This window comes from Microbacterium sp. Se63.02b (genome assembly GCF_014171575.1).
Classification (GTDB): Bacteria; Actinomycetota; Actinomycetes; order Actinomycetales; family Microbacteriaceae; genus Microbacterium.
Genome location: NZ_CP050453.1, coordinates 336,821 through 1,244,038 on the forward strand (window position 1 = coordinate 336,821; position 907,218 = coordinate 1,244,038).

The 907,218-nt window shown below is 68.7% G+C and carries 834 protein-coding genes, 9 tRNA genes, 109 pseudogenes and 1 riboswitch (2 of these 953 only partly in view); of the genes and pseudogenes, 572 read left to right on the forward strand and 380 right to left on the reverse strand.

From position 1 onward, the window contains the following. The 4 genes in view from trxA (G4G29_RS01700) to G4G29_RS01715 are tightly spaced (at most 25 nt apart) and all read left to right on the forward strand, a layout consistent with a single transcriptional unit that may run on beyond the window. On the forward strand, window positions 1–227 hold the 3' portion of the coding sequence (gene trxA / locus G4G29_RS01700) for a thioredoxin (RefSeq protein WP_183151627.1). It extends 100 nt beyond the left edge of the window; 227 of the gene's 327 nt are visible here — the last part of the coding sequence; its start codon lies beyond the left edge, outside the window; it ends in the stop codon at window positions 225–227. Further along, on the forward strand, window positions 224–1,318 hold the full coding sequence (arsB, locus tag G4G29_RS01705; protein ID WP_183151628.1) for an ACR3 family arsenite efflux transporter: 1,095 nt from the start codon (window positions 224–226) through the stop codon (window positions 1,316–1,318). Before trxA (G4G29_RS01700) ends, arsB (G4G29_RS01705) begins: the two co-directional genes overlap by 4 nt. A gap of 2 nt (window positions 1,319–1,320) precedes the next feature. Further along, window positions 1,321–2,313, forward strand: coding sequence for a metalloregulator ArsR/SmtB family transcription factor (locus G4G29_RS01710; protein ID WP_029264079.1), 993 nt, complete (start codon window positions 1,321–1,323; stop codon window positions 2,311–2,313). Window positions 2,314–2,338: 25 nt separating this feature from the next. After that, window positions 2,339–2,746, forward strand: a complete 408-nt coding sequence (locus tag G4G29_RS01715) for an arsenate reductase ArsC (protein ID WP_183151629.1) — start codon at window positions 2,339–2,341, stop codon at window positions 2,744–2,746. 185 nt (window positions 2,747–2,931) lie between these two features. Here the strand turns inward: G4G29_RS01715 and G4G29_RS01720 are convergent, their stop codons facing one another. The 13 genes from G4G29_RS01720 to G4G29_RS01780 all read right to left on the reverse strand — a co-directional run bounded on the left by G4G29_RS01720 (window position 2,932) and on the right by G4G29_RS01780 (window position 17,080). Then, window positions 2,932–5,259: a zinc-ribbon domain-containing protein gene (locus G4G29_RS01720; protein ID WP_183151630.1), complete on the reverse strand. Its 2,328-nt coding sequence runs from the start codon at window positions 5,257–5,259 to the stop codon at window positions 2,932–2,934. After that, on the reverse strand, window positions 5,256–6,299 hold the full coding sequence (locus tag G4G29_RS01725; RefSeq protein ID WP_183151631.1) for a TniB family NTP-binding protein: 1,044 nt from the start codon (window positions 6,297–6,299) through the stop codon (window positions 5,256–5,258). Before G4G29_RS01725 ends, G4G29_RS01720 begins: the two co-directional genes overlap by 4 nt. After that, complete coding sequence (locus G4G29_RS01730) at window positions 6,296–8,332, reverse strand: Mu transposase C-terminal domain-containing protein (RefSeq protein ID WP_183151632.1); 2,037 nt, start codon at window positions 8,330–8,332, stop codon at window positions 6,296–6,298. Before G4G29_RS01730 ends, G4G29_RS01725 begins: the two co-directional genes overlap by 4 nt. Beyond that, window positions 8,322–9,149 (reverse strand): TnsA-like heteromeric transposase endonuclease subunit, encoded by an 828-nt coding sequence (locus tag G4G29_RS01735; protein ID WP_210274224.1) that lies wholly within the window; start codon window positions 9,147–9,149, stop codon window positions 8,322–8,324. The genes G4G29_RS01730 and G4G29_RS01735 overlap by 11 nt, the downstream gene beginning before the upstream one ends. 575 nt (window positions 9,150–9,724) lie before the next feature. Next, window positions 9,725–9,931, reverse strand: a complete 207-nt coding sequence (locus G4G29_RS01740; RefSeq protein WP_017201940.1) for a hypothetical protein — start codon at window positions 9,929–9,931, stop codon at window positions 9,725–9,727. A 350-nt stretch (window positions 9,932–10,281) separates the two neighbouring features. Then, entirely contained in the window at window positions 10,282–11,091 is an 810-nt protein-coding gene (locus G4G29_RS01745) for a sigma-70 family RNA polymerase sigma factor (RefSeq protein ID WP_029264083.1), read from the reverse strand. A gap of 324 nt (window positions 11,092–11,415) precedes the next feature. Beyond that, a complete protein-coding gene (locus G4G29_RS01750; protein ID WP_081859903.1) occupies window positions 11,416–11,670 on the reverse strand; it encodes a hypothetical protein in 255 nt (84 codons plus the stop codon). 420 nt (window positions 11,671–12,090) lie between these two features. Continuing rightward, window positions 12,091–12,867 (reverse strand): F510_1955 family glycosylhydrolase, encoded by a 777-nt coding sequence (locus tag G4G29_RS01755; protein WP_244632319.1) that lies wholly within the window; start codon window positions 12,865–12,867, stop codon window positions 12,091–12,093. Window positions 12,868–13,079: 212 nt separating this feature from the next. After that, window positions 13,080–13,676 carry a DUF305 domain-containing protein gene (locus G4G29_RS01760; protein ID WP_026049681.1) on the reverse strand — a complete coding sequence of 199 codons (597 nt, stop codon included), beginning with the start codon at window positions 13,674–13,676 and terminating at the stop codon, window positions 13,080–13,082. Window positions 13,677–13,762: 86 nt separating this feature from the next. Next, window positions 13,763–14,203, reverse strand: a complete 441-nt coding sequence (locus G4G29_RS01765) for a DUF6153 family protein (protein ID WP_183151634.1) — start codon at window positions 14,201–14,203, stop codon at window positions 13,763–13,765. 47 nt (window positions 14,204–14,250) lie between these two features. After that, the gene (locus G4G29_RS01770; RefSeq protein ID WP_244632639.1) at window positions 14,251–16,305 is read right to left on the reverse strand and encodes a heavy metal translocating P-type ATPase; all 2,055 of its coding nucleotides are present in this window, start codon (window positions 16,303–16,305) and stop codon (window positions 14,251–14,253) included. Between the two features lie 139 nt (window positions 16,306–16,444). Beyond that, a complete protein-coding gene (locus G4G29_RS01775) occupies window positions 16,445–16,768 on the reverse strand; it encodes a heavy metal-associated domain-containing protein (RefSeq protein ID WP_060921756.1) in 324 nt (107 codons plus the stop codon). 30 nt (window positions 16,769–16,798) lie between these two features. After that, window positions 16,799–17,080: a metal-sensitive transcriptional regulator gene (locus G4G29_RS01780; RefSeq protein WP_053095982.1), complete on the reverse strand. Its 282-nt coding sequence runs from the start codon at window positions 17,078–17,080 to the stop codon at window positions 16,799–16,801. Between the two features lie 215 nt (window positions 17,081–17,295). Here G4G29_RS01780 and G4G29_RS01785 point away from each other — a divergent pair, with 215 nt between their 5' ends. The 6 genes from G4G29_RS01785 (at window position 17,296) to G4G29_RS01810 (ending at window position 21,953) form a co-directional block, all read left to right on the forward strand. After that, window positions 17,296–17,697, forward strand: coding sequence for a four-helix bundle copper-binding protein (locus G4G29_RS01785; RefSeq protein ID WP_082750002.1), 402 nt, complete (start codon window positions 17,296–17,298; stop codon window positions 17,695–17,697). After that, window positions 17,694–18,212 carry a DUF305 domain-containing protein gene (locus tag G4G29_RS01790; protein ID WP_200838872.1) on the forward strand — a complete coding sequence of 173 codons (519 nt, stop codon included), beginning with the start codon at window positions 17,694–17,696 and terminating at the stop codon, window positions 18,210–18,212. The genes G4G29_RS01785 and G4G29_RS01790 overlap by 4 nt, the downstream gene beginning before the upstream one ends. A gap of 321 nt (window positions 18,213–18,533) precedes the next feature. Further along, on the forward strand, window positions 18,534–18,893 hold the full coding sequence (locus G4G29_RS01795) for a metalloregulator ArsR/SmtB family transcription factor (RefSeq protein WP_036275916.1): 360 nt from the start codon (window positions 18,534–18,536) through the stop codon (window positions 18,891–18,893). Continuing rightward, a complete protein-coding gene (locus G4G29_RS01800; protein ID WP_197491836.1) occupies window positions 18,890–20,815 on the forward strand; it encodes a cation-translocating P-type ATPase in 1,926 nt (641 codons plus the stop codon). The genes G4G29_RS01795 and G4G29_RS01800 overlap by 4 nt, the downstream gene beginning before the upstream one ends. Beyond that, window positions 20,815–21,423, forward strand: coding sequence for a cadmium resistance transporter (locus tag G4G29_RS01805; RefSeq protein WP_036275918.1), 609 nt, complete (start codon window positions 20,815–20,817; stop codon window positions 21,421–21,423). The genes G4G29_RS01800 and G4G29_RS01805 overlap by 1 nt, the downstream gene beginning before the upstream one ends. Further along, window positions 21,420–21,953, forward strand: a complete 534-nt coding sequence (locus tag G4G29_RS01810) for a signal peptidase II (RefSeq protein ID WP_029264099.1) — start codon at window positions 21,420–21,422, stop codon at window positions 21,951–21,953. Before G4G29_RS01805 ends, G4G29_RS01810 begins: the two co-directional genes overlap by 4 nt. Window positions 21,954–22,181: 228 nt before the next feature. On the opposite strand, the gene G4G29_RS01815 is transcribed toward G4G29_RS01810, so the two are convergent. The 5 genes from G4G29_RS01815 to G4G29_RS01835 all read right to left on the reverse strand — a co-directional run bounded on the left by G4G29_RS01815 (window position 22,182) and on the right by G4G29_RS01835 (window position 26,052). Then, window positions 22,182–22,493 (reverse strand): hypothetical protein, encoded by a 312-nt coding sequence (locus G4G29_RS01815; protein ID WP_029153956.1) that lies wholly within the window; start codon window positions 22,491–22,493, stop codon window positions 22,182–22,184. A 167-nt stretch (window positions 22,494–22,660) separates the two neighbouring features. Then, window positions 22,661–23,470 carry an AAA family ATPase gene (locus G4G29_RS01820; protein ID WP_060921758.1) on the reverse strand — a complete coding sequence of 270 codons (810 nt, stop codon included), beginning with the start codon at window positions 23,468–23,470 and terminating at the stop codon, window positions 22,661–22,663. Next, window positions 23,470–24,858, reverse strand: coding sequence for a Mu transposase C-terminal domain-containing protein (locus tag G4G29_RS01825; protein ID WP_183152732.1), 1,389 nt, complete (start codon window positions 24,856–24,858; stop codon window positions 23,470–23,472). Before G4G29_RS01825 ends, G4G29_RS01820 begins: the two co-directional genes overlap by 1 nt. A 7-nt stretch (window positions 24,859–24,865) precedes the next feature. Next, a complete protein-coding gene (locus G4G29_RS01830) occupies window positions 24,866–25,462 on the reverse strand; it encodes a recombinase family protein (protein ID WP_060921759.1) in 597 nt (198 codons plus the stop codon). Window positions 25,463–25,647: 185 nt separating this feature from the next. Then, a complete protein-coding gene (locus G4G29_RS01835; RefSeq protein WP_183151636.1) occupies window positions 25,648–26,052 on the reverse strand; it encodes a heavy metal-responsive transcriptional regulator in 405 nt (134 codons plus the stop codon). Window positions 26,053–26,106: 54 nt separating this feature from the next. Here G4G29_RS01835 and G4G29_RS01840 point away from each other — a divergent pair, with 54 nt between their 5' ends. The 4 genes and pseudogenes from G4G29_RS01840 (at window position 26,107) to G4G29_RS01855 (ending at window position 29,591) form a co-directional block, all read left to right on the forward strand. Further along, window positions 26,107–26,421 carry a thioredoxin family protein gene (locus tag G4G29_RS01840; protein WP_167163704.1) on the forward strand — a complete coding sequence of 105 codons (315 nt, stop codon included), beginning with the start codon at window positions 26,107–26,109 and terminating at the stop codon, window positions 26,419–26,421. Then, complete coding sequence (locus tag G4G29_RS01845; protein WP_183151637.1) at window positions 26,418–27,767, forward strand: NAD(P)/FAD-dependent oxidoreductase; 1,350 nt, start codon at window positions 26,418–26,420, stop codon at window positions 27,765–27,767. Before G4G29_RS01840 ends, G4G29_RS01845 begins: the two co-directional genes overlap by 4 nt. A 456-nt stretch (window positions 27,768–28,223) precedes the next feature. Beyond that, on the forward strand, window positions 28,224–28,613 hold the full coding sequence (locus G4G29_RS01850; RefSeq protein WP_183151638.1) for a metalloregulator ArsR/SmtB family transcription factor: 390 nt from the start codon (window positions 28,224–28,226) through the stop codon (window positions 28,611–28,613). Between the two features lies 1 nt (window position 28,614). Continuing rightward, window positions 28,615–29,591 (forward strand): annotated as a pseudogene (locus tag G4G29_RS01855) (SRPBCC family protein). A 92-nt stretch (window positions 29,592–29,683) separates the two neighbouring features. Here the strand turns inward: G4G29_RS01855 and G4G29_RS21025 are convergent. The 8 genes from G4G29_RS21025 to G4G29_RS01885 form a co-directional block, all read right to left on the reverse strand. Further along, window positions 29,684–29,938, reverse strand: coding sequence for a hypothetical protein (locus G4G29_RS21025; protein WP_244632320.1), 255 nt, complete (start codon window positions 29,936–29,938; stop codon window positions 29,684–29,686). Window positions 29,939–30,108: 170 nt separating this feature from the next. Beyond that, window positions 30,109–30,333, reverse strand: a complete 225-nt coding sequence (locus G4G29_RS23260; RefSeq protein WP_274601207.1) for an LLM class flavin-dependent oxidoreductase — start codon at window positions 30,331–30,333, stop codon at window positions 30,109–30,111. Between the two features lie 733 nt (window positions 30,334–31,066). Further along, entirely contained in the window at window positions 31,067–32,377 is a 1,311-nt protein-coding gene (locus G4G29_RS01865; RefSeq protein ID WP_183151640.1) for an acyl-CoA dehydrogenase family protein, read from the reverse strand. Next, a complete protein-coding gene (locus tag G4G29_RS01870) occupies window positions 32,374–33,708 on the reverse strand; it encodes an ABC transporter ATP-binding protein (RefSeq protein ID WP_345941193.1) in 1,335 nt (444 codons plus the stop codon). The genes G4G29_RS01865 and G4G29_RS01870 overlap by 4 nt, the downstream gene beginning before the upstream one ends. Then, window positions 33,594–34,034 carry an ATP-binding cassette domain-containing protein gene (locus G4G29_RS23770; RefSeq protein ID WP_345941142.1) on the reverse strand — a complete coding sequence of 147 codons (441 nt, stop codon included), beginning with the start codon at window positions 34,032–34,034 and terminating at the stop codon, window positions 33,594–33,596. Before G4G29_RS23770 ends, G4G29_RS01870 begins: the two co-directional genes overlap by 115 nt. Then, on the reverse strand, window positions 34,031–34,930 hold the full coding sequence (locus tag G4G29_RS01875) for an ABC transporter permease (protein WP_183151641.1): 900 nt from the start codon (window positions 34,928–34,930) through the stop codon (window positions 34,031–34,033). Before G4G29_RS01875 ends, G4G29_RS23770 begins: the two co-directional genes overlap by 4 nt. Continuing rightward, window positions 34,927–35,895: an ABC transporter permease gene (locus G4G29_RS01880; protein WP_183151642.1), complete on the reverse strand. Its 969-nt coding sequence runs from the start codon at window positions 35,893–35,895 to the stop codon at window positions 34,927–34,929. Before G4G29_RS01880 ends, G4G29_RS01875 begins: the two co-directional genes overlap by 4 nt. A 31-nt stretch (window positions 35,896–35,926) precedes the next feature. After that, window positions 35,927–37,588, reverse strand: coding sequence for an ABC transporter substrate-binding protein (locus G4G29_RS01885; RefSeq protein ID WP_183151643.1), 1,662 nt, complete (start codon window positions 37,586–37,588; stop codon window positions 35,927–35,929). A 394-nt stretch (window positions 37,589–37,982) separates the two neighbouring features. Between G4G29_RS01885 and G4G29_RS01890 the strand changes: the two genes are divergently transcribed. Beyond that, the gene (locus tag G4G29_RS01890) at window positions 37,983–39,146 is read left to right on the forward strand and encodes an FAD-dependent oxidoreductase (RefSeq protein WP_244632640.1); all 1,164 of its coding nucleotides are present in this window, start codon (window positions 37,983–37,985) and stop codon (window positions 39,144–39,146) included. On the opposite strand, the gene G4G29_RS01895 is transcribed toward G4G29_RS01890, so the two are convergent. The 6 genes and pseudogenes from G4G29_RS01895 to G4G29_RS01920 form a co-directional block, all read right to left on the reverse strand. After that, window positions 39,137–39,844: a Pr6Pr family membrane protein gene (locus G4G29_RS01895; protein ID WP_183151644.1), complete on the reverse strand. Its 708-nt coding sequence runs from the start codon at window positions 39,842–39,844 to the stop codon at window positions 39,137–39,139. The two genes, G4G29_RS01890 and G4G29_RS01895, sit on opposite strands and share 10 nt — an antisense overlap. A gap of 108 nt (window positions 39,845–39,952) precedes the next feature. Next, on the reverse strand, window positions 39,953–40,342 hold the full coding sequence (locus tag G4G29_RS01900) for a DoxX family membrane protein (RefSeq protein ID WP_183151645.1): 390 nt from the start codon (window positions 40,340–40,342) through the stop codon (window positions 39,953–39,955). A 29-nt stretch (window positions 40,343–40,371) separates the two neighbouring features. Beyond that, a complete protein-coding gene (locus G4G29_RS01905) occupies window positions 40,372–41,142 on the reverse strand; it encodes a ribonuclease H (protein ID WP_183151646.1) in 771 nt (256 codons plus the stop codon). A 103-nt stretch (window positions 41,143–41,245) separates the two neighbouring features. Further along, a complete protein-coding gene (locus G4G29_RS01910; protein ID WP_183152733.1) occupies window positions 41,246–41,494 on the reverse strand; it encodes a hypothetical protein in 249 nt (82 codons plus the stop codon). Window positions 41,495–41,575: 81 nt separating this feature from the next. Next, window positions 41,576–41,881: a protealysin inhibitor emfourin gene (locus tag G4G29_RS01915; RefSeq protein ID WP_183151647.1), complete on the reverse strand. Its 306-nt coding sequence runs from the start codon at window positions 41,879–41,881 to the stop codon at window positions 41,576–41,578. Further along, a pseudogene (locus tag G4G29_RS01920) lies at window positions 41,856–42,924 on the reverse strand (M4 family metallopeptidase). The gene G4G29_RS01915 and the pseudogene G4G29_RS01920 overlap by 26 nt, the downstream one beginning before the upstream one ends. 562 nt (window positions 42,925–43,486) lie before the next feature. Between G4G29_RS01920 and G4G29_RS01925 the strand changes: the two are divergent. Both G4G29_RS01925 and G4G29_RS01930 read left to right on the forward strand, forming a co-directional pair. Beyond that, window positions 43,487–44,272, forward strand: a complete 786-nt coding sequence (locus G4G29_RS01925) for a hypothetical protein (RefSeq protein WP_183151648.1) — start codon at window positions 43,487–43,489, stop codon at window positions 44,270–44,272. 64 nt (window positions 44,273–44,336) lie between these two features. Further along, on the forward strand, window positions 44,337–45,545 hold the full coding sequence (locus G4G29_RS01930) for a hypothetical protein (RefSeq protein ID WP_183151649.1): 1,209 nt from the start codon (window positions 44,337–44,339) through the stop codon (window positions 45,543–45,545). 125 nt (window positions 45,546–45,670) lie between these two features. Here G4G29_RS01930 and G4G29_RS01935 read toward each other — a convergent pair whose 3' ends face one another. Next, a complete protein-coding gene (locus G4G29_RS01935) occupies window positions 45,671–46,114 on the reverse strand; it encodes a hypothetical protein (protein ID WP_183151650.1) in 444 nt (147 codons plus the stop codon). A 101-nt stretch (window positions 46,115–46,215) separates the two neighbouring features. On the opposite strand from G4G29_RS01935, the gene G4G29_RS01940 reads away from it, so the two are divergent. From G4G29_RS01940 to G4G29_RS23280, 10 genes and pseudogenes are all read left to right on the forward strand, one after another. Next, window positions 46,216–46,431, forward strand: a complete 216-nt coding sequence (locus tag G4G29_RS01940; protein ID WP_183151651.1) for a winged helix-turn-helix domain-containing protein — start codon at window positions 46,216–46,218, stop codon at window positions 46,429–46,431. Further along, complete coding sequence (locus G4G29_RS01950; RefSeq protein ID WP_244632321.1) at window positions 46,419–47,387, forward strand: hypothetical protein; 969 nt, start codon at window positions 46,419–46,421, stop codon at window positions 47,385–47,387. The genes G4G29_RS01940 and G4G29_RS01950 overlap by 13 nt, the downstream gene beginning before the upstream one ends. A gap of 132 nt (window positions 47,388–47,519) precedes the next feature. After that, a pseudogene (locus G4G29_RS23775) lies at window positions 47,520–47,563 on the forward strand (hypothetical protein); the annotation flags it as partial. A 128-nt stretch (window positions 47,564–47,691) separates the two neighbouring features. Further along, a complete protein-coding gene (locus G4G29_RS23265) occupies window positions 47,692–48,966 on the forward strand; it encodes a M81 family metallopeptidase (RefSeq protein WP_258567021.1) in 1,275 nt (424 codons plus the stop codon). A gap of 155 nt (window positions 48,967–49,121) precedes the next feature. After that, window positions 49,122–50,930: a peptide ABC transporter substrate-binding protein gene (locus G4G29_RS01960; RefSeq protein ID WP_183151654.1), complete on the forward strand. Its 1,809-nt coding sequence runs from the start codon at window positions 49,122–49,124 to the stop codon at window positions 50,928–50,930. Window positions 50,931–50,942: 12 nt separating this feature from the next. After that, window positions 50,943–51,965, forward strand: coding sequence for an ABC transporter permease (locus G4G29_RS01965; RefSeq protein ID WP_183151655.1), 1,023 nt, complete (start codon window positions 50,943–50,945; stop codon window positions 51,963–51,965). Then, window positions 51,962–52,840 carry an ABC transporter permease gene (locus G4G29_RS01970; protein ID WP_244632322.1) on the forward strand — a complete coding sequence of 293 codons (879 nt, stop codon included), beginning with the start codon at window positions 51,962–51,964 and terminating at the stop codon, window positions 52,838–52,840. Before G4G29_RS01965 ends, G4G29_RS01970 begins: the two co-directional genes overlap by 4 nt. Further along, window positions 52,837–54,183, forward strand: coding sequence for an ABC transporter ATP-binding protein (locus G4G29_RS23270; protein WP_309491613.1), 1,347 nt, complete (start codon window positions 52,837–52,839; stop codon window positions 54,181–54,183). The genes G4G29_RS01970 and G4G29_RS23270 overlap by 4 nt, the downstream gene beginning before the upstream one ends. Then, on the forward strand, window positions 54,066–55,319 hold the full coding sequence (locus tag G4G29_RS23780) for an ROK family protein (protein WP_345941194.1): 1,254 nt from the start codon (window positions 54,066–54,068) through the stop codon (window positions 55,317–55,319). The genes G4G29_RS23270 and G4G29_RS23780 overlap by 118 nt, the downstream gene beginning before the upstream one ends. Continuing rightward, complete coding sequence (locus tag G4G29_RS23280; protein WP_258567248.1) at window positions 55,202–55,456, forward strand: ROK family protein; 255 nt, start codon at window positions 55,202–55,204, stop codon at window positions 55,454–55,456. The genes G4G29_RS23780 and G4G29_RS23280 overlap by 118 nt, the downstream gene beginning before the upstream one ends. 24 nt (window positions 55,457–55,480) lie before the next feature. Here G4G29_RS23280 and G4G29_RS01985 read toward each other — a convergent pair whose 3' ends face one another. Together G4G29_RS01985 and G4G29_RS01990 are read right to left on the reverse strand one after the other, a co-directional pair. Then, a complete protein-coding gene (locus G4G29_RS01985) occupies window positions 55,481–55,873 on the reverse strand; it encodes a VOC family protein (protein WP_183151656.1) in 393 nt (130 codons plus the stop codon). Next, a complete protein-coding gene (locus G4G29_RS01990; RefSeq protein WP_183151657.1) occupies window positions 55,870–56,151 on the reverse strand; it encodes a metalloregulator ArsR/SmtB family transcription factor in 282 nt (93 codons plus the stop codon). Before G4G29_RS01990 ends, G4G29_RS01985 begins: the two co-directional genes overlap by 4 nt. Window positions 56,152–56,357: 206 nt before the next feature. On the opposite strand from G4G29_RS01990, the pseudogene G4G29_RS01995 reads away from it, so the two are divergent. Beyond that, a pseudogene (locus G4G29_RS01995) lies at window positions 56,358–57,877 on the forward strand (SDR family NAD(P)-dependent oxidoreductase). A 13-nt stretch (window positions 57,878–57,890) separates the two neighbouring features. Here the strand turns inward: G4G29_RS01995 and G4G29_RS02000 are convergent. Next, complete coding sequence (locus G4G29_RS02000) at window positions 57,891–58,229, reverse strand: helix-turn-helix domain-containing protein (RefSeq protein ID WP_183151658.1); 339 nt, start codon at window positions 58,227–58,229, stop codon at window positions 57,891–57,893. Window positions 58,230–58,306: 77 nt separating this feature from the next. Between G4G29_RS02000 and G4G29_RS02005 the strand changes: the two genes are divergently transcribed. Continuing rightward, the gene (locus tag G4G29_RS02005) at window positions 58,307–58,963 is read left to right on the forward strand and encodes an NAD(P)H-dependent oxidoreductase (RefSeq protein WP_183151659.1); all 657 of its coding nucleotides are present in this window, start codon (window positions 58,307–58,309) and stop codon (window positions 58,961–58,963) included. 176 nt (window positions 58,964–59,139) lie between these two features. On the opposite strand, the gene G4G29_RS02010 is transcribed toward G4G29_RS02005, so the two are convergent. Continuing rightward, window positions 59,140–60,174, reverse strand: coding sequence for a HAMP domain-containing sensor histidine kinase (locus G4G29_RS02010; RefSeq protein WP_274601208.1), 1,035 nt, complete (start codon window positions 60,172–60,174; stop codon window positions 59,140–59,142). A gap of 10 nt (window positions 60,175–60,184) precedes the next feature. Further along, window positions 60,185–60,856, reverse strand: a complete 672-nt coding sequence (locus G4G29_RS02015) for a response regulator transcription factor (RefSeq protein WP_183151661.1) — start codon at window positions 60,854–60,856, stop codon at window positions 60,185–60,187. Between the two features lie 87 nt (window positions 60,857–60,943). On the opposite strand from G4G29_RS02015, the gene G4G29_RS02020 reads away from it, so the two are divergent. Genes G4G29_RS02020 through G4G29_RS02040 form a run of 5 tightly spaced genes read left to right on the forward strand, consistent with a single transcriptional unit; the run spans window position 60,944 to window position 65,150 of the window. Further along, window positions 60,944–61,615: a M15 family metallopeptidase gene (locus G4G29_RS02020; RefSeq protein ID WP_183151662.1), complete on the forward strand. Its 672-nt coding sequence runs from the start codon at window positions 60,944–60,946 to the stop codon at window positions 61,613–61,615. Next, complete coding sequence (locus G4G29_RS02025) at window positions 61,612–62,733, forward strand: alanine racemase (RefSeq protein ID WP_244632323.1); 1,122 nt, start codon at window positions 61,612–61,614, stop codon at window positions 62,731–62,733. The genes G4G29_RS02020 and G4G29_RS02025 overlap by 4 nt, the downstream gene beginning before the upstream one ends. Beyond that, the gene (locus tag G4G29_RS02030; RefSeq protein ID WP_183151663.1) at window positions 62,730–63,680 is read left to right on the forward strand and encodes a D-alanine--D-alanine ligase; all 951 of its coding nucleotides are present in this window, start codon (window positions 62,730–62,732) and stop codon (window positions 63,678–63,680) included. The genes G4G29_RS02025 and G4G29_RS02030 overlap by 4 nt, the downstream gene beginning before the upstream one ends. Continuing rightward, window positions 63,677–64,720: an acyltransferase family protein gene (locus tag G4G29_RS02035; protein ID WP_183151664.1), complete on the forward strand. Its 1,044-nt coding sequence runs from the start codon at window positions 63,677–63,679 to the stop codon at window positions 64,718–64,720. The genes G4G29_RS02030 and G4G29_RS02035 overlap by 4 nt, the downstream gene beginning before the upstream one ends. 40 nt (window positions 64,721–64,760) lie before the next feature. Then, window positions 64,761–65,150, forward strand: coding sequence for a VOC family protein (locus G4G29_RS02040; protein ID WP_183151665.1), 390 nt, complete (start codon window positions 64,761–64,763; stop codon window positions 65,148–65,150). 12 nt (window positions 65,151–65,162) lie between these two features. Here the strand turns inward: G4G29_RS02040 and G4G29_RS02045 are convergent, their stop codons facing one another. The 6 genes from G4G29_RS02045 to G4G29_RS21060 form a co-directional block, all read right to left on the reverse strand. Next, entirely contained in the window at window positions 65,163–67,697 is a 2,535-nt protein-coding gene (locus G4G29_RS02045) for a DEAD/DEAH box helicase (protein ID WP_183151666.1), read from the reverse strand. Window positions 67,698–67,745: 48 nt separating this feature from the next. Beyond that, window positions 67,746–68,459 (reverse strand): purine-nucleoside phosphorylase, encoded by a 714-nt coding sequence (gene deoD / locus G4G29_RS02050; protein ID WP_183151667.1) that lies wholly within the window; start codon window positions 68,457–68,459, stop codon window positions 67,746–67,748. A 146-nt stretch (window positions 68,460–68,605) separates the two neighbouring features. Then, on the reverse strand, window positions 68,606–69,274 hold the full coding sequence (locus G4G29_RS02055; RefSeq protein WP_183151668.1) for a DNA alkylation repair protein: 669 nt from the start codon (window positions 69,272–69,274) through the stop codon (window positions 68,606–68,608). Window positions 69,275–69,421: 147 nt separating this feature from the next. Next, window positions 69,422–69,568 (reverse strand): hypothetical protein, encoded by a 147-nt coding sequence (locus tag G4G29_RS21050; protein ID WP_244632324.1) that lies wholly within the window; start codon window positions 69,566–69,568, stop codon window positions 69,422–69,424. Between the two features lie 89 nt (window positions 69,569–69,657). Continuing rightward, window positions 69,658–69,918 carry a hypothetical protein gene (locus tag G4G29_RS21055; RefSeq protein WP_244632325.1) on the reverse strand — a complete coding sequence of 87 codons (261 nt, stop codon included), beginning with the start codon at window positions 69,916–69,918 and terminating at the stop codon, window positions 69,658–69,660. Continuing rightward, the gene (locus G4G29_RS21060) at window positions 69,906–70,274 is read right to left on the reverse strand and encodes an FUSC family protein (protein ID WP_244632326.1); all 369 of its coding nucleotides are present in this window, start codon (window positions 70,272–70,274) and stop codon (window positions 69,906–69,908) included. Before G4G29_RS21060 ends, G4G29_RS21055 begins: the two co-directional genes overlap by 13 nt. Window positions 70,275–70,497: 223 nt before the next feature. On the opposite strand from G4G29_RS21060, the gene G4G29_RS02065 reads away from it, so the two are divergent. The 12 genes and pseudogenes from G4G29_RS02065 to G4G29_RS02115 all read left to right on the forward strand — a co-directional run bounded on the left by G4G29_RS02065 (window position 70,498) and on the right by G4G29_RS02115 (window position 80,738). Then, the gene (locus G4G29_RS02065) at window positions 70,498–70,953 is read left to right on the forward strand and encodes an SRPBCC family protein (RefSeq protein ID WP_183151669.1); all 456 of its coding nucleotides are present in this window, start codon (window positions 70,498–70,500) and stop codon (window positions 70,951–70,953) included. A 44-nt stretch (window positions 70,954–70,997) separates the two neighbouring features. Further along, window positions 70,998–72,458, forward strand: coding sequence for a hypothetical protein (locus G4G29_RS02070; RefSeq protein WP_244632327.1), 1,461 nt, complete (start codon window positions 70,998–71,000; stop codon window positions 72,456–72,458). A 4-nt stretch (window positions 72,459–72,462) separates the two neighbouring features. Further along, window positions 72,463–73,041: an AAA family ATPase gene (locus tag G4G29_RS02075; protein WP_183151670.1), complete on the forward strand. Its 579-nt coding sequence runs from the start codon at window positions 72,463–72,465 to the stop codon at window positions 73,039–73,041. Between the two features lie 589 nt (window positions 73,042–73,630). Continuing rightward, window positions 73,631–74,041 (forward strand): hypothetical protein, encoded by a 411-nt coding sequence (locus G4G29_RS02080; protein WP_183151671.1) that lies wholly within the window; start codon window positions 73,631–73,633, stop codon window positions 74,039–74,041. After that, window positions 74,038–74,880 (forward strand): tetratricopeptide repeat protein, encoded by an 843-nt coding sequence (locus G4G29_RS21065; RefSeq protein ID WP_244632328.1) that lies wholly within the window; start codon window positions 74,038–74,040, stop codon window positions 74,878–74,880. The genes G4G29_RS02080 and G4G29_RS21065 overlap by 4 nt, the downstream gene beginning before the upstream one ends. A gap of 16 nt (window positions 74,881–74,896) precedes the next feature. Then, the gene (locus G4G29_RS02085) at window positions 74,897–75,349 is read left to right on the forward strand and encodes a response regulator transcription factor (protein ID WP_244632329.1); all 453 of its coding nucleotides are present in this window, start codon (window positions 74,897–74,899) and stop codon (window positions 75,347–75,349) included. A 75-nt stretch (window positions 75,350–75,424) separates the two neighbouring features. Further along, window positions 75,425–75,628 (forward strand): cold-shock protein, encoded by a 204-nt coding sequence (locus tag G4G29_RS02090; protein ID WP_017831237.1) that lies wholly within the window; start codon window positions 75,425–75,427, stop codon window positions 75,626–75,628. Between the two features lie 180 nt (window positions 75,629–75,808). Beyond that, entirely contained in the window at window positions 75,809–76,834 is a 1,026-nt protein-coding gene (locus G4G29_RS02095; RefSeq protein WP_183151673.1) for an iron-siderophore ABC transporter substrate-binding protein, read from the forward strand. A gap of 33 nt (window positions 76,835–76,867) precedes the next feature. Further along, window positions 76,868–77,911 carry an iron ABC transporter permease gene (locus tag G4G29_RS02100; RefSeq protein WP_183151674.1) on the forward strand — a complete coding sequence of 348 codons (1,044 nt, stop codon included), beginning with the start codon at window positions 76,868–76,870 and terminating at the stop codon, window positions 77,909–77,911. Next, complete coding sequence (locus tag G4G29_RS02105; RefSeq protein ID WP_244632330.1) at window positions 77,908–78,990, forward strand: iron chelate uptake ABC transporter family permease subunit; 1,083 nt, start codon at window positions 77,908–77,910, stop codon at window positions 78,988–78,990. Before G4G29_RS02100 ends, G4G29_RS02105 begins: the two co-directional genes overlap by 4 nt. Next, window positions 78,987–79,787: an ABC transporter ATP-binding protein gene (locus G4G29_RS02110; RefSeq protein WP_183151675.1), complete on the forward strand. Its 801-nt coding sequence runs from the start codon at window positions 78,987–78,989 to the stop codon at window positions 79,785–79,787. Before G4G29_RS02105 ends, G4G29_RS02110 begins: the two co-directional genes overlap by 4 nt. Next, window positions 79,777–80,738: pseudogene (locus tag G4G29_RS02115) on the forward strand (siderophore-interacting protein). The gene G4G29_RS02110 and the pseudogene G4G29_RS02115 overlap by 11 nt, the downstream one beginning before the upstream one ends. Window positions 80,739–80,791: 53 nt before the next feature. Here G4G29_RS02115 and G4G29_RS02120 read toward each other — a convergent pair. The 3 genes from G4G29_RS02120 to G4G29_RS02130 are packed head-to-tail and all read right to left on the reverse strand — an operon-like array spanning window position 80,792 to window position 83,451. After that, the gene (locus G4G29_RS02120; protein ID WP_183151676.1) at window positions 80,792–81,880 is read right to left on the reverse strand and encodes a Zn-dependent alcohol dehydrogenase; all 1,089 of its coding nucleotides are present in this window, start codon (window positions 81,878–81,880) and stop codon (window positions 80,792–80,794) included. 17 nt (window positions 81,881–81,897) lie between these two features. Further along, window positions 81,898–82,548, reverse strand: a complete 651-nt coding sequence (locus tag G4G29_RS02125; protein WP_183151677.1) for a TetR/AcrR family transcriptional regulator — start codon at window positions 82,546–82,548, stop codon at window positions 81,898–81,900. 60 nt (window positions 82,549–82,608) lie between these two features. Further along, entirely contained in the window at window positions 82,609–83,451 is an 843-nt protein-coding gene (locus G4G29_RS02130; protein WP_183151678.1) for an alpha/beta hydrolase, read from the reverse strand. A gap of 96 nt (window positions 83,452–83,547) precedes the next feature. Here G4G29_RS02130 and G4G29_RS02135 point away from each other — a divergent pair, with 96 nt between their 5' ends. Together G4G29_RS02135 and G4G29_RS02140 are read left to right on the forward strand one after the other, a co-directional pair. After that, window positions 83,548–84,114, forward strand: a complete 567-nt coding sequence (locus tag G4G29_RS02135) for a TetR/AcrR family transcriptional regulator (RefSeq protein ID WP_183151679.1) — start codon at window positions 83,548–83,550, stop codon at window positions 84,112–84,114. Window positions 84,115–84,214: 100 nt separating this feature from the next. Further along, window positions 84,215–85,030, forward strand: a complete 816-nt coding sequence (locus G4G29_RS02140) for a tryptophan-rich sensory protein (protein ID WP_183151680.1) — start codon at window positions 84,215–84,217, stop codon at window positions 85,028–85,030. Here the strand turns inward: G4G29_RS02140 and G4G29_RS02145 are convergent. From G4G29_RS02145 to G4G29_RS02170, 6 genes and pseudogenes are all read right to left on the reverse strand, one after another. Then, window positions 85,027–85,698 (reverse strand): response regulator transcription factor, encoded by a 672-nt coding sequence (locus G4G29_RS02145; RefSeq protein WP_183151681.1) that lies wholly within the window; start codon window positions 85,696–85,698, stop codon window positions 85,027–85,029. The two genes, G4G29_RS02140 and G4G29_RS02145, sit on opposite strands and share 4 nt — an antisense overlap. Further along, window positions 85,695–88,243 (reverse strand): annotated as a pseudogene (locus tag G4G29_RS02150) (ATP-binding protein). The gene G4G29_RS02145 and the pseudogene G4G29_RS02150 overlap by 4 nt, the downstream one beginning before the upstream one ends. Beyond that, the gene (gene kdpC / locus G4G29_RS02155) at window positions 88,240–88,842 is read right to left on the reverse strand and encodes a potassium-transporting ATPase subunit KdpC (RefSeq protein WP_183151682.1); all 603 of its coding nucleotides are present in this window, start codon (window positions 88,840–88,842) and stop codon (window positions 88,240–88,242) included. Before kdpC ends, G4G29_RS02150 begins: the two are co-directional and overlap by 4 nt. A 36-nt stretch (window positions 88,843–88,878) precedes the next feature. Beyond that, window positions 88,879–91,017: pseudogene (kdpB, locus tag G4G29_RS02160) on the reverse strand (potassium-transporting ATPase subunit KdpB). 2 nt (window positions 91,018–91,019) lie between these two features. After that, window positions 91,020–92,699: a potassium-transporting ATPase subunit KdpA gene (gene kdpA, locus G4G29_RS02165; protein ID WP_183151683.1), complete on the reverse strand. Its 1,680-nt coding sequence runs from the start codon at window positions 92,697–92,699 to the stop codon at window positions 91,020–91,022. Next, entirely contained in the window at window positions 92,699–92,788 is a 90-nt protein-coding gene (locus tag G4G29_RS02170) for a potassium-transporting ATPase subunit F (RefSeq protein WP_183151684.1), read from the reverse strand. Before G4G29_RS02170 ends, kdpA begins: the two co-directional genes overlap by 1 nt. Before the next feature lie 661 nt (window positions 92,789–93,449). On the opposite strand from G4G29_RS02170, the gene G4G29_RS02175 reads away from it, so the two are divergent. From G4G29_RS02175 to G4G29_RS02190, 4 genes are all read left to right on the forward strand, one after another. Then, window positions 93,450–95,036: a hypothetical protein gene (locus G4G29_RS02175; RefSeq protein WP_210274225.1), complete on the forward strand. Its 1,587-nt coding sequence runs from the start codon at window positions 93,450–93,452 to the stop codon at window positions 95,034–95,036. Next, window positions 95,033–95,545 (forward strand): hypothetical protein, encoded by a 513-nt coding sequence (locus tag G4G29_RS02180; protein ID WP_183151686.1) that lies wholly within the window; start codon window positions 95,033–95,035, stop codon window positions 95,543–95,545. The genes G4G29_RS02175 and G4G29_RS02180 overlap by 4 nt, the downstream gene beginning before the upstream one ends. A 125-nt stretch (window positions 95,546–95,670) precedes the next feature. Next, a complete protein-coding gene (locus G4G29_RS02185) occupies window positions 95,671–96,072 on the forward strand; it encodes a hypothetical protein (RefSeq protein WP_210274226.1) in 402 nt (133 codons plus the stop codon). A 157-nt stretch (window positions 96,073–96,229) separates the two neighbouring features. After that, window positions 96,230–96,580, forward strand: coding sequence for a PASTA domain-containing protein (locus G4G29_RS02190; protein ID WP_183151688.1), 351 nt, complete (start codon window positions 96,230–96,232; stop codon window positions 96,578–96,580). A gap of 5 nt (window positions 96,581–96,585) precedes the next feature. Here G4G29_RS02190 and G4G29_RS02195 read toward each other — a convergent pair whose 3' ends face one another. Further along, window positions 96,586–97,194, reverse strand: a complete 609-nt coding sequence (locus tag G4G29_RS02195; RefSeq protein ID WP_183151689.1) for an FMN-binding negative transcriptional regulator — start codon at window positions 97,192–97,194, stop codon at window positions 96,586–96,588. After that, window positions 97,194–98,129: a DMT family transporter gene (locus G4G29_RS02200; protein WP_183151690.1), complete on the reverse strand. Its 936-nt coding sequence runs from the start codon at window positions 98,127–98,129 to the stop codon at window positions 97,194–97,196. The genes G4G29_RS02195 and G4G29_RS02200 overlap by 1 nt, the downstream gene beginning before the upstream one ends. Between G4G29_RS02200 and G4G29_RS02205 the strand changes: the two genes are divergently transcribed. After that, window positions 98,128–99,531 carry a PLP-dependent aminotransferase family protein gene (locus tag G4G29_RS02205; RefSeq protein ID WP_183151691.1) on the forward strand — a complete coding sequence of 468 codons (1,404 nt, stop codon included), beginning with the start codon at window positions 98,128–98,130 and terminating at the stop codon, window positions 99,529–99,531. The genes G4G29_RS02200 and G4G29_RS02205 overlap by 2 nt on opposite strands. A gap of 34 nt (window positions 99,532–99,565) precedes the next feature. On the opposite strand, the gene G4G29_RS02210 is transcribed toward G4G29_RS02205, so the two are convergent. Next, complete coding sequence (locus G4G29_RS02210) at window positions 99,566–101,671, reverse strand: APC family permease (RefSeq protein WP_244632331.1); 2,106 nt, start codon at window positions 101,669–101,671, stop codon at window positions 99,566–99,568. A gap of 115 nt (window positions 101,672–101,786) precedes the next feature. On the opposite strand from G4G29_RS02210, the gene G4G29_RS02215 reads away from it, so the two are divergent. Next, the gene (locus G4G29_RS02215) at window positions 101,787–102,728 is read left to right on the forward strand and encodes a VanZ family protein (protein ID WP_244632332.1); all 942 of its coding nucleotides are present in this window, start codon (window positions 101,787–101,789) and stop codon (window positions 102,726–102,728) included. Then, window positions 102,722–102,880, forward strand: a complete 159-nt coding sequence (locus G4G29_RS21070) for a hypothetical protein (RefSeq protein ID WP_244632333.1) — start codon at window positions 102,722–102,724, stop codon at window positions 102,878–102,880. Before G4G29_RS02215 ends, G4G29_RS21070 begins: the two co-directional genes overlap by 7 nt. 29 nt (window positions 102,881–102,909) lie before the next feature. Here G4G29_RS21070 and G4G29_RS02220 read toward each other — a convergent pair whose 3' ends face one another. Beyond that, window positions 102,910–103,272 (reverse strand): nuclear transport factor 2 family protein, encoded by a 363-nt coding sequence (locus tag G4G29_RS02220; RefSeq protein ID WP_183151692.1) that lies wholly within the window; start codon window positions 103,270–103,272, stop codon window positions 102,910–102,912. A gap of 107 nt (window positions 103,273–103,379) precedes the next feature. Between G4G29_RS02220 and G4G29_RS02225 the strand changes: the two are divergent. Next, a pseudogene (locus tag G4G29_RS02225) lies at window positions 103,380–104,015 on the forward strand (GTP pyrophosphokinase family protein); the annotation flags it as partial. A gap of 478 nt (window positions 104,016–104,493) precedes the next feature. On the opposite strand, the gene G4G29_RS02230 reads toward G4G29_RS02225, so the two are convergent. The 8 genes from G4G29_RS02230 to G4G29_RS21080 all read right to left on the reverse strand — a co-directional run bounded on the left by G4G29_RS02230 (window position 104,494) and on the right by G4G29_RS21080 (window position 111,959). Next, the gene (locus tag G4G29_RS02230) at window positions 104,494–106,074 is read right to left on the reverse strand and encodes a TIM-barrel domain-containing protein (protein WP_202045505.1); all 1,581 of its coding nucleotides are present in this window, start codon (window positions 106,072–106,074) and stop codon (window positions 104,494–104,496) included. A 2-nt stretch (window positions 106,075–106,076) separates the two neighbouring features. After that, a complete protein-coding gene (locus G4G29_RS20460; RefSeq protein ID WP_202045507.1) occupies window positions 106,077–106,364 on the reverse strand; it encodes a hypothetical protein in 288 nt (95 codons plus the stop codon). Next, window positions 106,361–107,461, reverse strand: a complete 1,101-nt coding sequence (locus tag G4G29_RS02235; RefSeq protein ID WP_183151693.1) for a glycoside hydrolase family 15 protein — start codon at window positions 107,459–107,461, stop codon at window positions 106,361–106,363. Before G4G29_RS02235 ends, G4G29_RS20460 begins: the two co-directional genes overlap by 4 nt. 72 nt (window positions 107,462–107,533) lie before the next feature. Next, window positions 107,534–108,793 carry a sugar ABC transporter substrate-binding protein gene (locus G4G29_RS02240; protein ID WP_183151694.1) on the reverse strand — a complete coding sequence of 420 codons (1,260 nt, stop codon included), beginning with the start codon at window positions 108,791–108,793 and terminating at the stop codon, window positions 107,534–107,536. Window positions 108,794–108,861: 68 nt separating this feature from the next. Further along, a complete protein-coding gene (locus G4G29_RS02245; RefSeq protein ID WP_183151695.1) occupies window positions 108,862–109,677 on the reverse strand; it encodes a carbohydrate ABC transporter permease in 816 nt (271 codons plus the stop codon). Continuing rightward, window positions 109,670–110,614, reverse strand: coding sequence for a sugar ABC transporter permease (locus tag G4G29_RS02250; protein ID WP_183151696.1), 945 nt, complete (start codon window positions 110,612–110,614; stop codon window positions 109,670–109,672). Before G4G29_RS02250 ends, G4G29_RS02245 begins: the two co-directional genes overlap by 8 nt. After that, window positions 110,614–111,078, reverse strand: a complete 465-nt coding sequence (locus G4G29_RS21075) for an ROK family protein (protein WP_244632643.1) — start codon at window positions 111,076–111,078, stop codon at window positions 110,614–110,616. The genes G4G29_RS02250 and G4G29_RS21075 overlap by 1 nt, the downstream gene beginning before the upstream one ends. Continuing rightward, window positions 111,066–111,959, reverse strand: coding sequence for an ROK family protein (locus G4G29_RS21080; protein ID WP_244632644.1), 894 nt, complete (start codon window positions 111,957–111,959; stop codon window positions 111,066–111,068). Before G4G29_RS21080 ends, G4G29_RS21075 begins: the two co-directional genes overlap by 13 nt. Window positions 111,960–112,062: 103 nt before the next feature. On the opposite strand from G4G29_RS21080, the gene G4G29_RS02260 reads away from it, so the two are divergent. The 5 genes from G4G29_RS02260 to G4G29_RS02280 are packed head-to-tail and all read left to right on the forward strand — an operon-like array spanning window position 112,063 to window position 115,747. Then, window positions 112,063–112,353: a hypothetical protein gene (locus tag G4G29_RS02260; protein ID WP_183151697.1), complete on the forward strand. Its 291-nt coding sequence runs from the start codon at window positions 112,063–112,065 to the stop codon at window positions 112,351–112,353. A gap of 55 nt (window positions 112,354–112,408) precedes the next feature. Then, window positions 112,409–113,029 carry a hypothetical protein gene (locus G4G29_RS02265; RefSeq protein ID WP_183151698.1) on the forward strand — a complete coding sequence of 207 codons (621 nt, stop codon included), beginning with the start codon at window positions 112,409–112,411 and terminating at the stop codon, window positions 113,027–113,029. Next, a complete protein-coding gene (locus G4G29_RS02270; protein WP_183151699.1) occupies window positions 113,030–114,067 on the forward strand; it encodes a hypothetical protein in 1,038 nt (345 codons plus the stop codon). It begins immediately after the preceding gene. 13 nt (window positions 114,068–114,080) lie between these two features. Then, the gene (locus tag G4G29_RS02275; RefSeq protein ID WP_183151700.1) at window positions 114,081–114,674 is read left to right on the forward strand and encodes an ATP-binding cassette domain-containing protein; all 594 of its coding nucleotides are present in this window, start codon (window positions 114,081–114,083) and stop codon (window positions 114,672–114,674) included. Further along, window positions 114,632–115,747, forward strand: coding sequence for a hypothetical protein (locus tag G4G29_RS02280; RefSeq protein ID WP_183151701.1), 1,116 nt, complete (start codon window positions 114,632–114,634; stop codon window positions 115,745–115,747). The genes G4G29_RS02275 and G4G29_RS02280 overlap by 43 nt, the downstream gene beginning before the upstream one ends. Before the next feature lie 103 nt (window positions 115,748–115,850). Here G4G29_RS02280 and G4G29_RS02285 read toward each other — a convergent pair whose 3' ends face one another. From G4G29_RS02285 to G4G29_RS02295, 3 genes are all read right to left on the reverse strand, one after another. Next, complete coding sequence (locus G4G29_RS02285; protein WP_183151702.1) at window positions 115,851–117,218, reverse strand: D-alanyl-D-alanine carboxypeptidase; 1,368 nt, start codon at window positions 117,216–117,218, stop codon at window positions 115,851–115,853. Between the two features lie 212 nt (window positions 117,219–117,430). Next, window positions 117,431–118,648 (reverse strand): amidohydrolase, encoded by a 1,218-nt coding sequence (locus G4G29_RS02290; protein WP_183151703.1) that lies wholly within the window; start codon window positions 118,646–118,648, stop codon window positions 117,431–117,433. Between the two features lie 48 nt (window positions 118,649–118,696). After that, complete coding sequence (locus tag G4G29_RS02295) at window positions 118,697–119,341, reverse strand: TetR/AcrR family transcriptional regulator (protein WP_183151704.1); 645 nt, start codon at window positions 119,339–119,341, stop codon at window positions 118,697–118,699. Between the two features lie 157 nt (window positions 119,342–119,498). On the opposite strand from G4G29_RS02295, the gene G4G29_RS02300 reads away from it, so the two are divergent. From G4G29_RS02300 to G4G29_RS02330, 8 genes and pseudogenes are all read left to right on the forward strand, one after another. Continuing rightward, window positions 119,499–121,166: an ABC transporter substrate-binding protein gene (locus tag G4G29_RS02300; protein ID WP_183151705.1), complete on the forward strand. Its 1,668-nt coding sequence runs from the start codon at window positions 119,499–119,501 to the stop codon at window positions 121,164–121,166. Window positions 121,167–121,239: 73 nt separating this feature from the next. Then, the gene (locus G4G29_RS02305) at window positions 121,240–122,064 is read left to right on the forward strand and encodes an ABC transporter ATP-binding protein (RefSeq protein WP_183151706.1); all 825 of its coding nucleotides are present in this window, start codon (window positions 121,240–121,242) and stop codon (window positions 122,062–122,064) included. Then, window positions 122,061–122,870 carry an ATP-binding cassette domain-containing protein gene (locus tag G4G29_RS02310; protein WP_183151707.1) on the forward strand — a complete coding sequence of 270 codons (810 nt, stop codon included), beginning with the start codon at window positions 122,061–122,063 and terminating at the stop codon, window positions 122,868–122,870. Before G4G29_RS02305 ends, G4G29_RS02310 begins: the two co-directional genes overlap by 4 nt. Beyond that, on the forward strand, window positions 122,867–123,955 hold the full coding sequence (locus tag G4G29_RS02315) for an ABC transporter permease (protein ID WP_183151708.1): 1,089 nt from the start codon (window positions 122,867–122,869) through the stop codon (window positions 123,953–123,955). Before G4G29_RS02310 ends, G4G29_RS02315 begins: the two co-directional genes overlap by 4 nt. Before the next feature lies 1 nt (window position 123,956). Beyond that, window positions 123,957–125,086, forward strand: a pseudogene (locus G4G29_RS02320) (ABC transporter permease). Then, on the forward strand, window positions 125,086–126,180 hold the full coding sequence (locus G4G29_RS21085) for a glycoside hydrolase family 3 N-terminal domain-containing protein (protein ID WP_244632334.1): 1,095 nt from the start codon (window positions 125,086–125,088) through the stop codon (window positions 126,178–126,180). Before G4G29_RS02320 ends, G4G29_RS21085 begins: the two are co-directional and overlap by 1 nt. Next, window positions 126,150–127,331: a glycoside hydrolase family 3 C-terminal domain-containing protein gene (locus G4G29_RS21090; protein WP_244632335.1), complete on the forward strand. Its 1,182-nt coding sequence runs from the start codon at window positions 126,150–126,152 to the stop codon at window positions 127,329–127,331. The genes G4G29_RS21085 and G4G29_RS21090 overlap by 31 nt, the downstream gene beginning before the upstream one ends. Before the next feature lie 92 nt (window positions 127,332–127,423). Then, window positions 127,424–128,002 carry a hypothetical protein gene (locus tag G4G29_RS02330; protein ID WP_183151709.1) on the forward strand — a complete coding sequence of 193 codons (579 nt, stop codon included), beginning with the start codon at window positions 127,424–127,426 and terminating at the stop codon, window positions 128,000–128,002. 133 nt (window positions 128,003–128,135) lie between these two features. Here G4G29_RS02330 and soxR read toward each other — a convergent pair whose 3' ends face one another. Beyond that, window positions 128,136–128,585 (reverse strand): redox-sensitive transcriptional activator SoxR, encoded by a 450-nt coding sequence (gene soxR / locus G4G29_RS02335; protein WP_183151710.1) that lies wholly within the window; start codon window positions 128,583–128,585, stop codon window positions 128,136–128,138. Between the two features lie 76 nt (window positions 128,586–128,661). Here soxR and fdxA point away from each other — a divergent pair, with 76 nt between their 5' ends. From fdxA to nhaA, 4 genes and pseudogenes are all read left to right on the forward strand, one after another. Further along, entirely contained in the window at window positions 128,662–128,988 is a 327-nt protein-coding gene (gene fdxA, locus G4G29_RS02340) for a ferredoxin (protein WP_183151711.1), read from the forward strand. 70 nt (window positions 128,989–129,058) lie between these two features. Beyond that, on the forward strand, window positions 129,059–129,598 hold the full coding sequence (locus tag G4G29_RS02345) for a flavin reductase family protein (protein WP_183151712.1): 540 nt from the start codon (window positions 129,059–129,061) through the stop codon (window positions 129,596–129,598). 23 nt (window positions 129,599–129,621) lie between these two features. Continuing rightward, a complete protein-coding gene (locus G4G29_RS02350) occupies window positions 129,622–130,251 on the forward strand; it encodes a superoxide dismutase (protein WP_183151713.1) in 630 nt (209 codons plus the stop codon). A 116-nt stretch (window positions 130,252–130,367) separates the two neighbouring features. Then, window positions 130,368–131,686: pseudogene (gene nhaA / locus G4G29_RS02355) on the forward strand (Na+/H+ antiporter NhaA). Window positions 131,687–131,698: 12 nt separating this feature from the next. On the opposite strand, the pseudogene G4G29_RS02360 reads toward nhaA, so the two are convergent. Both G4G29_RS02360 and G4G29_RS02365 read right to left on the reverse strand, forming a co-directional pair. Beyond that, window positions 131,699–132,705: pseudogene (locus G4G29_RS02360) on the reverse strand (LacI family DNA-binding transcriptional regulator). A gap of 78 nt (window positions 132,706–132,783) precedes the next feature. Continuing rightward, on the reverse strand, window positions 132,784–134,454 hold the full coding sequence (locus G4G29_RS02365) for a glycoside hydrolase family 13 protein (RefSeq protein ID WP_183151714.1): 1,671 nt from the start codon (window positions 134,452–134,454) through the stop codon (window positions 132,784–132,786). Between the two features lie 163 nt (window positions 134,455–134,617). Between G4G29_RS02365 and G4G29_RS02370 the strand changes: the two genes are divergently transcribed. Together G4G29_RS02370 and G4G29_RS02375 are read left to right on the forward strand one after the other, a co-directional pair. Further along, a complete protein-coding gene (locus G4G29_RS02370) occupies window positions 134,618–135,046 on the forward strand; it encodes a DUF1761 domain-containing protein (protein WP_183151715.1) in 429 nt (142 codons plus the stop codon). Between the two features lie 169 nt (window positions 135,047–135,215). Then, the gene (locus G4G29_RS02375) at window positions 135,216–136,481 is read left to right on the forward strand and encodes a hypothetical protein (RefSeq protein WP_183151716.1); all 1,266 of its coding nucleotides are present in this window, start codon (window positions 135,216–135,218) and stop codon (window positions 136,479–136,481) included. Window positions 136,482–136,487: 6 nt separating this feature from the next. On the opposite strand, the gene purQ is transcribed toward G4G29_RS02375, so the two are convergent. From purQ to G4G29_RS02390, 3 genes are all read right to left on the reverse strand, one after another. Continuing rightward, the gene (purQ, locus tag G4G29_RS02380) at window positions 136,488–137,195 is read right to left on the reverse strand and encodes a phosphoribosylformylglycinamidine synthase subunit PurQ (protein WP_183151717.1); all 708 of its coding nucleotides are present in this window, start codon (window positions 137,193–137,195) and stop codon (window positions 136,488–136,490) included. Further along, complete coding sequence (gene purS / locus G4G29_RS02385; RefSeq protein WP_183151718.1) at window positions 137,192–137,440, reverse strand: phosphoribosylformylglycinamidine synthase subunit PurS; 249 nt, start codon at window positions 137,438–137,440, stop codon at window positions 137,192–137,194. The genes purQ and purS overlap by 4 nt, the downstream gene beginning before the upstream one ends. A 198-nt stretch (window positions 137,441–137,638) precedes the next feature. Further along, window positions 137,639–138,172: an adenine phosphoribosyltransferase gene (locus G4G29_RS02390; protein WP_183151719.1), complete on the reverse strand. Its 534-nt coding sequence runs from the start codon at window positions 138,170–138,172 to the stop codon at window positions 137,639–137,641. A gap of 290 nt (window positions 138,173–138,462) precedes the next feature. Between G4G29_RS02390 and G4G29_RS02395 the strand changes: the two genes are divergently transcribed. The 5 genes from G4G29_RS02395 (at window position 138,463) to G4G29_RS02415 (ending at window position 144,399) form a co-directional block, all read left to right on the forward strand. After that, on the forward strand, window positions 138,463–139,773 hold the full coding sequence (locus G4G29_RS02395) for an ABC transporter substrate-binding protein (RefSeq protein WP_183151720.1): 1,311 nt from the start codon (window positions 138,463–138,465) through the stop codon (window positions 139,771–139,773). Window positions 139,774–139,868: 95 nt separating this feature from the next. Beyond that, on the forward strand, window positions 139,869–140,957 hold the full coding sequence (locus G4G29_RS02400) for a sugar ABC transporter permease (RefSeq protein ID WP_183151721.1): 1,089 nt from the start codon (window positions 139,869–139,871) through the stop codon (window positions 140,955–140,957). Further along, a complete protein-coding gene (locus G4G29_RS02405; RefSeq protein WP_183151722.1) occupies window positions 140,954–141,844 on the forward strand; it encodes a carbohydrate ABC transporter permease in 891 nt (296 codons plus the stop codon). The genes G4G29_RS02400 and G4G29_RS02405 overlap by 4 nt, the downstream gene beginning before the upstream one ends. 5 nt (window positions 141,845–141,849) lie before the next feature. Next, window positions 141,850–143,280, forward strand: coding sequence for a GH1 family beta-glucosidase (locus tag G4G29_RS02410; protein WP_183151723.1), 1,431 nt, complete (start codon window positions 141,850–141,852; stop codon window positions 143,278–143,280). A 123-nt stretch (window positions 143,281–143,403) separates the two neighbouring features. Next, window positions 143,404–144,399 carry a LacI family DNA-binding transcriptional regulator gene (locus tag G4G29_RS02415; RefSeq protein ID WP_183152738.1) on the forward strand — a complete coding sequence of 332 codons (996 nt, stop codon included), beginning with the start codon at window positions 143,404–143,406 and terminating at the stop codon, window positions 144,397–144,399. 92 nt (window positions 144,400–144,491) lie between these two features. Here the strand turns inward: G4G29_RS02415 and G4G29_RS02420 are convergent, their stop codons facing one another. Together G4G29_RS02420 and G4G29_RS02425 are read right to left on the reverse strand one after the other, a co-directional pair. Further along, window positions 144,492–145,433 (reverse strand): hypothetical protein, encoded by a 942-nt coding sequence (locus tag G4G29_RS02420; RefSeq protein WP_183151724.1) that lies wholly within the window; start codon window positions 145,431–145,433, stop codon window positions 144,492–144,494. 92 nt (window positions 145,434–145,525) lie between these two features. Then, the gene (locus tag G4G29_RS02425; protein WP_183151725.1) at window positions 145,526–146,398 is read right to left on the reverse strand and encodes a DUF1266 domain-containing protein; all 873 of its coding nucleotides are present in this window, start codon (window positions 146,396–146,398) and stop codon (window positions 145,526–145,528) included. Window positions 146,399–146,523: 125 nt separating this feature from the next. On the opposite strand from G4G29_RS02425, the gene G4G29_RS02430 reads away from it, so the two are divergent. Next, window positions 146,524–147,204, forward strand: a complete 681-nt coding sequence (locus G4G29_RS02430; protein WP_183151726.1) for a TetR/AcrR family transcriptional regulator — start codon at window positions 146,524–146,526, stop codon at window positions 147,202–147,204. A gap of 13 nt (window positions 147,205–147,217) precedes the next feature. Here G4G29_RS02430 and G4G29_RS02435 read toward each other — a convergent pair whose 3' ends face one another. After that, window positions 147,218–147,874 (reverse strand): GntR family transcriptional regulator, encoded by a 657-nt coding sequence (locus tag G4G29_RS02435; protein ID WP_183151727.1) that lies wholly within the window; start codon window positions 147,872–147,874, stop codon window positions 147,218–147,220. A gap of 152 nt (window positions 147,875–148,026) precedes the next feature. On the opposite strand from G4G29_RS02435, the gene G4G29_RS02440 reads away from it, so the two are divergent. The 7 genes and pseudogenes from G4G29_RS02440 to G4G29_RS02460 all read left to right on the forward strand — a co-directional run bounded on the left by G4G29_RS02440 (window position 148,027) and on the right by G4G29_RS02460 (window position 154,160). Continuing rightward, window positions 148,027–149,304, forward strand: coding sequence for an NRAMP family divalent metal transporter (locus G4G29_RS02440; RefSeq protein WP_183151728.1), 1,278 nt, complete (start codon window positions 148,027–148,029; stop codon window positions 149,302–149,304). A 4-nt stretch (window positions 149,305–149,308) separates the two neighbouring features. Further along, the gene (locus G4G29_RS02445) at window positions 149,309–150,076 is read left to right on the forward strand and encodes a 5-oxoprolinase subunit PxpA (protein WP_183151729.1); all 768 of its coding nucleotides are present in this window, start codon (window positions 149,309–149,311) and stop codon (window positions 150,074–150,076) included. Further along, a complete protein-coding gene (locus tag G4G29_RS02450; RefSeq protein WP_183151730.1) occupies window positions 150,073–150,873 on the forward strand; it encodes a putative hydro-lyase in 801 nt (266 codons plus the stop codon). The genes G4G29_RS02445 and G4G29_RS02450 overlap by 4 nt, the downstream gene beginning before the upstream one ends. Beyond that, the gene (locus G4G29_RS23285) at window positions 150,873–151,253 is read left to right on the forward strand and encodes a carboxyltransferase domain-containing protein (protein ID WP_258567029.1); all 381 of its coding nucleotides are present in this window, start codon (window positions 150,873–150,875) and stop codon (window positions 151,251–151,253) included. Before G4G29_RS02450 ends, G4G29_RS23285 begins: the two co-directional genes overlap by 1 nt. Further along, window positions 151,181–152,167, forward strand: a pseudogene (locus G4G29_RS23290) (carboxyltransferase domain-containing protein); the annotation flags it as partial. The gene G4G29_RS23285 and the pseudogene G4G29_RS23290, both read left to right, overlap by 73 nt. A gap of 62 nt (window positions 152,168–152,229) precedes the next feature. Next, window positions 152,230–152,451 (forward strand): hypothetical protein, encoded by a 222-nt coding sequence (locus G4G29_RS23295; RefSeq protein ID WP_274601209.1) that lies wholly within the window; start codon window positions 152,230–152,232, stop codon window positions 152,449–152,451. Beyond that, window positions 152,448–154,160 (forward strand): biotin carboxylase N-terminal domain-containing protein, encoded by a 1,713-nt coding sequence (locus G4G29_RS02460; protein ID WP_183151731.1) that lies wholly within the window; start codon window positions 152,448–152,450, stop codon window positions 154,158–154,160. The genes G4G29_RS23295 and G4G29_RS02460 overlap by 4 nt, the downstream gene beginning before the upstream one ends. A gap of 75 nt (window positions 154,161–154,235) precedes the next feature. On the opposite strand, the gene G4G29_RS02465 is transcribed toward G4G29_RS02460, so the two are convergent. Then, window positions 154,236–155,564 (reverse strand): solute carrier family 23 protein, encoded by a 1,329-nt coding sequence (locus G4G29_RS02465; RefSeq protein WP_183151732.1) that lies wholly within the window; start codon window positions 155,562–155,564, stop codon window positions 154,236–154,238. 112 nt (window positions 155,565–155,676) lie between these two features. Here G4G29_RS02465 and G4G29_RS02470 point away from each other — a divergent pair, with 112 nt between their 5' ends. Further along, the gene (locus G4G29_RS02470; RefSeq protein WP_183151733.1) at window positions 155,677–155,940 is read left to right on the forward strand and encodes a type II toxin-antitoxin system VapB family antitoxin; all 264 of its coding nucleotides are present in this window, start codon (window positions 155,677–155,679) and stop codon (window positions 155,938–155,940) included. After that, on the forward strand, window positions 155,937–156,332 hold the full coding sequence (locus G4G29_RS02475; protein WP_183151734.1) for a type II toxin-antitoxin system VapC family toxin: 396 nt from the start codon (window positions 155,937–155,939) through the stop codon (window positions 156,330–156,332). Before G4G29_RS02470 ends, G4G29_RS02475 begins: the two co-directional genes overlap by 4 nt. Before the next feature lie 4 nt (window positions 156,333–156,336). Here G4G29_RS02475 and G4G29_RS02480 read toward each other — a convergent pair whose 3' ends face one another. Continuing rightward, window positions 156,337–157,215 carry a phosphoribosylaminoimidazolesuccinocarboxamide synthase gene (locus tag G4G29_RS02480; protein ID WP_183151735.1) on the reverse strand — a complete coding sequence of 293 codons (879 nt, stop codon included), beginning with the start codon at window positions 157,213–157,215 and terminating at the stop codon, window positions 156,337–156,339. 77 nt (window positions 157,216–157,292) lie between these two features. Between G4G29_RS02480 and G4G29_RS21095 the strand changes: the two genes are divergently transcribed. Genes G4G29_RS21095 through G4G29_RS02495 form a run of 4 tightly spaced genes read left to right on the forward strand, consistent with a single transcriptional unit; the run spans window position 157,293 to window position 160,097 of the window. After that, a complete protein-coding gene (locus G4G29_RS21095; RefSeq protein WP_244632336.1) occupies window positions 157,293–157,658 on the forward strand; it encodes a PadR family transcriptional regulator in 366 nt (121 codons plus the stop codon). After that, window positions 157,655–157,918 carry a hypothetical protein gene (locus tag G4G29_RS21100; protein ID WP_244632337.1) on the forward strand — a complete coding sequence of 88 codons (264 nt, stop codon included), beginning with the start codon at window positions 157,655–157,657 and terminating at the stop codon, window positions 157,916–157,918. Before G4G29_RS21095 ends, G4G29_RS21100 begins: the two co-directional genes overlap by 4 nt. Then, on the forward strand, window positions 157,915–159,468 hold the full coding sequence (locus tag G4G29_RS02490; protein WP_183151736.1) for a DHA2 family efflux MFS transporter permease subunit: 1,554 nt from the start codon (window positions 157,915–157,917) through the stop codon (window positions 159,466–159,468). Before G4G29_RS21100 ends, G4G29_RS02490 begins: the two co-directional genes overlap by 4 nt. 53 nt (window positions 159,469–159,521) lie before the next feature. Then, window positions 159,522–160,097 (forward strand): GNAT family N-acetyltransferase, encoded by a 576-nt coding sequence (locus G4G29_RS02495; RefSeq protein ID WP_244632338.1) that lies wholly within the window; start codon window positions 159,522–159,524, stop codon window positions 160,095–160,097. On the opposite strand, the gene G4G29_RS02500 is transcribed toward G4G29_RS02495, so the two are convergent. After that, entirely contained in the window at window positions 160,081–160,959 is an 879-nt protein-coding gene (locus tag G4G29_RS02500) for an ROK family protein (RefSeq protein WP_202045520.1), read from the reverse strand. The two genes, G4G29_RS02495 and G4G29_RS02500, sit on opposite strands and share 17 nt — an antisense overlap. Continuing rightward, window positions 160,917–161,297, reverse strand: coding sequence for a hypothetical protein (locus G4G29_RS20475; RefSeq protein WP_202045523.1), 381 nt, complete (start codon window positions 161,295–161,297; stop codon window positions 160,917–160,919). Before G4G29_RS20475 ends, G4G29_RS02500 begins: the two co-directional genes overlap by 43 nt. A gap of 135 nt (window positions 161,298–161,432) precedes the next feature. Here G4G29_RS20475 and G4G29_RS02505 point away from each other — a divergent pair, with 135 nt between their 5' ends. The 4 genes from G4G29_RS02505 (at window position 161,433) to G4G29_RS02520 (ending at window position 165,758) form a co-directional block, all read left to right on the forward strand. Further along, window positions 161,433–162,461: a Gfo/Idh/MocA family oxidoreductase gene (locus G4G29_RS02505; protein ID WP_274601210.1), complete on the forward strand. Its 1,029-nt coding sequence runs from the start codon at window positions 161,433–161,435 to the stop codon at window positions 162,459–162,461. Window positions 162,462–162,615: 154 nt separating this feature from the next. Then, complete coding sequence (locus G4G29_RS02510; RefSeq protein ID WP_183151738.1) at window positions 162,616–163,935, forward strand: extracellular solute-binding protein; 1,320 nt, start codon at window positions 162,616–162,618, stop codon at window positions 163,933–163,935. A 10-nt stretch (window positions 163,936–163,945) separates the two neighbouring features. Continuing rightward, window positions 163,946–164,872: a sugar ABC transporter permease gene (locus G4G29_RS02515; protein ID WP_183151739.1), complete on the forward strand. Its 927-nt coding sequence runs from the start codon at window positions 163,946–163,948 to the stop codon at window positions 164,870–164,872. Then, window positions 164,865–165,758, forward strand: coding sequence for a carbohydrate ABC transporter permease (locus tag G4G29_RS02520; protein ID WP_183151740.1), 894 nt, complete (start codon window positions 164,865–164,867; stop codon window positions 165,756–165,758). Before G4G29_RS02515 ends, G4G29_RS02520 begins: the two co-directional genes overlap by 8 nt. Here the strand turns inward: G4G29_RS02520 and G4G29_RS23300 are convergent. After that, a complete protein-coding gene (locus tag G4G29_RS23300) occupies window positions 165,644–166,807 on the reverse strand; it encodes a hypothetical protein (RefSeq protein WP_274601211.1) in 1,164 nt (387 codons plus the stop codon). The genes G4G29_RS02520 and G4G29_RS23300 overlap by 115 nt on opposite strands. Window positions 166,808–166,952: 145 nt before the next feature. Here G4G29_RS23300 and G4G29_RS02530 point away from each other — a divergent pair, with 145 nt between their 5' ends. Together G4G29_RS02530 and G4G29_RS02535 are read left to right on the forward strand one after the other, a co-directional pair. After that, window positions 166,953–168,437: an amino acid ABC transporter substrate-binding protein/permease gene (locus G4G29_RS02530; RefSeq protein ID WP_183151741.1), complete on the forward strand. Its 1,485-nt coding sequence runs from the start codon at window positions 166,953–166,955 to the stop codon at window positions 168,435–168,437. Then, window positions 168,434–169,162 (forward strand): amino acid ABC transporter ATP-binding protein, encoded by a 729-nt coding sequence (locus tag G4G29_RS02535; protein WP_183152739.1) that lies wholly within the window; start codon window positions 168,434–168,436, stop codon window positions 169,160–169,162. Before G4G29_RS02530 ends, G4G29_RS02535 begins: the two co-directional genes overlap by 4 nt. A 123-nt stretch (window positions 169,163–169,285) precedes the next feature. Here G4G29_RS02535 and G4G29_RS02540 read toward each other — a convergent pair. The 4 genes and pseudogenes from G4G29_RS02540 to G4G29_RS02555 form a co-directional block, all read right to left on the reverse strand. Continuing rightward, window positions 169,286–170,609, reverse strand: a pseudogene (locus G4G29_RS02540) (MFS transporter). Window positions 170,610–170,799: 190 nt separating this feature from the next. Next, a pseudogene (locus tag G4G29_RS21110) lies at window positions 170,800–171,084 on the reverse strand (helix-turn-helix domain-containing protein); the annotation flags it as partial. Window positions 171,085–171,211: 127 nt separating this feature from the next. Further along, window positions 171,212–172,488, reverse strand: a pseudogene (purD, locus tag G4G29_RS02550) (phosphoribosylamine--glycine ligase). Between the two features lie 56 nt (window positions 172,489–172,544). Next, window positions 172,545–173,219, reverse strand: a complete 675-nt coding sequence (locus G4G29_RS02555; RefSeq protein WP_183151742.1) for a CoA pyrophosphatase — start codon at window positions 173,217–173,219, stop codon at window positions 172,545–172,547. A gap of 49 nt (window positions 173,220–173,268) precedes the next feature. Between G4G29_RS02555 and G4G29_RS02560 the strand changes: the two genes are divergently transcribed. From G4G29_RS02560 to G4G29_RS02600, 10 genes are all read left to right on the forward strand, one after another. Continuing rightward, window positions 173,269–173,637 (forward strand): sterol carrier family protein, encoded by a 369-nt coding sequence (locus tag G4G29_RS02560; protein ID WP_183151743.1) that lies wholly within the window; start codon window positions 173,269–173,271, stop codon window positions 173,635–173,637. A gap of 145 nt (window positions 173,638–173,782) precedes the next feature. Then, entirely contained in the window at window positions 173,783–174,622 is an 840-nt protein-coding gene (locus G4G29_RS02565; protein ID WP_183151744.1) for a metallophosphoesterase, read from the forward strand. 85 nt (window positions 174,623–174,707) lie between these two features. After that, window positions 174,708–175,598, forward strand: coding sequence for a MurR/RpiR family transcriptional regulator (locus G4G29_RS02570; protein WP_183151745.1), 891 nt, complete (start codon window positions 174,708–174,710; stop codon window positions 175,596–175,598). A 157-nt stretch (window positions 175,599–175,755) separates the two neighbouring features. After that, complete coding sequence (locus G4G29_RS02575) at window positions 175,756–176,901, forward strand: ABC transporter ATP-binding protein (RefSeq protein WP_183151746.1); 1,146 nt, start codon at window positions 175,756–175,758, stop codon at window positions 176,899–176,901. Window positions 176,902–176,928: 27 nt separating this feature from the next. Then, entirely contained in the window at window positions 176,929–178,278 is a 1,350-nt protein-coding gene (locus G4G29_RS02580) for an extracellular solute-binding protein (protein ID WP_183151747.1), read from the forward strand. Next, window positions 178,275–179,027, forward strand: coding sequence for a tyrosine-protein phosphatase (locus G4G29_RS02585; RefSeq protein ID WP_183151748.1), 753 nt, complete (start codon window positions 178,275–178,277; stop codon window positions 179,025–179,027). The genes G4G29_RS02580 and G4G29_RS02585 overlap by 4 nt, the downstream gene beginning before the upstream one ends. Before the next feature lie 25 nt (window positions 179,028–179,052). Further along, window positions 179,053–179,958, forward strand: a complete 906-nt coding sequence (locus G4G29_RS02590) for a phosphodiesterase (RefSeq protein WP_183151749.1) — start codon at window positions 179,053–179,055, stop codon at window positions 179,956–179,958. Window positions 179,959–179,960: 2 nt separating this feature from the next. After that, window positions 179,961–180,509, forward strand: coding sequence for a sugar ABC transporter permease (locus G4G29_RS20490; protein WP_202045527.1), 549 nt, complete (start codon window positions 179,961–179,963; stop codon window positions 180,507–180,509). Next, a complete protein-coding gene (locus G4G29_RS20495) occupies window positions 180,458–180,910 on the forward strand; it encodes a sugar ABC transporter permease (RefSeq protein ID WP_202045528.1) in 453 nt (150 codons plus the stop codon). The genes G4G29_RS20490 and G4G29_RS20495 overlap by 52 nt, the downstream gene beginning before the upstream one ends. A gap of 10 nt (window positions 180,911–180,920) precedes the next feature. Then, window positions 180,921–181,817 (forward strand): carbohydrate ABC transporter permease, encoded by an 897-nt coding sequence (locus tag G4G29_RS02600; protein ID WP_183151750.1) that lies wholly within the window; start codon window positions 180,921–180,923, stop codon window positions 181,815–181,817. Here the strand turns inward: G4G29_RS02600 and G4G29_RS02605 are convergent. The 3 genes and pseudogenes from G4G29_RS02605 to G4G29_RS02615 all read right to left on the reverse strand — a co-directional run. Further along, window positions 181,760–182,614 (reverse strand): heme ABC transporter ATP-binding protein, encoded by an 855-nt coding sequence (locus tag G4G29_RS02605; protein ID WP_244632646.1) that lies wholly within the window; start codon window positions 182,612–182,614, stop codon window positions 181,760–181,762. The two genes, G4G29_RS02600 and G4G29_RS02605, sit on opposite strands and share 58 nt — an antisense overlap. Then, complete coding sequence (locus G4G29_RS02610) at window positions 182,611–183,684, reverse strand: iron ABC transporter permease (RefSeq protein ID WP_183151751.1); 1,074 nt, start codon at window positions 183,682–183,684, stop codon at window positions 182,611–182,613. Before G4G29_RS02610 ends, G4G29_RS02605 begins: the two co-directional genes overlap by 4 nt. A gap of 145 nt (window positions 183,685–183,829) precedes the next feature. Further along, window positions 183,830–184,789, reverse strand: a pseudogene (locus G4G29_RS02615) (ABC transporter substrate-binding protein); the annotation flags it as partial. Between the two features lie 161 nt (window positions 184,790–184,950). Between G4G29_RS02615 and G4G29_RS02620 the strand changes: the two are divergent. Both G4G29_RS02620 and G4G29_RS02625 read left to right on the forward strand, forming a co-directional pair. Then, window positions 184,951–185,232 carry a hypothetical protein gene (locus tag G4G29_RS02620; RefSeq protein WP_183151752.1) on the forward strand — a complete coding sequence of 94 codons (282 nt, stop codon included), beginning with the start codon at window positions 184,951–184,953 and terminating at the stop codon, window positions 185,230–185,232. Continuing rightward, on the forward strand, window positions 185,232–188,804 hold the full coding sequence (locus G4G29_RS02625) for an HtaA domain-containing protein (protein WP_244632647.1): 3,573 nt from the start codon (window positions 185,232–185,234) through the stop codon (window positions 188,802–188,804). The genes G4G29_RS02620 and G4G29_RS02625 overlap by 1 nt, the downstream gene beginning before the upstream one ends. Window positions 188,805–188,880: 76 nt before the next feature. On the opposite strand, the gene G4G29_RS02630 is transcribed toward G4G29_RS02625, so the two are convergent. Next, complete coding sequence (locus G4G29_RS02630; protein ID WP_183151754.1) at window positions 188,881–190,758, reverse strand: right-handed parallel beta-helix repeat-containing protein; 1,878 nt, start codon at window positions 190,756–190,758, stop codon at window positions 188,881–188,883. 215 nt (window positions 190,759–190,973) lie between these two features. Between G4G29_RS02630 and G4G29_RS02635 the strand changes: the two genes are divergently transcribed. The 10 genes from G4G29_RS02635 to G4G29_RS02680 all read left to right on the forward strand — a co-directional run bounded on the left by G4G29_RS02635 (window position 190,974) and on the right by G4G29_RS02680 (window position 197,424). Continuing rightward, window positions 190,974–191,633, forward strand: coding sequence for an SGNH/GDSL hydrolase family protein (locus tag G4G29_RS02635; protein ID WP_183151755.1), 660 nt, complete (start codon window positions 190,974–190,976; stop codon window positions 191,631–191,633). Next, window positions 191,609–192,019, forward strand: a complete 411-nt coding sequence (locus G4G29_RS02640; RefSeq protein WP_345941143.1) for an SGNH/GDSL hydrolase family protein — start codon at window positions 191,609–191,611, stop codon at window positions 192,017–192,019. Before G4G29_RS02635 ends, G4G29_RS02640 begins: the two co-directional genes overlap by 25 nt. Window positions 192,020–192,272: 253 nt before the next feature. Further along, a complete protein-coding gene (locus tag G4G29_RS02645; protein WP_210274227.1) occupies window positions 192,273–192,824 on the forward strand; it encodes a hypothetical protein in 552 nt (183 codons plus the stop codon). Continuing rightward, entirely contained in the window at window positions 192,821–193,081 is a 261-nt protein-coding gene (locus G4G29_RS02650) for a hypothetical protein (RefSeq protein WP_183151758.1), read from the forward strand. The genes G4G29_RS02645 and G4G29_RS02650 overlap by 4 nt, the downstream gene beginning before the upstream one ends. 401 nt (window positions 193,082–193,482) lie before the next feature. Then, window positions 193,483–193,689: a hypothetical protein gene (locus tag G4G29_RS02655; RefSeq protein WP_183151759.1), complete on the forward strand. Its 207-nt coding sequence runs from the start codon at window positions 193,483–193,485 to the stop codon at window positions 193,687–193,689. Window positions 193,690–193,802: 113 nt separating this feature from the next. Further along, window positions 193,803–194,660 (forward strand): NAD(P)-dependent oxidoreductase, encoded by an 858-nt coding sequence (locus G4G29_RS02660; RefSeq protein ID WP_183151760.1) that lies wholly within the window; start codon window positions 193,803–193,805, stop codon window positions 194,658–194,660. A gap of 3 nt (window positions 194,661–194,663) precedes the next feature. Then, entirely contained in the window at window positions 194,664–195,092 is a 429-nt protein-coding gene (locus G4G29_RS02665; RefSeq protein ID WP_183151761.1) for a hypothetical protein, read from the forward strand. Then, window positions 195,086–195,811 carry an enolase C-terminal domain-like protein gene (locus G4G29_RS02670; RefSeq protein ID WP_183151762.1) on the forward strand — a complete coding sequence of 242 codons (726 nt, stop codon included), beginning with the start codon at window positions 195,086–195,088 and terminating at the stop codon, window positions 195,809–195,811. Before G4G29_RS02665 ends, G4G29_RS02670 begins: the two co-directional genes overlap by 7 nt. Then, window positions 195,805–196,029: a hypothetical protein gene (locus G4G29_RS02675; RefSeq protein WP_210274228.1), complete on the forward strand. Its 225-nt coding sequence runs from the start codon at window positions 195,805–195,807 to the stop codon at window positions 196,027–196,029. Before G4G29_RS02670 ends, G4G29_RS02675 begins: the two co-directional genes overlap by 7 nt. Window positions 196,030–196,494: 465 nt before the next feature. Then, window positions 196,495–197,424, forward strand: coding sequence for a hypothetical protein (locus G4G29_RS02680; protein WP_210274229.1), 930 nt, complete (start codon window positions 196,495–196,497; stop codon window positions 197,422–197,424). A gap of 4 nt (window positions 197,425–197,428) precedes the next feature. On the opposite strand, the gene G4G29_RS02685 is transcribed toward G4G29_RS02680, so the two are convergent. The 5 genes from G4G29_RS02685 to G4G29_RS02710 all read right to left on the reverse strand — a co-directional run bounded on the left by G4G29_RS02685 (window position 197,429) and on the right by G4G29_RS02710 (window position 201,819). After that, the gene (locus G4G29_RS02685; RefSeq protein ID WP_183151765.1) at window positions 197,429–197,677 is read right to left on the reverse strand and encodes a substrate-binding domain-containing protein; all 249 of its coding nucleotides are present in this window, start codon (window positions 197,675–197,677) and stop codon (window positions 197,429–197,431) included. Next, window positions 197,635–198,180, reverse strand: coding sequence for a substrate-binding domain-containing protein (locus G4G29_RS21115; RefSeq protein WP_274601257.1), 546 nt, complete (start codon window positions 198,178–198,180; stop codon window positions 197,635–197,637). Before G4G29_RS21115 ends, G4G29_RS02685 begins: the two co-directional genes overlap by 43 nt. A gap of 311 nt (window positions 198,181–198,491) precedes the next feature. After that, window positions 198,492–199,427 (reverse strand): carbohydrate ABC transporter permease, encoded by a 936-nt coding sequence (locus G4G29_RS02700; protein ID WP_183151768.1) that lies wholly within the window; start codon window positions 199,425–199,427, stop codon window positions 198,492–198,494. Then, window positions 199,424–200,401 (reverse strand): sugar ABC transporter permease, encoded by a 978-nt coding sequence (locus tag G4G29_RS02705; RefSeq protein WP_183151769.1) that lies wholly within the window; start codon window positions 200,399–200,401, stop codon window positions 199,424–199,426. Before G4G29_RS02705 ends, G4G29_RS02700 begins: the two co-directional genes overlap by 4 nt. A 59-nt stretch (window positions 200,402–200,460) precedes the next feature. After that, window positions 200,461–201,819, reverse strand: coding sequence for an extracellular solute-binding protein (locus tag G4G29_RS02710; RefSeq protein ID WP_183151770.1), 1,359 nt, complete (start codon window positions 201,817–201,819; stop codon window positions 200,461–200,463). A 198-nt stretch (window positions 201,820–202,017) separates the two neighbouring features. Between G4G29_RS02710 and G4G29_RS02715 the strand changes: the two genes are divergently transcribed. Continuing rightward, on the forward strand, window positions 202,018–203,838 hold the full coding sequence (locus G4G29_RS02715) for a glycosyl hydrolase family 28-related protein (RefSeq protein WP_183151771.1): 1,821 nt from the start codon (window positions 202,018–202,020) through the stop codon (window positions 203,836–203,838). Between the two features lie 51 nt (window positions 203,839–203,889). On the opposite strand, the gene G4G29_RS02720 is transcribed toward G4G29_RS02715, so the two are convergent. Together G4G29_RS02720 and G4G29_RS02725 are read right to left on the reverse strand one after the other, a co-directional pair. After that, window positions 203,890–204,744, reverse strand: a complete 855-nt coding sequence (locus G4G29_RS02720; protein ID WP_183151772.1) for a fumarylacetoacetate hydrolase family protein — start codon at window positions 204,742–204,744, stop codon at window positions 203,890–203,892. 34 nt (window positions 204,745–204,778) lie between these two features. Continuing rightward, the gene (locus tag G4G29_RS02725; RefSeq protein ID WP_183151773.1) at window positions 204,779–205,567 is read right to left on the reverse strand and encodes an IclR family transcriptional regulator; all 789 of its coding nucleotides are present in this window, start codon (window positions 205,565–205,567) and stop codon (window positions 204,779–204,781) included. A 119-nt stretch (window positions 205,568–205,686) separates the two neighbouring features. Here G4G29_RS02725 and G4G29_RS02730 point away from each other — a divergent pair, with 119 nt between their 5' ends. Genes G4G29_RS02730 through G4G29_RS02740 form a run of 3 tightly spaced genes read left to right on the forward strand, consistent with a single transcriptional unit; the run spans window position 205,687 to window position 207,549 of the window. Further along, on the forward strand, window positions 205,687–206,361 hold the full coding sequence (locus G4G29_RS02730) for an SDR family NAD(P)-dependent oxidoreductase (RefSeq protein WP_183151774.1): 675 nt from the start codon (window positions 205,687–205,689) through the stop codon (window positions 206,359–206,361). Further along, on the forward strand, window positions 206,304–207,200 hold the full coding sequence (locus G4G29_RS02735; RefSeq protein WP_183151775.1) for an SMP-30/gluconolactonase/LRE family protein: 897 nt from the start codon (window positions 206,304–206,306) through the stop codon (window positions 207,198–207,200). The genes G4G29_RS02730 and G4G29_RS02735 overlap by 58 nt, the downstream gene beginning before the upstream one ends. 40 nt (window positions 207,201–207,240) lie before the next feature. Further along, a complete protein-coding gene (locus G4G29_RS02740; RefSeq protein ID WP_183151776.1) occupies window positions 207,241–207,549 on the forward strand; it encodes a potassium transporter Trk in 309 nt (102 codons plus the stop codon). A gap of 116 nt (window positions 207,550–207,665) precedes the next feature. Here G4G29_RS02740 and G4G29_RS02745 read toward each other — a convergent pair whose 3' ends face one another. Beyond that, entirely contained in the window at window positions 207,666–208,145 is a 480-nt protein-coding gene (locus G4G29_RS02745; protein WP_244632340.1) for a zinc-binding alcohol dehydrogenase, read from the reverse strand. Window positions 208,146–208,356: 211 nt separating this feature from the next. Between G4G29_RS02745 and purM the strand changes: the two are divergent. From purM to G4G29_RS23785, 4 genes and pseudogenes are all read left to right on the forward strand, one after another. Continuing rightward, window positions 208,357–209,471, forward strand: a pseudogene (purM, locus tag G4G29_RS02750) (phosphoribosylformylglycinamidine cyclo-ligase). Window positions 209,472–209,477: 6 nt separating this feature from the next. Then, window positions 209,478–210,950 (forward strand): amidophosphoribosyltransferase, encoded by a 1,473-nt coding sequence (purF, locus tag G4G29_RS02755; protein ID WP_183151777.1) that lies wholly within the window; start codon window positions 209,478–209,480, stop codon window positions 210,948–210,950. Next, entirely contained in the window at window positions 210,947–212,005 is a 1,059-nt protein-coding gene (locus G4G29_RS02760; protein WP_309491617.1) for an MFS transporter, read from the forward strand. Before purF ends, G4G29_RS02760 begins: the two co-directional genes overlap by 4 nt. Next, window positions 211,972–212,262, forward strand: coding sequence for a hypothetical protein (locus tag G4G29_RS23785; protein ID WP_345941144.1), 291 nt, complete (start codon window positions 211,972–211,974; stop codon window positions 212,260–212,262). Before G4G29_RS02760 ends, G4G29_RS23785 begins: the two co-directional genes overlap by 34 nt. A gap of 194 nt (window positions 212,263–212,456) precedes the next feature. On the opposite strand, the gene G4G29_RS02765 is transcribed toward G4G29_RS23785, so the two are convergent. From G4G29_RS02765 to G4G29_RS02775, 3 genes are all read right to left on the reverse strand, one after another. Beyond that, window positions 212,457–212,903 (reverse strand): HTH domain-containing protein, encoded by a 447-nt coding sequence (locus G4G29_RS02765; RefSeq protein ID WP_183151778.1) that lies wholly within the window; start codon window positions 212,901–212,903, stop codon window positions 212,457–212,459. A 12-nt stretch (window positions 212,904–212,915) separates the two neighbouring features. After that, window positions 212,916–213,452, reverse strand: coding sequence for a hypothetical protein (locus G4G29_RS02770; protein ID WP_183151779.1), 537 nt, complete (start codon window positions 213,450–213,452; stop codon window positions 212,916–212,918). A 282-nt stretch (window positions 213,453–213,734) separates the two neighbouring features. After that, a complete protein-coding gene (locus G4G29_RS02775) occupies window positions 213,735–213,920 on the reverse strand; it encodes a DUF3073 domain-containing protein (RefSeq protein WP_029263716.1) in 186 nt (61 codons plus the stop codon). 148 nt (window positions 213,921–214,068) lie between these two features. Here G4G29_RS02775 and G4G29_RS02780 point away from each other — a divergent pair. Further along, window positions 214,069–214,610, forward strand: a pseudogene (locus G4G29_RS02780) (universal stress protein). Between the two features lie 209 nt (window positions 214,611–214,819). Here G4G29_RS02780 and G4G29_RS02785 read toward each other — a convergent pair. Together G4G29_RS02785 and G4G29_RS02790 are read right to left on the reverse strand one after the other, a co-directional pair. Next, window positions 214,820–215,446 (reverse strand): PadR family transcriptional regulator, encoded by a 627-nt coding sequence (locus G4G29_RS02785; protein WP_183151780.1) that lies wholly within the window; start codon window positions 215,444–215,446, stop codon window positions 214,820–214,822. Continuing rightward, window positions 215,443–216,282: a DUF4097 family beta strand repeat-containing protein gene (locus tag G4G29_RS02790; RefSeq protein WP_183151781.1), complete on the reverse strand. Its 840-nt coding sequence runs from the start codon at window positions 216,280–216,282 to the stop codon at window positions 215,443–215,445. The genes G4G29_RS02785 and G4G29_RS02790 overlap by 4 nt, the downstream gene beginning before the upstream one ends. Before the next feature lie 297 nt (window positions 216,283–216,579). Here G4G29_RS02790 and G4G29_RS02795 point away from each other — a divergent pair, with 297 nt between their 5' ends. The 3 genes from G4G29_RS02795 to G4G29_RS02805 all read left to right on the forward strand — a co-directional run bounded on the left by G4G29_RS02795 (window position 216,580) and on the right by G4G29_RS02805 (window position 218,719). Then, window positions 216,580–217,377, forward strand: a complete 798-nt coding sequence (locus tag G4G29_RS02795; RefSeq protein ID WP_183151782.1) for a MerR family transcriptional regulator — start codon at window positions 216,580–216,582, stop codon at window positions 217,375–217,377. A gap of 160 nt (window positions 217,378–217,537) precedes the next feature. Further along, window positions 217,538–217,882: a hypothetical protein gene (locus tag G4G29_RS02800; RefSeq protein WP_244632342.1), complete on the forward strand. Its 345-nt coding sequence runs from the start codon at window positions 217,538–217,540 to the stop codon at window positions 217,880–217,882. Window positions 217,883–217,918: 36 nt separating this feature from the next. After that, the gene (locus tag G4G29_RS02805) at window positions 217,919–218,719 is read left to right on the forward strand and encodes a nitroreductase family protein (protein WP_183151783.1); all 801 of its coding nucleotides are present in this window, start codon (window positions 217,919–217,921) and stop codon (window positions 218,717–218,719) included. An 18-nt stretch (window positions 218,720–218,737) separates the two neighbouring features. Here G4G29_RS02805 and G4G29_RS21120 read toward each other — a convergent pair whose 3' ends face one another. Both G4G29_RS21120 and G4G29_RS21125 read right to left on the reverse strand, forming a co-directional pair. Then, entirely contained in the window at window positions 218,738–219,115 is a 378-nt protein-coding gene (locus G4G29_RS21120) for a Rieske 2Fe-2S domain-containing protein (protein WP_244632343.1), read from the reverse strand. A 557-nt stretch (window positions 219,116–219,672) separates the two neighbouring features. Continuing rightward, window positions 219,673–220,263, reverse strand: a complete 591-nt coding sequence (locus G4G29_RS21125; RefSeq protein WP_244632344.1) for an FAD-dependent oxidoreductase — start codon at window positions 220,261–220,263, stop codon at window positions 219,673–219,675. Between the two features lie 86 nt (window positions 220,264–220,349). On the opposite strand from G4G29_RS21125, the gene G4G29_RS02815 reads away from it, so the two are divergent. The 4 genes from G4G29_RS02815 (at window position 220,350) to G4G29_RS02830 (ending at window position 224,970) form a co-directional block, all read left to right on the forward strand. Then, on the forward strand, window positions 220,350–220,721 hold the full coding sequence (locus tag G4G29_RS02815; protein WP_244632345.1) for a CrcB family protein: 372 nt from the start codon (window positions 220,350–220,352) through the stop codon (window positions 220,719–220,721). Beyond that, window positions 220,718–221,077, forward strand: coding sequence for a CrcB family protein (locus G4G29_RS02820; protein WP_183151785.1), 360 nt, complete (start codon window positions 220,718–220,720; stop codon window positions 221,075–221,077). The genes G4G29_RS02815 and G4G29_RS02820 overlap by 4 nt, the downstream gene beginning before the upstream one ends. 79 nt (window positions 221,078–221,156) lie before the next feature. Further along, on the forward strand, window positions 221,157–221,744 hold the full coding sequence (locus G4G29_RS02825; protein WP_183151786.1) for a TetR family transcriptional regulator: 588 nt from the start codon (window positions 221,157–221,159) through the stop codon (window positions 221,742–221,744). 16 nt (window positions 221,745–221,760) lie between these two features. Further along, window positions 221,761–224,970, forward strand: a complete 3,210-nt coding sequence (locus G4G29_RS02830; RefSeq protein ID WP_183151787.1) for an efflux RND transporter permease subunit — start codon at window positions 221,761–221,763, stop codon at window positions 224,968–224,970. A gap of 128 nt (window positions 224,971–225,098) precedes the next feature. Here G4G29_RS02830 and G4G29_RS02835 read toward each other — a convergent pair whose 3' ends face one another. From G4G29_RS02835 to G4G29_RS02845, 4 genes are all read right to left on the reverse strand, one after another. After that, window positions 225,099–226,679: a hypothetical protein gene (locus G4G29_RS02835; RefSeq protein WP_210274230.1), complete on the reverse strand. Its 1,581-nt coding sequence runs from the start codon at window positions 226,677–226,679 to the stop codon at window positions 225,099–225,101. Then, window positions 226,570–227,181: a hypothetical protein gene (locus G4G29_RS02840; protein WP_183151789.1), complete on the reverse strand. Its 612-nt coding sequence runs from the start codon at window positions 227,179–227,181 to the stop codon at window positions 226,570–226,572. Before G4G29_RS02840 ends, G4G29_RS02835 begins: the two co-directional genes overlap by 110 nt. 98 nt (window positions 227,182–227,279) lie before the next feature. Next, window positions 227,280–227,558 carry a hypothetical protein gene (locus tag G4G29_RS21130; protein WP_244632346.1) on the reverse strand — a complete coding sequence of 93 codons (279 nt, stop codon included), beginning with the start codon at window positions 227,556–227,558 and terminating at the stop codon, window positions 227,280–227,282. After that, window positions 227,555–228,175, reverse strand: coding sequence for a hypothetical protein (locus G4G29_RS02845; protein WP_244632347.1), 621 nt, complete (start codon window positions 228,173–228,175; stop codon window positions 227,555–227,557). Before G4G29_RS02845 ends, G4G29_RS21130 begins: the two co-directional genes overlap by 4 nt. 282 nt (window positions 228,176–228,457) lie before the next feature. On the opposite strand from G4G29_RS02845, the gene G4G29_RS21135 reads away from it, so the two are divergent. Together G4G29_RS21135 and G4G29_RS21140 are read left to right on the forward strand one after the other, a co-directional pair. After that, window positions 228,458–229,162, forward strand: coding sequence for a hypothetical protein (locus tag G4G29_RS21135; RefSeq protein WP_244632348.1), 705 nt, complete (start codon window positions 228,458–228,460; stop codon window positions 229,160–229,162). Window positions 229,163–229,537: 375 nt separating this feature from the next. Next, window positions 229,538–230,491, forward strand: a pseudogene (locus G4G29_RS21140) (DEAD/DEAH box helicase); the annotation flags it as partial. A gap of 366 nt (window positions 230,492–230,857) precedes the next feature. On the opposite strand, the gene G4G29_RS02855 reads toward G4G29_RS21140, so the two are convergent. Both G4G29_RS02855 and G4G29_RS02860 read right to left on the reverse strand, forming a co-directional pair. Then, on the reverse strand, window positions 230,858–231,400 hold the full coding sequence (locus G4G29_RS02855; RefSeq protein WP_183152740.1) for a YaeQ family protein: 543 nt from the start codon (window positions 231,398–231,400) through the stop codon (window positions 230,858–230,860). A 188-nt stretch (window positions 231,401–231,588) separates the two neighbouring features. After that, window positions 231,589–232,536: pseudogene (locus G4G29_RS02860) on the reverse strand (Rv2578c family radical SAM protein); the annotation flags it as partial. A 74-nt stretch (window positions 232,537–232,610) separates the two neighbouring features. On the opposite strand from G4G29_RS02860, the gene G4G29_RS02865 reads away from it, so the two are divergent. From G4G29_RS02865 to G4G29_RS02925, 11 genes are all read left to right on the forward strand, one after another. Further along, window positions 232,611–233,540, forward strand: a complete 930-nt coding sequence (locus G4G29_RS02865; protein ID WP_183151790.1) for a M15 family metallopeptidase — start codon at window positions 232,611–232,613, stop codon at window positions 233,538–233,540. 152 nt (window positions 233,541–233,692) lie between these two features. Next, entirely contained in the window at window positions 233,693–234,856 is a 1,164-nt protein-coding gene (locus G4G29_RS02870; protein ID WP_183151791.1) for an acyl-CoA dehydrogenase family protein, read from the forward strand. Between the two features lie 74 nt (window positions 234,857–234,930). Further along, window positions 234,931–235,260, forward strand: a complete 330-nt coding sequence (locus G4G29_RS02875) for a type II toxin-antitoxin system PemK/MazF family toxin (RefSeq protein ID WP_244632349.1) — start codon at window positions 234,931–234,933, stop codon at window positions 235,258–235,260. A 210-nt stretch (window positions 235,261–235,470) separates the two neighbouring features. Continuing rightward, window positions 235,471–236,340 (forward strand): UTRA domain-containing protein, encoded by an 870-nt coding sequence (locus tag G4G29_RS21145; RefSeq protein ID WP_244632350.1) that lies wholly within the window; start codon window positions 235,471–235,473, stop codon window positions 236,338–236,340. A gap of 38 nt (window positions 236,341–236,378) precedes the next feature. Further along, window positions 236,379–237,398 (forward strand): NAD(P)-dependent oxidoreductase, encoded by a 1,020-nt coding sequence (locus G4G29_RS02890; RefSeq protein ID WP_183151794.1) that lies wholly within the window; start codon window positions 236,379–236,381, stop codon window positions 237,396–237,398. 495 nt (window positions 237,399–237,893) lie between these two features. Then, complete coding sequence (lsrF, locus tag G4G29_RS02900; protein ID WP_183151795.1) at window positions 237,894–239,900, forward strand: 3-hydroxy-5-phosphonooxypentane-2,4-dione thiolase; 2,007 nt, start codon at window positions 237,894–237,896, stop codon at window positions 239,898–239,900. Further along, window positions 239,897–240,265 carry a cupin domain-containing protein gene (locus tag G4G29_RS02905; RefSeq protein ID WP_183151796.1) on the forward strand — a complete coding sequence of 123 codons (369 nt, stop codon included), beginning with the start codon at window positions 239,897–239,899 and terminating at the stop codon, window positions 240,263–240,265. The genes lsrF and G4G29_RS02905 overlap by 4 nt, the downstream gene beginning before the upstream one ends. 44 nt (window positions 240,266–240,309) lie before the next feature. Continuing rightward, entirely contained in the window at window positions 240,310–241,635 is a 1,326-nt protein-coding gene (locus tag G4G29_RS02910) for a sugar ABC transporter substrate-binding protein (protein WP_183151797.1), read from the forward strand. A 27-nt stretch (window positions 241,636–241,662) separates the two neighbouring features. Continuing rightward, window positions 241,663–242,568, forward strand: a complete 906-nt coding sequence (locus tag G4G29_RS02915; RefSeq protein ID WP_183151798.1) for a sugar ABC transporter permease — start codon at window positions 241,663–241,665, stop codon at window positions 242,566–242,568. Window positions 242,569–242,570: 2 nt separating this feature from the next. Then, on the forward strand, window positions 242,571–243,512 hold the full coding sequence (locus tag G4G29_RS02920; RefSeq protein ID WP_183151799.1) for a carbohydrate ABC transporter permease: 942 nt from the start codon (window positions 242,571–242,573) through the stop codon (window positions 243,510–243,512). A gap of 177 nt (window positions 243,513–243,689) precedes the next feature. Beyond that, window positions 243,690–245,018: an HNH endonuclease signature motif containing protein gene (locus G4G29_RS02925; RefSeq protein ID WP_244632351.1), complete on the forward strand. Its 1,329-nt coding sequence runs from the start codon at window positions 243,690–243,692 to the stop codon at window positions 245,016–245,018. 191 nt (window positions 245,019–245,209) lie between these two features. Here G4G29_RS02925 and G4G29_RS02930 read toward each other — a convergent pair whose 3' ends face one another. From G4G29_RS02930 to G4G29_RS02950, 5 genes are all read right to left on the reverse strand, one after another. Next, window positions 245,210–245,812 carry an ECF transporter S component gene (locus G4G29_RS02930; RefSeq protein ID WP_183151800.1) on the reverse strand — a complete coding sequence of 201 codons (603 nt, stop codon included), beginning with the start codon at window positions 245,810–245,812 and terminating at the stop codon, window positions 245,210–245,212. Then, window positions 245,809–246,684 carry a siderophore-interacting protein gene (locus G4G29_RS02935; protein ID WP_183151801.1) on the reverse strand — a complete coding sequence of 292 codons (876 nt, stop codon included), beginning with the start codon at window positions 246,682–246,684 and terminating at the stop codon, window positions 245,809–245,811. Before G4G29_RS02935 ends, G4G29_RS02930 begins: the two co-directional genes overlap by 4 nt. A gap of 10 nt (window positions 246,685–246,694) precedes the next feature. Then, window positions 246,695–247,480 (reverse strand): energy-coupling factor transporter transmembrane component T, encoded by a 786-nt coding sequence (locus G4G29_RS02940; RefSeq protein ID WP_183152742.1) that lies wholly within the window; start codon window positions 247,478–247,480, stop codon window positions 246,695–246,697. 68 nt (window positions 247,481–247,548) lie between these two features. Then, window positions 247,549–249,327, reverse strand: coding sequence for an ABC transporter ATP-binding protein (locus G4G29_RS02945; protein ID WP_183151802.1), 1,779 nt, complete (start codon window positions 249,325–249,327; stop codon window positions 247,549–247,551). Between the two features lie 97 nt (window positions 249,328–249,424). Beyond that, window positions 249,425–249,970 carry an ECF transporter S component gene (locus G4G29_RS02950; RefSeq protein ID WP_183151803.1) on the reverse strand — a complete coding sequence of 182 codons (546 nt, stop codon included), beginning with the start codon at window positions 249,968–249,970 and terminating at the stop codon, window positions 249,425–249,427. A gap of 168 nt (window positions 249,971–250,138) precedes the next feature. On the opposite strand from G4G29_RS02950, the gene G4G29_RS02955 reads away from it, so the two are divergent. The 7 genes from G4G29_RS02955 (at window position 250,139) to G4G29_RS02985 (ending at window position 259,951) form a co-directional block, all read left to right on the forward strand. Beyond that, on the forward strand, window positions 250,139–253,378 hold the full coding sequence (locus G4G29_RS02955) for a S8 family peptidase (RefSeq protein ID WP_210274231.1): 3,240 nt from the start codon (window positions 250,139–250,141) through the stop codon (window positions 253,376–253,378). A gap of 253 nt (window positions 253,379–253,631) precedes the next feature. Further along, complete coding sequence (locus G4G29_RS02960; RefSeq protein WP_183151805.1) at window positions 253,632–255,917, forward strand: carbon starvation CstA family protein; 2,286 nt, start codon at window positions 253,632–253,634, stop codon at window positions 255,915–255,917. 1 nt (window position 255,918) lies between these two features. Further along, window positions 255,919–256,164, forward strand: coding sequence for a YbdD/YjiX family protein (locus G4G29_RS02965; RefSeq protein ID WP_183151806.1), 246 nt, complete (start codon window positions 255,919–255,921; stop codon window positions 256,162–256,164). A gap of 32 nt (window positions 256,165–256,196) precedes the next feature. Continuing rightward, window positions 256,197–257,387 (forward strand): histidine kinase, encoded by a 1,191-nt coding sequence (locus G4G29_RS02970; protein ID WP_183151807.1) that lies wholly within the window; start codon window positions 256,197–256,199, stop codon window positions 257,385–257,387. Between the two features lie 19 nt (window positions 257,388–257,406). After that, window positions 257,407–258,126: a LytTR family DNA-binding domain-containing protein gene (locus G4G29_RS02975; RefSeq protein ID WP_183151808.1), complete on the forward strand. Its 720-nt coding sequence runs from the start codon at window positions 257,407–257,409 to the stop codon at window positions 258,124–258,126. After that, window positions 258,123–258,497 (forward strand): heavy metal transporter, encoded by a 375-nt coding sequence (locus G4G29_RS02980; protein ID WP_183151809.1) that lies wholly within the window; start codon window positions 258,123–258,125, stop codon window positions 258,495–258,497. Before G4G29_RS02975 ends, G4G29_RS02980 begins: the two co-directional genes overlap by 4 nt. Further along, on the forward strand, window positions 258,494–259,951 hold the full coding sequence (locus G4G29_RS02985; RefSeq protein ID WP_183151810.1) for a cation acetate symporter: 1,458 nt from the start codon (window positions 258,494–258,496) through the stop codon (window positions 259,949–259,951). Before G4G29_RS02980 ends, G4G29_RS02985 begins: the two co-directional genes overlap by 4 nt. A 59-nt stretch (window positions 259,952–260,010) precedes the next feature. Here the strand turns inward: G4G29_RS02985 and G4G29_RS23790 are convergent, their stop codons facing one another. Together G4G29_RS23790 and G4G29_RS03000 are read right to left on the reverse strand one after the other, a co-directional pair. After that, a complete protein-coding gene (locus G4G29_RS23790) occupies window positions 260,011–262,074 on the reverse strand; it encodes a DUF6226 family protein (RefSeq protein WP_345941145.1) in 2,064 nt (687 codons plus the stop codon). Continuing rightward, a complete protein-coding gene (locus G4G29_RS03000; protein WP_183151812.1) occupies window positions 262,071–262,415 on the reverse strand; it encodes a GNAT family N-acetyltransferase in 345 nt (114 codons plus the stop codon). Before G4G29_RS03000 ends, G4G29_RS23790 begins: the two co-directional genes overlap by 4 nt. A 123-nt stretch (window positions 262,416–262,538) precedes the next feature. Between G4G29_RS03000 and recQ the strand changes: the two genes are divergently transcribed. Beyond that, entirely contained in the window at window positions 262,539–264,575 is a 2,037-nt protein-coding gene (gene recQ, locus G4G29_RS03005; protein WP_183151813.1) for a DNA helicase RecQ, read from the forward strand. Here recQ and G4G29_RS03010 read toward each other — a convergent pair. Then, window positions 264,559–265,869 carry a TetR/AcrR family transcriptional regulator gene (locus G4G29_RS03010; protein WP_183151814.1) on the reverse strand — a complete coding sequence of 437 codons (1,311 nt, stop codon included), beginning with the start codon at window positions 265,867–265,869 and terminating at the stop codon, window positions 264,559–264,561. The two genes, recQ and G4G29_RS03010, sit on opposite strands and share 17 nt — an antisense overlap. Window positions 265,870–266,304: 435 nt before the next feature. Here G4G29_RS03010 and G4G29_RS03015 point away from each other — a divergent pair, with 435 nt between their 5' ends. The 42 genes and pseudogenes from G4G29_RS03015 to G4G29_RS03210 all read left to right on the forward strand — a co-directional run bounded on the left by G4G29_RS03015 (window position 266,305) and on the right by G4G29_RS03210 (window position 307,511). Beyond that, window positions 266,305–267,300 carry an MFS transporter gene (locus G4G29_RS03015; RefSeq protein WP_244632352.1) on the forward strand — a complete coding sequence of 332 codons (996 nt, stop codon included), beginning with the start codon at window positions 266,305–266,307 and terminating at the stop codon, window positions 267,298–267,300. Between the two features lie 2 nt (window positions 267,301–267,302). Next, window positions 267,303–269,058: pseudogene (locus G4G29_RS03020) on the forward strand (glycoside hydrolase family 3 N-terminal domain-containing protein). Between the two features lie 138 nt (window positions 269,059–269,196). Then, a pseudogene (locus tag G4G29_RS03025) lies at window positions 269,197–271,265 on the forward strand (acyl-CoA dehydrogenase). A gap of 71 nt (window positions 271,266–271,336) precedes the next feature. Continuing rightward, a complete protein-coding gene (locus G4G29_RS03030; RefSeq protein ID WP_183151815.1) occupies window positions 271,337–272,383 on the forward strand; it encodes an NAD(P)-dependent alcohol dehydrogenase in 1,047 nt (348 codons plus the stop codon). A gap of 28 nt (window positions 272,384–272,411) precedes the next feature. Next, window positions 272,412–272,979: pseudogene (locus G4G29_RS03035) on the forward strand (DNA-3-methyladenine glycosylase I). Window positions 272,980–273,123: 144 nt separating this feature from the next. After that, window positions 273,124–274,047, forward strand: coding sequence for a hypothetical protein (locus G4G29_RS03040; RefSeq protein WP_183151816.1), 924 nt, complete (start codon window positions 273,124–273,126; stop codon window positions 274,045–274,047). A gap of 10 nt (window positions 274,048–274,057) precedes the next feature. Further along, entirely contained in the window at window positions 274,058–276,373 is a 2,316-nt protein-coding gene (locus tag G4G29_RS03045; protein WP_183151817.1) for an Ig-like domain-containing protein, read from the forward strand. A 104-nt stretch (window positions 276,374–276,477) separates the two neighbouring features. Next, window positions 276,478–277,770: a fibronectin type III domain-containing protein gene (locus G4G29_RS03050; protein WP_183151818.1), complete on the forward strand. Its 1,293-nt coding sequence runs from the start codon at window positions 276,478–276,480 to the stop codon at window positions 277,768–277,770. A 19-nt stretch (window positions 277,771–277,789) separates the two neighbouring features. Further along, on the forward strand, window positions 277,790–279,178 hold the full coding sequence (locus G4G29_RS03055) for a fibronectin type III domain-containing protein (RefSeq protein WP_274601258.1): 1,389 nt from the start codon (window positions 277,790–277,792) through the stop codon (window positions 279,176–279,178). 47 nt (window positions 279,179–279,225) lie between these two features. Further along, the gene (locus G4G29_RS03060; protein WP_183151820.1) at window positions 279,226–280,197 is read left to right on the forward strand and encodes a MoxR family ATPase; all 972 of its coding nucleotides are present in this window, start codon (window positions 279,226–279,228) and stop codon (window positions 280,195–280,197) included. Continuing rightward, window positions 280,197–281,459 (forward strand): DUF58 domain-containing protein, encoded by a 1,263-nt coding sequence (locus tag G4G29_RS03065; protein ID WP_183151821.1) that lies wholly within the window; start codon window positions 280,197–280,199, stop codon window positions 281,457–281,459. The genes G4G29_RS03060 and G4G29_RS03065 overlap by 1 nt, the downstream gene beginning before the upstream one ends. Continuing rightward, window positions 281,456–282,025 carry a hypothetical protein gene (locus G4G29_RS21150; protein ID WP_244632353.1) on the forward strand — a complete coding sequence of 190 codons (570 nt, stop codon included), beginning with the start codon at window positions 281,456–281,458 and terminating at the stop codon, window positions 282,023–282,025. Before G4G29_RS03065 ends, G4G29_RS21150 begins: the two co-directional genes overlap by 4 nt. Then, window positions 282,010–283,284 (forward strand): transglutaminase-like domain-containing protein, encoded by a 1,275-nt coding sequence (locus G4G29_RS21155; RefSeq protein ID WP_244632354.1) that lies wholly within the window; start codon window positions 282,010–282,012, stop codon window positions 283,282–283,284. Before G4G29_RS21150 ends, G4G29_RS21155 begins: the two co-directional genes overlap by 16 nt. 53 nt (window positions 283,285–283,337) lie before the next feature. Next, window positions 283,338–283,850 carry a hypothetical protein gene (locus G4G29_RS21160; RefSeq protein ID WP_244632355.1) on the forward strand — a complete coding sequence of 171 codons (513 nt, stop codon included), beginning with the start codon at window positions 283,338–283,340 and terminating at the stop codon, window positions 283,848–283,850. Next, on the forward strand, window positions 283,847–285,169 hold the full coding sequence (locus tag G4G29_RS03075; protein ID WP_183151822.1) for an RDD family protein: 1,323 nt from the start codon (window positions 283,847–283,849) through the stop codon (window positions 285,167–285,169). Before G4G29_RS21160 ends, G4G29_RS03075 begins: the two co-directional genes overlap by 4 nt. A gap of 11 nt (window positions 285,170–285,180) precedes the next feature. Then, window positions 285,181–285,984: a protein phosphatase 2C domain-containing protein gene (locus tag G4G29_RS03080; RefSeq protein ID WP_244632356.1), complete on the forward strand. Its 804-nt coding sequence runs from the start codon at window positions 285,181–285,183 to the stop codon at window positions 285,982–285,984. Continuing rightward, the gene (locus G4G29_RS03085) at window positions 285,984–287,213 is read left to right on the forward strand and encodes a hypothetical protein (protein WP_183151824.1); all 1,230 of its coding nucleotides are present in this window, start codon (window positions 285,984–285,986) and stop codon (window positions 287,211–287,213) included. The genes G4G29_RS03080 and G4G29_RS03085 overlap by 1 nt, the downstream gene beginning before the upstream one ends. 22 nt (window positions 287,214–287,235) lie before the next feature. Then, window positions 287,236–288,531 (forward strand): serine/threonine-protein kinase, encoded by a 1,296-nt coding sequence (locus G4G29_RS03090; protein ID WP_345941146.1) that lies wholly within the window; start codon window positions 287,236–287,238, stop codon window positions 288,529–288,531. Between the two features lie 327 nt (window positions 288,532–288,858). After that, window positions 288,859–289,596: a hypothetical protein gene (locus G4G29_RS03095; protein ID WP_183151825.1), complete on the forward strand. Its 738-nt coding sequence runs from the start codon at window positions 288,859–288,861 to the stop codon at window positions 289,594–289,596. Further along, window positions 289,593–291,032, forward strand: coding sequence for an RDD family protein (locus tag G4G29_RS03100; protein WP_183151826.1), 1,440 nt, complete (start codon window positions 289,593–289,595; stop codon window positions 291,030–291,032). The genes G4G29_RS03095 and G4G29_RS03100 overlap by 4 nt, the downstream gene beginning before the upstream one ends. Before the next feature lie 96 nt (window positions 291,033–291,128). After that, complete coding sequence (locus G4G29_RS21165) at window positions 291,129–292,541, forward strand: FHA domain-containing protein (RefSeq protein WP_244632357.1); 1,413 nt, start codon at window positions 291,129–291,131, stop codon at window positions 292,539–292,541. Beyond that, window positions 292,457–295,594 (forward strand): FtsK/SpoIIIE domain-containing protein, encoded by a 3,138-nt coding sequence (locus G4G29_RS03105; protein WP_244632358.1) that lies wholly within the window; start codon window positions 292,457–292,459, stop codon window positions 295,592–295,594. Before G4G29_RS21165 ends, G4G29_RS03105 begins: the two co-directional genes overlap by 85 nt. Window positions 295,595–295,637: 43 nt before the next feature. Continuing rightward, window positions 295,638–296,207, forward strand: coding sequence for a hypothetical protein (locus G4G29_RS03110; protein ID WP_183151827.1), 570 nt, complete (start codon window positions 295,638–295,640; stop codon window positions 296,205–296,207). Continuing rightward, window positions 296,150–296,695: a hypothetical protein gene (locus tag G4G29_RS03115; protein WP_210274232.1), complete on the forward strand. Its 546-nt coding sequence runs from the start codon at window positions 296,150–296,152 to the stop codon at window positions 296,693–296,695. Before G4G29_RS03110 ends, G4G29_RS03115 begins: the two co-directional genes overlap by 58 nt. A 203-nt stretch (window positions 296,696–296,898) precedes the next feature. Then, window positions 296,899–297,204: a flagellar protein FlgN gene (locus tag G4G29_RS03120; protein ID WP_183151829.1), complete on the forward strand. Its 306-nt coding sequence runs from the start codon at window positions 296,899–296,901 to the stop codon at window positions 297,202–297,204. A 20-nt stretch (window positions 297,205–297,224) separates the two neighbouring features. Next, window positions 297,225–298,049 (forward strand): hypothetical protein, encoded by an 825-nt coding sequence (locus tag G4G29_RS03125; RefSeq protein ID WP_210274233.1) that lies wholly within the window; start codon window positions 297,225–297,227, stop codon window positions 298,047–298,049. 38 nt (window positions 298,050–298,087) lie between these two features. Further along, window positions 298,088–298,393 carry a hypothetical protein gene (locus G4G29_RS03130; protein ID WP_183151831.1) on the forward strand — a complete coding sequence of 102 codons (306 nt, stop codon included), beginning with the start codon at window positions 298,088–298,090 and terminating at the stop codon, window positions 298,391–298,393. A 40-nt stretch (window positions 298,394–298,433) separates the two neighbouring features. Next, window positions 298,434–299,051, forward strand: a complete 618-nt coding sequence (locus tag G4G29_RS03135; RefSeq protein WP_183151832.1) for a hypothetical protein — start codon at window positions 298,434–298,436, stop codon at window positions 299,049–299,051. Continuing rightward, a complete protein-coding gene (locus G4G29_RS03140; RefSeq protein WP_183151833.1) occupies window positions 299,051–299,308 on the forward strand; it encodes a hypothetical protein in 258 nt (85 codons plus the stop codon). Before G4G29_RS03135 ends, G4G29_RS03140 begins: the two co-directional genes overlap by 1 nt. Window positions 299,309–299,504: 196 nt before the next feature. Next, entirely contained in the window at window positions 299,505–299,675 is a 171-nt protein-coding gene (locus tag G4G29_RS03145) for a hypothetical protein (RefSeq protein WP_183151834.1), read from the forward strand. A gap of 117 nt (window positions 299,676–299,792) precedes the next feature. Further along, on the forward strand, window positions 299,793–300,080 hold the full coding sequence (locus G4G29_RS03150; RefSeq protein WP_028501988.1) for a WXG100 family type VII secretion target: 288 nt from the start codon (window positions 299,793–299,795) through the stop codon (window positions 300,078–300,080). Window positions 300,081–300,155: 75 nt separating this feature from the next. Continuing rightward, the gene (locus G4G29_RS03155) at window positions 300,156–300,458 is read left to right on the forward strand and encodes a hypothetical protein (protein WP_183151835.1); all 303 of its coding nucleotides are present in this window, start codon (window positions 300,156–300,158) and stop codon (window positions 300,456–300,458) included. Continuing rightward, window positions 300,455–301,579, forward strand: a complete 1,125-nt coding sequence (locus tag G4G29_RS03160) for a hypothetical protein (RefSeq protein ID WP_183151836.1) — start codon at window positions 300,455–300,457, stop codon at window positions 301,577–301,579. Before G4G29_RS03155 ends, G4G29_RS03160 begins: the two co-directional genes overlap by 4 nt. Further along, on the forward strand, window positions 301,576–302,235 hold the full coding sequence (locus G4G29_RS03165) for a hypothetical protein (protein ID WP_183151837.1): 660 nt from the start codon (window positions 301,576–301,578) through the stop codon (window positions 302,233–302,235). Before G4G29_RS03160 ends, G4G29_RS03165 begins: the two co-directional genes overlap by 4 nt. After that, window positions 302,220–302,885, forward strand: a complete 666-nt coding sequence (locus G4G29_RS03170) for a hypothetical protein (RefSeq protein ID WP_183151838.1) — start codon at window positions 302,220–302,222, stop codon at window positions 302,883–302,885. Before G4G29_RS03165 ends, G4G29_RS03170 begins: the two co-directional genes overlap by 16 nt. Before the next feature lie 120 nt (window positions 302,886–303,005). Next, complete coding sequence (locus tag G4G29_RS03175) at window positions 303,006–303,293, forward strand: WXG100 family type VII secretion target (RefSeq protein WP_028501988.1); 288 nt, start codon at window positions 303,006–303,008, stop codon at window positions 303,291–303,293. 76 nt (window positions 303,294–303,369) lie between these two features. Continuing rightward, window positions 303,370–304,266, forward strand: a complete 897-nt coding sequence (locus G4G29_RS03180; RefSeq protein ID WP_183151839.1) for a hypothetical protein — start codon at window positions 303,370–303,372, stop codon at window positions 304,264–304,266. A 117-nt stretch (window positions 304,267–304,383) separates the two neighbouring features. Further along, window positions 304,384–304,671, forward strand: a complete 288-nt coding sequence (locus G4G29_RS03185) for a WXG100 family type VII secretion target (RefSeq protein ID WP_028501988.1) — start codon at window positions 304,384–304,386, stop codon at window positions 304,669–304,671. A gap of 158 nt (window positions 304,672–304,829) precedes the next feature. Continuing rightward, window positions 304,830–305,123, forward strand: coding sequence for a hypothetical protein (locus tag G4G29_RS03190; RefSeq protein ID WP_183151840.1), 294 nt, complete (start codon window positions 304,830–304,832; stop codon window positions 305,121–305,123). Next, the gene (locus G4G29_RS03195) at window positions 305,120–305,947 is read left to right on the forward strand and encodes a hypothetical protein (RefSeq protein ID WP_183151841.1); all 828 of its coding nucleotides are present in this window, start codon (window positions 305,120–305,122) and stop codon (window positions 305,945–305,947) included. Before G4G29_RS03190 ends, G4G29_RS03195 begins: the two co-directional genes overlap by 4 nt. 345 nt (window positions 305,948–306,292) lie before the next feature. Then, entirely contained in the window at window positions 306,293–306,787 is a 495-nt protein-coding gene (locus tag G4G29_RS21170; RefSeq protein ID WP_244632359.1) for a hypothetical protein, read from the forward strand. A gap of 70 nt (window positions 306,788–306,857) precedes the next feature. Next, on the forward strand, window positions 306,858–307,511 hold the full coding sequence (locus G4G29_RS03210; RefSeq protein WP_210274234.1) for a hypothetical protein: 654 nt from the start codon (window positions 306,858–306,860) through the stop codon (window positions 307,509–307,511). Between the two features lie 21 nt (window positions 307,512–307,532). Here the strand turns inward: G4G29_RS03210 and G4G29_RS03215 are convergent, their stop codons facing one another. Both G4G29_RS03215 and G4G29_RS03220 read right to left on the reverse strand, forming a co-directional pair. Continuing rightward, on the reverse strand, window positions 307,533–308,009 hold the full coding sequence (locus tag G4G29_RS03215; protein WP_183151845.1) for a dehydrogenase: 477 nt from the start codon (window positions 308,007–308,009) through the stop codon (window positions 307,533–307,535). A gap of 54 nt (window positions 308,010–308,063) precedes the next feature. After that, window positions 308,064–309,055 (reverse strand): annotated as a pseudogene (locus tag G4G29_RS03220) (malate dehydrogenase). A gap of 52 nt (window positions 309,056–309,107) precedes the next feature. Between G4G29_RS03220 and G4G29_RS03225 the strand changes: the two are divergent. After that, window positions 309,108–309,991, forward strand: a pseudogene (locus tag G4G29_RS03225) (neutral zinc metallopeptidase). Window positions 309,992–310,059: 68 nt separating this feature from the next. After that, a complete protein-coding gene (pip, locus tag G4G29_RS03230; protein WP_183151846.1) occupies window positions 310,060–311,028 on the forward strand; it encodes a prolyl aminopeptidase in 969 nt (322 codons plus the stop codon). Window positions 311,029–311,045: 17 nt separating this feature from the next. On the opposite strand, the gene G4G29_RS03235 is transcribed toward pip, so the two are convergent. The 7 genes and pseudogenes from G4G29_RS03235 to G4G29_RS03255 form a co-directional block, all read right to left on the reverse strand. Next, a complete protein-coding gene (locus G4G29_RS03235) occupies window positions 311,046–312,368 on the reverse strand; it encodes an aldehyde dehydrogenase family protein (RefSeq protein WP_244632360.1) in 1,323 nt (440 codons plus the stop codon). 47 nt (window positions 312,369–312,415) lie between these two features. After that, window positions 312,416–312,838, reverse strand: coding sequence for a hypothetical protein (locus tag G4G29_RS21175; RefSeq protein ID WP_244632361.1), 423 nt, complete (start codon window positions 312,836–312,838; stop codon window positions 312,416–312,418). A gap of 28 nt (window positions 312,839–312,866) precedes the next feature. After that, on the reverse strand, window positions 312,867–314,258 hold the full coding sequence (locus G4G29_RS03240) for an MFS transporter (protein WP_244632362.1): 1,392 nt from the start codon (window positions 314,256–314,258) through the stop codon (window positions 312,867–312,869). Then, window positions 314,255–314,551: a glutaredoxin domain-containing protein gene (locus G4G29_RS03245; protein ID WP_183151847.1), complete on the reverse strand. Its 297-nt coding sequence runs from the start codon at window positions 314,549–314,551 to the stop codon at window positions 314,255–314,257. Before G4G29_RS03245 ends, G4G29_RS03240 begins: the two co-directional genes overlap by 4 nt. A gap of 9 nt (window positions 314,552–314,560) precedes the next feature. Continuing rightward, on the reverse strand, window positions 314,561–314,986 hold the full coding sequence (locus tag G4G29_RS23795) for a hypothetical protein (protein WP_345941202.1): 426 nt from the start codon (window positions 314,984–314,986) through the stop codon (window positions 314,561–314,563). 65 nt (window positions 314,987–315,051) lie between these two features. Further along, window positions 315,052–315,582: pseudogene (locus tag G4G29_RS23800) on the reverse strand (cation transporter); the annotation flags it as partial. Continuing rightward, window positions 315,579–316,079, reverse strand: coding sequence for a hypothetical protein (locus G4G29_RS03255; protein WP_244632363.1), 501 nt, complete (start codon window positions 316,077–316,079; stop codon window positions 315,579–315,581). The pseudogene G4G29_RS23800 and the gene G4G29_RS03255, both read right to left, overlap by 4 nt. A gap of 128 nt (window positions 316,080–316,207) precedes the next feature. Between G4G29_RS03255 and G4G29_RS03260 the strand changes: the two genes are divergently transcribed. Beyond that, complete coding sequence (locus tag G4G29_RS03260; protein WP_183151848.1) at window positions 316,208–316,600, forward strand: SIP domain-containing protein; 393 nt, start codon at window positions 316,208–316,210, stop codon at window positions 316,598–316,600. 2 nt (window positions 316,601–316,602) lie between these two features. On the opposite strand, the gene G4G29_RS03265 is transcribed toward G4G29_RS03260, so the two are convergent. Beyond that, window positions 316,603–317,055: an adenylyltransferase/cytidyltransferase family protein gene (locus G4G29_RS03265; RefSeq protein WP_183151849.1), complete on the reverse strand. Its 453-nt coding sequence runs from the start codon at window positions 317,053–317,055 to the stop codon at window positions 316,603–316,605. A 162-nt stretch (window positions 317,056–317,217) separates the two neighbouring features. Between G4G29_RS03265 and G4G29_RS23305 the strand changes: the two genes are divergently transcribed. Beyond that, the gene (locus G4G29_RS23305; RefSeq protein WP_274601212.1) at window positions 317,218–317,490 is read left to right on the forward strand and encodes a glycosyltransferase; all 273 of its coding nucleotides are present in this window, start codon (window positions 317,218–317,220) and stop codon (window positions 317,488–317,490) included. Then, the gene (locus G4G29_RS23310) at window positions 317,448–318,398 is read left to right on the forward strand and encodes a GtrA family protein (RefSeq protein WP_258567050.1); all 951 of its coding nucleotides are present in this window, start codon (window positions 317,448–317,450) and stop codon (window positions 318,396–318,398) included. Before G4G29_RS23305 ends, G4G29_RS23310 begins: the two co-directional genes overlap by 43 nt. Here the strand turns inward: G4G29_RS23310 and G4G29_RS03275 are convergent. The 3 genes and pseudogenes from G4G29_RS03275 to rfbA all read right to left on the reverse strand — a co-directional run bounded on the left by G4G29_RS03275 (window position 318,395) and on the right by rfbA (window position 321,676). Then, window positions 318,395–319,809 (reverse strand): annotated as a pseudogene (locus G4G29_RS03275) (bifunctional dTDP-4-dehydrorhamnose 3,5-epimerase family protein/NAD(P)-dependent oxidoreductase). The gene G4G29_RS23310 and the pseudogene G4G29_RS03275 overlap by 4 nt on opposite strands. Then, window positions 319,809–320,807, reverse strand: a complete 999-nt coding sequence (gene rfbB / locus G4G29_RS03280) for a dTDP-glucose 4,6-dehydratase (protein WP_183151850.1) — start codon at window positions 320,805–320,807, stop codon at window positions 319,809–319,811. The pseudogene G4G29_RS03275 and the gene rfbB overlap by 1 nt, the downstream one beginning before the upstream one ends. Further along, complete coding sequence (gene rfbA / locus G4G29_RS03285; RefSeq protein ID WP_183151851.1) at window positions 320,804–321,676, reverse strand: glucose-1-phosphate thymidylyltransferase RfbA; 873 nt, start codon at window positions 321,674–321,676, stop codon at window positions 320,804–320,806. Before rfbA ends, rfbB begins: the two co-directional genes overlap by 4 nt. 179 nt (window positions 321,677–321,855) lie before the next feature. On the opposite strand from rfbA, the gene G4G29_RS03290 reads away from it, so the two are divergent. Beyond that, window positions 321,856–322,896: a glycosyltransferase family 4 protein gene (locus tag G4G29_RS03290; RefSeq protein ID WP_183151852.1), complete on the forward strand. Its 1,041-nt coding sequence runs from the start codon at window positions 321,856–321,858 to the stop codon at window positions 322,894–322,896. Here G4G29_RS03290 and G4G29_RS21190 read toward each other — a convergent pair. After that, window positions 322,893–324,887: a glycosyltransferase gene (locus tag G4G29_RS21190; RefSeq protein ID WP_244632364.1), complete on the reverse strand. Its 1,995-nt coding sequence runs from the start codon at window positions 324,885–324,887 to the stop codon at window positions 322,893–322,895. The two genes, G4G29_RS03290 and G4G29_RS21190, sit on opposite strands and share 4 nt — an antisense overlap. Window positions 324,888–325,074: 187 nt before the next feature. On the opposite strand from G4G29_RS21190, the gene G4G29_RS03305 reads away from it, so the two are divergent. The 10 genes from G4G29_RS03305 to G4G29_RS03345 all read left to right on the forward strand — a co-directional run bounded on the left by G4G29_RS03305 (window position 325,075) and on the right by G4G29_RS03345 (window position 339,760). Next, the gene (locus G4G29_RS03305; protein ID WP_244632365.1) at window positions 325,075–326,028 is read left to right on the forward strand and encodes a glycosyltransferase family 2 protein; all 954 of its coding nucleotides are present in this window, start codon (window positions 325,075–325,077) and stop codon (window positions 326,026–326,028) included. Continuing rightward, window positions 326,019–326,738 carry a CDP-alcohol phosphatidyltransferase family protein gene (locus tag G4G29_RS03310; protein WP_183151853.1) on the forward strand — a complete coding sequence of 240 codons (720 nt, stop codon included), beginning with the start codon at window positions 326,019–326,021 and terminating at the stop codon, window positions 326,736–326,738. The genes G4G29_RS03305 and G4G29_RS03310 overlap by 10 nt, the downstream gene beginning before the upstream one ends. Next, entirely contained in the window at window positions 326,735–327,349 is a 615-nt protein-coding gene (locus G4G29_RS03315; protein ID WP_183151854.1) for a hypothetical protein, read from the forward strand. The genes G4G29_RS03310 and G4G29_RS03315 overlap by 4 nt, the downstream gene beginning before the upstream one ends. 178 nt (window positions 327,350–327,527) lie before the next feature. Next, window positions 327,528–328,079 carry a DUF4352 domain-containing protein gene (locus tag G4G29_RS03320; protein ID WP_183151855.1) on the forward strand — a complete coding sequence of 184 codons (552 nt, stop codon included), beginning with the start codon at window positions 327,528–327,530 and terminating at the stop codon, window positions 328,077–328,079. Between the two features lie 125 nt (window positions 328,080–328,204). Further along, on the forward strand, window positions 328,205–332,413 hold the full coding sequence (locus tag G4G29_RS03325) for a PKD domain-containing protein (protein ID WP_244632366.1): 4,209 nt from the start codon (window positions 328,205–328,207) through the stop codon (window positions 332,411–332,413). A gap of 74 nt (window positions 332,414–332,487) precedes the next feature. Further along, window positions 332,488–332,892: a hypothetical protein gene (locus tag G4G29_RS21195; protein WP_244632367.1), complete on the forward strand. Its 405-nt coding sequence runs from the start codon at window positions 332,488–332,490 to the stop codon at window positions 332,890–332,892. An 11-nt stretch (window positions 332,893–332,903) separates the two neighbouring features. Further along, window positions 332,904–334,202 carry a hypothetical protein gene (locus tag G4G29_RS03330; RefSeq protein WP_183151856.1) on the forward strand — a complete coding sequence of 433 codons (1,299 nt, stop codon included), beginning with the start codon at window positions 332,904–332,906 and terminating at the stop codon, window positions 334,200–334,202. Between the two features lie 56 nt (window positions 334,203–334,258). Further along, window positions 334,259–335,611: a polysaccharide biosynthesis tyrosine autokinase gene (locus tag G4G29_RS03335; RefSeq protein WP_183151857.1), complete on the forward strand. Its 1,353-nt coding sequence runs from the start codon at window positions 334,259–334,261 to the stop codon at window positions 335,609–335,611. Between the two features lie 191 nt (window positions 335,612–335,802). Next, entirely contained in the window at window positions 335,803–338,424 is a 2,622-nt protein-coding gene (locus G4G29_RS03340) for a right-handed parallel beta-helix repeat-containing protein (protein WP_244632368.1), read from the forward strand. Between the two features lie 10 nt (window positions 338,425–338,434). After that, window positions 338,435–339,760: a hypothetical protein gene (locus G4G29_RS03345; protein WP_183151858.1), complete on the forward strand. Its 1,326-nt coding sequence runs from the start codon at window positions 338,435–338,437 to the stop codon at window positions 339,758–339,760. A gap of 31 nt (window positions 339,761–339,791) precedes the next feature. Here the strand turns inward: G4G29_RS03345 and G4G29_RS03350 are convergent, their stop codons facing one another. The 3 genes from G4G29_RS03350 to G4G29_RS03360 are packed head-to-tail and all read right to left on the reverse strand — an operon-like array spanning window position 339,792 to window position 343,643. After that, window positions 339,792–340,919: a glycosyltransferase gene (locus G4G29_RS03350; RefSeq protein WP_244632369.1), complete on the reverse strand. Its 1,128-nt coding sequence runs from the start codon at window positions 340,917–340,919 to the stop codon at window positions 339,792–339,794. Then, window positions 340,916–342,112: a glycosyltransferase gene (locus G4G29_RS03355; protein ID WP_183151859.1), complete on the reverse strand. Its 1,197-nt coding sequence runs from the start codon at window positions 342,110–342,112 to the stop codon at window positions 340,916–340,918. Before G4G29_RS03355 ends, G4G29_RS03350 begins: the two co-directional genes overlap by 4 nt. A gap of 4 nt (window positions 342,113–342,116) precedes the next feature. Beyond that, complete coding sequence (locus tag G4G29_RS03360; RefSeq protein WP_183151860.1) at window positions 342,117–343,643, reverse strand: sugar transferase; 1,527 nt, start codon at window positions 343,641–343,643, stop codon at window positions 342,117–342,119. Between the two features lie 308 nt (window positions 343,644–343,951). Here G4G29_RS03360 and G4G29_RS03365 point away from each other — a divergent pair, with 308 nt between their 5' ends. From G4G29_RS03365 to G4G29_RS03375, 3 genes are all read left to right on the forward strand, one after another. Then, window positions 343,952–345,136, forward strand: coding sequence for a low temperature requirement protein A (locus tag G4G29_RS03365; protein ID WP_244632370.1), 1,185 nt, complete (start codon window positions 343,952–343,954; stop codon window positions 345,134–345,136). Window positions 345,137–345,212: 76 nt separating this feature from the next. Beyond that, window positions 345,213–346,754: an intradiol ring-cleavage dioxygenase gene (locus G4G29_RS23805; protein WP_345941147.1), complete on the forward strand. Its 1,542-nt coding sequence runs from the start codon at window positions 345,213–345,215 to the stop codon at window positions 346,752–346,754. An 87-nt stretch (window positions 346,755–346,841) separates the two neighbouring features. Next, complete coding sequence (locus G4G29_RS03375) at window positions 346,842–347,960, forward strand: acyl-CoA desaturase (protein WP_183152750.1); 1,119 nt, start codon at window positions 346,842–346,844, stop codon at window positions 347,958–347,960. Between the two features lie 88 nt (window positions 347,961–348,048). Here the strand turns inward: G4G29_RS03375 and G4G29_RS03380 are convergent, their stop codons facing one another. The 3 genes from G4G29_RS03380 to G4G29_RS03390 form a co-directional block, all read right to left on the reverse strand. Next, window positions 348,049–349,455 (reverse strand): cell division initiation protein, encoded by a 1,407-nt coding sequence (locus G4G29_RS03380; RefSeq protein WP_183151861.1) that lies wholly within the window; start codon window positions 349,453–349,455, stop codon window positions 348,049–348,051. A 214-nt stretch (window positions 349,456–349,669) separates the two neighbouring features. Next, the gene (locus G4G29_RS03385; protein ID WP_183151862.1) at window positions 349,670–350,191 is read right to left on the reverse strand and encodes a hypothetical protein; all 522 of its coding nucleotides are present in this window, start codon (window positions 350,189–350,191) and stop codon (window positions 349,670–349,672) included. A 50-nt stretch (window positions 350,192–350,241) separates the two neighbouring features. Next, complete coding sequence (locus G4G29_RS03390; RefSeq protein WP_183151863.1) at window positions 350,242–350,547, reverse strand: hypothetical protein; 306 nt, start codon at window positions 350,545–350,547, stop codon at window positions 350,242–350,244. 130 nt (window positions 350,548–350,677) lie between these two features. Between G4G29_RS03390 and G4G29_RS03395 the strand changes: the two genes are divergently transcribed. The 4 genes from G4G29_RS03395 (at window position 350,678) to G4G29_RS03410 (ending at window position 354,567) form a co-directional block, all read left to right on the forward strand. Then, a complete protein-coding gene (locus G4G29_RS03395; RefSeq protein ID WP_183151864.1) occupies window positions 350,678–350,950 on the forward strand; it encodes a hypothetical protein in 273 nt (90 codons plus the stop codon). Window positions 350,951–351,082: 132 nt separating this feature from the next. Further along, window positions 351,083–352,411, forward strand: coding sequence for a VCBS repeat domain-containing M23 family metallopeptidase (locus G4G29_RS03400; protein ID WP_183151865.1), 1,329 nt, complete (start codon window positions 351,083–351,085; stop codon window positions 352,409–352,411). A gap of 231 nt (window positions 352,412–352,642) precedes the next feature. Then, a complete protein-coding gene (locus G4G29_RS03405; RefSeq protein WP_183151866.1) occupies window positions 352,643–353,278 on the forward strand; it encodes a hypothetical protein in 636 nt (211 codons plus the stop codon). A gap of 488 nt (window positions 353,279–353,766) precedes the next feature. Next, window positions 353,767–354,567: an abortive infection family protein gene (locus G4G29_RS03410; protein ID WP_029266269.1), complete on the forward strand. Its 801-nt coding sequence runs from the start codon at window positions 353,767–353,769 to the stop codon at window positions 354,565–354,567. 33 nt (window positions 354,568–354,600) lie between these two features. Here the strand turns inward: G4G29_RS03410 and G4G29_RS03415 are convergent, their stop codons facing one another. Beyond that, window positions 354,601–354,825 (reverse strand): hypothetical protein, encoded by a 225-nt coding sequence (locus tag G4G29_RS03415; protein WP_029266267.1) that lies wholly within the window; start codon window positions 354,823–354,825, stop codon window positions 354,601–354,603. A gap of 200 nt (window positions 354,826–355,025) precedes the next feature. Here G4G29_RS03415 and G4G29_RS03420 point away from each other — a divergent pair, with 200 nt between their 5' ends. The 5 genes from G4G29_RS03420 to G4G29_RS03440 are packed head-to-tail and all read left to right on the forward strand — an operon-like array spanning window position 355,026 to window position 360,162. After that, a complete protein-coding gene (locus tag G4G29_RS03420) occupies window positions 355,026–356,108 on the forward strand; it encodes an adenine-specific methyltransferase EcoRI family protein (RefSeq protein WP_051667923.1) in 1,083 nt (360 codons plus the stop codon). Then, a complete protein-coding gene (locus G4G29_RS03425; protein ID WP_051667921.1) occupies window positions 356,086–357,108 on the forward strand; it encodes a DNA adenine methylase in 1,023 nt (340 codons plus the stop codon). Before G4G29_RS03420 ends, G4G29_RS03425 begins: the two co-directional genes overlap by 23 nt. 2 nt (window positions 357,109–357,110) lie before the next feature. Further along, window positions 357,111–357,668, forward strand: coding sequence for a hypothetical protein (locus tag G4G29_RS03430; protein WP_029266261.1), 558 nt, complete (start codon window positions 357,111–357,113; stop codon window positions 357,666–357,668). Further along, on the forward strand, window positions 357,614–358,858 hold the full coding sequence (locus tag G4G29_RS03435; protein ID WP_081859722.1) for an AAA family ATPase: 1,245 nt from the start codon (window positions 357,614–357,616) through the stop codon (window positions 358,856–358,858). Before G4G29_RS03430 ends, G4G29_RS03435 begins: the two co-directional genes overlap by 55 nt. Continuing rightward, window positions 358,843–360,162, forward strand: coding sequence for a hypothetical protein (locus tag G4G29_RS03440; protein WP_029266257.1), 1,320 nt, complete (start codon window positions 358,843–358,845; stop codon window positions 360,160–360,162). The genes G4G29_RS03435 and G4G29_RS03440 overlap by 16 nt, the downstream gene beginning before the upstream one ends. 173 nt (window positions 360,163–360,335) lie before the next feature. Here the strand turns inward: G4G29_RS03440 and G4G29_RS03445 are convergent, their stop codons facing one another. After that, window positions 360,336–361,013, reverse strand: coding sequence for a hypothetical protein (locus G4G29_RS03445; RefSeq protein WP_136025420.1), 678 nt, complete (start codon window positions 361,011–361,013; stop codon window positions 360,336–360,338). A 459-nt stretch (window positions 361,014–361,472) separates the two neighbouring features. Between G4G29_RS03445 and G4G29_RS03450 the strand changes: the two genes are divergently transcribed. The 7 genes from G4G29_RS03450 to G4G29_RS03480 all read left to right on the forward strand — a co-directional run bounded on the left by G4G29_RS03450 (window position 361,473) and on the right by G4G29_RS03480 (window position 368,138). Then, window positions 361,473–362,078 (forward strand): HAD domain-containing protein, encoded by a 606-nt coding sequence (locus G4G29_RS03450; RefSeq protein WP_029266251.1) that lies wholly within the window; start codon window positions 361,473–361,475, stop codon window positions 362,076–362,078. A 1,085-nt stretch (window positions 362,079–363,163) separates the two neighbouring features. Continuing rightward, window positions 363,164–363,730, forward strand: coding sequence for a TlpA disulfide reductase family protein (locus tag G4G29_RS03455; RefSeq protein ID WP_105950738.1), 567 nt, complete (start codon window positions 363,164–363,166; stop codon window positions 363,728–363,730). A 16-nt stretch (window positions 363,731–363,746) separates the two neighbouring features. Further along, the gene (locus tag G4G29_RS03460) at window positions 363,747–364,526 is read left to right on the forward strand and encodes a cytochrome c biogenesis CcdA family protein (RefSeq protein WP_029266247.1); all 780 of its coding nucleotides are present in this window, start codon (window positions 363,747–363,749) and stop codon (window positions 364,524–364,526) included. Between the two features lie 267 nt (window positions 364,527–364,793). After that, window positions 364,794–365,153, forward strand: a complete 360-nt coding sequence (locus G4G29_RS03465; protein WP_081859720.1) for a metalloregulator ArsR/SmtB family transcription factor — start codon at window positions 364,794–364,796, stop codon at window positions 365,151–365,153. Then, window positions 365,150–367,066, forward strand: a complete 1,917-nt coding sequence (locus G4G29_RS03470) for a cation-translocating P-type ATPase (protein WP_062635479.1) — start codon at window positions 365,150–365,152, stop codon at window positions 367,064–367,066. The genes G4G29_RS03465 and G4G29_RS03470 overlap by 4 nt, the downstream gene beginning before the upstream one ends. Then, window positions 367,066–367,674: a cadmium resistance transporter gene (locus tag G4G29_RS03475; protein ID WP_029266243.1), complete on the forward strand. Its 609-nt coding sequence runs from the start codon at window positions 367,066–367,068 to the stop codon at window positions 367,672–367,674. Before G4G29_RS03470 ends, G4G29_RS03475 begins: the two co-directional genes overlap by 1 nt. Further along, window positions 367,671–368,138, forward strand: coding sequence for a signal peptidase II (locus G4G29_RS03480; protein ID WP_231868230.1), 468 nt, complete (start codon window positions 367,671–367,673; stop codon window positions 368,136–368,138). Before G4G29_RS03475 ends, G4G29_RS03480 begins: the two co-directional genes overlap by 4 nt. On the opposite strand, the gene G4G29_RS03485 is transcribed toward G4G29_RS03480, so the two are convergent. From G4G29_RS03485 to G4G29_RS03540, 12 genes are all read right to left on the reverse strand, one after another. After that, complete coding sequence (locus G4G29_RS03485; RefSeq protein ID WP_183152932.1) at window positions 368,112–368,477, reverse strand: hypothetical protein; 366 nt, start codon at window positions 368,475–368,477, stop codon at window positions 368,112–368,114. The two genes, G4G29_RS03480 and G4G29_RS03485, sit on opposite strands and share 27 nt — an antisense overlap. A 162-nt stretch (window positions 368,478–368,639) precedes the next feature. Then, on the reverse strand, window positions 368,640–369,302 hold the full coding sequence (locus tag G4G29_RS03490) for a copper resistance CopC family protein (RefSeq protein WP_051667920.1): 663 nt from the start codon (window positions 369,300–369,302) through the stop codon (window positions 368,640–368,642). After that, window positions 369,299–371,125, reverse strand: coding sequence for a cytochrome c oxidase assembly protein (locus G4G29_RS03495; protein ID WP_136025419.1), 1,827 nt, complete (start codon window positions 371,123–371,125; stop codon window positions 369,299–369,301). Before G4G29_RS03495 ends, G4G29_RS03490 begins: the two co-directional genes overlap by 4 nt. Window positions 371,126–371,199: 74 nt before the next feature. Continuing rightward, on the reverse strand, window positions 371,200–371,703 hold the full coding sequence (locus tag G4G29_RS03500; RefSeq protein ID WP_036331304.1) for a DUF3515 family protein: 504 nt from the start codon (window positions 371,701–371,703) through the stop codon (window positions 371,200–371,202). Beyond that, window positions 371,700–373,223 carry an apolipoprotein N-acyltransferase gene (gene lnt / locus G4G29_RS03505; RefSeq protein WP_051667918.1) on the reverse strand — a complete coding sequence of 508 codons (1,524 nt, stop codon included), beginning with the start codon at window positions 373,221–373,223 and terminating at the stop codon, window positions 371,700–371,702. The genes G4G29_RS03500 and lnt overlap by 4 nt, the downstream gene beginning before the upstream one ends. Window positions 373,224–373,293: 70 nt before the next feature. After that, window positions 373,294–374,244, reverse strand: coding sequence for a cytochrome c oxidase assembly protein (locus G4G29_RS03510; protein ID WP_029266234.1), 951 nt, complete (start codon window positions 374,242–374,244; stop codon window positions 373,294–373,296). A gap of 25 nt (window positions 374,245–374,269) precedes the next feature. Continuing rightward, a complete protein-coding gene (locus G4G29_RS03515) occupies window positions 374,270–374,605 on the reverse strand; it encodes a DUF6804 family protein (protein WP_029266233.1) in 336 nt (111 codons plus the stop codon). Next, window positions 374,602–375,138: a signal peptidase II gene (locus G4G29_RS03520; protein ID WP_029266232.1), complete on the reverse strand. Its 537-nt coding sequence runs from the start codon at window positions 375,136–375,138 to the stop codon at window positions 374,602–374,604. Before G4G29_RS03520 ends, G4G29_RS03515 begins: the two co-directional genes overlap by 4 nt. Next, the gene (locus G4G29_RS03525) at window positions 375,131–375,823 is read right to left on the reverse strand and encodes a copper resistance CopC family protein (RefSeq protein ID WP_029266231.1); all 693 of its coding nucleotides are present in this window, start codon (window positions 375,821–375,823) and stop codon (window positions 375,131–375,133) included. Before G4G29_RS03525 ends, G4G29_RS03520 begins: the two co-directional genes overlap by 8 nt. Beyond that, window positions 375,816–376,730, reverse strand: coding sequence for a cation diffusion facilitator family transporter (locus G4G29_RS03530; protein WP_029266230.1), 915 nt, complete (start codon window positions 376,728–376,730; stop codon window positions 375,816–375,818). The genes G4G29_RS03525 and G4G29_RS03530 overlap by 8 nt, the downstream gene beginning before the upstream one ends. Window positions 376,731–376,740: 10 nt before the next feature. Continuing rightward, window positions 376,741–377,730, reverse strand: coding sequence for an NAD(P)/FAD-dependent oxidoreductase (locus G4G29_RS03535; protein WP_029266228.1), 990 nt, complete (start codon window positions 377,728–377,730; stop codon window positions 376,741–376,743). Next, window positions 377,730–378,395 carry a thioredoxin domain-containing protein gene (locus G4G29_RS03540; protein WP_029266226.1) on the reverse strand — a complete coding sequence of 222 codons (666 nt, stop codon included), beginning with the start codon at window positions 378,393–378,395 and terminating at the stop codon, window positions 377,730–377,732. Before G4G29_RS03540 ends, G4G29_RS03535 begins: the two co-directional genes overlap by 1 nt. Before the next feature lie 644 nt (window positions 378,396–379,039). Here G4G29_RS03540 and G4G29_RS03545 point away from each other — a divergent pair. The 6 genes and pseudogenes from G4G29_RS03545 to G4G29_RS03570 all read left to right on the forward strand — a co-directional run bounded on the left by G4G29_RS03545 (window position 379,040) and on the right by G4G29_RS03570 (window position 383,759). Next, window positions 379,040–379,448, forward strand: a pseudogene (locus G4G29_RS03545) (heat-shock protein HtpX). Between the two features lie 251 nt (window positions 379,449–379,699). After that, on the forward strand, window positions 379,700–380,137 hold the full coding sequence (locus tag G4G29_RS03550) for a hypothetical protein (RefSeq protein ID WP_136025417.1): 438 nt from the start codon (window positions 379,700–379,702) through the stop codon (window positions 380,135–380,137). Continuing rightward, a complete protein-coding gene (locus G4G29_RS03555; protein WP_029266222.1) occupies window positions 380,137–380,523 on the forward strand; it encodes a hypothetical protein in 387 nt (128 codons plus the stop codon). The genes G4G29_RS03550 and G4G29_RS03555 overlap by 1 nt, the downstream gene beginning before the upstream one ends. A gap of 120 nt (window positions 380,524–380,643) precedes the next feature. Continuing rightward, window positions 380,644–380,979: a metalloregulator ArsR/SmtB family transcription factor gene (locus G4G29_RS03560; protein WP_029266220.1), complete on the forward strand. Its 336-nt coding sequence runs from the start codon at window positions 380,644–380,646 to the stop codon at window positions 380,977–380,979. Window positions 380,980–381,178: 199 nt separating this feature from the next. Next, window positions 381,179–383,058 (forward strand): annotated as a pseudogene (locus tag G4G29_RS03565) (cation-translocating P-type ATPase). 122 nt (window positions 383,059–383,180) lie between these two features. Continuing rightward, a complete protein-coding gene (locus G4G29_RS03570; protein ID WP_102208770.1) occupies window positions 383,181–383,759 on the forward strand; it encodes a thioredoxin domain-containing protein in 579 nt (192 codons plus the stop codon). A 46-nt stretch (window positions 383,760–383,805) separates the two neighbouring features. Here the strand turns inward: G4G29_RS03570 and G4G29_RS03575 are convergent, their stop codons facing one another. The 12 genes and pseudogenes from G4G29_RS03575 to G4G29_RS03630 form a co-directional block, all read right to left on the reverse strand. Further along, a complete protein-coding gene (locus G4G29_RS03575) occupies window positions 383,806–384,210 on the reverse strand; it encodes an arsenate reductase ArsC (protein ID WP_183151867.1) in 405 nt (134 codons plus the stop codon). A 21-nt stretch (window positions 384,211–384,231) separates the two neighbouring features. After that, window positions 384,232–385,230 carry a metalloregulator ArsR/SmtB family transcription factor gene (locus G4G29_RS03580; RefSeq protein WP_029266212.1) on the reverse strand — a complete coding sequence of 333 codons (999 nt, stop codon included), beginning with the start codon at window positions 385,228–385,230 and terminating at the stop codon, window positions 384,232–384,234. Beyond that, window positions 385,227–386,324 carry an ACR3 family arsenite efflux transporter gene (gene arsB / locus G4G29_RS03585; RefSeq protein ID WP_029266210.1) on the reverse strand — a complete coding sequence of 366 codons (1,098 nt, stop codon included), beginning with the start codon at window positions 386,322–386,324 and terminating at the stop codon, window positions 385,227–385,229. Before arsB (G4G29_RS03585) ends, G4G29_RS03580 begins: the two co-directional genes overlap by 4 nt. Continuing rightward, on the reverse strand, window positions 386,321–386,647 hold the full coding sequence (gene trxA / locus G4G29_RS03590) for a thioredoxin (RefSeq protein WP_029266209.1): 327 nt from the start codon (window positions 386,645–386,647) through the stop codon (window positions 386,321–386,323). The genes arsB (G4G29_RS03585) and trxA (G4G29_RS03590) overlap by 4 nt, the downstream gene beginning before the upstream one ends. Then, window positions 386,644–387,621 carry a thioredoxin-disulfide reductase gene (gene trxB / locus G4G29_RS03595; protein WP_029266208.1) on the reverse strand — a complete coding sequence of 326 codons (978 nt, stop codon included), beginning with the start codon at window positions 387,619–387,621 and terminating at the stop codon, window positions 386,644–386,646. The genes trxA (G4G29_RS03590) and trxB overlap by 4 nt, the downstream gene beginning before the upstream one ends. Window positions 387,622–387,740: 119 nt before the next feature. Continuing rightward, window positions 387,741–388,436, reverse strand: a pseudogene (locus G4G29_RS03600) (hypothetical protein). Window positions 388,437–388,645: 209 nt separating this feature from the next. Beyond that, window positions 388,646–388,990 carry a metal-sensitive transcriptional regulator gene (locus tag G4G29_RS03605; protein WP_029266204.1) on the reverse strand — a complete coding sequence of 115 codons (345 nt, stop codon included), beginning with the start codon at window positions 388,988–388,990 and terminating at the stop codon, window positions 388,646–388,648. A 23-nt stretch (window positions 388,991–389,013) separates the two neighbouring features. Further along, complete coding sequence (locus tag G4G29_RS03610; RefSeq protein ID WP_231479864.1) at window positions 389,014–391,083, reverse strand: heavy metal translocating P-type ATPase; 2,070 nt, start codon at window positions 391,081–391,083, stop codon at window positions 389,014–389,016. A 247-nt stretch (window positions 391,084–391,330) separates the two neighbouring features. After that, a complete protein-coding gene (locus G4G29_RS03615; protein ID WP_029266198.1) occupies window positions 391,331–391,585 on the reverse strand; it encodes a YHS domain-containing protein in 255 nt (84 codons plus the stop codon). 21 nt (window positions 391,586–391,606) lie between these two features. Further along, the gene (locus tag G4G29_RS03620) at window positions 391,607–393,928 is read right to left on the reverse strand and encodes a heavy metal translocating P-type ATPase (RefSeq protein WP_029266196.1); all 2,322 of its coding nucleotides are present in this window, start codon (window positions 393,926–393,928) and stop codon (window positions 391,607–391,609) included. 45 nt (window positions 393,929–393,973) lie between these two features. Then, on the reverse strand, window positions 393,974–394,924 hold the full coding sequence (locus tag G4G29_RS03625; RefSeq protein ID WP_029266194.1) for a hypothetical protein: 951 nt from the start codon (window positions 394,922–394,924) through the stop codon (window positions 393,974–393,976). Next, window positions 394,921–395,133 (reverse strand): heavy metal-associated domain-containing protein, encoded by a 213-nt coding sequence (locus G4G29_RS03630; protein WP_029266192.1) that lies wholly within the window; start codon window positions 395,131–395,133, stop codon window positions 394,921–394,923. Before G4G29_RS03630 ends, G4G29_RS03625 begins: the two co-directional genes overlap by 4 nt. 104 nt (window positions 395,134–395,237) lie before the next feature. Between G4G29_RS03630 and G4G29_RS03635 the strand changes: the two genes are divergently transcribed. From G4G29_RS03635 to G4G29_RS03655, 5 genes are all read left to right on the forward strand, one after another. Further along, window positions 395,238–396,398 (forward strand): FAD-dependent oxidoreductase, encoded by a 1,161-nt coding sequence (locus G4G29_RS03635; protein ID WP_051667917.1) that lies wholly within the window; start codon window positions 395,238–395,240, stop codon window positions 396,396–396,398. A 70-nt stretch (window positions 396,399–396,468) separates the two neighbouring features. Beyond that, window positions 396,469–396,915, forward strand: coding sequence for a DUF6153 family protein (locus G4G29_RS03640; protein WP_029266188.1), 447 nt, complete (start codon window positions 396,469–396,471; stop codon window positions 396,913–396,915). A 94-nt stretch (window positions 396,916–397,009) separates the two neighbouring features. Next, window positions 397,010–397,618: a DUF305 domain-containing protein gene (locus G4G29_RS03645; RefSeq protein ID WP_029266186.1), complete on the forward strand. Its 609-nt coding sequence runs from the start codon at window positions 397,010–397,012 to the stop codon at window positions 397,616–397,618. A 145-nt stretch (window positions 397,619–397,763) separates the two neighbouring features. Continuing rightward, window positions 397,764–398,603, forward strand: coding sequence for a F510_1955 family glycosylhydrolase (locus G4G29_RS03650; RefSeq protein ID WP_029266184.1), 840 nt, complete (start codon window positions 397,764–397,766; stop codon window positions 398,601–398,603). Between the two features lie 1,004 nt (window positions 398,604–399,607). Continuing rightward, window positions 399,608–400,048, forward strand: coding sequence for a VOC family protein (locus G4G29_RS03655; protein ID WP_036331298.1), 441 nt, complete (start codon window positions 399,608–399,610; stop codon window positions 400,046–400,048). On the opposite strand, the gene lspA is transcribed toward G4G29_RS03655, so the two are convergent. From lspA to G4G29_RS03670, 3 genes are all read right to left on the reverse strand, one after another. Next, window positions 400,049–400,567 carry a signal peptidase II gene (gene lspA / locus G4G29_RS03660; RefSeq protein ID WP_081859717.1) on the reverse strand — a complete coding sequence of 173 codons (519 nt, stop codon included), beginning with the start codon at window positions 400,565–400,567 and terminating at the stop codon, window positions 400,049–400,051. It abuts the gene before it with no gap. Window positions 400,568–400,676: 109 nt separating this feature from the next. Next, window positions 400,677–401,300: a hypothetical protein gene (locus G4G29_RS03665; protein WP_051667916.1), complete on the reverse strand. Its 624-nt coding sequence runs from the start codon at window positions 401,298–401,300 to the stop codon at window positions 400,677–400,679. A gap of 12 nt (window positions 401,301–401,312) precedes the next feature. Next, a complete protein-coding gene (locus G4G29_RS03670) occupies window positions 401,313–403,181 on the reverse strand; it encodes an alkyl sulfatase dimerization domain-containing protein (RefSeq protein WP_036331343.1) in 1,869 nt (622 codons plus the stop codon). Between the two features lie 266 nt (window positions 403,182–403,447). Between G4G29_RS03670 and G4G29_RS03675 the strand changes: the two genes are divergently transcribed. The 3 genes from G4G29_RS03675 to G4G29_RS03685 all read left to right on the forward strand — a co-directional run bounded on the left by G4G29_RS03675 (window position 403,448) and on the right by G4G29_RS03685 (window position 405,316). Beyond that, window positions 403,448–404,089 carry a uracil-DNA glycosylase gene (locus tag G4G29_RS03675; protein ID WP_029266173.1) on the forward strand — a complete coding sequence of 214 codons (642 nt, stop codon included), beginning with the start codon at window positions 403,448–403,450 and terminating at the stop codon, window positions 404,087–404,089. Window positions 404,090–404,237: 148 nt separating this feature from the next. Continuing rightward, window positions 404,238–404,726: a hypothetical protein gene (locus tag G4G29_RS03680; RefSeq protein WP_029266170.1), complete on the forward strand. Its 489-nt coding sequence runs from the start codon at window positions 404,238–404,240 to the stop codon at window positions 404,724–404,726. 188 nt (window positions 404,727–404,914) lie between these two features. Continuing rightward, window positions 404,915–405,316 (forward strand): DUF3224 domain-containing protein, encoded by a 402-nt coding sequence (locus G4G29_RS03685; RefSeq protein WP_197971866.1) that lies wholly within the window; start codon window positions 404,915–404,917, stop codon window positions 405,314–405,316. Between the two features lie 59 nt (window positions 405,317–405,375). Here G4G29_RS03685 and G4G29_RS03690 read toward each other — a convergent pair whose 3' ends face one another. The 5 genes from G4G29_RS03690 to G4G29_RS03710 form a co-directional block, all read right to left on the reverse strand. Further along, on the reverse strand, window positions 405,376–406,488 hold the full coding sequence (locus G4G29_RS03690; RefSeq protein ID WP_183151868.1) for a hypothetical protein: 1,113 nt from the start codon (window positions 406,486–406,488) through the stop codon (window positions 405,376–405,378). Beyond that, complete coding sequence (locus G4G29_RS03695; protein WP_183151869.1) at window positions 406,397–407,101, reverse strand: GIY-YIG nuclease family protein; 705 nt, start codon at window positions 407,099–407,101, stop codon at window positions 406,397–406,399. The genes G4G29_RS03690 and G4G29_RS03695 overlap by 92 nt, the downstream gene beginning before the upstream one ends. Beyond that, window positions 407,098–407,295, reverse strand: a complete 198-nt coding sequence (locus G4G29_RS03700) for a hypothetical protein (RefSeq protein ID WP_071327683.1) — start codon at window positions 407,293–407,295, stop codon at window positions 407,098–407,100. The genes G4G29_RS03695 and G4G29_RS03700 overlap by 4 nt, the downstream gene beginning before the upstream one ends. Window positions 407,296–407,374: 79 nt before the next feature. After that, entirely contained in the window at window positions 407,375–408,025 is a 651-nt protein-coding gene (locus G4G29_RS03705; RefSeq protein WP_029266162.1) for a hypothetical protein, read from the reverse strand. Continuing rightward, window positions 408,022–408,267, reverse strand: a complete 246-nt coding sequence (locus G4G29_RS03710) for a hypothetical protein (RefSeq protein ID WP_029266161.1) — start codon at window positions 408,265–408,267, stop codon at window positions 408,022–408,024. Before G4G29_RS03710 ends, G4G29_RS03705 begins: the two co-directional genes overlap by 4 nt. A 150-nt stretch (window positions 408,268–408,417) precedes the next feature. On the opposite strand from G4G29_RS03710, the gene G4G29_RS03715 reads away from it, so the two are divergent. Further along, entirely contained in the window at window positions 408,418–408,765 is a 348-nt protein-coding gene (locus tag G4G29_RS03715) for an Lsr2 family protein (protein WP_029266159.1), read from the forward strand. 413 nt (window positions 408,766–409,178) lie between these two features. Here the strand turns inward: G4G29_RS03715 and G4G29_RS03725 are convergent, their stop codons facing one another. Beyond that, window positions 409,179–409,460, reverse strand: a complete 282-nt coding sequence (locus G4G29_RS03725; RefSeq protein WP_029266155.1) for a hypothetical protein — start codon at window positions 409,458–409,460, stop codon at window positions 409,179–409,181. 29 nt (window positions 409,461–409,489) lie between these two features. Here G4G29_RS03725 and G4G29_RS03730 point away from each other — a divergent pair, with 29 nt between their 5' ends. Further along, entirely contained in the window at window positions 409,490–409,633 is a 144-nt protein-coding gene (locus G4G29_RS03730) for a hypothetical protein (protein WP_156040315.1), read from the forward strand. A 62-nt stretch (window positions 409,634–409,695) separates the two neighbouring features. Beyond that, on the forward strand, window positions 409,696–410,382 hold the full coding sequence (locus G4G29_RS03735; protein ID WP_210274235.1) for a hypothetical protein: 687 nt from the start codon (window positions 409,696–409,698) through the stop codon (window positions 410,380–410,382). Window positions 410,383–410,663: 281 nt separating this feature from the next. Here the strand turns inward: G4G29_RS03735 and G4G29_RS03740 are convergent, their stop codons facing one another. The 7 genes from G4G29_RS03740 to G4G29_RS03770 form a co-directional block, all read right to left on the reverse strand. Beyond that, a complete protein-coding gene (locus tag G4G29_RS03740; RefSeq protein ID WP_102207978.1) occupies window positions 410,664–411,374 on the reverse strand; it encodes a hypothetical protein in 711 nt (236 codons plus the stop codon). 571 nt (window positions 411,375–411,945) lie between these two features. Beyond that, window positions 411,946–412,812 (reverse strand): metallophosphoesterase, encoded by an 867-nt coding sequence (locus G4G29_RS03745; RefSeq protein WP_051667912.1) that lies wholly within the window; start codon window positions 412,810–412,812, stop codon window positions 411,946–411,948. 286 nt (window positions 412,813–413,098) lie between these two features. After that, window positions 413,099–414,505, reverse strand: coding sequence for a relaxase/mobilization nuclease domain-containing protein (locus tag G4G29_RS03750; RefSeq protein ID WP_029266145.1), 1,407 nt, complete (start codon window positions 414,503–414,505; stop codon window positions 413,099–413,101). 2 nt (window positions 414,506–414,507) lie between these two features. Next, complete coding sequence (gene mobC / locus G4G29_RS03755; protein ID WP_029266142.1) at window positions 414,508–415,026, reverse strand: plasmid mobilization relaxosome protein MobC; 519 nt, start codon at window positions 415,024–415,026, stop codon at window positions 414,508–414,510. Between the two features lie 303 nt (window positions 415,027–415,329). Next, a complete protein-coding gene (locus tag G4G29_RS03760; protein WP_029266140.1) occupies window positions 415,330–415,746 on the reverse strand; it encodes a hypothetical protein in 417 nt (138 codons plus the stop codon). A 39-nt stretch (window positions 415,747–415,785) separates the two neighbouring features. Next, complete coding sequence (locus tag G4G29_RS03765) at window positions 415,786–417,606, reverse strand: hypothetical protein (protein WP_051667911.1); 1,821 nt, start codon at window positions 417,604–417,606, stop codon at window positions 415,786–415,788. A gap of 464 nt (window positions 417,607–418,070) precedes the next feature. Next, a complete protein-coding gene (locus tag G4G29_RS03770) occupies window positions 418,071–418,265 on the reverse strand; it encodes a helix-turn-helix domain-containing protein (RefSeq protein WP_062635491.1) in 195 nt (64 codons plus the stop codon). A 95-nt stretch (window positions 418,266–418,360) separates the two neighbouring features. Here G4G29_RS03770 and G4G29_RS03775 point away from each other — a divergent pair, with 95 nt between their 5' ends. From G4G29_RS03775 to G4G29_RS03785, 3 genes are all read left to right on the forward strand, one after another. Then, the gene (locus tag G4G29_RS03775; RefSeq protein ID WP_062635493.1) at window positions 418,361–419,098 is read left to right on the forward strand and encodes a helix-turn-helix domain-containing protein; all 738 of its coding nucleotides are present in this window, start codon (window positions 418,361–418,363) and stop codon (window positions 419,096–419,098) included. A gap of 14 nt (window positions 419,099–419,112) precedes the next feature. Beyond that, window positions 419,113–420,243: a tyrosine-type recombinase/integrase gene (locus G4G29_RS03780; RefSeq protein WP_062635495.1), complete on the forward strand. Its 1,131-nt coding sequence runs from the start codon at window positions 419,113–419,115 to the stop codon at window positions 420,241–420,243. 90 nt (window positions 420,244–420,333) lie between these two features. Then, window positions 420,334–421,281, forward strand: coding sequence for a hypothetical protein (locus G4G29_RS03785; protein WP_183151872.1), 948 nt, complete (start codon window positions 420,334–420,336; stop codon window positions 421,279–421,281). Window positions 421,282–421,449: 168 nt separating this feature from the next. Here the strand turns inward: G4G29_RS03785 and G4G29_RS03790 are convergent. The 3 genes from G4G29_RS03790 to G4G29_RS03800 all read right to left on the reverse strand — a co-directional run bounded on the left by G4G29_RS03790 (window position 421,450) and on the right by G4G29_RS03800 (window position 421,767). After that, a tRNA-Phe gene (locus tag G4G29_RS03790) sits at window positions 421,450–421,522 on the reverse strand. Window positions 421,523–421,591: 69 nt separating this feature from the next. Further along, window positions 421,592–421,665, reverse strand: a tRNA-Asp gene (locus G4G29_RS03795). 29 nt (window positions 421,666–421,694) lie between these two features. Beyond that, window positions 421,695–421,767, reverse strand: a tRNA-Glu gene (locus tag G4G29_RS03800). 878 nt (window positions 421,768–422,645) lie between these two features. On the opposite strand from G4G29_RS03800, the gene G4G29_RS23810 reads away from it, so the two are divergent. Next, window positions 422,646–423,353, forward strand: coding sequence for a M23 family metallopeptidase (locus G4G29_RS23810; RefSeq protein ID WP_345941148.1), 708 nt, complete (start codon window positions 422,646–422,648; stop codon window positions 423,351–423,353). 75 nt (window positions 423,354–423,428) lie between these two features. On the opposite strand, the gene G4G29_RS03810 is transcribed toward G4G29_RS23810, so the two are convergent. Both G4G29_RS03810 and G4G29_RS03815 read right to left on the reverse strand, forming a co-directional pair. Continuing rightward, window positions 423,429–423,920, reverse strand: coding sequence for an inorganic diphosphatase (locus tag G4G29_RS03810; protein ID WP_046014122.1), 492 nt, complete (start codon window positions 423,918–423,920; stop codon window positions 423,429–423,431). 82 nt (window positions 423,921–424,002) lie between these two features. Continuing rightward, window positions 424,003–424,668 (reverse strand): TMEM175 family protein, encoded by a 666-nt coding sequence (locus tag G4G29_RS03815; protein ID WP_183151873.1) that lies wholly within the window; start codon window positions 424,666–424,668, stop codon window positions 424,003–424,005. A gap of 70 nt (window positions 424,669–424,738) precedes the next feature. On the opposite strand from G4G29_RS03815, the gene tilS reads away from it, so the two are divergent. Beyond that, on the forward strand, window positions 424,739–425,740 hold the full coding sequence (gene tilS / locus G4G29_RS03820; RefSeq protein WP_183151874.1) for a tRNA lysidine(34) synthetase TilS: 1,002 nt from the start codon (window positions 424,739–424,741) through the stop codon (window positions 425,738–425,740). 50 nt (window positions 425,741–425,790) lie between these two features. On the opposite strand, the gene G4G29_RS03825 is transcribed toward tilS, so the two are convergent. Continuing rightward, window positions 425,791–426,381, reverse strand: coding sequence for a DUF937 domain-containing protein (locus G4G29_RS03825; protein ID WP_183151875.1), 591 nt, complete (start codon window positions 426,379–426,381; stop codon window positions 425,791–425,793). A 125-nt stretch (window positions 426,382–426,506) separates the two neighbouring features. On the opposite strand from G4G29_RS03825, the gene hpt reads away from it, so the two are divergent. From hpt to G4G29_RS03875, 10 genes and pseudogenes are all read left to right on the forward strand, one after another. Further along, entirely contained in the window at window positions 426,507–427,058 is a 552-nt protein-coding gene (gene hpt / locus G4G29_RS03830; RefSeq protein WP_183151876.1) for a hypoxanthine phosphoribosyltransferase, read from the forward strand. Between the two features lie 71 nt (window positions 427,059–427,129). Next, window positions 427,130–429,130, forward strand: a complete 2,001-nt coding sequence (gene ftsH, locus G4G29_RS03835) for an ATP-dependent zinc metalloprotease FtsH (protein ID WP_183151877.1) — start codon at window positions 427,130–427,132, stop codon at window positions 429,128–429,130. 1 nt (window position 429,131) lies between these two features. Next, a complete protein-coding gene (folE, locus tag G4G29_RS03840) occupies window positions 429,132–429,740 on the forward strand; it encodes a GTP cyclohydrolase I (protein WP_183151878.1) in 609 nt (202 codons plus the stop codon). Next, window positions 429,737–430,545 (forward strand): annotated as a pseudogene (folP, locus tag G4G29_RS03845) (dihydropteroate synthase). Before folE ends, folP begins: the two are co-directional and overlap by 4 nt. Before the next feature lie 44 nt (window positions 430,546–430,589). Then, window positions 430,590–430,985 (forward strand): dihydroneopterin aldolase, encoded by a 396-nt coding sequence (gene folB, locus G4G29_RS03850; RefSeq protein WP_183151879.1) that lies wholly within the window; start codon window positions 430,590–430,592, stop codon window positions 430,983–430,985. Beyond that, window positions 430,982–431,498, forward strand: a pseudogene (gene folK, locus G4G29_RS03855) (2-amino-4-hydroxy-6-hydroxymethyldihydropteridine diphosphokinase); the annotation flags it as partial. The gene folB and the pseudogene folK, both read left to right, overlap by 4 nt. Before the next feature lie 49 nt (window positions 431,499–431,547). Next, window positions 431,548–432,000, forward strand: coding sequence for a DUF3180 domain-containing protein (locus tag G4G29_RS03860; RefSeq protein WP_244632372.1), 453 nt, complete (start codon window positions 431,548–431,550; stop codon window positions 431,998–432,000). Then, window positions 431,951–432,532, forward strand: coding sequence for a PH domain-containing protein (locus G4G29_RS03865; protein ID WP_183151880.1), 582 nt, complete (start codon window positions 431,951–431,953; stop codon window positions 432,530–432,532). Before G4G29_RS03860 ends, G4G29_RS03865 begins: the two co-directional genes overlap by 50 nt. After that, entirely contained in the window at window positions 432,529–434,517 is a 1,989-nt protein-coding gene (locus G4G29_RS03870; protein ID WP_244632373.1) for a PH domain-containing protein, read from the forward strand. The genes G4G29_RS03865 and G4G29_RS03870 overlap by 4 nt, the downstream gene beginning before the upstream one ends. Beyond that, a pseudogene (locus G4G29_RS03875) lies at window positions 434,453–435,087 on the forward strand (DUF2520 domain-containing protein). The gene G4G29_RS03870 and the pseudogene G4G29_RS03875 overlap by 65 nt, the downstream one beginning before the upstream one ends. Before the next feature lie 28 nt (window positions 435,088–435,115). Here the strand turns inward: G4G29_RS03875 and G4G29_RS03880 are convergent. After that, window positions 435,116–436,993, reverse strand: a complete 1,878-nt coding sequence (locus tag G4G29_RS03880; protein WP_183151881.1) for a DUF2207 domain-containing protein — start codon at window positions 436,991–436,993, stop codon at window positions 435,116–435,118. 79 nt (window positions 436,994–437,072) lie between these two features. Here G4G29_RS03880 and lysS point away from each other — a divergent pair, with 79 nt between their 5' ends. Further along, on the forward strand, window positions 437,073–438,605 hold the full coding sequence (gene lysS / locus G4G29_RS03885) for a lysine--tRNA ligase (RefSeq protein WP_183151882.1): 1,533 nt from the start codon (window positions 437,073–437,075) through the stop codon (window positions 438,603–438,605). A gap of 67 nt (window positions 438,606–438,672) precedes the next feature. On the opposite strand, the gene G4G29_RS03890 is transcribed toward lysS, so the two are convergent. Then, entirely contained in the window at window positions 438,673–439,737 is a 1,065-nt protein-coding gene (locus G4G29_RS03890) for a DUF4192 family protein (protein ID WP_244632374.1), read from the reverse strand. A 112-nt stretch (window positions 439,738–439,849) separates the two neighbouring features. Between G4G29_RS03890 and G4G29_RS03895 the strand changes: the two genes are divergently transcribed. The 3 genes from G4G29_RS03895 to G4G29_RS03905 all read left to right on the forward strand — a co-directional run bounded on the left by G4G29_RS03895 (window position 439,850) and on the right by G4G29_RS03905 (window position 442,352). Further along, window positions 439,850–440,023: a hypothetical protein gene (locus tag G4G29_RS03895; protein ID WP_183151883.1), complete on the forward strand. Its 174-nt coding sequence runs from the start codon at window positions 439,850–439,852 to the stop codon at window positions 440,021–440,023. 86 nt (window positions 440,024–440,109) lie between these two features. Then, window positions 440,110–441,570, forward strand: a complete 1,461-nt coding sequence (gene cls / locus G4G29_RS03900) for a cardiolipin synthase (protein WP_183151884.1) — start codon at window positions 440,110–440,112, stop codon at window positions 441,568–441,570. Between the two features lie 47 nt (window positions 441,571–441,617). After that, the gene (locus G4G29_RS03905; RefSeq protein ID WP_183151885.1) at window positions 441,618–442,352 is read left to right on the forward strand and encodes a hypothetical protein; all 735 of its coding nucleotides are present in this window, start codon (window positions 441,618–441,620) and stop codon (window positions 442,350–442,352) included. Window positions 442,353–442,415: 63 nt separating this feature from the next. On the opposite strand, the gene G4G29_RS03910 is transcribed toward G4G29_RS03905, so the two are convergent. Beyond that, on the reverse strand, window positions 442,416–443,414 hold the full coding sequence (locus tag G4G29_RS03910; RefSeq protein ID WP_183151886.1) for a diacylglycerol kinase family protein: 999 nt from the start codon (window positions 443,412–443,414) through the stop codon (window positions 442,416–442,418). Window positions 443,415–443,496: 82 nt separating this feature from the next. Between G4G29_RS03910 and G4G29_RS03915 the strand changes: the two genes are divergently transcribed. Beyond that, entirely contained in the window at window positions 443,497–444,027 is a 531-nt protein-coding gene (locus G4G29_RS03915) for an RNA polymerase sigma factor (RefSeq protein ID WP_183151887.1), read from the forward strand. A gap of 33 nt (window positions 444,028–444,060) precedes the next feature. On the opposite strand, the gene G4G29_RS03920 is transcribed toward G4G29_RS03915, so the two are convergent. After that, complete coding sequence (locus G4G29_RS03920; protein WP_183151888.1) at window positions 444,061–444,441, reverse strand: nuclear transport factor 2 family protein; 381 nt, start codon at window positions 444,439–444,441, stop codon at window positions 444,061–444,063. A 190-nt stretch (window positions 444,442–444,631) separates the two neighbouring features. On the opposite strand from G4G29_RS03920, the pseudogene serS reads away from it, so the two are divergent. The 9 genes and pseudogenes from serS (at window position 444,632) to G4G29_RS03965 (ending at window position 454,393) form a co-directional block, all read left to right on the forward strand. Continuing rightward, window positions 444,632–445,944, forward strand: a pseudogene (gene serS, locus G4G29_RS03925) (serine--tRNA ligase). After that, on the forward strand, window positions 445,941–446,762 hold the full coding sequence (locus G4G29_RS03930) for an HAD hydrolase family protein (RefSeq protein ID WP_183151889.1): 822 nt from the start codon (window positions 445,941–445,943) through the stop codon (window positions 446,760–446,762). The pseudogene serS and the gene G4G29_RS03930 overlap by 4 nt, the downstream one beginning before the upstream one ends. A 43-nt stretch (window positions 446,763–446,805) precedes the next feature. Further along, window positions 446,806–446,890, forward strand: a tRNA-Ser gene (locus G4G29_RS03935). Window positions 446,891–446,940: 50 nt separating this feature from the next. Beyond that, the gene (locus tag G4G29_RS03940; RefSeq protein ID WP_183151890.1) at window positions 446,941–448,179 is read left to right on the forward strand and encodes an LCP family protein; all 1,239 of its coding nucleotides are present in this window, start codon (window positions 446,941–446,943) and stop codon (window positions 448,177–448,179) included. A gap of 63 nt (window positions 448,180–448,242) precedes the next feature. Beyond that, window positions 448,243–449,246 (forward strand): annotated as a pseudogene (locus tag G4G29_RS03945) (LacI family DNA-binding transcriptional regulator). A gap of 179 nt (window positions 449,247–449,425) precedes the next feature. Next, window positions 449,426–451,055, forward strand: a pseudogene (locus tag G4G29_RS03950) (glycoside hydrolase family 13 protein). Window positions 451,056–451,106: 51 nt separating this feature from the next. After that, window positions 451,107–452,477: an extracellular solute-binding protein gene (locus tag G4G29_RS03955; protein WP_183151891.1), complete on the forward strand. Its 1,371-nt coding sequence runs from the start codon at window positions 451,107–451,109 to the stop codon at window positions 452,475–452,477. A 6-nt stretch (window positions 452,478–452,483) separates the two neighbouring features. Continuing rightward, window positions 452,484–453,449, forward strand: coding sequence for a sugar ABC transporter permease (locus G4G29_RS03960; RefSeq protein WP_183151892.1), 966 nt, complete (start codon window positions 452,484–452,486; stop codon window positions 453,447–453,449). Then, window positions 453,446–454,393: a carbohydrate ABC transporter permease gene (locus G4G29_RS03965; RefSeq protein ID WP_183151893.1), complete on the forward strand. Its 948-nt coding sequence runs from the start codon at window positions 453,446–453,448 to the stop codon at window positions 454,391–454,393. Before G4G29_RS03960 ends, G4G29_RS03965 begins: the two co-directional genes overlap by 4 nt. Window positions 454,394–454,530: 137 nt before the next feature. Here the strand turns inward: G4G29_RS03965 and G4G29_RS03970 are convergent, their stop codons facing one another. After that, window positions 454,531–455,112 carry a TetR/AcrR family transcriptional regulator gene (locus G4G29_RS03970; protein WP_183151894.1) on the reverse strand — a complete coding sequence of 194 codons (582 nt, stop codon included), beginning with the start codon at window positions 455,110–455,112 and terminating at the stop codon, window positions 454,531–454,533. Between the two features lie 94 nt (window positions 455,113–455,206). Between G4G29_RS03970 and G4G29_RS03975 the strand changes: the two genes are divergently transcribed. Further along, a complete protein-coding gene (locus G4G29_RS03975; protein WP_183151895.1) occupies window positions 455,207–457,480 on the forward strand; it encodes a glycoside hydrolase family 3 C-terminal domain-containing protein in 2,274 nt (757 codons plus the stop codon). Window positions 457,481–457,576: 96 nt separating this feature from the next. On the opposite strand, the gene G4G29_RS03980 is transcribed toward G4G29_RS03975, so the two are convergent. Both G4G29_RS03980 and G4G29_RS03995 read right to left on the reverse strand, forming a co-directional pair. After that, a complete protein-coding gene (locus tag G4G29_RS03980) occupies window positions 457,577–459,451 on the reverse strand; it encodes a DUF5979 domain-containing protein (protein ID WP_183151896.1) in 1,875 nt (624 codons plus the stop codon). 1,533 nt (window positions 459,452–460,984) lie between these two features. After that, window positions 460,985–461,992 carry a LacI family DNA-binding transcriptional regulator gene (locus G4G29_RS03995; protein WP_183151899.1) on the reverse strand — a complete coding sequence of 336 codons (1,008 nt, stop codon included), beginning with the start codon at window positions 461,990–461,992 and terminating at the stop codon, window positions 460,985–460,987. Between the two features lie 148 nt (window positions 461,993–462,140). Between G4G29_RS03995 and G4G29_RS04000 the strand changes: the two are divergent. The 4 genes and pseudogenes from G4G29_RS04000 (at window position 462,141) to rhaS (ending at window position 466,839) form a co-directional block, all read left to right on the forward strand. Next, window positions 462,141–463,669, forward strand: a pseudogene (locus tag G4G29_RS04000) (sugar ABC transporter ATP-binding protein). Beyond that, entirely contained in the window at window positions 463,666–464,694 is a 1,029-nt protein-coding gene (locus G4G29_RS04005; RefSeq protein WP_183151900.1) for an ABC transporter permease, read from the forward strand. Before G4G29_RS04000 ends, G4G29_RS04005 begins: the two are co-directional and overlap by 4 nt. Continuing rightward, window positions 464,691–465,740 (forward strand): ABC transporter permease, encoded by a 1,050-nt coding sequence (locus G4G29_RS04010; protein ID WP_183151901.1) that lies wholly within the window; start codon window positions 464,691–464,693, stop codon window positions 465,738–465,740. Before G4G29_RS04005 ends, G4G29_RS04010 begins: the two co-directional genes overlap by 4 nt. A 55-nt stretch (window positions 465,741–465,795) precedes the next feature. Then, complete coding sequence (gene rhaS, locus G4G29_RS04015; protein WP_183151902.1) at window positions 465,796–466,839, forward strand: rhamnose ABC transporter substrate-binding protein; 1,044 nt, start codon at window positions 465,796–465,798, stop codon at window positions 466,837–466,839. A gap of 55 nt (window positions 466,840–466,894) precedes the next feature. On the opposite strand, the pseudogene G4G29_RS04020 reads toward rhaS, so the two are convergent. From G4G29_RS04020 to G4G29_RS04045, 6 genes and pseudogenes are all read right to left on the reverse strand, one after another. After that, window positions 466,895–468,294 (reverse strand): annotated as a pseudogene (locus G4G29_RS04020) (rhamnulokinase family protein). A gap of 105 nt (window positions 468,295–468,399) precedes the next feature. Further along, a complete protein-coding gene (locus G4G29_RS04025; protein ID WP_183151903.1) occupies window positions 468,400–470,436 on the reverse strand; it encodes a bifunctional aldolase/short-chain dehydrogenase in 2,037 nt (678 codons plus the stop codon). Window positions 470,437–470,528: 92 nt separating this feature from the next. Then, entirely contained in the window at window positions 470,529–471,290 is a 762-nt protein-coding gene (locus G4G29_RS04030; protein WP_183151904.1) for a DeoR/GlpR family DNA-binding transcription regulator, read from the reverse strand. Between the two features lie 35 nt (window positions 471,291–471,325). Beyond that, the gene (locus G4G29_RS04035) at window positions 471,326–472,327 is read right to left on the reverse strand and encodes a LacI family DNA-binding transcriptional regulator (RefSeq protein ID WP_183151905.1); all 1,002 of its coding nucleotides are present in this window, start codon (window positions 472,325–472,327) and stop codon (window positions 471,326–471,328) included. 46 nt (window positions 472,328–472,373) lie between these two features. Continuing rightward, the gene (locus G4G29_RS04040) at window positions 472,374–473,405 is read right to left on the reverse strand and encodes a Gfo/Idh/MocA family oxidoreductase (protein WP_244632375.1); all 1,032 of its coding nucleotides are present in this window, start codon (window positions 473,403–473,405) and stop codon (window positions 472,374–472,376) included. Window positions 473,406–473,523: 118 nt separating this feature from the next. Further along, entirely contained in the window at window positions 473,524–474,363 is an 840-nt protein-coding gene (locus tag G4G29_RS04045; protein ID WP_183151906.1) for an aldolase, read from the reverse strand. A 152-nt stretch (window positions 474,364–474,515) separates the two neighbouring features. Between G4G29_RS04045 and G4G29_RS04050 the strand changes: the two genes are divergently transcribed. The 7 genes from G4G29_RS04050 to G4G29_RS04080 all read left to right on the forward strand — a co-directional run bounded on the left by G4G29_RS04050 (window position 474,516) and on the right by G4G29_RS04080 (window position 482,972). Then, on the forward strand, window positions 474,516–475,520 hold the full coding sequence (locus tag G4G29_RS04050; RefSeq protein ID WP_183151907.1) for an aldose 1-epimerase family protein: 1,005 nt from the start codon (window positions 474,516–474,518) through the stop codon (window positions 475,518–475,520). 34 nt (window positions 475,521–475,554) lie between these two features. Next, window positions 475,555–476,721, forward strand: a complete 1,167-nt coding sequence (locus G4G29_RS04055) for a LacI family DNA-binding transcriptional regulator (RefSeq protein ID WP_183151908.1) — start codon at window positions 475,555–475,557, stop codon at window positions 476,719–476,721. Between the two features lie 1,038 nt (window positions 476,722–477,759). Next, a complete protein-coding gene (locus G4G29_RS04060; RefSeq protein WP_183151909.1) occupies window positions 477,760–479,169 on the forward strand; it encodes an FGGY family carbohydrate kinase in 1,410 nt (469 codons plus the stop codon). A gap of 3 nt (window positions 479,170–479,172) precedes the next feature. Beyond that, the gene (locus tag G4G29_RS04065; RefSeq protein WP_183151910.1) at window positions 479,173–480,015 is read left to right on the forward strand and encodes an ATP-binding cassette domain-containing protein; all 843 of its coding nucleotides are present in this window, start codon (window positions 479,173–479,175) and stop codon (window positions 480,013–480,015) included. Beyond that, window positions 480,012–481,094, forward strand: coding sequence for an ABC transporter permease (locus G4G29_RS04070; RefSeq protein ID WP_183151911.1), 1,083 nt, complete (start codon window positions 480,012–480,014; stop codon window positions 481,092–481,094). Before G4G29_RS04065 ends, G4G29_RS04070 begins: the two co-directional genes overlap by 4 nt. Before the next feature lie 52 nt (window positions 481,095–481,146). Then, a complete protein-coding gene (locus G4G29_RS04075; RefSeq protein WP_183151912.1) occupies window positions 481,147–482,142 on the forward strand; it encodes an ABC transporter substrate-binding protein in 996 nt (331 codons plus the stop codon). A gap of 62 nt (window positions 482,143–482,204) precedes the next feature. Then, entirely contained in the window at window positions 482,205–482,972 is a 768-nt protein-coding gene (locus G4G29_RS04080) for an SDR family oxidoreductase (protein WP_183151913.1), read from the forward strand. Between the two features lie 405 nt (window positions 482,973–483,377). On the opposite strand, the gene G4G29_RS21200 is transcribed toward G4G29_RS04080, so the two are convergent. Continuing rightward, window positions 483,378–483,689, reverse strand: a complete 312-nt coding sequence (locus G4G29_RS21200) for a hypothetical protein (RefSeq protein WP_244632376.1) — start codon at window positions 483,687–483,689, stop codon at window positions 483,378–483,380. Window positions 483,690–483,844: 155 nt separating this feature from the next. Here G4G29_RS21200 and G4G29_RS04090 point away from each other — a divergent pair, with 155 nt between their 5' ends. Genes G4G29_RS04090 through G4G29_RS20510 form a run of 5 tightly spaced genes read left to right on the forward strand, consistent with a single transcriptional unit; the run spans window position 483,845 to window position 486,393 of the window. Next, window positions 483,845–484,462 carry an FGGY-family carbohydrate kinase gene (locus G4G29_RS04090; RefSeq protein WP_274601260.1) on the forward strand — a complete coding sequence of 206 codons (618 nt, stop codon included), beginning with the start codon at window positions 483,845–483,847 and terminating at the stop codon, window positions 484,460–484,462. Beyond that, window positions 484,459–485,331: a class II aldolase/adducin family protein gene (locus G4G29_RS20500; protein ID WP_202045533.1), complete on the forward strand. Its 873-nt coding sequence runs from the start codon at window positions 484,459–484,461 to the stop codon at window positions 485,329–485,331. Before G4G29_RS04090 ends, G4G29_RS20500 begins: the two co-directional genes overlap by 4 nt. Further along, entirely contained in the window at window positions 485,219–485,944 is a 726-nt protein-coding gene (locus G4G29_RS21205; RefSeq protein WP_244632650.1) for an SDR family oxidoreductase, read from the forward strand. Before G4G29_RS20500 ends, G4G29_RS21205 begins: the two co-directional genes overlap by 113 nt. A 12-nt stretch (window positions 485,945–485,956) precedes the next feature. Continuing rightward, window positions 485,957–486,115: a hypothetical protein gene (locus G4G29_RS20505; protein ID WP_202045535.1), complete on the forward strand. Its 159-nt coding sequence runs from the start codon at window positions 485,957–485,959 to the stop codon at window positions 486,113–486,115. Beyond that, entirely contained in the window at window positions 486,112–486,393 is a 282-nt protein-coding gene (locus G4G29_RS20510; RefSeq protein ID WP_202045537.1) for a hypothetical protein, read from the forward strand. Before G4G29_RS20505 ends, G4G29_RS20510 begins: the two co-directional genes overlap by 4 nt. A 657-nt stretch (window positions 486,394–487,050) precedes the next feature. Here G4G29_RS20510 and G4G29_RS21210 read toward each other — a convergent pair. Continuing rightward, entirely contained in the window at window positions 487,051–487,674 is a 624-nt protein-coding gene (locus tag G4G29_RS21210) for an HAD family hydrolase (RefSeq protein WP_244632377.1), read from the reverse strand. A gap of 1,085 nt (window positions 487,675–488,759) precedes the next feature. Here G4G29_RS21210 and G4G29_RS21215 point away from each other — a divergent pair. The 3 genes from G4G29_RS21215 to G4G29_RS20535 all read left to right on the forward strand — a co-directional run bounded on the left by G4G29_RS21215 (window position 488,760) and on the right by G4G29_RS20535 (window position 490,223). Then, on the forward strand, window positions 488,760–489,179 hold the full coding sequence (locus G4G29_RS21215; protein WP_244632378.1) for a hypothetical protein: 420 nt from the start codon (window positions 488,760–488,762) through the stop codon (window positions 489,177–489,179). Window positions 489,180–489,245: 66 nt separating this feature from the next. Further along, on the forward strand, window positions 489,246–489,842 hold the full coding sequence (locus tag G4G29_RS20530; RefSeq protein ID WP_244632651.1) for a LacI family DNA-binding transcriptional regulator: 597 nt from the start codon (window positions 489,246–489,248) through the stop codon (window positions 489,840–489,842). A gap of 135 nt (window positions 489,843–489,977) precedes the next feature. Further along, on the forward strand, window positions 489,978–490,223 hold the full coding sequence (locus G4G29_RS20535; RefSeq protein WP_202045548.1) for a substrate-binding domain-containing protein: 246 nt from the start codon (window positions 489,978–489,980) through the stop codon (window positions 490,221–490,223). Here G4G29_RS20535 and G4G29_RS21220 read toward each other — a convergent pair. From G4G29_RS21220 to G4G29_RS04125, 4 genes and pseudogenes are all read right to left on the reverse strand, one after another. After that, window positions 490,139–491,008, reverse strand: a complete 870-nt coding sequence (locus G4G29_RS21220; RefSeq protein WP_244632379.1) for a hypothetical protein — start codon at window positions 491,006–491,008, stop codon at window positions 490,139–490,141. The two genes, G4G29_RS20535 and G4G29_RS21220, sit on opposite strands and share 85 nt — an antisense overlap. After that, complete coding sequence (locus tag G4G29_RS21225) at window positions 491,005–491,367, reverse strand: hypothetical protein (protein ID WP_244632380.1); 363 nt, start codon at window positions 491,365–491,367, stop codon at window positions 491,005–491,007. The genes G4G29_RS21220 and G4G29_RS21225 overlap by 4 nt, the downstream gene beginning before the upstream one ends. 8 nt (window positions 491,368–491,375) lie before the next feature. Further along, a pseudogene (locus G4G29_RS21230) lies at window positions 491,376–491,591 on the reverse strand (mannitol dehydrogenase family protein); the annotation flags it as partial. Window positions 491,592–491,832: 241 nt separating this feature from the next. Next, window positions 491,833–492,468, reverse strand: a pseudogene (locus tag G4G29_RS04125) (nucleoside/nucleotide kinase family protein); the annotation flags it as partial. 68 nt (window positions 492,469–492,536) lie between these two features. Between G4G29_RS04125 and G4G29_RS20540 the strand changes: the two are divergent. The 3 genes and pseudogenes from G4G29_RS20540 (at window position 492,537) to G4G29_RS04140 (ending at window position 495,663) form a co-directional block, all read left to right on the forward strand. Beyond that, a pseudogene (locus tag G4G29_RS20540) lies at window positions 492,537–493,264 on the forward strand (SDR family oxidoreductase). Between the two features lie 71 nt (window positions 493,265–493,335). Beyond that, the gene (locus tag G4G29_RS04135) at window positions 493,336–494,121 is read left to right on the forward strand and encodes an SDR family oxidoreductase (protein ID WP_183151917.1); all 786 of its coding nucleotides are present in this window, start codon (window positions 493,336–493,338) and stop codon (window positions 494,119–494,121) included. A 27-nt stretch (window positions 494,122–494,148) separates the two neighbouring features. After that, entirely contained in the window at window positions 494,149–495,663 is a 1,515-nt protein-coding gene (locus tag G4G29_RS04140) for an FGGY-family carbohydrate kinase (protein WP_183151918.1), read from the forward strand. Here G4G29_RS04140 and G4G29_RS21235 read toward each other — a convergent pair. Continuing rightward, window positions 495,617–496,546 (reverse strand): annotated as a pseudogene (locus tag G4G29_RS21235) (sugar-binding domain-containing protein). The gene G4G29_RS04140 and the pseudogene G4G29_RS21235 sit on opposite strands and share 47 nt — an antisense overlap. 143 nt (window positions 496,547–496,689) lie before the next feature. On the opposite strand from G4G29_RS21235, the gene G4G29_RS04150 reads away from it, so the two are divergent. From G4G29_RS04150 to G4G29_RS04170, 6 genes and pseudogenes are all read left to right on the forward strand, one after another. After that, complete coding sequence (locus G4G29_RS04150; protein WP_244632381.1) at window positions 496,690–497,733, forward strand: NAD(P)-dependent alcohol dehydrogenase; 1,044 nt, start codon at window positions 496,690–496,692, stop codon at window positions 497,731–497,733. A gap of 47 nt (window positions 497,734–497,780) precedes the next feature. After that, a pseudogene (locus tag G4G29_RS21240) lies at window positions 497,781–498,221 on the forward strand (ATP-binding cassette domain-containing protein); the annotation flags it as partial. A 103-nt stretch (window positions 498,222–498,324) separates the two neighbouring features. After that, window positions 498,325–499,317: a sugar ABC transporter ATP-binding protein gene (locus G4G29_RS21245; protein WP_244632382.1), complete on the forward strand. Its 993-nt coding sequence runs from the start codon at window positions 498,325–498,327 to the stop codon at window positions 499,315–499,317. After that, the gene (locus G4G29_RS04160) at window positions 499,314–500,321 is read left to right on the forward strand and encodes an ABC transporter permease (protein ID WP_202045555.1); all 1,008 of its coding nucleotides are present in this window, start codon (window positions 499,314–499,316) and stop codon (window positions 500,319–500,321) included. Before G4G29_RS21245 ends, G4G29_RS04160 begins: the two co-directional genes overlap by 4 nt. A 50-nt stretch (window positions 500,322–500,371) precedes the next feature. Beyond that, entirely contained in the window at window positions 500,372–501,445 is a 1,074-nt protein-coding gene (locus tag G4G29_RS04165) for a substrate-binding domain-containing protein (protein ID WP_202045558.1), read from the forward strand. Between the two features lie 73 nt (window positions 501,446–501,518). Further along, window positions 501,519–502,916, forward strand: a pseudogene (locus G4G29_RS04170) (FGGY family carbohydrate kinase). A gap of 35 nt (window positions 502,917–502,951) precedes the next feature. On the opposite strand, the pseudogene rhaI reads toward G4G29_RS04170, so the two are convergent. Together rhaI and G4G29_RS04180 are read right to left on the reverse strand one after the other, a co-directional pair. Then, window positions 502,952–504,117: pseudogene (gene rhaI / locus G4G29_RS04175) on the reverse strand (L-rhamnose isomerase). After that, on the reverse strand, window positions 504,114–504,494 hold the full coding sequence (locus tag G4G29_RS04180; RefSeq protein WP_183151919.1) for an L-rhamnose mutarotase: 381 nt from the start codon (window positions 504,492–504,494) through the stop codon (window positions 504,114–504,116). The pseudogene rhaI and the gene G4G29_RS04180 overlap by 4 nt, the downstream one beginning before the upstream one ends. A gap of 249 nt (window positions 504,495–504,743) precedes the next feature. Here G4G29_RS04180 and G4G29_RS04185 point away from each other — a divergent pair, with 249 nt between their 5' ends. Beyond that, window positions 504,744–505,712, forward strand: a complete 969-nt coding sequence (locus G4G29_RS04185) for a LacI family DNA-binding transcriptional regulator (protein ID WP_345941149.1) — start codon at window positions 504,744–504,746, stop codon at window positions 505,710–505,712. On the opposite strand, the gene G4G29_RS04190 is transcribed toward G4G29_RS04185, so the two are convergent. Next, on the reverse strand, window positions 505,652–508,324 hold the full coding sequence (locus G4G29_RS04190) for a family 78 glycoside hydrolase catalytic domain (protein WP_345941150.1): 2,673 nt from the start codon (window positions 508,322–508,324) through the stop codon (window positions 505,652–505,654). The two genes, G4G29_RS04185 and G4G29_RS04190, sit on opposite strands and share 61 nt — an antisense overlap. A gap of 44 nt (window positions 508,325–508,368) precedes the next feature. Then, window positions 508,369–509,079, reverse strand: coding sequence for a potassium channel family protein (locus G4G29_RS04195; RefSeq protein WP_183151920.1), 711 nt, complete (start codon window positions 509,077–509,079; stop codon window positions 508,369–508,371). A 158-nt stretch (window positions 509,080–509,237) separates the two neighbouring features. Here G4G29_RS04195 and G4G29_RS04200 point away from each other — a divergent pair. Further along, window positions 509,238–509,326, forward strand: a tRNA-Ser gene (locus G4G29_RS04200). A gap of 54 nt (window positions 509,327–509,380) precedes the next feature. Further along, window positions 509,381–510,055, forward strand: coding sequence for a haloacid dehalogenase type II (locus G4G29_RS04205; RefSeq protein ID WP_183151921.1), 675 nt, complete (start codon window positions 509,381–509,383; stop codon window positions 510,053–510,055). Here G4G29_RS04205 and G4G29_RS04210 read toward each other — a convergent pair. Continuing rightward, window positions 510,052–510,981 carry a LysR family transcriptional regulator gene (locus G4G29_RS04210; protein ID WP_183151922.1) on the reverse strand — a complete coding sequence of 310 codons (930 nt, stop codon included), beginning with the start codon at window positions 510,979–510,981 and terminating at the stop codon, window positions 510,052–510,054. The two genes, G4G29_RS04205 and G4G29_RS04210, sit on opposite strands and share 4 nt — an antisense overlap. Before the next feature lie 47 nt (window positions 510,982–511,028). Between G4G29_RS04210 and G4G29_RS04215 the strand changes: the two genes are divergently transcribed. The 6 genes from G4G29_RS04215 to G4G29_RS04245 all read left to right on the forward strand — a co-directional run bounded on the left by G4G29_RS04215 (window position 511,029) and on the right by G4G29_RS04245 (window position 516,793). Continuing rightward, window positions 511,029–512,405 carry an MFS transporter gene (locus tag G4G29_RS04215; protein WP_210274237.1) on the forward strand — a complete coding sequence of 459 codons (1,377 nt, stop codon included), beginning with the start codon at window positions 511,029–511,031 and terminating at the stop codon, window positions 512,403–512,405. A 43-nt stretch (window positions 512,406–512,448) separates the two neighbouring features. After that, window positions 512,449–513,378, forward strand: a complete 930-nt coding sequence (locus G4G29_RS04220; RefSeq protein WP_183151923.1) for a carbon-nitrogen hydrolase family protein — start codon at window positions 512,449–512,451, stop codon at window positions 513,376–513,378. A 376-nt stretch (window positions 513,379–513,754) separates the two neighbouring features. Then, window positions 513,755–514,309, forward strand: a complete 555-nt coding sequence (locus G4G29_RS04230; protein WP_274601213.1) for an NAD-binding protein — start codon at window positions 513,755–513,757, stop codon at window positions 514,307–514,309. After that, window positions 514,306–514,731, forward strand: coding sequence for a carboxymuconolactone decarboxylase family protein (locus tag G4G29_RS04235; RefSeq protein ID WP_244632383.1), 426 nt, complete (start codon window positions 514,306–514,308; stop codon window positions 514,729–514,731). The genes G4G29_RS04230 and G4G29_RS04235 overlap by 4 nt, the downstream gene beginning before the upstream one ends. Before the next feature lie 41 nt (window positions 514,732–514,772). Continuing rightward, the gene (locus tag G4G29_RS04240; protein ID WP_183151925.1) at window positions 514,773–515,573 is read left to right on the forward strand and encodes an N-acyl homoserine lactonase family protein; all 801 of its coding nucleotides are present in this window, start codon (window positions 514,773–514,775) and stop codon (window positions 515,571–515,573) included. Then, window positions 515,564–516,793 carry an alpha/beta hydrolase gene (locus G4G29_RS04245; protein ID WP_183151926.1) on the forward strand — a complete coding sequence of 410 codons (1,230 nt, stop codon included), beginning with the start codon at window positions 515,564–515,566 and terminating at the stop codon, window positions 516,791–516,793. The genes G4G29_RS04240 and G4G29_RS04245 overlap by 10 nt, the downstream gene beginning before the upstream one ends. On the opposite strand, the gene G4G29_RS04250 is transcribed toward G4G29_RS04245, so the two are convergent. Both G4G29_RS04250 and G4G29_RS04255 read right to left on the reverse strand, forming a co-directional pair. After that, window positions 516,779–517,309 (reverse strand): hypothetical protein, encoded by a 531-nt coding sequence (locus tag G4G29_RS04250; protein WP_183151927.1) that lies wholly within the window; start codon window positions 517,307–517,309, stop codon window positions 516,779–516,781. The genes G4G29_RS04245 and G4G29_RS04250 overlap by 15 nt on opposite strands. 99 nt (window positions 517,310–517,408) lie before the next feature. Beyond that, window positions 517,409–518,311, reverse strand: a complete 903-nt coding sequence (locus tag G4G29_RS04255) for a LysR family transcriptional regulator (RefSeq protein ID WP_183151928.1) — start codon at window positions 518,309–518,311, stop codon at window positions 517,409–517,411. Window positions 518,312–518,552: 241 nt separating this feature from the next. Between G4G29_RS04255 and G4G29_RS20555 the strand changes: the two genes are divergently transcribed. From G4G29_RS20555 to G4G29_RS20565, 3 genes are read left to right on the forward strand one after another with little or no spacing between them, the layout of a single operon-like run. After that, window positions 518,553–518,714: a hypothetical protein gene (locus tag G4G29_RS20555; protein WP_202045562.1), complete on the forward strand. Its 162-nt coding sequence runs from the start codon at window positions 518,553–518,555 to the stop codon at window positions 518,712–518,714. Beyond that, window positions 518,711–519,649 (forward strand): CoA transferase, encoded by a 939-nt coding sequence (locus tag G4G29_RS20560; RefSeq protein ID WP_202045564.1) that lies wholly within the window; start codon window positions 518,711–518,713, stop codon window positions 519,647–519,649. Before G4G29_RS20555 ends, G4G29_RS20560 begins: the two co-directional genes overlap by 4 nt. Then, window positions 519,646–520,947 carry a CaiB/BaiF CoA-transferase family protein gene (locus G4G29_RS20565; protein ID WP_202045566.1) on the forward strand — a complete coding sequence of 434 codons (1,302 nt, stop codon included), beginning with the start codon at window positions 519,646–519,648 and terminating at the stop codon, window positions 520,945–520,947. Before G4G29_RS20560 ends, G4G29_RS20565 begins: the two co-directional genes overlap by 4 nt. 353 nt (window positions 520,948–521,300) lie before the next feature. Here the strand turns inward: G4G29_RS20565 and G4G29_RS21255 are convergent, their stop codons facing one another. After that, the gene (locus tag G4G29_RS21255) at window positions 521,301–521,507 is read right to left on the reverse strand and encodes a hypothetical protein (protein ID WP_244632384.1); all 207 of its coding nucleotides are present in this window, start codon (window positions 521,505–521,507) and stop codon (window positions 521,301–521,303) included. Window positions 521,508–521,818: 311 nt separating this feature from the next. Here G4G29_RS21255 and G4G29_RS04270 point away from each other — a divergent pair, with 311 nt between their 5' ends. The 8 genes from G4G29_RS04270 to G4G29_RS04305 all read left to right on the forward strand — a co-directional run bounded on the left by G4G29_RS04270 (window position 521,819) and on the right by G4G29_RS04305 (window position 529,173). Next, a complete protein-coding gene (locus tag G4G29_RS04270; RefSeq protein ID WP_202045568.1) occupies window positions 521,819–522,910 on the forward strand; it encodes a thiolase family protein in 1,092 nt (363 codons plus the stop codon). Between the two features lie 84 nt (window positions 522,911–522,994). Then, entirely contained in the window at window positions 522,995–523,393 is a 399-nt protein-coding gene (locus G4G29_RS04275; RefSeq protein ID WP_183151929.1) for an OB-fold domain-containing protein, read from the forward strand. Window positions 523,394–523,418: 25 nt separating this feature from the next. Further along, a complete protein-coding gene (locus G4G29_RS04280) occupies window positions 523,419–524,843 on the forward strand; it encodes an MFS transporter (RefSeq protein WP_183151930.1) in 1,425 nt (474 codons plus the stop codon). Window positions 524,844–524,873: 30 nt separating this feature from the next. Next, the gene (locus G4G29_RS04285; RefSeq protein WP_183151931.1) at window positions 524,874–526,493 is read left to right on the forward strand and encodes a sodium-dependent transporter; all 1,620 of its coding nucleotides are present in this window, start codon (window positions 524,874–524,876) and stop codon (window positions 526,491–526,493) included. After that, the gene (locus tag G4G29_RS04290) at window positions 526,490–526,624 is read left to right on the forward strand and encodes a methionine/alanine import family NSS transporter small subunit (RefSeq protein WP_183151932.1); all 135 of its coding nucleotides are present in this window, start codon (window positions 526,490–526,492) and stop codon (window positions 526,622–526,624) included. The genes G4G29_RS04285 and G4G29_RS04290 overlap by 4 nt, the downstream gene beginning before the upstream one ends. Window positions 526,625–526,723: 99 nt before the next feature. After that, a complete protein-coding gene (locus G4G29_RS04295) occupies window positions 526,724–527,587 on the forward strand; it encodes a GyrI-like domain-containing protein (protein ID WP_183151933.1) in 864 nt (287 codons plus the stop codon). An 85-nt stretch (window positions 527,588–527,672) separates the two neighbouring features. Further along, window positions 527,673–528,317 (forward strand): GyrI-like domain-containing protein, encoded by a 645-nt coding sequence (locus G4G29_RS04300; RefSeq protein ID WP_183151934.1) that lies wholly within the window; start codon window positions 527,673–527,675, stop codon window positions 528,315–528,317. A 55-nt stretch (window positions 528,318–528,372) separates the two neighbouring features. Further along, the gene (locus tag G4G29_RS04305; protein WP_183151935.1) at window positions 528,373–529,173 is read left to right on the forward strand and encodes a DUF1206 domain-containing protein; all 801 of its coding nucleotides are present in this window, start codon (window positions 528,373–528,375) and stop codon (window positions 529,171–529,173) included. Between the two features lie 18 nt (window positions 529,174–529,191). On the opposite strand, the gene G4G29_RS04310 is transcribed toward G4G29_RS04305, so the two are convergent. Next, on the reverse strand, window positions 529,192–529,839 hold the full coding sequence (locus G4G29_RS04310) for a LysE family translocator (protein WP_183151936.1): 648 nt from the start codon (window positions 529,837–529,839) through the stop codon (window positions 529,192–529,194). A gap of 66 nt (window positions 529,840–529,905) precedes the next feature. On the opposite strand from G4G29_RS04310, the gene G4G29_RS04315 reads away from it, so the two are divergent. The 6 genes and pseudogenes from G4G29_RS04315 to G4G29_RS04340 all read left to right on the forward strand — a co-directional run bounded on the left by G4G29_RS04315 (window position 529,906) and on the right by G4G29_RS04340 (window position 534,434). Continuing rightward, window positions 529,906–531,213, forward strand: a complete 1,308-nt coding sequence (locus G4G29_RS04315; RefSeq protein ID WP_183151937.1) for a SufS family cysteine desulfurase — start codon at window positions 529,906–529,908, stop codon at window positions 531,211–531,213. After that, entirely contained in the window at window positions 531,210–531,644 is a 435-nt protein-coding gene (sufU, locus tag G4G29_RS04320; protein ID WP_183151938.1) for a Fe-S cluster assembly sulfur transfer protein SufU, read from the forward strand. The genes G4G29_RS04315 and sufU overlap by 4 nt, the downstream gene beginning before the upstream one ends. A 70-nt stretch (window positions 531,645–531,714) precedes the next feature. Beyond that, window positions 531,715–532,347 (forward strand): annotated as a pseudogene (locus G4G29_RS04325) (NAD(P)-binding domain-containing protein); the annotation flags it as partial. 137 nt (window positions 532,348–532,484) lie between these two features. Next, a pseudogene (locus G4G29_RS04330) lies at window positions 532,485–533,139 on the forward strand (GntR family transcriptional regulator). Between the two features lie 107 nt (window positions 533,140–533,246). Next, window positions 533,247–533,492, forward strand: coding sequence for a hypothetical protein (locus G4G29_RS04335; protein WP_183151939.1), 246 nt, complete (start codon window positions 533,247–533,249; stop codon window positions 533,490–533,492). Between the two features lie 39 nt (window positions 533,493–533,531). Then, entirely contained in the window at window positions 533,532–534,434 is a 903-nt protein-coding gene (locus G4G29_RS04340) for a hypothetical protein (protein ID WP_244632385.1), read from the forward strand. On the opposite strand, the gene G4G29_RS04345 is transcribed toward G4G29_RS04340, so the two are convergent. Continuing rightward, window positions 534,406–535,212 carry an SDR family oxidoreductase gene (locus G4G29_RS04345; RefSeq protein WP_244632386.1) on the reverse strand — a complete coding sequence of 269 codons (807 nt, stop codon included), beginning with the start codon at window positions 535,210–535,212 and terminating at the stop codon, window positions 534,406–534,408. The two genes, G4G29_RS04340 and G4G29_RS04345, sit on opposite strands and share 29 nt — an antisense overlap. A gap of 133 nt (window positions 535,213–535,345) precedes the next feature. Between G4G29_RS04345 and G4G29_RS04350 the strand changes: the two genes are divergently transcribed. Both G4G29_RS04350 and G4G29_RS04355 read left to right on the forward strand, forming a co-directional pair. Beyond that, complete coding sequence (locus G4G29_RS04350; protein WP_183151940.1) at window positions 535,346–535,930, forward strand: asparagine synthase; 585 nt, start codon at window positions 535,346–535,348, stop codon at window positions 535,928–535,930. Window positions 535,931–535,994: 64 nt separating this feature from the next. Then, window positions 535,995–536,067 (forward strand) — tRNA-Arg (locus G4G29_RS04355). 69 nt (window positions 536,068–536,136) lie between these two features. Here G4G29_RS04355 and G4G29_RS04360 read toward each other — a convergent pair. Next, window positions 536,137–537,067, reverse strand: a pseudogene (locus G4G29_RS04360) (LysR family transcriptional regulator). A gap of 77 nt (window positions 537,068–537,144) precedes the next feature. Between G4G29_RS04360 and G4G29_RS04365 the strand changes: the two are divergent. From G4G29_RS04365 to G4G29_RS04390, 6 genes and pseudogenes are all read left to right on the forward strand, one after another. Next, complete coding sequence (locus G4G29_RS04365) at window positions 537,145–538,875, forward strand: FAD-binding protein (RefSeq protein WP_183151941.1); 1,731 nt, start codon at window positions 537,145–537,147, stop codon at window positions 538,873–538,875. Window positions 538,876–539,429: 554 nt separating this feature from the next. After that, window positions 539,430–540,925 (forward strand): annotated as a pseudogene (locus tag G4G29_RS04370) (L-serine ammonia-lyase, iron-sulfur-dependent, subunit alpha). Between the two features lie 57 nt (window positions 540,926–540,982). Continuing rightward, on the forward strand, window positions 540,983–541,738 hold the full coding sequence (locus G4G29_RS04375) for an AAA family ATPase (RefSeq protein ID WP_183151942.1): 756 nt from the start codon (window positions 540,983–540,985) through the stop codon (window positions 541,736–541,738). A 51-nt stretch (window positions 541,739–541,789) separates the two neighbouring features. Next, window positions 541,790–542,386 carry a TetR family transcriptional regulator gene (locus tag G4G29_RS04380; RefSeq protein WP_183151943.1) on the forward strand — a complete coding sequence of 199 codons (597 nt, stop codon included), beginning with the start codon at window positions 541,790–541,792 and terminating at the stop codon, window positions 542,384–542,386. Window positions 542,387–542,443: 57 nt separating this feature from the next. Then, window positions 542,444–543,136, forward strand: coding sequence for an ABC transporter ATP-binding protein (locus tag G4G29_RS04385; protein ID WP_309491625.1), 693 nt, complete (start codon window positions 542,444–542,446; stop codon window positions 543,134–543,136). Between the two features lie 85 nt (window positions 543,137–543,221). Next, window positions 543,222–543,956, forward strand: coding sequence for an ABC transporter permease (locus G4G29_RS04390; RefSeq protein WP_183151944.1), 735 nt, complete (start codon window positions 543,222–543,224; stop codon window positions 543,954–543,956). A gap of 21 nt (window positions 543,957–543,977) precedes the next feature. On the opposite strand, the pseudogene hrpB reads toward G4G29_RS04390, so the two are convergent. The 3 genes and pseudogenes from hrpB to G4G29_RS04405 form a co-directional block, all read right to left on the reverse strand. Further along, a pseudogene (gene hrpB, locus G4G29_RS04395) lies at window positions 543,978–546,526 on the reverse strand (ATP-dependent helicase HrpB). Window positions 546,527–546,610: 84 nt separating this feature from the next. Next, entirely contained in the window at window positions 546,611–548,203 is a 1,593-nt protein-coding gene (locus G4G29_RS04400) for an SPFH domain-containing protein (RefSeq protein WP_183151945.1), read from the reverse strand. Between the two features lie 129 nt (window positions 548,204–548,332). Beyond that, window positions 548,333–548,759 (reverse strand): annotated as a pseudogene (locus G4G29_RS04405) (MarR family transcriptional regulator). A 395-nt stretch (window positions 548,760–549,154) separates the two neighbouring features. Between G4G29_RS04405 and G4G29_RS04410 the strand changes: the two are divergent. Next, window positions 549,155–549,649 (forward strand): hypothetical protein, encoded by a 495-nt coding sequence (locus G4G29_RS04410; protein ID WP_210274238.1) that lies wholly within the window; start codon window positions 549,155–549,157, stop codon window positions 549,647–549,649. 96 nt (window positions 549,650–549,745) lie between these two features. On the opposite strand, the gene G4G29_RS04415 is transcribed toward G4G29_RS04410, so the two are convergent. Further along, window positions 549,746–550,789, reverse strand: coding sequence for an alcohol dehydrogenase catalytic domain-containing protein (locus G4G29_RS04415; RefSeq protein WP_183151947.1), 1,044 nt, complete (start codon window positions 550,787–550,789; stop codon window positions 549,746–549,748). Window positions 550,790–550,827: 38 nt separating this feature from the next. After that, window positions 550,828–552,048 (reverse strand): MFS transporter, encoded by a 1,221-nt coding sequence (locus G4G29_RS04420; RefSeq protein ID WP_183151948.1) that lies wholly within the window; start codon window positions 552,046–552,048, stop codon window positions 550,828–550,830. 143 nt (window positions 552,049–552,191) lie between these two features. Between G4G29_RS04420 and G4G29_RS04425 the strand changes: the two genes are divergently transcribed. Further along, on the forward strand, window positions 552,192–553,088 hold the full coding sequence (locus tag G4G29_RS04425; RefSeq protein ID WP_183151949.1) for a helix-turn-helix transcriptional regulator: 897 nt from the start codon (window positions 552,192–552,194) through the stop codon (window positions 553,086–553,088). A gap of 33 nt (window positions 553,089–553,121) precedes the next feature. On the opposite strand, the gene G4G29_RS04430 is transcribed toward G4G29_RS04425, so the two are convergent. Further along, window positions 553,122–554,069 (reverse strand): arsenic resistance protein, encoded by a 948-nt coding sequence (locus G4G29_RS04430; protein ID WP_183151950.1) that lies wholly within the window; start codon window positions 554,067–554,069, stop codon window positions 553,122–553,124. A gap of 157 nt (window positions 554,070–554,226) precedes the next feature. Here G4G29_RS04430 and G4G29_RS04435 point away from each other — a divergent pair, with 157 nt between their 5' ends. The 3 genes from G4G29_RS04435 (at window position 554,227) to G4G29_RS04445 (ending at window position 557,490) form a co-directional block, all read left to right on the forward strand. Then, complete coding sequence (locus tag G4G29_RS04435) at window positions 554,227–554,877, forward strand: GntR family transcriptional regulator (RefSeq protein WP_183151951.1); 651 nt, start codon at window positions 554,227–554,229, stop codon at window positions 554,875–554,877. A gap of 209 nt (window positions 554,878–555,086) precedes the next feature. Continuing rightward, the gene (locus G4G29_RS04440) at window positions 555,087–556,103 is read left to right on the forward strand and encodes a TerC/Alx family metal homeostasis membrane protein (protein ID WP_183151952.1); all 1,017 of its coding nucleotides are present in this window, start codon (window positions 555,087–555,089) and stop codon (window positions 556,101–556,103) included. Between the two features lie 94 nt (window positions 556,104–556,197). Continuing rightward, window positions 556,198–557,490 (forward strand): hemolysin family protein, encoded by a 1,293-nt coding sequence (locus G4G29_RS04445; protein ID WP_183151953.1) that lies wholly within the window; start codon window positions 556,198–556,200, stop codon window positions 557,488–557,490. Between the two features lie 6 nt (window positions 557,491–557,496). Here the strand turns inward: G4G29_RS04445 and G4G29_RS04450 are convergent, their stop codons facing one another. The 3 genes from G4G29_RS04450 to G4G29_RS04460 form a co-directional block, all read right to left on the reverse strand. Beyond that, a complete protein-coding gene (locus G4G29_RS04450) occupies window positions 557,497–558,420 on the reverse strand; it encodes an arginase family protein (protein WP_183151954.1) in 924 nt (307 codons plus the stop codon). A gap of 38 nt (window positions 558,421–558,458) precedes the next feature. Beyond that, window positions 558,459–559,364 carry an SDR family NAD(P)-dependent oxidoreductase gene (locus tag G4G29_RS04455; protein WP_183151955.1) on the reverse strand — a complete coding sequence of 302 codons (906 nt, stop codon included), beginning with the start codon at window positions 559,362–559,364 and terminating at the stop codon, window positions 558,459–558,461. Window positions 559,365–559,441: 77 nt separating this feature from the next. After that, window positions 559,442–559,978 carry a small multidrug efflux protein gene (locus tag G4G29_RS04460; RefSeq protein WP_183151956.1) on the reverse strand — a complete coding sequence of 179 codons (537 nt, stop codon included), beginning with the start codon at window positions 559,976–559,978 and terminating at the stop codon, window positions 559,442–559,444. Window positions 559,979–560,133: 155 nt separating this feature from the next. Between G4G29_RS04460 and G4G29_RS04465 the strand changes: the two genes are divergently transcribed. The 3 genes and pseudogenes from G4G29_RS04465 to G4G29_RS04475 all read left to right on the forward strand — a co-directional run bounded on the left by G4G29_RS04465 (window position 560,134) and on the right by G4G29_RS04475 (window position 562,917). Next, on the forward strand, window positions 560,134–561,333 hold the full coding sequence (locus tag G4G29_RS04465; RefSeq protein ID WP_183151957.1) for a histidine kinase: 1,200 nt from the start codon (window positions 560,134–560,136) through the stop codon (window positions 561,331–561,333). Continuing rightward, window positions 561,330–561,930: pseudogene (locus G4G29_RS04470) on the forward strand (response regulator transcription factor). The gene G4G29_RS04465 and the pseudogene G4G29_RS04470 overlap by 4 nt, the downstream one beginning before the upstream one ends. 222 nt (window positions 561,931–562,152) lie before the next feature. Beyond that, window positions 562,153–562,917, forward strand: coding sequence for an rRNA adenine N(6)-methyltransferase family protein (locus G4G29_RS04475; RefSeq protein WP_183151958.1), 765 nt, complete (start codon window positions 562,153–562,155; stop codon window positions 562,915–562,917). Window positions 562,918–562,937: 20 nt separating this feature from the next. Here G4G29_RS04475 and G4G29_RS04480 read toward each other — a convergent pair whose 3' ends face one another. Further along, window positions 562,938–563,750: an alpha/beta hydrolase gene (locus G4G29_RS04480; protein WP_183151959.1), complete on the reverse strand. Its 813-nt coding sequence runs from the start codon at window positions 563,748–563,750 to the stop codon at window positions 562,938–562,940. 404 nt (window positions 563,751–564,154) lie between these two features. Between G4G29_RS04480 and G4G29_RS21260 the strand changes: the two genes are divergently transcribed. The 8 genes and pseudogenes from G4G29_RS21260 to G4G29_RS04520 all read left to right on the forward strand — a co-directional run bounded on the left by G4G29_RS21260 (window position 564,155) and on the right by G4G29_RS04520 (window position 573,790). Continuing rightward, entirely contained in the window at window positions 564,155–564,409 is a 255-nt protein-coding gene (locus tag G4G29_RS21260; RefSeq protein WP_244632387.1) for a methylated-DNA--[protein]-cysteine S-methyltransferase, read from the forward strand. Between the two features lie 86 nt (window positions 564,410–564,495). Continuing rightward, window positions 564,496–565,897 (forward strand): annotated as a pseudogene (gene thrC / locus G4G29_RS04490) (threonine synthase). A gap of 214 nt (window positions 565,898–566,111) precedes the next feature. Then, window positions 566,112–567,452, forward strand: a complete 1,341-nt coding sequence (locus G4G29_RS04495) for a cytosine permease (protein ID WP_183151960.1) — start codon at window positions 566,112–566,114, stop codon at window positions 567,450–567,452. Between the two features lie 43 nt (window positions 567,453–567,495). Beyond that, window positions 567,496–569,043, forward strand: a complete 1,548-nt coding sequence (locus G4G29_RS04500; protein WP_183151961.1) for a hydantoinase/oxoprolinase family protein — start codon at window positions 567,496–567,498, stop codon at window positions 569,041–569,043. A gap of 1 nt (window position 569,044) precedes the next feature. Further along, complete coding sequence (locus tag G4G29_RS04505; protein ID WP_183151962.1) at window positions 569,045–570,145, forward strand: DUF917 domain-containing protein; 1,101 nt, start codon at window positions 569,045–569,047, stop codon at window positions 570,143–570,145. Continuing rightward, entirely contained in the window at window positions 570,142–571,245 is a 1,104-nt protein-coding gene (locus tag G4G29_RS04510; protein WP_183151963.1) for a DUF917 domain-containing protein, read from the forward strand. The genes G4G29_RS04505 and G4G29_RS04510 overlap by 4 nt, the downstream gene beginning before the upstream one ends. An 89-nt stretch (window positions 571,246–571,334) precedes the next feature. Beyond that, window positions 571,335–572,282 carry a DUF917 family protein gene (locus G4G29_RS04515; RefSeq protein ID WP_244632388.1) on the forward strand — a complete coding sequence of 316 codons (948 nt, stop codon included), beginning with the start codon at window positions 571,335–571,337 and terminating at the stop codon, window positions 572,280–572,282. Further along, the gene (locus tag G4G29_RS04520; protein WP_183151964.1) at window positions 572,279–573,790 is read left to right on the forward strand and encodes a helix-turn-helix domain-containing protein; all 1,512 of its coding nucleotides are present in this window, start codon (window positions 572,279–572,281) and stop codon (window positions 573,788–573,790) included. Before G4G29_RS04515 ends, G4G29_RS04520 begins: the two co-directional genes overlap by 4 nt. A gap of 4 nt (window positions 573,791–573,794) precedes the next feature. Here the strand turns inward: G4G29_RS04520 and G4G29_RS04525 are convergent, their stop codons facing one another. The 3 genes and pseudogenes from G4G29_RS04525 to G4G29_RS04535 form a co-directional block, all read right to left on the reverse strand. Beyond that, window positions 573,795–574,205, reverse strand: a complete 411-nt coding sequence (locus tag G4G29_RS04525) for a VOC family protein (RefSeq protein WP_183151965.1) — start codon at window positions 574,203–574,205, stop codon at window positions 573,795–573,797. A gap of 94 nt (window positions 574,206–574,299) precedes the next feature. Continuing rightward, window positions 574,300–574,566 (reverse strand): thioredoxin family protein, encoded by a 267-nt coding sequence (locus G4G29_RS04530; RefSeq protein ID WP_183151966.1) that lies wholly within the window; start codon window positions 574,564–574,566, stop codon window positions 574,300–574,302. 157 nt (window positions 574,567–574,723) lie between these two features. Continuing rightward, a pseudogene (locus G4G29_RS04535) lies at window positions 574,724–575,463 on the reverse strand (NAD(P)H-binding protein). A gap of 113 nt (window positions 575,464–575,576) precedes the next feature. Between G4G29_RS04535 and G4G29_RS04540 the strand changes: the two are divergent. Both G4G29_RS04540 and G4G29_RS04545 read left to right on the forward strand, forming a co-directional pair. Then, a complete protein-coding gene (locus G4G29_RS04540) occupies window positions 575,577–576,911 on the forward strand; it encodes a M20/M25/M40 family metallo-hydrolase (protein ID WP_244632389.1) in 1,335 nt (444 codons plus the stop codon). Between the two features lie 60 nt (window positions 576,912–576,971). Continuing rightward, a pseudogene (locus G4G29_RS04545) lies at window positions 576,972–578,433 on the forward strand (MFS transporter). 49 nt (window positions 578,434–578,482) lie between these two features. Here G4G29_RS04545 and G4G29_RS04550 read toward each other — a convergent pair. From G4G29_RS04550 to G4G29_RS04565, 4 genes are all read right to left on the reverse strand, one after another. Continuing rightward, window positions 578,483–578,782, reverse strand: a complete 300-nt coding sequence (locus G4G29_RS04550; RefSeq protein ID WP_210274239.1) for a hypothetical protein — start codon at window positions 578,780–578,782, stop codon at window positions 578,483–578,485. 146 nt (window positions 578,783–578,928) lie between these two features. Further along, a complete protein-coding gene (locus G4G29_RS04555) occupies window positions 578,929–580,098 on the reverse strand; it encodes an RtcB family protein (RefSeq protein ID WP_183151969.1) in 1,170 nt (389 codons plus the stop codon). Between the two features lie 272 nt (window positions 580,099–580,370). Continuing rightward, window positions 580,371–580,775, reverse strand: coding sequence for a VOC family protein (locus tag G4G29_RS04560; RefSeq protein ID WP_183151970.1), 405 nt, complete (start codon window positions 580,773–580,775; stop codon window positions 580,371–580,373). Window positions 580,776–580,808: 33 nt separating this feature from the next. After that, window positions 580,809–581,576: a siderophore-interacting protein gene (locus G4G29_RS04565; RefSeq protein ID WP_183151971.1), complete on the reverse strand. Its 768-nt coding sequence runs from the start codon at window positions 581,574–581,576 to the stop codon at window positions 580,809–580,811. A gap of 102 nt (window positions 581,577–581,678) precedes the next feature. Here G4G29_RS04565 and G4G29_RS04570 point away from each other — a divergent pair, with 102 nt between their 5' ends. Genes G4G29_RS04570 through G4G29_RS04585 form a run of 4 tightly spaced genes read left to right on the forward strand, consistent with a single transcriptional unit; the run spans window position 581,679 to window position 585,494 of the window. After that, complete coding sequence (locus G4G29_RS04570) at window positions 581,679–582,671, forward strand: ABC transporter substrate-binding protein (protein WP_183151972.1); 993 nt, start codon at window positions 581,679–581,681, stop codon at window positions 582,669–582,671. Between the two features lie 48 nt (window positions 582,672–582,719). Further along, window positions 582,720–583,706, forward strand: a complete 987-nt coding sequence (locus tag G4G29_RS04575) for an iron chelate uptake ABC transporter family permease subunit (RefSeq protein WP_183151973.1) — start codon at window positions 582,720–582,722, stop codon at window positions 583,704–583,706. A gap of 34 nt (window positions 583,707–583,740) precedes the next feature. Next, a complete protein-coding gene (locus G4G29_RS04580; protein WP_183151974.1) occupies window positions 583,741–584,742 on the forward strand; it encodes an iron chelate uptake ABC transporter family permease subunit in 1,002 nt (333 codons plus the stop codon). Further along, entirely contained in the window at window positions 584,739–585,494 is a 756-nt protein-coding gene (locus tag G4G29_RS04585; RefSeq protein WP_183151975.1) for an ATP-binding cassette domain-containing protein, read from the forward strand. Before G4G29_RS04580 ends, G4G29_RS04585 begins: the two co-directional genes overlap by 4 nt. A 16-nt stretch (window positions 585,495–585,510) precedes the next feature. Here the strand turns inward: G4G29_RS04585 and G4G29_RS04590 are convergent, their stop codons facing one another. The 3 genes from G4G29_RS04590 to G4G29_RS04600 are packed head-to-tail and all read right to left on the reverse strand — an operon-like array spanning window position 585,511 to window position 587,441. Continuing rightward, window positions 585,511–585,708 carry a hypothetical protein gene (locus tag G4G29_RS04590; protein WP_167634225.1) on the reverse strand — a complete coding sequence of 66 codons (198 nt, stop codon included), beginning with the start codon at window positions 585,706–585,708 and terminating at the stop codon, window positions 585,511–585,513. Between the two features lie 22 nt (window positions 585,709–585,730). Next, on the reverse strand, window positions 585,731–586,690 hold the full coding sequence (locus G4G29_RS04595; RefSeq protein ID WP_183151976.1) for a DNA-3-methyladenine glycosylase 2 family protein: 960 nt from the start codon (window positions 586,688–586,690) through the stop codon (window positions 585,731–585,733). Window positions 586,691–586,736: 46 nt separating this feature from the next. Continuing rightward, complete coding sequence (locus G4G29_RS04600; RefSeq protein ID WP_183151977.1) at window positions 586,737–587,441, reverse strand: winged helix-turn-helix domain-containing protein; 705 nt, start codon at window positions 587,439–587,441, stop codon at window positions 586,737–586,739. Between the two features lie 332 nt (window positions 587,442–587,773). Here G4G29_RS04600 and G4G29_RS04605 point away from each other — a divergent pair, with 332 nt between their 5' ends. The 6 genes from G4G29_RS04605 (at window position 587,774) to G4G29_RS21275 (ending at window position 593,060) form a co-directional block, all read left to right on the forward strand. Further along, on the forward strand, window positions 587,774–588,082 hold the full coding sequence (locus G4G29_RS04605; protein WP_183151978.1) for a GNAT family N-acetyltransferase: 309 nt from the start codon (window positions 587,774–587,776) through the stop codon (window positions 588,080–588,082). Window positions 588,083–588,133: 51 nt separating this feature from the next. Next, the gene (locus G4G29_RS04610) at window positions 588,134–588,616 is read left to right on the forward strand and encodes a DIP1984 family protein (RefSeq protein ID WP_183151979.1); all 483 of its coding nucleotides are present in this window, start codon (window positions 588,134–588,136) and stop codon (window positions 588,614–588,616) included. 254 nt (window positions 588,617–588,870) lie between these two features. Next, window positions 588,871–590,040, forward strand: coding sequence for an exonuclease SbcCD subunit D (locus G4G29_RS04615; protein ID WP_183151980.1), 1,170 nt, complete (start codon window positions 588,871–588,873; stop codon window positions 590,038–590,040). Next, window positions 590,041–591,333 (forward strand): SMC family ATPase, encoded by a 1,293-nt coding sequence (locus tag G4G29_RS21265; RefSeq protein ID WP_183151981.1) that lies wholly within the window; start codon window positions 590,041–590,043, stop codon window positions 591,331–591,333. It begins immediately after the preceding gene. Beyond that, on the forward strand, window positions 591,236–592,420 hold the full coding sequence (locus G4G29_RS21270) for a hypothetical protein (protein WP_244632390.1): 1,185 nt from the start codon (window positions 591,236–591,238) through the stop codon (window positions 592,418–592,420). Before G4G29_RS21265 ends, G4G29_RS21270 begins: the two co-directional genes overlap by 98 nt. Before the next feature lie 100 nt (window positions 592,421–592,520). Further along, window positions 592,521–593,060 carry an SbcC/MukB-like Walker B domain-containing protein gene (locus tag G4G29_RS21275; RefSeq protein ID WP_244632391.1) on the forward strand — a complete coding sequence of 180 codons (540 nt, stop codon included), beginning with the start codon at window positions 592,521–592,523 and terminating at the stop codon, window positions 593,058–593,060. Between the two features lie 24 nt (window positions 593,061–593,084). On the opposite strand, the gene G4G29_RS04635 is transcribed toward G4G29_RS21275, so the two are convergent. Then, window positions 593,085–593,642 (reverse strand): nucleoside phosphorylase, encoded by a 558-nt coding sequence (locus G4G29_RS04635; RefSeq protein WP_183151984.1) that lies wholly within the window; start codon window positions 593,640–593,642, stop codon window positions 593,085–593,087. Between the two features lie 109 nt (window positions 593,643–593,751). Here G4G29_RS04635 and nadE point away from each other — a divergent pair, with 109 nt between their 5' ends. The 3 genes and pseudogenes from nadE (at window position 593,752) to G4G29_RS04650 (ending at window position 598,901) form a co-directional block, all read left to right on the forward strand. Further along, the gene (nadE, locus tag G4G29_RS04640) at window positions 593,752–594,570 is read left to right on the forward strand and encodes an ammonia-dependent NAD(+) synthetase (RefSeq protein ID WP_183151985.1); all 819 of its coding nucleotides are present in this window, start codon (window positions 593,752–593,754) and stop codon (window positions 594,568–594,570) included. A gap of 85 nt (window positions 594,571–594,655) precedes the next feature. Then, window positions 594,656–598,125, forward strand: a pseudogene (locus G4G29_RS04645) (TM0106 family RecB-like putative nuclease). Then, complete coding sequence (locus tag G4G29_RS04650; protein ID WP_183151986.1) at window positions 598,122–598,901, forward strand: hypothetical protein; 780 nt, start codon at window positions 598,122–598,124, stop codon at window positions 598,899–598,901. The pseudogene G4G29_RS04645 and the gene G4G29_RS04650 overlap by 4 nt, the downstream one beginning before the upstream one ends. Before the next feature lie 22 nt (window positions 598,902–598,923). Here the strand turns inward: G4G29_RS04650 and upp are convergent. Next, window positions 598,924–599,553: pseudogene (upp, locus tag G4G29_RS04655) on the reverse strand (uracil phosphoribosyltransferase). 80 nt (window positions 599,554–599,633) lie between these two features. Between upp and tadA the strand changes: the two are divergent. Further along, window positions 599,634–600,089 carry a tRNA adenosine(34) deaminase TadA gene (gene tadA, locus G4G29_RS04660; RefSeq protein WP_244632393.1) on the forward strand — a complete coding sequence of 152 codons (456 nt, stop codon included), beginning with the start codon at window positions 599,634–599,636 and terminating at the stop codon, window positions 600,087–600,089. A gap of 18 nt (window positions 600,090–600,107) precedes the next feature. On the opposite strand, the gene G4G29_RS04665 is transcribed toward tadA, so the two are convergent. Beyond that, window positions 600,108–601,079 carry a cation diffusion facilitator family transporter gene (locus G4G29_RS04665; protein ID WP_183151987.1) on the reverse strand — a complete coding sequence of 324 codons (972 nt, stop codon included), beginning with the start codon at window positions 601,077–601,079 and terminating at the stop codon, window positions 600,108–600,110. 59 nt (window positions 601,080–601,138) lie between these two features. Between G4G29_RS04665 and proC the strand changes: the two are divergent. Both proC and G4G29_RS04675 read left to right on the forward strand, forming a co-directional pair. After that, window positions 601,139–601,976, forward strand: a pseudogene (proC, locus tag G4G29_RS04670) (pyrroline-5-carboxylate reductase). A 4-nt stretch (window positions 601,977–601,980) separates the two neighbouring features. Beyond that, the gene (locus G4G29_RS04675) at window positions 601,981–602,268 is read left to right on the forward strand and encodes a DUF1905 domain-containing protein (protein ID WP_183151988.1); all 288 of its coding nucleotides are present in this window, start codon (window positions 601,981–601,983) and stop codon (window positions 602,266–602,268) included. A gap of 46 nt (window positions 602,269–602,314) precedes the next feature. Here the strand turns inward: G4G29_RS04675 and G4G29_RS21280 are convergent, their stop codons facing one another. The 5 genes from G4G29_RS21280 to G4G29_RS04695 all read right to left on the reverse strand — a co-directional run bounded on the left by G4G29_RS21280 (window position 602,315) and on the right by G4G29_RS04695 (window position 606,833). Beyond that, the gene (locus G4G29_RS21280; RefSeq protein ID WP_244632394.1) at window positions 602,315–602,527 is read right to left on the reverse strand and encodes a hypothetical protein; all 213 of its coding nucleotides are present in this window, start codon (window positions 602,525–602,527) and stop codon (window positions 602,315–602,317) included. Next, complete coding sequence (locus tag G4G29_RS04680; RefSeq protein ID WP_244632395.1) at window positions 602,524–603,906, reverse strand: hypothetical protein; 1,383 nt, start codon at window positions 603,904–603,906, stop codon at window positions 602,524–602,526. The genes G4G29_RS21280 and G4G29_RS04680 overlap by 4 nt, the downstream gene beginning before the upstream one ends. Then, window positions 603,888–604,664 (reverse strand): ABC transporter ATP-binding protein, encoded by a 777-nt coding sequence (locus G4G29_RS04685; protein ID WP_183151989.1) that lies wholly within the window; start codon window positions 604,662–604,664, stop codon window positions 603,888–603,890. The genes G4G29_RS04680 and G4G29_RS04685 overlap by 19 nt, the downstream gene beginning before the upstream one ends. 74 nt (window positions 604,665–604,738) lie before the next feature. Then, on the reverse strand, window positions 604,739–605,410 hold the full coding sequence (locus G4G29_RS04690) for a TrkA family potassium uptake protein (protein WP_021198064.1): 672 nt from the start codon (window positions 605,408–605,410) through the stop codon (window positions 604,739–604,741). After that, window positions 605,403–606,833 carry a potassium transporter TrkG gene (locus tag G4G29_RS04695; protein ID WP_183151990.1) on the reverse strand — a complete coding sequence of 477 codons (1,431 nt, stop codon included), beginning with the start codon at window positions 606,831–606,833 and terminating at the stop codon, window positions 605,403–605,405. The genes G4G29_RS04690 and G4G29_RS04695 overlap by 8 nt, the downstream gene beginning before the upstream one ends. A 107-nt stretch (window positions 606,834–606,940) precedes the next feature. Between G4G29_RS04695 and G4G29_RS04700 the strand changes: the two genes are divergently transcribed. Then, window positions 606,941–607,360, forward strand: coding sequence for a metalloregulator ArsR/SmtB family transcription factor (locus G4G29_RS04700; protein WP_183151991.1), 420 nt, complete (start codon window positions 606,941–606,943; stop codon window positions 607,358–607,360). A 183-nt stretch (window positions 607,361–607,543) separates the two neighbouring features. On the opposite strand, the gene G4G29_RS23315 is transcribed toward G4G29_RS04700, so the two are convergent. From G4G29_RS23315 to G4G29_RS04710, 3 genes are read right to left on the reverse strand one after another with little or no spacing between them, the layout of a single operon-like run. Then, entirely contained in the window at window positions 607,544–607,888 is a 345-nt protein-coding gene (locus G4G29_RS23315; RefSeq protein WP_258567255.1) for an ABC transporter permease, read from the reverse strand. Then, a complete protein-coding gene (locus G4G29_RS23320; RefSeq protein ID WP_258567083.1) occupies window positions 607,885–608,370 on the reverse strand; it encodes an ABC transporter permease in 486 nt (161 codons plus the stop codon). The genes G4G29_RS23315 and G4G29_RS23320 overlap by 4 nt, the downstream gene beginning before the upstream one ends. 10 nt (window positions 608,371–608,380) lie before the next feature. Then, entirely contained in the window at window positions 608,381–609,259 is an 879-nt protein-coding gene (locus tag G4G29_RS04710) for an ATP-binding cassette domain-containing protein (protein WP_183151992.1), read from the reverse strand. 102 nt (window positions 609,260–609,361) lie between these two features. Between G4G29_RS04710 and G4G29_RS04715 the strand changes: the two genes are divergently transcribed. The 10 genes from G4G29_RS04715 (at window position 609,362) to G4G29_RS04760 (ending at window position 614,867) form a co-directional block, all read left to right on the forward strand. Beyond that, window positions 609,362–610,294, forward strand: a complete 933-nt coding sequence (locus G4G29_RS04715) for a TetR/AcrR family transcriptional regulator (protein ID WP_183151993.1) — start codon at window positions 609,362–609,364, stop codon at window positions 610,292–610,294. 116 nt (window positions 610,295–610,410) lie between these two features. Continuing rightward, window positions 610,411–610,602, forward strand: coding sequence for a helix-turn-helix domain-containing protein (locus tag G4G29_RS04720; protein ID WP_017204627.1), 192 nt, complete (start codon window positions 610,411–610,413; stop codon window positions 610,600–610,602). A 16-nt stretch (window positions 610,603–610,618) separates the two neighbouring features. After that, a complete protein-coding gene (locus tag G4G29_RS04725) occupies window positions 610,619–611,104 on the forward strand; it encodes a hypothetical protein (protein WP_183151994.1) in 486 nt (161 codons plus the stop codon). Window positions 611,105–611,217: 113 nt separating this feature from the next. Next, a complete protein-coding gene (locus G4G29_RS04730; RefSeq protein ID WP_003792170.1) occupies window positions 611,218–611,316 on the forward strand; it encodes an AURKAIP1/COX24 domain-containing protein in 99 nt (32 codons plus the stop codon). Window positions 611,317–611,394: 78 nt separating this feature from the next. After that, window positions 611,395–611,697, forward strand: a complete 303-nt coding sequence (locus G4G29_RS04735) for a rhodanese-like domain-containing protein (RefSeq protein WP_183151995.1) — start codon at window positions 611,395–611,397, stop codon at window positions 611,695–611,697. Next, complete coding sequence (locus G4G29_RS04740) at window positions 611,694–611,990, forward strand: glutaredoxin family protein (protein ID WP_183151996.1); 297 nt, start codon at window positions 611,694–611,696, stop codon at window positions 611,988–611,990. Before G4G29_RS04735 ends, G4G29_RS04740 begins: the two co-directional genes overlap by 4 nt. Then, window positions 611,987–612,289, forward strand: a complete 303-nt coding sequence (locus tag G4G29_RS04745; RefSeq protein WP_183151997.1) for a Dabb family protein — start codon at window positions 611,987–611,989, stop codon at window positions 612,287–612,289. The genes G4G29_RS04740 and G4G29_RS04745 overlap by 4 nt, the downstream gene beginning before the upstream one ends. 175 nt (window positions 612,290–612,464) lie before the next feature. Then, entirely contained in the window at window positions 612,465–613,283 is an 819-nt protein-coding gene (locus G4G29_RS04750) for a basic amino acid ABC transporter substrate-binding protein (RefSeq protein ID WP_183151998.1), read from the forward strand. 34 nt (window positions 613,284–613,317) lie between these two features. Next, on the forward strand, window positions 613,318–614,115 hold the full coding sequence (locus tag G4G29_RS04755; RefSeq protein WP_183151999.1) for an amino acid ABC transporter permease: 798 nt from the start codon (window positions 613,318–613,320) through the stop codon (window positions 614,113–614,115). Beyond that, window positions 614,112–614,867: an amino acid ABC transporter ATP-binding protein gene (locus tag G4G29_RS04760; protein ID WP_183152000.1), complete on the forward strand. Its 756-nt coding sequence runs from the start codon at window positions 614,112–614,114 to the stop codon at window positions 614,865–614,867. Before G4G29_RS04755 ends, G4G29_RS04760 begins: the two co-directional genes overlap by 4 nt. Before the next feature lie 86 nt (window positions 614,868–614,953). On the opposite strand, the gene G4G29_RS04765 is transcribed toward G4G29_RS04760, so the two are convergent. From G4G29_RS04765 to G4G29_RS04785, 5 genes are all read right to left on the reverse strand, one after another. Beyond that, on the reverse strand, window positions 614,954–615,130 hold the full coding sequence (locus tag G4G29_RS04765; protein ID WP_183152001.1) for a YegP family protein: 177 nt from the start codon (window positions 615,128–615,130) through the stop codon (window positions 614,954–614,956). 89 nt (window positions 615,131–615,219) lie between these two features. Beyond that, window positions 615,220–616,311, reverse strand: coding sequence for an ABC transporter ATP-binding protein (locus G4G29_RS04770; RefSeq protein ID WP_183152002.1), 1,092 nt, complete (start codon window positions 616,309–616,311; stop codon window positions 615,220–615,222). Next, window positions 616,308–617,099: an ABC transporter permease subunit gene (locus G4G29_RS04775; RefSeq protein WP_183152003.1), complete on the reverse strand. Its 792-nt coding sequence runs from the start codon at window positions 617,097–617,099 to the stop codon at window positions 616,308–616,310. Before G4G29_RS04775 ends, G4G29_RS04770 begins: the two co-directional genes overlap by 4 nt. After that, the gene (locus G4G29_RS04780; RefSeq protein ID WP_244632396.1) at window positions 617,096–618,034 is read right to left on the reverse strand and encodes an ABC transporter permease; all 939 of its coding nucleotides are present in this window, start codon (window positions 618,032–618,034) and stop codon (window positions 617,096–617,098) included. Before G4G29_RS04780 ends, G4G29_RS04775 begins: the two co-directional genes overlap by 4 nt. After that, the gene (locus G4G29_RS04785; RefSeq protein ID WP_183152005.1) at window positions 618,031–619,170 is read right to left on the reverse strand and encodes an ABC transporter substrate-binding protein; all 1,140 of its coding nucleotides are present in this window, start codon (window positions 619,168–619,170) and stop codon (window positions 618,031–618,033) included. Before G4G29_RS04785 ends, G4G29_RS04780 begins: the two co-directional genes overlap by 4 nt. A gap of 293 nt (window positions 619,171–619,463) precedes the next feature. Here G4G29_RS04785 and G4G29_RS04790 point away from each other — a divergent pair, with 293 nt between their 5' ends. Beyond that, window positions 619,464–620,294 carry a TSUP family transporter gene (locus tag G4G29_RS04790; RefSeq protein ID WP_244632397.1) on the forward strand — a complete coding sequence of 277 codons (831 nt, stop codon included), beginning with the start codon at window positions 619,464–619,466 and terminating at the stop codon, window positions 620,292–620,294. Between the two features lie 95 nt (window positions 620,295–620,389). Here G4G29_RS04790 and aspS read toward each other — a convergent pair whose 3' ends face one another. After that, a complete protein-coding gene (gene aspS / locus G4G29_RS04795) occupies window positions 620,390–622,171 on the reverse strand; it encodes an aspartate--tRNA ligase (RefSeq protein ID WP_183152006.1) in 1,782 nt (593 codons plus the stop codon). A 115-nt stretch (window positions 622,172–622,286) separates the two neighbouring features. Here aspS and G4G29_RS04800 point away from each other — a divergent pair, with 115 nt between their 5' ends. Both G4G29_RS04800 and G4G29_RS04805 read left to right on the forward strand, forming a co-directional pair. After that, window positions 622,287–622,661, forward strand: coding sequence for a DUF5684 domain-containing protein (locus G4G29_RS04800; protein WP_183152007.1), 375 nt, complete (start codon window positions 622,287–622,289; stop codon window positions 622,659–622,661). Window position 622,662: 1 nt separating this feature from the next. Further along, window positions 622,663–623,292 (forward strand): histidine phosphatase family protein, encoded by a 630-nt coding sequence (locus G4G29_RS04805; protein ID WP_183152008.1) that lies wholly within the window; start codon window positions 622,663–622,665, stop codon window positions 623,290–623,292. A 73-nt stretch (window positions 623,293–623,365) separates the two neighbouring features. Here the strand turns inward: G4G29_RS04805 and G4G29_RS04810 are convergent, their stop codons facing one another. Then, window positions 623,366–624,271 carry an NAD(P)/FAD-dependent oxidoreductase gene (locus G4G29_RS04810; RefSeq protein ID WP_183152009.1) on the reverse strand — a complete coding sequence of 302 codons (906 nt, stop codon included), beginning with the start codon at window positions 624,269–624,271 and terminating at the stop codon, window positions 623,366–623,368. A gap of 55 nt (window positions 624,272–624,326) precedes the next feature. On the opposite strand from G4G29_RS04810, the gene G4G29_RS04815 reads away from it, so the two are divergent. The 5 genes and pseudogenes from G4G29_RS04815 to ccsB all read left to right on the forward strand — a co-directional run bounded on the left by G4G29_RS04815 (window position 624,327) and on the right by ccsB (window position 629,059). Beyond that, window positions 624,327–624,731, forward strand: coding sequence for a MerR family transcriptional regulator (locus G4G29_RS04815; protein ID WP_183152010.1), 405 nt, complete (start codon window positions 624,327–624,329; stop codon window positions 624,729–624,731). A gap of 63 nt (window positions 624,732–624,794) precedes the next feature. Beyond that, entirely contained in the window at window positions 624,795–625,445 is a 651-nt protein-coding gene (locus G4G29_RS04820) for a TlpA disulfide reductase family protein (protein ID WP_183152011.1), read from the forward strand. Window positions 625,446–625,461: 16 nt separating this feature from the next. Continuing rightward, window positions 625,462–626,246 (forward strand): annotated as a pseudogene (locus G4G29_RS04825) (cytochrome c biogenesis protein CcdA). A gap of 43 nt (window positions 626,247–626,289) precedes the next feature. Next, the gene (locus G4G29_RS04830) at window positions 626,290–628,074 is read left to right on the forward strand and encodes a cytochrome c biogenesis protein ResB (protein ID WP_244632398.1); all 1,785 of its coding nucleotides are present in this window, start codon (window positions 626,290–626,292) and stop codon (window positions 628,072–628,074) included. 4 nt (window positions 628,075–628,078) lie between these two features. Further along, window positions 628,079–629,059 carry a c-type cytochrome biogenesis protein CcsB gene (gene ccsB, locus G4G29_RS04835; RefSeq protein WP_183152013.1) on the forward strand — a complete coding sequence of 327 codons (981 nt, stop codon included), beginning with the start codon at window positions 628,079–628,081 and terminating at the stop codon, window positions 629,057–629,059. A gap of 8 nt (window positions 629,060–629,067) precedes the next feature. Here the strand turns inward: ccsB and G4G29_RS04840 are convergent, their stop codons facing one another. The 3 genes from G4G29_RS04840 to G4G29_RS21290 all read right to left on the reverse strand — a co-directional run bounded on the left by G4G29_RS04840 (window position 629,068) and on the right by G4G29_RS21290 (window position 634,520). Continuing rightward, the gene (locus G4G29_RS04840; protein ID WP_244632399.1) at window positions 629,068–629,658 is read right to left on the reverse strand and encodes a 2'-5' RNA ligase family protein; all 591 of its coding nucleotides are present in this window, start codon (window positions 629,656–629,658) and stop codon (window positions 629,068–629,070) included. 106 nt (window positions 629,659–629,764) lie between these two features. Continuing rightward, entirely contained in the window at window positions 629,765–631,738 is a 1,974-nt protein-coding gene (locus tag G4G29_RS21285; RefSeq protein ID WP_220173983.1) for a YhgE/Pip family protein, read from the reverse strand. A 4-nt stretch (window positions 631,739–631,742) separates the two neighbouring features. Continuing rightward, the gene (locus G4G29_RS21290; protein WP_244632400.1) at window positions 631,743–634,520 is read right to left on the reverse strand and encodes an MMPL family transporter; all 2,778 of its coding nucleotides are present in this window, start codon (window positions 634,518–634,520) and stop codon (window positions 631,743–631,745) included. Window positions 634,521–634,651: 131 nt separating this feature from the next. Between G4G29_RS21290 and G4G29_RS04850 the strand changes: the two genes are divergently transcribed. Next, entirely contained in the window at window positions 634,652–635,272 is a 621-nt protein-coding gene (locus tag G4G29_RS04850; RefSeq protein WP_183152014.1) for a TetR/AcrR family transcriptional regulator, read from the forward strand. Window positions 635,273–635,278: 6 nt separating this feature from the next. On the opposite strand, the pseudogene G4G29_RS04855 reads toward G4G29_RS04850, so the two are convergent. After that, a pseudogene (locus G4G29_RS04855) lies at window positions 635,279–636,260 on the reverse strand (o-succinylbenzoate synthase). A gap of 138 nt (window positions 636,261–636,398) precedes the next feature. On the opposite strand from G4G29_RS04855, the gene G4G29_RS04860 reads away from it, so the two are divergent. From G4G29_RS04860 to G4G29_RS21295, 12 genes and pseudogenes are all read left to right on the forward strand, one after another. Then, window positions 636,399–636,731 carry a helix-turn-helix transcriptional regulator gene (locus G4G29_RS04860; RefSeq protein WP_183152015.1) on the forward strand — a complete coding sequence of 111 codons (333 nt, stop codon included), beginning with the start codon at window positions 636,399–636,401 and terminating at the stop codon, window positions 636,729–636,731. A 1-nt stretch (window position 636,732) separates the two neighbouring features. Then, a complete protein-coding gene (locus G4G29_RS04865) occupies window positions 636,733–637,728 on the forward strand; it encodes a permease prefix domain 1-containing protein (RefSeq protein WP_183152016.1) in 996 nt (331 codons plus the stop codon). A gap of 85 nt (window positions 637,729–637,813) precedes the next feature. Continuing rightward, window positions 637,814–638,732 (forward strand): annotated as a pseudogene (locus G4G29_RS04870) (1,4-dihydroxy-2-naphthoyl-CoA synthase). Window positions 638,733–638,745: 13 nt separating this feature from the next. Continuing rightward, entirely contained in the window at window positions 638,746–639,900 is a 1,155-nt protein-coding gene (locus G4G29_RS04875; protein WP_183152017.1) for an AMP-binding protein, read from the forward strand. A gap of 40 nt (window positions 639,901–639,940) precedes the next feature. Further along, the gene (locus G4G29_RS04880) at window positions 639,941–640,732 is read left to right on the forward strand and encodes a class I SAM-dependent methyltransferase (RefSeq protein ID WP_183152018.1); all 792 of its coding nucleotides are present in this window, start codon (window positions 639,941–639,943) and stop codon (window positions 640,730–640,732) included. 60 nt (window positions 640,733–640,792) lie between these two features. Continuing rightward, window positions 640,793–641,863, forward strand: a complete 1,071-nt coding sequence (locus G4G29_RS04885) for a histidine kinase (protein ID WP_244632401.1) — start codon at window positions 640,793–640,795, stop codon at window positions 641,861–641,863. A gap of 103 nt (window positions 641,864–641,966) precedes the next feature. Next, window positions 641,967–642,601 (forward strand): annotated as a pseudogene (locus tag G4G29_RS04890) (response regulator transcription factor). Window positions 642,602–642,792: 191 nt separating this feature from the next. Beyond that, window positions 642,793–643,552, forward strand: a pseudogene (locus G4G29_RS04895) (ABC transporter ATP-binding protein). Further along, a pseudogene (locus tag G4G29_RS04900) lies at window positions 643,549–645,008 on the forward strand (ABC transporter permease). Before G4G29_RS04895 ends, G4G29_RS04900 begins: the two co-directional pseudogenes overlap by 4 nt. A gap of 18 nt (window positions 645,009–645,026) precedes the next feature. Continuing rightward, complete coding sequence (locus G4G29_RS04905) at window positions 645,027–645,743, forward strand: 2-phosphosulfolactate phosphatase (protein ID WP_244632402.1); 717 nt, start codon at window positions 645,027–645,029, stop codon at window positions 645,741–645,743. 9 nt (window positions 645,744–645,752) lie between these two features. After that, window positions 645,753–645,995, forward strand: a pseudogene (locus tag G4G29_RS04910) (DUF3054 domain-containing protein); the annotation flags it as partial. A 59-nt stretch (window positions 645,996–646,054) separates the two neighbouring features. Further along, window positions 646,055–646,228, forward strand: a complete 174-nt coding sequence (locus G4G29_RS21295; RefSeq protein WP_244632403.1) for a hypothetical protein — start codon at window positions 646,055–646,057, stop codon at window positions 646,226–646,228. 7 nt (window positions 646,229–646,235) lie between these two features. On the opposite strand, the gene G4G29_RS04915 is transcribed toward G4G29_RS21295, so the two are convergent. The 4 genes and pseudogenes from G4G29_RS04915 to G4G29_RS04930 all read right to left on the reverse strand — a co-directional run bounded on the left by G4G29_RS04915 (window position 646,236) and on the right by G4G29_RS04930 (window position 649,599). Next, entirely contained in the window at window positions 646,236–646,724 is a 489-nt protein-coding gene (locus G4G29_RS04915; protein ID WP_183152019.1) for a SprT-like domain-containing protein, read from the reverse strand. A gap of 44 nt (window positions 646,725–646,768) precedes the next feature. Next, a complete protein-coding gene (locus tag G4G29_RS04920) occupies window positions 646,769–647,296 on the reverse strand; it encodes a hypothetical protein (RefSeq protein ID WP_183152020.1) in 528 nt (175 codons plus the stop codon). Between the two features lie 151 nt (window positions 647,297–647,447). Continuing rightward, a pseudogene (locus G4G29_RS04925) lies at window positions 647,448–648,307 on the reverse strand (fused MFS/spermidine synthase). Between the two features lie 29 nt (window positions 648,308–648,336). Continuing rightward, on the reverse strand, window positions 648,337–649,599 hold the full coding sequence (locus tag G4G29_RS04930; protein ID WP_183152021.1) for an LCP family protein: 1,263 nt from the start codon (window positions 649,597–649,599) through the stop codon (window positions 648,337–648,339). 204 nt (window positions 649,600–649,803) lie between these two features. Here G4G29_RS04930 and G4G29_RS04935 point away from each other — a divergent pair, with 204 nt between their 5' ends. The 7 genes and pseudogenes from G4G29_RS04935 (at window position 649,804) to G4G29_RS21305 (ending at window position 655,297) form a co-directional block, all read left to right on the forward strand. Then, window positions 649,804–651,093, forward strand: coding sequence for a sugar ABC transporter substrate-binding protein (locus G4G29_RS04935; protein WP_183152022.1), 1,290 nt, complete (start codon window positions 649,804–649,806; stop codon window positions 651,091–651,093). Between the two features lie 15 nt (window positions 651,094–651,108). Then, a complete protein-coding gene (locus G4G29_RS04940; RefSeq protein WP_183152023.1) occupies window positions 651,109–652,083 on the forward strand; it encodes a sugar ABC transporter permease in 975 nt (324 codons plus the stop codon). Then, on the forward strand, window positions 652,080–652,913 hold the full coding sequence (locus G4G29_RS04945) for a carbohydrate ABC transporter permease (RefSeq protein ID WP_183152024.1): 834 nt from the start codon (window positions 652,080–652,082) through the stop codon (window positions 652,911–652,913). Before G4G29_RS04940 ends, G4G29_RS04945 begins: the two co-directional genes overlap by 4 nt. Then, window positions 652,910–653,980 carry a glycoside hydrolase family 3 N-terminal domain-containing protein gene (locus tag G4G29_RS04950; RefSeq protein ID WP_244632404.1) on the forward strand — a complete coding sequence of 357 codons (1,071 nt, stop codon included), beginning with the start codon at window positions 652,910–652,912 and terminating at the stop codon, window positions 653,978–653,980. Before G4G29_RS04945 ends, G4G29_RS04950 begins: the two co-directional genes overlap by 4 nt. Further along, window positions 653,977–654,405, forward strand: a complete 429-nt coding sequence (locus G4G29_RS21300) for a hypothetical protein (RefSeq protein WP_244632405.1) — start codon at window positions 653,977–653,979, stop codon at window positions 654,403–654,405. The genes G4G29_RS04950 and G4G29_RS21300 overlap by 4 nt, the downstream gene beginning before the upstream one ends. A gap of 26 nt (window positions 654,406–654,431) precedes the next feature. Then, window positions 654,432–655,037, forward strand: a pseudogene (locus G4G29_RS04955) (MurR/RpiR family transcriptional regulator); the annotation flags it as partial. A gap of 83 nt (window positions 655,038–655,120) precedes the next feature. Further along, window positions 655,121–655,297, forward strand: a complete 177-nt coding sequence (locus G4G29_RS21305) for a hypothetical protein (protein WP_244632406.1) — start codon at window positions 655,121–655,123, stop codon at window positions 655,295–655,297. 19 nt (window positions 655,298–655,316) lie between these two features. On the opposite strand, the gene G4G29_RS04960 is transcribed toward G4G29_RS21305, so the two are convergent. After that, complete coding sequence (locus G4G29_RS04960) at window positions 655,317–656,237, reverse strand: sugar kinase (protein WP_183152025.1); 921 nt, start codon at window positions 656,235–656,237, stop codon at window positions 655,317–655,319. Window positions 656,238–656,400: 163 nt separating this feature from the next. Here G4G29_RS04960 and G4G29_RS04965 point away from each other — a divergent pair, with 163 nt between their 5' ends. From G4G29_RS04965 to G4G29_RS05040, 16 genes and pseudogenes are all read left to right on the forward strand, one after another. Then, the gene (locus G4G29_RS04965; protein WP_183152026.1) at window positions 656,401–658,074 is read left to right on the forward strand and encodes an ABC transporter substrate-binding protein; all 1,674 of its coding nucleotides are present in this window, start codon (window positions 656,401–656,403) and stop codon (window positions 658,072–658,074) included. 85 nt (window positions 658,075–658,159) lie between these two features. After that, window positions 658,160–659,164, forward strand: coding sequence for an ABC transporter permease (locus tag G4G29_RS04970; protein WP_183152027.1), 1,005 nt, complete (start codon window positions 658,160–658,162; stop codon window positions 659,162–659,164). A gap of 34 nt (window positions 659,165–659,198) precedes the next feature. Beyond that, window positions 659,199–660,164, forward strand: a complete 966-nt coding sequence (locus G4G29_RS04975; protein ID WP_183152028.1) for an ABC transporter permease — start codon at window positions 659,199–659,201, stop codon at window positions 660,162–660,164. Then, window positions 660,161–661,861, forward strand: a pseudogene (locus G4G29_RS04980) (ABC transporter ATP-binding protein). The gene G4G29_RS04975 and the pseudogene G4G29_RS04980 overlap by 4 nt, the downstream one beginning before the upstream one ends. A 231-nt stretch (window positions 661,862–662,092) precedes the next feature. Next, window positions 662,093–665,596, forward strand: coding sequence for a DNA-directed RNA polymerase subunit beta (locus G4G29_RS04985; RefSeq protein WP_183152029.1), 3,504 nt, complete (start codon window positions 662,093–662,095; stop codon window positions 665,594–665,596). Window positions 665,597–665,676: 80 nt separating this feature from the next. Then, window positions 665,677–669,552, forward strand: coding sequence for a DNA-directed RNA polymerase subunit beta' (gene rpoC / locus G4G29_RS04990; protein WP_183152030.1), 3,876 nt, complete (start codon window positions 665,677–665,679; stop codon window positions 669,550–669,552). Between the two features lie 231 nt (window positions 669,553–669,783). Then, window positions 669,784–670,713, forward strand: coding sequence for a PfkB family carbohydrate kinase (locus G4G29_RS04995; protein ID WP_183152031.1), 930 nt, complete (start codon window positions 669,784–669,786; stop codon window positions 670,711–670,713). An 86-nt stretch (window positions 670,714–670,799) separates the two neighbouring features. Beyond that, window positions 670,800–670,884: transfer RNA gene (locus G4G29_RS05000), tRNA-Tyr, on the forward strand. Between the two features lie 78 nt (window positions 670,885–670,962). After that, window positions 670,963–671,838 (forward strand): bile acid:sodium symporter family protein, encoded by an 876-nt coding sequence (locus G4G29_RS05005; protein WP_244632407.1) that lies wholly within the window; start codon window positions 670,963–670,965, stop codon window positions 671,836–671,838. Between the two features lie 9 nt (window positions 671,839–671,847). After that, a complete protein-coding gene (locus G4G29_RS05010; protein WP_183152033.1) occupies window positions 671,848–672,339 on the forward strand; it encodes an FBP domain-containing protein in 492 nt (163 codons plus the stop codon). 46 nt (window positions 672,340–672,385) lie between these two features. Beyond that, window positions 672,386–673,188, forward strand: a pseudogene (locus G4G29_RS05015) (enoyl-CoA hydratase/isomerase family protein). Between the two features lie 116 nt (window positions 673,189–673,304). Then, window positions 673,305–674,369 (forward strand): hypothetical protein, encoded by a 1,065-nt coding sequence (locus tag G4G29_RS05020; RefSeq protein WP_183152034.1) that lies wholly within the window; start codon window positions 673,305–673,307, stop codon window positions 674,367–674,369. A 26-nt stretch (window positions 674,370–674,395) separates the two neighbouring features. Beyond that, window positions 674,396–675,110, forward strand: a pseudogene (locus G4G29_RS05025) (inositol monophosphatase family protein). Between the two features lie 121 nt (window positions 675,111–675,231). Next, window positions 675,232–676,503 carry a M23 family metallopeptidase gene (locus G4G29_RS05030; RefSeq protein ID WP_183152035.1) on the forward strand — a complete coding sequence of 424 codons (1,272 nt, stop codon included), beginning with the start codon at window positions 675,232–675,234 and terminating at the stop codon, window positions 676,501–676,503. 68 nt (window positions 676,504–676,571) lie between these two features. Beyond that, window positions 676,572–676,643 (forward strand) — tRNA-Thr (locus G4G29_RS05035). 34 nt (window positions 676,644–676,677) lie between these two features. Continuing rightward, a tRNA-Met gene (locus tag G4G29_RS05040) sits at window positions 676,678–676,751 on the forward strand. 388 nt (window positions 676,752–677,139) lie between these two features. On the opposite strand, the gene G4G29_RS05045 is transcribed toward G4G29_RS05040, so the two are convergent. Continuing rightward, a complete protein-coding gene (locus G4G29_RS05045) occupies window positions 677,140–678,552 on the reverse strand; it encodes an MFS transporter (protein WP_183152036.1) in 1,413 nt (470 codons plus the stop codon). Continuing rightward, window positions 678,549–679,823, reverse strand: coding sequence for a lyase family protein (locus G4G29_RS05050; RefSeq protein WP_183152037.1), 1,275 nt, complete (start codon window positions 679,821–679,823; stop codon window positions 678,549–678,551). The genes G4G29_RS05045 and G4G29_RS05050 overlap by 4 nt, the downstream gene beginning before the upstream one ends. 58 nt (window positions 679,824–679,881) lie before the next feature. Here G4G29_RS05050 and G4G29_RS05055 point away from each other — a divergent pair, with 58 nt between their 5' ends. Next, window positions 679,882–680,748, forward strand: a complete 867-nt coding sequence (locus tag G4G29_RS05055; protein ID WP_202045570.1) for an IclR family transcriptional regulator — start codon at window positions 679,882–679,884, stop codon at window positions 680,746–680,748. A gap of 223 nt (window positions 680,749–680,971) precedes the next feature. Here G4G29_RS05055 and G4G29_RS05060 read toward each other — a convergent pair whose 3' ends face one another. From G4G29_RS05060 to G4G29_RS05085, 6 genes are all read right to left on the reverse strand, one after another. After that, complete coding sequence (locus G4G29_RS05060) at window positions 680,972–681,328, reverse strand: hypothetical protein (protein ID WP_183152038.1); 357 nt, start codon at window positions 681,326–681,328, stop codon at window positions 680,972–680,974. Between the two features lie 36 nt (window positions 681,329–681,364). Continuing rightward, window positions 681,365–681,598, reverse strand: coding sequence for a hypothetical protein (locus G4G29_RS05065; protein WP_183152039.1), 234 nt, complete (start codon window positions 681,596–681,598; stop codon window positions 681,365–681,367). Next, window positions 681,595–682,416 carry a CPBP family intramembrane glutamic endopeptidase gene (locus G4G29_RS05070; protein WP_183152040.1) on the reverse strand — a complete coding sequence of 274 codons (822 nt, stop codon included), beginning with the start codon at window positions 682,414–682,416 and terminating at the stop codon, window positions 681,595–681,597. Before G4G29_RS05070 ends, G4G29_RS05065 begins: the two co-directional genes overlap by 4 nt. Before the next feature lie 87 nt (window positions 682,417–682,503). Then, window positions 682,504–682,815 (reverse strand): hypothetical protein, encoded by a 312-nt coding sequence (locus tag G4G29_RS05075; protein WP_244632408.1) that lies wholly within the window; start codon window positions 682,813–682,815, stop codon window positions 682,504–682,506. 109 nt (window positions 682,816–682,924) lie between these two features. Next, entirely contained in the window at window positions 682,925–684,589 is a 1,665-nt protein-coding gene (locus tag G4G29_RS05080) for an MDR family MFS transporter (RefSeq protein ID WP_244632409.1), read from the reverse strand. Further along, on the reverse strand, window positions 684,589–685,200 hold the full coding sequence (locus tag G4G29_RS05085) for a TetR/AcrR family transcriptional regulator (protein ID WP_183152042.1): 612 nt from the start codon (window positions 685,198–685,200) through the stop codon (window positions 684,589–684,591). The genes G4G29_RS05080 and G4G29_RS05085 overlap by 1 nt, the downstream gene beginning before the upstream one ends. Window positions 685,201–685,363: 163 nt before the next feature. Between G4G29_RS05085 and G4G29_RS05090 the strand changes: the two genes are divergently transcribed. From G4G29_RS05090 to G4G29_RS05130, 9 genes are all read left to right on the forward strand, one after another. After that, window positions 685,364–685,807, forward strand: a complete 444-nt coding sequence (locus G4G29_RS05090; RefSeq protein WP_244632410.1) for an Asp23/Gls24 family envelope stress response protein — start codon at window positions 685,364–685,366, stop codon at window positions 685,805–685,807. Then, window positions 685,804–686,253, forward strand: coding sequence for a DUF2273 domain-containing protein (locus G4G29_RS23815; RefSeq protein ID WP_345941151.1), 450 nt, complete (start codon window positions 685,804–685,806; stop codon window positions 686,251–686,253). The genes G4G29_RS05090 and G4G29_RS23815 overlap by 4 nt, the downstream gene beginning before the upstream one ends. 236 nt (window positions 686,254–686,489) lie before the next feature. Next, complete coding sequence (locus G4G29_RS05100; RefSeq protein WP_183152044.1) at window positions 686,490–686,894, forward strand: DUF6286 domain-containing protein; 405 nt, start codon at window positions 686,490–686,492, stop codon at window positions 686,892–686,894. Then, entirely contained in the window at window positions 686,891–687,259 is a 369-nt protein-coding gene (locus G4G29_RS05105) for a hypothetical protein (protein WP_183152045.1), read from the forward strand. The genes G4G29_RS05100 and G4G29_RS05105 overlap by 4 nt, the downstream gene beginning before the upstream one ends. Continuing rightward, on the forward strand, window positions 687,226–687,507 hold the full coding sequence (locus tag G4G29_RS05110) for a hypothetical protein (protein ID WP_183152046.1): 282 nt from the start codon (window positions 687,226–687,228) through the stop codon (window positions 687,505–687,507). The genes G4G29_RS05105 and G4G29_RS05110 overlap by 34 nt, the downstream gene beginning before the upstream one ends. An 86-nt stretch (window positions 687,508–687,593) precedes the next feature. Further along, window positions 687,594–687,767, forward strand: coding sequence for a CsbD family protein (locus G4G29_RS05115; RefSeq protein ID WP_183152047.1), 174 nt, complete (start codon window positions 687,594–687,596; stop codon window positions 687,765–687,767). A gap of 123 nt (window positions 687,768–687,890) precedes the next feature. Continuing rightward, window positions 687,891–688,457, forward strand: a complete 567-nt coding sequence (locus tag G4G29_RS05120; protein WP_183152048.1) for an RNA polymerase sigma factor — start codon at window positions 687,891–687,893, stop codon at window positions 688,455–688,457. Then, window positions 688,454–689,008: a hypothetical protein gene (locus G4G29_RS05125; RefSeq protein WP_244632411.1), complete on the forward strand. Its 555-nt coding sequence runs from the start codon at window positions 688,454–688,456 to the stop codon at window positions 689,006–689,008. Before G4G29_RS05120 ends, G4G29_RS05125 begins: the two co-directional genes overlap by 4 nt. A gap of 67 nt (window positions 689,009–689,075) precedes the next feature. Beyond that, complete coding sequence (locus G4G29_RS05130) at window positions 689,076–689,423, forward strand: hypothetical protein (protein WP_183152049.1); 348 nt, start codon at window positions 689,076–689,078, stop codon at window positions 689,421–689,423. Between the two features lie 98 nt (window positions 689,424–689,521). On the opposite strand, the gene G4G29_RS05135 is transcribed toward G4G29_RS05130, so the two are convergent. Further along, on the reverse strand, window positions 689,522–690,367 hold the full coding sequence (locus G4G29_RS05135) for an SDR family oxidoreductase (protein ID WP_183152050.1): 846 nt from the start codon (window positions 690,365–690,367) through the stop codon (window positions 689,522–689,524). A gap of 93 nt (window positions 690,368–690,460) precedes the next feature. Here G4G29_RS05135 and G4G29_RS05140 point away from each other — a divergent pair, with 93 nt between their 5' ends. From G4G29_RS05140 to glmM, 9 genes are all read left to right on the forward strand, one after another. Next, on the forward strand, window positions 690,461–690,826 hold the full coding sequence (locus G4G29_RS05140) for a helix-turn-helix domain-containing protein (protein ID WP_183152051.1): 366 nt from the start codon (window positions 690,461–690,463) through the stop codon (window positions 690,824–690,826). 100 nt (window positions 690,827–690,926) lie between these two features. Continuing rightward, window positions 690,927–692,465, forward strand: coding sequence for an APC family permease (locus G4G29_RS05145; RefSeq protein WP_183152052.1), 1,539 nt, complete (start codon window positions 690,927–690,929; stop codon window positions 692,463–692,465). 41 nt (window positions 692,466–692,506) lie between these two features. Continuing rightward, window positions 692,507–693,355, forward strand: coding sequence for a tRNA pseudouridine(38-40) synthase TruA (gene truA / locus G4G29_RS05150; RefSeq protein ID WP_183152053.1), 849 nt, complete (start codon window positions 692,507–692,509; stop codon window positions 693,353–693,355). 7 nt (window positions 693,356–693,362) lie between these two features. Beyond that, entirely contained in the window at window positions 693,363–693,923 is a 561-nt protein-coding gene (locus G4G29_RS05155) for a hypothetical protein (RefSeq protein WP_183152054.1), read from the forward strand. An 18-nt stretch (window positions 693,924–693,941) separates the two neighbouring features. Beyond that, on the forward strand, window positions 693,942–694,286 hold the full coding sequence (locus G4G29_RS05160; RefSeq protein WP_183152055.1) for a hypothetical protein: 345 nt from the start codon (window positions 693,942–693,944) through the stop codon (window positions 694,284–694,286). A gap of 13 nt (window positions 694,287–694,299) precedes the next feature. Next, window positions 694,300–694,968 (forward strand): endonuclease/exonuclease/phosphatase family protein, encoded by a 669-nt coding sequence (locus tag G4G29_RS05165; protein WP_183152056.1) that lies wholly within the window; start codon window positions 694,300–694,302, stop codon window positions 694,966–694,968. Window positions 694,969–695,165: 197 nt separating this feature from the next. Continuing rightward, window positions 695,166–695,612 carry a 50S ribosomal protein L13 gene (gene rplM, locus G4G29_RS05170; protein WP_105669983.1) on the forward strand — a complete coding sequence of 149 codons (447 nt, stop codon included), beginning with the start codon at window positions 695,166–695,168 and terminating at the stop codon, window positions 695,610–695,612. Between the two features lie 27 nt (window positions 695,613–695,639). Next, on the forward strand, window positions 695,640–696,125 hold the full coding sequence (gene rpsI, locus G4G29_RS05175) for a 30S ribosomal protein S9 (protein WP_045263679.1): 486 nt from the start codon (window positions 695,640–695,642) through the stop codon (window positions 696,123–696,125). Window positions 696,126–696,139: 14 nt separating this feature from the next. Further along, the gene (glmM, locus tag G4G29_RS05180) at window positions 696,140–697,498 is read left to right on the forward strand and encodes a phosphoglucosamine mutase (protein WP_183152057.1); all 1,359 of its coding nucleotides are present in this window, start codon (window positions 696,140–696,142) and stop codon (window positions 697,496–697,498) included. A gap of 66 nt (window positions 697,499–697,564) precedes the next feature. Here the strand turns inward: glmM and G4G29_RS05185 are convergent, their stop codons facing one another. From G4G29_RS05185 to G4G29_RS05200, 4 genes are all read right to left on the reverse strand, one after another. Then, window positions 697,565–697,771: a hypothetical protein gene (locus tag G4G29_RS05185; RefSeq protein ID WP_183152058.1), complete on the reverse strand. Its 207-nt coding sequence runs from the start codon at window positions 697,769–697,771 to the stop codon at window positions 697,565–697,567. A gap of 306 nt (window positions 697,772–698,077) precedes the next feature. Continuing rightward, window positions 698,078–699,016 (reverse strand): hypothetical protein, encoded by a 939-nt coding sequence (locus G4G29_RS05190; RefSeq protein WP_183152059.1) that lies wholly within the window; start codon window positions 699,014–699,016, stop codon window positions 698,078–698,080. Next, window positions 699,013–699,441 (reverse strand): hypothetical protein, encoded by a 429-nt coding sequence (locus G4G29_RS05195; protein WP_183152060.1) that lies wholly within the window; start codon window positions 699,439–699,441, stop codon window positions 699,013–699,015. Before G4G29_RS05195 ends, G4G29_RS05190 begins: the two co-directional genes overlap by 4 nt. Before the next feature lie 32 nt (window positions 699,442–699,473). Further along, window positions 699,474–699,794 carry a glycosyltransferase gene (locus G4G29_RS05200; protein WP_183152061.1) on the reverse strand — a complete coding sequence of 107 codons (321 nt, stop codon included), beginning with the start codon at window positions 699,792–699,794 and terminating at the stop codon, window positions 699,474–699,476. Window positions 699,795–699,848: 54 nt separating this feature from the next. Between G4G29_RS05200 and G4G29_RS05205 the strand changes: the two genes are divergently transcribed. Beyond that, window positions 699,849–700,292 carry a GtrA family protein gene (locus G4G29_RS05205; protein WP_183152062.1) on the forward strand — a complete coding sequence of 148 codons (444 nt, stop codon included), beginning with the start codon at window positions 699,849–699,851 and terminating at the stop codon, window positions 700,290–700,292. A gap of 18 nt (window positions 700,293–700,310) precedes the next feature. Here the strand turns inward: G4G29_RS05205 and G4G29_RS23820 are convergent, their stop codons facing one another. From G4G29_RS23820 to G4G29_RS05215, 3 genes are all read right to left on the reverse strand, one after another. After that, window positions 700,311–701,216, reverse strand: a complete 906-nt coding sequence (locus G4G29_RS23820) for a polysaccharide biosynthesis tyrosine autokinase (protein ID WP_309491626.1) — start codon at window positions 701,214–701,216, stop codon at window positions 700,311–700,313. Then, on the reverse strand, window positions 701,213–701,767 hold the full coding sequence (locus tag G4G29_RS23825) for a Wzz/FepE/Etk N-terminal domain-containing protein (RefSeq protein WP_309491627.1): 555 nt from the start codon (window positions 701,765–701,767) through the stop codon (window positions 701,213–701,215). The genes G4G29_RS23820 and G4G29_RS23825 overlap by 4 nt, the downstream gene beginning before the upstream one ends. Before the next feature lie 236 nt (window positions 701,768–702,003). Continuing rightward, the gene (locus tag G4G29_RS05215; RefSeq protein WP_183152063.1) at window positions 702,004–703,242 is read right to left on the reverse strand and encodes a polysaccharide biosynthesis tyrosine autokinase; all 1,239 of its coding nucleotides are present in this window, start codon (window positions 703,240–703,242) and stop codon (window positions 702,004–702,006) included. A 69-nt stretch (window positions 703,243–703,311) separates the two neighbouring features. On the opposite strand from G4G29_RS05215, the gene G4G29_RS05220 reads away from it, so the two are divergent. The 8 genes from G4G29_RS05220 to G4G29_RS05255 all read left to right on the forward strand — a co-directional run bounded on the left by G4G29_RS05220 (window position 703,312) and on the right by G4G29_RS05255 (window position 712,592). Beyond that, on the forward strand, window positions 703,312–704,499 hold the full coding sequence (locus tag G4G29_RS05220) for a hypothetical protein (RefSeq protein ID WP_183152064.1): 1,188 nt from the start codon (window positions 703,312–703,314) through the stop codon (window positions 704,497–704,499). 73 nt (window positions 704,500–704,572) lie between these two features. Next, a complete protein-coding gene (locus G4G29_RS05225; protein WP_244632412.1) occupies window positions 704,573–706,450 on the forward strand; it encodes a nucleoside-diphosphate sugar epimerase/dehydratase in 1,878 nt (625 codons plus the stop codon). Further along, on the forward strand, window positions 706,447–707,577 hold the full coding sequence (locus G4G29_RS05230; RefSeq protein WP_202045579.1) for an aminotransferase class I/II-fold pyridoxal phosphate-dependent enzyme: 1,131 nt from the start codon (window positions 706,447–706,449) through the stop codon (window positions 707,575–707,577). The genes G4G29_RS05225 and G4G29_RS05230 overlap by 4 nt, the downstream gene beginning before the upstream one ends. Beyond that, entirely contained in the window at window positions 707,574–708,194 is a 621-nt protein-coding gene (locus G4G29_RS05235) for a sugar transferase (protein ID WP_183152065.1), read from the forward strand. Before G4G29_RS05230 ends, G4G29_RS05235 begins: the two co-directional genes overlap by 4 nt. Then, complete coding sequence (locus G4G29_RS05240; protein ID WP_202045581.1) at window positions 708,187–708,735, forward strand: acetyltransferase; 549 nt, start codon at window positions 708,187–708,189, stop codon at window positions 708,733–708,735. Before G4G29_RS05235 ends, G4G29_RS05240 begins: the two co-directional genes overlap by 8 nt. A gap of 136 nt (window positions 708,736–708,871) precedes the next feature. Further along, complete coding sequence (locus G4G29_RS05245; protein ID WP_210274240.1) at window positions 708,872–710,029, forward strand: glycosyltransferase; 1,158 nt, start codon at window positions 708,872–708,874, stop codon at window positions 710,027–710,029. Between the two features lie 41 nt (window positions 710,030–710,070). Next, entirely contained in the window at window positions 710,071–711,315 is a 1,245-nt protein-coding gene (locus G4G29_RS05250; protein ID WP_183152067.1) for a glycosyltransferase, read from the forward strand. Next, complete coding sequence (locus G4G29_RS05255; RefSeq protein WP_220174004.1) at window positions 711,312–712,592, forward strand: oligosaccharide flippase family protein; 1,281 nt, start codon at window positions 711,312–711,314, stop codon at window positions 712,590–712,592. Before G4G29_RS05250 ends, G4G29_RS05255 begins: the two co-directional genes overlap by 4 nt. Window positions 712,593–712,624: 32 nt before the next feature. Here the strand turns inward: G4G29_RS05255 and G4G29_RS05260 are convergent, their stop codons facing one another. Beyond that, complete coding sequence (locus G4G29_RS05260; RefSeq protein WP_183152069.1) at window positions 712,625–714,628, reverse strand: acyltransferase family protein; 2,004 nt, start codon at window positions 714,626–714,628, stop codon at window positions 712,625–712,627. Between the two features lie 181 nt (window positions 714,629–714,809). Between G4G29_RS05260 and G4G29_RS05265 the strand changes: the two genes are divergently transcribed. Continuing rightward, window positions 714,810–716,108 (forward strand): hypothetical protein, encoded by a 1,299-nt coding sequence (locus tag G4G29_RS05265; protein WP_183152070.1) that lies wholly within the window; start codon window positions 714,810–714,812, stop codon window positions 716,106–716,108. Window positions 716,109–716,209: 101 nt separating this feature from the next. On the opposite strand, the gene G4G29_RS05270 is transcribed toward G4G29_RS05265, so the two are convergent. Together G4G29_RS05270 and G4G29_RS05275 are read right to left on the reverse strand one after the other, a co-directional pair. Further along, complete coding sequence (locus G4G29_RS05270) at window positions 716,210–717,430, reverse strand: glycosyltransferase family 4 protein (protein ID WP_183152071.1); 1,221 nt, start codon at window positions 717,428–717,430, stop codon at window positions 716,210–716,212. Between the two features lie 9 nt (window positions 717,431–717,439). Continuing rightward, the gene (locus G4G29_RS05275) at window positions 717,440–718,705 is read right to left on the reverse strand and encodes a nucleotide sugar dehydrogenase (protein ID WP_183152072.1); all 1,266 of its coding nucleotides are present in this window, start codon (window positions 718,703–718,705) and stop codon (window positions 717,440–717,442) included. A 574-nt stretch (window positions 718,706–719,279) separates the two neighbouring features. Between G4G29_RS05275 and G4G29_RS05280 the strand changes: the two genes are divergently transcribed. Both G4G29_RS05280 and G4G29_RS05285 read left to right on the forward strand, forming a co-directional pair. Further along, complete coding sequence (locus G4G29_RS05280) at window positions 719,280–720,890, forward strand: DUF4012 domain-containing protein (protein WP_183152073.1); 1,611 nt, start codon at window positions 719,280–719,282, stop codon at window positions 720,888–720,890. Window positions 720,891–720,954: 64 nt separating this feature from the next. Further along, window positions 720,955–722,082 carry a nucleotidyltransferase family protein gene (locus tag G4G29_RS05285; protein WP_183152074.1) on the forward strand — a complete coding sequence of 376 codons (1,128 nt, stop codon included), beginning with the start codon at window positions 720,955–720,957 and terminating at the stop codon, window positions 722,080–722,082. 54 nt (window positions 722,083–722,136) lie between these two features. Here the strand turns inward: G4G29_RS05285 and lepB are convergent, their stop codons facing one another. Further along, on the reverse strand, window positions 722,137–722,820 hold the full coding sequence (gene lepB, locus G4G29_RS05290; RefSeq protein ID WP_183152075.1) for a signal peptidase I: 684 nt from the start codon (window positions 722,818–722,820) through the stop codon (window positions 722,137–722,139). 51 nt (window positions 722,821–722,871) lie between these two features. Here lepB and G4G29_RS05295 point away from each other — a divergent pair, with 51 nt between their 5' ends. Further along, window positions 722,872–723,945 (forward strand): DUF418 domain-containing protein, encoded by a 1,074-nt coding sequence (locus tag G4G29_RS05295; protein ID WP_210274242.1) that lies wholly within the window; start codon window positions 722,872–722,874, stop codon window positions 723,943–723,945. Between the two features lie 7 nt (window positions 723,946–723,952). Here the strand turns inward: G4G29_RS05295 and G4G29_RS21310 are convergent, their stop codons facing one another. From G4G29_RS21310 to G4G29_RS05325, 5 genes are all read right to left on the reverse strand, one after another. After that, the gene (locus G4G29_RS21310; RefSeq protein WP_183152077.1) at window positions 723,953–724,597 is read right to left on the reverse strand and encodes a hypothetical protein; all 645 of its coding nucleotides are present in this window, start codon (window positions 724,595–724,597) and stop codon (window positions 723,953–723,955) included. A gap of 496 nt (window positions 724,598–725,093) precedes the next feature. Beyond that, on the reverse strand, window positions 725,094–725,597 hold the full coding sequence (locus G4G29_RS05310) for a hypothetical protein (RefSeq protein ID WP_183152933.1): 504 nt from the start codon (window positions 725,595–725,597) through the stop codon (window positions 725,094–725,096). Between the two features lie 86 nt (window positions 725,598–725,683). Next, window positions 725,684–726,187, reverse strand: a complete 504-nt coding sequence (locus G4G29_RS05315) for a hypothetical protein (protein WP_183152078.1) — start codon at window positions 726,185–726,187, stop codon at window positions 725,684–725,686. A 193-nt stretch (window positions 726,188–726,380) separates the two neighbouring features. Beyond that, window positions 726,381–727,277: a helix-turn-helix domain-containing protein gene (locus G4G29_RS05320; protein WP_183152079.1), complete on the reverse strand. Its 897-nt coding sequence runs from the start codon at window positions 727,275–727,277 to the stop codon at window positions 726,381–726,383. A gap of 165 nt (window positions 727,278–727,442) precedes the next feature. Continuing rightward, window positions 727,443–728,087, reverse strand: a complete 645-nt coding sequence (locus tag G4G29_RS05325) for a hypothetical protein (protein WP_183152080.1) — start codon at window positions 728,085–728,087, stop codon at window positions 727,443–727,445. Window positions 728,088–728,343: 256 nt separating this feature from the next. Here G4G29_RS05325 and G4G29_RS05330 point away from each other — a divergent pair, with 256 nt between their 5' ends. Further along, window positions 728,344–729,456: a hypothetical protein gene (locus G4G29_RS05330; protein WP_183152081.1), complete on the forward strand. Its 1,113-nt coding sequence runs from the start codon at window positions 728,344–728,346 to the stop codon at window positions 729,454–729,456. Here the strand turns inward: G4G29_RS05330 and G4G29_RS05335 are convergent. The 4 genes and pseudogenes from G4G29_RS05335 to G4G29_RS05355 all read right to left on the reverse strand — a co-directional run bounded on the left by G4G29_RS05335 (window position 729,447) and on the right by G4G29_RS05355 (window position 733,221). Continuing rightward, on the reverse strand, window positions 729,447–730,910 hold the full coding sequence (locus G4G29_RS05335; protein WP_183152082.1) for a polysaccharide biosynthesis tyrosine autokinase: 1,464 nt from the start codon (window positions 730,908–730,910) through the stop codon (window positions 729,447–729,449). The genes G4G29_RS05330 and G4G29_RS05335 overlap by 10 nt on opposite strands. Window positions 730,911–731,003: 93 nt before the next feature. Continuing rightward, window positions 731,004–731,573: a low molecular weight phosphatase family protein gene (locus tag G4G29_RS05340; RefSeq protein ID WP_244632413.1), complete on the reverse strand. Its 570-nt coding sequence runs from the start codon at window positions 731,571–731,573 to the stop codon at window positions 731,004–731,006. 198 nt (window positions 731,574–731,771) lie between these two features. Then, entirely contained in the window at window positions 731,772–732,242 is a 471-nt protein-coding gene (locus G4G29_RS05350) for a VanZ family protein (RefSeq protein WP_183152084.1), read from the reverse strand. 36 nt (window positions 732,243–732,278) lie between these two features. Continuing rightward, window positions 732,279–733,221 (reverse strand): annotated as a pseudogene (locus G4G29_RS05355) (Ppx/GppA family phosphatase). 29 nt (window positions 733,222–733,250) lie between these two features. Here G4G29_RS05355 and coaA point away from each other — a divergent pair. The 9 genes and pseudogenes from coaA to G4G29_RS05395 all read left to right on the forward strand — a co-directional run bounded on the left by coaA (window position 733,251) and on the right by G4G29_RS05395 (window position 741,895). After that, entirely contained in the window at window positions 733,251–734,204 is a 954-nt protein-coding gene (gene coaA / locus G4G29_RS05360; RefSeq protein WP_183152085.1) for a type I pantothenate kinase, read from the forward strand. 60 nt (window positions 734,205–734,264) lie between these two features. Next, window positions 734,265–736,112 (forward strand): glutamine--fructose-6-phosphate transaminase (isomerizing), encoded by a 1,848-nt coding sequence (gene glmS / locus G4G29_RS05365; protein WP_183152086.1) that lies wholly within the window; start codon window positions 734,265–734,267, stop codon window positions 736,110–736,112. A gap of 107 nt (window positions 736,113–736,219) precedes the next feature. Next, window positions 736,220–736,579, forward strand: coding sequence for a holo-ACP synthase (locus tag G4G29_RS05370; RefSeq protein ID WP_183152087.1), 360 nt, complete (start codon window positions 736,220–736,222; stop codon window positions 736,577–736,579). After that, window positions 736,576–737,681 (forward strand): annotated as a pseudogene (gene alr / locus G4G29_RS05375) (alanine racemase). Before G4G29_RS05370 ends, alr begins: the two are co-directional and overlap by 4 nt. Next, entirely contained in the window at window positions 737,678–738,160 is a 483-nt protein-coding gene (gene tsaE / locus G4G29_RS05380; RefSeq protein ID WP_183152088.1) for a tRNA (adenosine(37)-N6)-threonylcarbamoyltransferase complex ATPase subunit type 1 TsaE, read from the forward strand. Before alr ends, tsaE begins: the two are co-directional and overlap by 4 nt. Further along, entirely contained in the window at window positions 738,157–738,957 is an 801-nt protein-coding gene (locus G4G29_RS05385; RefSeq protein ID WP_183152089.1) for a response regulator transcription factor, read from the forward strand. The genes tsaE and G4G29_RS05385 overlap by 4 nt, the downstream gene beginning before the upstream one ends. 219 nt (window positions 738,958–739,176) lie before the next feature. Next, window positions 739,177–739,986, forward strand: coding sequence for a PAS domain-containing protein (locus G4G29_RS21315; RefSeq protein WP_244632414.1), 810 nt, complete (start codon window positions 739,177–739,179; stop codon window positions 739,984–739,986). Further along, on the forward strand, window positions 739,941–740,762 hold the full coding sequence (locus tag G4G29_RS21320; protein ID WP_244632415.1) for a HAMP domain-containing sensor histidine kinase: 822 nt from the start codon (window positions 739,941–739,943) through the stop codon (window positions 740,760–740,762). Before G4G29_RS21315 ends, G4G29_RS21320 begins: the two co-directional genes overlap by 46 nt. Beyond that, on the forward strand, window positions 740,759–741,895 hold the full coding sequence (locus G4G29_RS05395) for a hypothetical protein (protein ID WP_183152090.1): 1,137 nt from the start codon (window positions 740,759–740,761) through the stop codon (window positions 741,893–741,895). The genes G4G29_RS21320 and G4G29_RS05395 overlap by 4 nt, the downstream gene beginning before the upstream one ends. Before the next feature lie 427 nt (window positions 741,896–742,322). Here G4G29_RS05395 and csrA read toward each other — a convergent pair whose 3' ends face one another. The 23 genes and pseudogenes from csrA to fliG form a co-directional block, all read right to left on the reverse strand. After that, the gene (gene csrA / locus G4G29_RS05405) at window positions 742,323–742,574 is read right to left on the reverse strand and encodes a carbon storage regulator CsrA (RefSeq protein ID WP_183152092.1); all 252 of its coding nucleotides are present in this window, start codon (window positions 742,572–742,574) and stop codon (window positions 742,323–742,325) included. A 4-nt stretch (window positions 742,575–742,578) separates the two neighbouring features. Next, window positions 742,579–744,637: pseudogene (locus G4G29_RS05410) on the reverse strand (flagellar biosynthesis protein FlhA). Then, a complete protein-coding gene (locus G4G29_RS05415) occupies window positions 744,634–745,725 on the reverse strand; it encodes an EscU/YscU/HrcU family type III secretion system export apparatus switch protein (RefSeq protein ID WP_183152093.1) in 1,092 nt (363 codons plus the stop codon). The pseudogene G4G29_RS05410 and the gene G4G29_RS05415 overlap by 4 nt, the downstream one beginning before the upstream one ends. After that, entirely contained in the window at window positions 745,722–746,483 is a 762-nt protein-coding gene (locus G4G29_RS05420; RefSeq protein WP_183152094.1) for a flagellar biosynthetic protein FliR, read from the reverse strand. Before G4G29_RS05420 ends, G4G29_RS05415 begins: the two co-directional genes overlap by 4 nt. Window positions 746,484–746,487: 4 nt before the next feature. Then, on the reverse strand, window positions 746,488–746,760 hold the full coding sequence (gene fliQ / locus G4G29_RS05425) for a flagellar biosynthesis protein FliQ (protein ID WP_183152095.1): 273 nt from the start codon (window positions 746,758–746,760) through the stop codon (window positions 746,488–746,490). Then, window positions 746,757–747,572: a flagellar type III secretion system pore protein FliP gene (fliP, locus tag G4G29_RS05430; protein WP_183152096.1), complete on the reverse strand. Its 816-nt coding sequence runs from the start codon at window positions 747,570–747,572 to the stop codon at window positions 746,757–746,759. Before fliP ends, fliQ begins: the two co-directional genes overlap by 4 nt. A gap of 202 nt (window positions 747,573–747,774) precedes the next feature. Continuing rightward, window positions 747,775–747,912 (reverse strand): annotated as a pseudogene (locus G4G29_RS23830) (flagellar biosynthetic protein FliO); the annotation flags it as partial. Between the two features lie 148 nt (window positions 747,913–748,060). Further along, complete coding sequence (gene fliN, locus G4G29_RS05440) at window positions 748,061–748,603, reverse strand: flagellar motor switch protein FliN (protein ID WP_244632416.1); 543 nt, start codon at window positions 748,601–748,603, stop codon at window positions 748,061–748,063. A gap of 112 nt (window positions 748,604–748,715) precedes the next feature. After that, window positions 748,716–749,045 carry a FliM/FliN family flagellar motor C-terminal domain-containing protein gene (locus tag G4G29_RS21330; protein WP_244632417.1) on the reverse strand — a complete coding sequence of 110 codons (330 nt, stop codon included), beginning with the start codon at window positions 749,043–749,045 and terminating at the stop codon, window positions 748,716–748,718. Between the two features lie 88 nt (window positions 749,046–749,133). Beyond that, window positions 749,134–749,649, reverse strand: a pseudogene (locus G4G29_RS21335) (hypothetical protein); the annotation flags it as partial. Between the two features lie 48 nt (window positions 749,650–749,697). Further along, window positions 749,698–750,507, reverse strand: coding sequence for a flagellar motor protein MotB (locus tag G4G29_RS05450; protein ID WP_183152097.1), 810 nt, complete (start codon window positions 750,505–750,507; stop codon window positions 749,698–749,700). Next, on the reverse strand, window positions 750,504–751,319 hold the full coding sequence (locus G4G29_RS05455; RefSeq protein ID WP_183152098.1) for a MotA/TolQ/ExbB proton channel family protein: 816 nt from the start codon (window positions 751,317–751,319) through the stop codon (window positions 750,504–750,506). The genes G4G29_RS05450 and G4G29_RS05455 overlap by 4 nt, the downstream gene beginning before the upstream one ends. Beyond that, the gene (locus G4G29_RS05460) at window positions 751,319–751,567 is read right to left on the reverse strand and encodes a flagellar FlbD family protein (RefSeq protein WP_183152099.1); all 249 of its coding nucleotides are present in this window, start codon (window positions 751,565–751,567) and stop codon (window positions 751,319–751,321) included. Before G4G29_RS05460 ends, G4G29_RS05455 begins: the two co-directional genes overlap by 1 nt. A 229-nt stretch (window positions 751,568–751,796) precedes the next feature. Then, window positions 751,797–753,496 (reverse strand): annotated as a pseudogene (locus G4G29_RS05465) (long-chain-fatty-acid--CoA ligase). Between the two features lie 44 nt (window positions 753,497–753,540). Then, the gene (locus G4G29_RS05470; protein WP_183152100.1) at window positions 753,541–753,939 is read right to left on the reverse strand and encodes a hypothetical protein; all 399 of its coding nucleotides are present in this window, start codon (window positions 753,937–753,939) and stop codon (window positions 753,541–753,543) included. 67 nt (window positions 753,940–754,006) lie between these two features. Then, window positions 754,007–755,166, reverse strand: a pseudogene (locus G4G29_RS05475) (flagellar hook protein FlgE). A gap of 27 nt (window positions 755,167–755,193) precedes the next feature. Further along, on the reverse strand, window positions 755,194–755,631 hold the full coding sequence (locus tag G4G29_RS05480; protein WP_183152101.1) for a flagellar hook capping FlgD N-terminal domain-containing protein: 438 nt from the start codon (window positions 755,629–755,631) through the stop codon (window positions 755,194–755,196). 14 nt (window positions 755,632–755,645) lie between these two features. Then, window positions 755,646–756,293, reverse strand: coding sequence for a flagellar hook-length control protein FliK (locus G4G29_RS05485; protein WP_210274243.1), 648 nt, complete (start codon window positions 756,291–756,293; stop codon window positions 755,646–755,648). Between the two features lie 56 nt (window positions 756,294–756,349). Beyond that, window positions 756,350–756,988, reverse strand: coding sequence for a hypothetical protein (locus tag G4G29_RS05490; protein WP_183152103.1), 639 nt, complete (start codon window positions 756,986–756,988; stop codon window positions 756,350–756,352). Then, window positions 756,985–757,323, reverse strand: a complete 339-nt coding sequence (locus G4G29_RS05495) for a flagellar FliJ family protein (RefSeq protein ID WP_244632418.1) — start codon at window positions 757,321–757,323, stop codon at window positions 756,985–756,987. The genes G4G29_RS05490 and G4G29_RS05495 overlap by 4 nt, the downstream gene beginning before the upstream one ends. A 79-nt stretch (window positions 757,324–757,402) precedes the next feature. After that, window positions 757,403–758,696 (reverse strand): annotated as a pseudogene (locus G4G29_RS05500) (FliI/YscN family ATPase). Further along, window positions 758,693–759,274, reverse strand: a complete 582-nt coding sequence (locus G4G29_RS05505; RefSeq protein WP_183152104.1) for a FliH/SctL family protein — start codon at window positions 759,272–759,274, stop codon at window positions 758,693–758,695. The pseudogene G4G29_RS05500 and the gene G4G29_RS05505 overlap by 4 nt, the downstream one beginning before the upstream one ends. A 12-nt stretch (window positions 759,275–759,286) precedes the next feature. Further along, window positions 759,287–760,289: pseudogene (gene fliG, locus G4G29_RS05510) on the reverse strand (flagellar motor switch protein FliG). 2 nt (window positions 760,290–760,291) lie between these two features. On the opposite strand from fliG, the gene G4G29_RS21340 reads away from it, so the two are divergent. Continuing rightward, complete coding sequence (locus G4G29_RS21340; protein ID WP_244632419.1) at window positions 760,292–760,705, forward strand: hypothetical protein; 414 nt, start codon at window positions 760,292–760,294, stop codon at window positions 760,703–760,705. Between the two features lie 83 nt (window positions 760,706–760,788). Here G4G29_RS21340 and G4G29_RS23835 read toward each other — a convergent pair. The 11 genes and pseudogenes from G4G29_RS23835 to G4G29_RS05555 form a co-directional block, all read right to left on the reverse strand. Further along, window positions 760,789–761,232: pseudogene (locus G4G29_RS23835) on the reverse strand (flagellar M-ring protein FliF C-terminal domain-containing protein); the annotation flags it as partial. Next, window positions 761,121–761,906 (reverse strand): annotated as a pseudogene (fliF, locus tag G4G29_RS21350) (flagellar basal-body MS-ring/collar protein FliF); the annotation flags it as partial. The pseudogenes G4G29_RS23835 and fliF, both read right to left, overlap by 112 nt. Continuing rightward, a complete protein-coding gene (fliE, locus tag G4G29_RS05520) occupies window positions 761,906–762,208 on the reverse strand; it encodes a flagellar hook-basal body complex protein FliE (protein WP_183152105.1) in 303 nt (100 codons plus the stop codon). The gene fliE and the pseudogene fliF, both read right to left, overlap by 1 nt. Beyond that, window positions 762,208–762,600 carry a flagellar basal body rod C-terminal domain-containing protein gene (locus G4G29_RS05525; RefSeq protein WP_183152106.1) on the reverse strand — a complete coding sequence of 131 codons (393 nt, stop codon included), beginning with the start codon at window positions 762,598–762,600 and terminating at the stop codon, window positions 762,208–762,210. The genes fliE and G4G29_RS05525 overlap by 1 nt, the downstream gene beginning before the upstream one ends. After that, window positions 762,597–762,938 (reverse strand): flagellar basal body protein, encoded by a 342-nt coding sequence (locus G4G29_RS05530; RefSeq protein WP_183152107.1) that lies wholly within the window; start codon window positions 762,936–762,938, stop codon window positions 762,597–762,599. Before G4G29_RS05530 ends, G4G29_RS05525 begins: the two co-directional genes overlap by 4 nt. Window positions 762,939–763,611: 673 nt before the next feature. Beyond that, complete coding sequence (locus G4G29_RS05535) at window positions 763,612–763,920, reverse strand: hypothetical protein (protein WP_183152108.1); 309 nt, start codon at window positions 763,918–763,920, stop codon at window positions 763,612–763,614. Beyond that, the gene (locus tag G4G29_RS05540; RefSeq protein WP_183152109.1) at window positions 763,917–764,303 is read right to left on the reverse strand and encodes a flagellar export chaperone FliS; all 387 of its coding nucleotides are present in this window, start codon (window positions 764,301–764,303) and stop codon (window positions 763,917–763,919) included. The genes G4G29_RS05535 and G4G29_RS05540 overlap by 4 nt, the downstream gene beginning before the upstream one ends. Before the next feature lie 2 nt (window positions 764,304–764,305). Beyond that, window positions 764,306–765,043, reverse strand: coding sequence for a flagellar filament capping protein FliD (fliD, locus tag G4G29_RS21355; RefSeq protein WP_244632420.1), 738 nt, complete (start codon window positions 765,041–765,043; stop codon window positions 764,306–764,308). A 5-nt stretch (window positions 765,044–765,048) separates the two neighbouring features. Then, window positions 765,049–765,687 (reverse strand): flagellar cap protein FliD N-terminal domain-containing protein, encoded by a 639-nt coding sequence (locus tag G4G29_RS21360; RefSeq protein WP_244632421.1) that lies wholly within the window; start codon window positions 765,685–765,687, stop codon window positions 765,049–765,051. Window positions 765,688–765,762: 75 nt separating this feature from the next. Next, window positions 765,763–766,593 carry a flagellin gene (locus tag G4G29_RS05550; RefSeq protein ID WP_202045583.1) on the reverse strand — a complete coding sequence of 277 codons (831 nt, stop codon included), beginning with the start codon at window positions 766,591–766,593 and terminating at the stop codon, window positions 765,763–765,765. Between the two features lie 106 nt (window positions 766,594–766,699). Next, on the reverse strand, window positions 766,700–767,500 hold the full coding sequence (locus G4G29_RS05555) for a sigma-70 family RNA polymerase sigma factor (protein WP_183152110.1): 801 nt from the start codon (window positions 767,498–767,500) through the stop codon (window positions 766,700–766,702). 196 nt (window positions 767,501–767,696) lie between these two features. Between G4G29_RS05555 and G4G29_RS05560 the strand changes: the two genes are divergently transcribed. The 11 genes and pseudogenes from G4G29_RS05560 (at window position 767,697) to G4G29_RS05605 (ending at window position 775,985) form a co-directional block, all read left to right on the forward strand. After that, on the forward strand, window positions 767,697–768,179 hold the full coding sequence (locus G4G29_RS05560) for a flagellar protein FlgN (RefSeq protein WP_183152111.1): 483 nt from the start codon (window positions 767,697–767,699) through the stop codon (window positions 768,177–768,179). A 13-nt stretch (window positions 768,180–768,192) separates the two neighbouring features. Further along, window positions 768,193–769,602 (forward strand): flagellar hook-associated protein FlgK, encoded by a 1,410-nt coding sequence (flgK, locus tag G4G29_RS05565; protein ID WP_183152112.1) that lies wholly within the window; start codon window positions 768,193–768,195, stop codon window positions 769,600–769,602. A gap of 93 nt (window positions 769,603–769,695) precedes the next feature. After that, a pseudogene (locus G4G29_RS21365) lies at window positions 769,696–769,977 on the forward strand (flagellar hook-associated protein 3); the annotation flags it as partial. Between the two features lie 355 nt (window positions 769,978–770,332). Then, on the forward strand, window positions 770,333–770,494 hold the full coding sequence (locus G4G29_RS21370; protein WP_244632422.1) for a hypothetical protein: 162 nt from the start codon (window positions 770,333–770,335) through the stop codon (window positions 770,492–770,494). Further along, window positions 770,491–770,862 (forward strand): flagellar assembly protein FliW, encoded by a 372-nt coding sequence (locus G4G29_RS05575; protein ID WP_183152113.1) that lies wholly within the window; start codon window positions 770,491–770,493, stop codon window positions 770,860–770,862. The genes G4G29_RS21370 and G4G29_RS05575 overlap by 4 nt, the downstream gene beginning before the upstream one ends. A 185-nt stretch (window positions 770,863–771,047) precedes the next feature. Beyond that, window positions 771,048–771,539: a tRNA (adenosine(37)-N6)-threonylcarbamoyltransferase complex dimerization subunit type 1 TsaB gene (tsaB, locus tag G4G29_RS05580; RefSeq protein WP_244632423.1), complete on the forward strand. Its 492-nt coding sequence runs from the start codon at window positions 771,048–771,050 to the stop codon at window positions 771,537–771,539. Further along, complete coding sequence (rimI, locus tag G4G29_RS05585; protein ID WP_183152114.1) at window positions 771,536–772,024, forward strand: ribosomal protein S18-alanine N-acetyltransferase; 489 nt, start codon at window positions 771,536–771,538, stop codon at window positions 772,022–772,024. The genes tsaB and rimI overlap by 4 nt, the downstream gene beginning before the upstream one ends. After that, entirely contained in the window at window positions 772,021–773,088 is a 1,068-nt protein-coding gene (gene tsaD / locus G4G29_RS05590; protein WP_183152115.1) for a tRNA (adenosine(37)-N6)-threonylcarbamoyltransferase complex transferase subunit TsaD, read from the forward strand. Before rimI ends, tsaD begins: the two co-directional genes overlap by 4 nt. Beyond that, window positions 773,085–773,573 (forward strand): hypothetical protein, encoded by a 489-nt coding sequence (locus G4G29_RS05595; RefSeq protein ID WP_183152116.1) that lies wholly within the window; start codon window positions 773,085–773,087, stop codon window positions 773,571–773,573. The genes tsaD and G4G29_RS05595 overlap by 4 nt, the downstream gene beginning before the upstream one ends. A 3-nt stretch (window positions 773,574–773,576) precedes the next feature. Further along, complete coding sequence (locus G4G29_RS05600; RefSeq protein WP_183152117.1) at window positions 773,577–774,737, forward strand: hypothetical protein; 1,161 nt, start codon at window positions 773,577–773,579, stop codon at window positions 774,735–774,737. Between the two features lie 297 nt (window positions 774,738–775,034). Beyond that, complete coding sequence (locus tag G4G29_RS05605; protein WP_183152118.1) at window positions 775,035–775,985, forward strand: hypothetical protein; 951 nt, start codon at window positions 775,035–775,037, stop codon at window positions 775,983–775,985. A gap of 216 nt (window positions 775,986–776,201) precedes the next feature. Here the strand turns inward: G4G29_RS05605 and G4G29_RS05610 are convergent. Then, window positions 776,202–777,409, reverse strand: a pseudogene (locus tag G4G29_RS05610) (SAM-dependent methyltransferase). Window positions 777,410–777,569: 160 nt separating this feature from the next. Here G4G29_RS05610 and groES point away from each other — a divergent pair. The 3 genes from groES (at window position 777,570) to G4G29_RS05625 (ending at window position 780,380) form a co-directional block, all read left to right on the forward strand. After that, window positions 777,570–777,866, forward strand: coding sequence for a co-chaperone GroES (gene groES, locus G4G29_RS05615; protein ID WP_047524164.1), 297 nt, complete (start codon window positions 777,570–777,572; stop codon window positions 777,864–777,866). Between the two features lie 183 nt (window positions 777,867–778,049). Then, window positions 778,050–778,982: an EamA family transporter RarD gene (gene rarD, locus G4G29_RS05620; protein WP_183152119.1), complete on the forward strand. Its 933-nt coding sequence runs from the start codon at window positions 778,050–778,052 to the stop codon at window positions 778,980–778,982. Window positions 778,983–779,126: 144 nt separating this feature from the next. After that, complete coding sequence (locus tag G4G29_RS05625; protein ID WP_183152120.1) at window positions 779,127–780,380, forward strand: ABC transporter substrate-binding protein; 1,254 nt, start codon at window positions 779,127–779,129, stop codon at window positions 780,378–780,380. A gap of 285 nt (window positions 780,381–780,665) precedes the next feature. Here G4G29_RS05625 and G4G29_RS05630 read toward each other — a convergent pair whose 3' ends face one another. The 4 genes from G4G29_RS05630 to G4G29_RS05645 are packed head-to-tail and all read right to left on the reverse strand — an operon-like array spanning window position 780,666 to window position 784,748. Further along, the gene (locus tag G4G29_RS05630; protein WP_183152121.1) at window positions 780,666–781,433 is read right to left on the reverse strand and encodes an ABC transporter ATP-binding protein; all 768 of its coding nucleotides are present in this window, start codon (window positions 781,431–781,433) and stop codon (window positions 780,666–780,668) included. Beyond that, on the reverse strand, window positions 781,430–782,404 hold the full coding sequence (locus G4G29_RS05635) for an ABC transporter ATP-binding protein (protein ID WP_244632424.1): 975 nt from the start codon (window positions 782,402–782,404) through the stop codon (window positions 781,430–781,432). The genes G4G29_RS05630 and G4G29_RS05635 overlap by 4 nt, the downstream gene beginning before the upstream one ends. A 10-nt stretch (window positions 782,405–782,414) precedes the next feature. After that, complete coding sequence (locus G4G29_RS05640; RefSeq protein WP_183152123.1) at window positions 782,415–783,392, reverse strand: branched-chain amino acid ABC transporter permease; 978 nt, start codon at window positions 783,390–783,392, stop codon at window positions 782,415–782,417. A 3-nt stretch (window positions 783,393–783,395) separates the two neighbouring features. After that, window positions 783,396–784,748, reverse strand: a complete 1,353-nt coding sequence (locus tag G4G29_RS05645) for a branched-chain amino acid ABC transporter permease (RefSeq protein ID WP_244632425.1) — start codon at window positions 784,746–784,748, stop codon at window positions 783,396–783,398. 250 nt (window positions 784,749–784,998) lie between these two features. On the opposite strand from G4G29_RS05645, the gene guaB reads away from it, so the two are divergent. After that, the gene (gene guaB / locus G4G29_RS05650; protein ID WP_183152124.1) at window positions 784,999–786,501 is read left to right on the forward strand and encodes an IMP dehydrogenase; all 1,503 of its coding nucleotides are present in this window, start codon (window positions 784,999–785,001) and stop codon (window positions 786,499–786,501) included. A gap of 86 nt (window positions 786,502–786,587) precedes the next feature. Here the strand turns inward: guaB and G4G29_RS05655 are convergent, their stop codons facing one another. After that, a complete protein-coding gene (locus G4G29_RS05655) occupies window positions 786,588–787,055 on the reverse strand; it encodes a DUF4190 domain-containing protein (RefSeq protein WP_183152125.1) in 468 nt (155 codons plus the stop codon). 157 nt (window positions 787,056–787,212) lie between these two features. Between G4G29_RS05655 and G4G29_RS05660 the strand changes: the two genes are divergently transcribed. From G4G29_RS05660 to G4G29_RS05710, 13 genes are all read left to right on the forward strand, one after another. Beyond that, window positions 787,213–787,527, forward strand: a complete 315-nt coding sequence (locus tag G4G29_RS05660; RefSeq protein ID WP_183152126.1) for a DUF2277 domain-containing protein — start codon at window positions 787,213–787,215, stop codon at window positions 787,525–787,527. 137 nt (window positions 787,528–787,664) lie between these two features. Further along, a complete protein-coding gene (locus G4G29_RS05665; RefSeq protein ID WP_183152127.1) occupies window positions 787,665–788,708 on the forward strand; it encodes a response regulator in 1,044 nt (347 codons plus the stop codon). A 1-nt stretch (window position 788,709) separates the two neighbouring features. After that, entirely contained in the window at window positions 788,710–788,940 is a 231-nt protein-coding gene (locus G4G29_RS21375; RefSeq protein WP_244632426.1) for a hypothetical protein, read from the forward strand. Beyond that, window positions 788,892–789,695, forward strand: a complete 804-nt coding sequence (locus G4G29_RS05670) for an ATP-grasp domain-containing protein (RefSeq protein ID WP_244632427.1) — start codon at window positions 788,892–788,894, stop codon at window positions 789,693–789,695. The genes G4G29_RS21375 and G4G29_RS05670 overlap by 49 nt, the downstream gene beginning before the upstream one ends. Then, window positions 789,692–790,405 (forward strand): PHP domain-containing protein, encoded by a 714-nt coding sequence (locus G4G29_RS05675; protein ID WP_183152128.1) that lies wholly within the window; start codon window positions 789,692–789,694, stop codon window positions 790,403–790,405. The genes G4G29_RS05670 and G4G29_RS05675 overlap by 4 nt, the downstream gene beginning before the upstream one ends. Then, window positions 790,405–791,892, forward strand: a complete 1,488-nt coding sequence (locus tag G4G29_RS05680) for a glycosyltransferase (RefSeq protein WP_183152129.1) — start codon at window positions 790,405–790,407, stop codon at window positions 791,890–791,892. Before G4G29_RS05675 ends, G4G29_RS05680 begins: the two co-directional genes overlap by 1 nt. Next, on the forward strand, window positions 791,889–792,032 hold the full coding sequence (locus G4G29_RS05685; protein ID WP_183152130.1) for a hypothetical protein: 144 nt from the start codon (window positions 791,889–791,891) through the stop codon (window positions 792,030–792,032). Before G4G29_RS05680 ends, G4G29_RS05685 begins: the two co-directional genes overlap by 4 nt. After that, window positions 792,029–792,376 (forward strand): response regulator, encoded by a 348-nt coding sequence (locus G4G29_RS05690; protein WP_183152131.1) that lies wholly within the window; start codon window positions 792,029–792,031, stop codon window positions 792,374–792,376. Before G4G29_RS05685 ends, G4G29_RS05690 begins: the two co-directional genes overlap by 4 nt. After that, a complete protein-coding gene (locus tag G4G29_RS21380; protein WP_244632428.1) occupies window positions 792,373–793,332 on the forward strand; it encodes a hypothetical protein in 960 nt (319 codons plus the stop codon). Before G4G29_RS05690 ends, G4G29_RS21380 begins: the two co-directional genes overlap by 4 nt. Continuing rightward, on the forward strand, window positions 793,329–794,177 hold the full coding sequence (locus G4G29_RS21385; protein ID WP_244632429.1) for a HAMP domain-containing sensor histidine kinase: 849 nt from the start codon (window positions 793,329–793,331) through the stop codon (window positions 794,175–794,177). The genes G4G29_RS21380 and G4G29_RS21385 overlap by 4 nt, the downstream gene beginning before the upstream one ends. Before the next feature lie 37 nt (window positions 794,178–794,214). Beyond that, entirely contained in the window at window positions 794,215–794,463 is a 249-nt protein-coding gene (locus tag G4G29_RS05700; protein WP_183152132.1) for an AbrB/MazE/SpoVT family DNA-binding domain-containing protein, read from the forward strand. Further along, window positions 794,460–794,825, forward strand: coding sequence for a type II toxin-antitoxin system VapC family toxin (locus G4G29_RS05705; protein ID WP_183152133.1), 366 nt, complete (start codon window positions 794,460–794,462; stop codon window positions 794,823–794,825). Before G4G29_RS05700 ends, G4G29_RS05705 begins: the two co-directional genes overlap by 4 nt. Window positions 794,826–794,925: 100 nt before the next feature. Continuing rightward, window positions 794,926–796,614, forward strand: coding sequence for an ATP-binding cassette domain-containing protein (locus G4G29_RS05710; RefSeq protein ID WP_183152134.1), 1,689 nt, complete (start codon window positions 794,926–794,928; stop codon window positions 796,612–796,614). 37 nt (window positions 796,615–796,651) lie between these two features. Here the strand turns inward: G4G29_RS05710 and G4G29_RS23840 are convergent, their stop codons facing one another. Both G4G29_RS23840 and G4G29_RS23845 read right to left on the reverse strand, forming a co-directional pair. After that, on the reverse strand, window positions 796,652–797,020 hold the full coding sequence (locus tag G4G29_RS23840) for an FAD-dependent oxidoreductase (protein ID WP_345941153.1): 369 nt from the start codon (window positions 797,018–797,020) through the stop codon (window positions 796,652–796,654). Between the two features lie 124 nt (window positions 797,021–797,144). After that, window positions 797,145–797,840: pseudogene (locus G4G29_RS23845) on the reverse strand (FAD-dependent oxidoreductase); the annotation flags it as partial. Here G4G29_RS23845 and G4G29_RS05720 point away from each other — a divergent pair. From G4G29_RS05720 to G4G29_RS05730, 3 genes and pseudogenes are all read left to right on the forward strand, one after another. Beyond that, window positions 797,839–798,950: pseudogene (locus tag G4G29_RS05720) on the forward strand (GuaB3 family IMP dehydrogenase-related protein). The pseudogenes G4G29_RS23845 and G4G29_RS05720 overlap by 2 nt on opposite strands. 242 nt (window positions 798,951–799,192) lie before the next feature. Further along, window positions 799,193–799,765, forward strand: a complete 573-nt coding sequence (locus G4G29_RS05725; RefSeq protein ID WP_244632430.1) for an SURF1 family cytochrome oxidase biogenesis protein — start codon at window positions 799,193–799,195, stop codon at window positions 799,763–799,765. 236 nt (window positions 799,766–800,001) lie between these two features. After that, the gene (locus G4G29_RS05730) at window positions 800,002–804,636 is read left to right on the forward strand and encodes an ExeM/NucH family extracellular endonuclease (RefSeq protein ID WP_183152135.1); all 4,635 of its coding nucleotides are present in this window, start codon (window positions 800,002–800,004) and stop codon (window positions 804,634–804,636) included. 71 nt (window positions 804,637–804,707) lie between these two features. Here the strand turns inward: G4G29_RS05730 and G4G29_RS05735 are convergent, their stop codons facing one another. Continuing rightward, window positions 804,708–805,331: a glyoxalase gene (locus G4G29_RS05735; protein WP_183152136.1), complete on the reverse strand. Its 624-nt coding sequence runs from the start codon at window positions 805,329–805,331 to the stop codon at window positions 804,708–804,710. Window positions 805,332–805,433: 102 nt separating this feature from the next. Between G4G29_RS05735 and G4G29_RS05740 the strand changes: the two genes are divergently transcribed. From G4G29_RS05740 to G4G29_RS05760, 7 genes and pseudogenes are all read left to right on the forward strand, one after another. Next, window positions 805,434–805,946 carry a DUF3817 domain-containing protein gene (locus tag G4G29_RS05740; RefSeq protein WP_183152137.1) on the forward strand — a complete coding sequence of 171 codons (513 nt, stop codon included), beginning with the start codon at window positions 805,434–805,436 and terminating at the stop codon, window positions 805,944–805,946. Continuing rightward, window positions 805,943–807,529, forward strand: coding sequence for a glutamine-hydrolyzing GMP synthase (guaA, locus tag G4G29_RS05745; protein ID WP_183152138.1), 1,587 nt, complete (start codon window positions 805,943–805,945; stop codon window positions 807,527–807,529). Before G4G29_RS05740 ends, guaA begins: the two co-directional genes overlap by 4 nt. A gap of 8 nt (window positions 807,530–807,537) precedes the next feature. Further along, entirely contained in the window at window positions 807,538–807,771 is a 234-nt protein-coding gene (locus tag G4G29_RS21390; protein ID WP_244632431.1) for a hypothetical protein, read from the forward strand. Between the two features lie 11 nt (window positions 807,772–807,782). Then, complete coding sequence (locus tag G4G29_RS05750) at window positions 807,783–808,790, forward strand: glycosyltransferase (RefSeq protein WP_244632432.1); 1,008 nt, start codon at window positions 807,783–807,785, stop codon at window positions 808,788–808,790. After that, complete coding sequence (locus tag G4G29_RS21395) at window positions 808,763–808,921, forward strand: hypothetical protein (protein ID WP_244632433.1); 159 nt, start codon at window positions 808,763–808,765, stop codon at window positions 808,919–808,921. The genes G4G29_RS05750 and G4G29_RS21395 overlap by 28 nt, the downstream gene beginning before the upstream one ends. A gap of 181 nt (window positions 808,922–809,102) precedes the next feature. After that, a complete protein-coding gene (locus G4G29_RS05755) occupies window positions 809,103–809,528 on the forward strand; it encodes a YciI family protein (RefSeq protein ID WP_183152139.1) in 426 nt (141 codons plus the stop codon). After that, a pseudogene (locus G4G29_RS05760) lies at window positions 809,528–810,821 on the forward strand (RNA polymerase sigma factor). The gene G4G29_RS05755 and the pseudogene G4G29_RS05760 overlap by 1 nt, the downstream one beginning before the upstream one ends. 60 nt (window positions 810,822–810,881) lie before the next feature. Here the strand turns inward: G4G29_RS05760 and G4G29_RS05765 are convergent. Next, complete coding sequence (locus tag G4G29_RS05765; RefSeq protein WP_017203627.1) at window positions 810,882–811,154, reverse strand: GlsB/YeaQ/YmgE family stress response membrane protein; 273 nt, start codon at window positions 811,152–811,154, stop codon at window positions 810,882–810,884. Between the two features lie 163 nt (window positions 811,155–811,317). After that, window positions 811,318–812,238, reverse strand: coding sequence for a Bax inhibitor-1/YccA family protein (locus G4G29_RS05770; RefSeq protein WP_183152140.1), 921 nt, complete (start codon window positions 812,236–812,238; stop codon window positions 811,318–811,320). Window positions 812,239–812,328: 90 nt separating this feature from the next. Here G4G29_RS05770 and G4G29_RS05775 point away from each other — a divergent pair, with 90 nt between their 5' ends. Beyond that, complete coding sequence (locus G4G29_RS05775; RefSeq protein WP_244632434.1) at window positions 812,329–813,315, forward strand: glycerophosphodiester phosphodiesterase family protein; 987 nt, start codon at window positions 812,329–812,331, stop codon at window positions 813,313–813,315. A gap of 26 nt (window positions 813,316–813,341) precedes the next feature. Here the strand turns inward: G4G29_RS05775 and G4G29_RS05780 are convergent, their stop codons facing one another. Then, entirely contained in the window at window positions 813,342–813,740 is a 399-nt protein-coding gene (locus G4G29_RS05780; protein ID WP_183152142.1) for a YccF domain-containing protein, read from the reverse strand. 89 nt (window positions 813,741–813,829) lie between these two features. On the opposite strand from G4G29_RS05780, the gene G4G29_RS05785 reads away from it, so the two are divergent. The 12 genes and pseudogenes from G4G29_RS05785 (at window position 813,830) to G4G29_RS05820 (ending at window position 824,656) form a co-directional block, all read left to right on the forward strand. After that, the gene (locus tag G4G29_RS05785; RefSeq protein ID WP_183152143.1) at window positions 813,830–814,831 is read left to right on the forward strand and encodes an ABC transporter ATP-binding protein; all 1,002 of its coding nucleotides are present in this window, start codon (window positions 813,830–813,832) and stop codon (window positions 814,829–814,831) included. Next, window positions 814,828–815,103, forward strand: a complete 276-nt coding sequence (locus G4G29_RS21400) for a hypothetical protein (RefSeq protein ID WP_244632435.1) — start codon at window positions 814,828–814,830, stop codon at window positions 815,101–815,103. The genes G4G29_RS05785 and G4G29_RS21400 overlap by 4 nt, the downstream gene beginning before the upstream one ends. Window positions 815,104–815,234: 131 nt before the next feature. Beyond that, on the forward strand, window positions 815,235–815,846 hold the full coding sequence (locus G4G29_RS21405) for a hypothetical protein (RefSeq protein ID WP_244632436.1): 612 nt from the start codon (window positions 815,235–815,237) through the stop codon (window positions 815,844–815,846). Next, window positions 815,789–816,826: pseudogene (locus G4G29_RS21410) on the forward strand (lamin tail domain-containing protein); the annotation flags it as partial. The gene G4G29_RS21405 and the pseudogene G4G29_RS21410, both read left to right, overlap by 58 nt. 193 nt (window positions 816,827–817,019) lie before the next feature. Continuing rightward, a pseudogene (locus tag G4G29_RS21415) lies at window positions 817,020–817,619 on the forward strand (lamin tail domain-containing protein); the annotation flags it as partial. Window positions 817,620–817,834: 215 nt separating this feature from the next. After that, the gene (locus tag G4G29_RS21420) at window positions 817,835–818,818 is read left to right on the forward strand and encodes an esterase-like activity of phytase family protein (RefSeq protein ID WP_244632437.1); all 984 of its coding nucleotides are present in this window, start codon (window positions 817,835–817,837) and stop codon (window positions 818,816–818,818) included. Beyond that, window positions 818,815–819,273, forward strand: a complete 459-nt coding sequence (locus G4G29_RS21425) for an LPXTG cell wall anchor domain-containing protein (protein ID WP_244632438.1) — start codon at window positions 818,815–818,817, stop codon at window positions 819,271–819,273. The genes G4G29_RS21420 and G4G29_RS21425 overlap by 4 nt, the downstream gene beginning before the upstream one ends. A gap of 4 nt (window positions 819,274–819,277) precedes the next feature. Beyond that, window positions 819,278–821,747 (forward strand): annotated as a pseudogene (locus tag G4G29_RS05800) (UvrD-helicase domain-containing protein). A 74-nt stretch (window positions 821,748–821,821) separates the two neighbouring features. Continuing rightward, the gene (locus G4G29_RS05805) at window positions 821,822–822,976 is read left to right on the forward strand and encodes an SseB family protein (RefSeq protein ID WP_183152144.1); all 1,155 of its coding nucleotides are present in this window, start codon (window positions 821,822–821,824) and stop codon (window positions 822,974–822,976) included. Window positions 822,977–823,047: 71 nt separating this feature from the next. Beyond that, window positions 823,048–824,118: a non-homologous end-joining DNA ligase gene (gene ligD, locus G4G29_RS05810; RefSeq protein WP_183152145.1), complete on the forward strand. Its 1,071-nt coding sequence runs from the start codon at window positions 823,048–823,050 to the stop codon at window positions 824,116–824,118. Between the two features lie 38 nt (window positions 824,119–824,156). Next, window positions 824,157–824,420 carry a ribbon-helix-helix domain-containing protein gene (locus tag G4G29_RS05815; RefSeq protein ID WP_183152146.1) on the forward strand — a complete coding sequence of 88 codons (264 nt, stop codon included), beginning with the start codon at window positions 824,157–824,159 and terminating at the stop codon, window positions 824,418–824,420. After that, window positions 824,417–824,656 carry a toxin gene (locus G4G29_RS05820; protein ID WP_183152147.1) on the forward strand — a complete coding sequence of 80 codons (240 nt, stop codon included), beginning with the start codon at window positions 824,417–824,419 and terminating at the stop codon, window positions 824,654–824,656. The genes G4G29_RS05815 and G4G29_RS05820 overlap by 4 nt, the downstream gene beginning before the upstream one ends. A 5-nt stretch (window positions 824,657–824,661) precedes the next feature. Here the strand turns inward: G4G29_RS05820 and G4G29_RS05825 are convergent. After that, a pseudogene (locus G4G29_RS05825) lies at window positions 824,662–825,704 on the reverse strand (ATP-dependent DNA ligase). Between the two features lie 46 nt (window positions 825,705–825,750). Then, entirely contained in the window at window positions 825,751–827,316 is a 1,566-nt protein-coding gene (locus G4G29_RS05830; protein ID WP_345941154.1) for an NAD(P)/FAD-dependent oxidoreductase, read from the reverse strand. On the opposite strand from G4G29_RS05830, the gene G4G29_RS05835 reads away from it, so the two are divergent. Together G4G29_RS05835 and G4G29_RS05840 are read left to right on the forward strand one after the other, a co-directional pair. Further along, on the forward strand, window positions 827,271–827,759 hold the full coding sequence (locus tag G4G29_RS05835; protein WP_183152148.1) for a magnesium transporter: 489 nt from the start codon (window positions 827,271–827,273) through the stop codon (window positions 827,757–827,759). The genes G4G29_RS05830 and G4G29_RS05835 overlap by 46 nt on opposite strands. Beyond that, complete coding sequence (locus G4G29_RS05840; RefSeq protein WP_183152149.1) at window positions 827,759–828,256, forward strand: GNAT family N-acetyltransferase; 498 nt, start codon at window positions 827,759–827,761, stop codon at window positions 828,254–828,256. Before G4G29_RS05835 ends, G4G29_RS05840 begins: the two co-directional genes overlap by 1 nt. A gap of 27 nt (window positions 828,257–828,283) precedes the next feature. Here the strand turns inward: G4G29_RS05840 and G4G29_RS05845 are convergent. Next, window positions 828,284–829,524, reverse strand: a pseudogene (locus tag G4G29_RS05845) (acyl-CoA dehydrogenase family protein). Between the two features lie 56 nt (window positions 829,525–829,580). After that, on the reverse strand, window positions 829,581–830,240 hold the full coding sequence (locus G4G29_RS05850; RefSeq protein WP_183152150.1) for a TetR family transcriptional regulator: 660 nt from the start codon (window positions 830,238–830,240) through the stop codon (window positions 829,581–829,583). Between the two features lie 57 nt (window positions 830,241–830,297). On the opposite strand from G4G29_RS05850, the gene G4G29_RS05855 reads away from it, so the two are divergent. The 3 genes and pseudogenes from G4G29_RS05855 (at window position 830,298) to sucD (ending at window position 832,852) form a co-directional block, all read left to right on the forward strand. Continuing rightward, entirely contained in the window at window positions 830,298–830,651 is a 354-nt protein-coding gene (locus tag G4G29_RS05855; RefSeq protein WP_183152151.1) for a DUF2510 domain-containing protein, read from the forward strand. 114 nt (window positions 830,652–830,765) lie between these two features. Further along, window positions 830,766–831,931, forward strand: a pseudogene (gene sucC, locus G4G29_RS05860) (ADP-forming succinate--CoA ligase subunit beta). Between the two features lie 18 nt (window positions 831,932–831,949). Next, window positions 831,950–832,852 (forward strand): succinate--CoA ligase subunit alpha, encoded by a 903-nt coding sequence (sucD, locus tag G4G29_RS05865; RefSeq protein WP_183152152.1) that lies wholly within the window; start codon window positions 831,950–831,952, stop codon window positions 832,850–832,852. Between the two features lie 96 nt (window positions 832,853–832,948). Here the strand turns inward: sucD and G4G29_RS23850 are convergent, their stop codons facing one another. Beyond that, entirely contained in the window at window positions 832,949–833,059 is a 111-nt protein-coding gene (locus G4G29_RS23850) for a hypothetical protein (RefSeq protein ID WP_345941155.1), read from the reverse strand. A 20-nt stretch (window positions 833,060–833,079) separates the two neighbouring features. After that, window positions 833,080–833,526 (reverse strand): TetR/AcrR family transcriptional regulator, encoded by a 447-nt coding sequence (locus G4G29_RS05870; protein WP_244632439.1) that lies wholly within the window; start codon window positions 833,524–833,526, stop codon window positions 833,080–833,082. A gap of 74 nt (window positions 833,527–833,600) precedes the next feature. Here G4G29_RS05870 and G4G29_RS05875 point away from each other — a divergent pair, with 74 nt between their 5' ends. Then, window positions 833,601–834,011 (forward strand): VOC family protein, encoded by a 411-nt coding sequence (locus tag G4G29_RS05875; RefSeq protein ID WP_183152153.1) that lies wholly within the window; start codon window positions 833,601–833,603, stop codon window positions 834,009–834,011. Between the two features lie 190 nt (window positions 834,012–834,201). On the opposite strand, the gene G4G29_RS05880 is transcribed toward G4G29_RS05875, so the two are convergent. Beyond that, window positions 834,202–835,677 (reverse strand): NCS2 family permease, encoded by a 1,476-nt coding sequence (locus G4G29_RS05880; protein WP_183152154.1) that lies wholly within the window; start codon window positions 835,675–835,677, stop codon window positions 834,202–834,204. Between the two features lie 90 nt (window positions 835,678–835,767). Here G4G29_RS05880 and G4G29_RS21430 point away from each other — a divergent pair, with 90 nt between their 5' ends. The 11 genes and pseudogenes from G4G29_RS21430 (at window position 835,768) to G4G29_RS05930 (ending at window position 847,938) form a co-directional block, all read left to right on the forward strand. Then, window positions 835,768–836,121, forward strand: coding sequence for a hypothetical protein (locus G4G29_RS21430; protein WP_244632440.1), 354 nt, complete (start codon window positions 835,768–835,770; stop codon window positions 836,119–836,121). After that, window positions 836,019–837,160: pseudogene (locus tag G4G29_RS05885) on the forward strand (DUF6350 family protein). Before G4G29_RS21430 ends, G4G29_RS05885 begins: the two are co-directional and overlap by 103 nt. 9 nt (window positions 837,161–837,169) lie before the next feature. Then, window positions 837,170–837,757, forward strand: a complete 588-nt coding sequence (gene purN / locus G4G29_RS05890; RefSeq protein ID WP_183152155.1) for a phosphoribosylglycinamide formyltransferase — start codon at window positions 837,170–837,172, stop codon at window positions 837,755–837,757. Between the two features lie 33 nt (window positions 837,758–837,790). Then, window positions 837,791–839,397: pseudogene (purH, locus tag G4G29_RS05895) on the forward strand (bifunctional phosphoribosylaminoimidazolecarboxamide formyltransferase/IMP cyclohydrolase). 80 nt (window positions 839,398–839,477) lie between these two features. Then, window positions 839,478–840,999, forward strand: a pseudogene (locus G4G29_RS05900) (AlkA N-terminal domain-containing protein). Next, complete coding sequence (locus tag G4G29_RS05905; protein WP_183152156.1) at window positions 840,996–841,493, forward strand: methylated-DNA--[protein]-cysteine S-methyltransferase; 498 nt, start codon at window positions 840,996–840,998, stop codon at window positions 841,491–841,493. Before G4G29_RS05900 ends, G4G29_RS05905 begins: the two are co-directional and overlap by 4 nt. 328 nt (window positions 841,494–841,821) lie before the next feature. Then, window positions 841,822–843,749: pseudogene (locus tag G4G29_RS05910) on the forward strand (ABC transporter ATP-binding protein). Next, entirely contained in the window at window positions 843,746–845,560 is a 1,815-nt protein-coding gene (locus G4G29_RS05915) for an ABC transporter ATP-binding protein (RefSeq protein WP_183152157.1), read from the forward strand. The pseudogene G4G29_RS05910 and the gene G4G29_RS05915 overlap by 4 nt, the downstream one beginning before the upstream one ends. Before the next feature lie 130 nt (window positions 845,561–845,690). Beyond that, window positions 845,691–846,611: a hypothetical protein gene (locus G4G29_RS05920; RefSeq protein ID WP_183152158.1), complete on the forward strand. Its 921-nt coding sequence runs from the start codon at window positions 845,691–845,693 to the stop codon at window positions 846,609–846,611. Next, the gene (locus tag G4G29_RS05925) at window positions 846,596–846,835 is read left to right on the forward strand and encodes a hypothetical protein (protein ID WP_183152159.1); all 240 of its coding nucleotides are present in this window, start codon (window positions 846,596–846,598) and stop codon (window positions 846,833–846,835) included. The genes G4G29_RS05920 and G4G29_RS05925 overlap by 16 nt, the downstream gene beginning before the upstream one ends. Continuing rightward, on the forward strand, window positions 846,829–847,938 hold the full coding sequence (locus G4G29_RS05930; RefSeq protein ID WP_202045585.1) for a LacI family DNA-binding transcriptional regulator: 1,110 nt from the start codon (window positions 846,829–846,831) through the stop codon (window positions 847,936–847,938). Before G4G29_RS05925 ends, G4G29_RS05930 begins: the two co-directional genes overlap by 7 nt. A gap of 86 nt (window positions 847,939–848,024) precedes the next feature. Here the strand turns inward: G4G29_RS05930 and G4G29_RS05935 are convergent, their stop codons facing one another. After that, complete coding sequence (locus G4G29_RS05935; RefSeq protein WP_183152160.1) at window positions 848,025–848,483, reverse strand: GNAT family N-acetyltransferase; 459 nt, start codon at window positions 848,481–848,483, stop codon at window positions 848,025–848,027. Between the two features lie 176 nt (window positions 848,484–848,659). Between G4G29_RS05935 and G4G29_RS05940 the strand changes: the two genes are divergently transcribed. Continuing rightward, entirely contained in the window at window positions 848,660–850,879 is a 2,220-nt protein-coding gene (locus G4G29_RS05940) for an NADP-dependent isocitrate dehydrogenase (RefSeq protein WP_183152161.1), read from the forward strand. 121 nt (window positions 850,880–851,000) lie between these two features. Here G4G29_RS05940 and G4G29_RS21435 read toward each other — a convergent pair whose 3' ends face one another. From G4G29_RS21435 to G4G29_RS05950, 3 genes are all read right to left on the reverse strand, one after another. Further along, entirely contained in the window at window positions 851,001–851,765 is a 765-nt protein-coding gene (locus tag G4G29_RS21435) for a L,D-transpeptidase (RefSeq protein WP_244632441.1), read from the reverse strand. Next, complete coding sequence (locus G4G29_RS21440; protein WP_244632442.1) at window positions 851,758–852,498, reverse strand: hypothetical protein; 741 nt, start codon at window positions 852,496–852,498, stop codon at window positions 851,758–851,760. Before G4G29_RS21440 ends, G4G29_RS21435 begins: the two co-directional genes overlap by 8 nt. Window positions 852,499–852,598: 100 nt before the next feature. After that, window positions 852,599–853,003, reverse strand: a complete 405-nt coding sequence (locus G4G29_RS05950; RefSeq protein ID WP_183152162.1) for a RidA family protein — start codon at window positions 853,001–853,003, stop codon at window positions 852,599–852,601. A gap of 25 nt (window positions 853,004–853,028) precedes the next feature. Between G4G29_RS05950 and G4G29_RS21445 the strand changes: the two genes are divergently transcribed. The 7 genes and pseudogenes from G4G29_RS21445 (at window position 853,029) to nagB (ending at window position 860,539) form a co-directional block, all read left to right on the forward strand. Then, window positions 853,029–853,760 carry a hypothetical protein gene (locus G4G29_RS21445; protein ID WP_244632443.1) on the forward strand — a complete coding sequence of 244 codons (732 nt, stop codon included), beginning with the start codon at window positions 853,029–853,031 and terminating at the stop codon, window positions 853,758–853,760. Between the two features lie 187 nt (window positions 853,761–853,947). Beyond that, window positions 853,948–854,241 carry a hypothetical protein gene (locus G4G29_RS21450; RefSeq protein ID WP_244632444.1) on the forward strand — a complete coding sequence of 98 codons (294 nt, stop codon included), beginning with the start codon at window positions 853,948–853,950 and terminating at the stop codon, window positions 854,239–854,241. 79 nt (window positions 854,242–854,320) lie between these two features. Beyond that, window positions 854,321–854,731, forward strand: a complete 411-nt coding sequence (locus G4G29_RS23855) for a hypothetical protein (protein ID WP_345941156.1) — start codon at window positions 854,321–854,323, stop codon at window positions 854,729–854,731. Next, window positions 854,728–857,496 carry a family 20 glycosylhydrolase gene (locus G4G29_RS05960; protein WP_345941157.1) on the forward strand — a complete coding sequence of 923 codons (2,769 nt, stop codon included), beginning with the start codon at window positions 854,728–854,730 and terminating at the stop codon, window positions 857,494–857,496. The genes G4G29_RS23855 and G4G29_RS05960 overlap by 4 nt, the downstream gene beginning before the upstream one ends. Window positions 857,497–857,575: 79 nt before the next feature. Then, window positions 857,576–858,762, forward strand: a pseudogene (locus G4G29_RS05965) (ROK family transcriptional regulator). Between the two features lie 40 nt (window positions 858,763–858,802). Next, window positions 858,803–859,767: pseudogene (locus G4G29_RS05970) on the forward strand (ROK family protein). After that, entirely contained in the window at window positions 859,760–860,539 is a 780-nt protein-coding gene (nagB, locus tag G4G29_RS05975) for a glucosamine-6-phosphate deaminase (RefSeq protein ID WP_183152163.1), read from the forward strand. Before G4G29_RS05970 ends, nagB begins: the two are co-directional and overlap by 8 nt. Window positions 860,540–860,605: 66 nt before the next feature. Here nagB and G4G29_RS05980 read toward each other — a convergent pair whose 3' ends face one another. From G4G29_RS05980 to G4G29_RS06010, 7 genes are all read right to left on the reverse strand, one after another. Continuing rightward, complete coding sequence (locus tag G4G29_RS05980) at window positions 860,606–860,968, reverse strand: NUDIX domain-containing protein (protein WP_345941158.1); 363 nt, start codon at window positions 860,966–860,968, stop codon at window positions 860,606–860,608. After that, window positions 860,961–862,319: an FAD-linked oxidase C-terminal domain-containing protein gene (locus G4G29_RS05985; RefSeq protein ID WP_183152164.1), complete on the reverse strand. Its 1,359-nt coding sequence runs from the start codon at window positions 862,317–862,319 to the stop codon at window positions 860,961–860,963. Before G4G29_RS05985 ends, G4G29_RS05980 begins: the two co-directional genes overlap by 8 nt. A 23-nt stretch (window positions 862,320–862,342) precedes the next feature. Beyond that, window positions 862,343–862,714, reverse strand: coding sequence for a YrdB family protein (locus G4G29_RS05990; protein ID WP_183152165.1), 372 nt, complete (start codon window positions 862,712–862,714; stop codon window positions 862,343–862,345). Window positions 862,715–862,723: 9 nt separating this feature from the next. Next, window positions 862,724–863,938, reverse strand: a complete 1,215-nt coding sequence (locus tag G4G29_RS21455; RefSeq protein ID WP_220174033.1) for a hypothetical protein — start codon at window positions 863,936–863,938, stop codon at window positions 862,724–862,726. Next, window positions 863,935–864,816, reverse strand: a complete 882-nt coding sequence (locus tag G4G29_RS06000) for a sigma-70 family RNA polymerase sigma factor (RefSeq protein ID WP_210274244.1) — start codon at window positions 864,814–864,816, stop codon at window positions 863,935–863,937. The genes G4G29_RS21455 and G4G29_RS06000 overlap by 4 nt, the downstream gene beginning before the upstream one ends. Before the next feature lie 711 nt (window positions 864,817–865,527). Further along, window positions 865,528–866,613, reverse strand: coding sequence for an amidohydrolase family protein (locus tag G4G29_RS06005; RefSeq protein ID WP_345941160.1), 1,086 nt, complete (start codon window positions 866,611–866,613; stop codon window positions 865,528–865,530). Then, window positions 866,549–868,207 (reverse strand): family 20 glycosylhydrolase, encoded by a 1,659-nt coding sequence (locus G4G29_RS06010; RefSeq protein ID WP_244632445.1) that lies wholly within the window; start codon window positions 868,205–868,207, stop codon window positions 866,549–866,551. The genes G4G29_RS06005 and G4G29_RS06010 overlap by 65 nt, the downstream gene beginning before the upstream one ends. Window positions 868,208–868,314: 107 nt before the next feature. After that, window positions 868,315–868,399: riboswitch (ZMP/ZTP riboswitch) on the forward strand. Between the two features lie 39 nt (window positions 868,400–868,438). Here G4G29_RS06010 and glyA point away from each other — a divergent pair. Both glyA and G4G29_RS06020 read left to right on the forward strand, forming a co-directional pair. Continuing rightward, entirely contained in the window at window positions 868,439–869,713 is a 1,275-nt protein-coding gene (glyA, locus tag G4G29_RS06015) for a serine hydroxymethyltransferase (RefSeq protein WP_183152168.1), read from the forward strand. A gap of 153 nt (window positions 869,714–869,866) precedes the next feature. Further along, window positions 869,867–870,748: a bifunctional methylenetetrahydrofolate dehydrogenase/methenyltetrahydrofolate cyclohydrolase gene (locus G4G29_RS06020; RefSeq protein WP_183152169.1), complete on the forward strand. Its 882-nt coding sequence runs from the start codon at window positions 869,867–869,869 to the stop codon at window positions 870,746–870,748. A 24-nt stretch (window positions 870,749–870,772) separates the two neighbouring features. On the opposite strand, the gene G4G29_RS06025 is transcribed toward G4G29_RS06020, so the two are convergent. From G4G29_RS06025 to G4G29_RS06065, 10 genes and pseudogenes are all read right to left on the reverse strand, one after another. Beyond that, window positions 870,773–871,333, reverse strand: a complete 561-nt coding sequence (locus tag G4G29_RS06025) for a hypothetical protein (RefSeq protein ID WP_183152170.1) — start codon at window positions 871,331–871,333, stop codon at window positions 870,773–870,775. A gap of 45 nt (window positions 871,334–871,378) precedes the next feature. Then, window positions 871,379–871,849, reverse strand: coding sequence for a hypothetical protein (locus tag G4G29_RS21460; RefSeq protein ID WP_244632446.1), 471 nt, complete (start codon window positions 871,847–871,849; stop codon window positions 871,379–871,381). After that, the gene (locus tag G4G29_RS21465; protein WP_244632447.1) at window positions 871,846–872,466 is read right to left on the reverse strand and encodes an N-formylglutamate amidohydrolase; all 621 of its coding nucleotides are present in this window, start codon (window positions 872,464–872,466) and stop codon (window positions 871,846–871,848) included. The genes G4G29_RS21460 and G4G29_RS21465 overlap by 4 nt, the downstream gene beginning before the upstream one ends. 32 nt (window positions 872,467–872,498) lie before the next feature. Continuing rightward, complete coding sequence (locus tag G4G29_RS06035; protein WP_183152171.1) at window positions 872,499–873,221, reverse strand: DUF6882 domain-containing protein; 723 nt, start codon at window positions 873,219–873,221, stop codon at window positions 872,499–872,501. Between the two features lie 164 nt (window positions 873,222–873,385). Further along, a pseudogene (locus G4G29_RS06040) lies at window positions 873,386–874,185 on the reverse strand (aldolase/citrate lyase family protein). Continuing rightward, window positions 874,170–874,955 (reverse strand): fumarylacetoacetate hydrolase family protein, encoded by a 786-nt coding sequence (locus tag G4G29_RS06045; protein WP_183152172.1) that lies wholly within the window; start codon window positions 874,953–874,955, stop codon window positions 874,170–874,172. The pseudogene G4G29_RS06040 and the gene G4G29_RS06045 overlap by 16 nt, the downstream one beginning before the upstream one ends. 10 nt (window positions 874,956–874,965) lie before the next feature. After that, window positions 874,966–876,132, reverse strand: coding sequence for a 3,4-dihydroxyphenylacetate 2,3-dioxygenase (gene hpaD, locus G4G29_RS06050; protein ID WP_183152173.1), 1,167 nt, complete (start codon window positions 876,130–876,132; stop codon window positions 874,966–874,968). Between the two features lie 30 nt (window positions 876,133–876,162). After that, window positions 876,163–877,659 carry a 5-carboxymethyl-2-hydroxymuconate semialdehyde dehydrogenase gene (gene hpaE / locus G4G29_RS06055; RefSeq protein WP_183152174.1) on the reverse strand — a complete coding sequence of 499 codons (1,497 nt, stop codon included), beginning with the start codon at window positions 877,657–877,659 and terminating at the stop codon, window positions 876,163–876,165. Continuing rightward, window positions 877,656–878,354 carry a GntR family transcriptional regulator gene (locus G4G29_RS06060; RefSeq protein ID WP_183152175.1) on the reverse strand — a complete coding sequence of 233 codons (699 nt, stop codon included), beginning with the start codon at window positions 878,352–878,354 and terminating at the stop codon, window positions 877,656–877,658. Before G4G29_RS06060 ends, hpaE begins: the two co-directional genes overlap by 4 nt. Further along, a pseudogene (locus G4G29_RS06065) lies at window positions 878,351–879,867 on the reverse strand (fumarylacetoacetate hydrolase family protein). Before G4G29_RS06065 ends, G4G29_RS06060 begins: the two are co-directional and overlap by 4 nt. Window positions 879,868–880,020: 153 nt before the next feature. Between G4G29_RS06065 and G4G29_RS06070 the strand changes: the two are divergent. Further along, a complete protein-coding gene (locus G4G29_RS06070; protein WP_183152176.1) occupies window positions 880,021–881,400 on the forward strand; it encodes an MFS transporter in 1,380 nt (459 codons plus the stop codon). A gap of 90 nt (window positions 881,401–881,490) precedes the next feature. Here G4G29_RS06070 and G4G29_RS06075 read toward each other — a convergent pair whose 3' ends face one another. Then, window positions 881,491–882,201 (reverse strand): IclR family transcriptional regulator, encoded by a 711-nt coding sequence (locus G4G29_RS06075; RefSeq protein WP_183152177.1) that lies wholly within the window; start codon window positions 882,199–882,201, stop codon window positions 881,491–881,493. Between the two features lie 130 nt (window positions 882,202–882,331). On the opposite strand from G4G29_RS06075, the gene G4G29_RS06080 reads away from it, so the two are divergent. The 5 genes from G4G29_RS06080 (at window position 882,332) to G4G29_RS06105 (ending at window position 888,395) form a co-directional block, all read left to right on the forward strand. Further along, window positions 882,332–884,242, forward strand: coding sequence for an FAD-dependent monooxygenase (locus G4G29_RS06080; protein ID WP_183152178.1), 1,911 nt, complete (start codon window positions 882,332–882,334; stop codon window positions 884,240–884,242). A gap of 45 nt (window positions 884,243–884,287) precedes the next feature. Beyond that, window positions 884,288–886,018 (forward strand): ABC transporter ATP-binding protein/permease, encoded by a 1,731-nt coding sequence (locus G4G29_RS21470; RefSeq protein ID WP_244632448.1) that lies wholly within the window; start codon window positions 884,288–884,290, stop codon window positions 886,016–886,018. A gap of 167 nt (window positions 886,019–886,185) precedes the next feature. Further along, the gene (locus G4G29_RS06095; protein ID WP_244632449.1) at window positions 886,186–887,280 is read left to right on the forward strand and encodes a histidine kinase; all 1,095 of its coding nucleotides are present in this window, start codon (window positions 886,186–886,188) and stop codon (window positions 887,278–887,280) included. Beyond that, window positions 887,274–887,906 carry a response regulator transcription factor gene (locus tag G4G29_RS06100; RefSeq protein ID WP_244632450.1) on the forward strand — a complete coding sequence of 211 codons (633 nt, stop codon included), beginning with the start codon at window positions 887,274–887,276 and terminating at the stop codon, window positions 887,904–887,906. Before G4G29_RS06095 ends, G4G29_RS06100 begins: the two co-directional genes overlap by 7 nt. Before the next feature lie 114 nt (window positions 887,907–888,020). Then, the gene (locus G4G29_RS06105; RefSeq protein WP_183152180.1) at window positions 888,021–888,395 is read left to right on the forward strand and encodes a VOC family protein; all 375 of its coding nucleotides are present in this window, start codon (window positions 888,021–888,023) and stop codon (window positions 888,393–888,395) included. Here G4G29_RS06105 and G4G29_RS21475 read toward each other — a convergent pair. Continuing rightward, window positions 888,392–888,521: pseudogene (locus tag G4G29_RS21475) on the reverse strand (glyoxalase); the annotation flags it as partial. The gene G4G29_RS06105 and the pseudogene G4G29_RS21475 sit on opposite strands and share 4 nt — an antisense overlap. A 24-nt stretch (window positions 888,522–888,545) precedes the next feature. After that, on the reverse strand, window positions 888,546–890,195 hold the full coding sequence (locus G4G29_RS06110) for a thiamine pyrophosphate-binding protein (RefSeq protein ID WP_183152181.1): 1,650 nt from the start codon (window positions 890,193–890,195) through the stop codon (window positions 888,546–888,548). 163 nt (window positions 890,196–890,358) lie between these two features. On the opposite strand from G4G29_RS06110, the gene G4G29_RS06115 reads away from it, so the two are divergent. Next, complete coding sequence (locus G4G29_RS06115; protein WP_183152182.1) at window positions 890,359–890,868, forward strand: phosphoribosyltransferase; 510 nt, start codon at window positions 890,359–890,361, stop codon at window positions 890,866–890,868. Between the two features lie 12 nt (window positions 890,869–890,880). On the opposite strand, the pseudogene G4G29_RS06120 reads toward G4G29_RS06115, so the two are convergent. The 8 genes and pseudogenes from G4G29_RS06120 to G4G29_RS06155 all read right to left on the reverse strand — a co-directional run bounded on the left by G4G29_RS06120 (window position 890,881) and on the right by G4G29_RS06155 (window position 897,609). After that, a pseudogene (locus G4G29_RS06120) lies at window positions 890,881–892,401 on the reverse strand (ATP-dependent DNA ligase). A 154-nt stretch (window positions 892,402–892,555) separates the two neighbouring features. Beyond that, window positions 892,556–893,326, reverse strand: a complete 771-nt coding sequence (locus G4G29_RS06125) for an enoyl-CoA hydratase/isomerase family protein (RefSeq protein ID WP_183152183.1) — start codon at window positions 893,324–893,326, stop codon at window positions 892,556–892,558. 12 nt (window positions 893,327–893,338) lie between these two features. Then, window positions 893,339–894,398 (reverse strand): annotated as a pseudogene (paaE, locus tag G4G29_RS06130) (1,2-phenylacetyl-CoA epoxidase subunit PaaE). Window positions 894,399–894,503: 105 nt separating this feature from the next. Then, a pseudogene (gene paaD, locus G4G29_RS06135) lies at window positions 894,504–894,997 on the reverse strand (1,2-phenylacetyl-CoA epoxidase subunit PaaD). Next, window positions 894,991–895,827, reverse strand: a complete 837-nt coding sequence (gene paaC, locus G4G29_RS06140) for a 1,2-phenylacetyl-CoA epoxidase subunit PaaC (protein WP_183152184.1) — start codon at window positions 895,825–895,827, stop codon at window positions 894,991–894,993. The pseudogene paaD and the gene paaC overlap by 7 nt, the downstream one beginning before the upstream one ends. Further along, the gene (gene paaB / locus G4G29_RS06145; RefSeq protein ID WP_183152185.1) at window positions 895,824–896,129 is read right to left on the reverse strand and encodes a 1,2-phenylacetyl-CoA epoxidase subunit PaaB; all 306 of its coding nucleotides are present in this window, start codon (window positions 896,127–896,129) and stop codon (window positions 895,824–895,826) included. The genes paaC and paaB overlap by 4 nt, the downstream gene beginning before the upstream one ends. After that, complete coding sequence (paaA, locus tag G4G29_RS06150) at window positions 896,129–897,103, reverse strand: 1,2-phenylacetyl-CoA epoxidase subunit PaaA (RefSeq protein ID WP_183152186.1); 975 nt, start codon at window positions 897,101–897,103, stop codon at window positions 896,129–896,131. Before paaA ends, paaB begins: the two co-directional genes overlap by 1 nt. A gap of 86 nt (window positions 897,104–897,189) precedes the next feature. Further along, window positions 897,190–897,609, reverse strand: a complete 420-nt coding sequence (locus G4G29_RS06155; RefSeq protein WP_183152187.1) for a pilus assembly protein CpaE — start codon at window positions 897,607–897,609, stop codon at window positions 897,190–897,192. Between the two features lie 93 nt (window positions 897,610–897,702). Between G4G29_RS06155 and G4G29_RS06160 the strand changes: the two are divergent. Continuing rightward, a pseudogene (locus G4G29_RS06160) lies at window positions 897,703–899,824 on the forward strand (DEAD/DEAH box helicase). A 21-nt stretch (window positions 899,825–899,845) separates the two neighbouring features. On the opposite strand, the gene G4G29_RS06165 reads toward G4G29_RS06160, so the two are convergent. After that, complete coding sequence (locus G4G29_RS06165) at window positions 899,846–900,613, reverse strand: IclR family transcriptional regulator (protein ID WP_183152188.1); 768 nt, start codon at window positions 900,611–900,613, stop codon at window positions 899,846–899,848. Between the two features lie 155 nt (window positions 900,614–900,768). On the opposite strand from G4G29_RS06165, the pseudogene dhaK reads away from it, so the two are divergent. From dhaK to paaK, 9 genes and pseudogenes are all read left to right on the forward strand, one after another. Continuing rightward, window positions 900,769–901,683: pseudogene (gene dhaK, locus G4G29_RS06170) on the forward strand (dihydroxyacetone kinase subunit DhaK); the annotation flags it as partial. Window positions 901,684–901,759: 76 nt separating this feature from the next. Continuing rightward, complete coding sequence (gene dhaL, locus G4G29_RS06175) at window positions 901,760–902,404, forward strand: dihydroxyacetone kinase subunit DhaL (RefSeq protein WP_183152189.1); 645 nt, start codon at window positions 901,760–901,762, stop codon at window positions 902,402–902,404. 94 nt (window positions 902,405–902,498) lie between these two features. Beyond that, a pseudogene (locus G4G29_RS06180) lies at window positions 902,499–903,095 on the forward strand (HPr family phosphocarrier protein); the annotation flags it as partial. Window positions 903,096–903,385: 290 nt separating this feature from the next. Further along, a pseudogene (locus G4G29_RS21480) lies at window positions 903,386–903,496 on the forward strand (hypothetical protein); the annotation flags it as partial. A 271-nt stretch (window positions 903,497–903,767) separates the two neighbouring features. Next, window positions 903,768–903,863: pseudogene (locus tag G4G29_RS23860) on the forward strand (PEP-utilizing enzyme); the annotation flags it as partial. 55 nt (window positions 903,864–903,918) lie between these two features. Continuing rightward, window positions 903,919–904,917, forward strand: a complete 999-nt coding sequence (locus tag G4G29_RS06185) for a putative PEP-binding protein (RefSeq protein ID WP_244632451.1) — start codon at window positions 903,919–903,921, stop codon at window positions 904,915–904,917. Window positions 904,918–905,055: 138 nt separating this feature from the next. Further along, a complete protein-coding gene (locus G4G29_RS06190; RefSeq protein ID WP_183152190.1) occupies window positions 905,056–906,417 on the forward strand; it encodes a sensor domain-containing protein in 1,362 nt (453 codons plus the stop codon). Window positions 906,418–906,472: 55 nt separating this feature from the next. Then, on the forward strand, window positions 906,473–906,901 hold the full coding sequence (gene paaI, locus G4G29_RS06195) for a hydroxyphenylacetyl-CoA thioesterase PaaI (RefSeq protein ID WP_183152191.1): 429 nt from the start codon (window positions 906,473–906,475) through the stop codon (window positions 906,899–906,901). Between the two features lie 12 nt (window positions 906,902–906,913). After that, a protein-coding gene (gene paaK, locus G4G29_RS06200) for a phenylacetate--CoA ligase PaaK (RefSeq protein ID WP_183152767.1) crosses the window boundary here: on the forward strand, window positions 906,914–907,218 show its start. It continues 1,036 nt past the right edge of the window; only the first 305 of its 1,341 coding nucleotides appear in the window; the start codon lies at window positions 906,914–906,916; the stop codon falls past the right edge of the window.

The window sequence follows — 907,218 nt, forward strand, 5'->3', positions numbered from 1 at the left end:
CGTGCAAGCAGGTCGCACCCCTCTTGGATCAGCTCGCCGCCGAGTACGACGGCCGTGTGAAGATCGTCAAGCTCGACGCCGACCAGAACCCTGAGACGGTGACCGCAGTCGGTGTCACGTCCATTCCCACCCTCGGGTTCTACACGGGAGGCGCGCGCGTCGACACACTCATCGGCGCCCACCCGAAGCCCATCATCGCCACGAAGATGGAGGCTCTCCTCGCATGAGCACCGCCACCGCACCTACCACCGTCCCGACCACCACGCGCCGTCTGTCGACCCTCGACCGGTGGTTGCCGCTCTGGATCGGTCTCGCCATGGTCGGCGGCATCGTCATCGGCCGCTTCATCCCCGGCGTCTCCGGTCTCCTGGCCGATCTTGAGGTCGGTGGAATCTCGATTCCCATCGCCCTCGGCTTGCTGGTGATGATGTACCCGGTTCTCGCTAAGGTCCGTTACGACAAGGTCGCCGCGGTCACCGGAGACAAGAAGCTGCTCATCTCCTCCCTGGTGCTCAACTGGCTCGTCGGACCGGCGCTCATGTTCGTTCTTGCGTGGGCCCTCCTCCCGGACCTGCCTGAGTATCGAACCGGGCTCATCATCGTCGGTCTTGCCCGCTGCATCGCCATGGTCGTCATCTGGAATGACCTCGCCTGTGGCGACCGCGAGGCTGCGGCAGTGCTCGTCGCCATCAATTCGGTGTTCCAGGTCTTCGCCTTCTCGCTGCTCGGCTGGTTCTACCTGACGGTTCTGCCCGGCTGGCTCGGCCTCGACTCCCAAGGCCTGGAGATCTCGGTCTGGCAGATCGCGCTCAACGTGCTGATCTTCCTCGGCATACCCCTCGTCGCCGGATTCGCCTCCCGCTTCATCGGGGAGCGCACGAAGGGACGCGACTGGTACGAAGACCGCTACCTCCCGAAGATCGGCCCCTGGGCCCTCTACGGTCTCCTCTTCACCATCGTGCTGTTGTTCGCGCTCCAGGGCGAACAGGTCACGAGCCGCCCCTGGGACGTCGCTCGGATCGCCCTCCCACTGCTGGCGTACTTCGGGATCATGTGGTTTATCGGCCTCTTCACCGGCAAGGCACTGGGTCTCGGATACGCACGCTCGTCGACGCTGGCATTCACCGCAGCGGGCAACAACTTCGAGCTCGCCATCGCCGTCGCCATCGGCACATTCGGCGCGACATCCGGCCAGGCCCTCGCCGGAGTCGTCGGCCCGCTCATCGAAGTCCCTGTTCTCGTCGGACTGGTCTATGTCTCTCTCTGGGCAGCCCGACGCTGGTTCCACACCGATCCATTCACCGCTGAAAGGATGTAGACATGAACGCCGTGCTGACCACCCAGGGCGACACCTGCAGTCCTGTCGCCAGCCACGCCATAGGCGTCGATGCGGCCACCTCGGTCGCCTCTACTCTGAAGGCGCTGTCGGATCCGCTCCGTCTTCGAATGCTGTCTGCCATCGCATCCGACCCTCGAGGGGAGTCGTGCGTCTGCGATCTCGCCGAGCTCGCCGAGGTTTCCCAGCCGACGGTCTCTCATCATCTGAAGGTGCTCAAGGACGTCGATGTCCTCACCTCGGAGCGGCGTGGAACCTGGGTCTGGTATCGGATCAACCCGAACCTGCGCAGCGCCGTCACGGCCCTGCTGGAATCCTTCGCGCCCGCGACGCTCGCACCGTGGAGTGTCTCTGACGGCCGCGATGAGCCGCGGCCCGACTTCGACGCGCGGGTGACCCATCTCGCAGATGAACTCGCAGCAGAAGTCCCCGAGCTCGACCCCAATGTCGTGCTCACCATCGTCCGCGAGTCCTACACCGCCCTCGCCCGCACCGCGCGAGTCACCTCAGCACTCGTGCCACTGACCGAACGCTTCGCACGTCAGCGACTCGCCGACCTCACACGGGACCGCGACTCTGCTGTGCCCCAGGTGCTCTTCGTCTGTGTCGCCAACGCGGGGCGTTCGCAGCTCGCCGCCGCGCTCGTCAACAAGATGGCGGGCGGCAAGGTCGTGGCTCGCTCGGCAGGATCGGCTCCTGCCGACGTCATCCATCCTCACGTCCGGTCGATTCTCGCCGAGATCGAAGGTGACGCTGCCGTCGAGCGCTTTCCGAAGCCGCTCACCGATGATGCCGTCCGTGCGGCGGACGTCGTCATCACGATGGGCTGCGGAGATGTCTGCCCGATCATCCCCGGCGTCCGTTACGACGACTGGGCAGTCGGCGATCCTGCTCTCGCATCGCGTGACGGTGTCGAAGCCATCCGTGACGACATCGCCGGCCGCGTGCGCGCGCTCGTCGAAGACCTTCTCCCTTGACCAACCCCTCGCACCAGGAGCAACCATGACTGACACGACCACCAAGCCCTCCGTTCTCTTCGTCTGCGTCCACAACGCCGGACGCTCGCAGATGGCCGCCGGATTCCTCCGCGACATCGCCGGCGACCGCATTGAGGTCCGCTCCGCCGGCTCCATGCCCGCCGACCAGATCAACTCGACTGCCGTCGAAGCGATGAATGAACTCGGGATCGACATCACCGCCGAGCAGCCCAAGATCCTGACGACCGAGGCCGTGCAGGCATCCGATGTCGTCATCACGATGGGATGCGGTGACGCCTGCCCGTTCTTCCCCGGCAAGCGCTACGAGGACTGGAAGCTCGACGACCCGGCCGGCCAGGGCATCGACGCCGTGCGTCCCATCCGTGACGACATCAAGGCGCGAATCGAGCAGCTGGTGAGCGAACTCGTCTAACGAGGGGAATGTGCTCGCCGATCCGGGATGCTTTCGTCAGTGATCGAATCGGGAGCTCGAGTCTCTCGATCACTCCCGATTCGCTCGTGTCAGCGTCAGCGCCAAACAGAGAGCTAGCGCTGGATGCGAGGAGGACTCAGCGCCACGAGTAAAACCCCAGACGAGGTTCGCATCGGGTCCTGTTACTACTTGCGACATTCGGGGCAGTGGGCGTGAGGTCTGCGGGTTCTGGTCTGAATCTTGGACGGCCACGAATATCCGCACGCACAGATCCACATGACTTTTCGACCCGACCCGACGGTGACCTCGGTAGGAGAGAGGGCGTTCGCTGGGTCCCATTGCTTGGCGAGGTCGGGGCGCAGAGTCGCAAGGTCGTTCTCGCCAGGGATGGGCAGCTTTCCTGCGCAGTAGGGGCAGCCGTGGCCGCACGTCCGATTCTTGACTGTCGCCGGCCACGAGTGGTTGCGGTGGCAGATCCATGACACTTTCACGTGGGAGGAGACTGTGACCTGATTCGGTGAGCAGTCGTTGCTGGGGTCCCATTGTGCGGCGATATCCGGTCGGCGTGTCGCGAGGTCAGTGGCTCCCGGGATGGCGACCCGTCCGGAGCATGAGGGGCACCCGGAGCCTGCGTGTCGGTTGGCGACTGTCGCTGGCCACGTGTGATTCTCAGCGCAGCGCCACTGGGCTTCATAGGAGCTACTAACGGTCACTTCGGAGGGTGTTCGGTCGTTCGCCCCCGCTTCATGGTCCCACTCCGAAGCCAGACGAGGGTCGAGGGTTCCCAAGTCGTTGAATCCCGCGAGGACGACCCGATTCGCGCACACGGGGCATCCCGTCTTGTCCGTCGTGCGACCCCAGACGGGAAGCTCCCACGTGTGGCTCAGCGCGCAACGCCATACCGCAGGGTAATCCGAACCCGCGGTGACCTCTCGCGGAGTCTTGGAGTTCGAGGGGTCCCACTGGCCGGCGAGTCGAGGGTGGGTGGTGGCCAGGTCATTGAAACCGGCGAGGGTGCGTTGATTTGAACAGTACGGGCACCCGTATCCCGAGCAACGGTCGCCGACGGCCGCGTCCCAGCTGTGGTCGCAGGGGCCGCGCCACCAGACGACACGGTCCGATCCGGGGGTGACTGTCTCCGGAGTGATGGAGCTGTCGTTGCGTTCGCAATCCCACTCTGCTGCAAGGCCCGGGTGAAGTGTGGCTAAGTCTGTTTCACCCGGTATCGCCCGGCTACCGCTGCAGTAGGGGCAGCTGGTTTCTTGCGTGGTGCGGGAACGCACCTGGGCGGGCCAGGTGTGCTCTCGAGCAGTACACCTCCAGTTGATTCTCCGGGCAGAGGTGACGCTGACGTGATGGGGGTCCCCGCGGTTGGCTCCTGAGGTGGTGTCCCATTCCGCGGCGATGTCTGGCCGCAGGGTGCCAAGGTCGGTGTGTCCAGGCCAGAAGTCCATGCCGATGCAGTACGAGCAGTTTGTCTCGGCAAAGCCTCGCACGTGGGGGCTTGCTTCCCAGGAGTGCCCCTCCTCGCACAACCACCAGGCTTTGTGGGAGACATCTACTCCCGACCAGGGGTCGCGGGTGGGCGGGTTGCGATCCCAGTCCCATTCGGAGATGGCTTTCGGGTGGCGGAGGATCCACAGCGGGTAGTTGGCGGTGGTGTCGAGGATGCGGGGGACGTCGACAGTGTCGAGGGCAGCTTCCAGGGGGCGGAACTTCGTGGGGATGGTGTGGCGGCGGAGGGGGCGGAGCCAGAGAATCACCCGTTCGACGAGGACGTCGCTGTTGGTGAAGCCCAACGTTGCCTTGATGTCGAGCCGTAGATCTGCCGCCGACTGAGTGCGCCATCGTGCGCAGTGCGAATGATTGGACAAGATCTGCAGAACGCGCACCGTCGCGCGGTACAGATGTGCGCGGCGATCGATCTCGCGTACCGCGCTCATCAAAGACGGACTCTGCCCGGTCTCTGCGTTCTGGGCGGAGAGCGTGTCGTTGTCGCGCACCATGGCCCACACCTGACCGTGCATTTGCGTGGTGACCTGACCAGTAGCGACGAGTCGACGGAAGGAGAGTTCCGCGTTCCGAAGAGAGGGATCGAAGGGAACGATCACCTGGGTATCGGTTTCGGTTCCGGGACCGAACCACACCATCTGCCCCGGGTGTCGGAGACAGAAGTTCTCCCGATCGTGGGGAATCTGCTCGATCGTCTCCCCGGCACTGCATAGGCGGCACAGGAAGCGCTGCGGGTAGGCCCGTGTGGAGTCCGGTTGCGCTAGACGTTTCATGCGGAGGTAATGACCGGCTGGGCGCCCCGCCGTCGCCTCGACCGTCCGAGCGGCCGCTTCGTCGTCGATCCAGACGCGGTGGATGTTCGGTTGCGCTCGGTTGGTCAGTGCCCTCTCGGCGAAGTCGAACGGCACTCCTGCGGCGCGGCATTGCCGCTGCGCGTAGGAGCGTGGCGTCTCAAGATGATGCCACTTGGGTCGTTTCGCCCACGCCTGCGTGCTGATCATGCGGCGTCAACCAAGTCGTCCAGGGTGACGTTGTGTTTGTTGAGCGTGGTGCGCCGGAGAGTATCGAGAACCCCGAAGAGTCGCTGGCGGGTTACGGTCTCAGAGGTGCGCGATTCGTCTCGCAAGATGGACGCGACGAGGCGGTCCACAATCATCGCGAGTACGGCGAGCTGCCCGTCGGCGGCGTGGACTAGCGTGCCGGCGTTGCGGGTGAGAAGGCCGTGGGAGTGCCCGCATAGTGGTAGGAAGCTGTCGAAGGTGGCGACCCATTTGATCCATTGTTCGAAGTCCTCTTTGACGTCCGGGTCGATCTTGTCGAGTGTGACGAAGTCGCAGCGTGCGCTGACTTGCAGGCCGTCGCCCGTCTTGAATGCTTGGTCGAGACTGATTCCAACCAGGACGACGGTCGCACAGGACTCGTTCTGGAGGGCTTTGATGACACTGGAGGGTTCAGTCCCGCCGAGCTTGTGCGCTTCGTCGATCAAGAGCAGCTTCGTGCCGTGACGGTGGAGGGCTTCGACGGCAAGCTTCCGCAGCCTGTCGGTGGCGATTTGTTTGGGGAGAACGATGGTGGGGGCGAGAAACTCCACGATCTGGGCAAGGAGAGCTTTCCCGGTCGAGTGTTCGGTCATCTCCACCCAGACGACCGGTGCGTCTCCGTCTCTGAGGTAGTCGGGGTGTTGGGCTGCGTGTCTGCGTTCTACGGATCGAGCCAACAGGAGAGCGAGCTCTGTCTTGCCGGAGAACATCGGCGCGGATATCATCAGCCCGCGCCGCGAGTTCTTTAGCCGAGGGTTGATCCGGATGAGGTCCTCCAGAATGCGAGCGCAGACCGCTTGCTCGCGTGTCTTCACCCTCAGTGTCAGTCGGAGAAAGTCTTCGCGAGCTTGGTCGTATAGTTCTCGTGCTTCACTGTCCAGATTTGTGTACTGCCGGAAGGTGATCTTCGGCGGGGATGCGGGCTCGGCGTCGAATGCTTCTCGAAGCCCTGCAAGGCTGGTCTTGCGGTCATGGCGGAGGACGAGCGGGGTGATCTTCATGAATCAAGCTCCTCTGCTTGCGCGAGATGTATGTCGGGGGATGTCCAATCGATGCTGGTGATGTCGACGGGTTTGGCCCATTGCCGTAGTGGGATCGGTGTCGTTGTCGAGGGGCCTGGTTCACGTTGCGCTTCGACCTTGAGGCGCTGTTGCTCTCGTTTGTGCTGGGTACGTTTCCGTTTGTCTCCTCGTTCGCGACTTTCGACGTGGTCGATCCACTCGCGGCGGCGGTCGGGATCGTCGATTGCGGCGTCGGGGTATCGGGCAAGGAGTTTCATGTCGATCTCGGCGACCATCGGTGCTGTCTTCTCCCGCAGAGCGATGTCCCAGCACTCGATCCACACACCGGTTTCTGGGTGACGCACCCAGACGGCATTGGCGTTGTAGGGGTCGAAGCTCACTGGGAATTTCCTGGCTTTCGCGGATCCCGGTTCAGCGCCCGTGAGGGAGCGATTGCGGAGATCTTCCAGGTGGGGTGAGTCGTAGCGGCGATTGTGGAGTTCGATCCCTGCACGACCGATCATGCGCCGTTCCGTGGGCAAGAGCGCGAGGTACTCCTCAACTCCGAAAGGCACCGGGACGCCGGGTCCTACAGCGAACAGTTCGGTGTACATCTGATTCGGGGTGAAGATGCGCCCTGGGGAGCTCGTCGACTTCAAGCCACGGTGAGGCCTGTTCAGGTAGATGTTCGTTATCCAGCTGTCGAGGATGAGGCGAAGCGAATCCAGGGTGAGGGTGGGGTCGTCTTTGGCGGCCCGATGGGCGACGGAGTTCCCCACGAAACCGGCCAGCCATGCGGCGAAGTCTGTCGAGAGGGTGCCGAAGTTGCGCTCTACGTGTGGCTTTACCGTCGGCGTTCTGGAGGGGGCAAGTTCCCTGTGGATTCCGTACGCACTGCAGGCATCTCTGAACGTGCGGGACCGAAAATCTGCTCCGCCGTCGATAGTGATCGATCGCGGGAAGATCCACGGGAGGGCCAGAGAATCGTCGGTGAGGTAGGGGTTCACCTGCTTCATCAGGTCAGAAGGCAACGTGGCTGATCCCGCGAGGGTGGCTGCTCCCGAACCAGGTACGGCTTTGCGCCCGATGACAGCCCGGGCGAGCAGGAGTGCATGGTCGAATCCGCCAGGGCTGTCCGCGTGAATCGCCCAAGCGAGCGGTACCCGGCTTGCGACATCGAGAAGCACGGTGAGCGTCGGCCGGAACTCACTGTTCTCATCCCAGACGAGAACGTCGAGTTTCGTTGAATCGATCTCGCATCGCTCCCCAAGTTGATAGGCAGCCCCGGAGTAGTACTGACGCTTGGGGCTGTTATCGGTGTTTCGCCGGGTGGTCGCTTTGTCGAAGCTGTAACGGCCGGCCGCCCGCTCGTTGATGTAACCCTGGAGGGTGCGAGCCTTGATCTCGCATAGAGGATCGCCCGGGTAAGTGGTCTCGAGCTCTCGCCTCACCAAGACAGCGCACCGGCGTTTGCTGCTCGTCGACTTGTCCGTTTGGCGATCGAGGAATCGATCGATGATCGTCACCAGCCGTGCATCTGCCCGGCTGATGGAGAGTCGCTGCTCGCCCTTGCGATGCATGCGGGCATTCAGCCCGGCTGCACCGTCTTGCTGGTACGTCTTCCACAGGAGGTGAAAGGTGCTGCGCGCTCGCCCAAGTGACGTGCCTTTTAGCTCGAGCAGCTTCGCGTCAACGCGTGCGTTCTGAGTTGTCAGCGCAGGGTCGTATTGTGCCCGAGAAGCGGAGGCCAACGGATCCATCGGCCTGCCCGTGAACGCCTCAAGGAGATGGGCTTCCATATCGCATACGTCGGTCGGCCATGCATCCCCGTCCGGTCGAAGAGATACGCTGCGATCCCGTTGGGCTGTTCCGGCCTGGAGCAGGAACTCGTCTACGGACATGATCAGGTGTCGATCGGGCGCGTGTTCAGAGCGGAGCTTCACCTCCAGGCCAGGAATGATGTGGACCCAGACCCAGCTCTCGCCGTCAATCTCGAAAGAGTCTCCGAGCTTCAGTTTGCGTTCATCGGACACTGATCGCGTCCGTTCTCTCCCGATGTGCGGTAGTCAGTAGCGTGTTGCTATTGAATACGGACGACAAGTCGAGCGCGAGAAGTCTGCGCCAGGCGAGGTTGTCAACCCATGCGCACGCTAGAAGCGGGCAATCTGGAGACGCCAGCTCACACAACTCCCGGCGTGTTTTGCCCTGAGTAGCTGCGTCGAGGATCTTGTCCTCGATGTCCGCCGACGGCCTGCAACGGTCATGACGCGACGCCGACAACCATTCGACCACGCGAGTCGCATGGACGCTGTGACCGGCGAGCACCTCGTAGTGCCAGCCGAGCGTTGCCGACAGCCGTGCGGTTTCATCGAACTGCAGTTGCACGGACTCGTCGATGCGTTCCTTCGGCTTCACATCTCGGACGGCGTAGGAGCCGTCCGACATCTGCAACAAGAAATCCGGCACGTGCCAATGACCGGCCATCGGTGAGCGGACGCCGAACACCACGCCAAACGGCTGCGACCACACCCTTTCGACCTGTCCGGCAAAATCGAGCCACATCAACTCGTCGCGCTCGAACTGAGACTCACACCACACGTGGCTGCGGGTGCGACTCCAGAAGTACTCAGATCCTGTGAAGAAGTGGCTGGCGCCCTTCGATACTCGAACCTTCATGGGGTCGATGACAGACCAATCCAAACGGCCGAGACTTCGGTCGACCGGTGCGAACGAGGTGTTGTTCGCATAGCCAGTCTCCGAACGATGATCACGCGGCACCCAGTGCAGCTCCGACTCTTTCGAGAACCGTCGACGAGCGATCATCCGTGCGATCTCAGCTGGCTTCATCATCACTCCCGGAGGGAGGCGGAGTGCCGGTAGGCACATCTTCGTCGCCTGCGCCCAGGATCAGCCCGGTCGGCTTCGACGGGCTTCCGACACACCGGCGCGGACCGGATATCGTTCGATCTGATCTCGAGTGGCCCGACGTGAAGCGAGAACCGCATCGTTGGTCGCCCGATGTCACTCGGGACTCCACCGGCTTCCGTCGCAAGGTCTAGGCAACGCAAGGCCAGACTTGAACGAACGAGGGGAAAGCTCCCCCACTAGCCTTCGGGTGAACAGTACTCGCCGCCGGCTTCCGGTGAACATTGCCGGCTCCGGCGCTGCGGCAGACATTGAGATGCCGGTCGGCGTTGCCGTCCCGGGCGCTCACGCCTTGGCGTCCGCGGAGACCGTTGCGGACCCCGACCTCGTGAGACTGACCATCCCGCTCCCCCAGTGCAGGACCCGTCCCGCACGAGATGCTCGACGGGAACCTCGTCATCGACAAGGTGAACTACTGACCGCCACCGACGGGGTTCTGGAGGCCCTCGACTTACACAACGAGGGCCTGCACGTGTGCACGTGCAGGCCCTCAGGTTCGATTAGACGCGCTGGCTGATCGTGCCGCCCGGGTTGCGGTTGGCGGTCGATTCGGTGACGAACCGGCCCGACGACGCGGAGCGGTGCACCGTGGTCGAGTTGCTCGTGCCGGAACCGACACGTTCGGTGGTGGTCTTTCCGGGCCAGCGGGCCGCAGCGGCCTTGGAGACGAAACGACCGGTGGATGCAGAGCGACGAACGGTTCCCATGGGAACTCCTTCACTGATTGGTGCCGGGGTGCCATGAGATGGAGCGCCGCTAGTCTGCGGCTGCCAACTCCGGTACAGTCAGTGCTCTGGATGAGACCTGACCTTCTCAGGGCTTGTGAGCCGTCCCGTTACCGCGGGGCGGCTCTTTTCCGTTGTGATCCCGACATCTCGGTATATGTCCGCCGCTGGTCACTTCCCCTCGCGGCCTCTCAACTGCTTCGATTGAGTCTTGCCCGTCATCGATCGCGAGACGAGCGACTGCGCTTTGTTGGCGGAAACGGTTCGGCGTGCCGCCTTCGCGTTCTGGGTCCCGAAGGACGAGCGCTCGATCTTGCCTCGAAATTCACTGCTCATGCGGACTCCCGGTTCTGTCGTACTTGCTGACGTGCGCGCGCGATCGCCGACTCCACCGCTTTCGCGGTCATGCCAAGCTTCTCGCCGATCTCCGCGTGCGTGAAGCCATGCGTCACGTTCAGATAAAAGGCTGAGCGGACACGCTCGTCCTTGATGCTCCCGAATGCACGACGCAGCTCGTCCTTGATGTGCGCCGCCTCGCTCGCGTCGGGAGCAGCCGACGTCGACGGACCCTCCTCGAAGTCGTCGGCCCAGGCCGCTGCGGGCGGCGGAGCCTGCGGCTCCGCATATGAACGCAGCTCTTCTCGACGCCAACGCTTGTAGACGTTGCTGAACTGCAGAAGGCACTGGCCCACGAAGAACGTGCGCAGGGAAGCTCCCTTGGCGGGGTCCCACTTGCCCGGGACGAGCACCTTGTCTCGGAACGCGGTGAGGGCGAGCACGATCGTCTCATCCGCCAGGCTCTCGGCCTCTTCGATCATCGAGCCCGGGCGGGGCTCAGGCTCCAGTGCGCCGAAGCCTTTTCGCTTCACCTCGCCACGAATCTGCCCTTTGTAGATCCACCCGCGGATGACAGCCCACCCGTACTTCGCGATCTCATTCGCGAACAGATCGTAGTTCCGGCCACGGTATCCGCTGGCCTGGAGTGCGGTCGCGAGTTCGCGGTCTCCAGCGAGCCGGTCGAAACGTTCCTCGGCGCGATCGCGGTCTGCCTCGGCCAGCCAGGCCTGATCCGTTGCCCACGCGATGAGAGTAGGAACGCCATCGGGGGACGAATGCCCTTCGGGCTCGTCGTTACCGGTCATAGCGTTCCCTCACGATCCTGGTCAGCTCATAGTCACCACGATCCCTCATATGTCCGACATTGCAGACTTCCCCTCGCCTCTCGCAAGAAAATGTTGAGCAACCTCACGGTTCGGTGCCGCCCGCCGTACACGATCGTTTGCGGCGTGGTTTCGCATTCGGTTCTACTGGTGGTGCCGCAAGCGAGGCCTCGGACCCATCTCCGCTTTCCAAAATCTCCCGCTGAAGACGCGAGTGAGCACAGCAGGAGGGAGCGTGCAGCAGACGACCCGCCGAAAACGATCGTTTCCGGCGAGTTCGCGTCGCCCGTCATCGTGCGCCCGCCGTTAACGTTCGCCGGTATCTGCTTTCGGCAGACGTTTCCGGCGTTCAGGTAGCGGGTCTCGCTCGTCGTCCGCCGATGCGAGTTGGCGAGGATGGTTTCGTTCCGCGCGGAGTTGTTGCTCGATCTTGGCGTGTGCTTTTCGTTCGTTGCGGTCGGCTCTGATGATGGACCGCAGGACGAACCAGAATGCTGCGACGACGGCGATCGTGGGGATGACGGACCAAAAGGCGTTGGTCCAGTAGTCATTGAGATTCATCCGCGCCTCCCGGGGGTTCACGCAGCACGAGCGCCAGTCCGACGATCGCGAGGATGAACGCTGTTTCGTAGCTTCCGAGCGTGTATGCCCAGAGTGACCGTTGGTCTGGAACGGTTGTGTCGATGAGGAGATGAGTTGCGATCAGTGCGACGGCGGCCAGGAGAAGGAAGGCCCCGATACGTACGAGGCGATCGTGACGCCGCTGTGGGGACATGTGGCTGGTGCGCGTGGGAACGTGTGCTCGTGGACGGTGCCGAGCTGGGTGCAGGTGGCGGGTCATCTGAATATGGCTCCGATGAGGTAGAAGCTCGCAAGGGCGAGAAGCAGGGCGAGGACTGTGGCGCACGCGATGAAGACGGATATGCGTCGGAAGGGATTGCGGCGGGGGACCATGGGTGGCCGTTCTGGTGGTGGCGTTCTCTACCGGGCGGGGGCGAGGATGGTTGTGTCGTCGGCTGTGATCTGGACGATGCCGCGGTCGTCGACAACGATGAAGCGTTCGTCATCGATCGCGGTGAAGGCCTGAGCGGCCCCTTGAAGCGCGTCGAGGCGTTGCCATGTTCCTTCGGTGTTCTGTGACCAGAGGGCACCGTCGGTTCCGACTCCTGCGAGCGAGCCATTGGGTTTGGCGTCGAGTGTGTAGAGCAGCGGGGCGTCGGCGACGGGGGTGAAGGTGGCGCCGTTGTCGGTGCTGAGGAGCAGTCCTTCTTCCGCGGCGGCGTAGAGACCGTCGCCGGTGGCGGCGAGGTCTGCCGCGGCAAGTGTTGCGCCGCGGGTCCATTCGAGACCGTCGTCAGTGCTGATGAGCAGATCGACGCCATCGGAGGCGATCCCGTAGAGAGTGCCGTCTGGTCCGGCGGTGAGGACATGGAAGTCCGTACTGCCAGTGAGGGCGATCGGTGACCACGATTCGCCGAAGTCGTCACTACGAATGACACCTAGGTTCGGGGAGCCGAGCTCTGCGGGTGTCTGTGTGCCCGGGTGACCGGATGCGAAGAGGGCGTCGTCGAGGACGGTAAAGCCCATCGCATCGAAATCGTGGCCTCCGATGGGACCGGCGATCGCACCTTCAGGATTGAGGGTGAAGAGTCCTCCGTGGGTGGCTATGAAGAGGTCCTCACCGCGGGGGTCAGCGGCAACACCGTGAATGTGTTGGATAACGGGGGGGACCGCGTTGGTGCCGGAGGCCTGCGGCACGGCGCAGCCGGTGAGGGCGACGGCTGCGAGAGCGATCGCGAAAGCGGGTAGGGGCGAGTGGCGGTTCATGAGACTCCGACGTGAAGAAATGCATGCAGGTGCGCGAGCGGTACGCGAATGAGAGTCGCGACATGGCACCAGCGCGGTGGCGTGGGTTACTGCGAGAAGGCCAGTTCGGGGGTGCGGGCGAGCGCCGCACCCCCGAAGGTAGATCAGAGTGTGTCGAGGAGGTCTTTCATCGTGGCGATCTCCGTGGTCTGTGCCTCGATGATCGTCTCGGCCAGGGCGACCGCGTCACTGTTCTGGCCGTTGTCGACTTCGTCTTGGGCCATTTCGACGGCACCCTGGTGGTGCTCGATCATCTGCTCGAGGAACAGACGGCTGGCGTCCGCCCCGGTGGCATCTTCGAGGGCCTGCATGTCGTCGTCGGACATCATGCCGCCGCCGTGGTCCATGCCTTCCATGTTGGAGGTATCAGCGCCCCACTCTTCGAGCCACTGCTCCATCTTCTGGATTTCGGGGCCCTGCGCTGCCTTGATCTCTTCCGCGAGGGCGGCGACGCGCTCGTTGACGCCGTCCTTGCTGAGGAGCATGTCAGACATCTCGATGGCCTGAGCGTGGTGCTCCTTCATCATGCTGGCGAACATGATGTCGGCGTCATTGGCGTCCGCCGACGCCGGGGCGGAGCTGCTGCTCTCGTGATTCATGCCGGGCATATCGCCTCCGCCGGAGGTGTTTCCAGCGCAGCCGGCAAGGGCGAGCACAGCAGTGAGAGTGAGTGCGGCGGTCGCCGCAAAACGGGTCTTCATGATGGTTCTCTCCAAGAGTCGATGATGGTGCCCAGCGAGACAGGCTGGGCGAGGGGGCGTTGCCCATAGAACGGGCATGCCAGCCATCAGGTGCGACTGATGCAGAGAACGGTGAGAGACGGCGGCCGCAGCGGGTACAGCGCGCCGCGAAGCGCAAAACGTGAAAGGAGCGGACCAGGGGTTTCGGTGAGTGAGCGCCACCAGGCGGGCGGCCGGGTGACCAGCACTACGGCGATGAGGAGCGCGAGAACGCAGGCCATCCACGACATGCCGTGATCGTCAGAGCACGTCGCACAGCCCGTCTCATCCATCGCTGCAGCTTCGCCTGAGGCGTGTGCGGGGTGAGCGTCGGCATGCGCGGGTGCGACCGCGATGGTTTCGCTGTGCCCGGAGGGCATGGTGTGCGTGTTCATCGAGTGCATCGCCAGAAGCCCGAAGATCACGGAAAAGGCGACGGCGACGACGGTCAGGAGGGTGCGGGTGAGGGTGCGCTGGTCTCGCACGCGCCGTGCGATCGTCGTCAACACTGTCCCACCTCCCTTTCTTCCAGGGTACGTCGCCGCCGCCCGTGCGCCTACTTGTCGACGACGGCGTCCGGGCTGAGGTTCAGCCGTCGCAGCAACTGCGCATTCAGCGCGACAACGATCGTGGATAGTGACATCAACACTGCACCGACCGACATCGGCAACACGAACCCGACGGGGGCGAGCGCACCGGCAGCCAACGGCACCGAGAGAAGGTTGTACCCGGCGGCCCACCAGAGGTTCTGTTTCATCTTCCGGTAACTGGCCCGCGACAGCTCAATCACGGAGATCACCGATCGGGGGTCGTCGCTGGCGAGGATGACACCTGCGGAGGCGATCGCAACGTCCGTTCCTGCACCGATCGCAATCCCTACGTCTGCCTGGGCGAGGGCGGGGGCGTCGTTCACGCCGTCACCGACCATCCCGACCTTGCGGCCTTCGTTTTGCAGTTCTTTCACCTTGGAGGCTTTGTCCTCCGGACGGACCCCGGCGAAGTACCGGTCGATACCCAGCTCGCCGGCGACGGACGCGGCGACCGCGTCAGCGTCACCGGTGATCATGACCACCTGCACGCCGCGCTCGTGAAGCGCAACGACCGCGTGACGCGACTCGGAGCGGATTTCATCCGCGAGGCGCAGCGCGCCCGTCACCTGACCGTCGACGAGCACGTGGAGGATGATCGCACCCTCACCGCGCCACTCGTCGGCAACCGGCAGCTCGGCGGCGTGTTCTTGCTCGAGCATGTACGGGCCGCCGACCTGCACGACGTGTCCGTCGACACGGGCACGCACCCCCACGGCGGGGGAGGATTCAAAATCGGTCGATCGCGGAACGGTGAGGTTCTTCTCTTTCGCTGCGTTGACGATCGCACGGGCGAGGGGGTGCTCGGAGTCCGCTTCCGCGGCCGCCGCCCACGCGAGCAGCTGATCGGCGTCGGCCCCTGTGACGGGATCGATCGCGGTCACGGCGGGGGTGCCCGTGGTGAGCGTGCCGGTCTTGTCGAACAGGATCGTGTCGACGGTGCGCATGCTCTCCAGGGCGAGACGATCCTTGATCAGCACACCTCCACGGGCGGCGCGTTCGGTCGCTATCGACACGACCAGTGGGATCGCGAGACCCAGCGCGTGCGGGCAGGCGATGACCAGCACGGTGATGGTGCGGATCACGGCTGCCTCGGGCTGGCCGACGAGAGTCCACACAATCGCGGTGATCGCGGCAGCGCCGAGCGCGAACCAGAACAGCCACCCCGCTGCCTTATCCGCGAGTCGTTGCGCCCGCGACGATGAACTCTGCGCCTCCGTGACCAGTTTCTGGATGCCCGCGAGTGCGGTGTCTTCACCAATGGCGGTGATCTCTACCCGCACCCCGGAATCGGTGGCTACGGTTCCAGCGATTACCGGGTCACCATCGCTGCGGCGCACCGGCCGAGACTCTCCGGTGATCATCGACTCGTCCATGCTGGCCGAACCCTGCACGATCCGCCCATCCGCGGGGACCCGCCCGCCCGGACGCACCACCACCACGTCTCCGACCTGCAGATCAGCCGGTGCGACGGTGACAGTGGTGTCTCCATCGACCTTCTCCGCCTCGTCGGGCAGCAATGCGGCGAGGGAATCCAACGCCGACGTCGTCTGGGCGAGGGAACGCATCTCGATCCAGTGGCCGAGCAGCATGATCACGATCAGCAGCGCCAGCTCCCACCAGAAATCCAGCTCGTGGTGCAGCAGCCCGATGCTCGCCCCCCAGGAGGCGAGGAACGCCACGGTGATCGCGAGGGCGATCAGCAGCATCATCCCCGGTTTGCGGGCACGAAGTTCACCGACCGCACCGGTCAGGAACGGGGCACCGCCCCACACGTACATCACCGTTCCGAGAGCCGGTGACACCCACGCGACCCACGCCGCGTCCGGCAGCGGGTACCCCAGGATCATCGAGAACATCGTCGAGAATCCGACCACCGGCACGGCGAGGAGCAGCATGATCCAGAACAGGCGCCGGAACTGCCCCACATGATCCCCGTGGCCGCCATGCCCGCCGTGACCGGCGTGATCTTCGTGGCCGCCGTGCCCGGTGTCTTCGTGCGGTGCAGCGTGATCGTGGCTCATCGCCCCATGGTCGTGCTCCGTCGTTGCCGCCGCCGTGTGGTTGCGGTGCGCGGTGTGATCGGTGTGTTCGTCGTGCTGGCTCATCGGAGACTCCTTGCTCAGGTGCGCCCGGGGTAAGCCGGACGCCGACAGATGCAACTCAGGGCTGGCTGGTCGCGAGAGCGTAGCCGGCCTCCTCCACCGCAGCCTTCACAGCGGCGGGGTCAACCGGGGCGGTGCTGCGGATGGTCACCCGGGAGGTGCCACCCGCGTTGAGATCCACGGTGACGGACTCGACACCGTCGACAGCGCCCAGCTCCTCACTGACGCTCGATGCGCAATGCGAGCATGTCATCCCGTCGACGAGCACCTCCGATGTGACCGCAGAATCGTCGTGGACGGCTGTCTCTGTGTTCGATGGGGCAGCGCAGCATGCGCAACCAGCGTTCGCATCCGTCAGTCCCAGCTCGATGCGATCAGTCATGGTGTTCTCCTTTACTAAACAGACGTGTGGTCATGAACGAACCAGGCGGGCGATGGCTTCGTTGGCCTCACGAACCTTCTCCGCTGCGAAGTCGCCACCCTCAGCACTTGCCTGAGCGACGCAGTGACTCAGATGATCGCTCAGCAACGACAACGCCACCGTCTCCAGGGCCTTCGTCGCCGCAGAGACCTGCGTAAGGATGTCGATGCAGTACTTGTCCTCATCAACCATCCGGGAGATCCCCCGCACCTGGCCTTCGACGCGATTCAACCGCTTGCGCAGGTCGTCCTTGCTTCCGTCGTACCCGTTCATGCCTCGAGCATACCCCCTGGGGGTATCTAACTCAATGTTTTCGCTTCTATTCCCGCTAGGCGAACGTGGTCGCCGACTCTGTTCAGCTCACAGGCTGATCTGCGCAGCGCGGCGGCTTATCAATACCGGGTTACCAGACCCCAGCGGGGTATTCAAGGGCCTCAGTGCGCGGGCGATGCGAGCGTACTTTCGTGGCTCACGAAAGGAGTTCTCTCATGACCGTCACCGAAGAAATGCTCAGCACGTATCCGAAAGATCTGGGCGGAATTGATCAGAAGAAGCTCGTCGACTGCATCGACGCGTGTCTCGCGTGCGCGCAAGCCTGCACCGCATGTGCCGACGCTTGCCTCAGCGAGGACATGGTTGCTGACCTAATCAAGTGCATTCGCGCGAACCAGGACTGTGCAGACCTTTGCGTAACCACCACCCGGATCCTCTCCCGTCGCACCGGGCACGACGCCAGCGTCACCCGTGCCGCGCTCGAAGCTTGCCGAGCGGCGTGCCTGAGCTGTGCTAACGAGTGTGAACAGCACACCATGCACGAACACTGCACGATCTGCGCTGAGGCATGCCGACGCTGCGAACAGGCGTGCGTTGCACTGCTGGAGTCGCTATGACAAGCCAGCACGCCGACAACGGTTCACGCCCGCCGGCCGGCCACTCCCAGGGGAAGAATCAGGGCGGGATGTCGAGCTACCTTAAGCTCGCCGTCTCGCTATCGCTCAGCTTCGTTGTGATGTACTTCCTCACGTTTGCGATGATCAACGTCCTGGACGATCTCTTCCTCAACATCAGCAACCTCTACATGGCACTGATGATGGTCTTCCCCATGGGCATCATCATGGTCATCGTCATGTGGAAGATGTTCCCGAACAAGGCCGCGAACATCAGCTTGCTCGTAGGTTTCGCCGCGCTTTTCCTTGTCGCCTTCTTCATGGGACGCTCGGAAGCGTTCGTCGGTAACGACCAGTTCCTCCGTTCCATGATCCCGCATCACTCTCGAGCGATTCTGGTGTGTGAGCAATCAGACATCAGCGACCCGGAGATCCAAGATCTCTGTGAGCAGATCATCTCGTCACAGCAGGAAGAGATCGACCAGATGAATGAGATTCTCGACCGTCTCGACGATTAGTGGGGCGTCGGCACCACCCTTGCGACGAGTGGACCGGCTACCGCGCTCATGACGAGCGGACCGGATCACCGCCGTCGACAGGGTCCGGGTCGACCAGGCAACCTTACGCCTCAGCCTTACGCGAGAGCTGCCGAAAACGATCGTTTGCGGCGCGGTGAGTGAAGGCACACCAGATCGAATGCCAGAAACGTGCGCCGTAAGCGGGTTTCGGTAGGCGTATTCGGTGGGGTGTGAGCCGGATGTACTTACACCCAGGCCCCAGAGATGTCGCCTGGGGTGAAGCCGTTCCAATAGGTCATCAATCACTGTATAGTTCAGTGTGTGCTGACTATTTCCTCACGCCTCGATGTCATGAACCGGCTCGGCCGGGCCATGGCCGATCCCACGCGTTCCCGAATCCTAATGTCTCTGCTCGGTGGACCGAGCTACCCGGCTGTGCTCTCTCGTGAGCTGGAGCTGACGCGTTCGAACGTGTCGAACCATCTCACCTGCCTGCGTGACTGCGGGATTGTCGTTGCCGAGCCGGAGGGTCGCCAGACTCGTTACGAGATCGCCGACCCGCATCTTACGGCTGCGCTCGTCGCGCTCGTGGACGTGACGCTGGCGGTCGATGAGCACGCGCCGTGCGTGGACTCTGCGTGCACGGTGGCTGGCTGCTGTGGGACGGGGGCGGACGCGTGAGCGCGGCGTGTGGCTGCGAGCACGAGCCTGCCCAGCCTGCCACTGCGGCGGAGGATGAGACCGAAGAGGTTGTGCGGCCCTGGTGGAGGGACCGTGGGATCATGGTGCCGGTCTTCTCCGGTGTCGCATTCCTGGCCGGTCTGATCCTTGAATGGTCCGGCCTCGAGATCCCGGCGCTGGTGTTGTTCTGGGCCGGTCTGCTCCTCGGTGCGTCGACGTTCACGCCCGGCGCGATCCGGAAACTGTTCAAGGGCAAGCTCGGTATCGGGCTGCTGATGACGATCAGCGCGATCGGCGCGGTCATCCTCGGCTACGTGGAGGAGGCTGCGGCTCTGGCGTTCTTGTACTCGATTGCTGAGGCGCTCGAGGACAAGGCGATGGACCGTGCCCGGGGCGGGCTGAGGGCGCTGCTGAAGCTCGTGCCGGAGACAGCGACCGTGCTGCAGAACGGCGTCTCTGCGCAGGTGCCCGCGAGAGAGCTGACGGTCGGCCAGGTCATGGTGGTCCGTCCCGGCGAGCGGATCGCAACCGACGGGATCGTCCGTTCTGGCCGCTCCAGCCTGGACACCTCGGCGATCACCGGGGAGTCGATCCCCGTCGAGGTCGAGCCCGGCGATGCGGTGTCGGCCGGTGCGATCAACAGCGCCGGCGCGCTGGAGGTCGAAACGACCGCTGCGGGCACCGACAACTCGCTCACCACGATCGTGGAGCTGGTCGAGAAGGCGCAGACCGAGAAGGGCGAGCGTGCACGTCTCGCGGACAGGATCGCCCGCCCGCTCGTACCCGGCGTTCTGATCCTCGCAGCGCTCGTCGCGATCATCGGGTCGCTGCTGGGCGATCCAGAGGTGTGGATCACCCGCGCGCTTGTCGTGCTGGTCGCCGCTTCTCCGTGTGCGCTGGCGATCTCGGTGCCGCTGACGGTCGTCGCCGCGATCGGCGCAGCAAGCAAGTTCGGCGTGATCATCAAGTCCGGCGCCGTCTTCGAGCGCTTCGGCACGGTCCGCCACGTCGCGGTCGACAAGACCGGCACCCTCACCCGCAACGAACCTGCGGTCACCGCGGTGCTCACTGCGAACGGCGTGACCGAGACACAGGCGCTGGCCTGGGCGGCCGCACTGGAGCAGCACAGCACGCATCCCCTTGCCTCTGCGATCACCGCCGCGGCCCCGGGCACACCGGCAGCTGCAGATGTGACCGAGCAGGCCGGGCACGGCATCGACGGCACTGTCGGCGGATCGAGAATCACCGTCGGCAGTCCTCGCTGGCTGGACGCGGGCGACCTCGGGAAGCAGGTCGCGGAGTTGGAGGAGCAGGGCATGACCGTCGTGATCGTCCACCGCGACGGAACCCCCGTCGCCGCGATCGGCGTCCGCGACGAACTGCGCCCTGAAGTCCCCGAGGTAGTCCGGACGCTCACCAACCAAGGCGTCGGCGTGACGATGCTCACCGGAGACAACGCCCGCACCGCTCGTGCACTGGCCGCGCAGGCCGGGATCAGCAACGTGCGCGCGGAACTGCGTCCCGAGGATAAGGCAACCGCGATCGGCGAGCTGTCAAAGGCGGGGCCGGTCGCGATGATCGGCGACGGAATCAACGACGCACCGGCCCTCGCTGGCGCAGACATCGGTATCGCGATGGGCGCCACCGGCTCCGACGCGGCAATCGAATCCGCCGACGTGGCCTTCACCGGCCATGATCTGCGCCTCATCCCGCGAGCGTTCGATCACGCCCGCCGCGGTCGACGGATCATCAACCAGAACATCATCCTGTCGCTGCTGATCATCACTGCACTGCTCCCGCTCGCGCTCTTCGGCGTCCTGGGGCTCGCGGCCGTCGTCCTGGTCCACGAGGTCGCGGAGGTCATCGTGATCCTCAACGGTCTGCGCGCCGCACGCACCCGCACGCCACGACTGGAAAGCTGATGCTCGCAACTATCGGTTCAGCGATCGGCCTGTTCGCGGCAACCAACATCGACGACATTGTCGTGCTCACCGTGCTGTTCCTGGCTTCCAGTCGAGGGAAGCCCCGGCCGTGGCAGATCGTCGCGGGCCAGTATCTCGGGTTCATCACCCTCGTCGTGATCAGCGTGATCGCCGCTCTCGGTCTCACCATCGTTCCGGACGAATGGGTCGGTTTCCTGGGTCTGATCCCGCTCGGCATCGGCATCTGGACGCTCATTCGCGGCCTGCGCCGTAACAGCGATGACGATGATGACGACTCCAAGATCACCGCGGTCGGACTATGGGGCGTCGCAGGGATCACGATCGCCAACGGGGCCGACAACATCTCCCTCTACACGCCGATCTTCCGCACCAGCGCCCCCAGCGACGTCGCGATCATGATCGTCGTATTCCTGATCCTCGTCGCGGTCTGGTGCGCGGCCGGCCGGCTGATCGGCACCAACAAGGCTGTTACCGAGGGGCTGGAGCGCGTCGAGCACTGGCTCGTACCGGCCGTGTTCATCGGCCTGGGCCTGTTCATCCTGATCGAATCTGGGGTCATCGTCCGTCTGATCGAGGTGCTCGCATGACCTCCTCCCAGTCAGAGGCTCATCCGCCCGCTGCGCGCAAGCTGTCGTCGACCCGGCGGCGGCAGCTCACTGGTGGAGCGCTCTTGATCGCCGTGGTCGTCGTGCTGATCGATCAGGGAACCAAGGTGTGGGCCGAAGCGACCCTCACCGACCGTGAGCGCATCCCGCTGATCGGTGACCTGCTGGGTTTGCAGCTCGCCTATAACCCCGGAGCGGCATTCTCCTTCGGGGAAGGCTTCACCTGGGTGTTCGCGCTGCTCGCTGTCGCCGCCACGGTCACAGCGATCGTGTTCGCGTTCCGAGTGCAACGCGTGAGATGGGCGATCGTCATCGGCGCGCTCGGCGGCGCTTCCGCCTCACACGCAGGCGACCGCCTTTTCCGGGACCCCGGATTCGCCCGTGGTCACGTCGTGGACTTCCTCGCCTACGGAAACTGGTTCATCGGCAACATCGCCGACATCGTAATCTTCGCCGCAGCGATCACCGGAGCAGTTTTCATGATCCGCGCCGGGGATGAGAGCACCGAGTGAGATCCGTTGTGCGGTGGTGGGACACCCATCAACTCGCCCTCTACATCGGCGCGATCGCCGTGGGCAGCCGTTGAGTGAGTTCACGCTTAGGCAGGCGGGCGGTCGCGATGTAGGCGCAGAGCCACCCACCAGCCGCATCGTCGACAGATGAAAGCGCGATCGTCTCCGAGTGCGTGCAGCTTCTTGCGTGGCAGATGTCGCCCGCAGCACGTGCACGCAACGTCCTCGTCAGTCGCCATGAGCGGAGAGCGCCTCTCGAATCTGTTCAACCGTTGGCATCCCGGCCAGCCCAGCAGGGGTGCTGTAAATACGGCAGGCGAGGTCATTGCTTCGCCCCGACCCCGGAAAGAGATCGTTGCCATCCAGGGTGATCGTGGGGGAGCCCGCGAACGAGACTGCGCCCGCGTCCTCCTCCGTCCGGATGAGTCGGTAGTGAACCTCCGATTCGTCGTGGCCTGTTTCTCGTAGCGCCTCAGAAACACGACGGCCAGCCTCAACCCAGCTGGGGCAACCGGCGATATAAAGCAGCTCAATCTCCACGACTCAATCATCCTCGACTTCGCTGTTGATGTCGTGCCCGGGCTACCACCGAAAACGATCGTTTGCGGCCGGGCACCCGTGGTGGTGCTGGGGAAGTGCGACACGCCGAGCGTCGCCCCTGTGGAGTTGATCGCTCGGTGGCGGTGTTCTGTGATCGCTTGGCGGCGTTAGTTGCCGATGACGAGGATGCTAGCTGCGGCTTCGATGACGTCGTCGGTGATGGTCTCAAGCCCGTTGATCTTCAGCACTCGGGCGATCTGAGGGAAGAGCCGTTCAAGGAGACGAAAGTTGCCACGGGTGATGCGTTCGATCGCAGCTATCGCCTGCGCGTCGGTGAAGTCCTCTGGGTCGAGTTGCTGTCCTAGGTGTTTCCAGTGGCGGTCGAGGACGAAGAGGAGTTCTTCTCGGCCGAGGGTTCGGTAGTGGTGGGAGAAGCCGAGTCGGCTGTAGAGCTGTGGGTAGTGGCGGAACCGTTGGTCGATGCCGGGCATGCCAATGAGGATCATAGAGAGGTGTTCACGGTCGTGGCGGTCGCGGAGCAGCTCGAGCGCAGTCGGTGTGAGCCTTTCGGCTTCGTCGATGATGAGCAGATCCACGAGGTGAGACATGCCGATCGGCGTGGTGGTCGGTTCGGTCTCACGCGAGCGGAGGTGTTCGTCGGCGCAGATCTCGACCTTTGCCTGCCAGCGGTCGATGTCGTGCATGAGATCTTTGGGTCTGCAGAGGACCTCGGGTGTGTAGAAGACAGTCCGGGATCGGTTGGCGAGGGCGTAGTGCTTGGCGTCGTGCTCGCCGCGAGGTCCCCACTTGTTGATGTAGGGCTCCAGAGCGTCCCAGTTTGCGTAGCGGCGGGCGGAGTTGGTCTTGCCGACGCCGGCGTCGCCGTGGCAGATGCCGATGGTTTTCTCTTTGCGGACGGCGTTCGCGAATTCGGTGAAGCGTCGGTGCTCTTTGGTGACGATGAATGGCTGGTTCATCACTCGTCCTCTTCGTAGGTGCGTAGCCGGCGGCGATGCGGAGGTGCCGCGACGTCGCGTGGCTCGTCGCGGGTGACGGCGGTGAGGATGCGGTCGTTGATGGTGTGTCGGAGTGCGCGGCGGCGGGCTCGGCGGGCGGTTTCGATGTCGCGGAGGCTGAGGCGGAGATTGGGGTGGGCTTCGTCGACGGCGATGCAGACGAATGTGTCGCGGTCGTACACGCGGATCTCGGAGATGTCGCGCGGGTCGTAGCGGATTGTGATCGTGTGCCCGACGAAGGGGGCGAGTGTCGGAGCGAGGTAGCGCTGGCCCTGGAAGTGAATGCCGTCGCGCTGCACGACCCGGTTCTTGGGGACCGTGAGCAGGAGGCCGTCGAGTTGTTCCAGACTGTCGGGCATTCGCGGAAGCCAGCCGTCCGCGACCCACGCGTCCCGAGGCGATACTCCGAGCTCCCGGTGCGGGCGTGCGTTGTACATCCCGATGAACCCGCCGATCGCCTGGTCGAGGGCGGCCAGATCTAGAGCGGGGTGAGGATTCCTGTCGCCTGGTCTGAGGTGCCCGGGGAGAGTGGAGAGAAGCTCTGTGTTGATGGTGCGGAAGAAGCGTTCGATCTTGCCGCGGCCTTGGGGCCGAGCCACGGTGGAGTGGATGATCCGGATGCGCAGCTCGATGGCGGTGCGTTCGAGGTGATGGCTGGTAAAGTCGGAGCCGTGGTCGACGTGGAGCACGTCGGGTATTCCACACATGGCCCACGCGGGGTCGGTCTTGCGCCAGATCGCCTGCCTGAGCGCGAGGGCCGTGTTCATCGCTGATGGTGCACCGGTGAAGACGGTGTATCCGCAGATCGCGCGTGAGTGGTCGTCGATCACGATCGTGAGCCAGGGTCGATCAGATTTGCCGCCTACGGCACTGGTGATGAGGATGTCGAGTTCGGTGTGATCGGCCTGCCAGATCTGGTTGGGCCCGTCGGCTCGGCGCCGGTATACGAGCTCGTATCGATCGCGATACGCAATGGGTCCATCCAACGCGAGCGTTACCAGTGCCGGGTCGAGGGACTGCACGATATCTCTGACAGTGGCGTAGCTGGGCACCGCCAGGCCTTGCCGCTCCGCTTCGGTACTCGCAAGGCGGTGCAGCGTCGCGATCGCTGGCCTCGGCCTGGTCAACGCGAGGTGCTCGATGAATCTGACCAATTCGCCCCCCGTGCGACGAATGCCGGCGTCGGCTCTCGGTTGAGGGTCGAGTGCAGTGATGCCGTGGTCTCGGTAGAGCTGGTGCCAGCGTTGGAGCGTGCGCAGGCCAATCCCGGTTTCTCGGGAGAGAGCGGTGAGAGGTATCTGGTCCTCGACGTGTAGTCGAAGAATTCGCCACCGCTCCCCGCCGCTCATCACATCGCTAGATGGTGATGCTCTCGCGGCTGGCGAGGGCTTGCTGGTGGCGGTAGAGCGTGGCGCGACTCCACCCGACGAGCCGTGCTGCATCTTCGGCGGTGCGACCTTTCGCTCGGGCGTCGGCGGCGATCGCGAGCTTGTCGGCGATTACCGCTGGGTCCGAGAGTGGACGACCGAAGCGAGTGCCGCTCTGCCTGGCGGCGGCGATCCCAGCATTTACCCGCTCGACAATCAGTTCACGCTCGTACTCCGCGAGCGTGGCGAGCATGTTCAGCATCAACCGGCCCGTCGATGTCGCTGGATCTATCCCATCCGAGACAGAACGCACATGGATGCCCCGCTCGCGCAGCAGGTTTACGGTGTTCAGCACGTCGATGAGGGAGCGGCCGAGGCGGTCCACGCGCCAGACGACGACGGTGTCACCGGCTTCTGCGTGCTCGAGGAGTTTTTTCATCCCACGACGCTCGATCGCGGTCTTGCTCCCGGAGGTGACATCGGCGAACACGTCGCGCTTCTGAACACCAGCGGCGACGAGTGCGTCGAGCTGCAGCTGCGCATCCTGGCTCGATGTGCTCACGCGGGTGTATCCAAGAAGTCTCACTCGGCCATTGTGCCTCACAAACCCCGCCGCGTCATCGCGCTGAGACACTTTCCGGTGAGACGCATTGTTGAGACAGACGCTGACCGAGGATCACACGGATCAGCGATCACACAGCCGGGATCCGGCCGATGTCTCGAAAAGCTGTAGCTTTTCGAGATGCCCTGCTGGTGCGTACAACGACGGGTTTACGGTAGCGGCCGCGGGATGACGTTGCAGATGCTGCGCTCCGAGCACGTCGCTGGGTCGACGGCCGAACTGGTGGTGAGCATGTCGACGAGTTCTGTTTCGAGACGGGCGAGTTCTTGTTGACGGACCCTGACTTCATTGAGTTTGCCATCGAGCAGCGAGTGCACGTGCGAGCAGGGCGCCTGCCCGTCTTCCCGGAGAGTGAGGACTCCGGCGATGTCGGCCAGCGTCAATCCGGCAGATTGAGCGGCGCGAATGAATCCGACGCGGGAAGCGACCTCATCGTCATAGACCCGGTATCCATTGCTTTGTCGACTCGGTGCAGAAAGTAGCCCTTCGCGTTCGTAGAAACGAAGGGTCTGGGTGCTGACTCCCGTGGTGGCGGCGAGGTCTCCAATGCGCATACCCCCATTTCACCACTTGACCTTGTACCGGGCTGCAACGTTTACGGTCGATGCATGCAGATCACGTTGCAGTACTTCGATGGGTGCCCGAACTGGGAGACGGCCGCGGATCGCCTCGCGGTGATCGCCGCGGAACGATCCGACGTCACGGTGAGCCGGCAGCTCATCGAGACGCAGGAGGAAGCGGAAGCTCTCGACTTCCGCGGGTCCCCGACTCTCCTGGCCGACGGTGTGCCGCTGTTTCCCGCGCCAGAAGCTCCGCCCGGCCTGTCGTGCCGGGTGTATTTGACACCGGCAGGTCTTGCCGGGTCGCCCACGACAGAGCAGATCCGGGACGCCATCAGGACCGTCGAAGCGGGTATCCGGTGAGTGACGCGTTCGATCTGCTGGTCATCGGTGCAGGCATGGCGGGCACGTCCGCTGCGAACAAGTGTGCGGCGCAGGGCTGGCGGGTCGGGATTGTCGACGCGTTACCCTACGGCGGTACCTGCGCGCTCCGGGGATGCGACCCGAAAAAGATCCTCCGCCGCGGCGCCGAAATCGTCGATGCCGCCCGGCTGATGAACGACACCGGCATCACAGAAGGCGGCCTCCGTGTCGACTGGCCGGCCCTGATGCGGCGCAAGCGCGGCTTCACCGACGGTGTCCCGAAAGGCATGGAAGACGAACTCACCGGCAACGGTGCCACCACTTTTCACGGCCACGCCGAGTTCACTGGCCCGAACACCCTCACCATCGATGGCACTACCCACCACGCCGACCGCTTCCTCATCGCCACCGGGGCCACCCCGAGGCCGTTGACGTTCCCCGGTGCGGCACACCTCATCGACAGCACCCAATTCCTCGACCTCGATGCTCTACCGCAGCGGATCGTGTTCATCGGCGGCGGCTTCATCTCGTTCGAGTTCGCGCACATCGCCGCCCGCGCCGGCGCGCAGTGCACGATCATCGACCACGGCCCGCGACCCCTGCGCGAGTTCGACCCCGACCTGGTGGAGTTGCTGACCTCCCGCACCGAGCAAGCCGGCATCCACGTCTACCGAAACACCAACGTCACCGCCATCGAGGCCACCCCCGCCGGGTTCCAGATCAGCATCAACACCCACGGCACGACCACCCGTCTTGACGCGGACCTCGTCGTTCATGGAGCAGGTCGCGTCCCCGCCCTCGATGGCCTCCATTTGGACGCTGCCGGTATTGCCGGCAGCCTACGTGGAGTCACCGTCGCCGGGCACCTGCAAAGCACCACCAACCCCGCCGTCTATGCCGCAGGAGACGCCGCCGACACCGCGGGACGTCCCCTGACTCCGGTGGCCGTGTTTGAGGGGAAAGTCGCCGCGTCGAACATGCTCAAAGGAACCACCACAGCACCCGACTACACCGGGGTCCCCACGACCGTGTTCACCATCCCGGAGCTGAACCGGGTCGGCCTCCTCGAAGAAGAAGCCGCCACAAGCCACAACACCGCCGTTCGCTTCACTGACACCAGCAACTGGTACTCCACCTACCGGGTCGCCGAAACCACCGCCGCCGCGAAGATCATCATCGATACCGACACCGATCAGATCCTTGGCGCGCACCTGCTCGGCCCCGGCTACTCCGAACTGATCAACACCTTCGGCATCGCCATCAAACTGGGTCTCACCACCCGGCAACTCAAATCCACCACCGCCACCTACCCCTCCCTCGGCTCCGACCTCGGCTCCCTACTCTGACCAACTAACACACAGAGCCGACTACCTCTGCTTTCCGTCAGTTGCCGGCCAGCCACACCCGTCACTAAGCGATCACAAAACACCGCCAAAAAGCGACAATGTCCACACGTCGCCCCGCCGTAACCCCCTGCCGAAACGTTAGGGCGCCGAAACGGGTGGTGTATGGGTTTCGGCGCAGGTTCTGCCGACCGCCAACCATCCGTATTCGGGGTCTGGATGTGCGCGCGTTTTGACCGTCGTCCTGCATGAGTCGGCCTGACGATCTGACTTTCCTCGCGACCGCAGCTGGCTTCATTGCCACTCCGAAGGGAGGCGGCCCCCAGCACTCTGCTTTAGATCGGACTCAGTCCGGCTCAGCCTCGGGTAGTCCGATGTAAAGCATCTAGTCCGATCTAAAGCCGCAAGTCACAAGTCGGCCCTTGACATCCGCCGCGCTCAGGCATAACGTACAACCAAATGGTTGCACAAAGAGAACTGAGCGAAGCGGAGGTCGACCGTGTCTTCCACGCACTGGCGACGTCGACCCGGCGCGACATCCTGCGCCGGACGATCGAGCGGGAGCAGTCCGTCTCGACCCTCGCCGCCGACTACGAGATGTCATTCGCCGCGGTGCAGAAGCACGTCGCCGTGCTCGAGGCCGCGAACCTCATCGTCAAGCGCGCCGAGGGACGCGAGCGGCTCGTCCGCGCGAACCCCGAGATGATCGCCCGCGCCAGGGCGCTCCTCGCCCGATACGAAGAGCTGTGGCGGTCGCGCATCGCCCGACTCGACGACCTGCTGGCCGAGACACCTCGATCCGGCGCATCCGACAACAGCGACACCAACGAGAACGAACAAGGAGACTGAAATGCCTGTCACCGACGTCACCACCGATGCCGACAACCTCACCATGACCGTGGTCGCGGACTTCGCCGCCCCGGTCGAGCGGGTCTGGAGCGCCTACAGCGACCCGCGCCAGCTCGAACGCTTCTGGGGTCCTCCCGGATGGCCGGCGACCTTCACCTCGTGGGACCACACGGTCGGCGGTCGCGCGGTCTACTCCATGAACGGTCCACGGGGCGAGAAGTCGTCCGGGGCATGGGAGTTCGTGTCGATCGATGCGCCCCGCAGCTTCGAGGTCATCGACTCGTTCGTCGACGAGGACGGCAACCCGCTCGACGGCTTCCCTGCACAGCGGATGTCGTTCGCGTTCGAGCCGACCGCCGCCGGCACCCGCATGGTCACGACGAGCCACTTCGACTCGGTCGACGCTCTCGAACAGGTCGTCGAGATGGGCCAGGTCGAGGGCATCAAGATGGCCATGAGTCAGCTCGACGCCGTGCTGCAGGACCTCCGCGAGTACGCGCAGGGCAAGGGCACGAGGGTCGAGCTGCTCGACGACACGCACGTGCGCATCACGCGTCTGGTCGAGGGCCCGCGCGAGCTCGTGTGGCGCGCGCACTTCGAGCCCGAGCTGATCCGCAAGTGGATGCTCGGCCCCGACGGCTGGGAGATGACGGAGTGCGTCGCCGCCACCGAGGTCGGTCAGTCGTACCGCAACTCCTGGGCGCCGGTCGGCGACACCGAGGGCGAGCCGTTCGGGTTCGAGGGCGAGGCGCTCCTGATCGACGCCCCCGTCGCGCGGTCACCACCGAGCGGATGCAGGGCCTGCCGACCGAGACTCTGAACGATCTCAACCTCTATGAGGAGGACGGCGCGACCCTCGTCACGCTGCTCGTCGAATACCCCGACAAGGAGACGCGCGACATGATCCTCGCCACTGGCATGGCCGACGGGATGGAGGCGTCGTTCGCCCGCCTGGAGCGGGAGCTGCTCACCGTCTGAGCGCGGCGCCGCGTCCACAACTCAGGAAGACCGGCCGGTCCGCCCAGGACCGGCCGGTCTTCGGGTTCCGGCTGAGAGTGTTCCTGGAGTGCTCACCGCACGGGTGACGACACCTGCCACGCGGGGTGGGTCGGGTGCGGGCGGGCTCCGGACCGGTCGCGCGACAGACGCTCCCGCAGCGTCTCCCCGTCGCGATAGCTCGATCGGGCGAGACCGCGTCGCCGCAGCTCCGGCACGGCGAGTTCGATGAAGTCGCGCGCCGACTCGAAGCTCACATCCTGGCTCAGGTTGAAACCGTCGAGGTGGGCGTAGTCGGCGATCTCCTCGAGCCGAGTGGCGACCTGCACCGGGTCGCCGACGATCGACCAGTCGCCTCCGATCCCCTTCCGCGAGCTCGGCGCCTTCGCGACGAGGTCGCCGACCGTCTGCCCAGGACGCCACTCCCGGATCAGCAGCCGGTACCCGTGATCTTCGCGCCGGATGATGTCTTCGACGAGCTCTGTCGGGTCGTAGCGGGTCAGGTCGGGAGTGCGGGCAGGCTGTGTGAGAGCCTCCCGGGCGTGCGATATCGGGCGTAGTCCGCCGCCTTCTCGCGCGCCGCCTGCTCGGTCTCCGCGACGACGACGTGCGCGCCGGCGAGGAAGGAGATGGTGTCGGGATCACGGCCGAACTCCGCCGCCTGCACACGGATCGCGTCGACGTTCGCACGGATGTCGTCGAGGGTCGATCCGCCGACGAACACGACCTCCGCGTGCTTCGCCGCGAACGAAAGCCCCGAAGCGAACTGCCTGCCTGGAAGAGCACGGGCACGCGCTGGGCGCTGGGTGCGGTCAGGCTGGGACCGGCCACTCGGAACCGAGAGCCGACATGGTCGATGTAGCGCACGGCGTCCGGCTCGGCGTAGACGCGCCTGTCACGGTCGGCGGTGATCGCGTCGTCGTCCCACGACTCCAGCAGCAGGCGGTACACGACGTCGAGGAACTCGTCGGCGATCTCATACCGGGCGTCGTGCTCGATCTGATCTGCGAGGCCGAAGTTCCTCGCCGCGTTCGTGAGGTACGAGGTGACGATGTTCCAGCCGATGCGCCCCTTCGACAGGTGATCGAGCGTGGCGAGCCGTCGCGCGAACGTGAAGGGAGGCTCGTAGGTCGTCGAGAACGTCGCGACCAGCCCGAGGTGGTCGGTGGCGTCCGCGAGCGCCCCCAGCACGATGAGGGGATCGAGCGCCGGGATCTGGAAACCTTCGCGCACGGCGGTGCCGAGTCCGTCGTCGAACACGTCGTATGCGCCGAGCACATCGGCGAGGAACAGCTCGTCGAACGTCCCGTACTCGAGCAGCGAGCCGAGCTCTCGCCAGAACCCGATGTCGGCGACACGGTGACGCTGATCCAGCGGGTGCGTCCACAGCCCGTGCGACAGGTGCACGGGGGATGCCATCTCGAAGAGGCTCAGCACGAGAGGCCGATCGCGCTCGCTCACGCGGTGCCCTCGCTCTCCGAGACGGTCGCGCTTTCGTCGGCGGCACCGGCGGCGGCTTCATCGGACGCAGAATCCTGCACGGCATCCGTTCCGCTCTCCCGTGCCTCACGCTCCGCGAACGGATCGGGCAGTGCACCGAAGAGCACCCGGTGCCCGACCGCGCGCTGTCGCGCGGCGATCGGGTTGTGCACGCCGATCGTCCTGGCGTTGCGCCAGTGCCTGTCGAGTGCTCGGCTCTGCGCGACGGATGACGATCCGCCGACGTCGAAGACATCCGTGGTCACCGACAGCACCAGGGGTATCACGGCGATCTGCGCCGAGTACGCGGCAACGTCGGCCGCCTCGTACGGTTCTCTCTCCGAGACGCCGTCCAGCGCAGCGCGGTGCGCATCGTCGATCCGCTGCGCAGCGTGCAGCACGGCCGCCTCGGCCGCGAAGGCGGACCCCGCAGCTCTGCCGAGCACGGCCTGCGACAACGGGTCGTCCTGCGCCGCCGCCCCGCTGAGCAGCGGTCTCGTGCGCGAGCGTACGTAGTCCGCGGCGTCGTCGACGGCCGCGTGCCCGATACCGGCCACCACGGCGAGGAGGAAGAGCTGGTAGAAGCCGGAGATGTAGCTGCGGTCGCGCGCTCCGGGCGAGTACACCGTGAGATGTGCGGAATCGACCACGACCTCCGAGAAGGCGGTCGTCCCGGTTCCGGTCAGGCGCTGGCCGAACCCGACCCAGTCGTCGTGGACCGTGACTCCTGGGGCATCGAGCGGAACCGCGATGGTGGCGTGACGGTCCCGGTATCGCGCGGTGACGTTCGCCCAGTCCGAGAAGATCGTGCCCGTGCTGTAGTACTTCTCACCGTCGAGCACGAGGGTGCCGTCATCCTTCTCGGTGATGACGGTGTTGCTCTCCGTCGGCGCCCCGCTTCCCGGCTCGCTCTGTGCATTGCCGACCACCACGCCGGCGACGGCCTGCTCCCCCCAATGCCGGCGATACTCCGGATCCTCATGCGTGAGCCGCACCTCGAGGAAGGCGAAGTGCCCGCGCCAGATGTGGGCGACGTTGGAGTCGGCTCTGGCGAGTTCGATGAGGAGGCGGAAGAGGTCCACCGCGGATGCCCCATCGCCGCCGTACTCCTCGGGCACGCGTACGGCCCCGAATCCGGCATCCCGCAGCAGCCGGATCTGTTCGAACGGGAGCGTGCGGTTGCTCTCCCGGTCCGTCGCACCGGAGGCGATCTCGGCGAACACCGGACGGAATCGCTCGGCGAGGCGCTGGTAGGTGCTGACCGGTGGGGTCGATGTGGGGGCGGTCATATGATGCTTCCAATCGTGGGGGAGATGGGCTGGGGGGCGCCGTGGATGCGCGGGATCGCGGCGAGGAGCTCCTTCGTGTAGTCGGCCTGCGGGCGGTCGAACACGTTCGACACCGAGTCGTGCTCGACGACCTTGCCGTTCTTCAACACGAGCACTTCATGGCTGATCGCGTTCACGACGCCGAGATCATGCGAGATCAGCAGAAGGGCGACCTGCGTCTCCTGCTGGATGCGGACGAGGAGATCGAGGATCTGCGCCTGGATCGACACGTCTAGTGCCGACACCGGCTCGTCGCCGACGATGATCGTCGGTTCCAGAGCGAGAGCCCGGGCGATCGCGACGCGCTGGCGCTGTCCGCCGGACAGCTGCAGCGGTCGCCGGTCGAGCAGCAGCGCGCTCAGCTCGACGTGGTCGAGGAGCTCACGGACGCGCAGTCGACGGCCGGTGCGATCGTGGCGGCCGAGCACCCCGACCGCCTCGGTCAGGATCCGATCGATCGAGTGCCGCGGATCGAATGAGCTCAGCGGGTCCTGGTACACGGCCTGGATGCGCTGACGGAGAGCGGATCGCTCGCGTCGTTCGACATCCGTCCAGCGGGTGCCGACGACTCGGACCTCTCCGGTATCCGCTCTCTCCTGGCCCAACAGGATGCGGCCCGCCGTGGTCTTGCCCGATCCGGACTCTCCGACGAGCCCCAGCGTGCGACCCGGGTGCAGGGTGAACGAGACATCGTCGAGCGCCCGCAGCGCGGACCCGCCCGGAAGGCGGAACGTCCGGCTGATGTGGTCCACCTCCGCCACGGTGACACCGGCCGAGGGAACAGGCCCGTCTTCGAGCGCGGCACGATCCACGACGGTCGCGGCCCGCCGTGGGCGGTGCGAGGGGATCGAGGCGATGAGCCGGCGGGTGTAGGAGTGTTCGGGCGCGGCGAACACGTCGGCGGTCGTGCCGGTCTCGACGATCCTTCCGTCCTTCATCACGATCACTCGGTCGGCGATCTGCGAGACGACGGCGAGATCGTGGGTGATCAGCAGGAGCGTGCGCCCCTGTTCCTTGAACAGCTCGAGCAGGCGGAGGATCTGCGCCTGCACGGTCACATCCAGCGCCGTCGTCGCTTCGTCGAGGATGAGGAACGGCGGCCGTGCCGCGATGGCACTGGCGATCAGGGCACGCTGGCGCAGGCCGCCGGAGAGCTCGTGGGGGCGCTGGTGGCGTCTCAGCTCCGGCTCGGGCACTCCGACGTCTCGGAGCAGCGCGTGCACCTCGTCCCGCCGACGCGAGGCGTCCCAGGCGAAGTGCTCGCGCAGCGGTTCTTCGATCTCGCGGCCGATCGTCCGGAGGGGTCGAGCGAGACGAGCGCGTCTTGGAGGACGAATCCGATCTCGCCTCCGCGGATGCCGCGCCAGGCGCGCTTCGAGGCCGTCCGGAGATCGTGGTCGCCGAAGCGCAGCGCGTTCGCGCTCACGCCGCTGTCCGGACCGGTGAGCCCGACGAGCGTGCGTGCCGTGACGCTCTTGCCCGACCCGGATTCGCCGACGATCGCGACGGTCTCGCCGGCCTCGACCGAGAACGAGATCCCGTGGACGACGTCGAGACGATCCGCGTGGCGACCGAACGAGATGCGCAGGCCCGCGACGTCGAGAAGGGGTCGGCTCATCGCTTTCCCTCCAGACGGCGCTGCAGTGTTCGGCCGATCGTGGTCGTGGAGACCACCAGAGCGGTGATCGTCAGCCCGGGGAAGATGCCGTACCACCAGGCGCGCTCGAGGAAGTTGCGTGAGATCGACAGCATCGATCCCCACTCCGGGGTGGGCGGCGCGACGCCGAGACCGAGGAACGTGAGCGCAGCTCCGGCGAGGGTCGCCGTGCCGACGCCGATCGTCGCGAGCACGAGCACCGGACGGATCGCATTGGGCAGGACATGGTGCAGGGCGATCCGCGTGGGGCTGAGACCGATGCCGCGCGCCGCCTCGACATAGCCCGCGTTGCGGATGGCGAGGGTCTGGCCGCGGACGAGTCGCGCGTAGCTGGGGATTCCCGCGATGCCGATCGCGAGCAGAGTGTTGAGCAGCCCTCCACCGAAGATCGAGATGATGAGCAGAGCGAGCAGCAGCTCGGGGAACGCGAGCGACACATCGGTCACGCGCATCAGCAGGGCATCCAGGAACCGATTGCCGAGTCCGGCGGCGAGCCCGATCAGACTTCCGATCCCCAGCGCGATGATCGTCGCGCCGATGCCGAGGAACAGCGCCGGCTGGGCGCCGTAGATGATGCGGCTGAGCACGTCGCGTCCGGCTTCGTCGGTACCGAGCAGATGAGCGATGCTCGGCGGAGCGAGGACGTTCGACGTGTCGGTCGACAGGGGATCGAACGGGGCGAGGGCGGCAGGGGCGATGGCCGCGAGCACGACGACGGCGAAGAAGGCGACCGCGATCCAGAAACCGACCGGGTATCCGCGAAGGGTGCGCCGCCGCCGTGTGCGGTGTTCGTCAACGGGATCGGTCGGCGTCTGCGCGAGGACGAGACCAGGTGGGGCGAATTCTGTCACGCTCATGCGTGTGCCTCCGTTCGGATGCGCGGATCGATGAGCGGGTAGAGCAGGTCGACGATGAAGTTGACGCCGACGTAGGCGGTCGCAGCGAGGAGCACGAGCCCGAGAACGAGCGGGACATCGCTCGCGTTCGCGGCCGTCACCAGGACGCGGCCGATACCCTGCCTGCTGAAGAGCGTCTCCGCGATCACCGCACCCCCGAGCAGGCCGCCGATCAGGAAGCCGGAGAGCGTGCTGAGGGGGATCAGCGCATGTCGCAGCGCGTGACGGAGCCGCACGGTCACCTCGCTCACGCCGCGTGTACGCGCGGTGATGATGAACGGCTCGTCGAGGGCGTCCTCCAGTGCCCCGCGGAAGACCTGGATGAGAGCGGGAGCAGTGCTCAGACCGATCATCAGCGCCGGGAGGACGAGGGTCGCTGGGCCGTCGCTGCCGACGGACGGCAGCAGGTGCAGGGAGTAGGAGAAGATCGTCAGCAGCACGATGCCGATCCAGAATCCCGGTGCCGACAGGAAGAAGATCTCGACGACCGACGACACACGGTGCGGGATCGGACGCTTCGCGGTGAGCAGCGCGACGGCGACGGTGAGGACGATCGTGACGAGCGCTGCTGCGCCGGCGAGCTGCAGCGTCGGGCCGAGCTGCTCCCCGATGATGTCGACTACCGGAAGGTCGCGCTGATACGAGGTGCCGAGGTCTCCGGTGAGAAGTCGTCCGAGGTAGGTGCCGTACTGCGCCCAGAGCGGCTGATCGAAACCGTATTGCTCGCGGATCGCCGCTTCTTGATCGGCGGTGAGGCTGACCTCGGCGCCGCCGACGACGGCGTACACCCGGTCTCCGGGGAGGACGTAGAGGGCCACGAAGGCGAGGCTGATGGCGCCGAAGAGCACTCCGATGCCGCTGAGGGCGCGCAGCGCCGCATGGCGCAGATACCCCGTCACCTGGTGGGCGGTTCGTGTCGAGGTCATGGGGCTCCGGGGGATGGTCGCCGGCGGAAGGTCACGAACCCGCGCCCTCCTTCCAGGTGTTGTAGAACCAGAGGTTGCCGTAGGCGCGGTCGAATGCCAGACCGTGCACGCTGTCCTGCGACGAGACCAGCGAGGGCCGGTAGTACAGCGGGATCGAGGGGACGATCTCGGTCAGGCGCTCCTGCGCCTGCGCATACAGATCCGCGATCTCGTCGGCGTCGGTCGATGCCCGCGCGGTCGCGACGAGTTCATCGAGTTCCGCATCCGCGGTGTTGGTCTGATTGGTCCCGCGGCGCTCAGGTGTCGTGACCTCTGTCGAGCTGTACTTGATGAACAGGACGTCGGCGGTGTTCGTGGTCCAGATGCCGGCGCTGATGTCCTGCTCGCCTGCGGCGACGCGGGCCTGCTGATCTTCTGACGAGAGCAGATCGATCTGCACCTCGACCCCGATGTCCTTGAGCTGGTCCTGCACGATCTCGAGGATCTGGTTGGCCTGCGTCACGTCACCCGTCGTGGGGAAGTAGAGCGACAGGCGCTGGCCGTCCTTCGTGCGGAACCCCTCGGAGTCCACCTCGGACCAGCCGGCGTCGTCGAGGATCTCATTGGCCTGATCGACGTCATGGGTGAATGTGGCGGTGCTGTTCTCGGCGTAGTTCGGCGTCGAAGGCACGAGGAAGCCGTCCGCCACCGTCCACTGCCCGAACGAGACCGCGTCGATGATCGCCTTGCGGTCGAGGCCGGCGAAGATCGCCTGCCGCACCGCCTGGTCATCGAGAGGAGCATTGTTCTCGTTGAGCCACAGCGAATACGGATGGCCGGGACGGTCGAACCTGGTGAACTCGAGGCTGTCGTTGCTCTGCACCGATTCCACGCTCTGCGGCGGAGTCCAGTCGATGACATCGAAGTCGCCGGCCACCAGGCCGTTGTAGCGCACGCTGTCTTCGGCGACGAAGCTGATCTCGATGCCGTCGAGGTAGGCGGCGCCCGTCCTTCCGGCATCCGACTCCGGCGCCCAGCCGTAGTCGTCGTTGCGCTCGAGAGTGAGGGACTCGTCCGCCCGCCAGTCGACGACCTCGAACGGTCCGGTGCCGATCGGGTGATCGACGATCGTCTCGGGCGCCTCGGTGAGCTGCTTTCCCGAGATGATGCTCAGGTAAGCCTGCGACAGCACGTTGATGAGCGCGGAGTACGGTTCGGAGAGGGTGATCTCCAGGGTCAGGTCGTCGATGGCCTTCGAGCTCTCGTACGGCCCGAGGTACGACGCCTGCAGCGGCGCCGCCGTCGCGGGGTCGAAGATGTGCTCGATGTTCTGCTGCACGACCGCGGCGGTGAGCGGCGAGTCGTCCTGGAACGTGATGTCGGGGCGCAGGTGGATCGTGTACACGCGGCCGTCGTCGGAGAGATCGTACGACTCGGCCAGCAGGCCCTCGAAGGTGCCGTCCTCCTTCTGCCAGAACAGCGTGTCGAAGATCGCACGGAAGATGAGCGGGTCATTCGAGTTCCCCTGCTGGTGGGGGTCGAGGTTGGTCGGTGCCCACGCGTTGAGAGCGAGCTTGAGTGTTCCTCCCGCTTCGGGCTCGCCACTGTCGGTGGGTCCGGCGGAGCCGCCGGTGCTCGTCGAGCAGGCGGCGAGCGTGATGGTGAGCACAGTCGCCGCGATCGCTCCGAGCAACCGATTCCGGGAAGTCGTCATGGCCGCTCCTTGCGGTGGGGGGTCTTGGTGGTGAAACGCTATGTGAGGTGCGAGTACCGGCCGACGGGGGAGTCGGGGCGTTACCGGCGGTTACCCCGGGTTACCCGCGCCGTCGTTCTGTGTCGCATCCGGGGAGGTCCGGACTGCTCGGCGGGACCGAGCGCGCCGCACCGCCACGGCGGTGTTCGGGATAGGGTGGCGACACGATGAGGATCACGCGCCGTACACTGCTCCTCGGCGCCGGAGCCGGTGTCGCTTCGGTGCTTCTCGCCTCGTGCACCCCGGAGCCCGCGCCCACCCCGACGCCCACCCGCACCCGTGAGCCGGAGCCGCCCCCGGGGTCCCCGCCCCCGCCGGCAGCATCCGCAGCGGCTGGACGACAGACCCGTTCGCCCTGGGTGCGGCCAGCTTCACACCCGTCGGCGTGCTGTCGGACACCCGCTCCGCGCTGGCGACGCCGGTCGACAAGCGCCTCTTCTTCGCGGGAGAGGCGACCGACACCGAAGCCCCCGGCACCGTGCGCGGTGCGATCGCGTCGGGGACGCGCGCCGCCGAAGAGGTCTTGGTCCCGGCGACGTCGGGCGAGCGCATCGCGGTGGTCGGCGCCGGACTCGCCGGTGCAACGGCCGCGGCGCTGCTCGCCGAGAACGGGCTGCAGGTGACGGTCGTCGAGGCGAGGGACCGTGTCGGCGGACGGGTGTACTCCCGTACCGACGACTCGTGGCCGATGCCGGTGCAGCTCGGCGCCTGGCTCTTCGGCGAAGATGACGGCGACGTGCTCGACCGCCTGAGCAGCGGTGACATCGGCATCGTCGACCTCACCGGCGCACGATGGCGGACCCCGGACGGCGACACGGAGCCGGTCGACCCGCAGCCGTTCGACGCCGCGATCGCGACGGCGCAGGCTGCTCCCGAGGACACGTCCGTCGCCGATGCGCTGACCGCCGCGGGCATCGACCCCGCAGACCCCGCGACCGCCGCACTGCTCGGGATCCTCGCGACCCGCACGGGAGCCGGCGCCGACGAACTCTCGAGCTGGTTCGCCCCGCCGCTCCCCGCGGGTGAGCCGAAGGCCGCGACGGGCGACCTCACGCCGTTCATCGAACAGGCGCTCGACGGCGTCACCGTCGGCCTCAACTCGCCCGTCGCAAGAGTCGCGTACGACGATTCGGGCGTGAGCATCCGCCTCGGCACCGGGGAGGCGCTGTCGTTCGACCGCGTCGTCGTCACCGTGCCGCTCGGGGTGCTGCAGGATCGGAGCATCGAGTTCGAACCGCCGCTGCCCTTCTCCAACCGCGGCGCGATCGCGGCACTCGGCATGGGCGCGATCGAGACGGTCTGGCTGCGCTGGGAAGAGGCGTTCTGGGACAGCGAGGAGACGATCTGGCACGCGGTCGGCGCCGACGTGGCGATTGCGACCTGGATCAATCTGCGACCCGCGACGGGTGAGAACGTGCTCGTGGGGATCGTCGGAGGGGCGGCTGCGGCGGAGCTCGCGCAGCTCGATGAGGACGAGGCCATCGAAGCCGCCCTCGCCTCGCTCTCGCTCTACGTCTGACCGACGCGCTCGTCGATCGGCACCTGCTCCTTCGTCGATCTCCGCGCGCTGTGCTCCGCCTCGCTGCGCAGCCGTCGCGGCAGCGGCATCCTGCTGATCAGCACGAGCACCGTCGCGACGGCGGCGAAGGTGCCGAGGGCGATCGCGGCGGAGACCAGGAACTCCACGGGCCCGCTCACCTGGCGCGGGTCGAGGAAGTAGTACGGGTACCAGCCGATCAACGGTCCGCGGATCATCGTCGCGATGCCCCACAGCACCGGGTACGCGAGAGCCACCGGCACCACCCGCCAGGGCACGGAGCGATGCCCCGGCGCGAGCGCCCAGGCGGCCACCGTGACGGCGGGGAGCCAGAAGTGCAGCACCTGATCCGACCACGGCACGTCGATGCGGATGCCGCGGAGACCGGCCTGCCACACCAGGATCGCGAACACGAGACCCGCGGTGATCGTCCAGGTCAGCACGAGCGCGAGCGCGACGGTGAGCCACCGCGGATCCCTCGCGCGGCGGAGGGCGATGACGCCGGCGATGCTCAGCAGCACGACGAAGGCGATGTTCGACTGGTTGGTCAGGTAGGCGAAGAAGTTCTGGCTCGCGATCGTGTTCGACGCCAGGCCCCACGCGAGCCGGTGGATGAGCGCCACGAGGCAGACGGCGGCGGCGCCGAGGCGGAGCAGGCCGAAGACGGTGCGGGCCTTCACCGCTGCGTCACCCGCCGTCTCCTCATCCGCCGAGTCTACGGAGGGGTGCTGCGCGAAGCCTCATCGAGGCCGGCCGATGTCCCCGGCCTCGCCAGGGGAGGAGAAGGGTCAGCGGCGGCGTGCGCGGGTCGACCACAGGGCGAGCGCGACGAGCACCGGCTGGAAGAACAGGCGAACGAAGCGCTTCATGTCGGTGTCGAGGCCGAAGCCGTCGCGATGGTGCATCCACTGCGCCACGTTGCCGGGGAACACCGCGACGAAGAACAGTGCGGCGATCACGCCGACCGTGCGCCGGCGCTTGCGCGCCAGGAGGAGGGTGGAGCCGAGCGCGACCTCGGCCACGCCGGAGGCGAGCACCGTCGTATCCGGATCGAGGGGCAGCGATTCGGGTACCTGCGCCTGGAACTCCTCACGGGCCACCGTGAGGTGGGAGACGCCGGCGAAGACGAGGGAGGCGCCGAGGAACACGCGGCCGATGGTGCGGGCAGGAGTCGACATGGTGCGAGTGTACGCCTCGGCTTCTGCGCTCAGATCAGGCGTCGGAGCGCCTCTTCGAGCGAGATGCCCTGGGCCTCGGCACGGTCACGCAGCCGCGCGTGCTCGTCGGAGGAGAGCGGGATGCGCAGCTCGATCGGGTCGTCCTCGGGGGCGTCGAGGCCGTCGAGCAGGTCGGAGGGTTCGGCCCACAACGGCTCCGCGACCGAGGTCGACGCGGCAGCGGAAGACGGCCGTGTCGGCGAAGCGGATGTGGCCCCGGACGCCGGCGCCGGCGCGGTGGATGGCGCGTTCGCGGCGACCGGTGCCGACGCGGCGACCGCGGCTCCGGCATCCGTTCCGCGGGTGAAGCCCGGTCCTCGACGCGGTTCCTGCTTCTGCTGATACGCCTTCGCCGCGGCGTTCGCACGTTCGTCGGCGGCTTCGTTCAGTGGGTGGCCGGCGTGGCCTTTGACCCAGGAGAATTCGACGTCACGGCCGCGGATCGCCTCGTCGATACCCTCCAGGAGGTCGCGGTTGAGCACGGGCCCGCCGTCGGACTTGCGCCAGCCCTTGCGCTTCCACCCCGGCATCCACTTGGTCACGGAGTCGATCACGTATCGGCTGTCGCACTCGATCAGCAGCTTCTCGTCGGTGCCGGCGGTCGCGCGCAGCAGCTCGAGCACGGCGCGCAGCTCGCCCTGGTTGTTCGTGCCGTGCGGGGACCCGCCTGCCGCCCAGTTCGCGTCGTCGATGTACCAGGCCCACCCGTTGGGGCCGGGGTTGCCCAGGGCGGAGCCGTCTGCGGCGGCGGTGATCGTCATCCCTCAACCGTAACGGTGGGCGCCGACGCGGAATCACGTCGAGGTCGCACGGATACGCGGGAATCCTGCGCCGCGAGGCTGCATCTGCGACGGCAACCGAGGATCAGTCCTTCCCGGGCCCGGGCTCGGGCTCGGGCTCGCGGCTCTCGATCGAGACGGCGTCAGGGGCCGGGGGTGCGACCGGGAACAGCACGGAGCTCAGGTCGCCGCTGGCCTCCGCGCCGAGGCCGATCGAGAGCGGATCGACGACGGGTGCCGTGTCGAGGATCTCCGATTCGGAGCGCTCGAGCGGCTCAGACGGCAGAATCCACTGGTTCTCTTCTTCTTCAGGCTTGTGCTGGAACAGTCCCATGGGTTCCATTGTGACCCCGTGCTCGGCCGGGAGCACCGGATTCACACGGGATTGATCGGATGACGCGCCGACGACGAACCGTCAGGCGGAGGCTGCGCGTACGGCTTCGACCAGTGCGCGCCAGGGGCCGTCGAGCGCCGAGTCGGGCAGCTCGCGCTCGCGCCGTTCCGAGGGTGTGCGAGCGCGGATGCTCCAGACGAACCGGTCGGCGCCGCTGTCGGCCTCGGTCTCCTGATCCCACGGGCAGCTGTCGATGAGGTCGATCCACTCCACGGCGTCGTCGGACTCCGCCTCCACGCGCCACTGACGGCGGATGCCGGCGATGCCGCCCGAGCGCACGACCGCGATGACGACCTGGGCGTCAGTCGGTGGAGGGGACTCGCTCATCCTCATAGACTCCCACGCGCGCCCAGGCGCGTCGAGCGGCGGCAGCCGTGGCATCGTCGATCGCCGTGGCAGCGGCGACTGTCGCATCGGCGAACTCGGTGAACGTCGCGGTGCTCGACAACCCGCCGGTGAGCGCCCGATACCAGGTGGTGCCTGCGCGCTCCCAGGCCTTGCCGCCGAGGTCGATCGCGAAGAGGGCGAACGCGCGGTTGGGGATGCCGGAGTTGATGTGCACCCCGCCGTTGTCTTCGGTCGTGCGGACGAACCCGCTCATATGGTCGGGCTGGGGTCTCGGCCGAGCTCGTCGTCGTCGTACGCCGTGCCGGGAGCGATCATCGACCGCAGCGCTGCACCCTCGACCGCTTCGGTGAAGATCTCGGCGCCGATGAGCCAGGTCGCCTCGTCGGCGGACTGCCCGAGTGCGTACTGCTCGGTCAGCGCCCCGAACACGTCGGCGATCGACTCGTTCAGAGCCCCCGGCTGACCTTGGTACTCGAGGTTGGCGGTGTGCTGCACGACACCGTGGGCGAGCTCGTGACCGATGACCGTGAGCGAGCCGGTGAAGCCCTGGAACACCTCGCCGTCGCCGTCGCCGAACACCATGCGCTCTCCGTCCCAGAACGCGTTGTCGTAGTCGACGCCGTAGTGCACGGTGGCATCGAGGGGCGCGCCCGCGTCGTCGAGGGAGTTGCGCGCGAACGCGGCCAGCAGCATCTCGAACGTCGCGCCGAGCCCGTCGAAGGCCTGGTTCGCCGCGTCGTCCGCCACAGGGGCGTCGTCTTCGGTGCGCACCACGACTCCCGGCAGCTGCTGCGTGTTGGCCGCGTCGCTGATCGTGCGGTTCGGCGCGTCGGACAGCTGCGCCACGAGGTCGCCGTTCTCGTCGATCGACAGGTCGATGCGCGCGCGGAACGGCGGTCGGCCGGCGGTCAGCGTCTGACGCGCCGCTGCGGCCGCTCGGGGAAGCGGCCCGACTCGGCCAGACGCGCGAGCAGGTAGGACGGGACCACTCCATGACGTCGTGCGGGTGCTGTGCTGCTCATGCTGAGACCCTACGCCGGGGCGCCGACGTCGGGACCCTCCCGGCGCGCAGTACTCGCTGTCGCCGGCATGATCCTCGACTTGAGATTGAGAATCGTTCTCAATAAGGTGGCAGAGTCATGAAGCTCTCCACTCTGCGCCGCGCGGCGCTCCTCCCGTCCGCCCTGGCCCTGCTCCTCGCGGCCACCGCCTGCACCCCTCCTCGGCGCCGACGGAGAAGTCGACCGCACCCTCGGCGCCGTCGACACCCGATGCGCACGGCATCGACGCCGGCGCCGCGGCCGAGGTCTCGACCCCTGCGCTGGCCCTCGTTATCGCCGACCGGGACGGCGAGGTCACGCTCCTCGACCTCTCCTCCGAGGAACGCTCGACGCTCGCCCCCGCGGCGCACAGCGTGACAGGCGTCTTCGGCGACGGTCGACTCGTCTTCCGCGAGCACGACGAAGGCGAAGCATCCTCCGTCGAGGTCATCGACTCCGCGCGCTGGACGATGCCGCACGGCGACCACACCCATTCCTTCCGCGGAGAGCCGCGGAGTCTCGGTCGCATCGAGGGGCAGGGGAGGTGCGCGCGACGACGAGCGGTCAGCAGACCACCGTCGCCTTCGAGAGCGGGGAAATCGTCCTCCTCGCGCACGACGACCTCGGCGAGACCGTCGATGCGACACCCCGCCTCGTCGTCGACGCGTCAGGGCCGGTCATGCCCTTCGCGGACCGGCTGCTCGTCCCCACCGCCGGCAGCTCGATCGAGATCATCGACCTCTCGGGCGACCCCGCACCCGGAGAGAGTGCCGCGTGCACCGGCGCATCCGATGCGGATACCACGCGGGTCGGCGCCGTGTTCACCTGCGACGCCGGGGCTGTGCTCTTCACACGAGAGGTCGGCGGCGCGCTCGCCGCTGAGCCGATCCCCTTCCCTGTCGAGGCCCCGCCGCCGACGACTCTGTCCGGACGCGCGGATCGGCCCGACCTCGCCGGCGTCGCGGGTGAGATCGGAGCGTGGCTGCTCGATGTGCGCGAGCGGCGGTGGACGCTGCTCCGCTCGGAGGTCCCGTTGATCCGGGCGGTCGCGCTCGGCGACGATGGCAGCCGCACGGTCGTCCTCGACATCGACGGTCGGGTGCGGGTGCTCGCCCCGGACGGGGAGGTGCTCGTCCGGACCGAACCGCTGTTGGCGGCATCCGTCGCCGCTCCCGCTTTGCGCGATCGCGTGCAGCTTGTCGTCGACGCGCGCCATGCGTACCTCACCGACCCGGCCGACGGGGCGGTGCACGAGATCGATCACCGCGACGGCCGCGTCGCCCGCACCTTCACCGACCTGGACCCCTGGTTCGTCCAGCAGGTCGGCTGATCCTCGACGACTCCGTCGTCGTCGCGCATCCCGCGCACCCACCCAGAAGAAAGAGAGACGATCCATGTCCCGACCCCGCAGCCGCCTCGCGAACGGCGCCCTCGGCCTGATCGCCGCCGTGGCGCTCGCCGGATGCGCGACGACCGCGCCCGGTGCCGAGAACTCCGATGCCCCTGCCGCCGAGGAGCACCACGAGGGCGACACCCGCATCGCCGTTACCTACGACGGCGGTGTGCTCGTGCTCGACGGCGAGACACTCGACGTCGTCGGGCAGGCCGAACTCGGCGGCTTCCTCCGTGTCAACGACGCCGGCGACCATGACGGACACGTCTTCGTCTCCGCGGATGACGGCTTCCACGTGCTCGACTCCGGTCTCGCATCGGGCACGGTGACGTTCACCGGGAGGTGTTCCGATGCCGTCGCGCCCGGCCATGCCACCCCGCACGCAGGACGGACGGCGCTGTTCGACGACGGCACCGGCGAGGTGCAGATCTTCGACACGGATGCCGTGGGCTCTGGCACGCTCCCGCCGACCGACACCCTCACCTCGGACACCGCCCACCACGGCGTCGCGATCGAACTCGCCGACGGCACGACCCTGTCGACCATCGGCACCTCCGAGACGCGCAGCGGCGTGCGGCACCTCGCGGCGGACGGCACCGAGCTCGCGCGCGACGAGCAGTGCCCCGGCGTGCACGGCGAGGGGGCGCTGAAGGACGAGGTCGTGATCTTCGGCTGCGAGGACGGCGTGCTGGTGTTCGACGCGGGCGCGTTCACCAAGCTCGATGCGCCGGACGACTTCGGCCGCACGGGCAACGCCTACGTGACGGAGACCAGCTCGATCGCGTTCGGCGACTACAAGACCGATCCGGATGCCGAGGGCTACCTGCTGTCACAGCTCGTGCGCGTCGACACCGATGCCGGGGAGATCTCGGTGGTCGATCTTCCCGGTGACCTCCGGTACACGTGGCGTGGTGTCGGCCGCAGCGGGCATGACGATGTCATCGTGCTCGGAGCCGACGGCACCCTCTCCGTGCTCGACGAAGACGGAGCGCTGCAGGAGTCGTGGCCGGTCATCGACGCGTGGGAGAGCCCGACCGAGTGGCAGCAGCCGCACCCGGGGTTGCGCGTGGTGGGCGACATCGCCTACGTGACCGAGCCGTCGAAGAGCCGCATCCTCGCGGTCGACCTGCACACGGGAGAGGTGTCGGCCGAAGCCACCCTCGACGTGGTGCCGAACGAGTTCGTGGTGGTCGGCGCCGCCGGGCACTGACCCGGATCCGTTCGGCGTGACGATCCGCCGACGAGATGACGATGAGCCGACGGTTCGGTGCCGGAACCTCGGTGATTCGTCGTCCCGTCGGCGAATCGTATGCCCTCAGGCCGAGCGTGTCGGCGTCAGTCCGGTTCGATGCTCAGGACGGTCGTGCGCATCCCGTCCGACTCGTACTGCACCGGCATCCCGGGGTGCGACACCGAGAACCAGAAGACGCCGTCCTCGGTGTCGTACCGCCGGCAGGTCAATTCGCCCAGGGGGGAGGGGAGGGTCACGGTCGACACGCTCGTGGTGCCGGCGTCGAACGCCGCGTGCCCCTGCAGCTCGGCCCACGTCACACGGCTCGACACGACCGCCTTCGGGTCTGCGACCGCCCAGCGGTCGAGCGTCGCCCCCTCGTCGTCGACGTCGTGGAAGCGGTTGACGTGCTCGCCGAGGGGTCCGTCCGGCCCCTCCAGCAGCAGGTGGATGGTCTTGCCCTGCCCCGTGGCGTCGCGGATCTCGGCGGCCGTGAACGGCGTGGGCAGGAGTCCGGGGCCGAGCAGGTGCGGATCGGATTCTGTCATGATGCCAGTCTGCGCCCTCCGGCCGACCCGCAGGGATGGCGCTTCTCCAGTCCGGGGGCTATCTTTGTTTGACTACCGAAGCAAGATGATTCGAGGACACCGTGGCGCCGGCGACCCAGACCGTACATTCCGAGGGTGAGATCTTCCGGCTGGTGCGCACCGGAGCGGCCCAGTCACGCGCCGACCTGGCCCGCCTGACCGGCCTCTCCCCCTCGACCGTGGCACTTCGGGTGGAAGAGCTGATCGCCCACGGCTACATCGAGGAGAACGGCGAGGGGAGTCGCGTGGTGGTCGTCGGCCCCGTGTGCTCACGGTGAGGGCCGGTGGCAGCGTCGTCGCCGGTGTGGAGCTCGGAGAGCAGCATGCGACCGTGGCGCTGTTCGATCGCCGCGCCGAGGTCGTCGTGTCGACCGTCGCTCAGGTCTCGCTCCTGGACGGCGTCGAGAGCGTCGTCGGCCAGGTGTGGGAGTCGGCACGGGAGCTCGCGAAGGCCAACGGCGGGCTGACCCTCGAGGGCATCGCGATGAGCCTGCCGGGACCGGTGGACTCGCGCACCTCCCGGCTCCTGGCCGATGCGGATGCCGGGATGGAACGGCGTCGACGTCGGCGAGGTGCTCGGCTCCGTCACGGGGCTGCCGTTCCTGATCGACAACGACGCGAACGCGATGGCCGTCGGGGAGTTCATCGAGCGCGGCGGCGAGCAGGAGCAGCTGGTCTTCGTGAAGGCGGGCAGCGGCATCGGCTGCGGCATCATCCTGGAGGGCGCGGTCTACCGCGGGTTCCGGGGCGTCGCCGGCGACATCAGCCACGTCGCCCTGCACAACGCGCCGCCGATCATCTGCTCGTGCGGTCGGGTCGGCTGCCTCGACGTGGTCGCCAGTGGCGCAGCGATCGTCGACGCGCTCAAGGAGGCGGGAGTCGCGGTCGAGACCCTCGACGACGTGCTCGCCCTCGCGCAGGATGCTCACCCCAAGGCCACCTCCGCGCTGCGCGAGGCCGGCGCGCGTACGGGGAGGTGCTCGCCACGATCATCAACTTCTTCAACCCGCAGGCGCTCGCGCTCGGGGGACGCCTGGCCACGGCGGATGCGTTCGTCGCCGGCGTGCGGCAGGCGCTGTTCACGCTCTGCCTGCCCATGTCGACCGATGCCCTGGAGATCGGCGTCAGCCGAGCGGGCGCGCTCGCCGGCGCACGCGGAGTGGCATGGGAGTTGCTGGAGCGGATGCTCGACCCCGCCCGGATCGATGAGGAGCTGCGCACCGCGGCGGCCTGACCTCATCGTAGCTTCGAAAATCGACTCAAGTTCCTACTCATTCGGAATAAGACGTCGGGTTTTCTTCGAGCTGCGATCTAGACTCGAAGCATGACCGCGACCTCCCTGCTTCCGCGCATCGCCATCGCCGGCATGGCCATCGAGTCCAGCACCTTCTCGCCCCACCGTGCGGGCGAGCGGGACTTCCTGCGCGTGGAGGGCGACGAGCTCGTGACGCGCTACGACGCTGCTGCGCGACGGCGAGCTCACGGATCGAGCCGAGTGGCTCCCGGTCTACTACGCCCGCTCGATCCCCGGCGGTGCGGTGCTGCGCGAGGTCTACGAGAGCATCAAGGCGCGCATCTGCGACGGGCTGCGCGCCCTGGTCGCCGACGGGCAGAAGCTGGACGGGCTCTTCTTCGACATCCACGGCGCGATGAGTGTCGACGGCCTGGACGACGCCGAGGGCGACCTGATCACCGCCATCCGCGAGGTGATCGGCGCCGACGTCGTGGTGTCCGCGTCGATGGACCTGCACGGCAACGTCTCGCGCACCCTGATCGAGAACGTCGACATCATCACGTGCTACCGGCTGGCCCCGCACGAAGACACGTGGGAGACGCGCGACCGCGCGATCCGCAACCTCGTCGAGGCGCTCGAGAGCGGCGTCACCCCGCGCCGCGCATGGGTGCGCGTGCCGATCCTGCTCCCCGGCGAGAAGACCAGCACCAGGGTGGAGCCGGCCAAGAGCCTGTATGCGCGGATCCCCGAGATCGAGGCGCGACCGGGCATCACCGACGCCGCGATCTGGATCGGCTACGCGTGGGCGGATGAGCCGCGCTGCCACGCGACGGTCGTCGTGACCGGTACCGATGACGCGGCGACGGCCGCAGCCGCGGAGGAACTGGGCCGCGCATTCTGGGACGTGCGCGACGACTTCGAGTTCGTCGGCCCTCCCGGCACCCTCGACGAGGGGATCGCCGCAGGACTCGCTGCGACCGACACCCCGTACTTCATCAGCGACTCGGGTGACAACCCCGGTGCCGGCGGCACGGGTGACGTCACCTGGACGCTCGCGCAGCTGCTGCGCAAGCCCGAGCTCACCTCCGACGGCGCGCCCGTCACGCTGTGCGCGTCGGTGTTCGACAAGGGCGCCCTCGAGGTCCTGCGCGCGCACACCGTCGGCGACAGGGTGTCGGTCGAGGTCGGAGCCCGGATCGACAGCGGACCGCACGGACCGGTCCTCGTCGAAGGCGTGCTGCACAGCCTGCACGAGGGCGATGTGGATGCGGGCGGCATCGCGGTCATCCGCGTCGGCGGCCTGCACGTGATCGTCACGGAGTTCCGCAAGGCCTACCACGACGTCTCCGACTTCACCTCGATCGGACTCGACCCCGTCGCGGCGCAGATCGTCGTCACCAAGATCGGTTACCTCGAGCCGGAGCTGTACGCGATCATGCGCGGGTGGACGCTCGCCCTCACCCCCGGAGGCGTGGATCAGGACCTCGAGCGCCTCGGGCACCACCGCATCCAGCGGCCCATGCATCCGTTCGACGCCTTCGCGGGGACCCCCGACCTCTCGGCAGAGATGGTCGGCTGAGAGCTGCCCCAGCTTTCCCCCGCTATCGAATGAAGTTAGTTACTTAAACGTAACAAGCCTGACTTTTGCGGCTGACTTTATTCGGGCATGATGCAAAGTACGTCACAAATTGGACGAACGCTTCGGGTGACGGGGCGTTGAACAAGGAGGTTTACATGCGATCTCAGTCGCTGCGCCGCCGGTTGCTCGCCCCCCTGGGTGCGCTCGCCGTCGCGACGCTCGCCCTCACCGCGTGCCAGGCCGGCACCTCGGGAGACAGCGAGGCAGGCGAGAAGGACACGGTCAGCTTCGCCCTTCAGGTGGGCACCGGACCCAACTGGATCCTGCCGATCTCGTCGCCCGACAAGATGGCGACGCACAACAGCGCCATCAAGGCGACGATGTGGCCGCGCCTGTTCGAGTACAACGGCGTCGACGGCGAGATGGGCTGGGACGAGCTGGCCTCCGCCGCGAAGTCCTACGAGTTCTCCGACGACCGCAAGACCATCACGATCACGCTGAACGACCTCGACTGGTCGGACGGCGAGCCCGTCACCTCGCGCGACGTGGAGTTCTGGTACAACCTGGTGCGCTTCAACGGCGAGAAGACCGGTGGCTACTCCGCCGGCCTCATGCCGGACAACATCACCGAGTTCACGACCATCGACGACAAGACGTTCTCGCTGACGATGGACAAGGTCTACAACGAGGAGTTCCTCCTCGGCAACCAGCTCAGCCTGATCTACCCGATGCCGCAGCACGTGTGGGACAAGACCAGCGCCGACGGCGAGATCGGCGACCACGACCGTGACCAGGCCGGGGCGACCGCGGTCCTCGACTACCTCTTCTCCGAGGCCGAGGACATGAAGACCTACGCCACCAACGACCTGTGGAAGACCGTCGCCGGTCCCTACACGGTCAAGAGCTGGTCGGACTCGGGCCTGGTGGAGCTCACCGCCAACAAGGAGTACACCGGCGAGGACAAGCCCAGCATCGAGAACGTCGAGTTCCTGCCCTTCACCTCGGCCGACGCCGAGATGAACGTCGTGCGCTCGGGTGACGTCGACTACGGCTACGTCACCAGCTCGCAGCTCACGAACGAGAAGCAGTTCACCGACCTCGGCTACAGCATCGAGCCGTGGGCCGGCTGGTCGATCACGTACATGCCGTACAACTTCGCCAACCCCGAGAAGGGCTCCTTCTACAAGCAGCTCTACGTGCGTCAGGCCCTGCAGCACGCGGTCGACCAGGAGACCATCTCCGAGGTCGTCTGGCACGGTGCGGCGACGCCCGACTACGGCCCGATCCCGCAGACCGCGGATTCCAACGGCCTGTCCGACGTGCAGAAGGACAACCCCTACCCGTTCGACCTGAAGAAGGCCGAGAAGCTGTTCACCGACAACGGCTGGGTCAAGGGATCCGACGGCACGCTCGAGTGCGCCGAAGCCGGCGCGGGCGCAGGTCAGTGCGGCGAGGGCATCGCCGCGGGTGACAAGGCGGAGATCGTCGTCACCACGCAGAACGGCTCGCAGGAGACCGACAACATGATGGCCGAGATCCAGTCGTCGCTGGGCAAGATCGGCGTCAAGATGACGATCGACTCCAAGCCGCTGGACACCGTCCTCACGCAGGCGCAGGAGTGCAAGACCGGCAGCGCGTGCACGTGGGAGCTCGTCTTCTTCGGCACCGCGGGCAGCTGGTACTTCCCGCCCTACGCCACCGGTGAGCGCGTCTTCGCGAAGGACACCAAGTGGAACGCCGGACAGTACGACAACCCCGAGGCCGAGGAGCTCGTCCAGGCGATGGCCTTCTCGACCGACCCCGAGATCGCGAAGAAGTACTCCGAGTACCTCGCCACCGACCTCCCGGTCATGTGGATGCCGAACCCGGTGTACCAGGTCTCGGTCGTCCGTGACGGACTCGACATCGCCACCCAGGACCCGGGCGCGTCGTTCCTTCCGCAGCGTTGGTCCTGGACCAAGTAACGAGCAGGTGACATGAGCGTGGTGGAAGCAGCGCAGAACGCGCAGCAGCAGAAGAAGGAGAGGGCCGGCGGCCCCCGGTTCTGGTGGTACCTGTTGCGACGGGTCGGCCAGGGCGGGATCGTCATCCTCATCGTGACGCTGATCGTGTTCGCGCTGCTCCACCTCGCGATGCCGCAGGGGCCGGCCGCCGGCATCCTCGGCATGCAGGCCTCGCAGGCGCAGATCGACGCCTTCAACAAGGAGAACGGCTTCGATCTGCCCCTGTGGCAGCAGTACTTCCACTTCCTCGCCCAACTCGTCCAGGGCGACCTCGGGGACTCCTTCAAGCTGAACAGGCCGGTGGCCGACGCGATCGGGCAGCGGCTTCCGAAGACGCTGATCCTCGCCCTGATCTCGATGCTGTTCGCGCTGATCATCGCGATCCCGATGGGCATCTTCCAGGCCGTGCGCCGCGGCAAGGCCGCCGACTACGCACTGACGACGGTGAACTTCATCGTCTACTCCACGCCGTCGTTCTTCCTCGGGCTCATCCTCGTGATCGTGTTCGCGCAGTGGCTGCGGCTCGTGCCCGCCCAGGCGCCGCAGGGCGAGACCGTCGGCGACGTGCTCGCGAACCCCGCCGGCCTCGTGCTCCCCGTGCTCACCGCCGCGCTCGGCATCATCGCGACCTTCTCGCGGTACATGCGGTCGGCGACGATCGACAACCTGTCCGAGGACTACGTCCGCACCGCCAGGGCCAAGGGCACCTCGGTGCCCGTCGTGATCACCCGTCACGTGGTGCGCAACTCGCTCACGCCCGTGATCGCCATGCTCGGCTACTACCTGCCGGTCATGTTCGGCGGCATGATCGTCGTCGAGTCGCTCTTCAACTACCCCGGCATGGGGCTGCTGTTCTGGACCTCCGCCCAGACCTCCGACTACCCCGTGCTGATCGGCTGCATCCTCGTGATCGCGCTCGCGACGGTCATCGGATCGCTCCTCGCCGACATCATCCAGGCGCTGCTCGATCCGCGCACCCGAGAGGAGCTCTCGTGAGCACGACCACCATCGTGATGCGCACGTTGACCCCGCGTCAGCGCGGCATGCGCCGCTTCCTGCAGAACAAGCTCGCGGTCTTCGGCATCGTGACCATCGTCCTGTTCCTGCTCTTCTGCTTCCTGGGCCCGCTGATCCATCCGACGGATCAGATCCACACCGACCTCCGCAGCACCATGCTGCCGCCGGGGAGCCCCGGCCACCCGCTGGGCACCGACGACGTCGGGTACGACGTGCTCGGACGGCTCATGGTCGGCGGCCAGATCTCGATCCTGATCGGGCTCGCCGCCGGCATCCTCGCCACCGTCATCGGCACCCTCTGGGGCGCGATCGCCGGTTACGTCGGCGGCGCCGTCGACACCGTGATGATGCGCGTCGTCGACGCCGGCATCGCGATCCCGGCGACCTTCCTGCTGCTGATCCTCTCCGCGATCCTGCGCCCGAGCGTCCCGCTCATGATCTGCGTGATCGGCCTCGTCTCCTGGCTCGTCCCGGCCCGTCTCGTGCGGGCCGAGTCGATCTCGCTCAAGTCGCGCGAGTACGTGCTGGCGCTGCGAGCGATGGGCGGCACCCACTCGCGGGCCGTGCTCAAGCACATCGTCCCGAACACCGTGGGCACGATCGTCGTGAACGCCACCTTCCAGGTCGCCGACGCGATCCTGCTCGTCGCCTACATCTCGTTCCTCGGCATGGGGCTGCAGAAGCCGGCCACCGACTGGGGCGCCATGCTCACCAGCGGCATCACCTACACGTACGCGGGCGCCTGGTGGCTCATCTTCCCCGCCGGATTCTGCATCGTGCTGACGGTCTGCGCCTTCAACAGCATCGGCGACGGACTCCGCGACTTCTTCGACGTGAAGGGGCGTGCCGCATGAGCGACGCACTGCTGTCGGTCTCCGACCTGAAGGTCACGTTCCGCACCGAGGACGGATCCGTCGAGGCCGTGAAGGGCATCGACCTCGAGGTGCGTCCGGGAGAGGTGCTGGCGCTCGTCGGCGAGTCAGGCTCCGGCAAGTCGGTCACGGCCATGGCCATCCTCAAGCTGCTGCCGCGGACGGCGACGGTCACCGGGTCGATCTCCCTCGCCGGACGCGAACTCCTCCCGCTCGCGGAAGCCGAGATGAACGCCGTGCGCGGCGCCGAGATCTCCATGGTGTTCCAGGAGCCGATGACCGCGCTCAACCCGAGCATGCGGATCGGCGACCAGATCACCGAGGCCATCCTCAACCACCGCGACATCTCGAAGGCGGAGGCCTGGAAGCGCGCGGTCGAGATGCTCCAGCGCGTGGGTATCCCCGACCCTGCGCGTCGGGCGAAGAGCTACCCGCACGAGCTGTCCGGCGGGCAGCGCCAGCGCGTGGTCATCGCGATCGCCCTCGCGTGCGAGCCGCAGCTGATCATCGCCGACGAGCCGACCACCGCGCTCGACGTCACGGTGCAGGCCGAGATCCTCGACCTCATCCGGCGGCTCGCCGCGGAGTCGGGCACCGCGTTCCTGCTGGTGACGCACAACATGGGCGTGGTCGCCGACATCGCCGACCGGGTCGCCGTGATGTTCCGCGGCACGATGGTCGAGGTGGGCGACACGCGCACCGTGCTCACCGCACCCCGCGAGGCCTACACCAAGAAGCTGCTCAGCGCCGTGCCCTCGCTGCCCGACATCGCGACCGTGATCGAACGGGAGCCCGAGACCGAGGTGCCGGCCGCCGTGCTCGAGCTCGATGCCGCGAGTGTGACGTACCGCCGCGGTGGGCGTCCGTTCCTCGCGCTCGACGGGGTGAGCCTCGCGATCGCACCGGGCGAGATCGTCGGGCTGGTCGGGGAATCCGGCTCCGGCAAGTCGACTCTCGGGCGTGCGGCGCTCGGTCTGCTGCCGCTGTCGAGCGGTTCGATCACCCTGTTCGGCGAGAAAGTCGGACGCGGAGGAGTCTCCGGGCGTCGCGAGCGCGCGCTGCGCGGACGTGTCGGAGCGATCTTCCAGGACCCCGGCTCCAGCCTCGACCCCCGCATGACCGTGGGGAGGCGATCGCCGAGCCGCTGCTCGTGCAGCGTCGACGCGTCTCGACCACCGCGGCCGGGCGTCGGACCAGGGTGGCCGAGCTGCTGGACGCCGTGGAACTGCCGACGAACTACGCCTCCCGCTACCCGCACGAGCTCTCGGGAGGCCAGCGCCAGCGCATTGGCCTCGCCAGGGCGATCGCGCTGGAGCCCGAGCTGATCATCGCCGACGAGCCGACCTCGGCTCTCGACGTGTCGGTGCAGGCGGCCGTGCTCGACGTGCTGCGCACCCTGCAGGAGAAGATGCATTTCGCCTGCCTGTTCATCAGCCACGACCTGGCGGTCGTGCACGAGATCTCCGACCGGGTCGCCGTGATGCTGAAGGGCGAGATCGTCGAGACCGGTTCCGCGGATGACGTGCTCCTCGCCCCGCAGCACCCCTACAGTCGACGCCTGCTGGCGTCGGTCCCCGTGCCCGACCCCGACAAGCAGGCGCTGCGGCGGGGAGGCCCGAGCGGCCGCCCTGGTGATGACGCAGTGACCGCGGGAGGACCGAGCCGAACGAGCAGGGGTGTGAGCCACGTGGGACCTGTCGTCCTGGGGCTCGACGTCGGCGGATCGAGCGTGAAGCACCTGCTCGCCCCCGCCCTGGCATCGATGGACGCTCCTCCGACACCGCTCGCCCGCGGCCGACACTCGACGCCCAAGGCCGCGCCCGTCGAGGGGCTGTCCGCCATCGTGGACTCCCTCCGCGGCGACGCCGACCTGGAGCGCGTGGTGCTGTCGATCCCGGGGCTCGTGGACGAGGCGGAGGGCGTCGTCGTGCGCTCGACCAACATCCCCTCGCTCGACGGCCGTCCGCTCGGTGCCCAGCTCAGCGGCGCACTCGGCGTCCCCGTCGATGTGATCAACGACGGCCACGCTGCGGCTGTCGCGGAGGCCTCGTGGGGTGCGGGCGCCGGCATCGACGATGTGTTCGTGCTCGCACTCGGCACCGGGATCGCGGGGGCGCACGTCGCGCACGGACGCGTCGTGCCCGGGGCGCACGGCTCCGCTGGGGAGCTCGGCCACATCACGATCGAGCCCGACGGCCACCTCTGCTCCTGCGGACGGCGCGGCTGCCTCGAGACCATCATCGGCGCCCCCGCTCTGCGCAGAGCCTGGGCGAAGGCCGGGGTGCGGGAGGTCCGGAGAAGCTGCTCGCGGCCAGCAACGCCGGGGATGCCGCGGCCACGGCGATCGTCGAGCGCGCATCGTCGGCGCTCGCCGAGGCGATCCTCACCCTCTGCGCCCTCGTGGACCCGGGGTGCATCGTCATCGGCGGCGGACTCGCCCAGGCGCCGCACGAGCTCGTGACGCTCGCGGCGCGGTATGTGAGCGCGCGCGCCTCGTTCCACCGGGTTCCGCCCATCGTGCCCGCGACGCTCGGGGAGTGGGCGGGCGTGAACGGCACGGTGCTCACGGCGCTCCGTCGCCAGCACGCCCTGGTCTGACTCCGCGGCAGGGGCGGGGGCGGGTCAGGCGGCCTTCATCTGGATCAGCTGGATGAGGTTGCCGCAGGTGTCGTCGAGCACCGCGACCCATGCCGTGCCGATATCGGTCGGCGGCTGGGTGAAGACGACGCCGAGTCCGGTCAGGCGCGCATGCTCGGCGGCGAGGTCGTCGACGGCGAACTGAGCGAGCGGGATGCCGTCTTCGACGAGAGCATCGCGATACGGCTTGACCGCCGGGTGCCCGGAGGGCTCCAGCAGGAGCTCCGGTCCGTCGGGCGCTTCGGGCGACCGCACCGTGAGCCATGCGGCATCGCCGAGGGGGATGTCGTGGTGCTTCGTGAAGCCGAGCACGTCGGTGTAGAACGCCAGAGCCGTGCGCTGGTCGTCGACGAAGATGCTTGTCAGTTCGATTCTCATGGGGTGCTCCGTGTGTACGGCCACCGCTCGGCGATGCGGGCGAGAGGCTCCGGGTGGAAATAGTGGAACTTGGATCGTCCGCGTCGTTCCGTGGAGATCAGTTCCGCGGACTCGAGCACGGCGAGGTGCTGCGAGACGGCCTGTCGAGTCAGCGTCACACCGTGGCGCATGGTCAGGGTGGTGCAGATCTCGAACAGGGTCTGTCCGTCGTGCACCGACAGCTCGTCGAGGATGAGGCGCCTCGTCTCGTCATCGAGTGCGTGGAACAGATCGGTCATCCGTTCATGATAGGCAAGTGGAGACTTGCATATCAAGGGATACGCGGTGTCGCTGAGTGCACGGCCTCTTGCCGAGTGCACGGCTTCCGTGCGTCGGTACGCCGTGCACTCGACGACAAGCCGTGCACTCGGCGGCAGGACGGATGCTCGGGAGGGGAGAGGAGAGGAGGGGCATATGCCCAGGACACTCGCGTAAAATCGGCACAATGACCGACGCCCCCTCCGACGCTGCACCCGACCTCGGACCGGGCGTCGACCCCGACGATCTCGCCACGACTCTTCGCGTCCTCTCCGAGCTGCACCAGATCGACAACGAGCATCCGGACTTCGTCGCCGTGCGCCACGCGACCGCCGCGATGTTCAAGGCCGTCAAGCGCGTGCGCCGCAAGGAGATCCGCGACGCGATCGCCGAAGCCGACAAGGCCGTGGTCGCCCGCACCGCCACGGGAGCACCCGACCGCATCGACGACGAGACCCGCGGCAACGACCTCGCGACCAGTGTCGTGGACGCCCCGATCGCCGGCGAGCTGCTCAAGCGCGCAACTGCTACATCTGCAAGCAGCCGTACACGCAGGTCGACGCCTTCTACCACCAGCTCTGCCCCGACTGCGCGCGCTTCAGCCACGGCAAGCGCAACGCCCGCACCGACCTCACCGGCAAGCGCGCCCTGCTCACGGGCGGCCGCGCCAAGATCGGCATGCACATCGCGCTGCGGCTGCTCCGCGACGGCGCGCACACCACGATCACCACTCGCTTCCCTCGCGATGCCGTGCGCCGCTTCTCGGCCCTGCCCGACTCGGCCGACTGGCTGCACCGACTGCGCGTCGTCGGCATCGACCTGCGCGACCCCGCCCAGGTGATCGGCCTCGCCGACTCGGTCGCGGCTCAAGGTCCGCTCGACATCCTCATCAACAACGCGGCCCAGACCGTTCGCCGCTCGCCCGGTGCGTACTCGCTGCTCGCGGATGCCGAGCTGCAGCCCCTGCCCGACGGACCGCTGCCCGAGATGGAGACGTTCGGGCACACCGCCGACCCGCATCCGCAGGCGCTGCAGGCCTCCGTCGATGCGCATCCGCTGCTCTCGGTCGCAGCCCTCGGCGGCACGGTCGCCGAGCAGGGCGGGCAGGCCCTCACGGCCGAAGACCTCGCCAGGCTCGCCATGGCTCCCGGCTCCTCGTCGCTCGAGAAGCACGCCGACGGCACGGCCATCGACGCGGGAGGACTCGTGCCCGATGTGAACCGCGTCAACAGCTGGGTGCAGTCGATCGAGCAGGTCGATCCGCTCGAGATGCTCGAGGTGCAGCTCGCGAACACCACCGCGCCCTTCCTGCTGATCAGTCGTCTTCGGGCGTCGATGGCCGCGTCGTCGTCGCACCGGAAGTACGTCGTGAACGTCTCGGCGATGGAGGGGCAGTTCTCCCGCCGCTACAAGGGTCCTGGGCACCCGCACACGAACATGGCCAAGGCGGCTCTGAACATGCTGACCCGCACCAGTGCGGGCGAGATGCTCGAGAAGGACGGCATCCTGATGACCGCGGTCGACACCGGCTGGATCACCGACGAGCGTCCGCACTACACGAAGGTGCGCCTGGCCGAAGAAGGCTTCCACGCCCCGCTCGACCTCGTCGACGGCGCCGCCCGCGTGTACGACCCGATCGTGCGCGGCGAGGCCGGCGAAGACATCCACGGCGTGTTCCTGAAGGACTACGAGCCCAGCCCCTGGTGACGGCGAGTGCGCGTCAGTGGGCGCGTTCGGCGAGGTTCGCCGAGGCCCACTGCCCCAGCTGATCGAGGATCGGCAACAGGCCGGTCCCGCTCGGGGTGAGCGCATACGACACGGTGACCGGCGGGCCGGGGTCGACCGTGCGGGCCACGAGCCCGGCATCGGCGAGTTCCGCCAGTCGGTCGGACAGCACGGTGTCGCTGATGCCGGCGACGGCGCGGCGAAGGACGACGAAGGTCGAGGGCCCGCCTCCGAGCGACGACACGATCATGCCGTTCCACCGTTTTCCGAGCACGCTGAAGGCCAGTGTGACGGCGGCGTCGCACACCTGACGCTCTTCCTCGACCTCGGCCATGCCCACATCCTACCCGTGCTACGTTAACCAATGTCGCTCATAAAAAGCTAGTGACTACGAAAACGAGAGGTAGGCCCATGTCCCTGTTCCGCCTGGATGCCAGCATCCTTCCCGCGTCGTCCGCCAGCCGCGCGCTCGCCGACATCGTCGAGGCCGAGTGGACCGCGTCCCACCCCGACTCGACCGTGCTCCGCCGCGACCTGGCCAGCGACCCGGTGCCGGCGACCGCGTGGGCGGATGCCGTCACAGGCGGCTTCGTCGACGAGGCGCAGCGCACCCCCGCACAGAACGAGGCCCGCGCGCTCGCGACGTCGTTCGCCGACGAGCTGATCAGCGCCGACGCGCTGCTCATCGCCGTGCCGCTGTACAACTACGGGGTCTCGCAGCACTTCAAGACCTGGTTCGACCTGGCCTACACCGACTCGCGCATCGACCCGACAGGCACGGCGCTCAACGGCAAGCCCGCGACGCTCGTCACAGTGCTCGGCGGCAACTACGCGGAGGGCTCGCCCAAGGAGGGCTGGGACCACTCGACCGGCTGGCTGCGCCGCGTGCTCGAAGACGTGTGGGGCCTCGACCTCCGCGTGGTGCAGCGTCCGTTCACGCTGGTCGGGGTGAACCCGGCGCTCGATGCGTTCGCCGACACCGCCCGCGAGCTCAAGGAGAACGCCGAGGCCGACGCCCGCACCTTCGGCCGCGAGCTGGCCGCGACGCGCGATCCTCGCGTGGCCTGAACCCCGACTCCGTCCACCTGTCGGGCGAGCGGACGGATGTCGGACCGGAGACCGCGTTCCGGTCCGACATCCGTGAATCCCTCCGACATCCGTGCACTCGCGGGAGGATACCGGGGCGGAGCGGACGGGTCAGCCGAGGGGTGCGGGGTAGGGGTGCGGCAGCCAGACCGTCACGATCAGGCCCCCTCCCTGCGCGGGGTGAGCACCAGCGTGCCGCCGTGCGCCTGCGTGATGCGGTCGACGATCGCGAGGCCGAGACCCGCGCCGGCATGATCGTCGCTGCGGGTGCGCTCGGCACCGCGCTGGAACGGTTCCACCAGCGTCGCCACGCGGTGGGCCGGCAGCACCTCGCCCGTGTTCTCGACCACGAGCGCGACCGCGTGCGGCATCGTATGCGTGCGCACCGCGACCGAGCCGCCGAACGACAGGTTGTGCACGATCGCATTGAGCACGAGGTTCGTGACAAGCTGCGGCAGCAGGGCCGCCGATCCGAGCACCGGGGCGGGAGCGCCACCCACCTCCACCGCGACGCCTCGGCGATCCGCGAGCGGGACCAGTGCCTCCACCGCCTCCTCCGCGAGAAGCGAGAGGTCGACGATCTCGCGGGTGAACGTCCGACGATCCGCGCGACTGAGCAGCAGCAGGGCCTCGGTCAGATCGATCGCGCGTGTGTTGACCTCTCGGAGGCGGGAGATCAGCGCATCCACATCGCGATCCGGATCGTCGCGCGCGACCTCGAGCAGGGTCTGCGAGATCGCGAGGGGCGTCCTCAGCTCGTGCGAGGCGTTGGCGGCGAAGCGCTGCTGCTCAGCCACATGCGCCTCGAGCTGCTCGAGCATCGCATCGAACACGTCGGCGAGGTCGCGGAACTCGTCACGGCGTCCCGGAAGGCTCACCCGGTGCGACAGCGATCCCTGCGCCGCGAGCCGAGCCGCGTCGCCGATGCGCTCGAGCGGCGCCAGCATCCGTCCGGCGAGCAGCCATCCCCCGCCGAGGCCGAGCGCGAGCAGCACGACCATGACCGTCGCGGCGACCGGCACGAAGGCGCGGATCAGGTCGGACCGGTTCGGTACGCGGAGGTCGGTGAGCACCGGGATCTGCACGTCAGGGACGTAGCGCAGCAGGTACAGGGCCACCGCGGCGAGCAGCAGCAGCCCCGACACCACGACGATCCCCGCATAGCTGAGCGTGAGCTTGAGGCGGGCGCTCATCCCGCGGCGCCTAGGCATCCGCATCCGTCCCGATCCGATACCCGACACCCGGCACGGTGAGGATCAGCCACGGCTCCCCCAGGCGCTTGCGCAGCGACGAGACCGTGATGCGCACGGCATTCGTGAACGGGTCGGCGTTCTCGTCCCAGGCGCGTTCGAGCAGCTCTTCGGCGCTGACGACCCCGCCGCCCGCGTCGACGAGCACCTCGAGCACGGCGAACTGCTTGCGGGTGAGGGCGACGTAACGGTCGTCGCGGTACACCTCGCGGCGGAACGGATCCAGACGCAGCCCGGCGACCTCCAGCACAGGCGGACGGCTGCGCTGGCGTCGTCGATCGAGGGCACGCAGGCGCAGCACGAGCTCCCGCAGCTCGAACGGTTTGGTGAGGTAGTCGTCGGCTCCGATCTCGAAACCCGTCGCCTTGTCGTCGAGGCGGTCGGCGGCGGTCAGCATCAGGATCGGGATGCCGCTGCCCGAGGCCACGATCCATCGGGCGATGTCGTCGCCGGAGGGACCGGGCACGTCGCGGTCGAGCACGGCGATGTCGTAGGCGTTGATGCTCAGCAGCTCCAGCGCGGTGTCGCCGTCGCCGGCGATGTCGGCCGCGATCGCCTCCAGGCGCAGGCCGTCGCGCACCGCCTCGGCGAGGTAGGGCTCGTCCTCGACGATCAGCACACGCATGGCTGCGATCCTACGCAGTGCGGCATATCGGGAGCATATGGAAAAGCGCATACGCCCCGGCAACCGCGCCCCTTCTTCACTGGGAGCATGAACACCCGCACCACCTCCCATCCCCCACGAGCGCGCCGTCGCCGTCGGGTCGTCGTCACCCTGGCCACTGCGGTCGCCGTGGTCGTCCTCGCGTTCGGCCTTCAGCAGTCGCTGTCGGTCGCCTTCGCCGACGCGACCCGCACCGGACCGGCGCCCTCACCCACTCCGGAGTACGACAGCGGAGACGTCACCGGCTCGGTCATCGCACCGAGCGAGGCCGACGGCGTGATCCGCGACGACGACAAGCCGACCGTGTTCGATGTGGACCGGGTCGCGATCGGCAACCTCGATCCCGCGCTGCGGGAGGCGTTGCAGCGCGCCGCATCCGACGCCGACGCGGACGGCATCACGTTCCGGGTCAACAGCGGATGGCGCTCTCCCGCGCTGCAGGAGCGGATGCTGCAGGACGCGATCGTGCAGTACGGGTCGGAGGACGAGGCCCGCCGCTGGGTGGCGACGCCGGAGACCTCGGAGCACGTGACGGGCGATGCGGTCGACCTGGGGCCGTGGCCCGCGCTGGACTGGCTCGCGCAACGCGGATCGCGCTACGGGCTGTGCCAGATCTACGCCAACGAACCGTGGCATTACGAACTGCGTTCAGACGCCGTCGACGACGGGTGCCCGGAGATGCTCGCCGATCCGACCGCCGACCCGAGGATGACCCGATGACCACTGTTCTCGCACCGCAGCGTGCCACCTTCTCGCGGCTGCATGCCCCCACGCTGTGTACGCTGCCGACGGCCGTCGCCGAGAACGTGCATCGCGTGCGGGCGGCCACGACCGCCCGCATCATGGCCGTCGTGAAGGCCGACGGCTACGGGCACGGGGCGGTCGCGGTCGCGACGGCCGCGGTCGCCGCGGGGGCGGGATGGCTCGGGGTGACAGATGTCGGCGAGGCGCGCGCGCTCCGGGAGTCGGGACTCTCGGTGCCGATCCTGTCGTGGCTGAATCCGTCGGGCGTGGATGCCGAGGAAGCCGCGACGCAGCGGGTCGACATCGCGGTCGGCTCCGCGGAGGAGCTGCGCCAGCTGATCGCCGATGCCGGGCGTCCGGTGCGTGTGCACCTGCACCTCGACACCGGCATGGCCAGAGGCGGGAGTCCGCTCGACGAGTGGCCGGAACTGCTCCGCCTCGCCCGCTCCGGTCGGGGCAGGGTCGAGGTGGTGGGGGTGATGGGCCATCTGCCCCGCGCGGACGAGGGGGACCCGGCGGCGAACGCGGCTGCGGTGCTGCGCATGCGGCAGGGGCGCGACGCCGTGCTGCGGGCCGGCTTCGGACCGGTGCTCGTGCACCTCGCCGCGACCTCCGGTGCGCTGACCGATCCGGCGACGCACTTCGGCATGGTGCGGATCGGCGCCGGCCTCGTGGGCATCGACCCGTCGGAGAGGACCGTGCTCGCCGGGGCGTCCCGCTGGACGGCGCCGGTCGTGCACAGCGTCCTCGCCTCCCCGGGCACCGCCGTCGGCTACGGCGGCGCGCACGTCACCGACCGGGAGACGCACCTCAGCGTCGTGGGGTGGGGTACGCCGACGGCATCCCTCGGGAGCTGGCGCCGGATGCGGGCGTCGAGATCGGGGGATGCGGCACCCGATCGTGGGGAGGGTGTCGATGGACCAGATCGTCGTCGACACCGGCGCGGTGCTGTTCCCCGCGGCACCGTCGCGACCGTGTTCGGACCCGACGGGGGAGCGGTGCCCGCCGTGCAGGATTGGGCGCGATGGGCAGGGAGCATCCCGCACACGGTCGTCACCGGCATCGGCACACGGGTGCAGAGGAGCGTGGCATGACGACGAACGTGCTGGTCATCGGCGGAGGGCAGAACTCCGAGCACGAGGTCTCGCTGGCCTCGGCAGCCGCTGTCGCGGCCGCGCTGCGGATGGGCGATCATGAGGTCACCAGCGTGACGATCGATCGCGGCGGGATCTGGCGAGTGGACGGGCGTCCGAACGGCGCGACTCCGGCAGAGTCGCTCGCCCTCGCTCTGCCGCTCCTCACCCGCACCGACGTGGTGTTCCCTGCGGTGCACGGCGCGCTCGGGGAGGACGGTGCCCTCGCGGCGCTGTGCGCGCTCGCCGGAGTGCCCGTGGTGGGGTCGGGGCTGCGGGCCGGGGCCATCGGCATGGACAAGTGGACGACCAAGCTGGTGGCGGACGCCGTGGGCCTCGGTACCGCGCGCGGACGGCTGGTCGCGGCGGAGGACATCGGCGACGTCGAGTTCGAGGGAGAGGTCGTGGTCAAGCCCGTGTCGGCAGGATCGAGCCACGGCGTGAGCCTGGTGACAGAGGAGGGGCAGCTGCTCGCGGCTCTGCGGGAGGCGGCGCGATTCGATCGGCGGATCCTCGTCGAGGAGGTGGTGCGGGGGCGGGAGATCGACGTCGCGGTGCTGCGCGAGAAGGGCGGTGTGCGGTGGGCGGCGCCCCCGCTGGAGATCCACGCGACCGGGTTGTTCGACACGGCTGCGAAGTACGACGGCAGTGCGCGGTTCACGGTCCCGGCCGTGCTCGACGCGGCGGAGACGGCCGCCCTCAAGCGGGCCGCGATCGCCGTGTTCGATGCTCTCGGGTGCGACGGGGTCGCGCGCATGGACTTCTTCCTCACCGAGCGGGGGCCGGTGCTGAACGAGGTCAACACGATGCCGGGGCTGACCGCCGCATCACAGGTGCCGCGGATGTTCGCCGCCGTCGGGGTGCCGTACGTCGACCTGGTGGCGCGGCTCGTGCGTGCGGCGTCGTGACAGAGGTCCGTGCGCCGCGTCTGGGCTGGCCGGATGTCGCGAAGGGCATCTGCATCCTGCTCGTCGTGCTCTGGCACGTGGTCACGAAGGTCGCGGTCGGCATCCCCGGCGCGGGTCCGGTGACGGATGCCTGGGTGATGCTCAACGCCCAGCTGCTGCCGCTGCGCATCCCGCTGTTCTTCCTCGTGTCCGGAATGTTCGCCGCACGGGCGGTCTCCGCGGCGAGCGGCGGCTCCTGGCGACGACGGGCCGCGCGGCTCGCGCTGCTCTACCTCGTGTGGGTGCTCATCCAGACGGTCGTGCTCGCGCTGGCGCCGGAGTTCGACACGGCTCGGGCGACCGACGGGTGGGAGCTGCTCGCGCAGCTCACCATCAGCCCCACGAACCTCTGGTATCTGCTCGCTCTCGCCATGTACCTGGTGGTCGGGCGGGCGACGCGCGGCCTCCCGACCGCCGGGGTGCTGCCTGTCGCGTTCGTCGTCGCGGCGGTCGCCGGTGCGGGTCTCCTTCCGGATCTCGGCAACCTGTGGCAGCTGGTGCAGAACCTGTTCTTCTTCCTCGTCGGGCTGCGGCTGCGCGGACTGATCGAGCGCTTCGCCAGGGTCAGCGGCCCGGGCGTCGCGCTCGCGCTCGCCGCGGTGTATGCGGGAGCACTCGCGGTCGTCTCCGTGCTCGGCATCCGCCTCGTGCCCGGAACGTGGCCGCTGCTGTGCCTGGTCGCGGTGGCCTTCGGGGTGTCGCTCAGCGTGCTCCTCGACCGGCATGTCGACGTCGTCGCGCGACCGCTGCGCTGGTTCGGCCGGCGGACCCTGCCGATCTACGTGCTGCACATGATCCCTCTCGCGCTGATCGACGCGGGGGTGCGCGCTGCCGGGTGGCGGACGACACCGGTGCTCGAGGCGGTCGGTCCGATCGCGCTGACGGCGGTGGTGATCGCGATCTGTGTGGCGGCTCACGCGCTCCTGGTGCGCTGCGGGCTCGCGGCCCTGTTCGACCCGCTGCGGGTGACGGACGGTCTCACGGCCCGCGTCCGTCGATGACCCCCTCGACAACCGCCGGGCGACGGCGGACCATGGAAGCATGGCGGCCTTCACAACGGACAACGCGTTCAGCGGATTCAGCGTCGACGACATCGACGCGGCGAAAGAGTTCTACGGCACGACCCTCGGCCTCGACGTCGAGGTCAACGCGATGGGGTTCCTCGACCTGCGGCTGCCCAGCGGCGGGTCGATCCTCGTGTACGCGAAGCCGAACCACACCCCGGCGAGCTTCACGATCCTGAACTTCCCGGTGGCGGACGTCGACGCCGCGGTGGACGAGCTCATCGAACGGGGCGTGCAGACGAAGATCTACAGCGACGACGAGTTCCCCTCGGATTCGCGCGGCATCGTGCGCGGCAACGGTCAGGGCCCGGACATCGCGTGGTTCCGCGACCCGGCGGGCAACGTGCTCGCGGTCATGCAGGCCTGACGTCGAGGGGCGCTACAGCCGGTCCACCGCGGTCACGGTCACGACGGCCTGTCCTGCCTCGTCGGAGGCGGCGAGGTCGATCGTCGCGGTGATGGCCCAGTCGTGGTCGCCGGCGGGGTCGTCGAGGATCTGCCGTGCCGTCCACGCCGTCGCGCCCTCATCGAGGATCAGCAGCTTCGAGCTGCGGGCATCCGCGCCCGTGAGGAGTTCGTCGTGCTCGGCGAAGTATCCGTCCAGGGCGTCCGACCATGCATCGGCGCCGAAACCGGGGTCGAGCTCAGCGAGGCCGTCGAGATCTTCCCGCGCCGCCAGCTGCACCCGTCGGAACAGCTCGTTGCGCACGAGGATGCGGAAGGCGCGGATGTTGCTCGTGAGCCGCTTCGGAGCGGGCGGCACGATCGGCTCGTCGGGCGCGTGCGGGTCGAAGCGTCCGTTGTCGACGCCGGCGATCAACTCCTCCCACTCGTCGAGCAGGCTGGAGTCGACCTGCCGGACGAGCTCGCCGAGCCACTCGATCAGGTCACGCAGATCCTCGTCCTTGAACTCCTCCGGAACGGTCTGCGAGGCCGCGCGGTAGGCGTCGGAGAGGTAGCGCAGCACCACGCCCTCGGAGCGCGCGATCTTGTAGTAGGCGACATATTCCCCGAACGACATGGCCCGCTCGTACATGTCGCGGACGACGGACTTCGGGTGCAGTTCGAAGTCGCGGATCCACGGCTGGGCGGCGCTGAAGGTCTCGAATGCGGCTGTCAGAAGCTCGTCGAGCGGCTTCGGATACGTGATCTGCTCGAGCAGCTCCATCCGCTCGTCGTACTCGATGCCCTCCGACTTCATCGCGGCGACCGCTTCGCCCCGGGCGAGGAACTCCTGCTGGCTCAGCACGGCGCGTGGGTCGTCGAGCGTCGATTCCACGATCGAGATCATGTCCAGCGCGTAGGAGCCCGTCCCCGTGCCGGCGGTGGGATCGGGGTCGAGCAGCTCGAACGCGGCGAGAGCGAACGGCGACAGCGGCTGGTTGAGTGCGAAGTTCGGCTGCAGATCGACTGTCAGTCGGATATCGCCCTCCGGCGTCTTCTCGACGATGCCGGATTCGCGGAGCGTGCGGTAGATCCCGATGGCGCGGAGTGCGAGTTCGCGCTGCCGTTTCCGAGGCTCGTGGTTGTCGTATACGAGCGCGCGCATATTCGCGAAGACGTCGCCGCCGCGGGCGATCACGTTCAACATCATGGCGCTCGTGATCTGCATGTGGGAGGTCAGGGTCTCGGGGACCGCGTCGATGAGCTTGCGGAACGACGGCTCGCCCCACGACACGAAGCCGTCCGGCGCCTTCTTGCGGACGATCTTGCGCTTCTTCTTCGGGTCGTCGCCGGCCTTCTTGACCGCAGCGACATTCTCGCTCTCGTGCTCGGGAGCCTGCGCGACGACCGTGCCGGCGGTGTCATACCCGGCGCGACCGGCACGCCCCGCGATCTGGTGGAACTCGCGGGCGTTCAGCTGCCGCATCCGGGTGCCGTCGAACTTCGTGAGCGCGGTGAGCAGCACCGTGCGGATCGGGACGTTGATGCCGACGCCGAGCGTGTCGGTGCCGCAGATCACGCGCAGCAACCCGCGCTGCGCGAGCTGCTCGACCAGGCGCCGATACTTCGGCAGCATTCCGGCGTGATGCACGCCGATCCCCGCACGCAGGAAGCGCGAGAGCGTCTTGCCGAACGCGGTCGTGAAGCGGAACTCGGCGATCAGCGCGGCGATCTCGTCGCGCTGCTCGCGGGTGGCGACCTTCGTGCTCGACAGCGCCTGCGCACGCTCCATCGCTGCGGCCTGCGAGAAGTGCACGACGTAGATCGGCGCCTGCCCGGTGTTCAGCAGGTCGTCGATCGTCTCGTGGATGGGCGTCGTCTCGTAGAAGAAGTGCAGGGGGACGGGGCGCTCGACCCCGGTGACCGTCGCCGTCTCGCGGCCCGTGCGACGGGTGAGGTCGGCCGCGAGTTCGGTCACGTCGCCGAGGGTCGCCGACATCAGGATGAACTGCGCCTGCGGGAGCTCGAGCAGCGGCACCTGCCAGGCCCATCCGCGGTCGGGGTCGGCGTAGAAGTGGAACTCGTCCATCACGACCTGCCCGACGTCGGCATCCGTGCCCTGACGCAGGGAGAGGTTCGCGAGGATCTCCGCCGTGCAGCAGATGATCGGGGCGTCGGCGTTGACCGAGGAGTCGCCTGTGACCATGCCGACGTTCTCGGCGCCGAAGACGTCGACCAGCGCGAAGAACTTCTCGCTCACGAGGGCCTTGATCGGTGCCGTGTAGTAGCTGCGGCGCCCCGCCGCGAGAGCGCTGAAGTGCGCGCCGACCGCGACGAGCGACTTGCCGGTGCCGGTCGGGGTCGACAGGATCAGGTTGTTGCCCGAGACGATCTCGATGGTCGCCTCGTCCTGCGCGGGGTAGAGGCTGATGCCCGTGCTCTCCGCCCATTCGACGAAGGCGAGGTAGACGGCGTCCGGGTCCGCGGCGTCCTGGACGATGGCGGGATCGAGCCGCGGGGAGGAAGTCATGGTCTTCCGATCATCCCATCCGGCGGGGATGCCGACCTGCGAGGCTGATCAGGCGGCGGTCGCGGCGCGCAGCGCGATCCGGATCATGTCGCCGAAGGTCTGCTCGCGTTCCTGCGCCGTGGTCTCCTCGCCGGTGACGATGTGGTCGCTCACCGTGCAGATCGCGAGGGCGCGCCGACCATGGAACGCCGCGAGCGTGTACAGGCCGGCCGCTTCCATCTCGACCCCCAGGATGCCGTGTTGCACGAAGGGCTCCATGAGCTCGGGGCGGGTGCTGTAGAACTGATCGCTCGAGAACAGCTGCCCCACGTGCACGATCGACTCGAGCTCGGCGTCCTCGCTCGCCTCGACCGCCGCGCGCAGCAGTCCGAAGTCGGCCACGGGCGCATAGTCGAGTCCGTGGAAGCGCACGCGGTTGATGCCGGAATCGGTCGACGCGCCGCTGGCGATGATGATGTCGCGCACCTTCACGCGCTCGGTCAGCGCACCGCACGACCCCACCCGGACGATCGTCTGCACGCCGTAGGAGTCGAAGAGCTCGTTGGCATAGATCGCCATCGACGGCTGCCCCATGCCCGAGCCCTGCACCGAGATGCGGTGCCCTTCCCACGTGCCGGTGAATCCGAGCATCCCGCGCGTCTGCGAGTACAGCTCGGCGTCGTCGAGGAACGTCTCGGCGATCCACTTCGCGCGCAGCGGATCCCCGGGGAACAGGACGATGGGGGCGATCTGGCCCGGCTCTGCGGCGATGTGCGTGCTCATGTCCTCAGCGTAGGTGCTCTATCGGGGAGTTCGTCGATGCGCGTGGTGCGGAGGAGATCCGCAGTTCGGAGGTGGGAATTGCGGATATGGCCCTCCGAACCGAGGATCTCCTCCGTAGCGCGACCCGGACCCGCGGGAGGCGCGGTTCAGCCCTCGCGGCGTCGGACGATCTCGCCGATCCACAGCGGCGCGAAGGGCGAGGTGCAGCCGGGGGCGGTCGGGTAGTCGGCGAGGACCTGCAGCCGGTCGCCGATCTCCAACGCCCTCGCACGGTGCTCCGGGTGGAAGATGCCGATGTTCGCGAGGGTCTCGTTCATCGCCCACTGCAGACGACTCGGAGCGTCCTTCATATCGCGCTCGATCAGGTCGAGGAGGTGCGGCAGGTCGAGGCCATCCGCGTCTTTCATCACCCGCACCGTGGTCAGCGACCAGGCGGCGGCGGCCACCGTTGGGTCGGAGTCGTCGAACCACCGCAGCCGGAGTTCCTCGGCGAGCGGCGACTTCTTGACGACGTAGTTCACGAACCAGTCGTTCACCTTCGGCGGGCGGGTCTCTCGCAGCATGGCGTCGAGCTCGTCGGCGGTGAAGTCGCGCGGGCGGCAGATCAACAGGGCCAGCAGTCGCGCCGGTGTCTCCCCGGTCGCCCAGAGCTCGCGTGCCAGCGGCTGGTCGGTCTTGATGCGTTTCGCGAGCGCGCGCATCCGGCTGAGGTTGATGCCGTGGTCATCGCCGCGCTTCTCGTTTGCGGCGCGCACCTTCGGATCTTCCAGGGCCGCGAGCTCGCCCAGAGCCTCGGGCACGGTCATCTCGGACATGCTCTCAGGGTACGCGGGCTCAGTCCTCGTCCAGCAGCTCGCCGCGGATGCGACGGAGGTCTTCCAGGAGCGAGCCGATCAGGATCCAGTGCTGCGACGAGGGCGGCCGCACCACGAGCGGCGCCGTGAGCGCGGGGATGGTCGATGTCAGCGTGTCGGGCTCGGGGAGGCCTCCGCGACCTGCACGGCCAGCCGCACGTCGTGGCCGGCCCTGCGCAGCTGCTCGGCGATGGCCGATACGACGGGCTCGTCGCCGAGGGTGTCGTCGTAGTGGTCGAAGTACGCCCTCGTCATGCCGATCGTCTGCGTGACGATGGGCGAGAGACGCTCGAGCAGGGCCCGCAGCTCACGCAGTTCCGCGCGGTGTGTCGAGCGCCGCGGGTTCAGGGTGAGCGATTCCTCCCCGCCGCGATGGACGCGTCAGCGGCGTCCTTCATCGGGCGCAGCAGGCGCACCTCCAGCATCAGCTCCTGCAGCTTCGCCGGCGTCTGCGGCTCGGGCAGTGCGACCGCCAACCGGTCGAGGCTCGCCGCGAGTTCCCGACCGAGCAGGCCGACGTCGCGGCGCGCGGGCGCGACCAGCACCGGTGGGACGATGAGCGCGTTCACCACGATGCCGATCACCACGCCGATCAACGTCTCCACGATGCGCGCGAACGCGTACTCCGGGCTGGAGGAGCCCAGCGCCAGCACGAGCATCGCCGAGATCGCGACCTGGTTGCCGGTGCCGGGGAGGCGCGGAAGATCCAGGCCACGAGCATGGCCACCACGATCGCGAGCAGCACGATCCAGCTGGGCGAGCCGAGCAGCAGCCCCAGCGCGACGGCGATCATGACGCCCGCGATCACCCCGATGCTGCGCTCGAGCGCCTTCGACAGCGACTGGTTGACGCTGGGCTGCACCACGAGCAGGGCGGCGATCGCGGCGAAGACGGGCAGCTGCGCAGGAAACACCCATCCGGCGATCAGCCACGCCGCGATCGTCGCTGCGGCCGACTTCACGACCTGCAGCAGCGGGGAGCGCTTGAGGCGCGGATCGCGGCGGGGATGCGCATGACCTCAACGCTAGTCGTGCGACGGCCGCCGACATCGACGTGATGTTCGCTCGGATGTCGGGCAGCCGACGAGGGTCGCGGGATCGGCGGCGGATGTCAACCCCGTCGCCGATCCTCGCGATCACCGGCTGAATGGGAACACACGAACGACGAACAGTGAGGAGCATCCCATGGTGCAGATCATCGAGACCATCGACGTCCACGTTCCCGTCCGCACGGCGTACAACCAGTGGACGCAGTTCGAGAGCTTCCCGAAGTTCCTCGACGAGGTCGAGTCGATCACGCAGATCGACGACACGCACACGCACTGGAAGGTGAAGGTCGGCGGGGCGACGCGCGAGTTCGACGCCGAGATCACCGAGCAGCACCCCGACGAGCGGGTCGCGTGGAACAGTGTTGGCGGCGAGACGGAGCATGCCGGAGTGGTGACCTTCCACACCCTCGACGACACGAACACCCGGGTCACGGTGCAGCTCGACTGGGAGCCCGAGGGTCTGCTCGAGAAGCTCGGCTCACTGGTGGGCGCGGGTTCGCATGCCGTGAAGAAGGACCTGCAGAACTTCAAGGAGTTCATCGAGGGACGCGGGGTCGAGACCGGCGCGTGGCGCGGTGACGTCGACGCCTGACGCCCGGGCTTTCGGGTGTCCGCTGCCCGTGCTTGCATGAGCACATGGAGCGGGACGAGCGGTTGCGCGGCGAGACCAGGGCCGTGTGGGCGACGGCGTTCTGCTTCGTCGTCGGTGTGACCGCGGGCGTCCTGCTCCTGCGGGGCGACCCGCGGCCGCTCACCGGAGAGGGGTCGCTGGCGATGCCGGCCGCGGCGATCGCCGCGGCCGTCGCTGCTGCCGCATTCCTCACGAGCACCCTGATGCACCGTCGTGGCGAGACGGCGTCGATGCCGCGCTGGCAGGCGGTGGTGTCGGACCTGTCGTCACTCGCGCTCACGATCGCCTTCGGGGCCGTCACGATGATGGGGGTGCTGCTCACCGCCGAGGTGCTCGCGGCAGGGCTCCAGGGGCTGCGGCTCGGAGCGATCGGCGGGGGACTGCTCACGGGCGTCGCCGCGGCGGTCGGCGGGCGGTCGGCATTCGGGGCGGGCATCGATCTGCGCACGACCGATCTCGCCGCGCTCCTGTTCGGCTTCCTCGCGATCGGCACGCTCTTCGCCATGGTCACGGCGGCCGATCCGCTCTGGTGGGAGCAGAACTTCTCGCAGCTGGGCGGGTCGTGGGCCTTCAACGGCACGCTCGTCGTGGCCGGTCTGCTGGTCGCGACCGTCGGGTCGTACATCGGACGCGACCTGCATCGGATGCTGGGTGATCCCGCGGTCGGGCGCATCGCCGGTATCGTCGCCCTCTGGGCCGCCTGCGGGGTCGCCCTGGCCGCCGTCGGGTTGCTGCCGCTGCACAGGGTGCCCGTGCCGCACGACATCGCCGCTTTCGCGACACTGGTGCTCTTCGCCGCTGCGGCCGCTGCCACCGTGGTCGCGATCCCCGGCAGACCCCGCGCTCTGCTGATCACCTCGATCGGCGTCGCGGTGCTCGTCGTGGTCGCCCTCGCTCTGTGGATCCCGTTCGGGCTGTACTCGGTCACGGCCGTCGAAGCCGTGATCGTCGGACTCGGACTGCTGTGGATGCTGACCATGGTGCGGGTCCTGGCGATCCTGACGCCGGCGCAGTCCCGGCCATCGGCGCGTCCGACTCTCCTGCGCCAGGCACCGCCGGCGCGCGCGCGCGGCATCCCTAGCCGACCGCACCAAGAAGATAGGGAAACCGTCCGATGCCGACGGGGTACCTCAGAGCGGAGTGTAGGGATACAGCGAACCGTCGAGGAGAACCCATGTACGAGCACCCCTACCTCACCCATCAGATCACCCAGTTCGAGCAAGAGCAGATGGAGCGCGCGGCCGCGCAGCGGCGTTTCCTCATCGAGCATGCCGACCAGATCGTGCCGCGTCCGGCGGGAGCGGTGCGTCGGATGCTCGACCGCGTGCTCGGCGTCGACCGCTCCCGCACGGCGACCGCACGTTCGACGAAGGTCTGCGAAACGGCGGCGCCAGCGCGGTGAGCGGTGTCGTCGCGGAACCCGGCCGGCGGCCCGGCCCGAATGTCGGTCGGGAGTGGGACGATGAATCCATGCCCCCTTCCGCTCCGAGCGCCGAGATGGTCGGCCGCGCGGCCGAGCTCGCCGAGGTGCGCCGGTTGTTCGCCGGCGTGCGCGACGGCATGCCGGCGGCGCTCCTGGTCGAAGGCGAGGCCGGGATCGGCAAGTCGCGGCTGCTGCGCGAGTTCGCGGCGGGCATAGAGCAGACCGCCGACGTGCACGCCGGGTGGTGCCTCGACCTCGGAGCCGCCCGCACACCGTACGGTCCGCTCACGGGCATCCTCCGTTCGATCGTGGCCCGCATGGGGGTGGATCGGGTGCACGAGTCGGTCGGCGTCGGCGCCGAGGCTCTCGGGATGCTGCTGCCCGAACTGGTCGACGCCCCCGCCGACCGTGACCGCACGAGCCCGGAGCGACTCCGCGACGCGATCGCCTCGCTCATCGAGGCAGCGGCCGAGCGCGCCCCCAGGTGCTCGTCGTCGAAGACCTGCACTGGGCGGATGAGTCGACTCTCGCCATCCTCTCCTTCCTGCTGCGGGCGCTCGGGCGCGGGCGCATCCTGCTGCTCATCACCTGCCGCACCGACGACGTGCGCCGAGGAGACGCGGTGAGCCGCTTCATCGGCGAGTCCACCAGGGCGCGGCTGCTCGAACGGCTGACCCTGCGCCGATTGGACGAGGTCGCCGTGCGGGAGCTGGCCGAGCAGATCACGGGCCGCCCGCTCAGCGAGGCGGCGTTGGGGCGCATGCAGGAGCGCGCCGAGGGGGTGCCCTTCTTCATCGAGGAGATCGCCGGGTGCTCGAACGGCCCGTTGCCCGATGGCCTTCGCGATCTGCTGCTCGCCCGGTTCGACCGGCTCGGCGATGACGCCCGCCACGTCGTGCAGGTCGTGTCGGGAGCGGAGCGCCCGCTGTCTCATCCTCTGATCACGCGCCTGGTCGACCTCCCGGAGCAGCGGCTCGACGAGGCGATCAGGGAGGCGACGCGCAGCGGCATCCTGGTCGTGGTCGACGACGACTACCGCTTCCGGCACGCCCTCCTGCGCGAGGCCGTGCACGACGACCTGCTTCCGGGGAGCGGGCGCGACTGCATCGTTCATATGCCGAGACCCTCGAGGCGCACGGCGCGGGCTCCGAGAACGGTGATGCCGCGGCGCTCGCGTATCACTGGCAGCTCGCGCAAGACGACCGGAAGGCGCTCGTGGCCGCGGCAGACGCCATGCGCCACGCCAAGGCGCAGTACGCGTTCGCCAGTGCCGCCCGCTTCGGTGAGCTCGTGCTGGAGCTGTGGCCACTGGTGCCCGATGCGGCGGTGGCCGCCCGAGTCGAGCGCCTCGACCTGCTCCTCGTGCTGGGGTCGGTCCTGCGCAACGCCGGCGACGGCGAACGTGCACTGGCCGTGGCGAACGTGGCCCTCGCCGAGGTCGATCCCGCGACGGTCGATCCTCGTCTGCATGCGCGACTGTTGCGCAACAAGGCGCTCTACCTGGTCAACCTCGGTCGGCTCGGTGCCATCCGCTACTGCAACAGGCGCTGGCGATCGCCGAGGAGCACATCGATGACGAGGCCTTTCACGCCGAGCTGCTCAATCAGCTCGCCAGCCGCCGCATGATCGCGGGCGACCGCGAGGAGGCGATCCGGCTCGCCGATGAGGCCGAGCGTGGGGCCGCGGGCGCGGGGTCCGCCGATCAGCTCTCGATCGCGGCGAACGTGCGCGGCGGCTCGCTGGCGCACCTGGGCGAGGTCGAAGCGGGCGTGCGTGAATACGAACGTGCCAGAGAGCTCGCGACGGGGTCGAATGCCGAGATGCGTTACCGCGTGAACTATTCCGACCTGCTCACGCTCCTCGGCCGCTACCGCGAGGCGGTTGAGGTCGCAGAAGAGGGGCTTCGGCGTGCACGCGAGCTCCGGGTCGAGCGCACCTCGGGTTCGATCATGGCGCAGAACATGGTCGTGCCGCTGCTCGAGCTCGGCGAGATCGAGCGCGTGGAGGAGATGCTGTCCCGCGACTTCGTGCAGGGGACTCTGCGCGTGTTCCGCATGTACATGAGCATGACGCGAGTGCGGGTGCTGGCCTGGCGCGGCCGGTCGGCAGAAGCGGCCGAGATGCTGCGGGACTGGCTTCCGGCGTTCGAGGAGACGGGTGTCTCGGAGCGGCAGATCTGGTACGACCGGGTCATGATGACGGTCGCGGTCGCCGAGAGCGAGGGGAGACCTCCGCGGCGCACTCGCCACGATCCTCGAGATGTTGCACGACGACCGACCCGCGCTGCTGCATCAGCGTCGACTTCTGCTGGAGGGTGCCGCGATCGTCGCCGAGCTGCGCGCAGAGGGCGTCGACGTCGAGGAGGCGTCGGCCGCCATCCGCGGGGCCTGGCTCTCGCAGCCTCCGCAACTGCAGGACGATGCCTGGTCGACGATCCTCGATGCGCTGCTCTACCCGCGTCATGATGCGGTCGATGCCGCGATGAGCCGGGCCGACGGAGACGATGTGCCGGTCACACTCCGGGTCGTCCTGCGGCTCGAACGTGCACGGCTGCTGGTGCGGGACGGCGACCGGTCGACGGCGTCGATGGAGCTCGCCATCGCCGCCGACATCGCCGAGGCGCTGGGGCACGCGCAGTTGCAGACCGCCGTCACCCGATTCGCCGCCGTCGCGGGACTGGCCCCGCGGGCGACTGCGGAATCCGCGCAGGGCGGCGAGGCCCTCACGGCCCGCGAGCAGCAGGTGCTCGAGCTCATCGCCGAAGGTCTGAGCAATCGGCAGATCGGCGAGCGACTGTTCATCAGCGTCAAGACCGTGAGCGTGCACGTCTCGGCGGTGCTGAGAAAACTCGGGGTGAGCACGCGCACCGAAGCCGCGCTCCTGCAGAGGAATCCGACGTTCGGTGCTCCTGGTCAGCCTGCCGTGGTAGCGTGACAGAGCGCGCGTGTCGGATGTTCCGACTCGGCGTAGGCCGTGCAAACGGCTAAGTCAACAGAAAGTAGAAAACACATGGCCACTGGCACTGTGAAATGGTTCAACGCGGAAAAGGGCTTCGGCTTCATCGCTCCCGATGACGGCTCGGACGACCTCTTCGCCCACTACTCGGCTATCGCCGGCTCCGGTTTCAAGGAGCTCCGCGAGAACCAGAAGGTCGAATTCGACGCTGAGCGTGGCCCCAAGGGCATGCAGGCGGCGAACATCCGCGCTCTCTGAGCGCGCGCTGACTTCCTGAAGCCGGCCGGATCCTCACGGATCCGGCCGGCTTTTTCGTACCCTGCGAGAACGACTCGAAGTGAGGCGGACCTAACCTCCGTGTTAGATTAGGCCAGGCTTACCAAAGGCTGGGCGCGGCTCTCGCGCCGAACCCCACCCCGAAACCCGAAGGGAACGCCTGTGCGCATCTCTCGAATCCTCGCCATCGGCGCGGCCGCCGCGCTCGCCGTCGGCCTCTCCGCCTGTGCCTCCTCCGCACCGCAGTCGACGGCGGAGACCGGTGGCAACCCGGCCTCGGACGACGCGTTCCCCGTCACGGTCGAGCACGTCTACGGCGAGACGACCATCTCGGCGAAGCCCGAGCGCGTCGCGACGATCGCGTGGGCGAACCACGAGGTGCCGCTGGCCCTCGGCATCGTTCCCGTCGGCATGAGCAAGGCGACGTGGGGCGACGACGACGACAACGGCGTGCTGCCCTGGGTCGAGGAGAAGCTCGACGAGCTCGGCGCCGAGACGCCGGTGCTCTTCGACGAGACCGACGGCATCGACTACGAGGCGGTCGCCGACACGGAGCCCGATGTGATCCTCGCCGCGTACTCCGGTCTGACGCAGGAGGAGTACGACACCCTCTCCAAGATCGCCCCCGTCGTGGCCTACCCCGAGGTCGCCTGGGGCACGTCGGTCGACGACATGATCGCGCTCGACGCGAAGGCGCTCGGGCTCGAGAAGGAAGGCGAGGCGCTGATCGAGCAGCTGCACGCCGACGCCGACACGGCACTCGAGGCCAACAGCGTGTTGAAGGACAAGAAGGTCCTCTTCTCGTACATCGACCCCACCGACCTCAGCCAGGTCGGCTACTACACCGCGATCGACACGCGCCCCGGATACCTGCACGACCTGGGACTGCCGTTCCCGTCGATCGTCGAGGAGAACAAGGACAGCGACCAGTTCTACCTGACGGTCAGCGCCGAGGAGGCGCAGAAGTTCGACGACGTCGACCTGTTCATCACCTATGGCGACGACTCGATCATCCCGCTCCTGCAGGCCGACCCGCTCCTGTCGAAGATCCCCGCCATCGCCGATGGGCGCATCGCCGTGCTCCCCGACGCCAGCCCGATCGCGGCCTCGGCCAACCCGTCGCCGCTGTCCATCCCGTGGGGTCTCACCGACTACCTCGCGATCCTGGCCGCACCGCTCGCGTCGTAGTCGTTCGGTCCGCATCCGCGGAGTGACTTTCCTGTGACCTCAGCAACCGTCCTCGCACCGGGCGCCGCAGACCTGCGGCGCCCGGTGTTGCGGCGCACCCTCTGGCTCGTCGCCGGGGTCGTGATCCTCGTGGTCCTGAGCGTCCTGTCGATCTCCTTCGGCGTGCGGGCGGTCTCCTTCGACGACATCGTCGCGGCCCTCGGCGGCCACACCGACACGATCGCCCAGGCCGCGATCGTCAAGCGCATCCCTCGTACCGTGCTCGCGCTCCTCGTCGGGGCGGCGCTCGCGCTGGCCGGTGCGACCATGCAGGCCGTGACCCGCAATCCGATCGCCGACCCCGGCATCCTCGGTGTCTCGAACGGCGCCTCGCTCGCCGTCGTCCTCGGCATCGCGTTCTTCGGCCTCGCCGACCCCTACGGGCAGATGGCCTTCGCGATCGCCGGCGCCGGCATCGCCGCCGTCTTCGTGTACGCGGTCGGCTCGCTCGGTCGCGGTGGCGCGACCCCGCTCAAGCTCGCTCTGGCTGGAGCAGCCACGTCGGCCGCCTTCGCCTCGCTGATCAGCGCGGTCATGCTGCCGCGGGTCGATCTGCTGCAGACGTTCCAGTCGTGGCAGATCGGCGGCGTGGGCGGGGCGGAGTGGCCGCGCATCGCCCTCACCGCACCGGTCCTCGCTCTCGGCGCCCTCATCTGCTTCCTGTGCGCCCGGGGCATGAACTCGCTCGCCTTGGGAGACGAGATGGCGAAGGGGCTCGGCGAGAACGTGTTCCGCACACGACTGATCTCGGCGCTCGGCGCGGTGATCCTCGCGGGCGCTGCGACCGCGATCGCCGGACCCATCGGGTTCGTCGGACTGATCATCCCGCACGTGTGCCGGATGCTCGTCGGCACCGACCACCGCTGGCTGCTGCCGTTCTCGGCCATCGCCGGCGCGGCCCTGCTGGTTGCGAGCGACATCGTCGGCCGGGTGATCGCTCCTTCCTCGGAGGAGATCCAGGTCGGCATCATCACCGCCGTCATCGGCGCCCCGTTCTTCATCTGGATCGTCCGTCGGCAGAAGGTGCGTGAGCTGTGACCACGACAGAGCACACCGAGCACACGCTGGCGCGCGCGGAGGAGTCCGCCTCGGCACGGGTCGCCCGCATCGTGACGGGCAGGCGTGCGCGACACCGTCGGCACGCGGTCGCCACGATCATCCTCGGCGCCGTGCTGTTCGTGCTCTTCGCCGTGGCACTCATGGTGGGCAACACGTTCTACACGCCCGACGAGGTGATCCGGGTGATCCTGGGCGAGACCGTGCCCGGCGCCTCGTTCACGGTGGGCGAGCTGCGGCTGCCGAGGGCTGTCCTCGCCGTCCTGACCGGGATCGGGTTCGGCATGGCCGGCGTGTGCTTCCAGACGATGCTGCGCAACCCGCTCGCATCCCCCGACATCATCGGCATCTCCAACGGCGCCGGCGCCGCAGCGGTGTTCGGCATCGTGGTGCTCTCGCTCAACGGTCCGCTCGTCTCGCTGTTCGCCCTCGCCGGCGCCATCGTCACGGCCCTCGCGATCTATCTGCTCTCGATCAAGGGCGGATTCGCGGGCACCCGTCTCATCCTGATCGGCATCGGCGTCGCGGCCATGCTGCAGAGCGTGATCTCGTATCTGCTGTCGCGGGCCGCGAACTGGGACATCCAGACCGCGATGCAATGGCTGACCGGAAGCCTCAACAACGCGTCGTGGGAGCGAGTGCTGCCGATGGCGATCGCCGCGGCCGTCATCGTACCCGTGATGCTGTCGCAGGGGCGCGCCCTCGGTGCTCTCCAGCTCGGCGACGACTCCGCCGCAGGGCTCGGGATCCGCGTCAATGCCACGCGGCTGCTGCTCATCCTCGGCGCGGTGGCCCTGCTCGCCTTCGCGACCGCGGCGACCGGTCCCATCGCGTTCGTCGCATTCATGGCCGGGCCCATCGCCGCGCGCATCACCGGGCCGGGGGCGAACCTCCTGCTGCCGTCGGCGTTCGTCGGAGCCGTCCTCGTGCTCGGCGGCGATCTGATCGGCCAGTTCGTCTTCGGCACCCGCTATCCCGTCGGCGTCATCACGGGCGTGGTCGGCGCGCCGTACCTGATCTACCTGCTCATCCGCACCAACCGTTCCGGGGGTTCGCTATGACCGTGTCGCACAGCCTCTCTGCCGACGGGGTGACTCTCGCCTACGGCGACCGCACCGTGATCGACGGCCTCGACCTGCAGATCGCACCCGGCAGGATCACGACCATCGTCGGAGCGAACGGATGCGGCAAGTCGACCCTGCTCCGCTCGCTCGCCCGCCTGCTGTCTCCGTCCGCGGGGCAGATCGTGCTCGACGGCAAGTCCGTGCACGCGCGGCCCACCAAGGAGGTCGCGCGGGTGCTCGGACTGCTTCCGCAGTCGCCCGTCGCCCCGGAGGGCATCGCCGTGGCCGACCTGGTCGGCCGGGGCAGGCACCCGCACCAGAAGATGCTCGCGCGGTGGAGCACCCACGACTACGAAGTGGTCGCCGACGCCCTCGACGCGACCGGCATCACCGACCTCGCCGATCGGAGCGTCGACGAGCTCTCCGGCGGACAGCGCCAGCGCGTCTGGATCGCGATGGCCCTCGCGCAGGAGACCGACATCCTGCTGCTCGACGAGCCGACGACTTTCCTCGACGTCGCGCACCAGGTCGAGGTGCTCGACCTGCTCACCGACCTGAGCGTCTCGCGCGGCACGACCATCGTCATGGTGCTGCACGACCTCAACCTCGCGGCGCGCTACGCCGACGAACTCGTGGCTATGAAGGACGGTCGGGTGCACGCGACGGGCGCTCCGCAAGACGTCGTCACCGCCGAACTCGTCGAAGAGGTCTTCGGCCTCGCCAATCAGATCACCATCGATCCGGTCTCCGGCAAGCCGATGGTCACACCCATCGGGAGGCACCATGTCCGCTGAGACCACCACGACCGAGCGCCCGACCTACATCCTCACCCGCGCCGAGGTGCGGGCCGTCGAACGTGTCTCGCCGTCGTTCGTGCGGGTGACGTTCGGCGGCGATGAGCTGTTCGAGTTCGGCACGCCCGGCGAGGTGTTCGACAGCCGCATCAAGCTGGTCTTCCCCCCAGCATCCGGAATCCTTCCCGATCTCGATCGGAGCTCGGACAACTGGTGGCAGGCGTTCCTCGCCGTGCCGGAGGCCGAGCGCGGGTCGATGCGCACGTACTCGGTGCGCGAGCTGCGGGTCGACACGGACGGCGGGACCGAGGTCGACGTCGACTTCGTCCTGCACCTCGAACCGGGCCTGACCGGACCCGCGTCGCTCTGGGCGAGCCAGGCCGCCGTCGGGCAGGAGCTGTATGTCGTGGGGCCGCGTCGTGGCGTCGACGTCGATGCGCACGGCGGAGCGGAGTACGCCCCGGGTGCCGCCGATTCGGTCGTGCTGGCCGGGGACGAGACGGCCGCTCCGGCGATCGCGCGGATTCTGGAGGACGCGCCGCGGACGTCCGCGGTGTCGCGTTCATCGAGGTGCCGTCTCCGGCCGACGTCCTGCGCATCGACGCGCCCGTCGGGGTGGAGGTGCACTGGCTGCCACGCGATGCGGGAGAGCCGCACGGTCTGCGGTTGATCCCCGCGGTGCTCGGATACCTCGGCGACGCCGATGCGACCGATGCCATCAGCGTGAAGGACATCGACGGCGAAGACCTGCTGTGGGAGACACCGGACTACTCCGGCCTCGGGGAGGACATCGCCACGCGGGAGGCCCCGGCCGAGCGGTACTTCTGGATCGCGGGAGAGAGCGGTGTGGTCACCACCCTGCGCCGGCACCTCGTCAAGGACCTCGGCATCGACCGCGGGCAGGTGGCCTTCATGGGCTACTGGCGCCGCGGCGTCGCCATGCGCGGCTGACCCGCCCTCCCCGAGCGGATGCCGTGGAGGCACCTGCTCGGGGAACGCCGAGCTCAGAGCGAGGTGATGACCACGCGGGTGATGTTCGGGTCCTTGAGCGACTCGTACCCCTCGTTCACCTCGTCGAGCGCGATCTCCTTCGACAGCAGCGAGTCGAGCTCGAAGCGGCCCTCGAGGTAGAGCTTCGCGTACATGGGGATGTCGTGCTTGGCGGTGGTCGAGCCCATGTACACGCCCTGGATGCGCTTCTGCGATCCGATCAGTCCCACCTGGTGCACGTCGATGTGGGACGTCGGGTCGATCACCCCGATCAGGTAGAGCCCGCCGCCGGGCGCTGCCATCTCGAGGCCCTGCTCCGCGACCGTCTTGGTGCCGACGAAGTCGAACACGGCGTCCGCGCCGTTGCCCGTGATCTCGTGGACGGCCGCGACGGGGTCGCTGCTCTTCGAGTTCACGACGTGCGTTGCCCCGAACTCGCGCGCCTTGGCGAGCTTGTCGTCGGCGATGTCGATCGCGATGATCGTGGTCGCCCCCGCGATCAGGGCGCCGTTGATCGCATTCAGCCCCACGCCGCCGGCGCCGATCACGACGATGGAGTCCCCAGCCTGCACGTTCGCGGTGTTCAGGACGGAGCCGGCACCGGTGACGACGCCGCAGCCGAGGAGCGCCGCCTGCGCGAAAGGCACCTCGTCCGGCACCTTCACGAGCTGGTTCTCGTGGACCAGAGCCTGCTGGGCGAAGCCCCCGAGGCCGAACGCCTGGCCCACCGGTGCGCCGTTCTCGCTGAGACGGGGAGCGCTGCCTTCTGCGCGGAGCGTCTTCTCCGGGTGCAGGCACTGGAACACCTTGCCCGAGAGACACTTCTCGCACGCCCCGCAATACTGCACGAGGCATCCCACGACATGGTCGCCCACGGCGATGTCGGTGACGTCAGGGCCCACCTGCGTGACGATCCCGGCCAGTTCGTGCCCGAAGACGCCGGGCAGCGGGTTGCCCATTTCGAACCGCGACATCGTGAGGTCGGTGTGACAGAGGCCGGAAGCCTTGACATCGACCAGGACCTCGCGGCCGATCGGCTCGGCGATGTCGATGTCTGCGCTGACGAATCCCGCGCCGATCTCGCGGACGAGTGTTGCCTTCATTCCTGATTCTTCTTTCTTCAGAGCCCGTCGGGATCTCCGGCGGACGACGGGATGCCGGTGTGCATCCAGCGGGGCATGAGCTGCGTCAGATGCTGCGCGAGCTCGTCCTCCGTCGCTTCGGTCTCGCCCAGCACCCACGAGGCGATGAGGCCGGTCGCGGCGTGTGCGATGTACGTCGCCGCGATCTCCGGGTCCACGCCGGGAGGCGGAGGGGCGATGTCACGGATATGCGCCAGGATCTCGGTCCGCATCAAGGCGGCGACGCGGGATTCGGCTCCCGGGGCGTCGCGACGGCGAAGGCGCCGGCATATCAGCGAACGGTAGGCGGCGTAGTGCGCGATGAGCGCGCGCTGCGACCGTGCCATCGCGGTCTCGTCGAACGAGGTCACGGAGTCGGTGCTGCGGGCCGAGCCCGCGATGTCATGGAACGCCTGCTCCTGCAGGTGGAGGGCGAGATCCTCCACGCCCGAGAAGTGCGTGTAGAACGTGGCCCGGCTGACTCCTGCGGAGACGGTGACGCTGCGGACGGTGATCTCCGCGCCGGAGTCCGCCAGCGCGCGGACGGCCTCGTACAGGCGGGAACGGGTCGCGAGCACGCGGGGGTCGGAGGAGGACCGGATCGTGTCACGGATGGCGGAGATGTCCGCCGTCGCTGCATCGCGAGGCATGGAACGAGCATACGCCCGTTTCTGGACATGTGTCTAGAAACGGGCGTATGCCCGGAGGGGTCACTTCGCGAGGAAGGACTTCAGTGCCGCGTTGACCTCGTCGGCGTGGGTCCACAGCAGCCCGTGCGGGGCGCCCTCGACCTCGACGTACTCGGCGTCGGGGACGGCCTGGTGGAAGCGGCGCGCGGTGGCGTCGATCGGCAGGATGTTGTCCTTCGTGCCGTGCAGGATCAGGGTGGGCTTGCCGGCGGTGCGGACGGCCTCGACATCGCCGCGGAAGTCCTCGATCCAGGAAGGGACCACGGCGTAGGCGGCGACCGGAGCGCTGCCGACCGCGACGTTCCAACTGCCCCTCACGGCCTCTTCGCTGATGCGCGAGCCCAGGGTCTCGTCGAGGTTGTAGAAGTTCTTGTAGAAGTCGGTGAACCACGCGAAGCGGTCGCCCTTCGCGGCGGCCTCGATCCCGTCGAAGACCTCCTGCGGCACGCCCTCGGGGTTGTCGTCGCGCTGCACGAGGAAGGGCTCGAGCGAGGCGAGGAAGGCGAGCTTGGCCACGCGGTCGTGTCCGTAGCGGGCGACGTAGCGGGCCAGTTCCCCGGTGCCCATCGAGAAGCCGACCAGCACGACGTCGCGCAGGTCGAGGGTCTCGAGCACGGTGTTCAGGTCGGCCGCGAACGTGTCGTAGTCGTAGCCGGAGGCGACCTTGGACGACTGCCCGAAACCGCGGCGGTCGTACGTGATGACGCGGTAGCCCTGGGCGAGGAGCTCGCGGGTCTGACGCTCCCAGCTGTGACCGTCGAGCGGATAGCCGTGGATCAGGACGACGGGCTGGCCGGCTCCCTGGTCTTCGTAGTAGAGCTCGATCGGGGTGCTGTTCTCGTTTCCGACGGTGATGTAACCCATGATCATGGTCCTTTCGGTTCCGGTGAGAACGATCGTTCTCGCTCGATATGACCAACATAGAGAACGTGCGTTCTCATGTCAAGTAAACTTCTGGGTATGACCGAAGACGAGGCACGCGAGCGCATCCTCTCCGCCGCGGAGGAGCTCTACTACCGCAAGGGGTACGCGGCCGTGGGCATGGACGAGCTGCGCTCGGCGGCCGGCGTGTCGTTGCGCCGTCTGTACGCACTGTTCCCGGCCAAGTCCGACATCGTCGCCGCCGTCCTCGCGCGCAAGCACGTCGAATGGGAGTCCGGGCTCGCAGGAGCGGTGACCGATGCGGGCGACGACCCGCGGACGCGTCTGCTCGCCGTCTACGGCTACCTCGAGGACTGGTTCTGCGCCGACGACTTCCGGGGCTGCGCCTTCATCAACGCGTTCGGTGAACTCGGCGGCACGAACCCCGAGGTCGCCGGGATCGTCCGCGCGCACAAGGCGTCGTTCCAGGAGTACATGGCAGGACTCGTCGCCGCGACCGGGGCCCCGGCGGCGCTCGCGGCCCAGCTCTCCATCCTTGCGGAGGGCGCCCAGAGCACCGCGGCGATCTCGGCCGATCCTGCGGTCGCCGTGCAGGCGCGCCAAGCCGCCGAGGTCCTGATCGACGCGGCGTTCGCCCGCACCTGATGCCGGGTCAGCCCGTGAAGAGTGGCTAACCTGGTTAGCGAAATCGTGGAGCGCTGTCAAGGCGGGTGCGTCCGAGGGTGAGGATGCCTACGGTCGGGGCATGGAATCACGCACCAGAGGCATCGTCCGCCAGTCGCTGACCATCGCCGCGGCGTCGTTCATGCTGATCGCGGCAGCGGTGGGCGCGGGCGCCTTCGGCGGAGCATCCGTCGACGACCTGCAGGATGGCGCGCTCTCGGCTCAGGGCTCGTACCTGGCACCGGCAGGGCCGGCGTTCTCGATCTGGTCGCTGATCTACCTCGGGCTGATCGCGTACACCGTGTGGCAGGCGCTTCCCGCACAGCGGCAGGACGATCGCCAGCAGGCGGTGGGCGGATGGATCGCCGCCTCCATGGTGCTCAACGGACTGTGGCTGGTCACGGCGCGGTATCTGACCCTGTGGCTGACGGTGCTCGTGATCGCGGCGCTCCTGGCGGTGCTCGCGCGGATCATCGTGATCCTCGGCCGATTCCCCGCCCGCAACCTCGCCGACCGTGTGCTCACCGACGGTGCCAACGGCCTGCATTTCGGCTGGGTGACGATCGCGACCGTGGCCAACACCGCCGCGTGGCTCACGCAGATCGCGCCAGAGGACTGGGCCGAGGCGGCCGACGCGTGGGCCGTGGCCGTCCTGGTCGTGGTGCTCGTGATCGGCGCGGCAGCGGCCTGGTTCACAAGACGCATCGCCCCGGCCCTCGCGACCGCGTGGGGTCTGAGCTGGCTCGCGGTCGGGCGGCTCACGGGGGAGCCCGAGAGCACGCCGACCGCGGTGACGGCGATCATCGTCGCCGTCCTGCTCGTCGTCGTGGGAATCGTCGCCGTGCTCCGTCGTCGGCGCGAAGCCCCCGCAGCACGCACGGCGCCGCTCGGACGCTAGAGCACCAGGCGGTAGCCCATCCCCGCCTCGGTGAGCAGATGCACCGGGGCACCGGGCTCGTGTTCGAGCTTCTTCCGCAGCTGCGACATGTACAGCCGCAGGTAGCCGGAATCGGAGACCTGCTCGCTGCCCCAGATCTCCTTGAGCAGATCCTGTCGGGTGACGAGGGCTCCGGGGTGCCGGGACAGGTGCTCCAGCATCCGCCACTCCGTCGGGGTCAGGTGCACGCGTGCGCCCGCCCTGGTCACGGTCTTGGTGACGAGGTCAACCACGACATCGCCGAACGACACGGTCGACTCGCCACCCACCGGGGCCGAACGCCGCGACAGAGCCCGCAGGCGGGCGAGGAGTTCATCGACCTGGAACGGCTTGGTCACGAAGTCGTCCGCGCCCGCATCGAGCGCCTCCACCTTGTCGGCCGACCCGGTGCGACCCGACACCACGATGATCGGCACGTTCGTCCAGCCGCGCAGAGCCTGGATGACCTCGATGCCGTCGAGCCGGGGCATCCCCAGATCGAGCATGATGAGGTCGGGGTGGGTCTGCGCGGCAGCCGCGATCGCGGCCGCGCCATCCGGTGCGACGACCACGTCGTAGCCATGCGCGGAGAGCGTGATCCTCAACGCTCGCACCATCTGCGGGTCGTCGTCGGCGATGAGGAGCTTCACTCCGAGCCTTCCGTGTCGCGGGGTCCTGCGGCCAGAGGCAGGGAGATGACCATGGTGAGGCCCCCGCCGGGGTGTCCTCGGGTGTCAGGGTACCGCCCATGCCCTCGGTGAACCCGCGCGACAGGGCGAGCCCGAGACCGAGGCCGGTCGTGTTGTCGGTGTCGCCGAAGCGCTGGAACGGCTGGAAGATGCGGTCGCGTCGCTCCGGGGAGACGCCGTCCCCCGGTCGATGATGCGGATCTCGGCGCGATCGAGGAGCGCACTCGTCGAGACGATGACTCTGGTGCCGTCCGGGGCATGGCGGTGGGCGTTCGCGAGCACATTGACGATCACGCGCTGGAGCAGCACGGGGTCGGCGAACACGGGAGGCAGGTCGGGGTCGAGCGCGAGCTCGACATCGGCCGGTCCGAGGCCCAGTTCGTCGACGGCAGCGAGCACCGTGCCTGCGGCATCCATCCGGGAGGCCGAGACGGCGAGCACGCCCGCCTGCACGCGGCTCACATCGAGCAGATCGGTCACGAGCGTCGACAGCGTCGCGAGGCTTTCGTCGGCGGTGGCCAGCAGCTCGTCGCGGTCGGCGGCCGACAGCCGGTGCGCGCCGCGGAGACCGCCGATCGCCGCGACAGCCGATGCGAGCGGGCGACGGAGGTCGTGGCTGACGGCGGAGAGCAGTGCGCTTCGCACCTGGTCGGTCTCGGCGAGGGACTCGGCCTCACGCGCGGTCGCCCGGAGGTCGGTGTGCTCGATCGCGGCCGACAACTGCGCCACGATCGCGTCGAGCAGACGCCGCTCGGGTCCGGCCAGCGGGTCGCCATTGAGTTCGAGCACCGCGCGGGGGCCGCCGCCGGGCCGGATGCCGACCGGGATCGTCGTCGCGCGCCCGTCGGCCACGGGCTCCCATCGCTCGCGAGCACGTCACCGTCGGGCGAGAGCAGACGCACTCCGCTCAGTCCGAACGCCTCGCGGGTGCGACTGACGAGGGCCAGCACGGCGTTGTCGCCGCGCAGCACGTTGCCGGCGACGGCGGCGAGCAGCTCGGCTTCCGCGGCGGCACGTTGCGCCGTGCGGGCGCGTCGAGCCGCCTGGTCGACGATCAGGCTCACGAGGATCGCGATCACGACGTAGAGCGCGAGGGCGAGCACGTGCAGCGGATGCGCGATCGTGATGGTGAACAGCGGTGCGACGAACAGGAAGTCGAGCGTGACGCCCGAGAGCACAGCGGCGAACACCGCCGGACGGATGCCGCCGATGAGGGCGACGACGACCACGAGCAGCTGATACGCGAGCACCTCGGCCGTGATCGACTCGGGGCTGCGGAACGTGAACATGATCCACGAGAGCAGGGGACCGATCGCCAGGGCCACTCCGAAGCCGAGAGCCTGTCGCCGCCAGCCGAGAGCCCCACCCGTGATGCGCGGCAGGGCGATGCGTCCGCCCGCCGCCGCATGCGTGACGATGTGCACGTCGATGTCGCCGGAGCGCCGGATGACCTCCGACCCGATGCCCGGACCGGTGAGCGCGGCCGTGAGACGACCGCGCCTGCTGACGCCGATCACGAGCTGCGTGGCATCGGCGCCCTGGGCGAACTCGACGAGCGTGCCGGGGATGTCGTCCCCGACGACCTGATGGTACGAGCCGCCGAGCGACTCCACGAGCGTGCGCTGCGCTGCGAGGGCTCCGGGTGTCTCGTCGCGCAGGCCGTCCTGCGCCGTGATGTGCACCGCGAGCAGCTCGCCGCCGGCCGAACGGGCGGCGATCCGAGCGCCGCGACGGATCAGCGTCTCCCCTCAGGGCCGCCGGTCAGGGCGACGACCACGCGCTCCCTGGCCTGCCACGCACCCTCGATGCCCTGCTCGGCGCGGTAGCTGCGCAGCGCGCTGTCGACCTCGTCGGCGAGCCACAGGAGGGCGAGCTCGCGCAGGGCGGTGAGGTTGCCGAGGCGGAAGTAGTTCGACAGCGCGGCGTCGATGCGCTCCGCCGGGTACACGAGTCCCGCGGACAGCCGGTCCCGCAGCGTCTGCGGGGCCAGGTCGACGACTTCGATCTCGTCGGCAGCCCGGACGACGGCATCCGGGATCGTCTCCTGCTGCGCGACGCCCGTGATCTTCTCCACCACCGCGTTCAGCGACTCGATGTGCTGCACATTGACCGTCGTGACCACGTCGATGCCGGCGTCGAGCAGCTCGTCGACGTCCTGCCAGCGCTTCGCGTTGCGCGAGCCGGGGGCGTTCGTGTGCGCGAGCTCGTCGACGAGGGCGATCTCGGGCGCACGGTCGAGCACGGCGTCGATGTCGAGCTCGGTCAGGGTGATCCCGCGGTGGAGATCGACGCGGCGCGGCACCTCGGGGATGCCGATGGTCTGGGCCCTGGTCGCCGCGCGCTCATGGGTCTCGACGATCGCGATCACCACGTCGTGGCCCTCGTCGAGCATGCGCCGCCCCTCCGCGAGCATCTCGTACGTCTTGCCGACGCCAGGCGCGGCCCCGAGCAGCACCCGGAGCCGACCGCGGCGCGCAGGGGTTCGACGGAGCGGTTCTCCGGTCATTCGCCCTCCCGGTCGTCGAGCGCGAGATTGAGTTCGGCCACGTTGAGGCGCTCCGCACCGAGGAATCCCAGATCCCGCCCTTGAATCCTAGACTCCACGAGCTCCCGCACCTCCTGCGTCGGGAGCCCGCGGGACTCGGCGACGCGCGGGACCTGCAGCAGCGCGTACTCGACGCCGATGTGCGGGTCGAGCCCCGAGCCGGAAGCCGTCACCGCATCGGCCGGCACCTGCGACGGGTCGACGCCTTCGCGCTCCGCGATCGCCGCCTTGCGCTCCTCGATGGCGGCAACCAGGTCGGGGTTCTCCGGCCCGAGGTTGCTGCCGCCGGACGAGGTTCCGTCGTAGCCGTCGCCGGCCGCCGATGGGCGCGACTGGAAGTACTGCGGCAGGGCCTCGCCATCGGCATCCGTGAAGGACTGGCCGATGAGCGCGCTGCCCTTGTCGTCGGGGAGCAGCGAGCCGTTCGCCTGCCCCGGGAGCAGCACCTGGCCGATCCCGGTGACCAGGAGCGTGTAACCGACCCCGAGCACGAGGGTGAGGACGATCATCGCGCGGACGGCGACCCCGGTGGTGCGGAGGGCGGTGCGGGTGGAGGACATGAGGTGCCTTTCCTGAGGTGCGTGGTCGGAGCCGGGTCAGAAGCCGGGGATGAGGCTGACCACGAGGTCGATGAGCTTGATGCCGAGGAACGGCGCGATGATGCCGCCGAGGCCGTAGACCAGCAGGTTGCGCTGCAGGATCTGGGAGGCGCTCGCCGGACGGTACTTCACCCCGCGCAGGGCCAGGGGGATCAGGAACACGATCACGATCGCGTTGAAGATGATCGCGCTGGTGACGGCGGAGGCCGGAGAGTGCAGCTGCATGATGTTGAGGGCCGCGAGGCCGGGGAAGACCCCCATGAACATCGCCGGGATGATGGCGAAGTACTTCGCGATGTCGTTCGCGAGCGAGAACGTGGTGAGCGCTCCGCGCGTGATGAGCAGCTGCTTGCCGATGCGCACGATGTCGATCAGCTTGGTCGGGTCCGAGTCGAGGTCGACCATGTTGCCGGCCTCCTTCGCCGCCGAGGTGCCGGTGTTCATCGCGACACCGACGTCCGCCTGAGCGAGCGCGGGGCGTCGTTCGTGCCGTCGCCGGTCATCGCGACCAGGCGGCCGCCCTGCTGTTCGCGGCGGATGAGCTCGAGCTTGTCCTCCGGTGTGGCTTCGGCGAGGAAGTCGTCGACGCCGGCCTCCGCGGCGATGGCCTTTGCGGTCAGGGGTTGTCGCCCGTGATCATGACCGTGCGGATGCCCATGCTGCGCAGCTCGTCGAACCGCTCGCGCAGTCCGTCCTTCACGATGTCCTTGAGGTGCACGACGCCGAGGATCCGCGTGGCATCGACAGCGGATGCGCGCACTGCGACGACGAGGGTGTCCCGCCGCTCGCTGCGACACCGTCGGTCGAGGCGGTGAGCTCGTCGTCGCTGTCGAGTCCGAGCCACGCCCGCACCGCCGAGCCTGCACCCTTGCGGATCTGCGTGCCGTCGGCCAGGTCGAGCCCCGACATGCGGGTCTGCGCCGTGAAGGGGACGACCACGGCGTCGGCGGGTGCCGTCACCCGGATGCCGCGCGCCTCGGCGAGTTCGACGATCGAGGCGCCCTCTGGCGTGGGATCGGCGAGCGACGACAGGGCAGCGACCCGGAGCAGCTCTTCCTCGTCGACGCCCGAGAGGGGCAGCACCTCGTGCGCGCGGCGGTTGCCGTGCGTGATGGTGCCCGTCTTGTCGAGGAGCAGCGTGGTGACGTCTCCCGCCGCCTCGACCGCGCGCCCCGACATCGCCAGCACGTTGCGCTGCACGAGCCGGTCCATCCCCGCGATGCCGATCGCCGAGAGGAGGGCGCCGATGGTGGTCGGGATCAGGCACACGAGCAGGGCGATGAGCACCGGGATGCTGACCGGCGACGCGGCGTACGACGCGATCGGGTTGAGGGCGAGCACCACCACCAGGAAGATGATCGACAGGCTGGCGAGCAGGATGTTCAGGGCGATCTCGTTGGGGGTGCGCTGGCGGCTCGCACCTTCGACCAGGGCGATCATCCGGTCGACGAAGGTCTCGCCCGGCTTCGAGGTGATGCGCACCACGATGCGGTCAGACAGCACGCGGGTGCCGCCGGTCACGGCGCTGCGGTCGCCGCCCGACTCGCGGATCACCGGAGCGCTCTCGCCCGTGATCGCCGACTCGTCGACGGTCGCGATCCCGGCGATGATGTCGCCGTCGCCGGGGATCAGCTCGCCCGCGGTGACGAGCACGACATCGTCGCGCTGCAGCTCGGCCGACGACACCTGCGCGGTCGCGGCGTGCTCTGCGGCGGCATCCGACGAGGGGTCGTAGCCGACGACGCGGCGGGCCATGGTGCTCGTGCGGGTCTTGCGCAGGCTCGCCGCCTGGGCCTTGCCGCGTCCCTCGGCGACCGACTCGGCCACGTTCGCGAACAGCACCGTGAGCCAGAGCCACACGGCGATGCCCACCGTGAACGGTGCCGGCACCGGGGTGCCGCCGGAGTCGGCGGGGCCGCCGAGGAAGGGCTCGGCGATCGCGAGCACGGTGGTGAACGCGGCGCCGACCCACACCAGGAGCATGACCGGGTTGCGGACGAGCGCTGCGGGGTTGAGCTTGCGGAGCGCGCCGGGGAGAGCCTGCAGGAGCTGCGTCCAGCCGAAGGAGCGCGACGGCTGCACGGCGGCCGGTGCCGGAGCATCCTGCCGTTCGGAGGGGGTGGTGGTGAGAGTCATGGTCAGACGAGTCCTTCGGCGAGGGGTCCCAGTGCGAGCACGGGGAAGTAGGTGAGAGCGGTCACGACGACCGTCACGGTGAGGAGCAGCCCGACGAACTGCGGGCGATGCGTCGGCAGGGTTCCCGAGGTGGCGGGCACCCGCTCCTGCGCGGCGAACGAACCCGCGAGGGCGAGCACGAGCACGATCGGCAGGAAGCGCCCCAGCAGCATCGCGATGCCGAGCGCGGTGTTGAACCACGGGGTGTTCGCGGTGAGTCCGGCGAAGGCGGAACCGTTGTTGTTCGCGGCCGAGGTGAAGGCGTAGAGCACCTCGCTCATGCCGTGCACGCCGGGGTTGAGGATGCTGGTCGACTCCACGTCTTCCCGGATGCCGGGAATCGCGAAGCTCAGGGCGGTGCCGCCGAGGACGAGCGCGGGCACCACGAGGATGTAGAGGCTCGCGAGGGTGATCTCCCGCGGTCCGATCCGCTTGCCGAGGTACTCCGGCGTGCGCCCGACGAGCAGTCCGCCCACGAACACCGCGATGATCGCGAGCACGAGCATGCCGTAGAGGCCGGAGCCGACGCCACCGGGGGCGACCTCGCCGAGCATCATGTTCAGCATCGGCATCATGCCGCCGAGTGCTGTGTACGAGTCGTGCATCGAGTTGACCGCGCCGGTGGAGGTGAGCGTGCTCGCGCTGCCGAACAGGGTGGACCCGAGGATGCCGAAGCGCACCTCCTTGCCTTCCATCGCGCCCCCGGCGAGCTCGGGTGCGCTGCCGCGCCCGGCGAGTTCGAGCGCCGAGAGGGCGAAGGTCGACACGAGGAAGATCGCGCCCATGACGGCCGCGATCGCGTAGCCCTGACGGTGGTCGCCGACCATGCGGCCGAACGTGCGCGGGAGGGAGAACGGGATCACGAGGATCAGCAGCACCTCGAGCAGGTTCGTGAATCCGGTCGGGTTCTCGAACGGGTGCGCGGAGTTGGCGTTGAAGAACCCGCCGCCGTTCGTGCCGAGCAGCTTGATCGCCTCCTGCGAGGCGACAGGCCCACCCGGGATGCTCTGGGGCGCGCCGGACACCGTGGTGACATCGGTGAACCCGGCGAAGTTCTGGATGACGCCGCCCGCGAGCAGCGCGACCGCGCCGATCAGGGCGATCGGAAGCAGGATGCGCCCGAGGCCGCGGATCAGGTCGACCCAGAAGTTGCCGATGGTCGTCGAGCCTCGGCGGGCGAGGCCGCGGATCAGTGCGATCGCGATCGCGAGGCCGACGGCTGCCGACACGAAGTTCTGCACCGTGAGGCCCGCGAGCTGCACGGTGTAGCCCATCGTCTGCTCCGGCGAATACGACTGCCAATTCGTGTTCGCCACGAACGAGGCTGCCGTGTTGAAGGCGAGCCCCTCCGGCACCGCGGGGAGTCCGAGCGACTGCGGCAGGAACGCCTGGAGGCGCTGCAGCCCGTAGACGAGGAGCACTCCGACCACCGAGAACACCAGCACGCTGCGGGCATACGCGCGCCAGGTCTGCTCGGACGACGAGTCGACCCCGATCATCCGGTAGATGCCGCGCTCCGCTCGCAGGTCGCGCGCCGAGGTGTAGACGTGCGCGATGTAGTCGCCGAGCGGGCGGTAGAGGAGCACGAGCACGACCACGACGGCCGTGACCTGCAGGATGCCGAACCAGATCGTCGCGTCCATCAGAACCGCTCCGGGGCGACGAGTGCCACCACGAGGTAGACGATGGCGGCGACGCCGAGCACGGCCGCGAGGATCTCGAAGACGATCATGCGCGGTCCACCGCCTTGGCGACCAGGGATACGAGGGCGAACAGCGCGAGAGTCAGCGCGATGTAGATGATGTCGAGCACGGATCCGATACAACTCCCGCGGCAGCGTGCGAACGGCGATCCTCACGCTTCCCCTACGCCCCCGGCGCCGATGCATGCGCGTTGCTCACAGCAGCCGCGGTTTTCCGGACGTCGGTCGCGGCACGGATCGGAGATCGCGCTCAGAGCGGACCGACGCTGGTGGTTCTTCATGTCTACGGATGTGATTATTATGTCGTCATATGACGACCATGCGAAGGAGGTTGCCTGCGTGACGACGGTGGAGTTGTTCTACGGCGATCTGGACGAGGCCGCTCGCGAGTGCGAAGACGCGTCGAGGGGACTCCTGTTCGATATGTCTCGCATCGGCGGGGGTGACTTCGGGGTGGAGGCACCGGTCGGCCGCCATGGGCTGCAGGTCGAGGTGCACTCCCGGATGGTCGAGCTGCACGACGCCGCCGCCACGCATGGCGATGCCGGATCGACGCTCGCCGCCTCGCTCTTCGCGATCGCGGCGACCTACTCCGACCTCGATGAGGAGCTGACGGGGAGGGCGCGCCGTGAACCTGTCGTCGCCACGGCGGGGATACCCCCTGGAGCGGATCGCCGGGGACGTCGGTACGATGTCCCGATCGGTCGATCAGGTCGAGATCGTGGCAGCGCACCTTCGCACGCTGCGCGGCGCGTCAGGACGCGCCGCAGCTCTGCCGGGGCGGGGCAGGGCGGTCACCGCCGCGCGCACCGACGCGCGGGAGATCCTGTCGACGATCGGCCCGCACGTAGCGGTCGCTCAGAGGCTCTCGGCGGCCCTGTCGAGGTATGCGAGGGCCTATGACGAGCACGCGCACAGGGCGAACGACCTGATCGAGCAGATCGAGTCGGCGCACGCGGCGTGGCTGACACTGAACGCGGCGTCGGATGAGGCGGGTCGGGGTGCTCTGGCTGCCGCAGAGGGCGACGATCCGGTCGTCGCGCAGGCGGCGGAGGAGCTGGCGACCGACCTGATCAGGGATCGCCGAAGGGCGGAGGAGGAGCTCGACGACCTCTGGACCCGCTACGAGTTCCATTTCGGAGCCTGGGACGAGGCCTACGACACAGCGGTGCGCGCGCTCGGGGAGAGCGCGGGCGTGAACCTCTCGCACGAGTCGCGGGACCTCCTGCAGGATCTGCTCGCGGCGGATTCGCCGCAGGAGGTTCTCGCCCTGTGGCTCCTGCACCCCGAGTTGCAGGAGGAACTCATCGATGCGGACCCTGCGGCCTTGGGTGCTCTGGATGGCCTCCCCGCGGCTGTGCGGGTGCATGCGAATCAGCGGAGCGCTGCCGCGTGGATCGAGGAGGCCCTGACGGAGCGCGAGCGTGAACCGGACGGATCGGAGCGAGCGGCGTTTCTCGCGAAGGAGATCGCCTACCTCCGGAAGGTGGAGCACGGCGGGGTGCAGCTGTATCTGTACGACCGCGACTTCTCGCGCATCGTCGAGGTCGTCGGGGATCTCCGCGTCGCGCCGACGCACGTGCTCACGTATGTGCCCGGTACGTTCACGAGCCTCGCGAGCTTCTACAGCGGCGACGTGCAGCAGGTCGCGACATCACTGGTCGACAAAGTGCCTGGAACCCTCGCGTTCGTGTACAAGGACGGTGAGTTCCCTGGCGAGGACTCCGAGGCGGGTGGAGTGAACCCGATGCGGATCGGGGAGGCGAACGACCATGATCGTGCCGTCGAGGCGGGGCGGCAGTTGGCGCGGTTCGAGGCGGGGATGCGGGCAGATCCGGCGACCGGTGCAGCGGAGCAGGATGCGTTGGGGCACAGCTGGGGGCTTGCGAACGTGACGAGCGCGGAGGTCGCCGGTGCCGAGTTCGACAAGGTGATCTCGCTCTCCGGAGCCGGGATGCCGCCGGAGTGGTCCCCGGATCCCGACACAGCGTACGCCGACCTCTCCTATCGAGATCTTCTTCAGGAGGGACAGCACATGGGACTCGTCTGGGACGGCAACAACCCGCGCTCTCACCCGGCTTTCGAGCACGGCGGCTACTACCTCGGCCCGGACGACGCGGTGCTCGATCAGGAGGAGGCGAGCAGCCTTGTTGGCCCGACGGTCAATGTCTCGCCCGAGTACATACGGGTGTTGACGGAGAACCACAGCCTGATCGCGACCGATGATCCCGACAACAGACGCGCCCTACGCGATATGCAAAGGCTGGTGAAGAAATGAAGAAGTTCCGGGTCCCGATCGTGGGCCTGGCTGGAGTTCTGGTGGCGTTAACCGCGTGCGCGCAACCGGAAGCGCGAACGCATGACAAGGAGTCGAGTGTGACCTGGCAGGATGCGAAGGCAGCAGCGCAAGCGAAGACGTTGGAGATCGTCGCACTCATACCGGCTGGGGACGTCGTCGCTGTAGACCAGCACGAGACCGGGACGTTGTTCAGTTGCGACGACAGACGGCACCGGTGGACCGGGATCACGTACGTGACGCTGGTCCCGGGGGCTGACGCCGAGGCGACCACGAGAAAAGTAGAAGCGCGCGTAGCGGATCTGTTCTCCGACGAATTCGAGGTGGCGAATTATCGCGGAATCACAGACGAGTACGTAGCGACAGTGGACTCACCGATGACAGGCGAAGGGTACCTTTTCGGCGAGGATGAACCGGGAACGATCTCGATCGACTCCTGGTCGGTGTGCTTCACGCTCCCGGAGGGTATGTATCCCGGCGGGAGCTTCTGAGCATGGGGCGAACGAGAGGTAGTGGCCAGGCGTCGGTAGCGGCGGTGGCAATCATGATGGGGCTATGCGGGTGCTCTGGAGCGAAAGTGCCACCAGAACGGAACCCGGACCGGAGCTGGGAGGAGGTGAAGGCTTCAACGCAGGCGATGGAACGGGAGGTCGCTGCCCTCGTGCCGGACAAGGATGTCGTTCGCGTCGATCAGAACGAGAAGGGAGGCCTGTTCAGTTGTGATGAAACACGGCATCGATGGACGGGGATCACCACACTCACTCTTGTCCCCGGCGTCGACATCGAGTCGCTCTTGAAAACGTTGGAGGGCCAGATCGCAGATGCGCTGCATCACAGAGGCGAGTTCACCGTTTCGCATCGAAGCGACATCTTCGGCGATTACGCGCTGACGGCGCAGTCGAAGACGACGGGAGAGGCTGTTCTTCTCGGGCAAGGCGACGAAGGAACTATCGTGATCGACTCCTGGTCGGTGTGCTTCACGCTCCCGGAGGGTACCTATCCCGGCGGTGACTTCTGAGCGTGGGGTGGACAGGAGGTGGTGCGGTGGCATTCACTGCTGAATGAGGGCACTGGGGGTTGACCTCTCGGGTCAGCCCCCGCCTGCTCGCAGTTCAACGCGCCATGAGTTGAGCCCGCGCACGCTCTGCTCACCCAGCTGATCGGAGGAACCAGAGATGGCTGAACGCCCGATGGTGATTGTTCCTGATGTGGTCGGCCAACCGGTGGACATCGCCGGCGAAACCGCAGCCGCAATCGGGTTGATTCTGTCGAGCGGAGATCTCGACGGCCCGGGTATCCGCGCACGTACCTGGCCTGGGCTCTTCTGGGTGACGAGCCAAGATCCTCAGGCGGGAGCGATCGTCGAGCGCGGAAGTCCGTTGCGCGTCACTTTTGTGGAGGATGGTCAAGCCAGGAGTGACGTGCCGGCGCAGTCATCCGGGCCGTTGCCGTCGCTCGAAAGCCATGCGGATGACGATCCCGACGAGCGCCCGCGGGGGCGCACCTATCCCGGCGGTGACTTCTAAGACGGTCATGTCCGCCCTTCGCTCACCCGCCGCATCTCCGCCGCGAGTGCCTGGTTCGTCTCCGCCAGCCGTGCCGTGATGGTGTCTCGCACCTCGGGCGGCTTGTTCTGACTGAGCTTGGCGCGCGCGTCGAAGCGGTCGACGCGCATCCGCAGACCCACCGTGCCCTTCGCCGCCCGGCGCGTTCCCTGCTCGTCCTCCGACAGATGCCGACCGTGCTCCTGGCGACTCTCGAAGTGGTCGGTCAGACGCGTGAGCATCGCGTAGTTCTCCTCCTCGCCGAGGATCTCGGGGGTGCCGTACAGGTGCGCGGTGACGTGGTTCCACGTCGGGACCAGGTCGCCCGGCGCATAGAGGCTCGACGACACGTAGTCGTGGGGACCCTGGATGATCACCAGCACCTCGTGTCGGCCGAGCTCATGCAGCTGCTCGTCCGGACGTCCGAAGTGGCTCGCGATCACGATCTCGTCTTCATCCTCGAGCAGCAGGGCCGGGTAATGCGAGGCGATCAGGCCCGTGCTCGTCGGAGAGACGAACGTCGCCCACGGGTTGCCGCGGATCAGGCGCTTGACCTCGTCGGGGTCGGTCATCAGGTAGCGGGGTGTGTGTCGCATCAGGACTCCTCGGTGCGGGGGCGGGTGATCAGACGGGTGCGCACGGCCAGGGCGGCACAGGCGATGACGGCGAGTCCACCAACGGCGGTGGCCCAGGCGATCGGCTCGTGGAGCAGGATCGCGGCCCAGGCGATGCCCATCACCGGCTGCACGAGCTGGATCTGACTCACCTGCGCCATCGGCCCGATCGCGAGGCCGCGGTACCAGGCGAAGAAGCCGAGGAACATGCTCACGGCGGCGAGGTAGGCGAAGGCGAGCCACTGCACCGGCGTTGCGGATGGCGGCTGCGTGATCGCCGACGTCACGGTCAGCGCGGCCATGAGAGGAGCGGCGACGATCAGCGCCCACGACACCGTCTGCCATGGCCCGAGCTCCCGGGCGAGAAGGCCGCCCTCCGCGTAGCCGACCGCGGCGGCGAGCACGGCCCCGAACAGCAGCAGGTCGGCTCCGGTGAGCGCACCGATCCCGCCGTTCTGCAGTGCGGCGAAGACGACAGTGGCGGCGGCGCCCAGGATCGCGAAGACCCAGAACGACCGAGCGGGGCGTTCGCCCGTGCGGAGGACTACGGCGACCGCGGTGGCGGCGGGCAGCAGACCGATCACGACCGCACCGTGACTGGCCGGAGTCGTGGTCATCGCGAACGACGTGAGCAGCGGGAACCCGGCCACGACGCCGCCGGCGACGATCGCGAGTCGCGCCACCTGCCTCATCGTGGGGCGCGGCTGACGGGTGGCGGCAAGGGCGATGCCCGCGAGGAGCGCGGCGACGACGGCGCGACCCGATCCGGTGAACAGGGGCGATAGTCCGCCGGTCGCGACACGCGTGAACGGGAGGGTGAAGGAGAAGGCGGTGACGCCGAGGAGTCCCCACCACAGTCCGGCGCGAGTCGATAGCACTGGCTCGCGCGGAGCGATAACGCTACTCTCTATTTTCATGAGTCAGGATAGCAGTGACCGGATCGTCGCGGGAGTCCGTACCTGGATCGCGTCCGCGTCTGCGGGTGCCAGGGTGCCCTCGAACCGGGCGTTGATGGCCGAATACGGGGCGAGCCCGGTGACGGTGCAGAAGGCGATGCGGCAGCTCGTCCGGCTCGGGCTGGTCGAGTCGCGCCCCGGCGCTGGCACCTTCGTGCGGGCGACGCCCACCGTGCGCGCAGCCGACTACGGCTGGCAGACCGCCGCTCTCGGCGCAGCGCCGGCCGGACTCGCCGGGCTCTCGTCGACCCAGCGCACCGTCGCCCCAGACGCCATCGGACTGCACTCCGGATACCCGGCGGCAGACCTGCTGCCGGAGCGGCTCGTCCGGCAGGCGATCGTGCGGGCCGCGCGATCCGAGGCGGCGCTGACGCGCTCTCCGGCGGCCGGGAATCCCGACTTGCAGGCCTGGTTCGCCGGCGAGCTCGCCGCCTCGGCCCCGGCGGGGGCGACGCCGGCGTCGGGGCGCGACGCGTTGATCATCTCGGGCAGTCAGAGCGGGCTGAGCTCGATCTTCCGTGCGGTCGTCGGCGTCGGACAGCCGCTGTTGATCGAGTCGCCGACCTACTGGGGTGCGCTGCTCGCGGCGGCACAGGCGGGGGTGGTGCTGGTGCCGGTCCCTTCCGGACCCCAGGGTCCCGACCCGGACGAGGTCGAGCGCGCGTTCGCGCTGACCGGCGCTCGGGCGTTCTACGCACAGCCGACCTTCGCCAATCCGACCGGCGCACAGTGGCCGACAGCCACCGGAGCCGCCGTCCTGGAGGCGGTCCGACGCCACGGCGCCTTCCTGATCGAAGACGACTGGGCGCACGACCTCGGAATCGACGCCGAGCCACGACCGATCGCCGCATCCGACGACGACGGCCATGTCGTGTACCTGCGCTCGCTTACCAAGAGCGTCTCACCCGCACTGCGCGTGGCAGCGGTGATCGCCAGGGGACCCGCGCGGGATCGGATCCTCGCCGACCGTGCCGCCGAGTCGATGTACGTGAGCGGCCTGCTGCAGGCCGCCGCGCTCGACGTGGTCACGCAGCCCGCCTGGCGGACCCACCAGCGCGGGTTCCGTGAGCACCTGCGCGCGCGTCGCGATCTGCTGGTGTCGAGTCTGGCTGCCTCGGTGCCGCGCGCGAAGGTGGAGCACGTGCCCGTCGGTGGCCTCAACCTGTGGGTACGGCTGCCTGAGGGGACGGATGTCGCTCAGGTCGTACGCGACTGCGAGGTGCGGGGCCTGATCATCGCGCCAGGGTCGGAGTGGTTCCCCGCCGAGCCCTCCGGTGCCTTCGTGCGCCTCAACTACGCCAACGCCGATCCGGCCCGATTCCCCGAGGCTGCGGGCATCCTGGGCGAGGTGCTGGCCACCTGATTCCCGTTCGCTCGCGAAGGGAGCGGGTGACGGACTACTCCTGCGGCGGGCCGGCCGGCCGATGAGCACGGCGACCGTTCACGACCACCGGGCGCCCTGCACGTTCCTGGCCGGGCAGGGGGCGGGAGCGGCGGCCGTAGATGAGCTCCGACGAGTCGAGCAGCCACGGCACGAGGGTGATCGACACCCCGTGCACGAGCATGAGCTGGTTGGCGAGGCGGCGGGCGCGGCGGTTGTGCAGGAACGACTCCCACCAGTGCCCCACGATGTATTGCGGCAGGTACACGGTCACGACCGAGGAGCCGTGCTTCTCGCGATACTGCTTGATGAACTGCGTGATCGGCTGGGCGAAGGATCGATACGGCGATTCCACGATCACGAGAGGGATCGGCACGAGATGGTCGGCCCATTCCTGCTGCAGCGCCGTCGCATCGTCGGAGGCCACGGCGACGTGCACGGCCAGGGTCTTGCCGTGCTTCGCCGCGATCGCATAGTCGATCGCCTTGACCACCGGCTTCTGCAGGCGGTTGACGAGGACGATGGCGAGGTCGCCGGTCGCGCCGAACTTCGTGGTGTCGTCGATCGCGATCTCGTGCTCGACATCGCGGTAGTACCGCTTCACGCCCATCATCAGGAAGGCGAGAACCGGGATGGCGAAGAAGACGAGGTAGGCGCCGTGAGTGAACTTGGTGATCGTCACGATCACCAGGACGAGCACGGTCAGGGTCGCTCCCGCGGAGTTGATGAGGAGTCCCACCTTGGCCGAGCGTCGGTCCGATGCCGAAGCCCCGTCGATACCGGACCCCGCCGCGCCCTCCACGGGTCCGCGCAGCACGCGCCGCCAGTGCCGGACCATGCCGATCTGCCCGAGGGAGAACGAGACGAAGACGCCGATGATGTAGAGCTGGATCAGCGTCGTCAGCCTCGCCTGGAACACGACGAGCACCGCGATCGCGGCGATGCCGAGAAGGATCATGCCGTTCGAGAACACGAGGCGGTCGCCGCGGGTGTTCAGCGACTTGGGGGCGTAGCCGTCACGGGCGAGCACGGCGCCCAGCAGGGGGAAGCCGTTGAACGCGGTGTTCGCGGCGAGCAGCAGCACGCACGCGGTCGCCGCCTGCACGATGAAGAAGGCGATGCTCCCCCCGCCGAACGTCGCCGAGGCGATCTGCGCCATCAGGCTCGGTTGCGGATTGGTGCAGTCGAAGCCGATCAGGTCGCAGGGGTTCTCGGCATAGTGCACACCGGTGATCAACGCCAGTGCGGTCAGACCAGAGAACAGGCAGATCGCGATCGTCCCCATCAGCACCAGGGTCGACTGCGCGTTGCGCACCTTCGGGGCGCGGAAGGCGGGCACGCCGTTCGACACGGCTTCGACACCGGTGAGAGCGGAGCAGCCGCTCGAGAACGCCCGCAGGATCAGCAGGATCACGGCGGCCTGACTCAGGCTCTCGGCCTGCACCGAGAACTCGGCGCTCGAGGCCACGGGGGCGTCACCGAGGAAGGTCCGGATCAGGCCGGTCACGATCATGACCCCCACCGAGCCGATGAACACGTACGTCGGGATCGCGAACACGAGCGAGGCTTCGCGCACGCCACGGAGGTTCACGATGATGATCAGGATCACGAAGCCGACCGCCAGCTCGACGCGGAACGGATCGAGCCCCGGCACCGCGGAGATGATGTTGTCGACGCCCGAGGCCACCGACACGGCCACGGTCAGCACGTAGTCGACGAGCAGCGCCGCGGCGACGACCACACCGGGGATCTCGCCGAGGTTCTTCGAGGCGACCTCGTAGTCTCCGCCGCCCGAGGGGTAGGCCTTGATGAGCTGCCGGTAGCTGAGGACGACCACGAGCAGCAGCACCACCACCGCGACGGCGACGAGGGGCGTGAACGACAGGAACGTCAATCCGCCGATCAGGAGGATCATCACGAGCTCCTGCGGGGCGTATGCCACCGAGCTCAATGCGTCCGAGGCGAAGATCGGCAGAGCCATCCGCTTCGGCAGCAGTTGATCGTCGACCTGCTGACTCGTCAGCGGTTCCCCGATGAGGATGCGCTTCGCGCGTGGCGGCGCGTCCGCGCTCTCCCTGTTTTCGTCTGACACGTCCCGCGACACTACGCCCACATGCGCCATCCTCACGTGATCCTCACGGAATCCCTACGGGCGGCTCCCCTCTCCTCACGGAATCCTTACGGCCGTCATCCGGGGGTCAGGGCGACGCCTACACTGACACGTTGTGGGAGATCAGATGCTGCTCGGGTTCATCGCGATCGGGATCGGCATGGCCTTCGGCGTCGTGCTCTTCGTCCCCTTCGTGGCGATCAGCTATCGCCGACGGGGTGGCCTGGGGCTCGGCCGCACTCTGCTCTGGCTCTCCGCACTGATCTACTTCTGGGCCATCTGGACCTACACGCTCCTCCCCCTGCCCGACCCCGACGCGATCCGCTGCGTCGGGGCGATCACCGATCCGATGTCCGTCGTCCGCGACGTGCAGACCGCGCTCGCCGCACCGGGGAACCCGCTGCGACACCCGGCGCTTCTGCAGCTCGCATTCAATGTGCTGCTGTTCGTTCCGCTCGGGGTGTTCGTGCGTGTGCTCGCCGGGCGCGGCATCGCGGTCGCGCTCGCCGCGGGCTTCGGTCTGTCGCTCCTGGTCGAGACGACGCAGCTGACGGGTGTCTGGGGCCTCTACCCCTGCGCGTACCGCTTCTTCGACGTCGGCGACCTCATGACCAACACGCTCGGCGCGGTCGTCGGATGCACGCTGGCGCTCGTCGTCCCTCGGTCGCTGCGCGGCAGTGAGGCGCGCGCAGACGCCGACCGGGCACGCCCCGTGACCCGCGGTCGCCGCGCACTCGCGATGCTGTGCGACGGTCTCGCCTACTTCTTCGTGGGGGCGGGGGTCAGCGTCGCGGTGCAGTTCTGGTTGCAGTTCGTCGTGGGCGACCGGGCGGCGGTCCTCGACGGCGGTGTCGCGAACGCCGCGGGCACGATCACCGCGTCGGCGTTGTGGTTGGTGCTGATCCTCGCCGGCGGCCGCTCCGTCGGCGATCTCGCCGTGCAGCTGCGTTACACGGGTTCCAGGATGCCCGCCCCGTCGCGCGATTCCTGCGCTGGGTGGGTGGCATCGGCGGACTCGGCGCGCTTCCGCTGCTCGGCGGATTGTTCGATCCCGCGTCCTCTGTGCTGATCTTCGTCGCCGTCGTGCTGCTCTTCACCACGCGGCTCGGACGAGGGCTGCCCGGACTCCTGTCCGGCCAGCAGCTCTCCGATGCCAGGGCGGGCGGGGTGGTCCGAGTATCCGGCGCGGAAGGTCCCGCGGCCGCTTCGCATGATGCGTGACGGGTGGGGAGGCCGACGGCGCCCTGCGGTCAACCCTCCGCGTGGGCTCGCGGCATGTACCACTCCGTGAACTCCGTGGCGCGCCCGTCGGGTGCGAGCCGGATGATCCAGAGGTTGAGGTAGTCGCGCTCCGCCGGGTATTCGGTCCGGCCCCGGACGACCACGAATCCACCGACCTCGTGGAGGACCTCCCATTCGAAAGTCCACGTGCCCGGTTCGTCGCTATCCTCCAGCCAGCCGGCCACGATCGCGTCGCGTCCGACCCGCGGTTCCGAGTCGGGGCTCGTGAGGTATCGGGCGTCGTGCGTGAAGAGCGTCCCGATCCGCTCGGGATCGTTCGATCGCCACGCGTCGATGTAAGCCCTCGTCCAGTCCTCGCCTGCTGTCGTCATGTGCTCCGTTCTAAGCCGCTGCGGACGCCGCGTCAACCCGTTCGGGAATCGTAGGGACATCGGGGATCCACAGCGGTTTCCGATCACGAACGCGTAACGTCGAGGGCATGACGACCGTTCACGTCACCGAGGACACGATCAACCAGGCCCGCGAGCTGCGCGACGAGCTGCAGCGGTTCCTGCGCGAGTACGAGTTCGGGATGCGCGAGGTCGAGACGAAGATCTCGATCCTCCGTGACGAGTTCACGCACGATCACGCGTACAACCCGATCGAGCACGTGAAGAGCCGGCTGAAGTCGCCGGACAGCATCGTCGAGAAGCTCGCCCGCAAAGGCATCGACGAACCCGACTTCGACCGCATCCGTGCCGACATCACCGACATCGCCGGCGTCCGTGTGACGTGCAGCTTCGTTGCCGACGTCTACCGGCTGTTCGACCTGCTCACGGCGCAGGACGACATCACGGTGCGCACGGTCAAGGACTACATCGCGCACCCGAAGCCGAATGGCTACAAGAGTCTTCACGCGATCATCGAGGTGCCCGTTTTCCTCTCCACCGGCGCGCTGTCGGTGCCGGTCGAGGTGCAGTTCCGCACGATCGCGATGGACTTCTGGGCCAGCCTCGAGCACAAGATCTACTACAAGTTCTCGAACCAGGTCCCCTCGCACCTCGTCGACAGTCTGTCGGATGCCGCAGACGCCGCCGCCGAGCTCGACAGCCGCATGGAGCGGCTGCACCGCGAAGCCCACGGCGTGCCGCAGCGCCAGCTCGCCCCGCCGCCCCCGCCCGCCCCCCGCACGTCGCCCGCGGCCCCGAAAACCCTCGAGTCGTCGGCGTCTGATCGGAGCCCTCAGTCCCCGAACACCGAGGCGAGTGCGGGCCAGGACTCGGCACGGGCGAACACCGGGACGCGGTCGCGCGTCGTCGCAGCGGTCACCACCGCTCCACCGCGCGCAGCGCTCCCGGTCCACACATCGACCCAGTCTCCGGGCGGCAGGTACACGGTCGACGCGGAGACCCCTGGCTCGAGCACCGGGGCCACGAGCAGGTCATCGCCCAGCATCCACTGGATCGGATGCGCCCACACCTCCTCGTCGCCCGGGTGGTCGAAGTACAGAGGTCGCATCAGCGGACGGCTCGTGCGGATCGACTCCCGGGCCTGCGCGGCGAGATACGGCACCAGACGCTCGCGCAGGTGCACGAGCTCCCGCACCTCGGCGATCACGGCGTCGTCCCCGTGCGCTCGGCGATGTTCCACGGCGTGCGGTCGCGCGAGGGCAGCCGGTGGTGGTTGAACTCCGAGTGATACTGCATGATCGGCACGAACACGCTCGCGGCCATCGCCCGTACGTAGAGCTCGGGGTCCGGATGTCGCCCGAGAACCCGGCGATGTCCCATCCCCAGTAGAGGACGCCGCTGGCTGCGGCCGAGAGCCCGGCGAGCATCGACCACCGGAAGGCCTCCCACGTGGAGTTCTCGTCGCCCGCCCAGAACGCACCGTGCGCCTGCGAGCCCGTGAAGCCCGCACGGCTGAACGTCACCGGCGCCTTGCCCGCCGACGCGAGCAGTCGTCCGTATGCCGCGGCGTAGGCCACGGGGAACAGGTTGTTCGACACGTCGCCGTGGCTGCCGTCGAGATAGCGCAGGTCCGCGCCCCACGCGTGCTCGCCCCCGTCGGTCTTGAACCCGTCGATGCCGACCTCCTCCACGAGGTAGCGGCGCTTCTCGGTCCACCACCGTGCAGCGCGCTCGTCGGTCAGATCGGGCATGAGTCCCAGCGGGAACCACCAGCCGCGGTTGCGGTAGGGCCGAAGCGACCCGTCGGGGCGACCTCCTGATCAGCACGCCCTCACGGATCGCGGCATCCGCGTCGGCGCGCGCCTGCCCCTGCGGATGCGGGCGCATCTTCATGAGCGGGATCTGCCACAGGTGCACCCGTACATCGCTCTCGTGCAGCGCGTCGACCATGCCCTTGGGGTCGGGCCATGCGCCTTCGGAGGGGAAGTCGAAGTCGTCCAACCGCAACGGACCGCCGTCGGCGCGCACCTCGTACCGGGCGTCACGGAACGCCGTGAAGGTGCTCTCGTCGCTCCAGGCTTCGATCACCACGGAGCCGACGGGGATGTCGTGCTCGCGGTGCAGCGCCATCTGCCGCTCGACCTCGGCCTGCGTGTTCCACTCGTTGCCGCTGGCCCACAGTCGGAACACCCAGTCGGGCAGCTCGGTCGGACGCCCGACCTCGGCGAGGAAGGCGTCGAGCACCTCCGTTGGTGCGCCGGTGTAGAGGGCGAGCTCGATCGCGGCGGCCTCGGCGACAGCATCCGTCTCGGCCTCGACGACCAGACGTGACGCATCGGAGGCGCCGATGTCGAACCACACGCGCCGGGAGGTGCGCACATGGAAGCCCCACCCCGCGCCTCCGACGACGTGCGCGAAGGGCATGGGCAGGTACGTGCGCCGGTGAGCGCCCTGGCTCTTGTACTGCTCGAACACCATGGAATCGAGCCGCTGCCCGCGGTGATCGAGGGCGTCGAAGCGCTCCCCGAATCCGGTCACATGCTCCCCGGTGGTCAGCGGCAGCGCGAAGCGCACCCGAAGGACGCGCTCGCCGTCGTCGAGCACCTCGACCTCGCTCGGGCGCGCAGGCACGGATGATGCGGCGTCCACACGCACGGTGTCGGCGGCTCCCGGACGCCAGGCAGCGACCCGGCACGAGAACCAGCGGGTGCTCTCGGCGGCACCGTCCCGGCGCTGCGCGGTGAAACGGTAGCGCAGCTCCGCGCCGGAGGGGACGCTCGGCAAGGTCAGCTCCACCCGCCGGCGGCCCTGTTCTGGCGGGCCTGCGCCGAGGCGAGGTGTCCACCGTCGACTGCCTGTCCGCGGGACGAACGGGCGACGGGGAGAGGGCATGCCCTTCCAGGCGAGATGCCGGCCGCGTCCCGCCATTCCAGTTCGACGTCGACGGCATCCGCATCGGCAGAGGTGCGCACGCCGAGCCGCAGCGGTTCGCCGGCGACGGGATGCACGGGCGAGCGCTGCTCGGTGTCGTCGGAGTACGGGTGGCCCGAACCGGCCGGACGATGGCGGATCATTCGACGACCTCCCCGAGCTCGACCGCGAGTCGCAGCAGCATCGCATGGCTCCACAGCAGCGGGGTAGCCACGGTGCCCCACCGGTCGATCCACTCCTGACGGAACGACGGGTCGAGCAGGTGATCGTCGACCTGCTCCGGCAGCATCAGGTCGACGGTGGCGGTGTTCGCTGCCCATTCGAGTGCCCGGCGGGCGCTGTCGCGGTCGCCGACGGCCGCCTGCGCGAGTCCGAGGAAGCAGGTCAGCAGCGGCCATTGACCACCCCCGAAGAAGGTGTCGGCGCGGAAGCGGTGCACGCCGCCGTCGACCGAGAGGTCGCGGCGAACGGCCGTGATCGTGCCCGCGGCCAACGGGTCGGCCGCGGGGATGACTCCGAGCGGCGAGATCAGAGCACTGAGGCTGCCGTCGACCGCGTCGTCGCCGATCCACTTCACCAGGTGTCCGTCTGCCGTGCCGTCGCCGTGCAGCAGATCGTCGATCGCGGACCGGGCGTCGAGCGCGGCTTCGAGGCGAGGTCCCTCGATCAGGCCCGACGATGCGGCGGCCGAGAGCCCGGCCGCGATGCAGCCCAGCGTCGAGATGTGCACCTGTTCGGAGTGCTCCTCCCACCAGTCGAAGCAGGGTCGCTGCCACGAGCTGACGAGGTAGTCGACCGTGAGCTCCGCCGCCCTGCGCCAGCGCTGCACGTCGAGTCCGTGCCGTTCGGCGTGCGCGACCGCGGCCCACAGCCACGTGCCGTAGCCGTCGAGCTGGAAGTCCCACCAGTCGTCGTGGCCGAGGTCGCCCGCGAAGGTGAAGCGTGCGGGGAGCATCCGATCGTCCGGCACCGGCTGCCCCGCCCGCGCGGCGGCGACGATCTCCTCGATCGAGCCGGCATGCCGCAGCAGCACGTCGGAGCACCAGTCGAAGAATCGGGTCGCGGAGTCCACGGCGCCGGCGGCCGAGACGCCGTCGGCGATGAACGACCCGTCACGGAACCAGCAGTATCCGCGGTAGGCGGAGAAGTCGGGGCTGGCGGGGTAGGCGCCGTTCGGCTCCTGCAGGGAGGTGATCACGGATCGCGAGTGCGCGAGGAGCGCACCGAGGTCGGTGTGCACGGGGACGTCATCGTGGGGACTCCTGGGGTCGGAGGGGGCGGGCCGGTCGGCCCGCCCCGGGGTGGGGTGGCGTCAGCCGAGCAGCGCGTTGACGCGCTCTTCAGCCGAGTCGAGGGCTTCCTGCACGCTCTTGCGCCCGGCCGCGGCCTCGGTGAGCTCTTCGCTCACGATGTCCTGCATCTCGGTCTGGCCCTCGCCGATCGACGGGGCGAGAGCGACCTGCTCGAGCGAGTCGAACACGGCCTGACGGTTGGCGGGGTCGCCCTTGTCGAGGTACACGTCGAGCTGGCTCTCGTCGGCGATCGGCGGCAGCTCCCATCCGCTGTCCAGGCGCACGTCGACCATGGTCTTCGAGCTGGTGAGGAATTCGGCGAACCGCTGGGCGGCGTCCGCGTTCTTCGTGCCGGCCGAGACGGCGACGCCGTTCGAGAACAGCGCGCTCGCGGGGGTCGTGTCGCCCGGTTCGACGGCGATGTCCCAGGCGAAGCCGGCATCGGCGAGGCCGCCGAACATCCAGATGCCGGTGTGCCACATGGCGAGCTTGCCCTCGGCGAAGAGGCCGCTGTCGAAGTCGGGCGTTCCCGCTCCCTGCTCGGCCGTCGGCATCGTGGTGCCGCTCTTGCCGACCAGCCACTCCGCTGCGGCGAGACCCTCGGGGGAGTTGAACGCGACCGCCGAGCCGTCGTCGTTCAGGAAGTCGCCGCCCGCCTGTGCGACCGCCTTGTAGTACTCGTGGTAGCTGATCGGCTGGTAGTCGCCCCAGACGCCTGCGGCGGCATCGGTGAGCTTCTCGGCCGCGGCCTGCTCGTCTGCCCAGGTCCAGTCGGCGGTCGGGTACTCGAGTCCGGCGGCGTCGAACAGGTCGGCGTTGTAGAAGAGCACGACGTTCGAGAACGAGCTCGGCAGGGCGTACTGGGTGCCGTCGGTGGCGTAGGCCTCGGCGAGGGAGGTCTGGTACACGTCGGTGTCGACGCCTTCGAGCGGTGCGAGCACGCCGTTGGCCTGGTAGGCGGCGTAGTTGGCGAACTCGATGTCGAACACATCCGACACCGTGCCGCCTGCCAGGTCGGTCTGCAGGGCGGTGAAGTAGTCGGCGTACGGAAGTGTCGTGACGTCGACCTTCACATCGGGGTTCTCCTTCTCGAAGGCCTCGACGATGGTGGCGAGGTTCTCCTCGTTGCCGCCGTTCGAGATGAAGTTCGAGTAGGTGATGGTGACCTGGTCGCCATCGCCGGAGGCATCCGTGCCTCCGGACGAGCAGCCGGCGACCGTCAGGCCGACGACGGCGAGGACGGCGACGGTGCCGACCGGGGTCCATGCTGTGCGTGACATGGTGGGGGTTCTCCTTCTCATCGGGTGGTGCGTGATCGGGTGGTGCAGTCGGTGCGGATGCTCCGAGGTCATTTGATCCCGGAGCTGGCGACGCCCTGGATGACGTAGCGCTGGGCGAAGACGTAGATGGCGAGCATCGGCAGGATCGAGACGACGGAGCCCGCCATCATCACGTCCCACTGCGTGGTGTACTGCCCCTGCAGGCCGGCGAGCGCGAGCGGAAGCGTCTGCAGCTCGGCGGAGCGCAGGATGATCAGCGGCCACAGGAAGCTGTTCCAACTGCTCATGAACGCGAAGACCGTGAGCGTGGCGATGGTCGGACCGACCAGGGGGAGCACGATCGTCCCGAAGATGCGGAAGTGCCCCGCCCCGTCGAGGGTCGCGGCCTCGTCGAGTTCCCGCGGCACCGAGTTCATCGCCTGCCGGAGCAGGAACACCCCGAAGGCACTCGCGACGCTCGGCAGCAGCACACCGAGGTAGGTGTCGACGAGCTTGAGGTCGCGCATCTGCACGAACAGCGGCACGATCAGCACCTGGATCGGGATCATCATCGTCGCGAGGTACACCGCGAACACGGCGTCGCGACCGGGGAAGGGCATGCGGCTGAAGACGTACGCGGCCATCGAGCTCGTGAGCAGCTGCAGCAGTGTGACGACCACGGCGAGGACGAGCGAGTTGAGCACGACCCTGGCGAACGGCGTATTCGCGAACAGCTCGGCGTATGCCGAGAACGAGGGGTTCTCCGGGATCAACGGCGGCGTGGAGGAGAGTCCGGCGCCGGGCGAGATCGAGGTCACGATCGTCCACAGGAACGGGAAGAACATGACCAGCGCCCCGAGGATGACCACGGTGGTCAGGGCGACGGTGCCGAGACGCTTACGCATAGTTCACCCACTTCTTCTGGCCGCGGATCTGGATGACGGTGATGAGGAGCACGACGAGGAAGAGCATCCACGAGAGGGCGGATGCCTCGCCGGCCCGCCCGTAGCGGAAGGTGAGGTCGTAGATCTGCTGCACGACGACCGTGCTCGCACCGGCCGGACCGCCGCCGGTCATCGCATACACCTGGTCGAACACCTGGAACCCGTTGATGAGCGAGATGACGATGACGAAGAACGTCGACGGCGAGAGCATCGGCATGGTCACGCTCACCAGTCGACGCCACGGCCCTGCACCGTCGACGCGGGCGGCCTCGTAGAGGTCGGCCGGGATGGCCTGGAGGCCGGCCAGCAGGATGATCATCACGAAGCCGAGGTCCTTCCACGCCGACGCGATGATGATCGAGGGCATCGCCCACGCGGGATCCGTCCACCATCCTGGACCGTCGATGCCGACCAGTCCCAGCACCGCGTTCACGATGCCGATGTCGGGGTTGAGCAGCCAGCGCCAGACGAGTGCGACGACGATCCAGCTGGTCACCACGGGGAGGAAGTACACGCCGCGCAGGAAGTTGCGGGCGGGGATCGCGCTGTTGAGGGCCAGTGCGAGGGCGAGTCCCCCGACGTAGACGAGGGGCAGGTACCCGACGAGGTAGTAGAGCGTGTTGAGGAAGGCGCGGTGCGTCGCCGGGTCCTGCAGCAGGTGGATGTAGTTGTCGAAGCCGACCCACTGCATCGGAGACAGGAGGTTCCAGCTGTGCAGGCTCGTCCACAGCGCACCGACCATCGGGTACAGCGTGAACATCACGAGCGGGAGCGCGCTGGGGAGCAGGAAGATCAGCACGGTGATCGCATACCGCGCACGGCGGGAGCGACGGGCGCGTGCGGGAGTGCGCGTGGGGGGCGGGGCCTCCACGGTCGGGCGGGAGTCGAGCGCGGTCATCAACGGGACTCCTGTGCTCCGTCGCGGAGGGAGGGCTCGGTCAGGCGCTCGCGGACCAGACGGCCCTGCTCGCCGGTGCGCCCTGCGGCGTCGAACGGCGTCGCGAGCACGAGGCTCGCGGCTCCCTGCGCCCAGCGGTCGTCCTGCCAGGTCTCGACCGCGACGGGGATGCCGCGCTTGCGGGGCATGAGTCCGGAGCGCAGCGCCGGCTCGAAACCGTAGGACCAGTGGTTCCAGGCCTCGACGCCTTCGCCGAGGATGATCAGGATCTCGGGGTCGATCGCGTTCGCGACGCCCGCGAGCGCGCGGCCGAGCAGGTGGCCGGCGTGTGAGAACAGCTCCTGTGCGGCGGTGTCGCCCGCGTCGGCGCGTCCACGGAGCGTGGACATGCCCGCGGCCTCGCCGATGATCCCGCGGGTGCGGGCCGCCGACACCAGGGCGCCTTCGCCGATCAGCGATTCCAGGCATCCGTCCGCCCCGCAGCTGCACCGGGGCCGTCCTCCTGAGTGGGGAGGTGGCCGATCTCGCCCGCACCGCCGCCGTGCCCGCGCAGCACGGAGCCGTCGGCGATGATGCCGGCGCCGATGCCCGTGCCGATAGTGACGACCAGCACGTTGTCGTGGCCGCGGGCCTGGCCGTGAAGGAGTTCCGCCATCGCGAGGGCGTTGACGTTGTTCTCGACGAGCACGGGGAGGGCCAGTTCGCGCCGCAGCACGTCGCCGAGGGGCACGTGGCTCCACCCGAGCTGGGTCGAGTCGACGTTGCCGAGGCTCTGGTCATCGACGTCCCCGGCACGCCCACCCCGACGCCGAGGAGGGGCCGGTCGCTGCCGCCGGCGATGAAGGTGCGCAGCAGGCTCGCGAGGGTCGGGATCGCCGTCGCGGATGCGGCGTCGAAGGGTTCCGTCGCCGAGCGCACGACCGTGCCGTCGATGCCGACCTCGACGACGGTGATGTGGTCGGCGACGACCTTGACCCCGATGACGCGGCCGGCATCGGCGACGAGACCGAGCAGGCGGGCGGGGCGTCCGCCCTGGGAGGGGCTGTGGTCGAGTTCGACCAGCAGGCCGTCGGCGATCAGCTGCTTCGTGACCTGCGTGACCAGGGCGGGCGACACGCTCAGCAGTCGCGCGAGGCTCGCTCGGGACGTGGGCCCGAGCGCGCCGACCTGGGCGAGGACGGCGGAGCGCATGATGTCGGACCGTGCCGAGGACTGAGTCACAGGAACCCCTTTGTTTAGGACTAAATGAACTATAGAAACAAGTCCGGGTCGTGTCAATGCCAGGCCGATTCGGGGCGCGCACTTGAGATCCTGCTGCAATAGTTGAATATCCCGCAGGTATCATCTAAAGTTTTACCCAATACAGTGACGACGACTTCAAGGGAGAAGTGATGTTCATGCCATCGAGAAAGAAATCGACGAAGGTCGGGTTGAGAAATCGGATCGCCATGACCGCGGTCGGGAGTGCGATGGCCGTCGGTCTTGCGGTGGGTGCTGCTGCACCGGCGCAGGCGACCGTCGGGTTCTGGGACGTGTACTCCAGTTGGTTCCAGGCGGTCGCAGCCCTCACCTCGACGGGCGGAAACGGGGTCTTTCAAGCCCACGCCTACCTGGGGAACACCCATTCCTGGGGGGTGAAGTCGCAGTACAACACGAAGGCAGAGGTGAACGGCTACAACCTCACGCACAACGCCGTCCTCTACCGCGACGGCATCATCTGGGCGCGAGCCCAAGGGTGAAGACTAAGGGTGTCGCGGTGGGGGCCGACGCCCTGCACCGCAGGGAGGAGGATTGATGAAAAGACGCGGACTCTTCTTGGTGGCGGCAGCGATGTCGGCATTGACGGCGTCGGCATGTACGCCCGCACCCGATGAAGGTGCAGGGCACCTTGCCCCGTCGTTGCATGCCCTCATCGAACAGGCGCTGGGGCGAAACGATCTGTCGGAGTGGGACAGGGCAGCTCTGGAGAAGGCGAGTGCCGAGGGCAAGATCTCGCAGGCAGACTACGTCGAAGGGATGGATCTGTTCGATGCATGCCTGAAATCGGCGGGGATCGAGTTCGACCGGACGGTCCTCCTGAACGGCGTCATCGAGTTCCAGCCGCCGCCCGGGCACTATTCCGAAGCCGAGATCGATGCGCAGGCGAAGGCGCAGTACGAGTGTTCGGTGAATGCCGTCACCCAAGAGATCTTCACCCTGCAGCAGGCGAATCCTGACCTCTTGGCCGACTTCCCTCAGGCCGCGGTGAACTGTCTCAAGAAGGCTGGAGTGGTGGATGACGAGTTCACCAAAGCTGATTTCGAGAAGGCGTCTGGTTCTGGAGCGGGGCCGGCCGAGTATCCGTTCGACGTGATGTCCCCAGAGGCTCAGACATGCCTGTACTCGCTGGGGTACTCCGTGAAGATTGCTGAGTGAGTGAAGCGCGCGTTCACCCTGACCGTCGCGTTCGTCCTGAGCTGTGGCGTCGTCGTGGGTGCGGCGGTCGCGTACGACCTCCTACCGGCTCCGGGCGGTGATCTGGCCCCCACCCCGGAAGACAGGACCTACCCGGTGAGGTTCGTGGATTTCGTCGACGAACGGACGCTGCCGTTGGCTCCGACATTCTCGGAGGGCTCGGAGCTACGAGCAGCAGCATCAGGAACAGTGACGTCGAGCGCCTGCGTTCCGGGCCACGCCCTGGTCTCGGGCAAAGCGGCGTTCGCCGTCGATGGGAACCCCGTTGTCGCGTTGTCCACGGACGTGCCGTTCTACCGGGATCTTCGCTGGGGTGACACCGGTCCCGATGTGGACTCTCTCCGCCGGGCCCTCGCGGTGCTGGGGTACTCGGTCGATGCATCCGGCGGGTTCAGCAGGGACGTCTTCGAGGCCCTGTCCGCGATTCAGGATTCGGACGGCCTGGCCTTCGACGACGGAGGATTCCATCTCACGGACTTCCTCTGGGTGCCTGCCGGAGCTGCGGCAGTCGCTATCTGCGAGGCGAAGGTCGGACAACGCTACATGCCCGAATCCACCTTCGCCACGACGTCGAGCATCCTGACAGCGCTGTCGTTGGTGAGCGACGAAGCCGAACAGGTGGTCCCCGGGGATCGGAGGCTCCAGGTCTTCGGCGTAGACGCCGTCATGCCTGAGAGCGGTGTGCTGTCAGATCCGGAGGCTCTCGCCCGGATCGCCGCTGCCCCTGAGGGGAAGGGTGAGCTTCGGGGGAACGGCGACGAGGAGGCGGCGCCGATCTCCGGCACCAGTCAACTGGTCACCCCTCTCCGTGTGGCGCCCGTTCCCGCCGCGAGTGTCTTCGATGTTCGTGGCAGTCAGGGATGCGTCGCCTCGGAGAGCGAGTCGTATCCGGTCACGGTGGTCGGTGCGAAACTCGGAATGTCTCAGGTCACCTTCGACGGTGACTCTCCCTCGAAGATTCTGCTCCGGCCGGACGCGGAGACGTGCCGTGCTCCATGAGGGGCCGGTCCTCATGCTCCAGGAGGTCGGGCACGGATGGGGCGCTGGGCCTCCGCTCTTCGACGGCGTGAGTGCGACGCTTCGGCCCGGTGACGTCACGGCGATCACGGGTCCCTCCGGGTCGGGAAAATCGACATTGCTATCGATCATCGCCGGGTGGCTCGCGCCGACCTTGGGGAAGGTGGAACGGATCGGGATCAGTCGGACTCATTGGGTTTTCCAGAATCCCTATGGGCAACCTCGCCGCAAGACCCTCGATCACGTCTCCTATCCCTTTCTCGCCCGCGGCCTGAAGCGAACCGCCGCGGATGCGGAGGCGGAGGTGCTCCTGGGCAGGTTCGGCCTCGAAGGCCGAGGCGATCTGCCTTTCGCGAACCTCTCCGGGGGTGAGGCCCAACGGCTGATGCTTGCGCGCGCCGCCGCGACACGCCCCGACCTCCTTCTCGTCGACGAGCCCACCGCACAGCTCGACCGTGCCGCTGCGCGAACAGTGAACGATGTCCTTGCCGGGCTTGCCGACGCCGGCTCGATTGTGCTTGTGGCTTCCCACGATGCCGACACGATATGCGCCTGCAAGACGTCGATAGATCTGGGAGCGGTGAGCTGATGCGAATCTTCGACAGCGTAGGAGAGGCGATCCGTAACATCAGATCAGGATCCAGTCGTGCCGGCATCATTGCGCTGATCCTCGTCCTCACATCGACGGCGCTCCTCGCCGTCGATGCGGCCACGATCGGAGCGCTGCAGGAGCGAGCCGGTCAGGTCCGTTCACAAGCGGGAGCGATCCGTGTCCTCGTCGCCGACCACGCGATCGATCCCACCGCGTGCGCGAGCCTTGCCGAACTCAAGAGCATCGCCGATGCCGGCCCGATCTGGCCGCTCGATTCGCTACAGCTCCTCGCCTTGCCCCTGGTCGAAGTGCCCGTCTTCGAACTCAGTACCGGAGCCGCCCGGATGCTGGACTTCCCCCGCATCCGACCCGGGGGGACCTACATCCCCGAGTCCCTCGCCGAACGTTGGCACGCCCGCGAAGGAAGTCGGCTCGAGACCTCTGACGGCGTCATGGTGGTCGATGGCGTCTACAGGTACTCAGAGGACGACGGTCGAGACCCACGCCTCGCCAACGCCATCGTCGTCATAGGCGAAGACTCCGAACGGGCCTCCGAATGCTGGTTCAGTGTCTGGCCGCCGTCGAACGTTGCCGACCAGTACGCGTACGGAACCATCACCTCGTCCGGGCCAGAAGGTTCTGCCCCCCAGATCGCGCCACTGAATCCGGCGGTCGGACAGCGGTTCGACTTCACACGCGAGTACACCACTCGGGCCACGGCGCTTGCTGCCGCCGGCGTGGTTGTCCTCTTCGGGGTGCTGGCGTTCAGCTTCACCGCTCGCAGACGGATGGAGGTGGCAGGCAATCTGCATGCGGGAGCACGCCGTCGCCATGTCCTCGCGGGGATCGCCATCGAAACCGTCATCTGGGCAGTTGCGACAGCGATCGCCACGTTCGTCCTCGCCAGGCTCACCGCGAGGTTCCTCCTCCGCGAGGCATTGGCCGGCTACGAGACATCGTTGGCCATGACCTTGGTCATCGCCACAGGTGCCGCCGTCATCGGCGCAGTCATCCCCGTCATCCTCACGCGCGAGGATCGACTCTTCGTCCTCTTCAAATCGCGCGCCTAGGAAGCGCTCGTCGACTGGATTCCTCTCCGCGGTCATCTGAAATCCCTGGGATCGATCGCGCCTCAGCGCCGGGCAGTCGCTGTCGCCCGAGGAGGTCTGCGCCTCAGTCCGCCGTCGTCGAACCGAGCTCGGACGGGTGGGTGAGCCGCCACCACTCGGACGGCGGGTCGATACTCCCCGTGATCTCGACCGGTGCGGTCACGGTGTGCGGTCCGGCGGTCCAGGTGATGCTCCCCACGACCGAGCCATCCCGATAGGTCGGCGGAGTCTCGATGTCCATCGTCGCGACGATCGGAGTGTCCGACCAGGTGAAGATCGTCGCATCCTCGCCGATGACCAGCTGGGCGGTGGATCCCCAGGGCGTGGTTATCGTGCCGACCTCCTGTCCGGATGTCGCGACGGGCATCTCGCGGAAGCCGGCACGGATGCCGCTCAGGGTGGCGATCACGCTGTCGTTCACGGACTCACGCGTCGGACCGCCGAGGACGACGCCGGTCACGGCGAGCGGATCGGCGGTGCCCACGACGAGCGTCGCGGTGTAGAGCAGGCTGTACGTGCCGTGGCCCAGCGTGCCGGTCTTCAACCCCGTGATCCCGCTCGTGCCGAGCAGGCCGTTGGTGTTGTACAACTGGCCGGCGCCGGGGAGCGAGATCGACGGGGTCGCGACGATCTGCGCGATCGTCGGATTCGCCGCGGCCAGCTTCCCGATGGCCAGGAGGTCGGCAGTCGTGCTCGTATTGCGCGGGCTGATGCCGGTGGGCTCGGTGATCGTGGTGCCCGTCAAGCCGTGGGCGGAGAGCCAGTCCCGCGTCGCGCCGAGGAACGCGTTCTGCGATCCGAAGATCCGGGAGGACAGGGCTTCGGCGTAATTGCTCGCCGACGGGATCAGCATGGTCGCGAGGGCATCATGCAGTGACATCGCGGTGCCGGTGGGCATGGGGGCGATGGTCGCGCCCTGCACGTAATACCTGTCGTAGAGGTCGTGGTCGGCCTTGCTGAAGGTGATCGTGGGTCCGGGGTCGTCGGCGGAGGCGAGCGGGACGGCATCCAGGATGACCAGCGCGGTGATGAGTTTGGTGATGCTCGCGATGGGGAGAGGGTCGCCGGTCCCGCTCGACGACCAGGTGCCGCTCGCCCCTTCGCCCAGGTAGGCGTCCGCGCCGGAGATGCTGATCGCCGAGGCGGACGCGGGGACCGCAGCGATGGCCGCCGCGTCGCCGACCGGGACCGGCGGCATCCGGGTCGTCACCGCCGGCGGATTCACCGGGGCGGTGAGAGCCCACGCGATGTATCCACCGCTCGCGGCCAGCAGCAGCACGACGCAGACGGCGGTGATGAGGAGTCCCCGGCGTCTGCGTGCTCGGCGGACGTCCGGATCGATGCGATCACGACGGGAGGGGAACTCCTGCTCGCGCGTCATCAACGCCGCGAAGTCGGAGAGATCGTCCGTGGGCTGATCGGGGGCGGTCAACGAGAGAGCCCGTCGCCGAGCGTGTCCGACATGAGCACGAGGTACCTCCGATGAAAGTCCGCTCCGACGTCGAGGCAGCGCCCTTCCGAGGAACCATGTGGTCATCATCGCGGACATCCGGCCCCCGCGCTATCGGCCGTTCGGGGGACATCCGCGCTGCCGCCGGACGTCTCCCGGCAGTGCGACCCGCGTAGGCCCTCGAACCCGCGGGCCTACGAACCGAGGAATTCCTTCGCGGCCGCCGACATCGCCGTGACGCCGACCTCGATCGTGGGATGGATCTCCGGCGCGAAGAACGGCGAGTGGTTCGTGGGCACGTCGACCTCCTGGCGGCCGGCGGCGACGGCCTCGGCGAACTTCGCAGGGTCGTGTCCGCCCCAGAACCAGAACACCAGCGGAGCACCGGCGTCGCGGGCGAACCACGACACGTCCTCGCTGCCGGTGAACATGCCGGGGTCGATGACGGATGTCTCGCCGAGCGCGCGCTGCAGGGCTGCGGTCACCCTGGTCGTGGCGTCCTCGTCGTTGATCGTGGCCGGCAGGGTGTGGTCGGTGCGGATCTCGGGCTCGCGCTCCGCCCCCGATGCCGTGGCCTCGGCTCGGACGATGCGCTCGACGCTCGTGAGTACCTTCTCGCGCATCTCGTCGTTCGGGTAGCGCAGGCTGAGCTCCAGCTTCGCCTCGGCGGGGATGATGTTGTTCTTGAGCCCTGCGTGGATCGAGCCGACCGTGACGACGGCGACGCTCTGCGGGTCGATCTCGCGCGAGGTGATGGTCTGCAGGCGCATCACGGTCGCCGCGGCCATCACGACCGGGTCGATCGTGGCGTGCGGGCGCGAGCCGTGACCACCGCGCCCGTGCAGGGTCACGGTGAGTCCGTCCGATGCCGCCATCTGGGTGCCGCTGCGCACTCCGATGATGCCGGCGGGGAGCGGGGTGACGTGCTGGCCGAGCACGACGTCGGGCTTCGGGTAGCGGTCGAGGATGCCGTCGTCGAGCATCGCGCGTGCGCCGGCGCCGTACTCCTCGGCGGGCTGGATCAGCACGACGAGGGTGCCCGCCCACTCGGCGCGCTCGGCGACGAGCTTCTCGACCGCGCCGATCATGGCCGTGACATGCATGTCGTGGCCGCACGCGTGCATGACGGGAACGGTCGTGCCTGCGGGGTCGACGCCCTTCGCGGTGCTCGCGTACGCCAGCCCGGTCTGCTCCTCGACCGGGAGTGCGTCCATGTCGGCGCGCACCCAGACGACGGGTCCTTCGCCGTTGCGCAGCACGCCCACGACGCCCGTGACGCCGACGCCTTCCTCGACCTCGAGTCCGAGGTCGCGCAGATGCTGGGCGGCGATGCCGGCGGTGCGCGTCTCCTGGAACGAGAGCTCAGGATGCTGATGCAGGTCGATGTACAGCGCTTCGAGATCGATCGTCATGGCCCGAGCCTAGTGGGCGCGGTCACGACACCGCCCGGGCGAGAAGGGTCAGGTGCGCACGTACGTCTGCAGGGCGGGGCCCGGGTGCAGCACGGCGTTGACGATGGCCTGGATCGCGAACGCACTGGTCTCACCGAGGTCGATCTCGTCGGGGTGCAGGAGCCACTGCAGCTGCAGTCCGTCCATGACGGCGAGGATCGCCGCTGCGGCCGACGCGATGGTGTCGGGATCGGACACGCCCTCCTGCGCGCACAGCTCATGGAACGCCGCCGTCACCTCGCGGCGGAGCGTCGTGTACCGCTCGGCGAAGAACGGCCGCGACGGATGCTCGTCGGTGACGGACTCGGCCGAGAGCACGGTGTACGCCTGCACGATGCCGGGACGCTTCTGGTTGGTGAAGGCCGTGCGCACGAGGTGCAGGAACAGCTCAGGGCCGCCGGGGATGTGCTTCTGGGCCAGGCCGGCGACGTCGTCCTGATCGCGGTACGCGAGCACCTCGAGCAGCAGATTCTGCTTCGAGCCGAAGTGATGCAGCACGCCGGCGTGGGTGATGCCGACCTGTTCCGCGACGTCTGCGAGCGTGCCGTTCGTCGAGCCCTTGTTGCCGAAGATCTCGATCGCCGCCTTGAGGATCTGCTCGCGTTTCGCGCGTGTCGCCGGGCGCACGCGTACCGTCTGGTCGCTGTCTGCCACTGCGGCTTCCTCTCCCTCGTCGAGCTGTGCTTGCGATCCAACTTACTCCTCGGTAACCTCACGGGAGCTTACTTTCTCGACAGTAAGCTAATCACGACCGTCGGAGGGCTCCCGTCCACCGACGACGCAGCACAAAGACCCGTGCCAAGGAGAAGCAATGAAGCTCAGGAAGTCTCTGATCGCCGTGACCGCGATCACCGCACTCGGCATCTCGGCCCTCGCCGGATGCTCCGCAGGAGGAGGAGGTGACGACTCGGGCAGTGCCGCCGGAGGCGCCTCCCTCACCATCGCGAAGCCCGACGGGGCGATCACCACCGAGTCCAACAACCCGTACGTCGGCGACTCGTCCGCCTCGAAGTACGGGTACGGCAAGGTGATCTTCGAGACCCTCGCCCTCGTGAACCAGACCGGCGATCGCGGCGTCACCCCCTGGCTCGCCGAGAGCCTCGAGTGGAACGACGACTACACCGTCCTCACGGTCGTCCCGCGCGCGGACGTCACCTGGAGCGACGGCGAGCCGTTCACCGCCGACGACATCGTCTACTCGTACGAGCTCGCCTCCACGCCCGCCCTCGACACGGCCGGCCTCCAGCTCGACAGCGCCGTGGTCGATGGCGACAGCGTCGTGCTGACGTTCGCCGCGTCGAAGTTCGTCAACCTGGCCCGCGCCCTGCACGTGCCCATCGTCCCGAAGCACATCTGGGAGAACCTCGACGACCCGGCCACCGACCCCGTCAAGGGCGACGACCTCGTCGGCACCGGCCCCTACGTCCTGTCGAACTGGTCGACCGAATCGGTCACCCTCGAAGCCCGAGACGACTACTGGGGCGGCGATCTCGCGGTCCCCGAGCTGCACTACGTCTCCTACGGCGACAACACCGCCCTGACCACGGCGCTCGCGCAGGGCGAAGCCGACTGGGCACAGGCGTTCATCCCGCAGATCCAGGAGCAGTTCCTCGACGCCGACCCCGAGCACAACAAGTTCTGGGCCGCTCCGACCACCGGCTCGGCGACGCTGTTCATGAACCTGCAGCAGAAGCCCTTCGACGACCCGGCCTTCCGTCAGGCGCTCGCGTGGGTGATCGACCGCGATGCCTACGTCGACATCGCGCGTGAAGGCGCCAGCGAGGCCGTCTGGTCGGTCACCGGACTCTCGTCGATCCTCGAGGACGAGATCCAGCCCGAGTTCAAGGATGTGGACTACTCGGTCGACGCCGAGAAGGCCCGCGACCTGCTCGAGACCGCCGGGTACACCTGGAAGGACGACGCGCTGATCGACCCCGACGGCGCACCCGTCTCGTTCACGCTCTCGGTCCCCTCCGGATGGAGCGACTGGAACACCGCCCAGGAGCTGATCGCCGAAGACGTGACCGATGCCATCGGCGCCGAGGTCAAGATCGACATGCCCGACTGGGGCGGATGGGCCGACCCGCGCGACAACGGCACCTTCTCGGCCATCATCCACTGGCTGGAGGACAGCGGCACGGCCTACGGTCTCTACACGTCGACCATGGACCCTCGGTGGATCTCGGACGGCAAGGCCGGCTTCAACTTCGGTCGCTTCGAGGACCCCGCGGCGACGGCAGCGCTGAACACCTACGCGAACGCCTCGTCCGATGAGGAGCGCACGGCGGCACTCGACACGCTGCAGACGATCTTCTCCGAGCAGGTGCCGGCCATCCCGCTCGGTGCCCACCCGCTGCTGGGCGAGTTCAACACCCGCAACTACGTGGGCTGGCCGTCGGAGGAGGACCCGTACGCATCCGCCGACCCGACGCAGCAGAACATCGTGCAGATCCTCACGAAGCTGACACCCGCCGAGTAAGCACCCTCCTGTCGGGGGAGACCGTGCCCGCAGCGGCGCGGGCTCCCCCGGCCAGGTCGACGAAGGACACCCCATGCCAGACCCTCTGCTCAGTGTGCGCGACTTCTCGGTCGTGTACGACGTCGATCCGCCCGTCGAGGCGGTGAAGAACGTGACCCTCGAACTGCAGCGCGGCGAGATCCTCGGTCTCGCCGGTGAGAGCGGCTGCGGCAAGACCACGCTCGCCTACGGGGTGCAGCGCCTGCTCCGTGCCCCGGCCGTCATCACGGGCGGCAGCGTGACGTTCCACGACGTCACCGGCGTCGACGTCGACATCAACGCCCTCGATGCCGAAGCGATGCAGCGATTCCGCTGGGACAAGGTGTCGATGGTGTTCCAGGGCGCCATGAACGCCCTCAACCCGGTCGCGACGGTCGGCTCGCAGCTCGAGGACGTCTTCGAGATCCACCGCCCCGACATGAACCGCAAGCAGCGGCGCGCCGAGGCCGAGGAGCTGCTCGAGATCGTGAAGGTCGGACGCCAGCGCATCCGCTCCTTCCCGCACGAGCTCTCCGGAGGCATGCGGCAGCGCGTGATGATCGCGATGGCCCTGGCGCTGCGTCCGCAGCTGATGGTGATGGACGAGCCGACCACGGCGCTCGATGTGCTGGTGCAGCGCGAGATCCTCTCGCAGATCTCGCAGCTGCGTCACGAGTTCGGCTTCTCGGTGATCTTCATCACCCACGACCTTCCCCTCCTGCTCGAGATCAGCGACCGGATCGCGATCATGCGCGAGGGCGAGATCATCGAGCTCGCGACAGCCGAACGGATCTGGAGACAGCCCGAGCACGAATACACGAAGACACTGCTGTCGTCGTTCCCCCGCCTGACCGGGGAGAGAGGGGTGCTGGTGCGATGACCACGCTCGAGTTCCGCCATGTCACGAAGGCCTACAACGTCCGCGGCGCCGGCCAGATCAAGGCCCTCGACGACGTGAGCTTCACCCTGACCTCCGGCCGCACGATCGGCCTGGTCGGCCAGTCCGGCAGCGGCAAGTCCACGATCGCGAAGATCCTGACGCAGCTGGAGACGCCGACCAGTGGTGAGGTGCTGCTCGACGGCACGCCCATCCCGCGTCGCGGCAAGGGGCTGCGGACCTACCGGCGGCAGCAGCTGCGCATGGTGTTCCAGGACCCGTTCGCATCGCTCAACCCGTACCACTCGATCCGCTACCACCTGGAGCGACCGATCCGGCTCGACGACGTCGTGCCCAAGAAGGAGACGGAAGACGAGGTCCGCCGACTCCTCGAGCGCGTGCGACTCGACGCGGACGCCGTGATCGACCGCCGTCCGCACGAGCTCTCCGGCGGGCAGAGGCAGCGGGTGGCCATCGCCCGCGCCCTCGCCTCCCGGCCCTCGCTCCTGGTCGCCGACGAGCCCGTCTCGATGCTCGACGTCTCGATCCGTCTCGGCGTGCTGAACCTGCTCGCCGACCTGCAGCGCGAGGAGGGACTCGGCGTGCTCTACATCACCCATGACCTGGCGACCGCCCGCCACTTCAGCGACGAGATCATGGTGCTCAACCAGGGCCGAGTCGTCGAGTACGGCACGGCCGACGACGTGATCCTGAACCCGCAGGACCCGTACACCCGCGAGCTGCGCGCCGCGTCTCCCGACCCGGAGAAGCACTTCGCCTCGGCGGCATCGAACGGAGGCGCGCTGTGAGCACGGCATACCCCCAACTCGACGACAACGACCTCCTGGCCCGCGATGCCCTCGAAGTCGGCACCACCGCGACCACAGCCGAGCGCGGGCGACGGCGCGTGCCGTGGCGGTTCTTCGCCGGGCGCGCGGGCTTCTACCTGTTCACGCTGTGGGCGGCCATCACGATCAACTTCTTCCTGCCGCGGCTCATGAAGGGCGACGCGGTCAGCTCGTACCTCGCCCGCAACCGCAGCGTGAGCCCCGAGGCCGAGGAGGCGCTGCGCATCCTGCTCGGCATCGACACCGACAAGTCCATCTGGCAGCAGTACCTCGAGTACTGGGCGATGCTGCTGCGCGGCGACCTCGGCATCTCGACCCTGCATGGCCTCCGCCCGGTGGCCGAGGTGCTCGCGGCCGCCTTGCCCTGGACGCTGGGTCTGGTCGGCATCGCGACCATCATCTCGTTCGCGATCGGCACGGTCGCGGGAGCCATCGTGGGATGGAAGCGCGGCAGCAAGCTCGACGCGATCATCCCGGTGACGACGTTCTTCAACACCATCCCGTACTTCTGGCTCGGACTCATCGCGATCGCTGTCTTCTCCTCGACGCTCAAGTGGTTCCCGTCATCGCACGCCTACGACAAGGGGCAGTCCCCGGAATGGAGTCTCGACTTCATCGGCCAGGTGATCATGCACGGGACGCTCCCGGCGCTCACCATCGTGGTCGCCTCGCTCGGCGGGTGGGTGCTCGGCATGCGCAACATGATGCTGACCGTGCTCGACGACGACTACATCACGGTCGCCCAGGCGAAGGGCATGCCCAACAAGCGGGTGCTCTGGGGCTACGCCGCCCGCAACGCGGTGCTGCCGCAGATCCAGAGCTTCGCGCTGTCGATCGGCTTCATCGTCGGCGGCACGATCGTGATGGAGATGGTCTTCAGCTATCCGGGTGTCGGCAAACTCCTGCTCGATGCCACCAACGCCAAGGACTTCGCCCTCATGCAGGGTGTGTTCCTCGTGATCACGCTGTCGGTGCTCGTGGCCAACATCCTCGCGGACGTCGTCTACGCCTACCTCGACCCGCGCACGCGCCAGATGGAGTCCTGACATGACCGTTCCCACCACCGCAGCGAGCACCGCCCCCGACGGGTCGGCCGTCGTCTCGGGCATGCCCGAGACCGCGACTCTGCGCACCGCCCCGACCGGAGCCCCGCCGCGCAAGACCTTCTGGTCGCAGCTCGCCCAGGCGTTCGCGATGTTCCGCAACCCCAAGTCGATCGCCGGGCTCATCATCCTCGGGGTCTTCGTGCTCATCGCGATCCTCGCCCCCCGGATCGCGCCGTACGGCCCGACCGAGAAGGACAGGACAGCGCTGCGCCAGCCGCCCTCCTGGGAACACTGGCTCGGCACCACGCACATGGGGGAGGACGTGCTGAGCCAGATCATCTTCGGCACCCGCGGCGTGATCGTCGTCGGCTTCCTCGCCGCCTTCATCGCCACCATCATCGCGATCACGATCGGCGTGATCGCCGGCTATGTGCGCGGGTGGAAGAGCGAGTCGCTGTCGGCGCTGACCAACGTGTTCCTGGTGATCCCCGGCATCCCGCTCATCATCATCATCGCCTCGCAGTTCGACAACCCGCCGCTCATCGTTATCGCCGCCGTCCTCGGCCTCACGGGCTGGGCGTGGGGGCCAGAGTGCTGCGCGCGCAGACGATGTCGCTGCGCAACCGCGACTTCATCCAGGCTGCGCGTGCGAACGGCGAGCCGCTGCGCCGCATCATCACGGTCGAGATGCTGCCGAACCTCATGGCTCTCATCGCGTCGAGCTTCGTCGGCACCGTGACCGCCGCGATCCTCGGACTCACGACGCTCGCGTTCATCGGGGTGATCCCGGTCAGCAACCTGAACTGGGGCACGATCCTGTTCTGGGCGCAGCAGAACGGCGCGTTCCCGCGGCTGTGGTGGTGGTACGTGCCCGCCGGGCTCTGCATCGCGATCATCGGCGTCGCGCTCTCGCTCATCAACTTCGGCATCGACGAATACGTCAACCCGCGCCTGCGCTCGGCGGGCGAGCGGGCCAGAGCCATGAAGAAGAAGGGGCTGAACGTCAACGACGCCGTCACGGCGGTGCGCAGCGTGCCCCTGCCCGCGCCGACCCCCGATCCCGTATCGTCGGCGACCTCGCCCGACTCCTCGACCTCCTCGCCCGCGAACACGAACCAGAACACGAAGTGATGACCTCTCAGACCCTCACCACGCAGCTCCCGTACCAGGACCCCGCGCTCTCGATCCCTGAGCGCGTCGCCGACCTCCTCGGGCGCATGACGCTGGAGGAGAAGGTCGGGCAGATGCTCCAGCTCGACGCCCGTGACGACCTCGACGACCACATCGCCCGCCGTCACGCGGGGTCGATCCTGCACACCTCCCCCCGAGCGCATCCTGCGTGCGAACGAGCTCACGGCGCAGACCCGCCTCCGCATCCCGCTGCTCGTGGGGAGGACTGCATCCACGGACACTCGTTCTGGCCAGGAGCCACGATCTATCCGACGCAGCTGGGCATGGCCGCTTCGTGGGATGCGGGGCTCGTCGAACGCGTCGCCCGCGCGACGGCGGAGGAGGTCGCGGTGACCGGCATCCACTGGACGTTCTCGCCCGTGCTGTGCATCGCCCGCGACCTGCGCTGGGGCCGCATCGACGAGACGTTCGGCGAAGACCCGTTCCTGATCGGCGAGCTGGCCTCGGCGATGGTGCGTGGCTACCAGGGCGACGGCCTCGACGACCCGACCGCGATCCTGGCGACCGCGAAGCACTTCGCCGGATACTCCGAGACGCAGGGTGGGCGCGACGCGAGCGAGGCCGACATCTCGCGCCGCAAACTGCGCTCCTGGTTCCTTCCGCCGTTCGAGCGCGTCGCCCGTGAGGGATGCCGCACGTTCATGCTCGGCTACCAGACCACCGACGGCGTGCCGATCACCACGAACGACTGGCTGCTCAGCGATGTGCTTCGGGGCGAGTGGGGCTACACCGGCACGCTCATCACCGACTGGGACAACGTCGGACGCATGGTGTGGGAGCAGCGGATCCAGCCCGACATCGCCCACGCGGCCGCGGCGGCGGTGCGCGCTGGCAACGACATGATCATGACCACGCCGAGCTTCTTCGAGGGCGCGCTCGACGCGGTCGCGGCGGGCATGCTCGACGAAGACGCGTTCGATGCCGCCGCCGCCCGCATCCTGACGCTCAAGTTCGAGCTGGGGCTGTTCGAGAGCCCCGGCTGCCCGGCACCGAGCTCGACGCGGTGGTGGGCAGCACCGCGCACGCGGAGCTGAACCTCGAGGTCGCGCGCCGTTCGCTCGTGCTGCTCGAGAACGACGGCGTGCTGCCGCTCGACCCGACGGCGCCGCTCAGGGTGCTCGTCGCCGGGCCCCTCGCCGACGACGCGCAGACGCAGCTCGGCGACTGGGCGGGCGGCTCCGGTCAGGCGGGGTGGCTCGACGGTCAGCCACGCGACATGATCACGACGGTGCTCGACGGGCTGCAGGCGATCGACGGCTGGACGGTGACGCACACCAGGGGTGCCGACATCCTCACGCTCGAGGAGGATCCGCGCGGACGGTTCTTCCCCGATCACCAGCCGCGCCCGCCGGTCGTGAAGCCGTGCGAGCCGGATGCGGCGCTGATCGCGGAGGCCGTGGCTGCCGCATCGGAATCGGACGTGGTCGTGGCGGTCGTGGGCGACCGGATCGAACTCGTCGGCGAGGGGCGATCCACCGCGACGCTCGAGCTCATCGGCGGGCAGAACGCCCTGATCGACGCGCTCATCGCGACCGGGAAGCCCGTCGTGATCGTGCTGCTCGCCTCGAAGCCCCTCGTGCTCCCGGCCTCCGCATCGAAGGCGGCCGCCGTGATCTGGGCGGCCAACCCCGGGATGCAGGGCGGCCGGGCATTGGCCGACATCGTCTCCGGAGCGGCCGAGCCCTCGGGACGCCTGCCGATCTCGTTCGCCCGTCACGTGGGGCAGCAGCCGACGTACTACAACCAGATCCGCGGCCAGCACGGCGACCGGTATGCCGACCTCACGCAGTCACCCGCCTGGGCGTTCGGCGAGGGACTGTCGTACACGACCGTGGAGTACGCGGACCTGTCGCTCGAGAAGACGGCACTCGGGGTGTCCGACACGATCGTCGGACACATCACCGTGTCGAACACGGGTGCGCGGTCGGTGCGCGAGACCGTGCAGGTGTACGTGCGCGATGCCGTGACGAGCGTGAGCTGGACCGACAAGGAGCTCAAGACGTTCCGCCAGGTCGATCTCGCGCCGGGGGAGACCGTGCGGGTGCGGGTCGAGCTTCCGGTCGCGGAGTGCACGATCGTGGATGCGGCGGGTGCACGCCTGGTCGAGCACGGCATGTTCGAACTCCTGGTCGGTCCGAGCTCACGCGACGAGGTGCTCCTCTCCGCCGAGTTCGAGGTGACCTGACCGTCGCTGCGTATGCGCCGTTCTCGCTCTGCGGTGCAGATCGCGTTCCGATATGCAGTCCGAGCGCGTGACGTCGCTCCTAGCCTTGGGTGATGGATTCGCTCGTGCTGCAGGCCTGGGGAGACGAGTCTTTTCGAACGGCGGGTGTGGAGCGGCCTTCCTACCTCCTGGGCGCTGCGGTCGCCGATGTCTCACACTGTGAAGACATGCGTGCGGAGCTCCAGCGTCTTCCTCGACGCGGGCCGAAACTCCATTGGCGAGATCAGGACAGACGCGCCAGGGATGCATCGATCGCAGCGATCTCGGGTTTCGATGCCTACCACGTCATCGTCATCGCAGCGCCGGTCGATCCCCGTCGGCAGGAACGCGCTCGCGCGCTGTGTCTGGAGAGACTCGCGTGGCAGCTCGACGCACAGGGCGTGCGACTACTCACCCTCGAAGCGCGTCCACCCCAGTTGATGCGACGGGATCTCCGGACTGTCGACGCGCTGCGCGGCAAGCTGGCACTCCCTGAGGGGCTTCGGATCGATCATGCGCAACCCAGCGAGGAGCCGATGGTGTGGATCGCCGACCAGGTGCTTGGAGCGCTGGGAGAGAAGCTGGCCGGCGGTCGGAGCGAGTGGTTCGATGCAGTGAGTCCGGTCACGACCATCCAGCAGATCCCGCTCTGATGCGCGAAAGCCGGGTCCCGTCCAGAGGGGCGGGGGTCCCGGCTTCTACTTCCCTACCCCCAGCGGGGGCGGGCTGAAACAAGTCTACGTCCCTTGAAGCTGTAGCGCCCTATCGTTCTGCAGATCGGTGGGTTCAGTCCTGAAGGCGCTGGGGGCCGACACCCTGGGTGCCGAGAGCATCGTCGGGGTTGAGCAGGCCGCACGCCTTCATCGACAAGCAGCCGCAGCCGATGCATCCGGTGAGTTCGCGTTCGAGGCGTTCGATGCCCTCGCGTCGTTTCTCGAGCTCGCGCTTCCACCGTCGAGAGGCGCGTTGCCAGTCGGCGTGGCTCGGGGTCTCGGTCAGCGGCACGTCGGCGAAGGCCGTCTGCACGTCGGAGAGCGGGATGCCGAGGCGCTTGGCCACCGTGATGAGCGAGACGCGGCGCAGCATGTGCCGTGCGTAGCGGCGCTGGTTCCCCGACGTGCGGGTCGAGGCGATGAGTCCGAGGGACTCGTAGAAGTGCAGTGCTGAGGCTGCTACGCCGGTGCGCCTGGTCATCTCGCCGATCGTCAGCGGCTCGTCGGGTGCGTGCGGGCTCATCCGTGGCCTCCTCGATTTGACCTCAAGTGTACTTTAGGTTTTACGGTGGAACCGTGACCCGAACGAAGACCGACCGATGACGTATGTGATCGCCCTCCCCTGCGTCGATCTGAAGGACAAGGCCTGCATCGACGAATGCCCGGTCGACTGCATCTACGAGGGGGAGCGCTCGCTGTACATCCACCCCGACGAGTGCGTGGACTGCGGCGCCTGCGAACCCGTGTGCCCCGTGGAGGCGATCTTCTACGAAGACGACCTGCCCGACGAGTGGCGGGACTACTACAAGGCGAACGTGGAGTTCTTCGACGAGATCGGCTCGCCCGGAGGGGCGGCCAAGACGGGGATGCTCACGTTCGACCATCCGCTCGTCGCCGCACTCCCCCCGCAGGAGGCGCACGCATGAGCCCGCGCCTCGTGATCATCGGCGTCACGCTCGACCACGCGCAACCCGCGCCCGCGAAGGAGACCGTCCGATGACCGCCCATGCCCCCGATCCAGCGCCGCACCCGGCAGCGCCGGTCCCCACTCCCGTCGGCGAAGGGCTCAAGTCCGCGTTCCGCACCCACCCCGCCGGCGTGGCCATCATCACGGCGCAGACTCCGGACGGTCCGGTCGGCCTCACCGCGTCGAGCGTGTCATCCGTGGCAGTGGATCCCGCCGCGATCGTGTTCTCCGTCACCCGAGCCACCGGGAGCGCGGGGGCGATCCTCGGCGCCGAGACCTTCCTCGTGCACCTGATCGACGACGAGCACTCCGCGCTGGCGCAGAGCTTCGCGATCAGCGGCTCCGAGCGCTTCACACCGGCTCAGGGCTGGACGACACTACCCACGGGAGAGCCGCACCTCCCCGAGGCGCGTGCGGCGCTGCGGTGCCGTTCGATCCAGAACGTCCCCGTCGGCTCCTCCACGGTCGTGATCGCCGAGGTGCTCGAGGTGCTGCCGGGGCGCGCCGCCCGTCCACTGGTCTACCTCGACCGCCGTTTCCATGCCCTCCCGCACGACACCGCCCTCTGATCCCGCACCACGAAAGGAACACCATGTCCGCGCTCTACACACTCCCCGAGCTGCCCTACGACTACGCGGCGCTCGAGCCGCACATCTCCGGCAAGATCATGGAGCTGCACCACTCCAAGCACCACCAGGCGTACGTCACCGGCGCGAACACCGCGCTCGAGCAGCTCGCCACCGCCCGCAGCGCCGGGGACCTCGCCAACGTGAACAAGCTCGAGAAGGACCTCGCCTTCAACCTCGGCGGCCACATCAACCACTCGGTGTTCTGGCAGAACATGTCGCCCGAGGGCGGCGGCGCTCCCGAGGGCGAGCTGGCGGCAGCGCTCGAGGACGCATTCGGGTCGATCGACGCCTTCCGCGCGCACTTCACCGCGACCGCGCTCGGTGTGCAGGGGTCGGGCTGGGCCGTGCTGGCGTGGGACAGCGTGGGCGCCCGTCCTGTGATCTTCCAGCTCTTCGACCAGCAGGGGAACGCGCCGCTCGGCGTCACCCCGCTGCTGCAGCTCGACGTCTGGGAGCACGCCTACTACCTCGACTACCTCAACGTGCGCGCCGACTACGTCAAGGCCTTCTGGAACCTCGTGAACTGGCCCGACGTGCAGCGCCGCTTCGAGACCGCCCGCACCGCGACACAGGGTCTGATCGTCGGATCCTGATCCCGCGGGGCGCCCTGCGTCCGCCCAGGCACGCACTCGCGTGACCGTCTAGGGTGGAGGGAGGAGCGTCGGGAAGCCTGGTCGACATCATCGTTCGTCGACACCTCGGAGCTCCCATGACAGACGCCCGTCGTTCCTTCCCCGCCCGCGGCAGCTACCGCGAGGTCCGCCGCATCGGCACCCTCCTGCGAAAGGAGAGCGTCGGCGGCATACTCCTCGTGGTGATGGCAGCGATCGCCCTCGTGTGGGCGAACTCCCCGCTCGCGGAGAGCTACTTCGCGCTCCGCGACTTCGAGATCGGCTACGAGCCGTGGCACCTGCGCCTCAGCCTCGGAGCCTGGGCCGCGGACGGACTGCTGGCGATCTTCTTCTTCCTCGTCGGTCTGGAGCTGAAGCGGGAGTTCGTGATCGGCGATCTCCGCGATCTCCGCACCGCCGTCGTCCCGGTGGCTGCTGCCGTCGGCGGCGTCGTCGTGTCCCCGCCCTGATCTACGTGCTCGTCATCGGGCCCGATCCCGAACTGCTGCGCGGATGGGCGGTTCCGACGGCGACCGACATCGCCTTCGCCGTGGCCGTGCTCGCGATCATCGGCTCGCATCTGCCCGCGCGACTGCGCCTGTTCCTCCTGACACTCGCCGTCGTGGACGACCTCATCGCGATCGGCATCATCGCGATCTTCTACACCGACGACCTGAACCCGATGCCGCTGCCCGCCGCGATCCTGGGCCTCGCCCTGTACGCGGCGCTCGCCCAGATGCGGCAGGGGTTCTTCGCCCGCAACCGCTTCGCGGCCTGGCTGATCCTGCTCCCGATCGGCGTGGTCGTGTGGGCCTTCGTCCACGCCTCGGGGATCCACGCGACCATCGCGGGCGTCGCCCTGGGCTTCATGATCCCGGTCCGTTCCGGGGAGACGGATGCCGATGGGGTCGAGCGCCCCGGCCTCGCGGAGGAGTTCGAACATCGGTTCCGTCCGCTGTCGGCCGGTTTCGCGGTCCCCGTCTTCGCGTTCTTCGCCGCCGGCGTCGCAGTCGTCGGCGACGGCTTCGTGCAGACGGTCACCCATCCCGTGGCCATCGCGATCGTCTGCGGTCTGGTGCTCGGCAAGCCGATCGGGATCGTGATCGCCACGTGGATCGCGACGAAGGCGACGCGTGCCGAGTTGGGTGGGGGACTCCGGTGGGTCGACCTGATCGGCGTCGGCATCCTCGCGGGTATCGGATTCACGGTGTCGCTGCTGGTCGCCGAGCTGAGCTTCCCCGCAGGACTCGAGCACGATGCCGCGAAGGTCGCCATCCTGATCGCCTCGGTGCTCGCCGCGGTCGCCGCTTCGATCCTGCTGGGCGCGCGCAACCGCCGGTATCGGGCGATCGCCGCGCAGGAGTCCGTCGACGCCGACGGCGACGGCGTTCCCGATGTGTATCAGCGCGAGGAGTAGGCGGGGCTCCGGTCAGACGAGCCGTGCCGTGGTGCCGCGCACGTTGAGCTCGTACGGCAGCTCGGAGGGGATGTGCACCTCGTCCGGGGTGGCGAGCTTCGCCAGCACGGCATCCGCGGCCCGTTCGCCCTGGCCGAGCGGGAACTGGTCCACCGTGGTCAGGCGGAAGAACTCCCCGAGCTCGTGTCCGTCGATGCCGACGATCGACAGCTCCTCCGGCACGCTGAAGCCGAGGTCGCGCGCGGCGAGCAGGGCTCCGATCGCCATCTCGTCGGATGCGGCGAACACCGCGGTCGGGCGGGGGCCAGGGCGTCCGAGCAGCTGCTTCGCCGCCCGATACCCGCCCTCGACCGTGAAGTCCGCGGGTTCGAGGAACGCGTGGTTCAGGGGGATGCCCGCCGTCAGCAACGCCTTCTCGAAGCCGAGGCGGCGGTTCGTGGGGATGTGGAAGTCGATGTCGAACTCGGGGTTCGCGCCGATGTGCGCGATGTCGGTGTGACCGAGCCCGATGAGGTGCTCTGTGGCGAGCTGGGCGACGGCCACGTCGTCGACGGTGAGGGTGTCGAGCTTCGGGTTCGGGCCGCCGATCGCGATCACCGGAAGTCCGAGATCGAGCAGGTGCTGCGTCTCGTCCTCGTCGAGCTCGATCGACACCGCGATCACGGCGTCCACCCGCTGACGCCGCAGGAACGTGTCGAACACGTGCCGGCGCACGTCTTTGTCGGCGGTGATGTTGTACAGCGTGATGTCGTAGCCGGCGCGCATGAGCGCCGCCGAGACGCCGGAGAGCACCGTGCTGAAGAACCACCGGTCGAGGAACGGCACGACGACGCCGATGTTGCGCGTCCGACCCGAAGCGAGACTCGATGCGCGGGACGACACGACGTAGCCGAGCGACTGCGCCGCTGCCTGCACCCGCTCCTGGCGGACTCGGACACGTGTCCGCGGCCGCTGAGCGCGCGGGAGACGGTCGCGGTGGAGACCCCGGCGAGCCGGGCGACCTCATCGATGCTGGCCATGTGTTCCTCTGTGTGATCCGCTCCCGTCGCACTCTCTGTCGAGCCGTGCGGCTGAGAGTGCGACGGGACGGGCGCGGGTCAGACCTGCGTGGGCGTGGTGTACCAGACAGCGGTGTCGACCGGGATGGCCGCGCCGTCGAAGGGCTGGCTCTGCAGGATGACCGTCGCGTCGGCCGGCAGCTCGATCGGCTCGGTGCCGAGGTTCGCGATCACGTGCACCTCGCCGCGGCGGAAGGCCACCGCGTCAGCGCCGGCATCCTCCCAGATCAGCGAGCCGGTGCCGAAGCCGTGCTCGCGACGGGCGGCGAGCAGTCGCTTGTACAGCGCGAGCGTCGACGCGGGGTCGACCTCTTCGACATCGCGAGCGTATGTCGCCCACTCGGTCGGCTGCGGGAGCCACGAGAGTCCCGTCTCGTTGAAGCCGAAGGCCGGAGCATCCGCCTCCCAGGGCAGCGGGACGCGGCAGCCGTCACGGCCGTAGCGCTCGCCGTTCGTGCGGTACCACGTCGGGTCCTGACGGAACTCGTCCGGGATCTCCATGGCCTCCGGGAGACCGAGTTCCTCGCCCTGGTAGAGGTACGACGATCCGGGGAGCGCCAGCATCAGGGTCGTGGCGGCGCGCGCACGGGCCAGGCCGGTCGCGGTGTCGGGCTTGTGCGGGGTGTTCGGGCCGATGCCCTCGCCCTGCGGGTTGTCGGCCGTGAGCGCGAGGCGCGATGCATGGCGCACGACGTCGTGGTTCGACAGCACCCACGTGCTGGGTGCGCCCACCGCGCCGAACTCGTCGAGCGACTCGCGGATGACGTCGCCGAGACGCTGAGCGTCCCACGGCGTCATCAGGTACGGGAAGTTGAACGTCTGGTGCATCTCGTCCGGCCGCACCCAGAGAGCGGTCTGCTGCAGCGTCGGCATCCAGGCCTCGCCGCACAGGGCGCGGTCGCCGTCGTACTCCGCCAGCACCTTGTGCCAGTCGCGGTAGATGTCGTGCACGCCGTCCTGACCCCAGTACGGCACGTTCGACTCGCCGCCGCCCATCGAGTCGGCATCCGTCGGCGGGGTGTAGTCGGGCAGACCCTCGGTCTTGATCATGCCGTGGGCCACGTCGACCCGGAACCCGTCGACACCGCGGTCGAGCCAGAAGCGCAGGATCGAGCGGAACTCCTCCTGCACCTCCTCGTTGTTCCAGTCGAAGTCGGGCTGCGTCGCATCGAAGATGTGCAGGTACCACTGGCCGGGGGTGCCGTCCGCCTCGGTCACGCGCTGCCACATGCCGCCGCCGAACACCGACTCCCAGTTGTTCGGAGGCAGCTCGCCGTTCTCGCCCTTGCCGTCGCGGAAGATGTAGCGCGCGCGCTCCGGGCTGCCGGGCGCGGCCTTGAGCGCCTCCTGGAACCAGACGTGCTGGTCGGAGGAGTGGTTCGGGACCAGGTCGACGATCACACGGATGTCGCGGGCGTGGGCCTGCGCGAGCATCTCGTCGAAGTCGGCGAGCGTGCCGAACAGCGGGTCCACGTCACGGTAGTCGGCCACGTCGTAGCCGGCGTCGCGCTGCGGGCTGGTCATGAACGGGCTCAGCCAGATCGCGTCGACGCCGAGATCCTGCAGCGCGTCCAGACGGCTGGTGATGCCCGGGAGGTCGCCGATGCCGTCGCCGGAGGCGTCCGCGAAGGAACGGGGGTAGATCTGGTAGATGACGGCGCTGCGCCACCACTCGGAACCGGGGGCTGCGTTCTGCTCAAGCTGTGCCATGCGAACAGGCTACTGCAAACGCTTACACTCCCGCCAGGGAAGGCATCGAATCGGTTCGGCGACCGGCCTCCGCCCGTGTGCGGTGAGGTGATCGTGCCGCGTCTCCTCCCGCCGCGTCGCCATGCGGGAGTAGGGTGGCGGCATCCGACGAGTGGAGGCTGTCATGGTTCCCGAGATCAACTATTGGGCGGTCCTCCTGGCCACCGCCTCGAGCATGCTCGTCGGCTCGGTCTGGTACGCGCCGAAGGTGTTCGGCACGCGATGGTCGAAGCTGGCGAACGTCGACATGGATCGTCCGGCGGCGACCGCGGTGTGGCCCATCGTCACCACGGTCATCGTGAGCTTCATCACCGCATGGGTGCTCGCGGGGGCGTCCGCCATCTCCTGGCACTTCTATGGTGGGTCGTTCTTCTGGGGCGCCGTCGTCACCGCCGTCACGCTGTGGGCGGGGTTCACGGCCGCGCGTTTCATCACGCACGACGCGTTCGAAGGTCGGTCGACCAGGCTGACGACCCTCAACATCGCGCACGAGCTGGTGACGGTCGTGATCATGGCGCTGATCATCGGCGTCTGGCCGCCGGCGCTCGGGTAGCGCGCAGACAGGACTCCCTCGCGGGCCGACGAGCGAGGGTTCGCCGATCGGAAAGGCGATCGTAGACCTTTGCCGCTTCTGTCGATCCGGCGGAGCTGCCACGCTCGTCTCGTGACCTCCTGGTCGCCCGCGCGTCATCGACTCGCGCGGTTCTGACCGAGGGATCCCGATGTCCGGTTCTTCGCGCCGATCGGCGCCATGGGCGGTCGCCGCCGCGCTCGTCGCCGCCGCCGTTCTGGTGGGGGCCGCCCCCGCCGCGCTCGGGGCCGCACGGCCGGCGGACGAGCCGACGTCGGGGATGACTCCGCTGGATCCCGCGCAGTCCGTCGCGCTGGCGTACGAATTCCTCGACGCGCGCGTGGACGAGTTCTGCGACGGTGCCGGTCGCTGCCTGCCGCGCAGCTACCAGGGCGGGTTCTTCACGACTCCGAGCTGGGACTTCACTCCCTCGTTCGTCTACGACGACGCCCTGGTCGTCATCGCCTATACCGCCCGCGGTCGCCCAGACGACCTCCGTCGCGCGCGGGCGATCGGCGACACGCTCCTCTTCGTGCAGCAGAACGACCCGATCGGCGATGGGCGCACGCGTGCATCGTACGAGCCGCACGGCATCCGTCAGGGGCGTGTGGAGATCACCGGACCCGGCACGTTCACCGGCAACCAGGCGTGGGTCGGCTTGGCCCTCGCTCGGCTCGCGCACGCGACCGGTGACCCTCGGTATCTCGACGGCGCCGTCCGCGTCGGTCAGTGGATCCAGGACAACACCGCCGACATGGACAGAGCGCCCTTCGGCTACACGGGTGGTCAGCTCGAGGACGGCACCTCGCTCACGTGGAAGTCCACCGAGCACAACGCCGACATCACGGGATTCTTCACCCAGCTGGCGCAGCTCACCGGCGATGCGGTGTGGGCGGAGCGTGCGGCGGTCGCTGCGGGGTTCGTCGCCGCCATGCAGAGCGCGGACGGCCACGTGAACACCGGGACGGGCCTCGACGGCTCGACGATCAACACCCGCCCCATCCCGCTGGACGGCCAGACGTGGAGTGCGCTCGCGACGGGAGACCCGCGGTACGGCGCGGCACTCGACTGGACGCTCGCGCACCTGATCGCGACGGATGGCCCGTACACGGGGCCGTCGATCAGCGAGGTCGACGTCTCGAAGGCATGGTTCGAGGGCAGCGGACACCTGGCTCTGGCGCTGACCCTCCGCGGCGGAGCCGGCGACGACGGCCAGGTCGAGTCCCTGCTGCGCAGCATCCGCCTGGCGCAGCGCGACGCTCCCAACGGCGACGGCAAGGGCATCGTCGCGACCTCGAACGACGGCCTCGACTCCGGCTTCGGCGACCTGTACTACGCGAGCCTGCACACCGGCGCGACCGCGTGGTACCTGCTGGCGGCGTCGGGGGCGAACCCGTTCACGCTTCCTGCAGGCTGAGCGGGGCTATGCGGCGACGCGGGCGACGGCGGCGATCGCGCTCGTGAAGAAGTCGAGTCCGTCGACACCGCTGCGCATGGCGGCCGAGGTGTCGGGGCCGAAGCCGGGCTCCGTGGCGTGCTCCGGGTGCGGCATGAGGCCGACGACGTTGCCCGCCTCGTTCGTGAGGCCGGCGATGTCGCGGAGCGAGCCGTTCGGGTTGACCCCGGCATAGCGGAAGGCCACGAGGCCCTCGCCCTCGATGCGGTCGAGGGTCTGCTCGTCGGCGATGTAGCCGCCGTCGGCGTTCTTCAGCGGGATCACGATCTCCTGGCCGGTGCGGAACGCGTTGGTCCAGGCGGTGTCGGAGTTCTCGACCGTGAGCTTCTGGTCGCGCCGGACGAAGTGCTGGTGGTTGTTGCGGATCAGTCCGCCGGGAAGCAGGTGCGCCTCGACCAGCATCTGGAAGCCGTTGCAGATGCCGAGCACGGGCATGCCCTTGGCTGCAGCATCCTTGACCTCGCTCATGATCGGCGAGAGCGCGGCGATCGCGCCGGCGCGGAGGTAGTCGCCGTAGCTGAAACCACCCGGGAGGACCAGTGCGTCGACGCCCTCGAGGTCATGCGACCCATGCCACAGTTCGACCGGCTCGGCGCCGGCGATGCGGACGGCGCGCTGCGCGTCGCGGTCGTCGAGCGAACCGGGGAAGGTGATGACGCCGATGCGGACGGTCACTCCGCGACCTCGATACCGACGACGTCTTCGATCACGGAGTTCGAGAGCACCTCGTCGGCGATGCGCTTGGCCTCGGCGAGAACCTCGTCGGTGACCTCGCCCTCGACGGTGAGCTCGAAGCGCTTGCCGATGCGGACGTCGCTGAAGCCGTCGACGCCCAGGCGTGCGAAGGCGCCGGAGACGGCCTTCCCCTGCGGGTCGAGCAGTTCGGGCTTGGGCATGACGTCGACGACGATGGTGGGCATGACGGCTCCAAGAGTCGCGGGCGGACGGGCGCCTTCAGTCTACCGCCCCCGCCCTACCCTCTTCCCGTTCCTCCCGCGTCCCGCGTTCGGTTCGCCGGGTGCACGGCTTCGTGGCGAATGCACCGCCTGTTGGCGGGGATGCCGTGCACTCGGCGGGATGCCGTGCACTCGGCGTCAGGGGGTGGGGGAGGTGAGGGGTCAGGCGGAGTGGAAGACGGTGTGGAGGTCGCCGACCGCCTCGCGGCCGCCGAGGCCGTCGATCTCGAACAGCACCGAGATGCCGACGACGTGGCTGCCCAGACGCTCGACCAACTCCCGTCCCGCGGCGAGCGTGCCGCCGGTCGCGAGGACGTCGTCGATCAGCAGCACACGCGAGCCGACCGGCAGGTCGTCGTGCATCTCGATCGTGGCGGTGCCGTACTCGAGGGCGTAGTCGACGGATGCCGCGGGGCGCGGCAGCTTGCCCGCCTTGCGGATCGGGATGAGGCCGACGCCCGCGGCGATCGCAGCGGCGCTGGCGAGGATGAACCCGCGCGCCTCGATGCCGGCGATGACGTCGAACTGGCCGGCGAAGGGCTCGATGATCGCCTCGGTGGTCACGCGCAGGGCCTCGGCGTCGGCGAGCAGGGGCGTGATGTCGCGGAAGATGATGCCCGGCTGCGGATAGTCCGGCACGTTGCGGATCAGGGCTTCGGCGCGGACGAGGGCAGGGGAGAGCGTGGCTTCGGGCACCGGACAAGGGTACGCCGGTCGACGCGACGGTGACGATTCGCCGACCTGGCCTTGATGATTCGCGGATGCCGTGACGATCCGCCGACCTTTCGGAAGGAGAACCTCGGCGGATCGTCATCCCCTCGGCGGATCGTTGCCGGCACAGCCCTCGGGGCATCGGCGATCCGTCGCCGACGGGGCTGGCTTGACACCATGGGAGCGCTCCCATACAGTGGCTACTCAGTTCGTGGGAGCGCTCCCACGACGTCCCGATGCAGCAACACCGCACGACCACCACAAAGGAGTGAACTGTGAACACACGTGCCCGCCACCGGATCCTCGCGATCGCCGCCGTGGCATCCGTCTCCGCCCTCGCCCTCGCCGGCTGTTCCGGAAACACCGGCGACGCCGACGGAGGAAGCGCCGACGAAGAGGTCACACTGACCGTCACCACCTTCGGCACCTTCGGCTACGAAGACCTCTACAAGGAATACGAGAAGGCGCACCCGAATGTGAAGATCGAGGCGACCAACATCGACACGGGTGGCAACGCCCGCACCGATGCCTTCACCAAGATCGCCGCCGGCTCCGGTCTCAGCGACGTCGTCGCGATCGAGGAGGGCTGGCTCGGGGCGATCATGGACGTCTCCGACACCTTCGTCGACCTGCGCGACTACGGCATCGAAGACCGCAAGGACGACTGGGTCGACTGGAAGTACGGCCAGGCCACCGACGCCGAAGGCCGCGTCATCGGCTACGGCACCGACATCGGTCCGAGCGGCATCTGCTACAACGGTGCCGCGTTCGAGGCCGCCGGCCTCCCGAGCGACCGCGAGTCCGTCGCCGAGCTGCTCAACGGCGATTGGGAGAACTACTTCAAGGTCGGCGCCGACTACACGGCCAAGACCGGCAAGGCCTGGTACGACCACTCCGGCTTCGTGTGGAACGCCATGGTCAACCAGCTCGACGAGGGCTACTACACCGCCGACGGCGAACTGAACGTCGAGGGCAACGACGAGCTCCAGGAGCGCTTCGAGCTGCTGGGCGCCGCGACAGAGGGCGGCCAGTCCGCCGCGCAGACCGCGTGGGACTGGAACGGCGGCAAGTCGTTCGTCGACGGCACCTTCGCGACCTTCGTCTGCCCCGGCTGGATGCTCGGTGTCGTGCAGGGTCAGGTCGAGGCCGGCGGCGGCGACGCGTCGACCGGATGGGACTTCGCGGATGTGTTCCCCGGAGGCGCGGCCAACTGGGGTGGCGCGTTCCTCTCGATCCCCGAGTCCTCGGAGCACAAGGAGGCCGCGGCGGAGCTCGCCGACTGGCTGACGCAGCCCGAGCAGCAGGTGAAGCAGTCCGCCGCAGCGGGCAACTTCCCCTCGACCATCAAGGCGCAGGAGTCCCTGGCCGAGGAGGCCACGCCCAACGAGTTCTTCAACGACGCGCCGACCGGTGCGATCCTCGCCGAGCGGGCCAAGGGCGTCGTCGCGCAGTTCAAGGGTGCGGATGACTCGGTGATCCAGGAGAACGTCTTCGGCCCGGCTCTCAGCAGCCTCGACCGCGGCGAGACCGACACCGAGGGCGCCTGGGATCAGGCCATCGGCCTGCTGAACGATCTCGTCGGCTGATTCCCCTCCTCCCGTCGCAGTTTCTGTCGCCTCCGAGCGGATGACGGCAGAAACTGCGACGGGAACCCTCGGATACCCGGGATAAGGACACACCCATGACTCTCACCGCCCCGCCTGCGCAGCAGCATGCCGCGGCATCCGCGACCGAGGATGCTCCGCCGAGGCGCTCCTGGCGCCACCGCGTCTCGCGGTTCGACCAGAACGCGTCGCCGTACTTCTACATCTCGCCGTTCTTCCTGTTGTTCGGACTCGTCGGCCTGTTCCCGCTGCTCTACACCGTGTGGGTCGCCGTGCACGAGTGGGACCTGCTCAAGGGTGAGGGCGACTTCGTCGGATTCGGCAACTTCGCCGAGATCCTGGGCGATGCGATGTTCTGGAACTCCATCGGCAACACCCTGAGCATCTTCCTCCTCTCCGCGATCCCGCAGCTCGCCGTCGCGCTCGTGATCGCCTACCTCCTCGACCGCGGTCTGCGTGCCCCGACCTTCTGGCGCATGAGCGTGCTGATCCCGTTCGTGGTCACCCCGGTCGCGGTCGCCATCATCTTCTCGAGCATCTTCAACGAGGCGGACGGCCTCGCCAACAACCTGCTCAACCTCATCGGCATCGCCGACCAGGAGTGGAAGCACAACACCGCCCTGTCGCACATCGCGATCGCGGTCATGGTCAACTTCCGCTGGACCGGCTACAACGCCCTCATCCTGCTGGCCGCGATGCAGGCCGTCCCGCGCGACCTGTACGAGTCCGCCGCCCTTGACGGGGCAGGGTCCGCGCGCCGCTTCTTCTCCATCACGATCCCGACGATCCGGCCGACCTTGATCTTCGTGATCATCACCGCGACCATCGGCGGTCTGCAGATCTTCGCCGAGCCGCGCCTGTTCGACGTGTCGACCGCCGGCGGCATCGGAGGCAGCGACCGTCAGTTCCAGACCACGGTGCTGTTCCTGTGGGAGCTGGCCTTCTTCCGGCGAGACCTCGGAGAGGCATCCGCCGTCGCGATCCTGCTGTTCCTGCTGATCGTGGGGATCGGCGTGATCAACTTCCTCATCTCCCGGCGCATCTCCACCGGGGACGCTCCCAAGAACCGCGCGGCTCGCCGCCGCGCGCGCACCGCCGACAACGCGGCCGCCACCGCTGCCGCCGGCACGACGATCGCCACCACGACCGAGGAGAACGCGCGATGACCGCCACGCAGGCGCTGAGCGTCCCCGAGAAGATCCGCCGTAGACGCGGAACGTCGTCCGGGACCGCGGGCATCGGCAGCCGCCCCGGGTTCCTCACCTACGGACTCCTTGCCGCGTTCATCATCGGCAGCGTGTATCCGCTGTGGTGGTCGGTCGTGGTCGCCAGCGGCACGAACGCCACCCGCGGCGAGACGCTCCCGCTGATCCCCGGCGGGAACTTCTTCACCAACGCGGCCCAGGTGTTCGATGCGATCCCCTTCTGGCTCGCCCTCGGCAACTCCTTCCTGATCTCGGGCATCATCACGATCTCGGTGGTCACGTTCTCGACGCTCGCGGGCTACGCGTTCGCCAAGCTGCGGTTCAAGGGACGCGACGGGCTCATGGTCTTCGTGATCGCGACCATGGCCATCCCGACGCAGCTGGGCATCATCCCCCTGTTCATGCTGATGCGCGAGCTCGGCTGGACCGGCTCGATCGGCGCCGTCATCGTGCCGACACTCGTCACGGCGTTCGGCGTCTTCTTCATGCGGCAGTATCTGGTCGACGTGATCCCGGACGAGCTGATCGAGGCGGCGCGCATGGACGGGGCGAACCAGTTCCGCACCTTCCTCACGGTCGGGCTCCCCGCCGCGCGGCCGGCCATGGCGATCCTCGGGCTGTTCACGTTCATGACCGCGTGGACCGACTACCTGTGGCCGCTGATCGTGCTCTCTCCCCAGAACCCGACCCTGCAGACGGCCCTCAGCCAGCTCCAGTCCGGGTACTACATCGACTACTCGATCGTGCTCGCCGGAGCGGTGCTCGCGACCCTCCCGCTGCTCGTGCTCTTCGTGGTCGCGGGCCGGCAGCTGGTCAGTGGCATCATGGCGGGCGCGGTGAAAGGATGACCCCTATGACCCGCTCCTTCCCCGAGAACTTCCTCTTCGGCGCCGCGACGGCCGCCTATCAGATCGAGGGTGCGGCGTTCGAAGACGGCCGTACGGCGTCGATCTGGGACGCGTTCTGCCGGGTGCCGGGCGCCGTGATCGGCGGGGACGACGGCGATGTCGCCTGCGACCACTATCACCGGTACCCGCAGGATGTCGCGCTCATGAAGGATCTCGGGCTGGAGACATACCGCTTCTCGACCTCATGGTCGCGCGTGCGACCGGACGGCGGAGCGGTCAACCCGGCCGGTGTCGACTTCTACGAGCGGCTGGTCGACGAACTCCTCGCCGCCGACATCCTGCCCTGGCTCACCCTGTATCACTGGGACATGCCGCAGGCGCTGCAGCATGCCGGTGGTTGGACGAACCGCGACACGGTCGACCGGTTCCTCGAATACGCCGGCACGATGCACGATGCGCTCGGCGATCGCGTGAACGTGTGGACCACGCTGAACGAGCCGTGGTGCTCGTCGTTCCTCTCCTATACGGGCGGTGAGCACGCCCCGGGGCACACCAGCGTCGCCGAGGGACTGCTCGCCGCGCATCACCTGCTGCTCGCACACGGGAAGACCGTGCAGGAGCTGCGTGGACGTGATGCCTCCCTCAACCTCGGCATCACCCTGAACCACACGGTGGCCGATCCGGCCGACCCGCAGAACCCTGCCGACGTCGACGCCGCCCGTCGCGTGGACGGGCAGTTCAACCGGTGGTTCCTCGACCCGATCTACCGCGGCAGCTACCCTGCCGACATCGTGGAAGACATCCGTGCGGTGGATGCCGACGCGGTCGCGCAGTTCGAGGCCGCCGTGCACGAGGGCGACCTGGAGACGATCTCGCAGCACATCGACACCCAGGGCGTGAACTACTACCACGGCGACCTCGTGTCCGGCACGGCCCCGGCGGAGGCTCCGGCCGCGGGCGGACCTGCGACTGCACGCCCGGTCCGCAGCCCCTATCCGTCGAGCACCGGCATCCATGCGGTCGAGCGAGGACTCCCGCGCACGGCGCAGAACTGGGAGGTGCAGCCCGAGGGCCTCACCCGCCTGCTGCAGCGCGTCTGGACCGAGTACGCCGAACCCGCGGGCACCGTGCTCTACATGACCGAGAACGGTGCGGCGTATGACGACGTCGTGGTGGTCGAGGAGGGCGAGACGCGGGTGCACGACGCCGAGCGCACCGAGTTCCTGCGACTGCACCTCGGAGCGGTGCTCGACGCCGCCGAGGCGGGTGTCGACGTGCGCGGCTACTTCTACTGGTCGCTGTTCGACAACTTCGAGTGGGCCTGGGGCTACGACAAGCGGTTCGGCATCGTGCGGGTCGACTACGACACCCAGGAGCGGAGCGTGAAGGATTCGGGCCGCGAGTACGCGCGCATCATCTCCACCAGGGCGCTCTAAGGGGCGACGCCGAGTCTCGGACCGAGTGAGCGGCGGCGGGGGCAGATGGCGCCGTTTGCGCGATTCGACACGAGATGCCCACCCGACCGGTGAGAATAGGGCGATGGAAGAGTGCGTACGCTGATGTCGCCCCGAGCGACCATCGAAGAGGTGGCATCCGCCGCCGGTGTCTCCCGGTCGACCGTGTCGCGGGTCGTGAACGGGTCGACGGCGGTGAGTCCGGAGGCGCTCGCCGCCGTGCGCGCGGCGATCGACGAGCTGAACTACGTGCCCAACAGGGCCGCCCGCTCCCTCGCGTCGCGACAGACCCATGCGATCGCGCTGATCGTCCCCGAAGACACGAACCGTTTCTTCGGAGACCCGTTCTTCGCCGCGATCGTCGCGGGGATCACGGGGGCGCTCGGTGGCTCCGACTACCTGCTGAACCTGCTCATCGCCAGTGACGACCCCGGCGACAAGATGACCGGGTTCGTGCGCAACGGCGGGGTGGACGGCGCCCTGATCGTGTCACATCACACGAGCGACGCCTTCATCGACAGGGTGGCCGACGCGGTGCCGGTCGTCTACGGCGGGCGGCCGGTGCGCCGACATGAAGGCGATTACGTCGTCGATGTCGACAACGTGGCAGGCGCCCGCGAGGCGACGCGGCGGCTGATCGACATCGGACGGAAACGGATCGCGACGATCTCCGGCCCCGTGACGATGGTCTCCTCGGGTGATCGCATCCAGGGCTTCCGCGCCGCGCTCGCGGATGCCGGGCTCACGCCGTTCGCGGAGGAGGAGGGCGACTACAGCGAGGCCAGCGGAGCGGACGCGATGCGACGCATCCTCGACGTCGGCCGCCCCGATGCGCTCTTCGTCGCCAGCGATCTCATGGCGAGGGGCGCGCTGACGGTGCTGCGCGCCGCGGGTGTGCGCGTGCCGGAGGACATCGCTCTGGTCGGCTTCGACGACTCGTCCGTCGCCGTGACGACCGATCCGCAGCTCACGACCATGCGGCAGCCGATGTACGCGCAGGGCGAGGCCATGGCCCGGATCCTGCTCTCCCGTCTCGCCGGCGAGGATCCGCCGCAGACGACGATCCTGCCGACGGAGCTCGTGGTCCGCGCCTCGGCCTGACGTCGATCCCGCGACCGGTATGGACACGGGCACGCCCCTGGCGCCCCCTCCGGGCCAGGGACGCACCCGTGCGTCTGGTTCGGCTGAGCGTCTCAGCCGAAGATCGATGCCCGCAGATCACCGCCGAACAGGGTGAAGGCGGTGATGCCGGCGGTGACCAGCAGCGCCGCGGCCGTTCCGGCGACGGCGAGGAGGGAGATCCCGCGGCCGCCGAGCCGCTGCCCACGCAGTCCGACGGCGACACCGGCCTTCGCGGCGATCGCTCCGGCCGCGTCGTCGCGGTACAACTCCGTGCGTGCGGCGAACCGGCGATGGAACTCCTCGGCGAGCACGACCGTGGCGGCCATGGTCTCGGCGCGGTCGAAGCGGGTGCTCGCCGGAAGATACACGTACAGCCGATCGGACACGAGCTCGATCTCGGCGCCGGAGCCGAGGTCGAGCACGCGCGCCATCAGGTCGGGCGTGAAGATGTAGAGCGCGTCCTGCTGGTAGCCGTCCGGCACGATCAGGCGGAACGTCTTCGCGAAGTCTCCTTCGAGGTCCAGTCGTGCGGCACCGCGCCCGAGGCCCAGCGTCGGGATGATGCTGCGGGTGCGGTTGGCCAGCACTATGTGCGGCACCGACGACGGCAGCGGCAGCTCGACGAAGGCGAACGGCCGCTGGATCGTGGCACGCTGCTGTCCGCGCGACACCGAGTGATGCATGCCGAGCTCGAACGGCATCCGTTCGTCGTCGCACGCGACGATCCCGCGTTCCCGACCGTGCGCGACCCGCGCGAAGGCGGCACCGGGGCGACGCGTGCGCTCGAGCGCGTCGGCGTACGCCCATCCGTTCTGCCAGGCGAACGCGGCGATCTTCACCCGGCGGCCCACCCCCACGGCGTACCAGAGGAATCCGCCCGCGGCGAGGAGCGTGTACCCCACGACGACGACGCCGAGGATCGGCGCGACCGTGAGGATGTCGCCGCGTCCGAGGAACCACAGGCCGGTCAGCATCGCGGCGGCGAACAGCAGCACCGCGGTGAGGATGACCAAGAACCGGCGATGCGGAGGGATTCCGCAGAGCCTTTCGTACGCGAGGATGTCGCGGAGACCCGCGCCCCGTCGCAGCGGTTCCAGGTCTACGGCTACAGGCTCCATGGCAGCGTCGCCCAGGGGCCGTTGCGCTTCTCGGACATCGCGGCCTTGAAGTCGGACCATCCATCACCGAACTTCTCGAACGACTTCTCGTCGACGTTTCCGTCCGACCAGTGCATGACCCGACCGACGAGGTAGCTCAGCCCGAAGTCGGCCCAGGACGTGAACGCGGGACGACCCTCCTCGTTGATGCGGTGGATGATCCCTCGGGCCTCCGTCACGTCGCCGTGACCCAACGCGACGCCCCAGGTCGTCATCGCGACGGCCTGTCCGAGCGCGTAGCCGTCGAGCGTCCGCACGAAGAGGTCGGGGGTGACGACGTCCTTGCCGACGCGCTTGCGCACCTGCGCCTCGGAGTACTCGATCGAGGTCACGAAGGTGCGGGCGTCGCGCTTGTCCCCGCCCTCCTGCACGATCGCGGCCAGCCATTCCTTCGCCTTCGGAGTGCGCCCGAGGCGCTCGGCGAGTTCCGCGCGCACCGCGAGGTACAGCATCCACACCTCGCGCCGACGACGGGCGCCCGTGAGCCGCTCGATGTTGGCCAGCCAGTCGCCACGGGTGTGCACTCCCCACTGCTCGACGAGCACCTTCTTCTCGCGATCGCCGAGGAGCGACGCCTTCGGGTCGTTCCAGAGGCCGGACGGGAGGTTCACGATCTGCAGGAAGCCGAGCGCGATCTCGTCGGCCTCGGTGTCGGTCGTCGTGAACTCCGGTGCGGCCTTGACCTTCGCGTCGGGCAGGATCCAGACCACGAGGAAGAACAGCACCACGGCGCCGACGACGGCCCAGACCCACCACTGGCTGATGAGCCATTCGAAGATCGACGTGATGCTGTTGAAGTCGACGCTCGCGAAAGAGTGCATGGTGCTCCTGGAAGTGGGGTGGCGCGTCCGCTATTAGATTGAACGTACATTCAGTGAGTAATCTATACGTCAGGGGACCGATTCGGAAACACCGCAGCCGACGGATCTCAGGAGGTGGACGCCGCATGGCACGCACCGACGCGCAGAATCGCCTGGCCAGAGAACGCGCGCGGGAGAACATCCTGCAGGCCGCGATCGAGGTGTTCAGCGAGCGCGGCGTGTCGGGCGCGAGCATCGCCGAGATCACCTCCAGGGCAGGCGTCGCCCAGGGGCTCGTGAACTACCACTTCGGCGCGAAGGACCAGCTCGTCGGCGCCGTCATCGACCGGTGGTTCGAGACCGTGCTCAGCTTCGCCCGTGTCGAGGGCACGCCAGACGAGATGCTGGCCGCGGTCATCGACGGGGCGCTCACCGCGACCGCCTATGCGATCCCGCTGCAGCGCGCGGTGCTGGCGATGCAGCAGCAGCCCTCGACGCACCGGCTCTTCGCCGAGTCGGAGGCGCGGCATGAAGAGGCGGCGACCGCGGCCGAGGATGCCGTGCGCGACCTGTTCCGCGCGCGCGGCGCGGACGACCCCTCCCTCGAGGAGGTCATGCTCCGCAGCACACTCGAGGGCGTTTTCGTGAAGGCTGCGGTCTTCGGCGAGACCTATCCGTTGGAAGAGGCCAGGCGGTGGATGCATCGCCGCTACGGTCTGCCCGATCCGACGACGCCCATCGTGCCTCCGGTCCCGCTGCGTGACGGTGAGCCGCGCCCGCGCGCGACCGCGGCGCTGTCTCCGGAGCAGCGGAGCCAGGGCGACTGAGGGTCGCGGCGCCTCAGGTCAGGTTCATGCGGGCGAAGGCGCCGAGGACCACGCGCTCGGACTGCACGAGATACCTCTCGAGCTCGGTGGCTCCCGCGTGCGGACCCCGGTTGAGGAAGGTGTCGAGCACGGCCCGGTTCTTGCGGACGAAGGGCTCGTGGAGCGAGCGAGGATCGTCGATCTTCAGGAAGGCCAGTCGCAGCTCCGCCGCGACGTCGCGGTAGGTGCGCGCGAGGCGGGGGCTGTCCGCCAGGTCGACGAGCGCGACGTGGAAAGCCATGTTGGCGCTGCCGACCGCGCGCCAGGCGGACGCGTCGTCGTGGCCTGCCCCGGTGCCGGCGGCCTCGGCGGCGTCCACGGCATCCTTCATCCGCTGGACCGCGGGGTGCTCGGGCTCCGACTCGCGAAGGGCCGTGCATTCGATCACCCGGCGCGCCCGGTAGATGTCGATCACGTCGGCGATGGCCGGAGACGCCACCGAGACTCCTCGGTGGGGGATGTGCTCGACCAGCCCCTGCTCGGCGAGGACGCGGAACGCTTCGCGGAGCGTGTTGCGCGACACGTCGAACTGCTCGGCGAGAGTCGACTCCGACAGGCGGGAGCCCGGGGCGAAGTCGCCGTCGATGATGCGCTGACGGAGCACGTCGGCGAGCATGCCCTGCTGGTTCATGCCTTCATCGTAGGTGCCCGGGGCGGCGAGGATCACAGAAACGCAACCACGCCGTAGCACGATCGAAACATGATTGTTGAACAATCCTCTCTAATACGTTCTACACTGAGTGTCTATCGACACCCACCAACGACGATGGGAATCCCCCGCACATGTCCGATCAGTCCCCCGCATCCTTGTCCCCCGAAGACGAGACCCGCCTTGCCACCGCGAAGAAGCGCGCGGGCCGCAGCGCCGTCATCGGCGCGATCTTCCTCATGGCCACCAGCGCCATCGGCCCCGGCTTCATCACGCAGACCGCCACCTTCACCGCGCAGATGGGCGCCGCGTTCGCGTTCGCCATCCTCGTCTCGATCCTGATCGACATCGCGGTGCAGCTGAACGTGTGGCGCATGATCACCTCCTCGGGAAAGCGTGCGGGCGAGCTCGCCAACAGCGCCATCCCCTTCTCCGGGCACGTGATCGCCGTCCTCGTCGTGATCGGCGGTCTCGCCTTCAACATCGGCAACATCGCCGGAGGCGGGCTGGGGCTCAACGCCCTGCTCGGCATCGACCCCAAGGTCGGTGGCGTCCTCACCGCCGGCCTCGCGATCATCATCTTCCTGATCAAGAAGGCCGGCCGGGTGATGGACATCGTCCTCATCGTCCTGGGCATCGGGATGATCGTGATGACCCTGATCGTCGCCTTCGTCTCCCAGCCCCCGATCGGCGAGGCGCTGCGGCAGACCTTCCTGCCCGACGAGCTGAACTTCGCCACGATCACCACGATCGTCGGCGGCACCGTCGGCGGGTACATCACCTACTCCGGCGCACACCGCTACCTCGACTCCGGCCACACCGGCCCCGCGCACGCCGGTCCCGTGATGCGCGCCGCCGCCAACGGCATCCTCGTCACCGGAATCATGCGTTACGTGCTGTTCCTCGCCATCCTCGGCGTCGTCGCCTCCGGGGTCGCGCTCGACCTGTCGAGCCAGGCGGCGAACCCCGCTGGTCAGGCGTTCGGCGCGGTGCTCGGCGACGCCGGATTGCGCATCTTCGGCGCCATCTTCTGGGCCGCGGCGATCAGCTCGGTCATCGGTGCGGCGTACACCTCGGCCACGTTCCTCTCGACCTTCACCGCGAAGCTCAAGGGAGGCTGGGCGCTGCAGCTGGCGACCGTCGCCTTCATCGTCGTCTCGCTCATCGTGTACCTCTCCATCGGCACGGCGCCGGCCGCCATCCTCGTCTTCGTCGGCGGTTTCAACGGACTCATCCTGCCGATCGGTCTCACGGTGTTCATGTACATCGGCTGGTTCCGCCGCGACCTGCTCGGCACGAAGAAGTACCCGATGTGGCTGCTCGTGGCGGGTACGCTCGTGACGCTGCTCACCTGGTACATGGGTATCGTCTCGGTCGGCCCCATCTTCGCCTTCCTCGGAATCGGAGCGTGATCGCATGACATCCATCGACCTGAACTCGGACCTCGGCGAGAACGTCGCCGATCGGATCGTCAGCGACGATGAGAGCATGCTGCGCATCGTCACGAGTGCGAACGTGTCGTGCGGGTTCCATGCGGGCAGCCCCGAGGGCATCCGCGAGACGCTCGCGGCGGCCGTGCAGGGCGGCGTCGTGATCGGCGCGCACCCGGGCTACCGCGACTACGAGAACTTCGGGCGCACGAAGGTCGACATCGACTCGGCCACCCTTCAAGCGCATGTCGAGTATCAGCTCGGCGCTCTGCTGGGCCTCGCCTCCGCGGTCGGCGGACGGGTCTCGTACGTCAAGCCGCACGGCGCGCTGTACAACACGATCGCCCGCGACGAGCGGCAGTCGAAGGACGTCGTGGCGGCGATCCGCGCGATCGACCCGAGTCTGGTCCTGCTCGGCCTCGCGGGCGGCGTCGTGCTCGACGTCGCCGAGCGTGCCGGTCTCGCCATCGCGGCAGAGGCCTTCGCGGATCGGGCATATCAGCCGGATGGTCAGCTCGTCTCGCGCACCGAGGCCGGCTCCGTGCTGCACGACCCCTCCGAGGTCGCGGAGCGCATGGTGCGTCTCGCGTCCGACGGCGTGATCCGGGCGATCGACGGCTCCGACGTGCCCGTGGTCGCGCAGTCGATCTGCGTGCACGGCGACAGCCCTGGTTCGGTCGCCATGGCTGCGGAGACCAGGCGGATGCTGCAGGATGCGGGCATCACCATCGCGCCGTTCGCGGGCGCGCGATGACCGTTCTCGCCACCGCCGAGCAACTCGCCGACGCCCGCGCCGCCCGTGCCGCCATCAGGGCGGGGCGCGCCGAGCCGACCAGCGGAGTCGCCGTGGGGCTGACCCAGGCGAACCTCATCGCCGTGCCGGCCGACTGGGCCTTCGAGACTCTGCTGTTCACGCAACGGAACCCCAAGCCGTGCCCCGTTCTCGAGGTCATCGAGCAGGGCGATGTGGAGTCTCGGCTCGCGCCGGGCAGCGACATCCGCACCGACATCGGCCGGTACCGCATCTGGCGCGACGGCGAGCTGGCGGAGGAGGTCGACGATGCGACGGAGGTCTGGGCAGAGCACCCCGACCTCGTCGCGTTCCTCATCGGATGCAGCTTCACGTTCGAATCGGGTCTCGTTCAGGCGGGGATCCCGATCCGCCACCAGGAGCTCGAACGGAACGTGCCGATGTACCGCACGGCGGTCGCGTGCGTCCCGGCGGGGCGCCTGAGCGGTGAGATGGTCGTGTCGATGCGTCCGATCGCCGCGGATCGGGTGGCCGATGCCGTGCAGATCTCGGGACGCACTCCCGCGGTGCACGGCGCTCCCGTCCACATCGGCGACCCCGCGTCGCTCGGCATCGTCGACCTGGCGCACCCCGACTTCGGAGACGCCCCCGAGGTGCGCGAGGGCGAGGTGCCGGTGTTCTGGGCGTGCGGTGTCACGCCCCAGGCCGCGATCATGGCCTCGAAGCCGCCGTTCGCCATCACACACGCCCCGGGGTACATGTTCATCACCGACGTCCCGGATGCGGAGTACATCGTCTGATGCGCATCCTCACGGCATCCGATCGGGCCCTGCTCGTCGAGGCGTCAGACCTCGACGAGGCCATGCGGCTGAACCTCGCCTGGGAGGACGTGCCTGGCATCGTCGAGCGCATCCCCGGAGCCAGGACGGTACTGGTGCGCTTCGATCCCCTGCGCGTGTCGGCGCGAGAGCTCGCGGCGGTGCTGTCATCGACACGGGTCGACGCGGATCACCTGCCGGAGACCGGAGAGGCCACTGTGCCCGTGAGCTACGACGGGGAAGACCTCGACGAGGCGGCTTCTCTGCTCGGCGTCTCGACGGGGAGCTGGTGCACCGCCACCTCGCCGCCGACTGGAGGGTCGCGTTCTCGGGCTTCGCCCCCGGGTTCGGCTACGTGGTGAGCAGCGACCCGCTCTTCGACGTGCCGCGCCGAGCATCGCCGCGCACCCGTGTGCCCGCCGGCTCGGTCGCGCTGGCAGGGCAGTTCACCGGGGTGTACCCGCGGGAGAGTCCGGGTGGCTGGCAGCTCATCGGCCGCACGGACGCCGTGATGTGGGACATCGACCGCACTCCTCCCGCGTTGCTGTCACCCGGGACGACCGTGCGGTTCGAACACGTCAGGGCGAGCGCTCGACTCGGCGGAGACGGAGGCAGCGACGAGGCACTGCGTGCGGCCGCGCGACCTGCCGATGCGGATGTTCGCGGCCTTGGCGCGAACCCCGCCGTCGAGATCGTCCGCCCCTCGCTGCAGCTGCTGGTGCAGGATGCCGGGCGCCCCGGTTATGCGGCGCTCGGAGTCTCGGCGTCCGGGGCCGCCGACCGCCGCGCGATGCGCGACGCCAACCGTGCCGTGGGCAACACGACCGAGGCCGCCGTGTTGGAGAGCGTCGGGGGAGCGGTGCTGCGGTTCCACGGCCCCGGTGTCGCCGCTGTCGCCGGGGCACTCGGCACGATCACACTGACCGAAGCTGATGGCGCCGTGCGCGACGTCACGCACGGAGAGCCGTTCGCCACGGTCGACGGTGACGAGCTGACCCTCGGCCACCCTGAACGCGGGCTGCGCTATGTCATCGCGGTCCGCGGCGGGGTCGATACGACGCCGGCGCTCGGCAGCCGCGCCGCGGACACGCTTGCAGGACTCGGGCCGATGCCCCTGGCGGCGGGCGACCTGGTCCCGATCGGCGATGCCGCCGCACACCCGGTCGAGCTCGATGCCCCGGGGCGAGAGCTCCCGGAACCCGGCGACGTCGTCGACCTGGAGATCACCCTCGGCCCGCGCGACGACTGGTTCACACCGGCGGCGCTGGCGACTCTCACCGGTCAGGACTGGACCGTCACACCCCGCTCCGATCGCGTCGGAATCCGCCTCGAAGAGAGGTGCCCCTCGAGCGCTCCACCGGGGGCGAGCTGCCCAGCGAGGGCGCGGTCACCGGTGCGATCCAGGTGCCGCCCGACGGGCAGCCCGTGCTGTTCCTGCCCGACCACCCTCTCACCGGCGGCTATCCGATCATCGGCGCCCTCACCGACAGCAGCCTCGATCTCGCGGGCCAGCTGGCACCGGGCGTGCGCGTCCGCTTCATCGTCAAGGAGACCTCATGACAAAGGTGCTGATCGCGAACCGCGGAGAGATCGCCGTGCGCGTCGTCCGCGCCTGTGCCGAGGCCGGGTACACCTCGGTCGCGGTGTACGCGGACCAGGATGTCGATGCCCTGCACGTGCGTCTGGCCGACGAGGCCGTGGGTCTCGGCGGCGATACCGCGGCGACGACGTACCTGTCGATCGACGCGCTGCTCGCCGCCGCGCGCGAGTCCGGAGCAGACGCCGTGCACCCGGGGTACGGGTTCCTCTCCGAGAGTGCGGCGTTCGCGCGGGCGGTGGAGGGCGCTGGACTGGTCTGGATCGGACCGACGCCCGACAGCATCGACGCGCTCGGCGACAAGATGACGGCGCGACGCATCGCGCAGCAGGTCGGGGCTCCGCTCGCCGCGGGGACCGACGAGCCGCTCGCCGGCCCGGAGGAAGCCGTCGCCTTCGCCGAGCAGCACGGACTCCCGATCGCGATCAAGGCCGCGTTCGGCGGGGGCGGCCGCGGGTTGAAGGTCGTACGCGAGCTGTCGGAGGTCGCCGAGGCCTTCGATGCCGCGACGCGTGAGGCCATCGCGGCGTTCGGCCGCGGGGAGTGCTTCGTCGAGCGCTTCCTCGAGAGCCCACGGCATATCGAGGTGCAGGTGCTCGGCGACGGTCGCGGCGGTGTCGTGGTCGTCGGCGACCGTGACTGTTCGATGCAGCGGCGCAACCAGAAGCTCATCGAGGAGGCCCCAGCCCCTGGACTCTCACCCGAGCAGCGGGCACGGTTCCACGAGGCGGCACGGTCGATCTGCGGCGCGGTCGAGTATCGGGGTGCGGGGACGGTGGAGTTCCTGCTCGCGGCGGACGGCACGATCTCGTTCCTCGAGGTGAACACGCGGCTCCAGGTCGAGCATCCGGTGACCGAGGCGGTGACAGGGGCGGATCTGGTGCGCGAGCAGTTCCGGATCGCATTCGGCGAGGGACCGTCTTTCACCGAGACGCCCGAACCGCAGGGGCACGCCTTCGAGTTCCGCATCAACGCCGAGGACCCCGGCCGCGGTTTCCTGCCCAGCCCCGGTCGAGTCGAGAAGCTCCGGATACCCGGGGGTCCCGGTGTGCGCTGGGACAGCGGCATCGATGAGGGAGACGTCGTCGAGCCGGCCTTCGACTCGATGATGGCCAAACTGATCGTGCTCGCGGAGACGCGTGACGCCGCCCTGGTGCGTGCGAGACGCGCGCTGCGGGAACTCGTGGTGGAGGGCCCGGCGACCGTCATCCCGTTCGACCTGCGGGCGCTCGACGACCCGGCGTTCGCCACCGAGACCTTCGCGGTGCACACGCAGTGGATCGAGAGCGCCCTGCTGCCGAAGCTCGAGATGCAGCCGCGGTCGGCAGCCGTGGCGGATGCCGGGTTGCAGCGGTTCCCCGTCGAGATCGACGGGCGACGCGTGATGCTCGGTCTGCCCTCGGCTCTCCTCGCCGGTCTCGGGCGTCCGGCGGATTCCGCGGCGGTGGCATCCGTCGCCGATCCGACGGAACTGCGCTCGCCGGTGCCGGGAACGCTCGTGCGGTGGCTCGTCGACGACGGCGCCGAGGTGGCGGAGGGCGACCCGGTCGCCGTCCTCGACGCGATGAAGATGGAGACCACGGTGCCCGCGCACCGCGGAGGCACCCTGTCGCAGCGTGCCGAACTCTCGGCGATGGTCGCCGCGGACGGGGTGCTCGCGGTCATCTCCTGAGACGCTGCCGCGAAACGCGAAGACCCCGGTTGCCTCGTGAGAGGCGGCCGGGGTCTCGTGCGTGCGCTGTCCTGCCTACGCGGGGTCGCCGCCGAGCGGGCCGACGGCCTCGAGGGGCTTCGGGTCGTCGGCGCCGGTCTTGCGCAGCCGGGCGATGAGGTTGCCCAGGTGGTAGATGAGGATCGCCGCGACCGTGGCGATGACGATGCCGCCGAGCTCGAAGCCGGATGCCTCGTCCTTGATCATGAACCCGCCGACGGCCATGATCAGGGCCACGGCTGCCGTGTACTGGTTGACCGGGCGCGAGAAGTCGACGCGGTTGTCGACCCAGATCTTGATGCCGATGACGCCGATCAGGCCGTACAGGGCGGTCGTCACGCCGCCGAGCACGCCGGCGGGCACCGAGTTGATGACCTCGCCGAACTTGGGCGACAGGCTGAGCAGGATCGCGGCCGCACCGGCGACCCAGTATGCGGCGGTGGAGTAGACGCGCGTGGAAGCCATCACACCGATGTTCTCGCCGTAGGTCGTGGTGCCCGACCCGCCGAAGAAACCGGCCAGGGTCGTCGACACGCCGTCGGCGATCAGCGCCTTGCCGGTCTGCTCGTTCACGGTCGCGTCACCCGTCATGGTCGCGACGCCGCGGACGTGGCCCACGTTCTCCGCGATCAGCACCAGCACCACCGGGAGGAACATCGCGAGAGCCGTCAGCGTGCCCGGCTCGGTGAAGTTCGGGAGGTGGAAGGTGGGCAGGCCGACCCAGTCGGCCTTCTCGACGGCCTCGAAGTTCAGTTCGCCGCGGAAGGCCGCGAAGATGTAGCCCGCGATCACGCCGAGGAAGATCGAGATGCGGCCGAGGAAGCCGCGGAACACGACCGCGAAGAGGATAGTGATCGCGAGGGTGAACGTCGCGGTCACGGGGGCTGCGGCGTAGTTGTTGTGCGCGGCCCCTGCGAGGTTGAACCCGATGAGGGCGACGATCGTGCCGGCGAGCACCGGCGGCAGGAAGCGGTCGACCCACTTGACCCCGACCGTGTGCACCACGACGCCGATGATCGCCAGCAGCACACCGACCGCGACGATGCCGGCGAGGGCGGTGCCCATGTTCGCGGAGGCGGTCGCGGCCGTGACGGGCGCGATGAACGCGAACGACGAGCCCAGGTAGCTGGGCAGCTTGTTGCGCGTGACGAGCAGGAACAGGATCGTGCCGACACCGCTGAAGAGCAGCGTCGTGGCGACCGGGAATCCGGTGATGATCGGGACGAGGAAGGTCGCGCCGAACATGGCGACCACGTGCTGGAGGCCGATCGCGATCGTCGCCGGCCAGTTCAGTCGCTCATCGGGGCGGACGACGGCGCCGGGCTCGACCGTGCGACCGTTTCCATGCAGCTTCCACAGGGCCATGCGGGCTCCTCAGGGTTCGGGGGATGGCAGGAGTGCTGGAGCAACACTACCGATTCCTGAGTTTTCCCTGAGCGCCGTCTCCCATGGTAGAAGGCGCGGTAGAATGGTAGACATGAGCCTGAACATCAAGAACGAGACGACGCATGAGCTCGTCCGTCGGTTGGCGGCCCTCACGGGGCAGAGTCAGACGGGTGCGGTCGAGGATGCGGTTCGTCGCCGGCTCGCCGAGTTGGAGCAGAGCCGAGAGGAGGAGATCGAGCGCAAGCGGGCGGCGATCGACGCCGTGGTCGCGCGAGCCCGACTCATTCCGCGGACGGGCCGCACCACAGAAGAGATCATGGATGAGCTCTACGACGAGGCGGGGATGCCCCGGTGATCGTCGATTCGTCGGCTCTGGTCGCGATCTTGATGGAGGAGGCGGAGGCAGCGGAGTTCTCCTTCCGCCTCGCGACGGAAGATCCCATGATCTCGGCAGCGTCGCTCACCGAGTGCATGATCGTCCTCCATGGCAAGGCCGGAGAGGGGATGGTGCGTGAACTCGATGTCTTGCTGCGCTCCGCTGCCGTGGCGGTGCTTCCGGTCGACGAGGCACAGGCGCGCCTGGCGGGAAACGCCTATGCGCGTTACGGCCGCGGATCGGGGAGCCCCGCTCGCCTGAACTACGGCGACTGTTTCTCGTATGCGCTCGCGATCACGCGCGACGAGCCGCTGCTGTTCAAGGGCGACGATTTCGTGCACACCGACGTGCGACGGATGGAGTCCGCCTGACGGCTCAGGCCCCCAGGCGGTCGATCAGCTCGCGGTAGCGGTCGGCGGTGCGCTCGACCACCTCGTCGGGAAGTGCGGGCGGCTCGCCCTGCTTGTCCCAGTTCGCGGCGAGCCAGTCGCGCACGATCTGCTTGTCGAAGCTCGCCATGCGCTCGCTCGGGGTGGTGCCGGTGCGCCAGGCTTGGGCGTCCCAGTACCGGGAGGAGTCGCTCGTGAGCACCTCGTCGGCCAGTCGCAGCGTGCCGTCGGCATCCGTCCCGAACTCGAACTTGGTGTCGGCGAGGATCAGGCCCTTCTCCTCGGCGATCGCGGCGGCCCGGGCGTAGATCGCGAGTGAGGTGTCGCGAAGCTCGGCCGCGCGGTCCGCACCGACCAGCTCGACGACGCGCTCGAACGTGATGTTCTCGTCGTGCTCGCCCATCGGCGCCTTGTACGCCGGGGTGAACAGCGGCTCGGGCAGTCGGTCGCCGTTGTGCAGACCGGCGGGCAGCGGGATGCCGCACACCGTGCCGCTCTCCTGATACTCGGCCCAGCCGGACCCCGTGATGTAGCCGCGCACGACGCATTCGATCGGCAGCATCTCGAGCGACTGCGCGAGCATCGCGCGGTCGGCGACGGCCTCGGGAAGCTCACCCTCGGCGATGTGGTCGGGGAAGTCGGAGAGCTGTGCGAACCACCAGCGACTCAATCGCGTCAGCAGCGCACCCTTGTCGGTGATGCCGGGGGAGAGCACGAAGTCGAACGCGCTGACCCGGTCGGATGCCACGACGAGGATGCGCGTGTCCTCCGGGTCTTCCGAGGCGTACAGGTCGCGGACCTTGCCCGAGTAGATGTGCCGCCAACCGGGGATGCTCTGTGCCGTGCCTTCTGAAGGGGTGCTCACCCGCCCATTATCCCGGAGTCCTGTGCGCGATCCCGCCCGATGGCTGTATAGTCCATGTGGACTATTTGAGAGGGATCATGAAGAAGGACGCCGTCGACACGCTCACCCCGCTGGGGGTGATGGTGCTCGCGCTGCTGCGCGAGGGCGACATGCACCCCTATGAGATGGTGCGGCTGCTCCGCGCGCGCCACGACGACCGTCTGCTCGCCGTCACGAACGGCACGCTGTACCACACGGTCGCGCGGCTCCAGAAAGCCGGACTGCTGGAAGAGGTCGGCGTCGATCGGGAGGGGAACCGCCCCGAACGCACGACCTACACGCTCACGGCCGCCGGACGGGAGGCGGTCGTCGCCTGGGTGCGCCGTGCGCTGCCTCGCATCGACCGCGACACCGATGCCCGCATCGCGCTCGCCGGGCGCACAACCTCGAACGCGACGAGGTGATCCCGCTCCTGCGTGAACGCCGTCACGCTCTCGCCGAATCGCACGTCCTGCACCGCGACGGCTTCTCCACGGCCGTGGCGAAGGGCGTCCCCCCGCAGGTGCTCGTCGAGATCGAACGACAGGAAGCGATGCTCGACGCCGAACTGCGCTGGCTCGACTCGCTGCTCTCCCGTCTCGAGTCCGACGCCATCCCCTGGGGTCCCTCCGCTTTCTCGAACTCCGAGCGCTACCGCGCTCAAAGAAAGGCAGCACGACAATGACAGAATCGGCGCGCGACGGCGGCTCCACGGCCTCCGTCCCCACCACGACCGGCACGTACTCCGCCGGTCACAGGCCCGCGAGCCCGTGGCCGGCCCTGTGGGCGTTGGTCATCGGCTTCTTCATGATCCTCGTCGACACCACGATCGTCTCGGTCGCGAACCCGGCCATCAAGGCCGCGCTCGACCCGAACACGAACAACCTCGACAACGTGGTGTGGGTCACGAGCGCATACCTGCTCGCGTATGCGGTGCCGTTGTTGATCACCGGTCGACTCGGCGACCGCTTCGGCCCGAAGAACATCTACCTCATCGGGCTCGCGGTGTTCACGCTCGCCTCGCTGTGGTGCGGCCTGTCGGAGTCGCTCGAGATGCTCATCGCCGCCCGTGCGGTGCAGGGGCTCGGTGCAGCGTTCATGACCCCGCAGACGATGGCCGTGATCACCCGCACCTTCCCGCCCGAGCGCCGAGGCGCCGCGATGGGCCTGTGGGGTGCGACCGCCGGTGTCGCCACCCTGGTCGGGCCCCTCGTGGGTGGTCTGCTGGTGGACGGGTTCGGCTGGGAGTGGATCTTCTTCGTGAACATCCCCGTCGGCATCGTCGCGTTCGTGCTCGCATGGCGACTGGTCCCGAAGCTCGCGACCCATCCGCACCGCTTCGACATCGTCGGCGTCGTGCTGAGCGCCGTGGCCCTGTTCCTGATCGTGTTCGGACTCCAGGAGGGCGAGAAGTTCGACTGGGGCGTGATCTGGGGGCCCATCTCCGTGTGGAGTCTGATCATCACGGGGCTCGTGGTGCTCGCCCTGTTCATCGTGCAGCAGGCCCGCACGCGCAGCGAGCCCCTCGTGCCGCTCGCGCTGTTCCGCGACCGCAACTTCTCCGGGGCCAACGTCGCCATCGCCGCGGTCGGCTTCACCGTGACGAGCATGTCGCTGCCGATGATGTTCTTCCTCCAGAGCGCACGCGGCCTCACGCCCACCGAGGCGGCACTGCTCCTGATTCCGATGGCCGTGCTCTCCGGCGCGCTGGCTCCGGTCGCCGGAAAGATCCTGGACCGGGTCGACCCCCGGATCATCCTCATCCCCGGCCTCCTCTGCGTCGCCGGTGCGCTGGTCTGGTACGCGGCCCTGATCAACATGGAGACGGAGATCTGGATGTTCCTGCTCCCTTCGGCGCTCATGGGTATCGGCAACGCCGGCATGTGGGGACCGCTCGCCACCACGGCCACGCGCAAGCTGCCGCCGCGTCAGGCGGGCGCGGGCGCCGGCATCTACAACACCACACGCACGATCGGTTCGGTCATCGGCTCCGCATCCATCGCCGCCTTCATGCAGTCCCGGCTCGAGGCGAACCTTCCCGGTCTCTCCGACGCCCCGGCCGGCATCGGCGGAGGTGCGCTGCCCCCGCAGGTCGCGGAGGGTTTCGCCGCTGGCATGTCGCAGTCGATCCTGCTGCCCGCGTCCGTGATCGTGGTGGCCCTGATCGCATCCCTCTTCCTCGGGCGCTACGACAAGGCGGATGCGGCTGCCTCCGAGCCCGCGCGTCCGGAGTAGCGTCCGGCGACCGGCGGTTTGCGCACGGGGACCGGATCTGGTCTGCTGAGGTGATGACGATCGCCCTCACCCGACCGACCATCGACCTCTTCGACTCCTGGGCCGCCGCCGTGGCCGAGTTCGACGGAGGACACATCGACGGTGCGGGCCTGGAGCAGGGGGTCGTGCCCGATCGGGCCGCGTGCGAGGCCTTCATCGCGATGGCGGAGCTGTACGCGACCCCGGGTGCCGCGCTGCCGGACGACCGCGTCCCGTGCGATCACTTCTGGATCACGGAGGGAGACCAGGTCGTCGGCTTCATCGCCTTCCGGCGCGAGCTCAACGACTACCTGCGGAGGTTCGGCGGGCACATCGGCTACTCGGTCATCCCGACGCGTCGCCGTGAAGGCATCGTCCGTGAGGCTCTGCGCCTGCTGCTCCGGGCGCGCCAGGGCCGAAGGCTACGACCGGGTGATGCTCACCTGCGACGACGACAACTCCGGCTCGATCCGCACGATCGAAGGCGCCGGGGGCGAGCTCGAAGGCGTGATCGACCCCTCGCAGGCCGGGGCTCCCCGCGTGCGGCAGTACTGGATCGCGATCCCGCAGGACTGACGCGGTCGGCGCCGCAGGTCACGCCTGCGTGCTGAAGACCGACGAGAGCACGAGCCCGGCCCCGCCCAGGAGAGTGATCTGGTCGGGGTCGTCGGCGAACATGACCGTCGGGGGGCGGCCGCGCTCCGGAGCGAGTCGGGTGACCCAGTTCCGGAGCGCGACCCGCATCGCCTCGCCGCCCGTGCAGGCGTCGCCGTGCATGATGTAGTGGCCGGGAGCCAGGATCTGCTCGTTGTTCGCGATGCCGATCGCCAGGTTCCTGGCGTAGAGGTCGAGCAGGGAGGACGCGCCCTCCGACCCGTCCTCCGCCAACGCGGCGAGGGCGCGGGAGTCGAGGGTCTCCGCACCGCGGAGTCCGGCTGCCGCTGCCCGATCGCGGAGCCAACCGAGGGTCGCGACCGTCTCCCAGCATCCGCGGCGGCCGCATCGGCACAGGGCGCCGTCCAGCTGCACGATCGTGTGGCCGGACTCTCCGCCGGCGCCGTTCTCCCCGCGCAGCACCTCGCCGCCGTGCACGATGCCGAAGCCCAGCGCCTCCCCGGTGTACACGGAGGCGAAGTCCTGCACCTCGCGGCCGAGTCCGAACCAGCGGTCGCCGAGCGCCTGCACGCGCGGGTGATGGTCCACGAGCGTGGTCGCGCCGAAGCGCTTCTGGAGGAGCGCGACGACGGGGAGCCCGTTGAGGCCCGGGGTCAGATGCATCGAGATGACGCTCCCCGTGCTGGTGTCGACCATGCCGGCCGCGGCGACGCCGATGCCGACCAGCTGCACTCCCGCGAAGCAGGCGTCGGTCACGTCGTGCAGCCGCTCGATGATCTCTTCGGCGGAGGCGTCACGGCTGTACTCGGCGCGGTTCATCTCGTGGATCGTGCCGTCGAAGGCGATCCGCGCAGCCACGACGAAGTCGGGGAGAGATGCACGGCTCCGAGCCATGGTCCGTCGTCGCGGAACCAGAGCGGACGGGCGGGCTTGCCTCCGGCCTCGGACGGCGCGACGGGGTCGCCCTCGACGAGGGTGGACGAGTCGAGAAGCGGCTGCAGGATCGTCGCGATCGTGGCCCGGTTCACGCCCAGCGACCTCGCCAGCTGAGCGCGGCTGGACGGGCCGAGGCGGTGCAGGGTCTCGAGGACCCGACGGCGGTTGGCTGCTCCGATCGCACTCGTGGTGATCAGGGGCCGACGCGCGGACTGGTCGGAGAACACCAGGTCGGGCTGAGATTTGCGGGACGGTGCCATGGCACCTGCCTTTCCGGTCGCGACGGGTGGCGGCGATGCTCCGTCTACGGATCAGTTTACAAGGAAGAATGTATGGTTTAGTGTCATACATACCTCGCGGCGCGCGGGACGATCCATGACGAAGTGGGGTAGGCAGTGAATCTGAGCAGGTCAGCACGAGTCGGAGTCATCGGCGGAGGGATCCGAGGCGGGATGTTCGCCCGCGCGCTCCAGGAGAACCCCGATGCGGAACTCGTCGCGATCTGCGACCGCAGCCCCGCCGTGCTCGCGGCGATGGTCGACCAGCTCGGAGTTCCGGGTCATGCGAGCACCGAGGACCTGCTGTCGGCCCACCCCGAGCTCGACGCCGTGGTGATCGCCACCCCCGACTTCGCGCATCGCGAGGCCGCCGTGCTCAGTGCCCGCGCCGGACTCCACCTCATGATCGAGAAGCCGCTGGCGACCGAGGTCGACGACGCTCGGGCCATCCTCGACGAGGCCGCGGCGGCGGGCGTCCGTGTCATGGTGGGCTTCGAGAACCGGTGGAACGTGCGGTACTCCGCCGTGCGCGACCGGCTCGGCGTCGACGGCGACCCCCGCATCAGCGCCCAGATCATCCACCTCAACGACACCGTGTTCGTGCCGACCGAGATGCTCTCCTGGTCGGCGAAGAGCTCGCCGGCATGGTTCCTCATGCCGCACTCCCTCGACCTGGCGTGCTGGATCGGCCGCACCACTCCCGTGTCCGTGTATGCCGTCGGCGCACGCGACCGGCTCTCGGACTCCGGCATCGACACCTGGGACCGCGTCAACGCCATCTTCACCATGGCGGACGGCTCGCACGTGGCGCTCAACTCCTCGTGGGTGCTGCCCGAGTCCATGCCCTCGGTCTTCGACTTCCGCTACGAGATCCAGTCCGCCGCGCACGTCGTGCACATCGACGGCGCCGACGATGGAGTGATCGACTACGGTGCCGACCGCGGACAGCTCGTGCAGTCGGCGGTGTACGAGCGTGCCGGCCGCATCCACGGCGTGCCGATCGACATGGTCTCCGACTTCGTCCGCCTCGTGCGCGGCGAAGAGGTCGAGGTGCCGGACGCGCACGACGGGCTGCTCATCACGGCGGCGATCGTGGCCGTGCACACCGCACTCGAGTCCGGACAAGTCGTCGACATCTCGGTCTGACCCCCCGCATCACCCCGCACCACCGCATGAACCTGCACCACCGCATGAACCTGCACCACCGCATGAACCTGCACCACCGCATGAACCTGCACCACCGCGTCACCCGATCCACGCGTCACCCCCATCGTCACGAACTTCACGAAGGAGCAAGGAAATGAATGCATCATCGTCGATGAGCCGGGGATTCTCCCGGCGTCAGGTCTTCCAGCTCGGCGGACTGGCCGTTGGCGCGATCGCCCTCGCCGGGTGCGCGCCAGGAGAGCAGCAGAGCGGTGCACCGCTCTCCGGCGGCGGCACGCCGTCCGGACAGATCAGCATCCTCGACGACAACACCAACAGCGTCTTCAAGGATCAGGCCATCGCCGCGTTCGAGAAGAAGACCGGTATCAAGGTGGTCACCTACCAGCAGGGCAACTTCAACGACCTGCACGACAAGATGGCGACGATGTTCGCCGCGCAGGACTCGTCGTTCGACGTCGTGATGACCTGGGCGGGATGGTCGGCCGAGTTCGGGCAGGCGGGTTGGCTCGAAGAGCTCGACTCCTCGGCGATCCCCAAGGACCTCATCCAGCCGGCCCTCGACGCCGTCTCCTGGCGCGGCAAGGTCTACGGCCTGCCGAAGTTCGTCAGTGCACAGACCATGTTCTGGAACAAGGACCTGTACGGCTCGGCGGGCCTCGACCCCGAAGTCGGCCCCGCGAACTGGGACGAGTTCGTCGCCGCCGCGAAGGCCCTGACCACCGGCGACCGCTACGGCTACGCCTGCGACATGGGCAACCCGGCCGGGGCGTACCAGAACTTCCTGCGCATGCTCCTGCTGAACGGGGGCGAGTTCTACGACGCCGACTACCGGCCGACCTTCGCGGGAGAAGAAGGCGTCGAAGCCCTCACCAAGCTCGTCGAGCTGCTGCAGGTGCACAAGGTCATGGACCCGTCGTCGCTGCAGATCACCAACGCCTCCGACCTCGCCGACCTCTTCGCCCGCGGCAACACCGGCATGGTGTTCAACTGGCCGTTCCAGTACGCGGTGGCCACGGCCGACGGCGCCGCGACCGCGGCCTCGGTCGGCAACGGCCTGCTCCCCGGCATCTCCGTGCGCTCGGCATCGATCGACGGCTCCGAGGGCTTCGCGATCAGCAAGTTCTCGAAGAACAAGGAGGCGGCGCTGGCGTGGCTGCAGTTCGTCACGACCGGCGACGTGCAGACCGACATCGTCGAGAAGGAGGGCTGGTTCCCCGTGTCGCAGACCGTGCTCGCCGACCCGGCCGCACGCGAGGCGCTGCCCATCCTCTCGACCTATGAGGAGTCGACGGACTACGTCACCAAGCGCTACGGGACCCCATGGTCCAACGAGCTCGACCAGGCGCTCTCCGTGCAGCTCATCAACGCGATGAACGGCAAGACGTCGCCGAAGGAGGCCCTCGCCTCGGCGCAGAAGACCGCGGAGGACCTCGTGAAGAAGTACCTGAAGTAGGGGCGGGCACATGGGCGTGAACCTCGCGGAGAGGAGTCGTCGGCGCGATCTGCGCTTCGGTATGATGCTGATCGCCCCGGCGGTGCTCATCATCGTGATGCTGCTGGGGTACCCGATGGGGTACGCCGTGTTCATGTCGCTCCACGAATGGAACGACAAGCTCGGGATGGAGCATCCGTTCATCGGTCTGCAGAACTACGGGCAGCTGATGACGGACCCGGCTGTGCACCGGGCGATGGAGCGCACGGCGTACTTCTCGGTGATCACCGTGATCGGGGGTGTCGCGCTGGCGGTCGCGATCGCGGTGCTGTTGAACCGGGAGTTCCGCGGGCGCACGCTCGCCCGCGTCCTGCTGCTCGTGCCGTGGGCGGTGCCGCCGGTGGTGAACGGCATCATGTGGAAGCTGATCTTCGACGGCAGCACCGGCATCGCCAACACGGTCCTGCGCAGCCTCGGTCTCATCGACGAGAACGTGCAGTGGCTCAGCGACCCCGCCTTGGCGATGAACATCCTGGTGTTCGCCGAGATGTGGAAGCTGCTGCCGTTCCTGTGCCTGCTGATGCTCGCGGCGCTGCAGGGCATCCCGTCGAACCTCTATCGTGCGGCGGCGATCGACGGGGCGGGCCCCTGGCGGGCGTTCTGGCGCATCACCCTGCCCAACATGCGCGGTGCGCTGATGTTCGCGCTCATCGTGCAGTCGATGTGGTCGCTCAAGGTGTTCGACACCATCTATGTGCTCACCGGCGGTTCCGGTGGGCCGGCCGAGGGGACGACGACCATCAACTTCCTCGCGTATCTGGTCAACTTCAGCAATCTCGACCGCGGCTACGGTTCCGCGATGGCCGTGGGGATCATGATCCTCGTGCTCGTGGTCGCCGTGTTCTGGATCCTGCTGTTCGGCGGTTTCCGCAGGAAGAGGAGGGAATCGCATGCCTGACCTGACCACCACCGCGCTGGTGACGGCGCAGCGCCCCCGCGCCAGGAGGGTGTCCCGACGCGGGCGCAGACGGCTCACGGCCGTCGTGTGCGGCATCCTGCTGATCGGGGTGATGGCGTTCTTCCTCGCCCCGTTCCTGTGGATGTTCGTCTTCAGCGTCTATCCGTCGAGCGCCCTGCAGGGACGCACACCGGATCTGTCGCCGTCGAACCTGACGGTGCAGTCGTACATCCAGCTGCTGTCAGACGGCACGTTCCTCATCCCCATGGCGAACTCGGCGATCGTGGGGCTGTCCACCACGATCATCTGCATGACCGTCGGCGCGGCCTGCGCCTACGCGATCGCGCGCTTCCGGTTCCGCGGGCGCCAGCCGCTGCTGCTCAGCATGATGACGGTGCAGGCGATCCCGGTGATCGTGCTGGCCGTTCCGCTGTTCATCCTGCTGCGCTCGGTGGGCCTGTACGACCAGATCCTCGGCTTGATCGCGACGTACACGGCGTTCATCCTCCCGCTCGTGATCTGGATGCTCGTCGGATTCTTCGAGGACATCCCGCCGAGCCTGGAGCGCGCGGCGCGGATCGACGGCTGCAACCGGCTTCAGATCATGTACCGGATCGCCTTCCCGTTGGCGGCGCCCGGCATGGCGGCGACCGCGATCCTGGCGTTCATCACCAGTTGGAGCGACTTCTTCCTCGCGAAGGTCCTGACGTCGAACAACGCGGTGACGCTGCCGGTGAAGACGGCGGCATTCCAAGGGCTGTTCGCGATGGACTACACGTCCGCCGCGACAGCAGGCGTGATCACGGCCATCCCGGTCCTGATCCTGACGCTCGTGGCACAGAAGTGGATCATCCGCGGCATGACCGAGGGTGCGGTGAAAGGCTGATCATGGCTCAGATCGAATTGGTGGACGTCGAGAAGACCTACGGACGTCCGAAGCGGGGACACGAGGCGCGCAAAGCGGTCTCCGACCTCAGTTACGTGATCGAGGACGGGCACTTCGTCTCGCTGCTCGGCCCGTCGGGGTGCGGCAAGACGACCACGCTCAACATGATCGCGGGGCTCGAGGACATCTCCGGCGGCGAGATCCTCATCGACGGGCGCCGGGTCGACGACCTCGACCCCGACAAGCGCGACCTCGCCTTCGTCTTCCAGGACTATGCGCTGTATCCGCACATGAGCGTGTACGAGAACATCGCGTTCGGCCTGCGCATGCGCAAGGTGCCCAAGAACGAGATCGATCGGCGGGTCGTGGATGCGGCGCGCAGGCTCGACATCGACCACGTGCTCGACGTCAAGCCCAAGAGCCTCTCCGGAGGGCAGCGTCAGCGCGTGGCTCTGGCCAGGGCCATCGCGCGGCGTCCGGCGGTGTTCCTGTTCGACGAGCCGCTGTCGAACCTGGACGCCCTGCTGCGCGATCAGACGCGCAGCGAGTTGAAGGTACTGCACCGCGAGCTCAACGCGACGAGCGTGTACGTCACGCACGACCAGGAGGAGGCGATGACGCTCTCCGACCGGATCGCCGTGATGAGCAGGGGGCGGCTCGAGCAGTACGGCAGCCCCTACGAGGTCTACCACGAGCCCGCGACCGAGTTCGTCGCCTCGTTCGTCGGCAAGCCGCGCATGAACCTGTTCACGGTGCAGAGGCAGGAGGAAGGGCGCTACGTCCTTCCCGGCACCGCGTTCGCGCTCGACATCGGCGCCGTCGGGCAGGACGAGATCCGCGCGGGTCTGCGCCCGGAGGAGTGCGACGTGCGTGCGCCTCTCCCCGGAGAGGATCCGCACGGCCACGTCGTCGCCGTGGAGCCGCTGGGCAACGTGTCGGATGTGCACGTCGCGGTCGGCGATCTCGAGTTCCTGGTGCGCGTGCCGGGCTTCGGATCGTACGACGTCGGCGACGCCGTGATGATCGACCACCGCGGCGCGCGGCTGCACTGCTTCGATCGGACGACGGGGTGCGGCTTCCCGTCGGCTGAGCCCCGCGGCGGCCGCACCGGAATTCTGGTGGTCCGCCCGGGCAGGGTTAGGTGGATTCCCGGCGGTCGTCCGGTCGCTGCTGTCGACTCGAGGAGCACACGTCGTGATCCGAAATCCATCCGCCGTGCCCGGCCGCCTGCGTGGGGCCGCACGCACCGTGGGCGCCGCCGCCCTCGTCGCGTTCGTCGCCGTCGGGGCGCTCCTCGCCGGAGCCGCCCCCGCCACCGCCGCGAACGACGGCGAGAAGTACGTCATCGGCACCGACACCACGTTCGCGCCGTTCGAGTTCACGAACGCCGACGGCGAGCTGGTCGGCATCGACATGGACCTGCTCCGCGCGATCGCGAAGGACCAGGGGTTCGAGGTCGAGATCCGCCAGCTCGGGTTCGACGCCGCCGTGCAGGCCCTGCAGTCGAACCAGGTCGACGCGGTCATGGCCGGCATGTCGATCACGGAGGAGCGGCAGAAGACCTTCGACTTCAGCGAGCCGTACTTCACGAGCGGCATCCAGCTCGGTGTGCTCGAGGCGAGCGACATCCAGTCCCTCGACGACCTCGACGGCAAGACCGTCGCCGTCAAGACGGGCACCCAGGGACAGACCTTCGCCGACGAGAACAAAGACGAGTTCGGCTTCCGGGTCACGCCGTATCAGGACACCACCGACATGGTCGATGCCGTCAAGGCGGGCCAGGCGGTCGGCTACTTCGAAGACTTCCCGGTGCTGGCGTACGGCATCCAGCAGGGGTCCGGCTTCCGTCTTGTGGGCGAACCGGAGCTGGGCGGCGAATACGGGTTCGCGGTCAACAAGGGGCAGAACACCGAGCTCCTGGAGATGTTCAACACCGGACTCGCCAACCTCCAGGACTCGGGCGAATACGACGAGATCGTCGACACGTACCTCGCGTCCGGCGACGAAGCGCAGGCGGCGCAGCCCACCGACATCATCTCGGTCGCGGTGAAGTACTGGCCCGCTCTCATGCAGGGCCTCTGGCTCACCATCCTCGCCACGATCGTCGCGGTGGTCGCCGCCTTCATCCTCGGCATCGTCTTCGGGTTCGGGCGCATCTCGAAGTTCGCGCCGTTCCGCTGGATCGCGACGGCCTACGTCTACGTCTTCCGCGGGACGCCGATCCTGATCCAGGCGTTCTTCGTGTTCTTCGCGATCCCGCAGCTGATCCCCGATCTCAAGTTCGATCCGTTCGTCGCCGGAGCGATCACGCTGTCGCTGAACACCGGTGCGTACATGACCGAGATCATCCGCGGCGGCATCCAGGCAGTCGACCCCGGTCAGGCCGAGGCATCGCGCTCGCTGGGACTCTCACGCTGGAAGACCATGCAGAAGGTCGTGCTGCCGCAGGCGTTCCGCATCATGATCCCGTCGTTCGTGAACCAGGGGATCATCACCCTCAAGGACACCTCGCTCATCAGCGTCATCGGCCTCGCCGAGCTCACCTTCGTTTCCCGTCAGATCATCGCGTCGACGTACCTGTCGGCCCAGGTCCTGACGATCGTCGCCATCATCTACTTCGTCGTGATCACGCTGCTGACGCTGCTCGCGAACCGCCTGGAGAGGACGTTCAACGCATGAGCAAGATCGAGGTCAAGGATCTGCACAAGTCCTTCGGGGACAACCAGGTGCTCAAGGGCATCGACCTCGCGGTGGAGGACGGCGAGGTCGTCGCGGTGATCGGCCCGTCCGGTTCGGGCAAGTCGACTCTGCTGCGATGCCTCAACAAGCTCGAGGAGCCCACATCCGGGCACGTCATCATCGACGGTGTCGACCTCACCGACAAGAGCGTCAAGCTCGACGAGGTGCGCCAGCGCATCGGCATGGTGTTCCAGCACTTCAACCTGTTCCCGCACATGACCGTGCTGGAGAACATCACGCTGGCGCCGGTCGAGTGCGGGAAGCTCTCGAAGGCCGAGGCGCGCGAGCGGGCCCTGTCGCTCCTCGAGCGGGTCGGGCTGTCCGAGAAGGCCGATGCCAAGCCGGCATCCCTCTCCGGAGGGCAGAAGCAGCGCGTCGCGATCGCCCGTGCCCTTGCGATGGACCCCGAGATCATGCTCTTCGACGAGGCCACGAGCGCCCTCGACCCCGAGATGGTCGGCGAGGTGCTGCAGGTCATCCGTGATCTGGCCGATGGCGGTATGACCATGGTCCTGGTGACGCACGAGATGGGCTTCGCCCGTGAGGTGTCCGACCGCACGGTCTTCATGGACGGCGGCGTCGTCGTCGAAGAGGCCGCGCCCGCCGAGCTCTTCGGATCCCCCAAGAACGAACGTCTGCAGGACTTCCTCTCGAAGGTGCTGTAGCGCGGCGCGCCGAGTGCGCGGGTGTTCCCGAGTGCACGGGTTCTCGTCGAGCGCACGGGATGTTCGCGTCGCGAAGCCGTGCACTCGACAGGTTCCCGTGCACTCGGCCGCGGCGGGGCGGTGCTAACGGCGCGCCGGGGCGGGGTGGCGACGGATCGTCGCGCTGACGAGAGCGGCGACGGCGCAGAGGCCCGCGGCGGCGAACCACGCGAACGTATAGTGCCCGGTATGGTCGCGGACGAGTCCGGCGAGCACCGAGGCGATCCCGGCGCCGACCTGGTGCGCCGCGAACACCCAGCCGAAGACGAGCGGACCCCTGTCGCCGAACACCTCGCGGCACAGGGCGATCGTCGGGGGCACGGTAGCCACCCAGTCGAGCCCGTAGATCACGATGAAGACGATGATGCTGGGCTGCACCTCGGCCGAGAGCAGGCTGGGCAGGAACAGCAGGCTCACTCCGCGCAGCGCGTAGTACGCGGCGAGCAGGATGCGCGGATTCACGCGGTCGGTGAGCCAGCCAGAGAACACGGTCCCCACGATGTCGAAGACGCCGACCACCGCGAGCAGCCCGCGGCGGTCGTGGTCGCCATCCCGTGGTCGTGCGCGCTGGGGATGAAGTGCGTGCCGATGAGGCCGTTGGTCGTCGCGCCGCAGATCGCGAAACCGATCGCCAAGGCCCAGAAGGTCTTCGTCCTGGCGGCATCCCGCAGTGTGGTCAGTGCCAGTCGAGCTGCGCCCCACGCCGAGCCTCGGGAGTGTCCACGGGAGCCGCGACGGGTGCGGTATCGCCGTAGCGCGCGACGCCGAGGTCGCTCGGACGATTGCGCAGGAAGATCCACACGAGCGGCATCACCGCGAGGGCGCCGCCCGCGATGATGAGGGAGGCGCCGCGCCATCCGATGTCTTCGGCGGCGGTCGCGATCACGGGGAGGAAGATGAGCTGCCCGGTGGCGCTGCCCGCGGTGAGCACCCCGGAGACCAGCCCTCGCCGAGTGGCGAACCACGTGTCGGTGATGGTGGCAGCGAACACGAGGGCCATGGATCCGGTGCCGAGGCCGATCAGCACGCCCCAGGTGAGGATGAGTTGCCCAGGAGTGGCGACGAAGACGCTGAGGGCCGAGCCTGCGCCGATCACGAACAGCGCGACGACCGTCACCGCACGGATGCCGAAGCGCTGCATGAGCGCCGCCGCGAACGGGGCCGTGAGCCCGAACAGCAGCAGGTTGACGGTCACGGCGAGCGAGAGCTCGGCGGTGGTCCAGCCGAACTCGTCCTGCAGCGGCACCATCAGGACTCCGGGTGCGGCGCGGAAACCGGCCGCGCCGATCAGGGCGATCAACGCGACGAGCGCGACGGTCCAGGCGGGGTGGACGCGGCGGGTGCGGGGCGCGGCGTGGTCGGTCGGACCCGCGGCGTCGGACGGGTCCTCGACGGACTCGGCGGTCATGCTGTGCGTCCGGTGAAGAGGGCGAAGGCTCCGCGCCCATGCTGCGCCGGCTCCAGCGGGTGCTGTCGGCATCGAGCGGGGCGGCGCAGACCGCACACCAGTCGGCCGACTCGGCGGGGGTGCCGCAACGTCCGCAGCCGACTGTGAGTCCCCAAGGACCCTCCGGATCGGTGCGGCGGGTGAAACGCGCATAGGCGTGCAGGATCGGAAGGGTCTCGCGTCCGGCATCGGTCAGTCGATAGCCGCTGCGCGTGTCGCCGGGGTGCTCTCGGGCCAGGAGCCCGGCTTCCGTCATGGCGTTCAGGCGACGGGAGAGCACGGAGTCTGCGGCGCCCGTCGTGTCACGCAGCTGGTCGAAACGCGTGCGGCCGGAGAACAGCTCGCGGAGGATCAGAAGCACCCAGGGATCGGCGAGCACGTCGGCGGAGCGGGCGATCGGGCAGGTCGCGGACGACCAGTCGGAGCGGAGCGGCATCCGCCCACTTTCTTGAAGAAAGCTCGAGATGTCAACCGCAGCGCTTCACGTTGGCAGGATTCCTGTCGGCATTCGGCCGAAATCCGCGGACGCACCCGAGGGGTGGGTGCGGGTGCGGACCCGGGGGCTACTCGGCGACGCGGGCGGCGATGTCGGTGCGGTACTGCGATCCCTCGAGGCGGATGTGGGAGATCGCCTCGTAGGCGCGGTCACGCGCGGTGCGGAAGTCCGCGGCCACCGCCACCACGTTCAGCACGCGGCCGCCCGTCGCGATGAGGTTGCCGCCGGGGGCATCGGGGCTCGCGGTCGCGGCATGCACGAGGCGGACGCCCTCGACGGCGGCGGCATCCGCGAGGCCCTCGATCGGTCGACCGGTCTGCGGCGCCTCGGGGTAGCCCTCGCTGGCGAGCACGACCGTGATCGCCACATCGTCACTGAAAACGGGCTCGGGCTGGTCTTCGAGGGTGCCGGATGCCGCGGCGAACAGCAGCTCCGACAGCGGGGTCACCAGGCGGGGCAGCACGATCTGCGTCTCGGGGTCGCCGAAGCGGGCGTTGAACTCGATCACGCGCACACCCGCGGGGGTGAGGATGAGCCCGGCGTAGAGCAGTCCGATGAACGGCGTGCCCTCGGCGTCGAGCTGCCACACCACCGGAGTGCCACGTCACGGGTGACCTCTTCGACGAACGCCTTCTCGCTGCCGAACTGCTCGGCCAGCCAGGGCAGCGGAGAGTAGGCGCCCATGCCGCCGGTGTTGGGTCCGGCGTCGCCGTCGAGCGCGCGCTTGAAGTCCTGCGCGGGGCTGAGGGCGCGCACCGTGTCGCCGTCGCTCAGGAAGAACAGCGAGACCTCGGGCCCGGAGAGGAACTCCTCGATCAGGACCGGGCCGGCGGGGAGGTACTGCTCGGCGTGGGCCAGCGCCTCGACGCGGTCGGAGGTGACGATGACGCCCTTGCCCGCGGCGAGACCGTCGGCTTTGACGACATAGGGTGCGCCCAGGTCGTCGAACGCGGCCTCGACCTCTGCCGTGCTGGCGGCGCGGAGCGCGCGACCGGTCGGCACACCCGCCGCGTCCATGACCCGCTTCGCGAACGACTTCGAGCCTTCGAGCTGCGCGGCCGCCTTGCCGGGGCCGAAGACGGGGATGCCGCGCACGCGCAGAGCGTCGGCGACTCCGGCGACGAGCGGGGCCTCGGGGCCCACGACGACGAGGTCGATGGCGTGCTCGTGGGAGAACGCGGTGACCGCCGCGCCGTCGAGAGGATCGAGCGCGACGGGGGTCGCGTCCTGCGCGATTCCCGCGTTGCCGGGAGCGACGAAGATCTCGTGCTCCGTCTGCTCTGCCCGCAGGGCGAGGATGATCGCGTGCTCACGGGCACCGGAACCGAGGACGAGGATCTTCACCCGTCCAGACTACCGAGGGTCGCGGTCCGGGTTTCGGCCCGAGCCGGAGGGGCGGGTCAGAGCTCGATCGGACGCTCCACCGCCGCGTCCCACGGCACCGTCCACCCGGCCGCGTCGAAGAGGGCGTCGAGGACCATCGCGGTGAAGCCCCAGACGATCGTGCCGTCGACGTCGAATGCCGGTCCGCGGAAGGTGTGGCCCATCCGGGACAGGGTCGACGTGAATCGGGTCGCGGGGTCGAGCAGCTGTGCGACGGGGACCCGGAAGACCTCGACCGTCTCGGCGTGGTCGACCGCGACGACCCGCGACGGCGACTGCCACCACGCCAGCACCGGGGTGACCAGGTGGTTGCTCGCGGCGAGCGGGATGGCGGGCAGCGTCGCGAGGATCTCGACACCGCGGGGATCGAGTCCGGTCTCCTCCTCGGCCTCGCGCAGCGCCGTGGCGACGACATCCGCGTCGTCCGTCTCCACGCGTCCGCCGGGGAACGAGACCTGGCCGGGGTGCGACGACAGAGTGGGCGCGCGACGCTGCAGCAGGACGTCGAGGTCGCGGGCGACCGCAGCGTCGGCGGTGGGTGCGGGGATGCGATCGAGCACGCCGAACAGGATGAGGACGGCGGCATCGTTGGCGCTGTGCGGATCGGCGAGCTGAGGGACGCGAACGCCCCACGAGTGATCGGCCACCGCGGCGAGCAGCTCGGCGCGGGCGCCCTGGGGATGCATGCTCATGCGTCCGAGCTTATGACTCGGCACGGACTCCCGGTCCTAGGCTGGAGGAATGGCCAGGAAGATCGACGTCGCCGATGGGCGTGCCGCGCTCGACGCCGTGCGGACAGCGGCCGCCGGAGGCGTGAAGCCGCAGCGCACCGACCTCGCCACCGCCGTGCGGTACCTGCTCCAGCTGCTCGACGAGAAGGCACCGGGCAACAGCGTCGAGGTGCGCGTGCCCCCGTTCGGTGCGGTGCAGGTCATCCAGGGCCCTCGTCACACGCGGGGCACTCCACCGAACGTGGTCGAGATGGACGCGGTGACGTGGATCGGCGTCGCCACCGGCGCGGAGCGCTGGGCGGATGCCGCCGAGTCCGGACGCATCCACGCCTCGGGCACCCGCGCCGACCTCGAGGACGTGCTTCCGGTGCGTCCCTGACGCCTCGCACGGGGTGGTAAGTCGCTTTCACGATTCTGATCACAGGTGGATGAAGCGTTCACCTGATGTTGGAGCTGCCGTCACCGACGCCGCCTAGCCTGGCGGCGTCGCACCCGCGGCATCCCTCACAGATGCGGAGCAGGCCATGAAGCTCGTCCAGATCACCGATACCCACATCAGCCACCTGGGCGGCAGCCCGTCGTCGAACGCCGAGCGCTTCGTGGCATTCATCAACGACATGGAGCCCGACCTCGTCGTCCACACCGGCGACGTGACGATCCTCGACCCGGACGAGGACCGCGACCGCGTCGCCGCGAAGGAGATCCTGGCCGGGATCAGTGCGCCGCTGCTGGTCCTGCCGGGCAACCACGACGTGGGGGAGCCGGGTGACGACCCCTTCGGCGACCGTCCGGTGACGAGCGACCGGATCGCCGCATTCCGCGCGCACTTCGGCATCGACCGGTTCGTCGAGGTCGTCGACGGCTGGGCGGTGGTCGGCTTCAACAGCGAGCTCTTCGACTCCGGCCTGCCGGAGGAGGCGGAGCAGTGGACGTGGCTCGAGTCGCTTCCGGGGCAGGTCGGCCCGCGCCCTGTCGTGGTCTTCACCCACAAGCCCGTGTGGGCGTATGCGCCCGAGTACCAGAACACGCACCTCACGGTCGGTCCTGACTCGCTCCCGCGCCTCGAGGCGGTGCTCGCCCAGCTCGACGTGCGCGCATTCGGCAGTGGACACCTGCACCACTACGCCCTCACCGAGCGGGAGGGCGCCGCGGTCGTATCGGCGCCCTCGACTGCGTTCGTGCACCGAGGGGCTGTGTCGGCCGACATCGTGGGCCCCGGTCTCGCGCAGCTCGGCGTGGTCGAGTACGAGCTGGGGGAGCGGGTGCTGCCCTCGTTCCGTGCCCCGCTCGACATCGTCGAGCCCGAGTTCCTCGAGGTCGAGCCGGCGCGCATCGCTCTCGACGCGATGGGCGTGACGCTCTGACCCCTCCGCCATCCGCCGCCCGCATCGTGCCGTCGTTCACCTCGGCGTCGCGATGCGGGCACCGACACGTGATAGACCGAAACCCATGAACGTTCGCATCGCCGAGCCGCCGATCGGCGGGACCATCGATCACATCCTCTCCGTGCTGCCCTCGCTCATCCCCAGTGCGCAGCGGGTGGCGCGCATCTGCGCCGAGCGTCCGGAAGACGTCGTGGAGATGTCGGGCGCCGACCTCGCCGCTGCGGCGGAGACCTCGCCGCCGACCGTGAGTCGCACCTGTCAGGCGCTCGGGTTCCAGGGCTTCCAGCACCTGCGGATGCTCCTGGTGCGCGACCTCGGGGCGGCGGCCAGGGCGTCACGCTCCCGCGAGGCGGGGACGGCGGGGTGGCTGCAGGGGATCGCCGACGGCGCGGGCGAGATCCTGCGCACGTCTCTGGCGTCGGTCGATACGGCGGCTTTCGAATCGGCGGCCGACGCGATCGTCGCCGCTCCCCGGGTGCTACTGGTCGGCACCGGGGCGTCCGGCCCCGCGGCGCAGGGCATCGCGCTGAAGCTCACGATCAACGGCAGGCCCTGCGAGGCGCCGGCCGACGGCGTCTCCCAGCAGCTGACCGCCAGGGTCCTCCGGCCCGGCGACGTCTGCGTCGTGGTCAGCTCGAGCGGCGCGAACATGGTCACCCTGGCTGCTGCTGCGGCTGCGCGGGAGGCGGGAGCCACGGTGGTCGGTGTGACGAGCTTCTCCCTCCGAGCTGGCCAAGTACGCCGACATCCTCCTGGTCGCCGGAGCACGGTTCCAGAGCTGGGATCAGGGCGCCGTGGGTGCGGGGCTCGTGCAGTACCTCCTGCTCTCGGTGCTCCAGCTCGCCGTGACGGACCGCATGGACGGCGACGACGACACCGAGCGCGTCCACTGGGCGATCCGCGACGAGCTCGGGGCGCTGGTCGCCGAGTCGACCGACGGCGCCGACGTCGATGAGGCCGAAGCGGGCGGGGACGTGTCATAACGTTCCCCGTCGCACCGTACGGCGTTGACCTCTCGTTATCCGACAATTCACTTTCACTGCTCAGACTCTCTATGTAAGCGAATTCCACGGGAGGGTCCCGCGCGTTAGGTCGCTTGCAGGAGGCGACCCATGGGCACCATCCAGCTCCGCGGGATCGGCCGCAGCTTCAAGAGCACCGCAGCGGTCCGCGACATCACGCTCACCGTCGACGACGGCGACTTCCTCGTCCTCCTCGGCCCGTCCGGATGCGGCAAGACCACGCTCCTGCGCATGATCGCCGGACTCCTCGAACCGACCGCGGGGCGGATCCTGCTCGACGGCGACGACATCACCGAGCTCGCGTCGAAGAAGCGCGACCTCGCGATGGTCTTCCAGAGCTACGCCCTCTACCCCCACCTCAGTGTCCGCAAGAACCTGGCGTTCCCGCTGCGGGTGCAGAAGCTCGCCAAGGACGAGGTCGAGCGCCGGGTGCGCGAGGTCGCCGTGTCGCTCGAGATCGATCAGTACCTCGACCGCAAGCCGAAAGAGCTCTCCGGCGGCCAGCGGCAGCGCGTCGCGGTGGGGCGCGCGCTCGTGCGCAACCCGAAGGCGTTCCTCATGGACGAGCCGCTGTCGAACCTGGACGCGAAGCTGCGCACCCAGACCCGGCAGGAGCTCACGGCCCTGCATCGTCGCCTGGGCGCGACCTTCGTCTACGTCACCCACGACCAGGTCGAGGCGATGACGATGGCGACGAAGATCGCCGTGCTGAACGCCGGACGCGTCGAGCAGTACGGCACGCCCGAGCAGGTGTACGACCGTCCGGAGTCGGTCTTCGTCGCTGGCTTCCTCGGCAGCCCGGCCATGAACCTGCTCGACGCACGCGTGACGGCCGACGCCGGACGCATCACGGTGAGCGCCGAGGGTGTGGCCGGCGACCTGTGGGCGGGCGACAGCACCCCGCTCGACGTCGTCCTGGGATTCCGTCCAGAGCATCTGCAGATCGTCGACGCGGCGAGCGCGGCGGCACCGGGCGTGAGCGTCGCCGTCACGGTCGACATCGTCGAGAACCTCGGCGGCGAGCAGATCCTCACCTGCCTCACCGGCGCCGGCCGCGTCCACATGCGCACCTCCCGCGACGTGCGGGTCGCGGGTGGCGACGAGCTGACACTGCACGTCGCCTCCGAGCACGTCCACCTGTTCGACCGCTCCACCGGTCGCCGCCTGGAGTGGGTGCCCGACGCGGTCGACAGCGCCGACAGCACTCCCTCCGCCGAACGCATCCTCGTCCCCTGACCCTCCACGCACCCCAGAGAGAAAATGATGAACACTCGCATCCGCCGCGCCGCCTTCGCGGGCTTCGCCGCCCTCACGGTCGCCGCCCTCGCCGGCTGTGCCACGTCGGCCGCCTCCACGGAGAACGCCGCAGGGAGCATGGCGACCCTGTCCGCCGACGACGAGGTGACCATCACCTTCGAGTCGTACAACCTGTCCAACGCCGGCATCTGGTCGGACACGATCACGAACCTGATCGACGAATTCATGGCCGAGCACCCGAACATCACGGTCGAGGCGCAGCCCTCGAGCTCGGCATCCACCGCGGGCAGCGTGCAGCAGCAGGTCCTCGCCGGCGGAGCGCCCGACGTGGCCCAGCTCACGTTCAACGAACTGGACTTCGCCGCGACCACGCTCGGCGCGCAGAACCTCAGCGCCGTCGTCGGCGAGGAGGGACTCGACGAGGAATTCGGCGGAGACCACCCGTACCACGAGCGGGCACGCGCGCTGGCGGACTGGGACGGCGCGACCTACGGGATCCCGTACGTGTTCTCGACCCCGGTGCTCTGGATCAACGAGGACCTCTTCGCGCAGGCCGGACTCGACCCCGAGACGGCGGATCTGTCGACGTGGGATGCCGTCCAGGCCGCGGGCGAGAAGATCACCGCGGCGACCGGTCAGCCATCCGTCAGCGTCACCTGCACCGTCACGGGCGGCAGCTGGTGCATGCAGGGCCTGTTCCTGTCGGACGGCGCCCAGGTGCTCAGCGACGACCGCTCGACGATCGAGTTCGGCTCCGATGCCGCGGTCGACACCGTGCAGACCTTCCGTGACATGTTCGACGCCGGGGTCCTCGCCAACCAGGACTCGGTGTCGATGTACGAGGCCTTCGCCCAGGGCAAGACCGCGATCCACGTGAACACGTCTGCGCTGCAGGCCGCGTTCATGGGCGGCGCCGCATCCGGCGGCTGGACGCTCGACGCCCGCACGCTGCCCGCGTTCGGCGACTCCGCCGTCGTGCCGACCAACTCCGGATCGTTCCTGGCGATGTTCTCGACCGACCCGAAGAAGCAGGCGGCCGCGTGGGAGCTCATCCAGTGGATGACGAGTGAGCACGCCTACGAGATCATCTCCACCGAGATCGGCTACCTGCCGCTGCGCAACACCATGACCGAAGAGGGCGGCCCGCTCTACGAGTGGGTCGAGGCGAACCCCCTCGTCAAGCCCAACCTCGAGCAGCTCGACGCTCTCGAGCCCTGGGTCTCCTACCCGGGCGACAGCTACGCACAGGTCGACACCGTGCTCGCCACGGCGATCGAGGAGTCGATCTTCTACGGCGCCGACGTCGACACCTCGATGCAGGACGCCGCGAAGCGCGCCCAGGGACTGATCGAATGAGCATCGCCGAAGGAACCCCCGTCCGTCGCCACTCGACACCCGGCGTCTACAACCTGCGCGACACCGGCGGGTACCGCGCCGCGGGAGGCACCTCCCGGTGGGGCAAGCTCTTCCGCTCCGACGCGCTGCACCTGCTGGACGCGTCCGGGAGGTCGCTGATCGCCGAGCTGGGGATCGCGCACGTGATCGACCTGCGCGGTGCCGACGAGCTGCGCACCGCGCCCAGCGCTCTGGACGGGGTCGCGGTGCAGGTCCATCACCTGCCGGTGTTCGACGATGCCGCGCCTGCCTCCCAGGCCGACATGCGCCTGGGCCTCGCGCCGATCTACGACCACATGGTCGACCGGCGCGGCGCCCAGCTGGCGGATGCGGTGCGGGTGATCGCCGCGGCCGACGACGACGAGGCCGTGCTCGTGCACTGCACCGCCGGGAAGGATCGGACCGGGCTCGTGATCGCCTTCGCGCTCAGCGCGGCCGGCGTCGATCGCGACGAGGTCGTGGCCGACTATGCCCAGACCGCCGACAACCTGCGTGGCGAATGGGCGGAGCGGATGCTCGCGGGATTCCGCGCGAGCGGCGGCGAGCTCACGCCGGAGATCGTCGAACTCGTCACGGCGAGTCCGGCCGAGGTGCTCGACGTGCTGCTCGCCCGCATCGAGAAGGAACACGGCTCCGTACGCAGCTACCTCGGGGCGAACGGCCTGTCCGCCCCGGATCTCGACCGCCTCGCCGCGGTCCTGGTCCATTGAGACGAAACCCCTGAAAGGACCACACATGAACGACTTCGACGGGCAGTTCCCCGCCCCCGAGCACTTCATCCTGCACGTCTCCGACACGCACTTCGTCGGCGACGGCGACCTGCTGCACGACCGCATCGACTCCGACAAGAACCTGGCGGAGCTGTTCGACGGCTTCGCCAAGTCGAACACCCGCCCCGAGGCGATCGTGTTCACGGGCGACCTCGCCGACACGGGTCGCCCCGACGCCTATCGCCGGCTGCGTGAGTTGGTCGAGCCCGCCGCCGAGCGCCTGGGCGCGCAGGTGATCTGGGTGATGGGCAACCACGACGAGCGTGTCGCGTTCCGGCAGGGTCTCCTCGACGAGACCGCAGACGAGAGCGAGCCGGTCGACCGGGTGTTCGACATCAACGGCCTGCGCATCATCGCGCTGGACTCCACCGTCCCGGGACACCACCACGGGGAGATCACCGAGGAGCAGCTGGCGTGGCTGTCCGATGTCCTCGCCGTGCCGGCGCCGGATGGGACGCTGATCGCGCTGCACCACCCGCCGGTGCCGAGCCCGCTCGGACTCATCGCCCTCGTCGAGCTCAAGAACCAGGAGCGTCTCGCCGAGGTGATCCGCGGAACGGATGTGCGCGGCGTGCTGGGCGGCCACCTGCACTACTCGACCCACAGCACCTTCGCCGGCGTCCCGGTGTCGGTGGCATCGGCCACCTGCTACACGCAGGACCTCAACGTGGTGTACCCGGCGGCGCGCGGACAGGACGGCGCGCAGTCGTACAACCTCGTGCACGTCTACGGCGACCGGGTGCTGCACTCCACCGTCCCGATCGGGCAGTACCCGACCGTGTACGAGATGACGACGGAGATGCTCGAGGGGTTCATGAAGATGAGCGCCGAAGAGCGTCTCGAAGCGGCATCCGCGTCGATGCAGAGCTGACCGTGTTCGTCGCCGTCAGCGTTCCCGAGACCCCGACAGCGGAGGTGGATGCGGCCCCGCGCACGCGGCGCCGCATCCGCCCAGGGGCCCTCGTGCCGTACCTGTACATCCTGCCGGGCGTGTTCTTCCTGGTGATGTGGACCTACAGCCCTCTGGTGCAGACGTTCTCGCTGTCGTTCTACGACTGGAACCTGCTGCCGACGAGCCCGAAGACCTTCGTCGGGATCGACAACTACGCCGAGGTCGTCCAGCTCCCGGAGTTGCAGACCGCGATCGTCAACACGGTCGTCTACATCGCCGCGTTCCTGGTGTTCTCGCTGGTGCTGCCGATCGTCATCGCGCTGGTGTCGCGGCAGGTGCAGGGCAGGGCGCGCACGATCTACCAGGCGCTGATCTTCGTGCCGTTCCTCATCACGCCGGTCGCGACCAGCGCGGTGTGGCGCTGGCTGTTCGCCGAGCAGGGGCCATCCCCACGGTCCTCGCGCACCTCGGCATCGACATGCCGAACGTGTTCCGTGATCCGTCGATCGCCATCTGGGCGGTCATCGTGATCGTGGGCTGGCAGATGCTCGGCTTCGGCGTTCTCGTGGTGGCGGCGGGCTTCGCGGGGATCAGCCCCGACTACGCCCAGGCCGCATCGCTCGACGGCGCCGGGTTCGCGCGGATCACCCGCAAGATCACGATGCCGCTGCTGAGCCCGACGATCGTCTTCCTGGCGCTCATGACGATCCTGCTGGCCGCGCAGTGGACCTACCCCATCATCGATCTGCTCACGCAGGGCGGGCCGTCGAACTCGACGACCAACATCTACTACCTGCTGTACCAGTTCGGGTTCCAGAACTTCGACGCCGGCATCTCGTCGGCAGCCGGAGTGATCTTCTTCCTCGGCTTCGGCCTGATCGCGCTGCTCTTCCTCGAGCTGCAGGATCGCCTGAGCTTCTACGACAACTGAGAGGTCTGACATGGCATTCGTCACCGTCGCACCACCGGCATCCCTCGCGGGCGGCGCCAATCGTGTGCAGTCCACGACCGAGGATCTCGCCGTCGGGTCCCGTCGCCGCGGCGGCGTGATCGTCGGCCACGTCATCCTGGTGCTGCTCGCGCTCTTCAGCATCTTCCCGGTGTACTGGATGTTCGCGACCGCGCTGCGTGCCCCGGAGAACGCGCTCGACCAGACGCTCCTGCCGTGGCCGTTGAGCTTCGAGAACTTCGCCTACGTGTGGGACACGATCCCGATCGGCGGGATGCTGCTGAACACGTTCGGGATGTCGCTCGTGCTCGCGGTCGCGCAGCTGCTCATCGCGGTGCTCGCGGCCTACGGCTTCGCCGTGTGGGACTTCGCGGGCAAGAAGGTGCTGATGTTCCTCTTCATCGGCTCGTGGCTCGTGCCCTTCCAGGTGACGATGATCCCGAACTACGTGCTGGTCTCGCAGCTCGGGCTCCTCGGCACGATCGGCGGTGTCGTGGTGCCGCAGCTGGCCGGCGCCTTCGCCGTGCTCCTGATGGTGCAGCACATGCGGGCCTTCCCCCGGGAACTGCTCGAGGCGTCGCAGTTGGACGGTCGTTCGAGCTGGGCGACGCTGTGGGCGGTCGTCATCCCCAACATGAAGCCGGCGCTCGCGGCGCTCGGCATCATGGCGTTCATCTCGGCCTGGAACGAGTACCTCTGGCCATCGCTCATCATGCGGCAGGGCGACGCCCTGATCCAGGTGGGCGTGCGCAGCTTCCTGACGGCCGAGGGCGACAACTGGGGTGCGACGATGGCCGCGGCGGGACTCGCCTGCATCCCGGTGCTGCTGATCTACATCTTCCTGCAGCGGTACGTGGTCGACGCGTTCGTGCGCTCGGGCCTGAAGTAGGAGGTCCCCGTCGGTCGCCCGTCGTCAGCGGCGGGCGACCACCAGCGGTACTCCGGTTGCCGGGTGGGGAACACGTCGACCGCCTGGCCGTAGACCTGCTCGATCCGCGCGGCCGTGAGCACCTCGGCTGCGGTGCCCGTGGCAGCCACGCGGCCGTCGGCGAGCAGCGTGACCCGGTCGGCGTGGGCGAGCGCGGCGTTGAGGTCGTGCAGCACGATGGCCACTGCGACCCCGGCGTCCGCCCGCCCGCGGATCAGCCGCATGACGTCTTCGTGGTGCTTGAGGTCGAGTGCCGCTGTGGGTTCGTCCAGCAGCAGGATGCCGGTGCTCTGGGCGATCACGCGGGCAAGGGTGACACGGGCGCGCTCTCCGCCGGACAGGGAGGGGACGGCGCGAGCCTCGAGCGGCGTGACCTCGGTCTGCGCCATCGCGGACGCCACCCGCACGTCGTCGTAGTCCGCGGCCGGAGTGCGTGCCCAGGGCGTGCGCCCCATGCGCACGACCTGCTCGGCCGTGAACGGGAACGTGACGGTGTTCTCCTGCAGGAGCACAGCGCGCTCGCGGGCGAGCAGACGGGGCCGGATGCTGTCGATCGGCCGCTCGTCGAGGACGACCGTCCCGGCGTGCGAATTGACGTCGCCGGCGAGCACCCCGAACAGGGTCGACTTGCCTGCGCCGTTCGGACCCACCAGCGCGTGGACCTCTCCCGCATGGATCTCGATCGACGCGTCGTCGAGGATCGTCCGCCCTTCCCCGACCCGCACGGTGAGCCCCGTCCCCCGGAGCCGGACGGTCACGCCCATCCTCCCGAGCGGCGGCGGGTGCGCACCAGCAGCCAGAGGAAGAACGGGCCACCGACGAGCGAGGTGATCATCCCGATCGGCAGATCGGCCAGCGGCACGGCCGTGCGGGCGACGAGGTCGGCCACGGCGATGAGCAGTGCACCGCCGAGCGCGGAGGAGATCACGAGCGGCAGATGCGCCGGCCCGATCATCATGCGCATCAGGTGCGGCACCACGAGACCCGCGAAGCCGATGATCCCGGCGAACGCGACCGCCGCGCACACCAGCAGCGCGACCGTCACGATGACCACCATCCGCAACAGCTCGACGTTGAGCCCGAGATGACGGGCGGTGCGCTCGCCGAGTGCGAAGAGGTCGAGGCCGGGGGCGACGATCAGGGCGACCACGACACCGATCAGGACGAGAGGCGCGACCAGCTGGATGTTCGACCACAGGGCGCCGTTGAGCGATCCGAGCTGCCAGAACACGATCTGCTCGCGGGTCGACGTGGTGCCGAGGAACGTGAAGAACGCCATGCCTGCGCCGGCGATCGCATTGATCGCGATGCCGGTGAGCAGCAGGGTCACGACCTCGGTGCGGCCGCCCGAGCGGCTGATGAAGTACACCGAGAACACCGCCACCAGCCCACCGAGGAACGCGAAGGCCGGTGTGGTCCACATGCCGAAGGTCGCGAGTCCGAACGTGATGCTCGCCGCCGCGCCGAGGGCCGCGCCGGAAGAGACCCCGACGACGCCCGCATCCGCGAGCGGGTTGCCGAAGATCGCCTGCATGAGCACGCCCGAGACGGCGAGAGCGGCGCCGACGAGGAGTCCGAGCACGATCCGCGGCATCCGCAGGCTGAAGATCACGCCGTAATCGGTGGATGCCGCCGGGGCCCACGCCGTGTCGATCCCGATGCCGCGCAGCAGCACGCCGATCAGCGAGGTGGGCGACAGGTCGTACTGCCCGCTGGTGATCGAGACGACGCACGTGAGCACGAGCGCGACGACCAGGCCGCCCGTCACGACGGCGAACCGTGCGCCGCGGTGTTTCGTCGGCGTCGGAGTGATGACCTCCCCGGTCACGTCGCGGGCTCGGGGGCGTAGAGGGCGCGGGGGCCAGGGCGCCGATCACGTCGGCGGTGCGCGGCCCGAAGCTGAGGATCTCGCTGTCGGCCATGTCGATCACGCGACGGTTCGCGCCGGCCGGCGTCTGGGCGACCGCGGGGATCCGCTCGATGAGGCCCTCGATGCCGCCGACGGATTCGAGCCCATCGGTCATCATCACGAGCACGTCCGGCTGCGCGGCGACCAGTGCTTCCGCGGTCATCGGCTTCATGCCCTCCCAGCCGATCTCGGCGGCGACGTCGACCCCGCCGACCGCGTCGATCAGGGAGTCCGCCCCGGAGTCCTCTCCGAAGATGTAGTACACGTTGGCGCTGCCGCGCACGTAGAGGAGGAGCATCCGTGCACGGTCGTCGGTGTCTGCGGGCACGACCTCGGCGATCTCGGCGAGGGTCTCCTCGACCGCGGTGTCGAGCCGTGCGATGAGTGCTTCTCCGCGGCTGGGCACGCCGAGGGCGGCCGCGATCTCGGTCACCAGCTCGTCCGTGGTGTCGAGGCGGCGGTCGCTGGAGATCACGACGACCGCGATGCCGGCGTCGCGGAGCTGCTGGCGCACCTCTTTGGGGCCGATCGTGGTGTCGGTCAGGATCACGCTGGGCGCCAGCTCGAGGATCGCCTCGGCGTTGAGCGTGTGCCCGGTCTTGGTGACGACGGGAAGGTCCTCGGTGCCGGGGAAGCTCGTCGAGGAGTCGCGGCCGACGACCCGGTCACCGAGGCCGAGGGCGAACACGGTCGACGCGATCGTGCCGGAGATGTCGATGGGGAGGATGCGGTCGACGGCGGTGATCTCGATGTCGCGGCCCTCGCTGTCGGTCACCGAGACGGGCAGGGCGGGAGGGGTGTCATCGTCGACCGCGACGATCGCGGGGCTTGGGAGGCACGCGGTCGAGGGGCCCTCGTGTCCCCGGATGTCGTCGATCAGATCGAGCGAGGCGAGGGGCGTGGTCGCCTGCGGGCAGGTGTCCTCCGCGACGGCGAGAGGCGCGGCGGTCGGTCCCGGCCCCGCGCACGCGGTGAGTCCGACGGCGACAGCGGCAGCGAGGAAGACGGCAAGAACGCGGCGCATTAGGCAAGGCTATCCTAAAACTTGACTCGCGCCGATCCACCCCCCTACGCTCAGGATGGCGGCTTGCTTAGCCAAGCCTAACCAACATTCCCTTGTCGCCCGACCGCAGTGCGGCACCGTCGGCACGCGTCTCTTCTGCGTGCCCGGAGCCGTGGAGAATCGTGAACGCCACAGCCACAGCATCCTCAGGGAGCACCCGCATACGCGTGCTGCTCGCTGCCTTCGTCTCGTTCCTTCTGGTCGCCGCCGGTGCGGTGATCGTGCCGCCCGCACACGCTGCCGCCGCTTCCGTCACGGCTGCGATCGCGTCGGCCGGCTCCTCCGGCATCAGTGTGCAGGTGCAGGCCGACGGTCTTCCCGAGGTCGAGGGCGCATATGCGGCGCTGATCGTGAAGGGGACCGAGAGCGGTCTCAGCGGGAGCGGGGATACGCCGCATTCGTGATGCCGACGGTCGCCGGCGGAGCGAGCACGTTCACGCTCGACGCTCCGGCCGGGTCGCTGGATCGCACGAAGTCGTACGAGGTGCTCGTGTGGCAGAAGCACTCCAACCCGACCGAGACCACGATCTACGGCCGTGGGGACGTCGCCGTCTCGGCTGCGCAGTGGGACGCCGTGTTCGGACCCGTGCCCACGGACCCCGGCACCGACCCGGGTACGGATCCCGGAACGGACCCGGGTACGGACCCCGGCACCGACCCGGGTACGGATCCCGGAACGGACCCGGGTACGGATCCCGGTACCGACCCGGGAACAGACCCCGGCGAGACGCCGTACTCCCCGGCGATCGAGGTCTTCCTGGCCGACGGCACGACCCCCGCGAAGGGCAAGGCGCTCGTCGCCGGCGACGAGATCGTCGTGAAGGGCTCCGGCTATGACCCCGCGGCCAACGTCGGAGGCCGTGGCGTCCCGATCCCGAAGGATCTGCCCCAGGGTACGTACGTGGTGTTCGGCAACTTCGCCTCGACGTGGCAGCCGTCCGCCGGTGCGGCCTCGTCGACCCGGTCGGTCGGAGCGCAGGTCTGGGCACTGTCCGAGGGAGTGTTGGACCAGGTGCCCGCGCAGTACCAGGGTGCGATCCGCGCGCAGTGGGTCGACATCGCCGCTGACGGCACCTTCCGGGCGACCCTGACGGTGAAGGACACGGCGGCGACCCCCGGTTCCTACGGCGTCTACACCTACGGGGCAGGCGGAGTATCCAACGCCGCCCAGGAGAAGAGCGTCGCCCTCGATTACACGGCCGCACCGAAGATCACTGTCGCCTCGGCGCTTTCGGCCGCCCCCGCGGGCATCACTGCGACCGTGACGGGTGCGAACTTCGGCTCGGCGACCGGCGTCTACGCCGCACTCATCGAGGCCGGAACCGAGGCGGAGGTCACCGCCGGCGGCGGATTCCTCGCGATGCAGTACGTGCGCGGGATCGAGGATGGCGCGTTCACGGTCGACCTCACCGCCGCGGCCGACAAGCTCGACCGCACGAAGTCGTACGAGGTGATCGTGTGGAAGCAGCACACGATGCCGAACGCCGACACCATCCATGCCCGCGGGGCCGTCGCGATCAGCGACGCCGACTGGGCGGCGCTGACGCCCCCGTCGTTCTCGCCGGCGATCGAGGTGTTCCTGGCCGACGGTGTGACTCCTGCGGGGACGACGGCCCTCAGAGCGGGCGACAATGTCGTCGTGAAGGGGTCGGGATATGACCCGGCGGCGAATGTCGGAGGTCGCGGGGTGCCGATCCCGAAGGACCTTCCGCAGGGCACGTATGTGGTGTTCGGCAACTTCGCGTCGGTGTGGCAGCCCTCGGCAGGGGCGGCATCGTCGGCTCGTTCGGTCGGTGCACAGGCATGGGCGCTCGCGGAGGGCGTGCTGGATCAGGTGCCCGCGCAGTATCAGGGCGCGATCCGTGCGCAGTGGGTCGACATCGCCGAGGACGGCACGTTCGAGGCGACTCTGACACTGAAGGACACCGCGGCCACGCCCGGCTCCTACGGTGTGTACACGTACGGCGCCGGTGGCGTGACCAACGCGGACCAGGAGCAGAGCGTCACCCTGAATTACGGCGTCGGCGCTGCGCTCACCACGACCGTGAAGACGGCCACGGCGAAGGACGGTCTGACCGTGACCGCGGCGGCGACCGACCTCGGCGCGATCACGGGCGCGTACGTCGCGCTGATCGAGGCCGGCACCGAGGCGGACGTGACCGCGGGAGGCGGCTTCCTCGACATGAAGTACGCCACCGGCATCACGTTCGGCACCCTCGCGGTCGACCTCACGACCGCGGCGAAGAACCTCGACCGCACGACGTCTTACGAGGTGATCGTGTGGAAGCAGCACACCATGCCCACCGCCGACACGATCTACGCGCGCTCGACCGTGACGATCACGCCGGCGCAGTGGGATGCTCTGCTCGACGTGAAGGAGCCGGAGAAGCCCACGACGCCCACAAAGCCGACGACCCCGCCGGCGAGCGTTCCGGGCGGTTCTCTCCGCTGGGCGATCTCCTCGGATTTCACCAGCTACGTCACGGGCGGCATCGCCCAGGGGTCCATCGCGGTCTCGGACGGCGCGACGCGCTCGGGTGGGCAGTTCCAGTTCGGCCAGACCGTGGGCGGCGACTTCGATCGGAAGAGCGGACTTGGCAGCGTCAACTACCGCGGATCGGTGCGCTTCACCGGGCACCACGGAGTGCTCGACGTCACCGTGTCGAACCCGCAGGTCCGCATCACCTCGTCCACCGCGGCGACGCTGTATGTGACGAGCGGCGGCACGCAGGTGGCCTTCGCGACGCTCGACCTCTCGCGGGCGGCGCGCATCGCGGCAGGCGGCGCCGTGACCTACACGGCGGCCCCCGCGGCGCTGACGGCTGCCGGACGGGATCGGATCCTCTCCGGGTACTCGACCGACCTCAACCCGGTCACGTTCACGATCGGCTCCGTCGCGGCTGCACCCTCCGGGACGACGGGCACCGTGGCTGCGGCCGCCGTGAAGGCGAAGACGACCCTGCCCGCCACGCCGCCGACGTCGGACGGGATCCTCGTCGACGAGGAGAACCTCGCAGCTCTCGAGTCGGGGAAGCCGGCGACCATCACGGCGTCCGGATTCCAGCCGAACGAAGAGGGCATCAAGGTGGTCGTCTACTCGACGCCCGTGCTCCTCGACACCGTGAGCGCGGATGCCGCAGGCGTCGCCACCTGGTCGGGCACCCTGCCCGCCAGCCTCGAGGACGGCGCGCACACGCTCACCCTGCAGGGCTCGGTCGACCGGGGGCTGGCGTTCACACTCGCTCGTGCGAAGAGCGTGATCGGGGCGTGCACGGTCGAGGGCGCCACCCTCAAGTGGGGGTACAAGGAGTCGTTCCGCACGTACATCGAGGGCATCGCGAAGGGCGGCTGGACGCTGACCGATGTCGAGTACCAGTACCCCGACTACGTGTGGGCGAGCGGCACCGGGGCGTTCGACGACGAGACCATGACCGGCGCAGTCACCTATGGCGGCAGCATCACATTCACAGGCCATGACGGCGCACTGAACACGACGCTCGCGAACGCACGGCTCGAGCTCGCCGGAGACACGGGGTACCTCGTCTTCGACGTGACCGGCACCACGCAGGGTGGCGAGAGCGTCGACCAGAAGGGCGTCCGTCTCGCGGAGTTCGCCCTCGGGGACGCCGCGGTCGTCGACGGGGTGCTGTCGCTCGACGCGATCCCTTCGACGTTGACCGAGGCGGGGGCAGCCGCGTTCGGCACCTACGCCGCGGGAGAGTCGCTCGACCCGGTCACGGCTGTGATCCCGGTGGACACCGAGTGCGGTGTCGCGGTGGAGGAGGAGCCGGAAGCCGATTCCGACGCCACGGCGGCGGTGACCACGGCGACCGAGCCTGCCGCGACCGAGGAGGCGCCGGTGTGGCCGTGGATCGTGGGTGGCCTCGTGGTCGTGGCGCTGGCGGCGACCGGAGGGATCCTGATCGCCCGCCGCAACCGCAGCGCCGAGACGGCCGAGACGACGACCGAGGTCTGAGTCCCGCGAATGACCGAACCGCCCTCTCCCTCGCGAACAGGGGGAGGGCGGTCCTTCGTTCCGGGCGTCGCGGGGGTCAGGCGCCGGGCACGTGCAGGACGGTCGTGTTCTGCAGGTTCGGTCCGCGCCATACGGCAGCGCGAGGCGGCGACTGGTGATCCGCGATCGTGGCGCGTATGACGAGGCCGTTCTTGAGGTTTTCGAGTCCGAAGTGGGCGCTCGGCTGATCCGAGCGCGGGTTGGCGGCGGTGACGGTGATCGCGGTCTTCGCTGCCGTCGCGTTGGTGGCGGCACCGAGGTACACACCGAACCGCGGTGCGTCTTCGATGGTGTTGTCGCTGATGGCGATGTTGCGGTGCACTCGCGAGACTCCCGGCGTGTACGAGGCGGTGAAGTGCTGGAGCATGATGGCGGCCGACGAAGAAGGCCATGGGACGAGGGTCTGGTCGAGGCAGATCCGGCGGATCACGTTCCCCGTCACGACGAGGTTCTCCGAACCGATCGGACCTTCTCCGTAGGCCGTGTCATTCGCGATCCAGATGCCCCAGTTCGTCAGGTCGCTGAGCCGGTTGCCCGAGATCACGCCGTTGCTGGCCTTCATGCGCACGCCGAGGCCGCGCGTCTCCTCGATCGTGTTGTCGGTGATGGTGAAGCCGGATGCGGAGTAGGAGCGGTTGAAGACGTGATCGCCGACGGCGGCGCCGGGCACGACGCTCGCCACGGTGACCACCAGCGGCGTCGCCGCACGCGGGTCGCCCTGCACGGCCGTGACGGTCGCGGTGCCGCGTACGGTGCCGTCCGACGACCGCACGATCTGCAGCGTATCGCCGACGGCGACCTCCGCTGAGCCCCCGGCCAGGTGCAGTGCGGTGCCCCCTGCGCTCAGCGCATCGAGTGCGCGCAGCTGCGAGTACACGTTCATGCCGTCGTCGTGAAGCCGGGCGAAGCGGTTGCCCGTCACGGTAGGACCGCGGCGTCCGCCGTGGTGGTGGTATCCGTCCGCGTTCGTGCTGATCCACCGGTCGGACCCGGCACGCACGTCCACCGTCGAGCGGCGCAGTACGGTCGCTTCGGAGTTGTTCGAGATCACGGCGGCACCGGGCGCCGCGTGGATCACGAGGTCCTCGAGGGTCGTGTCGACCGACTGGTGCAGGGCGATGCCGTTGCGGTCGCCGCGGTAACCGGTGGCGAAGCCGTCTCCGACCGCGATGTCGGCGAGGCGGCCACGGTGGGCCGGGTCTACCGTGAACGTCCACCGGCCGTCCGCATCCGGCGCGGCGGGGTACGAGACGGCGAAGGTGGACTGCACGCCGCGTTTGAACAGCCCGGTCGCCGCATCGTGGAGCGTGCCGTAGCCCGCGCCGCCGAACAGGGCGCGATCGGCGAGCGAGGGGAAGCCGGGGAGGAGCTCGAGCTGGAAGGTGGCCGTGTCGGGGTCGACCGCACGGATGACACCCTGTGTGAACGGCGGCGTCTCGTAGTCGAGGGTGATGCCGCTGACGGAGACCCTCGTGGAACGAGTGATCGCGATGCCGCCCTTGTGCGGGTCGAGCAGAAGGATCTCGGTGCGGTCCCCGACGAGGGCGATGCGCGCGGTCTCGGTGAGCTCGATGGCGTACCAGGACGGCGTGCCGTCGTCACCGACCCGATAGGTCCCTGGAGCGAACAGCACGCGCGCGGTGTTCTTGGCTGCAGCGGCCGTCCATGCCGCGGCATCGGCGATCGTCTGCCGGATCGCCGGACCGCTGTCCGGCTGGCCGGGAACGGCGCCGCGGCTTGACACGGGGAAGTCCTTGCGGAACGGTGCGCCGCCGGCGGCGGCGACGGGACCGACGGCTCCGGCTGATCCTGCCACGGCTGCCGTGGCCGGTGCGGCGAGGGCGGCGCCTCCGGCTCCGACGGCGGTGCCGACGAGCAGGGTGCGACGCGTGATCGTGGGGTGCGGATCGGACATGAATTGCCTCCTTGCAAATTCAAATAACCGGAACGTAGCACCAATAATTCGAATATGCGAGACTGAACGTGGAAAGGATCCCATGACCACACTGCCTTCCGCCCTCCCTGCACCCGATCCGGCCGAGGTGAGGTTCGTCGTGGGCGAGCCCGCCGAGCTGCCTCCCCTTATCCGCCGACGTGTGGTCGGGGCGATACGTCCCGCGCGGAATCCTGGTGCCGTTCCGGGGGCAGGTCGGCACGCCGGCGCCGTATGCGCTCGACACGGCCTCGCTGGTCGTGCGTCGCGGCGGCGCGCTGTTGCGCGAGGGGACGGATTACGTGGTCGACGCCGTCTACGGCACACTCTGCCTGCTGGAGGGTGAGGCGTCGCCACTGCGGGTGACCCTCGACTACCGCTACACACTGCTGCGCCTGGACAGCGTCGTGGTCGATGCCGTCACGGGCGAGCGGCACCTGCGACGCGGCGTCTCGCACCTGACGAACCCGCACCCGCCGCTGGCAGCTGCCGGTGAGGTGGTCGAGGCGCACGTCCTGGTCGACGACCGCGCGGAGGAGCCGGCGATCTACCCGCGGAGGGGTGACGCGACCACCGACGACGCGGTCTTCCGCGGGCGGCTTCCGGAGGCCGCGCGACGCCTCGCCAGCGGCGAACACCTGCGCGTGCTGTTCCTCGGCGACTCGATCACCGAGGGCGGGGACGCCTCTACCGACGAGGACGCGTTCCGCGCGGTCGCCGCACGCCTCCTGCGCACACGTCACCCTGGCATCGAGGTGCACGTGGCGGCGACCGGGGATCGCGCTCGGTGCAGTGGCTCGGCGCCGACGACCCGACCTGCGATTGGAGGAGGGTGGAAGCGGCGGCCCCGCACGTGACGGTGGTGGAGTTCTTCAACGACGCCTACCTCGATCCCGCGGACTGGGCGCCCGCCTACGACGAGTTGGTGTCGCGGCTGACGTCGCTGGGCAGCGAGGTCGTGCTCCTCACGCCCACCTTCGCGATGCGCGCCGCCATGAACGGTTCGGCGGAGCGGGACGACGGACGGCCGTACGTCCACTTCCTCCGCGACCACGCCCAGCGCGCCGGTCTCCCGCTGATCGATGTGTCGGCGCGCTGGGAGCGGCTGCGCGACGAGGGTCTGCCGTATTGGACGCTGCTCGCCAACGGCATCAACCACCCGGACGACCGTGGTCACCGGTTGACGGGCGGGGTAGTCGCCCGCGCGCTGGAGGGCATGCTCGAGGCCCGGGCGGACGCATGAGCGCGGACGGGACGATTCTCGTCGCGATCGGCGACTCGCTGACGGAGAACGGCACGTGGCCGGAGGCACTGTGCGCACAGGCGGGATGGTCGCTGCACAACGCCGGGCGGTCGGGCCAGACCTCCACCGAGGTCGCGTTGCGTGTGGGCGCCAGGGCGATGGACCTCGTCGAGGGGAGACCTCGGCGAGTGGGACGATCTCGGTCCGGCCCGATCCGCTGCCCGGGCCGGTGCGCGAGCACGTCCAGGCGGACATGGACGACATCCGGATGCGGGGCGCGCTCGACGGACGGGCCGGCCTGCTCGTGCACCCGGTGAGCGCCGCAGCGGCGGACGGGTGGACCTTCCGGCCGGACTCCCCCGCCGACCCCGCGCCAGGCGTCCGCCGACGCTTCCGCGCCGATCCGCTGCCGATCCCGCCCGGCGCCGTCGCGGTCGTGTGGTGCGGTCGCAACAACCCTGGGCCGGAGGTCGCGGAGGACATCGATGCGATCGTCGCCGGTGCCGCGTCCGCCTCGTGCGTCCTGGTGCTCGGCGTGACGGCTGCCGCCGACGAGCCGACCGGATCCCCGGCGAGCGAGGTGATCACGGCACTGAACGCGGAGCTCGCCCGTCGCCACCGCGAACGCTTCGTCGACGTGCAGGCCACCCTCCTCGCGGCTGCGCCGTCCGCGGACGGCGTTCCCGTTGCACGACTGCGGTCGGACGATGTGCATCTGAGTCCCGAGGGCGATGCGGTGGTGGCGGACGCGATCCGTGCGCGGCTGGTCGCGCTGGACCGGTGGCCGCGGTCGAGCGGGTCGTGAGACGCGAGGAGATCGCCTGGCGAGGGCTGCGCGCGCTGCGGTATGCGGCCGGCGGTGCCGAGGTCGTCGTCGTCCCGGAGCGCGGCGGCAAGATCGCGTCGATCCGTGACGACTCCGGTCGGGAGTGGTTGACGCAGGGGGACGGACGGCCGCCGGAGGACCCCGACACCCCTTCGACAGTGCGGAGATGTGCGGGTGGGACGAGTGCGTGCCGACGATCGACGCGTCGACGACGTCGCGCGGAGGGTGGCCGCTGATCACGGCGACGTGTGGAATCGGCCGTGGCGGGAGGCTGCGCCCGATCGCCTTGTGGTCGACGTGCCATCGGTGGACGTCGTGTTCGAGCGCGCGGTGGCGGTCTCGGACGGGGGTGTGGTCACTCTGACGTACCGGGTCACGGCCGGGCCCGACGGTGCGGCGGTGCTGTGGGCTGCGCACCCGCTGCTGCGCATCGGTCCGCAGGATCGCCTCGTGGTCGATGCGACGACGCCGTTATGGGCCGTGTCCGCGGAGGGCGCGGGCGGGAGCAGTGCGACGCAGACGTCTCACTCCACGCGGATCGGGGAACGGGGGAGTCGGCCAAGTACTACACGGATCCGGCCGAGCGCCCGCGCTGGGCGCGGCTCGAGCGACCGGACGGCGGTGGTCTGCACGTGTCGTGGGAGGGGCGGCGATCCGGACCCTGGGGATCTGGATCGACCGGGCCGGTTATGCGACGGAGGACGTCGTCGCCTTCGAACCGGCGACCGGTTGGTACGACTCCCTGGAACGCGCCGAGCGGAATGGACAGGTGCTGCGTCTGGCCGCGCGCGAGCGCGCGGAGTGGTCCGTCTCCCTCGCGCCGCTGCTGCCGACACGCCGCTGAGTCATCGTTTGCTCATGATCCTTGGAGCGCTCGCGTTTTGTTTGCTACGGTGATGAGCAACCGGTGAACCATACCGGAGGACAGAGGTCGAAGATGACGAACACCCCCGGAGCGTGCTGGTCACGGGCGCGGACGGACGGATCGGCCGCGCCACCGTGGCGCGGTTGCGCGAGGAGGGCTGGCGCGTGGTCGCGCTGGCTCCGCGTTTCCGCACCCTGACCGCCGCCGATGCGGAGCTGCGCGTGGGCGACGCCACGAGCGAGGCAGACGTCGCCGCGGCTCTCGAGGGCGTGGATGCGGTCGTTCACCTCGCCGCCGTTCCGCACTGGGATCACGGCACACCGCGTGAGGTGTACACCACCAACGTGGTGTCGACGTTCACGGTCCTCGTGCAGGCCGCGCAGCAGGGCATCCGCCGCGCGGTGATCGCCAGCAGCATCCAGGCATCGGGGGTGCCGGGCAACCACCACGATGTGCTGCCCGCCTACTACCCGATCGACGAATCGCTCCCGACCGTGCACGACGAGTGGTACTCGCTGTCGAAGTACTCCGACGAGCTGACCGCGCGCATGGTCGCCAGCCACTGGGGCATGTCGATCGTGGCGCTGCGCTTCCCCTGGACGGACGAGGCGGACGCCCTGCGCGTCGTCGGGGAGGAGTGGACGCGCGATCCGGTTCAGGGCGTCAAGCTCGGCTGGTCCTACCTCGACGTGCGGGATGCCGCCGTCGCCGTCTCGCGCAGCCTGGAGGCCGACGTCGACGGCGCTCTCGTCGTGCAGTTGGCCGCGCCTCGGACGCTCGTTCCCTTCGACACCGAGGAGCTGCTCGACCGGTTCGCACCCGGCGTTCCGCGGGAACGCCGCTTCCCCGGGCGCACGGTGCCGGTGAGCACCGAACGCGCCGAGCACCTGCTGGGCTTCGTGGCGGCGCACGAGATCGATCCGGTTCCCGTCTCCGAGACGGCGGGCTGAGCGGTGCGGATCACGTCGGTCGAGACCTTCGTGCTCGGCGATCGGCGTCTGTTGGTGCGCATCGGCACCGATTCAGACCTCGTCGGCTGGGGCGAGGCGACCCTCGAGACCTGGGTCGGACCGGTCGCCGCGGTCGTGCGCCAGATGGCGGACTACCTCGTCGGGGAGGACCCGCGCCGCATCACCGCGCACTGGCAGGTGCTGTCCCGCGGCGGCTTCTATCGCGGCGGTCCCGTTATGGCGTCGGCCGTCTCCGGCATCGACCAGGCCCTGTGGGATCTGGCCGGCAAGCGGTTCGGCGTCCCCGTGCACGAGCTCGTCGGCGGCGCTGTGCGCACGCACGTACGGCTCTATCGGCATGCGAACGTGGACGGGCGCATCGGCGACCCGTCGCCGCCCGCGCACTCGCCGATGACGGATACACGATGGTGAAGGTGGCGCCGACGGAACCGGTGCGCTTCATCGACAGCGAGCAGACCATGCGGCGCCTCGTCGCCGAGCTCGAGGAACTACGCGCGGCGGTCGGCGACGCCGTGGACATCGCCGTCGACCTGCACGGCCGGTTCTCGGTGCCGCAGTCGCGACGATTCCTCGATAGGACGGAGCATCTCGGACTCGCCTTCGTCGAAGAGCCTCTCCGTCCGGAGCACTCCGCCCTGATCGGCGACCTCGTTCGCAGCACTTCGACCCCCATCGCCACCGGGGAGCGCCTGTACTCGCGCGCGGAGTTCGAGCCCGTGTTCCGCGCCGGCATCGCCATCGCGCAACCCGACGTCTCGCACGCCGGCGGCATCTCCGAGGTGCTGCGCATCGGTGCGACGGCGGAGGTGCACGACGTGCAGCTCGCACCGCACTGCCCGCTCGGGCTCGTCGCCTTCGCCGCCTGCGTGCAGGTGGACGCCGCACTGCCCAACACCGCCGTGCAGGAGTCGATGATCGACTTCGCCGGGCTCCTCGACGACGACGAGCACGCCTACGTCTTCAACCGCGGCGACTGGATGCCGGTGGACGGTTATCTCCGCGTGCCGACAGGACCGGGACTCGGGCTCGAGATCGACGAGGAGCTGGTGCGGGCGCGAGCGACGGAGGTCGCACCGTCCGTCGGACTGTGGTGGAGTGATCCGCGGGACGGGAGCTACGTCGAATGGTGAGCAGCATCGAGGAGCAGGCGGCGCGGGAGCTGACGGTACCGGTATCGGACGACGGCGGTGCCGCGCTGCGGTCCGCGATCGACGAGGCGATCGCGTGGACCGCGGCAGGCGCGGAACGGTCGGCCCGCGTCGTGCTCGCGCCGGGGTGCACCGCATCGCCCCCGCCGATCCCACCGCGGAGGACGCGACCCTGGTCATCGCCGACGCCGAACGCGTGAGCATCGACGGACGCGGGTCCGAGCTGCTGTTCCTCGACCCGCATCGCGGCGGCTTCGACGTGCGACGCTCCCGCGCGGTCACGTTGCGGGGATTCACGGTCGACTACGCGGAGCCGTCCTTCACGCAGGGCTCGATCCGCGCCGTGGACTACCACGCCGGCTCCTTCCGCTTCATGCCCGAGCACGGTTACCCCGACTTCACCGACCGCGTGCTGTTCACCGGCTCCGGCTACGGCACGCTGCGTGACGCCCGCGACGGAGCGCTCAAGACCGGTGTCCGACAGACGTTCATGATCTCCTACGAGACCAGTCCTGGCGCCGACGGCTCCTTCCTCATCACGGTCGAGCCGAGCGACCGGGCGTGGATGACCGACATCGAGGAGGGGGGACGGTTTCGTCGTCGGCCACCGCGGCGACCGGCACGGCATCCGCATCGACGAGTGCGACGGCGTCACCCTCCGCGAGGTGACCGTGCACGCCGCTCCCTGCGCCGCCGTGTTGGCGCACGAGTCGTCCGCCCTGCTCCTCGAGCGCCTGACGGTCGCACGGCGGCCGGGGTCGTCGCGCTGGATCAGCACCAACGCCGACGCCGTGCACTGTCAGGGCGGGCGGCGCGGCCCGCAGATCGTCGGCTGCCGGTTCGAGGGCATGCACGACGACGGCATCAACCTCTACGTCCACGCGATGCGGGTCGTCGAGCCCCGCGACTCCCGGACGATCGTGGTGGACGGCGCAGCCCCGATCGAGACCGGCGACGTGCTGCAGTTCGTCGATGCGGACTCCGGCGCCGTGCTCGCCGAGACGAAAGTCGAAGCGGTCGGCGAAGGCGCCCAGCGCGCGGTGCAGGTGGCCGAGGAGCTCCCAGATGCCGTCACGGCCGGCACAGCCGTCTACAACCGCTCCAACGCCCTGCCCGGCTTCCGCATCGACTCCTGCCGGTTCCACGACTTCCGCGGCATCGGCGTGCGCCTCAAGGCCAGCGCGGGCATCATCGCGGACAGCCGCTTCGAAGGGCTCTCCGGCTGCGGACTCTGGATCGCCAACGACCCCGGCTGGTCGGAGGGCCCGCTTGGATCGCGCGACGTCGAGGTCGTCGGCAACCGCTTCGTCGGGACCCCCGGCGACACGTCGCTGCAGGCCTGGCCGCACTCCGCTGCCACCGTCATGATCGAGCTGTTCTCGGGTGACGACGGACCCGCCGCGGCGCGGGCTCACGAGCGCATCGTGCTCCGCGACAATGACATCCAGCAGACGGCGCGGTCGGCCGTCTTCGTGGGAGGGGCGTCCGACGTCGTGATCGACGACCTGCGCGTTCAGGAGCGGGCGGGGGTGTCGTGGCTCGCGACGCGCGGCGCCGACCTGCGCGTCACCGGGATCAGTGGCGACATCCGCTGAGGGACTAGACGAAGGGGAGCTGCTGACCGTCCGGAGCATTGCGTGCCCCGGACGAGTACCCCAGGACGAGTTCGCACGGCACGTGACGCACATTCTCCTCTGTCGGCTGCTCGTTGATCATGCGCACCAGCAGGTCGCTCGCCGCGACGCCCACGTCGACGAGGCGCGGGTCGACGGTGGTGAGGTAGCGCGCCTCCGAGTCGGAGTACTTCACCCAGTTGTCGTGCCCGACGAGGGCCACGTCCTCGGGCACGCGCACCCCTGCGCGACGAAGTACCGTGCGGCACCGAGGGCGATGAGGTCGTTGCCGCACACGATGCCGTCGATGGACGGATCGGCGCGATGCAGCCGCTCTGCGGCTCGGTACCCCCACGCTCCGGACCAGTCGCCGAACTCCCGCAGCGCGTCGGTCACGGGGACACCCGCCTCGGAGAGCACGGCGTCGGCACCGGCCATACGGTTCGCCACCGCATCCGAGGCGCGGTGCGCGGTGATGTACCCGATCCGGCGGCGCCCCTGCGCGAGCAGGTGCTCGGCGGCGAGGCGTCCGGCCATCCGATCGTCCGGGACGACGACCTCGTCGGTCTCGGTGTCGGTGATCCCGTGCGCGTAGACGACGGGGACGTCGAAATCGGCTGTGACCGATCGCAGCGGCACCTCGTTCCCGTCGCCGACGACGATGACGCCGTCGACGTGGCGCGCGGGAGCTTGCGGATGTTCTCCGCTCTGGCCGCGCCCTCGCGCCCGTCGTCGTATGTCATGGCGGCCACGTCGTGCCGGCTCAGCTCGCTGGCGATGCCGGCGATCACGGGCATGGAGAAGATGCCGGTGGAGTTCTCGGTCAGCAGTCCGACAGTGAAGCTGCGTCCGAGGGCGAAGTACTGGGCGAGCGCGTTCGGTCGGAAGTCCAGCCGCTGTGCCGCCTCGAGGATCGCCTCCCTCGTCGACGGTGAGACGCGGCCTCCGCCGTTCAGCACTCGGGAGACGATCGACGTCGACACCCCGGCCACGGCGGCCACGTCTTTGAGGGTCACGCCCTTCTTACCCATGTCGGCCTTCCGTCGTCGTCATCCCTTGATTCCACCAGACATGCTGACACCTTTCAGGATCTGCCGCTGGAAGACGAGGAACACGGCGATCGGGATGAGCAGGCCGAGCAGCATCGCGGACATCTGCAGACTGAGGTCCGTCTTGCCGGCGATCCGGGCGAGGGCGACGGAGATCGGCTGCAGCTCGCTGCTGGGCAGCACGAGCATCGGCCAGAGGAAGTCCTTCCACGAGTTGAGGATCGTGAGCACGGCGATCACGCCGAGGATCGACTTCGAGAACGGCAGCACGATGACGAAGAACATGCGGAACGGGCCGACGCCGTCGACGCGCGCGGCCTCGATGATCTCGCGAGGGATCTCGTCGAAGAAGCGCGTGACCACCAGCACGGCGAACGCGTTCGCTGCGGCCGGCAGCCACACCGCCCAGTAGGTGTCGACGATGGACCCGCCGACGATCGGAAGGTCGACGACGGTGAGGTACAACGGCACCAGCGAGATCACGCCGGGCACGAACAGCGTCACGAGGATCGCGCCGGAGAGGATCGGTGCCCACCGCGGACGCAGGATGCTGATGACGTAGGCGAGGGACGCGGTGACCAGCACGGTCGCCACGGTGGAGCCGAGCGCCATGACGGCGGTGTTGGTCAGGTAGCGGCCGACCTGGATCTGCTCCCACGCGGCGGCGAGGTTGCCCCACTGCACGCCGCTCGGGAACCAGGCGAACGGTTGGCTGATCGTGTCCTGCGTCGTCGACAGTGCTGCTTTGGCGAGCCAGAGGATCGGGCCGACGCCCGCGATGGCCAAGAACGCGAAGAATGCGATCTGGAGGGTCGTCATCGTGGCGCGGACGCTGGGCCTGCGACGGTCCGCGTCGGAGATCGCTGAGCGCTCCGCGGCCTCCTGGTCGCGGCGCCGTCGCGGGGGAGTGACGGTGACGAGTCGGGTGTCGGTCATGACTTGCTCCACTTCCGGGTCGCGAGCAGGTAGCAGACGGAGACGACCGCGAGTGCGAGGGCGAGGAGGAACGACAGGGCGGTGGCCGCGCCGTAGTCGCCGTATTGGAAGGCGTAGCTGTAGATCAGCATCAGCACGGTCACGGTGGCGTTGTCCGGTCCGCCGCCGGTGAAGACGTACGGCTCGGTGAACACCTGCAGTGTGCCGATCAACTGGAGCAGGACGAGGGCCAGGATCACGCCGCGCAGCTGCGGGAGGGTGACGTGCCAGATCCGTCGCCAGATGCCGCCGCCGTCGATCTCGACGGCCTCGTAGAGCTCCGGCTTCACGGACGTGATCGCGGCGAGATAGATGATGGCCGTGCCCCCGGCGGTGGCCCAGATCACTTCGAGCACGATCGACGGCATGGCCGTCGCGCTGGAGTTGAGCCAGGGGAAGGGGCCGAGGCCCACCGCGCCGAGGATCTCGTTGAACAGGCCGGACGGTGAGGGGTCGTAGAAGTACTTCCAGAGCAGGATCGCCACGATCGGCGGTATGACGACGGGGAGGTAGGCGAGTGTGTTGAACAGTGCCCTGCTGCGGCGGAGCTCGGCCATGTACACCGCGAGGACGAGCGGTGCGGGGAAGCCGAACACCATTCCCAGCACGGCGAAGTAGACGGTGTTGGCCACGGCCTGCGGCAGCACCGGATCGCTGAGCACGTAGGTGAAGTTGGTCAGCCCCACCCAGGTGGCGTCGTCGATGAGGTTCGTGCGCTGGAACCCCATGATCGCGCCGGAGACGATCGGTCCCCACGAGAAGTAGGCGAAGGCGAGGATGCCGGGCACGGCGAACAGCACGGGCACGAGCCCGCCGCGGCGATACCAGCGCACCACCGATGGGCGTCGGCGTGGAAGAGCGCCTCGCGGTGCGGGTGCCGGGGCGCTCGAGGCCGGGGCGTCCGGTGCGAGGGTGGAACTCGACGTGGGGGACATGACTGCTTCTTCCGTAGAGGTGGGTGGCGCGGGGGTTGGGCGCCGCCGACCGGGACCGCTTATCGGGCGAGCTTGGCGTTGACCGCGTCCTGGGCCGCGACGAGCAGCGCAGGGATGTCCTGGTCCGGCTCGTTCAGCACCTTCTGCAGCACCGTGTCGAGCTCGCCGTACACCTGCTGGGGCTGGCTGGTCGGCTCCGGTACAAGCTCCTGGTCGTCCATGACCTCGCTGTATCCGCGGAACTGCTCGACGGGGACGTTGTAGTACTCGCTCACCCAGGCGTCGTACTCCGCGCGGATCGCCGGGTCGAGCGGCGAGAGGCCGGGTACGCCGATCAGACTGCCGGCCTCGACGTTCTTCTTGACGGTCTCCACGGCCACCTCCTCGTCGGTGTAGGCGCGGAAGTTGTTGAATTCGATCCAGCGCAGACCCGCCTCGATCTCGGCTGTGGTGGCGCGCGGGTTGAAGACCTCGACCGCACCGCCCAGCAGCGTGCGCTGGGTGCCGTCGTGCTCTGGGATGGCCGTGAAGCCGTAGTCGTCGGGGTTCATGCCGAACTGCTGCACGGCGGCGGGGAAGTGCTGCGAGACACTGAGGAACATGCCGACCTTGCCCGCCGCGAAGTCCTGGATGAGGTCGTTGAAGCCGTAGAGGAACTTGCTTCCCATCGACTGGTCTTCCCAGCGCATGTCGTTCACGAGGTCGAGGTAGTCCACCATGCCGGGGTCGTCCAGGGTCGCCTCGGTGCCGTCGTCGTTCGCGAGGGTCGCGCCGAAGCTGTAGGCGCCGGCGGTCGTCATCCATCCGCCGACGTGCTCGATCGAGTAGGTCGAGTATCCGGCGACCCCCGAGGCGTCGGAGATCTTCTTCGCGTACTCACGGACCTCGTCCCAGGTGGTGGGGCCCTGGTCGGGATCGAGACCCGCCGCCTCGAAGAGGGCGCGGTTGTAGGCGAGTCCCACCGAGTAGACGTCCAGCGGCACGCCGTAGAGACGATCATCGCCGTCGGTCACGACCTCCATCACCGTCGGGTTGAGGGTGTCCGCGAAACCGACGGAGTCGAGCGCGTCGGTGATGTCGGCGATCTGGCCGTTGCGCATCAGGGTGGCGGGTTCCGTGAAGGGGACGCCGAGGAGGGTCGGCATCGTGCCGCCGGCCACCATCGCCTGGAAACCCGTCGCATCCCACTTGCTCTCGCTGAGCTCGATGGTGATGTCGGGGTTCTCCTTCTCGAAGGCGGCGACCTGGTCCTCGACGAGGGCGCGCAGTTCGGGCTGGTCTGCTCCGGGGACGTCGCCGATGCTGATCGTGACGGGGCCGGACTGCTCGGGCTCGGCGGCGGTCCCACATCCGGCGAGGGCGAGTCCGAGGACGGTGGTGCCGGCGAGGGCGGACACCAGAAGTCGTCTGGATTTCATCGTTGAAGCTCCTGTCGGGTTCACCGGTTGATCAACCGGTTGTTCACTTACCTTCAACCACGCGACATCCCCGTGTCAAGTGCGGAGGGGGACGCGTGGCCATCTTGTTCTCTTCTGTTGCGCAACCGTTGACCCATGTGATGCACTGTCCGTGGTCGTGGCGGAGTGCCAAGACCACCTCAGCGTGGAGGAGCGGACATGTCCGAGATCAATCGTCGTGCATTCCTGGTCGGCACGGCCGGAGTGCTGGCCGGAGCGGCGGCGGGGGGCCTTGCCGACGGTGGCGAACGCCGCCGTCCCCCGCCGTCGACCACCCATCACATCTTCGCGGTCGACGACTACGGTGCCGCTCCGGGAGGCGCGGCGGACAGCGCCCCGGCCATCCGACTCGCGATCGCGGCGGCAGCGGCATGGAGCGCCTCCGCGTCGACGCGCACCGCCTCGGTCGTGTTCTCCTCGGCCACCTACCGCATCGATCGTGCGTCCACTGCGTCCTGGTACGCGCTGGAACTCGACGGGATCGTTCGCGTCGCGCTGTACGGCGCATCGACGACCCTGCTCGTTACGACGCCGTATGCCGGCGCGCTGAGCATCTCGCGCTCCAGCGCCGTGCGCGTCGACGGGCTCACGATCGACTACGCCACGGTGCCGTTCGCGCAGGGGACGATCACGGCCGTGAACTCGACCGCCGGGACGATCGACGTGCAGCTGCTCGGCGGCTACCCAAGCCTGGGCGACACGGCGCTTTTCCCCGGATCCGGCTACGGCACGATCCGCAACGCCACGACGGGACTGATGAAGCGCGGTGGCCAGATCACGTTCCTGTTCACGGGCATCGCCGCCACCGCCGGCGCATCGACATGGCGGCTCGCCATCGCGGCCGAGCACCGCGGGCGCATGGGCGACCTCGCCATCGGCGACGGGTTCGTCACGGGGTTCCGCGGCAACTGGCACGGTGTCGCGATATACCGTTGCACGGACGTGACCCTCGCGTCGCTCACCCTGTATGCCTCGCCGGGCGCGGCCTTCATCCCGAGCGACTCGGACGGCACGGTCATCCGGGACTGCGTGGTGACCCGCAAGCCGGGGTCGAATCGCTGGATCAGCGCCAACGCCGACGGAGTGCACAACCACGGCGGCCGTGTCGGTCCGCGCATCTTCGGCAACGTGTTCGAGGCCCTGCACGACGACGGCATCAACATCTACAGCTCGTCGCGCACGGCGACGGCGGTGTCCGCAGCGACGGTCGCGCTGGGCGGCGGAGCCATGCAGCTTGCGCCGGGCGACGTGGTGCAGCTGGTCGACACCGCGACGGGGACCGTGCGCGGGGAGACGACCGTGGCGTCGGTGAGCGGCGACAGCCTGTCCGGCGCCCCCGTCAGCGCGACCCTCGTCGCGCTGCCCGCGGGTACGGTCGCCGGGGATCAGATGTTCAACAGGTCGTTCAGTGCGCCGGGCGCCGACGTGCAGTACAACACCTTCCGCGAGCTCCGCGGCCTCGGTGTGCGGCTGCGCACGAGCGGTGCATACGTGCATGCCAACGAGATGTTCGACCTCGCGAACTGGGGCATCTGGGTCGGCAACGACCCTGGCTACCACGAGGGTCCGGTCGGCAGCGTCGGCTCGACGATCGAACGGAACTCGGTCGTGCGCCCGTGCCTCGATCGCACGCTGCTCGGGTGGCCGTCCGCCGCCGCCGGGATCATGATCGAGAACCTGCGCGACGACTACGAGGGCGGCGCGAGCAAGCCGCACAACGGTCACGTGGTGAAGGACAACTACATCGAGGAGCCGCCGCGCTTCGGAGTCTTCGTCGGTGGCGCGCAGAACATCACGGTTAGCGGCAACATCATCGCCTCCACGGCGACCAATCCCCGCACCGGTGCACCCACGGCCATGTTCGGCACCCGCAACTCGCAGTCGGTCACGCTGAGCGCGCTGACGGTGCACGAGTACTCCGCGACGCCCCGCGACATCGTGTGGACGGGGCCGGGCGTCACCGGGTTTGTCCACACCTGAGTCGCGCATCATGGAGGAGGTCGCGACCCGCGCGACCTCCTCTGCGACGGATCAGGCCAGGACGTGCTGACGCTGTTCCCCGAGACGGGTGATCCCCAGGCGGATCTCCTCGCCGCCGCGCAGGTACTGCGGCGGGGTGAAGCCCATGCCCACCCCGGGCGGGGTGCCGGTGTTGATCAGATCCCCCGGCTCGAGGGCGAGGAACTGGCTCAGGTACCGCACGATGAACGCGGGGCTGAAGACCATCTGCGCGGTCGAGCTGTCCTGCTTGCGCTCGCCGTCGACGTCGAGCCACAGGCCGAGGTCGAGCACGTCGCCGACCTCGTCCGGGGTGACCAGGAAGGGCCCGGCGGGGTTGAACGTGGGGCAGGACTTCCCCTTCGACCACTGACCGCCGCGCTCGATCTGGAAGGCGCGTTCGCTCACGTCGTTGACGGTGACGTAGCCGGCGATGCAGGCCTCGGCCTCCTCGTCGCTCTCCAGGTAGCTCGCCCGCTGACCGATGACGACGCCGAGCTCGACCTCCCAGTCGGTCTTCGTCGAGGTGCGCGGGATCTGCACGTCGTCGTTCGGACCGATCAGGGTGTTCGGCGCCTTCGTGAAGAGGATCGGCTCGGCCGGGACGGCCTGCCCTGTCTCCTCGGCGTGGTCGCGGTAGTTGAGGCCGATGCAGAGGATCTGATGCGGACGTGCGAAGGGCGCTCCGAGCCTGCGGTCGCCCAGGAGCTCGACGGATCCGGCCGCGACCCGATCCGCGACGACCGCACGGACCTCGTCGATCCGTCCGGAGGAGAGGAAGTCGCCGTCGATGTCGGTGACGATGTCGGAGATGTCGACGAAACGTCCGTCGCCGACGTCGACGCCCGGACGTTCGCTTCCTGCTTCTCCCACTCTGATGAATCGCATGCTGGTTCGTCTCTCTCCTGGCTGTATCGGACCCCTATGGTCCGACGGGTTGCGGTCGCGTCGGCACGTCGTGCGCCGCGGCGATGGCGTGGATGCGCTCGACGGCCGAGGTGAGCTCGGCGAGCGGGGTGCGGAACGACAGGGCGCTGATCGACAGTGCTCCGGATGGCATCGAGGCCGACTCGAGGAAGACCGGGACGGCGATGCAGTTCACGCCCGGTTCGTTCTCCTGGTCGTCCACCGCATACCCGTCGGCCCGGATGCGTTCCAGGGCGCGGGCGAACGCTGCAGGATCGGTGATCGTGGTCGGCGTGCGAGCCGGCAGCTCCCGGTTCTGCGCCCACTCCAGCGCGGCGGCGGACGTGCCGAGGCTCCAGGCGAGCAGGAGCTTTCCGACTCCGGTGCGATAGGCGGGATTGCGCCCGCCGACCGTGGAGGTCAGCCGCACGGCGCCTTCCAGCGGGTCGCGCTTGGCGCGGTAGACGACGTCGTCGCCGTCGAGCACGGCGTAGTGCGTCGTCTCGCCGAACTCGGCGGTGAGGGCATCGAGCAACGGTTCGAGTCGAGCGCTGTCCGTTCGGCGGTCCTGGTGTTGGAAGGCGAGGCGGAGGAACTCGTCCCCGAGGACGTATCGACCGCGTTCGACCCGCTTCGCCAGCCCCACGCGCGCGAGGGAGGCGAGCGCGCGGTGCACGGTGGGCTTGCTCGCGTGCATGCGTCGAGTGGTCTCGTCGAGCGTGAGTCCCTCGGGTTCCTTCGCCAGCTCCATGAGCACCTTGAGCACCCGCTCGGCCCCGACCGGTCCCTGTTCTGTCTCCGTCATCACTCTCCCTGGTAGTGTTCAGATTATCAGACAGCAATTCCATTTATCTGAATGTTGCTTTCCGCGATCATGCCCATCCTCCCCCGTGGGGGCCGGTATCGCGGGGAAGGAGGAATGACATGCGCAGAGCGCTGGTGACCGGCGGAGCAAGCGGACTCGGCCAGGCGTGCGCTGCCCGGTTGCGTGACGATGGCTTCACCGTGACGACCGTCGATCGCGCGGGCGGCGCCGACGCGGTCGTCGATGTGACCGAGCGGGGCGAGATCGATGCCTTCGTCAGGGAACACGGTCCGTTCGACGTCCTGATCAACAGTGCGGGGATCGTCGGCCCCAACGCCGACTTCGCCGACGTCGATGCTGCCGATTGGGAGCGCACGCTCGCCGTGAACCTCACCGGGACCTTCCATATGAGTCAAGCGGTCGTCCCCGGCATGATCGCGAACGGCTGGGGCAGGATCGTCAACATCGCGAGCATCGCCGGAATGGAGGGGAATCCTCGCCTCACGGCGTACTCGGCCTCGAAGGCCGCGGTGATCGGACTCACCAAGGCGCTCGGCAAGGAGCTCGCCCTCTCGGGAGTGCTCGTGAACGCCATTGCTCCCGCCGTGATCGAGACGCCCATGAACGCCACGACGCGGCCCGACGTGCTCGCCACGCTGATCGAGAAGATCCCCATGCGTCGCCTCGGTCGCGCGGAGGAGGTCGCCGAACTGGTCGCCTGGCTGGCCTCGGACAAGTGCAGCTTCTCGACCGGCGCCGTGTACGACATCAGCGGCGGACGGGCAAGCTATTGATACCGGTCGAGCGTCTCGGGGCGCCGGTCGCGGCGCACGGTGAAGGCCCGATCTGGGATGCGCGGAGCGGGCTCGTCCACTGGGTCGACATGGTCGCAGGCGAGGTGCATCACCTCGACCCGGAGTCGCCGGGCTCGCACGGTGTGACCCGCATCGGTGCGTGGGCTGCGGCACTCCGGCCGCGCTCGAGCGGTGGATGGGTCGTCGCCACCGACGCCGAGTTCGTCCTCACCGACGATGCGTTCGTCGTGGAACGGCGCATACCGGTCGTCCACGAAGCGGGGTTGCGCATGAACGACGGCGGCTGCGCCCCAGACGGCGCTTTCCTGTGCGGGACGGCCGGTGCGAATGGTGCGGCATCGTTGTATCGGCTCGATCCCGACCTGCACGTCTCGGTCGTGGCGGACGGCATCACGATCTCGAACGGCCTAGCCGCTGACCCGCGCGGAGACGGGATGTTCTACGTCGACTCCGCCACTCGGCGCATCGACCGCCTGCGCCTGGTCGACGGCATCCTCAGAGAGCGCGTCCCCTTCGCCGACCTCGGTGCCGAGCCCGGGCTGCCCGACGGAATCGCGGCGGACGCCGATGGTGGCGTCTGGGTCGCCCTGTGGGGTTCCGGCGAGGTCATCCGGATCGATCCGGACGGAGAAGTGAGCACACGCATCGCGTTGCCGACGCCACACGTGAGCGCTTGCGCGTTCGGTGGGCGCTCGCTGAGCGAGCTGTACATCACCACTTCGCAGCAGGATCTCGCGGAGCCGGACCAGGACGCAGGTGCGCTGTTCGTTGCGAGACCGGGCGTCGCGGGCGTGCCCCTCCTGCCTTTCCGCGGCTGAGTCGGTGCACGGCATCCCTCGACGGTGGGACAATGGAGGCATGGCCCCCACCGATTCCCACCAGACCGTCGAAGCGACCGTGCGCCGTGTGCCGCGGTACGGCGTGCTCATGGGCATCGGTGTGGTGCTCGGCATCATCGCCGCGGGCATCCTCACCTGGACCGGCAGCTTCGACGAGTCGCAGGCCCTCGACGTCGTCTACCCTCCCGGTCAGGTCTTCGGGTTCCTCCTGCTGTGGACCGTGCCGATCGGCATCGCCCTCGGTGGTGTGGCCGGCCTCGTGATGGAGCGCATCGCCCGCCGTCACGACCGCGTGGTGCAGGTCGACCGCGAGACCGTCACCGACTGACCCCCGCCCCGCCGAGTGCACGGCTTCGTGTCGAGTGCACGGCTTCGTCGCGCGAACTTCCCGTGCACTCGTGAACTTCCCGTGCGCTCGCGAACTTCCCGCCCGGGCGCGGGAAGCTATGCCAGCTCGGCGATCACCGGGCGGATCGCGGCGTCGAAGGCCACCACGTCGCGCCGGAGACCGTCGGTCACCGCCACCGTGAGGGAGCCGATCCACCAGATCCCGCGCTGAGTGAACGGCAGCACCTGCACGTTCAACTCGAACGAATGGGCGCGTCGTCCGACCTCGCGCTCGAACTCGGCGATCGCACTCGCGTACGCACGATAGGCGTCGCCGCCGGTGTGACTCTTCATCGAGCTCACGTATCGGTCATGGGCGGCGCGCGCATACAGAAGAGCCGATCCCGCGTGAGGGGCGATCGCGGCGGTGAGCTCTTCCGCTCCCATGGCGGGAAGCGCGACCAGGGTGTCGAACCCGTCGACGAGCTCGAGCGGCACCTCGGACGGGTGTGCTCGGGGCTCGACCGTCATGTCCCAGTACTCGCGCCACTGGGCCTCGACCGCGGCGGAGGCGTCTTCGGCATCCGGCGCACGCACGGCGAGGTCGCGGAGGGCGGAAGGTCCTCGGGCACGCGGATCCCCAGCCGCTGCCGCAGTGCGAGCGCGAGGAGCACGGGTACGCTCGCGTCTTCGCGGATGAGCCACTGCGGCTTGTCGGCCATGGCCCCATCGTAGGCGGGGATGAGCCCCGGATCGGAGGTCCGTCTTCGCGGAGAGTCGAGCCGTCCACGGGCGGTAGGCTGGGAGCGTGGCTGCCTCCCCCACCAACCCCTATTCCGAAGCCGGCGTCGACACCGCTGCAGGTGATCTCGCCGTCGAGCTGATGAAGTCGTCCGTGCGCGCGACGCACGGCCCCGAAGTGCTCGGCGGTGTCGGCGGATTCGCCGGACTGTTCGATGCCAGCGCGCTGCGCGACTTCCGTCGCCCGCTGCTCGCGACCAGCACCGACGGCGTCGGCACGAAGGTCGCGATCGCGCAGGCGATCGACAAGCACGACACGATCGGCCAGGATCTGGTCGGCATGGTCGTCGACGACATCGTCGTGGTGGGTGCGAAGCCGCTCTTCATGACCGACTACATCGCCTGCGGGAAGGTCTTCCCGCAGCGCATCGCCGACATCGTCCGCGGCATCGCCCAGGCATGCGCGGCCACCGGCACGGCGCTCGTCGGGGGCGAGACTGCTGAACACCCCGGCCTTCTCGGTCCGCGTGACTACGACGTGGCAGGAGCGGCGACCGGAGTGGTCGAAGCGGATGCCATCCTCGGCGCGGAGCGCGTGAACGACGGCGACGCCGTGATCGCCGTGGCATCCAGCGGCCTGCACTCCAACGGCTACTCCCTCGTGCGTCACATCGTGACCCGCGCGGGTATCGGCTACGGCGACAACGCCGCCGATTTCGGCACCACCTGGGGTGAGGCCCTGCTCGAGCCGACGCGTCTGTACACGCTCCCGCTGCTCCGTCTGATCGAGGAGCTGTCAGGCGGTGTGCACGCACTCAGCCACGTCACGGGCGGAGGTATCGCGGCGAACCTCGCGCGCGTGCTCCCCAGGGCAGCTGGGCGGAGGTCGACCGCAGCAGCTGGTCGCCGAGCCCCGTGTTCCGCGTGCTGAGCGACATCGCCGGCTCCACGTTGGAATCGGCCGAGGGTACCTGGAACCTGGGGATCGGCTTCCTCGCCGTGGTCGCGGCGGAGAAGAAGGATGCCGCGATCGCGGCGCTGAACGCGGAGGGCATGCCCTCGTGGCAGGTCGGGACCGTCGGCTTCGGCCCGCGCCCGACCGGCGAATTCGAACAGGGCGCCAAGGGCGTCGACGGTGGAGCGGTGCGCCTGGTCGGCGCCTACGCGGACGGAGCAAAGTAAGAGCCCATGTGCGGCATCGTCGGAATGGTGGGCTCTGCCCCGGTCAATCAGGACATCTACGACGCACTCCTGCTGCTGCAGCACCGCGGCCAGGATGCGACGGGCATCGCCACCGCCGAGGTGAACGGTGTGATGCACAACGCCAAGGCGCAGGGCATGGTCCGCGAGGCGTTCCGCACGCGGGACATGCGGGCCCTGCTCGGCAACGTCGGCCTCGGTCACGTGCGTTACGCGACCAAGGGCACGGCGTCGAACGAAGAGGAGATGCAGCCGTTCTACGTGAACGCGCCCTACGGCATCATCCTCATCCACAACGGCAACCTCACCAACACGCGTGAGCTCACGGCCGACATGGCCAAGCGCGACCGCCGTCACCTCAACTCTTCGAGCGACACCGAGCTGCTGCTGAACGTGCTCGCCGGTGAGCTGCAGAACACGACCTCGACCGTCGACCTCGACCCCGAGCGCATCTTCGAAGCAGTGGCCCGAACGCACGAGCGCATCGAGGGCGCATACGCCGTCATCGCGGTGATCGCCGGGTACGGTCTGCTCGCGTTCCGTGACCCGTTCGGCATCCGGCCCCTGATCCTCGGTCGCCGTCCTTCGACGGTCCCCGGTGCGGAAGGCCGCGACGAGTGGGTCGTCGCGAGCGAGTCGCTCGTGCTCGAGAACGGCGACTACGAGGTCGTCCGCGAGGTCGAGCCCGGCGAGGCCGTCTTCATCACGAACGACGGCGAGCTGTTCACCAAGCAGTGCGCGGCCGAGACCTACCTGGCTCCGTGCGCATTCGAGTACGTCTACCTCGCCCGCCCCGACTCCGTGATGAACGGCATCTCGGTGTATGAGTCGCGTCTGCGCATGGGGGACAAGCTCGCCGACACGATCGCGAAGCATGTGCCGATGGACAAGATCGATGTGGTCATGCCCATTCCCGACTCGTCGCGCCCCGCGGCGATGGAGGTCGCCCGCAAGCTCGGCATCGAGTACCGCGAGGGCTTCTACAAGAACCGCTACGTCGGTCGGACCTTCATCATGCCGGGGCAGGCGGTGCGCAAGAAGAGCGTGCGCCAGAAGCTCAACGCGATGTCGACCGAGTTCCAGGGCAAGAACGTGCTCCTGATCGACGACTCCATCGTGCGGGGGACGACCTCCAAGGAGATCATCCAGATGGCCAGGGATGCCGGAGCCGCCTCGGTGACCTTCGCCTCCGCTGCTCCGCCCGTGCGGCATCCGCATGTCTACGGGATCAACATGCCGTCGCGCCACGAGCTCATCGCCCACGGACGGACGATCCCCGAGATCGCAGAGGAGCTGGGCTGCGACCACCTCGTGTATCAGGAGGTCGACGATCTCAAGGCCGCGATCACCGAGGGGTCCGTCCTGGAAGACCTCGACATGAGCTGCTTCGACGGCCGCTACGTCACCGGCACCGTCACCGATGAGTACCTGGCCTGGGTGGAGGGGTCACAGACCTCATGACGATGCCGAGCGCGCGACCGCTGTGGCAGGGTCGGGCTCTCGCACTCGTGGGGATCGTCCTGGTGGCGTTCTCGCTGCGATCGGCGGTCGCCTCGCTCTCACCCGTGATCGACCACGTCGCGGCCGAATTCCCGGTCTCTCCGGTCGCTGTCGGTCTGATCGGCGCTGCTCCGCCCGTGTGCTTCGCGATCTTCGGTCTGCTCACCCCGCTGTTCGAGCGCCGCTTCGGTCTGGAGCGGATGGCCGTGGCCGCGATCGTCCTGATGACGGCTGGCATGCTCCTGCGTGCATGTGCGCCGGAATCCTGGACGCTCCTCGGCGCGACCGCCCTGGTGTTCGCGGGCGTCGGGTCGGGCAACGTGCTCCTGCCGCCTCTGGTGAAGAAGTACTTCGCCGACCGCCTCGGCGTCATGATGACCGTCTACTCGTCGACGCTCGCCTTCTCCACCTTCCTGCCGCCTCTGGTCGCCGTGCCCGTCGCGGACTCGCTCGGGTGGCGGGTGTCGCTGGGGATGTGGGGCGTCGTCGCTGCGCTCGCGCTCGTGCCGTGGATGACGCTGCTGGTGCGCTCGCGCACCGCGCCTGCCGCGCAGCCCATGACAACCGAGCTGCTGATGCCGGATCCGACCGACGGTGTGGACGACCTGCGCGACGCGGTCGCCGCCGCGACGGGACCCATCACGACGCAGCCGGCCAGCGCCCGGGTGTTCGGCCGGCTGCGGCGCCTTCCGCTGGCCTGGTCGCTCGCATTCGTCTTCGGCACCTCTTCGACCATGGCGTACGTCGCGTTCGCCTGGCTGCCGACGATGCTCATCGACATCGGCGGCGTCACGCCGGCGACGGCGGGCTTCCTTTGTCGCTGTTCGCGCTCGTCGGTCTGCCGTGCTCGATGCTGGTCCCTGTGCTCGTCGTGCGTTTCCAGGCCACGCGGCCGCTGTTCTTCGTCGCCGTGGGCGCTGGACTCGTCGGCCTGCTCGGCCTGCTGCTGGTGCCGACCGTGGCGCTGCCGTTGTGGGTCGCGGTGTTCGGGCTCACCGCCATCATGTTCCCGCTGAGCCTCGTGCTGCTCAGCATCCGTGCCCGCACCCCCGAGAGCGCTGTCGCGTTGAGTGGATTCGTCCAGAGCATCGGGTACGGGATCGCCGCGATCTTCCCGCTGCTGGTGGGGCTCCTCCACGAGACGACCGACGGCTGGCAGGTGCCGCTGCTCGTGGTGATCGGGGTGCTCGTCGCGTCGATCCCCGCGGGCATCGTGGCCGGTCGCCGACGCACCGTCGAAGACGAGTGGGAGCGCCGCCACGGCCGCTGGTGAACGCGATCCAGCAGTCGTCATCGTCGCCGCCACCGCGCTCTGAGTTCTCGGAGCATGCGCCCGCATCCGGACACGACGAAACACCCGCACGTCGTGCGGGTGTTCCGGTCGAACAGAGAGGCGGTCAGGCCTTCTCTAGCTCGTCCTCGTCTTCGTCTTCATACTCATCGGCCCACTTGTCGACATATGCGTCTTCAGCGAGCGCGGACGAGGTTCGTCGTGGCGATCAGGTACGAACACCTGATCGCCATTGCGTACTTCTCCTCGATCGAGACCGATCGGTCGTCGTTCAAGACTCTCTTCAGGTCTTCCATGCGAAGGCCGGTCAGCTGCGAGATGTTCTGAGGGCTGAGGTGCAGTTCCGCGGTGAGTGACTCGACGATGGTCCTTAGACGGTCGTCGTCCCCGATCGTCAGTCCACTTGTGAGATGCACTGCGAGCGTGGAAAGACGCGCAGTCTCCCCTGCAGTGAGGGCCGGATGCGCTGCTCTCACGGTACTTACCTCGCCGTGCGCCGCCAAGAGCGACTGGAGTCTTGATTGCTCGATACCTGTGATCGTCTCGATCGCCAGGGCCGTGATAGCGCCTTCCGCGATGAGACGACGAAACTCGCCGAGGATGTTGATGCTGTTCGAGGACATGCGGGATCCGAGTCAGGGGTAGGTGTAAAGCGTGGCATTCGGTACGACGTGCGCCACGATCACGCCGGCCAGGTCCGCTGTTCCGGTCAGCGTCCCTGAGTATCGATGGTTATGGAGTTTGCTCGTGGGAGCCGTACCAGAGAACGCAAATACGGGGGTAAAGCCGCCGCCGAGTCCGCTGGACAGGTCGGTGATGTGGAACTGGCCGATGAAGCCTGTGGCAGGGCAGGTCATGTTGATGCCCCAGCTGTAGGTGCCGGCCGAGGCCGTGACGGTCAGGGTGCCGCAATTCGACGAATAGGTCACTCTAGGTGCAACTGTTCCCGCTTCAGGAATCGGCCCCTCGAGCATGGGGAACGTTGCTGATTCCCCGTCGCTGAGAGCCACCTGCTGTCCGCCGACATCCAGCAGGTAGTCGTTCTCAGCAGGCGCGTTCTCTCTCGCGTGTGTTCCACCGTCTGTTGCACGGGCGAGGGCAGGGGACCCTGCGCCTACCACGCTCAAAGACACCAATACCGCGGCGAGCCATACCTTGGCCTTGATCTTCACAATAACCTCCGGCTTATGAGTCCCGCCTCCACAAGCCTTGCTGGGTTCGCGCCCCAAGTCTGTCCCCTCTTCGGAGGACAAGCGCGTGCAGATGGTCGGAGGACTGGGCTGGGGCACGGTTGTGAGCGCGCAGGAGCCGAGGGCGCGATGTCGTCGACGCGTACGACGGATAAGTCATCGCACGCACTGCATGCATCCGTGCAAGGCGCAGAGCAGGACCGCATCCGGACACGACGAAACACCCGCACGTCGTGCGGGTGTTCCGGTCGAACAGAGAGGCGGTCAGGCCTTCTCTAGCTCGTCCTCGTCTTCGTCTTCATACTCATCGGCCCACTTGTCGACATATGCGTCTTCGTCGGTCGGGTGAGCCAGCTCGCGCTCGAGCGCGGAGTAGTTCACCGACGGACTGTACGCCTTGAGTTCGCGGGCGATCTTGGTGTGTTTCGCCTTCTGACGGCCACGGCCCATGCGCGAGACCCCCTCACGAGTTAAGCTGCGGGCTGTAAGGCCCGAGGCATTTCACGACACCGGCGCGAAGCCGGTAAGAGTAGCATTCAGAATAGCACGCGGGGAAGACGCTCTGGCTGAGGCCAGGCTGGTGAAGGGAACGATCTTCATGACCGACAGCACCTCCACTCCGTCCGATGAAGCCGCACAGAACGCGGCACTGCAGAAGGCCGTCATCGTCGGCATGCAGCTGGATCAGGACCCGCACGTCCTCGCCGAAGCCGTCCGCTACGCGCGGCTGCTCGGCGCGCCGCTCGTGGTCGCCCACGTCGACGTGACGCGTTTCGTGACCTACGAGGATCCGGATGGCTACGTCCACTCGGCTCCGATCGACATCAACTTCGACGCCGGTGCTGCGGAGTTCGAGGCCGTCGAGGCGGCCGCGGCGAAGCAGCTCCAGGGCACGGATGTCACCTGGACCGCGCGTCAGCTCGTCGGCGACCCGGCCCTGGCGATCAAGCAGCTCGCCCACCGGCTCGACGCTCAGCTGATCGTCGTCGGCACGCGCAAGCGTGGCATCGGCGAGTCGATCAGGAGTTCTTCACGGGCTCTGTCGCGGCGCGGCTCGCGCATCGGCAGCATCGTTCGATCCTCGTGGTGCCGCTCGGCGAGTCGGTGCCGGACGAGCAGAAGGAGATCTGGCCGGACTAAGGGTGGCGCTCCGTACAGACGAGAGGCCCCGCCGACGAATCGTCGGCGGGGCCTCGTCTGCGCCGTCACCCCCATCGGATGATGATGCCGTGGCGCGCGGTGGACGCGACCTGCGGGAGCGATGGCGCCTCGCTCCTGCCGCGAGACCGCATCGTGGCGGATCTCCTCCTGAGGTCGCGGATGCGAGTCGGCGCCACCCGCCGGACCGGTCACGACCCGGTGGTGCTCAGAGCGACCGTCACGCCGCGCGCCGCGGTGTCGAGTGCCGACTCCAGGTCGGTCACGACGGACGACGGCAGCGTGCCGCCCTTGGCGATGTGCGTGCGCAGATCGGTGCGCACCCGCGCGCGGAACGCGTTGATGATCGCGTCGGCCCGATGCATCTCCTCGCGGCTGACGAGTCGGGAGTCGTCGGTGGCCGACCGCGGACGGCTCTTCGCGGCTGACCGATCGCCCTTCTCCGCCGCGGCCAGATCGGCGCGGAGGCTCTTCATCGCATCCTGCACGCTCTGGCGCACCTCGCTCGCGATCAGTCGTACCGAGTCGGTGATTCCGGCCTCGATGCCCGCGAGGTCGCCCTCGCGTGAGGCGAGCTCGGTGCGTCCGGCGTCGGTGATCGCGTAGATCGTGGTGCGGCCGTCGACGGTCTTGGTGACCAGGCCCTCCTCCTCGAGCTTCGCGAGTCGGGGATAGATCGTCCCGGCGCTCGGCGTGTACGTGCCGCCGGTGCGGTCGGTGAGCGACTGGATGATGCCGTACCCGTGCTGTGGCGCCTCGGCGAGGAGCGACAGCAGGTACAGGCGCAGGTCGCCGTGGGAGAAGACGGCGGGGCTCATGCTTCCCACTCCGCGTCTTCGGTGATCGACGCCGGGGTCCGGCGCAGCACGGTGACGCCGCCGGAGACCGAGTTCGCGCGCAGATCGACGAAGCGTCCTGCGAGCTCACCGGTCGTCCCCGTGTAGTTGCTGGGGCCGGAGGAGCTGCGCTCGACGCCGTCGATCAGCAGGCGTCCGCTGAGCGACCGGATGACGTAGTTCGCGGCGAGCGACTCGTCCAGTCGCACCGTGGTGCCGCCGGAGACCGAGTTGATGTTGATGGTGTTCACGTCGCCGGCAGCATCCACGAGGGTCGAGCCCGAGACGATGTCGACCGTGGCGCGACGCACGGCACCGGTGACCGCCACGTCTCCGGACACGCTGTTCGCGCTGATCGAGCCGGTGAGACCACGCACCTGCACGTCACCCGAGACCGAGTTGACCGTGAGGTCGCCGATCAGGGTGTCGACGATGATGTCACCCGACACGGTGTTGAGGCGGGCGTCGTTGCGCAGGCCCGACACCAGGGCGCCGGCGCTGACGACGCCGAGGTTCAGGGCGATCGCGCGGGGGACGGCGACGCTCACCTCGGCGCGGGGGCCACCGGAGCCGAAGTTGCGGAACACTTCGAGGAAGTTGTCCCAGCCCAGCTGCGGGTGGTCGATCTCGACCTCGCCGTCATGGGACTCGATGCGCAGGTCTTTGGTGGTGACGCCGTGCACCTCGATGCGGATGCCCGGTTCGTCGTGGGCGATGATGTCGACCTGCCCTCCGACCAGGCCCACCTTGAGCCGCGTGACGGATTCGATGTCGATGACGCGTTCCTCGCCCGGGGCGATGAGCCACTTCTCGGTCATGTGTGCTTCTCCTGTGTTGGGATCACGATATATCGTGTCTGGCCACCATAACACGATATATCTCGATGGTGTCAAGGGGCATCCACGAAACTCCCAGCCCCCGCCCCGCCCGCCCCACCCTCCGCGATGGTCGCGAGTGCACGGGGAAGCGCCGAGCGCACGGCTTGTCGTCGTGAACAGCCCGTGCGCTCGACAACAAGCCGTGCACTCGGAGGCTCGAAAGGGGGAGAAGAGGTGTTGACATTGACGTTGCGTCAACTTCTAGAGTCGGGGTGACAACGGAGAGGGGGAAGGGACATGGAGAGAGACGACTGGTCGATCCAGGAGATCGCGCGGTTGGCGGGCACCACGAGCCGCACGCTGCGCCATTACGACGACATCGGGCTACTGCCGCCGACACGCGTGGCCGCCAACGGCTACCGGCACTACGACAGCCAGGCGCTCGTGCGCCTGCAGCGCATCCTGCTGCTGCGAGACCTCGGCCTCGGGCTGCCCCAGATCGCCGAGGTGCTCGGCGCCGCAGCCGGTCACGGCTCCGCCCGGACCGAGGCATCCGCTCTCGAGACCCACCTCGCGCTGCTGCGCGAGGAGCAGGCACGGCTGGCGCGGCAGATCGCGTCGGTCGAATCCACCATCACGGCATTGAGAGGAGGTGAGAACCTCATGGCAGAGAACATGTTCGACGGCTTCGACCACACCCGGCACAAGGAGGAGGTCGAGGATCGTTGGGGCAAGAAGGCCTACGCCGACAGCGACCGCTGGTGGCGCGGGATGACCGACGCCGAGCGTGCCGACTGGCAGCAGCGCGTGTCCGACCTCGGGCGCGACTGGATCGCCGCCGCGGAGAGCGGCATCGACCCCGCATCCGCCGAGGCTCAGGATGTCGCGCGACGTCACGTCGAGTGGCTCACGGGCATTCCCGGCACGCCCGCGGCCGCGCCAGGCGGCGACGTCAAGGCGTACGTGATCGGTCTCGGCGAGATGTACGTCGCGGATCCGCGCTTCGGCGCGAACTATGCGACGTCGTCCGGCGGGACGGAGGGTGCGGAGTTCGTCCGCGACGCCCTCCGCATCTACGCGGAGCGCACGCTCTAGCGTCGAAGGCCCTCGTGCACACGACCCCCTCGGGCGCGGTCGTGTGCACGGGGCCCTCGTGCATCCCGGCCATTCCTGCGCCCGGCCGCTCGTACACAAAGGCGCCGCTCGTGCGCAAGGGGTGCGTCGCGGGGAGGGATGCGGCGTAGGGTCGGGGACCATGACGGGGAGCACGAGAGACAGCGCTGTCGCGTCATCGCTGTTCACGGCGGCGGCAGTGGCCTACGGCGCCAACTGCACGCTCGGGGCATCGGTCGCCGCGCGCCTGATCGACACCAGCCGCTTCCGCTGGCTGCACCACGCGCTCTACATCGTCACGTGCACGGCCGTCGCCGCGGCCGTCGCGGTGGGCTGGTCGGCAGGACCCCGTTCCTCTGGTCGACGAGCCGCGGTCGCCCTGCTTCCCGCGGCGGCCCCCTCGCCGCGATCCCCTCTCTCGGAAGCCACGGCCGCCGGCATCCTCTCACCGCGCTCGCCGCGGCCCCTTTCCTCGTCGCGGGGCTGATCCTCGCGCATCGTCCCGCCGACCGGAAGTGACCGCATGGAACTGCTCGACGCCATCCGCCGCCGTAAGACCACGAACGGGCCGTTCCTCCCCGACCCGGTCTCCGAGGAGCATCAGCGCATCCTCCTGGAGGCGGCCGGCCGCGCGCCGTCGCAGTTGAACAGTCAGCCGTGGCGGTTCGTGGTGATCGAGAACCGCGACACGATCGAGCAGATCGCCCGCATCTCCGGCGAGAGCATGACCGAGGCGATGTCGAACGGCACGTTCTTCGAGCGCTACAAGCCGTACTTCCGGTTCAGCGAGGCCGAGATGGAGCAGAAGCGCAGCGGGATGCTGTTCGACAAGCTCCCCGCGGCGCTGCGGCCGTTCACGAACCAGGTGTTCACCAAGCGGGGGCAGACGCTGATGAACACGTTCGGGGTGCCCAAGACGCTCGGTGCCGAGAACCGGAGACTCGTCGCTGGGTCCCCACTGCTGCTCGGGGTCATGCTCGATCGGAGCGAGTACCGCCCCGGACAGCTGTCGTCGTTCTACTCCGTGTTCAGCATGGGAGCTGCGATGGAGAACGTCTGGCTCACCACGGGCGCGCTGGGCATGGGCATCCAGTTCATCTCGTTCCCCATGGAGGTGCCCGGTCGCTGGGACGAGATCGTGCGACTGCTCCACGTGCCGGACGACCTCGAGCTCATGGCCGTCTACCGCCTCGGATACCTGCCTCCGGAGCAGCGTCGTCCCGCGATCGACTGGTCGAGCAGTCAGCGCAAGCTGGTCTCGCAGTACGTGTTCCGCGAGGACTGCGACACCCCTCAGCAGGGGTGGGACGAGCCGCTGCGCTGAGGCGCCGCCTTCGTCGCGTCAGCGGTCGGACGTCTGGGGCACCTCCGGCAGGTCGCGCAGAGCCGGGCCCTCGATCCTCGTACCGTCCGCGGCGAAGCGCGACGCGTGCAGGGGACAGTCCCACGTGCATTCGGCGTCGTTCCAGTCGAGCACCCCGCCGAGGTGCGTGCACACGGCGCTCACGGCGCGCGTCACGCCGTCGACCGTGGAGATGCCGACCGGACGACCGCCGCGATTCGCCACGACACCCTCGCCTTCGCCAGGGCGGGGCACCGGAACACGGCGTCCCTCGGCCTCGACCCAGCCCGTGGTCGCCGCCGCCGCGACCTTCCCGCCCTCGACGGCACCGCGTGCGAGGTCGGCGGGGACGGTCAGCCGCGTGCCGAGGCGGATCATCCACGACGGGCGATCGCTTCGTCGCGTGCCGATGATCTCCTCGGTGAGGCGCAGCGCGGCGGCCGGGGCGTTCGACAGCCCCCACTTTGGCGTATCCCGTCGCGAAGCGGATGCGCCCGAGGCCGCGAGGCAGAGCGCCGACGAACGGGATCAGGTTGTGCGACTGGTAGTCCTGCGCAGACCAGCGGTGGGTCTCCTCAGCGTCGGGGAAGTGCAGGCGCGTCCACGAGACGAGGTCTTCGATCGCCGCCGCCTCACCGTCCGAGCGGCCGACGGATGGCCGTTCCCGCCCACGACGAGCTGGGCCGTCTCCCCGGGGCCATCGGCAGGGAGAGACCGGCCGGATCGACCGCGTCGGGCCGTCGGCGGAGATGAACGTGCCATCGGGGACCCCACCCGGGACACGGAAGGAGACGCACGAGGAGCGCAGCCCCTGCACCTTGGAGAAGTAGAGTCCGCGGTCGAGGATCGGCGTTCCGGTGGCGAGCACGATGTGCTCACCGAACAGGGGCCCGGCCGCCGTCTCGATCCGACCGTCGGGAGGGCGTGCGCGCCGGTCACGCGGACGCCCGTGTGCAGCGTCCTCCGCCCGCCAGGAACTCCGTCGCCAGCGCATGCGCCACCGCCACGGGGTCGATCGCCACCTGAGCGTCGAGTGCCACGGCACCTGCAGCCGGGAAGGTGGTCGAGAGTTCATGCTGTCGGAGCAGACGGGCATCCAGGCCGGCCTCGCGGGCAGCGGCGTGCTGATCGCTCACGGCGCGCATGCCCTGGGCGCTCTGCGCATACGTGTGGTCGGTCCTGCGGGTGTAGGTGATGCCCGCGGTGTCGGCGAATCCGAGGAGCCAGTCCATGCCCGCACGGTTGGCGTCGACGTATGCCCGCACGAGCGACGCGGGGTGATGGCGACGGATCGTGGCGAGCTGTGTGCCCTGCAGGAGCGAGAGCTTGCCCGTGTTGCCGCCCGAGGCGAGCTCCGCGACCTGCCCGGCCTCGACCACCGCGACGTCCAGGCCGGCCCTGGCGAGCATCACGGCTGTCGAGAGACCGGTGAGTCCGGCGCCGACGATGACGACGTCGTGACGTGCGCCCGCGTCGAACGGGGATCCGGCTGGCAGGGTCTGGTCGAGCTTCCACAGGGGCCTCATGGCAGCAGTCAACGTCGGAGAGGGGACGGACTCCACGCCCTTGACATCGCGCCGGCCCGCTGACAGGCGCTACTACAGTGGCGAACGTGAACCTCCGTCGCCTCTTCCTCGTCGCCATCGGCGGCACGGTCGGAACGGCGGCGCGGCTCGGTCTCGGACTCGTGCTCCCCGACGGCGGCTTCCCGGCCGCGGTGCTCGTCGCCAACGTGGTCGGGTCCTTCCTGATCGGGGTGCTGGCGGCACGGCTGCCGGCGACGGCAGACCTGCGGCTGCTGCTGGGCACCGGGGTGCTCGGCGGTTTCACGACGTACAGCGCCTTCACGACGGGCACCCTGTCGCTGTGGGTGCACGAGCCCCTGCTCGCCTTCGCCTACGCCGTGGGCAGCCTCGTGCTCGGACTCGGCGCTGCGACGCTCGGGCTCCGCGTCGGCAGGCCGCGGACGGGGGCTGCGACGTGAGCCCGCTTCTGTTCCTCGGCGCCGCGCTCGCCGGAGGCATCGGTGCGGCGCTGCGGTACGTCGTCGACCGCGGCATGGCTCGGCTCGCCGGACGCCGCTTCCCGTGGGGCACCCTCGTGGTCAACGTCTCCGGCTCGTTCGTCCTCGGCCTCGTCACCACGGCGCTGCCCGATGCGGTGGTCCTGCTGGGAGCGGGCCTCCTCGGCGGATACACGACCTTCAGCACGGCCATGCTCGACACGGTGGCCCTGTGGCGTGACGGGGAGCGGCCGGCATCGGCGTTCAACGCCCTCGGCATGCTGCTGTCCGGCCTGGTGGCCGCGGGCCTCGGCCTGGCTCTCGGCGCCGTCCTGTAGTCGAGGAGCCCGACGCTCCCAGCATCCTCACAAACCGGAAATGTACAAACGTACATGTACGGATGTTCGAGGGGGCGGGATGAAGCAGGCCACACGCCGCAGACGGAACCCCGAGGCGCGACGTCGGGAGATCGTCGCCGCCGCATCCGAGCTCATCGTCGAGGTGGGCGCCGAGGCGGTCACGCACCGCAAGGTCGCCGCGCGCGCAGGCGTGCCGCTCGGCGCGACGACCCAGTACTTCGACACCCTCGACGACCTCCGTGGCGCGGCCTTCCGCGCGCTCGCCGATGAGGTCGATGCGCGCCTCGACGGGGTCAGGCAGACGCTCGCCGAACGGGGCGACAGTCCCGAGGTGATCGCCGCCCTCGTGTTCGAGAGCCTCGATGACCACCATGCGCTCCAGGCCGATCGTGCCGTGGTCACCGCCGCCGTGCACGACCCCCGGCTGCGCGAACTCGCGCGCCACCTCTCGGACCGCCTCGTCGAACTGCTCGAGCCCTCCTATGGCGAAGATCGTGCCAGAGCGGCGATGATCTTCATCGACGGCGTGATGTGGAGCATGCAGATCCGCGACACCCCTCTCGAACAGTCCTTCATCGAGACCGCACTGGCGCGGATCCTCGGAGATTCCGTCTCCACCCCCTCCGCCGCGACAGCCACACCCTGACACCGAGGACACCGCCTTGTCGAAACTCGCCATCCTGAGCCTGAAGAACCGCGCGCTCATCGCCCTCATCACCATCGTTGCGGCGGTGTTCGGCGGACTCGCGCTCACGAACCTCAAGCAGGAGCTCATCCCCTCGCTCGAGCTCCCGGCGCTCGTCGTCATGACGACCTACCCCGGGGCATCACCCGAGGTCGTCGAGAACGATGTGTCGACGCCGGTCGAGTCGGCCATCCAGGGGGTGCCGGGGCTCGAGTCGACCACCGCGACCAGCACGACCAACGCCTCGATCGTGCAGGCGATGTTCGCCTACGGCACGAACCTCGCGACGGCGGAGCAGAAGATCCAGCAGGCGATCAACCGGATCTCGTCGCAGCTGCCCGAAGACGTGACCCCGCAGGTGCTCTCGGTGTCCATCGACGACTTCCCGGTGATCCAGGTCGCCGTCACCGGATTCGAGGACGCCGACAACGCGCAGGCCGAACTGGAGTCCGTCGCGATCCCCGACCTCGAAGACGTCGACGGGGTCAATGCCGCCGAGATCGTGGGCGGCGTCGGTCAGCGCATCAGCATCACTCCGGATGTCGCGAAGCTCGCGGCGGAAGGGCAGAGCACACAGGCGATCAGCAACGCGCTGCAGCAGAACGGCACGCTCTTCCCCGGTGGCGACATCACCGAGAGCGGCCAGACGCTCACGGTCCAGACCGGGGCGAAGATCACCTCCGTCGACGAGATCGCCGCCCTCCCGCTCGTCGGGACGGCTCTGACCATCGGCGATGTGGCGACCGTCGTGCAGGAGTCCGATCCCGTCACATCGATCTCGCGCGTCGACGGTGAGGACGCCCTGTCGATCTCGATCACGAAGCTGCCGGCCGCCAACACGGTCGAGGTGTCGAACGGCGTGATCGCCGCCCTCGACGAGATCGGCGAGGCCTTCCCCGACGCCGAGTTCACGATCATCTTCGACCAGGCCCCGTTCATCGTGCAGTCGATCGAGACGCTGGCGACCGAAGGCCTGCTCGGCCTGGTGTTCGCGGTGATCGTGATCCTGGTGTTCCTGCTCTCGATCCGCTCGACGCTCGTCACCGCGATCTCGATCCCGACCAGCGTGCTCATCACGTTCATCGGGCTGCAGGCGTTCGGCTACTCGCTCAACGTGCTGACCCTCGGCGCCCTCACGATCGCGATCGGTCGTGTGGTCGACGACTCGATCGTGGTGATCGAGAACATCAAACGCCACTATGTGGGCGACGCCGACAAGGGCGATGCGATCCGCCTCGCCGTGCGCGAGGTCGCGATGGCGATCACGGCATCGACCATCACGACGGTCGCGGTGTTCCTGCCGATCGTGTTCGTCGGCGACATGGTGGGCGAGCTGTTCCGTCCCTTCGCCATGACCGTGACCATCGCCATGGTCGCCTCGCTCCTGGTCGCCTTGACGATCGTCCCGGTGCTCGCCTACTGGTTCCTCAAGCCCGGCAAGCCGCTGCTCGACGAGCACGGGAACCCCATCGACCCAGAGCACCCCGATGCGCCGCCGACGCAGTTGCAGCGGGTGTACCGCCCGATCCTCGGCTGGACGCTCAAGCACTCCGGCGTCACGGTGATCCTCGCCGTCGTGGTGCTCGGCGCCACGCTCGCGGCCGCGCCGCTGATGAAGATCAACTTCCTCAGCGACTCGGGCCAGAACACCATGACCGTGACGCAGGATCTGGGCCCGACAGCGAGCCTGCAGACGAAGTCCGATGCCGCGGTCGAGGTCGAGGACGCCCTGCTCGACATCGACGGCATCGAGCACGTGCAGGCGTCGATCGGCACGAGCGGCTCCGCGCTCAGCGACGCCTTCTCCGGCGGCGCCGGCGTCACCTACTCGGTCCTGACCGACGGCGATGCCGACCAGGAGAAGCTGCGGGCCGACGTCCAGGACGCGATCGACGGACTCGGCGACGACGTGGGCGAGGTGTCGGTCGCGGCATCGGCCGGCTTCGGGTCGAGCGACATCGAGATCACGGTTTCGGCTCCGAACGGCGACGACCTGCAGACCGCGACGACCGCGCTCGTCGAGGAGCTCGACGGACGTGCGGGTGTCGGACAGGTGACCGACAACCTCGCCGCGTCGCTGCCGTACATCGCGGTCGTCGTCGACAGGGAAGCCGCCGCCCAGCGCGGGCTCTCCGAGGTCGCCGTCGGCTCGATCGTGTCGAACACGATGCGACCGCAGCAGGCGGGGTCGGTCGAGATCGACGACACCGCCCTGACCGTCTACATCGTCACGCCGAACCCGCCCACCACGGTCGACGCGCTCAGGACGCTCGCGATCCCGACCCCGCTCGGCGTCGTGCAGTTGCAGGACATCGCGACCGTCGAACAGCGCAACGGGCCCACCTCGATCACGACCGAGCAGGGGCGTCGCACCTCGACCATCACGGTGCCGCCGGCGTCGGACAACCTCGCCACCGCGACGCAGTCGGTGAACGAGGCGCTCGCCGCGGTCGATCTGCCGGACGGCGCCTCGGCCGAGGTCGGCGGTGTCGCCTCGCAGCAGGCCGACTCGTTCTCGCAGTTGGGCTTGGCGATGCTCGCGGCGATCCTGATCGTCTACGTGGTCATGGTCGCGACGTTCAAGTCGCTGCGCCAGCCGCTGCTGCTGCTCGTGTCGGTGCCGTTCGCGGCGACCGGTGCGATCCTGCTGCAGATCGTCACGGGCGTGCCGCTCGGGGTCGCCTCGCTGATCGGTGTGCTGATGCTCATCGGCATCGTGGTGACGAACGCGATCGTGCTCGTCGACCTCGTGAACCAGTATCGGGAGAAGGGTCTGTCGACCATCGAAGCGGTGAAGGCCGGTGGCGAGAAGCGTCTGCGGCCCATCCTCATGACCGCGCTCGCCACGATCTTCGCACTGACCCCGATGGCGCTCGGCATCACCGGGCACGGCGGCTTCATCTCGCAGCCCCTCGCCATCGTCGTCATCGGCGGCCTGATCTCGTCGACCGTGCTCACGCTGATCGTGCTGCCGACGCTCTACAACCTCGTCGAAGGGGCGAAAGAGCGGCGGGCCGCGCGCCGTGCCGGTGGCTCGGATGCGGGAGGGACCCCGGCGCCGCACGCTCCGACCGGACCCGAGGTGCCCGGCGCCGCTGCCGCATCCGGACCGGTGCTGATCGACGCCTCGGGCCTGCCGCTCGCACCGCAGATCACCCGGCGCGAACTGCGCGAGCGCGGGGAGTAGGGCGAACCACGCTGCGGTCTCGTGCGAAGGCACAGACCGCAGCGCGAGGGCCGGCGAGTCGACCATCGACTCGCCGGCCCTTTGTCATGCGGACACCGTCCCGCCTTGGCGGAGAACCCGATCCCGGCTCAGCGTGCGCGTCGGCGGACGCCGATGAGGCCGCCGCCGATGAGGAGGAGCAGCGCGGCGACCCCCGCGGCGGCGAGCGGTGCCTCCGATCCGGTCGTCGCCAGACCACGTCCGTCCGCTGCGTCGGACACGACGGCGGTCGTGCCGCCGCCGGGGTGGGTGCCGTCGCCGGGATCGGTGCCGCCATCGGGCGTGGTACCGGGCGTGGGGAGCGGCACCACGATCGGCTCCCGCAGCGACGTCCATGCGTCTGCAGTGCGGTTATGGAACGTCGAGGGTCCGCCACCGTCGAGAGTGCGCCGCAGGAAGGCGCCGATGCCGTACTCGCCGTCGTCCGTGAGGACCCCCGCCGGGACGCGGATCGTCACGCCGAACGAGTTGTCGGTGTAGCGCATGCTCTCCCGATAGAGCTGCCCGTACCGCGTCTCTCCGCTCGTGGCGATCCATTCGCGGTGGCCTTCCTCTCCGGGAGCCCAGCTCCCGGCGGCGAAGAGCCCGACGTCGAGGGAGTAGCTGTGACCCTCTTCGTCCTGGGGCATCTCGAACCCTGCGCCGGTCACCCAGATCGAACCACCGCCTTCCGGTGTGAAACCGGCCAGCGGTCGCGCGCTGAGCTGCGGTCGGCCCGTGGCGGCGACCACGGTGTAGGCGACCGCGTCGGTGCGGACGCTGATGCCCGCCTGGGTCGTCGCGACGCCCCGCAGCAGCGTGTCGTGATCGCCGAGGGTCGCCGCCGGCAGCGTGAAACTGTCTTTGGCCCCCAGTTGCAGGCGTCGGTATTCGGTGCCGGGAACCGTCGTCCACGTGCGTCCGTCGTCCGTGCTGCGCTCCACGGCGAACTGCTTCGCGACCGGCATGCCGTCGGAGGTGAAGGCGAACGTCGGTCGCGTGCCCTCGATCGCATGCACCGGAAGCGGCTGCCCGGTGAGTTCGAGCGCACGGTAGGTCGTCGTGCGTACGTAGAAGTGACCGGTCACCACCGTGCCGACGGCATTCGTCCCGGTGAGCCGGATGAACCGGTCGTGCAGGGTCGCCCGGTCCACGGAGTCCACGCGCCAGGTCGGGGAGTTCTGACCGGTGACCGGGGTGTAGGGGCCGCCCGGTTCGGGAGCCGTCTCCCACTGATAGGAGTCGGCGCCGTCGATCTGCGCCGTGAACGTGACGGGGTGGCCTTCGACGAGCGGGCGGTCGCGGTCGATGCCGACGTGCGTGCGCACCAGCGGTATCTGCGCCGGTTCGTCCTTCTCGCCGAGCGTGATCACGATCGGCGAGCCGGCCTTCTCGCGGTCGCTCGGGCCGCCCGAGGTGTGCCAGTAGCTCTCGAGCTTCGTCTCGTAGTGGAAGTCGACGAAGCTCTCGGGCCAGGCACCCCATCCGGGGAGCTCTTCGCGACAGCCGACGGGCGCCGGCCCGAGTCCGCGTCGCCCGCAACGGCGAGGGGCGCGTAGTCGACACCGGTGAAGTCGGGCGTCAGGGTGAGCGTCTCGCCGGAGATGACGACATCCGAGAAGGTCGCGACGGTGGCCGTGCGAGCCGGCACCGGAGACTTCGTCGTGGGATCCGACATCGAAGACGCCCACCCTCCGACCGTGGCGGTGAGCGTCGCGGTGCCGTCGCCGGGGAAGGTGAGCTTCGGGTCCTGATCCACCACGGCACCATGCCGCCGTAACCGTTCGCCTGTGCCGCGCCCGTCCATTGCAGCATGCCGGAACCGCTGGCCGCATCGATCGTGCCGCGTCCGGCGTTGAACTGCATGCGCTGACCGAGTTCCGTTCCGCGGGCGCCCAGGCACACGTTCTGACGCGTCACTGGAACCGCGGAGCCGTCGGCGAGCCGTTTGACGATGCGGACATCGCCCTGTGCGGCGGCGAAGTCGAGCTGCGTGCCGGCGGAGAAGAACCAGCAGCCGTCGCCCGCGGGGTTCGCCACCTGATGGAGGGCGTTCACACCCCATTCCAGGCGGACGTCGGAGTAGGCGTCGCTCTCCTCGGCGGCAGCCGCCGGATGGGGGATCAGGATGCCGGCCAGCAGTGACAGTCCAGCGAGCGCGGCGGCGAGGTGACGCCGTCGTCGATAGGGCATGGGAATGCTCCTCGGGGTGTGGGGAGATATGACCGGGAATCGATCGGTCCCACTATATTTAGGTAAGGCTTACCTAAGCAACCACGAGAGGAAGAGGTTCAGGAGAAGGCGATGCCCCAGTGCAGCGTCCACGACTCGTCGGTCGAGAGGCGGCGGATCCCGAGGCCGCTGTTGAGCGCGTCGGCCGGAGCGGTCATCGGCTCGATCGCCACCGCGAGGCGCTGACCCGGGTACGCGGGCGTCGTGTAGACCTGCACGTAGTCGAAGCCCTCGCCCTGCCAGAGGGTCACGCGGCGACCATCGGGCGCGGTCAGCGAGTGGCGGACGCGCCCGTCGGCGTCGCGGCCGAGATCCGTGAATCCGGTGTCGAGCGTCACCTCCCGAGGCGGACACCGTCTCGAAGAGCGGAGTCGACCGGGCGCGTGCCGGTGGGGAGCATCCGCTCGTCGGTCACGAACGCCGTCTCGGCGGGAACCCGCAGCACGAGGTCGTGCGGGTCGACGTCGCCGATGGTCACGAACGGATGTGTGCCCAGGGCGACCGGCGCGGAGGATACCGAACGATTGGTGAGCGTGTGCGTCACCTCGATGCCGTCCGGCGTGAGGGTGTACGTCGCCGACGTCTCGATCAGATAGGGGTAGCCGGTCTGCGGCACGATCGTCGCCCGCAGCACGGCTTCGGCATCGGTGTGCGAGACCTCGTAGGCCGTGAACCGCAGCAGGCCGTGACTCGCGTTGTGGAGCTTCGGTTCGGTGATCGCCAGCGTGCGCGAGGTACCGCCGTCGTCCCATTTCCCGTCGCGCACCCGGTTCGGCCACGGGGTGAGGACCACCCCGGAGCACGCCGGGGTGGGCTGGTCGAGGGGATACGGCGGCACGACGTCGACGCCGCCGACGCGCAGCGCACGAAGCGATGCGCCGACCTGGGCGATCTGCGCCGTGACATCGCCGCGGTGGAGGGTGATCTGGGCGCCGGTGGGGGAAGCGGTACTCACCTCGTCATCGTACGGCCAGCCCCGGGTCGGCACTCTCCCAGGGGGACCAGGTAGTATCGAACGGTCGGCTTCGGACATCTGCGCGTTGGCGCGGACGTTTTATGTGTGTGAAGTGTGAGTCCAGGGGCCGATGGTGAGCGTCGCTCGACGCTAATCAACCATCACATGAATGGCCCCGGCCGCTGACAGTCCGGAACCCCGCTGGTCGAGTTCGACCATGCGCTGGGTGCATGCGCGTGCGCGCTGCGCTGTTCTCGTGCGAGAACACAGGAAGACATCGCAATGCCGAAGAACAAGAAGCCCCGCGGAGGGCGTCCGTCCGCCAACTTCGAGCCCCGCTACGGAGCCAAGAAGACCTCCTTCCACGACCGTCATCACGCAGCTCCCGCCCGTGACGGTGCGCGCGACGAGCGCGGTGGACGGGCGGATGCCGGCGACCGCCGCTCCGCTTCCGCCGCGGGCGGCTATGACCGCCGCCCCGGCAGCCGGAGTGCCGGCCACCGTGGCTACCGCCCGGCCGAGGCGGAGTCGGGTGCGCCCAAGCAGCGCTGGAACGCGTCGGAGCGTGCCGGCCGCGATGAGGCCCGCGGCATCCGCAACCGTGCCGAGTCGGGTCGCCGCGAAGCCCCGCACCACCGCAACGACGAGCGCTCAGAGCGCCCCCGGTACAACGACCGCTCCGGCGCCGGTCGCTTCGACGACCGTCCCCGTCGCGACGACCGCGGCGGACAGCGCCCGACCGGTCCCGGTACCTACCGTGACGACCGTGGCGGAGACCGCCCCCGCTACGACCGCGACGAGCGTCCGCGCCGTGACGACCGCGGTGCCGGCAGTCAGCGACAGGGCTTCCGCGACAACGACCACCGCGACGGCGGACGTCCCCGGTTCAACGACCGTGGTGCCGAGCGCCCCGGTTCAACGACCGCGGCAACGACCGTCCGCGGTTCGACCGCGACGAGCGCCCCGGCGCGACGACCGTGCCGGTGACCGCACCCGCTCGAACGACCGCGGGACCGAGCGTTCGTACGATGCCGACCGCGCCCGTCGCGCCTTCGACCGCGACCGCACGCAGCGCTCCTTCGAGGGGGACGCGAGCGTCCGTCGACCGGCGGTGCCTACCGCAGCGAGCGCCCGCGTCCGCTGACGTCGGACACGCGCGGTCGTCCGGCCCGCAACGACCGCCCGAGCCGCAACGACTGGAACGCCACCAGCCGCCCGGCATCGACCGGAGCCAAGTTCGAGCCGACCGACGACGTCGTGCACGAGCGCCTCGAGGCGAAGTCCGTCGCCGCCGTCGAGGTCGACGGTGTGAGCTTCGGTGACCTCGGTCTCGGCTCCAACATCGTCGAGACCCTCGTCGGCATGGGCGCGGCGACGCCGTTCCCGATCCAGGCCGCCAGCATCCCCGCCGTCCTCGGCGGACGCGATGTGCTCGCCCGCGGTCGCACCGGATCCGGCAAGACCATCGCGTTCGGTGCCCCGCTCGTCGAGCGCGTGCTGCAGTCGCAGGCCGGCAAGCGCCGGGAGTTCGGACGGTCACCGCGTGCGATCATCCTCGCTCCGACGCGCGAGCTCGCGCTGCAGATCGACCGCACCATCCAGCCGATCGCCCGCAGCGTGGGTCTGTTCACCACGCAGATCTACGGTGGTGTGCCGCAGGGCCGCCAGGTGGGCGCGCTCAAGAAGGGCGTCGACATCGTGATCGGCACCCCCGGCCGTGTCGAAGACCTCATCAACCAGGGCAAGCTCGACCTCTCTGACTGCCGCATCGCGGTGCTCGACGAGGCCGACCACATGTGCGAGCTCGGATTCGTCGAACCTGTGCAGCGGATCCTGCGTCACACCGCGGACGGCAGCCAGAAGCTCCTCTTCTCGGCGACGCTCGACCGTGAGGTCGCCGCGCTCGTCGACGAGTTCCTCGTCGACCCTGCCGTGTACGAGGTCGCGGGGGAAGACCAGGAGTCCAGCACGATCGAGCACCGCGTGCTCGTGATCGAGCACCGTGACAAGGCCGACATCCTCACCTCGCTCGTCGACCGCGAGGGCAAGACGCTGGTCTTCGCCCGCACCCGCGCCTACGCCGACATGCTCGCGGAGCAGTTCGACGATGCGGGCATTCCCGCCGTCTCGCTGCACGGCGACCTGAATCAGGCCAAGCGCACGCGCAACCTCGAGCGTCTGACCTCTGGTCGCGTGAACGTCCTCGTCGCCACGGACGTCGCCGCCCGCGGCATCCACGTCGACGACATCGACCTGGTCGTCCAGGCCGACGCTCCGGACGAGTACAAGACGTACCTGCACCGCTCCGGTCGTACCGGCCGTGCGGGTCGCTCGGGTCGCGTCGTCACGCTCATCACGCGTCAGCGTCAGCGTCGCATGACCGAGCTGCTCGACCGTGCCGAGATCGACGCGCCGTTCGAGAACGCGCGTCTGGACGACGACATCATCGAGGAGATCGCCGGCCGCATGCCGACCGCGGCCGCTCACGAGCTGACCTCCTCCGCACGAGGCCCCGTCCCGCTCCCGCGGGCCGGGGCCTCTGTCGTCCCCTCTCGAATCCCGTCCCGCCGTGCGGCCCGAGTGCGGCATCGCGCCGAGTGCACGGGATCCTCGCGCGAAGAAGCCGTGCGCTCGGCAGCATCCCGCGCGCTCGGCGGAACGGAGGCGGGGCGGGGGGCGGGGCTACGCGGGGAGTTCGTGCACGTGCACGGTGGAGGTCAGGTTCGTGCCGTTGAGGTCGAGGTAGATGACGCCCTCGGTCACGGTGAGGGTCATGGTGTTGCGCCGCTCGATCAGTGCGGCCGCGGTGTCGATGAACCCGGGGTCGAAGCTGTGGACGCGGATGTCCTCGCGGCGATGGATGCGCTTGTCGGCCCACGGTGCGATCACCTTGGCGGGGTCGCGGTGCGTGTAGACGACCGTGCGCGCGGCGAGGCGACTGCCGTAGTGCAGCCGTTCGGCGTCGGGCGCCCCGATCTCGACCCAGGTCGTGATCAGCCCGGTGAGGTCGCGCACCAGGACGGCCGGCTCCTCTGTCGAGGAGATGCTGCCGCCGAACGCGATGCCCTCACCGAACTCGAGGCCGTAGGCCAGCACACGGGTGAGCATGTACGCGTCGGTCTCGGAGGGATGCCGTGCCACGCGGAGGGAGTAGTCCTCGTAGACGCCGCGATCGGTGTCGGCAAGCTGCACCTCGAACGTGTGGACTGTCGAACCGATCGCCATGCTCCCGAGCCTACGCGGACGTGAGACCCGCGCCCGACCGCGGTGTCAGAACAGCATCGGCTGCGCGGGTGCGGCCGCCGCGCGCCCGCTGGGGGTGAAGACCACCGGCCCGGGGGACGATGCACCCGTCTGCACGTGCCCCTGTCCTGGTCGGAGTCCGCGCCGGGGTAGTCGTCTTCGTGGCGGCCGTCGAGACCGTGCATGCGGATGAGCGGGCGAGCCCGCTTCGAGAGCCACTGCCGATAGCCCTTCGGCGCCTCGGCCGAAGCGCCAGGATAGAGGCCCCGATACGAGGAGACGAGGTCAGGTCGATGAGCCTCGAGCCATTCGAAGAACCACGGCTTGACGCCGGGGCGCAGGTGCAGGGCGCCGTAGATGACGCTGCGGGCCCCTGCCTCCTTGATGCGCAGAAGGGCGCTGTCGATCGCGGCCAGAGAGTCGGTCATGTGGGGCATGATCGGCATCAGGAACACGGTCACGGGGAAGCCCGCGTCCGATAGGGCGCGCACCGTGTCGAGGCGGGCCTGGGTCGTCGGGGCTCCTGGTTCGATCGCCTTCTGCAGCTCGTCGTCGTACATCGCGATCGACATCTGCACGTCGACGGGCACCCGCTGTGCGGCTTTCACGAGCAGCGGGATGTCTCGGCGGATCAACGTGCCCTTGGTGAGGATCGACATCGGGGTCCCGGAGGCCGCCAGTGCCTCGATGATGCCGGGCATGAGCGTGTAGCGACCCTCGGCCCGCTGGTACGGGTCGGTGTTGGTTCCGAGGGCCACGGTCTCGTGCTGCCAGCTGCCTTTGCGCAGCTCGCGCTCGAGCACCTCGACGACGTTGACCTTGACCACGATCTGCGAGTCGAAGTCGGAGCCGCCGTCGAGGTCGAGGTACTCGTGCGTCCCTCGGGCGAAGCAGTAGACGCACGCGTGGCTGCATCCGCGGTAGGGGTTGATCGTCCACGCGAAGGGCATACGTGACGCGCCGGGGACGTGGTTCAAGGCGGACTTCGACAGCACCTCGTGGAACGTCATCCCCGCGAACTCGGGAGTGGTGAGCGATCGCAGCACGCTCGAGCGGTCTTCGAGTCCCGGCAGCGCCGCCGCGTCGGTCTCTCCGAGTTTCTGTCCCTGCCACCGCATTCCTCCATTCGAACAGAAGAACGATGATGACGCAAGCGACTCTCAGAGATATCTTCGAATGCGAAGATGGACCAATGCCCCTTTCGCCGCACGCACAGCATGCGGCTCCGCGCTCCCCGCTCCGTGGACCCGCCCTGCCGCTCGGTGTCGCTCTGACCGCGATCGGGATCCTGTTCTCCCTGGGCTCCGCTCCCATCGCCTCGTCGGACGCGGAGCCCATGCCGGAGCCGGTCGTGGTGATGCAGGTTCCGACCGTGCAGGTGGGGGCGACGACCGCAGCCGATCCCTGCGCCGACACCGCCGTGCAGCAGGCTCTCTCGAACGGTGACGATGCCGCGGCGATCGCGGGTTTCGGAGGTGGGGCGGCCTTCCGTGAGGCGGTGGTCGCCGGCAATGCTCCGTGCGTCTCGCTCAGCGATCCTGCACGCCTCTGGGTCGTGGTCAACAAGAGCCGCCCGCTGGACCCGCCGGAGTACGAACCCGCCGACCTCGACGCCGTTCCGCTGCAGATGACCACGCTGTCCGGTCGCGTGCGCTCCGACGTCGCGGCCGCCGTCGGGCGGATGGCCGATGCGGCGTCGGCCGCAGGCGTCGGGCGGCTCGGCGCGAACAACGGCTACCGCTCCTATGGGCTGCAGGTGACGACCTACGCCGCGCACGTCCGCTCGCAGGGGCAGCAGGATGCGGATGCCGGTTCCGCGCGGCCGGGGCACAGCGAGCACCAGACCGGGCTGGCCCTCGACGTCGTCGCCTGCGGGTCGGGCTGCGGCGGACTCGACGGTTTCGGCGGGACCGCGCAGAGCGACTGGGTCGCCGCACACGCGTGGGAGTACGGGTTCATCGTCCGCTACGAGCAGGTCGGCACGCCCGTCACGGGCTACGCGCCGGAGCCGTGGCACCTCCGCTACGTCGGCGTCGACCTCGCCACGGCCTATCACGACGGCGGATATCACACGCTCGAGGAGTTCTTCGGGCTCCCCGCCGCCCCCGATTACGCCCACTGAATCGGGCGCGGACCTCCTGGTTGCGGCATCCGACAACCGCGGTACCGAGTGTCACCGTTTATGGGATGCATTCTCACAACGTCCTGTCCCGGCCGCTTCCTGACACGTAGAATCACCGGAGCAACGATGCATGAGACGTTCAGGAGGACGGCATGGAACGCGACATCTACGAAGAGGATCACGAGGCTTTCCGCGACCTCGTCAAGGATTTCGTCAAGCGCCACGTGACGAACGAGGCGATCGAGAAGTGGGACGCCGCCGGTGAGATCGACCGGGCGACCATGCTGGCAGCCGGCGAGGCAGGTCTGATCGGACTGTCGGTCCCCGAGGAGTTCGGCGGGGCCGGGATGCTGCAGGACTACCGCTTCCGCACGATCGTCATGGAGGAGGTCATCGCCTCCGGCGCCGGTTCGCTCGCGGGTGCCTTCGGCATCCAGGACGACCTGGCCGTGCCCTACCTCGTGCACATGGGAACGCAGGAGCAGAAGGAGAAGTGGCTGCCCCGCATGGCCACGGGCGAGGTGCTCGGCGCGCTCGCGATGACCGACCCCGGTGCGGGCTCGGATCTGCGCGGCATCAAGACCAACGCCAAGAAGGTCGACGGCGGTTACATCCTCAACGGCGCGAAGACGTTCATCTCCTCCGGCACGACGGCCGACGTCGTTGTGACCTTCGTCAAGACCGGCGAGGGCAACCGTCCTGACGCATTCAGCCTGCTGCTCGTCGAGAAGGGCATGGAGGGCTTCGACCAGGGCAAGAAGCTCAGCAAGATGGGCTTCCACGGCTGGGACACGGCCGAGCTCAGCTTCACCGACGTGTTCATCCCCGACGAGAACCTGATCAGCGGCAAAGAGGGTCAGGGCTTCATCCAGCTGATGCTGAACCTGCCGCTCGAGCGTCTCTCCATCGGCGTCGCCGCTGCGGCCGCCGCGCAGGCCGCTCTCGACTGGACCGTCGCCTACACGAAGGACCGCGAGGCGTTCGGCGAGCGCATCGCCGACTTCCAGAACACCCGCTTCCGCCTCGCCGACATGTCGGCGACCACCGATGCGATGTGGGCGTACATCGACCGCGCGCTGCTCGCCTACAAGAACAGCACGCTCACCGCCGAGGACGCCGCGAAGGTGAAGTTCTGGGCGACCGAGCGCGAGTGGGAGGTGCTCGACATGGGTGTGCAGCTGCACGGCGGCTACGGCTACATCATGGAGTACCCGATCGCCCGCGCGTTCACCGACGCCCGAGTGCACCGCATCTACGGGGGCACGAACGAGATCATGCGCGACCTCGTCGGACGGCAGATCGCCGGCAAGCGCTGACGCGACCGCATCGAAGAGGCCCCGGATGTCGCATCGGGGCCTCTTCGCGTCTCCGCCGCGGTTCGGTGGCACCGGTGGTGCCACCGTTCGACCCCGCGGTCGGCTCCGAGGTGCGCAAGACACGACCGGCCGTGCTGGTGAGCAACAACACGGCGAATGCGGTCGCAGCACGGCGATCGCAGGCGACCGTGACCGTCGTGCCCGTCACGTCGAACGTCCAGCGCGTGCTGCCATTCCAGGTGCTGCTCCCGGCTGCCGCAACCGGGATCGACCGTGACTCCAAGGCTCAGGCCGAGCAGGTGCGCACGATCTCGGTCGCGCGGATCGTCCGGCCGGTCGGATGGGTCCCGGCCGAACTGATGGCCGCGATCGACGAGGCGCTGCGACTGCATCTGTCGCTCTGAGGTGCCGTCACGCCGCCACTTGTATCGGACGTCGTGGCCTCCGCGCCGTCCGCGAGAGCATGAGGTTCGCGCCCTCGTGGGGAATAGCACCGTGAAACCCCTGTTCACACGACGATTCATCGACCCCGGCAGCGATCGTCGAGACTTTCGTGACTTGTCTCTTCAGGGGATACATGTCCTGCACGATGATCGATACATGTCGGATACGAGATGTCCGACCAGGGGAACGACGGAGTCCCCACACCCGCTCATCGAAGAGGCCGGAATGTCCACTCTCACCATGCCGCTGCTCGACCGCACGTCGACAGCACCGATCTGGTTCCAGATCATGCGCGCCATCGAGGCCGAGATCGCCCAGGGCACCTGGGCTCCCGGCGACCGGTTGCCGAGCGAGAGCGAGCTGCGCGCGCACTTCTCGGCGTCGCGCACCTCGATCCGCGACGCGCTGTCTCGTCTCGAGAGCGCCGGGATCATCTCGCGCCAACAGGGCAAGGGCGCCTTCGTCGAACGCGCACAGGGGCCTTCGGCGTGGACGCTCCCCTCCGCGCCCAGCCTTCTCGGCGAATACAGCGAAGACGGCCGCAGCGCCCTGAGCTCCGAGATCCTCCGCGCCGGCATCGAGCCGCTCCCGTCGTGGGCGGCCGCGGTCGTCGGACGCGAATCACCCGACGGCACGGGTTTCGTGCTGGAGCGCGTGCGCGCCGTCGGCTCCCGCACCGCCGTGCACGTCATCAACTACCTGCCGTCGCGCTTCGCCGGGGTGCTCCCGACCTCCGCGATCCGCGGGCGAGCCTCTACGCCGCGATCCGGAACGTCGCGGGAGTCCGCATCGCCCGCATGCACCGCACGATCGAGGCGGTCGCCGCCGACCGCGTGCTCGCCGCGTTGCTCGAGGTCGAGCCCGGGCATCCGATCGTCGTCGTCGAAGCCGTCGCCTACGACCAGGCCGGCCAGCCCATCGACTTCTCGCGCGCGTCAGTGCGCACCGACCGCCTGCGCGTCAGCGTCGACACCGGGTTCGACGCCGCCGGCATCTCGACCGAGACCGCCTCCGGCCGCTACCCGACCGCGCTGCGCTGACCCGCCTTCCACTCACCGACTCTCTGGGAGCCCTGCACATGACCGACCACCGCATCCTCGTCATCGGCGACAGCTACATGAACGCCGAGATCTTCGTCCGCGCGTTCGCCCAGCGCGGGATCGCGGCCGACGCGGCCACGATGACGATCACGACGCCGACGTGGGACACCTCCTCGATCCGGGAGTACGAGGGCGACCCCGCGGAGGTCGCCCTGGTCGCTCGGGGGTACGACGTCATCGCGTTCCATGCGGCGCCGGTGACCGCCGACGTGCTCGCCGCCCTGCCCGATCTGCGACTGGTCGGATGCGCCCGCGGCGGCCCGGTGAACGTCGACCTCGACGCCGCACATGAGCGCGGCGTGCGGGTCACGACCACGCCGGGCAAGAACGCCGACGCGGTCGCCGACCTGACCATCGGCTTCCTGATCTCCCTGATCCGCAACGTGCCCGCCTCCCTCCGAGACGTCGACGAGCGGGTCGCGGACGGTCGCCCGCTGGCCGAGTCGACCTTCGAAGGCGCGCGGTGGTTCGGCCGCGAGGTCAAGGGTCTCCGGCTCGGTCTCATCGGCTACGGCAACGTCGCCCGACTGGTCGCCGCTCGTGCGCGCGCGCTCGGAGCCATGATCACCGTCTACGACCCGTTCGTCGACCCGGCGTCCGTGCCCGACGCCACCATCGTCTCCGATCTCGACGCGCTGCTCGCCGCCAGCGACGTCGTCAGCGTCCACGCACGCGCGACCGCAGAGAACCGGCACATGATCGGTGCCGAGCAGATCGCGCGCATGCCGGAGGGAGCGTTCCTCATCAACACGGCGCGGGAATCGCTCGTCGACGAGCAGGCCCTCCTCGACGCGCTGCGCAGCGGCAGGCTCGCGGGGGTCGCACTCGACGTGAACGAGCCGGACGGACCGTGGCGCGAGCTGGTCGCCGAACCGAACCTCATCCTCACGCCCCACCTCGCCGGGGCGACCGAAGAGACCCTCGTCCGCGGTGCCGACATGCTCGCCGCCGAGGTCGAGAGCTTCCTGGCAGACGGGAGCCTCCGATGGGAGCGATGACCGAGGTCTTCCTCGCGATCGACGCCGGCACCGGATCGGCGCGCGCACTCGCCTTCGACATCGAAGGGCGGCTCGTGACCCAGGCCGCACGCGAGTGGACGCACGATGCGGTCGCCGGTCACCCCGGTGGCACGGTCTTCGACACCGAGGGCGGATGGCGTGCCATCGCGGCCGCCGTCGCCGAGGTGGTCGCGCGGCTCGGTGATCGACGGGTGGCAGCCGTCGCGGCGTCGAGCATGCGCGAGGGCTTCGTCCTGTACGACGCCGAAGGGCACGAGCTCTGGGCCTGCCCGAACACCGACGGACGAGCCCGCGCGGAAGCCGACGAACTGGTCGCCGAAGGGGTCGCCGACGAGGTGTACCGCACGGCGGGGGACTGGGTGTCGATCACGGCACCGGCCCGGTTGCGGTGGATCGCGCGTCATGAGCCCGGCCTCCTCGCACGCGCCCGCCATCTCGGGATGCTCAGCGACTGGGTCACGACGCGGCTCACGGGTGTCTTCGTCACGGAGCCGACCAGCGGGTCGAGCTCGGCGCTGTTCGACCTCAGGGCACGCGACTGGTCGGACGACCTGGCGAGGCTCGTGGGCGTCGACCGGAGCATCCTCCCCGGTCGTCGAATGCGGAGAGGTCGTCGGGGCGGTCACGCCCGCTGCCGCCGCCGCGACCGGGCTGCCCGTCGGAACCCCGGTCGTCACCGGAGGAGCCGACACGCAGCTCGCCCTGCACGGCATCGCCGCGAGAGAAGGCGTGCCGACGATCGTGGCAGGCACCTTCTGGCAGACGACGGCCGTGACCTCGGAGCCGCTCATCGACCCGGAGCGGCGGCTGCGCACGCTGTGCCACGTCGACCGCGGCAGCTGGATGGTCGAGGGCATCGGGTTCCTGTCGGGACTCGCGATGCGCTGGTTCCGCGACGCGATGTGCCCGGATGCCGCCGCCCTGGGCCGTGCGACCGGGAGGTCGGCGTTCGCCGTGATGGAGGAGTGGGCGGCCGAGGTGCCCGTCGGCGCGAACGGCGTCGTCGCCACCATGGCGAACGTCATGCAGGCCGACGCGTGGCATCACGCCGCGCCGGCCTTCGTGGGCTTCGACATCAACGATGCCGCACGCTCTTCGCGGGGAGCATTCGTCCGCGCGATCGAGGAGTCGGCCGCCATCGTGGCGAGTGCGCACCTCGACATCCTCGCCGCGCTCACGGAGGGACGAGCGGTCTCCGAAGGGACAGTGACCTTCACCGGCGGTTCGAGTGCCGGCGCGCTCTGGCCGCGCGTGATCGCCGGCGTCACCGGCCTCGACACGCGCGTGACCCCGGCGCCGGAGGCGACCTCCTACGGCGCCGCCCGACTGGCGGCGCGCGGCGTGGGCGCCGCCCTGCCCCCGATGGGCGATCCCGACCGGGTCGAGCGCGTCGACCGGAACGAGCACGAGCAGTACCGGGCGGTGACCGAGCGCTGGCACCGCGTGTATCGCGACGTGCTCTCGATCTCCGGACCCGACCTGCCCCCGCTCTTCACGCCCCCGGCGCCGCTCGCGGCCCCCACGACCATTCCCCCACCCGGCTCACGCCCGTCGGCCATGGCCGCTGACATACACCAGAAGGAAGAGAACATGGCAGATCTCGAAGGCAACATCTCCGCGAAGAAGTTCCGCGCCGACACCCCGGCCGTCCGCTTCTCGCAGAACATCCGGGGAGCCGCGAACCTCGATTGGGGCATGCAGAACCGCCTCTCGCGCATCCTCGACCCCCAGACCGGTCGGACCGTCATGCTGGCCTTCGACCACGGCTACTTCCAGGGGCCGACATCCGGCCTCGAGCGCATCGACCTGAACATCGCGCCGCTCGCCGAGTACGCCGACGCCCTCATGTGCACCCGTGGCGCGCTGCGCACCTCGGTGCCGCCGGCGACCAGGGCCGGCCTCGTCCTGCGGGCATCGGGCGGGCCCTCGATCCTCAAGGACCTCTCCGACGAGTACACGGCGATGGCGATGGAGGATGCCGTGCGCATCAACGCCGACGCCGTGGCCGTGCAGGTCTTCGTCGGGGGCGAGCACGAGAGCCGCAGCATCCGCAACCTCACGACCCTCGTCGACGAGGGGTACGCCGCCGGCGTCCCGGTGCTCGGGGTGACCGCGGTGGGCAAAGAGCTCGTGCGCGATGCCCGCTACCTCGGCCTCGCGACCCGCATGATCGCGGAGCTCGGCGCCCAGCTGGTCAAGACCTACTACTGCGACGAGGGCTTCGAAGACGTCGTCGCCGGCTGCCCGGTTCCGGTGATCATGGCCGGCGGCAAGAAGCTCCCCGAGCAGGAGGCACTCACCATGGCCTCCAACGCGGTGCGCGCGGGAGCCGCCGGTGTCGACATGGGGCGCAACATCTTCCAGAGCGCCGACCCCGCCGCCATGATGCGCGCCGTGCGTGCGGTCGTGCACGACGACGTCGACCCGGCTGACGCGTACGAACTGTTCCGCGACGCCACCGAGACGCGGGTGCTCGCATGAGTTCCGAGGTGCTGCGCGCGGCGGATGCCGAACTCCGGTTCGGCGACTGGGGTCCCGGCTACCTGGCGCAGGGTGAGGATGCCGCGTTCGGCGTCGTGGTGCTGCGCCCCGGCGACGAGTTCGCCAACCACCTCCACGAGCACCACACCGAGTCGTTCGTCGTCTTGGAAGGACGCGCCGAGATCTGGCTCGACCGCGACACGCGTCGCGTCGTCTCGGCCGGCGACGTGCTGCGCGCCGAACCGCACGAGGAGCACTTCGTGCGCAACCCGTTCGACGCGACGTTCCGCGCCGTCTTCGTCAAGACGCCCTGGGTCGACGGCGACAAGGTCGATCGACCATGGACGCCGGGCGCCCCCGCATAGACCGAACCACCACCCCACCCGAAGAACATCGAAAGGACAGCACCATGAGTGTGCAACGACGCTCCTCATCCCCCGCGCGCTTCGCGCGCCGCACCCTGCCCGTCATCGCCCTGGCATCCACGGTGGGTCTCGTGCTCGCCGGATGTGCCGGCGATGCCGGCGGCTCCTCCGGCGACGGCGGTGACAAGACCCTCAAGGTCCTCATCGCCGCCCCCCAGGAGGGCGCCGGCGAGATCCTCGAAGCCGACTTCGAAGCCGAGACCGGTGTCGAGATCGAGGTCGAGGTCGTGCCGTACGACCAGATCCAGACCAAGGCGATCCTGGATGCGCAGTCCGGCACCAACAACTACGACGTGATCCAGTACTGGTACACCTCGGTCGGCGCGCTCGCCGACGCGGGGGCGCTCGCCGACATCACCGACTGGGTGGAGTCCGACGAAGACATCGACTCGTCCGACTTCATCGAGGCGATCTTCGGCCCGTACACCCAGTACGAGGGAGCGACCTACGGGTTGCCGATCGACGGCGACACGCACGTCCTCTTCTACAACAAGGCGATCTTCGAGCGGAACGGCGTCGAGGTGCCGACCACGTGGGACGAGTACGTCGACGTGTCGAAGAAGATCACCGACGCCGAGAAGGCGGACGGCGTGTACGGCAACGCGCTCCTCGGCTCGAAGAGCGCGTTCAACATCGGCTCGACCTTCTTCAACCGGCTGGCCACGATGTCGCCCGATCCGATCGACCCGCAGATGCCGCAGCTCGACACGGAGTACGCGGTCGCGGCTGCGCAGTCGATGCTCGACGCCGCACCGTCGGCGCTGCCGAGTCCGCTGGAGATCGGCTTCGAGCAGGCGCTCCCGCAGTTCCTCTCCGGCTCCGTCGGCATGATCGAGTTCTGGACGGACCTCGGCGTCTTCGCCCAGGACCCCGCGCAGTCGAAGATCGTCGACGGCTGGGGTGTGGCCCCACTCCCGGTGGGTCCTGAGGGCAAGGTCTCCGGAGCGCTGAACGCCGGATGGGCGATGGGCATCAGCCCCAACGCGAGCGACGAGGACCTCGCGAAGCAGTTCGTGGCGTTCGCCTCCTCGAAGGAGACCAACGAGAAGCTCATCACCACGACCGGTTCCGGCGTCGATCCGACCCGCACCTCGACGCTCGAGAGCCCGGAGTACATCGAGTTCGCCCCCGAGGTGTCGGCCGTCGCCGCCCAGGTGCTGCCGAATGCGCAGTCCTGGCCGACCTCGCCGCAGGCGCCGGAGATGATCCAGTCGCTGAGCGACAACCTCGCGCTCATGCTGCAGGGCAGCCTCAGCGCCGAACAGGCGATGCAGCAGACCTGGGACTCCTGGCAGTCCCTGGCCGGCTGACCCGCGTCGAACCCGAAAGGACCGCTCATGTCGCAGCACGTCGCCACCCGGCGCGTCGCCCGACGCGCGTCGTGGACAGGCCGAGCCCTGCTCGCGCCCGCCGTCATCGCGATCGTCATCATCGCGATCTATCCGCTCGCGTACATCATCGCCGCCTCCTTCTCGGAGTCGTCGCTGGGGCGGCCCTTCTCCGAATGGGTCGGGTTCGACAACTTCGCGGCCATGCTGGGGGACGGGATCACCCTCCCGTCCCTCGGCAGGTCGCTCCTGTTCGCCATCCCGTCGGCACTCATCGCGCTGGTCGCCGGGCTCGCCGTCGCCCTCTCGCTCGATGCGGCGGTCAAGGGCGGGCGCATCATCCGGGTGCTGCTCCTGCTGCCGCTGATGACCCCGCCGGTCATGGCGGGCGTCATCTGGAAGCTCATGCTGGCCCCGACCGGGGGTCTGCTCAACAACATCGGTCAGTCGTTCGCGCCGGGATCCGAGCCGTTCCTCTTCCTCGGATCGAGTCCTGCCGCGATGATCTCGGTCATCGTGGTGGACGCGTGGCAGTGGACCCCGTTCTGCGTCCTGCTCGTGTTCGCGGCGCTGCAGACGCTCCCGACCGAGGTGTACGAGGCCTCGCAGGTCGACGGCGCCGGTGTCTGGCAGACGTTCTGGCGGATCACGTTCCCGCTGGTGATGCCGAGCCTGATCACGGTGCTGCTGCTGAAGCTCGTCGTCTCGTTCAAGGTGTTCGACCTCGTCTTCATCATGACCAGCGGAGGACCGGGCTTCGACACCACGGTCAGCAGCTACGAGATCTACCGCACCGGCCTGCAGACCTTCGACGTGGGGGCCGCGGCCGCGCAGACTATCGCCTTCCTCGTGCTGGTCACCATCGTCATCCTGCCGCTCAACGCCGTGCGGCAACGTCTGCACAAGGAGGGCTGATCATGTCGCTCACGCTCCGCGCATCCGATCATCGCACCGAGGAGAGGGCGACCGAGACCCTCGTCGTGCCTGCCGCGCGTCGTCGGCGCCGCTCCAAGGTCCGCACGTCCAGCACCTCGCGCCCTGGGCGTCCGTCCGCGGTCGTGACCGCCGTGAAATGGGTCGTGATCGTCGTCGCGATCACGCTCGCCCTGCTGCCCGTGCTGTACATGGTCGGGATGTCGTTCAAGAGCCCCGACGACATCCTGTCGACGAGGATCCTCCCCTCGCGTCTCGCCTTCGAGAACTGGGTGGCCGCGTTCGACAACTGGCCGATCCTCACCTATCTCCGCAACTCGTTCGGAGCCGCCATCGTGGCCGTGCTCGTCGCGCTGCTGGTGTCGATCCCCGCAAACTACGCCATGGCTCGACTCCGTGCCGGCGGCAAGCAGATCCTCGGGTTGATCGTCTCGGCCTATGTCGCGCCGCCGGTCGTGGCGATCATCCCGCTGTTCGTGCTGGTCAGATCGGCGGGTCTCATGGACTCGGTGATGGGGCTCGGGATCGTCGAGGGACTGCTGCTCACTCCGGTGGCCGTCTGGCTGCTGGACGGCTTCTTCCGCGCGATCCCGTTCGAGGTCGATGAGGCGGCTCAGATCGACGGATGCGGACCGCTGCGCACGCTCTGGTCGGTGATCCTGCCGCTCACAGCGCCCGGCATCGTCGCCGTCTCGATCATCGTCTTCATCCTCGCGTACAACGACTTCCTGATCCCGTTGCTGCTGACGCAGAGCATCGACTCGCAGACGCTCCCGGTGGGCATCGCCCTCATGCAGGGCGGTCGCGAGGTCATGTTCGGGCAGATGGCCGCCGCAAGCCTCTCGGGACTGATCCCGATCTACCTGCTGGCGCTCTTCCTCCAGAGGTGGTTGGTGGGTGGGCTGACGCAGGGGAGCGTGAAGTAGGGGTCGCCGAGAGCGCGCGGAGGTCTCATCTACCCGTTCGGGAGCGGTGGATATATTCGAATCTCGACGCTTTGTGGAGGATGGGTGGCCGCGGGCCCGCGGCATCATCTCGCGGAATTCTGGCATCCATTAGTACAGAAATTCGAATGTAACATGTCATCTCGGTAGAGTGAGAGCATGTCCACACTGACCGGGTTGCACGAGGCGATGGCTCATCTCGACGCGGCGTGGGCAGATGCTGCGGGCGCGGGCGATCTGTCCCGCCCGCAGTTGATCGAGGTCGGCGCGGCGCTCGGGGTGCTGCAGCGGCGGCTGGATGCGGTGCATACCGATGTGGCCGCGGGGATCTCGCGGGAGTCGCGTCCGGAACTGGGGGCGGACAGCCTGGCGAAGCAGCAGGGCTTCCGGTCCCCGGCGAGACTGATCGCCGCGACGACGGGGGTCTCGACCGGGGATGCGGTGCGGTTGGTGAAGGTGGGGGAGGCGACCGCCCCACGCACCGACCTGCGGGGAGAGCGGCTGCCCGCGAGGTATCCGGTCGTGCGCGACGCGTTGACCTCCGGTGTGTTGAGCGCCCAGGTCGCGAGTGTGGTCATCGCCGTGCTGGATCGGTGTCGGGTGGTCGCGGGGGCCGTCAGGGTGGCCGAGGCGGAGCGGATGCTGGTCGAGAAAGCGCGGGGGCTGGCGCTCGATGAGGTGCGCAGGCTCGCGGTGCGGGCTGAGGCATGGCTCGACCCCGACGGCGTCGAGCCGAAAGAGGAGGAGCGGCGCGCGAAGCGGTCGTTGACGGTGTTCGAGCGAGACGGGATGGTGCATCTGAACGCCGTCCTCGATGTCGAGACCGCGGCTCCCGTGGTGACCGCGATCCGCGGGTACGTGACCGCCGTGTTCGCCGCACGGCAGGATGCGCCCGACAGTGCGGCCCCGGATGCCGATCGGCGCACGGTGCCGATGATCCAGGTCGACGCGCTCTCCGTGTTCTGCGCCCATGTGCTCGACTGCGACCGGAAGGTCCCGCTCGCCGGGGCGACCGTCGTGGTGCGGATGAGCCTCGAAGACCTCGAGTCCGGGTCGGGGTCGGCAGCCCTCGACGGTCTGGACCATCCGGTCAGTATCGGAGCCGCGCGGCGGATGGCCGCGGGTGGGGGAGTCATCCCGTGCGTGTTGGACGGGGCGAGCGAGATCCTCGACTGGGGCCGGGAGAGACGACTGTTCACCCGCGCGCAACGCCTCGCACTGGTCGAGCGGGATGGCGGGTGCGCGATGTGCGGGTTGCCGCCGGAGATGACGAAGGCGCATCACATCCGGTGGTGGAAGCGCGACCGCGGGCCGACCGACCTGTCGAACGGCGTGCTGCTGTGCGAGACCTGTCACCATCGCATCCACGACAACGGATGGCAGATCCGCATCGAAGGGCCGCGGGTGTGGTTCATTCCCCCGGGCTACGTCGATCCCGCGCGACGACCACGGCTCGGCGGACGCGCACGCTTCGACATCGCGGCCTGACCGCATGGCCACATCGCGGCCTGACCGCATGGCCGTCTGACCGCAAGGCCGTCTGGCCGTGCGGCGGCCTGACCGCACGGCTGTCTGACCGCAAGGCTGCAGAACTGCGCCGCCGTCGAACCTCGCCGCAGAGCCTCGATGGAGAACCTCGCTGGAGACAGGACTGACCCGTCGTCTGACGGTCGCGGGACTCAGCGGCGGCCGACGCCTGCCTTACGGAGCCGGTCGGCGATGAGGATGCCGAGTGCGGTGGCGCCGACGCAGCTGGCCAGAGTGATCGCGAAGAACAGCACCTGGATGCCGAGCGGAAAGGAACCGAGATCGAAAGAAGCCCAGGCGAGAGCCGGATAGACGACACCGACGATCACCGCCCCCGCGTAGTGCAGCCAGGTGCCCCAGTACCGCCACAGCACGAAGAGGAACGGCAGCTCGGTGAAGGCCGCCCACCACAGATTCGTCGCGACGCTGCCGAAGCCATAGCCCGAGAACGGCACGATCACCAATCCCGCCAGCAGGCCGACGAGAAGTCCGACCAGCGGCCGACGCAGCAGGCGGAGGGCGATGACCGAGGGCAGCAGCCAGAGGCCGGCGAGCCCGACGCTGACGAAGGGAAGACCGGGGAACAGGACCGTCGACAGCCAGTTCGCCGGCGCGAGCAGCAGACCGCCGGCAACGCCGAGGGCAGCGCAGGTGAGCAGGATCGCGGTGGGAAAGCGGAATCGTCCGCCCCGCCTGCGACGGGGAACCGCCCCGTCCGCGCGAGCGGCTTCGCCCGCTGCGTCCGCCCCGCTCATGCGAGCGGCTCCGCGGCAGCCTCGCGAGCGGTCTTCGACGCGGGGGAGGCCGCGCCGATCTTCCAGTACCCGCAGAAGCTGACCGCGTTCTTGTCCACACCACGCACGCCGACCAGATGCTTTCGGACGCCCGACGCGAGAGCCTGCTCTCCCGCCGCATACGCGTGGAACGGCGCATCCGGCAGTGCCGTGCGTTCCAGCGTCTCGAGGGCCTGCGCTCCGGGAGCAGCGTCATGAGGCCGTACGATCCACACGAGCTCGACCCCCGAGGGGCGTGCGAAGTCCAGCGCATCCGCCTCGCTCGGCACCTCGATGATCGCCGTGCCGGCGGCCTCGTCCGGCAGCGAAGCGCAGATCGATGCGATCGCCGGCAACGCGGTCTCATCGCCGACCAGGACGACCCGATCGGTGCCGCGCTGCGGGTTGAAGGTGAGGCCCTCGTCGATGATCAGCACGTGCTCTCCCGGCTGACACGTCTCCGCCCAGCGCGACGCGGGGCCGGCGGTCCCGTCGGCGGCCGATCCGTGCAGCACGAAGTCCACATCGATCTCGGCACCGGCCTGCATCGTCGCGGCGCGATACGCGCGGACACTGTAGTTGCGCATCACCGGGCGCTCCCCGTCGGGGATGCGGAGGAACTTCAGGTACCCGAACATCTTGTTGGCCTTCGCCGGCACCCGGTCGAGTCCCGCATCGCCGCCGATCGGCAGGAACAGCCGGAACCACTGATCGAAGCCCATCGGCCGGAACTTCTCGATCTCGCCGCCGCCGAGCGTCACGCGGATCCAGTGCGGAGAGAGACGCTCCGTGCGCAGCACGGTGAGGTGGATGAGTTCGCTGGAGTCGGGCTTGACCATCTTGCTGAACGCCATAGTGCGCCTTTCAGGGAAGCTGCCAGGGGAAGAATGCGATGAAGATGGCGGCGGAGGCCAGCAGCATCGCGACGGTGAACAGGATGTCGCGCGTGCGGAACGGCACGAGGTGCCGCTCGGTGCGCGTGGGATGCGCGCCGAACGCCCGCGAGTCCATGGCCAGGGCCACCCGCTCGGCATGCCGGATCGCCCCCGCCAGGAGAGGGACGATGTAGCCCCAACCGCGGGCGATGCGCGCGAACGGACCGCGTCCCCCGTGGTATCCCCGCACGCGGTGTGCGGCCCGGATCACGGCGAGCTCGTGGCCGAAGCGCGGCACGAAGCGGAAGGCCGCGAGAGCCGTGTAGCCGATCCGGTACGGCACCCGCAGCTGCTGGACGCTCGCCCGCACGAGGTCGGGCCCACTGGTCGTGAGTCCGCCGACGAGCGCGAGGGCGACGATGGAGCCGAGACGCAGAGCCGTCGCGAAGCCGATCAGCAGGGCGCCGCTGTGCAGCGTCCAGTCGCCGATCCGCACGAGCGTCGGAGTGTCCGCGACGAGTGCGGTATCGACCCACAACGAGAAGCCGACGCCCACCAGCAGCATGCCCGCCGGAACGCCGAGCAGCAGAAGGGCGAGGAGGCGACCGGTCAGGCGTGCGCCGATCAGGATCAGGGCATACGCGAGGACGAGGAACGCCGCGGGGGTCGCGAGGTCGCGCACGAAGACGAGCAGCAGCATCGCCGGAGCGAAGCCGGCCACCTTGGCGAGCGGATTGAGCGCATAGAGGAACTGCCGAGGCGATGTGGCCGTCATCCGCGCATACGGGTCGAAGGCGCGAGGTGCGCCGTGAGTGGTGTGTCCGCCGCCTGCGGCATCCGCGCTCACGAGGTCACCCCGAGACCGGCCGAAGCGAGCACCCGCTGCAGGGCGGGCATGCGGAGCCCCGCGTCGGTGAACACCTTCTCATCCTGGAACACGTCGGCGGTGCGCCCGGTCGCCCGCAGGCGTCCGTCGGCGAGCACCACGACATGCGTGGTGTGCTCGGCGACGAGCTGGAGGTCGTGCGTCACGATCACGATCGTCGTCCCCTCGGCGCGCAAGGACTGCAGCAGGTCGAGCAGCTCCGACGCTCTGGCACGGTCCTGTCCGAATGTGGGTTCGTCCAGGGCGAGCACACGCGGTCGGGTGATCAACGCGGTCCCCACCGACAGGCGCCGCTTCTCGCCGCCCGACAGCAGGAACGGATGCACGTCACGCTTGTGTGCGAGGCCGAATCGGGCGAGCATCTCGTCGACCCTGGCGGCGATCTCGGCATCCGGCACCTGCCGCAGCCGCAGCCCGTGGGCCAGCTCGTCGAACACCGTGTGCGCGAGGAACTGGTGCTCAGGGTTCTGGAACACGAACCCGATGCGCTCGGCGAGCTCGCGGGGCGAGGCCGTGCCTGGGTCGATCCCGTCCACCGACACCTGCCCGCGGGGAGGCGGGACCACCCCGGCGAGCGCCTGGATCAGGGTGGTCTTGCCGGCCCCGTTCGCGCCGACGATGGCGGTGAGGCTCCCGGGGGCGAACTCGAGGTCGATCCCCTGCAGGATCTCGGTGCGCCGCCGCCGCACGGTCAGGCCGCGGGTCCGGATGATCGGGGCGTCTCCGCGGTCTGCCTCGTCTGCGCGGTCTGCGCCGTCTCCGCGGTCTGCCTCGATGCCGCGGTCTGTCTCGACGCCGCGGTCTGCGCCGGGTGTCGGTGGGACGGTCGTCGACCCCGCGTCGCCCTCCGTCAGCGGTCGTGCACCGTGCCCACCGGCGTCGCGCGAAGCGAGCGCGACGGCCAGCTCGGTCGGCGTCACCGGCAGCGGATCGAGGGCGAGGCCCCTCTCGCCGAGGCGGAGCGCCGCCAGTGTGGCGCCGGGGAGCCACACGCCCATGGCCACCAGCTCAGCGGCATGTCGGCGGATGACGTCGGCGGCGGGGCCGTCGAACGCGACCCGGCCCTCGTGGTCGAGCACGATCGTTCGGGTCACGAAATCCATCGCGGCGTCGAGGTTGTGCTCGACGAGGAGGATCGCGCGATCGCCGGCGGCGACCACATCGGCCAACGCCGCATACACGTCGTCGATGCCCTGCGGGTCGAGGTTGGCGGTCGGCTCATCGAGCACGATCAGCGGGGACCCCATCGCGAGAGCGCACGCGATCGCGAGTCGTTGCCGCCCGCCGCCGGACAGGTGATCAGGGTTCTCTCCGCGGCGATCCCAGAGTCCGACCCGACGCAGCGCCTCCTCGACGCGCCCGCGCACGACGTCGAGAGGAAGCAGCAGGTTCTCCGGCCCGAAGGCCACCTCGTCGTACACGCTGCCCGTGACGATCTGGGCATCCGGATCCTGGAAGACCATCGCGACCCTGGTGCTCAGCGCGGCCGTCGTCGCGGTCGCCGTGTCGACGCCCCCGGCATGCACGGTACCGACCATGCTCGCCGACAGGGCGTGCGGGATCAGCCCGTTGAGCGCCAGGGTCAGCGTCGACTTTCCGGATCCGGAGGGCCCGAGCAGCAGCACGACCTCGCCCGCGTGGATGTCGAAAGTGACGTCGCCCGGTGAGGGGTGCGGCGCATCGGCGTGGGTGAGTGAGAGCTCACGCACGCGGAGCAGGGGCGCGGATGGGCGCACGGCGGAGTCCCGGGTCGGCGGATCGAACCCTTCTAACTTAGCTGAGCCTTACCTGATTTGCCATCGAGTCCGACGGCCCTCGCAGCTCGGAGAGGCGTCAGCGCCGCGCGACTCCGGCCGTGCGCAGCGCGGAGCCGATCGCGAGTCCCACGGCCGTCCACGCCACCGGCCCGAGGACGGAGATCGCGAGATAGAGGATCTGCGCCCACAGCGGCATCACCGCGAGGTGCGCGGCGAAGAACACGACCACCGCGACGATCACGCCGATGATCCCCGCCGAGAGGAAGAAACGCCATGGTCCCCAGGCGCGATAGCGGGTGAGGGCGGCGACCCCTTCTTGGATCAGACCGAACAGCAGGGCGGTGCCGATGAAGCGCAGGGCCCATGCCGGGTTGAAGGCGCTCGCGATCAGCGCGGCGAAGACGTGCGTGATCAGGGCCACGAGCGGGAGCCGCAGCACCTCCTGCGCGATGATCCCCGGCAGCACGTGCGAGCCGAGCACGAGACCGTAGAGGAACAGCAGCGGGCTCGCCAGCAGGACGGGTGTCACCCATCCGGCGATGCCCGCGAGGATGCCGGTGGCCACTCCGATCGCCGCGCAGACGAGCAGTACTCGAGTCGACAGGACGGGGGTGCGGGCCACCTCTCCAGCTTACTGTCGACCTATCGGGAGGGCGGCCGTGGAAAACCCTGGCCGATCGGCGAGGGCGGGTTGACCGATCGGCCACATCTCGTATCGATCGCCGAGTGCAGGACTATGTTGAGCCGCGGTGCGGCATCGAGGCCGTACCCCGATCATCGGGAGCACCACATGGGTCGAACACCCCTCCGGATGGCAGCAGCCACCACCCTGGCGACGCTGTTCATCGCATCGACGGCAACCACCGGTTACGCGGCGACCGAGGAGGTGACGCACCCCGTCCCGGTCGCCGGCACCCCCGGTCACTACATCGTGGTCATGATGGCCGACCCGCTCGCCAGCTATGAGGGCGACGTCAAGGGTCTGAAGGCGACGAAGCCCGCCGAGGGCGAGCAGCTCGAGACGCAGTCGCAGGACGCGCAGCGCTATGTCGAGCACCTCCAGGCCGAGCAGACCGACCTCGTCGGCGATCTGGGCGTCACGCCAGACACGACGTACCAGGTCGTGCTGAACGGGTTCAGCGCCGACCTCAGCGGCGAGCAGGTCGATGCGCTCCGGGCGTCCAAGGATGTCTTCGGCGTGTACCCCGACGAGATCCGTCACCCCGATGCGCAGACCTCGACCGACTTCCTCGGACTCGGCGACGACCGCAAGGGCAAGGGCGGTGTCTGGCAGCAGACCGGCGGCGTGGAGAAAGCCGGTGAAGGTGTCGTCGTGGGAGTGATCGACACCGGCATCGCGCCGGAGCACCCGTCGTTCGAGGGCAAGAAGATCAAGAAGCAGAAGAAGCAGCAGAGCCGCCACAAGGGGAACCAGCCCTACACCGACGGCACCCACGTGTACTTCGACAAGTCGGACGGCGGTCAGTTCCAGGCCGCGATGGTCGAGGGCCAGGACTGGGATCACAGCGACTACTCCTCCAAGCTCATCGGCGGACAGTACTTCTTCGCCGGGGCGGAGGCCGCGGGCTTCGACTTCCAGTACGACTACCTGTCTCCGCGTGACGGCGACGGACACGGCTCGCACACCGCCAGCACGGCGGCCGGGAACTTCAAGGTGAAGGCCGAGGTCGAGGGTGTGGACTTCGGCACGATCTCCGGCGTCGCGCCCGGCGCCAAGGTCGCCGCGTACAAGGCGTGCTACGTGGGCCCCGACGTCACCGTCACCGACGACGACATCTGCGCGCTGAGCGACCTCGTCGCCGCGATCGACCAGGCCGTCGCCGACGGTGTCGACGTGATCAACTACTCGATCGGCGGAGGAGCGGCCAGCACGGTCCTCGCTCCGGAGGACATCGCGTTCTTCAACGCGGCGGCCGCCGGTGTGTTCGTCGCCACGAGCGCGGGCAACGACGGCCCCGACCCGGTCACCGCCGACCACGCATCGCCCTGGTACACGACGGTCGCCGCATCCACCATCCCGACCTGGGAGGGCACGGTGCAGTTCGACGGGTTCGAGCAGGCCGGAGCGTCGGTGAGCGTGCCGTTCGGCGAGAGCGTCACCGGCCCGTCGATCTACGCCGGGGATGCCGCAGCCGCCGGGGCAGCCGCCACGGATGCGCAGCTCTGCCTGCCGGACACCCTCGACCCGGCGAAGGTCGCCGGACACATCGTGGTGTGCGATCGCGGGGGCAATGCCCGCGCCGAGAAGTCGCAGGTCGTGAAGGATGCCGGTGGCATCGGCATGGTCCTCGTGAACGTGCCCGGTGGGGCCGACTCGCTCGACAACGACTTCCACGCCGTGCCCACCGTGCACCTGAACGCGGTGCACCGCGCCGCCGTGCTCGCCTACGTGCAGGGTGGCGTCGACCGGCCGATCACCCTCGTGGGTGAGAACACCACGGGTGTCACGACCCCGACGCCGCAGATCGCGGGCTTCTCGAGCCGCGGACCGATGCTGGCCGACGGCAGCGATGTGCTCAAGCCGGATGTCGCCGCCCCCGGCGTCGCGATCCTCGCGGCGACGAACAACGCCCCCGGTGAGGATCCGACCTTCGGCATCCTGTCCGGCACGTCGATGGCTTCGCCGCACGTCGCGGGTCTCGGTGCGCTGTACCTCGGCGAGCACCCGAAGGCGACGCCGGCCGAGATCCGGTCGGCGATGATGACGACCGCCTACGACACGGTGCTGCCCGACGGATCGAAGAACACGAACCCGTTCGAGCAGGGCGCGGGGCAGGTCGACCCGAAGCGGTACCTGAACCCGGGTCTGCTGTACCTCAACGGGGTGAAGGACTGGGCGGCGTTCCTCGACGGGAAGGGGCTGTCGGACTTCCCCGGCATCGACCCCATCGACGGCAGCGATCTGAACCAGGCCTCGATCTCGATCGGCTCGCTCACCAGCGCGCAGACGGTGACCCGCACGGTCACCTCGACCGAGAAGGGGACATTCACCGCGAAGGCCTCCGTGCCGGGAGTGAACGTCAAGGTCACGCCGCAGCAGCTGAAGTTCGACCGGGCGGGTCAGACGAAGACCTTCACGGTCACGTTCGACAACGCCAGCGCGCCCGTGGAGCAGTGGGCCACCGGCTCGCTGACCTGGACGAGCGCGAAGAACTCGGTGCGCTCGCCGATCGCGCTGTTCCCGGTCACGGCCGATGCTCCGGCCGAGGTCACCGGCAGCGGTGCCGACGGCACTGCTCCCGTGGAGATCATCCCCGGGCTCACGGGCGACCTGGCGCTGACGCTCTCGGGCCTCACCCCGTTCCAGTTGCTCGCCGACCCGGACAACCCGGTCGACGGGCACTCGGGCGACGAGAGCTCGGGCGACGCGAACAAGGACGTGGCGTGGATCGTGGACGTGCCGGAGGGGACGACCCTCTCGCGGTTCGACCTCGATTCGTCGGACGACAAGGGCAGCGACCTCGACCTCACCGTGTACCGCGTGGTGAGCGCGGACGACCTGCAGTACTACCAGCGCTGGCAGTCGGCGACAGGTTCGGCCGACGAACAGGTCACGATCCCGGAGCCGACGGCGGGGACCTACCTCGTGGTGGCGAACATCTACTCGACGACGGGGCCGATGACGTGGGACATGACCTACGCCAACGTGCTGCCGGACGGCGAGGGTGAGCTCACCGCGACGCCGAACCCGATCGCCGCGGTGCGCGGACAGCGGACCTCGTACGAGCTCGGCTGGACAGGGCTCACCGCGGGGGCCCGCTACCTCGGGCTGGTGCAGTACGGCGACTCCGAGGTCCGTACCGTGTTGACGGTCGACGTGCCGGCAGCAGCGCCCGAGGCGAAGGCTCCGGAGACGGATGCCCCGTCGACGGATGCCCCGGAGACGGAAGCCCCGGAGACGGATGCCCCGGAGACGGACGCGCCGGAGACGGACGCCCCGCCGACGGATGCCCCGGAGACGGACGCCCCGCCGACGGGTACCCCGGCGCCTGAGGCTCCCCGAGGGTAGGTCCCCCACAGCGCAGCGCCCCGCGGTCTCCCTTCCGCGGGGCGCTGTGTGCGTGCCCGACTCGCATGCACGACAGGACACCTGCGCGTTCCGGGAACACCTGCACGACGAATTCGGCAGAAGAGGGGACGCGGCGGCCGTTCATCGCGCGATCCCTGCCGCTCGTCGCAGCATCCGGTCGGGGGCCGTGCCCGGTGGAGGTCGTGTTCCTAGCGTGGGAGAACGCAACGTCGCGTACCCCGAGGAGACCCCCATGACCGCACCTTCGTCGCGCCGCCGCGACGGCGCCGGACTGGTCGACGCCGACCCGACCATCGTCACCGACCCGACACTCCCGCCCGTCGCCCTCAGCGAAGAGCACCACGAGAAGTCGAACCGCTGGACCCTGCCCAAGATCATCCTCTGGGCGGCGATCGCCCTGCTCGGAGCGGTCGCCTGGACCATGCTCGCGATCGTCCGCGGCGAGACCGTGAACGCGATCTGGTTCGTGTTCGCCGCCGTGTGCACCTACCTGATCGGTTACCGCTTCTACTCGAAGGTGATCGAGAAGTACATCACCCGGCCCGACGACCGCCGTGCCACTCCGGCAGAGGTCAAGCAGGACGGCAAGGACTACGTCCCCACCGACCGCCGGGTGCTCTACGGCCACCACTTCGCGGCCATCGCGGGCGCCGGACCCCTCGTCGGACCGGTGCTCGCCGCACAGATGGGCTACCTCCCCGGCACCATCTGGATCATCGTCGGCGTCGTGCTCGCGGGTGCGGTGCAGGACTACACGGTGCTCTTCTTCTCGATGCGCCGCGGCGGTCGGACCATCGGTCAGATGGCTCGACAGGAACTCGGCAAGATCGGAGGCACTGCCGCGATCATCGCCTCGCTGCTGATCATGCTGATCATCGTCGCCATCCTTGCTCTCGTGGTGGTCAACGCTCTCGGCGAGAGCCCGTGGGGCGTGTTCTCGGTCGCGATGACGATTCCGATCGCGCTGTTCATGGGCGTCTACCTGCGGTTCCTGCGTCCTGGCAAGGTCACCGAGGTGTCGATCATCGGCTTCGTTCTCCTGATGGCCGCGATCATCGGCGGCGGCTGGGTCGCCGGCACCGAGTGGGGTCAGGCGATCTTCCACCTCGACCGCACCACGATCGCGTGGGGCATCATCATCTACGGCTTCGTCGCCGCCGTGCTCCCGGTCTGGCTGCTGCTCGCCCCGCGCGACTACCTGTCGACGTTCATGAAGATCGGCGTCATCGTCATGCTCGCCGGCGCGATCGTCCTGGTCCGCCCCGAGATCACCGTTCCCGCGATCAGCATCTTCGGCGAGAACGGCATGGGCCCGGTGTTCGCCGGTCCGCTCTTCCCGTTCCTGTTCGTGACGATCGCCTGTGGTGCGTTGTCGGGCTTCCACGCGCTGATCGCCTCGGGGACGACGCCGAAGCTGATCGAGAAGGAGCGTCAGACGCGCTTCATCGGCTACGGCGGCATGCTCATGGAGTCGTTCGTCGCGATCATGGCCCTCGTCGCCGCGATCTCGATCGATCAGGGCATCTACTTCGCCATGAACGCGCCGACCGCTGCCACGGGCGGCACCGTCGAGGGAGCCGTCGCCTTCGTGAACTCGTTGGGTCTGACGGGGGTGAACCTCACCCCGGAGATGCTCACCGGCACCGCCACGATGGTCGGAGAGGAATCGATCGTCTCCCGCACCGGTGGAGCACCGACGCTCGCTCTCGGGCTCGCGCACATCATGCAGCAGGCCCTCGGCGGGCAGGCGCTCATGGCGTTCTGGTACCACTTCGCGATCATGTTCGAGGCCCTGTTCATCCTCACGGCCGTGGACGCCGGAACGCGTGTCGCCCGCTTCATGCTGCAGGACTCGATCGGCGCCTGGTTCCCGAAGTTCCGTGACGTCTCGTGGCGTCCGGGTGTGTGGATCTGCACCGCGATCATGGTCGCCGGCTGGGGAGCGATCCTCATCCTCGGCGTGACCGACCCGCTCGGCGGCATCAACACCTTCTTCCCGCTGTTCGGCATCGCGAACCAGCTGCTCGCCGCGATCGCGCTCGCCGTGGTGCTCGCGATCGTCGCCAAGCGCGGCCGGTCGTACGTCAAGTGGCTGTGGATCATCGCGCTGCCGCTCGCGTTCACGGCCGTCGTGACGGTGACCGCGTCGTTGTACAAGATCTTCTCGCCCGTGCCGGCGATCGGATACTGGGCGAACCACTTCCGCTACCTCGAGGCCCTCAACACCGGCGACACGGCGCTCGGCGAACCCGAAGTGCTGCAGGCGGTCATCCGCAACACCGCGGTGCAGGGCACGCTGTCGATCATCTTCGTGACCCTCGCGATCATCGTCATGATCGCCGCCGTGATCGTCACGGTCCGGGCGATCCGCAACGGCGGTGGCGACAACACCGAGGATGCGCCCGTGGCCTCTCGCCGCTTCGCCCCGGCGGGCTTCCTCCCCAGCGCCGACGAGCGCGAGCTCGAGAAGCAGTGGGAGCCGCTCCTCGCCGACGAGCGTCGGACGACGACACACTGAGATGGCCGACACCATGAATCGGACGGATGCCGCGACCACCCTCCTGCGGACGCTGCTCAGCGCCGCGGGGCGGATCGGCCGCGGCATCCGCTGGTACATGACGACGCTCATGGGAGACACCGCGTACGCCACGTATGTCGCCCATCAGCGGCGGGTGCATCCGCACGAGGAGCCGATGAGCGAGCGGCAGTTCTGGCGGCAGAGGATGGACGACCAGGATCGCAACCCCGGTGCCCGCTGCTGCTGAGGATCACGCCGCTCGGTGCCTAGGCTGAGGGCATGACCGACGTCGTTCTCGCAGCGATCCTCGGCGTGCTCGGCGGCATCGTCTTGTCGGTGCTCCTGCTGCTCGCACGCCGACTCGCGCGCGGGGCGACCGACCTGGGAAGCGACGCCGAACAGGCTGCGCTCACGGCACTGCATCAGGCGAGCCTGGCGGCACCGCACCTGCGCGCTGGGCTCTCCGCGCCGGATGTCGTCAAGGCCGCGCGGCATCTGCGGGTCCTCCTCGGCAGCGCGGCGGTCGCGATCGTGAGCGCCGAGGGCGCTGTGTCCTTCGACGGAACCTCCGACGGACTGGAATCCGCGGCACGCCGCATCGCCACACAGGTCGGCGCCTCCGGCCGGAGGCAGGTCTTCCCCGCTCCAGGAAGGGACGACGACCTGGAGGCCGTCGGAGCTCCGATCCTCGTCGACGGCCGGGTGGCCGGTGTGGTCGTGGCGTTCGCTGCTCCCGTCAGGGCCGCACTCGTGCGCGCGGCCGAAGAGGTCGCCGACTGGTGCGCCGCGCAGGTCGAGCTCGGGGGACTCGATGCCTCGCGGACCCAGCTCGCCGAGGCGGAGCTGCGGTCGCTGCGGGCGCAGATCTCGCCGCACTTCATCTACAACGCCCTCACGGCGATCGCCTCGTTCGTGCTCACCGATCCGGCCCGCGCGAGGGAGCTGATCCTCGAGTTCGCCGATTTCACGCGGTACTCGTTCCGTCGCCAGGGGGAGTTCACCACGCTCGCCGAGGAGCTGGGCAGCATCCACTCGTACCTCGAGCTGGAGAGGGCGCGCTTCGGGGATCGGCTGCGGGTGACGCTGCAGATCGCTCCCGAGACGCTCGCGACCGTGATCCCGTTCCTGTCGGTGCAGCCGCTCGTCGAGAACGCGGTGCGGCACGGACTCGAACCAGGGGAGGGCGGCGGCGAGATCCGCATCGCCTCGAGAGACGACGGCACCCACACCGAGATCACGGTCGAAGACGACGGGGTCGGCATGGACCCCGAGGGGCTGCGAGCCACACTCACCGCAGGCGACGACGGTCTGCACGTGGGGCTGCGCAACGTCGACACCCGCCTGCGCCAGCTGTACGGCGCGGAGGGCGGTCTGGTGGTCGAGACGAACACCGACGCGGGGACGCTGGTGCGCCTGCGGGTGCCGAAGTCGCAACCGCAGCACGATCCGAGCGCAGAGGGACGAGGATGACGACGAACGGGGTGGGTGCATGATCGACGTCCTGGTCGCCGACGACGAGCAACCGGCGCTCGACGAGCTGGTGCATCTGCTGCGCTCGGATGCCCGCATCGGCGAGATCCTCACGGCATCGTCGGGAGCGGAGGCGCTGCGCCGCCTGTCGGAGCGCCGGGTGCGGATCGCGTTCCTCGACATCCACATGCCGGGACTCGCCGGGACGGAACTCGCGCGAGCACTGCTGCGCCTCGCCGAGCCGCCCGCGGTCGTGTTCGTCACGGCGGACGAGGCCAAGGCCGTCGAAGCCTTCGAGCTCCGCGCCGCCGACTACCTGCTCAAGCCCGTGCGGGTGCAACGGCTGCGGCAGGCGGTCGACCGCGTGATCGAGCTCGGCGATGTCGCGGCGCCGGGTGACGACGAGATGCTCCCTGTCACGGTCGGGTCCGTGGTGCGGTTCGTGCGCCGCAGCGAGGTGCGGTGGGTGCAGGCCCAGGGAGACTACTCCCGTCTGCACACGGGGGAGGGTGCAGGGCACCTGGTGCGCACGCCGATCTCCGAGCTCGAGGCGCGGTGGGCGGAGGCCGGGTTCCTGCGCATCCATCGCTCGTCCCTCGTGCGTACGTCGGCGGTGACGGCCGCCCGGTTGTCGGGGTCGGAGCCGGCGGTGTCGATCGGGCAGGTCTCGCTGCCGGTCAGCCGTCGGCTCGTGCCCGCGGTGCGGGAGGCGCTCCTGCGCGGAGAAGGCGCGGGATGAACGAGAAGCCGAAGCGCGTCCGTGTGACGGCCGACCTCCCTGATCGGCGGCCCGCGACCTTCACGCGCGGCATCGCGCTGCCCGGATCCCCGGTCGACGAAGCGGATGCCGTGTATGCCAGAGCCCTCATGCGCAGTCAGCTCCGTCTGGCGCTCGGGACGGTCGCGGGGTTCGTCGTCGTGGTGATCGCGCTCACGCTCGCGATCGCGCTGATCCCCGAGATCGGTGAGGTGCTGGTGTGGGGCCTGCCGCTGTCGTGGCTGCTCCAGGCGTACGCCTTCTATCCGATCATCCTCGTCTTCGGCGTGCTCTACGTCCGCACGGCCACGCGCAACGAGCGGCGATACCGGGCGCTCCGGGACCGCGAATGAACGCCGTCATGGACCTCGTCGGAGTCGCGTTCGTCATCGTCGCGACGCTGCTCATCGGCGTCTACGGTCTGCGCATCTCGCGTACGACGGGAGACTTCTTCGTCGCCTCGCGCACGGTGCGCCCGGTGTGGAACGCGTCCGCGATCAGCGGGGAGTACCTGTCGGCGGGGACCTTCCTCGGGCTGTCCGGTCTCGTGCTGCTCGACGGCGCCCGCGGCTTCTGGTTCCCCATCGGGTATGCCGCGGGCTATCTCCTCGTGCTCGCCTTCGTCGCGGCGCCGCTGCGTCGCAGCGGGGCGTACACGATCCCCGACTTCATGGAAGCCCGACTGGAGTCGACCTCGGCGCGCAGGGTGACCAGCATCGCGGTGCTCGTCATCGGGTGGTTGTACATCGTGCCGCAGCTGCACGGCGCGGGGATCACCCTGTCCGTGGTGGCGGGCCTGCCGGAGTGGGTGGGGGCCGTGACGGTCGCGGTGCTCGTCGCGGCCGCGGTCGCCGCCGGCGGCATGCGCGCGATCACCTACGTGCAGGCGTTCCAGTACTGGCTCAAGCTCACGGCACTGCTCGTGCCGGTCGTCTTCCTCGCGTTCGCGCTCAGCGGCGGCCCGCACGACTTCGATCCGGCGCTCGTCTTCCCGGTCGAGGCCGGGCCGTCGGGGTTCGACGCGTACGAGACGGCATCCCTGCTGCTCGCACTGCTGCTGGGGACGATGGGGCTGCCGCATGTGCTGGTGCGCTTCTACACGAGCCCGACCGGGGTGTCGGCGCGACGGACTACGGTCATCGTGATCGGCATGGTCAGTGCCTTCTATGCGGTGTCGAGCACGATGGGGCTGCTGGCGCGCATCGCCGCACCCGACCTCGCGGTGCCCGGTATCGCCGACACCGTGGTGCTGCTGCTGCCGTCGCGCGTGTTCCCCGGTGTGCTCGGCGAGCTGTTGACGGCACTGATCGTCGCGGGGGCGTTCGCCGCGTTCCTGGCGACCTCGGCCGGCCTCGTCGTGTCGCTCGCGGGCGTCGTCAGCCAGGACGTGTTCTCAGGGTCGGTGCGCTCGTTCCGGGTGTCCGCCGTGCTGTGCGCGCTCGTCCCCCTCGGCGTGGCACTGCTCACCGCGCCGGCGGGACTCGGGTCGAGTGTCGGCGTGGTGTTCGTCGTCGCGGCATCCACCCTCTCGCCCGTCGTGCTGCTCGGGGTGTGGTGGCGCGGGCTCACGGCCCGCGGCGCGGTGGCCGGCATGGTCTCGGGCGGCGTGGCGACGGGGCTCGCCCTGCTCGTGCACGCGGCGGTCGACGGGGTCGGGGTCGCCGCGCCCTACCTCGCCCAGCCGGCGGCCTGGACGATCCCGCTCGCCGCCGCGGTGACGGTGGTGGTGTCGCTGCTCGATCCGCGGGGTCCGTCGCCGAGGGCGGAGCGCTTCCTCGCACGAGTCCACACCCCGGAGCGTGGCTGACCCGGCGCATCGAACGGCCCGTGGACGGCGGACGACCAGCGGACGGGGCCCCGGCGGATTCAGGCCGAGGCGGAACGCAGTGACCAGGCCGGCCACCAGCCGTCGGGGAGACGGGCGAGGAGGTCCGCGGCATCGTCGAGCCGCTGCGCCGGAAGGGAGGGATCGGGCTCGCCGCCGCTCGCTCGGCCGGTGCCGTCGGAGATGTGGATCCGCGTGTGCAGCCAGCGCCGCTCCCCGATGGGGAACACCTCCCTGAACCCTCCGGCCGCGATCGCGAGCACGGTCTCCTCGACCTGGACGGCCACGGTCTCGGCGGTCTCATCGCAGGCGTCGCAGGTGCACGTCGGCGCGATCTCCCGGAACAGGGCGCCCGCCTCGATCGCGACGGACTCCGCCGTCATGGTGAGGGTGATCGGCGCACCGATCGTCGGCCGCAGCTGAAGCACGCGGGCGTCCGACTCGTCGACGGAGCGATCGACTTCGACGTCGTACCAGGTCACGAGATAGTCGACCAGGGCGTCGACGGCGGGCAGCATGGGCGCGAAACGCTCGGGATGCGACACCCGCGAATAGGCGTCCTCCGGTGGTGAACCGCCGGCCCACCGGGATCCGTATTCGATGACGCGGCCGCTCTCGTCGACGAACTCCGGGATCTCCAGGGCGGGACGCGTGAACGGCACCGGGGCGACGACGAGTTCGACATCGACGTCATCGTGGGTGAGCGCCTCGAGTTCGTCCGCGTCGCGGTCGGCCTGGGGCCAGGAGGCGAGCATCTCCCGGAACGCTTCGCGCTGGTGCGGCTGCTCCACGATCCCCCGCAGCAAGCCGGTGACGGGGATCGACATCGTCGAGGTGCCCACCTCCGCTTCGCCCATCATCCGCCACCGCGCCGCCGGGTGCGCCACCGCGATCGTGTTCCCGAGGAAACGCGCCGCCGCCTCCGCCAGCTCGGGATCGTCGAGGAGGTCGGCGTGCGCGGCCACGAAGTCCCACAGGGCGCCGAGGTCGGCGGCGAGGGCGGCAGGGTCGGCTCCGGCATCGCGCGCGAAGGCCTCGAAGAGCTCGAAGCCCTCCACGAATCGCGGAGGGGGACCGGCTCGGGGCTCGGCCAGATCAGCATGGCGGACGCCATGGCGTCGGGCATGGGCGCGAGCGTCTCGGGGAAGAGATCCGACGTCGGCATCGGCGTCAGAGCTTCCTGCTGCGCGGCATGAGTCGCACGTCGGGGAGCGGCGGGGCGGGGATGCGCACGTCGTGACCGTCCACCGTGCCGAAGCGGGGGCTGCCGCACCCGTCGCGGACTCCGACTCCCACTCCGCCCGCGCCGCGACGATCTCCTCGTGCGTTCGTCCGGCGAAGTTCCACCACATCACGATGTCGTCCTCGAACGGCTCGCCGCCGATCAGGAACAGCAGGGCGCCGTCGTCGCTCGCCACCTCGACCTCGTCTCGGGAGTCGCCAAGGTAGAGCAGCCCGTTGCGGTCGAGAGGGTGCTCGGCCACCACGGCGTCGCCTTCGACGAGCATCAGGGCGTGCTCCCAGTCGGAGCGCAGCGGCAGCCGCACGCGCGACCCGGGGGCGACGACGATCTCGGCGCCCACGATCGGGGTGTGCACGGTCGCCGGGGAGTGCACGCCCGCGAACGCGCCCAGCACGACGGTGGCTTCGGCATCCGCTCCCTCCTCCGCCGTGACGGTGAGCGCCGGGAGCTCCGTGTGCCGCTCGAAACCGGCTGCGCCGTGCCGGGTGGCCTCCGGCAGCACGACCCAGAACTGCAGGGCGTCGAGGGGGATCGGATCGTCTCCGATCGAGTACTCGGAGTGCGAGATGCCGTCGCCTGCCGTCATCAGGTTGAGCTGGCCGCGTCGCAGATCGGCGTCGCTGCCGAGCGAGTCGCGGTGGCGGATCTCGCCGACGAGCGGCCAGGTCACCGTCTGCAGCCCGATGTGCGGATGCGGCTCGACCCGCATCTTCGTGTCGGCGGGCCCGAACCGGTCGAGGAAGCACCAGGCGCCGATCGTCGGCAGGTTGCGGTGGGGCAGCGCCCGCAGCACGTTCATGCCGCGCACCCCGCCCAGCGGCACATCGCGCGGCTCGAGGATGAGGCGTCGCTGCCCGATCATTCCGCGCGGCCCGTCGGATCGTCGTGCACCGAGCCGCCCTGTTCGGGAGCGTGGGCGGGCCAGCGGATCTCGGCGCCGGGGACCTCGTGCGTCTCGAGGTACTTCGCGATGTACGGGCACAGCGGGACGATCGCCTCACCGCGCTCGACCGCATCCGCCAGCGCGGTCTCGGCGAGCTTCCCCGCCAGCCCCTGTCCCTGGAACGCCGGGTCGATCTCGGTGTGCAGGAAGCGGATCGATCCGGGGCGGAGGTCGAAGGCCGCGAAGCCCGCGAGCACGTCGCCCGAGCGGATCTCGTAGCGCGACGCGTCGTCGTCGCGGGTCACGGTGATGTCGGTCATCGGATACTCCTTCTGCGCGTGCCTCCAACCTACGCCCCGCGTGCCGGGTGGGGGACGGTCTCCGGCGCAGCGAGCTGTGGATGACACGCCGCCCGCGTCGGCGGGGGTCGTTACGCTGGAGGGATGCCGCAGACTCCCCGTGACCCGTACGCGGATCTGCCGTACGCCGACGAGCCCTACGACGACGGGTGGGAGTCGAACGCTCCGCCCGAGCCGATGGACTGGGAGCCGCAGGGTGCGGGCTTCGAGCCGCCGCTCGACTGGGGACAGGGCCCGGTCACTCCGGTGGCGCAGGCAACCGCTCCCGTCATGCGCCGTGCGACCCCGAGCCGCTATCCGACCGCCCGAGAGGCGCTGCACACCGTCTTCGGGTACGACGACTTCCGCGGCGATCAGGCCGACATCGTCGAGCAGGTCATCGCCGGCGGAGACGCCGTCGTCCTGATGCCGACCGGTGGCGGCAAGAGCATCACCTATCAGGTGCCTGCGCTCGTGCGCGAGGGCACCGGGCTCGTGATCAGCCCGCTCATCGCGCTCATGCACGACCAGGTCGACGCTCTGCGGGCGAACGGCGTCAACGCCGCATACCTGAACTCGACGCAGGGGATCGACGAGCGTCGCGAGGTCGAACGGGCGTATGTCGCGGGTGAGCTCGACCTCATCTACGTCGCCCCGGAGCGTCTCTCCAGCGCACAGACCACGGCCCTGCTCCAGCGCGGAACCCTCAGTGTGATCGCGATCGATGAGGCGCACTGCGTGTCGCAGTGGGGTCATGACTTCCGCCCCGACTACCTCGCGCTCGGCGACCTGGGCGAGCGGTTCCCCGGGGTGCCGCGCATGGCGCTCACGGCGACCGCCACCGCCGCGACCCATAAGGAGATCACCGAGCGGCTGCGTCTCGACGGTGCAAAGCACTTCGTCGCGAGCTTCGACCGCCCGAACATCCAGTACCGGATCGTGCCCAAGGTCGACCCGCGCAAGCAGCTGGTCGCCTTCATCAAGGCGCAGACCCCGGCGAGCGACGACGGCACGCAGCCCGCGGGCATCGTGTACGCGCTCAGCCGCAAGTCGGTCGAGCAGACCGCGACCTACCTCGCCGCTCAGGGCCTCGATGCGCTGCCGTACCATGCGGGCCTCCCCGCCGAGGTGCGCGCGACGAACCAGGCCCGCTTCCTCCGCGAAGACGGCGTCGTCATGGTCGCGACCATCGCGTTCGGCATGGGCATCGACAAACCGGATGTGCGCTTCGTCGCCCACATCGATCTGCCGAAGTCCGTCGAGGGGTACTACCAGGAGACCGGTCGTGCCGGTCGCGACGGCGAGCCGTCGGTGGCGTGGATGGCGTACGGCCTCGGCGACGTCGTCCAGCAGCGACGCCTGATCGACCAGAGCCCCGGCGACCGCACGTTCAAGATGCGGATGGGGCAGCACCTCGACGCGATGCTCGCGCTGTGCGAGACGGTCGAGTGCCGCAGGCAGAACCTCCTCGCCTACTTCGGCCAGGACTCGGAGCCCTGCGGCAACTGCGACACGTGCCTCGACGACACCGAGACCTTCGACGGGCTCGTGCCCGCGCAGAAGCTGCTCTCGACGATCGTGCGGCTCAAGCGCGAGCGCAATCAGGCGTTCGGGGCGGGGCACCTGATCGACATCCTGCGCGGGGCCTCGACCGAGCGCATCCGCCAGCAGGGTCACGACAAGCTCGCGACGTACGGCATCGGCAACGACCTCTCCGACCAGGACTGGCGCAGTGTGGTCCGGCAGCTCCTCGCCCGTGGAATCCTCGTCGCGCAGGGCGACTACGGCACCCTCGCTCCCGGTGAGCAGGCGGCCGGAGTGCTGCGCGGCGAGATGGCGGTGCCGCTGCGCAAAGACACCATCGGGCGGCCGACCTCCTCGGGGCGCGCGCGCAAGGCCAGTGCGGCCGACGCCCTGGATGCGGGGGACCGTGGGCTGTTCGAGGCGCTGCGCGCCTGGCGGGCCGAGACCGCGCGCGAGCAGGGCGTTCCCGCGTACATCGTGTTCGGCGACGCGACGCTACGCGCTCTGGCCGAGCATCGTCCGGCATCGCTCGCCGACCTCGACGGCATCACCGGCGTCGGCGCGAAGAAGCGCGAGGCCTACGGCGAAGGCGTGCTGGCGGTCATCGCGGCCGCCTGAGTGTGGGCTCCCGGTCGTCGCGAGGCAGCACATCGTCGAGGTGGGCGCGCAGGTGCGCGGCGATGTCGACGGCGTCGCGGTCGTACAGCCACTGGTACTGGAGGCCGTCCCACATCGCGACGAGCCAGACGGCTTCGTGCGCGGGGTCGCGGTGCGCCGGCAGGTCGCCGTCGATCTGCGCGAGGCGGAAGAGGGCGGTGAAGTAGTCGATCGTGTTCGCGAACCGGTTCTCGAAGTAGGCGTGCGCGGGATGCGCCGCCGGCACCGCCTCACAGGAGAGCACGGCGTACACCTCGATCAGTCCGGGTTCTTCCCGCCCATTGAGCGCCGCCCCGTCCGGGATCCCACGGAGCAGCTCGCCGGCTGAAGCGGCACCCGTGATCGCCTGGTTCTCGTTGATGGCGCTGTCGCGCTCGGCGAGGACGGCGCTGAGCAGAAGCTCCTTGGAGGAGTAATGGTGCAGCAGCGTCGACTTCGATACGCCGACGGCGGTCGCGATGTCCTGCAGGCTGGTGTCGCCGTAGCCGTCGCGCGCGAACAGGTGCATCGCATCGGCGACGATCTGCGTCCGGCGGCGACGACCGACGGCATACCCCGGATCGATCTCCGGCGCCGCGGCGATCGGCAGCTCGGGAAGCGGACCGGCCGCACCGGCCGAGCCGGCAGCCTGGTCGTCTTCGGGGTCGCGCCACCCGAGCGGCGACGCCCACAGGCTCTCGCGTTCTTCGAGCATCGCCACGACGTCGACCCGGTCGGGGAGGTACTGCGAGAGCAGTTGCAATCCGTCCCACCCCGCCGTGTGTCGCACGGTCTCACCGTCGACATCGCGGTCGGCGGCGATCACGCCGTGGTACTTCGCATCTTCGAGCACGTCGCTGCTCAGGGAGCGCAGCCGGCAGTAGCGTTCGCGCATGCGCTCGTGCGCGGGGTGGCCGGGCGCTGATGCCTCGCCGGTGAGGGCGGCGAAGAGTTCGAGATAGCCCTCGGTGCGCGCGTTGCGTTCGGCGAGAGCGGCGAACACCAGGTCACCCGGTTCGGAGGCGGCCGCGATCGCACTGAAGACCGCCTCGTTCTCGGACTCGAGTTCGGCGACGACCTCGGCGAGCAGATCGTCCTTGGAGGAGAAGTGTCCGAGGAGCCCAGGGTGGCTGACGGATGCGGCCGCGGCGATGTCGCGCAGCGACGTGGAGCGGTACCCGTTGGCGACGAAGAGTTCGTGGGCGGCCGAGAGGATGCGCTCTCGCGTGGCGGCGGCGCGGGCGTGTCGTGTGCCCATCGGTGTCGTCGTCGTCATCGCATCCTCCTTCCTCACCCTATCCTCGCTCATTACCAAATGGTCTGCTTTCACTTACCAGACGGTCGAGTTTCGTGTATGGTCTTCCCAGAACCGCATCGCCCGAAGATGTGCGGTGAATCGAAAGGACTGTCATGACAGAGCTGTCATCCGCCGCAGCTGCGGCCGCGGTCGGCACGACGGGCTTCAAGGCCCCTGGTACCACGCCGCCCAAGACCCCGCGCGGCTACACGCCGGGTCTCGCCGCCGTCAACTTCGGCGTCTACCTCGCCCTGCTCACCCCCGTCATGGTGTCGATGGCGTTCAAGGTGCAGCACGTCGACCCGGTGAACACCGAGGGCAGCCTCGGGCTCGTGATGGGTGTCGGCGCGATCTTCGCCCTCATCGCCAACCCTCTCGTCGGTCGGCTCTCCGACCGCACCACCTCGCTGGGGGATGCGTCGCCCGTGGATCCTCGGCGGCGCGATCGTCGGACTCGGCGGGTTCGTGCTCATCGGCGCGGCGACCTCCGTCTGGATGATCCTGCTCGCCTGGTGCCTCGTGCAGACCGCCATGAACGCGGTGCTCGCCGCCGCCAACGCCACGCTGCCCGACCAGGTGCCGGTCACCAGCCGCGGCAAGGTCTCCGGCATCATCGGCATCACCACGCCCATCGGCATCCTCGCCGGCAGCTTCATCGTCAACTTCCTCCCCGGCGACTTCGAACGCTTCGTCGTCCCCGGCGTGATCGCGCTGATCCTCGTGATCGTGTTCGTCCTCACCCTCAAGGACCGCCGCCTGACCGAGAAGCCCTCGGAGAGGTTCACCATCGGGACGTTCTTCGGCTCGTTCGTCTTCAATCCGCGCAAGCACCCCGACTTCGGCTGGACCTGGCTGACGAAGTTCTTCGTGATGTTCGGGTACGCCGGCATCGCCACGTTCCTGCCGCTGTACCTGGTGACCAAGTTCGAGCTCGACGAGCAGGGTGCCGTCGGCACCATCCTCATCGCCAACCTCGCCTCGATGGCGGCCATGGCGATCTCCTCGCCCCTCGGCGGCTTCCTCTCGGACAAGATCGGCAAGCGCCGGCCGTTCGTCGCCATCGCCGGCGTGATCATGGTGGTCGGCCTCGTGATCCTCGCGATCGCCCCCGACGTCACGACGGTCATCGTCGCGCAGGCGATCATCGGGCTCGGCGCCGGTTCGTTCCTCTCGGTCGACCTCGCGCTCGCCACCGAAGTGCTCCCCAACCCCGACGACGTCGCCAAGGACCTCGGTGTGCTGAACATCGCCAACGCCCTGCCGCAGTCGATCGCTCCGGCCATCGCACCGGGGATCATCGCGCTCGGCGCGGCCACGCCGCTCGGCGGCTACACCACCTGGTACCTGTTCGGGGCGCTCGTCGCCCTCGCCGGCGCCGTGCTCGTCTACCGCATCAAGGGAGTCAAGTGACCATGACAGAGACCACCGTCGCCCGCCCCTGGCTCGACGCCGATCTTCCCGTCGACGAACGGGTCCAGCTGCTGCTGGACGAGATGACGATCGAGGAGAAGGCAGGACTCTTCTTCCACACCATGATCGCGATCGGGGATCTGGAGGCGCCGGATCCCACGTTCGCGACGCCCTCCGCTCGCGAATTCCTCGAGAGCAAGCGGATGACGCATTTCAATCTGCTCGGTGCGGCGCCGACGGGACGCGAGATCGCGGCCTGGCACAACGCGCTGCAGCGGCTCGCCGCGTCCACGCGCCTCGGCATCCCCGTCACCCTGTCGACCGACCCGCGGCATTCGTTCAGCGAGAATCCCGGCGCGTCGATCCTCGCCGGTCCGTTCTCGCAGTGGCCGGAGACGCTCGGTCTCGCGGCCACCCGTGACGAGGAGCTCGTGGAGCGGTTCGCCGACATCGCCCGCCAGGAGTACACGGCGGTCGGTCTGCGGGTGGCCCTGCACCCGCAGGTCGACCTCGCGACCGAGCCGCGCTGGGCACGCCAGACCGCGACGTTCGGGGAGGATGCCGAGCTCTCCGGACGACTCGGCGCCGCGTACATCCGCGGATTCCAGGGCGTGTCGTTCGGGCCGGGATCCGTGTCGACCATGACGAAGCACTTCCCCGGTGGCGGACCGCAGAAGGACGGCGAGGACCCGCACTTCCCGTACGGCCGCGAGCAGGTCTATCCGGGTGGGGGATTCGAGCTGCACCTGAAGCCCTTCGAAGACGCTCTCGCCGCCGGGACGCGGCAGATGATGCCCTACTACGGGATGCCGGTGGGCACCGCGTACGAAGAGGTCGGGTTCGGCTTCAACAAGTCGGTCATCACCGGGCTGCTGCGCGAACGGTACGGCTTCGACGGCCTCGTCTGCACCGACTGGGGCCTGATCAGCGACTCCGAGATCTTCGGGCAGCCGTTCCCTGCGCGCGCCTGGGGTGTGGAACACCTGACTCCGCGCGAGCGCATGGCGAAGGTGCTGGACGCGGGTGTCGATCAGTTCGGCGGAGAGGCGAACCCCGAGCTGCTGCTCGAACTCGTCGCCGACGGGGTGATCTCGGAGGAGCGGCTCGACGTCTCGGCCCGCCGCATCCTGCGGGAGAAGTTCGAACTCGGTCTGTTCGAGAACCCGTTCGTGGACGAGGACGCCGCGGACGCCGTCGTCGGACGCGCCGACTTCCGTGCGGCGGGGAGGAGGCGCAGCGGGCGTCGATCACCGTGCTCTCGAACGACGGTGCGCTGCCCTTCGCGCGGGGACTGCGCCTGTACGTCGAGGGCATCGACCCCGCCGTGGCTGCGGCCTTCGGGGTGATCGTCGACGATCCGGCCGACGCAGAGCTCGCGATCCTCCGCCTGCAGGCGCCGTTCGAGGAGCGCGAGACGATGTTCGAGAACTTCTTCCACGCCGGGTCCCTGGAGTTCGCGGGCGAGGTCGTCGCCCACGTCCGCGAGGTCGCCGCCGCGGTTCCGACCGTCGTCGACGTGCTCGCCGATCGGCCGCCCATCCTGACGCCGATCGTCGAGGTCGCCGCCGCGGTGACGGTGAACTGGGGAGCCTCGGGCGAAGCGCTGCTCGACGTTCTCAGCGGTGCCGTCGCGGCGAGGGGTGCGCTTCCTTCGACCTTCCCCGGTCGATGGCCGCGGTCGAGGCCTCGCGGCCCGACGTGCCGTTCGACACCGCCGACCCGCTGTTCCGCTTCGGCCACGGGCTCTCGTTGACCTGATCGGGGTCGACCTGTTGCGAGGCGACAACGGGGAGTAGGGGCGTCCGCCTGCGGAGTTGGAGGATGCTCACAGCGGAGTTCCTGTGGGTTTGTCGCAGACCTACCATGAAAGCACCCCTACTCCCCTGGAGGAATGCCATGGTCGACGCTGCCGTCCGCTCTTCGACGACACCCGATGAATCGCCCGAGATCGCGGTCGCTCCGCCGATCGACATCGCACGTGTGAACGAGGCCCTGATGGGCACGTGGGGCGATGTGCGTCGTCAGGCGCGCGAGATGATCAAGGACTCGGCGTTCTGGCGCAAGGACGAGCTCGGCAAGGACGAGCACCGCGAGCGCGTGCTCAGCCAACTGCACCTGCTGGTCGAGAACAAGGCGGTGCACCGCGCTTTCCCCAAGTCCCTCGGCGGCGAGGAGAACAACGGCGCGAACATCGCGGGCTTCGAGGAGCTCGTGGTGGCCGACCCCAGCCTGCAGATCAAGTCGGGTGTGCAGTGGGGGCTCTTCGGCTCGGCGATCCTGCAGCTGGGTTCGAAGGAGCACCACGAGAAGTGGCTGCCCGGAGTGATGGACCTCTCGATCCCCGGGGCCTTCGCGATGACCGAGATCGGTCACGGCTCCGACGTCGCCGCGGTCGGCACCACGGCCACCTACGACCCGGAGTCCGAGGAGTTCGTCATCAACACCCCGTTCCGCGGGGCGACGAAGGAGTATCTCGGCAACGCGGCCCTGCACGGCGTCGCGGCGACCGTGTTCGCACAGCTCATCACCAACGGCGTCAACCACGGCGTGCACTGCTTCTACGTGCCGCTGCGCGGAGAGGACGGCGTCGACCTTCCGGGCATCGGCCGCGAGGACGACGGTCTCAAGGGCGGGCTCAACGGCATCGACAACGGGCGCCTCTCGTTCGACCACGTACGCATCCCGCGCACGAACCTGCTCAACCGTTACGGCGACGTCGCCGCCGACGGCACCTACTCCAGTGCGATCGACAGCCCCGGCCGCCGCTTCTTCACGATGCTCGGCACCCTCGTGCAGGGGCGCGTCTCCCTCGACGGTGCGGCATCCTGGGCCTCCGCGCTCGGCCTGCACATCGCGATCACCTACGCGACCCAGCGTCGCCAGTTCGATGGTGCGGACGGGCAGGAGGTCGTGCTCATGGACTACGGCAAGCACCAGCGCCGCCTGCTGCCGCGCCTGGCGACCACCTACGCGCAGATCTTCGCGCACGACGAGTTCCTGCAGAAGTTCGACGGCGTCTTCTCGGGTCGCACCGACACCCCGGCCGACCGCGAAGACCTCGAGACCCTGGCCGCCGCCCTCAAGCCGCTGTCGACCTGGCACGCGCTCGACACCCTGCAGGAGGCCCGTGAGGCCACCGGCGGCGCCGGCTTCATGTTCGAGAACCGCCTCGTCGGACTCCGTCAGGACCTCGACATCTACGTCACATTCGAAGGCGACAACAACGTCCTGCTCCAGCTGGTCGGCAAGCGTCTGCTCACCGACTACGCCAAGCAGTTCCAGGGCAAGGACGCGGCGGCGCTCGCGAAGTTCGCGGTCGGCATGACCGCGGGCAAGGTGTTCCACGGCGCAGGACTCCGCCAGCTCGGCCAGGCCGTCTCCGACTTCGGTCAGGTCAGCCGTTCGGTCGAGCGCGGGCTGCGCGAGGAGCAGCAGCATGATCTCTGCTCGCGGGTCGTGTGCAGCAGATGGTCGCCGACATCGCCGGTCGCCTGCGCCCCGGCGCGAAGGACAAGCTGCTCGGCGCCCGGCTCTTCAACGAGAACCAGGCCGAGCTCATCGAGGCCGCTCGTGCACACGGCGAACTGCTGCAATGGGAGGCGTTCACCGACGCCGTGCACCAGATCGAGGACGCCGACACCAAGAAGGTCCTCACCTGGCTGCGCGACCTGTTCGGACTTCAGCTCATCGAGAAGCACCTCGCCTGGCACCTCATCAACGGACGCCTGTCGACGCAGCGCGCCGCGGCCGTGTCGAGCTACATCGACCGACTGTGCACCCGCCTGCGGCCATACGCCCTCGACCTCGTGAACGCGTTCGGGTACGAGCCGGAGCACGTGCGCGCGCCGATCGCGAGCGGCATCGAGAAGCAGCGTCAGGACGAGGCGCGGGCGTACTACGCCGATCTCGCCGCCACCGGGCATGCACCGATCCAGGAGAAGACCCTCAAGAAGCAGCGGCGCTGACGACGCTCTCTCGTGCGATTCATGGGTGCGGCTGAGTAGTCTCGGCACGTACCCGATCTGAGGAGCGCGAGATGTCCACCGTCACCGCCTATGCCGCACCGCGCGAAGCCGCACCGCTCGAGAAGACCGTCATCGACAGACGCGAGCTCGGCCCCCACGATGTGCTGATCGACATCGCGTTCGCCGGCATCTGCCATTCCGACATCCACACGGTGCGCGGCGACTGGGGTCCGCAGCAGTACCCGCTCGCGCCGGGGCACGAGATCACGGGCACGGTCGCCGCGGTCGGCTCCGCGGTCACACGTCATGCCGTGGGCGACCGGGTGGGGGTCGGGTGTCTGGTGAACTCCTGCGGCGAGTGCCGGGAGTGCCTGCGCGGGCAGGAGCAGTTCTGCCGTCAGGGCGCCGTCGGCACGTACGGCGCCGTGGATCGCGACGGCAGCATCACGCAGGGCGGATACTCCGAACAGGTCGTGGTGACCGAGGCCTTCGTGCTGCGCATCCCGGATGCGCTGCCGCTCGATGCCGCCGCTCCGCTCCTGTGCGCCGGCATCACGACGTACTCGCCGCTGAGGCACTGGCGGGTCGGGCCCGGCACGAGGGTCGCGGTGGTCGGCCTCGGCGGACTCGGACACATGGGAGTGCAGATCGCGCATGCGCTCGGCGCCGAGGTGACCGTGCTCTCGCAGACCCTGAGCAAGAAGGACGACGGGCTGCGGCTCGGCGCCGATCAGTATCGTGCGACGAGCGACCCGACCACCTTCCGCGAGCTGCGCTCATCGTTCGACGTGATCCTCAACACGGTCAGCGCCCCGGTCGATCTGCGCTCGTACCTCGGCCTGCTCGACGTCGACGGGACGATCGTGTGCATCGGAGCGCCGGCGGAGCCTCTCGCTCTCACGGTCGGGTCCCTCATCGGCGGACGCCGCTCCATCGCGGGCTCCAACATCGGCGGCATCCGCGAGACGCAGGAGATGCTCGACTTCTGCGCCGAGAACGGCATCGTCGCCGAGATCGAGGTCATCAGGGCCACGGAGATCAACACGGCATACGAGCGGGTGCTCGCGTCCGACGTGCGCTACCGGTTCGTCATCGACGCGTCGACCTTCGCGGAGTGACGTCGGCGGTGGCGGATACGTTGGGGAGATGACCTCTTTCCTCACGGGCCCCGACGCCCGCGACCGCTGCGCCTGGGTGGGCGACGACGCCGAGTACCGCCGCTATCACGACGAGGAGTGGGGACGCCGCTGCACGGCGACCGGGCGCTGTTCGAGAAGATGGCGCTCGAGGGTTCCAGGCCGGGATCTCCTGGATCACCATCCTGCGCAAGCGTCCCCGGTTCCGCGAGGTGTTCGCGGGCTTCGAACCCGCCGCCGTGTCCGCGTTCGGGGAAGACGACGTCGAGCGGCTGATGGCCGACGCCGGCATCATCCGCAACCGCGCCAAGATCGAGGCCACGATCGGCAACGCCCGCATCGTCCGCGACATGGCAGGCGGCGAGCTCGACGAGCTGATGTGGTCGTTCGCGCCGCCGGCATCCGACACGCGTCCCGCCGCGTTCGCCGACGTCCCGGCGGTCACCGCGGAGTCGACGGCCTTGAGCACGGAGCTCCGACGGCGCGGGTTCCGCTTCGTGGGTCCGACCACGATGTACGCGCTGATGCAGTCCGCCGGGATGGTCGACGACCACATCGCGGGGTGCTGGCGCGCCTGACACCGGGTGGGGATATCTCCCCATCGAGCGGTATTCCGCGACCCGGTTAGGATGTACGGGTGCTGCACCGGCTCGTCGAGCCCGTGCATGAAGCAATCGGAGTGTCACCCTGGGGGGGAACCGGGAATGAAGGCGTTGTCATGGATGCGCGCGCGACCCAAGACGTTGGCGTCGGCCGCCGGCGTCACGGTCGGTGTCATCGCGATCACCACGATGGCCTTCACCTATGAGGGGTTCCCGACCACCAAGGTCGATCTGAACGACGGCGGCGTGTGGATCACGAAGTCCTCGAGCCTGCTCGTGGGCCACTTCAACAACGAGTCGACCATCCTCGACGGCGGTCTGCGCACCACGAGCGAGAACTACGACATCCTGCAGGCAGCGGCCAACGTGCTCGTCGTGGACCAGAGCGCCTCGACCGTGACGGCGGTCGACCCCGCGCGCGTCTCGCTCGGAGACTCCACCGTCATCCCCTCATCGGCCAAGGTCGCCCTCGGGGCCGAGACGGCCGCGATCCTCGATGAGAAGTCCGGCGACCTGTGGGTCGTCCCCGTGAAGGGGATCGCTTCCTTCGAGATCGAGGCGACGGAACCCATCGCCGAGCTGGGCGAGAACTCCGATGTCACGGTGGCCGACGACGGCACCGTCTTCGCCCTGTCGGCGGAGAAGGGCGAGGTCGTGACCGTGCCGGTCGACCACGAAGGTGTTCCCGGCGATTCGTCTGCGGCGTCGGTCGGAGAACTCGATCTGTCCGAACGGCCCACCATCACCGCCGTCGGTCGCACACCGGTCGTGTTCGACGAGGCCGCAGGGGTCGTCACGACGCCGGGCGGTTTCCGCACCGAGGTCGCGGGCGCGAAGGACGCGGTGCTGCAGCAGGCCTCTGCCGAGACCGACGCCGTCGCCATCGCCACGCCCTCCGCACTGGTGCGCGTCCCCCGACGGCAGCGAGCCGGAGGAGACCTCCGCCGGCAGCGCCGGCACCGCGGCGGCACCCGTGTGGCTGCGGGGGTGCACCTACGGCGCCTGGGCCGGATCCGCGACGTTCATCCGCGAATGCCCGGGTGACTCGAACGACGTGAACGCGCCGATCGAGGGCGCCGAGGAGTCTGCGAGCCTGACCTTCCGCGTGAACCGCGACGTGATCATCCTGAACGACGCCGTCGGCGGCGCCGCGTGGATGGCGAACGAGAGCCTGCAGCGCGTCGACAACTGGAACGACCTCACGCCGCCCGAGGGCGAGACCGAGAACCAGGAGGACTCGACCGAGGAGACGGTCGAGACCACGCTGCCGGAGCGCAGCGAGGAGAACACGCCCCCGATCGCCGAAGACGATTCCTACGGCGTGCGCCCGGGTGCGACGACACTGCTGCCCGTTCTCGACAACGACAACGACCCCGACGGCGACGTGCTCGTGGCGGCTCTGGCCGAGGCGCAGCCCTCCATCGGCACCGTGCAGCCGATCAACAACGGCGGCTCCCTGCAGATCGCGGTCGACGAGAAGGCCTCGGGCACCGCGAGCTTCACCTACGAGGTCGACGACGGTCGCAAGGGCAAGGACACCGCGGTCGTCACGCTCGAGGTGCACGACTGGAACGACAACGCCGCCCCCGGACCGAAGCGGAAGACATCGCTCGCGGTCGAGACCGGCGGCACGATCTCGTACAACATCCTCCCGGACTGGATCGATCCGGACGGCGACGACATCTACCTCAAGGAGGTGATCGCGGCGCCGGGAGACGAGGTCGACTTCAGCAAGGACGGCCAGATCACCTACAAGGCGACCGCCAGCCTGCAGGGGCGCAAGGACGTGCAGGTCACCGTCGCCGACGCGTTCGGCAAGCTCGGCACCTCGACCCTCTCCCTCGACGTCCGCCCCCAGGGGTCGACGAACCCGAAGACCAACGCCGACCACGTGATCACGAAGGTCGGCGAGCAGGTCACGATCGCGCCGACCGCGAACGACACGAGCACCTCGCGCGAGCCGCTGCGTCTGAGCAGGGTCCTCGACACCCTGGGCGCGACGATCGTCCCGAACACCGCCAACAAGACCTTCACCTTCATGGCGGAGGCTCCCGGCGTCTACTACGTGCAGTACCAGGTCACCACGGGCCCGAAGAACGGCGAGGGGCTCGTGCGCGTCGACGTGATGCCCGAGTCGGAGACCGATCTGCCGCCGGTCGCCGTGCGCGACGTCGCGCTGCTGCCCACGGGCGGCGACGTGCTCCTCGGCGTGCTCAACAATGACACCGATCCCGCCGGCGGCATCCTCGTCGTCCAGTCGGTGTCGCTCGAGCCGAACAGCGGCATCTCGGTCTCGGTGCTCAACCACGAGACCCTCCGGATCACCGATCAGGGCGCACTCGAAGAGCAGGTGCGCGTCAAGTACCGCATCTCGAACGGCTCCAAGTCGGCGGAGGGCGAGGTCGTGGTGATCCCGATCCCCGCGCCGGATGAGCTCCGTCAACCTGTCGCGAACCCCGACACCGCGACCGTGCGCGTCGGAGACGTCGTGACCATCCCGGTCCTCGACAACGACACCCACCCGAGCGACGACGTGATGCACGTCGAGCCCGAGCTCATCGAACCGTTCGTGGATCCCGAGGACGGCGAGGCGTTCGTGTCGCAGGACACCGTGCGCTTCAAGGCGGGCCCCGAGGCGAAGACGGTCTACCTCACCTACGAGGTGTCGGACTCCCGTCAGCAGAAGGCGGCGGGCTACGTCACGATCCAGATCATGCCGATCGACGAGGAGACCAACGCGGCCCCGCGTCCGCAGGATCTCGTCGCCCGTGCCCTGGCCGGCACCGAGGTGAACATCGCCGTCCCGCTCGACGGCATCGACACCGACGGCGACTCGGTCGAGCTCGTCGGCATCGAGTCGAGCCCCTCGAAGGGGCGCGTCACGAACGGTCCGAACTACTTCACCTACGAGGCGGCAGACGGCGCATCCGGCGTCGACGTGTTCAAGTACCGGGTGCGCGACAGGCTCGGCAAGGAGGGCATCGCCACGGTGCGGGTGGGCATCGCGCCCGCGGAGGAGATCAACCAGCCGCCGTACGCGGTCAAGGACGCGGTCGTCGTGCGACCGGGCAGGGAGATCGCTGTACCCGTGCTCGAGAACGACTCCGATCCCGAGGGCGACAAGGTCTCGCTCGTCAAGGACGGTCTCGAGCTGCCCGACGGCCTGGAGGCGCGCGTCTCCGGGGACCGGGTGATCGTGCAGGCGCCGAACGGACCCACCGAGACCTCACTGCAGTACACCGCGGCGGATGCGCGCGGGGCGACGGCCACCGCGACCCTGCAGATCACCGTCGACGAAGACGTCCCGCTGCAGGCGCCGGTCGCCCGCGACGATCGGCTGCTGCCGACCGACCTCAGGACGGCGGTCTGACGGCCGACCTCGACATCCTCGCGAACGACGAGGATCCCGACGGCACGACAGACCGGCTCACGGTCGACGTCGGCGAAGGCGGCACCCGGCTCGAGAACGGCAAGGTGCGCGTCACCGTCACCGACGAGCTCCAGCTGATCCGCTACACCCTCACCGACCGCGACGACCTGAAGGCGTCGGCGTTCATCTTCGTGCCCTCGAGGTCCGACCTGCGTCCGACGCTCACGTCGACGAAGCCGCTCGAGGTGGTCAGCGGCGAGACCGAGACGCTGCCGCTCTCGAAGTACGTCACCGTGGCGGGCGGCGGCGATGTCATCATCACCGAGAAGGAGCGGATCAGCGCGAACCACGCCGACGGCGCCGACCTGCTCGTCGACGAGAAGACGCTCGTCTACACGTCGGCGCAGGGGTACTTCGGGCCCGACGCGCTCACCTTCGAGGTCACCGACGGCGACGGACCCGACGACCCCGAGGGGCGCAAGGCGACGCTGAGCATCCCGATCAACGTGCTGCCGCCGGAGAACCAGCAGCCGAAGTTCATCCAGGGCCAGGTCAACGTCGCCCCGGGCGAGCCGGCGACCTCGCTCGACCTCGCGGCACTGACCGACGACCCCGACCCCGAAGACAAGGGCAAGCACGACTACGCGCTCATCGGCGGGGAGGAGAAGGGCGTCTCCGCGCGCATCGACGGCGGCGACAAACTCGTCGTCGAGGCGGCGTCGAACGCCAAGAAGGGCACCGCGGTCACGCTGAAGCTGCGCATCTCGGACGGCACCACCGAGCCGGTCGAGGGCACGGTCGCCGTGATGGTCACGGCGTCGACCCGATCGATGCCTGCGGCGAACACCGACACGATCGCCGAGGCCGATGCGGGCAAGACCATCACGGTGCCCGCGCTCGCGAACGACTACAACCCGTTCCCCGAGACGCCGTTGAAGATCGTCTCGGCCGTGACCGAATCGGGTGTCGGCGACGTCGAGTTCACCGAGGATCAGGTCACCGTGACGCCGGCGAAGTCCTTCGTCGGGACCCTCGTGGTCCGCTACCGCATCCAGGATGCGACCGAAGACGCCGACCGCGAGGTCAACGGCCAGATCGTCGTGACCGTGCAGGACGTGCCGGATGCGCCAGGGGTTCCGACGATCGCCAGCGTTCAGGACCGCACGGTGGTCGTGTCGTTCTCGGCGCCGTCGAACAACGGCGCGGAGATCACGAAATACACCGTGAGATCGGTCGGCGGCAGCCCGTACACCAAGGAGTGCCAGTCCACGACCTGCACGCTCGACGGCCTCACCAACAACGTCGAGTACACGTTCCAGGCGACGGCGACCAACCGCGTCGGCGAGTCCGGAGCCGTCCGGCCTGTCGGCGCCCGCCCGCCCCGACGCGCGTCCTGACACGCCGAACCCGCCGACCCTGGCCTTCGGCGACAAGTCGCTCAAGGTGGCCTGGGTGACCCCGTCGACCCCTGGTTCGCCGGTCGAGCGGTACACGCTCGAGATCTCGCCCGCACCCCCCTCCGGCATCACGCAGAAGGAGGTCACGGGCAACTCCACCACGTGGGAGGGGCTCGAGAACGGATCGGACTACCAGGTCAGGGTGCAGGCACACAACAGGGCGCCCGACCCCTCGAGCTGGAGCGGCTGGTCGGCGTCCGAGATCCCGGCGGGTCCGCCGCTCCCGCCCGCGGCGCCCACCACGAGTGAGCTCTCGCCGGTCGACGGTCGCGCGCAGATGCAGGTGAGCTGGACCACGCCCGATAAGAACGGCGACGCGATCCGCGGCTACCGCCTCGAGGTGCTGCGCGGCGGCCAGGTGATCGACACGCTCACCCCTGGCCCGGAGGCGCTGAGCCAGACCGTGGTCGTCGACCCGTCGGAGACCGCGTACACGTACCGGATCCAGGCGAACAACAAGGCCGGATGGGGCGATCTGAGCGCCGAGTCCGCCCCGCGACGCGGTGTGGTGCCGCCCGGTGCGCCGACGAGCCTCAAGGTCACGAAGGAAGGCGACCGCGCGCTCACGATCTCGTTCAACGAGGGCTCCCGCGGCGGCGCGACCGCCGGGGAGATCACCAACCAGTACCGCCTCAACGGCGGCAGCTGGAACACCGTGCCGGGCAACAGGGTCATCGGCGGCCTCACCAACGGCAAGGACTACCGGGTCGAGGTGCGAGCGGTCGCGAACGTCAGCGGATCGACATACCCCGGCGCCGTCTCCAACTCGGCGACGGGCAACCCGTACGGCGTCCCGAGCCCGCCGGCGGTGAGCGCGGAGTCGCTCGAGAGTCAGGTGCGGCTGAACTGGAACGCCAACGGCTCCGCCAACGGGCGCAACATCACCGAGGTGCACATCAGCATCGACGGCGGCGGCTGGCAGGGTGTCGCCGCGACCGGGTCGGTGAACGTCGGCACCTACAGCGAGCACCACACCATCCGCGCCAGGGCGAAGGACTCCACGGGCGTCTGGTCGGACGTGAGCCCGTCAGCGGGCGCGACCGCGAAGGACAAGCCGCAGCCGCGGTGGTGGGCGTCGCAGGGGACGGACTCCGGGAACTGCAGCCCTGACACGTGCTACTACCTGAACCTGAACACGTCGAACGTGCCGGCGGGGCAGTACCGGATCCGCTGCCTCGAGAACGGCACTCCCTACCGCTCCGCGTCGGGTCAGACCTCGAACTACAACACGTACAACGTCCCGGCCAACGGCACCATCCGGCTCTCCTGCTGGCACGGTGGCATGAACCGCACGCTGCAGGCCGACATCCAGGGCGTCGGCTGGTCCGAGGCCACCTCCTGGCCGTGATGGTCACCGGCCGCCCCTGAACTCCCACACGAAGGAACGACACACTCATGACAATGACCCCCGAGCAGGCGGCCTGGTTCCAGGGCACCTTCCAGCGACTGGTCGAGAACGTCGACAAGGCCGTGCAGGGCAAGCAGGAGATCGTCGGCCTCGTGCTGGCGTCGATGCTCGCCGAGGGCCATGTGCTCCTGGAGGATGCACCAGGCACGGGGAAGACGAGCCTCGCCAAGGCGCTCGCGGCGACCGTCCAGGGCACCAGCGCGCGCATCCAGTTCACCCCCGACCTGCTCCCGTCCGACGTCACCGGTGTGACGATCTACGACCAGCAGTCGCACCGGTTCGAGTTCCACAAGGGCCCGATCTTCGCGTCTATCGTGCTGGCCGACGAGATCAACCGCGCATCGCCCAAGACCCAGTCGGCGCTGCTGGAGGTCATGGAGGAGTCGCGCGTGACCGTCGACGGCGTCACGCACGAGGCCGGGCGTCCGTTCCTCGTGATCGCGACGCAGAACCCCATCGAGCAGGCCGGTACCTACAAGCTCCCCGAAGCCCAGCTCGACCGCTTCCTGATCAAGACCTCGATCGGCTACCCCGACCTCGCGGTGACCGAGAGCATCCTGGCCGGTGCGTCCGACCGCAACCCGTCCGCCGGTCTCTCGGCGATCATCACGACGAGCGCCGTCGCCGATATGGCCGACCTCGCCGCGTCCGTCCACGTGGAGCCCGCCGTGCTCCGCTACGTCGCCGAACTCGCCGAGGCGACGCGTGAGGACTCGGCGATCCGACTCGGTGTCTCGGTGCGTGGGGCGATCGCGATGATCCGCATCGCCAAGGTGTGGGCCGCGGCGCAGGGGCGTCACTTCGTGCTCCCCGACGACATCAAGGCCCTCGCCCGTCCGGTGTGGCAGCACCGTCTGCTGCTCGACGCCGAGGCGGAGTTCGCCGGCACGACCAGCGACACCGTGATCGCCCGCGTGCTCGACGGCGTCGCCGCTCCGCAGGCCCGAGCGGCGGCCTGATGACCGCGGAGGCCCTTCCGGCGTCGCCGCCGCAGACGGAACGCGACGCCGGCTGGCGTGATGTCGCGGCCGTCCTCGGTGCGCGTGCCCTGGTGCGCCTCCGCAAGATCACCGCGGCGATCCGTCCGCTCGCGTGGGTGCTGATGGCTCTCGCGATCGGGTTCTGGGTGCTCGGGCAGATCGCCGGATGGTCGGAGTTCACGGTCGCGGCCGTCGTGATCGCGGTCGCGGTCGCGGTGTGCGCGCTGTTCCTGATCGGGCGCACCGCGTACGACGTCTCGCTCGACCTCGCCCGCACCCGGGTGGTCGTCGGCGAGCGCGCGGTCGGTGCGCTCACCCTCGCCAACCGCGGCAGCAGGGCGATCCTGCCGTCTCGTGTGGTGCTCCCGGTCGGCTCGGGCCGAGGAGAGTTCGGGATCCAGCGGCTCGCACCGGGGGAGGAGGCGGAGGAGCTCTTCGCCATTCCCACGCAGAAGCGCGGTGTGGTCAAGGTGGGTCCGGTGAGCGTGGTGCGCGGAGACCCGCTCGGGCTCTTCGAACGGGCGCACCGGCGTGACGATCCTGTCGACCTGTTCGTGCACCCGCGCACCGTGCTGTTCGACGGACAGTCGCTCGGTTACCTGCGCGACCTGGAAGGGCTGCCGGCGGCGGATCTGTCCCGCGACGACGTGTCCTTCCACGCCCTGCTCGAGTACCAGCCCGGTGACGACCTGCGTCATGTGCACTGGCGTTCGACGGCGCGCACCGGCACGATGATGGTCCGTCAATACGAGGAGACCCGCCGGTCGCACTTCGTGATCGGCCTCTCGCGCTCGGTCGCCGACTACGCCACCGCCGACGACTTCGAGCTCGGGATCTCGGCCGCCGGGTCGATCGGTCTCCGCGCGCTCCGCGACTCCCAGCGCGTCGACGTGCGCGTGCAGGGGCGCGAGCTGCCGGCCGGCACGGGCAAGCAGCTCCTCGACTCGCTCTCGGCCGTGGAGAACAGCAAGGCGAGGGAGGGCGGCATCGCCGACCTCGCCGGCATCGTCTCGGCCACGATGCCGCTCGCGAGCGTCGTCGTGCTCGTCTGCGGATCCCGCGTGCCCTCGGACGATCTCCGTCTCGCCTGCTCCCGGCTCCCCTTCGGCGCCAAGGTCCTCGCCGTCGTCGCCGACACGTCGGCGAAAGCCCCGGCGCTCCGGCGGATCGGCGACGCCGATGTCGTCACGGTCGGCGCTCTCGAACAGATCCCCCTCGCTCTGCAGAAGGTGCTCGCATGACCGGGTCCGCCACCGCATCCGGCGTTCTGCCGCTCCGCCGCTGGATCCTCGATCTGGGAGCGTCCGCCCTCCTGGTCGTCACCGCGCTCGTGGGGTTCTGGCCGACGTTCGCCGGTGGGTCGTTCCTCCCGGCCGTGATCGGCGGCCTCGTGCTCGGACTCGCGATCGCGGCCGTCGCCGCATGGCGCCGGTGGGGCATCCTGATCATCGCCGGGCTCACGGTCGCCGCCTACTTCGTGTTCGGCGGGGCGCTGGCCCTGCCGCAGACGACGATCCTCGGGGTCATCCCGACGCTGGACACCCTGCAGAAGCTCGCGGTCGGCACCGTGACCGCCTGGAAGCAGATGCTCACCACGGTCGCGCCGGTCGCGGCCGCCGACGGACACCTCGTCGTCCCGTTCCTGCTGGCGCTCGTGGCATCCGTGCTCACCGCGTCGCTCGCGCTGCGCCTGCCGCAGGTCGCATGGGCGCTGCTCCCCGCCGGCGTGCTGCTCATGCTCGTCATCGCGCTCGGCACCCCGAGCCCGCTTTCCCGCTGGTCCAGGGCCTCGTGTTCGCTGTGGTGAGCATGTCGTGGCTCGCGCTGCGCCAGCTCTGGGCGCCGCAGAACATGGCCGTGTCGGTCAGCGAGGTCGACCCCTCCCGTGGGGCCCACATGCGCACGCGCCGTCTGCTCGCGGGCGTCGCGGTGCTCGCCGTCGCGGCAGGCACCGGTGTCGCCGCCAGTGCGATCGCGACCCCGGCGCAACCGCGGCACGTGTTCCGCGACGTGATCATCCCGCCGTTCGACATCCGCGACTATCCGAGTCCCCTGCAGGCGTTCCGCAAGAACGTGCGCGACGAGGCCGACAAGACGCTGTTCACGGTGCAGGGCCTGCCCAAGGACGCCCGCATCCGGACGGCCGTGATGGACCAGTTCGACGGGATGGTCTACAACGTCACCGACGGCGGTCCCACGTCGTCGAGCGCGTTCGCCCCGTTGCGCTCGAACATGGCGCCGGAGGCCGAAGGTGTCCCCGTGACGCTGAAGTTCGCGATCGACGGGTATCGCGGCGTGTGGATGCCGACGGCCGGAGAGCTGTCGGAGATCCACTTCGAGGGCGACCGCGCCGAAGACCTGCGCCGCGGGACGTTCGTGAACACCGTGACGGGCACGGCGGTCGCCACGCCGAAGCTGGGTGCCGGCGACGAGTACGTGGTCGATGCCGTGATGCCCGCCGTCCCCGATGACGAACAGCTCGCCGAGGTGCCGTTCGGCAAGGTCACGATGCCGAAGCCGAGCAACGTGCCGGAAGAGCTCACCTCGCTCGCGGCCGAGACCGTGACCGATGCCGAGACCCCGATCGAGCAGGTCAGGGCGCTGGAGAACCTCCTCTCGGAGGGCGGCTTCTTCAGTCACGGCCTCGAGGGCGAGGTGCTGTCGCGTGCGGGGCACACCGCCGAGCGCATCTCGACGCTCGTCGGCGCCGAGCAGATGATCGGCGACGACGAGCAGTACGCCGTGGCGATGGCTCTGCTGGCGGGGCAGCTCGACATCCCCGCGCGGGTGGTCATGGGCTACTACCCCGACGAGGAGCAGGCGGGTGAGGCGGTGTTCGCCGCCACCGGCGACAACGTGCACGCGTGGGTCGAGGTCAACTTCGAGGGCGTCGGATGGGTGACCTTCAATCCGACCCCGCCCGAGGACCAGGTGCCCAACGACCAGAACACGAAGCCGCGCGTCGACCCGAAGCCGCAGGTCCTGCAGCCGCCGCCCCGCCGCAGGAGCCCGTCGACCTGCCGCCCACGCTCCCCGACGACCGCGAGTCCGAGGATGAGAGCCTGAATCTCGCCGGCATCATCGGGGCGATCCTCCTGATCGGCGGCATCACGCTCGCCGTGATCGCCGTGCTCGCCTCGCCGTTCATCGTGATCGGCGCATGGAAGGCGGCGAAGCGGCGTTCGCGCCGTGCGGCTGCGCGCGCCTCCGACCGCATCAGCGGCGGCTGGGACGAGTTGACCGACCGTGCGATCGACTACGGCGCACGCCTCGCGCCGGGTGGCACGCGCACGGAGGAAGCGGCTGTCGTGGCCTCCGCGCTGACGGTGCCGCAGGTCACGGCGCTCGCCGACCGTGCCGACGCCGAGGTGTTCGGACCGGCCGAACCGACCCCGCAGGACGTGGAGTCGTTCTGGCACGAGGTCGACGAGATCGTGGGCGGCCTCGGCAAGGAGGCCGGCTTCTGGAAGCGCGTCAAGGCACGGCTGAGCCTTCGTTCCCTGATCGGCGGAACCGCCATCTCGCACGGTCTGCAGAACCTGAAGGATGCCGCGACCGCGCGCGTGCGGCGCGAACCTGGCACCATCAAGAGCAGCACGACGCCCCCGTCCTCCGAGAGTGAGACCCCATGACGCAGCCCGCGCTCGATCAGATCGCGCCGATCTCCCGTCGCGCGGTCGCGTACATCATCGATGCCCTGATCGCCGGGGGCCTCGCGATCGTGCTCGGCGGCGGACTGCTGGTCGCCGCCTCCCTCTCCGGCAGCGCCGAGAAGATGCTCGGGATCCTCCTGATCGGCGGCCCGGTGGTGAGCCTCGTGCTCCTCGGCTGGTTCGTCGTCTACACGATCATGCAGGCGGGCAGCGGCTCGATCGGGATGCGGGCGCAAGGTCTGCGGCTCGTCTCCGCGGCGGAGGGGAAGCCGCTCGGATTCGGGCGGGCTCTGCTGCGGAACATCATCTTCGGCCTCGCCGCCGCGGTGGTCGTCGGCTACTTCAGCCCGCTCTTCGACGGTTCCGGCCGCTTCCAGGGGTGGCACGACAAGGTCGCCGGTTCGCTGATGCTCGATGCACGGGTGTCGGCGTCCGCCGCGCCGGCATCCGCCGCTGCGGCGGCGATCCCGCCCGCCCCCACGACGTCGATCCCCGCCGCACCCCTCGCCCCGGGCGCCGGTCATCCGGCTCCGGCGGCATCTCCGGCCCCGGCGATCCCCGGTCTTCCGCCGACCGCCGCGGCCCCCGCTGCTCCTTCCGCCGCGGTGCCGGCGTACGTTCCGCCGCGGCCTGCGGCACCCGCAGCCCCGGTGGCCGACGCCGGTTCGCTGATCGCCTTCGTCCCCGGGGTCACCCAGGACGCGCCTGCGCGCCCCGCACCGGTCGTGGAGCCGGAACTCGATGCGACCGTGCAGCAGCGGCCGGAGCCCGCCGTCGCGGCACCGCCGGCACCGTCCGTGCCCGAGCCCGCGGCGGCACCGGCCGCACCCGCTCCCGCAGCGGCGGAACCTCCCGCACCTCCGGCCCCCGCCGCAGCGTCGGCACCCGCACCCGCACCCGCAGCAGCGCCGGCGCCCGTCGCGTTCGTCTCCGTCGAGGAGGACGATCTGGAGGACACGCGGATCAGCGTTCCCGGACACCGGCTGGTGTTCACCTGGGACGACGGGACACGCGTCTCGGTGTCTCGCCGCACGATCTTCGGCCGCAACCCCGCGCCAGAGGAGGGAGCGACGCTCGTGCCCGTGCGTGACGAGACGCTCTCGCTCTCCAAGACGCACTTCGAGGCCGCAGCAGAGACCTCCGGCGGGTGGGTACGGGATCGTCACTCCACGAACGGCATGACCATCGTGCGCGACGGACAACGCATCGCGTGCCCGGCCGGTCAACGCGTGCCGATCCGTCTCGGTGATGCGATCGAGATCGGCGACCGCATCGTGACGATCGGCGGCTACGCGTGAGGGCCGGGCTGGTGGTGACCACCGCGGCGGCGACGCATCCGGGCCTCCGGCGCGCGCTGAACGAAGACGCGCATCTCGCCTCTGCGCCGGTGTTCCTCGTCGCCGACGGGATGGGCGGGCACGAGGCCGGCGAGCGCGCGAGCGCCGCGGTGATCACCGAGTTCGCACGGTACATCGGTCGCCCCGCGCTCGAGCTCGACGACGTCCGCCATGCGCTGACCCTCGCCAGGGCGAGCGTCGAGGAGCTGTCCACATCCGGGAACGGCCGCGCCGGCACGACGCTCAGCGGTGTCGTCATCGCCTCGGTCGACGGGATGGGCTACTGGCTCACGGTCAACATCGGCGACTCCCGCACGTATCGGTTCGCCGACGGCGAGCTGGAGCAGATCAGCGTCGATCACTCGGTCGTCCAGGAGCTCATCGAGTCGGGTGAGCTCACCCCCGAGGAGGCGGTCTCCGATCGCCGCCGCAACATCATCACCCGAGCGATCGGGGCGAGCAGCACCGGAGACGCCGACTACTGGATGTTCCCCGCCGAGCTCGGCGACCGGATCCTCGTGTGCTCGGACGGCCTCACATCGGAGGTGCCCGACGCCCGCATCCGCGAGGTGCTGGCGACCGAGCCCGATCCGCAGCTCGTGGTCGACGCACTGACGGCGGATGCCGTCGCCGCAGGGGGCAGGGACAACATCACCGTGATCGTCGTCGATGCCGTCTCGGTGGCCTCGCGTCCCGGCACTCTGCTGGCGACCGACGACGCCGACATCGACCTGGACACGCGTCCACGGGAAGCCGCAGCAGGAGGGGTTCGCTGATGCAGACCAACTACCGACCGGGTGACTGGTACCTGATCGTCATCCCCGGTGCGCTCGTCGCCCTGCCGCCGGATGTCCCCGGTGAGGTCGTGGCACGCCTGTGGGAGCGGATGCCGGCGGAGAAGACCCTCGCGACGGTCGTCGACGTGCTCACCACGCACGCCGGCGGCTCGTTCACGTCGCTGCCGTCGTTCGTCGCCGCGGTGGCCGAAGGCGCCGACGTGCGGATCGCCCTGCGCGGGCAGGTCACCGCGCACGTGACGTGTGCCGCGGAGGCGCTCGAGCTCTCGGGCGCCGAGGTCACGACGTGGAACGAGCGCTTCCTGAGCGATGCGTCGACGATCGAGATCGTGGTCGAGACGGTCACCGCCGCCGACGCGCTCCCGGTGCAGAGCGGCATCGTGCGGGCGGCCGCTGTGAGTGCCGAGCTCGAGCCGAGCGACGCGGAGCCGCTCACCGCCGCCCTGGGCCCGGCACCTGTCGTGGGGGCGGCGGACGCCGCGTCCGTGCCCGCCACCGCCACCGCCGACGCACAACCCGAGCCGCAGCCGGAACCCGAGCCGCAGCCGGAGCCCGAGCCCGAGCCGGAACCCGAGCCGGAGCCGGAGCCTGAACCCGAGCCGCAGCCCGAGCCGACGCCGGTGATCGAAGACGCGTTCCTGCCCCCGACCGAGGTGACGCTCGCTCCTCCCGTCGACGAAGACTTCGATCAGCTGTGGGGCGCGACCGTGCATTCCGCCGGTGCCGCTGCCGCACCGGCTGCTCCGCCCGTTCCGGTGGTTCCTCTCACCACCGAGGGCGACCACGACGGGGCGACGGTCTCGGCGGCCGAACTCCGTGCGCTGCGCCAGCAGCCCCCGTCCGCCGACGATGTCGCGACCGCCGTGCTCGACGTGACGCCGCCGACCGCGGCATCGGTGGGACGCATCCGCCTCTCCACCGGTCAGGTGGCGGCGCTCGACCGCACGGTGATCATCGGACGCCGCCCGCGTTCGACACGCGCGAGCGGAGCGAACCTGCCGCACCTGATCGCGGTCGAGAGCCCGCAGCAGGACATCTCGCGCAGTCACCTCGAGGTCAGGCCCGGGGCGACACCGTCGTGGTCATCGACCTGCACACGACGAACGGGTCCACCCTGCTCCGCCCCGGCGCCGACCCGGTCCGGCTGCACCCCGGCGAGCAGACGCTCGTCCTCTCCGGCGATGTGGTGGACCTCGGCGACGGAGTGACCGTCGCGTTCGAGGACCTGCCGTGAGTCGTCGCCCCTCACCGCCGCCCGATCTGCCCGGCTTCACGTACGTGGAGCCGCTGGGGACCGGTGGCTTCGCCGACGTCTTCCTGTACGAGCAGGAGATGCCCCGCCGAAGGGTCGCGGTGAAGGTGCTCCTCGCCGACCGCATCTCCAGCAGCGCGGCGCAGGAGTTCGCCGACGAGGCCAACGTCATGGCGATGCTGTCGACGCACCCGGCGATCGTCACGATCTACCAGGCGGGCGTCGCGGGCGATGGCCGCCCGTACCTCGTCATGGAGTACTGCCCGCGCCCGAACCTCCAGATCCGCTCCCGCAAGGAGCCCTTCTCGGTGGCCGAGGCCCTGCGCGTCGGCATCCAGGTCGCCGGTGCGGTCGAGACCGCCCACCGCGCCGGGGTGCTGCACCGCGACATCAAGCCGGCGAACATCCTCGTCACGGAGTACAACCGGCCGGCGCTCACAGACTTCGGGATCGCCTCGACGACGGGGGCGACGGGCGAGGCCTCCGGGATGTCGATCCCGTGGTCCCCGCCCGAAGAGTCGTTCGCCGAGCCGCCGCAGAGCGGTCCTCGCACCGACGTCTGGGCGCTCGGAGCCACGCTCTACACGCTGCTGGCCGGTCGCTCCCCGTTCGAGCGGCAGGGCGAGCGGAACTCGAGCGCCGATCTCATCGAACGCATCGAGCGCGCCGCGCTGCCGTCGCTGAAGCGGCCGGATTCCCCGAGAGCCTGCAGCGCCTGCTCGAACGGTCGATGGCGAAGAACCCCGACGATCGCTTCCCGAGCGCCGTGGCCTTCGCGCGCGCTCTGCAGAAGGTGCAGATCGAGCTCTCGCACTCGGTCACGCCGATCGACATCGTCGACGATCATCCACCGGCAGAAGACCTGGAGGACGACGGCGACGGTCTCACCCGGGTGCGGGAGATCGTCAGCATCGACCCTGATGTGGCATCCTTCACCCGGCCGTCGGCGACGACGCAGCGGAAGGAGGCGCCAGCGCCGCTCTCGGGAGTGCCGCGCTTCGATGCGCCGGTGCCCGACGAGTCGACCGTCGAGCAGACGCAGCTGCGGGCACCAGCGCCCGTGCCGGCGCCCGTCCTTCCGCCGAGTGCCGACGATCGGACGATCGCGCGCGCGCCGATGGTCGTCGCACCCGATGCGGCGGCGCCGGCGCTCGCGCCCGCCGGAGCCCCCGCGGCACCGGAGCCCCCGCGCGAGCCGCGCAGCCGCAGGGGCCTGTGGATCACGCTCGCCGCGGCAGCGGTCGTGCTGGTGGTCGGCGGGATCATCGGGATGAACCTGCTGGTGGCCGGAGTCGAGCCCGAACCGGAGGAGACGGCCCAGGCGGTCGATCCGAAGGATGTCGGCACGGATGTCGTGCCGAAGGTCACCGAGCTCTCCGGTACCCGCCAGGGGGACCGCGTCGTCTTCACGTGGACGAATCCGAGTCCGCTCGAGGGGGACTCCTTCATCTGGACCGAGGTCAAGGTGTCGGGCGAGATCGATCCGCAGCAGACGCCGGAGACGACCGCGACGGTCCCCGCGGCTACCGGGACCGTCTGCATCGACGTGATGCTGCGCCGCGACGACGGTCGGGCGTCCGAGACCGTACGGGGTGCGTGGAGTGAGCGATGCCGGTGGTGCGGGTGGGGTGACCGTCGAGTTCGCCGGGGAGTACTTCCCCGTGCGTCGAGGCGGCCGGTTCATCGTGGGGCGGGAGGGCGACCTCGAGCTCGACGACAACCTGTTCCTGCACCGGCACTTCCTCGAGATCACCGACGCCGACGGCCTGTGGTGGCTGTCGAACGTGGGCACCCGGCTCACCGCGACCGTGACCGACTCGGCCGGCGGTGTGCAGGCCTGGCTCGCACCGGGAGCTCGGCTGCCCCTGGTGTTCGAGAAGACCACGATCGTGTTCAGCGCGGGGCCGACGACCTATGAGCTCACGCTGCACGCGGCCGAGCCCACGTTCCGGGCCACGAGACGCGAGCACGATGACGGGGGCGCATCCACGATCGGCGACGTCCCCCTCACGCTCAGCCAGAAGCTGCTCATCCTCGCGCTCGCCGAGCCGCAGCTGCGCAGGGACGGCACGGGCATGAGCGAGATCCCGACCTCGGCGAAGGCGGCGGAGCGGCTGGGATGGACGGTCACCCGCTTCAACCGCAAGCTCGACAACGTCTGCGACAAGTTCGACCGGATCGGCGTGCCCGGTATGCGCGGCGGGCAGCGCAGCTTCGCGACGAACCGCCGCGCACGCCTGGTCGAGCATGTCATCGCCTCGCGCCTCGTCGGCAAGAACGACCTGCCGCTGCTCGACACCCCGCACTCCGTCGACGATGTCGAGGGAGAGCAGGAGTGATCTGGGAGATCGACGACGGCGCTCCCGAGATCGAAGGCCTCGACGCGCAGGGACGCCCTGATCCCGCCTATGCGGCGGCGCTCGGACTGCGACCGGCGGGTCGCGGTGCACGCGTTCTCGCGGCGCTGCTGGAGTGGACGGTGGCCGTGCTCATCGCGCTGCCGGCGATCATCGCGCTGACCCCGGTGCTCGCGCAGGTGGCGTCGGGGCGGTTCGACCCCGCGGAGTTCTTCGCGCGCGGCGACCTCGTGTGGATCATCGTCGCGGTCGCGGCCTCGCAGGGCCTGATGATCGCGTACGTCGTGGTCCAGCTCGTGCTGCACGGGCGCAAGGGCGTCACGCTCGGCAAGGCGGTCTGCGGCATCCGGTCGGTCAACGTCCGTACCCTGGAGCGGCCAGGATTCTGGCGCGGGGCGGTGGTGCGGTACCTCGTCGCCTACGCCTCGCTGATCGTTCCGGTCATCGGCCCGGTGCTGGTGATCATGCTCTCGCCCCTCTTCGACATCGAGCGGCGCGGGCGCGGATGGCTCGACCTCGCGGCTGCGACCTGGTTCGTCGACGTGCGCGGCGGACTCAACCCGTACGACTCGAAGCGCATGCGCATCGCGCGCAAGCGTGTGAAGACCCCGGAGCACGAGGAGAAGGCGCCGCTGCCGTCGCTGGCCACCCCGGTGCACCGCGACGCCCCGGCAGAGTACGTCCCCAGTGCACGCTTCTCCGGTGGTGTGATCGGCGCGCACCGCGCCACGTCAGGACCCGCGACCGAGCAGCCGGAGACCCCGGCGCCGGGCTCGATGGTCTCTTCCGTGCCGCCGTCACTGGCCACAGGAGCCCCGGCGCCCGCATCCTTCGCGCCGCCGGCTCCCGCGGTCCCGTCCCCGGCTCCCGCTCCGATTCCCGCTCCCGTTCAGGCTCCCGCGGCCCCCGCTCCCGTTCAGGCTCCCGCGGCCCCGGCTCCCGTTCAGGCTCCCGCGGCCCCGGCTCCCGCTCCCGCTCCCGCGACTCCGGCCCCCGCGGTTCCGGCGTCGTCTGCGGCTCCTGCGGCTCAGGATCCCGCTCCGGCGCCCGTCGATCCGCAGAGCGAGGCACTCCTTGCCGCCCCGGCAGGCGTACGCGCGATCCTCGTCCTCGACACGGGCGAGCGCATCGAGGTGCGCGGGACCACGCTGCTCGGGCGATCGCCGAGTGCCGCCGCCGGCGAAGGCGCCGCGCACCTGGTGCCGGTCGTCGACGACACCCGCTCGGTGTCCAAGACGCACATCGCGGTGATGCCCACGCGGCGCGGAGTGCTCGTGGTCGATCGCGCATCGACCAACGGCAGCGCGATCGTGCGAGGCGGATCCGAGACGGCGCTGCCCGCCGGGCATCCCGCAGAGTTGCAGATCGGCGACACGGTGCGCTTCGGCGACCGCTCCCTGAAGGTGGAATGGGTATGACCCCGATCAGTGTGATGCGCCACCGGCGCGGTGAGGACGAGCGATGAGAGTCAAGCTGACCCTGCGTCGACCCGTAGCCCCCTGACCGACGTCGTCGTGACGGCGGACTCGACGGCGACCGTCGCCGATGTCGCGCGGCAGATCGCCACGACCGACCCCACCCGCAGCATCGCCGCGGGTCCGGACGATGTGCTCACGCTCTCCGTGGCCCCGCCGACCAGCGAGCAGCTCACGATGCTCAACCCCGACCTCCTCGTCGGGGACGCCCCGATCGGGTCCGGCTTCCTCGCCGAGGTGATCAACGTCGGACCGAACAGGGCATCGACGGGCACCGTGGGCGCGCGTCCTGCCGCGGTCCTCCGCGTCGTGTCCGGCCCCGCGATGGGCCAGGAGTTCCCGCTGCCGGTCGGCCATTTCCTGATCGGGCGCGATGCGGCGAACGACATCACGATCGCCGATCCGCTGGTGTCCAAGCGCCACGCGCGGATCGAGGTCGCCGCGACCTTCGTCGAGCTCGTCGATCTGAACTCCGCGAACGGCATCCTCGTCGACGGCGGCCTCGTGCAGCGCCTCCGCGTGATCCCCGGGCAGAGCTTCGCGCTCGGCGACTGCGAGTTCGTCGTGCACATGGTGAGCGACTTCGACGGCTCGGCCAGCGGCGACCCCGTGCTCGAGCGCGGCGGTGCGCTGATGTTCAACCGCAGCCCACGCGTCGAGGAGCGCTTCAGCGGGCAGGAGCTCGACGAGCCGCGGTATCCGAGGGACCAGGTCCAGCGCCTCTTCCCCTGGCCGATGCTCGTGGCGCCGATCCTGCTCGGACTCGCGATCTTCGCGATGAGCGGCAACCCGCGGTCGCTGCTCATCATCTTCATGTCGCCGCTGATGATGTTCGGCAACTTCATCTCGCAGAAGACCAACCTCGGCCAGCGGCTGCGCAAAGAGGAGGAGTCGTTCGAGGAGCAGTTCGAGCGGCTGGAGGAGAAGCTCTATCACGCGCACCCTCAGGAGCGGGAGGTGCGCCACAACGAGGTGCCGGCCGTCGCCGTGGTGTTCGACGAGGCGATGCGACTCGGCCCGCTGCTGTGGACGCGACGGCCGGAGCACTGGAACTTCCTCGCGTTGCGCCTCGGCGTGTGCGAGGACGAGTCGCGCACGAGGATCAAACGCACCGAGACCCCGGAGGCGCTCGTCGAGTACGTGGAGCGCGTCGACCGCCTCGAAGAGCGCTACAAGATGATCGCGGATGTGCCGATCCTCGAGTCCCTGCAGAGCGTCGGGTCGATCGGCGTGGCCGGACCCACCTCGCTCGCGAGCGATGCCCTGCGCGGGATCGCGGTGCAGCTCTTCGGGATGCACTCGCCGAATGAGCTCGTCACCGTCGCGCTCACCGAGCCGGGGTGGGCGAACGAGCTCGACTGGCTCAAGTGGCTCCCGCACACTTCCAGCGAGCGCAGCCCGTTCAGGACGTGTCGCTCGCCGATTCCGCGTCGACGGGCGCCGCCCTCCTGAGCGGTCTCGAGGAGATCGTGCTGAGGCGGTCGCGTGAGGCGAAGTCACAGCGCCCGCCGTACGGCGACGACTGGGACCCGATGCTGTTCGGCACCGATGTGAAGCGTGCGGCCGAGGATGCGACGTTCCCCGGGCAGACCGCGATCCTCGTGATCGTCACGAACGATGCGCCTGTCGACCGTGCCCGGCTCACGCAGATCCTCGAGCGCGGCGCCGACGTGGGCGTCTACGGGCTGTTCGTCGCCCCGGTCGTCGCCGCGCTGCCCGCAGCCTGCCGCACGTTCGTCGATGTGACTGCCGGGCTCGACCACGCCGTCGTCGGCACCGTCCGCAGCGGCGTGGGCTACCGCGACGTGCAGGTCGAAGGCGTGTCGCACGCGTACATGACGATGCTCGCCAAGCGCCTGGCGCCGGTCGTGGACTCCAGCACGGTCATCGAAGACTCGTCAGACATCCCGAACTCGGTGGGCTTCCTCTCGCTGGTCGGATCCGAGGTCGCCGAGGACCCGAACGCGGTGATCGACCGCTGGCGTCAGAACAACACGATCATCGACCGCTCCGGCAGCCCGCAGTCGCGGCTCAAGAAGGCCGGGAACCTGCGCGCCATCATCGGACAGTCGCAGACCGACGCCATGACGCTCGACCTGCGCACCCAGGGCCCCCACGCCCTCGTCGGCGGGACCACGGGCGCGGGCAAGAGCGAGTTCCTGCAGGCGTGGGTGCTGGGCATGGCCGCTGCGCACAGCCCTGACCGCGTGACGTTCCTGTTCGTCGACTACAAGGGCGGCTCCGCGTTCGCGGACTGCGTCGACCTGCCGCACACCGTGGGTCTGGTCACCGACCTGAGCCCGCACCTGGTGCGGCGAGCCCTGACGAGCCTGCGCGCCGAGCTGCACCACCGCGAGCACCTCTTCAACCGGAAGAAGGCCAAGGACCTGCTCGAGCTCGAGAAGCGCCGCGACCCCGAGACGCCGCCGGCCCTGGTCCTCGTGATCGACGAGTTCGCCGCGCTCGCCGGAGAGGTCCCGGAGTTCGTCGACGGTGTCGTCGACATCGCACAGCGAGGCCGCTCCCTCGGTATCCACCTCATCATGGCCACGCAGCGCCCCGCCGGTGTCATCAAAGACAACCTGCGTGCCAACACCAACCTCCGAGTGGCTCTGCGGATGGCCGATGAGTCGGACTCGAAAGACGTCGTCGACGACCCCGTGGCGGCGTCGTTCCCGCCCTCCCTCCCCGGACGCGGCATCGCGAAGACCGGCCCCGGCCGACTCGTGCCCTTCCAGTCGGCGTACGCCGGTGGGTGGACGAGCGACGAGGCCCAGGTCGCCGAGGTGCGCGTGGCGGAGCTGCGGTTCGGATCGATCCAGACCTGGGAGGCAGAGCAGGCACCGGAGTCGGACTCGCACGACGAGGATCTCGGCCCGAACGACCAGAAGCGCATCGTCGCCACGCTGGTCTCCGCCGCCGCCCAGGCCGCCATCCCCGCACCTCGTCGGCCGTGGCTCGACGATCTGGAGCGCGCCGTCGACATCCGCGATCTCCCGATCCACGGCGACGGACGCATCCTCCTCGGCAAGATGGACGTCCCCGAGCGTCAGCTGCAGGAGCCGGCGTACTTCCACCCCGACAAGGACGGCTCGCTGCTCGTGTACGGCACGAGCGGTTCGGGCAAGTCCACGGTGCTGCGCACCCTGGCGATCGCGGCGGGCTTCGACGGGGCCCGGTCGAACGTCGAGGTGTACGGGCTCGACTTCGGCTCCGGTTCGCTCAAGAGCCTCGAGGTCCTCCCGCACGTCGGGTCGATCATCTCCGGCGACGATGCGGAGCGCGTGCAGCGCATCCTGCGCTCCCTCGCCCGCGTGCTCGACGACCGCGGAAAGCGCTTCAGCGCGGCGAACGCGTCGAGCCTCACCGAGTATCGGGAGATCACGGGGAAGGCCGAGTCGCGCATCCTGCTGCTGATCGACGGGTTCCCGCAGTTCCGCGGCGAGTGGGAGTCCACCACCGCGCGGATGCCGTTCTACCAGACGTTCATGCGCATCCTCGGCGAAGGACGCCCGCTCGGCGTGCACGTCGTCGCCAGCGCCGACCGTTCGGGTTCGGTGCCCACCGCGGTCAGCGCGAACGTCTCGCGCCGCGTCGTCCTGCGTCTCGCCGACGAGTCGGGCTACGCGATGCTGAACGCCCCCAAGGACGTGCTCGATGAGCGTTCGGCCCCCGGTCGCGCGATCGTCGACGGCCTTGAGACGCAGATCGCGACGCTGGGCGGCACGCCCAACGTGGCCGAACAGACGAAGCTCCTCGACCGACTCGCGGAGCAGCTGCGCGCCGGCGGTGCGCGGGAGGTCGCCGAGATCGGCGCCCTGCCGACGCGGTTGTCGGCGCGCGACCTCCCCGACCGCATCGGGGAGTTCCCGGTGCTCGGTGTCGCGGAAGACACGCTGGCGCCCCGGGAGTTCGATCCCGTCGGCACGTTCGTGGTGGCCGGGCCGCCACTGTCGGGCAAGACGACCGCGCTCAAGGGGATCATCGCGTCGATGCGTCGCCTCGACCCCGAGGTCAAGCTCTTCCACTTCGGCGGACGCCGCGCACAGCTCAAGGGTTACGTCGACTGGACGCGGAGCGCCGTGACGCCGGAGGACGCGAAGGAGCTGGCGAAGGAGATCGCCGAGATCGCGGTCGACGAGAGCGTCCCGGTGCGGATGCTCATCGTCGTGGAGGATGTGCCCCAGTTCGCCGACGGACCGGCGGAGCGCGAGATGAAGGCGCTCTTCCAGGCCATCAACCGCAGCGATCACCTGCTGGTGGGCGACGCCGACGTCACGCAGGTGACGAGCGGTTTCGGTTTCATCGGAGACTTCAAGGCCGGTCGCAAGGGCATCATCCTCAAGCCGGACGCGTTCGACGGCGACGCGATCTTCAAGGTCCCGTTCCCCAAGGTCAAGCGCACCGACTTCCCGGACGGCCGAGGCATCTTCGTGCAAGCGGGGCGCCAGGTCACGGTTCAGCTGCCACTCATCGAAGGAGACACATGGACGCCCGTCCGCTGAGCGCGAGCGCGCACACGCCCCGACCCCGAGGGAGGGGCGGACGATGACGGTCACCTTCGACGACACCGCGCTGCGTGCGCCGGTGGAGCCTGCGCTCGCCCGCCAGGAGAGCCGCGAGCGCGTCGCCCGTGAGGGCCGCCAGTTCGGTGTGGTCCTCGGCTCCGGCTGGATCGTCTTCCAGTCGGTCGTGCTGGTCGTTGGAGCCGGTGTGCTCGCGGCTCTGGCCGTCGTGGCCGTGCAGTTCATGTTCGGCGCGGACGGCGCCGACGCGACGACGTTCATCCTGGCCGCCCTCATGGTGGCGCCGCTCGCGGTCGTGCGGGTCCGTTCGCACCTCCGAGGTCCGCGCGACCGCGAGGTCGAGGAGTACCGCCTGGAGAGGTTCGCGGCGGCGAACGGGCTGACCTACCGCACCGGCGAGCTCGATCCGCAGCGGCCGGCAGCCCTCTTCGGCGTCGGCACCTCGCGCATCGCGAGCGACATCGTGGCAGGGCCCACCCCCGCCCCTTCGAGGCCGCCAACTACTCGTTCGACACCTGGGTCGCGCGGGCGCGCATGCCGCATGTCGCCAACTACGCCGCGTTCGACCTGCAGAGCCCGCTGCCTGCGATGACGCTCGTGACGAAGTCGCCGGGGGTCGCGGCATCAGGCTGGGAGCCGACTCCGCCTCAGGAGCGGGTGGAGTTCGACGGCGATCTCGCCTCGCGCTTCGAGGTCTTCACGGCCAGGGCGACGGAGGAGCCGGTGCGTCACCTGCTGTCGCCGGAGGTGCAGACTGCGCTGATGGCCCTCGCCGAGCGGAGCGACATCGAGATCGTGGGCGATCGCGTGTTCGTGCTCTCGCGTCGGCACCTCCCGATGGCGGAGCCCGCGTACTGGGAGTGGGTCGCCGACCTCGCCGCTCTGGTCTCCGTGCTGGAGGCGCGTGGCCGTGCGGAACAGCCCGCCGGACTCGCAGACACGGATTCCGCTCGACGCACGCGTCGGGAGGCGTTGTTCGCCGCACCGAAGGGCGGTCGCGCCGCGGCCATGGGGTGCCTGGTCCCGCTTCTGGTGGGCCTTGCCGCCGCCGCCCTGATCACCAAGATCACGACGGGGTAGCGGGGCGGGCGCCGTCGACACGGATGGGGAGTTGTCCCCATCGACCGGAGGGCGTGCGTTTCGTAGAGTTCTCGTAGTCGGGGCGACCGCACCGGTGCCGTCGACGAGGATCGGCCGCCGGGAGGCAGCTGAACCGACATGCTTTCAGGGGACGCGCTTCACGCGGGTCCCCTCGATCTGAACATTCCACGAGGGGGGCTGACATGGGTGACGGTGTCAAGCTGAGATACGACGATCTGGAGCCGCTGCGGACCGCGCTGCAGAACATCATCGAGGAGTTCGAGAACGCCGGCTCGCGGAGCAACGATCTCGAGAGCGCCGTGGGTTCCCCGTACGGCGAGCGTGCCCTGCGCGACGCGGCATCCGACTTCGAAGGTCGCTGGGACGACCGCCGCAAGCGGCTCATGGACGACTGCAAGAAGGTCGAGGAGCACGTCGCCGCAGTGATCACGGGGTTCCAGGACTTCGACCGTGATGCCGCATCCAAGTCCGAGAACAACGGAGGCTGATCGTGTACGAGCACATGCCGATGACCTCGCCGGCCGGCCACCCCATCGGTGCGCTCACCGGTGACGTCGAGTCGATCCGCGACCGGGGCAACGCACTGCAGGAACTCGCGAACGCGATGAGCGACTCCGCCACGCTGCTGCAGCGTCTCGTCGACAACGGCGCCGACATGGAGGGCAAGTCCGTCGACAAACTGGCCGAGGTCTCCGGCAAGATGCACGCCGAGCTCGGACGCGCTGCCGATCTCTACGACGCGGTCGCGCCGCACATCGTGCAGTACGCGTCCGACCTCGAGTCGTCGAAGACCGCGATCGATCCGATCCTCGACGACCTCGTCGAGCTGTGGGCCACGTACCAGCAGAAGAAGGACGCCGCGGCGACGGCCCAGTCGCAGGTGCCCGACTATCCGACGGGCGCGGACGCCGACGACGATCAGGCCCGACAGGCGGCGGAGGATGCCCGTGACGATGCTGCCGACGCGGCCGCCGGTGCCGCGACGGGCGCGCGCGGCGACTGGGACGCCCGTGCGGCCGACTACGACCGCGAATGGAACTCGTGGCACACGGCTTTCACGAACGCGGCGAACAACATCCGCGAAGACACCTCCGACAAGATCGAGGACAGCACGTGGGACAACCTCGACGGGTTCCTGCAGTTCATGTCGGACTTCCTCGCGGTGGCCGGCATCGTCCTCGCCGTGCTCGCGATCATCGTCGGTGGTCCGATCATCGCCGCGCTCGCCGCGATCGTCGCCATCGCCACGCTCATCGTCGCGGTCGCCCGGTTGGCCAGGGGGAACGGCTCCGTCATCGATGTGGTGTTCGGGGTCATCGGGGTCATCCGCTGATCGGCCCGGCGATCAAGTTCGCCCGTGGCCCGATCGCCATGATCCGGGGTGCCGACTTCGGCGCCGACGGCATGCGGTTCGTCAACGCCTTCGCCGGCCGTGCCCCGCTGAGCACGCTCAGCCAGATCCGCGGTGGCTTCACCACCGGATTCGCCGAGTTCTCGGCGCGTCTGTTCACGGGCAACGGCACCGCATCGTTCGCCGCACAGATGACCGGTGTGCAGACGCTCGACATGGTCGGCAACGTCTTCGCCTCGCACTTCGCGATCGCCGGCGGCATCAAGGACAGCGCGGGCGGCGCATGGTCGGGGACGTTCGACCCTGATCAGAACCCGTTCTCCTGACCGTCCGCGGCGCGAGCCGCCCCCATGGAAGACTGAGACGATGAGCAGCCTGCGCGCGGAATTGACGGGGACGACCGGCACGATCATCCCGCCCTATCGGATGCTCCTCCCTCCGGGGTGGGAGGCGTTCGACCTCAGCGAGACGACGGAGCGTGACCTGATCCGTCGGGCCGAGGCGCGTCTGCAGGGCGCTCAGAACACCGCCTTCGGGCCGGTGCTCGCCGGCAAGGTGCACGAGGTGCTGGAAGGGCTGCGCGCCCGTCAGGGATTCGCCTACGCCTTCGCCGGCGAGGCGGCGCCGAGCTGGGCCATCGGGGCGGCGACGCTGGTGGGGCTCAAGCGCTCGTCCTCTCCCGAGGCGACTCTCGAGCAGATCGTGGAGAGCGCGATCCGGCATCACGAGGGCGTCGCGATCGGCGAGGGGCAGCGCATCGTGCGATGGACCGAGCGCCGCGAGGTGACGGTCGACGGCGAGGATGTCGCTTCGCTGCTCATCAACTACCTGATCCCGGTCCCGGGGACGAGGCTCACCGAGGCGGTGCAGTGGACCGCGACGGTGACGCACGAGGCCGACCTCCCCGCCGATCACCCGAACCTCACGCTCTGGACCGCGCTGTTCGACACCCACGTCAGCACGTTCACCTGGACGGTGCGCTGATGGAGCTCGCGATCACCTATGCGCCCGACCGCGTGATCCCGGTGCCCGCAGACCGGCTCTCGCCGCAGGAGCAGGCGGCGTGGGCGCATCAGACCGCCGCGGAGTTCACCCGTGACGCGGGCGCGCACTCGGCGACCGCCGCGACGATCGAAGACGCTCTCCGTGCGGTGATGGCCGAGGTCGACGACGACCGGCGGCTGCTGCTCATCGTCGGTGTCGACGGCGGCGTGGTCGCCCCGTTGATGATCTCTCGGTGATCACGCACGAGCTCTCCCGTCAGGAGCAGGCGGACTTCCTCTGGTCGAACACCGCGATCCTGCCGGTCACCCCCGGCTCACCGAGACGGAGTCGCTGGGCACCGGCTTCTCGTCCACGCTCGCGCAGCGCGAGAACGGTCTCGACTTCGCGACCCGCCGCTGGATCTTCTTCGGCGAGGGGGCGACGGTGTGCGCGATGCTCGGGCCGGTCGTGCCGTACGGGCTGGCGTTCGTCGAGCCCTTCGCCGAGGCCGCGCTGGCATCGGCGACGCTCCGCGGATTCACCCCGCGGGTCGACCAGGAACGTCTCGACGAGCTCGTCGCCGCGGTGGTCCGCCCGGGCGACGACTGGGTGCTGAACGTCTGACGCCGCGGGTGGGTGGATGGGGAGTTGTGCCCATCGACGGTGGTGTGTGGGGTCTCGTAGGGTGGTGGTATTCGGGCCGGAGGGGTCCGTTCCGTTCGATTTCCGGAGGTGTGGACGATGGCCGATTTCGGTGCGTCTTATGCAGAGATGGAGCAGGTGGCGTCGTCGCTGTCGCAGGCTCGTGATGACATTCAGGGGCAGTTGGACACGTTGAAGGGTCAGGTGGACACTCTTCTGGGTGAGGATTTCAAGACGCAGCATGCGTCGGGGAAGTTCGGTGAGGGGTACACGGAGTTGACGACGGGTCTGAAGACCGCGGTCGATGGCATCAACGACATGTCGGAGTCGCTGCTCGGGATGATGCGGGCGATCCAGGACCTGGATCAGCAGCTCGCCGGCAGCTGACACGCACAGCTTCTCGAAGAGGGGCGTCGACCGTGAGTCGACGCCCCTGTTTCGACTCGACCGAGGGGGGACACCATGACTGATGTGAGTATCGACTACGCCGCGATGGAGGCGAGCCGCACGGCGTACGCGAACATGCGTTCATCGCTCGACGCGGCGACCAGCGGCCTCGGAGACGTCTCCGGTGCTGCCGTTCCGCAAGACGAGCTGCGGCGACGCCTCGAAGACCTCCACGACTCGTGGGGCGGCGGCCTCGACAAGCTCGGCCGCTACGCCGAGGATGCAGGCAAGGGCTTGCAGGGCATCCTCGAAGCGTTCCAGGGACTCGACTCCGAGCTCGCCGCGAGCATGGAGCCCGAGGGCGGAGCGGCATCGTGAGCGCGTTCCCCTCGCTGGGATTCGATCCGGCCCCCGGCGACGTCGGGCAGCTCGAGGACTTCGTCCTCGGTCTCTCCTCCGGGTGCGACAGCGTCGACGACGCGTTGGCGATGCTCAACGGGGATGACGACGCGGCCTGGAGCGGTGAGGCGGCCGTCGCCTTCCGCGCAGCGATGAGCGAGGACTTCCGTCCGCACCTGACGGACACGGGGTCCGCGCTGCGGACGTCGCGCGATGCGCTCAGCGCCTGGGTCACCCAGTTGTCGGGGTACCAGGCTCGCGCGCGGGAACTCGAGGAGCAGGCCGCTGTCGCCGCCGCGAGCGTCAGCAACAAGGCGACGGCCAAGTCGAAGGCCACCGAGGACGCCGACGCCGAGGATGCCGACCCCGATGCGCTCTCGGCGGCCTCCAGCGCCCTCGCGACCGCCCAGGGCGAACTCGACGACATCGTCGCCGCCGCGCACCGGCTCAAGACCGACGTCGACACGGATGCGGCCGTGGCAGCGCAGCAACTGGTCGGTGCGAGCGAGACGCTCAGCGCGTACAAGGGCAACGCGTTCTCCAACTTCCTCGAGGGCGCAGGCGACTGGCTGGCCGATGCCGGCGAGTGGCTCATGGACAACGTCGTGCCGATCCTGGAGGACATCCTCCGGGCGGCGCTGCCGATCATCGCGATCCTCTCGATCTTCATCCCGGTGCTCGGCACCGTGGCGCTGATCATGTCGATCGCCCTCGTGGCCATCGACGGGCTCCAGGCGCTCACCGGCCGCGGCTCGTGGACGGACTTCGCGGTGGGGGCCCTCGGCCTGCTCGCGGGCGGTGCGCTCGGCGCGGCCGCGAAGTCGCTGATCGGCCCGGGTGGTGCGGTGCTGGTCCCGTCGATCCAGCGGATGACACCGGCCCTCGCGGGTGGTGGCACGGCCGCGGGAACCCTGGCGGTGACGCTCAACATCAACATGAGCAACATGGTCGCGAACACCTACTGGATGATGTCGTCCGCCAAGGATGCGCATGACAACGGCCAGAGCTTCGTCGAGCCTGGGGGCCCGTGGCAGAACCTCGCCGAGCGGGCGGCGAACACGATCCGCGGCGACGGCCCGAAGACGGACGACGAGCTGTGACCGCCGCGCAGCAGTCTCGACATCGGGTGTGGCAGCGGATGCCGCAGGGGTGGATCGAGTTCCGAGCGCTCGGTGACCGCTCGCCGCAGGAGTGGATCGACCGGTATCTGGAGAGCGGCGAGGGATGGCTCCCCGACGAGGCGCGCGCATCGATCACGGAGGGGTTCCACGCGGGGGTCCGCATGTTCTCCGATGTGCCGTTCGACTTCGCCGGTGTGTCGATCGTGCTGGGCGAACGGCCGGCCGTGTCGTTCCTGTGCACGAACGTCGTGGCCACGACGGCCGACGAGGTGGCGGATTCCGCTGCTCTGCACCGGCTGCTCCCGCTGGGGCGGTTCGGGGACGACAGCACGGCCGAGACGTTCACCTCGCCGGACGATCGCGTGGGCACGGTGTCCAGCGGCCTGGTGTCGCGGGGCGGCGTCGACGCGGTGATGACGGTCGGCGAGATCCGGTTGCCCGACGATGCCGGCACGGTCCTCATCATGGGGATGTGCTCGGATCCGGCGCAGCGGCACGAGCTCACGGTGCTGACGGCGTTCGCCCTGTCGATGACGCAGTACCTTCCCGATGGCGTCGAGCCGCAGCTCCCCGAGGGGCGCGGTTCGAGGCGCCGCTGGACGGCGAATAACCTGGGTCCATGGCTTTTGCGCTGATCCGACCCGAGTCGCGACCCCTGATCGATGCGGCGCGCACGCAGGACGCCCGTCCGGTGGATGCGGATCGCGCAGCCGCGGTGCTGCGGACGGACTTCGAGCGCTGGTCGCGGTGGGCTCTGGGCCTCCTGGGTTTCACGCTGGCGATCGGCGGCGCGTTCGTCACGGCCGGGATGATCGAAGCCGTGCGGATGCTGGGCGGGTCGCTCGCTCCGGTCGACCTGGCGGTGATCGTGATCGCGGTGATCGTCGCACTGGCCGGACTCGCCGTCCTGGTCGCGCTGTGGTGGAGCGGCCGGCGGATCCTGTCGGCCGCCTCCTGGTGGCTTCGTGTGCCGTACACGACAGGCGGGCGGCAGCGCCGCGCGGGTGGTTGGCTCCGGGCGCGCACCGCGAACTTCGAACCTCGCGTCTTCGTGCGGCTCGTCTCGGCGACACTCGCCCTGCTGGTGGCCGTCGGCGGCATCGCCCTGTTCGTCCGTGATCTGGGAGCCGGAGTCACCTCGATGACGGCGGCCTCGGCCGCCATCGGAGTGATCGCTCTGGTGGCGGGCCTCGGGCAGGTCGGGGGAGTCATGCATCTCGTCTCCGGTCTGTCGGAGGCGGATCCGTTGTGGGTGCGGATCCGGTCCATGTTCGTCCGCCGCTGATCCCGTACGCGCGGGGTGGATGGGGAGTTGTGCCCATCGACGGTGGTGTGTGGGGTCTCGTAGGGTGGGTGTATTCGGGCCGGAGGGGTCCGTTCCGTTCGATTTCCGGAGGTGTGGACGATGGCCGATTTCGGTGCGTCTTATGCAGAGATGGAGCAGGTGGCGTCGTCGCTGTCGCAGGCTCGTGATGACATTCAGGGGCAGTTGGACACGTTGAAGGGTCAGGTGGACACTCTTCTGGGTGAGGATTTCAAGACGCAGCATGCGTCGGGGAAGTTCGGTGAGGGGTACACGGAGTTGACGACGGGTCTGAAGACGGCGGTCGATGGCATCAACGACATGTCGGAGTCGCTGCTCGGGATGATGCGGGCGATCCAGGACCTGGATCAGCAGCTCGCCGGCAGCTGACACGCACAGCTTCTCGAAGAGGGTCGACCAGGACGGTCGGCCCTCTTCGTCGTCTCCGGGCCTTTACGCTGAGAGCATGGGTGCGCAGGATGCCGTCGACGAGTTCGAAAGCGGTGTCCTCGCGGTGAATGCACCACTGGCCGCCGTGCATGCGGCGTGGGAGGTCGCCGGCGACGCGCGGATGCGAGCTCGCGTCCGCGCGCGACTTCCGTCCTGGCCGGGGGTCACCTCGGCATCCGCGCGGAAGCGGGCAGCGCAGGAGGCGGAGATCACGGCGGTGCTCGACGAGTATGCGGCATCGGCCCTGGACCTGATCCGCCCGGCTGACCAGGAGCGGTGGCTGGCGCTGGTCGCGGACAGGCAGCGGCGGAGCGGCGAGGGCGTCCTCGTCGACGAACTCGGGCGCAGCGCGGTGGGTGCGTCGTCGCTGCGCGAGAAGCTGGGTGGACGCCCGCATCGCGGTCCCCGGCGCCGAGGGGTCGCGTGCGAGTGCGGCTATGCGGTCGACGGTGTCCTGCCCGCACGACTGTGCGACGAATGCGAAGAGCTGCTGCTGCGACGGTGGGTGGCCGAGGAACGAAGGCTGCTCCGCGGCATGCCGGCGTACGCCGCGGAGGTCGTCGAGGTGATCGCCGCGGTCGCACAGCGCCAGACGAAGGTGTTCCAGAGCCGCGGCGATGATCTCGACGCCGAAGCCTTCGGGAAGCGGAAGGCCGGAGGGCGGCGCCTGGCCCGTCTCGGGCGGAGGTACCGAGCCGAGCTCGATGCGGCCGACCTGCGTCGGTGGAGCAGCTTCATCGAACCGCTGTCGCACGCGTCGACGACGAGCATGCGCTCGATCGTCGTGAAGGTGCACCGTCGTGGTCTGGGGGCTGCGGCGCTCACCGAGCTCGCCGTGCGGGCAGACGCGGAGAGCATCGCTGCATTCGTCGAGTACACCGAGAAGAGGGCGCGCAGCCGGTGGAGGATCTGACGCCGCGGCGGGGTGGATGGGGAGTTGTGCCCATCGACGGTGGTGTGTGGGGTCTCGTAGGGTGGGTGTATTCGGGCCGGAGGGGTCCGTTCCGTTCGATTTCCGGAGGTGTGGACGATGGCCGATTTCGGTGCGTCTTATGCAGAGATGGAGCAGGTGGCGTCGTCGCTGTCGCAGGCTCGTGATGACATTCAGGGGCAGTTGGACACGTTGAAGGGTCAGGTGGACACTCTTCTGGGTGAGGATTTCAAGACGCAGCATGCGTCGGGGAAGTTCGGTGAGGGGTACACGGAGTTGACGACGGGTCTGAAGACCGCGGTCGATGGCATCAACGACATGTCGGAGTCGCTGCTCGGGATGATGCGGGCGATCCAGGACCTGGATCAGCAGCTCGCCGGCAGCTGACACACGGTTTCCCGGAAGGGGTCGACGGTTCGCCGTCGGCCCCTTCCGTCGTGTCAGGCCCGGTCCATCGGCGCGGGGCGCCCGATGGGCAGTTCTCCCCATCGTCTCGCCGCAGCGGCACGGATAGGGTGGACCTGGCGGAACCGGGGGGAATGGCCATGTCAGATGTCGAGATCTTCTATGCGGAGTTGAACGGCGCCTCCAGTGCACTCACCACCGCGACCACTCAACTGCTGACGGAGGCCGCGAGCGTCCAGGGGGAGGACACCGGGGTCGACAATCCCGCACAGCGCGTCGGACTCCGTCTCGAGATGCACCGACGATTGACGGCCCTGCACGACAGGGCATACGACCGCATCGAGTCCGGCGACGCTCTCGCAGCCGACATCGCCGCGATCGCCGCCAAGTACTCCGAACTCGACGTCGAACTCACGGGCGGTGATCGTCCGTGAGTCTCACCTCGCCGAATCGCGGATATCCGCTCGAACGCCTCGACGGCAACACCGGCTCGATGGCGTATTGGAGCAACCTGTTCACGCGGGTGGCCGACCGGCTCGGAGATCTGCGCACGGCCGCGCACGCCGCGCAAGACCTGCCCGGCGTCGGACGCTCCGTCACAGCCGTTCGTACGGACGCGAACGACCTCGCCGGCGCGCTCCCCGGCGACATCGCCGAGGCGCAGCTGCTGGCGGGCGTTCTGCAGCGCTATGCCGACGCCTTCGACGCGCACGCCAAGCCGGCCAACGATCTGATCGATGACATCGAGGCCGCGCACGCGGAGTGGTCGAGGCTCAACATCGCCGCCGATCACGCCGGTCGCGCCGCGATGGCTGCCGCCTATGGCGACGACCAGTCCGAGATCGACGACACGAACGACGCGGTCACCGAGGCCATCGGCGTCCGGGACGCCGCGAAAGACGCCCTCGACGAGCTGTGGACCCAGTACGAGCGGTTCTACGGGGACTGGGATGCCGCCTACGCCGCCGCGCTGTCCGAGCTCGCCGGTGGTACCGGGGCCGTGCTGACGAACGAGGCGCGCGATCTCCTCGCCGACCTCCTCGCGGCGACGAGCCCGGAAGAGGTCGCACGGCTCTGGGCGGAGAATCCCGAGCTGCAGCAGGAGCTCATCGACAATCACCCCGCCGTCGTCGGCAACCTCGACGGGTGCCCTGGGATGTGCGCGCGACGGTCAACGCCGCGCGGCTGGAGGAACTGCTCGAGACCGAGCCCGAAGGTCCGCATCGCGACGAGCTCGCCGCGGTCTGGCGGGCGCTGACGACAGGTGCGGTGCCGAAGCCGAATCTGATCAGCTTCGATCCGGACGGCGCGGAACAGGTGACCGCGGCACTCGCCTACGGCGACCTCTCGACCGCGTCGGAGATCAACACCCTCGTCCCCGGGATGAACGGCAACGTCGACGACCTCTTCAGCTGGGGGCAGTCCGCGCAGGCGCTCAACCTCCGGGTCGGCGAGGGGTCCGCCACCGTCGTCTGGTTCGGCTACGACACTCCCGATCTGCTGGAGGAGCCGGCGATGTCGCGGGCGGAAGACGGTGCGGCCGCGCTGCGGTCGTATCTCCTGGCCGTGCGCGCCCTGTCGCCCGATGCCGATGCATGTGAACGTGATCGCCCATTCCTACGGCAGCACGACGGCCGCTCTTGCGATCGGGTCGCAGGCGGACGGCCTCGGCGTCACGTCGTTCATCGCGGTGGGGTCCGCCGGATTCCCGAAGGACCCGACGGTGGTCGAGAACCTCTCCAACGGCGGCCCGCCGCAGCTCTACGCGACGATCTCGGAAGACGACGCGGTCGCCAGGGTCGGCCGCGGCACAGCTCCCGGGCATCCTGTCAGCCCCGAGCGCCTGCCAGGCGCTACCGTGTTCGATAGTGATGGTGGCGTCGACGCACGCGGGGAGAGTCTCCCGGCTGCAACCGGACATGACGCCCTCGGCCCCGGCGCCTACCTCGAGCCGGGTTCGGAGTCGTTCTACAACGTGGGTGAGATCATCATGACCGGCCAGCCGGGAACCGAACGGGGCGGCGAGGGCAGCACACAGGGTTTCTGGGATGCGGGCAACTGGTGGATCAGCGATGAGTACGCGCTCATCGATTTCTGAGCGGATGGGACGACGGATGCGCGGTAGGTGGCAGCGCGGAGCGATGGCGGCAGCGGCCGTCGGATTGGTGATGGCGATGACGGGTTGTGGTTCCACGACGGCGCCGACGGGTGATGCGCTGTATCGCGACGGGGAGAAGCACTACGTCGCCTATGCCACGGCCATGCACTCGGTGATCATGGCGATCCATGAGGGCGAGTGGGTTGTGGACCAGGGGGCGTTCGGCGCGTCCCCGATCCCCTGCAGGATCAACGGCGAGCCGTCGGGCTACACGTTCTCCTGGTCTCGCCTGCTCGAGCCGCAGGAGCCGATCGACGTCGATGCGGTGGTCGAGGCGGCGATCGCGGGCTTCGACGAGGTGGGAGTGACCGCGAAGACCTCGACGCTCGGCGAAGGCGATCGGCAAGAGGTGAACGTGATCGGCACCGGGGGTGACATCGGGCGCGGTGTCGTCACCATCTGGCCGGCACGCAACACCATCTGGGTGTCCGCGACGCCGGGGTGCATCCCGGGCGATGCGGCCGACCTGTCGGACATGGTCTTCGGCGGCGAACTGGCATACGAGGGCGCGTCGTTGCGCTTCCCCGCGTTCGAGGGGCCGGATTGGCAGCCGCGGTTCTACTTCCCCGAGGAGGGGAGCCCGGTGTACTACAACGAGGACGGCACGCCGGTCGACCCGCAGCCGAAGCAGACGGAGTTCCCCGAAGCGCCATACGGCGACTGAGGCTTCGCGCGGAGTCGCGGGTCAGCGCGCGGCTGCGGCGTCGGCGAGGTGCCGTGCGTCGTGGTTCAGCACCTTGACGATGATGCCGTGGCGGCGCAGCTCCGCGACCGTGCGCGCGCCCTCCTCGGCGTCGAGTCCGAGGGCCTTGATGTTCGCGACGACCACGACGTCTCCTGTGCGCAGCGTGGAGATGAGGCGCGCGAGGCGGTCGTTCCAGCTCTCCAGGATGTCGGGTGCCGGGTGACGGAAGCCCTCGATCGGCACGCCGAAACGGGTGAGGTCGTCACGCTGCTGCACGACCGACGGCATCCCCTCGCGCGAGACGACGAGCCCGACCAGCCGCGAGCCGTCGGGCCGCGCTGTCCAGAAGTTGCGGTTCTGCTGCAGCTCGGTGAAGCACTTCGGGCACGCTGCGGCATCGTGCGGCAGGTGCAGGGGACTCGTCAGAGCCGCCTCGACCGACGCCGTGGTCTTCGTGGGATCAATCGTCTCGCTCATCGCGCACCTCCGGCATCCATTCTGCCCTGTCGCCGAGGGGAGCGGTGACCGGATTCACACGAGGCCGAGGGCCTGAACCGTCTCGCGTTCCTGCAGCAGTTCGGCCACCGAGGCATCGATGCGCTTCCGTGCCCAATCGCTCACCTCGAGCCCCTCGACGATCTTCCACTCGCCGTCGACGGAGCGCACCGGGAACGACGAGACGAGCCCCTCAGGCACGCCGTATTCGCCGTGCGAGACGACGCCGGCGGAGGTCCAGTCGTCCGTGCCCGTGACCCAGTCGCGGGTGTGCTCGATGGTCGCGTTCGCGGCAGAGGCCACCGACGACGATCCGCGCACCTCGATGATCTCCGCGCCGCGTTTCGCCACGCGAGGGATGAAGGTCTGGTCGAGCCAGGTCGGCACGTCGCCCACGATCTGCTCGAGCGCGTCGCCGACGGGGCGGCCGCCCACTGTCGCATGCGAGATGTCGGGGAACTGCGTGGCCGAGTGGTTGCCCCAGATGGGGACGCGGCGCACGGTGTGCACGGGGGCGCCGAGCGTCTGTGCGAGCTGCGCACGAGCCCTGTTCTCGTCGAGACGTGTCAGCGCGGCGAACCTCTCCGCCGGCACGCCGTCGGCAGAGGCCGCAGCGATGAGGGCGTTGGTGTTCGCGGGATTGCCGACGACCGTGACGCGGACACCGGATGCCGCGTTCGCCGCGATCGCCGCGCCCTGCGGCCCGAAGATGCCGGCGTTCGCTGCGAGCAGGTCGGCGCGCTCCATGCCGGGGCCGCGCGCGGTCGTGCACCGACGAGGAGGGCGAGGTCGCAGCCGTCGAAGCCGACCGCGGGGTCGTCCGTCACCTCGACGTGCTCGAGCAGGCCGAACGCGCCGTCCTGGAGCTCGAGCGCTGCGCCTTCCGCTGCGCCGAGACCCTGCGGGATCTCCAGCAGTCGCAGGCGCACCTTCTCATCAGGGCCGAGCATGTCTCCTGCCGCGATGCGGAAGAGGAGTGCGTAGCCGATCTGTCCGCCCGCGCCGGTGATGGTGATCGTGGTCGTCATGCCCCGAGCCTACGTCCGTTCGGTGCCCCTCCGCGCGGAGTACCCTCGACGCATGACCTTCAATCCCGACGCCGACATCTCGGGCAACACCACCCGCCGACGAGGACGCACCGCCGCCATCGCCGGCGGTGCCGGTGGGGCGTGCTCGGCATCATCGCGCTCATCGCTGGCCCCTTGCTCGGCATCGACCTGACCGGGCTGCTGGGCGGCGGGACGCCGGGCGGAGGCAGTGAGCCCGCGGGCGGATCGGTCATCGAGGACTGCGACACCGGTGCGCAGGCGAACGACGACGTCGACTGCCGCATGGCGGGTGCGCAGCTCGTGCTCGACGACTTCTGGGCCGACGAGGTCGAGGGATACCGCAAGCCCGGATTCATCGTGGTCGACGGGGCGACGAACACGGCCTGCGGCACGGCATCCAACGCGGTCGGGCCGTTCTTCTGCCCGGGCGACGAGACGGTCTACATCGACCCGACCTTCTTCCAGCTGATGCAGGAGCAGTTCGGCGCATCGGCCGGCGAACTCGCCCAGCTCTACATCGTCGGGCACGAGTGGGGCCACCACATCCAGTGGATCACCGGGGTCATGGACGACTACCCGAACAACGGCACCGGTCCCGGAAGCAACGGCGTCCGCACCGAACTGCAGGCCGACTGCTACGCGGGTGCCTGGATCGGACGAATCTCGGAGGAGACCGACAGCAAGGGGGTTCCGTACCTGCAGCCGACCACGGAGAAGCAGCGCATCGATGCGCTGAACGCCGCGTTCGCGGTCGGCGACGATCACATCCAGGAGCAGTCCGGTTTCTCGAACCCCGAAAGCTGGACGCACGGCTCCAGCGAGCAGCGACAGCGCTGGTTCGCCGAGGGGTATCAGAACGGCCTCGGCGTCTGCGCGCAGGTGCTGACGCTGCCCGCCGACCAGCTGGACCCGTAGCGGGCAGCGCGCTCGGCGTCCGCTACCGTGGGGAGAGCACCACTGCACGACCGGCCGGGGGACCGAAGATGACGAACACGGATGCACTGTATCCACCGATCGAACCGTACGAGACGGGCGAACTGCTCGTCGGTGACGGGAACCGCATCTACTGGGAGGTCAGCGGCAACCCCGAGGGCAAGCCGGTGGTGTTCCTGCACGGGGGGCCCGGCAGCGGGACCTCTCCCTGGCAGCGGCGGTTCTTCGACCCGGAGCTCTATCGCATCGTGTTGTTCGACCAGCGCGGATGCGGCCGCAGCACGCCGCACGCGAGTGAGCCGGACGCCGACCTCCGGTATGTCACGACGGCGCACCTGATCGCCGACATCGATCTCCTCCGCAGGAACCTCGGGATCGAGAAGTGGCAGGTCTTCGGCGGATCCTGGGGCAGTGCCCTCGCGCTCGCGTACGCACAGGCGCACCCCGATGCCGTGACCGAGCTCGTGCTCCGCGGGATCTTCACTCTGCGCCGGGTGGAGCTCGAATGGTTCTATGAAGGAGGGGCCGCCGCGCTGTTCCCTGATCTCTGGGAGAGCTTCATCGCGCCGATCCCGGTGCTCGAACGCTCGCGCATGATCGAGGCATACCACCGTCGGCTGTTCGATCCCGACCCGGCCGTGCACGTTCCTGCGGCGGTCGCCTGGGCCACGTGGGAGGCATCGACCGTCACGCTGGTTCCCGACGCCGCGCAGATCGCCGCGATGTCCGACCCGCGCGCAGCCACCGCCTTCGCCCGGATCGAGAACCACTTCTTCGTCCATCGTGGCTGGTGGGAGGAGGGGCAGCTGATCGCCGGCGTCCCCGGCATCCGCCACATCCCGACGGTCATCGTGCAGGGGCGGCACGATGTGTGCACCCCGATGATGACGGCGTGGGACCTGCACCGTGCCTGGCCGGAGGCCGAGTTCGTCGTGGTCGACGATGCCGGCCACTCCGCCACAGAGCCGGCGACGCAGCAGGCGCTACGAGACGCGACCGACGGCTTCGCCCGCGCCTGAACGCGGGACTCCGCTCCTTACGCCCGCAGCGCCTTCGTCAGGGTCTTCATGAGTCCTGCGATGCGGCCGTCCACGCGGTACCGGGTCAGCCCCTCGCTCACAGTTGCGCCCGTACGCGCCGAGACGAACCACGGCGGCTTCGGCAGGATCGTGAGGCGTCCCCCGCCGTTCGCGATCGGCAGGGACCGCGGGAACGGACGGAACGGGCCGCGGAGGACGGAGCGTTCGACGCCGTCGAGCAGCAGCGCGTTGTGCACCACGCCGATGCCGCTGCCGACGTCCTCGATCGTGCTGCCGGGGTACGCGCCCCACGTGAGGGTCGGGGTGATGAAGCCGAAAGCGGTCCAGCCGTTGATCGCGATGGATCCGTAGCGGAGTGCGGCGATCGCCCGCTCGAATCCGGCGCCGAGAGACCTCTCGGTCGCGGGGTCGATCAGCAGGTTCGCACCGAGCGTGCCCTGAAGCTTGTCGTTGGCGTGGGCCACGGCGGCGTCCAGGAACTCCTGCCCGGTGCCGGGCACCGTCACGACACCCAGCACCGGCGCGAAGTACTCCGTGGTCTCCAGGGCGGTGGCGTCGGCATCGGCGTCGACCTCGACCAGCAGGCGGTCGCCGAGCACCAGCGCGTCGGGGTACGCCTCGGTGGCCAGGTCCATCCGCGCGGGCGATCCCGGATACCAGATCGGACGCTCCGGGGCGTTCGCGTATGCGCGTCGGAGGGCAGCGCGGAAGGCATCGGCCTGGTCCCAGTCGGACGACAGGATGACGACCTGCCCGGCGATGCAGTTGTGTCCGCAGTTCTGCAGGCGCATGGTCGCGATGTGCTCGGCCTGGTAGGCGAGGTCGGCGTCGGTCCAGGCGCCGGGCACCACGATGATCGGTGAGACGCCGCCGAGTTCCGCGGTGATCGGCTTCTTCAGCAGCGGCCGCTTCTCGCGCCGCCGACGCTTCGTGGCGGCGGCGCCCTCGCCCTTCGACGGACCCCAGACGATGGTGTCGAACGTGGCGGCCGACCCGGTGATGTGCACGTGCACGAGCCCAGGATGCCCGGTGAGATACGTGCCGACCGCCGGGCCGCCGCGGACGATGCGCAGCAGGCCCGGCTCGATGAGCGGTGCGAGCGCGCGCTTGTACACCGGGACCAGGGCATCCTGCGTGGGGTTCACCTTGAGCAGGGCCGTGCGGTTGTGGGCGAGGAGCTCGTACAGCACGTCGAGCACCGGGATGGAGGTGACGTTGCCCGCGCCCAGGACGAGTCCGACGCCGCCCGATTCACTGGGGGTGCGTTGTGCGAGGCCGGCCGATGCCCGCGCGGCGCCCGGCGTGATTCCCGGCTCCAACCAGACCTCGCCCGTGAACCCCGACAGCAGGAACTTGTCGATGCCGGTCAGGGGAATGCGTGCACGCGGGTGCGTCCACCGGGTGCGCGGTCGATCGTGACGCCGTCGAGCGGGTTGGTTCCGGCTGCGAGTCGCGAGAGGGTCTCGATGTAGGCGTCGAGCGCGCCGAGCACGCTGTACGGTCCGCTGAGCCATTCCTCGCCGCGCAGCGGATGCCGGGCGTCGAGGCCCTTCGACGCCGCGGCGGTGTTCGCCCAGTCCTCTGCCGTGGCGGCGACGCTCGTGCGGACCGCACGCAGCAGCGTCACCCGCTGCGCGATCGTGAGCGCTGACCAGGTGCGCGCACCCACCTGCAGCGCGTCGATCGCGGTGTCGAGCCGGTCGCGTTCGCCCTCGTCCAGCGCGGGACCGGCGGGGCCCGGCGTGCGCTTCGACGCAGCGGCGGAGGTGGTGGTGCTCGCAGAAGTCATCGACGTCTCCTTCAGACGGGATCCCAGCTTAGGCGGCGGAGGTCGCGCCCGCCTCGATGTCGTCGCGGCGCAGGCGGTAGCGGCGAAGAGTCAGCAGGCTGGCCGCCATCAGCACGGCGGGCAGGATGCTGAAGCTGACCACGATGCCCGTGATGGCGGCGGCCGGCTGCTCGACGGTCGCGCCTGCGACGGTCGAGACGTAGCCCGTCGCGGCGAGGGTCAACGACACCGCGGTCGCGCCGAGCGCGAATCCGACGGTCTCACCCGCGGTCCAGATGCCCGTGAAGGTGCCCGCCTGGCCTGGCCCGCTCGTGCGCTCGTCGTGGGAGATGACGTCGGGCAGCATGGCCATGGGGAGCGACTGGAGTCCTGCGTAGGCGATGCCGGCGACCGCGACCGAGGCGTAGATCCAGGCACCGGGAGTCCACACGGCGACGACCAGCGATGCCGCGGCCGCCGTGAAGATGATGCTCGCGAACGCGAACGCCCGCTCCTTGCCCGCGCGTCGGGCGATGAGGGTCCAGCCCGGTGTCGCCAGCAGCGCAGGACCGACCAGCGCGACGAACACGAAGGTCACGGCGTCTTCCGAGCGCAGCACCCAGGTCGCGACGTACTGCGCACCGGCGAGCATGGTGCCGGTCGCGAGCGCCTGCAGCACGAAGGTGCCCAGCAGCGCGCGGAACGGCTGACTGCGTCCGAGCGCCCGGAACCCCGACATGTACTGGTCGCGCCAGGTGGAGGAGACGGCAGCGGTCGACGGGGTCGAGGTGCGCTGGGCGGCGGCCTCCGCCGTCCTCGAGGCGATGAACATGCCGATCCCGATGACGATGCCCGAGGCGATGCCCATCAGCAGGTAACCCATGACCGGGTCCGAGCCGGCGTTGCGAAGGGCGGGTCCTCCGGCGCCGAAGAGCAGGATCGCCGCGGTGAGCACGACCACGCGCCAGCCGAGCAGGCGGGTGCGCTCGTCGTAGCTCGCGGTCAGTTCTGCGGGCAGTGCGACGTACGGCACCTGGAACAGGCTGAATGCGGTCGCGGTCGCGAGGAACGCCAGCAGCACGCTGATCGCCCCCGCGATCGGGCCCCACGTCGGAGGCACCGCGAAGGTCAACGCGAAGAAGAGCGGCAGCGCCAGCGCGCCCGTGACCATGAAGCCCCGCCGGGAACCCGTCCGGGCGAGCTGACGATCGGATGCGGCACCGATCAGCGGGTCGATCAGCACGTCCCAGATCTTCGCCGCCGTGACGATGAGTCCCGCGGCGAGGGCGGCGACACCGAGGTTGTCGGTCAGGAAGTACGTCAGCACCAGCCCTGGCAGGGTGGCGTAACCGCCGGTCCCGAGCGATCCGATCGCGTACAAGACGATCGTGCGCGCGGAAAGGCGGACGGATGCTCGTTCGGGCCGAGCCTCGGTGCTCATCGCGCCAGTGTAGCGGCGCGATGAGGCCCGCTCAGATCAGCGAGCTCGCGGAGCTTCGACTCGACGTCGGCGTTCGACGGCTCGACGTGGTGCGACCGGTCGGGGTAGACCACGACCGGGATGTTCGTGCGGCCGGAGATCTCCTTCGCGACATCGGCCGCTGCGGGCTCGGCGACGAGGTCGACGTAGGTGTATTCGATGCCGAGCGCGTCGAGCTGCTTCTTCGTGCGGATGCAGTCGCGGCACCAGTCGGCGCCGAACATCGTGATGGTGTCGGGGGCGGCAGAAGTCATGCTTCCAGCCTACGGCCGCCCGGATGGGGTGGCGCTGAGAGCGGGCGGGGTCTCGCGTCGGCCGGGGTCGGCCTCGTCGGGCAGCTGCTCGACCGGGACGATCACCACGTCCTGGATCTTCCAGTCGAGGTCCGTGACCTTCCTCTGCAGGTCGGTCGTCTCGTGGACCGACACCCGGTGCCGCCGCGGCACGATGAATGCCTCGACATGGAAGACCTGTCCCTGGTCGCGCACCCGCACCGCGGCATCCTTGATCCACGGTCTGCTGCGCAAATACGACACGATGTCGGCCGCCACCGGGTGCGGATGCTTGCTGTCGTACGTGCGGGCGCGCTGGTCCATGAGGTCGACGATCGCTGTCTTCGTGTTGCGGAAACCGTCCCAGATGATGCCGAGCGAGATGAACAGGGCAGCGGCGCCGTCGAGCCACCACACGCCGGCGCCGACCCCAGGACGCCGACGATCGACGCGACCGTCGTCTGCCAGTCGGCCTTCGCCATGTCGGCGTCTGCGTACAGCAGCTTGTTGTGCAGCACGGGTGCGAGCTTCGACTTGGCCGGGCCGTAGAAGAAGACCGGGCCGACGATGACGACCGCCATCACGGCGACCATGAGCCAGCCGAGCCAGATCGTCTGGCCGAAGAGCTGCACGGTGCCGATGGTCGGGTGCTCGCCGGCGATCAGGCCGGTGACCGCTTCGATCGCGAGGTTGAGGCCGACAGCGAGCAGAGCGACGCCGGCCACGAGGTGCCCGACGCCCATCGCGCGGTGGAGTCCGTAGGGGTGTTTGCGGGTCGGACGTCGCCCCACGAAGAGGAGCGCGATCAGGAAGGCGAACTGGGGGATCAGCGACAGCATGTCTTCGATCCACGCGGTCCGCATCGCCTGCGAGTTGCCCACGACGAATGCGATGACCACGATCGTCACGGAGGTGTAGACGATCGTGAAGATCTCCCAGCGGATGGCGCTCCGCCTCGCCCGCACCTGTTCCTGGGGAAGGGTGGTTCGCCCGAAGCGCGCCTCTTCGGTCATGGGCCGACCTCCTCGTCGAGGAACCTCTCCAGCGTCGACAGGAACGCGTTCTCGCCGAGCGGGACCATCATGACGAGTTCTCGCCCGTCAGCGCCGTCGATGCCCGGATAGCCGCGGGTCAGTCCGGCCTTGTCGATCCACGGGGTGTCCGAGGTCATGCCGCCCGCGATGAGGTCGAGGTCGCCCGCTGCCAGCATCCGGACGAGCGTCTCCTCCGATGCCACCGTCCACTCGGGTTCGGCGTCGATGCTCGCGGCGAACCGATCGACGAGATCGACGATCGGGCCTGAGGGGTGATCGTCGGTCACCTCGACGAGCTCGCCGTCGGGGGACGTGCCGATGCGGAGCTCTCCACCGGAGACGGCGTCGAGGGTGCCGTCGGGGTCGGCGGGGATCGTCAGTCCGCACCCCGACAACGCGCCGGCGAGGGCGAGACCCGCGACGAGGGAGGCGGCGCGGGATGACCGCCGCCCGAGAGGCCTTCGACGTCCGTTCACGACTCGAGGATGCGCCGCCGTGCCGCCCGCGGGCAAAGGCGTTGACGAGAGGCTTCGTGGGGCGCTAGAGCGCGGAGCCGACGGCCGTACCCTTGTGAGTAAGGGTACCCTTACCTATACTGAACACCATGAGCGGCGCGTGCGAGCACCTGGAAGATCCGGACTGGGATGACATCGAGGGCGCCGTGCTCATCGCGGGTGACGCGGCCGATGCCGGCTTCATCGCGAGCATCACGGCCCGACTGCCCTGGGACGCGCAGGGCGTCGTCCTCCTCGAGGCGGCGGCACGCATCCAGTTCCGGCACATCGACGTCCCCGCTGGTGTCTCCGTGCGTTGGCTCGTGCGCGACGACGGCATCAGGGCGCACACGCGGGGCGAGCGGTTGGCGAACGCCGTGCACGCCTGGTGCGTCGAGTGGGCGTGCAGCGAACCGCCGTCGCAGTGGACCGTGTGGCTCGGGCCGCACACGCCCCCGCACGTGGCGAGGATGGCGCGCAGCCTGCTCGGCGTCGCGAACTGACGTCAGCGGGTTGCGGCGGCGGGCACGCCGGCGCCCGCGGTGATCGCGTCGAGGGCGCGGCGCAGCGACGAACTCGACGTGTGCGCCGTGTACGGGAAGTACACGACCTCCACGCCGACCTCGGCGAACTCGCGCTCGAGGCGCAGCCCCTTGTCGGTGCCGCGCCAGTCGTCGCCTTTGAAGAAGTGCGTGAACTGCACGTCGCGCCACGAGTCCATCTTCGACGGCGTGGTCTCCACGTACACGTCATCGACGAACGAGATGTGCTTGACGATCTCCGCACGCTCGGCCGTCGGTATGACGGGCTCGATGCCCTTCACCTGGCGCAGCATCTCGTCGCTGACGACGCCCGCGATCAGGATGTCGCAGTGCTGCTTGGCGTGACGAAGAAGATTCAGATGCCCGACGTGAAAAAGGTCGAAAGCACCAACGGCATAGCCGATACGCGTCCCCATGATCTCCCCAGATCAGTGTTTCCCCAGTGAGCGGATCCCCATCCGCTTCGCGACTCCCACAGCCGCGTTTCGGAAGTCTAGCAGGTCCGGATTCGTTCCCCACAGCAAGCCATGGAACGATGGAGTGCGCACGCGCTGCGCGTGGGGATCGAGGGGGCGGACGTGGGGACACCGGTGACGGTCATCGTGCCGACGTTCAACGAGCGTGACAACGTCGCCGAGCTCGTCTCCCGCAGCGCCGCAGCTCTCGCCGGATACGACGCCGAGATCCTGTTCGTCGACGACAGCACCGACGACACCGCGGCCGAGGTCGAGCGCGTCGCCGCCGACGCCGCCATTCCGGTGCGGGTGATCCACCGTGCGGAGAACACGGGGGCCTCGGCGGTGCCGTCGTGGTCGGGCTCGAAGCTGCGGCATCCGACGTCTGCATCGTGATGGACGGCGACCTGCAGCATCCACCGGAACTCCTCCCGGTCATCCTCGCCAGGCACGGCGAGGATGACGCCGACGTCGTCGCGGCGTCCCGCTACGTCGGCGGCGGAGACACCAGCGGGCTCGGCACGGCAGTGCGCTTCGGCGTCTCGCGCGTGGCCACCTGGCTGACCAGGGCGATGTTCCCGATCCGCCTGGCACGCAGCACCGATCCGATGACCGGGTTCTTCCTCGTCGACCGCCGCCGTCTCGACGTGTCGGCGCTCAAACCGCAGGGCTTCAAGATCCTCCTGGAGATCCTCGCGCGCAACGACCTGCGTGTCGCCGAGGTGCCGATGGAGTTCGCCGAGCGACGGCACGGGACCTCGAAGGCGAGCCTGCGGCAGGGCGGCACGTTCATCGCCCACCTCGCCCGCCTGCGGTTCGGCAAGATGTCGCTGTTCGCCCTGATCGGCGCGATCGGCGCCGCAGCGAACCTCGGGATCATGTGGGCGCTGACCGCTGCCGGCGTCCCCTACATCTGGGCGGCCGTGATCGGCGCCGAGGTGACGATCATCGGGAACTTCCTGCTGCAGGAGCGTTTCGTGTTCGCCGACATGCGGACGGATGCCCGCGCGCTCGGCATCCGCTTCGCGAGCTCCTTCGCGTTCAACAACGTCGAAGCCGCGCTGCGCATCCCCGTCATGGCCCTCATGGTCGAGTCGTGGCACATCTCCAGCGTGCTCGCGACGGGGCTCTCGCTCATCGTCGCCTTCTTCGCGCGCTTCCTGTTCCACTCGCTCGTCGTGTACGCCCCGCAGCGGCGGAAGAGGAACGACGACTCTCCCTCGGCTGAACCGCCGACGGACACGGCGGCGCAGCGCGTGATCAGGGCGATCGACGTCGAGGTGATGAAGCCGGGCGAGCTCTAGCCGTTCGTCGCGAGGTAGGCCTCGAGCGCCGCATCCGCATCACGCGGACGCCATCCGGTCGACTCGATGCGGTGCAGGTCCAACACGCTGTTGAGCGGCCTCGGCGCGATCGGACCCGCCTGATCGGCGAAGTACTCCGCGGTGCTCACATCGGTCACCCCGCCCGGGTCGTGCCCGGTGAGGCGATACACGGCGCGCGCGATGTCCGCCCAGGAACGGGGTTCGCCGGCACCGGTGACGTTGTACACGCCGAACGGGGCGGCGCTCGACAGCAGATGCGTGATGGCCGCGGCGAGGTCGTCGGTGAACGTCAGGCGTCCGATCTGATCTCCGACGACGCGGGGCGCGATGCCCCGTTCGGCGAGCGAGGCCATGGTGCGCACGAAATTGCGCCCCTCGCCGATCACCCAGGACGTTCGGACGATGTAGTGGCGCGGCACCGTCGCGACGACCGCGTCGCCCGCGGCCTTCGTCTGCCCGTAGACGCCGAGCGGTCGCACCGGGTCCGACTCCGTGTAGGGGAGGCCTTCGTGCCGTCGAACACGTAGTCGCTGGAGACGTGCACGAGCGTGATGCCGTTGTCCGTGGCGATACGGGCCAGGGCGGCGACCGCGGTGGCATTCGCCGCCCAGGCGTCCTCGCGTCCCTCCGGCGTCTCCGCGAGGTCGACCGCGGTGAACGCGGCGGCGTTGATGATCACGCCGTAGTCGCGCCACCGGCGGGCGGACGGCAGGTCGTCCGCCCGGATGTCGAGCGTCTCGCGCGTCGTGTACTCCACGTGGTCGGCATCGGCGAAGGCCGCCTGCAGAGCGAGACCGAGCTGGCCCGAGCCGCCGAGCACCAGGATCTTCCTCGGACCGATCGGTGTGACGTCGGCGAGGCGCGGGTGCGCGAGGTCCTTCGCCGAGATCTCGACGTCGGAGAGCGGGATCGGCCAGGCGATGGCGGCCGTCTCATCCGCGAGGTTGAGGAACGAGTACTCGGCGTCGGGAGACCAGTGATCGTTGACGAGGTACGTGTAGGCGGTGTCCGCCTCGAGGGTCTGATACGAGTTGCCGACTCCGCGGGGCACGAGGATCGCGCGCGACGGATCGATCTCGGTCGTGAACACCGTGCCGAAGGTGTCGCCGGCACGCAGGTCGACCCAGGCGCCGAAGATCTTCCCCGTGGCGACCGAGACCCATTTGTCCCAGGGCTCGGCGTGGATGCCGCGCGTGGTGCCGACCGCGTCGTTGAACGAGATGTTGTTCTGCACCGGGCCGAAGTCGGGCAGCCCGGCGGCGACCATCTTCTCGCGCTGCCAGTTCTCCTTGAACCACCCGCGCGAGTCCCCGTGCACGGGCAGGTCGACGACGAGCAATCCGGGGATCGTGGTCTCGGAGACGGTGAGCGTCTTGCCGAACTCCGTCATCACTGACCCTTCGCCGCGTAGAACGACTCGGTCGCATCCTTGGCCGGCGCCCACCACTCCTCGTTGTCGCGATACCACTCGATCGTGGAGGCGAGACCCGACTCGAAGTCCGAGAACTGCGGCGCCCACCCGAGCTCGGTGCGCAGCTTCGTGGAGTCGATCGCGTAACGCAGGTCGTGGCCTGCACGGTCGGTCACGTGGTCGTACGCATCGGCCGGCTGGCCCATCTGCGCCAGGATCAGCTCGACGACGGACTTGTTGTCCTTCTCGCCGTCCGCGCCGATCAGGTAGGTCTCGCCGATCTCGCCCTTGTCGAGGATCGTCAACACGGCGGAGGAGTGGTCGTCGGCATGGATCCAGTCGCGCACGTTCTGCCCCGCGCCGTACAGCTTCGGGCGGATGCCCCGCAGCACGTTCGTGATCTGACGCGGGATGAACTTCTCGACGTGCTGGTACGGCCCGTAGTTGTTCGAGCAGTTCGAGATCGTCGCCTGCACGCCGAACGACCGCACCCAGGCGCGCACGAGCAGGTCGCTTCCGGCCTTCGTCGACGAGTACGGCGACGAGGGGTTGTACGGCGTCTGCTCGGTGAAGCGCGCGGGGTCGTCGAGCTCGAGGTCGCCGTAGACCTCGTCGGTCGAGATGTGGTGGAAACGTCGTTCGTGTCGACGTGCCGCCTCGAGCAGCGTGTAGGTGCCGATGATGTTCGTGTCGAGGAACGGCCGAGGGTCGTGCAGGGAGTTGTCGTTGTGAGACTCCGCCGCATAGTGCACGACCGCGTCGGCCTTCGCGAACAGCGCATCCACGAGCTCGGCATCGGCGATGTCGCCCTCGACGAACTCGACGCGGTCGGTGGGAAGCCCGGCGAGGGAGGCGCGGTTGCCCGCGTAGGTGAGCTTGTCGAGCACGGTGACATGCGCGTCGGTGTGTGACACGACGTGGTGCACGAAGTTCGATCCGATGAAGCCGGCGCCGCCGGTCACGAGCAGGCGGGTCATCGCGCGCCCCTCTCCAGCAGCTCGAGCAGGTACGAGCCGTACCCCGACTTCACGAGCGCCTCGGCCCGGGTGCGGAGCTCGTCGTCGTCGAGGAACCCTTGTCGCCAGGCCACCTCCTCCGGCACGCCGATCTTCATGCCGGTGCGGCGTTCCATCGTGCGCACGTAGTCGGCGGCGTCGGTCATCTGGTCGAACGTCCCGGTATCGAGCCAGGCGGTGCCTCGGGGCAGGACCTCGACCTGGAGCTTGCCGCGCTCGAGGTACTCGCGGTTCACGTCGGTGATCTCGTATTCGCCGCGAGCGCTGGGCGCCAGACGACGGGCGATGTCGATCACGTCGTTGTCGTAGAAGTACAGGCCGGGCACCGCGTAATTGCTCTGCGGGAGCTTCGGCTTCTCCTCGAGCGAGATCGCCTGACCGTCGGCGTCGAACGCCACGACTCCGTAGGCCTCGGGCTCCGCGACCCAGTACGCGAACACCGCGCCTCCGTCGATCTCGGCGAAGCGCTTGAGCTGTGTGCCCAGCCCCGGTCCGTAGAGCAGGTTGTCGCCGAGCACGAGCGCGACGCTGTCGTCGCCGATGAAGTCGGCGCCGATCGTGAACGCCTGGGCGAGACCGTCCGGCGATTCCTGCTGGGCGAACGTGAGCGAGATGCCGAACTGCGAGCCGTCTCCGAGCAGTCGCTCGAAGTGCGCGGCGTCGTGCGGGGTGGTGATGACGAGGATCTCTCGGATGCCGGCGAGCATGAGCGTCGACAGCGGGTAGTAGACCATCGGCTTGTCGTACACCGGGATCAGCTGCTTCGAGACCCCCAGCGTGATCGGATGCAGCCGTGTTCCCGAACCGCCCGCCAGAATGATGCCCTTCATGATCCCCCTCGTGAAACGTCGATGTCCGTGGTGGCGTCACAGAAGGGACGGCCATCCCCTGCCGTCCGACGACCCCCACAGTCGTGATTCCGACTCTAGCGGTTCGCGCCCTCGCATGGTGAGTGACCGATATGCCGCCCGCTCTTGTGAGAACCCTGTGTGCACGTCATAGTTGGCTCGTGGAATCCGGGGGCGGGCCCGCGTTGTCTCTCACCTGGGCGCATCGTGCCGAACAGTCGGCGCACGCCTGGGAGCAGAGCCACGCCAGGGGAGACGTCCCGAGCATCTGGCCCTACGGACTGGATGCGCTGCGCGACCACGCTGCCGTCGAGGTGGTCGATCTCCCCGCACCGGGGCGTCTCGCTCGCGCGAGGGCGCGCCTGTCGATGGGGCCGCGCCCGGTCGACGGCCTCGCAGTGACCTGGGACGAGAACACCGCCTACCGCATGCAGACTCTGCACCCGCGCGCTCGTTTCGCCACCGGAGTGATCTGGCTGACCGACATGATCGCGGACGGGAACGTGCCTTCGCAGCTGATCGCGATGCTGAACCGAGCCGAGGCGGCGTGGGTGCTCAGCGAGGCGCAGGTGGAGCCTCTTCGCCGCGCGCTGGGACCTCGTGGGCCCCGGGTGTTCGCCGTGCCGTTCGGCATCGACAGCGACTTCTTCGGGCCGAAGCCGTATCCGGACCGGCCGCGCATCGTCAGTGTCGGGAACGACCGGGACCGCGACCCTGCCACCCTCTACGCCGCGCTCGCTCGGGTGCTCGCTGTCCGTCCCGAGACCGAGGTGATGGTGCAGACTCGGTCGGATCTCGTTCCGCCCGAGGGCGTGCGGGTGGTGCGGAACATGCCCCACGCCGAACTTCGCGACCTGTATGCGACGGCGAGCGTCGTCGCGATTCCGACCAGACCGAACCTGCACGCATCGGGGATGACGGTGGCCCTCGAGGCGCTCGCCACCGCACGCCCGGTCGTGGTCTCCGCGACACCGGGCATGGAGCAGTACGTGAGCGAGGGCCGCACCGGACGTCTGGTGCCCCCGGAGGATCCTGCCGAGCTCGCCCTGGCGATCCTGCGTCTGCTCGACGACCCCGTGAGCGCGGCTGAACTGGGGCGCAACGGACGGCTCGAGGTCGAACATCGCTTCACCACGCAGATCATGGTCGCCGCGCTGGTCAAGGGCCTGCTGCACCGGGTGGAGCGCGAAGGCGTCGTCTAGCTCTTCGGCGCGCGTTTGACCGCGACGGCCGCACGGAACGCGTCCCGGTGCGCGGGGCCGGCATCCGCCCACTCGCGTCGGGAGAGATCGGGGGACCCTGTCAGCGCCGATGCCGCGCGCCACGCTTCGACGACCGCGGCGGCGTCGAGGTCGCCGTCGTACATGAGCACCCACTCGGCTCCCACCTCGCGGGCGAGGGCCTCGTTCGCTTCGTTCCGCGGCACCAGCACCGGGCGGGCCATCGACAGGGCGGCCAGGACGCTGCCCGAGTTGTGCATGAACCGGTACGCCAGCACGATGAGGTCGGACGAGGTCGCGAGCTGGACGAGTTCGGCGTCGCTCAGGAAATCGAGGTGCAGCTCGACGCCGGGAAGGCCCGCGGTCCGCGTCCGGAGGTCGTCTCCGAGGTCGGGGGTGGAAGGGCGCCCGCCGATCTTCAGGCTCAGCGTCGGCTCGGTCGTGACAGCCTCCGCGTAGGCGTCGATGAATCCTTCGAGACCTTTGTAGCGGCGCACCCCGCCGAACGACCCGAGTCGACCGGGCACCCGCTCCGCGGACGGGAACTTCGCGTACCAGTCGCGGTAGTGCCCGTGCAGGATCAGGCTGTGCGGTGTGCCGGGCGGGAGCGGGGTCGTCTCGTTGATGACGATCCGGTAGTCGGTGTGGCGGTCGATGAAGCGCAGCAGCCAGAGCCGGGGGGCGTTGTCATCCGGGAGCTCGATGTTGTGCACCGTGCGGACGACGGCGATCCGCCGGGACAGGCGGTGTCGGAACACGAGCGCCGTGGTGAGGAGGAACTTCCCGGTGGACTTCCACCACGTCGAACCGTGCAGCTTCGCCTCCGGCCAGTGCCAATGGAAGGCGTCGTACCTCCCGAACAGTGCCGTCCCCCACGAGAAGCGCAGACGGGTGAGCCCCTCGGTCGCGCCGAGGGCCTCGTCGAGCATCTTGTTGTACGGGTTCGTCGTCGGTCGCGGTGCGCCGAGCGACTGCATCACGCGGATGGTCGATCCGGGATCGGTGGTCATGGTGTCATCCTCCGATGGGCGACGGTATTCGTCGTAGCGGCGGCCGAGGGCGGCGGCGATCGTGCCGCGGCCGCGGTGAAAGAGGCGCGTGCCTCTGGCGTGATGCGTGATGTTCGAGGTGAGTGCGCCGAAGGTCCTGCGCAGACCGCCGACGACGATCCGCGCAACGCCTCCCAGCAGCGCGCGCACGCGGAGGGCCATGCGCCGGAATCGCCCTTCCGTGAGCTGGAGCTGGATCCGGGTGCCGGCGTTGGCTGAGCTGAACGCGCGCTGCGCTGCCCACCCTCGGCTGAGCCGCGCGGCGACGACCAGGTCTTCGGTCTCGGACTCGTTGCACCACACGATCAGACCGCCCTGATGGGCAAGCTGCCGGGAGAAGAGGGTGTCCTCTCCGCCGCCGAGTCCCAGCGACTCGTCGAAGCGGAGTCCTCGTCGTCGTATGGCGCGGAGGTCGAGCAGGAGATTCCCTGCCGCGGCGACCTGGAGGACGGTGCCCGTCTGCCTCGGCGGGCGCCGGAAAGTCCCGGATGCGAGCAGCCAGGGATCGACGTCGTCGTCGAAGACGGAGATCACGCGGCCCATGACGGCGTCGGCCCCGTGCTCCCGCCACACCGTGAGGAGCGAGGAGAGCCAGGTCTCCCGGGGGATCTCGTCATCATCGATGAAGGCGATGAGGTCGCGGTCGGCGCACTCGTCCAGGAGACGGTTGCGAGCGGCGGCGATGCCCGCCGTCTGCTCGATGACGTACCGGACGGGGATACCGGCGCGCGCGGCCACGTCTCGAGCGGACCCTTCAGGGTCGTTGTCGACCACCAGCACGTCGATCTCGACGCCGAGGTCGGCGCACTCGGCGATGCGGGCGGGAAGCGTCTTGAGCAGAGCGTCCAGCAGTTCCGGCCGACGATACGTCGGCACGCCGATCGTCACAGCGATCACGTCGCGCGATTCCGGTCCCCTGGTCATCCGCCCCCCATGGCAGTAGTGCGCCTCGACTCCGACGCCGGCTCATCGTATCGTGAACCTCTGGAGCGGTGTCGGGCGACGGCTCTCGCGTATAGTCGTTCTCCTGGGAGTCGACGCCGGTCGCGACTCCGGGGAATTCGACCGGCGACCCGAAGCGATCCGTGAGCAGGATCGGGGGGAGGACCGCGTGTCTATCGTGCACGGACGGCTGGCTGTGGTCGTCGTGAACTACGCGTCAGCGGGCTTGCTTCAGCGCAATCTCGTCGTGGTCGAGCGTGAAGCGCGGGCGGTCGCATCCGACGTGCGGGTGATCGTGGTCGACAACTGGTCGAGCGCCGAAGAGCGCGACGCCGCGAGAGAGATCGCGGCAGCCCAGGGATGGACGCTGATCGAACCCGACACGAACTCCGGGTTCGGCGGTGGCGTGAACCTCGGCGTGACCCATGCGCTCGCGGATGGGGCGAGCGACGTCCTCGTGATCAACCCGGATGCCCACATCGACCGGGAGTCCCTGCGCCGTCTCGCGGAGACCACGGCAGCCTCGCGCACCACGCTCGCATCGCCGGTCATCTCGGACTCCGACGGACGGACGTGGTTCGCCGGCATCGACCTGCTGCTCGACGACGGCACGATGCGGGCGCGGCGCAAACGCGTCAGCGGCGACCCGCAGCCGTTCGAGCCGTGGCTGAGCGGGGCGTGCCTGTGGATCACGCGCGAGCTGTGGGATCTCGTCGGCGGCTTCGACGACGACTACTTCCTGTACTGGGAGGACGTCGACTTCTCCCGGAGGGTCGTGTCGGCGGGAGGCGCCCTGGCGCTGGTCGAGGATGCGAGCGCCGTGCACGACGAGGGCGGGACGCAGCGGGTCGAGCCCGAGGTCTCCCGAGCGAAGTCGGAGGGCTATTACTACTACAACATCCGCAATCGGATGCTCTTCGCTGTGCGCCATCTCGACGATGCGGGCGTGCAGCGGTGGCGTCGATCCATCCCGCGGACGGCTCGCGAGGTGATTCTCCGCGGAGGGCGCCGGCAGCTGATCCAGTCGCCCGCACCGATCCGCGCCTACCTCCGCGGTGTGCGGGATGCGCGTCGGATCGCACGGAACAGGGGAACGGACGAGAAGGGCAGCACATGGTCGTAGACGCCTACCACCGTCTCGCGCGGGCGCAGAAGGGGCACGCGCGAGGAGCACCCGCATACTCGGTGTACGTGAACCGTCGGATCGGCAGGGTGCTCGCTGCGGTCGCGTACCGGATCGGGTTGACGCCGAATCAGGTCTCGATCATCAGTGCCGTCCACTCCTTCATCGCGATCGGACTCATCGCCTTCGGGCCCGTGAACGTGCCGATGGGCATTCTGATCGCGGTGCTGCTCGTCCTCGGCTACGCCTGGGATTCGGCAGACGGACAGGTCGCGCGACTCCGCGGCGGCGGCAGTCCGCAGGGCGAATGGCTGGATCACTTCATCGACACGATCAAGATCGCCTCCCTTCACCTCGCCGTGCTGATCGGGCTGTACCGCGTGCTTCCTGAGGCGTCGCTGCTGCTGCTGATCCCGATCGTGTTCAGCATCGTCGCCACGACCACCTTCTCCGGGATGCTCCTGAACGACCTCCTCAAGGGCAAGCACGCCGTGGCGTCGACCCATGAGCGCGGGGGCGGGACGCTGGTGCGCTCGCTCATCCTGCTGCCCACCGATTTCGGCCTCGTCTGCCTGGTGTTCCTCCTCTGGGGATGGACCCCGGCGTTCCTCGTCGGGTACGCCGCACTCTGCGCCGCTGCCGTCCTGTTCCTCGCGCTCGCCGCGGTGAAGTGGTTCCGCGAGATCGGAAGGCTCGGTGCGGCCGCATGAGCGGTGAGAGCATCCTGGTCGTCTGCGCGGCCAACGTCTGCCGCTCGCCGTTGGCCGAGCTCGCGCTGCGGCGCGGTCTCGGCGCCGACTCGTCGATCGCCGTCAGCAGCGCGGGTGTGCGGGCGAATCCCGGAGATCCGATCTGCGCGATGGTCGCGTCGCGCCATGACGACGAGGCGTGGCAGACGCAGGCGCGGGCGCACCGCGCGAGGGAGGTGACGGTCGAACTCATCGAGCAGTCCAGCATCGTCCTCACGGCATCGCGCGACATTCGCGGCGAACTGGTGCGGCTTGCTCCTCGTTCCCGCGACTGGATGTTCACGTTGAAGGAGGCGGCGCATCTCGGCAGCGGCTTCTCGTCGTCCGCTCCCGACCGCGTGGCGGAGTATGTCGCGCACCTCGATCGTGCGCGCTCGAGGGCGGTTCCGCTCGCGACGACGACCGGAGTGAAGGGCCGCGTCCGGCATCTCTTCGGCGGCCGGGCGACGGCCGACCCGAGCAGCATCGCAGACCGGCACGGCAGTCGAGGGCACGGCGAGACGATCGCCGAGGTCGAGGCGGCCGTCGCAGGCATCCTCGCTCAGCTCGGTGGACACCGTCGTCATTCCTGAGAACAACCTTGTGGTTTTGCGCTCCTCGCATTATCGTTAGCCGATACCGCGTTCTGCGCGGGTGAAGGGGAACCAAGGCCGAGGGGGCCTTGGATGGGGATCTGGGTTCTGGGGAGCTACAGTGTTCAACGTTTCATCATGCCGTTCTGGGGACGGCACATCGCGATCAGTGCGCACGATGCTCGTCGCACCTCTGGTCGCGCTCGTACTCGTCGTGGCAGGCTGCACGGCGGCGCCCGACGCGGCGAAGACTCCGGCACCGGAGGGCACCAGCACCACCGACTGGACGCCTCCTGCCGACACAGACGCGGCGGGGCCCACCGAGGCGCCCACGCTGACCGAGGAGAGCGGGGCACTCGACGCCCCCGTCTCCCTCTCGACCGACATGGTCGTCAAAGTCGACAAGATCTCGACGACGACCATCAAGCCTGAGACTCCCGGCGAGTACGCCGGTTCCGCCGTCGTCGTCACCGTCTCGGTCACCAACGACTCGAAGAAGGCGCAGAGCATCGATTCGGCGGTCGTCAATCTGACCACCGACGACGGAGATGTGGGAGTGGCCACGACGGCCGGGCCGAACGAACCGCTCTCGGGCGAGGTCGCGGCCGGCGCCGAGGCGACCGGGACCTACGTCTTCATGCTCGATCCGATCAAGGGGCGATCCGTGAAGATCAGCGTCAACTACGCCGCGGGTGAGCCGGTGGCCACCTTCGCAGGCACGCTTTCCTGAGGCGCACACCGACTTTTTCTTTTACGCAGTTCCATCGTTCGTCTTTTGCAACACAGCACTTTTTCAACTTCATATTCATTTAAGTTCCGGCGGCTGGGGAGTCACTAATGGGGAACAAAACGACCATGGGTCGCGCACGTAGCGCGCTCGCATCTGTCGTGACGGCGGCGTTGCTCGTCGCAGGCATGACGACACTGGGCGCGCAGGCCGCGTCGGCGGATGTTCCGCCGACCGTGCCGCCGTTGTTGCAGCGAGACGACAATGTCGTCACGTCGGATCCGATTCCGACGGTGCAGATCGACAACGGCTACGTCTGGGCGCAGACGATGATCGGCTCCACCGTGTACGCGGTGGGCAAGTTCGACAACGCCCGTGCGCCACTGGCGGTGCCGGGAACGAGCCTGACAGCGCGGTCGAACGTGCTCGCGTACGACATCAACACGGGGCAGCTGCTGTCGTTCGCTCCGCAGGTGAACGGCGTGATCAAGGCGGTCGCGGCCTCGCCCGACGGCAGCCGCATCTACATCGGCGGATCCTTCAACGCGGTCAACGGCCAGACACGATGGAACTTCGCCGCTCTCGATGCCGTCACCGGACAGCTGGTCCCCGGGTTCTCCCCGTCCATCGGCGGCAGCGGGGTCTATGCCCTCGCCACCTCCGGGTCGAGTGTCTTCGTCGGCGGCCTGTTCACACAGGGCAACGGCACCGCGCGCAAGAACCTCGCCGGGTTCAACGCGGCCAACGGCGCACTGCTCAACTGGGCGCCGCAGACCGATCTCCAGGTCGACGCGATGGTGATGGACCCCGCTGGGCAGAACGTCATCGCCGCAGGTCGGTTCTCGCAGGTGAACGGCGACCTGACGATGCGCGGCACAGCGGCACTGGACAAGACGACCGGTGCCCTCGACACCGCATGGGCGCTGCCGCAGACCGTGAAGAACGGCGCGGGCACGGGCGGCAACACCGGCAAGGCCGGCATCTTCGGTCTCGCCGCCGACGCCACCGCCGTCTACGGCACCGGCTGGGTGTACGCCGACGCGGCGACGGGCAACCTGGAGGGGACCTTCGCCGCCGAGGCCGGCACAGGACAGGTCCGCTGGATCGCGGACTGCCTCGGTGACCACTACGGCGTGTACTCGACCGGAAAGGTCGTCTACACGACGAGCCACACGCATGCGTGCGGCACCATGGGTCTGCACCCGGAGCAGAACCCGCGTACACACCGCTACTCCGAGGCGTACACCGCTGACGCCCGCGGAACGTTGGGCAACCAGCCCGCCGCAGGCGGCACCTACAAGAACTGGGCGGGAACGCCTGCACCGTCGCCCTACGCATGGACGCCCGACTGGGCCGTCGGCGTGACGACGGGAATGGGCCAGGCCGGTCTCTCCATCACCGGAGCGGGCAACATGATCTCGATCGGCGGCGAGTTCCGATCGGTCAACAACGGTCGCTTCGAAGGCCTCGTCCGCTTCTCGACGAACCCTCCGGCCGGAGCGAAAGACGGCCCCCGGCTGTCCGGCGCCAACTGGACAGCCTCAGCGCAGTCGTTCATTCCCGGACGCGTACGCGTGTCCATTCCCGCCAACTGGGATCGGGACGACCTGACGCTCACCTATGAGCTGCGCCGCACGGGCACGACGGCTCCTGTCGCCACCAAGACCGCCGACGCGACCTGGTGGAACCGACCGACGATCACTCTCGAAGACAAGACAGCTGCTCCGGGAACCACCCAGGAGTACACGGTCGTCGCGAAGGACGGCAACGGGAACACGGTCAGCAGCCAGGCCGTGAGCGCGACGGTGACGGCGGGCGCAGCCTCGTCCTATGTCGACGCCGTGACCGCTGACGAGCCGCAGCTGTACTACCCGCTCGGCACCGCCGCGCAGGACTGGGCCGGCGCCAACACTCCGGTCTTCGGGTCCGGCGTCTCGACATCGACATCGGGTGTCGCGAACACCGCCACCGACGCGTCGACGTTCACGGGAACATCGACAGGGCGAGTGGCGACCACGAACAAGGCCGCCGTGTCCGCGGAGTACTCGACCGAGCTGTGGTTCAAGACCAACACCACCAACGGCGGCAAGCTGATCGGCTACGGATCTGCGGCTTCCGGTGATTCCACCAGTTACGACCGCCATCTCTACATGACCAACAACGGTCGGCTGGTGTTCGGCAACTACGACGGCAGCACACGGACGATCCAGAACAACACCGCTCTCAACAACAACGCATGGCACCATGCCGTGGCGACGCAGAGCGCTGCCGGCATGAAGCTCTATGTCGACGGTGCGCTCGTCGCGTCCGACGCGGGAGCGACAACGGCAGAGAACTATCTCGGCTACTGGCGCATCGGTGGGGACAACCTCACCAGCTGGCCGTCCGCCCCGAGCTCCAAGTACTTCAAGGGGGCGCTCGATGAGGTCGCCGTGTACCCGTACGCGTTGACTCCGGCTCAGGTGCAGACGCATTACGGCATCGGCAAGGGCTTCCAGGCCCCGACCGCGGCATTCGCGGCGACCGCGACCGACCTCGACGTGGCGTTCGACGCCAGCACGTCGGCGCCGGCAGGCTCGGCGACGATCGTCGGATACCTCTGGGACTTCGGTGACCAGTCGCCGACGGCCACGGGGGTGACGGCCGCGCACACGTATGCGGCGAGCGGAACCTACACGGCTCGACTCACCGTCACCGACAGCAACGGACTCGCGTCGACGACCGAGAAGCAGATCGTCGTCGAGGCGGCGAACGTGCTCCCGACGGCAGCCTTCGAGGTGACGGGAACAGGACTCTCGGTCTCGGCCGATGCGTCCGCGTCCACCGATTCCGACGGCACGATCTCCTCGTACGCGTGGAACTGGGGCGACGGATCGACCTCGACCGGACAGGTGGCCAGCCACGTGTATGCCACGGCAGGGACGCGTACGGTGACGCTGACCGTCACGGACAACCGCGGCGGGACCGCATCGACGACGCGTCAGGCCGTCACGACGCACGCGAACCCGGTTGCGACGTTCACCTCGACTGCTTCCGGCCTGAGCGTGAACGTCTCGGGCTCCGGCTCGAGCGCGTCCGACGGAGCGACGCTGGCGTACTCCTGGAACTGGGGTGATGGAACCGCCGCCGGAACCGGCGTCACCGCGGGTCACACCTATGCTCAGGCGGGGAACCATGACATCACGCTCACGGTGACCGACAGCCTCGGCGGGTCGGCGACCGTCACGAAGACGGTGACCGTCCAAGCGCAGGTCTTCGCAGCATCCGACTCGTTCGGCCGCGTCGTCTCCAGCGGATGGGGTGCGGCAGACGTCGGTGGCACGTGGGCGCCGATGAGCGGTTCGGCCGCGGTCACCTCCGTCGCAGACGGCGTGGGCAAGATCAATCTCACTCCTGGTGAGACGCGCGAGATGCTGCTGCAGGGCACGTCGCTCCTCGACACCTCGGGGCGGGTGAGCTACACCCTGGCCTCCGGGCCCTCGACGGGTGTCGCCTACGAGGGACTCGGCGCACGCCGATCCGGTTCGAACGGCTACCGCGCACTCGCGTGGCACCGTGCCGACGGGACGACGTGGCTCGTGATCCACCGCAACGGCACGGCGATCGCCAGCACCGCGGTCTCCGGCCTGAGCTGGGCCGCCGGCAGCAGCTTCACCCTGGCGATGGAGACGACGGGTTCCACGACCACGACGATCCGCGCCAAGCTGTGGGCCGCCGGGTCCGCTGAGCCCGCCAACTGGCAGCTCACGACCACCGACGCGACTCCGGCCCTGCAGGTCGCGGGCGCGCCGACGGTGTTCTCGTACCGGGCCGGCAGCGCGACGGGGACCAACAACGTGAGTTTCGATGACTTCACGCTGAAGAACCTCGGCGCAGCGGCTCCGGATCCCGAACCCGAACCCGAGCCCACGAACGTCGCGCCGACGGCTGCCTTCTCGGCGACCGCCACGGCGCTGACGGTCAACGTCGACGGCACCGCGTCGACCGACTCGGACGGCACGATCGCGTCCTACGCCTGGAACTTCGGCGACGGATCCACGGGGACGGGCGCGACGAGCTCGCGGACCTACACCACGGCGGGAACGTACACCGTGACGCTCACGGTGAAGGACGACAAGGGTGCGACCCACACGGTCACCAAGCCGGTGACGGTCACGGCGCCCCGGTCGACCCGGATCCCGATCCTGAGCCGGAGCCCGCTCCGCTCGCGAGCGACGAGTTCGATCGCACCTCGGGTCCTGGGTGGGGCAGCGCGGTCACCGGCGGCGCGTGGACGATCGCCGGCGGCTCGCAGGCGGCGGCCACGGTCGCGAACGGCCAAGGCAAGCTCGCCCTGATCGCGGGAGACACACGCCACGCGACGCTCAACACCACGTCGATCGGCGACGCGATCCTCGAGACGCAGTTCCGCGTGGACCAGGCTCCGGCCGCGGGCGGGGCGTACATCGGTGTGATCGCACGCCAGACGGCGGCGGGCAAGTACTTCGCCCGTGCATGGCTCCGCCCTGATGGCGCCATCTGGCTCGTCGTGCATCGCGAGGGCACCGTGCTGCTCACGCAGGCTGTGCCGGGTATGACCTGGGCCGCGAACACGTCGTACAGCCTGAAGGTGTCCGTCACGGGTACCACGTCGACGGCGATCTCGGCCAAGCTCTGGGCCACGGGTGCCGCGGAGCCGGCGAACTGGCAGATCAACGCCACCGATGCGACTCCGCTCGCCGCAGGTGCCGTGGGTCTGAGTGGAAACCGGTCAGGGAGCGCGACCGCTCCGCTCGGGGTGACATTCGATTCGTTCCGGGTCACCGCGCCACTGTAAGATCCTGACGCATGGCCACTGCTGTACCGATCGTGCTGCTCGCCGTCGGTGCTATCGCAGCAGTGGCCATCGTCGTGTTCGGGCTTCGGCTGCTGCCCCGCACGGCCTTCGTCGCCTGGGCGTGCGTGCTCTTCTTCGTTCCGCTCTGGGTCGGCGTCAACGTCGGTTTCTACTGGGCGGCGATCACCCTCCTGACCGCCTTGATGATCCTCGTCAACTGGTCGGTCGTCCCCTTGCGTGCTGCGGATGCGTGGGTGGCCGTGTTCGTCATCGTCATCGTCGGCCTGTACGCCTTCGATTCGGTCGATCTCGCCTCTCTCGTCGCGGCGATCCTCGAGTGGGTCATCCCGTACGTCTGGGGACGGGTCGTGCTCGCGCGCGTCTCGCCGGAGTGGGTGACCTCCACGATCGCCGTGATCGCGATCGTCGCGGCCGTCCTCGGCACGATCGAGTTCTTCACGTCTTTCAACCCCTTCGTCCTCATCCCCGGCTCCGGAGTGATCTACGACACCTGGAGCCCGCTGCAGGAGCGCGGCGGCGTGCTCAGGGTGGAGGGCGCATTCGGCCACTCCATCGCGCTCGGCGCCGCCTTGGCGATGTCCTCGGCGTTCGTGGTCGCGACCAAGTGGCGCCTGCTGCCGAAGATCGCGGGTGTCGTGATCATCGCGGTGGCGACCGTCCTCACCTTCAGCCGGGCCGGCCTGCTCACGCTCGTGCTCACGCTCGTGCTCTCGACCTTCCTCCTCGTCGGCGTCTCGACGCGCTTCCGGGTGACCGTCGCGATTGCGGGCGTCATCGGCACGGCCATCGTCATCCCGATCATCGACACCGTCTTCGGGGCGGCGGGAGAGGAGGCCGGCGGCAGCGCCGACTATCGGACGGACCTCCTCGTGCTTCTGAAGCAGGTGCAGTTGTTCGGCAATCCGGGGGACTGGCATTCGTTGGTCTCCGGCGACTACTACCTCGGCTACTTCGCGCGCTCGGTCGACAACGCCCTCGTGCTCACCCTGCTCCGATACGGCTACGTGCCGACACTCCTGATCATGGCAGCCATCGTGTGCGCCGCGTGGGTGACGACGCGGAGGTCGACGCGCAGTCCCGCCTCCATCGCCGTGGTCGGACAGCTGCCGAGCCTTGTCGTGGTGGCCCTCATCACGCAGTACAGCATGTTCCTCTGGTTCTGCGTCGGACTGGCGATCACGTGGGCTCGCGACGCCGATATGCTGCGCAGTCCACGCGGTGAGCCGGGTGAGGCCCAGCTCGGGGCATCCGATACGCTGCATGCGCCGCTGCCGCGTCCACAATCGTGAGGTCGGCGAAACGAACACTCCTCTAGAATCGAAGTCTCAGGGGGGAATGGGGAATCATGGGCGAAAGCCGGGTCAGTCTGCGCGTCATCGCCAGTTCGCTGCGCAAATTCTGGTGGATGATCGTGCTCTGCGGCGTCGTCGGAGCGGCGGGATCCTTCGGGTACGCCTCGTTGCAGACGCCGCTGTTCCAGGCGACGACCTCGCTCTACTTCGCTCTCAATCAGGGGACCAGCGCGTCCGACCTCAACCAGGGCTCTGTGTACACGCAGAGCCAGATGCTCTCGTTCGCCCAGCTCGCCACCAGTTCGCGCGTGCTCGAGCCCGTCATCGACGAGCTCGACCTTGATACGACGCCGAAGGCTCTCGCGCGCGACATCGAGGTGTCGATCCCGCAGAGCACCGTCACGTTGCGCGTGACCGGGACCGCCGATGATGCGAAGGCATCGGCCGAATTGGCGGATGCTGTGGCCGCTCAGCTCATCATCGTCGTCAAGGACGTGGCTCCCAAGAACCCCGAGGGTGAATCGACCATCACGGCGGAGGTCATCGACGACGCCGTCGTACCCGAGTTCCAGTTCACACCGAGCAAGCCGCGGGATGCCCTCCTCGGCGGCTTCCTGGGCGGCGTCCTCGGCCTCGCGGTCGCTGTTCTGATCGGGGTTCTCGACACTCGCGTCCGCAACGAGGAGACGCTCACCCAGGCGGGCGGTGATCCGGTGCTCGGTGTCGTCTCGAAGTCCTCGCTGCTCGCTACGCGGGGCATCGCAGTGGCGCAGGAGCCGCTCGGTCACACGTCGGAGGAGTTCCGGCGCATCCGGTCGGCGCTCGCATATGCGAACGTCTCATCGCGGGTGAAGGTGCTGCTGGTCACGTCCGGCATGCCCGCCGAGGGCAAGTCAACGATCTCGGTCAACCTGGCCATGACGTTGGCGGGCCTGCGCAACTCCGTGCTGCTCATCGATGCCGACATGCGCCGTCCGCGCGCGCATGAGCATGCGGGTATCGATGGCTCGATCGGGTTGACCAGCGTGCTGCTCGACGAGGTGGACTTCGAGGTCGCCAAGCACAGCGTCGCCGACAGCACCCTCGACATCCTGCCCGCGGGCACGGTGCCGCCGAACCCGGCAGAGCTGCTCACATCGTCGCGTATGGCGCAGCTGCTCGACTTCGCCGCGGCGGAGTACGACTACGTCGTGATCGACTCGCCGCCGACGCTCAGCGTCGCAGACGCCAACCTCTTCGCGACGCAGACCGACGGCGTGATCCTCGTCGTCGATGCGACGAAGACTCGCCGCGCGGCCTTGGCGAAGAGCATCAAGTCGCTGGAGTCCGGCGGCGCGCGCATCCTCGGCACCGTGCTGAACCGCGCCAAGCCCGATCGGCATCGCAGCGAGTACTACAGCGACTGATCAGCTGTTCCTGCCGAGGCGATCCGTGGCTCCGGTCGCGCATAATATCGGTTTACGGGCGTTCTGGTTTGTCTTTTGCCCCGCGAGCCGGTTACTCTTCATGAGTTGCGAGGGGGACTCGCACGTGCCGCTGGGGTTGAAACTGCGGCGTGGCGGGTCGGTCTGAATCTGCCCCAGAAGACGGTGACATCGTGTTCTTTCCCCTCCCCTCTGCCGCGTCATCTTCGATGACCTCCTCTCCGCACCGGCGAATCCGCGTCCGGACCGCTGCCGGCGGCCTCGCCGCAGTCCTCGCGATCACAGCGGCGATGACGGCGGTGCCGGCACTGGCACACGCCGACGCTTCGCCGACGGCGACGTCCGCCGTTGCGGTCACAGACATTCCCGTCGTCGACGACGACATGGACCGCACGGTGAGCACCGGCTGGGGCTCCTCGGCTGACGGTGCGTGGTGTGTGATCGAGGGCGCATCCAGCGTCACGGGCGACCAGGCGCTTCTCGCGAGCCGGGCACCGGGCATCACCGCCAGGGCGACCACGGAAGGCGTCGCGGCCACCGATGTGACCAGCCGCTTCTCGCTCACGGTTCCCACCCTTCCTGTGGGCGGACCGCTCTATCTGGCGCAGGCGGTCCGAGTGTCCGGACACGACTCCTACGGCGTGCGGGTGCGGGTGCACCCGGACGGCTCCGCCTACCTCTCGATCGTTCGGCTGACCGATCTGACGGCCGTGGACAGTCTCGCCGAGCGCCGTCTCCCCTTGACCGTGTCGAACGGGAGCACCCTGAACGTGGCGCTCAGCGTCACCGGCACCGACCCTGTCGCCCTGTCGGCGAAGGCATGGCCTGCGGATGCCGAAGAACCCGCCGACTGGCAGGTCTCGCACACCGACTCGTCTTCATCGCGCATCCAGAGCGAGGGTGGCTACGCATTCGCGCTCTACACCTCGACGGGGGCGCGAGCCGCGGTGCCGGTGGGCATCGACGACGTGTTCGTGACGACGCCGGCACCGGCTCCCGCGCCGGAGCCGACGGCGGCTCCGGAACCGACGGCCGCACCGGAGCCGACGACCGCTCCGGAACCGGCACCGAGTCAGACGCCTGTCCCGGCGCCGACCCCGACCGACCCGGTCGTGCCGTCGACGCCGGGCGCAGTGACCAGCGAGAACGGTGCCGGATCTCCCGGTTCGTTGTCGTATCCCGTCCCTGCGGGAGCTGTGTACGCCGCCCCGACCGGCTCGGATGAAGCGGCAGGGACGCTGAGCGCGCCGGTCAAGACCATCGCGGCTGCGCTGAGCCGGGTCGCCGACGGGGGCACCATCGTGCTTCGTGGCGGCACATACCACGAGCAGGTCATCATCCCGCCGCAGAAGCGGGTCACCATCCAGCCGGCCGCGAACGAGTCGGTCTGGCTCGACGGGGCCAAGAGCGTCACGGGCTGGAAGGCCAGCGGGAGCACCTGGGTGGTCGACGGATGGACGACGTCCCTCGATTCGAGTCCGACCTACGCTCAGGGGGCGCCGGATAACACCACGCCCGGCTGGCAGTTCGTCAACCCGGCGTATCCGATGGCCGCGCACCCCGATCAGGTCTGGGTCGCGGGCACGCAGTTGCGCGAAGTCGCGTCCGCAGCGAAGGTCACCACGGGGACATTCTTCGTCGACGATGCGGCGAAGCGTCTCGTGATCGGCACGAATCCCACGGGCAAGAGCGTCGAGGCGAGCGACCTCACGCAGGCGCTCTCGATCCGTTCCGTCGGCACCGAGATCCGTGGTATCGGCGTACGCCGCTATGCCACCAGCGTTCCGCAGATGGGGACGGTGATCGCCGCTGCGGCCGACGTCACCCTCACCGACGTCACGATCCGGGACAACTCGACCACGGGCTTCTACTCGTGGTCCCCGGGCACCACACTGACGCGGGTCTCCCTGATCGGGAACGGACTCCTGGGTGGCGGCGCCTCGCGGGCGGACGGCCTCACCGTGAACGACATGCTGTCGGTCGGCAACAACAGCGAGCACTTCAACGCCGCACCGGTGTCTGGTGCCTTCAAGGTGACGCGAACCCACGATGTGACGGTGAAGAACAGCTCGTTCACCCGCAACAACGGCGCGGGCCCGTGGTTCGACGAGTCGGTGGTGGGCCTCACCTTCACCGGGAACAATGTCACGGGCAACACGGGTGATGGTCTCCTCGTCGAGCTGTCCGAGCATGCCGTCGTCGCCGACAACGTGATCGCACAGAACGGCGCATTCGGCCTCTACGTCCTCAACTCGGGCGACGTCGACATCTGGAACAACACGTTCGCCGGCAACGGGAACCGCAACATCAACATCGCACAGGACGCACGCCGCCCCAGCGACCCGGGCGCGCCCGGGGTGGATCCGTTGGCGCCATGGATCGTCCATGACGTCGTGATGTCGAACAACATCCTCGCGAAGAGCGCCGGCAATTGCCTCGTGTGCGTGCAGGACTTCTCGTTGCGATACACCGGGTCTCAGATGGTGTCGAGTGTCGAGGGCAACCTGTACCACCAGGCCACGTCCGACGCCCCGACGTGGTTCTCGGCATGGTCCCGGGGGCCCGTATCCAAGGATCCGGCTGTGACGGAGACCCTCGACGCGTTCCGGGCGGCCACCGGCAACGACAAGCGCTCGACCTGGGTGGTCGGCGCGGATGTCCTCGCCGCGGACTACACACTGCTCCCGGCGTACGCGACCGGACAGGCCTCTGTGGCGGTTCCGGTGCCGTCCGCGATCGCGTCGGTATCGCGACTCCCCGCGGCCAGCGCGACCCTGGGGGCCCTGCCCCGGTGACGATGTAGGTATGGGTTCACTTCTCGCTGTCGGCGCCCGCGCGCTGACGATGGTCATCGCGCTGGTCTGTGGCGTTCTCACAACCAGGATGATCATCGGAGACGCGGGCGTCGACAGCTTCGCCCTCTACACGTTGCTCACCACGATCCCCTCGCTGCTGACGTTCACGGACCTCGGCAGCGGGGCGGTCCTGGTCAACGCGGTGGCGACGAGCGACGACGTGCGCACCGACGAGAAGCTGCGGTATCAGCTCACCTCGGTCGGACGAGTGCTGCTCATGTTCGCGGCCACCGCGATGGCGATCAACACCATCCTCGTTCTGACCGGGGCCTGGGAATTGGTCTTCGGCGAGGCCGGCGGACGCCCGGGCGCGTCGTTGGCTGCGTTCTACTGCGTGACGATCTTCTGCCTGGGCATTCCCCTCGGGATCTGGGCGCGCATCATGCTCGGGCAGCGCCGCAACCATGTCGTGATCCTGCTGCAGGGGCTGATCTCACCGCTCACGTTGGCCGGCGTGTGGCTCATCCTCACCTTCGGAGGGGACGACCTGCATTCTTTCGTGGCGGTCGCCTCCTTCGCGGCGTCGTTCCTCGTCTCGGTGCTGGGCATCCTGATCACGGCGAGGACGACGTCGCCCTTGATCCCCGCCGCTGCACGCATGGTCCTACGTCCGCGAAGGTTCCCCGGGGTCCGGGTGATGGACGTCGGCTGGCCGATGCTCGCGCAGATGGTCACGTACCCGATCGCGGTCGGTTCGCAGCGCTACGTGATCGCTCAACTCGGCGGACCGACCGACGTCGCCGAGTACGGCGTCGCCGGTCAGGTCTTCTTCGCCCTCAACGGTCTGGTGATGGCGGGTGGGCTCGCGCTCTGGCCGCAGTTCGCGCGGATGCGTCATACGGGCGGTCTGCAGCGGGGACCTTTCCTGCTCTCCGCACTGTTCGCCATCGCGATCGCGGTGGCGACGTTCATGGTGTGGCTGGTCGGCCCGTGGCTCTTCGGCTTCATCACGCAGGGCGAGCTGACCGTCCGTCCGAGTACGATCTTCGCCTTCGGTCTGATGATCATGATGACTGCGGCCGTGTATCCGCTGGGCATGTTCATCATGGATAAGCCGGGCATCCGCTTCCAGGTCATCCCCACGCTCAGCATGGCGACAGTGGGGATCGGACTCTCGTTCGTGCTGACCCCGATCCTGGGCATCTCCGGGCCGCTCATCGGGGTCGCTTTCGCGCTGCTGGTGTGTCAGCTGATCCCGTTCTCGATCTACATCGTCCGGCACAAGACGCGGCTCACCGTCGGCAGCGCGGCGCCGACGTCCGGTGACGCGCCCTAGCCGAACTCGTCACGACGGTTCGAGGTCGACGTCAGATCAGGACGTGCGAGGTGATGCTCGCCCGGTACACGTCGGGCGCGTGCCGTCGCAGTGCCTCGGCCCGACTGTCCGCCACGGTCGAGACCATCTCGCCCCAGCGCGTGTGGATGTCGGTCAGTGCGGACGCGATGGAGTCCGGGTCGCCTGCGGTGACGAGCTGCGCAGTCTCATAGCCGCCCGCCGCCTCGCGAAGTCCGCTGCTGTCGCTCGCGATGACGGGACGCAGCGCGAGGATGCCCTCCACCGCGGTGTTCCCGAACGGCTCGTCGACTCGCGAGGGGACGAGGAGCACATCCGCCTGGGCGAGGAACGGCCAGATGTCCGAGTGGAATCCGGCGAAGTCGACGGAGACGCCCGCCTCGGAGGCCTGCTCGCGCAGCTGGGCTTCGAACCACTCGTATCCTTCGAAGACCGCGCCCAGAAGCGTGACGTCGACGGCTCGTCCTGCATCGTGCAGCCGCGCAGCGGCCTCGATAACGAGATCGGGACCCTTCCGTGGAGAAAGACGGCCGATGTAGAGCACGCGGAGCGCGTTCTCGATGCGAGGGCGCGGTGAGAGCGGCTGCGGCGGCGAGGCGACTCCGTTGTAGACGACGTGTGCGCGTCGGGCGAGGGCCGGCAGCGCCGCGCGGATGGTGTCGAGACTGAACCGGCTGTTGACCAGTGTGCGGTGCGAGGCCAGATGAGGGGAGTAAAGGATCCCGTTGACGATTCTGTTGCCGGATGCCTCGGCCTCGTGCACATGGCTCACTGTACGGACGCGCCTCAGACGGGCGATCAGCGGCCACTGCGGAATGATGATCGTGGAGACGTAGACGACGTCGGGACGCACCCGACCGATCAGACGCCATGCGGCACCGAGTCCTCGGAAGGTGTCGCGGAAGAGTCGGGGGAGTCCCCGCGGTGTGAGAAGCACTTTGCGCAGCACGAGCATCGGGACGATGACGACCTCTGCGCCGGCGGCCCGGAGCTCGGGGACGAGGAGTCCGGAACTCGGAAGCGCCACCACGACGCGCGCACCTGCCTCGACCAGACCCCTTGCGCTTTCGAGCAGCATCCGGTCGGAACCGAACATCTCCGCTCCGGGATGGACGAGGAGCGCGGTGGGCCGGCTGCTCACGGTGCTGCCGACTCGACAGGAGCGGGCGACCAGTCCGTCGTGCGACGACGGGCGCGGCGCGCGGATGGGTGGATGGTCGAGCGTTCGGCGAGTCGGCGCGCGAGCGCTTCGTACTCGTCGGCGACGTCGTCCCAGCGGAAGCGGGTGCGGGCGATCTCTTGCACGGTCTTGGCGCGAGAGGCAGTCAGCTCAGGGGCGGCTTCTGCCGCGACGACGTGTGCCGCGACGTCGCCGGCATCCGAGAAGAACCAGCCGTTGCCGTCGAGCACCTCCCGGTTGAATGGCACGTCGAACCCGATCACCGCGGTCCCAGCCCCCATCGCGCGGAGGAGCGAAGGGTTGGTACCCCCGACGGAGTGGCCATGGAGGTAGGTGACTGCATTGGCGTAGAGCGCGTCGAGCAGCTCCTGGTCGTAGACGCCGCCGACGAGGCGGATCCGGTCATCGCCGTCGGCGACCCGCTGGATCTCTTGCGTGTACGCGGCGCTGTAGGGAGCTGAACCGACGACGACGAGCGGCAGCTCGGCGTCGCTGTCATGGTAGCCCTGGACGATCTCGAGCACATGGTTCTCAGGTTCGAACCTGGCGACGACGAGGTGGTACCCGCCCGGGGTGAGGTCCATCTCGGCGATGTCGCGCTCGGGGAGATCGTCGAGGATCGGCGCGCCGTAACGGATGAGCTCCGTCGGCACATCGAACTGGTGGCGGTAGTAGTCCGCGATGCCTGGTGCATCCGCGATCAGGGCGTCGGCCGTCCGAACCCCGAACTGCTCGGCCCAGCGGTAGTACGCCTTGCCTCGTGGCCCCCACTTCGACCGCCGCCACTCGAGCCCATCCATGTGCAGCGCGACCGGAGCGCGGCGGAGGCGGAGGAGTGGCAGGAACGGGGAGTTGGCGGCATTGAAGACGAACGTCGCATCAGGGCGTCGGCCGAACACGAGATGCAGTGCCGAGAGACCGGTGTGGCTGAGCGTCTCGACCTGCTTCACCGGGACGGCAGGAAGGTGCACGACGCGCATACCGAGGTACTCCTTCTCGCGTCGCTCGGAACCACGGGTGTACACGACGACGTCATGGCCACGATCCGCGAGGCGGCGTCCGACCTCTTCGATCGCGGTCTCGAAACCGCCGTAGGCCGCGGGCACTCCTCTGGTCCCCACCATCGCGATGGTGAGGCTGTTCGAATCGCTCATCCGATCAGTATGCCCCGCTGGGCTGCACCATGACCTTGGCGGTGCGCCACATGATCTGCAGATCGTTCATCACGGACCAGTTCTCGACGTAGCGCAGGTCGAGCCGAACACTCTCGTCCCACGTGAGGTCGCTGCGGCCGGAGACCTGCCACAAACCGGTGATCCCGGGCTTGATGTAAAGGCGGCGGAAGACGGTGCCGTCGTAGGCGGTGACCTCGCTCGGGAGCGGCGGGCGAGGTCCGACGACGCTCATGTCGCCGATGAGGACATTCCAGAACTGCGGCAGCTCGTCGAGAGACAGCTTGCGAAGCACCTTGCCGATACGGGTGACGCGCGGGTCGTCCTTCATCTTGAACAGGAGACCGGCGCCCTCGTTCTGCTCCTTGAGCGCGGCGAGCTGCTGCTCGGCATCCGTCTTCATGGAACGGAACTTGACCATCTTGAACCGGCGACCGTCACGGCCGACACGCTCCTGGAAGAAGAAGACGGGACCGGGCGAGTCGAGCTTGATCAGCAGCGCGAGCACGGGCGCGAGCAGGCCGATCGGGATCAGCGCAAGGGTCGCCACTGCGACATCCAGTGCACGCTTGAGCAGGTGCTGACCGCCTTCGTAGGTCGGGATCTGCACCTGGATGAGCGGAAGCCCCTCGACCGGAGCGAAGGAGATGCGCGGTCCGGCGACATCCGTGAGTCGGCTAGACAGCACGAGCTCCGCAGCGGTCCCCTCGAGCTGCCAGCTCAGCTGCTTCACGAACTCCGGTTCGCCCTCCGGTCGGCTCGCCACGATGATCGTGTCGGCGCCGACCTCGGCGGCGACCGACGACACGGAGTTCACGTTCCCCAGAACCGGGAACCGCGTGTCGTCGATCAGGATGTCGCGTGCATTGCCGTCGAGGAGAGTCGCGCCGACCACCTGGTAGCCGGATGCGCCGATCGGGTGCAGCGTGCGGACGACGTACTCCACGTCATCCCGATTGCCCACGACGAGCGTGCGAGAGGCGAACCTCCCATGCGCACGCTGCGTCTGCAACCAGTGGCGCCACATCCACCTGGTCACCAGAAGCGTCAGAACACCGAGCGGCAGCCCCAGCAGCAGCACCAGTTGCATCGACTTCCATGCGAGCAGCACCGCCACGATGGCGATGATCCCGAAGGCGAGTCCGCTGGCGTGGACCACGCCGCGGTACTCGGTGGCACTCGCGCGGAACAGCGCGGCGTCCCGCGTGTGCAGCGCGCTCAGCATGAGGTACCAGAGCGCGGCGAGCGGGATGCCGCCGCGCAGGACCTCGAACGCAGGGACGCCGGTGGACAGCTGGATCGCTGCCGTCAGACCGACGGCGAACAGGATGACTGCAGCATCCGTGATCCGCAGCCGCATCCGATAGCGACGCTCCCACTGCCGGCGCCTCTCCAGAGTCGCCGAGGCGCGCGGCGTTACCACCGTGCGCGTCACCGACTTGGTCGCTCGCGGAGCCGCGACCGGCACGAAGCCCGAACGAGAGATGCTCAGAGCATCCTCGACGGAAGTCATGCCGAGGCCCCTTGAGCCGTGAATGTACGCAAGTATCCCCAGTGCGTCATTTGATTCCCCAGATTTCCCCAGACCATGAACCCCACGTTCACGGCATCGTCTGCGTCCCGACCCCTCGGGTCCTGCTGAAACTCTTCGCGATTCCCACATCACGAAGTGCGTTTTCGCCGTCCCACACGGCGGTCGCTGACAGCAGGCACTGCAGACTCTGATCACTGTAGCGGAACATGGCCTTAACCGAAAGGTAATTCTCACGAATGGACGAATCGTCCTCTCGCGAGCGGCGATCCTGGCGCTATCCTTTCGCCGTGACCACCGACGCCGCCGCTCGCCGCTTCCAGCTCCGTCGGATGCAGCCACGGGATCCCGCTCAACCGCATCGCACCGCGAGCACCCTGGAGCTGTTCTTCGATCTCGTCTTCGTCGTCGCGGTGAGCATCGCGTCGGCGGAGTTGCACCACGCTCTCGGCCACGCCGACTTCCTGCACGGCATCACCTCATACGCGATGGTCTTCTTCGCCATCTGGTGGGCGTGGATGAACTTCACGTGGTTCGCCACCTCGTTCGACACCGACGACTGGCTCTACCGGGTCACGACCTTCGTGCAGATGGGCGGAGTCCTCGTGTTCGCCGCCGGCATCCCTCAGGCTTTCACCGAAGGCGACTTCACCGTGCCCGTGCTCGGCTACATCGTGATGCGTGTCGCCATGGTGGCGCAGTGGCTCCGCGCGTCGCGTTCTGCGGGTCCGCTCCGCTCCGCCACCCGTCGATACGCCTTCGGCATCGCGGCCGTGCAGGTGCTGTGGATCCTCTTCCTCCTCATCCCGACAGGCCCGTGGCAGCTCGCTGCGTTCGTACTGTGCGCGCTGATCGAGATCGGCGTGCCGGTGTTCGCCGAATACCGCACGCAGACACCGTGGCACCCGCATCACATCACCGAGAGATACGGTCTGTTCACGCTGATCGTCCTCGGTGAGAGCCTCCTGGCGTCGGCCAACGCGATCATCGACGCTCTCGACGAGGTGGAGACGCTGGGGCCGCTGATCGCGATCTCGGTCCTCACGCTCGTGGTCACGGCATCTCTGTGGTGGATCTACTTCTGGCCCCCGCACCACCGCGCCATCACGACGTTCCGCCGCTCGCTCCGGTACGGATACTCGCACTACTTCGTGTTCGCTGCCGCAGCGGCCTTCTCCGCAGGGATCGAGGTCGAGATCGACGTCCTGACCGGGGTGAGCCACCTGTCCAACGTCGTGGCGTCGTTCACGGTGACCATCCCGATCGCCGTGTTCCTGATCGGCATCTGGTGGATCGCGATCCGCGAGAACGCCGACCGCGTCGTCAACACGGTCGTCCCGCTCGGGGCCGTGCTCGTGCTCCTGGACCCGGTGCTACCGATCCCTGTCACTCTCACCGCCCTGATCCTCGTCGGCATCGTCGCGGTGCTGGCGGTCCGGCCCCCGGTCGCGCCGACCCTGATAGACGAACCATAGGCCGAGCAAAGGCTTCTGATCGGATCCTCGCGCACCATGGTGGCACCACCACAGGCCGCAGGAGAGGACCCAGCGCATGAGCATCCCCGAACCCACGCAGACACCGGACGGCCCCGCCTACGAGGGGCGACTGCTGGATCGCGCAGACGAAGAGGTCGTCGACCAGGGGGCTGCCTTCGACATCCGCACCCTGATGAGCAGACGGGGCGTGCTCGGACTCGCGGGGATCGGGCTCGGCGCGGTCGTGCTCGCCGCGTGTGCGCCCGCAGCGTCGGCGGGATCCTCGAGCACTCCGTCGCCGTCGGCCTCCTCCGGCACGCCCGCGGACGGTTCGAGCGTCGCGGAGATCCCCGACGAGACAGCTGGCCCGTACCCCGGTGACGGATCGAACGGGCCCGATGTGCTCGAGGACTCCGGCATCGTCCGCCAGGACATCCGCTCCTCGATCGACGGCGCGGCCACGGCCGACGGGGTCCCGCTCACCTTCCGACTCCAGGTCATCGACCTCGCGAACGGCGCCGTTCCCTTCGCCGGAGTCGCCGTGTACGCGTGGCACTGCACCGCGCAGGGCGAGTACTCGATGTACTCATCCGGGTTGGAGGACGTCACGTATCTCCGGGGCGTGCAGGTGGCGGATGCGGAGGGTACGGTCGCCTTCACCTCGATCTTCCCCGGGTGCTACTCGGGGCGCTGGCCCCACATCCATTTCGAGGTGTATCCCGACGTCGAGTCGATCACGGATTCGACGACAGCGATCGCCACATCGCAGCTCGCGCTCCCCGAAGCGGCATGCACCGCGGTGTACGGAGATCCCGCCTATGACGGTTCCGCGGACAATCTCGGCCGGATCACGCTCGAGAGCGACAACGTCTTCGGAGACGACGCCGGAGCCCTGCAGGTCGCGACGGTCGCCGGGAGCGTGTCGGCCGGATACACGGCGACGCTCGTCGTCGGAGTCGACACCGCCACGGTGCCGTCCTCAAGCTCCGCGCCCGGCGGTCAGGGCGGCCCCGGCGGGGCGGCCAGCCGCCCGCCAGTTGACCGATGCGACGCGGAGCCGGGGTCGGAGACGCGTTCTGCTACACTAGTCATGCAGCGTGTGTGCATCGCCCCTCTCGGCCGCCACGCCGCCACTGATCAGGGCCATCACGGACCGCGCACATCGATGCGTGCGGAATCCGCCCTCGATCTGACATCTTGCGGAGCGCCGACGCGTGTCCGCCACACAGCAATGAGCATCACCATGAGCACGACCACCTTTCCCCCGTCCGATCCGTTGACCTGGAAGCAGGCCGACACCGACGTGCACGTCGCCACACGCGCCGGCGAGTTCGCCGGATTCGTCGAGTACGACGGCAGCGCGCACCTCGTCCACGACAATCGCGGCTCCGAGCTCGGCGCCTTCGACTCCTCGATGACGCGTTCCGCGCGCTCGAAGACGCACAGAGCCCGGCTCCGCGCGGACCGCGCTTCGCGCCGATCCTCCCGCGGGCCTGGCGCCGCAGGACCCGCAGAGCCCGCGCCTGAACGGGATCGGCGACGCGAAGGAGAGTCCGTCGTCGGGTTCCCTCACGCACAGGAAGTTCCCTTCGTCAAGGGTTGTGGATGTATTCCCTGACGCGCATGGGGCGCGGGCTATCGTGAGGTAAGCGTTGGGCAGTCGCCTTGGGCTTCACAGCTCAAGGGCTCCGATCGGCAGGAGAAGATCATCTCCATCACACAGATCGAATCGACCGCGGCAACGCTGGGTCCGGTTCGCCAGACCTACTCCGGCAACGCGGAGTTCCCCCCGATGGCCAAGGCGTACAAGCAGGTGTCGCAGGTGGTCAAGGAGATGGGACTGCTCCAGCGGGCCCAGTGGTTCTACGCCCTCGTCGGCGGCGGCATCGTCGTCGCCCTCGGCGGTCTGATCACCGGGTTCATCCTCCTCGGCGACAGCTGGTTCCAGCTGCTCATCGCCGCGGGCCTCGGCATCGTCTTCACGCAGATCGCGTTCCTCGCCCACGAGGCCGCGCACCGACAGATCCTGTCCTCCGGCCCCTCGAACTTCCGTCTCGCGCGAATTCTCGCCGGCAGCATCGGCATGAGCTACTCGTGGTGGGACTCCAAGCACACCAAGCACCACGGCAACCCGAACCAGGTCGGCAAGGACCCAGACATCGAGGTCGACACGATTTCGTTCCTCGAGACGGACGCCGCGCAGTCGAAGGGCCTGATCCGTCTGATCACGCGCAAGCAGGGTTGGCTCTTCTTCCCCCTGCTCACCCTCGAGGGGCTCAACCTCCACTACATCGGTCTCAAGCACCTCACGACGAAGAAGAACGTCAAGGGCCGCTGGACCGAGCTCGGCATCATCGCACTGCGGTTCGCGATCCTCCTCACCCCCGTCTTCCTGATGCTCCCGCTCGGGATGGCCTTCGCCTTCATGGGTGTCCAGCTGGCGGTGTTCGGCGTCTACATGGGGGCATCGTTCGCTCCGAACCACAAGGGCATGCCGATCATCGACCCGAACGCCCGTCTCGACTTCTTCACGAAGCAGGTGCGCACCTCCCGCAACATCCGCGGCGGATGGTGGGCGACGTGGCTGATGGGTGGTCTGAACTACCAGGTCGAGCATCACCTGTTCCCGAGCATGCCCCGACTGCACCTCGCCAAGGCCCGGGAGATCGTCCGTGACTACTGCACCGCGAACGATGTCCCGTACACGGAGACCAGCCTCGGGCGTTCGTACCTGATCGTCATCGAGTACCTCAACAGGGTCGGCCTCTCCGCCGGCGCAGACCCGTTCGACTGCCCGGCTTCTGCGCAGTTCGGGCGAGCCTGACCGACACCGACCCGCCGGGGATCCCTCCTCGGCCCGGAGACGACGAAGGCGCGAGCAGGAATCCTGCTCGCGCCTTCGTCGTCTCCGATTACTTGGAGGACTTCTTCTTCGTCTCCACCACATCGATCGTGATCTTCTCGAGGGGACGGTCGTCGTCGAGCTCGTCCTCGAGGACCTCGTCGCCGAGGAAGGTCCCCTCAGGGGAGGCGGGAGCCTCGGAGGGGAACTCGGCCGCGGTCGTCGTTGCATCCTCGGCGCTCTCGGCATCTTCTCCGACGCCGGACGATGCGCCGTCGTCGGAGAAGATGCCGTCGGGGCGGATCAGCTCGCGCACCTCGGCCATGAAGCTCGTCAGCTGCTGCTGCTGCCAGCGCAGCTGCCGCGTGCGGTCTTCGGCGTCGCGCAGAACGGCCGTCGTGTGACCGGTGACCGAGTCGACGATCTTCTGGGACTTCGCCCTGGCGCGCTCGAGGGTCTCGCGAGCGCGCACCTGGGCATCGGCCTCGATCGCCTGCGCCTGTGAGCGGGTCAGGCGCTCGTAGTCCTCGGCCCTCGCCGAGATCCGCTGGGCGTGCTCGAGAGACGCGGAGACCTGCTCGTTGGCGTCGTTGGTGATGCGCTCTGCGTGCGCCACGGCCTGGTTGTGCAGCACGAGGAACTCCTGCTGCGCATCGTCCTGGCGCCGGGTGAGGGTCTCCTCGAACTCGAGGACGCGGGCGTTCATCTCGCGCACCTCGCGTTCGGCGTCTGCGCGCAGCTGCGTCGTCTCACGGGTCACGAGCGAGCGGAGCGCCGCAGCGCCCTTCTCCGCCTCGGTGCGGATCGCCGTCGCCTCCTGCGCCGCCTGGTTCACCTTCTCGGCGGCGTGCGCGGCCTCACGCTCGACGCGGGCCTCGTGTGCCGTGTACTCGGTGTCCATCTTCAGGCGCACCTGGTCGGCGTCGCGCTGTGCTTGGGCGGTGATGCGCTCCGCGTCGGCCTGAGCCTCTGCGCGCTGCGCCGTGACCTCTTCGCGGGCTGACGTCATCAGGCGGTCGGCCTGCACGGCGGCGTTCTGGATGAGGACGTTCGCCTGTTCCTCGGCGACACGCAGGATCGCCTCGAACTGCTGCCGCGACGGCGCCTCCTCCCCATCTGCCTGAGGGGCGTCGACGAGCTCCGAGGTCAGGGTCGCGACCTGCTGCTCGGCCTCCGACGCCTTGGCGGTCGCGGCGGTGAGCTCGCTCTCAAGAGCTTCACGGGCCTCGCGCTCCTCGGCGCGCACGGCATCCACGGCGTCTGCTTCTCGGCTCTTCGCCCCGGCGAGGTCGGCCGCGGCCTTCTGGAGCTGGGAACGGAGGGTCGCCAGCGCGGCGTCGACCTCGCCCTTGTCGTAACCACGGAAGCCGACGGTGAACGCCCCCTGTGCGTCTCGGGGCGTGGTCTCGATCAGCTGGTCGAAGAAGTCCGGCGAGCGCTCGCCGTCGCGGTCGGCGGTTCCGGAGGATTCGCTCATGTGGTTCGTGCCTTTCTGGCGTGGCCACACGGTGGAGCGGCGGCTCCATCCCGATGTTCGGGGTCGTGCGACCGGAGGAAGAGGTCGTCTGGGCTCACGCCACGACCATGACCCGGCGGAGGCCCGGCCGCGCGAGGCGCGTATCCCAGCCTAGTTGCGTAGCCCGGAAGTCGCGCGCCTGTTTTCGTGCCTGTGAATGGGCGCGGTCAGGGGGTCAGCGGTCCTGTTCCCAGCGGGCGTTCCTGTCGTCGAGGAGAGGCCCACGGCGGTATCGGATCAGTTCCCCGTCCTCGACCGTCACTCCGCGGACGCCCGCGACCGAGGCGACCGCCGCGCGCAGGTCCGTCCACAGCGCGGCGGTCTGCGGATGTCCCATGTACTCGCGGAAGGTCTCGACCTGCAGCCGGGTCCCGTCCCGATCGGGGATCAGCGCGACGATCGTGTCGTCGGGTTCCACGAACCGGATGCCGAGGCTGCCGTCGTCGCGGAGAGACACCTTGACCTGCGTCGCTGTCACGGATGTGACGATCTCCCGCGCGAGCGGCTCCGGAGCGTGGACGATGAGACTGGCCCCGAGTTCATCCAGCGTGTGCGCGCGTCGGGTGGCGGCGTATCTCCCGGTCGCGCCGGCGCCGGCTCCCATCGCTTCGCGGCTCACCCGGCTCCGCAGGCGCGTCCCGCCGATGATGAGGGCGAGGATCAGCAGCCCGAGGAGGAGGTAGGGGAGGACGTCCACCGCCTCAGCGTAGCGGGCGCGGATCGCCGGCCAGGAGCCGTCAGCGGTGGTCAGCGAGGGTCGATCAGATGATCGAGGACCAGCTCGCCCGTCGCGTTGAGCGACTGCATCATCTCGGCCACGAGCCGTGCGTCGACCGGAGGATGCTCGGCGTCCTCGAACCCGAACTGGAGCGGGATGGCCGGATGGATCCAGACGGTCGCACGCTTGTCGACCCCGCCGCCCACCGGGCGCCACGTCATCATGAAGCTCTCCTGGCGGCGCAGCTTGGTCGCGATCACGATCTTGAGATGCGCCAGCGTCTTGTCCTCGATGAGGATCGGTTCTGAGGTGCCGTCGTACCGGAGTCTTCCCATGACTGCACGGTACACCCCGGTGCGGACCCTGCCTCTTCTCGGGCTCATCCGCAATCCCCTTCTGTGCCGGCGGTCGGATCGAATACCTTCGCCGGAATGACAGCGGAGATGACGACCAGCGGAGGGTGAGATGCAGACCATGGTGCGCATCCGGATCGAGCTCAATGACACGGGGTACTACCTGGCGCAGGGGCAGGACGTCACAGACATCAGAGACCGGATCGAGACCGCGATGCGCGCCGGCGGCGGATTCGTCGAATTCGTCGTGGTCGGCAACCGTTCGATCAGCGTCCTGATCACCCTCGCGACCCGCATCGTCATCTCCGTGGAGACCGTGGAGTACGACGTTCGAGACACGGGCGACGACTCGGCTCCCTATGGCGGCGACTTCGACCTGCTGTGACGCGGTCCGTTCCGATGAGGACCGATCTGCCGGTTCATCGGCCACGTGCGCGGGGGCTCTCCTCAGCGCTGATACGGTGACGTCGGAGGGCATCACGTCCCTGGGGCCGCCGAACGAGAGAGAAACTTCGAGATGAAGCGACCATCCCGCGCGCGTCTCGGCCGCATCGGGATCGCCGCCGTGCTCGCCGTCGCGATCGGAGCGCTGGCGCCAGCGCTTTCGGCAGGTCCCGCCGCGACCGCCGCGAACGACCCGCAGATGGTCCACCCGGCTTCGGGCAACATCCAATCGAAGGTGGGCGACGGGTGCCGGAACAACTACCGCGCCCATGACGGCATCGACATCTCCGGAGCCGGTGGCACCCCGATCGTGGCGTCGTACGACGGAGTCATCAAGTCCCGCACCGCGAACAGCGGCTACGGGAACTACACCGATGTGCAGCACGCCGGAGGATATGTCACGAGATACGCGCACATGGCCTCGCCCGGAATCTACGCGCCGGGGACGAAGGTCGTCCGCGGCCAGCAGATCGGCGTCGTCGGCAACACCGGCAACTCACCGGCCTATCACCTGCACTTCGAGGTGCGGCTGAACGGTTCGGTGTACACGGCTGTCAACAACGGATTCGTCTGTCTGTCGAACATCACGCGCGGCACGACGCTGCCACTGTACTTCCCCGGGCTCGGCTCCGGGCAGCCGCCGGGTGTCGCCGCCGCCGACTACACCGGCGACAAGAGGGCGGACGTGCTCGTGGTCGCCGGAAACGGAGACCTCCGTCTTCGCACCGGCAGCGGGTCCGGCGGTTTCTCCTCGGCGACGACCCTGTTCAGCGGATGGGGCGGCACGCGCAGGCACGTCACGCACACGGACTTCAACAGCGACGGAAGGGGCGACATCCTCGCCGCGAGATCCGACGGCAAGCTGGAGTTCTACGCCGGAAGCGGTGCGAGCAGGTTCGCCGCCCCGACCATCGTCGGCAGCGGCTGGTACGACCTGCTGCACGTGACATCCGGCGCCGACTACACCGGAGACGGACGGCAGGATGTGCTCGGTGTCTCCGAGGGCGGTGTCCTGACCATCTACCGCGGCTCCGGCTCCGGGGCGTTCGGCGGAGGGCCGAGCATCACCCTCGGCTCAGGGTGGGCGGCGTACCACTTCCTCGTCGGAGGGGATTTCGACAACGATGGGCGTGGCGACATCATGGCGGTCGATCCGACCGGCGCTCTGCGCTTCTATCCGGGAGTGGCAGGCGGATTCAGCGCGCCGCGGGTGGTCGCCCAAGGGTGGGGAGAGTTCACCGCCGTGACCGGAGGCGTCGATTACAACGGCGATGGACTCGCGGATCTGCTGGTCCGCACCTCTGCAGGCCAGCTCTACTTCTATCCGGGGCGTGGCAACGGCACACTGGGAACTCGAGTCCTGGTCGGTGCCGATTGGGCCGACTATCTCGCCATGGAGTAGGCGGCCCCCGGCGTAAGGTTGGCGCATGGCCGACGCGTCGTTCGAAGAGATCGCGGCCGCGCTGTACTCGGGTCCGCCCGGCGAGTTCGTCGCCGCTCGTAAAGCCCGAGCCGATGAAGCAGGCGGCGAACTCGCATCCCGGATCCTCGCGTTGCGGAAACCGTCGATCGCCGCGTGGGTCGTGAACGTGTTCGCCCACGAGCGGGCGGCGCAGTTGGGGAGGCGCTCCGGTTGGCGGGAGAACTCCGCGAGGCGCAGGACGATCTCGACGCTGCGGCTCTGGCGAAGCTCGGCAGGGAGCGTCGCGTGCTCACGCGGAGGCTTGCCGAGATGGCGGCGGACGTGGCCGGATCCCGCGGCGAACGCATCACGCCCGCGACGCTGGATGCCGTCCAGAGCAGCATCTCGGCGGCGTTCTTCGATACCGCGGCGGCGGGAGCGGTCGCGTCGGGGCGGCTGATCCGCGCGCTCGAGCCGTCGGGGACGGCGGAAGATGTACGCGATTCGGTGGCGGGCGATATCCCCGACGTCGACTCGATGGCGGAGCAGCCGCCCGACGAACTCCAGCAACGTCGGGAGCGACGGGAGGCCGACCGTCGCGTAGTCGCGTCCGAGAGGGAACTCGCCGTGGCCGAGAAGAAGCTGGCTGCACGAGCGAAGGCCTTGCGGGCGCTGCAGGCCAAGGTCGAGGAACTCTCAGAGACCGAGTCGGAACTCGAGGCAGAGCTGGCGCGCGTGCGTGACGAAGCCGCGCATGTCGAGCGTGACATCGCCCCGGCGACGGCGGAGCATGCTGCAGCGGTCGAGCAGGTGGATGCGGCGCGGAGCGCGGCCGCGGACGCTCGTGCGGCGCGGGAGGCTCTCTAGATCGGTTCGGAAATCGCTTCTCGTCGGGGCAAAGCAAAACCCCCGCCATGTAGAAGCTAGGCGAGGGTTTCTGGAGTGATTGTAACGATCACTCGTGTGGCTCCGACCGGCATCGATCCGGTGACCTTTCGAGTAAGAGTTTCGCCCTATCAGGGGTTTCTGCGGACTTGCGGGTGCTTTGAACAGTCCTGATCGCGCCTGCTTTCGGTTGCCAGCGAGTGCCGCGAGCTGGCGGTGAATCTGCGGAATAGATGCGGGGTTCTGGACATTCGGTAGCGTCTGCTCCGTGTCGATGGTCGCGCTTTATTCTTTGGCCACGAACCGATCGCGGTCCTCGTCCAGGCGCGGGGTCGCCCACGGCACCGTTTCCGCGAGCGACGCGAACCGCTCGGTGGGGTCGTCCGGCGTCGTGGGCATGCCCTCACGGTACTCGTGTCTCGCCTGCGCGAGGACTCCGGTGTTGTCTCCGCGGCCGCCAAGATGGAAGCATGACGTTCCCGCTCAACGACGAGATCGCCGCCGCCTTCGCGCAGTTCTTCTTCGGCGGCGGTAGCGGGCCGAGCCACTCCACGCTGTCACGACTCTTCGCGGGCGCCGGATACGTCGACGCTGATCCCTACGACTTGAACACGCAGGCACCGAACAAGCAGCAGCGCGTCCTCGCGGTGTTCCGAGCGGCCGAGCGGCGGCCCGCGGGCGCGCTCGTTGACGGGATGCTCAACGCGCTCCGGCTCGACGGCGCGTTTGGGAAGTATGCCGACGACAAGCACGTCGCTGACCTGCACGCGGCGGTGACCCACGCCGGCTGGGCGCTCTCGGCGTACGGACGGCTCGAGTACGCGGGCGACATCCACCTCGAGACCGGCGGTCGCGCCGCGCTCGATGAACAGCTCGAGCGGCTGCGGCGGAACATCGACGACCCGGCGGCGCTGCTCGGCGGGGCGAAGGAGCTGCTCGAAGCCGTCGCGAAGTTCGTCCTCGAGGAGGGCAACCGCCTGCCGGAGCGCGCCGACTTCCCGGCGCTGGTGGCGCTCTCGTTCGAGAAGCTGGGGCTTCGCCCGGCGGTCGTCGACGACTCGGTCCCGGGCGCGAAGCAGGTCCCCTCGATCTACCAGTCGGCGAAGACCGTAGCATTCACCGTCAACGAGCTGCGGAATCTGCAGGGCACCGGCCACGGCCGGACGCTCCTCACCGGAGTGACTGCTGAGGCGGCGCGCTACGTCATCCGCGAGGTTGTACACGTCGCCGACCTGATGTTGTCGACGCACGACCGCCAGATGGGGCGGTAGGCAGGCGCGGCCGTCGGAGGCCTTCGGGCGCGGCTAAGCCACGTCGCTCAGTAACTGATTCACCCGGCTCCGGCTGACGCCGAGCGCCTCCTGGAGCTCCTTGATGGGCGTGCCAGCTGCGCGAAGCGCCTTGCACACCGCCGCTCGCTTGGCGAGCAGCTCGGCGTGCTCGGCCTCGTTCGCCTGCAGACGTGCGACGATGTCCACTGCCTCTTTCAGCAGGGTCACCCGTGTCTCGGCGCGCTCGACGGCGGTCATGCGAACACTGTATAGCCATATGCACATATCTGTACAACCTGCTGTACAGATATGTGCAATGAGCATTACACTGAGTGGATGCCCCAGCCCAGCTCGCGCCGCGCCATCAAGGCGCAGTCGGACCCCCGCCGTATCGTCGCAACTATGACGCGGTCAATCTCTTGCGCGAAATCGCACCTCGAGCTCGACGGGGCAGGCCGATGACGCTCATCACTGCCGCGAATGGCAATCTGTCAGCGGCGAGGGGGGCCAAGAAGGACGAGTTCTACACCCAGCTGGTTGACATCGAGAAGGAGCTCAGTCACTACCGGAAACACTTCGCCGGCAAGGTCGTCTACCTCAACTGCGACGACCCAAGGGTCAGCAACTTCTTCCGTTACTTCTCCGAGAACTTTGAGGCGCTGGGCCTGAAGCGACTCATCGCCACGTGCTACCAGAGCGAGGATCCGGGCCAGTTCAGCCGGGGCGACTCCTCGCGCGCTGTCTGGCTCGAGTACGACGGCGACAAGAACGGCAACCGCGTGCCGGACGCCAACGAGATCGGCGTGCGTCCTCTCAAGGGCGATGGCGACTTCCGGAGCGCCGAGAGCGTCGAGCTGCTGCGCCAAGCGGACATCGTCGTCACGAACCCGCCATTCTCGCTGTTCCGCGAGTTCGTCGCCCAGCTCGTCGAGCACGACAAGCAGTTCATCATCCTCGGGAACATGAACGCGCTCACCTACAAGGAGATATTCCCGCTCTTCCAGAACAACCAGATGTGGTACGGCCCGAGCATCCGCAGCGGCGACCGCGAGTTTCGCGTGCCAGCCGACTACCCGCTTGAGGCTGCAGGGACCCGGGTTGATGCGGAGGGAAACCGATACATTCGCGTCAAGGGCGTTCGTTGGTTCACCAACCTCGACTATGACGAGCGGCACCGAGACCTCGAACTGACTAAGCGATACCGCGAGGCCGACTATCCGCGCTACGCGAACTTCGACGCAATCGAGGTCGGCAAAACCGCGGATATTCCGTCCGACTACGCCGGCCTCATGGGCGTCCCGATCACGTTCATCGACAAGTACAACCCAGAGCAGTTCGAGATCGTCGGGTCGAGCAAGACCTTGGGCCAGCCCATGTCCCAGATCGCCGAGAAGGGCACCTACCAGCAGGGCGGCCCACGGTTCTACCTGCCGACACCGCGCGGCTATCGACGCATGTACGACCGGATCGTCGTGCGAAACCGGCGCCTTTCGGGCGGGAATCGGGGATTGGACGCGCGTGTCGTATCGCTACCTCGGTAATAAGACCAAGCTCGCTGACTGGATCGTCGGCGAGATCGCGGAAATCGTCCCTGCTGGGTCGAGCATCGCGGACCCCATGTGCGGAACGGCCTCCGTGTCGCTCGCGCTCGCTCGTGCCGGCTACGACGTCACGGCCTCGGATGCGCTCACCTTCCCGGTAATTCACGCGCGCACGCGGCTGCTCGCGAAGAAGCCTCCCGAGTTCAAGGTGTTCGGTGGCTACGCCGAGGCACTCGAGTGGATGCGCGCCGCCGAGCCTCGACGGGGGTACTTCTCCCGCGAGCTTGGAGCCGCGGGTGCCCCAGCAAACGGCCGGGCGCCGAGGCTCTACTTCTCCGCCGAGAACGCCGCGCACATCGACGGCGTGCGTGCGGGCATTCTCGAGCTCAGGGCGGCTGGTTCGCTCACTGAGCTCGAACACAGCGTCCTGCTCCAGCATCTACTGCTCGCGACGAACAAGGTAGCGAACATCAGCGGTACCTACGGGTACTTCCGCAAGACGCTATCGAGTACTGCCCTTCGCCCGCTCACCTTCGAGCCGCTCGAGTTCGAGACCACGCCGGGCGAGCACACCGTGCTGCAGGGCTCCGTCGAGGATCTGGCGTCGTCGCTCCGAACGGAGGCGGTCTATCTTGATCCGCCGTACACGAAGCGCCAGTATGCCGGGAATTACCACGTCCTCGAGACCCTCGCCCAGGAGGACGAGCCGGTGGCAGCAGGCGACGGCGGACTGCGTCCGTGGATGGACCAGGCCTCGGACTTCTGTTACCGCCGCAGCGCCGGTCGCGCTTTCCGGGCCACGATGGAGCGGCTCGATGCTCGCCACGTGTTCATCTCCTACAGTGAGGATGGACAGGTGAGTGGGGAAGAGTTGCTCTCGATCCTGGGAGACTTCGGCAAGGTCACCGTGCACGAGCAGCCGCATCTCCGCTACCGGAGCAACGACCGAGTCAAGGACGGATCCGTGCTGGAACGTCTCTATCACGTGGAGGTCTTCTGAGCATGGCGCAGAAGCTGAACATCGAGCGCATCTGGTGGCGAAACGTCCAACCCGGCGAGTTCTATAACATCGAGCGCCACTATCAGATTCGCGGCGGTGGCGGTTCGCTGTACATCGAGGTCCCGGCGTCGATCGTGCCCGAGACGCTCGACTTTCTGGGGGTGGCCGGAACGAACGTGGACGCCCTGCCTGCGATCACAATCCAGGCCGGGGTCGCTGGCGTGCCGGGGATCTCAGGACCGATTGAGTTTCAGCGTAAGGCGGGCGGACGGATGCGGATCGCGCGGCAGAACCGGCAACAACCGAACTCGCAACGCCATCCGGCGTGGACCGTCGCTCGCGGATTCCCATCGGCACCGGACGATGTGCGGAACAAAGAGGAGGCGCGTCCGTTCTTCCCCGAGGGCGGCCTGCGCATCTACATCGCGAAGACGGTTGAAGGTGACTACTACGCTGGCTTCACCAAGGGCGTCCGCCCCACTGCCATGGCGAGGAACGACCCGGCATGGGATCTGTACACGCAGGGCAAGACCGTGGGCGGAGTGATCGATGCGGGGTGAGGTGGAGCGTGGCTGACAAGATCGATGACATCTTTGCGTCGTGGGGCGCCGGACGAAACGTGTTGCTCTACGGTCCGCCGGCAACCGGCAAGACGCGGCTCATCAGCCAGCTCTTCCAGTCGCTGCAGGAGCCTCCGGAAGGCAGCCGCGGTATCCTGTTCGATCCCAGCGACGCCGCGTCGCCCTTCAGCCGACCCAAGCAGCCGATCACGATCCCGCTCCCGGCGAAGGTCGTGTGGACCACGTTCCATCAGTCGTACGGCTACGAGGATTTCGTCCTGGGGCTCAGGCCGGCCATGGACGCCGAGGGCACCCGCCTCGAGCCGTGGGCCGGCGTGTTCCTGGATGCGGCGATCGAGCTCGCGGACGACGACTCAAAGTACAACTCCGTGGTGATCTTCATCGACGAGGTGAACCGCGGAAACGCGGCACGCATCTTCGGCGAATTCATGACTTTTCTAGACTTCGACTACCGCGACGGCGGCAGCGTCCCACTCCCAGTGCCGCTCCGACAGCTGACGTTTGCCGACGGTGCAAGCGAGCAGCTCCATCGGCCGGGTGGGGCGTCAACGACGATCCCCGACGGCTTTACCTTCCCGAGGCACGTCTACGTCGTCGCCACCATGAACAGCGTGGATCGCGCTGCGGTCCCGATCGACAGCGCGCTCGCGCGCCGGTTCGACCGGATCGAGATGCGGCCGGACCTTGACGCCCTCGCCGGTCATTGGGGCCTGGACACGACGGCGATCCCGACGCCGACTGAGGACAACTTGGAGACGTTGGACCCGTTCCAGACCGCATACCTCCTGCTCGATCGGCTCAACGTGGTCATCGCCTCCGACCTCGGCTCGGAGTTCGAGCTGGGCCACGGGCTCCTGACGCCGATTCCGGCGACGGTGACGCCCGCCGACGAATCCGAGCAGCCGATCTCAGAGACCGACGCCTGGCGAAGCCTGTCGAAAACCTGGGACGACGTGCTCTTCCCACAGCTCGAGGATCGATACTCGGGACGGCCCGAGCAGCTCATGCAGCTGCTCCACGTCGACACGGCGCCCCCGACGGGCGACTACGCGTGGACCCTGCGGGCGTCGAAGAGTGGGACTGCGCAGGCCCGTGCCCTCGCGCCGGTCCGGACGAGCGAGCTCCCGCTCGACACGATCAAACGATCCTTCAGGTGGCTGGCTCGGTAGTCGCGTCGCCGCGAATCCGACTCCAGGAGTACGGTGCCCCGGCGGTGCATCGAGTTGATGAGATCGACCTCGTCGCTCTGACCGAGGCGAACAAGCGCTGGCGACGCGCGCTTGGTCTCGCGAGCGATCCCATCCGGGTGGAGGACGTCGGCGACGGTCGCATACTGCTGCGGGCAGAGGCGGTCACCGGGCTCGTCAGGGTCGGAAGCACCGACATCGAGATCGCTCCGAAGTTTCTTAGCACGGTCGAGGGCAGCTGGCAGACCGTGCTTTGGCGCATCCTCTCGATCGTCGAGGGCGGGCATGTCGACGACGCGTTCACCACCGCACACGAACTGGCCGAGTTCTCGCTCCCCGACCTCCTCGCCGAGATGTTTCTGACGTCATACGCGAAGGGCGCTGCACGCGGCCTGCCTCGCGGTTATTGGACCGAAGCATCGTCCGGAACGGTGCTGCGCGGGAGCCTCGATGTGGCGCGCCTCGACCGGTGGATCTCACGCCCCTGGGAACTCCCGTACGTCGCCGACCTCCTCACCGACGACACCTCACTTGCACGGCTGCTGCGGTGGGCAGCGGACTGCCTTGCTGCGATCGTGAAGGCCCCCGGCCGGTCGCGCGCGATGAGGGAAATCGCCGCTGGGCTATCTCATGTAGACCGGAGGCCGCCTCACCTCCTCGACGCGCAGCGGATCGTGCTGGGCACACAGCACCAAGGGCTCGAGCCGGCACGAATCGTGGGGCTCCTCCTACTTGAGGGTGCGGGCGTCCATCACGCCAGCGGTGAGCACGCTCTGTCGGGCTTTCTCTGGAACTCCGATGCGATCTACGAGAACTACGTGTACTGGCTGTGCACCCGAGCCGCGAGTTCCCGCGGCGAGCGGGTGAGCAAGCACACGACGAAGTTCGGCGAGGTCATCGCAGGGCACGGCTCGCGACTTGAAACCACCCCCGATGTCGTCTTTCGAGACCATCAGAGCGCGGCGGTCGCCGTCATCGACTCCAAGTACAAGCGCGTTGGATCACGCCCGAAGGCCCCGGACACGTATCAGGTCCTCACCGCGGGCCACGTCCTGGGCTGTCGCAGGGTCTCCTTGGCGTACCCAGTGGCCGAGCGTGCTGAGCCGACCGTGTGGCGCGTGCCGTCAGCTCTGGGCAGCGAGGACATCGAGCTGACCGCGCTGCCGCTCAACCTCATGGCGTTGGCTCATCCGGACGGCCCTCAGCTGCTCATCGAGACGATTAGCGCCTGGCTCGACGGCGAGTTGATTCCTCCGCCCGAGATGAGCCCTCCTGAGGCGCCATGAGACCGGTCGTTATCCTCGACTCCACCACCGTGAACGGCCGCCGTCCGTTCACTCACGTGGATTTCTGAACGCGGAACACGCGCCAATGTCATCGAGAACGATGCTCAAACTCAGCCAGAGCGCTCGCTAGAGTCGGGATATTGGCGCTTACTGTCCGTACGCTGGTAACGGTGTTACTCGCTACTTGCGTTACCCGATTGCTGTCGCATGACAGGGTTCGCAGCCTCTACAACCGAGGCCAGTAGGTCAGCATCGCTTAGTTGCCGCAACGACGCTCGTTCCACAGCTTGCTCCATTGCAGGAACGACGGAGATGAAAGCTGCCGTGTCGATCTCAAACAGCTGTGGCTCCAACAACTCGCCGCCAACCCAGATCATGACTTCGAAGCCGCGGCGAACGACGGGACTCACGAAGACTTGCACGCGTCCTGGCTTCAGCAGGCACCAACGGTCTGAGCCGTCATGGCGCAGACTACGATCCGTGCGGGCAGACCTCCAGCCGCGCGAGCTTAGAATGACGTCGAGCTCATCGTCCACTCCGTGCTCGTACTCGTCATCCGCTGAGTCATAGTCCTCGTCATCAAATCCGCATGCCTCGGGGGCCCTTTGCGGAGAGCCACTGACCAACTCTCCGGCCTCTGGCACGATCGCCGCAAGTGCTTGACTGTGCGCGATATACACAGCAGCGACGAGGTCCGATACGTTCGTTTTCGCGTCTGGAGGAAGACTGTCCCACCGTGCGTGGTCGTCGCCTGTCAGCCGGGCCTGAGTATCGCTAAACCTCTTTGCCGTTTCATCGATGATGCGAACTTGGAAGGGATCCATTTCATCTCGCCATGCGTTCCCTGTCACGAGTGCTCCTTGATCTTTGGGGTTGCCGGCCGGATCAACGCCGCCCGACGGTCTGGATAATCTTCATAACCGTCTCGACGTCGCCTCCGTCTACGAGCCATGCATTCGAGTTTGGCGTGCGACTGCGATGAGGTTCCTCCTGCGGCGTGTGCATGAACTGTGCAGAGATGAGCCATGCAGGGTCATCCGACAAGCGGACGATGGCGTCGACGAGGGCTTGCACGTCTTCGTGTGTCGGTCGTGAACCGTCGCCGTGCCCTCCGTTGGTTCGTGCCATGAGCTGAACGATATGTCATTGCCGCGGACTAAAACCACAAGTTTCGTGGAGTGCGGGATGCATTCCGAAAGGATTTCTACTCATGTATCAATGAGTCCGCCATTTTTGCACGTCGCGACTCTGCGAATTGGCAGCTTTGCCTTTTCTGCGAGTGGTATTAACGCCATGTGAGGGATGGACAAATGGACCAGCCGAGCGTCACGTCGTTGACGCCGAGCGAGCGCACGGTGACGCTGATCGCCTTGGACATCGATGGCGTGCTCAACGGCTTTAAGAACACTCGCGGAGAGCAACTGGCCGTGGCGGAAGTCGGTAGGTGGAAGATCCGCTGGAGGCCGCTGGTGGTCGGAAGGCTTCGAGCGATCCTCGCTCGCTCGGACGTCCAGGGCGCCTGGCTGACTACCTGGCTGGAGCAGCCGTGGTTACTCGACGAGTTCGAGGCTGCGCTCGGTCTCGACGGGCTGATGCCTCATCGCGCAGATCATCCCTCGGTGGATACTCGCGAGGGTAAGACGATCATCGACCAACGCTTTGACCAGAGCATCGCATTCGACTCGAACTCCGAGTGGTGGTGGAAGCGTCGGGCCGCTGAACTGCTTCTTGACCGTGTGCAGCCGGCGCGATTCGCATGGATCGACGATGAAATCGGGAACGTGGGCATCAAGGCCGACCCATGGGGACCGCAACAGAATCATCAGCGCCTGCTCCTGCGGACAAGGTCCTTGCCGGGGCTCCTGCCGCGCGATCTGCAGCGGGTCGAAAGCTGGCTGAATGAGGACGCTCCCTAATAGCGCCTTTGCCGAGGCCAGTAGCCAGTCGTGCCGCTGAGGATGCGGGGCAAAGGTGGCGCTGTCATTCGGGCGGTCAAGGTCTGCTGACTCGCGGGACGTCAGCCGCCCCGAATGCTCGGTCCGGGAGATGTGGTTGGGTGCCGCCGTAGCGCTCGTAAACACGTGCAGCGTATGCCTAACGCTCATTGTGGCCGCGTGCATGTTCCACGCGGCGCGTAGCGACGTCGCGGCCCATCAACCAGGATTCCGCAAAGGGGTGTTGCCCAACGGCTCAGGCGACTGAGCACCGCCGCTGGAGCCTGAATTGAGCTCCGCCCCTGGAACGGTCCGTACGTTTCGCTCTCAACCCCGAAAAATGGGGCTTCGCGCCGATAGTTCGGATAACTGTGAATATCGGCGGTTAGAAACACACCCCTTGAAGTGAGATGGGGCTGAGCACGAGCTTAACTGTCGGAACCGCGTTGAAGTGGCACAACCCCGCTTTGCGTGCCACGCCTGGCATTGCTGACAGCATGTGTCACCCATGCTCGGTGGCCACGCCGTTGTGCGATTCAGCCAAAACTGTTCACTTGTCGTTTCCGTGCGTATTGGGTTCGGCAGAGGGTTGCGGTGGGTTTTCGTCAGCGTGTCGTACGCTGCAGCAGTGCGCCCAGGTGACTGCCGAAGACGATCGTTTTCGGCGGGAGATGGACCCCGGAGCCTAGACCGAGGAATACCCTGAATATTGTTCGCGATGCTGCGCGGGTACTCGCTGCGGGAGCCGCGTGGCTCGGATGGGTATCCCCGGTTCTCGGGACCGTCATGTATATGTGGGGCGGGGCGCCATTCCATACCGGCGCGGTGAGTGAGCTGCGGGCGCGCACGCCCGGGCCTGTCGTCAGGATCGTCGCCTGTGCGACGCGGTCGCAGAGCGCGGCGTCATCGGGTCCGGTCAGTGGTTGTGCCGGGCGTCCTGGGCTTCGGGGTCACGCATAGGAACGCCCCGTAAATTGAAAACTGTGCCACTCGCCCCAACGGTCAATGCAACTCGTCCCGGTGGTTCTTGCCGCAACCGTGCTTCTCTCCGTGCGGTCGGAGCCGCGCTGGCCGCGGTCTTCATCGTCGGCCTGAGCGCCTGCGCGCCCGATCCGGTCAGTGAATCGTTTCTCAGCGGAGAAAACACGGGCTTTGTCTCCGGCGACGGTGCGATCGTAGAGATCCCTGAGGCTGACCGTGGAGACCCTGTCGACTTCGGCGGCATCACAGAGACCGGCGAGAAGCTTGACAGCGCTGACCTTGCAGGCGAGGTTGTGGTCGTTAATTTCTGGTACGCCGGGTGTGCACCCTGCCGTGTCGAGGCGGCCGACTTGGAGAGCGTCTGGCAGGAATACAAAGGGAACGGCGTCTCGTTTGTCGGGATCAACACCCGTGATCAGGCCGATACCGCCGCCGCATTCGCCAACGAGTTCGGTGTCACCTATCCGAGCCTGATCGATGCCGACACGGCGGAGGCCAAGCTCGCCTTCGCCAAAGTCGTTCCGATCGCCGCCACCCCGACCACTCTGGTGCTCGACAAGCAGGGCCGTGTTGCCGCGCGCATTATCGGTCCGATCGAGGGTACCTCAATCCTGTCCACACTCGTCGAGGACGCCCTCGCGGAGTCGTCGTGACGATCTCGGCGACGCTATGAATCCCGAAGCGATCATCGGATCCGGCGCGCTCTGGCTCGCAATCCCTCTCGCCATGCTCGCCGGACTCGTGTCGTTCCTGTCCCCATGCGTGCTCCCTCTCGTCCCGGGCTACCTCGGCTTCCTCGGGGGAACGGCCGCTCCGCGAGGCGCTGCGTCTCGCGGAGCTCGCTCAACAACCGGGGATGCCGGATCGCCGTCGCGAGGACGGCTACTGTTCGGAGTGCTGCTGTTCATCTTCGGGTTCAGCATCGTCTTCGTGTTCATCACGGCACTCAGCGGCACGGTGGGCGTCTTCCTGCTGCAGTGGGGTGACCTGATCACACGGATCCTCGGTGTGATCATCATCATGATGGGGCTCGTGTTCCTCGGCTTCTTCGGCTTCGCCCAACGTGAGCTGCGCTTTCACATCGATTCCAAGTACGGCATTGTCGGTGCCCCGCTCCTGGGCATCGCGCTGGGCATTGGCTGGGCACCCTGCATGGGCCCGACCCTCGCCGCCATCGTGGCGATCTCTTTCAACGCCGGCGATCCCGTGCGTGCCAGCTTCCTCGGGCTCGCGTACTCCCTGGGCCTCGGTATCCCGTTCCTGCTCGTCGCTCTCGGATTCGGATGGGCGACGAAGACAATCGGGTTCCTCCGCCGACACATCCGCGTCGTGAACGCCATCGGCGGGGTGCTGCTCCTCGCGCTGGGCGCCTTGATGGTAAGCGGAATCTGGACCGACATCATGTCCCGGCTGACGGCGGTGATGGGCACCGTCATCCTTCCGCTCTAAGACTGGCGAGGCAGCGGACAGTGAAGCGGTGAGTTCCGAGGAGAGCCTCTCGATGGCCGCCGATGCCTGCAGCCCCGATCGGTTTGGTGCAGACGATGTCAACGGCGGGATCCTGCGGTTGCAGTCATCGGGGATCGACTGGCGACCCACAACGGTCGTGGCGCCACCGAGTAGGGAATGAGATGGAAGCTTGTTCGCGCATCGCCCGCGGGGTGGGGAGTGGGCAGCCCATTAGCGATTGGTCATCCACTGCTGTACAGTCAGTGTGTGCTGACTATTACTTCCCGTATCGACGTGATGAACCGGCTTGGCCGGGCGATGGCAGATCCCACGCGCTCACGGATCTTGATGACTCTGCTCGAAGGACCCAGTTATCCTGCAGTGCTTTCGCGGGACCTGGTCCTTACCCGTTCAAACGTTTCGAACCACCTGACATGCCTACGCGATTGTGGCATCGTGGTCGCCGAGCCTGAAGGTCGCCAGACCCGCTACGAGATCGCCGACCCGCATCTTGCAGCGGCCCTCGTCGCGCTCGTCGATGTGACGCTGGCTGTCGACGCGCATGCGCCGTGCGTGGATTCAGCGTGCATGGTGGCTGGTTGCTGCGCGACGGGAGTGGACGCGTGAGCGCGGCGTGCGGCTGCGAGCACGAGCCCTCTAGTACTGCTGACGAAGAATCCGACGCGGTCGAGCAGCCCTGGTGGCGAGACCGCGGGATCATGGTGCCTGTTTTCTCCGGCATAGCGTTCCTGGTCGGACTGATTCTCGAGTGGTCGGGTCAGGAGATCCCGGCGCTGGTACTGTTCTGGATCGGCCTACTGCTGGGTGCGTCGACGTTCACGCCCGGTGCGATTCGGAAGCTCTTCAAGGGCAAACTCGGCATCGGGCTGCTGATGACAATCAGCGCCATCGGAGCAGTCGTCCTCGGCTACGTGGAGGAGGCCGCGGCCCTGGCGTTCTTGTACTCCATCGCTGAGGCACTCGAGGACAAGGCGATGGACCGCGCCCGCGGCGGGCTGCGTGCACTGCTCAAGCTCGTACCGGAGACAGCGACCGTCTTGCAGGGCGGCACTGCCGTGCACGTCCAGGCGAGAGAGTTGATGGTCGGTCAGGTCATGGTTGTCCGACCGGGCGAGAGGATCGCGACCGACGGGATCGTCCGCTCCGGTCGCTCCAGCCTGGACACATCGGCTATCACTGGCGAATCGATCCCGGTCGAGGTCGAGCCCGGCGATGTGGTCTCGGCCGGCGCGATCAACAGTGTCGGTGCACTGGAGGTCGAGACAACTGCGGCCGGCAGCGACAACTCGCTCACCACGATCGTTGAGCTGGTGGAGAAGGCGCAGACGGAGAAGGGTGAGCGTGCTCGTCTAGCCGACAAGATCGCCCGACCGCTGGTGCCAGGCGTTCTGATCCTCGCGGCGCTCGTCGCGATCATCGGTTCGGTGCTGGGCGATCCTGAGGTGTGGATCACCCGCGCGCTTGTGGTACTCGTTGCGGCGTCTCCGTGTGCGCTCGCGATCTCGGTACCGCTGACGGTCGTCGCCGCGATCGGTGCGGCGAGCAAGTTCGGTGTAATCATCAAGTCCGGTGCTGTTTTCGAGCGCTTCGGTACGGTCCGCCACGTTGCCGTCGACAAGACCGGCACACTCACCCGCAACGAACCGGCAGTCACCGCCGTCCTCACCGCGAACGGCGTGACGGAGGCTCAGGCCCTGGCGTGGGCGGCAGCGTTAGAGCAGCACAGCACGCATCCTCTGGCTGCCGCGATCACCGCAGCGGCCCCGGGTACTCTGGCGGCTGCCGATGTGACCGAGCAGCCCGGGCACGGCATCGACGGCACCGTTGACGGATCGAGAATCACCGTCGGCAGCCCCCGCTGGCTGGACGCCGACGACCTGACGGACCGGGTGGCGGGGCTCGAGGAGCAGGGCATGACCGTCGTGATCGTGCACCGTGACGGGTCCCCGGTCGCCGCGATCGGCGTTCGCGACGAGCTGCGTCCCGAAGTCCCCGACGTGGTCCGGACGCTGACAAGACAGGGCATCGGCGTGACGATGCTCACCGGCGACAACACCCGCACCGCTCGTGCACTGGCTGCGCAGGCCGGCATCACTGACGTGCGAGCCGAGATGCGCCCCGAAGACAAGGCGGCCGCGATCGGTGAGCTGTCGAAGGCAGGGGCGGTCGCGATGATCGGCGACGGCATCAACGACGCTCCGGCCCTCGCTGGCGCGGACATCGGTATCGCGATGGGCGCGACCGGCTCCGACGCGGCGATCGAATCCGCGGACGTCGCGTTCACCGGCCATGATCTCCGCCTCATCCCACGGGCGTTCGATCACGCCCGCCGAGGGCGACGGATCATCAACCAGAACATCATCCTGTCGCTGCTGATCATCACGGCACTGCTCCCGCTCGCACTCTTCGGAGTGCTGGGGCTCGCGGCCGTCGTCCTGGTCCACGAGGTCGCGGAGGTCATCGTGATCCTCAACGGGCTGCGAGCCGCCCGCGCACACACTCCGCGGCTGGAAAGCTGATGCTCGCAACCATCGGATCAGCGATCGGCTTGTTCGCAGCGACCAACATCGACGACATCGTCGTGCTCACCGTGCTGTTCCTCGCCTCAAGCCGGGGGAAGCCCCGGCCCTGGCAGATCGTCGCTGGCCAGTACCTCGGGTTCATCGCCCTCGTCGTGATCAGCGTGATCGCCGCGCTCGGCCTCACGATCGTCCCGGACGAATGGGTCGGTTTCCTCGGCCTGATCCCGCTCGGCATCGGTATCTGGACGCTTGTCGCCGGCCTGCGCCGCAACGGCGATGACGATGACGACGACGCCAAGATCACCGCGGTTGGAATGTGGGGTGTTGCGGGGATCACGATTGCCAATGGGGCGGACAATATCTCTTTGTACACGCCGATCTTCCGCACCACCGCACCCGGCGACGTCGCCGTCATGATCGTCGTGTTCCTCGTTCTCGTCGCCGTCTGGTGCGCCGCTGGACGGCTGATCGGCACCAACAAGGCTGTCACTGAGGGGCTGGAACGCGTCGAGCACTGGCTCGTCCCGGCCGTGTTCATCGGTCTGGGTCTGTTCATCCTGATCGAATCCGGCGTCATCGTTCGTCTGATTGAGGTCCTCGCATGACGTCGCCCGAGGCAGAAGCTCGCCCGTCCGCTCCGCGGAAATTGTCGCCGGCACAGCGCTGGCAACTCACTGGCGGAGCGCTGCTGATCGCCGCGGTTGTTGTTCTGATCGATCAGGGAACGAAAATGTGGGCGGAAGCAAGCCTCACCGAACGCGAGCGCATCCCCCTGATCGGGCGGCCTGGCTGGTTGCAACTTGCTTACAACCCCGGAGCGGCATTCTCCTTCGGGGAGGGCTACACCTGGGTCTTCGCGCTACTCGCCGTCGCCGCCACCATCGCAGCGATCGTATTCGCACTCCGAGTTCAGCGCCCAGGTTGGGCGATCATCGTCGGCGCGCTCGGCGGAGCTGCAGCATCACACGCAGGCGATCGTCTCTTTCGGGGCCTGGATTCGCCCGCGGACATGTCGTGGACTTCCTCGCCTATGGGAACTGGTTCATCGGGAACATCGCCGACATCGTGATCTTCGCAGCGGCGATCGCGGCGCACTCCTAGTCTCGGCGACCTTCTGCGGCAGCGACTGGACCAGCCCTCCGACGCGCGTGACCTCCGCGGCTTTGGCCGCTTCGTTGCTTTTGACTCGTTGGAAATCGTCCCAACCGAGATAGGACGCCGCGTACGGGGCGGACACGCCGGAGGTGATGCCGAAGCTGGCGAGAGCAACGGCGCTGAGGGCGCGATGTCCGAGCGCCCCGCGCCGGCTGATGCGCAGCTTCCAGAAGGAGTCGCGTTCAGCGGGGGTGGGCGCGCACCCGCAGTCCTCGGATGATGCAGCTGCTTCGTTCGCGATGTGGGCGTTCACGCTTTCCCTTCTTTCAGTCGCATGGATAACGTGTTCGCGCGTCCATCGTCTCCTGGGGGGCTGCCGCTTCCGTGGCACCTCGCCACATGTGACTGATTCGCGCTGGGTATGGTCGGCGCGTAACTGCGTCGTCGCTGCGACCCGATGGCCGGGGTCCGTACATCAGTCATGGCGCTGATCCTTCTTTCGGCGCAACTGTCGTGCGACGAGAGCTGTGGCGATGACGCCAACTCCGACCACGCCTACGGCGATGATGAGGGGAATCGCGATGGCTGTGGTTTCGTCCTGGGGTGGGGATGTCGGTGCCGACGACGGCTCTGAGTTTTCCGTTTCACCGCTCGTTGTGGGGGTAGGCGACGGAGTCGACTTACCGGGTTGAGCGCGGGACTCTTCATTTCCGCATGCTGGTTTGTCCCACCCGAATTCGGGGTCCACGCCTGTCGGTGCGTAGGTGAACGTGTAGCTCTCGGAGATGGGGTGCCCATCGCTGGAGACCGCGTTCCAGAGGACGGTGTAGACACCAGGTTTTCCGAGTCTCACCGGAGTGGTGAGGACGTTGCGGTCGATAGTCGAGCACGCGCTCTCGTAGTACAGACCATCGGGGCCTTGGACCTGCGCGAAGCTGGCCTGGCTGAAGTCGATGAGCTCTCCGCTGAAGGTGAGGGCGACGGCGTCGAGCTGTGTCACCGTCTCTTCCGGCGCGGGTACCGCGTCGAGGAGGTTATCGTGCGCCATGGCCGCGGGTGCGGGGGCGACGATGATGCTCAAGGCAATCAGGGTCATGATGCTGCCGGCGAGCCAGGTCGGGCGTCGGGTCGAGGTCACCGCGATGCGTCCTTTCGGGAGGTGTGCGTGGGGAGGGTAACTGAGTTTGTGCGCTGGGGGCGCAGCACCGAGGCTGCGATCAGGGCCGCGAGCAAAGCCGCGATTCCGACGATGATGATTCCTCCGACGCGCTGGTCCTGGAGCGGGGTGGATCCCCAGCTCCGTCCCATGGCGCCGAACCACTCGGCGACGATGAGGTCTGTTCGGGTGATGGTGGCGATGCCGATGAACACCGTCGTCAGAGTCAGAGTGATGAGTGCGGTGAAGGTCCACCGCCGAGATCGCCCGGGAGCGGGCACGGCGCCATTGCGCCGGAAGAGCGAACTGACGAAGAGGCACCCGATAACGAGGAGGTGCGTGATCATCCATTCGCTTCCGAGTTGGTCGTAAAGCGACCATCGGAAGAGGTCCGAGTATGTGATCAGCCACATCGTGGCGGTGAACAGTATGGCGGTGATGATGGGGTTGAGCGCCAGCCGAATTGTTCGGCTGGCGGCAACCCACAGAAGCCATTCGAGAGCTCCGCGGCTGTCGTCGTCCCGAGGATGTATGACGGTGAGTGCGAGCACGAGGGGCGCAGCGGAAACGAGAAGTACCGGTATGACGAGGCCGAGAAGTGCGAAAGAGAGGAAACGCATACTGATCAGAGGTTCGTCGTACACAGCGAGCGGGCCACTGGTGGTCCACACGAGCGCGCCCATCCCGATCACCCAGCCGATGGTGCGCCGCATCGGCCAAGGCTGCCCGAGACGTCTCATGCGCTCCACCCCGGCAAGGTAGAAGAACACCGCGAAACCTCCCACAATCACCCACAGCAGATCAATGCTCCACGCCGTGAACCATCGCTCCGTCGTGAATTCTGGCGGGACTGGGGCGTCGGTGAGGATCTCCGCGGCCGTGGTCTGAGGAATCGTGATCGTGTCCGCGGGTGCGGCTGTTCGGGCAAGGGCCGCGGCGGCGCCGCTTGCGATACCCATGAATGCCAGCTCGACGCACACGAACATCCAGAAGGTGTTGCGGCCCTCGCCCGCTTTTGCGATGAGTCGACCGCGGTAGGCGGCTCCGAGGATGCCCATCACCACCAGCGCGAGGATCTTTGCGAGCAGGATCAGCCCATACGGCGTGACGAGGTCGTCCCATCGTCCGAGGGCAGTGAGCGCCCGGGCATACCCCGATACGGCGACGACGACGAAGGCGATGAGTGCCAACGTCGAGTACCGTCGGAGTATGTCCTCGAGGGTGGACGATGGAAGGCCCGGACGGATCACGATGAGCAATGTGAGCCCGCCGAGCCACACCGCCGCCGAAACGATATGCAGGGTGAGAGACATGACTGCCGCGTCGTGGTTGGCCAGTTCCCCGGAGTGCCCCTGAGTGGACATCGGAATCAGGCTGATGATCGCGAGCATCGTTGTGACGAGCACGGCACCGTAGCCGCGCACCGCGAATGCGAGCACGGTCACGACCGACGCGAAGATGGCGGTGATGAGCCAAGATCTTCCAAGCTCGGTGTCGAGGAGGAAACGGCCCAGTTGTGCGCCGAACTCTGCCTCCAGGCTCACCTTCGGGTTGAACGAGGACAGGAAGGTGAGGAAGGTGACCGTCCCGCTCGCGACGGTAAGAATTGCGGCACCCGCCGAGGCAAGATTGAGCGCGGTGAGGAAGGGCTTCGTGCCGGATGCGAGAGCGAACAGAGCGAACACGAGTGGTCCTACCATTGCAGCGCCAGAGAGGTTGACGAGTAGTTTCGCGACCGGGAGGCCCCAGCGAACCACCGCGCCGGGGTCGCTGGTCAGCCTCGGTGCAGCTCCTCCGCCGATCACCAGCCCGATGACGACGGCGACGATTGCAGAGACGACGAAAATCGTCAGCCCGGCGACGCGGAGAATAGGAGGCGTCACGGTGTCGCTCCCTCCGTCGAAGAGGTTTCTTCGTCAGGGTCTTTCGTGATCGGTTCTGTGCACGCATCGTTCTTCGGAAGCTGCTGAATCGCTCCGGCAAGTGCTTGGAGAACGGCGTCGGCCGACAACGTCGTCGTGTCCACATACACTTGCGCTGCGGGCTCCCGCCCGTAGGTCGTCAACCGTAGATTTGGTGTCTCCGCTTCGTCCACGATCCAATCGACGCCCCCCAAACTCACACATTGCAGCGTGGTGGGAGCCGGTGAGTCCAGCCCGCAGGTGAGCAGCACGCTGGTGGGACTTCCCCATGCGCCAGTGGCTTGCGCGTCCGTCCACACCCGCGCCTGATCACCGATAGAGTCGGGTAGCCGGGCCGTGACCTCCGCGCACAACGGATCGTTCGCTTTCGGAGCCGCCTCGAGATGCACGGTGGGAGCGCACCCGCTGAGCAGAAGCAGCGCGCCGAACGCCGCACCAAGCGAGAGCGATTTTGTCTTCACAGCGTGTTCCCTTCGTGAAAACGGAAATCCTCGCCCGCTCGCTGCTGACGAGTAGCGGTGGTGACGAGCAGCATCAATACGGTTCCCATGCTCAACGCCCACCCGATCCACGGCATAAGAACCACCGCTGGCGTGGTCCCGGTATAGAGGGGCACTTCGGTGACGTTTGCGCCTTGCGTGTTCACCGCGAGCTCTGCAAGTGGGGTCCCATCAGGGCGGATGACCTGGCTCGTGCCGGTCGTCGACACGTTCACGATGCTTCTTCCGGTTTCGATGGCGCGCATACGCGCAATAGCGAGCTGCTGGAGGTTCTCATCTGTGCCTCTGAAGTCGGCGTTGTTCGTCTGGAACACGTACAGTTGTGCGCCCTTCGCCGCGCTGTCCTCAATGACGTTGTCGTAGATGACGTCGAAACAGATCGCCAGACCGACGGGAACACCGCCGACGTTCACGAGGGGCGTGTTTGAGCCAGGCGTGTACTCGCGCTGAATGAGTCCGATGAGGTCAGGAGCGATGGCCTCGTAGAACCAACGGTCCGGGACGTATTCGCCGAAAGGCACGGGGTTGGCTTTGTCGTGGATCTGCTGCGGTCCGGCGCTCGTCCACAGGATCGACGTATTGAAAGTATCGTCGCCGCGCACGGTCGCCGCATTCACCAACACCGGAGCGCCGGCGTCTGCTACGAGTCGGTCAAGCCGGTCGGTGACGTCTGCATCCTGGAAAGGATCCGCGTCGACTGCGCCTTCTGGCCAGACGAGAAGATCCATCCCCCGACCGAGGAGAGGAGCTGTCGCCCCTTCCTGAGCCCGCATGATGTCGCCGGGTGCTTTGGTGTCGAAGTAGCCGCTTGGTCCGTTTCCTTGCACCCATCCGACACGTATGGCACCTGCCTGCGTAGTGGGGAACAGGGGGGCGAGCGCGGTGGCAGTGAGAGCGAGAACTGCGACTGCTCCCGGTCGCCGTCGTCGATGAGCGAGTGCGTCCAAGCTGCTCGCGCAGATGAGGACCGTCAGGAAGGAGAGCCCGGTAGTTCCCACCCAGGAGGCGGCTTCCGCGAACGGGCTTTGAGTAAGGGTGAATCCGATCCGCGCCCAGGGGAACCCCGTGTAAGGGAAAGTTCCCATCACGGTTTCGCGCAGCACCCACACGCCTGCGATGAGCGCAGGCGTGATCATGGAATATCCGCACCGCGAGCGGCTGGTCATCACCCTATATGCGAGCGCAATCAGCATCCCACCGGCACCAAAGAGCAGCGATTCCAGTCCGGCCAACGCCACCCAGGGGATGGGGCCGAGAAATCGTGAGACCCAGACGAGGTGGGTGAAATAGAACGCGGCCCCGTAGACGAGGGCAACCAAGAACGCCGCGGGTAGCGAACGCCCGCGCAGTGTCCACAGGCCGATCGTCACACTCGCAAAGGCCACGGGCCACCAGCCGAGCTCCGGGTACGCAAGATCCAGCGCGGCGCCGGCGATAGCGGACGCGACTATCGCAACGGGCAACGGTACTGCCGTCGACATGGTGCGTGGATCGAACCCGATGTGACGACTACACCTCCTGCGGGAGGCGATTGGGCGCCTCACGACTGCATCAACGTTGAGGGTCATCAGAGTTCAGTTTGCTGAGGTAGGAGTTATACGCGTCGAGCTCTGAGTTCCCATGCAGATCGACGTACCGGTCTGCAGCAGCAGCAGCGGCCGTGTCGCTGCGGAACCAGCGGTGCATCACGTACACCAGCATCAGCACCGTGGGCGCTTCGCCATACGACCAAGCCAGCGCGCCGGCAAGCTGTTGATCTTCGAGGGGGTCGACGCCCAGGGCCTCCGTGGGTGCGACGAACGAACCGACCAGGATCGTGCTGGCCATCATGAGAAACACTCCGAAAAACGCGTGGAGTGCGGCTTCGGCGAACACATCGAGTGCCCGCGCTCCGTGACCCAACCTCACCGGGAGTGGATCCGAAGACAGGATCGGAATGGTGAACAGCACGCCGGCGAGGAGGAACGCCAACTCGAGCATGACGTGGCCGGCAGGCAGGGCGAGGATGACGTCCGCCGAGCCCGCGAGGTAGAGGCCGTAGAAGGCGAACAGGTAGAGGGGAACCGTGCACCACGGGCTGAGCAACCACCTGGCGGCGCGACTCCGAAGACCGGTATGCGCTGCCGTGAGGATCATCCGGCCGGCTCCACGGTGCGGTGTCGCTCGGAGGAGAAGAGTGCCCGGCGAGCCCAGAACCAGCAACGGCGGCACCGTCATCATCAGGGTCAGCTGCTGGAACATGAACACAGAGACAAGGACTTCTCCGTACGCCTCTACCCCAAGGCCAGTGACTGCCGCCAGGAGAACACATCCGAGAAGAAAGCTGACGGTCCGCCAGACGGACCAGCGCCGACCATGCATCCATAGGCGGACCGCTCCGACGAGATAGAGGGCCGCAAGGACTCCGGCGATGACGGGCAACACAGGAATGGTCAGATCCGCCGGCGCGAGCAAGGACTGCAGCGTTGGCGGAGTGTCGGGGATCGCGCCGCTCACAAGCATGGTGTTGACGCGAGGTTCCCGCAGATCATTTCCGGATCACCTTGATCGTCGCCCCCGCCGCCAGGAAGACCACAGCGGCGACGGGCTGAGCTATCTCCCACACGACACCGGAGAAGGGGAAGGGCATCACCGGATTCCAGAGCACAGCCACCGCGACGAAGATCGGTACCCACCACCAATGACGGGCCTGCACGGCGAACCATGCGATGATCAGCCCGAAAATCGACGCAACAAACAGGACGAGTGGCGCCCAGCCCGCCTGGACGAGCAAAGGCGCGAGAAACAGGATGGCGGCAGCGACGAGGCTGGGGGCGAGAGCATTGCGCTGATAGGTGGAGGGAACACGTTGTTTGGGGCTCATGGGCGGGCCATCTCTTCGGCTGGTGCGGGATCTGTGGATTCGGGGCGAGAAGGCGAGGAGTGTCGGCGACTGGCGCGCAGACCCGCGATCACAAGGAACACGGCGCCGATACCCAGGGCGACATCGGCCAGATTTCCGATGAAGAGGTTTCCGTAGGCGAGGAAGTCGGTGACGTGTCCGATTCCGAACGACGGGGGAGAGAAGAGGCGATCGATGAGGTTGCCGATCGCGCCTCCCACGATGAAACCGAAGCCGACTGCTGACCATGCGTTTTGGGTTCGCGTAGCGGCTCCCACGAGCAGAGTGGTCGCGATGACGCCGACGACAGTGATGACCCAGGTCGCATCTTCGCCCAACGAGAAGATCGCCCCCGGGTTGAACGCCAATTGAAGACCGAGCCAATCGCCGACCAGGGGTATGCGCTGATCCTGGCTCAATGAGCTCAGAGCGAGGGCCTTGGTTCCCTGATCGACCAAAGTGACGATCGCGGCGATGATCAACACCACGGCGAACCTTCGTGCCCGGTCACGCATCGTGACCCCCCTCCCCAGCCGCCGTATCTCTAGAAGCCTGGGCACGGTCTTGCTGGTGGCGCCGGCGTCCGGCCAGAATCACTCCGACGACGCCGAACCCGAGAATCACTGCCAGGCCGCCGACGAAGAACACGGGCAGCATCTCGGACTCTGCTCCGCCTGATGGTGTGCCACCGTATGTCTGCCTGGCAGGAGCGGGCTCTGGCTCCTCCGTAGTGTTGTCGGATTCTTCCGGGCTGGGACTGGGATTGGGGCTCGGCGTTGCGGGTGGCGCGGTTTTCGTACTCGGTCCGGGCTGTCCGACGGTGTACGAGAACTGCCCGCTGATCGGATGCCCGTCCCCAGAGACTGTCTTCCAGCGCACTGTGAACAGACCATCGGCGGCTTCCGGGGAGAGATGCTGAGTGATCGATTGACCGCTCACCGTCGGCGAATCGACAGCAACGTCTTCTCCGCCTTCATCAAGGACCTCGATGATCGTCGTGCCGGCCTCGTTGTTGAGGGTTCCCGTGAACATCAGTGAGATCTCATCAGGCGAGCCGCTGATGGTCGAGTCGGCAACGGGGTACGACGAGTCGAAGTTGTCGTCAGCGACAGCGACCGTCGGGGTGGCGACGACGACTGCTCCTGACAACAGCACGGCGGATAAGACAATGGCGGTGCGTCTGGGGAGGTTCTTATGCATGGGTGTCGTGCTCTCCGGGATGCGATTCGGGTTCGATCTGGAAAGTGGAGTGCTCGATGCTGACGGCGAAGTGCTCGCTGACGCACTCCTGAAGAGTTGTCAGCAACGCCGCGGAGGTCTCCATGGTGACGGTGTCGTCGACCACGACGTGGGCACTGAGGGTGGGGAGGTCCGTTGAGACCTGAGTCGCGTGCAGATCATGCACCGCGACCACGTGCGGAAGGGCAAGGATGTGGCGGCGGACATCGTCCAGATCGAGACCCGGGGGTGTCGATTCCAACAGCACACGTCCGGATGCTCGCAACAGGATGAGCGTGCGAGGGATGATGAGCAGGGCGATCAAGATACCGGCGACGGCATCGGCCTGATACCAGCCGAAAGCGGCGATGAGGATCGCGCTGGCGATCACGCCTACGGAGCCGAGGGCGTCGTTGACGACCTCGAGGAATGCGGCGCGCATGTTGAGATTGCGTCCGCGGCCGCTGAACAGGACGAGCATGGATGCGATGTTGGCGACCAGGCCGACGATACCGAAGAACAGCAGGCTTCCTGACGCGATCTCTGGGGGTTCGAAGAGCCGCCGTATACCTTCGACGAGCGCGAAGATGCCGACCCCGAGGAGCAGCGCTGCTTGGGCGAGTGCTCCGAGAACCTCGGTCCTTTGCAGGCCAAAGGTGTACTTGGGGGTGGGAGGGCGATTCATGAGATGCGCCGCGGTGACGGCCATAGCCAACCCGGTGACATCGGTGAGCATGTGCGCCGCATCGACGAGTAGTGCGAGGCTGCCGGTGATGATCGCCCCGATCACCTCGATGACGAAGACCGAGGAGGTGATCGCGAAAGCGATGATCAGACGATTGCGGGGAGTGGCGTCACCCACTCCGTGCGAGTGCCCTGCTTCTGTCATGGTGATCCTTTCAGGGGCGGTCGATGATGTTGGGGGCGACGATGGCAGCATCACTCCATGCCCCCGGAATCGTGTCTGCGCCGGTTCGGGAGTACTTCGGGATGCCGACCGTGAACAGTCCGGGAATATGCGTGTTGGCTTGTGTCCGAGCACCGGTGGGTTCCGGGGCGGGTAGCCACTTGTCGCCGGGTTCGTAGCCGGTAGCGAGGATCATGGAGTGCGGCTGCATCGTCGACTCATCGGCAAATGTCACGACGGCTCCGTCGGCCTCCACGACGGGGGGCGCGTGGCTCACGCCGGCCAGAGCGGTGGGCGCGGGGCCGGAACGAATCGAGTGGTTGCGGCGCAGCCTCGGCCAGATGGACCATCGCGCTGACGGCCGCGGTCGTTCTGTTCGGGTGGATAGAGTGACATCTCGCGAGTGAGCGAGTTCTTCGGCGATCTGTACGCCGCTGAACCCTCCGCCGACCACCAACACGGTCCCCGAAGGGATCTGGCCCGGGTGTAGGTACTGACTGGAATGTAGAACCGTTCCGGGTGCCGACAGATTCTGGCGCCAGGTAGGGACTCGGGGCACTGCCGCAGATCCTGTGGCACAGACAACGTTTCGCGTTTGCACGTCCCCGATGGACGTCGAAAGGTGCAACGTGGATCCGTCTCCGCGGCGTTCCACCTCGAGAGCGCGAACGCCCCAGAGAGGTTTCACGCCGAGCGTCTTCTCTACAGAAGCCAGGTAGTCGCTCATCTCGCGACCGCCTGGATGACGGCGATTGTCCCCGGGAAAGGGGAACCCGGGGAGAGTGCTGTTGCGAGCATCGCTGAGAAGCCTCATCGAGTGCCAACGGGTTGCCCAGCTTCGTTGACCGGTCGGCGCGGAATCGATGATGACGAAGTCTTTCTGTGCCTCCAGCCCATAGGACGACAGCGCGGACGCCATCGCCAATCCAGATTGGCCGGCCCCGACGATAATCGCTCGGCGATGCGATAACGAACGCACCATCACTGCGTCCCGTTCACCGCAGCTTCGATGCCGTCCTCGAGGTCCGTCCACTTCTCCAATACGACCTGCTCCCCGTCGATGAAGAACGTCGGAGTGCTGCTGACGCCGAGTCGCTCGCCCTCATCAACGTCGAACTCCACTCGTTGTGCGGTCGCCGGATCCGCGACCGCTTCATCGAAAGCAGCCATATCCAACCCGAGCTCCACAGCGAAACCCCGGAACAGGTTCGCACGCGACTCCTGAGCCTCACCCCACTGGGCCTGTGTTTGGAACAAGCGGTGGTACATGTCTTCCAGCCGTCCCTGCTGGGCCGCCGCTTCTGCCGCGATCGCAGCGTTCTTCGAGTTGAAGTGGCCAGGCAACGGGAAATACCGGATGACGTAGGTGATCTCCCCATCAAACTTCTCACGAAGGTCCTCGACCAGCGGGTAGAAGGCGCCACACGCCTCGCACTCAAAATCGAGGAACTCGACCACGGTGACCGCTGCGTCGCCGCCATCGTCGAGCACATGTGAATTCTCTCGCACCACCTGAGGGCCGTCGTTGCCTTCTGTCTCGGGCGCGGAGGCCCGATTCTCACTGAGAAGGACGTACACCAGCGCGACGACAAGGAGGACAACGACGAGACCCACCGTGACGAGGATCGCCTTTTGAGACGCTTTCATTTCTCTCCAACCACAACACAGCACAACGAACGTGAACCCCACCGAATGTGAAGCGCCATCGTGAGATGGCTGATCGATGTCAGGTGCGCGACAGAGAGAGTTGCGTGAGGGAAAGAGTTCGTGCAAACGGGCGGTCGGGTGCGGCCCTCATCTCGGGCATGCGCGGAAGTCGCTCGCGATTTCCGTTCGGCACGCGATTTACGAAGGCTCGAGCGACGATGAGGATCAGGAAGGAGCAGACGAGGCCAAACACGCACCCTGTAAGGCCGATCAGTGCGTTCGCGGAGGCGCCGTCTATCAGGAGCCGTTCCGATGAGGCGCCACCAGAACCATGCGTCGACGAGCCAACCGCACCATAGCTCGTAAGCTCGGTTTCCATCGATGCAGTCGAGGTAGCAGTGAGATATGGAGAGGCGTCCGCGTCGCGATGACCACCGGACCATGCTCCGACAATCAAGAGCAGGGCCAACCCAAGGCCTGTAATGATCTTCGTTATCAGGAGCTTGTCAACAGACGCCGCCTGGTTACGAGACCGGCCAGACGTGATCATTTCACGAGGATGTTACCAGCCTCGACAATCAAACCGTACGGGTACGCACCCTCGTGGACGAGGCCTCCTGGACTAGTACCTACTAGGGCCCTCCATGACTGACACCACCACCAAGCGCTCCGTCCTCTTCGTCGGTGTCCACAACGCCGGACGCTCGCAGATGGCGGCCGGATGTCTCCGCGACATCGCAGGCGACCGCGTCGAGGTCCGCTCGGCGGGATCCATGCCCGCCGAGCGGTCCAACCCGACTGCTGACGAGGCGATGGGCGTGCTCGGAATCGACAGCACAGCCGAGCAGCCCAAAAGTGCTGACAACCGAAGCCGTGCAGGCGTCTGACGTCGTCATCAGTATGGGATGCGGCGAGGCCTGTCCGTTCTTTCTTGGCAAGCGCTACGAGGACTGGAAGCTGGACGACCCAGCGCGCCAGGGTATCGACGCCGTCCGTTCGAACTGCGACGACATCCGCGCACGCATCGAACAACTCGAGAGTGAACTCACCTGATCTCGTGGGCGGGATGGCAATCCGGTGGTGCATCGTCAGGAATGTGTCACCGCAAAGCGCGTAGAGAATCCGACGCCGTCCCCGTCCGAGTGACATCTAGCGTCATCTCACCGCGCTTCCGACATTATCGCGGCCGATGCACTCGTTCTCAGTGGGGTGTCCGACTGAACGGACATCCGGACGGGTGCAGCGGGGGGCTCCAGCGCACAAGACGCAGAACCTCTGATGTTTATCTGATGTACTCTGGTCTCATGAGCACCGCGACTTTCACCGATCTCCTCCGTAAGCCGAAGGATGTCCTTGCCCACATCGACGAGGGCCAGGTGCGTATCACTCGTCGGGATGGCGATGACCTGGTGATCCTTCGTGGCCACGACCTCGACACGCTCGAGCTTGGCGTGAAGCTCTCCAGTGAACTGCTCCGCGCTATCGGGCGGAACAGGGGCGATGTCGGCGCTGCGCTGCGGGAGCTCTTCGCGTGGACGAGTGAGTTCGATGAGGGCGAGCTGGCCACTTACGCGAGCGAAATTGAGCGGCTGGTTTACTCCGCCAGCGAGTTGGGCACGTTTGAACGCCTGCTGCGTGCTCAGCACGAGTGGCGGGAGACTGCTGCGGCTTACGCCATGGGTGCGCGGCCGGCTAAGCCGATCGATCTGACGGAGACGTCTGCGCGGGTCGAGCGCCCGTAATGGCGGGAAGGCGGGGATCGTCGGTTCCGCGACCGACAAGGGTCAGCGAGTACGAGATCGTCTTCGGCGACGTCGCGGCGGAGCGCGGGTGGCGCGACCTTCGCGCGACCGCGAAGAACGCCCTCGCGGATGCCTGGGACTACCTGACCGCTCACCCGACGCGGTTCGACAGCTCGCGCTGCTACCAGCTGAAGGGCAACCTATCTACAGCGGTGGTGGGCGGGAGGACCCTGCCCGTCTGGCAGTACAAGGTCACGGACGGCGCGAGGCTTCGCTACGCGGTCGACGCTCCCCAGCCGAAGGGCAAGAAGCCGGGACGGGTGATACTCATCGAGGCATCCCCGTCGCATCCGAACGACACGGACTCGTCGAAGAACTTCCGGTAGGCGCGATCCTGAGTGAAGCTCGGCACGTTCCAGGAGGTGGTGGACAAGGCGCCACGCCTCGATGCAGTGTCCAGTGGAGTCGCCATCGCTATAGTTCAGTGTCCCGTGTATAGTCATCGTGTGCTGACTATTGCTTCTCGTCTTGATGTGATGAACCGGCTGGGTCGGGCGATGGCCGACCCGACGCGTTCGAGGATCCTGCTGTCGCTGCTGGATGCCCCGGGTTATCCGGCCGAGCTCGCCCGTGATCTTGAACTGAGCCGCACGAACGTGTCGAACCATCTCACCTGTCTTCGGGGCTGTGGACTGGTGATCGCGACGCCGGAGGGTCGTCGCACGCGGTACGAGATCGCAGATCCGCACCTGACGGTGGGCCTGCGGCATCTTCTCGACGCGGTTGTGGCGGTCGATGAAGGCGTGCCGTGCGTTGACGAGAAGTGCGAGTGCTGCGCATGAGCGCGGAGTGCTGCGGCGACGACGAGCCGCGGAAGACAGGCACCATCCACCGCGTCGAGTTGTCGCTACCGCAGGGGGAGACGGCTGCTGCGGCCCAGAGGTCGTGCAGGCGGCGGCGGGCGTATCTGCTCATGATGACGGCGATGCGTGCTGCGGCCCCGCCCTGCCACCAGCCGCCGGCGCCGATCACGAGTTCGAGGTGCGTCCACCGTGGTGGCGGGACATCGCTCTACTGCCGTCGGCGCTGTCCGGTGTGTTCCTACTCGCCGGGTACGCGTTCGAGTGGACGGGCCTGGAGATTGCCGCACTGGTGCTGCAGTGGGCAGCTCTGCTCGCTGGCGCGTACACGTTCGTTCCCGGTGCGATCCGGCGCGTGATCCGTGGCCGGCTCGGTGTCGGTCTGCTGATGACGATCGCTGCTGTCGGCGCCGTCCTGCTCGGGCACGTCGGTGAAGCAGCGACCCTGGCGTTCCTGTTCTCCCTCGCTGAGGCGCTGGAGGACCGAGCGATGGACCGCGCTAAGGAGGGCCTGCGCGCACTGCTGTCACTGATCCCGGAGACGGTGCGCGTCTCACGGCTCAGTGGCGACATCACGGTCCCTGCTGCCGATGTGCGCGAGCTCGACATCCTCGTCGTCGGAGCGGGCGGCGCGTGTGGCGACCGACGGTGTCGTCGTCGAGGGACGCTCCAGCCTGGACACATCGGCGATCACCGGGGAGTCCATCCCGGTCGAGGTCGGGCCCGGCGACGTGGTCGCGGCAGGTTCGGTGAACGGGTCGGCGACGTTGCGGATCGAGGCGACCGCGGATGGCCGCGACAACTCCCTCACGCAGATCGTCTCGCTGGTGGAGCAGGCCCACGCCCGCAAGGGCGATCGGGCACGACTAGCGGATCGGATCGCGCGCCCGCTGGTTCCCGTCGTCCTGATCGCCGCGGCGCTCGTCGCGCTGTTCGGCTTCGTCGTCGGTGACCCCTGGACCTGGATCGAGCGGGCACTGGTGGTCCTGGTCGCGGCGTCCCCGTGCGCGCTGGCGATCGCGGTGCCGGTCACCGTGATCAGCGCCATCGGCTCCGCGTCGAAGTTCGGCGTGGTGATCAAGTCCGGGGAGGCGTTCGAGCAGCTCGGCACGATCCGCGCCGTCGCGCTGGACAAGACCGGGACGCTCACCCGCAACGAACCCGCGGTGGTCGACGTCCGACCCGCCGACGGGACCAATCGCGACGACCTGCTCGCCTGGGCTGCCGCCATCGAGGCGACCAGCACGCACCCCTTGGCCGCCGCGATCACCGCGGCATCCCCGAAGGCGCTGTCCGCCATCGATGTCGTGGAAGAAGCCGGCCACGGCATCGCCGGCCGCGTCGACGGCACACTCATCCGCGTCGGGAACGCGCGCTGGCTTGACCCGGCCGTGCTCAGCACCGCCGCCGAAGGGATGGCTGCGGAGGGCATGACCGTGGTCGTCGTCGAAGCCGACGGCGCTGTCGCCGGGCTCATCGGCATCCGTGACGAACTGCGCCCGGAGTCGGCCGAGACCGTGCGGATGCTCCACAGTCAGGGCATCGAGACCGTCATGCTCACCGGCGACAACGAACGCACCGCCCGCGCCATCGCCGCCCAGGCAGGCATCGACGATGTGCGGGCCGAGCAGCTGCCCGCCGACAAGGCCCACGCGATCGAATCCCTGACCACCGTCCGCCCGACGGCCATGGTCGGGGACGGCATCAACGACGCCCCAGCACTAGCGACCGCCACGGTCGGCATCGCCATGGGACTGAAAGGTTCGGCGGCCGCCATTGAGTCCGCCGATGTCGCGTTCACCGGCCACGACCTCCGCCTCATCCCCGGCGCGCTCGCGCACGCGCCGCGGGCGACGCATCATGACCGCGAACATCGCCCTGGCCCTCGCCATCATCATCGTGCTCTTCCCGCTGGCGCTGTTCGGCGTTCTCGGTCTGGCCGGTGTCGTCCTGGTACACGAGATCGCCGAGGTCGTCGTCATCCTCAACGGCGTCCGTGCAGCCCGACGCCCCGCTGCTCTCCGAGAGCTAGCGCCGGCACCCGAGCCCGCACGCGCCTGACCAACCCTGCGGTGATATCGCCGTCCGAGCTGGAGCCATCCTTCGTGAAGACCCCCGTCAAAGTCAGCCTCATCACCGGTGCCGTCGTTATCGTCCTCGTGATCGCAGCTCTGGTCGTGGTCATGCTGACCCGGCCCGCTGCTCCCGACCCTTCCGGCTCGGCGGGCGCACTGCCCGGCGCCCGGACTGACTCGCACGTCCTGGACGACGCCGGCCCGGATGCGCCGACGCTGGTGGAGTTTCTCGACTTCGAGTGCGAAGCCTGCGGAGCGTTCTACCCGGTGGTCGAACAGATCCGCGCCGACTATGAGGGCGAGATCAACTACGTCGTGCGGTACTTCCCATTGCCCGGACACTTCAACTCCATGAACGCCGCCCTCGCCGCCGAAGCGGCAGCTCAACAGGGCAAGTTCGAGGAGATGTACGCTCGCCTGTTCGAGACCCAGGCTCAGAGGGGCGAGCAGCAGACCTCTCACACCCAGTTGTTCCGGACGTTCGCCGAAGACCTAGGCCTCGACATGGACTCGTACGACGAAGCAATCGCCGACCCCGCCACCAAGGAAAGAGTCGAAGCAGACCGCAACGACGGCCAGTATCTCAACGTCAGTGGCACGCCGACCTTCTTCCTCGACGGCGAGAAGCTCGAGCTCACCCAGCTCAGGGACCTCACGGATGCCCTCGACGAGGCCGTCGCTCGCTGACACTATCGAGCGTGCGCGAGGCCCGCCTCAGCGGACAGACTTTGAATCAGAGGATTTCGTCGACCAACCTCTCGATGCGTGCCCGGATCTCGTCTCGGATCGGGCGAACAGCCTCGATGCCCTGACCGGCAGGATCGTCGAGCTTCCAATCCTCGTAGCGCTTGCCAGGGAAGAACGGGCAGGCGTCGCCGCATCCCATGGTGATCACGACGTCGGAGGCCTGCACGGCTTCGGTGGTGAGGATCTTGGGCTGCTCGGCGGTGATGTCGATGCCCAGTTCCTTCATCGCTTCCACGGCGATGGGGTTGATCTGGTCGGCCGGCATGGAGTCGGCGGAGCGGACCTCGATGCGGTCGCCGGCGATGTCGCGGAGGAACCCGGCAGCCATCTGGGAGCGGCCGGCGTTGTGCACGCAGACGAAGAGGACGGAGGGCTTGGTGGTGTCGGTCATGAGGGCTCCTGTGGGTGGTGGTCAGTGCGTGAGCTCATCGACGAGGGCGCGGACGCGGTCCTCGATGTCGTCGCGGATGGCTTCGACGCCCTCGCGGGATGCGAGGGCAGGGTCGCCGACGGCCCAGTCGTCGTAGCGGACGCCGGGGATGATCGGGCAGACGTCGCCGCAGCCCATCGTGATCACCACGTCGGCGGCACGGACGGCATCGTCGGTGAGGGGCTTGGGGAAGCGTTCGGCGGCCAGGTCGCCTTCGATCTCGGCGAGGATCGAGCGGACGTGCGGATGGATGACGTCCGCGGGAGCAGATCCTGCCGAGCGGGCGACAACCCTGCCGGCGGCGAGCTTGTTGACAAGCGCGGCAGCGAGCTGCGAACGCCCCGCATTGGCCACGCAGACGAACAACACCTGGGGTACAGCGGAGTCGCGGTCGCGCGTGAGGTCGGCGAGTCGCTGACGTGCGAAGCGTTCGGTGAGCGGGACAAGCGCTCCCGTGACTATTGCCGTGCGGGCGAGTGACGTGTACGACTCACGAACGATGCCCAGCACGGTCTCCGGGGCGAGCTCGGGGACCTCGGCGGCGAGCTCATCGGCGAGGTGGGTGATCCGCGCATCGAACTCGGGGTGGCCGGCGCGGCCTTCGGCGTCGCCGTCTTCGCCGGGCGCCGTCATGGTCGCAGGCGCGAAGGAGTCCAGCAGAGCGGTGACGGCGCCCCGGCGGCTGGGGTTGATGCGGTACCAGACCCAGGTGCCGCGCCGTTCGGAGGTGAGCACGTCGACGCCCTTGAGGACCTTCAGATGGTGCGACACGGTGGGCTGTGAGACGTGTGCGAGCTCGGCGAGATCGCACACGCAGGACTCGCCTCGCGGATCGGAAGCGATCGCGGAGAGCATGCGCAGGCGCAGCGGATCCGACAGAGCCTTTAAGGTCGCGGCGACGGTGGACGCCGCCTCGTGGCCGATGGCGTGGGTAGCGACCGGGCTGCAGCTGTCGACGGCGTCGGTGAGCGTGACGTTCATGAGGTGATCCTTTCGCCGGTGTAGGGATCGGTGTGGAACCAAGCGCGCGCCGCCCAGAGGGAGACGTAGACGAGTCCAACGAGGACGGGCACCTCGATGAGAGGGCCGACGACGCCCGCCAGAGCCTGCCCGGAGGCGGCGCCGAAGGTGCCGATGGCGACGGCGATGGCGAGTTCGAAGTTGTTCCCGGCCGCGGTGAAGGCCAGCGTGGTGGAGCGGGCGTAGTTCAGGCCCAGGCTCTTGCCGAGCAGGAGCCCTGCGAACCACATCAGCCCGAAGTAGACCAGCAGTGGCAGCGCGATCCGCGCGACGTCCAGCGGGTTGGCCAGGACCGCATCGCCCTGCAGCGCGAACAGCAGCACGATGGTGAACAGCAGCCCGTACAGCGCCCAGGGGCCGATCACGGGGAGGAACTTCTCCTCGTACCAGGCGCGGCCGCGACGCTTCTCGCCGATCCAGCGGGAAGCGAAGCCGGCGACGAGTGGCACGCCGAGGAAGACCAGCACGTTCAGGGCGATCTGCCAGACCGAGATCTCCAACCCCTGAGTGTCCAGACCCAGCCAGCCGGGCAGGACGGTGAGGTAGAACCAGCCCAGCAGTGAGAAGGCGACCACCTGGAAGACAGAGTTGATCGCGACGAGTACGGCGGTCGCTTCCCGATCGCCGCAGGCGAGGTCGTTCCAGATGACGACCATCGCGATGCAGCGGGCGAGACCGACGATGATCAGCCCCGTGCGGTACTCGGGCAGATCTGGCAGGAAGATCCAGGCGAGGGCGAACATGACCGCAGGGCCGACGAGCCAGTTCAGCACCAGCGAAGACACGAGGAGCTTCTTGTCGCCGGTGACGGCCGCGATCTTGTCGTAGCGGACCTTCGCGAGCACCGGGTACATCATCACCAGCAGCCCGAGCCCGATGGGCACCGAGATGCCGCCGACCTCGAGGTGGCCGAGCAGGTCCGACAGAGCGGGGACGAATCGGCCGAGGAGAAGTCCTGCGACCATGGCGAGCCCGATCCACAGTGGCAGCCACTTGTCGAGGGTGGACAGACGCCGGACGGCGGCGGGAGCGGAAGCTGCGGTTGCGGTGGTCATGCGAGCAGCGCCTCGATCTTCTCGGCGATGACGGGCTTCGGGTGCGCGCCGATGAGGATGTCCGTGCCGGTGCCGTCGCGGAAGAAGCCGAGGGTGGGGATCGACGTGACGCCAGCGGCGGTCACGGTCTCGGGATTCCGATCCGCATCGACCTTGACGATCTTCACTCGTCCGTCGTACTCGGCGGCGAGCTGCTCAAGAAGCGGAGCGACCTGGCGGCACGGACCGCACCAGGTGGCCCAGATGTCGACGACGACAGGGATGTCGGAGTCGAGAACTTCGTCCTCGAACGTGGCGTCGGTGACGGCGGTGAGCGTGCTCATGCGAAGACCTCCTCGGCCTCGATCGGAGCGGCCGGGTCGTTCTCGAGGTTCGAGAGGTAGTGCTGGGCGTCCTGAGCGGCGGCGCAGCCGGTGCCGGCGGCGGTGATCGCCTGCCGGTAGGTGTGATCGACCAGATCGCCGGCCGCGAACACCCCGGGGATGTTCGTGCGGGTGGAAGGATGATCCACTCGGACGAACCCGCCTGCGTCGGTGACGACCTGTCCTGTGACCAACTCCGAGCGGGGGTCGTGGCCGATCGCGACGAAGACACCGGTCGCCGCCAGCTCGCGCTCGGTGCCGGTGACGGTGTCACGGAGGGTGACGGATTCGAGCTTCTCGTCGCCGTTCAGCCGGGCGATCTCGCTGTTCCATGCCACCTCGATCTTCGGGTGGTCAAGCACGCGCTGCGCCATGATCTTCGAAGCGCGGACCTCGCCGCGACGGTGCACGACGGTCACCTTGCATGCGAAACGGGTGAGAAACAGGGCCTCCTCCATCGCGGAGTCCCCGCCGCCGACGACGACGATCTCCTGCTCGCGGAAGAAGAACCCATCGCAGGTGGCGCACCAGGACACGCCTCGGCCGGTGAGTCGCTCCTCATCCGGCAACCCGAGCTTGCGATAGGCGGAGCCCATGGTGAGGATCACCGCACGCGCACGGAACGTCTCACCCGCGCCAGTCACGATGGCCTTGATCGGTCCGTCGAGGTCGACGCTGACTGCGTCGTCGAGGAGGATGCGGGCGCCGAACCGCTCGGCCTGCTGACGCATCGACTCCATCAACTCCGGTCCGTTGACGGCGTCGACGAACCCAGGGAAGTTCTCCACCTCGGTCGTCGTCATCAGCGCACCACCGGTGGTCACCGAACCGGCGATAACGACCGGGGCGAGGTTTGCCCGGGCCGCGTAGATCGCGGCGGTGAAGCCTGCGGGGCCCGATCCGATGATGACCAGCTCAATCTGTTGATTCGACATGAATCTATATTGACATTCTTCAAAGTAAGGCGCAATCGGCGGCGAGACAGTTCACGGACACTGCACCTGGATGCCAAGAAGCGACCTCCCAATCGGGAAGTCGCCCTCTCGTGGGTCGGTCAGACTGCGCCGACGGGCCTTGCGCCGATCTGCGCAGTACGGATGGCGTGCCGCAGCAGCTGGCACCCTCGGCGTCGAAGCCGCCGGCACCGCCGCAGACCCCGGTGTCGGGAAGGACGAGCTCGTTGCGCTCCGCAGCCTCGTGATCTCCGGCAAGGTGAGCTGCGACGCTGCGGACCTGCTCCTAGCCCGTGAGCGCCAGGAAGGTGGGGGCGCGGCCATAAGACTTCGCACCGACGATGAACAGGTCCTTCTCGGGCTGCGCGAGCTGGCGTGCGCCGGTGGCTCCGACGGAGCCGCAGGAGTGGATGTTCGGGTCGATCTCCGAGGCGATGCTGGCCACGGCGTCGAGCACTGGCGAGGATACGGCCATCGCAGCCGTCCTGGTCGACCGTGTGCACAACGAATGGCTGGCCCTTGCGGCCGCTGTCTACGTCTTTGTCGCGCCCCTGCCGCGCGATTCCCGTCACCGTTGTGCCGTAGAGGACGCGGTCACCCAGCACATCGACGAGTGGGGTGAGGTACTCACTCACCCACTCCGCCCCCGTCGGGTAGCCGTTTGCCGGCGCCGTCCCGGTCGGCTCGAGCAGGCGACGCGCTGCAGTGTCGGTGAGCTCCGGCCAGCCTGAGAAGAGGCGTGCATGACCCCACTCGGACACGGCAGCACCAGCGGAGGAGCCACGCTCGACGACCACGTCATCGACGCCACGTTCGGTTAGATGGGCGGCTGCAGCCGGATGGCCAGCCCAAGCCCGTCATCGATCACGATGGCATCCTCGATCAGTTGCTCGATTCTCAGCGTCAGGACGGCGCCTTTGACTACAGGCGCGCAAAGTCCTGAGCGTCCACTCGCCCAGAGCTATCCGAGGAGCATCGAAGGCATCCGCGGGGCCGCCTCGCTGGCTTAGCGGACGAGGCGTGCGATGGCCTGGGATGCTTCAGTGATCTTGGCCTCGGCAATGTCTCCGCCTGCACGTGCGGCGTCGGTGACGCAGTGGCGGAGATGGTCTTCGAGAAGACCGACAGCAACGCCCTGGAGTGAGCTCGTCAGCGCTGAGATCTGGGTGAGGATGTCGATGCAGTACTTCTCCTCGTCGACCATGCGGTGGATGCCGCGGGCTTGTCCTTCGATCCGTTTGAGACGGGCGAGATAGCGGGCTTTGTCGGTGATGTAGCCGTGTTCGCCGTGTTCGCCGTGTTCGCAGGCGGTGTCGGACTCGACCTGGTCGGTCTCGATGGTGTCGGTCATCGTGGTCTCCGGTTCTGGATTGGTTATCGGTTGAGGATCGCGCGGGCCGTGGTTTCCGGGCGAAGGTCGAGTCGCCGCAGGAGCTGCGCGTTGAGGGCAACCACGATGGTGGACAGGGACATCAGGATCGCCCCGACCGACATCGGCAGCACGAACCCGATGGGGGCGAGGACGCCGGCGGCGAGGGGTACGGAGATCAGGTTGTAGCCGGCGGCCCACCAGAGGTTCTGCTTCATCTTCCGGTATGCGGCGCGGGACAGTTCGATGACGGAGAGCACCGAGCGGGGGTCGTCGCTGGCGAGGATGACTCCGGCAGAGGCGATGGCAACGTCCGTGCCGGCGCCGATCGCGAGCCCGACATCGGCCTGGGCGAGGGCGGGGGCGTCATTGACGCCGTCACCGACCATCGCGACCTTGCGTCCCTCGTTCTGGAGCTCCTGCACCTTCGCGGCCTTGTCCTCCGGTCGGACGCCGGCGAAGACACGGTCGATGCCGAGGTCCTCGGCCACGGTGTGCGCGACGGCTTCGGCATCGCCGGTGATCATCACGACCTGCACACCCAGCGCGTGCAGTGCATCGACGGCTTCGCGCGATTCCGACCGCACCTCATCGGCGAGCTTGAGAGCGCCGATCACACGGCCGTCCTGAACCACGTGGAGGATGATCGCACCGTCATTGCGCCACCGCTCGGCAACGGGCAGCTCCTGCGCATCTTCCTCGGTGAGCAGGTGCGGTCCCCCCACCCGTACAACGGTCCCGTCGACGGTCGCGGTGACGCCGACTGCGGGAGAGGAGGTGAAGTCCGAGCTGCGGGGCACGTCGAGGTGACGGTCGGCGGCGGCGCGGACGATGGCCTTGGCGAGCGGGTGTTCACTGTCGGCCTCCGCGGCGGCGGCCAGGGCGAGCACCCGGTCGGTGTCGTTGCCTTCGACGACTGAGACCTCGGAGACGGTCGGTTCGCCCTTGGTGAGGGTGCCTGTCTTGTCGAACAGCACGGTGTCGACGGTGCGCATGCTCTCCAGCGCGAGCCTGTCCTTCACGAGTACGCCACCGCGTGCGGCGCGTTCGGTGGCGATGGAGACGACCAAGGGGATTGCGAGACCGAGTGCGTGGGGGCAAGCGATGACGAGCACCGTGATGGTGCGGATGACGGCATCATCGGGAAGCCCAACGAGCGTCCACACGATCGCCGTGATCACGCCAGCGCCGAGAGCGAACCAGAACAGCCAGCCTGCCGCCGTGTCGGCAAGGCGCTGCGCGCGCGAGGACGAGCTCTGTGCTTCGGTGACCAGGCGTTGGATGCCGGCGAGAGTGGTGTCGTCACCGGTGGCGGTAATCTCCACGCGCAGCCCGGAGTCGGTCGCCACAGTTCCGGCCGTGACCTGGTCATCGATACCGCGCGTCACGGTGCGGGACTCGCCGGTGACCATTGACTCGTCCATCGACGCGCGACCGTCGACGATGCGACCGTCGGCGGGGACGCTGCCCCCGGGGCGAACGATGACGACATCACCGACGACGAGTTCGGCAGGCGAGACCGTCACGACCTGGTCACCTTCGACGCGTTCTGCTTCGTCGGGCAGGAGCGCGGCCAGGGAGTCGAGAGCGGACGTGGTCTGCGCGAGGGACCGCATCTCGATCCAGTGCCCGAGCAGCATGATCACGATGAGGAGCGCGAGCTCCCACCAGAAGTCGAGCTCGTGGTGCAGCAGGCCGAGGCTCGCACCCCAAGAGGCGATGAACGCAACGGTGATGGCGAGTCCGATGAGGAGCATCATCCCGGGCTTGCGGTCGCGGATTTCGCTGACAGCACCGACGAGGAACGGCTTTCCACCCCAGATGTACATCACTGTTCCCAGTACCGGGGACACCCAGGCCAGGCCGGGAATGTCGGGGAGGGTGTAGCCGAGGATCATCGCGAACATGCCCGACAGCGCGACGGTGGGGACGGCGAGGATCAGCATGATCCAGAACAGGCGACGGAACTGTCCGACGTGGTCGCCATGCCCCGCATGACCCCCGTGTCCACCGTGAGCGTCGTGTCCACCATGTGCGTCATGGCCGGCATGCTCGCCGTGACCCTGGTGGCCCATCGGCGCGCCGCTTCCGTGCGGTGCAGTATCGGGACCGTCGTGGTGCACGGCGGTGTCGTGGTGAGGGGTGTGGACGGGGGGGTCTTCTGTGGCCGCGGCGGGGACCGATGGGGTGTGCCCGTGCGCTGCGTGTTCGTGGGTGTGATCAGCGTCGTCGCTGTGTGGCTGGCTCATGAGGCTATCCTCCTCGGAAACGATGAAGCTGTGCGGGGCGATCCGTGTGCCGCCCCGCACAGGTGAAGCGATGTCAGGCTGCGGTCACGTACTTGGCGGGGTCAGCGTCGAACAGGGGGCCGCAGGCGGCGCAGCAGAAGTAATAGCGGGTGCCCTCGTAGTCGCGGTAGAGGCCAGCGGCTTCAGCGTCCGCTTTCACGACGGTGCTGCCGACCATCACGGGGCATTCGGCGAGCTGTTCGGCGGACGGCGCGAGGAGGTCCTTGCGTCCGTCGGCTGGGACAGAGCCGTGGCTGTTGTGGCTGCAGCAGGATCCGGAATCAGACATGTGTGTTCCTCTTTCGTGATTTCAGTGGGTTCCGACGGTTGCGTTCCGCGTCGCATGATCACGCGGTGCGGGCGCGGCGGTCGGGGATGGGTCCGCCGCCTGGCTGCGGAACGTGCGCAGGCGGAGGCTGTTGCCGACGACGAAGACGCTGGAGAACGCCATCGCGGCGCCGGCGAGCATGGGATTGAGCAGACCGAGGGCTGCCAGCGGGATGGCGGCGACGTTGTAGGCGAAGGCCCAGAACAGGTTGCCCTTGATCGTGCCGAGCGTCTTCCGAGACAGACGGATCGCGTCGGCCGCGCTGCGCAGATCGCCGCGGACGAGCGTGATGTCGCTGGCCTCGATCGCCACATCGGTGCCCGTGCCCATGGCCAACCCCAGGTCTGCCTGGGCGAGCGCGGCCGCATCGTTGACGCCGTCTCCGACCATCGCCACGACCTTGCCCTCGCGCTGCAGCCTGGTGACCACGTCGACCTTGTCTTTCGGGAGCACTTCGGCGATGACCTCATCGATGCCGACCTCAGACGCGATCTGCTCGGCCACGGCACGGTTATCTCCGGTGAGGAGCACCGGTGTCAGTCCCAGCGCCTTCAGCTGCCTGATGGCTTCGGTGCTGGTCGGCTTGATGGTGTCCGCGACGATGAGCACACCGCGTGCTTCCCCGTCCCACCCCACGGCGACCGCGGTCTTGCCCTGACGCTCTGCTTCGCTCTTCGCGGCGGCGAGATTCTCGGGAAGGCGCTGGGACCAGTCCTCGAGAAGCGACTCGCGGCCGACAAGGACGGCGTGCCCGTCGACGATGCCCTGCACTCCCTTGCCCTCGATGTTCGCGAAACCCTCGGGTGTCGGAAGCGTGCCGACCTCTTGGACTGCGGCTTTGGCGATGGCCTGCGCGATGGGATGCTCGGAGGCGTCCTCCACCGCACCCGCCAGGCGCAGCAGCTCGCCGCGGTCGACGCCGTCAGCGGTGAACACGCCGGTGAGCGTCATCCGCCCTGTGGTCACCGTCCCGGTCTTATCCAGAACGACGGTGTCCACCCGTCGCGTCGACTCGAGAACTTCCGGACCCTTGATGAGGATGCCCATCTGCGCGCCGCGGCCCGTGCCCACCAGCAGTGCGGTGGGCGTGGCAAGGCCCAGGGCGCACGGGCAGGCGATGATCAGCACCGCGACCGCGGCGGTGAACGCCGCCGCGGCAGGGAATCCCGCGCCGAGCCAAGCGCCCAGCGTGGCGATGGCGATCGCGATGACAATGGGCACGAAGATACCCGACACCCGGTCGGCGAGGCGCTGCACCTCGGCCTTGCCCGATTGGGCGTCCTCGACGAGCTTCGCCATCTGCGCCAACTGGGTGTCCGACCCGACCCTCGTCGCCCGGATGACGAGCCGGCCACCGGCATTGACCGTCGCCCCCGTGACGGAGTCTCCTTCGCCGACCTCGACCGGCACGGATTCACCGGTGAGCATGGACGCGTCGACCGCGGAGGTGCCGGAGACGATCACACCATCGGTGGCGATCTTCTCGCCGGGCCGTACGACGAACTCGTCGCCCTCTCGCAGGTCCGCGATGGGAATGCGGGTCTCGGCGCCGGCGCGAAGCACAGCAACATCCTTCGCTCCCAGCTCCAACAGCGCGCGCAGGGCGGCGCCCGCCTGCCGTTTCGCCTTCTTCTCGAAGTAGCGTCCGGCGAGGATGAACATCGTCACCGCGGCACCCACTTCGAGGTAGATGTTCGCCGCCCCGTCCGACGGTGCCACGGTGAGCTCGAACGGGTGGGTCATCCCGGGGACGCCGGCCGTGCCGAAGAACAGCGCGTAGAGCGACCACAGTAAGGCGGCTATCGTCCCCATCGAGATGAGCGTGTCCATGGTCGCCGCACCGTGCCGGAGATTCGTCCACGCTGCCTTGTGGAAAGGCCAGGCCGCCCAAACGATGACGGGGCCGGCCAGGGCGAGTGAGAGCCACTGCCAGTAAGTGAACTGCAATGCGGGGATCATCGACATCGCAATCACAGGAAGGGTCAGCACGATGGAAGCGATCAAACGGTTCCGCAGGCTCACCAGCTCCCTATCCGGAGCGTCCTCACCGTCGACTACCGCGGACGGCTCCGGTGAGGGAAGGGCGGCCGTGTAGCCGGTCTTCTCCACCTCGGCGATCAGCAGCGCCGGGTCGAACCCGTTCGGTGCGGTGACCTTCGCCTTCTCCGTCGCATAGTTCACGGTGGCGGTGACACCGTCCAGCTTGTTGAGCTTCTTCTCGATGCGCATCGCGCACGACGCGCAGGTCATCCCGCCGATCTCCAGCTCCACGCTGGACGCGGCTGCTGACTGCGTATCCGTCATGATGTCTCCTCGATCCTTCTTGCAACTCGATGCGCACTGAGCGGGTCAGTGCCCGTCGTGCTCGGCGTCGTCTTCGGTGTCCGCCTGGTCGCCGGTGGCGGGGGTCGCCTCGAGTACGAACTGTGCGGTGTGGACCTGTCCGTCGACCTGGAAGTCCAGGTACAGCAGGTAGCGGCCGGTGGTGGGTGTCTCGGCGGTGAATTCCACCTCGGGGCCGGCCAGATCGCCCGGCTGTGGTTCCTCGCCGCGCGCGTGCACATGCAGATACGCCAGGTCGCCATCGCGCAGGGCAACGAGGTGGCCGAACGCACCGAGGTACGGCTCCAGCACCGTGACGGGTTCCCCGTCCCGAGAGACCTTGACAGTCAGTTCGCTTCCAGTTCCGGCGACCAGGTCGCCGCTGACGGTCACGTCGAAGCCGTCGACCGTGTCGCTTGTCTTGACGGCGACCTCGGGCTCCGGTGTCAGCTGCCCCGCCACATCGACGGTGCGGGAGAGCGTGGCGCTCACCCCCTCAGAGGTGAAGTCCGCATACAGCCGGTACGTTCCCGCGGTATCCCAGGACCATGGCAGCGACCAGACCCCGGTCCTCGGGTCGAGTTCGGGGTGCACGTGACGGTATTCACGCCCGTCGTTGCGGACCACGATCAGGTGCAACTGCTTATCGTGGGCCTCGTCGAAATCGGTGATCGGGACACCTGAGGGATCGCGGATGTCGAAGGAGAGTTCACCGTCCGTCTCGACGTTCGCCGGCGCCTGTACGGGGCTCATTGTGAATCCCGATGCCGCGCTCATCACTCCACTCACCCCCATCTCCTGATCGTCTTTCGTGCCAGCAGCATCCTCGGGCGCTTGCGCGTCATGCGAGGAATGCCCGGCGTCCGCCCATGCGGTCACCGTGCTGTCGGGCACGAGTGCGCCCGCGGCGGCGAAGGCGGCGCCGAAGACAACGACAAGGCCCGCGCCGTAGAGGCCGAGGCGGCCCGGGGCGTTCATGAGAGTCGGACCGCCTCGTACCCGGCCTCATCGACGGCCGCGAGCACGGCCGCGTCATCCACTGCGGAACTCGTCGTGACGAGAAGCCGGCCGGTCTGCGCACTCACTTCGATGTTCTCGACGCCGGGGACCTGGCTGACCTCGCCGCGAACAGCGACCTCGCAGTGGCCGCAGCTCATCCCGCTCACCTGGTACTCGCTCGTGCTCATGATGGCTTCCTTCCCTCGATTCGGAATACCCCGGTAGGGTACTGGTATGCCTAACCATATACCCACCCAGGGTATTCCGGTCAAGGGGGTGAAGGGAGCTTCTCATGGATAAGACCAGCTCGGATGTGCTCATCGTCGGCGCGGGCGCCGCGGGTCATTCTGCGGCGGTCACGTTGCGGCGCAGCGGTTTCGACGGGTCGATCCGGATCGTGCATGCGGAGCCGTTCGCCCCGTACAACCGCACGCTGGTGACCAAGGGCATCCTTCGTGGCCTGCTCACCCCGGAGCAATCCGCGCTGCCTGCCTTGGACTCGATCGATGTCGAGACGATCCCCGGCAGCGCTGTCGGGATGGAAGAGCGGGGCATCTTGCTGCACGATGGCAGACGGCTGATATTCGCAACGGCTGTCGTGGCGACCGGCGCCGCCCCGCGTCCCCTGCAGGCGACAGGCGTCAGCGAGGGGGTCTTCACGCTGCACAGCGCGTCCGACGCGCTACGCATCCGAGGGCATGCGGGTCCGACGTTCGAAAGGCGGGTTGTCACTGTCCTCGGTGCCGGGCTGGTCGGAGCAGAAGCAGCAAGCTACCTTGTGAGCGCTGGTGCCAGAGTGCATCTCGTCGCGCGCTCCGAAATCCCCTTGGCGCACAGCCTCGGGTTGCCGATCGCCACCCGGCTCCGCGATCTGCACGCTGCGCACACGGAGTTCCATCCAGGCCGGACAGTGCGCTCCATCTCGGCTTCCGGAAGCGGGGGTGACGTACTCCTCGATGATGGGACATCTGTATCGTCAGACGTGATCGTCCTCGCCCACGGAACAGTTCCGGCTGTCTCATGGATCCGCTCAGACGGTGCCGCGATCGAGGTCGATGACCGGCTCCGTGCCAGGACGATCCCGGCAGTGTATGCGGCCGGTGGGGTCGCCGCTCATGTCGGTCCCGACGGTTCGCTCTATCGTATGGATCATTGGGATGATGCGGTGGCACAAGGGGCTCACGCCGCCCGAGCGCTGCTTCATGATCTGCACGGCGGGGACGATCCTGGCCCGTACCGGCACGTTTCCGGGTTCACGGTGAATGTGCACGGCGTCACGCTGAGTGGAGCGGGCGTCGTCTTGCCGCAGGCGACCGCGGAAACGACGTCATCGGCCGGCGGCGGCCTCGTCTCGACCTTCAGGACCGCCGACGGCAAGAGGGCGGGTGCTGTCGGGTGGTCAGCGGCAAGGGAAATCCTGGCGGTCAAGCACGAGCTGGCAGGCGGCTTCTGAGTGTGCACAGGATCGATGTCGGGCACACAGGCGGCGGTGCTAGCGTCGTGAGGAACAGGAAGGATCGAGGATGCAGGTGACGGTTCGCGCCACAAGCCCGCAGTTGTCGCTGCGCACCCTGCTGATGCTCGGCACCGCGGCCGTCCTGATCATCGTCGGCCTCCTGGGCATGCACACCTTCACCGCGGAACCTGCCGGGCACGGCTCCTCGGGCGTCGCCCATTCCGCATCGACAGTCGCTCACGTTCCGGACGCCACGGCGAGCCTCGACGACGGTGGTGCCGCTGCCTGCGACGGGCCGTGCCACGTGACCACCGGACAAGGGCAGGGTCACGACGACATGGTCACCGCCTGCGTACTCGCGTTGCTGGCCGGCCTTCTGCTCCTCGTCCCACCGACGTTTGCCCGACGCTCCGGCATCTCCCTTCGCGAGGTGACCAGCTGGTTGCGGTGGGAAGCGACCGATGCCCTCCCTCGTGGCCCCTCGTTGACGGTTCTTTCGATCAGTCGAACTTGAGTATTCGCACGCCGACCCAACTGTGGGCGGCCCTGCGGCGCCCGTTGGCGCCGCCGCTTCAGCGAACTCTCATACGACTTACGAAGGAACGACCATGAACAAGAAGATCCCCCTCGCACTCAGCACCGGCGCTCTCACCCTCGCCCTGGTACTGACCGGCTGCGCCGACACCGGCACCGCGCCGTCCGGTACCAGCAGCTCACCGTCCGCGTCGACGTCCTCGTCGGCCTCAACCGAGGCTGACGAGATGTTCGTCACGATGATGATCCCTCATCATGAGCAGGCCATCGAGATGTCGGACATTCTGCTGGCCAAGGACGGCGCGGACCCGCGGGTGGTCGAGCTCGCCGAACAGATCAAGGCGGCGCAGGGCCCGGAGATCGACAAGATGCTCGGGTGGCTCGAGGACTGGGGTGTGGAGTACGACCCCGATTCGATGGGCGGCATGGACCACGGCTCCATGGGCGGCGACGACAGCATGATGTCCGAAGAGGACATGACCATGTTGGAAGACGCCGACGCGACCGAGGCCAGCCGTTTGTTCCTCGAGCAGATGATCGTGCACCACGAAGGCGCCGTCGACATGGCACAGACGGCGCTTGACGACGCGCAGAACCCGGACGTCCTCGAGCTCGCGCAACAGGTGATCGATGACCAGACGGCGGAGATCGCCACGATGAAGGACCTCCTCGGAGAACTGTAGAACCACGCGGGGCGGGCCGATTCCCGAACGACCCGCCCTGCGTTTCCCGCGCGATCGCCCCGCGCGAAGACCGACCCCGCGGCGCGCTCCCTGCTGCCCGCGTCACAAGCCTGGCCACCCTCCTGGCCGCTACCCGGAAACCATCATGAAACGATCATTTCTTCTCGCCGCCGCAACCATCCCCGTGCTGACGCTCGTCATTACGGGCTGTACTGCCGCGCAGTCCGACGAGCCCGATGCGACACCCCGCATCGACCACATCCACGGCATCGCCGAAGACCCCCGCGGTGACGATCTGCTCGTCGCCACGCACAACGGCATCTTCACCGTCACACCGGACGGGAACGTCTCCGGACCCGTCGGCGGCCATGACTTCGATGCCATGGGATTCACTGTCACCGGCGACACCCTGTTCGCCTCCGGACACCCCGGAGAGCAAACCCCGGCCGAGCTGGGATCCCCGAACCTCGGCATCATCCGTAGCGATGACTATGGCCTCAACTGGTCGCCCATCGCCCTGAACGGAACAACCGACTTCCACGTCCTCACCGCCAGCCCCGACGGAACCCTGTACGGCATCGCTTCCAGCCAAATCGACCTGCTCTCCAGCACCGACAACGGAACGAACTGGACCACCCATGCCCCTCTAGCGGCAGCCGACCTCGCCGCCACAGAGTCCGGGCTCTATGCCGCCACCGAAGAAGGACTGCTCGTCAGCACCGACGGTGGCGACACCTTCACCCCCGTCCCCGAATCACCCCTGCTCTACGCCCTCGTAGCACGCACAGACGGCACACTCGTCGGCGCCGGCACCGACGGGGTCCTCTGGGCCCAAGATCAGAACGGGACGTGGCAGCAGCTGGGGCCACTCGACGGAGCCGTTCAAGCCCTCAGCACCATCGATGACCGCATCATCCTCGTCGATGACCGAGGCATCGTTGGTGTCACTGTCGACGGCTTCACCGTCCTCAGCCCGGCCCGGTAACCGCAGCCCACTCACGAATCCACCATGAACGAACACAAGAATCCGTTCCGGAACTTCGTCTTCTTCATCACCGCGGCAACGATCGCCGTCGTCCTCCTCGCCTTCGCCACCTACCTCGCGATTGGAGCGATCCTCTGATGTCGCCGGACGCACGATTCGATCCGCTCCGCCTGTCCGCGCTCAGCCATCGTTCCGCACCGAGCAGGCCGCCACCTCGCCCGTCGCGTGCGTACCGACTGCACCGCCGACTTGTGCGGTTAGGGATTGTGCTCCTGGCAGCCGGACCCGCGCTCGTCCTGATCCATCTGAGCACCGATACACAATACGGAAGCCACAATGGCACTTGGTGGACGTACACGGTGGCGAGCTACGACGTCGCCATCATCACCACGATCATCGGGGTAGCACTGGTCTGGCGATCGCCGCCGGCCTCCGATGAACGGCGTGAATGACTGGCCGAATCGCGGCGTCAAGAGACAGGGACATCCCAACGTCTCATGACCTTGTCGATCTCGACGAGGCCGGCGAAGCGGGCAACGTCGCGTCCACCCATGACGCGGTTCCGAGCGAGCTTCGCCGGGAACTGCTTCAGGGGAGGGATCTCGGTCTCGTGTTGCGGCGAGGGTCTGGCGTTGAGCCTGGACGGTCGCCGCTAGCGCACGCCGGAACGGAGCCACTGATCGTGTAGCAGTTGGCTCATCGCCACGCGTGGTGTCAGGTCACCGTGTCGAGCTCCACGCCGTAGTCATCGGCGTTCTGCGTTATCGGCACGAATATCGAATCATCCCCGGCGTACTCAGCGAGCTCCGGCGGGCAATCGAGATCGCCGATCGAGAGCGCACGTTCAGGTGGCAAGAGATGGGCTTGTTCGAAGCCCTTGCCCGAGGGTCGACGATTCGGTAGCCGTCAGCGAGACTGGCGGAGATCGAGGCCGAGGGCAGACTCGGACCGCAGATCATCGGCCCCTCGATTGCGGGGCATCCAGCTCAAGAAGGGCGGTATCCATGACCGACGCATCCACTCCCCCAAGCGACACCGTCAACGATCTGACCAACCCACCCGTGCCGCCGGGAGCCTTGTTGCTGGAGCTCGTGCCGGTTCCGGTCACCGACATCGAACGAGCAAAGACCTTCTACCGAGACCAGCTCGGCTTTCGGCTCGACGTCGACATCAACCCAGAGCCCGGCGTCCGCATCGTCCAGCTCACGCCACCGGGTTCGGCATGCTCGATCACCCTGGCCGAGGGCCTGCCCACGCTCGACATGCCTCCGGGGACCCTGCGAGGGCTGCACCTGGTGGTCGCCGACATCGAGGCATCTCGTGCCGAACTGGTCGAGCGCGGCGTCGAGATCAGCGAGGTCGAGGACCTCGGCGGAGTGTTCTACGCCTTCTTCGCCGACCCCGACGGCAACACCTGGTGCCTGCAGCACATGCCCTGGCGATAGCTACGACGCCGGCGAGGGCGCCGGGGTCGGTTTGATGCGGCGGGTCGGCACACGCAGGAGGACGAGCGCGACAAGGTAGATGCCGCCGACGACGATCGCGATGTCGGCGACGTTGCCGATGAACAGATCGAAGTAGCCGATGAAGTCGATGACGCCACCGCGTGCCAGGCGGTCAGCGGCATGACTGATCGCACCGCCGAGGACCAGGCCCAGCCCGATTGCCCACCAGAGCGATCCCACCCGCCACAGGTAGACCGTGATGGCGACCGCGGCGGCAGCGGCGAGGAGTCCGAGCAGCCAGGTGAAGTCGGTGCCGAGGGAGAACGCGGCGCCACGGTTGACGGTGAGTTGGAACTCGAGAACCGGTGGCAGGACGTCCTTCGATTCTCCGCCCGAGAGCGCAGAGGCGGCCCAGATCTTGGTCCATTGGTCGACGGCGACGACGACCGCTGCGATGGCCAGCCCGGCGAGGAAGGACCAGCGCACTCCCGAGCGTCGGTTCGTGGTCGGTGACGTCACTGTGCAGTTCCCTCTTCGTGCGATAGCTCGTGCCGGGCCGGTTTTCGGTTACCGGCTTCACCAGACTATTCGCTGGGCTATGGCCGAGAGGTCAGGGCTTCGACGCCAGTCACACTTTCACGGGGAACGTCGCCAAGATGACCACACCGATGACAGCGAGAGTCAGGCCCAGAATGAAGAAGGTGCGCCGGCGCCATTCGGCGCGCTGGTTCTGGGACAGCGCCGCGAAGAACAGCACGAGCGCGAAGAGCACGGTGAGCAGAGCGTAGTTGTCTCCGCGCTGGTTGTTCACGAGTGCTTCGTCGAACTTGGCGTCCGCGCGCGCGTGCAGGTCTTCCGCTTCCTCGGTCCCCGGCGGAATGTACTCCTCCCTGGCGAGGGGCCCCTGGGATACGCGCCCCTCCGCCGTCCAGGCGTCGAACGCGATCCGGAACTCGTCCGTGAAGCGTTCCTCGATGAAGGTGACGAGTTCCTGGTCGTCGTCTGCGGTGGCGAGCACCCATTCGGTGTAGATGGTCAGATCGTATTGGCGCGCCGCTTGGGCCCTGCTTTCGGCGGAGGCGGCCTGGACACGTGCGCTGGACGCTTGGCTGAAGGCGATAGACATCTCACCGCCCCATTTCGACGCCTCGAATCCGCACCATGCGGTGATGACCGCGGTTATGGACAGCAGCACCACCGTGGCCACCTCCAACCACCGGCCGGGATGAGTGACTTTCTCGGTGGCGTCCATGCGCGCCGTCTTTTAGGGCAGCACGATCTCGAATGCCGGGTCTCCGGGGGTCAGTACGCCGAGCAACTGCTTCAGGACGCCGAGGTCGCCGCGCACGTCCAGGCCCTCGGCGTCGAGGTCTCCGCCGGCGAGGCGGATGAGCCGCTCCTTGGTGAGGGTGAGATGCAGTGCGGCATCTGTGGCGGGTTCGCGCTCGACGTAGACGAGCACGCCGTTGCGGAGCGTGACGTGGAACGAGCGGTCGAGATCACTGAGTGTGATGTCGAATCCGAGGTCGAGGTCCCAGGCGCGCGGGCCGTCGACGGTGATCGCGACGGCATCGAACAGCTGTTCCGGGGTGAGCTGCGCTCGGATGGCTGGGGCGTTGGTCACGGTCGGGGTACCGAAGTTTCCCTCGCGCAGTTCGGTCGCCCCGGAGAGGAAGAAGTTGCGCCAGGTGCCGTTCTCAGCGCCGTAGCCGAGCTGCTCGAGGGTGTCGGCGTAGAGCGCCTTCGCTTCCGCATTGTTCTCCTCGGTGAAGACCGCGTGGTCGAGCAGTGTGGCCGCCCAGCGGAAGTCTCCCGAGTCGAAGGCGGCGCGGGCGAGCTCGAGGACCCGGTCGATGCCTCCGATCGCGTCGACGTAGCGCTTCGCCTGCTCCTTCGGCGCGTGCGGCCAGAGCCGAGCCGGGTTCCCGTCGAACCAGCCCATGTACCGCTGGTAGATGGCCTTTACGTTGTGGCTGACCGAGCCGTAGTAGCCGCGGGCGTGCCAGGCGTTCTCGAGCGCGGGCGGCAGCTGGATCGCCTCGGCGATCTCGGCGCCCTGCATGCCCTGGTTCAGCATCCGCAGCGTCTGGTCGTGCAGGTACCCGTACAGGTCCCGCTGCAGACCGAGGAACTCACGGATCTCCGCGTTGCCCCAGGTCGGCCAGTGGTGCGAGGTGAACACGACTTCGGCGTCGTCGCCGTAACGCTCGATGGCCTCGGTGAGGTACTGCGACCACACGTGCGGATCCCGCACGACCGCGCCCCGCAGGGTGAGCAGGTTGTGCAGCGTGTGCGTGGCGTTCTCCGCCATGCACAGCGCCCGGTACTTCGGGAAGTAGAAGTGCATCTCGCTGGGCGCCTCGGTGCCCGGCGCCATCTGGAATTCGATCTCCAGCCCGTCGACGGTGTGGGTCTGCCCCGTCTCGGTGATCTCCAGCGTCGGCGCGAGCAGGGTCGCCTCCCCGGTCGACGTCGTCTGTCCGAGACCGGCGCCGACTGCCCCCTGCGGGCCGCGTGCGAGTGCCGCGCCGTACATGTACCCGGCGCGCCGGCCCATCGCGGTGCCCGCGTAGACGTTCTCTGCCACCGCGTGCTCGACCATGCCCGCGGGGACGATGATCTCGACCCCCGCGTCGACGTCGGCCTGTGAGACGATGCCCTGCACGCCGCCGAAGTGGTCGATGTGAGAGTGGGTGTGGATGACAGCGGTGATCTTGCGGTCACCGCGGTGACGCCGGTAGAGCGCCATCGCCGCGGCTGCGGTCTCCTTCGAGATCAGCGGGTCGATCACGATCACGCCGGTGTCGCCCTCGACGAATGACATCACCGACAGGTCGAGCCCGCGGATCTGGTACAGGCCGGGCACGACCTCGAACAGGCCGTGCTTGGCGACCAGCGTGCTCTGGCGCCACAGGCTCGGGTTCACCGTCTCCGGAGCATCACCCTGCAAGAAGTCATAGGTGGACGCGTCCCAGATGATATCGCCGGCGGCGTTGCGGATCGCAGGCTCGTCTAGCGTGCCGATGAATCCTCGCTCGGCCGCCGCGAGATCCCGCTCATCGTCGAACGGGAGCCGTGCCTGCAGCTCTGCCTGCTGTTGCCGGATGGTCTCTGATGCGTCGCGCTGACCCATGATGGTGCTCCCGTCTCCGAAGAACAGTTCACGACGAGTCTTGCGGTCACGAAAGACGGTGACAACCACCTTTCGTCTGAACCTTGTGCCGGCCGCTGTCACGCGGCATCCTGAGGTATCGGATCACCGCGGGCCCCCGCGGGTGTCCGGTTCTGGGGACGAGGCTGGGGAGGCCTCACGCGGGATGCCTCATGGGTGGCGACTCCCTCGGTCGCACGTGCGGCATCCCGCACACCCGGACGGACGCTGGCTGATACCGTCGGCGCATGCCCCGACGTATGGCGGACCCTGAGTTTCGACAGCAGCAGTGGGACGATCGCTATGCGCTGCACATCGCGCCGGTCAACGAGTACGTCGACGAACTGCGTGAGGTCGGCCGCGGGTGGGCGCCGTACGTCGCGCCCCTTCATGGTGGAGTCGAAGCGCGGGTGCTGAGCATTCTTCGCGATCCAGGGCCCGCGACGCAGGACGGCAAGGGTTCGGGCTTCATCTGCGTCGAGAACAACGACGGCAGCGCCGAGCTTCAGGCGGTCCTGCTCGAGCAAGCAGCGCTATCTCCGTACGAGCTGCTGCCGTGGAATGCGTACCCCTGGTACATCAACCGCGCCCCGAAGGCGGCTGAGCTGGATGCCGGCGTCCAGACGATCCTGCACCTGCTGGAACTCGCGCCGAGGCTGAAGGTCGTGCTACTCCAGGGTGGTGATGCGGATCACGCCTGGCGCCGGTTGCTTAGGCAGTCCCCTGAGATCGAGCGTGAGCGGGGTCTCACCGTCGTTCGGACGTTTCACCCTTCGCCGCAGGCTCTCTTCGTGCGGGATCTCGAGGAGAGAGCTGCACGCGTAAAGCGACGAGCCGACGCGTTCGTCGAGGTGGCAGGTCTGCTCGAGCCCGTGCGATCGACGCCATGACGGGCACGGGGAGCTCGCCACGCGAGCGCTGATGACCGTCCGGTAACGATGGTCATCAGCGCCTTTCGCGTCTCGCACTGAGAACCGAAGGTGTCAGTAGGCGCTGATACGGTCAGCGTCGACATCAACCTGCTCGGAGAGGCATCCCTTGAACATCACAGCACCCAAGCTCGGCGCGACCATCGCACTTCTGGCACTCCTCGGCATCAGCGCCGTGGGGTGCGCATCTCCCGAACCGTCCAGCTCGTCGTCTGGCGGCGAGTCCTCCTCGTCCGAGACCGAGCAGGTCCAGGAGGAGGAAGCTCCGGAGCCGGTGAGTCTGGAGGGCTCCTGGAAGCAGAACAACTCCAACTCCGAGGACGCGTGGCAGGAGGCCACGATCACCGGTGACACGATCGAGGTCCACTGGGTCGCCGACGGCGGTGACACGAAGTCGCTGTACTGGGCCGGCACCGTCGAGGTCCCGGCAGAGGGCGACTCGTTCACCTTCGATTCGGCGAACGACACGTCCAAGACCGAGTCCTCGATCATGGCATCGAGCGACGCGACCAAGACGTTCACGTACGAGAACGACGAGCTCAGCTACGAGGTCACCGCGATGGGCACCACGATGACCGTGCGCCTCAGCCGCGAGTAAGCACTTCGCTCACTAGTCGGCACAGCCCCCACGCTCTCGGAGCGAATGGGGGCTGTTCTGTTGCAGTTGGTGGCTCGTTCCAGGCGAGTCCCGACGGACACATGGTGTCGCGAATCTTCAAGCACGCTGGTTCTCGCGCCCCGTAACGTCGAAGCCATGACAGGAAGAGGACACCGTTGAGCGCGTTGATGGGCGAAGAGATCAGGACCGCGGAGGTCAGTGGCGACATGAGGACGGCAAGAGGAACGTTCGAGGTGTCGCTCGAGCCCGCGGAGCACGATCAGGCGGGCATCCGCCGAATGGTCATCACCAAGACATGGCGGGGTGACCTTGCCGGGCAGGGGGCCGGGACGATGCTCGCAGCTGGCGATCCGGCAACCGGAAAGGCGGGCTATGTCGCCGTGGAAACCGTTGACGGCGAGCTCGACGGGTTGCGCGGAGGCTTCGCGTTCCAGCAGTTCGGAACGATGACGGCACCCGACCAACAGCTGCGCTACGAGATCGTGCCCGGCTCGGGAACCGCGGACCTGGCAGGAATCACCGGAACGCTCGACCTCGAGATCATCGACGGGAACACCGCTACCTGTTGACCTACGCGCTGAGCTGACAGCACGGGTGAAGCGCAAGCGGCTCGCCTGTTGAAGGTGTCTCAGGCCTGACTGAGATTGCTCGCGGCTTCAGTCTGCTGGTCAGGCGCGGCGGCGTCGAAGACGCGCGTTCTGATGACCTGGTCGACGCCGACGAGGCCGGCGAGCTTCACTACATCGCGGCCGCCCATGATGCGGTTCAACATGAACTGCGGCGGGAAGAGGTCCAGCAGCGGGTTCTCACCGTCGAACGACCGCGAGGTCCTGGCGGCGAAGATGCGCGTGGTGTCGAGAGCTCTGAAGCTGTCGATCGAGAGGATGGACGTTCGGGGATCGGGCCAGATCAACCGGTCCAGAGGCTTCGCACCGGTCCAGTGCTGCTTGATGCGCTTCATCACTCCGACCGAGGCGTTCGTCGCGCCGACATACGCCTGGCGGTACTCGTCGAGCACCATGACGTAGAGGCCGGGCACCCCATCCCACTTCGTGAGATCGGTGACCTCGGTCATGCCCGGTTGGCTGGTGATTGCCGCCTGCAGCGCGGCATCGAACTCGGCAGTGTCGAGGGAGGCGAAGTGCGCCATGTTGAGGTCGTAGTTCGCCAGTGCCAGCTCCTGGAGGAACGAGCACCATGCGTCTGTGTAGATGCGGTGGTCGGGGTCCTCGTATCTGTCGTCGATCGCGTCCCAGAGATACGGGTCCTCCTCGCGGTACCAGCGTTGCAGGGAGGAGCGCTTGTTGATCCGGGCGTAGGTCTCGCGCGACATGCGGAGGCCGAGCTCGCGGCTGCCGCGGACCTTGAGTCCGAAGTGCACGGCGCTTTCGACCGGACTGGTGCCTGCTCGGCGACCACGCTGCGACGAGACGGCGACCCCCCAGATCTTCCGGGCTGGTCGCGGATGCCACCGGTGCCAGAAGAGCACGTGACCGGAGTCGACGAGCATCTGCAGGGACGCGTTCGCGTCGGCGCCGATGTCGACGTTGAAGATCCGCGCAGGGTCGAACTCGAGATGCTCGCCCTCGGGGATGATGCTCTGCTGGTTCAGCTCCCACGGATCAGCATCGAGCACTAGGTAGCCGGAGTCAGTCAGCTCTCGTCGCAGCTGTGCAGCGTGCTCGGTCGACGGCGCCCAGACGAGTGTCTCGCGCGGAGTAGCGGTGATCTCGAGTTCCACGATGGCGTTCAGCCCTCGGGGCGCCACGCGGCGGCCTCGGCGGCCATCGCGGCTCGAGCAGCCGAGAGCCGGGGAGCCTGCCGGGGTTCTTGTCCAAGTTGATCGGTGGTGTGAGGCGCACGATGACGCTGGTCTCGACGTCGCCGAGCGGGACCCGCATGTCCGCTGGCGCCGGCCAGACAGAGAGCTGGAGGCGCGCGTGCATCCACTCGTTGAGGCGTGCGTCGCCGCCGTCGGCAAGGGCGTAGTTCGCGAAGCGCTCCGGCTTCGCGAGGTTGCGCGGGACCGCATGCAGATCGAGGAAGTCGCGCAGGAGGGCGGCGAACGACCGCCGGACCGTGGACCCGCCGGTGCGGGGCTTGGACTTCGGGTTCGTGGCGAAGTGACCGTTCAGGTCGCGCGAGACCAGGCTCTCCTCGGCCTTGCCGACGTACAGGGGATGATCCGGAGCCGGCTCAAGCTGGAGATCCCGCCAGGCCTGCTCGTCGCCGTAGATGGCGTACAGTCCGGGACGGGCGGGGACGAGTTGCGCGGCCTCCATGATCGCCCAGCGCTCTCCGGTGAGCGCGGCGACGGCAGGATTGGTGAGGTCGTGCAGGGAGTCAGCGCTCACGCCGAGGTCCTGCCGAAGTGCGCACGAACCTCGTCGGCCTGCTCGGGGGTCAGCTCCCAGCGCTGGTTCTTCAAGTGGTCGGGGTAGCGCTCGCGCAGATAGCGGCGCACAGTGATGCCGGGCCGATCACCGTCGTTGTGACCGAGTTCGCGGCCGAGCTCGGCGGGGGTGATGACGTCGTGCGATGCGCTCATGAGGTCATCATGCACGATGCCCTCGTTGACCGCATTCCCACGGATTGTCCTCGAAGGTCGGCAGTGTCCCGGGTTGTTCTCAGTGCTGCAGGCCATCTTCTCGCTGAGGTGCGGAGGAGCCAGCAAGACCATACCGATCGAGGTGCACACCGCGAAGCTCGGGGAAGGCATCGGAGACGCGCTTCGGTGGCGCGGGAGTCCGCGGCACCTTCGGGGCGGGGGTGTGCTGAGCCGCACTCTGCAAGCTGGACCGAACCATGTGCGAGGTGAACTGTCGCGGCCGCATCATCAGCCGGCCGTTCCATGCGGGACCGAGATCGATGAGGTGATGGTCGGAGGAGACGATCACGTCCGCGTCGACGGCGGGGTCCTTCGCGAGGGCGAGGATGTTATTGTCCTCGTGATTCCCGATGGCATAGTCGCGGACGACCGGGTCCACGATCGCGCCTCCGGAGTCGTCGCAGGCCTCGGCGACGAACTCGATGTACTTGGCCGTGGTTCGTTCAGACTGCCCGGAGGCGATCATCAGGCGGTGGACGTTCCGCAGGATGTGCGGCGAGGTGAACAAACGCACCTGCTGATCGAACGCGAGCGAGAGAGCGTCGGATGCCGCCGAAGGGGAGGGGAGCTTGTCGGGGAGCAGCATTCCGGTGCCGCTACGGATGTGGTCGAGGTAGACGTTGATGTCGTAGACGACCGCGATCCGAGGGCGCTCCCGCTGGCTGTTCATGAGGTTCCCAAGTCCTCGATGAGCTTGAGCGTTTCCTCGGTCGTGTAGACCTTGCCGCCGCGCTCTTCGAGCATCTCGGCGTGCAGATCGTTCATCTGCTGGACGCGGAGCTTCTTCTTGAACTCCTTCATGGCGACGCGCAGGAATTCGCTGCGGTTGCCGCCGCCGAACGCATCGGCGAGCTCCTGGAGCAAAGGGACGTCCGTCTCTTCGACGGCGAAACTGATCGGTCGTGCAGCCATTCGAGGCCTCCAAGCGTGTTAGTAATGCATTAGTAATGGTACGTCGAGAGGTCGACATCGACAAGAGTGGTCTCGAATCCCGCACGCAGTTCGCGGGATATCGGCCACCATTGCGATTCGGCTTAGATGCTGGCTGATATGTTCGGCGGCATGGCCCGCAAAATCGTGCATCAGCTCGTCGACGACATCGACGGAGAAGTCCTGGAAGTCGGATCCGGCGAGGCGGTGACCTTCTCCCTGAACGGCACCGCGTACGAGATCGATCTGTCCGAGAAGAACGCAGCAGCGTTGCGAGAGGCCTTTGAGCCGTGGATCGCGGCAGCCCGCCGGGTGTCCGCCGGCGGTACTCGCGGAGGCCGTGGGCGCCGGAACTCGCAGGGCGCCGCCAAGCGCGACCTCTCGGCAATCCGCGCGTGGGCGAAGGAGAACGGTCACCAGGTCTCCGACCGCGGCCGCGTCCCCGACGCGGTGCAGCAGGCGTACGACGCCGCGCACTGAGGCCGCCGTGGGAGAGGCGCGCGGGTTCGAGCAGGGGACGAACTGGAAGGCGAAGAACGCCGCGAGTATCCGTCTGCGCGTCGGCGACGGAAAGAAGCACCCGGTTCGTTCCTCTGATGGCGCCCCGCGGCTTACGTCTGAGGAGCAGCGGCGAGCGGACGTCCTGCGTGAGCAGGAGCGTGAACGCATCGCGAAAGAGCGCCAGGCGCGCGCGGGGCGCGCACGTGGGCAACGGCGTGAGGCCGGGCTCGACGCACGCCATGCTGAGCGCGATCACACACCAAAGGGGTGGGTGCCGGCGAACCGGCGAGGGTACGTCGATCCGCTCTCGCAGGCAGCTGATCCACGGCCGACGGCGCCGCTCAAGAAGAAGAAGTTCCGTCGCGGCCGCCGCGAGCTACAGTAGCTGAATCTCAGCGGTACTGACGAGCCTGCGCCGCGAGAATCGCTTCGCGCATCACGTCGCCGAGTTCGGCGACGATGATCTCGATGCCGGCGTCGCGGATGGAAGCCGTCAGCCACGCGCCCGGGCGATGCAGGTAGCTGGCCGCCGCCTCGTCAGCCACGGCGAGGATGAGCCGGGTCGCACCGAGCTTCTGACCGGCCCAGGCGAGTTTGAACGCGTCGGTGGCGAGCTTGCGGGGCTGCGCACCCTTGAGTGCGCCGATACGGGCGTAGGCCTCCACGAGGACCATGCGGTCTGGGGTCGCCCGTCGATCTCCATGTGGGCGTCATCGATCGCGATCCGAGCGGGAGTGAGCGCGACGCCCAGCTGCTCGGCGACGGCCGCGACGATCGCGCGCTCCGCCATGCGCTGCTCCGCCATGCGCTGCTCGGCCGAGTCGGAGGCGTGCGGGGTGGCGGATGACGGACTCATTCCGCGGCCACCAGGTCCGCGCACCCGATGGCGAACTTCGACGTATAGTCGACATGGCCACAGGCACTGCTTTCTGCAGCCTGGAGCTGGTCGCTCGAGACGGGCGCTTTGCCTGCAGCGGCGTGGAGAGCGTTCACTGCTGCGAGCATCTGCTCGCGTTCATAGAGAACCCATCCGAGCTCCGTGTTGCCGTCCTCGAGCTGGACAAATTCCTGGCGCCGATAGCGCGTCTGCTGAGCACGCGTGAGCGTAGTGCGAAGGTATTCGAGGTCTTGAGACCAGGTACGGGCGGTCATGACACCCTCCTTTCGGGTCTCTACGCCAAGCCGAGGCCTAGGGTCTTCGCGAACGACTCGAGCGTCACGGTGAGTCCAGGCGAGCTGAGTTCGATGTCCGCGGTCGGGCTCACCGGCAGGGCGTCTTCGGCGCGCTCCCACAGCGCCGCGGCGAGCCTCGGGGAGCTGCGGACGCTGCGCGATGGTGCGGGGGCGGTAGAAGACGCCGTCGACGTCGGGATATGCCTGGTGGATGGCGCGGGCCCACGGCCGGGACAGCGACCGATCGCCAGTGTTGATCTGATCGTTCCCGCCGACGTCCGTGACCCAGGTGCTGTCGATAAGGTCGAGGAGTGTGATCTCGCGGGTGGTCGCGAACAGCACGAACCGAGGCTGCGTGCCCCCGGTCCCTCCCGCTCCGACGCCACCGCGTTCGATGACGCCTCGGTCGCTGAAGCACTCTGATAGGCAAACGAGCAGGAGGCTCTGAACTGCCGTCTCCGGTGGAACCGTGATCTGGGGCGTGACGTAGGTCACGGCGTGGTTCGGATGGTGACCCACGGGATCGGGGTGGTGATCGAATCGGCTCCCCGTGGGCCCGAAGTGGCGGAGCTCGTGCCACCGGGCAGGGTGAGCGCCGCCGGCGTCGTAGATGCGTCCGAAGATCGTGCCGGCCGGCAGCGTACGGACAGCGCTCGGGGGGAGAGGATGCGGGAACTTCGATGCGTCGGGGGCAGGAAGCGCGCTCATCGGATCGAGAACGCCTGCTCGGCCAGCGCCGCGACAGGTTCTGCGGGCTTGCCGGCTGCGAGCCACTGGGCAGGAGTCAGCTCGCCGTCTCCCAGGTCGGGGTGAGCGTGAGTGAGGAAGTACTCCACGGCCACGGGGTTCGCCCCTTCGGGCAGCGCTCGGCTCACCGTTCCCCAGCCCGGGAGCTCACCGTGGTCGGTGAACTGGAACGTCGGGAACCGCAGGCCGCGGCCGGGGCCCGGGATCGCGAAGAGAGTCCCCTCGCCGTGGCGCTGGCGCACTCGGCCTTCGGTCACGTCGAGCAGTTCTGCGACGCGCTTAGTCGGCAGCGCCTCAGCGAGGATGTCCTGCTGGCGGAGGGCCGTGAGCACGCTGGGGCGCTCTTCGACAGGCAGCGCGTTCTCCGGCTCAACGAGCGAGCCGGCTGCGCGCAGTGCGTCCAGCTCAGCCTCCGTCAGCGACGAGTGCCCAGGCTCTTCCTCGAGCCGGAGCGCCTTGTTCACGCCCTGCAGGATGCTGATGAGGTGAGCGCGCCGACCGCTGGAGCCCAGCACGTTCAGCTCGTGCGCGAGCTCCTCGGCCTCGTGGTCCGTGAATTCCACAGGACCGACGATCTTGATGGTGATCTCGCGACCTTCGTCCGACCGAGTCGCCGTGAGGTATGCGCGTCGATCGCTGCGGAGGGGGTGTGCGGTTGCGTTCGACATCATCGGATCCTAACGGTCATTAGCGAGTATAGCTTGCGTAAGCGGCGGGGGGTCACTGTTGATGCAGAACCTCAGCGATCAGGTCGACATCGTCGTAGTCGGCGCGGCCGGGGCAGGCGCCCGTGACCTAGCTATCGACGTCCCGCGTCGATGTGTTCAGAGCGACGTGACCACGTAGCTGCGTGGGCCGGCGTGCGCGCAACGTGAGCTGCCCCGCGAAATAAACAAAGTAAATACGATTCGGCTCATCGAGTTCAGCATCGAGCCGGGTTCATCATCATCCAGGCCGCTGGCGGTCCAATGACACACTTAGCTCCATCGGCGTCCGCTGAGGTCTCATTCCCGTGATTAGAAGGGCAGAGAGGTCAGATTTGTGCCACGCCCGGAGACGAGTTCTGGGCGGATGAGCACAGGGCTCAGCGGAATGCTCCTACGGAGCTGGGGCGCTCGCTAAGCCCCCAGCAACCGGTTCGGGGCAGCGCGATCTGCGCCTCGAAGTGGAGAGCGCATGAGGCCAGTCGCTTCCGGGCTGCTCGCATCATCCCGCGGAGGGTGACGATCCGCCGGTCCATCAGCTGCGAACGACGGCGCCATCGCCTTGATCAGCGCGGTGCTTGTACCGTCGTCTTCCGCCGCGGATCTCGTTGAGTGGAAGTGGGCTGAACGCGAGGCCCGCGAGGTCGAGCACTCCTGCGTTGCAGGCAAACGTGTCCCGATCGAGACTGACCACGGTCCTGCCGTCCTCGCGCTCAAACTTACCGTAAACGTGCATATGGCCGTGCATGTGCAAGCGGGGGAGCGCAGCATCAGATACACGTTGCACACGCTCTCTCTGTGCAGCAGATACGGCCAACGCCTCGGGAGGAAAATCATGCGGATTGTTCGTGAGCAGCCGCTGCACCTCCGGTACCGCGATCGCTGGAGACTCGTGCGTGAGCATAAGGTCGGCCGGGCCGCCGGCAATCGCGGCGGCTTCCATCGGTTCCGTGATGAGTTCATCCTCGAACCAGTCCTTGCCCGCAGTTCGAAACGCCTTGTCGACGCTGGACGCGCCGCCGAGCGATAGCACCTCGCGTCCCGCGATCTGAAAACGGAACGGCCGGGGGATGAGCCACACGACGTCACTGACCCTGATCGCCATACCGGAGGCGCTTTCCTGCGCCGGGGTGATGTGGTTCCACTCTTCGTGGTTGCCAGGCGTGACCAGCACGCGCTCGATGCCTGTGCGCTTCGCCCAATAATCGACCGGGCCAGTCCCGGGCTGAGCATGCTCGAAACCGTAATCTCCGAGTTGAAGGATGGTGCGCAGCGATGGGTCATGCCGACGCATCGCGGGCAGCAGCGTTTGAATCCATCCAGCATTGCCGTGGAGGTCGCCCACGACCCACACGCGCTCATCCGGCAGGTCGAAGCTGTCGGCTGTCTCATGGATCTGCATCCATCCATCATGCCCGTGAGTGCCGACTCGGACATGGCGTCGACAACTCAACGTGGAGAATGCGAAACGGCCGAGATCAGTGGGCGCCGAGCGACCATATTGTGGTCATGTTCTGGCCACCCCTGCTGCCCAGCGAAATGCCGGTGTCCCGTTAGTGACCACGAACCGGCCTGTAAAGGACCAGCTGAAGCCCGCTTTTCGGACTGCCACTAGCGACTATGTAGTGTGGGCACCGTCGGACCACTATATGGACACGAGGCGGTCACCGGCCACCCACTGCACAGTGCTAGTCGCCGATGCTCCGTTCTTGGTGATCGGGCGCGGAAAGCTCCGCCTCTTCGAAGAGTGCGGGGAACCGCAGTCGCAGCGGGCGAGGCTTGGGGGAGGTCTCCTGATTCTCACCGGTGTTAGCCTGCGGCCGCGCCGATCGCGGTTGCTCGACGTCGTGCGGACGGTAGTCGGGAACCGTGACCTCCGTTTCTGGTTCCTCTGGGTCCGCGATCCGTGGCTGAGTTTCTCGGAGTTCCGACAGTCCCATTGTGCCCGGGACTGCGGGTAGCTCGGTGGGAGCGTGCGCACCGGAATTCTCGTGTTCGCTTGTCATCGCGTCGGCGTTTGACAGGGCTGTAGCCACCAGGCGTTGCGCGGCGCGATTTGCCTCCTGTGTCGCCTCGTCCAGAGCGATCATCATGCGTTTCTTGGGCGACAGTCGGCGTTCAACAGTCGTGTGTTGTGGCACGGACAATGTCACCGCGCTGTTGCGAGCGAAAGCGGTCTCAACAGCGTCCCTCTCGAAGGCCGTGCCGAGTGTGGTGCAGCGGCGTCGATCACTCGGCGTTGGATCGGCTGGGGTTCGGTCCGGATTCTCGCGAAGCATGCCGTACGAAATGCCACGGCCCTTCTTGCCGCGCTGTTCGATCTGAACGCCTCGGGTTCTACCGACTTCGACGAAGCTGTCCCAGTCGACAACGGCTGGATCGGCGAGCGTGTTCTCGATGCTCGCCCTCAGCACGGTGAGACTAAAAGGTTGCTTGTTGCGGGGCGCACCGAACTCATCCGCGAGGTCGCATTCTGTTTCCCAGATGATGTGCCGCTGCCATTCGCGAAGCTCACTGTCCGCGGTCGACCCGGCGCGGCGAAGACCGCTCGGCTCGCCCCGCTCGAAGCGCTCGTTCGCGTCGCTGAAGGCCTGCTTGAGGTCCGCTCGCTGCTCGAAGCCGCGCTGTTCAAGAACACGCTCATGTGCCTCGACAAGGCGTGCGTGCGTGACGACTGAACTGTTGAGACTGCGGCCGGTTTTGGTCTCGATGGAGTTCGCGACGAGGTGGTTGTGCACACAGCCTGTTCGCCCGTCTCGTTGTGTTACAACGAGCACCTGTCGGCCGGGGAACCTCTCTTCTGCGAGTGCTGTCCCGAGCTTCTGAGCCGTCAGCCAGTCGTCTGGCTCTTCGGGGTCCAACTCGTCCTTCGCGAAAGACTGGATGACGTGATACGCCTGGACGAACGCGCCAGGCTTGTCCTTACCCCACTTCTTGCGGACGTCGCGCATCTGCTGCTTCGCGACCGATACCAGCATGCCGCCCACGCCGGACGCCATGACGTACCGCTCGCCATCTTGCTCGGGCTTGTCATCGAGCGCATAGTTGATCAGCGCATCGGCCGACCGCGTCGAGCTCGCCACCACAACAGGCATAACTACACCGTCCCGCGCGGCGGCAGGCCATGGTCCACGAGGCGTGCGATGCGCTTCTCGATATCGTCGGGAACATCGCGTAGCTCAGCCACCGTAAGGAGAGCCTCCGAGACCTCCCCAGCGGTCACCGGGTCGCCGATATTCAGCCGCTTCGCGATCTGATTGAGGTTGCCGCCGATATGCGCGATGTGATTGCGAATCGGACCGAGCTCGTACCCGAGCCGATCGGAGATGTCGGCCAGGCCCCAGTCGGTCACGTTCGGGCCCTGGCGCTCGATAGCCAGCGCCCTCGCTTCCACCTCGGCGGCACCCTCACGGTCAGTAATGAGCAGGCGCAGAGCTTCGGAGAAGGAGACCTCTTCGAGGTCGCGTCCGGAGGACTTGGCCAAAGCTCGCCGCACGTCGTCGACGGCTCGTTCCTCGTCGTCGCTGAACCTCAGTGTGCGGCGCTTCGCAAAGTTGACGACCCTCTTCCTCGGACGACGCGGCGTCGCTTCGCTCGCCTTGCCGGTCCTCGTCATCAGGTCGTCCCCTTCGCTCGGTTCTTTGTGCAGTCTGGGCCTTTGCTTCCCCGCTCCGCGAGGGTGGTCCCAGACTACACGAATAACGGCAAGCAGTTTATCCGTCAGACATATCGCTGCGCTCCTGTCCTTGGATACTCCTTGGTCAGGCCTCCGGCCCGACACCCGGATGAAGGCTCCCGCCTCCACGCACAGGTCGTGGCGCCACCTTCCGAAACGGAGAAACCCCATCAGCGCCTCTTCGAGGGCAGATGGGGTTTCTCTACTCGCCGCGACCGCACGGGGCCGCGGGCGACGCAACGCTCAGGCGGCTGGCTGCTTGACCGCCGTCGGCGTGCTTGAAGTCGTCGCGACCAGGGCCGGAGAAGCCGCCTGCGGCGGTCTCTCAGCTGCCTGAGCAGGAACCTGACGATCACTGCCGACTGGTTGCGTCGTAGGCTGCTCCTCAATTGATAGCAGGACGGTGACAGCCTCGATGAGGCGAGCAGCGCGCTTGGCCTCGTCCTTATCGGACGTGACCTCGTAGCGGCCGTGCTTGCCATCACGAATGATGGGTGGTTCAGGCTGGACGTCGAGAAGCTCGTACAGCTGCTCGACGGCGTCACAGCGTGCGAACGCCGCGACCTTGATCGCGTCGTTCACGTTCTTGTCGTAGGCGTCCTGCTCGGCCTGCAGCGCGGCGATCTGCGCAGCTCGGAGCTGACTACGGGTCCTTCGCATGGTGTTCTCCTAACGGTGCGGTGTAGTGGTCAGCCCCGATCAACGGGGCTCGGTCTTAGGTGGGGCTACGGTCTCCTCGCCCCTACCCGGAGGTGCAAAGGGATCGCTGCCGACGTACTGGTCCAGGTCAGCAACGCTGATACCGAGAGCCGTGAGTTCGTCCGCGAGTCGTGAGGTCAGCGCTCGGGACCGCTGCAACGGCGTGTCCCACTCGGAGCGCCAGCCGGCAGTGCAGCCGGGCGTCCGGCAAGTGATAGGGAAGCCCGAGCTCGCAGCGGATCCGTGGTCGGTGGCGCATGAGGCGGTGGCCCCGTTCGCCATGAACCTAGCGATCCACGCTCGAACGTCTTCAGCGACGAACTCGCGGGTCAGTTTCACGCTCGCAAGATCCGCATCGGAGATGGCGGAATCCGGAGGCACCAGAACCCAAGTCTTGGAACGCTTGGTGGTCGGGTCCGGCTTGATCTCGTCGATCTGCCACCCTGCCTTTCGAAGATCCGGAGCCACTCGCCGGAGCTTGCCACTCATGCCACGAGGCTCGGGCCAATAGCGATCGTCCGAGGGTCTGCGCAAGAGCTCGTGAAGGGCCTTGCCGGTACCCGTCCAGCGACGTTTGATCGTCTCGGTGATCGCCACCAGGAACTGGTCGGTGCTCACGATGTCCTCGGCGACAGAATCTTGCGCCCGCCGGTAACGGCTCAGAGTGTCTGACCCCGTTGCATGATCAAGAGCGGCCAAGATCTCGGCGAAGTCCGCCATCCGAGGCTTGTTGCCGAGTTTCACGACGGGCAGCTGCTGCAAGGTCAGAACAACAAGGTCCAACAATGCACCCACCATCGAGGCGTAGCTCGCGTTCCAAGCGGAGTTCAACTCGCGTTCTGAGCGACGCCTGTCTGCGGGGATCACCTCAAGATCTCCCCAGACGCATCGCTCGGCGAGGTCGCCGTTGAGAACGCCGATATCGATACTGGTGAATCCCAGGACGCCCTGCACCTGCATGATGCGCACGTCGTCGTCGGTGTACAGCGCGCGGTCGACATCAGCTTCACCGGTCACGAATCGGCACAAGCCGTCCGACAACCAACGCGGCATCGACGACATATTGTCGAAGACCACGCCGCGCGAGTGAGCCCCGGCGTGAAGCAGCCGGTCCGCATCGTTCGGTGGGCGCCTCACCGGCGCGGTGGTCGGATCGAACAGGGAGAAGAGCCGTCGTGCACTACTGGTCTTGGCGGTTCCCTGTTCACCGAGCAGAGCCAAGGCCGGGCACGGAAGACCGACAAGGATCGTCGCAGCGACGAGCCAGCCGATGATCAAGCCGCGGTCCGAGGCCGGCAGATTGACGAACTCCCACAATGCGTCGAGGTTTCCGCCGCGCGCAGGGACGGGCAAAGGGGCGGTCACGGCGGTGCGGCGAAACAGCACGGGAAGGTCATCGTCGCCGTCGAGGATCTCCCAGCCGGCTGCCGTCACGCGGATGACCTGCTCACTGCGATCGCCGATGTCGATGAAGATCTCGTCGTCGCTGGGGCGCGCCGTGCGCAGGTGCAGCTTGATGGGCTCGAAACTCTCCTCCGCCTCGTACTCAAGCGCGCTCATCGCCTCAGTCAACGCGTTCTGCGAGGCTGTGCGAGCGGTCCGACGCCGGTACATGCCGCCGAGTTCCTTGCGGACGGAGCGTCTGCTGCCGAGGAGAGGAATCGCTACGTGACCGCCCTTGCGAACACCGAAAGGCTTGCCATCGGTATCGACGTGAAGGTCGTAGTGATCGAGGGCCAACTCAACGAGCTGCTGCGCGGTGGACCGCTTCCCGAGCGCCTCGGGGATATCGCGGTCTTCAGGTACGCTGGTGGTAGTCAAATGCAGGATCTCCTTTCAGATCCGCCATGGGGTCGCCGAGTTGCAGCTCGGTGGCCCTTTTTGTTTCTTCCGTATGGGTAGTGCTCGCTCAGGGTTCGAGCGTGATGTCGATCTTGTGGTTGCGGTCCCTTCGTATCCGCGCCTGCACCCTGCCGTGCGCGTGTTGAGCACCAGCAGGCCGCTTCGGGGGCGAGGCAAGAGCAGGCACGCTCCCGGGAGCCGAGGAAGATCGGTAGTGCGGAAGTCACCCCCGCACTTCTCCTGCGCGGACTGCACCTATTTCGCCTCCGAGGTGCCAATAGAGAAGTGATGGGGTTCCGTCCGCATCTCCGCTCCCGTGCGCGGGTTATCTAGGCGACGGCGGGGCGCGCCACGTGCGGAACACCACGCGGAACGTGTCGGTCCCGACAGTTGCCTCGAAGTTCCGCACGGTTTCCGCGCGCAATGGGTCCGGCGAGGACGCATCACATCGCCGGCTCGAGCTGCTCCTCGATCCAACGGTCGACATCGGCCTGACGCCAGCGAACAGCGGCGCCGATCTTCACGGCCCGGGGGAGCGGCTCACCGAGCGACCGCTTGCGGTAGATAGTCGACACAGACATGCCGGTCTGGGCGGAGAGATCGTGAACGTCGAGGAGGGTGTTCGTCGTCTGTGTCATGCGGAGTCCTTTGATAGCGAGTACCAGAAATTTGTAACTTGTGAGGTACCGTAACACAAGCTACATGATTCTGGTAACTTGTAAGCATGGAATCAATGGCATACGCGGAAGCGGTGGGCGGATTTCTTGCCGCCTACCGGCGGCGGCACGGGATTACCCTTGAGGCGATCGCGACCGTTGGACGCGATTACGGAGCAACGTGGAGCCTGTCTAGCGTCCAGGCGATTGAGCGGGGCAAGGCTGCGCCGACGGTTCCGACGCTTCTCACGCTCGCACTCGCACTTGGAAAGCTCTCTGGTGAGCCGCTTCGACTCGCCGACCTTCTTGGGGCTGCGGAGTTGCTGGAACGGCCGTACGAGCTCCGTGAGGATCAGCCCGTGCGGCGGGAGTGGGTCAACCGCGTACTGTCGGGCGCACCGATCGCGCTCGAGGATGGCGACTATGCGCACGTGGGCGCCGCGCCGATAGGTGGGGATCACGAGTGGGACGAGGAACTCGAGATGGCGGCCCTTGAGCATATGAGGGTGCACGGCAGGAAGTCCGAGTCGTATGACCAGGTGGATGCACAGTGGGGGGCCATGACGGAGGTGCCCGACCGTGACACGCGTCAGAGCGCTCGTCGGCCTAGTGTGAGCCTTGCAGAGTCTCGGGCGGCAAAGAAGCTTGGGATACGCCCACCTCTGCTTCAGCAGTACGCGGCGCGACTCTGGGGCCATTCCCTTGAAGTCGAGGCCCTGCTCCGTGCCGGCGAGGACAGCACGCCGCAGGCGCGTGGGCGCGTCACGCGTGTGCTCATTGACGAACTCCGCGCATCCACCGACGGTGAAGTCTGATGGCCAGACCTCGAATGGCGATCGGAACCTACGGCACCATCCACGTGGCCGAGGTTCAGCCGGGGAAGTGGCGTGCCCGCACGCGGTATCGTTTCGCGGACGGCAAATCCCGCCAGATCGAGAAGCACGCGCCGAGCAAGGCCAAGGCGACGGCCGCGCTGAGGCATGCGCTGACCACGATCGAGGCCGACCGCGGTGGCGAGCTGAAACCGGCAACGCACCTCCGCGCCCTCGGCCAGAGGTTCTTGGAGTCCCGGCGTGAGTTGGGGCGCTCAGAAGGCACGCTGGAGACCTACGGCTATGCAGTCACCGCTCATATCGCGCCCCGGATCGGCGACCTCTCAGTCGCCGAGGCCACACCTGAACGGCTGCAGAAGTTCCTTAACGCCGTTGAGAAGGAAGCCGGCCCGGGGGCAGCAAAGAACTGCCGATCGGCGCTGAGTGGCATGCTCGGCCTAGCGGTGCGGAACGGGGCTTTGTCGCACAACCCCGTGCGTGAGCTCGAGCGCGTCACCCAAAGGAAGAAGAAGGGCAGCACCGCAATCCCGTTGGACGAACTGCCGATGTTTCTCCAGCGCGTCCGTGAGGACGAGAAGCTCAACGAGTGGGACACGGTGGATCTGATCACGTTCATGCTCGCGTCAGGGTGGCGAGTGGCCGAGGTGTGCGCGCTCGAAGCGAGCGCTATCGACTTCGCCGCCGGCACAGCTTCCGTTGTCGCGCAGAATGTGCGTGTGAAGGGGCGGGGAATTGTGCGGCAGGAGTTCGCGAAGACCGACAAGTCCGCGCGTACCACCCACTTGCCGGAAGCGACCATGCTCCTCCTTCACAAGCGGCACGAGAGGCTGCGCGCCGATACCAACCTCATCTTCCCGACTCCGCTGATGCGCCCTCGCGATCCCTCGAACACGCAGCGGGAGCTTCGAGACCGTCGCGACGGCCTGGGGTACCCGGGATTGTCAACGCACGCGTTCCGAAAGTCGGTAGCCACGATTCTTGACAAGGCTGGACTGTCCGCGACAGAGATCGCCGACTACCTCGGACACGAGAACCCGAGCATGACCCAGGACGTGTACATGAACACCATCAAGGGCTCCACCAAAGCTGCAGGCATCATGGGCCAGAAGCTGGACGGGCTGATCTAATCCGGTGCGAGAAGCAGCCCGGGGCGGAGTGAGGAGAGGGCTTCCGCTCTACCCGATCGTAGTGTCCGTGGCTGCGGATACGATCCATCGATGACTGATGAGCAGCCGCCGGCGCCTGATCCTGCGAGCGGGCTGAATCTTGCGGACGAGCTGAACCGTGACTTCTATTCGCATTCACCATCGCAGTACCTGCGAACTCGAATCGCGTTGCTCGTCGCCCTCGGCGACGCCGATGCCGCCTTGCATCCCGCGCTCGTTGGAGGTGTCCGTGCGTGGGGTATGGGCGTCGAGCTAGAGGTGCCACTAGACGACGAAGAGATCGACGGATTCGCTGTGGTCGAGTCGATCTCGATCATGTACCTCGCGGCGGAGGCACTCCTGCGGTTGTACTTCGCGCACGTGGAACCGGAGCCTTGTCCGCCGCTGAAGCTCTCGTCGTTGACGAGCTTCGCGAAGTTCAAGCAGATGGCGGGCGACTTGTTGACCAGCCCTCCGCGCAATGAGCTATTGCGCGAGGTATTCCGCGGCAGGCTCGATGCGCCTGCTGAGGTATCCGCGGAGGCATGGACAGAGGACGCTGACGTCCTTCGATTTCTCTTGACTCGGGCAGCCGCGCTGCTCGCCCGCGAGGCTAACGTGTACAACTCGACGAAGCACGGGCTTGCAGTGCAACCTCGGAAATCCGGGCTGCGCCTCGGTAGCGAGGAGGACCCGAATGGCGTGATCGTCGACCACCACGGACCGTCCATCCGGTTCCTCAGCAAGGGTCCTAGCGCCGAAGAGGGGGTGCAACAGTGGCGAGAGACGATCCAGTTCGCGTTCCCTTCCATCAACCTCGCAGTTGCATCCGCTTTCGCCGACGAGATCGACGCGATCCACGCGGTGGCGAAGGCGCGCTTGACTGGTGAACAGGGCTCAGTGACGATTCGTCAGCGAGCGTTGATTGACCACCTTCGTGCCGTGCCCTTCGCTAGCAACTACACGGGGCTTCTATCTCTGGGGATGCATCGAGACTTTGGGGTCAGGATTGGGCGCTAGTTGCGTTCGGGCGACGCTGCTGCCTGAGCCTGATAGTGCGGAGTTTGTGCGGAGTCCACGACTGAAAACCCCAGAGCCTGCCCGGAGGGAGGCAGTCGCTGACGCGGAAAAACCCTGATAAGCGCATAAAAGAACCCCCGCGATGTAGAAGCTACGCGAGGGTTCCAGTGGCTCCGACCGGCATCGATCCGGTGACCTTTCGATTTTCAGTCGAACGCTCTACCAACTGAGCTACAGAGCCGCGCGACCGGCGAACCTGTCGCGTCCTAGACGAAGAGCCCTCTCCGAAGAAAGAGCTCATCGCACGGAGCGACCCTGACGGGACTTGAACCCGCGACCTCCGCCGTGACAGGGCGGCACGCTAACCAACTGCGCTACAGGGCCATACTTGTTTTCAATTGTATCGGAAGGTGTGACCCCAACGGGATTCGAACCCGTGCTACCGCCGTGAAAGGGCGGCGTCCTAGGCCGCTAAACGATGGGGCCGAGTCAGTCCCGGGGGACTTCCTTGCCGACGCTCAAGCATAAGGGATGATCCGAGCAAATCGCGAATCGAGGGCGCGGCGTCTTCCCCCGGGCGTGTTTCGGGAGGACGATGGGTGCATGTGGGCGTCGCCGTATCCGCTCTCCCCGGCTCTGGTGCGGATGTGAAAGTTGTTGTTAGTGTGGCATTTGTGAAACCGGCGGAAGGGGCCGTGTGAACGACCACCAGAAAGCTCTGGACGCTGCGGTTGCCGCGGCCTCAGACGATTGCGGCTGCGCACCCAGCCCGTCCGAACAGCGCGCGTTCGGCAAAGAGGGCTTCAGCCGTCGCGGGGCCCTCGGGCTCGGCGTGCTCGGTGTCGTCGCGCTCAGCGCCTTCGGCATCTCCAACGGGGTCTCCGCCGCCTATGCCGCCACGTACCCGAGCTGGGACGACGTGCAGCGTGCCAAGAACAACGAAGCGGCGAAGTCGGCCGAAGTCACTCGCATCGAGGGGCTCATCCAGTCGCTGACCCAGAAGGTCGCCGAGACGGAGGCCGCTGCGCAGGTCGCCTCGGACGAGTTCTACGAGGCCCAGCAGAAGTACTTCGCCGCAGCCACCGAGGCGGATTCCCTTCAGGCGAAGGCCGACGAACAGGCCGCGAAGGCCGATGACTCGGCGAAGAAGGCCGGCCAGGTCGCGGCGCAGCTGTACCGCAACGGTGGTGACGACACCTCCCTGGAGCTGCTGTTCACCGGCTCAGCCGACAACGCCGACGAGCTCCTCGCGCGCCTCGGCACCATGGACAAGCTGTTCGAGTACAACCAGTCGGTGTACGACGACGCGGTCGCGGCGCGAAACTCCGCGCAGTCTCTCAGCGACCAGGCGGTGCTGGCGCGCGATGAGCGCGACCGGCTACAGAAGATCGCCGAAGAGAAGATGGTCGTGGCTCAGCAGGCTGCGGACGCTGCTCAGGCGGCGCTCGACGAGCAGTCCGAGAACCTCGCCACCATGCAGGCGCAGCTCGCGGCGCTCAAGGACACGACCGCGAAGACCGTCGCCGGGTTCCGGGCAGGCGTCGAGGCCGCTGAGAGGAGCGACGCGAGCGCGAGGCCCGCGAGGCCGCAGCAGCAGCCGCCGGCAACGGTGGCGGCGGTGGTGGCGGTGGCGGCGGCGGGGATCCCAGGGCAGCGGCGGCTGGTGCCGTCCGCACGGCGGGGGCAAGAGCTCCGGCTACGGTCCCCGGTCGCAGCAGTGCGGTCCCCAGGGCTGCTCGTCGAGCTTCCACTACGGCACCGACTTCGCCAACGGGTGCGGCGCTGCCATCTATGCCGCTCAGTCCGGCACGGTCGATTACGCGGGCGGCAACGGCGGCTACGGGAACTACATCCGCATCCAGCACGGTGGCGGAATCGGCACCGGCTATGCGCACATCCGCAACGGCGGGATCCTCGTCCGCTCCGGGCAGTGGGTCCGCTCCGGACAGGTCATCGCGTATGCCGGTAACACCGGTCGCTCGTTCGGCTGCCACCTGCACTTCGAGGTGTACGTCAACGGTCAGGCCGTCAACCCGGTGCAGTTCCTGGCGCGACACGGCGTCTCCGCCTGAACATCCGCCTCACGACAGACGAAAGACCCCCGGCCGCTGGTGCGGAGCCGGGGGTCTTCTGCGTGAGCGCGAGGGTCAGTGGCCCTGCTCGCCGAAACGGACGATCGCCTCGTCGAGGATGCGCTGCGCCTCGGCGGCGTTCCCCCACTCGTCGACCTTGACCCACTTGTTGGGCTCGAGGTCCTTGTAGTGCTCGAAGAAGTGCGAGATCTCCTTCTTCGTGTAGTCGGCGATGTCGTCGATGTCCTGGATGTGCGCCCAGCGCGGGTCCTTTGACAGCACGGCGACGAGCTTGTCGTCTCCGCCGGCCTCGTCGCTCATCTTCAGCACCGCGACAGGACGGACCTCGACGACGACGCCCGGGTAGATGGCGTGGTCGAGCAGCACGAGCACGTCGAGCGGGTCGCCGTCCTCACCGAGCGTGTTGTCGAAGTAGCCGTAGTCGGCCGGGTAGCCGAAGGTCGTGTAGAGCACGCGGTCGAGGTGGACTCGCCCGGTCTCGTGGTCGACCTCGTACTTCACGCGGCTGCCGCGCGGGATCTCGATGACGGCGTCGTGTGCGCCCATACGTGTGCTCCTCAGGAAAAGTTCGGTTGGATACCGCCGACCAGCCTACCGTCGGCTTCTTGGCGACCGGGGGTCGGCGCCCTCACGAGGTGGCGTCGGCAGGAGGCGTCGGGATGCCTTTCCCACGTCTGCGCAGGAGGCGATTCAGCAGGCGGCTCATCGGGTCGCTCAGGAGCAGCAGGAGGAGCCCTGCGTAGCCGTTCGGAGAGGCGACGACGGCGATGGCCAGCGCCGCGGTGAACAGGATGATCGACGCGAGGTCTCCGATGGCTCCCAGGCGGATGGTTTCGCTCGACACGGAGCCGAGCTCGGGGTGACGCGCGAGGTACAGCCACCCGGCGAGCGTGGTGACCTGCGTCATGATCAACGTGCCGATGTACACCACAGCCTGCAACGCGTCGGTGTCCATCTGCCCGATCATGGCGGTGGGCACGGGCAGCCACACGATCGTCGCCATCCAGGCGACATTGATCCACAGCAGGGGGCCGGTGACGAACTCCACGTCCCGGTACTGGCGGTGATGTCCCATCCAGAACGTCGCGATGAGGAGGAAGCTCAGACCGAAGCTGAGGAGCTGACCCGAGTGCTCGCCCAGGAATTCCGCGGTGCTCACGTGCGCGGACGCCGCCTCGGAGATGGACTCCATCAGGGGGAGGATGAGCAAGGTCATGGCGATCGCGACGACGGCATCGATGAACGCCTTGAAGCGATCGCTCGGAGTCGGCCTCGTGCGGGGGGTATCGGTCACGGCGTCAGGATAGACCCGAGACGGTATCCGCACACGGCAGCGACAGCGGGCTGTGCCCTACCGTTGTTCTGTGTCGTCACTCGCTCCCGCCGTCGCTGAGGTCCGCCTCGCCGTCCGCACCGCACTCGCCGATCTCCCCGAGGGATCGACGATCGCCGTCGCGCTCTCCGGAGGAGCGGACTCGCTCGCGCTCACCGCCGCCTCCGTCTTCGAGGCCCGTCGTCGGGGGATCCGCATTCTCACCGTGACCGTCGACCACGGACTGCAGGAGGAGTCGTCCCTCGTCGCGAGCAGGGCAGCGGTCGCGGCGGCGACAGCGGGCGTCGATGACGCGCTGCAGACCCGCGTCGAGGTCGACCGGTCGTCCGGCTCGGGAATCGAAGCCGCCGCTCGTGACGCCCGGTACGAGGCACTCGCCGGCGTCGCCCGCGCGGAAGGAGCGTCAGCGGTGCTGCTCGGGCACACGCTCGACGACCAGGCGGAGACCGTGCTGTTGGGGCTTGCCCGAGGGTCGGGCGCGACCAGTCTGCGGGGCATGGCACCCTCGCGCGAGGACGAAGACGGGCTCCGCTGGATCCGCCCGCTGCTCGCCGTGCGTCGCGAGACCACTCGCGCGTTCTGCGCGGCATCCGATCTCGAGTTCTGGGACGACCCCCATAACCTCGACGACCGCTATGCCAGAGTGCGGGTGCGTCAGCGGGTGCTGCCGGTGCTCGAGGCCGAGCTGGGCCCTGGTATCGCCGATGCCCTCGCGCGCACCGCAGAACAACTCAGGGAGGACGCGGAGGCCTTCGACGAGATGATCCACGAGACGATCGAGGACATCGTCGAGCACGCCGAGGCGGGGATCTCGGTCAGCGTCGCCGCGCTCGCCGCGAATCCAGCGGCGCTGCGCAACCGCATCATCCGCCTCGTGGTCGACAGCGAGTTCGGGGTCAGCCTCACGAGGACGCAGACCGTCGAGGTCGCACGCCTGGTGACCGATTGGCGAGGTCAGGGCCCGATCGACCTTCCCGAATGCTCTGCCGTGCGCCGCGGTGGACGCATCGTGTTCACCGCATCCGGCCGCTGAGCAGGACTCGCGGGACGCGGTCGCTTCGCGACCGGATGCGTGTGTGCGCCCTACTTCTTGCCGCCGAAGAGGCCGCCGAGGATGCCGCCGAGGTCGATGCCTCCGCCTGAGCTGCTGCTGCCTCCGCCCAGCAGGCCGCCGATGACGTCGCCGATGCCGCCGGAGGAGCCGCCGTTGCCGCCGCCGAGGATGCCGCCGATCACGTCGCCGATGCCGCCGGAGCTCTCGCCTCCGGTCTCCGCCTTCGACGTCTTGTCCTTGCTGGCGTTCGCGATGAGCCCCATCACGATGGGGGCGAGGATCGGGAGGAGCTTGCCGAAGTCGATGCCGGGGGTCGCCTTGGACTCGGTGAGCTCCTTCGTGACCTGCTTCTCCTTCGAGCCGAGGATGTGCGCGACGATCTTGCCGCCGTCGGCCTGATCGATGTCGTCGACCTTCGCGGCGCCGGTGGTGCCTGAGTGCTTCTTCAGGGCGTTCTGGATCGCGGCCGACCCCTCCTCGGTCTCCGCGTTCTTCGCGAGCCCGCCGAGCAGAACGGCGCCGCCCTGCTCGACCGCGACCTTCGCCTCGTCCCGCGAGACACCGAGCTTCTCCGCGATGTCGTCGATCGGCACCTGCGCGAGGATGTCGTCAAGAGCCATGGTGAATCCTTCCGTCCGGGGCGTCCGCCCGCATCTCCCGCTCAGAGTAGTGCGGATGGTCGGCGTTGGGGAGATATCCGCGGCCCTGCGTCGAAGCACGCGGCGACGTCGCCTAAAATCGATCCATGCGCGCCGCGGAGATCCAGGACGACCTTGCACAGATCCTCGTCACAGAGGAGGAGATCCTCGCCAAGCTCGATGAGTTGGCGGCGCAGGTCGCCGAGGACTACGCCGGCAAGGACCTCGTGCTCGTCGGCGTGCTCAAGGGCGCCGTCATGGTCATGGCCGACTTCGCACGGGCCCTGCCGTTCCACGCACCCATGGACTGGATGGCCGTGTCGAGCTACGGAGCGAGCACCAAATCCAGCGGCGTCGTGCAGATCAGGAAGGACCTCGACACCGACCTCAACGGCAAGCACGTCCTGATCGTCGAGGACATCATCGACTCCGGCCTCACGCTCAGCTGGCTGCTCGAGAACTTCGGGTCGCGCGGCGCGGAATCGATCGAGGTGCTGGCGCTGCTGCGCAAGCCGGAGGCGGCGAAGGTCGTCATCGACTGCAAGTACGTGGGCTTCGACATCCCCACGGACTTCGTCGTCGGATACGGCCTCGACTACGACGAGCGCTACCGCAACCTGCGCGACGTCGCGGTGCTCGCGCCGCACGTGTACTCCTGACCGCCGACGCGCTACGCCGTGGGTGAACGCACAGCGACCCCCTAGGACGCGCGCGATACGCTGATCCGATCATGGATGTGAAGAAGCTCACCCGGAATCCGCTGATCTACGTCGCGCTGATCGGCGTGCTGCTCTTCGGCGGATTCCTGCTGATCTCGAATCTGGGTGCGCCCGCGCAGATCACCACCCAGGAGGGCCTGAAGCTCCTGGACGGCGAGACGGTCACCAAGGTCGTGAACACGGACGGCGATCAGCGCGTCGACATGACGCTCTCCAAGCCGTTCGAAGGCTCCGAGAACGTGCAGTTCTACTACGTCGACGCCCGCGCAGACGAGGTGGTCAGCGCGATCAACGAGGCCGCACCCAAGGACGGCTTCAACGACGCCGTCCCGCGCGCGACCTGGTTCGACGGCTTCCTCTCGCTCCTGCTCCCGCTCGTGCTGCTGGGCCTCCTCTTCTGGTGGCTCCTCTCGTCGATGCAGGGCGGCGGCGGCAAGGTCATGCAGTTCGGCAAGTCGAAGGCCAAGCTCGTCAACAAGGAGACGCCGACCGTCACCTTCGCCGACGTCGCAGGTGCCGACGAGGCGATCGAAGAGCTCCATGAGATCAAGGAGTTCCTGCAGGACCCCGCGAAGTTCCAGGCGATCGGCGCCCGCATCCCGAAGGGCGTGCTCCTGTACGGCCCTCCGGGAACCGGCAAGACGCTCCTCGCCCGCGCCGTCGCAGGCGAGGCAGGCGCCCCCTTCTATTCGATCTCCGGATCCGACTTCGTCGAGATGTTCGTCGGCGTCGGCGCCTCCCGCGTGCGCGACCTCTTCGGTCAGGCCAAGGAGAACGCCCCTGCCATCATCTTCATCGATGAGATCGACGCCGTCGGTCGCCACCGCGGTGCCGGCATGGGCGGCGGGAATGACGAGCGCGAGCAGACCCTCAACCAGATGCTGGTGGAGATGGACGGCTTCGACCCGAACGCGAACGTCATCGTGATCGCAGCGACCAACCGCCCGGACATCCTCGACCCCGCGCTCCTTCGCCCCGGCCGCTTCGACCGTCAGATCGGCGTCGACGCCCCCGACCTCAAGGGCCGTCAGAAGATCCTCGAAGTGCACAGCAAGGGCAAGCCGCTGTCGAAGAACGTCGACCTCGAGGTCGTCGCCCGCAAGACGCCCGGTTTCACCGGTGCCGACCTGGCGAACGTGCTCAACGAGGCGGCGCTCCTCACCGCGCGCTCGAACGCGCAGCTGGTCGACAACCGTGCCCTCGACGAGGCCATCGACCGTGTGATCGCCGGACCGCAGCGTCGCACCCGTGTGATGCGCGACAAGGAGAAGCTCATCACGGCGTACCACGAGGGCGGCCACGCGCTCGCGGCAGCTGCCATGAACTACACCGACCCCGTGACCAAGATCACGATCCTGCCCCGCGGCAAGGCGCTCGGGTACACGATGGTCCTGCCGCTCGACGACAAGTACTCGGTAACCCGCAACGAGCTCCAGGATCAGCTGACCTACGCGATGGGCGGCCGTGTCGCCGAGGAGATCGTCTTCCACGACCCGACGACCGGCGCGTCGAACGACATCGAGAAGGCGACGTCGATCGCCCGCAAGATGGTGATCGAGTACGGCATGACCACGCAGGTCGGCCCCGTGAAGCTCGGCACCGAGGGCGGCGACATGTTCGTCGCGCGCGACGTGGGACGAGGCCGCGAATACTCCGAGAAGGTCGCCGAGCGGGTGGATGCCGAAGTGCGCGCCCTGATCGAGCAGGCGCACAACGAGGCGTACGAGGTCATCAGCGCGAACCGCGACATCCTCGACAAGCTCGCCCTGGCGCTCCTCGAGGAGGAGACCCTCGACCACAACCAGATCGCCGAGATCTTCACTGAGGTGAAGAAGCTTCCCGAGCGTCCCCTGTGGCTCTCGAGCGAGGACCGTCCGGTGTCGGAGCGCCCCCCGATCGAGGTGCCCAAGAAGGACGTCTCGCTCGCAGCATCCGTCGAGGCTCCGGCCACCGCACCGCGCACGCAGCAGGGTTCGGCGGGAGCCGGGCACCCGCGGCCTGCGACGGCGTGACGTGGCCGTCGACAGGGAACGTGTCGAGCGTCTCACCCGAGAACTGCTCGAGGCGATCGGCGAGGATCCGGATCGCCCGGGGCTGAAGCAGACTCCGTCGAGGATGGCCGAGCTGTACTCGGAGTTCTTCTCCGGGGTGGGGGAGGATGCTGCCGTGCCCCTCGCGCGCACCATCAGCGTCTCACGAGGCCCCGCGCCCGACACCCTCCCGTCCGGCGCTGTGCTGCTGCGGGACATCCGCTTCCGCTCCGTCTGCGAGCACCACCTGCTGCCGTTCGCCGGCCACGCCCACATCGCGTACCTCCCCGGTGAACAGGTCGTGGGACTCGGGGCGCTCGTCCGCGTGGTCGAGATCCTCGCTGCGCGCCCTCAGGTGCAGGAGCGCCTCGGCGAGCAGATCGCCGACACGCTCGCGGAGCACCTCGACACGCGCGGCGTCCTCGTGGTGCTCGACGCCAGCCACGGCTGCGTCACGATGCGCGGCGGTCGGCAGCCCGAGGCTTCGACCCTCACGATCGCCGCACGCGGTGAGTACACCGACCCCGCCGCCAGGGCAGAGCTCATCACGCTGATCGGTGCGTCGGCGCTCACCGGAAGCGCGCACGGATGACGGCCATCTGGGGCATCGTCAACGTGACGCCGGATTCCTTCAGTGACGGCGGGCGCTACCTCGACGTCGACAGTGCCGTCGCTCACGGCCTGCGGCTGCGTGCAGAGGGCGCAGACGTTCTCGACATCGGCGGGGAATCGACCAGACCCGGCGCAGACCGTGTCGGCGACGAGGTCGAGCAGCAGCGGGTGCTCCCTGTGATCGAACGTCTCGTCGCCGCGGGCGCGCCCGTGAGCATCGACACGCTCAGCGCCGGCACGGCTGCCGCGGCCGTGCGGGCGGGAGCCAGGATCGTCAACGATGTGTCCGGGGACTGGCCGATCCGGAGATGCTTGCGGCCGTGGCCGAGTCGGGCGCGGACTTCGCCATCGGCCACTGGCGCGGGTTCTCCGCCGACATGTACGCGAATGCCGAGTATCGTCGCGTCGCACGCGAGGTCGCGGGCGAGCTTCACGAGCGCATGGGCGAGGCGGCAGCGGCTGGGATCGCTCCGTCTCGTCTGATCGTCGATCCCGGTGTCGGGTTCGCGAAAGCGGGGTCCCAGAACTGGGATGTGCTGCGCGGGCTCGATGAGATCGTCGCCCTCGGTCCCCGTGTTCTCGTCGGCACGTCCCGCAAGCGCTTTCTGGCAGAGACCCTGCGGCAGGGCGCAGGAGCGGGGGACGAGGTGTCGGAGTCGCGGCGCGACCTCGCGACCGCAGTGACGAGCGCGCTCGCCATGCGTGCCGGAGCATGGGCCGTCCGGGTGCATGACGTCGCTGCCACGCGGGATGCGCTCGCGATCGCGCGCGCCTGGGCCGGCTGAAACCGCACCCCGCCGAGAGCGCGCGTCCCCCGTACGCTAGACACATGGATTCCCTCGATGAGATCGTCCTCACCGGTCTGACCGTCTTCGGCCACCACGGCGTGTACGCGAACGAGCGCGAAGAGGGGCAGGAGTTCACGGTCGACCTCCGATTGAGCCTGTCACTCGAGCAGGCCGCGGCGACCGACGACGTGGGCGACACGGTGCACTACGGAGAACTGGCCGAGAAGGTGGCCGCTGTCGTGGCCGGTGAACCGGTGAACCTGATCGAGACGCTCGCAGAGCGGATCGCCGAGGTGGCGCTGGCGGATGCTCGGGTGCAGAACGTGTCTGTGACCGTCCACAAACCGCACGCCCCCATCGCCGTGAGTTTCGCCGACGTCTCCGTCACGGTGCGCCGCAGCCGCGCCTTCGAGGCGCTGGAGGACATCACCGTATGAGTCGTAACCTCGCGAACCCGCTCGATCGTCCTGTCCCTGCGCAACGGCAGCCCGAGACCGAGGCTGTCGTCGCGCTCGGCGCGAACCTCGGCGACCGCCAGGCGACGATCGAGACGGCAGCAGCGCGGATCGCCCGGCTGCCGTTGGTCAGCGAGGTGCGACTGTCGCGACTCTTCGAGACCGTCGCCCTCACGCTCGACGGTCCCGATCCCGAGGCACCGGGCTACGTGAACGCGGTCGCCCTGGTCACGACCAGGCTCGCCCCGAGATCCTCCTCGGAATGCTGCACGCCATCGAGGAGGAGAACGGCAGGGAGCGCCGGGAGGTGGGGGCGACCGCACCCTCGACCTCGACCTCATCGCCTACGGCGACGTCATCTCGGACGAGCCGCGTCTGCGCCTGCCGCACCCGCGCGCCGGGGAGCGTCTGTTCGTGCTGGAGCCCTGGCTGGACGTCGACCCCGAGGCCGAGCTCCTCGGGCAGGGGAAGGTGGCGGATCTCGCGGCCGGTCTGCGCGCACGGGACGACGAGATGATGGCGCACCTCCGCCGGGGTCCTCATCGTGCTTGCACTGCTCGCTGCGGGTGCCGGCTTCCTCCTCGATCACATGCTGACCGCGACGGGCCGCGTCACCTTCACTCCCTCGCTCTTCCTGCCGGTGCTCCTGGTCCTGATCGCCGCAGCATCGGTGGGTGTCGCCTGGCCGGTGCGTCGCAGCGTGCGATCGGGCATCCGCATCGACCCGTTCCGGGCGCTCAGGGCGGCGACCCTCGCGAGGGCCTCGAGCCTGCTGGGCGCCATCATGGCGGGGTTCGGTGCCGGGCTGCTGGTCTTCCTGCTGTCCCGGCCGGTCGATCCACAGGTAGGGTCGACTGTGGCCATGCTGGCCCTCATCGGGAGCGCGATCGTCCTCGTGATCGCCGCACTCGTCGCCGAACAGTTCTGCACCCTGCCGAAGGATCCTGATGACTCAGAACCCAGAGACCGCGCCCCTGAACCCGGCGGAGGGCACTGACCTCGACGCGCTCGATCGGGGCACCTATTCGGAACTGCGCACCGCACGCAATGAAGCACGCCTCGAGCTCGACGGCACCTGGCACCAGATCTCGCCGCGGTACGTCGTGTCGCAGGTGCTGCAGAACGTGATCTTCCTCGTCTTCGTCGCGGCCGTCGCCGTGGTCCTGAGCCTCGTGCTCGACCAGCAGTGGGTGTGGATCCCCGCCGGCATCATCCTCGTCATCACGCTGTTCGCGCTCATCATCCTCCCCCGTCAGGCCAAGGCGATCGGATACATGCTGCGCGCCGACGACATCGTCTTCCGCAAGGGCATCCTGTGGCAGCGCATGATCGCCGTGCCCTACGGCCGCATGCAGCTCGTGGACATCACGCAGGGTCCGCTCGACCGCGGCTTCGGGATCGCCCAGCTCAAGATGGTGACGGCCGCTGCGACGACCGGTGTGCAGATCCCCGGGCTCACCCAGCAGGCCGCGGAGGCATTGCGCGACACGCTGATCCAGGTCGCCGAGACTCGCCGGACAGGCCTGTGAGCGAGCCGCAGCTTCCGCCCACCGCGCCCGTGCAGGAAGCCACCGTGCCGTCGACGAGCATGGCGAACGGCGAGTGGCACCGCATGCACCCGCTCACGCCGCTCTTCAAGGGCGGCCTGGCGCTGATCATCATCGCGGGCATCGTGATCGCGAACATGCGCGACCGTCTCATCGCGTGGGCCGTGGGCATCTTCACCCCGGAAGAGGCTCATTACGGCGACTACACGGGCGGCGATCCCGTCGACTGGGTGCTCTCGAACAACCTGATCCTGGTCGCACTGCTCGTCGTGCTGGGACTCGTCGTCGTCCTCGTCCTCATCTTCTGGTTCGTCTGGCGCTTCCAGCAGTTCAGGATCACCGGCGACCATGTGGAGGTCCGCAAGGGGATTATCTTCCGCTCGCACCGTCGCGCGCCGCTCGACCGGGTTCAGGGCGTGAACCTGACGCGTCCGTTCCCTGCTCGCATCATCGGGCTCGCGAAGCTGGAGGTGGTCGGAGCCGGCAACGACGCGAACGTCGAGCTGGAGTACCTGGCGACGCCACGAGCCGAGTCGGTCCGTGCCGACATCCTCCGACTCGCTTCCGGGGCGAGGGCAGCACGCGATGCCGCGTTGAACCCCTCGGCGGGCGCACCCGCCCAGACCGCTCCGACCTCCGCTCGTGCCCAGCTCGTCGGGTCGATGAACGACGGTGTCAACGGACTCATCGCGGGCGTCGACCTTGCCGATGTCGTACCAGAGAGCGTCGTGAAGATCCCGACGGGCCGCCTGGTCGGGTCGCAGCTGATCTCGGGACTGTTGTGGTTCGTGTTCTTCGGTGCGATCTTCGCGATTGCGATCGGCAGTGCGCTGATCGGCATGTTCATCGACGGCGATACGGGCGGTGGAGTCGTGCTGCTCGGCCTGGGGCTGGGCATGGGAATCCCGATGGTCGTGGCTGTCGTGGGTATCACCTGGGCGCAGATCTCGAAGTCGCTGCGGTACTCGATCGCCCCCACGCCCGACGGGGTGCGCATCACCTACGGGCTGCTGACGACCGTGACCGAGACGCTTCCGCCCGGACGCATCTTCGCCGTCGAGGTGTCGCAGTCTCTGCTGTGGCGACCGTTCGGCTGGTGGACCATCAAGATCAACCGGATGAGCGGTAAGAGTGCGGCTCAGCAGTCGTCCGGCAGCGGGCAGCAGTTCAACGTGGTGCTGCCGGTCGGCAAACGCGCCGATGTCGAGCGTGTGCTCGCGCTCGTGCTGCCCGACGTGCCGGCCGACAGGATCCCGTCCGTCTGGGATCAGGGAGTCATGGGTCCGATCGAGGACGACCCCTATCGGTCGATGCCGCGGCGTGCCTGGTGGCGACGGCCCTTCTCCTGGAAGCGCCATGGCTACCTGGTCACCGAATTCGGGCTGCTGCTGCGCAGGGGGATCGTATGGCGCAAGCTCGCCGTGTTCCCCCTCGCCCGGCTGCAGGGCGTGTCCTTGAGTCAAGGACCGATCGATCGTGCGCAGCGTGTCTCCGGCGCGCAGGTGCACTCCGTGCCCGGCCCCATCACGGGCTACCTCTCCGGTCTCGAGCGCGCCGACGCGCTGGCGCTCCTCGACGACGTGAGCCGTGCCGCTGCCGAAGCCGCGTCACGGGACACCACCCACCGCTGGAGCCAGCACGCGGTCGCGGCTCCGGTCGCAGGACCCGCGGCGCCGCCCGCCTACGGGGGCCGCCGCCCGTGTCACCGCCTCCCGCTTTCGTGCCTCCGCTCGCGCCTCCGCCACCGGGAGCGCAGCCGGCACCCTACGCGCCGCCCCCGACGTTCATCGCACCTCCTCCTCCGGCAGCACCTCCTGCTCCTCCTGCTCCTCAGGGCGAGTGAGCATGTCTCGCGACGGGCGTCTGGGCGTCGGGGTCATCGGGGCGGGGCGGGTAGGGCCTGTGATCGGGGCGGCACTCGGAGCGGCTGGGCACGCCGTGGTCGGCATCACCAGCGGATCCGATGACGAACGCGCTTCTGCGGTGCTGCCGGACGTTCCCGTGCTCGACGCGCTGGAGGTCGTCCGCCGGGCGGAGCTCGTGGTCATCGCCGTCCCCACGGACGAGCTGCCTTCGTTGGTCGCCGGGATCGCAGAGGTCGGGGGCTGGCAGGTCGGGCAGCTGGTCTTGCACACCGATCCGGCATACGGCATCGATGTGCTGCGGCCGGCCGCAGAGCGCGGCGCCATCCGCTCGCCGTCCACCCCGCGATCACGTTCACGGGGACATCGATCGACGTGCGGCAGTTGCAGGCGGCGTTCGCTGCGGTGACGGCCCCGGCCCCGGTGTTGCCGATCGCGCAGGCGCTCGCTGTGGAGATGGGCTGTGAGCCGGTGGTGATCGCCGAGAAGGACCGGCCGGCCTATGCCGACGCCATCGCCACGGCCACGGAGTTCTCCCGATCGATCATCGGACAGTCGACCGCCCGGCTGCGTGAGATCGGCATCGAGAATCCGGGGGGTTACCTCTCGGCTCTGGTGCAGTCGACCGTGGAGCGGGCCCTGCGCGATGCATCCGACCCGCCTCCCCTGACCTGAGGGTGCACCGGAGCTGACCGCGCTCGGGTCACCGCCCGCCGGAGAACCCGCCGCCTCCGCCGCCTCCGGAGAACCCGCCGCCGAACGATCCGCCGGCGCTCGACGACGTGCCGGCCGAGGGTGCCGAGTAGGTCGCGGCCGCGTGAGACGACGCCACGAACGACGCGAGCTGCATCCGAAGGGCGAACGATGCCGGGTCACCGATCCACGTCGCTCCTCGCCCTTCGTGCGTGTAGGCGCGTTCGAGCACTCCGCCCCACTCGTCTTCCATGCCGAACAGGATCGCGTAGGGGAGGAGTCGCTCGTAGACGTGGATGACGTCGGCGGTACCGGCCGTCCGCCGCTCGGCTCCGCTGTACGACTGCAGCATCCGCAGGCGGTCGGCCTCGGCCACGCGGATGAACTCCTGCACGCCCTGCAGATACTCGTACGTGCGGGCTCCCTCGGCAGTGAGCACCGTGTGCTTCGAGAAGGCGTACAGGCTCGACAGGAGCACGAGGAAAGCGACGAACGACATCACCACGAGCGCGGGGATCGCGGAGAGGCGGCCCGTGCTCGCTCCCCAGATCCCGAGCGTCAGCCCGACCGCGGCGATGCCGATCGCGATCCACTGCAGGATGACGGCGCCGCGACTGCGGACCTTTTCCGTGAGACCCCGCGCCGCCGCCTCGGTCGCACCGCTCTGCTCCAGGGCGCTCATCCGCGCGGCGAACGCCTCGTCCTCTGCGGGGAGGTCGATCACGCCTTCCGCGTCGACGTCCACGAAGAGTGCCTCCAGGGCGTCCTGATCGAGTTCATCGAGTGCGGGCGGGGTGGAGAGACGGCGCAGTCGCGGCTGCTCCGCTTCCGCTCCTTCTTCGATGCGCAGGGCGCCGCCCACGGCGAGATGCACGATCTCGGCGGGTACGACATCCTTCGCGCCGCGGATCATGGCTCCGGCGATCAACGGCGGCAGCGAGGCGGGCACGTCGTACTGGGCGACGACGATCCCGGTGGCCTTCCGCCTCCGTCGTGCGAATCCCGCGACCGCGAACCAGCTCCCGACCGAGAGAGCCACAGCACCGCCGGCCGCGACGAGCGGGACGACATCACCGACCGGATCGGGGGTGCGGGCAGCGGGCTGCGCGACGGTGCCGGCGTCGAAGCCGATCGCGACCGTCACCCCGTCTCCGGCCGGACGTTCGCCGGATTCGACGCGGAACGTCGCGGTACCGTCGGTCACGGTCGGACCTTGCAGATCGCAGGTCTCCGTCGACCCCGAGGTCCCGGTGTAGCAGCGCGTCGCGCCCGTCAGCGCCGCGGTCATCGCGGCGTCGAACACGACATCGGCCCGGAAACGCTCGATGCCCTGTGTGCTGTCGAGCGGCAGCAGATCCCAGTAGAACTCGTCGACCGCGGGCGTCGTCGCTCCTGCCGCGGGCTTGGTCGCGAGGACGATGTCTCGCATCTCGTACTCGATCACATAGGTGGTGAGGCCCTGCACATAGTCGTCAGTGCCCGTCTGGACGTAGAGAAGCCCGTCCTCCTCGTCGGTCTCGTAGGGGACGGGGGCGCCCTCGTCGTCCGTGACCGCGATGATGCGCGTCTCGAGGCTCGCTCCCTCGTACGACGTGGGAAGGCCGCGGACGATGCCTCTGTTCTGGTCGGTTCCGGGGAATCGGGCGACCAGAGTCTCGGTCACGTGCATCCGCGCGCGGCCGTCCTCATCGAGTCCGACACGGTAGGAGGCGTCCCAGGAGGCGTAGGAGAAGTCGTCCACCTCCGCGGAGACGACGGTGGGGAGACCGCCAGGATTCGACGCCGGTACGACGTCACCCGTCGCGGCTGCGACCGGAGTCGGGGCGGCGATGGCGGCGAAGGCGAGAGCGAATGCAGCGAACGCGCGGAGGATCCGTGTGTGGGCCATTCTTCGAGGCTACCCAGCACGCGCCGGAGAGCGGCACGGCGGCTCGGTAAACTGGGAGGGACTTCAAGGAGCCCCGCACATGACTGACGCGTCCGCCGCGCCCGAATCGGCCTCGACCGACCCTTCCACCGAAGAGGACGTCCACGAGCAGAAGGCCGTGCGCCTCGCCAAGCGCGAGCGTCTGATCGAGAAGCGCACGGACGCGGCAGGAGGGGCCTTCCCGGTGAGCGTGCCGGTGACCCACACGATCCCGGCGCTCCGTGCCGAGTACGGCGCCCTCGAGGCGGGAGCCGAGACCGGTGTCGTCGTCGGTGTCGCGGGTCGCGTCGTGTTCAGTCGCAACACCGGCAAGCTGTGTTTCGCCACGCTCCAGGCCGGTGACGGCTCGCGCATCCAGGCGATGATCTCGCTGGCGAATGTCGGCGAGGAGTCCCTCGCTGACTGGAAGGAGTACGTCGACCTGGGCGACCACGTCTTCGTGCACGGTGAGGTCATCTCCAGCCGCCGCGGCGAGCTGTCGATCATGGCGGACGGCTGGGAGATCGCGTCCAAGGCGATCCTCCCTCTTCCGAACGCCTACGCAGAGCTCAGCGAGGAAGGGCGCGTGCGCAGCCGCTACCTCGACCTCATCGTCCGGGAGCAGGCGCGTACCACCGTCCGCGCTCGCGCCGCTGTGAACGCGAGCCTGCGGGCCACTTTCACCAGCCACGACTATCTCGAGGTGGAGACACCGATGCTGCAGGTGCAGCACGGCGGTGCCTCTGCGCGCCCGTTCGTCACGCACTCCAACGCCTTCGACACCGAGCTCTACCTGCGAATCGCTCCGGAGCTCTACCTGAAGCGCGCTGTCGTCGGCGGCATCGAGCGCGTGTTCGAGATCAACCGGAACTTCCGCAACGAGGGCGCCGACTCGACTCACAGCCCTGAGTTCGCGATGCTCGAGGCCTATCAGGCGTACGGCGACTACAACCAGATGGCGGCGCTGACCCAGGAGCTCGTGCAGAAGGCGGCGATCGCCGTCTCCGGGTCGACGACCGTGACCTGGGCGGACGGCACCGAGTACGACCTGGGCGGCGAGTGGGATCGCCTCTCGATGTACGAGTCGCTCTCGGCCGCGTCCGGCCGCACGATCACTCCGCAGGACTCGGTCGAGGACCTCATCGCCTTCGCCGAGGCCAATGATGTCGATCTTCCCCCGCAGGCCACTCACGGCAAGCTGGTCGAAGAGCTCTGGGAGCACTTCGTCAAGGGTGATCTGGTCCGACCGACCTTCGTGATGGACTTCCCCGTCGACACGTCGCCTCTCGTGCGCGAACACCGCTCGATCGCCGGCGTCGTGGAGAAGTGGGATCTGTACATCCGCGGTTTCGAGCTGGCCACCGGATACTCCGAGCTCGTCGACCCCGTGATCCAGCGCGAGCGCTTCGTGGAGCAGGCGAAGCTCGCGGCACGGGGCGACGTGGAAGCGATGCCCGTCGATGAGGAGTTCTTGCGGGCTCTCGAACACGGCATGCCGCCGTCGGGCGGGATGGGCATGGGGATCGATCGTCTGCTGATGGCGATCACCGGCCTGGGGATCCGCGAGACCATCCTCTTCCCTCTGGTCAAGTAGGGCTCGGCAGGTCGTCATCCGGCCGAGCCTCGACGGAACGCCCACTCCGGAAGGAGGGCGATGCCGATCATGGTGTCGAGCAGCGCCGCCAGCGAGTATCGGGGGTCGATCTCGCGCACGCGCTCGAGGTAGATGCCGGCATGAGTCGACCGCCCCAGGGCCCAGGACAACCACGCGGCCGCGGTGAGCGGTGCGGGTCGCGACGCCCGTGGTGCCCGCGCGGCCGCCTCTCGGACGACGGAGAGCGCGAGGCGCAGGCGACCCGTGTCGGGAGCGGGGCCTTCACCCAGGAAGACGCGCCCCAGTTCATCGGGCACCATCTCGCCGGATCTGGCGAACGCCATCTGGGCATCGAGAGCGCGTATTCCGCCCGCGAGATCGGTCGCCCACTGTGCGATGGCGACGTCGCGGAGCAGCGGACGCTCCATGCACCACAGCAGCGCCGCCGTCTCGAAGGGGGAAGGCCACCCGGCATCGTCAGCGCCGACTCGAAGAAGGCGGGGATGTCTTCGAGCAGCGCCAGGGCGGCGATCAACTCGGGGTGCTCCCGTCCGGTCAGACGGACCTCGCCCTCCGGGTCGAGCAGCGCGGCGACGTCGAGCAACGCCCTCCCGACCCTCTCTTTCTCCGCCAGATCGACCACCGGGAGTGCGACGCCTGAGGCCTGGTCTCCGGAGACATCGGCGACGGACGACACGTCAGCCGGGGTGCATATCTCGTCGAGACTCCGAAGCTCGGGGATCGCCTCGATGTAGCTGGACCAGCCGGATGGGGTGACGCACAGTGCGTCGATCACCCGGAGACCCGCATCCTCCGCGCAACCGAGCAGCTCTTCCACTGCCACGACGTGCGGGAGGACGAGGCCGTCTCGCGTGGCTTCCGCTTCCCCATCGGTGTACACGACCGCGGCCATGGCGTCGGTGCCCGGGACGCGCGAGAGGAGTCCGACCGCCCCATCGGCGTAGTGGTCGAGGGGTGTTCCCTCGTGCGGGAGGTCGAGCCGCATCGCGCCCTCGGTGCGGGCGCCGCGGAACGGGAGGAGCACGATGCTCCGGTGGGGTGTGAAGCCGGCGAGGGCGGGGACGAGGCCGAGGAACGCGGCGGAATCGGTGGCTCGAAGCACTGTTGTCATCCCGAGAGTGTCACCGAATCGCGTGCCTGTCGGGGAGGAGACGACTCATTGTGGATGCAGATCCTGAGAAGCCGGGAATGTGCATGAAGAGTGGCTCGCGTACGATGGGGTGATGGACAACTTCTGGCTCGCCGTGGCATGGTCGCTCCTGCCGACCATCGGAGTGAGCGTCGTGTTCGTCCTCGTGCTCCGAGGCATCCTCCGCTTCGACCGCACCGAGCGCAAGGTCCATGCGCAGATCGAGGCGGAAGAGCGCGCGGCCCGCGGTCTCCCGCCGCGCGTCTGAGTCCGACCCATCCGCTACTGTGAAGCCAGCGCGCCGGCTGCGGCGCGCGTCCGAGGTGATCGTCACCGCGGTGGTGAGGGGGAACGATGACCGCGGAGACCTGGGGATGGTGGATCGCCGCCTTCCTCGTGGCCCTCGACATCGTGATCCGCGTCACGGCGATCATCGTGATCCCTCGGAACAGGCGGCCCACGGCCGCCATGGCCTGGCTTCTCGCGGTGTTCTTCATCCCTTTCGTCGGTGTCTTCCTGTTCTTGCTGATCGGCAACCCGCGCCTGCCGCGCGCACGGCGCCGCAAGCAGGACCAGATCAACGAGTACATCGCCGACACCAGCGAGCATCTCCACTTCGGCACGCTTCGGCCGAACGCACCCGCGTGGTTCGGACCGATCGTCCAGATGAACCAGAAGCTGGGGGCGCTCCCGCTCTCGGGTGACAACGGCGCGCACCTGATCTCCGACTACCAGGAGTCGCTCGACGAGATGGCGGAGGCCATCCGCACCGCCGAGGATTACGTGCACGTCGAGTTCTACATCCTCCAGTCCGACTCCTCGACAGACAACTTCTTCCGTGCGCTCGAAGAGGTGGCCGAGCGGGGTGTCGAGGTGCGGGTGCTTCTCGACCACTGGGCGAACCGCGGCAAACCGATGTACAAGCAGACCATCGCCCGTCTCAACGCGATGGGTGCCGACTGGCGACTGATGCTGCCGGTCCAACCGCTCAAGGGCAAGATGCAGCGCCCCGATCTGCGCAACCACCGCAAACTGCTCGTCGTCGATGGGATCGTGGCCTTCCTCGGCTCGCAGAACATCACGGACTCGACGTACAACCTGAAGAAGAACATCAAGCGGGGCCTGCACTGGGTCGACCTCATGGTGCGCCTCGACGGCCCCGTCGTGCTGAGCGTCAACGCCATCTTCCTGAGCGACTGGTACAGCGAGACCGATGTCGTGCTCTCGGAGATCGACATCGCGCACGCGAACATCGGCTCGGGCGACCTCGACTGCCAGGTCGTGCCCTCCGGTCCGGGGTTCGAGGTCGAGAACAACCTGCGCCTCTTCCTCGCGCTGCTGTACGCGGCGAAGAAGAAGATCATGATCGTCAGCCCGTACTTCGTGCCGGACGAGGCGCTCCTGCTCGCGGTCACCGCTGCCGTCGACCGGGGGGTGCACGTCGAACTGTTCGTGTCGGAAGAGGGCGACCAGGCCATGGTCTACCACGCGCAGCGCAGCTACTACGAGGTGCTGCTCAAGGCGGGGGTGCGCATCTGGATGTACCGCAAGCCGTACATCCTGCACACCAAGACCCTCACGATCGACGAAGAGGTCGCCGTCATCGGCTCCAGCAACATGGACATGCGCTCCTTCGGCCTGAACCTCGAGGTGTCGATGCTCGTGCGGGGCGAGGAGTTCGTCGCCGAGATGCGTGAGGTCGAAGACAAGTACCGCTCGCTCAGCAGGGAGTTGACCCTCGAGGAGTGGATGCAGCAGCCGTTGCGGTCGACCGTGCTCGACAACCTCGCTCGCCTCACCTCCGCGCTCCAGTAGGCACCGCAGGCTATCCCGCCGACAGCCGTGCCAGCTACCCTGTGAGCATGACCACAGCGCTTCGTCCCCTCGTCTCCGCCGTCGGCCTCATCGCGGCGGCGCTCCTCGTCGCGGGATGCACCAGCGGCCCGGGTTCTGAGACTCCGACGAGTTCGCCCGCCCCCAGCGCCGGTGGCGTGGATGCCGACGACCAGAACGACGTGGAGGGCACGCTGCTCGACGACGGACGCATGTTCGCGGTGATCACCTGGGGGTCGTCGACGTGCGTGCCGCAGGTCGATCAGGTGTCGGCCGAGGGCCAGACCGTCACGGTGACCCTCGTCGACCCCGACGGCGAGACGCCGCGGCCGTGCACGAAGGACATCGCGCCCCGGGCCAGCCTCGGAGCTCTGCCGGAAGGCGTCGATCCGAAGAACGACATCACCCTGAACGTGACCTACGGCGACATCACCGACGACGTCGACCTCGACGGCGACCCCGCAGCTGCGGGCACTCCGGGAACCCCGGGCGAATACCTCCCGTCCGCAGGGTGGTTCGACGACGGCGGCCTCGTACTGCTCACCTGGGGTTCCTCGTCATGCGTCCCGGTCGTGGAATCGCTCGAAGGGTCGGGCAACGCTGGCACCGTGACATTCGCGACCGACGAAGACCAGGTGTGCACGTTGGACATGGCGCCGCGCGCGACTCTGCTCGCCTTCGGCGACGACATGATCGAGGACGACGGTCCCTTCACGTTGACGCTGGTCGGCGGAGGCCTCGACGGCACGGTCGAGGTCCGTTGACTCGCTCGCAGTGACCCTCATCGCTGCGCGCGAACGTGGCAGGACCACCTGACGACGCGCGGGTCAGAGCATGTGCACGGGGTGACCGGGCGGCAGCGCCAGCAGCAGCGCGCCCGGATCGGCCCAGCAGGTGATGCGCACGGCCGCGCCGAACTCGTCTCCGTCGAGCTCGATCGGGACCGGGCCCGGTGCCGCCGCTTCGGCCGCGGTCCCGTGGAAGTAGTGCACCGACGCGTTCTTGCCCCGTCGCTCCAGCACGCGGCGTCCGGCGCGGAAGCGCCGCAGCACGGAGTTGTCCCACCAGATCTTGCGCCACACCGCGAACCAACCGAGCACCCCGGTGGGCTGGATCACGGCGATGTCGAGGGCGGCATCCGTGATCGAGGCATCCGGGATCAGCGCGATGCGCGCGGGAAGCGTGCCGCAGTTCGCGAAAAGGAGGCTGTACGCACGGTGCGTGTGCAGACGTCCGTCGTCGATCTGGTACACCGCGCGGAACGGCTTCGCACGCGGCAGTGATCGTGCGGCACCGTCGACATACGCGATCCAGCCGACCGACTTCTTCAGATCCGAGCGCGTGTTCGCGATCATGTCGGCATCCAGCCCCATGCCGGCCAGCACGACGAATGCGTGCTCCTCCTCGTCGCCGTCCTCGCGGGTCAGACGCGCCCAGCCGATGTCGATCGGATGGCGGAAGTCGCCGAGCGCGGCCCGGATCATCTCCGCCGGGTCACCCAGAGGCAGCCCGAGGTTGCGCGCCAACAGGTTCCCGGTTCCACTCGGCAGGATCGCGAGGGGCACCCCGGTGTTCGCGATCGCCTCCGACACCGCCCGCACCGTCCCGTCGCCACCGGCGACCAGCACGACATCGACACCGCGCGCGAGAGCCTGCGCCGTCGCGTCCTGCCCCGCATCCTCGACCGTCGTGGGGTAGAAGGCAGGATGCTCCCATCCGGCCTCACGCGACAGGTCGCGCACGGTGGCTCTCAGCTGCTTGCCGTCGACCTTGATGGGGTTGTAGATGAGCGCGGCCTGTCGCGGAACGGAGGCAGGCGTGGTCATGGCGCTACTCTAAACCGGGACGTGGTCGTGTCGCCCCATCCGGGTCGGGTGGCAGGGATGCGTCGCAGGAGGGAGCGGTCGGATGCCCGAGGATTCCGGCGCGGCGGCCCGAGGCGTGCTGTCGGAGCTGATCACGGCCGAACCCGACCGGCTCCGCCGCCGCAGCATCTCCCTCGGCGTTCCCGTGGATGACGCCGAGGATGCCGCACAGACCTCGCTGCTTCGCGCCTGGCGCTCGATCGCGCACCTGGAGACCCCGGAACCGGGACGCGTGTGCTCCTGGCTCGATGCCATCGCCCGCAACGTCGCCATCGATCTCGCCAGGCAACGCGCACGACGGCCGCAAGCCGTGCTCGAGGATGACACGGCGGGGGAGCAGGCGGGCGTCGATGCCGCAGTCGAGATCCGCGTGTTCCTCGACGGCGCTCTGGGTGCATTGCACGCCCTGCCGGAGACGGTCAGGGAGCCGCTGTTGTTGTCGGTGGTCGACGGACTCTCGGCCGAACAGATCGCGACGCGTCTCGGCATCGAACCCGCCGCTGCCAGGCAACGGATATCTCGCGGCCGCAAGGCGATGAAGGCGTGCCGCCGCTCGGGGATGGGCGAAAGCTGAGGGAGGCCGGCGGAGATCCGACCTCCCCGAGTTTCACGCGGTGCCGAAGGGATTGTCGACGACGTAGCGCCAGCCGTGCGTCTCGTCGTGCACCGCGACGTCGGCGGTCGTCCCCGCCAGCGAGACCGCAGACCCATCGGGGCCGGTGCCGGTGATGGTCCAGTCGGCGATCGCGAGTCCGGTGCCCGCGCTCTCGAAGACATGGCGCACCGTCATCGAGATCGGCAGTTCGAGTCCGAGGAACTGCGCGAGCGCACCGCGAACGGCTTCGGTGCCCGTCACCGGAGTGCCCGGTGCGGGGACGAAGACGACGTCGGGCGCGTTCAGGGCCATCAAGCCGTCGAGATCGCGAGCATTGAATCGCTCGGCGAAGGCGAGGTTCAGCTGATCCAGGGAGGTCACAGAAGTGGTCATGGATGTTCCTTCCGAGGTCGACCGTGCGCCGACCATCTCAGAGGAAGACGACGCAGCGGCGGAAGTGTGACATCCCCTTTCGGCCGGCACGTCTGCCATGCCCGCCCCGGCCGGTTCTTCGGCGCGAGACGGGATGCTCGGGCGGGGCGGGGCCGCTCGACGACCCGAGAGGGCACCGTAGACTTGGCAGATGATCGACCTCGCACTCCTCCGCGAAAACCCGGAGATCGTCCGCCGTTCGCAGGCTGCCCGTGGAAACGACCAGAGCACCGTCGACGTCGCACTCGAGGCCGATCGATCGCGCAGGGCCGCGCTCGCCGCCTTCGAAGAGCTGCGGGCCGAGCAGAACGCGTTCGGTAAGCAGTGGCGAAGGCTCCGAAGGACGAGAAGGCGGCACTCGTCGCGCAGGCGAAGGACCTCGCCGAGCGCGTCAAGCTGGCACAGCATGCCGCCAACGAAGCGGCGGAAGCGGCATCCGTCGCACTCGCCCGCATCGAGAACGTCGTGATCGACGGCGTCCCGGCGGGCGGCGAGGCCGACTTCGTCGAGCTGCGACGGGTCGGCGAGGTGCCGGCCTTCGACTTCGAACCCCGTGACCACCTGGAACTCGGCGAGCTCCTCGGTGCGATCGACATGGAGCGCGGGGCGAAGGTGTCTGGTGCGCGCTTCTACTTCCTGCGCGGCATCGGGGCGCGGCTCGAGATCGCGTTGATGAACCTCGCTCTCGACAAGGCCCTGCAGAACGGTTTCGTCCCACTGATCACCCCGACCCTCGTGCGTCCCGAGATCATGCAGGGAACCGGCTTCCTCGGCGAGCACGCCGACGAGGTCTACCACCTCGACAAGGACGACGACCTGTATCTGGTCGGCACCAGCGAGGTCGCGCTCGCCGGATACCACAAGGACGAGATCGTCGACCTGGCCGACGGTGCGCTCCGCTACGCGGGGTGGTCGACCTGCTACCGCCGTGAGGCCGGTTCGCACGGCAAGGACACCCGCGGCATCATCCGGGTGCACCAGTTCAACAAGCTGGAGATGTTCGTCTACACGACGGCCGAGGACGCCGAGGCCGAGCACCTGCGCCTCGTCGCGCTGCAGGAGGAGATGCTGACCTCTCTCGGTCTGGCCTACCGCGTGATCGACGTCGCGGCCGGAGACCTCGGCTCGAGCGCCGCCCGCAAATACGACATCGAGGCATGGGTCCCGACGCAGGGCGCCTTCCGCGAGCTCACGTCGACCTCGAACTGCACGACGTACCAGGCGCGCCGCCTCGACGTGCGGTATCGCCCGACCGTCGAGGCGGCCGACGCCGCAGCGCAGGGCGCGAAGACCCAGCACGTCGCCACACTCAACGGCACTCTCGCGACTACACGATGGATCGTGGCCCTGCTCGAGACGCACCAGCAGGCCGACGGTTCGGTCCGCGTCCCGGAGGTCCTGCGGCCGTACCTCGGGGGCCTCGACGTGATCCATCCGCTTGAGCAGGGGCGGGCCGCGCGGTGACGGAACCCTGGCTGGTCGGCCTCGACGTCGACGGCACCATCCTCCTCCAGGACGAGACGATGAGTCCCGGTGTGCCCGAGGCCGTCGCCCGGGTGCGCGACGCCGGGCATCTGGTTACGATCGCGACGGGGCGCAGCTGGATGGCCACGCGTCGGTACGTCGAAGAACTCGGTCTGCTGGCCGACTACGTGGTGTGCTCCAACGGCGCCGTCACGATGCGCAGAGACGGCGACGACTGGGAGCGGTGGAACGTCGAGACGTTCGACCCGACCCCCGTCCTGGGTCTGCTGCGCGATCGGCTTCCCGAAGCCCGCTACATGGTCGAGCTGGCGTCAGGGCAGCGGTTGTTCACGGAGCAGCTCGACGACTGGACCCTCGACGGCGGCCGACAGGTCGACTTCGAGGAGCTCGGAGCGTTGCCCGTCTCGCGCATCGTCGTGGTCTCGCCCGAGCACGACGAGGACGACTTCCACCGCCTGGTCGCGGATGCCGGTCTCAACGAGGTGTCGTACGCCATCGGGTGGACCGCGTGGTTGGACATCGCCCCGCAGGGCGTCGACAAGGGCACGGCTCTGGAGCAGGTGCGCCTCGAGCTCGGACTCGACCGCGGCCGCATCCTCGTCGCCGGCGACGGGCGCAACGACATCGGCATGTTCGGCTGGGCGCGATCGCTCGGAGGACGAGCCGTCGCGATGGGGCAGGCGCCGGACGAGGTCAAGGATGCCGCCAGCGAGGTCACCGCAGACGTCGAAGACGGAGGGCTGGCGCAGGCGCTCGACACGCTTCCAGCGCCCGCCCAGGTCAGCGCGGGAGAATAGAACTCGGCTAGACTCACGCCTTGTCGACGGATGCGTCCGTCGAGGAGGGTTGTCCGAGCGGCCGATGGAGCTGGTCTTGAAAACCAGTGGGCAGAGATGTCTCGTGGGTTCGAATCCCACACCCTCCGCATACTGAGCACGGTGACCCCGCACCGGTGCTGAATCCGAAAGGCCCTGAGTGAGCGAGAACACCCGACGCCGCCGCACCGTCGCGCGACATGGCCAGCTGGCCACGCCGGGTCCGATCAGCCAGCTGCTCAAGTTCATCGCGATCGGTCTGGCCGTCGTCCTCGTCAGCGGGCTGGGCGTGGGGGCCTACATCGCCTACGACCTCTCCAGCACGGTGTCGGCGAATGCCGTGGAGCTCGACGGCCAAGGTTCATTGCCGCCCGACATCGGCGAGTACGAGGGTGGCTTCAACCTCGTCCTCACGGGTGTCGACACCTGCGAGGAGAAGTACAAGGACCTCTTTGGCGACCGCTGCACCGGTGGCGATGCCGAGGGCACGCTGAACGACGTGAACCTGCTGGTGCACGTCTCGCAGGAGCCGCGACGGATCACGGTCGTCAGCTTTCCGCGCGACCTCATGATCCCGATCCCGGAGTGCACGGACGAGCAGGGCAACACCCACTCCGCGATGAGCAAGCAGCCGCTGAACACGGCCTACACGGACGGCGGACTCAACTGCGTCGTCCAGACGATCTCCGAGCTCACCGACCAGGAGGTGCAGTTCGCGGCCTCCGTGACCTTCGGTGGAGTGATCGAGATCACCAATGCGATCGGCGGCGTCGACGTCTGCCTCGCGAACCCGATCAAGGACCGCTACACCGGGCTCGACATGGCGGCGGGTACCCACACGGTCGAGGGTCTGCAGGCCCTGCAGTTCCTCCGCACGCGTCACGGTGTCGGCGACGGCAGCGACCTCGGGCGCATCGGCAACCAGCAGCAGTACATGTCGAGCCTCGCGCGCAAGATGATCAGCGGTGAGGTGCTCGGCAACGTGCCGGTCATGCTCAAGCTCGCCAACACCGCCCTGAGCAACCTCGAAGCCAGCACCTCCCTCGCGAACAACCCGATGACCCTCGTGCAGATCGCTCTCGCGGTGAAGTCGGTTCCGTTCGAGGACATCGTCTTCGTGCAGTATCCGACCGGGGCGGACTACTCCGACCCGAACAAGGTCGTTCCCGACTACGAGGCGGCAGACGCGCTCTGGGAGGCGATCGCCGCCAACGCGCAGCTGCAGATCACGCACGAGAACAACAGCAACGACGGCGTCGTCGTGCAGGAGCCGACGGAGCCGACCCAGGAGGCGACTCCCGACCCCTCGGCCACGCCGGACGACGTGGTGGCTCTGCCGGATTCCATCAAGGGCAACTCGGCTGCGCAGGCGACCTGTTCCAACGGCAACGTCCGGTGAGCGGAACCTTCTGACGCGCAACCCGCTTGCGCGTTCTTGCAAGATCTTGCGTAAGCTGACCGCATGTCGAAGCGACTCGCCGAGGTGGCACGCAAGGTCGGAGTGAGCGAGGCGACGGTCAGCCGTGTGCTCAACGACAAACCAGGGGTATCCGATGCCACGCGGCAGGCGGTGCTGACCGCTCTCGACGTGCTCGGCTACGAGCGTCCGTCGAAGCTGCGCGGTGAACGTGCACGCCTGGTCGGACTGGTGCTGCCGGAACTGCAGAATCCGATCTTCCCGGCGTTCGCCGAGATCGTCGGCGGCGCGCTCACGCAGAACGGGTACACGCCGCTGCTGTGCACGCAGAATGCGGGAGGGGTCACGGAGTCGGACTATGTCGACCTCCTGCTCGCGCAACAGGTGTCCGGTGTGATCTTCCTCGGGGGCAACTACACGCAGGCGGATGCCGCCCACGAGCACTACGAGCGGCTGCGCCAGGTGAATCTGCCGACCGTGCTCGTCAACGCGCGCGTGCCCGAGCTGCAGTTCGCGACCGTCTCGACCGACACACGGCGGCCGCGGAGCAGGCGGTGCTGCATGTGCATCAGCTCGGCCACCGCCGGATCGGGCTGCTGCTGGGGCCGGAAGATCATGTGCCCTCGCAGCGCAAGCTCGAGTCCGCCCGGCGGCTTCTCGAGCACCTCGGAGATCCGCTCTCCGAGGAGCTGGTGGTCCGCGGTCTCTACTCGCTGGAATCGGGTCAGGCGGGGGCCGCACGGCTCTTCGCGGCAGGGGCCACCGCGGTCGTGTGCGCGAGCGATCCCCTCGCTCTCGGCGCCGTACGCGCTGCCCGCCGCGCGGGGCTGTCCGTGCCGGGAGACGTCAGTATCGTCGGCTTCGACGACTCGGCCCTGATGAGCTGCACGGAGCCGCCGTTGACGACCGTGCGGCAGCCGATCGAGTCGATGGGGCGTGCGGTGATCGCGTTGCTGCTTGCGCAGATCGCGGGTACCTCGCAGCCGAGCGATGAACTGCTTTTCGAACCCGAGCTGGTGCTTCGCGCGTCGACGGGCCCGCTGGTCTGACCGGTCTTCTCGAGGCGGGCGCTTTCGTGCGCCCGCAAGCCATCGCAAAATTTCGATAACTTGTTTAGTTCTTGCAACAACCTCACGGAAAAGCTACATTCGACTCATCGCCATCGACGACGAGGAGTTCCGTGGACACCGATGTTCTGCGTTCTGCCGCACCGGCCCGCGCTCTGACCATGCCTGCGGGCGAGGGGTGGTGGCGCACGGCGGTGATCTACCAGGTGTATGTGCGCAGCTTCGCCGACGGCAACGGCGACGGCACGGGTGATCTGGCCGGGGTGCGCTCTCGCCTCCCGTACCTGAAGAGCCTCGGCGTCGACGCGCTCTGGTTCACTCCGTGGTATCGGAGCCCGCTCGCCGACGGCGGCTACGACGTCCAGGACTATCGGACGATCGACCCCCGCTTCGGGACGCTCGCCGAAGCGGAGCAGCTGATCGCCGAGGCCCTCGAGCTCGGCATCCGCACGATCGTCGATATCGTCCCCAACCACATCTCGGATCAGCACGAGTGGTTCCGGCAGGCGCTGTCCGCCGGGCCGGGCAGTGCGGAGCGGGAGCGCTTCTGGTTCCACCCCGGCCGAGGTGCCGACGGCGGAGAGATGCCGACGAACTGGGTATCCAGCTTCCAGGGCGAGACCTGGACGCGCACGCAGAACCCCGATGGGACGCCGGGGGAGTGGTACCTGCACCTGTTCACCCCGCAGCAGCCGGATCTGAACTGGAACCACCCCGACGTGCGCCGCGAGCACGAGGACGTGCTGCGCTTCTGGTTCGACCGCGGGGTCGCCGGTGTGCGCATCGACTCGGCGGCCTTGCCGGTCAAGGACCCGTCGCTGCCGGACCTGCCCCCGGCCTCGCTCCGACGGACGACCACCCGCACATCGACCGCGACGAACTGCACGACATCTATCGCGATTGGCGGGCGGTCGCCGACGAGTACGAGGGCGAGCGCGTGCTCGTCGGAGAGGTCTGGCTCGACGACGCGGAGCGCTTCGCGCGCTACCTGCGACCGGGCGAGATGCACACCGCCTTCAACTTCGGGTTCATGACCCAGCCGTGGAGCGCGCAGGCGATGCGCGACTCCATCACGCGCACGCTGGCCGAGCACGCTCCTGTCGGGGCTCCGGCCACCTGGGTCTTGTCGAACCACGACGTCACCCGACCGGTCACACGCTACGGACGGGCCGATTCCTCCTTCGCGTTCGAGAGCAAACGCTTCGGGACGGCGACCGATGCCGAGCGCGGGACGAGGCGGGCGCGCGCCGCGGCGCTGCTCGTCGCCGCGCTGCCCGGGAGCCTGTACATCTACCAGGGCGACGAACTCGGACTCCCCGAGGTCGAGCTCCCCTCGACGCGATCGAGGACCCGATGCACTTCCGCTCCGGCGGGGTCGACCCAGGGCGCGACGGATGCCGTGTGCCGCTGCCCTGGAGCGGGAACGCGAGTCCGTACGGCTTCGGCGGACACCCGTGGCTCCCCCAGCCGCAGAGTTGGGCGGGACTCACGGTCGAGGCGCAGGAGCGCGACCCCGACTCGACCCTCAACCTCTACCGGACGGCGATCACCCTGCGCCGCCGGACTGCCGACTTCAGCGGCAGCGACCTGGAGTGGCTGGAGCTCGGGGCCGACATCCTGGCGTTCCGTCGCGGTGACGGCACCGTGAGCATCACGAATCTCGGTTCCGTCCCTGTGCCCCTCCCCGCGCACCACGAGGTACTCCTCTCGAGCGCGCCCCTCGACGGCACGCTCCCTCCGGACGCCACCGCGTGGCTCGCCCTTCGCGCCGTTCCGGCGCGCTCCGCCTGAGCGGTCGACAGCCCTGCACCACCCGATCAGCACCACATGGAAGGACAGACGATGAAGTCACCAACGAAAGCCCTGGTCGCCGGCGTCGCGGTACTCGCGACGGTCGGCGCCCTGGCCGGATGCACCTCGAGCGGCAGCGATGACAGCGCCGACGGCAAGACGGAGCTGCGCGTCGCGACGTTCCCCCCTGGCGCCGACGCCGCGGCCTACGAGGCGTTCGCAGCGCAGGAGAAGCAGTTCGAGAAGGAGCACCCCGACATCGACATCATCGGTGTCGAATACGAGTGGGAGGGTCCTACCTTCGCCGTGCAGCTCGCGGGCGGCAGCCTGCCGGACGTCTTCACCGTGCCGTTCACCGACTCCAAGACGCTTCTCGAGAACGGGCAGCTGATGGACGTGACCGACGCGATCGAGGAGCTCGGCTACACCGACAAGTTCAACCCCATCATCCTCGACGGGGTCACCGGCTCCGACGGGAAGCTCTACGGCTTCCCCCGGCAGGCGTACGCGGCAGCGCTGCACTACAACCGCGACCTGTTCGAGCAGGCGGGCCTCGACCCCGACAATCCGCCGGAGACGTGGGACGAGATCCGCGAGGCGGCCAAGGCCATCACGGATGCCACGGGCAAGGCCGGATACGCGCAGATGGCGATCAACAACACCGGCGGATGGCAGCTCACCTCGCAGACGGTGGCGCGCGGTGGTCGCACGCAGACCGACAACGGCGACGGCACCGCCGAGTCGACCATCGACAACGACGCGACCAGGGCCACCCTGCAGTTCCTGCACGACGTCAAGTGGGAGGACGGCTCCTTCGGATCGAAGGTCGACCTCGACTGGGGCACCATCAACCAGGAGTTCGCCGCGGGCAACATCGGCATGTACACCTCGGGATCCGACATCTACACGGCCCTCGTGCGCGACTTCGGCATGGACTCCGAGATCTACGGCATGACGGTGGTGCCGATGGAGGGCGACGACCCCGGAACGCTCGGCGGCGGCGACATCGCGGTGATCAGCCCGACCGTCGATGAGACGACCAAGGCCGCGGCCGTGACCTGGATCGACTGGTACTACATGCAGAAGCTCATGGACGAGGACGCGGCCGCGCTCGACGCCAAGACGCTGAACGAGTCGGGTCAGGCCGTCGGCACCCCGCTGCTGCCGGTGCTCAGCCGCGAGCTGTACGACGAGTCGCAGAAGTGGATCGCCGACTACATCAACGTGCCGGTAGACCAGATGGCACCGTTCAGCGAACGTATCTGGGACCAGACGCCCGTGGGCGAGCCCAAGGTGAAGACCCAGGAGGTGTACGCGCTCCTCGACGCCGTCGTGCAGACCGTGCTGACCGATCAGGACGCCGACATCGACGCTCTGCTCGCCCAGGCGCAGACCGACGCGCAGGCGAAACTCGACGAGTAGCAGTCCATGACGATGACGCTCCCCGAGCAGCGGGCGGCGGTGGAGGACTCTCCGCCGCCCGCTGCGCGCCTTTCCCGCCGCCGCTCGCCCCTCACCTGGTTCCGCGGCGGCGGGCTCGCGAACCTCCTGTTCGTGCTTCCCATGCTGTTCGTGTTCGTGTTCTTCTCCTGGTCGCCGATCGTGCAGTCGGTGATCATGAGCCTGCAGAAGACGAACCTGATCGTCTCCGAATGGGTCGGCTTCGACAACTACCTCGCTGTGATCGGCGACCCTGAGTTGGGCCGCGCCGTGATCAACACGCTGTGGTTCGCGGTGCTCGCCCTGCTCTTCGGGTTCCCCTTGCCGTTGCTCATGGCCGTGCTCATGAGCGAGGTGCGCCGTGGCAAGGGGATCTACTCCGCGCTGGCCTACCTCCCCGTCGTGATCCCTCCGGTCGTGGCGGTGCTGCTGTGGAAGTTCTTCTACAGTGCGGACCCGTCCGGCGTGTTCAACACGGTGCTCGGGTTCGTCGGCATCCCGCCGCAACCCTGGATCCAGGATGCCGTTCAGGCCATGCCGTCCCTCGTGCTCGAAGCCACCTGGGCGGGGGCCGGCGGGTCGATCATCATCTACCTGGCCGCGCTCCTCGGCGTCCCGCCCGAGCTCTACGACGCGGCCGAGGTCGACGGTGCCGGCATCTGGAAGAAGGTCTGGCACGTCACGCTGCCGCAGCTGCGCGGCATCCTCTTCATCATGCTGATCCTGCAGGTCATCGCGACGGCGCAGGTCTTCCTGGAACCGTTCCTCTTCACCGGCGGCGGACCCGCCGGCGCGACCAAGACCGTGCTGCTGTACATCTACGACAAGGCCTTCCGGAACAGCTTGGGCGGCGACTACGGCGAGGCGACCGCCGTGTCGGTGCTGCTCGCGATCGTCCTCGCCCTCCTCTCCTGGCTGTACTTCAGGCTGACCGACCGTTGGAGCACGACGTGAGCCTCACCACCCGCCTCTCCACCCGTGCCGCGGAGAAGGCCGCCGAGAAGGCCGCCGACCGTGTCGGCGATCGCACCGTCATCTCGGACTCGGAGCGTCGGCGACCCGGCATCCGTATCGGGATGTCCGTCACGCACGTGTTCCTCGCCGTCGGGCTGGTGGTCGCCGGTCTCGGACCGATCCTGTGGCTCGCGAAGTCGGCCGTGACACCGACGCAGGACACCCTGCAGCAGCCTTTCGCGCTGTGGCCGAACGGCATCGACTGGGCGAACCTGTCGACGGCATGGAACGACATCCACATCGACCAGTACTTCCTGAACACGGTCGTGATCGCGCTCGGCGCCTGGTTCGTCCAGCTGTTCATCGCGACGACCGCAGGTTTCGCACTGTCGGTGCTGCGGCCGAAGTACGCGCCGGTGTTGAACGCGCTGGTGCTGGCGACCCTGTTCATCCCCGGCATCGTGCTCCTCGTGCCGTTGTATCTCACGATCGTGAATCCGCCGCTGCTCGGCGAGGTGAACCTGCTCAACAACTACCTCGCGGTCTGGCTGCCGATGGGCGCGAACGCGTTCAACATCCTGCTGGTCAAGCGCTTCTTCGATTCGCTGCCGCGTGAGGTGTTCGAAGCCGCGCGCACGGATGGCGCCGGTCCCTTCCGGCTGTTCTGGTCGATCGTGCTGCCGATGTCGAAGCCCATTCTCGGAGTGGTCTCGGTGTTCGCGATCATCGCCGCGTGGAAGGACTATCTGTGGCCCATGCTGGTGCTGCCGGACCCCGCGGTGCAGCCGCTGTCGGTGCGGCTACCGGCCGTGCAGTCGCAGACCGAGCTCGACGTGTTCCTGGCGGCGCTGGCGATCGCGACGTTGATCCCGATCGCGATGTTCCTGCTGTTCCAGTCGGTCTTCCTGCGGTCGGCGGGGCTCGGGGGTGCCGTGAAGGGGTAGTGGGCGACGCCGTTCCGTCCGCACGGATGTCGGGCGGGCGACCGGATGCAGGACCAGATCCCCGGCATTCGCCCGACATCCGGGCATCCGCCCGACAAGGGTCCCTCGGTGCGCCGGACGAGTGTGCCGGAGGGGCGCTAGGAGTCGTGCACCGCCGGGGGGAGCAGGGCGTCGATGAGGGCGGCCATGATGCCGGGCATGTCGACGGACGGGTCGATCATCCACTGCAGCTGGAGTCCGTCGGATGCGGCCTGGATGACGCGGGCGAGGGTGTCGGGGTCGAGGGCGGAGTGCTGCTCCTCTCCGGCGAAGTTGTCCGCGATGGACTCCCGCAGGCGTGCACTGCGGTCGAGGAAATACGGGTGGGCCGGATGCTCGGGGTCGGCCGCATCCACCGAGAGGCGGGAGAAGAGCGCGACGAGTCCCGGGACCTCGGTGTTATGGCGGATCACGTCGATGAACGCGGTTCTGGCTTCGGTGTCGCTGAGGCCGGCGGGGTCGAGGCCGTCGTGCTCGTCGCGCTTGCGGAGGACCTCGGTGAAGAGCTCCTCTTTCGAGCCGAAGTAATGCAGAAGGGCGGCAGGGGTGACGCCGACGACCTCGGCGATCTCCTTGAGGGAGGCGTTCTGGTAGCCCTTGCGCCCGATCACGTCGAGCGCGCTCTCCAGGATCTCCTCGCGTCGCGCGACACCCTTCGCGTATGAACCTCGTCGAGCCATGCTTCGACACTAATCCTGAATGACGTTTGAAATCTAATACTGAAGAGCATAAGGTTTTCGCAAGGACATCGACGTCGCCCGCGAAAGGAACACAATGACCGAGAACTCGGCTTCCGACCTCACGCTCGAGGAGAAGGCGTCGCTCACCAGCGGTGCGGACTTCTGGACCACGAAGGCCATCGACCGCGTGGGCATCCCCTCGGTGATGATGACGGATGGACCGCACGGCCTGCGCAAGCAGTCCGGCAGCTCCGACCACCTCGGCCTCGCCGACAGCGTCCCCGCGACGTGCTTTCCGCCGGCCGTCGGCATCGGCTCCTCCTTCGACCCGGAGATCATCGAGCGGGTGGGCGCCGCGATAGGGGTGGAGGCCGCGATCGAGAACGTCGCCGTCGTCCTCGGCCCGGGCATCAACATCAAGCGCTCGCCGCTGTGCGGTCGCAACTTCGAGTACTTCTCCGAGGACCCGATCGTGTCGGGCGTGCTCGGCGCCGCCTCGGTCCGAGGTGTGCAGTCGAAGGGCGTCGGCACTTCACTGAAGCACTTCGCCGCGAACAACCAGGAGTTCGACCGCATGCGCGCGAGCTCCGACGTCGACCCCCGCCCCCTGCGCGAGATCTACCTGCGCGGGTTCGAGCGGGTCGTGAAGGACGCCGCCCCGTGGACGGTCATGTGCTCGTACAACAAGCTCAATGGCGTGTGGACCTCGGAGGACCCGTGGCTGCTCACGAGCGTGCTGCGTGACGACTGGGGCTTCGGCGGCCTCGTCGTCTCGGACTGGGGCGCGGTGAACGACCGCGTCGCGGGTATCGCCGCCGGGCTCGACCTGGAGATGCCCGCATCGGGTGGACGCACGGATGCCCAGCTCGTCGCGGCCGTGCGCGCCGGGACGCTCGAGGAGAGCGTGCTCGACACAGCCGCCTCCCGGGCCATCGAGCTCGTGCGCAAGGCCGGCGCGCGTCCGGCTGTGGACGGACCGCTCGACGTCGATGCGCACCATGCGCTCGCCCGCGAGGCGGCCGGTCGGTCGATCGTGCTGCTGAAGAACGAGGGCGCGCTGCTGCCGCTCGCCCCCGAGCAGCGAATCGCCGTGATCGGCGCGTTCGCGACGGAGCCGCGCTTCCAAGGGGCGGGTTCATCGCTGATCAACCCCACCCGGGTCGACAAGGCCCTCGACGAGCTGCGCGCGGTCGGCGGAGACAACGTCAGCTACGCGGCAGGCTTCGCGGTCGAGGGCGGAGCCATCGCTGCCTCTGGACGGACTGCCGACGACCTTCGGGCCGAGGCGGTCGAGACCGCCGGTGCGGCGGACGTGGCGGTGCTCTTCCTCGGTCTCCCGGCGGCAGAGGAGTCGGAGGGGTTCGATCGTGAGCACATCGACCTTCCCGCGGAGCAGCTCGCCGTGCTGGATGCGGTGCTCGAGGTGAACCGACGCGTCGTGGTCGTGCTCTCCAACGGTGGCGTGGTGGCCCTGCCTTTCGCCGACCGTGTTCCGGCGATCGTCGAGGGCTGGTTGCTCGGACAAGCCGGGGGCAGCGCCGTCGCCGATGTGCTCTACGGCGCCGTCAACCCCTCCGGAAAGCTGACCGAGACCGTGCCCGTGCGTCTGGAGGACAACCCGTCCTTCGGCAACTTTCCCGGAGAGTTCGGCCACGTGCGCTACGGCGAGGGCCTGCTGGTCGGGTACCGGTGGTACGACGCGAAGGGCCTCGATGTGACCTTCCCGTTCGGCCACGGGCTGTCGTACACGAGCTTCGACTATGCGCCGGCGACCGTCGAAGTGGGCGCGAGCGGAGACATCGTCGTGGGGGTCGATGTCACGAACTCGGGCGATCGTGACGGGCGCGAGGTCGTGCAGGTATATGTGGCGCCGGAGCAGTCGATCGTGCAGCGTGCGCCGCGTGAGCTCAAGGCATTCGCCTCGGTCGCGCTCGCCGCGGGGGAGACCCGTACGGTCGAGCTGGTCGTGCGCCGGGAAGACCTCGCCTACTGGGACGTGCGTGTCGACCGGTGGATCGTCGAGGGCGGCACGTACGTCGTCGATGTGGCCGTATCGAGCCGTGACATCCGGTCGACATCGACCGTCGACCTCGCCGGCGACGAGGTGCGTCAGGAACTCACCATGAACTCTTCGGTGGGCGATCTCATGGCGCATCCGGTCGCGGGGCCCATCGTGCAGCAGGCGCTCGGCGGTCTGATGGGCGGGCAGGCCGGCGATGCGGCGGCGGCGTCGATGATGCCGAATGACGAAGCAATGGAGAAGATGATGGCCTCGTTCCCGATCGGTCGACTCGCCGGGTTCCCTGGCCTGCCTGTGACCTTCGAGCAGATCGAGCAGCTGATCGCGTCGGCAAACGCGGAGGGATAAGTTCGAGCGGGCTCCGGCTCACGCGGGAGCCCCCACGGTCAAAGAGATGCGGCACCCGGGAACATGTCCCGGGTGCCGCATCTGGCTAGATCACGATCAGTGCTTCACGCCCTTCCGTCGTGCGACGAACACAGCGCCGCCGGCGATGAGCGGTCCCAGGCCGAGAAGCGCGGCCGTGCCCGCTGCGAACGACGAGCCGGTCTGCGCCAGTCCCGTCGGAGGGGTGGTCGGAGGGGTCGTCGGCGGCGTGGCCGGAGGCGTCTCCGGTGTGGTGGGCGGCGGTACCAGGGTCGTCGGGTTCTCGAGGTCGACGGCGAGTGCCTGGTCGGCGTCGGTCACGGTGACGGTGGCGGTGGTGCCGAGGGTCTTGCCGCCTGCGGTGAAGACGGGGTCGCCGTACTTCACGGTGCCCTGGTCGGTGGTGACCGATTTGGGTGCGACTTCGGTGAAGGTGACCTCGGTGCCGACCGGGAGGGTGGCGTCGATCGCGGCGGTGTCGCCGTCGGCGATCGTGAGGTCGCCTTCGGTCGCGGTGCCGTCGACGGTGTACGCGTAGTGGACCGTGTACTTCGCGTCGGGGACCAGTGCGGCGCCCGCGCCGGTGACGTGCTTCGTCACCGAGACCGTGCCGGTGGGCGGCGGTACGACGAGAGCGGAGTTGTCGAGCGTGAGCGCGACGGTGGTGTTGTCGCCCGGTGTGACGGAGTAGGTCCCGTCACCGTTGTCGGTGACGCCAGGGCCGGAGATCGTGTAGTCGGCCCAGTCGACCCCCGCGATGGTGGGGATATCGACCTCGGAGATCACGAACGTCGATCCGATCGGGTACCGCTCGGACTGCACGCGGTTGGCCTCTCCGGCCTTGACGGTCATGTCTCGGGCGTCGCCTGCGACGGTGTAGTGCACGGTGAACTCGGTGTCTGCGGGAACGAGCGATGCGCCCTCGCCGGAGACGGCCTTGGCGATCGAGAAGCGCGCGTAGGACTTGGCATCTCCGTCACCGCCGCCCGATGCCTGGTATGTGAAGGTCGTGCCCACCGTCGTGGACTGCACGGTCGCCTCGTTGGCGTAGGCGTCGCCGGGGAAGAAGGACCCGTCGGGCGTGGTGTAGTAGATGACCTGATACGCGCGAGCCTGGTCTGCCGGGACATTGCCGATGGTGAGGGTGAACGACTTGCCGCCCGCGGCGAAGGTGTTCTGCACGAAGTCCGACGCAGGAACAGCGGTGGCGGGCCCGGTGAGGTTGCCGTTGCCGTCGACGGCACGCCATTCGGCGCGCACCTGCCCTGTCAGCGTGTGGTTCTCGAGCTGCAGCGAGCCGGGCACGAGAGTGTCCTGGATCGTGAACTGCCCGCCAGAGGCGACGGAGCTGGGGACATTGATCGTCCAGCCCCAGACGCCTTTGTCGAACGACTGCCATCCGTCCTTCGACACCTTGGTCGGGGCGGGGCTGGTGCCGACGATCGGTCCGCCTCCCGGAATCCCCACCGGCACGAACGTGTTGCCGATCTGGAACTCGAGGGTCGAGTCCGTGGTCGACTTGATGGCCTGAGCCTTGAACCAGAGGCTTCCGCTGATGTCTTCCTTGCCGTTGACGAAGTCCGTCAGCGTGCAGGTGAGGACCGGTGCGGCATCCTCGCTGATCGTGCAGGTACCGACCAGATCCCCCGCGGGGTTGTTGAGGTCGAATGCACCACCCGCGATATTGTGCAGCTCGGTCGGCAGCGTCATCCCGAACGTCTCACCTCCGACCGCGCCGTTGGGCACGGACCAGTCGGCCGTCACGGTGAAGATGTCACCGACCTCCGCGGGAGCCGACTCCCCGGTGTCGAACGCCATCTGCACGTTCGTGATCGCGTCGGGATATGTGTACGTGGCGGCTGAAGCCGTAGCCCCGGCGGAGATGACCCCCAGCGTCGCCAGCCCCACCACCGTCACCGATGATAAGAGCTTCTTGAGCGATTTGATGCGCATTTCGTTCCCCTAACGGCCCCCAGGCCCATTGCGCTTAATGTTTGACGAGTAAGATGTTACTGCATGAAACGGCAGCTGTCATATGTGGTCGATTCTCGTGGGGGAAGGGCGGCGGTCAGCCGTCGAGTCGTCCCCGTCGGATGACCAGAGCGGACGTGACCGCAAGCGCCACCAAGGCCGCGACGAGCGCCGCGCCCAAACCGGTGATGACGGGAGCGACGACTGCCCGCGTGGCGGTCGGTCCTTCAGCTGACACGGCATCGCCGGCGCCGACGTATTCCGGTTGCGCTGGGTCGCCCTGCGGTGGGGTGAGATCCACGCCCTGTCCGCGCTCGGCGCGGGAAGCTTCGGGGCGTTGTGGCGTCTCTCCGTCGGGCGACATCGAAGACGCGTCGGTGGTCGCCGAGTCGGCCAGCGGCGCGACGCCCGCGACGGGTTCTGCGGACGTCGACGTGTCGGCCGCATCGAGCGCAGGGCTCTCCTCTTGGCTCGACGGGCCGGCGTCGGACAGAGAGCCGGGCGCGGCCGCGGGATCCGGTGCCGGGTCCGGAGCCGGCGCGGGCGGAGGAGCGGGGGCGGCCTGTTCCGGAGTGACCGGGATCGCCGGGGCGGTCGGGCCGGTCGGAGCGCCCGGGTCGGCCGGAGTGCCCGGATCGGTCGGAGTGACCGGGTCGGTCGGGCCTGCCGGATCGGTTGGAGTGCCCGGGTCGGTCGGGTCCGTCGGGCCGGTCGGAGCGCCCGGGTCGGCCGGAGTGCCCGGGTCGGCCGGAGTGCCCGGGTCGGCCGGAGTGACCGGGTCGGTCGGATCGGTCGGAGTGACCGGGTCGGTCGGGCCCGCCGGATCGGTCGGAGCGCCGGGGTCGCCGGGGTATCGCCCTCGCCATGCCCGGGTGTCGGGAGCCCGGGCATGACGATGGGTGCGCCGCCGGGGATTCCCACGCTCACGAGATCCACCCCGATGCGGAAGCCGAGGCTCGAGCCCGCAGAGGCGGTCGCGGCGACGGCCGGGAAGTGGAGCGAGCCCTCGACGCCCTCCCTCCTGCGATGGACTGCCCCCAGCAGTGTGCAGGTGAGTGCCGGGCCGGCGCCCCCACCGACGGCGCAGGTGGCCGCGGGCTGTCCGTGGGTGTCGGAGGCGACGAAAGGCACTTCGTCCACGCCGCGCAACTCCGGCGGCAGGACCATGTCGAACCTCGCACCGCGATCCGCTCCGGCGGGCACGGCCCAGTCCGCCGTGATCTGGAACGCCCCTCCGACGTATGCGGCGTCGGCGCCGTCCGCGAATTCCAGGTGGATGTCGGTGAACGCCCCCGCGTCGTCGGCCGCGAGTGCCGTCGAGCTCGCCGAGGCGATGCCGATCGCCACGAGCCCCATCGCCGTCGTCGGCGCGATGACGCGCCACATCGTCTTCTTTCGCATGTCGCCATGCCTCCCCAGTATCGATACCCCTGAGGCGCGTCCCCACGCGCACAGTAAAGTATTACACGACACCGGTGCGAGGGGTTCACCGCGAGAAGGGGTGAGGCTGTGAGGTCAGCCCGTGGTGGAGCGGCGCACGATGAGTTCGGGTGGGAAGACCGTCTGCCGCGGGATGCTGTCGGGGTCGGCTGCCTCTTCGAGCACGATGCGGAGCGCGGTGCGTCCGATCATCCGGCTCGGCTGCCGGATCGAGGAGAGCGGAACGGCGGCCGCGGCGGCGAACGGGATGTCGTCGAATCCGATCAGGGCGATCTCGTCGGGGACGAGCACCCGGCCACCTGCGGCGAGGGACTGCAGCAGACCGAGCGCCAGGAGATCGTTGGCGGCGAACAGCGCGTCAGGCCATTCACGACGCGGACGGGTGAGGAGCCGCGCTCCTGCCGCGGCGCCCTCCTCCACGGTCATGGCCGCCGTGGGGACGACCTCCAGGTCGACGTGTACGGAGGCGTTCTCGGCGGCGGCGCGCGCGCCGGCCAGTCGATCGGTCACCTGGCGCATGTCGAAGGGGCCGCCGACGAAGGCGATGCGGCGTCGCCCGACCTCGATCAGATGCTCCACGGCGAGCCTTCCGCCGGCGACGCTGTCGACGGAGACGGAGGAGAACCCGCTGTCTGCGCTGAACCTGTCGACGAGCACCGTCGCGATGCCGCTCGCACGGAACCGACGCAGCTGCGTCATCACGTCGCCGTATGGCGCGATCAGCAGACCGCGCACCTGCTGCTCGCGGAACAGATCGAGGTACACCTTCTCGCGGGAGGGGTCGTCGTCGGTGTTGCCGTACAGGATCGCGATGCCGTGACTGGATGCCTCGTCCTCGGCGCCGCGGACGACGTCGCTGTAGAACGGGTTCTGCCCGTCGAGGACCACGAATCCGACGGTGGTGCTGACGCCGGCGCGCAGCTTGCGGGCGGCATCGTTGCGCACGTATCCGAGTTCCTCGATGGCGCGGCTCACGCGAGCGACGGAATCGCTCGAGACCTCTTCCGGCCGGTTCAGGACGTTCGACACCGTGCCGACGGAGACGCCCGCACGGAGGGCGACATCGCGGATGCTGACCGCCACTGTTGTCCTCTCGTCGTCGGGTGGATCACGGTTCGGGTATCAGGGCTTGACCTGACGCTCGCATCACATACACTAGCCTGAAACCCACCTGAATCGATTCATCTCGGTTCATTCCGAACATCATCCCCCTCAACGGAGAGGAAAGCCAGTGGCCGACGACGCACACGCCCGCAGTGCTCCCCCCACCGCGCTGGAACTGCATCGCGTCGTGAAGTCCTTCGGGCCGGTCATCGCACTGCGCTCCGGAAGCCTCACGCTCCAGTCCGGTTCGATCCACGCCCTCATCGGCGAGAACGGCGCGGGCAAGTCCACGCTCGTGAAGATCATGGCCGGGCTGTACCGTCGCGACTCCGGAGACTTCCGCCTCCACGGCGAAGAGGTCGACTTCACCAGCACGGCGCAGTCCAAGGCCGCTGGCATCGCCGTGATCTACCAGGAGCCGACGCTCTTCCCCGATCTCTCCGTCACCGAGAACATCTTCATGGGCCGGCAGCCCACGCGCGCCCTCGGCCGCATCGATCGCAAGGCGATGCGCACCGAGGTCGATCAGATCTTCCGCCGGCTCGGCGTCGCGCTCGACCCCGATCGCATCACCGAGGGGCTGTCGATCGCCGACCAGCAGATCATCGAGATCGCCAAGGCGATCTCCCTCGACGCCAGCGTGCTGATCATGGACGAGCCCACCGCTGCCCTCAGCGGCGTGGAGGTCGACCGCCTGTTCGCGGTCGCGAGGAGCCTGCGCGACGAGGGACGCGCGATCCTGTTCATCTCGCACCGCTTCGACGAGGTGTTCGATCTGTGCGACACGGTGACCGTGATGCGTGACGGCGCCTACATCGACACGACGCCCATCGCCGACACCACCGTCGACGACCTCGTGCGTCAGATGGTCGGCCGCGACGTCACCGAGCTCTTCCCCAAGCAGGAGGCCGAGATCGGCGAACCACTGCTCGACGTGCGAGGCCTCACGAGCCCCGGAGTGTTCCACGACATCACGTTCACGGTGCGAGCCGGTGAGATCGTCGCGCTCGCTGGTCTCGTGGGTGCGGGTCGCAGCGAGGTCGCGCGTGCCGTGTTCGGCGTCGACGCCTACCGGGAGGGGAGGTGCGGATGCTGGGCGCCGCGGTGCCGCGCCGCAACCCCACCGCCGCCATGCGCCACGGCCTGGCTCTCGTGCCGGAGGACCGACGCAAGCAGGGGCTCGTGATCGATGCGAGCGTCGGTGGCAACATCACCCTCGCCATCCGCCGCACACTCGCCAGGTGGGGTCTCATCACCACCGGGATGGAGAACCGCGCGGCCGCGCTCTGGGCGTCGCGACTCGAGGTCAAGACGCACGCCCTCGACACGGTCGCGGCCACGCTTTCGGGCGGCAACCAGCAGAAGGTGGTCCTCGCCAAGTGGCTGGCCACCGACCCTCGGGTGCTGATCATCGACGAGCCCACCAGAGGCATCGACGTGGGTACGAAGTCCGAAGTGCACCGCCTGCTCTCGCAGCTCGCGGGCGAGGGGAGGGGAATCCTCATGATCTCGTCGGAGCTGCCGGAGGTCCTCGGCATGGCCGATCGCGTGCTCGTCATGCGAGAAGGACGCATCACCGCCGAGATCGCCCGCGAGGACGCCACCAGCGAGAACGTCATGTTCGCCGCGACCCACGCATCGGAGCAGCACGCATGAGCACCACGGCAACCGCGGCACCAGCCCCCGCGATCGCGAAGAAGCCCGGCGGCATCGGCCGCGCCCGCGAGGTCGGGATCCTCGTCGCGCTGATCCTCGTCGTGATCGCCGCGACCGTGAAGAATCCGAACTTCCTGTTCAGCGCCGACGGCTGGCGCGACCTGCTGCTCACCCCCTCGATCCTCGTGCTCGTCGCAGTCGGGCAGGCGATCGTCATCATCACCCGCAACGTCGACCTCTCGGTCGGCTCGGTCATGGGCCTCACGGCATTCCTCACCGGCCGCCTGTTCATGGACGTCCCCGGCATCCCGATCGCCGTCGTGGTGATCGCCGCCGTGATCTTCGGGGGCCTGCTCGGACTCGTCAACGGTGCGCTGGTGGCGTTCGCCAAGGTGCCGGCGATGGTGATCACCCTCGGCACCCTCTATGCCTATCGCGGCATAAACGTGCTCTGGACAGGCAGCGACCAGGTGCATCCGTCCGATCTCCCGAAGGCGTTCCTCGGGCTCGGCACCGAGCAGATCCTCACGATCCCGGTGCTGTCGATCGTCGCGATCGTCGTGCTGGCGATCGCCGCCTGGTACATGCGCAACACCCGGGGCGGGCGCGAGTACTACGCGATCGGCTCCGACCCCGCCGCCGCGGAGCTGTACGGTCTCAAGACCACGCGCCGCGTGCTCAGCGCCTTCGTGCTCTCGGGGGCGCTCGCCGGCCTCGCCGGTGTCTTCTACGTCGCCAGATACGGATCGGTCAGCTCGCAGGTCGGCTCCGGCTGGGAGCTGGATGCCGTGGGTGCCGCCGTCATCGGAGGCATCGCCATCACCGGCGGTGTCGGGTCGGTGTGGGGTGCCGCCATCGGCGCGATGCTGCTGATGACCATCAACAGGGCGCTGCCGATCCTCGGCATCCCGGACTTCTGGCAGCGCGCCGTCGTCGGCGTGCTCATCATCGGCGCGATCGTGCTGGACCGCGTGCTCGCCGTGCGGCAGAAACGTCAGCTCATCGAGGCGAGGGACGACTCATGACAACCACCACCACGACCTCGACGCGGATCATCCGCGACTACGACCGACCGCTGTGGCGGCGGGTGCTGATCAATCGCGAGTTCGCGATCATCGCCCTCCTGGTGCTCGTCGTGCTCGTGTCGGCCGTGTCGATCCGCGGCTTCGCGCAGCCCATCACGGTCAACTACCTGCTGCTCGACGTCGCCCCCATCCTGCTGATCGCCCTGCCCATGACGCTCGTGATGATCACGGGCGAGATCGACCTCTCGGTGGGCTCCATGGTGGGCCTCGCGAGCGTCGTCACCGGCGTGCTCACCGAGTCGGGAGCACCCTTCGAGGTCGCAGCGCTCGCCGCTCTCCTTGTGGGAGCGGTCGGTGGGGCCTTCAACGGGTTCCTCGTGACGGTCGTCGGACTCCCGTCGCTCGCCGTCACGATCGGCACGCTCGCGCTGTTCCGCGGACTCGCCGTCGGACTGCTCGGGACGACGGCGGTGACCGACTTCCCGGAGATGTGGACGGCTCTGGCGAAGGCGAAGATCGCCGGCACGACGATCCCCTACATCGTCATCCCGTTCCTGATCCTCCTCGCGATCTTCGCCGTGGTCCTGCACTTCACCCCGTTCGGCCGGGGCATCTACGCCATCGGTCTCTCGAAGGATGCGGCGCGGTTCTCCGGCGTGAACGTCGAGCGGACGAAGTTCATCCTGTTCATCCTGTCCGGGGTGGTCGCCGCTTTCGCCGGCATCTTCTACACACTGCGCTTCGGCAGCGCCCGCGGCGACAACGCCACCGGTCTCGAGCTCCAGGTGATCGCCGCGGTCGTGCTCGGCGGTGTGTCGGTGTTCGGCGGCAGGGGGCACCTGCACGGTGTGGTCGCCGCGGTGCTCCTGATCGGCGTGCTCGGAAGCGGCCTGCGCCTCGCCGGAGTCACCTCCGACGTCATCAACATCATCACGGGCGGTCTGCTGATCTTCTCGGTCGTCGCAGCCAGCGTCCTCGCCTGGGCGCAGCGCATCCGCGCGAAAGCGGGACCGCCCCTCCGCGTCGCAGCCTCTCCCGCACCATGAGGCAGCCTCTCGCCGCCGGCATCCGCCCGCGGTGATCATCACGAAAGGAAGAACAATGACGTTTGCACGCAAGAGGGTCACGGCGCTCGCCGCAGTGGCCGTCGCCGCAGCGCTCGTGCTGACCGGCTGCGCCGACACCGGCAGCGGGTCGGGCGACTCCGGCTCCGGTGACGGCGGCGGATCCGACAACCTGTCGATCACGTTCCTGCCCAAGAACCTGGGCAACCCCTACTTCGACACCTCCAGTGAAGGAGGCAAGAAGGCCGTCGAGGAGTTCGGCGGCACCTTCGCCGAGGTCGGCCCCGCCGAGGCGACGCCCGACGCGCAGGTGAGCTACATCAACACCGCGACGCAGCAGGCAGTGGGCGCCCTCGTGGTCTCGGCGAACGACCCGAAGGCCATCTGCGACGCGCTCAACGAGGCGCGGGACGCCGGGGTCAAGGTCGTCACCTTCGACTCCGACACCAACCCCGAGTGCCGCGACCTGTTCATCAACCAGGCGGACTCCGACGGCATCGCGAAGGTGCAGATCGATCAGGTCGCCGAGCAGATCGGCGGCGCGGGCGAGATCGCGATCCTGTCGGCATCGGCCAACGCCACCAACCAGAACGCCTGGATCGAGCTGATGAAGGAGTACGTCGCCAGCGACTACCCCGACATCACGATCGTGGAGACCGTCTACGGCGACGACGACGATCAGACCTCGTTCGACAAGACGGCGGCCCTGCTGCAGAGCCACCCCCAGCTGAAGGGCATCGTCTCGCCGACCACGGTGGGCATCGCGGCCGCAGCCCGCTACCTGTCGACCTCGGACTTCAAGGGCAAGGTCGCGCTGACCGGACTCGGCACTCCGAACCAGATGCGGGAGTACGTGGAGGACGGCACCGTCACCTCGTTCGCGCTGTGGAACCCGGCCGACCTCGGCTACCTGTCGGCGTTCGCGGCCAAGGCGCTCGTCGAGGGTGACATCACCGGCAAGGAAGGCGACACCTTCGACGCCGGCGACCTCGGGGAGTACACGGTCGGCGCCGACGGCGTCGTGCTGCTCGGCGACCCGTTCGTGTTCGACGCGGACAACATCGGCGACTTCGACTTCTGAGTCACCGCGAAGAGGGCGCCGGGGCTTTCAGCCCCGGCGCCCTCTGTCGTTCCTGTCACGGGTGCGGGACGAACCGCTCCGGCGCATGGGTCGCCGCGACCAGGGCACGCAGTCCCTCGAGGGTCGCCGGTGCAGCGCCGAGAGCGCGCGCCTGGATCAGCACGTTGCCGAGCGCGGTCGCCTCGACAGGACCGGCCAGGACCGGCAGTCCCGTCCGGTCGGCCGTCGCCTGGCAGAGAAGACGGTTGAGGGATCCTCCCCGACGAGGTGGATGGCGTCGAGCGTGCGGCCCGACAGGGCGGCTGCGCTCTGGACGGCCCCGGCGAAGGACGCCGCGATCGACTCGATGATCGTCCGCGCGAACGCTGCTCGCGACGTCGGGGCCGCGTCGCCGAGGAGTGCGGTGATGCGCTGCGGCATGTCTCCCGGTGCCGTGAGCGAGGGGTCCTCGGCGTCGAACACGGGCACGGGACCGCTGACCTCGGCGGCCGCGGACAGCAGCTCCGCCAGGTCGATGCTCGCGCCGTCTTCTGCCTCCCACGCTCGCACCGTCTCGCTCAGCAGCCAGAGTCCGGTGACGTTGTGCAGGAACCGGAAGCGGCCGTCCACTCCGAGCTCGTGCGTGAAGTTCGCTGTGCGCGCGGCATCGGTCAGCACGGGTTCGGTCAGCTCCACCCCGACGAGGCCCCACGTGCCGCACGAGATGTACGCGGAGTCGGGCGTCGAGAGGGGAGTGGCCGCGACCGCGGACGCCGTGTCATGCGAACCGACGGCGATCACCGGGAGGTCCTTGCCGATGCGTGCGGCGAGCTCCGGCCGCAGTGTCCCGATCGTCGCGCCCGGATCCACGAGGGGCGGCAGGATGCTCGAGCGGATGGACAGCCGGTCGGCCAGCGCTGTGTCCCACTCGCCGTCGGCCACGCCGAGCAGACCGGTGGTCGAGGCGTTCGTGCGTTCGGCGACAGCTGACCCCGTGAGCAGGTAGGCGATGAGGTCGGGAATCAGCAGCGCGGTGTCTGCCTCGCCCAGGTGTGCGTCCACCCGGTACTGGTACAGCGTGTTGAACGGCAGGAACTGCAGTCCGTTGCGCGCGTACAGCTCGTCGAAGGGGGCGACCGCGTGCACCTCGTCGACCCTGCGGGCGGTGCGCTCGTCGCGATAGTGGAACGGCTCGCCCAGGAGCTCTCCGCCCGCGAGCAGCCCGTAGTCGACGGCCCACGAGTCGATGCCGATGCTCTCGATGCCCGGTTCGCGGCGCACGGCCTCGGTGAGCCTGTCGAGCACATGCTCGTACAGCGCGCCGAAGTCCCAGTGGAGTCCGTCTTCGCGTGCCACCGGTCCGTTCGGGAACCGCGTGACGAGTTCGAGGTCGAGGCGTCCGTCGCCGATCCGTCCGATCATGACCCGTCCGCTGGTGGCGCCGAGGTCGACGGCCGCGACCGCGCGGACGGTCATGCGCGCATCCCCTCGCCGAGTGCACAGCATCCTGCCGAGCGCACGGCGCTTTCACGTGACGTTCTCGTGCGCTCGGGGCGTTCCCGTGCACTCGGCGGAGGAGAGTCATCGCAGGAAGGCCGCGGCGACGCCGGAGTCGACCGGGATGTGCAGGCCCGTGGTGCGGCTCAGCTCGGGGCCGGTGAGCACGTAGACAGCGTCGGCGACGTTCTCGGGCACGACTTCGCGCTTGAGGATCGTGCGGTTGGCGTAGTACTGGCCGAGGTCCTCTTCCTTGACGCCGTAGGTCGCGGCGCGGTTGGCACCCCAGCCGGAGGCGAAGATGCCGGAGCCGCGGACCACGCCGTCGGGGTTGATGCCGTTGACGCGGATGCCGTGCTCGCCGAGCTCGACCGCGAGGAGGCGCACCTGGTGGGCCTGGTCGGCCTTGGTGGCGGAGTAGGCGATGTTGTTGGGCCCAGCGAAGACGGAGTTCTTCGACGAGATGTAGATGATGTCGCCGCCGAGCTTCTGGTCGATGAGCACGCGGGCGGCGGCCTTCGACACGAGGAACGAGCCCTTGGCCATCACATCGTGCTGCAGGTCCCAGTCCTTCTCGGTCGTCTCCAGCAGCGGCTTCGACAGCGACAGGCCGGCGTTGTTCACGACCAGGTCGACACCGCCGAACGCGAGCACGGCATCGTTCAGCGCAGCCTGGACCGCATCGGCGTCTGCCACGTTGGCGGCCACCCCGATCGCGACGTCGGTGCTGCCGAGCTCGGCCGCGGCGGCCTGCGCCTTCTCGAGGTCGAGGTCAGCCACGACGACACACGCGCCTTCCGCCGCGAGACGGGTGGCGATGGCCTTGCCGATGCCGCTGGCGGCTCCAGTCACGAAGGCGATGCGGCCCTGGTGCGACTTGGGCTTCGGCATGCGCTGCAGCTTGGCCTCCTCCAGCGCCCAGTACTCGATGTTGAACTTCTCGGCGTCGGAGATCGGGGAATAGGTCGAGAGCGACTCGGCGCCGCGCATCACGTTGATCGCGTTGACGTAGAACTCGCCGGCGACACGGGCGGTCTGCTTGTTCGCGCCGTAGGAGAACATGCCGACTCCGGGGATCAGCACGATGAGCGGATCCGCGCCGCGGATGGCGGGGGACTCGGCGGTGGCGTGCGCGTCGTAGTACGCCTGGTAGTCGGCGCGGTATTCGGCGTGCAGCTCGTGCAGGCGCGCGACCTGCTCATCGACGGATGCCGTCGCCGGGAGGTCGAGGATGAGCGGCTTGATCTTCGTGCGCAGGAAGTGATCGGGGCAGCTCGTGCCGAGGGCGGCCAGCGCCGGGGCCTTCTCGGACGCCAGGAAATCGAGCACGACATCGGCGTCGGTGAAGTGACCGACCATCGGCTTGTCGGTCGACGCGATGCCGCGGATCGTCCCGGCGAGTGCGGCAGCGCGCTCGCGGCGCTCGGCGGTCGGCAGCGCCTCGAAACCGGAGCGCACTCCGCCGAACGGCTCGGCCTTTCCGTGCTCGGCGATGTACGCGGCCGCGGTGTCGATGATCCAGAGGGAGTTGGCCTCGGCTTCTTCCGAGGTGTCGGCCCAGGCCGTGATGCCGTGCCCGCCGAGGATGCAGCCGATCGCCTGCGGGTTCTCGCGCTTGATCTCGGCGATGTCGAGTCCGAGCTGGAAGCCGGGGCGACGCCACGGGACCCAGGCCACCTTGTCGCCGAAGATGCGCGCTGTGAGGGCCTCGCCGTCGGCCGCGGTGGCGATCGCGATGCCGGAGTCGGGGTGGAGGTGGTCGACGTGTGCGGCGTCGACGAGGCCGTGCATGGCGGTGTCGATCGAGGGAGCTGCTCCGCCCTTGCCGTGCAGGCAGTAGTCGAAGGCCGCGACCATCTCGTCTTCGCGCTCGATGCCGGGGTACACGTCGACGAGCGCGCGCATGCGGTCGAGGCGCAGCACCGCGAGGCCGCTCTCGGTCAGGGTGCCGAGGTCGCCGCCGGAGCCCTTGACCCACATGAGCTCGACCGGGCGTCCGGTGACCGGGTCGGTCTCGGTGCCCTTGGCAGAGGTGTTCCCGCCCGCGTAGTTGGTGTTCTTCGGGTCGGCGCCGAGGCGGTTCGACCGGGCGATGAGTGCGGCGGCGGTGGCGTTGGTCATGACTCTCCAAGACGGGGACGATGCACACGACCGTGTGCTCGTGCTGTTACTTCATGTGAAATCTAACACGAACTGACGCCCAGGTGAAGTGTTCAGAGGATGTCGGTGCGGTCGCGGAACGGGTCGAGCCGCTCGTCTCCTGGATCGAGTTCCGTGATCAGCGCCGAGATGTCGTCGCGCTCGAGGGCGCGGGCGACGGATCGCCGGTCGAGCTTGCTGGAGTCGATGCACACCACGGTCGTGCCCGCGTTGGCCGCCATCGCCTGCTTCAGCTCGGCCTCATCGACGGACACCTCGGACGTGCCGTCGGCGACGTCGAGGGCATCCGCGGAGGAGAAGAAGATGTCGAAGTACACCGACCTCATGCTGCGACGCGCGATGGGCCCGACCAGGCTGCCCGTGGTCGGCTCGGCGGTGCCGCCGGAGATCACCGCCGTCACGCCCTCGAGCGGATGCAGCAGCTGGAAGGACTCGAACGAGTTCGTGTAGGCGGTGAGCCCCGTCCGCGGTCCGATCATCGAGGCGAGCACATTGACCGTGGAGGAGGCGTCGAGTGCGATGCTGCCCCGGGTGGGGACCAGCTGCAGCGCCTTCTCGGCGATGGTGCGCTTGGCGCTCGCGCGGATCGCCCTCCTGGCGTCGAACGGGCGGGCTCTCGGCGCTGCCGTCGCTCCGCCGCGGACGCGCCGCACCCGTCCCTCGGCCTCCAGCTCGAGGAGGTCGCGGCGGATCGTCATGGACGAGACCGAGAACAGCTCGGCCGCGGCCTCGATCATCACGCCCTGCGGGCCGTTCGCGAGTTCGACGAGCTCATCGCGACGCCGTTGTGCTTCGAGATTGCCGGAAAGAGCCATGAGAGGAAATCTATCCGGTGCTCGATCCCGCCGCCCTAGCGGGAGCGCCCGCCGCGGTCGACGAGCGACGTCGGCACGAGGTGAAGACTCGGGTCGGCGAGAGGGCCTCCGGCGATGCGGTCGAGCAGGGTCGTCGCCGCGAGCGTGCCCAGTGCGGACACGTCGTAGGACACCACCCGGATGGGCCGCGGCAGCATCCACGACAGCTCGAAATCGTCGAACCCGGTGACGGCGATATCGGCATCGCGCACCATGAGCTCTTCAAGCGCGCCGACGGTCGCGCGGTTGTTCCCGCAGAACAGCGCGGTGGGTGCGGCGGCGGAGTCGAGCAGCATCGACACCGCAGCGCGGGCGTCTGCCGGCGTGTGCACTCCCGTGATGAGGAGAGCGGGGTCCTGCGAGCGGCCGGCGGCCGCGAACGCCTCGAGCGCACCGGCGAGGCGCTCGTCCATGGTGTAGATCTCCGTCGTGTCGAGCAGCATCGCGATGCGCTCGTGTCCCGCCGCCAGCAGTTCGGCGACCGCGGCCCGTGCCCCGCCGCGGTTGTCGAGGAGCACGGTGTCGGCGTGGATGCCGTTGCCCGGTCGATCGAGGAACACGACGGGTGTGCCGTGCGCGACCTCGGGCGCGAGGTAGGAGTGATCCGCCGACGTGGGCACGAGGATCAGGCCGCCGACCCTCCGCTGGCACAGGTCGAGTGCGACGCGTCGCTCGGTGGCGGGGTCTTCTTCGCTGGAGGCCATCACGACGTGCATGCGTCGGTGCGCGGCGACGGTCGACACCGCCGCCGCGATGCCCATGTAGAACGAGTTCGACAGGTCGGCGGCGAGGAACGCCACCGTGTCGTTCGTGCCGGAGCGCAGGCTCGCCGCCAGGGCGTTGCGGTGATAGCCCAGCCGCTCGATGGCCTCGGCGACCCGGCTCGCCATCGTCGCGTCGACGTTCGGTTCGGCGTTGATGACGCGCGAGACGGTCTTCAGGCTCACCCCTGCCGCTGCGGCGACGTCGTTCATCGTCGGTCTGCCGTTGCTGCGCATCGCCCGCTCCTTCGTCACTCCCACGATAGAAGCCGGCCGACCGTACTCAGCGCTGCGGCGCGACCGACCCGCCGGACTCGTGGGAGGAGATCGCCGCCGCGAAGATGCGGTGGGTCTGCGCGGCCTCCTCCGGACGCACCGTGCCGAACCCGTCGCCGAGTTCCCCCTGGTGCTCGGCGAGGAAGGCGGCCCACATCTGCAGGATCGCGTCGGAGAACCCCGACTCGAAGTTCGGCCCGGTGACGGTGGGCCACACGGATTGACTCCCCGCGTCGATGCGCTGCCAGCTCTGCTCGCGGCCGATCCCCGGCACGTCGACCACGGCGAAGACCTGCACCTCCTTCGGGTTCTTGGTGCTGAACCGCACACTGCCCTTCATGCCGATGGCCTCGAACACCCAGGTGTTCTTCTCGCCGGGAGCGATGCGCTTGGTCTCGGTCGTGAGGGGGAAGCGGGCGCCCTCGTGCGATGCCCAGGAGTGGATGACCGCGTTGTCCCAGGTGTCGCAGGGGAGCGGGGTGCCGTCGGGACCCGGCCGCTCGGTGACGATGTCCTGCAGCACCCCGAACACGGTCTCCGGGGCCCAGCCGAGTCGCAGAGGCACGTGCCAGGTGTGCATGCCGAGGTCGTTGAGCACGCCGGCGGCCCCGCAGTACTGCTGCTGTCGCTTCCAGTTCAGCGGCTTGGCGGTGTCGAGATCGCTGGCGTGCAGGAACGAGCACTTCGCCTCGACGATGCGACCGAGCGCGCCAGAGCGCACGTAGTCGATCGCCCACTGCGCTCCGGGGAAGAACGGCATCTCGCTCGACACCCGCACGAACGCGTCGGGGGTCTCGTCGATGGCCCGCATGATCGCATCGGCGGCCGAGCCGTCGATGCCGAAGGGCTTCTCGGCGAGGAGCGCCTTGCCCGCCTTGATCGTGTCGATGTAGAGCTGCTCGTGCAGGTCGTGCCGCACGGCGACGTACACGACATCGATGTCGGGATCGGCCAGGAGCTCCCGGTGATCGGTGGTCGTGAGGCGCACGGTGTCGATGCCCTGGAACCACGCGAGGGCCGCCGGGTTGATGTCGCACACCGCGACGAGCCGGGGTCGGCGGGGTGGTCGACGAGTGCGGGCCAGCGTCGCAGCGCGGCAGCGAGCTCCCTGCCCATCAGTCCGCCGCCGATGATGCCGATGTTGACGCGGCGGCCGCTCATCGCCCGGCTCCGATCAGACCGAGGGCGTCGTCCACGGAGGCATCCTCGTGGACGACCGCCATGAGGGCCGCGGTGATGCCGGCCGGGTCACGGTGCTGGATCACGTTGCGCCCGTAGACGATGCCGCGCGCGCCCTGCCGGAGCACCTCGACCGTGCGTTCGAGCAGCACCCTGTCGTCGACTCGTCCGCCGCCGCGCACGAGCACAGGGGTGTCTCCCGCGGCTTGCACGACGAGGTGGTAGTCGGCGATGTCGTCGGTCGGGTCGGCCTTGATGAGGTCGGCTCCGAGCTCCCTGGCCTGGCGGACGAGGGTCACGATCCTCGAGGTGTCGCCGTCGACCGCGTATCCGCCGGATCCCGGCTTCGTCTGCATCACGAGGGGCTCGATCATGAGCGGCATCCCGAAGCGTTCGGCATCCGTGCGCAGGGCGAGGATCGACCGGATGCACTGCTCGCGCACCTCGGGGTGGCCGGGGAGGTCGAGCAGGTTCACGCACACCGCGACGGCGTCGAGCCGCACGGCGGCCTCGATCGCGTCCGGCACGTGGATCGAGTGCAGCGGCGACTCCAGCGGATCGTTGTACACGTTCGCGATGTCGGTGCGCAGCACGAGACCCGGCTTCTGCTTGCCGGGGATCGACTGCAGGAGCGGCGCCTGCCCCAGGGTCAGCTGGATGGCGTCGGGGCCGGCGTCGACCAGGGTGCGGACCGTGGCCCGCATGTCTTCGATGCCGCTGAGGAACGAGTGTTCGTGGAACGCGCCATGGTCGACGGCGACATCGAAGGCACGCCCCGAACGGGCGTGGAACAGGCGGTTGAGGCGAGGCTTCGTCATCGAGTGTGCTCTCTGCGTGAGGGTGGCGCGGCGGTGCGCAGCCTCAGTATGCAGACCTGAGACAACGTTGTCAATCGTCCGCCGGCGTCGTACGGAAGGCGGCTGATACGGTGGCCGCACGCGCCGGGTGGGGCTGCGGGAAGGGCAGGAGCATGTCGGCAGAGCTGTACGGATCACCGATCGCGGAGGCATGGCGGCGCCTCGGGCATCGAGGGCAGGCGGTCTCCGTCGAGTCGTCGCGGCGCACCGACGGCCCGGATGCGGGGAGCCGGCGGATCCGCGTGGTGAACGGCGATCTGGAGCTCGAGATCCTGCCCGATCGCGGACTCGACCTCGGGCAGTTCCGCGTTGCGGGCATCCCGCTGGCATGGACGTCGCCGACGGGCTTTCCTCCCGTGCCTGCCGACCCCGACGGGCGCGGCTGGCTCCGCGTTCGGGGTGGGCTGCTCACGACCTGCGGCCTGCTCAGCTTCGGCGCCCCTTCGGTCGATCAGGGCGAGTCGCACCCGCTGCACGGTCGGTACTCGTCGCTCGCCGCACAGGTGACGCGCACCGAGGTCACCGAGAGCGAGGTCGTCGTGGAGGGCGTCACGCGAGAGGTCGAGGTCTTCGGCGCCCACCTGGAGCTGCGACGGAGGATCGTGAGTCCGATCGGCTCCCGCCTCGTGCGGGTGGAGGACGCCGTGGTGAACAGGGGCGTGAAGGAGGTCGAGCCGATGGTCCTGTACCACCTGAACCTCGGCTGGCCGCTCGTCGACGAGGGCACCGTGCTCACGAGTCCGGCGACCGAGGTGCGACCGCGCGATGCGGAGGCGGAGCGGGGACTCGCCACCTGGGAACGGTTCCCCGCCCCTGCCCCCGTCTACCCCGAGCAGGTCTTCCGACACGAGCTGCCGGAGCGTTCCGACGTCGATGTGACGGTGGAGAGCGCGCGGGGACTCGCACTGCGCATCGGCTTCGACACCGCGCAGCTCGGCGCGATGTTCCAGTGGCGAGTGGCGGAGGAAGACGGGCACGTCGTGCTCGGCATCGAGCCGGCGACGGCCCCCACGATCCTCGGTCGCGCCGACGCGCGCGCACGCGGGCTGCTGCGTCCGCTCGCGCCGGGCGCCCGGCTCGACCTCGCCGTCGAGATCGAGGTCACGACGACGGCGTGAGCTCGCCGAACGGCCGCCTCTCGAAGATTCCTGCTTGACAACGTTGTCGAGGGAGTCGCATGATGAGTGGCAATCGAGCCGCGATGACCGCGGATTCAACGATGACAACGATGTCGAGGTAGCAATGACGCACGAACACGACGAGCCGGCCACGCACGGCGGCGCACGCCGTGACGACCGGCGCCGCGCACGGATCACGGATGTCGCGCACCTCGCCGGTGTGAGCATCAAGACCGTCTCGCGTGTCGTCAACGGCGAAGCAGGCGTCCTCCCCGACACCCGCAAGCGCGTGGCAGCCGCCGTCCTCGAGCTCGGATTCGTCCCCGATCGGCGGGCGCGCTCGCTCAAGCGCGGCGACACCGACACCATCGGGATCCTCATCGACGCGATCTCGGACCCGTTCTTCGCGGCCTTCGTCAGCGCGGTGGAGGAACTCGCCGTCGCGGCAGGCCTCAACGTCCTGTTCGCCAGCACCGTCCACGACGCCGCGCAGGAGCGTGAGCAGCTCGCGCGTCTGACCGGCGACCGGCTGCGCGGTCTCATCATCTCGCCGTTCGCGATCGAGGCTGCGGAGCTCGAGCCGCTCCGACGCCGATTCCCCGTGATCTGCGTCGACCGTTCGCGCGAGGGGATCGACTCCGTCATCGTCGACGATTACGGCGCGACGTACGAGGCGATCAGCGGCTTCCTCGCCCGCGGCCATCGGCGTATCGGCTTCATCGGCGAGGAGACGCCGTATCCGACGGTCCACGAGCGCCTCCGCGCCTTCCGTGCTGCGCACGCGGAAGCCGGTATCGAGGTCGACGAGACGCTCGTGATCTCGCAGGGCCGACACCGCGAGGAGCGGTCGATCAGCGACCTCCTCACGCGCCCCGACGCCCCGACCGCCGTCTTCTGCGCCACGAGCCCCGCAGCGATCGCCACGATCCACGTGCTCAGCGCCGACCACATCCCGATGCCCGCTCTCATCTCGTTCGGCGACTTCCAGTTCGCTGACGTCTTCACGCCCGGCATCACCTGCGTGGACCAGGACCCGCGCCTCATCGGCGAAGCCGCCTTCCGCCGGCTCATGGAGCTCGGCGCGGACAGCGAAGCCGAGCCCGCCCACATCGTGGTGCCGACGCGCCTGATCGCCCGCGGCTCGGGAGAGATGGCGCCGGACCGCGAGGTGCCGTCGCGCCCGATCGGAGACCTGCGATGAACCCCGTCCTGCTGCCGCCGAACCCCGTCCAGCACTTCTACCGCGGCGGCGACCGGATCGCGGCGCTGCGCGGGATCGTCCCCGAGACCGACCACCAGCCGGAGGAATGGCTCGGGGCGACGGTCTCCCGGTTCGGCGACCCCCGCACGGGGCTCGCGATCACCGCGGACGGCGAGATCCTGCGCGACCTCGTCACCGCGGACCCCGCAGGATGGACGGGGCCGGTGAGGGGACGGGATGCCGGAGACGTCGGCATCCTCGTCAAGCTCCTCGACGCACGCCAGCGCCTCCCCGTGCACGTGCACCCCGGACGCGGCTTCGCGGTCGAGCACCTCGACTGCCCCTATGGCAAGACCGAGGCCTGGTACGTCCTCGACACCGAGCCCGACTCCGCGGTGCACGTGGGGTGGAACACCGACCTCGACCGCGACGAGCTCGACCGTCGGCGCGACGCGCAGGACAGCGAGTGGATGCTCGCCCACATGAACCGCGTCGTGGTGCGCGAGGGCATGGGCATCCTCGTCCCGGCCGGCACCGCGCACGCCATCGACGGCGGGATCTTCGTCGCCGAGGTGCAGGAGCCGACGGACTTCTCGATCCTCCTGGAGTGGTCGGTGACGACGTCGACCCGCGAGGAGTCGCACCTGGACCTGGGCTTCGACGCCGTGATGCCGGCGGTGTCGTCCGACCGCCTCGCGCCGGAGCACCTCGCCGCGCTCATCAGCGAGGCCGGGACCACACCGGCCGGCACAGGCTTCCGCTCGCTCCTGCCGGCCGCCGCCGACCCGTACTTCCGCCTTTGGGATGCCGCGACGCTCGGCACGCGCACGTCGGTGCGTCCTGCGGGCTTCGCCGTCGTGCTGATCTCGGAGGGAGCGGGCGAGCTCGTGGGAGCCGACGGACGCCTCCCGGTCTCGCAGGGACAGGTGCTGGCCGTGCCGTACTCCTTCGGGGACTGGACCGTCGAGGGGATGCCGCCGTGCTCGTCGCCGAGCCGGGTGCCGGATGGCCGACGACCCTCGCCGCTGCGGAGCTGCGATGAACGCGTACATGGTCGGCGTCGACGTGGGCTCCACGAGCATCAAGCTCCTCGTGACCGGGACGGACGGCCGTCAGGAGCTCGTCGCGAGCAGGCGGTCGCCGTGGCGGAGCGGCGAGCACGGGCGCGCCGAGATGTCGGCCGCTCTCGTCATGGACACGGTGCGGGAACTGGCGCACGAGGCCGATTCCCTGCTCTCGGAGCGCGGGTCGTACCGCGTCCTCGCACTCGGGGTGTCCGGGATGGCGGAGGCGGGAGTCGTCCTCGACCCCGATGGCCGGCCGGCGGCGCCGATCCTCGCGTGGTTCGACCCGCGTGGCGCCGAGGAGATCCTCGCGACGCCCGAGGCCTTCCGTGCCGAGTTCCTCGGTCGGACCGGGCTGCCGGTGGGTCCCCTCGCCTCGATCGCGAAGCTCCTGCACCTTCGCGGCACGGGCGTCGATCTGCACGGGCAGACCTTCCTGAACGTGCCGGAGTACGTCGTGCACTCGCTCGGGGGTCCCCGTGTGGCGGAGTACTCGCTCGTCTCGCGCACCGGCCTTCTCGACCAGGACGACAGCACGCCGTGGGACACCGCGTTCGAGGTGCTGGGCGTCGGCCCCGACCTGCTCGCCGAGCGCGTCGGCGCGGGGACGCCCGTCGGGATCGTCACCGACGACGCGATGCCGGATGGCTTCCGCGGCGCCGTCCTCACGGTCGCGGGCCACGACCACCTCGTGTCGGCCGTCGCGGTCGGCGCGGTCCACAGCGGCCAGCTCTACGACTCGATGGGAACCGCCGAAGCGCTCGTGCGCGTGCTCGACGAACCCCTGCCCTTCGACGCGCGCGAACGCCTCGCCGTGGCGGGCATCAACACCGTCCGCCATGTGCTGCCCGGCAAGTACGTCCTCCTCGCCGGCACCAAGTCCGGACTCCTCATGCGGCGGGTGCTGCAGGTGCTGGGCATCGCGGATGCGCAGGGACGGGCCCGCATCGACGACGAGGTGATGGCGCTGCCCGTCGCGGGCTCCCTCGCCGACGGCGGGTTGAGCGTGACGGGCGCCCGCAACGACGACGGCGTGCTGAAGATCGTCGCGAACAGCGACGGCCTCACCCCCGCCGAGCTGTTCACGGCGACGCTGCTGCACGGCAACGACATGTGCGCCGAGCTGATGGAGGTCATGGACCGCGAGGTCTCTCCTCCCACCTCGACCGTGCTCACCGGCGGCTGGTCGAGCATGGCCAGCATCGTCAGGGCCCGGCGGCGCGTGCTGCCGGACGTCACGGTCGCGACGCACGACGAAGCCACCGCCTTCGGGGCGGCGCTGTTCGCCGCATCGGCCGCGAACAGCGAAGCCGACTTCGAGAGCGTGGCCGCCGGGTTCCGCTCCGGACATTCCGATCACAACCACAGCAAGGGAAGGAGCTGACCCATGTCGCTCAGTTCTACGGTTCCGGTTCTCCAGGCGCGAGGACTGTCGCGTCAGTTCGGTCACGTGCGCGCACTGAACGACGTCGACTTCGAGGTGTACCCGGGGGAGGTGACGGCGCTGATCGGCGACAACGGCGCGGGCAAGTCGACCCTCGTCAAGGCGCTCTCGGGCAACCTCGCCATCGACTCGGGGACGATCCTCTTCGACGGTGCAGAGGCCGACATGTCCACCCCGTCCGCGGTGAGCGCGCTCGGGGTCGAGACCGTGTACCAGGACCTCGCCCTCGCCCCGCATCTCGACCCCGTGCAGAACATGTACCTCGGCCGCGAGCTGCGCCAGAACGGTCTCGCCGGCACTCTCGGCTTCATGAAGACCAAGGAGATGCGGGCACAGTCGCGCGCCGCGTTCGACGAGCTCGGTGCGACCGTGCGTTCGCTGACCTCGCCGGTCGGTGAGATGTCGGGTGGTCAGCGTCAGGCGATCGCGATCGCCCGCGCCGTGCACTGGGCATCGCGGGTCGTGTTCCTCGACGAGCCCACCGCGGCCCTCGGCGTGCGGCAGACCAAGAACGTGCTCGAGACGATCCGCCGCGTGCGCGACAAGGGCATCGCCGTCGTGTTCATCTCGCACTCGATGCCGCACGTCATGGAGGTCTCCGACCGCATCCAGGTGCTGCGCCTTGGTACCAGGGTCGCGAACATCCCGGCGAACGACACCTCGATGGAGGAGCTCGTGGGGCTCATGACCGGCGCCGTCACCCGTGACGCCGCCCCGCCCGCCGACCTCGCGCCCGAAGGCGACCTCGCCGAGGGCACTGACGCTGAGAAGGAGTCGAACCGATGAGCACCACGAAGCCGCCGACCGAGACGGTCGCGATCGGCACGCTGGAGGAGCCGAAGACCGGCTACTTCCGCAACCTGATCAAGGCGCAGGCGTTCCAGATCCTGCTCGTGCTGATCGCGATCGTGCTGGTCTTCAGCGCGTTGGCGCCCGACACGTTCGCGCAGTGGTCGAACTTCCGTCTGATCATCCAGAACGCCTCCATCCTCGCCGTGCTCGCGGTCGGCATGACGTACGTGATCATCACGGCGGGCATCGACCTGTCGATCGGCTCCGTCCTGGTGTTCTCCGGAGTGGTGTCGGCGATGGTCATGCGTGCGATGGGCGGCGACGGGTGGGGCACGGCCGTCGTCGGCATCCTCGTCGCGATCGCCTGTGGCATCGGCTGGGGCCTCCTCAACGGATTCCTCATCGCCAAGGCGAAGATCCCGCCGCTGATCGTCACCCTCGGCACGCTGGGCATGGCGCTCGGCCTCGCGCAGATCCTCACCGGCGGCGTCGACATCCGCGAGGTGCCCTCGGTGCTGACCACGACGATCGGCTACGGGAACGTCTTCGGCACCATCCCCACCATCTCGGTGATCGCCCTGGTGGTCGTGGTCATCGGCGGCGTGGTGCTGCACTTCACCCGCTTCGGCCTGCACACCTACGCCGTCGGGTCGAGCGAACTCGCTGCGCGCCGCGTCGGCGTCAAGGTCGACCGACACCTCATCTCCATCTACACGCTGTCGGGCGGACTCGCGGGCATCGCCGGCATCCTGTCGCTGTCGCAGTTCTCCACCACCGCGATCGCCGGACAGTCGCAGACGAACCTGAACGTCATCGCCGCGGTCGTCATCGGCGGCACCAGCCTCTTCGGCGGCGTCGGCACGATCGTCGGGACCGTCGTCGGTCTCTTCATCCCCGCCGTCCTGCAGAACGGCTTCGTCATCACGGGCGTCCCGCCGTTCTGGCAGCAGGTCGCCGTCGGCGCCGTCCTCATCACCGCCGTCTACGTCGACCAGGCCCGCCGGTCGGCGGCCATGCGCGGCGGTTCGCAAAGCCTCTGGCGCAAGTTCGTCAGCGGGGGCCGGCGTACCTGACGCCCGGCCCACCACCCATCCACACACAGTCAAGAGAAGAACGGTGATCACAATGAAGTGGAACAGGAAAGCGATCAGCATCGCCGCGCTCGGCGCGAGCGCAGCGCTCGTCCTCGCCGGCTGCGCAGGCGGAGGCGACGATGCCGGCGGCGACGGCGGCTCCGGCGGCGACGACGGCTACGAGATCGCATTCGTGCAGGGCGTGGCAGGAGACGAGTTCTACATCTCCATGCAGTGCGGCATCGAAGAGGCGGCAGAGGCCGCCGGTGCCACGGTCAAGGTGCAGGGCCCGGAGAAGTTCGACCCGACCCTGCAGAAGCCGATCGTCGACGCGCTCGTGGCCTCCAAGCCCGACGCGCTGCTCATCGCCCCGACCGACGTCACGGCCATGCAGGCGCCGATCCAGGCGGCGGCAGACGCCGGCATCAAGGTCGTCCTCGTCGACACGACGCTGGAGGACCCCTCGATGGCGGTCTCACAGATCGCGTCCGACAACGAGGGCGGCGGCGCGGCGGCGTTCGAGGCCATCCAGGCTGCGCACCCCGATGGCGGCAAGGTCCTCGTCGTCTCGATCGACCCGGGCATCTCGACCTCCGACGCGCGTGCCGAAGGATTCGAGAACGCCGTGGCGGAAGACTCCAAGTTCGAGTCGCTCGGCATCGAGTACTCGCACAACGAGCCCGCCGAGGCCGCCCGCATCGTGACCGCAGCGCTGCAGGCGAACCCCGACATCGTGGGGATCTTCGCCGCGAACCTGTTCGCAGCCGAGGGCACGGCCACCGGCATCCAGCAGGCGGGCAAGCAGGGCGAGGTCACGGTCGTCGGATTCGACGCCGGTCCCGCACAGGTCGAGGCGCTCCGCAACGACATCGTGCAGGCCCTGGTCGCCCAGGAGCCGGCGACCATCGGCAAGGACGGCGTCGCCCAGGCGCTCGCCGCTCTCGAGGGCGACGCCAACGAGGAGAAGATCCAGACCGGGTTCACGGTGATCACCAAGGAGAACATCGACACCGACGGCGCGGACGCCGTCTACAAGTCGACCTGCTGACACCACCCTCTTCCGGCGGCCGGGGACACCCGGCCGCCGGAAGCCACCACCGAGAGGACACCATGAGCTTTCCTGACCTCGCGGGGCGCGTCGCCGTCGTCACCGGCGGAGCCCGCGGCATCGGCTACTCCCTCGCCTCCACGCTCGCTCGCCAGGGCGTGAGCGTCGCCCTGCTCGACCTGCTGCCCGACGTCGAGGAGTCGGCCGCCAGGCTCGCTGCCGAGACGGGCGTCCCCACCGCGGCCGCCCGCGTCGACGTGACCGATGCCGCCTCCGTCGAGGCGGCCTTCGCGACCGTGCGGGAGCACATCGGCATCGCGGATCTGCTCGTGACCGCGGCAGGCATCACGATCTGGGGTGACTCGGCCGAGGTCGATCCCGCGACCTGGTCGAAGGTCATCGATGTGAACCTCAGCGGGACCTTCTACGCCACGCAGGCGTTCGCGCGCCCGCTGCTCGCCGAGGGCCGCGACGGTTCGGCGATCCTGATCTCCTCGATGTCGGGGCGGGTCGTCAACGTTCCGCAGCACCAGGCGTCGTACAACGCGTCCAAGGCCGCGGTCGACCAGCTGGCGAAGTCGCTCGCGGTCGAATGGGCACCGCGCATCCGTGTCAACGCCATCGCCCCCGGCTACATCCTGTCCGACATGACGCGGCAGTTCACCGAGGCGAACCCCGACCTCGCGGCCGACTGGATCTCGCAGATCCCCGCAGGGCGCATGGGCGAGCCCGCCGACCTCGACGGACTGCTCCTGCTGCTCGCCTCATCGGCCTCGTCGTACCTCACCGGGCAGACGCTGGTGATCGACGGCGGCTACACCGCGATCTGACATGTCGACCGCCTATCTCGCCGTCGATCTCGGCTCTTCCAGCGTCCGCGTCATGGTCGGGATCCTCCGCACCGTGTCGGGGGCGGGGTCGCTCGTGATCCGGGAAGCCGGCCGCTTCCCGAACATCCCGGTACGACGACCCGAAGGACTCGGGTGGGACGTCGCCGCCCTGCACGCCGGGGTCGTGGAGGGTCTTCGGTCGGGTGTCGCCGCAGCGCGGGCTGCCGGCGCGGAGGTGCGGGGCATCGGCGTCGCCGCGTGGGGCGTCGACTACGCCAGGCTGACCGCAGACGGCGTGCTCCGCGATTTCGTCCGGCATCACCGCGACGCCGATGCCGTCCTCGCGGCGCAGACTTCAGCGGAACGCGACCTCGCCGCGGACTACGCCGTGACCGGCGTGCTCGATCAGGCGATCAACACGGCCCACCAGCTCCGGCAGGACCGGGCGGCGGGGATCGGCGCGGCGGACGACACCATCCTGCTGACCGCCGACATCTTCGTGCATCTGCTGACCGGCCGGGTCGGCGCCGAGGTCTCGCTCGCCTCCACCACCGGACTGCTCGACCGTGCGACGGGCGACTGGTCGATCCCGCTCTCCGCAGGGCTGCCGGCACTGCTGCCGCCGATCGTCGAAGACGGATCGTGGTCGGGGTCGACCACCCCTGAGGTCACGGCAGCGATCGGAGCCGACGACCCCGTGCCCGTGTTCGCGGTCACCGCGCACGACACCGCCGCCGCGTTCATGGCCGTGACGGACGCCGCGGACGAGGGGACCGGCGTGGTCTCCAGCGGCAGCTGGGGAGTCGCCGGTCTGGCCCTCGCCGCGCCCCTGCTCGACGAGCGCGCGCGACGGGGAGGGCTTCACACAGGAGATCGGTGCGGCCGGCGACACCCTGCTCGTGAAGAACCTCAGCGGCATGTGGCTCCTGCAGCAGACGCTGCGCGAATGGGCGGAGGCGGATGGCTCGTCCGCAGCGCCCATCGAGATGCTCACCGACCTCCTGGCCGCGGCCGCCGACTCGCACTACCGGGGACGCTTCGATCCGGCCGACCCGTCCTTGCAGGCCCCCGACGGTCTGACGGCCCGCATCGCCGCGGCGTGCACGGCCACCGGGAGCGCACCGCCGACCTCGCGCGGCGACTTCGTCCGGGCGATCGTCGACAGTCTCGCCGCTGCGTACGCCGACACCCTCCGCGTGGCCGCGGACCTGAGCCGACGGCGCCTCGAACGTATCCGCATCGTCGGCGGAGGAGCCCGCAACGATCTGCTGTGTGCGCTCACGGCCGAGCGCAGCGGTCTCCCGGTCATCGCCGGCCCCGTCGAGGCCTCGGTGCGCGGCGTGCTGCTGCAGGTGGCCGTCGCCGCGGGTGACCTGACGGATGCCGCGTCCGCCAGGGGCATCGTCGTGGACGACGGCGACGGTCCTGCGCGCTTTCATCCGGCGGCCGCCGTCGCCACCGCAACCCCGACGATCGGAGATCCTTCGTGAACCACCGCGACCTGTTGGCAGACCTCAGCCGACGCTTGGGCGACCCCGTCATGGAGGCGGCGCTGCTCAGCGAGGGCAACACCTCGGCACGGGATGGCGGCCACATGCTCGTCAAGGCCTCGGGGGCGGTGCTCGGCTCCGCACAGCCAGAGGACTTCGTGCGGATCGCCCTCGACGAGGCGCTGCGCCTGATCGACGACGAGCACACGGGCGGAGCCGACATCGACCGCTGGTTCGACCGGATCGCCGCGGAGCAGGGGCGGCGCCCCTCCGTCGAGGCGCTGCTCCACGCCGTGCTGTACGACCAGACCCCGGCGCGGGTGATCGCCCACTCGCATCCGACCGCCGTGAACGCCCTGCTGTGCTCGGAGCATCCAGAGCTGCTGGTGGACGGGGCGCTGTTCCCCGACCAGATCGTGGTGCTCGGCGCTGCGCCGCTGCTCGTGCCCTACATCGACCCCGGGCTCCCGCTGGCCCGCGAGGTGCGCCGCCTGGTGCGCGCACACGCGGAGCGGCACGGCAGGCCACCGGCGACCGTGTATCTGCAGAACCACGGGATGTTCGTGGTCGGTGCGAATCCGGATCAGGTGCTGGGGATGACCGCGATGGCCCAGAAGTGCGCGCGGGCGATCATCGGGGCTGCGGCCGTCGGGGGCGTGCGTTTCATGCCCGCCGAGGAGGTGCAGCGCATCGACACGCGCCCCGACGAGGTCTATCGCAGAGCGCTGCTGGCCGAGGGGTGGCGCGATGACCGCCGTGACGCTCGAGGGCAAGGTCGCGGTGTTGACCGGTGCGAGTTCGGGGATCGGCCTCGCGACGGCGAACGCGCTCGCCGCGGAGGGCTGCCACGTTGTGGCCGTCGCCCGTGACGCGGAGCGCCTCGCCGCGCTCGCCGCCGACCACCCCGACCGCATCTCCACGATCCAGGCCGACGTGTCGGACCCCGCGGCCGCGACGCAGATCGTCGACGAGACGCTCCGACGGCACGGGCGCCTCGACATCGTGCTGCCCAACGCCGGTATCTACCTCGGCGGTGATCTGGCCGATGCCACGGTCGACCAGATCGCGGCCGTCGTCGCGACGAACGTGACCGGTGTCATGGCACTCGTGCGCGCGGCCCTGCCCTCGCTCCTCGCACAGGGCAGCGGCGACATCCTGGTGACCAGTTCGGTCTCGGGGCATCAGGACATCGAGTGGGAGCCGGTGTACTCGGCCAGCAAGCACGCCGTGCAGTCGTTCGTGCACACGGTTCGTCGGCAGTACGCCGACAGCGGCGTTCGGATCGGCGCCATCGCGCCCGGGATGGTGCTCAACCCGCTGTGGGGCTTCGCGCACGGCTCCCCGGAGGAGGCGGAGCGCATCGCCGAGGGGACGGGGATCCGTTCGGCGGACGTCGCCGATGCGATGCTGTTCATGCTGACGAGGCCGCCGCACGTGGTCGTGCGCGATCTCGTGCTGCTGCCGACCGGGCAACCGATCTGACGGAGGCACGACATGGGCGAGCGCGATGCGCATCCGGTTCCGGAGACACCCTCGATCGTGACGCTCACCGCGTCCGGCGCGATCGATGCGACCTATCGGATCGCCACGCTCGAACGCGGCGCGTTCACGAGGGCGAGCGGCTATGAGCGCGAACTCAGCGGCAAGGGGTGAACGTCTCGGCCGCCCTGGACCTCGCCGGGGTGCGTACGGCGGCGGTCGTCGTGGTCGGGGAGGACGACCTGGCGTTCGCGCAGCGCTCGGCACACCGCGACCTGCTGCGCATCGTGGCCGTGCCTGGTGCGACGAGGGTCAACACCTCGGTGATAGACGATGCCGGTGCGACCACGAAGATCAACGCCCCGACGCCGCCGATCTCGGGCACGGCGTGGCTCGCGGCACAGGCGGCGGTGACCGAGGCGTGCACCGAGCTCGGGGCGGATGGGTCGTGATCTCCGGGACCGTGCCCGCCGTCGACGATGCTCCGGCGTCGCTCGTCGACGTCGTGCAGGCCGCGGCGCGCGGTGGTCGCCGGGTGGCGGTCGACACGAGCGGGGCCGCGCTCAGCGCACTGGCGGTCGACCCCGCGGGCATCGCGCTGATGAAGCCCAACACGCATGAGCTGGCCGAACTGATCGGCACGGCGCTGCGGACGATCGGAGACGTCGTGTCCGCCGCCCGGCAGCTGCGGGCACGCGGGGTCGGCATCGTCTACACGAGCATGGGAGCCGACGGCGTCCTTGTGGTGTCGGAGTCGGGCGTGGTCCATGCCAAGGCCGAGGCGCGGGGGCTGGTGAACACGGCTGGCGCGGGCGACGCATCGCTGGCCGGCTTCCTGGTGGGGCTCGGCGGCGAAGGGGAGGCGAGGCCGCGCTCGCACGTGCGGCGGCGACCGCGGCTTCGTGGGAGCGCATGCCGTCGCGCAGAGCACGACGATCCTGCGCACCCTCGACGACCTGCCGGCGGCCGAGGTGACCCGCGATCCCGATGCCGCCGTCGAGCTGACCGAACCGGCCGTCTGAGGGAGCCCGCCCGACCCGCTCAGCCGACCGGATGCAGGTGGATGCCCTCGGCGTCGAGCGACACGGCGAGACGGTCGAGTCCGTCGATCACGAGGTCGGCGGGGAGCGCGGAGGGCTCGACCGTCCCGGTGACCGCGATGACGGCGCACCCCGCCGCGCGTGCCGCCTGGATTCCCGCGGTGGCATCCTCGAGCACCAGACACCGCTCGGGGTCGACACCGAGCCGGTCCGCGGCCAGGAGGAAGGGCTCGGGGTCGGGCTTGCCCCGGGGACATCGTCGGACGTCACGAACACCCCGGGGGTGGTGAACCCGGCGGCGCGCAGGCGGGCAGTGGCCAGCGGCGCCGTGCCGGAGGTCACGACGGCGCGCCGGTCGGCGGGGATGCTGTCGTAGAACGCCCGTGCTCCGCGCACCTCGGGGAGGGCGACCGCGTCGGCGAGTTCGAGTTCGAGGATGCGGTCGAGTCCTTCAGCCCGCAACCCGGTCGGGAGCAGTCGTGCGATCAGCGTGCGCGCCGGCTGTCCGTGGTTCTCGTGCAGCGGGTCGGAGGAGACGCCGTAGTGCGCGGCGAAGCGGCGCCAGGCGCGGATGACCGAGGCGGTGGAGTCGACGAGGGTGCCGTCGAGGTCGAAGAGCACGGCGTCGAAGCTGCGGGAGAAGAGGGCGGCATCGGGATCCAGCGGCGTCCTGACCCCGAGATCCGCGAGCACTCTCGCCGACTGCTGGGGGTCGACAGCTCCGCATCGATGCGCACCACGGGGATCGCGGGGGTGCGTGGCGGGGCGTCCGTGCGATGACGGTCCCTCGGCTCGCCGCGCGCAGCCCTCCGCGCGGTGAGCAGCTGCGGGTCGCCCTCGAGGTACACCATGCGCAGCGCGGCGGTGCGACCGCGGCCTGCAGGCGCGCCCACTCCTCGCCGCCGTCGAGCTCGGTCGTGAACGGAGCGACGAGCACGACACCTCCCGCCGTGGCGACCGCGTCGGCGGCGACCGCCCGCAGCGCGGCATAGCGCCCCTCGCGGATCGTGCGCGCGTGGTCCGCGCAGCCAGTGTCCGCCGAGCACCGCGTCGTCGAGGGCGTCGAGGAGGGGGTTCGTTACCGCGTCGAGGTCGACGAGCGGAAGGCGCAGCGACGCCGCGAGCGCGCGGCCGAGGGTCGACTTGCCGCTGCCCGCGATGCCGCTCACGGCGATCGCCAGGGGCTCCGGTGGTTGACAGGTGTCGTTCATACCTCCACCATAGAGGAGAAGACACCGGTGTCATGGTTGATTTTCCGCGGAACACCGGTGGCGATGAGAAGAGGACCCCATGACCACCCGCACCGCTGTGAACCCCCTCACGACGCTCGAGCGTCGCGCACTGCAGTCGATCACGACGCCGGAGGGCAGCATGCTCATCGTCGCCGCCGACCAGCGCAACGGCATGAAGGCCGCGATCCCCGATGCGCCAGGCGGATCCGAGGCGATCACCCGCGACGAACTGTCCGCGGTGAAGGCCGATCTGGTCCGCCATCTCGCCAGGCACGCACCGGCGATCCTCCTCGACCCCGAGGTCGCCCTTCCGTCGATCGTCGATGAGGGAGTGCTGGATCGTGACACGGCGCTCGTGGTCGGCCTCGACGCCTCCGGGTTCGAGACCGTCGACGGGCTGCGGTACACGCGCTTCGTGCCGGGCGTGACGCCGCGTACCGTGCGCGAGCTCGGCGGCGGGGTCGCGAAGATGCTCTATTACACACGTCCCGACCGCCAGGACGAGAACTCGCGCGTCTTCGACGAGATCCGTGCACTGGTGGCCGAATGCGAGGCCGAGGGCTGCTGCTCATCGTCGAGCTGCTCACGTATCAGCTCGACGGCGAGAGCGACGAGGAGTATGCGGCCGCATTCCCGTCGCTGGTCGCCGACGGTGCCGCGCTCGCCGTCGCCGCCGGCGCCAAGATCCTCAAGCTGCAGTATCCCGGTTCCGGCGAGGCGAGCGCGGCGGTGACCGCGGCCGCCAAGGGTGTGCCGTGGGCCGTGCTCTCGGCCGGCGTGGATCACGAGACCTTCATCGTGCAGGTGTCCGAGGCGGTCAGCCACGGCGCGGCAGGGGCCATGGCCGGACGGTCGCTGTGGAAGGACAGCCTGTCGTACGATCCCGCGCGCCGCGAGGAGCTGCTGACCACCCGGGCGCTGCCTCGGCTGCGCGAGCTCGCCGACGCGGTCGACGGGCGCAGGTGAGGCCCGGGCGCCGGTAGGGTGGCGGAGGCGACCCCGGCCCGGGGTGAGGAGGTGCCCGTGACGACCATGCGCGATGTCGCCGCGCACGCAGGCGTCAGCACCAAGACGGTGTCGCGGGTGTTCAACGACGACCCGCACGTGCTGCCGCACACGCGAGCGCTGGTGGAGCAGGCGATGCGCGAGCTCAACTACGTGCCCAACGTTCTGGCGACCACCTTCCGTGCCGGGCGTACGTCGGTCATCGGCGTCGCCGTGCCGGACATCGTCGACCCCTTCTTCGCCTCGATCGCCCGGGCCATCGAAGACGTCGCGCGCGAGCGCGGTCTCTCCACGCTGGTCACGAGCCTCGGCGACGAGCCCGACGACGAACGGGCCGCGATCGAGTCGATGCTCGGTCGTCAGCTCTCCGGCCTGGTCGTCGCGCCTGTCGGCGTCGACCACTCCTGGCTCGACCGCTGGCGGGAGCACACCCCATCGTGTTCGTCGACCGCGCCCCCGTCGGCCTCGAGGCCGACACGTTCATCGAGGCCGATGAGCGCGGGGCGCACGCGGCGGTGCAGCACCTGGTCTCGCACGGTCATACGCGCATCGCCTACGTCGGGGACGCCGTGCATCTGTCGACCGAGGCGAACCGGCTCGAGGGTGGCGCAGCGGACTGCGTGACGCCGGCATCGAACCCGATGCGCTGCTGGTGCGGTCGCAGGTGTCGGATCGTGAGGCGGCGCGGACGGCCGTCGCGGACCTGCGCGCCCTCGCAGACCCCCGACGGCGATCTTCTCGGCGAATGCGCGGTGTTCGATGGCGCTCGCGGCGGCGCTGCGGGGAGACCCGCTGGCCCTCGTGGGGTTCGGCGACTTCCCGATGGCCGACGTCCTCACCCCGTCGATCACCGTGATCGATCAGGATCCTCACCGGCTCGGAACCCTCGCCGCAGAACGGATCTTCGCGCGCCTCGGCGATCAGGAGCTCGACGCCCCGACGCTGACCGTCATCGATGTGGACCTGGTGGAGCGGGAATCGTGCGGCGGGGTGCTCTCGGCCTGATCCGCCCCTCGCCGCGAGGGTCGGTCACCCCACGGCGGCGATGCTCGCGCGCGCCCGTCCGCGATGAGGACGCCCGCGCCGCGATGAACGCGCTGCGGAGCCGGTCGTCCGCTCCGAGGGTGCCGAACACGGGGAGTGGTCGAGGAACGCCCCGGCGTCACGGCCTCGGCCACGATCGCGGCGCGGAGTCCCTCGAAACGTCGATCGGTCACGGGCACCGGCATCCCGCCGTCCCCCGCGCGCTCGAGGAAGACGCTCCAGGCCGCGAGCACGAGCGTGGCGCGCTCGATGGGCCCTCCCGCCGCCAGCTGTTCGCGCACCACAGGGAGCAGGAACGTCTGGATGCGGTCGGCTCCGTCGACGACCTGACGGGCCAGGGTGTCGCGCACCGCGGTGCTGCCGAAGCGCTGGAGGAGCTGCTCGCAGTAGTCGTCGAGATCGATGCCCGGTACCGGGCGGAGCGTGGGGATCGCCTCGTGGTGCATGTAGCCGCGCAGGAATCGGACGAAGAGGGGGTCGGAGCACACCTCGTGCACCATCGTGGCGCCCGCGAGGATCCCGAGATAGCTCATCGCCTGGTGCGACGCGTTGAGCAGCCGCAGCTTCATCAGCTCGTACGGTTCGACGTCGTCGACGAGCTGCACCCCGACGGTCTCGAACGGCGGACGACCGAGCGGGAAGTCGTCTTCGAGCACCCACTGCACGAAGGCCTCGGAACGCACGGGCCACCGGTCGGCGATGCCGAACCGCTCCGCCACGATGGCGCGTGTCTCGTCGGTCGTCACGGGGTGATCCGGTCGACCATCGAGTTCGGGAAGGCGACGGTGCTGCGGATCCAGGCGCCCAGAGCCGGATCGATGCGATCCGCGAAGCCCGAGACGGCGGTCCGCGCCGTGTGGCCGTTGCCCTGGATGTTGTCGCATGACATGACGGTGAACGGCGCGACACCCGCCTCACGACGCCGGAGGAGAGCAGCCACGAGGTAGCCGACCGCGCTGCGAGGTGCCTGCAGCCTTCCCTGCGTCGCGTCGTCGAGGTCGGCGCGGGTGGCGGCGTCCTCCGGCGAGAAGGCTCCCGTGGTCTCGTCGATGCCGTATCCCCCTCGGTGATCGTCAGCGAGACGATGCGCGTCCGGGGGTCGCACAGGGCCGACAGCACGGCGTCGGGGTCATCCGGTGCGTACAGGTACCTCGTGAGGGATCCGATGACGCGAGCCGATTCGGTCCCGTCCGTGGCTGCGGTGACGAGCGTGTACAGACCGTCCTGGGCGCTGAGCGCATCGCGCATGGCGGCGTCGTGGGGGAGCAGCCCGACGCCGCAGATGCCCCATTCGCGCTCGCCAGCGTCGAGGAGGCGGTCGACGAACATCGCCTGGTGGGCGCGATGGAAGTTGCCGACGCCGATGTGCACGATGCCGCAGCCCACGTCGTCGGGGTCGTAGGAGGGGCGCGCGACCGCGGCGGGGAGATCGTCGAGGCCGTGCGCGCCGAGGGTGGTCGCGGCCGGCTCCTCGGCGATGCGGACGATGAGGTCGGCGCGCTCGCGCGTCGCGTCGACGAGGCGCGTTCGGCTCGTCGACGTGGTCCACCCACGCGGTCGCCTCGGCGAGCGGATGCCCGTGGCCGAGGCGCCGTGTCACCAGACGCCGGCGGCGCGTCTCCGCGTCGACGTCGATGTACCAGACCTCGTCGATCAGATCCCGCACCTCGTGCCAGCCGTGGTCGGCGAGCAGCAGGTAGTTCCCCTCGGTGATCACGAGGGGGGTGTCGGCGCGGACGGCGACGGCGGAGCCGATCGACTCCTCGAGCTCCCGATCGAAGACGGGAGCGTGGATCGTCCCCTCCGTCTGTGTGGAGAGGCGCGTGAGCAGGGCGACGTAGCCGTCGACGTCGAACGTGTCGGGGGCGCCTTTGCGTTCGCGCCGCCCCAGGCGCCGCAGTTCGGCGTTCGAGAGGTGGAAGCCGTCCATGCCGACCACGACCGCGCGATCGCCGAGGGCCTCGAGGAGCGCGGCGGTCACGGTCGACTTCCCGGCTCCCGGGGTTCCCGCGATGCCGAGGATGCGACGCCGCCCGTCGGCCGCGAGCTCGCGCGCGCGTTCGGCGAGCGCGGCGATGGTCATGCCGTCTTCCGGCATCGACGAGGGCGGGGTGGGGAGCACGGCTTCGTGGTCTTCCTTCCGGTGATGCGGACATCGGATCGAGGATCGCTGGGTGCGCGACTTCGAGCACGCTACGCTGTGCATGTCACCGGTGTCAAGGTTTCTGCGACCCCGTGGCGGACCCCGAACACCTCTCGCTCAGGAGATGACCCATGACTGAATTCCACGGCCGCACGATCCTCGTCACCGGCGCCGGCGGCGGCATCGGAGGCGCCACCGTCCGCCACCTCGTCACGGCGGGCGCCGACGTGCTGGCTGCGGGGCGTACCGCGGAGAGCGTGGCGGCGATCGTGAGCGAGACCGGCGCGACCCCGTGGTGTTCGACCTCGAGGACGAGGACCAGATCCGGGCGGCGATCGAGGGCCGCGATCTCTACGGCGTCGTCAACTGCGGCGGCTGGGGCGGTGAGATCGCGACCCCGATGGACACCGATATCGCCGTGTTCGACAGGGTCATGAGCATCAACGCCCGTGGCTCTCTGCTGGTGACCAAGTACGCGTCGCGGGAGATGATCCGCGTCGGCCGCGGCGGCGCCATCGTCAACGTGTCGAGCCAGGCGAGCCTCGTCGGTCTGGCCGGGCACATCTCGTACGGCTCGTCGAAGGCCGCTCTCGACAACATCACCCGCGTCTCGGCGCTCGAGCTCGGCGGGTACGGCATCCGGGTCAACAGCGTGAACCCCACGGTCGTGATGACCCCGATGTCGGCGTGGTACTGGGGGCGTCCCGACATCGAGGGGCCCTTCCTCGACGCGATGCCCCTGCACCGGTGGGCGACCGAGGACGACATCGCCGCGCCGATCGTGTTCCTGCTCGGCGACGGTGCGGGGATGATCTCCGGGGTCTCGCTCCCGATCGACGGCGGATACACGAGCCGCTAGGCGGATCGTGTCGGCCATGCTCATCTGAGCGTGCAGTATTCTGCAATGAGCGCAGCGGCTAGGCTCTGCTCATGTCTGGAAACACCATTGAACCTCTCCTGAACCGTGTCGCCGTCGTCACGGGCGGCGCGCGGGGCCTCGGCTACGCCATGGCGGAGGCGCTCGCCGCCGCGGGCGCCGATGTCGCCCTCCTGGATCGCCTCGACGCCGTCGGCGACGCTGCCACCGCCCTCCAGTCCGCCTCGGGGCGCCGCTGCATCGGCGTCACCGTCGACGTCACCGACGAGCAGTCCGTCGCCGCCGCGTTCGACGCCGTCGCGGAGGGCCTCGGCGTCGCCGACGTGCTCGTCAACAGCGCGGGCATCACGCTCGGGACGCCGCTGATCGACACCGCGCCCGACGACTGGCGGCGCGTGCTCGACGTGAACGTGACCGGCACGTTCGTCACGAGCCGGGAGTTCGCACGGCGGCACATCGGCGCCGCGCGCGGCAACCCGGCGAGCCTCGTCAACGTCTCCTCGATGTCGGCCTTCGCCGTGAACATCCCGCAGACCCAGGCGGCGTACAACACCTCCAAGGCTGCCGTGTCGATGTTCACCAAGAGCGCGGCTATCGAGTGGTGGCCGCACGGCATCCGCGTCAACGCGATCGCACCGGGGTACTTCGCCAGCGACATGACGAGGGACTTCGTGGCCGAGAACCCCGAGATGGCGGAGGACTGGGTTCGACGCATCCCGGCCGGTCGAATGGGGGAGCCGGAAGAGCTCGGCGACCTCCTCGTCTACCTCGCGAGCGAGCGATCGAGTTACGTCGTCGGGCAGAGCATCCTCATCGACGGCGGATATACCAGCGTCTGATCCTCGGCGGACCATAGGCTGAGAGGCATGCCCGAACTGCCCCTCGGCTCGGCGACCTTCCGAGCTGCCGCCGTCGACCTCGGCGGATCCAGTGGACGCGTGGTGAGTGCGTCCGTCGACCGAGGGCGGCTGCGGATCGATGGCGTGCACCGATTCCGCAATCGCGCGTTCACGGATGAGCTCGGACTGCGGTGGGATGCCCAGCGCCTGTTCCGTGACGCGGTGGCCGGGCTCAGGGCGCTGCGCGCGGAGGGACCGGAGTTCGCCAGCGTCGGCGTCGATGCCTGGTCGGGCGACTACGGCCTGCTCGCCTACGACGGTCTGCTGGACGCGCCGTTCCACCAGCGCGACGCCCGGACCGATCGCAGCTTCCCGGCCGTGGAGGCCCTCCTGCCCGGGGATCAGGCCTTCCGCGAGACGGGCGTCACGGCGCTGCCGATCATGACGATCTACCAGCTCATGGCGGATCTCGACGCGGGGCGGCTCGACACCGTGCGGCGGATGCTGCTGATGCCCGATCTGCTCGCGCACTGGCTCGGCGCTGCGGAGGTCGCCGAGGCCACGAACGTGTCGAGCACCGGCCTCGCTCTGCCCTACGGGCGCGGCTGGGACCATCGCCGGACGGCCGTGCTGGGGCTTCCCTCGCGGATCTTCCCCGAGACGGTGCTGCCGGGCACGGTCACGGGCCGCGTGACCGCGGGGATCCTCGCGCCGGGCGACGCGACCGACATCACGACGGTCGCTTCGCACGACACCGCCAGCGCCGTGGTCGCGGTCCCCGCGCGCGACGAGAACTTCGCGTTCGTGTCGTGCGGCACCTGGATCCTCACCGGGGTGGAGGTCGACCGGATCATCACGAGCGACCGTGCGCGCGAGGCGGGCTTCACCAACGAGCTCGGACTCGACGGCACCGTGCGGTTCCTGCGCATCGCCGCGGGGCTGTGGATCGTGAACGAGTGCATGCGCGAATGGGGGCTGGACGGATGGGGCGCACGCAGCACCGCCGCGCGTCGCGAGCTGCTGGCCCGTGCCGAGGCCGCCCCCGCCACGGGGATCCTGGTCGACACCGGGGATCCGCGACTGCTGCGTCCTGGGCAGATGACGGCTCGCATCGCCGAACTGGTCGCCGAGGCGGGCGGTCGCATGCCCGATGATCGCCCCTCCGTGGTGCGGCTCGTGCTCGAGCCTCGGCGCCTTCGTGGCGCGTCAGGTCGACGAGGCCGCGGCGCTCTCCGGCGTCGACGTGCGGGTGATCCATCTCGTGGGTGGTGGGTCCGAGTCGCCCATCCTGGCGCAGGCCGTCGCCGACCGTTCGGGGCGCTCCGTGATGGCGGGACCCTCGGAGGCCACGTCGATGGGCAACATCCTGGTCCAGGCGCGTGCGTACGGCGCGGCGCACGGCGGTCTCAGCGACCTGCGGCGCATCGTGCGCGCGTCGACCGAGCTGCGCCCCTACGAGCCGAACCGGCGCTGAGCCTTCGAGGCGAGCTCCGCCTCAGCCGGTGGTCTCGAGCAGCCGCCGCGCGAGCGCCGCGTCCGTGACGAGGGAGTCGATGATCCCGGAGCGCAGTGCGGCGGCGACCGCTCCGGTCTTCGAGGGTCCTCCGGCGACCGCGATGACCTCGGGGATCCCCCGCAGCTGCTCCGTCGACACCGCGAGGGCACGTTCGGCCACCGAGCCGACCACGGCGCCGTTCTCGTCGATGAGCGTGGCGCAGATCTCCGCCTTCACGCCGGCGGCCAGCAGCTCGTCGAGCGCACCAGCGCGCCCGGCGTTGTCGTAGAGCTGCGAGTCGGGTGGACTCCAGGAGCCGATCGCGACGACCGCCTTGGTCACCGAGTCGAACCGTCGGAACGTCTCCAGGATGCCGGGCTCGCGCCGCAGTGCCGATGCGGTGGCGGCCGTCTCGACGAGGAGGGGCGAAGATCGCCCGCGAGCGGCCGCCGGAGATCCTGCTCACCTGCCGGATCACCTCGACGCCGTTCTCGGGCGTGGGGCCGCGACGCCGGCGAGCTGCACCACCTCGCAGGTGGCGAGGGAGTGCAGGTGCCCGGCCATCGCGGTCAGCGTGCGGCCGGCGGTGAGGCCCAGCACATCGCCGTCCGTCACGATCTCGCTGAGGAGGTCTGCGGCGGCGCGCCCCAGCCGATCCTGGATGAGTTCGGGTGTGGTGCCGGGGGTGATCACGGCGAGGGCACGGGTCAGGCCGAATCGTGCGCGCAGCTGCATCGACAGGTCGAGGTCGAGCGAGTCGGGGGCCTCGATCGTGATCTTCACGAGTCCCTGGCCGAGCGCATCCTCGAGCATGCGGGCGATCTTGAAGCGGGAGACGCCGAGCTCATCGGCGATCTCGATCTTCGTTCGGCCGTCGAGGTAGTGCCGTCGTGCGACGTGCGAGATCCGCACCAGTTCATCGGGTCCCATGTCGCCTCTTCGTCTCGCGTCCGTCAGGTCCGTTCAGCATAGCCCTGATTTCTCGTTCGCGCTCATCTGAGCGGCCATTTGTCTCATTCGTCATGCATGACTAATGTCGGTCGAGCAATCACGACTGCACCCTGAGGAGCCCGATGAAGCGCACTGAACTGCCGACGACCATGCGTGCGAGCGTGCTGGTGCGAGCCGGCGAGCTCACGGTCGAGACCCGCCCCGTGCCGGTCCCGCTCCCCGACCAGGTGATCGTCCGGGTGAACGCGGTCGGCATCTGCGGCTCGGATGTCCATTACTTCCACGAGGGGCGCATCGGCGACTTCGTGGTGGAGGAGCCCCTCGTGCTCGGGCACGAGTCGGGGAGTGATCGTCGCGGTCGGCGACGACGTCGACGACTCCCGCGTGGGGAGCGCGTGTCGATCGAGCCGCAGCGTCCGTGCCGGGTGTGCGAGTTCTGCCGCAGCGGCCGGTACAACCTGTGCCCGCGTATCGAGTTCTACGCCACCCCGCCGATCGACGGCGCCTTCGCCGAGTACGTCGCGATCTCGAACGACTTCGCGTACACGGTGCCCGACGCGGTGAGCGACGACGCAGCAGCCCTCATGGAGCCCCTCTCGGTCGCGATCGCCGCGATCCAGAAGGCGGGCGTACGCCCCGGCAGCCGCGTGCTCATCACCGGAGCAGGGCCGATCGGCATCGTCACGGCGCAGACCGCGCGGGCCTTCGGCGCCGCCGCGATCGTCATCAGCGACCCGATGGCCGAGCGCCGCGAAGTCGCCCTCCGCTTCGGCGCGACCGAGGCGGTCGACCCGGCGTCCGGCCCGCTCGGCACCGGCTACGACGCCTTCATCGACGCCTCAGGCTCTCCCGTCGCCGTGAAGCAGGGCATCTCCGCCCTGAAGCCGGGCGGCGTCGCTGTCCTGGTCGGCATGGGCGCAGACGAGATCGCGCTCCCCGTCTCCACGATCCAGAACCGCGAACTCGTGGTCACCGGCATCTTCCGGTACGCGAACACCTGGCCGACCGCGATCCAGCTGGTCGCGTCGGGGGCCGTCGACCTCGACGCGCTCGTCACCGGGTCGTTCGGGATCCGCGAGGTCCGAGAGGCTCTCGACTCGGCGTCGCACCCGTCGACGCTGAAGAGCATCGTGCGTCCAGACCGCGAGTACGCGAGGGAATCATGACCGACCTCGGGCGGACGGGCAGCATCACCCTCGACGAGCAGCCCGACATGCTGGCGTGCGTCGACATCCGCAAGGCCTTCGGTGGAGTCCCCGTGCTCAAGGGCGTGGGGCTCCACCTCGAACCGGGCACCGTGACGGCGCTCGCCGGAGAGAACGGTGCCGGCAAGTCGACCCTGATGAAGATCGCCTCCGGGCAGATGAAGGCCGACAGCGGCACGGTCCTGGTGCGCGGCGAGGAGCTGTCCGCCGGATCGTCGCGTGACGCCCATCAGCACGGCATCGCGATCGTCCCGCAGGAGCTCGCGTCGATCCTCGACACCACGGTGTACGAGAACATCTTCGTCGGACGGGAGCTGCGCGGACGCCTCGGTCTCGTCGACCGCCGTCGCATGGCGAGGGAGGCGAAGGAGATGCTCGCCGAGTTCGGCGTCGACATCGACCCGAGCGCGCGTATGGGCTCGCTGCCCGTCGGGCTCCGCCAGATCGTGGAGATCGTCAAGGCCACCAGTACCGGCGCCCGCGTGCTGCTGTTGGACGAGCCGACGAGCGCGATCGCCGAACGCGAGGTCGCCCGGCTCATCGAGCATGCGGATGCTCCGCGACCGTGGCGTCGCGATCCTCTTCACCACGCACAAGATGGAGGAGATCCGCGCGATCGCCGACCGCGTCGTGGTGCTGCGAGACGGAGGGCTCGTGGCCGACGAGCCGCTCTCGTCGCTCACCGACGACGACATCGTGACCGCCATGATCGGCCGAGAGCTCGAGGACCTGTTCCCCGACCTGGCTCCGGCAGCCGACGAGGTGGCCCTCTCGGTTCGAGGTCTCGAGTACGCGGCCGCACCGGAGCCGGTCGACCTTCAGGTCCGCCGCGGCGAGATCGTCGGTCTCGCCGGTCTCGTCGGGGCCGGGCGGACGGAGCTCATCGAGGCGCTGTTCGGCGTGCGCGCCTCGTCCGCGGGCGAGATCACCGTCGGAGGCACGCGGGTGCGACGCGGCCGCCCCGCCGACGCGATCACCGCGGGCATGGCCCTCGTCCCCGAAGACCGCAAGGGCGCAGGCGCCGTGCTCAGCATGGACATCCTCGCGAACGCGACCCTGCCGCGCATGGGGCAGTTCTCCGTGGCCGGGTGGCTCAAGGGGCGCAGCCGCGTCGACGCCGTGTCGGAGGTCATGAGCTCGGTGCGCCTGCGCAGCCGCGGACTCGGACAGCTCATGGAGACGCTCTCCGGCGGCAACCAGCAGAAGGTCGTGCTCGCCCGCTGGCTCACCGGCGAGGTCAAGGTGCTGCTGCTGGACGAGCCGACCCGTGGCGTCGACATCGGCGCCCGCAGCGAGATCTACCGCATCATCACCGACCTCGCCGCCTCCGGCATGGCCGTGGTCATGGCTTCCAGCGACATGCCGGAGATCCTGGCGCTCTCGCACCGTGCTCTCGTGCTCAAGGGCGGCGGCGTGGTGGCGGAGCTCGACCGCACGGCACTGGCCCACGCCGACGTGCAGGACCGCATTTTCCGCCTCGCGAGCGGCCTCGACATCTCCGACGCGCCCTCGGGCGCCGCATCCTCCGCAAAGGACGACCAATGACCGACACCCGCACTGCCTCGCAGACCTTCGTGCCGGAGTCCGGCACGAAGCGCTTCAGCCCGACCTGGTTCGGCGACCTCGCGATCCGCTACGCCATGGTGATCGTGATGGTGCTCATCATCGCGTTCTTCCTCTACCGGAGCGCGCGATTCGGCACCGTCGATAATCTGCAGACGATCCTGGTCGCGGCGGCGCCGTTCGCCCTGATCGCGCTCGGGCAGACCCTGGTGATCCTCACCGGCGGCATCGATCTCTCGGTCGGCAGCGTGATCGCCGCTGCGGCCGTGTTCGGCAGCCTCACCGCCAAGGCGTTCCCCGACCAGATCTGGCTCGCGATCGTGGCCGGAGTCGTGGTCGGATTCGTCGCCGGCGCGATCAACGGATTCGTGGTGTCGGTGATCAAGGTGCCACCGTTCATCGCGACCCTCGGAATGCTGACGCTCGCGTCCGGCGTCGCCTACGTCGCGGGCAACGGCGCCCCCATCACGGGGCTGCCCGCCGACTTCTCCCGCATCGCCAACGCGCAGTTCGGTGGACTCACGCTCCCGGTCATCCTCATGATCGTCGGCATCCTGGGGCTCGCGATCATCATGCGGCGCACGACCTGGGGCATGCGCGTCTATGCGATCGGCGGCAACCCCATCGCGGCAGGGATTGCCGGCATCAACGTCGGGCGGACGATCTTCAGCGTGTACGCGATCTCGGGCATGCTCGCGGGCATCTCGGGCGTCATGCTCGCCAGCCGCGTCACGCTCGGCGCGCCGAACCTCGGCGTGGGATACGAGCTCGACGCGATCGCGGCCGTCGTCATCGGCGGGGCAAGCCTGCTCGGCGGGCGAGGCTCGATCTGGGGCACAGCCCTGGGCCTGCTGCTCATCCAGACGCTGAACAACGGTCTCGACATCCTGACCGTCCCCGCCTACTGGCAGAAGGTCATCAAGGGCGTGCTCATCGTCGCGGCGGTCGCCGTCGACGTGTGGGCGACCCGTCGCCGAAGTCGCTGACGACCTTCGAAGAACTCTGCTTCACCGCACCACCCAACGAGAGGAATCCCATGTTCACCAAGAAGAGCCGCATCGTCGCTGCTTTCGCCGTCAGCTCGGTCGCCGCGCTGATGCTCGCCGGCTGCGGCGCCGGCGACCCGAACGCGAACGCCGGCGGAGACGACAGCGGTCAGGAGCGCATCACCATCGGTGTGAGCGTGTACGACATGTCGTCGTTCGTCACCGAGGGCAAGGAAGGCATCGAGCGCTACGCCGAGGAGAACAACATCGAGATCCTGTGGAACTCCGCGGGTCTCGACGTCAACACGCAGGCGAGCCAGGTCGACCAGTACGTCACGGCCGGCGTCGACGCGATCGTCGTCATCCCCGTGCAGGCCGACTCGCTGCAGCCGCAGATCGCCGCCGCGAAGGCCGCGGACATCCCCTTCTTCGACGTGAACGCCTCGCTCAACAGCGATGACCTCACAGGCTCGGTGCAGCCGGATGACGTCGCCGCCGGTGAGCAGGAGGCGCAGATGATGATGGACGCCCTCGACGGCAAGGGCAACGTCATCATCCTGCAGGGCCCGCTCGGCGGCTCGGGAGAGATCAACCGCGGCAAGGGCATCGACAACGTGCTCGCCGAGAACCCCGACGTGAAGGTCCTCGCGAAGGACACCGCGAACTGGAAGCGCGACGAGGCCGTCAACAAGGTCAGCAACTGGATCTCGGCCTTCGGCGACGACATCGACGGCGTCATCGCGCAGAACGACGACATGGGCCTCGGCGCCCTGCAGGCCCTCAAGGAAGCCGGCATGACGGATGTGCCGATCGTCGGCATCGACGGCATCGCCGACGGACTCGAGGCCGTCAAGAACGGTGACTTCATCGGCACGTCGCTGCAGAACGGAACGGTCGAGTTGTCGGCCGGCGTCGCCTACGCCGCCGCCGTGGTGCGTGGCGAGGACGTCAAGGAGAACCCGGTCTACCTGATGCCCGCGATCACGAAGGACAACGTCGACGAGGCGATCGGTCACGTCGTCACCGAGCGCGACGCGTTCCTGAAGAACCTCAGCGAGATGACCAACAAGAACCTCAAGAGCGGAAACATCGCTTACGAAGGTCTCACCGGCCAGACTGAGTGACGGCTGACCTCGAGCCACGAGGGTGCTCCGGCGCCCTCGTGGCTCGAGGCGTCGCAGACGAAGGGAGAACCGGATGCCGCCGACCTATGTCGCGGGCGTCGACTCGTCCACGCAGAGCTGCAAGGTGAGCGTGCACGACCTCGCCACCGGGGAGGTCGTGCGCAACGGTCGCGCCTCGCATCCGTCCGGAACCGAGGTCGACCCTGAGGCGTGGTGGTCGGCTCTCCAGGCGGCGATCGCGGACGCCGGGGGCCTGGACGACGTGTCCGCCATCTCGGTCGCGGCGCAGCAGCACGGACTCGTCGCGCTCGACGCCCAGGGCGACGTCGTCCGCGACGCTCTCCTGTGGAACGACGTCCGCAGCGCTGATGCGGCTGCGGCGCTCGCGGCGGAGGTGGGCGCCGAGGAGTACGCGCGCCGAGTCGGGGTCGTCCCGGTGGCCTCGTTCACCGCCGCGAAGCTGCGTTGGCTGCGCGACCAGGAGCCGGAGAACGCCGCGGGTCGCCGCGGTCGCCCTCCCGCACGACTGGCTCTCCTGGCGGCTCCGAGGCTACGGTCCCGCGCGTGCGAGCGAGCTCGGTCCCGATCTCGACGCCCTCGCCACCGATCGCTCCGATGCGAGCGGCACGGCGTACTGGAGTGCCGCGGCGGGCGAATACGACCTGGGGCTGCTCGAACGCGCACTCGGTCGAGTCCCCGCCCTCCCGCGCGTGCTCGGCCCCGCCGACCGGATGGGGGTCACTCTCGGCGGTGCGGTCGTCGGCGCCGGTCTCGGCGACAACGCCGGCGGTGCCCTCGGACTCGGGCGCGTCCCGGTGACGCGGTCATCTCGATCGGCACGAGTGGGACGGTGTTCGCGGTCTCCGACCTCCCGATCAGCGATCCCCGCGGCGTGGTGGCGGGTTTCGCCGACGGCAGCGGCAACTACCTGCCGCTCGTCGCGACGCTGAACGCGGCGAGGGTGCTCGATGCGATCGCCGGCCTCCTCGGGGTCGATCACGGCGAGCTCGCCCGCTTGGCGTTGGACTGCGCGCCCGGCGCGGACGGGCTCGTCCTGCAGCCCTACTTCGAGGGGGAGCGCACGCCCAACCGCCCGGATGCCACGGCGACGCTCTTCGGCATGTCGCTGTCTTCCACGCGACGCGAGACGCTCGCCCGCGCCGCGATCGAGGGACTCCTGTGCGGGCTCGCCGACGGCCTCGATGCGATCCGTCGCTGCGGAGTGCCCGCCGGACGCATCCTGCTCATCGGCGGTGCCGCGCGCAACCCGGCGGTATCGCAGATCGCCACTCAGGTGTTCGACGTGCCTATCGTGGTGCCGGGCATCGACGAAGCTGTCGCACGCGGCGCGGCCGTGCAGGCCGCGTGGGCGCTGACCGGCGAGCGTCCGTCGTGGACCGACGAGGACGCACGCTCCTTCGCGGCGGACCACCGTCCGCTCATCCGCCAGCAGTACGCCGCCCGGGCCTGAGGGCACGGGCGGCGGCGGACGGCGAGCGGAAGCCGTCAGGCGCCCCAGCCCGCCTGCACTCCGCCGACGCGCTCGGCGGCGATCTTCTGCTGGTAGCCGGACGCGGCGTACGCGGCCATCGGGTCGGCGGCGAGGCCGCGGCTCTCCGCCATTCGGCGAGGGCAGGGCGGACATCGGTGTAGAAGGCGTCCATGAAGACCGCGTTCGCGGCGAGGACGTCGCCGGACTTCTGTGCGGCGGTGAGGGCGTCGCGGTCGACGAGCAGCGCGCGGGCGGTCATCTCCTGCACGTTCAGCACCGAGCGGATCTGGCCGGGGATCTTGTCCTCGACGTTGTGGCACTGATCGAGCATGAACGCCACGTCGGGGTTGTTCAGACCGCCGCCGCGGATGACCTCGAAGAGGATGCGGAACAGCTGGAACGGGTCGGCGGCGCCCACGATCAGGTCGTCGTCGGCGTAGAAGCGCGAGTTGAAGTCGAACGAACCGAGCTTGCCGAGGCGCAGCAGCTGCATGACGATGAACTCGATGTTCGTGCCGGGCGCGTGGTGGCCCGTGTCGAGGCAGACCATCGCCTTGTCTCCGAGAGAGCTCACCTGGGCGTACGAGGTGCCCCAGTCGGGGACGTCGGTGTGATAGAACGCGGGCTCGAAGAACTTGTATTCGAGCACGAGGCGCTGGTCGTCGCCGAGGCGCGCGTAGATCTTCTGGAGCGACTCCTGCAGTCGGTCCTGGCGACCGCGCAGATCGGCCTGGCCAGGATAGTTCGAGCCCTCGGCGAGCCAGATCTTCAGGTCGCGGCTGCCCGTCGCGTCCATCACGTCGATGCAGGCGAGATGGTGATCGATCGCCTTCTGGCGGATGGCGGCGTCTTCGTGCGTGAGGGCGCCGAACTTGTAGTCGTCGTCCTGGAACGTGTTGGAGTTGATGGTGCCGAGCGTGACCCCGAGGTCTTCGGCGTGCGCGCGCAGATCGTCGTACGAGTCGACGAGGTCCCACGGGATGTGCAGGGCCACCGAGGGAGCGAGCGCCGTGTACGCGTTGACCTGCGCGGCGTCGGCGATCTTCTCGTACGGATCGCGCGGGGTGCCGGGAGTGCCGAACACCTTGAAGCGGGTGCCGGAGTTGCCGAACGCCCAGCTGGGGAGTTCGATGGCCTGCTGCTCGAGGGCGGCCAGGGTGTCGGGCGAGAGGATGCTCACGATGCGCTGCTTTCGTTGTCGGTTGCGGGGGTCGGTGTCATGCCGGCGGCGGCGAGCTGGTCTTCCAGGTGGAACACCTCGGTGAGGGCCGTGGCCGCCTGGTCGGGGCGCCCGTCGAGGCCGACGAAGAAGCGACTCATCTCGGCCTCCCAGCGGGCGGCGACGGGTGAGGCGGCGAGGTATGCCTGGGCGGCTGCGTCGTCATCGGTCTCGTAGTAGCCGATGAGCGTTCCGCCCTCGTCGAGGAACAGCGTGTAGTTCCGGCGTCCTGCTCTGGCGATCTCGGCGAGCATCTCCGGCCACACGGGCGCGTGTCTCGCGAGGTATTCGTCGAGCAGCTCGGGCCGCACGTGGAGGCGGAAGCCGATGCGCGTCATGGGGCTCCTCTGCCGATCGTGACGGGATATTTATGAATCGTTTCAACGCCCATCGTAAGCCGACGGTCCTCGACGCGTCAAGCGGGGCCGCCGGTCGGGCATGGGCTACTGTCGAACCGCAGCGGGGGAAGGCGGATGCGACCGTGACGCACACGCCGAGATCCGCATCCGGCCGGCGGGATCGTGCCGTCGACAGCGACGAGGAGCAGCAGTGGCAGTGAGTGTGCGCGACGTCGCAGCGGCCGCGGGGTGGCTGTCGGCACGGTGTCGAACGTGCTGAACCACCCGGACAAGGTCGCGCCGGCGACCGTCGCGCGGGTGCAGGCGGTCATCGCGGAGCTCGGATTCGTGCGCAACGACGCGGCGCGCCAGCTGCGCGCGGGGCGCAGTCGCAGCATCGGGTTGGTCGTGCCCGACGCCGGCAACCCCTTCTTCGCCGATGTGGCCCGTGGCGCCGAGGCGCGTGCGGATGAGGACTCGCTCGCGGTACTGCTCGGCAACAGCGACGAGGACCCGTCGAGGGAGGACAACTATCTCGACCTGTTCCGCGAGCAGCGGGTGAACGGCGTGCTCATCACCCCGGTATCCGGCGACGTCGAGAAGCTGTCGCGCATGCAGGCCGCGGGCATCCCGGTCGTGCTCGTCGACCACGAGGTTCCTGGATCGGCCTTCTGCTCGGTGTCGGTCGACGATGTCGAGGGCGGCTTCCTCGCCACACGGCATCTGCTGCAGCAGGGGCGACGTCGCATCGCCTTCCTCGGTGGACCCTCGTCGATCGCGCAGGTCGCCAACCGACTATGCGGCGCTCGGCGTGCGGTCGCCGAGGAGCCGGATGCGACGCTCGAGGTGATCGGGATGCCGGCGCTCACGGTGCTGCACGGCCGGGCGGCCGGCGAGGAGATCGCCGCTCGTGTCGACGCCGAGCGCCCCGATGCGGTCTTCGCCGCGAACGACCTGCTCGCGGTGGGATTGCTGCAGGCGCTGACGATGCTCCGCACGGTGCGGGTGCCGGACGACATCGCCCTCGTCGGCTACGACGACATCGACTTCGCCACGGCCACCGTCGTCCCGTTGACCTCGGTCCGGCAGCCGGCGCAGCTGATCGGTCGAACCGCCGTCGAACTGCTGCTGCGGACGATCAGCGACCCGGATGGCGACTACGAGCGCCGCGTGCGCTTCCGTCCCGAACTCGTCGTGCGGCGGTCCACGACGGGGTGACCCGCGGTCGCGTGGCCGCGGTCGTCAGACGCGCACCGCTCGGGAGTGCGCGCCGTGTCCGAGTTCTTCGGTCTCGAGACCGGGGATGTCGAGCTCTGCGGTCGTGCCGACCGGGACGACGAGATCGACGAGGAGTGCGTCCTGCTCGATGCGCCAGGAGATCGAGGCTTCCCCGTAGGGGTGAGCTGCACCGCCGCGGCGTGGGTGAGTCCCCCTCCAGGACGTGGGGCGAACCGGATGCGCCTGTATCCCGGGGCCGCGGGGGCGAGCCCGGCGACCCGGCGGTGCATCCAGTCGGCGACCGCACCGAGTGCGTAGTGGTTGAACGAGGTCATGGTGCCGGGATTGACGCTCCCGTCGGGAAGCAGCGCATCCCAGCGCTCCCAGATCGTGGTCGCGCCCTGGACCACCTGGTAGAGCCACGATGGACAGCCCTGCTCCTGCAGCAGCGCGTAGGCGGCAGCGGTGTGGCCCGTCAGGGTGAGGGCATCGCAGACGAGGGGAGTGCCGACGAATCCGGTCGCGATGCGGTTGCCCGCGGCGTGCACGAGGTCGGCGAGACGCGCGCCCGCCGCCGCGCGCTGCGCCTCGTCGGCGAGGAGGTCGAACACGATCGCGAGCGCGTACGCGGTCTGGGCGTCCGAAGACATCGTGCCGTCGGGGTTCACATGGGCGGCACGGAAGGCGGCCGCCACCTCGGCGGCCAGGATGCCGTAGCGCTCGGCGTCGGCCTCGCGGCCGAGCGCGACGGCCATGTCGGCGACGACGCGGGCGGAGCGCGCGAAGTACGCCGTGGCCACGAGGTAGCGATCGGTGCGGGCATCGGCCGGGTCCTGCGGGGGCGCGGCGGGATCGAGCCAGTCGCCGAGCTGGAAGCCCTCGTCCCACAGCCGATCGGGACCCGCGGCGGCGTCGATGCGGTCGACCCAGCGGCGCGCGCTGTCGAACTGCGCCGCCAGGACGCCCTCGTCGCCGAAGCGCTGGTACAGGGTCCAGGGCAGCAGCGTCGCCACGTCGCCCCATGCCGCACCGGGACGGATCGGCGACCAGACCTTGTGCGACGGGATCACCGGGACGAACCACGGCACGGTGCCGTCGGGAAGCTGCTCGGCCTCGACGTCTCTGAGCCAGCCGGAGAGCATCCCCGAGACGTCGAACAGGGTCGACGCCGTGGGGCCGAAGACCTGGATGTCGCCCGTCCAGCCGACGCGCTCGTCCCGCTGCGGGCAGTCCGTGGGGATGTCGACGAAGTTGCCGCGCATCCCCCAGACGACGTTGCGGTGCAGCTGTTCGACGAGCGGGTCGGAGCACGCGAACCACCCCGTGCGCTCGAGGTCGGTGTGCAGCACGCGCGCGGTGAGGGCACCCGCTGCGACATCCGCATCGAGGTCACCTGGCCAGCCGGCGACTTCGGCGTAGCGGAAACCGTGGAAGGTGAACCGCGGCTCCCATTCCTCGCCGTCGGGGTGACCGGCGAGCGTGTAGGCATCGCTGGAGCGGGCGCTGCGCAGGGGGCGCGTGTACAGCTCGCCCTCCTGGAGGACTTCGGCCGTGCGCAGCGTGACCGTCGTGCCGCGCTGCCCGGTGACGCGGATGCGGACGCGGCCGACGAGGTTCTGTCCGAAGTCGAGGATGCGCGCGCCATGGGGCGAGGTGAGCACGGCGACCGGCGTGATCTCTTCCGTCACCCGCACCGGCGGTCCGGTCGGGGCGACGAGGGTGTGCGGATCGCGATCGCGGACCGAGACCGGCAGCCAGGCGGTGTCGTCGAACGCCGCGGTCGACCAGCCGGGCAGCTCCTGCCGTGCGTCGTAGTCCTCGCCGTCGTAGATGCCGGAACGGAGGATGGGGGAGAGCGTGGCCCGCCAGGTGTCGTCTGTGGCGACCGTCTCACGTCGTCCGTCGGCGTACGTGATCTCCAGCTGTCCGAGGAACGAGAGGTCGGAACCGAAGATGTTGCGGTGTCCGCCGCGCCACCCCAGTCGACCGCGATACCAGCCGTCGCCGAGCCAGGCGCCGATCGCGTTGTCGCCCTCGCCGAGCAGCGTCGTCACGTCGTAGGTGTAGTACCGCAGGCGTTCGCGATACACCGTCCATCCGGGGGAGAGGGTGTCGGAGCCGACGCGCATCCCGTTGATCTCGGCGTCGTAGAGCCCGTGTGCCGTGGCGTAGAGCCGTGCATGGGCGATGGGACCGTCGATGCGGAAGGTCGAGCGCACCAGAGTGGCTCGACGGGCGTCGCTCTCGGGGTCTTCGTCGAGGTCGAGTCCGATCGGCCCGGCCGACCAGTCCGCCGGGTGGAGCAGTCCCGTCTCCAGCCAGGTCGGCGGACTCGACGCCGACCACGTGCCGTCGATGCCCTGCACCGCGACGCGTACGCCGACACGCTCGCGCGAATCGAGTGCGCGGCTCGGCCAAGGCACCAGCACCTGCTCGGAGGACACCACCTCGACGGTCTCGCCTCCCGCGGCGCGAGTGAGGGTGATCGCGTACGCGCGCTGCTGCCACCCCTCCGGGGCATCGTCGAGCGTCCAGCTCATGCGCGGTCGGGCTTCGCCGATGCCCAGCGGCTCGCGGTGGTGTTCGATGCGCGGCGCGGAGACGGTCGTCATGCCCCTCATCCTCCCGGATCCGACCGACGTCTCACCGTGCCCGCTCAGGCGACCGGCGGGGTACTACGTCTCGCGCTCGCGCCGCGCATGATGCGGGCGACGGCGGTGATGAGGAACAGCTGACCCGTGATGCCCTCGGCCACCGCGACGGCCTGGCCTCCGGCGCCCGCCGGCACGAGGTTGCCGTACCCGGTCGTCGTGAGCGCGGTGAAGGAGAAGAAGAGCTGGTTGCCCAGCGACTCGGGGCTGTCGTCACCGAACAGCGGGGTCGGCGAGATCTGCGACATCAGGTTGTAGACGAACGCGAAGAACATGCCGACCAGGATGTACGCCGTGATCGCGGCGAGCAGCGCCTCGAGGTCGAGTCCGCGCCGCGTGACCTGGTGCGCGATGATCACCCAGGGCGCGACGAGCAGCGCGACCATCGACGCCGCCGACAGCGGGATGGCCAGCAGAGGACCGTCGGCTCCGAGCGCCGCCGCCACGATCGCCGCCGCGCCAGCGACGGAGAGGACCACCCACGACACGCGCTGAGCGAGACGGCTCGCTCCGGTGACGTAGAAGACCACCGCGACCGTCGCCAGCATGAAGAGGAAGGCCCAGGGGCTCGGATCCGTGCTCGGTTGCAGGGCGCACAGACCGTACGAGGCGATCAGCAGGGCGAGCACGATCGCGTACCCGATGGCGCGCCTGCTCCACAGTCGCTCGGAGGGGCTCGCCTCCACCCTGTCGTGCATCGACGGCATTCCGGTCATGGCGTCTCCTTCGCATCGGTGGGTCGAGCGCCGCGATCTGCGGTCAGTATCCCAGCCTGCGAGGGAGTGTTCGGGAGGCGGGGCGGGACGCGGTTCGTGTCCGCTCCACATACCCGTTATGATTGCCTGGTGCATCCGTGCTTTCGGGTCGGATGCCTGGAGACGTCGCATAGTCCGGCCGAGTGCACCACCCTGCTAAGGTGGAGTCCCCTCACGGGGACCAGGGGTTCAAATCCCCTCGTCTCCGCACTTTCTTCTTCCAGAAGACCCCTCCGGTCGCCGTCCACGGCAGACTCGAATCATGATCCGCGACATCACGACGGTCGTCTTCGACGTGCTCGGCACTCTCGTCGACGAACCGCGAGGAATCCGTACGTCGATCGTCGACGCCGTGGGGCCGGGGCATGACTCCGACGAATTGCTCGGCGTCTGGCGCGGGCACGTCGAACGTGAGCAGCGACGCATCGCTCGGGGGGAGCGCGAATACGTCGACACCGTGACACTCGATCACGAAGCCGCCGTGCGGGTGGGTGATACCGCCGGTGTCGACGATCCGGCGGTCATCCAGCGGCTCGCCACCGCGTCCCAGCGTCTGTCGCCGTGGGACGACGCGGTCGAGGGTGTCGCGCGTCTCGCGGACCGGTTCTCCGTCTTCGGACTGTCGAACGCGGCGCCCGAGACCCTGCGCGGGCTGAGCGCGCATACCGGGCTGTCGTGGCATCGAGCCCTGTCGGCCGACGCTGCCCGTGCCTACAAGCCTGCTCCCGAGGTGTACGCCCTCGCCGTGGAGGCGGCAGGCGGCGATCCGACGCGCGTGCTCATGGTCGCGGCCCACGCGTGGGATCTGCGAGGGGCGCAGGCAGTGGGCATGCGCACCGCCTACGTGCGACGCCCCGTGGGCGATGCCCCGACCCCGGCCGACGAGTTCGACGGCCGCTTCGACGGGCTTCAGCGACTGGACGACGCCCTGGCCTAGAGTCCCTGCACCTGCACGAACGTGTTGCACAGCTGGCGGATCCACTGGTTCTCGATGAGGCCGTCGACCTCCGTGCGCCAGAGCGCCGAGATCGTGAACCGGGGCATCTGCAGGGGAACGGGCGACACGCGGAGGTCGAACATCTCGCCCACGCGCACAGCGACGTGCTCGGGGATGGTCGCGATGACGGGAAGGTCGAGGAGGATCGGTCCGATGCCGCTGAAGTGACTGATCGTGCACAGGGTGTTCCGCTGGTGGCCCATGGCGGCGAGCACCTCGTCGACCCAGCCGCGTTGCAGGTCGTAGGACACGCGAAGGTGACGCGTCTCGATGTACTCGCGGGTCGTGAGCGGGTTCGAGAGGTTCAGCAGCCGCGGGTTGTGCACACAGCGGTAGTCGCCGGAGAACATCGGCTCGGCCCGGAAGTCGGCGGCCATGTGCGCGGGGGTCGTGGTGAGCACGACATCGATGAGCGGGTCGTCGAGCGTCTCCCGCCACAGATGACTATTCGTCTGGTGGATGGCGAAGTTCACGCTCCAGTTGTGGTCGAGCTTCTGTCGCGCGACCCAGGGTCCGAACAGCATCTCGATGTCGTCCGACATCGCGAGGTGGAACGTGCGTGCGCTCTGCCACGGCTCGAACTCGACGTCGTCGAGGATGACCGCAGCGATCGTGCTCAGGCTCGGACCGATGCTCAACGACAGGGAAAGAGCCTTCGGCGTCGGGGTCATCCCCGAGCGGGACCGCTCGAACAGCGGGTCGTCGAAGAGCTTCCTGAGTCGGCCGAGCGCAGCGCTCACGGCGCTCTGCGAAAGGCTCAGCTTGTAGCCCGCTCGGGTGACGCTGCCCTCCTGCATGAGGGCCTGGAACACGACGAGCAGGTTGAGATCCACCTGGTGTAAATCGATCCTGTTGATACTGCCCATGATAAACATCGGTTTGACTGTTGTCGATATGCACCGCAGATTGGGGGATGAGACTTCATGTGACCAAGGGAGATCACGCCATGGACGACACCGCCACCGACAGGTCAGCCTCGGCTGCTGCCGAGCATCCGATCACCGCGACGACCGCACTGACCCGTTCCGACCGCACCCGCCGCATGACGGCCGTCGGCATCGGCAACTTCATGGAGTGGTTCGACTTCGCCATCTACGGCTATTTCGCCGCCATCATCGGCGCCCAGTTCTTCCCCTCGGGGAACGCGACCGCGGAGATGCTCTCGGCGCTCGCGGTCTTCGCGGTCGGGTTCATCTCCCGGCCCTTCGGCGCTCTCATCCTCGGCCCGCTCGGTGACAAGCTCGGCAGGCGGAGCGTGCTGATCATCACCGTCCTCGGCATGGGCATCGTCACCACCCTGATCGGACTGACCCCGTCTTTCGAGACGATCGGCATCGCGGCCCCGATCATCATCGTCGTCCTGCGGCTGCTGCAGGGCGGGTTCGCCGGGAGCGAGTGGACCAGCGCCGCCGCCTACATCGGGGAGAGCGCGCCGACGAAGAAGCGCGCCATCTACGCGAGCGTCGTCACCGGCACGGCCGGGCTCGCGTTCCTCGTCGGCACCGTCACCGCGGCGACCCTCACGGTCGCGATCCCGGAAGACGCCCTCAACACGTGGGGCTGGCGCATCCCGTTCATCGGCTCGCTGCTCATGGCCGTGATCGCGATCTACATCCGCCGGAAGCTCGTCGACACCCCGGTGTTCGAGGAGGTCGAGCGCAAGCGCGCGGCGAACACGATCGAGCACACCGCCGCATCGGCGAAGGTCAAGGCCTTCGTGATGACGCTCGCGTTCTCCGGTGTCTTCGGGGTGAGCCTCTACTACCTCATCACGTACATGAACAACTTCCTCTCCGGACCGGTGGGGATGCCCCGCGTCGACGCGCTCGTGGTGTGCGGAATCGTGATGGCGATCTATGTGGCGTTCAACCCTCTCGTCGGCGTCGTCGTCGACCGCATCGGGCGGCGTCCGGTGCTCTTCACCGGGCTCATCGGTCTGGTCGTGTGGAGCGTCCCCGCGTTCTGGCTGATGAGCACGGGGAACCCGTGGCTCGCCGGCATCGCGATGGTCCCGTTCGCCCTCTTCGTGGCGTGCACGGCAGTCGTGAACAACGTCCTGCTCGTCGAGGTCTTCCCCGCGTCGATCCGCGCCACCGGTTCGGCGATCGGATACAACGTCGCCTACGCCGTCCTCGCAGGACCGGGCCCGCTCATCGCCGCGGCGCTGGTCGCCGGCACCGGCATCCTCATCTCGCCGGCCTTCTACGTGATCGCCGTCGCCGTGCTCGCCCTCGGGATCCTTCTGCCCACGCTGAAGGAGACCAAAGGCATCGACATCTCCCGTGGCTGAGCGCTCGGGCATGTCGGAGGCAAGGCAGACGGAGGAGGAGACGATGACGGATACGCACAGGGTCGCGGTGGTGCAGGCGGCGGCGATCCCCTTCGACGCCGCGGCCTCGACCGGCAAAGCGGTGAAGCTGCTCGCCGAGGCGGCTCAGGGCGGCGCCCAGGTGGTGGTCTTCCCCGAGGCGTTCATCGGGGGATACCCGAAGGGCAGCACCTTCGGATCGCCCGTCGGGATCAGGACGGAGCAGGGACGGGATCAGTATCGGCGGTATGCCGAGGGCGCCGTCCGCGTCGATGGTCCGGAGATCGCGCAGCTCTGCGAGGCCGCACGAGAGCACGGGGTGTTCGTGGTCATCGGCATCATCGAACGCCTCGGCAACACCCTCTTCTGCACAGCGGTCATGATCGACCCGAACAGCGGCGTCGCCGGTCTCCACCGCAAGCTCATGCCCACGGGTGCCGAACGACTGATCTGGGGCTTCGGCGACGGATCGACGCTCGACACGGTCGATTCACCGGCGGGCCGCATCGGCACCGTCATCTGCTGGGAGAACTACATGCCGCTGCTGCGACAGGCGATGTATGCCAAGGGCGTCGAGCTGTACTGCGTTCCGACGGCCGATGACCGGCCGACCTGGGCGGCGACCATGATGCACGTCGCCGTCGAAGGGCGCACCCATGTGCTCTCGGCGTGCCAGTTCATCACCAAGGATGCCTTCCCGGCGGACCATCCGTTCGATGCGGAACCGCCGCACGGCGACACGGTGATGCGCGGCGGGAGCATGATCGTCGCACCGTCCGGGGAGGTCCTCGCCGGTCCGGTCTTCGATGAGGAGACGATTCTGTTCGCCGACATCGACCAGGGCGACAAGACCCGATCCCACCTTGATTTCGACGCTGTGGGGCACTACTCACGACCGGATGTCTTCGAGCTCCGTGTCGACACACGCCCGCAGCGCTCCGTCGTCTTCGACTGAGCACGCACGGGCTCGAGGGAAAGGCGACGGATGTCGACCACACTGTTCATCGGTCTCGGCCACATGGGGGCCCCCATGGCCATCAGACATGCGCGCGTCCACCCCACGGCGGTCTTCGACCTGTCCGGCGAGGCGGTCGCGGAGGTCGTGCGCTCCGGAGGGGCCGTCGCCGTGGATGCGCTCGACGACCTCCCCGCCGGCGTCGGAGCCGTCATCCTGATGCTTCCGACCAGCAGACACGTCGAGAGCATCCTCCTCGGAGGGGAGGGGCTGCTGGCGACGCTCGAGTCGGGGACGATCGTGATCGACATGGGCTCGAGCGAACCGGACAGCACCCGCGCGCTGGCAGCGGAGGCAGCTCGCCGGGGCATCGACTATGTCGACGCCCCGGTGTCCGGCGGCGTCCCCAAGGCCGTGTCGGGCGAGCTGGCGATCATGGTCGGGGGACGACGGCGGCCGTCGAGCGGGCGATGCCGCACCTCGACGTGCTGGGGCCTCGATCCTGCACGTCGGCCCCGCCGGTGCCGGAGACGCCGCGAAAGCTCTGAACAACCTCGTGAGTGCGAGCAACATCGCCGTGGCCAGCGAGGCGCTCTCGATCGCGGAGCGCTTCGGGATCGACCCCGAAACCATGACCGCGGTGCTCAACGAGGCGACGGGACGCAGTCAGGCCACCGAACTGAAGTTCCCCCGGTACATCCTCACCGGCTCGTTCGACAGCGGCTTCGCCTACGACCTCATGCTCAAGGACATGACGATCGCGATGGGCATCGCAGACGGACTCGAGACGCCGGTGGTCGACACCGTCTTCGAGACGTTGCGCGGGTCACGCGGACGCCTCGGCGACGCCCCGGACCATACCGAGATCGGTCGGCTGTACGGACTCGGCACGACCCCGCACGACCCCACAGAGAAGGAGACATCGAAGTGAGCGATTCCCCCGCATCCCTCGACCCCCAGGCGTACATCGACGACATGGCGGCGAAGCGAGGATACGTCCTCGACTATCACAAGGTCATGGCGAAACAGGATTTCCCTGTGCTCCAGGCCGCCAACCACATGGTGTCTGCGGCCTACCTCGACCAGCGCACGCTCGACCGCAAGACGAAGGAGCTGATCTTCATCGTCTCGCTCACGGTGATGCGCGCGTCCAAGGGGCACATCCAATCGCACATCCGGGTCGCGCTCGATCTGGGCCTGACACCGACCGAGATCCTGGAGGCGATCGAGATCGCTCTTCCCGAAGCGGGCATCGTCGCCTTCCAGACCGGGTTCGAGGCCTGGCGCGAGGTCGTGGGCGCCGACGGCATCGAGCCCAGCGTCGAGGTCCATCAGGGCGGCTCGGGCGAGTAGCCCGGCCCGACGACGAGTCTCGGAGGATCAGGATGCCGGAGATGCAGAGCGAGACCCGCGAGTGGCAGGTCGTCATCGTCAAGCACGGAACGCGCAGCACCACCCGGTCGGACGCCTTCATGAACTACTCGTTCTACGGGGAGCATGATGCTCCCTTCCGTCTCGACTATTTCTTCTGGGTCCTTCGCAGCGGCGACGACGTGGTGATCGTCGACACCGGGTATTCGGGCACGGAGGGCCGCAGACGAGGGCGCGAGGTGCTCGTCGATCCGGTCGACGCCCTCCGCGCGCTCGACATCGACCCGACGGCGGGTCATCCCGTGGTGATCACCCATGCGCACTACGACCACATCGGCAACCTGACCGCGTTCCCGCGATCGCCGATCCACATCTCGCAGGCCGAGGTGGGGTTCTGGACGGGGCCGATGGCCGAGAAGACCCTGTTCGCGCACTTCGGCGATGCGTCCGCCGGCGAGGCGATGGCGTCCGCCGAGTCCGACGGTCGACTCCGCGTCTTCCGTGAGCACGTCGACGTCGCACCCGGCGTGCGTGTGACCGCGGTGGGAGGGCACACCCCGGGACAGGCGATCGTCGAAGTGCACACGAGCGAGGGACTGGTGATCCTCGCGAGCGATGCGATGCACTTCCATGAAGAGCTGGAGGGGGACAAGCTGTTCCAGTCCATGGCGGACCTGCCGCTGTCGTTCGAGGTGCTGGAGGAGCTGCGCTCCCGCTCGGCCGCCCATCTGATCAGCGGTCACGATGCGGGGGAACTCGATCGGCACAGCCCGGTGGGCGGCCTGCTGAGGGGACTGGCGGCGACGATCGGTCGATGGCGATGAGCGACCGGTGGGATCAGGTGGTCGCCGACTCGCACGTGGGTGCGCTCGTCCGAGGGGTCGACACCGTCTTCTCGATCCAGGGGAGCAGCTGGACGGTGGTGTTCTCCGTCTCCGACCGCGTCATGCGGCGGATGGAGCTCGGAGAAGGAGACTGCGGGCCACGGTTCGTGCTGCGTGCGACGGACGAGGTGTGGGCTCTCGTCCTCGCCGAGCGTCCGGCGCCCGGATGGCAGAGTCCCCTCCACCTCGTCCGGACCGGGAGCATGGTCGTCGAGGGCGACGAGCGGGAGTATCTGCGGCACCTGCACGTCGTGCGCGCGGTGATCGAGGCCGCACGGCACACGGAGGCGATCGACGCCGTCGTGCCGCGCCGTCCGCTCTCTGCGGTCGGCAGCTACCATCGCGTACATTCGGCACTCGGCACCGCCGACATCTACGTCGAGAGGTGCGGTTCCGGTCCGCAGCTGCTGGCTCTCGCGACCGCGGGCAGTGACACGTCGCAATGGCACGGACTCATCACCGAGACGGACGTGACCGACCGCTACGAGCTGATCACGGTCGATCTGCCCTGGCACGGTCGATCGAGTCCGATCTTCGGCGACCCCGCAGGGTCGTGGACGCTCACGCCGGCTCGATACACGGACTTCATCGTCTCGGTCGCCGACGCGCTGGAGCTGCCGTGCCCCACACTGGTCGGCGCATCGATGGCCGGAGCGGCTGTGGTGCATGCGCTCGCGACGCATCAGGACCGCTTCGCCGGAGCAGTGGCATGTCAGGTCGGGCACGGGGTCGGCAATCGCGCTGTCGCGGAGCTCAGAGCTGCCGACATCGATGCCTCGGTGTTCGTGCCCGAGTGGACCTACGGGCTGATGAACCCCGCATCGCCGTCGTCATCTCGCACGAGGGTCTGGTGGGGGTACTCGTCCGGCGGGCACGGACTGTACGCCGCAGACATCGACTCGTATCAGCAATGGCGCTTCGAAGACGTGGCCGCCCTGCTCACCTCTGCGAGTCCGCACATCGCCGTGCTCAGCGGCAGTTACGACACGAGTGTGCCGCCCGAGGCCTCGCGCGCGCTCGCCGCAGCGATCCCGAACGCGTCCTTCGCCGAGATGCCGGAGCTCGGGCACTTTCCGCACGCTGAGAATCCGCGACGATTCTCGGCGCACCTGGAGTCCGCGCTCGAGCGCGTGGCGCAGCATCCTTCACGATCCGGGTGATGCAGGCGGGCGGGCGCCCTCCGAGCGGGCGACGCCGATCAGTTCGACCTCTGTCGACTCGTCGGCGATCCCGAACCGGATCAGCGCTCGCGGGTCGGCGCGGTAATCGGGCGGAGCGGTCGGGAGCGCGGCAGCGTCGAGCAGGGTGAAGTCCGCCGCGGAGCCGACGATGCGAAGGGTCCCGACGGGGAGGCAATCGGCCACGAACTGCACCTCCTTCTCGTGCTGGTGCACGACCGCAGCGGTGATCGACCACGCGGTGAACTCGTTCGCGGTGCGTGCGCAGACCCAGTTCTGCTGGGCGACGCCGGTCACGCGCAGCAGGGCGGTGTTGCCGCGAAGGCGCGTCGACTGTCGCAGCTCGAGGAGCACACCGACGGCTCCACCGAGCACGTCGACGATGACCCGCGTGATCTGGGCGCCGATCAGAGCGTCGGCGTGCAGGAACGGATTCTCCTCGTCCTGGAGGCTCGGAAATTCGCGGGGGACGCCGATGAGCAGGTCCCTAACCTTCATGTCGAATCGATCTCCCCAGTTTTCCCCCGATCATTCGACAATATGTGATCGCTGTTCACAAACTCTGTACGCCGAGTGTGAAACGAGATCCGATCGGGCTCAACCGATGAGCTCCAGACCGCCGACCGGGCGGAGCTCGTCGACCACCGCCGCCAGCCGCGCGCCATGCACGCTGTCTCTCGTGCGCCAGGCGAGTCCAACCTCGAACAGGATCTCCCCCTCGGCGAGGGGGAAGATCTGCATGCTCTCCTGATCGAGGAATCGAGTGGAGGGGAGGTCGGGAGAGATGGTGGTCAACATGAGCTCGCCGGTGCGTGCCATCCGATTCTGCAGGTCGATCATGTCTCGCAGGTCGACCTCGACGATGGACGCCACCCCTGCCTCATACAGGCGGTCGAGCATGGACTTCATCGGCTTGGGCTGCATCATCATCGGCAGGGAGAGGAGCGATCGCCCTCGCAGATCCGTCAGTCGGACGGGACGCCCGAGGTCCAGAGACGAGTCGCCAGCCGCGGCGATCGAGTAGTTGTACCTCGCCAGGGCGATCGTCTCGATGCCGGGCTCGTCGACCGGGAGGTGGACGAGCGCGATGTCGGTGATGCCGTGACGAAGGTCGTGGAGCAGCACGGACGACAGGGCGGACGAGAACTCGCCGAGCGGCTCTCCCGATCGTGCGAGGGCCTGCTGGAACCGCGAACTCAGGGCGCGCGAGGTCCACGGCGTCGCTCCGCTCCTGAGCATCGGCGAACTCTCGAACGCGAGGAGTTCGCACTCGTCGGCCTGGGCGATCATCTCGACGGCGAGCGGCAGCAGCCGTCGTCCGAACTCCGTCAGCGTGAAGCGGTGATAGGCGCGCGTGAACAGGTCGCGGCCCAGCTGCCGCTCGAGCTCGCGAACGGTCCTGCTCAGCGGTGACGCAGTCACATGGAGGATGTCCGCAGCGGCCGCGACCGTCCCCGTGCGCGACACCGCGACGAAGGCTCTCAACTGCGACAGCTCCATCTCGAAACTCTAGCCCCGCGAGGATTGCCCGATCGGTCCGATGCGGAAGCTTGCATCGGACCGTCCAGGTCCGGTGCGGTGAGCGGGATCGATCCGGATCCGGGGTCGTCGACAGACGTCAGGAGAGGACTCGTTCCGCCCCCTGCATCGGCGTCGATTTGCGCTGGGCCTGCCCCTCGAACGGCGGGAGAGTGAGGCGAGCCGCTCAGCGACGACGGCTCATTCACGAAGGAGTGATCGCATGCACCAGGTGGGAATCGACATGCCGCTCGCGGGTATCCGGATCATCGACGCGGTCGACAGCGACCTGCAGAATGTCGGCCGGATCCTGTCCGAGCTCGGTGCGGAGGTGATCCGGGTCGAGGCGCCCGGGGTTCGCCCGCACGCACGGCCGGCGTCATGATCGACGGTGCGAGCACCACGTTCGCGACGCGCAACCGCGGAAAGGCCTTCGAGGAGATCGACCTCGATGCTGCCGACGGGCGGAGCCGCTTCCGCGAACTGGCCAGGACCGCCGATGTGGTGGTCCGCGATCGGTCGGCGTGGTGGTGGGCGGATCGAGACCTGTCGGGCGCTGCCCTTCGCGCCGGGAACGAACGTCTCGTCGTGGTGGAGATCAGCGACTTCGGCAGCTTCGGCGATCGATCGTCCTGGCTCGGCACCCCCGATGTCCACGCCGCCCTGAGCACGGTGCTCTCGCGGTCGGGGCTCCCCGACGCGGCCACCCCGCTGCTGCCGCCCGAGTTCCTCGCCTACGAATCGGCGGCGGTGCAGGCCGTGTGGGTGGTGATGCTCGAACTCGCGCACGTCCGCGCTACCGCGCAGGGTGATGTGGCCGACTTCTCCGTGCAGGAGGGAATCGTGCAGATCCTCGATCCGGTCTTCGGCATCGGCGGGAGTGCGCGCGCCGGAGTACCGCTCCGAGACCTGCCGCGGGGTCGCCCCGACGCCCGACACCTGTATCCGATCTTCCCCGCGAAAGACGGCTGGGTGCGCATCTGCGTGCTCGCCAGGCGGCAGTGGCAGGGCATGTTCGAGTGGTTGGGTCGCCCCGAGGCGTTCGCGGACCCCGCTACGACGACACCCAGACGAGGTTCGGCGCCGCCGGCGAGCTGTACCCCTCATCGGCGACCTGTTCCGCACGCTCACGATGGCGGAGGCCGTCGAACAGGGGCAGCAGCTCGGCGTTCCGACCGCAGCGGTGGCGCAGTCCGCGGAGGTGCTGGGCGAGCGCGTTCCAGGAGAACGGCTCGTTCTCCCGTGCATCCGATCTGCCCGGAGCGCCGCTCGCCCACACCGGGTGGTTCGAGATCGACGACCGACGTGCCGGGCCGGTGACGGGCGCCGCGCATCCTCGACGCACGGGTGTGCCGATCGTCGAGGGGGCGCACCCCGGACGGCTCCCGTTCGACGGCCTGCGGGTGCTCGACCTCGGTGTGATCGTCGTGGGCGCGGAACTCGGCCGGCTCTTCGCGGACTACGGCGCTGACGTCATCAAGATCGAATCGAGCGCGTTCCCCGATGGGTCGCGCCAGTCCGCCGGAACCGCGACCGCCATCACCGAGGGCGCCAGTTGGGGGATGCGGAACAGACGCAGCCTCGGTCTGAACCTGCGCACCGACGAGGGCCGCGAGATCTTCTCCGAACTGGTCCGCCGCAGCGACGTCATCCTGACCAATTTCAAGCCGGGCACGCTGGCCTCGCTGGGGTTCGACACGGAAACGCTCAGCGCGCTCAACCCCGGCATCATCCTCTCCGAGTCCAGCGCGTTCGGAAACCACGGTTCGTGGAGCAGGCGCCTCGGCTACGGGCCGCTGGTGCGCGCGAGCGCCGGGCTCTCGGCACTCTGGTCATATCCCGGTGACGCCGACGGGTTCAGCGATGCGATCACGATCTTCCCTGATCATGTGGTGGCCCGACTGAACGCCGCAGCCGTCGTCGCGCTGCTGCTGCGTCGGGACCGCACGGGACGAGGCGGGCGCGTGAGCACGGCCCAGGTCGACGCGATCTTCGGCGCGATGGCCGACTGGCTGCTGGCAGAGGAGCTGCAACCGGGGGCAGGCATCCGCGGGGAGGGGAACGATCGAGGCTCTGACGGATTCCGCGGAGTCTTCCCGGCGGCCGGCGACGACGAGTGGCTCGTCGTCGACGCCGTCGGGGATGCACGGTTCGCGGCGACGGCCCGCACGATCGGCCGCCCTGACCTGCTCGACGACCCGCGCCTGCGCGCCGCGGAGCAGCGTGTGGTGCACCGGAAGGAGCTGCGACGGCTGTTCGCGGAGTGGTCGGCGACGAGGAACCCGGGCGAGGCCGCGGCGAGTCTGCAGGCCGCAGGAGTACCTGCCGCCCCGATGCTCCGCCTCGACGACATCGAACGCGATCCGCACCTCATGGTCCGCGGGGCGTTCGGCACCCTGACGCAGCCGCAGCTGCCCGAGCCGCTGCCCGCGAACCTCGGCGAGGCCAGAACCGTGACGCTGCCGCCGCCCCTGCTGCGTCCGGCACCGCTGCAGGCCGAGAACACCAGGGACATCCTCCGCACGCTGCTCGGCGTCGAGGAATCCCGCATCACACAGCTGCTCGAATCCGGCGTGCTCGAGGAGCATCCGTCCGCAGCTCCCGTACCGACGGCATAGCGACACAGAGAAGGACGACGACAGATGACCATGGCAATCGACGCGAACCCGACGTTCGAGATGAGCGGCACCAACGTGGACGTGGGAGGTGACGGAGCCGTGATCGCCGAGCAGCGGGGACGCGTGCTCCTGATCACCCTGAACAGACCGGATGCGCGCAACGCGGTGAACCTCGCCGTGATGATCGGGGTCGGGGAGGCGCTCCGATACGCCGAATCGACGGATGACGTGTGGTGCGTGATCATCACCGGAAGCGGCGACAGGGCGTTCTGCGCCGGAGCGGACCTGAAGGCGGCAGCGGCGGGCGAGCTGAACACCGACGACGAGCGGATCCGCGCGTGGGGTTTCGCCGGCTACGTGACGCACCACATCTCGAAGCCCACGATCGCCGCCGTCAACGGCTTCGCGCTCGGGGGCGGCACCGAGATCACCCTCGCGAGCGACCTCGCCGTCGCGGCCGACGGCGCGACCTTCGGTCTGCCCGAGGTGAGACGCGGCATCTTCGCCGGGGCGGGCGGCGCCTTCCGGCTGCCCAGACAGATCCCCGACAAGATCGCCATGGAGGCGATCCTCACCGGTGCGCCCTTGAGCGCACACCGCGCGCATGAACTCGGGCTCGTGAACAGGGTCGTCCCGTTCGACGAGGTGCTCCCCGCCGCCTTCGCCCTCGCGGACGAGATCATCGCCAACGCGCCCATCGCGGTGCAGGTCAGCAAGCGCATCGCCAGGGGCATCACGGCGGGGGTCGTCGACCGTGAGGCAGCCGACTGGGAGCGGACGGCGCGCGAGGGGAGACGCTCATGGCATCCGCCGACGCGCAGGAGGGCATGCGCGCCTTCGCCGAGAAGCGCGCTCCTCGATGGGAGGGACGATGAGCTCCTCGGAACGCATCGCCATCGCCGGGCTCGGGATGAGCGATATCGGCAAGGTGTACGACAACACGGCGACGCAGTTCGCCTCCATCGCCGTGCGCGACGCGGTGCGGGACGCCGGACTGCATCTCGCCGACATCGACGGACTGATCATGTCGAGCGGCCTCGGCGGCGATGTGGGCCTCGACCTGCAGGTGGCGCTCGGCCTCACGGACCTCCGGCTGCTGACCTTCATGCAGGGATACGGTTCGACGGCGGCGCAGATGGTCCAGTACGCGGGGATGGCCGTGCGTGCGGGGATGGCGAAGACGATCGCGATCGTGTGGGCGGACGCGCCCCTCAAGGAGAACCTCGGCGGCGGCGCCGCGTACAAGGCGGCGGGAACCTCAGCACAAGGATGGCGGGGGATGCTCGCCGCGAGCGGAATCTACAGCGCGAACACCTATTACGCCCTCGCCGCCCGGCGGCACATGCAGAGGTTCGGCACGACGAACGACCACTTCGGCGCCATCGCCGTCGCCCAGCGCGAGTGGGCGCTGATGAATCCACTGGCGCAGATGCGCACACCGATCACGATGGAGGACTACCACGCGTCGCGCTACATCTCCGAGCCTTTCCACCTGCTCGACTGCTGTCTGGTGTCGAACGGCGCCATCGCGTTGATCGTCACCTCGCTGGAACACGCCACCGCGCTGGCCCAGCCTCCCGTCGAAGTGCTCGGCTGGGCGCAGACCCATCCGGGCAGAAGCGGCATCCGGCACGATGACTTCGGCCTGACGACGGGGGCCGCCATCTCGGGGCCGGCGGCGCTGCGCATGGCGGACACGACGCTCGACGAGATCGACCTCGTCGAGGTCTACGACTGCTACACCTACACGGCACTGGTCACCCTGGAGGACTACGGCTTCTGCCCGAAGGGGAGGGCGGCCGCTTCCTCGCGGAACCCGGCGTGCTGGGGCCCGGCGGCTCCCTCAAGGTCAACACCGGGGAGGCGAGCTGTCGTCCTACTACCTCTGGGGCATGACTCCGCTGTCGGAGGCCGTGATCCAGACCCGCGGCCAGGCCGGCGATCGCCAGGTGGCCCGGCATGATCGCGCTCTCGTCTCCGGAAACGGCGGCACCCTCGACCATCACGCGACTCTCGTGCTCGGCACGGTCTGAACGGAGCGACTCTCATGGCACTCATGCCCCTGCGGCGCGACGAAGCGACCGCCTTCTTCCTCGACGGCACCGCGCGAGGGGAATTCCTCCTCATCGAAGACCTCCAGACCGGCGAGCTCCTCGACCCCCGTACGGACACGGCTCATGACCGCGCGCGCTTCGGCACCGTCGCCGCCTCCGGGGGCGCACGGGTCGTCTCGTGGTCGGTCCCTCACACGCGACGGCCGGATGGTAGCGTCCACCGCTCCGTGGTGGGGATCGTCGAGCTCGACGAGGGTCCCTGGTGGTGGACGGAACTGCGCGGCTTCGACCCGGACGACGACCTCGAGGGCGCCCGCGTCCGCGTGGGTTTCGAGCCGAGCGGAAGCGGCCCCGACGACGAAGTGCTGCCGTTCTTCGAGAAAAACGCCTAGCAATATCACCCCCGAAAGGACAATGATGTCTGATCTGACCACGCGGGCGACCGCACAGCCCCTCACCGTCGAGGAGGCCATCGACAGGATGCCGCGCGTCGGCCTCAGCCGCGGCGCCTGGCTCGCCTTGATGCTGGCATTCTTCTTCGCCAACTACGACATCGGCGTGTTCGCCGTCTCCATCCCGTCGATGATCAGCGGTATCGGATTGAATCCGGCCGATCTGTCGTGGCCGGTGGCGGCGAACCTCGCCGGCTACGCCGTCGGCGCCTACATCTTCGGGCACATCTCCGACCGCCGCGGTCGTCAGCTCGGGCTCTTCCTCACCATCGCGCTGCTCGGAGTGGGAGGCGCGCTCACTGCCGTGTCCTGGGACGCGGCGTCGCTGTCGTTCTTCCGGTTCCTGACCGGAGGCGGCATGGGGGCGGTCCTCGCGCTGTGCTCGGCCTACATCGGCGAGATGGCGCCCAAGAACCGTCGGGGCAAGTACCTCTCGCTGCTCTACGTGATCGGCGGCATCCTGAATCTGATCGTCGGATTCGCGTCGCTGCCCGTCCTGGCCGCGCTGCCGTCGGAGGGCTGGCGCATCCTCATGGGCTTCGGCGGGCTCGTGCTGCTCATCCTCCCGTTCATCAACCGGAGAGACCTGATGGAGTCGCCGCGCTGGCTGGCCGAGCAGGGACGGATCGACGAGGCGACGGAGGTCGTCCGTTCGATGCAGCGAACGGTCGGTGTGGAAGTCGCGAGGGGGACGCTCGCCGCGCCGGCGCATCACCTTCCCGATGTCGAAGCCGAACGACCGCTGCGTACCCTCCTGCGTCCCCCGCTGCTGTGGCGACTGCTGACCGTGCTCGGCTTCTGGTTCATCTTCTACATCGCGATGTACGGGTTCTCCAGCTACCTCCCGTTGATCCTCGAGGGCGTCGGCGTCTCGACGTCGAACGCTCTCCTGGTCACCGTGCTCACGCGGGGGGCTCCGCTGATCGTCGGGTTCATCGTCGTCGCCCTCATCGAGAAGTGGGAGCGACGCACCATGATCATCATCGGCACGCTCGTGTTCGCCCTCGGAATCGTCCTCATCATCCTCGGATGGGGCGACGCATGGGCCACGGCCGGCTCTCTGCTGGCGACCGCCGGAATCGCGTTCATGGCGACCCCGGCGTACACGTACACCGCGGAGGTGTTCCCGACAGCCGCGCGCGGGGACGGCGGCGTCCATCTGCGACGGGCTGGGCCACCTGGGCGGGGCGGTCGCGCCCTTCATCATCCTCCCGATCCTGCTCGGTGCGGGGGCGGTCCCCGCGGGTGCGACGATGATCGCGCTTCTGATCGTCTCCGCTCTCCTGATCCGCATGGGAGTGCGGACGAAGGACAGGTCGCTCGCCGAGATCAGCTCCTGACGCGATCATCCGGAACGAGGTGTCGGGCACTCGGGCCCGGCACCTCGTGAGCGGCCGCGGGCTCTAGTAGTCTCGCCCGCATGGCCACGTCAACGACGCAGACCCCCAGACGCGAGGCCTTCGGCTCGCGGAACGTCTTCATCCTCTCGGCGATCGGATCCGCGGTCGGCCTCGGGAACATCTGGCGCTTCCCGTATGTCGCCTACGAGGGCGGCGGCGGGGCGTTCCTGATCCCGTATCTGTGCGCACTGCTGACCGCCGGCATCCCGCTCCTCTTCTTCGACTATGCGATCGGACACCGGTTCCGCGGTTCCGCGCCGCTGGCCTTCCGTCGCATGCACCGTGCCGCCGAGCCCCTCGGGTGGTGGCAGGTGCTCATCTGCGTCGTGATCGCGGTGTACTACGCGGTGATCATCGCCTGGGCGGCCATGTACACCTGGTTCTCCGCGCAGCTGACGTGGGGCCCCGGCAACGAAGACGCCTTCTTCTCCGGCGAGTTCCTGCAATCGGCCGACGTCGCCGAGGTCGGCGTGTCCACGCAGTTCGTGCCGCAGGTCGGCCTCCCTCTCGTGGCGGTCTGGCTGATCGTGATCGTGATCATGGCGCTCGGCGTCAAGCGCGGCATCGGCACGGCGAACATGATCCTCATGCCCCTGCTCACGGTGATGTTCGCGATCCTCGTGGTGCAGTCGCTGTTCCTGCCGGGGGCGATGGACGGGCTGAACGCGTTCTTCACGCCGAACTGGGAGGCCCTGGCCGACCCGGGAGTCTGGGCGTCCGCCTACGGGCACATCTTCTTCTCGCTGTCGGTCGCGTTCGGGATCATGGTGACCTACTCCTCGTACCTCAAGCGCAAGACCGACCTGACCGGCTCCGGACTCGTGGTGGCATTCGCGAACTCCGGCTTCGAGATCCTCGCCGGCATCGGCGTCTTCACCGCCCTGGGTTTCATGGCCCAGGCTCAGGGAACCGAGGTCGCGGGGGTGGCGACGTCGGGGATCGGCCTGGCGTTCGTCGCCTTCCCGACGATCGTCTCGCAGGCGACGGGCGGCTCGATCATCGGCGTGCTGTTCTTCGGCGCTCTGGTGTTCGCCGGCATCACCTCGCTGATCTCGATCCTCGAGGTGATCGTCGCCGCACTGCAGGACAAGCTCGGGTGGGCGCGCGTTCGCACCACGCTCACGGTGTCGATCCCGCTCGCGCTCGTCTCGCTGGCGCTGTTCTCCACCACCACGGCTTTGACCGTGCTCGACACGGCCGACGCGTTCGTCAACGCCTTCGGCATCATGGCGGTGGCACTGGTGGCCGTGATCGTCGTGGCCTGGCTGCTGCACAAGCTCCCGGTGCTGGTCGAGCACCTCGACCGTCGCTCCAGCTTCCGCGTCGGCACCATCTGGAAGCTCCTCGTCGGCGTCCTGGCGCCTCTCGTGCTCGGGTACCTCTTCATCAGCGAGCTCATCGCGAAGATCTCCGAGCCGTACAGCGGATACCCGGCGTGGTTCCTCGCGATCTTCGGCTGGGGCATGGTGATCGCCCTCGTCGTACTCGCTCTCGTCCTCTCGGCGCTGCCGTGGAGCGGGCGTTCCCACGCGAAGGACGATCCCGAATACGACGAGTTCCTCGACCAGGAGCAGTACGAGCCGGATGCGGAGACGTCGGCGATCCCGGTCGCCCCCGCGACGAAGGGAGCGGAATCATGACCACCACAGCGATCGTCATGATGATCATCGCCATGGTCACGGTGTGGGGCGGACTGATCGCCGCCATCGTGAACCTCGCCAGGCACCCTGAGGCCGCCGAGACGGAGCCCGCACCGCCCGTCGAGCTGTGACCTCACTGACGGCGACGGGCCGAGCCGATCGCATCCGACACGAGAAGTCGGGTCGCCCCGGCCGACGCGCGGCGACGATGGTGGGGAAAGGAGGACCCCATGATCGGTACGCTCAACGCCCTGGTCGACCTGGTGGAGGCGGTCGGCGTCGATGAGATCGACGTCGCCGCGTTCGCGCGGGAGCACGGCACCACCGAGTACCACCTGCGCCGGATGTTCTCGGCACTGGCGGGGATGCCGCTGTCCGAGTACGTGCGTCGTCGCCGGATGACGCTCGCCGGCGCCGAACTCGCGGCCGGTGCACCGAGCCTTCTCGATGTGGCCGTGCGCCACGGGTACGGCTCGGTCGAGGCGTTCGGGCGTGCTTTCCGCGCCGTGCACGGGATCGGACCGGCCGATGCGCGCCGAGAAGGGGGTCCTCTCCGTACACAACCCACGCTCCGGTTCCGCCTGAGCGTCGAAGGGAGCACCCCGATGGATGTCACCATCACCCACCAGCCCGCGTTCGCCCTCGTCGGCCATGCCGCGGAGGTACCCCTGATCCACGAGGGGGTCAACCCGCACATCCAGGCGCACATCGCCGCGATCCCTCCCGAGGAGCACGCACGCCTCAAGGCGCTCGGCGACGCCGAGCCCTCGGGAATCCTGGCCGTCACGGCCGACATCGAGCCGGACGCGCCGGAGGGGTCCACGCTCACCTATCTGCACGGCGTCGCCCTGAAGGAGTCGACTGCGGTCCCGGGCGACCTCGACGCGCTCCGGCTCGAGGAGGGCGCCTGGGCGGTGTTCGCCGCGCGCGGCCCCTTCCCCGAGACGCTGCAGAATCTCTGGGCCGCCACGGCGACAGAGTGGTTCCCGTCGAACCCGTGGCGGCTGCGTCCCGGCCCCTCGATCGTGCGCTATCTGGAGTTCTCGGGCGACTTCGCCTCCTGCGAGCTCTGGTTGCCGGTCGAGCAGGCGTGAGGTCGGGCACCGGTCAGGGTGGGCGGCCCGCCCTGACCGGTGTCTGACCCGCGTGCCACACTGGGCGCACGACCCGAGGAGGACCATGGTGGCGACCGATCCGAAGAAGACGCTCGACGCGTACCGGGCGAAGCGCGGCGAGTTCCGCGTGGTCGAGGTGCCGCCGATGCAGTACCTGATGGTCGATGGCGCCGGCGACCCCAACACCGCTCCCGCCTACTCCGACGCGGTGTCCGCGCTGTTCTCCCTCGCCTACACGCTCAAGTTCGCGAGCCGGAAGGAGCTGGGCATCGATACGGTCGTGATGCCCCTCGAGGGGCTCTGGCACGCGCCCGACATGGCGTCCTTCACCACAGCCCGAGACAAGTCGGCCTGGCTGTGGACCATGATGATCATGGTCGGCGACCACATCACCCCGTCGATGTTCGACGACGCCGTCGCCGCTGTGGCGCAGAAGGCGGCGAAGAAGAAGGAGCCGCTGCCCGCTCTGGACTCGGTGCGGCTCGAATCGCTCGACGAGGGCCGGTGCGTGCAGACCCTGCACGTCGGGCCGTTCGACGATGAAGGACCGGTGCTCGACGAGCTGCACCACCGCTTCATCCCCGACAACGGACTGCAGATGCGGGGGCGGCACCACGAGATCTACCTGAGCGACCTCCGCCGCGCCGACCCTGCCAGACTCCGCACCATCCTGAGGCAGCCCGTGGCGCCCGCGGGACTGACCGGATGAAGGTCGAAAATCAAGCCCCTGCGCAGATGCGCGCTGCGCTGGATACGCTTCGTCGATGAGCACGGTGAAGCATGCGGCGCGGGTCGCCAAGAGATCCTCGGCCTTCCGTCGGATCGCCCGCGCCGGGTTCGTCGTCCTCGGACTCATCCACGTCATCATCGGATCGATCGCCATCTCGATCGCGGCCGGTGCGTCCGGTGACGCGGATCAGGACGGTGCGATGGAGCAGATCAGGCAGAATCCCATCGGCGGCCTCCTGCTCCTGCTGGTCGGCGCCGGGCTGCTGGCGCTCGCCGTGTGGCAGATCGCGAGCGCCTTCCTCGCCGCCGACCCCGCCGAGACCAAGAAGTGGGGGAAGCGGATCAAGCTCTTCGGCATCGCACTCGCCTACCTCGTCGTCGCGGGCATGGCGATCATCTACGCGGTGGGCGGTCGTGCCGACTCGGAGGAGGCGTCGAAGACCCTGAGTGCGGTCGTGCTCGCCGCTCCCGGAGGCGTCGCTCTGCTCGTCGTGATCGGGCTCGCGGTGGTGGGCGTCGGAGTGGGGTTCGTGGTCGGCGGGTTCACCCGGGGATTCGAGAAGCTCCTCGATCTGCCGTCCGGAGTCGCGCGCGGCGGCATCGTGACGCTGGGAGTCATCGGGTACTTCGGGAAGGGCATCGCCGTGGCGGTGACGGGGGTGTTGTTCGTGGTGGCCGCCGTGACGCAGGACCCCGAGAAGGGGGCGGGGCTGGATGCCGCCCTGCACAGCCTGCTGGACCTGCCGCTCGGCGGGCTCGTGCTGGGAGCGGTCGGCGCGGGTTTCGCGATCTACGGCGTCTTCTGCATCGCGAGGGCCCGCTACGCCCGCATGTGACGGGAGCGCGTCGGGCTCTCACGCGGTCGCGGGCTTCTCGCTCCACGCCAGCAGGAACGCGCCGAGCGCGATCATGAGTACCCCTCCGGTCGCGCCCATCGCCGCGATCCGGCGCGGAGAGCGGCCGAACCAGTCGCGGGCGGCGCTCGCGAGCAGCACCCACACCGCGTCGCACGTCACCCCGATGGCGACGACGATGACGCCCAGTGCGAAGAGCTGTGCAGGAACGGAGCCCGCGTGCATGTCGACGAACTGGGGCAGGATCGCGAGGAAGAACGCGATCGACTTCGGGTTCGTGACACCGACCACGAGCCCTTCGGTGAGCAGGCGCCACCCCGACCGTCTCGGCGTCTGCGCGACCATCGCCTTCGCGGCGTCGTTCCGATGGCGGATCGCCTGGATGCCGAGGAAGATCAGATACCCCGCCCCGAGCACCTTGACGATCGTGAACAGCACGAGGGACTGGGCGATGATCGTGCCGACGCCGAGCGCGACCGCCACGACGAGGATGATCGATCCGATCGCCGTGCCGAGGATGCTGAGGAAGCCGCCGAGGCGCCCGAGCGCCATGGCCCTGCCGATCGTGAACAGCACGGTCGGACCAGGGATCACCACCATGACGAACGCCGCGACCACGAAGGCGAGCAGGGTGTCGTGGGCGATCATGGGTCGAGCATAGGGGGAGCCGACCGCCCGGGCCCAGGTCCCCTCCGCAGGTGCGAAACTGGAACGATGAGCACTTCATCCGGTGTCGACGTGATCGCCCCTCTGAGTGAGGACGAGGTGCGGCGCATCCGTGACGACTTCCCCATCCTCCGTACCGAGGTCCAGGGGCACCCGCTCGCGTACCTCGATTCCGGGGCGACGTCGCAGCGCCCGCTCGCCGTCTTGGATGCGGAACGCGCATTCGCGACGACACTGAACGCGGCGGTGCATCGCGGCGCGCACACGCTCGCCGCGGAGGCGACGGAGCTCTTCGAGGATGCTCGCAGCACGGTCGCGCGTTTCGTGGGGGCGGACGACGACGAGATCGTCTGGACCTCGAATGCCACCGAGGCGATCAACCTCGTCGCCTACTCCCTGTCGAACGCGTCGCTCGGGCGTGGGGGCGCGGCTGCCGAGCGTCTCCGGCTCCGCGAGGGCGACGAGATCGTCACGACCGAGATGGAGCACCACGCGAACCTCATTCCGTGGCAGGAGCTCGCCGCACGCACGGGGGCGACGCTCAAGGTGATCCCGCTCGACGACGACGGAGCACTCCGCCTCGACATCGCCGCCGAGCTCATCACAGCGCGCACGAAGCTCGTGGCCTTCACCCATGTCTCCAACGTGCTCGGTGTGATCAACCCCGTCGACGACCTCGTGGCGCTCGCCCGCGAGGTCGGCGCGCTCACCCTGCTCGACGCGTGCCAGTCGGCGCCGCACCTGCCCCTCGATGTCCGCGCGCTCGGCGTCGACCTCGCCGTCCTGTCCGGGCACAAGATGCTCGGTCCGACCGGCATCGGCGCGCTCTACGGGCGCCGTGAGGTGCTGGCAGCGATGCCCCCGTTCCTCACCGGCGGCTCGATGATCACCACGGTCACGACGACGGAGGCCGAGTACCTCCCGCCGCCGCAGCGCTTCGAGGCGGGCACGCAGCGCGTGTCGCAGGCGATCGCGCTCGCCGCCGCCGTCGACTATCTGACGACGGTGGGGATGCCGCGCATCGCCGCGCACGAGGCCGCCTTCGGTCGCCGACTCGTCGACGGGCTCAGCGCGATCGAGGGCGTCCGCGTGCTCGGCGCCGGCATCGATCTGCCGCGTGTCGGCCTGGCGAGCTTCGACGTCGCCGGCATCCATTCGCACGACGTCGGTCAGTACCTCGACGATCTCGGGATCGCGGTGCGCGTGGGGCACCACTGCGCCCAGCCGCTGCATCGACGCCTCGGAGTGACCTCGTCCACCAGGGCGAGCACGTATCTCTACACGACGGATGCCGAGGTGGATGCCGTGATCGAGGGCGTCGCCGGAGCGATCGACTTCTTCCGGAGGGGCGCATGAGCGACCTGCAGAACCTGTACCAGGAGCTGATCCTCGACCATTCGCGCACCCCGCACGGCTACGGCCTGCGTGAGGAGATCGCGGCGCAGTCGCATCAGCTGAACCCCACGTGCGGCGACGAGATCACGCTGCAGGTGCACCGGGGCGATGATGGCGGCGTCGAGGCCATCGCCTGGGAGGGACACGGGTGTGCGATCTCCCAGGCCTCGGCGTCGCTGCTGGCAGAACTCGCCGAGGGGCTCAGCGTCGAACAGCTCGAGGTCCGCATCGCGGCCTTCCGCGAGGCGATGCGGTCGCGCGGGAAGATCGAGCCCGACGAGGAGCTGCTGGGCGACGCGGCCGCGCTCGGCGGAGTGTCGAAGTACGTGGCCCGCGTCAAGTGCGCCATGCTCGCCTGGGTCGCCGCAGAGGATGCGCTGAGCCGCAGCTGAGGGCGACCCGCCAGGGCGCGACACGCGGTGACTCGGGGAATAGTCGCTGCCCTCGGGCGTTGCCACGAGCATGACAACTCTCGGAATCATCGGTGCAGGACACATCGGCAGCCAGGTCGCCCGGGTGGCGGTGGCGAACGGCTACGACGTCGTGATCGCGAACTCGCGGGGTCCGGAGACGCTCGCCGACCTCGTCGCGGAACTCGGACCGCACGCGAAGGCGGCCACGGCGGAGGAAGCGGCGGCGGCCGCGGATGTGGCGGTGGTCACGGTCCCGCTGCATGCGATCGACAAGCTCCCCGCGGAGCAGCTCGCCGGCAAGATCGTCCTGGACACCAACAACTACTACTTCGAGCGCGACGGGCGCATCGAGGCCCTCGACAAAGGCGAGACCACGACGTCGGAGCTCGTGCAGCGCGCTCTCCCCGACTCGAAGATCGCCAAGGCATTCAACCACATCTTCGCGTCGGAGATCACGACAGACGGGTCGCCGGCCGGCACTCCGAACCGGCGCGCACTCGCCACGGCGGGAGATGATGCCGATGCCGTCGCCTTCGTGACGCGCTTCTACGACGAGGCCGGCTTCGACACCGTCAACGTCGGATCGTTGAGCGAGTCGTGGCGGGTCGAGCGCGATCGTCCGGCATATGTCGTGCGTCAGAACGCCGAGGAGCTGACCGCCAACGTCGAGCGCGCGAACCGTCTTCCTGATCCGCGGTCGCGGCGAGGGGCCGACGCCGGCTCCTCGTCGCGCCTCGGGTGTGCACACCGGCACCGGTTGGGATACCAAAAGTTGAGGAACGCGGCCCGGAATGCAAGAATGCCCAGATGGCGGGGGCTATGGGGACGAACGGCGAACTCGAATCTGTCCGGGTCACGCGGATCCTGAGAGACGACATCGTCCTCGGGCGCCGCGTACCCGGGTCGCGACTGGTCGAGCGAGACATCGCGGCGGAGTTGAACGTGTCCCGACTCCCGGTGCGCGAAGCGATCCGCACACTCGTGGCCGAGGGCGTCGTCGTGGCTCGACCTCGTACCTGGGCCGTCGTCCGCGAGTTCACCCATCGTGACATCCAGGACTTCGCCGAGGTGCGCGAGGCCATCGAGACGTTGATCTTCGTCTTCGCTGCCGAACGGCACGACGAGGCGGGCCTCGCCCGGATCCAGGACGCCTATGAGCGTGAACTCGCCGCCGCGCGCACCGGCGACTCCGAGGCCGCGAGGATCGCTGCGGCGGAGTTCCACGAGATCGCCGTCGAGATCGCGGGCAACGAGATGCTGGGGGAGTTGATCGCCGTCTTCCTCACGCGGTTGCGGTGGCTCTTCGGGACAGCACGACGATCTTCTCCTGATGGCCGAGGAGCACCGCATCATCCTCGAAGCCCTGGCCGCCAGAGACGCCGAGGCGTTGCGCCGGATCATCCCGGCGCACCTGGCGAGCGGTCAGTCGGCGGCGGAGCGCCGTCTCGCCGACGGCAGCGACCTGCTGGTCTGACGGCGCGAACGGGCCCGACCCGTCGGTGACCACAACGGGAACCGCTCCGGCTGTATATTGGGGCGATCGGAGTCGGTCCGAACTGTCGCGCTGTCCTGGGGAGCGAGATGCGGAATCTTGCTGTCGCGGTCGGGTGCCTGCTACTTCTGGGCGGAGTCGCGCTCGTCGCGATCGCCGATCAGGAACGCACCGCGGCCGTCGCCGCCGTCAAGGCGGAGATCGTGCGCGTCGAGCACGCGCTCGAAGAGTCACGCGGGGAGAACCTCGAACTCGCGGAGAAGCTCACCGCCCTCCGCTCACAGCTCGCCGAGCAGGACGCCGAGATCTCCGACACGACGGGCTTCCTGCAGTGAGCCGCCGCATCCTGGCCGTGACCGTGCGCGGCAGCCGTCATGCTCTCCGCCGGGATGCTCGCCAGGGCCGAGAGCCTCGAGCAGCAGCGGGCGTCGGCGGTGGCGGAGCTCGATCTCCTGACGCTGCAGTACCACGAGGCGGGACAGCGCACCGACTACCTCGAAGGATCGGTCGAGCGCGCCGAGGCCGACGTCGCGGACCGCGCATCCGTGCTCGCCCTCCGGCCGGCCTTCGTCGCCGAGATCACCGCATTGGCCGCGGCCCTCGAACGCGCGAAAGGCATGGTCGACACGGCTGCGCACCGTGCGGCGGCTCTCTCTGCCCAGCAGACCGTGCTGGATGAGAAGGCCGACCCCGCCACGGTGAAGGCAGCCACCGCGACCGTGCACGCGCTGACCGAGAAGGTCGGGTCCGAGGTCGCTTCCGTGCAGGCCGCCCAGAGTTCGGGTCCTGGCGGACCTGCGTGGTCGTCGAGCGGGCCCGGCGGGTATGCGCGGGTGCGGGCGGCGCTCGACCTGGTCGGAGGGGGCGGCGTCGGGCTGTACGAGTCGGCATCCTGCGCGGGAGGAAACGCCCCGGCATGCGCCAACAGCAACGGATACATCAAGTACCGCGCCGACATCGTGAACTGGAGCTCGGGCCGACTCAACTGGGCGATGGCGCACGAGCTCGCGCACATCTATCAGTTCCGCGTCTGGGGCGCCCTCACGTCGTCGGGCGCCTACGGGTCGCTGTTCGGCGCCGATCCGGAGTTCCTCGCGAACTGCATGGCCGTGGTCAGGGGCTTCCCGGCTCGGTCGGCTGCAACGGAGAACAGCAGGCCTGGGCTTCCGGCATCTGGGTCGGCGCGGTGCGCTGACGGGCGCGGAGCCTCGGGTCAGGCCACCGGTGTGGTCGTGTCGATCGCGGCCCTCAACGGCCGACGCATGACGCGCCAGTAGGCACTCGGTGCGAGGCGGACGAGGGTGTCGATGAGGCGTGCCTCACGGCCCACCATCGTGCGCGCGGCGCGTCGCTCGGTCGCGCGCGGATGATGAGCGCCGCCGCGTCCGCGGGGTCCGTGTGGTACATCGCGGCCTGCGCCTCGGCTGCGCGCGCGGCGATGGCCGGGTCGAGCGCCGCGGCGTAACGGCCGTGCAGGATGATCCCGGTGCGCACGCCCGCAGGGTAGACCGCGCCGACACTGACCGTGGTGCCCTCGAGCTCGTGCCGCAGGGCCTCGGAGAATCCACGCACGGCGAACTTGCTCATCGCGTAGGGGATGCGGCCTGCGGGGGCGGCGAGTGCGTAGACGCTCGCGAAGTGCGTGATGTGTGCGGCCGGAGCGGCGCGCAGGGCCGGAAGCATCGCCTTGGTGATCGACACCGTGCCCCACAGGTTCACATCGGTGAGCCAGCGCATCTCCTCCATCGTGAGCTGATCGAGGCTGCCCAGCATCGACGATCCGGCGCAGGTGATCAGGGCGTTGATCCTCGGATGCGACGCTGCGACCGCGTCGGCTGCCGCGAACACGGCGTCGTCGTCACGGAGGTCGACGACATGGGTCGTGAGCCGTGTCCCGTCGAGTTCCGCGGCGACGGTGTCGAGCGCGGCTCGGTCATGATCGAGCAGGGCGAGGTGGGTTCCCCGTGCGGCCAGCAACCGGGCGATGTGGGCCCCCATCCCGTTCGCGGCGCCGGTGATCACGGTGGTGCTGCCGGTGAGGTCCAGACGTTTCATGTGACTCCTGCCGCGTGCCCGATTCGGCGGTGTACCGGGCGGATGTCGGATGTGCGGGGCATGCTGATCCGGAACCATTCTGGCCGACACCGGGCACCAGTGATACCGGTACGCTCGAAGAGAGGAGGTACCGGTGGGACGGACAGCGGATGCCATCGCCGAAGGCGTCGCGATCGCGACCGCTGCCGCGCGCCTCGCCGTGAAGAACCACATCCTCATCGGCACGATCGCCGAAGACGGCGTCTTCGACATGGACAGGTACATCGACGACGCGCGGGAGGCGCTCCGGGCGATGGCCGAGGAGTCCGAGGAGGCCGCAGCGACGGTCACTGCACTGCGCAAGCGCGCGAGGGGTCGGCACTCCGATCCGGTGGGCACGCATGACTATCGCGATCGCGATGTGCGAAACCTCCGCCGACGGGCGAAGCAGTCCACCGGGGTCGCCGTCCGGTTGCGGGAGATGATGGAAGACCGCGATCGGCTCGCCGAGATCGTCGAGGAGGCGCGTGACGCGGCGTGGGCGGACGTGCGGCACAACCTCGACCGTCGGCTGCGCGTGGAAGGCATGCGTCCCGACCAGGACCCCGACTACGGCCGTATGCGCGAGGCCCGCATGCAGGCGCTGCGCCTCGTCGACCTGCAGGCGCTCTCCTCGGAGCAGAGAGCGAAGGCGAAGCGGCGGAAGAAGCAGCAGAAAGCCGCGGCGTCGAGCGACTGAGGCGCCGTTTCGCTTTCGCGTCGGGACTGTTGTAGGCTGTTCCACGGCCCGCTGAGCGGGCTGGGCGCCCGTAGCTCAATGGATAGAGCATCTGACTACGGATCAGAAGGTTAGGGGTTCGAGTCCCTTCGGGCGCACACTGTGTTGAGACAGTACAGGAACCCCCGTCGCATCAGCGGCGGGGGTTTCTGCTTTCTCCGTTCGGCTCAGAGCAGACTCGTGATGGCGGGGTCGCGCTCGGCCACATCCGCCGCCGTCGAGACGATGACGCTGCGCATCGCGGCCACCGCGACGGCCGGAGTGACGTCGGAGCGGTGCGCCAGGCTGATCGTGCGCGACATCGCCGGGTGCGCGAGTCGCGCCGACCTCAGCAGGGGGCGGTCGAAGAGCACCATGGCCGGCACGACGGCGACGCCGACGCCGCGTTCCACGAAGCGGAGCACCGCGTCCATCTCGGCCCCCTCGAGCGCGAGCCTCGGGGTGAGGTCGGCGCTGCGGAACGCGGCATCCATCGTGGCGCGCAGCTCGTAGCTCTCGTCGAAGGCGATCAGCGGAAGCGTCGCGAGGTGGGCGAGGCTGATCGACGGACCGTGGGTGACCGGTGCGGCGGCCGCCGACGAGACGACGACGAGTTCCTCCGAGAGCAGCGGCATGTGCGTCAGGCTCACGCCGACAGGAGTGGGACCGTCGGACTGGGTGACGAGCGCGATGTCGACCGCCCCCACCGCGAGTTCTTCGACGAGTCGACGTGACCCGCTCTCCGTGAGGTGCAGGTCGACGTCCGGGTGGGCGGAGTGGAACGCGCTGATGGCTTCTGCGACGAGGCTCGTGCACAGGGTCGGCGGCGCACCGAGGCGCACGCGACCCCGGCGGAGACCGGCGAGTTCGCCCATCTCGTCGCGGATGGCGTCGGCTTCGGCGAGCATGCGCTGCGCGCGCGCGGAGGAGGGTCTCGCCTGCGGCGGTGAGCGCGATGTGGCCGCGCGCGCGGTGGAACAGCTCCGCGCCGAGTTCACGCTCCAGCGTCGAGATCTGGCGGCTCAGCGACGGCTGGGCGAGGTGCAGGTGCTCGGATGCGCGGGTGAAGTGCCCGAGGCGGGCGACTTCGACGAACCCGCGGAGTTGCTCGAGGTTCATGTCCATAGCCTAGCCGCATGGTTTCCAGTCGGACTATGCATTGGAGTTATTAGGATGCCCTAATTAGCGTGGAACGCATGGCTACCCCCGAACGTCAGATATCCACCACCGTCCTCGTCATCGGCACCGGCGGCTCCGGGCTGCGAGCGGCGATCGAGATCGCCGAGCACGGTGTCGACGTGCTCGCGGTCGGCAAACGTCCGCGGCAGGATGCGCACACGTCCCTCGCGGCCGGTGGCATCAATGCGGCGCTCGGCACCATGGACGCCGAGGACAGCTGGCAGCAGCACGCCGCCGACACCATCAAGGAGAGCTACCTGCTCGCCAACCCGCACACGGTCGAGATCGTCACGCAGGGCGCCGAGCGCGGCATCCGCGATCTGGAGCGCTGGGGCATGGACTTCGCGCGGGAAGACGACGGTCGCATCTCGCAGCGGTTCTTCGGTGCGCACACCTTCCGTCGCACCGCCTTCGCGGGTGACTACACCGGCCTCGAGATCCAGCGCACCCTCGTGCGCAAGGCCGAGCAGCTCGAGGTCCCGATCCTCGACCACGTCTACATCACGCGCCTGCTCGTGCGCGACAACGTGGTGTTCGGCGCCTACGGCTTCGACCAGGCCGACGGCACCCGCTACCTCATCCACGCCGATGCCGTGATCCTCGCGGCGGGTGGACACAACCGCATCTGGCGGCGCACCTCGTCGCGCCGCGACGAGAACACCGGCGACTCCTTCCGGCTCGCGGTCGATGCGGGCGCACGTCTGCGCGACCCGGAACTCGTGCAGTTCCACCCGTCGGGGATCATCGAGCCGGAGAGCGCGGCCGGCACGCTGATCTCCGAGGCGGCGCGCGGCGAGGGCGGCATCCTGCGCAATGCTCTCGGTGAGCGCTTCATGGCGAAGTACGACCCGGAACGGATGGAGCTGTCGACCCGCGACCGCGTCGCGCTCGCCGCGTACACCGAGATCCAGGAGGGACGCGGCACCGAGAACGGCGGCGTCTGGCTCGACGTGTCGCACCTGCCGCGCGAGACGATCATGAGCCGTCTGCCCCGCGTGTACCAGACGATGATGGAGTTGCAGATGCTCGACATCACGAGCGACCCGATCGAGATCGCCCCGACCGCGCACTACTCGATGGGTGGGGTCTGGGTGCGTCCAGAGGATCACCGGACCGACGTCGAAGGCCTCTACGCGATCGGCGAGGCCTCGAGCGGACTGCACGGAGCGAACCGGCTCGGCGGCAACTCCCTGATCGAGCTCCTGGTGTACGGCCGCATCGTGGGGCAGGCGGCCATGGAGCACGCGGCAGGGCTGGACGCGCAGCGACGTTCCGCGACGGCCGTGGCTCAAGCTCGGGCCGAGATCGACGATCTGCTCGCGGCGGAGGGGCGTGAGAACGTGCGCGCCCTCCAGCGCGCGATCCGCAACCTCATGACCGAGTACGCGGGTGTGGTGCGCTCGGAGGAGGGACTGCGCGCCGGACTCGCCGACCTCGACATGATCGAGGGGCGCATGGAGGACGTCGGCATCCACCCCGACATCGCCGGGTTCCAGGACCTCGCTCACGCCTTCGACCTCAAGGCCTCGGCGCTCGCGGCGCGGGCCACGCTCGAGGCGGCGCTGGAACGTCGGGAGACCCGCGGATGCCACAACCGCAGCGACTTCCCCGACACCGACCCGACGCTGCAGGTGAACCTGGTGTGGTCGCCGACCGCCGGCGTGACCCGCGAGGAGATCCCGCCGGTCTCGCCCGAGATCGCCGAGCTCATGCGCGAGGTCGACACCGCGGGCAAGCTCGTCGAGTGATCTGCCGAGGGGTCGAGACACGCCGCTCGCCCACGGCACGCTCGGGCGTGTCTTGACCCCTCAGGCAGGTGGTGGGGCGGGTGGGAGTGATCTCAGTCGGCCTGAGGCTCCTCCGTGTCGATCACGCCGATGCCGACGGCCTCATGGTCGGGCTCCGGTTCGTCGCGCTTCGGGGCCTTGGGTTCTTCGCCGGGGCCTTCTCGGTGCTCGGCTCTTCGAGGTCTGCGGTGTCGGGCACCTCGCTCGGGTCCGCGTCCTCGGGGAGTCGGCCTCGGCGGGCGTCGTGACCTCACCCTCGCTCGTGTCCGAAGCGGGGCTCGGCGTCGGCGTCTGCGCCTCGGCGGAGTCCTCGCCGGCGTGCTGGTCGGCGTGCTCCTGGGTGGACTCAGGTTCTGGTGTCGTGTCGGTCATGATGGCCCCTTTCTGATGTCGTCGGTTCAGGATGCCGCGGCGGCGAGCCATGGTGAAGGGGCTTGACGCGCTCGTCGTCGGCACACCGGGGCGAGGGCCGACCGCGGCGGACCGAAGCGACGGATCCGGCGTAGCCTTGAGGGGTGACTGCGTATGTCTCGGCCTTCGACCTCTTCTCCATCGGAGTGGGGCCGTCGAGCTCCCATACGGTCGGACCCATGCGGGCGGCCCTCGACTTCGCGCGACGACTTACTGCGACGGGCGTCCTCGACCGGGTGGCCCGGGTCGGCGGCACGCTGTACGGTTCGCTGGGAGCGACGGGCATCGGGCATGGGACGCCGGACGCCGTGGTCGCCGGACTCCGTGGACTCGCGCCCGAGACGTGCGATCCGGAAGATGTGCGCGCAGCGTGGACCGAGCTTCCCGCCCAGGCCGTGATCCGGGTCGACGGCACCCACGACGTGCCCTTCGTGAAGGACGACATCGTCTTCGCGCCGCGGACGCGCCTGCCGGGGCATCCGAACGCGATGACCCTCACGGCGTGGGCCGCCGACGGCACGGCCGTGGCGGAGGAGACCTACTACTCCGTGGGCGGCGGGTTCATCCGCCGCGACGGGGAGGAGGCGAAGCTCGCGAGCGCCGGCTTCCCATACGCCTACGCGGATGCCGCATCGCTGCTCGCCCTGTGCGACGAGAACGGCCTGTCGATCGCGGAGGTCGCGCGACTCAACGAGACGTCGGTGCGCAGCGAAGAGGAGGTCGCGGCGGGTCTGGATGCGATCTGGGACGCGATGTCCGGATGCGTCGACGCCGGTCTGCACGCCGAGGGCACTCTTCCCGGCATCCTCAAGGTGAAGCGACGGGCGGGCGTGATCCGCGGCCAGCTCGAGGCGGTCGAGGCCGAGGGACATCGCGAGCTTCCCGGCGAGTGGCTCGGCGCGTTCGCCCTGGCGGTCAACGAGGAGAACGCCGCGGGCGGACGAGTCGTCACCGCGCCGACGAACGGCGCGGCCGGCATCCTGCCCGCCGTCGCCATGTACTGGTGGCGCTTCCTCGCCGACTCCGGTCTCGGAGCGGGCAACGCCGTGACGCCCTACGGCGAGCTCGTCGGCAGCGCGCTTCTCGGCTTCGAGCCGGAGGTCCGCGCGCTCGACGCCGCGAGCGATCTCGACGATGAGCAGACCGCCGAGGCGAATCGCCGCCGCGGCATCCGGCGCTTCCTCCTGACGGCCACCGCGCTCGGCTCGCTGTTCAAGGCCAACGCGTCGATCTCCGGCGCCGAGGGCGGCTGCCAGGCCGAGGTCGGCTCGGCCTGCGCCATGGCGGCGGGCGGCCTCACCGCCGTGATGGGTGGCACGAACCGGCAGATCGAGAACGCCGCCGAGATCGCGATGGAGCACCACCTCGGGCTCACCTGCGATCCGATCGGCGGACTCGTGCAGATCCCCTGCATCGAGCGCAACGCGATCGCCGCCTCGACCGCGGTCACGGCGGCTCGTCTCGCACTCCGGGGGACGGGAGCCACTACGTCTCGCTGGACGCCGTCGTCGAGACCATGCGCCAGACCGGGGCGGACATGTCGACGAAGTACAAGGAGACCAGCGAGGGCGGTCTCGCGGTCAACGTCATCGAGTGCTGATGCTCCGCGTCGGTGGATGCCGATAGCCTCCACGAGACAGCACGCGCGGAGGGCATCATGGACGCGTTCTGGGAGCCGAGCTCTCGTCGCCGGAGACAGCAGCCGGTCGTCGCGGTCCGCCCGAACGACGATGCGCCGGCGCCCGGCGGGCAGTGGCCGACCAGCATCCCCGCCGTCGCCCAGGTGTTGCGGGAGGGTATCGACCTCGACCCCGGCATCACCTTCCTCGTGGGCGAGAACGGCAGCGGCAAGTCGACCCTGGTCGAGGGCATCGCGATCGCGTACGGCCTCTCGCCGGAGGGCGGGTCCCGGCAGGCGCGACACACCACACGGGCGACCGAATCGCCGTTGTCCGACTGGCTGCACCTGCAGCGGGGTGTGGGAGCCCACCGCTGGGGGTTCTTCCTCCGTGCGGAGACCATGCACTCCTTCTACACGTACCTCGAGGAGAATCCGTCGACCGGCGGGGCCGATGTGCCGTTCCACGAGATGAGTCACGGCGAATCGTTCCTCGCCCTGCTGGAGAGCCGCTTCGACGAGCCGGGCTTCTACTGCCTCGATGAGCCAGAGGCCGCGCTCTCGTTCAACTCGACGCTCGCGCTCATCGCCGTGCTCCGCCGCATCGCCGACGACGGGGGTCAGGTGCTGTGCGCGACCCACTCGCCGGTGCTCGCCGCTCTTCCCGGTGCGAAGATCCTCGAGGTGGGCGAGTGGGGCGTGCGTGAGGCGGAATGGGGCGACCTCGAGATCGTGAACCACTGGCGCTCGTTCCTCGACCACCCCACCCGGTACCTCCGTCATCTGCTCGACTGAGTCGCGCGCACCGGGGATGGCCGCCACGGGCGAAGTCGTAGGCTGGCGGGCATGACCGAGCAGAAGACGCCGCGTCGCCGTGGGCGCCCGAAGGGCGGCTCCGATTCGCGCGAGCGCATCATCGCCGCGGCGGTCGACGAGTTCGGCGAGCAGGGGTACGACGGCTCGACGATCCGCTCGATCGCCGCCCGCGCCGGGGTGGACTCCGCTCTCGTGCACCATTACTTCGGCACCAAGGCCGATCTGTTCGCCGAGGCCGTCGGCATTCCCCTGCGCCCGGACATCGACGTGCCGGCGATCGTCGCCGGGCCGCGTGACGAGGTCGGCGAACGTCTGGTGCGCTACGTGCTCGAGGCGTTCGAGCAGCCGGAGGTGCGCAGACGCGGCGTCATGCTCCTGCGCACCGCGCTCGGAAGCAGACTCACGACGCCGTTGCTCGCCGGGTTCCTGACGCGTGAGCTGATCGGACGCATCGCCCGGAGCCTCGGCACCGAGGACGCCGACCTGCGTGCGTCGCTCGTGGCCTCGCAGATCGCCGGCATGTTGATCGCACGGTATCTCCTGCGGCTCCCGGCGCTCGCCGCTGCATCGGTGGACGAACTCGTCGGGCGCGTGGGGCCTACCGTGCAGCGCTACCTCTTCGACTGACGAAGGGGCGCGCGAAGTCCGTTGACGCGATGGAGCGGCGGGCGCATAATTCATCACATGATGAATAACTCGGCTGTCGAGATCACGGACCTCCGCGTCCGGCGTGGAGTCGTGCACGTCTTCGAGGGGATCGACCTCACGATCCCGCGCGGGCAGATCACGGGTCTGCTCGGACCGTCCGGGTGCGGCAAGACCACGCTCATGCGCTCCATCGTCGGTGTGCAGAGGATCGCGGGAGGCCAGGTCACGGTCTTCGGTGAGCCGGGCGGGTCGCGGCAGCTCCGCCATCGGGTCGCGTACGGCACACAGGGCACCGCGGTGTACGGCGACCTCAGCGTGCGCCAGAATCTCACCTACTTCGCGTCGCTGTTGAAGGTGCCGAAGGGCGATGTCGACAGGGTCATCGACGAGGTCGGGCTGCGTGCGCAAGCGGGGCAGCTCGTCGACTCGCTGAGCGGCGGTCAGGCGACGCGGGTCTCGCTCGCCGCGGCATTGATCGGCTCCCCGGAACTCGTCGTGCTGGACGAGCCCACCGTCGGTCTCGACCCCGTGCTGCGAGCCGAGCTGTGGGCGCTCTTCCGCGGGCTCGCCGATCGGGGGTCACGCTCATCGTGTCGAGCCACGTCATGGACGAGGCGGTGCGCTGCGACCGGCTGCTGCTCATGCGAGAAGGCCGCATCATCGCCGACACCACGCCGACGTCGCTGCTGGCGGACACCGGCACGACCGATGCGGAGGCGGCCTTCCTGACGTTGATCGAGCGCGATCGCTCCGGCGATGCGGGCACGAGGCGGTCGCGCCGAGAAGCACGCGAGCACCGTGAGGAGGTCGGCGAATGAACGGCCGCCGGATGTTCGCCACTGCTGGTCGGGTCCTCACGCAGTTGCGGCACGACCCGCGGTCGATCGCCTTGATGCTCGTCGCACCGAGCCTTCTCGTCGGGCTCTTCGCGTGGTTGTTCAGCGATCAGGACGGCGTCTTCGACCAGTTCGGCGGTGCCATCCTCGCCCTGTTCCCGTTCATCGTGATGTTCCTCATCACGTCGATCACCACCTTGCGCGAGCGGCGGTCGGGCACGCTCGAACGGCTGATGACCACGCCACTCGACAAGGCCGACTTCATCCTCGGCTATGCGCTCGCGTTCGGGCTGATGGCCGTGCTGCAGGCGGTGATCACGGTGTGGTTCGCTGTGGCGGTGTGCGGACTCGACGTCGACGGCCCCCTGTGGCAGCTCGGACTCGTCGCGGTGGTCGACGCGCTCCTCGGCACGGCGCTCGGACTGCTCGCGAGCGCGTTCGCACAGACCGAGTTCCAGGCGGTGCAGTTCATGCCGCTGCTGGTGTTCCCGCAGATCATCCTCGGCGGGCTGTTCATGCCGCGCGACCAGATGCCCGACGTGCTCTCCGCGATCTCCGACTGGCTGCCGCTGAGCTACGCGATCGACACGATCAATGCGGTCGCCGCGGGCGACGAGGGGTGGGATGTGTTCGGGCCGCTGCTCGTGGTGCTCGCGTTCGCCGTCGGCGCGCTGATCCTGGCCTCGCTCACTCTGCGTCGACGCACCCGCTGAGTCCGCGACCCCCGCCGCCGATCACCGCGCGGCGCGGTTCTTGGTGTGCTTCGTCGGAACGGCTGCCCACGGATCCTCCGGCCACGGGTGCTTCGGGTAGCGTCCGCGCATCTCCGCGCGCACCTGCGCATACGGACCGGACCAGAACGAGGCGAGGTCGTCGGTGACCGCGAGCGGTCGCCCCGCGGGGGAGAGCAGGTGGAACAGCACCGGCACGCGCCCGTCGACGAGTCGGGGAGTCTCCGCCCACCCGAAGCACTCCTGCAGCTTCACGGCGACGACGGGGCGCGCCTGCGGGTCCTCGGGCTCCGGATAGCTGAGGCGGATGCGGGATCCGCTGGGCACCTCGAGGCGTTCGGGCGCGAGCTCGTCGAGCCGCACGGCTTCGGGCCAAGGCAGCAGGCGGCGAAGCGCGGACACAAGGTCCAGACGTCCCGCCGGCGTGCCGGCTGCCAGCGCGTCGATCTCGGGTGCAAGCCAGGCGTCGAGTGCCTCGACCAGCCCCGCATCCGACACATCGGGCCAGGGCGCTCCCCGCTCGCGTCGCAGCAGTGCGAGCCTGCGGCGCAGCTGGTCTGCGGCGTCGGACCAGGTGAACACCCCGAGACCGTCGCGGCGGAGTGCGCGGCGCACGGCGTCGCGAGCCTCTTGGGTCGATGCCCGCACCGGCGCCGAACTGCGCACGATCGCACCGACCCTCTGCTCCCGCCGAGCCCGGACGCGTCCGCCGATGAACTCCGCCTCCACCCGGTCGGAGATCAGGTGGTTCGCGGCCCGCTCCAGCTGGGCATCGGTGAGCGACGCGGCGGACCGGATGATCGCCCCTGATCCGGCCGCGGCCCGCGAGGCGGCGCGTGCCACATCGGCGACCGCGAGCCATTCGACCGCTGCGAGCGGGCCGCTGACCCCCGCCCTGGTGCCCGATGCCAGCAGGAACGTCGCTCCATCGGCGGTGCGCTCGACCCGGTGGGCGACCCTCTCGGGGAAGGCCAGTGCGATCACGAGGCCCACGCCGTCGAGACCCGCGTCGACCCCTGGCGTGAGAGCGACCATGCGCTCGAGGCGATCGGCATCGTCGTGCCATCGGCGGGCATCCGGAGTCCTGCCCCCTCGCAACGCGATGAGCGCCTGCGCGACGTCGGCATCGGAGACGCGCAGGTCCCCACCGAGGACGGCGACGGTCTCGGCCGCGAGTCGACGCCCGACCGCCGGGCTGCCGTCACGGAGGGCACGGGCGAGTCGCGGATCGGTCGGGATGCGGGCCAGCGCGCGGCCCTCCACCGTGGCGCGACCATCGTCGTCGATCGCGCCCAGACCGCGGAGAACCCGCAGGGCGTCGGCGAGGCTCTCGGCAGGCAGCGGGTCGATCAAGCGCAGGCCGGTCCCGCCAGGGGCACCCCAGCATGCGAGCAACAGGGCGGCGTCAGTGAGGTCGGACACCGCGATCTCGGGTGTCGGACGCGCAGGGGCGGCCGCGTAGGAGCGCTCGTCGACGCAGCGGATGACGACGCCGGGGCCCTGTCGTGTGGCGCGCCCCGCCCGCTGCACGCACGACGATCGGGCGGCCGCCGTGGTGACCAGACCGGTCATGCCGCGGGTGGCATCGCGCTGCGGATGCCGCGACAGACAGCTGTCCACGACCAGGCGGACACCCGGCACCGTGAGCGAGGACTCCGCGAGAGGTCGTGACGATGACGCGGGGAAGATCCTCCGGCGCGCGGCCCCGGATCACGGCGTCCTGCGCGGCGGGTGGGATCTGGCCGTGCAGCTCCCGCACATCGAACGCGTCGCTCGCGGCACGGACGCGGCGGGCGATCTCCGACACCTCGCGGGCGCCGGGTGCGAACACCAGCACGTCGGCATCCGGTGCCTCGCCGATCAGCTCCAGGGTCGCTGATGCCGTGACATCCGCGATGTGGTCGAGGAATCCTCGGGTGACTCCACGCTGGTCGAGGCGGGGTACGGGGCTCGGGGCCCAGCGCTCGGCGAGGGGGAAGGCGGCGACGGCGTGCTCGACGATCGGGGCGGAGCCTCGTCGGTGCCGATGACCGCAGCCACGCGTGCGGCGTCGAGCGTGGCGGACATGGCGACGACGAGCAGGTCGTCCCGCAGCTCGCGCACCTCGGAGAGCAGGCCGATGAGGAGGTCGGTCTCGAGCGCGCGCTCGTGCACCTCGTCGATGACCACCGCGTCGACGCCATCGAGTCCAGGGTCGTCGAGCATGCGTCGCAGGAGGACTCCGGCCGTGACGAACTCGACCCGCGTCGCCGCCCCGGCGGAGCGCTCGCCGCGCACCGTGAACCCGACGCGGGAGCCGACGGCGGAGCCGTCGAGGTGCGCGAGACGACGGGCGGCCGCGCGGGCGGCTACGCGCCGAGGCTGGGTGACGATCACGCGGCCGGTACCTCGTGCGGCGATGAGCGGCGGCACGAGGGTGGTCTTCCCGTGCCGGGCGGCGCCGTCACGACCGCCGATCCGCGCGCGTCCAGCGCCGCCGAGAGCTCGTCCAGGGCGCCGGCGAACGAGAGCCCCGCGCCGATGGCGGCGAGGTCGAAGGCGGCGCGCGTCATGTGTCCAGTCTGCCTGGTCGGTTCTCGCAAGACAGCGGATGCCGCGACCGAGGTCGGCCGCGGCATCCGCTGTGTTTCAGGTGGCTACTCCGCTGCGGGAGCGGGGGCAGCGGGTGGCGGGGTGGTCGGTGTCGAGACGCGCGGTGCGGGCGGCGTGGCCTCCGCGACGCCTGCGCCGATGCCGCGGCCGACGGCCTGGCCCTGGATGATGCCGGCGAGGTCGAGCCCGGTCGCCGAGTGCACGCTGTCGAACACGGAGCGCAGGGCCTTGGCGCTGTCGGCACCGACGACGTTCGAGGCGCCGTCGTCGCCCGAGCCGCCGATGATCGACACGTTGCCGATCGCCGCATAGCCCTTGGAGAACTCGGCCATGATCGACGGGAGCACTTCGAGCACGCGCTGCGAGAGGAAGGCGTCCTGGTTCGAGGCGATGGCCTTGGCCTCGGCTTCGAGCGAAGCCGCGCGGGCGTCACCTTCGGCACGGATGGCGTCGGCCTCGGCGTTGGCGCGGAGGCGGCGGGCCTCCGACTCGGCCTCGGCCTGGGCGCGCAGAGCGTTCGCCTCACCGCTGGCCTTCGCGATCGCCGCGGCTGCTTCACCCTCGGCGCGAGCCTTGTCGGCCTGCGCCTGCTGCTCGGCGATGCGGGTGCGGGCCTCGGCCTGCTTGACCTGCTCGATCGCGGCAGCCTCGGCGGCGCGTTCGCGGGTGTAGAGCTCGGCCTGGGCGCGTGTCTCGGCCTCATACCGCTGGGCATCGGCGACGCGCTTGACGTCGGCGTCGAGCTGGGCCTGCTTGTTCTCGGCCTGCTGCTGCAGCACGGCCTGCTCCGCCTGGGCGCGGGCGAGTGCCTCCGCCTGCTCCGCCTCGGCACGTGCGCGACCGATGCCCGAGTCGGCGTTGGCGGTGTTCGTGTCGAGCGCGGTCTGCTCGATCAGGTTGGCTTCCTGGTTGGCGATGTTCTTCTGATTGATCGCGCGGTCGGCGTTGGTCTGCGAGATCTCGGCGGACTGACGCTTGGCCTGGATCTCGGGAGCACCGAGCGACTGGATGTAGCCGACCTTGTCGGTGATGCCCTTGATCTGGAACGAGTCGAGGATCAGGCCCTGCTCGGCGAGCTCCTGCGACACGTCGGCGGCGATCTGGTCCGAGAACTTCTTGCGCTCGCGCATCAGCTCGACGACCGACAGGGTGGCGACGATGCCGCGGAGCGCACCTTCGAGCTGCTCGGTGGTGAACTGCTCGATGGCCTTGTCCTGCGAGGCGAATCGCTCGGCGGCGCGGCGGACCAGGATCGGGTCGGATCCGATCTTCACGATCGCGACACCGTCGACGTTCAGGGTCACACTGTCGAGCGACTGTGCTTCGGCGTTCAGGGAGACCTGACGTGAACGTAGCGAGATGATCTCGTGACGCTGCGTGATCGGATTCACGAGCGACTTGCCGTTCACGATCACGGTGACCGGCGACTCCGACATCTCGGACCTGCTCGAGCCGTCGGCCGAGAGCACGGCGGTCTGCACCTTCTGCTTGCGCCCCGAGATGACGAGCGCCTCGTCGGCGCGAGCGACCTTGATCCAGCTACGCGCGAACAGCAGCAGGATCAGCAGCAGGACGACGGCGACGACGACCGCGATTCCCACGATGACGAGGATGCCGACGATTCCGGCGATCTCCATGAATGACCTCCCTGGTTCCCCCCGAGGGGGCGGTCTGACGTGCCCGCGCTCAGTGCGGGCGTACGCGAACCACCCTGCCAGAAAAGAGCGGAGCCCGTTCTCGCGGGGTCGGCAGCCGGGGGATCGGCGTCAGCGGGAGCGGAGCTTCTCCGCGAGGTCGCGCAGCGCGCAGCTCCTCGTCGTCCAGACGCGACATGCGGTCGGCTATCGAGCGGCCGTGCACGGTGGCGAGTGAGCGGAACGCCCGCGCACCCTCGTCGGTCGCACGGATCAGCGCGCCGCGGCCGTCGTCGGGATCGGCGCATTTCGCCACGAGTCCGCGCGCGACCATGCGGTCGACGAGGCGCGAGACGCTGGGCTGGCTGATCAGCATGTTCGAGGTGATGTCGCGCAGCCGCGCTGTCATGTCGGGGGAGCGGGTGACCGTCAGCAGCACGTCGTACTCGGCCTGCGCGAGATCGCTGTCGTCGAAGTCGGTCATCATCTCGGTGAACAGCTCGTGCTGCGCGCGGAACAGGCTCTCCCAGGCCTCGAGGGCGAGCTTGCGATCGGTCATCCCCTCAGAATACTGGGAACAGTAAAGGGCCGGTCGGAGAGGCTCCCGACCGGCCCTTGTCCCTTGCACCAAGAGTGTCCTGCAATCACATGCGGTGGATGCCACAGCAAACATTCACCGTGCGATCACTGTATAACGGCGAGGTAACGAATGCAACGGTTTGATCACGGAGTTTTCCGGAGCGGACAGACGTCCACCGTGCGGCCGCGACGGACGACGTGGCGATCCTGCCCAGCGCGCGCGATCGGGTGCAGGCTGTCATCATCCAGGTGGTGGTGAGCCACAGGGCTCGAGAAGGGATCAAGATGTCATCTCGTTCCGGTGATGCGAGCAGGCAGGGACGTCGCTCCGAGAGGGAGCGGCGGCGGAAGAACCGGCCCTCGTCCGACATGCCCGTGGGACAGGTGCGGGAGTGGGTGTCGTCCTACGTCTACGGGAACATCACCGTCTTGAGCGCGGCGATCGCGGTGGGGCCGGAACAGATCCGCCATGGCGCGGCGGTGTGGGCGGTCCTGGCGACGGGGATCCTGACGTTCCTCGCCCATGTGCTCGCCCACGTGGTGGCACACGGGTACGGAGAGACCGCGGACGAGCGGGAACCCGAGGCACGCCGCGAAACCCTCCGCGAAGTGCTCGGCACCGCTCGGCCGATCGCCACGTCGGCCCTGATCCCCGCCGCGCTCTATGCCGTCGCGTGGATCGGGTGGCTGCCGGCCGGCTGGATGCAGACCGCCGCGATCGTCGTCCTCGCCGTCCGCATCGCCTTCGTGGGGATCTTCCTGCGGCGAATGAGCGGCACCACGCTGACCTTCGGCGCGCTGTGGAGCGGAGTGGTACTCGCTCTGGTCGCCTCCGGCATCGGAATCGCCAAGGTGCTGCTCACGCACTAGACGTCGCCGCGCCGCGTCCCCTGAGCCGGCCCGATCGGGGCCCGACGCCTCGGCATGCGGGGCGTCGGGCCGTCGCGATCGGCTCGGTCGCGACGCTCAGGGGCGGACGAGGACCTTGAGGCTCTTCCGCTCGTCCATGTCGCGGTAGCCGGCCGGAATCCCGTCGAGGTCGGTGACCGCGTCGAAGACCTTGCCCGGTTCGATGGCGCCGCCGAGGATGTCGGGCATCAGCTCGTCGATGTAGGCGCGGACGGGCGCGGGCCCACCGGCGAGCCGGATGTTGTGGCGGAACAGGCTGCCGAAGCCGACAGGTGCGTCCTCGTACTGCGGAACGCCCACGCGGCTGATGACGCCTCCGGGTCGGACGACGCCGACGGCCTGCTCGTAGGCCGGCATGTGCCCCACGGCCTCGAGGACGGCGTGGGTGCCATGGCCGCCGGTGAGCTCGCGCACCCGGGCGATGCCCTCTTCGCCGCGGTCGGCCACGACGTCGGTGGCGCCGAACTCGCGGCCGAGGTCGGTGCGGGTCCGGTGGCGGCCCATGAGGATGATCTGCTCCGCGCCGAGACGCTTCGCCGAGAGCACGGCCAGGAGTCCGACCGCTCCGTCGCCGATCACGGTCACGCGGTCGCCGGGCTTCACGCCGGCCATCTTCGCGGCGTGGTAGCCGGTGCCGAACACGTCCGCGAGGGTCAGCAGCGAGGGCATCAGTGCGGAGTCCGCCGCGACGGGCAGCTTCACGAGGGTGCCGTCGGCGAGGGGGACCCGCACCGCCTCGGCCTGGCCGCCTTCGTCGGGGATGCCGTCCCAGAACCCGGCCTCGTGATGGATGCAGGAGGTCTGCAGGTTCTCTCGGCAGAACTCGCACACGTCGTCGGAGATCGCGAACGGCGATACGACGAGGTCGCCCTTCTTCAGGGTCGTCACTGCGGATCCGACATCTTCGACGATGCCGATGAGCTCGTGCCCCATCCGGGTGGGGCCGTGCTCGGCGGTCATCGAGTGGTACGGGTGCAGGTCTGACCCGCAGATGCAGGACGCTGTGATGCGCACGAGGGCATCGGTGGGGTTCTTGATGGTGGAGTCGGGGACGTTCTCGATCCGGACGTCTCCGGCGCTGTACATGAGGGTGGCGCGCATGGTGTTTCCTTCTCTTCTGGTGGGGGGTGCCGCGGCGATCAGGCGTCGCGTCGGCGGAGGACGGCGAGGGCGATGGTGGGGATGAGAGTGAGGGCGACGATCACCGTGCCGATCGTCGCGGGTCCGTGGATCCCGAGCGGGCTGGACAGTGCGGCACCGGCGAGAGCGGATCCGACCGCGGTGCCGACGTTGAACGCCGACACGGCGAGGGCCGAGCCGAGCGTCGCCGCGTGGCCTGAGGCGCGGACGGCGAGGTGGATGAGGACCCCGTTGGCGCTCAGGCCGAACAGCCCGAGCAGCACGACCAGGACGATCATCATGGCGGGTTCTCCGGTGCTGATGCTGATGCCGGCGAGGATCGCGATGGTGACGGCGGGCGTGAGCACCGTCACGAGGCCGGGGCGGTCGTCGCCGAAGCGGCCGCCGAGGATCGTGCCGATGAGCGATCCGACCCCGAAACCGGTGAGGACCAGGGGAATGGCGGAGGCGCTGACACCGGCCTGCTCGGACAGGATGGGCGCGATGTAGGAGTACGCCGCGAGCACGCCGCCGGTCGTCGTCGCACACGCCAGCAGGGCGAGCCACAGGCGTCTCGAGCGCAGCCCCGCGAGTTCGGTCTTCAGGGAGGTCGCCGGGGCGGAGCCGTCGTGTGCGGGAACGAGCCTGGCGACGAAGAACGTCGCCATCGCGGCGGCGACCGCGAGGAACCAGAAGGTGCCCCGCCATCCGGTCGCCTGTGCGATGAACGCACCGATCGGCACGCCGAGCACCGTGGCCAGTGCCCCTCCCGCTGTGACGATTCCGAGCGCACGTGCACCGGCGGCGGTGCCCGCGGCACGCGTGGCGACGACCGCGGAGACCGACCAGAATGCGCCGGTCGCGAATGCGGTGACGAACCGCGCGCCGAGCAGCACGGCCAAGTCGGAAGCGAGTGCGACCACGATGTGACCGGCGACGAAGACGAGCATCGCGACGATGAGGGTGAGGCGTGCCGACATGTGCATCGTCAGGAGCGCCATGAGCGGTGCGCCGATGATCATCCCGACGGCGAACACGGTGATCAGGCTCCCCGCCTGGGCGAGCGGGATCCGCAGGTCTGCCGCGACCTCGGGCAGTATCCCGGCGACGACGAACTCCGTCGTCAGCATCAGGAAGGTCCCGAGCGCCAGGACGTACACCACGAGGGGCAGGCGTCTGCGTTCGGGTCCGGCGGCATCGCGCGCCGGTGCGGCGAGGGTGCGGGTGCTCTCAGTGGTCATTCGGCGGGGGTGTCCTCTCCGCTGCGGGTCTCGCAGCGCGAAGACCATCACACCGCCGATCCTCCAGGCGCGGGAGGTCGCATGTATCGGGGGGAGAAGCTCTCCCCCCGCAGCCGCGCGTGCGGGGGTTTACCGTGGGGTTCATGGACACCCCGAGTTCCAACCGAGACGACATCCGGGACTTCCTCGTCAGCCGGCGCGGGCGGCTCACGCCCGAACAGGTCGGGCTGCCCTCCGGAACACGCCGTCGTGTTCCCGGTCTGCGCCGCGAGGAGGTCGCGGTGCTCTCCGGCGTCAGCACCGAGTGGTACACCCGGCTCGAGAAGGGGCACATCTCCGGCGTCTCCGAAGAAGTCCTCACCGCCGTCGCCCGCGCGCTGCACCTCGACGACGACGAGCGGGCCTACCTCTTCGACCTCGCCAAGGCCGCCCGCCCCACGATCCGCCGCGCCCCGCGGCCCCGAGACGGGGCGATCCAGGGACCCGTGCAGTGGCTGATCGACTCCGTCGGCATGTCGGCGGTGTTCCTCCGCAACGGTCGTCTGGATGTGCTCGCGACCAACGCTCTGGCTCGAGCGCTCCATGCGCCGCTGTTCGACAGCCCGACGGTCGTCGGCGGGCGTGCGAACTTCGCCCGGTTCCACTTCCTCGACCCCGACGCCAGGGACTTCTTCGTCGACTGGGAGGGCGGCGCCTCGGCGACCGTCGCCCTGTTGCGCGCGGAGGCCGGACGCGAGCCGGACGACCGTGCGCTTCGTGAACTCATCGGCGAACTGTCGACCAGCAGCCGCGACTTCACGCGACTCTGGTCATCGCACGAAGTCCGCACCCGCCATGAGGGGCTGAAGGTGCTCCAGCATCCGGTCGTGGGTTCCATCGAACTCACCTACCAATCGGCAGAGCTCGCCGACCGCACCCGCGCCGCGCGCACGCTGAACCTCTACACCGCCGAGCCGGGGACACCGCACGAGGATCGCCTCAAGCTCCTCTCGAGCTGGGCCGCCGCCGACGTCGCTGACCGCGACAGCGTCACGCCCTGATCGGCGCCGAGGGGGATCTGCCCGCGGTCATCGTCACCGGATCCACCGTGGGACCACAGCCACCATGATCACCATCACGACGAGTTCCACCAGCGTCTGGGTGACCACGACGAGCGGAGCGAGCGCGAAGGCCTCCGGCAGGGCGAGCGCGAGCGGGAGCACGACGAGTGAGTTCCGGGTCACGCCGCTGAAGACGACCGCTCGGCTGCCGGGCGCATCCAGCCGCGCGATGCGGGCGAGGATCGCGCCCAACGGGGCGAGGATCAGGGCGAACCCGAGGAACACGGGCACGACGAGCGCGAGCTGCCAGACCTCATCGCTGACGCTCGATATCTGAGACGCGACGATCGTGGCCAGAGTGAGCATCATCACGGGCACCATGGCGGATGCCGATGCCCGTTCCACACCGCGCGCGAAGAGGACCCTCGCGGCGAACAGCTGCGTGAGCGCGGCGAGCACGAGCGGCAGCACGATCAGCAGCGCGAACGCCGCCAGGAGCGGGCGGGGATCCAAAGCACGCGTCGCCTCGGAGCCGACCATGACCGTCAGGAAGACCGGAAGCAGCACCATCTGCAGCAGCATGAGCAGGGGAGTGGCGGCAAGGAGTCTCGTGCGGTCGCCGCCCGCCAGCCCCGCGAAGACGATGACATAGTCGACACAGGGCGTCAGCAGCACGAGCAGCACTCCCAGCAGGATCCCCGCATCTCCCGCGACCGTGCGACTCAGCCCGAATGCGACCACCGGCGCCACCACGAAGTTGAGCACGAGGGCCACGACGAGGAAGCGTCGGTCGGCGAACGCCCGACCGATCGCGGCGAACGGCACCCCGAGGAACGTCGCGAAGAGCAGAACGCCGAGAAGTGGAGTGATCGCCGTCTCCAGAGGCGCGGCCAGCCACGGCGCGAGAAGCCCGACGACCCCGCCGACGACGATGGCTCCCGCATACAGCGCCACCTGATTCCGCTCTCCCCACGCCACCATTCAGCGATCATCTCGTGTCGATACGGTGTTTTTCACGGTCGTGCGCCTTCGGAATGCGATACATTGCATTGTAGGTAGAACTTCAGGCTCTACTACGACGTCGTACTCGAGTGGAGGACATGTGGCACTCTCAGGCGGACCTCTCGAGCGCAGGTCCATGAGCGACGAGGCGTACGCGCGTCTGCAGGACGCGATCATCAACGGCGAGCTGCGCCCGGGCGAGCGTCTGCGCGACTACGAGCTCGCGGAGCGGCTCGGAACGTCGAAGACGCCCATCCGCCATGCGCTGGATCGCCTCGCGGATCACGGTCTCGTCGAGATGCAGCGCAACCGGTACACCCGCGTCGCGCCCATCGACCTCGACCGCGTCCGCAACGCCGTCGATCTCTTCGGAGACATCTGGATCGGGTCGGTGCGTCACGTCATGCCGCTGATCCAGGACGACGACGTCGCCTACCTGATCGACCTCACCGACGAGATGTCGGCCGCGGGCAAGTCCCGTGATGTCGCGAGGTTCGGCGCAGCCCTGCGCAGTGCAGCCACCGGCTTCGCGCGTATCGAGGGCAACGCCGCACGTGCCACGATCATCGAACGACTGGGGCCGCAGATCGGCCGGTTCAGCCAGCACGCGAAGGATGCGTTCGACTGGGACACCGTCGACGCGTTCGTCGTCGCCATCCGTGAGGCGATCACCGAGCGCGATGCCGTGAAGACGCGAGCAGTGCTCGTCACCCTGTTCGACGAAGCGCTCCCTGCGAGCATCGATCGCGCAGAAGAGCAGAACCTGATCCAGTACGACGAGGACTGACGTCGACGGGTCGCCCCGCACGAGGGAGTTCCCGGCGAATCCACAGGAAGCGCAAAGGGTCGTCTCCTAACCTGGAGATCCCAAGGGGAGTACTCCGATACGGTCGGGTCGTCATTACGGATGCACGTCGCATCCCGGGCCACCGGTTCCTGGTCAGGAATGGAGAAGACTTTGGCGGTGCTTTCGTACCCCGAGTCTGGAGTCCCCGTTTGGATATCACCCCGCTGATCTGGATCATCACGATCGCGATCACGATCGCCTTCTTCGTCTACGAGTTCTTCGCGCACGTGCGCACACCCCACGAGCCGACGATCGCGGAATCGGCGCGGTGGTCGATCTTCTACATCAGCCTCGCGCTGCTGTTCGGCGTCGGCATCGGCATCTTCTCCGGCTGGACGTACGGCGGTGAGTACTTCGCCGGGTACCTGACCGAGAAGGCCCTGTCGATCGACAACCTCTTCGTCTTCCTCATCGTGATGACCGGCTTCGCCGTGCCCAAGAAGTACCAGCAGAAGGTGCTGATGATCGGCATCGTGATCGCCCTGATCCTGCGCGGTATCTTCATCGCGGTCGGTGCGACGTTGATCGAGAACTTCTCCGCGATCTTCTACCTGTTCGGCGCGCTGCTCCTCGTGCTCGCCTACCGCCAGGCGTTCAGCAACCATGAGAGCAACCCCGCCGACGGACGGTTCATGACCTTCGTCCGTCGTCACCTGCCCGTGAGCGACGAGTACAACGGCGACAAGCTGACCGTCGTCAAGAACGGCAAGCGCTTCGTGACGCCGATGCTGCTCACCATCATCGCGATCGGCTTCATCGACCTGGTGTTCGCGGTCGACTCGATCCCCGCCATCTACGGCCTCACCGATCAGGCGTACATCGTGTTCACCGCGAACGCCTTCGCGCTCATGGGACTGCGTCAGCTGTACTTCCTCATCGGCGGACTCCTCGAGCGTCTGGTGTACCTGGCGCAGGGCCTCGCCGTGATCCTCGCGTTCATCGGCGTCAAGCTCGTCCTGCACGCGCTGCACGTCAACGAACTGCCGTTCATCAACGGCGGCCAGGGCGTCGAGTGGGCGCCCGAGATCCCGATCTGGTTCTCGCTGCTGTTCATCGCCGCGACCATCGCCGTCGCCACCGTCGCGAGCCTCATCAAGACCCGGCGCTCGCCCGACGCCATCACCTCACAGACCGACACCACCCCCACCCAGAAGGAGCACTCTTGAGCGCGCAGCGCTGTTCTGACTCTTCGGACTCTGACAGTACGAGCGCCCGGTTCACGCCGGGCGCTCACCCCGCCACAGAGGAGGGAGCCCGCTGATGGGCGACCTGCTCTGGAACATCGCCCTCGTCTTCGTGTTCGTGCTGATCGGCGGTGTCTTCGCTGCGACGGAGATGGCGCTCGTCACGCTGCGCGAGAGTCAGATCAACGCGATCGGCCAACGGGGCCGCCGCGGCGCGAAGGTCGCCGCGCTGGCGCGGAACCCCAACACCTTCCTCTCGGCCGTGCAGATCGGCGTCACGGTCGCCGGCTTCGCGTCGGCCGCGTACGGGGCGACGTCGATCGCACCCTCGCTCGCGCCCGTGCTCGAATCGTGGGGGCTCGCGCCCGCGCTGTCGCTCACCCTTGCGACGCTGGTGCTGACGCTCGTCATCGCCTACCTGTCGCTCGTGCTCGGAGAGCTCGTGCCGAAGCGCCTCGCGATTCAGCGCAACGCGCAGTTCGCCTACGCGGTCGCGCCCGCGCTCAACGGATTCGCGACGGTCATGCGCCCCGTGATCTGGCTGCTCTCGGTGTCGACCAATGCCCTCGTGCGGCTGCTCGGCGGAGACCCGCACAAGACCAGCGACGAGATGACCGACGAGGAAGTGCGTGACATCGTCGCCAGCCACCAGGGACTGCCCGACGATGAACGCCGCATCCTCGACGACGTGCTTTCCTTGCGGGGACGACAGGTCAGCGAGGTCATGCGTCCGCGGCCCGAGGTGGTCGCCCTCGACGAGGCCGCGGGCATCGGCGAGGTGCTCGCTCAGGTGCGCGACCTCCCCTACTCGCGCTACCCCGTCTCGAACACCTCGATCGACGACATCACCGGATTCGTGCATGTGCGCGACCTGTTCGAGGCGGCCGCCGATGATCCCGCTCGTCCGTTGAACACCCTCGTTCGAGACATCCCGTACATCCCGTCGAGTGCACGGGTGCTGCCCACGCTCACGCGGATGCGGGCCGAGGGGCATCACATCGCGGTCGTGGTCGACGAATACGGCGGGACCGACGGCCTGGTCACCCTGGAAGACCTCGTCGAAGAGGTGGTGGGCGAGATCTTCGACGAGTACGACGCCGAGGTGTTCTTCTCGGCCGACGAGGGACTCGACGGGCGCCTCAACCTGCAGGACTTCGAGGAGGCGACCGGGTTGGCGATGCCGCGCGGCTCGTCGGACACCATCGCCGGGTTCGTGACCGAGCAGCTGGGCCGCCTCGCCGTCGTCGGCGACACCGTCGAGGTGCCGGGCGCGACGATCCAGGTCGCGGAGGTCGACCGCCGGCGCATCTCTCGCGTGCGGGTCACGCCGCACACGAGCCCGGAGCCTGCGGGCGCGACCGACGCCTGACCAGCCTCAGCCGGGGACGCCGCCGTCATCGCGGCGGACCCGGCTGCCGAGGTCGGTCAGCCCCGCCGTCAGGATGTCGACGAGCAGGCGGGCATATCGTCCGTCGGGGTCGAGATCGGGGTCGAACACCGTGATCGAGATGCCGACCGCGTGCGGCGCCAGCTCCTGCAACAGCGTCGTGAGCTCGGGCGCGCGGATCCCCCCGGGGTCAGGGCTGTCGACCGCGGGCATCACCTCGGGATCGAGCACGTCGACGTCCACCTGGAGCCAGTAGTCGGGGCCGGCCACGGCGGCGGCGTCGGCCGCTACCCTGGCCGCACCGCGTTCGATGATGTCGGATGCGGGAGTGACGCGACCGAGGAAAGCGCGCACCTCCTCCTGGTCTTCGTCGTCGCTCCGGTGCCCGATGTGCGCGGTGCGCTCCGGTGCGAAGTAGGGACTGCGTCCCTCGATGTCGGCGATCGCCGGCCAGTGCCGGCCGACGGCCGCGGCGAGAGCCTCGCCGGCGACGCTCGCGCACTCGTCACTGTTGCCGGGATGGCGGAAGTCGGTGTGCCCGTCGACGTGCACGAGCCCGACGCCTCCGCGGCGGGCGACCGCGAGCCCTGCCCCGAGCAGGATCGCGCAGTCACCGCCGAGCACGACGGGGGCATCACCGCGATCGAGCGCCGCGCCGATGCGGGCGGCCAGGCGCAGGGAGTGGTCGATCGTCGCACTTTCGTTCCGCACCAGGCCGGGTGGCCTCGTGGCGTCGTCGTCGACGTAGCGACCGGCGAGGACGACGCCGGAGTCGGTGGCGCCGAGCGCGGCGAAACGCGCGTGCAGCCCGGCTTCGCGCAACGCCTCCGGGGCCTTCGCGGCGCCGGGGACGCTGCCGGCCTCCGGCGGCCGGAGCCCGAGGTTGGAGGGAGCGGAGAGCAGAGTGATCATGGCTCCAGCGTGCCTCGGGGGTCGGACATTCGCTCGGGTCACGCCGGGAAGCGCACCCCGGTGAGCCGTTCGGCCGCGGCCCACACTCCGGCGCCCGTCGCGGGGGATCGCACGAGGTCGGACGCGGCGACACGGGTCGGTGCACCGCGGAACTCGAGCAGACCGCCCGGTCCCCAGTAGTCGCCGTTCGAGACGTCGGTCGAAGCGGTCGCGTGCACGATCGGCAGCGCACCGTCGTCCTTGCCCTGGACCAGGACGCGGGTGGGCGCCGCCAGCACGCGGAGGGCGCCCGACACCTCGGCGAGGCCAGGACGCTCCGGCGTGAGCGGGTCGACCGCGTAACCGGGGTGCGCGCAGGCGGCAGTGCGCGATGACCCCGACCAGCGCCGGGCGAGTTCGAAAGCGAACGCCATGAGCGCTGCCTTCGACATGCCGTACTGACGGAGCGAGGATCCGCGCCACGGAGCCTCGATGCGTGCGGGATCGAGTCGCGCGAAACGGTGGGCGAGGGAGCCGACCGCGACCACTCTGGCGTCTGGGGTGAGAAGCGGCTCCAGGTGTGCGATCAGCGCGAAATGCCCGAGGAAGTTCGTACCGACCATGAGATCGAACCCGTCACCCGTGCGCTGCGCGGGATCCGCCGCCTTCACTCCCGCGTTGCAGACGACCGCGTCGAGGGGCCGGCCGAGGTCTGCGGCCGCCTGGGCCACGCTGTCGAGGGCGCCGAGGTCGAGCGGGAGCACGCGCAGGTCGGCGTCCGGCACCTCGCTGCGGATCGCCGCCTCCGCCGTGTGCGCGCGCTCGGAGGAGCGGCACCCGAGGATCACGCGGGCTCCGCGTCGCGCGAGCTGCTCCGCGCACCAGTAGCCGATCCCCGCATTCGCACCGGTGACGAGGACCGTGCGATCGCGAAGGTCCCCGAGCGGGGGAGAGGCAGCTTCCATTCCCCAACCTAGGCGGCACGGGTCCTGCGCGCACCGAGGGGGAGCACGACCGCGTCGTCGGACTCCCCACCGGTCGATCAGCGGATCGCGTACACCGCGCTGCCGACGATGATGGCGACGGCGGTCGTCCAGCCGATGATCGCCAGTGCCTGCCAGAACAGGATCCGGGCCTTGCCGATGCCGGATGCGGCGAGCATGGTCGCCGTGAACTGAGTCGGCAGCAGCAGTGGCCCCAGCAGGCTCACGCCGGGGACGCCGTAGCGCTCGAACGCCCGCTGGAACTTCTCGCGACGGGGAGTGCGGGCCGTGTCACCCACCTCCACCGCCGCGTCTTCGGTGCCGCCGCCGGCGAGGGCCGCCGTCTTCGCACGCGACCGGTTCACGACCGCCTGGCGCGCGCCGGAGCTCGCGAGGACGAGTACGGCGACACAGAGGAAGTTGCCGACCATCGCGGCGATCGCGGCGACCACGGGCGGGATTCCGCCGATGATGCCGATGCTCACCGCGCCCTCGCCCTCGATGAACGGGATCGCGCCGGCGAGCGCGACGATCAGCGGCTGCAGAAGCTCGGGGACCTGGGCGACCAGGTTCTGGAAGGTCTCGATGAGGTTCATGGGATGCTCCCGGATGTCGGTGCGGACGGTGTCTCCGTCGCGATGACTCCAGTCCACTCGAGCGCGCCCCTCTGCGGCAGTGTCGAGCCGTCACCGCTTTCCGGGTGGATCGCCCGGCGCATCCGTGACAACTGTCACGGCCCTATCGTGGGAGCGTGAGCAGCCGCGTCGAGACCGTCGCCCCCGCCGACCTGAGCCCGGGGGCGCGACAGCTGTCCCGCGGGATCACGGCGACCTGGTGGTACACGGTGACCGCGGTGCTGTTCATCGAACTCATGCTCGTCGGCGCCTGGACGGGCATCGCCGTCGCGGTCGACCTGCGTGGCGGCAGCATCCTCGTCGTCGGTCTCGGCGGTGTGCTGTGGTGCGCGTCGACGCTGATGCTGCTCGTCGACTACCGTCACCGTGTCGATGCCGGGCCGGGAGTGGCCTGGGGGCGGTCGGCGGTGCCGTTCGTCGTCGCCCTCGGCTACGGGGTGACGGCCGGTCTGCTCGTGGGCAGCTGGCAGCTGGTCGCCATGCCGGTGGTGCAGTTCTTCGTGCTGCAGAGCTGGCCCCGCGGGGTGCGCGTGCGGGTCGTGATCGCGGCGACGTTCGTGCTCGTCGCTCTCGCCGTCGTCGATTCCGTGACCGGGCTCAGCTTCGGTCTGCCGTGGTGGGTTCCGGTCATCTACGGCGTGATGCTGCCGGGGATGAGCGTGAGCTCGCTGTGGTGGTGGGACGTGCTGGTCACGCTCGACCGCGCCCGTGCCTCGGAGGCGAAGCTCGCCGCGACCCAGGAGCGTCTTCGGGTGGCGACCGACGTGCACGACCTGCAGGGGCACCACCTCCAGGTGATCGCGTTGCAGTTGGAGCTGGCCGAGCGCCTGCTGCCGACCGACGCCGGCGCCGGGATGGCGCAGCTCCGCGCGGCGCGGATCAGCGTCGATGAGGCACGACAGGGGACGAGGGATCTCGCCACGCGCTTCCGGTCGGTTCCGCTCGGAGACGAACTGGCCAACGCACGAGACCTGCTGACCGCCGCCGGGCTCGACGTGGAGGCCGCGATCGACGCGCACGCGGACTCCGCGCCTGCATCCGCTCTCGGACCGGTGATCAGGGAGACGACGACGAACGTCCTGCGCCACGGTGGCGGCCGACGCGCGCGACTCCTCCTCACACGGACGACCGGCGCCTGGCGCTACGAGATCGCCAACGATGCGGCACCCGACGCGGAGGCCGAGCGCGCCGGCTCAGGGCTGGACGGCGTGCGGCGACGTATCGAGGAGGCGCACGGTTCCCTCGAGGTGCGCCGCGACGCGGACGAGTTCGTGGTGATCGTCACCGTCCCTTCGGAGTCGGAGGAAGCGCGATGATCCGGGTGCTGCTCGCCGACGACGAGGCGATGATCCGTTCGGCGCTCGCCGCACTGCTGCGGTTGGAGGACGACATCGAGGTCATCGCCGAGTGCGCTGACGGAGAGCAGGCGGTGGCCGAGGCGCTGCGTCTGCTTCCCGACGTGTGTCTGCTCGATCTCGAGATGCCGGGCCTCGACGGCGTGCAGGTGGCCGAGAAGCTGAACCGCGCGATCGCGACGCGCTGCGTGGTCGTGACCCGCCATGCGCGTCCCGGCGTGCTTCGGCGCGCTCTGGCTTCCGGTGTGTCGGGCTTTCTGCCGAAGTCCCGTGGCGCCGACGAGGTCGCCGCCGTCATCCGCAAGGTCGCTGCGGGCGCGCGCTACGTCGATCCGGAGATCGCCGCCGATGCGCTGAGCGACGAGCGCTCGCCGCTCACCGACCGCGAGCTCGATGTGCTGCGTGCCGGTCGCAGAGGGGAGACGACGGGGCAGATCGCGCGTGCTCGCGCTCGCTCCCGGGACCGTGCGAAACCACATCTCGGTGATCCTGGGCAAGCTCTCGGTCGGGACGCGCCAGCAGGCGGTGCTCATCGCCGAAGAGCGCGGCTGGATCTGAGCCGATATGCTGGCGGGCATGGGAACAATATGCGCAGCGCCCGTGATGGGGCGCACCCTCGTGTTCCGCGACCGCCGCGCCTGACGGCGCGCTCGCTCTCCGCACGCATCTGCGCGCCGTCCACCGAGATGTCATCGCACCTCGGGACGGGCCGTCTCGTCGACGCCTCTTCGCGTCATCCGCTCCTCCGTGGTGCTCCGATCCTTCTTCTGGAGCGCACTCATGCCTCGTTCAATCCATGGCGGCCGTCACGAACTCGGCCAGAACTTCCTCATCCACCGTCCGACTCTCACCCGCATCACCTCCCTCGTCGACCGCACGTCGGGGGCGATCCTCGAACTCGGGTGCGGTGACGGGGCGCTCACCCGCAGGCTCGCGGAACTCGATCGACCTCTCGCCGCGATCGACATCGACGAGCACCGCGTGCGTCGGCTGCGCAGAGCCCTGCCGAGCGTGCAGCTCGATGTCGCAGACGCGACGCGCCATCCGCTCGACGCCGACGTCGTGGTCGGCAACATCCCGTTCCACGTCACGACCCCGATCCTGCGGCGACTGCTCTCGCACGGTCGGTGGAGCGAGGCCGTGCTGCTGACCCAGTGGGAAGTGGCCCGCAAGAGAGCCGGCGTCGGCGGAGGGACCATGATGACCGCGCAGTCGGCGCCGTGGTTCGCGTTCTCGGTGGAGGGCAGGGTCCCGGCGTGGGGCTTCTCGCCGCAGCCGAGCGTGGACGGCGGCATCCTGGCGATCACACGTCGGGGCTCACCGCTGGTCCGAGCATCCGATCGACGGGAGTACGAGGCCTTCGTCCGGGCGATGTTCACCGGGAGAGGCGCCACTCTGCCCGCGGTGGTCGCCGCTGCCGCCGGCATCCCGACCCGGCGTGCACGGAGCGTGGTGGCGATGGCGGGAGCGGCCGATCGTCGGCTTCCGCGCGATCTGCACCCCGAGCACTGGGCCGCCCTCTGGCATCAGGTGTCGCGCGGGTGACGAGCGCCCCCGCCCGAGGGTCAGTGCCCCGCGAGGGCTGCGAGGGACTCGCGCAGCCGGGCCGCGAACTCGGCGGGGTGATCGACGAACCCGGTGTGGTCTCCGGGGAAGCGCGTCGGCTCGATGTCGAGCTGCACGCCGAGGGCCGTGGTCGTGCGTTCGCAGAGCTGGTCGACGGACTCCTCGCCGATGCCGAGTATGAGGCTGCCTGCGCGTGAGCGCAGAACGTCGATGTCGGGCTCCCAACGCACGCTCCCCGGCAGTTCGTACCGGAACCAGAACTGCTCATCGGCGTCGCTCTCGCCGCCGAACCACTGCGCGAGCATCTCCTCCGGCATCGGGATGTTCGCCTGTCGGAAGAACAGTCGCCAGGCGCCGACGCGGTCACCCGAGAGTGCCGCCGCCGTGAGCTCATCGGTGAGCTGGCGCTGTTCGACGCGGTCGGGCACCAGTTCGAGCAACGGAGGTTCGTGCGCGATGACGGTCGCTGCCAGATCGGGGCGTGATTGCGCGAGCGCCAGACTCGTCACCGCCCCACCGCTGGAGCCGAAGACGATCGCGGGGCCGCGATCGACATGCTCGACGAGCGCCGCCAGATCGGCGGCCCGCTGCTGCGGACTCGAACCCACGGAGCGGTCGCGGAGCACGCTGCGCTTCGCTCCGCGCGGGTCGCTCGTCAGCACCGTGTGGTCGGTGGCGAGCTCCTCCGCGAAGGGCGCGAAGGCGTCCGCATCCATGGGGGCCCCGATCAGGGCGATCAGCGGGCCCTCGCCGCGCAGCTCGTAGTGGAGCCGGACATCGGGGAGGTCGAGGGTGTCGGTGGAAGTGCTCATGTGCTGCTCCTGACGGTCGAGCGGTTTCGGCGTGTGCCGCGCGCGCCTGCATCCAGGGTGGCCCCGGACGCGACTCTGCGCCAGCCCCGTCTCTTCGTCTGGCGGTCATTCGTCTCGTCTGCCGCGGCGCCCGACGCGTGCGATCAGGGGGCGGTAGCCTCGACGCATGTCCGCCTTCGGAACGCTCGCCACCCCGGTCGGGGTGATCGGCGTCGTGAGCGACGGTGCGGCGATCACCCGAGTCGCGTGGCGTACGGCGGCACCCGAGGGCAGCGATATGCGGCCCGATCCGCTCCTCGCCGAGGCGCTGGCGCAGTTGGCGGCGTACTTCGAGGGCACACTGCGGAGGTTCGATCTCCCGGTCGATCTCGGCCCGCAGACCCCCGACCAGTGCGGTTCTGACGGTGCTGCACGAGACCGTCGGCCGAGGCGAGACGATCACCTACGGAGGGCTCGCCGCCCGCAGCGGCACCGAGGTGCCGGCCCGGGGGATCGGCTCGATCATGGGCGCGAATCCGGTCCCGCTGATCGTCCCGTGCCACCGTGTCGTCGCCGGCGACGGGCTCGGCGGATATTCGGGCGGCGATGAGGGGCACGGGCTCGAGACCAAGCGCTGGTTGCTGGAACACGAAGGCGCACTGCCCACGTCCCTCTTCTGAGCGGGGCCGCGGCATCGTCATCCGTCATCTCGACCCGGAACACCCTGCGAGAATGGACGAGCCGAGTACCGAGCCGAGGAGCCACCGTGCCGTTCATCTCCACCCGCGGCGGCATGCAGCCGCAATCGTTCAGCGAGACGCTTCTGGAGGGCCTCGCGCCCGACGGCGGACTGGCGGTGCCGGAGGTCATGCCGACCGTCGACGGCGAGACGCTCGAGCGCTGGCGTGCGCTGACCTATCCGCAACTCGCGACCGAGGTGCTCGCACTGTTCGCCACCGACATCCCCGTGCCGACCTGGCGCGGATGACGGATGCCGCCTATGCCGACTTCCCCGATGGTGTCGTGCCGCTGCGCGCGATCGACGACGACCTGACCCTCGTCGGGCTCTCCGAGGGGCCGACACTGGCGTTCAAGGACATGGCGATGCAGTTCCTCGGGCAGGTGCTCGAGTACACGCTGGAGCGCAACGACGCGGTCCTCAACATCCTCGGAGCGACCTCGGGCGACACGGGTTCGGCCGCCGAGCACGCCCTGCGCGGCAAGGAGCGCGTCGCCGTGTTCATGCTGTCGCCGCAGGGTCGCATGAGCGCGTTCCAGCGTGCGCAGATGTTCTCGCTCGACGATGCGAACGTGCACAACATCGCCGTCGAGGGTGTGTTCGACGACTGCCAGAACCTCGTGAAGAAGCTCGCCGGAGACCTCGACTTCAAGCGTGCACAGCACCTGGGTGCGGTGAACTCGATCAACCTCGCCCGCATCACGGCGCAGACGGTCTACTACTTCTGGGCATGGCTGCGCGCGACCGATGCGGGTGGCTGGACCGAGCTGTCGTTCACGGTGCCCTCCGGCAACTTCGGCAACATCCTCTCCGGGTTCTTCGCGAAGCAGATGGGGCTGCCGATCCGTCGGCTCGTGCTCGCCGCGAACGAGAACAATGTGCTGGACGAGTTCTTCCGCACCGGCATCTACCGTCCGCGCAGCGCCGCCCAGACGCTCGCGACCTCGAGCCCCTCGATGGACATCTCCAAGGCGTCGAACCTCGAGCGGTTCATCTTCGAGCTGGTCGGCCGCGACCCCGCCCGCGTCGTGGGTGCCTGGGACGACCTCGAGGCACAGGGGTACTTCGACTTCTCCGCAGAGCGGGAGCGCTTCGTCGAGGAGTTCGGCATCGTGAGCGGCACCTCGACCCACGCCGACCGCCTCGCGACGATCCGCGCCGTGTACGAGGCCACGGGGAAGTCATCGACCCGCACACCGCCGACGGCGTGAAGGTCGCGCGCGAGTACGTCGAGCCCGGTGTGCCCATGCTCGTGCTCGAGACTGCGAAGCCCGAGAAGTTCGCCGAGACCATCCACGAGGCGATCGGCGTCGAGCTCGGCTACTCGCCGGAACTGCAGGCGATGCTCGACGCTCCGCAGCACGTGACCGAGATGGCGGACGACGCCGAGGCGCTCCGGGTGTTCATCGCCGCGAACGCCCTGCACTGATCCGCGCCGGGTCGAGATCCCGGTTCCCGCACAGACCCCTGACGCCCGCCGGCGACAGGGGGTCTCTGCGTCGGATCGAGCCTGCGAGGCGGCGCCTGGGATGTGCGACCTGCACACGGGCGGACGATCCTGGTGCGCAATGCACATTTCGAGGGAAGAACAGGCTGGCTACTGTGGCCACAACCCGTTACCCCCTCCTCCCCGAAGGATCCTCATGGCACGCACGGCGCACGCAGACGATTTCGCGCTCTCCCGAGTGACGCCCGAGGCTCGCAAGCCCTGGTTCGGAATCGCCGTTCAGCGATTCGGACAGGTCTCGGCCCTCTCGCAGTTCCTCCTCGGCGCGACCCTCGGTTACAGCATGACTTTCGGCGAGGCCGTCCTCGCCTTCCTGTTCGGCTCGCTCATCCTCGAGGTGATCATGTGCGTCGTCGGCTTCATCGGACAGCGCGAGGGCCTCAACACCGCCCTCCTGGCCCGATGGACCGGGTTCGGCGAGATCGGCGCCTCCCTGGTCGGCCTCGCGATCGGCATCAGCCTCATCGGATGGTTCGGCATCCAGTCCGCCATCTCCGCGCAGTCGCTCGACGCCCTGATGCCCGGTGCGCTGCCGGTCTGGGCGTGGAGCCTCATCTTCGGCCTCGCTGTCACCGCGATCGTGGCGTTCGGCTTCGTCGGCATGCAGTGGCTCGCGAACGTCACCGTCCCCCTGTTCCTGATCCTGGTGGGCTGGTCCGTGATCTCCGAGCTCACCCGGCACGACATCGGCGAGCTCCTCACCGGCCCGGCGCCGGGACCCACCATGAGCGTCTGGGCCGGAACCGGCATCGTCGCGGGTGGTCTCATCGTCGGCGCGATCATCACCGGCGACATGACCCGCTTCAACCGCTCGCGCGCCGACGTCATCAAGCAGACCGTCGTGGGTGTCTCGCTCGGCGAGTTCGTGATCGGCCTCGCCGGGGTGCTGCTCGCCCACGCGGCCGCCAGCGGTGACATCGTCGCGATCGTGACCTCCTCGGTCGGCTTCATCGGCCTGTTCATCGTGCTCACCGGCACGCTGAAGATCAACGACTGGAACCTGTACTCCTCGACCCTGGGCCTGGTGAACTTCATCTCCACCGCCTTCGGCAAGAACCTGCACCGCGTCACCACGACGATCGTGCTGGGCGTGGTCGGCTCCGTGCTCGCCGCGGTCGGCATCCTCGGGCAGTTCACCGAGTTCCTGATCGTGCTGAGCGTCGCGTTCCCGCCCATCGCCGGCATCATGGTCGCCGAATACTACGTCGTGCGCCGCTGGCGGCCCGAGCTCGACGCCACCCGCGAAGCCGGCACCCTGCCCGCCACGGCACCCCGCATCGTCCCGGCGACCATCGTCGTATGGCTCGTCTCCGCACTGGTCGGGTACTTCGTGACCTGGGGCATCCCGTCGCTGCTCAGCCTCTTCCTCTCCATGGCGCTCTACATCGTCGCGGGCAAGCTCGGCTGGGTGCGCGGCGTCGGCGTCGCGACCACCCGGCAGGCGAACCAGGCCGACAGCGCCCCCGCTGTGGTCTGAGCAGACCGCCCGGAACAGAACCACCTCCACGAAAGCGAGAATCATGCACATCGGCATCGACGTCGGCGGCACCAACACCGACGCCGTCCTCATGGACGGCACGCGCACCCTGGCCGGGGTGAAGCACTCGACGACGCCCGACGTCACGAGCGGCATCGTCCAGGCGATCGAGGATCTGCGCGTCGGGCACTCCTTCGAGGGCGCCGACATCGATGCCGTCATGATCGGCACGACGCACTTCATCAACGCGCTCGTGCAGGCGAGTCGACTCGCCCCCGTGGCGGCTCTCCGGCTCGGGCTCCCCGCCACGCGGGCGCTGCCGCCGCTGATCGACTGGCCCGAGGTGCTGGTCGAGGCCACGCAGGCGCGCAGCTACCTCGCGCACGGCGGCTACGAGTTCGACGGGCGTCCCATCTCGCCCCTCGACCCGGACGAGATCCGGGCGCACGCGGAGGACATGAAGGCGCACGGCATCCGCTCCGTCGCGATCTCCTCGGTCTTCAGCCCGGTCAACCACGACCTCGAGGTGCGGGCGGCCGAGATCGTCGCCGAGGTCCTGGGGGAGGACGCCGCGATCTCGCTCTCGCACGAGATCGGAAGGATCGGCCTGCTGGAGCGCGAGAACGCGACCATCATCAACGCTGCGCTGCGTGAACTCGCCTCCGAGATCGTCGACGGGCTGACTTCGGCCGTCCGCGCCCAGGGCATCGAGGCGCCGATCTTCCTCAGCCAGAACGACGGCACGCTCATGGACGAGGAGTACGTGCGCCGCTACCCGGTCGCCACCTTCGCGTCGGGTCCGACGAACTCGATGCGCGGGGCCGCGGCCACGAGCGGCCTCGACGACTGCGCCGTGATCGATGTCGGCGGCACCACGGCCGACATCGGGCTGCTCATCAACGGCTTCCCGCGGGAGACGGCGAACGAGGTGAAGGTCGCGGGCATCCGCACCAACTTCCGGATGCCCGACGTGCTCTCGCTGGGCATCGGCGGAGGCAGCATCGTCGACGAGGAGACCGCAGAGGTCGGACCCGCATCGGTCGGGTACAAGCTCACGACCGAGGCCCTCGTCTTCGGCGGTTCGACTCTCACCGCGACCGACATCGCCGTCGCGGCCGGACGTGCGCAGGTGGGAGACCCGAGCAGGGTCGCCCACCTCGACCCCGCGTTCGTGGAGCGCGTGCTCGCCCGCATCGCGGAGCGTGTCTCTGAGGCCGTCGACCGCATGCGCACGTCGCCCGATCCGATCGCCGTGGTCGCGGTGGGTGGCGGCTCGATCCTCCTGCCGGACGAGCTGCCTCTCTTCGGCACGGTGCACCGCCCGGAGAACTACGCGGTCGCGAACGCCATCGGCGCCTCGATCGCCCAGGTCGGCGGTGAGATCGACAAGGTGTACGCGATCGAACCAGGGCGCCGCGAGGAGACTCTCGCGGAAGTGCGCGGCGAGGCCGTCGACAAGGCCATCGCCGCGGGGGCCAAGCCGTCCACCGTGTCGATCATCGACTTCGACGAAGTGCCCATCCCGTACCTGCCGGGCAATGCCACGCGCATCCGCGTCAAGGCGGTCGGCGACCTCGACATGGGGGCGTGACATGAGCTGGACCATCACCCCCGCCCACATCGACGGACTCGCCCGCGGCGCCGCAGTGCTCGGCACCGGCGGCGGCGGCGACCCCTACATCGGCGCGCTCCTCGCCCGTCAGGCCCTGTCCGCCGGCGACGTCACCGTCGTGGCCCTCGACGAGGTACCGGACGACGCCCTCGTGCTGTTCGTCGCGATGATGGGCGCACCGACCGTCATGGTCGAGAAGCTGCCGAGCCTGGCCGAGGTCATCGAACCGGTCAAGGCGTTGGGCATCCACCTCGGCCGCCCCGTGACGCACATCGCCTGCGCCGAGGTCGGCGGCGTCAACTCCACCATTCCCATCGCCGCCGCGGCCGCGCTCGGACTCCCGCTCGTGGATGCGGACGGCATGGGCCGCGCGTTCCCCGAACTGCAGATGGTGCTGCCGACCCTGTACGGCGTGACCGCATCGCCCCTCGCGTTCAGCGACGAGAAGGGCAACACCGGCGTGCTGCAGACCGCCGACAACTCCTGGACGGAGCGCATCGCCCGGGTGGCCTGCGTCGAGATGGGCTGCTCCGTGATGATCTCCGGCTTCTCGATGACCGGTGCCGCTGCTCGTGAGTCGCTCGTCGCGGGGTCGCTGTCGCGCTGCATCGAGATCGGTCAGCGGATCGCCATCGCCCGCGACGAGAAGACCGACCCCGTCTCCGCCGTGGTCGAGCTGTTGGGCGGCCGGGAGCTGTTCGGCGGCAAGGTCGCCGACGTGAACCGGGCCACCACGACCGGCTTCGCCCGTGGTCGTGCGCGCATCGACGGGGACGGCGGCGCATCGCTGACCCTGCGGTTCCAGAACGAGCATCTCGTCGCCGAAGCCGACGGGGAGGTGCTCGCGACGACTCCCGACCTCATCATGGTGCTCGACGGCGAGTCGGGCGAGCCCGTCACCACGGAGGGGCTGCGGTACGGACAGCGGGTGCGCGTGATCGCGGCTCCGGCCGATGAGCGCTGGCACTCCGATGCGGCCCTCGCGATGGTCGGCCCCGGCTACTTCGGCTACGACATCCCGGCGCACCGGTTCGACGGCAGCGTCTCGGCCGGGAGCGCCGTGGAAGGGGCGGCGGCATGAGCTGGCAGCTCACCGCCGCCGATCTGCCCGACCTCGCGCGCGGCGCGACGCTGCTCGGCACCGGCGGGGGAGGAGACCCCTATATCGGCAAGATGCTCGTCGAGCGCGTGCTGGGTGACGGCAGCATCACGATCCTCGACCCGGATGACCTCGCAGACGACCTGTTCGTGATCCCCACGGCGCAGATGGGCGCGCCGACCGTGATGGTCGAGAAGATCCCTGCCGGTACGGAGCCCACCCTCGCCCTGCGCACGCTCGAGGAGCACCTCGGGCGGAAGGCGGATGCCACCATGCCCATCGAGTGCGGGGGGATCAACTCGATGATCCCCCTGATCGTGGCGGCGGAGACCGGACTGCCCGTCGTCGACGCCGATGGCATGGGGCGCGCCTTCCCCGAGCTCTCCATGGAGACCTTCGCCGTCTACGGTGTGCACGGCTCGCCGCTGGCGCTCGCCGGGGAGCGCGGAGAGCAGGTCGTGATCGACACCGGCGACGACGACCGGCAGATGGAATGGCTCGCCCGAGGCATCACGATCCGGCTCGGCGGCGTCGGCCACATCGCCGAGTATGCGATGAGCGGAGCGGATGTCCGTCGCACCGCCGTGCCGCGCACCATCTCGATGGCGCTGGCTCTCGGCCGGGCCATCCGGCTCGCGCGTGAGGGGCACCGCTCACCCTTCGACGCGATCGCCGAGACCCTGTCCACCACGCTCTACCCGCACCTTCGAGAGCTCTGCGTCGGCAAGGTCGTCGATGTGGAGCGCCGCACGACGGAGGGCTTCGCGAAGGGCAGGGCGGTCATCGCCCCGCTGGGCGCCGAGGAGGGCGCCGTGTTCGAGATCGCCTTCCAGAACGAGAACCTGATCGCGCGTCGATCCGGTGCGCTCGTCGCGATCGTGCCGGATCTGATCTGCGTGGTCGACCACGAGAAGGCCGAGCCGATCACCACGGAAGGACTGCGCTACGGACAACGGGTGCGGGTGCTCGGCATCTCCACGCCGGACATGATGCGCACGCCCGAGGCGCTCGCCGCGTTCGGTCCGTCGGCGTTCGGCCTCACGGAGGAGTTCGCCCCCGTCGAAGAGCTGGCCGCGCCATAGGCTGGTCTCCATGAAGCTGGCGCGCGACGACCTCGGGGCCCTCGCGCGCGGCTACGCGCTCCTCGGATCGGGCGGCGGGGTCGACCACCATGCTCGAACTGATGCTCGGCGCGTCCGACGAGTGGCCGATCGAGGTCGCCGACGCGTCCTCGCTCGACCCCTCGACGCCGTGTCTGGGCGTCGCCTTCGTCGGGTCCACCATGCTGCTGGGTGAACGGATGCCGGGAGCGGCGCCATTCGCCTCGCTTCTGGCAGCGGTCGAGCGGTGGCTGGGACACCCGGTGCCCGTGGTGTGCTCGCTGGAGGGCGGGGGGATGAACGGGCTCTCGCCGCTCACACTCGCCGGTACGCACACTGTCGTCGACGCGGACTGCACCGGCCGTGCCGTGCCCGGCCTCGACCAGATGTCGTTGTTCGTGGATCGTGTGCCGGGCCTCGTGTTCGCGTGCGAGACAGGTGCCGACGGGGTCGCGCTCGTGGAGGCCACCAGAGCGATCGACGCCGAACGCGTCGTGCGCTCCGCGATCGTGCAGGCCGGCGGGGTGGGCGGCGCCGTCCTCGCCGGGTTCACGGTCGGCGACCTCCACGAGCACGCCATGGAGGGCCATCTCGCGAGGGCGTTGCGGCTCGGTCGGTCGTTCCAGGCCGCGGCGACGGCTCCACTGTCCGGCCTGGCCGAGAAGCTCGGCGGGGAACTCCTCGCGGAGGGGCGGATCGTCTCGATCACGACGTCTCCCGCAGACCCGCATGTGAACGCGGTGGAGATCGCCGGGCGCAGCGGTGCGGTCCATCGGGTCATCACGCGGTCGGAGACGCTGGCGGTGCTGAGCGACGGCCTGCTCGTGGCGTCGGCACCGACCATCATCGTCGTCGTCGACGCCGTGTCACGGGAGATCCTGGAGGTCACGGATCTGGGTCTCGCGCGCCACGTCGCCGTCCTCGGACTGCCCGCCCCCGAGTGGTGGAACGCCAGAGCCGACCGCCTCGCCCGTGTGGTGCCCTCCGCGTACGGGCTCGAGGATCTGGACGTCGCATGAACGAGAGCCTGCCCCTGAGTGCGCTGCTGGCCGAGGGCGAGAACGGCGGAGTGCGTCATGTCGCCGGGCCGTCGATGAGCTGGGACGCGGTCTCGGTGGAGGCGACGGAGGCGGATCTGCCCGACGACGGCGACGGCCGCCTCGCGATCCTCACCGGCAGCGCGCCGTCGACGACGTGGCAGCAGGACGCGATGCTGCGCCGCGTGCGGGATCGCGGCTACACGGGGCTCGCTCTGCCCGGGGCGGCGGGGATCGACGCGGGTTCGTTCCGGCTCGCCGACCGCATCGGACTCTGCCTCCTCGACGTCGCGCGCCCCGTTCAGCTGGCGAGGGCCTGCTGGATGCTCATCGAGGCACGCGATGCGCTGACACTCAACCGGGTGCGGAAGATCGCACAGTCCTTCGAGTACGCCGCCGACGACCTCGGCGACCTCTTGGGGCACCTCGCCGCGAACCTGGGCATCGGCGTGGCTCTCATCGACGCCGCGGGAGTGCTGCGGGAGGCGGGGGCGCATCTGGACACCGCGCTGCACGCCGCGATCCGCTTCGACTCCTGGATCGATGGCGCCAGAGCCGGCGAATCCGCGGCAGCCTCCGTGCGCGTCGACAGCCCGGGGCGCACCGGACTGCGGCTGGTGCTGTTCGGACGAGGACTCGGCGAGTCGCAGCTGCAGTCCCTCTCGGTCGCCGCCGAGGTCGCGATGCCGGCGGTCGCCGCACGGATCCTGATCGACGAGATCGCTGCGGTCAACGATGTCGCCGCGTCGTCGGGCCTGCTCAGGGACTTCGTCGATCTGCGCGGAGCCGCCGACGCCGACGTCGAACGACGCATGGTGGAGCGGGGCTGGCGCACCGACGGTCACCACATCGGGTTCCGGATGGTGGCGCGCGGACGGGTCGATCCGTTCTCGCTCCTGCGGTCGATCAGCGCGGGTCTGAGTGCGATCGATGCCGAAGCGCACGCCACCACGGCGGGGCGCGGCATCAGCGGCTGGCTGTCGTTCCCGGAGGCCCCGGGGCCCGACCGGGTCGAACGCTCGGTGGCCGCTCTGCGCGAGCTGCACCTCAGCGCGTTGCGCGACTTCGCCGTCGCGACCGGCGTCGGCTCGCTGCAGAGCGGCTCGGAGGGTCTGGCGGGCACGCTCGACGAGGCAGGCGACGCCGCACGGATCGCCGCCGCGAGGTCGGCCACCGGATGGTTCGTGCGAGTCGACAGCCTCGGGCTCGAACAGCTCCTGCTCGCCTGGACGGGGAACGACACCTTCGTCCCGGCGGCGCAATCCCTCCTCGCGCCCCTGCGGGAGGGCGGAGGCGAACTGCTCACGACGCTCTCGTCCTACCTCGACCACGAATCGGGCATCGCCGCGACCGCGGCCGCGCTCGGCCTGCACCGCAACACCGTGGCCGTGCGGATCCGCCGCGTGCAGGAGCTGCTCGGCATCGACATGAGCGATCCGGAGGCGCGGCTCGCGCTGCACCTGGCGTGCCGGGCCGTGCTGCCCGGCTGAGCGGTCACTCCGGGTCGCCGTGCAGCATCCAGGCGATGCCGAAACGGTCGACGAGCATCCCGAACGTGCCACCCCACGGCGGGGTGTCCAGCGGCATCGTGATCGTGGCACCCTCCGACAGGCGATCCCAGACCTCCTGGGTGCGCGCCTGCGTGTTCCCGCTCAGCGACACCGAGATCCCCTGGGGCTTCTCGTACGTCATGCCATCGGGGGTGTCGGACGCCATCAGCACGAGGCCGTCCGGCGTGTTCAGCTGCGCGTGCATGATGAGCTCGTTCTGACTCGGGTCCTGCACCATGTCGGGGAAGTCCCCGAACACGCTGAGGTCGAGGTCGCCGCCCAGCACGCTCTGGTAGAACTCCATCGCCTGGCGGGCTTCCGTGCGGAACGAGAGGTACGGGTTGAGAGCGGGCATGAGGATCTCCAAGTCGAACGGAAGGTGTCACGGCCGGCACCGTTGACGCTCAGTCTGCGCCGCGTTCGGCCGCCTCGCAAGGGGGCCCGTCCCGTCACTCCGGGAGGGCGCGCACGGCCGCGGTGAGCACCTGCGGCACCGTCGGAACGCCCTCGGCGCGGAAGACCTCCGTGCCGGATGCGTCGCGGATGATCACGGTGGGCGTGAAGCGGATGTCGAGCTCCTCCGCGAGATCGGGCTCGTGCGCGATGTCGATCTCCGAGACCACCGCATCCGGGAGGTAGCGCGCCGCGTCGCCGAGCACGGCTCTCGTCCGCGCACAGGCGCCGCAGAACGAGGAGGACACGAGTGTCAGCTCCATGCGGTCTCCTCCCGGCTCACGCGATCTGCCCTTTCGGGTGCAACCGCCGATCGGTGCCACCTGTTCCCGCCGCCGGCACCCCGCTCCGGTCGTCTTCGGCACGGCGCGAGGCTATCCCGTCCCCGCGGACGCTCTGCCGTCGCCGCGGTCGGGCGACTCACTGTGCGGCGAGCCACTCCTCGAAGGTCTGCCGACCGAGGTCCGCGTCCCGGCCGGGGAGCGCCTTCCCCGATCGCATGCCCGACATCTGGGGTCCCGGCACGCTGACGGCCGGGACCCAGCCCTGGTATCCGGTGTGGCGTGCGAAGGCGCGCACCATGTCGGCGAGCTGCTCCTCGCGCGGTCCGGCGAGGTCGCGCACCCGTCCCTGCGCATCGCCGGCAGCGAGTTGTGCCAAGCGTTCTCCGACCTCGCCGGCGGCCACGGGCTGCGTGCGCGCTCGGGGTGCGATGTGCAGGGGCCGAGCTTCGCGCGCGCGAACATCTGCGCCGCGAACTCGTGGAACTGCGTCGCCCGCAGGATCGTCCACGGCACCGTCGCCGCCTGCACGAGCTTCTCCTGGGCGAGCTTGCCCGCGTAGTAGTCGTACGGGATCCGATCGATGCCGACGATCGACAGCAGCACGACGTGCCCGACACCCGCCTCCGCCGCCGTGGTGATCAGATTGCCCGTCGCGGCGGTGAAGAACTCGATGGCGGTGCTCGCCTTCAGCGTCTCGATGCTCGCGACGTCGATCACCGCGTCCGTGCCCTCCAGCGCCGCCGCGAGACCGCGGCCGGTCACCAGGTCGACGCCGTGCGAGCGGCTGAGCACGACCGGGTCGTGGCCATCTGCGCGCACGGCCTCGACCGTGCGGCGTCCGACGACCCCGGTTCCTCCTGCGACGGCGATCCTCATGTGCATGCTCCTTCGTCCCGACACATCCTCCTCCTTCTTCGTGCGCGCGGACGGGCGACGTGACGGAGCGGCCTCTCTCCTGCAGACGCCCCGCCCTCGCTACGATGACGACTGTGACCCCCACGACCGTGCGCCCCGGCATCGCCGAGCGTCTTTCGCAGATGATCCGGATCCCGACGGTCTCCGCGGAGCTCGATCAGCGCGGCTCCGCGCCGTTCGAGGAGTTCGTCGCACTGATCGCCGAGCTCTATCCCCTCGTGCACGAGAGGCTCACCCTCGAACGCCACACCGCATTCGGTCTGCTCTTCCACTGGCCCGGCTCCGGCGCTTCCGACGGAGGGCCCGTGGTGCTGATGGCCCACTACGACGTCGTCCCGGTCGACGAGAGCGATGCCTGGACCCATCCGCCGTTCGCCGGGGTGGTCGCGGACGGCTCGGTGTACGGTCGCGGTGCCCTGGATGACAAGGGACCGCTGATCGTCGTGCTCGAAGCGGTCGAGAACCTCCTGGCAGACGGATTCGTGCCCACCCGCGACGTGTACCTCTCGTTCGGCGGCAACGAGGAGACCTACGGGAAGGCCGCAGAGGAGATCGCGCGGGTGCTGCACGACCGCGGCATCGTGCCGTGGCTGGTCGTCGACGAGGGCGGCGCGGTCGTGGATGCGCCGCTTCCGTTCGTGCCGGGCCGCGCCGCGATGATCGGCGTGGGCGAGAAGGGCGTCATGACGGTGCGGCTCTCGGCCCGCGGTGAGGGCGGCCACGCCTCCGCTCCGCCGTCGCTCACCGCAGTCCGTCGCATCGCCAGAGCCGTCGACCGGCTCGGACCGACGACGTTCCGCCCGCGGGCATCGAACGCGGTCCTGCGGATGCTGTCCCAGCTCGCGGCGCAGACGACGGGACCTGCGCGACACCTGCTCCGGCTCCTGGCCTCGGCGCGGCCGCTGACGTCGCAGGTGTTCGCCGCGCTCGGCGGCGAACCCGCGGCGCTGGTGCGCACGACGGTCGCGCCGACGATGCAGTCCGGCGGAACCGCGGCGAACGTGCTGCCCTCGCAGGCGACCGCCACCGTGAATCTGCGCATCGCGCTGGGCGAGACGACGCAGCAGGCCGTGTACCGCCTGCGACGCCGGATCCGCGACCCCCTCGTGCGGGTCGAGGTCGTCGAGGCGAGTGAGCCGTCGCCCGAGTCGTCGACCGACAACGTCCAGTTCGCGCTGCTCGCGGCGGCACTGGAGGTCTCCCATCCCGGTGTCCCTGCCGTGCCGTACGTCATGATGGCGGCCACCGACTCGCGCCATTTCCATCGCTTCGCGCCGGCCGTCTACCGCTTCGCTCCGCTGGACATGTCCAACGCGCAGCGCGCCTCGATCCACGGCGTCGACGAGAGCGTCGAGATCGCGGCCCTGGAGCGGGGGAGCGGTTCCATCGCACGCTCCTCGAACGGCTAGGGTGATCTCACCCGCCTCCCGCCGCCCGCCGGAGGACCCGCACGAGAAGCAGGAGACGCGATGACGCGCACCCGGACCCTGGGGACCCTCGCCGTCGTCGTCGGCTTCCTCGCCTTCGTGGAGTTCACGAGCGGGGTGTTGCAGGGCTATTACACGCCCATGCTCAGCGACATCGCGCGGCATCTCGGCATCCACGACGCAGACGTGAACTGGCTCGAGGGCACGCAGCTCATGCTGTCCGCGCTCGTGGTGCCGGCGTTCGCGAAGCTCGGCGACATGGTCGGCCACAAGCGGATGCTGCTCATCTCGACGGCCGTCACCGCTGCCGCCGCCCTGGTCCTGCCCTTCACCGACTCCTTCGTGGTGTTCCTCGCGGCCTGGGCGCTCATGGGGTTCTACGTGGTGTGGCTCCCGCTGGAGATCGCGCTCGTCTGGTCGCGGTCGCGGCGGATGGAGGGGCGTTCCTCGATCACGGCCAAGGCGGCGGGGCTCCTGGTCGCGGCGCTCGAAGCCGGCGCGATCATCGGTGCCCTCGTCGGCGGAGCGCTCATCGACGTGCTTCCTCTCACTGTCGTGCTGCTCGTCCCTGCCGTGCTCATCGTGGTGTGCTTCTTCGTGATCCTCTTCGGCGTGACGGAGTCGCCAGAGCCCACAGGAGGCGTCTTCGACACCGTCGGACTGGTGCTGATCTCTCTCGCACTGCTCTGCTTCACGGGCGGTCTGAGCCTGCTGCGCCTCGAGGGCGGTCTGGTGAACCCGTGGTCGTGGGCGGTCGTGGTTCTCGGCGTCCTGCTCGTGGTCCCGTTCGTGCGGTGGGAGTTGCGCTGCGACGACCCGCTGATCGACGTGCGGATGTTCCGCTCTCCCGCGCTCGGTCCGGTGTTCCTGACCGCCGGCCTCTTCGGGGTCAGCGTGCTCGGGGCGCAGGCCCCGCTGTCGACGTTCGCGCGCACCGATCCGAACGTCTACGGCTACGGTCTGGGGACCAGCGGGTTCGCGACCTCCCTGATCATCGGGGTGTATCTCGTCGCGATGATCGTCGGGGCGCTCCTGTTCCCTGTGGTCGCGCGAAGGTTCTCGCCCCGCCTGACCCTCATGGGCGCATCCGTGCTCGTGGGTGTCGGGTTCCTGCTCTTCCTGCCGTTCCATGACGCCTACGGTCAGGTCATCACGAACATGGTCGTGGTGGGGCTCGGCTCCGGGGCGCTCGTGGCGGCGCTCCCCTGCGGCGGCCGCGTCCGCCGCGCCCGCCTCGCAGACCGACGTCGCGACGGGACTCACGAATTCCGTGAAGACCGTCGGTGGGGCGATCGCCTCGTGTGTCTTCGGCATCGCACTGCTGCACGGGGTCGCGAGTGCGGCAGGGGGTGCCGAGGGGACGGCCGGCTCGCTCGCCGGGTACTTCACCGTCTGGATCGTCTGCGGAGCGACGGCGCTCGCGGCGGCCGTGATCCTCGTGTTCGTCCCCAAGACCGCGTTCACGGACCGCACCGTCGACGCCGAGATCGCTCCCGTGGTCTGACCTCCGTCGACGCGGCGAAGGCCATCCGCGCGGGCGGCCTTCGGGGCCCTCAGTCGCGGTCGAGTCCGAAGGTGCGCTTCATGATCGCCTGCACATCCCGGTCGAGTCCGTCGATGCGGGTGTTCACGGTATCGAAGCGCGCGTTCATCTCGGTGCGCAGTCCGTCGATCTGGCCGTTCATCTCGGTGCGCAGCCCGCCGATCTGGCCGTTCATCTCGGTACGGAGTCCGCCGATCTCGGTGCGGAGGACGCGGATGAACAGCGTCGAGACGAGGGTCAGGGTGCCGAACATCAGTGTGACGAAGGCCCCGATCATCGTCCAGATCTGCGCATCGTTCATGAATCCCACTTCCTCATCGTCGCATCGATCCGGCCAGCCTGCCAGAGCGCGATCCGCGAAGATATCGGAGCTACGAGGATTGTGGGGAGTCTGCCGATTTCGCCCACTGAGCAGGAGAAGACCGGGCGACGGACTGCTCCGTCACCCGGTCCTGCTCAATCGCCCTTCACGTTGACGAGCTGCCGCAGCGTGTGCCGGATCGTCACCAGGCTCGCGGCATCCGCCATCACCTGGTCGATCGGCTTGTACGCCTGCGGGATCTCATCGACGAAGGCATCCGTGTCTCGGAATTCGATGCCGGCCATGGCCTCACGCAGCTGGTCATGCGTGAACGTCCTCCTGGCGGCCGAACGGGAGTACTCCCGCCCCGCGCCATGCGGCGAGGAGTTCAGCGACTGCGGGTCACCGAGCCCCTCGACCACGTACGAAGCGGTGCCCATCGACCCCGGGATGAGGCCCGGTCGACCGGCATCCGCCTGGATGGCGCCCTTCCGGGACACCCAGACCAGCTTGCCGTAGTGCTTCTCCGACTCGGTGAAGTTGTGGTGGCAGTTGATGCGCTCCTGCTCCGCGACCGCGGTGCCGAGGAACTCCGACACCTGGCGGATGACCCGGTCCATCATCTCCTCCCGGTTCAGCAGGGCGAAGTGCTGGGCCCACCGCAGCTCGCGGATGTAGCGGGTGAACTCCGGGGTGCCCTCGACGAGATAGGCCAGGTCGGGGTCGGGGAGGTCGATCCACCACTGCTTCGCCAGCCGCTGGGCCACGGCGATGTGGTGAGTCGCGATCTTGTTGCCGACACCTCTCGAACCCGAGTGCAGGAACAGCCAGACCCGGTCGAGCTCGTCCACCGACACCTCGATGAAGTGGTTGCCCGAACCGAGCGTTCCCAGCTGCAGCCGCCAGTTCCCGGCGTAGGTCGCGGGATCGAAGCCGTTCTTCTCTGCCAGCTGCTCGAGTTCGGAGATCCGCGGCTCGGCGGTCGCGACGACCTTGCGGTTGTACCGGCCGGCCGAGAGCGGGATGGCGCGCTCGATCTGCTCCCGAAGCTCGGCGAGGTCTCGGCCGTCGAGGTCGCTCCTCGTGAACGGGGTGCGGACGGCGATCATGCCGCAACCGATGTCGACGCCCACGGCCGCCGGGATGATGGCGCCGAGCGTCGGGATGACCGAGCCGACCGTCGCCCCCTTGCCGAGGTGGGCATCCGGCATCAGCGCCAGGTGCGGGTGGATGAACGGCATGCGAGCCGTGGTGTACGCCTGATCGAGTGTCTTCTCGTCGATCAGCGATGCCCACGACAGCAGCCGTGCGGAGAGCCTCTCCATGATTCCTTTCCTTGTGGTGGTGTCCAGCCAAAAGGTCAGGGGCCTCCAACGGAAAACGCCCCGGACCTGACGGTGCGGGGCGTTGCGAGAGCGGATGCTGTCACACGGCGCGCGCCGGAGGGTACGACTCGTAGCGGTCATTGCGCTTCGGCTGAAGCTGCAAGACCGCTGCGATGGGGAGATTCCGCTGGGCGGTCATCCGTCGACTCCTCGGCTGGCGTGCTGGCCGTCCGGCACAGCCTTGCCACCCTAGGGCGCGACACGCCCGGGAGTCAAACGCTGTCCCGCGGCGGGTTGTACATGAACTCGATCCGGATGCCGTCGGCGTCTTCCACGAAAGACGCGTAGTAGCGGTCCGAGTATCGCGGATACTCCTTCGGCTCGCGCACAGCCGTCCAGCCGGAATCCGTCGCGAGTGCATGCAGGCGATCGACCTCGTCGCGGGAAGCCACCGCGAACGCGATGTGCTGCCAGCCGACGCGGCCGTGGCGGTGCGGAGAATCGTCGTCGTCCCAGGTGTACAGGATGATCTCGGTCTCGTCGCCGTTGTTCCACGAGAGGGAGTGGTCGTCTTCGCCACCGCTCACGTACCCGAGGGCCGTGAGGACGGGATGGAACTGCGTGCGTCCGCGCTCGAGGTCGGCGACGGTGATGCCCAGGTGATCGAGGAGTGCCATCCCGTCAGTCTTCCAGGGGCGGCTGACCTCGCACTAGTGCGGGGCGTGGTACTCGGCCTCGCCGCGCTTCCAGTAGCCCTTCACGACGGCCTTGGCGGTGTCGACGCCCCAGCGCTCGAGCAGCGCCCGACCCGGCTTGACGATCGCCTGCTCGGCGGCGATGAACACGAAGGGGTCGGAGCCGACGGCGTCATCGGCGGTCAGGGTCTCGAGGAACGCGATGAGAGCGGAGCCGGACGGCGCGTTACCGCGGTGCAGCCACTCGATCTCGACCGGGGCCTCGATGTCGAACTCCCGGCCCTGGTTCACCGTCTCCACCACGATGCGGGCGGGGGTGCCCACGGGGATCAGCGCGGCGAACCGGCGGATCGCGGGGATCGCGGTCTCATCGCCCACCAGCAGCCAGGAGCCGGGTTCGCCGACGAGGACCGCGGAGCCACGAGGTCCGCCGACGCCGATCGCCGCCCCGAGCGGTGCTGTCGCGGCCCAGGGAGCCGCGACGCCCTGGTCGCCGTGGACGGCGAACTCGACGTCCAGCCAATCCTCGCCCCAGGCGAGCGGGGTGTATTCGCGGCTCGGTGCGGAGCGCAGCTCTTCCACCGAGCCGACCGGACCGTCGGGGAAGAAGAGCCGCATGTGGTCGTCGGAGCCGAGGGAGTCGAAGCCGGCGAGGTCGCTGCCGGTCAGGCGGACGCGCACGAAGTCCGGGGCCAGCCATTCGCGTGCGCTCAGGGTGACGTTGCGGAAGCGCAGCTCGAGGCCGCGACGCTCGATCGAGAAGCCGGATTTCGTATCGCTCATGAAGTAAGGCTAACCTAATTGAAGTGAGGTCAGGTCACCCTAACTTCACCCCCCCCGACGCCCTTCGTGTGCGCGACGATCCCGCAGAACAGGAGTCTCTCCATGTCCGTGCCCAGAACCCTCACCGCCACGAGCGTCGCGCTCGTCGGACTTCTCGCCCTCGCCGGCTGCGCCTCCAGCAGCACGGCGGAACCGGAGGAGACCGACCCGGCGGCCGGCTCCGTCACGATCGAGGACAACACGGGCACGCACGAGATCGACACCCCGCCCGCGTCCGTCGTCGCCCTCGACAACCGCACGTTCCAGACGCTCTCGGACTGGGGCGTCGAGCTCTCGGCCGGCGCCGTGGCGCTCATGCCGGAGACCGTGTCGTATGCGAAGGACGAGGAGATCGTCGACATCGGGCTGCACAGCGAGCCGAACCTCGAGGCGGTCGTCGCCGTCGAGCCCGACCTGATCATCAGCGGTCAGCGATTCACCCAGCACAACGCCGCGATCGCCGACCTCGTGCCCGAAGCCACGATCATCGACCTCGAGCCGCGCGAGGGTGAGCCCTTCGACGAGGAGCTCACGCGCCAGGTCACCGTCCTCGGCGAGATCTTCGGCAAGCAGGCCGAGGCCAAGAAGCTGGTCGACGACTTCGACGCCGCGGTCGAGCGCGCCAAGGCCGCGTACGACGACGCCGATACGGTGATGGCCGTCAACACCTCCGGCGGAGAGATCGGCTACCTCGCGCCGACGGTCGGCCGCTCGCTCGGGCCGATCTACGACATCCTCGGCCTCACTCCGGCGCTCGAAGTCGATGACGCCAGTGACGACCACCAGGGTGACGAGATCTCGGTCGAGGCCATCGCGTCGTCGAACCCTGACTGGATCCTCGTGCTCGACCGCGACGCCGTGTTCGCCGCCGAGACCCCCGACTACGTGCAGGCCGCGGAGATCCTCGAGAGCTCCGAGGCGCTCGCTGGAGTGACGGCGGTGCAGGACGAGCAGATCGTCTACATGCCCACCGACACCTACCTGAACGAGGGCATCCAGACGTACACGACGTTCCTCAACGACTTCGCAGACGCGCTCGAGAAGAGCGCGAACTGAGCTCTTGCGGCGGCATCCGGCTGATCCGGATGCCGCCGCACCGTCATCATGGTCACCACCGATATCACTGTGCCGCCCCGCCACGCCGGGCGGCTCTTCGACGTGAAGCTGCTCATCGGCGTCCTCGTCGTCGCCGTCCTCCTCGTCATCTCGCTGTTCACCGGCGTGTACGACATTGCCGGCGCCGCGGACGGCGCGCAGATGTTCCAGATCACCCGCGTCCCGCGCACGATCGCACTGGTGCTCGCGGGAGCGTCCATGGCGATGGCGGGACTGGCGATGCAGCTGCTCACACAGAACCGCTTCGTCGAGCCGACCACCACCGGGACGACGGAGTGGGCGGGGCTCGGCCTTCTCGCGGTGATGATCCTCGTGCCCCAGCCGTCTCTCCCGCTGCGCATGGCCGGCGCCGTGATCGCCGCCTTCATCGGCACGATGGTGTTCTTCGCCTTCCTCCGCCGGGTCGCCCTGAAGTCGTCGCTGATCGTCCCGATCGTCGGCATCATGCTCGGTGCGGTGGTCGGAGCGCTGTCCACCTACATCGCGCTCGCCACGAATTCGCTGCAGATCCTCGGCGTGTGGTTCGCCGGGAGCTTCACCTCGGTGATGCGCGGGCAATACGAGATGCTCTGGATCGTCGCGATCATCGGGGTGATCGTGTTCATCGTGGCTGACCGGCTCACGATCGCGGGCCTCGGCGAGGAGATCGCCACCAACGTCGGCGTGAACTACAACCGGATCATCCTCCTCGGTACGGTCCTGATCGCGGTGACGACCGGCGTCGTGACCGTGGTCGTCGGCAATCTGCCCTTCCTGGGACTCATCGTGCCCAACATCGTCTCGATGGTGCGCGGTGACGACCTGCGCAGCAACCTGCCCTGGGTGTGTCTGCTCGGCATCGCCATCGTCACGGTGTGCGACATCATCGGGCGCACGATCATCATGCCGTTCGAGGTGCCCGTCTCGTTGATCCTCGGGGTCGTCGGCGCCGTCGTGTTCGTGCTCCTCCTGCTCAGGCAGCGTCGACGTGGCTAGCGGCACGACGACCTTCGCGACATCGAGCGCTCCGATGCGTTCCGCCGGCTCGTTCACGACGCCGCGCGCCCGCCGTCGGTACGTGATCGTGCTCGGGATCCTGATCGTGTTGTCCGTCGGATCGGGCTTCGGGCTCCTCGCATGGGGCAACCCGATGCCCGTCGGGACCCCGGGGTTCTGGCGCATCGCGCAGCATCGCGCGACCGACGTCACGGTCATGGCGCTCGTCGCGGTGGCTCAGGCCATCGCCACCGTGAGCTTCCAGACAGTCACGAACAACCGCATCATCACACCGTCGATCATGGGTTTCGAGTCGCTCTACCGGGTGGTGCAGACCTCCACCGTGTACCTGTTCGGCGTGGCAGGGCTCGTCGCGATCCAGGGCATCGGACAGTTCGCGATCCAGGTCGCCATCATGGTCGGGCTCGCGGTGGCCCTGTACGGATGGCTGCTGTCAGGGCGGTACGGCAACCTCCAGATCATGCTCCTCGTCGGGATCGTGATCGGCGGCGGACTCGGCGCGATCGCCACTTTCATGCAGCGCCTGCTCACCCCGAGCGAGTTCGATGTGCTGGCCGCGCGCCTCTTCGGCAACGTCTCGAACGCCGATGCATCGTATCTCCCGCTTGCCATCCCCCTGGTCGTGGCAGCGTCCGCGCTGCTGTGGATGCGCGCGCGACGGCTGAACCTCATGGCCCTCGGCCCGGATGCCGCGCGGTCGCTCGGTCTCGACCATCGGCGCGAGCTCTTCGTCGTGCTGTTCCTCGTCGCGGTGCTGATGGCGACGTCGACAGCGCTGGTCGGACCGATGACGTTCCTCGGGTTCCTCGTCGCGACGCTCGCGTACCAGTTCGCCGACACGCACGACCATCGACTGATCTTCCCCGTTGCCGCGCTCACGGCCTTCACCATCCTCGCCGGGGCGTACTTCGTCATGAAGAACGTGTTCTATGCGCAGGGCATGGTGTCGATCCTGATCGAACTCGTCGGAGGCACCGTCTTCCTCATCGTCATCCTCAGAAAGGGCAGGCTGTGATCGCACTCCAGGGCGTCCGCCGTGACTACAGCAGCGAGGTCGGGATCGGTCCCGTCGACCTCGAGATCCCCGCGGGCGGCATCACGGCGCTCATCGGCCCGAACGGTGCAGGCAAGTCGACCCTGCTGACCATGATCGGACGCCTCAACGGGATGGATGCCGGTGCGATCGAGATCGCCGGGCTCGACGTCGCCTCCACGAAATCGAAGGACCTGGCGAAGGTCGTGTCGATCCTGAGGCAGGAGAACCACTTCGTCACGAGGCTCACGGTTCGTCAGCTCGTCGGATTCGGGCGCTTCCCGCACTCGAAGGGTCGGTTGACCCGTGCGGACGAGGAGATCATCAGCAGCGCCATCGACTTCCTCGATCTGGGTGCGCTGGAGAGCCGTTACCTCGATGAACTCTCCGGCGGACAGCGTCAGCGCGCGTACGTCGCGATGGTGCTCGCGCAGGACACCGAGTTCGTGCTGCTCGACGAGCCGCTGAACAACCTCGACATGCGGCACGCCGTGCAGATGATGAAGCACCTGCGTCGGGCGGCGGAGGAACTCGGCCGCACGATCGTCATCGTGCTGCACGACATCAATTTCGCGGGACACTACGCCGATCACATCTGCGCCATGAAGGACGGCGCGGTCGTGGAGTTCGGCTCGCCGGCGGCGATCATGACCGACGACGTCCTCACCCGCGTCTTCGAGACGCCCGTGCGCGTGATCGACGGACCCTCGGGACCGCTGGCCGTGTACTACTGAGTGCCGCGGGGGTCGCTCAGAGCTCGATGCCGTGGTCTTCGTCGTTGACGCCGGCGTTGTTGCCGCGGCGCGACTCGTATCCCAGGAACCAGCCCAACCAGACGATCGCGGCGAGGAGCACGCCCAGCCACACGTTCTGGAAGATCAGCCCGACCACGACGCCGACGATGAGGAGGCCGACGGTGATGGAGATGCGCAGGGCGGTACGGGACATGGCCCCAGCATAGGCGGCGGTCTCAGCGGTCGCGATGATCTTCGGGCGCGAGACGCGGACCCCGCCGTGGTTCGTGTACCCCACTCGCGAAGATGAGACGCACGACGCGCTGACGGTGCCCCGCCCAGGGCGCCAGGAGCTCGAGCATCCCTGCGTCATCGGTGCGTTTTCCCGCGAGGGCGAAGCCCACCTCATGTGCGAGATGGTAATCGCCGACGCTCACCGCATCGGGATCGCCGAGGGCTCGGATGCGCGTCTCGGCCGACGTCCACACCCCCACCCCGGGCAGGCTGGTGAGCACGCGGTCGCGGTCGGCCCCGGACGTGGCCGCCTGCACGGCGCTGGCGATGCGGTCGCCGCGTTCGGCCGCCCGCACGATCGTGCGGGACTGGGGCGGTTCGACACCGGCGCGGTGCCACGCCCAGGAGGGGATGCACCGCCAGTGCTCGGCGGACGGGGGCGCGAACAGGGGCCGAGGGGTCGGACCGGGCGCGCGCTCGCCGTAGCGGGAGACCAGCCAACGCCATGCGCCGAAGGCCTGCATCCCGGTGACCTTCTGCTCGATGATCGCGCAGGCGAGCGCGTCGAACACCTCGTCGGTGCGGGTGAGGCGCAGCCCTGGATTTCGGCGGCCGGCCTCGGCGATGAGCGGATGTCGTGAGGCGTCGAAGCCGTCGTCGTCATCGTCGGCGCCGCAGAGTGCGGGCACACGGGCGAGCGCATGCTCCGCGCCGGGTCCCCAGGCCGTGGCCCGAACCTCTCCGCCGACGAGGCGAAGCGCGAGACTCACCGGCCCGAGCGGGGTGCGCAGCGCGCGCCAGATGATCGGTCCGTCGATGATCATCGTGGGGTCGTTCCTGCCGCGGCGGAGCATCCCGACGGTGCGGAGCAGATCGAGATCGTGCGGAGGGCGGTAGACGGTGTCCCTGCGGAGGTCTGCGTCGACGGCATCGGCCGCGGCGGAGTCCGCTGTCAGGGTCATGCGCCCACCCTACGCTCCGGCCCTGACACGGGCCTCGGGGTCGGGTTCAGAAGCGGTCGGGCGAGGGGGTTCCGTGTCCGTAGCGGATGACGACGTCGGCGTGCCGGTCGAACCGGTAGCCGATGCCGCGCACCGTGCGGACGATGTCCTCGTAGCGCCCGAGCTTGGCGCGCAGGCGACGCACGTGTACGTCGATCGTGCGCTCGCCCGGTGTCTCGTCGTCCTGCGCCTGCCAGAGCGCGGAGACCAGTTCGCTGCGCTCGATCGTGCGGCCTTCGCGGAGCACGAGGTACTGCAGAAGCTCGAATTCCTTGTAGGTGAACGCGGCGGACTCGCCGTCGATGAGGACGCGCTTGCGGGAGATGTCGACGGTCACGCCGGTCTCCTCCTCGACCGTGTCGTCTTCGGCTGCCGCCTTGGTGCGGGCGATGGCGCCGGGCTCCTGCAGGGCGAGGCGGACGACGTCGAGGTCGCGACCTCCCGAGCCGTGCGGTGCAAGGGCGACCGTCGCGTGCGTCTCGGCGCCCGGTGCGAGTTCGGCGAGCGTGCGTCGCAGAGCGTCGACGAGGAGCGGGAGGCTGACTCCGGCTTCGGCCGCCTTGATCTCGTCGAGTCCGACGTAGAGGGCGAAGCCGCGCGGCGAGCGGACGGCGGGAAGATCGGCCGAGGGGGTGGCGAGGGGGGCGGGATCCGGCTGGGTGCGGATCGCGGCGGTGGTGGCGGGACGCTCGAGAAGTGCGGTGTTCGACATGATGATGTGGTCCTCAGGACGTGAGCCCGGATCGAGCGGGGCTCTGATGCGTTGCGTGAATGACCGGCGGAGCCGGGAAGCGAGCAAGGGTGGATGCTCGGTGACTCTGACCTCGCAGATGGCGAGAAGTTCAGGTCAGGCGGGGTGGCTGTTCGTTCAGCGACACATTCGGCAACACATGCCAACGCGACCGGGCATCATCATCCCGGCAGTCCCGTTCGCCTCCTGGGCGGACAAAGGGCGTGCGTTGGTGGTCATGGGGGGATTATGTCCGATCATGACGGCCCATGTCAAAACGCCCGGCCGGCCGCAGCGGGCGTAACGTGGATCGAATGACGATCTCGCATACAGTCGGCGGCTTCATCCTGACCGATGAGAAGGACGCGTCGCGCTACACGCTCACTCGCGACGGCAAACTCGTGAGCGTGCTCGACTACCGCGACGACGGCAGCACGATCGCTCTCACCAGAGCCTTCACGATCCCGACTTTCCGCGGGAACGGCTACGCGGGCAAGGTCGTCGAGGGTGCGGTGGCCGACATCCTCGAACGCGGTGATCGCAAGGTCGATGCGGTGTGCTGGTACGTCTCCGACTGGTTCTCCGCCCACCCTGAGCACGCGCACCTGCTGCGCGCGCGCTGAGCGCTCGCCGTATGACGTACTGTTACGCGCTGTTCCTGCGAGGATGAGGTCATGAAACTCGCCGAGGCCCTCACCGCGCGCGCCGATCTGCAGCGTCGCATCGAGCAGTTGCGTGCCCGCATCGTGGCGAACGCCCGGTATCAAGAGGGGGAGGAGCCCGCGGAGGACGCCGCAGCGCTGATCCTCGACGCCGATGCCGCTCTGGTACAGCTGCAAGAGCTCATCCGCCGCATCAACTCCACGAACGCACGGCTCGTGCTCGGCGCGGAGGGGACGATGACCGACGCCCTCGCGGCTCGCGACGTGTTGCGTCTGCGACACTCGGTGTTGACGGATGCGGCTGTCGCCGCCTCCGGCTCGAACGACCAGTTCCTGCGCCAGATGCGCTCGGAGCTCCGGCAGGTCTCGGCACTCCCGGTCGCACAGCTGCGTGCACGGGCGGACGCGGTCGCGCAGGAGCTGCGCGAGCTCGACAACCGCATCCAGGAGGCGAACTGGTCGAACGACCTCGAGGAGGAGAGCGGAAGTCGGTAGTCGCGACGGAGCGGGCACAACCCTCAGCCGGCGGGGCAAGTCCGGCTCCTGTTGGGCGGAGGGCAGCCCTGATCTCGCATCGCGCAGCCCCGCACGCCGCACAGGTGAAGGTGCACCGAGCATCTCGCATCACCACGTGCCGATCGTCGCCACGAGGGTGGGTCAGGGGACCTTCCGCCTCCTCCGCAGGCCGTGAACGGCACGGCACGGCACGCCTCGCGTGGAATGTCCGAGGTCCTTCGTACCGTGTGAGTATGCGAATCCTGCACACCTCCGACTGGCACATCGGCCGGACTTTCCATGGCAACTCGACCATGGACGCGCTGACCGAGGTGCTCGGAGTGCTGACCGAGCAGGTTCGCGAGAACGCCGTCGACGTGGTCATCGTGGCCGGAGACGTGTTCGATTCCGCGACCCCCTCCGGTCCTGCGTACACGCTGCTCGGAGATGCTCTCGTCGCACTGCACGACACCGGCGCCCGCGTGATCGTGACCAGCGGCAATCACGACTCCGCCGCCCGCCTCGGATTCCAGGCTCGCCTCCTGCGTGAAGGCATCCACGTGCTGACCGACCCGTCGGCGGTCGGAGTGCCCGTCACGATCGTCGACGCCGACGGACCCGTGCACTTCTTCGGGATCCCGTACCTCGAGCCCGCGATCGTCCGGCAGCACTGGCCCGAGGGCGACGGTGCCGGGCGCCCGCTGCGCACCCAGGCGCAGACCATGGCCCACGCGATGGACCTCGTACGCGCCGGAATGACCACGCATCAGGGGCGCTCGGTCGCGATCGCCCATTGCTTCGCTCAGGGCGTCGACGCCACCGTCGGGCTCGAACGCGAGGTGCGTCAGGGCGGACTCGACCTCGTGCCGCTGAGCGTCTTCGACGGCCCCGACTATGTCGCGCTCGGGCACATCCACGGCCGTCAGCAGCTCAGCGATCGGGTGCGCTACGCGGGCGCCCCGCTGCACTACAGCTTCGGAGAACAGGACAAACCTCGAGGATCGTGGCTCGTCGACCTCGACGCGAAGGGTCTCGCCGCCGTGACGTGGCTCGACCTGCCCGTGCCGCGTCGGCTCGTGACGCTCACCGGTCCGCTCGACGAGATCCTGTCGTCCGCGTCCGTGGCCGAGCACGCAGGGGACTGGGTCTGCGCGGTCTACACCGACGCCGCGCCGCAGACCGAGCCGATGCGCCGTCTGCGAGAGAGCTACCCCTACTGCGCGATGGTGCAGCATCAGCCCGATGCGGTCGCCGAAGCGGAGCAGGGGTCGTACGTCCAGAGGCTGCGCGCCGCGGTCACCGACGCCGACCGCATCGAGGCCTTCCTCGAGCACGTGCGAGCGGGGCACGGGCCCAGCCCGCAGGAGCAGGAGCTGATCCGTGACGTGCTCGATGAGCGGGTGCGCGCCGAGGCACTCGTCTAGATGCGTCTCCACCGCTTGGAGGTCGAGGGATTCGGTCCCTTCCGGTCGCGGCAGGTCGTCGACTTCGATGCGTTCGCCGACGACGGCATCTTCCTGATCGCGGGGCGCACCGGTGCCGGGAAGTCGAGCATCCTCGACGCCGTGTGCTTCGGGCTCTACGGGGGCGTGCCGCGCTACGAGGGCGGAGAGAAGCGGCTTCGGAGCGATCACTGCGAGCCCGACGATCCCTCCGAGGTCGTGGTCGAGTTCAGCACCCCTTCGGGCCGTTTCCGCGTGACACGGTCGCCCGAGTATCTGCGGCCGGCGAAACGCGGCGGCGGCATGACGAAACAGGCGTCCGCCGTCGCCCTCGACGAGTGGAGAGGTGACGGCTGGGTCGGGCGGGCAGCGCGAGCAGTCGACGTGGGGAACGAGCTCGACGAGATCCTCCAGCTCAGCCGGGAGCAGTTCCTTCAGGTGATCCTGCTCGCCCAGAACCGGTTCTCCGAGTTCCTGCTCGCCGGGAGCAGAGAGCGCCAGGCCCTGTTGCGCCGTCTGTTCGGCACGCAGCGGTTCGAAGACGTGCAGGCCCGGTTCGATGAGCGTCGCCGGGCCGCCGAACACGCGCTCAGCGCTCGACTCGCCACGGTCGAGGCCCGTGTCGACGAAGCCGAGCGTCTCGTGGCCAGAGAGGGGCTGGCGGGTGAGCAGGACGACGACGTCACGGAGGCGACCGGGGAGCGGGCGGGGGCCTTCTCCGTCGAGGACCGTCTCGCCGCGCTGACCCGTGCGAAGGCCCGTGCCGACTATCGCGCCGAGCGCCGGGCTTCCGAGCAGGCGGAGGCCGAGAAGCGGTCGGTCGCCGCCGACGCCGTGCTCGCGGTGACGCGCGAGGAGCAGCACGCCCAGCGCGAGCGTGACCGCGCCAGGGTCGCTCTCGAGCGTCTGGATGCGGAGATCCCCGAGATCGATGCGGCCCGCGCAGAACTCGCGCGGCGGCGCGCGCAGCGGAGACCCTGCGTTCCCCGTCGCCGCAGCCGCCAGAGCGCAGGCCGAGTACCAGACGGCTGTCGAGGCCGAACAGGCCGCGCGGACCGCGTGGGACGCATTCGAGATCGCCGTCGGGGGCGGCGAGAAGGCGGAGCTCGAGGAGGGCGCGCTCGAAGAATGGGTGGCGGCTCGCACGAGGGAGACCGGTGCCTGGGAACGCGCCCGTGTGCTCGAAGAGCAGGAGGTCGGCCTCGCAGAGGAACTGGCGGCCGCGGCGGCCGCGGTCGAGGTGTCGACGGCCCGCGTCGAAGACGGGGAACGTGAACGCGCGTCGTTGCCGGACGCGATGGCGACACTCACAGAGGAGCGGGATCAGGCGCGGCGCATCGCAGACCGTGAAGGCGATCTGCGCGCGGCTCTGGAAACGGCGGATGCGCGTCGTGTCGCCGCGAGTGAGGCGCGACGGCTCCGCCAGGAGGAGTCCGCTGCCGACGCGGAGATCGCCGAAGCCTCGGCCGTTCATGCTCAGGCGCAGACGACTCTCGCGCAGCTCAGGCAGCGGCGCGCGGATGGCATGGCGGGCGAGCTCGCTTCTCGTCTCGTGCCGGATACCGCATGCCCGGTCTGCGGCTCGCTCGAGCATCCCGCTCCCGCCACGCATTCCGATCCGGTCTCACGCGAAGACGTCGAGGCTGCGGAGGCGGTGCGCGATGCTGCGGCGCAGCGAGAGCGTGAGCTCGTCGCCGTGTCGTCCGCGCTGCGTGCCGAGCGCGCGGGCGCGGAAGCACGCTCGGACGGGCGGACCGTCGAACAGGCCGAAGCGGAACTCGCCGATGCGGTCGCCGCGCACGCACGGAGCCGTGCGGCTGCGGAAGACGTGGCGGCGCTGGACACGCGTCTGGCGACGCTCCTCTCCCGAGCCGGCGATCTCGAGACGGAGCGTGCGGAGGCCGCTGCACATCTGGCAGCCGTGCGAGAGGCTCACGCCGTGCTGCTGCAGCGGAACGCGGACGCGCAGGCGCTGATCGCCGAGGCCCGCGGCCCGTTCCCTTCCGTTCGGGCGCGACTCGACGACGCTGCCGTCACGATCGATGCCGCCGACGCCCTCGTCGCGGCGATCGCCGAGACCGCCAGGCGTAGGCAGGCGCTCGCGTCGGCGGAGGCCGAACGGGATGCGGCGTTGGCCGACACGGTGTTCGACGGCGTCGCGGCCGTCGAACAGGCCCTGCGGTCGGCGTCGACGCAGGAAGCTCTCGATGCGCGCATCACCCAGCACGCCGTGCAGCGAGAGAAGGAACGCGCGATCCTGTTCGACCTGGAACTGCGTACTCTCCCCGAACCCGATCGACCTCACCGCCGTCGAACAGGCATCCGCCGCGGCACGCGCGCTCTGGACCAGCGCGGTCGATGAGGCCGCCCGCGCCGGAGTCACGGCAGAGCGACTCACGGGGCTGATCGATTCGGCTGCGGCGGAGCACGCTCGTGCCGCCGACGACCTGGCCGGATTCGACGTGCTGCAGAACCTCGCCGACACGATCGCGGGTCGGGGCGCCAACACTCGCAAGATGACACTGGAGACGTTCGTCCTCGCTGCCGAACTCGAAGAGATCGTCGAGGCGGCCAATCGTCGCCTGCACGACATGTCGTCGGGCCGGTATCAGCTGCAGCACTCCGATGCCCTCGCCGCTCGCGGTGCCGCGTCCGGTCTCGGAATCGTGGTCGCCGACGCCTTCACGGGCCAGACCCGACCACCGCAGTCCCTGTCAGGGGGCGAGACCTTCCTCGCCTCGCTTGCTCTGGCGCTCGGCCTCGCCGAGGTGGTCACGGCGCGAGCCGGCGGCATCCGACTGGACACCCTCTTCATCGACGAGGGTTTCGGCTCGCTGGACGGCGACACGCTCGACGTGGCCATGCGTACGCTCGACGAGCTTCGCCAGGGCGGACGCACGGTCGGCGTGATCAGCCACGTCGAGGCGATGCAGGAGCAGATCCCCGCGCAGCTCACCGTCCGGGCGCTGCCCAACGGGCCCAGCGTGATCGAGGCTCGCTGACGCGGGCGACCAGGGAGTTCCGACTCAGACGCCGTACTCGGTGCGGATGACCTCGCGAAGCTGCACGCTGCAGCGGGCGACGGCTTCGCGCCAGTCGGTGAGTGCGCCGTCCTCGGCCTGGTCCGACACGGCACGGAACACGCGGATCGGCACATCGAACTGCTCAGCGACCCAGATGTAGGCGTAGGTCTCCATGTCGACGAGCGCCGCGCCGGACGGGCGGATGACAGCCGTGACCTCGGCGTCCTCCACGAAGTGATCGCCCGTCGCGATCAGAACGCCGTCACGCCCGGTCGACACGCGTGCGGGGAGGGAGACGTGCTGCCCGGAGATGCCGTCGAGATCCGTGACGTCGTGCTGGAAGGCGGCGCCGACCTCGTGCACGGTGGCCTCGAGCTCGGGATCGATGGCTCCCGCCGTTCCGACGACCACGATCTCGTCGTAGACGTGGGCGTCGAGGGCGCGGGTGAGCGCGTATGTCGCCTGCAGCTTGCCCGGTCCGGTGACGAGCCGGTCGAAGCCCGCGAGCTCCTCGGGGAATGCGGACAGTTCGGATGCGAGAGCGGCGAGCAGGAGTTTCACTGCCTCATTCTCTCAGGTCGCGACTGGCAGAAGCATCCGAACGCCGCGGCGTCACCCGAGCGTAACACGCAGGGGCGATACTGATTCGAAGACAAGACCGGAGGAACACATGTCGTTGCAGCAGCAGATCTCCGAAGACCTCGGTGTCAGGCCCGAGATCGATCCCGAAGCCGAAGTCGACAGGCGTGTCGGATTCCTCGCCGACTACCTCCGAACGACCGGTGCGAAGGGGTTCGTGCTCGGCATCTCCGGGGGGCAGGACTCGACGCTCGCCGGACGCCTCGCCCAGCTCGCCGTCGAACGCGTACGAGCCGAGGGGGGCGAAGCGAAGTTCCTCGCCGTGCGTCTGCCGTATCGCGTGCAGCACGACGCAGCGGATGCCGAGGCCGCCCTCGAGTTCATCGCACCGGACTCCTCGGTCGAGGTCAACATCCAGAACGGGGTGGACGGCGTCGAGGAAGACATCGAGTTCGCGGTCACGAGCGACATCAGCGACTTCAACCGGGGCAACATCAAGGCGCGCGTGCGCATGGTCACGCAGTACGCGCTCGCGGGCCACGACGGTCTGCTCGTGATCGGCACCGACCACGCCGCCGAGGCCGTCACGGGCTTCTACACGAAGTTCGGCGACGGCGCGGCCGACATCCTCCCGCTCTCCGGGTTGAGCAAGCGGCAGGGACGCGCGCTGCTGCAGTTCCTCGACGCGCCGGACCGGCTCGCCTTCAAGGTGCCGACGGCCGACCTGCTCGACGGACAGCCCGGCCGGGCGGACGAAGACGAGCTGGGGCTCACGTACGAGCAGATCGACGACTTCCTCGAAGGGCGGACGGTCGACCCCGACGTCGCCGGCCGGATCGAGTCGAGGTACCTCGCCACCCAGCACAAGCGGCACCTCCCGGTGACCCCCGACGACACGTGGTGGCGCTGACCGCCCGCACACGCCGGGCGCGCCCGGCTTCGCCCGTGTCGGATGCCGCGGATAGTGTCGATGCATCCGACAGAACGGGAGCATCGTGCGGATCGACACTCAGGCGCAGCGCGTCATCTGGAGCGCGAGCGACCTCAAGGCGGCCGCCGAGTGCGAGTTCGCGTGGTGCCGTGCGATCGACGCGAAGCTGGGTCGGGTGCCGGCCGTCGAGGAACCCGAAGACGCGACCCTGAAGCGGGCGGCCGAGCTCGGAGACGTTCACGAGCAGAACGTGCTGGCGCGCTACATCCACGACCTCGGCGACGAGAACGTCCATCGGGTCGAGAAGGTGTCATCGATCGACGCCCAGGCGCTGTCCGCAGCGATCTCCGAGACGGTGGATGCGCTGCGCTCCGACGTGCAGGTGGTCTTCCAGGCCGCGTTCGCGACCGAGGAGTTCGTCGGATTCGCCGATTTCCTGCGCAAGGACGAGGACGGCCGGTGGCGGGTCCAGGACTCGAAGCTGGCCCGCAAGGCCCGCGTCACGGCGCTCATGCAGTTGGCGGCATATGTCGATCAGCTCGATCGTCTCGGCATCCCCCGTTCCGACGAGGTCGACCTGATCCTGGGCGACAGCACGCTCAGCACGCACGCCGTCGACGACCTCCTGCCGCTGTTCCAGGTGCGGCGCGCGCGGCTGCGCGCGCTCATCGCCGACCGGCGCATCGCCGACGGTGAGACGGGCGCGCCGCTCGCGTGGGGCGACGACCGGGGCGATCTGCAGATCGTCGCGTGCGGGCGGTGCGCGACCTGCGAGGAGCAGGTGCTCGCACATCGCGACCTGCTCATGGTGGCGCGGATGCGTCCGGTGCAGCGTGCGCGGCTACGGGCGTCCGGCATCGAGACCATCGATCGACTGGCCGAAGCCACCGAGGCACCGGTCGGCATGAACGTCGACACGTTCGAGACGCTTCGGGCCCAGGCTCGGCTTCAGGTGAGGGCCGACCTCGAGGGCGTCCCGACCTACGAGGTGCACTACGCGCCGGCGATCCACACCCTTCCGCTGCCCAGCCACGGCGACATCTTCTTCGACTTCGAGGGCGACCCCCTCTACACCGAGCCCGCGCCGGACGGCGAGGCGCACTGGGGGATCGACTACCTTTTCGGTTGGGTCGACAACGCCGATCAGTACTCGGCGCTGTGGGCGCACACCTTCGCCGACGAGAAGCGCGCGCTCGAGACCTTCCTCGACTTCGTGAACGCCCGCAGGGTGGCGCACCCCGGCATGCACATCTATCACTACGCGCCGTACGAGACCTCGCACCTGGTGGCGATGGCCGCGCGACACGGTATCCGTGAGGGAGAGGTCGACCGGCTGCTGCGAGAGGGCGTGTTCGTCGACCTGTATCCGCTGGTTCTTCGCACGGTCCGCGTCGGCTCGCGGTCGTACTCGATCAAGAAGCTCGAGCCGCTCTACATGGGCGAAGACGTGCGCACCAGCGATGTGCAGAAGGGCGACGACTCGATCGTGCAGTACGTCGCGGCGCGCGAGCTCGCGGCGGCCGGGGAGCGGGCCGAGGCCGATGCGGTGCTGGCAGACCTCGCCGACTACAACCGCTACGACTGCGTGTCGACGCGACGCCTGCGCAACTGGCTCATCGACATCGCCCGGCAGAAGGGCGTGACACCCGCGCCGCCCGACGACGCCGATGAGGTCATCTACGAGCCGTCGCCCCGTTCGGTCGCCCTGCTCGCCGATGCGGAGCGTGACGTCGAGGAAGGCGGCGACGGGCTCGTGCACCGCATAGCGGCCGCCGCCATCGACTATTTCCCGCGAGAGGCGAAGAGCTTCTGGGTCTCGCACTTCCAGCGGCTGCGCGAACCGGTGACGATGTGGGACGGCACGCGCGACGTGGTGCGCATCGACCCGCCCACCTCGGCCGTCCGTCGGGACTGGAGCATCGGCGAGGGACGCCGGGTGATGTCCCGCGACCTCGAGATCCGCGGTGAGGTCTCGCCCGGCACGACGCTCGGTGTGGGATCCCAGCCCTTCGCGCTCTACGCGGTCCCGGCGCCGTTCGACACCGAGGTGCCGTCGCGCGCTGTGCACGTGCCCCACACGGTCACGGTGGCCGAAGTCCTCGACGACGGCTACCTCGTCACCGAATCGGCGATACAGGGTCAGACGTGGGATGAGCTGCCGCTCGCCCTCACGCCGGCGGCGCCCCCTCGGGTGGTCTCGCTCCAGGGTGCGATCGACGAGTGGGCCGACGCCGTCCACGCCGCTGCCCCGGAGTTCCCCGAAGACCCCGCCACCGACATCCTGCGCCGTATCCCGCCGCGCACGGTTTCCGGTGCCGGCCTGCCGCCCGCGGAGGACGACACGATCGATGCGATCGTGCGCGGCATCCTCGATCTCGACCGGAGCTATCTCGCCGTGCAGGGTCCTCCCGGTACCGGGAAGACCTACACGGGATCGCGGGTGATCGCGCGGCTCGTCAGAGAACACGGCTTCACCGTCGGTGTCGTCGCGCAGTCGCACGCCATCATCGAGACCCTCCTCGACCGGGTCGTCGCCGACGGCGTCCCGCCCGCGCAGGTGGCGAAGGCTCCCAAAGACGCCGACATCGACCCGTCTTACACGGCGATCCCGAAGAACGGCATGGCTTCCTTCCTCGCCGAGCACACGGGGAGGGCGCGGTGGTCGGCGGCACGGCGTGGGACTTCAGCAACACGCAGCGCGTCGATCGCGGTGGCCTCGACCTGCTCGTGATCGATGAGGCCGGGCAGTTCTCCCTCGCTTCGACCATCGCGGTCGCCGCCGGAGCGAAACGGCTCCTGCTGCTGGGCGATCCGCAGCAGCTTCCGCAGGTGAGCCAGGGCGCGCACCCCGAACCGGTCGACACCTCGGCGCTCGGATGGGTGATGGATGGCGATCCGGTCGTTCGCGCCGACTACGGCTACTTCCTTGCCCGCTCGTGGCGGATGCATCCGTTCGTCGCGGCACCCGTGTCCACCCTCGCCTATGCCGGACAGCTCGCCTCGGCCCCCGGTACCGAACTCCGATCGGTCGACGGCATCGATCCCGGTCTCCACGTCGTGCCGCTCCGACATCGTGGCAACGCCACACAGTCACCCGAAGAGGCCGCTGAGGTGGTGCGGCTCGTCGGCGATCTCGTCGGGCGCGCCTTCACCGACAACGACCAGGACGCGTCGAGCAGGCCGCTCGCGCAGTCCGACATCATCGTCGTCACGCCGTACAACGCACAGCGCCAGCTGGTGCTCGATGCGCTCGCCGTCGCGGGTTTCCCCGACGTTCCCGTCGGCACGGTCGACAACTTCCAGGGCAAGGAGGCCGTGGTGTCGATCACGTCGCTCGCAGCCTCGAGCGGCCGTGATGCGCCGCGAGGACCGGAGTTCCTGTTGCTGCAGAACCGGCTCAACGTGGCGATCTCGCGCGCGCAGGTCGTCGCGTATCTGATCCATTCGCCGGCGCTGCTCGACGATCTGCCGTACACGCCGGAGGGGGTGGCACGGCTCAGCGCCTTCGCCCGTCTGGTGGGAGCGGCGGAATGAGCGGTCAGACGCACAGCACCGAAGACATCCTCCGCGCCGCTGCGGCATGGGTCTGGTTCCCACGCGACAGCGAGCACATCCGGGAAGAGTTGCTGCTCGTTCGAGACCCTGCCAGGTTCGGCGGCGGCGTGCGGGGATCCCAGGTGGAGTCCGCGCTCGACCCGGTCGAGGTGGTCGATCGATCGCTGGCGCGGACGAAGGCATGGGGCGAGACCCGGTTCACCTTCTGGACGAGCGCTGCCGATCGCCCCCACATCGAAGAGGAGATGCTCCGGCGGGGAGCGGAGCATGTCGACACGGTGGCGGTGTTCGCACGGTCCCTTGACGACGTCGAGATCGACGTGCCGTCCGATGTGTCGGTCGAGGTTGTGAGCACGCTCGATCAGGTGCGCGACCTCGACGGGGTCAACGTGCCGGTGTGGAAGCAGCAGGCTCTCGACGACGAGGGTCTGCGCGAAGAACTCGCCGAGGTGACGGCGGCGCTGACGGCGCAGACAGGATGCCGCGTGCTCGCGAGGATCGAGGGTCGCGCGGTCAGCACCGGCGGATGCACGGTCGAAGACGGATTCGTACGGTTGTGGGGAGCGTCCACGCTCGAGGCGGAACGAGGCCGCGGCGCCTACCGTGCCGTGCTCGCCGAGCGGCTGCGGCAGGGCGCCGCGTGGGGTGCGAAGACGGCCCTCGTGAAGGGCCGGATCTCCACCTCCGCACCGATCCTGGCGCGAGCCGGGTTCACACACTACGGAGACGAACGCGTCTACCGTCTCGCGGTGTGAGGCGGTCTACGCCCGGAAGGCGTCAGACCGTGCCGTAGAGCCTGTCGCCGGCGTCGCCGAGTCCTGGCACGATGTACCCCTTCGTTGAGGCGCTCGTCGAGCGCTCCCAGCACGAGGGTCACATCACGGTCGCCGGCCATGGCCTCGATCGCGGCGACGCCCTCGGGCGTGCCGAGCAGGCAGATCGCGGTGACGTCCTTCGCGCCGCGGTCGAAGAGGAACTGATGGCGGCGGCGAGCGAACCGCCGGTGGCGAGCATCGGGTCGATCGCGAAGCACTGCCGGTCGCTCAGATCGTCGGGCAGACGCTCGGCGTACGTCGTCGGCTCGAAGGTGGTCTCGTCGCGGACCATGCCGAGGAACCCGACCTCGGCCGTCGGAAGCAGCTTCACGAGACCTTCGAGCATGCCGAGTCCCGCGCGCAGGATCGGCACCACGATCGGTCGGGGCTCGGAGATCTTGACGCCCATGGTCGTGGTCACCGGAGTGGTGATCTCGACCGGGCTGACCTTCACATTGCGCGTCGCCTCGTACGCGAGCAGAGTGACGAGCTCCTCCGTGAGCTGCCGGAAGACCGGCGACGGGGTTCGCGCGTCGCGCAGCACCGAGAGCTTGTGAGTGATGAGGGGGTGGTCGGCCACGTGAACACGCATGGATACAGGGTAATGCGCCGCAGGTCCCCGCACGACATCGGTGCCCCGACCGAGTGCGGTCGCTGTCGTAGGCTCGACGCATGTCCGACGACGATGCTTCCGCGATGCGCCGTGCGCTCGCGCTCGCGGCCGAGGCTGCCGAGGCGTCGGAGATCCCGGTCGGAGCGGTGGTCCTCGCCCCGGACGGGCGGCCGATCGCCGAGGGCCGCAACACCCGGGAGGCGACACACGATCCCACCGGTCATGCCGAGATCGAGGCGATGCGCCGTGCCGCGGCAGTGGTGGGTTCCTGGAACCTCGAAGGGCACACCCTCGTGGTGACACTCGAGCCGTGCATCATGTGCGCCGGGGCGATCCTGCAGGCGCGGATCAGCCGGGTGGTCTTCGGGGCGTGGGACGACAAGGCAGGGGCGGCGGGGTCCCTGTACGACCTGTTGCGCGACCGGCGGCTTCCGTACCGTGCCGAGGTGATCGGCGGTGTCGAGGCGGACGCGTCGACGGCTCTCCTGCGTGCGTTCTTCGGGCAGCGACGCTGACTGTGAAGGCGGTCTCGATCAGTCCGAGGACTTCAGCACGAAGACGTCGGTCGAGGGCTCGGGATCGATGGCAGGGCGGTACACGTCGGGCTCGATGTAGACGATGCGCGCGACCGGCACGGCCTCTCGGATCCGCGCCTCGATCGCGTTGATGTCGTCGGCGGCCTCCCGCAACGGCTTGTCGGCGTTGAGGGCGATCTTGGCGGCGACCATCAGCTCGTCCGGACCGAGGTAGAGGGTCTTCATGTGGATGATCTTCTCGATCTCGTCGCCCGCGTTGATGGCGTCGACGATCCGGTCGTGGTCGGACTGTGTCGCCCCCTCGCCGACCAGCAGGCTCTTGGTCTCGACGCCCAGAACGATCGCGATCAGCACCAGGAGCACACCGATCATCACGGTTCCGAGCGCGTCGAACACCGGGTTCCCGGTGATGAGGGTGAGGCCGACGCCGAGGAGCGCGAAGGTGAGCCCGGTCAGCGCGCCCACGTCTTCGAGGAGCACGACCGGCAGCTCGGGGGCCTTCGAGCGTCGGACGAATGAGACCCACGACTGGCCCTTCTCGCGCACGAGATTGCTCTCGCGTACGGCGGTGCGCAGCGAGAACGACTCCAGCCCGATCGCCACGACCAGCACGACGAGCGGCAGCCACCACCAGGTCTTGTCCAGTTCGTGGGGGTTCGTGAGCTTCTCGACGCCCTCGTAGATCGCGAACAGCCCACCGACCGAGAACAGGATGATCGAGACGACGAACGCATACACGTAGCGTTCGCGGCCGTAGCCGAAGGGGTGTGCGCGGTCGGCCTCCCGGCGGGCCTTGCGTCCGCCGAGCATGAGCAGCAGTTGGTTTCCCGAGTCGGCGACCGAGTGGATGGCCTCAGCGAGCATCGAGGCGGAACCGGAGAGCGCCCAGGCGACGAACTTCGCGAGGGCGATGCCCATGTTCGCCAGGAACGCCGCGACGATGGCCTTGTTGCCTCCGGATGCACTCATGCCACGAGTCTAGAACCGCCCGCCTGAGGATGCGGGAGTGCCCGCCGTAGGATGACGACATGGCCGAATCCCTTCCTTCCCTCGCTTTCCTCGGTGCCGGTTCGATGGGAGGCGCGATCCTCCGTGGGGTGCTCGCCTCCGGGATCCGGATCGACGGGGGGATCACCGCGACGAACCGGACGGCCGAGAAGGCCGCCGCCTTCGCGGATCTCGACGGGGTCACCAGCATCGCCCTCGCCGAGCGGCCCGACGGCAACGCCGAGGCCGTCCGTGGCGCGCGTCGTGCTGGTCGGGGTGAAGCCCGCGATGGTGCCGGACCTGCTCCGCGAGATCACCCCGCACCTCGCCGCCGATTCGATCGTGGTGAGCGTCGCCGCCGGGGTCACCCTGCAGACCTTCGCCGAGGTGCTGGGCGCGGACGCTCGTGTCATACGGTCGATGCCGAACACCCCCTCGACCGTCCGCAAGGGCGTCACCGGTCTCGCCGCAGGTGCTGCCGTGTCCGATGACGATCTCGCTCTCGTGCGCAGTCTCTTCGAGACCGTCGGCGCGGTCGTCGAGGTGCCGGAGTCGCAGATCGACGCGCTGTCCACGATCTCGGGCTCCGGCCCTGCCTATGTGTACCTGCTGATCGAGGAGTTCACGAAGGCCGCAGTCGGCATGGGCTTCGCCGCCGCGGATGCGCGCCTGATGGTGGAGCAGACGTTCATCGGCGCCACGGCTCTGCTCGACGCCTCCGGCGAGGACCCCGCCGAGTTGCGCCGCCGCGTCACGAGTCCGAAAGGCACGACCGAGCGGGCTGTCGCCGTGCTGCAGGACGCGCACCTCGACCGCACGTTCGGTGATGCCGCCGCTGCCGCGCTCGCCAGGGCGAAGGAACTCGCCGCCGGCGGGTGATCCCATGCGGCTGCGGATCGAGGGCGTGATCTGGTTCTGGCGCGGACCCGCGCCGTTCCACTTCGTCACCGTGCCGCCGGTAGAGAGCGAGATGATCCACGAGGTCGCCTCGGTGGTCACCTACGGCTGGGGGATGATCCCCGCGTCGGTCACGGTCGGCTCCACCTCCGTGACCACAGCGCTCTGGCCGAAGGATGGCGGGTACATCGTGCCCATCAAGAAGGCGCTTCAGGATCGCGAGGGCATCGGCGTGGATGACGTGGTCGAGGTCGTCGTCGAGATAGACGCCTGACCGTCGCGCAGCTCCGGAAGGACCCCACTCAACCGGACGCGGCGGGTCAGCTCTCGCTCGACACTTCGGCGAGCACCTCGGGCCAGCGCCGGTTCAGGGTGCGTCCGCCGAGGGCTGTCCCACCCCACACGGCGAGGGCGCCGAACACGAGACCGCACGCGAGACTGACCCAGCCGAAGACCGGGTTCCAGATCCCTGCGATCGCGAAGCCGAATGCCGGGGCGCCGAGCGCGAGCGTGATCGGCCCGATGATGATCATCGCGAGCAGCGACTGCACCCTCCGGACGAACCGCGACCGAACGGGCTGGCTTCCGGCGCGGGGGCCCTGCCCGGCAGGAAGCTGCCCACCCAGGCTCCGGCACCCGCCGAGATCGTGGTGAGCCCGAGGGCGGAGCCGATGCTGCCGGGCAGCAGATCCCATCGACCGGCGATCAGGCAGGTGGCGATGCACAGCGCGATGGTCACGGGGATCGCGATGATCCCGAACCCGAGCAGGCGCCCCGCCCGATCGGCCGCGCCGCTCACACCGTTGAGGATGTGCGCGGCGATCGCGTCGTTGTCATAGGCGATCGCCATCTGCACGATCGTCCCCGCGAGGAGCGCGTTGATCGAGGGGATCAGAGTGATGACCGGAGCGAAGCCGACCGACTCCGCCTGCAGCCCGTTCATGAGGCTGAGCCCGATGAAGATCGCGGGAAGCAGGAGCAGCATCACGATGTTCACGACCTGCCGCGGGTCGCGGCGGAAGTAGCGCAGCGTCCGCGCGGCGATCGCGCCCGTGGGGTTGGCCGGGAGCAACCGGTCGAGCAGCCCGCCCGAGCGCACACGGCCACCGCCGCTGCTCTGGATCGGAGCGACGAGACGAGCGGCGAGCAGCGCCCGCGCCGCGAACCACAGGGCGGCGACCGTCGCGAGGGCGATGAGGAGCCGGAGTGCAGCGCCGATGACGTCGCCTCCGGCGGCGGAGGCGGACACGCCGAAGACCGCACCGATCGGGGTCCATCCGACGATGTCGGCGATCATCACGAACGTTCCGCCGACATCCCTCACCGTGCTCAGCGCGCCGATGCCGAGATTGAGCAGGAGACCGGAGGAGGCCAGCAGCACGACGCCGAGGGTCAGCACGAGGTCGCGGGTGCTGCGGCGTGCCAACCAGCCGGCGAGGACTCCGCTCACGACACGGGCACCCAGCACGCAGGTCGCGACGGCGACGGGTATCAGCAGGAGGGCGGTGAGCAGCGCGGCAAGGCTCACCGACCAGCCGAGGAGCATGAGCACCAGCGCCACGGTCGTGCCGATACCGCCGACGGTCGTCGCTCCGGCGATGACGAAGCCCGGGAGCAGCGTGCGGGCGGTCACCGGAAGCAGGGCGAAGCGCTCCGGAGCCAGCGAGTCGTCGGCGCTGACCAGGATCGAACCGACCCACCAGCCGAGGACGATCACGGCGCCGGCGAGGACGATGGCGGTGACCGCCGCGTCCGGCGCGGCGAACCGCAGCGCGACGAGCGCTGCCGTGAGTCCGCCGAGGAATCCCAGGGCGATCATCCCGGTGATGGCGAGGGTGACGATCATCCAGGGATTCCGCGACAGCTGGTGGCGCAGCTGACGCCAGCGCAGGCTTACGAGGAGCGCAACCACGCGAGCGTCTCCGTCCCGAGGTCATGCGCGCCCACGAGGGTGAGGAAACGCTGTTGCAGCGAGAGGCCTGCGCGCACGTCGTCGAGCGGGCCATGGGCGAGCAGGCGGCCCTCGGCCACGATCGCGACCCGGTCGCACATCGACTCGACCAGCTCCATCACGTGACTGGAGAGCACGACGGTGCCTCCGCTGTCGATGAAGGAGCGCAGGATCTGACGGATCGTCTCTCCCGACACCGGGTCGACCGCTTCGAGCGGCTCATCGAGGATGAGCAGGCGCGGTGCATGGATCAGGGCGCACGCCAGCCCGATCTTCTTGCGCATGCCCGCGGAGTAGTCGACGACGAGTGTGTCGCGCGCGTCGGTGAGTCCGAGGGCGTCGAGGAGATCCCCGCTGCGGGAGACCACTTCGGCCTCGGCCATGCCCCGCAGCAGCCCGGTGTATCGCAGCAGCTCGGCGCCGGTGAGCCTGTCGAGCATGCGGATCCCATCGGGGAGCACCCCCATGCGTGCCTTGGCCGCTGCGGGGTCCTGCCACACGTCCGCACCGAGCACCCATGCCGTCCCGGAGTCCGGGCGCAGCAGGCCCGTGGTCATCGCGAGGGTCGTGGTCTTCCCCGCGCCGTTCGGCCCCAGCAGGCCGAGCATGGACCCGGCAGGTACGTCGAGTGAGAGGTCGTCGACGGCCACCTTGGGCCCGAACTGCTTGCGCAGCCCGCGGAGAGCGAGGACAGGAGGAGCCACAGCGTGGTCGGTCATGCGCCCATCCCATCACGGCGACCGACGGCGACGCATCCGCCGCCCGGGGGAGTCGAGAGATCGGGAGAGGGGCGTCAGCGGTCGAGGCCGGCGAACCGCTCGATGTCGCTGTTCGTGCCGGAGACGATGATGAGGTCGTGGTTGGTGACGATCGTGTTCGCCTCGGCGTACCGGAAGGGCTTGCCGGGACTCTTCACCCCGACCACCGTGACCTTGTACTTCGAGCGCACGCCCGACTCGTTCAGGCCGACCCCGCGGATGAACTTCGGCGGATACATCTTGGCGAGCACGAAGTCGTCGTCGAAGCGGATGAAGTCGAGCATCCGCCCGGAGACGAGGTGCGCGACGCGCTCGCCGGCTTCCCGCTCGGGGTAGATGACGTGGTTGGCGCCCACGCGCGCCAGGATCTTGCCATGCGACTGCGAGACGGCCTTGGCCCAGATCTGCGGCACCTTGAGGTCGACGAGGTTCGCGGTGATCAGCACGGATGCCTCGATCGACGAGCCGACGGCCACGACGGCCACCTGGAAGTCCTGGGCGCCGATCTGGCGCAGGGCATCGATGTTCTTGGCGTCGGCCTGCACGGTGTGCGTGACCCGGTCGGACCACTTCTGCACGAGCTCGAGGTTGTCGTCGATCGCGAGCACCTCGCGGTCGAGGCGGTCGAGCTCTCCGGCGCAGGCGGCGCCGAACCGGCCGAGGCCGATGACGAGGACGGGAGCGTCGCCCCGGAGGACTTCAACCAACGATCGGCCTTTCCACGGGCAGCGAGTAATACTGCGTTCGCGATGTCGCGGCGACGGCCGCGGCGAGAGTCACTGTACCAACGCGCCCCATGAAGATGGTCGCGGCCATGACGTAGGACGCCGAATCGGGAAGATCCGCCGTGAGGCCGGTCGACAGCCCGACCGTTCCGAACGCGGAGATCACGTCGAACAGCACGTGGCTGATGTCGGCCTTCGTGATCTGCGAGATCACGATGGTCGACAGAGCCACGATGGTGGCGCCCCACGCGACGACGCTGAGGGCGACCCGCTGCACATCGCTCGGGATGCGGCGGCCGAAGGCCTCGACGGACTGCCGTCCCTTCGCCTCAGACCAGACGGCGATCGCGAGCACAGCGAGGGTCGTCACCTTGATGCCGCCGGCGGTGGACGCGGAACCGCCTCCGACGAACATCAGCATGCTCGCTGCGAGCAGGGACGAGCCGTTCAGATCGTCCATCTCGATCACGTTGAAGCCGCCTGATCGGGTCATGGCAGACAGGAAGAACGCCTGGAACGTCGTGTCGGCGGCATCCATCGATCCGAACGTCTTCGGGTTGTTGAACTCGAGGATCACGAAGACCGCGGCTCCGACGATGAACAGCAGCACCGTCGTCACGAGTGTGAGCTTGGAGTGCAGCGACCACCGCTTCACATGCCAGACGTGCTTGGCGAGGGTGTAGATGACGGGGAACCCGATGCTGCCGAGGAAGACTCCGACCATGAGGAGGGAGAGCACGAGGTAGTCGTCGGCGAACACCGCGACGCCGCCGTCGTTCGGAGCGAATCCGGTGTTGGTGAATGCCATCGCGGCGAAGTACGGTGCCTCCCACAACGCGGCGATGGGGTCGACCTTCGCCATCACGAGTGCCGGGTAGAGGAGCGCAGCGAGCGACGCCTCGATGATGAGGGCCGAGACGGCGACCGTGGTCAGCAGCTGGCCGACCTCACCGAGGCGGACGGTCTGACTCTCGTTGACCACGCCTCCGTGCGCGCGCAGCGGATTGGTGTCGCCCGCTGCCATGAGCTTCGCGCGCAGGCCGAGTCGCTTCGAGATGAGCATGCCCATCAGGGAGGCGAGGGTGAGGACGCCTAGCGCGCCGATGTTGACGCCGACGAACACCACCACGTGACCGAACGGCGACCAGTGGTTGGCCATGTCGACGGTCGCGAGCCCGGTGACGCAGATCGTGGAGACGGCGGTGAAGAGGGCATCGCTCAACGGCGTGACGGTGCGATCGGCCGAGGCGATCGGCAGCGAGAAGAGCACCGTGAACACCAGGATCAGAAGGGCGAACACCGCGATGGCGAAGCGGGAGGGCGACGACGTGATGAGGTGCTTGACACGGCCGGAGGCATCGCGCAGGCGGTGTCCTGGGGACGACGCCGAAACGATGCCCGACATCGCTGCCCCCTTCGAGATTCTTCCTCGGTCACGGACCTCGGACGCACGGCGCCAGTCGCCGAGCCTTCGTCATGGTACTCCGTGGCGGGGGCGACTACCCTGAACTCATGACGGACATCTTCGACGTGATCGCAGACGGTACGAGGCGAGACATCCTCCAGCTCCTGCTGCGACGCACCACCGAAGGGGAGACCGGCACGAGCGTCAGCCAGATCGTCGCCGATCTGGGGATCAGTCAGCCGACGGTGTCCAAGCATCTGAAGGTGCTGCGCGACGCGGAGCTCGTGTCCGTGCGGGAAGACGGGCAGCGTCGTTTCTACAGTCTGGCCGTCGAGCCGCTCGAGGTCGTCGACGACTGGCTCGTCCCCTTCCTGGTCGACGCCTTCGGAGACGGAGCGCCGGACATCGACTACCCCGGTGGTGTCCCGCTGCCCGATGGTGCGGCACACGCAGCGGAGGTCGTCGGGCGTGCCGCGGCATCGGCGAAGCACGTCGTCACCAACGCACTCAAGCGCCTCGGCGCCTGAGGGTTGCGGACGTGACTCGCCCCTGACGACAGGGGGCGTGTCGTCAGGGGCGATCCGCGAATCCCCAGATTCGCGCGGACTCGGCGGTGCCGGCACAAGTCCTGTGCCGACCATGGCAGTCCCGTCTGAGCGAACGGCGCACAACGCCTATGCCTCCGCTGGGACCGCATCACGCGGCCGGTGTCAGCGTCGTCCGGCCTTGCGGCGGAAGAGCCACGAGCCCCACGCCACGGCGACCACGAGGATGACCACGCACCATCCGATCGCCCACCAGGCTTCGTCCTGCACCGGCGTATCCGTCAGCAGTCCGCGGATGGTCTCGACGATGGGCGTGATCGGCTGATTCGCGGCGACGGGCTGCAACCATGAGGGCATGCTCGCCACCGGGACGAATGCGCTCGACAGGTAGGGCAGGAACAGCAGGATGAAGCCGTACCCGGTGGCGGCTTCCGGGCTTCCGGCGGCGAGACCGATCGCCGCGAACAGGTAGGTGATGGCGAGGATGTACAGCGCGATCAGTCCGGTCAGGGCGAGCCACCCCCGAGCGTCGCGGCCGGTCGGAAACCGACGAGCACCCCGACGCCGATCACGATCGCGGTCGCGATGAGGTTGCGCAGCACGCTCGCGACGACGTGTCCCGTGAGGACGGCGCTCGCGCGCAGCGGCATCGTGCGGAACCTGTCGATGATGCCGGTGCGCATGTCGTTCGCGACGTACACCGCGGTGGACGAGGCCCCGAACCCCGCACAGATGAGGATGATGCCCGGCACGACGTAGTCGACGTAGGCGCCGGACGGGTCGATCGCGCCGCCGAACACCCACGTGAACATGAGCATCAGCACCACGGGGAGCAGGATCGCCATGAGCAGAGATTCGCCGTCGCGGAGTGAATGGCGCAGGCTCCGGCCGACGAAGACCGTCTCTGCGGTGATGCCGCGCAGGCGCGGGCGGGGAGGGGCGGGCGGCGGTGCGGATGTCGTCGATCGCGGTGCGGCCAGGGCGATGTTCATGCGAGCTCCTTCACGGTGCGGGCGTCGGACGAGGGGAGGTGACGGCGAGGAACACGTCGTCGAGGGTGGGGCGACGCAGCGTCACGATGCCGTCCTCCCCTTCGCGGTCGAGCAGGTCGAGCGCTCGCCGCAGGTCGGCGACCGTGCCGTCGGTGGGGATCTCGCGGCGCAGCTCGCCCTGGCCGTCGTGCAGTTCGACGGTGTCGCCTCCGATGCGCGACTTCAATGCGGCCGGCGTTCCGATCGCGGCGATGTTGCCGTCGTGAAGCACGGCGATCCGGTCGGACAGCTGATCGGCCTCTTCCAGATACTGCGTCGTGAGGAACACGGTCGTCCCGGCGGATGCGAGCATTCGGATGATGCTCCACAGGTCGCGGCGGCTGCGGGTGTCGAGGCCGGTCGTCGGTTCGTCGAGGAACAGCACCTCGGGGGTGACCACGAAGCTGAGCGCCAGATCGAGGCGCCGACGCATCCCTCCCGAGAAGGTGCGCACCGTTCGGGAAGCGGCATCGGCGAGGCCGAACTGGGCGATCAGGTCAGCAGCCCGGCGTCGTGCGGCTGCGCCTCGGAGGCCGGCGAGCCGAGCGAACATGATCACGTTCTCGGTGGCGGTGAGTGCGTCGTCGACGGCGGCGGCCTGACCGGTGAGGCTGATGCGCCGTTGGACCTCGAGGGCGTGGGTGCGCACATCCCAGCCCGCGACGGTCGCTGTGCCGGCGTCTGCGGCGGTCAGCGTGGTGAGGATGTTGATCGTGGTGGTCTTGCCTGCACCGTTCGGGCCGAGCAGGGCGAACACCTCGCCGCGGCCGACCTCGAAGTCCAGACCCTCGACGACCGTCTTCCCGGAGAAGGCCTTGTGCAGACCCCGTACCTCGATGGCTGTGTCCATCGGATCATCCCTTCTGTGTATGTAGGAAACTGTGTATGAGCAACACAACTGCGTATGACGGTAACACACTGTTTATTAAATAAACAGAAGTAGGATGAGGCCATGACCGAGACCGAGCTGCCCGAGCTGCCACGCGGGATCGCGCTCGCCTGGGGCGTCGCGGCGAATCCCCAGCGCGGGCCCAAGCGTGAGATGAGCGTCGAGAAGATCGTCGACGCGGCCGTCGAGCTGGCGGATGCCGAGGGGATCGGAGCCGTCTCCATGGCTGCGGTCGCCGCCAAGCTCGGCTTCACCCCCATGTCGCTCTATCGCTACGTCACCGCGAAGGATGATCTGCTGCTGCTGATGCAGGAGGAGGCGACGGGGCTCCCGCCCGAGAGCCACCTCGAGATCGACGGCTGGCGCGGGCGGCTGCTCGCGCTCTACGAAGCGCAGATACTCCTCTACCTCCGGCATCCGTGGATGTTGTCGCTCCCGATCACCGGCTCGCCGATCACGCCGCACAGTTCCGCCTGGCTGGATGCGGGGCTCGCGGCCCTCGAGGACACCCCTCTGAACGCGGAGGAGCGGATGGCAGTGGCGCTGGCGGTCACGGGCCACGCGCGCTGGTGCGGGATCGTGCAGGCCGGGTACACGGAGCAGTCCCGGTCGTCGGGCCTCACGCCAGAGGAGGTCGCGGTCCGGGAGGCGGCTCTGTTCGATCGTGTCATCACAGCGGAGGAGTTCCCCGCGCTGCGCCGAGGGATCGACGACGGTGTCTTCCTCTCGGAGGCCGACCCCTTCCGATTCGCGGTCGAACGGACGCTGGACGGCGTGACCGCATACATCGCCGGGCTCGATCGCGGAGACGCTCATGCCGCAGCCGCCGACTGGGTCGGACTCGACGCCGCCGAGCTCGCCGGCGACCGTAGGCTCAAGGAGGCGCAGAAAGCCGTGCGCGAGGCGGAGAAGGCGCTGCGTGCAGCCCGCAAGCTCGAGCGGCAGGCGTTCCGCGAGGCGCGCGACCGCGTCGCGAAGGCGAAGAAACCGGCCTGACCGTCGGGCATGCCCCTCGAGCGCACGCACGATCCCACTGATCACAGGGGTCACACGGGTTTACACGCGTCCCAGCTACCCCATAGAGTGTGCACATCGAGAAAGGGGTACGTGGGATGCCCGAGGTTCCAGACGTCAGATTCCTCACGGTGGCCGAGGTCGCCGAGCTCATGCGCGTGTCGAAGATGACCGTTTATCGGCTCGTCCACGCCGGGGAGCTGCCCGCCGTCCGCTTCGGACGGAGCTACCGCGTACCGGAGTCGGCCGTGGCCGACGCCCTGCAGCGGCCCATCGCCGACGTCGGTTGACCGCGCGGAGGAGATCGTGGACGTCAGCACGTTCTACGCACTCTTCTCCACCACGTGCTTCACGCTCACCGGACTGTGGTGGAACGTCGTCCGTGCGCGTCGGGACTGGACCGCGAACCCCGCGATGCGCCGGACGATCGGCGGCATCTACCTGTCGTTCCTGCTGCCGGCGCTGATGGGCCTGTTCGCCCAGGTCGGCGGAACAGAGAGCCCCGTGCTGTGGCGGCTCTCGTTCGTGGTCGTCGCAGTGGTCGGCGGCATCTCCATGGTCCGACTGGTCGCGCAGGCCGGGCGAGACGGCGCCTCGCCGGCGGTGCGTTGGATCCAGGTGGGCACGGTGGTCGTGTACGCGGCCGTCGCCGTGATCGGGGTCGCGCCCCAGATCGTCGCGCCGCTGGGACTCACCGGCATCCAGGTCGAAGCACTGCTCCTCATCGGTCTCGTCGCTCTGGGGCATGCCCTCGTGTGGCGGTTCCTGGTGACGGATGACGTCGGGGAGTGACCCCGCACAGGGCAGGCCGTCGGGTTTGCTAGACTGATCCGAGGCATTTTTCCGTGCCCGTACCCGGGTGTCCGCTATCGGCGACACCCAGCCACTGACTTAGTGAGGTTTCCGTGGGTTCTGTCATCAAGAAGCGCCGCAAGCGCATGGCGAAGAAGAAGCACCGCAAGCTGCTTCGCAAGACTCGCCACCAGCGCCGCAACAAGAAGTAAGCGGCCGGACACGAGCGCCTGTCTTCGGACGGGCGCTTTGTGTCTCTGCCCGCGTCTCCGAACGTCGAGAGGGATGTCATGAAGTCGATCACCGTCACCGAGCTCGCTGAGCGTTCCGGTGTCCCGCTCATCGATGTCCGGGAGGTGGACGAGTTCGCCGCCGGCCACGTGCCCGGCGCCGTCAACATCCCGATGTCCGAGATCGGCAACCGCCTCGAGGAGCTGCCGGCGGAGGCGTTCGACGTCATCTGCCAGGCAGGCGGGCGGTCGGCCAGAGTCGTCGAGGCGCTGGAGTCGCGCGGTTTCGACGCGACCAACGTCGAGGGCGGCACCGGCGAGTGGATCTCGCAGGGCCGCGCCGTCGAGGTGCCGTCGGCGTGACCACGCTGACGCTCATCGGCAAGCCCGACTGCCACCTGTGCGAGGTGGCCTCCGATGTGATCGACGCGGTCGTCGCGGAGCTCCCCGATGCTGCGGCGGAGCAGATCGAGATCGTCGAAGCCTCGATCCACGACGACCCCGCTCTGTACGAGCTGTGGTGGGAGAAGATCCCGGTCGTCCTGATCGACGGCGAGATGCACGCCCACTGGCGTGTGACGCCCGACCGGCTGCGTGAGGCGCTCGAAGGGGCACTCCGCGGCGACGCGAAGACCGAACTGAAGGAGTCGCTGTGACGATCCGGCATGTCGTGACCTGGAAGCTCGCCGCCGAGGACTCCGTGGAGCGTGCCGAGCAGGCGGCCGAGGTGGTGCGCCGGCTCAACGCCCTCGACGGGGTCGTTCCGCAGCTCCTCGCGATCTCGGCCGGCGCGAATGCGGCTTATCCCGAGACGAACTGGGACGTGACCCTCGTGGCGGACTTCGCGTCCGTCGAGGCGATCGAGGAGTATCAGGTCCACCCCGCCCACGAGGAGGTCGCCGGTTACATCCGCTCGGTGGTCGCCTCCCGCGTCGCGGTCGACTTCGAGGTCTGAGACCGCGTCGCACGCCTCGCGGGACTCGATTCCGCGCGTGTCGCAGGTGCATAGTTGCAACACAAACGTGACACGTCCGTCACGGATGTCATTGGTCACGCGACGGGCCGCATGTTTAGATGTTCTCCTACCCGTCATCGGGCGTCACATTCGCCCTCGACTCACAGGAGCCGACATGCCTCGTCGTAACCTCATCGCCGGTCTCGCTCTCGTGGCGACCGCCACCCTCGCGCTCGCCGGCTGCGCCACCGGATCCACCGATGCGGGAAGCAGCGACGCTCCTGCCGCCGGCGACGACTACGGCCTCGTCGAGCCGGGCACTCTCACGGTCTGCTCGGACGTTCCCTACCCGCCCTTCGAGGTCGAGGACACGAGCACCGAGACCGGCTATTCCGGTTTCGACATCGATCTGCTCAGCGCGATCGCCGAGAAGATCGACCTGAAGCTCTCCGTGCAGGATGTCGGCTTCGACGCTCTGCAGTCCGGTACGACGCTCGCCGCCGGCACCTGCGACATCGGCGCCTCCGCGATGACCATCACCGAGGAGCGCAAGGCCAACATCGACTTCTCGGACCCTTACGTCGACTCGCTGCAGTCGCTCCTCGTGCGCGCCGACTCGGACATCAAGTCCATCGATGACCTGGACGGCAAGAACGTCGGCGTGCAGCAGGGCACCACAGGCGAGTCCTACGCCGGTGAGAACGCGCCGGGCGCTCAGCTCGTGCAGTACCCGTCGGACGGCGAGCTGTGGCCGGCTATGCAGGCCGGTCAGATCGACGCGATCCTCCAGGACCAGCCGGTCAACTACGTTCACGAGCAGGACGACCCCAACTACAAGATCGTCGAGACCTACCCGACCGACGAGTCGTACGGCTTCGCCTTCGCGAAGGGTGAGAAGGATGCGCTGCGCGAGGCGGTCAACAAGGCGCTGAAGGAACTGCAGGACGACGGCGGCTACCAGGAGATCTACGACGAGTACCTCGCGGCCAAGTGACCGGCGGCGTCAGCAGAGCAGGAGGACCTCGACGATGGCGTTGAGGCGTACGACGAAGAGCAAGCTCTATCGATACTCGGTCTACGTGGTGCTGATCGCCATCGCCGTCTGGGCGATCGTCAGCACCGACTGGGCGAAGATCGGGCCGCTGTTCTTCAACCCCGAAGTCGCAGCGAAGATGTTCCCGGGCATCATCACGACCGCTCTGGTCAACACGCTGTGGTTCACGGCGGTCGCCTTCACCGGAGGGCTCGTCCTCGGTGTGGTGCTGGCGCTGATGAAGCTGTCGACCATCGCACCGTTCCGCTGGATCGCGACGGTCTGGATCGAGCTGTTCCGTGGACTGCCGGCGATCCTCACGATCTTCGGCATCGCATTCATCCTGCCGATCGCGCTGGGCGTGCCGGGGACGAAGCTCGGCGGCCCTGTGGTCCTCGGGCTCATCGGCCTGGTGCTCGTCGCTTCGGCGTACATGGCGGAGACGATCCGCGCGGGGATCCAGGCCGTTCCGAAGGGGCAGACCGAGGCGGCACGCTCGCTCGGCATGTCGCCCATGAAGACGACGTTCTGGATCGTCGTGCCGCAGGGGTTCCGGATCATCATCCCGCCGCTGACCAACGAATTCGTGCTGCTGCTCAAGGACACGTCGCTGCTGTTCGTGGCAGGCTCCTTCATCTGGTCGAAGGAGCTCACCACGTTCGCGCGCGACGCGAGCACGCAGAACGCGAACGGAACGCCGCTGATCATGGCGGCGATCCTGTACCTGATCGTGACGATCCCGCTCACGCGCTTCAGCGCGTGGCTGGAGCGCCGGATGTCGAGGCAGCGATGATCACCGAACTGATCGATGTGCACGCCCCCGCGATCGACGTGCGCGGGCTCGTCAAGAGCTTCGGCGACAACGAGGTGCTCAAGGGCATCGACCTCACGGTCACCAAGGGCGAGGTCGTCTGCGTGATCGGGCCGTCGGGCTCCGGCAAGTCGACCCTGTTGCGGTCGGTGAACCTGCTCGAGGAGCCGACAGGCGGCACGGTGCTGATCGAGGGCATCGACATCACCGACCCCGACGTCGACATCGACCGCGTGCGGACGCGCATCGGCATGGTCTTCCAGAGCTTCAACCTTTTCCCGCACCTCGACGTGCTGGGCAACCTCACGATCGCGCAGCAGCGCGTGAAGAAGCGCTCCAAGAAAGAAGCCGAGCAGATCGCGCACGCCATGCTCGCCCGGGTCGGACTGGCGGAGAAGGCCGATGCCTACCCCGGTCACCTCTCGGGCGGACAGCAGCAGCGCGTCGCCATCGCCCGTGCGCTCTGCATGAACCCGGACATGATGCTGTTCGACGAGCCGACCTCGGCGCTCGACCCCGAGCTGGTCGGCGAAGTGCTGCAGGTCATGCGCGCACTCGCCGACGAGGGCATGACGATGCTCGTCGTCACACACGAGATGGGCTTCGCGCGGGAGGTCGGTTCGCGCCTGGTCTTCATGGACGGCGGGAACATCGTGGAGGAAGGCGACCCGCGCGAGGTGCTCGCGAACCCGCAGCATCCGCGCACGAAGGACTTCCTCTCGCGCGTGCTCTGAGCTCTTACGGCGCCTCGCCACAGACCGAGACCCCGTGTCGCCATCATCAGCGGCACGGGGTCTCGGCGTGAAGTTCGGGTCGGAGGTCAGGCTTCGACGACCTCGGCATCTGCGGCGTTCCGTCGGACGGAGTCGATCCCGTTCAGTGCGGCGGACTTCGACGAGTAGCCTTCGCTGATCGCGATGACCTCGCCGTTGCCGGCCTTGAGACGGAACCGGTACTCGCCGGACTTGTCGGTGTACAGCTCGAACGTGCCTGCCATGAGGCGTCCTTTCTCTCTCGGATCAAGGGGACCCCGCCCCTCGGGCCTCACGCTAGCGCTCAGCGCCTGCCCGGGGGAAGAGCGGCCGGTCAGGCGCGCGGGTGCACGGCCACCGGTTCCGGCGAAACGGCGATGCGCACGCGGTCGCCGAACGACGGGTGAATCCCGGGAGCATGCTGGACGCGTACGAGTTCGCCCGACTCGGTGCGCACCAGTGTGCGTCGCATGCTGCCGAGGAAGGTGCTCTCTTCGACGAGGGCGTCGGTCGCCGCATCCGCCTCGGATGCGAAGTAGACGTTCTCAGGCCGGAGGTACACGTCGACCGGGCCGTCAGCCGGGGCCTGGAGGGGGAGCCGCTGGCCCCACACCCGCACATGATCTCCCTCGGCGACTCCCGACACGACACTGGAGAGCCCGACGAACGCCGCCACCCCAGCGGTCGACGGGGTCGTGTACAGCTCTTCGGGGGAACCGATCTGCTCGATGCGCCCGGCATTCATGACGGCGATCCGGTCGGAGACGGCCAGGGCCTCCTCCTGATCGTGTGTGACGAACACGGTGGTGATGCCGAGGCGCAGCTGAAGACGGCGGATCTCGTCGCGCAGCTGCACGCGCACCTTCGCGTCGAGCGCCGACAGCGGCTCGTCCAGCAGCAGCACCTTGGGTTCGGTGACCAGGGCACGGGCCAGGGCGACGCGCTGCTGCTGCCCGCCCGACAGCTGATGCGGGAAGCGATCGGCGAAGTCGGAGAGGCCGACCAGGGCGAGAGCGTCGAGCGAGCGTCGAGCGGCCTCCGCCTTCGCCAGCCCCCGCCGCCGCAGGCCGAAGGCCGTGTTGTCGACGACCCGCAGATGGGGGAAGAGGGAGTACGACTGGAAGACCATGCCGATGTCGCGCTTGTTGGTCGGTACTCGGGAGACATCGCCGCCGCCGAGCAGCACGCTGCCCTCATCCGCACCTTCGAGGCCGGCGAGCACCCGCAGCAGTGTCGTCTTGCCGCAGCCCGACGGGCCGAGAAGGGAGACGAACTCGCCGGGGGCGATGTCGAGATCCACCCCGTGCAGCACCCGCGTTCCGGAATAGCTCTTCACGATGCCGTGGAGCTCGACCCGCGTGCCTTCGCCGGCGCGGGCGAGCAGCAGGTTGTCCTTGGTGCGCGGCAGCGCGTTGTCGACGGTCATGAGCGGGCCTTTCGGGGGCCGCGAGCGACGCGGCCGATGAGGAGGAGCAGGAGGAAGACGAAGGCCAGGGCGAGCAAGGTGAAGATCGCCGGGGCGTACGGATCCTGTTTCTGCACGACGACCATGGCGGTCTGGAACACCTGGCGGTTCAGGAGCGAGGCGATCGTGAACTCGCCGAGCACGACCGCGATCGATATCAGGGATGCGGCGAGAAGACCCTGACGCAGGTTCGGCGCGAGCACTTGGAGCACGACCGTCGGCCAGCTCGCGCCGAGCGAGCGGGCGGCTTCGGAGAGGGTGCGCAGGTCGGCCGCGTCGATCGATGCCTGGATCGAACGGAACGCGAACGGCAGCACCGTGATGCCGTACGCGAAGGCGAGGGTCCAGGTACCGGTACCGAGCGTGCGACCGATCTGCAGGTAGATGGGCGCGAGTCCGACGACGAGCACGATCGCGGGAATCGAGATCGGCAGCAGCACCGCGAACTCGAATGCGGGCTTGAGCTTCGGAAAACGCAGGTTGACGAGGATCATCGTCGGCGCGAGCACAAGCAGCACGATCGCGACCGTGACGAGCGCGAGGATCAGGGAGTTGCCGAGGCCCGTCCAGATCGGCTTGATCGCGGCGGAGGCGGCGGGGTCGAAGACGGCGGCCCATCGCTCGAAGGAGGGACCGTCCTTGCCTCGAAGCGTGAAGAGGAAAGTCGAGATCAAGGGGATCGCGAAGAACGCCCCGACGGCGAGACCGATGATCCGGCGCGTCGCCCGCGAGGGGCCGATGCCGGTCACGACTGCCACCGTGCCGCCCGGCGCTGGATGAGCGAGTACAGAGCCATCACGACGCCGACGACGATGATCATGCCGAGCGCGAGCGCACCGGCGAGATTCTCACGACCGAGAAGGGTCTCGCTCGTGAGGGCCGTGCGAATCTGCAGCGGCACGATCTGCGACCCCTGACTCGCGAGCGCGGCAGCCGTCGCGTACGACGAGAACGCGTTCGCGAACAGCAGCAGCAGGCTGGCGAGGAACGAAGGCGCGAGCACAGGGATGCCGATCCGCACCCAGAAGCTGGCTCCGGTGCCGCCGAGGGTGAGGTTGGCCTCGGCCCACTGCGGCTTGAGCGCGGCGAGAGCGGGCATGAAGGTGATGATCATCAGGGGCACCTGGAAGTAGATGTACGGCAGGATCAGCCCCGGCAGCTCATAGAGCCAGGTGCCGTTCGGGAAGATGTCCACTCCGAACGTGTCCTTGAGGAAGAGCGTGATCACCCCCTGGATCCCGATCGTGGCGATGAAGGCGAACGCCAGCATGACGCCGCCGAACTGGGCGAGCACACCTGCCGCGGCATCGATCGAAGAACGGATCGCGCCGTCGGGATTCGCCCCGAGCAGGGCATAGCAGACCAGCGCTCCGACGAGAGCACCCACCACGGCCGTCAGCGCAGAGAGCCATGCGGAGTTCGCGAAGGTGTTCAGCACGACGGGGTCGCCGAGGGCGGCGATGTTGCTCCACGTGAAGGTGCCGTCGTCGTCGAAGAACCCGGAGCCGATCGCGAGCACTGTCGGCACCGCGAGGAACAGCACGACGTAGGCGGCGAACGGGACGAGCCCGAGCCAGGCGAACGACGGCGCGGACCGCCGGGCCCTCGCGTCGTGCGAGGACCCGGCGGGGGTGACGGGGGTGGATGACGCGGCATCCACCCCCGCAGCGGTGAGGGTGGTCACTGGACCGCCGCGGCCCACTTCTCGCCGAGAAGCGTGCCGGCGTTCGTCGACTGCTCCTCCGTCGGAACCACGGTCTCCTCCGGGGCCTCCGGGAGCGCGGCGGCGAGGTCGGCGTCGATCGTGCCGGCCTCGGTCATGGCCTCCATGCGCACGGGGCGTGCGCCGCCCTTCAGCCAGAGGTTCTGCACGTCGTCGCTGTAGAGGAACTCCTGCCACAGGCGCGCGGCGGCCGGGTGCGGGGCGTCGATGTTGATGGCCTGGTTGTAGTACCCGGCGTAGCCGGTGCCGTCGAACACGACGACCTTCCAGTCCTCGTTGTCGGCGGTGTGGGACGCGTTCAGGTAGTCCCAGTCGAACACCACCGGCGTCTCGCCGCTCGCGATGGTCGCCGTGGTGACGTCGACCTTGAGCAGGTTGCCCGCCTTCTGCAGCTCCGAGAAGAAGTCGATGCCCGGCTGGAAGTCGTCGAGCGTGCCGTCCGACTGCACGGTGGCCAGACCCACGGCGGCGAAAGCAGCACCGGCCTGCGTCGGGTCGCCGTTGATGGCCACAGAGCCCTTGTAGTCGGCCGACAGCAGATCGGCGAGCTCGGCGGGGGCGTCGAACTTCGACGAGTCGTAGCCGATCGACATGTATCCGCCGTAGTCGCCGACGAAGAGCCCGGTCGGCTCCTTGAGCTCATCGGGGATCTCGTCCCACGTCTGCACCTGGTACGGCGCGAACGTGTCGGTGTTCTGCAGAGCGACCGTCAGACCCAGGTCGAACACGTCAGGAGCCGTGTCGAGGCCCTTGTTGGTCTCCGCGGCCTGGATCTCCTCGGCGCTGGAGACATCGGGCGAGGCCTCGTTGATCGTGATCTCCGGGTACTTCTCGGTGAAAAGGTCGAGGATCTCGCCGTAGTTCGCCCAGTCGCGCGGGAGGGCGATGACGTTGAGGGATCCCTCCGCCTTGGCCGCGGCTTCGAGGTCGGCGAAGGTGCCGAAGTCTTCCACCGAGGTCGCGGTGGAGGCATCCACATCGGAGTCGCCGGAGGCGGGGGTGTCTGCAGCGGTGGCGCAGGAGGTCAGAACGAGTGCGGCCGTCGCGGCCAGGGCGATGCCGGCGCCGATGCGCGCGCGGCGGGTGATGCGAGCCATGAGTGTCCTCTCGGTGTCCGGCGCTGTGAGCCGGTGTCGGGTTGCGAGAGGACACTATGAGGCCGAGGTTGCCGACCGTCGCGGCTCGGGTGAACGGACGGTGACGCGACGGTGGACGCTCGGGTGCGGGCGGGCGCTCAGCGCGAGGGAACCGTGTACGTGAAGCCGCGGTGCGACCCGACGTAGCCGAGGCGCTGCGGATGCGGCAGAGGGAGGGCGTCGAGCATGGCTCCAGGCTGCCAGCGCGCGGGGCGGATGCGAGGTCGACGGCGGCACTCTGGAATCATGGCCAGGTGGATATCGGCGCCGTGCTCGGACTGGAGCAGCTCACCTGGGGGATGCTGCTGCTCGTCGTCATCGCCGCGTTCTGTGCCGGCTGGATCGACGCGGTCGTCGGAGGCGGAGGCCTGCTGCAGCTGCCGGCTCTCCTGCTGATCCCCGGCATCTCGCCCGTGCAGGCGCTCGCCACGAACAAGCTCGCCTCCGTGTTCGGCACCGCGACCAGCAGCGTCACCTATTACCGACGCGCCAAACCCGACATCCGCACAGCGCTGCCGATGGCGGCGATCGCCTTCATCGGCTCGTTCGGGGGCGCAGCTGTCGCGACCGTGCTGCCGCCCGCCGCGTTCAAGCCCATCATCGTGATCGCGCTGCTCGTCGTCGCCCTGTTCACCGCGTTCAAGCCGCAGATGGGAGCGGCGACGAAGCTGCGGTACTCCGGGCACAAGCACCACATCATGGCGGGCGCGGCGGGACTCGGCATCGGCTTCTACGACGGGATGATCGGTCCGGGCACGGGCACCTTCCTGGTGATCACGCTCGTCGCCCTGCTCGGCTACGACTTCTTGCAGGCGAGCGCGAAGGCCAAGATCGTGAACCTCGCGACGAACGCCGGAGCGCTGATGCTGTTCATCCCGCACGGTGCCGTGCTGTGGCTGCTCGGCGGCATCCTCGCGGTCGCGAACGTGGCGGGCAGCTACCTGGGGTCGCGCATGGCCATCTCGCGCGGGACCACGTTCATCCGGGTGGTGTTCCTGGTGGTCGTGGTCGCCCTGATCGCGAAGCTGGGCGTCGACGTGTGGAACGAGAACATCGTGCCGGCTCTCGCGCTTCTCGGCTCTTGACACGACGCCAGGTCAGGCAGAGACGCCGGATCAGGCAGGTTCTGTGCAGAACCGCCTGATCCGGCGTGAGTGCCTGATCCCGCGCGGGACGGACCTCAGGCGGACTCGTCCTCGGGCTCGGCGTCCACGCCCGCTTCGGCGCGCTGTGCGGCCGTGATGGGGGCCGGAGCCGCGGTCAGCGGGTCGTAGCCGTTGCCCGACTTCGGGAACGCGATGACCTCGCGGATCGACTCGGTCTTGGTCAGATGCTGCAGCACGCGGTCCATGCCGAGCGCGATCCCGCCGTGGGGCGGAGCACCGAACTTGAACGCGTCGAGCAGGAAGCCGAACTGCTCGTCGGCCTGCTCGTCGCTGATGCCCATGACCTCGAACACGCGCTTCTGCACGTCTTCGCGGTGGATGCGGATCGATCCGCCGCCGAGCTCGGAGCCGTTGCACACGATGTCGTACGCGTACGCGAGGGCGGACCCGGGGTCGGTGTCGAACGTGTCCTGGAACTCGGGCTTGGGGCCCGTGAACGCGTGGTGCACGGCCGTCCAGGCGCCTGCGCCCACGGCCACGTCGCCGGAGGCCACCGCGTCGGCGGCAGGCTCGAACATCGGCGCGTCGACGACCCAGGTGAAGGCGAATTCGTCGGGATTCAGGTAGCCGAGACGGCGACCGATCTCGACGCGTGCGGCACCGAGCAGCGCACGGCTCTGCTTGGTGTCGCCGGCGGCGAAGAAGACGCAGTCGCCCGGCTCGGCGCCCACGAGCGCGGCGAGCCCGGCCTGCTCCGCCTCGGACAGGTTCTTGGCAGCAGGACCGCCCAGGGATCCGTCTTCGTTGAACAGGACGTACGCGAGGCCGCGCGCACCGCGCTGCTTCGCCCAGTCCTGCCACGCGTCGAGCTGCTTACGCGGCTGCGAGGCGCCACCGGGCATACGCACTGCTCCGACATACTCGGCCTGGAAGACCCGGAACGGGGTGTCGGCGAAGTACTCGGTCGCGTCGACGAGCTCGAGGCCGAAGCGCAGGTCGGGCTTGTCGGAACCATACTTGGCCATGGCGTCGGCGTACGTCAGACGCGGCAGAGGCGTCGGGACCTCGACCCCGATCGTCGCCCACATCGCGACGATGAGCGACTCCATCAGCGCGATGACGTCTTCCTGGTCGACGAAGCTCATCTCGATGTCGAGCTGCGTGAACTCCGGCTGCCGGTCGGCGCGGAAGTCCTCGTCGCGGTAGCAGCGGGCGATCTGGAAGTACTTCTCCACGCCGCCGACCATGAGCAGCTGCTTGAACAGCTGCGGCGACTGCGGCAGGGCGTACCAGCTACCCGGGCTCAGGCGTGCGGGCACCAGGAAGTCGCGCGCGCCCTCGGGCGTCGAGCGCGTGAGGGTCGGCGTCTCGACCTCGGTGAAGTCGTCGGCGTGCAGCACGTCACGGATCGCCTTGTAGACGTTCGAGCGCAGACGAAGGGCGGAGGCCGGTGCCGGGCGGCGCAGGTCGAGGTAGCGGTACTTGAGGCGTGCCTCTTCGCCGACCGTCTCGGTCTCGGCGACAGCGGTCGAGACCTGGAAGGGGAGCGGGGCCGACTCGTTCAGCACCTCGACGTCGGTCGCGATGAGCTCGATCTCGCCGGTGGGCAGGTTCGGGTTCGCGTTGCCCTCCGGTCGACGCGACACCTCGCCGGTCACCCGCAGCACGAATTCGTTGCGCAGCGGATGGGCGATCTCCTCGTCGCGGATGACGACCTGGGCGATGCCGGAGGCGTCTCGCAGATCGATGAAGGCGACTCCTCCGTGGTCACGACGGCGATCGACCCACCCCGCGAGGGTGACGGTCTGACCGATGTGCTCTGCTCGCAGCGAGCCTGCCGAGTGGGTGCGAAGCACGGAGTATTCCTTCTGATCTGGGAAATGGGGAACCCGCCCATTCTACGGGGGACCGCGTCGCCCGCTCGGCCCGTACCGGGCGCTCAGTATGATCGCCAGGACAGAAAGGCGCATCATGGACTCCAACGGCATCTCCGACCTCTTCGGCGCGATCTTCTCGGGGACGACGGGGCTGATCGCCCTCGTCTTCTACGTCCTCGTCGTCATCGGCCTCTGGAAGGTCTTCACGAAGGCCGGCTACCCCGGCATCCTCGCGATCATCCCCATCGTGAATGTGATCTTCCTCGTCAAGATCGCCGGGATGTCGGGCTGGCTCGCGCTGCTGTACCTGATCCCGATCGTCGGCTTCATCTTCGGCATCATCGTGGCCGTCAAGCTCGGTGAGCGGTTCGGCAAGGGGGGTCTGTTCTCGTTCTTCCTGCTGTTCGTCTTCCCCTACATCGGCTACCTGATCCTCGGCTTCGGCGACTCCCGCTACCGCGAGGCGTGAGATGGCGGCTTCGCGCCTGCATCTGGTCCGACACGGCGAGGTGCACAACCCGGCCCGCGTGCTCTACGGCCGTCTTCCCGACTACCACCTGAGCGCCGCGGGTCGGGGGATGGCGGAGGCTGCTGCCGATCACGTCGCCGCGTCGGATCGTGCGGTCTCCGCCCTGTACGCGTCTCCGCTGGAGCGTGCGCAGGAATCCGCCGCGCCCTTCGCCGAACGATTCGACCTCGTGCCGGAGATCGACATCCGCCTGATCGAGCCGACCAATGTGTTCGAGGGCACGCAGATGCGTCGTTCGCTGATGAACCCGTTCAACTGGTGGCACCTGCGCCAGCCGTCGCTGCCGAGCTGGGGCGAACCGTACTCCTCCATCGCGGAGCGGATGCTGGGGGTCATGGACGAGGCCTGGGACGCCGCCGCGGACGGCGATGTGGTGATGGTCTCGCACCAGGCGCCCATCTGGATCACGCACCTGAGGGTTGCGGGGCTGCCCCTGCGGCACGACCCGCGCACCCGGCGCTGCGCCCTCTCGAGCGTCACCTCGTTCGAACGCGTCGGCGACGTGTGGCGCGAGGTCGCCTATGCCGAACCAGCGGCCACAGGCGGTGCGGTCGACGTCGGCGCGGTCTGAATCCCGTTCTCGAATCGCGCAAGGGGCTCGATCCCGGTGAAGGATGGCGCCATCCGCGCGATTCGAGACGGAGTCAGTGCTCGGCCGCCAGAAGCGACTGGATGATGCCGATAGCGGCCAGCTGACCGGCGGCGGCCGCCAGCAGCACCGATGCCATCGGGCCGGGGAGGGTCGCGCGGTGCGCGAGATCGCCCGCGGCGAAGACGCCGGGGTGCGACGTGCGCCCGAACTCGTCGATCTCGATGCACCCCGACTCGAGCATCCGGAGTCCGAGTCCTGCGGCGAAGGGCGCGCGCTGGCGCATCGTCCCCGACGCCACGAAGATCCCGCCGACGGTGAGCTCGCCATCCGCGGTGCCGATCCGCACGCCGCCGTCGCTCTTCTCGACGGATGCGACGGGGGCGGCGCCGACGCGCACGCCGAGGCCCTCGAGCATCGCCGTGTCCTCGTCGGTGAACGGCTCCCCGACCGGGAGGACCGTGATGTCGCCCACGATGCGACCGAGCAGGCCGATCAGGTGCGCGGCCCTCGGCGCCGCCCCGAGGATGCCGATCGGGGTGCCCGCATGCTCGTGTCCGTCGCAGAACGGACAGCTGAAGGCGTGTGTGCCCCACAGCTCCTGCAGCCCCGGCACCGGCGGAAGGTCATCGGCGACGCCCGTGGCCAGCACGATGTGGTGCCCCGCCACCCGCGACCCGTCGGAGAGCTGCACCTCGAACGAGGTCTCGTCGGCGGAGATGGTCGTGGCGGAGAGGTCGCGGATATCCACGTCGTCGTAGGCGGCGAGCTCGGCCCTGGCCGTGGCGCGGAACTCCGCCGGGGGCGTCCCATCCTCGCCGACCATGTTGTGCATGTGCAGAACGGTGCCGTTGCGGTACTCACCCGAATCCAACAGCAGCGTAGATCGGTGCATCCGTCCGAGGGTCAGAGCGGCCTGCAGACCTGCCGGTCCTGCGCCGATCACGATGGCGTCGTACATGTCAGTCCTTTCGGAGGAGGTTGCGTTCTCCGACAGTCTGTGACTTCATGTCAACATGAAGTCAAGCGCCGAGCATCCCTGGTCCGTCGGCGATGTCGCCGCCCGGTTCGAACTGCCGACCAACGTGTTGCGGCACTGGGAGTCGGTCGGCCTGCTGCGGCCGTCGCGCGACGATGCGGGGCGACGACGTTACGGCGAGGACGACGTCGTGCGTATCGCGGTGATCCGACGCAGCAAAGCCGCAGGGATGAGCCTCGACCAGATCGCCGTGCTGCTCGACGACGGGAGCGCCGGGCGACACCAGGTGCTCCAGCAGCACCTGGACGACATCGACCGGCGGATGGAGGAGATGCGACGCTCGCGGGAGATGACCGAGCACGCCATGGGATGCCGCGCCCACGACATCGCCACCTGTCCGCGGTTCCGGGCCGGCGTCGACGACGTTCTGGCGCGGTTCTGAGGCCCGTCTCGGACCGCTCCGCATCCACCTCGTGCATAGGATTCTCTGCGTAAACTCGGAGTCGTGCCACGCGATTCGACGGTTTCCTCGATCCGCAGCGGCCGCTCCTCCCGCACCCGGCCTTCGCGCCGTGCGGTCGGTGCCGCGCTCGCTGCGGTGCTCGCGATCGGTCTGAGCGCCTGCGCTCCCGATCCGGTCAGCCAATCGTTCCTGAGCGGGGAGAACACCGGGTACGTCGCGGCCGACGGCGCGATCGTCGAGATCCCCGTCGCCGAGCGCGGTGAGCCCGTGGAGTTCGGCGGGGTCACCGAGACCGGCGAGAAGTTCGACAGTGCCGACATCGCCGGGCAGGTCACGGTCGTCAACTTCTGGTACGCCGGATGCGCGCCGTGCCGGCTCGAAGCCGCCGACCTCGAAGCCGTGTGGCAGAAGTTCGCCGCCGACGACGTCTCGTTCGTCGGCATCAACACGCGCGATCAGGCGGACACCGCCATCGCCTTCGCCGACGAGTACGACATCACGTACCCGAGCCTGATCGACGTCGACACCGCCGAGGCCAAGCTGGCGTTCGCCAAGGTCGTGCCGATCGCCGCCACGCCCACCACGCTCGTGCTCGACAAGCAGGGCCGCGTCGCCGCGAAGATCATCGGTCCGATCGACGGACCGTCGATCCTCTCCACGCTCGTCAAGGACACGCTCGCGGAGGACTCGTGAGCACCCTCGGAGCGCCGTGAACCCCGAAGCGATCATCGGCTCGGGCGCCCTCTGGATCGCGATCCCGGTCGCGATGCTGGCAGGCCTCGTGTCGTTCCTGTCTCCGTGCGTCCTCCCGCTCGTGCCCGGCTACCTCGGCTTCCTGGGGGCGCTGTCGCGCCGCGGCGGACCACCGTCGCCGACGGGGATGCATCGACCGCCGCGCAGCCCGCCGTGACAACGACCCGGGGACGGCTCGTCCTTGGCGTGCTGCTGTTCATCCTCGGCTTCACGATCGTGTTCATCCTCTACACCGTGCTCGGCGGCACCGTGGGTGTGTTCCTGCTGCAGTGGGGCGACCTGATCACGCGCATCCTCGGCGTCGTGATCATCGCGATGGGGCTCGTGTTCCTCGGGCTCTTCGGCTTCGCGCAGAAGGAGTTCCGCTTCCACGTGGACTCCAAGGCCGGCATCATCGGGGCCCCGCTCCTCGGCGTCGCACTCGGCATCGGCTGGGCGCCCTGCATGGGCCCCACGCTCGCCGCGATCCTGGCCCTCTCCTTCAACGCCGGTGACCCCGTGCGCGCCGGCTTCCTCGGTCTGGCGTACTCCCTCGGGCTCGGCATCCCGTTCCTGCTCGTCGCCCTCGGGTTCGGCTGGGCGACCAAGGCGATCGGGTTCCTCCGTCGCCACATCCGCGTGGTGAACATCGTGGGCGGCGTGATGCTGATCCTGCTCGGTGTCCTGATGGTCACCGGCCTGTGGACCGACATCATGTCGCGGCTGACGGCGGTGATCGGCAGTGTCATCCTCCCGCTCTGACCGCACCGACCGCACCGAGAAGAACGCCCGCACGGAGACGACCATGACGAAGAACAAGGGTGCCGTGCACAGCGACTCCAGCGATCCGCTCCGCCCGTCCGACCACGTCGACGGCGACGACTCGATCATCCAGCCGCGGCTCGGCTTCGTCGGGTGGCTGCGGTGGGGGTGGCGGCAGCTGACCTCGATGCGCACAGCGCTGGTCCTGCTGCTCGTGCTGGCGATCGCGGCGATCCCCGGCTCGATCTTCCCGCAGCGCATGGCCGACCCGAACGGCGTCACGCAGTGGGAGCGCGAGAACCCCGACCTCTTCCCGATCCTCGACGGCCTCAAGCTATTCGACGTCTACCTGTCACCGTGGTTCTCGGCGATCTACCTGCTGCTGTTCGCCTCGCTCGTGGGCTGCGTGATCCCGCGCATCAAGCACCACGCGAAGGCCCTGCGCGCGCGTCCGCCACGCACTCCGGCCCGACTCCAGCGCCTCGAGGACTATCGTGCGGTCACGCGCGACCCGTCCGCCGACTCCGGCTCCACGACCGGCGATGCCGAGGCGGAGGCCGCTGCGTCGATCGATGTGGCGACGAAGCAGCTCAAGGCACTCGGCTACCGGGTGGAGCGCTACGATCGCGGCCGCACCTTCTCCGTCTCCGCCGAGCGCGGATACTGGCGCGAGACCGGCAACCTGCTGTTCCACCTCGCGCTCGTGGGCGTGCTCGTCACGGTCGGCGTCGGCGGGGGCTTCTCGTACACCGGCCAGCGCGTGCTCGTCGAGGGCGAGACCTTCGCCAACACGCTTCTCGACTACGACTCCATGAACCGCGGGCGCTTCGTGGGCGACGACGCCTTCGCGCCGTACTCGATGCGTCTCGACTCCTTCGACGTGACCTATCAGCCGTTCGGCGAGCCCGGTTCCGGTCAGGCCGGCGACTTCTCGGCCAACGTCACGGTGCAGGAGAACGGCGAGGAGCGCACGGGCGCCGTCAAGGTCAACGAACCTCTCGCGGTCGCCGACGACGACGTCTTCCTCCTGGGCAACGGCTACGCGCCGACCGTGACGGTGCGCGATCCCGACGGCACGGTGGTCTTCACAGGCAGCACCCCGTTCCTCCCGCAGGACACCAACATGACCTCGCTCGGGGTGCTCAAGGTGCCGGACGGCTTGGCCGAGCAGGTCGGGCTCGTCGGTTTCTTCTACCCGACGACGGGCGTCCTCGAGGACGGCGCCTTCTTCTCCGCCTACGGCGACCTCACCAACCCGACGCTCACGTTCGACGTGTACACCGGGGACCTGGGGATCAACGAGGGTGTGCCGCGCTCCGTCTACGTGCTCGACACGACCGGGATGACCAAGCTCACCGGACGCACCACCGACGTCGAGTCGATCAAGCTCAGCCCCGGCCAGACGGCCCAGCTGCCGGACGGCCTCGGCTCGGTCACCTTCGACGACGAGTCGCCGGCGGGGGCGACGGACGCCTCGGAATCGGTGAAGCGGTTCGCCTCGCTGCAGATCCACCGCGACGAGTCCGGTGTCTGGGTGCTCGGCTTCGCGCTGCTGGCTCTCGGCGGACTCATGATCGCGCTCTTCGTGCCGCGCCGTCGCGTGTGGGTCAAGGCCACGGCGCACGACGGCGAGATCGCGCTCGAGTACGCCGCACTGGCTCGCGGCGAAGACCCGACCCTCGCCGCTGCCGTCGACGACCTCGTCGCGGGCCACGCCCGTCTGCTCGACGCTGCCGGTGGGACGACGCCGCGCCCGAGCGCCGAAGACACCGCGGAGGAGTCCGCTGCGCCGGAAGCCCCGGCACCCGACACCCGGAAAGTAGACTGACACCATGCTCGAGCTCAACGTGATCTCGCCGGTCCTGCTCTGGACGGCGATCGCGATCTACGCGGCGGCCTTCGTGGCCTACGCCTTCGATCTCGCGCGGCGCTCGCAGGCCACGGCCGATGCGCAGACCGTCCGCGAACCGGTGCTCGTCGGGGCAGGTGGCGGAGCGGCCACCGCAGCCGCCGGCGCACCCGGTGCATCCGGTGACGCGCCGCCGCAGCGATTCGTCATGGCCCGCATCGGCACGTCGCTCACGGTCCTCGGCTTCCTGTTCCACCTGGCGGCGACCGTGACCCGTGGCATCGCGGCAGGACGCGTGCCCTGGGCCAACCTCTACGAGTTCGCGATGATCGGCACGCTGCTCATCATCGCGGTGTATCTCATCGTGCTGACCCGTCTGGACCTCCGCTTCCTCGGCACGTTCATCACCGGCCTGGTCGTGGTCCTGCTGGGTCTGGGCGCGACGAACTTCTACGTCGAGGTCTCGCCCCTGATGGACCCGCTGAAGAGCGTGTGGCTCATCATCCACGTCTTCGTCGCCTCGCTCGCGACGGCGTTCTTCGCGCTCGCGTTCGCCCTGTCTGTGATCCAGCTCATGCAGTCGCGTCGTGAGCGCCTCGTCGCCGAAGGCGCAGACAAGACCGGCCCCGGATTCCTCCGTACGTTCCCCGGATCCGTTCGCCTGGAGAGCCTGGCGTACATGTTCACGATCATCGGGTTCATCCTGTGGACGTTCACGCTCATCGCCGGCTCGATCTGGGCCTACTACGCCTGGAGCCGCTTCTGGGGCTTCGACGTCAAGGAGACCTGGACCTTCGTGATCTGGGTCATCTACGCCGGCTACATCCACGCGCGCGCGACCCGCGGGTGGCGCGGCAACCCCTCCGCCTGGCTGGCGATCGTCGGGTTCTCGGCCGTCATCTTCAACTTCACGATCGTGAACGTCTTCTTCAAGGGCCTGCACGCCTACTCCGGCCTGAGCTGAGCCCGGCGTCAACCGCCGAGGGGCAGCACCTCCGCGTATTCGACGCCGTGTTCGTACCAAACCAGTTCGGCTTCGGTGATCGTCTCGGTAGACGCTGGTTCGAAGGCGCGCAGCTCCGCCTGTGTGAACCGCGACCACTCCTCCGGCTGGAGAGTCTTTCCGTAGAGCACCGACAGGTGGAAGGTCCACTCCTCCAGCGGCAGTTCGCCGAGGCGGCGGAAGCTCGTGCCGTCCAATGCAGTGGTCAGGGATGAGTACGCCGAGACGAGTGACGTGCTGCGGGCGAGGCGCACGATCACGATCTGCCAGGGAGAGGGGAATTCGTCCACGGCTTCGGCGATCGCTTCGATCGGGCGCTGCTGCGTGGCCCACATACGGATCAGCGTGGCGAGCTCTTCACGACGTTCCGGCTCGTAGAAGCCCCGGAGGGTGATGTGCCCGGTGTGCGGACGCCGTGCCGGGGAGTCGAGGCGTGCGAGCGCGGCATCCTGGACCTCCCGGTAGACCTCGGCGACCGCCCCCGTGGGCCGGAGCACGAGGTACTGCTGCCCCTCCAGACTCGCGAGTTGCTCGGGGGTGTCCATGAACGGTCGGCGCATGGCAGGAGCCTAGGTCGCGGCGCGCCGCATGCGAAACGGAGACGGTCACAAACGCTGGCCCGGCGCGCCACATGTCGACGCGCCGGGCCGGGGGGAGGAACAGGTGTCAGGTGGTGGCGAGGACCGCCTTCGCCGAAGTCGTGCGCCGCAGCGTGACCGCGAGCGTCGTGGCCACGAGCGACAGCACACCCCACACCGCGAGGGCAGCGACCGCGGATCCGCTTCCGGCGATCAAGCCCGCGAAGGCCGGTGCCGTGGGCAGAGCAGCCCCGAGCCCCGCGAGCCACCCCGGCACGGTCGAGATCAGCCCGGTCGCCACGGCCAGGACGCCGACCAGCGCGGAGACCCACCGTCCGACGCCGCCGAACAGGGCGACGAGGGCCTGGTTGACCGCCGCGAACACCACGCCGGCGAGCACCGCGGTGCCGGCGAACGTCCACCAGGTGGCCGCGTCGTAGCTCGCCACGATCTGCACGATCAACGACACCAGCAGTCCCTGTCCCGCGCCGATCAGCGCAGCGGGTGCGAAGGCGCGCAACGTCAGGGCGGCGGAGGACCGTCGAGAAGTGAGGGTGCGGGCGGTGTGCGCGCGCATCACCACGAACGTCGCGAGTCCGCCGAACCACAGCACGACCGCCGCCAGGAGGGGGATCGCGGTCGGGCCGAAGATGGTGTTCATCGAGGAGTTCGACGACACGGGGTCGGCGATCACCGAGGCGAGCGACTTCGAATCGCTGTCGCTGAACGACGGGAGCGAATCGGATGCTGTGCGCAGCCCACCGGCGAGATCACCGGTACCCGTCGCCAGGGTGTCGAGCCCGGTCGTGAGCTCGGTGGCGCCGTCGGCGAGAGCGGTCGCGCCCTCTGACAGCTGGCCTGCACCCGAAGCGATGCCCCGTGCGCCGGTCGCGGATGCGGCGATGCCCTGATCCGCGAGCTGGGTGAGGCCCCCCGCGAGCTGCGTCGCGCCGGCGCCCGCCTGAGTCATGCTCGACGCGAGAGTGCTGATCGTGCCGGGGAGTGCGGCGACGCCACCGGCGACCTTCGGGTTGTCGAGGGTTCCGGATGCGGTCCCGGCATCCTTCGCCACGGCTGCCGCGTCGGAGGCGAGGGAGGTGTACAGGTCGCACTGCGCCTGGTCCGCGACGGGTGGCGTGCAGGCGGTCTGCGCCAGCGCGCCGAGCCTCCCGGCCAGAGCGATCGACGTGTCCGAGGCCGACTTCGCCGAGGCGGATGCCCCCTGGATCGCGCCGACGAGCTCTTGCGTCCCGCCGACGTTCTGCTGCAGGGTCGTTCCGCCGCTGGTCAGTCCCGACCCGATCTGCGCCGCGCCGGCCGCCGCCTCCCTCGTCTTGCCCGCGATGGTGTCGAGTCCGGTCGCGAGCGACGAGGCCCCGGTTCCGAGTTCGCCCGCGCCGGAGGCCAGCTTCGAGGCGCCGTCGGGGATCGCCGCCGCGCCGGTCGCCGCGTCACGAGCGCCGTCCGCGAGCTTCAGCGCGCCGTCTGCCGCATCGCCGATCTGATCGCCGATCGTGGTGAACCCCACGAGGATGTTCTCGGTCGTGGCCTCGGTGAGCATCGTGCCCATCGTCGACGCGGCGACGTCGGCGATCTGGCCGGTGATGAGGTCGTCGGCGACGAGTCCGTCATCCGGGGTCGTCACCGTGATGGTCGCCTGCTCCGCGTCGCCGCCGCCGTCGGAGATGGCCGTGCCGGCCGAGGTGGCCGCAGCGGAGAAGTCCTCGGGGATCGTGATGACGGCCTGGTAGGACCCGTCGGCGAGCCCGTCTTTCGCATCGTCCTCATTGGAGATGACCCACGTGAGGTTCGAGTCCAGGTCGTCGGAGCCGTCGACGAGTCCCGCGGCGAGCTGGCGGCCGAGCGGGGTGGTCTGCCCGTCGATCGTCACGGGTTCGTCGAGGTTGACGATCGCCGCGGTCATGGAGTCCAGACGCTCGGTCGGGTTCTGGAGCGCCGCGACCAGGATGCCGCCGACCGCGGCGGGCAGCAACAGCACGCCGAGGAGGGTCAGCCAGGTGATGGGCTTGCGGGAGCGTGCGCGCTCGATGGGGAGGGTCATGCGGTCACCTCGGTGGATTCTGCGGCGCTCCGGTGCGGAGCCTGCGTGTCGAGTCTGCGCCTCGGGCCATCCGGCCTCGGCGAGGATGCTGCGGGCGGCGTGGGCATCGGATGCCGTGACGAACACCGCGAGCGACCGAGCGGCGGCGGCGTCGCGCAGCATCGCGGTCGCCTGATCCCGTCGGCCGCCGGTGAGACGGTCGAGCCCGTCGATCACGACGAGGCGAGAGGTGCCTCGCAGGGCTTCGACGAGGTCGCCCAGTGCGGTGTCCGCGTCGTCGACGAGCACGCAGCCGACGTGGCCGCGCACCCAGGCGGCGCGACCCGGCAGCAGGTGTCCCGCCACGCGGATGCGGCCATCCGTCGGCGTCAGACGCCCGGCGACCGTGAGCGCCAGGGCTCGCCGCGCGCACGTCGCCGCCGGTCGCGACGAGTGCCCCTGATTCGGGCAGACGCAGCGAGAGGCCTTCGATGATCGGCGCGTCGGCAGCGATCTCGAGGTCGTCGGCGGCGACGACGGATCCGTCGCCCGGCCAGTCGGCGAGGTGGCGCTCGCGTTCGACGGCCTCGCCTTCGACGTCCACGCGCGGCAGGATCTTCTCCAGCCAGCGCGGGAGCTCCCAGGCGCGTTCCCCGAGGATCGCCATCAGCGCCGGGATGAGGGTCATCCGCACCAGGAAGGCGTCGATCGCGATGCCGGCGGCGAGACCGAGCGCGATCGGCTTGAGAGAGGAGTCGCCTTCGGGGACGAACGCCACGAACACCGCGAACATGATCAGGCCGGCCGCGGTGACGACCTTCGCCGAACCGGTGAACCCGCTGCGCACCGTGCGCAGTGCCGCGGCACGCCGCTTCGCCCGATCGGGGCTCTTCGAGTCCGGGTCGTGCACGAAGTCCTCCCGCATGCGCGAGACGAGGAACACCTGGTAGTCCATCGCGAGTCCGAACAGCACGCCCATCAGGATGATCGGCATGAAGCTGATGATCGGACCGACCTTGGCGACGTGCAGCAGGTCGGCGAACCAGCCCCATTCGAACACGGCACCGACGACGCCGAACGCGGCGACGATCGAGAGCAGGTATCCCGCTGCTGCGGTGATCGGCACCCACAGTGAACGGAACACGATCGTCAACAGGATCAGCGAGAGGCCGATCACGAAGATGCCGAAGGGCAGCAGCGCGTTGCCGAGCTGGTCGGAGATGTCGATCCCCACCGCCGTGAAGCCGGTCACCTTGAGGTCGATGCCGAATTCGTCGAGCCACTCGTCGTGGTGGCTGCGGAGTTCACGCACCAGGTCGGCGGTCGCCGGGTCGTCCGGTGCGGTCTCCGGGATGATCTGCACGATGCCGGTGTCTGCGGTCTCGTTCGGTGTCGCGAGGGCGACCTCCTTGACACCGGGGACGTCGGCGACGGCGTCCCCGAGGTCTTCCATCAGGGTGAGGGGGTCGGTGGAGGTGACGATCGTGCCCGTGAGGATCAGTGGACCGTTGAAGCCGGGGCCGAACTCCTCGCCCACGAGGTCGTAGGTCTGCCTGGCCTCGGAGTCCTTCGGCAGCACTCCGGCGTTCGGCAGGGCGAGGTTGAGGCTCAGAGCGGGGATGGCCACGATCCCCAGGCCGATCACGACGGCGAGCGACACCAGGAGAGGGCGCTTGGTCACGCCGTTCACCCATCGGAGGCTGCCCTTGACGCGAGCCGGAGCCGTCGGTGCGGCGTCGTCGTCCGTGCCCTTTTTCTTCGCCTTCGGGGCGCGTCGGGGCCGGCCGACCACCTTGCCCTTCATGAACCCGAGCAGGGCAGGAGTGAGGGTCACGGCGATCGCGACGGCCACGGCGACCGCGACCGAGGCCGCGACGCCCATGGTCGTCAGGAACGGGATGCCGGCGAAGCCGAGGCCGATCAGGGCGATGAGCACCGTGACACCGGCGAACACGACGGCGGAGCCGGCCGTGCCGACCGCGCGGGAGGCGGACTCCTCCGGATCGACGCCCTCGCGCACCTGATCCTGATGTCGCGCCATGATGAACAGCGCGTAGTCGATGCCGACGGCGAGCCCGAGCATGAGTGCCAGCAGCGGGGTGGTGGAGGAGACGGTCGCGAAGGCGGTCGCGGTGAAGATCCCGGCCATGGAGATGCCGACGCCGAGGATCGCGGTGAGCAGGGGGAGTCCGGCGACCACGAACGACCGGAACGTGACGATGAGCACCAGCAGCGCGATCAGGAGTCCGACCGCCTCGGTCAGGGTGACGCCGGGGATGGAGATCGCGAAGAGGTCGCCGCCGAGTGCGGTCTGCGCGCCGTCGGGGAGCTCGGCGTCGAGGTCGCTCACGACGGTGCGCAGAGCGTCCTTCGTGTCATCCGAGACATCGGTGGATTCACCGTCGAACTGCACGCGGACGATGGCCGCCGTGTCGTCGTCGTTGATCATGCCGTTGACCATCTCGTCGTAGGGCGAGGTGGCCGCGAGCACGCCGTCGAGGTCGGAGAGGTCGTCGACGGCGTCTTCGATGTGCTCGCGGTAGTCGTCATCCGTGATCTGGTCGCCGTCGGCGGCCACCACGATGAACTGCGCGTTCGTTCCGCTCACCTGCGGGAAGGAGCGCGAGAGCTGCTCGAGGCCCGCCTGAGACTCGGTGCCGGGGATCGAGAACGTGTTGTCCGTACCTGCGCCCAGCACGAGGGCGCCTGCTCCGGCGATGCCGAGTGCGAGCAGCCACGACACGAGGACGCGCCAGGGGTGCCGGAACGACCAGCGTCCGAGCGAGGACAGGAGAGTGGACACGCGTTCCTCCGAAGGGTGCGGGGTGGATACACAGGTGTATCCAATACATAGTTGTATCGTAAGGTGACCCGCCCGGATGAGTCTGTGTGCGGGGTGTGAATCGTGCGAGAGTGAAGGGTCAGGAGGGCTCGATGTCGACACCCGCAACCCGAAGCCGCGTGAACACGCGTGCGCGTCTGCTCGAAGCGGCGGCGCAGGTGTTCGCCGAGGTCGGTCTCGACGGCGCCTCCGTCGAAGCCGTGTGCGAGCGTGCGTTCACGCGGGGAGCGTTCTACTCGAACTTCGAATCCAAGGACGAGCTGTTCCTGATGCTCGCCGCGAGCGTCTCCGAGGTGCGCGTCAACGCCGTGCGCACGCGTGTCGAGGAGCTGACTGCTGCGGGCGCCCTGGTCGAGGGGTGCGATCCCATCGACCTCGTGCAGCAGATCATGGAATTGGGCGGAGACGATCGTCTCGGCGTGATGCTGCTGAGCGAGATCCGCATCCGCGCGCTCCGTGACCCGAAGTTCGGCGAGGCCTACCTCGCGCAGGAGCGCGAGATGGTCTCGAGCATCGCCCGGATCGTCGACGACATCGTCACTGCGGGACTCCTGCGGCTGCGACTGCCCGCCGAGACCGCGGCGCGCATGCTCCTGATCTTCTGGGAGGGCATGACCGTGCGCGGAGCCATGGCAGGCCAGGACGACGCGCAGCTGCGCCACTCGGGCGGCGAGGAGCTCGGACGCCTGGTCCAGCTGCTCATCGAGTCCTAGCCCCGATCACTCCGCGGCGGCCGTCAATTCGTAGTGGCAGCGTGCGAGGCGAGCCAGCCACCACTCCCGGCGCTCGTCCGATGCGGCGAGACGCGTGTGAGCGTCGCCGTCGGGCGTCACGCGACCGACCGTGATCGCTCCGTCGACGGGGCGTCGGTCGGCCACGTCGTCGAGGAAGAGCGATGCCGTGCCGAGGCCGCAGTCGTAGTCGAGGCTCGGGAGTGCTGCAGCGAGCGCGGCGCCCTGCGAGCCCGATCGCTGTGTCCAAGGCGCTCGACACCACGACGGGGAGCCCCGCGGCGGTCACGATCTGCAGCGCGTGCGTGATGCCGCCCAGCGGCTGGGCCTTGACGACGAGCAGGTCGGCGGCGCCGGCACGGGCGACGGCCAGGGGGTCGGTCGACTTCCGGACGCTCTCGTCCGCGGCCACCGGGATGCCCATGTGCTTCACGCGCGTGCGCAGGTCGGCCAGCTCGGCCACGCTCGCACACGGCTGCTCCACGTACTCCAGGTCGTATTCGCCCAGCGCGTGCACCGCGTGCTCGGCCTCGTCGACGTTCCAGGCGCCGTTCGCGTCGACGCGGATGCGTCCTTCCGGTCCCATGGCTTCGCGGACGGCCCGCACGCGTTCCACGTCGTCGGCGAGGGTCTGGCCAGGCTCGGCGACCTTGACCTTCGCCGTGCGACACCCCGGGAACCTCGCCAGCAGCTCTGGCACGCGCGCGGCGTCGATCGCCGGCACCGTGGCGTTCACGCCGATCCGGTCGCGCAGCGGCGTCGGCTGCTCACGCCACGCGAAGTCGATCGCGGCAGCGAGCCACGTGGCGGCCTCGGCATCGTCGTACTCCGTGAAAGGCGAGAACTCGGCCCACCCTTCCGGGCCCTCGAAGAGCAGGGCCTCCCGCACATCGACGCCGCGGAAGCGACTGTGCATCGGGAGGGCGACGACCCTGGCCGAGTCGACCAGTTCTGCGAGCGGCGGGATCATGAGCCCATTCTGCTCTGTGCGGGGCGTCGCGCGCCGTGCACCGTGCGGGTGAGTCTCCGCCCCGGGTTTCGTCGGGGCGCACGTCCGACATAAATGTGTGATTGACAATGGTGTGTGACGCACAGTAATGTGATCGACATGAACGAGACGCTCGACACGCACCTGCAGGAACTGCGGCGCGGCACCGTGGTGCTCGCGTGCCTGCAACTGCTGCGCACGCCGGGATACGGCTACTCGCTGCTCGAGCAACTCGAGCAGCGCGGCTTCGCCACCGACGCGAACACGCTGTACCCGCTGCTGCGCCGGCTGGAGAAGCAGGAGTACCTCACGAGCGAGTGGAACACCGACGAGGCACGGCCCCGCAAGTTCTACCGCACCTCGGATGCCGGCGTCCGTCTGGCCGACACCCTCACCGACGAATGGCGGTCGCTCACCACGGCGATCGCCTCCCTCACCGCAGAGGAGAACTGACATGACCACGACTGCCACGCTCACCGAGCGCTACATCACCGCCACGATCCGAAGCCTCCGTCCGGAGACGCAAGAGGATGTCCGTGCCGAGCTCGAAGCCGCGATCGCCGATGCGGTCGAGGCCAGACTCGAACAGGGGGAGACGCCCGACGCGGCGGAACGCGCAGTCCTCACCGAACTCGGGGATCCCGGCGTCCTGGCTGCGGGATACGCGGATCGTCCGCTGTACCTCATCGGCCCGCGGTTCTACCTGACGTGGTGGCGGCTGCTCAAGCTGCTGCTGACGATCGTGCCCGTCTGCGTGCTCGGGGCCGTGGCGCTCGGCCAGACGATCTCCGCCGCGCCCGTGGGAGAGATCATCTCGACCTCGATCCTCGTCACCGGCGGAGCGATCCTGCACATCTGCTTCTGGACGACACTGGTGTTCGTCATCCTCGAGCGCAGCAACAGCACGTCGGCGATAGGGAAATGGGATGTCGATCAGCTGCCGGAGCCGACCGAGAAGGGTGTGGGGCGGAGTGAGCTGATCGCCTCGCTCGTCTTCCTCGGAATCTCTGTCGGCGCGCTCCTCTGGGACCGGTTCCGCGGCTTCGTCGTGGTCGACGGCCATCCGCTGCCCGTCCTCGCCCCTTCCCTGTGGCCGTGGGGGATCGGTCTCCTGTTCCTGCTGATCGTCGCGGAGGCCGTCTTCGCCGTGGTGCTCTACCGCACCAGGCGGTGGACCACCGGGCTGGCCGTGGCGAACACGCTCCTCGCTCTGGCGTTCCTCGCGTGGGTCGTGTTCCTGCTCCTCACGGGTCAGCTCGTCAATCCGGAGTTCCTCGCGCAGATCGCCGCAGCGGGCGGCGAGGGCCTCGCCGCAGGCCAAGCCGAATCGGCAGCCGAGGGCGGCGTCTTCCGCATCGTCGCGGTCCTGCTCGGATTCGGGATCGCGGTCGGCGTCGGGTGGGACATCGTCGACGGGTGGGTCAAGGCCTCACGCGCAGGCCGCGTCTGAGCGCACAGGACGCAGGAAGCGCCGTCCCGGTCGGGGCGGCGCTTCCTGCCCTCGCCGGAGCGGGCCGAGGAATAGGCTGGATGTCGTGACCGATGCCTTCGTCTCCGACCTGTTCGACCCGGCCGAATGGGTGCTCGCACCCGGCGCCGAGGATTACACGGACATCACCGCCCACGTCTCGCACGACGGCGGGGTGGCACGCATCGCGTTCAACCGGCCCGAAGTGCGCAACGCCTTCCGACCGCACACGGTCGACGAGCTGTACCGGGCGCTCGACATCGCCCGACAGGATGCGCGTATCGGAGCGGTGCTCCTCACCGGCAACGGCCCGAGCCCGAAGGACGGCGGCTGGGCGTTCTGCTCGGGGGCGATCAGCGCATCCGCGGTCGCGACGGGTACAAGTACTCGGACACCGAGACCGCGGTCGTCGACGGCGCGAGTCGCGCCGCGGTGGGCCGCCTGCACATCCTCGAAGTGCAGCGACTCATCCGCTTCATGCCCAAGGTCGTCATCGCGGTCGTGCCCGGATGGGCGGCCGGCGGCGGGCACTCCTGCACGTCGTGTGCGACCTCACGATCGCGTCCGCCGAAGAGGCGCGCTTCAAGCAGACGGATGCCGACGTCGGCAGCTTCGACGCCGGATACGGCTCCGCGTACATGGCTCGTCAGACGGGACAGAAGTTCGCCCGCGAGGTGTTCTTCCTCGCCGAGGAGTACTCCGCACAGCGGGCATACGAAGCGGGGGCCGTGAACCGCGTCGTGCCGCACGCCGAGCTCGAGCGCGAGGCGCTGAAGATGGCGCGCACCGTGCTGACCAAGTCGCCTACCGCGATCCGCATGCTGAAGTTCGCCTTCAACGCGGTCGACGATGGACTCGTCGGCCAGCAGGTCTTCGCCGGGGAGGCGACACGCTTGGCCTACGGAACGGACGAAGCCGTCGAGGGCCGCGACTCGTTCCTCGAGAAGCGCGACCCCGACTGGTCGTCGTTCCCCTGGCACTACTGAGTCGGAGGCCCGCATGACCGCGCTGATCCCCACGGATGCCGAAGATCCGGATCTGCTGCGGGACGCCCTGCAACGCGCACTCGAGGGCGGACCGGCGCTCGGGCTGGGTATGGTCTCCGGCGCCCTCGAGAACGTGGCGGACGGCATCGCGGCCGTGATCGCGACCTCGGGGTCGAGCGGCATCCCGAAGCGGGTCGCGCTCAGCGGTGAGGCTCTGCGGGCCAGCGCCGAGGCGACCGCGGCACGCATCGGGAGCGGACGCTGGCTGCTCGCGCTCCCGGCAGGGTACGTCGCCGGACTCCAGGTGATCGTGCGCTCGATCCTCGCCGACACGCGCCCCGCGACGATCGAGGGCCGGTTCTCGCCGGAGTCCTTCGCGGAAGCCACGCTCGGGATGCTGCGCCCATCGTCGGGTGTGGGCCTCCCCGAGCTGTTCACCTCGCTGGTGCCGGCCCAGGTCGCCACGCTGCTCGATGCCGCAGACGACACCGCGGTGCGGGCGGCGCTCACGGCGTATCGCGCGATCCTGGTGGGCGGACAGTCTCTCCCGGAGCCGCTGCGCGAACGGGCGGCCGACCTCGGCGTGCGGCTCGTGCGCACCTACGGCTCGACCGAGACCAGCGGCGGGTGCGTGTACGACGGTGTGCCGCTCGACACGGTCGGGGTTCGCACCGTCGATGGCGAGCTGCGCATCGCCGGGCCCATGCTCGCCGAGGGCTACCTGGGCGACGGTTCGCTGACCGCCCGCACGTTCGTGCGCGATGAGCACGGCATCCGCTGGTACCGCACCGGCGACCTCGGCCTCGTCGAAGACGGCGTGGTGCGGGTGCACGGCCGCGCAGACAACGTGATCGTGTCGGGCGGCATCAACATCTCCCTCGACCGCGTCGAGCGGATCGTGCGCCGGATCGCGGGACTGCATGAGGCGGTCGTGGTCGGCGTCGAGGACGAGCGCTGGGGTGAGGCCTCGGTGATCGTCGCGGCTCGGGGAGAGGTGCTGCGACGCAGCGAGTCCGAGCAGTTGGCGCATGCGCGCGACGCCGTGGAGCACGAGCTCGGCAGGCACGCACGTCCGGCTCGCCTGATCGTGGTCGACGAGATCGACCTCCTGTCCTCCGGCAAGCCCGACCGCGAGGCGATCCGGCGAACCGTCGCCGACCTGCACTGATCCCGAAGCCGCAGCGCGCAGCTCTGCCAGACTGGGCGTCATGGCCACCTACACGCATGGACACCACGAATCCGTCCTCCGCTCGCACAACGTGCGCGACATCGCGAACTCCGCGGCCTACCTTCGCCCGCACCTCACCGCGGCGACCAGGCTCCTCGACGTCGGGGCCGGGCCCGGGAGCATCACGGTCGACTTCGCGGGAGTGGTCGCCCACGTCACCGCCACCGAGATCGACGAGGACGCCCTGTCGCTGTCCCGTCGCCTCGCCGAGGAGCGCGGCGTCACGAACCTCGACTTCTCGGTGGAAGACGTGCACGCGCTGAGCTTCCCCGACGACTCCTTCGACGTCGTGCACGCGCATCAGGTGCTGCAGCACGTCGGCGACCCGGTGCAGGCGCTCCGGGAGATGCGTCGCGTCACCGTGCCCGGCGGCCTCGTCGCCGCCCGCGACGCCGACTACGCCGGGTTCCTCTGGTTCCCCGTGCTTCCCGAACTCGACCGATGGCTCACCCTGTACCGCGCAGCCGCGCACGCGAACGGCGGCGAACCCGATGCCGGGCGTCGACTGCTCGCGTGGGCCCGCGCCGCCGGCTTCGAGGACGTGACGGCGACGGCATCCACCTGGTGCTACGCGTCCCCTGCGGAGCGCGCGTGGTGGGGAGGGCTGTGGGCCGACCGCATCCTCGAGTCCGCGCTCGCCCGCCAGCTCGTCGACAGCGACATGGCCACTCCCGCCGATCTGCAGGACATCAGCGACGCGTGGAAGCGCTGGGCCGACGACGGCGACGGCTGGTTCCTGGTGCCGCACGGCGAGATCCTCGCCCGCGCCTGACCGGCGCCGGATACATCCCGCGACGGATGCCGGCGGCAGGGTGCTCGCGTAGCGTGGGGAGTGATCCGCCCGCTCTCCCGCACGGCGCTGACCCTCGACATCGTCGGGGCGGCGCTGCTGTTCCTCGTCCTGCTGCCGATGTCGCTGGTGTTCTACGGCCCGGCCGTCGGGAACACCGCCACCGGCGGCGCGGCCATCGCGATCGTGGTCATCGCCGGCGTGCTGATGTTCGGCGGCGTCGCTATCGGGCGTCTCGCACCGGGGCTCGCGCTCGCCGCCGCATGGGTCGGCGCCGTGCTGCAGATGCTCGCCGGGTTCGGTCCGCTTCCCATCGACTTCGCGATCCTCCTCGTGCTCTACGCCACGGCGGCATGGGGCACCCGACGGGTGCTCTGGTGGGGCTTCGGTTCGGCGCTGGTCGGCGGGCTCGTCGCGGCCCTCTACATGGTCGTGTTCAACGGTGTCGCCTTCGGCTCCGGCAGCGGCTGGGAGAAGGTCACGGCGGGCACGCTCCTGCTGGTCCTCTCGGTCATGGCACTCGGCTTCGCCTGGGTGTGCGGGTTGCTCTGGCGGGTGGTGCTGCGCTCACGGCGCACCCGCGCGGCCCAACTGCAGGCCGAGTCCCTCGCCGTTGAAGAGCAGGAGCGCGTGCGCATCGCGCGCGACATGCACGACGTCGTCGCACATTCCCTCGCGGTCGTCATCGCGCAGGCGGATGGCGCGCGCTACGCGGCCGCGACGAAGCCCGAGATGGCGACCGAAGCGCTCGGCACCATCGCGCAGACCGCGCGCGCGGCGCTGAGCGACGTGCGGATGCTCCTCACCCAGCTCCGCCACCGACAGGGCGACGGCCCGCAGCCGACACTCGCCGACCTGGAGGCGCTCTTCGCGCAGGTCCGTCAGGCGGGGATCGAGCCCCGGGTCACGGTCGACCCCATGCCGCCGGGAGAACCACCGGGCGCGATCCAGCTCGCGGTCTACCGCATCCTCCAGGAGGCGCTCACGAACGCGATCCGGCACGGCGACGGCGCGGTCGACGTGCACCTCGCGTGGCTCCTGACCGGGTCGACATCGATGTGCGGAACACCATTCCGCACGAGGCGACGACCACGGCGGGCGGCCACGGCGTGATCGGGATGCGCGAACGGGCGCAGCTCGTCGGCGGTAGTCTTCAGGCCGAGCGCCGAGGGGCGCAGTTCGTCGTCCATGCCACGCTTCCGATCGGAGCCCCCGAATGATCCGCGTCGTACTCGTCGACGACCAGGCCCTGTTCCGCGCCGGCATCAGGATGCTCGTGGCCTCGCAGCCCGACCTCGAGGTGGTCGGCGAGGCGGGCAACGGTCAGGAGGCGCTCGAGATCGTCCGCGCGACGCGGCCCGACGTGGTGCTCATGGACATCCGGATGCCGGTCATGGACGGGCTCACTGCGACGGCCGAGATCCTCACACGTCCGGAGCCCCCGCGCGTGGTGATGCTCACCACGTTCGATCTCGACGAGGCCGCCGCGCGGGCGATCCGACAGGGGCGAGCGGCTTCCTCCTCAAGGACGCCGACCCCGAGTTCCTGCTCGCCGCGATCCGTACGGTGCACGCGGGTTCGAGCGTGATCGCGGCCTCCGCGACCCGTGACCTGTTCGCGCACTTCACCGAAGCACCCACCCCGGTGCCGCCGCAGTACGCCACACTCACCGACCGCGAGAAGGAGATCTTCGCTCTTGCGGCGCGTGGCCTGTCGAACGCCGAGATCGCCGGACGCGAATACCTCAGCGAAGCGACCGTGAAGACGCACATCAGCCGCATCCTCACGAAGCTCGCCCTGCGCGACCGCGTGCAGCTCGTGGTCTTCGCCTTCGAGCACGGTCTGGCCTGACCGGCATCCGTTGGCGCCCCCACCGGACGGTCCGCCGGCTCGATGACGTTTCGCCGAGGAAGTCGTGGGGATACCTCGGTGGATCGTTGTGCGGTCGGTGAATCGTCACCCATGGGATCATCCTTCCGATGTATGGGGATGCGTCCGCAGGGCGATGACCGGCCCGGAGTGGTCGAAATAGCGTCGATGACATGGAGATCACGACCACCGACCTGGGCCTCGCCGCCCGCGTCCAGCACCTGAAGAAGACCTACGGCTCCGGCGAGGGCACGGTTCATGCGCTCGACGATGTCAGCGTGGGCATCCGCCGCGGACAGTTCACCGCGATCATGGGACCGTCCGGCTCGGGCAAGTCCACCCTCATGCACATCATGGCCGGGCTCGACAGCCCCTCGGAAGGGCGTGCCTGGATCGGCGACACCGAGATCACGGGTCTCGGCGACATCGACCTGACGATCCTGCGCCGCCGTCGAGTCGGCTTCATCTTCCAGGCCTTCAACCTCGTGCCGACGCTCGACGCGCTCGGCAACATTATGCTCCCGTTCGAGCTCGACGGACGCCGCCCCAGTGCGATCGAGCGGGCCCGCATCGACGGACTCGTCGAGACGCTCGGCCTCGGCTCGCGCCTGAGCCACCGCCCGCACCAGCTCTCCGGCGGGCAGCAACAGCGCGTGGCGATCGCCCGTGCGCTGGCCACGGCGCCCGACTTGGTGTTCGCAGACGAGCCGACGGGCAACCTCGACTCCAAGACGGGGCGGAGGTGCTGCGCCTTCTCGCCACCGCGAGCCGGGAGCACGGGCAGTCCATCGCCATGGTCACGCACGATGCGATCGCCGCGAGTCACGCCGACCGGGTGCTCTACCTGGGCGACGGCCGGATCGTCGCCGACCACCCGCCCAGACCGCGGAGGAGATCTCCGCATACATGCTCGCCGCGGAGGTCGCGGCATGACCGCCGTCGCGACGGTCGTCCCCGAGACGCGGGCGACCGGACCACGACTGGCCTGGCTGCGTGACCGCGGCATGGGCGCCAGCATCCTGGTGGCCGCCCTGTCCGCCGCGTTCGGCGTCCTCCTGGTCGAGATCACCGCCTACATCGGCGCGGTGCTGCAGGCCGACCCCTTCATCGGAGACAGCGAGACGCTCGCCTTCGTCGTGGCGCTGCTGTCGGTGCTGCTGACCGTCGTCGCGATGTACGTCGCCGCGATCGTCACCGCCAACACGTTCTCGACGATCATCGCCGGGCGCACCAGGCAGATCGCGCTCATGCGCCTCATCGGAGCCACGGCGCGCTCGCAGCGGGCGCAGGTCGGAAGGCAGGGGCTCGTCGTCGGCGTGCTCGGGGCGGCGATCGGGCTCCTCGCCGGTCTGCTGCTCGCGACGCTCGGAGTGCAGCTCGGGGCGCAGATCATCGACAACGCTCCCGACTCGTTCTCCCTCGCGCAGCCGTTCGTCGTGCTGCCGGCGCTCGGTGTCGCGCTCACCACCTGGGCTGCGGCGTGGGCGGGTTCGCGGCGTGTGCTGTCGGTGACCCCGTTGCAGGCCCTCGGCGGATCGGTCGAGCGCACGCACGACGAGGTCTCCGGGAAGCCGGGTCGGCACATCGGCGCCTGGGTCCTGCTGGCGACCGGCGCCGCACTTCTCGCGGGGGTGTGCTGGTCGGCCTGATGACTCCGCTCGGTGTCGTTGTCGCGTTCTTCGGGGGCGTGCTCTCGTTCACGGGTCTGGCTCTCGGCTCGGTGCTTTTCATGCCGCCGATCCTGCGGCTGGTGGGGCGGATGTTCGGCTCGAGCGCGACGGCCCGCCTCGCGGCCGAGAACGCGCTGCGCTACCCGGAGCGTTCGTCGCGCATGGCGATCGGCGTCGTGATGGGCGTGACGCTGGTGACGATGTTCGCGGTGGCGCTCGAATCGGCCAAGCGTCTGATGATGAGTCAGGTCACGGGCGACGTGCCAGAGGAGTTCTTCGCGCCGATGGATGCCTTCGCCGCGATCATGATGGTGCTCGTCGCGGTGTCTGCCGTGATCGCCGCCGTCGGCCTCGTCAACCTGCTCACGATCGGCGTGGTGCAGCGTCGTCGTGAACTCGGCCTGCTGCGGTCGATCGGCCTGTCCAACCGGCAGGTGCGGCGGATGGTCCTGCTCGAGGCCACGCACATCACGGTCGCCGCCACCCTGACGGGTCTGGTGCTGGGCGTCGTGTACGGCTGGATCGCCGCGCAGTCGCTGCTCGGCTCGGTGCCGACGCTGCCCGACTTCGTTCCTGCGGGGCTCGTGGCGCCGCAGATCCCGTGGCTCCCTGTCGCGATCATCGTCGCGGCGACGGCAGTGCTCACGCTGGTGGCTGCAGCCGCGCCGACCCGGCTCGCGACTCGCGTCGCTCCGGTCGAGGCGCTCGCGGCGGACTGACGCCTCTAGGCTGGTCGGATGCCGTCGCCGTTCGATCAGTCCACGTATCAGGTCCGCCTCGACTGGGGCACCGCGGGTCTTGCCCGGCTCGCCGCGAGTGACGTCGTCATCGTCGTGGACGTGCTGCGGTTCTCCTCCACCGTGATCGATGCGGTGGCATCCGGAGCCGAGGTCGCGCTGGCGGAGGCGGAGGAGTGGTCGCGGAACGGCGCGGCCGTCGCCTCCGCGGTCTCCGCCGACGCGACGGTGCTCGTCGGCGGCATCCGCAATGCGTCAGCCGTGGCCAGGGCGGTGCAGACGATCCAGGAGCGCCGACAGGCCCGGACGTCGGTCGCGGTCATCGCGGCGGGCGAGGCCGACGCGGCAGGCGCCCTGCGGTTCGCGGTCGAGGATCAACTCGGCGCCGGTGCGATCATCCTGGCCCTCTCGGATCGGGGCATCGACCACACAGCACCGGATGCCGCGGTCGCCGCCGAGGGGTTCCGAGCCCCTTCGCGGCGCGGTGCGGCACATGGTCGGTGCGAGCGGCTCCGGCCGGGAGCTCGCCGTCGGCGTCGAGGCGACAGCTCGCATCGAAGCATCCGGTCTGGTGCCGACGAGCACGACGGACGCCGCCGTGCTCGATGCCGTCGACGTGGTCCCGGTGCTGCGTCAGGGGTCTTTCATCCGCCTCGAATGACGCGGATCTCCGCCGCCTGCCGCGGGGGAGGCTGTGGTTCCGTCGTCGGCACGTAGGGTCGTGGCATGAGGTACCTTCCCGCCGTCATCGTCGACATCGTGCTCGTGCTGGTCTTCGCCGCGATCGGTCGTGCGTCGCACGATGAGAACCCGGCAGGGTTCCTGCTCACCGCATGGCCCTTCCTGATCGCCCTGGTCGTGGGGCATCTGCTCGCGGCGCTGCTGCCGGGCAGGCCTCGCCGCCCCTGGTCGGTCCTGTGGGGCGCGGTCGTGTGGGTCGTCACGGTCGCCGGAGGGATGCTCATCCGCGTGCTCAGCGGCGATACGGCCGAGGTGCCGTTCATCATCGTCGCGACGATCGTGCTGGGGTGTTCCTCGTCGGCTGGCGTGCGATCACGGCCCTGCTGCGTCGACGCCGCAGCGCTGCGCAAGGGCACGACGACATCGCCGAAGTCCACGACGATACTGCGGACGCACACGATGACGCGGTGGACGGCGCGATCGGGGGCGCGCCGGACAGCACGGAGAACCCGGCCCGCTGAGGCCGGATCAGCGCGGCAGCTGGGCCGCGAGCCGCGCGTCGGTCGAGATCTCGCGACGCGTCCAGGAGAACAGGTGCCTGGCATCGTACGTGCGCGAGCAGCGTGCGCACGATGTGGGCCGCGTCGGTCGGCGATGCCGGTAGGTCACGTGCCCCGCAGGGCAACTGCCCACCCACGGGGCGAGTTCGACGGCGGTCTCACCGTGATGCGTCGTGCCACCCACGTAGCCGAGTTCGCGCGCCAGGCGTTTCCAGGTCGGCCCGTGCGCGGCGGCGTGGCCGGCGAGAGCGTGGGCGACCTCGTGCAGCAGGACCTGATGGATGTCGTCGTCCTCGAACCGCGCCGCCAGATAGCGCGACACCGTGATGCGCTTCTTCGTGTAGTCGCACTGCCCCGCACGCCGCTTGGCATTGTCGAAGCCGAAGGTCCAGCTGTCGTCGAGATGCAACGTGATGAGTGCTTCGCCCCAGACGCGCACACGGTCGAGTTCCGCCATGCGCTCAGGCTAAGCCATACGACCGACATCGCGGTCGCAGGAGCTCATCCGGCGACGAGTTGCGACGGACGGCGTCGTTCGGCCGCTTCGATCGCGAGCAGCGCGGTCTCGAGCTCGCTGTCCTCTGCCCCGGATTCCCGCCGCAGGAACAGCGAGAGCTTGAAGCTCTCCCGCGCGGTCTCGTAGTCACCGGCGTCGTAGGCGTTCTTGCCGTGATGCTGGTAGGCGAAGGCGGCGATCGACAGCCATCGCTGCCCTTCGGCCTCGGTCGCGCACGTCGCCAACTCCTGCTCGGCGGCGGCATGAGCGCCCCGATACTGCAGGATCGTCGCGTGCAGGACCCGGGCGCGCAGCACGTCCTTGCGGGTTCCGGCCATGCGGGCCTGGCGCACGGCTTCGTCGGCCAGTGCGAGGGCCTCATCGAGACGGCCGAGCACCTTGAGCAGCCAGACGCGCTCCAGCAGGGCGGGCAGGCTGCGCTGCGATTCGATCTCCGCGAGACGGGTCGCGCACTCGTCGAGATCGACCACCTCGCGGAGGGTCTCCTGGTCGTATCCCCGGATGAAACTCATTGCTCTCCTTCCGCAGCGTCCCCGTCCAGTGTGCCTTCCCGGTGCGCGGTCGTCGGGGCGGCGCGCCCTGCTCTGCGCATCCTGTCCGCGACACGCCGCGCGGCGCTCCGCGTCGGCCACGTCCGGGTCCGCGTTCCGGTCGTAGGGGCGATCAGCGCAGGAACAGCGAGGCGTCGGGGCGTGGCGAGGCCACGGCATCCGCGTCCGTGACGACCCTCGCTCCCTCGACGAAGGTGGAGACCTCGGCGCCCTGTGCGATCTTCGCGGGGTGCGGGCCGGCCGCAAGCATGCGCGGCAGCCACTCGGTCGGGAGGGGAGAGGCGGATGCGGCGATCACGAGGTTTCCGAACCGGCGCCCCTTGAGCACCTGGGTGTCGGCCAGGACGGCGATCTCGGGCAGCACGGCCGCGATGGTCGCCGCCTGACGCCGGGCGAACGCGAGGCCGGGGCCGTCGGCGACGTTGACGAGGAGCACCCCGCGCGGGGCGAGCAGCTCGGCGAGTTCACGATAGAACTCCACGCTCGTGAGATGCGCCGGTGTCTGCGCGCCGGAGTAGACATCCGAGACGACGAGGTCGCAGTTCGCACGCAGGGCGCCGGGGAGCCTGCGCACTCCCTCGCGGGCGTCGCCGATCCTGATGCGGATGGCTGCCCCCTTCGGGAGGGGAGGTGCTCCCTGACCAGCTGCGCGAGCGGGGCCTCGAGCTCGATCACCTGTTGCCGGGAGCCCGGTCGCGTGGCGTCGATGTAGCGGGGGATGGTCAGCGCACCTGCCCCCAGATGCACCGCGGTGAGGGGGCCATCGGGGAGCTGGTCGATCACCGCGCCCATACGGACGATGTACTCGAAGTGGAGGTGCGTCGGATCGTCGAGGTCGACGTGCGACTGCGGGGTGTCGTCGACGATGAGCTCGAAGCCGCTCGTGAACTCCGACGGCACGACACGCGCGATGCCGCCGTGATCGAGCCGAGCCTGCGGATGCTCTGTGTCTCGCGTTCGCGTGCGGCCCATGGCCCGAGCCTACGCCGTGAGGACGCGGCTCAGTTCAGCCGGCCGTTCGCGCAGGTCTCCTGCTCGAGGGACTGTCCGGAGATGTCCGGCGGCAGTGTGGTCCTGACCTCGGGGGCCGCCGTCTCCGTGCCGGGCGTCGGCTCCGCAGTGGTGCCGTCGCCCGGTGCGGGCGTGACGAGGGTGACTCCGCGATGAGTGGCGACGTCCCCCGTGAGCTGCAGCGGCTGACCCGACTTCACGGCGGCCCACAGCTGCTCGGCGGCGGCTTCGTTCGGCACCACCTTGTCGTCGTCGTCGGGGTCGGTCACGTTCGGGTACTGCACGAACACGAAGTCGCCGAATCGCACATCCTTGAGCGCGAGTGCGAGCTGAGCGAGACGCACGGGGTTGCTCAGCTCGTCGCTCGGGTCGATGTTCTCCGCGATCGCGTCGGCGAGCCGCAGCACCTTCGGAACGTCGGTCAGCGTCTCTTCGCTGAGCACCTTCTTCGCCAACCGGGACATGTACTGCTGCTGGTTCGAGATGCGGGCGAGGTCGCTCTCGTCGCCGACGCCGTGCCGGGTGCGGATGAACTGCAGGGCTTCCACGCCGGACACCGTGCGCATCCCCGCAGGCCAGTCGATGCCGGTGTGCCGGTCGCGGATGCCTTCGCCCGCGATGCACACCTCGACGCCGCCGATCGCGTCGGTGACCTCCATGACCCCGTCGAAGCTGATCTTCGCGGCGTACTCGATCGGGATGTCGCCCATCTCGCTCACCGTCTTCGCCACGCAGGAGAGACCGGCGTGCTCGAAGATCGAGTTCATCGACGCCTTCCACATCGACGAGGCCACCGACCCGTCGGGGCGCGTGCACTCGGGGACCTCGACGCCGAGGTCGCGGGGGAGCGAGATGACCGTGACGTTGCGGGGCTCCGCCGACACGTGCACGAGCAGGTTGACGTCGTTGCGGCTCAGACCGTCGGCTTCCGAGCACCGCTCGGCGAACAGCGCCGTTGCTTTCGCCCCGCATTCGTCCGTGCCGATGATGAGGAGGTTGAACGCTTGATCTGCGGGGTAGGACCCGAGCGTCGGCGGGTCGACCTCGGGGGCGCCTTCCAGGGCGACCGCACCGTCCCCGACCCGGTTGAACACGTCGATCACCAGGAAGGCCGCGACGGCGACGGCGGAGACCACGACGACGCCGACGGCGATCCCGAGGAACTTGAGCACCGTCGAGAGGGCGCTGGGGGTCGGCAGGGTCGCATGGCGTGCGACCGTCGGGCGGTCGGCTTCGTCGTCGCGGCGGAGCATGTCGCGAGCCTACCGGCGGGGCTGCTCGACGGCGGGGAGCGGGAGCCTGGGGACTTCCTGGGAGAAGGCCGCGAGGCCTGATGTTACGGGGATATGACGATTGTGGGAGGAACTTGCAGGTAATTAGTTAGTCGTGGATACTTTTTCCTAACCCCCGGTGAGTACCCGATACCCGCCAGGACTTTCAAAGAGGAGATCCCCGCAATGCACAAGCGCATTCTTCCGGCCGTGGCGCTCGGCGCCGTGGCCACGCTCGCCCTCGCCGGCTGCGCCGGCGGCAGCGACAACGGCTCTGCCGATGGCGAGGGCCAGGAGCTCACCGTCTGGATCATGAAGGGCACCAACCCGGACGCGACCGCGTTCTACGACAAGGTGTCCGAGGCCTTCGAAAAGGAGACCGGCGCGACGGTCACCATCGAGGAGATCCAGTGGGCCGACGCCCACGACCGCTTCGTGACCTCCATCGCCGGCGGCACCACGCCCGACGTCGCCGAGACCGGCACCACCTGGACCGCCGAGTTCGCCGACGCCGGCGCGCTCCTCCCGCTCGACGAGTACGTCGACGCGGAAGACGGCCTGCGTGACGACCTCGTCGAGGGTCTCGAGGTCGCCGGCACGTACGAGGACGAGCTCTACGGCATGCCGTGGTACGCCGGCGTGCGTTCGCTCGTCTACCGTGCCGACGTGTTCGAGGAGCTCGGGCTCGATGCTCCGAAGACGTGGGACGACATCGTCGCTGCGGGTGACGCGATCAAGGCCGCCAAGCCCGACATGCTGCCGTTCCCGGTTCCGGGCGACGCCGAGTTCCAGGTCTACCCCTGGGTCTGGGGCGCCGGCGGCGAGATCGCCACGAAGGACGGCGACACCTGGACGAGCGAGCTCGACAGCGCAGAGTCGCAGGCCGGCATCGAGTTCTACACCGGACTCGCGACCGAGCACGGCTTCTCCTCCGCAGGTGCCACCACCTGGAAGGAGACCGACCTCCGTGACGCGTTCACGCAGGGCAACGTCGCCATGATGCTCTCGGGCTCGTGGACGCCGAAGTCGCTCATCGAGGCGAACCCCGACCTCGAGGGCAAGATCGGTGCCGCGGTCATCCCCGGCCAGGACGGCGGCATCGCTCCGTCGGTGCTCGGCGGATCGCACCTCTCGGTCTTCAACACGACCAAGAACGCCGACCTGGCGTGGAAGTTCGTCCAGCTCATGACCACCGGCGAGTTCGCCGAGCAGTGGTCGAACGAGACCGGGTACTTCCCGGGCGTCCAGTCCGCGATGGAAGAGGCGCTGGCCTCGACCGACCCGCTCGTCGCACCGTTCGCCGAGCAGATGGTCGACGGCGGCGCATCCGTCCCGGTCACCCCGAACTTCGGCGCCGTCCAGGCGAAGAAGACGACCAACTCCATGATCCAGGCCATCCTCAGCGGGCAGAAGGACGTCGCGACCGCGACGAAGGACGCCTCCGCCGAGATGACGGACCTGCTCAACCAGAAGTAAGGAAGCACTCCTTCCATGTCGATGGTGCAAGCGCCACTGCCGGCCACGAAGGCGGAGTCCCCCTCCGCCTCCGTGGCCGGCGGCCGGAAGCGACGCGGTCTCTCGGCCGTCGCGGCCCGCCCCTGGCTCCTTCTCGCGCCCGGGCTGGCCATCCTCGCGGTGCTCATGCTCTGGCCGCTCGTCCAGGTGTTCATCTATTCGCTGCAGGACTACGGTCTGCGCGAGATCAACACCGGGGAGAACAACTGGATCGGTCTCGACAACTACGTCGAGGCGCTCACCAACCCGACTCTCTGGACGGTGGTGCTGCCCAACACGGTCGGTTTCGCCGCCGTGGCGGTGTTCACGACCGTCGCACTCGGCACGCTCGTCGCCCTGCTGCTGGCGCGCCTTGGGACCACCTGGCGCGTCATCGTGTCCAGCTGCATCATGGTCGCCTGGGCGATGCCCGCCGTGACCGGCACCTACGTCTGGACCTTCATCTTCGACGCCGACCGCGGCATCTTCAACACCGTGCTGCGTGACCTCGGCCTCATGGACGACCCGGTCAACTGGTTCACCAACCAGTGGTCCTTCTACGCCATCGTCCTGCTGAACGTCGTCCACCACGGGTTCCCGTTCGTGGCGATCACGGTGCTCGCGGGTCTCCTCGGCGTCTCCAAGGAGATGCTCGAGGCGGCGGCCCTCGACGGCGCCGGCGCCTGGCGTCGCTTCTGGAAGATCATCTTCCCCACGCTCAAGCCCGTCTTCTCGGTGGTCATCATCCTGTCGACCATCTGGGACTTCAAGGTCTTCGCGCAGGTGTACCTCATGCCGGGCGGCGGCGGCGGAAACCGTCAGGTCCTGAACCTCGGCGTCTGGTCGTACGTGGAGTCCTTCGGGCAGAACCGCTACGGCTTCGGCGCCGCGCTCGCCGTCCTGCTCACTCTCGTGCTGATCGGCATCACGATCGTCTACATCCGCTCCCTCATGAAGGAGGACGAGCTGTGAACCCGCGCCCTCGGCTCCGTTCCCGCATCGGACTCGGCATCGGCGTCGCCGCGGTCCTGATCTTCACCCTGTTCCCCGTCTACTGGATGGTCTCCAGCGCGTTCGACGGCAAGGCCTCCAGCGGCGGCCAGTCGCTGCTCCCGCAGGAGTTCACGTGGGACAACTTCGCCTTCGTCCTCACCGACGGCGGATTCGGCACCTACCTGCGCAACTCGGCCATCGTGGCGCTCGTCACGGTGCTCGTGAGCGCGCTCGTCTGCCTGCTCGCGGCCGTCGCCGTCGCGCGGTTCCGCTTCAAGTTCCGCACCATGATCCTGATGATGATCCTGATCGTGCAGATGGTGCCGCTCGAGGCGCTGGTGATCCCGCTCTTCCTCCAGGTCAAGAGCCTCGGCCTGCTCAACAGCATCCTCGGCCTCATGGTGGTCTATGTGGCGCTGTCGCTCGCGTTCGGCATCTGGATGCTGCGCGGGTTCGTCGCGGCGGTCCCGGTCGAACTCGAAGAGGCCGCCTACATCGACGGTGCGAGCTGGTGGCGGATGTTCCGCTCGGTGCTGCTGCCCCTGGTCATGCCCGGCCTCGTCGCGACCAGCATCTTCAGCTTCATCACCGCGTGGAACGAGTTCATCTTCGCGATGACGATCCTCGGCGCGCAGACCGACCAGTACACGGTCTCGATCGGTCTGAAGTCGTTCTTCGGCCTGCACTCCAACGACTGGGGCAGCATCATGGCCGCGTCGACCATCATCACCGTCCCGGTCATGATCTTCTTCGTGCTGGTGCAGCGCAAGCTGGCCTCCGGCATGGTCGCGGGAGCCGTGAAGGGATGACCGACGACCTCGAGCGCCTCGCGAACGGCGTCCTGTGGCCGGGCTTCCTCGGCGCGGAGGCGCCGCAGTGGCTGCGTGACGAACTGCGCGACGGCCTGGCCGGCGTCGTCTACTTCGGACAGAACGTCGGCGATGGTCTTCCCGCCCTCAGCGCCGAGATCCTCGCCGCGAACCCCGATGCGCTGATCGGGATCGACGAGGAGGGCGGCAGCGTCACCCGGCTCGAATCCGCTACGGGGTCGACGGTGCCTGGGGCCGCGCAACTGGGGCTCCTCGACGACCTGGCCGCGACGGAGCGCACCGGCGCCGAACTCGCCAGACGCGTGCGTGCGGTCGGCGCCAACGTGGTGCTCGGACCCGTCGCCGACGTCAACACCGACCCGCGCAACCCGGTGATCGGCGTGCGGGCGTTCGGCGACGACGAAGCCCTCGTCTCCCGGCATGTGATCGCGACGATCGACGGCATCCAGGATGCAGGGGTCGCCGCGTGCGTCAAGCACTTCCCCGGCCATGGTGACACCCACATGGACTCGCATCACGCCCTTCCCGAGATCACGCTCGATCTCGAGGAGTTCGAGCGTGTGCACCTCGAGCCGTTCCGTGCGGCGGTCGACGCCGGCGTGGATGCCGTGATGACCGCGCACATCGTGGTGCCCGCCTGGGGCCCGCAGCCCGCAACTCTCAACCCGCGCGTGCTCGGGATGCTGCGCGACTGGGGCTTCGACGGCGTGATCATCACCGATGCCCTCGACATGGCTGCCATCAGGGAGACCGTGGGGCTCGGCGGGGAGCGGCCGCAGCCCTGGCCGCCGGTGCCGACCTCCTGTGCATCGGCAACCCGACCAATCCGGGCGACGCCGCGTCGTCCGATCAGGACGAGCGCGATTTCCACGCCACGAGAGACGGGATCGTTGCCGCTCTGCGTGACGGCTCGCTGCCGAGGGCACGTGTGGAAGAGGCAGCCGCCCGGGTCGCAGCCCTGGCCGCCAAGCTCCGCGCAGCCGCAGAGCACCGCCTCGACGCCCCCGACGACTTCGACGCCGCCGAGATCGTGCGCCGAACGGTGACCCTCTCCGGCTCCACCCTCGAGACGGCCACCGAACTCGCCGTCATCGATGCGCGCCGGCGCTCCACCCTCGCCGTCGACAGTGCGGGTTCGTACGTGGCGAACGCGCTGGCCGACGGCGGTCTGCGGGTGCGGCTCGACGTGGCCTCCGCCTCCGTCGCCGAGCAGGACCGCGTGGTGGACGAGGTCGCCGCGGCCTCCGGCACCACGGTCGTGCTGATCGATCGGCCAGACACGGATGCCGCGCAGCGCCCCTGGTCGAGCGGACAGCCGCCCGCGATCCGCGAGCCGTGGTGGTCAACGTCGGTCTCCCGACGCGGACGGCCCTGCCGCTGCCGACGATCGAGGTCGCCGCAGCCAGTAGGCTCGGTGCGCAGACGGCGCGTGACGCACTCCTGGGGCGCTTCGCCGTGCAGCAGAGGATGACCAGCGCCGGCTGAGACAGGACCCCCATGGACGATGACGTTCTCGCTCGGGTGCGACGCTCCCTGCCGAAGGTGAGCGCTGCCGAGGCGCGCGTCGCCGAGACGATCCTCGGCGATCCGACGCTCGTCGTCGACCTCGCGATCAACGACCTCGCCCAGCTGTGCCGCACGTCGCTGTCGACCGTCGCCCGCTACGCCCAGTCGCTGGGATACAGCGGCTATCGCGAGCTCCGTGTCGCGGTCGCCCGCGCGATCACGCTCGCGCAGGCGCAGCAGGCGCGGTTCGGTCTCGACACCACGGCGATCGATCCCGAGGACGGGCCTGCGGCGATCGCGGCGAAGCTCGCGGCGCAGGAGATCGACGCGATCGAGAAGACCGCCCTCGCTCTCGATCCCGTCGCGCTCGACCGTGTGGCCCGTGCCGTCGTCGACGCGCGACACATCGATCTGTTCGGGCAGGCGGCGTCTTCGCTCACCGCGCAGGACCTGCTGTTGAAGCTGTCTCGCATCGGCTGCTCGGTCTCGCATTCCCCGGATCCGCATCTCGCGGTGACGACGGCTTCGTTGCGGACGACGAAGGACGTGGCGATCGCGTTCTCCCACGGCGGCGAGACCGCAGAGACGCTGCGGGCCCTCGAGGTCGCGCGCGACGCGGGAGCGTTGGCGGTCGCCGTCACCGGCGTCGCCGACTCCCTCTGGCGCTGGCGGCAGATGTCGTGCTGCTCACCCAGGCGCAGGAGTCGCCGTTCCGGATGGCTGCGATGTCGAGCCGCATCGCTCAGCTCGCCCTCGTCGACGTGCTCTTCGTGCGGGTCGTGCAGCACAGGGGCGAGCCCGTCGCCGTGTCGTTGCAGCGCACACACGACGCGGTTCCGACACGGCGGCGCACCTGACCGCCGGCCTCCCGGAGGATCAGTCGACGTGGTCGCGGGTGCTAACCAGGGCTCTGGTCGCGATGCGATGCCCGCGGGCGAGACTGCCCGTCAGGGACAGGCCCGTGAGCACACCGGCGAGGAAGCCCGCCGCGAACGCATCGCCGGCCCCGATCGTCTCCACGACAGGGGCATCGAGCGCGTCGCTCTCGGCTGTCTCCGCTCCGTCGAAGGCGACGGCGCCTCGGGAGTCGGTGACCAGCAGATACCGGGGGTGCGGGAAACGTGCGCGCAGTTCCTGCGGGGCGCTGGTGCCGAACACCGCCTCGGCGTCAGGGCGCGTGCAGAAGACGACGTCTGCGCGACCGGCGAAGTCGGACAGGATCTCCCTGCCCTCCGCCTCGCGGCCCCGCCAGAGCGCCGGGCGCCAGTTCAGGTCGAAGCTGAGCAGTCGGTCGTGGCGCTCTTCGGCGAACAGCGCCTCTTGAGCGGCGAGGGTCGAGGTGGAGAGGGCGGGAGTGATCCCCGAGGTGTGCACGAGCGACGCCTCCGCGAGGAGCGCGGATGCCACCGGCCCCCTGAGCGTCTGCGGCGACAGAGCCGACGCCGCCGACCCTGAGCGGTAGTAGTGCATCGTCCCGTCGACGGCACCGTCCGTGCGCGCGGAGAGCTCCTTGACGTAGAGCCCGGTGGGTGCATCGTGATCGATCTCCACCGCGGAGTCGTCGACACCGTGCGCGCGCAGTTCGGCGGTCAGGAAGCGTCCGAAGCCGTCGTCGCCGACGCGGGACAGCACCGAGGTGCGGATACCGGCGGACGCCAGCGCGATCGCGGTGTTCCACTCGGCTCCGGCCAGGGATCGGTGGAAGGTCCGACAGTCCTCCAGCGGTCCGGCGGAAGCGGCGACGAGGGCGACCATGCCCTCGCCGAAGCAGACGGCGAGCGGGGAGGAGACGGGCACGATCTGGACACTACCGGATCGGCCCCGGTCGCGCCGATACCGGATCGCAACCTGGTTCCGTTTGGTATCTGCGGATCTGCTGGGTACCGTCGACTCATCACCGTCACCGAGGCGAAGACGCCGCGGGACGCGCAAGGAAGCGCCCGACAGGGAAGGTCACACAATGCACCAATCAGTCAAGCGTCGGCGAGGACTCATCGCCGTAACCGGAGCCACGATCGCGGCGATCGCCCTCGCAGGGTGCGTCGCGAGCGAGCGAGGGGACGAAGGCTCGGAAGGCTCGGGCGACGTCGACGGGACGTTCGTCTTCGCCGCGTCATCGGACCCGGCGAGCCTCGACCCCGCGTTCGCGCAGGACGGCGAGAGCTTCCGCGTCTCGCGACAGGTCTTCGAGGGCCTGGTCGGCACCGAGCCGGGCACCGCGGATCCGGCCCCGCTCCTCGCCGAGAAGTGGGAGTCGTCCGAAGACGGCATGTCGCACACGTTCACCCTCAAGGAGGACGTGACCTTCCAGGACGGGACGCCCTTCAACGCCGAGGCCGTCTGCGCGAACTTCGACCGCTGGTACAACTGGACCGGGCTGGCCGCGTCCGAGGCGTTCGGCTACTACTACAACAAGCTCTTCAAGGGATACGCGTCGAACGCAGCCGACGCCGTCTACAAGTCCTGCACCCCTGACGGCGACTACTCGGTCACGATCGAGCTGAACAAGCCGTTCGCCGGCTTCATCCCGTCGCTGTCGCTCCCGGCGTTCGCGATGCAGAGCCCGTCCGCGATGCAGGAGTTCGGCGCCGACGACGTCAGCGGCTCGGCCGAGGCTCCGCAGTTGTCCGAGTACGCGATGGGCCACCCCGTCGGCACGGGCCCGTACCAGTTCGACGAGTGGGCGCCGGGCGAGCAGGTCACGCTCAAGGCCTACGGCGACTACTGGGGTGAGGCCGGCCAGATCGACGAGATCATCTTCCGCACGATCGACGACCCGACCGCTCGCCGCCAGGCGCTGGAGTCCGGCTCGATCGACGGCTACGACCTCGTCGGCCCCGCCGACACCAAGGCTCTGGGCGACGACGGCTTCACGATGGTGTCGCGTCCGCCGTTCACGATCCTCTACCTCGCCTTCAACCAGGCCGTGCCCGAGTTGCAGGATCCGAAGGTGCGCGAGGCGCTGTCGTACGCCATCGACAAGGATGCGTTGATCAGCCAGGTCCTGCCCGAAGGCACCCAGAAGGCCACGCAGTTCGTGCCGGAGGTCGTCAACGGCTACAACCCGGATGTCACGACCTACGACTACGACCCCGCGAAGGCCAAGGCGCTGCTCGCCGAAGCCGGCTACGACGAGGCGAACCCGCTGAAGCTCACCTTCAACTACCCGGTGAACGTCTCGCGGCCGTACATGCCGGACCCCGAGCAGATCTACACCGTCCTCTCGTCGCAGCTGACCGAGGTCGGCGTCGAGACCACCCCGGTCTCGGAGGAGTGGGTCGAGTACCTCGACCGCACCACCGGCACGGCGGATCACGGCATCCACCTGCTCGGCTGGACCGGCGACTACAACGACACCGACAACTTCGTCGGCGTCTTCTTCGGGCAGAAGAGCTCCGAATGGGGTTTCGACAACCCGGAGCTGTTCCAGAAGCTCACGGAGGCGCGCGGCGTCTCCAACCTCGACGACCAGACGCCGCTGTACGAGGAGATCAACGAGATGGTCGCCGAGTTCATCCCCGGCGTCCCGCTCGCGCACCCGGCGCCGACGCTGGCGTTCGACCCGCGCGTGAAGAGCTACCCGGCCAGCCCGGTGAACGACGAGGTCTTCACGGACATCGTCCTCACCAAGTAGGCCCGACCATGTGATCGTCGTTCCCCGGTTCCTCCTTCGCGGCGGGACCGGGGAACGGCGTACCTTCTGATCGACGGAGATCTTCGTGCTGCGCACCATCGGCAGGCGACTGCTGTTCCTCATCCCCACCCTGTTCGGGCTCAGCATCCTGCTGTTCGCCTGGGTCAGGGCCCTTCCCGGCGGCCCCGCGGTCGCCCTTCTCGGCGAGAAGGCCACACCGGAGGCCATCGCCAGGGTCAACGAGCTCTACGGCTTCGACGAACCCCTCATCCAGCAGTACTTCACCTGGATCGGTCGCCTGCTGCAGGGCGATTTCGGAACGTCGATCCAGACGAACCGACCCGTGGTGGAGGAGTTCATGCGGCGCTTCCCCGCGACGCTGGAGCTCAGCGTGATGGCGCTCATCTTCGCGGTCGGCGTCGGCATCCCCCTGGGATACTGGGCCGCCCGCCGGCACGGGAAGTTCACCGACCACGCGTCGGTCGTGCTGAGCCTCATCGGCATCACGATCCCGGTGTTCTTCCTCGCGTTCATCCTCAAGTACGTCTTCGCCGTGCAACTGGGATGGCTGCCGTCGGACGGCCGCCAAGACCCGCGGATAGACGCGACCCATCCCACCGGTTTCTACGTGTGGGACGGCATCATCACCGGCGAGTTCGACGCCGCATGGGATGCGATCCTGCACCTGGTCCTGCCCGCGCTCGCGCTCGGCACCATCCCCCTCGCCATCATCGTCCGCATCACGAGGGCCAGCGTCCTCGAGGTGCAGAACGCGGACTACGTGCGCACCGGGCGGGCGAAGGGCGTCGGTGCGCCCACGTTGCGCAACCGCTTCATCCTGCGCAACGCGATGCTCCCGGTCATCACGACGATCGGTCTGCAGACGGGACTGTTGATCTCCGGGGCGGTGCTCACCGAGACGGTGTTCGCCTTCCCCGGTATCGGCTCGTTCCTCGCGAGGGCGATCTTCACGAGGGACTTCCCGGTGCTCCAGGGATTCATCATCTTCATCGCGATCGCGTACGCGCTGATCAACCTGGCGGTCGATGTCTCCTACAGCTTCATCGACCCGAGAGTGAGGGTGCAGTGATGTCCCTCGTCATCGTCCGAAAGGAGGCGGTCGCATGAGCATCGCCCTCCCACCCGCCCAGGGGCCGTCGGCCGAGAGCGGCGGCAGCATCGACACCGTCGCGATCGCGCAGGCCGATCTCAAGAACGGCTCAGGCGGATTCTGGCGCGACGTGTTCCGCCGACTGCGCCGCAACCCGACGGCCTGGATCGGCGCGATCATCGTGCTGCTGTTCTTGCTCGTCGCCGGACTCGCACCATGGCTGGCCCCTTACCCGGAGACCGCGCTGCCGGGGGCGAAGTTCATCACGCCGACGCACATCCCCGGCCCGGGGGAGCTGCCGGAGTTCCCGCTCGGTCTCGACCGCTTCGGCGGAGACGTGCTGTCGAAGCTCATCTGGGGCGCGCAGGCGTCGCTCCTGATCGGCGTCATCTCCACCGCGATGGGCCTGGTCGGCGGCATGATCCTCGGTCTCCTCGCCGGCACGTTCGGCGGGTGGGTCGACACCGTCATCATGCGCGTCGTCGACATCATCCTCTCGGTGCCGAACCTCCTGCTGGCGGTGTCGATCGCCGCGATCCTCGGGCAGACGCCGTTCGCGGTCATGATCGCGATCGGGGCGTCGCAGGTTCCGATCTTCGCGCGCCTGCTCCGGGCCTCGATGCTGCAGCAGCGCTCGAGCGACTACGTCCTCTCGGCGCAGACGCTCGGGCTCGGCCGCGGGCAGATCACCATGTCGCATGTGCTGCCGAACGCGATCGGTCCCGTGATCGTGCAGGGGACCCTCACGCTCGCGACCGCCGTGATCGATGCGGCGGCGCTGTCGTTCCTCGGGCTCGGCGGCGGAGGACCCGCGACGGCCGAGTGGGGGCGCATGCTCACCTACGCGCAGGCCGAGCTCGCGATCGCGCCCTGGCTGGCGTTCCTCCCCGGCATCTGCATCGCCATCACCGCACTCGGCTTCACGCTGCTGGGTGAGGCGTTGCGCGAAGCGATGGATCCGCGGACGAGGGCGCGATGAACCCCCGCGACGAGGGCGCCCTGTACGCCACGAAGGAGAATCAGATGTCGTCCGAACCGCTGCTGTCGGTCGAAGGCCTCGCGGTGGACTTCGCCACCATGGACGGTGTGGTGCACGCCGTCGAGGGCGTGGACCTCGAGATCCGTCCGGGGGAGACGGTCGCGATCGTCGGGGAATCGGGGTCGGGCAAGTCGACCACCGCGATGGCCATCATCGGCCTGCTCGCCGGCGGGGAAAGGTCGCGTCCGGAAGCATCCGTCTCGACGGGAAGGAGATCGCGCACGCGCCGGAGAACGAGCTGCGCACGATCCGCGGCCGCGACATCGGCCTCGTGCCGCAGGACCCGATGTCGAACCTGAACCCGGTCGCGAAGATCGGCACGCAGGTCGCCGAGACGCTGCTCGCGCACGGTCTCGCGACCCGGCAGAACGTGAACGCGAAGGTCGTGGAGGCGCTGACCGCCGCGGGCCTTCCCGACCCGGAACGGCGTGCGAAGCAGTACCCGCACGAGTTCTCCGGCGGGATGCGCCAGCGCGCACTCATCGCGATCGGTCTGGCGTGCAAACCGCGCCTGCTGATCGCGGATGAGCCCACCAGCGCTCTCGACGTGACGGTGCAGCAGACGATCCTCGACCAGATCGGGCAGATGACGCGGGAGCTGGGAACGGCCGTGCTGCTCATCACCCACGATCTCGGCCTCGCGGCCGAGCGTGCCGAGCGGTGATCGTCATGCATCGCGGCAGGGTCGTCGAGCAGGGTGCCGCGCGGCAGATCCTGGAGAACCCGCAGCATCCGTACACGCAGTCGCTCGTGAAGGCGGCGCCCTCGGTCGCTGCGGCCCGTCTGCAGCCGGAGGCGTTCCGGGTGCAGGAGCGGACCGCGGAGGTTGGTGTCGAGGTCGAGGCTGCTCCCGCCGACAACATCGTCGAGATCGAGAACCTCACGAAGGTGTACCCGGTGCGCGGTCGCGGTGAGGACTTCGTGGCGGTCGACGACGTGTCGCTCGCCATCCCCCGGGGGGAGACGGTGGCGATCGTGGGGGAGTCCGGGTCGGGCAAGACCACGACGGCGCGGATGCTGTTGAAGGTGATCGAGCCGACGAGCGGGCTTATCCGCTACGAGGGCAAGGACATCGCGTCGCTGAGCCGGGCCGAGACGAGGGACTTCCGCCAGCAGGTGCAGCCGATCTTCCAGGATCCGTACTCGAGCCTGAACCCGATGTTCACGATCGAGCGCCTGATCGCGGAGCCGCTCGACTTCTACAAGAGGGGGAGTGGCGCCGAGCGACGCGCGCGCGTGCGGCAGCTCCTCGACGACGCCCTGCCGCAGTCGATGCTGCGACGGTATCCGTCCGAGCTCTCGGGAGGACAGCGGCAGCGCGTCGCGATCGCCGCGCGCTCGCGCTGTCGCCCGACCTGATCGTGTGCGACGAGCCCGTCTCGGCGCTCGACGTCCTGGTGCAGGATCAGATCCTCACGCTGCTCGGAGATCTGCAACGCGAGTACGGCTTGAGCTACCTCTTCATCTCGCACGACCTGGCAGTGGTGCGACTGATCAGCGACTACGTGTGCGTCATGAAGGACGGCAGGCTCGTCGAGGCGGCCAGCTCGGAGGAGATCTTCACGAATCCGCGCGACCCGTACACGCGGCGTCTGCTGGCCTCCATCCCCGGCAACGAGCTCAACATCGCGTCGTGAAGCACCGGGCCGGGCGGGGTCCGGCCCGGTGCTTCGGTCCAATACCGCAGCATCCGAGATTGGTCAAGGACTGCGCTTGCCATGTCGCACAATCGTGCGTATAGTTGGTAGTTGCGCTCGCTTCTCCCTGCCCTCATATGGTGGTCGGCATTTCGTTGAGTTCTCGAGCGCACACTCCACCTGACGACAAAGGAATCGAGAAGCCCTGCGGGGCTCACGGAGGTTATTCCCTTGGCTGCTGCTCGCAACGCATCCACATCCACCACCACCAAGAACGGACGCGGAGCTTCCCGTCTTTCGTTCGCCAAGATCTCCGACACGCTGACGGTCCCCGACCTTCTCGCTCTGCAGACCGAGTCCTTCGGTTGGCTGGTCGGCAACGACGCCTGGAAGGCGCGCGTCGCCGAGGCCAAGGCGGCCGGTCGCACCGACGTCAACGAGAACAGCGGTCTGGGCGAGATCTTCGAGGAGATCTCTCCGATCGAGGATCTCGGCGAGACGATGCAGCTCTCGTTCACGAACCCCTACCTCGAGCCCGAGAAGTACTCGATCGAGGAGTGCAAGGAGCGTGGCAAGACCTACGCCGCTCCGCTGTACGTCGAGGCCGAGTTCATGAACCACCTCACGGGTGAGATCAAGACCCAGACGGTCTTCATGGGCGACTTCCCGCTGCAGACCGACAAGGGCACGTTCATCATCAACGGCTCCGAGCGCGTCGTCGTGTCGCAGCTCGTGCGCTCGCCGGGTGTCTACTTCGACAAGACCCCCGACAAGACCTCCGACAAGGACATCGTGTCGGCGCGCGTCATCCCGAGCCGCGGTGCGTGGCTCGAGTTCGAGATCGACAAGCGCGACCAGGTGGGCGTGCGCGTCGACCGCAAGCGCAAGCAGTCGGTCACCGTCTTCCTCAAGGCGCTGGGCATGACCAGCGAGGAGATCCTCGCCGAGTTCGCCGGCTACACCTCGATCGAGGAGACGCTCGCGAAGGACACGATCGTCACGAAGGAAGATGCGCTCCGCGACATCTACCGCAAGCTCCGCCCGGGCGAGCAGGTCGCCGCCGAGGCTGCCCGCGCCCTGCTGGACAACTTCTACTTCAACCCGAAGCGCTACGACCTCGCGAAGGTCGGCCGCTACAAGATCAACCACAAGCTGGGTCTCGACCAGCCCCTGACCTCGTCGGTGCTGACCGTCGAAGACATCGTGGCCACGATCAAGTACCTCGTGCGTCTGCACGCCGGCACCGAGGAGACCTTCACGGGCATCCGCGGCGGCAAGAAGGCCGAGATCCGTCTCGCGACCGACGACATCGACAACTTCGGCAACCGTCGCATCCGCGCGGTCGGCGAGCTGATCCAGAACCAGGTCCGCACGGGTCTGTCCCGCATGGAGCGTGTCGTCCGCGAGCGCATGACCACGCAGGACATCGAGGCCATCACGCCGCAGACCCTGATCAACGTGCGCCCCGTCGTCGCCGCGATCAAGGAGTTCTTCGGAACGTCGCAGCTGTCGCAGTTCATGGACCAGAACAACCCGCTCGCGGGTCTGACGAACAAGCGTCGTCTCTCCGCGCTCGGCCCCGGTGGTCTCTCGCGTGACCGCGCCGGCGTCGAGGTCCGTGACGTGCACCCCTCGCACTACGGCCGCATGTGCCCGATCGAGACGCCGGAAGGCCCGAACATCGGTCTGATCGGTGCGCTCGCGACCTTCGCACGCATCAACTCGTTCGGATTCATCGAGACCCCGTACCGCAAGGTCGTCGACGGTGTCGTGACCGAGCAGATCGACTACCTGACCGCTTCCGAAGAGGTCGACTTCAACATCGCGCAGGCGAACGCCCCGCTCGATGCCAAGGGTCGCTTCCGCGAGAGCCACGTCCTGGCCCGCCCCAAGGGCGGCAGCGGCGAGGTCGACCTGTTCGTCCCCGAGGAGATCGGCTACATCGACGTCTCGCCGCGCCAGATGGTGTCGGTCGCGACCTCGCTCGTGCCCTTCCTCGAGCACGACGACGCACAGCGCGCCCTCATGGGCGCCAACATGCAGCGTCAGGCTGTGCCGCTGCTGCGCAGCGACTCGCCGCTCGTCGGAACCGGTATGGAGGGCTACACCGCCATCGACGCGGGTGACGTGATCACCGCCGAGAAGCCCGGTGTCGTCTCCGAGGTCTCCGCCGACCGCGTCGTCGTCATGCTCGACGAGGGCGGAACGCAGGAGTACCACCTGCGCAAGTTCGACCGCTCGAACCAGGGCACCTCGTACAACCAGAAGGTCGTCGTCAACGCCGGTGAGCGCGTCGAGGTCGGAGAGGTCATCGCCGATGGCCCCGCCACCGAGAACGGCGAGCTGGCCCTCGGAAAGAACCTCCTCGTCGCGTTCATGACGTGGGAGGGCTACAACTTCGAGGACGCCATCATCCTGAGCCAGGACCTGGTGAAGGACGACACCCTCTCGTCGATCCACATCGAGGAGTACGAGGTCGACGCCCGCGACACGAAGCTCGGCAAGGAGGAGATCACCCGTGACCTCCCCAACGTCAGCCCCGAGCTGCTGAAGGACCTCGACGAGCGCGGCATCATCCGCATCGGCGCCGAGGTCCGCCCCGGCGACATCCTCGTCGGCAAGGTCACGCCGAAGGGTGAGACCGAGCTGTCGGCCGAGGAGCGTCTGCTCCGCGCGATCTTCAACGAGAAGAGCCGCGAAGTCCGTGACACCTCGCTGAAGGTGCCCCACGGCGAGCAGGGCACGATCATCGCCGTCAAGGAGTTCAACGCCGAGGACGGCGACGACGAGCTCGGCTCCGGCGTGAACCGCCGCGTCGTGGTCTACATCGCCCAGAAGCGCAAGATCACCGAGGGTGACAAGCTCGCCGGTCGTCACGGCAACAAGGGTGTCATCGCCAAGATCCTCCCGATCGAGGACATGCCCTTCCTGTCGGACGGCACGCCGGTCGACATCGTGCTGAACCCGCTCGGCATCCCCGGTCGAATGAACTTCGGCCAGGTCCTCGAGACCCACCTCGGGTGGATCGCCAAGCAGGGCTGGAAGGTCGAAGGCACCCCGGAGTGGGCTGTGAAGCTCCCGAAGGACGCGTTCGAGGCCGCCCCCGGTACGAAGGTCGCCACCCCGGTGTTCGACGGTGCGAGCGAGGAGGAGATCGCCGGTCTCCTCGACGCCACCACCCCGACCCGCGACGGCGTGCGCCTGATCGACTCGAGCGGCAAGACGCAGCTGTTCGACGGTCGCTCGGGTGAGCCGTTCCCGGCTCCGATCTCCGTGGGCTACATGTACATCCTGAAGCTGCACCACCTGGTCGACGACAAGATCCACGCGCGCTCCACGGGTCCGTACTCGATGATCACCCAGCAGCCGCTCGGTGGTAAGGCGCAGTTCGGTGGACAGCGCTTCGGTGAGATGGAGGTGTGGGCCCTCGAGGCCTACGGCGCCGCATACGCGCTCCAGGAGCTCCTCACGATCAAGTCCGACGACATCCTCGGCCGCGTCAAGGTGTACGAGGCCATCGTCAAGGGCGAGAACATCCAGGAGCCCGGCATCCCCGAGTCCTTCAAGGTGCTCATGAAGGAGATGCAGTCGCTCTGCCTGAACGTCGAGGTCCTCTCGGCCGACGGCACGCTGGTGAACCTCCGAGACACCGACGATGAGGCGTTCCGCGCCGCAGAGGAACTCGGTATCAACATCTCCAGCCGCTTCGAGGCCGCCTCGATCGACGAGATCTAATCCGCAGGTGTGCCCGGGATCCACCTCCCGGGCACACCGAAGCAGACTTCTCAAAAAGAATTTCCGACACAGGAGAACTAGTGCTCGAGTCCACAACTTTCGATGAGCTTCGCATCGGCCTGGCGACCGCAGACCACATCCGCGCTTGGTCGTACGGCGAGGTCAAGAAGCCCGAAACCATCAACTACCGCACACTGAAGCCGGAGAAGGACGGTCTCTTCGGAGAGCAGATCTTCGGCCCGTCCCGCGACTGGGAGTGCGCCTGCGGCAAGTACAAGCGTGTCCGCTTCAAGGGCATCGTCTGCGAGCGCTGCGGCGTGGAGGTCACCAAGAGCTCCGTCCGTCGTGAGCGCATGGGTCACATCGAGCTCGCCGCTCCCGTCACCCACATCTGGTACTTCAAGGGTGTTCCCTCGCGCCTCGGCTACCTGCTCGACATGGCGCCGAAGGACCTCGAGAAGGTCATCTACTTCGCCGCCTACATGGTCATCTCGGTCGACGAGGATGCTCGTCACCGCGACCTGGGCACGCAGGAGAACAACATCCGCCTCGAGCTGAAGACGCTCGGCGACCGCCGCGACTCCAAGATCGCGGAGCGCCTCGCCAAGCTGGAGGAGGAGCTCGCTGCTCTCGAGGCAGAGGGTGCCAAGGCCGACGCCAAGAAGAAGGTGAAGGACGCCGCCGAGAAGGAGATGTCCCTCATCCGCAAGGGCGCCGACGAGCAGATCGCCAAGCTCGAGCGCGTGTGGGAGGACTTCCGCACGCTCGAGGTCGGTGCGCTCCGCCCCGAGGACGACGTCTTCCACGAGCTGCAGGACCGCTTCGGTCAGTACTTCGAGGCCTACATGGGCGCCGAGTCGATCCAGCGTCGCCTCGCCGCCTTCGACCTTGACGCCGAGGCCGAGAACCTGCGTCTGCAGATCTCCGAGGGCAAGGGCCAGCGCAAGATCCGTGCGATCAAGCGCCTCAAGGTCGTCAGCTCGTTCCTCGAGACCGGCATGAGCCCGGCCGCGATGGTCCTCGATGTGGTTCCGGTGATCCCGCCGGAGCTGCGCCCGATGGTCCAGCTCGACGGTGGCCGCTTCGCGACCTCCGACCTGAACGACCTGTACCGCCGCGTGATCAACCGCAACAACCGTCTTCGTCGTCTGATCGACCTCGGCGCCCCCGAGATCATCGTCAACAACGAGAAGCGCATGCTGCAGGAGGCCGTCGACGCACTGTTCGACAACGGTCGTCGCGGTCGTCCCGTCACCGGCACCGGCAACCGTGCTCTGAAGTCCCTCAGCGACATGCTGAAGGGCAAGCAGGGTCGTTTCCGTCAGAACCTGCTCGGCAAGCGCGTCGACTACTCCGGCCGTTCGGTCATCATCGTCGGCCCGCAGCTGAAGCTGCACCAGTGCGGTCTGCCCAAGCAGATGGCGCTGGAGCTCTTCAAGCCGTTCGTCATCAAGCGCCTGATCGACCTCGGTCACTCGCAGAACATCAAGGCGGCCAAGCGTGCCGTCGAGCGCACCCGTCCCGAGGTCTGGGACGTGCTCGAGGAGATCATCCGTGAGCGTCCGGTTCTGCTGAACCGTGCACCCACGCTGCACCGCCTCGGCATCCAGGCGTTCGAGCCGCAGCTCGTCGAGGGCAAGGCCATCCAGCTGCACCCGCTCGTCTGCGCGGCGTTCAACGCCGACTTCGACGGTGACCAGATGGCTGTCCACCTGCCGCTGTCGGTCGAGGCCCAGGCCGAGGCCCGCGTGCTGATGCTCGCCTCGAACAACATCCTGAAGCCGTCCGACGGACGCCCGGTCACCCTGCCTTCGCAGGACATGATCATCGGTCTGCACCACCTGACCACGGTCAAGGAGGGCGCAGCCGGTGAGGGCCGTGCGTTCGGTTCGGTGGGCGAGGCGATCCTGGCCAAGGACGAGGGAACCCTCGACCTGCAGGCGAAGATCCGCATCCGCATCCCGGGTCTGACGTTCCTCGAGGGCGAAGCTCCCGAGGGCTACGAGCGCCACGGTCTCGTCGACGCCTCGCTGGGTCAGGCGATCTTCAACGACACGCTGCCCAAGGGCTACCCGTTCGTCCGCGAGCAGGCCGACAAGAACAAGCTGTCGCAGATCGTCAACAAGCTGGCCGAGGAGTACCCCAAGGTCGAGACTGCTGCATCGCTGGACCGCATCAAGGACGCCGGTTTCTACTGGGCAACGCGCTCCGGTGTGACCGTCGCCCTGAGCGACATCCTGACCCCGCCGAACAAGGCGGAGATCGTCGCCGGCTACGAGAAGCAGGCCGCGAAGGTCCAGTCGCAGTACGAGAAGGGTCTGACGACCGACTCCGAGCGTCGCCAGGAGCTCATCAAGATCTGGACCGAGGCGACCGACGAGGTCCAGGCCGCGATGAAGGCCAACTTCCCCGAGGACAACACCATCAACCGCATGGTGTCGTCGGGTGCTCGTGGTAACTGGCTGCAGATCCGGAACATCGCCGGTATGCGTGGTCTGGTGAACAACCCCAAGGGTGAGATCATCCCGCGTCCGATCATCTCCTCGTACCGCGAGGGTCTGTCGGTGGCGGAGTACTTCATCGCGACGCACGGTACCCGTAAGGGTCTGGCCGACACCGCTCTGCGTACCGCCGACTCGGGTTACCTGACCCGTCGTCTGGTGGATGTCTCGCAGGACGTCATCATCCGCGAAGAGGACTGCGGCACGTCGAAGGGCCTCGAGCTCCCGATCGCTGCTCCGAACTCGCAGGGTGAGCTCGTGCGCGACGCGAACGTCGAGAACTCGGTGTTCGCTCGTACGCTGGCCTCCGACGTGGTCGACAGCAAGGGCGAGGTCCTCGCCTCCGCCGGTGACGACGTGGGTGACGTGCTGATCGACAAGCTCGTCGCGCTGGGTGTCGAGAGCATCAAGGTGCGCTCGGTCCTGACGTGCGACTCCGCCGTCGGTGTCTGCGCACAGTGCTACGGCCGTTCGCTCGCGACGGGCAAGACCGTCGACATCGGCGAGGCCGTCGGCATCATCGCGGCCCAGTCGATCGGTGAGCCCGGTACCCAGCTGACGATGCGTACCTTCCACACCGGTGGTTCGGCGTCGGCGGATGACATCACGCAGGGTCTTCCCCGCGTGCAGGAGCTCTTCGAAGCGCGTACCCCCAAGGGCGCGTCGCCGATCGCCGAGGCCGATGGTCGTATCGCGATCGACGAGACCGACAAGGGCAAGAAGGTCATCCTCACGCCCGACAGCGGTGAAGAGCCGGTCGTCTACCCGGTGCTGAAGCGTGCGACGCTTCTCGTCGAGGACGGGCAGCACGTCACGGTCGGTCAGCCGATCCTGGTGGGCACGCTCGACCCCAAGGAGATCATGCGCGTCATGGGTGCTCGCGAGGTGCAGCGTTACCTCGTCGGCGGCGTCCAGGGCGTGTACCGCTCGCAGGGTGTGCCGATCCACGACAAGCACATCGAGGTCATCGTCCGTCAGATGCTCCGCAAGGTCACCGTCGTCGATCACGCCGACACGACCCTGCTCCCGGGTGAGATGGTCGACCTCAAGCGCTACCAGTCGATCAACCGCGAGGCCGTGGCAGAGGGCAAGCGCCCCGCGTCCGGTCGCCCTGAGCTGATGGGTATCACGAAGGCGTCGCTCGCGACCGAGTCGTGGCTGTCGGCCGCCTCCTTCCAGGAGACGACCCGCGTGCTCACCGAGGCTGCGATGCAGGGCAAGCGCGACCCGCTGGTCGGTCTCAAGGAGAACGTCATCATCGGTAAGCTCATCCCCGCCGGAACGGGACTCTCGAAGTACCGCGACGTCACGGTCGAGGCCACCGAGGAAGCCAAGAGCGAGCGCTACCCGAACCGGATCTTCGCATCCGATGGTGCGTACGCGGACGGCGACTTCGGTTACGTCGACTTTGACGCGTTCTCGACGGACGACATCACGCCCGGTACCTACAACTGATCGTGTACTGAGTGACGCAGAAGGCCCCAGGCGATTCGCCTGGGGCCTTCTCCGTGTCCGCTGCGTAGGCGTGCGGGGTGCTGCCGAGTTCACCGGAAGCTGCCGAGTGCACGGGCGAGGTGCGTCGTGAAGCCGTGCGTTCGAGGCGAAGCCGTGCGCTCGTCGCGAAGCCGTGCGGTCGAAGTGGCGGCCGGAGCGGTGCGCCGCATCGTCGCACGATAGTGTCGGCGGGTGAGCAACGAGACTTCCCCCGCTGATTCCGTCGTCGTGATCGGCGATGCCCTGATCGACGAGATCCACGACGAATCCGGCGTGCGCGAGTTGGTCGGGGGAGCGGCGCTCAACGTGGCTGTCGGGCTCCGCCGGCTCGGAGTGCCGGTGACCCTCATCGCGATGGTGGGCGACGACGAGGCCGGAGATCACATCCGCGAATACCTCGCCGACTTCGGGGTCGGACTGATCGCGAGTGAGGCACCGCGCGGGTCGTCGCGGGCGGTGGTGCGGCGAGCCGCGAACGGTGAGCCCGAGTACGTGTTCAACGATGCCGCGCAGGGCCGGAGCATCCGGTACTCCGATGCCGCATGCGAGGCGATCGCCGACGCAGGACTGACCGTGATCAGCTGCTTCCCCTTCGATGTTCCCGCCGAGGTCGACGCGCTGGCCGCCGCGCTGTCAGGTGCACGGGTGGCGATCGACCCGAACCCGCGCACCGGGATGCTCCACGACCGTGCGGAGTTCGTGCGGGGGTTCGAGCGCCTCGCCGCGGGTGCGCAGATCGTGAAGGTCGGTGCCGATGATGCGGCGATCCTCTACGACGGGGACCTCGACGCATTGCGCTCGCGATTGCGCGGACTCGACGTCGGCGCGGTGCTGGCGACAGCGGGAGCGGAGGGCGCGGTGCTCGAGACGGATTCCGGTAGCGTGTCCGCCCCGATCTCGGACCTGCCGGGGCGAGTGATCGACACGGTGGGCGCGGGCGATGCGACGCTCGCGGCGGTCGCCTCGGGACTCGTCTCAGGATCCCCACGCCTGCTCGACGACTGGCGCGACCTGCTCCTGCGCGCCATGGACGTCGCCGCCGCGACCTGTCGCGCCGAGGGCGGTCTGCTGCGCACGCCGGAGTCGCTCGCCGACTCCGGGCGAGGGATCCACGGCAGCTGAACGTTCGATTTCATCCGACCGCGTCTGGCGGGTATGATCAATACTCGTGCCCCCGGTTGGCTGTTCAAGTCGGACGGGTGCGCTCTGGCGAGTTACCCAAGCGGCCAAAGGGATCTGACTGTAAATCAGACTGCTCTGCATTCGGGGGTTCGAATCCCTCACTCGCCACCATCACCGCACGGCTTCCACGTCCGCAACGCGTGACACCGAGGCCCTTCGTCCGTCACACTGAGTCCCATGGGATCAGCGTTGACCACCATCGGACTCCCCGTCGCCCTGGGCATCATCATGCTCGGGCTGGGACTCAGCCTCACTCTCGCCGACTTCGCGAGGGTGCTGAAGCAGCCGAAGGCGGTGATCGTCGCGCTGCTCTGCCAGCTCGTGCTGCTGCCGGCGATCTGCTTCGGGCTCGTGCTCGCGTTCCAGCTGCCGCCCGTGCTCGCGGTCGGCATGATGATGCTCGCCGCATCGCCGGGCGGGACGACCGCGAATCTGTACAGCCATCTGTTCCGTGGCGATATCGCGCTGAACATCTCGTTGACCGCCGTGAACTCGGTGATCGCGGTGATCACGCTTCCGATCATCACCAACCTCGCGATCGCGTACTTCCAGCCGTTCGATGACCGTCTGGGCCTGCAGTGGTCGAAGGCGCTCGAGGTGTTCGCGATCGTGCTGCTGCCGGTCGCGCTCGGCATGCTCGTGCGACGTTTCTGGCCGCGATTCGCCGCAGGCATGGACAAGCCGGTGCGTATCGCCTCGGTGATCATCCTGGTGGTCGTGATCGCGGGTGCCGTCGCCTCGAACTGGATGCTCCTGGTCGCGAACTTCACGCAGCTCGCCCTCATCACCGTACTCTTCTGCCTGATCAGCCTCGCGATCGGCTTCCTCGTTCCGCGGATGCTGCGGGTGGGGAAGCGACAGGCCATCGCGACGTCCTTCGAGATCGGGATCCACAACGCCACTCTGGCGATCGTGATCGCGCAGTCCGTCCTGGGTTCGGTGGAGTTGAGCCTGCCCGCTGCGGTGTACGGCGTGCTGATGTTCTTCATCGCGTTCGGGTTCGGGCTCCTGATCCGAGACCGCGATGCGACGGCAGATGCACCTGCGGTCGGCACGACTTCATAGACTGGACCGATGCGACCGCTCACCGAAGCCGACGTCAGGGCATCTTTCGTCAACGCGGATGCCGACGAGCTGCGGGTCATGGAGATGCCGCATGACTTCCTGCTCGTCGACTGGGACTACCTCGACTTCTTCGCCTGGCAGGATCCCTCCGCCAGCCGCCGCGGCTACGTGCTGATCCCCCACGAGGACGATGTGGTCGGCATCGTGCTCAGGGCCACGGAGACGAGTCGCATCCGCACGGGCATGTGCAACATCTGCCACACGATGCAGCCAGGAAACCAGGTTGCGCTCTTCTCGGCACGACGCGCGGGGGAGGCGGGGCGTCGAGGCGACTCGTTCGGCACGTACATGTGCGCCGATCTCTCGTGTCACGAGAACGTGCGGCTGGCGCACCCGCTCGCACCGAACGAGGTCAGGACGCCAGGGCAGGTCGACTTCCGTCTGGACGGCACGCGTCGTCGGATGGAGAGCTTCGTCGCGCAGGTCTGGGAGCGCGTCTGATCGCGGTTACGCTGGAGCCACACGTCCTGTGCTCGAAGGAGATGCCATGAGTGATGCCATCCTGTTCGCCGTCGAAGAGGGAATGGCCCGGCTCACGCTGAACCGCCCCGCCCGCCTCAACGCGTTCAACGCCGACCTCGCGCACGCGTGGAAAGAGGCGACGGCCGAGGCGACCTCGCGCCCCGACGTCAAGGCGATCCTCATCGATGCCTCGGGCCCGGCATTCTGCGCCGGCGGCGACGTGATCGACATGGCGACCACGATGGGAGCATCCGGCAGCGAGATCACTGCTCTTGCCGAGGTGATCAATGCCGGTATCCGTTCGCTCACCGAGTCGACGGTTCCGGTCGTCGCGGCCGCGCACGGCACGACGGCCGGCGGTGGACTCGGCATCCTGCTCTCCAGCGACTACGCCGTGGTCGGGTCGCGCTCCAAGCTCGGCAGCCTGTACGCCAACATCGGCCTGACGCCCGACCTCTCCGTCTCGGCCCAGCTCGCCCGCGCCGTCGGCCAGCGTCGTGCGCTGCAGCTCGTGCTGCAGGATCGACTCCTCTCGGCCGCTGAGGCTGTCGAGTGGGGTCTCGTCGCAGAGGCTGTCGCCGGTGAGGACGCCGCAGCCGAAGCCGCCCCCTCGTGCGCGCTCGTGGCGAGGAGATCGCGCGGTTCTGGCTCGCGGGAGCAGCCGACGCCTACGGCCAGGCGAAGCGGCTCGTGCGTTCGCAGCCGGAGCGTTCCTTCGTGGAGCAGTTGAGCGAGGAGGCCCGTTCGATCGGCGCTGCGCTCGAGACCCCGGACGCCCAGGCGAGGGTCGCGGCCTTCGCCGCGGCGTCGGCCAAGAAGGCGGGCTGACTTCTTCTGCGCGATCACTCACGGAGCGTCGACTTTCCCCATCCTGAGCGCCCGCCGCGGCATCGGGCGACGCGCGTGGCAGGATGAAGGCATCGCCGCTCGACGAGAGGATCGCCATGTCCCAGCCGGACATCACCACGCAGCAGCCGCAGGGTGAGAAGAAGAACATGTCGCTGCTGATCCGGGGCTCGCTCTGGATCGCCATCGGCGCCCTGATCGCCGCGGCACTCGTGTGCGTCGTCTGGGTGCTCATCGGAGACCAGGACGGCCTGATCGGCCGCGCCTTCCTCACGATCCTGCTGTTGGCGGCTTTCGCGGGGATCGCCATCCTCGAAGCCGGCCTCGCGCCGAACAGGCCCGACTGGCTCCAGCTCGCGAGCATGGTGAGCTGGATCGTCGCGCTGCTCGTCGGCGCCGTGAAGATCTGGCTCCCCGAAGACGGCATCTACTTCGGAGCCGAGCGATTCTTCCAACTCCTGCTGGTCATCGCGATCCTGCAGCTCGCGCTGCTGCACGTGCGTCTGTTCACGGCGGCCGCGCAGCGCCACGTGACCACGTTCACGCGGGTGATCTTCATCGTCACCATCACGTTCCTCGCCGGTCTCGTCGGCATGCTGGTGTTCTTCCTCGCCTTCCCGCACACGTTCCACTACGGCGAGCTGTACTGGCGGATCGTGGTCGCGCTCACGATCCTCGTCGCCGTCGGCACCACGCTCATCCCCCTGCTGAACGCGCTGTTCGCGCCGAAGAAGAAATCGCCGGCCGTCGCGTCTCCTGCGGGAGCGCCGAGCTGGCCCACCTATGCCGACGGCATCACTCCGCTGCCCGCGCTGCCCGACGCCTCGCCCGACTGGAACGCGTACTACACGGGTATCCGACCGCGCCGCAGCAGGCCCTCCCGTCGCTGCCGGCTTCGAGCTTCCCGGTGGTGCCACAGCCCGCGCCGCCCCAGCCCGCTCCGCAGTTCGCGCAGCCAGACGCGACGGCGGCGCCGGCAGGCGGACACCCTGTCCCGCCTGTCCCGCCCGTCCCCGCCTCCGAGGAACACCCGCCGGTGCCGACGCAGAGCGAACCGCCCGCGTTCCCGCCGCCGCCGCCCGCCCCGCAGCCGCCGTCCCGGTGACGCGCACGGTGACTCCGGCAGGAGAGCTCAGCGAGCTCGCGACCGAGATCGCTCGTGAGGCAGGGGCTCGCTCGCGCCCGGCGGATGGAGGGCGTGCGACTCGCTGCGACGAAGTCGACTCTCGCCGACATCGTGACCGAGGCCGACCGCGAGGTCGAGGACCTGATCCGCCGACGTCTCCGCGCGGCGCGACCCGGTGACGGGTTCCTCGGTGAGGAATCGGGTGCGGAACCGGGGAGAGCGGCATCACGTGGGTCGTCGATCCGATCGACGGCACGGTCAACTACGCCTATGGACTTCCCGCATACAACGTCAGCATCGCGGCGGTCAGCGGCGAGCCCGCGCCGGAGTCGTGGGAAGCGCTCGCCGCCGTGGTCAACGCACCGGCTCTCGGCGAGATCTACACGGCGGCTCGTGGGGAAGGCGCGTGGTCAGGAGGACTCCGGCTGGCTGTGACCGACGAGACGCCAGCGGGTGCCCTTCTCGGCACCGGCTTCGGCTACGACCCGCGACCCATGACGGCGACCTCGCCACGGTGCGGCGCGTGATGCCGATCGCGCGCGATCTCCGGCGCATGGGAGCTGCAGCGCTCGACCTCGCCTACGTCGCCGCCGGCCGTCTGGACGGCTTCTTCGAACGCGGGCTGCGCCCGTGGGATCACGCTGCCGGCGCTCTCCTGATCGAGGAGGCCGGTGGGGTGGTCTCACGGATCGACGTCGAGTCGCCGCGGCCGATGCTGATCGCGGGTGGGCGCGACGTGCACGCCCGCCTGCGCGACATCCTGACGTCGAAAAGCTGACTGATTCATGGCTTTCCCAGGGTGATCAGGGTAGTGTTTTACCCGATCGTTACTTTCGCCACCCGAAGGTGAAAGTCTGAGTTTGCGCCCCCGAGCACGACGCACGACCGAGAGAAACGCTTTGCCCTTCGAGAAAACCCAGGCTGCCTCTGCGCCCACGCGCCGATCCAGCCGACTCCGCACCGAGGCTTCCCCGACCTCCGCGGCAGGAACGACGGCGCACATCTCCGCCGCTGAGTCCGCAGCCGTCGCGCTCGCCGCGGTCGCGCCGCTCTCGCGTCGTGCTGCTCGGCAGCAGGCTGCCGGCGACACCGTCGCCGAAACTCCCCTCGAGCCGTTCATCGCCGCGACCCCTGAGCCGATCATCGCCGACGTCCCCGTCGTCGCCGACACGGTGGAAGAGTTCGTCGAGGTCCCCACCGCATCGGGCGACGAGGTTGCCGCTCCGTCCAGCGAGTCCGAAGAGTTCGTCGTGGACACGGATCCGACGCAGGAACTTCCCCTCGACGATCAGGCCGATCCCTTCGAGCGCGCATCCCGCGCCTTCCGCACGGGAGCAGTGCGCACCGTCGCCGCCTCTGCGCGGTCGTCGCGCGCGCAGGAGTCGACCACATCCGATTCCGAGGCTTCCGCCCACGTGGCGAGCCGTCGCCCGCGGAACATCCGCAAGGTCGTGACGCTCGGAGCGACCGTCGGCGTGATGAGCCTGGCGGGTCTCCTCGCCGTGTCGATGACGCTTCCGGCCGAGGCCGTCGCCGCAGTTCAGGGCGGCTCGACTGCCCGCACATCGCTGGTGTCCACCGCCGCTGATGAGGCCGGCGACGCCGCGGCCGCCGAGATCCAGGCTTTCGTGGCTCCCGCAGGTGTCGAGAATGATTCGCTCGCCCGGGCCGACGACTTCAGCACGGTCTCGCTCGTCCAGGTCGCCGCCGAACAGGGCATCAACTATTCGGGCGAGATCTTCACCAACGACCCCGATGCTGCTATCCAGTGGCCGTTCCTGGTCGGCGTCGGCATGAGCTACGGCTACGGCATGCGCAGCGGCCGCCTGCACGAGGGCATCGACTTCGTCCCCGGGAACGGCGCGCCGATCCAGGCCATCGCGGATGGCACCGTCCGCATCGCGACCGAGCAGGGCGGCGCCTTCGGTGTGACCGTCTACATCGACCACGTCATCGACGGCGAGGTCATCACGAGCCACTACTCGCACATGCAGTACGGTTCGCTGCAGGTCAAGGCGGGCGACAAGGTCACCGTCGGTACGGTCGTCGGGAAGACCGGGAACACGGGTCGTTCGTACGGCGCGCACCTGCACTTCGAGCTCATCGTCAACGGTTCGACCATCGACCCGATGCCGTGGCTCAAAGCCAACGCCGGTCGGACCTCGTACTGACGGTCCGGATTTCATGAGGACGCCACAGTGATGGTATTCTCGTACGGTTGCCCCGCGAGGGGCAGCACGCCCCGATAGCTCAGTGGCAGAGCACTTCCATGGTAAGGAAGGGGTCGTCAGTTCAATCCTGACTCGGGGCTCGCAGCATTCTTCTCACGCGGACGGATGCCTCGCGGCAGGGTAGCTCAGCTGGTTAGAGCGCACGACTCATAATCGTGAGGTCGCGGGTTCAAGCCCCGCTCCTGCTACAGAAACACCTGGTCAGCCCCGGATTCGTCCGGGGCTTTCTGTGTTCTGGTTCACCACACGCCGCGCATGCTCCGAAGAGTCGATTCCCGAGGACCGTGTCTAGGGTGTCTGCAGCACGGCTGCCACCGAGCTTCTTTGACATGTCGGTTCCATCGTCAACAAGGGATCTGCGTGGCCGAGGTGCTGCGCGATGTCGCGAGGCCCCGCAGCGGGACACTGCAGGGGGCAGCGGTGAAGCTCGCGACCAGAACGCAGTCGCGAGCTTCACCTAACTAAGCAGACACTGTTTCGGCAGCCAGCGTTGGCGAGAGGTCAGTGCGGGGCGCCGCGGCTCGGTTGAGGGCTCGCCGTGTGAGTCAGCGGCCGTTCGCTGCGAGAACCCGGGGGTCACCGCGTTTGGTTGCGCATGATCGGCTCGGATGAGCCCTTCGGCTCCTCCGCCAGCGCAGTGGAGTCGCCCGGAAGTCCTATGCCGGCGTCTGCCGTCGCGTCCATGGCCACGAACGACTCGCGACGCGTCTCGGGTGCCCAGAGCCAGCAGACGATGCCGCCGATGAGGAGCACGCCGACGCACGCGAACAGGGCGGTGTTGATCCCGGCACCGGCGACGACGATCGGCAGCAGGAAGGTGCTGGTCGCGGATCCGAGGCGGCTTCCTGCGGTGACAAGGCCCATACCCGACCCGCGCACCTCGGTGGGGAAGAGCTCGGGCGGGTAGATGAATTCCAGGTTTGCTGCCGCAGCGAGTATGAGCGCGAAGCTCGCGAACAGGATCACAGCGATGATCGGGCTCAGCGGTGCGAGCAGGACCAGAGCTGCGAGGAAGACCGCGCCGGTGAAGAACGTGCTGATGAGGAACGAGCGCCGGCTGAGGCGGTCGACGACCACGAGACCCAGGATGGCGCCGGTGAGCAGGAACACGTTGTACAGCGCACCTGCGGCGAGGCTGTTCGTCACGCCGAGGGACGACATCACGAGCGGGGAGAACGTTCCGAGCGCGAAGTACGGGATCACCTGGCAGACGTAGAACACAATGCCTACGATGGTGCGGCGTCGGTAGATGGGGCTGAAGAGCTCCGTGTAGCGCGACTGGGTGCGCACCGTGCTGACGGCGGCGGTGACGGGCGGCGGTTCGACGTTCGGTCCCGCGACGCGCCTCACGATTGCCGCAGCCTGTGAGACTTTGCCGTGGCGGACGAGCCAGAGCGGGGACTCGGGTACGCCGAGTCGGACGGCGAAGACGAGCAGCTCGGGGATCGCGCTGGCGATCAGCATGTAGCGCCACGGCTCGTCTCCCAGGCTTGAGAGCAGGAAGCCCGCGAGGTAGGCGAAGACGTAGCCGGCGGCCCATGCGACGGCGAGCAGGCTCAGGAGGCGTCCGCGGAAGTGGCGCGGCGCGTGTTCTGTGACGAGGGTCTTGCTGACGACGTAATCTGCGCCGAGCAGCAGTCCGATGATGAGTCGGATCACGAGCAGCTGCCAGGCCTCCTGCACGAAGAACTGTGACAGAGAGCAAAGCGCGATGAAGAGCATGTCGAAGCGGAAGATCTTGCTTCGCCCCATCCGGTCCGCGACGGGGCCGGTGATGAGCGCGCCGAGGAAAAGCCCACCGAGGGTGGCGGCGCCGAGCATGCCGATCAGCAGTGGGGTCAACTGGAGGTCGTCTTTCGCCGAGGCGAGGACGATGCCGACGATGCCGAGCACGAAACCGTCGCTGAACTGCCCGCCCGAGCCTGCGATGGCGACGCGGACGTGGAACTTGTTGAGAGGGATGTCTTCGTACTTTGTCGTAGCGCTCATCGCGCCACCTCCGCGCGGTCTGCTGCCCATGTCGAGCGGACCTGATCGGCGGCGATGTCGTAACCCTGTTCTGCGGCGAGGGTGACCCACTTGTCGAAGCCGGCGTCGGCGTTCGACGCTCGGCGGGCACCGTCCCAGGTCAGCTCGCGGATGCACCGCTCCGCGAACACGGTCGCGGAGGAGGCGATGTCGTCGAGGATGTCGATCAGCGCGTCCATGATGATCGGCTCCATGACGTTCAACTCGAGCTCGCCTGCGGCCGCGGCGGCCTCGATGGTGTGGCCGGCGCCACGGATCCGATAGCTCAGCTGCATGACATACTCGGGGATGGCGGGGTTGATCTTCCCCGCCATGATTGAGGAGCCTGCCTGGACGGCGGGCAGTCGCACTTCCGCGAACCCGCCTCCCGGCCCGGAGGAGAGCAGTCGCAGGTCGGCGGCGATCTTCGCCATCGTCAGCGACACTCGCACCCCTGCGGACGCGATCGCCGCGTACGGGTCGAGATGAGCGAGTGCATCGAACAGGTCATCGCTCGAGGTCAGAGGCAGTCCCGTCAGACTGGCGAGTCCGGTAACTGCGCGCTCCCGGTAGCCGTCCGGGGCCCCGATACCCGTTCCGAGAACTGTGGCTCCGAGGGGGACGGAGGTGAGCTCGTCGACGGCGGAGCGCAAGCCCGCAGCCGTGCGGCGGAGCGCGGTGGCATGTGAGCGGTGGGTCTGCCCGACGGTGAGTGTCACGGCATCCTGGAGGCACGTGCGTCCGAGGCGAACTGTGTCGTCGTACTCCGCAGCTTTGCTGTCGAACGCGTCGATGAGGTCGTCGAGAGCCGCCAGGGGGTGGGCAGCGAGCTCAAGGACCGTGAGCGCCATGGCGGTGGGGTAGGTGTCATTGGTTGACTGCGACGCGTTGACATGGTCATTGGGGTGCACCGCCATGCCCGCGATTTGCGACGCCCGCGCCGCGATGACCTCGTTGACGTTCATGTTCGTCGTGGTGCCACCGCCTCCGAGCACCAGGGCGGTCGGGAACTCGCGATCATGAAGACCGGTCGAGATCTCATCGGTCGCCGCGATGATCGCCCGCGCGATCGACTCGTCGATCACACCGAGCTCGCGGTTCGCTCGTGCGGCCGCAGATTTGACAGCCGCATAGTTGCGAACGAGTGCGGGAACATCGCCGAGTCGGCGGCGCCCCGGCCCGAAGTTGAGGATGCCGAGCTTGGTCTGGCGACCGTAGAGCACACTGTCCGGATGACTGCTGAGGGGTTCCATGAGGACTCCGCTTCTTTGCGCGTGGGTGGAATAGAACGAAGGTAGACGCGCGGGGGTCATGACAACCACACGCGTTGCTGTCAATGCACCAAAGAAGCCACTTTTCTCAGCGATTGTCTTACGGTGGTCCGAAGTGTTGCTGTCACACCAACAAGGAGTCGTTATGACAGATTCAGTTGCCGAGCGCGTCGCTGCACTGCTGCTCGCCTTCGAAACCCCGGACGGGGCCCCGCGATCGGTCAGTGAGCTCTCGCGCGCCATCGGACGAGAACGCAGCCAGGTCTCGCGCATGCTGAAGTCGCTTGCCCGTGGCGGGCTGCTCGAACAGGACGAGATCACTCGGACCTATCGTCTGGGCTGGCGTCTTCGTGTGCTCGCAGCGTCCGCAGGCAATGACCTCCTTGTGCGAGCGAGCAGACCCGTCCTGCAGCGACTGGTCGCCGCGACCGGAGAGGTCGCTCTACTCTCCGTCCAAGAGGGAAACCGCAGCCTCACCGTGCATCGCGAAGAGTCGCAGCAGTCCCTGCAAGCTGGCGGGTGGGTCGGACGCCGATCACCACTGCACTGCACCGCATCAGGGCGTGCATTGCTGTTGGACAGCGACGATGAGCACGTCGAAAGTCTCACCGCCCCGGACCTCGCCACGACAGTTGGAGGACCCGCCGCGCCCCGCGACCTCCCCACACTGTTGCAGCGTCTTCGGGACGACCGTCATCGCGGGTACAGCGTCGCGTCGGAAGAAGTCGAGGTAGGCCTCACTTCCATCTCAGCACCGGTGCGTGACCGTCACGGCCGCATCGCCGGGGTCATCAACGTCTCGGGTCCCACGCAGCGCGTGGCCGACCGAGTCGACTCCATCGGCGACCTTCTCCTGCGCGCAGCCGCATCGGCGATGAAGTCATTCCGCTCGTCTCAGGCAAGTTGAAATCTCGACATTCATCGTCGCGGCCAGGACGGTGGACGCGTCAGCTGAGGCATCGCTCGATCTCCATTTCCACTGCCCCTGGGGATTCACCGCGGGCCGCGAATGACTCGGCTACCGTGGCAGCGTGATTGCTCGCCAGCGGCACGCAACGCCTTTCGAGGCCCTCAGGTACTCCCCGATATCCCCGATGCGTTGGGGAAACCAATCGTGAGTCGAGCGCGGTCTACCGTTGGGGGCGGGTGCGATCGGCGAGGGCGGTACTGATGAGCGCACGGACTTCGACGTCGTCGTGCGCCCCATCCGTCGCGTACGGCGTCCAGCGGTCCAGCTGTGACAGCACCCACTCCCAGTGCGCGAGTCGCAGAGTGATCGGCAGCAGATGCTCGCGAGGCGGCCATCCGTATGCGTCACGGTCGCCTTCGTATGAGGCGGAGCCACGCCATCCGGCGTCGCGGATGCAGGATGCGGCGATCACGGAATCCATGAGGCCCTCCACGACGTCGACCGCCATCGAGTTGTCGACGCACCCGTCGACGCGGTGCCACAGCCGGACGGGGATATCGATCGTCAGATAGTGCACGCCGTCATCCTGCCAGAGGCTTGCGGACGGGAATGATCAGCGTGGCACGTCGGGGTCGACCATGACGGAGTGTCCAGGACGGCTCGCCGCGGGGGTGCGCGTGACAGGAGGCCACACGACGAGCAGGAACGCGGCGAACGGACCGAACAGCAGCGTGAGGAGGAACCAGGCCCACGCGGAGCGGTTACGGGTCCGGGCGAACCCGCCCGCGAGGATCGCCACGGTCAGCCACATCCCCGACACGACGGTTGCGAGATACTCGACAGTCATGCTTCGAGACTACGTTCCCGACCGTGTGCCTCCCGGACGCGTCCGCGGATGAAGAAGAGCAGCACGAGCCCCACGATGATCACCGCGATGTTGCTGAGGTTCGCGATGCCGGTGAGCGCGCCCTCGGCGGGGTGGGCGACCTGCAGGAAGACACCGGGGTCGGTGCTGGCGTGCAGCAGGATCGGGGTGATGATCGTGCCGGTGACCCTCATCGCGAGGTACATGCAGATGCCGAACGCGAACGTGTAGACGAGCTGGATCGCCGTCGCGAACAGGTCCTGTCCGCTCAGCAGGTTCCCCGAGTGAAGCCCGGCGAACACGCCAGCGGAGATCACGGCGACCACGATCTCGCGGGAGCCGGCTCTGCGGAGCAGGTTCACCACGAGACCCCGCGTGAGCACCTCCTCGGCGAATCCGATGAGCAGGCCGGCAAGGAGCCAGGTCGCCACCACGTCGAAGCCCGTCTCGGCATAGTCGATCGTCGCGAATCGCAGGATGTTGAAGAGCAGCACGACGACGATCGCGATCCACATCCAGCCGCGTCCGCGGATCGGCTGCGCGCCGAACACCTCATGCCACCATCCCACCGAGGCGATGAATCCGACGAGGAGAAGTCCGCCCACGAGCAGAGGGAGCACGTAGTAGACCACGACGGCCGCGGCGCTGTTCGGATCGTCGACCAGCGACGTCAGGGGAGTGAACGCGAGCGAGAGTCCCTGGTAGAGGACGAAGTACACCACGGCGAGCAGGAGTGCGCGCCACCAGCCGCCTTTCTCCCAGAAGCGCTTCCAGGCGGTCGTCGTGCGCGAGTCAGACATGGGGGCTCCGAGCGGCTGAGGATCGTCGATTGGTCGTCAGTCTGACGTAGGGACGCTCTCTTCGTCCATGCGTCCGCGTCCGGAGGGTCAGCGCGAATCTCTCGCGGAGCCCTTCGTGCCGCGCACCGGAGGGAGGTGCGGGATCGGTATGGGACGGGTGGCCCGGGAGGCGTCCTGGAACCTCCGTACGGCGTCGAGCACGTCTTCGGGGGAGGAGTACCGCAGGGCGAGCGGAAGATCGCGCCTCCAGAGCACCTCGACCTCGGTCGGTGCGTCTTCGAAGATCGTGCAGACGACTCTGCGGTGATCGTTCTCGGAGTAGTGCAGATCGTGGATCGCCCAATCGTTCGCGCTGACCTCGATCAGCGCGAACCTTCGGTCCGGATCGTGCTCCATCATTCTCCTCGCTCGTCCCCAGGATGAACCATGACCCATCCGCGCGTCCGAGGGGAGCCCCTTGACAGAAAGCGAGAGGCCCCCGCCCCGTCGGGGTCGAGGGCCTCTCGTCTCAGCGGGCCGCCGGGGTCGAGCCGGTGTCGGTCGAGCGGATATCCGCCGCGGAGACGGGTTCGCCGCCCCCGCGCAGCTCGGCTTCCAGCCGCTCGGCCTCCTCCCCGCTGATCGCCTCGCCGCGAGCGACCAGACCTGCCTGGTCGGACAGGGGGATCTGCTTGAGGAACAGCGAGAGGAGCAGCGCCAGTGCGATGAACGGCACGAGGTACCAGAAGACGGGTGCGAGGGCGTCGGCGTACGCGGTCACGATCCCCTCGCGCACCTCGTCGGGGAGCGATCCGAGAGTCGACGGGTCGATCGTGGACGCTGCCTGGGAGGCATCATCGGGAGAGGCTCCGGCGTCGGCGAAGACACCGAGGAGGTTCTCGGTCAGTCGCGTGGTGAAGATGGTCCCGAAGACGGCCGTTCCCAGCGATGCGCCCACTTCGCGGAAGTAGTTGTTCGTGCTGGTCGCGGTGCCCAGCTCACCCGCCGGGACGGCGTTCTGCACGACGAGGACCACGACTTGCATGATGAGGCCGAGCCCCGCGCCGAAGACGAACAGGAACACGCAGATCAGCCAGATCGGGGTCGATGCCGACAGTGTGGTCATCGAGATCATCGCGATGCCCGTGATGATCGTGCCGAGGATGGGGTAGATCTTGTACTTGCCGGTCTTGGAGATCGCGATGCCCGAGAAGATCGACGTTCCCATCAGGCCGACCATCATCGGGATCATGAGCAGGCCTGAGGCCGCAGCCGACGTGCCCGACGACATCTGCAGGAATGTGGGCACGAATCCGATCGCGGCGAACATCCCGATGCCGAGCACGAGCCCGATGGCGGTGGCATTGACGAAGATCGGGTTGCGGAACAGGCTCAGGGGGATGATCGGGTCCTGCACGCGTGACTCGGTGATGACGAATGCCGTGGCGGCGACCACGAGACCCGCACCCCAGGCCCAGGTGGCCAGCGAGTCCCATCCGAACTCGGCATCGCCACCGAAGTCGGTGAAGAAGATCAGGCACGTGGTGGCGATCGAGAGGAAGATCACGCCGAAGATGTCGATCGGCTTCTCGGCCTTCTTGCTCGGCAGCTTCAGCGCCACGAGGGCGATGATGAACGCGGCGATGCCGACCGGGATGTTGATGTAGAACGCCCACTGCCAGGTCATGTGATCGACGAAGAATCCGCCGAGGAGCGGACCGGCGACGGCGGAGAGACCGAAGACGGCGCCGAGGGGGCCCATGTACTTGCCGCGCTCGTTGGCGGGGACGATGTCGGCGATGATCGCCTGCGAGAGGATCATGAGCCCGCCGCCGCCCAGCCCCTGCAGCGCGCGGAACACGACGAACATCCAGAAGTCGGTGGCGAATGCGCAGCCGACCGAGGCCAGGGTGAACAGCGCGATCGCGACGAGGAACAGGTTGCGGCGCCCGAGCACGTCGCCGAACTTGCCGTAGATGGGCATCACGATCGTGGTGGCCAGCAGGTAGGCGGCGGTGATCCAGACCTGGTGGTCGACGCCGCCGAGCTGACCCACGATCGTCGGCATGGCGGTCGACACGATGGTCTGGTCGAGGCTCGAGAGCAGCATGCCCGCGATGAGGGCGCTGAAGATGATCCAGATGCGGCGCTTCGTGAGCAGGAAGGGCGCATCCTTCGTGGCGGTGGTGGACATCAATGGTCTTTCTGTGACGGTGCGTAGAGGGAGCGGGCGAGCTCGAGGCGTCGGGCGATGAGCTCGCCGAACGTCTCGGTCGACTGGTGGTGCAGCAGTTGGTCCATGCTCATCCGGATCAACGCGCCGACCGTGTGCACGATGACCTCGGCGCGGAGTTCGGCGTCGACCGTCTCGGAGGTCCGACGGAGGATGAGTCCGATGTCGCGGCGCTCGTTCTTCGCGAGCTGTTCGAAGGCGGCCTTGAGCAGCCGCGGCTCCTGCTCGATCACGGCGAACATGGCCGGCGCGTCGTCGACGGGGTTGAAGAGCTCGAAGCGACCGATCGTCAGCTGGAGGAAGTCGTCGAGGAGATCGCCGCGCTGCGAAACGAACTCCTCCTCGAGCGCCTCCTGACGGGAGTCGATCGTGGTGAAGCCGAAGACGGCGTGCTCTTTGCTCTCGAAGTAGTTGAAGAAGGTGCGCCGCGAGACCCCGACCTCGGTGCACAGCTCCTCGATCGTGAACCCGGCGAAACCCTCGCTCGCCGTCAGCCGTCGCGCGGCATCCGTGAGTGCGCGAGACGTCTCCCGCTTGCGCTGCTCCCGCAAAGAATCTGCACTGTCATTCATAGAGTGCAATATTGCACTCTGTTCCTTGGAGTGCACTGTGAGTCGGCGAAACGGATCCGGATCTTTTTTGTGACATCCGACGCTCGGCACACGTCCTAGTGGTGTCGCAGCACTGCGGCCCGCGCTCCGACCGGAGACGGACACACGGATGAAGGAGCTCACGATGGCGAACGTGACTGGTGGCACCCAGCCCAAGGCTCAGGTCGTCGCACCGCAGCTGGGGACTGCTGCGGGCAAGACCACGATCGAAGACGCGGTGGTGGCGAAGATCGCCGGCATCGCAGCGCGCGAGGTCAGCGGCGTCTATGCACTCGGCGGGGGCGCCGCACGCATGGTCGGCGCGATCCGCGACGCTCTCAACACGACCGATCTCTCGCAGGGGATCAGCGTCGAGGTCGGCGAGACCCAGGTGGCGGTCGACGTCACGATCGTCGCGGAGTATCCGGTGTCCTTGCAGAAGGTCGCGGACGAGGTCCGCGTGGCCATCCACCGCGCCATGGTGGAGCTCGTCGGCATGGACGTCGCCGAGGTCAACGTGACCGTCAACGACGTGCACATCCCCTCCGATGACGAGGGCGATGACACGCAGGAGGCGCGAGTCCAGTGAGCGCGTCGGTGATCGGCGCGGCGGCCGCAGCGGTGCTCGCGCTGACATGGGTGGCGTTGGGCTTCTGGGCCTTCCTGCTCGTGGCCGTCGCGATGCTCCTCGGCGCGGTCGCCGGCCGCATCATCGACGGCCCGATCGACGTGCGCGCTCGCCGAGGTCTTCCGGGGCCGGCGCTCGTCGTCATGACGGGCGACGGTGCAGCCGAGGCGGCGACGGGCGGCGTCTCGGGAGCACGACCTTCTCCGCTCGGGCCCTGCAACGACTCGCCGTCGGCATCGTGCGCGACGCGGCAGGGGTCGCGGTCCGCGACGTGGGGGTGCAGCTGTCCGACCATCGTGGCGCATTGCGGATCGCGGTCGCCGTGCCGGTCGCCCGCGGGGGCGGGCAGACGTCGAACCTCGTCGAGCAGGGTGACGCGCTTCGACGGGCAGTCATCGACGGAATGAGAGACCTGGCGGGACGAGACGTGAGGATCGTGGACATCCGATACGCGGGAGTCCGCAGGAGCAGAGAGACGAGGGTGAGATGACGAACGAGCAGGCGACGTACCGGCGTGTTCTCCGTCGGGAGACCCATGCGCCGCGCACGATCCCGGCGACCGTGGTCGCCTCGATCGGGGTCGTGCTGCTCCTCGCCGCACTGGTGGGCGGCGCGTGGTGGCTCATCGATGAGGCATTCCGCGATGCCCTCGCCCGATGGTACGGCGCGCTCGACGCTCCCGCACAGCTGGCGGTTCCGATCGGGGTGGGGGTCGCTCGTGGTCTGCGCGATCGTCCTCCTCGCTCTCGCCCTGCTGCCGGGGCGGCGCGCTCGGCGATCCCGCACGACGGAGCGGAGCGCCCTCCTCGTCGACGACGGTGTGATCGCCGACTCGGTCGCCCAGGCCGTGGCACGCCGCACCGGCGTCGACCGTGGTCGGGTCGCCGTGACGGTGGGCCGACGCATGGTGGCGGTACGGATCACGCCGACCAGCGGCATCCCCGTGGATGTCGGGGCCGCGGATGCGGCGGTGAACGACGTCCTCACGGGGATCGGGTTCGCCGCGACGCCGCGAGTCAGCGTGGAACCCGACGGAGTGATCGCATGAACGCGACCAATCGTCTCGCCAATCGCGCGCTGCTCTTCGTCGCCGGAGTGATCCTGCTCGTCTTCGGCGTCGGGGCCCTCGCCGCCGCGATCGTCGTCACCGGGGAGGCGCCGGACTGGATCCGGCGTCCGGCGTCCGCCGTGATGGACCTCTGGGGCGCGTCATCCGCGTGGACCTGGCAGGTCGTGGGTGTCGGTGCGGTATCCGCCCCGGTTGTCCTCGCGGCGGGGGATGCCTCGTCCTCACCGTGGTCCTGCTGGTGTTCCTCGGAACGCGCAGACGCGGCGGCTCGAAGACGGTGCTCGAGATCGACGCCGAGGGCGGCCGCACGGTGGTCGATCGGGACGTCGCCGAGAGCCTGCTGACCGACCCGCTGGTGCGACGCCCCGACGTGCTCTCGGCGCGCACGGGGGCGTATCGCATCGGGGGATCGCGCGCCGTCGAACTCGCCGTCATCGTGCGGCCGGGAGCCCCGCTGGGTGCGGTCGTCGATGCGGCCGAGGCGGCCATCCGTGAGTGGGACGAGCTCCTGGGGGAGCGGATACCCATCATGCTGCACCTGTCCGACCGACGATGGCGTGACGCGTTCCGCTCGCCTCGAAGGGTGCAGTGACCGCGCAGGACGCACAGACGCACAGGCGGGGGCCTGGGTGAGGACTCGATTCCGACAGTCGGGATCGATACGGGAAAGGAGACGCCATGGGTGCGGAAGACAAGATCAAGGCCGCTGCGGAGAAGGTCGCCGGAAAGGCGAAGGAGACCGTCGGCAAGGTGACGGGCGATGACAAGCTCGTCGCGGAGGGAAAGGCCGAACAGGCCAAGGGTGATGTCCGTGATGCCGCTGAGAACGTCAAGGACGCTTTCAAGAAGTGACGGACTCGGGGAGGGGGTCATGCGAGTCCCTCCCCGATCGCTCCCAGGTCGGTGCGAGATCATCCGATCCGGTGAGGCGTCCGTTCCGAATCTCTCAGGGGATCGGACCGAGGGGTGGGGTGGATGGAAGACGAACGCTTTCGGAGAGCGCTCGAACACGCGGACGACGGCATCGTCGCCGGACGCGCGATGGACGGCGACGTCGAGGCGTTCGCCGTCCTCGTGCGCAGGTACACGCCGATGATGCGGGCGTACACGCAGCGGATGCTGAACGCCTCTGCCGACGTCGACGACGTCGTGCAGGAGTCGTTCGTCACGGCGTGGCAGCGGTTCGGGGAACTCGAAGACCCCGGGAAGGTCAAGAGCTGGCTGATGAGGATCGTCAGCCGGAAGGCCGTGGATCGCATCCGCGCCATCCGCCCCGCTGTCGACATCGACACGATCGATCGTCCGGCGCCGCTGCATGCATCACCGTCGGCGATCGTCGAGGTGAGAGCGGGCGTCGCGGCTCTCAGCGCGGCGCTCCGCGAGCTCCCCGATGCGCAACGCGAGTGCTGGGTCCTGCGGGAGATCGGCGGCTACTCGTACGAGGAGATCGCCGATGAACTCGACATCCCCGTCACGACCGCCCGTGGCCTGTTGGCGCGGGCGCGCAGATACATGATCGTGCGGATGGAGGAGTGGCGATGACCGACGAGAGAGAGACTCCTGACGTGCGCCGACTGGGGCTGGAGCCCACCGATCTCGACGGGCACACGCTCGACGAGCTGACCGACTATCTCGATGCGGGACGACAGCCCGCCGACCGCTCCATCGACGAATCCCCCGGCTGTCAGCTGGCGCTGGACGCTCTGGAGCGGCTGCACGGACTCGGGGCGGAACTCATCGCCGCCGAAGCCGCAGCCGAACGGGAGGTCGACCAGGGCTGGGTCGACCGGATCCTCAGCGGCATCGCCATGGACGCGCGTGCCGGACGACGCATCCGCTTCGACTCCCCGGATCCGACCGCCGACCTCGGCATCACGGAGGGTGCGATCCGGGGACTCATCCGTTCAGCGGAGCGTGCCGTGCCGGGTCTGCTCATCGGGCGCTGCCGGCTCGACGGAGACCTGACCGAGCCGGGTGCGCCGGTTCGCGTGACCATCGACGCGAGCGCTCTGCACGGTCAGCCGATCCCGCTGATCGCCGAGCAGCTGCGCGCCGAGGTCGACCGCGACCTCCGCGCGCACACACCCCACTGAACGTCGTCGCGATCGACATCGCGATCCGAGACATCCGGGAGGTGTCCTCGTGGACGCAGGAGAGCTGATGACGCCGGACGCGCGCACCGAACTCGCCGTTCACATCGAGGAGGCGGTTCGCGCGACGCCGGGGGTGCGCGCCGTGTTCCGCTCTGGGTCGCTCATCTCCAACCTGCTGCGCGCCGGAGCGGCCGCGCTCGGCACCCGCAAGGACGACGAACCGATCGTGGCCGTCGTCTCCTCGGGCGATGGAGTCGTGGTGGAGGCATCCATCGGGGTGGATTCCGATTCGCGGTCGGAGGACATCCTGCGTGCGGTGCAGGCCGAGATCGACGCGATCCTGGTGGAGCGCGGCGTGCGGCGGCAGAGCATCACCCTCACAGTGGTGCACGTGCAGCCCCGCGAGGCGGCCTGAGCGGAATCGCGTGACGACGGTGTGCCGCGGACGACGATGTGCCGCTGACGACGGTGTGCCGCTCCCCGAGGAGAGCGGCACACCGTCGTGGGCAGCGATCAGGCCGCGGCGCGCAGCCCCTCGACGAGGGGTGTGGTGGGACGGCCGATGAGCCGTGCGAGCGTGCCGTCGGAGTCGGCGAGGGCGCCGTTCTTGATCCCGGCATCGAGTGCGGCGACGAATCCGGCCGTGCCCTCATCCAGCCCGGCTTCGCGGAGGGCTGCGATCTGGGCGTCGGCGTCGAGCGGCACGAAGGAGACCTCGCGACCGGTCACTTCGGAGAACGCGGCGGCCAGGTCGGTGTACGTCCAGGCGACATCGCCACCGAGCTCGTAGACCTCGCCGACGTGGCCGTCTTCGAGCGCCACGACGGCGGCGGCCTCGGCGAAGTCCTTGCGGCTGGCCGAGGCGACGCGTCCGTCGCCGGTGCCCGCGGCGAGCACACCCGTCTCGGCGGCCCTGGCGAGATCCGCGACGTAGTTCTCGGTGTACCAGTTGTTGCGGAGGATCACGGCAGGCAGCCCCGCGGCGGCGATGAGCTCCTCCGTCGCCTTGTGCTCCGGTGCCAGGACGAGGTCGCTCGTCGTGGCCTTGGGGGCGCTCGTGTAGATGAACTTGGAGACACCCGCAGCCGCGGCCGCGTCGATGACCACCCGGTGCTGTGCCACTCGCTGCCCGACCTCGGATCCCGAGACGAGCACGACGGTGTCGACGCCGTCCACGGCGGCGGCGACCGAAGCGGGGTCGGTGTAGTCGAGGTGCACGACCGGCACACCCAGGTCGGCGCCCTTCGCGGTGTCGCGGGCCCCCGCGACGATCGACTGGGGGTCTGCTCCGCGCTCGATCAGGCTGGAGATGATGAGGCGACCGAGGTTGCCGGTCGCGCCGGTGACGAGGATGGTCATGAGGGTCCTTTCGTAAGTGACACCCTCGACAACCCGTCGACCGGGTGAGAACATTCCGCCCAAGGGGTACCCACTTTGACGTAAGGTACCGACATGACGGTAAGTTTTGCCCAGATAAAGGAATCCACGCCGTTCGTCTTCGACCAGAACTGCGGCACGCGCGTGATCCTCGACCACATCATGAGCAAGTGGGGCGTGCTGGTGCTCTCCCCCCTGTCCGACGGCACGCACCGATGGGGGGAGCTCCGCCGCGAGGTCGACGGGATCAGCGAGAAGATGCTCGCCTCGACGTTGCGCACCCTCGCGGAGGACGGACTGGTGCATCGGGAATCGTTGCCGACCGTGCCGCCGCACGTCGAGTACAGCCTGACGCCGCTCGGCCGCGACCTGATGGAGCGGATGCTGCCGCTGATGGCGTGGGTCGCTGACCACGCCGACAGCATGCTCGATCGCGTCTGATTGTGCGGAATCCGTCGCCGATGAGCGCAGCTGGCTGCGGATTCGGAAGGTTCCAGAAAGAGATTGACGCGATAACCGCAGTGGCCGTACTGTTCTGAACATGGCAACGACGCCCATTCACCTTGAACGACCCGACGGCAAGGGACTGGCTGCAGGCACGCTGGGCCTGTGGGGATCCACCGTCATCGGTCTGGCCTCGACGGCACCCGTCTATTCGCTCGTCGCGACGCTCGGCTTCGTGGTGCTCGCCGTCGGCGCACAGGCGCCGATCGCGTTCATCATCGCCTTCGTCCCGATGCTCCTGATCGCGTTCGCCTACCGCGAGCTCAACAACGCCGTCCCCGACTGCGGCACCACGTTCACCTGGGGGACGAAGGCGTTCGGGCCGTGGGTGGGCTGGATGGGAGGCTGGGGTGTCGCGGTCGCCGGAATGGTGGTCCTCGCGAACCTCGCCCAGATCGCCTCCGTCTACTTCTGGTCGCTGATCGGACAAGACCTCGAGAACAACGACTGGCGCGTCGTCGTCGTGGCCGTGATCTTCATCGCCGCCATGACCTGGGTCAGCTGGCGCGGGGTCGAGATCGGCGAGCGCATCCAGAACATCCTGCTCGGTATCCAGTACCTGGCGCTGGCGATCTTCGTCGTGACCGCGCTGTGGCAGTTCTTCGCCGGCACGGCGCCGAACCCGACCCCGTTCGACTGGGAATGGATGAACCCCTTCGCGTTCACAGACTGGTCGGGCTTCACCGAGGCCATCCTGCTCGCCCTGTTCATCTACTGGGGCTGGGACACCTGCCTCGCGCTCAACGAGGAGACCAAGGACCCGAAGCGCATCCCCGGCCGCGCCGCGCTGCTGACCACCGTGATCCTGCTGTTCACGTACGTCGCGGTCACCATCGCGGCCATGATGTACGCGGGACTCGGGGAAGACGGCACAGGGCTCGGCAACGAGGCGAACGCGGACGACTTCTTCCTCGCGATCAAAGACGGGCTGCTCGGCCCGTTCGGCTGGGTGCTTGTGGTGTCGGTGATCATCTCCGCGATCTCGTCGACCCAGACCACGATCCTCCCGACCGCACGCGGAACGCTCGCGATGGGCGTCTATCGCGCCCTCCCTGCGCGGTTCAAGGACGTGCACCCCACGTACAAGACCCCGTCGTTCTCGACCATCGTGATGGGGGTCGTCGCCTCGGTCTACTACATCGGCATGACCCTGATCAGCGACAACATCCTGCAGGACTCGATCCTGTCCCTCGGCCTCGCGATCGCGTTCTACTACGCCATCACCGGCTTCGCGTGCGTGTGGTACTTCCGGAAGGATCTGACCGCTTCGCCGCGGGAGTTCTTCTTCAAGGGGCTGTTCCCGCTGCTCGGCGGCGTCATGCTGACGTGGGCGTTCGTGCAGTCCGCGATCGACATGTGGGACGTCGACTACGGGTACACGGTCCTGTTCGGCATCGGCGGCACGTTCGTGATCGGCGTCGGCTCGCTCGCGTTCGGCCTGGTGCTGATGTTCGTCTGGTACCTGTTCCCGCGGTCGAAGAGGTTCTTCCGCGGCGAGAGCCTCAACCGTGACACCGAGGTGATGGTGCCTGATGAGCCGGCGGTGACCATCCGCTCGATCGACGGCGGCATCTGACACCGCCGGTCACCGCGGCCATGCTGTCCTAGGCTTGCTCCGTGCGCATCCGGCTCGACATCGCCTACGACGGCACCCACTTCCGCGGGTGGGCGAAGCAGCCGACGCTGCGGACGGTGCAGGGAACGCTCGAAGCGGCCCTGGCCCGGATCCTGGGGTCGGATGTGCAGCTCGTCGTCGCCGGCCGCACGGATGCGGGCGTGCATGCGAGCGGACAGGTCGCGCACGTCGATCTCGACGAGAAGCAGTGGTCGCGCATCGAGGCCCGGAACGGACGGGCTCCCCTGGAGCCGGCCGAGACCATCGCCGGTCGCATCCGCGGGGTGCTCGGCGCATACTCCGACGTCACTGTCGCTCGTTCGTCGCTCGCGCCGGAGGGCTTCGACGCCCGATTCTCGGCCGTCTGGCGCCGCTACCGCTATCGCCTCGCGGACGCACAGGCCGGCTTCGACCCGCTGCGACGCCTCGACACGACCAGCATCCGCGGCCACCTCGACGTGGAGGCCATGGATGCGGCGGCGCGGACGCTCATCGGACTGCATGACTTCGCCGCGTACTGCAAGCCCCGCGAAGAGGCGACCACGATCCGCACGCTGCTCGACTATCGGTGGTCGCGCGACGCTGAGGGAGTTCTCGTCGCCGAGGTCAAGGCCGACGCGTTCTGCCACAGCATGGTCCGCGCACTCGTCGGCGCGTGCGCGGCCGTGGGGGAGGGGCGCCTGGACGTCGACGACCTGGTCGTGCTGCGCGACGCCCTGACGCGCACCAGCGAGTTCAAGGTGCTGGCCGCCCGGGGCCTGATCCTCACCGAGGTGGGGTACCCCGCAGACGAGCTGCTCGCGGCACGCGCGGAGCAGACGCGGGCCCGTCGCGATCGAACGAGCGGCTGAAGACGCGATGGCGACGCGGGGTGGCGAGCGGCGGGGAGCATTCGCCGCGGCACTGCGCGCAGCGATCTCGGAGCGGGGTATCACGCTCGCGCGGCTCCAGCAGCAGCTCGTCGACGACGGCAATGCCGTGTCGATGGCGACGCTCAGCTACTGGCGCTCGGGCGACCGCCAACCGGAAGGTGCCCAGTCGCTGAGCGTCGTCGAGGGCATCGAGGATCGTCTGCGGCTCGGTCGCGGTCATCTGAGTGCTCTGCTCGGACCCTCTGTGCGGCTCGGATCCATCCCCCCGCCGCGGCTGCCGTTCGACGAGGAGCGTGAGAACCGCGAGACCGCGGAGACTCTGGCGGCCCTGCGTTCCACTCCACAGGACACGCTGCGCGACCTGTCGACGCAGCTGACCGTGCAGGTCGGGGCCGACGGAGCCGTCGAGCGGACCGTGATGCGTTCGCTCGTGCAGGCGACACAGGGCGTCATCACCGAGATCCCCCTCATCGACGTCGCGCCGGCGGAGACCGCGATCCTGTCCATCATCTCCGACGTGGTCGGAGGGCGCGTCGACCGCGAGTAACTGCATCCAGGACACCTGTTGTCCGGTGTGGTGATCGCGCTCGATGACCCCGTCACCGTCGGCGAGACGACCCTCCTCGAGTTCACGGAGACCTTCCCTGCCGGGTATCCACCGAGGCAGTCGGCATGGCACGCGACGTCGCGACCGGCCAGGGAGACGCTCATCTGGGTGCTTTTCCATCCCGATGCGCAGCCCAGCTGGTGCGAGGAGTACACGGAGACCGACGACGAATACGCCTCCGTGATGAGGGCGGTGCGCAGTGGATCGGTGCATGTAGCCCGTCACGGCTGCGGGCCTGGTGTGCTGGGCGTCCGCTGGGGATACGACGCCGACCCGAAGCCGGGGCACAGCCGGGACGAGTAGCGTTGGGGGGATCATGAAGGTCATCTCGTACAACCTCCAGAAGCATCGCGCGGCCGGAGAGCTCGCGGCGCTCGTCGGTACGCACGATCCTGACATCCTCTGCCTCCAGGAGTGCGATGTGCCCGCCCTTCCCGCGCAGATCGGCGATCTCGTGCTGGCGGATGCGACCCAGGGCAACCGCCTCGGACTCGCGCTCTTCTACCGCTCCAGTACGTACCACCTGCAGGCCATCCGCACCCTCGGGCTGAAGAAATCGCTGCACGACCGCATCGCCAAACCCGCACACGAACGCGTGCTGGGGGCCCGGCTGCGCGACATCGACGACGGCCAGGACTTCATCGTCGCCTCGTTCCACGCCGCGCCCCTCACGGCGCTGAACTCCCTTCGTCGGCATCAGATCCGCGCCGCGCTGACCGAGCTGGCGACTCTGGGCGAAGGCCTGCCGCAGCTCATGGTCGGCGACTACAACTACCCCGTGTTCAAGGAGAACCTCGGGCAGGCCGTGCGCGATCACGGGTATGCGCTGTCGCTCAGTGACGACCACACCTACACCCGCTACCGGGTGTTCCGCGGGCACTACGACTTCGCGACGTCCGCCGGATTCGAGATCGAGCGCATCACGACGCTGCCGCAGGGATCCAGCGACCACCGTCCGATCCTCGTCACGGTCACCCCGGACTGAGCGGGGCCGCAGGGGAGCGGTTTGGGCAATCGCCCGGTGTGGCGTATGATTTCCCTTTGGTGCCTTTCCCTGTTCGCGGGATGAAGGGCATCGTCCGAACGTGAGCCCTCCACTGGCGTGTTCCTCCCTCTAGGGAAGAACCACCCCGGAGTGGGATTCACGAACTTCTCCGTTCGACACAAGAAAGCAGCACTATCGTGACGCGCACTTACACCCCCAAGGCTGGCGAAGTCCAGCGCGACTGGGTCGTCATCGACGCCACCGACGTCGTTCTCGGCCGTCTGGCTTCGCACGCCGCTACGCTCCTGCGTGGCAAGCACAAGCCGACCTTCGCCAACCACATCGACTCGGGTGACTTCGTCATCATCGTGAACGCCGACAAGGTCGCGCTCACCGGTCAGAAGCTCCAGAAGAAGCTGGCCTACCGCCACTCCGGTTACCCGGGCGGCCTGAAGTCGGTCACCTACGCCGAGCTCCTCGAGAAGAACCCGGTCCGCGCTGTGGAGAAGGCCATCCGTGGCATGCTCCCCAAGAACAGCCTCGGCCGCCAGCAGCTGTCGAAGCTCAAGGTCTACGTCGGCGGAGAGCACCCGCACGCCGCGCAGCAGCCGCAGACGTACACCCTCGACCAGGTCGCCCAGTAAGCGCCGTAAAGACTTAAGGACATACTCGTGGCTGACATCCAGGACACCACCGAAACCCCCCAGAACTTCTCGACGTCGACTCCCGAGACCGACGCGGTCGAGGCGGCTCCCCGCCCCGTCCTCAGCGTCCCGGGTGCCGCTGTCGGCCGTCGCAAGCAGGCCATCGCCCGCGTGCGCATCGTCCCCGGCTCGGGCACGATCACGGTCAACGGCCGCACGATCGAGGACTACTTCCCGAACAAGCTGCACCAGCAGCTGATCAACGACCCGTTCACCGTTCTGAACCTCGCCGGTGCGTACGACGTCATCGCGCGCATCTCCGGTGGCGGCCCCTCGGGCCAGGCCGGTGCGCTTCGCCTCGGCATCGCTCGTTCGCTGAACGGCATCGACGAGGAGAACAACCGTCCGACCCTGAAGAAGGCCGGCTTCCTCTCGCGCGACGCGCGCGTCAAGGAGCGCAAGAAGGCTGGACTCAAGAAGGCCCGCAAGGCGCCTCAGTACTCGAAGCGTTAAGGTCCACTGCTCCGATGCCGATCTTTGGCACGGACGGCGTGCGAGGACTCGCCAATGGCATCCTCACCGCCGACCTGGCGCTCACCCTGGCCCAGGCGACTGCTGTCGTCCTGGGCCAGGGCCGTACTGCGGAGGCTCGCAAGGCCGAAGGCAAGCGACTCACCGCAGTGGTCGCCCGGGACCCCAGGGTCTCCGGACACTTCCTGACCGCGGCCGTCTCCGCGGGTCTCGCCTCCTCCGGGGTCGATGTTCTCGAAGCAGGGGTCATCCCGACTCCCGCCCTCGCGTTCCTCGTCGCAGATCGCGATGCCGACTTCGGCGTGATGATCTCCGCGTCGCACAACGCCGCGCCCGATAACGGCATCAAGATCTTCGCGCGCGGGGGCCGTAAGCTCCCCGACGTCGTCGAGCAGCGCATCGAAGAGGCCATGCACGGCGAGATGCTGCGCCCGACCGGTGCCGGTGTGGGGCGCATCGACCGGTTCTCCGACGCGGAGGACCGCTACGTCGTGCACCTGCTCGGCTCGTTGCCGAATCGCCTCGAGGGCATCCACGTCGTCCTGGACTGCGCACACGGTGCGGCATCCGGCGTCTCGCCCGAGACCTTCCGCGACGCGGGCGCCGAGGTCACCGTCGTCGGCGCCGACCCCGATGGCTGGAACATCAACGACGGCGTCGGCTCGACCCACCTCGACAACCTCGCCGAGGCCGTGGTGCGTCTCGGCGCCGACATCGGCATCGCCCATGACGGCGACGCCGACCGCTGCCTCGCGGTCGATGCCGAGGGCAAGGTCATCGACGGCGACCAGATCATGGCGATCCTCGCCGTGTCGATGAAGGAGCGCGGCCGTCTCACCGACGACACGCTCGTCGCCACGGTGATGAGCAACCTGGGCCTTCATGTGGCGATGCGCGAGCATGGGATCACGGTCCGTCAGACGGCTGTCGGCGACCGCTACGTGCTCGAGGACATGAACGAGGGCGGCTACGCGCTCGGCGGCGAACAGTCCGGTCACGTCATCATGAGCGAGTACGCGACCACGGGCGACGGCATCCTCACGGGCCTCCACCTGGTGGCCGAGATGGCGCGCCAGAAGAAGTCCATCGCCGAACTCGCCGCTGTGATGACCGTCTACCCGCAGGTGCTCATCAACGTGCGCGACGTCGACAAGGATCGCGTCGCCGACGACGAGGTCGTGCAGCAGGCTGTCCGCGACGTCGAGTCCGAGCTCGGCGACAACGGCCGTGTGCTGCTGCGCAAGTCCGGTACGGAGCCGCTGGTCCGCGTCATGGTCGAAGCAGCCGACCCGGAGTCGGTGCATGCCTACGCGGGACGCCTCGCCGAGGTCGTGCAGGAGCGCCTCGCGCTCTGAGCCTCTTCAGAACAACCGGCCGGTCGCTGATCTCAGTGGCCGGCCGGCCGGTTCTTCGTCGGCGGTCTACGGCGCCGCGCAGATCCGGTACAGCCCCGCGTCGACGAGCGTCTCCGCCGGGCAGGGGAGTCCCGTGAGCCGAGGAACCCCCGCCATGGCGGGCGCGTCGAACAGGCCGACATGCGCGCCCGTGAGCACGATCGGAGCGACCGCCGCACCCCACGGATCCGCCGCGAGCCACTCCACCTCGTTCTCGTCGACCCAGTCCGTCAAGGGGAGCGACGGCGGCGCGCTGCGTCTCCAGGGTGAGGCCGCGAGGCGCGAAGGACGAGGCGACGTGGACGGCAGCGCCCGCGGCGACGACGGCGGCGAGCACCGATGCCGCGACGACGCCGCCGATGCGGACGACACCACGGCCCGGCAGTCCCTTCACCGCCCAGACGGCAGTGGCGGCGATCACGGGGAAGAACGCGAAGATTCCGGGGGCCGGGTGCCGCACCCACAGGGGGAGACGGGAGGCGGTGGCCCACCAGCCGACGAAGGCGAGTGCACCGATGAGCGCGGCGAGCGCGTAGGCGATCACGAGGCGCTCGGCGGGGTCGCGGTGCGCCATCGACGCACGATGCCGAACACGGTGAGGGAGACCGCGAGCACCGCTCCGACCACGGCCAGGACAGCGGGCAGCGACCACGAGTCGGCCAGCGTGCCGAGCTTCTGCAGCACCGTGGTCGCGGCATCTCCCTGACCGCCGCTGCGGACGAAGGAGACGAGCGCGCGAACGTGCTCGATGAATCCGGAGACCCCGAGGGAGAGGAGGGCGGCGATTTCGACCAGGAGAGTCGGCACGGCCACGAGGAGCAGCGGCGGCCACGATCGGCGAAGAGTCTCACGGACGCGCGCCCACCCCGTCCCGCCCGAGAGCACCCAGAGTGCGACGGCGAACGCCGGGAGAGCGAGGATCGCGATGAGCTTCGCCTGGACAGCGAGCCCCACCAGCAGACCGGCCAGCCATGCCCGTCGGGGCAGCACGACCAGAGCCCACACGATGAGCGCTGCTGCGGGGATCTCGCCCAGCAGGTCGGCGGGGCCCTGGATGGGCGAGACACCGGCGCTCGCGGTGAAGGCGAGGGGTACGGCGACGGCGAGCAGCGCGGCCCCACGCCCGCCGATACGTCGCCCGAGGAGGGCGAGTCCCGCGAGCAGCGCGACCCAGAAAGCCAGGGGCACCAGGCGTGCGGCGAGCACCGGATCCATCCCGGTCGCCAGGAGTGCCGCCACGGGAAGGAGAACGACGGGCCCGGTCGAGATGCGGGGATCGAACGGGGTGATCGTCGACCCGGACAGCGCGCCGTCGCTCGAATAGCCGAGGCCGTCGAGCAGGTTGCGCGGGACGGTCAGGTTGAAGGCCTCGTCCTCCCAGAAGCGCCATACGACGAGGCTGTGCCAGGCGACGACGACATGCCCGATCAGGAGAGCGGCCGCGGCCACCCAGAACAGGATCGTGCGGGTGCGGGTCATCGCGGGACGCGCTCCGGACGGCGGATGCTGCGCAGCGGTGCGGACGGCTTGAGCGAGAGCGACCATGCCTCGAGGAGCGCGAGACGCACGAAGCGGCGCAGGCGCTTGGGCGGCAGCGAGACCGCGTTGCCTCGCCCCCACATGGTGCCGGTGGTCGAGGCGCCGCGCCGCGGATGCTGGCGACCCGCAGATAGCGGACGGTGAAGCCGGCGCGCGCCTCGGCGAGGGAGAAGTGCACATGCGGCACGGACGCGTCGGCCGATGGCGTCGACGAGGAGTCGGAGCGTGTCGGGGCGATACGCGCGCATCGGGGTGTTGACGTCGGGGATGCGGCGTCCGGCTGACACGGCGATGAGCAGGCCGACCGCGCCGGTGAGCACCTTGCGGTACCAGGGGTCGCTGCGACCGTCGCGAACACCGTGCACGACGTCGGCGTCTTCGGCGACGAGTGCGGAGATCAGCCGGGGAAGTCGCTGCCGTAGAACTGGCCGTCGCCGTCCACGTGCACGAGCAGGTCGGGGTCGGCGGCCAGGCCGGCGCGGTAGGCGGCGAGTGCCGTCGGTCCGTGTCCGCGGTTGAGGGGCTGCACCTCGACGTCCACATCGGAGATGCCGTCGAAGACCGTGGCCGTGGTGTCCGTCGAGCGGTCGTCGGCGACGTGGAAGGTGACGCGGTCGGCCAGGGGTGACACGCACTCCCGGATCTCGTCGATGAAGCCCCGGATGCCTTCGGCTTCGTTGAAGGCGGGCATGACGATGGCGAGATGGCGGAGAGTCACAGGGTCCTTGGGGTGGCGGGGCGCACGGGGATCAGCAAGTAGCCTAGTTGAGTCATGAATCCTCCTTCCCGACTGCGCCGACTCGTCGGCGTCGGCAGCCGCTTCCTCGTCGTCGGCGCCCTGAGCACCCTGATCGAGGTCGGGGTCTTCAACCTGCTGGTCTTCGTGTGGGGATGGGACGTGGTGACCGCGAAGATCGTCGCCTCGCTGGTCGCGCTCGTGAATGCCTACATCGGGAATCGGGAGTGGACCTTCCGCCACCGCGACCGCCGCGGCAGGGTGTCCGAGGTCGTGCTCTTCCTGGTCACCAACGCGGTCTGCACGGCCATCGGAGCCGGTCTCGTGTGGGTGGGCGTCGAGTTCGCCGCCGTCGCCCTCGGCCGCGCGCCGGGCGCGGTCGCCGTCAACATCGTGAACCTGGCGAGCATCGTCATCGTCGTGCTGCTGCGCTTCGTGCTGTATCACGGCATCGTCTTCCGGGTGTCGCCGGCGAAGTAGTCCTGCGCCTCTGGCAGGTCAGGAACGAGCCGTCGAGCGCTTCTTCGCTCGCGGAGCCTTCTTCCGGCTCTTCGCCGCCCGACTGCCGGTCACGGCATCGCCGTCGAGGTCGTGGGTCGCACCGTAGGTGTACGCGCCGTATCCGTAGCTGTCCGGACCCTTCGTGGGGAGCATCGTGACCACGATCCCGAGCATCTGCACGCCGGCGGTCTCCAGGGCGCGCAGCGCGCCGGACAGCTCCTGCTTCTTGGTCTTGCCGGAGGCGGCGGCGATGATGACTCCGCGGGTCTTGCTGCCGACGACCGCGGCGTCCGTCACCAGCAGCAGGGGCGGGGCGTCGATGAGCACGTAGTCGAAGTACTCGCCGAGCGACGCGAGGACCTGGTCCATGGCGGCGGAGCCCAGCAGTTCGCTGGGGTTGGGAGGGATCTGGCCGCTGGGCAGCACGTACAGGTCGGTCGTGCCCCACTTCTGCAGAGCGTCGGCGACGTCGACGCGTCCGATGAGCACGTCGGTGAGTCCGACGCCGCCCTCGATCGCGAGGTAGTCCGCCACACGGGGCAGGCGAAGATCGCCGTCGATCAGCGCGACGCGCGCTCCTGTCTCCGCGAGAGCGATCGCCAGGTTGGCTGTCGTGGTCGACTTGCCCTCGCCGGGGCCGGCGCTGGAGACGACGAAGATCCGGGGCCCGGAGTCGAGGTCGAGAAACTGCAGGTTCGTGCGCAGGCTGCGGAACGACTCCGCGCGCGGGCTGCGCGGGTCGGCGTGCACGATCAACGGCCGCTTGGCGGCATCCGGGTCGAACGCGATGCCGCCGAGGACCGGGCGATCGGTGAGCGTCTCGATGTCGTGGAGGGTGTGGATGCGGTTGTCGAGCACCGTGCGCAGCATCGCGATCGCGAGGCCGAGAGCGAGTCCGATCACACCCCGAGGATGATCAGCAGTCGCACGTTCGGGCTCGTGGGCGTGGAGGAGGCGACAGCGGGCTCGGTCACCGTGATGCGGACCGGGCTGACGGCGTCTTCGGTGGCGGGCTGCTCGAGCGTGGTCTGCACGGCTTCCTGGAAGCTCGCGGCGACGGCGTTGGCGATGGCCGCGGCCTGCTCGGGGTCGCCGTCGGTCACGCTGACGTCGATCAGCACGGTGTTCAGGGGTGTGGTCGCCGTGATGCGGCTGCTCAAGCCGGAGACCGAGTCGTCGAGGTCGAGTTCCTCGATCACGGGTTCGAGCACGAGGGCGGTGCCGACGACGTCGACGTAGCTCGTGACCATCTGTCGCGCGAAGGTGGTGCCCTGGACGAGGTCGCCGGTCGCCGCGCCCTCGGTGCGGACGGAGACGTACAGCTGCGTCGACGCGACGTACTTCGGCTGCTGGAGCGCGGCATAGCCGGCGCCGCCCGCGAGACCGAGGATGAGCAGGACGAGGATCAGGATCCAGTTCCTGTGCAGGACACGCACGTAATCGCGAAGTTCCACGCGGCAGATTCCCCCTGATGCAAAGCGACCTCAGCCGAGGGGGCGAGCCGCGAAAACGGTATCTCGATATTCTTTCACAGCGGCGGCGGGACCTCCGCCCGCCCTGCCGCGGGTCAGCGTGGGTCAGCGCGTGGCGGCCGACGTCGCGGTCCCGTACGGCGTCTTCGCCGCGCCGTCGACAGGGGCCTTCGTGAGCACGGTGCCGAGCACCCTCGCACCGACGGACTCGATGCTCTTCACGGCGTCCGCCAGGCGATTCGCCTGGGGGACCCCGCCGCGGCGATCAGCAGAGCGCCGGTCGTGACCCGGGCGATCACCGCCGCATCCGTCACGAGCAGCAGCGGAGGAGCGTCGATGATCACGACGTCGAACGCGTCGCTGAGCGCGTCGATGAGCTGTTCCATGGCCGACGAGCCGAGCAGTTCGGCCGGGTTCGGCGGCAAGGTCCCCGATGGCAGGAGGAACAGGGTGCTCCGGCCCCACCGCTGGAGGACGTCGTTGAGTTCGACGCGACCTGCCAACACGTCGCTGAGGCCGATGCCGCCTTCGATGTCGAAGTACTCCGCGACACGGGGAAGGCGGAGATCGCCGTCGAGGAGCGCGACCCGCTGCCCGGCATCCGCGAAGGCGAGAGCGAGGTTCGCCGCCGTGGTCGACTTGCCCTCACCAGGACCGGAGCTGGTGACGACGAAGACCCCCTGCCCGCCCGAGAAGAAGAAGCGGACGTTGGTGCGCAGACTGCGGAACGCCTCGGCGCGGAGGCTGTGCGGGGCGGAGCTCACCGCGAGCGGGTGATCGCCGGTGTCGGCGTCGAGGGGGATCTGCCCGAGCAGAGGAGCCGTGACAGCGGCCTCGACGTCGGCGGCGACGCGCACGCGACGATCGAGCGTCGCGCGCAGGAGCGCCACCCCGATGCCGGCGGCGAGTCCCACGACCGCGCCGAGCATCAGCGATACCTGCAGGTTGGGCGCGACCGGCTCGGTCGGCACCTGCGCGGGCTCGAGGGTGACGACCCGGATCGTGAATGCCGCCTCCTGCTCGCGCTTCTCGAGGGTGTCGGTGACGACCGTGGCGAAGCTCTCGGCGACCGCGTTCGCGATGCGCGCGGCCTGACCCGGGTTGCGGTGCGAGACGCTGATCGCGACGATCGTGCTGTTGAGAGCCGAGGTGGCGCTGATGCCGGACGGCACGGCGTCGAGGCCGAGGTCTTCGACCACGGGTGCGAGAACGAGTGAGCTCGTGATGATCGTGCGATACGTCTCCACCGCCTGCTTGGCGTATCCGGTCGCGAGCGCGCGCTCGGCAGGCGTCGCCGTGTCTGCGACCTGTGCGGTCACCATGACCTCGGTCGTCGCCTGGTAGCGCTGCGGGGTGAGCATCGCGACGAGCGCGCCCGTGGACAGCCCGATGAGGAGTCCGGCGATGATCACCACGATCTGTCGACGGAACACCCGAAGGTAGTCGTGGATGTCCATGGCTCTCCAGCGTGGTCGGTGCGATCGGCGGTATCGTCTCCTGAGACTACCGATTCCCCTGAAGGTGACATGACGGCCCTGAGCGATCTCTTCCCGGACGGCCCGCGTGCCGGCGATGCCGGAGCGGCCGTGCTGGACGACCATCACACCGCCTGGCGACTGCGCGAGATGATCGGCGAGCCCCGGGCGAACACGTCATCGATCCGCCCTCTCGCCGATACCACTCAGCTGATCGACATGGTCGAGGCGGCCAGGCGCACGGCTGTCTCGGTCGCCGTGCCCACCGATGAGTCGGAGCGGACTCCGCGTCGGCCCCGGCGCCGCGTCGATGCCCTCACGCTCTCCGCAGCCGTCGTCGCGGTGCTCGCGGTGGTCGCTGCGACGACCGTCGGCGGCATCCAGATGGCGACGGCCAGCCCCGCCGCCAGCGCGCTGGAAGCGCTGGAGGCCGATGAGGCCGCCGTCCAGAACGCCGCCCAATCGCTGAAGACGGCACACGACCGCCTCGTCGCCGATATCGACGCGCAGTCAGCGGACATCACGGCGCTCAGGGGTGCGCTGACCTCGACCGCCACGGTTCCCGACCCCGCCGGAGGCCCCGAAGACGCCCCGCTCGACGTCTCCGACGACACGGCGCGCACGGCCGTGCTCGCTGCGCTCGACACCTACGCCGCAGGACTGGCCGCGATCGTCGTCCCCGATCTTCCGCGGGAGTACGAGCGTGCGGACATCGACGAGGACTCCCTCGTGGATGTCGGTGGCGCGATCGACGGCGTCCAGGAGCGCCTGGTCGCACTGGACGACGCGACCGCGGAGGCGCGCGCGCTCCGGACCCAGCTCGATGCCCTCCGTCCTCCCGCAGACGCGGCTGTCGACGCCTTCGCCGCATCCTTCGGCCCGATGGCGGGCGCCGCCGTCGCGCGGTACCCCGATGCCGACGAGGCGCTGCGCATCGCCGTGTCCGATGCGGCGGTACGCATCGCCGGAGCGGACCTGTGGGGGGCCGACGGGCGGGCGGCGCTCGTTGCATACCGGGATGCGTTCGTCGCGCTGGCTGCCGAGCAGTTGCGGATCGAGATCGAGCGCGAGGCCGAGAACGCGACGCAGCAGTGGGGTCCGCAGAACGGCACGCAGACCCCGCCATCGAGCGGATCGACCGACCCGACGCCGGTGGACCCGGTCGTCCCCGTCGACCCGGTGGACCCCGCGAACCCGACCGATCCGGAGACCCCTCCCGACGGAGATACGACGCCATAAGGCACAGACCTGCTCGTTCCCTGTGAGAACATGTCTTCAGGGGAGAACAAGATGTCTGAGGGGGCTCCTGATCTTGAATCAGCAGGATGGATTCATCGACGTGTCGACCGGCGGTATCCCCATATCGTCTGAGGTATCGGTGAAGCAGCGCCGTCGCCGCATGCTCGCGGCGGCCGTCGATGGGCTCGCGTGGAGCTTCGGCGTCACTCTCGCGATCGCGTTGCGATTCGAGTTCGTGATGGATGCGCGGGGCTGGATCGCGACGATCGTGCTCGCCGTCGTCGCCGGCGTCATCCAGGTCATTGTCGGCTATGCGACCACGTTGTACCGCGGCCGGTTCACCTACGGCTCCTTCGACGAGGTCCGTGCCGTCGCGCTGATCGTCATCCTCGAGGCCGTCTTCCTCTCCCTGATCGTCATCCCGCTCGGACCGGTCATCGGGGTTCCCCGGGGAACCCTGCTCCTCGCGTTCCCGTTCGTACTCCTGCTGATGTTCGGGGTGCGCTACATGTCGCGGCTGCTCATCGACCGGGCGCGGAAGCCCGGGGAAGACGCCGAGCCGGCTCTGATCATCGGTGCGGGATTCCTCGGCGACAAACTGCTCGCGAACATCACGACGGATCCGGCCTCGCCCATCCGGGCCGTGGGGCTGCTGGACGACGACCCCGCCAAGAGGAACCTCCGTCTTCGGGGTGTGCCCGTCGTCGGCACCACGCGCGACATCGCCGCCGCCGCCCAGAGCACCCGGGCGAAGCTGGCGGTCATCGCGATCCCCAATGCCGACAGCATGCTGCTGCGCACACTCAGCGACCGGGCGGCCGCCGCCGGACTCCGGGTCGCGATCACACCGACCCTCGCCACGCTCACCTCGGGTGAGGAGTCGGTCACCGACGTGCGGGACATCAGCATCGAAGACCTCATCGGCAGGCACCCGGTCGACACGAACGTCGAGCTGATCGCCGGGTACGTCACCGGGCGGCGTGTGCTCGTGACGGGCGCCGGAGGATCCATCGGGTCGGAGCTGTGCCGCCAACTCGCCAAATACGGTCCGAGCGAGCTGATCATGGTGGATCGCGACGAGACCGGACTCCAGGTCGCGCAGCTCGGGACGTCGGGGCACGGACTCCTCGACACGAACGACGTCGTGCTCGCCGACATCCGCGACGTCGAGACGCTCGACCAGCTGTTCGACGAACGTCGGCCCGAGGTGGTCTTCCACGCGGCCGCGCTGAAGCACCTGCCCATGCTCGAGCAGTATCCGGACGAGGCGTGGAAGACCAACGTCATCGGCACGCTCAACGTGATCAACGCGGCGCGTCGGGTCGGTGTCACGACCTTCGTGAACATCTCGACCGACAAGGCGGCCAACCCGACCAGTGTGCTCGGCCACTCCAAGCGCGTCGCCGAGAAGCTCACCGCGTGGGCGGGCGAGGAGACCGGGATGCGGTACCTCTCCGTGCGGTTCGGCAACGTGATCGGCAGCCGCGGATCCATGCTGCCGACGTTCCAGCGACTGATCTCGGAGGGGCGGCCGATCACCGTCACCCACCCCGAGGCGACGCGGTACTTCATGACCATCCCCGAGGCGTGCCAGCTCGTCGTTCAGGCGGGGGGCATCGGGCGCGCGGGCGAGGTCCTGATCCTCGACATGGGAGAGCCCGTCTCGATCCTCGAGGTCGCCAAGCGGATGATCGCGATGTCGGGCAAGAACGTCGAGATCGTGTTCACGGGGCTCCGCCGCGGCGAGAAGCTGCACGAAGAGCTTGTGGGGTCGCGCGAGAACCTGGAGCGGCCGTTCCACCCGAAGGTGTCGCACACGAGGGCTGACGTGATCACCCCCGAGCGGCTCGACAAGGCGGGCTGGGAGGCGCGCATGATGTCGATTCCGCGTGACAACGACACGGCCATCATCGAGCCCATCCGCCTCGACGCTACGGAGAACACGCAGTGACCGAACGCATCTACATGTCCTCGCCGGATGTCGGAGAGGCCGAGGAGAACGCGGTCGTCGCGGCGATGAGGTCCGGCTGGATCGCCCCGCTCGGGCCCGACGTCGACGCCTTCGAGCGCGAGCTCGCCGACCGCATCGGGGTCGCGCACGCGGTGGCGCTGAGCTCGGGCACCGCCGCCCTTCACCTGGGGCTGCTCGCGATCGGAGTGAAGCCCGGCGACGTGGTGCTCACCTCGTCGATGACCTTCGCCGCGACGGCCAACGCGATCGTGTACACCGGCGCCGAGCCGTATTTCATCGACGCCGATGCCGCGACCGGCAACATGGACACCGCACTGCTGCGCGAGGCACTCCTCGAGTTGCGCGCCGCGGGGGAGCGGGTCGGGGCGATCGTCCCGGTCGACCTGCTGGGCAAGGCGGTGGACTACACCGCCATCCTCGCGGTGGCCGATGAATTCGACGTGCCCGTGCTGGCGGATGCGGCGGAGTCCCTGGGCGCCGTCCACGCGGGTCGCGCAGCAGGAAGCTTCGGCCGCGCATCGATCGTGTCGTTCAACGGCAACAAGATCATGACGACCTCCGGCGGCGGGATGCTTCTCACCGACGACGCGGAGCTCGCCCAACACGTGCGTTACCTGGCCACCCAGGCGCGGCAGCCGGTCGTGCACTACGAGCACACCGATATCGGCTACAACTACCGGATGAGCAACCTGCTCGCTGCTCTCGGCCGGGCACAGTTGTCGCGGCTCGATGCCATGATCGCCCGACGCCGCGAGATGCGCGAGCTGTACAAGCAGCTGTTCGCCGAGGTCGACGGCGTCGAGGTGTTCGGAGCCGAGGGCGACGAGCACGACAACGTGTGGCTGACGTCCATCCTGGTGGATTCCTCGGTGACAGGGTGGGAGCCGTCCGAGCTCGCGGCGGCGCTCGCCGAAGACGACATCGAGAGTCGTCCGCTGTGGAAGCCGATGCACGCGCAGCCCGTGTTCGACGGAGCGCGCAGCAAGACCAGCGGTGCCTCGGAGGCGCTTTTCGCGCGGGGGTTGACGCTGCCGAGCGGTTCGGCCCTCACCGACTCCCAGCGTGAGCGCGTCGTCGTCGCGATCCGCGGTTTCCTCGACCGATGAGCGCGCGGGTCCGTCCGTACGACTTCGTGAAGCGTGTGCTCGACATCGCCGCGTCCGCCGTGGCTCTCATCCTGCTGTCGCCGGTGATCGTCGTGACGGCGGTGCTCGTCGCGGTGAGGCTCGGGCGGCCTGTCCTCTTCGCCCAGGAGCGCCCGGGCAAGGATGGACGGATCTTCACCCTGTACAAGTTCCGCTCGATGCGCTCGGTCGATGCGGCGCGGGGATGGGTGACGGACGCGGATCGGCTCACCCCGTTCGGTGCGCGCTTGCGCTCGACGAGCCTCGACGAGCTGCCGAGCCTGTGGAACGTGCTGAAGGGCGATATGAGCATCGTGGGTCCGAGGCCGCTTCTCGTGGAGTACCTGGATCGGTACACCCCAGAACAGGCACGCCGACACGAAGTGCGGCCCGGCGTGACAGGGCTCGCGCAGGTGACCGGTCGCAATGCCATCTCGTGGGAGAGCAAGTTCCGGCAGGACGTCCGCTACGTCGACCACCGCAGCGTCGGACTGGACCTGCGCATCGTGATCGCCACGATCGGTTCCGTCGTGAAGCGCGACGGCATCTCTGCAGAAGGACATGTGACGATGGCGAAGTTCGGCGAGGCCCATGAGTGAGCGCATCATCGTGATCGGTGCGGGGGGCTTCGGTCGCGAGACCCTCGACATCGTCGAGGCCCTCGTCGCGGCGGGCCGGGATATCGACCTCGTCGGCGTCGTGGACTCGGGGCCCAGCGAGCTCGACCTGGGCCGGTTGGCGGAACGTGGGATCGTCTATCTCGGCACCGAGGAGACCTGGCTGCCGGAGTCTTCCGGCGATGAACATTTCGTCGTGGCGATCGGTGCGCCGGCCGTTCGCGAGATCGTCGTCCGACGCCTGTCCGACGCCGGACTGCGCGCAGCCACTCTGATCCATCCACGTGCCGTGATCGGTTCCCGTGCTCAGATCGGAGAGGGCGTCGTCGTCGCCTCCGGCGTGCAGGTCTCGACGAACGTGACCCTGGGCGACCACGTACACCTCAACCCGGCGAGTGTCATCGGTCACGATGCGGCGCTGTCGGACTTCGTGTCCGTGAACCCTGGAGCGATCGTGTCGGGCAACGTGGCGGTGGGGCCGGGGTCCTCCTCGGCGCCGGCTCGGTCGTCTTGCAGGGCCTGACCGTCGGTACGGGTGCGACGGTCGGTGCCTCGGCGTGCGTGACCCGCGATGTGCGACCGGGGGCGACCGTCGTCGGAGTGCCTGCGCGTGAGGCCGTGCGAGCCGATCGGGAGGGCGAGTCCTCATGACGGCTCCGATGAGGGTTCTTCTCGCTGTTCAGCCATCGGTCAGCCACTATCGGGCGCCGTTCGTGCAGAGTCTCGTCGAGCAGGACCGGATCGACTTCGAACTGGTCGGCCGTGTGAACCGCACGATGGGGACCAGCGGAGACCCGGAGTCGGCGAACGACGAGGTGTTGGCTCGTGTCGGCGAGCTGCGGCGCGCCGGGCTGTTCCGCGCGTTGTACTGGGACCGCGGTCTGGTACCGCGGGTCTTCCGCACCTCCGCACAGGCGATCGTCCTCGAGGGCAACGTCTACGGCGTGTCGAACTGGGTCGCGATCGCGGTCGCACGGGTGCGCCGTCGCAAAGTGGTGTTCTGGGGGCATGCCTGGAAGCGTCCCGAATCCGGCGCGAAGCTCCGTCTCAGACGTACGTTCTACGCTCTCGCGGATGGGCACCTGACGTATGGCGAGTGGGCTCCCGCGTACGCCGGGACCGTCGGACTGGATGCGCGCACCTTCGTCCCGGTGTTCAACAGCATCTATCCGCGCCGCGAGATCGTGTCCGAGAGTCCGCGCACGCACCGGCCGACGCGGAGCGGGGGGCTGTCGCTCGTCTACTCCGGCCGGCTGACGGCGCGGCACAAGGCGGACGATGCGGTGTCCGCCGTGATCGCGGCCAACGCTCAGGGCCACGATGTACGGCTGATCCTGATCGGCGACGGTCCGGAGCGCGAACGGCTCGAAGAGCTCGCGCGTGAAGACGAGAAGATCGAATTGCGCGGTGCCCTCTACGATCTCGATGAGCTTCGCGAGGTCTACCGGAAAGCGGACTTCGCCGTCTCCCCTGGCGCGACGGGCCTCAACGTCATTCAGGCGCTCGGATTCGCGGTTCCCGTCATCGCCGCTTCCGGAGACCCCCAGAGCGGCCCCGAGATCGAAGCGGTGCAGGAGGGGGTCACGGGTGTGCTCTACCCCGCGGCCGCAGGCACGGAGGGGCTTAGCCGGGCCATCGCCGCAACGGCAGCCATGCCCGACGAGGTCTACAGCGAACTCTCCACCGCGGGGCGTGCCCTGGTGGAGGAGCGCTACACCGCGGAGCGGCATGCGTCCGCCGTCGTCAGTGCACTCGGCCAACTACTCGGAGCAACAGAAAGCGTCGGACGTCGTTCACCTGATCGACAGAATGGGTGAGGAATCTTGGTCGCGAAGTGGACGAAAGGGCAGGAAGAGTAATGGCTGCAGCAGAACCGCCGAAGCCCCGCATCGCGATCGTCACGTACAACATCCACAACCTTGGTGGAGTGCCACGTTCGACCACGACGATCGCCAATTCGCTCAACCGACGAGGGTATACCGTCGAGTTGATCAGCATCGCGCCGGGCATGATTCCCGTCGCCCAGCAGATCGACAGCGAGATTCCCGTTTTCACCTGCAACCAGGAAGTCCCACGGTCGCAGCAGTTTTACTCCAATGGAGTGGGCGCTCGAGGACGGCAGCTCGCTCTACGCCTCTTCAGACGGTGGAAACCTCGGAACCTGCGATTGGTTCGCCCGACGGCAGATGGTGTTGATCGCCTAACGAGTCATCTGGCCGCGATGGACCTCGGTCATACGATCGTGATCGTGACCGATGTGAACTCGATGGACTATGTCGGCCTCGCGCTGCAGCGTCTAGAAGCGAGACCTCTCGCACTGATCGGTCAGTTTCGAGGCACCGTCGAGGCGTTGTCCCCATCGCGTCTTCGGCGAATCTCCGACGCGTTTTCCGACGTTGACCTCATGCTGCTGCTCACAGAGGAAGACGCGCGCGCATTCCGCGCTGCGACGAACGTGGATTGCGACTGGGTGCCGAACCCAGTGCCAACTGCTCCCGAGAGTGCGTCAGAGAGAGCGGAGCCACGCGAGGTGGTAACGCTCGGACGCTTGGCACCCGAGAAGGGACTCGACAAGGCGATTGAAGCGTGGGGTCTGTTGGGCGCCAAGAACGCTGACTGGACGCTTCGGATCTTCGGCGACGGTCCGTTGTACCGGCCGCTTCAGGATCAGATCGACGCTGCAGGTCTTTCAGGGTCGGTGCATCTCGAAGGCAAGACGGAAGACTCGCTCGGTGTGCTCCGCAAGGCCACCATCCACTTGCTCCCCTCACAACATGAGGGATTCGGCATGTCGGTCGCTGAGGCGTCGTCGGTGGGTACCCCGACCGTCGCGTTCGATTGCTCTCCAGGCGTCCGCAGCCAAATCACCCATGATGTGGACGGAGTACTCGTCCCCGTGAACGACGTTGGTCGGCTCGCGGAAGAACTTCAACTCCTCATGGACGATGCCGCGCGTATCGAGAGGCTGGGGCGGGCAGCCGCCCAGAGTGTTCAGCGCTTCAGTGTCGCTGCAGTGATGGCTCGTTGGGATGAGCTCTTCGCTGACCTCGCACGGAAATCCGAGCGCGATAGGTCTCTCGATTCAGGTCATGCCGAGCAATGAAGAAGCTCCGAGTAAATACGGCGGGACGTGGGTTCCTCCACGTGGTCTCGGGAACCGTGATCGCCCAAGCCTTGACCTTGGTGATCCTTCCCATCCTGACGAGGATCTACAGCACCGAGGATTTCGGTGCACTTACTCTCGTGACGTCCATCACTATGCTGGTCACGACCTTCTCGACTCTTCGGCTCGAGACGGCACTTATGCTGCCGACGGCTCACCGGGACGTTCGGGCGCTCGTGTCCCTCAGCCTCCTGAGTGCTTCTATCGTCGCGACGATCACGGCTCTGATCGTGTTCTTCATTGGACTCCGTGACCCTGCGTTCGACATCCATACCGGCCTACCGCTGTGGGTCTTTCTTTCGATTCTTCTCTCCGCTGTGTACACAGTGCTGAACCGTCTTGCGCTTCGAAAGGGAGGGTACTCCGAGGTAGGAAAACGTGCCGTTGCGCAAGCCATCGGGACGGGCGGAGCACAGCTTGCCTTGAATCCTTTCCCTGGTGGATCACTCGGCTTGATCGTCGGTAGCCTTATCGGTCGACTCTTCGGGCTCGTTCCTCTCTACCGATATTCGCGAGGGTATATCGGTCGAACGCACCGCAAGATCAAGATCAAGGTCCTTCGCGAGTACTGGCGATTCCCCGTCTTCTTCGCTCCGTCTGCAGCGCTCAATGCTTTCGGAGTGCAGGCGCCGCTTCTTTTCGTCACCGCGTGGTACGGCGTCGCGTTCGCGGGTATTCTCGGCGTCGCCGAGCGCGTCATAGGTATCCCGATGACGCTGATCGGCAACGCGGTGGCCCAAGTGTTCGACGGGGAGATGGCGCGAAAGATCAGGGCAGGGCGCGGAGGGTACGTGCGCCCCTACATGAAGGTCTCGCTGTGGCTCGGCGTGGTTGCGCTCGGCGTCGGAGCTGGGTTCTATCTTCTCGGGGACTGGGCCGTCCCCATCATCCTCGGGCAGGAGTGGGCCCTGGCGGGGCACTGCGTCAGCATTATGTCGATCACCGTTGCCTTTCGACTGGTGGCGAGTCCGACAAGTCGAGTGATTGGTCTCTTCCAACGGGCGGGCGGCATGTTCGTGATCGATGTCTGCCGATCACTCTCTATGCTGGGTGCGATCGCGTGGGTGATGTTCACACAAGCCCCGTTCTTGGTCGCCGTCTCTGTGATGTATTACTCCCTGGCGCTGATCTACGTAGTCACTTGGGTCTATGCGCTGATCGTGGTGGTCCAGGAGTCCCGCAAGAGCGAGCGTTCCGTCACGGGGATCGTGGCGTAACGCGAGTCACGCCACAGCCGGCGGCGATCCCATCATTGGATGGACTCTATGCGGTCTCCCAGCACGCCGGCAAGACGCTCGGACCATTCCACGGTGACGTGATGACTGTCGCGGTACACCAGCTCGTTGCCGATGATGACCGGGCACAGGCGAGAATCACAGAAGTAGTCGCTCATATCGATCTCTTGCACCTTCAGCATGCGCTCCGCCCGTGTCGCATCGCTGTCCAATGCGTCCGCTCGGCTCGCCGCGCAGTCCTCTGGCGAGTCCACGTGTGCGGAGAGGCAGATTGCCGGTGTGGCCCGCAGATTCGGAGTGTCCAGCAGCACTACGGGTGTCGTCGAGGCAGGAAGTTTCTTGATGAAGCTCTCGATGCCGCTCTTCCAGTCGTCACTGAAGGTCGCCGTAGAAGAAGTCGCAGCGTAGCCATCGCCATATGAAGAAAGAAGGACGATGTCGGGTTGCCGCTCTTGTATATCCGTCTGAACCGCAGCGCGGAAATCATCGCACGCCCCATACGCCACGCCACGCAGAAGGACGGGGTAGTCCGAGGCGGGGCACGAACTCTTCGTGTACACGACGAGCGAAATCCTCCCGTCCGCGACGAGGCGCTCGAGAGCGGGGAACCACTGCGCAGCGTGGGAATCGCCGACAAGAGCCACGAGCGGCGCCTCTTCATCAGCCGCGTCGAACTCGCAGGCCCGTGGTTCGGTATTGGTGAAGGTGTTGTCGTGGCATCCGTCGGCATAGATTGCCGGCACGCTATCGGATGCATTGCGGAGTGCCGGTCGCAGATTGATGGGCACATAACTTGCTGACATCGGCGAGGTGCGTGCGTTCGTCGCTTCAGCAGTCCGGGAGGTCGTGAAATCTCGGCCGGACACAGCCGGGAGAGCGATCAGCAGGATGGCTGCAATGGAAGCAGAGACGGCAGTGCTCATGATGACAGTCCGACGGGGCATGCTGGCAGCGAACCGCAAGCGTCGCGTTGGCTGCTCCACGAAGCGATAGGAGAGGTAGCCCAGAGGAACACTGCACGCGCCGAGGACCAGTGCAACCCAGATGGGAAGTGGGTTTTCATAGCCCACGTGCGCTTCAGTAATTACGATCAGCGGCCAGTGGACGAGGTACATGGAGTACGAGATTGCGCCGATGAAGATCGCGACACGGTTCGTCAATATCTGACTGAAGACATGACTTCCGTGCGCGCCGGCGAGGAGGAGGCAGGCTGTGGAGACTACCGGTATTGCCGCCGCGACACCGGGAAACGCCACGGTTTCGTCGAACACGAAGAACGCCCAGAGGAGGCCTGCGAAGCCGACTGCTGCAATCGCGCCGCTTACCGGTCGGCTCAGCCGAACGGACTTGGGGAGTCGTGCAAGCACGATGGCGAGGACGCCTCCAGTGCCGAGTTCCCAGGCCCGAGTGGGGAGGCTGAAAAAAGCCCAAGGTTGGGATCGCACCGTCAGCAGGATGCCCGCGACGAACGACACGAGTATCAGGATGCCAAGGATGGGGACGAGCCATCTCCGGTTCTTCTTCGTAATGGCTAGAACCAATAGCAGCGTCAGTGGCCAAAGTACATAGAACTGCTCCTCAACACCGAGTGACCAATAGTGTTGAAAAACGGACGGGACGGTCTCCGCGAGGTAATTAGTGCCCGTGAATGCGAAGTACATGTTCGGGACATACAAGGCGGTTGCGATCGCAGCGCTCAGCGTCTCTTCAAGCAGTAGCGGCGGCAGGAAGATAGCGCTCGCCACGACGGTGAGAAGAACGACGAGAAGCGCCGCCGGCAGAATTCGAAGCGCTCGGCGAGAGTAGAACTTCGCGAAATCGACCCGCCCTGTCGCGACATATCCGCGGTACAAGTGATCAGTGATCAGGAAGCCGGAAATGACGAAGAAGACGTCGACGCCCGTATAGCCGCCAGGTAGGGCATCCGGGATCGAGTGATAGACCACTACGGCGATCACTGCAACAGCGCGCAGGCCCTGAATGTCTAAACGAAAGTTGCTGCGAGGTTCCGAGTGCACGATGAATGCTATCAGTCGAACCCGTCTATGCCGCGAACGAGTCCCCATCGACGGCAGGCGAGCGATGCTCCATTCCGGCACACCAGGCCGGGCATGGCTTCACCGGCCCGCGACTTTTTGCGCGGGCGCGGCTGATACCATGTTCAGTCGGGGTGCGCTACTCCGGACAGGAGAAGCACGCATGCTGCCGACGCCAGGCTCGATCGTTTCGAGAGCAGTCTCGTCAGACAAGACCGAGCGAGCCCGGCGTAAGGAATTCTCCTTACTGAGTTCCATCGCGTTCGCATCCCTGCTCGTGCCGGGGCTCGCAGGTGCATACCTCGGAGATCGGTCGGAGAACGAGGGCGCCGACGTCCTCATCGTTCGCTTCATCGTGCTCGCCGTGCTCGTTGTCTACGCTGTGCACGTCTGCCTTTCACGTCGGGGTGAGAAGGGGCGCCGCAGCGTTGGCATCCCGCTCCTGATCATCTTCTTGGTCTCGACCCTTCAGGTGACAGAGATCCTGCGAGGTGAGGTGGGTCAGGCGACTGACATCCTCAACATCGCTGCGACCGGGATTGTCTTTTTCGCCTTGTGGGCAATCAAGCCTCAGCTTGAGTGGCTCAGAGTGTTTGCGGTCTACGGTGCGATTGTGGGGGGCATCGCGTTGCTCATGAGCGTTGCCACGCCGAGTATTGCTTTCATGACCAACGAGCTCGGTTCCTTTCTCGGATCTTATAAGGGCGAGGGGGGACAGCGGTTGCTCGCCGGGCCGTTTGCGAACGCGAATTCGCTTGGTCTGGTCCTGAGTACCTGCGTACCGTTTGTCTTTCTTTGGAAGAAGACAAGCGCTCGCCTGCTCTTTCTGCTTTTTATAGTTCCACCGCTCTGGATGACCTTCGCGCGGACATCGTTGATCTCTGTCGGAATCATGCTTGTCTTCGCATTCCTGTTCAGCCGGAAGTTCATTTCCATCGGTGTCAAGAAGTTTGTGGCTGCGCTGATCATCGTCGGAATATCAACGGTGGTTGTGTTGCTTCCTATCCTCAACACGGACCCGGCTTTCCTCACGGGGAGGGGGAGAATCTGGCAGACGGACCTCTTGGCGTGGTCCGAGTCTCCTATTTTGGGGCTGGGGTACGGGTGGTACGCCGAACATGCGATGTTCACAGGGTTTGCTCACACGAGCAGCCACAACATGATGATCACGCTATTGGTTCATGGTGGCCTCTTCTACCTGTTGTGCTCACTGGTCTTCGTCGGCCTCGTTCTCGCCGCCTCATGGCGCCATCTTAATGCGGGAAGAATCGTCCCGTTCTTGTTCTTCATCGGCTTCCTGACGACCGGAATCTCCGAGGGGAACTGGCAGTCGCTGATCCTCACCCCGTTGTTCATGCTTCGAGGGTTCCTGTTCGCGGCCATCATTTTCTCTGTGCCCGATCGGGTGGCCAACCGTGACCGAGAGGTCACGACGGCGCCTCGTTCACCGTCGGCGAAGTGAGCCCGGCGCGTTCAGGCTGATGCCGTCAGCATTCGACTGCACGAGCTGACAGCCGAGTGCCGCCGACGCGCGACGAGGACGCTGCAGACGGGGTCAAACCTTCACGACGCGGACGGCGGCGCGACGGATTCGAGCACCTCAGCAAGCTTGATCGCGAGGTCGTCCCGGGCGAAATCGCTCCTGGCGAGCGCACGCGCCCGATCCTGCGTAGCAGCGAGTGCCTCTGCGTTCGTCGCCAACGCGAGAATGCTGCGCGCGGCAGCAGCGACATCCTTGCGATCGAGCACGAGGCCGACAGAGTGTTCCCGGATCAGATCCGCCTGCCAGCCCTCGTGGTTGATCGCGATCGCCCGGCCCGCTGCCAATGTGTCGAAGAACTTGTTGGCGCTGTTGGCGTTCATCGCGGGGTTCTCGGTGACCACTGAGGTGGCGATATCGGCTGCCGCCAGGATCCGTGACACCTCATTCTTCGACACGGGTGGCAGTACTCGAACCGTCGTTCCCAGCAGGTTCACGCTCGCAGCTCGAGCACGAACGGAAGCCTCGCGGGCACCCGTTCCGATGAGAGCGAAGACGATCGTGGGATCGAGTCGTACTGCCTCCGCAGCGACGTCGACCAGATATTCGACCTCGTTCGCGGCACCGAATGTTCCGGTGTACACGATGAGTGGTGCATCCGGAGAGATGTCGTTCGCGGCACGCCATTCGACGCCGACGGCGGGATCGACGTCGAACAGCTCGACGTCTGCGGCATTTGGGATAACCGTGATCTTGCTCGCCTCAGCACCATGCTGACAGGCATCGTCTTTCATCCCAGGTGACAGCGCGACGACCTGCGACGACTTTCGGTAGGCGAAACGCTCCAAAGCGCGAGCGGCTCGCTGGGCGAGCGGATTGTTCAGGTACCCCAGTGCGATCGGCACAGTGGGCCAAGAATCACGAACCTCGAACACGATCGGTGTTCTACGGCCCGCGGCGGCGAACCATGCAGGGAGAATGATCGTCAACGGGGTGCTGGTGGCGAAGATCACGTCGCCGTGGAGTTTCCGGGCTTTTGACGCTGCAGAAACTGCGAAAGTTGCGAAGGCTCTCAGCCGCGCGATCGCCCCCATCGTATTGTCATATGGTACTTGCCGCCGATGAACTTCGAATCCATCTATGGTCGCTGCACTCCATTTAGCTGATGAGCCGGGGCCGCGTTCCGAGGTGACGATCTTGACGTCGTGACCTCGTGCGGCCAAGCGACGGGCGAACTCGTAGGATCGCGTGCTACCTGGCTGATCGGGAGTGTTGAAGTACTGGTGCAAATAGACGATTCGCATCAGCGCGGCTCAGAGGCGCGTGACGTTATCGCCGTGAAGCACGTTGCGCGTGTCCAGGACGGGGGTCGATCCAGCTGTGAGACGGCTTACATCGAACTCGTCGTGGTCGGTGACCACGATAGCCAGATCGAACGAGTCGATTCCCTCTCGGTTGAGATCGATCCGTGTCGTCGCCGCGGGCCACTGGTGTTCGGACACGTGAGGGTCTGCTGCCGAGACTTCAGCGCCGAGCTGCGTGAGGAGTTCGATGATGCGCTTCGCTGGTGCTTCGCGAACGTCGCCGGTGTTCTTCTTGTAGGACAGCCCGACCAAGATGATCTTCGAACCGTTGACGGCTTTTCTGTCAGCGTTGAGAAGGTCGATGCTCCGCTCCACGACGTAACTCGGCATGTGCTCGTTGATGTCGTTGGCGAGCTCCACGAAGCGGAACGACTTCCCCAGTTCTCTCCGTACTTGCCAAGAGAGATAGCTCGGGTCGACTGGCAGGCAGTGCCCGCCGACGCCGGGTCCAGGCGTGAACTTCATGAAACCGAACGGCTTCGTTGCGGCGGCATCGATGGACTCCCATACATTCACCCCAAGCTGATTCGCGAAAACTGCGAGTTCGTTGACCAGAGCGATGTTGACGTGGCGGAACGTGTTCTCGAGAAGCTTGGTGAGCTCGGCTTCCCGGGTGCCAGACACGGGCACCGTGCGATCGACGATCCTGTCGAAGAATGCCTGCACCCGCTGCAGCGACGGAGGATTGATCCCTGATACCACCTTCGGGGTTGTCTGCAGATTCCATTTCTGGTTGCCCGGGTCGATGCGCTCAGGGGAGTAGCCGACGTAGAAGTCGTCGCCGGCACGAAGGCCGCTGCCCGATTCCAGGATCGGAACGAGGAGCTCCTCGGTGGTGCCGGGGTATGTGGTCGACTCCAGAATGACTGTGGCGCCGGGGGTGAGGTGCTCAGCGAGGGAGCGGCCGGCCTCTTCGATGAACGTCAGATCTGGCAGCGATTCGCGCAGGGGGGTCGGAACACTGATGACGGCGATGTCGAAGCCTCGGGCTTCGTCGTAGCTCGTCGTGGGCGTGTATCTGCCAGATCCGAGCGCTTCCGCGAGCTCCGCACCACTGATGTCTTCAACGAAAGACTCGCCGCGGGCGAGCGCACGTACCCGACGCTCGTCGATGTCGAGGCCGATGACCACGAATCCCGCGTCGACCGCTCTCATTGCGACGGGGAGCCCGACGTATCCCTGACCGATTACAACGACCTTCTGAGGCGTGGACATGAGACCCTTCGAATGAGTGAATGTGGCGGTGCGCCGACGGTGAAAGCGCAAGAAGGCGCGGCGTCGCGCAAGCGAGATCATTCTAGCGAACGATCATTCGGTCCGCGCCGACGATGCCGTCCGTCCACCGAGTCTTGCGGAGCGTCATGTCCGATCTGCTAGTCCTCCATGCAGTTCTCCGTCAGCCGCCCTGTGCTTGAATCGGGTTATGAGCGACCCCCATCAGCCGCCACCACTCCGGCGCGATCGGCTCCGGCGAGAAGGCGATGACAGCATGGAGGCGTTGTTCTCCACCTCTCGCCCCGCAGCGGCAGGTTCGAGTGAACCTGCTAGCCGGTATGAGTCGCCTCGAGCCCATGCCTCTGAGATGCGAACCTCCAACCGAGCCGGTCGAGGTAGTCGTCGAGCAACAAGGCGTCGGCGGATCTGGATTTGGAGTTCCGCAGCCTTTCTCCTCATCGTTGCTTTGGGTGTTGGCGGCGGGTTCGCCGCCAAGCGAGTGTATGAGCAGGCGACTTCTGCGCGCGAGCACCTCGCAACTGCGATGCCGTTCGTGAATCAAGTGAAGTCGGCGATGCTAGCCAGCGACGTTGCGGCTGCGGAACTCGCCGCTCAGGCCTACGTCAAGGAGGCGTCGGCCGCGAACGCTGCCGTCGATGGGCGGTTGTGGGACGTGCTCCAGGGGATCCCCCTGCCCGTGTTCGAGAACCTCCGTGCGGTGCGTACAGTGACGAACGTTGCGGAGACAGTGGGTACCGAGATCCTGGTGCCGGCGTCATCCATCACGCTTGCGTCGATCGCTCCGACCGGGGGAAAGGTGGATGTCGCTGGGCTGTCGGACATCCAGGCCGCGGTGATGAGAATCAGCGACGTGATCGGCGATATCGACGGGCGCCTAGACGCCATCGATCGCAGTGCCTTGATCGACCAAGTGGGCGATGGATTCCGGCAAGTTGACGACGCCGTGGGTCAGGTGAGCGCTCTTGTCTCTCCGGCTGAGGATATTCTCGGGATCCTGCCAGGACTGCTGGGGGCGGACGGGCCGAAGAACTACCTGCTCATGTTCCAGGGCAATGCGGAGGCGCGCGCCAGCGGCGGGAGTCCAGGTTCCTTTGTGCTCGTTCGCGCGGACCAGGGTGCGATCACGTTCGAGAAGGAAGTCGCAGCCACCGAGTTCCCCTTCGCCATTCCGCAGTCGATCGTCCCGCTCGATGCGGAGACGACGGCGCTTTACTCCGACATCGTCGGCCGATGGACGGCAAACATGACGTCCACTCCGGACTTTCCTACGGTCGCGACGCTGATGCAGGGATGGTGGGCATCGGAGTTCGATGACCAGATCGATGGAGTCGTCTCGGTGGATCCAGTTGCGTTGAGCTATTTCCTCGATGCCACCGGGCCCCTCACTCTTGCGACGGGCGATGTGCTCACATCGAAGAACGCGACCGCGCTGCTCATGAACGAGGTGTACTTCAAGTACCCCAAGGGCCAGGACTCGAACGCGTTTTTCGCTAGTGCGGCGGTTTCGGTGTTCAACGGCCTGCTGGCCGGGGGAGCGTCGCCCGTGAAGCTCGTCGACGCCGGCGCCAAAGCGTCTGTCGAAGGGCGGTTGAAACTCTGGGTCCCCGACCCCGCGGTGACGGAGGTCATCGGCGGGTCACCCGTCGCCGGCGTGCTTCCGGTCGACAATGAGGACGAGACGGCGATCGGTGTCTACTTCAACGACACCACCGGGTCGAAGATGGACTACTACGTCGACGCGGACATCGCGGTCGAGACGGACCAGTGCACGGCGGCGGGCGCTCCGAGCTGGACCACGACCGTCAACCTCCACAACGGGATCACCCGCGAGGACGCGAACGAGCTTCCGCGCTACATCACCGGACCGTACTTCACCCCCGGGGACATCGGCACCGACTACATCGTCTACGCCCCGGTGGGCGCGACCATCGAGAGCTGGACGGTGAACGGGGCGGCGCGCGATGCGCTTGCGCACACGACGCATCTCGGGCGTGACGCCATCCGCGTGAACGTGGTCCTCCAGCCAGGCGAGTCCGCGGCGCTGCAGGTGGTGATGAAGGCTTCCGACGACGCCGAGAGTGGGTCGTTCGGTCCGCTCGTGGTGAAGCACACTCCGATGGTGAGGGATACCGCAGTCGACGTCGTGGCGCCGGGCTGCGACTGACGGCGCGGTTCGGCGGGGGCCCGTTCGCCTCCCGTCTCGCGATAGCATTCCGCTCGGAGGGCAGATGTCGTACTGGGTGGCCGCGAGCTTCGGCGCGCTGGATGTGCGCAACCACGACCTCGCTTCGGAGGGCTACGAGTTCGTCGTCACGCCGATCATTCCTTCACCACCCCAGATCCTGTGGGGCGACGGTGCAGCGCTCTGGAGCGAAGCACTCGATGCTGCCATCGACGATTCCGATGTCGACGAACCCACACGAGACGCTCTGGCGGCGTTGGAGGATCTTGGCGTGCTCGTGCGATCCGAATCGCCGACCCTGCCGAGTCGCCGGGCGAGTCCGCCCTGGCTCGTGTCGTACCAGCATGAGCTCGTGTATGCGCTGCTGAGCAACGTCGCCGATCAAGCGGGGATCGACATCGTCTTCATCAAGGGGCCTGTCCTGCATTGGCAGGGTCTGCGCGGCAAGGAGCACTCGGGCGACGTCGACTGCTGGGTTCGACCGGGCCACGAGACGATCCTGGCCGAGGCCATGGAGAGGTGGGGGTGGCGAACCTCGCGGACCGCGTTCGACGGGACCCGTATCGCGCACTCCCAGACCCTGATGCCGGGGGAGTGGGGGTGCGAGATCGACGTCCACACGCGCTTTCCGGGGATGACTCTCGACGAGTCGGCGGCGTTCGATCTCGTCCTGGCTAACACGGTCACCCGCGCTTTCGCCGGCACGCTCGTACGGGTTCCCTCTCCGCCGGTCCACGCGGTGATCTATGCACTCCATGAGCTGCGTCCGGTTGCGGGCAGACAGCACACCCCGGAACAGAGAAGCACGGCTGTGCGTGCCCTCACGAGCGCCGGCGACTCGACCATCGACGTGACCGAACGGCTCGGGGCCGGATTCGTTCTGAAAGACGCGTTGTCCGAGGGGTTCCCTGATTTCGATCCGTCTCGGATCAGCACCCGGATTCCGTCTGACTGGGAGTGGCGGTCTGTGGTCTCGGTGCCGAGGCGTCAACTGGCAGCTGTCCGGCTGTTGCCCTGGCGGCAGCGGGCGCGAGTGGTGAAGCGACTGGTCTGGCCCGCGCGTGACGCGTCCCGAAGAGTCCGGGCAGCATCAGACCTCCCGCCGAAGGCAGTCTTCCTCGTGCGAGTGAAGCGCCTGCGGGACGGTCTCGTGAGGCTGCTCCGGGGAGATTGACCCGCCTGCCGAACGAGCGACGCCGACTGAGTGTCGAGTGTCGAGTGTCGACCTCTACGGTCCGCCCCACCGGCTGATCGGCCACAGGATCGGGCCGGCCTTGCCGAAGGCATCGGCGCGCATCATCCAACGGAAGCACTCGTCTCCTGCGTCCGCATCGCCGCGACAGCGATAGACGGAATCGGCAGAGTTCGCACGGTTGTCGCCGAGGACGAGGTAGGCGTTCTCCGGCACCGTGACCGCGGGGAAGCAGCGTGACGAAGCGGGCTCTGTCTCGCAATCCACCTCGCCGGCGGTGTAGGGCAGATTCTCGACGACGTAGGGCTCGTCGATCGGCGCCCCGTCGACCAGCACTGAGCCGTCGGCGTCGCAGCATTCGACCGTCTGCCCGGGGCCGGCGATCACCCGCTTGACGAGGACGTACGGACGGATACCGGTGGTCTCTCCGGCCCAGCGCAATGCGGCGGACAGCCAGTTCGTCGGCGCGGCGGGTTCGTCGCCCCAGCGTTCGTCCGGGCGGAAGACGACGATGTCGCCCGGAGCGGGGTCCGCGGCGACGTAGGCGAGACGGTTGACGATGAGCCTGTCTCCGGGTTGCAAGGTCGGGGACATCGAGCTGGAAGACGGCTGACCCACGAACGCGACGATCAGGAGTGTGAGTGTGAGCGCGAGCGCCACGCTCGCCCACACGCTTCGGAGAGGATTGCGTCGCCGTCGAGGTTCGTCGGTGGTCGTCATCGTGACTTTCTCTGGTCGCGCAGTCGGGGACACACCCAATAGTGTCAAAGAATGGGTCGAGAAGCCGACGTCCACATGACGCGCACCGAGGAGTCCGTCCTGTCGCCGTCGCGCTTCGAGAGGCTCGTGGTCCCCGATGTCCTCCGTGGCGTGGCCATCGTGGCGATGCTCATCGCCCACGCCGGACCCATGGTTCCGGAGCGTTCCGGTGCCGTGTCCTTCGTCATCGCGATGTTCAGCGAAGTGGCGTCGCCACTCTTCGCTCTCGTGATGGGCATGTCCGCCCAGATCGTCTGGAACCGTGGGCCGCGTATACCGGTGACCCTGGGACAACAGGCGATCCGCGGTGTGTTCCTCATCGTGCTCGGAGTGTGGATGGCGACCTGGGGGTCCTGGGTCGCGATCGTTCTCGCCCACCTCGGTATCCTCCTCCTCATCGGGGTGCCCCTGCTCCTCGCCCGGAGCCCGTGGGTGATCGGGACCACCGCGGTCGTCCTGGTGATCAGCGATCCGCTCGTGCGTCTGGGGCGGGGATGGGGATGGGCCTACGCCGCACCGAGCCCCCTGCGCGACATCCTCGACTGGGTGGTGATGAGCCCGCACTACCGGCTCGTCAACCTCCTGCCCTTCTTCCTCATCGGCGGTCTGCTGATCCGGCATGGACTCCGCCGCGATCGCCTTCTGGGCGTGATCGGCCTCGTCGCGGTGGCGTCGTATCTGGCATGGGGCGCGGTCGCCTTCATGGAACGTGGCGGAATCCAGTCCGGCGACTACCTCGACACCCTCAAGGACATCGGTCTCGTCTTCGCGGTCTACGTCGTGGTCGTGCTCGCCGCGACCGTGCGTCGGGAAGGAGCGAAACGGTTCTGGCAACCGGTCTTCGTCCCGTTGATCGCGTGCGGTCAGGTGGCGCTGTCACTGTACCTGCTGCATGTCGGCATCATCGCGCTGTATGCCCGCGCCTACGGCCGCCCTGTCGAGAACTTCTGGCCCGGCTGGCTCGTGATCGTTCCCGGCATGATCCTGGTGGGCTGGCTCTGGTGGCGGTTCGTCGGCACCGGTCCGGTGGAATGGGTGATGGGGTGGCTCACCGGGCGACGCAAGCCGCTTCTGCGTCGCCGCTGACGGCGGCTCAGGCGGGGGTCACGTCTGCGAGGGCCCGGATGCTGTCGATCAGCACGGCGACGTCGTCACTGCCGCGCGCGAGCGGCCCGGCCTGGGAACCGTTCGTGCCGATGAGAGCGCCGACGGGGGCGACCCGTCCGACCTCGAGCGCGCTGTCGAGTGAGCCCCCGATGTCCAGCGCGAAGCGGGCAGATGCCGGGATGCTGTGCGACGAGCCCGTGTCCACCATGCCCGCCGTGAGCCGTTGGATGACATAGACGTCCACGAACGGTGCCAGCTGCTCTTCCGCCGTGTCGAGCGAGGCGATGGCTGTGGCGCAGGCGTGGCATCCCGGAGAGACGAACAGGAGGAGTCGTGCGCGCGCGCCGGGGGCGAGGACATCGACGACCTCCGCCGTGCCGGGGAGGAGTACCGCACCGGCTCCGCGGGGGATCTGATCGGTCTCGGCGGCCGCGATGCCCGACGCCCGCACGATGGACCAGACTGCGGTGGCGATCAGCAGGCCCGAGCCGACGGCGCCGATCGCGACGGGCGCAGCCGTCGCGGAGCCCGCGACGGCCGGGATGCCGACGGGAAGCGACGAACCGAGGGCGGCGAGTGCAGCGGCGAGCGTCGACAGGGCGATGACGACGGTGAGGACCGCGTTGCGCACGATGAGCCGAGGGCCGACGGCGGAGGGGGAGCCATTCGCCGAAGCATCCGCAGTCGTCGTCCGACCCGAGCCTATGCGCTCGGACCACAGCGATCAGCAGCCCTGTGCACAGGAGGAGGGCGGCGCTGGAGAAACCCACGAAGAGCCACCCCGTGGTCAGCAGGAGGCCGAGTGCCATCACCGCCTCGAGGACGATGAGCGACACCGCCGCGGTGTGCGGGTGGCGCACGGGGATACGCAGGGCGGTGAACGCCGTGAGCCCCCGATCTGCGGATCGCACCTTGCCAAGGGCGCTCGCCGCGAAGACGGTGGCGAGGAACACCGCGAGCGGGAGAAGGAACGCGATCATGGGCTCATTATCCTGCATCGACGGAGCGACCGGACCGTGAAGGATCCGGCCGCTCCGTCGTGCGCTGGCTCAGCTGTGTCGCGCGGTCATGTTCCCGAGCAGGTACTGCTCGACGGCCGAGTTCCGTCCGCAGAATCGTTGAACAGCTCAGGTGCCGGAGCACAGGACCAGAGTCGAGCTGACCGTTCCGGTCGGCTTGCTCCCCGTGGCGATGTAGCCGGACGGCAGGGTGGTGATGCCGTTGAGCGTGAACGCGACCGTGATCGACAGCGTCGAGCGGAACGCGATGGTCGCGCCGGCCGGGAGCGCGGACGTCAGGGTGATCAGGCGGCTGGTGCCCGAGAGCACGGAGACGCTCGCGGTCCCGCCGGAGACGCCGAAGACACCGACATTCGCGACGCCGGAGCCGTTGATGAGAAGGGTGGTGCCGACAGGCAGGGGCGCTGTCCCGGCGGTCAGGGTGAATCCCGGTCCGAGGAGGCCCAGGGTGCCGCACGTGCCGCGCAGCGCAAAGGCGCCTACCTCGACATCGGTCGACGCGGCGGCCAGCGGCGTGGCGACCGCTGCGGCGATGATGGGCACCGACCATGCGGCGCCTTTGACGATCGTGCGCCGGGAGAAGCGACCTGCGCTGGGTTGTTCGTCGGTCATGGGTGTTCCATTCGTCAGGGGGAGTCGTGCAGGACGCCCGGATGGCCGGACCCGCAGGTCCGGCCATCCGGTATCGTCCGAATCGATCAGGAGTCGGAGCAGAGGATCGCGGTCTGGCTCAGGGAGCCCGAAGTCTTCGCACCGGTGGCCGTGTAGCCGGCGGGGAGCGTGGCGGTCGCCGTCAGGGTGCTCCCGACGCCGAGGCCGACGACGGCGCGGGCATCGAACGACGTTCCGGCCGGAAGGTCGGCCACGAGCGTGATCTGCTGCGACGTGGGGCCGAGGAGCTGGATGTCGGCCAGCGCGCTCGAGATCGAGAAGAGCTGCACGTTCGCGATTCCGGTCGCGGTGATCGTGATCACCGTTCCTGCCGGAAGCGGCGCGCTGGGCCCCGCCGTGATCTCGAAGCCGGGGAACAGAAGCCCCAACGTGCCGCAGTCGCCGTCGACGGAGAATGCGCCCACATCGACCACCGATGCGGCGGCGAGCGGCGTGGCGACGGCGGCAGCGATGACGGGGACCGACCATGCGGCGCCCTTGACGATCGTGCGGCGCGAGATGCCCTTGTTCTTCTGGATTTCCTCGGTCACGTGAGTGCCCTCCTGTTAGATGCAGATGCGGTTGCCCGCGGTGTCGTCGAAGAGGCGACACGTTGTCTGCATCCCCCAGGAGCCTCTTCGTGACCTCAAGCTAGGGCGGCGGAAACAGCGCAGAAGGGCGTTCCGAGGAACTACGCGCAGGGTGCGCTCAACCTGCGCGGAATGAGTTTTCCGAGGTCCGCGCTCAGGCGCGGCGAGCGGCGCGCAGGGCGCGCGGAGTGCACGAATACGCGTCGTCGAGAGCGCGTCGCAGGCTCATCGGCGAATGGAACCCGGCGCGCTGCGCGATCTGGTCGATGCTCAGCACGTCGTAGCGGCTGTCCATCAGGAGGGAGTGCGCGAGGCGGGCGCGCTGGCGACGGATCTCGCCGGCGACGCTGTTCCCCGACTCGGAGAACACCAGTTGCAGCTGACGCAGGGACGACTGGACCTCTCGAGCGACGCGCGCGGGATTGAGCGCCGGGTCTCCGCACTGCTGGGCGATCACGGCGATCGCACGCTCACGGAGAACCTCGTGCGGGGTGCCCTGCCCGGTGACCGCGCCCATGCGGTCGAGCAGCATGGCGCCGCTCATCTCCATCACCAGCTGCTCGATCGCATACTGCTCGATCGCGGAAGCCTGGGCATCGGCGTCGAGGAGTCCCGTGACGAACTGCTGCATGGACGTGTCGAGGAGCCTCCGCTCGGGATACACGTTGGCGTCCGGAGCCAGCGACGGGACGAAGGAGGCGATGGCGGACCGGGGCACGAGAGCGGCTGAGACCCGCCACGAGCCGGCCCAGCGCAGGCGCCGCGTGATCCCCTGCGGAGCGATGACGAGACCGCCCTCCGTCTCGACCCACGGCTCGCCCTCGAGCCGCGACCACAGCGCCTGCGTCTCGACGAAAGCGAACACGGAATGCTCGGGGTACACGGTGGCGGTGTCGATCGTGAGTTCCGACGTCGCGCCGCTGATGCCGAGGAGCAGGACTCCGCCGGAGGAACGGACGCGCGAGCGCAGACCGGGCCTGTCTCCGACGCGGCGGATGCCGTGCATGGCGAGTTCGCGGTCGTCGATGGAGCGGGCGATCTTGGTGTTCACGAAAGGCCTCCTTCGGAGGTCGGACTTCCGAGAGTACGACGACGGCCGGGAGGTCATCCCGGCCGCCGATCGCTCTCGTTGCCCGAAAGGATATCGGTCAGCAGCCCTGGAAAGGGGAATGATTGAACAAATGTTCAGCAGGTGTGGCGGAACGTGCCGGTCGGCTCAGAGGATCCCGGCCCCGACGGGCACGGTCACGGAACTCACCGCGGTGTAGGTGTCGGCACCGAGGGTGACGTTGAGTGTCACCGGGAAGCTCGCAAGAGCCGAGACGGCCACTCCGGTCGAGGTTCCCGCGAGGCCGAACGCGATCGGCATCACCAGCGTTCCGTCGCTTGCGATCGTGATGGTGCGGGTGCCCGTCCACGTCGTCAGAGGGAACCCGAACTGCCCGACGATCGGCGCCGTCTGGTATGTCGCGGTCCGCTCTCCGGCTGTGGTGGTGACGCCGTTCACGGACTGCACCCCGAAACCGCGAGCGCGTCCGACGGGGATGTTGATCCCTGCGGGACGACCGACGGTGACGCTGATGGTGGCGATCTCGGCCGTGCGGGCACTGCTGCCGTTCCTGATGGAGAACTCGGTCGGCAGGGTGACGAGGGCCTGGGCGCTGAGGGTGCCTCCGCCGTCGAGGAGCTGGAGCGTCGCCAGCGAGGTGCTGGTTCCCGTCCACGCGACCGAGGTCGGAGTGATGCTCGCCGCAGCGAGCGGGGTCGCCACGACGGCCGCCACGACCGGTACAGACCACGCGGCGCCCTTCATGATCGTCCGGCGCGAAAATCCTGTGCTGTGCTGGCTGTCTTCGGTCATACTGCGTGCTCCTCATTGATGCAGATGATGCTTCGTGCGTGACCGGTGAGGCGACACGAATCTTCTGCATCCCCCAGGAGCCTCCCCGTGCGAGTCACGGTAGGCGCGGGATGAGCGGCCCGTGCGGGGAATGGGCGAAAAGCGCGCTCTGCGCGTTCTTTCTGCGCGCATTGTGCTTTTGAAGCAAAGGCGCATGCCGCCCATGCCTCGTGGCGTGCGCCTCGTCTCCCCGTGAATGCTGGATAGGCTTGCAGGCATGTCCGATCGCCTCCGAGTCGCCGCGATCGGCGTCGTCATCGACATCGAGATCGCCGACCGAGGAGAAGCGTTCCTCGACCGGGTGCGGGCGGCCTGGGCTGACGCTGCGACCTCGTCGGAGGGGGAGCCCGAGGCCGTGGTGGCCGATCGGTCCGAGCTGGATGACGACGCCGCACTCGCGATGCTCTCCACCGACGTGACGCTCGCAGCGCTGGCCGCGCGCCGCGGAGCAGACCTGTGGATGCTGCATGCTGCCGGCCTCGCCGACCACGACGGGAACGTCGTCGTGTTGAGTGCGGCATCCGGCACCGGAAAGACCACGGCCGCACGGCACCTCTCGCGTCGGTTCGCCTACGTCAGCGATGAGACCGTCGCGATCACGGCGCACGGAGAAGTCGTCCCCTACCGGAAGCCTCTGTCCGTCATCCAGCCGGACTCGCCCCACAAGCTGCAGGTCGCCCCCTCGGCCATCCACGCGAGCCATCCGCTGCCCGCGCGACCGCGGGTCGCCAGGATCGTCGTCCTCGACCGCCGCCCCGACGGGCCGGAGGCGCCGGAGGTCGAGCCGCTCGATACCGCGACGGCGCTCGAACTGCTGGCCCCGCAGACGAGCTATCTCAGCGATGCACCGGCGCCTCTGCATCTGGTCCGGCATCTCCTGGACGCGACCGGCGGCGCCGTGCGCGTGAGCTATCGCGAGGTCGAGACGCTCGACGCGACGATCGACGAGCTCCTGGCCACCCCGAAAGTGGGCGACGCCGCGCGACCGCGCACACAGGCGACCTCATCGGCGGAAGGACTGGAGGAGACCGTGGTGTCGGAGGCGATCAGGGGATACCAGCGCACTCCTGTCGTCGATGCCCTCGACCTCGGAGACGGACGGCTCGCGGTGCTGCGTCGCTGCGCCGCGGGGAGCCGACTCCACGTCCTCGACGGCATCGGCCCCTCCGTCTGGGCGGCGGCACCGGGACGAACGATCGACGAGATCACCGACGAGGTCATCGCCGAGCACGGACGCCCGGACGGAGCGGACCCTGCGGAGCTCGTGGACGCAGCCGTCGCGCAGCTGATCGCCGACGATCTACTGCGGGCAGCCGAGCCTCAGACCTGAGCGGAACCCCGCCTGCGCACGCCGGGAGCGTGCTCGGACTCGGCCGATTCGGCGTCGTCCTCCTTCTGCGCATATCGCTCGTAGGCGCCGTAGTACTCGCGGCCGTAATACGCCGATTCCGCACCCTTGCGGGGCACGCGGTTCAGCACGACCCCGAGCACGCGGCCAGTGGTGCGCGTGATCGCATCGATGGCGCGCTGCAGCATGTCGAACGTCGTCTTCCCCGAAGAGACGACGATGAGCACGCCGTCGGCACCCGCAGCCAGCACCGCGGCATCCGTCACGGGCAACACGGGCGGGGAGTCGAGGATGACGATCGCCGACTTGCTGATCTCGGCCAGGAAGTCGCGCATGCGCTGCGAACCGAGCAGCTCACTGGGATTCGGCGGGATGCGTCCAGCGCCGACGACGGCGAGGGGGACGTCTCGGGACGGGCGGTGCGCCACATCCTGGAGTTCGGCACGACCGGCGAGGACATCGGTGAGTCCGACATCGCGCGACATCCCGAAGATGTCGGCGATCACGGGGCGCCGGAGGTCGCAGTCGATCAGGATGGCCCACTGGCCGGCAGCGGCCAGGCTCGAGGCGAGGTTGACCGACACCGTCGACTTGCCGTCTCCCGGCACCGAGCTGGTGACGACGATCACCCGCGGCGGGTTGTCGACGTCGATGAACTGGAGGTTCGTGCGCAGCTCGCGCATCGACTCGATCGTGTGATGCGAGACGCCGTGCTGCGACTCCAGCGAGAAGTCGATCACCTGTCGTTCATCCGACATGGACTTCTCGAGCGGCAGTGTGCCGATCACCGAGACGCCGGTCTCGCGCTCGATGTCACGCGGATGACGCACACGACGGTCGACCGTGTGCCGCACGAACGCGTAGACGAGTCCGAGCGCGAGGCCGGCGAGGGCGCCGATGATCACATTCAGACGTGTGTTCGGGGAGGACGGGCTGCTGGGGAGGCGGGCCGAATCGCCGACGATGAGAGAGATCGCCGCGGGTGCCTCAGCGGTGCCGCCCTCGAGCTTCTCGATCTCGATCGCCATGCCGTCGAGCCAGGCCTGTGCCAGCGCCTGCGCCGACTCCGGCGTTGGCCCGGTGGCCGTGACCTTGAGAGCGGTCGTGTCGACCGGGTTGGTCACCGTGACGCGATTGACGAGCACGTCGGGGGAGGTGTCGATGTCGAGCTCCTCCATCGCATGCTCGGCCACGGCACGCCAGGAACCGAGGTTGAGATACGACTTGACCCTGCTCTGCGCGAGCTGGTTGCCCACGAGGGCGGAACCGCTCGTGCCGTCGCCGCCCACCGCCGTCACGATGCCGGTCGTATCGGCGGAGTACACGCGCGGCTGCAGCGCGCTCCAGCCGAACGCCGCCGCCGCGCCCACCAGGGTGGCGACGACGATGACGATCCAGTGGGCGCGCAGGATGCGCGCGTAGTCTCTCAGTTCCAACTCTTCATCTCCTCGCACATCCCGTGTGGAGCTCGGGACGCAGACATCAGAATGAGCATACGGTGAACGCCCGTGCGCCGGAGGGGACACGGCTCACATGAGCGCGTCGCGCACGAGGCGCTCGACCTCGACCAGAGCCGGGGTCAGTTCCGCCGCCGAGCGCGCATAGGTCTCTCGGGAGCGGCGATACGGGTCGATCACGTCGTCGTCGTCGCCGGATGAGGGTGTGAGCCCCCGCTGGTCGTTGACCGCGCGCAGGACGGCGGCGAGGCGTTCGCGGGGAGACGCGCCGGCGGCGTCGGCGGCCGCGCGCGCATCCGCGCTGCTCAGAGTGGAGGCGAGACGCGCGAACTCACGGACCGTGAAGGTGCGGCGGAGTCGACTCGGCATCATCTTCACCACGTGGGAGCGATGCTCGCGTGCCATCGTGAGGATCAGATCCGCATCTGCGAGGAGAGGCTCGACCAGGTAGCGCGCCTGGTGGGCGGCTGCGACCTCAGGGTCGACGCCCTCCCTCGCTGCGAGTTCGAGGGCGGGCTCCGGCATGCCGTGGCCGACCAGAGCGTGGGTACCTGCGCTGTGGACGCGCACGCCGAGGGGTTCGAGTTCAGCGCGCAGCAGCACCTCCGCGAGCGGCGACCGGCAGATGTTGCCCGTGCACACGGTGAGTATCGTCAGCGGCGCCTCGGCACCCCGCCGGTCAGGTGCACCCAGCAGAGCGGCGAGCGAAGCCGCCTCCGATGGGGGTCGGCTGTGTGGCGGCAGAGGGAGGGGAAGGTTCTGCGGCCGCAGCGGTCTTCTGCTTCTCGCGCCACTCCCGGCGGCTCATCCCGGTCGGCGGTCCGTCCTCATGCTGCGGCGTCACGCGACCAGCCTAGGCCTCCGCGGGGCCCGTTCCGGCAGCAGCTGGATCAGCAGCACCGCGATCACGCCGCCGACCAGGGCGCCGAGACTGTTCGCGATCACGTCGGAGATCGTGGGGAACCGCGAGGGCATCAGGCCCTGCACCGATTCGATCAGACCGCTCATGAGTGCGCCGATCACCACGACACGCCACAACCGCAGACGCGACCACGCGAGGGGCAGCAGCAGCCCGACGGGCACGAAGAGCGCGACGTTCGCCAGGAACTCCAGGACGACGGCGCTCCGGGCATATGAGGCGATGCCCATGTCGGCGGACCAGTGGGCGAGGATGCCGACGAGTCCGGTGACCTTCGCCGAGACGTTCGCCGGCAGCCACACCGTGAACCCGACGAACAGCAGGTAGGCGACGAGCGCCACCCGGGCGGACACGGCCCCGGTGCGGACGGGAGCGGCGGTCGCGGATGGCATGTCCGCCATGGTAACGGCGGCACCTCGGCGGGGCTCTCAGCTTCGGCCGTCGCTCCAGTTCAGCTGCTCGATGTAACGCAGGAGCACGCCTTCGCGCAGCGCCCACGGTGACACCTCGAGCTCGTCCACGTCGAGCGCGGTCATCGCCGCATGCAGCGACACCGCCGCAGCCACGATCTGGAAGGTGCGGTCGGGGTGATCCCCGGCAGCTCCTGCCGCGCGGACGCGGGCAGTCGGGCGAGCCGCGGGATCCACGACCCGAGAGAGGCACGAGGCAGCAGCATCCGTTCGCTTCCCGACCAGCCGGGCACGGGGTAGCCGACCAGCCGTGCGAGCGACCGGATCGCCTTGGATGAACCGACGACGTGATCCGGACGGGGAGTGCGACGAATCGCGGCAGCACGGCGTCGAGCGTCGACGCGGCATGTGCCCGCAACCTCTCGACATCGCCCTCGCCCGGCGGATCGTTCGGCAGGAACTGCACCGTCATGCGCCCGGCGCCGAGGGGAACGGATGCCGCGGCGTCGGGCATCTCCTCCGCACCCGCCGCGATCTCGAGCGAGCCGCCGCCGATGTCGAGGAGAAGAAGCTGCCCGGCCGACCAGCCGAACCAGCGTCGGACGGCGAGGAAGGTCAACTCGGCTTCGGTCTCGCCGTCGAGCACCTGCAGCGGTTGGCCGAGTGCCGCCTCGATGCGGGCGATCACATCGGCGCCGTTGCGCGCGTCACGCACCGCACTCGTCGCGGTGGCGAGGAGTGCATCGACACGCTCGACCTCTGCGACATGCCGCGCCTGAGCGACCGCCGCTTCGAGGGCGATCACTCCCTCCTCGGAGATCGCGCCATCCGGCGTGAGGTAGCGCATGAGGCGCAGCACGGTCCTGTCGCTCGTCGTCGCGAGCGGACGGCCACCCGGGCGCACGTCGGCCGCCAGCATATGGACGGTGTTGGATCCGATGTCGAGGACTCCCAGGCGCACGGGAAGAGACTACTCGCGCCACGGTTACGATGTACTCCGTGACCACCGCCGACCCCACGCTGCCGCTGTCGCCCTACCGGGAGATCGGTCGTGCCGAGTGGGCACGGCTCGCGGCCGGGCTCGACCAGCCGCTCACCGAGACCGAAGTCGTCGAGCTCCGTGGCATCGGCGACCGGCTCTCCCTCACCGAGGTGCGGGAGGTCTATCTTCCTCTGAGCCGACTGCTCAGCCTCTACGCCACCGCCACCAAGCGTCTCGGCGCCGCGACGTCGGAGTTCCTCCAGGAGGACGACACGACCACGCCGTTCGTGGTCGGAGTGGCCGGTTCGGTCGCGGTCGGCAAGTCGACGATCGCCCGACTGCTGCGCGAGCTCATGAGCCGATGGCCGGGGACCCCCCGCGTGGAACTGGTCACCACCGACGGATTCCTCTACCCGAACGCCGAGCTCGAACGCCGCGGGATCATGGACCGCAAGGGCTTTCCCGAGTCGTACGACCGGCGTGCACTGCTCGGTTTCCTCACCGAGGTCAAGAGCGGTGCGACCGAGGTGCGCGCGCCCTTCTATTCGCACATGCGCTACGACATCGTGCCCGATGCGAACGTCGTGGTGCGCCGCCCCGACGTCGTCATCGTGGAGGGGCTCAACGTGCTGCAGCCGCCTCCTGCACCGAACGATGTCGCGGTGAGCGACCTGTTCGACTTCTCGATCTTCGTCGACGCCGAGACCTCGCACATCGAGAAGTGGTACGTCGACCGGTTCCTCGCCCTCCGCCAGGCCGCGTTCAGCAACCCGTCCTCGTACTTCAACGTGTTCGCTCATCTCACCGATGACGAGGCGATCACCACCGCGCTCGGCTACTGGAACGAGATCAACATGCCGAACCTCGTCGAGAACGTGATGCCGACCAGGCATCGCGCGCGGCTCGTGCTGCGCAAGGGGGCGGACCACGACGTGGAGAGCGTTCTGCTGCGCAAGCTCTGACACGGTGGGGCCGAATATTGTTCGGACGACTCGCAAAAATCCCGCCTTACTCTTGATCGCATGTGTGGAATCGTCGGATACGTGGGCCCGCGCCCCAGCCAGGACATCCTTCTCGCCGGCCTCGCCCGTCTCGAGTACCGCGGCTATGACTCCGCGGGAGTCGCCGTGATCGACGGCGAGGGTTCGCTCGGCATGCGCAAGAAGGCGGGCAAGCTCGCCGTGCTGCGTGACTCCCTCGCCGACGCTCCGCTGCCAGACGGCTCGACCGGCATCGGACACACGCGCTGGGCGACCCACGGCGGCCCGACCGACGGCAACGCGCACCCGCACCTCGCCGACGACGACAAGCTCGCCCTGATCCACAACGGCATCATCGAGAACTTCTCGGCGCTCCGAGAGGAGCTCCTCGCGGACGGCGTCGTGTTCCGCAGCGAGACCGACACCGAGGTCGCTGCTGCTCTTCTCGGACGTGAGTACGCCGGCAACGGCGGCGACCTCCAGCTCGCGTTCCGCAGCGTCGTGAACCGCCTCGAGGGCGCGTTCACCCTGCTCGCGATGCACCAGGACCACCCGGGCCTCGTGGTCGGCGCTCGCCGCAACTCGCCGCTCGTGATCGGACTCGGCGAGGGCGAGAACTTCCTCGGCTCGGACGTCGCCGCCTTCATCGAGCACACGCGCAAGGCGCTCGCGATCGGCCAGGACCAGATCGTCTCGATCACCCCGGACGCCGTCAGCGTCACGGACTTCGCCGGGACGCCCGTCGAGCCGGAGCCGTTCGACGTGTCGTGGGACGCTGCCGCCGCCGAGAAGGGCGGATGGTCGAGCTTCATGGCCAAGGAGGTCGCCGAGCAGCCGGAGGCCGTCGCGAACACGATCCGCGGCCGCATCCAGGACGGCCAGGTCGTCATCCCCGAGCTCGATGGACTCGACGAGCTCTTCGTCGGCATCAACCGCGTCATCATCACGGCCTGCGGCACCGCATCGTACGCCGCGCTCGTGGGCAAGTACGCGATCGAGCAGTGGGCACGCGTCGCGGTCGACGTCGAGCTCGCGCACGAGTTCCGCTACCGCGACCCGGTGATCGGCGCCGACACGCTCGTCGTGTCGATCAGCCAGTCGGGCGAGACCATGGACACGCTGATGGCCGTGAAGTACGCGCGCGAGCGCGGTGCACGCACGTTGTCGGTGTGCAACACGCAGGGTGCGACGATTCCGCGCGAGTCGGACGCCGTGGTCTACACCCACGCCGGACCCGAGGTCGCCGTGGCTTCGACCAAGGCCTTCTCGGCCCAGATCACCGCCCTGCTGCTGCTCGGCCTGCACATGGGCCGCGTGCGCGGCACCGTGGCCGATGCGTCCGTCGACGTCGCCGAACTCGCGGCGCTGCCGGAGAAGATCGCGAAGGTCCTGGAGAGCGAGCAGGAGCACGTCACGCAGCTGGCCGGCTGGATGGCCGACACCCGCTCCGTGCTGTTCCTCGGTCGTCACGTGGGCTATCCGATCGCGCTCGAGGGTGCGCTCAAGCTCAAGGAGATCTCGTACATCCACGCCGAGGGCTTCGCCGCCGGCGAGCTCAAGCACGGACCGATCGCGCTGATCGAGCCGGGACAGCCCGTGTTCGTGCTGGTGCCGTCGCCTCGTCACTCGGCCCTCGTGCACTCGAAGGTCGTCTCCAACATCCAGGAGATCCGCGCCCGTGGCGCCCGCGTGATCGTGATCGCAGAAGAGGGCGACGCGGCAGTGCTGCCGTTCGCCGACGAGGTCATCCACATCCCGCTCGCCGGTGCGATGTTCGAGCCGCTGCTCGCGGTCGTGCCGCTGCAGATCTTCGCGATGGCGCTCGCCACGGCCAAGGGGCTCGACGTGGACCAGCCGCGCAACCTCGCCAAGTCCGTCACGGTCGAGTAACCCCGTCACCGAGTCGCCCCCGTTCGTGCGCGCCGTCCGCGGCGAGACGCAGGGACGGGGGCTCTCGTCTTCCGAGCCCGGCTCGGCGGGGACAGTAGGCTGAACGAGTGATCATCGGTACCGGCATCGACCTCGTGGACATCCCACGGTTCGAACGGACGATGGCCCGGACCCCGCGCCTTCTGGAGCGGCTGTTCGCCCCGTCCGAACGCACGCTGCGTCTTCCCTCGCTGGCGGCGCGGTACGCGGCCAAGGAAGCGCTGATCAAGGCGCTCGGCGGCTCGGACGGCGTGCACTGGATCGAGATCGAGATCGCCTCGGAGGCCTCGGGGCGTCCGCATTTCGTCCTCAGCGGATCGACGGCCGCGGTCGTCGAGGAGCGCGGGATCGTCACCCTGCATCTGACCCTCACCCATGACGCGGGTCTCGCCGCCGCGTTCGTCGTCGCCGAAGGAGCTCCCCTGTGACCGCCCCGTTCCGCGAAGCGACCATCGAGCTCGACGCCATCGCCGACAACGTGCGGCACTTCCGCAGGCTCACCGGCGTCGAGGTGATCGCGGTCGTCAAGGCGAATGCCTACGGTCACGGTGCCGCTGCGGCCGCGGTCGCCGCGCTCTCCGCCGGCGCGACGCGGCTCGGCGTCGCCGAGATCGCCGAGGCCCTCGAACTGCGCAGACAGGGCGTGCATGCGCCGATCATGGCGTGGCTGCATGCGCCGGGCGAGAGGTTCGAGCACGCCGCCGCGCAGGACATCGAGATCGGGATCTCATCCTTCGACCAGCTCGAAGCCGCTGCGGCCGCCGCCTCGGTCGACCGGCCCGTCGGCGTGCACCTGAAGTTCGAGACCGGTCTCTCGCGCAACGGCGTCGCCCCGGCCGACTGGGGGCGGGTGCTGGCGGAAGCGGCACGCCTCGAACGCGTCGGACGGCTGCGCATCGTGGGGCTGTTCAGTCACCTCTCGAACACCTCCGCGGAGGACGACAGGGCGGCCTTGGCGAAGTTCGACGAGGGCGTCGCGGCGGCCGCATCCTTCGGCATCCGCCCCGAGATCCGCCACATCGCCGCGACCGCCGCCGCGATCGATCTCCCGGAGACGCGACTCGACGCGGTGCGGATCGGGTCGGGCTCTTCGGGCTCTCGCCGTTCGACGACCGGACCTCCGCCGAACTCGGGCTGCGTCCGGCGATGACGCTCCGCGGCGCGATCGCCGCAGTACGCCGAGTGCCCGCGGGGACCGGGGTGTCCTACGGCTACGCGCACCGCACGGACCGTGACACCACACTCGTCCTCGTCCCGCTCGGGTACGCGGACGGGGTGCCGCGGAACGCCTCCGGCCGCCTTCCGGTCTCGATCGCGGGACGCCGGTTCGTGAACGTCGGGCGGATCGCGATGGACCAGTTCGTCGTCGACGTCGGCGACACTCCGATCTCGGTCGGCGACGAGGTCGTGCTGTTCGGTGACCCCACCCTCGGCGTCCCCTCGGCTGCAGACTGGGCGGACGCGGCGGAGACCATCAACTACGAGATCGTCACGCGCATCGGACCGCGCGTGCCCCGGCGGTCGTCATGAGCGTCGACCCGGCCTTCCTCGGACGACGTGAGGTCGCGACATCCGAGGCCATGGAGCAGCTCGGTCTCCGCATCGGCGAGCAGTTGGAGGCGGGAGACCTCCTCATCCTCACGGGTCCCCTCGGCGCGGGGAAGACCACGTTCACCCGGGGCCTCGCCGAAGGTCTCGGCGTGCGCGGACCCGTGCAGAGCCCGACCTTCGTGATCGCCCGCACCCACCCCTCCCTCGTCGGCAGGGCGCCGCTCGTGCACGTCGACGCGTACCGCCTCGGCTCCGCGGCCGAACTCGACGACCTCGACCTCGACCTCGCCGGATCGGTGGTCGTGATCGAGTGGGGACGCGGCATGGCGGAGGAGCTTGCCGATGCGTGGTGGGACATCGAGCTCGAGCGTCCGGTCGGCGTGGACGACCTCGATCCGTCGGAGCTCGATGCCGACGCGCCGCGCATCGTGACGATCGTCCGCGAGGGGTCGACGTGACCGCAACTGTGAACGAGACGCTCGTGGCCGTGATCATCGAGGACGATCCGGGCGTACGGTCGCTCCTCGACGAGGTGTTCCTCGCCGCGGGGTTCGAGACCCACCTGGCCGGCTCCGGACCCGAGGGTCTCGCGGCGATCGAGCAGCACCGCCCCGTCATCACCACGCTCGACATCAACCTGCCGGGCATCGACGGGTTCGAGGTCGCCCGACGCATCCGACGGGTCAGCGACACGTTCATCATCATGCTCTCCGCCCTCTCGGACGAGTCGGATGTGGTCCTCGGTCTGACCTCCGGGGCGGACGAGTACCTCGTCAAGCCGTTCCGGCCGCGCGAACTGCGGGCGCGCATCGAGGCGCTGCTCCGGAGGCCTCGGGCCGGCGAGTACCGGCCGACCCCGGCGCGCCCTGCGGCGGAGAGCGAGCCTGCAGCCGACAGCACGACCGTGCTCACCTGGCGGGGGCGTGTGCATCGCGACCTCAGCCTCGACCTGGACACGCGTCTGGTGCTGGTCGGTCAGAAACGGATCGACCTCACCCCGACGGAGTTCGACCTGCTCGCCGCCATCCTCGACGCGAAACTCAAGGTGCGCAGCAAGGCGGACCTGGCGCGCGGCCTGCGTGGAGCACCGGAAGGCTCGAAGGAGTACGTCAGCGAACCGGACAAGCGGGCCATAGAGACGCACATCGCGAATCTGCGACGCAAGCTCGGCGACAGCTCGACCAGGCCCCGTTACATCGAGACGGTGCGCGGAGTCGGTTATCGGCTCACTCCGGTCGATGACCCGGCGAGCTGACCGGGGCGGGACCGCGGCTCCCCAACCGCGGTCCCGTGTGCCTGCGAATCCCCACTCGCGTGGCCCCAGCGTCTGCGTTCTTCCCCAGTCGCAGTGTCGGCCCCCACTCAGAATGCTATGGCGGCGGGGACACCTGAAGAGCGGGGTTCCCCGATCTTTGAGTAATCTTGCGGGAAAGCTGAGCTTCATGGGGGAGGGCACGCGTCGATGATCCGCACCATGTCGATCTGGCGCTGGCAGCTCGTGTTCACCGGCAGCATCGTGGCGATCGTCGTCATGATCACGGCGTTCAAGCCGCAGACCTTCGCCAACCCCCTCGTCGTCGCCGGGATCGCCCTCGTGGTGGTCACGACACTGATCACCCTCGCCGTGCCGTGGCACCGACTTCCCCACCCGTTCGCGACCGCGGTGCCGCTGTTGGACGCGCTCGCGGTCGGCTTCACGACGAACGCCCCCGACATCCGGCTCGGGTTCCTCTGGGTGTTCCCCGTCGTGTGGCTGGCGACCTACTTCACGATGCCGTGGGTGCTCGGCGGCATCGCCTTCATCAGCGCGACCCTCGTCCTGTTCGCCGACCAGAGCGGCACACCGGCCGACATCCTCCTCCGCCTGCTCACGGTCGTGATCACTCTCGGGTTCCTCGGCGTGACCGTCCGCATCGGCTCCCAGCGCTCCCGCGCCGCGCGCAGGCTCCTGCAGCGACGGTCCGAACAGGTGAACCGCGCCGCGGACCGGGCGGAGACCAACCAGCGGAGGGTGACCCAGATCGTCGACGCGCTCAGCGTCGCCCTGGTCGTCGTCTCCGCCGGAGGGCGCATCCTGCAGATGAACGACGCCTATCGCGCCCTCTACGGGCGGGATCGCTTCGGCGCCGCGCTCCCGTCTGCCGGTGTCGAGTACGACGCCAGGCGTGGCACGGCGGTCCCGCCCTCGCGCACCTCGATCGCGCGAGCGGCGAGCGGCGGAAGCTCCAGGCCGAGGAGGTGTGGCTCTTCGACGGGAACGGCCAGTGGCGGGCGCTCGAGGTGAGCACGCAGCCCATGGCCACCGCGGGAGGCGGCCAAGACGTCACGCTCCTGGTGATCGACGACGTCACGATGCTGCGGGAGGCGGATGAGGAACGGCGTGCACTCGCCGCCGTCGTCTCTCACGAGCTGCGCAACCCGCTCACCGCGATCGTCGGACACGTCGATCTGCTGCGCGAGCGCGACGACCTCCCCGGGCGTGTGCCGGCGCAGCTCGACATCATCGCGAACGCCGGCGAGCGCATGCAGGACCTGGTCTCGAGCATCCTCGATCAGAACGGTCGCACGGTGCAGGAGCCGTTCGAACCCGTGGATCTGCGGGATGTCGTCGAGGCCTCGGCGGCGTCGTATGCGCCGCTCATCTCCGGCAGCAGGCAGGAGCTCCTGATCGAGGGAGCGCAGAGCCTGGTCATCTACGGCGATGCGTTCCGGCTTCGGCAGGTGCTCGACAACCTGCTGAGCAACGCGGTCAAGTACACGCCACAGGGTGGGCACATCCGCATCGCTCTCGGCACGTCGACGGACGGGCACGTCGAGCTCGCGATCGTCGACGACGGCGTGGGACTCACGCCGGAGGACCTGCCTCGCGTGTTCGAACCGTATTTCCGGACGGACAGCGCCGTACGCGCCGGCATCAGCGGCACGGGGCTCGGCATGGGCATCGTCCGTGAGATCGTCTCCGCGCACGAGGGCAGCATCGACATCTCCAGCGAGGTCGGGCTCGGCACCCGGGTGACGCTGCGTTTCCCGCAGCACCGAGTGAAAGAGGCCAGGGCATGACCCCGCTCGTCCCCGTCAGCGTCGACGTCACGACCAGCATGGTCGCCGTCGTGACCGTGCTCACCGCTCTGGTCGTGGGGCTCGCGACCCTCGCACGTCCGAGCAGGGCGACCATCACGTGGGGCGCGGCCTTCGGCCTGGGGATGCTGGGGGCGTACCTGTGGCTCGCCGGGCAGCAGACGCAGGAGCAGGCGCTGCGTGCCGCCGCCTCGGCGCTCCTGCTGTGCTTCGAGCCGTTGGTGTGGATCGGACTGCGGATGCACTTCGGCCGACGGGTGTCGTGGTGGACCGTGATCCCCTTCCTGGTCGTCGCCCCGACCCTGCTCGTGGCGACAGCGGAGACGGCGTGGTACCTGCCGTCCTTCCACATCGTCTTCCTGGGCAGCGGGGTCTTCGGGGCCCTGGTGGCGTACGAACTGCTGCGCGTCAGAGCCGCCGTGCGCGACATCGTCCTCCCGCTCGCACTCGCCTCCTGCGGGCTCGTGATCGTGGCCGTCGTCAGCGCCGTGTCCGCGCTGATCGCGGGTGACGCGGGCACCGACGCGCAGTTGAGTGCCCTACGCGGGATGAACGCCGTCGGAACCCTCGTGGTGAGCACCTGTGCGGCTTTCACGCTGGTGCTGATGGTGCGGGGCGAGGAGAAGAGGGTCGACGCCGGGGACGCGGCCGAGCGTGCACGACGCCGTCTCCGCAAGGCGGAATCGCAGAACGACCAGCCCTGGTCGGTGCTCGACATCCGTCTGGACGACCCCGCTGACCTCCGGGAGGCCTCGACGGGTGCGGCCTACACGCTCATCATCGACCGCTTCCACGAGGACATCCGTGAGGCGTTGCCCGCGTCGGCCGATGCCGACCGCGTCGAAGACGGGCGGGCGATCGTCGTGATCCGTGGCAGCGACGAATCGGTGCGCCATCATCTGCGGGCGATCCTGACCCGCATCTCGATCATCGACCGCGACACCACGGTCACCGGCATCCGCGCCTCCGCGAGCATCGGCTGGGCGACGGTGTCGGTGGTCGGATTCGACTACGACGCGCTCGTCGCCGCCGCAGGACGGGCGGCCGCCAGGGCGCGTGCAGCCGGAGGCGACCAGTGGAAGCGGGCCACGGCACTCGATCTCCAGAGCGCCTGACGACTGTCGTCTAAAAAGTCCATGCCAACGCCCCCTGTAGAATGTCGCACATTACTCACAGGGCGGGCAATGACATGCGATTCAGGGAGAACCTCACCGATGTGCGGACGCGATGGTTCGCGCTCGGCACGCTTGCCTTTTCCGCCGTCTCGCTCGTCGGGGTCGTTGTCGCCCTCGTCGCCCTCGTCTCAGGCCCGGGTCAAGAGCAGGGCTCGCTCTCTTGCCTCGCGACGACATTCATCGCCGTGGGCAGTGTCGGCGCGCTCGTCGCTGCCATCCTGCTCAATCGTCGAGTGGTGAGCATCGTCCAGCAGAGTGACGGGAGCTGAGAGGAGCTCGCGACGGCGGTATCAGCCGAGGTGCTGGTGGAGTGCGCGGAGGTGGGCGCGGGTGAGCCCCGCAGTCGTCGCCGTCGCTTCACTGCCGGCTAGGCGTCGCGGGACTCGCGGCCCTTGGCGAGGGCCGCGAGGATGGCGGTCTCGGCGTCCGGTCCGGTCTCGGCGGCCGCCGAGACGTTCTCGGCGACCACGGCCTCGATGATCTCGGTGCGCTGGATGCGCGTCTCGCGCGGCGCCTTCACGCCGATGCGCACACTGTCGCCCTTGATCTCGAGCAGCGTGATCTCGATGTCGCCGTCGATGCGCACGCTCTCACCGATCCGCCTCGTCAACACCAGCATCCGTTCAGCCTACTGCCGTGGCGGTGGAGCCGACCGCTGCCAGCGGTGCGTCTCGGACGACGCCGACCGTCTCGATCGTGAGCGCGGCGGCGGTCGCCTCCGTGTACGACAGCACCGGCAGGCCGTCGGTCTGCGCCGAGACCAGCCTGCGCACGGCGGGACGCAGCGAGGGGGCGCACACCAGCACGGGCTCGCCGCCTTCCCGCACCGACGAAACAGCCTGTTTGACCGACTCGACCACCGTCTCCATGCGCTGCGGGTCGAACACGATCTGCGACCCCTCGTCTCCGGGGCGCAGGCTCTCGAGCATCGCCTGCTCGAGAAGCGGAGCGATCATCACGACCCGCAGCGTGCCGGCATCCGCGAATCGTGCGGCGATCGCGGGTCCGAGTGCCGCGCGAGCCGCTTCGATGAGTCCTTCCGGGTCGGTGCCGACTCTGGCACGCAGCGCGAGCGCCTCGTAGATCCGGGCGAGATCGTTGATGGGCACCCGCTCGGCGAGCAGCCCCTGCAGCACCCGCTGGACCTCGGCCAGGGACAGCAGCGCGGGGTGAGCTCTTCGACGGCGGCAGGCGAGGCCTGCTTGAGGGCATCCGTGAGCTGGCGCACGTCTTCCCGGCTGAGCAGCCGGGCGGCGTGTGCATGGATCACGCTGGACAGGTGGGTGATGATCACGCTGGCCCGATCGATCACGGTGGCTCCGGCGAACTCGGCGCTGTGACGCATCTCGAGCGGGATCCACTTGCCCTCGAGGCCGAACACCGGGTCCAGGGTCGCGGTGCCGGGGAGAGCTTCCAGACCCTGCCCGAGAGCCAGCACGGATCCCACGGGGGCGGTTCCCCTCCCGGTCTCCACGCCGGCGATGCGGATGACGTAGGTCGCCTGCGCGAGCTCGATGCTGTCGCGTGTGCGCACCGGCGGCGTGATCAGCCCGAGGTCGAGGGCGACACGGCGGCGCAGGGCCTTCACCCGCGCCAGCAGATCGTCGGGCCCTCCTGTGACCAGATCGACGATGTCGGGGAGAGGAGGATCTCGAGCGGATGCACGCGCATCTTCTCGATGAGCTCCTCCGGCTGATCCGCGGCGGCAGCAACGGGCGTCTGCGCGGCGGCCGCCTCCTCGCGCTTCCTCGTCGCCTTGATGCGCTGCGCGATGAGCAGGAGGCCCGCCCCGATCGCCACGAAGGGGAGCATGGGCATGTGCGGGATCAGCGACATCACGATCGCGGCGCATCCGGCGATGATGAGCGCATTGCGGGACTGCCCGAGCTGCGCCGAGGCGGCCGTTCCCATCTCGGCCTCCGCCGTCGAGCGCGTCACGATCATGCCCGTGGAGACGGCCATCAGCAGCGCGGGGATCTGGGTGACCAGTCCGTCGCCGATCGTCAGGAGGCTGTAGGTGCTCACCGCTTCGTCGATGGTCATGCCGTGCTGCACCAGCCCGATGGCGATGCCGCCGACGACGTTGATGATGATGATGACGAGCCCGGCGATCGCATCGCCCTTCACGAACTTCGACGCACCGTCCATGGCGCCGTAGAAGTCCGCCTCGGCGGCCACCTCCGCACGACGGGCGCGGGCCTCCGCATCGGTGATGAGCCCCGCGTTGAGGTCGGCGTCGATCGCCATCTGCTTGCCGGGCATGGCATCGAGCGTGAACCTCGCGCCCACCTCGGCGACGCGCTCCGCTCCCTTGGTCACCACGACGAACTGGATCACGACGAGGATCAGGAAGACGACGGCGCCGATGATGAGGGAGCCGCCGACCGCGATCGCCCCGAACGCCTCGATGACCTGCCCCGCATAGGCCTCACCGAGGACCAGACGGGTCGACGCCACGTTCAGCCCGAGGCGGAACAGCGTCGCCACGAGGAGGAGCGAGGGGAACACCGAGAAGTCCAGCGGCTTCTTCACGAACATCGACGTGAGCAGGATCACGAGCGCGAACATGATGTTCAGGATGATGAGGATGTCGAGCAGGAACGGCGGCACCGGGACGACGAGGAGCATGATGATGCCCACGACTCCGATCGGCACCATGAGCTTGACGAGCAGCTGTCTCATGCGGTCCTCCGGTAGGGAAGCGAGTGGATGCCGCGGGCGGCCCCGCGTCGTCGCAGCGAGTCGACGAACACGAGGACGCGGGCCACGGCGTTGTACAGGTCTTCGGGGATCTCCTGCCCCAGCTCGCACGCGGCGTGCAGGGCGCGCGCGAGGGTGATCTCGCGCACGAGCGGCACACCGGCGCGCACGGCCTCGTCGCGGATGCGCTCCGCGACCACGCCGCTGCCCTTCGCGACCACCTTGGGGGCGGCCCGCCCTGCCTCATATCGGAGGGCGACGGCGATGTGCGTGGGGTTCACGAGCACGACATCCGATCCGGCGACCGCGGCGATCATGCGGTTCCGGCTCACGGCGAGCTGCCGGGAGCGTCGCTGCTGACGGATCAGGGGGTCGCCCTCCGAGCTCTTGCTCTCGTCGCGGATCTCGCGCTTCGTCATGCGCGTGTGCTTGCGGTTGCGCCGCATCACCACGAACATGTCGATCGCCGCGAGCACGAGTCCGACGGCGATCGCAGTCTGCAGCAGGGCGGTCGTGCCCTCGCTCGCGGTGCCGAGCAGTCGCGAGATCGAGTGTGCTCCGCTGGCGGTGAGCACGGGCATCAGGTTCGCGATCACGAGCCAGAGGGCGATGCCGATCGCGGCCGTCTTCAGCAGGGCCTTGGCCCCCTCCCACAGCGCCTGCATGCCGAACACGCGGCGCACGCCCGTGACGAGGTTGAACTGCTCGAACCGGCCGGTGAGCGGACGCAGATGCACGCCGCCCTGGATCACCGCCCCGATCAGGGTGACGACGGCGACCGCGGCCAGCATCACCGTCAGGGTCGGCAGCACGGAGGCGAGGCCACGCCCCAGCGCCACGAGAGCCGCCTCAGGGGTGGGCGCCTCGACCAGGGACGTCAGTGTGAGGAGCTGTTCGGTTCCCGCGGAGGCGCCGAGGGCGATGGCCGCGGGCATGGTGACCGCGGCCGCACCGATGCCTAGCCACGCCGTGAGGTCCTGGCTGCGCGACAGGCGCCCCTTCTTGCGGGCTTCGCGAAGGTGCTTGTCGGTGGCCTTCTCGCTGCGCTCGCCGGTATCGGTGCCGCTCACTCCCGCACCCCCTGCATCATCCTGAGGGCCTGGGTGGCGAGCGCGTCGACGATGCCGGGCAGAGCGATGTACACGGCTCCGGCGAGCAGGAGGGTGAGCAGGATCTTCACCGGGAAGCCCATCGCGAACGCGTTGAGCGCCGGCGCCACGCGCGTGATCAGCCCCAGCCCGACGTCGGCGAGGAACAGCACGAGCGCGAGAGGCCCGGCGATCTGCACCGCCGCGAGCACCATCTGCGACACCCCGTCGACAAGGAGCTCTGCCGGCCCTGCGACCGTGAACACCCCGTCGACCGGTACGGCCTGGAAGCTGCGGGCGAGCCCGGCGAGGATCAGCTGATACCCACCGGAGGCGAAGAGCAGGGTCAGCGCGGTCAGATGGAAGAGCCGGGTGAACTGCGCGCCGTTCACCATCGAGTGCGGGTCGAACGCCTGCGCCAGCTGGAATCCCCCGAACACGTCGATCAGGCTGCCGGCGGCTTGGAGCGCCGAGAAGCACAACAGCACGAGGAAGCCGAGCAGGGCTCCCGTCACCAGCTGCAGCACGAGGGCCCCGAGGAACGGCCCGGTGTCGAGGTTCTCGTACCCGGGGGCGACCGCCGTGCCGACGGCGAGCGAGAGACCGATCGCGAGCATCGCCTTCACCCGTGCCGGGATCGCCCCGTAAGAGAACGGCGGGGCGATGACGATGAACGCCGTGATGCGCACGGCGGCGAGCATCGTGGCCTCCAGCCAGGCGAAGTCGATCGGGATGTACACGTCGTCAGCCGCTCAGCAGCGAGGGGATGCGGGCGAACATCTCGTTCGTGAACGCGATCATCTCGGCGATCATCCAGTTGCCCGCGATGAGCAGTGCGATGCCGACCGCGACGATCTTGGGCACGAACGAGAGCGTCACCTCCTGCACCTGGGTGATGGACTGCAGCAGCGAGATCGCGAACCCCACCACGAGTGCGGTGACCAGGACGGGTGCGGCGAGCTTGGCGGCGATGATCAACCCCTGCATGCCGATGTCGATCACGGCCTCCGGGCTCATCCGACACCTCCGTAACTCTCCAGCAGGGCGCGGATGATGAGCCCCCATCCGTCGACGAGGATGAAGAGCAGGATCTTGAACGGCAGCGAGATCATGACGGGCGGGAGCATCATCATGCCCATCGACATGAGCGCCGCCGCGACCACCAGGTCGATCACGAGGAACGGCACGAAGATCACGAAGCCGATGATGAACGCCGCACGGAGCTCGGAGATCATGAACGCCGGGATGAGCGTGTACATCGGCACGCTCGATGCATCCTCGGGGTTCGGCTGACCCGCCATCCGGGTCATGAGGGCGAGATCCTCCTCGCGCGTGAAGCGCAGCATCCACTCCTGCAGCGGGAGCTGACCGACGTCGATCGCCTGCGTGAACGTGAGGCTGCCGTCGATGTACGGCTGCACCGCGATCGTGTTGATCTCGGTGAGCACCGGCCACATGATGAACAGCGACAGGAAGAGCGAGAGCCCGGCCAGCACCTGGTTCGGCGGGATGGTCGGCAGCGACAGGGCGTTCCTGGTCATCGCCAGCACCACGAAGATCTTCGTGAACGACGACATCATCAGCAGCAGCGCAGGGGCGACCGACAGCAGTGTGATGCCCAGCAGGGTGAGGATCGATCCGGAGGGACCGCCGTCGACGCCGTTGATGTCGATCGTGACGCCCTCGCCCGGATCGTCCGGGGTGACCTCGGCGTGGGCCGCCGTGCTCGAGAGAAGCGTCAGGACGACGACCAGCGCGAGCGCGAGGGCGAGGATCAGTGCGACGCGTCGCAGCGCGCGGCCGTCGACGACCCCACGGGCGACACTCATCGCGTGCGCCGGATGGCCTCGGCGGTCTGCCGCCAGGTTTCGGGGAGAGGATGGAACCGCGCAGCGGATCGTTGCGGTGCCGCACGCGTCGCTGCGGTGCCGGAGCCGTGTGCGACGGCGTCGCCTCTGCCAGGGCGGTCGCGGCGAGGATGCGGTCGAACTCCTCGGCGTCGGCTGCCGTATCGGACCCGGTCGGCCACGAGGGACGGGCGGCCTCGTCGGAGACATCCGGCTCCTTGACGGGCAGGCGGTCGACGACGTTCACGCCGTGCTCGGTGACCCCGAGCACGTAGCGGGCGTCCGCGGTCTGGATCACGACGATCTGCGCCTTCGGCCCCACTCCCTGACGGCCGAGGACCGTGATCGCCTCGCTGTCGCGGCGGCGCGCGCCTGCGTCCGTGCGACGCGGCGCTGGAGGTACCAGAGCACCCCGAGCACCGCGGCGAGCGAGAGCACGACCCGGAGGCCGAGCAGGAGGTCGTCCAGGATCAGGCCTCGACGTTCTCGAGGATGCGTGTGATGCGGACCGCGTAGTCCTGGTCGACCACGACCACCTCGCCGTGCGCGATGACTCGGCCGTTGAGCTTGATGTCGGCGGGTGCTCCGGCGGAGCGGTCGAGTTCGACGACGCGTCCCGGCTCGAGGTCGAGCACATCGCGAACGGCCATCCTGGTGCGGCCGATCTCGACCGTGAGCTCCATCTCGACCCCGGCGATGCGGTGCAGGCGGTGCGAGCTGCGTGCACCACGGGCCGGAGCGTGCGTGACGATCACCGAGAGTCGGCCGATCGTGCGACCCGTGTCGTCCTGCAGGTCGAAGAGCTGGGCGGCGGGGTCGGAGAACAGCGGAGAGGCGTCACCCACCGTTGCATCGCCGAGAGCGCCGGCGCCCAGGGTGCTCGCGGAGGCCTCGAGGGCGTCGCGCAGCCGATCTCCGAGCGGCGCGGAGCCGAGCCCGTCGACCAGGCTCTCCGGGTCGAAGAGCTGCACGGCGAGCTGTGCACTCGCCTCGCCGACGAACTGCACGATCACGGCATCCCCGGTGTCTCCCGAGACCTCGGAGGGAGGGCCCTGGTGGGAACCGCGGTCGGCAGCTTCGCCGCGAAGGCGGCGGCGACAGCGGACTCGTAGGTGGTGGTGCTGGTCACGCGGACTCCTCGGCGACGGCAGGATCGGGGACGGTGGAGGTGACGACGCACGCCAGACGCGCACCGGCACTGCCGACGGCGGCGGTGGCGACGGTCTGGTCGCCCACGGCGAGGAGCAGCGGGCGATCGGCGGAGTGCGGGAACGACACGATGTCGCCCACCGCGAGATCGAGAACCTCGCGGGGGAGCACCACTCGGGAGGCGAGTCGCAGGGCGAGATCGACGGGCGACACCTCGACCTGACCGCGGATCAGGCCAGGGGCGGCCGTGCGATCGGCATCCGATGTCCGTGCGGTGAATCCGGCGAGGACGGAGGCGGGCAGCATCACGCTCGCCGGCACGGCCCCTGCCCGCGAGGCGCATCGAGAACCGCGCCACGATGACGGGCTCTCCCGATGCCGCGACCTGGGCGAACTGGGAGCTGTACTGGATCCCGTTCACCGTGACCCCGCTCGGCAGCAGCCCGTCGAGCGCACCGGTGAGGTGGTCGAGGGCGTCGACGATCAGCGAGCGGATCAGCGCCTGCTCGATCGGGGTGAAGGTGCGGTCCTCGGAGGCTCCGGATGCGCGCCCGCCGACCATCTGCACGATCCACGTGGTCGCCGCAGAGGTGGGCAGCTGCACGATGAGACGCTCATCGGAATCGGGGAGAGCGCACACGATCAGGGTGGTGGTGGACGGCAGCGACTGGGCGTACTCGCCGTAGGTCAGCATCCCGACGTGCTCGACCGCGATGGTCGCGCGCACGTGGATCTTCGCCGAGAGCTGCGCCGACCATTGCCGGGAGAAGGTCTCGAACGCCAGTTCCAGGGCCCGGGTGTGCTCGCGCGAGAGAGTCGCCGAGCGGCCGAAGTCGTAGACGTCGACCTCGGCGCTTCTCGTCGCCGTCGCTGCGCGCACCTCGGAGCGCACGCTGTCCTGGATCACCACGAACCCGACTATCGGGCGGTGAGCGGCGCGCGTTAGGTGCAGGACGGGTCAGGAGGACGGCTGCCCCGCCTGTGCTTCGGGGATGAGCGCTCGCACCTCCTCGTCCGCATCAGAGAGGACCACGATGTCGACCCGTCGATTCTGGGCGAGGGCCTCGGAGGAGTCGCCGGCTGCTACGGGTCGCGTGTCGCCGAAGCCGACCGACTTCAGGTGCGCAGGCGGGAGGCCGGACGACTCGACGAGGTGCCGCAGCACCTGTGTCGAACGACCGGCCGACAGCTCCCAGTTGGTGGGGTACGGCGCCACGGAGCCGCGCACGTCGGCGTGCCCCTCGACCGAGATCTCGTTCGGCGCGGTCACGAGCACCGAGCCGAGGGCGTCGAGCACCAGGACCGCGGTGGAGCTGAGAGCGGTGCTGTTCGTGGTGAAGAACGTCTCGGCGCTGACGAGCCCGATCGTGAGACCGCGCTCGTCGATCGTGAAGGTGACGTCGGCCTCGAGACCGTTCTGGGAGAGCACCTGGCGCAGGCGTTCCCGGAGCGCGGAGAGCTCGCTGAACTCGTTCTGCGCAGCCGCCAGGTTCACGTCGGCGAAGTCGTCGCCGTTCTCGTCGACCAGTTCCGGCGGCACCACCACGCCCGTCACGGCATCCACGTCTTCCGACGGCTCCTGGCCGAACCCCGTGGCGAGGGATGCGCTGAGCGCCTCGAACTTCTCCTGGTCGACGGTCGACATCGCGAACAGCACGATGAACATGCACATCAGCACGGTGACCATGTCGAGGTACGACGCCATCCAGCGCTCATCCGGCCCGCTGTGCTCCTCGTGCGGAATCCGGCGACGCGCGCGCACGCTCATGGAGCGGACTCCGGCTCCGTCTCCTGCGCGGCGCGATCCTTGGTGCCGTGGCCGGAGCGTTTCGAAGGGCGCTCGGCGACGAGTGCCCGCAGCCGCTCGCCCACGAACTGCGGCGGAGCCCCGGCCTGGACCGCCAGCATGCCCTCCATGAGCACGGTCATGCGTTCGAGCTCGAGCTCGCCGAGTCGCTGCAGCCTTCCGCCGATGGGCAGCCAGATGAAGTTGGCCGAGAGCAGACCCCACAGCGTCGCCACGAACGCCGCCGCGATCATCGGTCCGAGCGTGTCGGGCTTGTCGAGCTTCTCCAGCACGTGCGTGAGCGAGACGACCGTGCCGATGATGCCGACCGTCGGCGCGAATCCGCCGAGCGTCATGTAGAACCGCGAGGCGGTGCGGTTGCGCGCGGCGGTCGAGGTGAGCTCGTCTTCCAGCAGCGTCCGCAGGTCTTCGGCATCCGTGCCGTCGGCGATGCTCTGCAGCGCCTGGCGCAGGAACGGGTCCTTCTCGTCGTCCAAGCCTTGTTCCAGGGCGAGGAGTCCTTCCGCTCGCGCCTTCTCGGCGTAGCCGACGACCGTGTCGATCATGCTCGAGGCCGTGCGGCGCTCGCCGCGGAAGGCGCGCGGGAGCGCTTTGACGGCGTGGAGGGCATCGCGCAGGGTGCCGCTCGCGAGGCCGACCGCGATCGTGGCGCCGAACACCAGCACCATGGGTGCGGGCAGCAGCAGGGAGCCGACGGTCGCGCCCTCGATGTTGATCATGGCGACCAGCGCGCCGAAGGCGAGGACGAGTCCGAGGATGAGAGACGGATCCATCAGCGACCGTCCTCGGTGTCCGCCGACGCGGCATCCGTGTCGGCTCCGGCGATCAGGGCGGCCGCGGTGGCCAGCACTCCGGCGCGGAAGCGGGTGATCTCCGCGATCACGTCGTCCATCGTCTCGGTGACGACGAAGGTCGCGCCGTCGACCATGATGAGCGTCGTGTCCGGCGTGGCCTGGACACGTTCGATCAGGTCGGGATTCACCGCGAACCGCGAACGGTTCAGGCGCGTGAGGACGATCATGGGCTCCATCCTGGAAAGATCCGTCCGCGTTCCGAGGAGCGCGGACCCGACGGCCCGTCCTGGGCTGTCGGAGGGGACTGTCGGCTGGAGAGGGCCCGGCGTTAGCGCGGAGGTGGGTGTCGATGGCGAACCGGCTCGGTGCCGAGAACACGAGTGATGGCGTCGTTACTCGTGGTTAAGAGGACAAGCCTTAGTAACGAGTGCGATAATCGGCTTTGCGCCCCGCCGCTCAGCGGTCGGCGAGCAGCCGATCGCGCACCTGGCGGCGCAGAACCTTGCCGATGAGCGATCGGGGGAGATCGTCGACCGCGGTGATGCGGCGCGGCACCTTGTAGGGGTGAGCCGCGTGCGACAGAAGTCGCGGAGCGCGTCCACGTCGAGCGCAGCGCCCTCGCGGAGCACCACGGCGGCGGCGACCTCTTCTCCGCCATGAGGTCGCGGAAGACCCACGACCGCGGCCGCCGTGACGTCGGGATGCGCGACGAGCGCGTCTTCCACCTCGCTGGGCGACACGTTGAAACCGCCGGTGATGATGAGCTCCTTGAGGCGGTCCACGATGGTCACGAACCCGTCGGGCGAGACCTGGGCGATGTCGCCCGTACGCAGCCAGCCGTCGGGGAGCAGAGCATCGGCCGTCTCGCCAGGACGCCGCCAGTACCCCTGGAAGATCTGCGGACCGCGGAGGAGGAGTTCGCCGTCCTCACCGGCAGGCACGTCGACGGTCGGGTCCGCCGGGTCGACGACGCGGATCTCCGTGCTCGGAAAGGGAACGCCGACGGTGCCGGGACGACGGGTGGGGCCCATCGGGTTGCCGAGCGCGACCGGTGAGCTCTCGGTCATGCCGTAGCCCTCGACGAGCAGACCGCCGGTGGCCTCTTCCCAGCGCTTCACCGTGGCGACCGGAAGGCTCATCGCTCCGGAGATCGCGAAACGGACCGTCGAGAGGTCGATGGTCCCTCGGGCGGCGGCGCGGGCGAGAGCATCGTAGATCGGCGGCACGGCCGGAAGGAAGGTGGGCGGCGTGGAGCGTGACGCCGCCGTGACCAGGCCGAGGTCGAACGTGGGGAACAGGACGAGCCTCGCCCCGATGCTCATCGCGAAGGTCAGGCACAGCGTCATGCCGTACGCGTGGAACAGCGGCAGCACGCCGTAGAACGTCTCCTCGCCGTCGACGAGCCCCGGCACCCACGCTCGTCCCTGCATCGCGTTGGCGCGCAGGTTCGAGTGCGTCAGGATGGCCCCCTTCGGGGAACCCGTCGTCCCGCTCGTGTACTGGAGCAGGGCGGTGTCATCCAGCGTCGGACCCGGCACCCGCCGTGAGATCCTGCGGTGATCGGCGAGGCTCTTCCAGGCGACGAGGTGGTGCGCCTTCGGGGCTCCGGTCAGCTTCGCCCGCGACTCGCGCGCGCGGCGCAGCGGCAGTCGAAGGGCGACCCGTTTCGAGAGCGGCATCGCCGCGGTGATGTCGACGCTCACGATGTGCTCGACCTCGAGGTCGACCGGGAAGCCGGCGATCGTGTCGACCGCTTTGTCCCACACGACGGCGACGCGCGCTCCGTGGTCCTCGAACTGGTGCCGCAGCTCCCGCGCGGTGTAGAGCGGGTTGTGCTCGACGACGATCGCACCGAGTCGCAGGATCGCGTAGAAGGCCACGACGTGCTGCGGGCAGTTGGGCAGGACCAGAGCGACACGGTCGCCCGCGCCGACTCCGAGCCGCCGGAGCCCTTCCGCGGCGCGCTCGACCTGCTCGCCGAGCTCTCGGTAGCTCGTGACCGCACCGAAGAAGTCCAGCGCCGGACGCCTGCCGAACGCCGCGACACTGGCCGCCAGCATCTCCGGCAGCGTCTGCGAGGGATCGTCGATCTCGGCCGGGACGCCGTCCGCGTAGGAATCGAGCCATGGTCGGGAGCTGAGAGGGGTGGCGGACATGTCTCCATCCTGCCCGGGATCGTCGTCCGCGGACACCGCAGCCGTCAGCCGACGAAGAGGAGCACGATCGACACGACGACCGCGGCGGCCCCGACGCCGGCCAGCGTGACGCCGAGCACCTGGAACGCATGCAGGAGCGGCCGTCGGGGTTCGAACCGCATCAGGTCAGGATGCCGCTCGCTGACGAAGGCATCGACCTCGTCTCGTCCCTGCCGGTGGATGTGCTCGTCGGCGCGGAGCGGGCGTTCCCGGAAGTCGCCGGCGGCGAACCAGCGGGCGCGCGCCGAGCCGCCCGCGTCCTCGACGATCACGACCTCCTGAGGTGACCAGGCGCCGTCGTGCACCTTCACCAGGAGCACGACGGCGAGCAGCGGGAGCCCGATGCCGAGGCCGATCCAGGACAGGATCTCGGCGATCATGCCGACGGCGTCGATCGCGTTCATCCCCGACTCCGTTCTCCCTGAGAAGACAGTACCGGTGGTGCAGCGGCGACGACGGACGGCACCGCGTTCAGCGCTTGAGGTTGGTCAGCTCCTGCAGCACCTCGTCACTGGTGGTGATGATGCGGGCGTTCGCCTGAAATCCGCGCTGCGCGACGATGAGATTGGTGAACTCCTGCGAGAGGTCGACGTTCGACATCTCCAGCGCGCCGCTGATGATCGCGCCCATGCCGTCGGAGCCGGCCTGTCCGAGGGTCGGCTGGCCCGAGTTGCCGCTCGGGCGGAACTGCGACGATCCGGCCTTCTCGAGCCCTCCCGGGTTCACGAAGCCCGCGAGCGCGATGCGCGCCAGCACCTCGGTGTCGCCGTTGCTGAACGTGCCGACGAGGCTGCCGTCGTTGGTCAGGGCATACGAGCTCAGGGTGCCGGCCGGCTTGCCGTTCTGCTCCTGATGGCGACGTCGCTGACATCGGCGAACCCGGTGACCGCCGACAGGTCGACCGTGATGCCGGCGGAGACGATCGACGATGCTCCAGCCTGCGTGCCGTCGGTGAACGCGAGCGAGGTGCGCGCGCCTGCCGGGTCGGTCACGTCCCACCCGGTGGCCGTGCGGGTGAAGGTCAGGCGCAGCGAGGTGGCGGCGCCCTCCGCATCGTAGGTCTTGATGTCGCGCACGAGAGTCTCGCCGACGGCCGCCCCGGAGGGGAGGTTGCCGGTCACACGAGCGGTGGTGGTCGCGGCCGCGGGGCTCAGCGCACCGACCGGCAGCGTGATGTCGCCGATGCCCTGGCCGGGGACGATCGCGCCGCCGCGGGCGGTCCAGCCCTGGACCAGCGCCCCGTCGGCGGAGACGAGCTTGCCGCTCGCGTCGAACGAGAAGCCGCCGTTGCGGGTGTAGAGGGTCTCGCCGCCGGAGCGGACCACGAAGAACCCGTCACCCGCGATCATCAGGTCGGTCGGCACACCCGTGGGCTGCGGGGCCCCGGACGCGAAGTTGGTGCTGATACCGGCGACCTGCACCCCGAGTCCGACCTGGGCGGGGTTCTGGCCGCCCGCGGCCTGCTGCGGCATCATCGAGTTGCGCAGGAGCTGCGACAGCGAGTCCTGGAACTGCACGGCCGAAGCCTTGTAGCCGGTCGTGTTGACGTTGGCGATGTTGTTGCCCGTGACATCGAGCATGGTCTGGTGCGAACGCAGACCCGAGATTCCGGCGAACAGAGAGCGGAGCATGGTGGTGCCTTTCTGGAAGGGGACTGGTCAGGACTGCGGACGGGTGACGAGGTTGACGCCGGACACGGCATCGAGCGGGATCGACTTCTCGCCGATGGTCACGAGAGGGACGGCCCCCGCGTACGAGACCGACGACACGATGCCCTTCTGGGTGACCCCGTCTTCGTCGACGTACTGCGCCTCGTGACCGATCAGCGCCGCCGCCGTCTGGCGCATGCTGAGCGCGAAGCTCTCGGTCGAGGTCGCCGTGAGGGCGGTCAACTGCTCCATGGAGGCCAGCTGCGTGGTCTGCGAGATCATCTCGTTGGTGTTCATGGGCGAGCTGGGGTCCTGATTGGTGAGCTGGGTCACCAGCAGCTTCAAGAACACCTCGGAGTCGAGACTCTTCTTGCGTTCGGTCGCCGGTGTGGTGCTTCCGGTCTGCACCCCGGAAGGCGGGATCGTGCCGGAGATGGGGTCGGTCATGGGGTCCTCTCGGATCAGGCGTAGACGTCGATGCCGCCGTGGGGCGGGACAGTGACAGGGGAGGCCGCGTCGGGCGGGGATGGAAGGAGGCTCGGTGCCGGTCGGGCCTCGCGATTCCGGTCGCCTGACCCCTCTCCGCGTGGCTGACCGCCGCCGGTGCCCGCTGTGGTGCTGTTCGGGGCGCCACCGCCGTTCGAGGAGCTCTGCGGGTTCGACGAACCGGGACCGTCGTCCGAAGACGACAGCATCAGCGAGGCGTGCGGCGCGGCGGCGGCGAGGTCGCGGCGCAGGTCGGCGAGGACGCTGCGCAGCGCCTCGCGCCCGAGGTCGTTCGGCGCGTGCAGTTCGATGTGGATGGCCCCGCCCGAGATGTGGGCGCGAACCGTCACGGGTCCGAGGTTCTCTGGCGACACGGTCAGGGTCAGGCGGTGATCCCCGTCGGGGGCCTGCGCCAGCGCCACCACGGGACCCGCGATCTGTGGGAGCAGCACGGGGCGAGCGCTCGCCGCGTTCGCGACCGCAGCCGGCGTGGCAACCGGTGTGGCAGCAGGCGTGGCCGGGACGATCGGCGCGGATGCCACGGGCGCCGCGGCGCTGGGCGCGGGCGTGGCCGCGGGCGTCGCCGCTTCTCCGGACGGTGCCGACGGCGCAGGGGTCGGCACGGAGGATGGCGCCTCGGCAGCTCGGGCCGCGGAGGCGAGCGGCGTCGCCGAGCCCTTCACCGCGCCGACCTGTGCCGCGGACGTCGCGACGAACCGTCCGGGCGGTGTCGCGACGGCATACGCGGTTCGCGGTCCCGGTACCGGAGCGGCGGTGGCGGAGTCATCGGCTTCTGCGGGCGTCGCGACGGCCTCCACCGACACGGGAGATGCGGACGCGACGGCAGCGGTCCGTCCTGCGGGCGATGCCGTCGCGACCGACGCGGCGACCACGGCGCCGCGCGGTTCGCTTTTCGCGGCCGGAACGACGAGGGCGACGCGCCGAGCGCCGCGGCGGGCGGCGCGACATCCGTCTGGCCCGAATCGGGGACCTGCGCGGCGACTCCCGTGGCGGGCGCGGGCGACTCCGCCCCGGCGGGAGGGATGACCGTGCCGGGAAGAGACACGACCACGGTGGGCACGGGGATCGCCGTATCGACGGAGGTGTCGGCAGCGGCATCCGGAGTCGTGCCCGTCGGCAGTGCACTCTCCCTGGGCGTGCTCTCGGCCGGAGCGTCGTCCGTGCGCTGCGCCCGCGCGGCGTCCTGGATCACGTCGGCGAAGGCCGCCGCCCCCGGAGTCGCGCTACGGCCGGCCGCGCCGCCGGCAGCACGCGACGCCCGGGCGTCGACGATGTCGATCAGACCGAGCGAGGTCATGACGGCTCCTCCGCTCCGGTCCGCGACCCGATCTCGTCGAGTTCCGCCTGCTCGGCGTGCAGGTCGGCGGCCCGTATCTCCGCGGCGTGCGCCTCGGCGAGTCGATCCAGCCCGCGCACCGCCCTCCGCGCCTCCGCGTGCTCTCTGCGGGCCTGATCGACGGTCTGCTCCTGCAGTTCGGAGAGCGTCGACAGGTCGGCGAGCAGCGTCCGGCCGGCCACGCGTGCCGCCGCGAGCGCTGCCAGCGACCGCACGTCGACGGCTTCACTCCCCGTGCCGGTGAGGTGTGCACGCAGCGACCTGTCGCGTGCTTCCGTGTGCTGGGCGTCGATCACGGCGCGGGAGAGGCGCTGTGCCGCGGCGCGCTCCTGGATCCCCGTACGCGAAGAAGGCCGGCGAGCGAGAACGACCGTGTCATGCGACTGCTCCGAACGCCGTGACCAGCTCGTCCAATCGGCGCCAGGAATCGTCGATCGCGCTGGTCTCGTCGAGGGGCTGGGTGAGGAAGGCGGAGATCGCGCGTTCGTGCGCGATCGCGGCGTCGATGCGCGGGTCGGCGCCGGGGTGGTAAGCGCCGATGTCGATCAGATCGTTCGCACGGCGCCGAGCCGCGAGCACCGCCCGCAGGGTCGCGGCACGGTCGCGCTGGTCGGGCGCGGTGACCTTGCCCGCGACACGGGAGACCGAGGCCAGCACGTCGATGGCCGGATGATGGCCCGACAGGGCGAGCGCGCGGTCGAGTACCACGTGGCCGTCGAGAATCGATCGCACCGTGTCGGCGATCGGCTCATTGTGGTCGTCGCCGTCGACGAGCACGGTGTAGATGCCGGTGATCGAGCCGCGACGGTCGGTGCCGGCCCGTTCGAGGAGCCCCGCGAGCAGCGAGAACGTCGACGGAGGGTAGCCGCGGGTCGCAGGCGGCTCGCCCGCCGACAGTCCGATCTCGCGCTGTGCCATCGCCACGCGCGTGAGCGAGTCCATCATGAGGATCGCGTGGGCGCCGTCGTCGCGGAAGGCCTCGGCGATCCGCGTCGCGGTGTAGGCGGCACGGATGCGGGCCATGGCCGGCTGATCCGACGTCGAGACCACGACCACGGAGCGTGCGAGCCCCTCCGGTCCGAGGTCGTCTTCGATGAACTCGCGCACCTCGCGACCGCGCTCGCCGACCAGCGCGATCACCGTCACCTCGGCCTCGGTGCCGCGGGCGATCATCGACAGCAGCGACGACTTGCCGACCCCGAACCGGCGAACAGCCCGACGCGTTGCCCGCGCCCGACGCTCACGAGCGTGTCGAGTGCGCGGACACCGAGCGGAAGAGGGGAGTCGATCCGGTCGCGCTCCATGATCGACGGCGGAGCGTGATCGAGGCTCACGGCGGGGGCCCCGACGAGCGGCCCCTTCCGTCGATCGGCCGTCCGAGCCCGTCGAGCACCCGTCCGAGCAGGGCGGTTCCGGTCGGAACGCGCAGGGGGCCACCGCGACCGCGCACCGGCGTCCCGACCGTGAGCCCGGCGACAGCGCCCAACGGCATGCAGCGTAGTCCGCCCTCGCCGATCGCGACGACCTCGGCATCGACCCCGTCGAGGGTCACCACGTCGCCGACCGCGCCTTCTATCCCGCGCACCTGAACGCTCAGGCCGCGCACCTGCGACACCACGCCGACGCGCTCCGGGTGCACGGCATCGAGGACGGCGTTCCAGGTGCTCATCCCGCCGCCTCCGTGAGGGTGGCGCGGGCGCGCTCGAACGCGCTCCCGATCCTGGCGTCGATGTGCCCGTGTGCCAGGACCGCCACGGCGTCGCCGCGGTCGAGCTCCTCGTCGGCGACCAGGGCGAAAGCAGACAGATCGGCGTTCGACCCCTGGATCGTGCGCAGGTCGTCGGGGTGCAGGCGCACCTCGCGGATCTCCGCCGACGCGGCTGAGGCCAGGGTGCGTCGAGCCGCCGCGGCCGCGGAGGCGCCGGCGTCGGAGAGCTCGCCGACGACGATGCGCTCCGCGAGCTCGATCGCGCAGCGCAGCACCTGTTCCTCCGCTGCGGAGGTCAGCTCGCGCTCGCGCTCCGTCAACGAGCGTGCGGCGGCGTGCAGAGCGGTGATCGCGGCGTCGAACTCGTGCGCGGCCGCCGCGTCGCGGGTGGCGCGCTCCTCGGCGGCGATGCGCTGCGCCGAGGCGGCCTCGTCCGCGCCGGCACGGAATCCCTCGGCATGCCCGTCCGCATAGCCGCGCATGCGCGCTCTGCGGTGCTCGGCGCCGTCGCCGCGTCCGTCCAGACGCGGGAACAGCACGGGGAGAAGGCGTCAGTAGACATACTCGTCCTCGTCCGCCCGCTGCACCGTGATGTCTCCCGCGGCCTCGAGAGCACGGATGGTGCGCACGATCTCGGCGCGGGCCTCTTCGACCTGCGACACGCGCACCGGTCCGAGCGTGCGGGCCTCCTCGTCGAGGTTCTCCCTGTTGCGCTCCGACACGTTGCGGCGGATGAGATCGGCGATCGCTTGATGCGCACCCTTCAGGGCGAGCGCCAGCGAGCGGATGTCCATGCCTCGCAGCACACGCTGGGTGTCGCGGTCGTCGAGCTTGACGATGTCGGCGAACGTGAACATCCGCGACCGGATGTCTTCGGCGAGCGCGCTGTCGCGGTCTTCGATGCTCGCCAGCAGTGCCTTCTCGACCGTCGCCCCCGAGCGCGCGATGATCTCCACGAGGGGTTCCACGCCGCCGAGGGTCTCGGGTGCATCGCGGCTCGCGAACGAACCGGTGCGCGCTTTCAGAGCATCGGCCACGATCGCGATGGCCTCCTGCGACGCGGTGCCCATCGTCGCGATGGCATGGGCGACATCGGTGCGGATCGGGTCGGGGAGTGCGGCCAGCACGGCTGCGGCACGGTCGGTGGGCAGGTGCGCGAGCACGAGGGCGACGGTCTGGGGAGTTCGCCGTCGAGGAGCGTGGCCAGATGCGCCGGATCCGCCGAGCCGAGGAACTCGAAGGAGGAGTTCATCGACGACGAGCCGACACGGCCGAGCACGGCGGCCGCGCGTTCGGCGCCGAACGTCGCCTCCAGCAGTCCGGCGGCGATGTCCCTCCCGCCGCGTGCGGGGGAAGGTGTCCCGTGGCGATCCGGTGGAACTGTCCGAGCGCCTGCGCGGTGGTGGCGGCATCCAGGTCCTGCAGCTCGATGATCTCGGCGGCGACGGCCTCGGCCTCCGACTCCGAGAGGTGCTTCATCACCTCGATCGCCTGTGCGCGGTCGAGGTTCATCAGCACGACGGCCGCGGTCTGCCGGTCGGTCAGCTCGTTCATGCGTGCTGCCTGTCGTCGATGAGCGTGCGCAGCAGTTCGGCCGTCCGCTTCGGGTCCTGCCGCGTGAGGGAGTCGATCTCGGCGCGGCGGCGCTCGAGGCTGATCTGCGCGGGTTCCGGGTCGGGCTCCGGCTCGGGATCCGGCGTCGTCTCGAGGAATGCGAGCGGGGTCGTCGCCGCCTGATCGATCGCGACGGTGGGCGCTCCGGCGCCGAGGGCGGACAGCGGGGTGGCCGGTCGCCGAAGAGCTGGTCGAACTCGGACGCGGCCGTGGCCTTGCGACGCATCCGCACGAGGAGGGCGATCGCGGCGAGCAGCAGGGGGAGGGCGATCGCGGCGGCGATGATCAGCGTGTTCAGCAGGACGGCCTGGCGCTCGGCGGCTTCCGCGTCTTTCGCCGCCTGGAGCGCGGCCTGAGCGGCCTCGGCATCGGTCTGGCTGAAAGAGACGCGCTCGACCGTGATGGCGTCGCCGCGCGCTGTGTCGATCCCGGCAGCGGTCTCCACCAGATCGGTCAGCTGGGCGGTGCTGAGGTCGCCGCCCGCCCCGGCGTCGACCGCGACGGAGACCGACTGGCGCAGGATGCTCCCCGCCGGGGTCGAGGTGCTCTGGGTGCTCTTGTTGACCGCGTTGGTCTTGGACTCCTCGGTGGACTCCGACGTGCCGCCATCGGCCGACGGCACGGCGATGTTGTCGGGACCGAGCACGCCGGCGTTCGAGCCGGAGCCGTTCTGCCTATCGGTCCTGGTCTGCTCGGTGAGAGGGGAGCGCCTTCCGCGGGGGTGTATGTCTCGTCCACGCGCTCGTTGACGGAACGGTCGACCTCGGCGACGACCGTCACGGTCGCGTTCCCCGGGCCGACGACCTTGTCGAGCATCTGCTGCACGCTCGCGGTCACGCGCGCCTCGTAGTCGCCTGCCTGCTGGTCGAGGCCGCCGGTCGATCCGATGCCGACGGCCGAGAGCGTCTGACCGCTCTGGTCGACGACCGCGACGTTCTCGGGCTTCATGCCGCTGACCGCTGCGGAGGTCAGGTGCACGATCGCCTCGACCTGCTTCTGCGTGAGCGTCGCGTTGCCGGAGGTCTCCACGAACACGGATGCCGTGGCGTCGACGGTCTCCGAGACGAACACGCTCTCCTCGGGGATCGCGAGCTGCACCGATGCCGCCGTCACGCCCTCGATCGACGAGATCGTGGCGGCGAGTTCGCCCTCGATGGCGCGCTTGTAGGTCACGGACTGCTGGAACTCCGAGGTCGTCACCCCCATGTCGTCGAGCAGCGAGTAGCCGCCGGAGCCGGCACCCGGGAGGCCGGCGGATGCGGCGGCGAGGCGCTGGTCGTACACGTCTTTCTCGGGCACGAGCACTGTCGCACCGCCGTCTGCGAGTTCGTAGGGGACCGAGGAGGAACGCAGCTGCTCGACGACGGCGTTCGCGTCGGAGGCACTCATCCCCGAGAACAGCGGCGTGTAGGTGGGGCGGGTGAGCCAGCTCGACAACGCGACGATCCCGAGTGCCAGCACGGCGACGCCGATGATCGCGATCGTGCGCTGGGCGAGCGAGAAGCCCGCGATCACGCGACCGATGCGCTGGAAGACGTTCGTGACGGCCTGGGGCATCAGGCTTGCATCCGCATGATCTCGGTGAACGCGTCGACGCCCTTGTTGCGCACGGCGGCGACGAGCTCGAGCGTGACCGCCGCGCGGGACGACGCGATCATGGCCGAGTGGATGTCGTCGAGGTCGCCGGTGACAGCGGCGACCTTGAGCGCGTCGGACTCGGACTGCAGGGATCGCAGTTCGTCGATCGCGCCGGTCACGCTGTTCGCGAAGGCGGTGTCGTCCGCACTCTTCGCCGGCGCGGCGGGCGGTGCGAGGGTGAAAGCGGAGGAGACGCCGTCGATCGCGGTGAGAGGGTCCATCAGCTGCGTCCGATCTGCAGGGCGGCTTCGTAGGCGTTGCGCGCACGGTCGACGATCCCCGCGCTGGCCTGATAGCCGCGCTGGGCGAGGATGAGCTGGCTCATCTGGTCGCCGAGATCGATGTCGGGGTAGCGGACGTACCCGTCGGCGTCGGCGAGCGGGTGGTCGGGCTGATGCACGAGGCGGCCCTCTGCGCTGCCCTGCACGGTGCCTGCCACGTACACCCCAGGCGACTGGTCGCTCGTCTGGGCGAGGATGTACCGCGCGCGGAACGCGGCGCCGTCGGTCGCGGTCGCGGTATTGATGTTCGCGATGTTGTCGCTGATGGCGTCGAGCCATTTGCGGTGCACGGTCAGGCCGGTGCTCGCGATGCCGATGGCGTCGAAGGTCATGAGGTCCTCATCGCGGCGCGCATCGACGCGAACGAGCCGTTCACGGCCTGGGTCGCGAACTGGTAGCGCAGCATCGTGTCGACGCTCGACAGGGTCTCGGTGTCGAGGTTGACGTTGTTGCCGTCGAGGCGGGTCGGCTCCAGCGAGGTGCCGACCGTCGCATCGACGCGTCCGTCACCCGCGTCGACGGAGGCGGCGAGCGCCTCTTCGAATCGCACGCGCTTGGCGTGGTAGTCGGGGGTGTTGATGTTGGCGATGTTGTCGGCGATGGCGCGCTGGCGCAGCGCGAGGCCGTCGAGCGCACTCGTCAGTGCGGTGATGGTCACAGAGTCGAACACGAACCGGCTTCCCGTGTGTGGCTGATGTGGCCGATCCCTGGCCGAGTCTTGCGAGCCATCCGTGCTCTCCCTGCTCTATCGGCAGGGTCGCGCACTGCGTTAGGGAGTCTCAGCCGTCCACGAACAGGGAGTACTGCGGTGAGAGACGGTCATGACAGCGAGTGATCATGATGGTTGCCTCACCACGGGTGACGTGTAACACTTTAGTTGTTCAGGTTCACCAATGAAGGAGTTGGAAGACATGCGAATCACATGACGGCAACGCATGGGTCATCACGGGACTCTCAATCGCATGCTCGGCGGTGTGTGTCGTAACGGTGGGCATCGGATGCCCTGTCTGCCTCGGAGCTGCATCGGCGGGATTCGGTGGAACGGTGGGGTTCTGCATCCAACAGGCCGGCGCGAATAGTTGAGGAATGTGATGTCTCATCCACCGCTGTTGTCGCGGATTCCCGTGATGGCGCCCCTTCTGGCAATCGGTCCGATGCTCTTGAGCCAGTTCTCCCCCTTCAGCAATATCGCGGCGATCCTCTGGCTCGTTTCGGGCCTTCTGCTGCTCACCGGATTGATCGCCAGTCTCGTGAACATGCGGCGTGGATCACGAGATTCCAGAAGGCGTTAGGTGGCCACGGACCCCCTCGTGGGACGCTGATGCCACGCAGACCGAGCGGTCTCAGCCGTCCACGTCGAGGAATGCGGGGGCATCGGGGCGACGGATCCCCGGAATGCGATCCACGACGACGAGGTGCTGTCGGAGGTCGTCGAGATCCGTGCGGGCGCGCTCCATCGCGAGGCGCTGGCGTTCGATCACGTGACGGGCGCGATCGGCGAGCGCCGGGGGCAGGGGAGCGGAGGGCGGTGTCCACGGTCCGATGACGGCCGTATCCGCGGTGCCGGGGGCGGCCGTGAGGATCCGGTCGGCGTCGAGCTCGAGTCGATCCAGCAGGTCGGTCCACTCTGCGGTCACGTCGTCGATGCTCACGAACGGGTCTCCGCGACGGTCCTGGCGGCTTCGTGCCAGGCATCCCGCAGCGGGGCGACGATCCCGCGGCAGGCGTGCGTGCGCTCGGGGTCCCGGCCGATGTTGGCGCCGATCAGGGTCTGCGACAGGAACACGTACACCGAGCGCAGGCCAGCGCTGCCGTTCCAGTCGTCGGTGAGAGACGACGACAGCTCGGCGACGATGGCCTGCGCGTGCTGGAGCTGGGCGTTCGCCTCGGTCCAATCCTCGGCACGCTGTGCAGCCTCGCCGCGCTCGATGTCGAGCATGAGTCGGTCGTACAGCAGCGTCACGAGGCGCTCGGGCGGTGCCGAGAGGACGGCCTCGTCACGGTAGCGCTGCTGCGCGCGCAGGGCGGCGTTCATGCTCACTTCCCCGAACTCGAGGTCGACAGGGCGGCGACCTGTGAAGACAGGTAGGTGGACTGCGATTGCAGCTGCGACAGCATCACCTCGAGGCGGGCGTAGGTGCGCTCGAGATTCGCCTTGCGTTGGGCGAGGCGCACGTCCCAGCGTTCCATCTGCTCGCCGAGACTCTTGACCTCGCTCTCCTGCCCGGTGATGCGGGAGGTGAGCAGGCCGTCGTACTTGTCGGAGTAGACCTTCGCCGTGTCCTGCACGCGGGAGGCGACGTCGGAGAACAGCCCGGCGACGGCATCCGGGTCCTTCGCGAGGGCTTCGGCGAACTTCTCCTCGTCGAAGCTCAGCACTCCGTACATGTCGGTGGAGATGCCGATGGACGAGGGTGACACGCCGTCGACCGGGTGCTGGATCGCGTCGGCGAGCGCCGACCGGAGCGAGCGGACCGTGCTGTCTCCCGTGAAGACGCCCAGGGTGGTCTTGTCGCCCTGATTCGCGGCGACGGTGGCCTTCGATCCGTTGTCGATGCGCGTCAGGATGTCCTTGACCGCGGCGATGAAGTCGGCGGAGGCCTTGGTGCGGGCCTCGGCATCGACGGTCACGCCGATCGTGACGGGGTCGGCGGATGCCGCGGATACCGTGACGTCGACGCCGTCGAACAGATCGGTGAAGGTGTTGCTCGACGAGGTCAGCACCTGTTCGGCGCTGGTGCCGGCCCACAACCGCACCCTCGCGTCGGCGCCCACCGCGATCACTGCTGCCCCAGCTTCGGCGGAGAGCTCGGATGCGGTGCCGGCCTCGACGGCGGCGACGTCACCCCGGTAGGCGCGGAACTGGCTGCCCTCGCCCGCGTCGGCCGCGCGCAGCTGCAGGCGGTGCAGGGGTTGCCGTCGGCGTCGCGACCCGCGGGCACCGCTGAGGCGACGACTCCGAAGCCCGCTTCGTTGACGGCCTGGGCGATGTCCTGCATCGAGGTGCCGTCGGCCTCGATCTGCAGACGCTCGCCCTTGGCGTTCTCGAGGGTGATCACCGGCGGGTCGACGGGCCACCCGTTCGAGGCGGCCGAGACGATGGTGTGGTTCTTCGCGACCGCGTCGACGACGATCTCCGCCGAGACCGGGGCGGCGCCGGTGCGGGTGGCGACCGTGACCGAGGTCGACGACGACGATGTCGTGAATCGGGCCAGCCCGTCGCGCGACGCGGCCTTCTCGGCGGCCGTGGCGAGGTTCTGGATCGCGGTGTTCAACGTCTGCAGCTGCGTGACGATGCCGTTCTTGTCATCCATCTTCGCCTTGAGCAGCGAGCGCGGGATGGCGTGCACGTCCATCAGGGCCTTGATGACCTCTGTGGTCTTCAGGCCGGAGACGAGGCCGTCGAGCGAGAGAGACATGTTCGCCTTTGCAGGTCGGGAGCGGACAGGGTCCGGGCGACGGTCGCGACCGCCGCCCGGACCCTACGGCGTGGTTCAGCGCAGGAGCTGGAGAACGCCCTGGTTGGACTGGTTCGCCTGGGCCAGCATGGCCGTACCCGCCTGCGACAGGATGTTCGCCGAGGTGAACTTGACCATCTCGGACGCCATGTCGGTGTCGCGGATCCGGCTCTCGGCGGCGGACAGGTTCTCTGCCGACACGTTGAGGCTGTTGATGGTCGACTCGAAGCGGTTCTGCAGCGCACCGTAGCCGGCACGTGCGGTCGAGACCGCCTGGATCTGCGTGTCGATGCCGGCGAGCGCCGCTCCGTAGGTCGCCGCGTCGGTCATCGTGGCCGCGAGCGTCTTGATGTCGGCTCCGAGGGTGTCGAAGTCGGTCAGGGCGACCGAGATCTGGTCCTCGGCGGCGACCGCACCCGCACCGACCTGGAACGTCAGCGTCGTGCCGCCCGAGAGCAGCTTGATGCCGTTGAAGTTCGTGCTGTCGGCGACACGGGTGAGCTCGTCACCCAGGGTGTTGATCTCCTTCTGGATCGCCTCACGCGACTTCGCGTTGTTCGAGTCGTTCGCACCCTGAGCGGTCAGGTCGCGAACGCGCTGCAGGATCGAGTGGACCTCGGTCAGGGCGCCTTCCGCGGTCTGGATGACCGAGATGCCGTCCTGGGCGTTGCGGGCCGCGACGTTCAGGCCGTTGACCTGCGAGCGCAGGCCCTCGGAGATCGCGAGGCCGGCGGCGTCGTCCGCTGCCCGGTTGATGCGCAGACCGCTCGACAGCTTCTCGAGCGACTTCGACACATCGTTCTGGGTGTTGGACAGGTTGCGGTAGGCGTTGAGCGCCGACACGTTGGTGTTGATCTGCATACCCATGAGGGTTTCCTCCGTGAATTTCGTTGAACGGGGGACCATCCGTGGTCTCCCGTTCACACCTATCGGCGGAGACGGAGCGTCCGTTAGGGGATCGGAGGGAGGGTGCCTACGCCGGCGCCGTCGTACGGAAGACCTCCGCGATCCGTGCGCTGCTCGCCTCCGCGATCCTGCTGAAGTAGGCGTCGCGCGCGCCGGCGGAGACGCGTGTGGTCGTGGCGGGCGACGCACCTTCCGCGTAGAACCTGTCGACGGCGTCGCGCAGGAGCCGGATCGCCTCCGACCGCTGCTGCGACACGGCGGAGTGCGTCACGCCCAGCTCCTCGGCGATGTCCTTGACGGGGCGTTCCTCGAAGTACACGGCCTGCACGATCCGCCGCATGCGTTCTGGCAGCGCGGAGACCGCCTGCTCGAGCACCTCGCGCCGTTCGCCGACCAGTGCCGATTCCTCGGGGAGCGGGATCTCGGCTGCCACGTCGCGGGCTGACGGGTCGTCGAGCGTCGTCACCGTGCGTGCGGCATCGCCGAGCGCTTCCACGACCACGTCCTTCGCGACACCCATGGCGGTGGCCACCTCCGCGGGCGTCGCGGTCCTGCCGAGTCCGGCCGTGAGCGTCTCGCGGACCTCGACGGTCTCCTTGATGCGTTTGCGGATCCCGCGCGAGGCCCAGTCCATGGAGCGCATCTCATCGGCGAAGGCGCCGAGGATGCGCCGGCGTGCATAGGCGCCGAACGGGACGCCCAGTTCGGGATCGAACGCCTCGGCTGCGGTCACGAGCGCGAGCGCGCCGACGGCCGCCAACTCGTCACGGGGGATGTGGGTGGCGCGGGAGTGGGTCTCGGCAGCGAGGTATCCGACCAGGGGGAGGTTGCTCTCGATGAGCAGATTGCGCTCAGCGCGCGACGACATGGGGGATGATCCACCTCTCTGGATGCACTCCGGAAGCTCCGAGGAGATGAATAGATGCACATATCACACTGGACATGATTTGTACATGGGGAGAACTACCCATCGCCGTTCCACATAGTAACCTTAGGGGCGCGGCAGCCGATAGTGACCTTTGGCCGCGTTGACAGGCGGGGCGATCACTGGGGAAAAGGGGATCATGGGAGCCAACGAACTATCGATACAGCTGTGGCGTGAACGCGAACTGCTCGAGATGCTGCTCTTCAAGCTCGACGAACAGCAGCTGCTCCTCGCCGCGGGGCGATCCCAATGGATCCAGTTTGCCGCCCGCGAGGTCGATCAGGTGCTCGACCGGCTGCGCGGCGCGGGACTCGCCCGCACCGTCGAGGTCGAGAGCGTCGCGGAGGAGTGGGGTGCTCCCGAGGGTGCGACGATCCGCGAACTGATCGAGCACGCACCGGAAGGCGCGTGGCGCGAGGTGTTCGCCGACCATCTGCGGGCCTTGACCAAGCTGGCCGCAGAGGTCGAGCAGATGCGGGACGCCAACGCCGAGCAGCTCAGCGGAGTGCTCCGTGCGACACAGGAGACGATCGCCGCGCTGGGGCACGACACCGGCGAGTACACCACGACCGGTGATCGCGCTCGCGACGACGCAGCGCGCATCATCGACACCGAGATGTGACCGGAAGGGGATCATGTCGACCTTCAGCGGATTGAACACGGCGGCCAGCGGGCTGGCGGCCGCACGGCGCGGTATGGACGTCGTCGGACAGAACATCGCGAATCAGAAGACCGAGGGGTACACGCGTCAACGCGTGCAGACCTCGGCCATCGCGGCCGTCGCGCACACGGGGCGGTTCAGCACGGGCGCCGTTGCGGGCAACGGCGTCTCGGTCGACGGCGTCGCCCGGCTCGGAGACGCGCTGCTCGATGCCAGGGTGCGCGACGCGCTCGCGGCCTCGGGGTACTGGTCGACACGTGCGGTCGCCGCGACCACCATCGAGGCCTCACTCGCCGAACCCACCGAGAACGGACTCGCGGCCAGGCTGTCGAAGTTCTGGTCGGGGTGGCAGGACCTCGCGAACACCCCCGACTCGGGAGCTGCGGCCTCCAGCATCCTCGAGTCGGCGAAGGAGCTCGCCTCCCACATCGCCGGCGGATACCGCTCGGTGGCGTCGAAGTGGAGCGACGCCCGCGAGGCAGCAGACCGCAGTGTCACGCAGATGAACGCCGCTGCCGACCAGATCGCCGTGCTCAACGGAGAGATCCGCGACGCTCTCGCGTCCGGGCGATCGGCGAACGAGCTTCTCGACCAGCGCAGCGTCCTCGCGCAGACCGTCTCGCGGATGTCCGGAGCCTCGGCCACGGTCGAGGGCGACGGGACGATGACTCTGCGCATCGGCGGCAACGCGCTCGTCGCGGGGTCCGATGCCCGTCACCTCGTCCTCTCCGGGCCGACATCGATCGACGGCGGCCAGCGTCTGACGGTGTCGTGGGCGTCGGCGCCCGACCTCCCGGTGTCGATCGACGGCGGTGAGCTCGGTGCATCGCTGGCGATCCTCGCCCCCGCGGACGAGGGCGGGATGCTCGCTCAGCTCGCGTCGACGTACGACGCGGTCGCGACCGCGTTGGCGGCCACGCTGAACACGCAGCATCGCGCCGGAGTCACCTCGTCCGGTCAGCAGGGCGGAGACTTCTTCACCCTGGCGACGACCGGGTCGGCCGCTCTCGGCCTCCGCGTCGCGATCACGGGACCGTCGGAACTCGCCCTCGCCGCTCCGGGCGCGGGGGCATGGGACGCCTCCAACGCCGATCTGATCTCGCAGATCGGCCGGAGCGCGACCGCTCCCGACGCGCTCTGGTCGGACCACGTGACCCGGTTCGGCGTGGCCACGGCCGCCGACGTGCAGCGCGCGAAGGTCTCCGATTCGGCAGCCGTCGCTGCGGTCGGCGCGCAGCAGTCCGTCGCCGCCGTCGACGGCGACGAGGAGACCATCAGCCTGCTCACCTACCAGACCGCCTATCAGGCCGCAGCCCGCGTGATGACCGCGGTCGATGAGGCGCTCGACGTCCTCATCAACCGCACGGGTCTCGTCGGACGCTGAGCGAAGGAGCACCGTGATCTCTCGAGTGACATCGTCAGCCATGACGCAGACGGCGATGCGCCACCTGCAGTCCAACCTCTCCGAGCTGGCGCCCTGCAGGAGCAGGCGACCTCCCAGCGAGCCTTCGCCGCGCCATCGGACGACCCTGCGGCTGCCGCGGCCGCTCTCGCACTGCATGCCGAGCAGCGACGTACCGAACAGTACGCACGCAACATCGACGACGGGCTCGCCTGGGTCACCGCGGCCGACGGTGCGATCACCGCGAGCACGTCTCTGCTCGGGCGTGTCCGCGACCTCACGGCGCAGGGCGCGAACGACGGCGCACTCGACGCCGTGGCCAAGGAGTCCCTGGCCGTCGAGCTCGAGGGCCTGCGCAAGGAACTCCTCGCACAGGCGAACACCCGCCTCCTCGGACGCTCCGTGTTCGCCGGCACCTCCGACACCGCCGCCTTCACCGCGGACTACGCGCACAGCGGGGTGCCGGGAGCGGAGGTCACGCGCCGGGTGTCCGACGGTGCGGCCGTGCGCGTCGACACGGACGGGGCCGCCGTCTTCGGCACGGGGAGGATTCGGTGTTCGCTCTCGTCGACAAGATCGTCGCCGACCTCCGCTCGGGGACGAACGTCGGGCCTCGACTCGCCGAGATCGACTCCGCCGCACGGCGATGCTCGGTGTGCAGGGCTCGGTCGGCACCCGACAGGCTCAGATCGAACGCGCCAAGGAGGCGGCTGTGCAGAATTCCGTGTCCCTCGAGTCCCGCCGTGCCGCGGTCGAGGACGTCGACTCGATCGAGGTGCTCGTCCGCCTGCAGGCCCAGGAGCTCGTGTACCGCTCGGCCCTCGCCGTCAACGCCCGCGTGCTCCAGCCCTCGCTCATGGACTTCCTCCGATGACCGCGGCGCTCACCTTCGTCTCGCCGCCGCCGGGGCTCGCCCCTCACGTCGAGTTCGTGCTCGCACCGGTCGAGGGCGCCGACGGCCTGTTCGCGATGCGCGCCGTGCAGGATGCGGATCTTCGCCTGTATCTCGTCGACCCCCGATCCGTGCTGACCGACTACGCGCCGATCCTCACCGACGCGCAGGCGGAAGGGCTCGGGCTCGACTCGGCCGACGATGCGCTTGTCCTGGTCGTCGCCCACCCCTCTGCCGAGGGTGTGAGCGTGAACCTCCTGGCCCCCGTGGTCGTCAATCGCACGACCGGAGCCGCCTCGCAGGTGATCCTCGAGGATCAGGACCATCCTCTGCGCGCCCCGCTGGGCTGAGGCGCGATCCCCCACGGGCACGGGCCGCTCTGCCAGCGGAACCACGGCTACCCTGGACATGTGATCCTTGCCGTCGACACCTCTCTGGGCACGGCTGTCGCCCTCATCGATGCGGACGGGGCGCGACGAGCCGATGCGAGCGCCGCCGACCCCTCGGCCATGCCGAAGTCATCGGCGATCTGCTCGTGGAGGTTCTCGACGAGGCGGGCGCCAGCGAGGTGACGCACGTCGTCGCGGGCATGGGGCCGGGGCCGTTCACCGGTCTGCGGATCGGCATCGCCGCGGCGCGCGCCTTCGCGCTCGGACGCGGTATCCCCGTGCTTCCGGTCCCCAGTCATCTCGGGGCAGCGCTCACAGCGCTCGAGACCGAGACGCAGCCGTTCGCGATCGTCACCGACGCGCGGCGGCGCGAGGTCGCGATCACCGTGTTCGACGGCGTCGATGCCGACGGCATCCCGCATGTCGTCGCCGACACGGTCCTGGTGCGGGCGGTCGACGCGGATGCGCACCTCGACGGCATCCGTCGTATCGACGTCGGCACGCTGTCCGCATCCGACCTGGCCAGGGTGGGAGCACGAGCGCTGGCGGCCGGACGCACGCTCGCAGACGACGAGCCGCTCTACCTCCGACACCCCGACGTCACGCTTCCCGGTGCTCCGAAGAAGGTCGGGTCATGACGCTCCGCGACGCGACACCCGCTGACCTCGCCGCGATCATGGCGATCGAAGACCGCTCCTTCCCCACCGACGCCTGGAGCAGCGAGACCATGGCCGCCGAACTCGCCAGCCCGCACGGCCGGTACGTGGTGGACGAGCACGACGGCGCCATCATCGGCTACGGCGGGGTGCGGGCCCTGCAGGGCAGCGCAGATGCCGACATCCAGACCATCGCCCTGCTCGCGGAGCACCGGGGTCAGGGGCGCGGTCGTTCGCTCCTGCATCGGCTCCTCGCCGTCGCGGCCGAGCGCGGGGCGCGCGAGGTGTTCCTCGAGGTCAGGGCCGACAACCCGGTCGCCGAGGGGCTGTACCGAGCCGAGGGGTTCGAGGAGATCGGGCGTCGGCCCCGCTACTATCAGCCCGACGACGTGGATGCGATCGTGATGCGGCTGGAGCTGCGCCGCCACCCGGCGTCCGGACATACGGCCGAGGAGGCGAAGGCATGAGCGAGCCGCTGGTCCTCGGCATCGAGACGAGCTGCGACGAGACCGGCATCGGCATCGTCCGCGGTCGCACCCTGCTCTCGAACACCATCGCCTCGAGCATGGACGAGCACGCCAGATACGGCGGAGTCGTGCCGGAGGTCGCTGCGAGGGCGCACCTCGAGGCGCTGCAGCCGGCGATCGAAGCCGCGCTCGCCGAAGCGGGTGTGGGCCTCGCCGAACTCGACGCGGTCGCCGTCACGAGCGGTCCCGGTCTCGCCGGTGCGCTGATGGTCGGAGTCGGGGCCGCGAAGGGCCTGGCCGTCTCCCTCGACAAGCCGCTGTACGCGGTCAACCACCTGGTCGGACACATCGCGGCCGACATCCTCACGCCCGACTCCGCACCGCTGGAGTACCCGACCATCGCCCTGCTCGTCTCGGGCGGTCACACCTCGCTGCTGCACGTCCGCGACCTCACCACCGACGTCGAGCTGCTCGGCGAGACGATGGACGATGCCGCGGGCGAGGCGTTCGACAAGGTCGCCCGACTCCTCTCGCTGCCCTACCCCGGCGGGCCCGAGATCGACCGCGCTGCGCTCGACGGCGACCCCGACGCGATCCGGTTCCCTCGCGGACTCTCCCGCGCATCCGACATGGCGAAGCACCGGTACGACTTCTCCTTCTCGGGGCTGAAGACCGCGGTGGCGCGCTGGGTCGAACGCTGCGAGGCCGACGGCGTCGACGTGCCCGTGGCCGACGTCGCCGCGAGCTTCCGGGAGGCGGTCGTCGATGTGCTGGTGACGAAGGCGCTCGCCGCCTGCACCGATCTCGGTGTCCCGCGACTGCTGCTCGGCGGAGGCGTGATCGCGAATCGGCGCCTGCGCGAGGTGGCTCTTCGACGTGCGGCGGAGGCCGGCGTCACGGTGCGCATCCCGACGCTCTCGCTCTGCACAGACAACGGCGCCATGATCGCGGCTCTGGCCGCTGAGCTGATCTCCTCCGGGCGGCGCCCGTCGACGCTCGCGTTCGGGGCGGACTCGACGCTGCCGGTCACCGAGATCCAGATCGCGGAGGCGGTGCTCACATGACTGACGGTTCCGCCGCTCCCGACGCGCGGTCTTCTGCGACTCCGGCCGCGCGCATCGAGAGCGCCAGCGACGAGGTGGTCCAGCATCCTGCCAAGGCAGCACGTCTGCCCGGCGCGCGACGCGAGGGGTACACGAAGCTGCCGACCGGACCGGTCGGCATCGAACCGGTCGTGGTGACGGGGCCCGACATCGATGCTCCTGACGAGTCCGAGTGGGAGCCCTCCACCGGTGCGATCCCCGCCGACGACACGCGTCTGGCTCCCTGGGCCCTGCTGGCGGCGATCGTGGCTCTCGGCGCGTCCTTCTTCGTCGGCTGGGGGATCCCCGTGGCCGTCGTCGCGGTCATCGCCGCGATCATGTCGCTGCGTCGTCCCGTCGAGAGCCGGGCGATCGCGCGCTGGGCCCTCGTGCTCGGCCTCTGTGCGACCGTCTACAGCCTGGGGTGGCTGGTCTGGGCCGGCATGCAGTTCGAGAGACTGGGCTGACGGATGCTGGAGCCGGAGGAGTCCGCGGAGCTGCGCTCCCTTCAGGAACGTGCATACGGCCGCGATGCTGCGCTCACTCCGGGCGATGCGGCGAGGTTGCGGGAGCTCGAGGAGCGTCGGGTCGAACGCGTCGCCGATGTTCCGGAGTCGCCCTTCGCCGTGCTCCCTGCGCCCACGGGCGACGAGCCGGGCAGCGGTCGCGCAGATCATGCCGGACCGGTCGCCGAGATCGATCCCGCGCGTGAGCAGGGCGTCGCGCAGGAACAGCTGACCGCGCGTGAACAGGACCCGGCCGATGTCGCCGCCGGTGCGGCCGCCGACACGGGGCCCGCGCAGGGGAGGATGGCCTGGCGCTCGGTGCTCTCCCTCCTCCGGGGTCACTGGCGGCCGGTCGCGTTCGCGACCGCGGCCATGCTCGCGATCGGCGTCGGCGTCGGGTGGCTCGCCTTCCGCGGGCCCGAACCCGCCCCCGTCGAGCTGACGGTCGAGCAGCAGGCATGGCACGACGAGCTGGTCGCCGGCGGCGTCTACGACGCGGGGTCGGTCCGTGCCCTCGCGGTCGAAGAGGGCGCGGTCATCTGGGCCGCGACGAAGGACGCGCGCGAACGCACCTGCGTGATCCTGGGAACGGGCGAGGTGACCGTGCCGAACTGCGAGCTCACCGAGACGGTCGCCGAGACCGGAGTGTACGGCTCCATCACCGTGCAGGCATCGGATGACCTCCAGCGGCAGGTCGGGGTGCAGATGCTCTTCACCGCGTCGGGTGAACCGGCGGTCGCCGTGAGCTCGTACGACTACGACCCGGGTCAGAGCGGCATCACCTACGCGAACGACCGCGAGGCGGACACTGCGAAGCGCCTCGCCGACGACGGCTTCGACGCCAGCTCTCTCTGGGTGGTCGGATACGACCGCGACGTGCCGGTGTGGACCGCCGTGCAGACCGAGTCCCAGAACCCGTGCCTGATCTACGACGGCTCGACCGCCGAGTCCCCGATGACGTGCGCGGATCCGCAGACGATGCAGGAGCAGTCGTCGAGTCTCGTGCTCAGCGTCGTCGACACCGAGACCGGTGGTCAGACCCACCTCGAACTGGCATCGACCCAGGGGCCCGGCTACCTCGTCATCACCCGCGAGGGAGGCGTCTCCGGTGCCGGCGGGAACTGACGCCGAAGAGCTCAGGGTACTGCAGCGGAAGGCCTACGGCCGCGGCGGCGCCCTCACCCCTGGCGAGGCGGATCGCCTCCGTGCCCTCGAAGAGGCGCACCGCAGTCCCGTGCACAGGGCGGCCGATCCACCGGAAGGCGCAGCGTCCCCGGGCTACCCCCGCCCCCGACTGACCCGTCTGCGGCGGACTCGCTCGGGATCGCCGGCTCACTCGGGAGAACCGAGTCACGCGGGGATACGGACTCACTCGGGGATACGGACTCGCTCGGGACGGACTCGCTCGGAGAGGACTCGCCCGTGACGGACGCGTTCGCCGCGATGGCGGATGGCGAGTCCCACCAGGCCGTTCCCCCGGACACTCCTCGCGATGCTCGGCGGCGATCCGCGATGGTCGTGGTCGCGGCGGCTGCTGTGGTGCTCGCGATCGGCGTGGGCGCCGGGTGGGCGCTGTTCTCACCCCGGACGGCGAGCCTCCCGCTGACCGACGCACAGCAGCAACGCCGTGTCGCGCTCGTCGCCGAGGAGTACGACGCCGGCTCCGTCCGCGCCATCGCCCAGACCGCCGACGCACTGGCCTGGTACGCGACCAGGGGCGACGGCGAGTCGGTCTGCCTGATCCTCGACGTGGGTGACCAGTCGCAGGCGGACTGCCGTCCACCGGAGGAGCGCGAGCGCGGGTTGATGGCTTCGTTGCCGTTGCCGTTGCCCGCGGATGACGGCGAGGACCCCGGGGGTTCGGAATTCGTGCAGGCGACGATGTTCCTCACCGAAACGGGCGAGCCGATGGTCGGAATGCAACGGTGGGGTGTGCAGTCGGGGGTGATCGATCAGTTCGAGGGGGCGGAACGTGATCGCGCGGGGGCTCTCGTCGAGGAGGGATACGAAATGGGCCTCTCGATCGTGGGGTACTTCCGCGGTGCCCCCGTCTGGCTCGGCGACCGCGTCTCCGAGCAGGGCTCGACGGAGCGGTGCCTCATCGTCGACGCCGGCGGTGCGATCGCGTGCGAGTCGTTCCAGCAGGCGCTGTCATCCGGCCTCGATGTGCATGTGGTCGAAGTCGACCCCACCGGGGGTGTGGTCGCGGCGTCGGTGCTGGACCTGCGCTTCACGACGCAGCAGACCCCGTACCTCACCGTCGACGCCGATGCCTCCGCGGACGAGGCCGCCCCCGGCGATTCGCTGATCATCCAGGTCCCGCCGGGCGACCCCATCGAGGTCGAGCCGCCAGGACACGATCCGCGCGGCTGACCCCTGCTCCCCACCCACCCTGCCCCCGCCCCGCCCCTCCGCCCCCCCCCCCGGCCCCCGCCCCTTCGCCCCCGCCCCTCCCGGCGAGTGCACGGCTTGCCGCCCGCCGAGCGCACGGCCTCGTGGCGTCGACATCCCGTGCTCTCGACGACAAGCCGTGCGCTCGACGGAGCAGGGGGCAGGGGAGCAGGGAGCAGGGGCAGGGGAGGGAGGGGGTCAGGCGGCGGGGACCCGGTCGGCGAGGATGGCGCGGCGCTGATCGCCGATGCGAGCGAGGATCAGCGTGGCCTCCTGGTCACCGCGCAGCGTGAGCTTCTTGCGGAAGGCGGCAGGGTCGACGTCGACGCCGCGCTTCTTGATCTCGAGACGCCCGATGCCGTGCGCCGTGAGTGCGGCGCTGATCGCCTTCGGGTTCGCCGGCAGGGTCTCGCGCACGCGGAACGACTGCACGAACGGACTCGTCAGCGCCGCGTCCGAGGTCAGGTACGCGATGTGCTCGTCGAGCATCCCGGCGTCGAGGCTCCGGGCCACCTCGCCGATGAGGCGGGCGCGGATCACGGCGCCGTCCGGCTCGTGCAGGAACGCGCCGAGCTCGCGCACGGGTTCGTCGGGGGCGTCCGCGGGAGCGGTGAGCTCGTGCGACCGGTCGTCGCGGATCACGAGAGCCGCCCGACGGACGCCCTCCCGTGCGAGGGCGCCGCTCCACACCACGAGCTCGACGACGCTGCCGTCGGCGCTCACCCACTGCGCTTCGGCGTCGAGGGGCAGGGCCTCGCGGTCGTGAGCCGGACCGAGCTTGATGCCGGTCGGTACACGTGAGGCGACGTCGAACGCCCAGTCCAGGGAAGGGGTAATCGTCGGCGGACACTCGTCGGGTCTCGCTGTGTCCCGCGGTCCGCCGAGCCGGATCCATCCAGACCGCACCGGAGCCGGTGAGGGGCGTCGCCTCGAACGCGTCCTCCGCCGTGCTGTGCCGCACGACCGCGCTGTCGCCGAACGGCGCGAGGTTGTAGGCGGCGATGGCGGCCGTGACCTCGTCGGCGTCGACCGCGAGCACATCCAGACCCGCACCGGTGAATGCGAGGGCATCGCCGCCGATCCCGCAGCCGCGAGGTCGGCGACGGCTGTGAGGCCCGCGCCGCGGATCCGCTGGGCGTGCCGTGCGGCGACGCCGAGCCGTGTCGCCTGCTCGAGCCCCGCTCGGGTGAACAGCATGCGCGCGGCGAACGGTCCGAACTTGGCGGTCGCCTTGGCTCGCAATCGGGCTTGTCCCACGACCGCCGAGACGAGCTCGGGGAGTGGCCGGCGGCGCGGAGCCGAGAGACCGCACGGGCCACGTCGGCCGTGGACTCGATAGGGCCCACCGTGTCGAGCAGTTCGAGACCGGCGGGGGTCAGCAGGGCGCGCAGCTCGGACATCTCCACGCCCTCAGCCTAATTCCCGTCCGAGCGGGTCGGTGGCGGCGAACCTGTTGGCACTCGCATTGCATGAGTGCCAGCCGACCGCCTACACTGGCATTAGCACTCTCGGGTTGAGAGTGCGAACAAGTCTTTCGTGTCAGCGTCAAGAAAGAAGAGGTAGACCGTGTCGGTTTCCATCAAGCCGCTCGAGGACCGCATCGTCATCAAGCAGGTCGAGGCCGAGCAGACCACCGCGAGTGGCCTGGTCATCCCCGACACCGCCAAGGAGAAGCCCCAGGAGGGCGAGGTCGTGGCGGTCGGCCCCGGCCGCATCGACGACAACGGCAACCGTGTTCCGATCGACGTCGCCGTGGGCGACCGCGTGCTCTACAGCAAGTACGGCGGAACCGAGGTCAAGTTCGGTGCAGACGAGTTCCTCGTCCTGTCCGCTCGCGACGTCCTGGCTGTCGTCGTCCGCTGATCAGCTGAACCCGGTTCCGCGCCTCTCAGAGGCGTCGGAACATGGTCCTCGAAGGGGGCCCGGATGCTCAGGCATCCGGGCCCCCTTCTGCGTTCGGTCAGAAGACGTCCGTTTCCTGCCAAACTGCGGCGCGACGTCGTCTCGGCGCCTTCGGCGTCGGGCACGTGGGCATAGTGTTGTGCGGTGACCCCCGAGACGACCCGCGCCACCCAGACCGCGGGAGTCGCCTACGCCGGAGCCGCCTACCTCCTGTGGGGAGTGCTCCCGCTCTACTTCGTACTGCTCCTCCCGACCGGTCCGTGGGAAGTCGTCGCCTGGCGGGTGCTGCTGTCGTTCGTCTTCTGCATCCTCCTGCTCACGCTCACGCGAGGATGGGCGGCGTTCGGCATCATCCTGCGGCAGCCGAAGCTGCTGGGCTGGACCGCCCTGGCGGGTCTCCTGATCTACGTCAACTGGCAGGTGTTCCTGATCGGGACGCTCAGCGGCAACGTGATCGAGACGAGTCTCGGCTACTTCATCAACCCGATCACCACCGTGCTCCTCGGCGTGTTCGTGCTCAAGGAGCGCATCCGCAGGCTGCAATGGGCGGCGATCGCGATCGCCGCGATCGCCGTCGTCGTGATCGTCGTCGCCTACGGGGAGTTCCCGTGGATCGCGCTCTCGCTCACCGCGTCGTTCGGGGTCTACGGACTCATCAAGAAGAAGATCGGCCCGGCAGTCGACGCGGTCAGCGGCCTGACGCTGGAGTCGTTCTGGCTGATCCCCATCGCCGTGGTGCAGTTGATCGTCGTGGCGCAGACACCCCCGGGCATCACGATGGGCGCGAACGGCGGGGTGCACGCCCTGCTCCTGGCATTCGCCGGGGTCGCCACCGCAGTCCCGCTGCTGCTGTTCGCCGCGGGGGCCCGGCGCATCGATCTCACGGTGATCGGGATGATCCAGTTCATCACCCCGGTGCTGCAGTTCCTCATCGGCGTGGTCATCCTGCACGAGCCCATGCCCGTCGAGCGCTGGGCCGGGTTCATCATCGTCTGGATCGCCATCGGCGTCTTCGTGGCTGATCTGCTGCTCGCGGGTCGCCGTGCCCGCATGATGGCGCGTCCCGCACCCGTGTGAGCCGCCGGTTCGTGCACCGGGGAACCCAGTGCCGGATCGTTAACGCACCGAGATACTTGCACCTCCTGCGCGCGGGCCTCACGGCCTAGTGTTAGAGCACCCGACCGTGGTCACAATCCACGTTCAGTTACGCAAGGGAGCATCATGAACTCACTGAAGGGCTCGCGCAGCGCGAAGGTCTTCGCAGGGATCGCCTTGATCAGCGCATCCGCCATCGTCATCGCCGGCTGCAGCAGCACGCCGAACGCCGAGCCCAGCGAGGGTGGTGAGAAGCCGGCCGTCGATCTGACGCTCAAGCTCGGCTCGCTGCTCCCCGCGACCGGCTCGCTCGCGTTCCTCGGCGCTCCGATGGAAGCCGGTGTGCAGCTGGCTGTCAACGAGATCAACGAGGCGGACGCCGGTGTGACCATCGACCTCACCACGGCCGACGAGGGCGACCTCGACAACAAGGCGTACGAGACCTCCATCACGAACCTGCAGAACGCCGGCATCACCGCCATGGTCGGCGCCGCATCCTCGAGCGTGACCAAGCTCATCCTCGACGGCAACGCCGGTGCGGGCATCCTCACCGTCTCCCCGTCGAACACGTCGCCGGACTTCACGGGAATCAACCCGCTGTACTTCCGCACGGCGCCGAGCGACAACCTCCAGGGCGAGGTGCTGGGCAACCAGATCGCCGAGGACGGGCACAAGACCCTCGGCATCATCTACCAGAACGACCCCTACGGCACGGGCCTGTTCGAGGCCATCAAGGCCACGTTCGAGGGCACGGGCGGCGAAGTCGTCGCCGAGTCGTCCTACAACCAGGGCGATGGCCAGTTCAACGCCCAGGTGGCGGAGATCGCCGCGGCCAAGCCCGACGCGGTCGCGGTCGTCTCGTACGACCAGTTCGCGACCATCGCACCGCTTCTCGGCAACGCGGGCATCGACACCGGTGCGCTGTACCTGGTCGACGGCAACCTGAAGGACTGGGGCACCGACATCCCGGTCAGCCTCGAGGGATCGAAGGGAACCCGCGCCGGCGCCGAGCTGCCGCAGGACTTCCTCGACCAGCTGAACGAGGTCTGGACCGCCGATGGCAACGACCCGATCGACGCGGTCACCTACTCGGCAGAGGCATACGACGCCGTGATCCTGATGGCGCTGTCGTCGCTGGCGGCGGGCTCCGTCGAGGGTGCCGATATGGCTGAGCAGATGCGCACCGTGTCGGGTGGCGACGGTGAGGGCGAGAAGTGCACCACGTTCGCCGAGTGCGCCGACATCATCAACGGCGGCGGAACGGCCGACTACGACGGCCTCTCCGGTGAGATCACGTTCGACGAGAACAACGACCCGAAGGGCGCCGCGATCGGCGTCTACGAGTTCGGCGCGGACAACACCACCACGCGCATCAAGTAAGGCGCTGACGGGGCCCCGGATGCTCGCATCCGGGGCCTTCGTCGTGCCCCGCCCGCTCGTCCCGCCCGTCCGCCCGCCCCGCCCGTCCGCCCGTCCCTGCCCGGTCCACATGTCGGGAGTTCGCGCGGATGTCGGACGAAACGCCGGCCGACCGCCCGACGGGTGCATGAACTCCCGACATGTGACCCGCGTCGGACCTCGTGTCGGAGCCGCGGCGCGGGCGCCAGGCCCGGACACACGGGAAGGGGGGATGCCGCGTGGCATCCCCCTTCTCGTGCGAAGTGCTCAGGCGGCGTCTGTCCCGAGCGTCCCCAGGTAGAGGCCGATGACCTTGGGGTCGTTCAGCAGCTCGCGGCCGGTGCCCTCGTAGGCATCCTTGCCCTGGTCGAGGACATAGCCGCGGTCGCAGATCTGCAGGCAGCGACGCGCATTCTGCTCGACCATGATCGTCGTCACACCCGCCTTGTTGATGTCGGAGACGCGGATGAATGCATCGTCCTGTCGCACGGGGGAGAGGCCGGCGGACGGTTCGTCGAGCAGCAGCACCGACGGATCCATCATGAGTGCCCGCGACATCGCGACCATCTGCCGTTCTCCTCCGGAGAGCGAACCTGCGCGCTGCTTGAGGCGCTTGCCGAGTTCGCCGAAGATGCTGCTCACGAACTCCAGCCGCTCCGCGAAGATCTTCGGGTTCTGGTAGAGCCCCATCTCGAGGTTCTCCTGGATGGTGAGCGAGGGGAACACGTTGTTCGTCTGCGGAACGAAGGCCACGCCGCGGCGGACGAGCTTGTCGGCCTTGAGGCCCACGATGCTCTCGCCCTTGACGGTGACGTCGCCGGAGCGGATCTCGACCATGCCGAAGATCGCCTTGAGCAGGGTCGACTTGCCGGCGCCGTTCGGACCGATGATGCCGATCAGCTCCCCCTTGCGAGCGACGAGGTTCGCGCCGTTGAGGATGTTCACTCCGGGGAGGTAGCCGGCGTGAACGTCGGTCAGTTCGACGATGACATCGTCGTTCTTGATCTCGTTCCGCTCGACGGGTGCGTCGGTCATGCCTTCTCCTCCTCGGCGTCTTCGGCCTCGACCTCGGCTTCGACCTCGGTCTCGATCTGCTCGCGGATCCGGATGGCGTCCTCGTCCGAGATCACCGGAAGGCGGCCGGTGACGGCTCCGAGGTCGACGTCCTGGTGGGCCCCGAGGTAGGCGTCGACCACGGCCGGATCCTCCATGACCTGGTCGGGCGGGCCTTCGGCGACGACGCGCCCCTCGGCCATCACGACCACCCAGTCGGCGATGTGGCGGACCATGTGCATGTCGTGCTCGACGAACAGGACCGTCATCCCCAGATCCTTGAGGTCGAGGATGTGTTCGAGCAGCGACTGCGTGAGCGCGGGGTTGACCCCTGCCATCGGCTCATCGAGCATGACGAGGGTCGGGTCGCTCATGAGAGCGCGCGCCATCTCGAGCAGCTTGCGCTGACCGCCCGAGAGCGACGCCGCGAAGTCCTGCTCCTTGGCGTCGAGCTTGAAGCGGGTGAGGAGTTCGTGCGCACGCGCCTCGATCTCCTGGTCCTGCTTGCGCCAGAGGAAGGGGAACAGCCCCGCCCAGAACCCTTCGCCGCGCTGGTCCTTCGCGCCGAGCTTCATGTTCTCCAGCACCGTGAGCAGCGACAGCGACTTGGTCAGCTGGAACGTGCGCACCTGCCCCATCCGCGCAACCTTGAAGGAGGGGATGCCCGACAGGTTCGTCCCGTCGAACGACCAGGTGCCGCTGTTGGGCTTGTCGAAGCCGCAGAGGAGGTTGAACAGGGTCGTCTTGCCGGCGCCGTTCGGGCCGATCAGCGCCGTGATGGCTCCGCGGGGGATCTCCAGGTGATCGACGTCGACCGCTGTCAGACCGCCGAAGCGGCGTTCCACGGCATCGACGACGAGGATCGGATCGACCTTCTTGACCCCGGGTGCCGCCGGTCCGGCCGCGAGGCCGCCGGTCTTGGCGCGAGGTGTGCTCTTCGCGGGCGTGACCACCGCGTCGTCATCATTTGACAAAGGTCATCTCCCTCTTGTTTCCGAGGATGCCCTGCGGGCGGAAAACGACGATCAGCATCAGCACGACGCCGATCACGATGTACCGCACGACGTCGGCCTGCGCTCCCGACATCGGCAGGTAGCCGGCATTCGCCATCGCGGGAAGCAACGCTCCGAGGAAGGCGAACACCACCCAGAACAGCACGGCGCCCAGCGTCGGGCCGAGCACGGTCGCCGCGCCGCCGAGCAGCAGGATGGTCCAGAGGAAGAACGTCAGCGAGGTGGAGTAGCTGCCGGGGATCACGGCCGAGGGCAGCACGAACACGATGCCGCCGAGGGCACCGATCACACCGCCGACCACGAGCGCCTGCATCTTGTAGGCGAAGACGTTCTTGCCCAGCGAGCGCACCGCGTCTTCGTCCTCACGGATGCCTTTGAGCACGCGTCCCCACGGGCTGCGCATGAGCGCCCAGACCACCAGGACGGCGGCCGCGAGAGCGATGAGCCCCACCACGCGGACCCACAGGTCGTTCGCGTTGTAGGTCCAGGGGCCGAAGCCGTAGGTTCCCGGCGGGAAGGGGTTCGCGTCGCGGAAGCTCTGGTGATAACCCGAGAGCCCGCCGGCGGAGTTCGTCCACTTCTTGAACAGCTCCGTGACGAACATGAGCCGGACGACCTCGGCGGCCGCGATCGTGGCGATGGCGAGGTAGTCCGCGCGCAGACGCAGCGTCGGGATGCCGAGGAGGAGCGCGAACAGGGCGCCGCCGATCATGCCGACCAGGACACCGGCCCACCAGGGGAACCCGAAGGTGAGGATCGAGATCGCGTAGCCGTAGCCGCCGATCGCCATGAAGGCCGCCATGCCGAAGTTGAGCAGTCCCGTGTAGCCGAAGTGCACCGCGAGACCGGTCGCCGCGAGGGCGTAGGCCATGGTGGTCGGGCTGAAGAGGTAGGAGGCGGTGTTGCCGAAGATGCTTCCGAAGTCCATGCGTCAGCCCAACCTTTCCTTGCGCCCGAGGATGCCCTGTGGTCGCACGAGCAGGATCACGATCAGCGCGACGAGGGCGCTGGCGTACTTGAGATCCGAAGGGACGCCGAGGAGCGTCGAGACCTCGACGGCGAGACCCACGATGATCGAGCCGATCAGGGCGCCGATCGCCGAGCCCAGACCGCCGAGCGTGATCGCGCAGAACATCAGCAGCAGCATCTGCATGCCCATGTCCCACTTCACCCCCGGCCGGAAGTACGCCCAGAGGATGCCCGAGACGGCCGCGAGGGCTCCGGCGAGGATCCACACCGTGCGGATGACCTTGTCGACGTCGATGCCGGACGCGGCGGCGAGCTGCGGGTTGTCCGAGATCGCTCGTGTCGCCTTGCCGGTGCGGGTCCTGGTGAGGAAGAACGCCACACCGAGGATCACGATGATGCTCGTCGCCATCCCGATCATGTCGATGTACGAGAGGGAGATCGGTCCGAGCTTGATCGGGGTCGGGCTCGCGCCCGGCAGCTGGTAGGTGTTGCCGCCGATGATGTACTGCATGCCGTAGCGCAGCGCGAGCGAGAGGCCGATGCTGACGATCATCAGCTGGACCACGCCGAGGCCTCTCCGCCGCAGCGGCTTCCAGATGCCGGCGTCCAGTGCCCATCCGAGTGCGGCGCCCCCGATGACCGCGGCGATGATGCCGAGCCAGATCGGCAGGTGCCAGAACGTGGTGAACAGCAGCGCCACCACGGCGCCCCAGGTGACCATCTCGCCGTGGGCGAAGTTGGACAGCCGCGTGGTGCCGTAGATGAGCGCTGCACCCATCGAGGCGAGCCCGAGGAGGAGGCCGAAGTTCAGGCCGCCTACCAGACGCGACAGCAGCTGATCGAGGAACGACACCGTCACACGTTCGCCCGCACCGAGGAAGAAGTTGACGATCTTCGTTCCGGTGAGACCGAACTCGAGCTCGAAGGAGGCCGTCGTCCCCGATACGGGCTGGATGCCCTCGGGAAGCTGCGTCGCATCGACGATCACGCCGTCGGGGAGCGTGGACTCGTCCACCGTGAGGGTGTACGTCTCCTTCTCCGGCACGTACAGGCGCCACTTGCCTTCGGCGTCGGTCTCGGTCTCGGCTTCGAAACCGTTGCCCTCGATCGACATCCCGACGCCCTCGACGGGGACGTCGGCGTTCGTGACGACGCCGGCGAAGTAGAAGTCGGTCACCTCCTGCCCGTCGTCCGTCGTGTCGGCGGAAGCCGATGACGGAGGGAGGAGCAGGAACGCGCTGAGCGCCATGAGGATACCGAGGAAGGCGACCAGCCAAGGGCGCTTTCGATGCACGGCGATTGTTGTGGGTCCCACGCAACCTCCACTGTGAGTGCTGTCTCCGCGAACTCGGGTTGAACCGCGGGGATGTGCGACGCACTTGAGCGTAATGCGCGAACGACGATTCACCTACCACCGGGACCAACGGTCCGATAACGACGGGGCTCTGGGAATGTTCTCGGGCGTGTCTCGCTTAGAATCTACATACGGGCCGCAGCCCCGCATCGGCCGAAGTCGACCACCCCCTCGCACTCGGACTCGCGCGACTCGCGCAGAAGGAGAATCCATGGAACAGCACGATCCCTTCGGCTTCGTCGGACTGACGTACGATGACGTGCTTCTCCTTCCCGGGCATACCGATGTCATCCCCAGCGAGGCGGACACCTCGTCGCGGATCACCCGTCGCATCTCGGTCGCGACTCCGCTGCTGTCGAGTGCGATGGACACCGTCACCGAGTCGCGCATGGCGATCGCGATGGCGCGCGAGGGCGGCATCGGCATCCTGCACCGCAACCTCTCCATCGCCGACCAGGCAGCGCATGTCGACCGCGTGAAGCGCAGCGAGTCCGGCATGATCACCGACCCGATCACCACGACGCAGGATGCGACGGTCGAAGAGGTCGACAACCTGTGCGCGAAGTACCGCATCTCCGGGCTTCCGGTCGTCGACGCCGACGGCAAGCTGGTCGGCATCATCACGAACCGCGACATGCGCTTCGTCTCGGGCTTCGAGCGTCAGACGACCTTCGTCAAGGACGTCATGACCAGCGAGAACCTCGTCACCGCACCGGTCGGCGTCGCAGCGGGCGAGGTCATCGCGCTGTTCGCGAAGCACCGCGTCGAGAAGTTGCCGCTGATCGACGACGAGGGCAAGCTCGCCGGCCTCATCACCATCAAGGACTTCGACAAGAGCGAGAAGTACCCGCTCGCGACCAAGGACGACCAGGGCCGTCTGCGCGTGGGCGCGGCGATCGGCTTCTTCGGCGACGCGTGGGAGCGTGCCGAGGCGCTGCGCGACGCCGGGGTCGACGTGCTCGTGGTCGATACCGCGAACGGGCAGTCGCAGGGCGTCATCGAACTCGTCAAGCGCCTCAAAGCGGATGCCTCGTTCGAGCACATCGACATCATCGGCGGCAACGTCGCGACACGCGAAGGCGCTCAGGCTCTCGTCGATGCCGGGGTCGACGCCGTGAAGGTCGGCGTCGGACCGGGCTCCATCTGCACCACGCGTGTCGTGGCCGGTGTCGGCGTGCCGCAGGTCACCGCGGTCTACGAGGCGTCCCTCGCCGCTCGCCCCGCGGGCGTCCCCGTCATCGCCGATGGCGGTCTGCAGTACTCCGGCGACATCGCGAAGGCGCTCGTCGCCGGTGCCGACGCCGTGATGCTCGGTTCGCTCCTGGCCGGCACCGACGAGTCGCCGGGTGAGATCGTCTTCCAGTCCGGCAAGCAGTTCAAGCAGTACCGGGGGATGGGTTCGCTCGGCGCGATGCAGACCCGCGGCAAGCAGACGTCGTACTCCAAAGACCGCTACTTCCAGGCCGACGTCCCCAGCGACGACAAGCTGATCCCCGAGGGCATCGAGGGACAGGTGCCGTATCGCGGGCCTCTCGCCGCGGTGGCGTATCAGCTGGTCGGCGGTCTGCGTCAGTCGATGTTCTACGTCGGGGCGCGCACGATCGAGGAGCTCAAGACGCGCGGCAAGTTCGTGCGCATCACCTCGGCTGGGCTGAAGGAGTCCCACCCGCACGACGTGCAGATCGTGGTGGAGGCGCCGAACTACAAGAAGTGACGCCGGATCCCGCAGGGATCGCGTGCAGAGGAAGGGGCTGGATGCTTGTCGCATCCAGCCCCTTCCGGCGTTGCGGGCCGGGAACTTCAGCCGCACCTGTAGGTGATGCCGTCGACATCCCACACTCCGGGGCCGAGCTCGGCGCACATGCCGATGAGACCGCCGATGACCGTCACGAACAGGATGATCCCGATGATGCCGAGGATCGTCAGGATCGCACCGACGATGATGCCGGCGATGGCGAGGCCCTTCGACTGGCCGGCTCGGCCGAGTTTCACGACGGCGACGATGCTCAGGATGAGACCGACCGGCGCCGCCACGAAGGCGAGGACGAGTCCGACGATCGACAGCACGCGCCCTGGCGGGCTGGGCTGCGGCTGCGCGTACCCGGTCGTGCCGGCCGTCGGATGACCGGCGATGCCGTCCGGGGCGGTGTTCTCGTACGGCGTTGACGCGGGTGGGGGCGGCGGCGCCGCGCTCGGTGGGGGCGGCGGCGCGTCGGGCATCTGTGACTCTTCGGGGTTCGGCGAGTCGGGGTTCGCGGGGTTCGTCATCTTCTGTCCTGTCGTCGGAGTGATCGCTACGTGCTTTCGCCTCTCGGCAGCCCGAGCGTAGCGAGCACGGCAGCGCCGCCACATCCCCTTGACGACGCGGCATCCGACAGGAGCGGGACTCTTCCGTCTGTGCGCGGCCCGGCGTAGCGTGCCGGGTATGTGCCGAAACATCGTCCCGCTGAACAACCTCCAGCCCGCCGCGACCGACGCCGAATGCCACGATGCGGCGCTGCAGTTCGTGCGCAAGATCTCCGGGGCCAACGCGCCCTCCCGTGCCAACCGTGCGGTGTTCGACAGGGCGGTCGCCGAGATCGCCCAGGCGACCAGGGTCCTGCTCGACGAGCTGGTCACGACAGCGCCCCCGAAGAACCGGGATGATGAGGCGGCCAAGCGCCGCGCACGCTCCGCTGAGCGCTACGAGGCGATCAGGGTCTATCAGCAGGAGAAGCGGGCTGCTGCGGCGCGGTCGTGACGAGCGGCCGCCGCGCATCGGTATGCCACAATCGACATACCCCGCTCGACTTTCCCTGCGGCCCCGGCGATGAAGGCGCCGAGATCGCGTGATCGATCCCCATCGATCAGGGAACCTCCCCAAGGAGAGCTCTACATATGCCTGAGGACGCTCCTCGCATCCTCGTCGTCGACGACGACGCCGATGTCGCCCTGCTCGTGAAGACCGTCCTCGAACGGCGGGCCGGCTGCGTCGTCGACGTCGCCGAAGACGGACAGACCGCGATCGAACGTGTCACCGCGGTGCGTCCCGACGTCGTCGTGACCGACATCGAGATGCCGGGGCTCAGCGGTCTCGAGCTCCTCGCCGAGCTCCGACGCACCGTGCCGACGGTTCCCGTGGTGGTGATGACCGCTCACGTGTCGGTGGAGTACGCCGTGTCTGCGCTGCGTGCGCAGGCCGATGAGTTCCTCACGAAGCCGCTCGACAACGGCAAGCTCGTCGAGTCGGTCACTCGGCTGGTGGAAGAAGGACGCAGGCGGCGCGAAGAGGCGCGCCCGCGCGACGTGGTCCTGGCCATCGGGGCGCATCCCGACGACGTCGAGATCGGAGTGGGCGGCCTGCTGGCGGCCCACGCCAAGGCGGGCGACGCGATCACCATCCTCACCCTCTCCCGTGGCGCGCGAGGCGGCGACGCCGACAGCAGGCAGGACGAGTCGCTCGCGGCGGCGGAGATGCTGGGCGCACGGCTCTTCCTCAAGGATCTGATCGACACCGAGATCTCGGGAGGGGGATCGACGGTCCGCCTCATCGAAGAGGTCGTGAACGAGGTCCAGCCCACCATCGTCTACACGCATTCGAGCCACGATCGGCACCAGGACCACCGTGCCGTCAGCGAGGCGACGGTCGTGGCGACGCGGCGCGTCGGCACCGTCGCGTGCTACCAGAGTCCGTCGTCGACGATCGACTTCCGCCCGACCCGATTCGTGCGTATCGATCCGTATCTCGATGACAAGCTGCGGCTGCTGGAGCGATTCGGCTCCCAGACGGCGAGCCGCGACTACCTCGCGCCCGAGTTCGTCACGGCGACGGCGCGGTACTGGTCGCGCTTCGGCGGCGGGACGGCCGTCGAACCGCTCGAGGTGGTGCGCGAGACGGCCGAGTTCATCGGCGCCCACGAACTCACCCGACGGGAGAGCTGAGATGACCACGCGTGTCCTGGTGACCGGAGCGGGCGGTCCCGCCGGCGTCGCCGTCATCCGTTCGCTCCTGCGACGTTCCGACCTGACCGTGTTCGCGGCCGACATGGACGGGTGGGCCAGCGGCATCTATCTGGTGCCGCCAGGACAGCGGCGTCTCGTCCCCCGGGGCGCGACGACGACTTCGTGCCGGCGATCGCGCGGATGGTCGAGGCGGACGACCTCGATCTCGTGATCTCCACCGTCGACGTCGAACTGATCGCGCTCTCGGAACGGCGGGAGGAGTTGGCCCCGGCGATTCTGGCAGCACCCTCCGCGGACACGCTGAACACCGCGCTGGACAAGATGGCTCGCCGAGCGCTGCGCTCCGACCGGCCGCACCCGCGGACGGTCCTCGCCGGCAGCGATGCCGCGGCCGTCGATTGGGAGTTCCCGGTCTTCGCGAAGCCGCGCCAGGGCGCGGGGAGCCGTGGCGTGCGACTCGTCCCTGATCGTGCCGCGCTCGACGCCCTGCCGACGGACGAGGGTCTGATCGTGCAGGACTTCCTCCCCGGCGAGGAGTATTCGGTCGATGTGATCGCCGACGCGGCGGGCAATGTGATCGCGGCCGTGCCCCGCACCCGCGCCAGGGTCGACTCCGGCGTCGCGATCGCCGGGCGCACGGTGCGCGACGAAGAACTCGAGGAGACCGCGGCCGTCATCGCACGGGCGATCGGGCTCGTGGGCGTCGCGAACGTGCAGCTGCGCCGTGACCGCGCCGGGCGAGCCGTGCTGCTCGAGGTCAACCCTCGCTTCCCCGGCGCCCTGCCCCTGACGATCGCGGCCGGCGTGGACATCCCCTCGCTGGTGACGGATCTCTTCCTGGGGCGCGAGCTGCCGGTGCGTGTGCCGTTCCGCGAGGTCGCCTCCGTCCGCTTCCTGGAGGACGTGATCGTCGAGGTCGACGACCTGCTCGTCTCCGCGCACGCAGGGCACCAGGAGGAGCTGTGACGCACGCGGTGCTCCACGGTGATCACCACGTCCACTCGACCTTCTCGGATGACGCCGTGTCGACGCTCGCCGAGAACGTCGACGCCGCGGTGGGCGCCGGGCTGCGCACGCTCCGCCTGGTGGATCACGTGCGTCAGAGCACGACGTGGGTCCCCGAGTACCTGGCGGCCGTCCGTGCGCTCAGAGTCCCGGACGGCCTCACGGTGCTCTCCGGTGTCGAGGCGAAGATCCTCGATGCGTCGGGGGCACTCGACATCCCGGCACTGCCGGACGGCATCGATCGGATCCTCATCGCCGACCACCAGTTCCCCGGCGCGGACGGACCCCTCGGCCCCTCGACCGTGCGGGAGCGCATCGCCGCCGGGTGGGCGACCGACGACGTCCTCGATCAGTTCGTCGGCGCGATCGTCGCCGCGATGCACCGTCACCCGGGCAATCAGCTGGCGCACTGCTTCTCGCTCCTGCCGAAGATCGGCCTCTCCGAGCACGACCTCGGCCAGGAGCGGATCGACGCGTGGGCGCGTGCGGCCGCCGCGACCGACACGCTCGTCGAGGTCAACGAGAAGTGGGGGTGCCCCGGTGCCGGGGCGCTGTCGGCCCTACTCCTCGCGGGCGGCGAGGTCGTGGCATCCACCGACAGCCACGAGGCGGCCGACGTCGGCCGGTACTCCCGCGTGATCCCGCTGCTCGACGCGGCGGAGGTGGTCTGATGGCCGATCTGCCCTGGTGGGAGACCGCCCTCGTCATCGTGCTGCTGCTGTGCGTCCTCGTCGGCACGCTGCCCGTCATCAACACGGGACTGCAGTTCCTCATGCTCCCGCTGCACGCGTTCCGGAACCACTACGGCAAGGCGGCCCCGTACCACCCGAACGTCGCGGTCATCATCCCGGCGTGGAACGAGGGACTCGTGATCGGACCGGCGATCGAGCGGCTGCTCCAATTGGAGTATCCCGCCGAGCGTCTGCGCGTCTTCGTGGTCGATGACGCTTCGACGGATGACACGTCCGCGATCGTCGCCGCCAAGGCCGAGGCGCACCCGGGACGCGTCGCACACCTGCGGCGCGAGAAGGGCGGCGAGGGCAAGGCGCACACCCTCAACCACGGCCTCGACGTCGTGCTCGCCGACGCGTGGACCGAGGCCGTGCTCATCATGGACGCCGATGTGATCTTCGCGCGCGACTCGCTGCGCAAGCTCAGCAGGCACCTCGCCGACGAGAAGGTCGGCGCCGTGACGGCGTACATCGCCGAGGGCAGTCGCGACCGCAACTACCTCACGCGCTTCATCGCGATCGAGTACGTGATCGGCCAGCTCTCCGCACGTCGGGTGCAGAACGTAGGCGGGGCGATCGCGTGCCTCGCCGGCGGTGCCCAACTGCATTCGAGAGCCAACCTCGAGGCGATCGGCGGGCGGATCCCCACCGGCACCCTCGCCGAGGACACGATGACGACGTTCGAAGGGCAGCTCAAGGGGCGCCGCATGGTGTTCGAGCCGCACGCGGTCGTCCTGGCGGAGGAGCCGCGGACGATCGACAGTCTGTGGAAGCAGCGCCTGCGCTGGGCGCGAGGCAACGTGCAGCTCACCTCGATCTACCGCCACCTCTGGTTCCGCCCGAGCCGAGAGCACAATCTCGGCAGCTTCGCGTTCGGTCTGGCATGGTTCACGATCCTGCTGCTGCCCGCGTTCATGCTCCTGGCCGCGGCCGGCATGCTGGCACTGCTCTTCCTGCACAGCGACATCGCCGAGTTCGTCTTCCGCTTCATGTGGATCTCCGCGGCGTGCATCTACCTGTTCTCGATCCTCTACTCGGTGCAGCTCGATCCGCGTACGGGGCGGCACTCCTGGCGTGAGGCGATCATGTTCCCCGGTCTCGGGGCGCTCATCCTGATGGCCATCGCGCTGTTCCCCTGGGCCTTCGAGTCGGTCCTCGCCGGGCTCGGGCTGGCCCTCACCGACCAGTCGCGCATCGTCTGGGCCGTGATCTTCTATCTGTGGGGACCGATCTCGATGTTCGGGATCTGGCTCGCGCGCGCGGTCGAGAAGCTCCCCGGTGGACGCTTCTTCGCCGGGCTGCTGCTCTACATCTGCGGCTACGGCTCGCTGCTGTGCGCCATCACCGTGGACTCCTACATCAAAGAGTGGCGCCGCGCAGACGCCTCGTGGATCAAGACCGAGAAGATCGGACGTGTCGACTCATGACCGCAGCCCCGTCATACGAAGCCGAAGTGGAGGAGATCGTCGAGGACGCCAGGAAGGAACGGCGTCTGATCCCGCAGGCGGTCATCGCCTTCGTCGTCGTCGTCCTCGTCGTCGTCGTCCGAGAGCTGTTCCTTCGATGACCGGGAGGCCGCTGGCCCTGGTCGTCGAGGACGCCCCCGATCAGGCGGCGCTGCTGCGCCGTTACCTCGATCGTGAGGGCTTCGACGTCTTCATCGCTCGCGACGCCGAGTCCGCGATCGCGGCGTTCCCCGAGATCGATCCCACCCTCGCGGTGCTCGATCTGCTGCTCCCCGGCATCTCGGGGCAGGAGTGTGCACGCCTGGTGCAGGAGCGCTTCCCCGACTGCTTCCTCGTGATCAGCTCGGTGCTCGACGCCGCCGACTATCCGCCGGCCGATGCCGCGCTGCCCAAGCCCATCACCGGTGCCGACCTGCATGCCATCGTGGAACGGGTGCAGCGATGAGGGCCACCCCGCTCGACCGCGCGGAGAACCGCTGGTACCAGATCTTCGACAACCCCAGCCCGCTCATCAAGCAGCTGCCGTCGGTGGCCGCGGTCATCGTGGCCGGGTTGATGGCGTGGGTGAATCCCGATCTGCCGTTCACCCACCTGGGCGCCGCGCTCGTCGGCATCGGGGTGGTCCTCGTCGCGACGATGCAGGCCGCCGTGCTCAGCGCGCGACACGTGTACGACGGGTGGGTGGTGCTGCTCATCCCCATGATCGACATCATCGGGCTCGGACTGTTCCGTGCGGGGACGGGCGGTGCGTCATCGATCTTCGGCTCGCTGGTGCTGCTGCCCGTCGTGTGGCTCGCCGCGGCGCCCGGCATCCGCTGGGTGTTCGTGGTGGGCGGCCTGACCTCGATCGCGCTGCTCATGCCGTACTTCGCCGACCCGCCGTCGACCTCGGTCGAATGGCTGCGGGGCGTGGTCGGTCCGCTCGTGTTCTCCGCGGTCGCCGCGGTCGTCAACGAGCTGTCCCGGCAGCAGCGCATGCGCATCGAGCAGGCGGAGGAGCTGGTCGCCGAACGTACGAGGGCCTTGTCGGAGAACGTCGCGATGATCGTGCAGCTCCGCGACAAGGAGCGCCAATACCGGGAGCTGCTGGACTCCTTCGAGAGCCTCTGGTCGTCGATCACGGCGCAGGCGGTGATCGCGACGGACTGCACCGGCACCGTCACGGCCTGGAACCCCGGGGCGGAACGTCTGCTCGGACTCCCCGTGGCCGAGGCGCTCAAGAATGTGCGGATCGACCGGTTCTTCTCCACGGCGGTGCTGTCGATGCTCGCCGCGGACAACGCCGATCACCCGGTGCCGATCGCGGAGCGCCCGCACGGGTACGGCGAACTCCGCGGGGAATCCAGGCCCTCTTCGCGCAGGCCGACGCGGGGCTGCCGGTCGACGGCGACATCGAGGTGACGACGGCGGGCGGAAGCACGGTCCCCGCGCGCGTCACGGTGAGTCCGCACAAGGACGGCGCCGGCGCGCAGCAGGGATACCTGTTCGTGCTCACCGACGAGACCAGGGCGGTCGAGGTCGCTCGGATGAAGGACGAATTCGTCGGCATGATCTCGCACGAGCTGCGCACGCCGCTCAGCGCGATCATCGGCTTCCTCGATCTGCTCCAGAACGATCCCGGTCAGCCGCTCACGGCCGACCAGCAGGAGTTCGTCGACATCATCGAGCGCAACGCGAAGAGGTTGCTCAACCTCGTCGGCGACCTGCTCTTCACCGCCCAGGTCGAGTCGGGTCGGTTCCCGCTCGAGCGGGAGGAGACCGACGTCGCCGAGCTGGTCCGCTCCGCGGTCGCATCCGCCGGCCCGCACGCGCAACGCGAAGGCATCGAGCTCGTCGCGGAGGTGCGGCCAGCGCGGATCCCCGTCGTGCTCGATGCGGGTCGGGTCGGGCAGGCGATCGACAACCTGCTGTCGAACGCGATCAAGTTCACGCCTCGGGGCGGGACGGTGACCGCGAGCGTGCGGTCGATCGACGGGGGCGTCGAGCTGTCGATCGCCGACACCGGCGTCGGGATCCCCGAGGACGAGCAGGGGATGCTCTTCACCCGGTTCTTCCGCGCATCGACCGCGACGCGCAATGCCGTGCCCGGGGTGGGCCTCGGACTCACGATCACGCGCGCGATCGTGATCGCGCACGGCGGCACGATGGACGTGACGAGTCAGGAAGGTGTGGGCACCGAGTTCCGCTTCGTGCTTCCTGCGTCTCCCCGCACCGAGGTGCTCCTGAGCCTGAGTCGCGCCGACTGACGTACCACCCGAGTGGGCGGAGTGGTACCGTGGTGGCATGGGTACCACATTCGTTGCTCCAATGGGCGACCGCGGTCGACTCGTCGTGCCCACCGAACTGCGCGCGCGCCAGCGCTGGGACCAAGGCGTCCCCCTGCTCATGATCGAGACACCCGGCGGCGTGATCCTGCTCACCCGTGAGCAGGCGAAGTCCGTGGTGCGCTCGCAGCTCGAAGGGAAGGATCCGCTCGGCTCCCTCCTCGAGGAACGGCGCAGCGCCGCCGCCTCCGAGGACGCCGCTGCGTGATCGTGGTCGACGCCTCGGCGCTCCTCGCATTCCTGCAGGGTGAGCCAGGATCCGACAGGGTCGAGGAGATTCTCGATCGGGCCGTGATCGGGGCGGCGAACTGGGCTGAGGTGGCCCAGAAGGTGCGGGTATCCGAGGCGGATTGGGCGGTCGCTTCGGGTCTGCTGCTCAGCTATGGGCTGAAGGTGGAGCCCGTGTCTCAGTCCGATGGCGAGGCTGCTGCAGGAATGTGGCGGCGGGGGAGCGGGCTCTCGCTGGGCGATCGGCTCTGTCTCGCGCTCGGCCTCCGGCTGGACGTCCCAGTGCTCACCGCCGACCGTGCCTGGGGAGAGTCCGACCGCATCGAGCAGCTCCGAGGGTGACTCGAGCGTCCTATCGTCCGAGCCCGACGTATCCGTCACTCCGCACCGGCTGATAGCCTGGTCGGCTCGGCATGCGCGGGCGGAAGGACGGCCACGCACCGTGGGCTACATCGATGTCTCCAGCGTCTCCCTGACGCTCCCCGACGGCAGACCTCTCCTCGACGAGGCGACGTTCCGGGTTGGAGCCGGTTCGACGAGCGCGCTGATCGGCCCGAACGGCGCCGGCAAGACGACTCTGCTGCGCATCATCCGGGGCGATCAGGTCGCCGACGACGGTGTCGTGACGATCGACGGCGGACTCGGCGTCATGGACCAGTTCGTCGGACACGGCGAGGCTGGGGAGACGGTGCACCAGCTGCTGACCAGGGTCGCCCCGGCGCGGATCCGTGCCGCCGCCGAGGCTCTCGAGGCGGCCGAGGACGCGCTGATCGAACGCGATGAGCACGACACGCAGATGGCGTACGCGTCGGCGATCGCGGAGTATGCGGATGCCGGCGGCTACGAGCACGAGACGGTGTGGGATCAGTGCACTGTTGCCGCGCTGGGCGTCCCGTACGAGCGCGCCAGATTCCGAGAGCTCACCACGCTCTCCGGAGGTGAGCAGAAGCGTCTCGCCCTCGAGGCGCTGCTGCGCGGACCCGACGAGGTGCTGCTGCTCGACGAGCCGGACAACTACCTCGATGTGCCCACGAAACGGTGGCTCGAGGAGCAGCTGCGCCAGACGCCGAAGACCGTCCTGCTCGTGTCGCACGATCGCGAGCTGCTGGCCAGGGCCGTCGATCGACTGATCACGCTCGAACCGGGCGGCGCCGGAGCGACGGCGTGGGTGCACGGCGGGGGTTTCTCCACGTACCAGCAGGCCAGGAGCGACCGCATGGATCGCCTCGACGAACTGCGCCGTCGGTGGGACGAACAGCACGAGAAGCTGCGCACCCTCGTCGCGAACCTCAAGGTGAAAGCCGCGGCGAACGACGGATTCGCGTCGCGGTATCAGGCGGCTCAGACCCGTCTGCGCAAGTTCGAGGAGGCGGGTCCGCCGGAGGAGCGCCCGCCTGCACAGGACTTCGACATGCGGCTGCGCGGCGCGCGCACCGGCAAGCGCGCCGTGGTCGCCAGGCGTCTGGAGTTGGCCGGTCTCATGCGACCGTTCGATGTCGAGGTCTGGTACGGCGACCGTGTCGCGGTGCTCGGGTCGAACGGCTCGGGCAAGTCGCACTTCCTGAGGCTGCTGGCCCGAGGAGGAAGCGACCCCGATGCGACACTCGGCCACGTCACCTCGACGGGGGAGCAGCTGCGCGCGGTCGATCACACCGGCACGGCCACGCTCGGCGCGCGGGTCGTCCCCGGTCTGTTCGCGCAGACCCACGCGCATCCGGAGTTCGCGGGTCGCACCCTCCTGGAGATCCTGCACCGTGGCGACGACCGCAGAGCGGGGATGCCGCGGGATGCCGCGAGCTCCGCCCTCGACCGCTACGGTCTCGTGCGGCAGGCGCAGCAGACGTTCGACTCGCTCTCGGGCGGGCAGCAGGCGCGGTTCCAGGTGCTGCTGCTGGAGCTGTCCGGCGCGACGCTGCTGCTCCTGGACGAGCCGACCGACAACCTCGACCTCGAGTCCGCGGAGGCGCTGGAGCAGGCCCTCGCACGGTTCGAGGGCACCGTGCTCGCGGTCACGCACGACCGCTGGTTCGCGCGGTCGTTCGACAGGTTCCTGGTGTTCGGCTCCGACGGCGAGGTGTACGAGTCGGACGCACCCGTCTGGGACGAGAGCAGGGTGTCGCGCGTCCGCTGATCGTCGTCGCCGCGGTCGAGACACGGGCGGGGCGTGCCTACGTGGTCGCGCCGGGCTCGGCGAGGAGTTCGGGCAATCGGAAGGGCGGTGCCGCCCGTGCGTCGGGGTCGAGGACGAGATCGGCCAGGACGCCGCCGATGCCGGGAGCGAACTTGAAGCCGTGGCCCGAGAAGCCCGCTCCCACGACGATGCGTCCTCGGCGGTCGAGCACGAAGGCGCCGTCGTCGGTCGAGGTGTACGTGCAGCTGATCGGGACGGCGGACGTGGGGTCCAGGCCCGGCATCCATTCCCGCACGTACTCCGCGAGGGCGCGCTGGTGGGTCGGGAGGTGGGGGCGCGCGTCGGGGTCGACCTCGTCGCCGACACGGTGGAACCCCACTTTCACTCCCTCGCCGGGAGTGGGCATCCCATACACGGTCGCGGGGTGGACGCGGGGTCCGCGTAGTGGTTGAACGATGGCCATGAGGCGGGCCCTCGGGGCTGGAAATGCGCAGGGTCTCCTCGGTGACGGCGAGCCGCGGCAGGCCGAATCGTCCGAGGAGCCTTCCGGTCCAGGCCCCTGCGGTGACGACGAGGGCGTCGGCGCGCAGTCGGCTGTCGCCGCCGAGGTCGAGCACGACGCCGTCCCGGTCTTCGCCGATGTGCGCGACCGGTGTGCTCCAGCGCACCTCGCCGCCTCCGGCGACGATCCGCCGTTCGAGCGCGTGCAGCGCGGCCGCCGCGCGGACGACTCCGGCGTCGGACGACCACAGCACGTCGCCGTCGAAGCGCATGCCGGGCCAGCGGCGCGCGGCTTCTGCGGGAGCGAGGATCTCCGACGGGATGCCGCGACCGTCGAGGCCGACACGGATCTCTGCGACGTCGAGGTGGCCGTGCGTGACGAGGCCGTGCAGGCGCAGGAGGGGTTCGCCGTCCACCTGCCCGAGGGACTCCCAGCCGGCGCGGGCGCGCTGGAGCAGGTCGAGGTAATGCTCCTCGGCGTAGGCGTTGTTGAAGTTGCGGGTCGCGCCGTGGGATGCACCGTGCCGGTGCCCGCGCGCGAACCGCTCGACGACGACCGGCCGGCGGCCCCGACGAGTGAGCTCCCATGCCGTCGCCAGCCCCATCACCCCGCCGCCCACCACGACGACGTCCACGGTCTCGGTCCTCATGCTGCCTCCCGCTCTCGGATCCAGTCTCCCAGCACGGGGGCGTCCGACCGCCGGGTAGGCTGGAGGGGTGACCATGGAGATCGAGCTCGGCCGAGGAAAGCGCGCGCGCGCGCGTACACGTTCGATGACATCGCGGTGGTGCCCTCCCGGCGCACGCGCAACCCGGAGGACGTCTCGACGGCGTGGACGATCGACGCCTTCGGCTTCGAGATCCCCGTGCTGGGAGCACCGATGGACTCGGTCGTGAGCCCCCAGACGGCCATCATGCTCGGGCAGCTCGGCGGACTCGGCGTGCTCGACCTCGAAGGGCTGTGGACGCGATACGAGAACCCCGAGCCCCTGCTCGCGGAGATCGCCGGGCTCGACGAGCAAGGCGACCGTGCGGATGCAGGAGCTGTACGCCGAGCCGATCAAGCCCGAGCTCATCACGCGTCGCCTCGCGGAGATCCGTGAGGCCGGTGTCACGGTGGCCGGCTCGCTCACCCCGCAGCGCACGCAGGAGTTCTACGACACGGTGGCCGCGGCCGGTGTCGACCTGTTCGTCATCCGCGGCACGACGGTATCGGCCGAGCACGTGTCCAGCGTCGCCGAACCCCTGAATCTCAAGAAGTTCATCTACGACCTCGACGTCCCGGTGATCGTGGGCGGTGCCGCGACCTACACGGCCGCGCTGCACCTCATGCGCACGGGGGCAGCCGGCGTGCTCGTCGGCTTCGGCGGGGAGCGGCATCGACGACCCGCGCGACTCTCGGCATCCACGCGCCGATGGCGACCGCCGTCTCCGATGTCGCCGCCGCGCGCCGCGACTACCTCGACGAGTCGGGCGGACGCTACGTGCACGTGATCGCCGACGGCGGTGTCGGCACGTCGGGCGATATCGTCAAGGCGCTCGCGATGGGCGCGGACGCCGTCATGCTCGGTGTCGCACTCGCCCGCGCGACCGACGCGCCGGGCCGAGGATTCCACTGGGGTCCGGAGGCGCATCACCCCAAGCTGCCCCGTGGCCGTCGGGTCGAGGTCGGCGGCATCGGCACGCTCGAGGAGATCCTCTACGGACCGGCGCCCGTCGCGGACGGCACGGCGAACCTCATCGGCGCGCTGCGCAAGTCGATGGCGACCACCGGTTACTCCGACCTCAAGGAGTTCCAGCGGGTCGAGGTCGTGCTCGCGCCCTACGAGGCCTGAGGCGCAGCGCTCGACCGTGACGACTCCTGCTCTGTTCCCCCGACCCTCCGCGAGGTCATGCTCCGGGGGCGGTGGATCGGCATGCTCCTGCTCTGCCTCCTCGTCGCCGGGGTCTTCGCCTGGCTCGGCCAGTGGCAGCTGGAGCGTGCGATCGAGACGGATCCGCCTGCCCCCGGCGCCACGGAGCAGGTGAAGCTGCTCGATGAGGTCGTCGCCCCGGCGAGTATCTCCCCGAGCCTCTGGTGGGCCAGCGCGTGGAGGCATCGGGAACCTGGATCCCCGGGGACTTCATCGTCGTGTCGAGTCGGTTCAACGACGGCGTGCAGGGCTACTGGGTCACGGGTCAGCTGCGGGTGGCAGAGCGGACGTCCATCGCCGTCGCGATCGGCTGGGCGCCCGACCGGGAGACCGCGGATGCTGCCGTGGAGGAGCTCGAGGCCGGCGTCGACGGCACGGAGGTCCCCGTGGCGGGGCGCATCATCTCGGACGAGGGCCCCCAGGTGCCGCCGCAGTCGGATCCGTATCAGTTGGACCGGATGTCGTCGGCCGCGCTGCTGAGCCGCTGGCACGACATCGAGCAGCTCGACGTCTATCGGCCGTATCTCGCCTCGACCACCGCATCCGCCGGGCTTGTCGACATCTCCTCGCCCGCTCCGGAAGAGATGTCGCCGGTCAACTGGCTCAACGTCTTCTATGCGGTCGAGTGGGCCATCTTCGCGGGCTTCGCGTTCTACCTCTGGTACCGCCTCGCCAAGGATGCCTGGGAGCGTGAGGTCGAGGAGTTCGAAGACGCTGCGGCCGCGGAGACCCCTTGATCGCACGCGCATCCGCGCGCGAAATGATGCGCACCTGCGCAAGGCTCCGCTTCGATAGCGACGTTCGTCAGGGGTCGTCCGAGCCATCCGGTGAGCGCTGGATGACGAATCGGGAAACTCCGTTGAGGATGTCCTGACCGCTCCGTATGCTCGCTCCATGTGAGCACGCTGGGAATTTCTCCTGTGTGCCGTGTCAGTCCTGAGAAGCGTCGAACCCGATCGAGGAGACAGCACCGATGATGTCCGCTCCAGACGGCGAGAACCGCATGGTTCCCGCCCCGCACCGTAGAAGTCGGGGGCGCATCGGCGCTCTCGCCGTGACCTGCGTGGCCGCGCTGAGCCTCGGCTCCCTCGCGGCTGTGCCCGCTGTCGCCGACACCGAGGGAACGGGGGTGGTGATCAACGAGGCGTACCTCTCCGGAGGCAGCGCGGGAGCGGCGTTCAAGAACAAGTTCGTCGAACTGTACAACCCGACGTCCGCGCCGGTCACCCTCGACGGCATGTCGCTGCAGTACCGCTCGGCGACAGGGACGGCCGCCTTCAACGGCGTCGCGCCGCTCACGGGCGTCATCCCCGCCGGCGGCTATTACCTCGTGCAGGGCAACAGCAACGGTGCGAACGGCGCGGAACTCCCGACTCCCGACGCGGTCAGCTCTCTGACCCCGAGCGGCACCAACGGCACGCTCGCGCTCGTCGAGGGCACCGCCGCCGTGACCCTCACCCCCGGCTCCGTCGTGGGCGTCGACGGCGTGGTCGACCTGCTCGGCTACGGCACCTCGAACACGTTCGAGACGAAGGCGGCGACGCCTCCGACCGGCAACACCGACGTGAAGTCGCTCAACCGTGCCGCAGGCGCGGACACCGACGACAACAGCGCGGACTTCACCCTCTCCGCAACGATCACCCCGCAGAACTCCGGCGGCACCGACCCCGGTACGGACCCCGGCACCGACCCGGGCGCAGAGCCGACGAAGGCGACGATCGCCGAGGTCCAGGGGACGACGGGTGTCTCGCCCCTCAGCGGCAAGACGGTCCAGGTCGAGGGCGTCGTGACGGCCGACTACCGCACCGGCGGCTACAAGGGCATCGTCATCCAGACGCAGGGCTCCGGCGGCGACACCGACGCGACTCCCGGTGCCTCCGACGGCGTCTTCGTGTTCCTGAACGCGCTGAGCCCCGCCCTCGCGATCGGCGACCTCGTGTCGGTGAAGGGTTCGGTGAGCGAGTACTTCGGTCAGACGCAGATCAACCCGGCCGCAGCGGCCGACATCTCCGTGGTGACCGCCGGCGTCGGCGTCCCCGCCGTCACCCCGCTGCCGGACTCGGTGCGCGGTGCCGACCGTGAGCAGTACGAGAACATGTACGTGGCGCCGGAGGGGACATACCGCCTCGCCTCCAGCCACCAGCTGTACAACTTCGGCACGCTCTGGCTGAACGCCGGCGACGACCTCGCCGTGAAGAGCACCGAGACCACGCGCCCCGGCGACGAGGCTGCCGCGATCGCCGCAGCGAACCGCGCCAACCGGATCCTGCTCGACGACGGCTGGTCGATCCAGGTGTCCAACAGCGGTCACCCTGGCGAGCAGCCGTACTTCACGAAGGACACGGTGGTCCGCAACGGCGACACGGTCGACTTCGGCGACAACGGCTACGTGCTGCAGTGGGGCTTCGACGACTGGCGCCTCCAGCCCGTCGTGCCGATCGACGACTCCTCGTCGGCCGACCTCAAGGTCGGCTTCGAGGCGACGAACCCTCGCACCGCATCGGCGCCAGAGGTGGGCGGCGACGTCCAGGTCGCGTCGTTCAACGTGTACAACTACTTCACAACGCTGAAGAGTGAGAACTCCGACGCCCGCGGCGCGGCCAACGCTGCGCAGTTCGCGATCCAGAAGTCGAAGATCGTCGCGGCCATCAACGGCCTGGACGCCGAGATCGTCTCGCTCATGGAGATCGAGAACTCGGTCAAGCTGGGCAAGCCGATCGACACGGCGCTCAAGGATCTGGTCGCCGGTCTCAACGCCGATGCGGGCAGCGACGTGTGGGACTACGTGCCCACCCCCGCTGCGCTGAACGACGCCACGACGACCGACTACATCACCAACGCGATCATCTACAAGAAGGATGCGGTCAAGACGGTGGGCGACAGCACCACCGTCACCGATGAGACCGTGTGGGGCAACGCCCGCGAACCTATCGCGCAGGCGTTCGACATCGACGGGCGCGTGGTCACGGTCGTGGCGAACCACCTCAAGTCGAAGTCGCCGCCCGAGGGTGCCGGCGCGGAGCCGGCCGACGGTCAGGGCTTCTTCAACGCCGACCGCGTGAAGCAGGCGAACGCGATCCTCGCCTTCACCGACGAGCTCGCGGAGTCGAGCGGCAGCAGCGACATGCTCCTGATCGGGGACTTCAACGCCTACGGCAAGGAAGATCCGATCGACGTGTTCACCTCGCAGGGGTGGAGCGACCTGGTCGCCGACAAGACCGACGGGCAGTACACCTACACGTTCGACGGCGAGCTCGGCTCGCTCGACCACGTGATCGCCTCCCCGTCGCTCGTCTCGTCGATCACGGGCGCGGGTGTGTGGGGTATCAACTCGCCCGAGTGGAGCGACCGCGGCTACGCGTTCGGCGCCACAGAGGAGGGCACCCCGTACCGGTCCAGCGACCACGACCCGATCATCGTCGGAGTCTCCTCGGAGATCCCGCCGGTGAACATCGACGTCGTCACGGTGAACGACTTCCACGGGCGGATCGAGGCCGACGGTGCAGCCGCGGGCGCGGCCGTCCTCGCCGGTGCGGTCAAGCAGTTCCGTGAGGAGAACCCGAACACGATCTTCGCCGGAGCCGGCGACCTGATCGGCGCCTCGACGTTCACCTCGTTCATCAACGACGACAACCCGACGATCGACGCCCTCAACGCGGCCGGTCTCGATGTCAGCGCTGCGGGCAACCACGAGTTCGACCAGGGCTGGGAAGACCTGCGCGACCGCGTACAGGAGCGCGCGGACTGGGAGTACATCTCGTCGAACGTGTTCGTCACCGAGACCGGCGAACCGGCTCTCGCACCGGCCTGGGTCAAGGAGCTCGACGGGGTGAAGGTCGGCTTCGTCGGCGCTGTCACCGAGGATCTCGACTCGCTCGTCTCGCCCGAGGGCATCAAGGATCTCGAGGTCCGCAGCATCGTCGACTCCGTGAACGCGGTGGCCGACGACCTGCGCGACGGAGACGAGTCCAACGGTGAAGCCGATGTCGTCATCCTGCTCGTGCACGAAGGCGCGTCGAGCGTCGAACTGTCGAGCATCACGCCCGACTCGCCCCTCGGCGAGATCGTCTACGGGGTCGATGAGGATGTGGACGCGATCGTGTCCGCCCACACTCACCTCGCGTACAACCACGTGATCGACGGCCGCCCGGTCGTCTCCGCGGGGCAGTACGGCGAGAACCTCGGGCTCATGAACATCAAGGTCGACCCTGAGACGAAGGACTTGATCTCGATCACCAACGAGATCAAGCCCCTCACCGCGGCAGGCAAGCCGCTGTACCCGGCCGTGCCCGAGGTGCAGGCGATCGTCGACCAGGCCAAGGCCGAAGCCGATGTGCTGGGCGCGATCAAGGTCGGCGACATCACCGCCGACTTCAACCGGGCGCGCCAGAGCGACGGCAAGACCGAGAACCGTGGAGGAGAGTCCACCGTCGGCAACTTCGTCGCCGACGTGCAGCAGTGGTCGACGGGTGCCGACCTGGCGCTCATGAACCCCGGCGGCATCCGCGCGAATCTCGCCTACGCGTCGACCGGCGCGAACGATCCGAACGGCAACGTCACCTACCGCGAGGCGGCGACGGTCCAGCCGTTCGCCAACACGCTGGTGACGCTCACGCTCACGGGTACGCAGCTCAAGGGCGTGCTCGAAGAGCAGTGGCAGCCAGCTGGTTCGGCCCGTCCGTTCCTGAAGCTCGGCGTCTCGAAGGGGCTCGTGTACACGTACGACCCCGCGGCGGCACAGGGTTCGCGCATCACCTCGATCACCCTGAACGGGGTGCCCGTCGATCCGGACGCGGACTACACGGTCGCGGCCAACTCGTTCCTCGCAGCGGGTGGAGACAACTTCTTCACCTTCAAGGAGGGGGCGGGCAAGCGCGACACCGGCAAGATCGATCTGCAGTCCATGGTCGACTGGTTCGACGCCAACAAGACCGCGAGCCCCGACTACGCCCAGCGCGCCGTCGGTGTGACGGTCAGCCCGGCGGATGCCGACGGCTACAGCGCCGGCGACCAGGTGACCGTGTCCCTCTCCTCGTTGGCGTTCAGCGCGGGGGAGCCTGCTCCAGGCGAGGTGTCGCTCTCGCTGGGCGACACGCTGCTCGCGACGGGCGCGGTCGATCCGACCGTCGTCGACACCACGGATGAGGTGGGCCGTGCCTCGCTCACCTTCACGGTTCCGTCCGGCGTCTTCGGGGAGCAGGTCCTGACGGTCGCGGTCGCCGGCACCGGGACCACGGTGCAGGTGCCGTTCACGATCGCCGGTGAAGCCGAGTTCGCGGGGAGCATCGACCTCGGGTCGTCCAAGGTGGCCGCGGGCAAGAAGCTCCAGGTCACCGGTGAGGGCTACGTGCCCGGCGAGACCGTGACGATCGAGCTCCGCCCGAAGAAGGGCGCTGCCGCGCAGGTGGGCACGGTCCAGGTGAAGGCGGACGGCACGTTCAGCACGCAGGTCACGGTGCCGAAGAATGCGCAGCCGGGGAAGTACACGGTCGCCGCGGCGCAGGCCGACGGGGATGCGGCGACCGCGACGGTCACCGTGAACCGGGCCGGCGGCATCGTCGGGGTGATCATCGACCGGCTGTGGGACCTCATCAGCGGCTGGTTCTGATCCGATGATCGGATGACACGACGGAGGCCGTCGGGAGAGATCCCGGCGGCCTCCGTCGTCTCCGCTCCGTCTCAGGCGGCCACCGCGACCGGAGCCCACACGAAGCCGTCGGGGTCGACGGCCGCGCCGAGCACGCCGTTGATCGTGATCCGATGCGAACCGGATCCTTCCGCCGGGACGCCGGCGTCCTTCGCGAGTGACGCGTGGCGATACAGCCCGAGACCGATCGGGCTCGTCCCCGTGTCGAACTGCACGTAGCTGCGCCCGAAGCTCTTGCCCACCGGGATGCCGCGCTCCATGTAGAACGACTTCGACGCGACCACGTCGTCGGCGCCGAGCAGAAGGACGATCTCGTCGACATCGCGCGTCGGGGGCGCGCTGTCCTTCTTGGCAGACGTCGCCACCTTCCAGATCGAGCCGTCCGGAGCCTGGATCGTGCCGCCGACGCCCCACAGGGACTTCGCCACGGGCTTGATCACGCGCGCTCCGGCGGCGGCGGCCGCGTCGACGAGGGCGCGCACGTTCGCGGGTTGGGAGACGACGAGTGACAGGGTGTATCCGCGGAAGCCGGAGGCGTCGGTATCCGCGGTGCGGAAGCGCAGGCGATCGCCGAGGTCGAAGGCCTGTGCGTAGAAGGAGCGGGCGGCGTCCACATCGGAGACGTCGAGGGTGAGAGAGGTGATCGTGGTGTTCATGTCGACGACGCTACGGAGGTCGGCGAGAGGGTGCTTCTCGATTCCTGACCGATGCATCTGCGGGCGGATTCGACGCGATTTCCCGGCGGCTAGACTGGAGGCATGCCCGAACCGAAAGTCGCCAGCTTTCCGGCGATCCGCGGTGCGCTGAAGTTCTACCAGATCGCGTCGATCATCACAGGAGTCATGCTGCTCCTGCTGCTGACCGAGATGGTGCTGAAGTACACGCCGATCCACCTCGAGCTCTTCCTGGGGGGCTCAGGCGGTCCGCTCTGGTTCGCCGGCGTCATCGCCGGACCCGATTGCCAATGGTGGTCGTTGTTCGCGCCGATGACCAACTCCTGCGAGATGACCTCGCTCGGTGACGGGTTCAACCTGTCGCTGTTCATCCTCGTCGCGCACGGCTGGTTCTATGTCGTCTACCTCTTCGCGTGCTTCCGCATGTGGAGCCTGATGCGCTGGCCCTTCCCGCGCTTCATCCTGCTCGCACTCGGCGGTGTCGTCCCGCTGCTGTCGTTCTTCATGGAGGCCATCGTCGCCCGTGAAGTGAAGACCTATCTCGCCACCAGAGAGGCCGAAGAGGCCTCCGCCCCCGCCCCGGAAGGTGTCCGTTGACCGAACAGTCCGAGACCCAGCAGCGCCCGGCGCTCGTCGTCGACTTCGGCGCGCAGTACGCGCAGCTGATCGCCCGTCGAGTCCGTGAAGCGGGCGTGTACAGCGAGATCGTGCCGCACACGGCCACGGCCGCGGAGATCGCCGCGAAGAACCCGGTCGCGATCATCCTCTCCGGCGGACCGTCGTCCGTGTACGAAGAGGGCGCCCCGAAGCTCGACCCGGCGGTCTTCGACCTCGGCGTCCCCACGCTCGGCATCTGCTACGGCTTCCAGTACATGGCGCAGACCCTCGGCGGCGAGGTCGCCCATACGGGTCTTCGCGAGTACGGCGCGACGGACGCGGTGATCTCCGGCGACGGCGGCACACTGCTGAGCGGCCAGCCGACCGAGCAGAACGTGTGGATGAGTCACGGCGATCAGGTCGCCACGGCGCCGGAGGGCTTCGAAGTCCTCGCGACGACCGAGGCCACCAAGGTCGCCGCCTTCGCGAACGAGGAGCGCGGTTTCTACGGCGTGCAGTGGCACCCCGAGGTCAAGCACTCCGACCACGGTCAGCGCGTGCTCGAGAACTTCCTGCACAAGGGTGCAGGTCTCGCGTCCGATTGGAACAGCGGCAACGTGATCGCCGAGCAGATCGAGCGCATCCGTGAGCAGGTGGGCGACGCCCGCGTCATCTCCGCACTCTCCGGCGGGGTCGACTCCGCGGTCTCCACCGCTCTCGTGCACAAGGCGATCGGCGACCAGCTCACCGCGGTCTTCGTCGACCACGGCCTGCTCCGCAAGGGCGAGCGGGAGCAGGTCGAGAAGGACTACGTCGAATCCACCGGAGTGCGCCTGATCACGGTCGACGCGGCCGACACGTTCCTCGGTCACCTGCAGGGTGTCACCGACCCCGAGGAGAAGCGCAAGATCATCGGACGCGAGTTCATCCGCGCGTTCGAGAAGGTGCAGCTCGACCTCGTCGCCGAGGCCAAGGCGTCGGGTGGTGCTCCCGTGAAGTTCCTCGTGCAGGGCACGCTCTATCCCGACGTCGTCGAGTCCGGTGGCGGTGCGGGCACTGCGAACATCAAGTCGCACCACAACGTGGGCGGCCTTCCCGACGACCTCGACTTCGAGCTGATCGAGCCGCTGCGCGCGCTGTTCAAGGACGAGGTCCGTGCGATCGGCCGCGAGCTCGGCATCCCCGAGGCGATCGTGGGGCGTCAGCCGTTTCCGGGGCCCGGTCTCGGCATCCGGATCATCGGTGAGGTCACCGCTGACCGTCTCGAGATTCTGCGTGAGGCCGACGCCATCGCGCGCGAGGAGCTGACGAAGGCGGGTCTCGACCAGGAGATCTGGCAGTGCCCCGTCGTGCTGCTGGCCGACGTGCGCTCGGTGGGCGTGCAGGGCGACGGTCGCACCTACGGCCACCCGATCGTGCTGCGCCCGGTGTCGAGTGAAGACGCCATGACCGCCGACTGGACCCGCCTGCCGTACGACGTGCTGTCGAAGATCTCGAACCGCATCACGAACGGCGTACGCGACGTCAACCGCGTCGTGCTCGACGTCACGTCGAAGCCGCCGGGAACGATCGAGTGGGAGTAGGGGGCGCGATGCCTCCCGACGCGGTGCCGGGTCTCCCCGACGCCGAGTACCTGGTGCTTTCCAGCCGGCTGATCCCGGGGATGGACGGCGGGTACACGATCGCGACGCTCGCGCGCGCCCGCCAGTTGGCCGGTGCCGGCGTGGCCGACGGCGCAGGGCCGCAGCTGCTCACGTTCGATCCCGGCTCCGTGGCCGACCACGCCGCGCATCGGCGCACGTTCGCGGAACAGGGGCGCTGGTAGACCCCTCCCGCATGCGCAATCTCTTCGATGAGGCTGTCGACCCTCACGGCGGCGCAGCGCGGTGGCTGCTCGATGCGTCCGATTCCGCGGTGGCCGCTGATCCTGATGTCGAGTATCGGGTGCTGACGGACGCCGAGGGGCGGGCCTTCGCGGCTCTCCCGGTGATACCCGGCAACCCGGACTGGCACCTCACCGAGGAGCCGGTGCTCGTGTACGACGCCGCCGGCGCGGTGGCCGGAGCCCTGCACGGCTTCCGGGGCCTGTATCGAGCCTGGCTCGAGCACGTGACCGCGGCCGTCGGCGACCGCCTGATCGTCGTGATCTGCGAGTCACGCCAGATCGGCGAGCTCGTGGCGGACTGGTCCGACCCGCGGGTGCGCATCCTGCACACGATCCACACCATGCACGTCGAGGCGCCGTACACGCCTGACTCGACCATGAACACGCTCTGGACCCGCTGGTTCCGTCTCGCCGACCGCTTCGACGCCGTGATCTGGCCGACCGCTACGCAGCGTGACGATGTCGTGGCACGCTTCGGCCCGTCGGCGAACCATGTGGTGGTGCCGAACCCCATCGCTCCTGTCGCGACCCGCCACGACCTCCGTGAGGACGGACTCGTGATCGTGCTCGGACGGCTGGCGCCGGGGAAGCGCGTCGATCACGCGATCCGCGCCTTCGTGGCAGCGGACGTGCCGGGTACCCGGTTGGAGATCTGGGGCGGCGGACCGGAGCAGGAGCGGCTGCAGACTCTGATCGACGAGCTCGGGGCCGGCGACCGTGTCGTCCTCGCCGGATACACCGATTCGCCGGGAACGGTCCTCGACAGGGCGTCGCTCCTCGTGACCTCCACCGCTTTCGAAGGACAGCCGCTCGGCGTCGTCGAGTCGCTGCTGCACGGGACGCCCGTGATCTCGTACGACGTGCGCTACGGCATCCGCGATGTGCTGCAGCAGGGTGGGGGAGTCCTGGTGCCCGGGGAGACGTCGTGGCGTTGGGTGAGGCCATCCGTGCCGTGCTGACCGACCAGGGGCGGCTCTCGGCTTTGAGTGCCGAGGCGCCGGCGGTCGCCGCGGCCTGGAGCCCCGAGTCGTCTCTCGCCGCTCTCGCCGCCGCCGTCTCCCACGCGGTCACCGCCCCGCCTCGGCGCTGACCCTCTCGCCCCGCCCCTTCGTTCCCGTCGCACCTTCTGTCGGTCTGCGGTCATGACGTCGACGGGAGGGGGCGGGAAACTCTTTTGAGAGAATCTCCCGCGCATGTCGATCCGCGGCATTCCCGTTCGACGTCATAGATGAGAGGGTCGAGACACGGCCCCTTCGAACAAGGAGAACATCATGAAGTTCATGCTCATCATGCGCGCGACCGACGACGCCGTCGAGGCCTACAAGCAGATGCCGTTCGAGCAGGTCATCGAGGCCATGGGCAGGTACAACGAGTCGATGATCAAGGCCGGCGTCCTCGTCGCAGGCGAAGGGCTGACGGATGCCGCAGAGGGCTTCGTGGTCGACTTCAGCGCCGAGAAGCCGCTCATCACCGACGGCCCCTACGGGGAGACCAAGGAGCTCTTCAACGGGTTCTGGATCGTCGAGGTGTCGTCGCGCGAAGAGGCCGCCGAGTGGGCGAGCCGCGCACCCCTCGGACCGGGGTCGTTCCTCGAGGTGCGTCGAGTGACCGGTGCGGAGGACTTCCCGGCCGACAACGAGTGGATCGAGAAGGAAGCCGGCTGGCGCGAGGAGCAGGCCCGGCGCGCGCAGCAGTGATGGACGCTTCCGCCCGCAGTGAGACGGCGCGTTCCGCCACCGGCACCCGGTCGGCGGAGCGCGCCGTCGCCGCCGTGTGGCGCATCGAGTCCGCCCGTATCGTCGGCGCCCTCACGCGGATGGTCGGTGACTTCGGGCTGGCGGAGGACCTCGCGCAGGAGGCTTTGGTGGACGCGCTCCGGCAGTGGCCGATCGAGGGGTGCCGCGCAACGCCGGGGCATGGCTGACCGCTGTCGCCAAGCGCAAGGCCATCGACGGGTGGCGCCGAGCCGAGCGGCTGGAGGCGCGTGTCGCCGTCCTCGCTCATGACCTGGAACGGGAGCAGGCCGAAGCGCCGGAGCTGCCGTGGGATCCGGATGCCGTCGACGACGACGTGCTGCGCCTCATGTTCATCGCGTGTCATCCCGTGCTCTCGCGCGAAGCGCAGGTGGCGCTGACCCTGCGGGTGGTCGGCGGACTGTCGAGCGAGGAGATCGCGCGGGCCTTCCTGGTGCCGACCGCGACCGTGCAGCAACGGATCGTGCGCGCCAAGAAGACCCTCACCGCCGCGCACGCCCCGTTCGAGGTGCCGCCCCGCGAGGAGCATGCGGAGCGGGTCGGGGCGATACTCGGGGTGCTGTACCTGATCTTCAACGAGGCGCATGCCGCCAGCAGCGGCCCGGGTGGATGCGCCCCGAGCTGAGCGACGAGGCCATCCGGCTCGGGCGGGTCCTCGCCGCGCTCATGCCGCGAGAGCCCGAGGTGCATGGCCTTGTGGCGCTGATGGAGCTGACCGCCGCCCGGTTCGCGGCACGGGTCGACCGCAACGGCGACCCTGTGCTGCTGGCCGATCAGGACCGTCGGCGCTGGGACCGTGGGCGCATCACGCGCGGTCGGGCCGCGCTGGCGACGGCGGATGCCCTCGGACGCGGTCGCGGCGCATACGGGCTCCAGGCCGCGATCGCCGAGTGTCACGCGGTGGCGGATTCCGTCGACGACACCGACTGGGACAGGATCGTGCTGCTGTACGAGGCGCTCGGACGCATCTCACCCTCGCCGGTGGTCGAACTGAACCGGGCTGCAGCCGTGGCGATGGCGACGGGACCGGCCTCGGCCCTGCGCATCATCGATCAGCTCTCGGCCTCCGGTGCCCTGCGCGGGTACCACTTGTTGCCGGCGACCAGGGGCGAACTCCTGAGAAGACTCGGGCGGGAAGACGAGGCGCGCAGCGAGTTCGCCGTCGCTGCGGCGATCGCGGGCAACGACCGGGAGCGCGCCCTGTTGGAGCGCAAGGCTCGCGGCTCACAGAGATGACCCGCCCCCTTCGGGAGCTGGCGCTGCCGAAGGGGACGGGCGTGGGGAGGTGCGGGAAGGTCAGTCGTTGACCTTCTGGCCGCGCCCGGCGATCAGGCCGTAGATCAACAGCACGATGATGGAACCAGCGATGGCGAGCAGCCAGGTGCCCAGATCCCAGAACTCGGTGAGGGGACGGTTGAGGATCAGGCTGCCGAGCCAGCCTCCGAGAAGAGCGCCGACGACACCGAGCAGCAGGGTGATGAACCAGCCGCCGCCCTGCTTTCCGGGAAGGATCAGCTTGGCGATGGCCCCGGCGATGAGGCCGAGAAGAAGAAAGCCGAGAAAACTCATGGTCAGCTCCTGTAGATCGGGAGCCCCGGGGTGCCGGGGCTTCTGATATTCAGGATGCTCCCGTGGCAGGGCGCATGCCAACCCCTTGCGCGGCGCCGCCCGGGTATGGCAAGAGGCCCGCCTCCCAGGGAGACGGGCCTCTCGCCGTGCGGATCGTGTCGCGTCAGTTGTTGCCGCGGGCGATCGCGATGATGCGGAGGATCTCGACGTAGAGCCAGACCACGGTGACCATGATGCCGAAGGCACCGAGCCAGCCGTACTTACGGGGGGCGCCGTTGCGCACACCCTGCTGGATCTGGTCGAAGTCGAGCACCAGCGAGTACGCGGCCATGATCACGACGAGGACGCCGATGATGAGGCCGAGCGGGATGCCCATGATCTCGGCGCTGAACAGGCCGAAGGCGTTGGTGTTGATGCCGGTCCACATCAGGACGAGGTTCAGCAGCGAGAAGACCAGGTAGCCGATCATCGCGATCATGAAGATCTTGGTGGCCTTCTTGGAGGCGCGGATCTTGCCGCTCGCGAAGAGGGCGAGGGTCACGCCGACGACCGAGATGGTCGCGAGGGTCGCCTGGAAGACGATGCCCGGCCACTGCACCTCGAAGAACGCCGAGATGCCACCGATGAAGAGACCTTCGAACGCGGCGTAGGCGAAGATCAGCGCGGGCCGCACCTTCTTGCGCGAGGTGAACGTGATGACCATCGCGAGCACGAAGCCGCCGAGTGCGCCGACGATCCACGGGAGGATGTTGACCGGAGCGGGGTTGTAGGGGTCATAGCGCGGAACATCGAGTCCGCCCAGCGTCAGCACCCAACCGATGGCTGCGGTGACGAGCAGGATGCCGAAGAGTCCGGCGGTCTTCCAGACCGTGTCCTCGACCGACATGCGATCGGTCTCGATGGCGCCGGCCGGCGGGGCGGCGTACATGCCTTCGAGCTGCGCATTGGCTGCGGCATCCATCGCCCCGTGCTGGAGCGAGGCGCTCTGCGCGCCCTGAGCAGCCTGGGGTCCGCCCGGGTAGGTCGCGACGTTGCGCGGGTCCTGCTGCTGGAAAGCAGGATTGTTGAAAGCGAAGTTGCTCATTGGTGGGCCTCACTCCAAAGGGGGGTAGTAGGTCGCTTCCCTCCACGATACCCGGGTGGCGACACTCCCGGGGTGTTCTACGCTGAGAGCGTGCCCAGGAAATCCCCCCTCGTCATCGGGCATCGCGGTGCGCCCGGCTATCGGCCGGAGCACAGTCGCTCCTCGTACGAACTGGCACTCGCGATGGGGGTGGACGCCGTGGAACCCGATGTGGTCGCCACCAAGGACGGCGTCCTCATCGTGCGGCACGAGAACGAGATCTCGGGCACGACCGACGTCGCGGAGCATCCCGAGTTCGCCGACCGGAAGACCACCAAGCGTGTCGACGGGAACGCCCTGACCGGGTGGTTCACCGAGGACTTCACCTGGGCCGAGCTGTCGACGCTGCGCGGACGAGAGCGGCTGCCGGAAGTGCGGTTGTCGAGCGCGAGCTTCGACGGCTCGCAGGCCATCCTGCGCCTCCGGGACGTGCTCGACCTCGTACGGGAAGGCTCGGTCGAGCACGGCAGGGAGATCGGCGTGGTGCTCGAGGTCAAGCACGCCACCTACTTCGCGAGCATCGGCCTCGACCTCGCCCCGCTGATCGACCGTGAGCTGCGCGAAGCGGGGTGGGCCGACGGAGAGCTGCCGTTGATCGTCGAGTGCTTCGAGTCGACGGTGCTCGGTCAGTTGCGTGAGCGCGGGATCGCCGCATCGTACGTCTATCTGATCGAGGCGGCGGGGCGGCCGTACGACCGTCTGGTCGCGGAGGGCAAGCAGGCGCTCACGTACCCGGCGACCGTCACCGCACAGGGCCTGGACGGGCTCGTCGGACGCGTCGACGGCATCAGCGTGAACAAGAAGATGCTCCTCGCGCGGGGCAACACGATCGTCGCGGATGCGCACGCGCGCGGGCTCACGGTCTTCACGTGGACATGCCGACCGGAGAACGCCTTCCTCGCCCCCGAGTTCCGCGGATCGGGCGGGCGCGGCGCATACGGCGACTATGAGGCCGAATGGGGGGTGATCGCCCGTCAGGGCATCGACGGGGTGTTCGTCGACCACCCGGACCTCGGCGTCGCCTTCTTCCGCGACTGAGCGATCACCGTCCCATGAGCCGACGCTCAGAGGGTCCGGTCGAACGAGCCTCTCCGCGTCGAGACGATCTCCTTGCCGAGCGGCATGAGCGAGACGGGAACCATCTTGAAGTCCGCGATGCCCATCGGGATGCCGATGATCGTCACGCACAGCAGGATCCCCGAGACGATGTGTCCGATCGCGAGCCACCACCCGGCCAGGATCACCCACAGCACGTTGCCCAGGAACGACCCGACTCCCGCCGTGGGCTTGCTGACGACCTCGCGTCCGAAGGGCCAGATCGCGTACGCGGCGATGCGGAACGAGGCGATCGCCCAGGGGATGGTCACGATCGGGATGCACAGCACGATCCCGGCGAGGACGTACCCGAGGAACAGGGCCCACCCGGCGAGGATGACCCAGATGATGTTGAGGATCGTGCGCATGAGCCGATTGTTCCACCTGGCGGTCGGCGTGGCTGAGCATCCGCCCGGAGGTCCCCGGCGCGACAGGACTCTGATGCCAGACTGACCGCATGACCGGAATCGTGGTGCAAGACGTCAGCAGGGCATTCGGGACGGTTCAGGCGGTGAGGGGAGCGACGCTGCGGGCGGAGCCTGGTCGCGTGACAGGCCTGGTGGGACCCAACGGCGCGGGCAAGACCACCTTGCTCCTGATGCTCGCCTCGCTGCTCGCCCCTGACACGGGCACGATCCGCATCGGCGACGTCGATCCGGCCGTCGATCCGCTCGCCGCTCGCCGTCTGCTGGGGTGGATGCCGGATGCGCTGGGCGCGTGGCCGTCGCTCACCGCGCGCGAGACCATCGTCACGACCGCGCGGCTGTACGGCATCGAGAAGGCCGATGCCGCAGCTCGTGCGCAGCAGCTGCTCGCCCTCGTCGGACTGGGCGACCTGGCGGACTCGCCGGCGAAGGTCCTCTCCCGCGGGCAGAAGCAGAAGCTGGGTCTGGCACGCGCGCTCGTGCACGATCCACGGGTCCTGCTCCTCGACGAGCCCGCATCGGGCCTCGACCCGGAAGCACGCGTGCAGCTGCGTGTGCTGCTGCGCCGTTTCGCCGCCGAAGGTCGCACGGTGCTGATCTCGAGCCACATCCTCTCCGAGCTGGAGGAGGTCGTCGACGACGCGGTGTTCCTCGTCGCCGGCGCCGTGGTCGACGCCGCGCCCGCCCAGACCGCGGTGCGCGCCTGGCGGATCCGACTGGCCGGCGTCACACCCGAACGGCTGAAGGCCGACGTCTGGCAGGTCGCATCGAACCTCGGACTCGCCCCCGAATCGCTCGCCAGCGATCGCGGCGCCGTCCTCGTCGGATTCGATGGGGAGGAGGCGGCTGCCCAGTCGCTGCGCCGCCTCGTCGAGGCCGGGCTTCCGGTTGCGGAGTTCGCTCCGGCGCAGAGCGACCTCGAGCACACGTTCCTCGCGTTGCGTCATACCTCGACCCCCGCGGCGACACCTGCGCCGCCGCCCGCGCCGCCCGCGGCACCGACCGAGCAGAGCGCAACGGAGGCGGGAGCATGAGCGCCGCGAACATCGGGATCATCGCCCGCCTCGAACTGACCCAGCGGCTGCGCAGCGTGGGCTGGTACGTCCTGCTCGGCGTGTTCGCGCTCGTCCTCCTCGGCGTCACCGGACTCGCGTTCGCGGTGTACTCCTGGGGCGACTTCGTCGGGGCCGGCGTCTACTCGATCGTCGTCAACATCGTGCTGCTGCTGGTGGTGCTGGTGTCGCCGACGTTGAGCGGCAACGCCATCAACGGCGACCGTGACGCGGCGACCCTCGCTGCCAGGTGACCGACCGCGGCATCCACCGGCGACATCATGCTGGGCAAGCTGCTCGCCGCCGTCGCGACCGGGGGTGCTTTCCTGGCGGTCGCGCTGCCTTTCCTCGCCCTGTCGCTGCTGGGCGGGGAGCGAACCCGCTCGTGCTGCTCGTCTCGTTGCTCGTGCTCGCCGCCGAGATCATCATCGTCGCCGCGATCGGGGTCGGCCTGAGCGGACTCATCGCGCGCCCGCTGTTCTCGGTCGCCACCACGTATCTCGTGGTCTCGGCGCTCGTGTTCGGGACGCTCATCGCGTTCGGCCTCGGCGGTCTGGCCGTGCGCAGCGAGGCGACGAGCTACTCGCGGCCGTATGACGCGAACGGGGCGGTCGACTGCGAGAACTGGGAGGTCAGCACCACGTATGAGGTGCCGCGTTTCGACCTCGTCTGGTGGGCGTTGGCCGCGAACCCGTTCGTGGTGCTGGCCGATGCGACCCCGACCGAGTTCTCGCCAGAGGGGTACCCCGTCGACCTGTTCGGGCAGATCAAGACCGGTGTGCGCGCTGCGCAGCAGTCGCCGCTCGAGCAGCGCTGGGACGAGTGCGATCCGGACGGCGGATACCTCACGCCGCAGGACATGATGGAGTCGTCGGTGCCCAGCTGGTTCGTCGGACTGGGGGTGCAGGTGGTCATCGCCGGCTCGCTGTTCGCCGGAGCATGGGCGCGTACACGGACGCCGGCTCGTCGTCTGCCACCCGGCACCCGCATCGCCTGACCGCTTCCCGTCGCACTTCCTGTCGGGCTGAACTCGCCGACCCGACAGGAAGGGCGACCGGAACGGACCGATCCGGCATCAATCGCCACCTCCCGTTCACCTGCCGTGCACCGGGGAGTCTTCCTGCGGCAACGCGGGATCGATGGTCTGAGCGCGTACCCGTCTGCCTCATCGCCGACGCGCTCCGCTCGCGGGGCCCGCCGGCCGAGCCCCCAGGAGTCCTCCATGCCCCGCCTGCAATCCGCAGCGGCGGTCGTGGCGGTGTGCGCTCTCAGCGCTGCCGCCCTGCTCGCCACACCCGCCGTCGCGATCGGCGCCGAATCCGGGTCCGCCCCGCCGCACTTCCGACGGAGCCGAGCCTCGTGCTCAACGAGATCGTCTACGACGACGCCGCGACGGGCCTGGCCGATCAGGTCGAGATCTACAACGCCGGCACCGACACGGTCGACCTGACCGGGTGGACGATCGCCGACGAGAAGCGCGACAGCTTCGGTGCGGCGCCGGAGGGGACCTCTCTCGCTCCGGGTGAGTTCCTGGTGCTCGTGAAGGACGTCGACTTCGACTTCGGACTCGGCAAGGGCGACGAGGTCGTGCTGTTCGATCCGACCAGCACCGAGGTCGACTCCTACGCCTACGAGAACACCGCACCGCTGTCGGTGTGGGCGCGGTGTCCCGATGGGACGGGAGAGTGGGCGCCTGCGACGGCGGCGACCCCGGGTGCGGCCAACGACTGCAGCGTGACGCCGGTCGACGGCTCGATCCGCATCAACGAGGTCGACTCGCAGCCTGCGGACTGGGTCGAGTTCTTCAACCCGGGCACCGAGGCCCTCGACATCTCGGGGTACGAGATCCGCGACAACTCCGATGACCACCGCTGGCAGTTCCTCCCCGGCACGCAGATCGCGGCAGGCGGGTTCCTGGTCGTCGAAGAGGGCACGATCGGCCTCGTCGGAGGTGTCGAGACCGCCTTCCGCGACCCGATCGGCATCGGCAGCGCCGACCGCATCCGCCTCTTCGACGCCACGGGCGCCCAGATCGACGACACCCTCCCCGTGGCAGGGGCACGCGGCGATCGACGGCGACTTCGCCGCGGCCACGTTCGCCCGCTGCCCCGACGGGATCGGCTCCTTCGTGCTCGCGCACCCGACGCCCGGCGCTGCGAACTCGTGCGTCATGCCCGACGTCGTGATCAACGAGATCGAGTCGAACGGCGACGCCACCGACTGGGTCGAGGTCGTCAACACCGGAACGACGGCGGTCGACCTCTCGGGCTGGACCGTCATGGACAGCGATCCGACCGGTCACGCGGCCGAGACCACGCCGCTTCCCGCTGGTACGGTGCTCCAGCCCGGCGGGTACTTCGTCTTCGACCAGCCGGCGAACTTCATCTTCGGTCTCGGCAACGGCGACACCGTGACGATCCGGGATGCGAACGGCAACACCGTCGACGAGCACGTGTATGCGGCACACGCCGACGGCGTCCTGGCGCGTTGCGCCGACGGCACAGGCGACTTCGTCGATGTGGCCGTCTCAACGAAGGGGCTCCGCAACGCCTGCGGCAACCCCGTGCGCATCAACGAGGTCGAGTCCGACGGCGGATCGCCCGACGACTGGATCGAGCTCGTGAACCCGACCGACACCGCGCTCGACGTCTCGGGCGTCGTGGTGAAGGACGACGATGACGCGCACGCCTACGCCATCCCGGCCGGCACCTCGATCGCGGCGGGTCAGTATCTCGTGATCGAGCGGGAGCAGCTGGGCTTCGGTCTCGGCGGCGGCGACGCGGTGCGTGTGTTCGACGGCGAGCTGCTGGTCGACGAGACCACCTGGGGGCGGGTCACGCGGCCACCACCTGGGGTCGCTGCCCCGACACCACCGGCGCCTTCGCGGCGACCACCGAATCGACGAAGGGCGCAGCCAACGTCTGCGCGGGCGAGGTCGCGTTCTCCCCGTGGCCCGGGTCGGCGGAGGTCCGCACGCTCGACGCCGTGCCGACGTTCCTCGAGGACAGCTCGGGCCTGGACGTGCAGGAGACGGCTGACGGCGCGTTCCTCTGGGCGGTCGACAACGGCGAGGGCCGCATCTGGAAGCTCGAGGCCCACGCCGACGGCTCGGTCGAGAAGATCGACGGCTGGGATGCGGGCAAGCGCGTGCGCTTCCAGAAGGATGCTGCCGACCCCGGTGCCGCCGGTCCCGACACGGAGGGCATCACGGTCGACGGAGACGGCTTCGTGTACGTCGCCTCGGAGCGCGACAACAGCGCGAAGGGTGTGAACCAGAACGTGGTGCTGAAGGTCGATCCCGAAGCGGCTGCGGGTGACCTGGTCGCCCAGCAGGAGTGGGACCTCACGGCGCTGCTCCCTGCTGTCGGGGCGAACCTCGGCATGGAGGCGGTGCAGTGGGTGCCCGACGCGGCTCTCGCCGGGAAGCTGTTCGACGACAACACCGGCGCCGCGTACGACCCGGCGGACTACGACGGACACGGCGCCGGGCTGTTCCTCGTCGCGGTCGAGGACAACGGTCACGTCTACGCCTTCGCGCTCGGCGCCGACGGCACGGCGACACTGGTCTCCGAGGTCGCGCCGGGCCTCGCCGGTGTCATGGCGCTCGACTACGACACGGTGCGGAACACCCTGTGGGCCGTGTGCGATGACGGGTGCAACGGCCGGTCGGCGGAGATCACGCTGAACGGAACGGCCCAGCCCGGGATCGCCCACTACGAGCGCCCGGCAGGCATGCCCGACATCAACAACGAGGGCTTCGCGACGGCACCGGCCTCGCTGTCGGTCGACGGTCAGCGTCCGGTGTGGTGGTTCGCGGACGGCTTCGCCTCGGAGTCGCTGCGCACGGGTACGCTCCCCGGCGTCGGGAAGAGAACCCCGGCGGGGAGAACCCCGGCGGAGAGAACCCCGGCGGAGAGAACCCGCCGCTGTCCGGGACGGAGCTGGTCGACGGCAACCGCAACGGCGTGACGGTCGACCCCTCCGTCGCGGCCCGTGGACAGAGCGTCACGGTGACGGCCGGTGAGGAGTCGGCGGGTGCGGAGGCCGCGGCCTGGATGTACTCCGACCCCGTCCGACTCGCGACCGGGACGCTCTCGGCTGCGGGCGCCCTCACCGTCACGGTCCCTGCCGATGCACCGCTCGGCGCGCACCGGATCGCGGTCTTCGCCGCCGACGGCGCTCTCCTCGGCTGGGCCGACATCCGCATCGTCGCCGGTGGGGGCGGGCTCGCGGCGACCGGAGCCGAACTCCCGGTCGCCGCGGCCGCGCTCGCGATGGCGCTCCTCGCCGCCGGGACGCTCGTGCTGATCCGCCGCAGGCGCGCGCGGCCTGAGCGCCGAGGTGGGGGCGCGGTCCGTCCGCGCCCCCACCTCGTCGTTCCGAGACCCGTGCCCCGGTGTCGGTGCCGCCGCCTAGACTCATAAGGCCATGACCGAAGCCCCCCTCATCGTCCCCGGATCCGTCGGCCCCTCGTCTGCGGGAGCCCCGGCGCAAGACGACCTCCTCGCCGGACTCAACCCGCAGCAGCTCGAGGCCGTCACCTATCGCGGCCCCGCACTGCTGATCGTCGCGGGAGCAGGGTCGGGCAAGACCAGCGTGCTCACCCGCCGCATCGCCTCCCTGCTGCGCAGCCGCGAGGCGTGGCCGAGCCAGATCCTCGCGATCACCTTCACGAACAAGGCGGCCGGCGAGATGCGCGAGCGTGTCGAGGGGCTCATCGGCGACGCCGCTCGCGGCATGTGGATCTCGACGTTCCACTCGGCCTGCGTGCGCATCCTGCGGCGCGAGGCGCAGCAGTTCGGCTTCACGAAGAATTTCACGATCTACGACTCCGGCGATTCCAGGGCACTGATCAAGCGTCTGGTGAAGGAGCACGACGCCGACGCCTACGGTCTCACTCCCGCCGCGGTGCAGGGGCGCATCTCCAAGCTCAAGAACGAACTGTCCGACGCCGAGGCGTATGCGCGTCAGGCCAACATGAGCGACCCCGCCGAGCGCGTGTTCGTCGAGGTCTTCGCCGACTACCAGCGACAGCTGCAGAAGGCCAACGCCTTCGACTTCGACGACCTCATCGGCCAGACGGTGTACCTGTTCCGTGCCTTCCCTCAGGTCGCCGACACCTATCGCCGGCGGTTCCGACACATCCTGGTCGACGAGTACCAGGATACGAATCATGCGCAGTACGCCCTGATCCACGAGCTGACGCGACCCGTGTCGGGTGCGGGGTCCGCGCCCGACCCGTATGCCTCGAACGGCATGATGATCTTCGAGCCCGACCCGGAACCCGCCGGCGCGGGCGAGCCGGGGGCGTCGCTCACCGTGGTCGGCGACTCCGACCAGTCGATCTACGCCTTCCGTGGAGCCGACATCCGCAACATCAGCGAGTTCGAGCGCGACTTCCCCGGCGCCAAGGTCGTGCTGCTCGAGCAGAACTACCGTTCGACGCAGAACATCCTGTCGGCGGCGAACGCGGTCATCGGCAACAACTTCGATCGCAAGGACAAGAAGCTCTGGAGCGACAAGGGCGACGGTGATGCCATCATCGGCTTCACCGGCTACTCGCAGCACGATGAGGCGCAGTTCGTCGCCGATGAGGTCGAGGCGCTCCGCCGCGCGGGGATGCCCTACTCCGAGATGGCGGTGTTCTACCGCACCAACTCGCAGTCGCGCGCACTCGAGGAGATCTTCATCCGCTCCGCCGTGCCGTACAAGATCATGGGCGGCACGAAGTTCTACGAGCGGGCCGAGATCAAGGACGCGCTGGCATATCTCGTGGCGGTGGCCAACCCCGCAGATGAGATGTCGGTGCGACGGATCCTCAACAAGCCGCGTCGTGGCATCGGCGACGTGACCGAGACCGCGATCGCGCGGTTCGCCGAGGAGCACGGCATCTCGTTCCGCGACGCGCTCTCGATGCCAGGGCAGCTCGGCGTAGGGCCGAAGATCCAGGCGGCCATCGCCCAGCTCGACGCCGTGCTGACCGAGGCGACCGCGATCATGCTCCCGCCGTCCGGCGAGGTGCCGCCATCGACGTCGGTGGCCGACGGGCTGAGCCTGCTTCTGGCGAAGAGCGGCTACCTCGACGCGCTGCGCGCCCAGCCGCGACCCGCAGGACGAGGCGCGCGTCGAGAACCTCGACGAGTTCGTGGCGGTCACCCGTGACTTCGCCCGCAACAACCCGGAGGGCACGATCACCGACTTCCTCACCGAGGTCGCTCTGGTATCCGACGCCGATGATCTCGACGACGAATCCGGATCCGTCTCCCTCATGACGATGCACACGGCGAAGGGCCTCGAGTACGACGCCGTGTTCGTCACCGGTGTCGAAGAAGACCTCATCCCGCACCGCATCTCTGCGGGAGAGCCCGGTGGCCCGCAGGAGGAGCGCCGGCTGTTCTACGTGGGCATCACGCGAGCACGCAAGCGGCTGCATCTGTCTCTCGCGATGACCCGGGCGCAGTTCGGCGAGGTGACCGTGGCGATGCCGAGCCGCTTCCTCCAGGAGATCCCGGCAGGACTCATCGACTGGCGGCAGTCGCCGGGCGACGTGAACTCGCGCGGCGGCATGCAGTCGCGTGCCTTGAACGCGCGTCGTCAGGGCGGCTTCGGCGGATCCGCGTCGAACGACAGATTCGCGGTCAAGGCGCTCCCCGGGCGCGACTCCCTGAAGCCGCTGTCGACCGCGATGGACAAGTTCCCCAACAGGGTCACGGCCAAGATGCGTGACAACGGCGACCTCGAGCTCGCCGCGGGCGACCGCATCCGTCACGTCGACTTCGGTGAGGGCCGCGTGGATGCCGTGACCGGGGAGGGCGCCAAACGGATCGCGCACGTCCGGTTCGACTCTGCGGGGCAGAAGAAGCTGCTCATCAAGGTCGCTCCGATCGAGAAGATCTAGCATCGACCGCGGCCCGGTTCGCGCGCGGCGCAATCGCGCAGAACCGGGGTGGGATGCCGGTTAGGCTGGCTCATATGGCCCTCTTCTCCCGCCGCAAGAAGTCCGGTGACGATGCCGTCGCCCCCACCGCCGATGCCCCGCAGGAAGCTGGCGAGGCTCCCGCCGTCGATGCGGGTGCCACCACCACGCAGCCGGATGTCGAGGCGCCCTCGATCGGCATCTCGGTGCAGGCGTTCCGCGGTGTCGGCGCGGAGGCGGGGCCCGAAGTCGCGCTGCCCGACGCCGATGCGAAGCCCGCGGAGGCTCCCGCACCGCGTCAGACGACATCGGTTCCTGCCGCCCAGACGACACAGCGCCCTGCCGCCCCGCCGGCGGCTCCTCAGGAGCGACGCCTCCCCCTCGCTGCGGCTCTGCCGCCCGAGCAGACCGAGACCGTCGCGGGCATGAAGGACAACGTCCTGCTGCGCGAGGCGCTGACCGAGATCGAAGCGGGCGCGACCAACGACCAGCTCCTCGGTGTGATGCGCCAGGCGCTGCAAGGTCACCTGTACATCCGCGTGAACGGCGATGCCCGCGCGCAGATCAGCGAGGGCAAGCCGCTCTCTGTCGCGGTGGTGCGCGACAACGACGACCGTCAGTTCATGCTGGCCTTCAGCTCGGCACGCGCTGTGCGTGACTCCGTACAGCTCGAGGCAGACCCTGCGGCGACCTCGGCGGTGGCGCAGCCGGTGACCTCCGTACTGCAGCAGGTCGTGTCGGGCGACTTCGCCGGACTGATCGTCGACAATGCCTCCGCCCCGCATCGCGTCGTCTTCCCGACCGAGCTGCTGCAGAAGACGCTCGAACAGGCCGATGTCGACATGGCGGTCAAGACGATCCTCGCCGCGCCGCGAGAGCAGGACTCCGCGGTGAAGGTCGGCGAGGCACTGGCGACGAAGCGGATGTGGGTGGCCGTGAACGACGGCACCGGCTCAGGGCAGGTCGGCATCGCCGAGGCGCAGACCGCGGACGGTCGGCGGTACCTGCAGCTCTTCTCGCATCCGCTCGAGGTCATCGCTCTCGGCCGGGGCGACCGTCCGCTTCCGTTCGAGCCGGAGCAGCTGGCCAAGGTCCTCACGAGCCACGCCGAGATGGCGGGTGTGATCGTCGACTCCGCGGGGCCGTCACTCGTCGTCGAACGGGAGGCACTCGCCCCCGTCCTCGTGCTCGCGGTCGACCTGGACGATTGATCCACCGTCGCCTCGCTGTGGTCGCGCCACGCGGGGTTCCGTCTGTCGGGGCATCGCTCTAGGGTCGGAGCATGGCCTCAGAACGCGTGACACTGACCGTCGCCGACTCCGACGGGGAGCGCGAGGTGACGCTCTCGAGCCCCAACCGCGTGGTGTGGCCGGATCTCGGGATCACGAAGGCCGAACTCGCCGAATACGTGCAACGCGTCTCCGAGCCGTTCCTCGCGGCCAACGGCAACCGTCCGGTCTCGCTCGAGCGATTCCGCGACGGCGTCGGCGCGTCCGGCGGCCCGCGAGCGGAGGGCTTCTTCTCGAAGAACCCGCCCAAAGGCACCCCGGACTTCGTCGACGCGGTCACCGTCACCTACAACAGCGGGCGCCAGCATCCGCAGATCGTCCTGAACCGCACGAGTGCGATCGTCTGGGCGGTGCAGATGAACACGATCGTGTTCCACCCGTGGGCATCGCTCGCCACCGACGCCGACAACCCCGTCGAGCTGCGCATCGATCTCGACCCGCAGCCGGGGACGGATTTCGCGGATGCTGTCGTCGCCGCGCACACGCTGCGCGAGGTGCTGCGCGAGGCGGGTCTGGAGGCGTTCGCCAAGACGAGCGGCAATCGCGGGCTGCACGTCTTCGCGCCCATCGAGCCCACCCACGAGTTCCTCGACGTGCGGCACGCGGTGATCGCCGCGGGACGCGAGCTGGAGCGGCGGATGCCGGAGCAGGTCACGACGAACTGGTGGAAGGAGGAGCGCGGGGAGCGGATCTTCGTCGACTTCAACCAGGCCAACCGCGACCGCACCATGGCCGGTGCCTACAGTCCACGGGCGTTGCCCGGCGCGACGGTGTCGACACCCGTCTCGTGGGACGAGCTCGACGGACTGGACCCCCGCGCGTTCACGGTGCGGAGCATCCCGAAGAGACTCGAAGACGTGGGCGATCCGTGGGCCGACATGCAGGCGTCACCCGGTCGCATCGACACCCTGCTGGAGTGGTGGACCCGTGACACCGAGAACGGTCTGGGCGAACTGCCGTTCCCCCCGGAGTTCCCGAAGATGCCGGGCGAGCCTCCGCGCGTGCAGCCGAGCAAGAAGGTCGCGGCGAACTGGGACGAAGACGGCACTCCCGCCGACAAGTGACTCTGGCGGTTCGGTCTTTTTCGTATTACATTAATTTCATGATCTCGCGCGAAACGATCGACGGCAACCCGGTGACCGAGGAGCAGATCGCGGAATGGGCGGCCGAGGCCGAAGCCGGCTACGACGCAGAGACGCTGAAGAAGCGCGGTCGTGGACGACCAGGGCGGGGGGCAGCGCCGTCGCAGGTCGTCGCACTGCGCCTCACCCTCGATGAGATCGCGGCGCTGGATGCTCGCGCTGAACGTGAGGGGAAGACGCGGTCTGAGGTGATCCGCGAGGCGCTGGCGGTGGCGGCGGCGTGAAAGTCCATTCCGCGGCACTCAAGCACGGATTCGAGCACGAAGACATCGTCCAGGCGGCCACGTGGTCCCTCTGGATCGAAGATCTGGATAGGGACAGTCCCGCGCGTCAGCTCCGGCTGGGGTTCGAAACGCGCGGGCGCTTGTTGGAAACCGTCGTTCTCACGTTCGACAGCGGCAATGAACTGGTCATCCATGCCATGCCGGCGAGACCGCAGATGATCGCCCTGCTCCCGTGACCCGCTCAGCTCAGGACGTCGGCCAGGTCGTACCCCGCGACGGTGTCGAGCTGATCGTAGGTGCATGAGCGGGCGTCGCGATCGGGGCGCCAGCGCTCGAACTGCACGGTGTGTCGGAAGCGCGCGCCCTCGAGCTGGTCGTACCTGACCTCGAGGACCCGCTCGGGGCGCAACCGCACGAACGAGACATCCTTCGCACCGCTGAAACGCGAGCGCTCGCCCTCCGCGGTCACGGCGTCGCCCGCTTCGTCGCGCTCGACCAGGGGTGCGAGCTCGTCGACGAGCTCCTGTCGCCGCGCGTCGCTCCACGCCGCGACCCCGCCGACCTGCCGCAGCACGCCGTCGTCGCCGTAGAGGCCGACCAGGAGGGAGCCGACGCCGGAACCCGACTTGTGGATGCGGTAGCCGAGTGCGACCACATCGGCGGTGCGGGCGTGCTTGATCTTGAACAGGGTGCGCTTGCCAGGGGCATACGGCTGGTCGAGGGGCTTCGCGACGACGCCGTCGAGCCCCGCGCCCTCGAACTCCTCGAGCCAGCGCACAGCGGAATCGCGATCGCGCGTCGTCCGGGTGATGTGCAGGGGTGTTCGACGGCCTCCATCACCGTCTCGAGCCGCGCCCTCCGCGTCTCGAACGACTGCGTGAGGAGGTCGTCGTCCCCGTAGGCGAGCAGATCGAAGGCGATGAACATGGCCGGTGTCTCGACGGCGAGCTTCGCGACGCGCGAGGCCGCGGGGTGGATGCGCTGGCTCAGCGCTTCCCAGTCCAGGCGCTGGGACCCTCGGGGACCGGTGGCGACGACGATCTCCCCGTCGAGCAGACACGGCCCCGGCAGCAGCTCGGGGATGGCGTCGACCAGCTCGGGGAAGTACCGGGTCAGGGGCTTCGCTCCTCGCGAGCCGATCTCCACGGTCTCACCGTCCCAGGCGATGAGGCCGCGGAAACCGTCCCACTTCGGTTCGTACACGAGTCCGCCGGGGGTCTTGTCCGGGTCGGGGACGGTCCGGACCGCTTTCGCCAGCATCGGTGCGGGGATCTCGTAGCGCATGGTCCCATCCTGGACGCCGAGGACGCCGCGACGGAAGGGGTTGCGCTCAGCCGAAGAGGTCGTCGAGCGTGGCGGGTTCGCCGGCGTCGGCCAGCGCCGTGCGCGCCGCGTGCCACCCGGCCATGCCGCTGACCGCCGGGCCGGGTGGGGTGGCAGCGGAGGCGAGGTAGATACCCCGCATGGGCGTGCGCCACGGTGTCGGAGAGAGCGCGGGCCGACGCAGCGCCTGCCGCATGTCGAACACGCCTCCGGAGATGTCACCGCCGATCTCCGCGGGGTTGACGGCTTCGCGCGACGACGCGGGCACGGCGTGGGGCGCCAGCACGAGGTCGCGGAAGCCGGGAGCGAAGCGCTCGACCTGGGTCGTGATGAGGGCGGTCGGGTCGAGGTCGGAGCCGTTGGGCACGTGGATGTACGCCCACAGCACCGCCTTGCCCTCCGGTGCGCGCGAGGCGTCGACCACGGACGGCTGCACCGCGAGCACGTAAGGGCGTTCGCTCACGCGGCCCGCGGCGACGGCGTTCTCGCTCGCCCAGACCTCGGCGCGGGTGCCGCCGAGGTGCACGGTTATCGCCTGTCGCACGTCGGCGTTGCTCCACGGGATGGGGCCGTCGAGGGCGAAGTCGACCTTGGCCGCTGCCGCTCCGTAGCGGTACGAGGCGAGTGCGCGCCGGTATCCGGCCGGGATGTCGGGGTGGGTGAGCGCCAGACGGGGAGAGGTGTTCAGCAGAAGCAGATCGCCCCGGCCGGGGTCGCCCCAGTCGAGCGCGCCGAGGTCGGTGACCGCCGTGCCGGGCTCGACGGAGCCGCCATGCGCTTCGAGATCGGCGACCAGCGCGTCGGCGATGCTCTGCGCGCCACCGCGGGGGAGCGGCCACCCGTCGGCATGTCCGAGAGCCGCCAGCAGCAGACCGGCGGCCGCGCCGGCGAGCGACGGTTGTGGGGAGTTGGCGTGCGCGACGACTCCCGACATCAGGGCGGCCGCCTCCACGGTGCGGAAGCTGCGCGCGGCGAGGGAGTGCCCTGATCCAGCATGCGCAGCGCATAGCGGACGGCTGTCACGGGGTCTGCGGGAACGCGCAGCAGCTGGTTGCCGGTGAAGTCGGTGACGCCGTCGATGCGGCGGCTCAGCGGTCGCAGGAGCCTGAGCCAGGCCCGCTCGTCGGCACCGAGTCCCGCAGCGGTGCGCTCGATGTCCCGCCACGCGATCGCGGCCCTTCCGGCATCCAGCGGGTGCGCGTACGAGATCTCCGGGATGATCCACTCGAGACGCTCTGCGAGGCCGAAGGCGCGGAAGAACGGGGAAGCCAGCGCGGCCGGATGCACCGTGGAACACATCGTGTCGGAAGCCGGAGAGAGTGGTCTCCGCCGTGCGCACTCCGCCGCCGATCGTGTCGGACGCTTCGAGCACTCGCACCTCGTAGCCGGCGCGTGCGAGGGCCACCCCGGCGGCGAGGCCGTTGGGGCCGGAGCCGATGATCGTCGCCCGAACCATGACGCCAGTCTCGCACGCACATCGGAGGAAACGGTCGGACGCAGGCCTCGGAGCGTGCGATCCTGGAAGGGATGAAAGAAGTACAGGGGCCGACCCCCGCAGGCACCTCCCGTCCATACCGTTCGCTCCAGGAAGCGCTGCGCGCGCACCGCATAGACCCGGCGAACCACGCGTTCATCACGGCCATCGTCGATGCGATCGGGATCAGCTCGTTCATCGACCGCGGTCGCTATATCGAGGCGATCCGTCGCGGCGAGGGTGCGTCGCTGCACATCGGGCGCACTTACACCAACGGTTTCACCGAGGACGAGCGACTGATCGTCGGCTCAGCTCCCCTGCGACTCCAGCCGAGCGAAGGGCGCGCGCCGTACTTCTACGTGAGCCATCCGAGCGAGTTCATCCCGCTCGCGCCGCAGCGAGCGGCGAAGCGCGCGACGACCCCGCGCGTCTCGGCACCGCGCGCCGAGAAGGCGCCGAAGCCCGTCACGGAGCGCGACTACGGCGTATGCGACGTGTGCTTCATGGTGAAGACGCCGTCCGGCGGCTGCGGCTGCGACTGATGGTCGATCGGGCGGACGCGTCGCCGCGGATCCGCCCCGCGGATTTCCGCCACGACACTCCCGCCGTCGCCGCCGCCGTGCGCGCTTACCTCGTCCAGACAGAGGAGGAGAAGAGGCGGGAGAGCGGCACGGAGAGCGCAGCGCTCCTCGTGCTCCCCGAGCGGTACCGGCCGGAGGTCGACGACCCCTCTGCTGCGTACGACGGCTGCCGGGTGCTCGTCGCGGATCTCGACGACCGGGTGGTCGGCGTCGTCGTCTCGCTCGCGCGCGGCGGCATCACCGAGGTCAAGCGACTGTGGGCGGATCCCCGCGTGCGTGGCCGTGGTGTGGGATCGGCGCTGCTCGACGCGGCGATCGCGGATGCCGAGGGCGAGGTGCGTCTTTCCGTGTGGGAGTGGCGCGAGCGAGCGATCCGCCTCTACGAATCACGCGGCTTCCGCCGCGCGGAGAGTGGGGACCCGCGTCCGCGTCTGGTGTGCATGATCCGTCCCGCGTGAGACTGACCAGGACGCCCGAACCTGGCCTCAGGCGAAGGCGCTCATCCCCGTGATGTCACGACCGAGCAGCAGCGCCTGGACGCTCTCGGTGCCCTCGTAGGTGTGGATCGCCTCGATGTCGGCCATGTGCTGCATGACGCCGTTCTCGAGCAGGATGCCGTTGCCGCCGAGCAGATCGCGGGCTGTCGAGGCGATCCGGCGTGCGGCGCGCGTGTTGTGGAACTTCGCGAGCGATGCCTGCGTCGGACGTAGATCTCCCGCGGTCTCGAGGTCGGCCATCCGGCGGCAGTACAGCTGCATCGCCGTGAGGTCTTCCAGCATGTGGGTGAGGCGCTCCTGCACCATCTGGAACTTCGCGAGAGGCTTGCCGAACTGCACTCGCTGGGTCGCGTATGCCAGGGAGGCTTCGTAGCATGCGGTCGCGTGACCGAGTGCCGACCAGGCGACGCCTGAGCGTGTGGCGTAGAGGACGGTGGACGCATCCTTGAAGCTCTTCGTGCCCGGCAGCACCGCATCCAGAGGTACGCGCACGTCGTCGAGCACGATGTGCGCCTGGTGGATCGCCCTCAGCGAGGCCTTGCCGCGGATCACAGTGCCCGTGTAGCCGGGCGCGTCCTGTTCCACCAGGAAGCACCGCACGGCGCCGTGCTCCTCGGCGGCCTCGTCGTCGACGCGCGCCCACACGAAGGTGATGCCGCCGGAGGCGCCGTTGCCGATCCACTTCTTCGCGCCGCGGATGACCCACGCGTCGCCGTCGCGCCTGGCCACGGTCTCGAGCGAGACGGAGTCGGAGCCGTGGTCGGGTTCGGTCAGGGCGAAGGATCCGAGCACCGATCCGTCTGCGAGCGCGGTGAGCCAACGCTCCTGCTGCGCCGACGAGCCGAACAGGGCCAGTGTGCGCAGTGCGAGCCCGCCCTGCACCGCGAGGATCGTGCCGAGGAGCCGTCGCCGCGTGAGATCTCCATGTTGACCAGGCCTGCGGCCAACGGTGAGAGGCTCGTGAGCGACGGGTGCTGGACGCCGTCGACGACAAGGTCCATCTCGCCCATCCGTCGGGCGGCTGCGAGCGGGTACTCCGCGCGGTCCCAGGCCTCCGTCATCTGCGGGGCCACCTCGTCGACGTAGGACTTCGCACGATCCCACGCGGCGCGATCCGCGGCGGGGACGTCGCTGAAGACGGCGTAGTAATCACTGTCCTGACGGGCGGTGATGTCATAGGACGAGACGCGCTCGCCGGGGAAGGGGGAGGGGGAGGCTGCAGTGCTCATGGGACTCCTTCGTGGACCTGAGTATCGTACTCCTCGATACTCGGTTCCACGAGTCGTCAGTCGAGTTCGGACTGCAGGCGGCGCGTGACCTCCGCGATCGGCATGGAGCGAGGGAACACGGCGACGACCATGTCGTCGGGCGCGGTCGCGGTCTCGCCTGTCACCCCGTAGCGGCGGCGGACATCGGCGAGTGCCGTCTGCAGCGTCGCCAGGGGCACCTTCTTGCGCCCGCGCAGCAACTGGCGCAGCACGTGGTTGTGCACGGCGGTCACGAGCGCCGCGAACCCCACGGCGTCCAGCGGATCGACGCCGGGGAGAGCGCTGCGCAGATACTCGTCGAACAGGCGCTCGTAGCGGAAGACCGTGATGATCTCGCGCTCGCGCAGCACGGGGACCTGACGCACGATCTGGTAGCGCCGTCGGGCGAGCTGAGGATCGTGGGCGAAATGCGCGAAGACCGACTCCGAGGCGGCGCAGACCGCGCCCCACGGGTCGTCGTGCCCCTCGTCGAGGAACTCGCGGAGCTGCTCGAGAAGCACCTCATGATCGGCGAACACGACATCTTCTTTGCCACCGAACTGGCGGAAGAAGGTCGAGCGGGAGACTCCGGCCGCCTTCGCGATCTGCTCCACCGACGTCTGGTCGAAGCCCTGGGCGCTGAAGAGCTCGAGCGCTGCGGCGACGACGCCGGTGCGCAGTTCTGCGGATTCGTGCATGGCGAAAGCCTAGACCTCGGCGGGCGCCGACACCGAGGCGCCGCCGTCATACTGAGCGTGAGCGAACGTGGGATTCCGGCCGGATGGTACGAGACACGCCGCCGCGGCACCCGACGCTGGTGGGACGGCGCGCGGTGGACCGAGCACATCGCCGTGCATGGACGGGAGACCACGTTGGCGGCAGACACCGCGGCGGTGCGGCGGCAGCTGCTCGTGAGCGAGGCCGTCCTGGGGGTCGTCCTCGTCGGCTCGATCCTCATCGCGCTGTGGGGAGGGTTGCCGGTCGTCGTCGTGCGACCGGTGATCGTCGCCGTCGGCGCCGCGTTGGTGATCACTCCGTTGCTGATCACGCGTCAGCTCCGTCTGGCTGCGCTGCCTTCACGTCGCTACGGCGTGCCGCCGCTGCGGTGACCGGCAAGAGCCCGGGGCCGTAAGCGCGCCCAGGCCGAGGTAGTAGGCTGGGGGACTGGTCGATGTCTCGACATCGAGAGAATTACCAGACAGCAGCCCAGTGAAGGAACCACAGTGGATCTGTACGAGTACCAGGCACGAGACGTTTTCGAAAAGTACGGAGTGCCGGTCCTCGCCGGCATCGTCGCGGACACCCCTGAAGAGGTGAGGGCGGCAGCCGAGAAGATCGGTGGAGTGGTCGTCGTCAAGGCTCAGGTGAAGACCGGCGGCCGTGGAAAGGCAGGCGGCGTCAAGGTCGCCAAGACCCCCGACGAGGCGTACGAGGCGGCGAAGTCCATCCTCGGTCTCGACATCAAGGGCCACGTCGTCAAGCGCGTCATGGTCGCGCAGGGTGCGCGCATCGCCGAGGAGTTCTACTTCTCCGTGCTGCTCGACCGCGCCAACCGCTCCTACCTGAGCCTCTGCTCGGTCGAGGGCGGCATGGAGATCGAGGAGCTCGCGGTCGAGCGCCCCGAGGCGCTCGCGCGCGTCGAGGTCAACCCGCTCACGGGCATCGACAAGGAGAAGGCCGTCGAGATCGCTCGCGCAGCCAACTTCCCCGAAGATCTGGTCGAGAAGGTCTCCGACGTCTTCGTGAAGCTCTTCGACGTCTACAAGGGCGAGGACGCGACGCTGGTCGAGGTCAACCCGCTGGTTCGCACCGAAGAGGGCGACATCATCGCGCTCGACGGCAAGGTCACGCTCGACGACAACGCCTCCGAGATCCGTCACCCCGAGCACGAGGCGCTCGAGGACAAGGACGCCGCAGACCCGCTCGAGGCCAAGGCCAAGGAGTCGGGCCTCAACTACGTGAAGCTCGACGGTGAGGTCGGCATCATCGGCAACGGCGCAGGGCTCGTCATGTCGACGCTCGACGTCGTCGCCTACGCAGGCGAGAACCACAACGGCGTCAAGCCGGCGAACTTCCTCGACATCGGCGGCGGCGCCTCGGCCGAGGTCATGGCCGCTGGCCTCGACGTCATCCTCGGCGACCCGCAGGTCAAGAGCGTGTTCGTGAACGTGTTCGGCGGCATCACGGCGTGCGACGCCGTCGCCAACGGCATCAAGGCGCTCTCGAGACGCTGGGGGCCACCGCCTCCAAGCCTCTGGTCGTCCGCCTCGACGGCAACCGCGTCGACGAGGGCCGTGCGATCCTCGCCGAGTACGCGCACCCGCTTGTGACCCTGGCCGCAACCATGGACGAGGGCGCCGACAAGGCCGCCGAGCTCGCCAACGCCTGAGACTGAAGGACGAGAAGAATGTCGATCTACCTCAACAAGGACTCCAAGGTCATCGTCCAGGGCATCACCGGTGGTGAGGGCACCAAGCACACAGCGCTGATGCTCAAGGCCGGCACCCAGGTCGTCGGTGGTGTCAACGCCCGCAAGGCCGGCACCACGGTCTCGCACACCGACAAGGACGGCACCGCCGTCGAGCTCCCCGTCTTCGCCTCGGTCGCCGAGGCCATGAAGGAGACCGGCGCCGACGTGTCGATCGCCTTCGTCCCCGGCGCCTTCACGAAGGACGCGATGATCGAGGCCATCGATGCCGAGATCCCGCTGCTCGTCGTCATCACCGAGGGCGTGCCCGTTGGCGACTCGGCCGAAGCGTGGGCCTACGCGCAGAGCAAGGGCAACAAGACCCGCATCATCGGCCCGAACTGCCCCGGCATCATCACGCCCGGCGAGGCTCTCGTCGGCATCACGCCCGCGAACATCACCGGCAAGGGCCCGATCGGCCTCGTGTCGAAGTCGGGCACCCTGACGTACCAGATGATGTTCGAGCTGCGCGACCTCGGCTTCTCGACCGCCATCGGCATCGGCGGCGACCCGGTCATCGGCACGACGCACATCGACGCGCTCGCCGCGTTCGAGGCCGACCCCGAGACCAAGGCCATCGTCATGATCGGCGAGATCGGCGGCGACGCCGAGGAGCGCGCGGCCGAGTACATCAAGGCGCACGTCACCAAGCCGGTCGTCGGCTACGTCGCGGGCTTCACGGCTCCCGAGGGCAAGACCATGGGTCACGCCGGAGCGATCGTCTCCGGTTCGGCCGGTACCGCCCAGGCGAAGAAGGAGGCCCTCGAGGCCGCCGGGGTCAAGGTCGGCAAGACGCCGTCCGAGACCGCCGACCTGATGCGCGAGATCATCGAAGCGCTCTGATCTGAGCTACGCTTGATCTGAAGGCCCCGGGCTCCACCCCGGGGCCTTCTTTCATGCCGGGGCGTCGGATCGTTCTGCCGGGAGCGTCCGGGGGAGTCAGCGCCGGGGAGCGACGGAACTCAGGATGGCGTCGAGAGCCTCGTGGGCGTGCCCGCGTGCGGCGGCGTCGTCCGGACGCACGGCGAGCCAGAGAGCCAGCTCGTTCATCGCGCCCGAGAGTGCGGCGGTCAGCGGGTCCAGGAGCGCGGGGAGGTGCCCGCTTCACGGAGGCCCGTGCGCAGCTCCTGCTCCGGACCTTCCGCGTCGAGGCGCCGCCACTCCTGCCAACCGACGACGGCCGGTCCGTCGACGAGCAGCACCCGCGCTGCCGCCCCTCGGGTGATCGCGTCGAGGAACGCGTGGCTCCCGTCGTGGATCGCGGTGTCCGGGGCACTGTTCCGCGTGGCCGCGATGATCGCCTCTGCGACGAGCTGCTGCTGCGTCGCGACGACGGCTGCGAACAGCCCCGGTTTCGACGTGTAGTGGTGGTACACGGCGCCGCGGGTCACGCCGGAGGCGCGGGCGATCTCGTCGACCGACGCCGATGCGTAGCCGTGCGCGACGAAGTGCGCGGTGGCGACTTCGAGGATTCGACGTGCCGTCTCTGCGGCGTCTGCGGCGGATGCGCGGGGCATAGGTTCCTTTACGTGTGATGTGTATGTATTCTAACGGGAACGATACAAACACAGTGTATGTAAAAGGAGTGACCATGGAGATCACGAGCTTCTATCCGGTGCTGATGGTGGACGACGTCGCGACTGCGGCACGGTTCTACCGTGAGGAACTCGGCTTCGAGCCGACGTTCGAGGCGGACTGGTACGTGAGCCTGCGCTTCGACGGAGGCGAACTGGCGATCCTCGCCCGGACGCACGAGAGCATCCCCGAGGGCTTCCGCGAACAGGTCCGCGGCCTGCTGCTCAACATCGAGGTGTCGGATGCGAAGGCGGTGCATGCGCGGCTGGTGGGGGAGCGCGGCCTGCCGGAGAGACTGACCCTTCGCGACGAGGCTTTCGGTCAGCGTCATTTCATCGTGGAGGCACCGGGAGGAGTGCTCATCGACGTCATCGAGCCGATCGAGCCGTCGCCGGAGTTCGCCGCCGCCTACGCCGCACCGGCCTGAGCCGCTCCTCGCCGGAACACCTGCATGAAGCGGGCGCGTCCGTACGACGGCATCCGCGACCGGGTCGTGCATCCGCGTCGCGGTCGTGCGTCCGTGACATGGCACGGGTGCCGGAGAGGACGGACGGCGCAGGGCGAGACACGAGAGAGGGACGGATGCCGCAGCATCCGCCCCTCTCTCGTGGTTCCGGTCAGATACCGACGCCGAAGAGCGCCTCGATCGGGCCGCGGGCGAAGAAGATCAGGAAGCCGGCACCGACCACCCACAGCAGAGGGCTGATGCTCTTGACCTTGCCGGAGAACGCGTGGATGAGCACCCAGCTGACGAAGCCCGCCCCGATGCCGTTCGCGATCGAGTACGTCAGCGGCATCACCGAGACGGTGAGGAACACCGGCAGCAGCACGCGGAAGTCGGTGAAGTCGATGAAACGGATCTGCGCCATCATCATCGCGCCGACGATGATCAGCGCGGCTGCCGCGATCTCGGTCGGGACGATCGACGTCAGCGGGGTCAGGAACATCGCGATCAGGAACACGACGCCCGTGACCACGTTGGCGAGACCCGTGCGCGCGCCCTCGCCGATTCCGGCGCCGGACTCGATGAACACCGTGCTCGACGACGACGAGGTCGCGCCACCGGCGATCGCTCCGACGCCCTCGACGACCAGCGCCGACTTGATGCGCGGGAAGTCTCCGTTGTCGTCGGCGAGGTTCGCCTCCTTCGCGAGGCCCGTCATGGTGCCCATGGCGTCGAAGAAGTTCGTGAACAGCAGTGTGAAGACGATCATCACGATCGCGACGAGGCTGACCTTGCCCAGGTCGAAGCCGAAGTCGACGGCGCCGATCAGGCTGAGGTCGGGGATCCCGACCGGGGAGCCGTTCAGTGCGGGGACCGTGAGGCCCCAGCCGCCCGGGTTGACGACATTGCCCTCGTCGTCGAAGCCGCGTGCGCCGATGTGCCAGATCGCCTCGACGATGACCGCGAGGACGGTGCCGCCGATCAGGCCGATCAGCATGCCGCCCTTGATCTTCAAGGCGACGAGGATGCCGGTCAGAAGGAGCGTGATCACGAAGAGCAGGGTCGGAACGGTCGCGACCGAGCCGTTCACGCCGAGGCCGACCGGGGGCGAGGAGGCTCCGGTCGCCGTGACGAATCCCGAGTTGACGAAGCCGATGAACGCGATGAACAGGCCGATGCCGACCGTGATCGCGATCTTGAGCTGGAACGGCACCGCATCGAAGATCGCCTTGCGCAGGCCGGTGGCCGCGAGCAGCACGATCACGACACCGTTGATCATCACGAGGGCCATGGCCTCCGGCCAGGTCACCTGCCCGACGACCGAGAAGGCCACGAACGCGTTGATCCCGAGCCCTGCGGCGAACCCGAACGGCAGGCGCGTCACCAGCCCGAACAGGATCGTCATCACTCCGGCAGTGAGCGCGGTGGCGGCTCCGACAGCGTTGAAGTCGAGCATGTTGCCGGCGACATCCGGCTTGCCGGACAGGATGATCGGGTTGAGGATCACGATGTAGGCCATGGTGACGAACGTCACCAGACCCCCTCGGACCTCGGTGCCGATCGTCGATCCGCGTTTGCTGATCTCGAAGAAGCGGTCCAGAGCACCGGTGGGCTCGGTGGATGCGGGGGCGGGTGGGGCAGTTGTCATCGGGAAACCTCCGGAGAAACGCTATCGTGTCGCGGAGCCCACGCGCGCCCCCAGAGGTTCGTCGGCAACTCGTCGTAGTCTCGAATCGCTATGCAACGCCTCCTCGTCGCGCTCCTCGCCGCCTTCGACGCCGCCATCGCCGCTGCGGTCGGTCTCGTCGTGCTGCTGGCTCCGCTGACGCTGCTGTGGACGGTGGCCTTCGGGATCACCGCCGACTGGGGCGCGCTCTGGCCGCTGACCGGCACGCTCTGGGAGTTCGGTCACGGCGTGCCGCTCACGGTCGGGATCCCGGACGCGCTCCTGGTCGCTCTGAGCATCCGCCGGAGGCCGCGACCTTCGTCGTGTCGATCACCCCGCTGGCCTTCCTGCTGTTCACCCTCCTGTTCGCCGCGCGGTCTGGTGGCAGGGCGGCGAAGGCCGGGGCATGGCTGCTCGGCTCGCTGACCGGAGCGGGGGCATTCGCACTCATCTCGGCCGGAGTCGCTCACGACCCGGCTGGATGCGGCGCAGACTCCCTTGCCGCTCGCTATCATCCTCCCCGCCGCGGTCTACCTGATCGGAGCGCTCTGCGGAGCCGTGCGCATCGCATGGGAGGAGGGCGACGGGGAGTGCTCGACCGGGTGCACGACTGGTTCGACGCCAGGGACGAGTGGGCGCCGGTCCCGGTCGCCGTGGTGCGTGGCGCCGCCTTCGCACTGGTCGGTGTGGTCGGTGCCGCTGCTCTGGCGCTCGCTGTGACCGTGCTGCTGCGCGGAGGCGAGGTGGTCGCGCTGTTCCAGGCCGCCCGCGTCGATGCGCTCGGTGCGACCGTCATGACCCTCGGGCAGCTCGTCTACCTGCCGACGCTGATCGTGTGGACCGCGTCGTGGCTCGCGGGTCCCGGTTTCGCGGTCGGTGCCGGAACCGCCGTCTCCCCGCGGGGACCCAGCTCGGCGTCGTACCCGGCATCCCCGTCTTCGGACTGCTGCCGGAGAACAGCTCGATCTGGATGCTGATCGTCGTGCTCGTCCCCGTCGCCGCGGGGGCGTTCGCCGGATGGGCGGTCCGCTCGAGGCTCGTGTGGGAGGGCACGCCTCTCGGCATGCTGCAGCGGGTGACGATCGCCGTCGGCATCGCCGGGGTCACTGCCGGTGTCGCCGCGATCGCAGCGGCCCTCTCGAACGGGTCGATGGGACCGGGACGGCTGGCGGTGGTCGGTCCTGCCGTGCTGCCGTTCGCACTCGCGCTCGGAGCCGAGGTCCTCGTCGGTGCGGCGATCCTGCTGCTGTCCCCGCGGAACCGCGACGAGCTGGCCGAAGAGCGCACCGATCGCTGGGTCGCAGAGATGTCGGCGTTGGAGAGCACTCCGGCCCCGTTCTCGGTGGCGACGGATGCCTCAGCCGATGCGTCCTTCCGTGAACCCTCCGCTTTCGACGACACGGCGCCGCTGGATGACCTCCGTGGCGCGAACCCGCCGGACGGAGCCGGTCGCGCTCCCCGGTAGACTGGGCGCGTGCTCACGGTCGCCGTTCTCATCTCGGGCACCGGCTCGAACCTTCGCGCCCTCCTCGAGGCCGCTCGTCATCCCGATTTTCCCGCCAGGGTGATCGTCGTCGGCGCCGACCGCGAGGCCGACGGCCTGGCCCACGCCGAGGAGTTCGGCATCCCCAGCTTCACGGTGCCGTGGCACGAGCACGAGAGCCGAGAGGCCTGGGGAGAGGAACTCTCCCGTCAGCTGGCCGTCTGGAACCCGGACCTCGTCGTCCTCAGCGGTCTCATGCGGCTGCTTCCGCCGTCGGTCGTCGCGGAGTACTCGCCGCGCCTGATCAACACCCACCCCGCCTACCTGCCGGAGTTCCCCGGCGCGCACGGCGTCCGGGACGCCCTCGCCGCCGGCGCCGCCCAGACGGGTGCCAGCGTGATCGTCGTCGACGACGGCGTGGACTCCGGCCCCATCCTGGCGCAGGAGCGCGTGCCGATCCTCGGCGGCGATACCGAGCACAGCCTGCACGAGCGCATCAAGCCCGTCGAACGTCGACTGCTGATCGATGTCGTCCGCGGGATCGCCACCGGCGACCTCGCCCTCCCCTCCTCTTCCTGACCCCCACCCGACGCCCCGCACGAAGGAGCCCTCATGGCCGGCCCCCGCCACGACCCCACGCTCTACCGCGATCGCGATGCCGTTCCGATCCGGCGCGCGCTCGTCTCGGTGAGCGACAAGACCGACCTGCTCGTCCTCGCTGCGGCACTCGCCGAGGCCGGCGTGGAGATCGTCTCGACCGGCTCCACGGCCTCGACGATCCGCGAGGCCGGTATCGCCGTGACCGATGTCGCCGCCGTCACGGGCGTCGCCGAGATGCTCGACGGCCGCGTCAAGACGCTGCACCCCAAGATCCACGGGGGCTGCTCGCCGACCTGCGCCTCGAAGACCACGAACGGCAGCTCGCCGAACTCGACATCACCCCGTTCGAGCTCGTCGTCGTGAACCTCTACCCGTTCGTGGAGACGGTGGCCTCCGGCGCCGTCGGCGACGACGTGGTCGAGCAGATCGACATCGGTGGGCCCGCCATGGCGCGCGCCGCCGCGAAGAACCACGCGAATGTCGCGATCGTCGTCTCGCCGCAGTCGTACCCCGGGATCATCTCGGCACTCGACGCGGGAGGCACCTCGCTGTCGCAGCGGCGCGAGCTCGCAGCCCGTGCATTCGCCCACACGGCGGCGTACGACACGGCCGTGGCATCGTGGTTCGCCGAGGGGACGCTGCAGGACGACGGCGATCTGCCCACGCATCTCACGATCCAGGCCGAGCGGCTGGCCACTCTGCGCTACGGCGAGAACTCGCACCAGCGCGGCGCGATCTACACGCGCGCCGGCGGCCACGGCATCGCCCAGGCGACCCAGTTGCAGGGCAAGGAGATGTCGTACAACAACTACGTCGACGCGGATGCCGCGCTGCGGGCCGCATACGACATGGTGAAGCCGGCCGTCGCGATCATCAAGCACGCCAACCCGTGCGGCATCGCCACCACGGCGCCGAACGCGCTCGACCCGATCGCCAGCGCCCACCTGCGCGCCCACGAGTGCGACCCGGTCTCGGCCTACGGCGGAGTCATCGCGGCGAACGGCACCGTGACGCTGAAGATGGCCGAGAACCTCAAGGACATCTTCACCGAGGTCATCGTCGCCCCGTCGTTCGAGCCTGCGGCGCTCGAAGTGTTCAAGGCCAAGAAGAACCTGCGTCTTCTCCAGCTCCCCGAGGACTGGCAGCAGGAGCGGATGGACGTGCGCCTGGTCTCGGGAGGCCTGCTGCTGCAGGACGCCGACCGCTTCCCCGACGACATCGTCTCGGTCGCGAAGAACTGGGAGCTCGTCTCGGGCGAGCGCCCGAGCGACGAGGAGATGGAGAACCTCATCTTCGCGTGGAAGGCCTGCCGCGCGGTCAAGTCGAACGCGATCGTGCTCGCGAAGGACAACGCCACGGTCGGTGTCGGCATGGGCCAGGTCAACCGCGTCGACTCGTGCCGCCTCGCGGTCGAGCGCGCCGGGGACCGTGCCGCCGGTTCGGTCGCATCCTCCGACGCCTTCTTCCCGTTCGCCGACGGCGCCCAGGTGCTGATCGACGCCGGTGTCACCGCCATCGTGCAGCCGGGTGGTTCGGTGCGTGACGAGGAGGTCGTGGACGCGGCGCGCAAGGCGGGCGTCACGATGTTCTTCACGGGGGAGCGCCACTTCTTCCACTGAGCGGTCGCTCGTCCTGGACCTCTCACCGCGATGTCCGATTTCCGCCAGTCGATGTCGGTGGGGCGTGACAGGGTGGAGGCATGACCTTCCCCGTGATCGACTTCGACGAGCGGTACCGTGCGATCAGCGCGCGCGACACCCGCTTCGACGGTCAGTTCGTCACGGCGGTGCGCTCGACCGGAATCTACTGTCGTCCGAGCTGCCCCGCCCGTACGCCCAAGCCGCAGAACGTCACGTTCTATCCGACGAGCGCTGCGGCGCACGAGGCGGGATACCGCGCGTGCAAGCGGTGTCTCCCCGAGGCGGCCCCCGGGTCTCCTGCGTGGAACGTCCGGGGCGATACGGCGGCGCGGGCCATGCGCCTCATCGCCGACGGCGTGGTCGAACGCGAGGGTGCCCGGCCTCGCCGCGCGTCTCGGCTATTCCGGGCGGCACCTCACCCGGCTTGCTGACCGCAGAACTCGGGGCCGGCCCCCTCGCGCTCGCGAGGGCTAACCGCGCGCACACCGCGCGGATGCTGCTCGTCGGCACCGACATGCCGATCTCCGATGTGGCGTTCTCCGCCGGCTTCGCCAGCATCCGCCAGTGCAACGACACGATCCGCGAGGTGTTCGGCCTCACTCCCGGTGAGCTCAGAGCTCGTCGACGCCTGCCGGCATCCGCCGCGCCCGGTGCGATCGACCTGGTGCTCCCGTATCGCGGTCCGCTGGATGCGAGCGGCATCTTCGCCTGGATGGCTGCGCGCGCCGTTCCCGGTGTCGAAGAGGCCACGGCGACATCGTTCTCCCGGCATCTGCGCATGTCGGGCGGACCCGCGTGGTTCGAAGTGACGCAAGACGAGGCGCAGCGCCTCCATCTGCGCGCTCGCGTCGCGCGGTTGGGCGACCTCGCTCCGCTGGTGTCTACCGTCCGCCGCATCTTCGACCTCGACGCCGATCCGCTCGCGATCGATGAGGCGCTCGCCGCGCACCCCGAGCTGGCACCGCTCATCGCCCGCACGCCGGGGATGCGGGTTCCCGGTTCGGCCGACCCGCACGAGATGCTCATCCGAGCCATGGTCGGCCAGCAGATCACCGTGGTCGCCGCCCGCACGGCGCTCATCGCGCTCACCGACGCGTTGGGGGAGCGCACCGAGCAGGGAGTGCTCTTCCCCACGATGTCGGCCATCGCGGAGCGCGGAGTCGAGGTGCTCCGCGGCCCTGCAGCGCGCATCCGCGCGATCACGGGTGCCGCCGCCGGCCTCGCCGACGGCTCGTTGACACTCACGGTCGGCGATGACGGCGTCGAGCAGCGCCGTGCGCTCCTCGACATGCCGGGCATCGGCCCCTGGACGGCCGACTATGTGCGCATGCGCGTTCTCGGCGATCCCGACATCCTGCTCCCCGGCGACGTCGCGCTGCGTGCAGGGGCTGCGGCGTCGGGTCTCCCGGAGATGCGCGACCGCTCACGGCATGGGCGGAGCGCACGGCCCCGTGGCGCAGCTATCTGAGCGCGCACCTCTGGCGTGCTGCACCGGTGCGACCCGTCGGTCGGAAGACGCCGGCATCCGCGTCGCACCCCGCTCGCCCCGACACAGCCACGACGACGAAGGAGACACCATGACCGCCCTCATCCAGACCATCGAGACGCCCGACGGCGCCTTCACGATCCTCGCCGACGACCGTCAGCGCGTGCTGGCGTCGGGCTGGACCTCCGACGAGGAGGCGATCCTCGCGCGACTGTCCGCGGCGAACCGCCCCGAGGAGGTCCGCGAGGGCGAGACCGAGGCGGCTGCGGCCGTCGTGGCCTACTACGCGGGAGACCTCTCCGCGATCGATGCGGTCGCGGTGAAGCAGTCGGGCACCGCACTGCAGCTCGCAGGGTGGTCTGCGCTGCGAGAGATCGCGCCCGGCGCACCGCTCACGTACACCGGCTTCGCTTCGCTCCTGGGCAACCCGGCTGCCGTGCGTGCGGCCGCCTCGATCTGCGCCCGCAACGCCCCGGCGCTCTTCGTCCCGTGCCATCGGGTCCTGCGCACGGATGGGAGCCTCGGCGGCTTCGCCTGGGGTCTTGCGGTCAAGGAGAGTCTTCTGTCGCGTGAGGCTGCCTCGCGTTGATCAGGCACCCCGAGCGCCGCGCCCTGAGGGCGCGGCGCTCGTCCGTACCCGGAGGGAGGCGGACGAATCGGGAATGCCTCTTGCACTCAGCTGGTTCACAGCCATAGGCTGGTGGGCTGTCGCGCCAACCGGACGACATCGCCGAGCCCCTGAGGAGGACATCATGACCACGATCGCCACCGCGCAGATCGCAGCTCTCGGCTCGACCCCGGCGCGCCCGCTCTCCTAGAGCCCCCGCCCCTTCCTGCTCGGATGCCGGACTCTGTGAGTCCGCTCTCGCATCCGCCCCTTCCGTAACCGCAGTTCACACGAAACTCGTCTGAGAGACATGTCTTCCTCGCCCTCCGTGCAGAATCCCTCGCCGTCATCGACCCTTTCCACTCCGGTCGCATTGTGGCGGCTGAAGCCCTTCGTCAAGCCCGTCATCTGGCGGCTCGCCGGTGGTGCCGCCAGCGCGCTCGTCGCAGCCGTCATCGCCCTCATGATCCCGATCGTCCTCGAGCAGATCATCAGCGGGCCCGTGCGCTCCGGTGAGATCGGCGCGATCGTCTGGGGCGCAGCCGCGGTGTTCGCGCTGGGCCTCGGCGAGGCGCTGATGGTCTGGCTGCGTCGACAGTTCGTGCTCAACCCGGCCACACAGGTCGAATACAGGATGCGCACCGAGCTGTACTCGCGCCTGCAGACGCTCCCGGTGTCGTTCCATGACAAGTGGGGGTCCGGCCAGCTGCTCAGCCGCATGATGCAGGACATCGGCCTCATCCGCCGGTGGCTCGCGTTCGGTCTCGTGCTGCTGGTCGTCAACGTGCTCACGATCATCATCGGCTCCGTGCTGCTGTTCCGCTGGCACTGGCTGCTGGGCACGATATTCCTGGTCACCGCCGTCCCGCTGTGGATCCGCGGCTACCTGTTCGAGAAGCGCTACGGCGCCCTCACCCGTCGCAGCCAGGATCAGGCCGGCGACCTGGCGACCAGCGTCGAGGAGAGCGTCCACGGCATCCGCGTCCTGAAGGCGTTCGGTCGCGGCAAGCACGCCCTGAGCAGATTCAGCCGTCAGGCCGAGACCCTCCGCGAGACCGAGATGAGCAAGGCCGGCGCGATCGCGTCGATCTGGTTCTGGCTCGACCTGATGCCGCAGATCGCTTTCGGTCTGAGCCTGATCTCCGGCATCTGGCTGATCTCCGTGGGGCAGATCGACGAAGCGCAGCTGTTCGCGTTCTTCGCGATGGCCGTGGTGCTGCGCTGGCCGATCGAGTCGATCGGCTTCCTCTTCTCGTTCATGCTCGACGCCCGAACGGCGACCGATCGCGTGTTCGACATCTTCTCGGAGACCAACACCATCACCGATCCGGAGAACCCGGTGCACATCGAGAGCCCCCGAGGAGAGCTCGCGTTCGAGAACGCGCACTTCCGGTATCAGGATGCCGGGTCCCACGAGCGCGACCTGCTCGACGGCATCGATCTGGTCCTCCGCCCGGGCGAGACCATGGCCCTGGTGGGACTCACCGGCAGCGGCAAGACCACGCTCACGACGCTGCCCACGCGCCTGTACGACGTGACGGGCGGCAAGGTCACGCTCGACGGCGTCGACGTGCGCGATCTTCCGCTCTCCGAGCTGCGCCAGCACATCGCGATGGCGTTCGAAGACGCGACGCTGTTCTCGGCGACGGTGCGGGAGAACGTGCTGCTGGGCCGCGCGGAGCTCGACGTGCACAGCGAAGAGGGCGAGCGGGTGCTCCGCGAAGCACTCGACGTGGAGCAGGCGTCGTTCGTGGACTCGCTGCCCGACGGCGTCGAGACCGTGATCGGCGAAGAGGGACTCAGCCTCCCGGTGGTCAGCGCCAGCGGCTCGCCCTCGCCCGCGCGGTGGCGGCGAAGCCGAAGGTCCTCGTGCTCGACGACCCGCTGTCGGCGCTCGACGTCGACACGGAAGCGCTCGTGGAGGAGGCACTGCGACACGTCCTCGCCGACACCACGGCGATGATCGTCGCGCACCGCCCATCCACGGTCGCGCTCGCCGACCGGGTCGCCCTGCTCGAGGCGGGCAGGGTCACGGCCGTCGGCACGCACTCGGAACTGCTGAAGACGAGCCGGCACTACCGCCACGTCATCTCCAGCCTCGAGGCGGAAGAGGCGGCGCGTACCGGGGCGATCCCGATCATCCGCGACGCACAGCAGGTCGAGGACGAGGTCCGCGAGGGCCTCGCGATGGACGCCGCCGACGAAGACCCGATCACCGAGAAGGAGGTGCAGCGATGAGCTCCGCCATCACCGGAACCCAGGACGAGGATCGTTCCGAGTACACCCGCGAGGAGAGCAGGGAGATCCGTCGTCGGTCCCTCCGGCTGCTCGGCTCCCTCGTCCGCCCGCTGAAGCCGCAGATCGTGCTGGCCGCTGCCGTGCTGATCGTGTCCACCGCCCTGCAGGTCGCTGGTCCGATCCTCATCAGCATCGGGCTCGACCGTGCCCTGCCGGCGGTGCTGAAGAACGCCGACTGGATGCCGACCTTCATGATCGGCGGCATCTACCTGGCCGCCGGCGCGCTGGCCGCCGTCCTGATCGCCTGGTACGTGATCATCGCGGCCAAGCTCACGCAGGCGGTGCTGCTGGATCTGCGCAAGCGCATCTTCCTTCACACGCAGCGCCTGAGCCTGGAGTTCCACGAGTCGTACACGTCGGGGCGCATCATCTCGCGGCAGACGAGCGACCTCGATTCGATCAAGGAGCTCCTCGACGGCGGTCTGAACGAGCTCGTCTCCGGCGTGCTCTTCGGGCTCTTCACCTTCATCGCGCTGTGCGTCTGGGATTGGCAGTCCGGCCTCATCCTCGCGATCGGCGGAGTGCCGCTGTTCTTCCTGATGAAGTGGTTCTATTCCCGTTCGCAGCTCGTGTACCGCGAGTCGCGCGTCATCAGCGCGAAGGTGATCGTGCAGTTCGTCGAGACGATGACCGGCATCCGCGCCGTCAAGGCGTTCCGCAAGGAGCCGCGCAACGACAAGGCGTTCCAGGAGATCGCGGGGGAGTATCGCGACGTCAACCGTCGGTCGATGCTGCTGTTCGGCACGTTCGAGCCTGGTCTCATGGGTGTGGCCGCGCTGGTGCTCGGCATCGTCGTCCTCTGGGGCGGCATCCGTGTCTCCGAGGGCGTGCTCACCGTGGGTGTGCTGCTGTCGGCGGTGCTGTACGTGCGCAACTTCTTCGCGCCGATGCAGGAGATCGCGATGTTCCTGAACTCCTACCAGTCGGCGACGGCAGCGCTCGAGAAGGTGTCGGGCGTGCTCGAGGAGGTGCCGACGGTTCCGGATCCCGAGAAGCCGGTCGATCTCTGGGAGTCGCGCGGTCACATCGAGTTCGACGAGGTGACCTTCGGCTACAACGGCGAGAAGACGATCCTCCCGAACTTCTCGCTCGACATCCCGGCGGGTCAGACCATCGCCCTCGTCGGCACGACCGGTGCGGGCAAGTCGACGCTGGCGAAGCTCATCTCGCGGTTCTACGACCCCTCCGAGGGGCGGGTCACCCTCGACGGCGTCGATCTGCGCTCGCTGCACCCGAAGGACCTGCGTCGTGCGATCGTGATGGTCACGCAGGAGGCGTACCTGTTCAGCGGCACTGTCGCCGACAACATCGCGCTCGGCAAGCCGGATGCCTCGCTCGACGAGATCAGGGCGGCGGCGCGCGCGGTCGGGGCCGACGAGTTCATCTCGTCTCTTCCGGACGGGTACGGCACCGACGTGAACAAGCGCGGTGGACGTGTCTCGGCCGGGCAGCGTCAGTTGATCTCGTTCGCCAGGGCATTCCTCGCCGACCCGGCGGTGCTGATCCTCGACGAGGCGACGGCGTCGCTGGACATCCCGTCCGAGCGGCTGATCCAGGACGCGCTGCAGACCCTGCTCAAGGACCGCACGGCGATCATCATCGCGCACCGCCTGTCGACGGTGGCGATCGCCGACCGGGTCCTGGTCATGGAGCACGGCGAGATCATCGAGGACGACACTCCGGAGGCGCTCATCGGCGGCAGCGGCAAGTTCGCGCAGCTGCATGCGGCCTGGCAGGAGACGCTGGTGTGAGCACGCCCCTCGTCTGTCGCGGCCGGATCCGCCTTCGCCAGGATGGCGGAGCGGCCGAGGCCGCGGCAGACGAGACGGCGTGCCGATGCCGTCCCCGCGCATCGTGTGCGCGCGTGGGTAGCATCGAGGTATGGATCCGTTGCTGCTCGCTGCCGAGTGGTGGTGGATCGCGCCGACGGCAGTCGCGGCGGGAACGGCAGGTGTCATGGGAATGCGTCGTCACAGCAGCACGGTGAGCGGCCGCCGCCTCGCGGTCGATGCCGCCCGGCATGACCTCAGAGAAGCGCAGCTGGCAGCGGCCGAGCGCCGCACCGCCCTGAAGATCGCGCGCGCCGACCTGGCCCGCGTCTCTGCCGAGCGCGCCGCGCAACGCGCCACAGCCGAGCAGGTCGCGGGGGCCAGACGCATGCTGCGCGAGCGCGAGCGTGACGCCAAGGCCGCGTCTGCCGACGTGAGAGCCCGGCAGGTGAGGTTGAACGCCGCGAGGGCGGCGGTGCCGTCGGCCTCCGAGCCCAAGCCCCTGGACCGGCTGCATGCCGCTCACGATGCCGTGACGGCGCGGTGGATGCGATACGAGACCGACCTCGCGCTGCAGATCGCGTACCCGGGTATGACCGATGTCAAGAGTCCCGTGACGGCCGCGTATCTGCGTGCGGCGGGACACGCGGTCGAGATGCGCCGCGCGGCTGCGGGGCGTGTGACTCCGGCGGAGTTCGCCGCCTATCGTGATGCCGTCGCCGATCTCGAGCGCGCATTCGAGGCGGCCGAACACTCGGCGAAGGTGCAGGCGGGGAGGCTCCGGCGACCGCCGCCTGGCAGGATGCGGCTCAGGACATGCTCAGCCGTTCCGCTGACGCGATCGATCGTGCCGCAGGCGCGGCCGCCGCCGCCTTCTCGGCGTGGAGCAGTCGCCGCAAGCCGGACAAACCCGACCAGCGCGGCTGACCTGCCTGTCGCGCAAAGGATCTTCCTCACTGTGTTTTTCTGTACCGGTATAGTAGGCTCTTTCTGTACCGATACAGAAAGAGGTCGAGCATGGAACATCAGATGATCGCGGTACTCGTCGACGCCGAGCGCGTCGCCGCGGCGCGCGACCCGTACCAGCAGCATCGTCGCGACGCGCTCGCAGCCCGGGATCGCGCACGCGCACTCCGGGCGAGGACGCAGTGGCGTCGCCGCGCTCGCGCGATCCTCGCCCGCGGTATCCGACGACTCGCCGAGGCGGTGGAGCCGCCGCGGGCTCCCTGCGCCGTGCCCGCGTCTGATCCGTGCTGAAGCCGACCGGAGACCTCTCCGCGTCCGGCAGAATGGGCTCGGAGGTGGTCGAGGTGGGGCGAGTCACGCTGCAGACGATCGCGGAGCACGTGGGTGTCAGCCGCATGACCGTATCGAACGCCTTCTCCCGCCCCGATCAGCTCTCGGAAGACCTCCGGGCGAGGATCCTGACCGCAGCGGACGATCTGGGGTACGCCGGTCCCGATCCTGCGGCACGCGCTCTCGCGCGCGGGCGCACCGGGGTCATCGGAATGGTCCTCACCAACTCCCCGAAGGATGCGTTCACCGACGACGTCGCCGTGGGGTTCGTGCGCGCGGTGGCAGGCTCCCTCGCGGACGAGGGGTATTCCCTGGTGCTGCTGCACTCGTCTCACGACAGTGGCGTCGTCCCCGCCCGTGATGTGGCCATGGACGGCGCGATCGTGTACTCCTGCGCTCCGGCGGTCTCGGCGTTCGCCGCCCTGCGCGAGCGGCGGCTGCCGATCGTCAACGTCGAGGGGTCGCCGCTCCCCGGAGTGCCCGACGTCGGCATCGACAACGCCTCCGGTGCCTATGAGGCGGCGAAGCATCTCATCGATCTCGGTCATTCACGGATCGCGATCGTGGTCGCTGCACTGGACATCGATGATGTCCCCGCTTCCGAGACCGCCCTCGACACGGGGTCCCTGACGATCGCGGGCCGCATGGACGGCTGGATGCGGGCGCTCGACGAAGCCGGCATCGTGCCGAGGGTGGTCGGCACCCCCGCGCTCGGGATCGATGCGGTGCTGCGTGAGCGGATCGATCGCATGCTCGACGACCCGCCGACCGCCGTCCTGGCCTTCTCCGACCTCGCCGCGCTGGAAGTCATGGAGCGCGCGAGAGGACGGCCTCCGCGTCCCGGAGCAGCTCTCCATCGTGGGCTTCGACGACAACCCCTCTCGGCCCGTGTCTCTCCGGCGCTCACGACCGTGCGTCAGGACGTCGATGCCAAGGGGCGGGCCGCCGTGCGGGCTCTGCTCGGGGTGATGCGCCGAGACGAACTCGCGCCCGCGCCTCCTCTGCTGCCCACCGCGCTGGTGGTCAGGGAGTCCACGTCGCGCCCGAGCGGCGCGCCGGGGTGATGCGCGGCCGGTGAGAGCGCTCCCTCGCCTGGTACTAAGGCGACGAGGTCTCGATGGGGGAGGGGATTCGAGACCCCGCCGCCGGTCTAGGACGTGACGCGGATCTCGGCGATGACCTCGCCATAGGCGGTTTCGCCGACAGGCGTGAATCCGACCCGGTGGAAGAAGGTCTCGGGTCCTCCCTCGCCGGCCTCGTAGATCACGTCGACATGGTCGACGCCGCGCTCGCGGGCCTCTTCGATGAGAGCCTCGACGGCGAAGCGGCCGACGCCGCGCCCCTGATCGTCCGCGTCGACGTTGATGCGCCACAGCACGGAGCGGAAGTGCTCCTCCGGCGCCTCGGGATCGAAGTTCGCGCTGACGAACCCGACGACCTCGTTGCGATCGAGGATCACCCGCTGCCAGGACGTCTGCGGATTGATGACGGTGGCCGCGATCCCGTACGAGACGGGAGCGAGGAACTGCTCCTGTCCGGGCTTGAGCGACAGGTTGTTCACGGCGACGATCGTCGCAGCGGAGAGTTCGACCATGCGCAGTTCGGACATGACCCCAGGCTAACCCCTCCCAGCGGGCGGGACACGTTTCGGGCGAACATTTCACTCCGGAGGGATGACCCGCGTCGAGGATGCAGGCGCCGCCGCGCTGGCCAGGACACGGGGTCGAGGTCACTCAGGTATCTTGGTATCGAGACAAATAGACCACGAGAGCGGAGAACCTCCCGGTGACCGACGACGCCATCATCTACACGCACACCGACGAAGCACCGGCACTCGCCACCGCCTCCTTCCTCCCGATCATCCAGGCCTACACCGGCCAGGCGGGCATCGACTTCGAGACGCGCGACATCTCCCTCGCCGGCCGCATCCTCGCCGCGTTCCCGCAGAAGCTCTCCCCGGAGCAGCAGGTCGGCGACGCGCTGGCCGAGCTGGGCGGCCTCGCCACGCTCCCCGAGGCGAACATCATCAAGCTGCCCAACATCTCCGCATCCATCCCGCAGCTGAAGGGTGCGATCGCCGAGCTGCAGGCGCAGGGCTATGACATCCCCGACTTCCCGGACGAGCCCTCCTCGCTCGAAGAGAAGGACGTGCGCGCGCGTTACGACCGCATCAAGGGCTCCGCGGTGAACCCGGTGCTGCGCGAAGGAAACAGCGACCGACGTGCCCCCCTCGCGGTGAAGAACTACGCGAAGAAGCACCCGCACCGCAACAAGCCCTTCGCCGAGGGTTCCAAGACCCGCGTGGCCACCCTGGGGCACGACGACTTCAAGCACAACGAGCGCTCGTGGGTCGCCGCCCACGACGACGTGCTGTCCTTCCGGCACACCGCCGAGGACGGCACCGTCACCGTGCTCAAGGAGGGCCTCAAGGTCCTCCCGCGCGAGATCATCGATGCCACCTTCCTCTCGGCGAAGGAGCTCGACGCGTTCCTGGCTGAGACGCTGGCGACCGCGAAGTCCGACGATGTGCTGTACTCGGTGCACCTCAAGGCGACCATGATGAAGGTCAGCGACCCGATCATCTTCGGTCACGTCGTGAAGGCGTTCTTCAAGGACGTCTTCGCGCAGTACGGCGATCAGCTCGCGGCCGCCGGCCTGAACGCGAACGATGGACTCGGCTCGATCCTCGCCGGGCTCGCGAACGTCACCGGCGGTGCGGAGATCGCTGCGGCGTTCGACAAGGCGATCGCCGAAGGACCGCGCCTGTCGTACGTGAACTCCGACAAGGGCATCACGAACCTGCACGTGCCGAGCGACGTGATCGTCGACGCCTCCATGCCGGCGCTCGTCCGCAACGGCGGCAAGCTGTGGGGCAAGGACGGCGGAGAGGCCGACACGCTCGCCGTCATCCCGGACTCCTCGTACGCGAGCGTCTACCAGGCGGTCATCGACGACGTCATCGCGAACGGCCCTCTCGACCCGGCGACGATCGGCACCGTCCCGAACGTCGGACTGATGGCGCAGGCGGCCGAGGAGTACGGCAGCCACGACAAGACCTTCGAGATCGCCGCCGACGGCATCGTCCAGGTGCTCGACAGCGAGGGCACCGTGCTCATCGAGCACACGGTCGGCAAGGGTGACATCTGGCGGGCCACGCAGACCAAGCACATCCCGGTGATGGACTGGGTCAAGCTCGCCGTCAGCCGTGCTCGGGCGACGGGTGTGCCGGCCGTCTTCTGGCTCGACGCGAACCGCTCACACGACGCGCAGATCATCGCGAAGGTGCACCAGGGACTCGCGACGCTCGACACCAAGGGCCTCACGATCACGATCCTCGCTCCGGAGGAGGCCACCCGTTACACGCTCGCGCGCATGCGTCACGGCCTCGACACCATCTCGGTGACCGGGAACGTGCTGCGCGACTACCTCACCGATCTCTTCCCGATCCTCGAGGTCGGAACGAGCGCCAAGATGCTCTCGATCGTGCCGCTGCTCGCCGGCGGTGGACTGTTCGAGACCGGCGCGGGTGGCTCCGCTCCCAAGCACGTGCAGCAGCTCGTCGAGGAGAACTACCTGCGCTGGGACTCGCTGGGCGAGTTCTTCGCGTTGGCCGCGTCGCTCGAGCACTTCGCCGACCGCACGGGCAACGAGAAGGCGCGCGTGCTGGCCGAGACCCTGGACGCCGCGACCGGAACCTTCCTCGAGGAGGACCGCTCGCCCGGTCGCGCACTGGGCACGATCGACAACCGCGGAAGCCACTTCTACCTGGGCCTGTACTGGGCGCAGGAGCTGGCGAAGCAGACGAAGGATGCCGACCTGGCAGCGGCCTTCGCGCCGATCGCCGCGACCCTCGCCGAGAACGAGGAGAAGATCGTCTCGGAGCTCAACGCCGTGCAGGGCTCGCCGGTCGAGATCGGCGGGTACTACCGCCCGGACGAGGCGCTCGTCGCCGCCGTCATGCGTCCGTCCGCGACGCTGAACGGCATCGTCGACGCGCTGCGCTGACGCACAGAGAGAGGGGGGCGGATGCTGCGGCATCCGCCCCCTCTCTCGTACCCGTTCCCCGCGCGGGGCGCGCGACCCGTCGACGACGCACCCGGGTGCCCGGGTGGACCCGACATGCGGATCAGTAGTAGACGGAGATCTCGAGGCCCTCGGGGGACCAGTCGTAGACGTACTTGGCGAGATCGATCGGCAGGTTCACGCAGCCGTGGCTCATCCGCTGGCCGAAGTTGTTGTGCCAGTAGGTGCCGTGGAAGCCGATGTTCGGCGCGAACCAGGTGATCCACGGCACGTCTTCGGTGCAGTACGGGGCGCCTTCGTAGCAGCCCATGTCCTGCATCGCGGTGTGTGCGAACACCTTGAAGTTGCCAGTAGGGGTGAGGGTTCCGGGCAGACCGGTCGAGACGGCCCAGGACTTCACGACCTCGTTGTTCTCGAACAGATACGCGCGCTGCTGACTCAGGTTGATCTCGATGCGGCGGAACAGGCTCACGGTCTCGAACGCGGTCTCGCTGACGGTGAGCACGAACACGCCGTCGCCGGCGGCGAGCTGCTGGGCGAACTGCTCCGCGACGGTCGACGTGTCGCCGAGCGCGCGGCCGGTGGCGCCCTTCTGCTCCGAGCGGAGCACGGTGCCGGCGGAATCGACGATGTTGGTCGCGTTGACCGCGGCCCGGTCGACGAGCCCTGGCAGAGTGTCGACGGTCGCCTGAATCGCCTGCGGGTCGGCCTCGATGCGCAGCTGACCGTCGTCGTCGACCACGGTCAGCCAGGTCGCGGCGACGGCCGGAGCGACCGGTACCGTGCGCTCGTCGCCGACGTAGAAGCCGATGCTCCCGAGCAGCGTGTTGAGTTCGGTGGCTGTGGCCGTCGCGTCGTCGTCAGACACGGGGGCAGCGCCTCGGCAGGTCCGCCGGGGTATTCGAGCGAGGTCGCACCGTCGGCGACCGCGTCGGCGAAGGCGACGGTGAGTGCGTCGACGTCGATCCCCGTGCCGGCCTCGGAGGGGTGATCACGTAGGTGCCGCTCGCGGCGTCGAACACCACTCCGGCATCGACCGGGTCTGTGAAACTCGTCGGTACAGCTGCGCGCAGTGCAGAGCCGGCCGTTTCGGTGTCGAGCACGATGTCGGCGGGAACCGGGTGGCCCATCCACATCCCGAGATTCCACATCGGGCGATCGGCGAAGGCCGCGTCGGCCAGGGCGGTCGCGTCGACCTGCGCGCCGAGGTCGGCACCGGTGAGAACGACATCGCCGCCGTCGCCCGTGAGCGTGACCTCGGTCTCGGCGAGGTGGGTGCTGATGGCGTCGGCCGCGGCCCCGGGAGTCATCCACCCCACGGGGATGCCGGCGACCGTGGTGCCGGGAGCGATGAGGATCAAGGAGGCGGCGCCCGCGCCCAGGGCGACGGCCCCGATGCCGAGGCCGATCCACAGGCCGAGGTGGCGCTTCTTGGGGGCCGGTTCGACGGGCGCCCAGGCGAGCGGCTGCTCGCCGGTTCCGGGCGGCATCGCGTCGGTGGAAGCGTCTCCCGGTGTGAGCACGGCGGTGGGCGCGGAGTCGTCACCGTGCGCCTCGGCTGCGGCGCCCGGCGCAGAAATCAGATCGGTCACGAACTTCACCCCCCGGATCTCAAAACGTGTCCTGAGGTCCAATGGTACGGGATGGGAGGTAACGGGGAGGCAACGGTCCGTGATACGGTGCCTCCCCGCACTGCGCCCGTCAGTCGACGATGGCGATGCCGTCGATCTCGACGAGCATCTCCTCGCGCGGCAGACCGGTGAAGACGGTGGTGCGCGACGGGAGCACGCCGTCGGTGGTGTGCGCTGTGACGAACTCGCCGTAGGCCTCGTTCATGATCGGGAAGTCCTCGCGCTTGGTGAGGTACACGCGCAGCATGACGACGTCGTCGAACGTCGCGCCCGATGCCTCGACGATCGCCTTGACGTTCTCGAGCGTGCGAGTCGTCTGCGCGGCGACATCACCGGGGAAGAGGTACTCGTTGGTCTGCGGGTCGACGGGACCCTGGCCGGAGACCTGGACGAACGGGCCCTTGCGGATCCCCTGCGAGAAAGTGTGGGCGGGAGCGGGGGCGGCGTCGGTGGAAACTCGGATCTTCGCGGTCATGCCACCAGCCTAGTAGCCTTGTTAGATGCCTCTACAAATTCCGGATCCCGTTTTCGGCGCCTGGACGAAGGGGTTCCCCGCGCACGCCGCAGGGCTCCGACTCTCCGAGGTGCACGGCGCCGGCTTGCGCCTCTCCGACCTGGTCACCCCGGTGATGACCGTCCACGAAGAGGCGCTGACGCACAACGAGGACACCGTCTTCGGGTGGGCCGAGGAGCGTGGCGTGCTGCTCGCTCCGCACGGCAAGACCACGATGGCGCCGGCACTCTGGCAGCGGCTCCTCGACGCGGGGGCGTGGGGTATCTCGGTCGCCACGCCGTGGCAGGCAGAGGTGGCCATCGACGCCGGTGTGTCGACGGTGCTGATCGCCAACGCGGTGACGGATCTCGCTGCGGTGCGGCGGCTCGGCGCCCTGCTCGCCGATACCCGCCTGCGGGTGCTGTGCTGGGCGGACTCCCTCGGAGGTGTCGCGATCCTCGCAGAGGGCATGCGCGACGCCGCGCGGCCGCTGGACGTGCTGGTGGAGCTCGGGGAGCGCGCGGGCGTACCGGCGCGCGATCCGTGGAGGAAGGGGAACGGATCGCCGAAGCGGTCTCCGCCGCCCCGGGACTTCGGCTGGCCGGCGTCGCGGGATACGAGGGACCGTTCGGGCCGGATCGCAGCGAGGGCTCCGTCGCCGCCGTCGACCGGTATCTGCGCTCGATCGTCGAGCTGCACGATCGGCTCGTGTATCCCGAGGGCGTCCGCCCCGTACTGAGCGCGGGAGGCAGCGCGTTTCCCGATCGCGCTGCCGCGGTGCTCGCCCCGCGCAACGTCGAAGCCGATATCGTGCTGCGTTCTGGCGCGTTCCAGATCCACGACGACGGCTTCTACTCCCGCATGTCGCCCTTCGGTGCGCTGACCGACACGGCGTCGCTCCGTTCGGCGATGCACGTCTGGTCCCGGTGGTCTCGCAGCCCGAGGACGGTCTCGCCCTGTTGGATGCGGGGCGGCGCGATGTGCCCTTCGACCTGGACCTGCCGGTGCCGCAATCGGTCGAGGGCGAAGTGACGGCGCTGAACGATCAGCACGCGTTCCTCCGCCTTGCCGATGCCGCCACCACAGCGGTCGGCGACGTCGTGCGGCTCGGCCTCTCCCACCCGTGCACCGCGTTCGACAAGTGGCGGGTGGTCGCGGTCATCGACGACCCCGACGCGCCGGACCCTCGGGTGATCGGGGCGGTGGCGACATGCTTCTGAGTGCGGAGAAGGCCGCTGCGGGGCTCGTCCGTGTCTATCGGGGCGCCACGGTCGTCGACGGAACCGGCGCCCCCGTTTCGTGGCCGACGTCGCGGTGGAAGGCGCCAGGGTCGTGGCCGTCCTGCCGCGGGACAGCCGCCCCGACGAACTCGAACTCCCGGCGGGGGCGGTCGAGATCGCGGCCGAAGGGCTCGCCCTGGCGCCGGGCTTCATCGACATGCACGCCCACAGCGACCTCGCGGTGCTCGGCGGGATCACGCACGACGCGAAGATCAGGCAGGGTGTCACGACCGAGGTGCTCGGGCAGGACGGCCTCGGCTACGCGCCGCTCGACGACGCCTCCGCGGCTGTCATCCCGGCGCAGATCGCGGGGTGGAACGGTCTGCCCGACGACGTGCCGTGGCGGTCGATGGACGACCTGCTGTCGGCCATCGACGCGGCGACCGTCGCGAACGCCGCCGTGCTGGTTCCTCAGGGAACCTGCGGATGATGGTGGTCGGACACGAGAACCGTCGAGCGACGTCCGCCGAGATCGCGTCGATGACGGAGATGCTCGGCGCGGCCCTCGATGCGGGAGCTTTCGGGATGTCGAGCGGTCTCACCTACACGCCGGGCATGTACGCGGACACGGCGGAGTTGGAGGCGCTCTGCCGAGTCGTCGCCGAGCGCGGCGGATATTGGGCGCCCCACACCCGTAGCTACGGAGGGGGAGCACTCGACGCCTATCGGGAGGCGCTCGACATCGGTCGTCGCACCGGCTGCCCCGTGCATCTCACGCACGCCACGATGAACTTCGCTCCGAATCGGAGGAGGGCTGACGAGCTCCTCGCCCTGATCGACGAGGCGATCGCCGACGGGGTCGACGTGACCCTCGACACCTACCCGTACCTGCCGGGGGCGACCACGCTGGCCGCGCTGCTGCCGAGTCGGCTCGCGGCGACGGGAGACCTTCTCGGAGCCCTGTCCGCGCTGGATCCCGAAGGGCGGGAGGCCCTGCGCGTCGAGCTGGAGGAGGTCGGCTGCGACGGCTTCCACGGTGAGAAGGCCGACTGGACGCAGATCCAGATCTCGGGCGCGGCGAACCCGGCGCTCGCGGACCTCGTCGGACGCACGGTCGCCGAGATCGCGACCACGACGGGTCGCCGAGCCGTGGACGTCGTGGTCGACACCGTGATCCAGGACGCCGGGGCCACCGGAATCCTGATGCACATCGGAGACGAGGAGAACGTCCGCGCGATCATGCGCCACCCGCGGCATTCGGGCGGGAGCGACGGAATCCTGATCGGCGCCCGGCCGCACCCTCGCGGCCGGGGCACCTTCCCGCGCTACCTGGGGCACTACGTGCGCGAGCTCGGCATCCTGACACTCGAGGAGGCGGTGCGCCACCTGTCGGGTACTCCGGCTCGACGCCTCGGGCTCGACAGGGGAGACGCGCCGCGCGGCGTCATCCGGGACGGCGCGACTGCCGACCTCGTACTGTTCGACCCCGAGACCGTCGCTGCCGGCGCCACCTTCGACTCACCGCTCGCCGCTCCGCGCGGCATCGTGGAGGTGCTGGTCGCAGGAGTGGCGGTGGTGGCCAACGGCGAGCCCACCGGTGCCGCACCGGGGCGCGCCCTGCGGATGCCGCCACCGCCCCATCGGGCGACCGTGCCGCGGGTCGACGCACGGATCGACCCCTCCGCGCCCGGATTCGCCTGGGCAGACGGAACCCCGATCCGTGCCGCAGCCGACCTCGCCGCTTCCGTGGTGCGGCTGGGCGGCGGAGGGGCGTCGGACGACGCGGCCCCCATCCGCCTCCTGGTCGATGAGAGTCTCGGCGCCGAGGCGGAGGCAGCCGGAAGCATCGGTGCTGAGGCGTTCCGGGTGACCGTGAGCGCGGGCGGCATCGAGATCCGAGGCGCGAGTCCGTGCGGCGTGTTCCGGGGCGCCACCGTGCTGCGGCAGCTCCGCGATCCCGAGGCTTCGGCCGTCATCGTCCCCGCCGGCGTCTGGGAGGGCGCGCCCGCGTACGGGTGGCGCGGGGCGATGCTCGATGTCGCCAGGCATTTCCGTCCCGTCGACGAGGTGCGTCGGCTCATCGACCTGCTCGCCGACCACCATCTCAACGTCCTCCATCTGCATCTCACGGATGACCAGGGGTGGCGATTCGAGGTTCCCGGTTTCCCCCGGCTCACCGAGATCGGCTCCACGCGGGTGGCCACGCAGAGGGGGCACGGTCCGCTCTCGACGGTGGAACCCGGGGTGCACGAGGGGTTCTACACCGCCGTCGAGCTGCGCGAACTCGTGGAGTACGGCGCCGAGCGCTTCGTGACGCTCGTGCCCGAGGTGGAGCTGCCCGGCCACGTCCAGGCTGCGCTCGCGGCCTACCCCGAACTCGGCAACGTCGACGTCGGCGATCCGGTCACCGCGCCGTGGGAGCGTTTCGGTGTCAACCCCCGCACACTGGCTCCGACCGAGGCGTCGCTGGCGTTCGGTCGTGCGGCCATCGACGCCCTGTGCGACGTGTTCGACGCGGAGTGGATCGGCATCGGCGGAGACGAGGTGCCCGTGACGGAGTGGGCCCAGAGCGCCGCCGCCGCGGAACGCATGCGTGAGCTCGGACTCGCCACCGCGCACGACGTGCAACCGTGGTTCACGGCGCAGTTCGTGGCGCACGTCCGCTCGCGGGGGCGGACGGCCCTGGCATGGGACGAGGTCCTCGAGGGCGACGTGCCGGACGGTGTGCGCATCCTGGCCTGGCGCGGCCCCGCGGCGATGCGCGATGCCCTCGCCCGTGGCATCCCGGTGGTGGCCTGTCCCGATCTCGAGGTGTACCTCGACTATCCCCAGTCGGAGTCCGTGGAGGAGCCGATCAGAGTGGGTCCTCCGTTGACGATCGAGCGGGCGTACACCCTGCGCATCGAGGACGGCGCCGTCGGAGGGCAGGCCAACGTCTGGAGCGAGCACCTGCCGACGCGGGATCGCGTCGACTTCGCGATGTTCCCTCGTCTGGCAGCGATCGCCGAGCGCCTCTGGGACGGCGGTGACCCGGCGCCGTATGCGGACTTCGGTCGACGCCTGCCCACGCACCTGCGCCGCCTGCGTGCCTCGGGGGTGCGGTATCGTCCCCTTGACGGCCCGACGCCCGCTCAGCGCCGACCCGGCGTGCCGGGCAAACCGCTCACGATCTCGGCTCGGGAGGACATCGTCGCGGGCCTGGTCGCTCGCCTGGTGGAGCGGTCTCAGGCCGCTTCCGCCGAGTATCGAAAGTAATGTAACGTTTCGGTAACCCTGCCAGCGCGTCCGCGGGCAGAGGTTGCGTAAATTTTGTTCGTAAGGTCTACTAACAAACATGTCCGTTTCGGATGAACAGCGCCCCGCGTCGCCGGCAGAGTACCTCGGCGCGAACTCGCACGCCTTCGGCCCCGGGCGGCACCTGCGCTCGCGCTCCAAAGTGCTCCCTGAGCACGCTCGCGGGCACAACCGGGCACTCGTGCTTCAGACGCTGTATCACGCCGGAGCCATGAGCCGCGCCGATCTCTCGCGCGAGACGGGGCTGACCAGGGTGACGATCTCCGATCTGGTCGCGGAGTTCATCGCCGACGGCATCGTGATCGAGATGGGCGTCCGCGAAGCCGTGGGCCCAGGTAAGCCGCCGATCCTGATCGACATCGACCGGTTCGGCCACCAGATCCTCGGCCTCGACCTCTCCGGTCCCAGTGCGTTCACCGGGGCGGTGCTCAGCCTCGACGGCGACGTCCTGGAGCGACGTGAGGTGCCGCGTCCCGAGTCGCCCGACGGCGAAGCAGCGTATGCGGCGCTGCACGAGTTGGCGCAGACGCTCGTCGCCGCCTCGACGCAGCCGCTGCTGGGCGTCGGCATCGGCACGCCCGGTGTCGTGCGACCCGACGGTCTCGTCCTCAGCTCTCCCAACCTGGGCTGGACCGACTTCCCGCTGGAGGCGAAGCTCGGCGTCGACCTCGACCTGCCCGTCCTCGCCAGGAACGATGCCAACGCCGCCGTGCTCGCCGAGTACACGTTCGGCGACGCGAAGGCCGACTTCATGCTGATCAAGATCGGCCGAGGGGTCGGCGCCGGCCTCATCACCGGGAGCCAGCCGCTGCTCGGCAGTCGCTTCGCGGCGGGGAGATCGGTCACGTCGTGGTCGGCACGGACGGCGGGCCACGGTGCGCGTGCGGCAAGGACGGATGCCTCGAAGCCTGGCTCAGCGTCAGCCGCCTCGGTGCCGCGATCGCCGCCGATCCTGCCGCGCGGGATGAGATCCTGCGCGATGCCGGGACCCGCATGGCCATCGCCATCGCCCCGATCGTCGCCGCGCTCGACCTCTCCGAAGTCGTGCTCTCCGGACCCGCTGACCTGCTCGACGGCATCCTCATCGACGCCGCGATCGAGACCCTGCACGCGCGGACTCTCGAGGGCGTGTTCGAGGACGTAGAGGTGCGTCTCACGCACCAGGACGACATCGTGCTGCGCGGGGCCGCGGTGATGGTCCTCTCCGGTCAGTTGGGAGTGTCGTGACGACTGCTCTCGCCGCCGGCACTGCAGGGCGTGGCATCTGATGACCGATGCGGGCACCGCCGACCGTTCCGGTCGGCCGATTCGTGTGGGCCTCGACGTCGGCGGCACCAAGATCGATGCCGTGGCCGTCGATGCCGCCGGTGAGATCATCGGGAGGCTGCGTCGCCCGACCGGGTGGGGAGACGACGCGGTCGTCGAGAGCATCGTCACCGCGGTCGCGACGCTCGCCGACGAGACGGGTCTGACGGTCTCGCGTACCGGCTCCGTCGGGATCGGCATCCCCGGACTCGTCGACGCCGAGGCTGGACGAGTGGACCACGCCGTCAACCTCGGGGTCGAGTCCCTGGACCTCGCCGACCGTGCCGAGCGTGCACTCGGTGTGCCCTTCCGGGTGGAGAACGACGTGAAGGCCGCTGCGCTCGGCGCGGCCGCGCTCAGCGGCGTGTCCGGGTCGATGGCGTACCTCAACCTGGGCACAGGGGTCGCCGCAGGGATCGTGATCGACGGGCGGATCTGGCGTGGTGCGCGCGGCACCGCCGGCGAGGTGGGGCACCTCTCGGTCGACCCGAACGGGCGTCTGTGCGGATGCGGACAGCGCGGGTGCATCGAGACCTTCTGCGGCGGTGGCGCCCTCGCCAAGGCGTGGGGACGACCGGGGGCTCTTCCCATCCGCGACATCTTCGACGCCGCGGACGCGGGTGACCCGCTGGCCCTCGCGCTGCGTGACGATCTCCACCACGGCGCGGCCGCCGCAGTGCGGGTGCTCGTGCTGTCGGCCGACGTCGAGACCGTGATCATCGGGGAGGCCTGACCGCGCTCGGCGGACGCCTCGAAGACGGAATCCGCGCGGCGCTGCATGCGGGCGCCGAGGCTTCGCCGTTCATGCGGTCGCTCCGGCTGGATGAGAGAATCGAACTGCTGTCCGCGGGGTCTCCCGCCGCCGCTTTCGGCGCCGCGCTCGTCGGCGCCTCCCTCACAGAGAAGGAGATCGTCCCGCATGGCTGAGGTCGTCATCGTCGAGAATGCCGAGGCCGCCGGTGAGTTGGTCGCCACAGAGATCGTCGAGTTGATCGACCGGCGTGCCGACGCGGTGCTCGGTCTCGCCACGGGCTCGACCCCGCTGCCCGTGTACCAGGCGCTGCGCTCGAAGCTCGCCGGCCGCGACGTCTCCCAGGTGCGCGGCTTCGCGTTGGACGAGTACGTGGGCATCGACCCGACCCACCCGGAGAGCTACCGCTCGGTCATCACGCGCGAGGTCGTCGAACCGCTCGGGCTCGACCCGCAGCGCATCCATGTGCCCAACGGCGCGCTCGCGACGATCCAGCACGCGGGCGACGACTACGAGGCCGCCATCGACGCGGCGGGTGGCGTCGATCTGCAGATCCTCGGAATCGGCACCGACGGGCACATCGGCTTCAATGAGCCCGGCTCGTCGTTCGCCTCCCGTACGCGCGTCAAGACGCTCACCGAGCAGACCCGCGAAGACAACGCCCGCTTCTTCGACTCGATCGACGACGTGCCGATGCACTGCATCACGCAGGGGCTCGGCACCATCCTGAAGGCGCGCCACCTCGTGCTGCTGGCCTTCGGTGCAGGCAAGGCCGAGGCCGTGGCCGGCGCCGTCGAAGGACCGCTCACGGCACTTCTGCCCGGCTCCGCGATCCAGCTCCACCCGCACGCGACGATCGTCGTCGACGAAGCCGCCGCGTCGCGCCTCTCGCTCGCCGACTACTACCGCTACACCTTCGCCAACAAGCCCGAGTGGCAGGGCATCTGACGCACGCCGAGCGTGCTCAGTCCTGCGCGAGCGCAGGCCACGCGATCGGCAGCAGGTGCTCTGTGCTCAGCGGTGCCAGGGCGAGCGTCGGGATGTCCCCTCCCGGGTGATCCAACGGAGTTCGGCGAGTTCGGCCTGGACGGTCACGGCCTCGGGATCGACGGTCGTCGCGAAAGCCTCTGCGACGACACGATGGCCCGGCTCGTTGGCGGCGGCCGAGGCGAACGTTCCCAGAGGTCGGAGGTCGCGCTCCTCCAGGAGCAGCCCCAGCTCTTCGTGGAGTTCGCGGATCAGCGTCTGGGCGGGGGACTCGCCGGGCTCGGGCTTTCCGCCCGGTTGCATGAAGGTCGTCGTGCCCTCCTTGCGGACGACGAGGACGCGCCCGTCGTCGTCGACGATCACAGCCGCGCTCACGTGGATGTCAGGCATCGAAGACCTTCCCTGGGTTGAGGATGCCGAGCGGATCGAACACCGCCGCGATCTGCCGCTGGAGGTGCCACTGGTCGTCTCCCAGCTCCTCGGCGAGCCAACGTCGCTTGAGCACGCCGATGCCGTGCTCTCCGGTGAGCGTCCCGCCGAGCCGGATGGCGGCGCGGAACAGGTCGTCTGCGGCCGCCCACACCTCTGGGGGGACCTCGGGTCCGTCGAACAGGAAGTTCGGATGCAGGTTGCCGTCGCCGGCATGGGCGACGGTCGGGATGCGCAGACCGTACTCCCGTTCGATACGGGCGATCTCGTCGAACATCGCGGGCATCGCGCTTCGCGGCACCGCGACATCTTCGATCAGGGAAGTGCCCAGCGACGCCATCGCCGCGTGCATCGACCGCCGGATCGCGAGTAGACGCTCTCCTTCGGTTCTGTCGTGCGAGACGACCGTGCTTCCGTCATGCGCTCGCAGGATGTCCGCGATCGCCTCTGCCTCGGCGCGCGCGGCGGGTCCGTCGGTCTGGATCGTGAGCTGCGCGGCGCCCGTCGTCGGCGCGGGAAGGGCGAGGAGCGCATGCACCGCCTCGAGGCTGGCGGCATCCATGAGCTCCATGATCGCCGGTTGCACCCCGGCTGCGGTCACGGCGGCCGACGCCGCAGCAGCCGCTCGGACACCGGGGAAGGTCGCAGCGATCGTGCACGTGTCGCCGGGGACCAGCCGACGCAGTTTGAGTGTCGCTCCCACCACGACCCCCAGAGTCCCCTCGGAGCCGACCACGAGCGCGGTGAGGTCCAGGCCGGTGACGCCCTTGACGCTGCGGTGGCCGAGGTGCAGCAGGCGACCGTCGGCGAGCACGAGATCGACGCCGAGGACGGCATCGCGCACGACACCGTACTTCGCGCACAGGAGACCGCCCGCACCTGTGGCGATGTTGCCGCCGACGGTGGAGATGTCTCGGCTGGCGGGGTCGGGGGCCCACCACAGCCCGTGGCGGCCGAGCTCGGCGTTGAGATCCGCATTCAAGATGCCCGGTTCGACGACGGCGAGCAGATCGTCGGCCCGTACCTCGCGGATCGCGGTCATCCGTCGCACGGACAGCACGATCTCGCCCGTTCCCGCATTGGCGGCGCCCGCCAGACCGGTGCCGGCCCCACGGACCACGACGGGAGTGCGCGTGGCGGTGGCGATGCGAAGGGTCTGCTGGACGTCTTCGACGCTCTCGGCATGGACGACCGCGACCGGGAGTCCTGCCGCCGCGTGACCGGAACGGTCGGCCCTCGCCTCCTCGAGCGATGCGCGGCTGGTGTCCACGAGCGCTCCGAGCGACTCCTGCAGCTGCGACAGCACGCTCACGTCAGGCGCTCACGACAGGGCGGTCACGACAGTGCGCGGCGGCCGCTGAGCACGCCGGCGACGACGGCGACGAGGGCGAAGGCGGTACCGATCAGAGCTTGCCCCATCGACCACCAGGCGATGGTGACGCCGACGTAGATCAGCAGTTCGACCGCGGCGCGGAGGAAGGGGTGCACCCGGAGCATGGCTCGGGGTGACAGGAAGAGCGCCCAGATCAGGACGACGATGACGGGAGCCCCGATCCCGATGATGATGTTCCACGGAAGCGACCAGCTGGCGAAGCCCCAGAGCGCGAGCGAAGCGACCGCGACCACCAGGACGATGGTGCGGACGATGTCGAGCGCGGTGATGGTCGGGCGCTCGACGCCGGGAACGGGTGCGGGATCCGAGGACATGGATCCAGTCTATTCGGCGGGCGGGGCGTCCTCAGCCGGAGCGGCAGGGGTCTCGGCGGACTCGGCCTCGACGGGAGCCGCGAGCGGCGCCGACTCGACGGCCTCAGGTGCAGGCGCGGACTCCGGCGCGGGTGCGGGTTCCGGCGCGGGTGCGGGCTCCGGTGCCGGCGCGGGCTCGGGTGCCGGAGCAGACTCGGGTGCCGGAGCCACGTCGACCGGTGTCGTCGTCGAGGTACCGGTCCCCACGTTCTCGACGGGCGCGAGAGGCGTCTCCGCGACAGCGGCCGGGTCCTGCGGCTCGTCGGTCGGAACGTCTTCGACCGGTCGCGTGGATTCGAGTGCCAGCAGGGTGGTGCTGGCCGAGGGGCCGATCTCGCCGTCGAGCAGATAACGGAAGGTCACCGTCGTCCGGCCGGCGAACAGGTATTGGAAGAGGCTCGGACGGAGGTCGATCGTCCCGAGCCCGGCGTCGTCGAGGACGATGCTGTCTCCGCCGCCGCTGCTTCCGTCCAGCAGTGCCTCGACCGTCGTGCCCGGTGCGCCGGTGACGGGGACGCTGTAGTGGACGGTCAGATCGTCGAACCAGATGGTGGCGAGATCCCAGGTCGGAGCCTCGGTGGGAACGGCCGGGTCCACGGGGTCCACAGGGTCCACGGGGTCGACCGGGTCCACGGGGTCGACCGGGTCCACGGGGTCGACCGGGTCCACGGGGTCGACCGGGTCCACGGGGTCCACGGGGTCGACCGGGTCCACGACTGGAGGAACGACGACCGGAGGAACCACGACCGGAGGGGCCACGACCGGTCCGGTCTGCTCCGCCGCCGGTTCGTTGGTCTCGTCTTCCACCGGGGTGACGGGCGCCTCCTCCGGAACGGTGACGGGCGGCTCGATGACGATCGGCTCGTCGAGGTTCATCGATTCATCGGGGCCGACATCGGATGTGATCGACGACGCATCCTGGTCGCCCGCGCTGGGGAGCGAGGTCGCGGGATCGGCACCCGTGAGCCCGGGGATGATGGTGGCTGCGGCGACGACACCCGCGACGACGAGCGCCGCGGATCCGGCTCCGACGAGGGCGCCGATTCCGGTGAACACGCCACCAGCGGCTCCTGCTCCGGCCGCACCGGCTGCACCGCCTCCTGCGGCACCTCCCGCGCTGCTGCCGGCTCCGCCGGCCGTTCCGCCGCCGGAGCCATGGGCGCCGGACGTGCTGCCCGCGGTCACGGCAGGGCCCGACACATCACCGCCGAACACCGCCCCGGGATGTCGGAGGGCATCGCGGCGAGTGCGACGATCGGCGTGCCTGCACCCTGCAGCGTCGCGAGATACCCCGAGGCGCCGGTGACGCCCAGCACGAGCGGCAGCAGCACGAGTGCGAGACGCTTCGAGACGTCTTTGGCCTCGGCGGCCACGATCATGCATCGTGCGCACTCGTCGAGGTGCAGTTCGAGGCGCTTGAGGTCGCGTGTGCTGAGGTTTCCTCGTGAGTATGCGCCGAGGTGCTCGATGGTCCACTGACATTCGGAGCCCTCGGCCGCACTGCGCAGGTGTGCTTGGACCCAGGCTTCGCGCAGGCCCTCGCGTGCACGGAACGCGAGCTGCGACACGGCGCCGGACTTCATCCCGAGGAGACGGCCGACCTCCTGGGGCTTCATCTGCTCGATCTCGGTGTACCAGAGCACTTCCTGCCAGCGGGAGGGAAGACTCCGGAACGCCTGCGCGGTGAGGCTCCGATCGAGAGCCTCGTTCTCGGCCTGATCGGTCGTCTCGGGATCGGCCACCGAGTCGAGCTCGTCGATCGCGGTCTCGCGGCGTGCGCGCCCCCAGCCTGCGGCGGTGTTGCGGATGCTCGTGAACAGATAGGCGCGGAAGGAGCCGTTCGGTCCGCCGCCCTTGATGATCGCCTGGTAGATGCGGGTGTACGCCTCCTGCACCAGGTCGTCGGGATCGATCGACGAGGTGATCGATCGCGCGACGGCGATGCCGGAAGGATAGTGTCGCCGCCAGAGTTCACCGAACGCCCCCGTGTCGCCCGAGCGGGCGCGGAGGATCAGGTCGGCATCGCCGATCGGCTGGTCGTCTGTCGTGTTCTCTTCGTGCACAATCATCCATCTGTCGCGGGGCGCGGATGCGTCTCTACAGGGGAGACGCGGGAAAGCGCCGCTTATCACGCGACTTCTCCATTCTCTCGCGAATCTCCCAGGGAAGCCACCTTTCGCGACAATTCCGAGACGATGCCCGGCTTCGCGAGCCCGCCGATCCGGGGTCCATGCGACCGGCGTCGGACGTTCTCGAAGGATTTTCACGAAGTCGCGTAATGAACCGTGGGGGTCGTCGTCTCATCCCATGGAGACAGCCATACGAACTCCTCCGGGGGCGGAGTTCAGGCGCTGGTGCGAGCGGCAACTGCACCGGTCGGGTGGGTCGGGAACCTCGGGGGAGGAGTCCTCGCCCGCCCAGCTCTGAAGAGGGAACGGGGCCGCCGCTCTGGGGAACGGTGGCCCCCCGTTCCGTCGGGATGGGGTTCGACAGGACTTCTCGAAGAATTTTCGAGAAATCGCGTAATGAATCGATGAGGCTGCCGTCTCATCCCATAGAGACAGCCGTACGAACTCCTCCGGGGGGCGGAGTTCAGGCGCTGGTGCGAGGGGCAACTGCACCGGCCGGGTGGGTCGGGAACCTCGGGGGAGGAGTCCCGGCCCCCCTTCTCTGGAGGGGGAACGGGGTCGCCGATCTGGGGAACGGCGACCCCCCGCCCTCGACACGCACGACCGGAGAGCGCAGAGCTGCGCGTCGCGCGAATGCGTGCTCGTTCAGCCGAGCAGCTTTGGTCCCGACCACACACGCGCGATGCGCAGTTCCGCATCCATCAGCACGGCGTCGCCGAGCATCCCGGGGCGCAGGCTCCCGAGCGCGGCCTCCCGTCCGATCGCTCTCGCCGGCGTCTCCGTCAAGGCACGCACGCCCTCGACCAGGGGCACGCCCGCAGCGACCGCGCGCTGCAACGCGACGTCCTGCGTGAGGGTCGATCCCGCGATCGAGCCGGTGTCGTCCGCCCGTGCCACGCCGTCTTCGACCGTGACGCTCACGGCACCGAGGTCGTAATGACCGTCGGCACTGCCCGCGGCGGCCATCGCATCGGTGATCAGCGCCACGCGACCAGGGGCGGCGTCGAACACCAGCTTGACCACGTGGGGGTCGAGGTGCACGTCGTCGGCGATGGCCTCGAGCACGACCCGATGGTCGGCGGCTGCGGCGAGCACCGGCCCCGGAGCGCGGTGGTGGATACCGGGCATCGCGTTGAACGCGTGGGTGAGGATCGACGCTCCCGCTTCGAACGCGGCGACCGCCATCTCGGCATCCGCGTCGGTGTGCCCGACCGCGGCAGCGGATCCGGCAGCGACGATCCGCCGGATGGCGTCGAGTCCGCCGGGGAGCTCCGGCGCGATCGTGACCTGCCGCACCGTCCCGCGTCCGGCCTCCAGCAGCCGCTCGACGTCGGCGGCGTCGGGGTGACGCAGCAGCGAGGGCTCGTGGGCGCCGTGATGGCCGGGGTCGAGGAAGGGCCCCTCGAGGTGAGAGCCAAGGATGTCGGCGTCGGTGTCGGTCAGATCCGCGATGGTGGCCACGCTTCGCGCCAGTTCGTCCAGCGGTGCCGTCACGAGTGACACGACCGCGCGGGTGGTCCCGTGTGCACGGTGCAGCTCTCGCGCGGTGCGGATCGCCTCGACGCCGTCGTCGAACGACGCCCCGGCACCGCCGTGCCCGTGGATGTCGATGAAACCGGGAGTGAGCACGGCGCCGGGACCCGCGACCGCGGCGGCATCGATCACCTCATCGGCCGGATCCCACGTCGAGCCGGTTCCGCGGGCGGTGACGATGCCGCCTTCGATGCGCACCCACCCGTCGTCGAGGCTCTCGCCGCGGTCGATGATCCGCGCGGAGTGGATGACCAGCGAACCGGTCGGGAAGGAATGGGTGCTCAACGTGCGCTCCAGGGGATCTCGTCGGCGGGATGGAACTCGACCCCTTCAGCCTTCCACAGGGGCGCGAGCGATCCGACGCGCACACGGAACGACGCCCACACTCGATCGGGAGCCTCTCTCGGCGACCACGCGACCTCGGCCTGGGCCGCGGCCCGGGGAACACCAGCTGCTCGACCTCGCCGAGCGTGCGCGTGGTCTCGGACCACAGCGGCGCCTCGATGCCGAGGATCGCGGACTCCGGTACGTCGAGGATCGCGGTCGGCTCCCACTCGTAGGCGGTGCGGACGTCGATGACCGCGGCCCACGTGAGTCCGAGCGGGAAGTCATCGGTGTACTTCATGTCGAGGTAGGTGACGTTCGCGGCGGACATGATCAGTGCCCCTCCGCGCTCGACGAAGTGGGCCGCCTCCTCGGCATGCGCACCTGCGGGGGTGGTCATCCCCCAGTACTGTCCGACCGTGCCCTCGGCGATACCCGCCGCTGATCCCATCTCGTGCCACGCGATCGGGATCTTCCCTGCCTCGACGACGATCTCCGTCGCGCGTTCGGCGAACAGGTCGAAGTCGGCCTGAGGCGTCCCGAGCGATTCGTCGCCCCCGATGTGGATGTACGGGCCGGGGGTCATCTCTGCCAGCTCGCGTACGACGTCGCGGACGAATCCGTAGGTGCGCTCCTCGTGGATGCGAACGCTGGAATGCCCGACGCCCCACCCCAGGTACGGTTTCCCGGCCTCGGGCAGCGGCTGTTCGAGGCGCTGCGAGTCGGCGACGAGGGTGTCGTTGAGGACCGGGGCCTCCACGAGTTCGGGATAGGCCACTCCGATCGCATGCGTGTGCCCCGGCAGGTCGATCTCGGGGATGACGATCATGTGCCGCGACGCCGCATACGCGACGATCTCACGGTAGTCGTCCTTCGTGTAGAAGCCTCCGGGGTGGCCGTCGACGGAGCTGCCGGCGGACAGCTGCGTCAATCGCGGCCACGAGTCGATGTGCACACGCCACCCCTGATCGTCGCTGAGGTGCAGGTGCAGGTGGTTGAGCTTGAGGGCGCTGGTGCTGTCGATGAACCTCTTCACGTCGTCCACACCGAAGAAGTGCCGTGCCACATCGAGCATCACACCGCGCCGAGGGAAGCGTGGCGAGTCCGCGACGTCCGCACCGAGAACGCTCCAGCCGGTGTCGTCCTGCCGCAGCAGTTGCAACAGTGTCTGGACACCGTAGAAGAGGCCGGCCTCGTCGGCGCCGATGATGACCGCGCGCTCGCCGACCTCGAGCGTGTAGCCCTCCGGTGCCGAGGATTCCGGATCCACGAACAGCTCGATCTCCGCAGGCGCCGTCTCGACAGGGGTGAGACGGATGCCGGTGCGCCGCTCCACCGCGGCGAGCAGCTGGGCCGCCGCCGGCGAGTGGCCGAGCACGCGCGTCGTCGCGGTGATCGGCATCCGTCCCTCCCGTGCGATGGCGGAGACGGGCGCTGGTACGAGCGGGAGAGGATGAGGAAGGACCATGAACAAAACCTACCGGCCGTGATCGTCGAGCGGAATGGGGAAGTCGAATCGATTCTGCGACCAGGGCCGAAACGGCAGCGTTCCCGTGGGCCGACATCCGCTATGCTCGTACTCGTCGCGACTGGCGTCTGGGTGGACTACCACCGGGGAGCGACTGACCACGGAATTCGACCGCGCGCCTGGGCCGATAGGAACACCCCTTCGAATCCGTCGTCAAAGGAGCATGTCACCATGACCGACCGTTACTTCAACGCCCCGCTCGCCGAAGTCGATCCGGAGATCGCCGAGGTGCTCGACCGGGAGCTGAAGCGCCAGCAGACCTTCCTCGAGATGATCGCGTCCGAGAACTTCGTTCCCGTCTCGGTGCTGCAGTCGCAGGGTTCCGTGCTCACGAACAAGTACGCCGAGGGGTACCCCGGACGCCGGTACTACGGCGGCTGCGAAGAGGTCGACGTCGCGGAGTCCCTCGCGATCGAGCGGGCGAAGAGCCTGTTCGGCGCGGAGTTCGCGAATGTGCAGCCGCATTCCGGCGCCTCCGCCAACGCGGCCGTCCTGCACGCGATCGCGCGCCCCGGCGATACGCTGCTCGGTCTCTCCCTCGACCAGGGCGGTCACCTCACGCACGGCATGAAGATCAACTTCTCCGGCCGGCTCTACGACATCGTCGCCTACGGCGTCGACCCCGAGACCTCGACCATCGACATGGCAGAGGTGCGTCGCCTCGCGATCGAGCACAAGCCGAAGGTCATCATCGCCGGCTGGTCGGCATATCCGCGCACGATGGACTTCGCGGCGTTCCGCGAGATCGCCGACGAGGTGGGCGCCCTGCTCTGGGTCGACATGGCGCACTTCGCCGGACTGGTCGCCGCAGGGCTCCACCCGAACCCGGTGCCGCACGCCCATGTCGTCTCCTCGACCGTGCACAAGACCATCGGCGGCCCCCGCTCGGGCTTCATCCTCACGAACGACGCCGAGCTCGCGAAGAAGATCAACTCCGCCGTGTTCCCCGGCCAGCAGGGCGGTCCGCTCATGCACGTGATCGCCGCCAAGGCGACCGCGTTCAAGCTCGCAGGAACCCCGGAGTTCAAGGAGCGTCAGGAGCGCGTGCTGCGCGGCGCGAAGCTCATCGCCGAGCGCCTGTCGCAGCAGGATGTGAAGGACGCCGGCATCGCCGTGCGTTCGGGCGGCACCGACGTGCACCTCGTACTGGTCGATCTGCGCGACGCCGAGGTCGACGGCAAGCAGGCAGAGGACCTCCTCCACGACATCCACATCACGGTCAATCGCAACGCCGTGCCGAACGACCCCCGGCCGCCGATGGTGACCTCGGGCCTGCGCATCGGCACCCCGGCGCTCGCGACCCGCGGGTTCGGGGATGCCGAATTCACCGAGGTGGCCGACATCATCGCGCTCGCGCTGCTCCCCGGGGCCGACGTCGAGTCGCTGCGCACCCGCGTCGATGCTCTCGCCGCGTCGTTCCCGCTGTACCCCGACCTGCAGCAGTAGCCCCTCGCCTCGCCCGCCCCTCGCCTCTGTCGCGAGCGCGCGGGACGCTGCCGAGTGCACGGCTTGTCCACGCGAACAGGCCGTGCACTCGACGAGGAACCGTGCGCTCGGCGGAGACGACAGGGCGTATGACGCACGACGGAAGGAAGAGACATGACCGCGAAGATCCTGGACGGGAAGGCCGCATCGGCCGCCATCCGCGCAGAGCTGACCGAGCGCGTCGCTGCGCTGAAGGACAAGGGCATCACGCCGGGCATCGCCACCGTGCTGGTGGGCGGCGATCCGGCATCGCAGCTGTACGTGGGCATGAAGCATCGGCAGTCCGAGGCGATCGGGATGAACTCGATCCAGCGCGAACTGCCCGCCGACGCGACGCAGGCCGAGGTCGAGGCGTTGATCGACGAGCTCAACGCCGACCCCGCATGTCACGGCTACATCATCGTGCAGCTGCCGCTGCCGAAGCACCTCGACACCGATGCGATCCTCGAGCGGATCGACCCCGCGAAGGACGCGGACGGCCTGCACCCGACGAACCTCGGACGCCTGGTGCTCAACGTCAACGGGCCGATCCACACGCCGCTGCCCTGCACGCCGCGCGGCGTGATCGAGCTGCTGCTGCGCAACGACTACGACCTCAGGGGCACGCACGTGGTCGTCGTCGGCCGTGGCGTCACGATCGGCCGTTCGATCGGGCTGCTGCTGACCCGCCGCGAACTGAACGCCACGGTGACCCTCACCCACACCGGCACGGTCGACATGCCGCGATACCTGCGTGAGGCCGACGTGATCGTCGCCGCGGCGGGCGTCAAGCACCTGATCCGGCCCGAGGACGTGAAGCCAGGAGCAGCAGTGCTCGACGTCGGCGTGACCAGGGAGACCGACGCCGAGACGGGCAAGAGCCTGGTGTTCGGTGATGTGGCACCCGGCGTCGCCGACGTCGCGGGATACATCTCTCCGAACCCCGGTGGCGTCGGCCCCATGACCGTCGCACTGCTCATGACGAACGTCGTGGAGGCGGCGGAACGACTCGTCTGACGCCCGCGCGAGGGCGGATCGGGGTCAGCCGAGTTCGTCGAGCATCCGACGCTGCTCCGGCGTCAGGCCGTCCTTCAACTCCTCGCGGGCGGCGGCCGTCTCGCGGGTCTCCGCTGCGGACGGGGTCGCGGCGGGAGCGGGTTCCGTGCCCCGACCCCGGACGCGAGCCTGCACGGAGTCGTAGATCTCTCCGGCCTTCGCGCGCATCCTGTCGTCGATCTGGTCGTAGATCATCCAACCGAACAGCAGCGCGAGCGGCGGAAGCACGAAAGCCCAGAAGCCCGACGCCCGCACGCCGCTCAGCCACACGGTGAGTACCCAGATGACGAGCTCGACGAGATACACGAGCACGTATTGGACGACCTTCTCGCCGGTCTTCGTGCGCTCGGCGGCGGACTTCGCGGCGGATCTGCGGAAAGCTCCCGCCAGCAGCGGCTTCACGAACAGCGCGGCCAGGGTCAGGATGACGCCCGCCCACAGGGCGTTCCACCCGACCGAGACGCCCGGCAGCAGCAGCCCGATCAACAGCAGCACGGCGACATCGAACACGTAGAGGGCGGCGAACCGGACGATTCCGTTCTTCATGCGACCAGCGTCCCACATCCGTGCAGGGTGGTCGAGGACGACGGGTCAGAGCGCGCGGTACAGATCCCAGGAGCGCCGGCTCGCCTCCGCGACCGCGCGCACCTGCGCAGGGTCCTCCCGGATCCATTCCGTTCCCGGCCGATGCAGTTCGGAGACCGCGTCGGCGCCCAGGAGGTACTCGCGCCGGAATTCGGCCTGGACGGCATCGAGTTCGAGCGCCGCCTCCACGGCCTGGTCGGCGAGCTCTCGGAACCGCGCACCCGCGGCACGGATCTCCTGGCTGCCGAGATAGGGCGTGTTGAGCGCCACGGCGTCCGGCTGCTCGACGCGGAACCCGGCACGATGCGCGTCTGCGAGCGCGCGAAGTCGCTCCGGGTCCATGGTCGGAGGGTCCGCCGGATCTCGTTCGTCGCCGCGAGGGTCTCCGCGGTTGGACAGGGCGACGACGGCGGGGAGTCGGTCTTCCGGCGCGCGTGCGACGTCGACCGCGCCATCCCTGGTCGTGGTCGTGTTCATGGTGTCGTGGAACGACAAGCGCGTGAAGCGGCCGCCGACCCGCAGCTTCGCGGCGATGAAGCGTTCGGTGAGAGCGTCTCTCGTGCGCTCGTAGACGCCGAGACCGCGCTCGCCGACCTCGACGAACGCGTGCACCAGGCGCTGCAGTTCGGCGTCGTCCCCGGCACCGCCAGGATCGGGAAGAAGGAGAACGTGACAGGGCGGATCGCATCCACGCCGGAGAGATCCACCTTCTGCCAGGGGCCGGCAGCGCGGGTGCGTTCGATGGCTGTCGTCAGGTCGGCGGCGATGTCGGCCGGACGCGCGCGGTTGGGGTCGCGGACGAGGCGAGGATGAGGGTTGATGACGGCGACGATGCGGCGGTCCCGCTGCGCCCACTCCCGCACGATCGCCGCGGTGGCGACGTCGGTGAAGTCGTACTGCAGCCGTCGGGTGAGCGCGGGGGAGAGGAGGGGCACCAGCTCCTCGGGGATGCGCGCACCCGCATGAGGCGCGCTGACGAGCACGTCGGCCTCGGCGATGGCCTCGTCGAGAGTGCGACTGTCGCTGTCGGCGAAGACCGTGATCTCGTCGGCCGTGAAGGTGCGTCCTGCGGGGATGAGGTCCAGGTCGCTCATGCGCTCATGCTAGCCGTGGCCTCGCCGGCGGGTCAGCCCTGCGCGTGGAGGGTGCTCTCGATCCCGCTGATGCGGGCCCGGTCGTCGAATCGGAAGGTCGCCGTACCCGACGAGTCCGACACCGTGGCTCCGGAGAAGGCCTCGTCGGTCCAGGTGAGGGTCCAGTTCGCGAGGCGCGCGAGATCCCAGACGGACGTGCGTGCGTCGGGGAGGTTCACGCCGGCGAGGACGCGAGGCAGCGCGACGACCGCATCGGCGACGGTGAGCGGGGCGAGCGGAGCATCGAGAAGGAACACCGCGCGCGTTCCGTTGCCCACGGGCGCCGAGTAGTACGGCGAGCGCCCGGTGAGTTCCACGGCCACACCTCCGACCGCGTGAGCGGCCTGAGCGATCCAGTCGTCGTCGCCCGATGCGTCGGCGGGGAACGGCACCTCCGACGTCGTGAGCTCTGCGATGCCGTGCTCGGTGCCGTAGGTGTGCAGCTGGCCGGCGACACCCTGCGCGTCTCCGCTGGGGTGCGCCCAGGCCCACAGCAGCGATCGGGGTCTCGGTGCGATCGTCGCGATCAGGTGCGCGCGCGTGACCAGCTGACGCGTGGGGTCGGCGTTCGCCGTGAACGTCAACGTCCCCGCTGCCATGTCGGCGTCCCAGCGGTGTTCGCCGAGAGCGTCGGCGGCAGCGGAGAAGGCGTCCTGTCGGAGGGCGACGAACAGGGCGGCACGGTCGGCGAGAGGCTGGAGCGCGGCGAAGGTCATGCCCACAGTCTCGCCGGGAATGCTATGAATCCGCTAGTTCACCCGAGGTCGCCACGGCCTACTCCGGGCGTCCCATCCGCCACACGGCAGGCACCAGCAGGGTGAGCAGAGCGACCGCGGCGCCCGGCGGCTGCGCGTTCGAGGCGCGCACCCGACCCGCTGGGTCAGTAGCTGGCGCGGGTGCTTCCGTCCGTGCGGATGAACCGTGCGGCCAGCGCCTCGGAGGCGCGCGCCAGGAGGGCGACGTCGGCGCCAACCGCCACGAAGTCGGCGCCCGCGGCGAGGTACGCATCCGCGGCCGCAGGATCGAACGCGTTCACCCCGACCGGTTTGCCGGCAGCGGTGACCGCCGAGAACACCGAGGACACGGCCGCGGTCACATCGGGATGGGTCTGCTGACCGAGCAGCCCCATCGAGGCGGAGAGATCGGAGGGACCGACGAACACCGCGTCGACGCCGTCGACCGCGGCGATCTCGGCCGCCGCCTCGACACCCGCCGCCGTCTCGATCTGCACGGTGAGGGAGGTGTGCTGCGCGGACTCCTGCAGATAGCGATCGATGCGGTTCCACCGTGCACTGCGGGCCAGGGCGCTGCCCACCCCGCGGACCCCTGCCGGGGATACCGGGTCGCGGCGACAGCGGCGCGCGCTTCGTCAGCGGAGGACACCATCGGCACGATCAGGTTCTGCGCGCCGAGATCGAGGATCTGCTTGATCGCGACCGCATCGTTGGAGGGCACGCGCACCAGCGGTGCGATCGGATACGCGGCGACGGCCTGGAGCTGCAGGAGCACGGATTCGAGAGTGTTCGCCGAGTGCTCCATGTCGATCAGCAGCCAGTCGAGCCCCGACCCTGCGGCGACCTCGGCCAGGAGCGGGCTGCCCGAGCACACCCACATCCCCACGAACGGGTGATCCGCGCCTGCGAGCTGCTCGCGGAAGGAAGGGTCTAGACGAAGCGGCATGCGATTGTTCCCATCGGTCCGTAATCGCACAGCACCTCATCGCCACGCGACACCCACATCGGGCGCGTGAACGATCCTGCCAGGATGATCTCGCCGGCTTCGAGACGCGCGCCGTGCTGATGGAACTTGTTCGCCAGCCACGCCACGCCGGTCGCCGGGTGACCCAGCACCCCGGCGGCCACGCCGGTCTCCTCGATCTCGCCGTTGCGCGAGAGCACGCCAGGCACCCACCGCAGGTCGATCTCGTCCGGACGCTTGTGCACCGTGCCGAGCACCATGGCCCCGTAGGCCGCGTTGTCGCTGATCGTGTCGACGATCGTGCGGCCCTCGAGCTCGATGTGCGAGTTCAGCACCTCGAGGGCCGGCACGGCATAGTCGATCGCGGCGAGGGCGTCTTCGAGCGTGCAGTCCGGACCCTCGAGAGGCTCTTTGAGCACGAAGGCGAGCTCGACCTCGATGCGCACGTTCGAGAAGTGGTCGACCGGGATCTCGGCACCGGACTCGTACACGGTGTCGTCGAACATCACGCCGTAGTCGGGCTCGGTGATACCGGTCGCCTGCTGCATCGCCTTCGACGTCAGGCCGATCTTGCGACCGACGAGCCGGCGCCCTGCCGCGATCTGCGAGTCGCGCCAGACGCCTTGGATCCCATACGAGTCCTCGACCGTCGCCTCCGGGAAACGCGCGGTGATACGGGGGATCACCGCGTGCGCGCGGTCGGCCTCGGCGAGCTCCGCCGCGATCTGGGTGATGGTCTCCGCTGACAGCATCCGAGCCTCCTTAGAGCTGGTGGCCCAGCTTGTACTCGCCCTGCTTGTACTCGGGCATCGACTTCTCGCCCTCGTCCGCGCGGGTGTAGGAGAAGCCGTCGGCGCCGATGGTCACCGCCATCTCGCTCGAATCGGTGCGCGCGATCACCGGCTGCGGGTTGCCGTCGAGGTCGAGCACGAGTGAAGCGTCGGTGTACCAGGAGGGGACGACCGGGGTGCCCCACCAGTCACGGCGCTGGTTGTCGTGCACGTCCCACGTGACGACCGGGTTGTCGGGGTCGCCCGTGTAGTAGTCCTGCGTGTAGATCTCGACGCGGTGGCCGTCGGGGTCGCGCAGGTACAGGTAGAAGGCGTTCGAGACGCCGTGGCGACCCGGACCGCGCTCGATCGCGTCGGAGCGGCGGAGCGCCCCGAGCTTGTCGCAGATCGCGAGGATGTTGTGCTTCTCGTGCGTGGCGAAGGCGACATGGTGCATGCGGGGCCCGTCGCCACCGGTGGCTGCGGTGTCGTGCACCGTGGGCTTGCGGCGCATCCACGCGGCGTACACGGTGCCCTCGTCGTCCTGGATGTCCTCCGTCACGCGGAAACCGAGGTCCTGGTAGTGCCGCACGGCGCGGGGCACGTCGGGGGTCACCTGGTTGAAGTGGTCGAGGCGCACGAGCTCACCCGGGGTGTGCAGGTCGTACCGCCAGGACAGGCGCTCGACGTGGTCGGTGGCATAGAAGAACTCGTACGGGAAGCCGAGCGGATCGACCACACGCACCGAGTCGCCGATGCCCTTCACGAAGCCGTTCTCGTTGCGGCGCACGTCGCATCCGAGTTCGGTGTAGAACTCCACGGCGCGGTCGAGGTCGTCCGTCGAGCGCACACGATAGGAGAATGCCGCGACGGCGGCGATCGGGCCCTTGCGCAGTACGAGGTTGTGGTGGATGAACTCCTCGGTCGACCGCAGGTAGATCGCCTCGTCGTCCTCTTCGGTCACGTAGAGACCGAGGATGTCGACGTAGAACTGGCGCGAAGCGGCCAGGTCGGTCACCACGATCTCCATGTACGCGCAGCGCAGGATGTCGGGCGGGGTGGCCTTCGGAGTCGCGACGGGGTTGTCGGACTGGATCGGTGCCTCCTGCGACACGTAGTAGCCGGAGGAGGTGAGGGTCTTTGCCGTCTTGTCGGTCATGTCAGCGTCCTTGCTTCTTCCTGCGGTGGGTCAGTTCTTGCCGAAGGTCGGGTTGTGTGCGGGCCCGAGCGTGATGTGCACGCTCTGCTGGTCGGTGTAGAAGTCGATCGAGCGGTAGCCGCCCTCATGACCGAGGCCCGAGGCCTTCACGCCGCCGAACGGGGTGCGGAGGTCGCGCACGTTGTTGCTGTTCAGCCACACCATCCCGGCCTCGACCGACTGCGCGAAGTTGTGCGCACGCTTGAGGTCGTTCGTCCAGATGTAGGCGGCGAGCCCGTACTTGGTGTTGTTCGCGAGCGACAGCGCCTCTTCATCGGAGTCGAAGGGCGTGATCGCCACGACCGGACCGAAGATCTCCTCCTGGAAGATCCGGGCGTCGGGGGAGACATCGGCGAACACGGTCGGCGCGACGAAGTTGCCCTCGTCGAAGCCCTCGGGGCGACCGCCGCCGGCGACCAGGCGTCCCTCGCCCTTGCCGATCTCGACATAGCTCATCACCTTGTCGTAGTGCTCGGGGTGCACGAGCGCGCCGACCTCGGTCTCGGGGTCGTGCGGGTAGCCGACCTTGACGCGCTTCGCCTGAGCGGCATACCGCTCGACGAACTCCTCGTAGATCGAGCGCTCGACGAGGATGCGCGACCCCGCCGTGCAGCGCTCGCCGTTGAGGGAGAAGACGCCGAAGATCGTGGCGTCCACGGCAGCCTCGAGGTCGGCGTCGGCGAAGACCACGGCCGGCGACTTGCCACCGAGCTCCATCGACAGGCCCTTGAGGAACGGGGCGGCGTTGCCGAAGATGATCTGTCCGGTGCGGCTCTCGCCCGTGAAGGAGATGAGCGGCACGTCGGGGTGCTTGACGAGTGCGTCGCCCGCATCCTCGCCGAGACCGTTCACGAGGTTGAAGACGCCCTTCGGGAGTCCCGCCTCTTCGAAGATGCCCGCCCACAGCGAGGCGGAGAGCGGCGTGAACTCGGCAGGCTTGAGGACGACCGTGTTGCCGGTCGCGAGAGCGGGTCCCAGCTTCCAGGACTCGAGCATGAACGGCGTGTTCCACGGCGTGATGAGGCCGGCGACCCCGATCGGCTTGCGGTTGACGTAGTTCATCTGACGGCCGGGCACCTTGAAGGCGTCATCGGACTGGGCCACGATCAGGTCGGCGAAGAAGCGGAAGTTCTCGGCGGCGCGACGAGCCTGGCCCAGTGCCTGGGTGATCGGCAGGCCGGAGTCGTAGGACTCCAGCTCGGCGAGGCGCGCATCGCGGGACTCGACGATGTCGGCGATCCTGTGCAGGACACGCGAGCGCTCGCGGGGGAGCATGCGCGGCCATGGTCCCTCGTCGAAGGCGCGCTTCGCTGCGGCGACCGCGAGCTCGATGTCGGCCTTCTTGCCGGCGGCGGCCGTCGTGTAGGTCTGGTTCGTCACCGGGTCGAGCACGTCGAACGTGTCGCCGTCGATGGAGTCGACGAACGCGCCGTCGATGTAGTGCTGGATGTGGTCCGGGAGGTCGGCGGGGATGCGCGAATCGGTCATGAGAGGTCTCCGGTCGTCTGGGCTGAGATCGTCTGGGCGGAACGGGTGTGCAGCGCATCGAGGAACGCGTCCATGGTGCGCCAGCGGTGGTTGCGGGCGGCGAGCTCGATCTCGAGCGGGTCTGCGTCCGCGCGGATGAGCTCGAGGATCTCGGTGTGCTCCTCGACCGAGTGCTGGGCTCGTCCGGGGACCGACGCGAAGGTCGAATCGCGGATGGCCGACAGCCGTGACCAGCCGCGGTGCACGAGGTCGAGGAGATGCGGGTTGGGGCACGGCTCGAACAGGACCGAGTGGAACTGGCGGTTGAGTTCGGTGAATGCGTGCGCGTCGAGGTGGTCGAGCATCTGCGACATCCGCTCGTTGATGCGGGCGGCCTCGTCCAGGGCGTCCTCGTCGAGGAACGGGGCGGAGAGCGCGGTCGCCGACCCCTCGACGAGCCCGAGGGTCTGCATGGTGTGCGCGTACTCGCTCTCGTCGACGAGCGTCACACGCGCTCCGACGTTGCGCTCGAAAGTCACCAGCCCCTCCGCTTCGAGGCGACGGATCGCCTCGCGCACCGGGACGACGCTCATCTTCAGGTCATCGGCGAGAGAACCCAGCACCAGGCGATACCCGGGACTGAACATGTGCCCGGTGATGCGGGAGCGGATCCAGTCGTACGCGACCTCGGACTTGCTGGCGGACGTGGTCGTCATCGCGTGCCGCCCGTCGCCGCCTCGTAGCGTGCTCGCCACTCCGCGTTGAGCGGGAAGAGACCGTCGACCGGATGCCCGGCGGCAACCTGTTCGGCGATCCAGGCGTCTTCGATCTCCTGCGCCACGGCGTCCGCAGCGACCTCTGCCGCCAGGGACGGCGGGATGACGATCACGCCGTCGCTGTCGCCGACGATGATGTCGCCGGGCTGCACGGTCGCACCGCCGCAGGAGATGGTGACGTCGACGTCCCACGGCACGTGCTTGCGTCCGAGCACGGAGGGATGGGCCCCCTGCGAGAACACCGGCAGCCCGATCTCGGCGACCGCATCGAAGTCGCGCACGCCGCCGTCTGTCACGACACCGGCCGCGCCCCTGGTCTTCGCGCGCAGGGCGAGGATGTCGCCGAGGGTGCCGGTGGTGGCATCGCCGCGCGCTTCGATCACGATGACCTCGCCGTCTTCCACCGCGTCGAACGCGCGCTTCTGCGCGTTGTAGCCGCCGCCGTGCGAACGGAAGAGGTCTTCGCGGAAGGGGACGAAGCGCGCAGCGTCTTCGCGGTGCCGACGATCTTGCGGCCGGGGATGTTGACGGACACGCCGTCGACGAAGCAGGAGTGGTGGCCGCGCTTGCGCAGCTGCGCCGAGAGCCCGGCCGTCGGAGCCTCGAGGAGCAGGGCTCGCAGTTCGGGGGAGAGGCGTGAGGGGGCAGGAATCGCCGTATCGGCAGGAGGGCGCGCGGCGTTCTCTGACCCCTCACCGGTGGTGGGTGCGAGCCCGGCGGCCTCGGCCGAGCCCCAGGCCTCGGTGCGCTGCAGATCGTCCACGGCGGGCAGGGACCCGAGGTCCGCGTCGAACGGGATCTCGCCCTGGGTCACGGTGGTGACCAGACGCCCGGAGGTCGGAGCGCCAGGAGCATCAGGCGCATCCACCTCGACCTCGACGACATCGCCCGGCACGATGACCGAGGACCCCGCCGGCGTGCCGGTGAGGATGACGTCGCCCGGTTCGAGCGTGAAGTGCTGGGAGAGGTCGGCCACGAGCTGTGCGAGCGGGAAGATGAGTCCGGCTGTCGTGTCGTCCTGACGCAGCTCGCCGTTGACCCACGCCCTGACCCGCAGGGCCGTGGGGTCGACCGTGCGGGCGTCGATGAGCTCGGGGCCGAGGGGTGTGTAGCCGTCGCCGCCCTTGGAGCGGACGTTGGAGCCCTTGTCGTTCGCGCGCAGGTCGTACAGGCCGAGGTCGTTCGAGGCCGTGACCGCGCCGACATGGGCCCAGGCCTCGTCGAGCGACACGCGGCGCGCGGCCGTGCCGATCACCAGGGCGATCTCGCCTTCGAACGCGAGCAGTTCGGTTCCGGCCGGCCGTTCGACCGTGCCGCCGGAGACGCCGAGGGAACTCGCCGGCTTGAAGAAGTAGGAGGGGGATGCCGGGCGCCGACCGCGCTGATCGGCACGGGAGGCGTAGCTCAGATGGATCGCGATGATCTTGCCGGGGCGGTGGAGTGTTTCCGTCACGGGGCGCCTCCTCGCGCTCGTCTGCGGTGTATTGCGGACGCCTTGTGCGTCGTATTCGAAATCATATATCATCGGTTCACCCCTCGGCAAGCACTTCGGGTTCACTCCCGATGCGCGCCGTGACAATGCGGTCACAATCAAAGGAGACACCCCATGAGCGGGCAGTCACAGGATGGGTTCACGCCCACCGGAACCATCGCGACAGCGGCTGATCGCCGTCGAGTCGTGTTCGCCACCGTCGTCGGAACCACGGTCGAGTGGTACGACTTCTTCATCTACGCGACAGCGGTCGGACTCGTGTTCGGGCAGCTGTTCTTCGAGCCGCTCGGCGCGGACAGTGCGCTGATCGCGTTCGCCACCGTCGGTGTGAGCTTCCTCTTCCGCCCGCTCGGCGCCTTCCTCGCCGGGCACTACGGAGACAAGCTCGGACGCAAGACCGTCCTGATGTGGACGCTCATCCTGATGGGGGCGGCGACCGCGCTCATCGGGCTCCTGCCCACGTACGAGACCATCGGCCTCACGGCACCGATCCTGCTCGTGCTCCTGCGCATCATCCAGGGCATCTCGGCCGGTGGCGAGTGGGGCGGCGCCGTGCTCATGGCCGTCGAGCACGCACCGCGCAAGAGGCGGGGCATCTTCGGCGCATCGCCGCAGATCGGTGTTCCGCTCGGTCTGCTGCTCGCCTCGGGAGTGATGGCGCTGATGACGGCGATCGCCCCCGGCGAGCAGTTCGCCATCTGGGGCTGGCGCGTGCCCTTCCTGCTCAGCGTCGTGCTGATCCTCGTCGGCTACTACGTCCGACGCAAGGTCGAGGAGAGCCCGGTCTTCACCGAGCTGGCCGAGCGCAAGGAGAAGGCGCGGATGCCGATCGCGCAGCTGTTCCGCAAGCACCTGCTCCTGGTGATCATCGCGGCGCTCGTCTTCGCCGGCAACAACGCCGTCGGCTACATGACCACCGGCGGATACATCCAGCGTTACGCCACCGACCCCGCAGGTCCGATCGGACTCGCGCCCGGAGCCGTGCTGTGGGCGGTCGCCGGTTCCGCCGTGACCTGGCTGCTCACCACGCTGCTCGCCGGATGGGTCTGCGACCGGATCGGCCGGCGCACGACGTACATCATCGGCTGGGTGCTGCAGCTGGTCGGCGTGTTCTCCCTGTTCCCGCTGGTGAACACGGGGCAGATCGGCCTGCTGTTCGCCGGACTCGCGCTCCTCACGATCGGCCTCGGATTCACCTACGGCCCCCAGGCCGCGCTGTACGCGGAGCTCTTCCCCGCCAGCATCCGCTTCTCCGGGGTCTCGATCTCGTACGCGATCGGTGCGATCGCCGGTGGGGCGTTCGCGCCCACCATCGCCACGGCCATCGTGCAGGCGACCGGTTCGACGCAGGGCGTGACGTGGTACCTGGCGGGCATGACCGTTCTCGGGCTGATCGCGACGCTGCTGCTGCGCGACCGCTCCGGCATCCCCCTCGGACCCGATCACGAGGAGGAGCAGTCCGTCAGCCCGATCTACGGACTCGCCAAGGCCTGACCCCCCGAGCGGCGCTCCCGTCGCGTGCGCGGCCGACACGGTGCTCCCGTGTCGGCCGACGCGCGGCGGGGCGTCGCCATGCCGCCCTGGTCAGCCGTCGAGCGCTTCGCGGATCACGGCGGCCGATCGCTGCAGACGTGCGGCGATCTCGGCGTCGTCGAGGTCGGTCGCGACGTGCAGCACGGCGATCGCCGAAGGGCGCTGGCCCCGCAGGACGAGCGGGACCGCCACAGCCTGCACGGTGGGTATGACCTCATCGTGACTCGTGGCGTACCCGCGGCTCCTGGCCGCGTCGACGTCGGCGGCCAGTGAGGCGGGGGCCTCTCTCGGCCATTCCGCGTCGGAGAGCTGCGCCAGGATCGCCTTGCCCGGCGCCCCCACCGTGACGGGATGCCGGGCGCCGGGGCGCTGCGCGACGCTCGCGACCGGGTGTCGCGGCTCCACGCTCGCGAGGGTGATGCACTCCTCGCCGTCGAGCACGGCGAGGAAGCAGGTCATGCCGAGGTCGTTGGCGATCGCGGTGAGTTCGGGAAGGGCTTCGGCTTGCAGGTCGTGGGCGACGCCGGCGGCGAGTGCGGCCATACGGGCCCCCAGGCTGACGGCCCCGGCAGCGTCGCGGGTGACGAGACTGTGGTCCTCCAGTGTGCGCAGCAGGCGGTAGGCGATGGATCGGTGGACGCCGAGTCGGCTCGCGATCTCGTCGATCATCAGGGGTTCACGGGCGTCTGCGAGCACCTCCAGGATCCGGATGCCGCGGCTGAGCGTCTGGGAGGCGGGGGAGGTCGTCGCGCTGTCGGGCATGGGCAGCTCCTTGCGATCGCGGGCGGCGCGCATTACGCTGTGTTCAATAGTAGAACAGCGTGTTCGAATATAGAACACTCGCTGTCAGGACGCAAGACCCGACGAAGACGTCCGGAAGGAATCGACGACGATGCAGTTCCACCACCACGGTTATGTCTCCGCCGACCCGCGCGTGCAGGACGCCGCGGGCATCGGCGCCGATCGCCCGACCGACATCCCCGAAGAGATCGACGTGCTCATCGTCGGCTCCGGCCCCGCCGGGATGCTGCTCGCCGCGCAGATGTCGCAGTACCCCGGCATCGCCACCCGCATCATCGAGAAGCGCGAGGGTCGCCTTCCGCTCGGCCAGGCCGACGGCATCCAGCCGCGCAGCGTCGAGACCTTCCAGGCCTTCGGATTCGCCGAGCGCATCATCGCCGAGGCGTACAACATCGGCTGGATGAACTTCTGGGGCCCGAACCCGGAGAACCCGCGCGAGATCGTGCGCACCACCCGGACCGCGGACTACGCCTACGACATCTGCGAGTTCCCGCACCTGATCGTCAACCAGGCGCGGGTGCTGGACTACTTCGCCGAAGCGGCGGCACACGGCCCCGGCCGCATCGTGCCGGACTACGGGGTCGAGTTCGTCGGACTCACCGTGCACGACGACGGAGAGCACCCGGTCGAGGTGCGGATCCGGTACGTCGGAGGGGAGCGCGCCGGCGAAGAGCGCACGATCAAGGCGAAGTTCGTCGTCGGCAGCGACGGCGCCCGCAGCGGTGTGCGCCAGGCCATCGGTCGCACACACGTCGGGGCCTCCGCCGCGCACGCGTGGGGAGTGATGGATGTCCTGGTCAACACCGACTTCCCCGACTGGCGCACCAAGTGCGCGATCAACTCCGAGGCCGGGAACATCCTGCACATCCCGCGTGAGGGCGGTTACCTGTCGCGCATGTACATCGACCTCGGCGAGGTCGCGGAAGACGACGACCACCGGGTGCGGCAGACGCCCATCGAGGAGATCATCCGCCGCGCGAACGACATCCTGCACCCGTACACGCTCGACGTGAAGCAGGTCGCCTGGCACAGCGTGTACGAGGTCGGCCACCGCGTCACCGACGGCTTCGACGACGTGATCGACGACTCCGGCCGCACGCCGCACGTGTTCCTCACCGGAGACGCCTGCCACACGCACAGCGCGAAGGCGGGACAGGGCATGAACGTCTCGATGCAGGACGGGTTCAACCTCGGGTGGAAGCTCGGCTCGGTGCTCACCGGTCGCGCGCCGGAGTCGCTGCTGGCCACGTATGGTGCCGAGCGGCGGCCGGTGGCTCAGCAGCTGATCGACTTCGACCGCGAGTGGTCGAGCCTGATGGCGCGCAAGCCCGAGGAGATCTCCGACCCCAACGAGCTCGCGACCTACTACCTCGCCACGGCCGAGTTCCCCTCCGGCTTCATGACCCAGTACACCTCGTCGATGATCACCGGGACGGGCGCGCACCAGGCGCTCGCCGGCGGGTTCCCGCTGGGCAAACGGTTCAAGTCGGCCGAGGTCGTGCGGGTAGGCGACGGCAACGTCGTGCACCTCGGGCACCACGCCAAGGCCGACGGGCGCTGGCGGGTGTACGCCTTCGGCGACCGCACCGGCGAGGCGCTCGCCACCTGGGCGGCAGCGGCCGAGCCCGTGTTCGCGCGTTTCACCCCGGCCGACGCCGACGTCGACGCGGTCTTCGACGTGAAGGCCGTGTACCCGCAGCCGTTCGAGGAGGTCGAGGTGACCTCGGCGCCGGCGCTCTTCCAGCCGAAGACGGGACCCCTCGGGCTCACCGACTGGGAGAAGGTCTACGCGGCAGGGCCCAGCAAGTGGTGCGCGACCGACATCTTCGACGCACGGGAGCTGTCGCGTGACGGCGTGGTCGTCGTGGTGCGGCCCGACCAGTACGTCGCGGCGATCTTCCCGCTGAATGCGACCGCGGAGCTCGAGGAGTTCCTGCAGGGGCGTTCCTCCCGGCGCAGTGACGCATCCCTCGGCATGACACGTGTCATGCCGAGGAGATGACACCGCCCTCCGGTCCTGCAGCCGCGACGCCGCGAGGCTGGAGGCATGAACAACTCCTCTGTGCACGAGCCGGCGACGCGGGCCGTCGCGCGACCGGCATCCGACACCTCGGCGGACGCCCCCGTGGTGCTCGAGCTCGACGACGTCACCCGCCACTTCGGAACGGGAGACCGCCGCGTCCAGGCCGTCGACGGGGTGAACCTGTCGATCCGACGCGGAGAGGTCGTCGCGCTGCTCGGTCCGAACGGCGCGGGCAAGACCACCACGCTCGACATGCTGCTCGGGCTCAGCGCACCCAGCAGCGGTTCGGTGCGCGTGCTCGGTGTCACCCCGGAGCAGGCCACATCTGGCGGGGCGATCGGCGCCGTGCTCCAGACGGGCGGACTCCTCGGCGATCTGACGGTCGGGGAGACGGTCCGACTCATCGCCTCGCTGTACGGCGCCGACGCGCTGGATCGTGTGGCCGAGGTCATGGCGCGCGCCGACCTCGAGCACCTCGCGCGCCGGAGGGTGTCGAAGTGCTCAGGCGGCGAGCAGCAGCGCGTGAAGTTCGCCCTCGCGATGGTCTCCGACCCCGACATCCTCGTGCTCGACGAGCCGACAGCCGGCATGGACGTCACCGCGCGCCGACACTTCTGGGATGTGATGCGGGCCGATGCGGACGCGGGGCGCACGATCATCTTCGCCACCCACTACCTGGAGGAGGCGGAGCAGTTCGCCCGGCGGACCGTCGTCATGCATCGGGGAACGGTCGTGGCGGACGCGCCGACCGCGTCGCTGCGCGCGAGCCTGGGGGAGCGGACCGTCTCGGCGACGGTCGACCCGGCATCGACCGTGTTGACCACGACCCTGCGGGCCATGGAGGGGTCAGCGCCGTCCGCGTGGACGGCGACCGGCTCAGCCTCCGCGCGACCGACTCCGACGCCGCCGCCCGCATCCTGCTCGACGGCGGCGCTCACGACCTCGAGATCGCCGCACCCACCCTCGAAACCGCCTTCACGGCCCTCACGGAGAACTGACATGCTCGTCTCACCCACCATGCTGCGCATCGAAGGCGTCCGCCAGCTGCGCAACCCGTACACGCTCGCGTTCACCCTGGCGATGCCGGTCGCGATGTATCTGCTGTTCGGCGCCGGGATGGGCTACGGCTCTCTCTCGGCGGGGCACGGCAACGTCTCGTTCTACGTCATGACGTCGATGGCCGCATACGGGACGGCGGTCGCGATGAGCTCGCTGACCTCGCTCGCGGCGACCGAGGCGAAGCAGGGGTGGGGTCGCCAGCTCGCGATGTCACCGCTCACCACCGCCGGCTACGCGATGACCAAGCTGCTCACCTCCGTCGCGTTCGCGGCGCTCGCGCTCGTCGCGGTCTTCGCCGCGGGGATGATGACCGGAGCGCACGCCGACGACGCCTGGCGCTGGGTCGCCACAGCAGGGATCATCCTCGGCCTCGGCCTGATGTACGGCCTGTTCGGACTCGGGGTCGGACTCTTCTTCAGCTCGGACTCGGCGGCGGCCCTCGCCTCGATCTCGATGACCTTCTTCGCGTTCTTCGGGAACGTCTTCATGCCGCTCGACGGCGTGATGCTCGACATCGCCCGGTTCACACCCCTGTACGGCTTCGTCGCGCTCAGCCGGTGGCCGCTCACCGAGGGTGTGCTCACGACCGGGCAGACCGACCCGTTGTGGATGCTCTTCCTCAACGTCGCGGTCTGGCTCGCGGTCTTCGTGGTGCTGGTCATGATGGGCGTGAAGCGCTCCAGAGCGCGGCAGTAAGACGCCGGACGCACCGGACGACGACAGTAGGTTGGACGGATGACGCAGCATTCCACCCCGGACGGTCAGGGGCGCGCTCGGCTTTCGCGCGACGCCGCCGATCTCGCCGCGCTCGGCGCGCCCCGGCGGCCTGGGCGGCTCCAGGAGCGCGGGCTGCGCGTGGACCGGTGGGGAAGAACCCCTGGGCGCGGTTCGGCTGGCTCATGGCCGTGATCTGGCTGGTCTTCCTCGTGTACCCGGTTCTCGCGCTGCTCCGCTCCGAGGCGTCGGTCGCCTGGGTGGTCGTCGGCTGGACGGCCCTCGTGCTGTTCGTCGTGCTCTACGTCACCGGCTTCATGCACGGCATGCGCGGCGGCGGGGGACTCGGACGACCGCCGTCGACCCGCCAGTGGATCACGTTCGCGGCGCTCATCGCATGCGCGGTCGTCTCCGTGCCGGCCGAGGGCGGATCCGCGCTCAGCTTCCTGCCGTTCATCATGTCGTTCGCCTCGTACGGCCTGACGCGCGTCTGGCACTGGATCACGACGATCGCATCCGTGGCGATCGCGGCGCTGTGCGTCTTCCTCCTCCCCGGAGGACTCAGCTACCTGTCGGTGCTGGCTATCATCGGGCTGCTCGGCGTGGTCAACACGGTGTCGACCTGGCTCATCATCCGCTCCGCCGAGGCCGAACAGCTCGGGCTCGAGCTGGCGACGAGTGAGGGGCGCGAAGCTGTCGCCCGCGACGTGCACGACCTGATCGGCCACTCGCTGACCGTCGTCGGGCTCAAGGCGCAGCTCGTGCGCCGCCTCATGGATTCCGATCCGGGGCGGGCCAAGGCCGAACTCGCCGACATCGAGCGGCTGACCGCCGAGGCGATCGCCGGGGTGCGGTCGTCGGTGGCTGGCGCGCGGGCGACGACGCTCGTCGAACAGCTCGCGTCGTCGCGGGACTCGCTCCGTGCGGCCGATATCGACCTGCGCGTCGACGGGGAGCCCGCGACTCTGTCGCCGGTGCAGGCGATCACCGCGAGCTGGATCCTGCGCGAGGCGACGACCAACACGCTGCGCCATTCCGAGGCGCACACCGTGCGGGTGCTGCTGGCGCCGGGTCGGCTGGTGGTCGAAGACGACGGGATCGGCATGGCGGAGGGCGCAGGTGACGGCGCGGGCAACGGCATCCGCGGCATGCGCGAACGCGCGGCGGAGGCGGGTGCGGGTTTCCTGATCACCGCGGCGCGGGAATCCGAGGGGTCGGGCACCAGGGTGGAGGTGACGTGGTGACGGCCGCGGGGGAGGCCGGCGGCATCCGGCTGCTGATCGCGGACGACCAGGCGCTGGTGCGCGGTGCGCTGGGCGCGCTGCTCGATCTGGAGCCTGACCTCGCCGTGATCGGTATGGCATCCGACGGTGCGGAGGCGCTGCGACTCGCGGAGGAGCTGCGGCCGGATGTGTGCCTGATGGACGTCCAGATGCCGGGCATGGACGGCGTCGAGGCGACGCGCCGCATCCGCGAGGTGAGTCCGGAGACGCGCATCCTCGTCGTGACGACGTTCGCGCGTCCGGGCTACCTGCGTTCGGCTCTGGACGCCGGAGCCAGCGGGTTCATCGTGAAGGACACCCCCGCGGAGCAATTGGCCGAGGCGGTTCGCCGGGTGCATTCCGGTTTGCGGGTGCTGGATCCGGCGCTCGCGGCCGACAGCCTGTTCGACGGCGCGAACCCGCTGAGCGATCGGGAGCGCCAGGTCCTGCGCCTGGCCGCCGACGGACGCTCGGCTGCGGCCATCGCGGCGGAGGTGTTCCTGTCGGCGGGGACCGTGCGGAACCACCTCTCCGCGGCTATCGGGAAGACCGGCGCGGCGAACCGGGCGCAGGCCGTGCGGATCGCGCTCGACAAGGGCTGGATCTGACACGGCGGCCGGGCGGTGGCGCCCGGTCGTCCCGCGCGGAGTCTGGTGCGGTGTCGGAGGCCGCGCGTACCGTGGGCTCCGACGGGCGACGGCGCCCGACAGGAGGAGTGCGCGATGGACTGGAAGATCGAGCTCATCTTCGTCCCGGTCACCGATGTCGACCGGTCGAAGGAGTTCTACGAGAAGATCGGTTTCACCCCGGACTGGGATCAGACGCCCGTCGAAGGGCTGCGGTTCGTGCAGATGACACCCCCGGGGTCGGCATGCTCGATTGCGTTCGGCACCGGATTGGGCATCGACCTCGAGCCGGGAAAGCAGAACACGATCCAGGTGGTCGTGCCGGACGCCGACGAGGCTCTGGCCCATCTCCAGGGGCTCGGCGTCGGGGCGCGGGGCGTCGAGGAGCTGGCGTGGGGGCGCTTCGTCTCGTTCGACGACCCCGACGGCAACTCCTGGACACTGCAGCAGTTGCCTGACTACGGCGCCTAGTAGTCGGCGACGACCTCGATCTTGAAGCCCGAGGCGTTCTCGAGCCATCCGCGCGTAGTGCCGGTCGCCCCCGGCGTGCGGGTAGCGCTCGGCGTAGAGCGCGTGCCAGCCGTGAGCGGGCGCAGCGAGAGAGCCTGGGTCAGATGCCCCTCAGGAGTTCACGCGGATGATCTCCTGCTGGTACGGAGCGATGACATCGCCCGAGATGCGGAGGTCGAGGAGCAGGAATCGGCGGGACGCGGGGTCCTCCGCCGTCCAGGTCGCGAGCCGGTCGAGGTCGGCGAGGGTGCGCACCGCGACGCCCTCCGCGCCCACGGCCGCACCGAATGCCGCGAAGTCGACCTCCGGGATGCGCATCGGCCCCTCTGCCAGGCCCTTGAGGCCATAGAGATTGACCTCGGCGCCGTATGCCGCGTCGTTCCACACGACCGCCATGCCCCGACCGCCGGCCGCGCGGACGGCGGATTCGAGGTCGGCGATCGCCATCAGTCCGCCGCCGTCGCCCGAGGTCAGCACGATGGTGGACTCCCGCCGCGCGAGGGCGGCCCCGACGACGCTCGGCCACCCCTGACCGATCGACTGGAACGCGGTGCCGACCATCATCATGCGATCGGGAGCGGCGACGGGCCAGTACATGTTCGCCCAGCCGATGAAGTGCCCGCCGTCTGACACCACGACGCGGTCTTCCGGCAGGAGTTCGGCGATGCGGCGCGCCGCCGACCGCGGGTCGAGGCGCCCGTCTGCAGCGCGCTCGTCTCCGGGCTCGTAGGCACGTGCCGCGGTCACGTCGACCGACTCGCGCCACGAGGTCGTCGTCGTGACCGGGCCGAGACGGCGGACGAGGGCCTCGGCGGCCAGCCGCGCATCGGCGCGCACGAACCCGCCGACGTGGGCGTGCGTCGCCGCCGGAGCCGTGTCGATCTGGAACACCCGGGTCCCCGGAGCGAACAGCTCGCCGAAGCGCATCGTGAACTGGTTGAGCGAGGCGCCGAAGACCACCGCGACGTCGGCCGTGCGGACGAGGTCCATGGCCCCGTCTGCGCCGAACCCTCCCGTCACCCCGAGGTCGTACCGGGACTCGGGGAAGACACCGCGGCCGAGGGCGGACGAGGCGGTGAGCGCCCCCGTCGCCGCGGCGAGCTCGCCGAGCGCGGTGCTCGCGCCGGACAGCCATGCGCCCCGGCCGGCCAGCAGGAACGGGCGGCGTGCGCCACGCAGGGCCTCGGCGATCTCGTCGAGCATCCCTTCGGCGAATTCACCTCGCGGCGCGAGCGGTGCGGGGATGCGAGGGGACGGGGCCTCCGGCACCTCGCCGGCCTCGAGCGCGGCGACGTCATACGGGATGGCCAGGACGACCGGGACGCGATAGGTGAGGGCGTGCTCGATCGCGATGACCGTGGTCGCTGCGGCATCCGCGCGTCCGACCGTGTACGTGCGTGCGCCGACGGCGGAGGCGAGCGCGATCTGGTCGACGTCCCACGGGCGCGGGCCCGAGGTGGGCTCGTCGCCGACCACGAGCACGAGCGGGACGTGCGCCTGCACGGCTTCGGCGAGAGCGGTCAGGGTGTTCGTGAACCCGGCGCCGTACGTGGACGTGCCGGCGGCGATCCGTCCGGAAGCGCGGAAGTGCGCATCCGCGGCGACCACGGCGCCCTGTTCGTGTCGGACGGCGGTGAACACGGCGTCGGTCTGCGTCTCGAGGGCGTCGAGGAAGTAGGCGTTGCCGTTGCCCATCACCCCGAAGACGGCGTCGATGTGCTGGGCGAGGGTGAGAGCGACGTGCGCGGAGACGGTGGGCATGCGGAGGCCTTTCGAGACAGGGACGGAGGAACTGCGGGATCCGTATGTGTCTCGCCTCCGCGTCTTCACGGAGTGCTTCGTGCCTCTTTTTCAGGCACCGGCCGGGCCGGACCCGTTCAGTCTACCGACGGGTCGCGCGCCTCGGATACGCGAGAATGGGCCGATGACTGATGCAGCGATCGAGCGGGAGACGCTCACCTGGGACGGATTCGGAGCGGCGACGCGCGAGCTGGCGCGGAGCATCCTCGACAGCGGCTTCATGCCGGAGGTGGTCGTCGCCATCGCCCGCGGCGGTCTGCTGCCGGCCGGAGCGATCGCGTACGGTCTCGGCGCCAAGAACTGCGGGGCGATCAACGTCGAGTTCTACACCGGCATCGGCACGGTCCTGGATGCACCCGAGGTGCTTCCCCCCGAACTCGACATGGCGTACCTGGATGGCCGTCGCGTCCTGCTCGTCGACGATGTCGCCGACTCCGGGCGCACGCTCGCCCTCGCCGTGCAGCTGCTGAAGGACAAGGGTGCCGACGTGCGCTCGGTGACGATCTTCACCAAGCCTTCGACGATCATCCAGCCCGACTACGCCTGGAAGGACACCGACCTCTGGATCGACTTCCCGTGGTCGTTCCGCGGCACGGTGCGCGAAGAGGACCAGGGGCTCGCCCCTTCCGCCTGACGTCGGGAGCGGTCAGCCTCGCAGCAGCGATCGCAGCGACTGGATCGTGTCCGCCTCCGCCGGTGACTTGTCGTCCCGGTAGCCCTTCACCCTGGCGAAGCGCAGGGCGATGCCGCCTGGATATCGCGGAGAGCGCTGTACCCCGTCGATCGCGATCTCGACCACGATCTCCGGGCGCAGGAACACCGTGGATGCCGTGCGGTGCGTCTCATGCTCGGGGAAGTGCTCCGTCTGCCAGCGCAGCAGCTCGTCGGTGAGACCCTTGAAGGTCTTGCCGACCATGACGAAGCCACCGGGGTCGGCGAACTCGCCTTCGGGATCGCGCGCTCCCAGGTGCAGGTTCGACAGCCAGCCTCGGCGTCGGCCCGATCCCCACTCCGCCCCCAGGACCACGAGGTCGAACGTCAGGACGGGCTTGACCTTGATCCAGGAGGAGCCGCGGCGGCCGGCGGCATAGGGCGCGTCGATCGCCTTGACCACGACCCCCGTGCCCCGCGGCGAGGGCGTCGAGCGACAGCTGCTCGGCGGCAGCGGGATCGTCGGTCACGACGCCGGGCATCCGCCAGTCTCCGGCCACGCGTTCGAGCTCTGACAGGCGTGTGACGAGAGGCTCGTCGAGCAGATCCCGCCCGTCGACGTGCAGCACGTCGAAGAACCAGGGCCGCAGCACGAGCTCACGTGACACCTCGGCGCCGAACCTCGACATGGTCTCCTGGAACGGGCGCGGCCCTCCGTCCTCATCGAGCGACAGCGTCTCGCCGTCGAGGATGAGGTCGTGTGCCGGCAGGGAGCGCACGATCTCGACGATCTCGGGCACACGGTGAGTGATGTCGGCCAGACTCCGGGTGTAGACGCCGACCTCGTCGCCACGGCGGTGCACCTGGATGCGGGCGCCGTCGAGCTTGTACTCGACCGAGGCTTCGCCCGTGACCTCGAGCGCCGCCGAGGGACTCGCCGCCGTCGCCGCGAGCATGGGCAGGACCGGGCGACCGACCTGCAGCCCGACCGCCTCGAGCACACCGAGGGGTTCGGTCAGAGCGATGCGGGCGGTCTCGCCGAGGTCGCCCGAGAGCATCGCGGCGCGACGGACGACGGCGGTGGGCGTTCCGCTGCGCGGGCGATGGCATCGAGGAGCACGCCGGACAGGGCGCCGGTGCGCAGCTCGCCGAGCATCGCGCGCACCAGGAAGTCCCACTCCGTCGCCGTCGCCCGAGACGCGAGGTCGGCGAGGATCCCGGTGCGCGCCGCTGCGGAGCCCGTGCCGGATGCGGCAGCGAGGGCGTCGAGCGACGTGTCGACGTCGCCGACGGTCAGCGCGGACTCGTCGGCGTGCGCGATCTCGATGGTCGAGAGTCCGCGCCATCCGACGCCCAATCGTCCCTGGCGGGGCGCCGCGAGCAGGAGACCCGTCACGGCGGGCAGTTCGGTCGGATCGGCGCGTGCGAGCAGGTCGGCGATGGCATCGATCTTGGCGAGCCGCGACGAGGTGGCCCCGACGCGGTCGGCGGTGGTGACGAGCTCTGCGAGCATCATCTGGGCATTCTCGCATCGAGGTCCGACATCCGCATCGCACCGGGCGCAGGCAGACGCGCCGGATCAGGCCGGTTCTCGGGAGAACTGCCTGATGCGGCGTGTTCGCCTGATGCGGCCGACGCGACGGGCGGGGCGGCAGCGGCGGAGGGCGTGCTCAGCGCCCGCGGAACTGCGGCTTGCGCTTCTCCTGGAACGCGGCGAACCCTTCGCGGTAGTCGTCGGTGTCGCACAGGGCGGCTTGCGCCGTGTTCTCGATGCCGACCGCGTCCCACAGCGTGAGCCGCTCATCGCGGATCCGTGCGATCAGGTCCTTGCTGGCGAGGAACGCCGCCGTGGCCCCGCGGGCGGCCGTGGTGGCGGCGTCCGTCGTCGCCTGTGTCACCTCGTCGTCCGGGAAGACCCGGGAGAACAAGCCGGACGCGACGGCCTCCGTGCCGCTCATGAGCCGGCCCGTGTAGATCAGGTCGAGCGTCTTGTGGGCGCCGAGTCGATCGAGGAAGAGGGCGTGCCCGCCGGAGTCGAGTGTCGCTCCCAGCGCGGCGAACGGGGAGCCGATCTTCGCGGACTCGGCGACGTAGACCACGTCGGTCGCGATCAGCAGCCCGAGGCCGACGCCCAGGCATGCTCCGTGGGCGGCGGCGAACGTCGGCGCGGGGAACCGCGCCATGCGCTGCAGCAACGGGGTCACGATGCCGCCCAGGTAGCCGAGCACGTCGTCGTCCCGGGGATCGACGCCCGAGATGTCGCGCCCGGCGCAGAACGCGCGTCCTTCGCCGCGGAGCACGAGGGCCCACACGCCCGCCGCCTCCGCAGCCTCGTAGGCCGCATCCAGCTCGCCCAGCGCCTGCTCGTCCAGTGCGTTCAGCTTCGCCGGCGCGTTCAGCACGATCGTCGCCACGTCGTCGGCGATGGTGAGATCGATCATCGGGGCTCCTGATCAGACGTCGTAATCCACGACCACACGGTCGCTCGTCGGGTGGGACTGGCAGGTGAGCACGAACCCGCGCTCGAGCTCATCCGGCTCCAGGGCGTAGTTCTCCGTCATGATCACGCTGCCCTCCAGCACGCGTGCTCGACAGGTGCCGCACACCCCTCCGGCACATGCGAACGGAGCGTCAGGCCGCACGCGGAGCGCTGCGTTGAGCACCGACTCGTGGGCGTCGACCGGACTCTCCACGGTCGAGGAGACGCCGTCGAGGGTGACCTCGATGCGCACGGTCTTCTCGCCCGCCCGCACCTGCACCGGTCTGGCCGCGCGTGCCGGTTCGTCGCCGGTCGTGAACAGCTCGAAGCGGATGTGCGAGCGGTCGACGCCCTGGTCCGCCAGGACCTCGCGGCACAGGTCGACCAGGGCGAGCGGCCCGCACAGGAACCACTCGTCGACGGTCGTCGGCGGGATGAGGGCGTCGAGGATCGTGCGGAGCTTCTCCTCGTCGATACGACCGGAGAGCACCGGCGCGGTCCGCTGCTCGCGGGACAGCACATGGTGCAGCACGAGCCTGGTGGGGTAGCGGTCCTTGAGGTCGGCGAGGTCTTCGAGGAACATCACGTCGAGCGTCGCGCGGTTGGTGTACAGCAGCGTGAATCGGGAGGTGTCCGACCGGGTAAGGACGGTGTGCGCGAGCGCCATCAGCGGCGTGATGCCCGACCCCGCGGCGATGCCGACCACGTGCCGGTGATCGAGGTCGTCGAGCCCCGAGGTGAAGGTGCCCTGCGGGCTCATGACGTCGATCTCGAATCCCGGGTGGAGTCCGGTCTGCGCCCAGGTCGAGAACAGTCCGCCCTCGTCGCGCTTCACCGCGACGCTCAGTCTCGTGTCCTGCCCGTCGTCCCTGTGCTCCGGTGCGCGGCACAACGAGTACGAGCGCCGCACCTCCACACCGTCGAGCGTGGTGCGCAGCGCGACATACTGCCCCCCGGAGATGGTCGTAGTCGTCGGCGAGGGCCGCGGGCACCGTGAAGGTCACCTCGACCGCATCGTCGGTGAGCGGGCGCACGTCTTCGACCGTGAGCGTGTGGAAGCGCGCGCGTGCGCGGGCGCCGTCGCACGCGCGGGCGTCGTGCGCGGCGTCGGTGCCGGGGCGGAGGTGAAGAGCGACATGTCAATGCACCTTGAAGTGGTCGAAGGGCTCGAGGCAGGCGCGGCACTCGAACAGGGCTTTGCACGAGGTGGAACCGAAGTGCGAGACCTCGCGGGTGTCGAGCGACCCGCAGCGCGGGCAGCGCACGCTCAGCGTCAGCCGGATCGGACCGCTCGACAACGCGGCACGGCCGGAGGGAGGCGCGATGCCGTACTCCGCGAGCTTGCTCTTGCCCGCCTCCGTCATCCAGTCCGTGGTCCACGCGGGGAGAGGACGAGGCGGACCTCCACCTCGTCGTAGCCCGCAGCGGTCAGGGCGAGGAGCACGTCGTCGCGGATGGTGTCCATGGCAGGGCAGCCGCTGTATGTCGGTGTGATGTCGACACGCACGCGGGAGCCTTCGACCTCGACGGCACGCAGCACGCCGAGGTCTTCGATCGTGAGCACCGGCACCTCGGGGTCGGGAACAGCGGCGGCGATGGCCCACGCGTCCTGGGTGGGAGTGCGGGTCACCATGATGCCCCCGGATGCCGTCGTGCGAGCACCTGCATCTCGGCGAGGATGTGCCCGAGCGGCGTGGCGTGCGCGCCCCGTCGACCACCGGCGGACGAAGCGGCGACGGCGGGCGTCACCACCTCGGCTTCGGCGAAGACCGTCTCGACCACCCGGTCGAATCCGACGCGGAGGGTCGACGGGCGCACGGCCGCATCGCCGAGGCGGTCGATCAGGTCGTCGTCGCGGAACAGCTCGTCGACGTACGGCCAGACGTCGCCGATCGCGCGGATCATCCGCGTGCGGGACTCCTCGGTGCCGCCGGCGAGGCGCAGCACCCACTGCACGGCGTGGTCGCGGTGGTAGTCGACCTCCTTGAGCGACTTCTCGGCGATCGCCGCGAAGGTCGCGTCGCTGCTCGCGCGCAGCGCGGCGTAGAGCTCGAACATGTACGTGGCGACCACGAACTGCCGGGCGATCGTCTGGGCGAAGTCGCCGTTGGGCTGCTGCACGATCCATGCGCAGCGGAACTCGGGCTCGTCGCGGAAGAACGCGAGCTCGTCTTCGCTGCGGCCGTCGTACGAGCCGGCATAGTGCAGGAAAGACCTGGCGTGACCGAGGAGGTCGAGGGCGATGTTGCCCAGCGCCACATCCTCCTCCAGCTCGGGAGCACGGGAGATCCACGCACCCAGCTGTTGCGAGAGGATCAGCGCATCGTCGCCGAGCCGCATGGCGTACTCGGCGACGTCGGCCGACGCGGCGACCGCCCCGGTTCCCGACAGCTCCTGCGAGAGGCGGAGCTCGTCGACGGAGACGTCGCCGTGGACGTCGAGGTCGTCAGGCGCGGCGCTCACAGGTGCGGCACTCCCTCGGAGGCCGTGTAGTACACCGCGTGCCGGTAGTTCTTGCCTGCGGGGCTCTCGAAGTACGCGCCCTTGGCGTCGGGGTCGCTCGTGGTGATCGCCTCGGCCGGAGCGACCCAGATCGAGACGCCCTCACCGCGACGGGTGTAGAGGTCACGGGCGTTGCGGATCGCCATCTCGGCATCGGGGGCGTGCAGGGAACCCACATGCACGTGGCTCAGCCCGCGGTTCGCACGGACGAACACCTCCCACAGCGGCCACGGCTCGCGCTCGTCTGCTCCCGGCGTCGTCATCACGCCACCGCCTTCGCCTTCAACGCCTGTTTGCGGGCGTACTCGGCTGCGGCCTCGCGCACCCATGCGCCTTCCTCGTGCGCCGTGCGGCGGCGCTCCAGGCGCTCGGCGTTGCAGGGTCCGTTGCCGCGCAGCACCTCGAAGAACTCGTCCCAGTCGATCTCTCCGATCGCGTACTCCCCGGTCGTCTCATCGAAGCGCAGGTCGGGGTCGGGAAGCGTGACGCCGAGGATCTCGGCCTGGGGCACCAGCATCCCCACGAAGCGCTGACGCAGCTCGTCGTTCGAGAACCGCTTGATCTTCCACTTCATCGACTGCGCCGAGTTGGGTGACTGGTCGTCGGGCGGTCCGAACATCGCCAGGCTCGGCCAGTACCAGCGGTTCACCGCGTCCTGCGCCATCCGCCGCTGCTCCTCTGTTCCGCGCATGAGCGTGAGGAGGATCTCGAAGCCCTGCCGCTGATGGAAAGACTCCTCCTTGCAGACGCGGACCATGGCCCGGCCGTAGGGTCCGTACGACGCACGGCACAGCGGCACCTGGTTGCAGATCGCCGCACCGTCGACGAGCCACCCGATGGCCCCCATGTCGGCCCAGGTCGGGGTGGGGTAGTTGAAGATCGACGAGTACTTGGCCGTGCCGCTGATGAGCTGGTCCATCATCTCGTCGCGGGTCGCGCCCAGGGTCTGCGCGGCGGAGTAGAGGTAGAGCCCGTGGCCCGCCTCGTCCTGCACCTTCGCCATGAGGATCGCCTTGCGCTTGAGGCTCGGTGCGCGCGTGATCCAGTTCCCCTCCGGCTGCATCCCGATGATCTCGGAGTGCGCATGCTGGGAGATCTGTCTGATCAGGGTCTTGCGGTAGGCATCGGGCATCCAGTCGCGAGGCTCGATGCGCTGCTCGTTCGCGATGAGCTCGTCGAACAGGCGCTCCTCGTCGGAGATCTCGCCCACCAGGGACAGGTCTGCAGGACTGGTCATCTTCGACTCCTCGGCATCCGGTCTTCTTTACTGACCGATCGTTAGGTAATTCTGACACACGGGATGAGCGGATTCAAGACGGACGCTCAGCGCGAGCGGGAGATCAGCTCGAGCAGTGCGCGGCCGTACGCCTCGGAGGGGTCGGGGTGCTCGAACGAGAGGAGGTCGCCGGCGATGTCGACGTCGACGCGGAACGTGTCGTCGAGGCGCATCAGAGCGCGGAACGTTCCGCGCAGGAGTTCGCGCAGCTGATCCTCCCTCGGCAGCCACACCGCCTCGGCGAGGGTCACGGCATCGAGCGCCCATTCCGTGGTGCCGTTGAACGCCAGATCGGTGCCTGTCGGTGTGCGTCGGGCCTCGATCGTCATCTCGCTCACCGTGAAGACGTCGGCTTCCGCTTCGAGCTCCACGTCGTCCGACAGGTCGAGCTGGAAGCGGTCGCCCTCGGCCGGGTGCCAGACGAGTCCGGCATCTCGCAGCGTGACGGCGAGCTCGCGTGTGATCATCCCCTCACGCTAGACGACGAGGACGTGCCCGCCGTTCCCCGCTCCCTGTGCGAGCCCGGACCACGTGTCGGCGGGGTGGGGCAGAGTGGAGGGATGACCTCCGCCGCTCCCTCCGCCACCCGCGACGCCGCACGGGCGGCGCTGCGCGAACTCGTCGGCCGCGCGGACGCCGACTTCCACGACGGGCAGTACGAGGCGATCGAGGCGCTGGTCGAAGGGCGTCGCCGCGCTCTCGTCGTGCAGCGGACGGGGTGGGGCAAGTCGGCCGTGTACTTCGTGGCGACGCTGCTGCTGCGGCGCGAGGGCGCGGGCCCGACCGTGCTGGTCTCGCCGCTGCTCGCCCTCATGCGCGACCAGATCGCTGCGGCCGAACGAGCCGGCGTGCGCGCGGTCGCGATCAACTCCACCAATGCGCACGAGTGGACCGACGTTCTCGCGCGACTCGACCGCGACGAGGTCGATGTGCTGCTGGTGTCGCCCGAGCGCCTCAACAATCCCGCCTTCCGGGAGCAGCAGCTGCCGGCTCTCGTCCGCCGCATCGGCATGCTCGTGGTCGACGAGGCGCACTGCATCAGCGACTGGGGCACGACTTCCGTCCCGACTACCGACGCCTGCGAGACCTGATCGCGCAGATGCCCGCCGACGTGCCGGTGCTCGCGACCACGGCGACCGCGAACAGCCGCGTGGTCGCCGACGTCGCCGAGCAACTGGGCGCCCTCCATAAGGGAGGCGGGGAGGAGGCCGAACCGGTGCTCACGATCCGCGGGCCGCTCGCCCGGACGTCGCTCCGGCTGGGCGTGCTGCGGTTGCGCGATTCGGCGAGTCGTCTGGCATGGCTGCTGAGTCACCTCGACGACCTCCCGGGTTCCGGCATCATCTACACCCTCACCGTGGCGGCGGCCGTCGACACCGCCCGACTGCTGCGCGACCACGGCCACGATGTCCGCGCGTACACGGGGCAGACCGACACCGACGAGCGCGCCGAGTCGGAGGGGATGCTCAAGCGCAACGAGGTCAAGGCGCTGGTCGCGACGAGTGCGCTCGGCATGGGGTTCGACAAGCCGGATCTCGGATTCGTCCTGCACCTCGGCGCCCCCTCGTCGCCCGTCGCGTACTACCAGCAGGTCGGACGCGCCGGTCGTGCCAGCGAGAGCGCCGACGTGCTGCTGCTGCCGGGCGTCGAGGATCGCGACATCTGGCACTACTTCGCGACGGCGTCGATGCCGGATCGGGAGCGTGCGGAACGGGTGATCGCGGCACTCGGAGAGGCTCCGACCTCCACCCCCGCCCTCGAGGCGATGGTCGACATCCGCCGCACGCCGCTGGAGCTGCTGCTCAAGGTGCTCGACGTCGACGGGGCCGTGCGACGCGTGCAGGGCGGGTGGGTCGCGACGGGAGAGCCGTGGACGTACGATGCGGACCGCTACGAGCGCATCGCCGCCGAGCGGGTCGCCGAGCAGCAGCACATGATCGAGTACGAGCAGACGGACGCCTGCCGCATGGAGTTCCTGCAGCGTGCGCTCGACGACGACACGGCTGCCCCGTGCGGGAGGTGCGACAACTGCGCCGGCGCGTGGTTCCCCCGTGAGATCGGGGAGGCGGCGAGCACACAGGCCGCCGAGTCTCTCGACCGGGTCGGGGTGCCGATCGAGCCCCGCCGCGCCTGGCCCACGGGAGCCGAGCGACTCGACGTGCCCGTGAAGGGGCGCATCCCCGCGGAGGAACAGGCGGTCGAGGGGAGGGCGCTGGCGCGGCTCACCGACCTGGGCTGGGGTGGGACGCTCCGTGAGATGTTCGCGGCGGGCGCCGTCGATGCTCCCGTGACGCCGTCTGTGCTGCAGGGGTGCATCCGGGTGCTCGCGGGATGGGAGTGGGCGGAGCGTCCGGTCGCGGTCGTCGCGATGCCTTCGCGGTCGCATCCGCTGCTGGTCGACTCCCTGGCACGAGGTCTCGCCGAGATCGGACGACTGCCGTACCTCGGGCGCTCGCTCCCGTCGGGGGTGGCCCGACGGGTCAGCCGGGTGGCAACAGCGTGTTCCGTCTCGCCGGGCTCTGGGATCGGTTCAGCGCCGCGCACCTCGACGTTCCGGCCGGCCCCGTGCTGCTCGTGGACGATCTGGTCGACAGCAGGTGGACGATGACGGTGGCAGCGCGCGTGCTCCGGCAGGCCGGGGCCACGGCGGTGCTGCCCTTCGCTCTCGCGGTGCGCGGCTGAGCGGAGGGCGCAGCGGCGGTCTCATTCGTCGGCCGGGGCGACGCGGGGCGGCCAGGTGGTCGCGCCGAGTTCGCGCGAGATGTTCCTGGCGGTCTCGCGGAGAGCGTTGAGGATCGCATCGGAGGCGGGCGTCTGCGAGGTCGGCAGCACCACGGCGACCGCGGCGACGATGTCGTTGGAGGCGTCGGCGACGGGTGCGGCCAGAGACGATTCGCCCAGCACCGCTTCGTCGAACTCGCCCGCCGTACCGCGCTCGGCGATCGCGGGCAGCTCCAGCGTCACGCGGGCGATGTCGGTGATGGTGTCACCGGTGAGGCTGCGCAGCGGCTGGGCGAACACGTTCTGCTGGAAGCCGAGGTCGTATGCGAGCAGCACCTTGCCCATCGCCGAGGCGTGCGCGGGGATCGCGACGCCGGTCTCCAGCATCTGCTGGCTGTCGTCGGGGCGCAGGTTGTGGTGGATGACGAGGACGTCGGTGAAGTGCGGGGCGCCGAGGCGCACCGAGAGGTTCGTGCGGCGGGCGAGCTCCTGCGTCCAGCGCATCGCCCTGGCGCGCACGTCGAGGGTGTCGAGGTACACGTTGCTCAGGCGCAGCAACGTGGGTCCGAGCATGTAGCGCTGGCCGCCGCGCTCCTTCGCGACGAGTCCGTGCGAACGCAGCGACTTCACGATTCCGTGCACGGTCGACGGCGGCAGGCTCAGGGCGGCCGCGAGGTCGGTGATGCCGAGATGGCGTGCTCCCTGGAGCAGTTCGAGGATCTTCGCCGCGCGGTCGATCGCCTGGATCACGGGAGCCCTCCTTCCGGTGCGTCGTCGAGCCGGTGCAGATCGAGCCGGGCTTCAGGATCGATCTTGACAACCCGGCAGGCCCCGAGCATATTCGACATTAACGAATTGCTTTCCGATTTTTGCGAAAATCACGATGGATCAAAGGAGATCGAACGATGAAGAAGCTCATCAACGCCCCCGAGGACGTCCTCGTCGAGTCTCTGAAGGGTGTCGCGCTCGCTCATCCGGAGCTCTCCGTGGACCTCGAGAACCACGTCATCACGCGGGCGACCCCGAAGGAGCAGGGGAAGGTCGCGATCGTCTCCGGCGGCGGATCGGGGCACGAACCGCTGCACGGCGGCTTCGTCGGCACCGGCATGCTCGACGCGGCGGTCGCCGGCGAGGTCTTCACGTCTCCCACTCCCGACCGGGTGCAGGTCGCGACCAAGGCCGTCGACCGGGGGGCCGGCGTGCTGCACATCGTCAAGAACTACACCGGAGACGTCCTGAACTTCGAGATGGCCGCCGAGCTCGCCTCCATGGAAGGCATCGAGGTGGGCAGCATCACGGTCGATGACGACGTCGCCGTGCAGGACTCGCTGTACACCGCAGGGCGCCGCGGGGTGGGGCTGACCGTCCTGCTGGAGAAGATCGTCGGCGCCGCCGCCGAGGAGGGGCGCGACCTCGCCGCCGTCGTCGAGCTGGCGAAGAGGGTCAACGGACAGGGCCGGTCCATGGGGATGGCGCTCACGAGCTGCACCGTGCCCGCCGCGGGCAAGCCGACCTTCGACCTGCCGGACGACCAGATGGAGATCGGCATCGGCATCCACGGAGAACCGGGCCGTCACCGCGAGCCGCTCGCCCCGGCATCCGACATCGCCCGTCAGCTGGTCGAGCCGATCCTCTCCGACCTCGACGCTGCCGGACCCGCGATCGTGATGCTGAACGGCATGGGCGCGACACCGCTCATCGAGCTGTACCTCATGTACGGCGAGGTCGCGGCGATCCTCGAGAAGTCCGGCGTGCAGATCGCCAGGAACCTCGTCGGCAACTACATCACCTCCCTCGACATGGCCGGCTGCTCGGTCACGGTGCTCAAGGCCGACGACGAGCTGCTGCGGCTGTGGGATGCTCCGGTGAACACCCCGGCCTGCGGTGGGGCGCGTGATGGCGGCCGTCGACACCGCCGTCCTCGCCGACTGGGTGACGCGCTTCGGGACCGCCGTCACCGACAAGCGCGACTGGCTCACCGAACTCGACTCGGCGATCGGCGACGCGGATCACGGAGCCAACATGGCCAGGGGCATGAGTGCCGTCGCGGAGAAGCTGGGCGCGGGGACGCCTGCCACGGTCGATGAGCTGCTGAAGACGGTCGGCATGACCCTCGTGAGCTCGGTGGGCGGAGCGAGCGGCCCGCTCTACGGCACCTTCTTCCTGCGGATGGGGATGACCGCGGGGGCGGTGCGGGAACTCGACGGTCCCGCTCTCGCTGCCGCGCTGCGAGCGGGACTCGACGGCATCGTCGCGCGGGGGAAGGCGGAGGCGGGGGACAAGACGATGTTCGACGCGATGGCGCCCGCCGTCGATGCGTTGGACGCCGCGCTCGCGGGCGGCTCGTCCGTCGCCGACGCCGTCAGGCCTGCCGCGGAGGCCGCCGAGGTCGGCCGCGACGCGACGGCGCCCCTCGTCGCCCGCAAGGGACGAGCGAGCTATCTCGGCGAGCGCAGCGCCGGGCACCTCGACCCGGGAGCCGCCTCCACGGCGATCCTGTTCGACACGCTCGCCGCGGCCGTCGCTGGCAGCGCCGGATGATCGGCATCGTCGCCGTCTCCCACAGCGCGCGGCTCGGGGAGGCGGCGCTGGAGCTTGCCCTGCAGATGGTGCCGGGCGGGGAGTGCGCGTGCAGGTGGCGGCCGGCGCCGGGGTCGACGGCGACGGCACGCCGATCCTCGGTACCGATGCCGTCGCCGTGGCGGCGGCGATCGACGACCTCGCGGCCGACTGCGACGGCGTCCTGGTCCTGATGGACCTCGGCTCGGCCGTCCTGAGCGCGGAACTCGCACTCGAACTGCGCGCGCGAGTGCCGTTCCCGTGCGACTCGCACCAGCCCCGTTCGTCGAGGGACTGCTCGCGGCCGTCGTGGCCGCCGCTGCGGGGAGGGCTCGACGCCGTCGCCGCGGAGGCGTCTGCGGCACTGGGGGCGAAGACGGGGCAGCTCAGTGACCAGCACGGCGACGCGATCGCATCCGAGACGGCGGTCGCATCCGACACGGCGTCGGGGGCTGCGGTGCCGGGGAACGGAGCGGAAGACGGCGAGGTGCTCGTGCGGCGCGTACGGGTGCGCAACCCTCAGGGGCTCCACGCGCGCCCTGCTGCCCTGATCGCCGAGGCGTCGGCCGGAGCGGATGTGCGTCTGCGGCGCCTTCCCGACGGGCCGGATGCGTCGGCCGCCAGTCTCTCGCGCCTCCTGGTCCTCGGGGCCAGGCAGGGTGACGAGCTCGAGCTCCGTGCGCGCGGGGCCGACGCCGCCTCCGTGCTCGACCGACTCTCGGCGCTGTTCGACGACGGCTTCGGCGAGGGGACGGATGCGGCGGCGCCGACAGCCGACACGGATGCTCCCGCCGCCGCGCCGGCCGTGTCCCCGGAACCGCCCGTCGAGGTCGTCTCCGGATCGGTGCTGCACGGACGCGGCGTGAGTCCCGGCAGGGTCGCCGCCCCCGTCGTGCACCTCGCGCCCGCGGTCACCAAGCCCGACGCCGAGGTGGTCATCCCCCGGCTGAGCGCGATGCTGAGGTGTCGGCGATCGAGTGGGCTGCCGTCGCCGTCGCCGATCAGCTGCGGACCCGCACCGCGCAGGCCACAGGCGAGACCAGGGCGATCCTCGATGCCTCGCGGCTGCTGGCGTCGGATCCTGAGCTGGTGTCCGAGGCGACGGCGCTCGTCAGGGCACAGGGCAGCGCGGCCAGGGGCGGTGTGGGAGACGGCCGTCGAACACGAGAGGGGCCTCGCCGCGTTGGGCGGTCGGATGGCGGAGCGCGTCGCCGACATCCGCGATGTGCGCGACCGGATCATCGCCGAGATCCTCCAGGTCGACATGCCGGGTGTGCCGGAGCGGGAGGAGCCGTTCGTGCTCGTCGCGACCGACCTCGCCCCGGCCGACACGGCCTCCCTCGCGGGCGGCCGCTGCGTCGCGCTGGTCACGGAGCAGGGCGGCCCGACCTCGCACACCGCGATCATCGCCCGGTCGTTGGGGCTTCCCGCCGTCGTCGGTGTGCCCGGCGCCGTCGGCATCCCCGTCGGCGCCACGGTTCTGGTGGACGGCGGACGTGGGTCGGTCGAGATCGACCCCCGCCCGCGCGTGTCGCCGAGGCGGCGGCCGTGGCCTCGGTCGTGGAGTTCGGGGGTATCGGGCGTCTCGCCGACGGACACCGCATCCCGCTCCTCGCGAACGTCGGCGGAGCCGTCGACGCCGAGAACGCCGCCGCAGCGCACGCCGAGGGGTCGGTCTCTTCCGCACCGAGTTCTGCTTCCTCGACCGGACGGATGCGCCGTCTGTCGCGGAGCAGACCGCGGCATACCGGGGCGTGCTGGCGGCGTTCCCCGGGCGTCGGGTGGTCGTGCGCACTCTCGACGCGGGGAGCGACAAGCCGTTGCCCTTCGCGAACGCGGAGCAGGAAGAGAATCCGGCTCTGGGAGTGCGGGGCCTGCGCATCGCCCGTCGGAATCCCGCACTGCTGGACGATCAGCTGCACGCGCTCGCCGCGGCGGCCGATGCCGAGTCCGCCGAGATCGAGGTCATGGCCCCGATGGTCGCCACGGTGGACGAGGCCGCCGCGTTCGCCGAGCGGTGTCGTGCCGCGGGGCTGGAGCGCGTCGGCATCATGATCGAGACTCCGGCCGCGGCGCTGCTCGCCGCCGAGCTGTTCCAGGTGGTCGACTTCGTGAGCCTCGGTACCAACGACCTGGCGCAGTACACCCTCGCGGCCGATCGTCAGCTCGCCGATCTCGCCGATCTCAACGATCCGTGGCAGCCGGCGGTCCTCCGTCTGATCGGGGCCGTCGGAGAGGCAGGGCGGGCCGCGGGGAAGCCCGTCGGGGTGTGCGGGGAGGCCGGGGGCGACCCCGCGCTCGCCCCGGTGCTCGTCGGTCTCGGGGTCACGTCGCTGTCGATGACGTCGCGATCGCTGGGCCGCGTGGCGGCGGCATTGGACGCCGTGACCGAGGAGGAGTGCCGCCGCGCGGCGAAGGCGGCGCTCGGCGCTCCGACAGCCGCTGCGGCCCGAGCCGCAGTGCAGGGCGACGGGACAGGTGCCGCGTCGCGCTGATCGTGTATTCCGGGTACGGCATGAAGATCATCTCGGTCTGATACCAGAATATATCGCCCTCTGTTCCCGCAGCCGTCTCCCTCGATACGGTGTGCGCAGGGGACCCCGCACAGGGGTGCGAACACCAACGGAGGGGTCATGGCATCCAGCAGGCGATCGCGCGAGAACACACGCGGTTCGGGGGTTGCGGCCGCGGTGATGGTGGTCGTGTTGATGGCGCTCCCCGCGTGCGCCGCGGAACCGAAGGCGGAGGCGAAGCCGAGCGCGACCCCCACCACCACGACCTCGCCGACGCCGGATCCCTACACAGGCCCGTTGACGTTCGCGGGTGACGACCTCGTCGCGTTCGCGCTGAGCCCGGACGAAGTCGCCGGCCTGCTTCCCGGTGCCGCTCCGGCGGGCGCGGTGACCGATGAGCTGCTGCAGTACTCGGACGGCGGTGGACCGGACTTCGACCCGTCCGTCTGCGTGCTGCTCCTCAGCGAGATGTCGATGCGCAGCGTCGCAGCGCGCACCGTGCCGTGGAAGGATCCGGAGGATTCGAGCAACAGCGGGCGACAGCAGATCCTTCAGTTCGCCTCGGAGGAGCAGGCGTCGACGCGGATGGATCAGCTCACGTCGACGATCGACCACTGCGCACAGTTCGACGCCCAGGGTCCCGGCACGTTCGAGACCGCGGTGGCACCGGAACTCGAGGGCGTGCGCGCCTTCGCCGGCACCCTCACGCTCGACAGCTCCGGGAGCCGGTGGCGCGTGCACCACGGGTTCGCGTCCGTCGGCAACGTGCTCGTGGAGCTGTGGCAGCCCGCGCTCGACGGCTCGGAGTTCGATGCGGAGCGCGCCGCTCTGCTGCTGCGCGACCGCGCGGTCGAGGCGAAGGCGGCGCTGATCACCGACCTGACCGACAACCCGCCGGCGACGGAGACGCCGACGCCGACCGATCCCGCCGCGCCATGGAGCGAGTGGCAGCTGTCGGGCGCCGGCGTGGGGCCGCTCATCTTCGGCGCCGACCGGGAGTCGGCGCTCGCGGCCGTTCCCGGTGCGACCGTGGAGGAGGTCGAGTGGACCGACTCCTTCGCGCGGCTCTGGAGCGGCGACGGCGACGAATCGCTCGTGCTGCACTTCACGGACGACGGGGCGACGCTGATCGGGGTGACTGCCGGTATCGCGAACATGGAGGGCGATGTCGAGCCGGATGGTGCGGCACTCCCGCTGCGGGCGCCGTGCGCATCGGCGCGTCTCTCTCCGACGCTGCCGCGGCCTTCCCCGGGGCACGTTCATCCGCGTCGTCTCGTCCGGCGAGTACTTCTACCAGTGGGCGTCGCGGGACGGCGGAGTGATCCGATTCCGTGCCGACCGGGACTACGCGGACGCATCGGCTGTCATCACGGGAGTGACGGCCGAGGATGCGACGTTCGCACCGCCGCTCGGCGTGGGGTGAGCAACGCGGCGCTGAGCCGACCGCCGCGCTGCTGTATTCCTGACCGATCGGTCGGTTAGTATGGCCGGGCGGGACGTCGGCGTCTCGTAGCGGAGCGCCACGAGGAGGTCGGCGATGACGGACATCACGAGCGAAGCATCGGGAAACGGTCGGGGGAGCCGATCCATGATGGAGCGCGATCGTGCAGCGGCGATGCTGGGTCTCGTCGTCGAGCGTGATGAGCCCGGGCACGCGGTGGTGTCGATGCGGGTCAGGGAAGACATGACCAACGGCTTCCACATCACCCACGGCGGCCTCGTGTTCGCGCTCGCAGACACAGCCTTCGCGATCGCCTGCAACGAAGACGATCGCGTCACGGTGGCGGCGGGAGCCGACATCTCGTTCCTGAAGTCGACCGTCGCCGGCCAGACGCTGACGGCCACGGCGATCCGCCGTTCGCGCACCGGTCGCTCCGGTATCTACGACGTCACGGTGGTCGACGAACTCGGCGATCCCGTCGCCGAGTTCCGTGGACGCTCGCGCACCACCAGTCGTGTCCTCTGACCGCCCACCGATCTGACGGAGCATCACGTGTCGACGACGACCGCATCCTCTTCCGCCATCCGCCCGCCCTCCCCGGACGACCTGGACCCCGAGGAACGCATGAGCCGCGAGGAGATCGCCGCGCTCCAGCTCGAACGACTCCAGTGGACGGTGCGCCACGCGTATGCGGACGTGCCGCTGTACACCGCGAAGTTCGACGAGGCCGGCGTGCACCCCGAAGACATCCGCAGCCTCGAGGACGTACGGCGGCTCCCGTTCACGACCAAGGAGGATCTGCGGTCGACATATCCGTTCGGCATGTTCGCGGTGCCGATGGA

What these genes read in the sequence shown, in the direction of transcription:
- arsB (WP_183151628.1), top strand. Translation starts at nt 224, where the DNA reads ATGAGCACCGCCACCGCACCTACCACCGTCCCGACCACCACGCGCCGT.
- G4G29_RS01710 (WP_029264079.1), top strand. Translation starts at nt 1,321, where the DNA reads ATGAACGCCGTGCTGACCACCCAGGGCGACACCTGCAGTCCTGTCGCC.
- G4G29_RS01715 (WP_183151629.1), top strand. Translation starts at nt 2,339, where the DNA reads ATGACTGACACGACCACCAAGCCCTCCGTTCTCTTCGTCTGCGTCCAC.
- G4G29_RS01720 (WP_183151630.1), bottom strand. Translation starts at nt 5,259, where the DNA reads ATGATCAGCACGCAGGCGTGGGCGAAACGACCCAAGTGGCATCATCTT.
- G4G29_RS01725 (WP_183151631.1), bottom strand. Translation starts at nt 6,299, where the DNA reads ATGAAGATCACCCCGCTCGTCCTCCGCCATGACCGCAAGACCAGCCTT.
- G4G29_RS01735 (WP_210274224.1), bottom strand. Translation starts at nt 9,149, where the DNA reads ATGATGAAGCCAGCTGAGATCGCACGGATGATCGCTCGTCGACGGTTC.
- G4G29_RS01740 (WP_017201940.1), bottom strand. Translation starts at nt 9,931, where the DNA reads ATGGGAACCGTTCGTCGCTCTGCATCCACCGGTCGTTTCGTCTCCAAG.
- G4G29_RS01745 (WP_029264083.1), bottom strand. Translation starts at nt 11,091, where the DNA reads ATGACCGGTAACGACGAGCCCGAAGGGCATTCGTCCCCCGATGGCGTT.
- G4G29_RS01750 (WP_081859903.1), bottom strand. Translation starts at nt 11,670, where the DNA reads ATGAATCTCAATGACTACTGGACCAACGCCTTTTGGTCCGTCATCCCC.
- G4G29_RS01760 (WP_026049681.1), bottom strand. Translation starts at nt 13,676, where the DNA reads ATGAAGACCCGTTTTGCGGCGACCGCCGCACTCACTCTCACTGCTGTG.
- G4G29_RS01770 (WP_244632639.1), bottom strand. Translation starts at nt 16,305, where the DNA reads ATGAGCCACGATCACGCTGCACCGCACGAAGACACCGGGCACGGCGGC.
- G4G29_RS01775 (WP_060921756.1), bottom strand. Translation starts at nt 16,768, where the DNA reads ATGACTGATCGCATCGAGCTGGGACTGACGGATGCGAACGCTGGTTGC.
- G4G29_RS01780 (WP_053095982.1), bottom strand. Translation starts at nt 17,080, where the DNA reads ATGAACGGGTACGACGGAAGCAAGGACGACCTGCGCAAGCGGTTGAAT.
- G4G29_RS01785 (WP_082750002.1), top strand. Translation starts at nt 17,296, where the DNA reads ATGACCGTCACCGAAGAAATGCTCAGCACGTATCCGAAAGATCTGGGC.
- G4G29_RS01790 (WP_200838872.1), top strand. Translation starts at nt 17,694, where the DNA reads ATGACAAGCCAGCACGCCGACAACGGTTCACGCCCGCCGGCCGGCCAC.
- G4G29_RS01805 (WP_036275918.1), top strand. Translation starts at nt 20,815, where the DNA reads ATGCTCGCAACTATCGGTTCAGCGATCGGCCTGTTCGCGGCAACCAAC.
- G4G29_RS01810 (WP_029264099.1), top strand. Translation starts at nt 21,420, where the DNA reads ATGACCTCCTCCCAGTCAGAGGCTCATCCGCCCGCTGCGCGCAAGCTG.
- G4G29_RS01820 (WP_060921758.1), bottom strand. Translation starts at nt 23,470, where the DNA reads ATGAACCAGCCATTCATCGTCACCAAAGAGCACCGACGCTTCACCGAA.
- G4G29_RS01825 (WP_183152732.1), bottom strand. Translation starts at nt 24,858, where the DNA reads ATGAGCGGCGGGGAGCGGTGGCGAATTCTTCGACTACACGTCGAGGAC.
- G4G29_RS01835 (WP_183151636.1), bottom strand. Translation starts at nt 26,052, where the DNA reads ATGCGCATTGGAGACCTCGCCGCCACCACGGGAGTCAGCACCCAGACC.
- G4G29_RS01840 (WP_167163704.1), top strand. Translation starts at nt 26,107, where the DNA reads ATGCAGATCACGTTGCAGTACTTCGATGGGTGCCCGAACTGGGAGACG.
- G4G29_RS01850 (WP_183151638.1), top strand. Translation starts at nt 28,224, where the DNA reads ATGGTTGCACAAAGAGAACTGAGCGAAGCGGAGGTCGACCGTGTCTTC.
- G4G29_RS01865 (WP_183151640.1), bottom strand. Translation starts at nt 32,377, where the DNA reads ATGACCGCCCCCACATCGACCCCACCGGTCAGCACCTACCAGCGCCTC.
- G4G29_RS23770 (WP_345941142.1), bottom strand. Translation starts at nt 34,034, where the DNA reads ATGAGCCGACCCCTTCTCGACGTCGCGGGCCTGCGCATCTCGTTCGGT.
- G4G29_RS01875 (WP_183151641.1), bottom strand. Translation starts at nt 34,930, where the DNA reads ATGAGCGTGACAGAATTCGCCCCACCTGGTCTCGTCCTCGCGCAGACG.
- G4G29_RS01880 (WP_183151642.1), bottom strand. Translation starts at nt 35,895, where the DNA reads ATGACCTCGACACGAACCGCCCACCAGGTGACGGGGTATCTGCGCCAT.
- G4G29_RS01885 (WP_183151643.1), bottom strand. Translation starts at nt 37,588, where the DNA reads ATGACGACTTCCCGGAATCGGTTGCTCGGAGCGATCGCGGCGACTGTG.
- G4G29_RS01900 (WP_183151645.1), bottom strand. Translation starts at nt 40,342, where the DNA reads ATGTCGACTCCTGCCCGCACCATCGGCCGCGTGTTCCTCGGCGCCTCC.
- G4G29_RS01905 (WP_183151646.1), bottom strand. Translation starts at nt 41,142, where the DNA reads ATGACGATCACCGCCGCCGCAGACGGCTCCGCCCTGGGCAACCCCGGC.
- G4G29_RS01910 (WP_183152733.1), bottom strand. Translation starts at nt 41,494, where the DNA reads ATGGGACTGTTCCAGCACAAGCCTGAAGAAGAAGAGAACCAGTGGATT.
- G4G29_RS01915 (WP_183151647.1), bottom strand. Translation starts at nt 41,881, where the DNA reads ATGAGCGAGTCCCCTCCACCGACTGACGCCCAGGTCGTCATCGCGGTC.
- G4G29_RS01930 (WP_183151649.1), top strand. Translation starts at nt 44,337, where the DNA reads ATGTCCCGACCCCGCAGCCGCCTCGCGAACGGCGCCCTCGGCCTGATC.
- G4G29_RS01935 (WP_183151650.1), bottom strand. Translation starts at nt 46,114, where the DNA reads ATGACAGAATCCGATCCGCACCTGCTCGGCCCCGGACTCCTGCCCACG.
- G4G29_RS01960 (WP_183151654.1), top strand. Translation starts at nt 49,122, where the DNA reads ATGCGATCTCAGTCGCTGCGCCGCCGGTTGCTCGCCCCCCTGGGTGCG.
- G4G29_RS01965 (WP_183151655.1), top strand. Translation starts at nt 50,943, where the DNA reads ATGAGCGTGGTGGAAGCAGCGCAGAACGCGCAGCAGCAGAAGAAGGAG.
- G4G29_RS23270 (WP_309491613.1), top strand. Translation starts at nt 52,837, where the DNA reads ATGAGCGACGCACTGCTGTCGGTCTCCGACCTGAAGGTCACGTTCCGC.
- G4G29_RS01985 (WP_183151656.1), bottom strand. Translation starts at nt 55,873, where the DNA reads ATGAGAATCGAACTGACAAGCATCTTCGTCGACGACCAGCGCACGGCT.
- G4G29_RS01990 (WP_183151657.1), bottom strand. Translation starts at nt 56,151, where the DNA reads ATGACCGATCTGTTCCACGCACTCGATGACGAGACGAGGCGCCTCATC.
- G4G29_RS02000 (WP_183151658.1), bottom strand. Translation starts at nt 58,229, where the DNA reads ATGGCCGAGGTCGAGGAAGAGCGTCAGGTGTGCGACGCCGCCGTCACA.
- G4G29_RS02005 (WP_183151659.1), top strand. Translation starts at nt 58,307, where the DNA reads ATGTCCCTGTTCCGCCTGGATGCCAGCATCCTTCCCGCGTCGTCCGCC.
- G4G29_RS02010 (WP_274601208.1), bottom strand. Translation starts at nt 60,174, where the DNA reads ATGAGCGCCCGCCTCAAGCTCACGCTCAGCTATGCGGGGATCGTCGTG.
- G4G29_RS02015 (WP_183151661.1), bottom strand. Translation starts at nt 60,856, where the DNA reads ATGCGTGTGCTGATCGTCGAGGACGAGCCCTACCTCGCCGAGGCGGTG.
- G4G29_RS02020 (WP_183151662.1), top strand. Translation starts at nt 60,944, where the DNA reads ATGAACACCCGCACCACCTCCCATCCCCCACGAGCGCGCCGTCGCCGT.
- G4G29_RS02025 (WP_244632323.1), top strand. Translation starts at nt 61,612, where the DNA reads ATGACCACTGTTCTCGCACCGCAGCGTGCCACCTTCTCGCGGCTGCAT.
- G4G29_RS02030 (WP_183151663.1), top strand. Translation starts at nt 62,730, where the DNA reads ATGACGACGAACGTGCTGGTCATCGGCGGAGGGCAGAACTCCGAGCAC.
- G4G29_RS02040 (WP_183151665.1), top strand. Translation starts at nt 64,761, where the DNA reads ATGGCGGCCTTCACAACGGACAACGCGTTCAGCGGATTCAGCGTCGAC.
- G4G29_RS02045 (WP_183151666.1), bottom strand. Translation starts at nt 67,697, where the DNA reads ATGACTTCCTCCCCGCGGCTCGATCCCGCCATCGTCCAGGACGCCGCG.
- deoD (WP_183151667.1), bottom strand. Translation starts at nt 68,459, where the DNA reads ATGAGCACGCACATCGCCGCAGAGCCGGGCCAGATCGCCCCCATCGTC.
- G4G29_RS02055 (WP_183151668.1), bottom strand. Translation starts at nt 69,274, where the DNA reads ATGTCCGAGATGACCGTGCCCGAGGCTCTGGGCGAGCTCGCGGCCCTG.
- G4G29_RS21050 (WP_244632324.1), bottom strand. Translation starts at nt 69,568, where the DNA reads ATGACGAGGGCGTACTTCGACCACTACGACGACACCCTCGGCGACGAG.
- G4G29_RS02065 (WP_183151669.1), top strand. Translation starts at nt 70,498, where the DNA reads ATGGTGCAGATCATCGAGACCATCGACGTCCACGTTCCCGTCCGCACG.
- G4G29_RS02070 (WP_244632327.1), top strand. Translation starts at nt 70,998, where the DNA reads ATGGAGCGGGACGAGCGGTTGCGCGGCGAGACCAGGGCCGTGTGGGCG.
- G4G29_RS02075 (WP_183151670.1), top strand. Translation starts at nt 72,463, where the DNA reads ATGCCCCCTTCCGCTCCGAGCGCCGAGATGGTCGGCCGCGCGGCCGAG.
- G4G29_RS21065 (WP_244632328.1), top strand. Translation starts at nt 74,038, where the DNA reads ATGATCGCGGGCGACCGCGAGGAGGCGATCCGGCTCGCCGATGAGGCC.
- G4G29_RS02085 (WP_244632329.1), top strand. Translation starts at nt 74,897, where the DNA reads ATGAGCCGGGCCGACGGAGACGATGTGCCGGTCACACTCCGGGTCGTC.
- G4G29_RS02090 (WP_017831237.1), top strand. Translation starts at nt 75,425, where the DNA reads ATGGCCACTGGCACTGTGAAATGGTTCAACGCGGAAAAGGGCTTCGGC.
- G4G29_RS02110 (WP_183151675.1), top strand. Translation starts at nt 78,987, where the DNA reads ATGACCGTGTCGCACAGCCTCTCTGCCGACGGGGTGACTCTCGCCTAC.
- G4G29_RS02120 (WP_183151676.1), bottom strand. Translation starts at nt 81,880, where the DNA reads ATGAAGGCAACACTCGTCCGCGAGATCGGCGCGGGATTCGTCAGCGCA.
- G4G29_RS02125 (WP_183151677.1), bottom strand. Translation starts at nt 82,548, where the DNA reads ATGCCTCGCGATGCAGCGACGGCGGACATCTCCGCCATCCGTGACACG.
- G4G29_RS02130 (WP_183151678.1), bottom strand. Translation starts at nt 83,451, where the DNA reads ATGGGTTACATCACCGTCGGAAACGAGAACAGCACCCCGATCGAGCTC.
- G4G29_RS02135 (WP_183151679.1), top strand. Translation starts at nt 83,548, where the DNA reads ATGACCGAAGACGAGGCACGCGAGCGCATCCTCTCCGCCGCGGAGGAG.
- G4G29_RS02140 (WP_183151680.1), top strand. Translation starts at nt 84,215, where the DNA reads ATGGAATCACGCACCAGAGGCATCGTCCGCCAGTCGCTGACCATCGCC.
- kdpC (WP_183151682.1), bottom strand. Translation starts at nt 88,842, where the DNA reads ATGTCCTCCACCCGCACCGCCCTCCGCACCACCGGGGTCGCCGTCCGC.
- kdpA (WP_183151683.1), bottom strand. Translation starts at nt 92,699, where the DNA reads ATGGACGCGACGATCTGGTTCGGCATCCTGCAGGTCACGGCCGTCGTG.
- G4G29_RS02170 (WP_183151684.1), bottom strand. Translation starts at nt 92,788, where the DNA reads ATGATCGTCTTCGAGATCCTCGCGGCCGTGCTCGGCGTCGCCGCCATC.
- G4G29_RS02175 (WP_210274225.1), top strand. Translation starts at nt 93,450, where the DNA reads ATGTCCCGATCGGTCGATCAGGTCGAGATCGTGGCAGCGCACCTTCGC.
- G4G29_RS02180 (WP_183151686.1), top strand. Translation starts at nt 95,033, where the DNA reads ATGAAGAAGTTCCGGGTCCCGATCGTGGGCCTGGCTGGAGTTCTGGTG.
- G4G29_RS02190 (WP_183151688.1), top strand. Translation starts at nt 96,230, where the DNA reads ATGGCTGAACGCCCGATGGTGATTGTTCCTGATGTGGTCGGCCAACCG.
- G4G29_RS02195 (WP_183151689.1), bottom strand. Translation starts at nt 97,194, where the DNA reads ATGCGACACACACCCCGCTACCTGATGACCGACCCCGACGAGGTCAAG.
- G4G29_RS02205 (WP_183151691.1), top strand. Translation starts at nt 98,128, where the DNA reads ATGAGTCAGGATAGCAGTGACCGGATCGTCGCGGGAGTCCGTACCTGG.
- G4G29_RS02200 (WP_183151690.1), bottom strand. Translation starts at nt 98,129, where the DNA reads ATGAAAATAGAGAGTAGCGTTATCGCTCCGCGCGAGCCAGTGCTATCG.
- G4G29_RS02210 (WP_244632331.1), bottom strand. Translation starts at nt 101,671, where the DNA reads ATGGCGCATGTGGGCGTAGTGTCGCGGGACGTGTCAGACGAAAACAGG.
- G4G29_RS02215 (WP_244632332.1), top strand. Translation starts at nt 101,787, where the DNA reads ATGCTGCTCGGGTTCATCGCGATCGGGATCGGCATGGCCTTCGGCGTC.
- G4G29_RS02220 (WP_183151692.1), bottom strand. Translation starts at nt 103,272, where the DNA reads ATGACGACAGCAGGCGAGGACTGGACGAGGGCTTACATCGACGCGTGG.
- G4G29_RS20460 (WP_202045507.1), bottom strand. Translation starts at nt 106,364, where the DNA reads ATGATCCGCCATCGTCCGGCCGGTTCGGGCCACCCGTACTCCGACGAC.
- G4G29_RS02240 (WP_183151694.1), bottom strand. Translation starts at nt 108,793, where the DNA reads ATGTCACGCACAGCATGGACCCCGGTCGGCACCGTCGCCGTCCTCGCC.
- G4G29_RS02245 (WP_183151695.1), bottom strand. Translation starts at nt 109,677, where the DNA reads ATGCGTAAGCGTCTCGGCACCGTCGCCCTGACCACCGTGGTCATCCTC.
- G4G29_RS02250 (WP_183151696.1), bottom strand. Translation starts at nt 110,614, where the DNA reads ATGACCGCGCTCGACTCCCGCCCGACCGTGGAGGCCCCGCCCCCCACG.
- G4G29_RS21080 (WP_244632644.1), bottom strand. Translation starts at nt 111,959, where the DNA reads ATGATACCTGCGGGATATTCAACTATTGCAGCAGGATCTCAAGTGCGC.
- G4G29_RS02260 (WP_183151697.1), top strand. Translation starts at nt 112,063, where the DNA reads ATGACCGCGGTCGGGAGTGCGATGGCCGTCGGTCTTGCGGTGGGTGCT.
- G4G29_RS02265 (WP_183151698.1), top strand. Translation starts at nt 112,409, where the DNA reads ATGAAAAGACGCGGACTCTTCTTGGTGGCGGCAGCGATGTCGGCATTG.
- G4G29_RS02275 (WP_183151700.1), top strand. Translation starts at nt 114,081, where the DNA reads ATGCTCCAGGAGGTCGGGCACGGATGGGGCGCTGGGCCTCCGCTCTTC.
- G4G29_RS02280 (WP_183151701.1), top strand. Translation starts at nt 114,632, where the DNA reads ATGCGCCTGCAAGACGTCGATAGATCTGGGAGCGGTGAGCTGATGCGA.
- G4G29_RS02290 (WP_183151703.1), bottom strand. Translation starts at nt 118,648, where the DNA reads ATGACGATCGATCTCGAAGCGCTGTACATCGACCTGCATCAGCATCCT.
- G4G29_RS02300 (WP_183151705.1), top strand. Translation starts at nt 119,499, where the DNA reads ATGAAGCTCAGGAAGTCTCTGATCGCCGTGACCGCGATCACCGCACTC.
- G4G29_RS02305 (WP_183151706.1), top strand. Translation starts at nt 121,240, where the DNA reads ATGCCAGACCCTCTGCTCAGTGTGCGCGACTTCTCGGTCGTGTACGAC.
- G4G29_RS02310 (WP_183151707.1), top strand. Translation starts at nt 122,061, where the DNA reads ATGACCACGCTCGAGTTCCGCCATGTCACGAAGGCCTACAACGTCCGC.
- G4G29_RS21085 (WP_244632334.1), top strand. Translation starts at nt 125,086, where the DNA reads ATGACCTCTCAGACCCTCACCACGCAGCTCCCGTACCAGGACCCCGCG.
- G4G29_RS02330 (WP_183151709.1), top strand. Translation starts at nt 127,424, where the DNA reads ATGGATTCGCTCGTGCTGCAGGCCTGGGGAGACGAGTCTTTTCGAACG.
- soxR (WP_183151710.1), bottom strand. Translation starts at nt 128,585, where the DNA reads ATGAGCCCGCACGCACCCGACGAGCCGCTGACGATCGGCGAGATGACC.
- fdxA (WP_183151711.1), top strand. Translation starts at nt 128,662, where the DNA reads ATGACGTATGTGATCGCCCTCCCCTGCGTCGATCTGAAGGACAAGGCC.
- G4G29_RS02345 (WP_183151712.1), top strand. Translation starts at nt 129,059, where the DNA reads ATGACCGCCCATGCCCCCGATCCAGCGCCGCACCCGGCAGCGCCGGTC.
- G4G29_RS02350 (WP_183151713.1), top strand. Translation starts at nt 129,622, where the DNA reads ATGTCCGCGCTCTACACACTCCCCGAGCTGCCCTACGACTACGCGGCG.
- G4G29_RS02365 (WP_183151714.1), bottom strand. Translation starts at nt 134,454, where the DNA reads ATGGCACAGCTTGAGCAGAACGCAGCCCCCGGTTCCGAGTGGTGGCGC.
- G4G29_RS02370 (WP_183151715.1), top strand. Translation starts at nt 134,618, where the DNA reads ATGGTTCCCGAGATCAACTATTGGGCGGTCCTCCTGGCCACCGCCTCG.
- G4G29_RS02375 (WP_183151716.1), top strand. Translation starts at nt 135,216, where the DNA reads ATGTCCGGTTCTTCGCGCCGATCGGCGCCATGGGCGGTCGCCGCCGCG.
- purS (WP_183151718.1), bottom strand. Translation starts at nt 137,440, where the DNA reads ATGCCCACCATCGTCGTCGACGTCATGCCCAAGCCCGAACTGCTCGAC.
- G4G29_RS02400 (WP_183151721.1), top strand. Translation starts at nt 139,869, where the DNA reads ATGACTCTCACCGCCCCGCCTGCGCAGCAGCATGCCGCGGCATCCGCG.
- G4G29_RS02405 (WP_183151722.1), top strand. Translation starts at nt 140,954, where the DNA reads ATGACCGCCACGCAGGCGCTGAGCGTCCCCGAGAAGATCCGCCGTAGA.
- G4G29_RS02410 (WP_183151723.1), top strand. Translation starts at nt 141,850, where the DNA reads ATGACCCGCTCCTTCCCCGAGAACTTCCTCTTCGGCGCCGCGACGGCC.
- G4G29_RS02415 (WP_183152738.1), top strand. Translation starts at nt 143,404, where the DNA reads ATGTCGCCCCGAGCGACCATCGAAGAGGTGGCATCCGCCGCCGGTGTC.
- G4G29_RS02425 (WP_183151725.1), bottom strand. Translation starts at nt 146,398, where the DNA reads ATGCACTCTTTCGCGAGCGTCGACTTCAACAGCATCACGTCGATCTTC.
- G4G29_RS02430 (WP_183151726.1), top strand. Translation starts at nt 146,524, where the DNA reads ATGGCACGCACCGACGCGCAGAATCGCCTGGCCAGAGAACGCGCGCGG.
- G4G29_RS02435 (WP_183151727.1), bottom strand. Translation starts at nt 147,874, where the DNA reads ATGAACCAGCAGGGCATGCTCGCCGACGTGCTCCGTCAGCGCATCATC.
- G4G29_RS02440 (WP_183151728.1), top strand. Translation starts at nt 148,027, where the DNA reads ATGTCCGATCAGTCCCCCGCATCCTTGTCCCCCGAAGACGAGACCCGC.
- G4G29_RS02445 (WP_183151729.1), top strand. Translation starts at nt 149,309, where the DNA reads ATGACATCCATCGACCTGAACTCGGACCTCGGCGAGAACGTCGCCGAT.
- G4G29_RS02450 (WP_183151730.1), top strand. Translation starts at nt 150,073, where the DNA reads ATGACCGTTCTCGCCACCGCCGAGCAACTCGCCGACGCCCGCGCCGCC.
- G4G29_RS23285 (WP_258567029.1), top strand. Translation starts at nt 150,873, where the DNA reads ATGCGCATCCTCACGGCATCCGATCGGGCCCTGCTCGTCGAGGCGTCA.
- G4G29_RS02460 (WP_183151731.1), top strand. Translation starts at nt 152,448, where the DNA reads ATGACAAAGGTGCTGATCGCGAACCGCGGAGAGATCGCCGTGCGCGTC.
- G4G29_RS02465 (WP_183151732.1), bottom strand. Translation starts at nt 155,564, where the DNA reads ATGGCCCTGTGGAAGCTGCATGGAAACGGTCGCACGGTCGAGCCCGGC.
- G4G29_RS02470 (WP_183151733.1), top strand. Translation starts at nt 155,677, where the DNA reads ATGAGCCTGAACATCAAGAACGAGACGACGCATGAGCTCGTCCGTCGG.
- G4G29_RS21095 (WP_244632336.1), top strand. Translation starts at nt 157,293, where the DNA reads ATGAAGAAGGACGCCGTCGACACGCTCACCCCGCTGGGGGTGATGGTG.
- G4G29_RS02490 (WP_183151736.1), top strand. Translation starts at nt 157,915, where the DNA reads ATGACAGAATCGGCGCGCGACGGCGGCTCCACGGCCTCCGTCCCCACC.
- G4G29_RS02495 (WP_244632338.1), top strand. Translation starts at nt 159,522, where the DNA reads ATGACGATCGCCCTCACCCGACCGACCATCGACCTCTTCGACTCCTGG.
- G4G29_RS20475 (WP_202045523.1), bottom strand. Translation starts at nt 161,297, where the DNA reads ATGGCACCGTCCCGCAAATCTCAGCCCGACCTGGTGTTCTCCGACCAG.
- G4G29_RS02510 (WP_183151738.1), top strand. Translation starts at nt 162,616, where the DNA reads ATGAATGCATCATCGTCGATGAGCCGGGGATTCTCCCGGCGTCAGGTC.
- G4G29_RS02515 (WP_183151739.1), top strand. Translation starts at nt 163,946, where the DNA reads ATGGGCGTGAACCTCGCGGAGAGGAGTCGTCGGCGCGATCTGCGCTTC.
- G4G29_RS02520 (WP_183151740.1), top strand. Translation starts at nt 164,865, where the DNA reads ATGCCTGACCTGACCACCACCGCGCTGGTGACGGCGCAGCGCCCCCGC.
- G4G29_RS02535 (WP_183152739.1), top strand. Translation starts at nt 168,434, where the DNA reads ATGAGCAAGATCGAGGTCAAGGATCTGCACAAGTCCTTCGGGGACAAC.
- G4G29_RS02555 (WP_183151742.1), bottom strand. Translation starts at nt 173,219, where the DNA reads ATGAGCATGCATCCCCAGGGCGCCCGCGCCGAGCTGCTCGCCGCGGTG.
- G4G29_RS02560 (WP_183151743.1), top strand. Translation starts at nt 173,269, where the DNA reads ATGGCCAGGAAGATCGACGTCGCCGATGGGCGTGCCGCGCTCGACGCC.
- G4G29_RS02565 (WP_183151744.1), top strand. Translation starts at nt 173,783, where the DNA reads ATGAAGCTCGTCCAGATCACCGATACCCACATCAGCCACCTGGGCGGC.
- G4G29_RS02570 (WP_183151745.1), top strand. Translation starts at nt 174,708, where the DNA reads ATGAACGTTCGCATCGCCGAGCCGCCGATCGGCGGGACCATCGATCAC.
- G4G29_RS02575 (WP_183151746.1), top strand. Translation starts at nt 175,756, where the DNA reads ATGGGCACCATCCAGCTCCGCGGGATCGGCCGCAGCTTCAAGAGCACC.
- G4G29_RS02580 (WP_183151747.1), top strand. Translation starts at nt 176,929, where the DNA reads ATGAACACTCGCATCCGCCGCGCCGCCTTCGCGGGCTTCGCCGCCCTC.
- G4G29_RS02585 (WP_183151748.1), top strand. Translation starts at nt 178,275, where the DNA reads ATGAGCATCGCCGAAGGAACCCCCGTCCGTCGCCACTCGACACCCGGC.
- G4G29_RS02590 (WP_183151749.1), top strand. Translation starts at nt 179,053, where the DNA reads ATGAACGACTTCGACGGGCAGTTCCCCGCCCCCGAGCACTTCATCCTG.
- G4G29_RS20495 (WP_202045528.1), top strand. Translation starts at nt 180,458, where the DNA reads ATGCCGAACGTGTTCCGTGATCCGTCGATCGCCATCTGGGCGGTCATC.
- G4G29_RS02600 (WP_183151750.1), top strand. Translation starts at nt 180,921, where the DNA reads ATGGCATTCGTCACCGTCGCACCACCGGCATCCCTCGCGGGCGGCGCC.
- G4G29_RS02625 (WP_244632647.1), top strand. Translation starts at nt 185,232, where the DNA reads ATGCCGACGGTCGCCGGCGGAGCGAGCACGTTCACGCTCGACGCTCCG.
- G4G29_RS02630 (WP_183151754.1), bottom strand. Translation starts at nt 190,758, where the DNA reads ATGTCCGATCCGCACCCCACGATCACGCGTCGCACCCTGCTCGTCGGC.
- G4G29_RS02645 (WP_210274227.1), top strand. Translation starts at nt 192,273, where the DNA reads ATGGACGACATCCGGATGCGGGGCGCGCTCGACGGACGGGCCGGCCTG.
- G4G29_RS02670 (WP_183151762.1), top strand. Translation starts at nt 195,086, where the DNA reads ATGGTGAAGGTGGCGCCGACGGAACCGGTGCGCTTCATCGACAGCGAG.
- G4G29_RS02675 (WP_210274228.1), top strand. Translation starts at nt 195,805, where the DNA reads ATGGTGAGCAGCATCGAGGAGCAGGCGGCGCGGGAGCTGACGGTACCG.
- G4G29_RS02700 (WP_183151768.1), bottom strand. Translation starts at nt 199,427, where the DNA reads ATGACCGACACCCGACTCGTCACCGTCACTCCCCCGCGACGGCGCCGC.
- G4G29_RS02705 (WP_183151769.1), bottom strand. Translation starts at nt 200,401, where the DNA reads ATGTCCCCCACGTCGAGTTCCACCCTCGCACCGGACGCCCCGGCCTCG.
- G4G29_RS02710 (WP_183151770.1), bottom strand. Translation starts at nt 201,819, where the DNA reads ATGAAATCCAGACGACTTCTGGTGTCCGCCCTCGCCGGCACCACCGTC.
- G4G29_RS02715 (WP_183151771.1), top strand. Translation starts at nt 202,018, where the DNA reads ATGTCCGAGATCAATCGTCGTGCATTCCTGGTCGGCACGGCCGGAGTG.
- G4G29_RS02720 (WP_183151772.1), bottom strand. Translation starts at nt 204,744, where the DNA reads ATGCGATTCATCAGAGTGGGAGAAGCAGGAAGCGAACGTCCGGGCGTC.
- G4G29_RS02725 (WP_183151773.1), bottom strand. Translation starts at nt 205,567, where the DNA reads ATGACGGAGACAGAACAGGGACCGGTCGGGGCCGAGCGGGTGCTCAAG.
- G4G29_RS02730 (WP_183151774.1), top strand. Translation starts at nt 205,687, where the DNA reads ATGCGCAGAGCGCTGGTGACCGGCGGAGCAAGCGGACTCGGCCAGGCG.
- G4G29_RS02740 (WP_183151776.1), top strand. Translation starts at nt 207,241, where the DNA reads ATGGCCCCCACCGATTCCCACCAGACCGTCGAAGCGACCGTGCGCCGT.
- purF (WP_183151777.1), top strand. Translation starts at nt 209,478, where the DNA reads ATGTGCGGCATCGTCGGAATGGTGGGCTCTGCCCCGGTCAATCAGGAC.
- G4G29_RS02760 (WP_309491617.1), top strand. Translation starts at nt 210,947, where the DNA reads ATGACGATGCCGAGCGCGCGACCGCTGTGGCAGGGTCGGGCTCTCGCA.
- G4G29_RS02765 (WP_183151778.1), bottom strand. Translation starts at nt 212,903, where the DNA reads ATGTCCTCGAACAGCATCAACATCCTCGGCGAGTTTCGTCGTCTCATC.
- G4G29_RS02775 (WP_029263716.1), bottom strand. Translation starts at nt 213,920, where the DNA reads ATGGGCCGTGGCCGTCAGAAGGCGAAACACACCAAGATCGCCCGCGAA.
- G4G29_RS02785 (WP_183151780.1), bottom strand. Translation starts at nt 215,446, where the DNA reads ATGAGCCCCGCCGTCTTCTCCCACGGCGACCTGCGCCTGTACCTGCTG.
- G4G29_RS02790 (WP_183151781.1), bottom strand. Translation starts at nt 216,282, where the DNA reads ATGACCGAGAAGTGGCTCATCGCCCCGGGCGAGGAACGCGTCATCGAC.
- G4G29_RS02795 (WP_183151782.1), top strand. Translation starts at nt 216,580, where the DNA reads ATGGAGAGAGACGACTGGTCGATCCAGGAGATCGCGCGGTTGGCGGGC.
- G4G29_RS02800 (WP_244632342.1), top strand. Translation starts at nt 217,538, where the DNA reads ATGACGGGGAGCACGAGAGACAGCGCTGTCGCGTCATCGCTGTTCACG.
- G4G29_RS02805 (WP_183151783.1), top strand. Translation starts at nt 217,919, where the DNA reads ATGGAACTGCTCGACGCCATCCGCCGCCGTAAGACCACGAACGGGCCG.
- G4G29_RS21120 (WP_244632343.1), bottom strand. Translation starts at nt 219,115, where the DNA reads ATGATCCGCCTCGGCACGCGGCTGACCGTCCCCGCCGACCTCGCACGC.
- G4G29_RS21125 (WP_244632344.1), bottom strand. Translation starts at nt 220,263, where the DNA reads ATGAGGCCCCTGTGGAAGCTCGACCAGACCCTGCCAGCCGGATCCCCG.
- G4G29_RS02825 (WP_183151786.1), top strand. Translation starts at nt 221,157, where the DNA reads ATGAAGCAGGCCACACGCCGCAGACGGAACCCCGAGGCGCGACGTCGG.
- G4G29_RS02840 (WP_183151789.1), bottom strand. Translation starts at nt 227,181, where the DNA reads ATGCCCTATCGACGACGGCGTCACCTCGCCGCCGCGCTCGCTGGACTG.
- G4G29_RS21135 (WP_244632348.1), top strand. Translation starts at nt 228,458, where the DNA reads ATGCCGAAGAACAAGAAGCCCCGCGGAGGGCGTCCGTCCGCCAACTTC.
- G4G29_RS02855 (WP_183152740.1), bottom strand. Translation starts at nt 231,400, where the DNA reads ATGGCGATCGGTTCGACAGTCCACACGTTCGAGGTGCAGCTTGCCGAC.
- G4G29_RS02865 (WP_183151790.1), top strand. Translation starts at nt 232,611, where the DNA reads ATGCCCCTTTCGCCGCACGCACAGCATGCGGCTCCGCGCTCCCCGCTC.
- G4G29_RS02870 (WP_183151791.1), top strand. Translation starts at nt 233,693, where the DNA reads ATGGAACGCGACATCTACGAAGAGGATCACGAGGCTTTCCGCGACCTC.
- G4G29_RS21145 (WP_244632350.1), top strand. Translation starts at nt 235,471, where the DNA reads ATGTCCGACCAGGGGAACGACGGAGTCCCCACACCCGCTCATCGAAGA.
- G4G29_RS02890 (WP_183151794.1), top strand. Translation starts at nt 236,379, where the DNA reads ATGACCGACCACCGCATCCTCGTCATCGGCGACAGCTACATGAACGCC.
- G4G29_RS02905 (WP_183151796.1), top strand. Translation starts at nt 239,897, where the DNA reads ATGAGTTCCGAGGTGCTGCGCGCGGCGGATGCCGAACTCCGGTTCGGC.
- G4G29_RS02910 (WP_183151797.1), top strand. Translation starts at nt 240,310, where the DNA reads ATGAGTGTGCAACGACGCTCCTCATCCCCCGCGCGCTTCGCGCGCCGC.
- G4G29_RS02915 (WP_183151798.1), top strand. Translation starts at nt 241,663, where the DNA reads ATGTCGCAGCACGTCGCCACCCGGCGCGTCGCCCGACGCGCGTCGTGG.
- G4G29_RS02920 (WP_183151799.1), top strand. Translation starts at nt 242,571, where the DNA reads ATGTCGCTCACGCTCCGCGCATCCGATCATCGCACCGAGGAGAGGGCG.
- G4G29_RS02925 (WP_244632351.1), top strand. Translation starts at nt 243,690, where the DNA reads ATGTCCACACTGACCGGGTTGCACGAGGCGATGGCTCATCTCGACGCG.
- G4G29_RS02930 (WP_183151800.1), bottom strand. Translation starts at nt 245,812, where the DNA reads ATGAGCGGGGCGGACGCAGCGGGCGAAGCCGCTCGCGCGGACGGGGCG.
- G4G29_RS02935 (WP_183151801.1), bottom strand. Translation starts at nt 246,684, where the DNA reads ATGGCGTTCAGCAAGATGGTCAAGCCCGACTCCAGCGAACTCATCCAC.
- G4G29_RS02940 (WP_183152742.1), bottom strand. Translation starts at nt 247,480, where the DNA reads ATGACGGCCACATCGCCTCGGCAGTTCCTCTATGCGCTCAATCCGCTC.
- G4G29_RS02955 (WP_210274231.1), top strand. Translation starts at nt 250,139, where the DNA reads ATGGGTCGAACACCCCTCCGGATGGCAGCAGCCACCACCCTGGCGACG.
- G4G29_RS02960 (WP_183151805.1), top strand. Translation starts at nt 253,632, where the DNA reads ATGACCGCACCTTCGTCGCGCCGCCGCGACGGCGCCGGACTGGTCGAC.
- G4G29_RS02965 (WP_183151806.1), top strand. Translation starts at nt 255,919, where the DNA reads ATGGCCGACACCATGAATCGGACGGATGCCGCGACCACCCTCCTGCGG.
- G4G29_RS02970 (WP_183151807.1), top strand. Translation starts at nt 256,197, where the DNA reads ATGACCGACGTCGTTCTCGCAGCGATCCTCGGCGTGCTCGGCGGCATC.
- G4G29_RS02975 (WP_183151808.1), top strand. Translation starts at nt 257,407, where the DNA reads ATGATCGACGTCCTGGTCGCCGACGACGAGCAACCGGCGCTCGACGAG.
- G4G29_RS02980 (WP_183151809.1), top strand. Translation starts at nt 258,123, where the DNA reads ATGAACGAGAAGCCGAAGCGCGTCCGTGTGACGGCCGACCTCCCTGAT.
- G4G29_RS02985 (WP_183151810.1), top strand. Translation starts at nt 258,494, where the DNA reads ATGAACGCCGTCATGGACCTCGTCGGAGTCGCGTTCGTCATCGTCGCG.
- G4G29_RS23790 (WP_345941145.1), bottom strand. Translation starts at nt 262,074, where the DNA reads ATGATCGGGCAGCGACGCCTCATCCTCGAGCCGCGCGATGTGCCGCTG.
- G4G29_RS03000 (WP_183151812.1), bottom strand. Translation starts at nt 262,415, where the DNA reads ATGACCGACATCACCGTGACCCGCGACGACGACGCGTCGCGCTACGAG.
- recQ (WP_183151813.1), top strand. Translation starts at nt 262,539, where the DNA reads ATGCCGCAGACTCCCCGTGACCCGTACGCGGATCTGCCGTACGCCGAC.
- G4G29_RS03010 (WP_183151814.1), bottom strand. Translation starts at nt 265,869, where the DNA reads ATGACGACGACGACACCGATGGGCACACGACACGCCCGCGCCGCCGCC.
- G4G29_RS03015 (WP_244632352.1), top strand. Translation starts at nt 266,305, where the DNA reads ATGCGTCGCCCGTGGATCCTCGGCGGCGCGATCGTCGGACTCGGCGGG.
- G4G29_RS03030 (WP_183151815.1), top strand. Translation starts at nt 271,337, where the DNA reads ATGTCCACCGTCACCGCCTATGCCGCACCGCGCGAAGCCGCACCGCTC.
- G4G29_RS03040 (WP_183151816.1), top strand. Translation starts at nt 273,124, where the DNA reads ATGCGCGCGCGACCCAAGACGTTGGCGTCGGCCGCCGGCGTCACGGTC.
- G4G29_RS03060 (WP_183151820.1), top strand. Translation starts at nt 279,226, where the DNA reads ATGACAATGACCCCCGAGCAGGCGGCCTGGTTCCAGGGCACCTTCCAG.
- G4G29_RS03065 (WP_183151821.1), top strand. Translation starts at nt 280,197, where the DNA reads ATGACCGCGGAGGCCCTTCCGGCGTCGCCGCCGCAGACGGAACGCGAC.
- G4G29_RS21150 (WP_244632353.1), top strand. Translation starts at nt 281,456, where the DNA reads ATGACCGGGTCCGCCACCGCATCCGGCGTTCTGCCGCTCCGCCGCTGG.
- G4G29_RS03075 (WP_183151822.1), top strand. Translation starts at nt 283,847, where the DNA reads ATGACGCAGCCCGCGCTCGATCAGATCGCGCCGATCTCCCGTCGCGCG.
- G4G29_RS03085 (WP_183151824.1), top strand. Translation starts at nt 285,984, where the DNA reads ATGCAGACCAACTACCGACCGGGTGACTGGTACCTGATCGTCATCCCC.
- G4G29_RS03110 (WP_183151827.1), top strand. Translation starts at nt 295,638, where the DNA reads ATGACGGTCACCTTCGACGACACCGCGCTGCGTGCGCCGGTGGAGCCT.
- G4G29_RS03115 (WP_210274232.1), top strand. Translation starts at nt 296,150, where the DNA reads ATGCCGCATGTCGCCAACTACGCCGCGTTCGACCTGCAGAGCCCGCTG.
- G4G29_RS03120 (WP_183151829.1), top strand. Translation starts at nt 296,899, where the DNA reads ATGGGTGACGGTGTCAAGCTGAGATACGACGATCTGGAGCCGCTGCGG.
- G4G29_RS03125 (WP_210274233.1), top strand. Translation starts at nt 297,225, where the DNA reads ATGACCTCGCCGGCCGGCCACCCCATCGGTGCGCTCACCGGTGACGTC.
- G4G29_RS03130 (WP_183151831.1), top strand. Translation starts at nt 298,088, where the DNA reads ATGATCCGGGGTGCCGACTTCGGCGCCGACGGCATGCGGTTCGTCAAC.
- G4G29_RS03135 (WP_183151832.1), top strand. Translation starts at nt 298,434, where the DNA reads ATGAGCAGCCTGCGCGCGGAATTGACGGGGACGACCGGCACGATCATC.
- G4G29_RS03140 (WP_183151833.1), top strand. Translation starts at nt 299,051, where the DNA reads ATGGAGCTCGCGATCACCTATGCGCCCGACCGCGTGATCCCGGTGCCC.
- G4G29_RS03145 (WP_183151834.1), top strand. Translation starts at nt 299,505, where the DNA reads ATGCTCGGGCCGGTCGTGCCGTACGGGCTGGCGTTCGTCGAGCCCTTC.
- G4G29_RS03150 (WP_028501988.1), top strand. Translation starts at nt 299,793, where the DNA reads ATGGCCGATTTCGGTGCGTCTTATGCAGAGATGGAGCAGGTGGCGTCG.
- G4G29_RS03155 (WP_183151835.1), top strand. Translation starts at nt 300,156, where the DNA reads ATGACTGATGTGAGTATCGACTACGCCGCGATGGAGGCGAGCCGCACG.
- G4G29_RS03170 (WP_183151838.1), top strand. Translation starts at nt 302,220, where the DNA reads ATGGCTTTTGCGCTGATCCGACCCGAGTCGCGACCCCTGATCGATGCG.
- G4G29_RS03175 (WP_028501988.1), top strand. Translation starts at nt 303,006, where the DNA reads ATGGCCGATTTCGGTGCGTCTTATGCAGAGATGGAGCAGGTGGCGTCG.
- G4G29_RS03180 (WP_183151839.1), top strand. Translation starts at nt 303,370, where the DNA reads ATGGGTGCGCAGGATGCCGTCGACGAGTTCGAAAGCGGTGTCCTCGCG.
- G4G29_RS03185 (WP_028501988.1), top strand. Translation starts at nt 304,384, where the DNA reads ATGGCCGATTTCGGTGCGTCTTATGCAGAGATGGAGCAGGTGGCGTCG.
- G4G29_RS03190 (WP_183151840.1), top strand. Translation starts at nt 304,830, where the DNA reads ATGTCAGATGTCGAGATCTTCTATGCGGAGTTGAACGGCGCCTCCAGT.
- G4G29_RS03210 (WP_210274234.1), top strand. Translation starts at nt 306,858, where the DNA reads ATGGCGATGACGGGTTGTGGTTCCACGACGGCGCCGACGGGTGATGCG.
- G4G29_RS03215 (WP_183151845.1), bottom strand. Translation starts at nt 308,009, where the DNA reads ATGAGCGAGACGATTGATCCCACGAAGACCACGGCGTCGGTCGAGGCG.
- pip (WP_183151846.1), top strand. Translation starts at nt 310,060, where the DNA reads ATGACGAACACGGATGCACTGTATCCACCGATCGAACCGTACGAGACG.
- G4G29_RS21175 (WP_244632361.1), bottom strand. Translation starts at nt 312,838, where the DNA reads ATGACTTCTGCGAGCACCACCACCTCCGCCGCTGCGTCGAAGCGCACG.
- G4G29_RS03240 (WP_244632362.1), bottom strand. Translation starts at nt 314,258, where the DNA reads ATGAGCACCGAGGCTCGGCCCGAACGAGCATCCGTCCGCCTTTCCGCG.
- G4G29_RS03245 (WP_183151847.1), bottom strand. Translation starts at nt 314,551, where the DNA reads ATGACTTCTGCCGCCCCCGACACCATCACGATGTTCGGCGCCGACTGG.
- G4G29_RS03260 (WP_183151848.1), top strand. Translation starts at nt 316,208, where the DNA reads ATGAGCGGCGCGTGCGAGCACCTGGAAGATCCGGACTGGGATGACATC.
- G4G29_RS03265 (WP_183151849.1), bottom strand. Translation starts at nt 317,055, where the DNA reads ATGGGGACGCGTATCGGCTATGCCGTTGGTGCTTTCGACCTTTTTCAC.
- rfbB (WP_183151850.1), bottom strand. Translation starts at nt 320,807, where the DNA reads ATGACCCGCCTGCTCGTGACCGGCGGCGCCGGCTTCATCGGATCGAAC.
- rfbA (WP_183151851.1), bottom strand. Translation starts at nt 321,676, where the DNA reads ATGAAGGGCATCATTCTGGCGGGCGGTTCGGGAACACGGCTGCATCCG.
- G4G29_RS21190 (WP_244632364.1), bottom strand. Translation starts at nt 324,887, where the DNA reads ATGACCAGGGGACCGGAATCGCGCGACGTGATCGCTGTGACGATCGGC.
- G4G29_RS03310 (WP_183151853.1), top strand. Translation starts at nt 326,019, where the DNA reads ATGGTCGTAGACGCCTACCACCGTCTCGCGCGGGCGCAGAAGGGGCAC.
- G4G29_RS03315 (WP_183151854.1), top strand. Translation starts at nt 326,735, where the DNA reads ATGAGCGGTGAGAGCATCCTGGTCGTCTGCGCGGCCAACGTCTGCCGC.
- G4G29_RS03320 (WP_183151855.1), top strand. Translation starts at nt 327,528, where the DNA reads ATGCTCGTCGCACCTCTGGTCGCGCTCGTACTCGTCGTGGCAGGCTGC.
- G4G29_RS03325 (WP_244632366.1), top strand. Translation starts at nt 328,205, where the DNA reads ATGGGTCGCGCACGTAGCGCGCTCGCATCTGTCGTGACGGCGGCGTTG.
- G4G29_RS03330 (WP_183151856.1), top strand. Translation starts at nt 332,904, where the DNA reads ATGGCCACTGCTGTACCGATCGTGCTGCTCGCCGTCGGTGCTATCGCA.
- G4G29_RS03335 (WP_183151857.1), top strand. Translation starts at nt 334,259, where the DNA reads ATGGGCGAAAGCCGGGTCAGTCTGCGCGTCATCGCCAGTTCGCTGCGC.
- G4G29_RS03345 (WP_183151858.1), top strand. Translation starts at nt 338,435, where the DNA reads ATGGGTTCACTTCTCGCTGTCGGCGCCCGCGCGCTGACGATGGTCATC.
- G4G29_RS03355 (WP_183151859.1), bottom strand. Translation starts at nt 342,112, where the DNA reads ATGAGCGATTCGAACAGCCTCACCATCGCGATGGTGGGGACCAGAGGA.
- G4G29_RS03360 (WP_183151860.1), bottom strand. Translation starts at nt 343,643, where the DNA reads ATGACTTCCGTCGAGGATGCTCTGAGCATCTCTCGTTCGGGCTTCGTG.
- G4G29_RS23805 (WP_345941147.1), top strand. Translation starts at nt 345,213, where the DNA reads ATGAGCATCCCCGAACCCACGCAGACACCGGACGGCCCCGCCTACGAG.
- G4G29_RS03380 (WP_183151861.1), bottom strand. Translation starts at nt 349,455, where the DNA reads ATGAGCGAATCCTCCGGAACCGCCGACCGCGACGGCGAGCGCTCGCCG.
- G4G29_RS03390 (WP_183151863.1), bottom strand. Translation starts at nt 350,547, where the DNA reads ATGGGAAGACTCCGGTACGACGGCACCTCAGAACCGATCCTCATCGAG.
- G4G29_RS03395 (WP_183151864.1), top strand. Translation starts at nt 350,678, where the DNA reads ATGCAGACCATGGTGCGCATCCGGATCGAGCTCAATGACACGGGGTAC.
- G4G29_RS03400 (WP_183151865.1), top strand. Translation starts at nt 351,083, where the DNA reads ATGAAGCGACCATCCCGCGCGCGTCTCGGCCGCATCGGGATCGCCGCC.
- G4G29_RS03410 (WP_029266269.1), top strand. Translation starts at nt 353,767, where the DNA reads ATGACGTTCCCGCTCAACGACGAGATCGCCGCCGCCTTCGCGCAGTTC.
- G4G29_RS03415 (WP_029266267.1), bottom strand. Translation starts at nt 354,825, where the DNA reads ATGACCGCCGTCGAGCGCGCCGAGACACGGGTGACCCTGCTGAAAGAG.
- G4G29_RS03420 (WP_051667923.1), top strand. Translation starts at nt 355,026, where the DNA reads ATGACGCTCATCACTGCCGCGAATGGCAATCTGTCAGCGGCGAGGGGG.
- G4G29_RS03430 (WP_029266261.1), top strand. Translation starts at nt 357,111, where the DNA reads ATGGCGCAGAAGCTGAACATCGAGCGCATCTGGTGGCGAAACGTCCAA.
- G4G29_RS03435 (WP_081859722.1), top strand. Translation starts at nt 357,614, where the DNA reads ATGGGATCTGTACACGCAGGGCAAGACCGTGGGCGGAGTGATCGATGC.
- G4G29_RS03450 (WP_029266251.1), top strand. Translation starts at nt 361,473, where the DNA reads ATGGACCAGCCGAGCGTCACGTCGTTGACGCCGAGCGAGCGCACGGTG.
- G4G29_RS03460 (WP_029266247.1), top strand. Translation starts at nt 363,747, where the DNA reads ATGAATCCCGAAGCGATCATCGGATCCGGCGCGCTCTGGCTCGCAATC.
- G4G29_RS03475 (WP_029266243.1), top strand. Translation starts at nt 367,066, where the DNA reads ATGCTCGCAACCATCGGATCAGCGATCGGCTTGTTCGCAGCGACCAAC.
- G4G29_RS03480 (WP_231868230.1), top strand. Translation starts at nt 367,671, where the DNA reads ATGACGTCGCCCGAGGCAGAAGCTCGCCCGTCCGCTCCGCGGAAATTG.
- lnt (WP_051667918.1), bottom strand. Translation starts at nt 373,223, where the DNA reads ATGTCGACGGCAGTACCGTTGCCCGTTGCGATAGTCGCGTCCGCTATC.
- G4G29_RS03510 (WP_029266234.1), bottom strand. Translation starts at nt 374,244, where the DNA reads ATGCTTGTGAGCGGCGCGATCCCCGACACTCCGCCAACGCTGCAGTCC.
- G4G29_RS03515 (WP_029266233.1), bottom strand. Translation starts at nt 374,605, where the DNA reads ATGAGCCCCAAACAACGTGTTCCCTCCACCTATCAGCGCAATGCTCTC.
- G4G29_RS03520 (WP_029266232.1), bottom strand. Translation starts at nt 375,138, where the DNA reads ATGCGTGACCGGGCACGAAGGTTCGCCGTGGTGTTGATCATCGCCGCG.
- G4G29_RS03525 (WP_029266231.1), bottom strand. Translation starts at nt 375,823, where the DNA reads ATGCATAAGAACCTCCCCAGACGCACCGCCATTGTCTTATCCGCCGTG.
- G4G29_RS03530 (WP_029266230.1), bottom strand. Translation starts at nt 376,730, where the DNA reads ATGACAGAAGCAGGGCACTCGCACGGAGTGGGTGACGCCACTCCCCGC.
- G4G29_RS03535 (WP_029266228.1), bottom strand. Translation starts at nt 377,730, where the DNA reads ATGGTGCGTTCGTTATCGCATCGCCGAGCGATTATCGTCGGGGCCGGC.
- G4G29_RS03540 (WP_029266226.1), bottom strand. Translation starts at nt 378,395, where the DNA reads ATGAAAGCGTCTCAAAAGGCGATCCTCGTCACGGTGGGTCTCGTCGTT.
- G4G29_RS03550 (WP_136025417.1), top strand. Translation starts at nt 379,700, where the DNA reads ATGAGCACCGCGACTTTCACCGATCTCCTCCGTAAGCCGAAGGATGTC.
- G4G29_RS03555 (WP_029266222.1), top strand. Translation starts at nt 380,137, where the DNA reads ATGGCGGGAAGGCGGGGATCGTCGGTTCCGCGACCGACAAGGGTCAGC.
- G4G29_RS03570 (WP_102208770.1), top strand. Translation starts at nt 383,181, where the DNA reads ATGCTGACCCGGCCCGCTGCTCCCGACCCTTCCGGCTCGGCGGGCGCA.
- G4G29_RS03575 (WP_183151867.1), bottom strand. Translation starts at nt 384,210, where the DNA reads ATGACCGACACCACCAAGCCCTCCGTCCTCTTCGTCTGCGTGCACAAC.
- G4G29_RS03580 (WP_029266212.1), bottom strand. Translation starts at nt 385,230, where the DNA reads ATGAACGTCACGCTCACCGACGCCGTCGACAGCTGCAGCCCGGTCGCT.
- arsB (WP_029266210.1), bottom strand. Translation starts at nt 386,324, where the DNA reads ATGACCACCGCAACCGCAGCTTCCGCTCCCGCCGCCGTCCGGCGTCTG.
- trxA (WP_029266209.1), bottom strand. Translation starts at nt 386,647, where the DNA reads ATGAGCACGCTCACCGCCGTCACCGACGCCACGTTCGAGGACGAAGTT.
- trxB (WP_029266208.1), bottom strand. Translation starts at nt 387,621, where the DNA reads ATGTCGAATCAACAGATTGAGCTGGTCATCATCGGATCGGGCCCCGCA.
- G4G29_RS03605 (WP_029266204.1), bottom strand. Translation starts at nt 388,990, where the DNA reads ATGACCGACACCATCGAGACCGACCAGGTCGAGTCCGACACCGCCTGC.
- G4G29_RS03610 (WP_231479864.1), bottom strand. Translation starts at nt 391,083, where the DNA reads ATGGGCCACCAGGGTCACGGCGAGCATGCCGGCCATGACGCACATGGT.
- G4G29_RS03615 (WP_029266198.1), bottom strand. Translation starts at nt 391,585, where the DNA reads ATGTCTGATTCCGGATCCTGCTGCAGCCACAACAGCCACGGCTCTGTC.
- G4G29_RS03620 (WP_029266196.1), bottom strand. Translation starts at nt 393,928, where the DNA reads ATGACGGATACGCAGTCAGCAGCCGCGTCCAGCGTGGAGCTGGAGATC.
- G4G29_RS03625 (WP_029266194.1), bottom strand. Translation starts at nt 394,924, where the DNA reads ATGAACGCCCCGGGCCGCCTCGGCCTCTACGGCGCGGGCCTTGTCGTT.
- G4G29_RS03630 (WP_029266192.1), bottom strand. Translation starts at nt 395,133, where the DNA reads ATGAGCACGAGCGAGTACCAGGTGAGCGGGATGAGCTGCGGCCACTGC.
- G4G29_RS03635 (WP_051667917.1), top strand. Translation starts at nt 395,238, where the DNA reads ATGGATAAGACCAGCTCGGATGTGCTCATCGTCGGCGCGGGCGCCGCG.
- G4G29_RS03640 (WP_029266188.1), top strand. Translation starts at nt 396,469, where the DNA reads ATGCAGGTGACGGTTCGCGCCACAAGCCCGCAGTTGTCGCTGCGCACC.
- G4G29_RS03645 (WP_029266186.1), top strand. Translation starts at nt 397,010, where the DNA reads ATGAACAAGAAGATCCCCCTCGCACTCAGCACCGGCGCTCTCACCCTC.
- G4G29_RS03650 (WP_029266184.1), top strand. Translation starts at nt 397,764, where the DNA reads ATGAAACGATCATTTCTTCTCGCCGCCGCAACCATCCCCGTGCTGACG.
- G4G29_RS03655 (WP_036331298.1), top strand. Translation starts at nt 399,608, where the DNA reads ATGACCGACGCATCCACTCCCCCAAGCGACACCGTCAACGATCTGACC.
- G4G29_RS03665 (WP_051667916.1), bottom strand. Translation starts at nt 401,300, where the DNA reads ATGGACGCCACCGAGAAAGTCACTCATCCCGGCCGGTGGTTGGAGGTG.
- G4G29_RS03670 (WP_036331343.1), bottom strand. Translation starts at nt 403,181, where the DNA reads ATGGGTCAGCGCGACGCATCAGAGACCATCCGGCAACAGCAGGCAGAG.
- G4G29_RS03675 (WP_029266173.1), top strand. Translation starts at nt 403,448, where the DNA reads ATGCCCCGACGTATGGCGGACCCTGAGTTTCGACAGCAGCAGTGGGAC.
- G4G29_RS03685 (WP_197971866.1), top strand. Translation starts at nt 404,915, where the DNA reads ATGGGCGAAGAGATCAGGACCGCGGAGGTCAGTGGCGACATGAGGACG.
- G4G29_RS03700 (WP_071327683.1), bottom strand. Translation starts at nt 407,295, where the DNA reads ATGAGCGCATCGCACGACGTCATCACCCCCGCCGAGCTCGGCCGCGAA.
- G4G29_RS03705 (WP_029266162.1), bottom strand. Translation starts at nt 408,025, where the DNA reads ATGAACAGCCAGCGGGAGCGCCCTCGGATCGCGGTCGTCTACGACATC.
- G4G29_RS03710 (WP_029266161.1), bottom strand. Translation starts at nt 408,267, where the DNA reads ATGGCTGCACGACCGATCAGTTTCGCCGTCGAAGAGACGGACGTCCCT.
- G4G29_RS03715 (WP_029266159.1), top strand. Translation starts at nt 408,418, where the DNA reads ATGGCCCGCAAAATCGTGCATCAGCTCGTCGACGACATCGACGGAGAA.
- G4G29_RS03725 (WP_029266155.1), bottom strand. Translation starts at nt 409,460, where the DNA reads ATGGTCCTCGTGGAGGCCTACGCCCGTATCGGCGCACTCAAGGGTGCG.
- G4G29_RS03735 (WP_210274235.1), top strand. Translation starts at nt 409,696, where the DNA reads ATGGCCACAGGCACTGCTTTCTGCAGCCTGGAGCTGGTCGCTCGAGAC.
- G4G29_RS03740 (WP_102207978.1), bottom strand. Translation starts at nt 411,374, where the DNA reads ATGTCGAACGCAACCGCACACCCCCTCCGCAGCGATCGACGCGCATAC.
- G4G29_RS03745 (WP_051667912.1), bottom strand. Translation starts at nt 412,812, where the DNA reads ATGCAGATCCATGAGACAGCCGACAGCTTCGACCTGCCGGATGAGCGC.
- G4G29_RS03750 (WP_029266145.1), bottom strand. Translation starts at nt 414,505, where the DNA reads ATGCCTGTTGTGGTGGCGAGCTCGACGCGGTCGGCCGATGCGCTGATC.
- mobC (WP_029266142.1), bottom strand. Translation starts at nt 415,026, where the DNA reads ATGACGAGGACCGGCAAGGCGAGCGAAGCGACGCCGCGTCGTCCGAGG.
- G4G29_RS03760 (WP_029266140.1), bottom strand. Translation starts at nt 415,746, where the DNA reads ATGCGAAGGACCCGTAGTCAGCTCCGAGCTGCGCAGATCGCCGCGCTG.
- G4G29_RS03770 (WP_062635491.1), bottom strand. Translation starts at nt 418,265, where the DNA reads ATGACACAGACGACGAACACCCTCCTCGACGTTCACGATCTCTCCGCC.
- G4G29_RS03775 (WP_062635493.1), top strand. Translation starts at nt 418,361, where the DNA reads ATGGCATACGCGGAAGCGGTGGGCGGATTTCTTGCCGCCTACCGGCGG.
- G4G29_RS03780 (WP_062635495.1), top strand. Translation starts at nt 419,113, where the DNA reads ATGGCGATCGGAACCTACGGCACCATCCACGTGGCCGAGGTTCAGCCG.
- G4G29_RS03785 (WP_183151872.1), top strand. Translation starts at nt 420,334, where the DNA reads ATGACTGATGAGCAGCCGCCGGCGCCTGATCCTGCGAGCGGGCTGAAT.
- G4G29_RS23810 (WP_345941148.1), top strand. Translation starts at nt 422,646, where the DNA reads ATGAGCGCGACCGGCTACAGAAGATCGCCGAAGAGAAGATGGTCGTGG.
- G4G29_RS03810 (WP_046014122.1), bottom strand. Translation starts at nt 423,920, where the DNA reads ATGGGCGCACACGACGCCGTCATCGAGATCCCGCGCGGCAGCCGCGTG.
- G4G29_RS03825 (WP_183151875.1), bottom strand. Translation starts at nt 426,381, where the DNA reads ATGGCTCTTGACGACATCCTCGCGCAGGTGCCGATCGACGACATCGCG.
- hpt (WP_183151876.1), top strand. Translation starts at nt 426,507, where the DNA reads ATGCGCGCCGCGGAGATCCAGGACGACCTTGCACAGATCCTCGTCACA.
- ftsH (WP_183151877.1), top strand. Translation starts at nt 427,130, where the DNA reads ATGGATGTGAAGAAGCTCACCCGGAATCCGCTGATCTACGTCGCGCTG.
- folB (WP_183151879.1), top strand. Translation starts at nt 430,590, where the DNA reads ATGGATTCCCTCGATGAGATCGTCCTCACCGGTCTGACCGTCTTCGGC.
- G4G29_RS03865 (WP_183151880.1), top strand. Translation starts at nt 431,951, where the DNA reads ATGACTCAGAACCCAGAGACCGCGCCCCTGAACCCGGCGGAGGGCACT.
- G4G29_RS03880 (WP_183151881.1), bottom strand. Translation starts at nt 436,993, where the DNA reads ATGGCCCACACACGGATCCTCCGCGCGTTCGCTGCATTCGCTCTCGCC.
- lysS (WP_183151882.1), top strand. Translation starts at nt 437,073, where the DNA reads ATGACTGACGCGTCCGCCGCGCCCGAATCGGCCTCGACCGACCCTTCC.
- G4G29_RS03890 (WP_244632374.1), bottom strand. Translation starts at nt 439,737, where the DNA reads ATGACAACAGTGCTTCGAGCCACCGATTCCGCCGCGTTCCTCGGCCTC.
- G4G29_RS03895 (WP_183151883.1), top strand. Translation starts at nt 439,850, where the DNA reads ATGGACAACTTCTGGCTCGCCGTGGCATGGTCGCTCCTGCCGACCATC.
- cls (WP_183151884.1), top strand. Translation starts at nt 440,110, where the DNA reads ATGACCGCGGAGACCTGGGGATGGTGGATCGCCGCCTTCCTCGTGGCC.
- G4G29_RS03905 (WP_183151885.1), top strand. Translation starts at nt 441,618, where the DNA reads ATGACCACAGCGCTTCGTCCCCTCGTCTCCGCCGTCGGCCTCATCGCG.
- G4G29_RS03910 (WP_183151886.1), bottom strand. Translation starts at nt 443,414, where the DNA reads ATGACCACGCCTGCCTCCGTTCCGCGACAGGCCGCGCTCATCTACAAC.
- G4G29_RS03915 (WP_183151887.1), top strand. Translation starts at nt 443,497, where the DNA reads ATGCCCGAGGATTCCGGCGCGGCGGCCCGAGGCGTGCTGTCGGAGCTG.
- G4G29_RS03920 (WP_183151888.1), bottom strand. Translation starts at nt 444,441, where the DNA reads ATGACCACTTCTGTGACCTCCCTGGATCAGCTGAACCTCGCCTTCGCC.
- G4G29_RS03955 (WP_183151891.1), top strand. Translation starts at nt 451,107, where the DNA reads ATGAAGTCACCAACGAAAGCCCTGGTCGCCGGCGTCGCGGTACTCGCG.
- G4G29_RS03960 (WP_183151892.1), top strand. Translation starts at nt 452,484, where the DNA reads ATGACGATGACGCTCCCCGAGCAGCGGGCGGCGGTGGAGGACTCTCCG.
- G4G29_RS03970 (WP_183151894.1), bottom strand. Translation starts at nt 455,112, where the DNA reads ATGGCTCGACGAGGTTCATACGCGAAGGGTGTCGCGCGACGCGAGGAG.
- G4G29_RS03975 (WP_183151895.1), top strand. Translation starts at nt 455,207, where the DNA reads ATGACCGAGAACTCGGCTTCCGACCTCACGCTCGAGGAGAAGGCGTCG.
- G4G29_RS03980 (WP_183151896.1), bottom strand. Translation starts at nt 459,451, where the DNA reads ATGCGCATCAAATCGCTCAAGAAGCTCTTATCATCGGTGACGGTGGTG.
- G4G29_RS04005 (WP_183151900.1), top strand. Translation starts at nt 463,666, where the DNA reads ATGAGCACCACGGCAACCGCGGCACCAGCCCCCGCGATCGCGAAGAAG.
- G4G29_RS04010 (WP_183151901.1), top strand. Translation starts at nt 464,691, where the DNA reads ATGACAACCACCACCACGACCTCGACGCGGATCATCCGCGACTACGAC.
- rhaS (WP_183151902.1), top strand. Translation starts at nt 465,796, where the DNA reads ATGACGTTTGCACGCAAGAGGGTCACGGCGCTCGCCGCAGTGGCCGTC.
- G4G29_RS04025 (WP_183151903.1), bottom strand. Translation starts at nt 470,436, where the DNA reads ATGACCAACGCCACCGCCGCCGCACTCATCGCCCGGTCGAACCGCCTC.
- G4G29_RS04030 (WP_183151904.1), bottom strand. Translation starts at nt 471,290, where the DNA reads ATGGCTCTTTCCGGCAATCTCGAAGCACAACGGCGTCGCGATGAGCTC.
- G4G29_RS04035 (WP_183151905.1), bottom strand. Translation starts at nt 472,327, where the DNA reads ATGCGCAGCAACGGCAGACCGACGATGAACGACGTCGCCGCAGCGGCA.
- G4G29_RS04045 (WP_183151906.1), bottom strand. Translation starts at nt 474,363, where the DNA reads ATGACGAAGCCTCGCCTCAACCGCCTGTTCCACGCCCGTTCGGGGCGT.
- G4G29_RS04050 (WP_183151907.1), top strand. Translation starts at nt 474,516, where the DNA reads ATGTCGGCAGAGCTGTACGGATCACCGATCGCGGAGGCATGGCGGCGC.
- G4G29_RS04060 (WP_183151909.1), top strand. Translation starts at nt 477,760, where the DNA reads ATGAACGCGTACATGGTCGGCGTCGACGTGGGCTCCACGAGCATCAAG.
- G4G29_RS04065 (WP_183151910.1), top strand. Translation starts at nt 479,173, where the DNA reads ATGTCGCTCAGTTCTACGGTTCCGGTTCTCCAGGCGCGAGGACTGTCG.
- G4G29_RS04070 (WP_183151911.1), top strand. Translation starts at nt 480,012, where the DNA reads ATGAGCACCACGAAGCCGCCGACCGAGACGGTCGCGATCGGCACGCTG.
- G4G29_RS04075 (WP_183151912.1), top strand. Translation starts at nt 481,147, where the DNA reads ATGAAGTGGAACAGGAAAGCGATCAGCATCGCCGCGCTCGGCGCGAGC.
- G4G29_RS04080 (WP_183151913.1), top strand. Translation starts at nt 482,205, where the DNA reads ATGAGCTTTCCTGACCTCGCGGGGCGCGTCGCCGTCGTCACCGGCGGA.
- G4G29_RS20505 (WP_202045535.1), top strand. Translation starts at nt 485,957, where the DNA reads ATGGGCGAGCGCGATGCGCATCCGGTTCCGGAGACACCCTCGATCGTG.
- G4G29_RS21215 (WP_244632378.1), top strand. Translation starts at nt 488,760, where the DNA reads ATGCGAGGCCGAGGGCTGCTGCTCATCGTCGAGCTGCTCACGTATCAG.
- G4G29_RS20530 (WP_244632651.1), top strand. Translation starts at nt 489,246, where the DNA reads ATGCGCGATGTCGCCGCGCACGCAGGCGTCAGCACCAAGACGGTGTCG.
- G4G29_RS20535 (WP_202045548.1), top strand. Translation starts at nt 489,978, where the DNA reads ATGGCGCTCGCGGCGGCGCTGCGGGGAGACCCGCTGGCCCTCGTGGGG.
- G4G29_RS04135 (WP_183151917.1), top strand. Translation starts at nt 493,336, where the DNA reads ATGTCTGGAAACACCATTGAACCTCTCCTGAACCGTGTCGCCGTCGTC.
- G4G29_RS04140 (WP_183151918.1), top strand. Translation starts at nt 494,149, where the DNA reads ATGCCCGAACTGCCCCTCGGCTCGGCGACCTTCCGAGCTGCCGCCGTC.
- G4G29_RS04150 (WP_244632381.1), top strand. Translation starts at nt 496,690, where the DNA reads ATGAAGCGCACTGAACTGCCGACGACCATGCGTGCGAGCGTGCTGGTG.
- G4G29_RS21245 (WP_244632382.1), top strand. Translation starts at nt 498,325, where the DNA reads ATGCTCCGCGACCGTGGCGTCGCGATCCTCTTCACCACGCACAAGATG.
- G4G29_RS04160 (WP_202045555.1), top strand. Translation starts at nt 499,314, where the DNA reads ATGACCGACACCCGCACTGCCTCGCAGACCTTCGTGCCGGAGTCCGGC.
- G4G29_RS04165 (WP_202045558.1), top strand. Translation starts at nt 500,372, where the DNA reads ATGTTCACCAAGAAGAGCCGCATCGTCGCTGCTTTCGCCGTCAGCTCG.
- G4G29_RS04180 (WP_183151919.1), bottom strand. Translation starts at nt 504,494, where the DNA reads ATGACGCGCATCGGCTTCCGCCTCCACGTGCGGCCCGAGCTGCTCGAC.
- G4G29_RS04190 (WP_345941150.1), bottom strand. Translation starts at nt 508,324, where the DNA reads ATGACGACCGTCTCCGCGCCGCGCATCGAACACCACCGCGAGCCGCTG.
- G4G29_RS04195 (WP_183151920.1), bottom strand. Translation starts at nt 509,079, where the DNA reads ATGACCGGAATGCCGTCGATGCACGACAGGGTGGAGGCGAGCCCCTCC.
- G4G29_RS04205 (WP_183151921.1), top strand. Translation starts at nt 509,381, where the DNA reads ATGATCCGCGACATCACGACGGTCGTCTTCGACGTGCTCGGCACTCTC.
- G4G29_RS04210 (WP_183151922.1), bottom strand. Translation starts at nt 510,981, where the DNA reads ATGGGCAGTATCAACAGGATCGATTTACACCAGGTGGATCTCAACCTG.
- G4G29_RS04215 (WP_210274237.1), top strand. Translation starts at nt 511,029, where the DNA reads ATGAGACTTCATGTGACCAAGGGAGATCACGCCATGGACGACACCGCC.
- G4G29_RS04220 (WP_183151923.1), top strand. Translation starts at nt 512,449, where the DNA reads ATGACGGATACGCACAGGGTCGCGGTGGTGCAGGCGGCGGCGATCCCC.
- G4G29_RS04230 (WP_274601213.1), top strand. Translation starts at nt 513,755, where the DNA reads ATGTCGACGCCCCGGTGTCCGGCGGCGTCCCCAAGGCCGTGTCGGGCG.
- G4G29_RS04240 (WP_183151925.1), top strand. Translation starts at nt 514,773, where the DNA reads ATGCAGAGCGAGACCCGCGAGTGGCAGGTCGTCATCGTCAAGCACGGA.
- G4G29_RS04245 (WP_183151926.1), top strand. Translation starts at nt 515,564, where the DNA reads ATGGCGATGAGCGACCGGTGGGATCAGGTGGTCGCCGACTCGCACGTG.
- G4G29_RS04250 (WP_183151927.1), bottom strand. Translation starts at nt 517,309, where the DNA reads ATGAAGGTTAGGGACCTGCTCATCGGCGTCCCCCGCGAATTTCCGAGC.
- G4G29_RS04255 (WP_183151928.1), bottom strand. Translation starts at nt 518,311, where the DNA reads ATGGAGCTGTCGCAGTTGAGAGCCTTCGTCGCGGTGTCGCGCACGGGG.
- G4G29_RS20555 (WP_202045562.1), top strand. Translation starts at nt 518,553, where the DNA reads ATGCACCAGGTGGGAATCGACATGCCGCTCGCGGGTATCCGGATCATC.
- G4G29_RS20560 (WP_202045564.1), top strand. Translation starts at nt 518,711, where the DNA reads ATGATCGACGGTGCGAGCACCACGTTCGCGACGCGCAACCGCGGAAAG.
- G4G29_RS21255 (WP_244632384.1), bottom strand. Translation starts at nt 521,507, where the DNA reads ATGGCGATCTTGTCGGGGATCTGTCTGGGCAGCCGGAAGGCGCCGCCC.
- G4G29_RS04270 (WP_202045568.1), top strand. Translation starts at nt 521,819, where the DNA reads ATGAGCTCCTCGGAACGCATCGCCATCGCCGGGCTCGGGATGAGCGAT.
- G4G29_RS04275 (WP_183151929.1), top strand. Translation starts at nt 522,995, where the DNA reads ATGGCACTCATGCCCCTGCGGCGCGACGAAGCGACCGCCTTCTTCCTC.
- G4G29_RS04280 (WP_183151930.1), top strand. Translation starts at nt 523,419, where the DNA reads ATGTCTGATCTGACCACGCGGGCGACCGCACAGCCCCTCACCGTCGAG.
- G4G29_RS04285 (WP_183151931.1), top strand. Translation starts at nt 524,874, where the DNA reads ATGGCCACGTCAACGACGCAGACCCCCAGACGCGAGGCCTTCGGCTCG.
- G4G29_RS04290 (WP_183151932.1), top strand. Translation starts at nt 526,490, where the DNA reads ATGACCACCACAGCGATCGTCATGATGATCATCGCCATGGTCACGGTG.
- G4G29_RS04295 (WP_183151933.1), top strand. Translation starts at nt 526,724, where the DNA reads ATGATCGGTACGCTCAACGCCCTGGTCGACCTGGTGGAGGCGGTCGGC.
- G4G29_RS04300 (WP_183151934.1), top strand. Translation starts at nt 527,673, where the DNA reads ATGGTGGCGACCGATCCGAAGAAGACGCTCGACGCGTACCGGGCGAAG.
- G4G29_RS04305 (WP_183151935.1), top strand. Translation starts at nt 528,373, where the DNA reads ATGAGCACGGTGAAGCATGCGGCGCGGGTCGCCAAGAGATCCTCGGCC.
- G4G29_RS04310 (WP_183151936.1), bottom strand. Translation starts at nt 529,839, where the DNA reads ATGATCGCCCACGACACCCTGCTCGCCTTCGTGGTCGCGGCGTTCGTC.
- G4G29_RS04315 (WP_183151937.1), top strand. Translation starts at nt 529,906, where the DNA reads ATGAGCACTTCATCCGGTGTCGACGTGATCGCCCCTCTGAGTGAGGAC.
- sufU (WP_183151938.1), top strand. Translation starts at nt 531,210, where the DNA reads ATGAGCGACCTGCAGAACCTGTACCAGGAGCTGATCCTCGACCATTCG.
- G4G29_RS04335 (WP_183151939.1), top strand. Translation starts at nt 533,247, where the DNA reads ATGCGGAATCTTGCTGTCGCGGTCGGGTGCCTGCTACTTCTGGGCGGA.
- G4G29_RS04340 (WP_244632385.1), top strand. Translation starts at nt 533,532, where the DNA reads ATGCTCTCCGCCGGGATGCTCGCCAGGGCCGAGAGCCTCGAGCAGCAG.
- G4G29_RS04345 (WP_244632386.1), bottom strand. Translation starts at nt 535,212, where the DNA reads ATGAAACGTCTGGACCTCACCGGCAGCACCACCGTGATCACCGGCGCC.
- G4G29_RS04365 (WP_183151941.1), top strand. Translation starts at nt 537,145, where the DNA reads ATGGCTACCCCCGAACGTCAGATATCCACCACCGTCCTCGTCATCGGC.
- G4G29_RS04375 (WP_183151942.1), top strand. Translation starts at nt 540,983, where the DNA reads ATGGACGCGTTCTGGGAGCCGAGCTCTCGTCGCCGGAGACAGCAGCCG.
- G4G29_RS04380 (WP_183151943.1), top strand. Translation starts at nt 541,790, where the DNA reads ATGACCGAGCAGAAGACGCCGCGTCGCCGTGGGCGCCCGAAGGGCGGC.
- G4G29_RS04385 (WP_309491625.1), top strand. Translation starts at nt 542,444, where the DNA reads ATGATGAATAACTCGGCTGTCGAGATCACGGACCTCCGCGTCCGGCGT.
- G4G29_RS04390 (WP_183151944.1), top strand. Translation starts at nt 543,222, where the DNA reads ATGAACGGCCGCCGGATGTTCGCCACTGCTGGTCGGGTCCTCACGCAG.
- G4G29_RS04400 (WP_183151945.1), bottom strand. Translation starts at nt 548,203, where the DNA reads ATGGAGATCGCCGGAATCGTCGGCATCCTCGTCATCGTGGGAATCGCG.
- G4G29_RS04415 (WP_183151947.1), bottom strand. Translation starts at nt 550,789, where the DNA reads ATGCGCGCCACCCTCATGTACAGCGCCGGAGACGTCCGGATCGAGAAC.
- G4G29_RS04420 (WP_183151948.1), bottom strand. Translation starts at nt 552,048, where the DNA reads ATGACCACTGAGAGCACCCGCACCCTCGCCGCACCGGCGCGCGATGCC.
- G4G29_RS04425 (WP_183151949.1), top strand. Translation starts at nt 552,192, where the DNA reads ATGGACACCCCGAGTTCCAACCGAGACGACATCCGGGACTTCCTCGTC.
- G4G29_RS04430 (WP_183151950.1), bottom strand. Translation starts at nt 554,069, where the DNA reads ATGGTGGCGTGGGGAGAGCGGAATCAGGTGGCGCTGTATGCGGGAGCC.
- G4G29_RS04435 (WP_183151951.1), top strand. Translation starts at nt 554,227, where the DNA reads ATGAGCGACGAGGCGTACGCGCGTCTGCAGGACGCGATCATCAACGGC.
- G4G29_RS04445 (WP_183151953.1), top strand. Translation starts at nt 556,198, where the DNA reads ATGGGCGACCTGCTCTGGAACATCGCCCTCGTCTTCGTGTTCGTGCTG.
- G4G29_RS04450 (WP_183151954.1), bottom strand. Translation starts at nt 558,420, where the DNA reads ATGATCACTCTGCTCTCCGCTCCCTCCAACCTCGGGCTCCGGCCGCCG.
- G4G29_RS04455 (WP_183151955.1), bottom strand. Translation starts at nt 559,364, where the DNA reads ATGGAAGCTGCCTCTCCCCCGCTCGGGGACCTTCGCGATCGCACGGTC.
- G4G29_RS04460 (WP_183151956.1), bottom strand. Translation starts at nt 559,978, where the DNA reads ATGAACCTCATCGAGACCTTCCAGAACCTGGTCGCCCAGGTCCCCGAG.
- G4G29_RS04475 (WP_183151958.1), top strand. Translation starts at nt 562,153, where the DNA reads ATGCCTCGTTCAATCCATGGCGGCCGTCACGAACTCGGCCAGAACTTC.
- G4G29_RS04480 (WP_183151959.1), bottom strand. Translation starts at nt 563,750, where the DNA reads ATGAGCACTTCCACCGACACCCTCGACCTCCCCGATGTCCGGCTCCAC.
- G4G29_RS04495 (WP_183151960.1), top strand. Translation starts at nt 566,112, where the DNA reads ATGGCACGCACGGCGCACGCAGACGATTTCGCGCTCTCCCGAGTGACG.
- G4G29_RS04500 (WP_183151961.1), top strand. Translation starts at nt 567,496, where the DNA reads ATGCACATCGGCATCGACGTCGGCGGCACCAACACCGACGCCGTCCTC.
- G4G29_RS04505 (WP_183151962.1), top strand. Translation starts at nt 569,045, where the DNA reads ATGAGCTGGACCATCACCCCCGCCCACATCGACGGACTCGCCCGCGGC.
- G4G29_RS04510 (WP_183151963.1), top strand. Translation starts at nt 570,142, where the DNA reads ATGAGCTGGCAGCTCACCGCCGCCGATCTGCCCGACCTCGCGCGCGGC.
- G4G29_RS04515 (WP_244632388.1), top strand. Translation starts at nt 571,335, where the DNA reads ATGCTCGAACTGATGCTCGGCGCGTCCGACGAGTGGCCGATCGAGGTC.
- G4G29_RS04520 (WP_183151964.1), top strand. Translation starts at nt 572,279, where the DNA reads ATGAACGAGAGCCTGCCCCTGAGTGCGCTGCTGGCCGAGGGCGAGAAC.
- G4G29_RS04525 (WP_183151965.1), bottom strand. Translation starts at nt 574,205, where the DNA reads ATGCCCGCTCTCAACCCGTACCTCTCGTTCCGCACGGAAGCCCGCCAG.
- G4G29_RS04530 (WP_183151966.1), bottom strand. Translation starts at nt 574,566, where the DNA reads ATGGAGCTGACACTCGTGTCCTCCTCGTTCTGCGGCGCCTGTGCGCGG.
- G4G29_RS04555 (WP_183151969.1), bottom strand. Translation starts at nt 580,098, where the DNA reads ATGGAGAGGCTCTCCGCACGGCTGCTGTCGTGGGCATCGCTGATCGAC.
- G4G29_RS04560 (WP_183151970.1), bottom strand. Translation starts at nt 580,775, where the DNA reads ATGGCACTCCTCGATCACCTGGGCATCACCGTCGCCGACCTCGAGCGC.
- G4G29_RS04565 (WP_183151971.1), bottom strand. Translation starts at nt 581,576, where the DNA reads ATGAGCGATACGAAATCCGGCTTCTCGATCGAGCGTCGCGGCCTCGAG.
- G4G29_RS04570 (WP_183151972.1), top strand. Translation starts at nt 581,679, where the DNA reads ATGTCCGTGCCCAGAACCCTCACCGCCACGAGCGTCGCGCTCGTCGGA.
- G4G29_RS04575 (WP_183151973.1), top strand. Translation starts at nt 582,720, where the DNA reads ATGGTCACCACCGATATCACTGTGCCGCCCCGCCACGCCGGGCGGCTC.
- G4G29_RS04580 (WP_183151974.1), top strand. Translation starts at nt 583,741, where the DNA reads ATGCGTTCCGCCGGCTCGTTCACGACGCCGCGCGCCCGCCGTCGGTAC.
- G4G29_RS04590 (WP_167634225.1), bottom strand. Translation starts at nt 585,708, where the DNA reads ATGTCCCGTACCGCCCTGCGCATCTCCATCACCGTCGGCCTCCTCATC.
- G4G29_RS04595 (WP_183151976.1), bottom strand. Translation starts at nt 586,690, where the DNA reads ATGACCCTGACAGCGGACTCCGCCGCGGCCGATGCCGTCGACGCAGAC.
- G4G29_RS04600 (WP_183151977.1), bottom strand. Translation starts at nt 587,441, where the DNA reads ATGTCGAACACCGCACTTCTCGAGCGTCCCGCCACCACCGCCGCGATC.
- G4G29_RS04605 (WP_183151978.1), top strand. Translation starts at nt 587,774, where the DNA reads ATGACGATCTCGCATACAGTCGGCGGCTTCATCCTGACCGATGAGAAG.
- G4G29_RS04610 (WP_183151979.1), top strand. Translation starts at nt 588,134, where the DNA reads ATGAAACTCGCCGAGGCCCTCACCGCGCGCGCCGATCTGCAGCGTCGC.
- G4G29_RS04615 (WP_183151980.1), top strand. Translation starts at nt 588,871, where the DNA reads ATGCGAATCCTGCACACCTCCGACTGGCACATCGGCCGGACTTTCCAT.
- G4G29_RS21265 (WP_183151981.1), top strand. Translation starts at nt 590,041, where the DNA reads ATGCGTCTCCACCGCTTGGAGGTCGAGGGATTCGGTCCCTTCCGGTCG.
- nadE (WP_183151985.1), top strand. Translation starts at nt 593,752, where the DNA reads ATGTCGTTGCAGCAGCAGATCTCCGAAGACCTCGGTGTCAGGCCCGAG.
- G4G29_RS04650 (WP_183151986.1), top strand. Translation starts at nt 598,122, where the DNA reads ATGAGCGGTCAGACGCACAGCACCGAAGACATCCTCCGCGCCGCTGCG.
- tadA (WP_244632393.1), top strand. Translation starts at nt 599,634, where the DNA reads ATGTCCGACGACGATGCTTCCGCGATGCGCCGTGCGCTCGCGCTCGCG.
- G4G29_RS04665 (WP_183151987.1), bottom strand. Translation starts at nt 601,079, where the DNA reads ATGAGTGCATCCGGAGGCAACAAGGCCATCGTCGCGGCGTTCCTGGCG.
- G4G29_RS04675 (WP_183151988.1), top strand. Translation starts at nt 601,981, where the DNA reads ATGCGGCTGCGGATCGAGGGCGTGATCTGGTTCTGGCGCGGACCCGCG.
- G4G29_RS21280 (WP_244632394.1), bottom strand. Translation starts at nt 602,527, where the DNA reads ATGATCATCATCGGGCCGATCACGCTCGCGCTCGGCGCCCCGGCATTC.
- G4G29_RS04685 (WP_183151989.1), bottom strand. Translation starts at nt 604,664, where the DNA reads ATGACCGACCACGCTGTGGCTCCTCCTGTCCTCGCTCTCCGCGGGCTG.
- G4G29_RS04695 (WP_183151990.1), bottom strand. Translation starts at nt 606,833, where the DNA reads ATGTCGGGCATCGTTTCGGCGTCGTCCCCAGGACACCGCCTGCGCGAT.
- G4G29_RS04700 (WP_183151991.1), top strand. Translation starts at nt 606,941, where the DNA reads ATGACGGACATCTTCGACGTGATCGCAGACGGTACGAGGCGAGACATC.
- G4G29_RS23320 (WP_258567083.1), bottom strand. Translation starts at nt 608,370, where the DNA reads ATGAACATCGCCCTGGCCGCACCGCGATCGACGACATCCGCACCGCCG.
- G4G29_RS04710 (WP_183151992.1), bottom strand. Translation starts at nt 609,259, where the DNA reads ATGGACACAGCCATCGAGGTACGGGGTCTGCACAAGGCCTTCTCCGGG.
- G4G29_RS04715 (WP_183151993.1), top strand. Translation starts at nt 609,362, where the DNA reads ATGACCGAGACCGAGCTGCCCGAGCTGCCACGCGGGATCGCGCTCGCC.
- G4G29_RS04720 (WP_017204627.1), top strand. Translation starts at nt 610,411, where the DNA reads ATGCCCGAGGTTCCAGACGTCAGATTCCTCACGGTGGCCGAGGTCGCC.
- G4G29_RS04735 (WP_183151995.1), top strand. Translation starts at nt 611,395, where the DNA reads ATGAAGTCGATCACCGTCACCGAGCTCGCTGAGCGTTCCGGTGTCCCG.
- G4G29_RS04750 (WP_183151998.1), top strand. Translation starts at nt 612,465, where the DNA reads ATGCCTCGTCGTAACCTCATCGCCGGTCTCGCTCTCGTGGCGACCGCC.
- G4G29_RS04755 (WP_183151999.1), top strand. Translation starts at nt 613,318, where the DNA reads ATGGCGTTGAGGCGTACGACGAAGAGCAAGCTCTATCGATACTCGGTC.
- G4G29_RS04760 (WP_183152000.1), top strand. Translation starts at nt 614,112, where the DNA reads ATGATCACCGAACTGATCGATGTGCACGCCCCCGCGATCGACGTGCGC.
- G4G29_RS04765 (WP_183152001.1), bottom strand. Translation starts at nt 615,130, where the DNA reads ATGGCAGGCACGTTCGAGCTGTACACCGACAAGTCCGGCGAGTACCGG.
- G4G29_RS04770 (WP_183152002.1), bottom strand. Translation starts at nt 616,311, where the DNA reads ATGACCGTCGACAACGCGCTGCCGCGCACCAAGGACAACCTGCTGCTC.
- G4G29_RS04785 (WP_183152005.1), bottom strand. Translation starts at nt 619,170, where the DNA reads ATGGCTCGCATCACCCGCCGCGCGCGCATCGGCGCCGGCATCGCCCTG.
- G4G29_RS04800 (WP_183152007.1), top strand. Translation starts at nt 622,287, where the DNA reads ATGGACTCCAACGGCATCTCCGACCTCTTCGGCGCGATCTTCTCGGGG.
- G4G29_RS04805 (WP_183152008.1), top strand. Translation starts at nt 622,663, where the DNA reads ATGGCGGCTTCGCGCCTGCATCTGGTCCGACACGGCGAGGTGCACAAC.
- G4G29_RS04810 (WP_183152009.1), bottom strand. Translation starts at nt 624,271, where the DNA reads ATGTACGACGCCATCGTGATCGGCGCAGGACCGGCAGGTCTGCAGGCC.
- G4G29_RS04815 (WP_183152010.1), top strand. Translation starts at nt 624,327, where the DNA reads ATGAAGTCAAGCGCCGAGCATCCCTGGTCCGTCGGCGATGTCGCCGCC.
- G4G29_RS04830 (WP_244632398.1), top strand. Translation starts at nt 626,290, where the DNA reads ATGACGAAGAACAAGGGTGCCGTGCACAGCGACTCCAGCGATCCGCTC.
- ccsB (WP_183152013.1), top strand. Translation starts at nt 628,079, where the DNA reads ATGCTCGAGCTCAACGTGATCTCGCCGGTCCTGCTCTGGACGGCGATC.
- G4G29_RS04840 (WP_244632399.1), bottom strand. Translation starts at nt 629,658, where the DNA reads ATGCGCCGACCGTTCATGGACACCCCCGAGCAACTCGCGAGTCTGGAG.
- G4G29_RS21285 (WP_220173983.1), bottom strand. Translation starts at nt 631,738, where the DNA reads ATGACCCTCCCCATCGAGCGCGCACGCTCCCGCAAGCCCATCACCTGG.
- G4G29_RS04850 (WP_183152014.1), top strand. Translation starts at nt 634,652, where the DNA reads ATGTCGACACCCGCAACCCGAAGCCGCGTGAACACGCGTGCGCGTCTG.
- G4G29_RS04860 (WP_183152015.1), top strand. Translation starts at nt 636,399, where the DNA reads ATGAACGAGACGCTCGACACGCACCTGCAGGAACTGCGGCGCGGCACC.
- G4G29_RS04865 (WP_183152016.1), top strand. Translation starts at nt 636,733, where the DNA reads ATGACCACGACTGCCACGCTCACCGAGCGCTACATCACCGCCACGATC.
- G4G29_RS04875 (WP_183152017.1), top strand. Translation starts at nt 638,746, where the DNA reads ATGACCGCGCTGATCCCCACGGATGCCGAAGATCCGGATCTGCTGCGG.
- G4G29_RS04880 (WP_183152018.1), top strand. Translation starts at nt 639,941, where the DNA reads ATGGCCACCTACACGCATGGACACCACGAATCCGTCCTCCGCTCGCAC.
- G4G29_RS04905 (WP_244632402.1), top strand. Translation starts at nt 645,027, where the DNA reads ATGCCGTCGCCGTTCGATCAGTCCACGTATCAGGTCCGCCTCGACTGG.
- G4G29_RS04915 (WP_183152019.1), bottom strand. Translation starts at nt 646,724, where the DNA reads ATGGCGGAACTCGACCGTGTGCGCGTCTGGGGCGAAGCACTCATCACG.
- G4G29_RS04920 (WP_183152020.1), bottom strand. Translation starts at nt 647,296, where the DNA reads ATGAGTTTCATCCGGGGATACGACCAGGAGACCCTCCGCGAGGTGGTC.
- G4G29_RS04930 (WP_183152021.1), bottom strand. Translation starts at nt 649,599, where the DNA reads ATGCTCCGCCGCGACGACGAAGCCGACCGCCCGACGGTCGCACGCCAT.
- G4G29_RS04935 (WP_183152022.1), top strand. Translation starts at nt 649,804, where the DNA reads ATGCACAAGCGCATTCTTCCGGCCGTGGCGCTCGGCGCCGTGGCCACG.
- G4G29_RS04940 (WP_183152023.1), top strand. Translation starts at nt 651,109, where the DNA reads ATGTCGATGGTGCAAGCGCCACTGCCGGCCACGAAGGCGGAGTCCCCC.
- G4G29_RS04950 (WP_244632404.1), top strand. Translation starts at nt 652,910, where the DNA reads ATGACCGACGACCTCGAGCGCCTCGCGAACGGCGTCCTGTGGCCGGGC.
- G4G29_RS04965 (WP_183152026.1), top strand. Translation starts at nt 656,401, where the DNA reads ATGCACCAATCAGTCAAGCGTCGGCGAGGACTCATCGCCGTAACCGGA.
- G4G29_RS04975 (WP_183152028.1), top strand. Translation starts at nt 659,199, where the DNA reads ATGAGCATCGCCCTCCCACCCGCCCAGGGGCCGTCGGCCGAGAGCGGC.
- G4G29_RS05010 (WP_183152033.1), top strand. Translation starts at nt 671,848, where the DNA reads ATGCGACCGCTCACCGAAGCCGACGTCAGGGCATCTTTCGTCAACGCG.
- G4G29_RS05020 (WP_183152034.1), top strand. Translation starts at nt 673,305, where the DNA reads ATGTCCCAGCCGGACATCACCACGCAGCAGCCGCAGGGTGAGAAGAAG.
- G4G29_RS05045 (WP_183152036.1), bottom strand. Translation starts at nt 678,552, where the DNA reads ATGAGCGCTACGACAAAGTACGAAGACATCCCTCTCAACAAGTTCCAC.
- G4G29_RS05050 (WP_183152037.1), bottom strand. Translation starts at nt 679,823, where the DNA reads ATGGAACCCCTCAGCAGTCATCCGGACAGTGTGCTCTACGGTCGCCAG.
- G4G29_RS05055 (WP_202045570.1), top strand. Translation starts at nt 679,882, where the DNA reads ATGACAACCACACGCGTTGCTGTCAATGCACCAAAGAAGCCACTTTTC.
- G4G29_RS05065 (WP_183152039.1), bottom strand. Translation starts at nt 681,598, where the DNA reads ATGACTGTCGAGTATCTCGCAACCGTCGTGTCGGGGATGTGGCTGACC.
- G4G29_RS05070 (WP_183152040.1), bottom strand. Translation starts at nt 682,416, where the DNA reads ATGTCTGACTCGCGCACGACGACCGCCTGGAAGCGCTTCTGGGAGAAA.
- G4G29_RS05075 (WP_244632408.1), bottom strand. Translation starts at nt 682,815, where the DNA reads ATGATGGAGCACGATCCGGACCGAAGGTTCGCGCTGATCGAGGTCAGC.
- G4G29_RS05080 (WP_244632409.1), bottom strand. Translation starts at nt 684,589, where the DNA reads ATGTCCACCACCGCCACGAAGGATGCGCCCTTCCTGCTCACGAAGCGC.
- G4G29_RS05085 (WP_183152042.1), bottom strand. Translation starts at nt 685,200, where the DNA reads ATGAATGACAGTGCAGATTCTTTGCGGGAGCAGCGCAAGCGGGAGACG.
- G4G29_RS05090 (WP_244632410.1), top strand. Translation starts at nt 685,364, where the DNA reads ATGGCGAACGTGACTGGTGGCACCCAGCCCAAGGCTCAGGTCGTCGCA.
- G4G29_RS05100 (WP_183152044.1), top strand. Translation starts at nt 686,490, where the DNA reads ATGCCCTCGCCCGATGGTACGGCGCGCTCGACGCTCCCGCACAGCTGG.
- G4G29_RS05105 (WP_183152045.1), top strand. Translation starts at nt 686,891, where the DNA reads ATGAACGCGACCAATCGTCTCGCCAATCGCGCGCTGCTCTTCGTCGCC.
- G4G29_RS05115 (WP_183152047.1), top strand. Translation starts at nt 687,594, where the DNA reads ATGGGTGCGGAAGACAAGATCAAGGCCGCTGCGGAGAAGGTCGCCGGA.
- G4G29_RS05120 (WP_183152048.1), top strand. Translation starts at nt 687,891, where the DNA reads ATGGAAGACGAACGCTTTCGGAGAGCGCTCGAACACGCGGACGACGGC.
- G4G29_RS05125 (WP_244632411.1), top strand. Translation starts at nt 688,454, where the DNA reads ATGACCGACGAGAGAGAGACTCCTGACGTGCGCCGACTGGGGCTGGAG.
- G4G29_RS05130 (WP_183152049.1), top strand. Translation starts at nt 689,076, where the DNA reads ATGACGCCGGACGCGCGCACCGAACTCGCCGTTCACATCGAGGAGGCG.
- G4G29_RS05135 (WP_183152050.1), bottom strand. Translation starts at nt 690,367, where the DNA reads ATGACCATCCTCGTCACCGGCGCGACCGGCAACCTCGGTCGCCTCATC.
- G4G29_RS05140 (WP_183152051.1), top strand. Translation starts at nt 690,461, where the DNA reads ATGACGGTAAGTTTTGCCCAGATAAAGGAATCCACGCCGTTCGTCTTC.
- G4G29_RS05145 (WP_183152052.1), top strand. Translation starts at nt 690,927, where the DNA reads ATGGCAACGACGCCCATTCACCTTGAACGACCCGACGGCAAGGGACTG.
- G4G29_RS05155 (WP_183152054.1), top strand. Translation starts at nt 693,363, where the DNA reads ATGGCGACGCGGGGTGGCGAGCGGCGGGGAGCATTCGCCGCGGCACTG.
- G4G29_RS05165 (WP_183152056.1), top strand. Translation starts at nt 694,300, where the DNA reads ATGAAGGTCATCTCGTACAACCTCCAGAAGCATCGCGCGGCCGGAGAG.
- glmM (WP_183152057.1), top strand. Translation starts at nt 696,140, where the DNA reads ATGCCGATCTTTGGCACGGACGGCGTGCGAGGACTCGCCAATGGCATC.
- G4G29_RS05190 (WP_183152059.1), bottom strand. Translation starts at nt 699,016, where the DNA reads ATGACCCGCACCCGCACGATCCTGTTCTGGGTGGCCGCGGCCGCTCTC.
- G4G29_RS05205 (WP_183152062.1), top strand. Translation starts at nt 699,849, where the DNA reads ATGAATCCTCCTTCCCGACTGCGCCGACTCGTCGGCGTCGGCAGCCGC.
- G4G29_RS05215 (WP_183152063.1), bottom strand. Translation starts at nt 703,242, where the DNA reads ATGGACATCCACGACTACCTTCGGGTGTTCCGTCGACAGATCGTGGTG.
- G4G29_RS05220 (WP_183152064.1), top strand. Translation starts at nt 703,312, where the DNA reads ATGACGGCCCTGAGCGATCTCTTCCCGGACGGCCCGCGTGCCGGCGAT.
- G4G29_RS05235 (WP_183152065.1), top strand. Translation starts at nt 707,574, where the DNA reads ATGAGCGCGCGGGTCCGTCCGTACGACTTCGTGAAGCGTGTGCTCGAC.
- G4G29_RS05240 (WP_202045581.1), top strand. Translation starts at nt 708,187, where the DNA reads ATGAGTGAGCGCATCATCGTGATCGGTGCGGGGGGCTTCGGTCGCGAG.
- G4G29_RS05245 (WP_210274240.1), top strand. Translation starts at nt 708,872, where the DNA reads ATGAGGGTTCTTCTCGCTGTTCAGCCATCGGTCAGCCACTATCGGGCG.
- G4G29_RS05250 (WP_183152067.1), top strand. Translation starts at nt 710,071, where the DNA reads ATGGCTGCAGCAGAACCGCCGAAGCCCCGCATCGCGATCGTCACGTAC.
- G4G29_RS05255 (WP_220174004.1), top strand. Translation starts at nt 711,312, where the DNA reads ATGAAGAAGCTCCGAGTAAATACGGCGGGACGTGGGTTCCTCCACGTG.
- G4G29_RS05265 (WP_183152070.1), top strand. Translation starts at nt 714,810, where the DNA reads ATGCTGCCGACGCCAGGCTCGATCGTTTCGAGAGCAGTCTCGTCAGAC.
- G4G29_RS05270 (WP_183152071.1), bottom strand. Translation starts at nt 717,430, where the DNA reads ATGCGAATCGTCTATTTGCACCAGTACTTCAACACTCCCGATCAGCCA.
- G4G29_RS05275 (WP_183152072.1), bottom strand. Translation starts at nt 718,705, where the DNA reads ATGTCCACGCCTCAGAAGGTCGTTGTAATCGGTCAGGGATACGTCGGG.
- G4G29_RS05280 (WP_183152073.1), top strand. Translation starts at nt 719,280, where the DNA reads ATGCTAGCCAGCGACGTTGCGGCTGCGGAACTCGCCGCTCAGGCCTAC.
- G4G29_RS05285 (WP_183152074.1), top strand. Translation starts at nt 720,955, where the DNA reads ATGTCGTACTGGGTGGCCGCGAGCTTCGGCGCGCTGGATGTGCGCAAC.
- lepB (WP_183152075.1), bottom strand. Translation starts at nt 722,820, where the DNA reads ATGACGACCACCGACGAACCTCGACGGCGACGCAATCCTCTCCGAAGC.
- G4G29_RS05295 (WP_210274242.1), top strand. Translation starts at nt 722,872, where the DNA reads ATGGGTCGAGAAGCCGACGTCCACATGACGCGCACCGAGGAGTCCGTC.
- G4G29_RS05310 (WP_183152933.1), bottom strand. Translation starts at nt 725,597, where the DNA reads ATGACCGACGAACAACCCAGCGCAGGTCGCTTCTCCCGGCGCACGATC.
- G4G29_RS05325 (WP_183152080.1), bottom strand. Translation starts at nt 728,087, where the DNA reads ATGACCGAAGACAGCCAGCACAGCACAGGATTTTCGCGCCGGACGATC.
- G4G29_RS05330 (WP_183152081.1), top strand. Translation starts at nt 728,344, where the DNA reads ATGTCCGATCGCCTCCGAGTCGCCGCGATCGGCGTCGTCATCGACATC.
- G4G29_RS05350 (WP_183152084.1), bottom strand. Translation starts at nt 732,242, where the DNA reads ATGCCATCCGCGACCGCCGCTCCCGTCCGCACCGGGGCCGTGTCCGCC.
- coaA (WP_183152085.1), top strand. Translation starts at nt 733,251, where the DNA reads ATGTACTCCGTGACCACCGCCGACCCCACGCTGCCGCTGTCGCCCTAC.
- glmS (WP_183152086.1), top strand. Translation starts at nt 734,265, where the DNA reads ATGTGTGGAATCGTCGGATACGTGGGCCCGCGCCCCAGCCAGGACATC.
- tsaE (WP_183152088.1), top strand. Translation starts at nt 737,678, where the DNA reads ATGAGCGTCGACCCGGCCTTCCTCGGACGACGTGAGGTCGCGACATCC.
- G4G29_RS21315 (WP_244632414.1), top strand. Translation starts at nt 739,177, where the DNA reads ATGTCGATCTGGCGCTGGCAGCTCGTGTTCACCGGCAGCATCGTGGCG.
- G4G29_RS05395 (WP_183152090.1), top strand. Translation starts at nt 740,759, where the DNA reads ATGACCCCGCTCGTCCCCGTCAGCGTCGACGTCACGACCAGCATGGTC.
- csrA (WP_183152092.1), bottom strand. Translation starts at nt 742,574, where the DNA reads ATGCTGGTGTTGACGAGGCGGATCGGTGAGAGCGTGCGCATCGACGGC.
- fliQ (WP_183152095.1), bottom strand. Translation starts at nt 746,760, where the DNA reads ATGAGCCCGGAGGCCGTGATCGACATCGGCATGCAGGGGTTGATCATC.
- fliP (WP_183152096.1), bottom strand. Translation starts at nt 747,572, where the DNA reads ATGAGTGTCGCCCGTGGGGTCGTCGACGGCCGCGCGCTGCGACGCGTC.
- G4G29_RS21330 (WP_244632417.1), bottom strand. Translation starts at nt 749,045, where the DNA reads ATGCTGCCCGCCTCCGTCCTCGCCGGATTCACCGCACGGACATCGGAT.
- G4G29_RS05450 (WP_183152097.1), bottom strand. Translation starts at nt 750,507, where the DNA reads ATGAGCGTGCGCGCGCGTCGCCGGATTCCGCACGAGGAGCACAGCGGG.
- G4G29_RS05455 (WP_183152098.1), bottom strand. Translation starts at nt 751,319, where the DNA reads ATGGATCCGTCTCTCATCCTCGGACTCGTCCTCGCCTTCGGCGCGCTG.
- G4G29_RS05460 (WP_183152099.1), bottom strand. Translation starts at nt 751,567, where the DNA reads ATGATCGTCCTCACGCGCCTGAACCGTTCGCGGTTCGCGGTGAATCCC.
- G4G29_RS05470 (WP_183152100.1), bottom strand. Translation starts at nt 753,939, where the DNA reads ATGAACGCGATCGACGCCGTCGGCATGATCGCCGAGATCCTGTCCTGG.
- G4G29_RS05480 (WP_183152101.1), bottom strand. Translation starts at nt 755,631, where the DNA reads ATGACCGACCCCATCTCCGGCACGATCCCGCCTTCCGGGGTGCAGACC.
- G4G29_RS05490 (WP_183152103.1), bottom strand. Translation starts at nt 756,988, where the DNA reads ATGACCTCGCTCGGTCTGATCGACATCGTCGACGCCCGGGCGTCGCGT.
- fliE (WP_183152105.1), bottom strand. Translation starts at nt 762,208, where the DNA reads ATGGACCCTCTCACCGCGATCGACGGCGTCTCCTCCGCTTTCACCCTC.
- G4G29_RS05525 (WP_183152106.1), bottom strand. Translation starts at nt 762,600, where the DNA reads ATGACCTTCGACGCCATCGGCATCGCGAGCACCGGCCTGACCGTGCAC.
- G4G29_RS05540 (WP_183152109.1), bottom strand. Translation starts at nt 764,303, where the DNA reads ATGAACGCCGCCCTGCGCGCGCAGCAGCGCTACCGTGACGAGGCCGTC.
- G4G29_RS21360 (WP_244632421.1), bottom strand. Translation starts at nt 765,687, where the DNA reads ATGTCTCTCTCGCTCGACGGCCTCGTCTCCGGCCTGAAGACCACAGAG.
- G4G29_RS05550 (WP_202045583.1), bottom strand. Translation starts at nt 766,593, where the DNA reads ATGGGTATGCAGATCAACACCAACGTGTCGGCGCTCAACGCCTACCGC.
- G4G29_RS05555 (WP_183152110.1), bottom strand. Translation starts at nt 767,500, where the DNA reads ATGTCGTCGCGCGCTGAGCGCAATCTGCTCATCGAGAGCAACCTCCCC.
- G4G29_RS05560 (WP_183152111.1), top strand. Translation starts at nt 767,697, where the DNA reads ATGGGAGCCAACGAACTATCGATACAGCTGTGGCGTGAACGCGAACTG.
- flgK (WP_183152112.1), top strand. Translation starts at nt 768,193, where the DNA reads ATGTCGACCTTCAGCGGATTGAACACGGCGGCCAGCGGGCTGGCGGCC.
- G4G29_RS05575 (WP_183152113.1), top strand. Translation starts at nt 770,491, where the DNA reads ATGACCGCGGCGCTCACCTTCGTCTCGCCGCCGCCGGGGCTCGCCCCT.
- rimI (WP_183152114.1), top strand. Translation starts at nt 771,536, where the DNA reads ATGACGCTCCGCGACGCGACACCCGCTGACCTCGCCGCGATCATGGCG.
- tsaD (WP_183152115.1), top strand. Translation starts at nt 772,021, where the DNA reads ATGAGCGAGCCGCTGGTCCTCGGCATCGAGACGAGCTGCGACGAGACC.
- G4G29_RS05595 (WP_183152116.1), top strand. Translation starts at nt 773,085, where the DNA reads ATGACTGACGGTTCCGCCGCTCCCGACGCGCGGTCTTCTGCGACTCCG.
- G4G29_RS05600 (WP_183152117.1), top strand. Translation starts at nt 773,577, where the DNA reads ATGCTGGAGCCGGAGGAGTCCGCGGAGCTGCGCTCCCTTCAGGAACGT.
- G4G29_RS05625 (WP_183152120.1), top strand. Translation starts at nt 779,127, where the DNA reads ATGAACTCACTGAAGGGCTCGCGCAGCGCGAAGGTCTTCGCAGGGATC.
- G4G29_RS05630 (WP_183152121.1), bottom strand. Translation starts at nt 781,433, where the DNA reads ATGACCGACGCACCCGTCGAGCGGAACGAGATCAAGAACGACGATGTC.
- G4G29_RS05640 (WP_183152123.1), bottom strand. Translation starts at nt 783,392, where the DNA reads ATGGACTTCGGAAGCATCTTCGGCAACACCGCCTCCTACCTCTTCAGC.
- guaB (WP_183152124.1), top strand. Translation starts at nt 784,999, where the DNA reads ATGGAACAGCACGATCCCTTCGGCTTCGTCGGACTGACGTACGATGAC.
- G4G29_RS05655 (WP_183152125.1), bottom strand. Translation starts at nt 787,055, where the DNA reads ATGACGAACCCCGCGAACCCCGACTCGCCGAACCCCGAAGAGTCACAG.
- G4G29_RS05660 (WP_183152126.1), top strand. Translation starts at nt 787,213, where the DNA reads ATGTGCCGAAACATCGTCCCGCTGAACAACCTCCAGCCCGCCGCGACC.
- G4G29_RS05665 (WP_183152127.1), top strand. Translation starts at nt 787,665, where the DNA reads ATGCCTGAGGACGCTCCTCGCATCCTCGTCGTCGACGACGACGCCGAT.
- G4G29_RS21375 (WP_244632426.1), top strand. Translation starts at nt 788,710, where the DNA reads ATGACCACGCGTGTCCTGGTGACCGGAGCGGGCGGTCCCGCCGGCGTC.
- G4G29_RS05680 (WP_183152129.1), top strand. Translation starts at nt 790,405, where the DNA reads ATGGCCGATCTGCCCTGGTGGGAGACCGCCCTCGTCATCGTGCTGCTG.
- G4G29_RS05685 (WP_183152130.1), top strand. Translation starts at nt 791,889, where the DNA reads ATGACCGCAGCCCCGTCATACGAAGCCGAAGTGGAGGAGATCGTCGAG.
- G4G29_RS05690 (WP_183152131.1), top strand. Translation starts at nt 792,029, where the DNA reads ATGACCGGGAGGCCGCTGGCCCTGGTCGTCGAGGACGCCCCCGATCAG.
- G4G29_RS21380 (WP_244632428.1), top strand. Translation starts at nt 792,373, where the DNA reads ATGAGGGCCACCCCGCTCGACCGCGCGGAGAACCGCTGGTACCAGATC.
- G4G29_RS05700 (WP_183152132.1), top strand. Translation starts at nt 794,215, where the DNA reads ATGGGTACCACATTCGTTGCTCCAATGGGCGACCGCGGTCGACTCGTC.
- G4G29_RS23840 (WP_345941153.1), bottom strand. Translation starts at nt 797,020, where the DNA reads ATGCCCACTCCCGGCGAGGGAGTGAAAGTGGGGTTCCACCGTGTCGGC.
- G4G29_RS05730 (WP_183152135.1), top strand. Translation starts at nt 800,002, where the DNA reads ATGATGTCCGCTCCAGACGGCGAGAACCGCATGGTTCCCGCCCCGCAC.
- G4G29_RS05735 (WP_183152136.1), bottom strand. Translation starts at nt 805,331, where the DNA reads ATGAACACCACGATCACCTCTCTCACCCTCGACGTCTCCGATGTGGAC.
- G4G29_RS05740 (WP_183152137.1), top strand. Translation starts at nt 805,434, where the DNA reads ATGCCCGAACCGAAAGTCGCCAGCTTTCCGGCGATCCGCGGTGCGCTG.
- G4G29_RS21390 (WP_244632431.1), top strand. Translation starts at nt 807,538, where the DNA reads ATGCCTCCCGACGCGGTGCCGGGTCTCCCCGACGCCGAGTACCTGGTG.
- G4G29_RS05750 (WP_244632432.1), top strand. Translation starts at nt 807,783, where the DNA reads ATGCGCAATCTCTTCGATGAGGCTGTCGACCCTCACGGCGGCGCAGCG.
- G4G29_RS05755 (WP_183152139.1), top strand. Translation starts at nt 809,103, where the DNA reads ATGAAGTTCATGCTCATCATGCGCGCGACCGACGACGCCGTCGAGGCC.
- G4G29_RS05765 (WP_017203627.1), bottom strand. Translation starts at nt 811,154, where the DNA reads ATGAGTTTTCTCGGCTTTCTTCTTCTCGGCCTCATCGCCGGGGCCATC.
- G4G29_RS05770 (WP_183152140.1), bottom strand. Translation starts at nt 812,238, where the DNA reads ATGAGCAACTTCGCTTTCAACAATCCTGCTTTCCAGCAGCAGGACCCG.
- G4G29_RS05780 (WP_183152142.1), bottom strand. Translation starts at nt 813,740, where the DNA reads ATGCGCACGATCCTCAACATCATCTGGGTCATCCTCGCCGGGTGGGCC.
- G4G29_RS05785 (WP_183152143.1), top strand. Translation starts at nt 813,830, where the DNA reads ATGACCGGAATCGTGGTGCAAGACGTCAGCAGGGCATTCGGGACGGTT.
- G4G29_RS21400 (WP_244632435.1), top strand. Translation starts at nt 814,828, where the DNA reads ATGAGCGCCGCGAACATCGGGATCATCGCCCGCCTCGAACTGACCCAG.
- G4G29_RS05805 (WP_183152144.1), top strand. Translation starts at nt 821,822, where the DNA reads ATGGCCCTCTTCTCCCGCCGCAAGAAGTCCGGTGACGATGCCGTCGCC.
- ligD (WP_183152145.1), top strand. Translation starts at nt 823,048, where the DNA reads ATGGCCTCAGAACGCGTGACACTGACCGTCGCCGACTCCGACGGGGAG.
- G4G29_RS05815 (WP_183152146.1), top strand. Translation starts at nt 824,157, where the DNA reads ATGATCTCGCGCGAAACGATCGACGGCAACCCGGTGACCGAGGAGCAG.
- G4G29_RS05835 (WP_183152148.1), top strand. Translation starts at nt 827,271, where the DNA reads ATGAAAGAAGTACAGGGGCCGACCCCCGCAGGCACCTCCCGTCCATAC.
- G4G29_RS05830 (WP_345941154.1), bottom strand. Translation starts at nt 827,316, where the DNA reads ATGGACGGGAGGTGCCTGCGGGGGTCGGCCCCTGTACTTCTTTCATCC.
- G4G29_RS05840 (WP_183152149.1), top strand. Translation starts at nt 827,759, where the DNA reads ATGGTCGATCGGGCGGACGCGTCGCCGCGGATCCGCCCCGCGGATTTC.
- G4G29_RS05850 (WP_183152150.1), bottom strand. Translation starts at nt 830,240, where the DNA reads ATGCACGAATCCGCAGAACTGCGCACCGGCGTCGTCGCCGCAGCGCTC.
- sucD (WP_183152152.1), top strand. Translation starts at nt 831,950, where the DNA reads ATGTCGATCTACCTCAACAAGGACTCCAAGGTCATCGTCCAGGGCATC.
- G4G29_RS23850 (WP_345941155.1), bottom strand. Translation starts at nt 833,059, where the DNA reads ATGAACGAGCTGGCTCTCTGGCTCGCCGTGCGTCCGGACGACGCCGCC.
- G4G29_RS05870 (WP_244632439.1), bottom strand. Translation starts at nt 833,526, where the DNA reads ATGCCCCGCGCATCCGCCGCAGACGCCGCAGAGACGGCACGTCGAATC.
- G4G29_RS05875 (WP_183152153.1), top strand. Translation starts at nt 833,601, where the DNA reads ATGGAGATCACGAGCTTCTATCCGGTGCTGATGGTGGACGACGTCGCG.
- G4G29_RS05880 (WP_183152154.1), bottom strand. Translation starts at nt 835,677, where the DNA reads ATGACAACTGCCCCACCCGCCCCCGCATCCACCGAGCCCACCGGTGCT.
- G4G29_RS21430 (WP_244632440.1), top strand. Translation starts at nt 835,768, where the DNA reads ATGCAACGCCTCCTCGTCGCGCTCCTCGCCGCCTTCGACGCCGCCATC.
- G4G29_RS05905 (WP_183152156.1), top strand. Translation starts at nt 840,996, where the DNA reads ATGACCGCCCTCATCCAGACCATCGAGACGCCCGACGGCGCCTTCACG.
- G4G29_RS05915 (WP_183152157.1), top strand. Translation starts at nt 843,746, where the DNA reads ATGAGCTCCGCCATCACCGGAACCCAGGACGAGGATCGTTCCGAGTAC.
- G4G29_RS05920 (WP_183152158.1), top strand. Translation starts at nt 845,691, where the DNA reads ATGGATCCGTTGCTGCTCGCTGCCGAGTGGTGGTGGATCGCGCCGACG.
- G4G29_RS05925 (WP_183152159.1), top strand. Translation starts at nt 846,596, where the DNA reads ATGGAACATCAGATGATCGCGGTACTCGTCGACGCCGAGCGCGTCGCC.
- G4G29_RS05935 (WP_183152160.1), bottom strand. Translation starts at nt 848,483, where the DNA reads ATGTCCGAACTGCGCATGGTCGAACTCTCCGCTGCGACGATCGTCGCC.
- G4G29_RS05950 (WP_183152162.1), bottom strand. Translation starts at nt 853,003, where the DNA reads ATGACCGCGAAGATCCGAGTTTCCACCGACGCCGCCCCCGCTCCCGCC.
- G4G29_RS21445 (WP_244632443.1), top strand. Translation starts at nt 853,029, where the DNA reads ATGCCTCTACAAATTCCGGATCCCGTTTTCGGCGCCTGGACGAAGGGG.
- G4G29_RS05960 (WP_345941157.1), top strand. Translation starts at nt 854,728, where the DNA reads ATGATGGTGGTCGGACACGAGAACCGTCGAGCGACGTCCGCCGAGATC.
- nagB (WP_183152163.1), top strand. Translation starts at nt 859,760, where the DNA reads ATGGCTGAGGTCGTCATCGTCGAGAATGCCGAGGCCGCCGGTGAGTTG.
- G4G29_RS05980 (WP_345941158.1), bottom strand. Translation starts at nt 860,968, where the DNA reads ATGCCTGACATCCACGTGAGCGCGGCTGTGATCGTCGACGACGACGGG.
- G4G29_RS05990 (WP_183152165.1), bottom strand. Translation starts at nt 862,714, where the DNA reads ATGTCCTCGGATCCCGCACCCGTTCCCGGCGTCGAGCGCCCGACCATC.
- G4G29_RS06010 (WP_244632445.1), bottom strand. Translation starts at nt 868,207, where the DNA reads ATGGTCCTTCCTCATCCTCTCCCGCTCGTACCAGCGCCCGTCTCCGCC.
- glyA (WP_183152168.1), top strand. Translation starts at nt 868,439, where the DNA reads ATGACCGACCGTTACTTCAACGCCCCGCTCGCCGAAGTCGATCCGGAG.
- G4G29_RS06020 (WP_183152169.1), top strand. Translation starts at nt 869,867, where the DNA reads ATGACCGCGAAGATCCTGGACGGGAAGGCCGCATCGGCCGCCATCCGC.
- G4G29_RS06025 (WP_183152170.1), bottom strand. Translation starts at nt 871,333, where the DNA reads ATGAAGAACGGAATCGTCCGGTTCGCCGCCCTCTACGTGTTCGATGTC.
- G4G29_RS21460 (WP_244632446.1), bottom strand. Translation starts at nt 871,849, where the DNA reads ATGAACACGACCACGACCAGGGATGGCGCGGTCGACGTCGCACGCGCG.
- G4G29_RS21465 (WP_244632447.1), bottom strand. Translation starts at nt 872,466, where the DNA reads ATGAGCGACCTGGACCTCATCCCCGCAGGACGCACCTTCACGGCCGAC.
- G4G29_RS06035 (WP_183152171.1), bottom strand. Translation starts at nt 873,221, where the DNA reads ATGACCTTCGCCGCGCTCCAGCCTCTCGCCGACCGTGCCGCCCTGTTC.
- G4G29_RS06045 (WP_183152172.1), bottom strand. Translation starts at nt 874,955, where the DNA reads ATGCTGTCAGCGGAGACCATCACCCAGATCGCGGCGGAGCTCGCCGAG.
- hpaD (WP_183152173.1), bottom strand. Translation starts at nt 876,132, where the DNA reads ATGACCGACAAGACGGCAAAGACCCTCACCTCCTCCGGCTACTACGTG.
- hpaE (WP_183152174.1), bottom strand. Translation starts at nt 877,659, where the DNA reads ATGACCGATTCGCGCATCCCCGCCGACCTCCCGGACCACATCCAGCAC.
- G4G29_RS06060 (WP_183152175.1), bottom strand. Translation starts at nt 878,354, where the DNA reads ATGACGACCACGTCCGCCAGCAAGTCCGAGGTCGCGTACGACTGGATC.
- G4G29_RS06070 (WP_183152176.1), top strand. Translation starts at nt 880,021, where the DNA reads ATGAGCGGGCAGTCACAGGATGGGTTCACGCCCACCGGAACCATCGCG.
- G4G29_RS06075 (WP_183152177.1), bottom strand. Translation starts at nt 882,201, where the DNA reads ATGCCCGACAGCGCGACGACCTCCCCCGCCTCCCAGACGCTCAGCCGC.
- G4G29_RS06080 (WP_183152178.1), top strand. Translation starts at nt 882,332, where the DNA reads ATGCAGTTCCACCACCACGGTTATGTCTCCGCCGACCCGCGCGTGCAG.
- G4G29_RS21470 (WP_244632448.1), top strand. Translation starts at nt 884,288, where the DNA reads ATGAACAACTCCTCTGTGCACGAGCCGGCGACGCGGGCCGTCGCGCGA.
- G4G29_RS06105 (WP_183152180.1), top strand. Translation starts at nt 888,021, where the DNA reads ATGGACTGGAAGATCGAGCTCATCTTCGTCCCGGTCACCGATGTCGAC.
- G4G29_RS06110 (WP_183152181.1), bottom strand. Translation starts at nt 890,195, where the DNA reads ATGCCCACCGTCTCCGCGCACGTCGCTCTCACCCTCGCCCAGCACATC.
- G4G29_RS06115 (WP_183152182.1), top strand. Translation starts at nt 890,359, where the DNA reads ATGACTGATGCAGCGATCGAGCGGGAGACGCTCACCTGGGACGGATTC.
- G4G29_RS06125 (WP_183152183.1), bottom strand. Translation starts at nt 893,326, where the DNA reads ATGATCGATCTCACCATCGCCGACGACGTGGCGACGATCGTGCTGAAC.
- paaB (WP_183152185.1), bottom strand. Translation starts at nt 896,129, where the DNA reads ATGACGACGCCGGGAGCAGACGAGCGCGAGCCGTGGCCGCTGTGGGAG.
- paaA (WP_183152186.1), bottom strand. Translation starts at nt 897,103, where the DNA reads ATGACCAGTCCTGCAGACCTGTCCCTGGTGGGCGAGATCTCCGACGAG.
- G4G29_RS06155 (WP_183152187.1), bottom strand. Translation starts at nt 897,609, where the DNA reads ATGATCACACGCGAGCTCGCCGTCACGCTGCGAGATGCCGGACTCGTC.
- dhaL (WP_183152189.1), top strand. Translation starts at nt 901,760, where the DNA reads ATGGCGGCCGTCGACACCGCCGTCCTCGCCGACTGGGTGACGCGCTTC.
- G4G29_RS06190 (WP_183152190.1), top strand. Translation starts at nt 905,056, where the DNA reads ATGGCATCCAGCAGGCGATCGCGCGAGAACACACGCGGTTCGGGGGTT.
- paaI (WP_183152191.1), top strand. Translation starts at nt 906,473, where the DNA reads ATGACGGACATCACGAGCGAAGCATCGGGAAACGGTCGGGGGAGCCGA.